Source organism: Pantoea sp. X-Soil-OKNW-713 (assembly GCF_059730685.1).
Genome location: NZ_AP035995.1, coordinates 1,554,688 through 2,468,060, shown reverse-complemented (window position 1 = coordinate 2,468,060; position 913,373 = coordinate 1,554,688). Strand labels below are relative to the sequence as shown.

870 protein-coding genes, 10 tRNA genes, 2 other RNA genes, 8 pseudogenes and 2 other annotated features (2 of these 892 only partly in view) are annotated in these 913,373 nt (G+C 54.0%); of the genes and pseudogenes, 423 read left to right on the top strand and 467 right to left on the bottom strand.

Translation table 11 applies throughout. The annotated features are described in order from the left end of the window. Window positions 1-324, top strand: partial view of an antitermination protein Q gene (locus tag AC6I8R_RS11550; RefSeq protein WP_497832296.1) — the 3' portion only. 462 nt of this gene lie to the left of the window's left edge; 324 of the gene's 786 nt are visible here — the last part of the coding sequence; the start codon falls outside the window, past its left edge; it ends in the stop codon at window positions 322-324. A 157-nt stretch (window positions 325-481) separates the two neighbouring features. Here AC6I8R_RS11550 and AC6I8R_RS11545 read toward each other — a convergent pair whose 3' ends face one another. Next, the gene (locus tag AC6I8R_RS11545; protein ID WP_497832295.1) at window positions 482-964 is read right to left on the bottom strand and encodes a hypothetical protein; all 483 of its coding nucleotides are present in this window, start codon (window positions 962-964) and stop codon (window positions 482-484) included. A gap of 309 nt (window positions 965-1,273) precedes the next feature. Here AC6I8R_RS11545 and AC6I8R_RS11540 point away from each other — a divergent pair, with 309 nt between their 5' ends. From AC6I8R_RS11540 to AC6I8R_RS11515, 6 genes are all read left to right on the top strand, one after another. Beyond that, entirely contained in the window at window positions 1,274-1,519 is a 246-nt protein-coding gene (locus AC6I8R_RS11540; protein WP_497832294.1) for a phage holin, read from the top strand. A 2-nt stretch (window positions 1,520-1,521) separates the two neighbouring features. After that, window positions 1,522-2,010 (top strand): lysozyme, encoded by a 489-nt coding sequence (locus AC6I8R_RS11535; RefSeq protein WP_497832293.1) that lies wholly within the window; start codon window positions 1,522-1,524, stop codon window positions 2,008-2,010. Further along, window positions 2,007-2,399 (top strand): DUF2570 family protein, encoded by a 393-nt coding sequence (locus AC6I8R_RS11530; protein ID WP_497832292.1) that lies wholly within the window; start codon window positions 2,007-2,009, stop codon window positions 2,397-2,399. The genes AC6I8R_RS11535 and AC6I8R_RS11530 overlap by 4 nt, the downstream gene beginning before the upstream one ends. After that, window positions 2,287-2,547, top strand: coding sequence for an Rz1-like lysis system protein LysC (gene lysC / locus AC6I8R_RS11525; RefSeq protein ID WP_497832291.1), 261 nt, complete (start codon window positions 2,287-2,289; stop codon window positions 2,545-2,547). The genes AC6I8R_RS11530 and lysC overlap by 113 nt, the downstream gene beginning before the upstream one ends. Continuing rightward, window positions 2,544-2,786, top strand: coding sequence for a DUF1378 family protein (locus tag AC6I8R_RS11520; protein WP_497832290.1), 243 nt, complete (start codon window positions 2,544-2,546; stop codon window positions 2,784-2,786). Before lysC ends, AC6I8R_RS11520 begins: the two co-directional genes overlap by 4 nt. A 122-nt stretch (window positions 2,787-2,908) precedes the next feature. After that, a complete protein-coding gene (locus AC6I8R_RS11515) occupies window positions 2,909-3,268 on the top strand; it encodes a PM1101 family membrane protein (protein ID WP_497832289.1) in 360 nt (119 codons plus the stop codon). 39 nt (window positions 3,269-3,307) lie between these two features. On the opposite strand, the gene AC6I8R_RS11510 is transcribed toward AC6I8R_RS11515, so the two are convergent. After that, window positions 3,308-3,697 carry a hypothetical protein gene (locus tag AC6I8R_RS11510; RefSeq protein WP_497832288.1) on the bottom strand — a complete coding sequence of 130 codons (390 nt, stop codon included), beginning with the start codon at window positions 3,695-3,697 and terminating at the stop codon, window positions 3,308-3,310. 23 nt (window positions 3,698-3,720) lie between these two features. Here AC6I8R_RS11510 and AC6I8R_RS11505 point away from each other — a divergent pair, with 23 nt between their 5' ends. From AC6I8R_RS11505 to AC6I8R_RS11370, 28 genes are all read left to right on the top strand, one after another. Beyond that, window positions 3,721-4,377, top strand: a complete 657-nt coding sequence (locus AC6I8R_RS11505) for a putative metallopeptidase (RefSeq protein WP_497832287.1) — start codon at window positions 3,721-3,723, stop codon at window positions 4,375-4,377. A 32-nt stretch (window positions 4,378-4,409) separates the two neighbouring features. Beyond that, complete coding sequence (locus AC6I8R_RS11500) at window positions 4,410-4,889, top strand: DUF2280 domain-containing protein (RefSeq protein ID WP_497832286.1); 480 nt, start codon at window positions 4,410-4,412, stop codon at window positions 4,887-4,889. Then, a complete protein-coding gene (locus tag AC6I8R_RS11495; RefSeq protein ID WP_497832285.1) occupies window positions 4,876-6,348 on the top strand; it encodes a phage terminase large subunit family protein in 1,473 nt (490 codons plus the stop codon). The genes AC6I8R_RS11500 and AC6I8R_RS11495 overlap by 14 nt, the downstream gene beginning before the upstream one ends. Window positions 6,349-6,360: 12 nt before the next feature. Then, complete coding sequence (locus AC6I8R_RS11490) at window positions 6,361-7,791, top strand: anti-CBASS protein Acb1 family protein (RefSeq protein ID WP_497832284.1); 1,431 nt, start codon at window positions 6,361-6,363, stop codon at window positions 7,789-7,791. A 58-nt stretch (window positions 7,792-7,849) separates the two neighbouring features. After that, window positions 7,850-8,749, top strand: a complete 900-nt coding sequence (locus AC6I8R_RS11485) for a phage minor head protein (RefSeq protein ID WP_497832755.1) — start codon at window positions 7,850-7,852, stop codon at window positions 8,747-8,749. A 35-nt stretch (window positions 8,750-8,784) separates the two neighbouring features. Then, entirely contained in the window at window positions 8,785-9,084 is a 300-nt protein-coding gene (locus AC6I8R_RS11480; RefSeq protein WP_497832283.1) for a hypothetical protein, read from the top strand. Between the two features lie 66 nt (window positions 9,085-9,150). Beyond that, complete coding sequence (locus tag AC6I8R_RS11475) at window positions 9,151-10,578, top strand: DUF2213 domain-containing protein (RefSeq protein ID WP_497832282.1); 1,428 nt, start codon at window positions 9,151-9,153, stop codon at window positions 10,576-10,578. After that, a complete protein-coding gene (locus tag AC6I8R_RS11470; RefSeq protein ID WP_497832281.1) occupies window positions 10,578-11,021 on the top strand; it encodes a hypothetical protein in 444 nt (147 codons plus the stop codon). Before AC6I8R_RS11475 ends, AC6I8R_RS11470 begins: the two co-directional genes overlap by 1 nt. A 12-nt stretch (window positions 11,022-11,033) precedes the next feature. Further along, window positions 11,034-12,065 carry a major capsid protein gene (locus AC6I8R_RS11465; protein WP_497832280.1) on the top strand — a complete coding sequence of 344 codons (1,032 nt, stop codon included), beginning with the start codon at window positions 11,034-11,036 and terminating at the stop codon, window positions 12,063-12,065. A 40-nt stretch (window positions 12,066-12,105) separates the two neighbouring features. After that, complete coding sequence (locus AC6I8R_RS11460; RefSeq protein WP_497832279.1) at window positions 12,106-12,420, top strand: hypothetical protein; 315 nt, start codon at window positions 12,106-12,108, stop codon at window positions 12,418-12,420. 2 nt (window positions 12,421-12,422) lie between these two features. Continuing rightward, complete coding sequence (locus AC6I8R_RS11455) at window positions 12,423-12,800, top strand: DUF7370 family protein (RefSeq protein WP_497832278.1); 378 nt, start codon at window positions 12,423-12,425, stop codon at window positions 12,798-12,800. A gap of 170 nt (window positions 12,801-12,970) precedes the next feature. Beyond that, window positions 12,971-13,321 (top strand): uL10 family ribosomal protein, encoded by a 351-nt coding sequence (locus AC6I8R_RS11450; RefSeq protein WP_497832277.1) that lies wholly within the window; start codon window positions 12,971-12,973, stop codon window positions 13,319-13,321. A gap of 2 nt (window positions 13,322-13,323) precedes the next feature. Beyond that, window positions 13,324-13,764 (top strand): HK97 gp10 family phage protein, encoded by a 441-nt coding sequence (locus tag AC6I8R_RS11445; RefSeq protein ID WP_497832276.1) that lies wholly within the window; start codon window positions 13,324-13,326, stop codon window positions 13,762-13,764. Then, on the top strand, window positions 13,761-14,144 hold the full coding sequence (locus tag AC6I8R_RS11440; RefSeq protein WP_497832275.1) for a phage tail termination protein: 384 nt from the start codon (window positions 13,761-13,763) through the stop codon (window positions 14,142-14,144). Before AC6I8R_RS11445 ends, AC6I8R_RS11440 begins: the two co-directional genes overlap by 4 nt. Before the next feature lie 24 nt (window positions 14,145-14,168). Next, window positions 14,169-14,912 (top strand): phage tail tube protein, encoded by a 744-nt coding sequence (locus AC6I8R_RS11435; protein ID WP_497832274.1) that lies wholly within the window; start codon window positions 14,169-14,171, stop codon window positions 14,910-14,912. Between the two features lie 50 nt (window positions 14,913-14,962). Beyond that, on the top strand, window positions 14,963-15,733 hold the full coding sequence (locus AC6I8R_RS11430; protein WP_497832273.1) for a DUF6246 family protein: 771 nt from the start codon (window positions 14,963-14,965) through the stop codon (window positions 15,731-15,733). 304 nt (window positions 15,734-16,037) lie between these two features. Further along, a complete protein-coding gene (locus AC6I8R_RS11425; protein ID WP_497832272.1) occupies window positions 16,038-16,250 on the top strand; it encodes a hypothetical protein in 213 nt (70 codons plus the stop codon). Then, window positions 16,247-16,624: a hypothetical protein gene (locus tag AC6I8R_RS11420; protein ID WP_497832271.1), complete on the top strand. Its 378-nt coding sequence runs from the start codon at window positions 16,247-16,249 to the stop codon at window positions 16,622-16,624. The genes AC6I8R_RS11425 and AC6I8R_RS11420 overlap by 4 nt, the downstream gene beginning before the upstream one ends. 141 nt (window positions 16,625-16,765) lie before the next feature. Next, window positions 16,766-17,059 (top strand): hypothetical protein, encoded by a 294-nt coding sequence (locus AC6I8R_RS11415; RefSeq protein ID WP_497832270.1) that lies wholly within the window; start codon window positions 16,766-16,768, stop codon window positions 17,057-17,059. 63 nt (window positions 17,060-17,122) lie between these two features. Next, window positions 17,123-20,161, top strand: coding sequence for a tail protein (tape measure) (locus AC6I8R_RS11410; protein WP_497832269.1), 3,039 nt, complete (start codon window positions 17,123-17,125; stop codon window positions 20,159-20,161). Between the two features lie 40 nt (window positions 20,162-20,201). Next, window positions 20,202-20,423 (top strand): hypothetical protein, encoded by a 222-nt coding sequence (locus tag AC6I8R_RS11405; protein WP_497832268.1) that lies wholly within the window; start codon window positions 20,202-20,204, stop codon window positions 20,421-20,423. Between the two features lie 54 nt (window positions 20,424-20,477). Then, a complete protein-coding gene (locus AC6I8R_RS11400) occupies window positions 20,478-20,831 on the top strand; it encodes a phage tail protein (protein ID WP_497832267.1) in 354 nt (117 codons plus the stop codon). Between the two features lie 138 nt (window positions 20,832-20,969). Continuing rightward, window positions 20,970-21,227 (top strand): hypothetical protein, encoded by a 258-nt coding sequence (locus AC6I8R_RS11395; protein WP_497832754.1) that lies wholly within the window; start codon window positions 20,970-20,972, stop codon window positions 21,225-21,227. A 71-nt stretch (window positions 21,228-21,298) separates the two neighbouring features. After that, the gene (locus AC6I8R_RS11390; protein WP_497832266.1) at window positions 21,299-22,003 is read left to right on the top strand and encodes a phage minor tail protein L; all 705 of its coding nucleotides are present in this window, start codon (window positions 21,299-21,301) and stop codon (window positions 22,001-22,003) included. After that, the gene (locus AC6I8R_RS11385) at window positions 22,000-22,728 is read left to right on the top strand and encodes a C40 family peptidase (protein ID WP_497832265.1); all 729 of its coding nucleotides are present in this window, start codon (window positions 22,000-22,002) and stop codon (window positions 22,726-22,728) included. Before AC6I8R_RS11390 ends, AC6I8R_RS11385 begins: the two co-directional genes overlap by 4 nt. Beyond that, a complete protein-coding gene (locus AC6I8R_RS11380) occupies window positions 22,671-23,195 on the top strand; it encodes a tail assembly protein (protein WP_497832264.1) in 525 nt (174 codons plus the stop codon). The genes AC6I8R_RS11385 and AC6I8R_RS11380 overlap by 58 nt, the downstream gene beginning before the upstream one ends. Window positions 23,196-23,258: 63 nt before the next feature. Further along, the gene (locus AC6I8R_RS11375) at window positions 23,259-26,393 is read left to right on the top strand and encodes a TipJ family phage tail tip protein (protein ID WP_497832263.1); all 3,135 of its coding nucleotides are present in this window, start codon (window positions 23,259-23,261) and stop codon (window positions 26,391-26,393) included. After that, on the top strand, window positions 26,393-27,349 hold the full coding sequence (locus AC6I8R_RS11370) for a hypothetical protein (RefSeq protein WP_497832262.1): 957 nt from the start codon (window positions 26,393-26,395) through the stop codon (window positions 27,347-27,349). Before AC6I8R_RS11375 ends, AC6I8R_RS11370 begins: the two co-directional genes overlap by 1 nt. On the opposite strand, the gene cor is transcribed toward AC6I8R_RS11370, so the two are convergent. Further along, complete coding sequence (gene cor / locus AC6I8R_RS11365) at window positions 27,338-27,562, bottom strand: phage exclusion lipoprotein Cor (protein WP_497832261.1); 225 nt, start codon at window positions 27,560-27,562, stop codon at window positions 27,338-27,340. The two genes, AC6I8R_RS11370 and cor, sit on opposite strands and share 12 nt — an antisense overlap. A gap of 162 nt (window positions 27,563-27,724) precedes the next feature. On the opposite strand from cor, the gene AC6I8R_RS11360 reads away from it, so the two are divergent. From AC6I8R_RS11360 to AC6I8R_RS11330, 7 genes are all read left to right on the top strand, one after another. After that, window positions 27,725-28,987: a tail fiber domain-containing protein gene (locus tag AC6I8R_RS11360; protein WP_497832260.1), complete on the top strand. Its 1,263-nt coding sequence runs from the start codon at window positions 27,725-27,727 to the stop codon at window positions 28,985-28,987. Window positions 28,988-29,135: 148 nt separating this feature from the next. Continuing rightward, entirely contained in the window at window positions 29,136-29,375 is a 240-nt protein-coding gene (locus AC6I8R_RS11355; RefSeq protein ID WP_497832259.1) for a DNA polymerase V, read from the top strand. Then, window positions 29,375-30,637 carry a translesion error-prone DNA polymerase V subunit UmuC gene (gene umuC / locus AC6I8R_RS11350; RefSeq protein ID WP_497832258.1) on the top strand — a complete coding sequence of 421 codons (1,263 nt, stop codon included), beginning with the start codon at window positions 29,375-29,377 and terminating at the stop codon, window positions 30,635-30,637. The genes AC6I8R_RS11355 and umuC (AC6I8R_RS11350) overlap by 1 nt, the downstream gene beginning before the upstream one ends. Then, window positions 30,634-30,879 carry a hypothetical protein gene (locus AC6I8R_RS11345; protein WP_497832257.1) on the top strand — a complete coding sequence of 82 codons (246 nt, stop codon included), beginning with the start codon at window positions 30,634-30,636 and terminating at the stop codon, window positions 30,877-30,879. Before umuC (AC6I8R_RS11350) ends, AC6I8R_RS11345 begins: the two co-directional genes overlap by 4 nt. A 1,848-nt stretch (window positions 30,880-32,727) precedes the next feature. Further along, window positions 32,728-33,726 carry a glycosyltransferase domain-containing protein gene (locus tag AC6I8R_RS11340; protein ID WP_415174518.1) on the top strand — a complete coding sequence of 333 codons (999 nt, stop codon included), beginning with the start codon at window positions 32,728-32,730 and terminating at the stop codon, window positions 33,724-33,726. A 215-nt stretch (window positions 33,727-33,941) separates the two neighbouring features. Beyond that, the gene (locus tag AC6I8R_RS11335; protein ID WP_415174519.1) at window positions 33,942-34,268 is read left to right on the top strand and encodes a hypothetical protein; all 327 of its coding nucleotides are present in this window, start codon (window positions 33,942-33,944) and stop codon (window positions 34,266-34,268) included. A gap of 82 nt (window positions 34,269-34,350) precedes the next feature. Then, window positions 34,351-34,518: a hypothetical protein gene (locus AC6I8R_RS11330; protein ID WP_021182986.1), complete on the top strand. Its 168-nt coding sequence runs from the start codon at window positions 34,351-34,353 to the stop codon at window positions 34,516-34,518. A 46-nt stretch (window positions 34,519-34,564) separates the two neighbouring features. Here the strand turns inward: AC6I8R_RS11330 and AC6I8R_RS11325 are convergent, their stop codons facing one another. Then, entirely contained in the window at window positions 34,565-34,843 is a 279-nt protein-coding gene (locus tag AC6I8R_RS11325) for a hypothetical protein (RefSeq protein WP_497832256.1), read from the bottom strand. A 543-nt stretch (window positions 34,844-35,386) separates the two neighbouring features. Between AC6I8R_RS11325 and AC6I8R_RS11320 the strand changes: the two genes are divergently transcribed. Next, a complete protein-coding gene (locus AC6I8R_RS11320; RefSeq protein WP_021182988.1) occupies window positions 35,387-36,034 on the top strand; it encodes a metallophosphoesterase in 648 nt (215 codons plus the stop codon). Between the two features lie 3 nt (window positions 36,035-36,037). Here AC6I8R_RS11320 and rsmF read toward each other — a convergent pair whose 3' ends face one another. The 3 genes from rsmF to yebS form a co-directional block, all read right to left on the bottom strand. After that, a complete protein-coding gene (gene rsmF, locus AC6I8R_RS11315; protein ID WP_497832255.1) occupies window positions 36,038-37,456 on the bottom strand; it encodes a 16S rRNA (cytosine(1407)-C(5))-methyltransferase RsmF in 1,419 nt (472 codons plus the stop codon). Between the two features lie 81 nt (window positions 37,457-37,537). Beyond that, window positions 37,538-40,177, bottom strand: coding sequence for a PqiB family protein (locus AC6I8R_RS11310; RefSeq protein WP_036625107.1), 2,640 nt, complete (start codon window positions 40,175-40,177; stop codon window positions 37,538-37,540). Further along, on the bottom strand, window positions 40,146-41,390 hold the full coding sequence (yebS, locus tag AC6I8R_RS11305; protein ID WP_415174521.1) for a membrane integrity lipid transport subunit YebS: 1,245 nt from the start codon (window positions 41,388-41,390) through the stop codon (window positions 40,146-40,148). Before yebS ends, AC6I8R_RS11310 begins: the two co-directional genes overlap by 32 nt. Window positions 41,391-41,605: 215 nt before the next feature. On the opposite strand from yebS, the gene AC6I8R_RS11300 reads away from it, so the two are divergent. The 4 genes from AC6I8R_RS11300 to htpX all read left to right on the top strand — a co-directional run bounded on the left by AC6I8R_RS11300 (window position 41,606) and on the right by htpX (window position 46,049). Next, window positions 41,606-42,106: a GAF domain-containing protein gene (locus AC6I8R_RS11300; protein ID WP_021182990.1), complete on the top strand. Its 501-nt coding sequence runs from the start codon at window positions 41,606-41,608 to the stop codon at window positions 42,104-42,106. 96 nt (window positions 42,107-42,202) lie between these two features. Further along, on the top strand, window positions 42,203-42,886 hold the full coding sequence (gene proQ / locus AC6I8R_RS11295; RefSeq protein ID WP_021182991.1) for an RNA chaperone ProQ: 684 nt from the start codon (window positions 42,203-42,205) through the stop codon (window positions 42,884-42,886). Between the two features lie 19 nt (window positions 42,887-42,905). Beyond that, entirely contained in the window at window positions 42,906-44,945 is a 2,040-nt protein-coding gene (gene prc / locus AC6I8R_RS11290; RefSeq protein WP_021182992.1) for a carboxy terminal-processing peptidase, read from the top strand. 222 nt (window positions 44,946-45,167) lie between these two features. Then, window positions 45,168-46,049: a protease HtpX gene (htpX, locus tag AC6I8R_RS11285; RefSeq protein ID WP_021182993.1), complete on the top strand. Its 882-nt coding sequence runs from the start codon at window positions 45,168-45,170 to the stop codon at window positions 46,047-46,049. 68 nt (window positions 46,050-46,117) lie between these two features. Here the strand turns inward: htpX and AC6I8R_RS11280 are convergent, their stop codons facing one another. Next, on the bottom strand, window positions 46,118-47,500 hold the full coding sequence (locus tag AC6I8R_RS11280) for an MFS transporter (RefSeq protein WP_021182994.1): 1,383 nt from the start codon (window positions 47,498-47,500) through the stop codon (window positions 46,118-46,120). A 190-nt stretch (window positions 47,501-47,690) separates the two neighbouring features. Here AC6I8R_RS11280 and kdgR point away from each other — a divergent pair, with 190 nt between their 5' ends. Further along, the gene (kdgR, locus tag AC6I8R_RS11275) at window positions 47,691-48,482 is read left to right on the top strand and encodes a DNA-binding transcriptional regulator KdgR (RefSeq protein ID WP_021182995.1); all 792 of its coding nucleotides are present in this window, start codon (window positions 47,691-47,693) and stop codon (window positions 48,480-48,482) included. 42 nt (window positions 48,483-48,524) lie between these two features. On the opposite strand, the gene AC6I8R_RS11270 is transcribed toward kdgR, so the two are convergent. Further along, complete coding sequence (locus AC6I8R_RS11270; protein WP_021182996.1) at window positions 48,525-48,761, bottom strand: YobH family protein; 237 nt, start codon at window positions 48,759-48,761, stop codon at window positions 48,525-48,527. 210 nt (window positions 48,762-48,971) lie between these two features. Here AC6I8R_RS11270 and AC6I8R_RS11265 point away from each other — a divergent pair, with 210 nt between their 5' ends. From AC6I8R_RS11265 to rlmA, 5 genes are all read left to right on the top strand, one after another. Further along, the gene (locus AC6I8R_RS11265; protein ID WP_208723563.1) at window positions 48,972-49,244 is read left to right on the top strand and encodes a YebO family protein; all 273 of its coding nucleotides are present in this window, start codon (window positions 48,972-48,974) and stop codon (window positions 49,242-49,244) included. A gap of 18 nt (window positions 49,245-49,262) precedes the next feature. Next, window positions 49,263-50,273 carry an MBL fold metallo-hydrolase gene (locus tag AC6I8R_RS11260; protein ID WP_415174522.1) on the top strand — a complete coding sequence of 337 codons (1,011 nt, stop codon included), beginning with the start codon at window positions 49,263-49,265 and terminating at the stop codon, window positions 50,271-50,273. 529 nt (window positions 50,274-50,802) lie between these two features. Next, window positions 50,803-50,883, top strand: coding sequence for a DUF2627 domain-containing protein (locus AC6I8R_RS11255; protein ID WP_139810977.1), 81 nt, complete (start codon window positions 50,803-50,805; stop codon window positions 50,881-50,883). Window positions 50,884-50,960: 77 nt separating this feature from the next. Beyond that, on the top strand, window positions 50,961-51,170 hold the full coding sequence (gene cspE, locus AC6I8R_RS11250; protein ID WP_001062678.1) for a transcription antiterminator/RNA stability regulator CspE: 210 nt from the start codon (window positions 50,961-50,963) through the stop codon (window positions 51,168-51,170). Between the two features lie 139 nt (window positions 51,171-51,309). Continuing rightward, window positions 51,310-52,116 carry a 23S rRNA (guanine(745)-N(1))-methyltransferase gene (gene rlmA, locus AC6I8R_RS11245; protein ID WP_497832254.1) on the top strand — a complete coding sequence of 269 codons (807 nt, stop codon included), beginning with the start codon at window positions 51,310-51,312 and terminating at the stop codon, window positions 52,114-52,116. Here rlmA and AC6I8R_RS11240 read toward each other — a convergent pair. The 4 genes from AC6I8R_RS11240 to manX form a co-directional block, all read right to left on the bottom strand. After that, the gene (locus tag AC6I8R_RS11240; RefSeq protein WP_021183001.1) at window positions 52,113-52,571 is read right to left on the bottom strand and encodes a DUF986 family protein; all 459 of its coding nucleotides are present in this window, start codon (window positions 52,569-52,571) and stop codon (window positions 52,113-52,115) included. The two genes, rlmA and AC6I8R_RS11240, sit on opposite strands and share 4 nt — an antisense overlap. 87 nt (window positions 52,572-52,658) lie before the next feature. Then, window positions 52,659-53,504 carry a PTS mannose transporter subunit IID gene (locus tag AC6I8R_RS11235; RefSeq protein WP_021183002.1) on the bottom strand — a complete coding sequence of 282 codons (846 nt, stop codon included), beginning with the start codon at window positions 53,502-53,504 and terminating at the stop codon, window positions 52,659-52,661. A gap of 15 nt (window positions 53,505-53,519) precedes the next feature. Further along, entirely contained in the window at window positions 53,520-54,320 is an 801-nt protein-coding gene (locus AC6I8R_RS11230) for a PTS mannose/fructose/sorbose transporter subunit IIC (RefSeq protein WP_021183003.1), read from the bottom strand. 62 nt (window positions 54,321-54,382) lie between these two features. Further along, complete coding sequence (gene manX / locus AC6I8R_RS11225) at window positions 54,383-55,345, bottom strand: PTS mannose transporter subunit IIAB (RefSeq protein WP_021183004.1); 963 nt, start codon at window positions 55,343-55,345, stop codon at window positions 54,383-54,385. A 510-nt stretch (window positions 55,346-55,855) separates the two neighbouring features. On the opposite strand from manX, the gene AC6I8R_RS11220 reads away from it, so the two are divergent. Further along, window positions 55,856-57,415, top strand: a complete 1,560-nt coding sequence (locus AC6I8R_RS11220) for a TerC family protein (protein WP_497832253.1) — start codon at window positions 55,856-55,858, stop codon at window positions 57,413-57,415. Between the two features lie 64 nt (window positions 57,416-57,479). Here the strand turns inward: AC6I8R_RS11220 and pdeD are convergent, their stop codons facing one another. The 4 genes from pdeD to pabB form a co-directional block, all read right to left on the bottom strand. Continuing rightward, window positions 57,480-59,042, bottom strand: coding sequence for a cyclic di-3',5'-guanosine monophosphate phosphodiesterase PdeD (gene pdeD, locus AC6I8R_RS11215; protein WP_021183007.1), 1,563 nt, complete (start codon window positions 59,040-59,042; stop codon window positions 57,480-57,482). 238 nt (window positions 59,043-59,280) lie between these two features. Further along, entirely contained in the window at window positions 59,281-60,645 is a 1,365-nt protein-coding gene (locus tag AC6I8R_RS11210; protein ID WP_497829090.1) for an L-serine ammonia-lyase, read from the bottom strand. Between the two features lie 185 nt (window positions 60,646-60,830). After that, a complete protein-coding gene (locus tag AC6I8R_RS11205; RefSeq protein WP_021183009.1) occupies window positions 60,831-61,409 on the bottom strand; it encodes a CoA pyrophosphatase in 579 nt (192 codons plus the stop codon). 1 nt (window position 61,410) lies between these two features. Beyond that, window positions 61,411-62,769 carry an aminodeoxychorismate synthase component 1 gene (pabB, locus tag AC6I8R_RS11200; RefSeq protein ID WP_497832252.1) on the bottom strand — a complete coding sequence of 453 codons (1,359 nt, stop codon included), beginning with the start codon at window positions 62,767-62,769 and terminating at the stop codon, window positions 61,411-61,413. Between the two features lie 111 nt (window positions 62,770-62,880). Here pabB and AC6I8R_RS11195 point away from each other — a divergent pair, with 111 nt between their 5' ends. Further along, on the top strand, window positions 62,881-63,066 hold the full coding sequence (locus AC6I8R_RS11195; protein ID WP_021183011.1) for a YoaH family protein: 186 nt from the start codon (window positions 62,881-62,883) through the stop codon (window positions 63,064-63,066). A gap of 13 nt (window positions 63,067-63,079) precedes the next feature. Here the strand turns inward: AC6I8R_RS11195 and AC6I8R_RS11190 are convergent, their stop codons facing one another. Then, on the bottom strand, window positions 63,080-63,424 hold the full coding sequence (locus AC6I8R_RS11190; RefSeq protein ID WP_021183012.1) for a RidA family protein: 345 nt from the start codon (window positions 63,422-63,424) through the stop codon (window positions 63,080-63,082). Between the two features lie 125 nt (window positions 63,425-63,549). Between AC6I8R_RS11190 and yoaA the strand changes: the two genes are divergently transcribed. The 5 genes from yoaA to rnd all read left to right on the top strand — a co-directional run bounded on the left by yoaA (window position 63,550) and on the right by rnd (window position 69,975). Beyond that, on the top strand, window positions 63,550-65,460 hold the full coding sequence (yoaA, locus tag AC6I8R_RS11185; protein WP_415174525.1) for a DNA repair helicase YoaA: 1,911 nt from the start codon (window positions 63,550-63,552) through the stop codon (window positions 65,458-65,460). A gap of 53 nt (window positions 65,461-65,513) precedes the next feature. Then, window positions 65,514-66,212 carry a tRNA (adenosine(37)-N6)-threonylcarbamoyltransferase complex dimerization subunit type 1 TsaB gene (gene tsaB / locus AC6I8R_RS11180; protein ID WP_497832251.1) on the top strand — a complete coding sequence of 233 codons (699 nt, stop codon included), beginning with the start codon at window positions 65,514-65,516 and terminating at the stop codon, window positions 66,210-66,212. Between the two features lie 61 nt (window positions 66,213-66,273). Then, on the top strand, window positions 66,274-66,867 hold the full coding sequence (locus tag AC6I8R_RS11175; RefSeq protein ID WP_021183015.1) for a Slp family lipoprotein: 594 nt from the start codon (window positions 66,274-66,276) through the stop codon (window positions 66,865-66,867). Window positions 66,868-67,078: 211 nt separating this feature from the next. Further along, window positions 67,079-68,752: a long-chain-fatty-acid--CoA ligase FadD gene (fadD, locus tag AC6I8R_RS11170; protein ID WP_021183016.1), complete on the top strand. Its 1,674-nt coding sequence runs from the start codon at window positions 67,079-67,081 to the stop codon at window positions 68,750-68,752. A 101-nt stretch (window positions 68,753-68,853) separates the two neighbouring features. Continuing rightward, a complete protein-coding gene (rnd, locus tag AC6I8R_RS11165) occupies window positions 68,854-69,975 on the top strand; it encodes a ribonuclease D (RefSeq protein ID WP_036625112.1) in 1,122 nt (373 codons plus the stop codon). A gap of 54 nt (window positions 69,976-70,029) precedes the next feature. Here the strand turns inward: rnd and minE are convergent, their stop codons facing one another. The 3 genes from minE to minC are packed head-to-tail and all read right to left on the bottom strand — an operon-like array spanning window position 70,030 to window position 71,853. Next, window positions 70,030-70,299, bottom strand: a complete 270-nt coding sequence (gene minE / locus AC6I8R_RS11160; RefSeq protein ID WP_013509389.1) for a cell division topological specificity factor MinE — start codon at window positions 70,297-70,299, stop codon at window positions 70,030-70,032. 3 nt (window positions 70,300-70,302) lie between these two features. After that, window positions 70,303-71,115, bottom strand: a complete 813-nt coding sequence (gene minD, locus AC6I8R_RS11155; RefSeq protein WP_021183019.1) for a septum site-determining protein MinD — start codon at window positions 71,113-71,115, stop codon at window positions 70,303-70,305. A gap of 33 nt (window positions 71,116-71,148) precedes the next feature. Continuing rightward, a complete protein-coding gene (gene minC, locus AC6I8R_RS11150; protein ID WP_208723552.1) occupies window positions 71,149-71,853 on the bottom strand; it encodes a septum site-determining protein MinC in 705 nt (234 codons plus the stop codon). A 153-nt stretch (window positions 71,854-72,006) separates the two neighbouring features. Here minC and AC6I8R_RS11145 point away from each other — a divergent pair, with 153 nt between their 5' ends. The 3 genes from AC6I8R_RS11145 (at window position 72,007) to ycgN (ending at window position 73,700) form a co-directional block, all read left to right on the top strand. Beyond that, on the top strand, window positions 72,007-72,282 hold the full coding sequence (locus tag AC6I8R_RS11145; protein ID WP_021183021.1) for a YcgL domain-containing protein: 276 nt from the start codon (window positions 72,007-72,009) through the stop codon (window positions 72,280-72,282). Between the two features lie 247 nt (window positions 72,283-72,529). Then, window positions 72,530-73,189 carry a fumarylacetoacetate hydrolase family protein gene (locus tag AC6I8R_RS11140; RefSeq protein ID WP_021183022.1) on the top strand — a complete coding sequence of 220 codons (660 nt, stop codon included), beginning with the start codon at window positions 72,530-72,532 and terminating at the stop codon, window positions 73,187-73,189. 64 nt (window positions 73,190-73,253) lie between these two features. Continuing rightward, window positions 73,254-73,700: a cysteine cluster protein YcgN gene (ycgN, locus tag AC6I8R_RS11135; RefSeq protein ID WP_415174526.1), complete on the top strand. Its 447-nt coding sequence runs from the start codon at window positions 73,254-73,256 to the stop codon at window positions 73,698-73,700. Window positions 73,701-73,736: 36 nt separating this feature from the next. Here the strand turns inward: ycgN and dsbB are convergent, their stop codons facing one another. Both dsbB and nhaB read right to left on the bottom strand, forming a co-directional pair. Further along, on the bottom strand, window positions 73,737-74,267 hold the full coding sequence (gene dsbB, locus AC6I8R_RS11130; protein ID WP_036624994.1) for a disulfide bond formation protein DsbB: 531 nt from the start codon (window positions 74,265-74,267) through the stop codon (window positions 73,737-73,739). Window positions 74,268-74,387: 120 nt separating this feature from the next. Beyond that, entirely contained in the window at window positions 74,388-75,917 is a 1,530-nt protein-coding gene (gene nhaB / locus AC6I8R_RS11125) for a sodium/proton antiporter NhaB (protein ID WP_415174527.1), read from the bottom strand. Window positions 75,918-76,127: 210 nt separating this feature from the next. Between nhaB and fadR the strand changes: the two genes are divergently transcribed. Continuing rightward, window positions 76,128-76,847, top strand: a complete 720-nt coding sequence (gene fadR, locus AC6I8R_RS11120) for a fatty acid metabolism transcriptional regulator FadR (protein ID WP_208723548.1) — start codon at window positions 76,128-76,130, stop codon at window positions 76,845-76,847. 63 nt (window positions 76,848-76,910) lie between these two features. Here the strand turns inward: fadR and AC6I8R_RS11115 are convergent, their stop codons facing one another. Continuing rightward, window positions 76,911-78,446, bottom strand: coding sequence for a SpoVR family protein (locus tag AC6I8R_RS11115; protein ID WP_036624998.1), 1,536 nt, complete (start codon window positions 78,444-78,446; stop codon window positions 76,911-76,913). 505 nt (window positions 78,447-78,951) lie between these two features. Here AC6I8R_RS11115 and AC6I8R_RS11110 point away from each other — a divergent pair. Both AC6I8R_RS11110 and dadX read left to right on the top strand, forming a co-directional pair. Then, window positions 78,952-80,253, top strand: a complete 1,302-nt coding sequence (locus AC6I8R_RS11110; RefSeq protein WP_415174529.1) for a D-amino acid dehydrogenase — start codon at window positions 78,952-78,954, stop codon at window positions 80,251-80,253. A gap of 21 nt (window positions 80,254-80,274) precedes the next feature. Further along, window positions 80,275-81,345, top strand: coding sequence for a catabolic alanine racemase DadX (dadX, locus tag AC6I8R_RS11105; RefSeq protein WP_415174530.1), 1,071 nt, complete (start codon window positions 80,275-80,277; stop codon window positions 81,343-81,345). Here the strand turns inward: dadX and AC6I8R_RS11100 are convergent. From AC6I8R_RS11100 to yeaG, 6 genes are all read right to left on the bottom strand, one after another. Then, window positions 81,338-82,531, bottom strand: coding sequence for a multidrug effflux MFS transporter (locus AC6I8R_RS11100; RefSeq protein WP_497832753.1), 1,194 nt, complete (start codon window positions 82,529-82,531; stop codon window positions 81,338-81,340). The two genes, dadX and AC6I8R_RS11100, sit on opposite strands and share 8 nt — an antisense overlap. Window positions 82,532-82,646: 115 nt before the next feature. Then, on the bottom strand, window positions 82,647-84,113 hold the full coding sequence (wbaP, locus tag AC6I8R_RS11095) for an undecaprenyl-phosphate galactose phosphotransferase WbaP (protein WP_415174531.1): 1,467 nt from the start codon (window positions 84,111-84,113) through the stop codon (window positions 82,647-82,649). A gap of 378 nt (window positions 84,114-84,491) precedes the next feature. Then, window positions 84,492-84,725 carry a DUF1480 family protein gene (locus AC6I8R_RS11090; protein WP_021183032.1) on the bottom strand — a complete coding sequence of 78 codons (234 nt, stop codon included), beginning with the start codon at window positions 84,723-84,725 and terminating at the stop codon, window positions 84,492-84,494. A gap of 77 nt (window positions 84,726-84,802) precedes the next feature. After that, window positions 84,803-86,530 (bottom strand): potassium/proton antiporter, encoded by a 1,728-nt coding sequence (locus AC6I8R_RS11085; RefSeq protein WP_208723545.1) that lies wholly within the window; start codon window positions 86,528-86,530, stop codon window positions 84,803-84,805. Window positions 86,531-86,760: 230 nt separating this feature from the next. Further along, window positions 86,761-88,038, bottom strand: a complete 1,278-nt coding sequence (locus AC6I8R_RS11080) for a YeaH/YhbH family protein (protein WP_021183034.1) — start codon at window positions 88,036-88,038, stop codon at window positions 86,761-86,763. A gap of 91 nt (window positions 88,039-88,129) precedes the next feature. Next, the gene (gene yeaG / locus AC6I8R_RS11075; protein WP_021183035.1) at window positions 88,130-90,064 is read right to left on the bottom strand and encodes a protein kinase YeaG; all 1,935 of its coding nucleotides are present in this window, start codon (window positions 90,062-90,064) and stop codon (window positions 88,130-88,132) included. Between the two features lie 409 nt (window positions 90,065-90,473). On the opposite strand from yeaG, the gene AC6I8R_RS11070 reads away from it, so the two are divergent. Together AC6I8R_RS11070 and AC6I8R_RS11065 are read left to right on the top strand one after the other, a co-directional pair. After that, the gene (locus AC6I8R_RS11070) at window positions 90,474-91,223 is read left to right on the top strand and encodes a MipA/OmpV family protein (protein WP_036625007.1); all 750 of its coding nucleotides are present in this window, start codon (window positions 90,474-90,476) and stop codon (window positions 91,221-91,223) included. Between the two features lie 85 nt (window positions 91,224-91,308). Next, window positions 91,309-92,160, top strand: coding sequence for an aldo/keto reductase (locus AC6I8R_RS11065; protein ID WP_415174532.1), 852 nt, complete (start codon window positions 91,309-91,311; stop codon window positions 92,158-92,160). A gap of 21 nt (window positions 92,161-92,181) precedes the next feature. Here the strand turns inward: AC6I8R_RS11065 and AC6I8R_RS11060 are convergent, their stop codons facing one another. Both AC6I8R_RS11060 and gapA read right to left on the bottom strand, forming a co-directional pair. Next, window positions 92,182-93,057 (bottom strand): D-hexose-6-phosphate mutarotase, encoded by an 876-nt coding sequence (locus AC6I8R_RS11060; protein ID WP_497832250.1) that lies wholly within the window; start codon window positions 93,055-93,057, stop codon window positions 92,182-92,184. Between the two features lie 83 nt (window positions 93,058-93,140). Then, window positions 93,141-94,139 carry a glyceraldehyde-3-phosphate dehydrogenase gene (gene gapA / locus AC6I8R_RS11055; protein WP_021183039.1) on the bottom strand — a complete coding sequence of 333 codons (999 nt, stop codon included), beginning with the start codon at window positions 94,137-94,139 and terminating at the stop codon, window positions 93,141-93,143. Between the two features lie 339 nt (window positions 94,140-94,478). On the opposite strand from gapA, the gene msrB reads away from it, so the two are divergent. Together msrB and AC6I8R_RS11045 are read left to right on the top strand one after the other, a co-directional pair. Further along, window positions 94,479-94,889, top strand: a complete 411-nt coding sequence (gene msrB / locus AC6I8R_RS11050; RefSeq protein ID WP_208723541.1) for a peptide-methionine (R)-S-oxide reductase MsrB — start codon at window positions 94,479-94,481, stop codon at window positions 94,887-94,889. 2 nt (window positions 94,890-94,891) lie between these two features. Next, the gene (locus AC6I8R_RS11045; protein ID WP_021183041.1) at window positions 94,892-95,173 is read left to right on the top strand and encodes a YeaC family protein; all 282 of its coding nucleotides are present in this window, start codon (window positions 94,892-94,894) and stop codon (window positions 95,171-95,173) included. Window positions 95,174-95,208: 35 nt separating this feature from the next. Here AC6I8R_RS11045 and pncA read toward each other — a convergent pair whose 3' ends face one another. The 3 genes from pncA to sppA form a co-directional block, all read right to left on the bottom strand. After that, the gene (gene pncA / locus AC6I8R_RS11040; protein ID WP_415174553.1) at window positions 95,209-95,817 is read right to left on the bottom strand and encodes a bifunctional nicotinamidase/pyrazinamidase; all 609 of its coding nucleotides are present in this window, start codon (window positions 95,815-95,817) and stop codon (window positions 95,209-95,211) included. Window positions 95,818-95,833: 16 nt separating this feature from the next. After that, window positions 95,834-96,847: an asparaginase gene (gene ansA / locus AC6I8R_RS11035; protein ID WP_036625011.1), complete on the bottom strand. Its 1,014-nt coding sequence runs from the start codon at window positions 96,845-96,847 to the stop codon at window positions 95,834-95,836. An 85-nt stretch (window positions 96,848-96,932) separates the two neighbouring features. After that, the gene (gene sppA, locus AC6I8R_RS11030; RefSeq protein ID WP_021183044.1) at window positions 96,933-98,789 is read right to left on the bottom strand and encodes a signal peptide peptidase SppA; all 1,857 of its coding nucleotides are present in this window, start codon (window positions 98,787-98,789) and stop codon (window positions 96,933-96,935) included. Window positions 98,790-98,958: 169 nt separating this feature from the next. Between sppA and AC6I8R_RS11025 the strand changes: the two genes are divergently transcribed. The 4 genes from AC6I8R_RS11025 (at window position 98,959) to AC6I8R_RS11010 (ending at window position 102,953) form a co-directional block, all read left to right on the top strand. Further along, a complete protein-coding gene (locus AC6I8R_RS11025) occupies window positions 98,959-99,510 on the top strand; it encodes an NAD(P)H nitroreductase (protein ID WP_415174535.1) in 552 nt (183 codons plus the stop codon). A gap of 152 nt (window positions 99,511-99,662) precedes the next feature. Next, on the top strand, window positions 99,663-100,706 hold the full coding sequence (gene selD, locus AC6I8R_RS11020) for a selenide, water dikinase SelD (protein ID WP_415174536.1): 1,044 nt from the start codon (window positions 99,663-99,665) through the stop codon (window positions 100,704-100,706). Window positions 100,707-100,728: 22 nt separating this feature from the next. Further along, entirely contained in the window at window positions 100,729-102,657 is a 1,929-nt protein-coding gene (locus AC6I8R_RS11015; protein WP_415174537.1) for a DNA topoisomerase III, read from the top strand. Beyond that, window positions 102,657-102,953, top strand: a complete 297-nt coding sequence (locus AC6I8R_RS11010) for a YnjH family protein (RefSeq protein ID WP_415174554.1) — start codon at window positions 102,657-102,659, stop codon at window positions 102,951-102,953. The genes AC6I8R_RS11015 and AC6I8R_RS11010 overlap by 1 nt, the downstream gene beginning before the upstream one ends. Window positions 102,954-102,985: 32 nt before the next feature. Here AC6I8R_RS11010 and xthA read toward each other — a convergent pair whose 3' ends face one another. Both xthA and AC6I8R_RS11000 read right to left on the bottom strand, forming a co-directional pair. Then, window positions 102,986-103,792 carry an exodeoxyribonuclease III gene (gene xthA, locus AC6I8R_RS11005; RefSeq protein WP_415174538.1) on the bottom strand — a complete coding sequence of 269 codons (807 nt, stop codon included), beginning with the start codon at window positions 103,790-103,792 and terminating at the stop codon, window positions 102,986-102,988. A gap of 149 nt (window positions 103,793-103,941) precedes the next feature. After that, window positions 103,942-104,571 carry an NADPH-dependent F420 reductase gene (locus AC6I8R_RS11000; RefSeq protein WP_021183050.1) on the bottom strand — a complete coding sequence of 210 codons (630 nt, stop codon included), beginning with the start codon at window positions 104,569-104,571 and terminating at the stop codon, window positions 103,942-103,944. Window positions 104,572-104,672: 101 nt separating this feature from the next. Between AC6I8R_RS11000 and AC6I8R_RS10995 the strand changes: the two genes are divergently transcribed. Continuing rightward, window positions 104,673-105,566: a LysR family transcriptional regulator gene (locus AC6I8R_RS10995; RefSeq protein WP_415174555.1), complete on the top strand. Its 894-nt coding sequence runs from the start codon at window positions 104,673-104,675 to the stop codon at window positions 105,564-105,566. A gap of 15 nt (window positions 105,567-105,581) precedes the next feature. On the opposite strand, the gene AC6I8R_RS10990 is transcribed toward AC6I8R_RS10995, so the two are convergent. From AC6I8R_RS10990 to AC6I8R_RS10970, 5 genes are all read right to left on the bottom strand, one after another. Beyond that, window positions 105,582-105,710, bottom strand: a non-coding RNA gene (locus AC6I8R_RS10990) — RtT sRNA. Window positions 105,711-105,751: 41 nt separating this feature from the next. Then, window positions 105,752-105,836, bottom strand: a tRNA-Tyr gene (locus AC6I8R_RS10985). 42 nt (window positions 105,837-105,878) lie between these two features. Next, a tRNA-Tyr gene (locus tag AC6I8R_RS10980) sits at window positions 105,879-105,963 on the bottom strand. A 144-nt stretch (window positions 105,964-106,107) separates the two neighbouring features. Beyond that, on the bottom strand, window positions 106,108-106,956 hold the full coding sequence (gene purU, locus AC6I8R_RS10975; RefSeq protein WP_021183052.1) for a formyltetrahydrofolate deformylase: 849 nt from the start codon (window positions 106,954-106,956) through the stop codon (window positions 106,108-106,110). A gap of 57 nt (window positions 106,957-107,013) precedes the next feature. Then, a complete protein-coding gene (locus tag AC6I8R_RS10970) occupies window positions 107,014-107,469 on the bottom strand; it encodes a YchJ family protein (protein WP_036625016.1) in 456 nt (151 codons plus the stop codon). A 94-nt stretch (window positions 107,470-107,563) separates the two neighbouring features. On the opposite strand from AC6I8R_RS10970, the gene rssA reads away from it, so the two are divergent. The 5 genes from rssA to AC6I8R_RS10945 all read left to right on the top strand — a co-directional run bounded on the left by rssA (window position 107,564) and on the right by AC6I8R_RS10945 (window position 113,077). Further along, the gene (gene rssA, locus AC6I8R_RS10965) at window positions 107,564-108,469 is read left to right on the top strand and encodes a patatin-like phospholipase RssA (protein WP_036625018.1); all 906 of its coding nucleotides are present in this window, start codon (window positions 107,564-107,566) and stop codon (window positions 108,467-108,469) included. Between the two features lie 102 nt (window positions 108,470-108,571). After that, a complete protein-coding gene (gene rssB / locus AC6I8R_RS10960; RefSeq protein ID WP_021183054.1) occupies window positions 108,572-109,588 on the top strand; it encodes a two-component system response regulator RssB in 1,017 nt (338 codons plus the stop codon). Window positions 109,589-109,782: 194 nt separating this feature from the next. After that, a complete protein-coding gene (gene galU / locus AC6I8R_RS10955) occupies window positions 109,783-110,691 on the top strand; it encodes a UTP--glucose-1-phosphate uridylyltransferase GalU (protein ID WP_021183055.1) in 909 nt (302 codons plus the stop codon). A 23-nt stretch (window positions 110,692-110,714) separates the two neighbouring features. Beyond that, window positions 110,715-112,055, top strand: a complete 1,341-nt coding sequence (locus AC6I8R_RS10950) for a UDP-glucose dehydrogenase family protein (protein WP_021183056.1) — start codon at window positions 110,715-110,717, stop codon at window positions 112,053-112,055. 14 nt (window positions 112,056-112,069) lie between these two features. Next, window positions 112,070-113,077, top strand: a complete 1,008-nt coding sequence (locus AC6I8R_RS10945; RefSeq protein ID WP_021183057.1) for an NAD-dependent epimerase — start codon at window positions 112,070-112,072, stop codon at window positions 113,075-113,077. A gap of 100 nt (window positions 113,078-113,177) precedes the next feature. Here the strand turns inward: AC6I8R_RS10945 and hns are convergent, their stop codons facing one another. After that, window positions 113,178-113,585: a histone-like nucleoid-structuring protein H-NS gene (hns, locus tag AC6I8R_RS10940; RefSeq protein WP_036625038.1), complete on the bottom strand. Its 408-nt coding sequence runs from the start codon at window positions 113,583-113,585 to the stop codon at window positions 113,178-113,180. Between the two features lie 418 nt (window positions 113,586-114,003). On the opposite strand from hns, the gene tdk reads away from it, so the two are divergent. Next, window positions 114,004-114,624 (top strand): thymidine kinase, encoded by a 621-nt coding sequence (gene tdk / locus AC6I8R_RS10935; protein WP_021183059.1) that lies wholly within the window; start codon window positions 114,004-114,006, stop codon window positions 114,622-114,624. A gap of 50 nt (window positions 114,625-114,674) precedes the next feature. On the opposite strand, the gene adhE is transcribed toward tdk, so the two are convergent. Beyond that, entirely contained in the window at window positions 114,675-117,362 is a 2,688-nt protein-coding gene (adhE, locus tag AC6I8R_RS10930) for a bifunctional acetaldehyde-CoA/alcohol dehydrogenase (RefSeq protein ID WP_497832249.1), read from the bottom strand. 436 nt (window positions 117,363-117,798) lie between these two features. On the opposite strand from adhE, the gene AC6I8R_RS10925 reads away from it, so the two are divergent. The 7 genes from AC6I8R_RS10925 (at window position 117,799) to oppF (ending at window position 126,407) form a co-directional block, all read left to right on the top strand. After that, complete coding sequence (locus AC6I8R_RS10925; RefSeq protein WP_021183061.1) at window positions 117,799-118,446, top strand: YchE family NAAT transporter; 648 nt, start codon at window positions 117,799-117,801, stop codon at window positions 118,444-118,446. A gap of 575 nt (window positions 118,447-119,021) precedes the next feature. After that, the gene (locus AC6I8R_RS10920) at window positions 119,022-120,656 is read left to right on the top strand and encodes an ABC transporter substrate-binding protein (protein ID WP_497832248.1); all 1,635 of its coding nucleotides are present in this window, start codon (window positions 119,022-119,024) and stop codon (window positions 120,654-120,656) included. Window positions 120,657-120,818: 162 nt separating this feature from the next. Further along, on the top strand, window positions 120,819-122,459 hold the full coding sequence (gene oppA / locus AC6I8R_RS10915) for an oligopeptide ABC transporter substrate-binding protein OppA (protein ID WP_208723532.1): 1,641 nt from the start codon (window positions 120,819-120,821) through the stop codon (window positions 122,457-122,459). A gap of 80 nt (window positions 122,460-122,539) precedes the next feature. Then, window positions 122,540-123,460 (top strand): oligopeptide ABC transporter permease OppB, encoded by a 921-nt coding sequence (oppB, locus tag AC6I8R_RS10910; protein ID WP_013509342.1) that lies wholly within the window; start codon window positions 122,540-122,542, stop codon window positions 123,458-123,460. 15 nt (window positions 123,461-123,475) lie between these two features. Next, a complete protein-coding gene (gene oppC, locus AC6I8R_RS10905) occupies window positions 123,476-124,384 on the top strand; it encodes an oligopeptide ABC transporter permease OppC (protein ID WP_036625040.1) in 909 nt (302 codons plus the stop codon). An 11-nt stretch (window positions 124,385-124,395) separates the two neighbouring features. Next, window positions 124,396-125,409 (top strand): ABC transporter ATP-binding protein, encoded by a 1,014-nt coding sequence (locus AC6I8R_RS10900; RefSeq protein WP_021183065.1) that lies wholly within the window; start codon window positions 124,396-124,398, stop codon window positions 125,407-125,409. Next, on the top strand, window positions 125,406-126,407 hold the full coding sequence (oppF, locus tag AC6I8R_RS10895) for a murein tripeptide/oligopeptide ABC transporter ATP binding protein OppF (protein ID WP_021183066.1): 1,002 nt from the start codon (window positions 125,406-125,408) through the stop codon (window positions 126,405-126,407). Before AC6I8R_RS10900 ends, oppF begins: the two co-directional genes overlap by 4 nt. Window positions 126,408-126,452: 45 nt before the next feature. On the opposite strand, the gene AC6I8R_RS10890 is transcribed toward oppF, so the two are convergent. Next, window positions 126,453-126,782 (bottom strand): HI1450 family dsDNA-mimic protein, encoded by a 330-nt coding sequence (locus AC6I8R_RS10890; RefSeq protein ID WP_013509338.1) that lies wholly within the window; start codon window positions 126,780-126,782, stop codon window positions 126,453-126,455. A gap of 36 nt (window positions 126,783-126,818) precedes the next feature. Continuing rightward, window positions 126,819-128,279, bottom strand: a complete 1,461-nt coding sequence (cls, locus tag AC6I8R_RS10885; RefSeq protein WP_021183067.1) for a cardiolipin synthase — start codon at window positions 128,277-128,279, stop codon at window positions 126,819-126,821. Between the two features lie 162 nt (window positions 128,280-128,441). Here cls and AC6I8R_RS10880 point away from each other — a divergent pair, with 162 nt between their 5' ends. Together AC6I8R_RS10880 and AC6I8R_RS10875 are read left to right on the top strand one after the other, a co-directional pair. Continuing rightward, window positions 128,442-128,615, top strand: a complete 174-nt coding sequence (locus AC6I8R_RS10880) for a YciY family protein (protein ID WP_152521863.1) — start codon at window positions 128,442-128,444, stop codon at window positions 128,613-128,615. A 192-nt stretch (window positions 128,616-128,807) separates the two neighbouring features. Further along, on the top strand, window positions 128,808-129,287 hold the full coding sequence (locus AC6I8R_RS10875; protein WP_415174556.1) for an anti-virulence regulator CigR family protein: 480 nt from the start codon (window positions 128,808-128,810) through the stop codon (window positions 129,285-129,287). 84 nt (window positions 129,288-129,371) lie between these two features. Here AC6I8R_RS10875 and AC6I8R_RS10870 read toward each other — a convergent pair whose 3' ends face one another. Continuing rightward, the gene (locus tag AC6I8R_RS10870; RefSeq protein ID WP_497832247.1) at window positions 129,372-129,668 is read right to left on the bottom strand and encodes a YciI family protein; all 297 of its coding nucleotides are present in this window, start codon (window positions 129,666-129,668) and stop codon (window positions 129,372-129,374) included. A 204-nt stretch (window positions 129,669-129,872) separates the two neighbouring features. Here AC6I8R_RS10870 and tonB point away from each other — a divergent pair, with 204 nt between their 5' ends. Further along, the gene (gene tonB, locus AC6I8R_RS10865; RefSeq protein WP_208723528.1) at window positions 129,873-130,616 is read left to right on the top strand and encodes a TonB system transport protein TonB; all 744 of its coding nucleotides are present in this window, start codon (window positions 129,873-129,875) and stop codon (window positions 130,614-130,616) included. A gap of 36 nt (window positions 130,617-130,652) precedes the next feature. Here tonB and yciA read toward each other — a convergent pair whose 3' ends face one another. From yciA to AC6I8R_RS10845, 4 genes are all read right to left on the bottom strand, one after another. Beyond that, complete coding sequence (gene yciA, locus AC6I8R_RS10860; RefSeq protein WP_021183072.1) at window positions 130,653-131,069, bottom strand: acyl-CoA thioester hydrolase YciA; 417 nt, start codon at window positions 131,067-131,069, stop codon at window positions 130,653-130,655. A 66-nt stretch (window positions 131,070-131,135) separates the two neighbouring features. After that, window positions 131,136-131,675, bottom strand: a complete 540-nt coding sequence (locus AC6I8R_RS10855; protein ID WP_021183073.1) for a septation protein A — start codon at window positions 131,673-131,675, stop codon at window positions 131,136-131,138. Window positions 131,676-131,726: 51 nt separating this feature from the next. Beyond that, entirely contained in the window at window positions 131,727-132,461 is a 735-nt protein-coding gene (locus AC6I8R_RS10850) for a YciC family protein (RefSeq protein WP_415174541.1), read from the bottom strand. Between the two features lie 27 nt (window positions 132,462-132,488). Continuing rightward, complete coding sequence (locus tag AC6I8R_RS10845) at window positions 132,489-132,905, bottom strand: YkgJ family cysteine cluster protein (RefSeq protein WP_208723525.1); 417 nt, start codon at window positions 132,903-132,905, stop codon at window positions 132,489-132,491. 248 nt (window positions 132,906-133,153) lie between these two features. Here AC6I8R_RS10845 and ompW point away from each other — a divergent pair, with 248 nt between their 5' ends. Then, window positions 133,154-133,786 (top strand): outer membrane protein OmpW, encoded by a 633-nt coding sequence (gene ompW, locus AC6I8R_RS10840; protein ID WP_021183076.1) that lies wholly within the window; start codon window positions 133,154-133,156, stop codon window positions 133,784-133,786. A 54-nt stretch (window positions 133,787-133,840) separates the two neighbouring features. On the opposite strand, the gene AC6I8R_RS10835 is transcribed toward ompW, so the two are convergent. The 3 genes from AC6I8R_RS10835 to AC6I8R_RS10825 form a co-directional block, all read right to left on the bottom strand. Next, window positions 133,841-134,191, bottom strand: a complete 351-nt coding sequence (locus AC6I8R_RS10835) for a hypothetical protein (RefSeq protein WP_152521865.1) — start codon at window positions 134,189-134,191, stop codon at window positions 133,841-133,843. Between the two features lie 91 nt (window positions 134,192-134,282). Then, on the bottom strand, window positions 134,283-135,953 hold the full coding sequence (locus tag AC6I8R_RS10830; protein ID WP_415174542.1) for a lytic polysaccharide monooxygenase: 1,671 nt from the start codon (window positions 135,951-135,953) through the stop codon (window positions 134,283-134,285). 204 nt (window positions 135,954-136,157) lie between these two features. Further along, window positions 136,158-136,472, bottom strand: a complete 315-nt coding sequence (locus AC6I8R_RS10825) for a BON domain-containing protein (RefSeq protein ID WP_021183079.1) — start codon at window positions 136,470-136,472, stop codon at window positions 136,158-136,160. Window positions 136,473-136,673: 201 nt separating this feature from the next. Here AC6I8R_RS10825 and AC6I8R_RS10820 point away from each other — a divergent pair, with 201 nt between their 5' ends. Then, window positions 136,674-137,114 (top strand): hypothetical protein, encoded by a 441-nt coding sequence (locus AC6I8R_RS10820; protein WP_021183080.1) that lies wholly within the window; start codon window positions 136,674-136,676, stop codon window positions 137,112-137,114. A gap of 42 nt (window positions 137,115-137,156) precedes the next feature. Here AC6I8R_RS10820 and trpA read toward each other — a convergent pair whose 3' ends face one another. From trpA to AC6I8R_RS10795, 5 genes and pseudogenes are all read right to left on the bottom strand, one after another. Then, window positions 137,157-137,960: a tryptophan synthase subunit alpha gene (trpA, locus tag AC6I8R_RS10815; RefSeq protein WP_021183081.1), complete on the bottom strand. Its 804-nt coding sequence runs from the start codon at window positions 137,958-137,960 to the stop codon at window positions 137,157-137,159. Beyond that, window positions 137,960-139,150: a tryptophan synthase subunit beta gene (gene trpB, locus AC6I8R_RS10810; protein ID WP_208723520.1), complete on the bottom strand. Its 1,191-nt coding sequence runs from the start codon at window positions 139,148-139,150 to the stop codon at window positions 137,960-137,962. The genes trpA and trpB overlap by 1 nt, the downstream gene beginning before the upstream one ends. Before the next feature lie 45 nt (window positions 139,151-139,195). Next, window positions 139,196-140,563: a bifunctional indole-3-glycerol-phosphate synthase TrpC/phosphoribosylanthranilate isomerase TrpF gene (gene trpCF / locus AC6I8R_RS10805; protein ID WP_497832246.1), complete on the bottom strand. Its 1,368-nt coding sequence runs from the start codon at window positions 140,561-140,563 to the stop codon at window positions 139,196-139,198. Window position 140,564: 1 nt separating this feature from the next. Further along, window positions 140,565-142,158, bottom strand: a pseudogene (gene trpD, locus AC6I8R_RS10800) (bifunctional anthranilate synthase glutamate amidotransferase component TrpG/anthranilate phosphoribosyltransferase TrpD). Next, on the bottom strand, window positions 142,158-143,720 hold the full coding sequence (locus AC6I8R_RS10795; RefSeq protein ID WP_497832245.1) for an anthranilate synthase component 1: 1,563 nt from the start codon (window positions 143,718-143,720) through the stop codon (window positions 142,158-142,160). The pseudogene trpD and the gene AC6I8R_RS10795 overlap by 1 nt, the downstream one beginning before the upstream one ends. A gap of 23 nt (window positions 143,721-143,743) precedes the next feature. Further along, window positions 143,744-143,848, bottom strand: a sequence feature (Trp leader region). A gap of 155 nt (window positions 143,849-144,003) precedes the next feature. Between AC6I8R_RS10795 and rnm the strand changes: the two genes are divergently transcribed. Continuing rightward, window positions 144,004-144,888 (top strand): RNase RNM, encoded by an 885-nt coding sequence (gene rnm / locus AC6I8R_RS10790; RefSeq protein ID WP_415174546.1) that lies wholly within the window; start codon window positions 144,004-144,006, stop codon window positions 144,886-144,888. Between the two features lie 12 nt (window positions 144,889-144,900). Continuing rightward, a complete protein-coding gene (locus tag AC6I8R_RS10785) occupies window positions 144,901-145,521 on the top strand; it encodes an L-threonylcarbamoyladenylate synthase (protein WP_021183086.1) in 621 nt (206 codons plus the stop codon). Here AC6I8R_RS10785 and AC6I8R_RS10780 read toward each other — a convergent pair whose 3' ends face one another. Further along, on the bottom strand, window positions 145,522-146,178 hold the full coding sequence (locus AC6I8R_RS10780; protein WP_208723516.1) for a serine protease: 657 nt from the start codon (window positions 146,176-146,178) through the stop codon (window positions 145,522-145,524). An 809-nt stretch (window positions 146,179-146,987) separates the two neighbouring features. Here AC6I8R_RS10780 and rluB point away from each other — a divergent pair. Further along, window positions 146,988-147,860, top strand: coding sequence for a 23S rRNA pseudouridine(2605) synthase RluB (gene rluB / locus AC6I8R_RS10775; RefSeq protein WP_021183089.1), 873 nt, complete (start codon window positions 146,988-146,990; stop codon window positions 147,858-147,860). 31 nt (window positions 147,861-147,891) lie between these two features. On the opposite strand, the gene cobO is transcribed toward rluB, so the two are convergent. Together cobO and AC6I8R_RS10765 are read right to left on the bottom strand one after the other, a co-directional pair. After that, complete coding sequence (gene cobO / locus AC6I8R_RS10770) at window positions 147,892-148,482, bottom strand: cob(I)yrinic acid a,c-diamide adenosyltransferase (protein WP_415174547.1); 591 nt, start codon at window positions 148,480-148,482, stop codon at window positions 147,892-147,894. Continuing rightward, entirely contained in the window at window positions 148,479-149,243 is a 765-nt protein-coding gene (locus AC6I8R_RS10765) for a YciK family oxidoreductase (protein ID WP_021183091.1), read from the bottom strand. The genes cobO and AC6I8R_RS10765 overlap by 4 nt, the downstream gene beginning before the upstream one ends. A gap of 176 nt (window positions 149,244-149,419) precedes the next feature. Here AC6I8R_RS10765 and sohB point away from each other — a divergent pair, with 176 nt between their 5' ends. Further along, complete coding sequence (sohB, locus tag AC6I8R_RS10760) at window positions 149,420-150,466, top strand: protease SohB (protein ID WP_021183092.1); 1,047 nt, start codon at window positions 149,420-149,422, stop codon at window positions 150,464-150,466. Between the two features lie 55 nt (window positions 150,467-150,521). Here the strand turns inward: sohB and AC6I8R_RS10755 are convergent, their stop codons facing one another. Next, complete coding sequence (locus AC6I8R_RS10755; RefSeq protein WP_021183093.1) at window positions 150,522-150,770, bottom strand: DUF2498 family protein; 249 nt, start codon at window positions 150,768-150,770, stop codon at window positions 150,522-150,524. 370 nt (window positions 150,771-151,140) lie between these two features. Here AC6I8R_RS10755 and topA point away from each other — a divergent pair, with 370 nt between their 5' ends. From topA to acnA, 5 genes are all read left to right on the top strand, one after another. Beyond that, on the top strand, window positions 151,141-153,741 hold the full coding sequence (gene topA / locus AC6I8R_RS10750) for a type I DNA topoisomerase (RefSeq protein ID WP_021183094.1): 2,601 nt from the start codon (window positions 151,141-151,143) through the stop codon (window positions 153,739-153,741). A gap of 188 nt (window positions 153,742-153,929) precedes the next feature. After that, on the top strand, window positions 153,930-154,904 hold the full coding sequence (gene cysB / locus AC6I8R_RS10745; protein ID WP_021183095.1) for an HTH-type transcriptional regulator CysB: 975 nt from the start codon (window positions 153,930-153,932) through the stop codon (window positions 154,902-154,904). Between the two features lie 495 nt (window positions 154,905-155,399). Continuing rightward, complete coding sequence (locus AC6I8R_RS10740) at window positions 155,400-155,558, top strand: YmiA family putative membrane protein (RefSeq protein ID WP_013509244.1); 159 nt, start codon at window positions 155,400-155,402, stop codon at window positions 155,556-155,558. A gap of 3 nt (window positions 155,559-155,561) precedes the next feature. Then, complete coding sequence (locus tag AC6I8R_RS10735) at window positions 155,562-155,741, top strand: YciX family protein (RefSeq protein WP_021183096.1); 180 nt, start codon at window positions 155,562-155,564, stop codon at window positions 155,739-155,741. 444 nt (window positions 155,742-156,185) lie between these two features. After that, window positions 156,186-158,867: an aconitate hydratase AcnA gene (acnA, locus tag AC6I8R_RS10730; protein ID WP_497832244.1), complete on the top strand. Its 2,682-nt coding sequence runs from the start codon at window positions 156,186-156,188 to the stop codon at window positions 158,865-158,867. A 32-nt stretch (window positions 158,868-158,899) separates the two neighbouring features. Here the strand turns inward: acnA and ribA are convergent, their stop codons facing one another. Then, the gene (gene ribA / locus AC6I8R_RS10725; RefSeq protein WP_021183098.1) at window positions 158,900-159,493 is read right to left on the bottom strand and encodes a GTP cyclohydrolase II; all 594 of its coding nucleotides are present in this window, start codon (window positions 159,491-159,493) and stop codon (window positions 158,900-158,902) included. A gap of 226 nt (window positions 159,494-159,719) precedes the next feature. On the opposite strand from ribA, the gene pgpB reads away from it, so the two are divergent. The 5 genes from pgpB (at window position 159,720) to yciH (ending at window position 163,324) form a co-directional block, all read left to right on the top strand. Further along, entirely contained in the window at window positions 159,720-160,484 is a 765-nt protein-coding gene (gene pgpB, locus AC6I8R_RS10720) for a phosphatidylglycerophosphatase B (protein WP_497832243.1), read from the top strand. Window positions 160,485-160,611: 127 nt separating this feature from the next. Beyond that, window positions 160,612-160,917, top strand: coding sequence for a LapA family protein (locus AC6I8R_RS10715; RefSeq protein WP_208723510.1), 306 nt, complete (start codon window positions 160,612-160,614; stop codon window positions 160,915-160,917). Between the two features lie 6 nt (window positions 160,918-160,923). Next, window positions 160,924-162,093, top strand: a complete 1,170-nt coding sequence (gene lapB / locus AC6I8R_RS10710) for a lipopolysaccharide assembly protein LapB (RefSeq protein WP_021183101.1) — start codon at window positions 160,924-160,926, stop codon at window positions 162,091-162,093. Between the two features lie 200 nt (window positions 162,094-162,293). Continuing rightward, a complete protein-coding gene (gene pyrF / locus AC6I8R_RS10705) occupies window positions 162,294-163,001 on the top strand; it encodes an orotidine-5'-phosphate decarboxylase (RefSeq protein WP_021183102.1) in 708 nt (235 codons plus the stop codon). Continuing rightward, window positions 163,001-163,324 (top strand): stress response translation initiation inhibitor YciH, encoded by a 324-nt coding sequence (gene yciH / locus AC6I8R_RS10700; protein ID WP_021183103.1) that lies wholly within the window; start codon window positions 163,001-163,003, stop codon window positions 163,322-163,324. Before pyrF ends, yciH begins: the two co-directional genes overlap by 1 nt. Before the next feature lie 73 nt (window positions 163,325-163,397). Here the strand turns inward: yciH and osmB are convergent, their stop codons facing one another. After that, a complete protein-coding gene (gene osmB, locus AC6I8R_RS10695) occupies window positions 163,398-163,613 on the bottom strand; it encodes an osmotically-inducible lipoprotein OsmB (protein ID WP_013509236.1) in 216 nt (71 codons plus the stop codon). A 349-nt stretch (window positions 163,614-163,962) separates the two neighbouring features. Between osmB and araD (AC6I8R_RS10690) the strand changes: the two genes are divergently transcribed. From araD (AC6I8R_RS10690) to AC6I8R_RS10680, 3 genes are all read left to right on the top strand, one after another. Next, complete coding sequence (araD, locus tag AC6I8R_RS10690) at window positions 163,963-164,661, top strand: L-ribulose-5-phosphate 4-epimerase (protein ID WP_021183105.1); 699 nt, start codon at window positions 163,963-163,965, stop codon at window positions 164,659-164,661. A gap of 244 nt (window positions 164,662-164,905) precedes the next feature. After that, window positions 164,906-165,889 (top strand): 2-keto-3-deoxygluconate transporter, encoded by a 984-nt coding sequence (gene kdgT, locus AC6I8R_RS10685; protein WP_021183106.1) that lies wholly within the window; start codon window positions 164,906-164,908, stop codon window positions 165,887-165,889. 140 nt (window positions 165,890-166,029) lie between these two features. Then, window positions 166,030-166,896 carry a crotonase/enoyl-CoA hydratase family protein gene (locus AC6I8R_RS10680; protein WP_021183107.1) on the top strand — a complete coding sequence of 289 codons (867 nt, stop codon included), beginning with the start codon at window positions 166,030-166,032 and terminating at the stop codon, window positions 166,894-166,896. Between the two features lie 15 nt (window positions 166,897-166,911). Here AC6I8R_RS10680 and pdeR read toward each other — a convergent pair whose 3' ends face one another. The 5 genes from pdeR to AC6I8R_RS10655 form a co-directional block, all read right to left on the bottom strand. Then, window positions 166,912-168,897, bottom strand: a complete 1,986-nt coding sequence (gene pdeR, locus AC6I8R_RS10675; RefSeq protein WP_021183108.1) for a cyclic di-GMP phosphodiesterase — start codon at window positions 168,895-168,897, stop codon at window positions 166,912-166,914. 156 nt (window positions 168,898-169,053) lie between these two features. Beyond that, on the bottom strand, window positions 169,054-169,338 hold the full coding sequence (locus tag AC6I8R_RS10670; RefSeq protein WP_497832242.1) for a YbdD/YjiX family protein: 285 nt from the start codon (window positions 169,336-169,338) through the stop codon (window positions 169,054-169,056). Continuing rightward, on the bottom strand, window positions 169,331-171,397 hold the full coding sequence (locus tag AC6I8R_RS10665) for a carbon starvation CstA family protein (protein ID WP_497832241.1): 2,067 nt from the start codon (window positions 171,395-171,397) through the stop codon (window positions 169,331-169,333). Before AC6I8R_RS10665 ends, AC6I8R_RS10670 begins: the two co-directional genes overlap by 8 nt. Before the next feature lie 266 nt (window positions 171,398-171,663). Next, the gene (locus AC6I8R_RS10660) at window positions 171,664-173,598 is read right to left on the bottom strand and encodes an exoribonuclease II (protein WP_497832240.1); all 1,935 of its coding nucleotides are present in this window, start codon (window positions 173,596-173,598) and stop codon (window positions 171,664-171,666) included. Between the two features lie 125 nt (window positions 173,599-173,723). After that, window positions 173,724-176,030 carry an FdhF/YdeP family oxidoreductase gene (locus tag AC6I8R_RS10655; protein ID WP_497832239.1) on the bottom strand — a complete coding sequence of 769 codons (2,307 nt, stop codon included), beginning with the start codon at window positions 176,028-176,030 and terminating at the stop codon, window positions 173,724-173,726. Between the two features lie 248 nt (window positions 176,031-176,278). Here AC6I8R_RS10655 and AC6I8R_RS10650 point away from each other — a divergent pair, with 248 nt between their 5' ends. The 3 genes from AC6I8R_RS10650 (at window position 176,279) to AC6I8R_RS10640 (ending at window position 179,571) form a co-directional block, all read left to right on the top strand. Then, the gene (locus tag AC6I8R_RS10650; protein WP_415174464.1) at window positions 176,279-177,868 is read left to right on the top strand and encodes a PTS transporter subunit EIIC; all 1,590 of its coding nucleotides are present in this window, start codon (window positions 176,279-176,281) and stop codon (window positions 177,866-177,868) included. Window positions 177,869-177,938: 70 nt separating this feature from the next. Next, window positions 177,939-178,658, top strand: a complete 720-nt coding sequence (locus AC6I8R_RS10645; RefSeq protein ID WP_036625134.1) for a YoaK family protein — start codon at window positions 177,939-177,941, stop codon at window positions 178,656-178,658. Window positions 178,659-178,674: 16 nt separating this feature from the next. Beyond that, window positions 178,675-179,571, top strand: a complete 897-nt coding sequence (locus AC6I8R_RS10640) for a LysR family transcriptional regulator (RefSeq protein WP_021183116.1) — start codon at window positions 178,675-178,677, stop codon at window positions 179,569-179,571. On the opposite strand, the gene AC6I8R_RS10635 is transcribed toward AC6I8R_RS10640, so the two are convergent. The 7 genes from AC6I8R_RS10635 to sapA all read right to left on the bottom strand — a co-directional run bounded on the left by AC6I8R_RS10635 (window position 179,568) and on the right by sapA (window position 187,098). Then, window positions 179,568-180,680 carry a CMD domain-containing protein gene (locus tag AC6I8R_RS10635; RefSeq protein WP_497832238.1) on the bottom strand — a complete coding sequence of 371 codons (1,113 nt, stop codon included), beginning with the start codon at window positions 180,678-180,680 and terminating at the stop codon, window positions 179,568-179,570. The genes AC6I8R_RS10640 and AC6I8R_RS10635 overlap by 4 nt on opposite strands. 219 nt (window positions 180,681-180,899) lie before the next feature. Then, entirely contained in the window at window positions 180,900-181,688 is a 789-nt protein-coding gene (fabI, locus tag AC6I8R_RS10630) for an enoyl-ACP reductase FabI (RefSeq protein WP_021183118.1), read from the bottom strand. A 141-nt stretch (window positions 181,689-181,829) separates the two neighbouring features. Further along, window positions 181,830-182,633 carry a putrescine export ABC transporter ATP-binding protein SapF gene (gene sapF, locus AC6I8R_RS10625; RefSeq protein WP_021183119.1) on the bottom strand — a complete coding sequence of 268 codons (804 nt, stop codon included), beginning with the start codon at window positions 182,631-182,633 and terminating at the stop codon, window positions 181,830-181,832. Between the two features lie 2 nt (window positions 182,634-182,635). Then, window positions 182,636-183,631 (bottom strand): putrescine export ABC transporter ATP-binding protein SapD, encoded by a 996-nt coding sequence (sapD, locus tag AC6I8R_RS10620; RefSeq protein ID WP_021183120.1) that lies wholly within the window; start codon window positions 183,629-183,631, stop codon window positions 182,636-182,638. After that, the gene (gene sapC / locus AC6I8R_RS10615; RefSeq protein ID WP_497832237.1) at window positions 183,631-184,521 is read right to left on the bottom strand and encodes a putrescine export ABC transporter permease SapC; all 891 of its coding nucleotides are present in this window, start codon (window positions 184,519-184,521) and stop codon (window positions 183,631-183,633) included. The genes sapD and sapC overlap by 1 nt, the downstream gene beginning before the upstream one ends. Beyond that, complete coding sequence (sapB, locus tag AC6I8R_RS10610; RefSeq protein WP_021183122.1) at window positions 184,508-185,473, bottom strand: putrescine export ABC transporter permease SapB; 966 nt, start codon at window positions 185,471-185,473, stop codon at window positions 184,508-184,510. The genes sapC and sapB overlap by 14 nt, the downstream gene beginning before the upstream one ends. 2 nt (window positions 185,474-185,475) lie before the next feature. After that, on the bottom strand, window positions 185,476-187,098 hold the full coding sequence (gene sapA, locus AC6I8R_RS10605) for an ABC transporter substrate-binding protein SapA (protein ID WP_021183123.1): 1,623 nt from the start codon (window positions 187,096-187,098) through the stop codon (window positions 185,476-185,478). A gap of 501 nt (window positions 187,099-187,599) precedes the next feature. On the opposite strand from sapA, the gene AC6I8R_RS10600 reads away from it, so the two are divergent. The 5 genes from AC6I8R_RS10600 (at window position 187,600) to AC6I8R_RS10580 (ending at window position 189,650) form a co-directional block, all read left to right on the top strand. After that, complete coding sequence (locus AC6I8R_RS10600) at window positions 187,600-187,899, top strand: hypothetical protein (RefSeq protein WP_415173686.1); 300 nt, start codon at window positions 187,600-187,602, stop codon at window positions 187,897-187,899. 7 nt (window positions 187,900-187,906) lie between these two features. After that, on the top strand, window positions 187,907-188,152 hold the full coding sequence (locus AC6I8R_RS10595; RefSeq protein ID WP_497832236.1) for a hypothetical protein: 246 nt from the start codon (window positions 187,907-187,909) through the stop codon (window positions 188,150-188,152). Between the two features lie 355 nt (window positions 188,153-188,507). After that, window positions 188,508-188,963 carry an STM2901 family protein gene (locus AC6I8R_RS10590; protein ID WP_497832235.1) on the top strand — a complete coding sequence of 152 codons (456 nt, stop codon included), beginning with the start codon at window positions 188,508-188,510 and terminating at the stop codon, window positions 188,961-188,963. Beyond that, window positions 188,960-189,280, top strand: a complete 321-nt coding sequence (locus AC6I8R_RS10585; RefSeq protein WP_415173689.1) for a DUF1493 family protein — start codon at window positions 188,960-188,962, stop codon at window positions 189,278-189,280. Before AC6I8R_RS10590 ends, AC6I8R_RS10585 begins: the two co-directional genes overlap by 4 nt. A 19-nt stretch (window positions 189,281-189,299) precedes the next feature. Continuing rightward, complete coding sequence (locus tag AC6I8R_RS10580; RefSeq protein ID WP_415173690.1) at window positions 189,300-189,650, top strand: DUF1493 family protein; 351 nt, start codon at window positions 189,300-189,302, stop codon at window positions 189,648-189,650. 99 nt (window positions 189,651-189,749) lie between these two features. On the opposite strand, the gene AC6I8R_RS10575 is transcribed toward AC6I8R_RS10580, so the two are convergent. The 3 genes from AC6I8R_RS10575 to AC6I8R_RS10565 form a co-directional block, all read right to left on the bottom strand. After that, window positions 189,750-190,388: a hypothetical protein gene (locus AC6I8R_RS10575; protein ID WP_415173691.1), complete on the bottom strand. Its 639-nt coding sequence runs from the start codon at window positions 190,386-190,388 to the stop codon at window positions 189,750-189,752. Window positions 190,389-190,517: 129 nt separating this feature from the next. After that, window positions 190,518-190,967: a hypothetical protein gene (locus tag AC6I8R_RS10570; protein ID WP_415173692.1), complete on the bottom strand. Its 450-nt coding sequence runs from the start codon at window positions 190,965-190,967 to the stop codon at window positions 190,518-190,520. A 10-nt stretch (window positions 190,968-190,977) separates the two neighbouring features. Continuing rightward, on the bottom strand, window positions 190,978-191,472 hold the full coding sequence (locus tag AC6I8R_RS10565) for a lysozyme (RefSeq protein ID WP_415173693.1): 495 nt from the start codon (window positions 191,470-191,472) through the stop codon (window positions 190,978-190,980). Between the two features lie 467 nt (window positions 191,473-191,939). Here AC6I8R_RS10565 and AC6I8R_RS10560 point away from each other — a divergent pair, with 467 nt between their 5' ends. Next, window positions 191,940-192,179 (top strand): DNA polymerase V, encoded by a 240-nt coding sequence (locus tag AC6I8R_RS10560; RefSeq protein ID WP_415173694.1) that lies wholly within the window; start codon window positions 191,940-191,942, stop codon window positions 192,177-192,179. Beyond that, window positions 192,179-192,325, top strand: a pseudogene (locus AC6I8R_RS10555) (Y-family DNA polymerase); the annotation flags it as partial. The gene AC6I8R_RS10560 and the pseudogene AC6I8R_RS10555, both read left to right, overlap by 1 nt. Before the next feature lie 216 nt (window positions 192,326-192,541). Here the strand turns inward: AC6I8R_RS10555 and AC6I8R_RS10550 are convergent. Further along, window positions 192,542-194,482: a putative bifunctional diguanylate cyclase/phosphodiesterase gene (locus AC6I8R_RS10550; RefSeq protein ID WP_497832234.1), complete on the bottom strand. Its 1,941-nt coding sequence runs from the start codon at window positions 194,480-194,482 to the stop codon at window positions 192,542-192,544. A 510-nt stretch (window positions 194,483-194,992) separates the two neighbouring features. Between AC6I8R_RS10550 and AC6I8R_RS10545 the strand changes: the two genes are divergently transcribed. The 3 genes from AC6I8R_RS10545 (at window position 194,993) to AC6I8R_RS10535 (ending at window position 197,861) form a co-directional block, all read left to right on the top strand. Next, a complete protein-coding gene (locus tag AC6I8R_RS10545; protein ID WP_497832233.1) occupies window positions 194,993-195,562 on the top strand; it encodes a MerR family transcriptional regulator in 570 nt (189 codons plus the stop codon). 9 nt (window positions 195,563-195,571) lie between these two features. Beyond that, window positions 195,572-195,907 carry a hypothetical protein gene (locus AC6I8R_RS10540; RefSeq protein ID WP_497832232.1) on the top strand — a complete coding sequence of 112 codons (336 nt, stop codon included), beginning with the start codon at window positions 195,572-195,574 and terminating at the stop codon, window positions 195,905-195,907. Window positions 195,908-196,907: 1,000 nt separating this feature from the next. Continuing rightward, window positions 196,908-197,861 carry a hypothetical protein gene (locus AC6I8R_RS10535; protein WP_497832231.1) on the top strand — a complete coding sequence of 318 codons (954 nt, stop codon included), beginning with the start codon at window positions 196,908-196,910 and terminating at the stop codon, window positions 197,859-197,861. 412 nt (window positions 197,862-198,273) lie between these two features. Here the strand turns inward: AC6I8R_RS10535 and AC6I8R_RS10530 are convergent, their stop codons facing one another. Then, a complete protein-coding gene (locus AC6I8R_RS10530) occupies window positions 198,274-198,711 on the bottom strand; it encodes a hypothetical protein (RefSeq protein ID WP_497832230.1) in 438 nt (145 codons plus the stop codon). A gap of 219 nt (window positions 198,712-198,930) precedes the next feature. On the opposite strand from AC6I8R_RS10530, the gene AC6I8R_RS10525 reads away from it, so the two are divergent. Further along, complete coding sequence (locus tag AC6I8R_RS10525; protein ID WP_497832229.1) at window positions 198,931-199,260, top strand: DUF4156 domain-containing protein; 330 nt, start codon at window positions 198,931-198,933, stop codon at window positions 199,258-199,260. Window positions 199,261-200,361: 1,101 nt separating this feature from the next. On the opposite strand, the pseudogene umuC (AC6I8R_RS10520) reads toward AC6I8R_RS10525, so the two are convergent. The 4 genes and pseudogenes from umuC (AC6I8R_RS10520) to AC6I8R_RS10505 form a co-directional block, all read right to left on the bottom strand. Further along, window positions 200,362-201,629 (bottom strand): annotated as a pseudogene (umuC, locus tag AC6I8R_RS10520) (translesion error-prone DNA polymerase V subunit UmuC). Continuing rightward, window positions 201,613-202,047: a translesion error-prone DNA polymerase V autoproteolytic subunit gene (gene umuD / locus AC6I8R_RS10515; RefSeq protein WP_497832228.1), complete on the bottom strand. Its 435-nt coding sequence runs from the start codon at window positions 202,045-202,047 to the stop codon at window positions 201,613-201,615. Before umuD (AC6I8R_RS10515) ends, umuC (AC6I8R_RS10520) begins: the two are co-directional and overlap by 17 nt. A gap of 164 nt (window positions 202,048-202,211) precedes the next feature. Then, window positions 202,212-204,422 (bottom strand): tyrosine-type recombinase/integrase, encoded by a 2,211-nt coding sequence (locus tag AC6I8R_RS10510; RefSeq protein ID WP_497832227.1) that lies wholly within the window; start codon window positions 204,420-204,422, stop codon window positions 202,212-202,214. Beyond that, window positions 204,419-205,333 carry a tyrosine-type recombinase/integrase gene (locus AC6I8R_RS10505; protein ID WP_497832226.1) on the bottom strand — a complete coding sequence of 305 codons (915 nt, stop codon included), beginning with the start codon at window positions 205,331-205,333 and terminating at the stop codon, window positions 204,419-204,421. Before AC6I8R_RS10505 ends, AC6I8R_RS10510 begins: the two co-directional genes overlap by 4 nt. 124 nt (window positions 205,334-205,457) lie before the next feature. Between AC6I8R_RS10505 and umuC (AC6I8R_RS10500) the strand changes: the two are divergent. Beyond that, a pseudogene (umuC, locus tag AC6I8R_RS10500) lies at window positions 205,458-206,503 on the top strand (translesion error-prone DNA polymerase V subunit UmuC); the annotation flags it as partial. A gap of 96 nt (window positions 206,504-206,599) precedes the next feature. Here the strand turns inward: umuC (AC6I8R_RS10500) and AC6I8R_RS10495 are convergent. Further along, window positions 206,600-207,508 (bottom strand): LysR family transcriptional regulator, encoded by a 909-nt coding sequence (locus AC6I8R_RS10495; RefSeq protein WP_415173696.1) that lies wholly within the window; start codon window positions 207,506-207,508, stop codon window positions 206,600-206,602. 117 nt (window positions 207,509-207,625) lie between these two features. On the opposite strand from AC6I8R_RS10495, the gene AC6I8R_RS10490 reads away from it, so the two are divergent. The 3 genes from AC6I8R_RS10490 (at window position 207,626) to AC6I8R_RS10480 (ending at window position 209,694) form a co-directional block, all read left to right on the top strand. After that, a complete protein-coding gene (locus AC6I8R_RS10490) occupies window positions 207,626-208,216 on the top strand; it encodes a flavodoxin family protein (protein ID WP_415173697.1) in 591 nt (196 codons plus the stop codon). 66 nt (window positions 208,217-208,282) lie between these two features. Beyond that, the gene (locus tag AC6I8R_RS10485) at window positions 208,283-209,326 is read left to right on the top strand and encodes an aldo/keto reductase (RefSeq protein WP_497832225.1); all 1,044 of its coding nucleotides are present in this window, start codon (window positions 208,283-208,285) and stop codon (window positions 209,324-209,326) included. An 80-nt stretch (window positions 209,327-209,406) separates the two neighbouring features. Beyond that, window positions 209,407-209,694 (top strand): DUF1330 domain-containing protein, encoded by a 288-nt coding sequence (locus tag AC6I8R_RS10480; protein WP_415173699.1) that lies wholly within the window; start codon window positions 209,407-209,409, stop codon window positions 209,692-209,694. Window positions 209,695-210,037: 343 nt separating this feature from the next. Here AC6I8R_RS10480 and pspF read toward each other — a convergent pair whose 3' ends face one another. After that, complete coding sequence (gene pspF / locus AC6I8R_RS10475) at window positions 210,038-211,024, bottom strand: phage shock protein operon transcriptional activator (protein ID WP_415173700.1); 987 nt, start codon at window positions 211,022-211,024, stop codon at window positions 210,038-210,040. A gap of 163 nt (window positions 211,025-211,187) precedes the next feature. On the opposite strand from pspF, the gene pspA reads away from it, so the two are divergent. The 7 genes from pspA (at window position 211,188) to tyrR (ending at window position 216,956) form a co-directional block, all read left to right on the top strand. Beyond that, a complete protein-coding gene (pspA, locus tag AC6I8R_RS10470; protein WP_021183125.1) occupies window positions 211,188-211,853 on the top strand; it encodes a phage shock protein PspA in 666 nt (221 codons plus the stop codon). Between the two features lie 42 nt (window positions 211,854-211,895). Then, the gene (gene pspB / locus AC6I8R_RS10465; protein ID WP_013509216.1) at window positions 211,896-212,123 is read left to right on the top strand and encodes an envelope stress response membrane protein PspB; all 228 of its coding nucleotides are present in this window, start codon (window positions 211,896-211,898) and stop codon (window positions 212,121-212,123) included. After that, window positions 212,120-212,479 (top strand): envelope stress response membrane protein PspC, encoded by a 360-nt coding sequence (pspC, locus tag AC6I8R_RS10460; protein ID WP_021183126.1) that lies wholly within the window; start codon window positions 212,120-212,122, stop codon window positions 212,477-212,479. The genes pspB and pspC overlap by 4 nt, the downstream gene beginning before the upstream one ends. Window positions 212,480-212,493: 14 nt before the next feature. Beyond that, window positions 212,494-212,742, top strand: coding sequence for a phage shock protein PspD (gene pspD, locus AC6I8R_RS10455; RefSeq protein ID WP_021183127.1), 249 nt, complete (start codon window positions 212,494-212,496; stop codon window positions 212,740-212,742). Beyond that, complete coding sequence (locus AC6I8R_RS10450; RefSeq protein WP_497832224.1) at window positions 212,723-214,108, top strand: YcjX family GTP-binding protein; 1,386 nt, start codon at window positions 212,723-212,725, stop codon at window positions 214,106-214,108. The genes pspD and AC6I8R_RS10450 overlap by 20 nt, the downstream gene beginning before the upstream one ends. Continuing rightward, complete coding sequence (locus AC6I8R_RS10445) at window positions 214,105-215,178, top strand: TIGR01620 family protein (protein ID WP_497832223.1); 1,074 nt, start codon at window positions 214,105-214,107, stop codon at window positions 215,176-215,178. The genes AC6I8R_RS10450 and AC6I8R_RS10445 overlap by 4 nt, the downstream gene beginning before the upstream one ends. Before the next feature lie 212 nt (window positions 215,179-215,390). Continuing rightward, window positions 215,391-216,956, top strand: a complete 1,566-nt coding sequence (gene tyrR / locus AC6I8R_RS10440) for a transcriptional regulator TyrR (protein ID WP_021183131.1) — start codon at window positions 215,391-215,393, stop codon at window positions 216,954-216,956. Between the two features lie 89 nt (window positions 216,957-217,045). Here the strand turns inward: tyrR and tpx are convergent, their stop codons facing one another. Beyond that, a complete protein-coding gene (gene tpx / locus AC6I8R_RS10435) occupies window positions 217,046-217,549 on the bottom strand; it encodes a thiol peroxidase (RefSeq protein WP_021183132.1) in 504 nt (167 codons plus the stop codon). Window positions 217,550-217,702: 153 nt separating this feature from the next. On the opposite strand from tpx, the gene ycjG reads away from it, so the two are divergent. After that, window positions 217,703-218,689: an L-Ala-D/L-Glu epimerase gene (gene ycjG / locus AC6I8R_RS10430; RefSeq protein WP_208723496.1), complete on the top strand. Its 987-nt coding sequence runs from the start codon at window positions 217,703-217,705 to the stop codon at window positions 218,687-218,689. Here the strand turns inward: ycjG and mpaA are convergent. Further along, on the bottom strand, window positions 218,658-219,371 hold the full coding sequence (gene mpaA, locus AC6I8R_RS10425) for a murein tripeptide amidase MpaA (RefSeq protein WP_415173703.1): 714 nt from the start codon (window positions 219,369-219,371) through the stop codon (window positions 218,658-218,660). The two genes, ycjG and mpaA, sit on opposite strands and share 32 nt — an antisense overlap. Window positions 219,372-219,595: 224 nt before the next feature. On the opposite strand from mpaA, the gene AC6I8R_RS10420 reads away from it, so the two are divergent. From AC6I8R_RS10420 to AC6I8R_RS10410, 3 genes are all read left to right on the top strand, one after another. Then, a complete protein-coding gene (locus tag AC6I8R_RS10420; protein WP_415173704.1) occupies window positions 219,596-221,215 on the top strand; it encodes a peptide ABC transporter substrate-binding protein in 1,620 nt (539 codons plus the stop codon). A gap of 117 nt (window positions 221,216-221,332) precedes the next feature. Continuing rightward, the gene (gene zntB / locus AC6I8R_RS10415; protein ID WP_415173705.1) at window positions 221,333-222,316 is read left to right on the top strand and encodes a zinc transporter ZntB; all 984 of its coding nucleotides are present in this window, start codon (window positions 221,333-221,335) and stop codon (window positions 222,314-222,316) included. 317 nt (window positions 222,317-222,633) lie between these two features. Beyond that, window positions 222,634-222,780 carry a hypothetical protein gene (locus AC6I8R_RS10410; RefSeq protein ID WP_415173706.1) on the top strand — a complete coding sequence of 49 codons (147 nt, stop codon included), beginning with the start codon at window positions 222,634-222,636 and terminating at the stop codon, window positions 222,778-222,780. A gap of 50 nt (window positions 222,781-222,830) precedes the next feature. On the opposite strand, the gene ttcA is transcribed toward AC6I8R_RS10410, so the two are convergent. Then, on the bottom strand, window positions 222,831-223,766 hold the full coding sequence (gene ttcA, locus AC6I8R_RS10405) for a tRNA 2-thiocytidine(32) synthetase TtcA (protein ID WP_415173707.1): 936 nt from the start codon (window positions 223,764-223,766) through the stop codon (window positions 222,831-222,833). Window positions 223,767-223,824: 58 nt separating this feature from the next. Continuing rightward, a pseudogene (locus AC6I8R_RS10400) lies at window positions 223,825-224,053 on the bottom strand (site-specific integrase); the annotation flags it as partial. A gap of 485 nt (window positions 224,054-224,538) precedes the next feature. Between AC6I8R_RS10400 and AC6I8R_RS10395 the strand changes: the two are divergent. From AC6I8R_RS10395 to AC6I8R_RS10385, 3 genes are all read left to right on the top strand, one after another. Then, window positions 224,539-226,671, top strand: a complete 2,133-nt coding sequence (locus tag AC6I8R_RS10395) for a TonB-dependent siderophore receptor (RefSeq protein WP_021183140.1) — start codon at window positions 224,539-224,541, stop codon at window positions 226,669-226,671. A gap of 184 nt (window positions 226,672-226,855) precedes the next feature. Further along, window positions 226,856-228,061, top strand: coding sequence for an FAD-dependent oxidoreductase (locus tag AC6I8R_RS10390; RefSeq protein ID WP_497832222.1), 1,206 nt, complete (start codon window positions 226,856-226,858; stop codon window positions 228,059-228,061). A 139-nt stretch (window positions 228,062-228,200) separates the two neighbouring features. Continuing rightward, window positions 228,201-228,401, top strand: a complete 201-nt coding sequence (locus AC6I8R_RS10385) for a DUF2767 family protein (RefSeq protein WP_013509199.1) — start codon at window positions 228,201-228,203, stop codon at window positions 228,399-228,401. Between the two features lie 39 nt (window positions 228,402-228,440). Here AC6I8R_RS10385 and nifJ read toward each other — a convergent pair whose 3' ends face one another. Beyond that, window positions 228,441-231,968 carry a pyruvate:ferredoxin (flavodoxin) oxidoreductase gene (nifJ, locus tag AC6I8R_RS10380; RefSeq protein WP_497832221.1) on the bottom strand — a complete coding sequence of 1,176 codons (3,528 nt, stop codon included), beginning with the start codon at window positions 231,966-231,968 and terminating at the stop codon, window positions 228,441-228,443. A 349-nt stretch (window positions 231,969-232,317) separates the two neighbouring features. On the opposite strand from nifJ, the gene AC6I8R_RS10375 reads away from it, so the two are divergent. After that, a complete protein-coding gene (locus tag AC6I8R_RS10375) occupies window positions 232,318-232,590 on the top strand; it encodes a putative hemolysin (protein ID WP_021183143.1) in 273 nt (90 codons plus the stop codon). Between the two features lie 15 nt (window positions 232,591-232,605). Here AC6I8R_RS10375 and AC6I8R_RS10370 read toward each other — a convergent pair whose 3' ends face one another. Next, window positions 232,606-233,598, bottom strand: coding sequence for a 2-hydroxyacid dehydrogenase (locus AC6I8R_RS10370; protein WP_497832220.1), 993 nt, complete (start codon window positions 233,596-233,598; stop codon window positions 232,606-232,608). A 164-nt stretch (window positions 233,599-233,762) separates the two neighbouring features. Here AC6I8R_RS10370 and AC6I8R_RS10365 point away from each other — a divergent pair, with 164 nt between their 5' ends. From AC6I8R_RS10365 to AC6I8R_RS10355, 3 genes are read left to right on the top strand one after another with little or no spacing between them, the layout of a single operon-like run. Further along, window positions 233,763-236,384, top strand: coding sequence for a YdbH family protein (locus tag AC6I8R_RS10365; protein ID WP_497832219.1), 2,622 nt, complete (start codon window positions 233,763-233,765; stop codon window positions 236,382-236,384). After that, window positions 236,381-236,569, top strand: coding sequence for a YnbE family lipoprotein (locus AC6I8R_RS10360; RefSeq protein ID WP_013509194.1), 189 nt, complete (start codon window positions 236,381-236,383; stop codon window positions 236,567-236,569). The genes AC6I8R_RS10365 and AC6I8R_RS10360 overlap by 4 nt, the downstream gene beginning before the upstream one ends. Before the next feature lie 11 nt (window positions 236,570-236,580). After that, the gene (locus AC6I8R_RS10355; protein WP_021183146.1) at window positions 236,581-236,901 is read left to right on the top strand and encodes a YdbL family probable chaperone protein; all 321 of its coding nucleotides are present in this window, start codon (window positions 236,581-236,583) and stop codon (window positions 236,899-236,901) included. A 56-nt stretch (window positions 236,902-236,957) separates the two neighbouring features. On the opposite strand, the gene azoR is transcribed toward AC6I8R_RS10355, so the two are convergent. Then, window positions 236,958-237,557 (bottom strand): FMN-dependent NADH-azoreductase, encoded by a 600-nt coding sequence (gene azoR / locus AC6I8R_RS10350; protein ID WP_021183147.1) that lies wholly within the window; start codon window positions 237,555-237,557, stop codon window positions 236,958-236,960. A gap of 245 nt (window positions 237,558-237,802) precedes the next feature. On the opposite strand from azoR, the gene hrpA reads away from it, so the two are divergent. Next, a complete protein-coding gene (hrpA, locus tag AC6I8R_RS10345) occupies window positions 237,803-241,699 on the top strand; it encodes an ATP-dependent RNA helicase HrpA (RefSeq protein ID WP_497832218.1) in 3,897 nt (1,298 codons plus the stop codon). A gap of 50 nt (window positions 241,700-241,749) precedes the next feature. On the opposite strand, the gene AC6I8R_RS10340 is transcribed toward hrpA, so the two are convergent. The 6 genes from AC6I8R_RS10340 to rstA form a co-directional block, all read right to left on the bottom strand. Then, a complete protein-coding gene (locus AC6I8R_RS10340; RefSeq protein WP_021183149.1) occupies window positions 241,750-242,556 on the bottom strand; it encodes a trypsin-like serine peptidase in 807 nt (268 codons plus the stop codon). Between the two features lie 116 nt (window positions 242,557-242,672). After that, window positions 242,673-242,753: a small membrane protein YdgU gene (ydgU, locus tag AC6I8R_RS10335; RefSeq protein WP_462982560.1), complete on the bottom strand. Its 81-nt coding sequence runs from the start codon at window positions 242,751-242,753 to the stop codon at window positions 242,673-242,675. An 83-nt stretch (window positions 242,754-242,836) separates the two neighbouring features. Next, window positions 242,837-243,280 carry an acid resistance repetitive basic protein Asr gene (gene asr, locus AC6I8R_RS10330; RefSeq protein ID WP_021183150.1) on the bottom strand — a complete coding sequence of 148 codons (444 nt, stop codon included), beginning with the start codon at window positions 243,278-243,280 and terminating at the stop codon, window positions 242,837-242,839. Window positions 243,281-243,471: 191 nt separating this feature from the next. After that, complete coding sequence (locus AC6I8R_RS10325; RefSeq protein WP_415173715.1) at window positions 243,472-244,959, bottom strand: carboxypeptidase M32; 1,488 nt, start codon at window positions 244,957-244,959, stop codon at window positions 243,472-243,474. Window positions 244,960-244,973: 14 nt separating this feature from the next. Further along, entirely contained in the window at window positions 244,974-246,281 is a 1,308-nt protein-coding gene (gene rstB, locus AC6I8R_RS10320; RefSeq protein WP_021183152.1) for a two-component system sensor histidine kinase RstB, read from the bottom strand. Continuing rightward, on the bottom strand, window positions 246,278-247,003 hold the full coding sequence (gene rstA / locus AC6I8R_RS10315) for a two-component system response regulator RstA (protein ID WP_021183153.1): 726 nt from the start codon (window positions 247,001-247,003) through the stop codon (window positions 246,278-246,280). Before rstA ends, rstB begins: the two co-directional genes overlap by 4 nt. Before the next feature lie 177 nt (window positions 247,004-247,180). On the opposite strand from rstA, the gene AC6I8R_RS10310 reads away from it, so the two are divergent. Continuing rightward, on the top strand, window positions 247,181-247,594 hold the full coding sequence (locus AC6I8R_RS10310) for a hypothetical protein (RefSeq protein ID WP_021183154.1): 414 nt from the start codon (window positions 247,181-247,183) through the stop codon (window positions 247,592-247,594). On the opposite strand, the gene AC6I8R_RS10305 is transcribed toward AC6I8R_RS10310, so the two are convergent. Together AC6I8R_RS10305 and ydgH are read right to left on the bottom strand one after the other, a co-directional pair. After that, window positions 247,591-248,982 (bottom strand): basic amino acid/polyamine antiporter, encoded by a 1,392-nt coding sequence (locus AC6I8R_RS10305; RefSeq protein ID WP_497832217.1) that lies wholly within the window; start codon window positions 248,980-248,982, stop codon window positions 247,591-247,593. The genes AC6I8R_RS10310 and AC6I8R_RS10305 overlap by 4 nt on opposite strands. Window positions 248,983-249,189: 207 nt before the next feature. After that, on the bottom strand, window positions 249,190-250,143 hold the full coding sequence (gene ydgH / locus AC6I8R_RS10300) for a DUF1471 family protein YdgH (RefSeq protein ID WP_021183156.1): 954 nt from the start codon (window positions 250,141-250,143) through the stop codon (window positions 249,190-249,192). A gap of 540 nt (window positions 250,144-250,683) precedes the next feature. Between ydgH and pntA the strand changes: the two genes are divergently transcribed. Further along, the gene (gene pntA, locus AC6I8R_RS10295) at window positions 250,684-252,216 is read left to right on the top strand and encodes a Re/Si-specific NAD(P)(+) transhydrogenase subunit alpha (RefSeq protein ID WP_415173717.1); all 1,533 of its coding nucleotides are present in this window, start codon (window positions 250,684-250,686) and stop codon (window positions 252,214-252,216) included. Between the two features lie 11 nt (window positions 252,217-252,227). Next, complete coding sequence (pntB, locus tag AC6I8R_RS10290; protein WP_021183158.1) at window positions 252,228-253,616, top strand: Re/Si-specific NAD(P)(+) transhydrogenase subunit beta; 1,389 nt, start codon at window positions 252,228-252,230, stop codon at window positions 253,614-253,616. Window positions 253,617-253,704: 88 nt separating this feature from the next. Here pntB and uspE read toward each other — a convergent pair whose 3' ends face one another. Further along, window positions 253,705-254,667, bottom strand: a complete 963-nt coding sequence (uspE, locus tag AC6I8R_RS10285) for a universal stress protein UspE (RefSeq protein ID WP_021183159.1) — start codon at window positions 254,665-254,667, stop codon at window positions 253,705-253,707. 119 nt (window positions 254,668-254,786) lie between these two features. Next, window positions 254,787-255,539 carry a fumarate/nitrate reduction transcriptional regulator Fnr gene (fnr, locus tag AC6I8R_RS10280; RefSeq protein ID WP_021183160.1) on the bottom strand — a complete coding sequence of 251 codons (753 nt, stop codon included), beginning with the start codon at window positions 255,537-255,539 and terminating at the stop codon, window positions 254,787-254,789. A 293-nt stretch (window positions 255,540-255,832) separates the two neighbouring features. On the opposite strand from fnr, the gene smrA reads away from it, so the two are divergent. Then, on the top strand, window positions 255,833-256,399 hold the full coding sequence (smrA, locus tag AC6I8R_RS10275; protein ID WP_497832216.1) for a DNA endonuclease SmrA: 567 nt from the start codon (window positions 255,833-255,835) through the stop codon (window positions 256,397-256,399). Here the strand turns inward: smrA and AC6I8R_RS10270 are convergent. After that, on the bottom strand, window positions 256,396-257,316 hold the full coding sequence (locus tag AC6I8R_RS10270) for a LysR substrate-binding domain-containing protein (RefSeq protein WP_021183162.1): 921 nt from the start codon (window positions 257,314-257,316) through the stop codon (window positions 256,396-256,398). The genes smrA and AC6I8R_RS10270 overlap by 4 nt on opposite strands. 312 nt (window positions 257,317-257,628) lie before the next feature. On the opposite strand from AC6I8R_RS10270, the gene AC6I8R_RS10265 reads away from it, so the two are divergent. Beyond that, window positions 257,629-258,963 carry an MFS transporter gene (locus AC6I8R_RS10265; protein WP_208723480.1) on the top strand — a complete coding sequence of 445 codons (1,335 nt, stop codon included), beginning with the start codon at window positions 257,629-257,631 and terminating at the stop codon, window positions 258,961-258,963. Between the two features lie 88 nt (window positions 258,964-259,051). Further along, complete coding sequence (gene hglS, locus AC6I8R_RS10260; RefSeq protein WP_497832215.1) at window positions 259,052-260,389, top strand: 2-oxoadipate dioxygenase/decarboxylase HglS; 1,338 nt, start codon at window positions 259,052-259,054, stop codon at window positions 260,387-260,389. Window positions 260,390-260,435: 46 nt separating this feature from the next. Here hglS and AC6I8R_RS10255 read toward each other — a convergent pair whose 3' ends face one another. Beyond that, window positions 260,436-260,870: a DoxX family protein gene (locus tag AC6I8R_RS10255; RefSeq protein ID WP_021183165.1), complete on the bottom strand. Its 435-nt coding sequence runs from the start codon at window positions 260,868-260,870 to the stop codon at window positions 260,436-260,438. Window positions 260,871-261,061: 191 nt separating this feature from the next. On the opposite strand from AC6I8R_RS10255, the gene AC6I8R_RS10250 reads away from it, so the two are divergent. Together AC6I8R_RS10250 and AC6I8R_RS10245 are read left to right on the top strand one after the other, a co-directional pair. Next, a complete protein-coding gene (locus AC6I8R_RS10250; RefSeq protein WP_497829032.1) occupies window positions 261,062-262,579 on the top strand; it encodes a carboxylesterase/lipase family protein in 1,518 nt (505 codons plus the stop codon). A gap of 213 nt (window positions 262,580-262,792) precedes the next feature. Then, window positions 262,793-264,466 carry a methyl-accepting chemotaxis protein gene (locus tag AC6I8R_RS10245; protein WP_415173722.1) on the top strand — a complete coding sequence of 558 codons (1,674 nt, stop codon included), beginning with the start codon at window positions 262,793-262,795 and terminating at the stop codon, window positions 264,464-264,466. On the opposite strand, the gene AC6I8R_RS10240 is transcribed toward AC6I8R_RS10245, so the two are convergent. Next, window positions 264,424-265,305, bottom strand: coding sequence for a LysR substrate-binding domain-containing protein (locus AC6I8R_RS10240; protein WP_497832214.1), 882 nt, complete (start codon window positions 265,303-265,305; stop codon window positions 264,424-264,426). The two genes, AC6I8R_RS10245 and AC6I8R_RS10240, sit on opposite strands and share 43 nt — an antisense overlap. 129 nt (window positions 265,306-265,434) lie before the next feature. On the opposite strand from AC6I8R_RS10240, the gene AC6I8R_RS10235 reads away from it, so the two are divergent. Both AC6I8R_RS10235 and AC6I8R_RS10230 read left to right on the top strand, forming a co-directional pair. Further along, window positions 265,435-266,601, top strand: coding sequence for a methionine aminotransferase (locus tag AC6I8R_RS10235; RefSeq protein ID WP_021183169.1), 1,167 nt, complete (start codon window positions 265,435-265,437; stop codon window positions 266,599-266,601). 15 nt (window positions 266,602-266,616) lie between these two features. Further along, on the top strand, window positions 266,617-267,396 hold the full coding sequence (locus AC6I8R_RS10230) for a transporter substrate-binding domain-containing protein (RefSeq protein ID WP_415173724.1): 780 nt from the start codon (window positions 266,617-266,619) through the stop codon (window positions 267,394-267,396). Between the two features lie 117 nt (window positions 267,397-267,513). On the opposite strand, the gene pepT (AC6I8R_RS10225) is transcribed toward AC6I8R_RS10230, so the two are convergent. Then, entirely contained in the window at window positions 267,514-268,740 is a 1,227-nt protein-coding gene (pepT, locus tag AC6I8R_RS10225) for a peptidase T (RefSeq protein ID WP_208723476.1), read from the bottom strand. Between the two features lie 131 nt (window positions 268,741-268,871). On the opposite strand from pepT (AC6I8R_RS10225), the gene AC6I8R_RS10220 reads away from it, so the two are divergent. Beyond that, window positions 268,872-270,467 (top strand): ABC transporter substrate-binding protein, encoded by a 1,596-nt coding sequence (locus tag AC6I8R_RS10220; protein ID WP_415173726.1) that lies wholly within the window; start codon window positions 268,872-268,874, stop codon window positions 270,465-270,467. A gap of 3 nt (window positions 270,468-270,470) precedes the next feature. On the opposite strand, the gene AC6I8R_RS10215 is transcribed toward AC6I8R_RS10220, so the two are convergent. Further along, the gene (locus tag AC6I8R_RS10215; protein WP_415173727.1) at window positions 270,471-271,397 is read right to left on the bottom strand and encodes a LysR family transcriptional regulator; all 927 of its coding nucleotides are present in this window, start codon (window positions 271,395-271,397) and stop codon (window positions 270,471-270,473) included. A gap of 149 nt (window positions 271,398-271,546) precedes the next feature. Between AC6I8R_RS10215 and AC6I8R_RS10210 the strand changes: the two genes are divergently transcribed. Next, window positions 271,547-272,968, top strand: coding sequence for a M20 family metallopeptidase (locus tag AC6I8R_RS10210; RefSeq protein WP_415173728.1), 1,422 nt, complete (start codon window positions 271,547-271,549; stop codon window positions 272,966-272,968). Then, window positions 272,965-274,239, top strand: a complete 1,275-nt coding sequence (locus AC6I8R_RS10205) for an MFS transporter (RefSeq protein WP_497832213.1) — start codon at window positions 272,965-272,967, stop codon at window positions 274,237-274,239. The genes AC6I8R_RS10210 and AC6I8R_RS10205 overlap by 4 nt, the downstream gene beginning before the upstream one ends. An 85-nt stretch (window positions 274,240-274,324) precedes the next feature. On the opposite strand, the gene aldA is transcribed toward AC6I8R_RS10205, so the two are convergent. From aldA to AC6I8R_RS10190, 3 genes are all read right to left on the bottom strand, one after another. Further along, a complete protein-coding gene (gene aldA / locus AC6I8R_RS10200) occupies window positions 274,325-275,761 on the bottom strand; it encodes an aldehyde dehydrogenase (RefSeq protein ID WP_497832212.1) in 1,437 nt (478 codons plus the stop codon). A 202-nt stretch (window positions 275,762-275,963) separates the two neighbouring features. Then, the gene (locus tag AC6I8R_RS10195) at window positions 275,964-276,062 is read right to left on the bottom strand and encodes a YoaK family small membrane protein (RefSeq protein WP_150105782.1); all 99 of its coding nucleotides are present in this window, start codon (window positions 276,060-276,062) and stop codon (window positions 275,964-275,966) included. A gap of 24 nt (window positions 276,063-276,086) precedes the next feature. Next, the gene (locus tag AC6I8R_RS10190) at window positions 276,087-276,410 is read right to left on the bottom strand and encodes a hypothetical protein (RefSeq protein ID WP_021183177.1); all 324 of its coding nucleotides are present in this window, start codon (window positions 276,408-276,410) and stop codon (window positions 276,087-276,089) included. A 367-nt stretch (window positions 276,411-276,777) separates the two neighbouring features. Here AC6I8R_RS10190 and rhaT point away from each other — a divergent pair, with 367 nt between their 5' ends. Beyond that, window positions 276,778-277,812, top strand: coding sequence for an L-rhamnose/proton symporter RhaT (rhaT, locus tag AC6I8R_RS10185; protein ID WP_021183178.1), 1,035 nt, complete (start codon window positions 276,778-276,780; stop codon window positions 277,810-277,812). A gap of 72 nt (window positions 277,813-277,884) precedes the next feature. On the opposite strand, the gene rhaR is transcribed toward rhaT, so the two are convergent. After that, complete coding sequence (rhaR, locus tag AC6I8R_RS10180) at window positions 277,885-278,748, bottom strand: HTH-type transcriptional activator RhaR (protein WP_415174881.1); 864 nt, start codon at window positions 278,746-278,748, stop codon at window positions 277,885-277,887. Window positions 278,749-278,764: 16 nt separating this feature from the next. Beyond that, window positions 278,765-279,586: an HTH-type transcriptional activator RhaS gene (gene rhaS / locus AC6I8R_RS10175; RefSeq protein ID WP_415174880.1), complete on the bottom strand. Its 822-nt coding sequence runs from the start codon at window positions 279,584-279,586 to the stop codon at window positions 278,765-278,767. Window positions 279,587-279,878: 292 nt separating this feature from the next. Between rhaS and rhaB the strand changes: the two genes are divergently transcribed. From rhaB to rhaM, 4 genes are read left to right on the top strand one after another with little or no spacing between them, the layout of a single operon-like run. After that, a complete protein-coding gene (gene rhaB / locus AC6I8R_RS10170) occupies window positions 279,879-281,360 on the top strand; it encodes a rhamnulokinase (protein ID WP_497832211.1) in 1,482 nt (493 codons plus the stop codon). After that, complete coding sequence (locus AC6I8R_RS10165; protein WP_415174878.1) at window positions 281,344-282,600, top strand: L-rhamnose isomerase; 1,257 nt, start codon at window positions 281,344-281,346, stop codon at window positions 282,598-282,600. The genes rhaB and AC6I8R_RS10165 overlap by 17 nt, the downstream gene beginning before the upstream one ends. A gap of 10 nt (window positions 282,601-282,610) precedes the next feature. Next, the gene (rhaD, locus tag AC6I8R_RS10160) at window positions 282,611-283,453 is read left to right on the top strand and encodes a rhamnulose-1-phosphate aldolase (RefSeq protein ID WP_497832210.1); all 843 of its coding nucleotides are present in this window, start codon (window positions 282,611-282,613) and stop codon (window positions 283,451-283,453) included. Next, window positions 283,443-283,757 carry an L-rhamnose mutarotase gene (rhaM, locus tag AC6I8R_RS10155; RefSeq protein WP_497832209.1) on the top strand — a complete coding sequence of 105 codons (315 nt, stop codon included), beginning with the start codon at window positions 283,443-283,445 and terminating at the stop codon, window positions 283,755-283,757. Before rhaD ends, rhaM begins: the two co-directional genes overlap by 11 nt. A 123-nt stretch (window positions 283,758-283,880) precedes the next feature. Here rhaM and AC6I8R_RS10150 read toward each other — a convergent pair whose 3' ends face one another. Next, on the bottom strand, window positions 283,881-284,528 hold the full coding sequence (locus tag AC6I8R_RS10150) for a TetR/AcrR family transcriptional regulator (RefSeq protein ID WP_021183185.1): 648 nt from the start codon (window positions 284,526-284,528) through the stop codon (window positions 283,881-283,883). Between the two features lie 270 nt (window positions 284,529-284,798). On the opposite strand from AC6I8R_RS10150, the gene bhsA reads away from it, so the two are divergent. Continuing rightward, window positions 284,799-285,056 (top strand): multiple stress resistance protein BhsA, encoded by a 258-nt coding sequence (gene bhsA / locus AC6I8R_RS10145; protein WP_021183187.1) that lies wholly within the window; start codon window positions 284,799-284,801, stop codon window positions 285,054-285,056. Window positions 285,057-285,114: 58 nt separating this feature from the next. Here bhsA and AC6I8R_RS10140 read toward each other — a convergent pair whose 3' ends face one another. The 4 genes from AC6I8R_RS10140 to ynfM all read right to left on the bottom strand — a co-directional run bounded on the left by AC6I8R_RS10140 (window position 285,115) and on the right by ynfM (window position 288,820). Next, window positions 285,115-286,299, bottom strand: a complete 1,185-nt coding sequence (locus tag AC6I8R_RS10140; RefSeq protein WP_021183188.1) for a sugar transporter — start codon at window positions 286,297-286,299, stop codon at window positions 285,115-285,117. A gap of 192 nt (window positions 286,300-286,491) precedes the next feature. After that, window positions 286,492-287,034 (bottom strand): cytochrome b561, encoded by a 543-nt coding sequence (gene cybB / locus AC6I8R_RS10135; RefSeq protein ID WP_208723464.1) that lies wholly within the window; start codon window positions 287,032-287,034, stop codon window positions 286,492-286,494. A gap of 111 nt (window positions 287,035-287,145) precedes the next feature. Continuing rightward, window positions 287,146-287,397 (bottom strand): hypothetical protein, encoded by a 252-nt coding sequence (locus AC6I8R_RS10130; protein WP_208723463.1) that lies wholly within the window; start codon window positions 287,395-287,397, stop codon window positions 287,146-287,148. Window positions 287,398-287,563: 166 nt separating this feature from the next. After that, entirely contained in the window at window positions 287,564-288,820 is a 1,257-nt protein-coding gene (gene ynfM, locus AC6I8R_RS10125) for a multidrug efflux MFS transporter YnfM/SxtP(Kp) (RefSeq protein ID WP_021183191.1), read from the bottom strand. Window positions 288,821-288,914: 94 nt separating this feature from the next. Between ynfM and AC6I8R_RS10120 the strand changes: the two genes are divergently transcribed. From AC6I8R_RS10120 to AC6I8R_RS10105, 4 genes are all read left to right on the top strand, one after another. After that, complete coding sequence (locus AC6I8R_RS10120; protein ID WP_021183192.1) at window positions 288,915-289,811, top strand: LysR family transcriptional regulator; 897 nt, start codon at window positions 288,915-288,917, stop codon at window positions 289,809-289,811. Window positions 289,812-289,946: 135 nt separating this feature from the next. After that, window positions 289,947-291,164, top strand: a complete 1,218-nt coding sequence (gene mlc, locus AC6I8R_RS10115; RefSeq protein ID WP_021183193.1) for a sugar metabolism global transcriptional regulator Mlc — start codon at window positions 289,947-289,949, stop codon at window positions 291,162-291,164. Between the two features lie 104 nt (window positions 291,165-291,268). Continuing rightward, the gene (bioD, locus tag AC6I8R_RS10110) at window positions 291,269-291,970 is read left to right on the top strand and encodes a dethiobiotin synthase (RefSeq protein ID WP_208723462.1); all 702 of its coding nucleotides are present in this window, start codon (window positions 291,269-291,271) and stop codon (window positions 291,968-291,970) included. A gap of 178 nt (window positions 291,971-292,148) precedes the next feature. Beyond that, a complete protein-coding gene (locus AC6I8R_RS10105; RefSeq protein ID WP_497832208.1) occupies window positions 292,149-293,525 on the top strand; it encodes a nucleobase:cation symporter-2 family protein in 1,377 nt (458 codons plus the stop codon). 89 nt (window positions 293,526-293,614) lie between these two features. Here the strand turns inward: AC6I8R_RS10105 and osmV are convergent, their stop codons facing one another. The 4 genes from osmV to AC6I8R_RS10085 form a co-directional block, all read right to left on the bottom strand. Continuing rightward, on the bottom strand, window positions 293,615-294,751 hold the full coding sequence (osmV, locus tag AC6I8R_RS10100) for an osmoprotectant ABC transporter ATP-binding protein OsmV (RefSeq protein ID WP_497832207.1): 1,137 nt from the start codon (window positions 294,749-294,751) through the stop codon (window positions 293,615-293,617). Beyond that, window positions 294,751-295,398 (bottom strand): osmoprotectant ABC transporter permease OsmW, encoded by a 648-nt coding sequence (gene osmW, locus AC6I8R_RS10095; RefSeq protein ID WP_021183196.1) that lies wholly within the window; start codon window positions 295,396-295,398, stop codon window positions 294,751-294,753. Before osmW ends, osmV begins: the two co-directional genes overlap by 1 nt. 9 nt (window positions 295,399-295,407) lie before the next feature. After that, on the bottom strand, window positions 295,408-296,256 hold the full coding sequence (locus tag AC6I8R_RS10090) for a glycine betaine ABC transporter substrate-binding protein (protein WP_497830683.1): 849 nt from the start codon (window positions 296,254-296,256) through the stop codon (window positions 295,408-295,410). A gap of 94 nt (window positions 296,257-296,350) precedes the next feature. Beyond that, window positions 296,351-297,067: an ABC transporter permease gene (locus AC6I8R_RS10085; RefSeq protein ID WP_021183198.1), complete on the bottom strand. Its 717-nt coding sequence runs from the start codon at window positions 297,065-297,067 to the stop codon at window positions 296,351-296,353. Between the two features lie 321 nt (window positions 297,068-297,388). Here AC6I8R_RS10085 and AC6I8R_RS10080 point away from each other — a divergent pair, with 321 nt between their 5' ends. Beyond that, window positions 297,389-298,852, top strand: a complete 1,464-nt coding sequence (locus AC6I8R_RS10080) for an MDR family MFS transporter (protein ID WP_415174869.1) — start codon at window positions 297,389-297,391, stop codon at window positions 298,850-298,852. A gap of 68 nt (window positions 298,853-298,920) precedes the next feature. On the opposite strand, the gene AC6I8R_RS10075 is transcribed toward AC6I8R_RS10080, so the two are convergent. Further along, complete coding sequence (locus tag AC6I8R_RS10075; protein ID WP_021183200.1) at window positions 298,921-299,214, bottom strand: DUF1161 domain-containing protein; 294 nt, start codon at window positions 299,212-299,214, stop codon at window positions 298,921-298,923. Between the two features lie 52 nt (window positions 299,215-299,266). Further along, complete coding sequence (locus AC6I8R_RS10070) at window positions 299,267-299,602, bottom strand: DUF1283 family protein (protein WP_208723457.1); 336 nt, start codon at window positions 299,600-299,602, stop codon at window positions 299,267-299,269. A 130-nt stretch (window positions 299,603-299,732) separates the two neighbouring features. Between AC6I8R_RS10070 and AC6I8R_RS10065 the strand changes: the two genes are divergently transcribed. After that, entirely contained in the window at window positions 299,733-300,062 is a 330-nt protein-coding gene (locus AC6I8R_RS10065) for a YnfA family protein (protein ID WP_021183202.1), read from the top strand. Between the two features lie 41 nt (window positions 300,063-300,103). Here the strand turns inward: AC6I8R_RS10065 and ydfG are convergent, their stop codons facing one another. From ydfG to AC6I8R_RS10050, 3 genes are all read right to left on the bottom strand, one after another. Further along, entirely contained in the window at window positions 300,104-300,850 is a 747-nt protein-coding gene (ydfG, locus tag AC6I8R_RS10060) for a bifunctional NADP-dependent 3-hydroxy acid dehydrogenase/3-hydroxypropionate dehydrogenase YdfG (RefSeq protein ID WP_497832206.1), read from the bottom strand. 589 nt (window positions 300,851-301,439) lie between these two features. Beyond that, complete coding sequence (locus AC6I8R_RS10055; RefSeq protein WP_036625186.1) at window positions 301,440-301,781, bottom strand: hypothetical protein; 342 nt, start codon at window positions 301,779-301,781, stop codon at window positions 301,440-301,442. A gap of 2 nt (window positions 301,782-301,783) precedes the next feature. Then, the gene (locus AC6I8R_RS10050; protein WP_497832205.1) at window positions 301,784-302,440 is read right to left on the bottom strand and encodes a glycoside hydrolase family 19 protein; all 657 of its coding nucleotides are present in this window, start codon (window positions 302,438-302,440) and stop codon (window positions 301,784-301,786) included. Between the two features lie 389 nt (window positions 302,441-302,829). On the opposite strand from AC6I8R_RS10050, the gene guaD reads away from it, so the two are divergent. The 5 genes from guaD to dcp all read left to right on the top strand — a co-directional run bounded on the left by guaD (window position 302,830) and on the right by dcp (window position 310,844). After that, the gene (guaD, locus tag AC6I8R_RS10045) at window positions 302,830-304,158 is read left to right on the top strand and encodes a guanine deaminase (RefSeq protein ID WP_415174867.1); all 1,329 of its coding nucleotides are present in this window, start codon (window positions 302,830-302,832) and stop codon (window positions 304,156-304,158) included. Then, the gene (xdhA, locus tag AC6I8R_RS10040) at window positions 304,155-305,597 is read left to right on the top strand and encodes a xanthine dehydrogenase small subunit (protein WP_497832204.1); all 1,443 of its coding nucleotides are present in this window, start codon (window positions 304,155-304,157) and stop codon (window positions 305,595-305,597) included. The genes guaD and xdhA overlap by 4 nt, the downstream gene beginning before the upstream one ends. Next, a complete protein-coding gene (gene xdhB, locus AC6I8R_RS10035; protein ID WP_497832203.1) occupies window positions 305,587-307,953 on the top strand; it encodes a xanthine dehydrogenase molybdopterin binding subunit in 2,367 nt (788 codons plus the stop codon). The genes xdhA and xdhB overlap by 11 nt, the downstream gene beginning before the upstream one ends. Continuing rightward, window positions 307,940-308,713 carry a xanthine dehydrogenase accessory protein XdhC gene (gene xdhC / locus AC6I8R_RS10030; RefSeq protein ID WP_497832752.1) on the top strand — a complete coding sequence of 258 codons (774 nt, stop codon included), beginning with the start codon at window positions 307,940-307,942 and terminating at the stop codon, window positions 308,711-308,713. The genes xdhB and xdhC overlap by 14 nt, the downstream gene beginning before the upstream one ends. An 82-nt stretch (window positions 308,714-308,795) precedes the next feature. Then, the gene (gene dcp / locus AC6I8R_RS10025) at window positions 308,796-310,844 is read left to right on the top strand and encodes a peptidyl-dipeptidase Dcp (RefSeq protein ID WP_415174864.1); all 2,049 of its coding nucleotides are present in this window, start codon (window positions 308,796-308,798) and stop codon (window positions 310,842-310,844) included. 132 nt (window positions 310,845-310,976) lie between these two features. Here the strand turns inward: dcp and hpxO are convergent, their stop codons facing one another. Next, complete coding sequence (hpxO, locus tag AC6I8R_RS10020) at window positions 310,977-312,134, bottom strand: FAD-dependent urate hydroxylase HpxO (protein ID WP_021183209.1); 1,158 nt, start codon at window positions 312,132-312,134, stop codon at window positions 310,977-310,979. 185 nt (window positions 312,135-312,319) lie between these two features. Here hpxO and AC6I8R_RS10015 point away from each other — a divergent pair, with 185 nt between their 5' ends. After that, the gene (locus AC6I8R_RS10015; protein WP_021183210.1) at window positions 312,320-312,685 is read left to right on the top strand and encodes a hypothetical protein; all 366 of its coding nucleotides are present in this window, start codon (window positions 312,320-312,322) and stop codon (window positions 312,683-312,685) included. Between the two features lie 75 nt (window positions 312,686-312,760). After that, window positions 312,761-314,020, top strand: coding sequence for an acid phosphatase (locus tag AC6I8R_RS10010; protein ID WP_497832202.1), 1,260 nt, complete (start codon window positions 312,761-312,763; stop codon window positions 314,018-314,020). 52 nt (window positions 314,021-314,072) lie between these two features. Here AC6I8R_RS10010 and AC6I8R_RS10005 read toward each other — a convergent pair whose 3' ends face one another. Together AC6I8R_RS10005 and AC6I8R_RS10000 are read right to left on the bottom strand one after the other, a co-directional pair. Continuing rightward, entirely contained in the window at window positions 314,073-314,402 is a 330-nt protein-coding gene (locus tag AC6I8R_RS10005) for a DHCW motif cupin fold protein (RefSeq protein ID WP_021183212.1), read from the bottom strand. A gap of 63 nt (window positions 314,403-314,465) precedes the next feature. Continuing rightward, window positions 314,466-315,305 carry a class I fructose-bisphosphate aldolase gene (locus AC6I8R_RS10000; protein ID WP_497832201.1) on the bottom strand — a complete coding sequence of 280 codons (840 nt, stop codon included), beginning with the start codon at window positions 315,303-315,305 and terminating at the stop codon, window positions 314,466-314,468. Between the two features lie 172 nt (window positions 315,306-315,477). Here AC6I8R_RS10000 and AC6I8R_RS09995 point away from each other — a divergent pair, with 172 nt between their 5' ends. The 4 genes from AC6I8R_RS09995 to AC6I8R_RS09980 all read left to right on the top strand — a co-directional run bounded on the left by AC6I8R_RS09995 (window position 315,478) and on the right by AC6I8R_RS09980 (window position 318,228). Further along, window positions 315,478-315,921 (top strand): GNAT family N-acetyltransferase, encoded by a 444-nt coding sequence (locus tag AC6I8R_RS09995; protein ID WP_415174203.1) that lies wholly within the window; start codon window positions 315,478-315,480, stop codon window positions 315,919-315,921. A gap of 16 nt (window positions 315,922-315,937) precedes the next feature. Beyond that, window positions 315,938-316,393: a GNAT family N-acetyltransferase gene (locus AC6I8R_RS09990; RefSeq protein WP_497832200.1), complete on the top strand. Its 456-nt coding sequence runs from the start codon at window positions 315,938-315,940 to the stop codon at window positions 316,391-316,393. Window positions 316,394-316,414: 21 nt separating this feature from the next. Next, window positions 316,415-316,810 carry a VOC family protein gene (locus AC6I8R_RS09985; protein ID WP_497832199.1) on the top strand — a complete coding sequence of 132 codons (396 nt, stop codon included), beginning with the start codon at window positions 316,415-316,417 and terminating at the stop codon, window positions 316,808-316,810. A gap of 89 nt (window positions 316,811-316,899) precedes the next feature. After that, window positions 316,900-318,228, top strand: coding sequence for an NAD(P)/FAD-dependent oxidoreductase (locus AC6I8R_RS09980; protein WP_497829003.1), 1,329 nt, complete (start codon window positions 316,900-316,902; stop codon window positions 318,226-318,228). Between the two features lie 3 nt (window positions 318,229-318,231). Here the strand turns inward: AC6I8R_RS09980 and AC6I8R_RS09975 are convergent, their stop codons facing one another. Genes AC6I8R_RS09975 through AC6I8R_RS09955 form a run of 5 tightly spaced genes read right to left on the bottom strand, consistent with a single transcriptional unit; the run spans window position 318,232 to window position 322,329 of the window. Next, window positions 318,232-319,173, bottom strand: coding sequence for an agmatinase (locus AC6I8R_RS09975; protein ID WP_208723446.1), 942 nt, complete (start codon window positions 319,171-319,173; stop codon window positions 318,232-318,234). After that, window positions 319,163-319,927 carry an amino acid ABC transporter ATP-binding protein gene (locus AC6I8R_RS09970; protein WP_437180277.1) on the bottom strand — a complete coding sequence of 255 codons (765 nt, stop codon included), beginning with the start codon at window positions 319,925-319,927 and terminating at the stop codon, window positions 319,163-319,165. The genes AC6I8R_RS09975 and AC6I8R_RS09970 overlap by 11 nt, the downstream gene beginning before the upstream one ends. A gap of 8 nt (window positions 319,928-319,935) precedes the next feature. Then, window positions 319,936-320,607 (bottom strand): amino acid ABC transporter permease, encoded by a 672-nt coding sequence (locus tag AC6I8R_RS09965; protein WP_208723445.1) that lies wholly within the window; start codon window positions 320,605-320,607, stop codon window positions 319,936-319,938. A 12-nt stretch (window positions 320,608-320,619) separates the two neighbouring features. Beyond that, the gene (locus AC6I8R_RS09960) at window positions 320,620-321,348 is read right to left on the bottom strand and encodes a transporter substrate-binding domain-containing protein (RefSeq protein ID WP_021183220.1); all 729 of its coding nucleotides are present in this window, start codon (window positions 321,346-321,348) and stop codon (window positions 320,620-320,622) included. Between the two features lie 15 nt (window positions 321,349-321,363). Then, a complete protein-coding gene (locus AC6I8R_RS09955; RefSeq protein ID WP_021183221.1) occupies window positions 321,364-322,329 on the bottom strand; it encodes an agmatinase in 966 nt (321 codons plus the stop codon). A 106-nt stretch (window positions 322,330-322,435) separates the two neighbouring features. On the opposite strand from AC6I8R_RS09955, the gene AC6I8R_RS09950 reads away from it, so the two are divergent. The 4 genes from AC6I8R_RS09950 (at window position 322,436) to AC6I8R_RS09935 (ending at window position 326,101) form a co-directional block, all read left to right on the top strand. Then, window positions 322,436-323,317, top strand: a complete 882-nt coding sequence (locus AC6I8R_RS09950) for a LysR family transcriptional regulator (RefSeq protein ID WP_415174208.1) — start codon at window positions 322,436-322,438, stop codon at window positions 323,315-323,317. A gap of 233 nt (window positions 323,318-323,550) precedes the next feature. Next, a complete protein-coding gene (locus AC6I8R_RS09945) occupies window positions 323,551-323,985 on the top strand; it encodes a helix-turn-helix domain-containing protein (protein ID WP_497832198.1) in 435 nt (144 codons plus the stop codon). 151 nt (window positions 323,986-324,136) lie between these two features. Further along, the gene (gap, locus tag AC6I8R_RS09940; protein ID WP_021183224.1) at window positions 324,137-325,138 is read left to right on the top strand and encodes a type I glyceraldehyde-3-phosphate dehydrogenase; all 1,002 of its coding nucleotides are present in this window, start codon (window positions 324,137-324,139) and stop codon (window positions 325,136-325,138) included. Between the two features lie 237 nt (window positions 325,139-325,375). Beyond that, the gene (locus AC6I8R_RS09935; protein ID WP_497832197.1) at window positions 325,376-326,101 is read left to right on the top strand and encodes a pirin family protein; all 726 of its coding nucleotides are present in this window, start codon (window positions 325,376-325,378) and stop codon (window positions 326,099-326,101) included. A gap of 47 nt (window positions 326,102-326,148) precedes the next feature. Here the strand turns inward: AC6I8R_RS09935 and AC6I8R_RS09930 are convergent, their stop codons facing one another. From AC6I8R_RS09930 to AC6I8R_RS09915, 4 genes are read right to left on the bottom strand one after another with little or no spacing between them, the layout of a single operon-like run. Then, on the bottom strand, window positions 326,149-326,967 hold the full coding sequence (locus tag AC6I8R_RS09930; RefSeq protein WP_415174209.1) for an alpha/beta fold hydrolase: 819 nt from the start codon (window positions 326,965-326,967) through the stop codon (window positions 326,149-326,151). 50 nt (window positions 326,968-327,017) lie between these two features. Further along, the gene (locus AC6I8R_RS09925) at window positions 327,018-328,637 is read right to left on the bottom strand and encodes an MFS transporter (RefSeq protein WP_497832196.1); all 1,620 of its coding nucleotides are present in this window, start codon (window positions 328,635-328,637) and stop codon (window positions 327,018-327,020) included. Continuing rightward, window positions 328,624-329,052, bottom strand: coding sequence for a DoxX family protein (locus AC6I8R_RS09920; RefSeq protein WP_415174210.1), 429 nt, complete (start codon window positions 329,050-329,052; stop codon window positions 328,624-328,626). Before AC6I8R_RS09920 ends, AC6I8R_RS09925 begins: the two co-directional genes overlap by 14 nt. Window positions 329,053-329,056: 4 nt before the next feature. Next, on the bottom strand, window positions 329,057-330,934 hold the full coding sequence (locus tag AC6I8R_RS09915; protein ID WP_415174211.1) for an amidohydrolase: 1,878 nt from the start codon (window positions 330,932-330,934) through the stop codon (window positions 329,057-329,059). A gap of 267 nt (window positions 330,935-331,201) precedes the next feature. Between AC6I8R_RS09915 and AC6I8R_RS09910 the strand changes: the two genes are divergently transcribed. The 5 genes from AC6I8R_RS09910 to AC6I8R_RS09890 are packed head-to-tail and all read left to right on the top strand — an operon-like array spanning window position 331,202 to window position 338,390. After that, a complete protein-coding gene (locus AC6I8R_RS09910) occupies window positions 331,202-331,888 on the top strand; it encodes a hydrolase (RefSeq protein WP_415174212.1) in 687 nt (228 codons plus the stop codon). A gap of 49 nt (window positions 331,889-331,937) precedes the next feature. Beyond that, a complete protein-coding gene (locus AC6I8R_RS09905) occupies window positions 331,938-332,138 on the top strand; it encodes a DUF1427 family protein (RefSeq protein ID WP_036625194.1) in 201 nt (66 codons plus the stop codon). 2 nt (window positions 332,139-332,140) lie between these two features. Further along, the gene (locus AC6I8R_RS09900) at window positions 332,141-332,395 is read left to right on the top strand and encodes a XapX domain-containing protein (RefSeq protein ID WP_021183232.1); all 255 of its coding nucleotides are present in this window, start codon (window positions 332,141-332,143) and stop codon (window positions 332,393-332,395) included. Window positions 332,396-332,439: 44 nt separating this feature from the next. Beyond that, window positions 332,440-332,823, top strand: coding sequence for a response regulator transcription factor (locus AC6I8R_RS09895; RefSeq protein WP_497832195.1), 384 nt, complete (start codon window positions 332,440-332,442; stop codon window positions 332,821-332,823). After that, window positions 332,823-338,390: an ATP-binding sensor histidine kinase gene (locus AC6I8R_RS09890; protein WP_497832194.1), complete on the top strand. Its 5,568-nt coding sequence runs from the start codon at window positions 332,823-332,825 to the stop codon at window positions 338,388-338,390. Before AC6I8R_RS09895 ends, AC6I8R_RS09890 begins: the two co-directional genes overlap by 1 nt. A gap of 2 nt (window positions 338,391-338,392) precedes the next feature. On the opposite strand, the gene AC6I8R_RS09885 is transcribed toward AC6I8R_RS09890, so the two are convergent. The 4 genes from AC6I8R_RS09885 to AC6I8R_RS09870 all read right to left on the bottom strand — a co-directional run bounded on the left by AC6I8R_RS09885 (window position 338,393) and on the right by AC6I8R_RS09870 (window position 341,240). Continuing rightward, complete coding sequence (locus AC6I8R_RS09885; RefSeq protein WP_208725473.1) at window positions 338,393-339,013, bottom strand: response regulator transcription factor; 621 nt, start codon at window positions 339,011-339,013, stop codon at window positions 338,393-338,395. Between the two features lie 268 nt (window positions 339,014-339,281). Next, window positions 339,282-339,650 (bottom strand): hypothetical protein, encoded by a 369-nt coding sequence (locus tag AC6I8R_RS09880; protein ID WP_415174217.1) that lies wholly within the window; start codon window positions 339,648-339,650, stop codon window positions 339,282-339,284. Window positions 339,651-339,957: 307 nt separating this feature from the next. After that, window positions 339,958-340,794 carry an alpha/beta fold hydrolase gene (locus AC6I8R_RS09875; protein WP_497832193.1) on the bottom strand — a complete coding sequence of 279 codons (837 nt, stop codon included), beginning with the start codon at window positions 340,792-340,794 and terminating at the stop codon, window positions 339,958-339,960. Window positions 340,795-341,024: 230 nt separating this feature from the next. Then, window positions 341,025-341,240 (bottom strand): DUF1471 domain-containing protein, encoded by a 216-nt coding sequence (locus tag AC6I8R_RS09870; RefSeq protein ID WP_415174219.1) that lies wholly within the window; start codon window positions 341,238-341,240, stop codon window positions 341,025-341,027. Between the two features lie 238 nt (window positions 341,241-341,478). Here AC6I8R_RS09870 and AC6I8R_RS09865 point away from each other — a divergent pair, with 238 nt between their 5' ends. From AC6I8R_RS09865 to AC6I8R_RS09840, 6 genes are all read left to right on the top strand, one after another. Continuing rightward, the gene (locus AC6I8R_RS09865) at window positions 341,479-341,616 is read left to right on the top strand and encodes a hypothetical protein (RefSeq protein WP_415174220.1); all 138 of its coding nucleotides are present in this window, start codon (window positions 341,479-341,481) and stop codon (window positions 341,614-341,616) included. Window positions 341,617-341,794: 178 nt separating this feature from the next. Beyond that, window positions 341,795-342,610 carry an ABC transporter substrate-binding protein gene (locus tag AC6I8R_RS09860; RefSeq protein WP_415174221.1) on the top strand — a complete coding sequence of 272 codons (816 nt, stop codon included), beginning with the start codon at window positions 341,795-341,797 and terminating at the stop codon, window positions 342,608-342,610. Between the two features lie 23 nt (window positions 342,611-342,633). Beyond that, on the top strand, window positions 342,634-344,142 hold the full coding sequence (locus AC6I8R_RS09855) for an amino acid ABC transporter permease/ATP-binding protein (RefSeq protein ID WP_415174222.1): 1,509 nt from the start codon (window positions 342,634-342,636) through the stop codon (window positions 344,140-344,142). 9 nt (window positions 344,143-344,151) lie between these two features. Beyond that, window positions 344,152-344,874: a GntR family transcriptional regulator gene (locus AC6I8R_RS09850; protein WP_021183242.1), complete on the top strand. Its 723-nt coding sequence runs from the start codon at window positions 344,152-344,154 to the stop codon at window positions 344,872-344,874. Then, the gene (locus tag AC6I8R_RS09845; RefSeq protein ID WP_415174224.1) at window positions 344,874-345,710 is read left to right on the top strand and encodes an urea carboxylase-associated family protein; all 837 of its coding nucleotides are present in this window, start codon (window positions 344,874-344,876) and stop codon (window positions 345,708-345,710) included. The genes AC6I8R_RS09850 and AC6I8R_RS09845 overlap by 1 nt, the downstream gene beginning before the upstream one ends. 386 nt (window positions 345,711-346,096) lie before the next feature. After that, window positions 346,097-346,990, top strand: a complete 894-nt coding sequence (locus AC6I8R_RS09840) for a hypothetical protein (RefSeq protein ID WP_497832192.1) — start codon at window positions 346,097-346,099, stop codon at window positions 346,988-346,990. Window positions 346,991-347,042: 52 nt separating this feature from the next. Here the strand turns inward: AC6I8R_RS09840 and AC6I8R_RS09835 are convergent, their stop codons facing one another. The 6 genes from AC6I8R_RS09835 to AC6I8R_RS09810 all read right to left on the bottom strand — a co-directional run bounded on the left by AC6I8R_RS09835 (window position 347,043) and on the right by AC6I8R_RS09810 (window position 352,256). Next, window positions 347,043-347,402 carry a cupin domain-containing protein gene (locus AC6I8R_RS09835; RefSeq protein WP_021183245.1) on the bottom strand — a complete coding sequence of 120 codons (360 nt, stop codon included), beginning with the start codon at window positions 347,400-347,402 and terminating at the stop codon, window positions 347,043-347,045. A 185-nt stretch (window positions 347,403-347,587) separates the two neighbouring features. Next, window positions 347,588-348,271 carry a GntR family transcriptional regulator gene (locus AC6I8R_RS09830; RefSeq protein WP_497832191.1) on the bottom strand — a complete coding sequence of 228 codons (684 nt, stop codon included), beginning with the start codon at window positions 348,269-348,271 and terminating at the stop codon, window positions 347,588-347,590. A gap of 45 nt (window positions 348,272-348,316) precedes the next feature. After that, the gene (gene hydA / locus AC6I8R_RS09825) at window positions 348,317-349,729 is read right to left on the bottom strand and encodes a dihydropyrimidinase (RefSeq protein WP_497832190.1); all 1,413 of its coding nucleotides are present in this window, start codon (window positions 349,727-349,729) and stop codon (window positions 348,317-348,319) included. Next, window positions 349,726-350,475, bottom strand: coding sequence for an amino acid ABC transporter permease (locus tag AC6I8R_RS09820; RefSeq protein ID WP_021183248.1), 750 nt, complete (start codon window positions 350,473-350,475; stop codon window positions 349,726-349,728). The genes hydA and AC6I8R_RS09820 overlap by 4 nt, the downstream gene beginning before the upstream one ends. A gap of 17 nt (window positions 350,476-350,492) precedes the next feature. Beyond that, window positions 350,493-351,323, bottom strand: coding sequence for an ABC transporter substrate-binding protein (locus AC6I8R_RS09815; RefSeq protein WP_021183249.1), 831 nt, complete (start codon window positions 351,321-351,323; stop codon window positions 350,493-350,495). A gap of 36 nt (window positions 351,324-351,359) precedes the next feature. After that, window positions 351,360-352,256, bottom strand: a complete 897-nt coding sequence (locus AC6I8R_RS09810) for a dihydrodipicolinate synthase family protein (RefSeq protein WP_021183250.1) — start codon at window positions 352,254-352,256, stop codon at window positions 351,360-351,362. Window positions 352,257-352,344: 88 nt separating this feature from the next. Here AC6I8R_RS09810 and AC6I8R_RS09805 point away from each other — a divergent pair, with 88 nt between their 5' ends. The 8 genes from AC6I8R_RS09805 (at window position 352,345) to AC6I8R_RS09770 (ending at window position 362,758) form a co-directional block, all read left to right on the top strand. Continuing rightward, window positions 352,345-355,302: an FAD-dependent oxidoreductase gene (locus AC6I8R_RS09805; RefSeq protein WP_497832189.1), complete on the top strand. Its 2,958-nt coding sequence runs from the start codon at window positions 352,345-352,347 to the stop codon at window positions 355,300-355,302. Beyond that, window positions 355,295-356,527 (top strand): M20/M25/M40 family metallo-hydrolase, encoded by a 1,233-nt coding sequence (locus AC6I8R_RS09800; RefSeq protein ID WP_497832188.1) that lies wholly within the window; start codon window positions 355,295-355,297, stop codon window positions 356,525-356,527. The genes AC6I8R_RS09805 and AC6I8R_RS09800 overlap by 8 nt, the downstream gene beginning before the upstream one ends. Then, entirely contained in the window at window positions 356,524-357,252 is a 729-nt protein-coding gene (locus AC6I8R_RS09795) for an amino acid ABC transporter ATP-binding protein (RefSeq protein WP_021183253.1), read from the top strand. Before AC6I8R_RS09800 ends, AC6I8R_RS09795 begins: the two co-directional genes overlap by 4 nt. A gap of 17 nt (window positions 357,253-357,269) precedes the next feature. Further along, the gene (locus tag AC6I8R_RS09790; RefSeq protein WP_415174229.1) at window positions 357,270-358,202 is read left to right on the top strand and encodes a LysR family transcriptional regulator; all 933 of its coding nucleotides are present in this window, start codon (window positions 357,270-357,272) and stop codon (window positions 358,200-358,202) included. A 189-nt stretch (window positions 358,203-358,391) separates the two neighbouring features. After that, the gene (locus AC6I8R_RS09785) at window positions 358,392-359,603 is read left to right on the top strand and encodes an MFS transporter (protein ID WP_497832187.1); all 1,212 of its coding nucleotides are present in this window, start codon (window positions 358,392-358,394) and stop codon (window positions 359,601-359,603) included. A gap of 44 nt (window positions 359,604-359,647) precedes the next feature. Continuing rightward, window positions 359,648-361,147 carry an amidase gene (locus AC6I8R_RS09780; RefSeq protein ID WP_497832186.1) on the top strand — a complete coding sequence of 500 codons (1,500 nt, stop codon included), beginning with the start codon at window positions 359,648-359,650 and terminating at the stop codon, window positions 361,145-361,147. A gap of 11 nt (window positions 361,148-361,158) precedes the next feature. Then, window positions 361,159-361,506, top strand: a complete 348-nt coding sequence (locus AC6I8R_RS09775) for a RidA family protein (protein WP_021183257.1) — start codon at window positions 361,159-361,161, stop codon at window positions 361,504-361,506. A gap of 4 nt (window positions 361,507-361,510) precedes the next feature. Next, on the top strand, window positions 361,511-362,758 hold the full coding sequence (locus AC6I8R_RS09770) for an NAD(P)/FAD-dependent oxidoreductase (protein WP_021183258.1): 1,248 nt from the start codon (window positions 361,511-361,513) through the stop codon (window positions 362,756-362,758). A gap of 136 nt (window positions 362,759-362,894) precedes the next feature. On the opposite strand, the gene AC6I8R_RS09765 is transcribed toward AC6I8R_RS09770, so the two are convergent. Beyond that, window positions 362,895-363,809: a LysR family transcriptional regulator gene (locus AC6I8R_RS09765; RefSeq protein ID WP_497832185.1), complete on the bottom strand. Its 915-nt coding sequence runs from the start codon at window positions 363,807-363,809 to the stop codon at window positions 362,895-362,897. Window positions 363,810-363,895: 86 nt separating this feature from the next. Between AC6I8R_RS09765 and AC6I8R_RS09760 the strand changes: the two genes are divergently transcribed. Beyond that, window positions 363,896-364,816, top strand: coding sequence for a carbon-nitrogen hydrolase family protein (locus tag AC6I8R_RS09760; protein WP_497832184.1), 921 nt, complete (start codon window positions 363,896-363,898; stop codon window positions 364,814-364,816). 88 nt (window positions 364,817-364,904) lie between these two features. Here AC6I8R_RS09760 and AC6I8R_RS09755 read toward each other — a convergent pair whose 3' ends face one another. After that, a complete protein-coding gene (locus AC6I8R_RS09755) occupies window positions 364,905-366,575 on the bottom strand; it encodes a DUF4091 domain-containing protein (protein ID WP_497832183.1) in 1,671 nt (556 codons plus the stop codon). 453 nt (window positions 366,576-367,028) lie between these two features. On the opposite strand from AC6I8R_RS09755, the gene AC6I8R_RS09750 reads away from it, so the two are divergent. From AC6I8R_RS09750 to AC6I8R_RS09720, 7 genes are all read left to right on the top strand, one after another. After that, window positions 367,029-368,294, top strand: coding sequence for an ABC transporter substrate-binding protein (locus AC6I8R_RS09750; protein WP_051337939.1), 1,266 nt, complete (start codon window positions 367,029-367,031; stop codon window positions 368,292-368,294). An 81-nt stretch (window positions 368,295-368,375) separates the two neighbouring features. After that, window positions 368,376-369,311 carry a carbohydrate ABC transporter permease gene (locus AC6I8R_RS09745; protein WP_208725452.1) on the top strand — a complete coding sequence of 312 codons (936 nt, stop codon included), beginning with the start codon at window positions 368,376-368,378 and terminating at the stop codon, window positions 369,309-369,311. Window positions 369,312-369,409: 98 nt separating this feature from the next. After that, window positions 369,410-370,192 (top strand): carbohydrate ABC transporter permease, encoded by a 783-nt coding sequence (locus tag AC6I8R_RS09740; RefSeq protein ID WP_415173561.1) that lies wholly within the window; start codon window positions 369,410-369,412, stop codon window positions 370,190-370,192. 23 nt (window positions 370,193-370,215) lie between these two features. Then, a complete protein-coding gene (locus tag AC6I8R_RS09735; RefSeq protein ID WP_497832182.1) occupies window positions 370,216-371,340 on the top strand; it encodes an ABC transporter ATP-binding protein in 1,125 nt (374 codons plus the stop codon). A 5-nt stretch (window positions 371,341-371,345) separates the two neighbouring features. After that, window positions 371,346-372,263 carry an ROK family protein gene (locus tag AC6I8R_RS09730; protein ID WP_415173558.1) on the top strand — a complete coding sequence of 306 codons (918 nt, stop codon included), beginning with the start codon at window positions 371,346-371,348 and terminating at the stop codon, window positions 372,261-372,263. Then, the gene (gene agaR, locus AC6I8R_RS09725; RefSeq protein ID WP_021183270.1) at window positions 372,260-373,030 is read left to right on the top strand and encodes a transcriptional repressor AgaR; all 771 of its coding nucleotides are present in this window, start codon (window positions 372,260-372,262) and stop codon (window positions 373,028-373,030) included. The genes AC6I8R_RS09730 and agaR overlap by 4 nt, the downstream gene beginning before the upstream one ends. A gap of 16 nt (window positions 373,031-373,046) precedes the next feature. Next, a complete protein-coding gene (locus AC6I8R_RS09720) occupies window positions 373,047-374,210 on the top strand; it encodes a Gfo/Idh/MocA family protein (protein WP_208725449.1) in 1,164 nt (387 codons plus the stop codon). A 33-nt stretch (window positions 374,211-374,243) separates the two neighbouring features. On the opposite strand, the gene AC6I8R_RS09715 is transcribed toward AC6I8R_RS09720, so the two are convergent. Beyond that, a complete protein-coding gene (locus AC6I8R_RS09715) occupies window positions 374,244-375,050 on the bottom strand; it encodes a DeoR family transcriptional regulator (RefSeq protein WP_415173557.1) in 807 nt (268 codons plus the stop codon). A gap of 314 nt (window positions 375,051-375,364) precedes the next feature. On the opposite strand from AC6I8R_RS09715, the gene kbaZ reads away from it, so the two are divergent. The 3 genes from kbaZ to AC6I8R_RS09700 all read left to right on the top strand — a co-directional run bounded on the left by kbaZ (window position 375,365) and on the right by AC6I8R_RS09700 (window position 378,203). Then, window positions 375,365-376,645, top strand: a complete 1,281-nt coding sequence (gene kbaZ, locus AC6I8R_RS09710; RefSeq protein ID WP_497832181.1) for a tagatose-bisphosphate aldolase subunit KbaZ — start codon at window positions 375,365-375,367, stop codon at window positions 376,643-376,645. 12 nt (window positions 376,646-376,657) lie between these two features. Next, complete coding sequence (nagA, locus tag AC6I8R_RS09705) at window positions 376,658-377,785, top strand: N-acetylglucosamine-6-phosphate deacetylase (protein WP_497832180.1); 1,128 nt, start codon at window positions 376,658-376,660, stop codon at window positions 377,783-377,785. Between the two features lie 181 nt (window positions 377,786-377,966). Continuing rightward, window positions 377,967-378,203: a hypothetical protein gene (locus tag AC6I8R_RS09700; RefSeq protein ID WP_021183275.1), complete on the top strand. Its 237-nt coding sequence runs from the start codon at window positions 377,967-377,969 to the stop codon at window positions 378,201-378,203. Between the two features lie 82 nt (window positions 378,204-378,285). Here the strand turns inward: AC6I8R_RS09700 and AC6I8R_RS09695 are convergent, their stop codons facing one another. Next, window positions 378,286-378,507, bottom strand: coding sequence for a hypothetical protein (locus AC6I8R_RS09695; RefSeq protein WP_497832179.1), 222 nt, complete (start codon window positions 378,505-378,507; stop codon window positions 378,286-378,288). Between the two features lie 179 nt (window positions 378,508-378,686). Between AC6I8R_RS09695 and AC6I8R_RS09690 the strand changes: the two genes are divergently transcribed. Together AC6I8R_RS09690 and kbaY are read left to right on the top strand one after the other, a co-directional pair. After that, a complete protein-coding gene (locus tag AC6I8R_RS09690; RefSeq protein WP_415174901.1) occupies window positions 378,687-379,847 on the top strand; it encodes an SIS domain-containing protein in 1,161 nt (386 codons plus the stop codon). Next, a complete protein-coding gene (gene kbaY / locus AC6I8R_RS09685) occupies window positions 379,847-380,704 on the top strand; it encodes a tagatose-bisphosphate aldolase subunit KbaY (protein ID WP_021183278.1) in 858 nt (285 codons plus the stop codon). Before AC6I8R_RS09690 ends, kbaY begins: the two co-directional genes overlap by 1 nt. 40 nt (window positions 380,705-380,744) lie before the next feature. Here the strand turns inward: kbaY and AC6I8R_RS09680 are convergent, their stop codons facing one another. From AC6I8R_RS09680 to AC6I8R_RS09625, 12 genes are all read right to left on the bottom strand, one after another. Further along, the gene (locus AC6I8R_RS09680) at window positions 380,745-383,009 is read right to left on the bottom strand and encodes a TonB-dependent receptor (RefSeq protein ID WP_415174899.1); all 2,265 of its coding nucleotides are present in this window, start codon (window positions 383,007-383,009) and stop codon (window positions 380,745-380,747) included. Between the two features lie 169 nt (window positions 383,010-383,178). After that, window positions 383,179-383,877: an L-ribulose-5-phosphate 4-epimerase gene (gene araD, locus AC6I8R_RS09675; RefSeq protein ID WP_021183280.1), complete on the bottom strand. Its 699-nt coding sequence runs from the start codon at window positions 383,875-383,877 to the stop codon at window positions 383,179-383,181. Further along, window positions 383,874-384,734, bottom strand: coding sequence for an L-ribulose-5-phosphate 3-epimerase (locus AC6I8R_RS09670; protein WP_021183281.1), 861 nt, complete (start codon window positions 384,732-384,734; stop codon window positions 383,874-383,876). The genes araD (AC6I8R_RS09675) and AC6I8R_RS09670 overlap by 4 nt, the downstream gene beginning before the upstream one ends. Next, the gene (gene ulaD / locus AC6I8R_RS09665) at window positions 384,731-385,387 is read right to left on the bottom strand and encodes a 3-keto-L-gulonate-6-phosphate decarboxylase UlaD (protein ID WP_208725440.1); all 657 of its coding nucleotides are present in this window, start codon (window positions 385,385-385,387) and stop codon (window positions 384,731-384,733) included. The genes AC6I8R_RS09670 and ulaD overlap by 4 nt, the downstream gene beginning before the upstream one ends. Further along, entirely contained in the window at window positions 385,384-386,865 is a 1,482-nt protein-coding gene (locus tag AC6I8R_RS09660; protein ID WP_497832178.1) for an FGGY-family carbohydrate kinase, read from the bottom strand. Before AC6I8R_RS09660 ends, ulaD begins: the two co-directional genes overlap by 4 nt. Next, window positions 386,862-388,157 carry an MFS transporter gene (locus AC6I8R_RS09655; RefSeq protein WP_021183284.1) on the bottom strand — a complete coding sequence of 432 codons (1,296 nt, stop codon included), beginning with the start codon at window positions 388,155-388,157 and terminating at the stop codon, window positions 386,862-386,864. Before AC6I8R_RS09655 ends, AC6I8R_RS09660 begins: the two co-directional genes overlap by 4 nt. Beyond that, on the bottom strand, window positions 388,154-388,630 hold the full coding sequence (locus AC6I8R_RS09650; RefSeq protein WP_021183285.1) for a NanQ anomerase/TabA/YiaL family protein: 477 nt from the start codon (window positions 388,628-388,630) through the stop codon (window positions 388,154-388,156). The genes AC6I8R_RS09655 and AC6I8R_RS09650 overlap by 4 nt, the downstream gene beginning before the upstream one ends. Before the next feature lie 14 nt (window positions 388,631-388,644). Next, window positions 388,645-389,643, bottom strand: a complete 999-nt coding sequence (gene yiaK, locus AC6I8R_RS09645) for a 3-dehydro-L-gulonate 2-dehydrogenase (RefSeq protein ID WP_208725438.1) — start codon at window positions 389,641-389,643, stop codon at window positions 388,645-388,647. A 299-nt stretch (window positions 389,644-389,942) separates the two neighbouring features. Then, entirely contained in the window at window positions 389,943-390,770 is an 828-nt protein-coding gene (locus tag AC6I8R_RS09640; RefSeq protein ID WP_415174903.1) for an SMP-30/gluconolactonase/LRE family protein, read from the bottom strand. Then, window positions 390,770-391,870, bottom strand: a complete 1,101-nt coding sequence (locus AC6I8R_RS09635) for an ABC transporter substrate-binding protein (RefSeq protein WP_021183288.1) — start codon at window positions 391,868-391,870, stop codon at window positions 390,770-390,772. The genes AC6I8R_RS09640 and AC6I8R_RS09635 overlap by 1 nt, the downstream gene beginning before the upstream one ends. Then, window positions 391,867-392,967 carry an ABC transporter permease gene (locus AC6I8R_RS09630; RefSeq protein WP_021183289.1) on the bottom strand — a complete coding sequence of 367 codons (1,101 nt, stop codon included), beginning with the start codon at window positions 392,965-392,967 and terminating at the stop codon, window positions 391,867-391,869. Before AC6I8R_RS09630 ends, AC6I8R_RS09635 begins: the two co-directional genes overlap by 4 nt. Before the next feature lie 22 nt (window positions 392,968-392,989). Next, the gene (locus AC6I8R_RS09625; protein ID WP_497832177.1) at window positions 392,990-394,516 is read right to left on the bottom strand and encodes a sugar ABC transporter ATP-binding protein; all 1,527 of its coding nucleotides are present in this window, start codon (window positions 394,514-394,516) and stop codon (window positions 392,990-392,992) included. Between the two features lie 325 nt (window positions 394,517-394,841). Here AC6I8R_RS09625 and AC6I8R_RS09620 point away from each other — a divergent pair, with 325 nt between their 5' ends. From AC6I8R_RS09620 to AC6I8R_RS09605, 4 genes are all read left to right on the top strand, one after another. Next, complete coding sequence (locus tag AC6I8R_RS09620; protein WP_021183292.1) at window positions 394,842-395,678, top strand: IclR family transcriptional regulator; 837 nt, start codon at window positions 394,842-394,844, stop codon at window positions 395,676-395,678. A gap of 148 nt (window positions 395,679-395,826) precedes the next feature. Next, window positions 395,827-400,395 (top strand): ATP-dependent helicase, encoded by a 4,569-nt coding sequence (locus tag AC6I8R_RS09615; protein WP_497832176.1) that lies wholly within the window; start codon window positions 395,827-395,829, stop codon window positions 400,393-400,395. 66 nt (window positions 400,396-400,461) lie between these two features. Next, window positions 400,462-401,073: a DUF6088 family protein gene (locus AC6I8R_RS09610; RefSeq protein ID WP_497832175.1), complete on the top strand. Its 612-nt coding sequence runs from the start codon at window positions 400,462-400,464 to the stop codon at window positions 401,071-401,073. Beyond that, window positions 401,045-402,115, top strand: a complete 1,071-nt coding sequence (locus AC6I8R_RS09605; RefSeq protein WP_497832174.1) for a nucleotidyl transferase AbiEii/AbiGii toxin family protein — start codon at window positions 401,045-401,047, stop codon at window positions 402,113-402,115. Before AC6I8R_RS09610 ends, AC6I8R_RS09605 begins: the two co-directional genes overlap by 29 nt. Window positions 402,116-402,138: 23 nt before the next feature. Here AC6I8R_RS09605 and AC6I8R_RS09600 read toward each other — a convergent pair whose 3' ends face one another. After that, entirely contained in the window at window positions 402,139-403,251 is a 1,113-nt protein-coding gene (locus AC6I8R_RS09600) for a lactonase family protein (RefSeq protein WP_497832173.1), read from the bottom strand. A gap of 244 nt (window positions 403,252-403,495) precedes the next feature. On the opposite strand from AC6I8R_RS09600, the gene lplA reads away from it, so the two are divergent. Genes lplA through AC6I8R_RS09585 form a run of 3 tightly spaced genes read left to right on the top strand, consistent with a single transcriptional unit; the run spans window position 403,496 to window position 405,471 of the window. Then, window positions 403,496-404,512 carry a lipoate--protein ligase gene (gene lplA, locus AC6I8R_RS09595; protein ID WP_415174890.1) on the top strand — a complete coding sequence of 339 codons (1,017 nt, stop codon included), beginning with the start codon at window positions 403,496-403,498 and terminating at the stop codon, window positions 404,510-404,512. A 57-nt stretch (window positions 404,513-404,569) separates the two neighbouring features. Then, window positions 404,570-405,013 carry an Xre family toxin-antitoxin system antitoxin gene (locus AC6I8R_RS09590; protein ID WP_497832172.1) on the top strand — a complete coding sequence of 148 codons (444 nt, stop codon included), beginning with the start codon at window positions 404,570-404,572 and terminating at the stop codon, window positions 405,011-405,013. Next, on the top strand, window positions 405,010-405,471 hold the full coding sequence (locus tag AC6I8R_RS09585) for an RES family NAD+ phosphorylase (RefSeq protein WP_036625260.1): 462 nt from the start codon (window positions 405,010-405,012) through the stop codon (window positions 405,469-405,471). Before AC6I8R_RS09590 ends, AC6I8R_RS09585 begins: the two co-directional genes overlap by 4 nt. 9 nt (window positions 405,472-405,480) lie before the next feature. Here the strand turns inward: AC6I8R_RS09585 and AC6I8R_RS09580 are convergent, their stop codons facing one another. Beyond that, on the bottom strand, window positions 405,481-406,374 hold the full coding sequence (locus AC6I8R_RS09580; RefSeq protein WP_497832171.1) for a LysR family transcriptional regulator: 894 nt from the start codon (window positions 406,372-406,374) through the stop codon (window positions 405,481-405,483). Between the two features lie 108 nt (window positions 406,375-406,482). On the opposite strand from AC6I8R_RS09580, the gene AC6I8R_RS09575 reads away from it, so the two are divergent. Next, on the top strand, window positions 406,483-407,901 hold the full coding sequence (locus tag AC6I8R_RS09575) for an aldehyde dehydrogenase family protein (RefSeq protein WP_497832170.1): 1,419 nt from the start codon (window positions 406,483-406,485) through the stop codon (window positions 407,899-407,901). A gap of 69 nt (window positions 407,902-407,970) precedes the next feature. Here AC6I8R_RS09575 and AC6I8R_RS09570 read toward each other — a convergent pair whose 3' ends face one another. The 6 genes from AC6I8R_RS09570 to AC6I8R_RS09545 form a co-directional block, all read right to left on the bottom strand. After that, complete coding sequence (locus tag AC6I8R_RS09570; RefSeq protein ID WP_415174888.1) at window positions 407,971-409,158, bottom strand: cytochrome c biogenesis protein DipZ; 1,188 nt, start codon at window positions 409,156-409,158, stop codon at window positions 407,971-407,973. A gap of 20 nt (window positions 409,159-409,178) precedes the next feature. Beyond that, on the bottom strand, window positions 409,179-409,937 hold the full coding sequence (locus AC6I8R_RS09565) for an alpha/beta fold hydrolase (protein WP_497832169.1): 759 nt from the start codon (window positions 409,935-409,937) through the stop codon (window positions 409,179-409,181). Window positions 409,938-410,103: 166 nt separating this feature from the next. Then, window positions 410,104-411,702: a hypothetical protein gene (locus tag AC6I8R_RS09560; RefSeq protein ID WP_497832168.1), complete on the bottom strand. Its 1,599-nt coding sequence runs from the start codon at window positions 411,700-411,702 to the stop codon at window positions 410,104-410,106. 213 nt (window positions 411,703-411,915) lie between these two features. Beyond that, on the bottom strand, window positions 411,916-413,217 hold the full coding sequence (locus AC6I8R_RS09555) for an ATP-binding protein (RefSeq protein WP_497832167.1): 1,302 nt from the start codon (window positions 413,215-413,217) through the stop codon (window positions 411,916-411,918). Beyond that, on the bottom strand, window positions 413,214-413,954 hold the full coding sequence (locus tag AC6I8R_RS09550) for a response regulator (RefSeq protein WP_415174884.1): 741 nt from the start codon (window positions 413,952-413,954) through the stop codon (window positions 413,214-413,216). The genes AC6I8R_RS09555 and AC6I8R_RS09550 overlap by 4 nt, the downstream gene beginning before the upstream one ends. Window positions 413,955-414,032: 78 nt before the next feature. Beyond that, a complete protein-coding gene (locus AC6I8R_RS09545; RefSeq protein WP_051337943.1) occupies window positions 414,033-414,998 on the bottom strand; it encodes an alpha/beta fold hydrolase in 966 nt (321 codons plus the stop codon). A 363-nt stretch (window positions 414,999-415,361) separates the two neighbouring features. Between AC6I8R_RS09545 and hpaD the strand changes: the two genes are divergently transcribed. The 7 genes from hpaD (at window position 415,362) to hpaI (ending at window position 422,631) form a co-directional block, all read left to right on the top strand. Continuing rightward, window positions 415,362-416,375 carry a 3,4-dihydroxyphenylacetate 2,3-dioxygenase gene (gene hpaD / locus AC6I8R_RS09540; protein ID WP_208725428.1) on the top strand — a complete coding sequence of 338 codons (1,014 nt, stop codon included), beginning with the start codon at window positions 415,362-415,364 and terminating at the stop codon, window positions 416,373-416,375. A gap of 61 nt (window positions 416,376-416,436) precedes the next feature. Further along, entirely contained in the window at window positions 416,437-417,663 is a 1,227-nt protein-coding gene (locus AC6I8R_RS09535; RefSeq protein WP_497832166.1) for an MFS transporter, read from the top strand. A gap of 25 nt (window positions 417,664-417,688) precedes the next feature. Then, window positions 417,689-418,975 (top strand): FAD-dependent monooxygenase, encoded by a 1,287-nt coding sequence (locus AC6I8R_RS09530; protein ID WP_497832165.1) that lies wholly within the window; start codon window positions 417,689-417,691, stop codon window positions 418,973-418,975. Window positions 418,976-419,010: 35 nt separating this feature from the next. Beyond that, the gene (locus AC6I8R_RS09525) at window positions 419,011-420,057 is read left to right on the top strand and encodes an amidohydrolase family protein (RefSeq protein WP_013509026.1); all 1,047 of its coding nucleotides are present in this window, start codon (window positions 419,011-419,013) and stop codon (window positions 420,055-420,057) included. Between the two features lie 120 nt (window positions 420,058-420,177). Then, window positions 420,178-421,053, top strand: coding sequence for a fumarylacetoacetate hydrolase family protein (locus tag AC6I8R_RS09520; RefSeq protein WP_497832164.1), 876 nt, complete (start codon window positions 420,178-420,180; stop codon window positions 421,051-421,053). A 2-nt stretch (window positions 421,054-421,055) separates the two neighbouring features. Next, entirely contained in the window at window positions 421,056-421,859 is an 804-nt protein-coding gene (hpaH, locus tag AC6I8R_RS09515; RefSeq protein ID WP_021183312.1) for a 2-oxo-hept-4-ene-1,7-dioate hydratase, read from the top strand. A 7-nt stretch (window positions 421,860-421,866) separates the two neighbouring features. Continuing rightward, complete coding sequence (gene hpaI / locus AC6I8R_RS09510; RefSeq protein ID WP_497832163.1) at window positions 421,867-422,631, top strand: 4-hydroxy-2-oxoheptanedioate aldolase; 765 nt, start codon at window positions 421,867-421,869, stop codon at window positions 422,629-422,631. An 83-nt stretch (window positions 422,632-422,714) separates the two neighbouring features. On the opposite strand, the gene AC6I8R_RS09505 is transcribed toward hpaI, so the two are convergent. The 8 genes from AC6I8R_RS09505 to AC6I8R_RS09470 form a co-directional block, all read right to left on the bottom strand. Continuing rightward, the gene (locus AC6I8R_RS09505) at window positions 422,715-423,536 is read right to left on the bottom strand and encodes a DUF2218 domain-containing protein (RefSeq protein ID WP_208725424.1); all 822 of its coding nucleotides are present in this window, start codon (window positions 423,534-423,536) and stop codon (window positions 422,715-422,717) included. Between the two features lie 162 nt (window positions 423,537-423,698). Continuing rightward, on the bottom strand, window positions 423,699-424,085 hold the full coding sequence (locus tag AC6I8R_RS09500; RefSeq protein ID WP_415174836.1) for a RidA family protein: 387 nt from the start codon (window positions 424,083-424,085) through the stop codon (window positions 423,699-423,701). 12 nt (window positions 424,086-424,097) lie between these two features. Beyond that, a complete protein-coding gene (locus tag AC6I8R_RS09495; protein ID WP_021183316.1) occupies window positions 424,098-425,432 on the bottom strand; it encodes a hypothetical protein in 1,335 nt (444 codons plus the stop codon). Window positions 425,433-425,617: 185 nt separating this feature from the next. Next, window positions 425,618-426,841: a DUF3500 domain-containing protein gene (locus AC6I8R_RS09490; RefSeq protein WP_497832162.1), complete on the bottom strand. Its 1,224-nt coding sequence runs from the start codon at window positions 426,839-426,841 to the stop codon at window positions 425,618-425,620. Beyond that, window positions 426,838-427,689, bottom strand: coding sequence for a fumarylacetoacetate hydrolase family protein (locus tag AC6I8R_RS09485; protein WP_415174838.1), 852 nt, complete (start codon window positions 427,687-427,689; stop codon window positions 426,838-426,840). Before AC6I8R_RS09485 ends, AC6I8R_RS09490 begins: the two co-directional genes overlap by 4 nt. After that, a complete protein-coding gene (locus AC6I8R_RS09480) occupies window positions 427,686-428,072 on the bottom strand; it encodes a nuclear transport factor 2 family protein (RefSeq protein WP_415174839.1) in 387 nt (128 codons plus the stop codon). Before AC6I8R_RS09480 ends, AC6I8R_RS09485 begins: the two co-directional genes overlap by 4 nt. Continuing rightward, entirely contained in the window at window positions 428,072-428,854 is a 783-nt protein-coding gene (locus AC6I8R_RS09475) for an SDR family oxidoreductase (protein WP_021183320.1), read from the bottom strand. Before AC6I8R_RS09475 ends, AC6I8R_RS09480 begins: the two co-directional genes overlap by 1 nt. Window positions 428,855-429,121: 267 nt before the next feature. Continuing rightward, entirely contained in the window at window positions 429,122-429,826 is a 705-nt protein-coding gene (locus AC6I8R_RS09470) for a pirin family protein (protein WP_415174840.1), read from the bottom strand. A gap of 166 nt (window positions 429,827-429,992) precedes the next feature. On the opposite strand from AC6I8R_RS09470, the gene AC6I8R_RS09465 reads away from it, so the two are divergent. Further along, window positions 429,993-430,568, top strand: coding sequence for a TetR/AcrR family transcriptional regulator (locus AC6I8R_RS09465; RefSeq protein WP_021183322.1), 576 nt, complete (start codon window positions 429,993-429,995; stop codon window positions 430,566-430,568). Window position 430,569: 1 nt separating this feature from the next. On the opposite strand, the gene AC6I8R_RS09460 is transcribed toward AC6I8R_RS09465, so the two are convergent. From AC6I8R_RS09460 to AC6I8R_RS09445, 4 genes are all read right to left on the bottom strand, one after another. Then, window positions 430,570-431,151 carry a TetR/AcrR family transcriptional regulator gene (locus AC6I8R_RS09460; protein ID WP_415174841.1) on the bottom strand — a complete coding sequence of 194 codons (582 nt, stop codon included), beginning with the start codon at window positions 431,149-431,151 and terminating at the stop codon, window positions 430,570-430,572. A gap of 160 nt (window positions 431,152-431,311) precedes the next feature. Next, the gene (locus tag AC6I8R_RS09455; RefSeq protein WP_021183324.1) at window positions 431,312-432,739 is read right to left on the bottom strand and encodes an efflux transporter outer membrane subunit; all 1,428 of its coding nucleotides are present in this window, start codon (window positions 432,737-432,739) and stop codon (window positions 431,312-431,314) included. A 1-nt stretch (window position 432,740) separates the two neighbouring features. Next, window positions 432,741-435,902, bottom strand: a complete 3,162-nt coding sequence (locus AC6I8R_RS09450) for an efflux RND transporter permease subunit (protein WP_415174843.1) — start codon at window positions 435,900-435,902, stop codon at window positions 432,741-432,743. Between the two features lie 2 nt (window positions 435,903-435,904). Further along, window positions 435,905-437,065 (bottom strand): efflux RND transporter periplasmic adaptor subunit, encoded by a 1,161-nt coding sequence (locus AC6I8R_RS09445; RefSeq protein WP_021183326.1) that lies wholly within the window; start codon window positions 437,063-437,065, stop codon window positions 435,905-435,907. 279 nt (window positions 437,066-437,344) lie between these two features. On the opposite strand from AC6I8R_RS09445, the gene AC6I8R_RS09440 reads away from it, so the two are divergent. Next, entirely contained in the window at window positions 437,345-437,857 is a 513-nt protein-coding gene (locus tag AC6I8R_RS09440; RefSeq protein ID WP_497832161.1) for a DUF6622 family protein, read from the top strand. 27 nt (window positions 437,858-437,884) lie between these two features. Here the strand turns inward: AC6I8R_RS09440 and AC6I8R_RS09435 are convergent, their stop codons facing one another. Both AC6I8R_RS09435 and AC6I8R_RS09430 read right to left on the bottom strand, forming a co-directional pair. Then, window positions 437,885-438,868 (bottom strand): IS110 family RNA-guided transposase, encoded by a 984-nt coding sequence (locus AC6I8R_RS09435; RefSeq protein ID WP_497831835.1) that lies wholly within the window; start codon window positions 438,866-438,868, stop codon window positions 437,885-437,887. Between the two features lie 249 nt (window positions 438,869-439,117). Beyond that, window positions 439,118-439,747 (bottom strand): glutamate racemase, encoded by a 630-nt coding sequence (locus AC6I8R_RS09430; protein WP_497832160.1) that lies wholly within the window; start codon window positions 439,745-439,747, stop codon window positions 439,118-439,120. A gap of 129 nt (window positions 439,748-439,876) precedes the next feature. Between AC6I8R_RS09430 and AC6I8R_RS09425 the strand changes: the two genes are divergently transcribed. The 3 genes from AC6I8R_RS09425 to AC6I8R_RS09415 all read left to right on the top strand — a co-directional run bounded on the left by AC6I8R_RS09425 (window position 439,877) and on the right by AC6I8R_RS09415 (window position 442,298). After that, complete coding sequence (locus AC6I8R_RS09425) at window positions 439,877-440,509, top strand: LysE family translocator (protein ID WP_415173553.1); 633 nt, start codon at window positions 439,877-439,879, stop codon at window positions 440,507-440,509. Further along, window positions 440,503-441,051, top strand: coding sequence for a P-loop NTPase family protein (locus tag AC6I8R_RS09420; RefSeq protein WP_415173552.1), 549 nt, complete (start codon window positions 440,503-440,505; stop codon window positions 441,049-441,051). The genes AC6I8R_RS09425 and AC6I8R_RS09420 overlap by 7 nt, the downstream gene beginning before the upstream one ends. Before the next feature lie 278 nt (window positions 441,052-441,329). Continuing rightward, window positions 441,330-442,298: a GT-D fold domain-containing glycosyltransferase gene (locus tag AC6I8R_RS09415; RefSeq protein WP_497832159.1), complete on the top strand. Its 969-nt coding sequence runs from the start codon at window positions 441,330-441,332 to the stop codon at window positions 442,296-442,298. 12 nt (window positions 442,299-442,310) lie between these two features. Here AC6I8R_RS09415 and AC6I8R_RS09410 read toward each other — a convergent pair whose 3' ends face one another. The 4 genes from AC6I8R_RS09410 to AC6I8R_RS09395 form a co-directional block, all read right to left on the bottom strand. Then, window positions 442,311-443,606, bottom strand: a complete 1,296-nt coding sequence (locus tag AC6I8R_RS09410; RefSeq protein ID WP_415173550.1) for a Fic family protein — start codon at window positions 443,604-443,606, stop codon at window positions 442,311-442,313. Between the two features lie 88 nt (window positions 443,607-443,694). Further along, window positions 443,695-444,330, bottom strand: coding sequence for a DapH/DapD/GlmU-related protein (locus tag AC6I8R_RS09405; protein WP_415173549.1), 636 nt, complete (start codon window positions 444,328-444,330; stop codon window positions 443,695-443,697). Window positions 444,331-444,451: 121 nt separating this feature from the next. Next, a complete protein-coding gene (locus tag AC6I8R_RS09400; protein ID WP_415173548.1) occupies window positions 444,452-445,705 on the bottom strand; it encodes an enolase C-terminal domain-like protein in 1,254 nt (417 codons plus the stop codon). Window positions 445,706-445,801: 96 nt separating this feature from the next. Beyond that, window positions 445,802-446,506, bottom strand: coding sequence for a FadR/GntR family transcriptional regulator (locus tag AC6I8R_RS09395; protein ID WP_021183334.1), 705 nt, complete (start codon window positions 446,504-446,506; stop codon window positions 445,802-445,804). A gap of 286 nt (window positions 446,507-446,792) precedes the next feature. Between AC6I8R_RS09395 and AC6I8R_RS09390 the strand changes: the two genes are divergently transcribed. From AC6I8R_RS09390 to idnD, 3 genes are read left to right on the top strand one after another with little or no spacing between them, the layout of a single operon-like run. Beyond that, window positions 446,793-447,560 carry an SDR family oxidoreductase gene (locus AC6I8R_RS09390; RefSeq protein ID WP_208725405.1) on the top strand — a complete coding sequence of 256 codons (768 nt, stop codon included), beginning with the start codon at window positions 446,793-446,795 and terminating at the stop codon, window positions 447,558-447,560. A gap of 49 nt (window positions 447,561-447,609) precedes the next feature. Beyond that, on the top strand, window positions 447,610-448,980 hold the full coding sequence (locus tag AC6I8R_RS09385; protein WP_497832158.1) for an MFS transporter: 1,371 nt from the start codon (window positions 447,610-447,612) through the stop codon (window positions 448,978-448,980). After that, window positions 448,980-450,020, top strand: coding sequence for an L-idonate 5-dehydrogenase (idnD, locus tag AC6I8R_RS09380; protein ID WP_497832157.1), 1,041 nt, complete (start codon window positions 448,980-448,982; stop codon window positions 450,018-450,020). The genes AC6I8R_RS09385 and idnD overlap by 1 nt, the downstream gene beginning before the upstream one ends. Before the next feature lie 81 nt (window positions 450,021-450,101). Here the strand turns inward: idnD and AC6I8R_RS09375 are convergent, their stop codons facing one another. The 6 genes from AC6I8R_RS09375 to AC6I8R_RS09350 all read right to left on the bottom strand — a co-directional run bounded on the left by AC6I8R_RS09375 (window position 450,102) and on the right by AC6I8R_RS09350 (window position 456,429). Beyond that, complete coding sequence (locus tag AC6I8R_RS09375) at window positions 450,102-451,517, bottom strand: MFS transporter (RefSeq protein ID WP_415173375.1); 1,416 nt, start codon at window positions 451,515-451,517, stop codon at window positions 450,102-450,104. Between the two features lie 123 nt (window positions 451,518-451,640). Next, window positions 451,641-452,858 (bottom strand): M20 family metallo-hydrolase, encoded by a 1,218-nt coding sequence (locus AC6I8R_RS09370; protein ID WP_497832156.1) that lies wholly within the window; start codon window positions 452,856-452,858, stop codon window positions 451,641-451,643. A 12-nt stretch (window positions 452,859-452,870) separates the two neighbouring features. Then, complete coding sequence (locus tag AC6I8R_RS09365; protein WP_497832155.1) at window positions 452,871-453,749, bottom strand: alpha/beta fold hydrolase; 879 nt, start codon at window positions 453,747-453,749, stop codon at window positions 452,871-452,873. A gap of 10 nt (window positions 453,750-453,759) precedes the next feature. Continuing rightward, window positions 453,760-454,893 carry a pyridoxal phosphate-dependent aminotransferase gene (locus AC6I8R_RS09360; RefSeq protein WP_497832154.1) on the bottom strand — a complete coding sequence of 378 codons (1,134 nt, stop codon included), beginning with the start codon at window positions 454,891-454,893 and terminating at the stop codon, window positions 453,760-453,762. A 13-nt stretch (window positions 454,894-454,906) separates the two neighbouring features. After that, window positions 454,907-455,689 carry an SDR family oxidoreductase gene (locus tag AC6I8R_RS09355; RefSeq protein ID WP_497832153.1) on the bottom strand — a complete coding sequence of 261 codons (783 nt, stop codon included), beginning with the start codon at window positions 455,687-455,689 and terminating at the stop codon, window positions 454,907-454,909. A 65-nt stretch (window positions 455,690-455,754) separates the two neighbouring features. Then, window positions 455,755-456,429, bottom strand: a complete 675-nt coding sequence (locus AC6I8R_RS09350) for a GntR family transcriptional regulator (RefSeq protein ID WP_021183343.1) — start codon at window positions 456,427-456,429, stop codon at window positions 455,755-455,757. Window positions 456,430-456,691: 262 nt separating this feature from the next. On the opposite strand from AC6I8R_RS09350, the gene AC6I8R_RS09345 reads away from it, so the two are divergent. From AC6I8R_RS09345 to AC6I8R_RS09315, 7 genes are read left to right on the top strand one after another with little or no spacing between them, the layout of a single operon-like run. Then, the gene (locus AC6I8R_RS09345) at window positions 456,692-457,702 is read left to right on the top strand and encodes an ABC transporter substrate-binding protein (RefSeq protein WP_415173370.1); all 1,011 of its coding nucleotides are present in this window, start codon (window positions 456,692-456,694) and stop codon (window positions 457,700-457,702) included. A 20-nt stretch (window positions 457,703-457,722) separates the two neighbouring features. Beyond that, window positions 457,723-458,553 carry an ABC transporter ATP-binding protein gene (locus AC6I8R_RS09340; RefSeq protein ID WP_497832152.1) on the top strand — a complete coding sequence of 277 codons (831 nt, stop codon included), beginning with the start codon at window positions 457,723-457,725 and terminating at the stop codon, window positions 458,551-458,553. Further along, complete coding sequence (locus AC6I8R_RS09335) at window positions 458,550-459,296, top strand: ABC transporter permease (protein ID WP_415173368.1); 747 nt, start codon at window positions 458,550-458,552, stop codon at window positions 459,294-459,296. Before AC6I8R_RS09340 ends, AC6I8R_RS09335 begins: the two co-directional genes overlap by 4 nt. Before the next feature lie 2 nt (window positions 459,297-459,298). Further along, complete coding sequence (locus AC6I8R_RS09330; protein ID WP_497832151.1) at window positions 459,299-460,036, top strand: ABC transporter permease; 738 nt, start codon at window positions 459,299-459,301, stop codon at window positions 460,034-460,036. Between the two features lie 2 nt (window positions 460,037-460,038). Further along, entirely contained in the window at window positions 460,039-460,776 is a 738-nt protein-coding gene (locus AC6I8R_RS09325) for a class II aldolase/adducin family protein (RefSeq protein WP_415173367.1), read from the top strand. A gap of 18 nt (window positions 460,777-460,794) precedes the next feature. Continuing rightward, entirely contained in the window at window positions 460,795-461,649 is an 855-nt protein-coding gene (locus tag AC6I8R_RS09320) for a TauD/TfdA dioxygenase family protein (protein ID WP_415173366.1), read from the top strand. Window positions 461,650-461,652: 3 nt separating this feature from the next. Continuing rightward, the gene (locus AC6I8R_RS09315; protein WP_497832150.1) at window positions 461,653-462,918 is read left to right on the top strand and encodes an amidase family protein; all 1,266 of its coding nucleotides are present in this window, start codon (window positions 461,653-461,655) and stop codon (window positions 462,916-462,918) included. Window positions 462,919-463,890: 972 nt separating this feature from the next. Here AC6I8R_RS09315 and AC6I8R_RS09310 read toward each other — a convergent pair. Then, on the bottom strand, window positions 463,891-464,097 hold the full coding sequence (locus AC6I8R_RS09310; RefSeq protein WP_036625280.1) for a hypothetical protein: 207 nt from the start codon (window positions 464,095-464,097) through the stop codon (window positions 463,891-463,893). A gap of 12 nt (window positions 464,098-464,109) precedes the next feature. Next, complete coding sequence (locus tag AC6I8R_RS09305; protein WP_497832149.1) at window positions 464,110-465,225, bottom strand: ABC transporter substrate-binding protein; 1,116 nt, start codon at window positions 465,223-465,225, stop codon at window positions 464,110-464,112. Window positions 465,226-465,300: 75 nt separating this feature from the next. On the opposite strand from AC6I8R_RS09305, the gene AC6I8R_RS09300 reads away from it, so the two are divergent. The 7 genes from AC6I8R_RS09300 to AC6I8R_RS09270 all read left to right on the top strand — a co-directional run bounded on the left by AC6I8R_RS09300 (window position 465,301) and on the right by AC6I8R_RS09270 (window position 471,913). Further along, the gene (locus AC6I8R_RS09300; protein ID WP_021183353.1) at window positions 465,301-465,447 is read left to right on the top strand and encodes a hypothetical protein; all 147 of its coding nucleotides are present in this window, start codon (window positions 465,301-465,303) and stop codon (window positions 465,445-465,447) included. A gap of 91 nt (window positions 465,448-465,538) precedes the next feature. After that, the gene (locus tag AC6I8R_RS09295) at window positions 465,539-466,693 is read left to right on the top strand and encodes a mandelate racemase family protein (protein WP_021183354.1); all 1,155 of its coding nucleotides are present in this window, start codon (window positions 465,539-465,541) and stop codon (window positions 466,691-466,693) included. 58 nt (window positions 466,694-466,751) lie between these two features. After that, complete coding sequence (locus AC6I8R_RS09290; RefSeq protein ID WP_497832148.1) at window positions 466,752-468,383, top strand: ABC transporter substrate-binding protein; 1,632 nt, start codon at window positions 466,752-466,754, stop codon at window positions 468,381-468,383. Then, window positions 468,380-469,405 carry an ABC transporter permease gene (locus AC6I8R_RS09285; protein WP_021183356.1) on the top strand — a complete coding sequence of 342 codons (1,026 nt, stop codon included), beginning with the start codon at window positions 468,380-468,382 and terminating at the stop codon, window positions 469,403-469,405. Before AC6I8R_RS09290 ends, AC6I8R_RS09285 begins: the two co-directional genes overlap by 4 nt. Further along, window positions 469,402-470,307 carry an ABC transporter permease gene (locus AC6I8R_RS09280; protein ID WP_021183357.1) on the top strand — a complete coding sequence of 302 codons (906 nt, stop codon included), beginning with the start codon at window positions 469,402-469,404 and terminating at the stop codon, window positions 470,305-470,307. The genes AC6I8R_RS09285 and AC6I8R_RS09280 overlap by 4 nt, the downstream gene beginning before the upstream one ends. Next, complete coding sequence (locus AC6I8R_RS09275) at window positions 470,279-471,145, top strand: ABC transporter ATP-binding protein (RefSeq protein WP_415173377.1); 867 nt, start codon at window positions 470,279-470,281, stop codon at window positions 471,143-471,145. The genes AC6I8R_RS09280 and AC6I8R_RS09275 overlap by 29 nt, the downstream gene beginning before the upstream one ends. Window positions 471,146-471,163: 18 nt before the next feature. Further along, window positions 471,164-471,913 (top strand): ABC transporter ATP-binding protein, encoded by a 750-nt coding sequence (locus AC6I8R_RS09270; protein ID WP_497832751.1) that lies wholly within the window; start codon window positions 471,164-471,166, stop codon window positions 471,911-471,913. Between the two features lie 91 nt (window positions 471,914-472,004). On the opposite strand, the gene AC6I8R_RS09265 is transcribed toward AC6I8R_RS09270, so the two are convergent. Further along, window positions 472,005-472,643: an RpiB/LacA/LacB family sugar-phosphate isomerase gene (locus AC6I8R_RS09265; protein WP_021183360.1), complete on the bottom strand. Its 639-nt coding sequence runs from the start codon at window positions 472,641-472,643 to the stop codon at window positions 472,005-472,007. Window positions 472,644-472,760: 117 nt separating this feature from the next. Between AC6I8R_RS09265 and AC6I8R_RS09260 the strand changes: the two genes are divergently transcribed. Beyond that, on the top strand, window positions 472,761-473,087 hold the full coding sequence (locus AC6I8R_RS09260; RefSeq protein WP_021183361.1) for a cupin domain-containing protein: 327 nt from the start codon (window positions 472,761-472,763) through the stop codon (window positions 473,085-473,087). 87 nt (window positions 473,088-473,174) lie between these two features. Here the strand turns inward: AC6I8R_RS09260 and AC6I8R_RS09255 are convergent, their stop codons facing one another. Continuing rightward, complete coding sequence (locus tag AC6I8R_RS09255; RefSeq protein ID WP_036625300.1) at window positions 473,175-473,969, bottom strand: SDR family NAD(P)-dependent oxidoreductase; 795 nt, start codon at window positions 473,967-473,969, stop codon at window positions 473,175-473,177. A 159-nt stretch (window positions 473,970-474,128) separates the two neighbouring features. Here AC6I8R_RS09255 and AC6I8R_RS09250 point away from each other — a divergent pair, with 159 nt between their 5' ends. Continuing rightward, window positions 474,129-474,992 (top strand): NAD(P)-dependent oxidoreductase, encoded by an 864-nt coding sequence (locus AC6I8R_RS09250; RefSeq protein WP_497832147.1) that lies wholly within the window; start codon window positions 474,129-474,131, stop codon window positions 474,990-474,992. On the opposite strand, the gene AC6I8R_RS09245 is transcribed toward AC6I8R_RS09250, so the two are convergent. The 7 genes from AC6I8R_RS09245 to AC6I8R_RS09215 form a co-directional block, all read right to left on the bottom strand. Continuing rightward, window positions 474,959-475,537: a P-loop nucleotide/nucleoside kinase family protein gene (locus AC6I8R_RS09245; RefSeq protein ID WP_415175100.1), complete on the bottom strand. Its 579-nt coding sequence runs from the start codon at window positions 475,535-475,537 to the stop codon at window positions 474,959-474,961. The genes AC6I8R_RS09250 and AC6I8R_RS09245 overlap by 34 nt on opposite strands. Further along, window positions 475,534-475,971 carry a PTS sugar transporter subunit IIA gene (locus AC6I8R_RS09240; RefSeq protein ID WP_415175099.1) on the bottom strand — a complete coding sequence of 146 codons (438 nt, stop codon included), beginning with the start codon at window positions 475,969-475,971 and terminating at the stop codon, window positions 475,534-475,536. Before AC6I8R_RS09240 ends, AC6I8R_RS09245 begins: the two co-directional genes overlap by 4 nt. 9 nt (window positions 475,972-475,980) lie before the next feature. Then, window positions 475,981-476,250 (bottom strand): hypothetical protein, encoded by a 270-nt coding sequence (locus tag AC6I8R_RS09235; RefSeq protein ID WP_021183366.1) that lies wholly within the window; start codon window positions 476,248-476,250, stop codon window positions 475,981-475,983. A gap of 62 nt (window positions 476,251-476,312) precedes the next feature. Next, entirely contained in the window at window positions 476,313-477,155 is an 843-nt protein-coding gene (locus tag AC6I8R_RS09230; RefSeq protein WP_021183367.1) for a class II fructose-bisphosphate aldolase, read from the bottom strand. Further along, the gene (locus AC6I8R_RS09225; RefSeq protein ID WP_021183368.1) at window positions 477,142-478,509 is read right to left on the bottom strand and encodes a PTS sugar transporter subunit IIC; all 1,368 of its coding nucleotides are present in this window, start codon (window positions 478,507-478,509) and stop codon (window positions 477,142-477,144) included. The genes AC6I8R_RS09230 and AC6I8R_RS09225 overlap by 14 nt, the downstream gene beginning before the upstream one ends. After that, complete coding sequence (locus AC6I8R_RS09220) at window positions 478,502-478,816, bottom strand: PTS sugar transporter subunit IIB (protein ID WP_013508968.1); 315 nt, start codon at window positions 478,814-478,816, stop codon at window positions 478,502-478,504. The genes AC6I8R_RS09225 and AC6I8R_RS09220 overlap by 8 nt, the downstream gene beginning before the upstream one ends. 10 nt (window positions 478,817-478,826) lie before the next feature. Beyond that, window positions 478,827-479,807 carry a 6-phosphofructokinase gene (locus tag AC6I8R_RS09215; protein WP_021183369.1) on the bottom strand — a complete coding sequence of 327 codons (981 nt, stop codon included), beginning with the start codon at window positions 479,805-479,807 and terminating at the stop codon, window positions 478,827-478,829. Between the two features lie 435 nt (window positions 479,808-480,242). On the opposite strand from AC6I8R_RS09215, the gene dld reads away from it, so the two are divergent. Next, window positions 480,243-481,940 carry a D-lactate dehydrogenase gene (gene dld / locus AC6I8R_RS09210; protein ID WP_021183370.1) on the top strand — a complete coding sequence of 566 codons (1,698 nt, stop codon included), beginning with the start codon at window positions 480,243-480,245 and terminating at the stop codon, window positions 481,938-481,940. 45 nt (window positions 481,941-481,985) lie between these two features. Here dld and AC6I8R_RS09205 read toward each other — a convergent pair whose 3' ends face one another. The 8 genes from AC6I8R_RS09205 to AC6I8R_RS09170 form a co-directional block, all read right to left on the bottom strand. After that, complete coding sequence (locus AC6I8R_RS09205; protein WP_021183372.1) at window positions 481,986-482,570, bottom strand: YceI family protein; 585 nt, start codon at window positions 482,568-482,570, stop codon at window positions 481,986-481,988. A gap of 122 nt (window positions 482,571-482,692) precedes the next feature. After that, the gene (gene pqqF, locus AC6I8R_RS09200) at window positions 482,693-485,011 is read right to left on the bottom strand and encodes a pyrroloquinoline quinone biosynthesis protein PqqF (protein WP_497832146.1); all 2,319 of its coding nucleotides are present in this window, start codon (window positions 485,009-485,011) and stop codon (window positions 482,693-482,695) included. After that, window positions 485,011-486,153, bottom strand: a complete 1,143-nt coding sequence (pqqE, locus tag AC6I8R_RS09195) for a pyrroloquinoline quinone biosynthesis protein PqqE (RefSeq protein WP_497832145.1) — start codon at window positions 486,151-486,153, stop codon at window positions 485,011-485,013. Before pqqE ends, pqqF begins: the two co-directional genes overlap by 1 nt. Continuing rightward, window positions 486,140-486,418, bottom strand: a complete 279-nt coding sequence (pqqD, locus tag AC6I8R_RS09190) for a pyrroloquinoline quinone biosynthesis peptide chaperone PqqD (protein WP_021183376.1) — start codon at window positions 486,416-486,418, stop codon at window positions 486,140-486,142. The genes pqqE and pqqD overlap by 14 nt, the downstream gene beginning before the upstream one ends. 4 nt (window positions 486,419-486,422) lie before the next feature. Further along, window positions 486,423-487,178, bottom strand: coding sequence for a pyrroloquinoline-quinone synthase PqqC (gene pqqC, locus AC6I8R_RS09185; protein WP_021183377.1), 756 nt, complete (start codon window positions 487,176-487,178; stop codon window positions 486,423-486,425). Then, the gene (gene pqqB / locus AC6I8R_RS09180; RefSeq protein ID WP_208725390.1) at window positions 487,175-488,101 is read right to left on the bottom strand and encodes a pyrroloquinoline quinone biosynthesis protein PqqB; all 927 of its coding nucleotides are present in this window, start codon (window positions 488,099-488,101) and stop codon (window positions 487,175-487,177) included. Before pqqB ends, pqqC begins: the two co-directional genes overlap by 4 nt. 55 nt (window positions 488,102-488,156) lie before the next feature. Then, the gene (gene pqqA / locus AC6I8R_RS09175) at window positions 488,157-488,228 is read right to left on the bottom strand and encodes a pyrroloquinoline quinone precursor peptide PqqA (RefSeq protein ID WP_010617686.1); all 72 of its coding nucleotides are present in this window, start codon (window positions 488,226-488,228) and stop codon (window positions 488,157-488,159) included. 151 nt (window positions 488,229-488,379) lie between these two features. Next, the gene (locus AC6I8R_RS09170) at window positions 488,380-489,405 is read right to left on the bottom strand and encodes a dipeptidase (protein ID WP_415175107.1); all 1,026 of its coding nucleotides are present in this window, start codon (window positions 489,403-489,405) and stop codon (window positions 488,380-488,382) included. Between the two features lie 268 nt (window positions 489,406-489,673). On the opposite strand from AC6I8R_RS09170, the gene leuA reads away from it, so the two are divergent. Further along, window positions 489,674-491,359 carry a 2-isopropylmalate synthase gene (gene leuA / locus AC6I8R_RS09165; protein WP_208725388.1) on the top strand — a complete coding sequence of 562 codons (1,686 nt, stop codon included), beginning with the start codon at window positions 489,674-489,676 and terminating at the stop codon, window positions 491,357-491,359. Here leuA and AC6I8R_RS09160 read toward each other — a convergent pair. The 3 genes from AC6I8R_RS09160 to AC6I8R_RS09150 all read right to left on the bottom strand — a co-directional run bounded on the left by AC6I8R_RS09160 (window position 491,310) and on the right by AC6I8R_RS09150 (window position 493,948). Next, the gene (locus AC6I8R_RS09160) at window positions 491,310-492,092 is read right to left on the bottom strand and encodes an AraC family transcriptional regulator (RefSeq protein WP_497830601.1); all 783 of its coding nucleotides are present in this window, start codon (window positions 492,090-492,092) and stop codon (window positions 491,310-491,312) included. The genes leuA and AC6I8R_RS09160 overlap by 50 nt on opposite strands. Window positions 492,093-492,096: 4 nt before the next feature. Continuing rightward, entirely contained in the window at window positions 492,097-492,960 is an 864-nt protein-coding gene (locus AC6I8R_RS09155) for an NAD(P)-dependent oxidoreductase (RefSeq protein WP_497832144.1), read from the bottom strand. Window positions 492,961-493,051: 91 nt separating this feature from the next. Further along, window positions 493,052-493,948, bottom strand: coding sequence for a LysR family transcriptional regulator (locus tag AC6I8R_RS09150; protein WP_021186484.1), 897 nt, complete (start codon window positions 493,946-493,948; stop codon window positions 493,052-493,054). Between the two features lie 122 nt (window positions 493,949-494,070). Between AC6I8R_RS09150 and AC6I8R_RS09145 the strand changes: the two genes are divergently transcribed. From AC6I8R_RS09145 to AC6I8R_RS09130, 4 genes are all read left to right on the top strand, one after another. After that, window positions 494,071-494,922 (top strand): Vmh family MBL fold metallo-hydrolase, encoded by an 852-nt coding sequence (locus AC6I8R_RS09145; protein WP_497832143.1) that lies wholly within the window; start codon window positions 494,071-494,073, stop codon window positions 494,920-494,922. 1,192 nt (window positions 494,923-496,114) lie between these two features. Then, on the top strand, window positions 496,115-498,241 hold the full coding sequence (pqqU, locus tag AC6I8R_RS09140) for a TonB-dependent receptor PqqU (RefSeq protein WP_415175092.1): 2,127 nt from the start codon (window positions 496,115-496,117) through the stop codon (window positions 498,239-498,241). A gap of 123 nt (window positions 498,242-498,364) precedes the next feature. Further along, window positions 498,365-498,616, top strand: coding sequence for a type II toxin-antitoxin system Phd/YefM family antitoxin (locus AC6I8R_RS09135; RefSeq protein ID WP_021186487.1), 252 nt, complete (start codon window positions 498,365-498,367; stop codon window positions 498,614-498,616). Further along, on the top strand, window positions 498,616-499,035 hold the full coding sequence (locus tag AC6I8R_RS09130) for a type II toxin-antitoxin system VapC family toxin (protein WP_021186488.1): 420 nt from the start codon (window positions 498,616-498,618) through the stop codon (window positions 499,033-499,035). Before AC6I8R_RS09135 ends, AC6I8R_RS09130 begins: the two co-directional genes overlap by 1 nt. Before the next feature lie 253 nt (window positions 499,036-499,288). Here the strand turns inward: AC6I8R_RS09130 and AC6I8R_RS09125 are convergent, their stop codons facing one another. The 3 genes from AC6I8R_RS09125 to AC6I8R_RS09115 all read right to left on the bottom strand — a co-directional run bounded on the left by AC6I8R_RS09125 (window position 499,289) and on the right by AC6I8R_RS09115 (window position 500,910). Then, complete coding sequence (locus AC6I8R_RS09125; RefSeq protein ID WP_021185156.1) at window positions 499,289-499,840, bottom strand: isochorismatase family protein; 552 nt, start codon at window positions 499,838-499,840, stop codon at window positions 499,289-499,291. Window positions 499,841-499,857: 17 nt separating this feature from the next. After that, window positions 499,858-500,280, bottom strand: a complete 423-nt coding sequence (locus tag AC6I8R_RS09120; protein ID WP_021185157.1) for a MarR family winged helix-turn-helix transcriptional regulator — start codon at window positions 500,278-500,280, stop codon at window positions 499,858-499,860. An 84-nt stretch (window positions 500,281-500,364) separates the two neighbouring features. Further along, the gene (locus tag AC6I8R_RS09115; protein ID WP_021185158.1) at window positions 500,365-500,910 is read right to left on the bottom strand and encodes a helix-turn-helix domain-containing protein; all 546 of its coding nucleotides are present in this window, start codon (window positions 500,908-500,910) and stop codon (window positions 500,365-500,367) included. A 96-nt stretch (window positions 500,911-501,006) separates the two neighbouring features. On the opposite strand from AC6I8R_RS09115, the gene AC6I8R_RS09110 reads away from it, so the two are divergent. From AC6I8R_RS09110 to AC6I8R_RS09095, 4 genes are all read left to right on the top strand, one after another. Then, a complete protein-coding gene (locus tag AC6I8R_RS09110) occupies window positions 501,007-502,185 on the top strand; it encodes a benzoate/H(+) symporter BenE family transporter (protein ID WP_208725384.1) in 1,179 nt (392 codons plus the stop codon). A 141-nt stretch (window positions 502,186-502,326) separates the two neighbouring features. Further along, the gene (locus tag AC6I8R_RS09105) at window positions 502,327-503,643 is read left to right on the top strand and encodes an SrfA family protein (protein WP_497832142.1); all 1,317 of its coding nucleotides are present in this window, start codon (window positions 502,327-502,329) and stop codon (window positions 503,641-503,643) included. A 2-nt stretch (window positions 503,644-503,645) separates the two neighbouring features. Further along, the gene (locus tag AC6I8R_RS09100) at window positions 503,646-506,618 is read left to right on the top strand and encodes a virulence factor SrfB (RefSeq protein ID WP_497832141.1); all 2,973 of its coding nucleotides are present in this window, start codon (window positions 503,646-503,648) and stop codon (window positions 506,616-506,618) included. Then, a complete protein-coding gene (locus AC6I8R_RS09095) occupies window positions 506,615-508,978 on the top strand; it encodes a virulence factor SrfC family protein (RefSeq protein WP_497832140.1) in 2,364 nt (787 codons plus the stop codon). The genes AC6I8R_RS09100 and AC6I8R_RS09095 overlap by 4 nt, the downstream gene beginning before the upstream one ends. On the opposite strand, the gene AC6I8R_RS09090 is transcribed toward AC6I8R_RS09095, so the two are convergent. The 3 genes from AC6I8R_RS09090 to AC6I8R_RS09080 all read right to left on the bottom strand — a co-directional run bounded on the left by AC6I8R_RS09090 (window position 508,975) and on the right by AC6I8R_RS09080 (window position 510,100). Next, window positions 508,975-509,238, bottom strand: coding sequence for a barstar family protein (locus AC6I8R_RS09090; RefSeq protein WP_036626964.1), 264 nt, complete (start codon window positions 509,236-509,238; stop codon window positions 508,975-508,977). The genes AC6I8R_RS09095 and AC6I8R_RS09090 overlap by 4 nt on opposite strands. A gap of 2 nt (window positions 509,239-509,240) precedes the next feature. Continuing rightward, window positions 509,241-509,666, bottom strand: coding sequence for a ribonuclease domain-containing protein (locus tag AC6I8R_RS09085; RefSeq protein WP_021185164.1), 426 nt, complete (start codon window positions 509,664-509,666; stop codon window positions 509,241-509,243). A gap of 86 nt (window positions 509,667-509,752) precedes the next feature. Continuing rightward, entirely contained in the window at window positions 509,753-510,100 is a 348-nt protein-coding gene (locus AC6I8R_RS09080; protein ID WP_013508941.1) for a helix-turn-helix domain-containing protein, read from the bottom strand. A 297-nt stretch (window positions 510,101-510,397) separates the two neighbouring features. Between AC6I8R_RS09080 and AC6I8R_RS09075 the strand changes: the two genes are divergently transcribed. Both AC6I8R_RS09075 and oqxB read left to right on the top strand, forming a co-directional pair. Continuing rightward, window positions 510,398-511,552 carry an efflux RND transporter periplasmic adaptor subunit gene (locus AC6I8R_RS09075; protein WP_021185165.1) on the top strand — a complete coding sequence of 385 codons (1,155 nt, stop codon included), beginning with the start codon at window positions 510,398-510,400 and terminating at the stop codon, window positions 511,550-511,552. 18 nt (window positions 511,553-511,570) lie between these two features. Next, window positions 511,571-514,724: pseudogene (gene oqxB / locus AC6I8R_RS09070) on the top strand (multidrug efflux RND transporter permease subunit OqxB). Between the two features lie 125 nt (window positions 514,725-514,849). Here the strand turns inward: oqxB and AC6I8R_RS09065 are convergent. After that, entirely contained in the window at window positions 514,850-515,335 is a 486-nt protein-coding gene (locus tag AC6I8R_RS09065; protein ID WP_021185167.1) for an RrF2 family transcriptional regulator, read from the bottom strand. Between the two features lie 160 nt (window positions 515,336-515,495). After that, the gene (locus AC6I8R_RS09060) at window positions 515,496-516,695 is read right to left on the bottom strand and encodes an MFS transporter (protein ID WP_497832139.1); all 1,200 of its coding nucleotides are present in this window, start codon (window positions 516,693-516,695) and stop codon (window positions 515,496-515,498) included. Window positions 516,696-516,909: 214 nt separating this feature from the next. On the opposite strand from AC6I8R_RS09060, the gene tus reads away from it, so the two are divergent. Further along, window positions 516,910-517,839, top strand: coding sequence for a DNA replication terminus site-binding protein (tus, locus tag AC6I8R_RS09055; RefSeq protein ID WP_208725376.1), 930 nt, complete (start codon window positions 516,910-516,912; stop codon window positions 517,837-517,839). Window positions 517,840-517,928: 89 nt separating this feature from the next. Here the strand turns inward: tus and fumC are convergent, their stop codons facing one another. Continuing rightward, entirely contained in the window at window positions 517,929-519,326 is a 1,398-nt protein-coding gene (gene fumC / locus AC6I8R_RS09050; protein ID WP_021185171.1) for a class II fumarate hydratase, read from the bottom strand. A gap of 198 nt (window positions 519,327-519,524) precedes the next feature. On the opposite strand from fumC, the gene manA reads away from it, so the two are divergent. The 4 genes from manA to add all read left to right on the top strand — a co-directional run bounded on the left by manA (window position 519,525) and on the right by add (window position 523,767). Continuing rightward, window positions 519,525-520,700 carry a mannose-6-phosphate isomerase gene (gene manA, locus AC6I8R_RS09045; RefSeq protein WP_497832138.1) on the top strand — a complete coding sequence of 392 codons (1,176 nt, stop codon included), beginning with the start codon at window positions 519,525-519,527 and terminating at the stop codon, window positions 520,698-520,700. A gap of 128 nt (window positions 520,701-520,828) precedes the next feature. Beyond that, window positions 520,829-522,328, top strand: coding sequence for a YdgA family protein (locus AC6I8R_RS09040; protein WP_497832137.1), 1,500 nt, complete (start codon window positions 520,829-520,831; stop codon window positions 522,326-522,328). A gap of 115 nt (window positions 522,329-522,443) precedes the next feature. Next, window positions 522,444-522,644: a hypothetical protein gene (locus tag AC6I8R_RS09035; RefSeq protein WP_415175085.1), complete on the top strand. Its 201-nt coding sequence runs from the start codon at window positions 522,444-522,446 to the stop codon at window positions 522,642-522,644. A gap of 118 nt (window positions 522,645-522,762) precedes the next feature. Then, window positions 522,763-523,767: an adenosine deaminase gene (gene add, locus AC6I8R_RS09030; protein ID WP_497832136.1), complete on the top strand. Its 1,005-nt coding sequence runs from the start codon at window positions 522,763-522,765 to the stop codon at window positions 523,765-523,767. A 48-nt stretch (window positions 523,768-523,815) separates the two neighbouring features. Here the strand turns inward: add and AC6I8R_RS09025 are convergent, their stop codons facing one another. The 5 genes from AC6I8R_RS09025 to AC6I8R_RS09005 all read right to left on the bottom strand — a co-directional run bounded on the left by AC6I8R_RS09025 (window position 523,816) and on the right by AC6I8R_RS09005 (window position 529,573). Continuing rightward, entirely contained in the window at window positions 523,816-524,856 is a 1,041-nt protein-coding gene (locus AC6I8R_RS09025) for an oxidoreductase (protein ID WP_415175083.1), read from the bottom strand. Between the two features lie 77 nt (window positions 524,857-524,933). Beyond that, complete coding sequence (gene araC, locus AC6I8R_RS09020; RefSeq protein ID WP_013508925.1) at window positions 524,934-525,851, bottom strand: arabinose operon transcriptional regulator AraC; 918 nt, start codon at window positions 525,849-525,851, stop codon at window positions 524,934-524,936. A gap of 100 nt (window positions 525,852-525,951) precedes the next feature. Continuing rightward, window positions 525,952-526,938, bottom strand: coding sequence for an L-arabinose ABC transporter permease AraH (gene araH / locus AC6I8R_RS09015; protein ID WP_021185179.1), 987 nt, complete (start codon window positions 526,936-526,938; stop codon window positions 525,952-525,954). A 17-nt stretch (window positions 526,939-526,955) separates the two neighbouring features. Next, window positions 526,956-528,476, bottom strand: a complete 1,521-nt coding sequence (gene araG / locus AC6I8R_RS09010; RefSeq protein ID WP_021185180.1) for an L-arabinose ABC transporter ATP-binding protein AraG — start codon at window positions 528,474-528,476, stop codon at window positions 526,956-526,958. A 113-nt stretch (window positions 528,477-528,589) separates the two neighbouring features. Continuing rightward, a complete protein-coding gene (locus AC6I8R_RS09005; RefSeq protein ID WP_013508922.1) occupies window positions 528,590-529,573 on the bottom strand; it encodes an arabinose ABC transporter substrate-binding protein in 984 nt (327 codons plus the stop codon). 367 nt (window positions 529,574-529,940) lie between these two features. On the opposite strand from AC6I8R_RS09005, the gene AC6I8R_RS09000 reads away from it, so the two are divergent. Next, window positions 529,941-531,626 carry a ribulokinase gene (locus tag AC6I8R_RS09000; protein ID WP_036626906.1) on the top strand — a complete coding sequence of 562 codons (1,686 nt, stop codon included), beginning with the start codon at window positions 529,941-529,943 and terminating at the stop codon, window positions 531,624-531,626. Window positions 531,627-531,638: 12 nt separating this feature from the next. Continuing rightward, on the top strand, window positions 531,639-533,141 hold the full coding sequence (gene araA / locus AC6I8R_RS08995) for an L-arabinose isomerase (protein WP_036626909.1): 1,503 nt from the start codon (window positions 531,639-531,641) through the stop codon (window positions 533,139-533,141). 96 nt (window positions 533,142-533,237) lie between these two features. Here the strand turns inward: araA and AC6I8R_RS08990 are convergent. The 6 genes and pseudogenes from AC6I8R_RS08990 to AC6I8R_RS08965 all read right to left on the bottom strand — a co-directional run. Next, a pseudogene (locus AC6I8R_RS08990) lies at window positions 533,238-533,666 on the bottom strand (Rpn family recombination-promoting nuclease/putative transposase); the annotation flags it as partial. Window positions 533,667-533,884: 218 nt separating this feature from the next. Continuing rightward, window positions 533,885-534,871 (bottom strand): galactofuranose ABC transporter, permease protein YjfF, encoded by a 987-nt coding sequence (yjfF, locus tag AC6I8R_RS08985; protein WP_021185183.1) that lies wholly within the window; start codon window positions 534,869-534,871, stop codon window positions 533,885-533,887. Then, window positions 534,868-535,884, bottom strand: coding sequence for a galactofuranose ABC transporter, ATP-binding protein YtfT (gene ytfT, locus AC6I8R_RS08980; protein ID WP_021185184.1), 1,017 nt, complete (start codon window positions 535,882-535,884; stop codon window positions 534,868-534,870). Before ytfT ends, yjfF begins: the two co-directional genes overlap by 4 nt. Beyond that, window positions 535,877-537,397 (bottom strand): sugar ABC transporter ATP-binding protein, encoded by a 1,521-nt coding sequence (locus AC6I8R_RS08975; RefSeq protein WP_021185185.1) that lies wholly within the window; start codon window positions 537,395-537,397, stop codon window positions 535,877-535,879. The genes ytfT and AC6I8R_RS08975 overlap by 8 nt, the downstream gene beginning before the upstream one ends. Window positions 537,398-537,452: 55 nt before the next feature. After that, entirely contained in the window at window positions 537,453-538,409 is a 957-nt protein-coding gene (ytfQ, locus tag AC6I8R_RS08970) for a galactofuranose ABC transporter, galactofuranose-binding protein YtfQ (protein WP_021185186.1), read from the bottom strand. Between the two features lie 150 nt (window positions 538,410-538,559). Then, window positions 538,560-538,919, bottom strand: a complete 360-nt coding sequence (locus tag AC6I8R_RS08965) for a hypothetical protein (RefSeq protein WP_497832135.1) — start codon at window positions 538,917-538,919, stop codon at window positions 538,560-538,562. 163 nt (window positions 538,920-539,082) lie between these two features. On the opposite strand from AC6I8R_RS08965, the gene ydgT reads away from it, so the two are divergent. From ydgT to AC6I8R_RS08915, 10 genes are all read left to right on the top strand, one after another. After that, entirely contained in the window at window positions 539,083-539,298 is a 216-nt protein-coding gene (gene ydgT, locus AC6I8R_RS08960; protein WP_021185188.1) for a transcription modulator YdgT, read from the top strand. A 110-nt stretch (window positions 539,299-539,408) separates the two neighbouring features. Further along, on the top strand, window positions 539,409-539,852 hold the full coding sequence (locus AC6I8R_RS08955) for a DUF2569 domain-containing protein (RefSeq protein WP_021185189.1): 444 nt from the start codon (window positions 539,409-539,411) through the stop codon (window positions 539,850-539,852). Between the two features lie 123 nt (window positions 539,853-539,975). Further along, the gene (gene rsxA, locus AC6I8R_RS08950; RefSeq protein WP_021185190.1) at window positions 539,976-540,557 is read left to right on the top strand and encodes an electron transport complex subunit RsxA; all 582 of its coding nucleotides are present in this window, start codon (window positions 539,976-539,978) and stop codon (window positions 540,555-540,557) included. Then, the gene (gene rsxB, locus AC6I8R_RS08945; RefSeq protein WP_021185191.1) at window positions 540,557-541,135 is read left to right on the top strand and encodes an electron transport complex subunit RsxB; all 579 of its coding nucleotides are present in this window, start codon (window positions 540,557-540,559) and stop codon (window positions 541,133-541,135) included. Before rsxA ends, rsxB begins: the two co-directional genes overlap by 1 nt. Next, on the top strand, window positions 541,128-543,362 hold the full coding sequence (gene rsxC / locus AC6I8R_RS08940; RefSeq protein ID WP_021185192.1) for an electron transport complex subunit RsxC: 2,235 nt from the start codon (window positions 541,128-541,130) through the stop codon (window positions 543,360-543,362). Before rsxB ends, rsxC begins: the two co-directional genes overlap by 8 nt. Next, window positions 543,363-544,421 carry an electron transport complex subunit RsxD gene (gene rsxD / locus AC6I8R_RS08935; RefSeq protein ID WP_497832134.1) on the top strand — a complete coding sequence of 353 codons (1,059 nt, stop codon included), beginning with the start codon at window positions 543,363-543,365 and terminating at the stop codon, window positions 544,419-544,421. It begins immediately after the preceding gene. Window positions 544,422-544,424: 3 nt separating this feature from the next. Next, a complete protein-coding gene (rsxG, locus tag AC6I8R_RS08930) occupies window positions 544,425-545,054 on the top strand; it encodes an electron transport complex subunit RsxG (RefSeq protein ID WP_021185194.1) in 630 nt (209 codons plus the stop codon). Beyond that, window positions 545,051-545,752, top strand: coding sequence for an electron transport complex subunit E (locus AC6I8R_RS08925; RefSeq protein WP_208725368.1), 702 nt, complete (start codon window positions 545,051-545,053; stop codon window positions 545,750-545,752). Before rsxG ends, AC6I8R_RS08925 begins: the two co-directional genes overlap by 4 nt. Next, the gene (gene nth, locus AC6I8R_RS08920; protein ID WP_021185196.1) at window positions 545,749-546,381 is read left to right on the top strand and encodes an endonuclease III; all 633 of its coding nucleotides are present in this window, start codon (window positions 545,749-545,751) and stop codon (window positions 546,379-546,381) included. The genes AC6I8R_RS08925 and nth overlap by 4 nt, the downstream gene beginning before the upstream one ends. A gap of 11 nt (window positions 546,382-546,392) precedes the next feature. Beyond that, window positions 546,393-547,346, top strand: a complete 954-nt coding sequence (locus AC6I8R_RS08915) for a zinc-dependent alcohol dehydrogenase family protein (RefSeq protein ID WP_415175077.1) — start codon at window positions 546,393-546,395, stop codon at window positions 547,344-547,346. 47 nt (window positions 547,347-547,393) lie between these two features. Here AC6I8R_RS08915 and AC6I8R_RS08910 read toward each other — a convergent pair whose 3' ends face one another. From AC6I8R_RS08910 to betI, 4 genes are all read right to left on the bottom strand, one after another. Continuing rightward, window positions 547,394-548,083: a CTP synthase C-terminal region-related (seleno)protein gene (locus AC6I8R_RS08910; RefSeq protein WP_497832133.1), complete on the bottom strand. Its 690-nt coding sequence runs from the start codon at window positions 548,081-548,083 to the stop codon at window positions 547,394-547,396. 122 nt (window positions 548,084-548,205) lie between these two features. Beyond that, complete coding sequence (gene betA / locus AC6I8R_RS08905; RefSeq protein WP_497832132.1) at window positions 548,206-549,849, bottom strand: choline dehydrogenase; 1,644 nt, start codon at window positions 549,847-549,849, stop codon at window positions 548,206-548,208. A gap of 45 nt (window positions 549,850-549,894) precedes the next feature. Next, window positions 549,895-551,361 (bottom strand): betaine-aldehyde dehydrogenase, encoded by a 1,467-nt coding sequence (gene betB, locus AC6I8R_RS08900; RefSeq protein WP_497832131.1) that lies wholly within the window; start codon window positions 551,359-551,361, stop codon window positions 549,895-549,897. A gap of 9 nt (window positions 551,362-551,370) precedes the next feature. Further along, a complete protein-coding gene (gene betI / locus AC6I8R_RS08895; protein ID WP_036626912.1) occupies window positions 551,371-551,976 on the bottom strand; it encodes a transcriptional regulator BetI in 606 nt (201 codons plus the stop codon). A 672-nt stretch (window positions 551,977-552,648) separates the two neighbouring features. Between betI and dtpA the strand changes: the two genes are divergently transcribed. Next, complete coding sequence (gene dtpA / locus AC6I8R_RS08890; protein ID WP_021185202.1) at window positions 552,649-554,154, top strand: dipeptide/tripeptide permease DtpA; 1,506 nt, start codon at window positions 552,649-552,651, stop codon at window positions 554,152-554,154. A 58-nt stretch (window positions 554,155-554,212) separates the two neighbouring features. Here dtpA and AC6I8R_RS08885 read toward each other — a convergent pair whose 3' ends face one another. Beyond that, window positions 554,213-555,061: a pyridoxamine 5'-phosphate oxidase family protein gene (locus tag AC6I8R_RS08885; RefSeq protein WP_497832130.1), complete on the bottom strand. Its 849-nt coding sequence runs from the start codon at window positions 555,059-555,061 to the stop codon at window positions 554,213-554,215. Then, window positions 555,045-555,671, bottom strand: a complete 627-nt coding sequence (locus AC6I8R_RS08880; protein ID WP_497832129.1) for a glutathione S-transferase family protein — start codon at window positions 555,669-555,671, stop codon at window positions 555,045-555,047. The genes AC6I8R_RS08885 and AC6I8R_RS08880 overlap by 17 nt, the downstream gene beginning before the upstream one ends. A gap of 91 nt (window positions 555,672-555,762) precedes the next feature. On the opposite strand from AC6I8R_RS08880, the gene AC6I8R_RS08875 reads away from it, so the two are divergent. Together AC6I8R_RS08875 and gstA are read left to right on the top strand one after the other, a co-directional pair. Further along, a complete protein-coding gene (locus AC6I8R_RS08875; RefSeq protein ID WP_497832128.1) occupies window positions 555,763-556,671 on the top strand; it encodes a LysR family transcriptional regulator in 909 nt (302 codons plus the stop codon). A 71-nt stretch (window positions 556,672-556,742) separates the two neighbouring features. Beyond that, window positions 556,743-557,348, top strand: a complete 606-nt coding sequence (gene gstA / locus AC6I8R_RS08870) for a glutathione transferase GstA (RefSeq protein WP_208725530.1) — start codon at window positions 556,743-556,745, stop codon at window positions 557,346-557,348. 37 nt (window positions 557,349-557,385) lie between these two features. On the opposite strand, the gene pdxY is transcribed toward gstA, so the two are convergent. The 5 genes from pdxY to anmK form a co-directional block, all read right to left on the bottom strand. Continuing rightward, on the bottom strand, window positions 557,386-558,249 hold the full coding sequence (gene pdxY / locus AC6I8R_RS08865) for a pyridoxal kinase PdxY (protein ID WP_497832750.1): 864 nt from the start codon (window positions 558,247-558,249) through the stop codon (window positions 557,386-557,388). A gap of 52 nt (window positions 558,250-558,301) precedes the next feature. Further along, entirely contained in the window at window positions 558,302-559,576 is a 1,275-nt protein-coding gene (tyrS, locus tag AC6I8R_RS08860) for a tyrosine--tRNA ligase (protein ID WP_021185208.1), read from the bottom strand. A gap of 139 nt (window positions 559,577-559,715) precedes the next feature. After that, window positions 559,716-560,372 carry a pyridoxamine 5'-phosphate oxidase gene (gene pdxH, locus AC6I8R_RS08855; protein ID WP_021185209.1) on the bottom strand — a complete coding sequence of 219 codons (657 nt, stop codon included), beginning with the start codon at window positions 560,370-560,372 and terminating at the stop codon, window positions 559,716-559,718. 23 nt (window positions 560,373-560,395) lie between these two features. Beyond that, window positions 560,396-560,722, bottom strand: coding sequence for an MliC family protein (locus AC6I8R_RS08850; protein WP_021185210.1), 327 nt, complete (start codon window positions 560,720-560,722; stop codon window positions 560,396-560,398). A 9-nt stretch (window positions 560,723-560,731) separates the two neighbouring features. Continuing rightward, window positions 560,732-561,853, bottom strand: coding sequence for an anhydro-N-acetylmuramic acid kinase (anmK, locus tag AC6I8R_RS08845; protein ID WP_415175749.1), 1,122 nt, complete (start codon window positions 561,851-561,853; stop codon window positions 560,732-560,734). 284 nt (window positions 561,854-562,137) lie between these two features. On the opposite strand from anmK, the gene slyB reads away from it, so the two are divergent. Next, the gene (gene slyB / locus AC6I8R_RS08840) at window positions 562,138-562,605 is read left to right on the top strand and encodes an outer membrane lipoprotein SlyB (RefSeq protein ID WP_415175748.1); all 468 of its coding nucleotides are present in this window, start codon (window positions 562,138-562,140) and stop codon (window positions 562,603-562,605) included. A gap of 84 nt (window positions 562,606-562,689) precedes the next feature. On the opposite strand, the gene AC6I8R_RS08835 is transcribed toward slyB, so the two are convergent. The 19 genes from AC6I8R_RS08835 to AC6I8R_RS08745 form a co-directional block, all read right to left on the bottom strand. Further along, window positions 562,690-563,277, bottom strand: coding sequence for a helix-turn-helix transcriptional regulator (locus AC6I8R_RS08835; protein WP_497832749.1), 588 nt, complete (start codon window positions 563,275-563,277; stop codon window positions 562,690-562,692). Window positions 563,278-563,466: 189 nt separating this feature from the next. Continuing rightward, on the bottom strand, window positions 563,467-564,462 hold the full coding sequence (locus tag AC6I8R_RS08830; RefSeq protein WP_497832127.1) for a YcdU family protein: 996 nt from the start codon (window positions 564,460-564,462) through the stop codon (window positions 563,467-563,469). Then, window positions 564,459-565,391, bottom strand: a complete 933-nt coding sequence (locus tag AC6I8R_RS08825; protein WP_497832126.1) for an ACP S-malonyltransferase — start codon at window positions 565,389-565,391, stop codon at window positions 564,459-564,461. Before AC6I8R_RS08825 ends, AC6I8R_RS08830 begins: the two co-directional genes overlap by 4 nt. 9 nt (window positions 565,392-565,400) lie before the next feature. Continuing rightward, the gene (locus AC6I8R_RS08820; RefSeq protein WP_497832125.1) at window positions 565,401-566,768 is read right to left on the bottom strand and encodes a hypothetical protein; all 1,368 of its coding nucleotides are present in this window, start codon (window positions 566,766-566,768) and stop codon (window positions 565,401-565,403) included. After that, a complete protein-coding gene (locus AC6I8R_RS08815; RefSeq protein ID WP_497832124.1) occupies window positions 566,768-567,532 on the bottom strand; it encodes an outer membrane lipoprotein-sorting protein in 765 nt (254 codons plus the stop codon). The genes AC6I8R_RS08820 and AC6I8R_RS08815 overlap by 1 nt, the downstream gene beginning before the upstream one ends. A 4-nt stretch (window positions 567,533-567,536) precedes the next feature. Next, window positions 567,537-568,856 carry an ABC transporter permease gene (locus AC6I8R_RS08810; protein ID WP_497832123.1) on the bottom strand — a complete coding sequence of 440 codons (1,320 nt, stop codon included), beginning with the start codon at window positions 568,854-568,856 and terminating at the stop codon, window positions 567,537-567,539. After that, window positions 568,857-569,510: a hypothetical protein gene (locus AC6I8R_RS08805; protein WP_415175742.1), complete on the bottom strand. Its 654-nt coding sequence runs from the start codon at window positions 569,508-569,510 to the stop codon at window positions 568,857-568,859. It lies immediately after the preceding gene. Further along, window positions 569,494-570,201, bottom strand: a complete 708-nt coding sequence (locus AC6I8R_RS08800; RefSeq protein ID WP_021185219.1) for an ABC transporter ATP-binding protein — start codon at window positions 570,199-570,201, stop codon at window positions 569,494-569,496. The genes AC6I8R_RS08805 and AC6I8R_RS08800 overlap by 17 nt, the downstream gene beginning before the upstream one ends. A gap of 22 nt (window positions 570,202-570,223) precedes the next feature. Continuing rightward, window positions 570,224-571,204: an ATP-binding protein gene (locus tag AC6I8R_RS08795; RefSeq protein WP_415175741.1), complete on the bottom strand. Its 981-nt coding sequence runs from the start codon at window positions 571,202-571,204 to the stop codon at window positions 570,224-570,226. 18 nt (window positions 571,205-571,222) lie between these two features. Further along, window positions 571,223-572,440, bottom strand: coding sequence for a beta-ketoacyl synthase N-terminal-like domain-containing protein (locus tag AC6I8R_RS08790; RefSeq protein ID WP_497832748.1), 1,218 nt, complete (start codon window positions 572,438-572,440; stop codon window positions 571,223-571,225). A gap of 4 nt (window positions 572,441-572,444) precedes the next feature. Beyond that, window positions 572,445-574,964 (bottom strand): beta-ketoacyl synthase N-terminal-like domain-containing protein, encoded by a 2,520-nt coding sequence (locus AC6I8R_RS08785; RefSeq protein WP_497832747.1) that lies wholly within the window; start codon window positions 574,962-574,964, stop codon window positions 572,445-572,447. Window positions 574,965-574,974: 10 nt separating this feature from the next. After that, the gene (locus tag AC6I8R_RS08780) at window positions 574,975-576,150 is read right to left on the bottom strand and encodes an aminomethyl transferase family protein (RefSeq protein WP_021185223.1); all 1,176 of its coding nucleotides are present in this window, start codon (window positions 576,148-576,150) and stop codon (window positions 574,975-574,977) included. Between the two features lie 30 nt (window positions 576,151-576,180). Then, entirely contained in the window at window positions 576,181-576,465 is a 285-nt protein-coding gene (locus AC6I8R_RS08775; RefSeq protein ID WP_036626927.1) for a phosphopantetheine-binding protein, read from the bottom strand. Between the two features lie 19 nt (window positions 576,466-576,484). Further along, entirely contained in the window at window positions 576,485-577,033 is a 549-nt protein-coding gene (locus tag AC6I8R_RS08770) for an ApeI family dehydratase (RefSeq protein ID WP_036626930.1), read from the bottom strand. Window positions 577,034-577,036: 3 nt separating this feature from the next. Continuing rightward, a complete protein-coding gene (locus AC6I8R_RS08765; RefSeq protein WP_497832122.1) occupies window positions 577,037-577,792 on the bottom strand; it encodes an SDR family oxidoreductase in 756 nt (251 codons plus the stop codon). A 21-nt stretch (window positions 577,793-577,813) separates the two neighbouring features. After that, the gene (gene acpS, locus AC6I8R_RS08760) at window positions 577,814-578,182 is read right to left on the bottom strand and encodes a holo-ACP synthase (RefSeq protein WP_415175738.1); all 369 of its coding nucleotides are present in this window, start codon (window positions 578,180-578,182) and stop codon (window positions 577,814-577,816) included. A gap of 16 nt (window positions 578,183-578,198) precedes the next feature. Further along, a complete protein-coding gene (locus tag AC6I8R_RS08755) occupies window positions 578,199-579,695 on the bottom strand; it encodes a ShlB/FhaC/HecB family hemolysin secretion/activation protein (protein ID WP_497832121.1) in 1,497 nt (498 codons plus the stop codon). Next, a complete protein-coding gene (locus tag AC6I8R_RS08750) occupies window positions 579,668-579,856 on the bottom strand; it encodes a hypothetical protein (protein WP_497832120.1) in 189 nt (62 codons plus the stop codon). Before AC6I8R_RS08750 ends, AC6I8R_RS08755 begins: the two co-directional genes overlap by 28 nt. 55 nt (window positions 579,857-579,911) lie before the next feature. Next, window positions 579,912-582,455 carry a two-partner secretion domain-containing protein gene (locus AC6I8R_RS08745; protein ID WP_497832119.1) on the bottom strand — a complete coding sequence of 848 codons (2,544 nt, stop codon included), beginning with the start codon at window positions 582,453-582,455 and terminating at the stop codon, window positions 579,912-579,914. 975 nt (window positions 582,456-583,430) lie between these two features. Here AC6I8R_RS08745 and AC6I8R_RS08740 point away from each other — a divergent pair. Further along, on the top strand, window positions 583,431-584,063 hold the full coding sequence (locus tag AC6I8R_RS08740) for a response regulator transcription factor (protein ID WP_021185230.1): 633 nt from the start codon (window positions 583,431-583,433) through the stop codon (window positions 584,061-584,063). Between the two features lie 45 nt (window positions 584,064-584,108). Here the strand turns inward: AC6I8R_RS08740 and slyA are convergent, their stop codons facing one another. Then, a complete protein-coding gene (slyA, locus tag AC6I8R_RS08735) occupies window positions 584,109-584,546 on the bottom strand; it encodes a transcriptional regulator SlyA (RefSeq protein ID WP_021185231.1) in 438 nt (145 codons plus the stop codon). Window positions 584,547-584,698: 152 nt separating this feature from the next. Here slyA and AC6I8R_RS08730 point away from each other — a divergent pair, with 152 nt between their 5' ends. Genes AC6I8R_RS08730 through AC6I8R_RS08720 form a run of 3 tightly spaced genes read left to right on the top strand, consistent with a single transcriptional unit; the run spans window position 584,699 to window position 587,808 of the window. Then, the gene (locus tag AC6I8R_RS08730; protein WP_021185232.1) at window positions 584,699-584,935 is read left to right on the top strand and encodes a DUF1656 domain-containing protein; all 237 of its coding nucleotides are present in this window, start codon (window positions 584,699-584,701) and stop codon (window positions 584,933-584,935) included. Window positions 584,936-584,941: 6 nt separating this feature from the next. Further along, on the top strand, window positions 584,942-585,799 hold the full coding sequence (locus tag AC6I8R_RS08725; RefSeq protein WP_021185233.1) for an efflux RND transporter periplasmic adaptor subunit: 858 nt from the start codon (window positions 584,942-584,944) through the stop codon (window positions 585,797-585,799). Between the two features lie 8 nt (window positions 585,800-585,807). Then, on the top strand, window positions 585,808-587,808 hold the full coding sequence (locus AC6I8R_RS08720) for an FUSC family protein (protein WP_497832118.1): 2,001 nt from the start codon (window positions 585,808-585,810) through the stop codon (window positions 587,806-587,808). Here AC6I8R_RS08720 and AC6I8R_RS08715 read toward each other — a convergent pair whose 3' ends face one another. The 4 genes from AC6I8R_RS08715 to AC6I8R_RS08700 all read right to left on the bottom strand — a co-directional run bounded on the left by AC6I8R_RS08715 (window position 587,809) and on the right by AC6I8R_RS08700 (window position 590,242). Further along, window positions 587,809-588,276 carry a hypothetical protein gene (locus tag AC6I8R_RS08715; protein ID WP_036626931.1) on the bottom strand — a complete coding sequence of 156 codons (468 nt, stop codon included), beginning with the start codon at window positions 588,274-588,276 and terminating at the stop codon, window positions 587,809-587,811. It lies immediately after the preceding gene. Window positions 588,277-588,404: 128 nt separating this feature from the next. Further along, complete coding sequence (gene sodC, locus AC6I8R_RS08710; RefSeq protein WP_415175734.1) at window positions 588,405-588,923, bottom strand: superoxide dismutase [Cu-Zn] SodC; 519 nt, start codon at window positions 588,921-588,923, stop codon at window positions 588,405-588,407. Between the two features lie 80 nt (window positions 588,924-589,003). Beyond that, on the bottom strand, window positions 589,004-589,900 hold the full coding sequence (locus AC6I8R_RS08705; RefSeq protein WP_497832117.1) for an aldo/keto reductase: 897 nt from the start codon (window positions 589,898-589,900) through the stop codon (window positions 589,004-589,006). A gap of 72 nt (window positions 589,901-589,972) precedes the next feature. After that, complete coding sequence (locus AC6I8R_RS08700; protein WP_021185238.1) at window positions 589,973-590,242, bottom strand: DUF1289 domain-containing protein; 270 nt, start codon at window positions 590,240-590,242, stop codon at window positions 589,973-589,975. A gap of 201 nt (window positions 590,243-590,443) precedes the next feature. On the opposite strand from AC6I8R_RS08700, the gene eptA reads away from it, so the two are divergent. The 5 genes from eptA to rnt all read left to right on the top strand — a co-directional run bounded on the left by eptA (window position 590,444) and on the right by rnt (window position 595,146). Continuing rightward, on the top strand, window positions 590,444-592,081 hold the full coding sequence (gene eptA / locus AC6I8R_RS08695) for a phosphoethanolamine transferase EptA (RefSeq protein WP_415175733.1): 1,638 nt from the start codon (window positions 590,444-590,446) through the stop codon (window positions 592,079-592,081). 39 nt (window positions 592,082-592,120) lie between these two features. Then, window positions 592,121-592,717 (top strand): TetR/AcrR family transcriptional regulator, encoded by a 597-nt coding sequence (locus tag AC6I8R_RS08690; protein ID WP_021185240.1) that lies wholly within the window; start codon window positions 592,121-592,123, stop codon window positions 592,715-592,717. 48 nt (window positions 592,718-592,765) lie between these two features. Beyond that, window positions 592,766-593,863, top strand: a complete 1,098-nt coding sequence (locus tag AC6I8R_RS08685) for an alkene reductase (protein ID WP_415175731.1) — start codon at window positions 592,766-592,768, stop codon at window positions 593,861-593,863. Between the two features lie 95 nt (window positions 593,864-593,958). Further along, window positions 593,959-594,366, top strand: coding sequence for a lactoylglutathione lyase (gene gloA, locus AC6I8R_RS08680; RefSeq protein WP_021185242.1), 408 nt, complete (start codon window positions 593,959-593,961; stop codon window positions 594,364-594,366). A gap of 111 nt (window positions 594,367-594,477) precedes the next feature. After that, window positions 594,478-595,146 (top strand): ribonuclease T, encoded by a 669-nt coding sequence (gene rnt / locus AC6I8R_RS08675; protein ID WP_021185243.1) that lies wholly within the window; start codon window positions 594,478-594,480, stop codon window positions 595,144-595,146. Window positions 595,147-595,181: 35 nt separating this feature from the next. Here rnt and AC6I8R_RS08670 read toward each other — a convergent pair whose 3' ends face one another. Beyond that, the gene (locus tag AC6I8R_RS08670) at window positions 595,182-595,514 is read right to left on the bottom strand and encodes a Grx4 family monothiol glutaredoxin (RefSeq protein ID WP_021185244.1); all 333 of its coding nucleotides are present in this window, start codon (window positions 595,512-595,514) and stop codon (window positions 595,182-595,184) included. A 363-nt stretch (window positions 595,515-595,877) separates the two neighbouring features. On the opposite strand from AC6I8R_RS08670, the gene AC6I8R_RS08665 reads away from it, so the two are divergent. Further along, a complete protein-coding gene (locus tag AC6I8R_RS08665; RefSeq protein ID WP_021185245.1) occupies window positions 595,878-596,663 on the top strand; it encodes a C40 family peptidase in 786 nt (261 codons plus the stop codon). A 63-nt stretch (window positions 596,664-596,726) separates the two neighbouring features. Here the strand turns inward: AC6I8R_RS08665 and cydH are convergent, their stop codons facing one another. Beyond that, complete coding sequence (gene cydH / locus AC6I8R_RS08660; RefSeq protein ID WP_150105780.1) at window positions 596,727-596,816, bottom strand: cytochrome bd-I oxidase subunit CydH; 90 nt, start codon at window positions 596,814-596,816, stop codon at window positions 596,727-596,729. Window positions 596,817-597,101: 285 nt separating this feature from the next. On the opposite strand from cydH, the gene purR reads away from it, so the two are divergent. Next, window positions 597,102-598,127 carry an HTH-type transcriptional repressor PurR gene (gene purR, locus AC6I8R_RS08655; RefSeq protein WP_021185246.1) on the top strand — a complete coding sequence of 342 codons (1,026 nt, stop codon included), beginning with the start codon at window positions 597,102-597,104 and terminating at the stop codon, window positions 598,125-598,127. On the opposite strand, the gene punR is transcribed toward purR, so the two are convergent. Beyond that, window positions 598,124-599,035 (bottom strand): DNA-binding transcriptional activator PunR, encoded by a 912-nt coding sequence (gene punR, locus AC6I8R_RS08650; RefSeq protein WP_415175729.1) that lies wholly within the window; start codon window positions 599,033-599,035, stop codon window positions 598,124-598,126. The genes purR and punR overlap by 4 nt on opposite strands. A 108-nt stretch (window positions 599,036-599,143) precedes the next feature. Here punR and punC point away from each other — a divergent pair, with 108 nt between their 5' ends. Both punC and cfa read left to right on the top strand, forming a co-directional pair. Next, a complete protein-coding gene (punC, locus tag AC6I8R_RS08645; protein ID WP_415175728.1) occupies window positions 599,144-600,346 on the top strand; it encodes a purine nucleoside transporter PunC in 1,203 nt (400 codons plus the stop codon). A gap of 308 nt (window positions 600,347-600,654) precedes the next feature. Beyond that, a complete protein-coding gene (gene cfa / locus AC6I8R_RS08640) occupies window positions 600,655-601,803 on the top strand; it encodes a cyclopropane fatty acyl phospholipid synthase (protein WP_415175727.1) in 1,149 nt (382 codons plus the stop codon). A gap of 76 nt (window positions 601,804-601,879) precedes the next feature. Here cfa and AC6I8R_RS08635 read toward each other — a convergent pair whose 3' ends face one another. Continuing rightward, window positions 601,880-602,530 (bottom strand): riboflavin synthase subunit alpha, encoded by a 651-nt coding sequence (locus tag AC6I8R_RS08635; RefSeq protein WP_415175726.1) that lies wholly within the window; start codon window positions 602,528-602,530, stop codon window positions 601,880-601,882. A 202-nt stretch (window positions 602,531-602,732) separates the two neighbouring features. Between AC6I8R_RS08635 and AC6I8R_RS08630 the strand changes: the two genes are divergently transcribed. The 6 genes from AC6I8R_RS08630 (at window position 602,733) to AC6I8R_RS08605 (ending at window position 606,820) form a co-directional block, all read left to right on the top strand. Further along, the gene (locus tag AC6I8R_RS08630; RefSeq protein ID WP_021185251.1) at window positions 602,733-604,106 is read left to right on the top strand and encodes an MATE family efflux transporter; all 1,374 of its coding nucleotides are present in this window, start codon (window positions 602,733-602,735) and stop codon (window positions 604,104-604,106) included. Between the two features lie 153 nt (window positions 604,107-604,259). Next, a tRNA-Val gene (locus AC6I8R_RS08625) sits at window positions 604,260-604,336 on the top strand. A gap of 3 nt (window positions 604,337-604,339) precedes the next feature. Then, window positions 604,340-604,416 (top strand) — tRNA-Val (locus AC6I8R_RS08620). Between the two features lie 31 nt (window positions 604,417-604,447). Then, window positions 604,448-604,524, top strand: a tRNA-Val gene (locus AC6I8R_RS08615). A gap of 342 nt (window positions 604,525-604,866) precedes the next feature. Continuing rightward, a complete protein-coding gene (gene pykF / locus AC6I8R_RS08610; protein ID WP_021185252.1) occupies window positions 604,867-606,279 on the top strand; it encodes a pyruvate kinase PykF in 1,413 nt (470 codons plus the stop codon). 304 nt (window positions 606,280-606,583) lie between these two features. Beyond that, on the top strand, window positions 606,584-606,820 hold the full coding sequence (locus tag AC6I8R_RS08605) for a major outer membrane lipoprotein (RefSeq protein WP_007374746.1): 237 nt from the start codon (window positions 606,584-606,586) through the stop codon (window positions 606,818-606,820). Window positions 606,821-606,880: 60 nt separating this feature from the next. Here AC6I8R_RS08605 and AC6I8R_RS08600 read toward each other — a convergent pair whose 3' ends face one another. From AC6I8R_RS08600 to sufA, 7 genes are all read right to left on the bottom strand, one after another. Beyond that, window positions 606,881-607,915 carry a L,D-transpeptidase family protein gene (locus AC6I8R_RS08600; RefSeq protein ID WP_036626935.1) on the bottom strand — a complete coding sequence of 345 codons (1,035 nt, stop codon included), beginning with the start codon at window positions 607,913-607,915 and terminating at the stop codon, window positions 606,881-606,883. A 65-nt stretch (window positions 607,916-607,980) separates the two neighbouring features. Then, the gene (gene sufE, locus AC6I8R_RS08595) at window positions 607,981-608,397 is read right to left on the bottom strand and encodes a cysteine desulfuration protein SufE (protein WP_021185254.1); all 417 of its coding nucleotides are present in this window, start codon (window positions 608,395-608,397) and stop codon (window positions 607,981-607,983) included. 19 nt (window positions 608,398-608,416) lie between these two features. Then, the gene (gene sufS, locus AC6I8R_RS08590; protein ID WP_497832116.1) at window positions 608,417-609,640 is read right to left on the bottom strand and encodes a cysteine desulfurase SufS; all 1,224 of its coding nucleotides are present in this window, start codon (window positions 609,638-609,640) and stop codon (window positions 608,417-608,419) included. After that, the gene (gene sufD / locus AC6I8R_RS08585; RefSeq protein WP_497832115.1) at window positions 609,637-610,914 is read right to left on the bottom strand and encodes a Fe-S cluster assembly protein SufD; all 1,278 of its coding nucleotides are present in this window, start codon (window positions 610,912-610,914) and stop codon (window positions 609,637-609,639) included. The genes sufS and sufD overlap by 4 nt, the downstream gene beginning before the upstream one ends. Next, entirely contained in the window at window positions 610,889-611,635 is a 747-nt protein-coding gene (sufC, locus tag AC6I8R_RS08580; protein ID WP_021185257.1) for a Fe-S cluster assembly ATPase SufC, read from the bottom strand. The genes sufD and sufC overlap by 26 nt, the downstream gene beginning before the upstream one ends. Before the next feature lie 35 nt (window positions 611,636-611,670). After that, window positions 611,671-613,164: a Fe-S cluster assembly protein SufB gene (sufB, locus tag AC6I8R_RS08575; protein WP_021185258.1), complete on the bottom strand. Its 1,494-nt coding sequence runs from the start codon at window positions 613,162-613,164 to the stop codon at window positions 611,671-611,673. Between the two features lie 7 nt (window positions 613,165-613,171). Continuing rightward, on the bottom strand, window positions 613,172-613,546 hold the full coding sequence (gene sufA / locus AC6I8R_RS08570) for a Fe-S cluster assembly scaffold SufA (protein WP_021185259.1): 375 nt from the start codon (window positions 613,544-613,546) through the stop codon (window positions 613,172-613,174). Window positions 613,547-613,934: 388 nt separating this feature from the next. Between sufA and AC6I8R_RS08565 the strand changes: the two genes are divergently transcribed. Further along, on the top strand, window positions 613,935-614,339 hold the full coding sequence (locus AC6I8R_RS08565) for a hypothetical protein (RefSeq protein WP_013508839.1): 405 nt from the start codon (window positions 613,935-613,937) through the stop codon (window positions 614,337-614,339). A 41-nt stretch (window positions 614,340-614,380) separates the two neighbouring features. Here the strand turns inward: AC6I8R_RS08565 and ydiJ are convergent, their stop codons facing one another. Further along, window positions 614,381-617,434: a D-2-hydroxyglutarate dehydrogenase YdiJ gene (gene ydiJ / locus AC6I8R_RS08560; RefSeq protein ID WP_415172971.1), complete on the bottom strand. Its 3,054-nt coding sequence runs from the start codon at window positions 617,432-617,434 to the stop codon at window positions 614,381-614,383. Between the two features lie 207 nt (window positions 617,435-617,641). Here ydiJ and ydiK point away from each other — a divergent pair, with 207 nt between their 5' ends. Both ydiK and rprA read left to right on the top strand, forming a co-directional pair. Then, the gene (gene ydiK / locus AC6I8R_RS08555; protein ID WP_021185261.1) at window positions 617,642-618,754 is read left to right on the top strand and encodes an AI-2E family transporter YdiK; all 1,113 of its coding nucleotides are present in this window, start codon (window positions 617,642-617,644) and stop codon (window positions 618,752-618,754) included. A gap of 254 nt (window positions 618,755-619,008) precedes the next feature. After that, an RNA gene (gene rprA / locus AC6I8R_RS08550) (antisense sRNA RprA) lies at window positions 619,009-619,116 on the top strand. A gap of 238 nt (window positions 619,117-619,354) precedes the next feature. On the opposite strand, the gene ppsA is transcribed toward rprA, so the two are convergent. Continuing rightward, window positions 619,355-621,739, bottom strand: coding sequence for a phosphoenolpyruvate synthase (gene ppsA, locus AC6I8R_RS08545; protein ID WP_021185263.1), 2,385 nt, complete (start codon window positions 621,737-621,739; stop codon window positions 619,355-619,357). A gap of 448 nt (window positions 621,740-622,187) precedes the next feature. Here ppsA and ppsR point away from each other — a divergent pair, with 448 nt between their 5' ends. After that, window positions 622,188-623,015, top strand: a complete 828-nt coding sequence (gene ppsR, locus AC6I8R_RS08540) for a posphoenolpyruvate synthetase regulatory kinase/phosphorylase PpsR (protein ID WP_021185264.1) — start codon at window positions 622,188-622,190, stop codon at window positions 623,013-623,015. A gap of 193 nt (window positions 623,016-623,208) precedes the next feature. Continuing rightward, window positions 623,209-624,255, top strand: coding sequence for a 3-deoxy-7-phosphoheptulonate synthase (locus tag AC6I8R_RS08535; RefSeq protein ID WP_021185265.1), 1,047 nt, complete (start codon window positions 623,209-623,211; stop codon window positions 624,253-624,255). A 9-nt stretch (window positions 624,256-624,264) separates the two neighbouring features. On the opposite strand, the gene AC6I8R_RS08530 is transcribed toward AC6I8R_RS08535, so the two are convergent. From AC6I8R_RS08530 to AC6I8R_RS08455, 16 genes are all read right to left on the bottom strand, one after another. Then, on the bottom strand, window positions 624,265-625,704 hold the full coding sequence (locus tag AC6I8R_RS08530; protein ID WP_497832114.1) for a protein adenylyltransferase SelO: 1,440 nt from the start codon (window positions 625,702-625,704) through the stop codon (window positions 624,265-624,267). A 98-nt stretch (window positions 625,705-625,802) separates the two neighbouring features. After that, window positions 625,803-626,546 carry an EAL domain-containing protein gene (locus AC6I8R_RS08525; RefSeq protein ID WP_497832746.1) on the bottom strand — a complete coding sequence of 248 codons (744 nt, stop codon included), beginning with the start codon at window positions 626,544-626,546 and terminating at the stop codon, window positions 625,803-625,805. Window positions 626,547-626,856: 310 nt separating this feature from the next. Continuing rightward, window positions 626,857-627,315 (bottom strand): C40 family peptidase, encoded by a 459-nt coding sequence (locus AC6I8R_RS08520; RefSeq protein ID WP_021185268.1) that lies wholly within the window; start codon window positions 627,313-627,315, stop codon window positions 626,857-626,859. Window positions 627,316-627,389: 74 nt separating this feature from the next. Further along, the gene (btuD, locus tag AC6I8R_RS08515) at window positions 627,390-628,136 is read right to left on the bottom strand and encodes a vitamin B12 ABC transporter ATP-binding protein BtuD (protein WP_415172973.1); all 747 of its coding nucleotides are present in this window, start codon (window positions 628,134-628,136) and stop codon (window positions 627,390-627,392) included. Between the two features lie 3 nt (window positions 628,137-628,139). Beyond that, window positions 628,140-628,682 carry a glutathione peroxidase gene (locus AC6I8R_RS08510; protein WP_021185270.1) on the bottom strand — a complete coding sequence of 181 codons (543 nt, stop codon included), beginning with the start codon at window positions 628,680-628,682 and terminating at the stop codon, window positions 628,140-628,142. 40 nt (window positions 628,683-628,722) lie between these two features. After that, entirely contained in the window at window positions 628,723-629,706 is a 984-nt protein-coding gene (gene btuC, locus AC6I8R_RS08505) for a vitamin B12 ABC transporter permease BtuC (protein ID WP_021185271.1), read from the bottom strand. Between the two features lie 97 nt (window positions 629,707-629,803). Next, window positions 629,804-630,160, bottom strand: a complete 357-nt coding sequence (locus AC6I8R_RS08500; RefSeq protein ID WP_021185272.1) for a DUF2502 domain-containing protein — start codon at window positions 630,158-630,160, stop codon at window positions 629,804-629,806. Between the two features lie 193 nt (window positions 630,161-630,353). Continuing rightward, a complete protein-coding gene (gene ihfA, locus AC6I8R_RS08495; RefSeq protein ID WP_007892687.1) occupies window positions 630,354-630,656 on the bottom strand; it encodes an integration host factor subunit alpha in 303 nt (100 codons plus the stop codon). A 4-nt stretch (window positions 630,657-630,660) separates the two neighbouring features. Next, window positions 630,661-633,048 carry a phenylalanine--tRNA ligase subunit beta gene (gene pheT / locus AC6I8R_RS08490; protein WP_208725322.1) on the bottom strand — a complete coding sequence of 796 codons (2,388 nt, stop codon included), beginning with the start codon at window positions 633,046-633,048 and terminating at the stop codon, window positions 630,661-630,663. 14 nt (window positions 633,049-633,062) lie between these two features. Further along, a complete protein-coding gene (gene pheS, locus AC6I8R_RS08485; protein WP_415172975.1) occupies window positions 633,063-634,046 on the bottom strand; it encodes a phenylalanine--tRNA ligase subunit alpha in 984 nt (327 codons plus the stop codon). A gap of 71 nt (window positions 634,047-634,117) precedes the next feature. Then, window positions 634,118-634,243 (bottom strand) — a sequence feature (Phe leader region). Beyond that, window positions 634,194-634,238, bottom strand: a complete 45-nt coding sequence (pheM, locus tag AC6I8R_RS08480) for a pheST operon leader peptide PheM (RefSeq protein ID WP_106120997.1) — start codon at window positions 634,236-634,238, stop codon at window positions 634,194-634,196. It overlaps the preceding feature by 45 nt. A gap of 115 nt (window positions 634,244-634,358) precedes the next feature. Beyond that, window positions 634,359-634,715 (bottom strand): 50S ribosomal protein L20, encoded by a 357-nt coding sequence (gene rplT / locus AC6I8R_RS08475; RefSeq protein WP_007892678.1) that lies wholly within the window; start codon window positions 634,713-634,715, stop codon window positions 634,359-634,361. 43 nt (window positions 634,716-634,758) lie between these two features. Continuing rightward, window positions 634,759-634,956: a 50S ribosomal protein L35 gene (gene rpmI / locus AC6I8R_RS08470; protein ID WP_006118955.1), complete on the bottom strand. Its 198-nt coding sequence runs from the start codon at window positions 634,954-634,956 to the stop codon at window positions 634,759-634,761. Window positions 634,957-635,056: 100 nt separating this feature from the next. Beyond that, window positions 635,057-635,599 carry a translation initiation factor IF-3 gene (infC, locus tag AC6I8R_RS08465; protein WP_208725526.1) on the bottom strand — a complete coding sequence of 181 codons (543 nt, stop codon included), beginning with the start codon at window positions 635,597-635,599 and terminating at the stop codon, window positions 635,057-635,059. 3 nt (window positions 635,600-635,602) lie between these two features. Further along, window positions 635,603-637,531 carry a threonine--tRNA ligase gene (thrS, locus tag AC6I8R_RS08460; protein WP_013508821.1) on the bottom strand — a complete coding sequence of 643 codons (1,929 nt, stop codon included), beginning with the start codon at window positions 637,529-637,531 and terminating at the stop codon, window positions 635,603-635,605. 245 nt (window positions 637,532-637,776) lie between these two features. Further along, a complete protein-coding gene (locus AC6I8R_RS08455) occupies window positions 637,777-638,538 on the bottom strand; it encodes a DUF481 domain-containing protein (protein WP_021185276.1) in 762 nt (253 codons plus the stop codon). A gap of 331 nt (window positions 638,539-638,869) precedes the next feature. Here AC6I8R_RS08455 and ghoS point away from each other — a divergent pair, with 331 nt between their 5' ends. Beyond that, on the top strand, window positions 638,870-639,154 hold the full coding sequence (gene ghoS, locus AC6I8R_RS08450) for a type V toxin-antitoxin system endoribonuclease antitoxin GhoS (protein ID WP_021185278.1): 285 nt from the start codon (window positions 638,870-638,872) through the stop codon (window positions 639,152-639,154). Window positions 639,155-639,244: 90 nt separating this feature from the next. After that, window positions 639,245-640,138, top strand: coding sequence for a fructosamine kinase family protein (locus AC6I8R_RS08445; RefSeq protein ID WP_497832113.1), 894 nt, complete (start codon window positions 639,245-639,247; stop codon window positions 640,136-640,138). 4 nt (window positions 640,139-640,142) lie between these two features. Here the strand turns inward: AC6I8R_RS08445 and AC6I8R_RS08440 are convergent, their stop codons facing one another. After that, on the bottom strand, window positions 640,143-640,679 hold the full coding sequence (locus AC6I8R_RS08440) for a YniB family protein (protein WP_036626946.1): 537 nt from the start codon (window positions 640,677-640,679) through the stop codon (window positions 640,143-640,145). Between the two features lie 133 nt (window positions 640,680-640,812). Between AC6I8R_RS08440 and hxpB the strand changes: the two genes are divergently transcribed. The 6 genes from hxpB to AC6I8R_RS08410 all read left to right on the top strand — a co-directional run bounded on the left by hxpB (window position 640,813) and on the right by AC6I8R_RS08410 (window position 646,129). Next, complete coding sequence (gene hxpB / locus AC6I8R_RS08435; RefSeq protein WP_497832112.1) at window positions 640,813-641,481, top strand: hexitol phosphatase HxpB; 669 nt, start codon at window positions 640,813-640,815, stop codon at window positions 641,479-641,481. Between the two features lie 165 nt (window positions 641,482-641,646). Then, complete coding sequence (kduI, locus tag AC6I8R_RS08430) at window positions 641,647-642,483, top strand: 5-dehydro-4-deoxy-D-glucuronate isomerase (protein ID WP_021185281.1); 837 nt, start codon at window positions 641,647-641,649, stop codon at window positions 642,481-642,483. A gap of 17 nt (window positions 642,484-642,500) precedes the next feature. Further along, window positions 642,501-643,262 carry a 2-dehydro-3-deoxy-D-gluconate 5-dehydrogenase KduD gene (gene kduD, locus AC6I8R_RS08425; RefSeq protein ID WP_415172979.1) on the top strand — a complete coding sequence of 254 codons (762 nt, stop codon included), beginning with the start codon at window positions 642,501-642,503 and terminating at the stop codon, window positions 643,260-643,262. A 132-nt stretch (window positions 643,263-643,394) separates the two neighbouring features. Further along, window positions 643,395-643,985 carry a metal-dependent hydrolase gene (locus AC6I8R_RS08420; protein ID WP_497832111.1) on the top strand — a complete coding sequence of 197 codons (591 nt, stop codon included), beginning with the start codon at window positions 643,395-643,397 and terminating at the stop codon, window positions 643,983-643,985. Between the two features lie 152 nt (window positions 643,986-644,137). After that, window positions 644,138-645,529 carry an L-cystine transporter gene (locus tag AC6I8R_RS08415; RefSeq protein ID WP_208725317.1) on the top strand — a complete coding sequence of 464 codons (1,392 nt, stop codon included), beginning with the start codon at window positions 644,138-644,140 and terminating at the stop codon, window positions 645,527-645,529. Window positions 645,530-645,757: 228 nt separating this feature from the next. Then, window positions 645,758-646,129 carry a DUF6515 family protein gene (locus AC6I8R_RS08410; RefSeq protein ID WP_021185285.1) on the top strand — a complete coding sequence of 124 codons (372 nt, stop codon included), beginning with the start codon at window positions 645,758-645,760 and terminating at the stop codon, window positions 646,127-646,129. A gap of 53 nt (window positions 646,130-646,182) precedes the next feature. Here the strand turns inward: AC6I8R_RS08410 and osmE are convergent, their stop codons facing one another. Beyond that, window positions 646,183-646,518, bottom strand: a complete 336-nt coding sequence (osmE, locus tag AC6I8R_RS08405; RefSeq protein ID WP_013508809.1) for an osmotically-inducible lipoprotein OsmE — start codon at window positions 646,516-646,518, stop codon at window positions 646,183-646,185. 193 nt (window positions 646,519-646,711) lie between these two features. Here osmE and AC6I8R_RS08400 point away from each other — a divergent pair, with 193 nt between their 5' ends. The 5 genes from AC6I8R_RS08400 to cho all read left to right on the top strand — a co-directional run bounded on the left by AC6I8R_RS08400 (window position 646,712) and on the right by cho (window position 651,311). Beyond that, window positions 646,712-647,299 (top strand): TetR/AcrR family transcriptional regulator, encoded by a 588-nt coding sequence (locus tag AC6I8R_RS08400; protein WP_021185286.1) that lies wholly within the window; start codon window positions 646,712-646,714, stop codon window positions 647,297-647,299. Beyond that, entirely contained in the window at window positions 647,296-648,486 is a 1,191-nt protein-coding gene (locus tag AC6I8R_RS08395; RefSeq protein ID WP_021185287.1) for a multidrug effflux MFS transporter, read from the top strand. Before AC6I8R_RS08400 ends, AC6I8R_RS08395 begins: the two co-directional genes overlap by 4 nt. Window positions 648,487-648,603: 117 nt before the next feature. Beyond that, window positions 648,604-649,431 (top strand): NAD(+) synthase, encoded by an 828-nt coding sequence (gene nadE, locus AC6I8R_RS08390; RefSeq protein ID WP_021185288.1) that lies wholly within the window; start codon window positions 648,604-648,606, stop codon window positions 649,429-649,431. A 66-nt stretch (window positions 649,432-649,497) separates the two neighbouring features. Then, entirely contained in the window at window positions 649,498-650,388 is an 891-nt protein-coding gene (gene yddG / locus AC6I8R_RS08385; RefSeq protein WP_415172980.1) for an aromatic amino acid DMT transporter YddG, read from the top strand. Window positions 650,389-650,450: 62 nt separating this feature from the next. Continuing rightward, window positions 650,451-651,311, top strand: a complete 861-nt coding sequence (cho, locus tag AC6I8R_RS08380) for an excinuclease Cho (RefSeq protein ID WP_497832110.1) — start codon at window positions 650,451-650,453, stop codon at window positions 651,309-651,311. 78 nt (window positions 651,312-651,389) lie between these two features. Here cho and spy read toward each other — a convergent pair whose 3' ends face one another. From spy to AC6I8R_RS08350, 6 genes are all read right to left on the bottom strand, one after another. Beyond that, window positions 651,390-651,887, bottom strand: a complete 498-nt coding sequence (spy, locus tag AC6I8R_RS08375; protein ID WP_036626977.1) for an ATP-independent periplasmic protein-refolding chaperone Spy — start codon at window positions 651,885-651,887, stop codon at window positions 651,390-651,392. A gap of 294 nt (window positions 651,888-652,181) precedes the next feature. Beyond that, entirely contained in the window at window positions 652,182-653,177 is a 996-nt protein-coding gene (gene astE / locus AC6I8R_RS08370) for a succinylglutamate desuccinylase (RefSeq protein WP_021185292.1), read from the bottom strand. A 46-nt stretch (window positions 653,178-653,223) separates the two neighbouring features. Continuing rightward, window positions 653,224-654,552 (bottom strand): N-succinylarginine dihydrolase, encoded by a 1,329-nt coding sequence (gene astB, locus AC6I8R_RS08365; RefSeq protein ID WP_497832109.1) that lies wholly within the window; start codon window positions 654,550-654,552, stop codon window positions 653,224-653,226. After that, the gene (gene astD / locus AC6I8R_RS08360; RefSeq protein WP_036626960.1) at window positions 654,549-656,018 is read right to left on the bottom strand and encodes a succinylglutamate-semialdehyde dehydrogenase; all 1,470 of its coding nucleotides are present in this window, start codon (window positions 656,016-656,018) and stop codon (window positions 654,549-654,551) included. Before astD ends, astB begins: the two co-directional genes overlap by 4 nt. After that, window positions 656,015-657,046: an arginine N-succinyltransferase gene (astA, locus tag AC6I8R_RS08355; RefSeq protein WP_415172983.1), complete on the bottom strand. Its 1,032-nt coding sequence runs from the start codon at window positions 657,044-657,046 to the stop codon at window positions 656,015-656,017. Before astA ends, astD begins: the two co-directional genes overlap by 4 nt. Next, window positions 657,043-658,263 (bottom strand): aspartate aminotransferase family protein, encoded by a 1,221-nt coding sequence (locus AC6I8R_RS08350; protein WP_021185294.1) that lies wholly within the window; start codon window positions 658,261-658,263, stop codon window positions 657,043-657,045. The genes astA and AC6I8R_RS08350 overlap by 4 nt, the downstream gene beginning before the upstream one ends. Before the next feature lie 887 nt (window positions 658,264-659,150). Between AC6I8R_RS08350 and AC6I8R_RS08345 the strand changes: the two genes are divergently transcribed. After that, window positions 659,151-660,230 carry a porin gene (locus AC6I8R_RS08345; protein ID WP_021185295.1) on the top strand — a complete coding sequence of 360 codons (1,080 nt, stop codon included), beginning with the start codon at window positions 659,151-659,153 and terminating at the stop codon, window positions 660,228-660,230. Between the two features lie 83 nt (window positions 660,231-660,313). On the opposite strand, the gene AC6I8R_RS08340 is transcribed toward AC6I8R_RS08345, so the two are convergent. From AC6I8R_RS08340 to AC6I8R_RS08310, 7 genes are all read right to left on the bottom strand, one after another. Then, window positions 660,314-661,750 (bottom strand): YchO/YchP family invasin, encoded by a 1,437-nt coding sequence (locus tag AC6I8R_RS08340; RefSeq protein WP_497832108.1) that lies wholly within the window; start codon window positions 661,748-661,750, stop codon window positions 660,314-660,316. A 193-nt stretch (window positions 661,751-661,943) separates the two neighbouring features. Next, complete coding sequence (locus AC6I8R_RS08335) at window positions 661,944-662,741, bottom strand: glucose 1-dehydrogenase (RefSeq protein WP_021185298.1); 798 nt, start codon at window positions 662,739-662,741, stop codon at window positions 661,944-661,946. An 11-nt stretch (window positions 662,742-662,752) separates the two neighbouring features. Continuing rightward, window positions 662,753-663,820 carry an ABC transporter permease gene (locus tag AC6I8R_RS08330; RefSeq protein ID WP_021185299.1) on the bottom strand — a complete coding sequence of 356 codons (1,068 nt, stop codon included), beginning with the start codon at window positions 663,818-663,820 and terminating at the stop codon, window positions 662,753-662,755. A gap of 17 nt (window positions 663,821-663,837) precedes the next feature. Further along, complete coding sequence (locus AC6I8R_RS08325; RefSeq protein WP_415172986.1) at window positions 663,838-665,370, bottom strand: sugar ABC transporter ATP-binding protein; 1,533 nt, start codon at window positions 665,368-665,370, stop codon at window positions 663,838-663,840. Between the two features lie 10 nt (window positions 665,371-665,380). Continuing rightward, entirely contained in the window at window positions 665,381-665,992 is a 612-nt protein-coding gene (locus AC6I8R_RS08320; RefSeq protein WP_021185301.1) for a DUF2291 family protein, read from the bottom strand. Window positions 665,993-666,036: 44 nt separating this feature from the next. After that, window positions 666,037-666,972, bottom strand: a complete 936-nt coding sequence (locus AC6I8R_RS08315; RefSeq protein WP_021185302.1) for a D-ribose ABC transporter substrate-binding protein — start codon at window positions 666,970-666,972, stop codon at window positions 666,037-666,039. Between the two features lie 65 nt (window positions 666,973-667,037). After that, a complete protein-coding gene (locus tag AC6I8R_RS08310; protein ID WP_208725305.1) occupies window positions 667,038-667,835 on the bottom strand; it encodes a GolD/DthD family dehydrogenase in 798 nt (265 codons plus the stop codon). Between the two features lie 375 nt (window positions 667,836-668,210). Here AC6I8R_RS08310 and AC6I8R_RS08305 point away from each other — a divergent pair, with 375 nt between their 5' ends. Then, window positions 668,211-669,029, top strand: a complete 819-nt coding sequence (locus tag AC6I8R_RS08305) for a DeoR/GlpR family DNA-binding transcription regulator (protein ID WP_013508789.1) — start codon at window positions 668,211-668,213, stop codon at window positions 669,027-669,029. A gap of 113 nt (window positions 669,030-669,142) precedes the next feature. On the opposite strand, the gene cheZ is transcribed toward AC6I8R_RS08305, so the two are convergent. The 15 genes from cheZ to otsB all read right to left on the bottom strand — a co-directional run bounded on the left by cheZ (window position 669,143) and on the right by otsB (window position 686,627). Continuing rightward, window positions 669,143-669,784, bottom strand: coding sequence for a protein phosphatase CheZ (gene cheZ / locus AC6I8R_RS08300; protein ID WP_415172987.1), 642 nt, complete (start codon window positions 669,782-669,784; stop codon window positions 669,143-669,145). Window positions 669,785-669,793: 9 nt separating this feature from the next. Continuing rightward, on the bottom strand, window positions 669,794-670,183 hold the full coding sequence (gene cheY, locus AC6I8R_RS08295) for a chemotaxis response regulator CheY (protein WP_013508787.1): 390 nt from the start codon (window positions 670,181-670,183) through the stop codon (window positions 669,794-669,796). Window positions 670,184-670,222: 39 nt separating this feature from the next. Continuing rightward, a complete protein-coding gene (locus AC6I8R_RS08290; RefSeq protein WP_415172988.1) occupies window positions 670,223-671,272 on the bottom strand; it encodes a protein-glutamate methylesterase/protein-glutamine glutaminase in 1,050 nt (349 codons plus the stop codon). Beyond that, a complete protein-coding gene (cheR, locus tag AC6I8R_RS08285) occupies window positions 671,269-672,144 on the bottom strand; it encodes a protein-glutamate O-methyltransferase CheR (RefSeq protein WP_021185306.1) in 876 nt (291 codons plus the stop codon). The genes AC6I8R_RS08290 and cheR overlap by 4 nt, the downstream gene beginning before the upstream one ends. 105 nt (window positions 672,145-672,249) lie before the next feature. After that, window positions 672,250-673,926 carry a methyl-accepting chemotaxis protein gene (locus tag AC6I8R_RS08280; protein WP_415172989.1) on the bottom strand — a complete coding sequence of 559 codons (1,677 nt, stop codon included), beginning with the start codon at window positions 673,924-673,926 and terminating at the stop codon, window positions 672,250-672,252. A gap of 163 nt (window positions 673,927-674,089) precedes the next feature. Beyond that, window positions 674,090-675,760: a methyl-accepting chemotaxis protein gene (locus AC6I8R_RS08275; protein WP_497832107.1), complete on the bottom strand. Its 1,671-nt coding sequence runs from the start codon at window positions 675,758-675,760 to the stop codon at window positions 674,090-674,092. 282 nt (window positions 675,761-676,042) lie between these two features. Next, complete coding sequence (locus AC6I8R_RS08270) at window positions 676,043-677,710, bottom strand: methyl-accepting chemotaxis protein (RefSeq protein ID WP_497832106.1); 1,668 nt, start codon at window positions 677,708-677,710, stop codon at window positions 676,043-676,045. A 167-nt stretch (window positions 677,711-677,877) separates the two neighbouring features. Next, window positions 677,878-678,375, bottom strand: coding sequence for a chemotaxis protein CheW (gene cheW / locus AC6I8R_RS08265; RefSeq protein WP_036627437.1), 498 nt, complete (start codon window positions 678,373-678,375; stop codon window positions 677,878-677,880). A gap of 23 nt (window positions 678,376-678,398) precedes the next feature. After that, complete coding sequence (cheA, locus tag AC6I8R_RS08260; RefSeq protein ID WP_497832745.1) at window positions 678,399-680,384, bottom strand: chemotaxis protein CheA; 1,986 nt, start codon at window positions 680,382-680,384, stop codon at window positions 678,399-678,401. A 10-nt stretch (window positions 680,385-680,394) separates the two neighbouring features. Continuing rightward, entirely contained in the window at window positions 680,395-681,423 is a 1,029-nt protein-coding gene (motB, locus tag AC6I8R_RS08255; RefSeq protein ID WP_415173028.1) for a flagellar motor protein MotB, read from the bottom strand. After that, complete coding sequence (gene motA / locus AC6I8R_RS08250) at window positions 681,420-682,307, bottom strand: flagellar motor stator protein MotA (RefSeq protein ID WP_208725300.1); 888 nt, start codon at window positions 682,305-682,307, stop codon at window positions 681,420-681,422. The genes motB and motA overlap by 4 nt, the downstream gene beginning before the upstream one ends. Window positions 682,308-682,439: 132 nt before the next feature. After that, on the bottom strand, window positions 682,440-683,018 hold the full coding sequence (flhC, locus tag AC6I8R_RS08245) for a flagellar transcriptional regulator FlhC (protein ID WP_013508777.1): 579 nt from the start codon (window positions 683,016-683,018) through the stop codon (window positions 682,440-682,442). After that, window positions 683,018-683,368 carry a flagellar transcriptional regulator FlhD gene (gene flhD, locus AC6I8R_RS08240; protein ID WP_013508776.1) on the bottom strand — a complete coding sequence of 117 codons (351 nt, stop codon included), beginning with the start codon at window positions 683,366-683,368 and terminating at the stop codon, window positions 683,018-683,020. The genes flhC and flhD overlap by 1 nt, the downstream gene beginning before the upstream one ends. A 1,037-nt stretch (window positions 683,369-684,405) precedes the next feature. Further along, window positions 684,406-685,842: an alpha,alpha-trehalose-phosphate synthase gene (gene otsA, locus AC6I8R_RS08235; protein WP_021185714.1), complete on the bottom strand. Its 1,437-nt coding sequence runs from the start codon at window positions 685,840-685,842 to the stop codon at window positions 684,406-684,408. Next, window positions 685,839-686,627, bottom strand: coding sequence for a trehalose-phosphatase (gene otsB, locus AC6I8R_RS08230; protein WP_497832105.1), 789 nt, complete (start codon window positions 686,625-686,627; stop codon window positions 685,839-685,841). The genes otsA and otsB overlap by 4 nt, the downstream gene beginning before the upstream one ends. Before the next feature lie 405 nt (window positions 686,628-687,032). On the opposite strand from otsB, the gene AC6I8R_RS08225 reads away from it, so the two are divergent. Then, entirely contained in the window at window positions 687,033-688,379 is a 1,347-nt protein-coding gene (locus tag AC6I8R_RS08225; protein WP_415173030.1) for a glycoside hydrolase family 28 protein, read from the top strand. A 135-nt stretch (window positions 688,380-688,514) separates the two neighbouring features. Further along, window positions 688,515-688,925 carry a translesion error-prone DNA polymerase V autoproteolytic subunit gene (gene umuD, locus AC6I8R_RS08220; protein WP_036627429.1) on the top strand — a complete coding sequence of 137 codons (411 nt, stop codon included), beginning with the start codon at window positions 688,515-688,517 and terminating at the stop codon, window positions 688,923-688,925. A gap of 39 nt (window positions 688,926-688,964) precedes the next feature. Here umuD (AC6I8R_RS08220) and AC6I8R_RS08215 read toward each other — a convergent pair whose 3' ends face one another. From AC6I8R_RS08215 to AC6I8R_RS08200, 4 genes are all read right to left on the bottom strand, one after another. Then, window positions 688,965-691,394 carry a membrane-bound PQQ-dependent dehydrogenase, glucose/quinate/shikimate family gene (locus AC6I8R_RS08215; RefSeq protein WP_497832104.1) on the bottom strand — a complete coding sequence of 810 codons (2,430 nt, stop codon included), beginning with the start codon at window positions 691,392-691,394 and terminating at the stop codon, window positions 688,965-688,967. Window positions 691,395-691,788: 394 nt separating this feature from the next. Continuing rightward, complete coding sequence (locus AC6I8R_RS08210) at window positions 691,789-692,568, bottom strand: ABC transporter ATP-binding protein (protein WP_415173031.1); 780 nt, start codon at window positions 692,566-692,568, stop codon at window positions 691,789-691,791. Then, window positions 692,565-693,329, bottom strand: a complete 765-nt coding sequence (locus AC6I8R_RS08205; RefSeq protein WP_021185707.1) for an ABC transporter permease — start codon at window positions 693,327-693,329, stop codon at window positions 692,565-692,567. Before AC6I8R_RS08205 ends, AC6I8R_RS08210 begins: the two co-directional genes overlap by 4 nt. A 10-nt stretch (window positions 693,330-693,339) precedes the next feature. Beyond that, window positions 693,340-694,311, bottom strand: coding sequence for an ABC transporter substrate-binding protein (locus AC6I8R_RS08200; protein ID WP_051337990.1), 972 nt, complete (start codon window positions 694,309-694,311; stop codon window positions 693,340-693,342). Between the two features lie 293 nt (window positions 694,312-694,604). Here AC6I8R_RS08200 and umuC (AC6I8R_RS08195) point away from each other — a divergent pair, with 293 nt between their 5' ends. Continuing rightward, window positions 694,605-695,867, top strand: a complete 1,263-nt coding sequence (umuC, locus tag AC6I8R_RS08195) for a translesion error-prone DNA polymerase V subunit UmuC (protein WP_021185705.1) — start codon at window positions 694,605-694,607, stop codon at window positions 695,865-695,867. Window positions 695,868-695,889: 22 nt separating this feature from the next. On the opposite strand, the gene AC6I8R_RS08190 is transcribed toward umuC (AC6I8R_RS08195), so the two are convergent. Beyond that, window positions 695,890-696,393 (bottom strand): P-loop nucleotide/nucleoside kinase family protein, encoded by a 504-nt coding sequence (locus AC6I8R_RS08190; protein ID WP_021185704.1) that lies wholly within the window; start codon window positions 696,391-696,393, stop codon window positions 695,890-695,892. Window positions 696,394-696,503: 110 nt separating this feature from the next. On the opposite strand from AC6I8R_RS08190, the gene AC6I8R_RS08185 reads away from it, so the two are divergent. The 4 genes from AC6I8R_RS08185 (at window position 696,504) to dcuR (ending at window position 700,105) form a co-directional block, all read left to right on the top strand. After that, window positions 696,504-697,070, top strand: a complete 567-nt coding sequence (locus AC6I8R_RS08185) for a flavin reductase family protein (RefSeq protein WP_415173032.1) — start codon at window positions 696,504-696,506, stop codon at window positions 697,068-697,070. Between the two features lie 64 nt (window positions 697,071-697,134). After that, window positions 697,135-697,674 carry a peptide-methionine (S)-S-oxide reductase MsrA gene (msrA, locus tag AC6I8R_RS08180; RefSeq protein WP_021185702.1) on the top strand — a complete coding sequence of 180 codons (540 nt, stop codon included), beginning with the start codon at window positions 697,135-697,137 and terminating at the stop codon, window positions 697,672-697,674. A 74-nt stretch (window positions 697,675-697,748) separates the two neighbouring features. Continuing rightward, the gene (locus tag AC6I8R_RS08175; protein WP_051337989.1) at window positions 697,749-699,389 is read left to right on the top strand and encodes a sensor histidine kinase; all 1,641 of its coding nucleotides are present in this window, start codon (window positions 697,749-697,751) and stop codon (window positions 699,387-699,389) included. Next, window positions 699,386-700,105: a two-component system response regulator DcuR gene (gene dcuR / locus AC6I8R_RS08170; RefSeq protein WP_021185700.1), complete on the top strand. Its 720-nt coding sequence runs from the start codon at window positions 699,386-699,388 to the stop codon at window positions 700,103-700,105. Before AC6I8R_RS08175 ends, dcuR begins: the two co-directional genes overlap by 4 nt. Here the strand turns inward: dcuR and AC6I8R_RS08165 are convergent. Then, the gene (locus AC6I8R_RS08165; RefSeq protein ID WP_415173034.1) at window positions 700,099-701,064 is read right to left on the bottom strand and encodes an FAD:protein FMN transferase; all 966 of its coding nucleotides are present in this window, start codon (window positions 701,062-701,064) and stop codon (window positions 700,099-700,101) included. The two genes, dcuR and AC6I8R_RS08165, sit on opposite strands and share 7 nt — an antisense overlap. A gap of 86 nt (window positions 701,065-701,150) precedes the next feature. Then, a complete protein-coding gene (locus tag AC6I8R_RS08160; protein ID WP_208725290.1) occupies window positions 701,151-703,928 on the bottom strand; it encodes a flavocytochrome c in 2,778 nt (925 codons plus the stop codon). 586 nt (window positions 703,929-704,514) lie between these two features. On the opposite strand from AC6I8R_RS08160, the gene AC6I8R_RS08155 reads away from it, so the two are divergent. The 4 genes from AC6I8R_RS08155 (at window position 704,515) to AC6I8R_RS08140 (ending at window position 709,114) form a co-directional block, all read left to right on the top strand. Beyond that, a complete protein-coding gene (locus tag AC6I8R_RS08155) occupies window positions 704,515-706,026 on the top strand; it encodes an anion permease (protein WP_021185697.1) in 1,512 nt (503 codons plus the stop codon). Between the two features lie 172 nt (window positions 706,027-706,198). Beyond that, complete coding sequence (gene fumA / locus AC6I8R_RS08150; RefSeq protein WP_021185696.1) at window positions 706,199-707,842, top strand: class I fumarate hydratase FumA; 1,644 nt, start codon at window positions 706,199-706,201, stop codon at window positions 707,840-707,842. 352 nt (window positions 707,843-708,194) lie between these two features. Further along, the gene (locus AC6I8R_RS08145; RefSeq protein ID WP_021185695.1) at window positions 708,195-708,671 is read left to right on the top strand and encodes a cucumopine synthase-related protein; all 477 of its coding nucleotides are present in this window, start codon (window positions 708,195-708,197) and stop codon (window positions 708,669-708,671) included. Window positions 708,672-708,688: 17 nt separating this feature from the next. Then, entirely contained in the window at window positions 708,689-709,114 is a 426-nt protein-coding gene (locus AC6I8R_RS08140) for a DUF3830 family protein (protein WP_013508755.1), read from the top strand. Here AC6I8R_RS08140 and AC6I8R_RS08135 read toward each other — a convergent pair. After that, window positions 709,111-710,112 (bottom strand): alpha/beta fold hydrolase, encoded by a 1,002-nt coding sequence (locus tag AC6I8R_RS08135; RefSeq protein ID WP_497832103.1) that lies wholly within the window; start codon window positions 710,110-710,112, stop codon window positions 709,111-709,113. The two genes, AC6I8R_RS08140 and AC6I8R_RS08135, sit on opposite strands and share 4 nt — an antisense overlap. Window positions 710,113-710,174: 62 nt before the next feature. Here AC6I8R_RS08135 and AC6I8R_RS08130 point away from each other — a divergent pair, with 62 nt between their 5' ends. Further along, entirely contained in the window at window positions 710,175-710,795 is a 621-nt protein-coding gene (locus AC6I8R_RS08130; RefSeq protein ID WP_021185693.1) for a TetR/AcrR family transcriptional regulator, read from the top strand. Window positions 710,796-710,898: 103 nt separating this feature from the next. Here the strand turns inward: AC6I8R_RS08130 and glnT are convergent, their stop codons facing one another. The 9 genes from glnT to AC6I8R_RS08085 all read right to left on the bottom strand — a co-directional run bounded on the left by glnT (window position 710,899) and on the right by AC6I8R_RS08085 (window position 720,515). Next, window positions 710,899-712,266, bottom strand: a complete 1,368-nt coding sequence (glnT, locus tag AC6I8R_RS08125) for a type III glutamate--ammonia ligase (RefSeq protein ID WP_021185692.1) — start codon at window positions 712,264-712,266, stop codon at window positions 710,899-710,901. A 12-nt stretch (window positions 712,267-712,278) separates the two neighbouring features. Further along, entirely contained in the window at window positions 712,279-713,265 is a 987-nt protein-coding gene (locus AC6I8R_RS08120) for an aldo/keto reductase (protein WP_021185691.1), read from the bottom strand. A 10-nt stretch (window positions 713,266-713,275) separates the two neighbouring features. Continuing rightward, complete coding sequence (locus AC6I8R_RS08115; RefSeq protein WP_497832102.1) at window positions 713,276-714,439, bottom strand: aromatic ring-hydroxylating oxygenase subunit alpha; 1,164 nt, start codon at window positions 714,437-714,439, stop codon at window positions 713,276-713,278. A gap of 1 nt (window position 714,440) precedes the next feature. Next, on the bottom strand, window positions 714,441-715,511 hold the full coding sequence (locus AC6I8R_RS08110) for an LLM class flavin-dependent oxidoreductase (RefSeq protein ID WP_021185689.1): 1,071 nt from the start codon (window positions 715,509-715,511) through the stop codon (window positions 714,441-714,443). Continuing rightward, window positions 715,511-716,401 (bottom strand): amino acid ABC transporter permease, encoded by an 891-nt coding sequence (locus AC6I8R_RS08105; protein WP_244634030.1) that lies wholly within the window; start codon window positions 716,399-716,401, stop codon window positions 715,511-715,513. The genes AC6I8R_RS08110 and AC6I8R_RS08105 overlap by 1 nt, the downstream gene beginning before the upstream one ends. Before the next feature lie 67 nt (window positions 716,402-716,468). Then, the gene (locus AC6I8R_RS08100) at window positions 716,469-717,251 is read right to left on the bottom strand and encodes an amino acid ABC transporter ATP-binding protein (RefSeq protein WP_302474908.1); all 783 of its coding nucleotides are present in this window, start codon (window positions 717,249-717,251) and stop codon (window positions 716,469-716,471) included. Then, on the bottom strand, window positions 717,248-718,009 hold the full coding sequence (locus AC6I8R_RS08095; protein WP_021185686.1) for an SDR family NAD(P)-dependent oxidoreductase: 762 nt from the start codon (window positions 718,007-718,009) through the stop codon (window positions 717,248-717,250). Before AC6I8R_RS08095 ends, AC6I8R_RS08100 begins: the two co-directional genes overlap by 4 nt. Further along, window positions 717,997-719,631: an FAD-dependent oxidoreductase gene (locus AC6I8R_RS08090; RefSeq protein WP_497832101.1), complete on the bottom strand. Its 1,635-nt coding sequence runs from the start codon at window positions 719,629-719,631 to the stop codon at window positions 717,997-717,999. Before AC6I8R_RS08090 ends, AC6I8R_RS08095 begins: the two co-directional genes overlap by 13 nt. Continuing rightward, a complete protein-coding gene (locus AC6I8R_RS08085) occupies window positions 719,628-720,515 on the bottom strand; it encodes an ABC transporter substrate-binding protein (RefSeq protein WP_497832100.1) in 888 nt (295 codons plus the stop codon). Before AC6I8R_RS08085 ends, AC6I8R_RS08090 begins: the two co-directional genes overlap by 4 nt. A gap of 558 nt (window positions 720,516-721,073) precedes the next feature. On the opposite strand from AC6I8R_RS08085, the gene AC6I8R_RS08080 reads away from it, so the two are divergent. Then, window positions 721,074-722,057, top strand: coding sequence for an IS110 family RNA-guided transposase (locus AC6I8R_RS08080; protein WP_497831835.1), 984 nt, complete (start codon window positions 721,074-721,076; stop codon window positions 722,055-722,057). Window positions 722,058-722,160: 103 nt separating this feature from the next. Here AC6I8R_RS08080 and exaC read toward each other — a convergent pair whose 3' ends face one another. Beyond that, entirely contained in the window at window positions 722,161-723,681 is a 1,521-nt protein-coding gene (gene exaC, locus AC6I8R_RS08075) for an acetaldehyde dehydrogenase ExaC (protein ID WP_021185683.1), read from the bottom strand. Window positions 723,682-723,916: 235 nt separating this feature from the next. Here exaC and AC6I8R_RS08070 point away from each other — a divergent pair, with 235 nt between their 5' ends. Next, the gene (locus AC6I8R_RS08070; RefSeq protein WP_021185681.1) at window positions 723,917-724,480 is read left to right on the top strand and encodes a class I SAM-dependent methyltransferase; all 564 of its coding nucleotides are present in this window, start codon (window positions 723,917-723,919) and stop codon (window positions 724,478-724,480) included. Here AC6I8R_RS08070 and AC6I8R_RS08065 read toward each other — a convergent pair. Beyond that, window positions 724,468-725,193 carry a glutamine amidotransferase gene (locus AC6I8R_RS08065; RefSeq protein ID WP_497832099.1) on the bottom strand — a complete coding sequence of 242 codons (726 nt, stop codon included), beginning with the start codon at window positions 725,191-725,193 and terminating at the stop codon, window positions 724,468-724,470. The genes AC6I8R_RS08070 and AC6I8R_RS08065 overlap by 13 nt on opposite strands. Before the next feature lie 182 nt (window positions 725,194-725,375). Between AC6I8R_RS08065 and AC6I8R_RS08060 the strand changes: the two genes are divergently transcribed. Together AC6I8R_RS08060 and AC6I8R_RS08055 are read left to right on the top strand one after the other, a co-directional pair. Then, window positions 725,376-726,260 carry a DMT family transporter gene (locus AC6I8R_RS08060; RefSeq protein ID WP_497832098.1) on the top strand — a complete coding sequence of 295 codons (885 nt, stop codon included), beginning with the start codon at window positions 725,376-725,378 and terminating at the stop codon, window positions 726,258-726,260. Between the two features lie 31 nt (window positions 726,261-726,291). Further along, window positions 726,292-727,656, top strand: coding sequence for a CoA transferase (locus tag AC6I8R_RS08055; protein ID WP_497832097.1), 1,365 nt, complete (start codon window positions 726,292-726,294; stop codon window positions 727,654-727,656). 1 nt (window position 727,657) lies between these two features. Here AC6I8R_RS08055 and AC6I8R_RS08050 read toward each other — a convergent pair whose 3' ends face one another. The 3 genes from AC6I8R_RS08050 to ghrA are packed head-to-tail and all read right to left on the bottom strand — an operon-like array spanning window position 727,658 to window position 729,969. Continuing rightward, a complete protein-coding gene (locus AC6I8R_RS08050) occupies window positions 727,658-728,218 on the bottom strand; it encodes a TorD/DmsD family molecular chaperone (protein ID WP_021185677.1) in 561 nt (186 codons plus the stop codon). A 27-nt stretch (window positions 728,219-728,245) separates the two neighbouring features. Next, on the bottom strand, window positions 728,246-728,983 hold the full coding sequence (locus AC6I8R_RS08045; protein ID WP_415173044.1) for a phosphatase: 738 nt from the start codon (window positions 728,981-728,983) through the stop codon (window positions 728,246-728,248). Window positions 728,984-729,030: 47 nt separating this feature from the next. Next, on the bottom strand, window positions 729,031-729,969 hold the full coding sequence (gene ghrA, locus AC6I8R_RS08040) for a glyoxylate/hydroxypyruvate reductase GhrA (protein WP_021185672.1): 939 nt from the start codon (window positions 729,967-729,969) through the stop codon (window positions 729,031-729,033). Window positions 729,970-730,176: 207 nt separating this feature from the next. On the opposite strand from ghrA, the gene treA reads away from it, so the two are divergent. Together treA and AC6I8R_RS08030 are read left to right on the top strand one after the other, a co-directional pair. Next, a complete protein-coding gene (gene treA, locus AC6I8R_RS08035; protein WP_415173045.1) occupies window positions 730,177-731,859 on the top strand; it encodes an alpha,alpha-trehalase TreA in 1,683 nt (560 codons plus the stop codon). Between the two features lie 232 nt (window positions 731,860-732,091). Then, window positions 732,092-734,191, top strand: a complete 2,100-nt coding sequence (locus tag AC6I8R_RS08030; protein WP_415173395.1) for a TonB-dependent siderophore receptor — start codon at window positions 732,092-732,094, stop codon at window positions 734,189-734,191. A gap of 58 nt (window positions 734,192-734,249) precedes the next feature. Here the strand turns inward: AC6I8R_RS08030 and AC6I8R_RS08025 are convergent, their stop codons facing one another. Further along, on the bottom strand, window positions 734,250-734,498 hold the full coding sequence (locus AC6I8R_RS08025; protein ID WP_021185669.1) for a GlsB/YeaQ/YmgE family stress response membrane protein: 249 nt from the start codon (window positions 734,496-734,498) through the stop codon (window positions 734,250-734,252). A 183-nt stretch (window positions 734,499-734,681) separates the two neighbouring features. Between AC6I8R_RS08025 and AC6I8R_RS08020 the strand changes: the two genes are divergently transcribed. Next, on the top strand, window positions 734,682-735,416 hold the full coding sequence (locus AC6I8R_RS08020; RefSeq protein ID WP_415173396.1) for a flagellar brake protein: 735 nt from the start codon (window positions 734,682-734,684) through the stop codon (window positions 735,414-735,416). Between the two features lie 204 nt (window positions 735,417-735,620). Here the strand turns inward: AC6I8R_RS08020 and AC6I8R_RS08015 are convergent, their stop codons facing one another. From AC6I8R_RS08015 to AC6I8R_RS07985, 7 genes are all read right to left on the bottom strand, one after another. Continuing rightward, the gene (locus tag AC6I8R_RS08015; RefSeq protein ID WP_497832096.1) at window positions 735,621-737,111 is read right to left on the bottom strand and encodes an FGGY family carbohydrate kinase; all 1,491 of its coding nucleotides are present in this window, start codon (window positions 737,109-737,111) and stop codon (window positions 735,621-735,623) included. Between the two features lie 2 nt (window positions 737,112-737,113). Next, window positions 737,114-738,058 carry a transketolase family protein gene (locus AC6I8R_RS08010; protein ID WP_415173398.1) on the bottom strand — a complete coding sequence of 315 codons (945 nt, stop codon included), beginning with the start codon at window positions 738,056-738,058 and terminating at the stop codon, window positions 737,114-737,116. Beyond that, window positions 738,051-738,881: a transketolase gene (locus AC6I8R_RS08005; protein WP_021185665.1), complete on the bottom strand. Its 831-nt coding sequence runs from the start codon at window positions 738,879-738,881 to the stop codon at window positions 738,051-738,053. The genes AC6I8R_RS08010 and AC6I8R_RS08005 overlap by 8 nt, the downstream gene beginning before the upstream one ends. A gap of 91 nt (window positions 738,882-738,972) precedes the next feature. Continuing rightward, window positions 738,973-740,082, bottom strand: a complete 1,110-nt coding sequence (locus tag AC6I8R_RS08000; RefSeq protein WP_021185664.1) for an ABC transporter permease — start codon at window positions 740,080-740,082, stop codon at window positions 738,973-738,975. Next, complete coding sequence (locus AC6I8R_RS07995; RefSeq protein ID WP_415173401.1) at window positions 740,082-741,599, bottom strand: sugar ABC transporter ATP-binding protein; 1,518 nt, start codon at window positions 741,597-741,599, stop codon at window positions 740,082-740,084. Before AC6I8R_RS07995 ends, AC6I8R_RS08000 begins: the two co-directional genes overlap by 1 nt. Next, entirely contained in the window at window positions 741,599-742,210 is a 612-nt protein-coding gene (locus AC6I8R_RS07990) for a DUF2291 family protein (protein WP_208725272.1), read from the bottom strand. Before AC6I8R_RS07990 ends, AC6I8R_RS07995 begins: the two co-directional genes overlap by 1 nt. A 13-nt stretch (window positions 742,211-742,223) precedes the next feature. Continuing rightward, the gene (locus AC6I8R_RS07985) at window positions 742,224-743,165 is read right to left on the bottom strand and encodes a D-ribose ABC transporter substrate-binding protein (protein WP_497832095.1); all 942 of its coding nucleotides are present in this window, start codon (window positions 743,163-743,165) and stop codon (window positions 742,224-742,226) included. Between the two features lie 183 nt (window positions 743,166-743,348). On the opposite strand from AC6I8R_RS07985, the gene AC6I8R_RS07980 reads away from it, so the two are divergent. Then, window positions 743,349-744,299 carry a sugar-binding transcriptional regulator gene (locus tag AC6I8R_RS07980; protein WP_415173400.1) on the top strand — a complete coding sequence of 317 codons (951 nt, stop codon included), beginning with the start codon at window positions 743,349-743,351 and terminating at the stop codon, window positions 744,297-744,299. 121 nt (window positions 744,300-744,420) lie between these two features. Here the strand turns inward: AC6I8R_RS07980 and emtA are convergent, their stop codons facing one another. After that, window positions 744,421-745,062, bottom strand: a complete 642-nt coding sequence (emtA, locus tag AC6I8R_RS07975; RefSeq protein ID WP_152521912.1) for a membrane-bound lytic murein transglycosylase EmtA — start codon at window positions 745,060-745,062, stop codon at window positions 744,421-744,423. A gap of 150 nt (window positions 745,063-745,212) precedes the next feature. Here emtA and ldcA point away from each other — a divergent pair, with 150 nt between their 5' ends. After that, the gene (ldcA, locus tag AC6I8R_RS07970; protein ID WP_415175161.1) at window positions 745,213-746,136 is read left to right on the top strand and encodes a muramoyltetrapeptide carboxypeptidase; all 924 of its coding nucleotides are present in this window, start codon (window positions 745,213-745,215) and stop codon (window positions 746,134-746,136) included. A gap of 24 nt (window positions 746,137-746,160) precedes the next feature. Then, window positions 746,161-746,823, top strand: coding sequence for an MBL fold metallo-hydrolase (locus AC6I8R_RS07965; RefSeq protein WP_415175160.1), 663 nt, complete (start codon window positions 746,161-746,163; stop codon window positions 746,821-746,823). On the opposite strand, the gene AC6I8R_RS07960 is transcribed toward AC6I8R_RS07965, so the two are convergent. The 3 genes from AC6I8R_RS07960 to AC6I8R_RS07950 form a co-directional block, all read right to left on the bottom strand. Next, on the bottom strand, window positions 746,824-747,237 hold the full coding sequence (locus tag AC6I8R_RS07960; RefSeq protein ID WP_021185656.1) for a GNAT family N-acetyltransferase: 414 nt from the start codon (window positions 747,235-747,237) through the stop codon (window positions 746,824-746,826). A 24-nt stretch (window positions 747,238-747,261) separates the two neighbouring features. After that, window positions 747,262-747,645 (bottom strand): hypothetical protein, encoded by a 384-nt coding sequence (locus AC6I8R_RS07955; RefSeq protein ID WP_021185655.1) that lies wholly within the window; start codon window positions 747,643-747,645, stop codon window positions 747,262-747,264. A gap of 123 nt (window positions 747,646-747,768) precedes the next feature. Further along, window positions 747,769-747,993 (bottom strand): YgdI/YgdR family lipoprotein, encoded by a 225-nt coding sequence (locus AC6I8R_RS07950; protein ID WP_497832094.1) that lies wholly within the window; start codon window positions 747,991-747,993, stop codon window positions 747,769-747,771. A 99-nt stretch (window positions 747,994-748,092) separates the two neighbouring features. On the opposite strand from AC6I8R_RS07950, the gene AC6I8R_RS07945 reads away from it, so the two are divergent. Next, the gene (locus AC6I8R_RS07945; protein WP_497832093.1) at window positions 748,093-748,449 is read left to right on the top strand and encodes a DUF4186 domain-containing protein; all 357 of its coding nucleotides are present in this window, start codon (window positions 748,093-748,095) and stop codon (window positions 748,447-748,449) included. A 3-nt stretch (window positions 748,450-748,452) separates the two neighbouring features. On the opposite strand, the gene AC6I8R_RS07940 is transcribed toward AC6I8R_RS07945, so the two are convergent. Next, window positions 748,453-748,635 carry a hypothetical protein gene (locus tag AC6I8R_RS07940; RefSeq protein WP_036627398.1) on the bottom strand — a complete coding sequence of 61 codons (183 nt, stop codon included), beginning with the start codon at window positions 748,633-748,635 and terminating at the stop codon, window positions 748,453-748,455. A 213-nt stretch (window positions 748,636-748,848) separates the two neighbouring features. Between AC6I8R_RS07940 and AC6I8R_RS07935 the strand changes: the two genes are divergently transcribed. The 3 genes from AC6I8R_RS07935 to AC6I8R_RS07925 are packed head-to-tail and all read left to right on the top strand — an operon-like array spanning window position 748,849 to window position 750,818. Beyond that, window positions 748,849-749,178, top strand: a complete 330-nt coding sequence (locus tag AC6I8R_RS07935; protein WP_021185652.1) for a hypothetical protein — start codon at window positions 748,849-748,851, stop codon at window positions 749,176-749,178. A gap of 43 nt (window positions 749,179-749,221) precedes the next feature. Beyond that, on the top strand, window positions 749,222-749,773 hold the full coding sequence (locus AC6I8R_RS07930) for a hypothetical protein (protein WP_021185651.1): 552 nt from the start codon (window positions 749,222-749,224) through the stop codon (window positions 749,771-749,773). Window positions 749,774-749,810: 37 nt separating this feature from the next. Beyond that, complete coding sequence (locus AC6I8R_RS07925) at window positions 749,811-750,818, top strand: Ppx/GppA phosphatase family protein (RefSeq protein WP_497832092.1); 1,008 nt, start codon at window positions 749,811-749,813, stop codon at window positions 750,816-750,818. A 34-nt stretch (window positions 750,819-750,852) separates the two neighbouring features. Here AC6I8R_RS07925 and AC6I8R_RS07920 read toward each other — a convergent pair whose 3' ends face one another. Then, on the bottom strand, window positions 750,853-751,062 hold the full coding sequence (locus AC6I8R_RS07920) for a DUF2767 family protein (protein WP_415175158.1): 210 nt from the start codon (window positions 751,060-751,062) through the stop codon (window positions 750,853-750,855). Between the two features lie 129 nt (window positions 751,063-751,191). Between AC6I8R_RS07920 and AC6I8R_RS07915 the strand changes: the two genes are divergently transcribed. Both AC6I8R_RS07915 and AC6I8R_RS07910 read left to right on the top strand, forming a co-directional pair. Beyond that, window positions 751,192-751,440, top strand: coding sequence for an ElaB/YgaM/YqjD family protein (locus AC6I8R_RS07915; protein ID WP_021185648.1), 249 nt, complete (start codon window positions 751,192-751,194; stop codon window positions 751,438-751,440). Window positions 751,441-751,628: 188 nt separating this feature from the next. Beyond that, entirely contained in the window at window positions 751,629-754,643 is a 3,015-nt protein-coding gene (locus AC6I8R_RS07910; protein WP_497832091.1) for a glycoside hydrolase family 18 protein, read from the top strand. 58 nt (window positions 754,644-754,701) lie between these two features. On the opposite strand, the gene AC6I8R_RS07905 is transcribed toward AC6I8R_RS07910, so the two are convergent. The 3 genes from AC6I8R_RS07905 to AC6I8R_RS07895 form a co-directional block, all read right to left on the bottom strand. Next, entirely contained in the window at window positions 754,702-754,977 is a 276-nt protein-coding gene (locus AC6I8R_RS07905) for a hypothetical protein (RefSeq protein ID WP_415175156.1), read from the bottom strand. A 38-nt stretch (window positions 754,978-755,015) separates the two neighbouring features. Then, window positions 755,016-755,213 (bottom strand): DUF6404 family protein, encoded by a 198-nt coding sequence (locus AC6I8R_RS07900; RefSeq protein WP_021185645.1) that lies wholly within the window; start codon window positions 755,211-755,213, stop codon window positions 755,016-755,018. A gap of 329 nt (window positions 755,214-755,542) precedes the next feature. Continuing rightward, entirely contained in the window at window positions 755,543-756,172 is a 630-nt protein-coding gene (locus tag AC6I8R_RS07895; RefSeq protein ID WP_415175155.1) for a hypothetical protein, read from the bottom strand. A 652-nt stretch (window positions 756,173-756,824) separates the two neighbouring features. Between AC6I8R_RS07895 and AC6I8R_RS07890 the strand changes: the two genes are divergently transcribed. From AC6I8R_RS07890 to AC6I8R_RS07880, 3 genes are all read left to right on the top strand, one after another. After that, complete coding sequence (locus tag AC6I8R_RS07890; RefSeq protein WP_208725265.1) at window positions 756,825-757,010, top strand: ribbon-helix-helix protein, CopG family; 186 nt, start codon at window positions 756,825-756,827, stop codon at window positions 757,008-757,010. 383 nt (window positions 757,011-757,393) lie between these two features. After that, a complete protein-coding gene (locus AC6I8R_RS07885; RefSeq protein WP_497832090.1) occupies window positions 757,394-758,404 on the top strand; it encodes a hypothetical protein in 1,011 nt (336 codons plus the stop codon). A 6-nt stretch (window positions 758,405-758,410) separates the two neighbouring features. Beyond that, on the top strand, window positions 758,411-758,803 hold the full coding sequence (locus tag AC6I8R_RS07880; protein ID WP_497832089.1) for a hypothetical protein: 393 nt from the start codon (window positions 758,411-758,413) through the stop codon (window positions 758,801-758,803). A gap of 58 nt (window positions 758,804-758,861) precedes the next feature. Here the strand turns inward: AC6I8R_RS07880 and AC6I8R_RS07875 are convergent, their stop codons facing one another. After that, entirely contained in the window at window positions 758,862-758,981 is a 120-nt protein-coding gene (locus AC6I8R_RS07875; RefSeq protein ID WP_497832088.1) for an antiterminator Q family protein, read from the bottom strand. A 69-nt stretch (window positions 758,982-759,050) separates the two neighbouring features. Then, window positions 759,051-760,301 (bottom strand): NADP-dependent isocitrate dehydrogenase, encoded by a 1,251-nt coding sequence (icd, locus tag AC6I8R_RS07870; RefSeq protein ID WP_013508701.1) that lies wholly within the window; start codon window positions 760,299-760,301, stop codon window positions 759,051-759,053. A gap of 131 nt (window positions 760,302-760,432) precedes the next feature. Between icd and rluE the strand changes: the two genes are divergently transcribed. The 8 genes from rluE (at window position 760,433) to AC6I8R_RS07830 (ending at window position 768,241) form a co-directional block, all read left to right on the top strand. Further along, window positions 760,433-761,086: a 23S rRNA pseudouridine(2457) synthase RluE gene (rluE, locus tag AC6I8R_RS07865; RefSeq protein WP_497832087.1), complete on the top strand. Its 654-nt coding sequence runs from the start codon at window positions 760,433-760,435 to the stop codon at window positions 761,084-761,086. 16 nt (window positions 761,087-761,102) lie between these two features. Then, complete coding sequence (locus AC6I8R_RS07860) at window positions 761,103-761,579, top strand: NUDIX domain-containing protein (RefSeq protein ID WP_415175151.1); 477 nt, start codon at window positions 761,103-761,105, stop codon at window positions 761,577-761,579. 38 nt (window positions 761,580-761,617) lie between these two features. Continuing rightward, window positions 761,618-762,730: a tRNA 2-thiouridine(34) synthase MnmA gene (gene mnmA / locus AC6I8R_RS07855; protein WP_415175150.1), complete on the top strand. Its 1,113-nt coding sequence runs from the start codon at window positions 761,618-761,620 to the stop codon at window positions 762,728-762,730. Between the two features lie 34 nt (window positions 762,731-762,764). Then, on the top strand, window positions 762,765-763,406 hold the full coding sequence (hflD, locus tag AC6I8R_RS07850; protein WP_013508697.1) for a high frequency lysogenization protein HflD: 642 nt from the start codon (window positions 762,765-762,767) through the stop codon (window positions 763,404-763,406). Between the two features lie 48 nt (window positions 763,407-763,454). Continuing rightward, on the top strand, window positions 763,455-764,825 hold the full coding sequence (gene purB / locus AC6I8R_RS07845; protein ID WP_021185639.1) for an adenylosuccinate lyase: 1,371 nt from the start codon (window positions 763,455-763,457) through the stop codon (window positions 764,823-764,825). Between the two features lie 104 nt (window positions 764,826-764,929). Continuing rightward, the gene (phoP, locus tag AC6I8R_RS07840) at window positions 764,930-765,598 is read left to right on the top strand and encodes a two-component system response regulator PhoP (protein ID WP_021185638.1); all 669 of its coding nucleotides are present in this window, start codon (window positions 764,930-764,932) and stop codon (window positions 765,596-765,598) included. 3 nt (window positions 765,599-765,601) lie between these two features. Beyond that, window positions 765,602-767,062: a two-component system sensor histidine kinase PhoQ gene (gene phoQ, locus AC6I8R_RS07835; protein ID WP_021185637.1), complete on the top strand. Its 1,461-nt coding sequence runs from the start codon at window positions 765,602-765,604 to the stop codon at window positions 767,060-767,062. A gap of 57 nt (window positions 767,063-767,119) precedes the next feature. Beyond that, a complete protein-coding gene (locus AC6I8R_RS07830) occupies window positions 767,120-768,241 on the top strand; it encodes a ribosomal protein uL16 3-hydroxylase (protein ID WP_497832086.1) in 1,122 nt (373 codons plus the stop codon). Window positions 768,242-768,292: 51 nt separating this feature from the next. Here the strand turns inward: AC6I8R_RS07830 and pepT (AC6I8R_RS07825) are convergent, their stop codons facing one another. Next, window positions 768,293-769,519: a peptidase T gene (pepT, locus tag AC6I8R_RS07825; protein WP_021185635.1), complete on the bottom strand. Its 1,227-nt coding sequence runs from the start codon at window positions 769,517-769,519 to the stop codon at window positions 768,293-768,295. Window positions 769,520-769,825: 306 nt separating this feature from the next. On the opposite strand from pepT (AC6I8R_RS07825), the gene potA reads away from it, so the two are divergent. The 4 genes from potA to potD are packed head-to-tail and all read left to right on the top strand — an operon-like array spanning window position 769,826 to window position 773,609. After that, on the top strand, window positions 769,826-770,941 hold the full coding sequence (gene potA, locus AC6I8R_RS07820; protein ID WP_415175148.1) for a spermidine/putrescine ABC transporter ATP-binding protein PotA: 1,116 nt from the start codon (window positions 769,826-769,828) through the stop codon (window positions 770,939-770,941). Further along, window positions 770,934-771,785, top strand: coding sequence for a spermidine/putrescine ABC transporter permease PotB (gene potB / locus AC6I8R_RS07815; RefSeq protein ID WP_497832744.1), 852 nt, complete (start codon window positions 770,934-770,936; stop codon window positions 771,783-771,785). Before potA ends, potB begins: the two co-directional genes overlap by 8 nt. Further along, on the top strand, window positions 771,782-772,555 hold the full coding sequence (gene potC / locus AC6I8R_RS07810) for a spermidine/putrescine ABC transporter permease PotC (protein ID WP_497832743.1): 774 nt from the start codon (window positions 771,782-771,784) through the stop codon (window positions 772,553-772,555). Before potB ends, potC begins: the two co-directional genes overlap by 4 nt. A 10-nt stretch (window positions 772,556-772,565) precedes the next feature. Continuing rightward, the gene (potD, locus tag AC6I8R_RS07805; RefSeq protein WP_497832085.1) at window positions 772,566-773,609 is read left to right on the top strand and encodes a spermidine/putrescine ABC transporter substrate-binding protein PotD; all 1,044 of its coding nucleotides are present in this window, start codon (window positions 772,566-772,568) and stop codon (window positions 773,607-773,609) included. Between the two features lie 77 nt (window positions 773,610-773,686). On the opposite strand, the gene cobB is transcribed toward potD, so the two are convergent. Genes cobB through lolC form a run of 4 tightly spaced genes read right to left on the bottom strand, consistent with a single transcriptional unit; the run spans window position 773,687 to window position 777,710 of the window. Beyond that, window positions 773,687-774,520 carry a Sir2 family NAD+-dependent deacetylase gene (gene cobB / locus AC6I8R_RS07800; RefSeq protein ID WP_021185630.1) on the bottom strand — a complete coding sequence of 278 codons (834 nt, stop codon included), beginning with the start codon at window positions 774,518-774,520 and terminating at the stop codon, window positions 773,687-773,689. Window positions 774,521-774,572: 52 nt separating this feature from the next. After that, a complete protein-coding gene (gene lolE, locus AC6I8R_RS07795) occupies window positions 774,573-775,817 on the bottom strand; it encodes a lipoprotein-releasing ABC transporter permease subunit LolE (RefSeq protein ID WP_415175146.1) in 1,245 nt (414 codons plus the stop codon). After that, a complete protein-coding gene (gene lolD, locus AC6I8R_RS07790) occupies window positions 775,817-776,518 on the bottom strand; it encodes a lipoprotein-releasing ABC transporter ATP-binding protein LolD (protein WP_497832084.1) in 702 nt (233 codons plus the stop codon). The genes lolE and lolD overlap by 1 nt, the downstream gene beginning before the upstream one ends. After that, the gene (gene lolC, locus AC6I8R_RS07785; protein WP_021185627.1) at window positions 776,511-777,710 is read right to left on the bottom strand and encodes a lipoprotein-releasing ABC transporter permease subunit LolC; all 1,200 of its coding nucleotides are present in this window, start codon (window positions 777,708-777,710) and stop codon (window positions 776,511-776,513) included. Before lolC ends, lolD begins: the two co-directional genes overlap by 8 nt. A 230-nt stretch (window positions 777,711-777,940) precedes the next feature. Between lolC and AC6I8R_RS07780 the strand changes: the two genes are divergently transcribed. The 5 genes from AC6I8R_RS07780 (at window position 777,941) to AC6I8R_RS07760 (ending at window position 785,773) form a co-directional block, all read left to right on the top strand. After that, the gene (locus tag AC6I8R_RS07780) at window positions 777,941-778,150 is read left to right on the top strand and encodes a hypothetical protein (protein ID WP_021185626.1); all 210 of its coding nucleotides are present in this window, start codon (window positions 777,941-777,943) and stop codon (window positions 778,148-778,150) included. A gap of 94 nt (window positions 778,151-778,244) precedes the next feature. Next, window positions 778,245-781,688 carry a transcription-repair coupling factor gene (gene mfd, locus AC6I8R_RS07775; RefSeq protein WP_497832083.1) on the top strand — a complete coding sequence of 1,148 codons (3,444 nt, stop codon included), beginning with the start codon at window positions 778,245-778,247 and terminating at the stop codon, window positions 781,686-781,688. A gap of 218 nt (window positions 781,689-781,906) precedes the next feature. Beyond that, window positions 781,907-783,193 carry an HlyD family secretion protein gene (locus AC6I8R_RS07770; RefSeq protein ID WP_415175144.1) on the top strand — a complete coding sequence of 429 codons (1,287 nt, stop codon included), beginning with the start codon at window positions 781,907-781,909 and terminating at the stop codon, window positions 783,191-783,193. Then, window positions 783,180-785,297 (top strand): peptidase domain-containing ABC transporter, encoded by a 2,118-nt coding sequence (locus tag AC6I8R_RS07765; RefSeq protein ID WP_415175143.1) that lies wholly within the window; start codon window positions 783,180-783,182, stop codon window positions 785,295-785,297. Before AC6I8R_RS07770 ends, AC6I8R_RS07765 begins: the two co-directional genes overlap by 14 nt. Before the next feature lie 260 nt (window positions 785,298-785,557). Beyond that, entirely contained in the window at window positions 785,558-785,773 is a 216-nt protein-coding gene (locus tag AC6I8R_RS07760; RefSeq protein ID WP_021185622.1) for a hypothetical protein, read from the top strand. Between the two features lie 188 nt (window positions 785,774-785,961). On the opposite strand, the gene AC6I8R_RS07755 is transcribed toward AC6I8R_RS07760, so the two are convergent. The 8 genes from AC6I8R_RS07755 to hinT all read right to left on the bottom strand — a co-directional run bounded on the left by AC6I8R_RS07755 (window position 785,962) and on the right by hinT (window position 792,093). Further along, a complete protein-coding gene (locus tag AC6I8R_RS07755; RefSeq protein WP_021185621.1) occupies window positions 785,962-786,504 on the bottom strand; it encodes a glycine zipper 2TM domain-containing protein in 543 nt (180 codons plus the stop codon). Between the two features lie 283 nt (window positions 786,505-786,787). Beyond that, window positions 786,788-788,092: an NAD(P)/FAD-dependent oxidoreductase gene (locus AC6I8R_RS07750; protein ID WP_152521908.1), complete on the bottom strand. Its 1,305-nt coding sequence runs from the start codon at window positions 788,090-788,092 to the stop codon at window positions 786,788-786,790. A gap of 212 nt (window positions 788,093-788,304) precedes the next feature. Next, window positions 788,305-788,847 (bottom strand): alpha/beta hydrolase YcfP, encoded by a 543-nt coding sequence (gene ycfP, locus AC6I8R_RS07745; RefSeq protein WP_021185619.1) that lies wholly within the window; start codon window positions 788,845-788,847, stop codon window positions 788,305-788,307. Window positions 788,848-788,886: 39 nt separating this feature from the next. Next, window positions 788,887-789,930 (bottom strand): beta-N-acetylhexosaminidase, encoded by a 1,044-nt coding sequence (gene nagZ, locus AC6I8R_RS07740; protein WP_036627380.1) that lies wholly within the window; start codon window positions 789,928-789,930, stop codon window positions 788,887-788,889. A gap of 18 nt (window positions 789,931-789,948) precedes the next feature. Continuing rightward, the gene (thiK, locus tag AC6I8R_RS07735) at window positions 789,949-790,764 is read right to left on the bottom strand and encodes a thiamine kinase (RefSeq protein ID WP_497832742.1); all 816 of its coding nucleotides are present in this window, start codon (window positions 790,762-790,764) and stop codon (window positions 789,949-789,951) included. After that, window positions 790,751-791,347, bottom strand: a complete 597-nt coding sequence (gene lpoB / locus AC6I8R_RS07730) for a penicillin-binding protein activator LpoB (RefSeq protein ID WP_497832082.1) — start codon at window positions 791,345-791,347, stop codon at window positions 790,751-790,753. The genes thiK and lpoB overlap by 14 nt, the downstream gene beginning before the upstream one ends. A gap of 10 nt (window positions 791,348-791,357) precedes the next feature. Continuing rightward, window positions 791,358-791,723, bottom strand: coding sequence for a YcfL family putative periplasmic lipoprotein (locus AC6I8R_RS07725; protein WP_021185615.1), 366 nt, complete (start codon window positions 791,721-791,723; stop codon window positions 791,358-791,360). A 19-nt stretch (window positions 791,724-791,742) separates the two neighbouring features. Continuing rightward, the gene (hinT, locus tag AC6I8R_RS07720) at window positions 791,743-792,093 is read right to left on the bottom strand and encodes a purine nucleoside phosphoramidase (protein ID WP_415175141.1); all 351 of its coding nucleotides are present in this window, start codon (window positions 792,091-792,093) and stop codon (window positions 791,743-791,745) included. A gap of 352 nt (window positions 792,094-792,445) precedes the next feature. Between hinT and AC6I8R_RS07715 the strand changes: the two genes are divergently transcribed. Further along, the gene (locus AC6I8R_RS07715) at window positions 792,446-794,038 is read left to right on the top strand and encodes an MFS transporter (protein WP_497832081.1); all 1,593 of its coding nucleotides are present in this window, start codon (window positions 792,446-792,448) and stop codon (window positions 794,036-794,038) included. A 9-nt stretch (window positions 794,039-794,047) separates the two neighbouring features. Beyond that, window positions 794,048-795,187 (top strand): beta-galactosidase BglB, encoded by a 1,140-nt coding sequence (gene bglB / locus AC6I8R_RS07710; protein WP_497832080.1) that lies wholly within the window; start codon window positions 794,048-794,050, stop codon window positions 795,185-795,187. Window positions 795,188-795,236: 49 nt separating this feature from the next. On the opposite strand, the gene ptsG is transcribed toward bglB, so the two are convergent. The 14 genes from ptsG to yceD form a co-directional block, all read right to left on the bottom strand. Next, window positions 795,237-796,670: a PTS glucose transporter subunit IIBC gene (gene ptsG / locus AC6I8R_RS07705; RefSeq protein WP_021185612.1), complete on the bottom strand. Its 1,434-nt coding sequence runs from the start codon at window positions 796,668-796,670 to the stop codon at window positions 795,237-795,239. A 288-nt stretch (window positions 796,671-796,958) separates the two neighbouring features. Then, a complete protein-coding gene (locus tag AC6I8R_RS07700) occupies window positions 796,959-797,750 on the bottom strand; it encodes a metal-dependent hydrolase (RefSeq protein ID WP_021185611.1) in 792 nt (263 codons plus the stop codon). 18 nt (window positions 797,751-797,768) lie between these two features. Further along, window positions 797,769-798,758 carry a DNA polymerase III subunit delta' gene (holB, locus tag AC6I8R_RS07695; RefSeq protein WP_497832079.1) on the bottom strand — a complete coding sequence of 330 codons (990 nt, stop codon included), beginning with the start codon at window positions 798,756-798,758 and terminating at the stop codon, window positions 797,769-797,771. Next, window positions 798,755-799,390: a dTMP kinase gene (gene tmk / locus AC6I8R_RS07690; protein ID WP_021185609.1), complete on the bottom strand. Its 636-nt coding sequence runs from the start codon at window positions 799,388-799,390 to the stop codon at window positions 798,755-798,757. Before tmk ends, holB begins: the two co-directional genes overlap by 4 nt. Then, the gene (mltG, locus tag AC6I8R_RS07685; RefSeq protein WP_208725249.1) at window positions 799,380-800,399 is read right to left on the bottom strand and encodes an endolytic transglycosylase MltG; all 1,020 of its coding nucleotides are present in this window, start codon (window positions 800,397-800,399) and stop codon (window positions 799,380-799,382) included. The genes tmk and mltG overlap by 11 nt, the downstream gene beginning before the upstream one ends. Beyond that, window positions 800,396-801,211, bottom strand: coding sequence for an aminodeoxychorismate lyase (gene pabC / locus AC6I8R_RS07680; RefSeq protein ID WP_021185607.1), 816 nt, complete (start codon window positions 801,209-801,211; stop codon window positions 800,396-800,398). Before pabC ends, mltG begins: the two co-directional genes overlap by 4 nt. 120 nt (window positions 801,212-801,331) lie before the next feature. Continuing rightward, window positions 801,332-802,573 carry a beta-ketoacyl-ACP synthase II gene (gene fabF, locus AC6I8R_RS07675; RefSeq protein WP_497830481.1) on the bottom strand — a complete coding sequence of 414 codons (1,242 nt, stop codon included), beginning with the start codon at window positions 802,571-802,573 and terminating at the stop codon, window positions 801,332-801,334. 87 nt (window positions 802,574-802,660) lie between these two features. After that, on the bottom strand, window positions 802,661-802,897 hold the full coding sequence (acpP, locus tag AC6I8R_RS07670) for an acyl carrier protein (protein WP_021185605.1): 237 nt from the start codon (window positions 802,895-802,897) through the stop codon (window positions 802,661-802,663). A 153-nt stretch (window positions 802,898-803,050) separates the two neighbouring features. After that, the gene (gene fabG / locus AC6I8R_RS07665) at window positions 803,051-803,785 is read right to left on the bottom strand and encodes a 3-oxoacyl-ACP reductase FabG (protein WP_021185603.1); all 735 of its coding nucleotides are present in this window, start codon (window positions 803,783-803,785) and stop codon (window positions 803,051-803,053) included. A gap of 10 nt (window positions 803,786-803,795) precedes the next feature. Continuing rightward, a complete protein-coding gene (gene fabD / locus AC6I8R_RS07660) occupies window positions 803,796-804,728 on the bottom strand; it encodes an ACP S-malonyltransferase (RefSeq protein ID WP_415175162.1) in 933 nt (310 codons plus the stop codon). Between the two features lie 15 nt (window positions 804,729-804,743). Then, window positions 804,744-805,697: a beta-ketoacyl-ACP synthase III gene (locus tag AC6I8R_RS07655; protein ID WP_021185601.1), complete on the bottom strand. Its 954-nt coding sequence runs from the start codon at window positions 805,695-805,697 to the stop codon at window positions 804,744-804,746. Then, complete coding sequence (gene plsX / locus AC6I8R_RS07650) at window positions 805,698-806,738, bottom strand: phosphate acyltransferase PlsX (protein WP_021185600.1); 1,041 nt, start codon at window positions 806,736-806,738, stop codon at window positions 805,698-805,700. Between the two features lie 26 nt (window positions 806,739-806,764). Beyond that, window positions 806,765-806,935 (bottom strand): 50S ribosomal protein L32, encoded by a 171-nt coding sequence (gene rpmF, locus AC6I8R_RS07645; RefSeq protein WP_013508656.1) that lies wholly within the window; start codon window positions 806,933-806,935, stop codon window positions 806,765-806,767. A 14-nt stretch (window positions 806,936-806,949) separates the two neighbouring features. Beyond that, entirely contained in the window at window positions 806,950-807,471 is a 522-nt protein-coding gene (yceD, locus tag AC6I8R_RS07640) for a 23S rRNA accumulation protein YceD (protein ID WP_021185599.1), read from the bottom strand. A 140-nt stretch (window positions 807,472-807,611) separates the two neighbouring features. On the opposite strand from yceD, the gene AC6I8R_RS07635 reads away from it, so the two are divergent. Next, the gene (locus AC6I8R_RS07635) at window positions 807,612-808,196 is read left to right on the top strand and encodes a Maf family protein (RefSeq protein WP_021185598.1); all 585 of its coding nucleotides are present in this window, start codon (window positions 807,612-807,614) and stop codon (window positions 808,194-808,196) included. Window positions 808,197-808,207: 11 nt separating this feature from the next. On the opposite strand, the gene rluC is transcribed toward AC6I8R_RS07635, so the two are convergent. Continuing rightward, entirely contained in the window at window positions 808,208-809,164 is a 957-nt protein-coding gene (gene rluC / locus AC6I8R_RS07630; RefSeq protein ID WP_021185597.1) for a 23S rRNA pseudouridine(955/2504/2580) synthase RluC, read from the bottom strand. Between the two features lie 573 nt (window positions 809,165-809,737). On the opposite strand from rluC, the gene rne reads away from it, so the two are divergent. After that, window positions 809,738-812,950: a ribonuclease E gene (rne, locus tag AC6I8R_RS07625; RefSeq protein ID WP_497832078.1), complete on the top strand. Its 3,213-nt coding sequence runs from the start codon at window positions 809,738-809,740 to the stop codon at window positions 812,948-812,950. Between the two features lie 217 nt (window positions 812,951-813,167). Here the strand turns inward: rne and flgL are convergent, their stop codons facing one another. The 11 genes from flgL to flgB form a co-directional block, all read right to left on the bottom strand. Then, on the bottom strand, window positions 813,168-814,130 hold the full coding sequence (flgL, locus tag AC6I8R_RS07620; protein ID WP_021186014.1) for a flagellar hook-associated protein FlgL: 963 nt from the start codon (window positions 814,128-814,130) through the stop codon (window positions 813,168-813,170). A gap of 19 nt (window positions 814,131-814,149) precedes the next feature. After that, on the bottom strand, window positions 814,150-815,793 hold the full coding sequence (gene flgK, locus AC6I8R_RS07615; protein WP_208725240.1) for a flagellar hook-associated protein FlgK: 1,644 nt from the start codon (window positions 815,791-815,793) through the stop codon (window positions 814,150-814,152). Window positions 815,794-815,913: 120 nt separating this feature from the next. Next, on the bottom strand, window positions 815,914-816,855 hold the full coding sequence (flgJ, locus tag AC6I8R_RS07610) for a flagellar assembly peptidoglycan hydrolase FlgJ (RefSeq protein WP_021186016.1): 942 nt from the start codon (window positions 816,853-816,855) through the stop codon (window positions 815,914-815,916). Beyond that, entirely contained in the window at window positions 816,855-817,961 is a 1,107-nt protein-coding gene (locus AC6I8R_RS07605) for a flagellar basal body P-ring protein FlgI (RefSeq protein WP_497832077.1), read from the bottom strand. The genes flgJ and AC6I8R_RS07605 overlap by 1 nt, the downstream gene beginning before the upstream one ends. A gap of 9 nt (window positions 817,962-817,970) precedes the next feature. Then, entirely contained in the window at window positions 817,971-818,681 is a 711-nt protein-coding gene (locus AC6I8R_RS07600) for a flagellar basal body L-ring protein FlgH (protein ID WP_021186018.1), read from the bottom strand. Window positions 818,682-818,743: 62 nt separating this feature from the next. Beyond that, on the bottom strand, window positions 818,744-819,526 hold the full coding sequence (flgG, locus tag AC6I8R_RS07595; RefSeq protein WP_013508646.1) for a flagellar basal-body rod protein FlgG: 783 nt from the start codon (window positions 819,524-819,526) through the stop codon (window positions 818,744-818,746). 16 nt (window positions 819,527-819,542) lie between these two features. Continuing rightward, complete coding sequence (locus AC6I8R_RS07590) at window positions 819,543-820,301, bottom strand: flagellar basal body rod protein FlgF (protein ID WP_021186019.1); 759 nt, start codon at window positions 820,299-820,301, stop codon at window positions 819,543-819,545. 20 nt (window positions 820,302-820,321) lie between these two features. Then, window positions 820,322-821,542, bottom strand: coding sequence for a flagellar hook protein FlgE (gene flgE, locus AC6I8R_RS07585; protein WP_021186020.1), 1,221 nt, complete (start codon window positions 821,540-821,542; stop codon window positions 820,322-820,324). Between the two features lie 26 nt (window positions 821,543-821,568). Then, entirely contained in the window at window positions 821,569-822,243 is a 675-nt protein-coding gene (flgD, locus tag AC6I8R_RS07580; protein WP_021186021.1) for a flagellar hook assembly protein FlgD, read from the bottom strand. Between the two features lie 12 nt (window positions 822,244-822,255). Then, a complete protein-coding gene (gene flgC, locus AC6I8R_RS07575; protein WP_013508642.1) occupies window positions 822,256-822,660 on the bottom strand; it encodes a flagellar basal body rod protein FlgC in 405 nt (134 codons plus the stop codon). A 2-nt stretch (window positions 822,661-822,662) separates the two neighbouring features. Beyond that, on the bottom strand, window positions 822,663-823,076 hold the full coding sequence (gene flgB / locus AC6I8R_RS07570; protein WP_021186022.1) for a flagellar basal body rod protein FlgB: 414 nt from the start codon (window positions 823,074-823,076) through the stop codon (window positions 822,663-822,665). Window positions 823,077-823,230: 154 nt separating this feature from the next. Here flgB and flgA point away from each other — a divergent pair, with 154 nt between their 5' ends. The 3 genes from flgA (at window position 823,231) to flgN (ending at window position 824,738) form a co-directional block, all read left to right on the top strand. After that, complete coding sequence (gene flgA, locus AC6I8R_RS07565) at window positions 823,231-823,890, top strand: flagellar basal body P-ring formation chaperone FlgA (RefSeq protein WP_021186023.1); 660 nt, start codon at window positions 823,231-823,233, stop codon at window positions 823,888-823,890. A 105-nt stretch (window positions 823,891-823,995) separates the two neighbouring features. Beyond that, the gene (flgM, locus tag AC6I8R_RS07560; protein ID WP_021186024.1) at window positions 823,996-824,301 is read left to right on the top strand and encodes a flagellar biosynthesis anti-sigma factor FlgM; all 306 of its coding nucleotides are present in this window, start codon (window positions 823,996-823,998) and stop codon (window positions 824,299-824,301) included. Window positions 824,302-824,306: 5 nt separating this feature from the next. After that, window positions 824,307-824,738 carry a flagellar export chaperone FlgN gene (gene flgN, locus AC6I8R_RS07555; protein ID WP_021186025.1) on the top strand — a complete coding sequence of 144 codons (432 nt, stop codon included), beginning with the start codon at window positions 824,307-824,309 and terminating at the stop codon, window positions 824,736-824,738. A gap of 120 nt (window positions 824,739-824,858) precedes the next feature. On the opposite strand, the gene murJ is transcribed toward flgN, so the two are convergent. From murJ to rimJ, 4 genes are all read right to left on the bottom strand, one after another. Then, window positions 824,859-826,397, bottom strand: a complete 1,539-nt coding sequence (gene murJ, locus AC6I8R_RS07550) for a murein biosynthesis integral membrane protein MurJ (protein WP_021186026.1) — start codon at window positions 826,395-826,397, stop codon at window positions 824,859-824,861. A gap of 121 nt (window positions 826,398-826,518) precedes the next feature. Further along, window positions 826,519-827,439 (bottom strand): Gfo/Idh/MocA family protein, encoded by a 921-nt coding sequence (locus tag AC6I8R_RS07545; protein WP_021186027.1) that lies wholly within the window; start codon window positions 827,437-827,439, stop codon window positions 826,519-826,521. Between the two features lies 1 nt (window position 827,440). After that, window positions 827,441-828,079, bottom strand: a complete 639-nt coding sequence (locus AC6I8R_RS07540; RefSeq protein WP_497832076.1) for a DUF480 domain-containing protein — start codon at window positions 828,077-828,079, stop codon at window positions 827,441-827,443. 17 nt (window positions 828,080-828,096) lie between these two features. Further along, complete coding sequence (rimJ, locus tag AC6I8R_RS07535) at window positions 828,097-828,687, bottom strand: ribosomal protein S5-alanine N-acetyltransferase (RefSeq protein WP_013508634.1); 591 nt, start codon at window positions 828,685-828,687, stop codon at window positions 828,097-828,099. A gap of 247 nt (window positions 828,688-828,934) precedes the next feature. On the opposite strand from rimJ, the gene mdtH reads away from it, so the two are divergent. The 10 genes from mdtH (at window position 828,935) to AC6I8R_RS07485 (ending at window position 836,711) form a co-directional block, all read left to right on the top strand. Continuing rightward, on the top strand, window positions 828,935-830,137 hold the full coding sequence (gene mdtH / locus AC6I8R_RS07530) for a multidrug efflux MFS transporter MdtH (protein ID WP_021186030.1): 1,203 nt from the start codon (window positions 828,935-828,937) through the stop codon (window positions 830,135-830,137). Between the two features lie 89 nt (window positions 830,138-830,226). Further along, a complete protein-coding gene (gene grxB, locus AC6I8R_RS07525; RefSeq protein ID WP_415175131.1) occupies window positions 830,227-830,874 on the top strand; it encodes a glutaredoxin 2 in 648 nt (215 codons plus the stop codon). 110 nt (window positions 830,875-830,984) lie between these two features. Next, window positions 830,985-831,548 (top strand): lipoprotein, encoded by a 564-nt coding sequence (locus AC6I8R_RS07520; protein WP_415175130.1) that lies wholly within the window; start codon window positions 830,985-830,987, stop codon window positions 831,546-831,548. Window positions 831,549-831,727: 179 nt separating this feature from the next. Continuing rightward, window positions 831,728-832,774, top strand: a complete 1,047-nt coding sequence (gene pyrC / locus AC6I8R_RS07515) for a dihydroorotase (RefSeq protein ID WP_021186033.1) — start codon at window positions 831,728-831,730, stop codon at window positions 832,772-832,774. Window positions 832,775-832,843: 69 nt separating this feature from the next. Then, window positions 832,844-833,089, top strand: coding sequence for a DNA damage-inducible protein I (gene dinI / locus AC6I8R_RS07510; RefSeq protein ID WP_013508629.1), 246 nt, complete (start codon window positions 832,844-832,846; stop codon window positions 833,087-833,089). 143 nt (window positions 833,090-833,232) lie between these two features. Continuing rightward, a complete protein-coding gene (locus tag AC6I8R_RS07505) occupies window positions 833,233-833,502 on the top strand; it encodes a hypothetical protein (RefSeq protein ID WP_208725234.1) in 270 nt (89 codons plus the stop codon). Window positions 833,503-833,790: 288 nt separating this feature from the next. Beyond that, window positions 833,791-834,045 carry a biofilm formation regulator BssS gene (gene bssS / locus AC6I8R_RS07500; RefSeq protein ID WP_013508627.1) on the top strand — a complete coding sequence of 85 codons (255 nt, stop codon included), beginning with the start codon at window positions 833,791-833,793 and terminating at the stop codon, window positions 834,043-834,045. A 106-nt stretch (window positions 834,046-834,151) separates the two neighbouring features. Next, on the top strand, window positions 834,152-835,267 hold the full coding sequence (gene solA / locus AC6I8R_RS07495; protein WP_497832075.1) for an N-methyl-L-tryptophan oxidase: 1,116 nt from the start codon (window positions 834,152-834,154) through the stop codon (window positions 835,265-835,267). 291 nt (window positions 835,268-835,558) lie between these two features. Then, window positions 835,559-836,134, top strand: coding sequence for a cytochrome b (locus tag AC6I8R_RS07490; RefSeq protein ID WP_021186036.1), 576 nt, complete (start codon window positions 835,559-835,561; stop codon window positions 836,132-836,134). Window position 836,135: 1 nt separating this feature from the next. Then, window positions 836,136-836,711: a YceI family protein gene (locus tag AC6I8R_RS07485; protein ID WP_021186037.1), complete on the top strand. Its 576-nt coding sequence runs from the start codon at window positions 836,136-836,138 to the stop codon at window positions 836,709-836,711. 39 nt (window positions 836,712-836,750) lie between these two features. On the opposite strand, the gene trhO is transcribed toward AC6I8R_RS07485, so the two are convergent. Beyond that, complete coding sequence (gene trhO, locus AC6I8R_RS07480; protein ID WP_415175126.1) at window positions 836,751-837,806, bottom strand: oxygen-dependent tRNA uridine(34) hydroxylase TrhO; 1,056 nt, start codon at window positions 837,804-837,806, stop codon at window positions 836,751-836,753. Between the two features lie 266 nt (window positions 837,807-838,072). On the opposite strand from trhO, the gene AC6I8R_RS07475 reads away from it, so the two are divergent. The 3 genes from AC6I8R_RS07475 to AC6I8R_RS07465 all read left to right on the top strand — a co-directional run bounded on the left by AC6I8R_RS07475 (window position 838,073) and on the right by AC6I8R_RS07465 (window position 840,333). Next, window positions 838,073-838,996 (top strand): Kdo(2)-lipid IV(A) acyltransferase, encoded by a 924-nt coding sequence (locus AC6I8R_RS07475; protein WP_021186039.1) that lies wholly within the window; start codon window positions 838,073-838,075, stop codon window positions 838,994-838,996. Between the two features lie 558 nt (window positions 838,997-839,554). After that, window positions 839,555-839,821, top strand: coding sequence for a hypothetical protein (locus AC6I8R_RS07470; RefSeq protein WP_021186040.1), 267 nt, complete (start codon window positions 839,555-839,557; stop codon window positions 839,819-839,821). Window positions 839,822-839,934: 113 nt separating this feature from the next. Then, window positions 839,935-840,333, top strand: coding sequence for a MysB family protein (locus AC6I8R_RS07465; RefSeq protein ID WP_497832074.1), 399 nt, complete (start codon window positions 839,935-839,937; stop codon window positions 840,331-840,333). 3 nt (window positions 840,334-840,336) lie between these two features. On the opposite strand, the gene AC6I8R_RS07460 is transcribed toward AC6I8R_RS07465, so the two are convergent. The 3 genes from AC6I8R_RS07460 to AC6I8R_RS07450 all read right to left on the bottom strand — a co-directional run bounded on the left by AC6I8R_RS07460 (window position 840,337) and on the right by AC6I8R_RS07450 (window position 844,840). Continuing rightward, window positions 840,337-840,564 (bottom strand): YceK/YidQ family lipoprotein, encoded by a 228-nt coding sequence (locus AC6I8R_RS07460; RefSeq protein ID WP_021186042.1) that lies wholly within the window; start codon window positions 840,562-840,564, stop codon window positions 840,337-840,339. Window positions 840,565-840,759: 195 nt separating this feature from the next. Then, entirely contained in the window at window positions 840,760-843,312 is a 2,553-nt protein-coding gene (gene mdoH / locus AC6I8R_RS07455; RefSeq protein ID WP_415175125.1) for a glucans biosynthesis glucosyltransferase MdoH, read from the bottom strand. Beyond that, window positions 843,305-844,840, bottom strand: coding sequence for a glucan biosynthesis protein G (locus tag AC6I8R_RS07450; protein ID WP_200864688.1), 1,536 nt, complete (start codon window positions 844,838-844,840; stop codon window positions 843,305-843,307). Before AC6I8R_RS07450 ends, mdoH begins: the two co-directional genes overlap by 8 nt. 269 nt (window positions 844,841-845,109) lie before the next feature. Between AC6I8R_RS07450 and mdoC the strand changes: the two genes are divergently transcribed. Beyond that, window positions 845,110-846,234, top strand: a complete 1,125-nt coding sequence (mdoC, locus tag AC6I8R_RS07445) for a glucans biosynthesis protein MdoC (protein ID WP_036627695.1) — start codon at window positions 845,110-845,112, stop codon at window positions 846,232-846,234. Between the two features lie 31 nt (window positions 846,235-846,265). Here the strand turns inward: mdoC and AC6I8R_RS07440 are convergent, their stop codons facing one another. Continuing rightward, window positions 846,266-847,723, bottom strand: a complete 1,458-nt coding sequence (locus tag AC6I8R_RS07440) for a phospholipase D family protein (protein WP_021186044.1) — start codon at window positions 847,721-847,723, stop codon at window positions 846,266-846,268. A 154-nt stretch (window positions 847,724-847,877) separates the two neighbouring features. Here AC6I8R_RS07440 and AC6I8R_RS07435 point away from each other — a divergent pair, with 154 nt between their 5' ends. Continuing rightward, window positions 847,878-849,038, top strand: a complete 1,161-nt coding sequence (locus AC6I8R_RS07435; protein ID WP_497832073.1) for a glycoside hydrolase family 1 protein — start codon at window positions 847,878-847,880, stop codon at window positions 849,036-849,038. Here AC6I8R_RS07435 and AC6I8R_RS07430 read toward each other — a convergent pair. From AC6I8R_RS07430 to AC6I8R_RS07315, 24 genes are all read right to left on the bottom strand, one after another. Further along, on the bottom strand, window positions 849,035-849,208 hold the full coding sequence (locus AC6I8R_RS07430) for a hypothetical protein (RefSeq protein WP_013508613.1): 174 nt from the start codon (window positions 849,206-849,208) through the stop codon (window positions 849,035-849,037). The genes AC6I8R_RS07435 and AC6I8R_RS07430 overlap by 4 nt on opposite strands. Before the next feature lie 42 nt (window positions 849,209-849,250). Continuing rightward, entirely contained in the window at window positions 849,251-849,394 is a 144-nt protein-coding gene (locus AC6I8R_RS07425; protein WP_013508612.1) for a hypothetical protein, read from the bottom strand. Window positions 849,395-849,501: 107 nt separating this feature from the next. Further along, on the bottom strand, window positions 849,502-851,700 hold the full coding sequence (locus AC6I8R_RS07420; RefSeq protein WP_021186047.1) for a TonB-dependent receptor: 2,199 nt from the start codon (window positions 851,698-851,700) through the stop codon (window positions 849,502-849,504). Between the two features lie 232 nt (window positions 851,701-851,932). After that, window positions 851,933-853,165: a beta-ketoacyl-ACP synthase gene (locus AC6I8R_RS07415; protein WP_497832072.1), complete on the bottom strand. Its 1,233-nt coding sequence runs from the start codon at window positions 853,163-853,165 to the stop codon at window positions 851,933-851,935. Beyond that, entirely contained in the window at window positions 853,165-853,896 is a 732-nt protein-coding gene (locus AC6I8R_RS07410) for a 3-ketoacyl-ACP reductase FabG2 (RefSeq protein ID WP_497832071.1), read from the bottom strand. Before AC6I8R_RS07410 ends, AC6I8R_RS07415 begins: the two co-directional genes overlap by 1 nt. Then, the gene (locus AC6I8R_RS07405) at window positions 853,893-854,366 is read right to left on the bottom strand and encodes a hotdog family protein (protein ID WP_021186050.1); all 474 of its coding nucleotides are present in this window, start codon (window positions 854,364-854,366) and stop codon (window positions 853,893-853,895) included. The genes AC6I8R_RS07410 and AC6I8R_RS07405 overlap by 4 nt, the downstream gene beginning before the upstream one ends. Then, window positions 854,359-855,516, bottom strand: a complete 1,158-nt coding sequence (locus AC6I8R_RS07400) for a beta-ketoacyl-[acyl-carrier-protein] synthase family protein (protein WP_497832070.1) — start codon at window positions 855,514-855,516, stop codon at window positions 854,359-854,361. Before AC6I8R_RS07400 ends, AC6I8R_RS07405 begins: the two co-directional genes overlap by 8 nt. Beyond that, window positions 855,513-856,085, bottom strand: a complete 573-nt coding sequence (locus AC6I8R_RS07395; RefSeq protein WP_415175119.1) for a DUF3261 domain-containing protein — start codon at window positions 856,083-856,085, stop codon at window positions 855,513-855,515. Before AC6I8R_RS07395 ends, AC6I8R_RS07400 begins: the two co-directional genes overlap by 4 nt. Further along, window positions 856,082-858,403 carry an MMPL family transporter gene (locus tag AC6I8R_RS07390; protein ID WP_497832069.1) on the bottom strand — a complete coding sequence of 774 codons (2,322 nt, stop codon included), beginning with the start codon at window positions 858,401-858,403 and terminating at the stop codon, window positions 856,082-856,084. Before AC6I8R_RS07390 ends, AC6I8R_RS07395 begins: the two co-directional genes overlap by 4 nt. After that, window positions 858,369-858,980, bottom strand: a complete 612-nt coding sequence (locus AC6I8R_RS07385) for an outer membrane lipoprotein carrier protein LolA (protein WP_415175117.1) — start codon at window positions 858,978-858,980, stop codon at window positions 858,369-858,371. Before AC6I8R_RS07385 ends, AC6I8R_RS07390 begins: the two co-directional genes overlap by 35 nt. Then, window positions 858,977-859,393: an acyl-CoA thioesterase gene (locus AC6I8R_RS07380; protein WP_415175116.1), complete on the bottom strand. Its 417-nt coding sequence runs from the start codon at window positions 859,391-859,393 to the stop codon at window positions 858,977-858,979. Before AC6I8R_RS07380 ends, AC6I8R_RS07385 begins: the two co-directional genes overlap by 4 nt. After that, a complete protein-coding gene (locus AC6I8R_RS07375; protein WP_497832068.1) occupies window positions 859,386-861,080 on the bottom strand; it encodes a glycosyltransferase family 2 protein in 1,695 nt (564 codons plus the stop codon). Before AC6I8R_RS07375 ends, AC6I8R_RS07380 begins: the two co-directional genes overlap by 8 nt. After that, the gene (locus AC6I8R_RS07370) at window positions 861,074-861,421 is read right to left on the bottom strand and encodes an ApeI family dehydratase (protein WP_021186057.1); all 348 of its coding nucleotides are present in this window, start codon (window positions 861,419-861,421) and stop codon (window positions 861,074-861,076) included. The genes AC6I8R_RS07375 and AC6I8R_RS07370 overlap by 7 nt, the downstream gene beginning before the upstream one ends. Next, window positions 861,408-862,736 (bottom strand): AMP-binding protein, encoded by a 1,329-nt coding sequence (locus AC6I8R_RS07365; RefSeq protein ID WP_415175114.1) that lies wholly within the window; start codon window positions 862,734-862,736, stop codon window positions 861,408-861,410. The genes AC6I8R_RS07370 and AC6I8R_RS07365 overlap by 14 nt, the downstream gene beginning before the upstream one ends. Further along, window positions 862,733-863,293: a COG4648 family protein gene (locus AC6I8R_RS07360; protein WP_021186059.1), complete on the bottom strand. Its 561-nt coding sequence runs from the start codon at window positions 863,291-863,293 to the stop codon at window positions 862,733-862,735. Before AC6I8R_RS07360 ends, AC6I8R_RS07365 begins: the two co-directional genes overlap by 4 nt. A 7-nt stretch (window positions 863,294-863,300) precedes the next feature. Beyond that, window positions 863,301-863,552, bottom strand: coding sequence for an acyl carrier protein (locus AC6I8R_RS07355; RefSeq protein WP_415175113.1), 252 nt, complete (start codon window positions 863,550-863,552; stop codon window positions 863,301-863,303). Between the two features lie 11 nt (window positions 863,553-863,563). Next, on the bottom strand, window positions 863,564-863,821 hold the full coding sequence (locus AC6I8R_RS07350; protein ID WP_021186061.1) for a phosphopantetheine-binding protein: 258 nt from the start codon (window positions 863,819-863,821) through the stop codon (window positions 863,564-863,566). 3 nt (window positions 863,822-863,824) lie between these two features. After that, window positions 863,825-864,622 carry a lysophospholipid acyltransferase family protein gene (locus AC6I8R_RS07345; RefSeq protein ID WP_021186062.1) on the bottom strand — a complete coding sequence of 266 codons (798 nt, stop codon included), beginning with the start codon at window positions 864,620-864,622 and terminating at the stop codon, window positions 863,825-863,827. After that, window positions 864,615-865,343 (bottom strand): beta-ketoacyl synthase chain length factor, encoded by a 729-nt coding sequence (locus tag AC6I8R_RS07340; RefSeq protein ID WP_036627713.1) that lies wholly within the window; start codon window positions 865,341-865,343, stop codon window positions 864,615-864,617. Before AC6I8R_RS07340 ends, AC6I8R_RS07345 begins: the two co-directional genes overlap by 8 nt. A 174-nt stretch (window positions 865,344-865,517) precedes the next feature. After that, window positions 865,518-865,910, bottom strand: coding sequence for a hypothetical protein (locus tag AC6I8R_RS07335; protein ID WP_152521917.1), 393 nt, complete (start codon window positions 865,908-865,910; stop codon window positions 865,518-865,520). 227 nt (window positions 865,911-866,137) lie between these two features. Further along, a complete protein-coding gene (locus tag AC6I8R_RS07330) occupies window positions 866,138-867,508 on the bottom strand; it encodes an efflux transporter outer membrane subunit (RefSeq protein WP_497832067.1) in 1,371 nt (456 codons plus the stop codon). Beyond that, entirely contained in the window at window positions 867,505-868,593 is a 1,089-nt protein-coding gene (locus AC6I8R_RS07325; RefSeq protein WP_021186066.1) for an HlyD family secretion protein, read from the bottom strand. The genes AC6I8R_RS07330 and AC6I8R_RS07325 overlap by 4 nt, the downstream gene beginning before the upstream one ends. Beyond that, on the bottom strand, window positions 868,590-870,275 hold the full coding sequence (locus AC6I8R_RS07320; protein ID WP_415175110.1) for an MFS transporter: 1,686 nt from the start codon (window positions 870,273-870,275) through the stop codon (window positions 868,590-868,592). The genes AC6I8R_RS07325 and AC6I8R_RS07320 overlap by 4 nt, the downstream gene beginning before the upstream one ends. A gap of 2 nt (window positions 870,276-870,277) precedes the next feature. Then, entirely contained in the window at window positions 870,278-870,709 is a 432-nt protein-coding gene (locus AC6I8R_RS07315) for a MarR family winged helix-turn-helix transcriptional regulator (RefSeq protein WP_021186068.1), read from the bottom strand. Between the two features lie 440 nt (window positions 870,710-871,149). On the opposite strand from AC6I8R_RS07315, the gene AC6I8R_RS07310 reads away from it, so the two are divergent. Both AC6I8R_RS07310 and AC6I8R_RS07305 read left to right on the top strand, forming a co-directional pair. Continuing rightward, window positions 871,150-871,398: a biofilm/acid-resistance regulator YmgB/AriR gene (locus AC6I8R_RS07310; protein WP_021186069.1), complete on the top strand. Its 249-nt coding sequence runs from the start codon at window positions 871,150-871,152 to the stop codon at window positions 871,396-871,398. A gap of 185 nt (window positions 871,399-871,583) precedes the next feature. Then, a complete protein-coding gene (locus tag AC6I8R_RS07305) occupies window positions 871,584-873,062 on the top strand; it encodes a SulP family inorganic anion transporter (RefSeq protein WP_497832066.1) in 1,479 nt (492 codons plus the stop codon). A gap of 56 nt (window positions 873,063-873,118) precedes the next feature. On the opposite strand, the gene AC6I8R_RS07300 is transcribed toward AC6I8R_RS07305, so the two are convergent. Further along, entirely contained in the window at window positions 873,119-880,270 is a 7,152-nt protein-coding gene (locus AC6I8R_RS07300; RefSeq protein ID WP_497832065.1) for an Ig-like domain-containing protein, read from the bottom strand. 568 nt (window positions 880,271-880,838) lie between these two features. On the opposite strand from AC6I8R_RS07300, the gene AC6I8R_RS07295 reads away from it, so the two are divergent. From AC6I8R_RS07295 to AC6I8R_RS07280, 4 genes are all read left to right on the top strand, one after another. After that, entirely contained in the window at window positions 880,839-883,040 is a 2,202-nt protein-coding gene (locus tag AC6I8R_RS07295; protein ID WP_415175293.1) for a type I secretion system permease/ATPase, read from the top strand. Continuing rightward, window positions 883,033-884,265 (top strand): beta-barrel domain-containing protein, encoded by a 1,233-nt coding sequence (locus AC6I8R_RS07290; RefSeq protein WP_497832064.1) that lies wholly within the window; start codon window positions 883,033-883,035, stop codon window positions 884,263-884,265. Before AC6I8R_RS07295 ends, AC6I8R_RS07290 begins: the two co-directional genes overlap by 8 nt. A gap of 4 nt (window positions 884,266-884,269) precedes the next feature. Continuing rightward, window positions 884,270-885,589 (top strand): TolC family protein, encoded by a 1,320-nt coding sequence (locus tag AC6I8R_RS07285; RefSeq protein WP_497832063.1) that lies wholly within the window; start codon window positions 884,270-884,272, stop codon window positions 885,587-885,589. A gap of 243 nt (window positions 885,590-885,832) precedes the next feature. Further along, window positions 885,833-886,018 (top strand): ribbon-helix-helix protein, CopG family, encoded by a 186-nt coding sequence (locus AC6I8R_RS07280; RefSeq protein WP_208725211.1) that lies wholly within the window; start codon window positions 885,833-885,835, stop codon window positions 886,016-886,018. An 84-nt stretch (window positions 886,019-886,102) separates the two neighbouring features. Here the strand turns inward: AC6I8R_RS07280 and AC6I8R_RS07275 are convergent, their stop codons facing one another. From AC6I8R_RS07275 to AC6I8R_RS07265, 3 genes are all read right to left on the bottom strand, one after another. Then, window positions 886,103-886,366, bottom strand: coding sequence for a hypothetical protein (locus tag AC6I8R_RS07275; RefSeq protein ID WP_415175291.1), 264 nt, complete (start codon window positions 886,364-886,366; stop codon window positions 886,103-886,105). A gap of 621 nt (window positions 886,367-886,987) precedes the next feature. Further along, window positions 886,988-887,389 carry a type II toxin-antitoxin system PemK/MazF family toxin gene (locus AC6I8R_RS07270; protein WP_415175290.1) on the bottom strand — a complete coding sequence of 134 codons (402 nt, stop codon included), beginning with the start codon at window positions 887,387-887,389 and terminating at the stop codon, window positions 886,988-886,990. Between the two features lie 574 nt (window positions 887,390-887,963). Continuing rightward, window positions 887,964-888,776: a hypothetical protein gene (locus tag AC6I8R_RS07265; protein ID WP_415175289.1), complete on the bottom strand. Its 813-nt coding sequence runs from the start codon at window positions 888,774-888,776 to the stop codon at window positions 887,964-887,966. A gap of 307 nt (window positions 888,777-889,083) precedes the next feature. Here AC6I8R_RS07265 and AC6I8R_RS07260 point away from each other — a divergent pair, with 307 nt between their 5' ends. From AC6I8R_RS07260 to AC6I8R_RS07250, 3 genes and pseudogenes are all read left to right on the top strand, one after another. Then, window positions 889,084-889,749, top strand: a complete 666-nt coding sequence (locus AC6I8R_RS07260) for a BRCT domain-containing protein (protein ID WP_497832062.1) — start codon at window positions 889,084-889,086, stop codon at window positions 889,747-889,749. Window positions 889,750-889,994: 245 nt separating this feature from the next. Beyond that, a complete protein-coding gene (locus AC6I8R_RS07255) occupies window positions 889,995-890,306 on the top strand; it encodes a DUF8087 domain-containing protein (RefSeq protein WP_415175287.1) in 312 nt (103 codons plus the stop codon). Then, window positions 890,293-890,843: pseudogene (locus AC6I8R_RS07250) on the top strand (phage integrase). Before AC6I8R_RS07255 ends, AC6I8R_RS07250 begins: the two are co-directional and overlap by 14 nt. A 152-nt stretch (window positions 890,844-890,995) precedes the next feature. Here the strand turns inward: AC6I8R_RS07250 and AC6I8R_RS07245 are convergent. The 6 genes from AC6I8R_RS07245 to uvrY all read right to left on the bottom strand — a co-directional run bounded on the left by AC6I8R_RS07245 (window position 890,996) and on the right by uvrY (window position 894,540). Continuing rightward, window positions 890,996-891,082 (bottom strand) — tRNA-Leu (locus AC6I8R_RS07245). Between the two features lie 11 nt (window positions 891,083-891,093). Then, window positions 891,094-891,167: transfer RNA gene (locus AC6I8R_RS07240), tRNA-Cys, on the bottom strand. 45 nt (window positions 891,168-891,212) lie between these two features. Next, window positions 891,213-891,288: transfer RNA gene (locus tag AC6I8R_RS07235), tRNA-Gly, on the bottom strand. Between the two features lie 150 nt (window positions 891,289-891,438). Continuing rightward, a complete protein-coding gene (gene pgsA, locus AC6I8R_RS07230; RefSeq protein ID WP_208725162.1) occupies window positions 891,439-891,987 on the bottom strand; it encodes a CDP-diacylglycerol--glycerol-3-phosphate 3-phosphatidyltransferase in 549 nt (182 codons plus the stop codon). 68 nt (window positions 891,988-892,055) lie between these two features. Continuing rightward, window positions 892,056-893,888 (bottom strand): excinuclease ABC subunit UvrC, encoded by a 1,833-nt coding sequence (uvrC, locus tag AC6I8R_RS07225; RefSeq protein WP_021182673.1) that lies wholly within the window; start codon window positions 893,886-893,888, stop codon window positions 892,056-892,058. Continuing rightward, complete coding sequence (gene uvrY / locus AC6I8R_RS07220; protein ID WP_013508586.1) at window positions 893,881-894,540, bottom strand: UvrY/SirA/GacA family response regulator transcription factor; 660 nt, start codon at window positions 894,538-894,540, stop codon at window positions 893,881-893,883. The genes uvrC and uvrY overlap by 8 nt, the downstream gene beginning before the upstream one ends. Before the next feature lie 429 nt (window positions 894,541-894,969). Between uvrY and AC6I8R_RS07215 the strand changes: the two genes are divergently transcribed. After that, window positions 894,970-895,194, top strand: coding sequence for a DUF2594 family protein (locus AC6I8R_RS07215; protein WP_013508585.1), 225 nt, complete (start codon window positions 894,970-894,972; stop codon window positions 895,192-895,194). Window positions 895,195-895,227: 33 nt separating this feature from the next. On the opposite strand, the gene AC6I8R_RS07210 is transcribed toward AC6I8R_RS07215, so the two are convergent. Together AC6I8R_RS07210 and AC6I8R_RS07205 are read right to left on the bottom strand one after the other, a co-directional pair. Continuing rightward, window positions 895,228-895,839: an acyl-homoserine-lactone synthase gene (locus AC6I8R_RS07210; protein WP_036624636.1), complete on the bottom strand. Its 612-nt coding sequence runs from the start codon at window positions 895,837-895,839 to the stop codon at window positions 895,228-895,230. A gap of 124 nt (window positions 895,840-895,963) precedes the next feature. Further along, on the bottom strand, window positions 895,964-896,686 hold the full coding sequence (locus AC6I8R_RS07205) for an autoinducer binding domain-containing protein (protein WP_021182671.1): 723 nt from the start codon (window positions 896,684-896,686) through the stop codon (window positions 895,964-895,966). A gap of 564 nt (window positions 896,687-897,250) precedes the next feature. Between AC6I8R_RS07205 and AC6I8R_RS07200 the strand changes: the two genes are divergently transcribed. Beyond that, window positions 897,251-897,925: a DUF4396 domain-containing protein gene (locus tag AC6I8R_RS07200; protein ID WP_021182670.1), complete on the top strand. Its 675-nt coding sequence runs from the start codon at window positions 897,251-897,253 to the stop codon at window positions 897,923-897,925. Window positions 897,926-897,927: 2 nt separating this feature from the next. Here the strand turns inward: AC6I8R_RS07200 and AC6I8R_RS07195 are convergent, their stop codons facing one another. Beyond that, window positions 897,928-898,626 (bottom strand): extensin-like domain-containing protein, encoded by a 699-nt coding sequence (locus tag AC6I8R_RS07195; RefSeq protein WP_415175286.1) that lies wholly within the window; start codon window positions 898,624-898,626, stop codon window positions 897,928-897,930. Window positions 898,627-898,911: 285 nt separating this feature from the next. Here AC6I8R_RS07195 and cycA point away from each other — a divergent pair, with 285 nt between their 5' ends. Continuing rightward, window positions 898,912-900,303 (top strand): D-serine/D-alanine/glycine transporter, encoded by a 1,392-nt coding sequence (cycA, locus tag AC6I8R_RS07190; RefSeq protein WP_021182668.1) that lies wholly within the window; start codon window positions 898,912-898,914, stop codon window positions 900,301-900,303. Between the two features lie 82 nt (window positions 900,304-900,385). Here cycA and rutR read toward each other — a convergent pair whose 3' ends face one another. Further along, window positions 900,386-901,021 carry an HTH-type transcriptional regulator RutR gene (gene rutR / locus AC6I8R_RS07185; RefSeq protein WP_021182667.1) on the bottom strand — a complete coding sequence of 212 codons (636 nt, stop codon included), beginning with the start codon at window positions 901,019-901,021 and terminating at the stop codon, window positions 900,386-900,388. A gap of 306 nt (window positions 901,022-901,327) precedes the next feature. Here rutR and rutA point away from each other — a divergent pair, with 306 nt between their 5' ends. From rutA to rutG, 6 genes are read left to right on the top strand one after another with little or no spacing between them, the layout of a single operon-like run. Beyond that, window positions 901,328-902,419 (top strand): pyrimidine utilization protein A, encoded by a 1,092-nt coding sequence (rutA, locus tag AC6I8R_RS07180; RefSeq protein ID WP_021182666.1) that lies wholly within the window; start codon window positions 901,328-901,330, stop codon window positions 902,417-902,419. After that, window positions 902,419-903,129, top strand: a complete 711-nt coding sequence (gene rutB, locus AC6I8R_RS07175; RefSeq protein ID WP_497832061.1) for a pyrimidine utilization protein B — start codon at window positions 902,419-902,421, stop codon at window positions 903,127-903,129. Before rutA ends, rutB begins: the two co-directional genes overlap by 1 nt. Window positions 903,130-903,178: 49 nt before the next feature. Beyond that, the gene (gene rutC / locus AC6I8R_RS07170) at window positions 903,179-903,574 is read left to right on the top strand and encodes a pyrimidine utilization protein C (protein ID WP_021182664.1); all 396 of its coding nucleotides are present in this window, start codon (window positions 903,179-903,181) and stop codon (window positions 903,572-903,574) included. Continuing rightward, window positions 903,574-904,371, top strand: coding sequence for a pyrimidine utilization protein D (rutD, locus tag AC6I8R_RS07165; protein ID WP_208725160.1), 798 nt, complete (start codon window positions 903,574-903,576; stop codon window positions 904,369-904,371). The genes rutC and rutD overlap by 1 nt, the downstream gene beginning before the upstream one ends. Further along, window positions 904,358-904,882 carry an NADH-dependent FMN reductase RutF gene (gene rutF / locus AC6I8R_RS07160; protein ID WP_497832060.1) on the top strand — a complete coding sequence of 175 codons (525 nt, stop codon included), beginning with the start codon at window positions 904,358-904,360 and terminating at the stop codon, window positions 904,880-904,882. The genes rutD and rutF overlap by 14 nt, the downstream gene beginning before the upstream one ends. A 45-nt stretch (window positions 904,883-904,927) precedes the next feature. Continuing rightward, on the top strand, window positions 904,928-906,256 hold the full coding sequence (gene rutG / locus AC6I8R_RS07155; RefSeq protein ID WP_021182661.1) for a pyrimidine utilization transport protein G: 1,329 nt from the start codon (window positions 904,928-904,930) through the stop codon (window positions 906,254-906,256). Here the strand turns inward: rutG and AC6I8R_RS07150 are convergent. Both AC6I8R_RS07150 and AC6I8R_RS07145 read right to left on the bottom strand, forming a co-directional pair. Beyond that, complete coding sequence (locus tag AC6I8R_RS07150; RefSeq protein WP_497832059.1) at window positions 906,253-907,176, bottom strand: DMT family transporter; 924 nt, start codon at window positions 907,174-907,176, stop codon at window positions 906,253-906,255. The two genes, rutG and AC6I8R_RS07150, sit on opposite strands and share 4 nt — an antisense overlap. A 110-nt stretch (window positions 907,177-907,286) precedes the next feature. Beyond that, window positions 907,287-907,451 carry a con-10 family general stress protein gene (locus AC6I8R_RS07145; protein WP_013508570.1) on the bottom strand — a complete coding sequence of 55 codons (165 nt, stop codon included), beginning with the start codon at window positions 907,449-907,451 and terminating at the stop codon, window positions 907,287-907,289. Window positions 907,452-907,765: 314 nt separating this feature from the next. On the opposite strand from AC6I8R_RS07145, the gene wrbA reads away from it, so the two are divergent. Genes wrbA through AC6I8R_RS07130 form a run of 3 tightly spaced genes read left to right on the top strand, consistent with a single transcriptional unit; the run spans window position 907,766 to window position 910,044 of the window. Further along, on the top strand, window positions 907,766-908,365 hold the full coding sequence (gene wrbA, locus AC6I8R_RS07140) for an NAD(P)H:quinone oxidoreductase (protein WP_208725157.1): 600 nt from the start codon (window positions 907,766-907,768) through the stop codon (window positions 908,363-908,365). A 20-nt stretch (window positions 908,366-908,385) separates the two neighbouring features. Continuing rightward, window positions 908,386-908,616 (top strand): YccJ family protein, encoded by a 231-nt coding sequence (locus AC6I8R_RS07135; protein WP_013508568.1) that lies wholly within the window; start codon window positions 908,386-908,388, stop codon window positions 908,614-908,616. Between the two features lie 54 nt (window positions 908,617-908,670). Continuing rightward, window positions 908,671-910,044 (top strand): NAD-dependent succinate-semialdehyde dehydrogenase, encoded by a 1,374-nt coding sequence (locus AC6I8R_RS07130; RefSeq protein WP_415175281.1) that lies wholly within the window; start codon window positions 908,671-908,673, stop codon window positions 910,042-910,044. Window positions 910,045-910,094: 50 nt separating this feature from the next. Here the strand turns inward: AC6I8R_RS07130 and agp are convergent, their stop codons facing one another. From agp to AC6I8R_RS07115, 3 genes are all read right to left on the bottom strand, one after another. Then, window positions 910,095-911,696 (bottom strand): bifunctional glucose-1-phosphatase/inositol phosphatase, encoded by a 1,602-nt coding sequence (agp, locus tag AC6I8R_RS07125; RefSeq protein WP_021182657.1) that lies wholly within the window; start codon window positions 911,694-911,696, stop codon window positions 910,095-910,097. A gap of 256 nt (window positions 911,697-911,952) precedes the next feature. Next, a tRNA-Ser gene (locus tag AC6I8R_RS07120) sits at window positions 911,953-912,040 on the bottom strand. A 35-nt stretch (window positions 912,041-912,075) separates the two neighbouring features. After that, window positions 912,076-912,163: transfer RNA gene (locus AC6I8R_RS07115), tRNA-Ser, on the bottom strand. 224 nt (window positions 912,164-912,387) lie between these two features. On the opposite strand from AC6I8R_RS07115, the gene yccA reads away from it, so the two are divergent. Both yccA and tusE read left to right on the top strand, forming a co-directional pair. Continuing rightward, entirely contained in the window at window positions 912,388-913,044 is a 657-nt protein-coding gene (yccA, locus tag AC6I8R_RS07110) for an FtsH protease modulator YccA (RefSeq protein ID WP_021182656.1), read from the top strand. Window positions 913,045-913,144: 100 nt separating this feature from the next. Then, window positions 913,145-913,373, top strand: partial view of a sulfurtransferase TusE gene (tusE, locus tag AC6I8R_RS07105; RefSeq protein WP_021182655.1) — the 5' portion only. The gene runs 98 nt beyond the window's last position; 229 of the gene's 327 nt are visible here — the first part of the coding sequence; its start codon is at window positions 913,145-913,147; its stop codon lies beyond the right edge, outside the window.

Below are 913,373 nucleotides of genomic sequence, written 5' to 3'. Positions count from 1 at the left end.
GACGGCAAAGGGAGAATCAGCAACGCCTGCCGCTGCCACGGCAAAGGCAAGGTGCTGGATAAAGAGCAAAGCGATTTGCAGGGTGTACCGGTCATGAAAACCTGCCCGAAATGCTCTGGTCGCGGTTATGCCCGGTTGCCGGGGGAAACGGTACGGCGCGCAGCCGGTTATGCAGTAATGGCTATCAGCGAGCCTACGTGGCGCCGCAGCTTTAAACCGTTCTATGAACTGCTGATCATCCAGTGCCACAAAGAGGAAGCGCACGCTGATGACATGCTTCAGAAGGTAACTAGAAACCGGGAAAATTTAGAAAAAATCAATTAGGTCCAACTCGTTTATTGACCTTGTGACGAAATTGGCCCAATATCATCGCTAATGATGGGATTTTTGTGTGCTGTTCATCAACGCCAAATCCGGTCAGTTGCATAATCTGTGACTAAATAAAGCGCCTTGAGGCTTCACCAGCCTGTTGGCGCTTTTTTTATTTGGCAATTGGAAGTGGGAACTGAGCTTGTAGAGATTGGAACGCAAAATAAAGTCCGAAAATAAAGGATATTGCAGAAAACAATCCGCAGAGGATCGCTACCAGCGTCCAATTTTTCCCCCTTTTAAGATGGCTTTCCTCACCTGTAGCAGCGTGATTGGTAAAGTTGCCTTGTGAAAAGTAAGTGGTACCAGCGCAGAAAACAGACAGAACAACACCTAATCCAAATGACATCATGGAATTGCCCAGAAGGTGTAATGTTTCAGGATTTTTGAACTCTTTGATGACATTACCTAAGAAAGCGAGAAGCGCTACTGATGCACCACCGTTAACTAGCATGAGTGCCTTGCATACATTTTCTCCATGACGAATTGCCGATCTAAATGATTCAAGGTAAACGTCAGTGTTACGGCGTATAAGCTCTTTCCGAATATGCATCTGAATTTCAGGGGCGTCGAATCCATCCAATTCTTCATTCATAGTAATTTCTCACTTAGTAAAATTGCTGTGATATTAAGCAAATCGAACACATCGCACCACAAATTCATACCCGGCCTTTTGGCTGGTTATTTTTATTAACGCGAGCTGAAATCGGATTTCAAAATTGCGGTTATGCAGAAGCGTTTTTACTGAAGCGCCACAGCACACGGCCAATAAGGTGACTGACAGCAATTCTGCCGGTTGGTGGGAATGGGGAATTTTCTCAGGTGACAGTGAGACTATTAACCGGGTTCGCTGTGGTCACAATTTCCTCAATTCCTAAAAGCGAATCCCCTCAAGGGGGTAGAGATGAAAATTATGCCTGACAAAATTGCTTCCGCAGCCAGTTACTGCGTGTCTGGCACCCTTGTATGCGGAGGTGGTGTGTCACAGTGGATACAAAACCTCGACTGGAATCAGGTTGCGATAATCAGTGGGGTATTTATTGGTTTCGCAACATTTCTGGTTAATGCCTGGTACAAGCGCCAGATGTTAAAAGCCTATCGCGAGGGTATCGCGCGCGGCATCATTTCCCCGCCAGCACAGGAGGATTAACAGTGGCAATTTCTCCGGCGCTGCGTAAAAAGATTATCGTGGCGGCTGCTGGTGGGTCATTAGCTATTGCCGCCGCTGTTATTCCCCAGCTTGAAGGGACTGAGTACAAGCCCTATCGCGATGTTGGCGGTGTATGGACTGTCTGCGAGGGCATAACCGGGTCTGATGTTATCCCCGGCAAAACATACACCCCCGCAGAATGTGATGCTCTCCTGACAAAACACCTCCAGCCCTTTGCCCGCTCTGTTGAACGTTCCGTAAAGGTGCCTGCGAATGCATATCAGAAGGCCGCACTTATCAGTTTTAGCTATAACGTCGGCGTTAATGCATTCGAGCATTCATCGGTGCTTCGCAATCTCAATGTTGGCCGCTACCAGCAGGCATGCGATGGCCTGCGTAGTTGGGTTTACGTTGACCGGGTGAAGATTAAAGGGCTGGTAAATCGCCGCGAGATTGAGCGGGAAATCTGCTTATGGGGTGCGAATCCATGACAGCAGAAATTAAAGCCGGTGCCGTCGTGTTGCTCTTGCTCATTCTTATCGGTCTGGCTGGTGGCGGTGCATATCTGGGCTACCAGTTCAAAAGCAACAGCGACCGGGCTGATTCTGCTGAGAATGCAGCAAAGCAAGCCAGCACAGTGACGGCCAACGTTCTGAGGGCTGTTTCTATCGTCAATGGCATTACCCAGGCAAACACAGATGCGAAACAGCAAATTGACCAGGAATCAGCTCAGCGCGTCGAAATTATTGAAAAGGCGATGTCTGCTGATGAGTGCGCTAAGCGGCCTGTACCTGCCATTTCTGTTAAGCAGTTGCGGGACCACGCGAACCGAATACGTTCAGGTTCCACCCGTACCGCTGCCAGCAAGTCTGTTAATTGATTGCGTGATACCAGAAATACCCGCTCAGCTTACCTACGGCGAGAGCGTGACCCTAAATGATCACCTGCTTGATGTTATTGAGAAGTGCAATAAGGACAAAGCAGACATCCGTACCATTGAACAATCCAGACAGGAACAAGCCAAATGACCTTTTATGAAACAATCATGTTGTGGTTCTCGACCATCGTTTCCGCGCTATATCTCATCGCTGGTGGCTGGGTAAAAATCCGAGACTACATTAAGGCAAAAGCTCAGGCCAAGTCTGATGCGATTGAAGCAGAAGTTCAGGCCCGCCTTAAGGTAGCGCAGTCAATAGCAGCAGACGCCCCGGCAGCGACTGCTACATCAACTGATGGGCCTGTAGTTGCAGGGACTGCCACGGCATAAAGTTGTCATCAAAAGGCGTATTCTTGAGAGTGCGCCTGATGATGATGTATAAACTTTTATGCACAATAGCCGATGATATTCACTAGATGTTGTCAATCACTTATGACAGGGAGAAATCAGCTATGAACGAGGTAGTGGTAAGGACTAAAAGCGAACTTGATACCGCAAGGAAAAATAAATCTTCGATGATAATCATCGAAGGTGAGTTAGCTAATAAAGTCAAAAAAAGTAAAAAAATTGCTTATGCAGGGGCGGGAACATTGGCATTGATTGGAACCGCAATCGCTGCTGCACCTGTTACTGGAGGGTTGTCTATGTTTGCTGCCGCGCCGGTGGCAGCACTCACTGGATTCGAAATTGCTGCAATTATTGCCGCATGCGCTTTAGGAATTGGATTGCTAGTGGCGCTCTTTAAGGACTATGATGAAGTAGATTTCGATGGGAAGAATTTACGAATGGTTCTAAAAAGAAAATCAAGCTGAATTGTTAAGTAATTATTGTGACCGCCTGCGGGCGGTTTTTTATTGGCATTTTCCCAAAACATCACCGACAAAAGACTTTGTGCCATCTAAATCATCAATAAAGCCAGTTCTCATCTGTGTGTAGAACACCTTTTTGTCATCATCAGAAATATTCCATGTTTCAACGGTGCGTCCCTGTCCCTTAAGGAACGTACCTAAAACTGACTTGCGATTGAGTCCGACGTAATTAAGGTCACTGCCTGTGACGGAAGAGTGATTTTTATCAGCAATTACATGGAATATTTTTCCGGAGAAAGCATCTTCCGAATAGCGATAGGATTCTGATTTGATTGCACTCATACCATGCAGATTCCCGACGACCCAGCAGTCTGCGTAAGAACTGAATACTGCAAAAGACAATGCAGTAACTATTAAGTATTTAATTTTCATATTTTCCATTTCCAGAGGTAAGTATGGCACTCACTGACAAGCGGGAAATTTTCTCAGTTGATTCAGTACCGCGTCCATACCCTAGGAAGAATTTTTTATCTGAATTTCACCCTCACATTATGTTGATCCCCGCGCCTGAGGTACTTGAGTGGATAGAGCAACAAATCCACTCCACCGAAGGTCATCTGCACAACCCCGATCATGCACATCTGATTGATGCCAACATCCGCGTTATGTGGGCGTCATCGGCGTTTTCCAAGAAGGGCCGCACGGTGCTCGGCCAGGCCGAAGAGGTGGCGTTTCGCGCTGGCGGCTGGCAGAAAGCCCGGATGGAGCAGCAGATGTATGAATGGTTCGGCGAGGTGCCGGATTATCTCATCACGTTGGCCGCCGACTTCTGCGCTGAATGCAGTGATATTGAATTCTGCGCCTTGGTTGAGCATGAGATGTATCACATCGCCCAAAAGGTTGATGAGTTCGGCGCGCCGGAGTTCACGCGCGAGGGCCAACCAAAGCTAACGTTGCGCGGCCACGATGTTGAAGAGTTCGTGGGCGTCGTTCGCCGCTATGGTGCCAGCGCAGAGGTTCAGCAGATTATCGACGCCGCCAGCCAAGCGGCTGAAGTGGCAAAACTCGACATAGCCAGGGCATGCGGCACATGCATGCTACGATTGGCTTAATTTTTTGACTGTTTATGACGGGCAGGTAACCAATGGCGACACTGAAAGGTGAGGTCAAAGCCTTCATCGTCCAGTCCCTGGCCTGCTTTGATACCCCTTCAGCGGTGGTTGATTCCGTCAAGAAAGAATTCGGGATCGCCGTGAGCCGCCAGCAGGTCGAATCCCACGACCCGACAAAGGTTAACGGGCGAGGACTGGCGCAAAAGTGGGTTGTCATGTTCAACGCAACCCGCGAACGCTTCCAGACTGAATTAGCCGACATCCCGATCGCCAATAAGGCGTACCGGCTGCGAGCACTCGACCGCATGGCGACCCGCACTGAAGGCATGAAGAACTTCGCGCTGACCGCCCAACTGATTGAGCAGGCGGCCAAAGAGTGCGGCGACGCATTCACCAACCGGCAGAAAGTGGAGCACACCGGCAAAGATGGCGGCGCTATCCAGACATTCACCATGAGCAAAGAGGATTACAAATCCGCCCGGCAGGAGATGATGGAGGATGACGACTGCTGAGCAAAAGGTATTCGCGCGCCGGATAGAGTGTGAAGAGGACGGCATGTATTTTGCCCGCTACTTCTTCAAGCAGCGCACCGGCGGCAAGATGATTGTTGCGCCGCATCACCAGGTGATTCAGCAAACGCTCGATCGCGTCATTGATGGCGAGATTAAGCGCCTTGTTATCAACGTTCCGCCCGGTTATACCAAAACTGAGCTGGCGACCATCAACATGATGGGGCGCGGGCTGGCGATTAACCGGCGCGCCCGCTTCATGCATCTGTCGTACTCGCACAATCTGGCGCTGCTCAACTCATCGACTGCGCGCGGGATGATTAAATCGAGTGCCTTCCAGGGCATGTGGCCGATGGATCTGCGCGATGATGCAGACAGCAAGGCCATGTGGTGGAATGAGTTTGGCGGTGGCGTCTATGCGTCATCGGCAGCCGGGCAGGTTACCGGCTTTCGCGCCGGGCATATGGAACCAGGCTGGCAGGGCGCGCTGATCATTGATGACCCGGTAAAACCGGATGATGCATATAGCGATACCGTACGCGGCGGCGTTAACGACCGCTTCAACGAAACCATCAAATCACGACTGGCCGTCGAAACGACGCCAATGATCGTGATTATGCAGCGCATCCACTATCACGACCTCAGTGGGTATTTGCTGCGCGGTGGCAGCGGCGAAATGTGGCATCACCTCAATTTGCCGGTGATCATCGACAACAGCCGCAGCTATTCCGAGATATACCCGGACAACACCCACGCCATACCGATTGACCACGGCCTGCCTGATGGCTGGCTGTGGCCGTTCAAGCATAACGAATCGCACCGCGTTTCACTCTTCTCGCACCGGCGCACCGCCGAGGCGCAGTACATGCAGAATCCGAAGCGTTTCAACGCCGAGGGCGCGCTATGGAATGAGGAGATGATCAGCGCGGCGCATGATATGCGGATCACGCAGGAACTCGCACGCACCGTTGTTGCCATCGATCCACAGGCAACCAACAGCGAGGAGAGCGACGAATCCGGCATCGCAGTTGCCAGCGTGTACGGTAGCGGTGATGAGCGCCAGTACAGCCTCGACGCCGACTACAGCGGCAAATACTCGCCGAACGGCTGGGCGACGCGCGCGATTGAGGCGTATCAGCAACACAACGCAGATGCGATTGTCATCGAAACCAACCAGGGCGGCGACATGGCGGAAGACACGCTGCGCAACGCTGGATTCTCTGGCCGCGTCATTCGCGTGCACGCCAGCAAAGGCAAGTTTGCCCGCGCCGAACCCATTTCCGCGCTCTATGCGCAGGGGCGGGTAGCGCACCGGGGCAGCCTGTATCAGGTTGAAAACCAGTTCATGGAGTACGTGCCAGCGACCGCGAAGAAATCACCTGACCGGCTCGACGCCGCTGTTTATGCCCTTACCGAACTATCAGAACCACAATCTCTTGGCATGTTGGTGCGCTCGCGCTGACGGAGGACACCAGTGAACGAAAGCCAGATGAAACAACAGCGTGCCGCTAATGCCAGCCTTGAAAAGGAGCGGGGCAAATATCTGTCGTCTCTTTACGGCGGCACCAGCAACACGAAGCGCCAGCGGCTGTATCAGGAATTCGGCTACCCGGTTGAATTGTGCTTCGATGATTTCTATCGCGCCTACTCACGTAACGCGATCGCCGGAGCATCAGTGCAACGCATGATTGATGGCTGCTGGGAAGATACCCCGGAAGTGTATGAAGGCGATGACACCAAGGATGCGACCAAACTTACCCCGTGGGATAAGCGGATCAATAAGCTGCTGAAACGCTGCTGGAAGCAGATTAAAGGCGCTGACCGGCGCAACCTAGTGGGGCGTTACTCAGCGCTGCTGATCCAGGTGAAAGACAACAAAGCATGGAGTGAGAAGGTCGACACAGCCGTTGTTGGCCGTCTGGCTGAGAAAGCGCTGGTGAAACTGATCCCGGCATGGGAAGCGCAGATTGAGCCGATTGAATGGGACAGCGATGAGCAAAGCGAGACATTCGGCGATGTGAAGATGTATTCATTCGTCGAACTGCCGGTTGGCAACAACCGTGATCCGCGTCCGGGCCGCGTCATTAATGTGCACCCCGACCGCGTGATTATCCTCGCCGAAGGCTCTGAAGATGGCGCTATGACGTCCGGGCGGTCAATGCTGGAGGATGGATTCAACAAGCTGCTGGACATTGAGAAGGTGAGCGGTGGCGCATCAGAAGGCTTTCTGAAGAACGCCAGCCGCCAGCTCAACTTCAGTTTCAGCAAGGATACGAACTTTGCCGCGCTGGCTAAAGCCCTTGGCGTGACCGAGGGGCAGCTGTCCGATGCGTTGGATAATCAGGTTCGCCGACTCAACGACAGCACCGACAGCGCAACATTCATGCAGGAAGGGACCGCCTCGGTGCTTTCGGTGGCCGCTGCCGACCCCGAACCGACATGGCGAACTGCACTGAGCGAATGGTGCGCCACCGTGCCGATCCCGATGAAAGAGCTGGTGGGCATGCAGACCGGTGAACGCGCCTCAACCGAGGACGGCAAGAGCTGGGCCAGAACCCGGATGTCTCGCCGGAATGGCCCTCTGACTGATTTCATAACGGATATTGTCACGCGCTTCTGGACGCTGGGCATTGTGCCTGCGCCAGCATCAGGCGAAATCACGGTTGGCTGGTCCGATTTACTCGCGCCGAGCCAGTCCGAGAAGATTGCCAACATGAGCGCGATGGCCGATGTCGCCGTCAAAACAACGAATGCGCTGGGCCGCTCAGCCATCAGCGGCAACGAGGTGCGCGCGCAGGGCGAATTGCAGCCAGATCCGGAACTGGACGATATCGATGACAACCAACCACCTGCCAAACGTCCCGACCCTCTCGGCGGTGACGACGATGAACAGGAAGCCTCGTAGCCCGGTGATCCCCAGGTCGCGCATTGACCCTACGATGTCGGGTAAGTCAGTCAGCAAGATGGCCCGAGACATTGAGGAACGGTATTACCAGATAAAGCTGGCGCTCAAATCGCTGTTTGATCATCACCTGACAGGGCGGCAGCGCGAGGGTAATTCGCACCAGTGGCATTTCCTCTGCCACCAGAACGGTGACATGCCGACTCTGTACCAGGTCAACGCTTCAGCCTACATCTACGACATGACGAACCAGCAGCTCTACGAGATGCTGAATCTGATGCAGGCAATTCTGGATAATCACCTGCTGGCAGGCGGCCAGAATGATTTCTGGGCTTCCGGTTACGTTGAACAGGAGCTTGAGCGCGGCACGTTTGAGGCGTTTAACAATCTGTCCAGGCAGTCCGATTACTACGCCCAGCAGACGACGCTGGCGCAGTTGCTGAGCAGCCCGGCATACCAGAATCAGGTGGCAGCGGCAGCTTTGTCTACTTACAGCGACTGGAAAAGCATCAGCGACGCGGCGCGCGGTGATCTGGCGAGTATTGTGATTGATGCAGTGGCGCGCGGTGTGAACCCAATCGGAACCGCGCAGGTGGTCAGCAAACGCCTTGATGTCTCCATGTCGAAAGCGTTGACTATTGCCCAAACTGAGCAGGTTGGCGCGCTGCGTAAAGCCCAGCGCAACGAAACAGAGTGGACGCGGGACCGGTTGGGACTCAATACCGCCATGCTCTGGATGTCAGCACTGAAGCCCACCACGCGCCCGTGGCACGCCTCGCGGCACGGCAAGACGTACACCACGGAAGAGGTTGAGCAGTTCTATGCTGAGAACGGCAACCGCTATAACTGCTACTGTTCCCAGATACCCGTATTGCTCGACGACGACGGCGAGATAGTGAACCGGGGGATGATTGAAAAGCTCGCGGAAGAGAGGAAAAAGTGGACTTCTTTGCAACAATAGTTATCTTGAAATGCCATATTAAATAGGGCGTTACTATGAACAGCGAGGATTTTGCGAGAGATGTGTTCAATGTTTTATTTAACATCAGGCAGCAATCCAAAGGTGATTATCTGCTTTCTGAAGTAGACCAAGTTTTGCGTTTATTGAACGAAGGGTCTGATGAAAAAATCACGATGGAAAAACTGCAATTATTACTTCAGAACTTTCCGTTGAAGCAGAAAGTGAAATTAGGTGATGGGATAGAGCCATTTGATTATCGACTAGATTTCGACAATAAGTTCACTCATGTAGGATTAATTGATAGAGCTTATTATCATAAAAGTGAGTGGATCTAAATTCCACATCAAGGTCGCCCCGGCGGCCTTTTTTATTGCCTGAAATCCACCAATGAGGACGTAACGTTGAAGCTATCCAGCATTCACGTTAAATCCCTCGCCATTAATGCCTCCAACATCTCAACGACCACCATCGATGGTGCCGAGCATTACGTCATTCGTGGCGTGGTGCCGATCGTCGACGACATTGTGATGAACGGCGGCCTGTATCCGGCGGAGGAGATTAACAACAGCTACCAGTCGATGGAAGGCAAGCTGATGCCGCTGTCGCACCCGAAGGTAGACGGCAATTATGTCAGCGCCAACGACCCGCGCGCCGTGAACAAGTATCACGCTGGCGCGTGGGCACAGAACGTCAGCAAGTCCGGTGACAAAGTCGTGATGGACGTTTACGTCAACAAGGCGGTCGCCGAGTCCAAACCGGACGGCAAGCGCCTGATTGAACGCCTCGATGGCATGGTGGCGAATACCAACACTGACCCGATCCACGTTTCCACCGGGCTGCTCACCAACAAAGAAACCAAAGCGGGCGAATCGAAGGGCAAAAAGCATTCGTGGATCGCGCGCAACATGCGTTTCGACCACATTGCCATCCTGCTTGATGAGCCGGGCGCTGGCACGCCAGCAGAAGGCGTGGGCATGTTCGTTAACGCCGACGGTGAACAGGGCGAGGTTGAGAGCGCCAGCATTACTGAGGCGGCCAACAACACCCAGGATGGCATCTGGAACAAGGTGAAATTCTTCTTCAGCAACGCAGCGGCTATGTCCTTCGACGACATCTACCAGGCGCTGCGCATGGCTATCAAATCCGACGATAAGACGTGGCGCTACATCGTCAGCGTCTGGCCGGATCATTTCGTTTACGAACAGGACGGCGAAGGCGTTACGCGCAAGCTGTTCGACCAGAAGTACCTCATGGCTGACGGCGCGGCGACGCTGGTTGGCAATCCTGTAGAAGTCGTGCGCAAACCCACTGAGTACGAAATTAAAACCAACGGAGAAATTAATCCGATGAAAGACCTGATTATCAACGCGCTGCAAGCCGCCGGTAAGCCGACCGAGGGCAAATCGGAAGCTGAACTGCTGGATGCCTACAACCAGATGAAGGCGGATGAAGCGGCACAGAAAAAAGGCGGTGACGGCGATGACTTCGATCCGGACACCGGTAAGCCGAAGAAAAAATCGGCCCCCACCAACAACAGCGATCAGGCACCAGCCTGGTTTGCTCCGTTTGCCGAAAAACTGACCAGCATCGAAAGCGGCCTGACAGCTAACGCTGACAAAGAAAAGGTCGTTAAGCGCGCTGCCGTGAAGGTTAAGTTTGGCCTGGACGATGCAGCCGTAAATGCGATGGACGGTGCAGCGCTGGATGGCATGTATGCGAAGTGCCAGACCTCGCACGGCCTCAACGGTAGTTTCCACCAGAACAGCCAGGATAACGACCAGTGGTCGAACTATGACCTCAACACCGGTACGGATCAGGAGAATAAATAATGCCTCATGTCATTTATCGCGGCCCGGTCGAGCGCGAACCGGAAACCCTTAACCTGCCGGTCGCTGGTGCTTACCAGCCCGGTGTAGTGGTGAAGAAGAACACCACCGGCGGTGTCACTGTCGCAGCTGACCCGACCGGTCGCCTGCTAATCCTGGGTAATCGCCGCTTCTACGGTCAGGACATCAACACAGCCTATGCTGCCAGCGAAACCGGCGTGCAATACCGTGTTGAAGTTGATCAGGAATATTACGTGCAACTGGCCGCCGCCGCTTACACGGTTGGTCAGGAGCTGACCGTGGGTGCGGGTGGTGTATTCGCTGCGGCAGCCGAAGGCGACATTGTGGTTGCCACCTTTGACGAAGCAGCTGCCCGCACGCTGACCGCACAGGGTTTTGCCGACGTGGTGATCGTTAACTCCTATACCAAACCGGCTGCGGCCTAAGGAATAAACAGAATGCTTAAGTTTACTGTTGATCAGCAAAAGCTGATCCTCAATGCCCGCCGCCGCTGGGACATGATGCAGCGCAACATGGCCGTCGCGCATGGTTTCGCGATGAATGATGCCAACGGCCAGTTCATCGCGTATGACCAGTTGGTCGGCAATGCCTCGGTGCTCCCGAAGGATGTGTGGGGAGAGTGGGACCGTTCGGCGATCACTGTTCAGCGCGATGTGCTGGCAGTGTTCAATGACCTGGCCGCCAGCGTGTCCCGCCCGATGGCCCTCGGCAAGCTTATCCACTACTTCATGACGCTGTCAGATTCCGGTGATGTGAACGTCAGCCTGGACGGTCGCGGCAAAGCCAAAACGGATCAACCGGTCATGGACTATGAAGGCACGCCGTTGCCGATTATCGACAGTGAGCTGTCATTCGGCTGGCGTCAGATGCTGGCGGCGCAGACTGAAGGCTATTCGCTAGACAGCGACGCTATCTCTAACCATCAGCGCAAAGTCGCTGAGAAGCTGGAGGACATGGCGCTGAACGGCGATGCCAATATCAACGTCGGTGGTGCCAAAATCTTTGGTTTGCGTACCGCGCCGAATCGTGCGACCGGTACGACTGCGCTGGATCTGAACGGCGCATCCGGTGCGCAATGGGTTGAGGCCATCAAAGAGCTGATCAGTCTTTTGCAGGACAACAACTTCTATGCGCCGGTGACCATCTACCTGAATTACAAAGACTGGTTTTACACCACCACCACGGACTATGCCGTCAACTACCCCAAAACCATCTTCACCCGGATCATGGAAATTCCCGGCGTTGAGAAGCTGGTTCCGGCCTCAAGAGTCCCGGCGAACGAGCTGCTTGGTGTGGTCAAGCGCAGCGATGTGGTGCAGATCCTTAACGGTATGCCGCTGACCATGCGCCCGAAAGCACGCCAGAATCCGGAAGACGATTATGTCTTTACCGTACTGGCCGCTGCTGCTCCGCAGTTCAAGCACGATGCCGAAGGCCAGGCCGGATACGTCCAACTGACCAAAGCCTGATTAACCGGGGCTTCGGCCCCACTCATTTTGCGGAGGGCATATGCCTGAAGAAAAACAAAAGTGGATCCTGACCCATGACAGCCATGAGCTGAAAAAGGGTGAGGTGTACGAAGGTGCAACGCTGCCTGCTTGGCTGGCGGGCAAAGCGACGCCTGTTTCGGCTGATGCTTTCGAAGTGTCAACGCCCGGCTCAGCTGACGTAAAAAAGCTGAAAGCTGAGATCACCTCGCTGACGAAGCGTGCTGAAACAGCAGAATCCAGCCTGGCGGAAGCCAATACTAAGCTGGAAGCTGAGACCAAACGCGCTGATGAAGCGGTCGCAGCACTGACAGCAGCAACCAAAAAGGATAGCTAACGATGGCAGCCCAGATCACACTTGCAGATGCGAAAGCGTACCTGGCTGAGCTGGGCTACTCTATCCCGGACTCGGTGCTTAATCTGCTCATTACCAAAGCAAACGGTATTGATGCGTGTCTGGAAGGTGCCGGTTATGACGACGCGACGCAGACGCTGATCAAGCTCTATTCCGTGGCTCTCATGTCAGCGTCATCCGGTGCCCGGCGCATCAAATCTCAGGGCGCACCTTCTGGTGCTTCGCGGTCATTCGACTATGACGATGAGGGGCTTGCCAACCTGGGCACAGCCCTGTCACTTGCCGACACGTCGGGTTGCACCGCGTCACTACCGATTTCCGCCGGGCAGAGTGCTGGCTTTTTCATGGTGCTGGGTGGTTGATATGCAATGGACACCAGCCTCTCAACTGCCCAAACCATTCGAACGCGTATGGCTCAAAACGTCCACTGGCCGGGAAACAACCGGCTATGTGAATAGCCGCGGTGAATGGGTAATAAATTGCAGCCGTATCGCTGCTGAAAAGCCAACTGTAATCAGCTGGAGACATTGATATGTCGTCATTGGCTAACTGGTCATACACGGCTCAGGCGACCATCTGGAAAAAGCTCGAAGGCCAGAACGAATACGGTGATCCGCTCGGGTTTGCCGCACCGCTGGTCATCTTTTGTGATTATCAGGGCGGTCTGTCAAAGCGTGTCGGCGATATTGGCGGCGAGAAGGTGGTGAAAAATACCATCTGGACCGAATACGCACTGGCCGATACCGGCGATTACATCCTGATCGGCGTATCGACAGGCGCAGATCCGATTGCCGCCGGTGCCGATGAGATAATGCAGGCCATTCGATATGCGGATACGTTTGACCGTCTGGCCGATGATTTCGCGATCATTACTGGAGCTTGAATATGGGTATCAAGATCAGAGGTGTGGCAAACAGCGTTAATGCCCTGAATCGCCTTATCGACGATATACAGACGCGGAAAATTCCCCGCGCCCTACAGTCGGCGAACCTCGTTATTGCCGCACAGGCAGCAATCATCACCCCGGTTGATACCTCCACGCTTCTCAATTCTCAGTTTCGCGAGATTATCGTTAACGGAACGCGGATCACCGGACGGGTTGGTTATTCCGCCAACTATGCGCTTTATGTCCACAACGCATCCGGGAAACTCAAAGGGCAGCCGCGTGCGCATTTCGGCAAGACCCGAGACGGCAAGGAGTTCGGTGGCGGCTCCGGTACTGGAAATTACTGGGATCCGCATGCAGAACCTCATTTCCTTACCAAAGGGGGCGAGCAGGCGAGGGATGATGTTGATCGGGTTGTCAGGAAGGAGTTATCACTTTGAACCCTCCAATGCACACGCGGGTGCGCAATTATTTTGAGGATGCCGGGTTACTGACTGGATTCACGCCGCAGTTGCTGGTGTGGAACGACACAGGACAGCTGACTGAAGCATTTATGGTGTTTCGCCCTAATGGTGGTTCATCAATCCAGCATGACCTCGGCAGCGAGTATTACGTGATGGTCGATGTGGTAGGTGCAAAAGGCGGTAACAGTGCTGCCGACGCTGCCATGCAGACCATAATCGATTATGTCCAGAAAAACCCCATGACCGACAACTGCGTTGGTTATCTGCAAAACCTCGGCGGCATCCCGGCCCCCGTTCTTACAACCGAAGGCCGCCTGGTCTATCGGCTCCAGTTCGTCGCCACCTACGGCGATTAGTTAAACGTCAAAGAGGAATTACTCATGGCAAATTGCCAGAACAGCAACGAACGTTTGTTCGGTGGCGCGGTTGTGCTTGAAGTTGCCGACGGATGCAGCGATACAGTTCCTGTCGAGTCAGAATGGAAGGCGCTGGCGGCAGGCACCAGCAAAACTTTTGACTTCAACCCAAACGCCACAACCAGTGATGCGGATGATGGCGGTGGCTATGTTGAGAGCATTATCACCAATGCCGATTTCACTATCAGCTTTGAAGGTGAAGTGCGTAAAAAGGATAAGCTGGATCAGTATGGTGTTGGCAAATTCATCAAATATTTTGCTACTGAGCTTGCTGCTAAGCGTCAGCCTGGCCTCTGGGTTCGTATGGAATTCGGTCCTGTCACCTTCCAGGGTTATATGGTGATCACCGCGCTCAGCTCAGACGGCGGCACCAACGACATCACAACCTTCTCAACCGAGTTTAAAGTTGGTGATGCATCCACTATTCAGGCATATGACACGCCTGAAGACGTGCCAGTAACCGGTGTTACCGTTGCGCCGTCTTCCGCATCAGTTGCTGAAGGTGCTACCACTCAGTTAACAGCGACTGTCGCGCCTTCAGATGCAACCAACCCGGCAGTAACCTGGTCATCCTCCAATACGGTGATCGCCACGGTGAACTCTTCCGGCCTGGTGACAGGCGTTGCAGAAGGCTCGGCCACCATTACTGCAACGACCGCAGACGGCGGATTCACATCCACTTCTGTAATCACTGTTACCGCTGCGTAATCATTACAAGGGGTGGCGTGCTGCCCCTGATAATGACTATGGAGAGAGCGATGACACCTTTGAAGGAAATTGGCGAGTGCCTGATAAGCGATGGCGATCAGGATTTCTTTTTCAGACCTTCGTTTATTGCAATGACGCAGTTGGGTTCACCAGAAGAAATTGTGACCACCTTTCATGATCTGTTCGATGATAGCGTGGCTCGAAAGATAGTTGCCGAGATTCAACGTCTAAGTAGCGTTTCAGCGTCAATGCGCATCCTCTACACGGCGATGACTGGAAAGGTTGACGATCAGCAGTGGCTGTTGCGGCAACTGTGCAGCGCAATGTCTGCCAAGCGAACCATTATGGCTGCGTATTCTGTTATCCAGGCATGCTGTGACCGGGACGCCACTCCATTGATCGGCGAACTCATACCCAGCAAAAGTGGCAAATGGGCTTTCGTTTACCGCGCCGGAAAGCTCCCGGTGGCAGACATGATAACGGTCGCGCGATCGCTAATTGTTCATGGCCTGATTGGTAAAGCGAAGGTGCGACGCCTCCAGCGGCATGAATCATCAACCGGTTCGACTGAGTTCAGCGCGCTTGAGTACATCAACGCGGCGCGCAACCACTTCGAAATCAGCCGCCGTGAAGCCGAACAACTCACGATGACTGAGTTTCAGATGATGATCGCCATGAAGTACCCCGTTCAGAAGGGCTTCACTCGCGAGGAATACGACAAAGTAGCAGATGACTATCTGGCTAAGAAGGCAAGAAAGTTGGCTAAGGCTGGAAAACTCACCACGACCATTTATAGGCCCGGTATACGTGCGGAAGATTGACCCATTGATGGATGCTATCGGATTGGCAATATCGCATGGGTTTAAGGTTTACTGATCCGAGAAGAGGCTAAGTTTTGGACGAAAGTTGCCGATATAGTGATAAAAGGGAGTTGCTCAGGATGTATGTTTTGTGGTTTTCTTGAACAACGCAGAAGGCGCCATGAGTTGATGCAACCAAGTTTACGGCATCAGTCATCCAAAAAAACGAGCAGATTTTGCTCTAAAATGAGAAATCATTGGCGACTGTTTCATCTACTATTAAAGCTATCGCAGACTCCAATAGTCTCGGCTAAGGAGAACAATCATGACAAAATTTAACATGCAGGTTAAGCAGAACTATGCATCTTTCTTTTTTAAAGAAAGTGATAAGTGTGTGATTGTTGACAGCTTTGATAACCAAGAATTTGACGTTCGTGTCGGTACGATTGCCGAAAGCAAGCACGTTGGTACAGTGAACGCCTACTCTGATGAAGAGTTAAATGAGCAGTTAGAACGTTTAACGGCAGATTATCTATGACAATAACGCGTCAAGGTTTGGATGATCTTGAGGCGATAATTAATGACAGCCTTGAGACTGACTGCATAGAGATAACTTTTTCTGGTCATTTCTCTTTTGACAGAGTAAATGACCAGAGGAACAACCCCGCCATAACCCTCAGAGAACTTGAAGATATCTTCAATAAGTTCAAGGCCGCACACGCCAAAACTGTGTCGGGCTACTCCACAAGTGATACCTTCGTACTGAAATGCAACAAAACAAAAATCAATTTGCCATGTGGTGTTGAGCTGACAAGAAAGCACGGCAAGCCGTGGATGAAGATCACCGTGATGACGGTGATGAGGAAAGACCCGTTTTTTACAAATGACAAATACGAATTGTTCGTGAATTAATTGCCTTCATGCATTGATTGCAGCGGACATTAGACCCACCTCTCGGTGGTTTTTTTGTATCTTACCCCACCTCTATTTTGCGACCTCTTGCGCCTTCCTCATGTTAGGATTGGTCCTAACTTTACGGATGGGAACAGGGATATGAGGAAACTGTTTATTGCGATGCTGTCTATAGCGCTTGCTGGATGCGTATATGTAGGCACTAATTTTGATGAGTCAAAGTTGGCAAATGTCCAGAAAGGTGTGACCACGAAACAAGAAGTTATTTCCATGTTTGGCGAGCCGACGACAACCACTGTTGATTCTGATGGTAACGAGGTTCTTATGTGGTCATACAGCATCGGTAGCGCTTTCGGTGCTGACGCAAAAGTGTTGAGTGTTAAAACTTATAATGGGAAAGTGCAGTCATACATAGTCAGCAAATCAAAGGTCTGACATGGTGAATTAATAAATAGTGAACCTCGCTTCGGCGGGGTTTTTTTATGCGCGGAGATCAGCATGTCAGAAAAGGTTGGTGAAATTTATTACGACGTTGAACTGGAGACTGCTCAGCTTCTGACTGGTGCCAATAAGGTTAAATCTGCGTTGTCTGACATGACTGGTAGCGCTAAGACCACCGGGAAAGCAGTTGATAATCTTGGTAAAGAAGCAAAATCTACAGCTTCTAATCTGGACCAGATCACCAGTCATGCAAAATCAATGGATGGTAGCCTCCAGTCGCTGAATACCACTTTTTCTGCCGTAGCCACAGCCATCAGCCAGGCCAACACAAACTCTCTTGCCGCCAGCATGACGATGACACAGATGAATGCCGCAATGCAGACACTGATTTCATCGGTGAACTCTATGGCGAGCGCGATGAAAGAATCATCCAGCAGCACGGCGGCAGCATCAAGGGAGTATTCACGCGCCGAATCTATCATCGAGGGGCTTGGTAACCAGATAACCATTCTAGAAGAGGCAAACGAGAATGGAGCGCGTAGTGCGGCCGTCCTTGCTGCGCAATTACGTGCCGGTTCTGCTGCGACTGATGAAGAGAAGCAGAGGATAGGCCAACTGACAGGCCAGCTTTTCGACATGAAGAACAGCACCGATCAGGGTGCTAAAAGCCACGGTAACTGGCGCGCACAGATGCAGCAGGCCGGTTATCAGGTGCAGGACTTCATTGTCCAGGTTCAGGGTGGTCAGTCTGCACTGGTGGCATTCAGCCAGCAGGGTTCTCAACTGGCCGGTGCATTCGGGCCAAGCGGTGCCATTATCGGTGCGATAATCGCGTTGGGATCAGTACTGGCAGGAACGCTGGTTAAATCGATGGGCAGCGCAGAAGACCAGATGAAAACGCTGGCAACTGCCACGAATGCCCTGAATGATGTGATTAACATTTCGCAGAGTGGCGTGGCTGTTTTGTCGGATAAGTATGCCATGCTGGCACGAACAAACGCTGAAGCGGCCACGATACTGCGCAATCAGGCAATCATCGAATACAACCAGGCGGTGTCAAAACTTCCTTCAGCAATAAATGATGCTGCCACTTCAATTTTCGGACTTGGAGATTCTGCCAAAGCAGCATTTGCTGGGGCGACTGTCGGTATAAGCGCGTTCAATGACATCCTTAAAGCCAATCAGATCGAAACGGATAATGTCAAAGAGGCATTTAGCCAACTGGCGTCGAGAGGTGATGCTGCGCAGGGATCAATGCTTACATTTTCCAGCACGATTTCAGCCTTATCATCCAATTTCGGCATTTCTGAACAGCAAGCGTTCAATTTAGCCAAACAGTTGCAAAATGTCTCCCAGACAAAATCCCCGGAGGCTTTGCAAGCGTTGGTATTGGAGCTACAGGGGATAAAATCATCTTCCACTGATGGTCAGGTGGCGCTTACTGCTTTTATCAGCAAACTGGTCAATCTTGTCTCTGCTTCTGCCAATGCGAAAGCAAACGTTGCGGCCCTTAAGGGGGAGATGGATAACCTGACTCAGGGCCAGAAAAACCTGATCCAGCAGTCGCAGAGGGAACTGGCGTTATCAAAGCTACAGGGAGCAGCTCGCGCAAGGTTGCAGGCGCTATACAAGGCTGAAGACGCAGGGTTCACCGGAGGCAGCTCACAAGCTATTCAGATGCAGAATGAGGCCGAACAGACATATAACAATGTCCAGGCTCAGCAGAAACTTAAAAGCAGCAGTAGCCAACTGGCTAAGCAGGAAGAGTCTGTCGCTCAAAAATTGGCAAACCTGAAACAGCAGTCTGAACTTGCTGCAAACTCGACAACTGAACTGAGCCGTGAACAGGCCATCCTCACTGCGCAGCAGTCTCTCGGCAAAGGTGCGACTCAGGAACAAATTGCGCTGGCCGGACAGTACGCAGCACAAAAATGGGACACAGCAAACGCACTTAAGGCTCAGGCAGCAGCTGAAAAACTCATCCCGGAAGCCAAGGAAAATTCCAGCTATGCGCAGGACGTAAAAGATCTGCAAACTGCCTACAATGCAAAGAAAATAACCCAACAGCAGTATAACCAGACCAGTGAGCAACTGGAGCAACAGCATCAGGTTAATTTAGCCAAGATCCGGGCTGAGCAAAATTCCGGTGTTTCACCCTTGCAGGATGCTCAAGGCGCAATTGACCCTGTCCAGCAACTTGCAAATGAGAACGCCCGTAAACTGGCTCTCATCCAGCAATTCGAAACTGAAAAGGGCGTACTGACGCAGAACGGGCTGGCGCTTATGAATGCTGCCAACACCGAGTATGAGCAGGCGCGTATCGCCGCACAATGGCAGATTTACAAAGCGCAAAGTGATTCAAACGCATTATTGGGAACAGCCATTGAATCTTTGGGTGGAGGTGCCACTAACGCTATCACCGGGCTTCTGAATGGGACTCAAAGCCTTTCGGAAGCATTCGCCAACCTTGGTACATCAGTCCTCAATGGTCTGGTAAGCAGCTTGGTCGAGATGGGCGTGCGATGGGTTGAATCGGCTGTCATGGGCCAGGCCGCGCAGACCACTGCGATCGCCAGTAACCAGGCAACCGCGGCAACCGCTCTGACAGCATCTGTTTTTGCCGGGTCAGCCGCAGCTGCTGAACTGCTGGCAGCATGGTCCCCAGCGGCAATGGCGGCATCAGTAGCAACCTCAGGCGGGGCAGCAGCAGCGGGCATGACGGGCTTCACAACCGCAATGACAACTGCCCAGGCAATGTCACTCACTGGTGCTCGCGAACACGGCGGCCCGGTCAGCGCCAACAGCATGTATAAGGTGGGAGAGGGCGGTAAGCCTGAAATCTTCAAGGCCAGCAATGGCAGCCAGTATATGATCCCAGGTGATAACGGCTCCGTTATTAGCAACAGGGACATTGGTAGCTCCAGCAGCGGATCGACAATTCAGCAGGAAGTGCATTTCAATATCCAGACAACCGGCGGCATTGATGATGCGACAAAGGCATGGATTGTTAGCTCAATGAAGCAGGTCGCACTTTATCAGATGAAAGATCAGAGCACTCGTCCTGGTGGAATGCTTCAGGCAAGAAAATCTCGATAATTTTGATAATATCAAACCTCATAATCCAAGGAGATATAACATGGCTATGGAAATTGAAGTAGGCAAAATCACGGCGTTTGATAACGTCAATGGAAAGGGAATTTTGGGCAGTGTTGTTTTTATCGATTATGAAGTTAGTAGCCAAAAAACAACTGTGAACGTTGCAATCTCGCTGGATAGAGATGCATCTCTTGCTGAGATTGAAGCTCGAGTACTTGAAAAAGCTAAGCAGCAACTGCGAGACTTAGTTGCTACCTTCTGATTTATCAACATCCGATTAGACCCGCTTTGGCGGGTTTTTTATTTGGAGTAACTCATGCCTGAAATTTTCACATGGAGTCCTCAAAAGGGCTTCACGGGCGAACGCACGCCTAATGTCAGCGTCGTGGCGCTAGGTGATGGTTATGAGCAGCGACAGGTTAAGGGGATTAACCCCTTGCTGGGGAAATATTCGCTTACGTTCATTGGTTACGACGATGATAAGTGTTCGCGACCCAACGTCGCCAAAGAGGCGGATTCATTCTTAACAGAGCGAATGGCGGTTGAGTCGTTCTACTGGACTCCATCCGATACAGGTGTGCAGAGGCTTTATGTGTGCCGCACCTGGTCACTCCAGAAAACGGGGAGTTTTTACCAGCTCACCGCTACGTTTGAGCAGGTCCCTCGTTAGCATTGGATGAAAAGCATGCCATTTTGGGTTTCTTATTGAACGATTGGTGATTTCATAGTTAAGTTATTTTGATGCTTCTGCACAAAGGAGGCATTAAAAATGTTTGTGAAAAAACTTCTGATGACGTCAATTTTACTGATGGGATTAGTATCTACAGATATTGCAAACGCTAAAAGTACGAGACTTACAGACGATCAAGTCAAGCAACATATTATTGATGAGTCTATAGCATCTTATCCGGGAACATGTGCATGTCCCTTCAATTCAGCCAGAAACGGTAGCAGTTGCGGAAGAAGAAGTGCCTGGAGTAAGGCAGGTGGTTATGCCCCTATCTGTTATAAAAAAGAAGTTACCAAAGATATGGTCGCGCAGTGGCGAGAGAGTAATAACGCATAGCAACCCGCTTCGGCGGGTTTTTTTATGCCGGAAAAATGGCTATATAAGCCTTTATAACCTGACAGGTGATTATGCGAGATATACCAGCAGAACTCATTATCGAAAGCGTTGATGCCGGTGTTGGCGCGATGCTCGATCTGTTCGAGCTTGACCTTCAGGCATTTGGCGGAGATGTGATCCGCTTCCATTCAGGCACGAACGGTTATTACAACGATGTCATATGGAAGGGGAATGCTTATTTAGCCTATCCGATTGCTGTAGAGGGGTTCGAAACCAAATCCGAGGGCACCTATGCCCGTCCTACAATGGCTGTCGCCAACATGGACGGTCTGATTACCGGGATCAACAGTGATTTTAACGATGCAGCTGGGGCAACGCTGACCCGCCGGCAGGTGCTGGTAAAACATCTCGATGCGGTAAACTTTCCGAACGGGAATCCGGATGCTGATACCACGATGGAGGCTGTGTCTCGTTACACCGTGGAGGAAATGTCTGAAGAGACACCCGAGCAGGTCACTTATAACCTTTCCACACCGGTAGACCAGGACAACGCGGTAATCCCCGGCCGCACCATTCTTGCTGATGTATGCCAGTGGCTTTACCGGGGTGACGGTTGCGGTTACAGCGGTGGCGCGGTGGCTGATGAGTTCGATCAGCCCACATCGGATACAACGAAAGACCGGTGTTCAAAACACCTTAGCGGTTGCCGTCTTCGTTTTCCCGCGCCAGCTATTAAACCGTACGGGGGATATCCGGGAGCGAGTAAAGTATCATGACGCTGGAACATGAATGCCTTCTCTACGCTGCCTCATCCGATGATGAGGTGTGCGGACTGATCCTCAATAATACGCGCCTTATCCGCTGTGAGAATGTCCACCCACAGCCATCTCAGCATTTCAGGATAAGCGATGAGGACTGGATAAGCGCTGAAGCGGCGGGAGAAATCACCGCCGTTTTTCATTCACACCCAAAACCAAAACCGGTGCTGTCACCGGCTGACCGCACGGCACAGATTGCCACTGACATTGACTGGTGGCTTGCCAGCGCCGAGGTTCTGCGCAAAATCCGCCCCGTTCCGCATCTGCTGGGACGCCGGTTCGTTCATGGCATCACGGACTGCTATACGCTGTTTCGGGATGCCTATCACCTCTGTGGCATCGATTTGCCTGATTTTGAACGTACAAACGGATGGTGGTTGCGAGGGGAAAATCTGTATTTAAAAAACATGGCAGCCAACGGGTTTTATGAGGTTGACGCTGAAGATATCCAGCCCGGTGATGTCATTATCCGGCGCGCATTTCCCGAAGCGGATCCGTGCCACGCCATGATCTGGTTGGGGAATAACACCATTCTCCATCATGAAGTTTATGGGCGGCTGAGTCGCCGGGAGCAGTTGCGCCCGATTTACATACCGCTGTTCCATTCCATCTGGAGGCATGAACAATGCTCATCTTTAGATTTGCGGGGAATCTACGACGACATTTCCGCCAGATCGCTTTAAATGTTGATACCCCTTCTCAGGGGCTGCGCCTGCTGCTGGCCCAATGCCCTGCCTTCAAACGTGATTTTTATAAAACCCGTCTGCGTATCCGCATCGATGGCGGTGATGTGTCCAACGACAACCTGGCATTTCATATGGACCGGCATCTGAAAGACGGTGCAGCGGTGCTGTTTGTGCCGGTAGTTGAAGGGGCACTTACAGCTGCCGCGGCTGCCTGGATTATGGTGGCGGTCACGGTCGCGTCAGTGGCTTATTCGCTATATATGACATCCACGTTGAAAACCTCCAGTGCGTCGGATAATGATTCGACCAGCATCACCAACAATTCATTTACCAGTGCCGAAAACCGGGTAGGTCAGGGGAGTCCGGTTCCGATCCTGCTGGGTGAGATGGTTATCGGATCGAATGTTGCCAGTCTCGGCATTGATACCAGCAACAATGAAGACTGGGATATTTCGATCGTCTGATAGCCAACAAATCATTCTTTTTCAGGGCTGCCTTATGGCGGCCCTTTTTTATGGGGCGCTTACATGAGTTCTGGCGGCGGCGGTGGCAGCACACCGAAACTGGTTGATGACAATCTCACATCAAAACAATTTTACAGGGTACTGGACTTGCTGTCAGAGGGGCCGATCTATGGACCTGTTGATCAGACTTATCTGTCCTCGTTCATGCTCAATGACACCCCTGTCACTGATTCCAGCGGTAATGTGTCAATTAACGGTGTCAGTGCCGCCTGGCGCCCCGGTAGCCTGACTCAGACGGCGATTACCGGATTTGACACCATTGAGGCAACAACAATTGTTAATACTGACGTGACTTATGACACTCCCCTTGTGCGAACTGTCAGTGATGAAGATGTCAGCCGGGTTCGTATGAATATTGGCGTGTCATCGCTGGTTGAGCAGGACTCAAAGGGCAACCAGAAAAACACGTCAGTCACAATGGTGATAGAGACCCGCACCGGTACGGCTGCATGGTCGACTGCTAAAACTGTGACCATTACGGGGAAAATCTCGGGGGAGTACCTGGAAGCGCATCTGATTGACGCGCCGGAAACCAAACCGTTTGATATTCGCCTGCGCAGAATTACCGCTGACAGCACCAGCGATCTCCTCAATAACGGCACCGTATGGAACAGCTATACGGAAATCACCGATGACAGCCTGTCGTACCCGTATACCGCTATTGCCGGGTGTGTTGTTGACCGCGACCAGTACACAGACACACCAACCCGCACTTATCATCTGCGCGGTTTGATTGTTGATGTGCCGGATAATTACGACCCGATTGCACGCACTTACACCGGGATCTGGGCCGGTGGATTCAAGTCAGCATGGACAAATAACCCGGCCTGGCTGTTTCGCGCGCTGGTGAAGAATATCCGTTATGGCCTGGCTAAATATGCGGGCTATGTCGATGTGGATGACGGCACGCTATACATCCTGTCGCAGTTCTGCGATCAGGAAGTTGATGACGGCTATGGTGGTAAAGAGCCGCGCATTACGATGAATGCCTACCTGACCGATGCCTCCAGCGCCCGCGACACCTTGGATAAGATTGCCAGTGCCTGCCGGGGCATTGCACTCTGGGACGGTATGCGATTTTCGATGATTATCGATAATCCGGCTGACCCGGTTGCCGCCGTGACCAATGCCAGCGTGGTTGACGGTAAATTTACATACAGTTCGATGAAGCGCAGCGAACGCTATAACGCTGTTGTCGTATCGTGGACAGACCCGAACAATGGCTGGAGCGCGTCGAAAGAATACGTTTCTGATGATGAGCAAATCAGCCTTTATAACTACAACGAAACGACGTTGGAGGCGTTCGGATGTACGTCCCGTGGTCAGGCCGTGCGGGCCGGAAAATGGCTGATTGAGTCCTGCAAGCGCGAATACCGCAAGGTTTCATTCCAGATGGCGCGCGATGCTATTGCTTTCATGCCGGGCGATATTATTGAGGTTGCGGATAACAACCGCGCCGGAACGCGGCTGGGTGGCCGGATAATGTCTCACAGCGGCGCACAAATTACCGTTGACGCTGATGTGACCAGCCTGGCCGGGAGCGGTGACTCGATGTCGATCATGGGGGCAGACGGGAAATTTGCTAAACACACCATTTCAGCGGTGAACGGTCCGGTTATCACTCTTTCCGCTGCACCTGCCTGGGTGCGTGACGGCACTGTGTTTGCGATTTCAACGGGGCAGGTGGCAACGCAGCTTTTCCGGATCATGGGTATAACCGAAGATCAGAACAACTCCACTTACACCATCTCGGCAACCCGCCACGACCCGAACAAACAGGCGGTGGTTGATGAAGGCGCTGTGTTTGAAACGCCCAGCGATACGCTGAACGCATACCGCGTGCCTAACGTTGAAAACCTGACCATCATCAACACCAATTCTGAAACCGTCCAGGTTACGGCGAAGTGGGAAACCGCAACCACCACCAAAAAGCTGACGTTTGAACTGACGGTCTACACTGAAGCCGGTGCGGTGGTGAAAAGCTACGAGACTGAGGCGTTCACCTATGATTTTTATGGGCTGGATGCGGGGAGCTATACGCTGGGGGTACGTGGCCGCAACAGTAATGGCATGAAGGGTGCGGAAACGCAGGTCAGCCTGGTAATCGGTGCGCCGTCTGCGCCAACCTTTATTCAGTGGACCCCGGGCATATTTTCGGCTGATATCGTGCCGGTGATGAATGTTACCGCTACGACCGATACATCATTTGAATTCTGGTACACCGGCGAGGTGCAGGCCAGCAGCGTTGCTTCGGTTGAGGATGAAGCAAAGTTCCTCGGGCGAGCATCTCAGTGGACCCTGCACGGTTTAAAAGCTGACACGACATATTATATGTATGTGCGCACAAAGAATGCCTTTGGTGTGTCTTCTTTCGTGGAAGCGTCAGGACAGGCGTCCTCTGATATACCCGGAATGATTGACCTGATTGATGATCAAATCAGGCAATCCGAAGCATTTGAAAACCTCACCACGCAAATTGATACGAACATTGAAGGGATGCTTCAGAACGCCCTGAATAATAATGCTTCGGTAGATTATCAGTTTGCGGTCAATGGAGAAATAAAGGCTCAAGTTATTGTCATCACGACCACCATCGCTTCAGTTAACCAGGCGATGGCCGAGCTTGAAACTCAGGTTCAGGCTGAAATCGGCGATCTGAATGCAGCTGTTAGCGAAAAACTCACCGCAACCGTAACTGATAATGGAACGGCGAAAGCGTCATACACACTTCAGGTCGGTATAACGCGATCAGGGGTTTATTATGGCGCAGGCATGGCAATCGGTATTGAGCCATCAGGCACCAGCTATAAATCCACAATTGCATTCAATGCTGATCAGTTCGGCATTTACACAGGAAGTGACGCGGGAAGTTATCAGCTGGCGTTTGCTGCTTTGAATGGACAGGTGTTTATTAATGATGCCTTGATTAATTATGCCGCAATAACTCTTGCAAAGGTTGGCTCCTGGTATTCTTCAAATTATGCCGCTGCAACAACAGGAACAATTATGAAATCAGATGGTTCATTCGAGCTTAATGGTGCAGTGTCCGGACAGGGCCGGTTTGTTGTGGATAACAAAGGTGCAGCCTGGTATAACGCAAGTGGACAACTTGTTTGTTCGATGGGGGCGGCCCGATAATGCCAGCCGGATTTACAGCGTATATTGATGGAACAACATATGACGTTCTTAACTCGATGTCGTTCAACTTTGTGGTCGATATTATTACAGTATCCGGGAGCGGTAGCAAAACTTACAGCCTGCCTGGTTTTTCACTCACCGCGGCGATTTTAGGAGGTCGCACAACTTACGGCAGCAGCCAGATAACGTTTGGCACATCGGTTTCAGGGCAAACAGTAAGCTGGTCAGGCGTTGACACGGTATCAAAGGTCATCGTGGTCGCCACGGCCACGACAATTGGCAGTTATTCAGGATTCGTTCTGAATGACTATAGTGTGAATCCGCCCGTGTTCAAAATAGCGCCACCATTTACACCATTCAATCTTGTCCAGGTTATTGACCTCACGCCGACTGGCGGCCAAATTTTGCAAACCAATGTGCCTGCGTCGATGCCGTTTATAGCGTTCCATCGTTCTACGAGCGCATCCGGGTTTAACAATGTCTGGTGGACCGAAATAACGCAGAACGGGTATTGGGCGTTGCAATTCAGAGGCAATTTTGGATCAACAATGTCTGCTACTCGTATCTATGTTTTCTCAAAGATGATGGTGAATACACCGGCGGCGGGATTCTTCATGTATGACAATGGGCAGATTGTCTGGCACCAGAACTGTCTGCCCCTGAAATTGACAGTGGGTTCAACCACTACCTCTGATGTCCCGGTGGCAATAACAAGTGGTGTATCAGTAGTAGTGGCGATCCCTGTTACCGGAAATTCAGGTTACGTAAGATATAACTGCTATAGCGCAGGATTTAATATATCCGGCACAAGCAAGTATGAGGCTCAAGGGGGGAATCTGTATAATCAGGTGTCCTATGATAATGAACAGGCACCTTATCAGTATTCATGTAGCCCCCCGGCTTTTATTGAAACAAATGTGTACGATACCTACTACCATCAGGCGTTAGGGGTTTAGCCGGTCACACTCAGATGTGTCAATAAACTGTGATTTATCTGTCCATGTGTAAAAAGGATATCCGGCAAGGTATCGGCCATTTTCTTTCTTGAAAACCGGAATGTCATAACTATGGTTTGATATCTTGGCCTTGTTGCTGCATATCGGCGGCGTCGATGATGCACATCCAGAGATGCAGATTGAAATAAGAATCACGCTGACGAGACTTTTCATTATTAGTTCCTTTTTGATGTGTATGGATGATCGAATCACGAATTTAATTAATGATTAAGTGAATAAAAGAGATCGATAAGATCGATTTATTTTCTTGAGCCATTCGAAATGTCGAATAAAAACCGGACGCAGCGCCGGTTTTTTATTGTCCGGAGAAAATATATGCCAGCAGGCACTATCACCTTAACTAATGGTTCAACTGCGGTTACAGGTAGCGGTACAGCTTTTACAACTGATGTGGCGGTCAACGGGTTTATCGTGGCGAGCGTTGGCGGTACGGCGTATACGCTGGGGATCAGCGCAATAACAAGCAATACTGCGCTGACATTGACGCAGGCATACACCGGCCCGACAACATCAGGTGTTTCATTTGATTATGTCCCGCTGGCAACGCTGAACCTGATAACGTCGGCGCTGGCATCTCAGGTTACTTACGCCATTCGCGGGCTGAACCTGGACAAAGCGAACTGGCAACAGATTTTCTCCGGCACAGGTAATGTAACCGTAACGTTGCCAGATGGGACAACCTGGACAGGACCGGCATGGAACGGGATTACCACCACGCTTGGCACGAAGATGGACAAGGGCGGCGGTACGTTCACCGGGGATATATCTGGCACTAAGGCCACTTTCACCGGCGATGTGGTTGGGGGAACCCTTAAGGGTTCGGGTTTTCAGGTCGGTGACTACGCTAACGCTGCCGGAGCACAAAACTATGTATCTTGCTCCTCCGGTATCATGGAGATGTATGCAGCTCAGCCGTTTATCGACTTCCACTATGGGAACAGTCCACTTGATTATACCTCCCGTATCATTAGTGACGGCTCTTATCAAATTACGGTCAACTTTGCTGGATCACTGACGACTGGTGGTGGCATGTTCCGTGTAAATAACGGCGGCTACTGTTGCAAAGCCGGTAGTACCGGCGCATTCACGAACTTCGTGTACAACCTTCACTGGAATAACCCCGGCACTGGATCGGTAATGACGCTGTATGTCGGAACGACCTCAGTCGGTAACATCACGCTGGCGTCAACATCTGACAAAATGCTTAAAACTGAACCTGTTTATATGGCCGATGAAGATGTGTCTTCTTCTCTGGCCGAGGTTGTGCAGTGGAAAGCAGCAAAATTCAAGTATAAAGCCCGTGGCATCATTGAAGAGTCTATCGAGAAGCTGGGATTTATCGCTAACGATTTAGTTGAAGTGTCGCCACAGGCGGTTATAGGTGAAGGGCTGCCGGATGACTATGATATTGAGGCTAACCCAAACGGAATAGATGACGCCTACACCCTTGACCCGATAGCTTTGATAGCGAAGCTCACGATGGCTGTCCAGGCGCAGCAGAAGTTGATAAGCGCCCAAAGCGATACGGTTACTGCCTTGCAGGATCGCATCACTGCTCTGGAAGGTGCTGGATCTTAAAACCCATGCACCAAGCCTCAATAGCATCCTCAGATTAAAATTCCTTTCCCAACAGACCCTTCTCAGGAACCTCTGAGAATCAACTTGATCGATTCTACCGATCGATAATACTGTATATACGTACAGTTATCTATCAGAGGTAATCGCCATGCCGCGCGACTACGAAATCATGATTGCCTTCAGGCAGGCGATAAAACGAGACGCCGTGGGGCGTTTCACGGTAAGCACACGCGATTTTGTGCGGGAGCTGGACCGGATGAACTGGCATTACACGTTGCGTGCTGCCAACAAGTGGATTGAGACTCACACAACAACTTTTCGTGACATTTCGACAGCAGAAGGTGAAGAGCGGCTATTCCAGGTATTTAACCCGAATGGTGGCATGTGATGTTCGCCCTGGTTGATGTGAACTCGTTCTATGCGAGCTGCGAAACGGTTTTCAGACCAGACTTACGTGGTAAGCCGGTGGTTGTCCTGTCGAACAATGATGGCTGCGTGATAGCAAGATCGGCAGAGTCGAAGATCCTGGGTATTCGAATGGGCGACCCATACTTCAAGATTAAGAACGAGCTGCGCCGCCATAAAGTGCATGTCTTCAGCTCCAATTATTCGTTGTATGCCGACATGTCTAACCGCGTGATGTCTACCCTTGAGGAAATGGCACCGGCAGTTGAAATCTACTCAATCGATGAAGCCTTCATGAATCTTTCTGGCATGGAGAGGCATCACTCACTGGAAGAATTTGGACGGCAGGTGCGCGCACGTATAAAGCGGGACACACACCTTACTGTGGGCGTCGGCATTGCGCCGACCAAGACACTGGCAAAACTTGCAAATCATGCAGCCAAAAAGTGGACTAAAACTGGTGGCGTGCTTGATCTGTCGAATGTAGATCGCCAGCACAAGCTGATGGCTCTGGTGCCGGTCGAGGATGTGTGGGGCGTTGGCCGCCGCATCAGTAAAAAGCTCAATGCAATGGGTATAACAACCGCGAGAGACCTTTCAGAGCAGAGCACTTACATCATCAGGAAGCATTTCAATGTGGTGCTGGAACGCACAGTGCGTGAATTACGTGGCGAGCCGTGTCTTGAGATGGAAGAGTTCGCACCGACAAAGCAGCAGATTGTGTGCTCACGATCCTTTGGTTCACGCATCACGGAATACAGCGATATGCGTCAGGCCATATGCGCCTATGCAGAGAGAGCTGCTGAGAAACTGAGAGGCGAAAAGCAGTACTGTCGCCAGATAGCTGTATTCCTTCGTACCAGCCCACATGCAGAAAACGAAGTGTTCTACGGCAACCAAGCCACGGGGAAGCTGCTGACGCCGTCAAACGACACACGGGACATCATCCGGATGGCAATGGAAGCACTGGAACGTATCTGGATACCCGGACACCGTTACATGAAAGCAGGTGTGATGCTGGGTGACTTCTTCAGTCAGGGTGTTGCGCAGCTCAATCTGTTTGATGAAATCCAACCACAGGCCAACAGCGAAGCGCTGATGAGAGTCGTTGATGGCCTAAACCAGAGCGGGAAGGGTAAATTATGGTTCGCAGGTCAGGGCATTCAGAAAGCGTGGGATATGAAACGCGAGATGCTGTCTCCGGCATACACCACCAGATTTTCGGATCTGCCAGTGGTGAGATGACACACATACTTGATACCCCGGATGGATATGTGGTGGTGGACAAATCAGTTAAGCCGGTGCTGGGTGACACAATCTATTTTGAAGCCTGGGATAAGTATCAGATTGGCCGACTGGAGAAACGCGCGATCATCTGTGAAGACGGCGACACGATAGAGGGTGAATCGCTGGAAGAGGTAGCGGTGATCGGTGTTATTACCTGGGTGATCACAAGAACCAGGGATGGGGAAGGGCCGACGATTTAAAGGATAAACCTAAAAAAGCCCGCGCTGCGGGTGGTGTGCAGGAGCGGGCAATATTTATCATGGATACGATACTTGAATTGAAAGTGTCATGGTGGTTCAACATGTCACCTCTTAACTTTAGCAGAATGCCAATGACGCGCAAAAAAATACCCGCCCAGAGCAGGTATAATTAATTCAAATTGCAAATCTCTCATGTTCGCTACGCATGCTGTGTGTAGCTTGCCCATACAAGGTATGAGTGAACATTATACATAAATATTTTGAAACTGGTCCAACTTGTTTGATTTGGGCAAAAAAATGCCTGCTTAAGCAGGCGCAAAATTCGCTACATGGATCAACCCATATGATTTCTAAGACATTATCCCCAGGGAAAAGTTCAGCAATACGTTCTATGCTTATTACTAAGTCAAATTAATGGTCGTAACGTATACATGAAAGAACTGAAGTCTCAGAGGGCAGGGATGATAGGTTGTGCTATAGGAACAGCAGTGATTGAGTTGAGTGCGAAAGGTATCCCACTGAACCGGGCCAATATTTTGTACGAACTAGAGCGCATCGCAGCTGCGTCGAAAGAATTGCCCGTAAAAGCTATCGCAAAGGATGCAGCAAACCTTCTCAGAAGAGGGTGTAGTTAGAAGTATCCCTGGCATTTTTGTGCGACCTATGCTTGAGGTTGCCCGACTGGTCCTTTGCTCATCGGTCCACCGGGGATTGATTGTTCAGCCGGTACATTGGGGCGGCCATCGGGGCCAATTGGTCGGTCAGAGTGATAACATCCCGCTAAAGTGATCAGACTTACAAAGACAATAATTAGCCAACTTAACGAACGTTTCATAAATGGCATTCCCTTTCACGCAGCTTAATGTTGCTACTTAAGCATAGTGCATTCTCTGAGTCTTTGGTTGCAATCCAGGTACGGCTTAGCTTCTCGCAAATACAAGTCGTTGATGGATACAGATGACACATCTGATGGGGAAGGGCCGACGAAATTACTGTACCGAAATTTGTCCGAACCAGATCCGAAAAAAGTGGTAACTGTTTGATCTGTAAAGTCTGCAATGGTAAGTGTTGCAACCATGAAAAGAGGTGTTTTTGTTATGTATCACCATGATAAATAACAGAAATATCCCAATGCATCGTAAACAGGAATCGTATTCGGTCTTTTTTTGTCTGCATGTTGAGCTAGCTCTGCATGCGATAGATGCTACCAGTCCCAGACATCTACTCACGCCACCATGCCTGGAGCATGTCCCACGATAGCTCTGTTTGCCGTCCGAGTTGGTATGGTCATCCTGTATGATGAGTTCACTATTTTGAGATGAGATGGGTTTGTGTTGCATTGCCTGTAGCGGTTAACGAGAAGCAACATAGCCAGAGTGAAACTTGCCAGTAACCGTATTTGTGCAATACTTCCTTATTGAAAGGTAAATAATTTTTTGATCGCAATGAGATTGATCTCAATTGATTTGTGGCAATCCTGATATCTTAACCGTGTGATTCGGTGCTGATTATTCTGCGGGGCAATGATAAATTGCGCTCATAGCTGTTATTATTAAATATCAATAGTGTAAATTGTAATAATTTATCTCTGTGGTGATTATTTTTAGATTGATGCCGAGGTATGGCATACGCCGATTTAATCCTCCTGTACGCGCCCTGATTGGGTTGGGAAGGTGTTTAGGCATTTTTGTATCTATTCAGTCTCAGGGTTATTTTAAATCTTCAGATACAATAACTAATAAAAATTACGAAAATTTTAATTTAGTCGAAGAACGTTGAAAAATTACAGATGTCAACGTTATATAAACCAAGTGGTGATGTTTCTTCTAACCGCTTGGCTGGTAATGTATGATGTTTTTATGTGTGGTTGAAGTATTGAGGGCGATTATGATTTTTGATAACAATTCTGCATGTCTTTACACAGCAATATTCGGTGGCTATGAGAAACTGAATGAACTGGAAGGCGAAGCAAAGAAATCAAAGATTAGAAAGATATGCTTTACCGATGATAATGAGCTTACCAGTGAAACCTGGGAAATCAGGGTGGTAAAACCTGTATTTCCTCTGGATTCTGTGAGAAGCCAGAGGATGGTTAAAGTGAATCCACATCATTTTCTTTCTGATTTTAAAAGCTCTTTATACATCGACAACACGGTGCGGTTGCTTGTTGATCCGGCATTATTGATTGAGGAGTTCTGTAGCTATGGCAACATAACCATGCCGATGCATTCTTATCGGGAAAGTGTTTATGAAGAATTCTTCGAAGTCGCTCAGACAGGACTTGATGACTCAGCCAGGGTATTTGAGCAACTGAACCATTATCAGGTAATTTGCCCTGAATCATTACACCGCAAGCCGTATTGGGCAGGAATGATTCTTCGTAATCACATGGAGTCTGATGTCATCGAAATTATGGAAGAATGGTACAGGCAAATTTTGAGATATAGCCGACGCGACCAGCTTTCTTTGGTTTATTCCGAGATGATGACCGGTAATAACATCAGAAAACTTGTAATTGATAGCCATGAATCGAGTTTTCATCAATGGCCCATTACTAATTCAAGGGATTTTAGTAAACGTTCCTGGTCGTCGTCACTCTCAGGCGCGATGCCAATTTTTGAGAAAATTAAAACGGTAAAAGCCGCCGAGCGTGATTTAGAAGAAAAAATCAGGCGACTGGCAAAGATGGGTGAGGAAATAGCCGACACTTATAAACCCTCAATGATACCTGAAGGTTTTGACCCTGAACTCTATCTTGCGCTGAATAAAGATGTCGCGGCTGCAGGTGCAGATGCTGTAAAACATTATCTCAGACATGGTTGGCGAGAAGGCAGACGCTGGCATTAATTATTTTAAATCAGATAAAGAGGAAAAGGAGTTCCTTTTTTCATTAATACGTTAACAATATCTGCCATCTGGTTAATCACCCTTGTTATAAAAACGTTTCCCCTCCGCTCCCGCCTTCCCCTTTTTGGTGCTTCCCGGTTGATCAAGAAATACAGACATGATCAGGTCATTACTGCTAGCTTAACAGGACCGATAATTACCACAGGAAAACCGTCGTGTACAAAGCTCTATGTCTGCTTGCCATCCTGCTCCTCAGTGGTTGTGCACTGAAACAATACCCGCAAGCGCCAGCAGTGACTGATGAAGAAGCAAGAAGTTATAACTGTCCAGCGTTGCAAACTGAGATTGCTAAAACTCAGGCGATGCAACAACAAATCGATAAAACCGGTGAATTTGATGCCCTGACGGTCATTGGGTTTGTGGGCGATTTTGGCATCGGAAACGGTATTGCTAAAGCGAATGCAAATAGCAAAGTGAGCGCACGTCTTAAACAGCTTGAAGCACTGAAAGCGATTCGTTGCCAGGAGTCTCAGACCGGCTAATCACAGCACGACATGCTCTGGCGGTCAAAAGATGGTATAAGAGTGGCGCTAAAAAATGGTTGCCTGCATACAAGGATTCTCGATGGCAAATACACAATATCTTCTCTGGGTGATGATTGGCACATTAACCCTGTTATGTGTGTTTATTTCCGCGTTGGTTGGCCGGGCAAAATCGCCGCGCCTGGGATTTATTACCTTCGCGGTATTATTTATCGGCTTTATGACCGCTATTTTCTTCATCACGCGTTAGCTGATAACGCATTGCCACACCTGTGGTGTGGCAAAAGTGATGAGAGTTATCGAGCGGTATGAAGTGAATTTCGGTGCTGGGCAATAAGCTGCTCAGCCAGAGGGCGATCTTCTTCATGCCGGGATATGTAGTATTCGTAAGGGTCTTTCACTCCCAGGCTTTCGACATAATCCAGATGGGCGCGTTTGAGCTCACGGTTTATGTACTGCACTTCATCCAGCCCCATATCATCGGCGTAAACTGGCGCTTTACTTTTAATCTCACCAATCAAAGCCTTATTGTTCTGCATGAAGTCTTCTAAATCGATTTTATAATAATCTTTCATCGGCTTACTCCTTCAAACAACCTCAGGTAAAGTCTGGCAAAAGATGCGCTGGATATGTGTCTGTAGATGCTAACCAATCTTGCGGAATTTTCAGGCAGATGTTACTGAGTGGAATGCTTTAACTGCATGAATTATTTGATTATTATATAGATATCACAGGGAATGCTTATGAGAATGATTGTTAATATCATTTAACTTGTTCGGAATACTCCGAAGGTTTACATTACTTCCCGTCCCTCGCAGAGCTAACACCTTTAATGAGTGCCGGAGATAAGCGCCGGAAGGGGCATTCATCAGGGCTGCAGGAAGCAGCCGCTGTTGAATTTAGTCAGGCCCATCTCTCTGATTTATCCCACCACCAGTAAATGCACCAGCCGCGCAAGGGTTTCCAGCAGCAACAGGCTACCGATAAAAATCACCACCAGAATCCCAATAAACTGTTTCCGACTGTTCACGCTTCCTCCCCGGTGGTTACAGGCCGCCAGGCTATACTTTATGCCGTAATCACTAAACTTCCAGTAAACCAGCTTTCAGGAGACCATGATGTTTTACCAAACGGTCGATGCAAAAGCGTGGCGTAACATCTGGGTAGTCGGTGACTTACACGGATGTCGCACCCAGCTCGATTCACAGCTGATCCTGCACCAGTTTGATAAACAGCAGGATTTATTGCTTTCTGTCGGTGATTTGATTGATCGCGGGCCGGACAGTCCCGGTTGTCTTGAATTACTTAAAGAACCCTGGTTTCGCTGTGTGCGTGGAAACCACGAACAGATGGCTATCGCTGCTCTGCAAGGCAAAGATCCGATGTTATGGGTTATGAATGGGGGTGAATGGTTCTGGCAGCTACGTGGCACAGCTTTGATTGCTGCACGCCACGCGCTGAAGCAATGCGTGGAGTTGCCGTTGATTTTACATCTTCAGCTCGGGGATCGGGTGGTGGTGATTGCGCACGCTGATTATCCTGCCAGCCACTATGAACTGGGACAGGAAGTGGACTGGCATCAGGTGGTGTGGAGTCGCGACCGGCTGGGACGGCATCAACGGGGTAACACGATGGCGATTGATGGAGCCAGTGATTTCTACTTTGGTCATACGCCGCTGGAGCAACCGCTCAACGTTGCCAATCAACACTACATAGATACCGGCGCCGTGTTTGGCAACCGGTTGACATTGGTACAGTTGCAATAGCGGTTAGCGGAACAGACGACCGTCTCTAACCAGCTCGCGCGGATAGCTATTTTTGATGCGATTCCCGACTTTTTTTGCCAGCCCCAGCGTTTGTTGCTGGTAGGTCACCAGGACTTCATCGCGTTCAGGTAAATTTTCCGGATGGATATCCTGACCGCGATACCAGCTTTCCGCTTCCGCTTCCGTCAGTGCAAACGACAACGCGTTATCCGCTTGTGTCAGCGCAACCACGGCTTCATGCTGCCAGCGATACCCCTTGGGGAAAGTCTCCGCGAGTTTCAGGCCAATGCGTGAAAAGCGTACTTTACCCAACCAGCTTTCCAGCGCCGCCGGAAACAGCCACAGTTCTTTATCGCGTTGCCATAACTGAAGATTATCCTCCCAACGCAAACCCACTTTCGCGGCGGCTTGCTGCACTTCAGCGTTCAATTTTCTGCTGGCAGGAGAGAAGGGCAGTTTACCCACTTTATAGCTAGGTGTCGGCAATGCGGGCAGACTGGCAATTTTGCGCAGGCGAGCAACAAAGAACCCTTCGCTATCATAGATATGCGGGAATACATGCAGAAAACCTTCCGGTGTCAGCGCCTGTTCCGCCCCGGTAAACAGGCCAGCCAGCGGAACGATTTCAACCGCATCGGGATAGCGTTGCTGCAACCAGCTGATAACTTGTTGATTCTCAATCTGATTAAGGGTACAGGTCGAGTAGATTAACGTTCCACCAGGCTGTAGCGCATGAAAGGCGCTGTCGAGAAGATCGCGCTGGGTGGCGGCAATCTCTTCCGTGCTGGCGAGTGTCCAGTTGCGCAGCGCATCAGGATCTTTGCGCACCACGCCTTCACCGGAACAGGGGGCATCCAACAGGATGGCATCAAATTGTTCCGGTAACGCAGCACCAAAAACCCGGCCATCAAAGTGGGTGAGAGCGACGTTGCTGACGCCACAGCGGCTGATATTGGCATGCAAGACCTTGACCCGGCTGGCGGAGTATTCATTAGCAAGGATGGCACCCTGATTGTGCATCAATGCCGCCATTTGTGTGGTTTTAGAACCCGGTGCCGCAGCAACATCCATCACCTGATGGGCATCCGGAGCCGCATCAAATAATGCCGTTACTGGCAACATGGAGCTGGCTTCCTGAATGTAGAACAATCCGCTGAGATGCTCAGCCACGCTGCCGAGCGGGAGCGATTCATCGTCGCGTTCAATCCAGAAGCCTTCTTTGCACCAGGGGATCGGCGTGAGCTGCCAACCATAATCTGAAGTTTGGGCGAGAAAATCATCCACGCTAATTTTTAACGTGTTGACGCGCAAGCTGCGACGCAAGGGTTGTTGACTGATGGCGAGAAAGCGTTGCATTTCAGTCTCGTCAGACAAGCTGGTGCGCATCAGCGCAAGGAAATCTTCTGGAAAGCGTTCGGACACGGGTTTCTTCCGGGGGAAAACAAACAGAGCGCGAAGTGTAACACGCGAAAAAGAATCGGGCAGCCAGGCTGCCCGATTTGCTTAGGGTTGTGCGGGGTCGGGAATTGCCGTGCCCCAATTGCGCCAGTCTTTCGGCGCTTCATCCTGTAACAGGAAATGTTTGTTGGCACCTGCCTGCGGAGCCAGTGGCACCGTTGGTGGTGTGGCAAACTGAATGCCGCCCTGAATAAATTGCTGGAAAGTACCGGTTTTCACCACACCGCCAATCAGGCCGAAATTCAGGTTGTAGCCGGATGCCAGCCAGAACACCGAGTTATTACGTACCAGATGTTGATATTTCTTACTGATGCGCAGCGCGACCTGGACACGGTCCGCCATGTTGCCCAGCGAAGTACCGGTGACGGTACCGACTTCCACACCACGGAACAGCACCGGTGTACCGACGGAGAGCGAACCGGCTTCGGTTGCATCAACGAAGATATTCAGGCCGTTAAGATAACGGGAATCGGTGATGGTGCTGTCCTGAAGCTCGAACGTCCGTGACTGCGCCCCTTTGCCGGGATCGACGTTGACATAGGGTTGGAGCAAGGTTTCGAGGTGATTAACACCGGCTGCCGAAATCTGTGGAGATACCACGGAGAAGCGGCTGCCAATACGGGCGAAGTCCTGCACATATTCGGGATACAGCACCGCTTTTGCCACGACCTGGTTGTTATCGGCACTGAGCGACAATGATTCGACCTGGCCGACATTGATACCGAGATAACGAATCGGCATGCCTGCGGCAAGTTTGCTGGCATCGAAAGTATGTAACGTAATCTGGCTACCCACAGCACGCGCTGCCGTTTCAGAGGGGTACAGGATACGTTTAACCCCTTTGGCCGCCTGTGCCCCACTCAAATTGTCGAAGCTGATGGCGCCTTTTAACGCGCGGTTCAGCGGGGAAGCTTGTACCGTCAGACCGCTGCCATTTAACTGAACCTTGGCACCGCCTTCCGCCCAGAACACGCTTTCACTGGTTAACAGTTTGCGGTACTGAGGTTCAATATGTATCGAAATTTCAAATGCATCGGCGCGAGGAACCACATCCACCACTTCACCGACCTGGAATTTGCGATACAAAACCACCGAACCGGTCTGCACATCAGGCAGGCTGTTGGCGGTGAGTTTCAGGGTGGCAGGAGGCTGCTCGCCAATGATGCCTTCCTCGGCGCGTTCAGCATCGGCATACAGCGGATAGTGACTGTCCGGGTTGCCTTTCGCACCCGGAATCAGACGAATACCGCCGTCCACCCATTCACGCGCACTGGCACCGAGCACCTGCATGCCATCCAGGCCAAATTTAACGTTGATACGGCTATTGACGACAAATTTACTGTCAGCGTGTACCAGATGGCGATACTCCGGATTAATCGCCACCACAAAACTGATGCCTTGTTCATCCAACTGACGTGAAATCACCTGACCAATCTGCATGCCATAAAGCATCAGCGGCTGACCGGCATCGATGCCATAGGTCTCCGGGGCGTTCAGTTTTAAGGTCAGAACGTCGGGTTTTTGCAGCAACGATTCACTGGCTGGCAGCACACTAAAGTGGTCCTGCGGTTGGCCTTCGCCGGGGATCAATTCAAAGGTATTACCGGTCAGCAGGCTGCTGAGGTTGGTGTCAGTCAGGCTGATCTTCGGCGAACGCATCTCAATGCGTGTACCACTGCGCATCAGACCGGCAACGGAAGGATCAACGGTCAGCTCACCGGTGACTTTACCGCCAGGAAGTAGATTGAGTTTGGTTAAGGTGCCGACTTCCAGGCCTTGATACATTAATGGTGTACTGTCGGCTTTCAGGTTATCACCACTGGGTAAATCAAGGCTGACCTGCACCCCCCGCTGGCTTTGGGCCAGATCGGGATATAGCGTGTAGTTCTCATCGCTTGCCGCCTGCTGGCCCTCATCCGGTGAGTCAAAGGCGATGGCACCGTTCACCAATGCCGCCAGACTCTCCAGCTTCACCTTAGCCCCGCTCAGGCTGACATCCGCATCCACGCCCGAGACGTTCCAGAAACGGCTCTGCTTTTTAACCAGGTTAATGAAACGACGCTCGATAAGCACATCAATGGTCACACCATCGGTGTTGCTATTGATGCTGTAGTCATAGACCCGGCCAACCGGGATTTTGCGGTAGTAGACCAGCGAGCCAGTATTGAGCGAACCCAGATCGGGGGCGTGCAGATGGATCAACAATTCACCGGTATTTACGCGATATTTCGGCTGCGTATCCAACGCGGTGAAATGTTCCTGTGGATTACCGCTGCCAGGCATCATGCCAATATAGTTACCGCCCACCAGCGCATCCAGCCCGGAAACGCCCGCCAGAGAGGCTTTAGGAGTGACCAGCCAGAACTGCGTGTTGTCGCGCAGCGCATCACGCATGTCGCTTTTGATACTGGCTTTGATCTGGATGCTGTGATAGTCATCACTCAGCACGATCCCCTGTACCGTACCGACTTCCACGCCCTGATAACGAATCGGCGTGCGCCCCGGCACGATGCCGTCCGCGCTTTGGAAGTTAATCGTGATGATGGTTCCGCGTTCCTGATAATTGGTCCACAGCAGCCATGCGGCAATCAGCAGGGCAATAATGGGCAATAACCAGAACGGCGAAATCTTGCGTTTGTTACGCAGATTAGCGCTAGTCGGTGTAGTCGGCGTTTCCTGTTGCATGTGCATCCCAAATCAGGCGGCTGTCAAGCCACTCAACAGCCATAATGGTCAGGATTACTGCCGCACCAAAGTAGAGCGCGGCGGGTCCCATCGTAAAAGCCAGCAGCTGATCACGATTGACCAGCGACATGGTTAAAGAAATGACGAACAGATCGAGCATCGACCAGCGGCCGACCCAGGTGACGGCGCGCAGCAGACGGATACGGGTCTTCAGCCCCTGTTCACATTTAAAGTGGATACTGAGCAATAACGTCAGCATTACCAACACTTTGGTAAACGGCACCAGAATACTGGCAATAAATACCACGGCAGCCACCGGGATATTGCCCGAGGCCAGACCGAGAATGCCGGAGAAAATAGTATCTTCACGCCGGGCACCATTGACGTAAACCACTGAAATCGGAAGCAGATTAGCAGGGATCAACAACACAATGGAGGCAATCAGCGACGCCCAGGATTTTTGCAGGCTATGGCGACGGCGAAAATCCAGCGGCGTGTGGCAGCGGGTGCAGCGTCCGCGATTGTCAGCCACGCCGGTGTGATGGCAATTCAGGCAGACCTGCCATTGTTCGGGAGGCGAGGTCGGTACGGATTGCGGGTAATAATGTTCCCACAACTGTTCAACATTGAGGTGGATCAGGGTCAGAACGCTGAGAACCGTCAGCGCGATATAGGCCACCATGCCGTAACCGACCTCCAGTGTGGCGTAATCCTGGACTTTGATTGATGCCACCGCGACACCCACCAGATAGATATCCAGCATTACCCACTCTTTTAATTTCTCCAGCATCAACAACACCGGACGCAAATTCATCCCGAGCGCATGACCGATGCCTAAATAGCTGATGCCTGCTACCAGGGTGACTGGCGCACCAATGGTGCAAAACGCCACGATCGATGCCGTCAGCACATCGCCTTGCTGCGTCATTTGAATCACACCTTCCAACAGGCTGGCGTTGATGCGCATCCCGAGCAAACGAATATCCACCAGCGGCAGGGTAAAGGCGAAGGGCATCAGCACCAGCATGGTAACGGCCATGGCGGTAAGACGCGTCATTGACCAGTCAAAACCGCTCTGAATTCGGGCATTGCAACGCGGGCAGTGGGCAGCCTGATGCGATTTAACATCCGGTAAGGAAAAAAGGGTATCGCATTGCGGACAACGCTGATAACGTGCGTGGGGCAACGTCTGGCTGATAGCGTGAATTTTCATAGGGTGACGCAAGTGGCCCATCGTTTGTTACTGTTACCGGCATGTCATACAGCGCTAGCTGGCTGAGACAGCTGTCGTGGCATCAAGTTCGATCCACAGAAAGCTAAGGGTATAGTAACTAACACAATGATTCACCTTGTGAGGCTGGATTATTAGTGCTTATTTTAACAACTAAGTGACAAAGCGGCTCTGCTGTAGCTGATTATGGTTAAACAATGAACAAAAAAGCCTTTTACGAGGATTTAAATCGCGATGCTCGCGCACTGCTGGCGGGTGAAACGTCTTTCCTCGCTGCGCTGGGCAATTGCAGTGCGCTGCTATTTGAACGCCTGGAAGGCGTGAACTGGGCAGGATTTTATTTGCTGACTGAGGCGAATACGCTGGTACTGGGCCCTTTTCAGGGCAAAATTGCCTGCGTTCGAATTCCAGTCGGTAAAGGTGTTTGTGGCACGGCGATTGCAGAAGAGAAAGTGCAGCGCGTGGAAGATGTGCACGCTTTCCCTGGACATATCGCCTGTGACGCCGCCAGTAATGCGGAAATCGTGATTCCTCTGAAAGTGAATGGCACGTTAGTCGGTGTGCTGGACATCGACAGTACGGTTTATTCTCGCTTCGACAGTGAGGATGAAACGGGGCTGGTGGCCCTTACTGACGGGCTTTGCGAAGTGTTGGCGGGCAGCGATATTGAAAAATATCTTCAACTGACGCGCAGCTAATCGACTGGATCACATAGCATTTGGCGATGTTGTCATTATAATGTCGCCTGTTCATGCCTGCTCTGGTCGGCAAACCCGTTGTAATCAGGAAATTTCATGGAAAATCAACCTAAGTTGAATAGCAGTAAAGAAGTGATCGCCTTTCTGGCGGAGCGTTTTCCGCACTGCTTTAGCGCCGAAGGTGAAGCGCGTCCGCTGAAGATCGGTATCTTTCAGGATCTGGTCGAGCGAGTTCAGGGCGATATGGGCCTGAGCAAGACGCAACTGCGTTCGGCTCTGCGTCTTTATACCTCAAGCTGGCGTTACCTTTACGGCATTAAAGCAGGTGCCATCCGTGTGGATCTCGACGGCAACGCCTGTGGCGTGCTGGATGAGCAACACGTAGAACATGCGCGCAAACAGCTGGAAGAAGCGAAAGCACGCGTACAGGCACAGCGCGAACAGCAAAAAGCGAAGAAGCGTGAAGCTGGCGAAGAGACTGGCGAACCACGCCGTCCACGCAAACCGGCACCGCGTAAAGCGGCAGAAGGTGATGCGCCGCGTAAACCGCGTTCGCAGGCACCGCGTGCTGCGTCTTCTGAACGTAATGCTGCACCTCGCCCGCCGCGAGCTAAACCCATCACTGATACCTCAACTTTGCAACCCGGCCAGAATATTAAAGTTAAAGCAGGCAAAAGTGCGATGGACGCAACCATTCTTGAAATTACCAAAGATGGCGTTCGGGTACAGCTCGCTTCCGGCATGGCAATGATTGTGCGCGCAGAACATTTGCAGTTCTGAAACGGAGGCTGACCCTGGCATGAACAATATTTTTAAGATCGGTATGATCGCGGGCCTGCTACTGGCAGGCCCCAGTTTTGGCGCAGACAACATTACCCGCGCCGATCAGATTCCCCAGTTACATGAAGAACCACAGCATCCCACCGTCAGTGAACGCGTTACATCGCGCTTTACCCGTTCTCACTACCGTCAGTTCGACCTGAATCAGGATTTTTCAGCGAAAATTTTTGATCGCTACCTGAATCTGCTCGATTACAGCCACAACGTCCTGTTGGCTTCTGATATCGCACAGTTTGCTGATAAGAAGACCACCCTCGGTGATGAGCTGCGTAGCGGTAAGCTGGATGTGTTTTACGATTTATACAATCTGGCGCAGAAACGCCGCTTCGAGCGCTATCAATACGCGCTGAGTGTGCTGAATCGCCCGATGAACTTTACCGGCAACGACACCATCGACATCGATCGTGGTAAATCACCCTGGCCGAAAAGCACCGATGAGCTGAACGCGCTTTGGGATGCCAAAGTTAAATACGACGAACTGAGCCTGAAGCTGGCTGGCAAAGATGACAAAGAGATTCGTGAGACGCTGACCAAGCGTTATAACTTTGCCATTCGTCGCCTGGCGCAAAGCAACAGCGAAGACGTGTTCCAGTTGGCGATGACTGCGTTTGCGCATGAGATCGACCCGCATACTAACTATCTGTCGCCGCGTAATACCGAGCAGTTCAACACCGAAATGAGCCTGTCGCTGGAAGGCATTGGCGCGGTGTTGCAGATGGATGACGATTACACCGTGATCAACTCAATGGTCGCGGGTGGTCCGGCTGCCAAGAGCAAATCGATCAGCGTTGGCGATCGTATCGTCGGTGTCGGCCAGCCAGGCAAACCGATGGAAGATGTGATCGGCTGGCGTCTGGATGACGTCGTAGCGAAGATCAAAGGACCAAAAGGCAGCAAAGTTCGCCTTGAGATCCTGCCTGCCGGTAAAGGCACCAAAACCCGTACTGTGACGCTGACGCGCGAGAAGATCCGCCTGGAAGATCGCGCGGTGAAGGGCACGGTGCATACCGTTGGTAACGAGAAAGTCGGCGTGTTGGATATCCCGGGCTTCTACGTTGGCCTGACCGATGATGTGAAAGTGCAGCTGCAAAAACTGCAAAAGCAGAATGTGGATAGCATCGTCATCGACCTGCGCACCAACGGTGGCGGGGCGTTAACCGAAGCGGTCTCGCTTTCCGGCCTGTTTATTCCGAGTGGCCCGGTGGTGCAGGTACGTGACAATAATGGTCGCGTACGTGAAGACAGCGATAACGACGGCATTGTTTATTACAAAGGTCCGTTAGTGGTCCTGGTTGATCGTTTTAGTGCTTCGGCTTCTGAGATCTTTGCTGCTGCCATGCAGGACTATGGTCGCGCCCTGATTGTCGGTGAACCGACCTTCGGTAAAGGCACCGTTCAGCAGTATCGCTCCCTGAACCGTATCTATGATCAGATGCTGCGTCCTGAATGGCCTGCATTAGGTTCGGTGCAGTACACCATCCAGAAGTTCTACCGCATCAACGGCGGTAGCACCCAGCGTAAAGGGGTAACCCCGGACCTGCTGATGCCAACTGGCGTGGAAGCGGCGGAAACCGGTGAGAAGTTTGAAGACAATGCCTTACCGTGGGACAGCATCAACGCGGCGACCTATACCAAAACCGGGGATATCACCGCGCTGGTACCGCAGTTGACCAAAGAACATGAGGACCGCATTGCGAAAGATCGCGAGTTCCAGTACATCATGAAAGATATTGCGCGCTTCAACGCGACCAAAGATAAACGTAATATCGTGTCACTCAATCTGGCCCAGCGCGAGAAAGAGAACCATGACGAAGATGCACTGCGTCTGGAACGTATCAATGCACGTTATCAGGCTGAAGGCAAAGCACCGCTGAAGAGCCTTGACGATCTGCCGAAGGATTACAAAGAGCCGGATCCTTATCTGGATGAAACGGTGAAAATTGCCAACGATCTGGCGCAGCTGGAAAAATCCCAGCCGCAACCCGCGGGCAGTAAATAACCATACGGACAGAGAACAAGCACCGCTCAATGCGGTGCTTTTTTTTTGTCTGGTGTCCGATACTTAAGTGTCGTTTTATGGGTTGGACGATATGACGTTACTGAATGTAAAGTTATGTCTTTTTAGACACTTAAACATTAAGGTTGCTTGAAATGCTGCGTAATGACCCTAGGATGTATATCCGCGCATAAGCGCGTGCACAACTGAGGAAGATTAACGTTTATGATGCGTATTGCTCTTTTCCTGATCACCAACCTGGCGGTGATGTTGGTTTTCGGACTGATTCTCAGTCTGACAGGAATCCAGTCAAGCAGTGTTCAGGGTCTGATGATTATGGCAGGTCTGTTTGGCTTCGGCGGTGCGTTTGTTTCACTGCTGATGTCGAAATGGATGGCGTTGCGTTCGGTGGGAGGTGAAGTGATTGAACAACCTCGCAACGAGACAGAACGCTGGCTGATGGATACCGTTGGCCGCCAGGCTCAGCAGGCTGGCATTGCGATGCCGCAGGTGGCGATTTATCACGCGCCAGATATCAACGCCTTTGCGACGGGCGCGCGCCGTGATGCGTCGTTGGTCGCTGTCTCTACCGGTCTGTTGCAAAACATGAGCCGCGATGAAGCGGAAGCGGTACTGGCCCACGAAATCAGCCATATCGCCAATGGCGACATGGTTACCATGACGCTGATTCAGGGTATCGTGAACACCTTCGTGATCTTTATCTCACGTATCATTGCGCAGGTTGCATCGGGTTTTCTGTCTGGCAACCGCGATGGTGAGGAGAGCAGCAACGGTAATCCGCTGGTTTACTTCGCGGTCGCTACTGTGCTGGAACTGGTATTCGGCATTCTTGCCAGCATCATCACCATGTGGTTCTCGCGTCATCGTGAGTTCCATGCCGATGCCGGTTCAGCGAAACTGGTAGGTCGTGAGAAAATGATTGCCGCGTTACAGCGCCTGAAAACCAGTTATGAGCCACAAGAGCCGAGCAGCATGATGGCCTTCTGCATCAACGGTAAAGGTAAATCGCTGAGCGAACTGTTTATGTCTCACCCGCCGCTGGATAAGCGTATTGAAGCGCTGCGTAGCGGTGCTTATCTGAAATAAGGCTCTTCACGTAGCGGCGCGATTCATCGCGCGGGGTTAAAGCCCCAGATCATCGCACCGCTACGATTTTATGACTCTGCCGTCTCACGCGATTGCGTCATCCGCGCCATACTCACCACCGCCGCGACAGTGGAAAATGCACCCGCCAGAATCAACGAGGCATGAGTACCGCTCACGTTAAACAGGTTAAACATCAATGCCACCAGCGCAGCCCCACTGCTTTGCCCCAGCAGGCGTGCCGTGCCCAGCATGCCACTGGCACCGCCGCTACGGTTACGTGGCGCGGAAGAGATAATCGTGTGGTTGTTCGGTGACTGGAACAGACCAAAACCGGCACCACACAGCATCATACGCCAGATGATATCAACATCCGTTGGCTGTGCGGGGAGCAACGCCAGCAGGAACAGACCGGCCGCAAACATCGCCAGCCCCAGCCCGCCCAGCAGGCCCGCATGAACCTTGCCAATCAGACGGCCAGCAATTGGTGCAAGCACCATGGTCGCCAGCGGCCAAGGGGTCAGAAGCAGACCGGTCGCTACCTCATCGCGTCCCAGCACGTTTTGCAGAAAGAAGGGTAACGACACCATTGCCAGCATTTGCGCGCAAAAGGAGCAGATCGACGTGCAGATGGAGAGGGTGAAAATAGGGATGCGCAGTAAATCCACTGGCAGCAGTGGCACCGGCATCGCCAACTGACGACGAATAAATACCACCCCGATCAACAACAATGCAACCAGCTCACCGAGAATCAGCCAGTGATTTTGTCCCTGAGCAAAACCGCTCAATGCGGAGATTAACAGGCCAAAGAACAGCGCGTTCATTACTGCGCTCACCACATCAAATTTCTGCTGTTTGGCTTTTTGCGGATTATCCGGCAAAAAACGCAGCGCCAGCCACAATGCAATGATCCCAAGCGGTACGTTGATCAGAAACAGCCATTTCCAACTGGCAACGGAGAGGATCGCGGCAGCGACCGTCGGTCCGGCAGCCGTTGAAACCGCGACAATCAGCGAGTTGATCGCCATCCCACGGCCAAGGAAACGCTGCGGGTAAATGATGCGTATCAATGCGGTGTTGACGCTCATTAATGCTGCACCGCCAAACCCTTGTAATACGCGAGCCAGCGTCAGCATGTTCAGCGATGAAGAGAGTGCGCAGAACAACGACGTGGCGATAAACAGCGCCAGACCCGCCTGATATACGCGTCGATAACCCAGCATATCGCCGAGGAACGACAAAGAAAGCAACGAGATAACGATGGCGATCTGGTAGGCGTTGACAATCCACACCGATTCCGCCGGGCTGGCGTGTAATTCACGCGAAATGGTGGGCAGGGCGACATTGGCAATCGCGCCATCCAGCACTGCCATCATAATACCCAGCGCGATGGTGATGATTGCGCCATAGCGTTGTGGAACCGGTAAACCATCCTGGAGTGAGCTTGCGGACATAGGGAGAATAAGTGAAGGAAGTGAATATCATCATGCTAATCAATTCTGTAGCAGAAAGCACCGCATGAAGTGACAAAAAGTATCAGGGAATGTGTCGCTTAGTGCTATCGATTGCCGCTTAAGGCCTGAAGCGAATATACTGGCACTATTGTTCCGTTTTTTTTGAAACAACCTCAAAAAAGGATACGCGATGGCGAACGCTGATAACGATAAACAGCCTGATTCCGTCTCATCAGTGATGAAGGTGTTTGGGATTTTGCAGGCGCTGGGTGAAGAGCGCGACCACGGCATTACAGAGCTGTCTCAACGCGTGATGATGTCTAAAAGCACCGTCTATCGCTTTTTGCAAACCATGAAGTCGCTGGGTTATGTCGCGCAGGAAGGCGAAACGGAAAAGTATTCGCTAACGCTCAAGTTATTCGAGCTGGGCGCGAAGGCGTTACAGAACGTTGATCTGATCCGCAGCGCGGATGTGCAGATGCGCGAGCTGTCACGCCTCACTAAAGAAACCATTCATCTTGGGGCGCTGGAAGAAGACAGCATTGTCTACATCCACAAGATCGACTCGCTCTACAACCTGCGCATGTATTCACGTATTGGTCGCCGCAACCCGCTGCATACCACCGCGATCGGCAAAGTGCTGCTGGCGTGGCGTGATCGTAGCGAAGTACAGGAAATCCTTAGCGAAGTGGAGTTTCGGCGCAGTACCGCCAACACCATCGTCAGCGCTGACGCCCTGCTTAAGGTGCTCGACCAGGTAAAAGTACAGGGATTCGGCGAAGATAACGAGGAGCAGGAAGAGGGATTACGTTGCATTGCCGTGCCGGTATTTGACCGTTTTGGCGTAGTGATTGCGGGCCTCAGCATCTCTTTCCCCACTATTCGTTTCTCGGAAGAGGGAAAAAACGAATATGTGGCGATGCTGCATCGAGCGGCGCGTGCCGTCTCAGAGCAAATGGGGTATCACGAATATCCGTTTTAACGCAGCAATAAACGGGCTGTTGCCAGCCCGTTTATGCAGTAATTAATTATCGATCACTTCACCGCTTTTCTTCAGTATCGGGCAGTCAGTTACGCCAACAATGCCGCTATCGGTATGCAGATATTGCGCGGTAATCATGCCTCGCGCGGTTAGATAGCTACATTGCAGGCCGAGTCCGGCTGCATTTTTATTGCTGCCGGTTAACACGCCATAGCCCGTGAATAACATCGCCAGCCAGATAACGGCGATCAGCATAATCGCCCGGATGAATAGTTTCATTTTGTCTCCATGTGATACATAACGCAGCTGTCCAGATGCTGCTGCCATCCCTATAGTAGCAGCTTGCCTCACCGGATCGATCAGAGATAACTGAAAGGTGATGCACAGGAAAATCTGCATTCGGTGCGTCCCCATTATCTTTTCCTGCCGCAAAGAGTAGAATCACCCGCTAAGTGAGAGTTTGACGTTAATCAGTAATCTGAGGCAGTTATGAATGAGTTAGCCGCAAATCCCAGCCCGTTGTTCAGTTACGCTGTGCTGGTCATCATTATCGTTGTGGCCTTTATCGCCTGGTTCTTTGTTAACCGGGCCAGCGTACGTGCCAGCGAGCAGATACAGTTGCTGGAAACGCTGTTAGAAGAACAGAAAAAGCAAAATGCGCTGTTGCGCCGCCTGGCGGATGCACAGTCTGACACAGCACCGAAAGATGTAGAGGAAGAGGACGAAAAACGCGATTTTATTCGTCTGATTCCGGAGCGTTAATCGACAGATGGAGTGGTAATGGCCTGGCAAAATCCCTGGTACGATGCGGCGAAACAACACCATACGCCGCAGGGCTTTCGTAACCCGGAAGAAGAGTTAAGGCAGCCGGGGGATTTACAGCGCTGGCAGCGTGAACGTAAAGAGCAGGGATTACCCTTTCCCCCTCAGGCAGGTTATCCGGCGTTCATCAGCGACTGGTGCCAGCCAGTCGATTTGAGTGGGGAAGAGGATCGTATCTGGTGGCTCGGCCATGCTGCCTTATTACTTCGTCTGAATCAGCGTTATCTGCTGATTGATCCCGCGCTGTCACAACGCGCCTCTCCGTTACCCTTTGCCGGTCCGCAACGCAAAACGCCGGCACCATTACGTGTGGCGCAGTTGCCACATCTGGATTATGTGCTGATTTCACACAATCATTACGATCATCTGGATCGTCCCACGGTGAAACGCATTGCCCGACAATTTCCCGCAGCCCATTTTCTGGTGCCATTGGGCATGGGGAAGTGGTGTCAGCAGCGCGGTGTACGTCATGTCACTGAACTGGACTGGTGGCAAAGCATTGCGCTGGGAAGTGCGCAGTTTACCGCAGTACCTGCGCGTCACTGGAGTATGCGTACCTTCTTTGATCGTAACCGTTCCTTATGGTGTGGCTGGGTGGTGCGTAATCCAGCACTCAACTTCTGGTTTGCGGGCGACAGTGGTTATAGCGATAACCTGAATCTCATCGCGCAACAACTCGGTCCGTTTAATCTGGCTGCGTTGCCAATCGGTGCCTACGCACCAAAATGGTTCATGCGTGGGCAGCACATGGACCCGGATCAGGCGGTGCAGTTATGGCAGCAAATTGGCCGTCCATTGACGATACCCATTCATTGGGGAGTCTTTGAATTGGCAGACGAATCACTGGATGAACCACCCGCAGTTCTTGCTCAGGCGCTGCTCAGCGCAAACGAGACGAGTAATGACTTCACACCGTGGAGAATAGGTGAGAGTCGGACCCTGCCGAATATTGATTCAGATTTGTCCTAACCGCATTTTGTTAAATTGAGGACGCTGGTGCGTTTTTTTAACATTTATTTGTTTTGATGTTAGAAAAAAATGAGATAACTGCCAAACAGAATGGATGCGTATATTTGGGGCAAGGGTGAATATATTTTCCTGATTTTGGTGCAAAACTATTAATAACCTGTACCTGATAAAAACAGCTGTACAAGATTCGCACGATGCGCATATGTTGCGCCAGAAGTTAACATTTTGGTGAAATTCATTATCTATGCCATATTTGTGCAATATTTTTTGCGTATGATTATCAGTTTAAATAGCGTTGCATTGGACAAAAATCAGCCACTGGACTACAACATTTTTTGGCTGTAACGCTACTGATCAATAACCCTTTTTTGTGCAGGCAAGGTTACGCGAAGAAGGAAGAAGGCAGGTGAAGTTTGTGCCTTCGCCAGCAATTATGTGCGACAAGTCGATAGGTGTTTAAAAATGGCTTGCCATTAATTTGCGGATATGTGATAACGATTCGTGGGTCAAACGAGGTACAGTTCTGTTTATGTATGGCATCTTCAGTAAAGAAGTTACGAGTAAAGACGTTGACGTTGAATACCGCTTCCTTGCCGAAACCTTAAATTAGTGCCTCATGCAGTAATGTCTCTGGTTTTTCTGTAAGTCTGCCTTCGGGCAATATAAACACTCTAAGGAATTTGCAAAATGGCAAAAATTAAAGGTCAGGTTAAGTGGTTCAACGAGTCTAAAGGTTTTGGTTTTATCACTCCTGCTGACGGTAGCAAAGATGTGTTCGTACACTTCTCTGCAATCCAGGGCAATGGTTTTAAAACTCTGGCCGAAGGCCAAAATGTTGAATTCGAAATCCAGGACGGCCAGAAAGGTCCGGCTGCAGTCAACGTCACTGCTATCTGATTTCGTCGCCAGGCTCGGTGTCATGCACCACTGAAACGAATCCTAAAGCCCCGGTCACTGACCGGGGCTTTTCTTTATCCTTTCTGTAAACAGATGACCAGGGTAAACTGCGCCGCGAATTGCTAACCCGGAGTTATCTATGTCTTTGATTTGCCCTCTTTGTCATCAACCTCTTCTGCTGCAAACCGCCAGCTATCGCTGCGATACCGGTCATCAGTTTGATTTGGCCAAAGAAGGGTATGTCAATCTGCTGCCGGTTCAGCACAAAAGCTCGCGTCAGCCCGGCGACAGCCCGGAAATGCTGCTGGCGCGCCGCGAATTCCTCGATGCCGGATATTACCAACCATTGCGCGATCGCGTTGCTGCATGGCTGTCTGAACGCCTGCCAGCGGTATCTGCGCAGTTGCTGGATATCGGCTGTGGCGAAGGGTATTACACCGCCGAGATGGCGGCAGCATTACCACAGGCGCAAGTCTATGGTCTGGATGTGGCGAAAGCGGCGATTCGCATGGCGGCGAAACGCTACCGCTCGATAAAATTTTGCGTTGCCTCCAGCCAGCGGCTGCCGTTTGCCGATGCCTCGCTCGATGGCATCGTACGCATCTATGCCCCATGTAATGAAGAGGAATTGAGCCGTGTGGTGAAGCCTGGCGGTTATTTACTGACGGTAACCCCTGGGGCACATCATCTGGAGCAATTTAAGGCGCTAATCTACCGTGAAGTGCAGTTACATGCGGCGGAAGAGAAGGTGTATGCGGGCTTTAATCAGGTGGCGCAGGAAAGTCTGCGCTACAGGATGACGCTCAGCGGTGTCGCAGCTACCACCTTATTGCAGATGACGCCATTCGCCTGGCGTGCGCGGGAAGAGGTGTGGCAAACCCTTGCGACAGCCACCGCGTTTGACTGTGAAGCTGACTTTACGCTGACGCTCTGGCAACGCGCCTAACGCGCGTCCACCAGCGTGTGGTAAATCTTTTCTAAATCGTCGAGTTGTTTTACCGCAATCAACAGGCGACGCTGCTCAAGCTGCATCACCAGAATGCCATCTTCGGACAGGTTCATGCTTTGGATGCGGTGATAATCAATCCAGACGCCGGCGAAAAACAGGCCGTCATTCTTCATCAGCAATTTCGGGCTACGCAGCCAGAACAACCAGAACGCCATAAAGCACAGCACCATGAGCAGGGTGGTGGTGAGTTGTGGTCCCTGATGGCTGACGTTGTTCCACAATAAAATTAGCAACAACACGATAAAGATGGCGCTGTCGATTTTATGGCGACGGCGCAGTGCAACACGCAGTTTTGTGGGACCATTACGTCGCGGCAGAATTGCCTCGTCGTAGATAGCAAACAGCAGCAGGCCAGCAATAAGCAGCGTAATCAGGGCGTCAGTCAGTGACATGATGATTCCTTAACAGAAGTGACCTCAGCGTTGACGCTCAGGTAACCCCTGTAAAACTGCCGGGGACACAAGGTCCCCGGCAAGATTTTACAGACCGAGCAAGCCGATCCAGTAACCAAAAATACCAATCGCAAAGAAGCCAACGATAATCCACAGCGCGTTGACCTTGCGGCGCAGCAGCCACATACAGCCAAAGGTTAACAGCAGCGGAATCAGGCCCGGCATCAGTTGGTCGAGAATCGACTGAACGGTGGTAACGGTGGTTTTGCCGGTTTGGTCGGTGATGCGTGACACCACCAGCGGCACGTTCACATGCGTCCACTTGTTAACCAACGCCCCCATGACAAACAGGCCGAGAATTGACGCCCCCTCGGTCAGTTTTTGCAGGAAGCCGCCGCCCATATCGCTAACGATATCCACCCCTTTGCGATAACCATAGGCCACGCCGTAGTAGCGGGTCAGCAGACGCGCAATGTTAAACAGGAGGAAAAACAGCAGTGGGCCAAGCAGACTGCCGCTCATGGCGATCCCTGCCCCGAGGGCAGCGAACACCGGACGTACCGTACCCCAGAAAATCGGGTCACCCACACCCGCCAGCGGGCCCATCAGACCGACTTTGATACCGTTTATGGCACCATCATCAATCGCTGCACCGTTAGCGCGTTGTTCTTCCATCGCCATCGTCACGCCGAGCACTGGCGCTGCAACGAACGGATGGGTATTGAAGAATTCCAGATGACGTTTGATGGCTTGTTTCCGGTCATCGTTATTTTCCGGATAGAGACGGCGAATCACCGGCACCATCGAGAAGCAGAAGCCCAGCGCCTGCATACGTTCAAAGTTCCACGAACCCTGGAACAGGTTAGAGCGCAGGAACACGCCACGGACATCGCCCGGAGTGAGTTTCTTTTGAGAATGAGTAGTATCAACCATGATGTCACCTGTTCCTTAATCGAGTTCGTTGTCGAGGTCGTTTTGCGCAGGACCGGCAGCCGCAGCGCCCGCAACACGGTTATATTTCGGAGCCAACTGGATGTACAGTACCGCCATTACCACGCCAATCACGCCCAGCGCCACCAGGTTGAAGTTGGTGAATGCAGCAGTGACGAAGCCGAGGTAGAAGAACGGCATCAGGTAGCCAGCACGCATCATGTTAATGACCATTGCGTAACCGACGACCACGATCATGCCACCGGCGATGTTCAGGCCGTTGGTCACCACTTCCGGGATAGAACTCAGCAAGCTATGAACCGCGCTGGTACCGACGGAAATTGCCACGATCAGTGCCGGGATTGCGATACGCATCGCCTGCAACAGCAAGGCTGAAACGTGAATCCACGAAATTGCCGACAGGTTGCCTTTCTCCGCAGCTTTATCGGCTGCGTGCTGGAAGGCCACGGTGATAGTACGAACGATGATGGTCAGTACCTGACCGGCCGCAGCCAGTGGAATGGCCAGCGCGATACCCGCACCGACACTTTGACCACCGGCAATAACCAGGATGGTTGAGATGATTGAGGCGAGGGCAGCATCCGGTGCCACAGCAGCACCAATGTTCATCCAGCCCAGCGCGATCATCTCCAGTGTACCGCCGATGATGATACCGGTTTTCATATCACCCAGTACCGCACCGATCAGAGTACAAGCCACCAACGGACGGTGGAACTGGAACTCATCAAGAATCGATCCCATCCCGGCGATACAAGCCACAATAAATATCAAAATGATTTGTAGCGAGGTTATCTCCATTGCATTTCTCCTAAGCAAAGGTCACGAAATATTCGCCCGCGCAAGCAGGCACAGATGGCGAATTACGCATTTACCTTCGCAATCAGGTCCATCATTTTCAGTTTCGGGTCGTTAGAAACTTTGCGCACTTCCAGCTCGATACCACGGTCATTGAGTTTGCGGAACGCCGCAATATCCTTCTCATCAACCGAGACCGCGTTATTAACCTGGGTTTTACCCTGACGGAACGCCATCCCGCCGATATTGACGGATTTGATAGCCACGCCCTGTTCCACAATACGTTCCACATCGGTCGGATTGGTGAACAACAACATGACGCGATCCTGACCATATTTCGGGTTGTTCCAGACGCGAATCATTTTATCGACATCAACCACATGCGCCGTGACGCCGGGCGGTGCCACCTGGGTGAGCAGCGTTTTACGCACATGGTCATTGGCGACTTCATCGCTGACGACGATAATGCGTGTGACGTTGGTTTCTTTGGTCCAGCGGGTCGCAACCTGACCATGAATCAGACGGTCATCAATGCGGGCCAGGCCAATCTTCATATGCTCGCCGGGGGCCAGCGGTTTTTGCGGCTGCGGCGCAGCTTTGGCAACGGGGACGGCAGGTGCAGGCTCAGCCGTTTCGGTTTTCAGTGCTTTAACACCTTCGCGACCTGCTTCGACCGCGATGTGAATTAACTCCTCCAGTGAGGGATTATCATCACGTCCCATCAGGGTCTCGACCAGCATCGGAATGTTGACACCGGCAATGACATCATAATCCGGTTTATCCACCACGATGCGGCTCGCCGCGTTGAAGGGACTGCCACCCCAGGTGTCGACCAGGAACAGCACCCCCTTCGAGGTGTCCATTGTCGCCAGTCGGGCCTGATACTTTTCAATTAGCGTTTCTGCATTTTCGCCGGGCACGAAATCAATCCATCCGACATTTTCCTGCTCACCCAACAGCATCTCTGCTGTTTTAAGCAGCTGTTCTGCCGCCCAGCCATGTGTACCAATTACAATAGCAATGGTCACTTGCTACCTCCGTTCGCATGAGAGATTCTCTGGCTTCGCCGGGAATCGATGAAAATTACCGTTGTTGTTTCCTGTGGATCGCTTCGGTTTAAGATGAAGAAAAACATCAATAAATAACCTAAAACTTTCCGCTACACAGCGATAAGGTCGCGATTTATTTTAGTGAGTGAAAAAATAAATTATGTGATGCTTGTCAGTAATTCAGAGCGTAACGGTGTCTATTCGTGCTTTTATCTCCCCTTTTTTCAGGCTGTTACCGTTTGTAAATGTAAGAAAATTTTTTGACGCCGGTGATGTAACTGATACATTAACGTTCTGTTTATTATTCAGGAGTACCGGGCATTAGCTCACCTTTATGGACCGTCACCGACGTCGCTTCACCCCTTCACAGCGCCTGCTGGCGCATGCATCCACGCCTGATGGCGTAATCCAATCCGTTAACGATTTGCTGTCTCGCCGCGTGGCGCAGGCCCGTTTTCGTACGCACGCATCCCTGGTAAGGAGTCATTGATGGAATTTCTCTTCGACCCCTCCATCTGGGCGGGTTTGCTGACGCTTATCGTGCTGGAGATTGTTCTCGGCATCGATAACCTGGTTTTTATTGCTATCCTGGCCGACAAGCTGCCGCCAAAACAGCGCGATAAAGCGCGTCTGATCGGCCTGTCGCTGGCGTTAGTGATGCGACTTGGCCTGTTGTCACTCATCTCGTGGATGGTGACATTAACGCGACCCCTATTCAGCGTAGGCGATTTCAGCTTTTCCGGGCGCGATTTAATCCTGCTGGCCGGTGGTCTGTTCCTGTTGTTCAAGGCCACGATGGAGTTACATGAACGGCTGGAGAACCGCAATCTGGAGCATCAGGGTAACCGCAGCTATGCCAGCTTCTGGGCAGTGGTGACACAAATCGTGGTGCTGGACGCGGTGTTTTCGCTGGATGCGGTGATTACCGCCGTAGGGATGGTGAACCATCTGCCGGTGATGATGACGGCGGTAGTGATCGCGATGGGTGTGATGCTGCTGGCTTCAAAACCTTTGACCCGTTTTGTTAACGCGCACCCGACGGTGGTGGTGTTGTGTCTTAGCTTCCTGCTGATGATCGGTTTGTCGCTGGTCGCGGAAGGTTTTGGTTTCCATATTCCGAAAGGTTACCTGTATGCGGCGATTGGCTTCTCGATCCTGATCGAATTGTTTAACCAGATTGCGCGTCGTAACTTTATCCGCCATCAGGCGCATCGCCCGATGCGTGAACGCACCGCCGAAGCGATTCTGCGTCTGATGGGAGGCCGTCAGCGTAAACAGGCGGCGACGACGGAAGAGCAGGCGCTGGTGGAAGCCATGCCGCAGGAAGCCTTTAAGGACGAAGAACGTTACATGATCAACGGTGTGCTGACGCTGGCGCAACGCTCGATTCGTAGCATCATGACGCCGCGTGGTGAAATCTCCTGGGTGGATGTGGATCGTCCGGTGGATGAAATTCGCATTCAGTTGCTGGATACGCCGCACAGCCTGTTCCCGGTGTGCCGCGGCGAGTTGGATGAGATCATCGGCGTGGTTCGTGCCAAAGAGTTGTTGGTCGCACTCGAGCATGGCATGGATGTGGCGACCTTTGCCGCCAACACCCCGCCGATTGTGGTGCCTGAAACACTGGACCCGATTAACCTGCTGGGCGTGCTGCGTCGGGCGAAGGGCAGCTTTGTGATCGTCACTAACGAATTCGGCGTGGTCCAGGGTTTAATCACGCCGCTTGACGTACTGGAAGCGATTGCCGGTGAGTTCCCGGACGAAGATGAAACACCGGATATCATTGCCGATGGCGAGGGCTGGTTGGTGAAGGGGGGGACGGATTTGCACTCACTGCAACAGCTGCTGGATTATCACGAATTGGTCAAAGCCGAAGACGATCACGCATCGCTGGCGGGCCTGCTGATTGATCAGAAAGGCCAATTGCCAGTGCCGGGTGAGGTGATTGATCTGCCACCGCTGCATTTCCAGATTATCGAAGCGACTGACTACCGCGTAGATTTAGTGCGGGTGACAAAAGACAAGCCGCACGAGGATGAAGAAATATAAAAATTTGGCACCTTCGGGTGCCAAATTTTTTCATTCAGTTGTAGCGGCGCGATTTATCGCGCTATTACGCGCTGAGCTGCGCCTGATGCTGTTCCAGCCAGGCCGGGAAGTCTTCAATCGGCATCGGACGCGCATAGAAATACCCCTGCAAATGGTCGACACCACGTTCGCGCAGATAATGCGCCTGTTCGGCAGTTTCCACTCCCTCCGCCACCAGCGCGATGTTCAGGCGTTGCGCCAGTGAAATCACCATATCGGTAACGGTGGCGTTAATGGCATCGGTGCCAATAGCGGCGGTAAAAATCTTATCGATTTTCAGCACATCGGGTTTGAGATCTTTCAGATAGGCAAGCGAACTGTGCCCGGTCCCGAAGTCGTCAATCGCCAGACGGACGCCAATCTCATGCAACTGGGCAACTACCGCCTGATCAATCACCGGCAGCGCATCGCGTTCGGTCAACTCGACCACCAGTTTAGGTAACGGATTGGCTGGCCACCAGATTCGTTGCAGGTCCTCAACAATCACCCGATCGTGAAAATGGCTGGCGGCAACGTTAATCGCAATATGGAAAGAAGAGCAGTGCGGCAGATTCGGTAGTTCATCTACCACTTTAGCAATCACAAAACGGGTGAGTGGTGCGATCAGATTTTGCCGTTCGGCCAGCGGAATAAACACGTCCGGAGCGATCCAGCCCTGACGGGGATTGTGCCAGCGTAACAGCAGCTCGATACCGTCGCATTCGCCACTTTTGGCGTTAATCAGCGGCTGACAATAAACCATAAATTCATTTGCGGTGATGCCATAACTGATTTGCCAGTTCAGGCTCATGCGGTTGGCGGTCGCCAGCCAGACGATGTAGCCCATCAGCAGGCTAAGCAGCACCGCCAGTGGCAACTGAGACGGCAGGGTGCTCAGCGCCAGGCGTGCCGGTGACGGACCGTACAACGTAATGGTGTAGGGATAACGTAGTGATGCCTGATCGTAGGCGACTTCATCTTCTGAGGGCACCGTCGGTTCAATCAGCGGATTGCCATATTCCAGGCTTTGCCCACCCACGTTAAAAATTGCCCGTTCCACCCACGGCAGCTGCGGTTCAAGCAAATAATTGGTCATTAACTCGATATTAATGACCTGTAATAAACCATCACGATTATCCAGCGATTTAGGCGTCCACAGCAGCAATACCGGAGAACCTTTTAACAGGTAATCGTCGGTGGTAAGCATCATGCGTTCATTATTAATCGCCAGTTCCGGGTAAGTCTGGCTGAAGGAGATATTTTGCGGGCCGTAAATACTGGAGCAGTAAAGCGTGTCGTTCTCCACCAACAGAATCGATCTGACGGTTTGCAGCGCGGCGATTTTTTCAATGAGCGGAAAACGGACTTGCGGGCAGGGCACGCCGACCAGGCCAAGGGTGTTATTGGCAGAGACATCCAGCGGCGAAAACATGCGATCAAAACGTTCAATGGCGCGAGAGGCAAAATCCAGAGACTGTTGCTCAATACGTGACTTCTCTTCAATGTAGCGAAAAGTCAGCGTAAGAATTAAAACCAGCGCGGCGATCACTAACGCAATAAGCAATCGCTTACGGCGAAATTGACCAACAAATTGCTGGGCTATGAGCATCAGTAACCACCTTGCAAAGACTAAGAATAAAGCCAAAGAACTTCTGGGTTATCGGCATAGCGGCGGCCAGGTTTAGCACGGCTCTGGAAAAAAAGCGGTACTGAAAAAGCAGCGCGGCCAGGGAGGGCCGCGCGTAAATCACTCTATCTGGTTTAGCATGATGGAGGTAGCAGCAGTTGCATAAAATTGTTCAATCGGTGTTTTTTTGCTCACCGAAGAAAGCAACTGCGTGGGGGAGTTAGTCGCACTGAACCTTGATAGCAAGGCCACCGCGCGAGGTTTCACGATATTTTGCATTCATATCTTTGCCGGTCTCATACATCGTCTCAATGACTTTATCCAGTGAGACGCGCGGTTCGCTGGTACGACGGAGCGCCATACGTGCCGCATTGATGGCTTTTACCGAGGCAATGGCATTACGTTCAATGCAAGGTACCTGCACCTGGCCTGCGACCGGATCGCAGGTCAGTCCAAGGTTGTGTTCCATACCAATTTCAGCCGCGACACACACCTGTTCCGGGCTGGCGCCCAGCAACTCAGCCAGGCCGGCGGCCGCCATCGAACAGGCCACACCCACTTCCCCCTGGCATCCCACTTCAGCACCGGAAATGGAGGCATTCATTTTATACAGAATGCCAATGGCACCGGAGGCGAGGAAATAGCGGATATAAATGTCAGGCGTCACGCTTTCAATAAAGTGATCGTAATAAGCCAGCACCGCTGGAACGATGCCACAGGCACCGTTGGTCGGGGCGGTGACGACGCGGCCACCTGCGGCATTCTCTTCATTGACTGCCAGCGCAAACATATTGACCCAGTCAATCACGTTCATTGGATCATTAGAATGTTTGGTGGAGGAGACCAGCAAACGGCGCAGCGAAGCCGCACGGCGCGGCACCCGCAGTGGCCCCGGCAGCACGCCTTCAGTATTCAGCCCACGATCGATACATGCCTGCATGGTCTGCCAGATGTTGGCGAAGTAGCTATGAATCTCGTCGCGGCTGTGCAGCGCCAGTTCGTTCTTCAACACCAGGCCAGACAGTGACAGGCCGCTCTCCCGACAGTGAGCAAGTAGCTCTTTAGCAGAATCGAACGGGAACGGCACGGAGACTTGGTCCAGCACGGACTGACCAAAATGCTCTTCATCAACGATAAAACCACCGCCGATGGAGTAATAGGTTTTACTCAGAATCAGCAGGTCGCCAGCGAAAGCGAACAGTGTCAGGCCATTTTCATGCAACGACAGGTTTTCGCTACGGAACACCATGCCGCCTTCGCGGGGGAAATCAACTTCATGGGCACCGTTGGCCAGCAGCAGGCGTTCGCGTTGTTCGACATCCTGAATAAAAGCGGGAATGCTGTCGATATCAACGGTATCCGGAGCGGCACCGGCCAGACCCATAATGATCGCGATGTCAGTGTGGTGACCTTTACCCGTGAGCGACAGAGAGCCGTAAACGTCCACCGCAACACGCGTGACGTCCTGCAACTTACCCTGTTCGGCCAGCAGATCAACAAACTGTTTGCCCGCTTTCATTGGGCCGACAGTATGCGAACTGGAAGGGCCGATGCCCACTTTAAACATGTCAAAAACACTAATCACCGGTGACACTCCTCACAAAGCTTATTTTTGTACGGCTCAGGCCGTTTTATGCGGCTAATAGTAATCGCACGCGCGCAGACACGAGCAGCTTTTCGCATGAAATAAACTAATTATACAGCACAGAAATAGTTATCCATTGCAGGAGGCAAAACCGGTGCAGGAAGAAATGGCAAGCGAGGGGTACATCAACCAGGCAGGGCAATTTGCTGACCGAGCGCACGGATAATGCCTGCGGTCATGCCCCAGATAAAATAATCTTCATACCATGAGAGCCACACCTGATGCTGACGCTGGCCGCGACGCAGCGTCAGACCACTGTAGCGACTGAGGCGTAAGGCTTCCGCCAGCGGCATGGCAAAGGCGCTTTCGACCTCATCGGGATTAATCGCCAGAGGCAACCCGGCGGGAATGATGCCGACCACCGGCGTGACGGCAAAACCGGTGCTGCTGGTCACTGCGGGCAGCACGCCAACCACCTGCACCTGATCAGGCTGGATACCCACTTCCTCCTGTGCCTCACGCAGGGCGGTGAAGATCAGCGAGTCATCGCTGGCATCCTGCATCCCACCAGGAAAAGCCACCTGACCGGCATGTTTTCGGAGCCGACTGGAACGGCGCGTCAGCAATAACCCGGGTTCTGTATCGTTAATAACGGGCACCAGCACCGCAGCGCGCCGGCCATTAACAGGCGTTTTCGCCAGTGTCACCGGCGGTTGCAACATAAAACGGCTGAGGAATTGATCCAGAGTCAGGTCGCTGTTCATTTCAGGCCAGTTCTCGCAGGCTGGGAAGAATACGATTCACTTTATGCAACGTCTCCTGATATTCAGCGGTGACGTCACTGTCGGCCACCAGCCCACCGCCCGCAGCGCAGTATAACTGCTGGTTTTCGGCGACAAGCGTGCGGATGGTGATGCTGGTATCCATGCGGCCACACAGGCTGATATAGCCGATGCTTCCGCACCAGGCATTGCGGCGATGTGGTTCCAGCTCCTCGATGATCTCCATGGCGCGGATCTTCGGCGCGCCGGTAATGGAGCCGCCGGGAAAACAGGCACGCAGCAGATCAGTGGCGGCAAGCTGCGCGGGCAGCCTTGCTCGCACGGTACTCACCAGATGATGCACCGCCGGGAACGGTTCGACGACAAATAACTCAGGTACGCTGACGCTGCCAGGTTCGGCAACGCGCCCGATATCATTGCGCAGCAGATCGACAATCATCAAATTTTCTGCGCGATCTTTCTCGGCATGCGCCAGCTCGTCTGCCTGCTGACGGTCGGCGTGAGGATCGGCCAGGCGTGGGCGCGTGCCTTTGATTGGCCGGGTTTCAATTTCCTGCTGATGCAGGGAAAGAAAGCGTTCCGGTGACAAGCTGAGAATCACGCTGTGCGGCAGCCGGAGAAAGGCGCTGAAGGGGGCGCGATTGGCCGCATTCAGATGCTGAAAAGCCTGCCACTCATCACCGCGATAGCTGGCCTGAAAGCGCTGGGCCAGATTAACCTGGTAGCAATCACCTGCCTGAATATAGGCCTGCACAGCGGCAAAACGTTGGGCGTAGTCGTCGTAACTCAGATTGGATTGCCAGTCACTGGTTAGCGCAAAGGGTTGTTGAGCGGGGGCGTTTTGCGCTTGCAGCCATTGCCAGCGCGCGTCGGCATCATCCAGTGACACCAGCGTCAGGCGACATAATTGATGGTCAGCGATTAACGCCCAGTCATAAATGCCGACCGCCATATCCGGGGTAATGAGATCGGACTTCGCCAGCTGAGGTAAGGTTTCGAAACGACGCCCCAGGTCATAACCAAATAATCCCAGCGCGCCGCCCTGAAAAGGCAGGTCAGGATTAAAAGCGGGCTGAACTCCGAGTGCATCGCACTGCTGCTGGAGTAGCGTCAGCGGATCATTCGGGCTGGTCTGGATATGGTCTTGCTGAACGATTTCCGTTACGTCTCCCCGGGTCACCAGGGTTACACGCGGATCGGCGGTCATAATATCAAAGCGGTTATCAGCATGATCGGCCTGGCCCGACGTCAACAGCATTGCCCAGGGCTGATGAGCAAGGGTGGAAAACAGGTGCGTCAGCGTATCCGGCGTATAATTGAGAGCGAGGGTTTTTACGATCATGAGACAAATCAGATAACAGCAACAAAGACCTAAGCCTGACACATTTTTTTGTTGCTGGCACCTGTTTGTTCCGCATGGAATAATGCGTCCCCTTTTTCCCAGGAGCGAGTCATGTTTACAGGTCTTCCGGCATTATCTCACGAACAGCAGCAGCAGGCGGTTGAACGTATTCAGGAACTGATGGCAGGGGGTATGGCCAGCGGTCAGGCGATTGCGCAGGTCGCGCACGAAATTCGTCAGAGTCATCAGGGAGAACAAATTCGGGCGCGCTTTGAAGACGACGAAGAGGACGTCTGACGCCCGAATCAGTTTACAACGCGGCGATGATCTTAATTTCGACTTTATATTTCGGATTCATCAAACCGGCCTGCACGGTGCAACGCACCGGTGCATTGCCCGGTGACACCCAGGCATCCCAGGCGCGGTTCATCGCCGGGAAATCAGCTTTATCGACGAGGAAAATAGTCGCGTCGAGAATTTTGCTTTTGTCTGAACCTACACGGGTCAGAATGGCGTCGATCACGGCCAGCGCGTTGGCGGTTTGTGCCTCTGCATCCTCATCAAGATTCTCTGGCACGCTGGTGTAGTACACCGTCTGGTTATGAATAACAGCTTCCGACATACGGTGTTCTGGATCAATACGCGTAATGGTCATGATTTTCTCCTTATTTATCGCAGCGCTAGCCTGCCATAACCGCAGCCAGGTTGTCATCTGTTGTGGTCGCATGAATAGAATCCTGACATAATTACAGTACTTTTTTGAATTTTCGGTGAGGATGTGTGGCAGACGATTTTGCAGCTGACGGCGCGCTGGCGCAGGCGATTCCCGGCTTTAAACCGCGTGAAGCGCAGCGCGAGATGGCGCAGGCTGTCGCAGAGGCGGTAAAAAGTGGCGGTGAGCTGGTGGTGGAGGCCGGTACCGGCACCGGTAAAACCTATGCTTATCTTGCTCCCGCGCTGCGTGCTGACAAAAAAGTGATCATCTCCACTGGTTCCAAAGCGTTACAGGATCAGCTGTATAATCGCGATCTACCCACCGTTGCCCGTGCGCTCAAGTTCAAAGGAAAAACCGCCTTGCTGAAAGGCCGCTCCAACTATCTCTGTCTGGAACGGATGGAACAGCAAACCCAGAGCGGCGGGGATCTCAACGTCCAGGCACTGGGCGATTTGATTACGTTGCGCGGCTGGTCATCGGAAACCATTGATGGCGATATTAGCAGCTGTGCCGGTGTGGCAGAAGACAGCCCGGTGTGGCCTTATGTCACCAGCACCAACGACAACTGTCTGGGCAGTGATTGCCCGCTGTACAAAGATTGTTTTGTGGTGAAAGCCCGCAAACGGGCAATGGACGCTGATGTGGTGGTGGTGAACCACCATTTGTTCCTCGCTGATCTGGTGGTAAAAGAAGGGGGCTTTGGGGAACTGATTCCCGAGGCCGATGTGATGATTTTCGATGAAGCCCATCAGCTGCCGGATATCGCCAGCCAATATTTCGGCCAGCAACTCTCCAGCCGCCAACTCCTCGATTTAGTCAAAGACATCATTATTGCCTACCGTACTGAAGTGCGTGATGTGCAGCAGTTGCAGAAATCCGCCGACCGCCTGGCGCAATGTACCCAGGATTTCCGCCTGACATTGGGAGAACCCGGCTTTCGCGGCAACCTGCGCGACTTGCTGAGTGATAACAACGTGATGCGCATGCTGACCTTGTTGGATGATGCACTCGAACTCTGTTACGACGTGATTAAGTTATCGCTGGGGCGTTCTGCATTGCTGGATGCCGCCTTTGAGCGCGCCGCCCTGTATCGCACCCGCCTGAAACGCTTACGTGCCATTGATGAACCGGGCTTCAGCTACTGGTATGAATGCTCCAGTCGTCATTTTACCCTCGCGCTGACGCCGCTCTCGGTTGCCGAACGTTTCCGCGAAGTGATGGACAATCGCAAAGCAGCCTGGGTCTTCACCTCTGCTACCCTGGCGGTGAATGAGCAGATGAGCCATTTCTCGAGCCGGTTGGGGGTGGATAAAGCAAAAACGCTGATCCTCAACAGCCCGTTTGATTATGCGCGCCAGGCGCTGTTGTGCGTACCGCGCCATCTGCCGGAACCAAACCGTCCCGGTGGCGCACGCCGGTTGGCACAGATGATGAAGCCGTTGATTGATGCCAACAAAGGCCGCTGCTTCTTTTTATGTACCTCGCATATGATGATGCGTGAGCTAGCGGCGGAATTTCGTGCCTCCATGACCATACCGGTGCTGCTACAGGGCGAAACCAGTAAAGGTCAGCTGTTGAAACAATTCCTTGAGGCAGGCAATGCCTTGCTGGTGGCAACCAGTAGCTTCTGGGAAGGCGTGGATGTGCGGGGCGATGCGCTGTCCCTGGTGATCATCGATAAACTGCCGTTTACCTCGCCGGAGGATCCGTTGTTGAAAGCCCGCATGGAGGATTGTCGTCTGCGTGGCGGTGAGCCGTTTAACGATGTGCAGTTACCCGATGCGGTAATTACCCTCAAACAGGGGGTAGGCCGTCTGATCCGTGATACCGACGATCGTGGTGTGCTGGTGATTTGCGATCAGCGCCTGGTGTCTCGCCCCTATGGCGCGCTATTCCTCAACAGTTTGCCGCCGACCCCGCGCACCCGCGATCTTGACCGCGCCATTCGTTTTGTCCGCGAGCAGGAGAGTCACTAATTTGTGTCAGCCTGTGTTAAGATGCGCGCCATTTTGAATCTCCCGAGGTTGTTATGTCCGCCCGAATTTTAGCCCTGGACACGGCGACAGAAGCCTGTTCTGCCGCGCTGCTGAATCAACAACAGCTTGATTCCCGTTTCGAAATCGCTCCGCGTGACCATACTCAACGTATTCTGCCGCTGGTACAGGCGTTGTTGCAGGCGCAACAACTTGAGCTGACGGCGCTGGATGCGCTGGCGTTTGGACGCGGGCCGGGCAGTTTTACCGGCGTGCGTATCGGCATCGGTATCGCCCAGGGGCTGGCGCTGGGGGCGAATCTGCCAATGATTGGCGTCTCCTCATTAGCTACCATGGCGCAAGGCGCCTGGCGACTGAGCGGCGCCACGCGTGTGCTGGCGGCGATCGATGCACGCATGGGCGAAGTCTATTGGGCGGAGTATCAACGCGATGCGAACGGCGAGTGGCACGGCGAAGAAACCGAAGCCGTGCTGTCACCGGAAGCCGCTCAAACGCGTATTGCCAGCCTGAGCGGTGAATGGACCACGGTTGGCACCGGTTGGCTGGCGTATCCGCAGCTGTTAACTACGCCCGGCGCGCATCTGATCGCCAGCGAAGTCCAGTTACCTGCTGCTGAAGATATGCTGCCGTTGGCGCTTGCGGCCTGGCAACGGGGAGAAACGGTCGCGGTAGAACACGCTGAACCCGTTTATCTGCGCAATGAAGTGGCATGGAAAAAATTGCCGGGACGTTAAGGGACCGCGCAACTTATCGCTACGCTCTCAGTCTAATCTGAGAAATAACAGGAGAAGTGCTATGCCAATGAGTCGTAAAGGGATGTCTGGCGCTCTGTTAGCCTGCGTGCTGTTGATCAGCGGTTGTGTTTCGGTGCCGGATGCCATTAAAGGGAGTTCACAGCTTCCACAGCAAGATCTATTACGCGTGATGAATGCGCCGCAACTCTATGTCGGCCAGGAGTCGCGCTTCGGCGGTAAAGTGGTAAACGTCACCAATCTTAATGGTCTGACGCGCCTCGAAATTGCCACCCAACCATTGGATGACAGCGCCCGACCACGTCTTGGTTCGGCATCGGTCGGTCGTATTTTTGCCGATATTCACGGCTTCGTTGATCCGACCGATGTGAAAAACCAGTACGTTACCGTGCTGGGCAATATCAAAGGGACAGAAAAAGGGACGATCGGCCAGGCCAGCTACAATTTTGTGGTTATCGATGTAAAAGGTTATCAGCGCTGGCATTTAACGCAGCAGGTTATGACGCCACCGCAGCCTATCGATCCCTGGATTTTCTACGGACCGACACGCCATCATCCAGGCTATTGGGGACCCAACCCTTACTGGGGCATGTCCAATAGTGGTCCGGCACAGGTAGAAACTATCCTGACTGAATAAGTTATTTTTAATCAGTCATTTACGGCCCGATCGCGGCGCACGCGAACGGGCCTTTTTATTGAGTGCGCAACCGAAGCGCGAAATTTAGTGATGAGCCTCGCAACCTGAACAGGTCGACACCGGCAAACTGGTACAATCAGTTAAAATATTGTTAACAACACTGATGGCAGAGGCTGCGATGGCTACGCAACAAGAATCTCGGGGTGAATCTTTGACTAAGGTTTGGCTGAAACGCTATCCGCCGGATGTCCCAGCGGAAATTACTGCGGACCGTTATACCTCTTTGATCGATCTTTTTGAGCATGCAGCAACGCGTTATGCCGATCAGGTCGCTTTCGTAAACATGGGTCAACCGATGACCTATCGTCAGCTGGACCAGCAAAGTCGTGCTTTCGCTGCCTGGTTACAACAGGGGCTGAAGCTTAAAGCCGGTGACCGGGTTGCGCTGATGATGCCTAATCTGCTGCAATATCCGGTGGCGCTGTTTGGCGTGCTGCGTGCAGGCATGGTGGTGGTGAATGTTAACCCGCTTTACACGCCGCGCGAGTTAAAGCATCAACTTAACGACAGCGGTGCCAGTGCGATTGTCATCGTCTCGAATTTTGCGCACACCTTAGAAAAAGTCGTGGCCGAGACTCAGGTTAAACATGTGATGTTGACGCGCATGGGTGATCAACTGGCCCCCATCAAAGGGACGCTGGTTAATTTTATTGTTCGCTATGTGAAGAAGCTGGTGCCGAAATACCATCTGCCAGGTGCCGTTTCTTTTCGTCTGGCGTTGCAGCAGGGGGAGCAACTGACTTATCAACGCCCTGATGTGACCAATGATGACCTGGCGTTTCTGCAATATACCGGTGGTACCACCGGGGTAGCGAAAGGCGCAATGCTGACGCACGGCAATATGCAGGCCAACCTCGAACAGGCGAAAGCCACCTATGGCAAGCTGCTGCGTCCGGGACAGGAGTGCGTGGTCACCGCCTTGCCGCTGTACCATATTTTTGCTCTGACGGTTAACTGTCTGCTGTTCCTCGATCTGGGCGGCCAGAACCTGTTGATCACCAATCCGCGCGACATCCCGGGTTTTGTCAGGGAGCTGGCAAAGTTCCCGTTCACCGCGATTACCGGTGTGAATACCCTGTTCAACGCGCTGCTCAACGATGCCAACTTTAATAAGCTGGATTTCTCCACCCTGCGGATGTCGGCGGGCGGCGGTATGGCGGTGCAAAAAGCCGTGGCTGAACGCTGGGAGAAACTAACCGGCCACTATCTGCTGGAAGGCTACGGTTTGACCGAGTGTTCACCGTTGGTGTCGGTGAATCCTTATGACATCACCTGCCATACCGGAAGCATCGGTTTACCGGTACCTTCTACCGATGTGCGTATCGTCGATGAAGATGAACATGATGTCCTGCCGGGTGAGCCGGGAGAGCTTTGCGTACGCGGCCCGCAAGTGATGGTCGGTTACTGGCAACGCCCGGAAGCCACCGAAGAAGTGCTAAAAAATGGCTGGCTGCATACCGGTGATATTGTTACCGTGGACAGCGAAGGCTTTATCCGCATCGTCGATCGCAAAAAAGACATGATTCTGGTGTCGGGCTTTAACGTGTATCCTAATGAGATCGAAGATGTGCTGATGCAGCATGAGAAAGTGCGAGAGGCCGCCGCGATTGGCGTACCGAGCGATCTTTCCGGTGAAGCGGTGAAAGTGTGTATCGTGAAGAAAGATCCCACCTTAACCAAAGAAGAAGTGCTGGATCACTGTCGCCGTCAGCTAACCGGCTACAAGGTGCCGAAGATTATCGAGTTTCGCGACGAGTTGCCTAAGACCAACGTCGGCAAGATTTTACGTCGTGAGTTGCGCGATGAGGTGAAGCGGGAAGGGTAAGTGTGCGCACCTCGCTCAAAGGTTAACGCCGGCAAAGTCCGGCGTTTTTATTGCTTTTAACATGGAGCGCTGCACGAAGTATGTTGCAGCGAAAACATAACGTGAATTATTCCCTGATCGACCAAAATGACCAACTGGCGGCGGTATGTGACAAAGCACGGCAGCATAGCGCTGTGGCGCTGGATACCGAATTTGTTCGCACCCGTACTTACTATCCGCAGTTGGGCCTGATCCAGCTGTTTGATGGCGAGCAATTGGTCCTGATCGATCCTCTCAACATTAGCGACTGGGCACCGTTTATTGCGTTATTGCGTGATACCCAGGTAACCAAATTCCTGCACGCGGGTGGTGAAGATCTCGAAGTGTTTCTGCATCGTTTTCGCTGCCTGCCGGATCCGATGGTCGATACCCAAATTCTGGCGGCTTTTGCCGGGCAGCCTCTGTCGTGGGGTTTTGCCGCGATGGTGATGCACTTTAATCAGATCGAGCTGGATAAAAGTGAAGCGCGCACTGACTGGCTGGCGCGTCCACTGACGGCGCGCCAGTGTGAATATGCGGCGGCGGATGTCGCTTACCTGCTGCCGATAGCCCATCAACTGGTGGCGCAAACGGAAGCGGCAGGCAACATGGCCGCAGCGCTGAGCGAATGTGACACCTTATGCCAGCGTCGTCTGGATGTGCTGGCGCCTGAAGATGCCTGGCGTGATATCACCAATGCCTGGCAACTGCGCCCGCGTCAGTTGGCGGCTTTGCAGCGTCTTGCGGCGTGGCGGCTGAATATCGCGCGGCAGAAAGATATGGCGGTGAACTTCGTGGTGCGCGAAGAGAACTTGTGGAAAGTGGCGCGTTTTATGCCCGGCAGCCTCGGTGAACTGGATCATCTGGGACTGAATGGCCATGAAATCCGCTTCCACGGTAAAGCGCTGGTGGCGATGGTGGCCGAAGCGCAAGCGCAGGATGAAAGCACGTTGCCGCAACCGCTGGGTAATCTGATTGATCACCCGGAATACAAGCAGACCTTTAAAGCCATCAAAGCGTTGGTCCAGCAGGTGAGCGAAGAGACGGGTTTTAGCCAGGAGTTGCTGGCTTCACGTCGTCAGATCAATCAGGTGTTGAGCGTGCATTGGGGGTTGAAAAATGCCTCACGCACACCGGAATTAATCGCAGGCTGGCGTGGCGATTTGTTCAAGGCGCGCATCGACGAGATTTTGCAGACGCACTAAATCCAGTATTTTCCCCTGCAAACAACGCAGGGGAAAATCAGGAGACCGCTAGCCTCATTTGGTGACTTCTTCCGTCTCCGGTAGCGTAACGTTCAGCTCCAGAATCGAGATATCATCTCCTTTCTGATCCAGCTGAACGGTCACCATATCTGGGTCAATCTTCACATACTTGCAAATCACTTCCAGAATGTCGCGCTTGAGCTGCGGCAGGTAGTGGGGCTCACTATCGCCCCTTCTGCGTTCAGCCACAATAATTTGCAGCCTTTCCTTGGCTATGTTGGCTGTGTTCTTCTTACGGGATAAAAAGAAATCAAGTAATGCCATTGGTTATCCCCCGAACAGGCGTTTCAGGAAACCCTTCTTCTCTTCTTCAATAAAGCGGAAGGGGCGTTCTTCGCCAAGCAGGCGGTCTACGGTATCAGCATAGGCTTTACCGGCATCTGAGGTCGCGTCAAGGATCACCGGTTCGCCCTGGTTAGAGGCGCGCAGTACCGATTGGTCTTCAGGAATGACGCCGACCAATGGAATACGCAGGATATCCAGTACGTCTTCCATGCTCAACATATCACCACGACTGACGCGGCCCGGGTTGTAACGGGTCAGCAGCAGGTGTTCTTTTACGGCATCCTGGCCATTCTCTGCACGGCGAGATTTGGAGGCGATGATGCCAAGAATACGGTCGGAGTCACGTACTGAAGAGACTTCCGGGTTAGTGGTAATAATCGCTTCGTCGGCAAAATAGAGCGCCATCAGCGCACCGGTTTCGATACCGGCCGGCGAGTCACAAACGATAAAATCGAACTCCATGGTCGCCAGATCGTTCAGTACTTTCTCAACGCCTTCGCGGGTCAGGGCATCTTTGTCACGGGTTTGCGACGCAGGCAGGATGTAAAGTTGCTCGGTACGCTTATCTTTAATCAGTGCCTGGTTCAGTGTGGCATCGCCCTGAATAACGTTGACGAAGTCATAAACCACACGGCGTTCACAGCCCATGATCAGGTCGAGGTTACGCAGACCGATGTCAAAATCGATAACCACGGTTTTTTTGCCTTTCTGCGCGAGTCCAGTGGCGATGGCCGCGCTTGACGTGGTCTTGCCAACGCCCCCTTTACCGGATGTAACTACAATGATGCGTGCCATAAATGTTGATTTCCTTAACGAAAGAAAAGGGGCCTAATTAAGTGTCTGAATGGTGAGCGCGCCCTCTTTGAGGCACAGGCGCGCAGCTTTACCAAAAAATTCTGCCGGGATCTGATCCATGATCCAGTACTCCCCGGCAATCGAGACCAACTCTGCGGCGAGGTTGGTGCAAAAAATCTGGCAGTCACGGTCACCGCTGGCACCCGCCAGCGCGCGGCCGCGCATCATGCCGTAAATGTGGATGTTGCCATCGGCAACTAATTCAGCACCGGCGCTGACGCTGCTGGTGACGATTAAATCGGCATTGCGGGCATAGATTTGCTGGCCTGAACGTACTGGCGTATTGATGATGCGGGTTTTATTGACGGTCTCAGCCACAACAGGGGCGGCGACGGCTTCAGCAACCGGCGTTTCAGTGCGCTTTTTGCTCTCTTTACCTTCAGACAGCACAGGTAAACCGGCGCGCGCAATCATCTTTTTCAGCGCATCATCTTTACAACCGCTGACGCCAACGATACGCAATCCGGTTGCGCTGACGGCTTGTTGCATCTGTTTCCAGTTGATGTCGCCGTTCAATGCCGACACATTGAGCACCACGGGCGCATTTTTCAGAAAGCCAGGCGCCTGGTCGATTTTGTCCTGCAACGCCTGACGAATCACCTCAGGTTGCGAATGGTGCAGATGAACGACTGACAGGGTAAAACTGCTTCCCTTGAATTCGATTGGCATTTGCGACATCTGTCCTGACTCGTCCTGTTTTCACTACCAGGTGATGAATGCCGATAAAATCGTCATTAACACCACTCGGTCAATATTCGAAGTTCAGCAAGCATGTTATAGTTACTGCTATATTCAGGCAAGTGACGCCATCAGTTAATTCGAGTAAAAAATATGTTTTGTGTGATCTACAGAAGCCCGCAACGCGACCAGACTTATCTTTATGTTGAAAAAAAAGACGATTTTTCCCGCGTGCCGGAAGAATTGCTGCGGGGCTTTGGTAAACCTCAGTTGGCAATGGTGCTGTCACTGGAAAAACGCGGCAAACTGGCCAATGCAGACATCAATAAAGTTAAGCAGGCATTGAGCGATCAGGGCTATTATTTACAATTGCCGCCCCCGCCGGAAAGTCTGCTGAACATACATCTTCAGCAAGGCAAAAAAGATTAATTCGGATTCATCTGTAAATATATCCAGATTTAATCATCTGTATGGGCAGCTTTATTTATTTGCCTGCGCTAAATCCCTTATTGCAGACAATATAGTGAATCTGATTAACGTCTTTTGACAATTTCCGCACAGCCCGCAGTCGCAAACCAGCTTAATATATTGACCCTCAGTGCCACGTTCCGGCACTGAAGCAAACACAACGCGCCAGCAGGGCTGGCGTCATACGCAACTAAAGCAGGGGAATAGCATGTATCAGCATCGTAACTGGCAGGGCGCTTTGTTGGATTACCCGGCCAGTAAAGTGGTCTGTGTTGGCAGCAACTATGCTAAGCACATTAAGGAGATGGGAAGTGCAACGCCAACCGAGCCGGTGGTGTTCATCAAGCCTGAAACCGCGCTGTGCGATCTGCGTCAGCCACTGTCGATTCCAGGGAATTTCGGTGAAGTCCACCACGAAGTTGAACTGGCGGTGCTGATTGGTGCCACGCTGAAGCAGGCGAGTGAAGAGCATGTGGCGAAGGCCATCGCGGGTTATGGTGTGGCGCTGGATTTGACGCTGCGTGATGTCCAGGCTGGTCTGAAAAAAGCGGGACAGCCGTGGGAAAAATCGAAAGGTTTTGATAACTCTTGCCCGCTGTCTGGTTTTATCCCGGCAGCAGAATTCAGCGGCAATCCGCAGGATACCGAACTGAAACTGGTGGTGAATGGGGAAGTTCGCCAGCATGGCACCACCGCAGATATGATCCACAAAATCCTGCCGTTGATTGCCTATATGAGCCAGTATTTCACGTTGCGTGCGGGCGATGTGGTACTAACCGGCACCCCAGAGGGTGTGGGCCCGATGCGTTCTGGTGACAAACTTGAAATCTCGCTGGCCGGTCACGGTATTACGACGCGCGTGCTGTAAAACTTGCATCACCGCACCTGAACCTTTATAAGGTGCGGTCTTTACGTTAATCCGGACCGCCATCATGACTGATCACCCTTTCTGGCAAACAAAACGCCTTGACCAAATGGACGATGCACAGTGGGAATCGCTGTGCGACGGCTGTGGGCAGTGCTGCCTGAATAAATTGCAGGATGCGGATACCGATGAAATTTACTTCACTAACGTCGCCTGCAATCAGCTCAACATTAAAACCTGCCAGTGTCGCAATTACGAACGGCGGTTTGAATATGAAGAAGATTGCATCAAGCTGACACGCGAAAATCTGACCACTTTCAACTGGTTGCCGCGTACCTGTGCGTATCGTTTGCTCGGTGAAGGAAAGACATTACCCGCCTGGCATCCGCTGGTCGCAGGTTCCAAGAAAGCCATGCATGCACAACGCATTTCGGTGCGTTATATCGCGGTGCGAGAGAGTGAAGTGCGGGATTGGGAAGATCACATCATCGATCGGCCAGACCGTAACGGTTAACAAAAACAGGCAGCTCAGGCTGCCTGTTTTCATTTGTTAACGGCCAAACAAATCGCGACGTTTGGCTTTGAACGGTTGTGCAATCAGCACCAGCAGACCGACCACCAGATAAGCCGCAAAAATGACGATCATCCACTGCGGCATGCTCCAGCCAAGGAAGCTCCAGTCAATGGCGGCGCAGTCACCCCGCGCCACGAACACGGCAGGCAACCATTTATCCAGTGGCAGCCAGGTCGGGAAACGCGCGGCAAAATCACAGGTGACAAAGGGGTTCGGATGGAGTTGGATCATGGTGTGTTCATAAGAGAGGCGAACTCCCTGAATCGCACTGTACAGCCAGATGACAATCGCAACCCAACGCAACGGGGTTTTCGGCGCAATGGCTCCGACAATACCCGCACCCATCACGCCAAACAGTGCGCAACGCTCATAAATACACATCACACAGGGCTGTAATCCCATGACGTGTTGGAAAAAGAGCGCAGTCAGTTCGAGAGCCAGTGCCGTCAGTGCCAACAATAACCAGGCTCCGCGTCCTCGCGAACATTGGTTCAAATATCGCAACATATTGCCTTTCCTGTAGCCATTAATGTTTCGCAGTGTAAACCAAAAGCGTGACCATGCCAGCCCGGACGCAGGAAAAAATCATGTATAAAAATGACTTATCCTGATCCAGGCCAAAAAACCTCAGAGTTGTGTGGCGCTAAGCCAACCTTGCTGGATGAAATAATCACTCATTGGTACCAGCAATTCATTGATGCAGAAGAATCCCACCAGTGACAGCACCAGGGTAAACGGCAGCGCCATCCACACCATGCGGCCATATGAGAGACGAATCAGCGGTGCCAGTGCTGAGGTCAACAAAAACAGGAAGGCTGCCTGACCATTCGGGGTGGCAACTGAGGGTAAATTCGTGCCGGTATTGGTGGCGACCGCCAACAGTTCAAACTGACGCAAATCAATCGCACCGCTCTGGAAGGCATGTTTTGCTTCGTTGATATACACCGAGCCGACAAACACATTATCCGAGATGGATGACAGCAAACCATTAAACACATAAAACCAACTGAGTTGCGAGGCCGGGTCAGCTTGCAACACAAAATGGATTAGTGGCTGGAACAGTTGCTGGTCAATGATCACCGCGACAATGGCAAAAAATACCGCCAGCAATGCGGTAAAGGGTAGAGCTTCGGTAAAGGCCTGGCCAAGCGTATGTTCATCGGTAAACCCGCACAGCGAGGTGGCGAGAATAATCACAGAAAGGCCAATCAACCCAACTTCGGCGAGATGAAAGGCGAGGGCGATAATCAGCCAAACGCCGATCAAAGCCTGCACCCACAATCTCAGCGTATCCTGGCGGGTGCGCTGCTCACTGGCCTGACGGTCGCTCTCCAGTAAAATCGCGCGTACGGCCTCAGGTAGCGTTTCACCGTAGCCAAACACCCGGAAGCGTTCCACCAGAATGCTGGTGATAATCCCACACAACAACACCGGAACGGTAACCGGCGCCATGCGCAGGAAAAACTCTGTGAAGTTCCACCCTGCGGCATGGGCAATGATCAGGTTCTGTGGTTCGCCGACCATCGTCATCACACCGCCAAGTGCGGTGCCGACACCGGCTTGCATCATCAGGCTGCGCAAAAAGGCGCGAAATTTTTCCAGGGTTTCCCGCTGGACAACTTCTTCATGGTGCGGCAGCCCGGACGAAGCCACGCGATGATAAATATCATAAAAACCCATCGCCACGCTGATCACCACCGCCAGTACGGTCAGCGCATCGAGGAAGGCGGAGAGAAACGCAGCGGCAAGACAGAAGGTCAGACCGAGCAGCACTTTGCTGCGGATCGACAGCAAAATACGGGTAAATACGAACAACAGCAGTTGTTTCATAAAGAAGATCCCCGCCACCATAAAAATCAGCAGCAGCAACACTTCAATATTCCCGGCCAGTTCAGTTTTCACCTGTTCAGCACTGGCCATGCCAATGGCAATCGCCTCGACAGCTAACAAGCCACCGGGCAGCAGCGGGTGGCACTTCAACGCCATGCCAAGGGTAAAAATAAACTCGGCGACCAACACCCAACCCGCCAAAAACGGGCTGACAAAAAAGAATACCAGTGGGTTAATGATCAGAAAAATGAGGATTGCGAGCTTATACCAATCGGGCGACTGCCCAAGAAAATTACGCCGAAATGCCTGCGCGTACGTGGGTTCCATTGGATCTCCCTGAAGTCATGCCATGTTATAAAATTTTGCCAAGGGTAATGCGTCTCCAGGCGCTAAGCAAACGGAGATCGTGTGGGTATTAAATGATATGGAAATTTGCGGCAGCGCGCGCTTTTAATCGATTGCCAGGCTATATCCGCTATAGCCCCTCTGGTATGATGAGTCCAATTACGATAAAGAAAGCAACGAGAAATAAATGCTATGGTGATTAAGGCGCAAAGCCCCGCAGGATTTGCTGAAGAATATATTATTGAAAGCATCTGGAACAGTCGTTTTCCGCCGGGGTCAATTCTACCTGCCGAACGTGAGCTTTCTGAATTGATCGGGGTGACCCGTACTACGCTGCGTGAAGTTTTACAGCGCCTGGCGCGTGATGGCTGGCTGACCATCCAGCACGGTAAACCTACGCGGGTGAATGATTTTTGGGAAACATCAGGTTTAAACATTCTCGAAACTCTGGCAAGGCTCGATCATGATAGCGTGCCGCAGCTGATTGATAATTTGCTGTCGGTACGAACCAATATTGCCTCTATCTTTATCAGCCGTGCCTTACGTCACCATCCGGACAAAGCGCGCGATGTGCTGGAAACGGCGCTGAATTCTGAGGATCAGGCGGATGCCTACACTGAGCTGGACTATCGTGTATTCCGTGGTCTGGCATTTGCTTCCGGTAACCCGATCTACGGTTTGATCCTCAATGGACTGAAAGGTCTGTATACCCGCGTTGGCCGCCACTACTTCTCCAATCCGGAAGCGCGTGAGTTGGCTCGCAGTTTCTACCGTCAACTGGCGGATCTGTGTGGGGTTAAACCGACGCAGGAGCAGATTGTCGATTGCGTGCGTGATTATGGTCGCCGCAGCGGTGAAATCTGGCACGGCATGCAGAAAAGTATGCCGGATGATTTGGGGACTAAGCGTTAATTCAACCTGCCTTTTGTCCAATAAAAAGCCGCCATCAACATGATGGCGGCTTTTTTGTGACCTTTACAGCGCCGGACCGCGTGCCGGGCTGCGATCCAGCAGTTCTACGCTGCCATCTTCATTCTGTTGTTCAAGGATGACATCAAAGCCCCACAGGCGATGTACGTGCTTCAGGACTTCGCGGCGGCTTTTATCTAACGGCGCACGTTGCTGCGGTACGTAACGCAGCGTCAGCGAGCGATCCCCGCGCAGATCAACGTTGTAAACCTGAATGTTGGGTTCCAGATTACTCAGGTTGTACTGCGCCGACAGCTGCTGGCGGATTGCCCGATAACCGGCTTCGTCATGAATCGCGGCAATTTCCAGATAGTTGTTACGATCATCATCCAGCACGGTGAACAAGCGGAAATCGCGCATTACCTTCGGCGACAGGAACTGGCTGATAAAGCTTTCGTCCTTGAATTCCCGCATCGCGAAGTGCAACGTCTTCAGCCAATCTGAACCGGCGATATCCGGGAACCAGTAACGATCTTCCTCAGTCGGCGACTGACAAATACGTTTGATATCCTGGAACATCGCAAAACCGAGAGCATAAGGGTTGATGCCGTTATACCACGGGCTGTTATAGGGCGGCTGGAAAACCACGTTGGTATGGCTATGCAAAAACTCCATCATGAAGCGTTCCGACACTTTCCCCTCGTCATACATATGGTTGAGGATGGTGTAATGCCAGAACGTTGCCCAGCCTTCGTTCATTACCTGGGTTTGCTTTTGTGGATAGAAGTACTGGCTAACCTTACGCACAATGCGCAACACCTCACGCTGCCAGGGTTCCAGCAACGGGGCATTCTTCTCCATAAAATAAAGCAAATTTTCCTGTGGTTCAGAGGGATAGCGAGCGGCTTCAACCTGTACCGACTCTTTCTCTTTACGCGGCAGGGTACGCCACAACGTATTGACCTGACTTTGCAGATACTCTTCACGGCTTTTTTGCCGCGCTTTCTCTTCCTGTAAGGAGATTTTTTGCGGGCGTTTATAACGATCCACGCCGTAGTTCATCAGGGCATGGCAGGAGTCGAGCAACCGCTCAACTTCCTCTACACCGTAACGTTCTTCACAGTCGGAGATGTAATTGCGGGCAAACAGCAGGTAATCGACAATTGAACTGGCATCGGTCCAACTGCGGAACAGGTAATTATTTTTGAAGAAAGAGTTGTGACCATAGCAGGCATGCGCCATTACCAGCGCCTGCATCGTCATGGTGTTCTCTTCCATCAGATAGGCGATACAGGGGTTGGAGTTAATCACGATCTCATAAGCCAGGCCTTGTTGCCCGTGCTTATAGCGTTGCTCAGTCTCAATAAATTTCTTGCCGAAGGACCAGTGGGCATAGTTGATCGGCATACCCACGCTGGAGTAGGCGTCCATCATCTGCTCAGAGGTGATCACTTCAATTTGGTGCGGATAGGTATCCAGCCCATAGAGTTTGGCTACACGGTCAATTTCTGCCAGATAGACATCAAGCAACTCGAATGTCCAGTCAGGCCCGTCACTGAGTCGTTTACTGTTCCTGGTTGGCTCGTCAAAGATTGTCGTCATAGCGCACCTCTGTTTTGCAGAGTGGCAGGTAACGGAATGTCACCTGTCACGAACGTTTAAGGCTTCATCCTGAGAAAGACAGCCCAAAAAAACTGAGCGAACACATCAATGATAGTCCACTGTCGCTTATCCGAAACCGGAACTCAAACGAATTCTTTTGGCACAAAATCATTCAAAAAATCATCGTGGCTGATTTCGTAATTTCAAATATGGGTTTGGTTTTATTTCGCAGAATATTATTCTGATTATAAGTGCATTGTATGACTGCGACGCTTTCTCCTGAAAAAAGTGAAAATGACTGATTCCCGCATCATAAATTGCTGATTTATGACTTTTCAGCATAAAAAATCCTGATTTTGTCGTGATGGCATGATTTTAGTTACCAGAAAGGTAAAAAACATGTGAAATGATACTGTCAGAAGTGAGGTGGTTTCCGGTGTCTGGTTATGCTGTACCAGGCTTAATATGTGGTCAATTATGCTTTTGTGGTGGTGGCGAGGGTCTTATGCGCGTAGTGATTCTGGGAAGTGGTGTGGTCGGCGTCGCAAGCGCCTGGTACCTGGCTCAGGCCGGGCATGAGGTTACCGTCATTGATCGTCAGCCGGGGGCTGCGCTGGAGACCAGCGCAGGTAATGCCGGACAAATTTCTCCCGGCTATGCTGCCCCCTGGGCCGCGCCGGGTGTGCCACTCAAAGCGGTTAAATGGATGTTCCAGCGTCATGCGCCATTGGCTATCCGCCTCGACGGCAGCCGCTTCCAACTGGAGTGGATGTGGAACATGCTGCGCAACTGCGATATGCGCCACTATCAGGAAAACAAAAGTCGCATGGTGCGGATTGCGGAATACAGCCGTGACTGCCTGAAAGCCTTGCGGGAATCGACCGGGATTGCTTACGAGGGACGTCAGGGCGGCACCCTGCAACTGTTCCGCACCCGCCAACAATTCGAAAGCGCCAGCAAAGATATTGCGGTGCTGAAAGAGGCGGGAGTGCCTTACCAACTGCTGGAGTCCCACCAACTGGCGAGTGTTGAACCGGCGCTGGCGACAACGGCCCACAAACTGACCGGTGGTTTGCGTCTGCCAAACGATGAAACTGGCGATTGCCAGCTATTTACCCAGCGCCTCGCGGCGATGGCTGCCGTTGCTGGCGTTACCTTCCGCTTCGATACGCCGGTTGATCACCTGCTACGTGAAGGTAACCGTATCTACGGTGTGAAGTGTGGTGATGAAGTGATCAAAGCCGATGCTTACGTGGTGGCGTTTGGTTCCTACTCGACCGCGCTGCTGAAAGATATTGTCAGCATTCCGGTGTATCCGTTGAAAGGTTATTCGCTGACGATCCCGATTAAAAACCCGGATGCGGCGCCGGTCTCCACCATTCTGGATGAAACCTATAAAGTGGCCGTCACACGCTTTGATGATCGTATCCGTGTGGGCGGCATGGCGGAAATTGTTGGTTTTAACACCAAACTGTTGCCAGCACGTCGTGAAACGCTGGAGATGGTGGTCAGCGATCTCTATCCTGAAGGCGGTTATGTTGAACAGGCCACGTTCTGGAGCGGATTGCGTCCGATGACGCCGGACGGCACGCCAATTGTTGGCCGTACGCCGCTCTCTAATCTCTATCTTAATACCGGTCATGGTACGCTGGGATGGACGATGGCCTGCGGTTCTGGCCAGTTGCTGGCCGATCTGATTTCCGGGAAGAAACCGGCCATCGCTTCTGACGATTTGTCAGTGCTGCGTTATTTACCCGGTTTTGAGCCAAACACATCGCCGTTGCGTAACGCTAACGTAACGCGTTGAGCATTCAGGGAGAGCAAGAGCATGTCACGTCCGATTGTCGCCACCATTAATCAACAGGCGCTGCGACATAATCTCACCGTCGTTCGTCAGGCGGCACCCGCATCACGCGTCTGGTCCGTGGTAAAGGCTAACGCTTATGGGCACGGTATCCGCCGCGTCTGGCAGAGCCTGGCCGAAACCGACGGTTTCGCGTTACTGAACATGGAAGAAGCCATCCTGCTGCGTGAACAGGGGTGGAAAAAACCGATTCTGCTGCTGGAAGGTTTTTTCCATGCAGAAGATCTGCAACTGATCGACCGCTATCGCCTGACGACCAGCGTGCACAGCAACTGGCAGATTCAGGCGCTGGCGCAGGAGCAACTCTCTGCGCCGATCGATATCTACGTGAAGGTTAACAGCGGTATGAATCGCCTCGGCTTCCGTCCTGAGCAGGTGAATGCCGCCTGGCAGGCGTTGCGGGCGTTACCCAATGTCGGCGACATGACGTTGATGGCACACTTCGCTGATGCCGAGAATCCGCAGGGAATTATCGAGCCGATGAAACGCATTGAACTGGCGGCTGAAGGGCTGAACTGCCCACGCTCGCTGTCGAATTCGGCGGCTACGTTGTGGCACCCGGAGGCGCATTTCGACTGGGTCCGTCCCGGCATTGTATTGTACGGTGCTTCGCCGAGCGGTAACTGGCAGGATATCGCCAGCACCGGTCTTAAACCGGTGATGACCCTGACCAGCGAAATCATTGGTATTCAACAATTACAGGCGGGTGATGGTGTGGGCTACGGTTATCGCTATCACGCATCTGCCGCTCAGCGTATCGGTGTGGTGGCCTGCGGTTACGCCGATGGTTATCCGCGCCATGCGCCGACCGGGACACCGGTAAGTGTCAATGGGGTGATGACGCGAACCGTCGGCGCGATTTCGATGGATATGATTATGATTGATCTCGAACCTTGCCCGCAGGCCGGAATTGGTTCGAAAGTGGAACTGTGGGGCGAGCAGGTGAAAATCGATGACGTGGCAAAAGCTGCCGGAACGGTGGGCTACGAGTTGATGTGCGCCCTGGCACCACGCGTTCCGGTGGAAATCATTTAACCGCGGTGAGTGAACCGTGCATACGTTTACTGCAGCGCCAGGCGATAAGCGCCAGCGCTGCACCTACCAGCATCATCAGTGCCAGCGCGGATTTCTCCGCCAGCGGTAAGGCCACCACCAACAGGCTGCCGCCTGCACCACAGGCCATCTGAATAAATCCCTGTAATGCCGCAGCAACCCCCGCCTGCTGTTGGTACGGTTCCAGTGCATAGCTGGTGGCCGGGCCAACGGTAAAAGCCAGTCCGGCGACGGAGATGGCGACCGGGATCATGTACAACGCCCAGTGCGTTTGCCAGGCCGCAGGTAACATCGCCATTCCGCCGGTGAGCAGCAGCGCACCGACTAACATAGCGACAAAACCCATCGCCAGACAAAATGGCCGGCCGGCTTTGCGAATGGTTTTATTCACAAAAGCACTCACCAGCATGATCCAGAACCCATTGGCACCAAAGGCAAAAGAGAACTGGAGTGGTGTCAGACCGCCTTCAGTCATCAGTACATGAGGGGCCAGCGACACATAGGTCAGCACCATGCCGAGTGCGCCTGCATTGGCAAAGGCGAATGCCAGAAAACGTGGCTCCCGCGCGATGGCGAGATATTGTCCCAGCGGTAATCCTGAGACACGCAGGGTATTGGCCGGGCGGGTTTCTGGCAGCCACAGCAGCACCACCGCAGTGATCACCACGGCATAGGCCGACAGGAACCAGAAGGGAGCACGCCAGCCCCAGGCATCGGCTAACAGGCCACCCAGCAACGGTGCCAGTGCGGGGACGATATTCAGTGCGCCATTGAGAAAGCCGTAAGCGCGAGCAGCGGCATCACCGCTCAGTCGGTCGCGTACGCCGCTGAAGGCCACCACCGCGGTGCAACATACCGCGCAGCCCTGAATTAAGCGTGCCAGCATAAATATCGGCCAGACGCTGGCGGTGGCCGCTACGGCGCTACCGATGATGTAGAGCGCCAGCCCGATCAAGGCGATGGGTTTACGGCCAAAGTTATCGACCAATGGCCCGGTGACCAGTTGACCGATCCCCATTACCAGTAAAAACAGTGGGATGGTGGTCTGAATCAGACTCACCGGGCTGTTTAGCCCCTCGGCAATTTGCGGTAGCGTTGGCAGGTAGAGATCAATGCCGAGCGGTGCCAGCAGCACCAGGCTTAAAAGCAGCAGGGTAAATTTTTGCATCACAAACCAGAAACATCCTGTTAATCGAGCGGGAAGGGTAATGATTCAGAGGGCAAAAGGAAAGGATTAAAAAAGCGATGTCTGCCAGACTGCAACAGACATCGCGTCGAGGGTATCAGTAGGCACCGTCGCGGCGCAGAACCACACCAGCGGTTTTGAACAGGATGGCGATGTCTGTCCATAACGCCCAGTTCTTCACGTACCAGGAGTCAAAATAGACGCGGGTATCGTAGTCGATATCGTTACGGCCGCTCACCTGCCATAACCCGGTCATGCCTGGTTTCGCCATCAGGTAGTAGTCCACATCTCCGGCATAACGCTCCAGTTCGGCCTCAATCACCGGTCGTGGTCCCACCAGACTCATTTCACCGCGGATCACGTTCCATAGCTGAGGTAATTCATCGAGGCTGGTTTTACGCAGGAAGCCCCCGATTTTGGTGATGCGCGGATCGTTTTTCAGCTTAAAGTCGCGGTCCCATTCGGCTCGCGCTTCCTCACTGGTCGCCAGCAGGGTTTGCAGCACTTCCTGTGAATTGGTCACCATCGAACGGAATTTCAGACAGTGAAACTTCTTGCCTTCGAAACCGACGCGCTCATGACCATAGATGGCGTTGCCGCCGTCACGTTTCACCATCCAGCACAGCAGCGCAAATACCGGGGCGAGGAACAGCAACAGCAATGAAGCGACGATAATGTCGAAGCTACGCTTAAGGAAGCGCGAAGAACGTTTTGCCAGGTTGTTGCTGACGCGCAGGATCATCACTTCATGACTGAAGATAAACGACATATCCGTGCCGTACAGCGGCACACCGCGCAGTGTCGGGATAACGGAAACCGAACGGCATTGCATTTTGGAAAGGAACTTCAACCATTTATCCCGCACCACCTGCTGTTCGAACTCAGTGGCGACAATAAATTGGGTGTTATCACGATCCATGGTTTGCCAGTTAATATCTTCCCAGGTAATCACTGGCACGCCATTGACATGCTCCGGGTGCTTGTCGCTATCAAGGGCAATAAACGCCTGCACGTTATAGCCAAGAATCTCTTCACTTTGCAGGGCTGCATAGGCTTCCAGCGCATTTTTACCGGAACCGATAATAATGGTTTCTTTTTGCCATTGACCGGCGCGATTAATGGCTCGCTTCACTCCGGCACGCATCAGCGGCAGCAGCAGCAGGGCATAGCTCCAGCTAAACACCCACACCATGCGCGAGAAGTCCCATTTCGAGAAGGCAATCAGCGCCAGGTCGAGTAGGGAGAAAACGAAGAGGGTTTTGACGATCTCTTTCAGTTCAAACCAGAAAGGCTTGCGGTAGGTGTAATGACGGAGGCGCACCCAAAACCATAAAGTGCAAAGTAGTGAAAGGCCTAACTGCGCAACGAAGCGATATTCAATTTGATGCGGAGGAATAAAGGTGTCCAGTTCTCCCCAAATCCCCTGGATGGTGGCGGCGGATAAAAAAAGTGCCAGATTCAGTGCAATTAAATCAGAAATGCTTAGGGCTATTTTCGCAATAATGTTTTTTCGCAAGCCGCTCCATGAGCGGGCTGCATTGTTTATTACCAATGTACTTGCCATAAAACCTGCTCTCTTTTCTTAAGTAAAAGATGGCCTGACCAGAATCAAGTACGCGCTCAGGTGTGGACCGCCGAAAGAAGAAGGCTTGTTATTTCAGCGAGATATAAATCAGCGTTGCCATAAGCGCTGCACGATAAGGACCGTTTGTGGCGTGATTTTCGTCACAAAATAATGCAGCAACGTTTATGAGTATGCAGGAGATATTTGATGGCGTTAATATGGACATAGTCTGAAAAGAAAAGAATTGCCTGCGGAAATGCCTATGTAACGCATTGAATAGAGTGGATAAAATCAAAAAAACATCAGATGTAGCGCTTGATTTTAAGACTGCTTTTAGGAATAACCGCCATATGAGCTGCATGGCGGTAATAAATTAACTCAGGCGGGTTTCTTTAATACCCAACGGTCTTGCTGTTTGTCGTAGTGTCCGATCTCCAAATCGACGGGTTGGCCGTCAATCCACGCCGGTACACTGGTTTCATGATCCCAGCCGTCGAGCTGATAACTCAGGCCGGGATTGGTGAGGCAGGGAATGCTGACGGTTTCGAGCTTTCCCGCGTTCAATTCCGCATCGATGATCTCGTAACGACCAATCTTAACCACATGTCCCATCGTATTCTCCCGTTTCAGCAGGGTGGAATAGTGATCATAGTCGGTCCAGCGGGCTTTACTAATCGAATGCGCTCGGATTATTCCTTCTCTTCTGTCGGTCGCACACCAATTTTCAGGATATGGTTGTCCTCTTTCTCCGCCACCGTCCAGGTAAGCTGGTTCCATTCAACCTGGTCACCGACCACCGGCGTGCTGCCCAGCAACGACATCACCAACTGCCCCAGGGATTGTTGATCGTTGGTTTCTTCATCGAGATCCAACCCGTAAATTTGCGCCACATCGCGCAACCGGGCGTCAGCATCCAGGATAAAGTCACCAAAGAAACGTTGGTCGAGCGCCACCGGCGGTGACTGGCTGAACATCTTGCCGAGGGCAGGGAGATCGCGCTCGCGACCAATCACGCATAACACGTCACCTTCCTTCAGGCGCGTGCTGCCGTTGGGATGCATCAAGACGTTGTCACGGAATAACGCCGCGATGCGGGTTTCGCGCGGCATTTGTAAATCTCGCAGGGCGGCACCAATACACCATTTATCGGCGCTCAGCTGATACACGAACTGCTCCCACGGGTTCTCAGGATGAATATCCAGCCCAACCCGGCTGATTGGTGAGGCCGTCGGTGGAACCACCACTTTGGCTTTTCGCGCGGCGAAACCCAGTGACGTCCCCTGCAACATCAGCGATACCAGCACCACAAAGAAGGCGATATTAAAGTACAGCGATGAGTTCTCCAGCCCGGCCATCATCGGGAACACCGCCAGGATGATCGGCACCGCACCGCGTAATCCAACCCAACTAATAAAAATGCGTTCACGTCCGGTAAAGCCCTTAAATGGCAACAGGCCGACCAGAATCGACAACGGACGCGCCACCAGAATCAGCCACAGCGACAGTAGCATCGCCGGAATGGCGATATGCCACAAATCGGATGGCGTCACCAGCAGACCCAGCACAATGAACATGCCAATCTGGCTCAACCATGCCATACCATCGAAGGTTTGCAGAATGCCATGACGGTTGCGAATGGGGCTGTTACCCAACAGGAAACCACATAGATACACCGCCAAAATGCCGCTACCTTCCATCACCGTGGTCAGGGCAAACACGATGATACCGCCACTCAATGCCAGCAGGGGATAAAGTCCCTGTGCCAGATTGATGCGGTTAATCAGTTGCTGCAATGCCCAGCCACCGCCCAGCCCCAGCACGATGCCCAGACCGAATTGCTGCACCAGATGCACGATAAACATCCAACTCAGCCCCGTTTGTCCCTGTTGAATCATGTCGATCAGGGTGATGGTCAGAAACACCGCCATCGGGTCATTGCTGCCGGATTCGATTTCCAACGTTGCGCTGACACGTTCGTTTAACCCTTTATCGCCGAGCAGAGAGAACACCGCAGCAGCATCGGTGGAGCCGATAATGGCGCCAATCAGAAAACCCTGCATCAAATCGAGGTGGAACAGCCAGGCGGCGGCCAGACCGGTCAGACCGGCGGTGATCATCACCCCAACCGTTGCCAGCGACAACGCCGGGCCAAGCGCCACTTTGAATGAGCTGGCCTTGGTGCGCATACCGCCGTCAAGCAGGATAATTGCCAGCGCCAGGTTGGATACCAGGTAGGCCACCGGATAGTTATCAAAAGCGATACCGCCGATACCATCGACCCCGGTTAGCATCCCGAGCGCGAGGAAGATCACCAAAATCGGTATGCCCAGGCGCGAGGAAAAGGAGCTTAGCAGAATGCTTGCTGCAACCAGCACTGAACCAATAATGAATAAACTGTAAACCATGCTGGCATTCAACGGCGTTCTCCTGCGGCGGGTGGTGATCCAGGTGTAGTGCGTAAGCTTCACGCGAACAAAGACAAAAGATAATGCCTTATCAATAGCTTGTCAGCGGAAAATAACATATTTTTTTATATCGGCAGGTGTTGAGGCATCTGTAGTTAAATTTGCCAACAAAATCTGTATGGTGCAGAGGGTTTTAGCGGAAAGCAGAGAGTAAAAAGCCGGTCAGTGACCGGCTGCTTTTATCAGGATTCTGCCACTTGTTTGTGGAAAAGCTCCCTAAATACCGGGTAAATATCTTCCGGCTCGCGGATGTGCTGAATAGCGAAGTTATCAAACATCACCTGCAAATGCTCATACTCACGCCACAGGGTCTGGTGTGCGCGGCGAGTTATCTCGATATAGCTGTAATAACGCACCACCGGCAGGATATTTTTCGCCAGAATCTCATGGCAGAGCGGGGAGTCATCCGCCCAGTTATCACCGTCCGATGCCTGGGCAGCATAGATGTTCCACTGCGCCGGGTCATAACGCTCTTTTACCACCTCATCCATCAGCTTCAGGGCACTGGAGACAATGGTGCCGCCTGTTTCCTGTGAGTAGAAGAACTCCTGTTCGTCTACCTCTTTCGCCTGAGTGTGATGACGGATATAAACCACATCGACGTTTTTATAGGTTCGGCTCAGGAACAGGTAGAGCAGAATGTAAAAACGTTTCGCCATATCTTTGGTGGCCTGGTCCATCGAACCTGAAACGTCCATCAGGCAGAACATCACCGCCTGACTGGAAGGCTCGGGACGTTTCTCAAAATTTTTGTAACGCAGGTCAAAGGTATCGATAAACGGCACCCGTTCAATACGGGCACGCAGTTCGGCGATCTCTTTGCGCAGTCGTTCCTCTTCCAGCAGTTGCGCCGGTTCGGATTTTTCCACCTCGGTCAGCGTGGCTTCCAGTTCGTGCAGCATGCGGCGTTTACCCGCCGTCATGGCGGTCCGACGCGCCAGCGAGTTTTGTAGCGAACGCACCACGCTAATGTTGGCAGGTACCCCGTTAGAGGTGAAGCCAGCGCGATGGGTTTTGTATTCATTTAATTGACGATGCTGATTTTTACGCAGGTTAGGCAGCGCAAGATCCTCGAACAGCAAATCGAGGTATTCATCTTTCGAAATCTGGAAGACGAACTCGTCCTGGCCTTCACCATCCTGACTGGCATTGCCCTGGCCGCCACCACCGCCTCCGCCGCCACCTTGTGGGCGTTCGACGCGGTCGTTCTGCACAAAGTGATCGTTACCGGGATGCACGCGATGACGGCTGCCACCCCGGCCCTGATGGAAGATAGGTTCGTTGATATCTTCAATCGGAATGGAGACAGACTCACCGCTTTCCACGTCGGTAACCGAACGCTTATTAATGGCCTCGGAGATCGACTGCTTGATTTGCGACTTGTAACGGCGCAGAAAGCGTTGCCGGTTGACCGCGCTTTTGTTTTTGCCGTTCAGACGCCGATCGATGAAATAGGCCATAAAGTTCCCCCAAACTACAGTGCAAGCCAGGTCGGGACTTGCCCGACCTTCCTCTTCCGGCGTCTGGACGCCGTTTAGCTTACAAACCTAATTATGACGATTTACGCACGCGGAGATACCATTCGCACAGCAGGCGAACCTGTTTGCGGGTATAGCCTTTCTCCATCATGCGGTCGACAAAATCATCGTGTTTTTTCTGTTCGTCCGTTGAGGTTTTGGTATTGAACGAAATCACCGGCAGCAACTCTTCGGTATTCGAGAACATTTTCTTCTCGATGACCGTGCGCAGTTTTTCGTAGCTGGTCCAGTTCGGATTGCGTCCACTGTTCTGCGCACGGGCGCGCAGCACAAAGTTGACAATCTCGTTGCGGAAATCTTTCGGGTTACTGATCCCGGCAGGTTTCTCGATTTTTTCCAGCTCGGCATTCAGTGATTCACGGTCAAACAATTGTCCGGTATCGGGATCACGGTACTCCTGATCCTGAATCCAGAAGTCGGCGTAGGTGACATAACGGTCAAAAATGTTCTGGCCGTATTCGGAGTAGGACTCCAGATAGGCGGTCTGAATCTCTTTGCCGATAAACTCCGCATACTTCGGAATCAGGTAACCTTTCAGGTGCTCCAGATATTTCTCTGCCTGCTCCTGTGGGAACTGCTCACGTTCAATCTGCTGTTCCAGCACATAGAACAGGTGTACCGGGTTGGCGGCCACTTCCGCATGGTCGAAGTTGAATACGCGTGACAAAATTTTGAAGGCAAAACGGGTAGAAAGACCGTTCATTCCCTCATCCACGCCAGCGTAGTCGTGATACTCCTGCCAGGACTTGGCTTTTGGATCAGTATCTTTCAGCGTTTCACCATCATAGACACGCATTTTTGAGTAGATGCTGGAGTTTTCCGGCTCTTTCAAACGCGACAGGATGGAGAAACGGGCCAGGGTTTCCAGTGTGCCTGGTGCGCATGGCGCGGTTGACAGTTCACTGTGATTAAGCAGTTTCTCGTAGATTTTGATCTCTTCGGAAACTCGCAGGCAATAAGGCACTTTGACGATATAAACACGGTCAAGGAACGCCTCGTTGTTTTTGTTGTTACGGAAGGTGACCCACTCAGATTCGTTAGAGTGCGCCAGAATGATGCCGTTAAACGGCAGCGCCGAAATACCTTCCGTACCGTTGTAGTTACCTTCCTGAGTGGCGGTCAACAGGGGATGCAGCACTTTAATCGGTGCTTTGAACATCTCAACGAATTCCATGATGCCCTGGTTGGCGCGGCACAGGGCACCGGAGTAACCGTAGGCATCGGGATCGTTCTGTGCGTGGTTTTCCAGTTTGCGGATATCCACTTTACCCACCAACGCAGAAATATCCTGGTTGTTTTCGTCACCCGGTTCAGTTTTGGCAATCGCCAACTGTTCGAGGATTGACGGCCAGACTTTCACAACTTTGAAACGGGTAATATCGCCGCCAAAATCGTGCAGGCGTTTAGCTGCCCACGGCGACATAATGGTGCCGAGGTACCGACGTGGAACGCCATACTCTTTTTCGAGAATGTTCGCGTCTTCCTGTGGGTTAAACAGGCACAATGGATGGTCATTGACCGGGCTACGCTCACCGTCAGCGCTTAACACGTAAATCGGTACGCGCTGCATCAGGGATTTAAGGCGTTCAGCCAGGGATGATTTACCGCCACCAACCGGACCCAGCAGGTAAAGAATCTGTTTCTTCTCCTCCAGCCCTTGCGCAGCATGTTTCAGGTAAGAGACGATTTGTTCAATCGCTTCTTCCATGCCATAGAACTCTTCAAACGCAGGGTAGCGTCCAATGACGCGATTCGAGAATATTCTGGAAAGGCGTGGCTCCTGAGCAGTATCAACCATCACCGGCTCACCAATGGCCATCAACAGTCGCTCTGCAGCGTTGGCGTATGCACTGCGATCCTGCTTACAAATTGCGAGGAATTCCTGCAGTGTGAACTCTTCGTCCTTGGCAGCTTCATAACGCTGACGATAGTGATCGAATATATTCATAGCGATGCCCGTCCTTTCGTTTTTAGCACAGGTAAAGGAGCGTAATTAAGATGCTCTTGCAGCTCCCGGAAGATATTCTCTATTGAGTACAGCAACCCTTATGCCAACCTGACGATTTTTTATCGGGATACACAATTCTTATGGTTACTCTGCTCGTACAAAAAGTCTCGTCTTACTTTTAACTGTAGAAGGCATTTAAGAAATTTCCTCCGTTTCTTCTCCTTATTTAGCGATATATCAATAACAAAGTCTCATAAGGGACAGGGAACCGATCTCTCAAATCACAGCGGTATTGATGGTTTCAGACAATTCTGCTGCGGCTAACAACAACCCTCATTAAAAGTTAAACCCTGTGGAGAAATTGGTTAGACTCTGCGTGTGATTGTTATATTTATGGACTGAATAAATTGTGAACCATTTCAAACTTAAAGCGCTTGCTCTGCTCGCACCCTGCTATTTTGCGGCTTTCAGCACGTATGCCGATCCCTTATCTCTTGGGGCCTCTGTTATTTACGCCGAATCACCCTACCGCGGGGGACAGGACCGATATATACCGGTGCCGGTGATTAATTATGAAGGCGACAGCTTCTGGTTCCATAGCCTACAGGGAGGGTACTACCTGTGGAAGGACCCGCAGGATCAACTGTCGTTGACGGTGCTCGGTTCGCCACAGCAGTATGACCCGAAAGACAATGATCTGAGCGATATGAAGCGACTCGACAAGCGTCGCATGACGTTGATGGCGGGTGCCAGCTATCGCCATATTTCACAGTGGGGCATCTTACGCACCGCGCTGTTAGGGGATGTACTCAACAACAGCAACGGTGTGATGTGGGATATGACCTGGTTGTATCGTTTCGATTTTGGTGCGTTTAGCCTGACGCCGGGCATTGGTGCCTTGTGGAACAGCGCCAATCAAAACCGCTACTACTATGGCGTCTCATCACAGGAAAGTGCGCGTACCGGTATCGCGCGTTATCAACCGGATGACAGTTGGTCTCCCTACCTGGAAATGAACGCCAGTTACCAGATCAGCCAAAGCTGGAACGCGACAGTTTCCGGACGTTATACCCGATTTGGTAGTGACATCAAAGACAGTCCAATGGTGAATAAGAGCGGGCAAGTGACGCTTTGGACAGGTATCAGCTACAGCTTCTGATGGTTGCAATGATATGCCCCAAAATGGGGCGTTTTTATTGCTGCGCACCAAGGTTGCGCACCGTTATGGTTCATTTGGGGGTTTTATGACAAAGATGATTCAGTTCAGGGGAGAAGCACCCATCCCAGCCATTGGCCAGGGTACCTGGTACATGGGGGAGAGTCCGGCGTCACATCAGCAGGAAGTTGCCGCATTGCAGGCAGGCCTCGACCTTGGGCTTAAACTGATTGATACCGCCGAAATGTATGCGGAAGGCGGTGCGGAAATGGTTGTCGGCGAGGCGCTAAAAGGACGGCGCGATCAAGCCTGGCTGGTGTCAAAGGTCTATCCGTGGAATGCGGGAGAAGTCGATGCGATAGATGCCTGCGAACGCAGCTTGCGTCGTTTACAGACTGATTATCTGGATCTTTATTTGTTGCACTGGCGGGGCAATGTGCCGCTGGAGGAAACCATTCGCGCCATGGAGACACTGCAACAGCAGGGCAAGATTCGCCACTGGGGTGTCTCCAACTTTGACACCGAGGATATGCAGGAACTGTGGGGAGAGCCGGGTGGAGAGGCCTGTTTAACCAATCAGGTGCTTTACCATCTGGCGTCCCGTGGTATTGAGTATGATTTACTGCCGGAATGCCAGTTACGTGATGTGCCGATCATGGCGTATTGCCCGTTGGCCCAGGCTGGACGCCTGCGCCAGACGCTCTTCAGTGACCCGCGCGTGCAGCAGATTGCACAACAGCAGGGCATTAGCGTAGCGCAATTGCTGTTGGCCTGGGTGATCCGCAAAGAGGGGGTGATCGCCATACCGAAAGCCAGCAGTGTGGCGCATGTCCAGGAAAATGCGGCAGCGCTTAATGTGGTGTTGAGTGGTGAACAATTGGCCATTCTGAATCAGGCCTTCCCACCACCGCAGACTAAACTGCCGCTGGATGTGGTCTAACGGCGCATGTGCGCCGTTTTATCAGGCTTTATTGCGTACCCGGAAAGTTGTGGCGAGGCGAGCAGGGGATTCACCGGCGCTTATCAGTGGCTGGTTAATGCGTGCAGTTTCGACACACACCATAGTTTTGTAACCGTCGTTAGCCATATCTCCCATGCTGCACGACAGCTCCGGACCAGGATTCCAGGTGACAACGTCACTTTGATAGTGATGGTACACCTCAATCTGTCGATTGCCCGCTTTATCATGAATCACGCTGCAATCTTCGGGCGCGGTAAAGACGCGATCGATTCGACCCGGATAGGTCTGCTTACCATTGGATGTGCCGACCGCACTGTCATTCACTTTATCCACGAAGCTGTTACCCAGACCGCTGACCTCAGTTTCCGCAATATCGCTCACCTGGAAGTAGCTGTGCAGCGCGGCAGTTGCGGCGAAGTCGCCATGTGCTTCCAGCTCAATTTCGCAATGGGCACCAATACGGAAGCGAGCGAGCAGAGTAAAATCGTGCGGCCACAGTTTCAGCGTTTGTGCGTTACTCTCCAGCGCAAAGGTCAGAATGACGCCTTCTTCATTCTCGTCATGCGCGGATAACGTCCAGGATTGATTACGGGCGAAACCGTGCGCAGGTTCACCCGCCGGGCCAAACCACGGCCAGCAGATCGGTACGCCACCACGAATCGCCTTGCCGACAGCAAAAGGCGTCTTCTCACTGAGCCAGAGGACCGGCTGTTGTCCACTGGGTTGCCAGGCGAGCAGATGCGCACCTTGCAAGGTAATGGCTGCGCGCACGCGGGGATGGCTGACAATAATAACCGGCAGTTCACCAATCTGACGTTGTGACAGATAAGGGGTGATCTGCTGCACTACGGGTAGCGAAAAAAGCGACTCTTGCATACAAAATCCTTCTCTTAAGCTAGCCAAATAAAAAGGGCGACCTAAGTCGCCCCTTGTCTGATCTGTCTGTTGTGCTGGTTAGCTTATTTAGCAGAAACCAGAGCAATCAGATCGAGAACCTTGTTGGAGTAACCGGTTTCGTTATCGTACCAGGAAACCAGCTTCACAAAGTTGTCATTCAGCGCGATACCTGCTTTGGCATCGAATACTGAAGTCAGTACTTCGCCGTTGAAGTCGGTAGAAACCACGTCATCTTCAACATAACCCAGAACGTCTTTCATTTCGCCTTCAGCAGCGGCTTTGATCGCTGCACAAATTTCTTTGTAAGAAGCCGCTTTTTCCAGACGAACAGTCAGGTCAACAACAGATACGTTCGGGGTCGGAACACGGAACGCCATACCGGTCAGTTTGCCGTTCAGCTCTGGCAGAACTTTACCTACTGCTTTAGCAGCACCGGTAGAAGACGGGATGATGTTCTGAGAAGCGCCACGGCCGCCGCGCCAGTCTTTGTGAGACGGGCCATCAACGGTTTTCTGAGTCGCGGTGGTAGCGTGAACAGTGGTCATCAGACCTTCAACGATGCCGAACTTGTCGTTGATCACTTTTGCCAGCGGAGCCAGGCAGTTGGTGGTGCAGGATGCGTTAGAAACGATGTCCTGGCCGGCATATTTGTCGAAGTTAGCACCACGAACAAACATCGGGGTGTCATCTTTAGACGGGCCAGTCAGAACCACTTTCTTCGCACCCGCAGCGATGTGTTTACGTGCGGTTTCGTCGGTCAGGAAGATACCGGTTGCTTCAGCAACAACGTCAACACCCACTTCGTCCCATTTCAGGTTAGCCGGGTCTTTCTCAGCGGTAACACGGATTTTTTTACCGTTAACAATCAGCGCGCCGTCTTTAACTTCTACGGTGCCGTCAAAACGACCGTGCGTAGAGTCATACTTCAGCATGTAAGCCATGTAATCGGCGTCCAGCAGGTCGTTGATCGCGACGATTTCGATGTCAGAACGCTGCTGCGCAGCACGGAAAACGATGCGACCGATACGGCCAAAACCGTTGATACCTACTTTGATAGTCATATATTCCACCAGCTATTTGTTAGTGAATAAAAGGTTGGCTGTAAAATTACAAAAACCTTACCAGGCGTCAAGCGGAATCGTGTCAATTGTTGCGACAGGTCAATTCCAATGACAGGAATTATTCGTTGCGCAAACGCTTGCGCAACAGGGATTATTCCAAAGCCAGATTTGCCGATCGCCGACTATAAAGGGATGTGGGATCTAAAGGGTGATCGGCATCACAAATTCGTGCTGTCGTCAGCAGGACGGATGTGTTCGCACGAAAAAAGACCCGGATGATGTTATTCATTTGTTAGAATACTAGTCGATTTTTTCAGAATGACACTCCGGAATCCCAAAATGGCTAAAGACACCGCATCCGCGGAAAAAATCGCGCAGCTGTCGGAAATGCAGCGCTATGTAACTCAGCATCGCGGAACCGAACCCCCTTTTACAGGAGCCCTGCTGCATAACAAGCAGGAGGGCATCTACCACTGCCTGGTTTGTAACGCACCGCTGTTCCTCTCTGAAACCAAGTATGACTCGGGCTGCGGTTGGCCGAGTTTCTATCAGCCGGTTAGTGATGACGCTATCCGCTACCTCGAAGATGATTCCCACGGTATGCACCGGGTTGAAATCCGCTGTGGCAACTGTGATGCGCATCTGGGGCATGTGTTCCCGGATGGCCCACAGCCAACAGGCGAGCGCTACTGTGTGAATTCGGCCTCGCTCAACTTTACCGACGAGCAGGGCAATCAACAACAGGGGTAAGCATGAAACAGGAACTGGAAGCGATGTTGGCGGCGATGACGCCAGAAGTTTACCAGCGTCTTGCCACGGCGGTGGAAACCGGCAAGTGGCCTGATGGGGTAGCGCTGACGCCCGAACAAAAAGAAAATTGCCTGCAACTGGTGATGCTCTGGCAGGCGCGCCATAACGATGCGCCGCAGCATATGACCATCAGCAAAGGTGGTGAGATGGTGACAAAGTCGAAAAAAGAACTGAAAGAAGAGTTCGGTATTGAGACGGATATCACCCGCATCAACCTGCACTGAGTAAAGAGCAGGGCTGTAAAACCAGCCCTGCTTTTTCAGATAATGACGGCACCCTGGTTACGCATTTGCTCGATGGCAATGGCGCTGTCTTCAGGGTTGAGATTGACCCCACGACAACCTTCCTCCACCACCTCAACCTGGTAACCCAGTTCCAGCGCATCCAGCACGCTATATTTAACGCAATAATCGGTTGCTAAACCCAGCACCACCAGATGGCTGATGTCACGCTCGCGCAGCCATCTATCCAGCTCAGTTTTGCGCCGGTGGCCGTTATCGAAAAAGGCGCTGTAGCTGTCAACGTCAACATCTTCGCCTTTATGGAATACGGCATCGATCAGCGTGCGATCCAGATCAGGGTGGAAATCGGCACCCACCGAACCCTGAATGCCATGATCCGGCCACCAGATCTGCGCCAGCCCGTTCAGCTCACCCAGGGTATAAACCGGCTCACCCGATACCGACGCAAAGCTGCCATGATTATTCGGATGCCAGTCCTGCAATGCCACCACACACTCGCCCCGGGCACGAAACTCACGCGCGTAGCGATTCGCAACGGCAACGGTCAGGTCACCTTCGCGTACGGCCATGGGGCCGCCGGGGCAAAAATCGTTCTGTATATCGATGATTATCAGTGCCCGCTTCATCACATCTCGCTCCGTATCAGTCTTCTGTCAGTTCGCCACGTAAATTCTGTTGCATTCTGGCACGAATTTCCGCGCTGGTGAGGTTTTGACTCAGTAAAAAGTGAAGTTTTGTTAATGTTGCTTCCACGGTGAGATCAAAACCACTGATCACCCCGGCATGCTCCAGCGCATTCCCTGTGGCGTAACCCCCCATATTCACCTTACCGGACATGCATTGCGTCAGGTTGACCACCACAATGCCGCGCTCGCTGGCCTGTTGCAGTTCAGCCAGAAACTCCGCGTTTTGTGGTGCATTGCCAACGCCGTAAGAACGCAGGATCAGGGCTTTCACCGGCTGACGCAGGAAGTTACGTACCACCTCGGCAGAGATCCCCGGATAAATCGTCACCACACCAATAGGTTGCGGGGTGATCGGGTGAACAATCAAGTCACCTGTACCCTTGGGAGCTGGAGGGGTATTGAGGCGGCGAATATGGATCCCGGCTTCCAACAGCGGCGACAGGTTAGGGGAGGCAAACGCATTAAAACCATCGGCGTGGGCTTTGGTGGTGCGGTTGCCACGGAACAACGTGTTATTAAAGAATAGCGCGACTTCATTAATCGGATAATTGGCCGCGACATACAATGAGTTAAGCAAGTTTTGCTGACCGTCTGAGCGTAACTCGGCCAGCGGGATTTGCGAGCCGGTCACAATCACCGGCTTGGCGAGATTCTCCAGCATAAAGGAGAGGGCCGAAGCGGTGAACGCCATGGTGTCTGTGCCATGCAGAATCACAAAGCCATCGTATTGATCGTAATTCTGTTTGATATCATCGGCAATGGCCTGCCAGTCCTCCGGCGTCATATCGGAAGAATCCATCAACGGTTGGTACTCGTGGATGGTGAAATCGGGCATTTCCGGGCGATGGAACTCGGGCATATTTGCCAGTTGCTGTTGCAGATGGCCAGAAACCGGAATGTAGCCGTGTGCCGAACGCTGCATACCAATGGTCCCGCCCGTGTAGGCTACATAGATATTTTTCTTTTGCATGAATGAACTCAGACTTGCCGTAAAACGCGCAGTATAAGGGGATTACCGGGGAAAAGCAGCCCGGCCAGCGGCCGGGCTGTAAAGATTATTTTACCTGGCCACAGTTCAGGCAGAACGCGTAGCGATTTTGCGGATCGTTAAGGTTATCAAACAGACCGGGCTGTTTTTTCATTGCGCTCATGACATCCAACATTGGCGCAGGCAGCCATACTTTTAAGGCTTCCGGCATGATGGCGCTGGCAGACGCGCTCATCTGATTCAGCAGCAGATCCAGCATGCCCGGATCATCCTGATACCAGCTCAATTGCGGCGTGGTGATTTTCGCCAGTTCAGCGGCTTTGCTGACGGCATCATCAAAGTCGCCCAGCGCATCCACCAGCCCGTTAGCTTTGGCATCGCTGCCGGTCCAGACATGGCCCTGGGCAATCTCATTGATCTGCTCTGGCGTTTTATGACGCGAAGCCGCCACTAAACCGACGAAGTTACGATAGCCATTCTCGATAGTCAGTTGCATCAGTTGCTGTACTTCGGTTGGTAACGCTTTGGTGGTGGCGACGTCAGCCAGCGGCGAGGTGGCAACGCCATCGGTATGCACACCAATGGTGCTCAGGCTGTTCTCAACGGTATTGATCACGCCAAAGATGCCGATCGAACCGGTCAGCGTGCTGGGGTTAGCCACAATGTAATCCGCCGGGGTGGAGATCCAGTAGCCACCAGACGCGGCCATCCCGCCCATCGACACCACTACCGGTTTACCTGCCGCATGGGCAGCAGCCAGTTCTTCGCGGATGGCTTCTGACGCGGTCACGCTGCCACCAGGGCTATTGACGCGCAGAATGATCGCTTTGATTTTCGGATCGAGACGCGCATCGCGGATCTGTGCAGCGGTAGTGTCGCCACCGACGTTTCCGGCGGTCTCTTCACCGTCCATAATCGCGCCACTCGCCATCACCACGGCGATATTGCCATCCTGCTGCGTGGGTTGCTTAACGGTGTAATCGTAAATGCTGACGTTACGATAATCGTTATTCTGTTTATCCCAGCCGAAGGTTTTGATCAGCTCCTGATCAGCAGAAGCACGGCTTTCCAGCGCGTCGACCAACTTGTTGTTCAGCGCATATTTTGCCGTATCACCCTGTACCGCCTGCAAACCGCTGATGATACCTGCGGCACCCGGGAACAACTGTTCCGGGGTAATCTGACGGTTCGCGGAGACGGTGTTCAGATAGTTCTGCCACAGCTGACCGATCCAGCGGCTATCGGCATCGCGTGCTTCTGGTGACATATCGTCACGCAGGAACGGTTCGACTGCCGATTTATAGGTACCGACGCGGAAGACATGTGAGTTAACCTTCAGCTTGTCGAGCAAGGTTTTGTAGTACAGGCCGTTAGTGGCGAAACCGTGCAGATCAACGGTGCCCTGCGGCGAGAGATAAACTTTGTTGGCGTAACTCGCCAGATAATATTGTGCCTGGCTGTAGCTATCGCCAATTGCGTAGACCGGTTTGCCGCTGTCACGGAATTCGCGCAGCGCTTTACCGACGTATTGCAATGACGGCTGATCGCCACCGGCAAAATCACGCAGATCCAGCACGATGCCGGTGATGTTTTTGTCACTTTTTGCCTGACGAATGGCATCGACCACATCAAACAGCGAGTTTTCCTGGAGACGATCACTACTGGTACCCAGCAACTGACGGCCAATCCGACTCAGACGGTTGCTGACCGAAGGTTTGTCCACCAGCACCCCGGTAAGATCGACTTTCAGTGCGCCCTGCTGGACCGGTTCGCTGCTGCCGGAACCGCTCACCTGTAACCAGATCCCCACACCCGCCAGGATCAACACAATCAGAAATAAATTAAGGATAAATTCCCGGATAAAATTCAGCACCCGCCAGCCCCAGCGGAACAGGCCAGCAATAATTCGCCACAATGTGCGCATAGACTCTCCATATTCACGTAGCCGAAGACAGCCAGCACGCCAGCCGCCTCGATATCGACCACATCCTAAAGAGCAGCGTGTTAAAAGTCAGCAGGAAATCGCGCCAGACTGTTACAAAAGATCGTGGTATGCCAGGATTAGACAACGTTTTTTTCCAAGGGAGAAGATAATGGATGCACTTGATTTGTTAGTTAATCGCCGTTCAGCCTCACGTCTGGCGGATCCCGCCCCGGCAGGTGAGGTGCTGGAAAACATCCTGCGCGCTGGTATGCGCGCGCCGGATCACGGCACCCTGCAACCCTGGCGCTTCATCATCGTCGAGAAAGAGGGACGTGAGCGCTTGAGCACGGTGCTGGAGCAGGCCGCGCGTGCCAGCGCGATGGATGACAAAGCCATCGAGAAAGCCAGCTCATCGCCGTTCCGGGCACCGATGATCATTACGGTGGTCGCACGTTGTGAAGAACATCCTAAAGTGCCACGCTGGGAACAGTTGATTTCCGCAGGCTGTGCGGTGATGGCGATGCAGATGGCGGCAGCCGCGCAGGGCTTCAATGGCATCTGGCGCAGTGGTCCCTGGACCGATCATCCGCAGGTGCGTGACGCCTTCGGCTGTCGGGAACAGGATGCGATTGTCGGTTTTCTGTATCTCGGTACGCCGCAGTTAAAATCCAGCACCACGGTTCTGCCCCCTGACACGGCGGAATTTGTCAGTTATTTCTGACAGACACCCGCGGGTTTATCCGTCAGGCTGAGCGGCGTTGCAAATATTGCACACCGCGTGTGCGATTGATCGAGCTGTGATTGCGCACCACTTACCTCAGGCTGGCAGCCAGGCTAACATAGCGCTATCTGCCAGTGCATAAGGAACCCGCCATGAGTGACCCTGTTCGCCTGACCCAATACAGCCACGGCGCTGGCTGTGGCTGCAAAATCTCACCCCAGGTGCTGGAAACCATCCTGCATAGTGAACTGAGCGCCTTCCACGATCCCCATTTGCTGGTGGGGAATGAAACCCGCGATGATGCCGCTGTTTATGACCTGGGCAATGGCAGCGCGGTGGTCAGCACCACCGACTTCTTTATGCCGATTGTTGACGATCCCCACACCTTTGGCCGTATCGCTGCCACCAATGCCATCAGCGATATCTATGCAATGGGCGGTAAGCCGATTATGGCGATCGCCATTCTTGGCTGGCCAGTGAATGTGCTGAGCCCCGAGGTCGCGCAGCAGGTGGTTGAGGGCGGTCGTGCGGCATGCCAGGCCGCCGGCATTGCGCTGGCGGGCGGTCATTCGATCGATTCACCTGAGCCGATTTTTGGCCTCGCCGTAACGGGCATCGTTGATGTGGCGCGGGTGAAGAAAAATAGCGCAGCCCAGCCTGGCTGCCAGCTGTTCCTGACCAAACCGCTCGGCATTGGTATTCTGACTACCGCCGAGAAAAAAGGGCTGTTACGACCGGAACATCACTCGCTGGCGGCGGAAGTGATGTGTCAGTTGAATAAGGTGGGTGCGGAGTTTGCCCAGCTCGCCGGAGTGACTGCAATGACCGATGTCACCGGTTTTGGTCTGTTGGGGCATTTAAGTGAAATCTGTCAGGGTTCCGGTTTACGTGCTGAGGTGAACGCGACCCAGGTGCCACGCCTGCCGGGTGTGGACGGGTATATCGCTGCCGGTGCCGTACCGGGAGGAACCAGTCGTAATTTTGCCAGCTACGGTCACCATGTGTCGCCGTTGGATGACGCGACGCGTGCGCTACTGTGTGACCCACAAACCTCCGGTGGTTTACTGGTGGCGGTACAGCCTTCTGAAGTTGAAGCCTTTCACCGCTGTGCCATGCTGGCCGGTGTGACGCCCACCGCGATTGGCGAATTGTATGACGCCGAACCCAATCATCCGCTGATTACCGTAGTTAACTGACGTTTAAGGATCGACGCCATTCATGCGTTTGTTTATTGCAGAAAAACCGAGCCTCGGACGTGCCATCGCCGACGTGTTGCCTAAACCCCATCGACGCGGCGATGGTTATATTGCCTGCGGTAATGATCAGGTTGTCACCTGGTGCGTCGGGCATTTGCTGGAACAGGCGCAACCTGATAGCTACGACAGCCGTTATGCGCGCTGGAATCTGGCTGACTTGCCGATTATCCCTGAGAAGTGGCGGCTCCAGCCGCGGCCCTCGGTGGCGAAACAACTTAAAGTCATTGAAGGCTTGCTGGCGCAAGCGTCCGAAGTGGTTCACGCGGGTGACCCGGATCGCGAAGGACAATTGCTGGTGGATGAGGTGATTGATTACCTGCAATTGCCTGCGGAAAAGCGCCAGAAAGTACAACGTTGCCTGATTAACGACCTCAACCCGCAGGCGGTGGAACGCGCAGTGAGCCGCCTGCGTGAAAACCGTGAGTTTATCCCGTTGTGTGTCTCGGCGCTGGCACGCGCCCGTGCCGATTGGTTGTATGGCATCAACATGACCCGTGCCTGGACGCTGTTAGGGCGTAACGCAGGCTATGACGGTGTGTTGTCGGTCGGTCGGGTACAGACGCCGGTGCTTGGGCTGGTGGTACGACGCGATGAAGAGATTGAGAACTTTATCCCGAAGGACTATTTCGAAGTCAAAGCACATATTGTCACGCCAAAGGATGAGCGTTTTGTCGCCAGTTGGGTGCCGAGTGATGCCTGCGAACCCTGGCAGGATGAGGAAGGGCGCTTGCTGCACCGCCCACTGGCGGATCATGTGCTGGAGCGCATTAACGGCCAACCGGCGCTGGTCACCGCCTATAACGATAAACGGGAATCAGAAATCGCGCCGCTGCCGTTCTCCCTCTCCAGTTTGCAGATTGAAGCGGCAAAACGCTTCGGCCTGAGCGCACAAAACGTTCTGGATTGCTGCCAGCGGTTGTATGAAACCCACAAGCTGATCACCTATCCGCGTTCAGATTGCCGTTACCTGCCGGAAGAACACTTTGCCGGGCGTCATGCGGTGCTGAACGCCATTCAGGCCCATCAACCGGATATGACACCACCGGCTGATTTCAACCCTGAACAGCGCAACCGTTGCTGGGACGACAAGAAAGTCGATGCTCACCATGCCATCATCCCGACCGCACGCGCCAGTAAGGTGAATCTCAGTGAAAATGAAGCCAATATCTACGGCCTGATTGCGCGTCAGTACCTGATGCAGTTCTGTCCCGACGCGGTGTTTCGCAAGTGCGTCATTGATCTCGACATTGCAGGCGGCAAATTCGTTGCTAAGGCACGTTTCCTGGCGGAAGCGGGCTGGCGAGCGTTGCTTGGTAGCAAGGAGCGCGATGAAGAGAACGACGGCACGCCATTGCCGGTGGTCAGTAAAGGCGACGAACTGTTATGTGAACGTGGCGAAGTATTGGCAAAGCAGACGCAACCGCCCCGTCCGTTCACTGATGCCACGTTGCTTTCGGCCATGACCGGCATCGCACGCTTTGTGCAGGATAAAGATCTAAAGAAAGTGCTACGTGCGACCGATGGTTTAGGAACGGAAGCGACGCGAGCCGGCATTATTGAATTATTGTTCCGGCGAACATTCCTGGTGAAAAAGGGCCGCTATATTCACGCTACCGAGGCGGGCAGGGCATTGATCCATGCGCTGCCGGAAATGGCGGCACGGCCTGATATGACTGCCCACTGGGAATCGACGCTAACCCGCATCAGTGAAAAAGCCTGTCGTTACGATGAGTTTATGCAACCGCTGGTCAGCACCTTAATTGGCCTGATTGGTCAGGCGCGTCAGCAGCCATCGCTACAGGCATTTCGTGGCATTGCCGCAAGCGGGGGCGCGAGTGAGAAAAAACGGACACGCAAACCTGCCCGGCGCAAAATGAAGGAGACCGAGTGATGCGATATCTGATGGTGTTGCTGAGTGGCGTTCTGTTGTTGAGCAGCGCGGCACAGGCGAATCGCACCCCTGATGCTGGCCGCACGGGTAACACCGACGTGGTGGTGGATATGCCGCCAGAAGTCTGGACGCAGGGGCAAAATAATCAGCAGAGCAATTGTCTGCAATGCTGTACCTATGAGAACCGGAGCTACTCGGAGGGTGCGGTAGTCAAAGCGGAAGGTGTGCTGCTGCAATGTTCGCGCGATGAGAAAGTGATGGGTACTAATCCATTGATTTGGAAAATTATCAAATAAGTCGCGTGGCCTGAGCAGGCCACGCAGCGTCATCACAATTTAAAGGTTGACCATACCGGCGCATGGTCCGACGGTTTTTCCATGCTGCGGATGTCGTAATCAATACCGCTGTCGATACAACGCGATGCCAGAGGCTGACTGGCCAGCAGCAAATCGATACGCAGACCGCGGTTATCATCAAAGCCTTTGGAGCGGTAATCAAACCATGAGAAACGGTCAGTCGTTTCCGGGAATTGTGCACGCCAGGTATCAACCAGACCCCAGTTAAGCAGGCGGTCCATCCACTCACGCTCTTCCGGCAAGAATGAACATTTACCGGTGCGCAGCCAACGCTTACGGTTCTCTTCACCGATGCCGATGTCAAGATCGGTGCTGCTGATATTCATATCACCCATAATCAGCACCGGTTTGTCTGCTGCCAGGTGAGTTTGCAGGTAGCTTTGCAGATCCTGATAAAACTTCTCTTTTGCCGGGAATTTGATCGGATGGTCGCGGCTTTCACCCTGCGGGAAGTAACCGTTGATCACCGTGATATTACCAATCGGGCTGGGGATTTCAGCCATAATCAGACGGCGCTGGGCATCTTCGCCATCAAGCGGGAAGCCGCGATGTACCGCGACCGGCTCGGCTTTGGTCAGTAGCGCGACCCCGTAGTGGCCTTTTTGTCCATGATAAAAGACGTGGTAACCGAGTTTGCTGACCTCTTCAAGCGGGAACATGTCGTCATGGACCTTGGTTTCCTGCAAGCCAATCACGTCCGGCTGATGCTGTTCCACCAGCGCTTCAAGTTGATGAGGGCGTGCACGCAAGCCATTGATGTTAAATGAGACAAATTTCATTTCGCTACCATTTTTATCCGCAAAAGTATGGCGGGATGGTAGCGAGTTTTGTGGTAAATGTCATGGTCAGAAGCGGCATTGCGTAGCGGCGCGATATATCGCGCGGTTTTTCCGTGCTGAAAATGCGCGATAAATCACGCCGCTGTGCTTCAGAATCTGACAGCCCGGGCCAGTGCGGCAATCAATTCACTGCTGTTCATTCGCACGCAATAAGACGGCATGCCGCGTTCAAAACGCCACCCTTCAGCCAGTGGTCCGGCATCAACGGCATCGAAGCCGAAGGCGTCGTACAACGCGACCGCGATTGCTTTACCTTCTGCATCGTCACCGGCTACCGGCAGGGCGCGTCGACCGGATGTGGCTGCGGCCTGACCGTCACTCTCCAACTGGGTCATTGGGATGGCGTTGAAGGCTTTGGTGATCCGCGCCTCTGGCAGATAACGGGCCAGCAGTTCGCTGGTGGTGGTGGCGCGGGAAGATAATTCGGCGATGTCTCCGTCGCGTTCGCGATAGTAATTCACCGCATCAAGGACGGGCTTGCTGCCAATCTCAGTGGCAGGCAGAGCATCAATGGCGGTCAGCGGCACCGCGATAATGACGATATCACCGAAGCTGGCGGCTTCCCGTGCTGTGCCAATCTCACAACCGATCATCGGGCGCAGGCTGAACAGCGTTTGCGGGTCGCGTGAGTTACTGAGCATGACCTGATGACCGGCCTGAATGGCTAATTTGGCGATCGCCCGGCCTACGAATCCAGCACCAATAATTCCTGTCTTCATTTTTCACTCCATCGGGTTGTTGTGAGTTGTAATATGATTCCCTCCCATAAGAAGATAAATCGTATTAATGTTGTTTTAAAAACAACTCTCAGGAGGGAATGATGGACAAACTGGCCGGGATGAAGGTGTTCGTCAAAGCCGCTGAATTAGGGTCATTTGCCGCTGTTGCTGATGCACTGGAGATGTCACCACAGATGGTGGCTAAACACATTGCAGCGCTTGAGACACGACTGGGTGCCGCACTAATCAATCGTACCACGCGACGTCAGCATTTGACTGAAATCGGCCGTCGCTACTATGAGCGTTGCCGCGTGGTGCTGACTGAAGTGGAGGAGGCGGATGCCGTAGTGTTGAATATGCAGGCCACGCCTTCCGGTATTATCCGTGTGAATGCCCCGGTGACCTTTGGGTCATACACACTCTCGCCTTTTATCAGCCGTTACCTCGCCGCCTGGCCACAAGTACAGGTCGAACTGACATTGAGTGACAGAATCATCAATGCCACGGAGGAAGAAGCGGAGGTTTTGATCCGCATTGGGGAGTTAGCCGACAGCGCTATGGTAGCCTGGCCGCTGGCACCCTATCGATTGATTGCCTGTGCAGCTCCGTCTTACATTGCGCGTCATGGCATGCCCCAGACACCGGCAGAACTGCAACACCACGCCTGCCTGGTTTATGGCTACTGGTCTGCCACGATGCCCTGTCGCTGGATCTTTCATAAAGCGGGTAAGATTGAAGAGGTCAGGCCGGAAGGGCGCTTACGCTCCAACGACTGGAAAGCCCTGATGCATGCTGCACTTGAGGGTTATGGTGTGACTCTTGGACCAGAAGATGTGCTTAAAGAGGAAATCGATAAAGGACGTCTGGTGCGGGTGCTGCCGGATTACAACGGACCCTCTCGCCCAATGCATATACTGGTGCCATCGGCGCGTAAGCAAACGACCAAGATACGTTGTTTTGTTGATGCGGTGAGGACTGAGTTTGCGAATAAATAAGGGAGAATATTCGGATGGTGGTGGGAGAAGGATTATTCGGCGCAGAGCGCCTCACCCTTCGGGCCGCGCTAAAGCGCGTTGTCTCGCGTGGCTCGACCCGAACCTTCGGTCGAAGCTTCTCATCCTTCTCCATCAGCGATATGGGGAATGTGAGTGAAAGTCAGGAACAAGCGAGAATATTCGGATGGTGGTGGGAGAAGGATTCGAACCTTCGAAGTCTGTGACGGCAGATTTACAGTCTGCTCCCTTTGGCCGCTCGGGAATCCCACCAGGGATAAGGCATATTGTGGCAACAGGTCGCGGCGATTCAGATGGTGGTGGGAGAAGGATTCGAACCTTCGAAGTCTGTGACGGCAGATTTACAGTCTGCTCCCTTTGGCCGCTCGGGAATCCCACCACTGGCCTGAATCATTACGCCTGAAAGCGGGGCGCATAATACCAAATGCGCTTCATCTGTAAAGCGCCCGCACTAAATTTATGAATCGATTGCCCACTTTTTACTCGTGGCGCTGAAGGCTTGCGCAGTTCAGCGCCAAAGTGGTTAAAGAATGATCGTGCGGTTGCCGTATACAAACACGCGTTGACCCAGCACTTTATACAGTGCACGGCTCAATACATTCTTCTCTACATCGCGACCGGCGCGCATCATCTCTTCAGCGGTGTAGCTGTGATCAACGTTGATCACATCCTGCATAATGATCGGACCTTCATCGAGATTGTCGTTCACATAATGCGCGGTCGCGCCGATGATTTTCACACCACGCTCATACGCCTGATGATAGGGGCGTGCACCGATAAACGCCGGCAGGAAGGAGTGGTGAATGTTGATGATCTGGTTCGGATAGCGTTGCACAAACGCGGGCGTCAGGACGCGCATATATTTCGCCAGCACCACATAATCGGGTTGATAACGATCAATCTCATCCGCCATGCGGTTGTCGTGTTCTTCGCGCGTCAGACCTTCATGGCTGACCAGCACAAAGGGAATATCAAAGCGTTCAACCAACGAGCGCAGCGTTTCATGGTTGCCAATCACCGCAGCGATTTCCATATCAAGACCACCAAAGGCGCTTTTCATCAACAGATCGCCAAGGCAGTGCGCCTCTTTGGTCACCAGGATCACCACACGACGGCGACCTGCGCTGTTCAGTTCGCGAATTGAACCCGCCGGTAAGGCGCTATCAAGATCCGCAAGCAGGGTGTTGTCGTTGAAAATGCCTTCAAGCTCTGTGCGCATAAAAAAGCGCCCGGTACGGTGATCGACAAATTCGTTATTCTGCACGATGTTGAGTTCATGCTTGTAACAAATGTTGGTGATTTTGGCGATCAGACCTTTCGCATCGGGGCAAATGGTACGTAAAACTTTTCGTTGCATGGTTTGCGCTTGCATCTCGATCAGAGTCCTGTCAAAGCGATGAATGGTAATGCTGTTGGGCAGATGTCCACATCAGCCACAACATTTTTTGTATTTTTTATCGGAGCCACAAGGACAGCGATCGTTTCGCCCCAGTGGGGGCGTTGTTCCGTCCACATAGTACCAGCGTTGATCCTCACGAAGAAAGCGTGAACATTCATAGATGGCCGATGTGCGTCCTTTTTCGAGGTATCGCGCAAAAAAGGTCACGAATGCTTCATTCTGATGGCTTCCCTGATTACAACGGGTTACATTCAGGCCCAGCCATTCAGTACCGGAAAAACTTTCAGATAATAACGTCTCAAGTTCGGCCACACGTTGGCTGGAGTGCCAGGTTGCGACCAACCATGCCGCGTTTTTCTCCACGTATGCCGTGTAGCGTGAGCGCATCAGCTGTTCGGCGCTTGCCGGGGTAGCCTGCCCGGTCAGAAAGGGTTGGCAACATAGGCTATACTGCTTTCCGCTACAGCAGGGGCACGTTTCGGACACGTCATCTCCACAAAGTGATTAAAGTTAAAGATTGCGCGCTATGGTAGCTGACTGTCGGGCGCGAAGCTACGTACCAGGTAAATCCCGAGGTGAGATGAGAAAGGTGAGGATCGGGCTGGCCCTGGGTTCAGGTGCCGCCAAAGGCTGGTCGCATATTGGCGTGATCAATGCGTTAGAACGGGCCGGGGTCGAGATTGATGTGGTCGCCGGCTGTTCGGTGGGGGCGCTGGTGGGATCAGCGTATGTCAGTGGCCGTCTTGGTATGATGGAACGCTGGGTCAGCGCCTTTCGCTACTGGGATGTGATTCGCCTGATGGACCTTTCATGGCAACGTGGCGGACTATTGCGCGGTGATCGCGTGTTCAGCCATGTTCGGCAGCTGATACCCCATGAATTAATTGAGCAATGCGAAAAACCTTTCGGTGTCGTTGCCACCAATCTTAGTACCGGTCGTGAGTTGTGGTTAACCGATGGCGACCTGCATCAGGCGGTACGCGCATCATGCAGTATGCCAGGCTTATTACCACCCGTTGGCTACAATGGGTACTGGCTGGTCGATGGTGCGGTGGTCAACCCGGTACCCATTTCGCTTACGCGTGCGTTAGGGGCTGACATCGTGATTGCTGTCGATCTCCAGCATGATGCGCATCTGATGCAGCAGGATTTACTGTCAGTGACGCCGCAGAGTGGTGAGGAGCAGGCGGCAGCAGAAGCATTGAGCTGGGGAAAAAAATTACGTCAGCGACTACTGGGACTTACCCAGCGTCGTGCAAATCAAACGCCTGGAGCTATGGAGATTATGTCGACCTCCATCCAGGTGCTGGAAAATCGCCTGAAGCGCAATCGTATGGCAGGCGATCCGCCGGATGTGCTGATTCAACCCTTTTGTCCGCAAATTTCTACGCTGGACTTTCACCGGGCTGAAGAGGCCATCGCGGCAGGCAAGGCCGCCGTCGAGAAAAAAATGGATGAACTATTACCGCTGGTCCGTAGCAGATAGTCAGGTTGTTCATTCACAGGTGTTGTGACTTCGGTTAATTCTGAAAGGCACAACTGCGTTTTATGAACCACTATTGAAATGTCTGGTACGCAGGGGGAGAGAATGGAAAAACCGCTAATCGGCAAAAAGATACTCATTGTCGAAGATGAGGTCGTTTTCCGTTCGTTGCTTGATAACTTTTTAATCAGTCTTGGCGCGCAGACCATGCAGGCCGGAGATGGTCTTGATGGGCTGACGCTGCTCACCGCACAGGCGGTTGATCTGGTCATTTGCGATCTGGAAATGCCGCGTATGGGTGGGATTCAGTTCGTGGAACGCATCCGCAGCCGGGGTAACAGCGTGCCAATCCTCATCATATCCGCTACCCAGAACATGGCGGATATTGCCCATGTGTTACGCCTTGGCGTTCAGGATGTACTGCTTAAACCGCTGAGAAATCTAGATCGTTTTCGCGAAGCGGTGTACGAATGCCTCTATCCTTCGATGTTTACCTCAAAAGTTGAGGAAGACGAACAACTTTTTCAGGACTGGGATGCGCTGGTGAGCGATCCTCTGGCGGCGGCAAAGTTACTGAAACAATTGCAGCCTCCGGTCCAACAAAATATTGCCAATTGCCGAATCAATTACCGACAACTCACTATGGCAGAACAGCCGGGCCTGGTGTTGGATATTGCTGCCCTGTCAGATAAAGATCTGGCGTTTTATTGTCTGGACGTCACCCGGGCGGGCGATAATGGCGTACTGGCGGCCTTGTTGCTGCGTGCGTTATTCAATGGCTTGTTGCAGGAACAACTTTCCGGTCAGAAGCAGCGGTTGCCCGAGTTAAATGGTCTGCTGCGCCAGGTCAATATGTTGTTGCGGCAGGCAAACCTTAATGGTCAATTCCCGCTGCTGGTGGGTTATTACCATCGGCAGCTGAAAAACCTTATTCTGGTGTCAGCCGGTCTGAATGCCACCCTGCACATTAACACCCATCAAATTCAACTCAGTAATGGCGTACCGCTTGGCACTATGGGGAGTACGCATCTTAATCAAATTAGCCAACGCGCCGAGTCCTGGCAGTGCCACGTATGGGGCGCTGGTGGCCGACTCCGCCTGATGTTATCGGCTGAAGAATAAACGATTACATTTATATTTTTCGCGGGTTGAAGACAGGACCAGGGCTTAGCTTTACACTTGGGTAATAGTCTTAAATTCCGCGGATTAACTTCATCCAGGATAAATCCGTCAAAGAGTAACTGATATACTCAATTTCGATTTTTAAACCGACATATCAAGTATTAACTTGAGCGGCCTATAAGAGAGGTATCTTGATGTCTGCCTTTAAGTCAAAAGTAAAAAAAGCGGTAATCCCTGTAGCTGGCCTGGGCACGCGTATGCTGCCAGCCACCAAAGCTATCCCGAAAGAAATGTTACCGCTGGTTGATAAGCCGTTGATCCAGTATGTCGTGAACGAGTGTATCGCTGCCGGCATTAATGAGATTGTGCTGGTCACCCATTCCTCTAAAAACGCCATCGAGAACCACTTTGATACCAGTTTTGAGCTGGAGTCGATGCTGGAAAAACGTGTTAAGCGTCAGCTGCTGGATGAAATCCAGTCTATTTGCCCACCGCATGTCACCATCATGCAGGTTCGTCAGGGTATCGCCAAAGGTCTGGGCCACGCTGTGATGTGTGCACACCCGCTGGTTGGTGATGAGCCGGTTGCAGTCATTCTGCCGGACGTGATCATCGATGAGTACGAGTCCGACCCGACGAAAGACAACCTGGCAGAAATGCTGTCTCGTTATGAAGAAAGTGGCCGTAGCCAGATTATGGTTGAGCCGGTTGCCGACGTGACGGCATACGGCGTGGTTGACTGCAAAGGCGCCGATCTGGCTCCGGGTCAAAGCGCACCGATGGTCGGTGTGGTTGAGAAGCCGAAAGCCGCTGAAGCCCCGTCAAATCTGGCGGTAGTGGGCCGTTATGTACTGTCTGCTGATATCTGGCCTCTGCTGGCAAAAACCCCTCCGGGTGCAGGTGGTGAAGTTCAGCTGACTGACTCCATTGCCATGCTGATGGAAAAAGAGACCGTTGAAGCTTACCACCTGAAAGGTGTGAGCCACGACTGCGGTAACAAATTGGGTTATATGCAGGCTTTTGTTGAATACGGTGTTCGTCATCCGGTTCTGGGTAAAGATTTCACCCAATGGCTTGAAGGCGCTGTAGGAAACAAAAAGTAATCCATTAAAAACAGGATAATTCAATGAAAGTCACTGTATTTGGTATCGGCTATGTCGGTCTGGTTCAGGCTGCGGTGTTAGCCGAAGTCGGACATGACGTTCTCTGTATTGATGTCGACGCGAAAAAAGTCGAAAACCTGAAAAAAGGCATCATTCCGATTTATGAACCCGGTTTAACCCCGCTGGTGATGTCGAACTATGAGGCAGGTCGCCTTAAGTTCAGCACCAACGCGGAAGAGGGTGTCAACCACGGTGTGATGCAGTTCATCGCGGTGGGGACGCCCCCGGATGAGGACGGTTCTGCCGATCTGAAATATGTGACTGCGGTTGCGCGTACCATTGCGCAACATATGAATGATCACAAAGTGGTTATCGATAAGTCGACAGTACCGGTCGGTACTGCTGATAAAGTGCGCGCAGTGATGACCGAAACCCTGAAAAAACGTGATGCTAATATCGCGTTTGATGTGGTTTCAAACCCGGAATTCCTCAAGGAAGGTGCAGCGGTTAATGACTGCATGCGTCCTGAGCGCATCGTTATTGGCACCGACAATGACGACGTGGTTGAGCTGTTACGCGAGCTGTATGAGCCGTTCAACCGTAATCACGATCGTATGATTTTGATGGACATCCGTAGTGCAGAGCTGACCAAATACGCAGCAAACTGCATGCTTGCCACCAAAATCAGCTTTATGAACGAGATGTCTAACCTGGCTGAACGATTGGGTGCGGATATTGAGAAGGTGCGTCAGGGTATCGGTTCTGATTCCCGTATTGGCTACCACTTTATCTATCCGGGCTGTGGCTACGGTGGTTCCTGTTTCCCGAAAGATGTGCAGGCGCTGATCCGCACAGCAGAGTCTATCGGTTACAAACCCCGTCTGTTGCAGGCGGTTGAAGATGTGAATGATTCACAGAAAAGTAAACTTCCCACCTTTATCAAACGTCACTTCGGCGATGATTTGCGTGGTAAAACCTTTGCTCTGTGGGGTCTGGCATTTAAACCGAACACCGATGATATGCGTGAAGCCTCCAGCCGTGTGCTGATTGAAACGTTATGGGAAGCAGGTGCTACCGTTCAGGCGTTCGATCCGGAAGCGATGGATGAAGCACAGCGTATCTACGGACACCGTAGCGACCTGAAGCTTATGGGCACCAAAGAGGCGGCGTTGCAGGGAGCTGATGGTCTGGTGATTTGCACTGAATGGCAAAACTTCCGTGCCCCTGATTTTGATGTGATTAAAACAGCATTAAAACAACCCGTGATTTTTGATGGTCGTAACCTGTATGATCCGGAGCGTATCAGCAAACGCGGTTTCGTTTATTATGCAATCGGCCGCGGGGCTTCAATTCAAATTGCGTAATAGATGAGGGATGTATGAAGTTTCTGGTTACCGGTGTAGCAGGTTTTATTGGATTTCATGTGAGTCAGCGTCTGCTGGCTGCCGGTCACCAGGTTGTCGGCATCGACAACCTTAATGACTATTATGATGTCGGCCTGAAACAAGCCCGCCTTGACCAGATAGCGCAACATCCCGCATTCAGCTTTAGCAAAATGGACCTGGCAGATCGCCAGGCCATTTCTTCTTTATTTGAGCAGCAAGGTTTCGACCGGGTTATTCATTTAGGCGCGCAGGCAGGGGTACGATATTCCATCGAAAACCCACATGCCTATGCCGATGCAAACTTGATCGGGCACCTGAATATTCTTGAAGGTTGTCGCCACCATAAAATTGGGCATTTGCTTTACGCCTCGTCCAGTTCAGTTTATGGTCTGAACCGCAAAATGCCTTTTTCAACTGATGATTCGGTTGACCATCCTGTTTCACTTTATGCGGCGACCAAAAAAGCCAATGAGCTGATGTCGCACACCTATTCGCATCTCTACCAATTGCCCACTACCGGTTTACGTTTCTTCACGGTATACGGTCCGTGGGGTCGTCCTGATATGGCGTTGTTTAAATTTACGCGCGCAATGCTGGCAGGTGAGCGCATTGATGTTTACAACAACGGGCAAATGAAACGCGACTTCACCTACATTGATGATATTGCCGAGGCCATTGTGCGTTTGCAGGATGTGATTCCGCAACCCGATGAGCAATGGACGGTGGAGACCGGAACGCCAGCAAGCAGTTCAGCACCTTATCGCGTGTATAACATCGGAAATAGCCAGCCAGTGAGTCTGATGGATTATATCAAGGCACTGGAGAATGCCCTGGGCATCGAAGCAAATAAGAATTTGATGCCGATGCAGCCGGGAGATGTGCTGGAGACCAGCGCGGATACGCAACCATTGTATGATGCGATCAATTTCCGGCCACAAACCAGCGTCGCTGAAGGCGTGCAGCAATTTGTTGACTGGTATCGTGAATTTTACCACGCGTAATCATGCATGAAAAAAGGAAGCCCCTGGCTTCCTTTTTTTTTTACCTGGTGAATTCACCAAATGGGTGTGTAATCACAAAAATTGCTAAGCACTGGTGGGGTTACAGCAGGAAATCGTCCAACTGTTTGCCTTGTTCTTCAATCGCTTTTTTAATCACGGCTGGTGTACGACCCTGACCAGTCCAGGTACGGGTTTCACCATTTTCGTCAACATACTGATATTTTGCCGGGCGAGCTGCGCGCTTGGTTTTACCCGCAACTTTAGTTTCTGATAAAGCCTGTAGTAACTCATTCGGGTCGATACCGTCAGCAATCAGCATCTCACGATATTGTTCGAGTTTACGTGTACGCTCGGCATTTTCTGCTTGCGCATGAGACTCTTCTTCACGACGTTCATTCACCACAACTTCGAGTTTTTCCAGCATCTCTTCAAGAGTTTCCAGAGTGCATTCCCGAGCCTGTGCGCGCAATGTACGGATATTATTAAGAATTTTAAGTGCTTCGCTCATTGTCCTAATCTCAAAATATATTTAATGGGAGTTGTTCTGCCAGCTCATAATAGTGGCGGAAAAAAATAACTGCAATAGCCAGATAAAAAAGTAAAACGTAAATTAAAACGCAGAAGGCATTTTTAGCGACAGATGTAGTCTATTTAACTTGTCACATTGTATTCGATAGCCCTTAAAGTTTGTGGTTCAAAGGTGCGGTGAAGGCATGCAGTTGATCCGCTAAAGGAATAAAAATGAATAAAAAGTCGGCATGGCCACTCCTTTATCATTGAGTGCTATTTGCGTGCTCAAGTGGCATTCTGTTAAGTGAACTTATGCTGTTAATTTGAGCAAATGATAAAAATAATCCTGCGCTACAGCGTGATACCTTTATGGTAGACTTGCGCGCATCTGATTTTGGCCCTGAAGAGATTTACCAATGGCTCAACTCTATTTTTATTACTCAGCGATGAATGCGGGCAAATCAACGGCGCTGCTACAGTCATCCTATAATTATCAGGAGCGTGGTATGCGCACCCTGGTCTATACCGCTGAAATTGACGATCGCTTTGGTGCGGGCAAGGTAAGTTCACGTATCGGTCTGTCATCACCTGCCTGCTTATATAATGCAGAAACTCAACTCGATGTGGAAATAGCCGCAGAACATGCCCGTCAACCACTTCATTGTGTATTGGTCGACGAAAGCCAGTTTCTGACGCGCGAACAGGTCAGGGCGTTGTCGGATGTGGTCGACAATATGGATATTCCGGTGCTGTGCTATGGATTACGCACCGATTTCCGTGGCGAATTATTTGTCGGTAGCCAATATCTGTTGGCATGGGCTGATAAGTTGGTTGAGCTGAAAACCATCTGCCATTGTGGACGTAAAGCCAGCATGGTTTTACGCCTCGACGCCAGCGGTAAGCCTTTTAGTGAAGGTGAGCAGGTGGTGATCGGTGGAAATGAACGATATATATCTGTCTGCCGTAAACATTATAAGCAGGCGATTGATGAAGGATCATTAAAAGCCATTTACGGGAATCGCCAGCCCGAATTATAAAATTGCATGCATAAAAAACCCGCCGAGGCGGGTTTTTTTATTATTCAAACTCAGGCTTTTTTGGTTTTTTTCTCTGCTTTCACCACTTTCACCGGTTGTAAGTAAACGGCTTCCGCCACTTCGGCTGTCGCTTCGACAAACTCACGGCCGTAGAAGGTATCCAGCATGATTTGTTTCAGCTCAGCAATCAGCGGATAACGCGGGTTCGCACCGGTACACTGGTCATCGAAGGCATCGTCAGCCAGCTTATCCACTTTCGCGAGGAAATCGGCTTCCTGTACCCCGGCTTCACGAATTGAGGTCGGAATACCCAACTGGGTTTTCATCTCTTCCAGCCACGCCAGCAATTTCTCAATTTTCTGCGCGGTACGGTCGCCATCGGCACTCAGACCCAGATGATCAGCGATTTCAGCGTAACGACGACGTGCCTGCGGACGGTCATACTGGCTGAAGGCGGTCTGCTTGGTTGGGTTGTCATTGGCGTTGTAGCGAATGACGTTACAAATCAGCAGGGCGTTCGCCAGACCATGTGGAATATGGAACTCAGAACCCAGTTTGTGGGCCATTGAGTGACATACACCAAGGAAGGCGTTAGCAAACGCGATACCGGCGATGGTGGCCGCATTGTGCACACGCTCACGCGCTACCGGGTTTTTCGCACCTTCTTTATAACTGGCTGGCAGATTCTCTTTCAGCAGTTTCAGTGCCTGGAGCGCCTGGCCATCAGAGTATTCATTGGCAAGGACTGAAACATAGGCTTCCAGCGAGTGGGTTACCGCATCCAGACCACCGAAGGCGCAGAGTGAACGCGGCATATCCATCACCAGGTTCGCATCGACAATCGCCATATCCGGAGTCAGCGCATAGTCAGCCAGTGGGTATTTCTGGCCGGTCGCGTCATCTGTTACCACAGCAAACGGCGTTACTTCAGAACCGGTACCGGAAGTGGTGGTGATGGCGATCATGCGTGCTTTCACACCCATTTTCGGGAATTTATAGATACGTTTACGGATGTCCATAAAGCGCAGGGCCAGTTCTTCAAAATGGGTTTCCGGATGTTCATACATCACCCACATGATTTTTGCCGCATCCATCGGTGAACCACCACCCAGGGCGATAATCACGTCAGGTTTAAAGCTGTTCATCTGCTCAGCGCCTTTGCGCACAATGCTGAGCGTTGGGTCAGCTTCGACTTCGAAGAACACTTCAGTCTCGATACCGTGTGATTTCAGCACGCGGGTGACCTGGTCAGCATAGCCATTGTTGAACAGGAAACGGTCAGTAACGATGAAGGCGCGTTTGGCCCCATCCGTTGCCACTTCTTCGAGTGCAATTGGCAGAGAACCACGACGGAAGTAGATGGACTTCGGAAGTTTATGCCACAACATATTTTCAGCTCGCTTGGCCACGGTTTTCTTGTTGATGAGATGTTTGGGTCCCACGTTTTCAGAAATGGAGTTACCGCCCCATGAACCGCAACCGAGCGTGAGTGACGGAGCCAGTTTGAAGTTATACAGGTCACCGATACCACCCTGTGAGGCCGGGGTATTGATCAGAATACGCGCCGTTTTCATCTTGTCGCCGAAGTAGTGTACGCGCTCACCCTGGTTATCCTGGTCGGTATAGAGACAGGAGGTGTGGCCGATACCGCCCATAGCAACCAGTTTTTCCGCTTTACCCACCGCGTCTTCGAAATCTTTGGCACGATACATCGCCAGCGTCGGGGACAATTTTTCATGCGCGAAAGGTTCTGATTCATCAACCAGTTTTACTTCACCAATCAGGATTTTGGTGTTAGCAGGGACGGTGATACCGGCCATTTCCGCAATTTTAGGCGCTGGCTGTCCAACAATGGCGGCATTCAGTGCGCCATTTTTCAGGATGATATCCTGAACGGCTTTCAGCTCTTTACCCTGCAACAGATAGCCGCCGTGGGTGGCAAAACGCTCACGAACTGCTTCATACACGGAGTCAACGACAATCACTGACTGTTCAGAAGCACAGATCACGCCGTTATCAAAGGTTTTGGACATCAGGATGGAAGCAACCGCACGTTTAATATCCGCTGTTTCGTCCACCACTACCGGGGTATTACCGGCACCCACACCAATGGCAGGTTTGCCTGAACTGTAAGCGGCTTTCACCATGCCCGGTCCACCGGTTGCCAGGATCAGGTTGATATCCGGGTGATGCATCAGCTGATTTGACAGCTCAACAGACGGGGCATCGATCCAGCCGATAATGTCTTTCGGTGCACCTGCGGCGATAGCTGCCTGCAACACGATATCTGCGGCTTTGTTGGTGGCATCCTTAGCACGCGGATGTGGTGAGAAGATAATACCGTTACGTGTTTTCAGGCTAATCAGTGCTTTGAAGATGGCGGTAGAGGTCGGGTTGGTGGTTGGAACAATACCGCAAATCAGGCCGATAGGTTCAGCGATGGTGATAGTCCCGAAGGTGTCATCAGTTTCGAGCACACCACAGGTTTTTTCATCTTTATAAGCGTTGTAGATATATTCAGAAGCAAAGTGGTTTTTGATTACTTTATCTTCAATGATGCCCATGCCGGATTCGGCAACGGCCATCTTAGCCAGAGGGATACGTGCATCAGCAGCAGCGAGCGCGGCAGCACGGAAGATTGCATCAACTTGTTCCTGACTAAAGTTGGCGTATTCACGCTGTGCCTTTTTAACACGTTCTACCAGTGCATTAAGTTCGGCGACATTAGTTACGGCCATGGTGTTCTCCTGAAGGAAGTTAAACTTTTTTAGTAAACAAGCCTGGATCCAGAAGTATAGTCGTGCACTGGTCAGGAGAAGCGAGGGAACTCGCAGTTGCTTACTAAAAAGGTTTTCCGGTCTGGATACTAAAGCCTCAGGATTCTGTTTCGATGGGGTAAGATTACCCCCGATGAGGTAGGAGAATTATGATGCAGATCAATTTTGCCCCAAGCTGACACCTTTCAGCACCCACTTTCGCAAGTAAAGTAATCGCGCACGCCACAAAATGACGACTGCTCAGCAGCAAAGTGGTAACTCGCCATTAACGCCAGTCAGATGCACTGGATTAAAGGTAAAAAAGCAGCATAGTTTTCTGCTTAAACCACTGGTTTTTCTCCCGGCTTTTGCACTACATTAAGCGCGATTTTCACTGTGACCATTTCTGGAGCTGACTGTGACCCCCGTGCTACTTGATCTATCCGGCTATATTAAGTTTTTTGTCGGTTTGTTCGCCCTGGTGAACCCGGTGGGCATCATCCCGGTGTTTATCAGCATGACCAGCTATCAGGGGGCTGCGGAGCGCAATAAAACCAATCTTACCGCTAACCTTGCAGTGGCGATCATCCTGTGGACCTCGCTGTTCCTTGGTGATGCGATTTTGCATCTGTTCGGTATCTCCATTGATTCCTTCCGCATTGCTGGTGGCATCCTGGTGGTGACCATCGCCATGTCGATGATCAGCGGTAAGTTGGGTGAGGATAAGCAGAACAAACAGGAGAAATCAGAAACCGCGATTCGCGAAAGCATTGGTGTGGTGCCTCTGGCATTGCCGCTGATGGCCGGTCCCGGTGCCATCAGTTCCACCATCGTCTGGAGTACGCGTTATCACAACTGGCAAAATCTGCTGGGATTCACCGTCGCTATTGCCATATTCGCCTTTTGCTGTTGGCTGTTGTTTCGAGCGGCACCGTTAATGGTTCGCGTACTTGGCCAGACCGGAATCAACGTTATTACCCGTATTATGGGTTTGCTGCTGATGGCGTTAGGAATTGAATTTGTAGTCACCGGACTAAAAGCCATTTTCCCTGGTTTATTAAGTTAAAAATTGGCTTAATTTTTCTCACGTCATCAATGGATGATCCTGAATGGTGCAATCAGGTAAAATATTGCACCATTTAAGTGCTTTTATTCATCATGCTTAACAGCGCAGTGCTGATATCAATTTTGCTACTGCCGTCTCCTTCCCTTGTGTGATTCTCGTTTTTTATTGTGATAATTATCACAGCATCATATCTGGCATAATTGCCAATGATATAAATAAAACCTCTGCATGGGGTTATTTTAGTGAATTGATATGCCATTGGAATGCTAAATAATGGTATATAACGCATTTAAGATATAAGCCAGTCGCGCATGCGCAGAATGTCAGCAGAAATTGATAAAAACAAATCAAAATCAATGAATTGGGTGATAATTCTGGTTAAGAATTAACACTTTTCCTTCGCACCAGGACGTGATAAAAGAGAATTAGCTAACATTTTTGCGGTTTAGCTTTGGCGTGCGGGTATTTGTTCTGATAATTTCCGGACCATCACAATTTTTTTATCTGATAGTCAAAAATGTGTACGGTTCTTGCTTACACGCTATCAGGTTTATGTTTAGGGTTGATTTCTGTTGATGAAATGGAAGGTAGCGAAGGTCACGGCGTTTTCACCTCTCGCCTTTTGCCTGTGGGGTTTGTTTAGCCAAAGCCAGGCGGCTGAGATTCCTGTGGGGACACAATTATCCGACACTCAGCGCATTGTGATTAATAATGGCAGCGAAGTGGCGTCCCTTGATCCGCAAAAAATCGAAGGCGTACCGGAATCCAATGTGATCCAAAGCCTGCTTGATGGTCTGGTCAACACTGACAACAACGGGAAGATTGTGCCCGGCGTCGCGGAGAAGTGGCAGAACGATCAGGGACGCGTCTGGACTTTTACCCTGCGTGATAACGCGCGCTGGAGCAATGGTGAACCCGTAACGGCGCAGGATTTTGTCTACAGTTGGCAGCGTCTGGCTGATCCCAAAACCGCTTCCCCTTATGCCAGCTATTTACAGGCGGCGCATGTGGAGAATATTGATGCGGTGATGTCGGGGAAAGCCAAACCCACCGCGCTGGGCGTCAAAGCACTGGATGCCCGTCATTTCCAGGTTACGCTCTCTGAGCCGGTTCCCTGGTTCCTTTCAATGGTCGCCAACACTGCGATGAAGCCGGTTTATCGTCCGGCGGTGGAGCAGTGGGGCGAACAATGGACTCAGCCTGAACACTACGTCAGTAATGGTCCTTATACCCTGAGCCAGTGGGTGGTGAATGAAAAAATCGTGGTGAAGCGTAATCCACTTTACTGGGACAACGCCCACACGGTGATTGAAGAGGGTGTTTATCTGCCCTTGTCGTCGGAAAACAGCGACGTTAATCGCTATCGCAGCGGCGGCACGGACATGACCAACAGCGTTGTGCCGCCCGATATGTTCCATAAATTGCAGCAGGACCTGGGTGATGAGGTCAAAGTCAGCCCGCTACTGTGCACCTTCTATTACGAAATCAATAACAAGAAAGCACCGTTTACTGATGCACGGGTGCGTACTGCGCTGAAGTTGACGCTGGATCGTGACATCATCGCGCAGAAAGTAATGGGGCAGGGGCAAATTCCCGCGTATAGCCTGACGCCGCCGTTTACCGATGGCATCACGCTTTCCCCGCCCGCCTGGTTTAAGCAGACGCAGGCCGAACGGAATGCCGCAGCCAAAAAGCTGTTGGCTGAAGCCGGCTTTAATGATCAGCACCCGCTGCGTTTCACGCTGTTGTACAACACCTCCGAGCAAAATAAAAAACAGGCGATTGCTGCGGCTTCTATGTGGCAGAAAAACCTTGGCGCGGTGGTGACGCTACAGAATCAGGAGTGGAAAACGCTACTCGAAACACGTCATCAGGCGCAATACGACGTGGTGCGCGCGACCTGGTGCGCTGATTACAACGAACCATCGACCTTTCTGAATATGTTGCTGACTGGTGCCTCAATTAACACCGCGTTTTACAGCAGCCCGGCTTTTGACCAGTTGATGAATCAAACCCTCACGGTGTCGGATGCGGCAGCGCGTGCGGCGCTTTATCAACAGGCTGAGACGCAACTGGATAAAGACTCGGCGATCATTCCGGTCTATTACCGTGTCAGCGTGCGACTGGTGAAACCCTGGGTGGGGGGCTTTACCGGCCAGGACCCGCAGGATCTCATCAATCTGAAATACTATTACATAAAGAAACATTGAGTAATGGGCTGATCCGGCGCTACAGTCGGGCGGCACGTTACCGTGGCAACACCTGAAAAGGTGATTGCGATCTCTGACCAGACAGGGCGGAGATCTCCCGGATACGGGGTACGCCGGGCGGTGTTAACTTCCCGGTGACGATAATAAAACTGGAGCGTAATAATGAACAACATCACGAAAAAAAGCCTGATCGCCTTAGGTGTGGTTGCGGCGATTGGCGCGCTGGCAGGGAATGCCGCGCTGGCAGCAAATGTGCCAGCAGGCGTTGAATTGGCAGCAAAGCAGGAGTTGGTGCGCGGTAATGGCGACGAAGTCCAATCTCTGGACCCGCATAAAATTGAGGGTGTGCCGGAAGACAACGTGGCGCGCGACCTGTATGAAGGTTTGTTGGTCAGCGACAGCGATGGCAAACCGGTTCCGGGTGTTGCTGAAAGCTGGGAAAATAAAGACTTTAAAGTCTGGACTTTCCATCTGCGTAAAAATGCCAAATGGTCCAATGGCGCGCCGGTAACAGCGCAGGACTTCGTTTACAGCTGGGAGCGTCTGGTTGATCCCAAAACCGCGTCACCGTACGCCAGCTATCCGCAATATGGTCACATCGCCAACGTTGATGACATCATTGCCGGTAAAAAACCGATTACCGATCTGGGCGTAAAAGCGCTTGACGATCATACGCTGGAAGTGACCCTCAGCGAGCCGGTGCCTTATTTCGACAAACTGCTAATCAACTCCGTGATGTCTCCGGTGTACAAACCGGCAATTGAAAAGTTTGGCGACCAGTGGACGCAGCCGCAAAACTGGGTGGGTAACGGTGCCTTTAAATTACAGGATCATGTGATCAACGAGCGTATTACGCTGGTCCGTAACCCGGAATATTGGGACAACGCACATACCGTACTGAACAAAGTCACTTTCCTGCCGATCAACTCAGAAGTCAGTGATGTGAACCGTTTCTTCTCCGAGAACGGCAGCGACATGACTTACAACAACATGCCGATCGAGCTGTTCAAAAAGCTGCAACGTGATAACCCGAAAGAGCTGCACGTTGACCCGTATCTGTGTACTTACTACTACGAAATTAACAACCAGAAAGCACCGTTCACTGACCCGCGTGTGCGTGCTGCGCTGAAACTCGGCCTTGATCGCGACATCATGGTGAACAAAGTTCTGGCTCAGGGCCAGCAGCCAGCCTACAGCTTCACCCCGCCAGCCACCGATGGCATGGAAATTCTGCCGCCAGACTGGTTCAAGTGGTCACAGGAAAAACGTAACGCAGAAGCGAAGAAACTGCTGGCTGAAGCCGGTTATACCGCTGATAAACCGCTGACGTTTAACCTGCTGTACAACACCTCCGATCTGCATAAAAAACTGGCGATCGCCGCGGCGTCTATCTGGAAGAAAAACATTGGCGTGAACATCAAACTGGAAAACCAGGAGTGGAAAACTTTCCTGGATACCCGTCATCAGGGCAACTTTGATGTGTCCCGTGCCGCCTGGTGTGCAGACTATAACGAACCAACGTCGTTCCTGAACATCATGGTATCTGACAGCAGCAGTAACACCTCGCATTATAAGAGCGCAGAATTTGACAAGGTGATCAAAGACGCAATTAAAGCGCCTGACGCCAAAGGTCGTGCTGCCGATTATCAGAAAGCCGAGCAGATCCTGGATAAAGACAGCACCATCGTGCCGGTTTACTACTACGTGAACGCGCGTCTGGTGAAAACCTATGTGGGTGGTTACACCGGCAAAGATCCGCTGGATAAAACCCTCGATAAGAACTTTTATATAATTAAACACTAATAGCACACAGGCTATCAGACAGAGGCGGTGCTGCGGCACCGCCCATTACTTTGTGAAGCAACAGCCTGGTAGGTACGGCAATGTTAAAATTCATCCTGCGCCGGATTCTTGAAGCGATTCCGACGCTCTTTGTTCTAATCACCATCTCCTTCTTTATGATGCGACTGGCCCCCGGCAGCCCCTTTACGGGTGAGCGCACCCTGGCGCCCGAAGTCATGGCCAATATCGAAGCCAAATATCATCTCAACGACCCCATCGGCAAACAATACGTTGATTACCTGATCCAGTTGGCGCATGGCGACTTTGGTCCCTCCTTTAAATATAAGGATTACAGCGTTAACTATCTGGTGGGACATGCCTTCCCGGTATCAGCCAAGCTCGGGCTTGCCGCCTTTGTGCTGGCAATGGTGCTGGGCATTGCGGCGGGCGTGATAGCCGCGTTAAAACAGAACAGTTTATGGGATTACGCGGTGATGGGGGTCGCCATGACCGGCGTGGTGATACCCAGTTTTGTGGTAGCGCCATTGCTGGTGCTGATCTTCGCCATCACCCTGCGCTGGCTGCCTGGCGGCGGCTGGAATGGTGGGCAACTGCAATATATGCTGCTGCCGATGGTGGCACTGTCGTTAGCGTATATCGCCAGCATCGCGCGTATCACGCGTGGCTCAATGATTGAAGTGATGCACTCCAACTTTATCCGCACCGCGCGGGCGAAAGGGCTGCCGCTGCGTCGTATCGTGCTGCGTCATGCGCTGAAACCGGCACTGCTGCCCGTCATCTCCTATATGGGACCGGCTTTCGTCGGCATCATCACCGGTTCAATGGTGATCGAGTCGATTTACGGCCTGCCGGGTATTGGTCAGCTGTTTGTGAATGGCGCGTTGAACCGTGACTATTCGCTGGTGATGAGCCTGACCATTCTGGTTGGTGTGCTGACTATTGTGTTTAACGCGGTCGTTGACGTGCTGTATGCCGTTATCGATCCGAAGATTCGCTACTGACGCCGGAGTTCGCCCATGATGTTAAGTAAGAAAAACAGCGAAGCTCTGGATGCCTTCAGTGAAAAGCTGGAAGTGGAAGGGCGCAGCCTGTGGCAGGATGCGCGTCGTCGCTTTATTCATAACCGCGCCGCGCTACTCAGTTTGCTGGTGCTGGTGCTGATCGCGCTGTTTGTGATTTTTGCGCCGATGCTGTCGCAATTCCGCTACGACGATACCGATTGGGGCATGATGTCGGCTCCGCCGGACACCACTTCGGGCCACTGGTTCGGTACCGACTCTTCCGGGCGTGATCTGCTGGTGCGCGTGGCCATCGGTGGCCGTATCTCGCTGATGGTGGGGATTGCCTCTGCGTTGATTGCGGTGCTGGTCGGCACCTTGTACGGTTCGGCTGCCGGTTATCTTGGCGGTAAAACCGACTCGGTGATGATGCGTATTCTCGAGATCCTCAACTCCTTCCCGTTTATGTTCTTTGTCATTCTGCTGGTGACCTTCTTTGGCCGTAATATCCTGCTGATTTTTGTCGCCATCGGCATGGTGTCGTGGCTGGATATGGCACGTATCGTGCGCGGGCAAACCCTGGGCCTGAAACGCAAAGAGTTTATCGAAGCCGCGCAGGTTGGTGGGGTATCAACGATGAACATCGTGTTGCGCCATATCGTACCTAACGTCCTTGGTGTGGTGGTGGTGTATGCCTCGCTGCTGGTACCCAGCATGATCCTGTTCGAATCCTTCCTCAGCTTCCTCGGCCTGGGTACGCAGGAGCCGCTGAGCAGTTGGGGGGCGTTGTTAAGCGACGGGGCAAACTCGATGGAAGTTTCCCCCTGGTTGCTGATGTTCCCGGCGGGTTTCCTTGTGATCACGTTGTTCTGTTTTAACTTTATCGGCGATGGCCTGCGTGATGCCCTCGACCCGAAAGATCGTTGAGGAGTTTCCCGATGACCATTCATGAATTTCAGCCAGCAATGGCGGCCCGTGCGGGAAGCAACCTGTTGTTAGATGTTAAAGATCTGCGTGTCACCTTTGGTACGCACGATGGCGATGTCACTGCGGTCAACGATCTCAACTTCTCGCTGCGAGCCGGTGAAACCCTCGGCATCGTTGGTGAGTCGGGTTCCGGTAAATCGCAGACCGCGTTTGCGCTGATGGGGCTACTGGCGAAAAACGGTCGCATTGGCGGATCTGCCAAATTTAACGGCCAGGAGATCCTCAACCTGCCGGAAAATACGCTGAATAAACTGCGCGCCGAGCAGATCGCGATGATCTTCCAGGACCCGATGACCTCGCTGAACCCTTACATGCGCGTTGGCGAACAGCTGATGGAAGTACTGAAGCTGCATAAAGGGATGAGCAACGCCCAGGCGTTTGAAGAGTCAGTGCGTATGCTCGATGCGGTGAAAATGCCGGAAGCACGCAAACGCATGAAAATGTATCCGCATGAATTCTCAGGCGGGATGCGCCAGCGCGTAATGATTGCTATGGCGTTGCTGTGTCGTCCGAAATTATTGATTGCCGATGAACCTACCACCGCATTAGACGTGACGGTACAGGCGCAAATCATGACGCTGCTGAACGAACTCAAGCGTGAGTTCAACACGGCGATCATCATGATTACGCACGATCTGGGCGTGGTTGCCGGGATCTGCGACAAGGTGCTGGTGATGTATGCCGGGCGTACTATGGAGTATGGCCGGGCGCGTGATGTGTTCTATCAACCGGCGCATCCGTACTCGATTGGTCTGCTGAGCGCGGTACCGCGTCTCGATGCCGAAGGGGAGTCGCTGATGACGATTCCGGGTAACCCGCCCAACCTGTTACGTCTGCCGCAGGGCTGTCCGTTCCAACCGCGATGCCCGCATGCGATGGATGTCTGTGCCAAAGCCCCGGCACTGGAACCTTTTGGTGAAGGTCGTCTGCGCGCCTGCTTCAAGCCGGTGGAGGAGTTAGTATGAACGCCGTAGCTGAGAAAAAAGTGTTACTGGAAATCGCCGATCTGAAGGTGCATTTCGATATCAAAGATGGCAAGCAGTGGTTCTGGCAACCCGCCAAAACCCTGAAGGCGGTGGATGGCGTGAGCCTGCGCCTGTACGAGGGGGAAACCCTCGGCGTGGTGGGTGAGTCCGGCTGTGGTAAATCGACGCTGGCACGCGCAATCATCGGGTTGGTGAAGGCCACTGATGGTCGTGTGGCGTGGCTGGGACGCGATTTGCTGGGACAGAGTCAGGAAGAGTGGCGCAAAGCGCGCAGTGATATCCAGATGATCTTCCAGGACCCGCTGGCGTCGCTCAACCCGCGTATGACCATCGGCGATATCATTGCGGAGCCGCTGCGCACCTATCATCCCAAGATGCCGCGTCAGGAAGTGAAGGACAAGGTCAAAAACATGATGATGAAGGTTGGCCTGCTGCCCAACCTCATCAACCGTTATCCGCATGAGTTTTCGGGCGGTCAGTGTCAACGTATCGGCATTGCGCGTGCGTTGATCCTCGAACCGAAGCTGATTATTTGTGATGAACCCGTTTCCGCGCTCGATGTGTCGATTCAGGCGCAGGTGGTGAACCTGTTGCAGCAGCTACAACGTGAGATGGGGCTGTCGCTGATCTTCATCGCGCACGATCTGGCGGTGGTTAAACACATTTCTGACCGTGTGTTGGTGATGTATCTCGGTCATGCGGTGGAGCTGGGGACTTACGATGAGGTCTACAGCAATCCGCAGCACCCGTATACGCGTGCGTTGATGTCAGCGGTGCCGATTCCCGACCCGGATCTGGAGAAGAACAAACAGATTCAGTTGCTGGAAGGGGAACTGCCGTCACCGATCAATCCACCATCAGGCTGCGTGTTTCGCACTCGTTGCCCGATAGCCGGGCCGGAGTGTGCCAAAACGCGTCCATTGCTGGAAGGCAGCTTCCGCCATGCGGTATCTTGTCTGAAGGTTGATCCGCTATAAAACAAAACGCCGGGCAAGTGCCCGGCGTTCATTGTCGTGCTGCGATCATTCGCGCCAGAGAATATGACACAACTTGTGGTCTTTCTCGCGGCACAGCAGAATACGCGCGAACACATCGGTAATCGGCTCACCATCGGCTTCACCGAGGCCAATCACCACCTCAGAGAAAAAGTCAGGGTTCAGGTCAAAATCGACATGCTCCTGCCAGTCTTCTGACGGATCGAACAGCTCTGCGCCACCGCGTTCCTCAAATTGCAGGTTGAACAAAATGATATCTGCGGGATCGAGATTGTCGCCTGCCAGCTCAAGAAAAATATCGTAAGCCTGCTCCAGCGTTTCATCTTCGGTAAGGCGGTTATTTAAATCCATAGTCATTGGCGTGCCCTGCGGCGGTAAATATTTCCGCTCGTTTTACAGTAAAGGACTGAAGAAGTAAAACAGTCGTTCGACGATGCGTTGCCACCAGGCACGTTTTGCCCAGCGAGCGCCATCCAGCAGGCGTGAACGCGCGATGTAATCATCCTGTACGCAGGCGAGATCGCTGCCAAATCCGGCGTCATCCACCACCAAAGTAATCTCAAAATTGAGCCACAGGCTGCGCATATCCAGATTCACCGTACCCACCAGGCTGAGCTGACCATCAACCAGCACGCTTTTGGTATGCAGCAGGCCATCTTCAAACTGGTAAATCTTCACCCCCGCCTCCAGCAGCTCGGTGAAGAAGGCACGACTGGCCCAGCCCACCAGCAGTGAATCATTATGGCGTGGCACCACAATGCTGACCTCGACCCCGCGCAGTGCAGCGGTGCAGATGGCATGCAGCAAGTCATCGCTCGGCACGAAATACGGCGTGGTCATGATCAACTGATGACGAGCCGAGTAAACGGCAGTCAGCAACGCCTGATGAATCATGTCCTCGGGGAATCCTGGACCAGAAGCGATCACCTGAATGGTGTGGCCGCTCTCTTTCTCAAACGGCATGATATTGGTATCGGGTGCCGGGGGCAGGATACGTTTGCCGGTTTCAATCTCCCAGTCGCACGAGTAGACAATCCCCATGGTGGTCGCCACCGGGCCTTCCATACGTGCCATTACATCAATCCATTGACCGACACCGGCATCTTGTTTAAAGAAGCGCGGATCGACCAGGTTCATGCTGCCGGTGTACGCGATGTAGTTATCAATCAAAACTACTTTGCGATGCTGACGCAAATCCATCCGGCGCAGGAAGACACGCAGCAGGCTGACCTGTAACGCTTCCACCACGTCGATACCGGCATTGCGCATCATGCCGACCCACGGGCTACGGAAGAAGGCGACGCTGCCTGCGGAGTCGAGCATCAGGCGGCAATGGACACCACGGCGTGAGGCAGCCATCAGCGATTCTGCCACTTCATCGGCGAGGCCGCCCGGTTGCCAGATATAAAACACCATCTCGATGTTATGGCGTGCCAGTTGGATATCGCGAATTAACGCATGCATGACATCGTCGGAGTTGGTCAGCAACTGCAACTGATTACCTTTTACCCCGGCGATGCCCTGGCGGTGATGACAAAGCTGAAACAGCGACAGCGCCACGTCGCTATGTTCGGTGGCAAAAATATGGCGACATTGTTTCAGGTCGTTCAGCCATTTGGCGGTAGAAGGCCACATGGTGCGTGCGCGTTCCGCACGGCGTTTACCCAGATGCAGTTCACCAAATGACAAATACGCAATGATACCCACCAGCGGCAGAATATAAATGATCAGCAACCAGGCCATCGCGGAGGTGACGGCACGGCGTTTCATCAGAATACGCAGCGTCACCCCGGCGATAAGCAACCAGTAGCCAAAAAGCAGCAACCAACTGATAAGGGTATAAAATGTGGTCATTAAGTGGACGTCCCGTTCGCGCTTTGATGAGCAAAGTTTACGTGTTGCTGAACGGTAGCGAAACCTTTAATCATAACGGGGTAACGATAAGCGATTCGAATTGGCATTTTATGGCAGATCACTATAATGCGTGCCGGTGATTAGCCTGTTTGAGAGGATGTGATGAGACGAAGCAGAAATGAAGTGGCTCGCTGGAGAATGTTACGTCAGGTGCAGCGTCGTCGTGCGCGCTGGCTGGAAGGGCAGTCACGTCGTTACAAGCGTATTCACGCTATTCGTCATCAGGTCGCGCAGCAGCATCGCCGCTCCATCCTGTTTATCACCCAGAATGCCTGAGAAAGGCCATCCTGTTTGTCAGAACTGAAAGCAGCGAGATTTGTCGTGCTGTTTTCAGTGCTCAATTTTTTTAGTGTGATTTGCGTCCATTATTTAATGTATCAGCGCCATGTTGATAGCATTTAGGATTGCATGAAATTGCAGTTTAGTAGATCCAGAGATAAATTTATATTGAGTCCCTCTGGAAGCATTATCATGTTAAAGCAAACGAAATCAAACCTGCTCGTGGCGGCGTTATGCCTCATATTATCGTCTCCCTCTGTATTTGCTAATCCAGGACATGGCAATGGGAACGGTAATGGCAATGGCAATGGGCATGCAAATAACAGCGGAAATAGTAAGAAAGGACATAATGACAGCGGTTATAGTGCGGGTAAAAAAGGAAAAAACCCGCATAATGCTGACACGGAAATTTCTTTTTCTTTTGCGCGTGGTTTAGCCGTAGATATGGGAATGACAGGGTATAAGTCGTTGCCACCTGGAATTGCGAAAAATCTGGCGCGAGGTAAACCGTTACCTCCGGGTATCGCGAAGCGATATGTCCCTAAATCAATGCTTAACCGACTGCCTTACTACCCAGGTTACGAATGGCGTATTGTTGGTGATGACCTTGTTCTTATTGCACTAAGCACTGCGGTAGTGACTGCAATTATTAATGGCGTTTTTGATTAACCGCGTTTCGACACATCTGGTGCGATAAATGAAGAGAAGGGACAAACGGAATTTATGCTGTTTGTCCCTTATTGTTTTAATTTTTTAAAACACCCGTTTGAACGGTTTGACCTCCACCTGCTTATATACGCCAGCAGCGATATAAGGGTCATCATTGGCCCAGGATTGCGCCGCTTCCAGTGACGGGAACTCTGCAATCACCGTAGAACCGGTAAAACCGGCCGCGCCAGGATCGTTGCTGTCGACGGCGGGCATTGGGCCAGCCACAATCAAACGCCCTTCATCCTGCAACAATTGCAGACGTGCCAGATGGGCAGGGCGTACAGCGGTGCGTTTTTCGAGCGAGTCAGCATTGTCTTCCGCATAAATGACATAAAGCACGATAGGGAACTCCCGTTAGACTGGTCTGATTTGCCGAACACGTTAAGTGATCGTTAATCAGAGTGCAAACGAAAGATAATCCCACTGCCATCCAGCGCAAATGGGGCTAAAAAAGGCATTTACGGTACACACTTAACTCTGCTTGTTGAAACTGATTGCTATTTGCATTTAAAATCTGCGCTTCACTCAATGAACATGACTGTTATGACGACGCTGACTACGCCTTTTCCCAAACGTACCCCGGTTTCTGTGCTGTTATCTGTGGTTCTTCACGGTACGGTAATTGCCGGCATTCTTTATGCATCGTTTCATCAGGTCATTGAGGTTCCGAAAGCATCCCAACCGATCAGCGTTACCATGGTGGCGCCTGAAGTGCAGCCTGAACCTGCGCCAACCGTGCAGACCCCGCCGCCACCGGAGCCAGAACCCACTCCTGAGCCAGTACCAGAAGTCGCGCCGGAACCACCAAAAGCTGAGCCAGTTCCGATCCCGATTCCAAAACCTGAGCCGAAGCCAAAACCCAAGCCGAAGGTAGAGAAGAAGCATGAGCCGAAACGTGAGGTGAAACCACGCGAAGAGGCGAAGCCGCAGGCTCCGGTGAAAACTGACGCCCCAACTACCCAGACGCGCCCGACGACCGCACCGCGAACCACACCAACCTCCACGCCTTCGGTTTCTGATGGCCCGAAAGCGATGAGTGTCAGTAAGCCAGCCTATCCGGCACGCGCCTTCGCGCTGCGCGTTGAGGGGCGGGTGCGGGTACAGTTCGATGTGGATAGTGACGGTCGTGTCGATAACATTCAGATTCTGTCTGCGGAACCGCGCAACATGTTTGAACGTGAAGTGAAGCAGGCGATGAAGAAATGGCGCTATCAGCCAGGGCGTCCCGGCACCAACCTGACGATGAATATCGTGTTCCGCATCAACGGTGGCGCGAACATCGAATAAGAAAAAAGCGGTCAATGACCGCTTTTTTTAGCGCTGTTAATCACTCAGATTGGCTTTACCCGGTGGCAGTGGCCGTGACTTGCCGGAGTTATCAATAGCGACATAAATAAACACCGCTTCGGTCGCACAATATGTCTGACCAATCGGTTCCGACGAGACTTTTTTGATCCACACTTCCACGTTGATGGTCATCGAGCTGTTACCGGTGCGAATGCAGCGGCAATAGCAGCTCACCACATCACCTACCGCAACGGGTTTCAGAAAACTCATGCCATCCACCCGTACTGTTGCGACACGGCCCTCAGCAATCTCTTTTGCCAGGATGGCACCGCCCATATCCATCTGCGACATCAGCCAGCCGCCAAAAATATCACCGTTGGCGTTGGTATCTGCTGGCATCGCCAGCGTGCGCAGCACCATTTCGCCTTGCGGCAATTTATGTTTTTCGTCCATTGCTTCAGTTCTTATGCAGGTGAGGCGGCAAGCGCCAAAAAACCCGGCAGAGCCGGGCATCAGAGATTATTTTTCTTCTTGTTGTGGCATGTGTCGCCAGATGTATGCGCCACTTAACAGGGTAAACAGCAGGGTAAGACCTGTCAGACCAAACACCTTAAAGTTAACCCAAAACTCCTGCGATAACCAAAATGCAACATAAATATTCGCCAGGCCACAGGCGAGGAAGAAAATCGCCCAGGCAATATTCAGACGACGCCAGACCGTATCCGGGAGCTGCAACTCTTTACCCAGCATGCTTTGAATCAGCGGTTGCTGCATAAACCACTGGCTGTAGAGCAACGCCAGCGCAAACAGAGAGTAAATCACCGTCACTTTCCATTTGATAAATTCATCGTTATGGAACACCAGCGTCAGCGTGCCAAACACGGCAACCAGTACGAAGGTGATGATGGTCATTTTTTCCAGTTTGCGGTACAGCACCCAACTGGCGATTAGCGCGATACCCGTGGCAACCACCAGCGCGCCCGAAGCGACAAAAATGTCGTAAAGCTTGTAGAAAACGAAGAACACGACCAAAGGGAGAAAATCGAGTAACTGCTTCATAGAATATCCAGTCAGGGGCGTTAATTCAGGCGCTCAACGAGCGCCATAAGGTTAACGTAACAGCATATACAGCCGGTACAGGTAGATAATCAGGATGGCGGAAACCAGGTTCCCCAACGCGTTCAAAACCACAGACGCGACATTGGCGGGCAGTACCGTCAGCGAGGAGAAAAAGAACATCAGCGCAATTTTCGCCAGCAGCCAGACAATAATGGCCGGCGCGATCAGTTTCATATTTTTCCATGCCATGCGCATACTGGCGCGCATCGCACTCATCACACCCATCTTCTCATTGACCAGCATTACCGGTGCCAGCGATAGCAGGATTGCCAGCATCACCCCTGGTACCATCAGCACCATAAAGCCGAGTTGCACCAGCAGGGTGATTAAAAAGGTTTGCAGCAGCAATTTGGGCAGCGTTGGTGCTGAAGCACCGATGGCGCGCAGCGCGCTCACACGCTGACCGCTTGATACCATCGGGATCAGGCACAGCATACCGCCTAATAACAAGGTATTTCCCACCAGCGCCGCGAAGGTGCCTGCCGCCGAGGCGCGCAGCAAAATACGCTGCTGTTCCGGCGACATATTCTGTACCAGTTCAAACAGCGAAGAAGCGCTGTCATCGCTCTGACTCAACAGCGACAACTGGTCAGCACCAGGCGTCAGGGCGTGGCCGATAATCACGGTTATAAATGAGGTAAGCAACGCCATCAGCACAATGGTAATCAGCTGATGGCGCAGAAAATTTCCTGTGTCACGGTATAACGAGCTTGCCGTGATAGACATGTACACTCCTTGGAGAAACCGGGTTAATTAACCCGGCGATTGTACATGTTCTGCGGGCAGGCTGGCACCCGGATTAGGACATCTTTCTGTCATCTCAGGTAAAGAAGGGTGAAAAAGAGCAGGTAAACCATAGCGCGCTCTGGCCCGATCGCAGGCTTCGTTCAGCACGCCATGTTCACCCGACATCTCAAATTCACGGCAAGGGGAAGGACGGTGTTGATAAATGCCGCAAGAGACGCAGCCGCCGATCTCGCCCTGCAATGCCACACAACGCGGTTCGCGTACGTTAGTGCCGCGCATATTCCGCATCAACAGGCTGAGGGGTTCGGTTAATTCAACGGGAACGAGGCCGCCCGCATCGTCAGCTTCGGCCCAATAGAAAGAAACACGGAAATGGGCGCAGCAGGCACCACAGGTCATACAAGGGTTAAGTGAATCGCTCATTTGATCGCCCGCTTCTCCTAAGCATCGAACCAAAATCAACGGAAGAGAAATAGCAAAGTAGTCACGCTGTGAAATTTTCGCAAGGGGATTTTTATTACGCCGTGTAAGGCCAAAATTGATCTGAATCAATTCATTGTTTTATAAGTGATTTATTTGAATTGATTCACATGCATTTTGCCTGAAAAAGCGTTAGATCTTTGCCACCAACGCTGATCAATAACATCAACAATTCTGGCAAAGGAGTGAATATGAAACTGGCAAAATGCGCGCTGCTGGTGGCACTGGCGATCCCACAATTGGCACTGGCCCATGAGGCGGGTGACTTCTTTATGCGTGCGGGTAGCGCGACAGTTCGTCCGACCGAAGGCTCTGACAATGTGCTGGGTATGGGCGGTTTTAACGTTAGTAATGATACGCAACTGGGTCTGACTTTTACCTATATGGCCACCGATAACATCGGTGTCGAGTTGTTGGCTGCGACGCCATTCCGTCATAAGGTTGGTCTGGGGCCAACGGGTAATCTGGCAACAGTACGCCAGCTGCCACCCACCTTGATGGCGCAATATTATTTCTTCGACAGTAAAAGCCAATTCCGTCCCTATGTGGGTGTAGGTATCAACTACACCACATTTTATGATGCTAAATTCAACCAGACCGGTCGTGATGCGGGTCTGACCGACCTTAGCGTGAAAGATTCCTGGGGAGCGGCGGGTCAGGTGGGCGTGGATTATCAAATCAACCGCGACTGGATGCTGAATGCTTCACTGTGGTACATGGATATCGATACCACCGTGAAATTTAAAGCGAATGGACAACAACAGAATATTGATACCCGTATCGATCCCTGGGTGTTCTTCTTTGGTGTCGGTTATCGTTTCTGATTGGCGATGGGATGACAGCTCCAGGTCGCCATTTATGGCGACCTGATCTGAATATCAGTGGGTAAGCGGCAACGTTTGCGATGCTTCCTGCTGTCCATCGGCTGTCATTGGCGTAAACATCACTTCTTTTTGCAGCGGCAGATGGTGTGGACAGGCACCGTAGACGATGACGGTTTGTCCCGGAAGTACTGTGGTTTCATTCAACGCCACAAGCGCATCATCCGGCAGCAGTTTGATATCTTTGTCGAGTTGGATCGGCACTTTACCGTTATTCGTCACCGTCAGTCTTTGCTCTTTTATTCCCCATACCAGTGGCAGAGGGGCAGATTGTACTGCCTGAGAAAACAGCGAGCATAGCAGCAGTGCTGAAGGCACAAGGCAAAGAACCTTAATTGTCCTTGTCATATACGACTTCCTGAGCATTCGCCTCCTGACGAAACAGGAGGCGATGAGATAATCAACGCGCCTTGAAAATTACAAGGCGTGTGACAGGTGATTAACGGCGAACTTTAACCGTCTGGGTGGCAGTTGAAGAAAGGCCAGTGTTGGGGTCAGTAATTTTTACCTGAACGTCAACATCGAAATCTTCCATCACTACTGAGGCCGGATAATCGAGAGTTGCAATCTGACCATAGCGATGTTTGAACACAATCTTATTCGCGTTGTTCAGCACCGACCACTCAAACTTAGCGGTATCGAGTGAAGCATTACCCGGTAAGGTTGAATTGGCTGCACTCAGGGTTGCACGCAGGTTTCCTGTTGAAATGGTGTCGTTACCCTGAATTTCCAGATTGGCGATCGGTTTGGTTTCTGTCGCTTTTACCGTCACAGTGATATCACTGCTATCGGTTTTATCACCTTTTTTCACTGTCAGGCGGTAGGTAACCTTACCGGTTGTGCCAGGTTTGATCAGCGCACGGGCTTTCGCTGTGCTGACGCTCTGCACCCATGCTCCATTGTCCATGGTTTGCATTGCGCCGATATCGTGACCCGAGACAATCGTCCACTTATAGCTATCCGCATTCTTACTGGCAGAGCCATCCAGTGGATAGTTACGGGATTCTTTATTGCTCTCAACGGTAAAGTTGGTCCCTGCCACCGCAACCGGTGCATTCGTTGCTTTTTCAACAGTCATAACAACTGACTGCATATTATCTTGTAAGAAGATACCGTTATTACGAAGATCGGTTGGGTCAAATGAAATACTGCCGCTGGTGCTTTGCTTACCGATCAGAACAAAATTGGAATGGTTGGTGTTAATTTCAGTTGCCAGCTCAGCAATCCATTTGTCATTAACGTTAGCGGCAGTGATCTCTTTTTTAATATCAACCAGGTTGTTACCTTTAGTGCCACCCATCAAACGGAAGTGAACATATTCACCGGCTACCGGTTTGTGCTCGTGGGCAAATTTACTGTATTCAAACCAATCGGTAGTTTGACCGCCATCCTCACCACCCGGATTCTCGGGTTCAGTCGGTAATTCACCACTTCCAGGCTGATCGATTATCACATCACTACAGTTGTAAAAACCTTCACCACGGGGGTCATTACGCTGCCAGCGTGAAAAAATCACTGCACGACCAGTACGGTCTGCCGGGATGGTGAGAGTAAAATCTTCGTAACTGGAGTAAGCGCCCGGAACGTCTCCTGGTCTTTTTTGAGTTGCTTTGGAAGAAACAACGGTATCCAGTAACTCCACATCGTCCCAGCCCAGGGCTTTCTCTGCCGCATTGTACCCTTTTTTACTGATATAGAATTCAATCCATGAAGGGTCATGAGGTTGGGTATAGCCATAACGCATTTTCACCTTACCGTTGCTGTCTGGCTTGATCAGCGTGGTGTGCCATTCGGCGCGAGGAGTACTGAATCCTTTCCCTTTCGTTGTACCGGAGCAAATGAGGGTGCTGGGGATCTCTTTTCTGGCTTGTTCTGCGCTGTGATTACCACCAACAAAACCTGTCAACTCTTGCCAGGTATAAATCGACTGACCAGCATCATTGCTTTCTGCGGAGGCTTTTTTACAGACATCAAGATTCTGGTTTTGATTGCAATAATACTGACGTGCTGGTGGCTCGACTAAGCCACCATGACCAAATACACTGGGTACGGAGCCAGCACAGATGCTACCAATTACTAAAGATAGCAACGTCCGATGTTTAAGTTTCATCAGGGAATATCCTTTTGATTATTCATTTGCTGTGTGATTAACAAGAAACGGTGGTTATCACCTTTTTCGTGTGAATTATAAAAACGACACAGACGGGATAAAATAATCAAAGGATGAGAATGAAGAGGGATTAATTTAGAAATGTCCTGATGATTTTAAGATGTAGCGCAATAAAATCGGGCGACCAGATAGTCGCCCGATAACTTATTTGATTTGCATATTATTTACGACAGATTTAACACCGGCGACGGTGCGTGTCACCGCCACGGCACGGTTCGCCATTTGTGGTGAACTGACGAATCCACTCAACTGTACGCGCCCTTTGAAAGTTTCCACATTGATCTCCGTGGATTTCAGCGAGTCATCTTTCAACAACTCTGTTTTCACCTTGGTGGTAATCACCGTGTCATCGATGTAACCCCCGGTTCCTTCCTGCGTTGACGTAGGTGCACATGCGCTGAGTGCCAGCGCCATCACCGCAGCCATCACCAATCCTGCAACGACTTTGAACAATTTCATCGGTTATCTCCTTGTCATACATGATGTTTCACCGCGATGTGACGGTGCGATTAAAGTGTGGTGTGGCGGTTGGGAATGGTCAAATGACCGGGTGGAAAAAACACGGAATATGGCGTTTTTTGCCACTTATTGATCCCATTGCTTTATTTGGCAATCGGTTACGCTGTGAACACCTCAGCAGCTGCCTTCAGGGATCAAACAATGAAAAAAACCCTTATCCTGATTATCGCCACCGTTGGCTATCTTTCCTGGTTACAACTTTTTGCCAGCCAGACATTGCCGGTGCCACGCGCGCAGGCGGAATCCCGGCTGATTAATCCGCACCTGGGCACCATCTGTAAGGCGACCGCCGCCATTAGCTTCGGGCGTAATTTCCGCATCATGCAACTGGATAAAGTCGATGAACAGGGCGTTGCCTGGGTGCATTATCTGCGCCCGTCGGATCATTCGCGCTGGGCGATTCGTTGTCGTTTACAGGAGGATCGGGTGATTTGGATGGCGGATAATCCCGACAGTGATGCGCGTTGGCGCATCGGTCCGGACGATGAGAAGATCACCTGGCGTATCAGCGAAGACAATCTCACTCTCAGGCTGGTTTACCCTGATGGTTCCGGTGATGAGCAAACTTTTCAACTGGAGTAGGGAGAACGCCTTATCCGCCGTGCGGCAGATAAGGCGGGGTGATTAACGGGTTGCGGCCTTCAGATTGCTGACAAAGGCTTGCAGTTCGCTCAGCAACGTCTCTGGTTGATGTTGATTACGTTCAATAATCTTCACAATAGCAGAACCAGAAATGGCACCGGCAGCACCGGCGCTGACGGCTTCTTTTACCTGGCCCGGCTCGGAGATACCAAAGCCCTGCAACGGTGGAGCAGCATGGTATTCACGCAATTTGTCGATCAGATGCTGCAACGGCACATGGGCACGGTTTTCAGAACCGGTCACTCCGGCGCGTGACAGCAGGTAAGTATAACCACGGCCATGCGAAGCAATTTCACGCAGCAGGTCATCATCGGCATTCGGCGGGCAGATAAAGATCGGTGCCACATTGTGGCGCATTGCCGCCTGACGGAACGGGGCGGATTCTTCCACCGGCACATCGGCCACCAGGACGGAATCGACCCCAACGGCTGCGCACTGGGCGTAGAAGTTATCGATCCCTTTGCTGAACACCAGGTTGGCGTACATCAACAAGCCAATTGGCAGCTCAGGGTATTTCTGGCGTACGGCTGCCAAAATTTCAAAGCATTGTGCGGTGGTGGTTCCGGCGGCAAAAGCGCGCAAAGTGGCGTTCTGGATGGTCGGACCATCGGCCAGCGGATCGGAGAACGGAATGCCTAATTCCAGTGCATCGGCACCGCCCGCGACCAGCGCATCAATAATTTTCAGCGACATCTCTGGCGACGGATCGCCCAGCGTGACGAAAGGAACGAACGCACCTTCTTTGTTCGCCGACAGACGTTTAAACAGCTGATTGTAACGTTCCATCAGATCTCTCCCTTCGCTTTCAAAATATCGTGAACGGTAAAAATGTCTTTATCGCCGCGGCCAGACAGGTTAACCACCAGCAACTGCTCTTTTTCCGGGTTTTCACGGATCATCTTCAACGCATGGGCGAGGGCGTGTGAAGACTCCAGTGCCGGGATAATCCCCTCGGCACGGGAGAGTTGCTTAAAGGCGTCCAGTGCTTCGTCATCGGTGATCGACACATATTCAGCACGACCAATGCTGTTGAGATGGGCGTGTTGTGGTCCCACCGACGGGAAATCAAGACCCGCCGAGATAGAGTACGACTCCTCAATCTGGCCTTCTTCGGTCTGCATCATCGGCGCTTTCATGCCGAAGTAGATGCCTACACGGCCATGCTTGAGCGGTGCGCCATGCTCACCGGTTTCGATGCCGTGACCTGCCGGTTCAACGCCGATCAGGCCAACGCTGGTTTCATCGATAAAGTCAGCGAACATACCGATGGCGTTCGAGCCACCGCCGACACAAGCCAGAACCGCATCCGGTAAGCGACCTTCTTTTTCCAGAATCTGTGCTTTAGTCTCTTCGCCAATCATACGCTGGAACTCGCGCACAATGGTCGGGAAGGGGTGTGGACCTGCCGCGGTGCCGAGCATGTAGTGTGCGGTTTCATAGCTGCCGGACCAGTCACGCAACGCCTCGTTACAGGCATCTTTCAGCGTGGCGGAGCCGCTGTGCACCGGAATCACCTCTGCACCCATCAGGCGCATACGGAACACATTCGGTGACTGGCGCTCCACGTCTTTCGCGCCCATATAAATGCGGCACTTCATACCCAGCAGCGCACAGGCCAGGGCAGAGGCGACGCCGTGCTGACCCGCACCGGTTTCCGCGATGATTTCATTTTTACCCATGCGCTTTGCCAGCAATGCCTGGCCAAGCACCTGGTTAGTTTTGTGCGCGCCGCCGTGCAGCAAATCTTCACGCTTCAGATACAGGCGGGTTTTGGTGCCTTTGGTCAGGTTGCGGCACAGCGTCAGCGCCGTGGGGCGACCGGCATAGTTTTTCAGCAGGTCAGTAAATTCGGCCTGAAAATCCGGATCGCGCTGGGCTTCGACAAATGCCGCTTCCAGCTGACGCAGAGCGGGCATCAGGATTTGCGGCACATATTGACCGCCAAACTCGCCAAAATAGGGATTCAGTAACGTCATCTTCTCATCTTCCTTATCCAGCCCGCACCCGGCGGGCAAGAGAAATTAATAGGCGCGTAAGGTGCGGAACACTGCGGCAATTTTGCTGGCATCTTTAATGCCCGGCGACGATTCCACACCAGAATTGAAGTCCAGACCGGCGCAACCCAGTTGTGCCGCTTCGACACAGTTGTCGGCGCTTAATCCGCCCGCCAGCAGCACATTGCTGAGATCCTGTCCCTGCAACAGTGACCAGTCAAAACGCTGGCCGGTACCGCCCTGACCATTATCAAATACATAGCGGTCAACATGCGGCCAGTCGCGCGCAGGGAGCGTATCTTTGATACTCAGCGCTTTCCAGATCTGCACGGTTTCCGGCAATGCCTGACGAAGTTCGGCAACAAATGCCGGGTTTTCATCGCCATGCAACTGGACGGCGAACAGGTTGAGTGCAGTGACTTGCGTGACAATGTCACTTATGCCTTGGTTGCGAAACACGCCAACGTATTTCAACGGTGCAGCGGCGATCACCGCCTGCGCCTGTTGCGTACTCACCTGACGTGGCGAGCCTGCGGCAAAAATCACCCCACCATAAATGGCACCGGCCTCATGGGCGCTGCGCGCATCTTCCGCACGGGTCAGGCCACACACCTTGTTGTCACCCAGCAATACGCGACGCACGCCTGCGTTGAGGTCATCTTCTTCCATCAACGCCGAACCAATCAGGAAACCATTGGCAAAATGGCTGAGTTCACGGATCTGCGCATAGTTATGAATGCCGGACTCACTAATCACCGTTACGCCGTGGCTGAGGCGTGGGGCAAGCTGGCGTGTACGATTCAGGTCAATCGACAGGTCGCGCAGGTCGCGGTTATTGATGCCGACCACTTTGGCTTCCAGCGCGATGGCGCGTTCCAGCTCTTCTTCGTTGCTAACCTCGGTCAGCACACCCATTTTCAGGCTGTGGGCCACCGCGGCCAGTTGGCGGTACTGCTCGTCATCTAACACCGACAGCATCAGCAGAATGGCATCGGCCTGGTAATGACGCGCCAGGTAGATCTGATAAGGGTCGATGATAAAATCTTTGCACAGCACCGGCTGCGTGATCGCTGCACTGACGATGGGCAGAAACTCGAAGTTGCCCTGGAAGTATTTTTCATCGGTCAATACGGAAACGGCGGAGGCATAGTTCCGATAAATACCGGCGATGGTCGCGGGATCAAAGTCCTCACGAATCAGTCCCTTCGACGGTGACGCCTTTTTGCATTCCAGAATAAAGGCAGTTCGTGTACCGCGCAGCGCATCGTAAAAATGGCGTTCGGCCGGTTGCAGGCTGTTCTGGAAAGTGGTCAGCGGCTGCTGCGCTTTACGCGCCTCGACCCAGACGGCTTTATCCAGCACAATTTTTTCTAACACGGTTCCCTTAATGCTCATCTCATCCTCTCGCTGCCAGTGCTACAACGCGTTCATAGGCCTGACCGCTGCGAATGGCGGTGATGGCGCGTTGTGCGTTGTCACGCAAATCTTCATTACCAAATACTTTCAGCAACATCGCCACGTTCACCGCAACGGCTTCCTCGTGCGCTTGCTGGCCTTTACCCTGGAGTAAACGCGTCAGAATGTCACGGTTTTCTTCCGGTGTACCGCCCGCCAGCGCTTCTTTGTCGTGGAAGCGGAAACCAAAGTCTTCTGGCGTCAGTTGATAGCCGGTAATTTCGCCGTCACGCAGCTCCGCCACCTGGGTTGGGCTATGCAACGCCACTTCGTCCATACCGCCACCGTGCACCACGGCGGCACGCTGGTAGCCGAGCACTTTCAACGTCTGGGCAATCGGCAGTACCAGCTCCGGGCTGTACACGCCGATCACCGCCAGCGGTGGACGCGCCGGGTTAATCAACGGACCGAGTACGTTGAACAGGGTGCGGGTTTTCAGCTGCTGACGCACCGGCATCGCGTGACGGAAACCGCTGTGATATTGCGGCGCGAACAGGAAACAGACGTTCAGATCATCCAGCGCCTGGCGCGCTTGCTCTGGCGGCATGTCCAGATTGATGCCAAACGCCGCCAGCAGGTCGGACGAACCGGATTTGCTCGATACGCTGCGGTTGCCATGCTTGGCGACTTTCAGGCCACAGGTCGCCGCAACAAAGGCGCTGGCGGTGGAGATATTAATGCTGTTGCTGCCGTCACCACCGGTGCCAACGATATCGGCAAAGGTGTAATCCGGGCGCGGGAAGGGTTTGGCATCTTCCAGCAGCGCTGACGCAGCACCAGCGATCTCTTCCGGGCGCTCGCCACGCACTTTCATGGCAATCAGCGCAGCGGCCAGTTGGGTTGGTTCCAGTTGGCCGGTAATAATGGCGCTAAACAGCTGATGGCTTTCTGCCTGAGTCAGCGTCTGGGCCTGATAAAGTTTTTCCAGAATAGCTTGCATCATTATCTCCCTATTACTTCGCCAGCGCCCAGGCCAGCGTCTGCTCTAACAAACGTGCGCCCTGGGTGGTCAGAATAGATTCAGGATGGAACTGGAAGCCGCATACGCGATCGGCATCGTGACGTACCGCCATCACCATGCCGTTGTAGCTGGCGTTCACCGTCAGCTCGGCTGGGGTATTGCTCCCCACCAGTGAGTGATAGCGCGCGACGGGCAGGGGATTGCTCAGACCGGCAAACATGCCAATCCCGTCATGGGTAATGGAGGAAGCTTTACCATGCAGAATCTCACCGGCCTGACCTACCTGGCCGCCATAGGCTTCAACAATCGCCTGATGGCCGAGGCAGATACCGATAATCGGCAGACGGCCACGCAGGGTGCGCAACAGTTCCGGCATACAACCGGCATCTTTCGGCGCGCCCGGTCCGGGAGACAGCATTAGCACCGGGTTTTCCATCTGCTGTAAGCGTTCAACCAACAGCTCCGCTGGCAGGTTATTACGGTAGATCACCACGTTGTGGCCGAAGGTCCGCAGCTGATCAACGAGGTTGTAAGTAAAGGAGTCGATATTATCGAGCAGCAGGATATCGGCCATCAGAAAATCTCCTTGCAGTGATGGGCGGTGGCAATCGCGCGCAGCACTGCGCGGGCTTTATTACGGCTTTCATCGGCTTCCGCCTGGGGCTGAGAATCCAGCACCACACCGGCACCGGCTTGCACCGTGGCGACGCCATCTTCCACCCAGGCAGAACGAATGACGATACAGGTGTCGAGGTCGCCGTGCGCAGTGAAGTAACCGACCGCACCGCCATAGCTGCCGCGACGGGTGCCTTCGGCGTTGGCAATCAGCTGCATGGCACGCACTTTAGGCGCGCCGCTCAGGGTGCCCATGTTCATCACCGCACGATAGGCATGCAGCACATCCAGGTCATGACGTAACGTACCCACCACGCGGGAAACCAGATGCATCACATAGGTGTAGCGGTCAACGCTGGTCAGATCGGCGACATAGCGGCTGCCCGGCACACAGATGCGCGCCAGATCGTTACGCGCCAGATCGACCAGCATCAGATGTTCGGCCAGCTCTTTATGGTCGGTACGCATTTCCAGCTCGATACGGCTGTCCAGATCGCGATCCAGCGAGCCATCGGCATGACGGCCACGCGGGCGTGTACCGGCGATTGGGTAGATTTCAATCTGACGACTGGTGGCATCGTATTTCAGCGAGCTTTCCGGCGAGGCGCCGAACAGCGCGAAATCCTGGTCCTGCATAAAGAACATATACGGGCTGGGGTTGCTGTTTTTCAGCGTGTCATAGGCCGCCAGCGGTGACGGGCAAGGCAACGAGAAACGACGCGATGGCACCACCTGGAAGATCTCACCAATGCGAATGGCTTCCTGCATCTGGCTCACCACGTTGCAATAGACCTCATCGCTTTGGTTGGTGCTGAGGGCCATATGTTCTACGGTTTGCACCGGCAAGGCGGGTGCGGGCTGTGTCATCTGTCCACGCAACTGTTCGACACGGCTTTGCAGACGCTGGAACTCGCTGGTGGAAGGGCAGAACAGGCTGGCCTGTAGGCGACCACTGCGTGTCTGATGGTCAATCACCAGCAAGGTTTCTGCCAGGTAGAAGCAGTAATCCGGGCAGCGCTGATCATTGCGAAGCTCAGGTAATTCTTCAAAACCGGCCACCAGGTCATAGGCGAATAATCCACCGAGGAACATCGCTTCACGCTCTTCCTCCGGGCTTTGCACCAGTTGCGGAATCAGACGTAACGCGTCAAACACCGACAGCGCTTTCAGGCGCGAATCTTCATCCTGTAAATCCTGGGGTTGTGGGAAGTGCAGCTCACGGCCATCGGGGCGCACAGCAATCTGCACCGCCTGCGGTAATGCTTCATCCAGCAGCGCCAGTAACGAGCGGCCATTCTCAGACAGCGCCTGAATAGTGACGACATTGCCGGTAGCGCTGATACGCAGGGCGCTATCCACGATTAACAGGCTTTTCAGGTTACGTTTGCTGTCGATATCGGCGGATTCGAGCAGCAGGGTTGCCGGACGTGCGCCGCATAATTGATGAAACACTGCGGCCGGATCTTCGCGATAGGGCGCGGTGCCGGTAATCAACTTCAATGTAGGTTTCGCATTTGGCATGATGAATTCTCTGAATTTAGCTCAAAAAAAAGCCCGCTCGGTGGCGGGCTCAGGTATCTGCACAGCGTTTACGCAAGTTGTGCACGACGACGTCGCCCGTGTTCGGGAACATCGCGCCACCAACCATTTGAATGCGTGTGAACAACAGCCATGATTAAATACCCGTTACGTGTGAACTTGTGTACTAGTTAACTGGTTCGGCTGAAAAAAGTCAATACCCTTTTTCAGTTAAGGGCAAAATCGGTATCATGCCTGCCGGTTTATGCAGTTGCTGGAGCTATCCTTGTCGGACATCCCCCGTTTTCCCCTTTACGATTTACACAGTCATACGCTGGCTTCTGACGGCGTGCTGACCCCTGCGGCGCTGGTGCAGCGCGCAGTGGAGATGCGCGTCGGCGTGCTCGCCATTACCGATCACGATACCGTTGCCGGGGTGGCGGAAGCGCAACAAACGGTAGCGCAGCACAACTTGCCGCTGAAAGTGGTCGCCGGACTGGAGGCCTCAACGTTATGGGAAAACCATGAAATCCATATTGTCGGATTGCATGTCGACTGCCAGCATCCGGTACTGACCCAATTCCTGGCGCAGCAACATCACTGCCGTGAGCAACGGGCGCTGCTGATCGCCGAACGGCTGGAGCGCGCGCGAATTCCCGGTGCGCTGGACGGAGCGCAGCGTCTGGCACAGGGTGGGGTGATCACGCGCGGCCATTTTGCCCGCTATCTGGTTGAAATCGGGAAAGCGGATAACCTTGCCCAGGTGTTTAAGAACTACCTGGCGCGTGGGAAAACCGGTTATGTGCCCCCGCAATGGTGTACAATTAAACAAGCCATTGATGCAATTCATGATTCTGGTGGCTTTGCCGTGCTGGCACACCCCGGACGTTACGGTCTTTCCGGCAAATGGCTGAGACGGCTGATCGCCCATTTCACGGATGCAGGTGGCGATGCAATGGAAGTGGCGCAATGCCAGCAGGCACCAAACGAACGCAGCCAGCTGGCAACGTATGCCCGCGAACACCAGCTGGCAGCGTCGCAGGGATCTGATTTTCACCAACCCTGTCCGTGGATCGAACTGGGTCGCAAGCTGTGGTTACCAGGCGGTGTGGAACCGATCTGGGAACGCTTTCCCGTGCTTGCGCCTGAGCTGAACCCCAGCGACAGGTGATATGAGGTTTTTATGAGTCAATTGTTCCATATTCATCCGGAAAATCCGCAGCCACGTCTGGTCAATCAGGCGGTTGACTATCTCAACAAAGGTGGGGTGATTGTCTATCCGACCGATTCCGGTTACGCGCTGGGTTGCCGTCTCGAAGAGAAAAATGCCATGGAGCGTATTTGCCGCATTCGTCAGCTGGATGGGCACCACAACTTTACCCTGATGTGCCGTGATTTATCGGAGCTTTCGACCTATTCACAGGTGGACAACTCGGCGTTTCGCATCATTAAAAACAACACGCCGGGGAGCTACACCTTTATTCTGAAAGCGACCAAAGAGGTGCCGCGTCGCCTGATGAATGACAAACGTAAGACCATTGGTCTGCGTGTGCCGTCGAACCCGGTGGCTCTGGCGCTGCTGGAAGCGCTCAACGAACCGATGATGTCGACCTCGCTGATGCTGCCAGGCAACGATTTCACCGAATCCGATCCGGAAGAGATTCAGCACAGCATCGGCAAGCTGGTGGACCTGATCATCGATGGCGGTACGCTGGGACAGCAGCCGACCACGGTTATCGATCTCACCAGCGATGCTCCGGTCATCGTGCGTGAAGGGGTGGGCGATATTCGCCCGTTCCAGTAATTATGTATGGTCAGGCGCGCTGTCGGGTGTCTGACCAATATTTCTCTCCAGCCAGCTCCTGAATTCACCGTACGGAATATACAGCGACACATCTTTCAACACCGCCTGACCGCTACGAATATTATCAATCCGGTGGCTATAGCCGACAATAACGCCGGCCATTGTCTGGTCTGCATTATAAACCGCGCCGCCCGACATTCCCTGTACAACACCGGCATTGGTTGCCATTGCGACACAAGGTTTTTTATTCCAGCGATTGTTAATTGCAGTTCGCGCTAAATTAACGCCACTTGATTCCACTGGCATGGCAGAAACAAAACTGTAACCGTACATCTTAATCGGTTCGCCAATGTTGCTTTTGCGGAATTTAACCAGCGTACTGGGATCGTTCTTGTGATAAATAATTGCCACATCACAATACGGATGATAAGCCTTCACACGCTGGACGGCAGTGGTTGCAACGTGCGCAGCGGTCAGGCTGTATTCTGGCGTTAAGGGGATGGTTGTGCCAAGGACACCTAAACCCAGTACAGTCGGGATGCCGGTCACGCTCATATCAACGTGTTGCAGCGCCGCACGGCTGTACTCAGTATGGCCCACGGAACAACCGCTCAGTGCCAGCGCGGCGAGCGCAGGCCAAAGCAGTGACGTTCTCATAATAGTCATCTTTATTCAGGCATGCCGGCAAAATCCCTGGTGAAGATTTTTGGCATGCAAGTTTAATTCGTACCTGAATGAATTAACGCAACAGCTCCCGTGCGCGCCGGTTTGTAATATCAATGAAATTTCACAGTGCTCGTTAATGATTTGTTGGTAAATCGATAATAAAAAGTAAGTCTCAAGTTTTTTATTTTTACGACGCACTGGATTTCAGGCTCAAATTTTACACAATTTTTAATTCAGAACAATTCAGAAATTTAACCTTTCTCAAATAAATCGGAAAATATAGATATAATCCAATCCACGATATTATTTAGCTGATGATTTACATTTAATGCGCTTACGAAACTTACTTAACCTTTTTGAGTAGAGCTTTGTCCTGTTTTTGCCTCAAGGCTTGGTCTTTGAAATGGCACTTTATCATAAGTACAGATAGCTCTGCTGCGATATGAGCCTTGAGTCTGGCTAATGTATCAGTTTGTTTAAGTGAGGTCGGTTTAAGCCAGGGAGGTCTTAAGCTAAAAAGACAAAAATTCAGAGGGTTGAGTCAAAGTCGCTGCGTAGCGCAGAACGTGATTTATTAGTCTGGCGAATGGATGGGATTTTTGACCCCAGGGTGATGGAAATCTGCGCGACCATTGTTATCGGCAGAAAAGTAAAAGGTTTTAACGCTGCTATGCTTAGTGTAAAATCGCGGGCCGCCTGAAGGTCTGGCGGTTAATCCGAATTCCGATATGGGAACTGGTAATCCCTGTATCTGTACCTTCTTACCACGACGCCTGGGAAGGCGACAACGAGGCTGCTCAATGAGCGAAAAATTACAGAAAGTGTTAGCGCGCGCCGGTCATGGCTCGCGCCGTGAAATCGAAACCATGATTTCAGCCGGACGCGTCAGCGTTGACGGCAAACTGGCGACGCTGGGCGATCGCATCGAAAGCGACAAATCCCTGAAAATCCGCATCGATGGGCATCTGGTGTCCATCGCTGAATCCACCACCGAAGTATGCCGGGTGTTAGCCTACTACAAACCTGAAGGCGAACTCTGTACGCGTAACGATCCGGAAGGTCGTCCGACGGTGTTTGATCGTCTGCCGCGCCTGCGCGGTTCCCGCTGGATTGCCGTTGGCCGTCTGGACGTGAACACCTGTGGCCTGCTACTGTTCACCACCGACGGGGAACTGGCGAACCGCCTGATGCATCCCAGCCGTGAAGTCGAGCGTGAATATGCCGTGCGCGTGTTCGGTGAAGTGGGCGACGATAAAATTCGTCAACTGAGCAAGGGCGTGCAACTGGAAGACGGCCCTGCTGCATTCAAAACCCTGCGTTTTGCAGGTGGTGAAGGGATCAACCAGTGGTACAACGTCACGCTGACCGAAGGACGTAACCGTGAAGTTCGTCGTTTATGGGAAGCGGTAGGCGTACAGGTGAGCCGCCTGATGCGTGTGCGTTATGGTGATATCCAACTGCCGAAGGGGCTTCCGCGCGGTGGCTGGATGGAGCTGGAATTACCGGCGGTGAACTATCTGCGTACCCTGGTGGGGATGCCGGAAGAGACGGTGACCAAAGTTGCGGTGGAGAAAGATCGCCGTCGTACCAAAGCCAACCAGATTCGCCGTGCGGTGAAGCGTCACAGCCAGGTGAGCAACTCACCACGCCGTAGCAGCAAACGCGGCGCCTGAGAATAAAAAGGACGCCAGCCCGGCGTCTTTTTTACCAGTCAATACCCTGCTGGGCCTGAATCCCGGCATCAAAGGCGTGTTTCACCGGACGCATCTCCGTCACGGTATCCGCCAGCTCGGTTAAGTTGCGATGGCAGCCGCGGCCGGTAATGATCACACTCTGTCCCGTGGGCCGTTGCTGCAATGCGGCGACCAGTTCATCCAGATCCAGATAATCCATGCTAACCATGTAAGTGATCTCATCCAGAATCACTAAATCCAGTTGCGGATCCGCCAGCATACGTTTTGCATGTTGCCACACCTGCTGGCAAGCGGCGGTATCGGTCGCCCGGTTCTGGGTTTCCCAGGTAAAGCCGGTCGCCATCACCTGGAATTCCACTCCGTGCTGTTCCAGCAGATTACGCTCGCCGTTGGGCCATTCACCTTTAATGAACTGAATAGCAGCAACTTTTTTACCGTGACCACAAGCGCGCAGGGCAGTGCCAAACGCGGCGGTGGTCTTGCCTTTGCCATTGCCGGTAAACACCATCAGAATGCCGCGCACCTCATTCGCCGCTTTGATGCGTGCATCAACCTGTTCTTTCAAACGCTGCTGACGTTGTTGATGTCGTTGTTCACTCATGCGCTGGCCGGTCCGGGTTTGCGTCCTGGCTGAGCATCAAAACTGATGCCAGTCTTGCGGCGGCTGTCATCACCCATTAAATAAAGATACAACGGCATCAAATCCGCCGGGGTTTTCAGCAGGCTGGCATCTTCCTGTGGGAAGGCACTGGCGCGCATTTTGGTGCGGGTGCCGCCTGGATTGATGCAGTTCACTCGTAAATGGCGGTTTTTGTATTCATCTGCCAGCACCTGCATCATCCCCTCGGTGGCGAATTTCGATACCGCATACGCCCCCCAACCGGAGCGACCAACGCGACCGACGCTCGAGGTGGTGAAGATCAGCGATCCGGCATCGGATTTCAGCAGCAATGGCAGCAGGGCCTGAGTGAGGTAGAAGGTAGCATCAAGGTTAATCTGCATCACCTGACGCCAGATATGCGGCTCCAGCTCTGCCAGGGGGACAATCTCTCCCAGGATGCCCGCGTTGTGCAGCACCCCGTCGAGGCGTGGCACTTGCTGCGCCAGTTGTTGCGCCAGTTGCTGGCAGCTCTCAGGCGTGGCATGGGCAAAATCCAGCAGCAGGGTGGATGCCGGTTTTTTTTGCAGCTGATTAATCGCCTGTTCAGTTTGCTGCAAGGTGTGCGGGTTGCGCCCCAGCAGGATCACCTGCGCGCCATAGCGCGCATAGGTTAACGCGGCTTCACGGCCAATGCCGTCTGAAGCGCCGGTTACCAGGATAATACGGTTTTCAAGCAGATCGCTTTTCGGTTGATAATGCACAGCGATGTCCTTTGCACAGGTCAGAAGGTTTTTTGGCTTTATGCCTTAATTTGCGGTCTGGCGCAATCGCTCAACCGCGCTTTCTGTGCCGCCCGCGGGCAATTCAGGCGACGAATGCCACTAAAGCGGGTAAACTCGGGCTTTGTTTGTAATTCACTGTTTAATAAGGCGGCAGAATGGATTTACTCTCCAGTTATGGATTATTTCTGGCCAAGGCCGTCACCTTAGTGGTGACGATCGCAGCTATTGTTCTGATTGTGCTCAATGCGGCGATGCGGAAACGTCACAGCGGTGGTCAGCTGCGCTTAACCCATCTGGATGAAGACTACCGCCAGATGAAAGAAGATTTGCAGTTGGCGAAGATGAAACCGCAAGCGCAAAAAGTTTGGTTGAAGCAACATAAAAAAGAAGAGAAACAAAAAGCCAAACTCGCCAAACGCCAGGCGAAAACAGGCGTGACGGAGACCGAAAAGCCGACGCTTTACGTGCTGGAATTTAAAGGCAGCATGGACGCCGGAGAAGTCAGTTCGTTGCGTGAAGAGATCTCCGCCGTGCTGGCGGTGGCCACGCCTGGTGATGAGGTGCTGCTGAAGCTGGAAAGCCCGGGCGGTGTGGTGCACGGCTACGGCCTGGCGGCTTCGCAGCTGCAACGTCTGCGCGATGCTGGCCTGACGCTGACGGCAGCGGTAGATAAGGTAGCGGCCAGCGGTGGTTATATGATGGCGTGCGTGGCCGATCGTATCGTTGCCGCGCCTTTCTCAATCATCGGCTCAATCGGGGTAGTGGCGCAGATTCCTAATTTTAATCGCCTGCTGAAGCGAAACGATATTGATGTTGAACTGCATACCGCCGGGCAATATAAGCGCACCCTGACTTTGTTCGGTGAAAATACCGATGAAGGGCGTGAAAAGTTTCGTGAAGACCTGAATGAAACGCATCTGCTGTTCAAAGATTTTGTCCATCAGATGCGCCCAGGGCTGGATGTGGAAAAAGTCGCTACGGGTGAACATTGGTACGGGCGCCAGGCGCTGGAACTGGGGCTGGTGGATGAGATTGGCACCAGCGATGCGTTGATTATCAATCAGATGGAACGCTTCACCGTACTGGGTGTGCATTATGCGCGCAAACGTAAAATGATCGATCGTATGACCCATAGCGCCAGTCTTGCCGCAGAGCGACTGATTCTGAAAATGTGGCAGCGTGGTAATAAGCCGCTCTTGTAAAACTACTCTATCCTGTAGCGGCGCGATTTATCGCGCTGCTACAAATAAGGGCGTTTTACTCCAGGTGATACTGCGACGAGAAGGTGATAGCCAGGTATTTAAACACGTTAAACACGGCGGTGGTTTTGGCGGTCGGTAACTCGTCGTTATCGAGAAACAACGGGCCGCGAAACACCAACACATCGCGTTGCTGGATGACGTCCGTCGCTTCCATACCGGCAAAATAATCATCGTGTTCTTTGATCAGTTGATTGGCCTTTTCCAGTAACGCCTGGCGCGAAATGGATTCCGTAAATGCTGACATTATTCACTCCTTTTTTGACAGTCTCTTTTCTCCTTCTATATTACTTGCCAGTGAGCATAAGGTGCAAACCCGCGCGGGAGTGTTAAGTTGGCGCAAAATTAACCAGGATGCTAATTAAGTTGCGTAACGGATTTTATCAGGTAGAGTGTGGGCGATTCAGATTTCAGGGAGATCACACTGGGATGTGTGATATTGTCAGATGGAAAACTCGCTCCTAATCATAAAGTTGCATAAGTCGATGCAATCTGACCTGAGATTGTCCCGGTTGCCTTGAAAAGTGAAACAGTGGCAGCAATATTGAACCCATTGGGTTTTAGGGTCTTCAATCCTCTCCCGTTTATCAGGACGTTTCAATTAGGTAAAGGTACATATGGGTAAAGCACTCGTCATCGTTGAGTCCCCGGCAAAGGCCAAAACAATCAATAAATACCTCGGTAATGACTACGTGGTGAAATCCAGCGTCGGTCATATCCGTGATTTGCCGACCAGTGGTTCAACTGCCCGTAAAACTGCCGATGGGGAAAAAGCGAAACCGGCTGGCAAAAAGGTCAAAAAAGATGAAAAAGCCGCGTTGGTCAACCGTATGGGCGTGGATCCCTGGCATGGCTGGCAGGCAGATTATCAAATCCTGCCAGGAAAAGAGAAAGTGGTCTCTGAGCTAAAAAGCCTGGCTGCCGATGCTGACCATATCTATCTCGCAACCGACCTTGACCGCGAAGGGGAAGCCATTGCCTGGCACCTGCGGGAAGTGATCGGTGGTGATGACAAGCGTTTCAGCCGCGTGGTGTTTAATGAAATCACCAAAAATGCGATTCGTCAGGCGTTTGAGAAGCCTGGCGAACTGAATATCGAACGTGTTAATGCCCAACAGGCGCGCCGTTTTATGGACCGCGTGGTGGGTTATATGGTTTCTCCGCTGCTGTGGAAAAAAATCGCCCGAGGCCTCTCTGCCGGACGTGTGCAGTCGGTGGCAGTGCGCCTGGTGGTTGAGCGTGAACGTGAAATCAAAGCCTTCGTTCCGGAAGAGTACTGGGAAGTTGATGCTGATCTGGTGACGCCGAAAGGTGATGCACTGGCTATGCAGGTGACTCATCAGGGTGACAAGGCGTTCCGTCCGGTTAACCGCGAGCAAACCTATGCCGCAGTGGCGTTGCTGCAAAAAGCGCGTTACGACGTACTGGACCGTGAAGACAAACCGACCAGCAGCAAACCTTCTGCGCCCTTTATCACTTCCACGTTGCAACAGGCGGCCAGCACGCGTCTCGGCTTCGGGGTGAAGAAAACCATGATGATGGCACAGCGGCTGTATGAAGCGGGCCACATTACTTATATGCGTACTGACTCCACCAACCTGAGTCAGGATGCCATTGCTATGGCACGCGGTTATATCGATAAAAACTTCGGTGCCAAATATCTGCCGGATGCGCCAAATACCTACGCCAGCAAAGATAACTCGCAGGAAGCGCACGAAGCGATTCGTCCTTCTGATGTGGCTGTGGCAGCAGACCAACTTAAAGATATGGAAACAGATGCGCAGAAACTGTATCAGTTGATTTGGCGTCAGTTTGTCGCCTGTCAGATGGTACCGGCGCAGTATGATTCCACCACCCTGACCGTTGGCGCAGGTGATTTCAAACTGAAAGCCAAAGGACGCACACTGCGTTTTGACGGCTGGACGCGCGTGATGCCCGCGCTGCGTAAAAATGATGAAGATTTGACGCTGCCACCGGTAAATGTGGGTGACGTGCTGGATCTCAAAGAAGTGCTGCCAAGCCAGCATTTCACCAAGCCGCCAGCCCGTTTCAGCGAAGCTTCGCTGGTACGTGAACTGGAAAAACGCGGTATTGGTCGTCCTTCGACTTACGCTTCGATTATCTCGACCATCCAGGATCGTGGTTATGTGCGGGTAGAAAACCGCCGTTTCTATGCCGAGAAGATGGGTGAGATTGTGACCGATCGTCTGGAAGAAAACTTCCGCGAGCTGATGAACTACGATTTCACAGCCCATATGGAAGACAGCCTCGACCAGGTCGCGAATAATCAGGCTGAATGGAAGGGCGTGCTGGATTCGTTCTTTAGCGATTTTAGCCAGCAGCTGGACCAGGCGGAAAAAGAACCGGAAGAGGGCGGCATGCAGCCGAACCAGATGGTGCTGACATCTATCGATTGTCCAACCTGTGGACGTAAGATGGGGATTCGTACTGCCAGCACCGGCGTGTTCCTTGGCTGTTCAGGTTATGCCTTGCCGCCGAAAGAGCGTTGCAAGCAAACCATCAACCTGATCCCGGAAAATGAAGTACTCAACGTGCTGGAAGGTGACGACGCCGAAACCAACGCGTTACGCGCCCGTCGCCGTTGCCAGAAATGCGGCACCGCGATGGACAGCTATCTGATTGATAATCAGCGCAAGTTGCACGTCTGCGGTAATAACCCGGAATGTGACGGCTACGAGATCGAGCAAGGTGAGTTCCGTATCAAAGGGTACGACGGCCCGATTGTTGAGTGCGAAAAATGTGGCTCGGAAATGCACCTGAAAATGGGGCGTTTTGGTAAGTACATGGCCTGTACCAACGACGAGTGTAAAAATACCCGTAAAATCCTGCGTAATGGTGAAGTAGCACCGCCGAAGGAAGATCCGGTCCCGTTGCCAGAACTGCCGTGCGAGAAGTCAGACGCTTACTTTGTGTTGCGTGACGGTGCTGCTGGCGTGTTCCTCGCAGCCAACACCTTCCCGAAATCACGCGAAACCCGTGCACCACTGGTGGAAGAGTTGCAGCGTTTCGCCGATCGCCTGCCTGAGAAACTGAAGTACCTGGCGGAAGCGCCGGCAGCAGATCCGGAAGGCAACAAAACCATGGTGCGTTTTAGCCGTAAAACGAAACAACAGTATGTTGCTTCGGAGAAAGAGGGCAAAGCGACCGGCTGGTCTGCCTTCTATATCGATGGCAGTTGGCAGGAAGCGAAGAAGTAATCCCCCCAGGCCAGCGTCAGCTGGCCTTTTCACCATCCTTATAGCTAATCGTTCTACATTCTTTCTTTAACTGATATAGTGGTTATAGATTTTACGTTTCGCTGACACGCTTTCCCTGAATACCTCGCTCAAGGCGAAAATACGCTCGCCGGGATTGCTCCTCTGTCGCCTACCGGGAAGATATAACTATGAAATTGCAGCAGTTGCGCTACATCGTTGAAGTGGTCAATCACAACCTCAATGTTTCTTCGACGGCAGAAGGCTTATATACGTCGCAGCCGGGCATCAGTAAGCAGGTCAGAATGCTGGAAGATGAGCTGGGGGTGCAGATTTTTGCCCGTAGCGGTAAGCACCTGACGCAGGTGACACCGGCCGGTGAGGAAATCATCCGCATTGCCCGTGAAGTGTTATCAAAAGTGGATGCCATCAAATCAGTGGCGGGTGAGCATACCTGGCCTGATAAAGGCTCTTTATACGTCGCCACTACCCATACCCAGGCACGTTATGCGCTTCCCGGTGTAATCAAAGGCTTTATTGAACGCTATCCTCGTGTTTCCCTGCATATGCACCAAGGCTCACCGACGCAAATTGCGGAAGCAGTTTCAAAAGGTAACGCTGACTTTGCCATCGCCACCGAAGCGCTGCATCTTTACGATGACCTGATTATGCTGCCTTGCTATCACTGGAATCGTGCGATTGTCGTGACGCCAGACCATCCGCTGGCAGGCAAAGCGCAGGTGACGATTGAGGAACTGGCGGAGTTTCCGTTGGTGACATATACCTTCGGCTTTACCGGGCGTTCTGAACTGGATACGGCGTTTAATCGTGCGGGGCTGACGCCGCGTATTGTGTTTACTGCAACCGATGCTGACGTCATTAAGACCTATGTCCGTCTGGGGCTGGGGGTTGGGGTGATTGCCAGCATGGCGGTAGATCCGGTTTCTGACCCTGATCTGGTACGCATTGAAGCATCAGAGATCTTTACCAATAGCACGACAAAAATTGGCTTCAGACGCAGCACCTTCCTGCGAAGCTATATGTATGATTTTATTCAACGTTTCGCACCGCATTTGACCCGCGATGTGGTGGATACTGCGGTGGCATTGCGCTCCAACGAAGATATCGAAGCGATGTTCCGTGATATCAAGTTACCCTTCAAATAGCCTGTAAACTCATTATGTTAACGGGGTGTCCATTGGGCACCCTTTGTTTTTTGTGATGTTGCTTAGCGCCATTGGTAGCTCAAAAATTAGATTAATTTTATGTAAATGAAACATCGGTCACATGTTTTTTCATTGTTAGTTGTTAAATGCGAATTAGTACACATTTTTTACTTTGCCGCTTTGCACGATCCCAGGAATATTCCCATACTCCAGTTAAGAGTTGATGGCGAAGGGCTTTTTAGCTGCCTCGCTAATTTAAACTTGAATTTAGAATGGATCTAATTTTGATTTAACCCAAATTTACAAAGTTAGTTTTTAATTAATAGTTTGCTTAGTTATTAAATTTATCTCATCATTTTTCGGTGTTTTGATAAATAGCATTAATCGTTGTGCTCAATAAAAATAACTGGATTTTTGGACTTAAGGCGTTTAGGATTCGTCCTAAATCTTAATCGATGTTAACAATCGTTTTATTGAGAGTGATTATCAAAAACTATGGCTACGAGATTAACTGTACAACCGGACTTCCGGGCTAAAAGCACCAAGGTTGAGCGTTCAGGGAACATCCGTCGCAAAGCCTGGTTGACTGTCTTCGCTGCTTCAGCCTTGTTCTGGGTAGTGGTGGCATTAATGATTTGGCGTATGTGGGGTTAAGCCATGTGGGCAAATACACTCAGTCGTAAATCTCCGGTTTCTGCACGTCAGCCCAACACGCCTGCGTGTAAAGCGAAAGACGTTGCCAGCACAGAACAAGATGTAGCGATACCGGCATCCTGGGAACTGAGTGAAAAGCAGCGCGGTTTTATTGAATCATTCATGGATCCGAAGTCCAAATAACGCAGTCTGCGTTCAGTTCTTTATATAGACGAATAGTCCTTCTCTTTACCGGGTTATCCGGTGGGCAATTTGAACGCCCTTCCTATAACACTCAGCATATAAAAAATGGTGTCATCAGCTAAGGCTGAAGACCGTAGCCCTTTTTTACCCGGAATCCGGGAGGGAGTGACTTAATGAACTCAATGAATAGTACAATTACCCTGTCATGGTTCAGCGTATATGCCTTTTCATTCGCTGTTTGGGCTGCTGCCGTGTGGACGATGATGTAATTTAATAACTCAAATTATTTCTTTTTTTAAATGCCCTGGCCAATATCCAGGGCATTTTTGTTTCTGGATCAATGTGTCAATTCGTGTTGTTATCAAAACGTTAACGAAAATGTGGTCTATCTTTAAGCTAAACCTTGCGGTTACTGAGGTTAAGAGAAACCCATGAGGAGGAGCTATGTCGTTAACGTTGCGCGAGCAGAGCCGGGAGACGCTCGAAGTTGGTAACCATACTTATCACTACTACAGCCTGCAAAAAGCATCCCATCACCTTGGAACCCTTGAACGCCTGCCTAAATCCATGAAAGTCCTGCTGGAGAATTTGCTGCGCTGGCAGGATGGCGATTCGGTAACGGCGGAAGATATTCAGGCGCTGGCCGCATGGCAAAAAGATGCGCACGCCGACCGCGAAATTGCCTATCGTCCGGCGCGCGTGTTGATGCAGGATTTTACCGGCGTACCCGCGGTGGTTGACCTGGCGGCAATGCGCGAGGCGGTGAAACGTCTTGGCGGTGATGTCGCTAAAGTGAACCCGCTCTCACCGGTTGACCTGGTGATTGACCACTCTGTCACTGTTGACCATTTTGGTGATGATGAGGCATTTGAAGAGAACGTGCGGTTGGAGATGGAGCGCAACCATGAACGTTATGTCTTTCTGCGCTGGGGGCAAAAAGCCTTCAATCGTTTTCGCGTGGTGCCGCCAGGCACCGGCATTTGTCACCAGGTAAATCTTGAATATCTCGGCCAGGCGGTCTGGCATGAAAGCCAGGATGGCAACGAGGTGGCGTACCCCGATACCCTGGTTGGCACCGATTCCCACACTACGATGATCAATGCGCTCGGTGTATTGGGGTGGGGGGTTGGCGGTATTGAAGCTGAGGCGGCAATGCTCGGACAGCCGGTATCGATGCTGATTCCAGACGTGGTCGGTTTTAAACTGACCGGCAAACTTCGGCCAGGGATCACGGCGACCGACCTGGTATTGACCGTGACGCAAATGCTGCGTAAACACGGCGTCGTAGGCAAGTTTGTTGAATTCTATGGCGATGGACTGGCGGATCTGCCGTTGGCTGACCGTGCAACTATCGCCAATATGTCTCCCGAATATGGTGCCACCTGCGGCTTTTTCCCGATAGATGACATTACTCTTAGCTACATGACGCTGACAGGACGCGACAGCGAGCAGATTAAATTGGTTGAAGCCTATGCCAAAGCGCAAGGTATGTGGCGTAATCCGGGTGATGAACCGATCTTCACCAGCACGCTGGCGCTGGATATGAACGAGGTTGAATCCAGCCTCGCCGGTCCGAAACGTCCACAGGACCGTGTCTCTCTGGCGGATGTCCCTGCGGCCTTCGCGGCGAGTAATGAACTCGAGGTGAACCAGGCACAGAAACCGCATAAAAGCGTCAGCTATCGTGAGGGTGAGACGGGGGATAGCCATCAACTGGATGATGGTGCGGTAGTGATCGCGGCTATTACCTCCTGCACCAACACCTCGAATCCCAGTGTGCTGATGGCTGCGGGACTGTTGGCGAAAAAAGCGGTGGAAAAGGGATTGATGCGTAAGCCGTGGGTCAAAGCATCACTGGCTCCCGGCTCTAAAGTGGTGTCCGATTATTTGGCCGTGGCGCAACTTACGCCCTATCTGGATGAGCTGGGTTTTAATCTGGTGGGTTATGGATGCACCACCTGCATTGGTAACTCCGGGCCATTGCCAGACAGCATTGAGAGCGCCATTAAAGAGGGCGACCTGACCGTCGGCGCGGTGCTTTCGGGTAACCGAAATTTTGAGGGTCGTATCCATCCCCTGGTGAAAACCAACTGGCTGGCATCGCCACCGCTGGTGGTGGCCTATGCGCTGGCGGGCAACATGAAACTCAATCTGCAAAACGATCCCATCGGCCAGGATCAGCGCGGGAAGGATGTTTATCTGAAAGAAATCTGGCCGTCGCCGGAAGAAATTGCCGAGTATGTGCAAAAAGTCACCAGTGATATGTTCCACAAAGAGTATGCCGAAGTGTTTGATGGCACCCCGGAGTGGCAGCAGATTAAAGTCAGTGAAGCGGCCACCTATGACTGGGATGAAGATTCAACCTATATCCGACTTTCTCCGTTCTTTGATGATATGGAAAAAACACCGAAACCGGTGCAGGACATCAAAGGAGCACGCATTCTGGCGATGCTGGGAGACTCCGTCACCACCGACCATATCTCCCCGGCGGGAAGCATCAAGGCAGAAAGCCCGGCAGGGCGTTATCTGCTGGCGCACGGTGTGGAACGGACGGACTTCAACTCATATGGATCAAGACGCGGTAACCATGAGGTGATGATGCGCGGCACTTTTGCCAATATCCGTATTCGCAATGAGATGGTGCCGGGCGTGGAGGGGGGTTACACCAAACATTTCCCCAGTAATGAACAATTGGCGATCTACGATGCAGCCATGAAGTATCAGTCCGAGGGGGTTCCACTCGCGGTGATTGCCGGGAAAGAATATGGATCGGGATCCAGTCGTGACTGGGCAGCCAAGGGGCCTCGATTGCAGGGGGTACGTGTGGTGATTGCCGAGTCATTTGAACGTATCCACCGTTCCAATCTGATTGGCATGGGGATTTTGCCGCTGGAGTTCCCACAGGGCGTTACGCGTAAGACGCTCAACTTAACCGGAGAGGAACACATTGATGTGGCGAACCTGATTCAGCTCAAGCCTGGCGGTACAGTTAAGGTGACGCTGACGCGCGTGGATGGTGCTACAGAGACGCTGGAGACACGTTGTCGCATCGATACCGGCAATGAACTGACCTATTACCAGAACGACGGCATTCTGCACTACGTGATCCGCAATATGCTGAACTAAGAAAAAAGCCGGGATAATTTCCCGGCTTTGTTTTATTGCTTCGGCAGCAAATGGCCCATTTTTTCAGCTTTGGTATCAAGATAATGCGCGTTCTTCGGGTTACGCCCGACAATCAGCGGGACGCGCTCAACGATGTTGATGCCAGCTTCGCTGAGAATTTCCACTTTACGTGGGTTATTGGTCAGTAAACGCACTTCGTTGACACCCAGCAGTTTGAACATATCTGCACACAGGGTGAAATCACGCTCATCGGCGGCAAAACCTAACTGATGGTTGGCTTCTACCGTATCGTAGCCTTTGTCCTGCAAGGCATAGGCGCGAATTTTGTTTAGCAGGCCGATATTACGACCTTCCTGACGATGATAAAGCAGGATACCTCGTCCTTCTTCAGCGATAGCGGTCAGCGCGGCTTCCAGCTGAAATCCGCAATCGCAACGCAGGCTGAACAGTGCATCACCGGTCAGGCATTCGGAGTGGACGCGTGCCAGTACCGGATTGTGGTCGCTAACATCACCGTAGACCAGCGCGACATGGTCGTGACCGGTTGCCAGTTCTTCAAAACCAACCATGAGGAAATCTCCCCAGGGCGTGGGCAGTTTGGCTTCTGCTACCCGTTTAAGCTGCATGTGACTCTCCAGAACCTTCAGAGGATGCGCTATCATCATGATAACGCACGGGCCTGATTGGCCCGAAAACTGACAATATTGTGCCACAACCTGGGTGCAGGCAGTTAATCAGTCAGAGTTATTGTAGTGATAAAGCACAATTATCCAAGCTGCAACGGTTATGTTATTCTTTTTTCAGCTAAAGTTATGCCCGATACAGTGTTTTGCGCGGTTTTAAGGACGATGGATGTTAAAGATTATACAACGCACCACCCTTGGCACGCTTCTGTTGCTGATTATGCCGCTGAGCGTCTGGCTTTCTGGCTGGCAGTGGCAACCAGGAGAAAATGGTGCGCTGTTAAAGCTATTATTCTGGATGACTGAAACGGTCACCAGCCCGTGGGGAATCCTCACCAGCCTGATCCTCAGTGCCTGGGTACTCTGGTGTCTGCGTTTCCGGCTCAAGCCTGCCATCCTGCTGCTTGTCATCATGAATGGCGCGATTCTGGTCGGTCAGTACACCAAATCCTTCATCAAAGATCAGGTCCAGGAACCTCGACCTTATGTGGTGTGGCTGGAAAAAAGTCATGGCGTTAATGAGAGCGCATTCTATGAATTGAAGCGTAAACAGCGCGGCAAGTTGGTAGAGCAACTGGTGGCGGATGATACGCAACTACCAGGATGGTTAAAAAAGCATTGGGCTTTTGAAACCGGCTTCGCTTTTCCTTCCGGCCATACGATGTTTGCTGCCAGTTGGGCGCTGCTGGTTATAGGCCTGCTTTGGCCCCGTCGGCATACCCTGACGATTGTGGTGTTATTTGTCTGGGCCACGTTGGTGATGGGAAGCCGCCTGATGTTAGGGATGCATTGGCCACGCGATTTGCTGATGGCGACACTGATTTCCTGGTTGCTGGTCACGGTGGCGACCTGGTTAGCACAACGTTTTTGCGGGCCGTTGACGGTGCCGCCAGCAGAGGCAAAAGAGATTGCACAGCGTGAAGACGGATTGTAATTTTTGCATCCGGCCCCATATTATTGATTGCACTTGCCTAAATCAGGCGGTTTGATGCGCTGATAAGCAGCATCGGCGCGGCTTTTTTGGCATACTCCTACTGGATAACCTCACGACAGGATGCATTGTGAAATATTTGCTGATTTTTCTCGTGGTATTGGTCATTTTCATCATCTCCGTGACGCTCGGAGCACATAACGACCAAATCATCACTTTTAACTATCTGCTGGCGCAGGGCGAATTTCGTATTTCCACATTGCTGGCTGTTCTGTTTGGTGCGGGATTCTTGCTGGGATGGGCGATCTGCGGCCTGTTCTGGTTGCGTTTACGGGTATCGCTGGCACACGCGCAGCGTAAACTGAAACGTATGCAGGCGCAGAATGAACAATCGACGGCGGTGACAACGTCGCCTTCTGCCGGTCGTCGGGATTAAGCTTAGATGCTTGAATTGCTGTTTCTGCTTCTTCCTGTGGCTGCGGCGTATGGTTGGTATATGGGCCGACGCAGTGCGCAACAGGATAAGCAACAGGAAGCCAATCGCCTGTCGCGTGAATACGTTGCGGGGGTTAACTTCCTGCTGTCCAATCAACAGGACAAAGCCGTTGATCTCTTCCTCGACATGTTGAAAGAGGACAGCGGCACGGTCGAAGCCCATCTCACCCTGGGTAACCTGTTCCGTTCACGCGGCGAAGTTGACCGCGCCATCCGCATTCACCAATCCTTGATGGAAAGTGCCTCGCTCAGTTATGACCAGCGTCTGCTGGCGGTGCAACAACTTGGCCGCGATTATATGGCGGCTGGTTTGTATGACCGCGCAGAAGATATGTTCAGCCAACTGGTGGATGAGACGGATTTTCGTATCGGTGCGTTGCAGCAACTGCTGCTAATCCACCAGGCAACCAGTGACTGGCAGCAGGCCATTGAAGTGGCGGAAAAACTGGTCAAGCTGGGAAAGGACAAGCAGAAAGGCGAAATTGCCCATTTCTACTGCGAACTCGCCTTGCAGGCACTGAGCAGTGACGATCTTGAACGGGCCATGACGCTGCTGAAAAAAGGTGAAGCGGCGGATCGTCAAAGTGCGCGCGTGTCGATAATGACCGGCCGCATTTTTATGGAGCAGGGCGAATACGCAAAAGCGGTCGAACGTTTACAACGGGTGCTGGAACAGGATAAAGAGCTGGTCAGTGAAGCCTTGCCAATGCTCGAAACGTGTTATCAGCGCCTGGATCAGCCCGAACAATGGGCGCAATTCCTGCAACGTTGCGTGGATGAGAATACCGGAGCGGTCGCTGAACTCTATCTCGCCGATATCCTTGAACAACAACAAGGCCCGGAAGCGGCGCAACTCTATATTAATCGCCAGTTGCAACGTCATCCGACGATGCGGGTTTTCCATCGTTTAATGGATTTTCACCTGCATGAAGCTGAAGATGGTCGGGCAAAAGAGAGTCTGATGGTGTTACGCGATATGGTGGGGGAACAAATCCGCACCAAGCCGCGCTATCGCTGCCAGAAATGTGGTTTCACTGCGCATGCGTTGTACTGGCATTGTCCTTCCTGCCGCACCTGGTCTTCGGTGAAACCGATTCGTGGACTTGACGGCCAATAACGGCCGTCTTTTCTAAAAAAAGTCATTATATAGTTACAACATACTAGAGATCTAAACTATCTATTCAATACAGCATCGTGCAGGGTTCGGTCAAACAGGTTACAAATCCTGGCACCGTGATTGTCGTCATCAGGTCGCGCAGGTAGAATGCTTGCCGTTTGTCTAACGCGCCTGCGGGTGCCTGTAACTGAGGAAACGTTATGCCTGTTACCACTTCACCTATTCTGGTGGCACTCGACTATCATAATCTCGACAGCGCACTGCAATTTGTCGATCGCATCGACCCGAGCCAATGCCGCCTGAAAGTGGGCAAAGAGATGTTCACGTTGTTTGGGCCAACGCTGGTGAAAACGTTGCAGGATCGTGGTTTCGAAATCTTCCTCGATCTGAAATTCCACGATATCCCGAACACCACGGCGCATGCGGTTGCGGCGGCGGCAGACCTAGGCGTATGGATGGTTAACGTTCACGCCAGTGGTGGGGCACGCATGATGAACGCAGCGCGTGAGGCGCTGGTGTCGTACGGTAAAGATGCGCCGTTGCTGATTGCGGTCACCGTACTCACCAGCATGGATGAAGAAGATCTGAAAGGGCTTGGTATCACCTTGTCTCCTGCGGCACAGGCCGAACGTCTGGCATGCCTGACGCGTGACTGTGGCCTTGACGGCGTGGTGTGCTCCGCACAGGAAGCGGCACATTTCAAACAGGTGATTGGCAAAGACTTTAAGCTGGTGACACCAGGAATTCGTCCGGCAGGCAGTGACGCGGGTGATCAGCGTCGTATCATGACGCCACAGCAGGCGCAGCAGGCAGGGGTGGATTATATGGTAATTGGGCGTCCGATCACCCAATCTGCCGATCCCGCCGCCACCCTGCAACAGATTCTGCAAAGTTTACAGGAGGGTTAATGGCTCAGGACAATCCGCTGGTTTACTCCACCGAAACCGGCCGCATTACGCCAACCGAAGAGAAAGCTGTACGCCCGAAAGGCGATGGTATCGTACGTATTCAACGTCAGACCAGTGGTCGTAAAGGTAAAGGTGTTTGCCTGATCACCGGTGTCGATCTCGATGATGACGCGCTGACCAAACTGGCCGCCGAACTGAAGAAAAAATGCGGTTGCGGTGGGGCGGTGAAAGACGGCGTGATTGAGATTCAGGGCGATAAGCGCGACCTATTGAAATCGCTGCTTGAAGCTAAAGGCATGAAGGTCAAACTGGCTGGCGGTTAAAATGACCAGGCCACTCGGTGAGTGGCCTGTTTATGTAGATGCGCTGCGTAAGCCTTTTGTTATGTAGTCGGAATTAATGAACCTGATGGCCGATAATGCCACCAACAGCAGCACCACCAATGGTGCCCAATGCGCTTCCGTTAGTCAGAATAGAACCGCCAATTGCACCCGCACCCGCACCAATCGCGGTATTGCGGTCACGCTTGGACCAGTTTGAACAACCGCTCAGGGCAATAACCAGGGTGGTAGCCAGCACGGCGGCGGTCAGACGTTTCATTGTTGTTGTCATAAACTTCTCCTTGATTGTACATACAGGGACAACCTTTTAAGTATAGGTGTTGTTTCCTGCAATCGTTTCACCCTGTGGTTTCATAACGGTTCTCATCCCTGAGCCTGCAATCCGCAGCCCGCATGCAAAAACAGCGTGATAGCCGCATCACCGGGCAATAAAATCGTCCCGTGGTTGGCTGGAGACAGTCTAATCATTACGGGATTTTTCCGAAGATGGAAAACTCCGAATTCACGCCACATTTTTACGCCCTCAGCCACTTTCCGCAGCTTTTACAGCGATTCCCTCCATAACGCTTTTGCGCCAGGCTTTGCACAATTTCTCCATCACATCTAACGGGAGAAAAAACATGCTGGAAGCGCTGAAACAACAGGTGCTGGAAGCCAATCTGGATCTGCCACGTTATAACCTGGTGACCTTTACCTGGGGCAATGTCAGTGCCCTCGATCGTGAAAGCGGTCTGCTGGTGATCAAACCTTCCGGGGTGAAGTACGTTGATATGAAACGTGACGATATGGTGGTGGTGGAGCTGGAAAGCGGGAAGGTGGTGGAGGGTACGATGCGCCCCTCATCTGACACCGCTACCCATCGCGCGCTGTACCTCGCCTGGCCGGATATTGGCGGCATAGTCCATACCCATTCACGTCATGCTGCCATCTGGGCGCAGGCAGGGCGGGATATTCTCGCCTGGGGCACCACTCATGCGGATGATTTTTACGGCACCATTCCTTGCACACGGGCTATGCAGCGTGAAGAAATCGAGCAGGAATATGAGTGGAATACCGGACAGGTCATTATCGAAACCTTCGCTAAGCGCGAAATATCGCCCACCGCGATTCCGGCGGTGCTGGTGAATTCGCACGGCCCTTTTGCCTGGGGGAAAGATGCGGATGCGGCAGTGCACAGCGCGGTGGTGCTGGAGGAGGTCGCATATATGGCGTTGCATACCGAGCAGCTACACCAGGCACTCCCACCGATTTCGCAAACGTTGCTTGATCTGCATTACCTGCGCAAACACGGCAAAAACGCCTGGTATGGGCAGAAGTGATAAACAGCCGCGCTTGATCGCGCAGCTCTTTCAGGCGCCATCTGGCGCCTTTTTTATTGCCTTCAACCAACTGGTATGGCGACGCCGATCAAAAAATAAAATGATAATCCAATAAAAATAAAACAACGTTTCATAAATATATTTGTGATCACTTTTTTGTCTGTGGTGAGTCGGTATCTTGCCCGTAATGCCTGACGGCAACAAATAACGCACCTCCCTCTGGCTTAGTACAGGTGATACTCAAATGCATATTAAACGTGCAATCGATAAAATTCCTGGCGGCATGATGTTGATCCCGCTGTTTCTTGGCGCGCTATGCCATACCTTCTCCCCTGGCGCGGGCAAATATTTTGGCTCCTTTACCAATGGATTAATGACCGGCACCGTGCCAATTCTGGCGGTGTGGTTCTTCTGTATGGGGGCATCGATCAAACTCAGTGCCACCGGTACCGTGCTGCGTAAATCCGGCACCCTGGTATTAACGAAAATCGCCGTTGCCTGGGTAGTTGCTGCGATTGCCTCGCGCGTCATGCCTGAAAATGGCGTTGAAGTGGGCATGTTCGCCGGTCTTTCCACCCTGGCGCTGGTGGCGGCGATGGATATGACCAATGGTGGCCTGTACGCGTCAATCATGCAGCAATATGGTTCGAAAGAGGAGGCGGGCGCGTTTGTGCTGATGTCGCTCGAATCAGGACCACTGATGACTATGGTTATTCTTGGCACCGCAGGTATCGCCTCATTTGAACCTCACGTCTTCGTGGGTGCAGTTCTGCCATTCCTGGTTGGCTTCGCCCTGGGCAACCTTGACCCTGAATTACGTGAATTTTTCGGTAAGGCGGTACACACCCTGATTCCGTTCTTTGCCTTTGCCCTCGGCAACACCATTGATTTAGCGGTAATTGCCCAAACCGGTTTGCTCGGTATTTTGCTTGGCGTTGCGGTCATCATCATCACCGGCATTCCGTTAATCCTGGCGGATCGTCTGATTGGGGGCGGCGATGGTACGGCGGGTATTGCTGCCTCCAGCACCGCTGGCGCAGCGGTAGCGACACCGGTGTTGATTGCCGAAATGCTGCCGCAGTTTAAACCGGTTGCGCCTGCTGCCACCGCCTTAGTGGCCACATCAGTAATTGTCACTTCAGTATTGGTGCCGATCATTACGGCGCTTTATTCACGCCGCGTTAAGCGTTTTCATGCTGCGGTGGGCCAACGCGCCGCTATTAAGTAAGCCCGCTAATCTTTCCCCGACCCCTGTGTCGGGGAAATCTCTGGAATTTGCTTTATAAATCAATCTCTCATTTGGTCTGGCCTCACTCTGGATTACGCTGATATTGCGTTTAACGCATCACATAACTAGAGGATGAGACTATGACAGTGATTAACCAACCGACATGCCGACTGTTCACCGAAGTCGGACAAACCACTCAACTGGCTGCCTATTATGAAGAAGGGCGTCACACCATGTGGATGATGCTGCGGGCGCAACCTCGACCCAGTTTCAACCACGAGTTAATCGAAGAGATCATGAACCTGAGCTACGCGGCGCAGCGTTCCGGTTTACCGATTGATTTCTGGGTGACGGGATCGTTAGTTCCTCAGATGTTTAACGCCGGGGGCGATTTACGCTTCTTTGTTGAATGCATTCGCAACAACCGGCGCGAAGCACTGCGTGCCTACGCCCGTGCCTGCGTGGATTGCATCCATTCAGCCGCCCGAGGCTTTGATACTGGCGCGGTGACGCTGGCAATGATCGAGGGTAGTGCTCTCGGCGGAGGATTTGAAGCCGCCCTGGCGCACCACTTCATTCTGGCGCAAAACAGCGCACGCATGGGGTTCCCGGAAATTGCGTTTAACCTGTTCCCCGGCATGGGCGGATACTCGTTAGTGGCGCGCCGCGCGGGGATGAAGCTGGCTGAAGAGTTAATTTGTGAAGGGGAGTCACACAGCGCGGAGTGGTATGAAACCCGTGGTCTGGTCGATAAAGTGTTCCAGCCTGGTGACAGCTATCGCACTACACGCACCTTCATCGACACCTTACGTCCCAAACTCAATGGCGTACGGGCGATGCTGAAAGCACGTCAACGCGTGTTGCAACTCTCAAGGGCGGAACTGATGGATATAACGGAAGATTGGGTGGATTATGCCTTCACGCTGGAACCGAAAGACATTGCTTATATGGAACGTCTGGTGCAACTGCAAAACCGTCATAGCGCATCCTTGCGCAAAGCCGGATAATCTCGCAGTTCAGCGTTAAACGCGGGCAGGATGCTTAGCCAGCCAATGCCCGAGCTGGTCTGCGGGCATTGGTTTTGCGTAAAAATAACCCTGACGCCCATCGACGCCGTTAGCCATCACAAATTTTTCTTCGGCTTTGGTTTCAATACCCTCGGCAATCACCTGCAACTCCAGGGCTTTGGCCACAGCCATAATGGCACGCACCAGTGACTGTGCCACCGGTTGCTTATTGATATTACGAATAAAACTCTGGTCCAGCTTGATGGCGTCAATCGGTACTCGCGCCAACTGTGACAGGGAAGAGTAACCGGTCCCGAAATCGTCAAGATGCACCTGTGCCCCCAGCTCCTGAAACTGTTTCATCAGTTTCAGTGCATCGGCTTCGTTCTCGATCAGGCAGCTTTCAGTCAGTTCGATATCAATCGGGCAATCCTTGATGCCACTCTCAATCAGGGCCTGCTTCAGATCGCTATAGATACTCTGATCAATCAACTGCTTGGCTGAAACATTCACTGCCACCCGCAACCAGATCCCTTCTTTGCGCCACGCAATCACCTGCTGCAACACATTCAGCATCACCCAGCGCCCCAGTGGCACAATCAGGCCGGATTCTTCCGCATAAGCAATAAAATCACCTGGTGGCACCAGGCCACGCTCCGGCGAATTCCAGCGTACCAGCGCTTCGGCACTGCGCACCTCGCCATCACGGTCGATTTTCGGTTGGTAATACACCACCAGGTGATCCTGGTCCAGGGCTTTACGCAGATTGGTATCCAGCCACAGATACTCAAACACGCGCTGATTCATCTCGCTGGCAAACACGCAAAACTTGCCGCGGCCATTTTCTTTGGCGTGATACATGGCGGTATCGGCATTGCGGATCAGGCTTTCACGGTCTTCGCCATGCAAGGGGGCAAGGGCGATGCCGAGCGAGCAGCCGCTGTAAACCTCAATCAGTCCGATGCGAAAAGGCTGACGCAGCCGTTCGAGGATCCGCGAAGCCATCGCTTCCAGCGCCGCCTGGCTGGTATTTTCTGCCAGTACCACAAACTCGTCACCGCCGAGGCGTGCCAGGGTCTGATCTTTGCCGAGGCAGCTAAGGATCGCCAGCGAAACCGCCTGAAGTAACTGGTCACCGAACATGTGCCCGTAGGCGTCATTCACCTTCTTGAAATTGTCTAAGTCGAGATACACCACGCCGGTTTGCGTGCCTTTCGCCGTTTCAAGTGCCAGACTAATTTGCTGATGGATGGCATTGCGATTGGGTAACCCGGTCACCGTATCGGTGTTGGCTAGTACGCGCAGACGCTCCTGGGCTCGGCGCTCCTCGGTAATATCCGTTCCTGAACAGATGAGGAAAATTTCATTTTTTCCGCTGCCGCTGTGAACGAACTTATTACGAAACAGAAACAGTCGCTGACCTTTCTTGGTTTTGATCCAGCGTTCCACTTCGTAAGAGTTGCCGTCGCGAAAAAATCCGGCGATGTTGCGGCGGGAGGCCTGGGCTTCCTGTTTGGTCATGAATAGCTGGAACACATTACGGCCAATCACTTCGTGTTCTTTCAGGCCAGTGTATTCTTCACTTAACCGATTAAAACGTTGAATGTTACCTCGCTGGTCGAGGATAACGATCACCGAGTTGGCCTCGGAAACCACTTGCTCAGCAAACGACAGGCCCAGCGTCAAATCGCGTGCGACAGAAGAGGTGTCTCCCCAGGCTGATGCGGTGCCTGCCCACGTCGCCTGGTTCACTTTACGACCGACAAAATGCATCGGCACCGGTACGCCATGCAGCGACAGCGTCAGGTTGATGCTGGAGGTAATCACGGTCATGGCGCGCAACAAACTCGCCTGTGCCGGGGTTAGCGGAACGGCCAGATTGGTATGAGCATTTTCCTCTTCGGCAAAATGTAAAGCATCGCTGTCCGCAGTCAGACGCCAATGAGGGCTGGTGGTGCCAAACAAGGTGTATAGCAACGTTTGCCCTTGTTCATCGGTCATGGAAACTTCCTCCAGGGAGTTCTCAGCAGGCGGTATCTCATTATTTTAGCAACAGTATTCATCCTCTTGCGTAAGCACAAGATGCAATCCAAATATATTTTTGTTTAGATAAATGAATGGCACGAAAAAGCCCCAAAAATTTGGGGCTAAACAGGATTAACACGGGCACTTACCCAATTTTCCTGGCTGGCTGGGAAAGCGGGCGTCGAGGCAGTAACGATAAAATTCGCGTTCACTCATCGGGGGCTGTCCGGGATGATGCAGACGCATATGCTGTAGATAATTTTGATAATCGTGTACGCCGACCATTAAGCGAAAGCTCTGCTGCAAGCCACGCCAGATTTTTTGCCAGCGGGTGCGCGGCGGCTCGCCCAGCGGCAGACACTGATTTATCTGCCAGCGCCCGGCCGGTTTACGCCAGGCTAAAATCGCCTCAGACATTACGCACCTCCTTACGCAGCGACACCGGTGCCTCATGCACGGTCGGCACGTCACTGCGCAGCGCCCGGCGAATGACAAAGAAAGCCGCGATCAACATGGTGACGGCCACCAGCATGAAGAAACCGCACAGCAGGGCGTTAATCTGGTTGCTGAACACGATGGTTTGCATATCAGCGACGGTTTTCGCGGGTGCGATAATCACGCCCTCATCCAGACCTTTGCGGAACTTATTCGCCTGGGCAAGGAAACCAATCGACGGTTTTTCATGGAAAATCTTTTGCCATCCGGCGGTCATTGAGGTGATAAACAACCAGGCAGTTGGCAGAATCGTCACCCACGCGTAACGCTGTTTCTTCATCTTAAACAGCACCACGGTGCCGAGAATCAGCGCCATCGACGCCAGCATCTGGTTACCAATACCGAACAATGGCCACAAGGTGTTGATGCCGCCGAGGGGATCGACCACGCCCTGATAGACAAAGAAACCCCAACCCGCAACAGCCACGGTGGTTCCCGCCATATTGCCGAGCCATGAACGGTTATTGGCAAGTGAAGGCACCACGGTGCCGACCAAATCCTGCACCATAAAACGGCAGGCACGCGTACCGGCGTCCACGGCGGTAAGGATAAACAAGGCTTCAAACAGAATGGCGAAGTGATACCAGAACGCCATCATGGCGCGGCTGTTGAACACCTCAGTAATGATATGTGCCATTCCTACGGCGAAGGTTGGCGCACCACCCGCACGGGACAGGATGGTCTTCTCACCCACTTCAGAAGCGATGGTGGTCAGCATTTCCGGTGTGACGACAAAACCCCAGCCATTAATCACCTGCGACGCGTTTTCCACGGTGGTGCCAATCAGTGCCGCCGGGGCGTTCATGGCAAAGTAGACGCCCGGATCCAGCACCGACGCGCAAATCAGCGCCATGATGGCGACAAAGGATTCCATCAGCATCGCGCCATAGCCAATAAAACGAATATGGCTTTCACGTTCCACCAGTTTCGGCGTGGTGCCGCTGGAGACTAACGCATGGAAACCAGAAATCGCGCCACAGGCGATGGTGATAAACAGGAACGGGAACAGCGCCCCGGAAAACACCGGGCCGCTACCATCGATAAATTTAGTCACCGCAGGCATTTTCAGTTCTGGCATGGCAAACAAAATGCCGATCGCCAGACCAACAATCACGCCAATTTTCAGGAAGGTAGAGAGATAGTCACGCGGTGCCAGCAGCAGCCATACCGGCAGCGATGAGGCAACAAAACCATAAATCACCAGCACCCAGGTGAGTTCCGTGCCTTTCAGGGTGAAGAACGGTCCCCAGAAGGGATGTTGTGCGATATCACCGCCAAAAATAATCGCCGCCATCATCAGTACAAAACCAATAATCGATACCTCAGCGATTTTTCCCGGACGCAGAAAGCGCATATACACGCCCATAAACAGCGCAATCGGGATAGTCGCGGCGATGGTGAACAACCCCCAGGGGCTGTTCGCCAGCGCTTTGACCACCACCAACGCCAGGGCCGAAAGAATAATGATCATCACCCCGAGTGCGCCAAGCATGGTGATCACCCCGGCAAAACTGCCGAGTTCCTGGCGCGCCATTTCACCCAGCGAACGCCCATCGCGGCGGGTGGAGATAAACAGCACGAGGAAATCCTGTACTGCGCCAGCCAGCATTACACCGACCAGAATCCAGATGGTGCCTGGCAGGAAACCCATTTGTGCCGCGAGGATCGGGCCGACCAGCGGGCCAGCACCGGCAATGGCGGCAAAGTGGTGGCCGAACAGCACCCACTTGTTGGTAGGCACGTAATCCAGACCATCGTTAAAGCGCTCCGCTGGCGTACGGCGGCGATCGTCCAGTTCGAAAATACGGCGGGCAATAAACAGGCTGTAAAAGCGATAAGCGATGCTGTAGCACGCCACGGCGGCAATCACCAGCCAGACGGCATTGACGTGTTCACCACGGCTTAGCGCCAGCATGGCGAACGACGCCGCACCAATTAACGCCACCGCTAACCAGATCAATCCGGTTTTGACGTTGTTCATGAGTTAACTCCTTGTAGGGACCGGGAAAAATAAACGATCGAATACAACAAGTTAAAAATAATGTAATGGAATGTAAGCGACAGCGAATCGATGAAGAAGTGTGAAGCGAGGAGCAAATTTAACAATTACTTAAAAGCAGGAATTACGTAGCGGCGCGATTGATCGCGCAATTCCGTTGGCGTTTCCAGAAAAAATGCGCGATAAATCGCGCCGCTACGGTTAGTGCAATCTGCGGGATAACGTTGTTATCCCGCAGGTTTTCATACTCAGGCAGCGGGACGCGCCACGACGCTACGCGTTTCCATACGCACTTCGGCGATGGTCACGTCGATCACATCGGTGACGCGATAAACGACTTCACCTTTGATCTGTACGGTGCCGTTTTCCTGGGAACACACCAGCTCATCACGCACCGCGTGGATGAACGGGGCAGGGATAAAGGCTACCGCGCCATTCTCCAGCAGACGCACACGCATGCCACCACGGGAAACGTCGATGATTTCTGCACTGAACTTGCGATCGCCACCGGCAAACGGCGCGAGGAAACGTGCGTACAACCAGTCACCGACATCGCGCTCGGCCATGCGGTTCAGGCGGCGACGTTCGCTCATGGTCACGGTCACATCATCCTGCGGGCGATTGATCGCTTCACCGCGAATAATGGCTTTCAGCAGGCGATGGTTAATCATATCGCCGAACTTACGGATGGGTGAGGTCCAGGTGGCGTAAGCCTCAAGACCAAGGCCAAAGTGTGGGCCTGGCTCGGTGCTGATCTCAGCAAAGGCCTGGAAACGACGGATACGGCTGTCGAGATACTGGGTCGGCTGGGCATCCAGCTCACGGCGCAGATGACGGAAACCGTCCAGCGTAGTGATGGCCTGCGCATCAACGGTAATACCGTGTCCGGCCAACACGCCTGCTGCCTGTTCGGCGTTGGCGAGGTCGAAACCGGTATGCACGTTATAGATACCGAAGCCCAGCTTCTGTTGCAGCACGCGGGCGGCACAGACGTTCGCGAGGATCATCGCTTCTTCTACGATACGGTTCGCGATGCGGCGAGGCTCGGCAATGATATCCAGCACTTCACCTTTTTCACCCAGGACAAAGCGGTAATCCGGACGGTCTTTGAACACCAGGGCGTGAGTTTGACGCCAGTCGCCGCGCGCCAGACACAGACGGTGCAGCAGACGAATCTGTTGGGCAATGGCATCACTGGCGGGCTGCCAGCTACCGTTGTTTTCCAGCCAGTCTGATACTTCGTCATAGACCAGCTTGGCTTTGGATTCGATCCAGGCGGCAAAGAAATGGATATCGTCGGCGAGGCTACCGTCTTTCAACACGGTAACGCGGCACGCCAGCGCCGGACGGCGTACATTCGGGCGCAGCGAGCAAACGTCATCAGACAGTTCACGCGGCAGCATCGGGATGTTGAAGCCCGGCAGATAGTTAGTGAAGGCGCGTTTCGCGGCCAGTTTGTCCAGCGCGCTGCCTTCCGGCACATAAGCGGTAGGATCGGCAATGGCGATAGTCAGCAGCAGGTTACCTTCGGCAGTCTCTTCTGCGTACAGCGCATCGTCCATATCTTCGGTGCTGGCGCTGTCGATGGTGACGAAATCGAGCGCGGTCAGGTCTTCACGCGTCAGATGCTCATCAATCATCTCACCAAAACCGACTTCCGGCGCTTCACGCTCCAGGTTGTGGCGCGACAGCGTGACCCACCACGGTGCCAGATGGTCATCCGCAGTGGTAATAAATTCGGTCAGTTCGGCATAAAAGCCACGATCGCCTTTCAGAGGATGGCGACGCATTTCAGCCACGGCCCAGTCACCGGCCTGGAAATCTTGGGTCACGCCACGGGCAGCACGGCACTGGATAGCATCTTTCAGCAGCGGATGATCCGGCACGATAGACAGGCGATCATCTTTCTTCTGTACGCGGCCGACAAAACGCGTCAGGAATGGCTCAACCAGGCTTTCCGGCTCGGCACTTTCGCGATCTTTATCGGTGTGGATCACAGCAACGATGCGGTCGCCGTGCATCACTTTCTTCATTTGTGGCGGTGGAATGAAGTAGCTTTTCTGAGCATCAACCTCCAGAAAGCCAAAACCTTTTTCCGTGCCTTTCACCACGCCTTCGGCGCGCGGCGTCTGCGCGTGGAGCTTCTCTTTCAGCTGCGCGAGCAGCGGGTTATCCTGGAACATAATTTATTTAGTTTCGTGGCCTAAGAGCGGCTGACAGTTTTACGCGAATCATGCCCGCGCGGCAAGGCCAAAACAGGGTAAAAAGCCGCTTAACGCGGCTTTTTTACCTTCTGATAACCTTCAGATCAGGCAATACGTTGGGTGGGTACGGCGGCAGTTAACGCCAGTTTGACCGGCACCGATTTTGAGGTCGGTGTGCCGCTGCCGTCACCGTAGCTGGAAAGCGGGACAAGTGGGTTGGTTTCCGGGTAATACGCCGCCAGGTTGCCACGCGGAATATTGTAGGGCACCAATTTAAAACCGCTGACGCGACGGGTCAAACCGTCGTTCCACAGGGTTTCGATATCCACCAGTTGGCCTTCAGTGAAGCCCAGTGCCTGCATATCATCCGGGTGAATAAACACCACTTCACGCTGGCCGTAGACACCACGATAACGGTCATCGAGGCCGTAAATGGTGGTGTTGTACTGGTCATGTGAACGCAAGGTTTGCAGCGTAAACGGCACTTCCACATCGCCCAACTGCGGGAACAACGAGCTGGGCAGGGCGGCATTGCTGAACTCCGCCTTCTGCGACGGGGTGTTGAAACGCAATTCGGCGGCAGCGTTACCGAGGTAGAAACCACCCGGGAGGTCGCATTTGGTGTTGAAGTCGGCAAAGCCAGGGATGGTGGCGGCAATATGATCGCGGATCAGATTGTAATCCCCGGCCAGCGCCAGCCAGTCCACTTTATCGCTGCCGAGAGTGGCATGAGCGATACCGGCGACAATCGCGGTTTCAGAACGTTGGGTATCCGCCAGCGGAATGCCTACGCCCTCAGAAGCGTGCACCATGCTGAAGGAGTCTTCCACGGTGATAAACTGGTTACCGGTTGCCTGACGATCGCGCTCGGTGCGGCCCAGCGTCGGCAGAATCAAGCCTTCATGGCCCGGCACCAGATGGCTGCGGTTGAGCTTGGTGCTGATATGCACCGTCAGACCACAACGTTGCAGCGCTTCTTCCGTCAGCGGCGAGTCCGGTGCGGCGGCTGCCAGGTTACCACCCAGCGCGATTAACACCTTCACTTCATCACGCAGCATGGCGTTCAGCGCCTCAACGGTGTTGTGGCCGTGCTCACGCGGTGGTTCAAAATCAAAATGCTGACCTAACGCATCGAGGAAGGGTTTACTCGGCTTCTCGTCAATGCCCATGGTACGGTTGCCCTGCACGTTACTGTGGCCACGAACCGGACACAGGCCCGCGCCTTTTTTGCCGAGCTGACCAAACAGCAGTTGCAGGTTAACAATTTCACGCACCGTATCCACCGAATGCTTGTGCTGGGTGATGCCCATCGCCCAGGTACAGATCACCCGGTCAGCACTTTGGTAAATGGCGGCGGCTTCGCGGATCTGCGCTTCGCTCAGACCGGACTGACGCACAATATCTTCCCAGCGGGTGTTATCCACCGCTGCCAGGTAAGCTTCCACGCCCTGCGTGGCGGCATTGATAAAGGTTTCGTCAAACAGACCTTTTTCCCCGGCGGCAAGCAGCGCGCGATGGGTTTCCAGCAGCGTTTTCACCATGCCGCGAATCGCAGCCATATCACCGCCGAGATTCGGCTGGTAATAGGCGGAGCTGATGGTGCCGGCCATCGAGGTCACCACTTCCAGCGGTTTTTGTGGATCGGCAAAACGCTCCAGACCACGCTCACGCAGGGTATTAAAGGTGACGATGCGTGCGCCGTGGTCGGCGGCATGGCGCAGGCTGTGCAGCATACGCGGGTGGTTAGTCCCCGGATTCTGACCGAAGACGAAAATCGCATCTGCATGATCAAAATCGTCGAGACGAATGGTGCCTTTACCCACGCCGATACTGCGTTTCAGGCCGGAGCCACTGGCTTCGTGGCACATGTTGGAGCAGTCGGGGAAGTTGTTGGTACCCATCAGGCGACCAAACAATTGATACAGCCAGGACGCTTCGTTACTGGCGCGACCGGAGGTATACAGCTCCATCTGGTCGGGGTTGTCCATCGCCAGTAAATGGCTGGCAACCAGCGCGAAAGCGTCGTCCCAGCTGATTGGCTCATAATGGTCGGTTTCGCGGTTGTAACGTAACGGGTGGGTCAGACGGCCCTGATATTCGAGGAAATAATCACTTTGTTGATACAGCGTGCTGACGCTGTGCTGGGCAAAGAACGCCGGCTCAACCACACGGCGGGTTGCTTCCCAGGTGACCGCTTTGGCACCGTTCTCACAGAAACTAAAAGTACTTTTGTTGTCATCGCCCCACGCGCAGCCGGGGCAATCAAAGCCGCGCGCTTTATTCATGCGCAACAGGTTACGCATGTTTTTCAGGGCAGCTTTACTGTCAAGGACAAAACGGGTGGTCGCTTCCAAAGAGCCCCATCCACCAGCAGCAGCGCGGTAGGGCTGAATTTTACGTTTAAATTTCATAGTAGATGCAGGCTTATTGTTTAGGAGTTGTTATCAGGATATGACGACTGTTGGCAAGAAGTTTGCGACTGACAGCAAAAGTTGTCTAATTGATTGACTTAATGGTGCGATAGGTGGCGTTTATCGCGCAAAACGGACAGAAGCGTGAGCCAGTTCAAACTTTGGCGGATCGCCGACGCGGTGTGGTTACGTGCGATGTCGATAACTGGCTAATAATTGTACTTTCAATTATTGCAAGGAACTGAACCATGAAGCCTTTGGCCAGCCAAATTCACGCTTTCGGTAAAGCCTTGATGATGCCCATCTCGGTGATTGCCGCTGCCGGGATCTTCCTTGGACTTGCCGCCGCCATGCAGAATCCGGCGATCACCGGTGACGCCTTCGTGCAGATGCAGGTGCCGCAGTTGATCATTGGTTTTATCCGTAAAGTGGCGGGCGCGTTGTTCGCCAACCTCCCGGTGTTCTTTGCTGTTGCCAGTGCGATTGGACTGGCAAAAGCAGAGAAGCCCACCGCCGCCTTTGCCGCCGTGATTGGCTATATCGCCATGAATGTCGGCATCAGCACCACGCTGGCTGCCAAAGGGCTGACAGCCGCCACCACCACGCCGCAGGCGCTGCAACAGGCGGGGATGGATCAGACCACCGCGATGATGACCTCAGCGGAATATATCGAGATGCTGGGCATCTTCACCTACAACATGAGCGTGCTGGGAGGGGTGATTGCGGGGCTTACCACCGTGGCGCTGCACAACCGTTTCTATACTCAGCAACTCCCCACCGCCATTAGCTTTTTTGGCGGGCGACGCTTTGTACCGATTGTCACCATCGTGGTGTTGCCGTTGATCGGGGTGTTGCTGGCGTTGATTTGGCCGACCATCGGTGCCGCCATCGCCTGGGTGGGGCAGATGATTGGGAAAAGCGGCCAGTACGGTGCGTTTTTACTGGGCGCTTGCGAACGCTTACTGATCCCGACCGGATTGCACCATATCCTCAATGAAACCGTCCGTTTCACCCCAATTGGCGGCATGGCGACGGTAGACGGGCAAACCATTGTCGGTGCGCTAAACATTTTCAACACCTCGCTGACGAATCCCGGCGCGATCCCGGATGCTACCGTGCGTACCGCGACGCAGTTTCTGGCGCAGGGCAAAATTCCGGTGATGATGTTTGGTTTGCCTGCGGCGGCGTTGGCGATCTACCACACCGCCCGCCCGGAGCATAAGCAGCGCGTCAAAGCGCTGATGCTGGCCGGTGCGCTGACCTCCTTTACCACCGGCATCACCGAACCGTTGGAGTTCTGTTTTATCTTCGTCTCGCCGGTGCTGTATATCCTGCACGCGCTGCTGATGGGGTTGTCGTTTATGTTGATGTCGATGCTGCACCTGATGATCGGAAACGTGCAGGGTGGTGCCATCGATTTGGTGGTGTTCGGCATTCTCGGCGGCAGCAAAACCCATTGGTGGTGGACGCTGGTGTTGGGGGTGATTTACGTACCGATTTACTACTACGGATTCCGCTTTGTCATCACCCGTATGGGGGTGGAAACACCGGGACGTGAATCTGACGATGAACACAAACCTGTACAGGTGGCAGCCGATGAACGAACCCGGGTCATCATCAGCGGGTTGGGTGGTGAAGCCAATATCGAGGACGTCGATTGCTGCTTTACCCGGTTGCGCGTGCGCGTCAAACAGATGAATGAAGTGGTGGACCAGACACTGATGACCACTGGTGCCAATGGTGTTAACCGAGTCAGCGAGCATGACGTGCAGGTGATTTACGGTCCCCAGGTGGAAAAGATTGCCAACGAGGTGAAAAGTGCGTTGGGTGTCGCCTGACCGGAAAGCGCTTGAGAATATTCAGCGCTGGCAGGATGATAGCCAAATTGATGGTAGTCAGGGATATACCATGCTGTTAAGCACTGAAAGTTCCAGAACTTACAATACCGACCGCCGCCTCGCTTGTACCCTGGCGGCGGTGGCCGGGGCACTGAACACCGCGGCGTTTGAAACCGTGGGTTTTTTCTCCGCCAATATGACCGGCAACGTCTCGCTGTTGTCGGATCACCTGGCAAAAGTTGATCTCCACATCGGCCTGTTTTTCCTGGTGATTATCCTGCTGTTTATCGCCGGTTCCTCCGTCTCGACCCTGATTATCAATGCCGGGCGGCGGCGTGAAATTCGTGGCATCTATGCCATTAATATCTTTATTGAGGGCATTGCCTTGCTGGTGCTCGGCGTGCTGGAGAGTTGGTTTCCCAATAACGATTCTGGCGTGCAACTGATCTTCAGCCTGAGTTTTTTGTTGGGATTGCAGAATGCGGTGGTGACGCGGATTTCCAACGCGCGCGTCAGAACCACCCACGTTTCCGGCACCTCTACCGACATCGGTATCGAGTTGGCGATGCTGCTGGATGTGCTGCGGCGCAAAGAATCCCCCAAGGATGCCCCGTTATACATTGAACGGCTGAAGCTGCATCTGTTCACAGTGTTGGCGTTCCTCGGTGGCGGCGTAGTGGGTATCGTGCTGTTAAAAGCCATTAGCTTTAAATTGTTATTAATGATTGGCCTGATGTTGACGATGATGTCACTGACCGCCCTGCATCGCGCCCGCCAGGTGGCACGATAATCCTTGTGAAAAAAGTATGGACATCAAACAGTTAATCTATCTTTGCAATCTTGAGCGCGAGCGCCATTTTGGCCGCGCGGCGGAGGCGAGCTTTGTCAGCCAGCCCACGCTGTCGATGCGCCTGAAAAACCTCGAGCGCGAGCTGGGGTTATCGCTGATCAATCGCAGCAACAATTTTGATGGCTTCACCCCGGAAGGGGAACGGGTGCTGGCGTGGGCGCGCGAGATAGTTTCCGTCTATCAGGGACTGAAGCTGGAAGTGGAATCGCTAAAACACGGCGTGAATGGCACCCTGCGTCTCGGCGTGATGCCGCAGTGCAGCGTGGCGTTACCGGCGTTGTTGAAGGCGGTGGAAGCCCGCTATCCGCAGCTTGACTACCGGGTGTCAGCCATGAGCGCCGATCAACTGCTGGATGCGCTCAACAGCCATACCGTTGATGGCGGGATTGGTTTTTTTGAACTCAATGCCCTGCGCGAGCTGCATTTCCAGACCGCGCTGCTGAAGGACAGTGGTGTGGAGGCGGTGTTCAACCCGGACTTTTTTCCGGCGTTGCTGGAACATCAGACGCTGGATCTGCCGCTGCTTGCCAGTCAGCCTTTATGTCTCGCGGAGCCAACTCGCTATTTCCGACGTTATCTCGACAGCCAGTTGCGAGCGCGGGAGTTGCTGCCACGGGTGATCGTCGAAAGCGCGTCAATTATGCAGCTATTGCAAAGCGCACAGGTTGGATTGGGGGTGATGGTGTCACCGTGCGGGCATCTGTTGCCGGAAATGCTGCAAAACCTGCAACGCCGCCCGATTGATATCGCCCCAATGGGACGACAGGCGGCGTTGGTGATTGCTGAGCCGGGCAGGGCGACGCCGCTGGCTCAGCACTTCTTCGACGAGGCACGCGGGCATTTGCCCGATTAACGCGTCTCGCCCAGTGCCATCGACAGGCGGTCCTGCCAGTTTGCCACTGCCACCGCCTGAAGCAGGGTAAATATTCGCTCTGCGCTCCAGCCCGCGTTCAACAGCGGTTGCAGATGGGCAGCACTGAACCTTTCAGGTAAACGGGTCAGCTGGGCGCTCACCGTCACCAGTGGATTGTCACCGGCAACCTCCCTGAGCAGCGTCTGTCGTGCGCTACCCGCGAAGCGGTCGAACTGGCGCTGGCAGCCGAGGATGCGTGCGCTCACCGCCTGCACCAACGCTTCATCTTGCGCAAAATGATCGTTGAGTCGCTGCTGTAACGTTGCCCAGCCATACAGCGCTTGGGCGTCATGCACCAGCAGCCAAACCGCGTCTTCCAGACCTTCCATCCCCTGACAAAAGGTGATGGCTGCCAGTTGTTCTGCGCTGGCGTAACGCAGTTCTACCGGTTTTAACGCATGCTGCCAGACCGGGGACGGTTGAAACAGCGCCGCATCGGCATCGGGTGGCGGTGATACGCCAGGGATCCAACGCACCGGCAGGCCCATGATCGCCTGCAAGGCGGCCACCACGCGCGCCTGATAGCTGACAAACCCCACCAACTGATTCAGGGTGACAATATCCGGTCCGGTCAGTCCAACGGCGTCCAGTGCGCTGATGCTGTTGGCGGTAATCAACGCAGGTTGCATCGCCAGTTGGCGTGCATATTGGGTGATTTGCGTCAGCCGGTTATTGCTTTCACGCGATGAATCAGGGCCGGGCAGCGGATTCAAACGTGCCGCATAATGATTGCACAACCGTTGCACCCCGGCGACCTGCGCCACGGTCAGCGCGGTGCTGAGGCGATCGTACAACGTCAGCGTATGGGTCAGGCTGGGGGTTAATGAATCGGGAAACAGGATTTGGCTCAGATCGCGCGCTGCCAGCAGCGCCGGCTGAAAACGCAGCAACAGCGGCTGTAACGCACTGGCTTCTTGCTGCAAACCCAGCAGAAAACGATCGTCGAGATAAGCAGCCTCGGGCACCAGCGGCGCGGCGGCGCTATGCTGCGGGCGCGTCTGGCTTTCGTAAAACCACTGGTCATGGCCTGGAGAACGCCGTTGTTCCATGGTCATTCCTTTTGCAAAAAACGGACTCGGTGTCGGTCGCCACAATCTGAAAATTCTGGGCGCACCAAAGGGCTAGCTTATCGTCGCCGAAGGGCGGTCCGGGGCAAAAGAATGATCGGTGATAATTAATAGCAAGAATGTATAAGGGGGGCGTGTAGCGGCGCGATTTATCGCGCGGATTTAAAAAGAAAAGGGCGAGCCAAGCTCGCCCTCAGGAACTTATTTCAGTTCCAGCTCGTTCATCGCGGCAATGCTGAAGCCGCCATCAACGTGTACCACTTCACCGGTGATACCACCGGCCAGGTCGGAGCAAAGGAAAGCCGCAGAGTTACCCACGTCTTCGATAGTCACGGTACGACGAATCGGGGTAACCGCTTCGCAGTGTGCCAGCATCTTACGGAAGTCTTTGATGCCTGAAGCAGCCAGAGTACGGATCGGGCCAGCAGACACGGCGTTAACACGCACGCCTTCCGGACCCATCGCGTTCGCCATGTAACGAACGTTTGCTTCCAGAGACGCTTTCGCCAGACCCATCACGTTGTAGTTCGGGATAGCGCGCTCTGCACCCAGGTAAGACAGGGTCAGCAGTGCTGAATTCGGGTTCAGCATCGCACGGCACTCTTTGGCCATCGCGACGAAGCTGTAGGCGCTGATGTCGTGAGCGATTTTGAAGCCTTCACGGGTAACGGCGTTGACATAGTCACCATCCAGCTGGTCGCCAGGGGCGAAACCGATGGAGTGAACGAAACCGTCAAATTTCGGCCAGGTTTTTGCCAGTTCGGTGAACAGCGCAGTGATGCTCTCGTCTTCTGCCACATCGCACGGCAGAACAATGTCTGAACCCAATTCTTTAGCAAACTCTTCCACACGACCTTTCAGTTTGTCGTTCTGGTAGGTGAAAGCCAGTTCTGCGCCCTGTTTGTGCATCGCCTGCGCAATACCGTAGGCGATGGAAAGTTTACTGGCAACGCCAGTAATCAGAATGCGCTTACCGGAAAGAAAACCCATAGCTGTAATCCTTATGGTCATTGTTGTTGGCGGTCGCAATGATTAAAAAGTGTGCGACCGACGTTAATCGACGTGCGGATTCTAGCACGTCTCTGTCAAATGCGGTAAATCGCACCGCGTTTTCCGCGATGCAGCGAACAATCAACGTTCACGCCGCCAGGCTTCGGCGGTGAGTGCTTCACCAAAATGGCTGGCAATTAACCGTTTGGTCAGCTCATGCAGCGGCGAGGCCAGTACATCGGCGGTGCCACCACGTTCCACCACCTCGCCCTGATGCATCACCAGCACCTGATCGCTGATGTGCTTCATCATGCCGATATGTTGCGTGACATAAATATAGGAGATGCCGTGCTTTTCCTGAAGTTCCAGCATTAAATTGACCAACTGCGAGCGCATGGTCATATCCAGCGACGCCAGTGCTTCATCGGCGATAATCACCTTTGGTTGCAGGATCAGCGCACGCGCCAGTGCCAGGCGTTGCTTTTGCCCGGGAGCCAGCATATGCGGGTAATATCCGGCATGATCGCGCAACAAACCGACCTGGCGCAGCGTGGCGATAATGCGCTTCTCGCGCTCTTCATCGTCCAGCTCGGTGTTTAACCGTAAGGGGAAGTCCAGGATCTGACTGACGCGCTGGCGTGGATTGAGTGAGGTCGACGGGTCCTGAAAAATCATGCGGATGCGCTGGCTGCGATAACCGTAGTCACCATACTCCAGCGGATGATCGTCAATCAGGATCTGTCCTTCAGTCGGCGCGACCATGCCACTTAACATCTTCGCCAGCGTAGATTTGCCGGAGCCGTTCTCACCAATAATCGCCAGCGTCTGTTTATCCCGCAGGGTAAAACTGACATCTTTCACCGCTTCCACATGCTGACGGCGGAATAACCCGGTGCGATAACGGAAGGTTTTGCTCAGGTTGCGCACTTCAAGCAGCGTTTCCATGCTTACTGGCCCTCCATATTCAGCGGGAAGTGGCAGGCGTAGAGATGCGCTTTGTTTCCGTTGAGGCGCGGTGTCTCAATGCATTTGCGTTGTGCATAGGGACAGCGCGGCCCGAGACGGCAGCCAATTGGCAGATGCTCCAGCGAGGGAATCGCCCCGGTCAGGGTATTCAGACGGCTTTTATGTGGCAGTGCGCTACCGAAGTCGGGCATCGCGCGGATCAGCGCCTGAGTGTAGGGGTGATGGGGCGTTCCCATCAGGTCTTCACTCTGCGCGGTCTCTACCGTCTGGCCGCAATACATCACGTTGATGCGATCGGCCCACTGGCTCATGGTGCGTAAGTCATGGCTGATCAGCAAAATGGTGGTGTTGTTGTTCTGGTTGAGGCGGCTTAACAGGCGGAAGATCTGGGCCTGGGTGGTGGGCTCCATCGCGTTAGTCGGCTCATCGGCGATCAGCAGACGTGGCTGATTCGCCAGCGCGATGGCGATCATCACCTTCTGACACTCCCCCTCGGTCAGCTCATAGGGGAAACTGCGCATAATGTCTTTATGATCCTTAATCCCGACGCGGTGCAGCAGCTCGATGGCGCGCGCTTTGCGCCAGAACCACAGCCGTTGATACCAGTGACCTTTAAAGGTCCAACGTGGGATGGCCTGCATCAACTGGCGACCAATACTTTCTGAGGGATCAAGACAGGATTGCGGCTCCTGGAAAATCATCGACACGTTATGGCCGACGATGCGACGGCGCTCGCGCGGCGAAAGGCGCAGTAAATCGATATCATCGAAACGCATACGGTCGGCGGTGACGCGCCAGTTGTCTTTGGTGACGCCACAGATGGCTTTCGCTACCAGACTTTTGCCGGAGCCGGATTCCCCCACCAGGCCGCGCACTTCGCCTTCGGTCAGGGTGAGGTTGATACGGTCTACGGCTTTTACTGGCCCTTCGGCGGTCATAAATTCGATGGTCAGATTGCGGATATCAAGTAACGGCATTATTCAGCTCCCGCTTCTACGGCGCGACGGATGCCATCGCCCAGCAGGTTAACAATCAACACACTCACCATCAGTGCCGCGCCGGGCAGCATCACGGTCCAGGGCGCAACGTAAATCAGTTCCAGCGAGTCACCCAGCATCGCGCCCCATTCGGGCGAAGGCAGCTGTGCGCCAAGATCGAGAAAGCCGAGGGCCGCGATATCGAGGATCGCCATCGACAGGGCGCGGGTAAATTCCCCGACCAACAGCGGCAGCACATTCGGCAGCACCGCGCTCCACAAAATATTCAGATTGCGCGCACCATCAAGGCGCAACGCCACCACATACTCTTTTTCCATCTCGTCATGTACGGCGGTGTAGATTTCGCGCACCAGTCGCGGGATCAGCGCCAGCCATACCGCCAGCATTGCATGTTCGAGGCGCGGGCCAAGAAACGCCACCACAATGATCGCCAGCAGCAGCGACGGAATCGACAGCAGGGTATCCAGTACGTGATTCATCACCGCTGAACGCAAACCGTGGGTAATGCCCGCCAGCACGCCGAGTAACAGGGCGCAGAAGCTGGCCAGCAATGTCACCAGAATGGCGGATCCCACGGTGGGCGCGACACCGCTCAGCAGACGGCTCAATACATCGCGGCCCAGATCGTCAGTGCCGAGAAAGAACGACACATCGCCATAGCGGGACCACGAGGGCGGTAGCAACTGGTAGCCCAGGAACTGCTGGTCGATGCCATAAGGGGCCAGCAAACCGCCAAACAGGCACAAAAACAGCAACGCGCCGAAGCCGTAAAGACCAATCATTGCGCTGGTGTCGTGGTAAAAACGCTGCCAGCTAAGGCGGAAGGTGCCGGGCTGCCGTTTTTCGGCGTAGATATTATCGTAGGGCATACCATTCCTTATGTTTCAATGGATTAAGTGCGGCACCGACAATGTCAGATAACACATTAACCACAATCACCAGGCTACCCACCACCATCACGCCAGCGGAAATCGCTGCATAATCCTGCTGGCGAATGGCGTTGATCAACCAACGGCCCAGCCCCGGCCAGTTGAATACCACTTCAGTAATCATCGCCAGCGTCAACATGGTGGAGAACTGCAAACCCAGACGTGGGATCACCGGCGGCAACGCATTATGCAGCACATGGCGACGGATAATGGTAAAGCGTGACAACCCCCGCGTGGCCGCTGCTTTGACATAGTTCTTGTCCATCACTTCACTGGTACTGCCGCGCAGCAGGCGAATCACTTCGGTAGTGGGTGCCACCGCCAGTACGATCACCGGCAAAATCATATGGGTCAGCGCGCTCATCAACATTTCATGACGCCACGGTGAATGGCTTATCCAGGCGTCAATCAGCGCAAAACCGGTGACGTTCTGCACCGGGTAGAGCAAATCAAAACGCCCTGATACCGGCAGCCAGCCGAGGGTTAATGAGAAGAACAGGGTAAACAGCAGCGCCAGCCAGAACACCGGCATAGAGAAGCCAAGCAGTGCCAGCGCGCTGATGGCCTTGTCCTGCCACTTATTACGCATCACCCCGGCGCAGATCCCCAGCGGAATACCGACCAGCAGGGCCAACATAAACGCCAGAATGCACAGTTCAAGGGTGGCAGGAAAAACCTCGCGCAACTGGAGATCAATCAATTGGCCGTTGGTGCTGGAAACACCAAAATCGAGCTGCAACAAACCCTTAAACCAGAACCACCAGGCATCAAACAACGACGCACCTTCCAACGGGGCATTCGGGGTGAAGTAACTGAGGCTGAAGCTGACCAGCGACAGCAAAAACAGCGTAATGATCAGTAGCAGCAGACGACGCAAGATATAGATGATCATGATTATTCCTCGCTGCGTTCGTCACGATAAACGCCTGCGAATGAGGCGTTGCCAAATGGACTCAGTACCAGACCTTTAATATCGTGGCGATACGCCTGCAATCGCAGCGATGACGCCAGTGGCAACACCGGCAACTCTCGCGCCAGGATCTGCTGTGCTTCATCATAACTCTCAATGCGAGCCGACAACTGTTGTGACAGCAGGGCGCGTTGCAACACTTCATCAAATGCTGGCGAGCACCAGTGTGCGTAGTTGGTTTGCGAACGAATCGCCGCACAGCTCAACAGCGGGCGGAAGAAGCTATCGGGATCGTTGCTGTCGGTGGCCCAGCCGGTCAGGGTGATATCGTGGTTCATCGCCATCAGTTGCGCTTCCTGAAAACGCCCCTCAACCGGCACGATGGTGACGCGTACCCCCACCTGTGACAAATCGGCCTGTAACAGTTCAGCAGTTTTTAGCGGGCTGGGATTCCACGCCTGCGATGCTGTCGGCACCACCAGCCGCAGATGGAGATTCTCCACCCCCAGCGCTTTCAATTGTTCCCGCGCTTTGGCCGGATTGTATTCGGTCACCCGCGCATCATTATCATATGCCCAGGACGCGCGCGGCAGAATCGAGGCCGCCGTTTCCGCGGTGCCGTAATAAATCGACTCCATCAGGCGTTCATTATTGATTGCCAGCGCCAGCGCGTGGCGGACTTCGGGGCGATCCAGCGGCGGTTTACGGGTATTAAATGCCAGATAGGCGATATTCATCCCCGGACGCAACGTCATGCGCAGGCGGGGATCGTCACGCAGAATGCTGAGCTGACTGGCAGCAGGATAGGCCAGCACATCACACTCGCCGGTCAGCAATTTTGATAAGCGACCGGTCCCGCCGACACCGAGGTCAATGACCACCTGCTGTAAACGCGGCACGCCTTTCCAGTAGTGGGGATTGCGCGCCAGGCGCAGGTATTGTCCGGTACGGTATTCGCTAAGCTGGAACGGGCCAGTGCCAACCGGTTCCCGATCCAGTCGCTCCTGCTGGCCTTTAGCAGTCAGCTTGTCAGCGTACTCTTTGGAGAGCACCGGTGCGTAATGGGTGGCGATATGCCACAGGAATGATGCATCCGGGCTGTTCAGGCGAATTTCGACGGTATCGTTGTCGAGTTTTTTCACGCTCTGCACCGAGTCAGCGAATTGCAGGCTATCGAAATAGGGATAGCTGCCACCGTTGACGTTATGCCAGGGGTGCTGGCGATCGAACATGCGGGCAAAGCTGAACACCACATCGTCGGCATTCATATTGCGGGTAGGGGTGAACCAATTGGTGTGCTGGAAGGGCACATCTTTGCGCAGATGGAAACGGTAAGTCGCGCCGTTATCCCGCACCTCCCAGCTCTGCGCGAGGTCAGGCACCAGGCGATAGGTGTAAGGATCGACATCCAGCAGACGGTCGTAAAGCTGCGCGGCGAGGGTATCGACCACCAGACCGCTACTCGCCATTTGCGGATTGAAGGTATTTACCGTGCCGTTAACGCAATAAACAAAGCCGCTTTGACGAATGTCGTTCGCAGGTGCAGCCCAGACAGACGCACTCAATACGCTGAGACCGAGCAGCAGCGTGGGGATTAATTTTGGCATAGAACTCAACGATTCTGAGGCAATAGCGAGAGTGTATCGCAAACGCCGGGTACTCCCCAAATTAAGGCGAATTGTGCTGTCTTTTTCGCCATCCCGACGGCGGGGTAATCACACCGTTAGTGTGGAAATGAGAAAAATTCTCAATTAGGGCTTTACAGATGATAATAAGAATGATTATTATTCTTCTGCGCTTCGACGGTGGCTCTACCGAAGAAGAGCACGACATTGCTCACATTGCTTCCAGTATTAAGTTGCCCGCTTCTGCGGGCTTTTTTTTTCTTCATATTTTGCACTGTAGCGGCGTTGGCTGCGGTTGCTCACCCCGGTCACATACTCCGGTATGCTTCCGGGGATTCGCGCCCTTGCCGCCTTGCTACAGCACAAAATATTTCGAAAAAACCTGTTTACAACAACGTAGCGGCGCGATTTATCGCACACCTTTCCAAAACAGCGCGATAAATCGCGCTGCTACGAGTGGGATATGACGGCAACGGGTTCGGCATGGACCTGGACAGCGGCGATCTGCTTCTGTACTCGGGGAATGTCCAGGCGGTGGCGGGGACCACGTATGTCTCAGTGTATATCAACGGCGAACAGCGCTTCATTCCCTACTATGAGCACACCTGCTCAATGCGTATGCCCCGATATACCTACGCTGACCTGCCATCACCGGCGACACATGTTTATACGATGGTGCTGTGCACTGATACCGTCCTGCATCCGGCGATGCAGCCGCTCTTTTCCAACGGTTTAAACTGGTATCCCACCTCAGACCCGACCGCGAGCTGGGCACCCTCATGAGGTATGTATGGCAGTCACTGAAAAACTGATCCTGTTTACGGATGACGATTATGGCGATATCGGAGAAGCCGACAGCACCGGATATTACGATGTGACATTCACGTTTGTGTGCGTGGAGGAGCTGTCGAATGCGCAGGCGGTGTGCCGGTTCACGATGGAGGTGAACGGTGTGCTGCTAAATAAGCTGTACCGGCTGGGTGTGGCGTATTTGTTCTGGTTGATGGTTTACTTCACGCTCAAAGCCGGTTTCTGACCGGCTTTTTTATGTCTGAAAAATCAGAGATGTTTCAGCATTACGTACAGATGCCACATAACAATTCCCCAGAATGAAAAGCAAAACAGGATCATCGCGGTAAACACATTTGCTCTTAAGTTTTTCATTATCTGCTCCCCCGGAAGCGCTCATATCTATTCGGAAAAAATTAGGGGGCAGACTCTAAATCCCTCTGGTTAAACATTGACCAAACGAGGTGGGGAGAAAGAGATGGCAAAGATGATTTCAGCAGGTGATTTGATCCAGGGCAGAATTTTAGTGTGTTTTGCGATAGCTGGACTGCCTGAAAATAGAGCACTATCATAAGTCGATCTTAACTAAAGGGAGTTTGGTGATGGATACAACGGAACAGCTTAACGGAACTTACTTTTACAAGGGACTGGATAATCTGACGGCTCAGGAGCTTTTATTCTGGGTGTTCGTTGAAGAAACGGAACAGCAATTGGGTGTTCAAGATATCATCGGGGTTGCCTCTATCATATTAGGAAGCAACATCATAGCTGTACCAGGTAAACCGAAAACAGCAACGCCCGGGACTTCGCCAGCCTCTCTATTTTTTCGAAAACATCTTAGTTTCAACTTCAAAACCCGCGTGTTGCCAACGCTAACCAAAAAATCATTTTCGCTCAGAGGGATCAGGTTCTTTTGGGTAAAAAATCTCGGTGCATTTGTTGGAAGGGCGGTGCCGGTACTTGGATGGGTAATTCTCGCCCGTGATGTATCACTGATCTCTTTTAGAACGATGAACCATTACAATGCGATTGCGCGACCTGAGGACAAAATCTGGTGATTCAGTTTAGCGATGAAACAGTAAGGGAGTTTGTGAAAAAAGAACTCCCGCTGGTAACAACAATTCTTCTTCGCAAGGTCGAAATGGAGGATGATTCACCTTTACAGGAGCTGTATGAACCTGAAGACGTGGATGAGATGCTCGCCGAATATTTTGAACACTTTCATGTTGATCAGGCCGGTTTTGAGTTTGAGCATTACTTCCCCTGGAAAACGAAATCATTTTTCTCAAGGAATCCCGTAAACCTTGATAAAAAGCCACTAACCATACGGATGCTAATTGAATCAGCAAACGCTGGCCGTTGGCTTTATGACTAGTCAGAGGTAACGACAAGTTATGCTAAGTGGATCAATCGATGCGAAGGTCATGGAATGGTACGACAACACCTTCAACAAGAAGCCACTATTCTCAAAAACAAAGCCAGCCGTGACGATGGAAACAAGTCTCTCTACAGGCGATTATCCGTGGGAGCGTTCAGCGGGTGATGAGATTATGAAAGACTATTTTTCACGGTTTAATGTGGAATCAGAATCTTTCGACTTCGTTGCTTACTGGCCTTACGAAAAAGGGCTTTTGCCTAACCTTCTGCGTCCTAAGTCGCAGAAGGTTGCCAACACCGAACCAAAGCCGCTAACCATACGGATGCTAATAGAGTCAGCTAAAGCGGGGCGGTGGTTATACAGCTAATGGTGCATACTCTGGCGACCATACACTGTAAAGCTGGTTTCTGACCAGCTTACTCTCAATGCTTATTTGAAAAGACTGTCCTGCTTTAATTTCTTCGTTTCAGCTATTAGAAGAATGACTGATCGGGATGATATTATCATCTTTTATTTTAGATGAAAATTTATTGAATTTTCTTTTATTCCATATGATAGTGGAAAAGCTATGCAAAAATAACAGAGTGAAAAATAAGTAAGCCAACCCACATGAGAGCAATACATAAGCGGATATGAGGTTTGAGGTAATGCCATCTTTGGAGTTAAAGAGGATGACAGAGGAGTAAAGCATAAATACTGATAGTGCAGCAAAGATAAGGGGCACCAGTAATGTTGCCTTCCTGATTTTTATCTTATCATCTCTATAAATATAAATTCCTTTTGCTAAGAGTAACGTTTTTGCTAACCCAATGTTGTTAAAGTAATCATCTGCGTAAAATCTAATGATTTTGATGGAGAGATTGATGTTGGAATGAAGTTTAAAATCTCCCATCTTGATTTCGTGCTTTAGTTTTTTCAGTGGATTTTCAGACGATGAGTACGTAAGGATGTAATCAATCGCTTCAATTTTCTTTTCTGTCGGAAGTGAGAAGAACGTTTTCTTAATGCTGGCTATTTTTTTAACCAATGGAATGATGATTAATGTCAGGAGTGGGGTTATTATCGTGGTTAAAGTTTTGATGGTTTCTGTTGTCGGCATTTGCAAAACAATCAATTCCTTATGTTAATGGCTTGATGTGGCACCCCTGTGATGCACTGAACAAACCCTGGCCTAAAGGCGTTGCCAGGGTGGTTGTTTTTATATGTCTGAAAAGTTGGGTTATCTGCTAAACCATCAATTGTTTATTGCGATGATACGGATAATGAATTTGCTACAGTCATTTTTAGTGCAAACGCCGCTAAACCATAATTCACCAGAGTCTCCAACCATGATCCCGGTATCTTTTGCAAAAAGGTCAGCATACTTTTGATTAAGAATAGCCTCGCTTAACTTCTTATCAAAAATCCTGTCGTAAAGTTTGATGAATTGCTTCGGGTTTTTGACATCCGTTTTCCGTTTGTCAATGTGAACTGTAATAGGGTAATCGACTAATGAAGCGATTTTCTCTTTATCTTTTCCAGCAACAGCCTTTTGCAGACTTACAAAGAAATCATGATATTGCTGATGCGTACTTTCTCCCATTAATTGGTCAATCCTGACATCCATATCCTTGTCTGTAGCAGCATAAGCGCCCGATGCTACCAGTAATGATAAAATTGCACCAAGAAATATTTCTTTTAACATGATATGTCCTTTATTTGAAGGGGGCTGATTCTTCGAGGCGTCGATGGTAAAGAGGTGCAAGTATCTTCGGTCTCCCTACCTTGTGTCCCCGTGCATCATGTTTATAAATATAGATATACTGGAGCATTTTTTTTCTGACAGATTCCATATCTCCTTTATCTGCCGACTCCATTACGGAAGCAGGATTTCCGACATTGTAAGAAAAGGATACCAAGGCGTCGAACTGGGCCTGAGTTAATTTAGTATGAGAAACTCTTTTTCGGATATACCGCTCAACAAGATGAACATGTCTTGATAACGCAGCATTAATGTCTTTAGTCGTCACAACGGTTTTCAGTTCTGCTTCTGTACACGTTCCGAAGTGTGCGAGGGTTCCCACACCCCATGTACAGTTCCCTGCGTGAGGACCTAAATCGTTATAGTACCGATAAACCACGCCTTCACGTATACGCAGATTTCCGTATCCTTCCATGCTCATTGAGAGAGAATCGTTCACTCCTGTCATCTGTCCTTAATCTCCTGTCTGTTCATTAAGTCAGTCCTTTATTCCTGATAAACATCTCGGTGCTGTGGTGCGGTTAATACTGATTTAAAGGTCATGGAACTGGACCGCCAAAGTGCTACACTCGCCGCATCAAAATCCTAAGCGCGAAGTTAAAAAAGTATTTTATTACAGAGTGTTGGCTACAGTAGCGGTTGAATGACATAACGAATCCATTTGTTAAGTTTTTCTTATATTAATCCCGATCGGATCAAGATGGAATGCTTAACGCACAGAAGGTTGTAATCATATGAAACTGTACCGTCCCAGGAAGACAGGGATGCGTCAGATATCAAGGGTAACTGAAGTAGCAGGGCTACTAAATTTCCTTCTCAGCCAGTCGGTTCCAGGAAACGTGCAGATCCTTACTTGATCGTATGTACCGATCAATAATACTGTATATAAATACAGTTATTCTTAAGGTGATTAACATGCCACGCGACTATGAAATCATGATTGCCTTCAGGCAGGCGATAAAACGCGATGCCGCTGGTCGCTTCACTATCAGCACACTCGACTTTGTACGGGAACTTGACCGGCTCAACTGGCATTACACGCTGCGTGCTGCAAACCAGTGGATTGAGACGCACACCACGACATTTCGCGATATCTCTCCCGCAGAGGGCGAAGAACGCCTGTTCCAGGTGTTTAACCCGAACGGGGGCATCTGATGTTCGCGCTGGTGGACGTGAACTCGTTCTATGCGAGCTGCGAAACGGTGTTCAGACCAGACCTGCGCGGTAAGCCGGTAGTGGTGCTTTCAAACAATGACGGTTGTGTTATTGCCCGCTCTACTGATTATGTGGAATTGAAAGTAAAAATCTGTCAATACCTGAAACATCACTGGCCCAGGGTAATCTGTCAGGTAAGTCTTTCTGGCGTGGTTACTTTTAAGCAAGAGGCAGAAATTCAGACGCATTATCCAGGCAGAAAAGGAAGGTGCTGAGGGTTTAATCTATCTGCTTATCCTTAAACCGACTGAATCGTAAGCTCAGCAAAAATATTTAATTTTAAAAATACCTGAACATCTTCATCAATCTGTGTCTACGAGGCACTTTCTGGACAGGCACAGCAACTCATCAAAACCTACTGGCCTACTATAAAAGTAACCCTGAAGGTAGTGAACACCTGCCATTTTCAATTTCAAAGCCTGATTTTCAGTTTCAACTCCCTCTACAACCACCTGATAACCTAACCCTCTTGCCATCTCAAGAACACCTTTTATGATATCCATACCTCCGGTATCCATCTGTCTGACAAAGGATTTATCTATCTTGACAGTATTAATACTCAGGCTATGGATTAGGGACAGAGAGGAGTATCCTGTACCAAAGTCATCAATTGATATTTTTATACCTGCGGAACGTAGGCTGTTTATTGATTCGATGACTTGTGGTTTATCTCCCGAAAAAACTGACTCAGTCATTTCAATGCAAAGTGAATTGTATGGAAAATCATGCTCTTTCAGTAAATTCAGAACGTCTTCCACAAAATTTTCACTGACAATTTGATAGATCGAGGCATTTACACATATGCGAAAGTCATCACCCTGCATATGTATTTTCTTTACTTCAGTTAATGCACAGTTCAAAACCCATAATCCAATTTCAACAATACATCCATTTTTTTCTGCAAGTGGAATAAACACATCTGGAGGAATGATTTCACCATTGAGATCCCATCTCAACAGGGCTTCAGCAGATTCGAAGCGACCTGAGTCACAGCTATATATCGGTTGAAAAACAAGATGTAACTGTTCTTTTTCAATGGCATTCATAAGTGAAACACTAAGATGGTAATCTCGAGCATTTCTTTCATAAATATCCCTGTCAAATACCACAGGAAGTTTTGTTTTTTTGTTTTTTTGCTCGTACATCGCCATGTCGGAATAGATAATAAGCTTATCGATATCATTCCCATGATCAGGGTAAAAGGAGATCCCGACCGAAGCGGTCAAACTGACAACATTTCCTGATGTCATGATCTTTTGTGAGAATGCAGCATTGACCTTCTCGGCCAGAATCCGTATATCATTTGCGTTCCTGAACTCAGAGAAAAATAGGAATTCATCACCTCCCCATCGTCCTATCAAGACCTCATCCTTAAAAGCATATCTGAATCTTACCGAGAGAACTCCCAGAATAGAATCACCAATGTGATGGCCAAAATTATCGTTAATGGATTTGAAGTTATTCAAGTCAACAAAGAGAACAACATATTTTGATTCCGGATGTGTAATGATTATATCTTTTGACTTCAGACGAAATGTCCGCCGATTCAACAGACCAGTTAATGAATCGATTTCATTCAGTCGTATAATCTCCCCCGTCCTTTCTTCAACAATCTTCTCCATATTTTTTAGCAGATGAGCATTTTCGAAGCGTAATTGGAGAGTCATTGTCAAAAAACTGGAGGTTTTTTCAGAAATGGAATACATTACAGCCGCAAAACATAAACCTAACCCACCCAGAACTTTATAATCTGGTCTGTCATCTGCCAGTAAGAAGAACGAGTATGGTAGAAGCAGTATCAGACAGTAGAGAATAGCTGATGTTTTATCACCAGATAAAACTGTCGTTGCACCACCGGCCATTGCTGAGAGAATTATCATTGAGGAGGTGAGTTCATATCCGTTGAATGTACGGTAAAAAAACAGACAGAAGCAGCTCCATCCAACAGCTGTGAGGATCACCCCGGCGCGAAAACGAAGTAGATCCCTGTAGATGCATTTATGGTCTCTTCTCCTACGCTGGTGCCAGCAATAAATGTCCCATCCCCTGACACATAGCAGTATTACCATGACAGACCACCATAGTGTTCTGCCAGAGTAAAGCCTGAAAGGTGAAAAGCCGAAAGCAAGTGCAGTACTCGCGAGAAAAGTAATGCTAATCCCGGATAGGGCATTCCTGTACAAGAGGACGATTTTTTCAAGGTTAATCTCAGTGGTATGTAATTCACGCCCGTGTTCTTTCATAAAACTTCCCCGATAATCACCAATCAAACCTAACCCCAAAATATAATAAAACTTTATTTCACACTACCTGACTCAATGTTGAGCCTCCATGCTCTTTATCAATTTATAGATAACAAAGAAATACACAAGGGCCTACAAATAGAGTGGCATTTCATTGCAAACAATACCTTGAAATCAATTGCTTAATTGATCGATCCACATTCTAATATCGGCAATCACTCGCAATTTCTTTAATTTTTATTCCCGAATTAGCACATTGCGCACACAGGCATAATGAGTCATTCTTTAATGAACAGCTCATCTCACCACGAACAGATTTATAACAATATGATTTTATTTATGAATATACTCCCCTCCCTACAACTCAATGAAAATGATAGTCAATTTCATTTAATAGAAACAATTTATTCGGTGAAAGTTTTTTTGATTAATCGTGCTATTTGACGAAGATCAATATTTCCTGAATATATTGCACTCATACTGATTAAACACTGAGCACACTGAGAGACAATGATTTTGAGATATTATGTAGATGATGTATTTAAAATGACTGGAGTAATTCCTGAAACATTGCGCAACTGGAAGCGATTTAAACTTATTGAAACTGAAAGAGATTACTCACTGACAGATTCAGAGCTATCAGAGGTCAGAATAATCAGAGCATTAACCTCTTCCGGGGACACTCTAAGTGAGGTACACACCCTGTTGAATGACTCCTGGCATTACAGACACAGTGGGTGGAAAATGAGAAATAAAGAATTTCTCATTTGCCTCTCAAGCGGTAATGAAATGGTTCTCAATGCATTCATGTGGAAAATGCTGACTGAATATACGCTTCCGGACCTCCTGGCTTCCTTTCTCATTCCTGTCAAAAAATATCTCAATGACAGAGGAAAAGAGGACTACCTTTCAAGGTATCATTCCTCCCTTGACATGTTGTCTGAGAGATTATCTGCACTATCATTAGAAAACGGACTGACTTATGCTTTTAATATCATAGATATGATAGGGGGCAAGAGAGAATCCCAGCAGGTCGTTTATGCTCATGAATCTCAGAAAAAAATTCCACAGCAATCATGACAAAAAAATATGAACAAGACCCTTTTATCTGGTATGAGGATGTTTTTCCTCATTCTGACTCTTTCCCTGAGTGTCTCTTTTAATGCTGCCCATGCTGCATCGTTTCCCAAAATGGCACTTCATGGGAAAAATGCGGATGGTTCAACTCTGGTTGTCACTACACGAGGGGATCGCGTGCTGATCAATGGTCAGCGAGCAACCTGCATATGGTTTAACACCAACTATGCCGAGTGCCGTGAAAAAAAAAGTAATGTTGTCGTCAGTTTTGCACGGCAGGACAACACATATAGTGCAAGCTGGACGGCCATAGTGGGCCGCGAACATGGTATCTTACAACCAGATTGATATATTTCCTCCACATTCACTTTTTGCTGATGTTACATCGAACGAAAGCGCAAGATTTAAAGTATGACTGGTGTAATCAGAATGTAATTCGGGTATTCATCTTTATTTTACATGAAGCATATCCCATTATATTTATGGGATATTCTCTCTTCCTGTTTCAGATGAAGTGACATTTCATTCCCCTGTGCTTTAACGTGGCATTCAGCACCTTTTCCCGGCAGGCCATTCTCATTTCTCATCTGAGCTCATACCACAATATAAATGACCTCTGAAAGCATCTGGACACTTCATGAACCTCCATTATCTGTCTGTAAACACTATCGTACATGAAAATTATCAATCTGATCATGCAGTTACCATATTATACTTAGTCGACGCACTGACTTTTTTTTCTTAATTTGCAATTTACGGATATGTAGTAATAGCAAGATATATAGTTAATTACGGGATTAACTATATGACTTCCTGCGTCGTGAAATTATTTCATGACTGATTATTTAAAAAAAAATTTAGCACCTCATCTGATTTTAGTTGATCGATATCAAATTTCGACCTGCGAAATATTATATATTTTACTCATCGAAATAAGTGTCTCTATTATAGGTACACGATATATTGGTGTGATTTTAACCTTAACCATATAAATAAAAATCCTATGAAATTCCTTGATGTCACCTTAAAAGGCGTGCATGCAGTGACTAAATGAAATTAGAAAATCTTGGCGGCGTCTTGGCGGCGCATTGTTACTTACCACATGCTTTAAAATTTCTCCCATGATACTTGTTAAGCCCATAATTTAACTGAATAAACCAGCAGTAATCCGGAACATCAAATACCAGATTAAATGCATTTAACCGGAGAATGCTTTGTGCCATTAGCCAGATTGTAAAAGACGAGAAAAAATTCAAGAGCCTTGCTCTCAATGTGAGTTTTAAGACTCCATGCAACAGAAAACAGTTTACAAAATTATTTATTTTACAAAAAAATGAGGATAGCCGAAATGAACCGTTTTAAAACAATCCTTCTGCCTCTGGTCATAACATCTTTGTGCAGCGGAATAACAACACTGAATGCTGCTCCTGTATTACAGGATAACAGCCCAGCACTCAGCCAATTAAATCAGCTGGCCCGTGATAGCCATGAGGCGGCACATCATGCTGCCGGCGCAATCTCAGCTGCAGCTCAACATCCCAATACAAATAACAGAGTTGCTGCTTCAGCCGGACGTATGTTGGTAAACAATGATCAATCCAGAGAACGCAGGAATATTGATGCTGCAATTCGTTCAGAGCAGGCAGCAATACCGAGTCAAGCCCAACAGGTACCTCAGGCCACACCTCAACTGGCTCAGGTCACTCCCTCTCAGGTACCGCAGCGTCAACCGGTCGCCACGCCAGTTGCAACACCACAGCAGATGGCGGTTCCCAATCAGGTACCTCAGGCCACACCTCAACTGGCGCAGCTCGCTCCCTCTCAGGTGCCACAGCGTCAACCAGTCGCTACCCCGGTTGCAACACCACAGCAGATGGCGGTTCCCAACCAGGTTCCACAGGCTGTACCCGGCCAGGTTCCATCACTGAAACCTACCCCCAGCCGAATCCCGGTAGCCTCTCCAACAGCCATTCCGACAATTAACGTCAGTGTCAAAACGCTGGCCGCTAAAGCACCGGCAACCCTCGTTAATGCAGTGATTGACGGCCATCCTGTTCAGATTACGGCCGGACAGCTGGCTGCAGTACGACCAGCGACACAGGTCGCGGTTGCTTATACCCCGGCTTTTCAACGGCATGGTGGCCAAGGAAACTCACATGAGCATGGCGGGCATGGCCACGCAGCCAGTAGTGATAACTCAGGGCAGAATAATGCGGCATCGCACAGCCATGGCATTGGGGGGGGGAATCATATTGGTGGAGGTAGTGCTGAGTCCGGATCCCGTAATGTAGGTCGCTGGTAGCAGAGTAAGCCTTGGCAACAGGGCATTCCTGAAAAATCCTGAATGATATGGATTATCTGCTTCACAGTTACTGCCGTCCGGGTCTCTAACTGTTTATCCGCTCCTGATCTGATCGTAGCATTACAGTCAGAGTGGCGAATAATTTGCCAGTTACATCATTGTTAATACAGATCGTATACTAACTTCTGGTGCTGTTACTGCGGGCAGCTGAGCCACGGTTGATCTTGCCACTTAGCTCACTGCCCTGCACAAAGCCAATAAGGCTGAATACATTAATAATAAAACTCCGGAAACATATCCACATCGTTACCATGAAGTAGATTCCGGTCCACGTAATCATCCTGCACACTTTTAAGAGAGTGACGCTATGATAAAAACCATATTCAACATGCTTGCAATTGCTTTTTTTTGTTTATCGTTTAATGCATCCGCCATTTCTGAATCTTACCGTAAAAATCTGGAAACCCATGGCTGCACGCAGGTTCAGGATGCTCATGGAGAATGCGAAAAAAACCGGAATACCCATAAAATGCCAGACGATCAATGGCATCTTGCCCGGTGGGCAGAGGATTACAAACGAGATGTTCTGCTGGGTGAAAACGTTGGCAAAGCCGTCACCCGCATGCGGGATGAAGGTTTCAAATTCCATGATGGTATTTACTGGAAACAGGGTATAGGCTTCCGCCTTGAGATGAAGTCTGGCAGGGTCACAGATGTCAAGACTTTCACTAAATAAACATCCCCCGTGCGGGGGGATGCCGGTCATTAACTTACCATAAGCCCCTAGGAAATACAGATCGAAAAAGACCACACAGTAACTTTCTTTATTCTCTGTGTTTACTTTCTGCATTTCTCTGACTACTTTATTTTGCAATAGGAACGTATGAATCAGGTCGAAGAACGATACTTAATGAGCTAATATCTGAAAGTCATTATTGAAATGGAAAAATGACAAATTGATTTGGTTGATTTATTTACCCTAAAGAGATTTATATTTCTTAAAGTCGATAAACGGTCTTGTTACGTTATTACTCAGAGAAACTTGAACAATCACCAATGAAACAGAAAAGTGACTGATATGAAAAAAATATACTTATTCGCCTTTTTATTACAATGCGTTCTGCTTGTCGGATGCTCAACCACAATGACTGACAGGGCATCCCGGGTTCAGATAATATCAGCGGAGCAGGCTAAAGAGTATCAGTTTGTCGCCAATGTATCTGGGTCATCAACACTTACCGGCGTGGCGCGCCATACTGGCTATCAGAATGCCATGAATGAAGTACTGGACAAAGCAGCCGAAGAAGGTGCTCAATATATTGTTATTGATCCCAGCAGCGCACCTTCTTACTGGACTACCAGTGAAGTCATCAGAGCTTCTGCCTATAAAAACAAGTAATAATACAAGAGGTTAACTCAGGCCCGAGGCTAAATCGGTCCTGAGTTTAATCAACGACGAATCATGGAGTTTTATAATAAGTCTGGGAGATTATGTTCTGAATGAAACATGCTTCTGTTCTGAGCAGGATGAAGCACCGGTAAAGGCTTTTCAGACAATGACATCAGATTTCTGTAATTGCAGGAGGATTTCTGTATGTGATAATTACAATATGGACACATGTTAACATTATGATATCGAACTCTGGCCGCTGATAGGGCCTGTTGTGCTGAATAACAGGAACCAATAAAAACCCGGGATGATGCTGCAGGTAGAAATTCACAATCAGAATTGTGTAGCAGTATGCCATTGTGTGAGTGCTTGCTGATGTAAAAATATTTTGATTTTTTCATATCAATTCCACTTTATGAGGATAAGCTCGGAGGCAGGGTTATATCCCAACCATGTTTTTTGTATTTAAACCGTAGCTTCTGGATTATCATGCACCCATTTTTCTGAATAAATTTCAGAAAAACCAGGATGCATTTCCCCGATGGAAAATGAAAAAAGTTAACTATGACGGATGAAATTCACCTTCTTACATGCGATGATTCAGGATAACTTTATGCTATGCTGGGCGATGAAACAAGTGAGTAAAATCCTACTTTAAAGCTATATGGATGCCCGCAGGGTTGTTAATTTTCATCAACCATCTGATTTTAATAGGAAATAATAAAAAATGGAAAGTAAAAAACATAAAATAATTTCTTGGTTTTTTATTTTACGTTGGCAGACTCATCAAAATAACTGAAGTTCTTTGTCAAAAATTTCTAAAAAAAACATATGCGTAACTTATCATTGGCCTGCGCTCCATATAAAAATCTTATTATCCGCATGCCGGCAGTTGGATAATGAGCCCGTTTAAGGTGGTTAACTGATGTTATCATCTAAAAATTATTGCTGGAGATTGCACATCTTCACCTGATTTAAGATTGATGTGTTGTTTTTTTAAATTTCGCAAGAATTTAAAGGCTGTTACAGGGGCATAAAATACATGATAGTGTCTCATGAGATGAGTTATTTAAGTTCTTTAGTTTTCACTGTATATCGTAACGGATATCACTATCTGACGAGAGGGAGATCAGAATATCGCGTGGTATAACAGGGTGATAACATTTCACGCTTCATTGACCAGGGTTTATTGGCTCCCTGCCCCGCAAACCACACCGTTCCACGTCCGGAACGATTAAGTTGATCAATAACCTGCATCAGTGCCGCGCTGTTTGATCTTGGCTGGCAATCATCAAACAGGTTGAGCTGTGAAATTCCCTGACTGAAGAAATCGCTCAGCATCACACCTGCTTTCATATAGCGATGTCCATCAATCCAGATACGTTGCAGTGCTGCAGTCGCGACGCGACGCGAATGATATCCCGCGTATCACAGGACGGTGTTAGCAGCCTGCCCGATGTCTGGTTACCATAGAAAACTTCATCTTGTGCATGTGGACTGGTACGAAGAAACACGCTGATATAGCAGCAGAATTGTTTCTCTTCACGGAGTTTTTCAGCGGCCCGTTCAGCGTAACTACAGATTGCCTGATGCATTTCTTCATACTCAGTTATCCGTCGACAAAAAGAGCGACTGCAGATGATTTGTTGTTTAGTGGGAGAGAACTCTTCCAGACCCAGACACCGCTCACCACGCAACTCTCTTGAGGTTCGTTCCAGTACCACATTAAAATGTTTCCGGATCACCCAACTGGAGCTCTCTGCAAGGTGCAGTGCTGTTTCAATCCCCATCAGATTGAGTTTTTTACTGATGCGACGACCCACCCCTCACACCTCGCTGACGGGCACTTTTGCCAGCAATTTCCGCTGACGATCAACATTCGATAAATCGACGACACCGCCTGTTTTTTTCCATCTCTTAGCCGCGTAATTAGCCAACTTAGCTAACGTTTTAGTCTGGGCAATCCCAACACCAACGGTCAGCCCGGTTTCTTTGAGTAATCGATTACGAATGTCATGACCGAAGATCTCAAGGTCGATACAATTCCTGACGCCGGTCAGGTCGAGAAAAGCTTCATCTATAGAATAAATCTCCACACCCGGAGCCATTTCTTCGAGGATTGTCATCACCCGACGACTCATATCGGCATACAGCGCGTAATTAGAACTGAACACCTTCACCTTCTGGCGCTTGAGTTCATCCTTCAGTTTAAAATAGGGGCCAGCCATGCCAATCCCCAATTCTTTCGCTTCTGCTGAACGGGAAATTATGCACCCATCGTTGTTGGAGACGACAACAACGGGCTTACCTTGCAAGTCCGGCCGGAAAACAGTCTCACAGGAAGTATAAAAACTGTTTACATCAACAAGCGCGAACATGTCTGTGGTCTTTCAGGGTAAAGGTTACTACACCAAAAATTTCCAGCTCCTCTTCTGCTCCGAAAACGACAGGAGAATAGTTTATATTCCGCGGCATGAGCTGAAGGCGTGGATAGGTGTGGAGTTCTTTCACCGTGAATTCGCCTGCGACTGCAGCAACAACGATATCGCCATGAACTGCCGATAATGCGCGGTCTACAACCAGCAAGTCACCGTGACTGATGCCTGCGTCTGCCATTGAATCTCCACTGACTCTGACAAAGTAGGTTGCGCTGGGATGTCTGACGACGAGTTTATTCAAATCGAGACTGTCCTCGACGTAATCCTGAGCAGGGCTTGGAAAGCCGCAAGGCACCCGTTCTGTAAAGAGTGGAAGCGGGCTCGTTACATCGGGTTCAGAGGGAATAATCAGTTGCATAATGGTCATCCACGACACTGTGTTTAAATACAGTACCTATGATTACTTTGATTGATCAAGAGCCCTGATGGCAGGTTTGCAGGAAGCCGTTGAAGCACCTCTGAATTTAAGTTGAAACTGATTTCTGAATATCTAAAGCTGCGCTTTGCAATAATCGCATTCCGCTATTTTTTCTGCTCCCCCGGCGGAGAGACACCGCTGAGTTTAGTGAGAAGTCGCTCCACTGCGTCGATATCATTATCTACCGCTGCCTGTTCATCTTCTGTCAGAGGGATCTCCTGCATCAGTTTGAGCAAATTCTGCCGTCCTTCCAGATATTGTGCTTCCGATGACGATTTTGGCATGTAGAAAGAGCACTTGGCACAGGCCATACGATGAGGGCACTGATCAAAAAAATCATACGTACAGAAACCATGCCCCAGATCGTAATAGCGCCAGGGTCTGCCTTCCTCTGCCTGTCCTGCTACTATGACATCCTGATCGATGAGAACAGATACCATACGGCGGTTACGTTCAAAGTAACCGGCTTTGCCGAGAGATTCGGCAAGCCTCGTCGGAGTGATATCAACATAATGACGCGTGGATTCCGGTGAGGCATGCCCCAGCCATTTCTGCAGTTCAAAAATATCAAGCGGTTCCCGGGCATTATAAAGCTGGCTGGCGATAGTCGCGCGTGCACGATGGCTGGTAATCTTACCTCTGGCATCCTGCTCAGGAATGCCCGCTTTTTTACACAGCAACGGAACCAGCGATTTATTAATATAGCTTCCATGCACCCGTTTTCCCCGATGCATAAAAAGAAAATGAACACTCTCGCCGGTCTTTGGATCTTCCTGAAGCGCCTGCGGGCTACGAACCTGTTCCCAGCGTTCAATATAATCTCCAACAATGGAGTCAACCGGTTTTGTAAATGCTGCGTAAGTCTTACTGACCGGGACATCCATCAGGCAAATACGTTGTCCGTCATTTTCTTCTGAGGCCTGCCAGCGGATACAACCGCACCGCATGCGCAGAATTTCATCACGTCTGAGTCCGCCAAATAACCAAAGCACACTTAATGCCCTGACCATCTCAAGCGGATAAAAATAGGGATACCCGACAGAGCTTGGCAGGTCTGCCTCCTGCAGATTTTGTCCCGCGTGAATTAATTTACACCAGAGCTCATCACTCACTACACGAGGATCGGGGCCGATCTGCGCTCTCAGGCTTCTGGGTGCTCTGAGAACTCTTTCCGGACTGAATCTGACCGGGATCCAACCCCACTCCTGAAGATCACGAAACAAAGTATGCACATGTCTGAGCATTCCGGCACGCGCCGAGGGCTTCATCAACTTCCCACGTCGATCACGATACATACCTCCCGGGTTTGACCATTCACCTACTTTCATTTTGCATGCTGTCGTTACCCATGCCATTGCCGTCTCCCGCGTCCAGTCGGCCGGTGACACGCACTCCGGATGACAATCCGCCAGCCAGCGACCGCACTTGAGCAACACATACCAGCATGCCTCGACGCTTGAGGGGCGCAGCACAGAGGTTGCACGCCATCGCTCACACCAGGAAAGCCATTCAGCAGGCACATTGGTCACAGCATTATATTCCCGAGGCGGACGTCGACGCTGTGACACCCGATGCTCGAAACTGTCATCAATAACCCCTGATGACGCCAGTATACGCGACAGCGTTGCGGAGTACTTGCGGAGGTAAGCCGGTCCTGAAGAGGCTATATATCGTAACGTGTCGACACTGGTGCGCTCTGGCTGTGGTTCACGCTGAAGCAGCATTGCCATGCACAAGGCATTCCTGATGCCGTTATTTCTCCCATCGCCAGGAGCATATCCCACCGCAATCATCATCTCATTAAGTCTGAGGACTGCTGCATCCGTATGCTGACGCCCAAAAACTTTGAGACAGAGCCGGTACTGATAAAAAACACCACAGGATTCCAGACGATCAAAACCACACAGCAACCACGCCAGTGCCATCACGTATTGCCGGCAATTACCACTGGCCCCAAACCTTCGGCGAAATTCACCTTCAGTGCTGCAGATGACTTCGGACCACTCTGACTGTGTCCAGGCCCAGTATGTTTTTCGGAGACGTTGCATCTCTACGGTTATATCGTGAAGGGATGAATTGTATGGAGCCCTGGCCGCATGCATCCTTACCAGTGTGTCGCGGAGCGGTAAGAGAAGACGAGACAGTTGTTTTAATATCTCAGGCGGCCAGTTTTTTCCACCCTGCCGGAAATGACTGATCAGCGTGTCCAGCGCTTCAAGCTCGCCCACAGCAAAATCAGGTCGCGTATCCCAAAGCGGATCGGGAAGGCTGAGCTGTATTGCAGGACAGGGCGCGGTCTGTTCAGATTGCATCATGGTGAAGAATCCTGGAGGTGCAACAGAGTAAGGCGGTGAGTATGCAAAGACTCCACTGTACAGTTGAATCGACTGCTCAGATCGCGTGCGCTGAGATGAATGTACAGCAGTGTTGACTGGATGCGACGGTGCCCGGCAAATGCGGCAATTTCGTGGATATCCCACCCCGCGCGGGCCAGTTCCGTCAGGCAGAGATGCCGAAAGGTATGTGTACTGATGAGTGGCAGCCCGGCTTGCAGCGCCAGGCTGCGTACCACTTTTGACCAGGTCCAGCCGCTGATAGGCTCCGTCCGGTTACGCGGCGAGTGCGACAGAAAAAGCGGGCCTCGGGATGCACTGAGCTGACGCCGCTCAGCCAGCCAGGCCATGTAAAGCTCACCGGTCACCGGGGAATAAGGCACCACCCGGCCACATCGGTTTTTGGTATGCTCTGCCCGAACAGAGAGCAACCGACGGGATGGATCGATATCACCGGTAGTCACTGAACAGAGTTCTTCCCGGCGTAATCCACAGTCGTAGGCCAGTGCCAGCATAAAACGGGTTCTGATGTCAGCCTCTCCAGCTACAGTCAGAAAATGCAGCCAGTCTTCATCATCAGGGATCCACGGCAGTCGCCGCTGAACAGGAACTATGCCCGGTTTTCCCTTCCCGTTAGTTTTCCAGTTGCCCCTTCTGACTGGATTTTTTTCCCGTAGCCCCTCTTCACAAAGCCAGTCGCTGTAGAGTCTCACCACCGTCAACCGGTGACGGATAGTCGCAGCTGAGAGGTGGCGTCCAGCATGCAGGCTGCGGATATACAGTGCAACAGTATCATGCCCGGCGCCGGTTGCCGTCAGGCCACAAGCGTGGCAAAAGGTCAGCCAGTCATTGACCCCACGGGCATAAGCGTCAACGGTATTTGGAGCACGCAACAGGTCTTCCTGGAGGTTGATCCAGCGGCATGCCGAAGCATCTCCGGCCAGAAAAGGCAAAGCATCTGTCAGCTTCCTTTGCACGGCGTGACCCTCTGAGAATCGATTGTATGAAATATAGTCAATTCCAAATAACATAGAGGCGAAAGTGCTGGGTATCAAAATGGGCGACCCATATTTCAAAATGAAGAAGGAGCTACGCCGCCACAAAGTGCAGGTGTTCAGTTCGAATTACTCGTTGTATGCCGACATGTCTAACCGGGTCATGTCCACCCTTGAGGAAATGGCACCGGCAGTGGAAATCTACTCCATCGATGAGGCTTTCATGAATCTTTCAGGAATGGAGAGGAATCATTCACTGGAAGAGTTTGGGCGACAGGTACGCGCACGTATCAAACGCGATACCCATCTGACCGTCAGCGAAAACTCATGGCGCTGGTGCCGGTCGAGGATGTGTGGGGCGTTGGCCGCCGCATCAGTAAAAAACTTAATGCAATGGGCATCACGACCGCTAAAGACCTGTCAGAACAAAGCACCTGGATTATCAGGAAGCATTTTAATGTGGTGCTGGAACGCACGGTGCGAGAGCTGCGCGGCGAACCATGCCTGGCAATGGAAGAGTTTGCGCCGACAAAGCAGCAGATTGTCTGCTCGCGTTCCTTTGGTCACCGCATCACTGATTATGTGGAAATGCGCCAGGCAATTTGCGCGTATGCCGAAAGAGCAGCCGAAAAGCTGAGAGGTGAGAAACAATATTGTCGGCAGATAGCTGTATTCCTTCGAACCAGCCCCCACGCAGAAAATGAGGTGTTCTATGGCAACCAGGCAATGGGAAAATTGCTCACGCCTTCAAACGATACGCGTGACATTATCCGGGTGGCGATGGAGGCATTAGAAAGTATATGGATACCCGGACACCGGTACATGAAAGCAGGTGTGATGCTGGGCAACTTTTTCAGCCAGGGCGTGGCGCAGCTTAATCTCTTTGATGAATTCCAGCCACAGACTAATAGTGAGGCGCTGATGCGGGTTGTTGATGGACTTAATCAAAGTGGGAAGGGAAAAATCTGGTTTGCGGGGCAGGGGATTCTTAAGGCGTGGGAGATGAAGCGTGAAATGTTATCACCGGCATACACTACCAGACTTTCGGATCTGCCCGTCGTAAAGTAAGGCTTTAGGGCTGGGATCTACTTCCGCTCTTGCCAACAGCGGACATCATCATTACCCAACAAAATTATTTGAGCTGATTAATCGGTTTTACATCATTCATCTATCTAACCAAGGTGCTATTACCGTTTCGATCCAGCCAGTGAACGCCCTGACACGGTGAGAAAGATTTCTTCTGTGGGCTACAACCAGTGAAACGGTAAGTGGGGAGGGGCGCAGGTGAGGCAGTATTTCAACCAAGGAACCGCGTTCTATGTGGTGTTTTAGCGCCCAGTGACCAGCCTGAATTAACCCTATGCCAGCAAGTCCGGCTTCATGATAGGTTTGCACGCTGTTGACCTGCATCGTTCCAGGAAGTGGAAGTGACGAATAGCCCTCTCCTTCAGGATATTCCCATCCAGAAAGCCGCGAACCGAACAGGCGCGTATAATGCACCATCTGATGCCCCTGATTAATTAAATCGTCAATGGATTGTGGAACGCCATAGCGACGCAGATAAACGGGACTTGCCACATTCACCATTCGCAGCTTGCCGAGCTTTCGCGCAATCAACGTTTCATCAAATACCGGGCCGAGGCGGATAACACAGTCAAAGCCTTCCTGGACAAGATCGACTCGTCTGTCAGTGCTGGACAATTCCAGCTCCAGCTCAGGATGTTTCGTTAAAAGCTGCGGGAGTGCGGGGACCACCATGCTGCGTGCAAGTTCGGTTGGCATGTCTACCCGAAGCTTACCCCTGAGCAGGGTGTCCTGTCCCGCAAAGAGATGCTTCAACTCCTCCGCTTCTGCGAGCAAATCCCGGGCGCGGGAATAAAACAGTCTGCCATCTTCAGTAAGTTGCACACTTCTCGTGGTGCGGTGAAGCAGCGCAACACCTATCTCCTGCTCAAGTTCGCGAATGACTGCCGATACCCGACCCTTTTGTGTTCCCAGGCTTTCAGCTGCGCGGGTAAAACTCGCCATTTCGGCTACCCGCGAAAAGATCATGAGTGCATCGAGGTTCTTCATTGTTCTCCATATGGATAACAGTTAGTTCATTTTTTAGTTATTTATACTCTAGCCTTTACTCAATAAGCTAATCAAACACAACATCGTCCCAAGACATCAATTTAAAAGGCCCCCGACATGACTCAGGAAATTTCAAACGTTAAAGCAGTCGTTGTTTACCACTCCGGCTACGGTCACACCGAACGCATGGCTTTGGCTATTGCAGAAGGCGCAGGTGCAGAATTGCTGGTTATTGACCCACAGGGGAATCTGGCTGATGGGGCATGGGAAAAACTTGATAATGCTGACGCCATTCTGTTTGGTTCTCCAACCTACATGGGCGGGCCAAGCTGGCAGTTTAAGAAGTTCGCTGATGAGTCATCCAAGGCCTGGTTTACAAACAAATGGCAGAACAAGATTTTTGGGGGATTCACCAACAGCGCAAGCATTAACGGCGACAAACTCAATACGCTTGAGTATTTCTTTTTACTGGCCGGTCAGCATGGCGGTATATGGGTAAACATGGACATCAAACCCGCGAATACTAAGGCCTCAGTGCGCGATGATTTAAACCGTATGGGATCCTCAATTGGCGCAATGGCTCAGACTGATGCAGATGCGTCACCTGAAGAAATGTCGGTGGGCGACCTTGAAACCGCCCGCTCTTACGGTCGTCGTGTTGTAAGACTGGCTCAGCAATTTCTGCAGGGTAAATCATCACAGCTTTAACTGTTCAATGGTCTCGGGTTGCACGCTTGCAGGGGCCAATACCGTTAAAAATTCAGGATCACACTGATGAAATATAACCAACTTGGCCGTACGGGTCTTTTTGTCTCAGAGCTATGCCTTGGCACAATGACGCTTGGCGGTAACGCCGATGCGGGCGTCTGGTCAGCCATTGGTGCGCTCGACCAGGACGAGGCGAACAAGCTTATCGCTACTGCGCTTGCCGCCGGTGTTAATTTCATCGACACCGCAGATATTTACTCCTATGGTCAGTCCGAGCGCAGGGTTGGTCAGGCATTAAAAGATCTGGGCTTAGAAAGAAACAAGATCGTTCTGGCGACCAAAACGGCGGGTGCCATGGGTGATAAACCTAACGATCAAGGGGCATCGCGTGGGCACATTATGGATTCGGTTCAGAGAAGCCTGGAGCGCCTTCAGGTTGACCATATCGATCTTTACCAGATTCATTCAAATGACACCGTTACCCCTGTTGAAGAAACGCTGCGCGCTCTGGATGACCTGACCCGGCAGGGTTTGGTTCGTTACGTCGGTGTATCCAACTGGCCAGCAGGTAAATTAGGTAAAGCCATGGGCCTGAGTGAAGCGCTGCATGCGACACGTTTCGAGACGCTCCAGGCCTACTATTCGGTTGCCGGTCGAGATATTGAGCGTGAACTGGTGCCGCTGGTGCAGGATGAGCGCATGGGGCTGCTGGTGTGGTCACCGCTTGCAGGTGGCCTGCTGTCGGGAAAATATGGCCCGGGCGCACCGTCAGTGGAGGATTCACGGAGAACTCACTTTGATTTCCCGCCGGTCAACCTTGCACTGGCATGGGACTGTGTCACTCAGATGCGGGCGATTGCTGAAACTCATGGCGTCACAGTCAGCCGCATTGCGCTAGCTTGGCTACTTTCCAGACCTCACGTAACCAGCGTCATTCTGGGTGCGAAACGCATTGAGCAACTTGAAGATAACCTGGCCGCAGCGGATGTCATCCTCAGCGAAGATGATCTTGAACGCCTGAATTCTGTCAGTGCGCTTCCGCCTTATTACCCTGGCTGGATGATTGAACATCAGAATGTAACCCGATATCCCGCGCCTTACAGGCGCTGAAAGCAACGTAATTAAACAACGCTGTTGAAGTTTCATCCCCCGGGCTTTTGCTAACACCAATAATGTTTTAAGGGAAAAAAATGAAAGGTTATCTAATCGCACACTTTACCGTCACTGACCCACAGGCCTTTGGTCATTATGTCCGGGCTGCAGACGAAGCCGTCAAAGAATTCGATCCGAAAATCATTGCATGGTCAGGCCAGTTTGAAAATCTTGAAGGTGAGCATCATGAACAGCACATGATTTTTGAATTTAAAACCTATGAAGACGCTAAAAACTTCTACGAAAGCCCGGCCTATCAGGCTGCGAAAATCATTCGTCTCCGTTCAGCAACGGGCACGTTTACACTTGTAGAAGGTACTGAGTAATCCTGTTCGTGCGCGGTTTTTGATGTAAGACCAGACACCCGGAAGTGATGAGTCTTTCGGGCCAGCTGAATCGGCACCACCAAAACTCCAGTCGAGTGGCTTCTCGTGAGTTTCAATTCGGTGGTGCCACCCCGCTTCCTGCATCGCCTAAAAAAACAAGACCTTTCCCCGTTGAATAACATGTGCCAAAAATACTGAAGCAATTACAAATGACCGCTGTTCGCTCAAAGCAGCTCATGAGCCGGAAAGGTAAGATACAAACAAATTAAGTCAATTATATTTTGAGAAATTCGCCATAAAATCACCTAAAAATATGATCTAATCATATGAATAAAATAGGTTTTCACTCTGTTTTTATGCCGTGCTTCTTCATCATCGCCCGTAGCTGGTGATAGGTCACCCCCAGCAAGTCGGCCGCACGGCGTTGATTATATTTCGCCTCTGCGAGGCTGCGATCAACCAGTTGGCGCTCCTGCTGATTTTGCCATTGACGCAAATCGAGTGGCAGGGCAGGCACGCCACTTTCTCCACTGACCACATCGGGCGCAGGCGTATTTCGCGGCGCAAACGGATTGATAATGATGTTATCCAGTTGAGCGTCGACGCTGTGATGGCGATAAACCGAACGTTCCACCACGTTTTTCAGCTCACGCACGTTACCCGGCCAGCCGTAATTTAATAGCGTCTGCTGCGCCTGTTCGGTGAAACCGGGAAACAGCGGCAAGCCCAACTCACGGCACATCTGAATCGCGAAGTGTTCCGCCATCACCAGAATATCGCTGCGCCTTTCGCGTAGCGGCGGTAGCTGCACCACATCAAACGCCAGTCGATCCAGCAGGTCGGCGCGAAATTTTCCCGCCGCCGCCAGCGCAGGAAGGTCCTCATTGGTGGCACACACCAGACGTACGTTTACCTGCAACGACTGGTTGCCACCCACGCGTTCCAGTTGGCCATATTCAATCACCCGCAGCAGTTTTTCCTGTACCAGCATCGGTGCTGTCGCCAGCTCATCCAGAAATAATGTGCCACCATCGGCACGTTCAAAGCGGCCAAGATGGCGCTTTTGTGCGCCGGTGAATGCCCCCGCCTCATGGCCGAACAATTCAGAGTCGAGCAGGTTTTCATTTAATGCGGCACAGTTCAGGGAGACAAACGGGCCTTGCCAACGGTCGGAGAGAAAATGCAGGCGGCTGGCAATAAGTTCCTTGCCGGTGCCGCGTTCACCAATCACCAGCACCGGTTTTTCCAGTGGGGCAAGGCGGGAAACCTGTTCCAGCACTTCAAGAAAGTTGTTAGATTCGCCCAACAGGTTGTCGTTGCCATTCGCCATGATGAATTTCACTATCAGTTAATCAATTTCACTACCTTAAGGGAAAAGGTGGAGAGTGTAAAATAATCAATTGTAGTTAATTCAATAAGATAAAAACTGGCACGGCTTTTGTATTAGTGATGAGCGCCTTGCGCCAACCTATGACACTTAGAGGAACATCATTATGGGTATTTTTTCTCGTTTTGCCGACATCGTGAACGCTAACATCAATTCACTGCTGGAGCGCGCCGAAGATCCGCAGAAACTGGTACGCCTGATGATTCAGGAAATGGAAGACACGCTGGTGGAAGTGCGTTCCACCTCAGCCCGGGCGCTGGCAGAGAAGAAACAACTGCTGCGCCGCATTGAGCAGGCAGATATTCAGCAGGCCGAATGGCAGGAAAAAGCCGAACTGGCGCTGCGCAAAGATAAAGATGACCTGGCGCGTTCGGCGTTGATCGAAAAACAGAAATTGACCGATTTAATCGCGGCGTTGCAGCAGGAAGTGACGCAGGTAGAAGAGACGCTGGAACGGATGAAAGGCGAGATTGGTGAGCTCGAGAAAAAACTCAGCGAAACCCGTGCCCGTCAGCAGGCGCTGACCCTGCGTCATCAGGCCGCCTCTTCATCGCGTGATGTACGTCGCCAGCTCGACAGCGGCAAACTGGACGACGCGATGGCACGTTTCGAATCATTCGAACGTCGTATCGACCACATGGAAGCCGAAGCTGAAAGCCAGCGTTTTGGTAAGCCGAAAAGCCTGGACCAGCAATTCGCAGAATTGAAAGCTGATGACGAAATCAGCCAGCAGTTGGCTGCACTGAAAGAAAAAATGAATCGCGGCGAATAATTGGGCTGCCCCCGCGACCGGTTAAATGATTAAGGAGAGTCAATGAGCGCACTTTTTCTGGCCATACCGCTGACCATCTTCGTGCTGTTTGTCGCACCGATTTGGTTATGGCTCCACTACAGCAACAAACGCAACGGCGGTGCGGAGCTATCATCAAACGATATGCAGCGTTTGCAGCAGCTGACCCAGGATGCACGCCGGATGCGCGAGCGTGTTGAAGCACTGGAAGCGATTCTGGATGCAGAACACCCGAACTGGAGGCAGCCATGAGCGGAAACAGCCTGAAGGGGCGCAAGCTGTGGCGTATTCCTCAGCAGGGCAAAGTGCGTGGCGTCTGCGCGGGCGTGGCCGAGTATCTCGACATTCCGGTGACGCTGCTGCGAGTGATTGTGGTGTTGTCGATGTTTTTTGGTTTGTTCGGCTTCACCCTGATCATCTACTTTATTCTTGGCTTTGTGCTGGATGTGAAACCCGATGATGAACCGGCTGACCGTGCGCCGAGCGCCAGCCAGTTGCTGGATGAGCTGGATGACGCGCTCAAATTCGATGAACGCCATGTGCGGGATATTGAACGCTACGTCACCTCGGAAACGTTCAGTGTGCGTAGTCGTTTTCGTCAAATCTGATGCTGGAGGTTGCCTTGTCTGACCAACGTTTTTCTACTCTGCGCCGCCGCGCAGCACCGGCGTTGAAGTCGGCGGGGAAATTTATCATTATCAGTGCAGTCACTTACGCGCCTGGCGGCATTGCGGGCTGGGCGGTAAAATCGGTGGCGCGTCGTCCGTTACGTCTGTTACTGGCGGTCGCGCTGGAACCGTTGCTGAGCAAGGTGTTTAACCGCCTGTCAGCACGCTTCATCAGGGAGAGCGATGAAAAGACTGCAAAATGAATTGATGGCGTTGGTGAATCGCGGTGTCGATCGTCATCTGCGCCTTGCCGTGACCGGTCTGAGCCGTAGCGGCAAAACCGCCTTTATTACTTCGCTGGTTAATCAGCTTCTCCATGTCCACAGCGGCTCCCGATTGCCGCTGTTCAGTGTGGTGCGCGAAGAGCGTCTGTTGGGCGTGAAACGGGTGCCGCAGCGCGAATTGGGTACGCCGCGTTTCACCTATGACGAAGGCCTGGCCCAGCTCTATGGCACGCCGCCCATTTGGCCCACACCTACCCGGGGTGTCAGCGAAATCCGTCTCGCGCTGCGCTATCGTCCGGATGAATCGCTACTGCGGCATTTCAAAGATACCGCCACGTTGTACCTGGAAATTGTCGATTATCCGGGAGAATGGCTGCTCGATTTACCGATGTTGGCACAGGATTATGCGGGCTGGTCGCGGCAGATGCTCGGTTTGTTGCAAGGCGATCGCGCGATATGGGCGCAGCAGTGGCGCAGCCTGTGTGCCGATCTCGATCCCTATGCTCCTGCTGATGAAAACCGGCTGGCGGCGATTGCCGCTGCCTGGACCGATTATCTGCATCAATGCAAAAACCAGGGTCTGCATTTTATCCAGCCTGGCCGCTTTGTTTTACCGGGAGACATGGCAGGCGCACCGGCGTTGCAGTTTTTCCCGTGGTCGCAGGTGGAGGACATCCAGCGCCAGGCACCGGCAGGCAGCAACTACGCGATGTTGCAGCAGCGATTTAACTACTATTGCCAGCATGTGGTGAAGGGCTTCTACAAGCATCATTTTCTGCGTTTTGATCGTCAGATTGTCCTGGTCGATTGTTTGCAACCGCTGAACAGCGGGCCGCAGGCGTTTAATGACATGCGACTGGCACTGACGCAACTGATGCAGAGTTTTCATTACGGTCAACGCACGCTGTTTCGCCGCCTGTTCTCCCCGGTGATCGATAAGTTGTTATTCGCGGCCACCAAAGCCGATCACATCACCGCCGATCAGCACGCCAATATGGTGTCGCTGTTACAACAACTGGTGCAGGATGCGTGGCAAAACGCGGCGTTCGAAGGTATCAGCATGGATTGTCTTGGCCTGGCCTCAGTGCAGGCGACCGAGAGTGGGCTGGTGGATCATCGGGGCGAAAAACTGCCAGCGCTGCGCGGGCATCGTCTTGAAGATGGCGAAGCCCTGACATTTTATCCCGGCGAAGTGCCGCCACGTTTGCCAGGTCACAGTTTCTGGCAGCAACAGGGATTTCAGTTTGAACATTTCCGGCCGCAGCAGCTCGATGTTGATCGTCCGCTGCCGCATATTCGCATGGATGCCGCGCTGGAATTTTTACTGGGAGATAAATTGCGATGAACGATGAAACCCCGTTAAAACCGCGGATTGATTTTGCCCGCCCACTGGAAAGCAACGTGGAGAAACCACTGCGTGCCGCGCAGACTTTCGACGCTGATGCCGAAGGAGCCTTTCTTGCTCTGCGTGAAGAGGAGCCGCTGGAGGAGGGCGCGGGTGAAAAAGCGGTGGAAGCCGCCCTGCGTCCGAAACGCAGCCTGTGGCGCAAAATGGTGGGGGCAGGCCTGGCGATTTTTGCTGTCAGCGTGGTGGCCCAGGGGGTGCAGTGGATGCATGATGCCTGGCTGACGCACGACTGGTTTGCGCTGGGCAGCGGCGTGGCGGGTGGCTTGATTGTCGCTGCGGGTGCCGGAGCGTTGGCTGGTGAGTGGCGTCGGTTGTATCGCTTGCGCCAGCGCGCGGAGGAGCGCGATGTGGGGCGCGAGTTGCTGCACAGCCACGGCATCGGTCAGGCGCGCGCGTTCTGTGAAAAACTGGCGCAGCAGGCCCAACTCGATCAAGCGCATCCGGCGTTGCAACGCTGGCACGCGGCGTTGCATGAAACCCATAACGATCGCGAGATCGTCACGTTGTATGCCCAATTGGTGCAGCCAGTGCTGGACCGCCAGGCGCGGCGCGAAATCAGTCGCCATGCCGCAGAAGCGACGCTGATGATCGCCGTCAGCCCGCTGGCGCTGGTGGATATGGCGTTTATCGCCTGGCGCAACCTGCGGCTGGTGAACCGCATCGCCACTGTTTACGGCATTGAGCTGGGCTATTTTAGTCGTCTGCGTTTGTTCCGTCTGGTGTTGCTGAATATGGCGTTTGCCGGTGCCTCTGAACTGGTGCGCGAAGTGGGTATGGATTGGGTGTCACAGGATATTGCCGCTCGCCTGTCAGCCCGTGCCGCACAGGGGATTGGTGCCGGGCTGTTGACGGCACGCCTTGGCATCAAAGCGATGGAGCTGTGCCGCCCGCTGCCGTGGCTGGAAGATGATAAACCGCGACTGGGTGACTTCCGCCGCGAGCTGATCGGCCAGTTGAAAGAAACCCTGAGCAAAAGTGAGGGCAAAGCAGGGCAGAGTGCTAAATAATCGTTGCCTGCTCACCTTTCACACTAAAAAGTCTGTGAAAGGTGAGATTTTCTTTGTTAATTGTGATTTTTGACGGGATTAATCGTGGTTGTTCCGTTACAATTTTGCCCATCGCCTGCCTCTGACTGTCAACTTTTCCTGACAGGCCCCTTCTGAGGCGTCGCAAGTTAGCGTATTATCACTAAAATCAAAACCTGATTAAGGCCATCGCAATGCGTTTGGAAGTTTTCTGCCAGGACCGTATCGGTCTGGCGCGCGAGCTGCTCGACCTGCTGGTTGCACGCAATATCGACCTGCGCGGCATTGAAATTGCCCCGCTTGGCCGTATCTACCTCAACTTTTCTGCCCTGGAATTCGAATCTTTCAGTTCGCTGATGGCGGAGATCCGCCGTACACCTGGCGTGACAGATGTTCGTACCGTGGCGTACATGCCGTCAGAACGCGAGCACCGTGCGCTCAGCGCCTTGCTGGTGGCGATGCCGGAGCCAGTGCTGTCTATCGACCTGAAATGCAAAGTCGAACTGGCTAACCCGGCAGCACAAAACCTGTTTAACCTCGACGAACAAAAGATCCGCAACCAGAATGCCGGTTCCTTAATCAGCGGTTTTAACTTCCAACGCTGGATTGAAAACGATCGCGTGGAAGCGGAAGTGCAACATGTGGTGATTCAGGGGCGTGATTTCCTGCTGGAAGCACGGCCAATCTATCTGGCGGAAGAAGAGGGCCAGAGCGATCAGCCGGTTGGCGCAATGATCACCCTGAAATCCACCGCCCGCATGGGACGTCAGTTGCAGAATCTGACTGTGACGGATGAATCGGAGTTTGATCATATTGTCGCGGTGACGCCGAAAATGCGTCAGGTGCTGGACCAGGCGCGCAAGCTGGCGATGCACGATGCCCCGTTGCTGATTGTGGGTGACACCGGCACCGGCAAAGATATGCTGGCGCGGGCCTGCCATCTGCGCAGCGCGCGCGGCAAGAAGCCGTTCCTCGCCCTGAACTGCGCCTCGTTACCCGATGACGTGGCGGAAAGTGAACTGTTTGGTCACGCCGCAGGCGCTTATCCTAATGCGCTGGAAGGCAAAAAAGGCTTCTTCGAGCAGGCCAATGGCGGTTCGGTGTTGCTGGATGAAATCGGTGAGATGTCACCGCGTATGCAAACCAAACTGCTGCGCTTCCTTAACGATGGTACTTTCCGCCGGGTGGGTGAAGAACACGAGGTGCATGTGGATGTGCGCGTGATCTGCGCAACGCAAAAGAATCTGGTGGAACTGGTGCAGCGCGGCGAATTCCGTGAAGACCTGTTTTATCGTCTCAACGTGCTGACGCTCAATCTGCCGCCGCTGCGTGAGCGCCCGCAGGATATCCTGCCGTTGACCGAGATGTTTGTCGCGCGCTTTGCCGATGAACAGGGGTTGCCAAGACCTCGGCTGTCACCGCAACTGACTGCTTTCCTGACACGCTACAGTTGGCCTGGCAACGTGCGACAGCTGAAAAACGCGCTGTATCGCGCGATGACGCAGTTGGAAGGATACGAGTTGCGCCCACAGGATATCGTCCTGCCGGAACAGGCGTTGGATGTGTCCATGGGGGAAGAGGCGATGGAAGGTACGCTGGATGAGATCACCAGCCGTTTTGAGCGTTCAATCCTGACGCGGCTGTATCTTTCTTATCCCAGTACGCGCAAGTTGGCGAAACGACTCGGTGTGTCGCATACCGCGATTGCCAACAAGTTACGTGAATACGGCTTGAGCCAGAAGCGTAACGACAGCGAATAACCTGGAATGATCCCGTAACGGTGCGATTTATCGCGCGATTCTTTATCAGACGCGCGATAAATCGCGCCGCTACGGGTCAGTGCCGTGACTTAGTTCAGTGCAGCCAGCGCCGCATCGTAGTTCGGCTCGCTGGTGATTTCGTTCACCAGTTCGCTGTAAATCACTTTATCGTTTTCATCCAGTACCACCACCGCACGGGCGGTCAGGCCTTTCAGCGCGCCATCGGCAATCGCCACACCGTAATCTTCTTTAAATTCTGCACCGCGCAGCGTTGACAATGTCACCACGTTATTCAGGCTTTCAGCACCACAGAAACGTGACTGCGCAAACGGCAGGTCAGCGGAGATGCACAGCACCACGGTGTTGTCAGCTTTGCCAGCCAGTTCGTTGAACTTGCGCACAGAAGCGGCACAAACGCCGGTATCAATGCTCGGGAAAATGTTCAGGACTTTACGTTTGCCTGCATACTGAGAAAGGGTCACATCAGCGAGATCTTTAGCTACCAGAGAGAACGGTTTAGCCTGTGCGCCTGCCTGTGGGAACTGGCCTGCTACTGGCACCGGGTTGCCCTGGAAGTGAACATTCTGAGACATACGATTTCCTTTTAACGATGAAAAAATCTGACTTTTACTTGGTCAGAACAGGTATAGCCGTTGTTTATGACATATTTTTTAAGGGTTTTCGAGGGCAAATCGTAGCGGAAACTGCGCCAGCTCGCATTTAAGTGATGGATTTAAGGAGAAATAATGAGAAAGGTGAAAAGTTATCCGGAAGCTTGGCCGCTGCATTCCCCTTTTGTGATTTCGCGTGGTAGCCGCACCGAGGCGCAGGTGGTGGTGGTGGAAATGGAAGAAAATGGCGTTCGCGGCATCGGTGAGGCCACGCCTTACGCGCGCTATGGCGAAAGTGAAGCCTCGGTGCTGGCGCAGATCGCCTCAGTGCTGACGCCATTGCAGAACGGTATGACGCGCGCGGCGTTACAGCAGGCGCTGCCGGCTGGTGCAGCACGTAACGCGATTGATTGCGCCCTGTGGGATCTGGAGCGCCAGCAACAGCAGCAAAGCCTGGCTGAGTTATGTGGCGTCACTCTGGCATCGCGCATCGTCACCGCCCATACCGTCAGCATCGATACCCCTGACGCAATGGCCAGTAGCGCACTGGCGTTATGGCAACACGGTGCGCAGCTTTTGAAAATCAAGCTGGATAATAACTTTATCAGCGAACGTCTGGTCGCCATTCGCAGCGCGGTGCCGGAGGCCACGCTGATTGTCGATGCTAACGAATCGTGGCAGGCAGAAGGTCTGGCGGCGCGCTGCCAGTTGCTGGCCGACCTCGGGGTGGCAATGCTGGAACAACCATTGCCCGCCGCGCATGACGCCACGTTAGCGAATTTTATCCACCCGCTGCCGATTTGTGCCGATGAAAGCTGCCACACGCGTGACAGCCTGGCAGCCCTGCGCGGGCGTTATGACATGGTGAATATCAAACTGGATAAAACCGGTGGCCTGACGGAAGCGCTGGCGTTGGCGGTCAGTGCGCGGCAGCAGGGCTTCGCTATTATGCTCGGCTGTATGCTGTGCACCTCGCGTGCAATTCGGGCGGCCTTACCGCTGACGCCGCTGGCGCAATTCGCCGATCTCGACGGCCCCACCTGGCTGGCCGCAGATGTGGAACCGTCGTTACACTTTGCCAACGGTGTGCTTATGCCTGCGGCTGCCAGCGTAGCAGATTGATCATGGTTTCCAGATAGACTTCGGTGGCTTCGTCCACCGAAATCGGTGGCATTTCGGCGGTGATGCACAACAGGCCGATATCGTCGCACCAGCTACCGAAGGAACCTGGCGTGGCATAACCGACGCTGCTCACCACCGGCAATTGGGTTTGCTGCGACAGCCACTGCGCCAGCTCGCTGTGATGGGGATCATCAATGCAGGCGAGCGGTTCATGCCAGGTCACCACCCAGCGAGGTTTAAGTTGATGGATTAGCTGGCACAACGCCTGGGTTTCCGGTTCGGAAGAGGGATGCTCGCCAGTCGACAACACCACATCGCGCTCATCCGCCACGCTATTCCAGCGATACACGGTGTCACCGCTTTGCCAGTTGGCGGCCGGGAAATTACGGTTGAGATCGACACCGCGTGCATTGGCGCGCAGCCCCAGCTGACATCCGTCAGGATTCACCGCCAGAATAACGTGATGACGGCGCAGGGATTCCGGCAGGGTACGCATGGCGGCGGACAAGGTGGCGACCGCCGCGTTCTCATCGCCGTGGGTACCGGCAATGATCAAACCGCTATCGGCGTCTGCCGCTGGCGCAGGAAACCACAGCAGCGGGGCACCCAATACCGATTGCCCATATTGTTGCCAGACAGCATCCAGCTTGCCGCGCAACGGGCGCGGGTGTAGTGACGACATAAGCAAACTTCCTCGTAGCAGCGCGGTTTATCGCGCGTGTTTTAATGTGCCAACAATTCAAGACATGATGCGAAGTGTGACCGTGGCTCCAGCCTCAACATAACGGTAAACAGCACATCAGAAAATAGCTATTTATCAATCATCAATCTGCGATAAAGTGCCAAAAGTCGCTGGCGGCGCCTCACTTTTTCGCAGCCGCCTTTTTTCGGGTAAAAGGAGTGGTGATGAAAATAGCGTTTCGCAAGACCCTGGCCGCCTTAATGGTTATCGGTGCTATCACACCGGCGTTGGCCGCTTCCGTGCCATCCGGGGCGCAGTTGGCCCCGGTGCAGGAAATCGTGCGCCACATCAAAGATGAACCCGCCTCGCTCGACCCGATGAAGGCCGTCGGTCTGCCGGAAATCCAGGTGATGCGTGACCTGTTCGAAGGACTGACCAATCAGGATGCGCAAGGTCATATCGTGCCGGGTGTGGCGCAAAGCTGGAGCAGTAACGACAACAAAACCTGGATTTTCAATCTGCGTAAAGATGCGCGCTGGTCCAATGGTGATCCGGTCACCGCCCAGGATTTTGTGTACAGCTGGCAGCGCCTGGTTGATCCGAAAAACAGCTCCCCCTCCGCCTGGTTCGCGGCCCTGAGTGGTATCGAAAATGCCGAGGCCATCACCAAAGGCCAGATGAGTGCCGATAAACTTGGGGTGACGGCACTGGATGGCAATCGACTGAAGGTGACATTGTCACGCCCGGTCCCCTGGTTCCCAAGTATGGTTGCCAATGCCGCTTTGTTTCCGGTGCCGGAAAAAGTTATCGCCGAATCCGGTGATGGCTGGACGGCGCCGGGCAAGCTGGTCGGCAATGGTGCCTATCAGCTTCAGTCGCGGGTGGTGAACGAGAAAATTGTGCTGGTGCGCAACCCGCATTATTGGGATGACGCCCATTCGGTGCTGACCAAAGTCACCTTTATCCCCATCAATGAAGAATCAAGCGCCACCAAACGCTACCGTGCCGGTGATATCGATATCACCGAATCCTTCCCGAAAAACATGTATGCGTTGTTGAAGAAGGAGCTGCCGGGCCAGGTCTACACCCCGGACCAACTGGGCACTTACTATTACGCCTTTAACACCGAAAAAGGCCCAACGGCGGATGTACGGGTGCGCAAAGCGCTGACATGGACTATCGATCGCCGCATCATCGCGGAAAAAGTGTTAGGTACCGGTGAGAAACCGGCCTGGCATTTCACGCCGGATGTCACCGCAGGTTTTACCCCGCAGCAGAGCTATCTGCAACAGCACAGTCAGCAGGAGTTAAACGCTCAGGCCAAAGCGCTGCTGAGTGCCGCCGGGTATGGTCCGGCTAAACCGCTGCACCTGACGTTGTTGTATAACACCTCAGAAAGTCACCAGAAGATCGCTATCGCGGTGGCGTCGATGTGGAAAAAGAATCTGGGGATTGATGTCACGCTGCAAAACCAGGAGTGGAAAACCTACATCGACAGCCGTAACAGCGGCAACTTCGATGTGATCCGTGCCTCCTGGGTGGGGGATTATAACGAACCGTCCACCTTCCTCAGCCTGCTGACCTCCAGTCATACCGGTAATATCGCGCGTTTCCGTAACGCGGATTATGATGCGGTGATGGCAAAAGCCAGTAACGAGACGAGCGCGCAGGCGCGTAATCAGGACTACAACCGCGCCGAGCAAATTCTGGCGATGCAGGCCCCGATTGCGCCGATTTATCAGTACACCAATGGGCGTCTGATTAAGCCGTGGGTGAAGGGCTACCCGATCACCAACCCGGAAGATGTGGCCTACAGTCGCGAACTGTGGATTGCTAAACACTGAGTTACCTTTCTGGCGGCCTTTCTGGCCGCCTGTCATGTTTGCTCACAGCCTGAAGATTGCAACTCGTCGCCGCCACGCTAGACTGTATCGTATTGATTTTGATAGAGAGGCGAGTACGTGAACGTCATTGAAGGTAAAGCATTGCAGGTTTCGGATGCCATTGTGGCTTGTCAGCTTGACGGTCAGGGGGGATTGATCGCCATTGAGGACACTGACGTCGTCAATTGTGAGCGCCCCTGCTGGTTGCACCTCAACTACACCCAGCAGCAAAGCGCTGAATGGTTGCAAAACACCCCGTTAATTCCCGACTCGGTGCGTGATGCGCTGGCGGGCGACAGCATGCGCCCGCGTGTTACACGTCTGGGTGATGGCTTTATGATTGTGCTGCGCAGCGTCAATCACAACAGCGACTCGCGCCCGGACCAACTGGTGGCGATGCGGGTGTTTATCAATGACAAACTGATTGTCTCGACGCGACGTCGCAAGGTGTACGCGATTGATGAAGTGCTTACCGATCTGCAAAACGGTAACGGTCCGGTGGACGGTGGTAGCTGGCTGGTGGACGTTTGTGATGCACTCACCGATCACGCCAGCGAATTTATTGAAGAAATGCACGATAAGATTATCGAGCTGGAAGATGCGCTGATGGATCAGCAGATCCCACCACGCGGTGAGCTGGCGCTGCTGCGCAAGCAATTGATTGTGATGCGACGTTATATGGCCCCGCAGCGCGATGTCTATGCGCGACTGGCGAGCGAGAAGCTCGGCTGGATGGATGATGATGAACGGCGGCGTATGCAGGATATCGCCGATCGCCTGGGTCGTGGACTGGACGATCTGGATGCCGGTGTGGCGCGCACCGCCGTGCTGACCGATGAAATTGCGTCGGTGATGGCGGAAGCGATGAACCGTCGTACTTACACCATGTCTCTGCTGGCGATGATTTTCCTGCCGACCACTTTTTTAACCGGCCTGTTTGGTGTCAACCTTGGTGGGATACCGGGTGGCGAGTGGCATATGGGCTTCAGCGTTTTCTGTTTTTTACTGCTGGTGTTGGTAGTGGGACTCGCCTGGTGGTTAAGACGGCGTAAATGGTTATAAGTGCATCACGAATGTTAACAATGGGTTATCGAAAGGTAACTCGCTGTAAATTAAGGCCAGAAGGGCAAAAAAGCGGAAAAAAACTGATCGACGTCAATATCCGCAACCGACAACAGGGGCAAACTCTCTCTCGCAGGTGAATGCAACGTCAAGCGATGGGCGTTGCGCTCCATATTGTCTTACTTCCTTTTTTGAATTACTGCATAGCACATTTGATTCGTACAACGCCGGCTTATCCGCCGGCTTTTTTTTGCCCGTTTGCCAGTGCCGCTGACCTTTTCCTATGCTTAAAGGACATTCGCAACCAGGAGAAGGGCATGCAAACTTTCCACGCCACCGATCCCATACCAACCGATCCACCTCCCATCCCGGAGCCGATTCCGCATCCACAACCGCTGCCGGAACCCGATCCACCGTACGATCCCGAATATCCACCGATCATCGATCCACCGCCGCATCGTTAATAAAAAAGGCGCGTAGCCGAAGCGACGCGCCTTTTTTGTGCCGGGAGAAATTACTTAATCTGCAACACGTCGAGACGGGCGCTTAAATCGGGCGCGTCTTCCTCTTCCGGCTGCCAGCCCGCAGGTTGTACCGGCAGCGATTCGCGGTCAAACGCCAGATCGCCACCGTCAACCACCGCATCACCGTGCTGAATACCTTTGAAATCAAACAGATTGATATCGGCCATATGCGAAGGGACGATGTTTTGCATCGCGCTGAACATGGTTTCGATCCGTCCAGGATAGCGTTTATCCCAGTCACGCAGCATATCCGCCACTACCTGGCGTTGCAGGTTAGGCTGAGAGCCGCACAGGTTGCACGGAATAATCGGGAACTGACGGGCTTCGGCAAAGCGGATGATGTCTTTCTCGCGGCAGTAGGCCAGCGGGCGGATCACGATATGTTTACCATCGTCGCTCATCAGCTTCGGTGGCATACCTTTCATTTTGCCGCCGTAGAACATGTTCAGGAACAGGGTTTGCAGGATGTCATCGCGATGATGTCCGAGCGCGATTTTAGTACAACCCAGTTCCGTCGCGGTGCGGTAAAGAATACCACGACGCAGGCGTGAACACAGCGAACAGGTGGTTTTGCCTTCCGGGATTTTCTCTTTAACGATGGAGTAGGTGTCTTCGTTAACGATTTTATACTCAACGCCCAGTGCATCCAGATACGCTGGCAGCACATGTTCCGGGAAACCGGGTTGCTTCTGGTCGAGATTGACTGCCACCAGCGAGAAGTTAACCGGCGCGCTTTGTTGCAGATTGCGCAGAATTTCCAGCAGGGTATAGCTGTCTTTACCTCCAGACAGGCACACCATGATGCGATCGCCTTCTTCAATCATATTGAAATCGGCAATCGCTTCGCCCACGTTACGACGCAGACGCTTTTGCAGTTTGTTCAGGTTGTACTGCTCTTTTTTTGTATTATCTTGATTTTGTTGCATTATTTACTGTCTCAGCCAGCGATTTTCAGCAAAAGGGGCATGACGGGGGCACAATCCACTACCAGGCGACCGTAGCGTTCAGTATTTTAACCTGCTTGCTATTCATCTCTTCAATCCCCGTAGCATTAATCTGGTACACCCTCTGCGCATTCTCGAACCCCATCTGATTCGCAATAAACGACGGGACCGCACCTGCTGGCATCAGCCAGCAGGCAAAAAGTATGCCGCGTATGGTACGGATTACGGCGGCGAATGCCAGCACGTTTTATAGCAGCATTCCAGGCTGCCTCCGATCATGCTCGGTGCTGAAGGGTGACGTTAACGATAAGCCGTTTGGTAACGTGGAATACACCCTTGCAAAAAGTAATAAGTATCATTATCTTTCGCGATCTGCGCGCATAAAATGTAGTAGTAAAGCGAAAAATACAGGCAAAAAAAGCAAGGTTAATTTCAATTTGTCGATGATTGTCCGGCAAGGAAATATCAATTTAAAGCAATGAAATATAAATATTTATTTGTATTGTTAACATCCATTTTGTTGCCAGAGGAGTGGAGAGGGTATCTGTAGCGGAAAAGCTAAAATTTATATTTACTACTACATCCCCTCATGTTTGAATGATTATCAATTACATTATCAACTACGCCTTGTCTTGATAACAATACCGGACCTGCCGATCACGCACTTCCGCGCAACAACAGCCGGCAGCATGACAGGATTGCGTCAGAGTATGAAAAAACAGTTTGTGATAATTGCCAGGGAAAAAAATCAGAAATGAATGAATATAAAAATATTCAACACCACAAGCGCCCTTTGGGGAAAATATGGCTTGCGGTATACAGTGGTGCGTTAATTTCTTCAGGTGGCAGCTATGCCGCTACCGACAATAATACCTTGACGGTGACTGCCGCCCAACAGACAGAACAACCCGACACCGGATATTCCAGCCCAACTACGTCGGTCGCCAGTAAAACGCCCACCTCTAAACTGAATGAAGCGCAGTCGGTGAGCGTGGTGACAAATAAACAACTGAGTGATTATCAATCCACCACCCTGTCCGATGCTATGCGTTTTGTTAGTGGCGCTGCGCAAGCGAATACGCTGGGCCAGACGGAAGATGGTATTGTTCGCCGCGGCTTTGGTTCAAACTCCGATGGTTCTGTGTTCCGTGACGGTATCCGTAGTAGCCAGGGACTCAATCTTGATGCCACCACGGATCACGTTGAAGTGCTGAAAGGGTCGTCTTCGCTGTTATACGGTATTTTAAATCCCGGTGGGATGATTAATGTCGTGAGTAAAAAACCGCAATATGAGTGGCACACCATTGTTGGTGGACACTACAACAGTACTGGAGGCGGTGCAGGAAATATTGATATTACCGGCCCACTGGGCAATGGTTTTGCTTTCCGTCTGATTGCCGAAAAACAAGCGCAGAATTACTGGCGCGGATACGGCAACGAAAAACATAATCTGCTGGCACCCTCATTACAGTGGTATGGCGAAAAAGCCAGTTTTAATATCAGCTATGAAAGTTATCAGTATGATATTCCGTACGATCGCGGCACGGCATTTATTAATGGGAAACCGATCAATATCGGTTATAAAACCCGTCTGGATGATTATTCCAACCATGCGTGGGGGCGTAATCAGACCTTCAACAGCTACTGGGATTATCAGTTCAATGACATTTGGTCGACCCGCGTTACCGTAGGGATGAACCAGCGCAAGTACAACAGCAATACCGTGACAACCACCGCCATTAATACAACCACCGGTGTCGTTACGCGACGTCCGGATGCCTTCCGCGGCTTTAACCACAAAACAAAATATGTTTCGTGGGATGCCATCGGTACGCCCGAAATATTTGGCATGACGCATAACCTGGTGGTCGGTACTGATTATGAAATGAACCAAACCTACCGTGCACACGCTTATAACGGTACAAAAAATACTGACTTCACTCTGAGCAACCCGGTTTATGGATTAGCAACCATCACCGACAGCAGTACGGAAAAAACTGCCGACAGTAATCTGCTCAATCGCATTCACAACCGCTCGGTCTATTTTAAAGACAATATTGACCTGACGTCGCAATGGACCGTGGTAGCTGGCGCCCGTTATCAGCACTTCGAACAACGCGAATCAAGAGGCAGTGATTCCACACTGACTTATAGCGATGAAGGTAATAAGTTTTTGCCTCAAACAGGGCTGATTTATAAGCTGACACCGACAGTATCTTTCTATGGCAGTTTGAGTAAATCGTTTACGCCATCGACTAATCCGGATGACAACGGCGACGTTGAAGCTCCTGAACAGGGTACGACCTATGAAGTCGGCAGCAAATGGCAGATGACACCGGCACTGCTTGCCACGGTTGCGCTCTACCGTATAGATGAGCGCAATGTTGCCTTAGCATTAAACGATGGGACCTATGCCGTAGATAAAGCTCGTTCCAGTGGCATTGAATTAGAGGTTAACGGTGAGATTTATCCTGACTGGGATATTAGCGCCAATTACAGCTACAACGAGGCGAAAATCGTTAATGATAAAACCGACCCAACTAATAATGGCAACCGTCTGCAAAACGCACCACGAAATTCTGGCGCGGTCTATTTAAGCCACGATCTGCGCTTCAATCTGTTGCCGGGCAGTTTCCGTATCGGCGGCGGGGTTCGTTATATGGGCACGCGTGCGGGCGATCCGAGCAACAGTTTCACCCTGCCTGCTTACACCGTCGCGGATAGTTTTATTGGTTGGGACAATCAACTGCTGGGTAAAAAAACGCATTTACAATTAAACCTCAACAACTTGTTTAACAAGCACTATTACACCTCCAGTGGCGGCAATTTGCGCGTTGCTGAGGGTGAAACGCGCAACCTGGTGCTCAGCGCAAGCGTCGAGTTCTGAGGCTGAGGTTCTTCACCGTTATTGCAAAATAGTTCAGGAATACCAAACGGCTCTGTCGGATCGGGAGCCGTTTATTATTACGACCATGACGTCATGAGTGGACATTAAGCCCCGCAGCACCAATCGCTATACACAAATGATAATTATTATCATAAACTCTGGTGGTGCTGACCAAGGAGCGATAATGAAGCCTGAAGCGAATGCGATCCTGAACACCGATTGCTGCATTGTTGGCGGCGGTCCGGCCGGGTTGATGCTGGGGTATCTGCTGGTGCGTGCCGGTCTGCGGGTGGTGGTGATTGAAAAACATGCCGATTTTCTGCGTGATTTTCGTGGTGATACCATTCATCCTTCGACCCTGGAGATCATGCATCAGCTTGGTCTGGTGGAGGAACTGCTGCAACTGCCGCATCAGCGTGCCGAAAAGTTACAGGCGGAAATCGCCGGTCAGGAAGTGACGATGGCCGATTTCTCCCGCCTTCCCGTCCAGTACCGTTTTATCGCCTTTATGCCGCAATGGGATTTCCTCAACTTTCTCGCACAGCAAAGCGCGCGCTTTGCCGGATTTACCTTGCTGCAATCCACCACGTTTGATCGCTTCATCGACAATCAGGGGCGCGTGGGTGGCATTCACGCCATCACCGAACAGGGGCCGGTGGAGATCCGGTCGCAGCTGGTGGTCGGCGCTGATGGACGCAACTCCGCCGTCCGTGCCGCTGCCGGGTTAACCAGCCAGGCGTTTGGTGCGTCGCGCGATGTGGTTTGGTTCCGGCTGGATAAGCAGCAGGGCGATCCCACCTGGGGCATGGGGCATAAAGGGCCACGGCAAAACTTTATCGTTATAGAGCGGGGTGAGTATTGGCAATGTGGCTACACCATCCCCAAAGGAGAGTTTGCTGCGCTGCAAACGGCGGGTCTGGAGCCATTCAAGGCGGCGATTGCGCAAGTCGCGCCCTTTGATGTGGCACGACTGTCTCAGCTTGACGACTGGCAGCAATTTAAGTTGCTGTCGATCCGTATTGACCGCCTCGATAGTTGGATGAAACCCGGCGTACTCTGCATCGGTGATGCGGCGCACGCCATGTCGCCGATTGGCGGTGTTGGCGTGAATCTGGCGATACAGGATGCGGTCGCCGCCGCCAATTATCTGACGCAGCCGTTGCGCAGTGGAGATGTCACCCTGCGTGACCTGGCGAAAGTCCAGAAGCGGCGTCAGTTCCCGACGGTAGCCACCCAGTTCCTGCAAATTAAAATGAGCAGCAATAAACGCAAGCCTGGTAAGAAAAGCCCGATGCCGACCCTTATCCGCCGTTTCCCGTTCCTGCGTTTTGTGTTTGGTCGCCTGATCGGGCTGGGATTCCGTATGGAGAAGCCGCGTTTTTCCGGTTAATCGCCGCTCAGAATAAAGATCAGCATTCTTTGCCCGAATTATTTGTGCATTTATTGATCTGCGCGAAGATTTTGCATGCGCCACGCTGACAGGATGAAGGCATGAGTTACTTTAGTTTCTAAAGGGTGAGGAGAGGCGGATGCAAACTTACGATATGGTTTTTGAAGAAGCGTGCCGGTTAGTCGGTCAATGTTACCTGGAACTGGCACAGCGTGGCGTGGCAACAGAAAAAGATGTGTTGGCAACGGAGTTACAAAATCTGCAACTCCGTTACCGCGAATTAACCGGTTCCCCCAACCGGGCGGTGGAGATGGCAATCACCCAACTCAAGCCCTGTTAATCATCATCAAGCCCGGCCATCTGTGCCGGGCTTTGTTTATCACTCGCTTTTCTCCGCCTTGCCAGCCAGCTCCGCTAACCGCTGATAACGTTGGTTAGCGGCCTCGCTGGCATCCCGCCACAACTGCGCAGCGGTTTCCGGTTGTTCGGTTTGCAACTGGCGGAAGCGCTGCTCATTCATCAATGCCTGCTCCAGCTCGGAAGTCGGTGGGCGCGAATCCAGTGACAACGCAGCTTTTCCCTGTTCCGCGCGTTGCGGATCAAAACGATACAATGGCCAGAATCCACTGGTGGTCAGCAGGCGCATCTGTTCATGGCTATACGCCAGGTCATAACCGTGTTCTTCGCACGGGCTGTAGGCGATGATCAGCGAGGGACCGGGCCAGGCTTCGGCTTCCTGTATCGCTTTCATGGTTTGATTCAACTGCGCGCCGAGGGAAATCTGCGCCACATAAACATGCCCGTACAACAATGTCGCCATGCCGAGATCTTTACGTGCCTTGCGTTTTCCCTGCTCACCAAATTTGGTGACCGCGCCGAGCGGGGTGGCTTTTGACGCCTGACCACCGGTGTTGGAATAACATTGCGTATCCAGTACCAGCACATTGACGTTCTCGCTCAGGCTCATCACATGATCCAGCCCGCCGTAACCGATGTCGTAGGCCCAGCCGTCCCCGCCGATTAACCACACCGATTTATCGACCAGCGCATCGGCCGCAGAGATTAACGCCTGAGCAGCGGCGTGCGACGCATTCTTCAGCTCAGCACGTAGCTGACTAATCTGTTCGCGACGTTGCGAAGTGGTGACATTGTCACTTTTCAGGGCCGCCACCAGCGCTGCTGGCAACGCAGAGGCGCACTGATCCAGCAAGCGCAGGGCACGCTGGCGCTGCTGATCAACACTCAGGCGGAAGCCAAGGCCGAATTCGGCGTTATCTTCGAACAGCGAATTGGCCCACGCCGGGCCGCGCCCTTCGGCGTTGGTGGTGTAAGGCGTGGAAGGCAAATTGCCGCCGTAGATGGAGGAGCAACCTGTCGCGTTGGCAATCAACAGTCGATCGCCATACAGCTGCGTGAGGATCTTGATATACGGCGTTTCACCGCAGCCGGAACAGGCTCCCGAATATTCAAACAGCGGGGTGATCAGCTGTGAGGTACGGATATCAATACGCTCCAGTTGTTCTGCGGTGATCTCCGGCAGGGCGAGAAACGCGTCATAATTGATTTTTTCCGTTTCAACGTGTTCCAGCCGTGATTGCATATTGATGGCTTTGATTTCCGGGTGCTGGCGGTCGCTGGCAGGACAAACTTCGACGCACAGATTACATCCGGTGCAGTCCTCGGGAGCGACCTGCAACACGTATTTTTGTCCGCGCATATCACGCGATTTGACATCCAGCGACGCCAGGCTGGCGGGGGCACCCTCCAGCGCTTCCGGTGCCACGACTTTAGCGCGAATGGCAGCATGCGGGCAGGCGGCGACGCAATGGTTGCACTGGGTACACAGGTCGGGCTGCCAGATGGGGATCGCTTCCGCGATATTTCGCTTTTCCCACTGCGTGGTGCCGGTAGGCCAACTGCCATCCGGCGGCAGGGCGGAAACCGGTAACTTATCGCCCAGCCCGGCCAGCATGGCGGCGGTGACGGTTTTAACAAAGTCGGGGGCATTGTCGGCAACCACCGGTGGGCGATGTGGGCTGCTCGCATCCAGCGCCTGTAACGGCACTGCTTCCAGCGCCTGTTGTGCCATTGCCAGCGCCTGCCAGTTACGTTGCACCAGCTCCTCGCCTTTGCTGCGATAACTGCGGGCGATGGCGTTTTGCAGTTCGGTCAGGGCGCTGTCGCCTGGCAGAATTTGTGTCAGTTGGAAGAACGCCATCTGCATCACGGTATTGATACGCGCGCCGAGCTGACATTCCCGCGCAATTCGCGCTGCATTAATCACATAAAAACGCGCCTGTTTATCGTTGAGCTGCGTCTGCACCTCCTGCGGCAAGCGATGCCACACTTCATCGGCGGCATAAGGGGTATTCAGCAGAAAAATGCCGCCTGGTTTCAGTTGATCGAGCATTGAATATTTGTCGATAAATTGTAATTGGTGGCAGCCAATAAAATCGGCCTGCTGAATCAGATAGGCCGACTGAATCGGTTGCTGGCTGACGCGTAAATGTGAAACCGTCAGGCCGCCTGCCTTTTTCGAGTCGTAAACGAAATAGCCCTGCACCTGCCACGGTGTGGCGTTGCCGATAATTTTCAGGTTGTTTTTGGTGGCACTGACGCTGCCATCGCTGCCCAGCCCGTAGAACAACGCCTCAAGATGGGCGCGATTCGGCACAATGTTGGCTTCAGGCGGCAACGAGAGATGGGTGACATCGTCATAAATCCCCACGGTGAAGCGTGCAGGCGGCTGTGGGCGTTGCGACGCACGGAACACCGCCAGCACCGCATCGGGAGCAAATTCTTTCGACGACAAGCCATAACGCCCGCCACACACCTGCGGCAGGGTGCTGCGTTCTCCACGACTAAACGCTTCTGCCAGCGCGGTCATCACATCAAGAAACAGCGGTTCACCCAGCGCGCCAGGTTCTTTGGTGCGATCCAGCACCGCCACACGTTGCGTCGTTGTCGGCAACACGCTTAACAGATGCCGGGCGGAGAATGGTCGATACAGACGTACCTTGACCAGCCCGACTTTCTCACCGCGTTGTAGCAACTCATCAATGGCCTCTTCAGCAGTGCCACAGCCGGATCCCATCATGACGATCACCCGTTCCGCCTGCGGATGGCCATAAAACTCAAAGGGCTGGTAGCGTCGGCCGGTTTGTTCCGCAAATGCCGCCATCGCGTTTTCGACATGTCCGGTGCAGGCGTCATACCAACGGTTGGTTGCTTCACGCGACTGGAAGTACGTGTCCGGGTTGGCCGAGGTGCCGCGAACGGTGGGGTGATCCGGCGTCAGGGCGCGGGCGCGATGCTGCGCAATCGCCTGCTGCGGCATCAGCGCCAGCAATGTTTCGTCACTGAGCGGCACGATTTTGTTGATTTCGTGTGAGGTACGGAAGCCATCGAAGAAATGGATAAACGGGATGCGGCTGTTGAGTGACGCCATCTGGGCGATCAGGGCAAAATCCTGCGCTTCCTGCACGCTGGAGGCGCAGAGCAGCGCACAGCCGGTCTGGCGCACCGCCATCACGTCGGAGTGGTCGCCAAAGATGGATAACGCATGGGTGGCGACGGTGCGTGCGGCGACATGCAGTACAAACGGCATCAATTGCCCAGCCAGTTTGTACAGGTTAGGGATCATCAGCAGCAACCCCTGCGATGAGGTGAAGGAGGTGGATAACGACCCGGTTTGCAACGCGCCATGCACGGTGGCTATCGCCCCCCCTTCGGATTGCATCTCAACCACGCGTGGCACATCGCCCCAAATATTACGGCGGCCTTCCCCGGACCAGCCATCGGCTAGTTCAGCCATGGTTGAACTGGGGGTTATGGGATAAATGGCGATAACTTCGCTGGTGCGGAAGGCGACAGAAGCCACTGCGCCATTGCCGTCGACGGTAATCATAAATCGTCCTTTGCTTCGCTAAGAATGCCCGTAAACATTACGTCATGCTTTATCGCGCGATACGGATTGCCATAAAGTTTCCGGGGTTAATTATCTCAGTCTAGCAAAGCGGGCAGGCATCACTTTCTCATCCGTGTGATGTCAGTAGCTCGCCGCACCACTGACTAAGGTTGCTGCTTTTTAAATCATGACGGGTGCGGATAAGAGGTGAAAAAAGGGTAATCAGGATAATTCTGGTTGCAAAGTGTGAAAGAAAATTTTGTAAAAAGCTGTGTCGCCTCTCGACCCCTTGCTGCGCCTGACATATGCTGGTTCGAATTTTTCCCCCGAACCGCCCGGAGCCTGATCGATGAAAGCCGCTTCCTTCCTGCTGGCCGGTGTTGCGCTGTTACTTTCCGCTTGCAGCAGCAATAGTGATAATGAACCGCCACAACAGGCGACCGCTGCGCATATTCAACCGCAGGTGGTGATGTCGTCATTGGCGGAAACTAACTGTGCCAATGCCGGGGGAACACTGGCGTTTTCACGCCAGTTAGATGGTTCGCGCATCGGCATGTGCCAGATGGCGAATGGCCGTCGCTGCGATGAGCAGGCGCTGATCGGTGGAAGCTGCGCCCGCTAACGCAGGCGCCGGGTGTCAGGCTTTCACCTGGTTAGGGCAAGTTTCACCGCGTTCCAGCTGCCCCAGATTGTTTAACGTGGTTTCGGAGATGGCGGTCAATGCTTCCGCCGTCAGAAACGCCTGATGGCCGGTAAACAGCACGTTATGGCAGGCAGAGAGACGACGGAACACGTCATCCTGAATCACATCATTCGATTTATCTTCAAAGAACAGATCGCGTTCGTTTTCATACACGTCCATCCCCAGTGAACCGATTTTCTGCTGCTTCAGCGCATCGATTGCCGCCTGTGAATCAATCAAGCCGCCACGGCTGGTGTTGATAATCATCACGCCATCTTTCATTTGGCTGAAGGCCGCGGCATTCAGCAGATGGTGGTTTTCTGGCGTCAGCGGGCAGTGCAGGGTGATGACATCCGATTGTGACAGCAGGGTTTTGAGATCAACATATTCGGCTCCCAATTCCAGTGCCTGGGCGCTGGGATAGGGATCAAACGCCAGCAGGCGCATACCAAACCCTTTCAGAATACGCATCGCCGCCACGCCAATCTTGCCGGTGCCGACGATCCCGGCAGTTTTACCGTGCATATTGAAGCCGGTTAAGCCATCCAGCGAGAAGTTCGCATCACGCGTACGTTGATAAGCGCGATGGATACGCCGGTTGAGCGTCATCATCAGGCCAACTGCATGTTCCGCAACGGCTTCTGGCGAATAGGCGGGAACACGCACCACCTGCAAACCGAGAGCGGCGGCAGCCTCCAGATCGACGTTATTAAAACCGGCACAGCGTAGCGCGATATATTTCACGCCCAGCGCAGCCAACTCCTCCAGCACCACTTTGCCGCCATCATCATTCACGAAGATGCACACCGCATCACAGCCTACGGCGTTCTTGGCTGTGGTTTCCGTCAGCAGAAAGTCGAAGAACACCAGCTCGAATCCATAGCTGGCGTTAACATGTTCAAGATACTTCTGGTCATACTGTTTGGTACTGTAAACCGCAACTTTCATTGTTTCGCTCCTGAAAAATGGCATGTTGGCAGAGGACAGGATAACGTTTTCTGGTCGAAACAGCGCGCAATGATCGCCTGCCACCGGGTAAAACCTTCATTTACCTGGCGTAACATGCCATCATCTTCGTCAGGATTTTGTAAGGAACAGGAATGTTAGCTGCCATGACGCGGGGCCTTCGCCGAACACTTGCTGCGCTACTGGCGCTGATACTGCTGCTACTGGGACTGCTGCTGACGGTGACGCAATGGTTACCCCGGCTGGCAGGCATCTGGCTGCCGGAAGATACCCGCGTGGAGCTGAACGGCGCGCCAGGCTGGCAGCAGGGTGGCCTCTATTTCCCGGCAGTGCGTTACCTGGCGGGCGATTGTGAGCTGGCGAAAGTCAGCGATGTCAGCCTCGGTTGGCACCAGCATCGCTGGCAACTGCACGCCCGCCAGGTGCAACTCGACAGCAACTGCCTGCAATCGCTGCCGCAAAACACCACCCCGAACGATGCGCCACGTACGCTGGCGCAGTGGCAGGCATTGCTGCCCGGCGCGGATATCCACCTTGACCAACTGGTGTTGCTGCCGTGGCAGCAATATGCCGGGCAGTTTGATCTCACCCTGGATAAAACCGCGCAGCAACTGCGTTATCAGGGCGAGAATCTTACCGTTGACGCCCGTCTGCAAGGACAACAACTGCAACTCTCGCGGTTGACGCTAACGCAACCGTTGCTCCCCAAACCGCTGGATCTACAGGGTACGCTGACGCTGCCCACCTTTGCCGACGGCCTTCCGGTCGCGGGTGAGTTAACGGGGGATGCGAGTCTGAGCCAATGGCCGCAGCCACTGCGGCTGGCGCTGAACTGGCAGCAGCAGCAAGGGACGCTAACCGTGAGTCAGCAGGGCGACGATCAGCCATTGCTGCAACTACCGTGGCAGATCGATCAACAACACATTCGTATTACTCAGGGACACTGGCGCTGGCCGCAGCCCGATCAACCGTTGTCGGGCGGTCTGGCATTGACCTTAACCGACTGGCAGCAGGGACTGGATCGCACCCAGGTTCAGGGACGATTTAACCTGCTGACGCAAGGCAAAGGGGGCAAAGGCAACCTGGTGTTGAGTGTCGGGCCAGGGACGCTCAGCCTGAATAACAGCGCCTTGCCGTTCCAGCTTACTGGCGAAAGTAAATTCGCCCGGTTGCAGTTATATGGCGCCATCCCCGGCGAGTTGCAGGGGATGCTGACCGACCCGCAACTGGTGTTGAAACCGGGTGCCTTGTTGCGCCTGCGCGGTCGATTGTTGTCAACGCTGGAGGTGGATGAGGCGCGCTGGCCGCTGGCGGGCGTGACCTTGAGCAGCAAGGGTATTAACGGACGTTTGCAGGCGATCCTGCAAGCCCACGACCCCAGCTTTGGCCGTTTGCGGCTGCACCTCGACGGGCGCGCCACGCAATTCTGGCCGGACAGTGGACGCTGGAACTGGCGCTACTGGGGCGATGGCATGATGCAGCCGCTCAACGCCAAATGGGATGTGAAAGGGACCGGCAGTTGGCAGGACACCCTGATTAGCCTGGATACGCTGGACACCGGATTTGACCAACTGGCATATGGTATGGCGCAGGTGAGCAAACCGCGTTTGACCCTGACCGCACCGGTACGCTGGCAGCGCGATGCGCAGCAACCCAGCTTTGCTGGTGGCTTTGTGTTGAAATCCGGCCAGACGCATTTCAGCTATGGTGGCTGGCTGCCGCCGTCAGAGCTTGAGTTTGCGGCCAAAGGCAGCGACCCCAGTCAGTTTATCTGGCACGGCCAGCTTAAGGCGGGTGAGATCGGTCCGTTGCGGGTGAATGGTCGCTGGGATGGTGAGCGTCTGCGCGGCCAGGCCTGGTGGCCAGCACAATCGCTGGCGGTATTTCAGCCGTTGCTCAGTAGCGATTTGAAGATGCGCATTCAGTCTGGTCAACTCCAGGCACAGGTGGCTTTCTCCGCCGCCACCGATCAAGGTTTCGAGGCGGGTGGTCACTGGACGGTGAAAAATGGCAGCGTCTGGATGCCGGATAGCGAAATCAACGGCATCGATTTCTCGCTGCCGTTTCGACTGAAGGCCGACCAGTGGCAGTTGGGACGACGTGGGCCGGTTTCTCTGCGCATTGCCGAGATAAAAAACCAGTTTGCCTTGCAGAACATCACCGCCGATTTACAGGGGCATTATCCGTGGCAGGAACGTCAGCCGTTGCGGCTATCTAACGTCAATCTTGACCTGCTGGGCGGCCATGTCAGCCTGCCAGAACTGCGCCTGCCGCAGCACGAAGCGGCGCTGATTTCTCTGCGTGACATTGATCTCAGCCGCCTGATCACCGCAATAAAACCAAAGCAATTTGCTATGTCCGGCAAGGTGAATGGCGAGCTGCCGCTGTGGATCAACAATCCGCGCTGGCTGATTGAAAAAGGCTGGATTGCCAATGGGGGACCACTGACGTTTCGCATGGATAAAGATATGGCCGATGCCATCACCACAAACAACATTGCCGCAGGCGCGGCGATGGACTGGCTGCGCTATATGGAGATCTCCCGCTCATGGGCCACGCTGGATCTGGATAACTTTGGCAATCTGACCCTGCAATCTGAGGTAAAGGGCACCAGCCAGTTCAGCAACCGGCGGCAGTCGGTCAATCTTAACTACCGTCATCAGGAAAACCTGTTCCAGCTGTGGCGCAGCCTGCGCTTTGGCGATAATTTGCAATCCTGGGTGGAGCAAAACGCCACCCTGCCATCCAAGAAGGATCCCCAACCATGAGCCTGAGGGCATTACTGGTGCTGGCAGCCGGGCTGCCGCTGATCGGCTGTGTGCCGCGCATTGAAGTTGCTGCGCCGAAAGAGCCAATCACCATCAATATGAATGTGAAAATCGAGCATGAAATCCACATCAAGGTCGATAAAGATGTGGAAGCGCTGCTGAAAAATCAGAGCGGTTTATTTTGAGGAGGGCAGCGATGAAACAAAAAGGAATCGCGTGGTTGCTGGCGATGCTGTTGGTACCTTCCGCCTGGGCACTGACGCTTGATCAGGCACGTCAGCAGGGGCGCGTCGGCGAAACCCTGAGCGGTTATATTGCGGCGCGTCAGCAGGACAGCGAAACCCTGGCGCTGGTGAAACGTATCAATGAGGGACGCAGCCAGCAATATCAACGCGTGGCGCAGCAGAACAATCTCACCAGCGGTGAGGTGGCGCGCATTGCCGGGGAAAAACTGGTGGATCGTGCCGGTGCTGGCGAATATGTGCAGGGCATCAATGGACAATGGTTACGCAAATAGCCAAAAAAAAACCGGGCACTCAGGCCCGGCAAAAAGATAGCATTCTTTTTTAAAGATTACGCAGCAACAATCTCTTTGATCGCGTCTTTCGCATCGCTGGCCGCTTTGGTCGCCACTTCCGGACCATAAGCGATACCTTCTGCGAACACGAAGTTCACATCAGTGATGCCGATGAAGCCGAGGAACAGCTTAACGTACGGCGTCAGCAGGTCAGTCGGGGTATCTTTATGGATGCCGCCACGGCTGGACAGAATCACTGCACGTTTACCTTTCACCAGACCTTCCGGGCCTGCTTCGGTGTAACGGAAAGTTACGCCAGCACGGGCAATCAGGTCGAAGTAGTTTTTCAGCTGGGTCGGGATGTTGAAGTTGTACATCGGTGCAGCGATAACTACGACGTCATGAGCTTGCAGTTCAGCAATCAGTTCGTCTGACAGAGCCAGCGCTTCTTGTTGACGCGGAGACAGCGGTGCGTCAGACGGACGCAGCGCACCCACCAGCTCACCGTCCAGAACCGGGATCGGATTCGCGGCCAGGTCACGAACGGTGACGGTATCACCTTTGCTCTGTGCCTGTTCAACATAGAAATCAGCCAGTTGGTTGGACTGAGAGTAACCGGCCAGGATGCTGGATTTCAGAACTAATACTTTGCTCATGGTGTTTTCCTGTTTGTTACGCGGAAGGCTTACCGCTCAATGCGTTACACTCTACGGAGATCCCCCTGCGGTGAAAAGCGCAATATTTCGAGAGCCATGTTCGAATTTATTGAATAAGGCCGCACGCGCGGTCAGGGCGGCAGGGGCAAATTATGCTATGATGCCGTCCATTAATTGATTGAATCCGCCGTGATTTTCGGCCGGCAGCGCACCGGTTGCCCTGCCACAACAGGTAACTCATTACTATGTCATCATCCGTTACTTCTCCTTTAGCGCCGCTCTGGACGCGACTTGATAACCTGATGTTACGCGATCGCCAACGGTTACAACGGCGACTCCAGGGCGCGACAAAAGTAAAAAATCCTGAAGCACAACAGGGGATTGCGACCGATCTGGCCGCCGAGTTCACCCTCGCGGAGCAGCGCGTGGCGCAACGTATGGCGGCTACGCCGCGCATTACCTTTCCGGAAAATCTGCCGGTCAGCCAGAAGCAGCAGGCGATCGCTGAAGCGATTCGCGACCATCAGGTGGTGATTGTTGCCGGTGAAACGGGTTCGGGGAAAACCACGCAGTTACCAAAGATTTGTCTGGCGCTGGGCCGTGGGGTTAAAGGGTTGATTGGTCATACCCAACCCCGCCGTCTGGCGGCGCGCACCGTAGCGAACCGCATCGCGGATGAACTGGAGACGTCACTCGGTGGTTGCATCGGCTACAAGGTGCGTTTTAATGATCAGGTCAGCGACACCACCCAGGTGAAGCTGATGACCGACGGTATTTTGCTGGCAGAAATCCAGCAGGATCGCCTGTTGTTGCAATATGACACCATCATCATCGATGAAGCGCATGAACGTAGCCTGAACATCGATTTTCTGCTCGGTTATCTGCGCGAATTGCTGCCACGCCGTCCCGATTTGAAGGTGATCATCACCTCGGCGACCATCGATCCCCAGCGCTTTTCACGCCATTTTCACAATGCGCCGGTGATTGAAGTCTCTGGGCGCACTTTCCCGGTGGAGGTGCGTTATCGTCCTGTGGTTGAAGAAGCCGAGGATACCGATCGTGACCAGCTTCAGGCGATTTTCGATGCGGTGGATGAACTGGGACAGGAAAGTCGGGGTGATATCCTGATCTTTATGAGCGGTGAACGCGAAATTCGCGATACCGCCGATGCGCTGATGAAGCGCGACTTGCCGCATACCGAGATTCTGCCGCTGTACGCGCGATTGTCGAATGCCGAACAGAACCGGGTGTTCCAGTCGCACAGTGGACGCCGCATCGTGCTGGCGACCAACGTGGCGGAAACCTCACTGACCGTGCCGGGTATTAAGTACGTTATCGACCCCGGCACGGCACGTATCAGCCGCTACAGCTACCGCACCAAAGTTCAGCGCCTGCCGATTGAGCCGGTTTCACAGGCATCGGCTAACCAGCGTAAAGGCCGTTGCGGTCGCGTCTCGGAAGGTATCTGTATCCGTCTCTACTCAGAAGACGATTTCCTCAGCCGTCCTGAGTTTACCGACCCGGAGATTCTGCGTACCAACCTCGCGTCGGTTATTTTGCAGATGACCGCGCTCGGGCTGGGCGATATCGCTGCCTTCCCGTTTGTCGAAGCACCGGATAAGCGCAATATCCAGGACGGGGTGCGCCTGCTGGAGGAGCTGGGGGCGATCACCGTCAATGAGGATGGTCACTACAAACTGACGGCATCAGGACGGCAACTGGCGTTGCTGCCGGTCGATCCGCGTCTGGCGCGCATGGTGCTGGAAGCGCAGAAATTTGGTTGCGTACGTGAAGCGATGATCATCACCGCTGCGCTGTCGATTCAGGATCCGCGTGAGCGTCCGGTGGAGAAACAGCAGGCATCGGACGAAAAACATCGGCGATTTGCTGACAAAGAGTCAGATTTTCTCGCTTTCGTTAATTTGTGGAACTATCTCCAGGAACAACAAAAGGCGCTGTCGGGCAATCAGTTCCGTCGCCAGTGTAAAAGCGACTATCTCAACTATCTGCGTGTGCGTGAATGGCAGGATATTTATACCCAGTTGCGTCAGGTGGTGCGTGAACAAGGTATGCCGGTCAACAGCGAACCTGCGCCTTATCGTGAAGTACACTGCGCGTTGCTGACGGGCTTGCTATCACATATCGGGCAGAAAGACGCAGAAAAACAAGAATTTACCGGCGCACGCAACGCCCGCTTCTCCATCTTCCCCGGTTCCGGGCTATTTAAGAAGCCGCCCAAGTGGACCATGGTGGCGGAGCTGGTGGAAACCAGCCGTCTGTGGGGACGCATTGCGGCACGCATTGATCCTGAATGGATCGAACCACTGGCGCAGCACTTGCTGAAGCGCAGCTACAGCGAACCGCACTGGGAAAAAGCCCAGGGCGCGGTAATGGCCAGTGAAAAAGTGACGCTGTACGGTTTGCCGATTGTACAGGCGCGCAAGGTCAACTACGGCCAGATTGATCCGCAGCTAAGCCGTGAATTGTTTATCCGTCACGCGCTGGTGGAGGGGGACTGGCAGAACCGTCACGCCTTCTTCCGCAGCAACCAAAAACTGCGTAGCGAAGTGGAAGACCTGGAACATAAATCACGCCGCCGCGACATCCTGGTTGATGATGAAACCTTGTTTGCTTTCTACGACCGACGTATCGGCAGCGAGGTGGTTTCCGCGCGCCATTTTGACAGTTGGTGGAAAAAGGCCAGCAAAGAAAACGCGGATTTGCTCAGTTTTGATAAGCAGATGCTGATCAAAGATGGCGCGGAAAAGGTCAGCCAACTCGATTACCCGAATTTCTGGCATCAGGGCAATCTGAAGCTGAAACTCAGTTACCAGTTTGAACCGGGCGCAGATGCTGACGGGGTGACGGTGCATATTCCGCTGCCGCTACTCAATCAGGTGGAGGAAGGTGGCTTTGAGTGGCAGATCCCGGGCGTACGCCGCGAGCTGGTGATTGCGTTGATTAAGTCATTACCGAAACCGGTTCGACGTAATCTGGTGCCCGCCCCGAACTATGCTGAGGCCTTCCTTGGACGCGTTACGGCGCTGGAGCTGCCGTTGCTGGATGCGCTGGAGCGTGAGTTCCGCCGCATGACCGGTGTCACCATTGACCGCGAAGCCTGGCAGTGGGATCAGGTGCCCGATCACCTGAAAATGACATTCCGCGTGGTTGACGAACACAACCGTAAGTTGCAGGAAGGCAAGGACCTGCATCAGTTGAAGCAGGCGCTGAAAGGCAAAGTACAGGAAACCCTGTCGAAAGTGGCGGATGACGGGCTGGAGCAGAGCGGCCTGCATATCTGGAGCTTTGGTGATTTGCCACAAAGCTATGAACAGAAGCGGGGCAGTTATCAGGTTAAAGCCTGGCCTGCGCTGGTGGATGAAAAAGACAGCGTTGCCATCCGCCTGTTCGACAGCGAACAGGAACAACAAAAGATGATGTGGCGCGGTCAGCGGCGTTTGCTGCTGCTCAATATCCCGTCACCGATCAAATATCTGCATGAGAAGCTGCCGAACAAAGCCAAGCTCGGTCTGTACTTTAACCCGTACGGCAAAGTGCTGGATCTGATTGATGACTGCATCGCCTGTGGCGTGGATAAGCTGATGGGTGAAGCCGGTGGTCCGGCGTGGCAGCAGGAGAATTTCGAGCAGCTACGTGACAAAGTGCGTGCCGAACTGAATGAAACGGTGGTCACCATCGCGAAGCAGGTGGAGCAGATTCTGACCTGCGTATTCAATATCAACAAACGCCTGAAGGGCCGGGTGGATATGTCGCTGGCGCTGGCGTTGGCTGATATCAAAAATCAGATGAATGGCCTGGTATACCGTGGTTTCGTCACCGGCAATGGCTGGCAGCGGCTGGCGGATACCTTACGCTATTTGCAGGGCATCGAACGCCGTCTGGAGAAGCTGCCGGTGGACCCGCACAGCGATCGGGCGCGGATGTTGAAAGTGCAGGCGGTGGAGCAGGCGTGGCAGAGCTGGCGTAACAAGCTGCCGCCGCAACGTCAGGACGATGCAGAGGTGCTGGCGATTCGCTGGATGCTGGAAGAATTACGTATCAGCTACTTTGCCCAGCAACTGGGCACCCCTTATCCGATTTCGGATAAGCGTATTGTGCAGACTATGGAGCAAATGGGATGACCTTCGTATCGGCACGATTTATCGCGCCGATACGGGGCATTAGCGCAATGCTATTGCGCTAATGCTTCCAGCTTGTCCCGGAACGAGGTGACGGCAATCGCACGGTTATCCGCACGATAACGATCTGCCGGGGCAGGTGCCGAGCTTTGTACCGCAATCAGCTGCCAGCCATCATCTTTCTTCAGCAACAACGGTGAACCGCTGTCGCCGGGCAGGGTATCGCATTGATGCGATAACACCGCGCGTTGCGCCCAGCCAGTCACCAGGCAATCGCTGTGTGAATACAGCGTATCCAGATGATCTTCCGGGTAACCCGCCTGTGTCACTTTACGACCGGTGGCTTTCAACGCATCGGTTAAATCGCCGCGTGATCCATCAAACAAGGGAATCGGGGTAATCGCCGAGGGTGGATTGTGCAGAATCACCAAACCGTAATCATAAGGGGCGGCGTCAGGCGGGACGATCCAGCCTTCACCATCGGCTTTTAACTTACGCGCCAGCGACGGTTCGACGCGGGCGTCGATATCATGGATTTCATAACGCCAGCCTTTGCTGCCTGCCATAAAACGCAACGCTACCGGTTTGTCGAACTTACCGGGCGGGGTGAGCAGGCAATGACCGGCGGTGAGCGCCAGATGGGCAGAGATCAGCGTCGCGGTGCACAGGTTGCCACTTTCGGTCTCCAGTTGACCAATGGCGTCCCAGGGGGCAGCGCTGACATCGCTGATCGCTTTGCGGTGATCCTTGCCAAAGAACAGGGTTTTGATGTCATCAGGGCTTGGCCCGTCTTCATCATCGGCATGTGCTGCGAGGTTAAAGCTGAAAATACCAACAAATAACAGGATAGCCAGGCGCATAGTTCTCTCAATGGCGAGAATAAGTAGAGGTTTTTGTCATCACGCTTGAGCGATAACTATAGTCGGAGAGCGGTAAAAAAGGGAGAAATATTGGAATAATCAGCACGCTACAACGACTAAATAAAAAAACTGGCTGCGACAATCCCGCACAGGATCACCACAATCAAAATGATTTCGAAGCGATAGCGACGCACCATATTCCGCTACTCCAGTAAACAAACACCCGGCAGAACCGGGTGTTTTCAATCATTAATGCAAGGTCGGGCGCGCGAAGGCAACCTTATTTAGCGGCTTTTTTGGTCGCTTTTTTGTGGTGCTTTTTAGCAGCCTGAGCTTTCTGTGCAGCAGGTTTAGTTACTTTTTTGTGGTGCTTTTTAGCAGCCTGGGCTTTCTGTGCAGCCGGTTTGGTTGCTTTTTTGTGGTGCTTTTTAGCAGCCTGGGCTTTCTGTGCAGCTGGTTTGGTTGCTTTTTTGTGGTGCTTTTTAGCAGCCTGAGCTTTCTGTGCAGCCGGGGCTTTCTTAGCTACTTTTTTGTGCTTCTTGGCAGCCTGAGCTTTCTGAGCAGCGGCTTTCTTGTGTTTGTGCGTAGTTGCTTTGTGCTTAACTGGTGCAGCAGTAGTGGTTGCAGCAGCAGCCGGAGCCGGAGTAGCAGTGGTTTCAGCTGCGAAAGCTACAGAAGACAGACCCATAGCAGCGGCGATCACCAGCGCAAATAATTTTTTCATTGCAAATTCCTCGAACTATTTTTTCATGTGTAGCCCACTGCGGGGCCGGTGAAATGACTATATGTAATCGCAACAGTTCTTTCCGTGAGGGATTGGTATCGGCGTGTAACGGAATGTACAAAGGTAGCGGCGCGATTTATCGCGCGGGTTTTTATACGGCGAAAAAGGCGCGATGAATCGCGCCGCGCAGTTTAATCAGTCAGGTAACGTTGTTCAAGATGCTGACGGAAATAGGCCGGATTTAAGGTTTCTCCGGTGGCGTTCACCAGTAACTGTTGGGTGGGGAAACGACTGCCGTGTTGCCAGATGTTTTGTTGCAGCCAGTCAAACACCGGTTGCAGCTCGCCGTGCTGAATCAGCTCGCTAATCTGTGGAAGCGCGCGTTTAACCGCCTGGAACAGTTGAGCGGCATACATTGCGCCCAGGGTGTAAGTCGGGAAGTAGCCAAAGGCACCGTCTGTCCAGTGAATATCCTGCATGCAACCGTCGCGGTAATTACCCCGGGTGTCGATACCCAGCGACTGCTGCATCTTTTCGTCCCACAGCGCCGGAATGTCATCAACTTCAATCTCGCCTTCAATCAATGCGCGTTCGATTTCGTAACGCAGGATGACATGCGCCGGATAGCTCAGTTCATCGGCATCGACGCGAATGAAACCAGGTTTCACGCGTTGGGTCAGACGAATAAAGTTTTCACTGCTCAGGGCAGGTTGATCACCCATCAGGGCAATAACCTGTGGCTGGATATGCTGGAGAAACTCGCGGCTGCGTCCAAGTTGCATCTCCATAAACAGGCTCTGCGATTCATGCATCGCCGTGGAGCGCGCAAGCGCGACCGGCTGGCCGCGCCACTGCTGCGGCAGATTTTGCTCATAACGGGCATGACCGGTTTCGTGGATCACCCCCATCATGGCGCTGAGGAAGTCATTCTCGTTGTAGCGCGTGGTGATACGGACATCTTCGGGTACCCCGCCACAAAATGGGTGAGCGCTGACGTCGAGGCGGCCATGATTAAAATCGAAGCCCAGCGTCGCCATCAGGCTCAGGCCGAGCTGCTTTTGTGCCTCAATGGCAAAGGGACCAACCGGGGCGAGGGTGGTCTGATGCTGTTGCTTTGCCACCACCTTTTGCAGCAGATCCGGCAGCCAGCTTTTTAAATCACCAAACGTCTGGTCGAGTTGGGCGCTGGTCATCCCCGGTTCGAACACATCCAGCAGGGCATCGTAGCGCGAGATACCTGACGCATCGGCGCGCAGTTGCGCTTCTTCGCGGCTTAATTTCACCACTTCCTTCAGATTGGCGGAGAAACCTTGCCAGTCGTTGGCCGGACGCTGGGTACGCCAGGCATGTTCACAGCGTGAACCCGCGAGAGACTTGGCTTCCACCAGCGCGGCGGGCAGCAGGGTAGCCTGCTGCCAGGCACGCTGCATTTCCGTCAGGTTTGCCTGCTCAACATCGTTGAGCGACTCCTGCTGCGCCGCCGCGAACAGGCCACCAAGGCGTTTATCGGTCAGCAGTTCGTGCATAAACACGCTCAGTTCCGCCATCGCTTCGCCCCGGGCACGGCTGCCTCCGGCTGGCATGGTGGTTTGCATATCAACGCCAGCAATGGCACCTAAATGACCAAAACGGGACAGGCGCAGAAAAGTGCGGCTAAGTTCCTGATAAGCTGAGGACACAGGCAAACTCCTTGTTAAGTTAAGCGCGAGGGGATTTCCCGCAACGGTAAGTCAACTGGCCAGCAAAAGCGAACGCTGGCACCGCCCAGCGGGCTGCTTTCAATGGTGACGTTGCCCTGCAACGCCAGCGCGATGGAGTGGACAATCGCCAGCCCCAGACCACAACCCCCGGTGGCGCGATCGCGGCTGGGATCGAGTCGGACAAAGGGTTCAAACACGCGTTCGCGTTCTTCCTGCGGGATGCCGGGGCCATCATCCTCCACCTGCAAACAACCAACGCTGCCGTCAAACCACAGGCTGACGCGCAACCGCGACTGGGCGTAGCGCAGCGCATTGTTCACCAGGTTATCCAGTACGCGCTCCATCAAACGGGTGTCGGCAACGCCGTAGTTTTCACGTTGCGGAATGTCGAGATCGATTTGCGCCTGCGGATTGATCGCCTGTACATCTTCAATATGCAGCCGCAGCCATTCGGCAAGATCGAACGATTTCAGGCTCAGGTCGACCCGAGGGCGGTCGAGACGTGCATAGGTGAGCAACTCTTCAATTAAGCTCTCCAGCTGCCCGATGTCACGATTAAGCGCGGCAGACTCGCTTTCGCTGAGGTTTTCGCTCATCTCCAGGCGGTAACGCAGGCGTACCAACGGGGTGCGTAATTCGTGGGCGATGCCGTCAATCAGCTGCTTTTTGCTGGCGACCAGCGTGTTGATGTTATCAGCCATCTGGTTGAAAGCCACGCCGAGGCGGAACAGGCTGGAGGTGCTGTCGAAATGGGTACGTACGTCCAGCTCGCCGCGGCCGAAGCGCTGCGCGGCTTTTTCCAGCCGCAGCATCTCTTTCCAGTGCGGGCGCATCCAGATAAACACCGGCAACGCCAGCGACATGCCGATAAACGCCAGCAGCGCGATATCCAGCAGGCGCATCTGGTGCAGATAAAACAGATAAGGGATCGGGCCGACCGACAATACATAGTGGCTGCGCGGGATGTGTTGCAGGAAGGTGTATTGATCGTCGAGCGCGACGATTTCCCCCGCGCGCAATCGCTTCATATTCAGCTCATCAAGTTCATATTTACTCATTGGCTCGATGTGCAGGTCAAACGAGAGGTTGAGATCGAGGCTACGAATGGTTTTATTCCAGTCATGCGGCGGGATCTCGCGTAACTCACTGCGCATCAGAAACAGTGAGCTGGCCATCAAATCGTTCATCGACTGGCGTCCGGCGCGTTCGGCCGTGAATTTGTACACCAGCCCAACCAGCAGGGTCATCACCAGAAAACAGACAAACAGCAGCAGATAGAACTGGATAAAAAGCTTTCTCATGCGGTTCGGGTATCCCAGGCCTGCGGCGCGAACAGATAACCTTTGTTACGGATGGTTTTGATGCGAAACGGTTCGGTTGCGCTGTCGTACAATTTTTTGCGCAGGCGCGAAATTGCCACATCAATGCTGCGATCCATCCCGTCATAGCTGACGCCACGCAGGGTTTGTAACAGCGCATCGCGATTGAGGATCTGTCCGGCGTGGTTCGCCAGCTCCCACAGCAGATCGAAATCAGCGGTCGACAGGGTGATGTTTTCATCAAACAGCGTGACCTGACGATTCAGCGCATCGATGGTCAGCGAGCCAAAGCGCAACACTTTTTGCGAGCTTTGGACCGCCGGCGTGATTTCCGGCTGGCCGATATGCGCCTGGCGCAAATGGAGACGCAGGCGTGCCAGCAGCACAGCGGGTGGGGTGGTTTTGAGAATATAGTCGTTGGCACCCATTTCCAGCGCCAGAATGTGGTTCATATCGCTATCCAGCGAGGTCAGCAACACAATCGGTCCTTGCCAGCTGGCGCGTAAGTCGCGACACAGGGTCATACCGTCTTTCCCTGGTAACATGATATCCAGCATCACCAGGTCAGGATCCGCAGCGGCAATGGTGGCTTCAGCGCGATCGCCGCGCGTTTCCACGATCACGTCAATATCATGACGCCCAAGGTAGGCGGCAATCAGTTCGCCGACTTCCGGTTCATCTTCCACATATACAATCTTGTTCATAATCCACTGCGACTGGTGAGTATGGACAGCAGCATAGCTTTTTCGGCCTTTCAGCTCTATGCTACAGCACGAAATATCCTTTGCTCTCTGGTATCCGCACGGTGAAATGTGCCATTATTACCGACGCGTTGTAGCGCAAGGTTCGGAACCGTAATGAAAAACAGGAGGAGTGCGAGGGTGTCTGATAAAGAGCTGGCTTCAGCCGGATACAGTGACCGCATCTGCTTCAATTACAGTGATTTCCTTTCCGCCTCGTGTAAAAAACGCTGGAGCTTCGTCGACGCTATCTATGGCGTGTTGCCAATTTTCGGCATGGTCACCCGTAAATCAGCGCACAGTTTACAGGCCAGCGATGACCATCTGAAAGAATTAGCATTACAAATCATTTCAACCCAGGTCAGTGACGAGATTAACATTGCTCGCCTGATTACCCTTGCTGAACAGCAGCACATCAGCCGCTTTGATATCCAGTTACCTTATCCGCTGTCGGCGGAGCAGCTTGACGCTATCCATCATGAATACCGTAAGCCGCTCAACCTGACACAGCAGGGCGACCTGCTGTGTGTCACCATTCCCGGCAAGCCGCATTAATTCGCCAGCTGCCACACGGCGGGCAGGGACGCGGCCATCAACATCATAATCGCGATACGTTCCAGCTGTGACAGCGCGTTGCTGGCACGGCCGCCACGGCGCGCATAGAGAAACAGCAAAACGCCCGGCGCGTACAGCACCACCGAAAGCAGCAGATGCAGTGGACCAGAGGCGTACAGCAGCCAGATGCCATACAGGCTGGCACCGATGCCGGTCAGCATCAATAACGGTTTCTGCTGGCCGCGTACCACCTTGATCAGGTATAGGCCAACCAGCAGATAGGGCACGAGGATCATCTCGGACGCGATGGTCAGCAAGGTATTGTAATCGGCGCCGGTGACGGCAATCAGAATCAGACAGACCTGAACGCTAGCGTTGGTGAGCCATAGCGATGCCGCAGGCGCATTATGGCGATTCTGGCGGGCGATGCTGCGCGGGAAGGCCCCTTGCTGCGCCGCGAGGAACGGCACTTCGGCTGCCATAATGGTCCAGCTCAGATAAGCGCCGCACACCGAGATAATCAACCCGATGGCAATCACCGCGTCACCCCAGTGGCCGATCAGATGCTGCATTAAGCCCGCCATCGAGGGATTGCGCATCTGCGCCAGTTCGGCACGCGGCACCACGCCAAGCGACAGCAACGTCACCAGCAGATACACCAGCAGCGCCGCCAGCACTGCCAGCAGGGTAGCGCGTCCGACATCTTTCTTATGGCGGGCGCGAGCTGACACCACCACTGCACCTTCCACGCCGATAAATACCCACAAGGTAATCAGCATGGTCTGCTTCACTTGTTCCCACAGCGGTTTGCCCAGGGCAACGCCAGTGAAATCGAGACGGAAACGGTCGAGGTTAAACGCCAGCACGGCCAGCACCACAAACAGCAGCAACGGCACCAGTTTACCCAGAGTTGCCAACAGATTGATGCTGGCTGCCGTCTGCACCCCGCGCAGCACCAGGGCGTGGACCAGCCACAACAGCATCGATGCACCGAGCATCGCCTGCCAGGTGTTACCGTCACCAAAGACCACATGACCCGGACTGTCAGTGAAAAAACTCAGGGCGGAAAAGACAATCACCAGATAGGAGACGTTGGCTATCACTGCGCACAGCCAGTAGCCCCACGCCGAGCAGAAGCCCATCAACTCGCCAAATCCGGCACGCGCATAGGCGAAGATGCCGCCATCCAGCTCCGGTTGCAGACGCGTCAGAAACAGCATCGCCAGTGAGAGCAACAGAATTCCGACGCCGGTGATTAACCAGCCAATCAGCAATGCCGCAGGACCGGCAACTGCGGCCATATTTTGTGGCAGGCTAAATACCCCTGCGCCGAGCATTGAACTGAGCACCAGCGCGGTGAGCGCGCTAAGACCTAATTTTTTATCCAAAACGCCATTCCTGAACAGCAGAGTCTGCTGGGTAAAAACGATTCCGCTGGAGATTAATGCGACGAATTGCCGTCATTAACACGGAATACCCTGAAAATCAGGCGGCAGATTCTACGGAGTGCAACACGGGAAGGCAATGCATGATGATGCAGAGATGCTCAGCATTTATGCAAATAGCAGGGCGACGGGTGCCGCCCTGTGGGGAGATTACTTGAACAGATCAGCCGTAACGGTCAGGTTACCGCCGCTCTGGTTCTGCCACTGACGGGTGACATGGTAGAACTTCGCCCCTTTATCCGCGGCGCGTTTTGCCACTTCTTCAGAGATCTCAGTCGGTGAACCGAAGTGGCCGGTAAAGGTCACGGTATCAAATGGCTGCATTTGCGCTGCCGTGATGGCGTTCACTTCCTGAATTTTGGTGCCGTTTGGCAGGGTGACGGTATAGCGCTGGCCGGTGGAGGATTGGGTTTCAAAGAAACGACCTACACTGTTGCTTGGGGTTTCTGATGAAGCAACACCCGGGATCTCCACTTTCTTCGCTTCTGCGCCACCGGCTGCCAGCGCAGCTTTACCGGCTTCAGAATCGGCCGGAATCAGGTTCGGGCTTTGTACCTTACGTTCTTTGGCATCGGCCTTGTAGACATAGGCCGTCACGTACTGGTTGCCGCCGTTGTTGGCGTCAATCTGACGAATAATAAAGAAGGAAGCCGCACCTTTCTCTTTGGCCGCTTTTGAAATGGCATCGTTGACGTCCGGCTGGCTGGAGAAGAAGCCGTTGACGGAAACGGTATCGAATGGTTCCAGACGGTAGGCTTCCGCTTTCGGCAGCGCTTTAACGCCATTGTAGGTCAGGTATTCCGTCGTTTTGGACGCTTCTGGGGCATCGGCATGATACAGGTCAGCCGTCACACGCCAGTTACCACTGTTACCGGTGGCATCGTTGATACCCTGGATATAAAAAGAGGCTGCGCCCAGTTCGTCTGCACGTTTTGAGACAGCGTCAGCAGCGTCGCCAATGGCGTTGAAACGGCCGGTGATATTAATACGTTCGAATGGCTTCAACGCGGCCGCTTTTTCCGGCGTCAGTTCCTGCGCAGCAAACGCATTGGCTGCCAGCAGAGATAACAAGGTGGACGCCAGAATGGTGTTCTTCAGCTTCATAAAAATGATCCTTCGCCTTACGCAAAAATGAGTACGAAAACGTGCTGGACTCTTGATGTATAACAGATTAGCCGCTGATTATTGCATGTAATAATCAGCCTGTCTCAGCCAATTTATGCGGCCTGAATTGACAATCATCCCGAATTATTCATTTGGTTGTCATCACTATCTGCTATGGCGTTTTTTTGTGCGCGTTACCACTAAATCTGGTAACACTTAGTACCGTAATAGTTAAAGTATTGTTAAATAAAGGTTTTTAATAACACTTAATTCGCCGTGACACGATTTTGCTCAGCATATAATTTTTTATTATGGCCGAAATCTAGTGGCAAAACGCGGCAATCAATCTTTGCTTCTGAATATTTGTGTGAATGTCATAAGTATGCATTATCGCTGTGGATCGCTATTCATATTTTCAGTAGGTTATAAAGACTTTGTTACATTGCGCATTTCGCTCATAAGTAGCTGAAACATTGTTTCAGTTGCATGAGCTTGTGCCGCTTACAGACCCTCATCCTTTAACCGATGAAAGGAAACAGTATGTTAATTGGGATACCCAAAGAGCGGTTAGCCAACGAATCGCGCGTGGCTGCCACGCCGAAAACCGTTGAACAACTGATCAAGCTGGGATTCAGCGTAACCATCGAGCAGGGCGCAGGTATTCGGGCCAGCTTCGATGATGACAGTTTTGTTGCCGCAGGCGCGACCATCAGCAACACCGACGCGGTGTGGCAGTCTGATATCGTGCTGAAAGTGAATGCACCTGATGATGACGAGATTGCCCTGACGCGTGCAGGTAGCACGCTGGTGAGCTTTATCTGGCCTGCGCAGAACCCGGCGCTGCTGGAGAAACTCGCGGCACGTAACGTGACCGTAATGGCAATGGATTCAGTACCGCGTATTTCGCGTGCTCAGGCACTGGATGCGCTCAGCTCCATGGCGAATATTGCGGGCTATCGCGCTATCGTTGAAGCCGCCCACGAATTTGGCCGCTTCTTTACCGGACAGATCACCGCCGCAGGTAAAGTGCCGCCCGCCAAAGTGATGGTGATTGGTGCAGGCGTGGCGGGTCTGGCTGCGATCGGTGCCGCGGGCAGTCTTGGCGCTATCGTGCGTGCCTTTGATACCCGTCCGGAAGTGAAGGAACAGGTGCAGAGTATGGGTGCCGAGTTCCTTGAGCTGGACTTCGAGGAAGAAGCGGGCAGCGGCGACGGTTACGCTAAAGTGATGTCAGAAGCCTTTATTAAGGCAGAGATGGAGCTGTTTGCTAATCAGGCGAAAGAGGTCGACATCATTGTCACCACCGCCCTGATCCCAGGCCGTCCGGCACCGAAACTGATCACCAAAGAGATGGTCGCCAGCATGAAACCGGGTAGCGTGATCGTCGATCTCGCGGCACAAACCGGCGGTAACTGCGAGCTGACCGTGGCGGATCAGGTCACACTGACCGAAAACGGCGTGAAGATCATCGGTTATACCGATCTGCCAAGCCGTCTGCCGACCCAGTCATCCCAGTTGTACGGCACCAACCTGGTGAACCTGCTGAAGCTGCTGTGTAAAGAGAAAGACGGTCAAATCACCGTTGATTTCGAAGACGTGGTGATTCGTGGTGTCACCGTCATCCGTGAAGGCGAAGTCACCTGGCCGGCTCCGCCGATTCAGGTCTCTGCTGCGCCAAAAGCGGCACCGGCTGCCGTCGCGCCGAAAGAGAAAGTCGAGCAGAAACCGGCGTCACCGTGGCGTAAGTTGGTGCTGCTGGCGCTGGCCGTGGTGTTGTTCGCCTGCCTGGCAAATGTAGCGCCACCGGAGTTCCTGTCGCACTTTACCGTGTTTGCGCTCTCCTGCGTGGTGGGTTACTACGTGGTGTGGAACGTCAGCCACGCGCTGCACACGCCGTTGATGTCGGTCACCAATGCGATTTCCGGCATTATCGTGGTTGGTGCGGTGTTGCAGATGGGCCACGGTGGTTGGGTTACGCTGCTGGCGTTTATCGCGGTGCTGATCGCCAGTATCAACATCTTTGGTGGCTTTACCGTCACCCAGCGCATGCTGAAAATGTTTCGTAAGAATTAAGGGGTAACAACATGTCTGGCGGATTAGTCACTGCAGCATACATTGTTGCCGCGATTCTGTTTATTTTCAGCCTTGCAGGTCTCTCGAAACACGAGACGTCAAAGCAGGGTAACATTTTTGGTATGAGCGGGATGGCGATTGCGCTGCTCGCTACGATCTTTGGCCCCAACAGCGGCAACGTTGCGTGGATCCTGCTGGCGATGGTGATCGGTGGTGCGATTGGCGTACGTCTGGCGAAGAAAGTCGAGATGACCGAGATGCCGGAGCTGGTGGCGATTCTGCACAGCTTCGTGGGTCTGGCGGCGGTACTGGTGGGCTTCAACAGCTACCTCGACCACGCACCGGGTCTGTCGGCGGTGATGGAAAATATCCATCTGACCGAAGTGTTCCTCGGTATCTTTATCGGTGCGGTGACCTTCACCGGTTCGATTGTCGCCTTTGGTAAGCTGCGCGGTAAGATTTCATCTCGCCCGCTGATGCTGCCGCATCGTCATAAGCTTAACCTGCTGGCGTTGGTGGTATCGTTCCTGCTGCTGGTGTGGTTTGTTCGTACCGAAAGTACCGGCGCACAGGTGTTCGCGCTGTTGCTGATGACCGTGATTGCGCTGGCGTTTGGCTGGCATCTGGTGGCTTCTATCGGTGGTGCCGATATGCCGGTCGTGGTGTCGATGCTCAACTCCTACTCAGGCTGGGCAGCCGCAGCCGCCGGTTTTATGCTGAGCAACGATCTGCTGATCGTCACCGGTGCGTTAGTGGGGTCGAGCGGTGCCATCCTGTCGTACATCATGTGTAAGGCGATGAACCGTTCCTTTATTAGCGTGATTGCCGGTGGTTTTGGTACTGACACCAGCGTCGGTGGTGAAAGCGAAGAAGCCGGTGAACACCGCGAAATCAACGCAGAAGAAACCGCTGAACTGCTGAAAGCGTCATCTTCGGTGATCATCACCCCAGGCTACGGCATGGCAGTGGCGCAGGCGCAGTATCCGGTGGCGGAAATCACCGAGAAACTGCGTGCGCGCGGCATCAAGGTGCGTTTCGGTATCCACCCGGTGGCAGGGCGTCTGCCTGGTCATATGAACGTGTTGCTGGCGGAAGCGAAAGTGCCGTACGACGTGGTGCTGGAGATGGATGAAATCAACGATGATTTCAGCGATACCGACACCGTACTGGTGATCGGCGCGAACGACACCGTCAACCCGGCCGCGCAGGAAGATCCGCGCAGCCCGATTGCGGGTATGCCGGTCCTGGAAGTGTGGAAAGCGCAGAACGTTATCGTGTTTAAACGTTCCATGAATACCGGCTATGCCGGGGTGCAGAACCCGCTGTTCTTCAAAGACAACACCCAGATGTTGTTTGGTGATGCGAAGGCCAGCGTAGAAGGCATTCTGCGCGCGTTGTAAAAACAAAAAGGGCGACATACCGTCGCCCTTCATTATCCGTAGCTGCGCGATTTATCGCGCGGTTTTTTCTGCCAGCGAGCACAGCACGTTAGTCGTCATCATCCTCTTCGTCATCATCATCAAGCTCGATCGGCGATTTAAAGTCATCAGGTTTGATGGCCAACAGATCGCAGCGCAGATGATCAATCACCTGTTCCGCTGTATTTCCCAGGAACGCCGCCGACAACCCGGTGCGACCGATGGTGCCTAGCACCACAATACCGGCACTAAGATGGCTGGCGATATCCGGGATGACTTCTTCCGGTAAACCTTTCGCGACGTGGGTAAACTCTTCGCTAATCGAGAACTTCTGCCGCAGCGCTTTCATCGCCACCAGATGCTGACCGCGAATGGCGTCGTTATACACGCTGGGGTCAAAATCCGGCAGTTCGATAGCGATATTGATGGGGGTAATCGGGTAAGCACCGACCAGATGCACTTCGGTATGGTTGACCATTTCGGCCAACTGGGTGGTTTCGCGAATCAATTTTTGATTGAGGGCATCATGATGGGGTTCTTCGCTGGCGAGGTTAACCGCCACCAGCGCTTTACCACCTTCCGGCCACGGCTGATCTTTCACCATCCATACCGGGCAAGGGCATTTACGCAGCAGGTGCCAGTCGGTGGGGGTGAAAATTACCGCTTCCAGGCGATCGTGCTGATGCGCCATCTTCAGCACCAAATCGTGATGATGAGTCATCACCTCATGAATAATCGCTTCGTACGGACGGTTGTGCCAGATAACCTTAATTTCAATATCAACGCCCGCCTCCAGATAAGCGTGGGCCTGCTCGCGGATCCATTCGGTACGCTGGCTGATCACGCCTTTACGCATGTTGGCGCGCTCATCCGGCGACAGCAGGGTGGTCATTTCGTAGGAGAAATCATAGATAGGCAGGAAAGCTTTGATTTTTCCGCCGATACGTTGATTGAGATAAACCGCACGCCGCAGCGCGGGTTGATCATCCTGTTGTGCGTCAATCGCGACCAGAATATTTTGGTACCGGGACATAGGGCAATCTCCTCAAAACCAAAGCAAGTTGGGTTAAAGATAGCCTAAGTTATGACAGTGCTGAAAGGAAAAAGTTGTTGCCGGATCAATAAAATAACAATTATTGATCCGGCTGAGTATCAGGCGGCTTGCTCAGTCTGACCAGCAAGTTCTGCCAGCATTGAGTGGTTTTCGATAGTGATATATTTGCCTTTTACCGCCAGCATGCCACTTTTCTGGAAACGACCGAGTAAACGGCTGATGGTTTCTACGGTTAGTCCCAGATAGTTACCAATATCGCCACGCGTCATGGTTAAGCGGAACTCACGTTGGGAGAAGCCACGTTGACCAAAACGGCGCGACAGGTTCCAGATAAAGGCGGCGAGACGCTCCTCAGCATTCTTCTTGGACAACAACAGAATCATGTCCTGGTCGCCTTTGATCTCACCACTCATCAGACGCATCATCTGCTGACGCAGTGCGGGCATTTTACCGGAGAGATCATCCAGGGTTTCGAACGGGATTTCGCACACCATCGCGGTTTCCAGCGCTTGCGCAAAGCTGGGATGATGGGCGCTAACAATGGCGTCAAAACCGACCAAATCACCTGCCAGATGGAAACCCGTAATTTGCTCGTCACCCTGTTCGGTGATGGTGTAGCTTTTGATGGTGCCCGAGCGAATGGCATACAACGATTTCAATTCATCACCGGCTTTGAACAACGTCTGGCCTTTTTGAATTGGCTTTTTGCGTTCGATAATATTATCCAGCTGATCCAGTTCGTGTTCGTTCAGCGTGAAGGGAATACACAACTGGCTGATACTGCAATCCTGGCAATGGATGGCACAACCGCCAGACTGAATACGTCGAATGCTGCGTTTTTCCGGGATCATAATATGTACGCTCGATGATTATTGACTGCCGTCAATTTTAACATTTTTTCATGCAAAGGGCACTCGTCCGAGCTGTAATAATCCTCAAAAAAAGTGTGGCTGGCGCAAAAATAGTTGATCAGCGCTAACTCCGCTATTTGCGGATAATTTCTACAACGGGAATATTGATCTGGAACGTTTTGTTGACACCGGGTGCGCAAAACGCGCGGATATTTAGCGCGAAAAGTGACAGATGTGATGCCAGAAAGCATTTGCTAAGCTTGCATCGCAAAATTGTACTGTGGGAGAAGACCATGAACCTCGATGATGATGACCTTTTCCGGGATGCCATGGGTGACGTAACCCCGTTGAAAGATTGCGCCAACACCCAGTGGTTACGCGATCCCTCGACAAAAGCGCCGCGCGCGCTGCAACGCAATGATGCAGAAGAGAACTTTTTAACGCGGGGTTTTCTGGAGATCATTCCGTTAGCGACGCCGCTGGAGTACAAAGCAGATGGGATCCAGCAGGGGGTGCTGGACAAATTGCGGTTAGGGAAATATCCGCTGGACGCCAGCCTGAATCTGCTACGTCAGCCGGTTGAAACCTGCCGTCAGTCGCTGTTCAGCTTTATGATGCAGGGGCGCAAGCAGGGGTTACGTAATTTGTTGATCATCCACGGCAAGGGACGTGATGACGAGTCACATGCCAATATCGTGCGCAGCTATGTGGCGCGCTGGCTGACACAATTTGATGAGGTGCAAACTTTCTGCGTCGCGCAACCCCACCACGGCGGGGCCGGGGCGCTGTATGTTGGCTTGCGTAAAACCGATCAGGCCCGCCTGGATAACCGCGAACGGCACGCCAAGCGCAGCCGTTAGCTGTGGAACTTACGGATGGTGGCCATCAACACCTCTGCGCTCAGGCTCAGGGTATTGCCGGTACGAGTGATAATACCGACCGGCTCGCCTGGCCCGGCTGACGAGATGGGCAGGGCGCACAACGCATTATGATTTAAATCCTCTTTAACCGCCCCGGAAGGCACAAACCAGACATAGTCGTAACGTAGCGCCAGTTGGCGTGCCAGGGACGTTGAGGAGGTTTCCACGCAGTTGGCGGGGAGTGAACAATCTTGTTCATCCAGCATTTGTTGCGCGATACGACGAGGGGCCGTGCCCTCCGGGGAGATCACCACGGGCCACTGCATCGCGCGCGATAGCGTGACGTTGTCACTTAATAGCGGATGCTCCGGGCGTACCACCAGCTTTAACGATTCAAGAAACAGCAACTCGTAAGTTAGGCCCGCCATCATTTCACTGTCGGCCATACGGCCAATACCGATATCAAATTCGCCAGCCCGCAGGCCCGCTAACAACACATTATTATGCAGCGTCGCCACCTGTACCGTGGTGTTGGGTTGCTGCTGGTGAAAGCGATCTAAAATTTGCGGCAGCATACCCATTGCGGCGGTGGTCAGCGCGCCGAGGCGGATGACCATCGGGCGTCCGGGTAACGGTGAGTTAAAGCTTTGCCCGGCATGATTCAGGGCATCCAGCACCTTAATCGCGTGGGTCAGGAATTGTTCGCCCAGGGTGGTCAGTTGGGCGCCGAGACGACCGCGTTCAAATAAACGTGCTCCAGCCAGTTCCTCCAGCTCATTAAGGGTTTTCGAGAGTGCAGGCTGGCTCAGGTTCAGCGTTTCTGCTGCCCGACCCAACGTGCCTTGTTGCGCGACGGCGACAAAGGTATGTAAATGGCGCAAGCGAATGCGCTGATTGAAAAGGATATTTTTGTCCATAACCTCACACTTAATGAGATTTCCGGGTTGCAGGCAACTGGCAAAACGAAATTCTGTTAACTTACCTGCAAAATTATATTAACAATATTAGCTTGCAATACGGCAAACGCATAAGCTGCTGTTATCACAATAAATCCCGAATATTCATCTGGTTGAGTCGTTATCAGCTTCTTAAGTTTCAGATGCTTAAGATGGCTAAGCCTGAATAATTCTCAGTTACATCCAAAAATCCTGCCCGTTATTATTAACAATGCGCTATCATAAGCGCCGTTTTTTTTACCAAAACTGATGTTTAAAAGCAGGAGTTCGGCCGTGACCAGCGTTGAAGCAGTAGATGTACGCCAGCTGATTAATCAGAGCACGCTGAGTCGCTGGCAAAAGCGCTTAATTGCGCTCTGCTTCCTCGTCGTGGCGCTGGATGGCATGGACATCGCGCTGATGGGATTTATCGCGCCGACGCTGCGCGCGGCCTGGGGTGTCAGCAATCATCAACTGGGTATGGTGATCAGTGCGGCATTGATTGGACTGGCGCTGGGCGCGGTGTTCGCCGGGCCGCTGGCGGATCGCTATGGCCGCCGCATGATGATTCTGCTTAGCGTCCTGTTCTTTGGCTTGTGGACGTTGGCCACAGCGATGGCGCAGAACATCGAACAGATGATGCTGTTTCGTTTTCTTACCGGGCTGGGATTAGGCGCGGCGATGCCGAATGTTGGCACCCTGGTGGCGGAATACGCGCCGGAACGCCGCCGCTCCTTCATTATTACCGTGGTGTTCTGCGGGTTTACCTTTGGCGCGGCCTCCGGTGGTTTTGCCGCTTCCTGGCTCCTGCCTCGTTATGACTGGCACTCGGTGATGTTGTTGGGCGGAATGCTGCCGCTGGTGGTGTTGCCTTTTCTGCTGCGCGGCCTGCCGGAGTCGGTACGTTTTCTCATCAGTCGTCAGGCCCCGGCGGCACGTATCCACGCCATTCTCGACCGCATGTTGCCGGGCGCGGTGCAGGCCAACAGCCATTTCCACAGCGTTGAACCCACCACCGTGCGTGCTGGCGCAATTGCCACCGTCCTCTCACGCCGTTATTTGTTTGGCAGCCTGATGCTATGGGGCGGCTACTTCATGGCGCTGTTTCTGGTCTACCTGGTCGGTAGCTGGTTACCCTCGCTGGTCCATACCCTTGGCATGTCAGTGACCGCAGCCGCGATCATCACCGCGATGTATCAGGCGGGCGGCACCCTCGGCTCACTGTTTACCGGTTGGCTGATGGACCGTGTTAACGCGAATCTGGCGCTGGCGGTGATCTACTTCTGTGGCGGCATCGCCATTGTCGCGATGGGTTTCTCTCCGGCGCGGGTCGACCTGATGAGCGCGATCGCTTTTTGTAGCGGTTTTTGTTTTAACGGTGCCAACACCGGGATGAATGCGTTGTCCGCCAGCTATTATCCCACGCATGCACGCGCCACGGGTTCCAGTTGGATGCATGGCGTGGGGCGGGTCGGGGCGATCCTCAGTGCCTTTATCGGCGCGGAACTGCTTTCCCTCGGCTGGTCATTCAGCCATATCTTCCTGATGCTGGCGCTACCGGCGCTGCTGACCACCGTGATGCTGTTGCTGAAATGTCGCTTTGGTGACCCGCGAGCCGCCGACGAGTGACAGCGCGATCACACTTCGAGGAAATTGTTACCCGGGGCTAAAGGGTTGATCTACATTAGCATCACCCCCGTAGCACAAGGTGATGACCATGGACAATTTCCTCACCAGCGATGCCATCCGCACGCTGTTTTCCCAGGCCATGTCGGCGATGTACCAGCAGGAAGTGCCGCAGTACGGTGTGCTGACCCAACTGGTCAGCGCCGTGAATGAACGCGTGCTGGAAGCCAATCCTGATCTGAAAAACCGTCTGGCGGCGGCGGATGAACTGAGCCGCCTGAGTGTGGAGCGCCACGGCGCGATTCGCGTGGGCACCGCAGCAGAGTTAAGCATGTTGCGCCAGATGTTTGCGGTGATGGGGATGTATCCGGTGGGCTATTACGACCTGTCGCAGGCCGGTGTTCCGGTGCATTCCACCGCATTTCGTCCGGTCAGTGACAGCGCGCTGCGACGTAATCCGTTCCGGGTATTTACCTCGTTGCTGCGGCTGGAGTTGATCAATGATGAGGCGTTGCGTGCGAAAGCCGCCGACATTCTGGCGGCGCGCGACATCTTCACGCCACGTTGCCGGGCGTTAATCGCCCAACATCAGCAACAGGGTGGTCTTAACGCGGCGGATGCGGCGCAGTTTGTCAAAGAGGCGCTGGAAACCTTCCGCTGGCACGCCGATACCACGGTCGACAGCGCCACCTATCTGGCGCTCAGCCATCAACACCGTTTGATAGCCGACGTTGTCTGCTTCCGCGGCTGTCATATCAACCACCTGACGCCCCGCACCCTGGACATTGACCGGGTGCAGACGCTGATGCCGACACGCGGTATCGATCCCAAAACCCTGATTGAAGGTCCACCACAACGTCAGGTGCCAATCCTGCTGCGTCAGACCAGCTTTAAAGCGCTGGAGGAACCGGTGCATTTTCGCGATGGTTTTCAGGGTACGCACACCGCCCGCTTTGGTGAAATCGAACAACGTGGCGTGGCGTTAACGCCGAAAGGTCGCGCCCTGTACGACAAACTGCTGGCGGAAGCAGGTACCGGTAAGGACAACCAGCAGCATCAGCAGCATCTGGCGGAGGTGTTTCGTGCCTTTCCCGATGATGAAGTCAGCCTGCGCCGCGAACAACTGGCGTGGTTCAGCTATCGGCTGACGGAAAAAGGGATTCAGTCACCGCCCGGAGCCGAAGAAAGTATGGAACAGTTGATGGCAGAAGGGCGCTTGCTGGCGGAACCGATCACCTATGAAGATTTTTTGCCGGTCAGCGCTGCGGGGATTTTTCAGTCCAACCTGGGTGATGAGGCGCACGTCCGCAGTGCCGGTCATGCCAGCAAGGCGGCGTTTGAAACGGCGCTCGGTGCGACTGTGCAGGATGAAATGGTGTTATATCAACAGCTGCAACAGCGCAGCCTGGCGCGTTGTGGCCTGGCATAAGATAAAAAAAGCCGGTCTGCGTCAGGCAGACCGGCGGTTTTTTTCATTATTGCAGGCGCGGGTTGCGCACCAGCGTATACTTCCCGGCACCCAAAAACATAATGGCGAGTGCGCCTAGCGTGTAAAGGGCTTCCGTCTCCAGGGACCATGCACCGACATCCGTCAGATGCCAGACAACCCCCATTTTTACCAATAGCGTGGCGACAATCATGTTGATCACAATAATGAAGGCCGCAGGGCGCGTCATTAACCCAACGATCATCATAATGGGTGCCAAAATTTCCCCGATGTAAGCACCGTAAGCGATGAAACCTGGCATGCCTCTGACGGTGAGCAGATGTTCGATCCATGCCACTCCGTGGACCACTTTAAATTCACCGTGGAACAGCAGCAAACCGCCAAATGTCAGGCGGAGCAGCAGCTTAGCGAAATCCGGGTGATCACACATCCGGGTAAACAGTTGGTTAATTCCACCAAACATCGCGCTTCTCCGTCTCGCCAGGTTAACGTGTAACCTTAATGTAGACTGCCAAACGTTTGCCAGCCAAAAAATTTGAACGAGATGTTCAGCATTTCGCGTGATGATTCAGCTTAATCTGCAAATTCCTGAGCGACATGGACATTCGCCCCGGTCCTGCAAATAATGGAGAAATGATGATCAGGGAAGCCGAAATGAAAAACCAACGACGTCTGAGGATCTTGACTGCGGAAGGAGAACTCAGAGGCTCAATGGATGATGAGCTGTTTGTCTTCAAAGGTATACCCTATGCCGCGCCCCCGGTTGGCGCGTTGCGCTGGCGGCCGCCGCAGGCGCTGCAACCCTGGCAGGGTGAACGTGACGCCACGGCATGGGGGCCGGCCAGCTGGCAAAATCGGGACTATTGTCTGCTTGCCGGTGGTGGCGACCCGGGTCATTTCAGCGAAGATTGTCTCTACCTTAATGTCTGGACGCCAGATATTGAACCCGCGCGCCCGCTCCCGGTGATGGTGTGGCTGCACGGCGGTGGATTCAGCATCGGCGCAGGCAGCCTGGATCCTTATCGCGGCAAGGCGCTGGCAGCGCAGGGCGCGGTGGTGGTGACGCTCAACTATCGCCTCGGCCATTTCGGCTTTTTTGCCCATCCGGCGCTGGATGCAGAGTATCCCGCCGACAGCGTGGTGAATAATTTCGCTCTGCTTGATCAGATCGCGGCGCTGCAATGGGTGCAACGTAATATCCCGGCGTTTGGTGGCGATCGCCGCAATATCACGCTGTTTGGCGAATCGTCAGGCGCGCGTAGCGTGCTGTCCTTGTGCTGCTCGCCATTGGCGGAGGGGTTATTTCATAAGGGCATCGTACAGAGCGCCTACAGCCTGCCAGATACGCCGCGCGTGCAGGCGCAGCAGGTAGGTCAACAGGTGGCGGCCCATTTTGGACTGGCTGCGAATGCCAGCGCCAGCGATCTCCGTGCGTTACCGGCGGATGGATTCTGGCCGCTGCAACGCCCGCTGGCGCTTGGTCCGGTGCCGATCAGCGGCGATATCGTCCTGCCACAACCGATGTTGGCGACCTTTATGGCTGGCAGGCAGCATCGGGTTCCCTTGATGATCGGCAGCAACAGCGATGAAGCCAGCGTTCTCGATTTTTTTGGTGTGGATGCCACCCAGGTTCTGCAACAGCTACGCCAAAAAAATCGCCTGAGTTATCAGTTGATTAAATGGTTATATGATATCCACGATGATGCCCTGCTCGGGCGCGCCGTGGCCCGTGATATGGCCTTTTCCGTGCTGCCATTATTGGTGGTGCAGGCACAACACAATATTGGTATGTCTGGTTGGCGTTATTGGTTCGATTACGTTTCCGAACAGTCGCACGACCTCTATCCTCACGGTGCCTGGCACGGTAATGAAGTCCCCTATGTGTTCAATACCTTAGATACGCAGACGCCAGCCGAGGGCCGCAGTTACACCGCCGCTGATTATGCTGTTGCGACGCGCCTCAGCGCCCTGTGGATCACCTTTGCCCGCGATGCCAGCGAATTCAGTTACCAGTTGCGCAGTGAGATTGACTGGCCGGTGTGGCGTTCAGATAACGATGTCACCCTGATGGTTGGCCGTGATGCGGAAAAACCGTTCAGTTTGCAGCACCGGTTTATGCGCGGGCGGCTGCGTCTGTTCCGCCTGATGATGCGCAGCATGGTGAAACTTTAGTTCACTGGCTAATGGTTAAATTTCGCAAACCTTTTTTTAAAACAAATTTTCCTGCATCTCTCTGATTTCATTCATACAATCTTTTCCCTTACCCGCGCGAACCAGCAATTTATTAGCTTACGAAAGTAGTACATTTTCTGAATCTACTGCCGATAAACGCAATATGCCCGATTTTATCGGGTCTCCATTGCGGTTCACATCAAGGGATTTCGTATGGGTATCTTAAAAAATTTTACTATTCGCGCCGTTATGCTGACCATTCTCGGGTTGTTTTGCCTGTTATGGTGCGCCGTCGGCTTATTTAGTGTCCATTCTCTCAATGCTCTGGGTGAGGGTAACGAAGTGGATCGTCTACTGGTTAATCAGATGACGGTGCTCAGTAAAGGTAATGATCAATATTTCCGGGTGGTGACGCGTCTTTCTCGCGTGATGGAAATGCGTGCGGCGGGCACCGAGTTGCCTGCTGATGCGTTTGCTACGGTCCAGCAGGCGCTGGACAGCATGAAGAAGCAGCTCGAACAATTCAAAGCGATGGCACCCGGTCCGATGGATGCCGACACCGCCAATAGCGTGATTGCCAACTGGCAAAAGTTGTTGGATGAGGGGATTGCCCCGCAGGTTTCACTGGCCCAGCAAGGGACGCTGGACGCTTACCGCGCCCAGGCCAATAAAGTGACCCCGGCCCTGAGCCGTGCCTTTGGCGCCAGCGCCGAGAGTTTCAACCAGGCGGCAGGTATCAAGCTGGATGACACGCGCGTCACCGTGGACAAACTGACCAATGTCACCAAAGTGATCATTCTGTCAGCGGTGGTGGTGGGACTGCTGATTCTGCTGTTTACTGACCGCTACCTGGTTGCCATGCTGGTGAAACCGTTAGATCGCATCCGCGATCACTTTGCGATCATCGCGCAGGGCGATCTCAGCCAGCCGGTGCAGGAATTTGGTCGTAACTGTGTCGGTAAACTGGTGCCGTTATTGCGGGCGATGCAGGACAGCCTGCGTGAAGCGGTCAGCGCGATTCGCAGCGGGACAGAAAATATCTATCGCGGCGCGGCAGAAATCTCGGCAGGTAACAACGATCTCTCCTCGCGTACCGAGGAACAGGCTTCCGCCCTGGAGCAGACGGCGGCCAGCATGGAACAGTTAACCGCCACGGTGAAATTCAACGCCGATAACGCGCGTCAGGCCAGTTCACTGGCGGAAACCGCCACCGGCACCGCACAACAGGGTGGCCGTCTGGTGGGTGAAGTGGTCACCACTATGGCTGGCATCTCCGGCAGTTCGAAGAAAATCGCCGAAATCACTAACGTCATCAACAGCATCGCTTTCCAGACCAATATCCTGGCGCTCAACGCCGCGGTAGAAGCGGCGCGTGCCGGTGAACAGGGCCGCGGCTTCGCGGTGGTGGCAAGTGAAGTGCGTAACCTCGCACAACGCAGCGCCAACGCGGCGAAGGAGATTGCGACCCTGATTGAAGATTCGGTGCAGCGTGTCGAAAAAGGCTCGGATCTGGTGAACAGCGCCGGTCATACCATGAACGACATTCTGAAGTCGGTGCAGGATGTGAATGAGATCATGAAGCACATCGCCTCGGCGTCAGAAGAACAAAGCAAAGGCATTTCCCAGGTGGGCACGGCGGTGACGGAGATGGACAGCGTCACCCAGCAGAATGCTTCGTTGGTGGAAGAGGTGTCGGCGGCGGCCAGCGCTCTGGAGCGTCAGACGGAAGAACTTCAGGCATCAGTCGCCAAATTCCGTCTCGCACCCGCGACGGCGGCTATCGCCTCTGCCACGCCACCTGCGGCACCGTTACGTCGCCCGACGTTAAGCGCACCGTCTGCCAATCAGCCTAAATCGGCCAGCGCAGACGAGTGGGTTTCTTTCTGAGGCTGACAAAGCCACGCCACCAGTTCCTCAAGGAACGGTGGCGCATCCCGTTCTGCACGATGGAGCAAGCTGTAACTCGCCCCGGTAGTGACGCAGTGGTCAAACGGGGCGATCAGTCGGCCATTCGCCAGATCGTTCTGTACCAATGACATATCCGCCACCGTTACGCCAAATCCCTGAATCGCCGCGCTGATCGCCAAATCCATAGTGGCAAAGTGTTGATTACGTGCCATGGGGACGCTGACCTGCTGCGCATTTAACCACAACTGCCAGTCACGCGTGTCATTAGTGGGGTGCAGAAAGGTAAAACGCGCTAACCCGGCCACGTTCGCGGGTGGCGTCACGCTGCTGGCCAGCACCGGTGTCAGGCGCTCATCAAACAAGTGGATGGCCTCCGCCGGCGCACTGCCATAGACGATTGCCGCATCAAAATTATCCAGTTGCGAGGCATGGTCGAGGGTGGTGGTGAGCGCCACATGGATCTCTGGCCGTTCCTGCTCCAGCGCTACGAGGCGCGGCACCAGCCAGCGCATCGCGCAGGTTGGGGCTTTCAGCCGAATCGACACATTGCTGCGGCTGGCTTTCTCTGTTGCATTCACCAGCAGCGCAAAACCTTGTTGTAACTCCGGCAGCAGGGCTGCGCCTTGCGCTGTCAGATGCAAACCTCGCGCATGGCGCTCGAATAACGCAAAGCCCAGCCAGCTCTCCAGCGATGCAATTTTTCGGCTCACCGCCCCCTGGGTGATGCATAACTCGTCGGCGGCACGCGTCAGATTGAGGTGACGCGCCGTGACCAGAAAGGCGTGAATGGCGTTGAGCGGCAGAGCGGAGCGGGACATAACAGCCTCAGCTATGATTAAAAGTCATGGCTATTATGACAACAATTCGCTTGTGGACTCAAGTGACAGACCGTTGAATAGAAATCTGATTTCCTTACGTGGTTATGCAATCCTTTAGGCGGAGTTACCATGTCCATCCAATCCAGTGTTCAGACTTCTTCAAAATTACCCGATGTTGGCACCACCATTTTCAGCGTGATTGGGCAGCTTTCGGCACAACACAAAGCCATCAACCTGTCCCAGGGCGCGCCTAACTTCCCGTGCGATCCGCAACTGGTTGAACTGGTCAGCAACGCGATGCGCGAAGGACATAACCAGTATGCGCCGCTTACCGGTTTGCCAGCTTTGAAAGAAGCGCTGGCGCAGAAAGTACACACCCTGTACGGCCAGCAATATGATGTGGGCAGCGAAGTGCTGATCACCGGCAGCGCCAGCCAGGGTATCTACATGGCGATCTCCGCGCTGGTGCATCCGGGCGACGAAGTGATTTTCTTCGAACCGGCATTCGATAGCTATGCGCCCGTGGTGCGTTTACAGGGCGGTAAGCCGATCGGCCTGAAATTGCAGGTGCCGGATTTTGCCATCAACTGGGACGAACTGCGCGCCACCATCACGCCGCGTACCCGGATGATCATCATCAACACGCCACACAACCCGAGTGCGCAGGTGTTAACTCCAGCGGATCTGGATCAACTGGCTCAACTGACGCGTAATACCGATATCGTGGTGCTATCGGATGAAGTCTATGAACACATCGTGTTTGATGGACGTCCTCATTGCGGCATGGCGACACATCCGGAGCTGGCGCAGCGCAGCGTTATCGTCTCGTCATTTGGCAAAACCTTCCACGTTACCGGCTGGCGCGTTGGCTATGCGTTGGCACCGGCCGCGCTGATGACCGAAATCGTCAAAGTGCATCAGTTTATGATGTACGCCGCTGATACGCCGATGCAGGTTGGTTTCGCCCATTACCTGCAACGGCCAGAAAACTATTTGCAACTGTCACCGTTCTATCAGCAGAAACGCGATCGTCTGATGTCGCTGATGAAGGATTCGCCGTTTAAGCTGCTGCCGTGCGCCGGTTCCTTCTTTGTTTTAGCCAGTTATGGACATTTCAGTGACGAGAGCGACAGTGAAATGGTAAAACGTCTCATCGTCGAACACGGTGTGGCAACCATTCCGTTGTCGGCGTTTTATATGGACGGCACAGACAATAAATTAATCCGTTTGTCGTTTGCCAAAGACGATGCGACATTACAGGCCGGTGCAGAAGCGCTCTGCCGGGTCAAAGGGTAACTCAAGGGTATAACAATGAAAAAATTAAACGCACTTTTTATCGCGCTGGGTATGCTGACCTCTGCTCATGCGTTGGCGCAGGAAACATTACGCTACGGCCTGGAATCACAATATCCGCCGTTTGAAAGCCGTAATGCACAGGGCGAGCTGGAAGGTTTCGATATCGAGCTGGGTAAAGCCATTTGCCAGACCGGCAACTTCAAATGTAGCTGGGTAGAAAGCAGCTTTGACGCGCTGATTCCGGCGTTGCAGGCGAAGAAGTTTGATGCCATCAACTCGGCGATGAACATCACCGAAGCACGCGCGAAAAGCATCGATTTCACCAAACCGATCTACCGTATCCCGACCATGCTGGTGGCAAAAGCGGGCCAGGGCCTGCTGCCGACCGCGGAGTCACTGAAAGGGAAAAACATTGGCGTGTTGCAGGGTTCCATTCAGGAAACCTATGCCAAGAAGCACTGGGAATCACAGGGCGTTACCGTCACCTCTTACCAGGATCAGAACCAGGTTTATAACGACATGGTCGCCGGTCGTCTGGATGGCACGTTGGTGATGTCAGCCGCAGGCCAGTCAGGCTTCCTCGATAAGCCGCAGGGCAAAGGTTTTGCGTTTGCCGGTAAACCGGTGGAAGACGACACCATCCTGGGTTCAGGCATCGGTTTTGGCCTGCGTAAGGGTGATGCCAAACTGAAGCAGGAGCTGGATGCAGCCATCACCAAGGTGCAGGCTGACGGCACGGTTACCAAGCTGGCCGCCAAGTTCTTCCCTGGCATCGACGTTAGCACCGCGAAATAAAGTTTAAAACCGCGCGATGAATCGCGCCGCTACAACCCCGTAACGTTTCGTAGCGGCGCGATTTATCGCGCAATGTTTTGTTCCGTAGCGGCGCGATTTATCGCGCAATGTTTTGCGTTATTTAGCCGCTAAATAACACAACGCTTCCGCCACCTGATATGACTTCACAAACGACGGCACCGGCAAAAACTCAAAGCGAGAATGGAAATTGTGCGCGCCGGTAAAGAAATTCGGCGTCAGCAATCCACGGGCTGACAATGCGGCACCATCCGTACCCCCACGCATCGGGATCACCTTCGGTTCAATGCCCAATTGCGCCAGCGCGCTAAAAATCAAATCAATCGCGCGGCGGTCTTCACCAATCGCATTGCTGATATTGCTGTAGGTATCATTGATACTCAGGGATACCGTACCGGTGGGATAGCGGGCGGCAATCTCATCTGTTACCTCCACCAACTGCTGTTTCTTCGCATCAAAACCCTTAAGGTCGAAATCGCGGATGGAGGCTTTCAGCACCGCGCGGCTGGCGTTGGCCTGCATATCGTTAAACCAGATATATCCCTCGCGGCCTTCGGTATGCTCCGGTGTCGCCAGACGATCAAAATGGTCAATAAAGTCATGCGCCATCAGCAGCGGATTGACCAGTACGCCTTTGCCAGACATCGGATGTGCCGCCACGCCGGTAAACACAATCTCGGCAGCGGCAGCGTTAAAGTTTTCGAAAACCACCTCACCCAATTCGCAGCAATCGATAGTCCAGGCGAAATCGACGTTAAAACGTTGCTCCAGATCGAGCGCTTTGGCTCCCCGCAAGCCAATCTCCTCATCCGGCACAAACGCGACCCGGATATCACCGTGGTCGCCGTGCAGGTTCTCGAGCAACGTCATCACCACCGTGACCGCCGCTTTGTTATCGGCGCCGAGTACGCTGGTGCCGTCGCTAAAGATAATCTCCTGACCGAGGTAAGGGGCAATCTCAGGATGTTCCGCCACGCGCAGCCAGATATCCTGCTGAACGTTCAGACACAGATCTTCCCCCTGAAAAGTTAAGGTTTGTGGATGGATGTCTGGTGATAACCCAACATCGACGGTATCGATATGGGTAATAAAACCGATACGCGGCGCATCGGGACGATTGCCACGCTTCAGCGCCGTCACCGTGGCATGCTCATCTATGATGATGTCTTCCAGCCCCAACTCGCGCAGTTCTGCGGCCAACAGCTCGGCCATGGCGTGTTGTGATGGCGTGCTCGGCAGCGTGGTGGATTTGGCATCGCTCTGGCTGGAGACCGCCAGGTAACGATAGAAGCGCTGAGTCAGTTGGCGGGCGAGTTGGTCTGTCATCACAATTCCTTATCAGTCTCATTGCGTGGTTGAGGGTTCGCAGCGCGACTAAATCATGTTAATTATTAATCAGATGAACGACTGATATACCGATGCTGGCTCATGGAAGTCAATAAAAAGCGAGAAACAAGATGAAAAAAGTGATGGCAAAATTGGCGCTCACCGCGCTGGGTCTGGCGATCGCCAGCAGCGTTTCAGCCAAAACCCTGGTTTACTGTTCAGAAGGCTCACCAGAAAACTTCAACCCACAGCTTTACACGGCAGGTACCAGCGTCGATGCCAGTGCGGTGCCGGTGTTTAACCGGTTAGTCGATTTCACGCCAGGCACCACCGAGCTGGTGCCGAGCCTGGCGCAAAGCTGGGATATCAGCCCGGACGGTACGGTCTATACCTTCCACCTGCGCCAGGGCGTGAAGTTCCACAGCAACAAATTCTTCAAGCCAACGCGAGATTTTAACGCTGATGACGTCATCTTCTCGTTTATGCGGCAGATGGACCCGAACAATCCGTACCATAACGTTTCCGGCGGGGTGTATTCCAACTTCAACAGCCTGGAGTTCGCCACGCTGATTAAGAAAATCGATCGGGTTGATGACCACACGGTCCGTTTCACGCTGGCGCATGCTGAAGCGCCTTTCCTCGCCGATCTGGCGTGGTATTTTGCCTCCATCCATTCGGCGGAATATGCCGACCAGATGCTGAAAGCCGGGACACCGGAAAAGGTGGATATGGAACCGATTGGCACTGGCCCGTTTGAGCTGGTGCAGTATCAGAAAGACTCCCGCATTCTCTACAAAGCCTTCCCGGAATACTGGCAGGGCAAGGCGAAGCTGGATCGCATCGTATTCTCGATCACGCCGGATGCGTCAGTGCGTTACGCCAAACTGGAGAAAAACGAGTGTCAGATCATGCCATTCCCCAATCCGGCTGATCTCGACAAAATGCGCAAAAATCCTGACCTGACCCTGATGCAAAAGTCCGGTTTAAATACCGGCTTCCTCTCCTTCAACACCACCAAAGCACCACTGGATAACGTGAAAGTGCGCCAGGCGCTGGCGATGGCGATCAACAAACAGGCGATTATCGATGCGGTGTTCCAGGGCACCGGTACGGTGGCAAAAAACATTCTGCCGCCCGGTGTCTGGAGTGCGGATAACAATCTGAAAGATTACGACTACGATCCTGAGAAGGCGAAAGCCTTGCTACAGGAAGCGGGCATCAAACCGGGCACCGAGATCTCGCTGTGGGCGATGCCGGTCCAGCGGCCTTACAACCCCAATGCGCGACGAATGGCTGAGATGATTCAGGCTGATTGGGCGAAAGTGGGTATCAAAGCCAATATCGTCAGCTATGAGTGGGGCGAATATCTCAAACGTATCCGCAATGGCGAGCACCAGGCGGCGCTGATGGGCTGGACCACCGCTACCGGCGATCCGGATAACTTCTTCGGCCCGCTGTATAGCTGCACCTCGGCGAAGGACGGTTCGAATTCAGCGAAGTGGTGCTATGCACCGTTTGATAAAATCATCACTGAGGCGCGTGCCGAACAGGATCACAACAAACGCATTGCGCTGTATCTGGAGGCACAGCAAATCATGCATGACCAGATGCCTGCGGTGATGATTGCCCACTCGACCATCTTCGAACCGGTACGCAAATCGGTTACCGGTTATCAGGTGGACCCGTTTGGCAAACATATCCTCTATCCGGTGGATATCCAGCAGTAAATCTCAGGGCTTCCAGCGCTGGCGCAGGGGTTCCTCCAGCGCGTTGAGCTGCTGATGGAGAAAGTCCAGCAACAGATTCAGGGCGGCACTACGGGGCCGCCCTGATTGCGTCTGGAGTTGCAGGGTGCGTTGATTTAACTGGTCGATCCCGACCGAACGCAGGATCAACCCGTGCGTTTCCGCTTCATATAACACGGTAAACGGGCTGCTGATGGTCACGGCCAGCGGGGTGCGCAGCAGGAAGTGATAGAGAGTGGAGAAGTTATCGCAGGTCAGCACCGGTTCTACCACGTTCCCGCTCATATGGCAGGAGAGGTCGAACAGTTGGCGCACCGTGGTGTTTTGCTCTGGCAGTGCCAGCGGGTACTGGCTGAGATCCGCCAGCGAGACCTGATTGGCGTGGGCCAGTGGATGACTGTGATGCATGACCAGCAATACCGGCGCGGGCCAGGAACCAATCACCTCGACACCGCGCTCGGCGTGCAGGCTGAACTGTAACGCCAGATCGCATTCCCCGTTACGCACCAGCTCGGCGACTCCCTGAGTACTGGCCACTTTCAGGCTGAACAGCACACCGGGATTGCTGAGGCGAAAATCGGCAAACAAGCGCGGCAGCAAGGTGAAGGCCATGCCATCGGTACAGGCGACACGTATTTGCGTGCGCCGCACGGCGGTCAAGCCCTTAATCTCCGCCAGCGCATACTCCATCTCCAGCATATTTTTACGTACCTGATGCGCAAAAATTTCCCCCGCTTCGGTCAATACCATGCCGCGCGCGTGACGCTCAAACAACGGCACGCCAACCTGTGCCTCAAGGCGCTGAATCTGACGGCTAATGGCGGATACCGCCACAAACAGTTGTTCACTGGCGGCACTTAGCGATCCGGCATTCACGACGGCGAGAAAATATCGGATTTCACTGCTTTGCATATTTCTGCTTCCTGGTGGTGCATGCCTCAAAATCGGGCAGCCAAGCTTTGCTTTCAAAGCAAATCTTACTCGATAAATTGATAATTGTGGCAAATCAGCCTTTCCGCAAAGATAAGGATGATGATAAAACCAACAACAGACAGGCAAACATGACAGCACAACAGGCCGTACAACAGGCCAGCGACTATTTTGACAGCGGGGAATTCCAGCAACTGCTGACGCGCCGGGTGGCGCAGGTCACCGAAAGCCAGCGTGCGGATCGTGACCAGCAGCTGCATGATTATTTGCACAAGGAGATTGGCCCACAACTGGTGGCGCTCGGCTTCACGCTGCACTTTATCGACAATCCCGTCACCACAAATCGCCCGTTCCTGGTGGCGGTGCGTATCGAAGATCCGGCACTGCCAACGCTGTTGAGCTACGGTCACGGCGATGTGGTGTTTGGCGATGATGAAAACTGGCGTGACGGGTTATCGCCGTGGCAACTGAAAGAAGAGGGCGATCGCTGGTATGGTCGCGGCAGCGCAGATAATAAAGGCCAGCACTGCGTCAATCTGGCCGCGCTGGAGCAGGTGTTTCAGGCACGCGGTGGTCGCCTCGGTTTTAACTGCAAAATGCTGTTTGAAATGGGGGAAGAGATCAGCTCACCGGGTCTGGCGGAGCTGTGCGAGCAATACGGCGATCTGCTGAAGGCCGATTTGTTTATCGCCTCCGATGGCCCGCGCCTGAATGCGGTGCGTCCGACGTTGTTCCTCGGATCGCGCGGCTGCGTCAATTTCCGCCTGACCATCAACGCACGCGACAATGCGTACCACTCCGGTAACTGGGGTGGCTTGCTGACCAATCCGGGAACGCAACTGGCTAATGCCATCGCCACGCTGGTCAATGCCCAGGGCGTGTTGCAGGTTGAGGCACTGAAACCGACCTCTCTGACCGACGACGTGCGCGCCATCCTCAGCGATATCGAGGTGGGTGGCATGCCCGGCGATCCGGCGATCGAGGTGAACTGGGGTGAGCCGGGCCTGACACCGACCGAACGCCTGTATGGCTGGAACACGCTGGAGGTGCTGGCCTTTCTCACCGGTAACCCGGCACGTCCTATGAACGCCATTCCCGGCAGCGCGACCGCCGTGTGTCAGTTACGTTTTGTGGTGGGAACAGATTGGGAAAATCTGGCACAGCACATTGAAGCGCATCTGCAAAACCACGGCTTTGACCAGGTGAAGGTCGAGTTTATGCGCGGCTCACCAGCTACCCGTCTCGACCCCACCGATCCGTTGGTGAGCTGGGTGCTGGAGAGCATGGCGCAAACCAGCGGAAAAAAACCGGCGTTGTTACCGAATCTCGGCGGTTCACTGCCCAATGAAGTGTTCTCCGACATCCTCGGCTTGCCGACGCTGTGGGTACCGCATTCCTATCCGGCCTGCGGTCAGCACGGCGTTAACGAACATATGTTGAAATCCATCGCCCGTGAGGGGCTGCAAATCATGACGCGTCTGTTGTGGGATCTGGGTGAGCAAGGCGCAGACCTGATTGCCCGTCACCAGGTGCATGCCGGAGGTGCCAAATGAGTAGCATCAGTCACAGCGCACCCACCAGCGCGGTTAAACCCAATCTGCATAAAACCCTGTTCGCCACCTGCATCGGCAATGCGCTGGAGTGGTTCGACATTGCGGTGTATGGCTTTTTCGCCAGCTATATCGCCCATGCCTTTTTCCCGACCAGCGATCCCTCGGTATCGCTGCTGCTGACCTTTGGCAGCTTTGGCGTCTCATTCCTGATCCGCCCGCTGGGGGCGATTGTGCTCGGTAACTACGCCGATCGTCATGGCCGTAAAAAGGCGCTGCTGCTGTCGATCAACCTGATGATGCTCGGCGGGGCGATTATCACCTTTATGCCCGGTTATGCCTCAATTGGCCTGGCCGCTCCGGTGTTGATTCTGCTGGCGCGTCTGATTCAGGGCTTCTCCGCCGGTGGTGAATTCGGCAGCTCCACCGCGTTCCTGGTGGAACACTTCCCGGAGCGTAAAGCCTTTATCGCCAGTTGGCAGTTTGCTACGCAAGGGGCCAGTACCCTGATGGCATCGGCGTTTGGCCTGGGTCTGACGCAGATTCTGAGCGAAAGCCAGATTCAGGAGTGGGGCTGGCGTATTCCGTTTGCCTTTGGCCTGCTGATTGGCCCACTGGGTATTTACATCCGTCGTCATGTACATGAACCGGCCAGCTTTGCGCAGCAGCAGCCGGAAGCGGCACCGCTGATGCGTCTGTTTGGTCGTCAGAAGGAGCTGATGCTGCTGGCGATTGGCTTGATGGTAATCTCCACCGCCGTTAACTACATGCTCAACTATGTGCCGACCTATGCCACCAAAACGCTGCATCTGCCGGGTTCGGCGGCGTTCAGCGCCACCTTGCTGGCTGGGGTGATCCTGACGGTGGTGACGCCGCTGATGGGGCTGTGGGCCGAGAAGGTCGGTCGGGTGCCGCTGATGTGGGGATCGTTGATTCTGCTGTTGGTGACCATCTATCCGGCGTTTACCCTGGTGGTCAATCACACCACGCCGCTGACGCTGATGTTGCTGGTGGGCTGGATGGCACTGCTGAAATCGGTTTACTTCTCGACGGTGCCCTCGGTGATGGCCGATCTGTTCCCGATTGGCACCCGTGCCAGTGGCATGGCGATCAGCTATAACATCGCGGTGACGGTATTTGGCGGCTTTGCACCGTTGATTTGTACCCTGTTGATTAGCGCGACCGGCACCAGTCTGGCACCGAGTTATTATCTGATGGCAGTCGCATTGCTGAGTGGCATTGCGCTGGTTCGCAGTAAGCAGCGCCTGAGTTAATCCACTGCACGAACCGTAGCGGCGCGATTTATCGCGCGTCTTTTGCAAAACATGCGCGATAAATCGCGCCGCTACGGGTTATCTCTTACGCAAACTGCAAATAGGCCACATGGGTTTGCAGATACTCTTCCAGACCGTGGCGACCATCCGCGCCGCCAACTCCGGATTTCCGCCAGCCCGCATGGAAGCCCTGCATCGCTTCAAAATTCTCGCGGTTAATGTAGGTTTCACCGAATTTCAGTTGACGCAGCGCAATCATCGCGGTGTTCAGATTCTGGGTATAAATCGATGAAGTCAGGCCATATTCGCAGTCGTTTGCCAGGCCAATTGCCTCATCCAGCGTTTTAAAGGTCATCACCGGCAGCACCGGACCAAAGATCTCTTCGCGCATGATCTCCATCTCCTGACGCACGTCAGTGATGATGGTCGGCTCAAAATAGAAGCCCTGTTCTCCGACACGCTTTCCACCGAGAATCACTTTCCCGCCTTGCTCCACGGCTTTCGCCACTTTTTGTTCGACACGACCGAGCGCCGCCGCCGTGATCAGGGGTCCCATATCAATATCGGTACGTTCGGCAGGATTGCCGAATTTCACCTGTTTAAAGGCATCCGTCAGGGCGCTGATAAAGCGATCGTAAATCCCTTCCTGCACATAAACGCGCTCAGCGCAGTTACACACTTGTCCGGTATTGATGACACGGGAACTGACAATGGCTTTTACCGCCAGATCGAGGTCGGCATCATCCATTACAATCGCCGGGGCTTTGCCACCCAACTCCAGCGACACTTTGGTCACATTCTTTGCTGCCGCTTCCATGGTGGCAATACCGGCATTCACGCTGCCGGTGAGGCTGACCAGTCCCACTTTCGGGTTAGCTGCCAGCTCCTGACCGACCTCCGGCCCATAGCCGTAAACAAAGTTGATCACCCCAGCCGGCAGACCGATATCATGCAGGATCCCGGCGAAAATGGCGGCGTTATTCGGTGTCAGCTCACTCGGTTTAATCACGATGGTATTGCCGGTGACCAGCGCCGGTGCCGCTTTACGCGCAATCAGGAAGAAGGGGAAGTTCCACGGCAGAATGCCGGTAGTTACGCCGATAGCTTTCTTGAACACGAAAATGTTTTCGTTCGGGCGGTCGCTGTTGACGATTTCGCCCTCGTAGCGGCGTGCCCACTCGGCCATATAGTCGAGATAATCCGCGGTGAACAGCACCTCGGTTTGTGCCAGTCCCTGAGTTTTCCCACCCTCGGCCACGATAGTCGCGGTGAGTTCTGCCTCGTGCTGACGAATACCATTGGCGATTTTGCGCAGCCAGTTACCGCGCTCAATTGCCGGTAACGTTTCCCAGCCGGATTGTGCCGCTTCTGCGGCAGCAATCGCCTGACTGGCGATCTGTCTGGTGCCTTCTGGTACGCGTGACAGCAGTGCTTCGGTGGCCGGGTTAATCACTTCAATCCATTTGTCGTTCTGATTGGCAACAAACTCGCCATTGATGAAATGTTGATGGTGCGTTGTCATCTGTAGGGTCTCCGCGATCGGTTTCGTTAAATTTGTGTGAAATGCAGAGTGAAGCAGATCAAGGTGTAGCACCTTTTTGTCATTGCCAGGGTCAGGGGGCAGATGGCAGCGAAGGGAAGAAACAGATGACAAGCGCAGCATATCTGGCGAAATGCTGCGTATTCAGCAGGTTAGCTGGCAGAACGGCGAAGTCTGAAAAAGGTCACGAACCCGGCATCATCGCGCCACTGGCGATAAACCAGGCGAGAAAGCTGACACCGGCAATGATAATAGCGATGGGGAAAAGCAGTCCGATTTTCATGATTATCCTAAAGTGAAAGCGGGTTCAGGTAAGCTGAACCAGCGCGCGATGCGTTTTCATCATACTGAACAGCTGGAACTGCGTGGCATCGTCAATTTCACGCAGATGTTCACCTTTCTGATAATGGATACTGTGAATATGACCCAGTTGCCGCCACACCACAATCGCTGAAGCCAGCAGGGCGCAGTTATCTTCGCTCTGCACGCACTCAAGACGGGCATAGTGTATATCTTCCAGCCCGTTAATAAAGATGTTGAGTGACTCGGGCGGCACAATAGCGCGGATATCATCCAGCATTACGCGACTCACCGGACGTGAGAGCAACAGCGTCAACCTCTTGGTATTCATCCCAATCCTTGTCCTGATGATTTTTCTCAACGTTATACGGATTAATTGCAGTCGGGGGAAGCCACGATCCGTGCTTTGTGTGATTGCCATGTTAACGATGTGCATGGCAGTCAGGTTAAAACTGTGCTGATCAACACAACATTTCCAGAAAATATCGATAATAATAAACAGGTTATCTTTTTTTCTGACGTGCCTGCCTGCAAATGCGATTTTGTGATCCTTATGTTGAAAACCCACCGGATATTGCCAATTCCGCCCACTCTCCGGCAGCCATTCAAAGGCTGAGGAAAAGCTGCCCGCCGTAGACTGCCGGGTAATCGGGAGACCGCCGGTTTCCTGTTGGCCTCAACCTTACGAAGGAATAACAATGAACAGTGCCATCATTGCAGGTATCTTCTGGCATCTGGTGGGTGCCGCCAGTGCTGCATGTTTTTATGCTCCGTTTAAACAGGTGAAAAAGTGGTCATGGGAAACCATGTGGTCGGTCGGTGGCGTGATGTCGTGGCTGATTCTGCCCTGGGTCGTGAGCGCGGTGCTGCTGCCGAATTTCTGGGCCTACTACGGTAGCTTTAGCTTCTCCCAGCTGTTGCCGGTGTTTCTGTTTGGTGCCATGTGGGGTGTCGGCAACATCAACTACGGTCTGACCATGCGCTATCTGGGGATGTCGATGGGTATCGGTATTGCCATTGGCATTACGCTGGTGGTGGGCACGCTGATGACGCCGTTGTTACAGGGGCGTTTTGTCGAACTGTTCAGCTCAGAAGGTGGTCGGCTGACGCTGTTGGGCGTATTTGTTGCGCTGATCGGCGTGGCGATTGTCTCCCGGGCCGGATTGTTAAAAGAGCGGGCGCTGGGGATTAACGCGGAAGAGTTTAACCTGAAGAAGGGGCTGGTGCTGGCGGTGATATGCGGCATTTTCTCCGCCGGGATGTCTTTTGCGATGGATGCGGCCAAACCGATGCACGAAGCAGCAGCCAGCCTGGGTATCAATCCGTTGTACGTGGCGCTGCCCAGTTATGTGGTGATTATGGGCGGCGGGGCGCTGGTTAACCTCGCGTACTGCTTTATCCGCCTGGCGGTGAAACCTGAACTTTCCGTTCGCGCTGACTTCTCCGTAGCCAAACCGATGTTGCTGGCCAACATCGCCTTTGCGGTGCTGGGCGGTACCATGTGGTATCTGCAATTTTTCTTCTACGCCTGGGGCCATGCCAAAATCCCGCCACAGTATGATTTTGTCAGCTGGATGCTGCATATGAGCCTGTATGTGCTGTGTGGCGGTTTGGTTGGATTGGTGCTGAAGGAGTGGAAGGCCGTAGGACAACGTCCGGTGCGCGTGTTATCACTGGGCTGCGTGGTGATTATTATCGCGGCCAATATTGTCGGGCTGGGGATGGCATCCTGATGGGGCGTGATTAATAACGTATATCCGATGGCCTGATTTGCAGCGGCGCGATTTATCGCGCCGTTACGAGAGTTAATGCGGCTCACCCATCAACGCCGGGCGGTGCGGTAAAAATCGCTGCCGCCAGGCGCTCGGCGTCAGGCCGGTTTCCCGCGTGAACACCACCGAAAAGTAATTGCTGTCATCAAAGCCGCAACGCGCGGCCACTTCACTGATTAACCAATCCTGGGTGCGCAGCAGGTATTTTGCCTGGCACAACTGCAACTGACGCAGATAATGACCAACGGTCATGCCGGTTTGCTGACGAAACAACTGCTTCAACGCGCGTTCACTCAATTTATTCTGCTGACAAAAAACGGCGAGGTCGAAGGGGCGGTCAATCGCACCCTGCAACGCTGACATCAGCAGATCCAACTGTTCGCCTTCCGGTAACGCCCACGGCCGATCCGCGGCGTAACCGTGGCGACGCAATATCAACGCCAGCTGCAAAAACAACGCTTCGGAGAGCTGGATCGACAGTGAGTCGCTTTTACGGCTTTCGCGTTCCAGTTGAGTGATTACGCCGCGAGCCAGCGCCATGCCGCGCGTGGTTAAGCGCCAGCAGCCGGGGCAGGCGGCATCTTCCGGTGGCAGCAACTGGCTCCAGTCCAGCCCAAGCTGGAAACGGTCGCGGCAGTAGAGAATATTATCCAGTGCCAGATCGTTGACGCTGTCGTAGCTGTGGCAGTCGTTATCGCGGATATAAAAGACATCGCCACAGGTGATCAGCCACGGGCGGTCATTGAGAATATGCAGACCGTTGCCGCGCCAGACGATAACGATCTCACTGAACTCATGTCGATGCGGCGGGAAGGAGGGTTGCGGCAGGCGTTCGGCCACCGCAATCGGCAGATTCGGGGCCGGGAAGTAGTCTTCGCGCGTCAATATTAGCGACATGAGGGTGCACTCCAGGTTACAACATCTGCTGGCGCTCCGCTCGGGGCGCACAGCCAAATTCCCGCCGAAACAGCGTGGAAAAATGGTTACTGTCACCAAATCCGCACTGATAGGCGATATCCGTAATGCGCATATCACTGTGCCGCAGCAAGTGGCGCGCCTGCAACAGACGCAACCGATTCAGATAACGTTGCGGCGTATTGCCGGTTTGCTGCTTCATCTGCCGATGCAGAGTACGCAACGACAGCGAAAACTGGTCAGCCAGCGCCTCCCAGGCAATTTCTTCACTGTAATGTTCATTCAACCAGTCGAGCAAACGATGCAGGCGAGCTTCCTGGTCCTGCGCTTCTTCGTTATGACCGGCCTCGCGCAGCAGCACCAGCAGTTGCAGGAAAGCTTGCTCCTGGCGCGCCTGTTTCTCCAGTGACCAGACGCCCGGCGGGTTCATCTGCGCCACGATCTGCAACGCCTGGTTCATCACCTTGTGGTTAATGCGCCAGTGCGAGCTGTAGTGGCCCTCTTCCTCACGCGGCAGCAACGCCTGCAAACCGGAGAGAAAACGAAACGAGGCCGGGCTGCGATACAGCACGTTAGTCAGGCATAAATTGTCGGTTTGCTCATACAGATGACGATCGTGATCGCGTACGAAACACACGCACCCGGCACACAACGCCTGCGGCTGACCATTAAACACATGGATGCCGGAACCCTGTTCCACCAACACGATCTCATGAAAATCATGGTGATGTTCGGGGAAGGCCAGCTGTGGCACGCGCGGCTCGACGGCAATGGTGTACTCCCCGGCGGGGAAAAAATCTGCGCTGTGTAACACGGTCATGGTTCGCCTCTCATTATTAACAAAACCGTAACCGAGTCTACTCAGGCGATCAGCACCTTACCTTGAATTTCACACCGGGTGATGCAGGAAAATGGCTAATTTTTCAAGATCTCCGGGCTTGATGCAGAAAATGCGGCAAAGCTCACAACTCGGCGCTTGTGTGGTTCTGTGAGCTGTCTCACGAACATCTTTGCCACGGTGCCAGCGGGTCTGACGCGCTGGCAGTAACGGGAAGGTGAGGAAAAGGCGGGATTTTTACTCTGTACGCATCTCATCACAGGAAGAACACGCCATGAGTATGCGTAACATTGTTGCCATTGATTTAGGCGCATCCAGCGGGCGCGTGATGCTCGCGCAATGGACCACAGAAACCCAGCGACTCACGCTGCGTGAAGTGCGTCGTTTTGCTAATCAGCGCGTACGGCGTGCCGGTTATGACAGTTGGGATCTGGAGGGGCTGGAGCAGGAGATCCGTCAGGGACTGCAACAGCTGGATGAAGAAGGCATCGTGCCGGACAGCATTGGCATCGATACCTGGGGCGTGGACCTCGTCCTGCTGGATGCCGATGGCCAGCGGGTCGGCGAGGCCGTCAGCTATCGCGATGCCCGCACCGACGGCCAGATGGCGCAGGCGATCAACGAGCTGGGTAAATCCAACATTTATCAGCGCACCGGTATTCAGTTTCTGCCATTCAATACCCTGTACCAGCTACGCGCGCTGCATTTGCAACAACCTGACTGGCAGGCGCAGGTCAGCCATGCGTTGATGATCCCTGATTACCTGCATTATCGCCTGACCGGTCAGTTGAACTGGGAATACACCAATGCCACCACCACGCAGTTGCTGAACATCACTCATGGCGACTGGGATGACGAGTTACTCGCCTGGGCCGGCGTACCGGCCAGTTGGTTTGGCAAACCCAGCACACCGGGTAACACCGTCGGCCACTGGGTCAGCCCAGGCGGTCATCATATCCCGGTGATCGCGGTGGCGACCCACGACACCGCCAGTGCGGTGCTGGCGACGCCGCTGATGCTGGACGACGCCGCCTATCTGAGTTCAGGCACCTGGTCGTTGATGGGGATTGAAAGCCTGCAACCCTGGCTCAGCCCGGCGGCGCTCGACGCCAATATCACTAACGAGGGTGGCGCAGAAGGTTATCGGGTGCTGAAAAATATCATGGGCCTGTGGCTGTTGCAGCGCGTATGCAGCGAGTTACACATCAGCGACTTGTGCGCCTTGATTCAGCAAGCCGCCGATGAACCCGCCTGTGTCGCGCTGATCAACCCCAATGACAATCGCTTTATTAACCCCGCCAATATGGTGCAGGAAATTCAGGATGCCTGTGCGGAGCAGCAGATGCCGGTGCCGCAAACTGCTGCCGCGCTGGCGCGTACCATTTTTGACAGCCTCGCGTTGCTGTATCGCCAGGTGATGGGTGAACTCGGCCAGTTGCGTGCGTCACCGTTGCGTCAACTGCATGTGGTGGGTGGTGGTTGTCAGAATCCGCTGCTGAACCAACTGTGTGCTGATGCCTGCCAGTTACCGGTGTTCGCCGGACCGGTAGAAGCGTCAACGTTGGGCAATGTCGGTTGCCAGCTGATTGCCCTCGGTGAATTGCGCGATGTGGCGGATTTGCGTCGCTGCATCAGCCAGAACTTTCCGTTAGAAAAATTTGCCCCGCTTAACAACAGCGCTTTTGCTGCCAACCTGGCACGCTTCGCCGCGCTGAGCCAACCCGCTAAGGAACTTGCTTATGACAAAGCTGATTGAACAGGCCTTTGACCTGGCGAAACAACGTTACGCTGCGATTAACGTCGATGTAGAACAGGTGATGACACAACTGGACCGCATTCCAGTCTCGATGCACTGCTGGCAGGGCGATGACGTACGCGGCTTCGAGAATCCGCACGGCGCGCTCACCGGCGGGATTCAAGCCACCGGCAACTATCCTGGCCGGGCGCGTAATGCCGAGGAACTGCGTGCTGACCTCGACAAAGCCCTGTCGCTGATCCCCGGCGCGAAGCGCCTCAATCTGCATGCCATTTACCTGGAAAGCGATCAACCGGTGGAGCGCGATGCGATTGAACCGGCGCACTTCAGCAACTGGGTCGCATGGGCGAAAAATAATAAGTTGGGGCTGGATTTCAACCCCACCTGTTTTTCCCATCCGCTGAGTGCCGACGGCTTTACCTTATCCCACGCGGATAAGGGGATTCGCCAGTTCTGGATTGATCACTGCAAAGCCAGTCGCCACATTTCGGCCTTCTTTGGCGAGCAGTTGGGGACGCCTTCGGTGATGAATATCTGGGTGCCGGACGGCATGAAAGATCTGACGGTCGATCGTCTGGCCCCGCGTCAGCGTCTGCTGGCGGCGTTGGATGAGATCATCAGCGAAAAACTTAATCCTCAGCATCATATCGATGCAGTGGAAAGCAAGCTGTTTGGTATCGGTGCGGAGAGCTACACCGTGGGTTCCAACGAGTTCTACCTCGGCTATGCCTGTAGCCGCCAGACGGCGCTGACGCTGGATGCGGGCCATTTTCATCCGACTGAGGTGATCTCCGACAAAATCTCTACCGCCATGTTGTATGTGCCGCGCCTGCTGCTGCACGTCAGCCGTCCGGTACGCTGGGACAGCGACCATGTGGTGATTCTTGATGATGAAACCCAGGCGATCGCCCATGAAATCGCCCGCCAGAAACTGTTCGACAAAGTGCATATCGGCCTCGACTTCTTTGACGCTTCCATCAACCGCATCGCCGCCTGGGTGATTGGGACGCGCAATGCCAAGAAAGCGTTGCTGCGTGCCTTGCTGGAGCCGACGGATCAATTACGCCAACTGGAGGCAGCAGGGGACTACACCGCCCGTCTGGCCTTGCTGGAAGAACAAAAATCGCTGCCGTGGCAGGCAGTCTGGGAGGCCTGGTGCCTGCGTCACGATGTCCCGGCCGACGCCAGTTGGCTGAGCGATGTCCGTCACTATGAACAACAAATTCTGGCTCAACGTTAAGGGACACACCATGCAAAGTATTCTTTCTTCTGCGTTTGTACAGGGAATGGTTAAAGCGACCAGCGATATGTGGCTGAAGGGCTGGGATGAGCGCAACGGGGGAAATGTCAGCCTGCGCCTGCTGCCGGACGAGGTGCAGCCCTATGCTGCCGACTTTTATGCTGAACCGCGTTGTATCGAACTGAGTAAACCCGCTCCGGCGCTGGCAAACGACTGGTTTCTGGTGACCGGTTCCGGCAAGTTTTTCCGCAATGTGCAACTGGATCCGGCTGACAGCCTGGTGTTGTTGCAGGTGGATGATAAAGGGCTGTCGTACAAAATCCACTGGGGGCTGAGCAACGGTGGGCTGCCAACCTCAGAGCTGGCGGCGCATTTCCAGTCACACAGCGTACGCAAACAGGTGAGCGACGGTGCCGACCGCGTGATTATGCATTGCCATGCAACCAACTTTATGGCGCTGAGCTATGTGGTGGAACTGGATGCGGCACGTTTCACCCGTCTGCTGTGGGAAGGCAGCACCGAATGTCTGGTGGTGTTCCCGGATGGGGTGGGTATTCTGCCGTGGATGGTGCCGGGCACCGATGGTATCGGCCAGGCCACGGCGGATGAAATGGCGACGCACAGCCTGGTGATGTGGCCGTTCCACGGTATTTTTGGGGCCGGACCGACGCTGGATGAAACCTTTGGGCTGATCGACACCGCCGAGAAGTCGTCAGAGGTGGTGGTGAAGGCGCTGTCGATGGGTGGGATTCGCCAGAGTATCACCACCGAGCAGTTGATTGCGTTGGGTGAGCGCTTTGGGGTGCAGCCGTGGCAGGCGGCTTTACAGGTGGAGCGCGCCAATGTTGCGTAGAGCCTTTGTGATGCAGGTGCATGCGGATTGCCATGACGAGTATCTGCGTCGCCATTCACCCATCTGGCCGGAACTGGCGGCAACGCTGAAGGCGCATGGCGCGAGTAATTACGCCATCTGGCTGGATGCGGAACGCAATCTGTTGTTTGCCAGTGTCGAAATCGAGTCGGAAGCCCGCTGGCAGGCGGTGGTGCAAACCGAGGTTTGCCAACGCTGGTGGGCGTCCATGAAGGATTTGATGCCGTCGAACGCGGATAACAGCCCGGTCAGCGCTGAGCTAAAACCGATGTTTTTCCTGCCTTAAACCACGACCATCCCACATATTGCACGTCTCCTTCTCCCTCAAGCGGGAGAAGGCCCTATTGCACGTCTCCTTCTCCCGCTTGCGGGAGAAGGCCGGGATGAGGGGACGGATGTAAGCGGCAGGTTAGTTAATCGCACAATACCCCGCCAAAGCGGGCCAGATTGCCATCTGCGTATCCACAATCTGTTCTAAATCCTCGCGACTGGCCCCTTCACGGGCGCGCACCGACATGCCCTGCAACACGCAGGCAAGGAAACTGGCCAGCGTTGCGGTATTGCTGCAAGCCGGTAATTCACCGCGCTGCTGGCGTGCGGCAAGGAATTGCTGCAAGGCCCGTTCCTGCGCATGATGCTGTTGTTCCAGCATGTGCGCCACTTCTTCAGAACTGGCCGACAGGGCGCTGGAGGTGCAGATAAAAAAGCAGCCAGCGGGTTTATCACATTCGGTAAAACAGGCTGCGGTGGCGCGAAAATAGGACTCAACCGCGGTTTTCACATCCAGCGAGGCATCATTCAGCACCGCGTTACGCTGCGCACTAAACCTTTCGATATAGCGCTGCATGGCGGCTTTAAACAAACCTTCTTTGTTAGCAAACTCCGCGTACAGCGTCGGCGCTTTGGCGCCAGTGGCACTGACCAGATCCGCCAGTGAGGTGCCTTCATAGCCGTGTGCCCAGAACAGCATCAGGGCTTTATCCAGCGCATCGTCACGATCGAAGACTTTAGGTCTGCCACGACTTTTACGCAGGGTCGGTTCAGTTATCTGGCTCATAGATCCTCACCACAGCTCAACATGCTTATTAAATTACCGATCATTAAATTAATATGCAACACCACTTTGTCCGTTTGTGCCTTCCCGAGCAAAATCCCCTGAATGGTAAAGTCCCCGGACGCGCTGAAGCCCATACTTACGCCACTTCCAATTTAAATAACGACCGTTAATAAAATAGTTGACGTGCATCCGACTTTGGATTTAGTATTTATTTAACGGTTGTTAATTAAATGGCGACCCACCCAATTTCATCTGCAAAGAGAGACGATCATGAAAAGCATTAAACTGACCCTGGCCGCGGTGGCCCTGTCATCAATCGCATTCGGTACAATGGCGGCTGACCTGGTAAGCGAAGCACCGGTTAATCAACAGCAAATCGGTGTGGTAAGCGCATCTGGCAGTACGGATCTGACTTCACTGGAAAATCAACTGGCGGAGAAGGCGAGCGCGGCGGGAGCAAAGTCTTTCCGCATCACTTCGACCTCTGGCAACAACAACCTGCATGGCACCGCAGAGCTTTATAAATAAATAGTAGGGATAACGAGAGGGGACAGGCTTCAGATAGCGGCTATCTGAAGCCCCTTTTTTAACCGTTGGAACGTAACTGCGGATAACGACGGAAGATATAGATACACCAGAACAGCGCCACCAGGCCGATTAACCCACCAATATTACCCACATCCGCCATTTTCAAATGCAGGCTGACCTGATTTCCGAGTAGCGCACCCGCACCGATGCCGATGTTATAAATGCCGGACATCAGTGACATAGCAACGTCTGTTGCATCCGGTGCCAGCGACAGCACGCGCACCTGCATTGCCAGACCAATCATCATCATCGCCATACCCCAGAAAATACACAGGGTTGTAATCGCAGCAGGGCGCACGGCGGCAAAAATCAGCAGACCCATACATAAGGTGATCACCGCAATCGCGGCAATCAGCAGCGCCGAAGGATATTTATTGCCCAGGGTGCTGAACAGCACGCTGCCGATAATTCCTGCCGATCCAAACAGCAGCAGCAACAGCGTGGTGAAGTTTTCCCCGGCGTTCGCCACCACCTGCATAAAGGGTTCAATGTAGCTGTAGGCGGTGTAATGCGCTGTCACCACCACCGTGACCAACACATACATACTGACCAACGCCGGGCGGCGAAACAGCATCGGCACGCTGCTGAGTGACCCGGTATGCTCGCTGGGCAGGCGCGGCAGAATACGTGCCAGCAGCACCAGCAAAACCAGCGCAGACAAACCAATCATGCCAAAGGTAGTTCGCCAGCCGAGATACTGGCCGACAACGCGACCAATCGGCACGCCCAGCACCATCGCCAGCGCCGTGCCGGTCGCCAGCATACTGAGCGCCTGGGTTTTCTTACCTGCCGGTGCGACACGAATGGCCAGCGAGGCGGTAATTGACCAGAACACCGCATGTGCCAGCGCGATACCAATACGGGAGATAACCAGCGAGGTGAAATCCCAGGCGACCGAGGAGAGCACATGGCTGGCGATAAACAATACAAACAGAATCGACAGCAGCAGACGACGCTCAATATTGCGCGTTAGCAGCATCAGCGGCAGCGACAGCAGCGCCACCACCCAGGCGTATATGGTCAGCATGATGCCGACATCTGCCGTTCTCATCCCATAACTGGCGGCGATATCTGACAGTAAGCCGACCGGCACAAACTCGGTGGTATTGAAGACAAAAGCGGCGATGGCCAGCAACACGACGCGTAGCCAGGCCGTTTTACGGGAGACGGTTGTTGATTGCATGAAATTCAGATCAGTCAGGCAGCAAATGAGGGGCGAAAGGCCCGATGTAAAGTGACCTTTGTCACAAATTATGCCTATTGTGGAGGATTAATACGCTGAGGGAAACCATCTAACCGTATTTTATTGCTGAATATTTTTTATCACCAACGCCCAGGTTGATAGCCTGGGGTTATCGTCAGAACCATCGCGCCGCTACGGGTTGCGCTTGCGCGCAGGCATCATGCGGATCAGCGTGTTGTCCTTCAGAATATAGTGATGCAGCAGTGCGGCGACAGCATGCAGGCCAATCAGCCAGTAGCCGAGCGGTGCCAGGGTTTCATGCCAGCCAATCAAGGTATCGGCGAGGTCAAAATTCGGTGTGCTGCTCACCGGCATCGACAAGCCAAATACCTGCCAGGGACGACCATTAAGATATTTCGAGGCAACGCCGAGAGTCGGTAACGCCAGAAACAGCGCGTACAGCAGGAAATGCATCAGATGGGCGAGCATATGCTGCCAGCGTGGTGGTGCGGGATTGATATCAGGCGATGTATGACGATGACGTAATGCGGCACGCACCAGCATCAGCACCCACACCGATACGCCACAGCTAAAGTGCGTCATGATCATCAGGCTGCGCGCAACCGTACCGCGGGCCGCCAGACCTCGTAGCTCAATGGTGGTATAGGCAACCGCGATCAATAACAGGGTCAACCAGTGGAGGGCGATTTGCGACGTTGCGTATTTTTCCCGCATGAGCGTTCTACCTGAAGCAATATTATTGGTGTCTAACATAGCGAAATGCCACAGGAAAACTTAACAAAATGGCGCAACGTCGCGGTCCGTCTCAGACCGGGAATATCAGAGTCAGACCATGTGTTTTAGCGCCACGCTATTCTGTGTGGTCAGGTTTTTTTTTACCGTAATTGGGCAACAATGTTCACAGCCCAGTGCAGAAGGATAAAACTTGCGCGCCTGTTGAATGGCAGCGTTAGCGGTATAAAAAGTGCCAAGAAAGCGCCTTGCGGCGTCGGGAGGAAGGAAAGGGCAACCCGTTGCATGTACCACATGATTGTCGTTATAGCCGGCGTATTTATCGACGTAATAGTAAAGTTCCATTTGGCTTCCTCGTTGCTGTGAAAGAAAAAATCTAACTATTTTTGGAATAGAATAAATTATAGCTAGCGATTGCTATTTTGTTTTCACTGGCACTGAAAGTTTGCCGACAGGTGTGATTACGCGAGGGGAAACGGGGCACCGTGGCCCCGCATACTGATGGAGAGAATTACAATTGGCGGCACTGCAAACGCCAGCCGACCAGCAAGGCCAGCACCAGCAACACACTGATAAACGCGGTCACACCGCCCCAGCCAAAACTGTGCCAGAACACGCCACCTAACGTACCGGCAACGCTGGAACCCACATAATAACTGAAAAGATAGAGCGACGAGGCCTGGCCTTTTGCCCGACGGGCGCGTGGGCCGATCCATCCGCTGGCAACCGAGTGGGCGGCAAAAAATCCGGCGGTAAACAGCATCATACCCGGCAGGATGATCCACAAGGTATTGAACGCCGTCAGCAGCAGGCCGCACAACATGATCGCCGTGGCGGTAATCATTACCGGCCCCCGGCCAAAGCGGCTGGTCATGGCTCCGGCTTTGGGTGAACTCCAGGACCCGGTCAGATACACCACCGACAACAAACCGACTACGGCCTGGCTGAGAAACCACGGCGCACTCAGCAGGCGATAACCAATGTAGTTAAACAGGGTGACAAATGCGCCCATCAGCAGGAAACCTTCGGCGAACAGCAGCGGCAGGCCTTTGTCACGCCAGTGCAGACGGAAGTTAATCAGCAAATTATGCGGACGTAATGAAGCCGGACGGAAATGACGGGAAGCTGGCAGGATTTTCCAGAACATCAGCGCCGATGCCAGCGAAAAGCAGCCGATCACACCAATGGCGATGCGCCACGAGAAGAGGTCGGTCAATACCCCGGTCAGCAGACGACCGCTCATGCCACCAATCGAGTTACCGCTGATATACAGGCCCATGGAAAAGGCGATCACTCGCGGATGAATCTCTTCACTCAGGTAGGTCATGCCCACCGCAGCGACCCCACTCAACGACAAACCAATCAGCGCACGCATCAACAGAATGCCGTGCCAGCTGGTCATCATGGCGGAAATCACGGTGCATAACGCGGCGAGCATCAATGCGGTGACCATCACCGACTTACGACCAATGGCGTCGGAGAGCGGCCCGGTGACCAGCAAACCCAGCGCCATCAGGCCGGTGGATAACGACAGCGAGATGCTGCTGGCCGCAGGCGAAACGCCAAACTGCTGGGAGAGCACCGGCAGAATCGGCTGGACACAATACAACAAGGCAAAAGTGGCAAGACCAGCCGAGAACAGGGCAAGGGTAACACGCATAAATTGCGGCGAACCGCGTTCAATCCATGTTACTGACGCTGGAGCAGAAGCAGGCACGACGGACACTTCGTCCTCATCGAGTGTCACCGCCTGAGAAGAGCGACTCACGGAAAATCCTCAAATTTCAAAAGGTATTGCTATCGTAGGAAAGTGATAATAGGTTGTACAATATATTAATAATCTCGAATGAGACGTTTAAAATATGAATGTCGAACTCCGTCATCTTCGCTATTTCATTGCAGTGGCTGAAGAGCTGCATTTTGGTCGCGCGGCCCTCCGCCTCAATATTTCGCAACCGCCACTCAGCCAACAGATTCAGCAACTGGAACAGGAAATTGGCGCGCAACTGTTCACCCGCACCAATCGCAGCGTGCAGATCACCGCCGCCGGGCAGCAATTTTTGCAGGATGCGCGTGGGATTTTGCTTCAGGTCGAACAGGCGGCCAGCCGTGCGGCGCGGCTCCATAACGGTCAGGAAGGGGAACTGCGCATTGGTTTCACCTCCTCAGCACCCTTTACCGGGCTGGTATCTGATGCGCTCTACCATTTCCGCCAGCGCTGGCCGGCCGTGCATATCCAGATGCAGGAGATTAACACCCGACAACAACTGGCGCCGCTGCACGAAGGGCGTCTCGATCTCGGTGTGATGCGTAATACGCCGTTACCGAGTGATTTGCAGCATCAGCTGTTGCTGCGCGAACCCTTGTGTGCAGTGGTGCACTGGGCGCATCCACTGGCCGATGCCGAGGCTATCTCGATTCAGGCGTTGGCGAACGAACCTTTTGTCTTTTTCGATCCACTTGGGGGCACCGCCTTATATGGCGAGATTCTGGCGTTGCTGCACCGCTACCAGATCAAACCCTTTATTACCCAGGAAGTCGGGGAAGCGATGACCATCCTCGGCCTGGTCGCTACCGGATTGGGAGTGTCGATTTTACCGGCCTCATTCCGTCGTGCACGGCTCGCCGATGTGGTGTGGTTACCGCTGCATGAGGCTGATGCGTTGTCTGAAGTGTGGCTGGTGTGGTCAGCGACGCGCGAGCCGAGTGCGCAAATGGCAAATATGATGAAGCTGTTACAACGTAACGCTGAAACTTAAGCCAGACGGTGCGAAAACAGCCCGACAATATGTGCGACAAATCACATATCTAATCAAATATTTGGCGCTATCCGCCAATCTGCCGCACCATAGTTGCTATTTATTTAGAAGCGCGAAAATAACCGGGAGCAGGGCGTGAATCTGGACAGTCAACCTGGCCACATTGACCAAATAAAGCAGACCAACGCAGGCGTGGTTTACCGACTGATCGATCATTTCGGCCCGATTTCGCGTATTGAACTGTCCAAACGTGCTCAACTGGCTCCCGCCAGCATCACCAAAATCGTGCGTGAAATGCTGGACGCGCATCTGGTGCAGGAAACCGAATTTCAGGAGCCTGGCAGCCGTGGCCGTCCGGCTATTGGTCTGGTTCTCGATACCCTTGCCTGGCACTATCTGGCAATCCGCATTCAACCGGGTTACATCACCCTGACATTACGCGATCTCAGCAGTCGCGCCTTGCAGGAAGATCGTCTGCCACTGATTGCCAGCCCGGACAAACCGTTGTTGCAGGAGTTACAGGAGCTGGTTGATGCCTTCTTTATTCGCCATCAGAAACAGCTTGAGCGTCTGACAGCCATCGCCATCACCTTACCCGGCTTGATCAATGCTGCCTCGGGGGTGGTGCATCGTATGCCCGGTTACGCCATTCAGGATATGCCGCTGGGCGAAACCCTGTCGCAACGCACCGGCGTGCCGGTGTTTGTCCAGCACGATATTTCCGCCTGGACGCTGGCCGAATCGCTGTTTGGCGCGTCGCGCGGTGCGCAGGACGTCATCCAGATTGTGATTGATGAAACTGTGGGTGCCGGGGTGATTACTGGCGGGCAACTGCTGCATAAAAGCGGGCGGGCGCTGGTGGAAATTGGCCATACCCAGATTGATCCCTATGGTCAGCAGTGCTACTGCGGTAATCATGGTTGTCTGGAAACCGTGGCCAGCATCGGTAGCCTGCTCGGCCTGGCAGCGCAGCGTTTACCCGCTCAGCCGGAAAGCCGTTTGCACGGTGTGCCGCTGACCATTGAAGCCCTGTGTCAGGCCGCCCAGGAGGGTGACCGTCTCGCGAGTGATGTGATTGCCGGTGTCGGGCACCATATCGGTCGCATGTTGGCGATGATGGTGAATATCTTCAACCCGCGACAAATTCTTATCGGCTCGCCACTGAATCTGGCCGCCGACGTGCTGTTTCCTGCCGTGAGTAGCACCATCCGTCAGCAGGCGTTACCGGCCTATAGCGATGAAATCCAACTGGCTCCCACCGCGTTTAACGATCCCGGCACATTAGGTGCCGCGGCGTTAGTGAAAGATGCCCTTTATTCCGGTTATCTGCTGATAAAACTGCTTCAGGGCTAATCCGCCCGCCTTAAGTTTGTTCTAACGCAATCTGTCAGGTACGACATTTCCTTAAACTGCTCCTTCGTCACCTCTGGTTCACATCGCTAAACGAAGGAGGAAGGGTGAAAACACTCTTTATCACCGGTACCGACACCGCGGTGGGCAAAACCGTGGTTTCTCGCGCGCTGTTGCAGTGCTTTGCACAGAATGGTCAGTGCGCCGTAGGTTATAAACCTATTGCCAAAAGTGCTAAACCCACCCCTGAGGGTTTACGCAACAAAGATGCGCTGCTGTTGCAGCAGGCTTCGGGCCTGGCATTACCTTATGCCGCTATTAACCCCATTACCCTGGAAGAGGATGAAATCAGCACCAGCCCAACGCACCAAATTGATTACCCGTTACTGAGTAAGGGACTGGCCGCATTGCAGGATCGTTCGCCGCATGTGGTGGTGGAAGGCACAGGCGGTTGGCGCAGCCTGATGAATGATCTGCAACCGCTGTCAAATTGGGTCAAAAAGGAGCAATTACCGGTTGTGCTGGTGGTGGGCATCAAAGAGGGATGCATCAGCCACGCTTTACTGACCGCAGAGGCAGTGGCTCAGGATGGTTTACCGCTGGTCGGTTGGGTGGCAAATCGTATCAACCCCGGCCTGGCGCATTATGCTGAAATCATTGATGTACTGAGTGAAAAACTGCATGCCCCTTTGTTAGGTGAGTTGCCTTACTTACCCCGTGCCGAGCAGCGTGAGCTAAGCGGTTATCTCGATCTTTCCTTGCTTGCGACGCATGTTGCGCACAACGACAGTGCAAAACCTGCGGCATGATGAAACGAAAAGTGGCAAATGATAATCGGCTGAATCTAAGGTTGCAGATTCAGCCGTATTTTTTTGTTGATTAATCTCTTTTAAATTCAATGATATGTTAAAAATATCACTGAATCTTATTGCTCTGGCGTGATTCATGCATCAGCTGGTCTGATGAATTTACTGCCGGAGCACCGTTATGTCGCACTCAGATGAAAAAGGTTTGCTGTATGGGCTGGAACAACGCATTGGCCCAGCCCCCGCATTTTTTGCCGCACTGCAACATGTGCTGGCAAGCGTGGTGGGCATTATCACGCCACCACTGATTATCGGTTCGGTATTGGGGTTACAGGCTTACATTCCTTATCTGATTAGCATGTCGTTATTGGTTTCAGGCCTGGGAACCTTTATTCAGGCGCGCCGTTTTATGGGTGTCGGTGCCGGGATGATCTGCCTGCAAGGCACCAGTTTTGCGTTTCTTGGCGTGATCTTATCCGGTGGCTTGATGGTGAAAGCGCGGGGCGGTTCACCAGAAGACATTATGGCGATGATTTTCGGCTGTAACCTGATAGCCGCATTAATCCCGATGTTGATTAGCCGCTGCATTGCGCCATTGCGTAAGGTACTGACGCCGGTAGTCACCGGTACGGTGATTACCCTGATTGGTATCAGCCTGATCAAGGTCAGCATCACCGACTGGGCGGGTGGTCACAATGCTGCCGATTTCGGCGCTCCGTGGAATCTGGCTTTGGGGGCGTTGACCTTGCTGGTGATTGTGGCGTTGAACCGTTCGCGTAATCGCTGGGCACGCTTAGTGGCCGTGGTAGCGGGCATCGCAGTGGGTTGTATCGCCGCCGCGCTGACCGGCCATCTGCAACTTAAACCGATGGCCGAAAGCAGTTGGTTGGTGATGCCGGGCTTCTTCCGCTTTGGTTTTAATTTTGACTGGGCGATCTTTGTACCGATTGCGCTGGTATCGGTGATCAGCGTGATCGAAGCGGTCGGGGATTTAACTGCCAACTGCCTGTTATCGCGTCAGCCGATTGAGGGCGAGGGTTTTCAGCGCCGCCTGCAAGGCGGTATCCTGGCGGATGGTATCAGTTGCGTGCTGGCCGCGATGTTCTCCGCATTTCCCAACACCACGTTTGCCCAAAACAACGGCGTGATTCAGATGACCGGTGTCGCCAGTCGTTATGTGGGGATGGTGATTGGTTTGATGCTGGTGCTGTTGGGTATTTTTCCGGTGATTGGCAACCTGTTGCAACAAATTCCCGCCCCCGTGCTGGGCGGAGCGACGTTGGTGATGTTTGGTAGCGTGGTGGCTGCCGGCATCCGGGTAATGACGCAAACGCCGCTGGGTCGCCGCGAAATGTTGATTGTGGCCGTCTCTTTCGGCCTGGGTCTGGGAGTGGAAGCCGTGCCGGATGTGCTGAAACAGTTCCCGATGCTGGTAACCAATCTGTTTGGTCATGCGGTGACAACCGGCGGGATTCTGGCGATTGTGCTGAACGTGATTTTGCCCTCGGAGCAAACCAGACCCGCGTTGGCAACAGCCGCCGTGGAGGATTCACAATAATATTCAAAATGCGTGATGAATCACGCCGCTACACAATGGCGATGTACTATTGGCGTAGCGGCGCGATTTATCGCGCAATCCAGCAGCGGTTAAGGATTTAACCGCCGCCGCGTCCGGCCGGAGCTCAAATAATCCGCAATATAATCCTGCGAAATTTCGCCACTGTAGCGGCCCTCTTCATCGACAATCGGCATCCAGACCAGATTGTGTTCATACAACTTCGACAGCACCACGCGCAGGTTTTCTTCCGCCTTGCCGGTGACGGTGAAGGTATGCAACATCTCTTCACAGCGACCACTGGCACCACGCGCTTCGCGGCGTTTGACAAATCCCAGCGGTTTACCGTCGTTATCGACCACCGTCACTGAACGCATATCGTTGTCGTCCATAGTGGCAAAGGCCTCAGTGAGTGGCGTGCTGCGCTGCACGGTGATGGTCGGTTGTTGATCGGTGACATCGCCCGCCTGTACCAGCAACAAACGTTTCAGCGTGCGGTCCTGGCCGACAAAAGATCCAACAAAGTCGTTGGCGGGCTTTGCCAGCAGCTCATCCGGGCTGGCGCACTGAACGATTTTACCCTGACCAAACACCGCGATACGGTCGCCCAGCTTGAGCGCCTCATCAATGTCATGGCTGACCAGCATCACGGTCTTTTTCAACTGCCGCTGCATATCAAGAAACTCGTTCTGGATCACCTCACGGTTAATCGGATCGACCGCACCAAAAGGTTCGTCCATCAGCAGCACCGGTGGATCTGCTGCCAGTGCGCGGATCACGCCAATGCGCTGCTGTTGACCGCCCGACATCTCACGCGGGTAGCGATGCAGAAACTTCGTCGGGTCGAGCGCCACCATGCTCATCAGTTCAGTGGCGCGCTCACGGCAACGCTTTTTATCCCAACCCAACATGCGCGGCACCACGGTGATGTTTTCTTCAATGGTCATATTCGGGAACAGACCAATTTGCTGAATCACATATCCGATGTTACGGCGCAGCGTCACCGTATCCTGGGCGCTGGTATCTTCACCGTTAATCAGGATTTTGCCGCTGGTCGCCGGGATCAAACGGTTGATCATCTTCAGCGTAGTGGTTTTGCCACACCCGGAAGGGCCGAGCAGCACGCACATTTCTCCGGCGGGAACGTCAAGGCTGACGTTATCAACGGCGTTAAAGGTCGTACCGTTTTTCTGGGTAAAGGTTTTCGTCAGGTTTTCCAGTTTAATCATTAGCGAATCCCCTTTGGAGTCAGCGCTGACTGCAAACGGTGCAGCAGCCAGTCAAGCACAATAGCCAGCAAACAAATCATCAACGCACCGGCAATTAACATACGAACATCACTGCCGCTGATACCATCCAGCAGCTGTAAACCCAAACCACCCGCGCCGATCACCGCAGCAATTGCCATCACACCGACATTCATCACCACGGCGGTGCGGATACCGCCAAAAATCACCGGCAGCGCCATGGGGATTTCAACCCAGCGCAAACGCTGCCAGAAGGTCATGCCAATACCACGACCTGCTTCACGCAGACCTGGCGGCAGGTTTTCCAGCGCGGTGTGGGTGTTGCGCACGATGGGCAACAGCGAATAGAGAAACACGGCGGTAATGGCAGGCAGGGCACCAATTCCCTGACCGATCAGCGAAAACAACGGGATCATCAAACCAAACAGCGCGATAGTCGGTATGGTCAGCACAATGGTGGCGATGCCCAAAACCGGCGTCGCCAGCCATTTAAAGCGCACAATCAGAATCCCCAGCGGGACGCCAACCAAGATGGCAAAACCGACCGCCACCAGTACCAGCCAGGTATGTTGCCATGTCAGAGCCAGCAGGCTGTCCCAGTTATCCATGATGTAATGCAGGGTATCCATCACGCCTCCTTACAGCATGTTTTTTGATTTGAGAAAATCACGCGCCACCTGTTCAGGTGACTGGTGATCGATATCGACGCGCTTATTCATTTCGGTAATAGCTGCGTCGGTAATCAGCGGTGACAGTTGATTCAACGCTGCCGCCAGTCCGGGATGGCTCTCCAGCACATCTTTACGCACCACAGGCGTGACGTTGTAACTTGGGAAGAAGTGCTTATCATCTTCCAGCACCTTGAGATCAAAGCCTTTTACTCGCCCGTCGGTGGTGTAGATCAGCCCCGCATCGACAAACCCTTCTTTGACAGCGTTGTACACCAGCCCAGGGTCCATCTGCCGAATCTGTGGGCGGTCAAGCGGCATGTTGTAGGCTTTTTGCAGCGGAACAAGGCCATCTGAACGCCCGGCAAACTCCAGGTCCAGGCCCAGTTTCCAGTTATGGTCCGGGTCGGTTTTACGAATCTGCTCCAGCTTTGCCACCAGCTGCGACATGGTGCTGATGCCTTCCTTGTCAGCCCTGGCGCGCTGCATGGCAAAGGCGTAGGTGTTGTTCATGGGTGCCGGGTCGAGCCAGACCAGTCCCAGCTTGCCGTCGAGTTGTTTCACCGTGTTATAGGCTTCCTGCGACGACATCGGTTTGGTGATGTGATTGAAGATAATCAGTGAGGTGCCGGTGTATTCCCACGTCATATCAATCTGTTTGTTGATCATTGCGTTACGACCGATAGTGGTCGCGATATTGGTTTTCGGGATCACCTGAAACCCTTTCTTTTCCAGCCACATTACCGTCATGGCGGAAAGGATGTGTTGCTCGGTAAAACTTTTGGTCGCCATCACCAGCGGTGTGGCAGCAGCAGCCATCTGGCTTAGCGCCAGGGTGGCGGTCAGAACCAGCGCGCTGCGTTTTATCCAGCGCGCAAATCGGTTGGCAGTGGCCATCACAAAACTCCTGTTGTTATGCCGCTGCATGCGGGCTGAGGTAACGCCCCAGCGCCGCTAACAGCATGTCCAGGATCAGGGCGAACAGGGCGGTTGCCACTGCCCCGAGGATCAACGTCGGGAAGTCGTTGAGGTAAATGCCGGGGAAAATCAGCTCGCCGTAGCTGCTGGCGCCAATCAGAAACGCCAGTGGTGCAGTGCCGACATTGATGGCGGTGGAAATGCGTACCCCGGCGAGAATGACCGGCAACGCGTTGGGGATTTCCACCTGACGCAAACGCTGAAATTTCGTCATGCCAATACCGTTGGCGGCTTCCAGTAGCGAGGGGGGAACCGCGCTCAGTCCGGCATAGGTATTACGCACGATGGGGAGCAGAGAGGCGAGAAACAGCGCAATCAACGCCGGACGATCGCCGATGCCGACAATCACCATCGCCAGTGCCAGCACCGCTAACGGCGGCAGCGTATTGCCAACGTTGAAGATTTGCATCACGTATTCAGCCCACCCGCGGGCAAACGGGCGGCTTAGCAAAATGCCGCTGGGGATGCCGACCAGCAGCGCAAAAAACATGGACCAGAACACCAGAAACAGGTGCTGCTGCCCAAGGTAGATCAGATCGACCCTACGGGCGCGCAGAGTATCCAGCCCAAGCCCCCAAACCAACAGGCCCACCACCAGCACAATGGCAAGCACGGCTAACCCGGTTCGTCGGGCGAGCGATGCGTTTTGCATAGCGAATGTCTCCCTGATTCGTGAAAAACAACCAAAATTGCCTGATTACAGATAAAACGACTATCTAATGCCACTTTTCCAGTGAGAATCGGGAAGTGGTTTTAGACCTATAGCAACGTTAATCGCGACATGCCACTTTTTAGGGGAAAATCAGACAGATAGAAAAGAGGAAAAAACCGGCTTAAACCGCGTGAAATAAGGCACAATCCTCAATAAAAAAAATTCATCGATTTTTTGTGACACCGTCACACACGCGGAGCACGCAGAGGAAATCGACGGCTAAAAAATTCGGCCAGGATTACGACAAAGGAAGGAAGAAAAATGACTGAGAGCGCAGAAATTCAAACGGGTAACCGCCACTGGATCCTGATGGCCTGCATGCTGGCGATGTTTATGGCGGCAATTGAGGTCACCATCGTCGCCACCGCGATGCCAACCATCATTGCCGACCTCGGCGGGTTTTCGCATTTTGGCTGGGTCTTTTCTATCTATCTGCTGACACAGGCGGTCACAGTGCCGCTTTATGGTCGACTGGCGGATTTGTGGGGGCGTAAGACGCTGTTTTTTATTGGCGTCTCGCTGTTTCTTATTGGGTCGGTGCTGTGCGGTTTCGCCCATACCATGACGTGGCTGATTCTGTTCCGTGCGTTTCAGGGTTTAGGCGCGGGTGCCATCATGCCGTTGACCACCACCATCGTGGCGGATATTTATTCACCGCGCGAGCGTGCCAGTGTGCAGGGTTGGCTTTCCAGCGTCTGGGGCGTGGCGGCGATACTCGGCCCGTTAAGCGGAGCCTGGCTGGTGCAGCACTTTAGCTGGGCGGTGATTTTCTGGGTCAACGTGCCAATTGGCCTGATCTCGATGCTGTTGCTGGCGCGTTTTCTGCCGGCGCGGGAACGGCGGCAGCACAGTTCGCTGAATATAACCGGCTGTGCCTGGTTGATGATCAGCGTCAGCGCGCTGTTAATCGCCTTATTGCAGGCCGAAGTGCTGGGTTATTGGTTGCTGCTATTTCTGCTGCTGGCGTTGATCGCCGCTGTGTTCCTCAAACGTCATGAACAACGCGCCAGCGCGCCGCTGTTTCCGCTGGCTATCTGGCGCAGTCGATTGATTGTGGCGGGGAATGCCGGAAATCTGATCATTGGCGCAGCGATGATGGGTATCAGTGCCTTTCTGCCAACCTGGATTCAGGGAATTACTGGCGGTACGCCGTTGCAGGCGGGCAGTGCGCTGGCAATGATGTCAATTGGTTGGCCGCTTGCCAGCACCCTGAGTGGCCGTTTGATGTTGGTCACGTCTTACCGATTTACCGCGCAGTTGGGCGCATTGCTGCTGATTGCCGGTAGCGCCTTATTGCTGTTGCTGCGCGCCGACAGCGGGCTGATGCAGGCGGGGCTGACAGCCTTTGTCATCGGTACTGGCATGGGGATGACCAGCACGACCTTTCTGGTCTCGGTACAGAATCACGCGCATTACGAAATTCGCGGTATTTGCACTGCCTCAATCATGTTCAGTCGGATGCTGGGATCGGCGATTGGTACGGCGTTGATGGGGGCGGTGTTGAATTACAATCTGATGCGGCGCTTACCGGAGGCCAACGATCCGATGCAAAAAATCATGTCGCACGAGAGCCGTCAGGCGTTACCGCACGGCACTTTACAGGAATGGATTACGCAAATTGCCAGCTCATTGCACTGGGTTTTCGTGGTGGCGTTGTTGATTGCCGCATTGACGCTGTGGATCGCCTGGCTGATGCCGCACCAGCGGCCGGAGAACGAGGATTAATCCGTAGCGGCGCAATTTAGTACGCATTGCAGGAAAAAACGCGCGATAAATCGCGCCGCTACGATCGTTTACTGTGGTGTATCGTGTGAGCTGCCAGCATCATTCGGGACGTTGCTTTGTGCGTCGCGACTCAGCTTCTTGTAGACAATCTTCTGGGTGTCATTTTCACAATGGCCCACCACCTGACCACCCGCCTGGTCGGCCTGATCGTTAGGGACGATCTCCAGTGTAAAATCCGATTCAGCCAGCCCGTTACTGACCAGTTTCTTGCTGATCTCTGCTTTAACGCTTTCGCAGGAGGCCTGCGCCAGCATCGGTAACGCCAGCAGGGACAGCAACATCACGGCAAGACGCTTTTTCATCACACACTCCTTTGGTTTGAACTCCCTTGATAACTATAGCAGCGTCAGCAACTTATGGCGTGACGATGCGACCGGTGCGACGGTCAAGGCAGCGCAGCGTGTTGGGTTCCCAATAGGCGTTAACGTTGTAGCTTTTCTCGCAGGCATCACGGCTATCAAACGCTTTATCGGTTTTATCAAACTCTTTCTCGACGCGGGTATTCACTTTATTGCGCAGGTTGCGGGTGTCATTCCATTGCTCCTTGCTTTGACGTGCCGCCTCATTGCTGGACGCGCTGTTACCGTTTTCAATGATCAGGCGATCGGTTTGCGCTGAAGCCAGTGGGGCAGCCAGCAAAACGCTGGAAGTCAGTACCGCGGCAAGCAGTGCGGGAAACAATTTTTTCATCGTCTTTTCCTTTAGTTAACGCCAGCACCATCGCGATGGTGGCTGTAACAACAATGCCCGGTAGTATATCATCGCTGCTTCTTTACTCACCAGCGGTGAGGCATTTGTTGAGACTTCTGAGAGACTTTTTATGCTGGTGAAAACCACCTTGCTGTTTTTTTTAACTGCGATTGCGGAAATTGTTGGGTGCTTTCTGCCGTGGTTATGGCTGAAGAAGGGCGCGACAGCATGGTTGTTACTGCCTGCGGCGGCCAGCCTGATGCTGTTTGTCTGGTTGCTGACCCTGCATCCGGCGGCCAGTGGTCGCGTTTATGCCGCCTACGGTGGCGTTTATGTGCTGACCGCGTTGATCTGGCTACGTGTGGTGGATGGGGTAAAACTCAGCCCGTGGGATTGGGCCGGGGCGCTGATTGCCTTGAGCGGCATGCTGATTATTGTCGCGGGTTGGGGACGGGCCTGAGTTTCGCGTAGCGGCGCGATTGATCGCGCCGCCAGGTATTTTTAGTCCTTATGTACCTTCAAACCCGCCAGGGTTTGCGTTACCGGCATCATTTCCAGCGTGTTGATATTGACGTGCTTCGGTAGCGTCGCCACCCAGTATACCGCTTCGGTGACATCCTCGGCGGTCAGTGCGGTAGTCCCTTCATAAACCTTATCGGCTTTACCGTCGTCACCTTTGAAACGCACATTAGAAAACTCCGTACCGCCCACCAGACCCGGTTCGATATCAGTCACGCGCAACGCGGTGCCGTGCAGATCGGTACGTAAATTCAGGCTGAACTGGCGCACAAAGGCTTTGGTTGCACCATAGACGTTGCCACCGGCATACGGCCAGCTTCCGGCAATCGAACCAATGTTGATGATATGGCCAACGTTGCGTTCCACCATAGCGGGCAGCAGGGCGCGCGTCATGTACACCAAACCTTTGTTGTTGGTGTCGATCATATTTTCCCAATCTTCGATATTGGCTTTATGCGCGGGTTCGATACCGAGCGCCAGACCGGCATTGTTGACCAACACATCGATATTGCGCCATTCAGCCGGCAGTGCGGAGATAGCTTCTTCGATAGCGGCACGGTTGCGCACATCCAGTTGTACGGTGTAGAGATTGTCGCCCAGTTCGTCTTTCAATTCCTGCAAACGCTCAACGCGGCGTCCGCTGGCGATCACTTTATGACCTGTAGCAATGAAGCGGCGGGTGATACTTTGACCAAAACCGGCCGTCGCACCGGTAACAAAAATAATCATCTCACTGTTCCTTAAACGATTGCGTGTCTCAATTAATCTATTGATTCAAATTGGAAAAATCCACTTAAAATTCGAAAGAGGGCAAAACAAAACTGCCAGCAAGGTGTTAAGCATGGCGACCTGATCGCCGCTTAACGCCAAAATCCATGAACCTTAAACATCATAAACCATCTGTGCATTTTCATGGCCCATCTGGGTCACGTTACATGTTGGACAGGTACATCCATCACGCATAAGTGTCACAGGGCTGATATATTCGCTGTAAGGCGATACGTTACTCATTCTGAAATTCTTAAAATGTGGATAGCCAATATCGTTATCGAATTGAACAGCCGGAATATAATTAACATTGGGCGTCAAATGGGAATATCTATATTTAACGTGAAGTTGTGCAATTGATATTTATCAAAAATATCGGCATAAAACAGATTTAAATTAAAGGCGTGTGATACGCGAATGTGACACGCTTTGCTTTCATATTATATGTGAGCTTTTAAGTACCAACCCTAATCACTGCTTCATGTTATTAACCCGCGCAAGCGGTTTTTTTTTGGATGATATTCGATAAAGCCGTCGGGAAGCCTGATTGTTACAAATCTGCGTATTCAAGAATTTCTTCGCCCATGAGCGTGCAATCAAGGTCGGAATAGTAACTGAAACGCATTCTGTATTTGCCTTTGTAGATATAACCCCACGCTTCTAATACATCGAATTTTTGTGATGGATTCTGAGGATTACTCACTTTCTCCAGCGGAGTTACTTTGTTGTCTATAGAGATTCGGTCATCATTATCCCGATAAAAAGACAGGAGTTTTTTTGCATCTTTAAGAGCCGTATCTTTGCACGTCATTGACGATTGTTGTCCGGCTGCGTATGAGCTGAAAGCCGAGAGCAGCAAAACTAAAGAGAAAACAAATTTAAATTTTAACATTGTCAAATACCCATCTCATTCTTGATCCGATCAAGTGCACGCTTCCTCTCAACAAGTCCGTTATAACCACCGTAAACGGCATAGGTTACTGCTTTGAAATCATCTCGGTCGGCAGGTATGTTTACGTGTCGCTTGTGCCAGAATTCACAGGCAGTCCTGACGGCTACATCAGGATTAGATGAAACCAGTCCAGGGTGATTAACCAAATCCTCATGGAGAATACGTCCATATTGATCGTAATTTTCGCGACCAGTGAGATGGAGCATACCTCTGCCGATGTATTTAGGACCATCACCCGGATATTTGTTACCGAGCGCTCGACCAACAGCGGTGTTGTATTCGTACTCCTTACCGCCGTTTCGGGCTCTTTCCGTCAGCGATGAAAAGTTTGCAGTTTCAACACAAGACTGTGCCAGAAAGTGTGCGAGTCGGAGGTCTGAGTCGATTTTGTAAAACGGCAACCATTGGTTGAGGGAGGGAACCAGAGCACTGACATTGTGCTGTTGAGAATTTAGAAGGCTTCTTTCATGAAGATAATGCTGAGCGATTTTCCATAAAAAACCGGGTGTGATGCGGAACATTGAATGATTTCCTCCATTTAACTGAAACTTCCATCCATTCAAAAAAGCATTGAGCACATCAGTTCTGTAGATACTCATTGTAACGTGACTTTAAGAAATTTTAACAACTGATTTTGTCCAGAAATGTTTCCGTATCATCAGCACAAGCCCTCTGGCCATCCAAAGCCTTTGCTTAATTCCACCTGCACGATTTCAGCGCACAACCGCACCAATATGGCACAAATCATTGCCACGCAAAGGGTACAAAAAGCCCGTCTCACCGGCAGTTGTTAAATCGCAACCGATTGCGAAGCATGGCAACCGTTTGCGCATTCGGTTGCCTGGGCATGCTGCCATAGAAATCCCTTATAACAACCTAATACATTGAATATAAACATAAAAATAAGTTATTTGCGTTGGCATGGTGTTTGCAAAACTCCTTAAAGGCCATCACCTGCCATAACAAAGATAACGCAAGGAACTACTTTATGCCTTTTGCATCCGAAACCACGCTGCGAGCCAGTTTTTTTGATTTTACCGGCGTAGCACAACAACCCGATACCATTGCTGAACAGGCGCGCTACCTCGAAGATGGTGTATTGACGCTGCACGACGGCAAAGTTGTCAGCCTGGAGAGCTGGGAAAGCGCACAGTCGCGCATCAACCCTGCCACGCTGATCGACCTGCGCGGCAAACTGATCGTACCGGGGTTTATCGATACCCACATTCACTATCCGCAAACCGAGATGATAGGGGCGTTTGGTGAGCAACTGCTGGAATGGCTGAACCAATACACTTTCCCGGTCGAGAGCCAGTACCACTGTCCCGATCATGCGGCACAGATGTCAGCGTTCTTTCTCCATCAGTTGCTGGCGAACGGTACCACCACCGCGCTGGTATTTGGTACCGTGCATCCGCAATCGGTGGAAGCATTGTTTAGCGCCGCGGAGCAGCTCAATATGCGCCTGATTGCCGGTAAGGTGATGATGGATCGCAACGCACCGGCTTATCTGACCGAAACCCCGCAGGCAAGCTACCTGGAAACCCGCGCCTTGATTGAACGCTGGCATAATCGTGGCCGTCTGAGTTATGCGCTGACGCCACGCTTTGCCCCGACATCGTCGCCACAGCTGTTGGAAAAAGTCCGGCAGCTACGGGCAGAGTTCCCCGACACCTGGTTGCATACCCATCTGAGCGAAAATCCGCAGGAAATCGCCTGGGTCAAAGAACTGTTCCCGGAGCATGACGGCTATCTCGATGTGTATCACCAGCATCAGCTCACCGGCAAACGCAGCGTGTTTGCCCACTGTCTGCATCTGGATGACCATGAATGGCAGTGCCTGCACGATACCGATTCATCAATTGCTTTCTGTCCGACCTCCAACCTGTTTCTCGGCAGCGGGTTATTTAACATCAAACGCTGCTGGCAGCAGGGCGTACGGATGGGGATCGGCACTGACGTCGGTGCTGGCACCACCTTTAACATGTTGCAAACCCTTGGTGAGGCTTACAAAGTTGGCCAGCTTCAGCACTATAAACTCAGCGCCTGCGAAGCCTTTTATCATGCCACGCTCGGCGGAGCGCATGCGCTGGATCTCGATCATGCCATCGGTAACTTCAATCCGGGTAAAGAGGCGGATTTCGTGGTGCTCGATCCTGCTGTTTCGGCATTGCAGCAATTGCGTTACGCCAACAGCAAAGATATCTGGGAAAAATTGTTTGTGCTGATGACGCTGGGTGACGATCGCAATATCGCGCAGACCTGGGTCAATGGTCAGCCGGTCTGGCAACGGGAAAGCGGGGTAAAAGCGGCATGATTCAGTTTCTGCTTAATAATCGACTGGTGACTGAACGCGATCTCGATCCGAACCTCACCGTATTGAATTATTTGCGTAATCATCAGCAACGTCGTGGCACCAAAGAGGGCTGCGCCTCGGGCGACTGCGGTGCCTGCACCGTGACTCTGGGGAAGGTGATGGATGGCCGCATGCATTATGAGACGGTGAACAGTTGCCTGACGCTGGTCAGCAGCCTGCAAGGCAAGCAACTGATTACCGTCGAGGATTTACGCCAGGGGGGCGATCTGCACCCGGTACAGCAGGCAATGGTCGATTGTCACGGTTCGCAGTGCGGCTACTGCACGCCAGGTTTTGTTATGTCGTTGTTCACATTACAGAAAAACAGCCACGGCTGGGACCGCCACCAGGCGGAACAGGCGCTGGCGGGCAATCTGTGTCGCTGCACCGGTTATCGGCCCATTATGGATGCGGCACAGCAGGCCTGTGAACAGCCGGTCTGCGACAACTTCAGCCAGAGCGAAGCCAGCGTGGTACAACGCTTACAGGCGTTGGTCAACAACGAGGTACAGATACTGGAAGCCAACGGCAACCGCTGCCTGGTGCCAAAAACCCTGGATCAGCTGGCAGCCCTCTACCAACAACATCCGCACGCGCGTTTGCTGGCGGGCGGCACCGACCTGACATTACAAATTACCCAGCAATATCAGCAGATTCCGCTGTTGATCGCGCTGGAGCAGGTCGCAGAGCTGAAGATATGCAGCGAAGATGAAGCGCACTGGCGTCTGGGCGCAGGGGCGTCACTGCATCAATGCTATCAATTTCTCGCAGCACGTATTCCGGCGTTCAGCCGTATGCTGGAACGCTTTGCCTCGTTGCAAATTCGTCATCAGGGCACGCTGGGCGGCAATATTGGCAACGCTTCGCCGATTGGTGATGCAGCGCCAATGCTGCTGGCGCTGAATGCCCGGCTCGAATTACAGCAGGGGGAACAGTGCCGGGAAGTGCCGCTGGATCAGTTCTTTACTGGTTATCGCCAGACGGTGTTGCAACCCGGCGAGTTTATTCGCACCATCATCATACCTCGCGTGACAGTGTCACCTGACTTTGTCGCCTGGAAGGTATCTAAACGCCTCGACGATGATATTTCTGCGATTTTTGCCGCCATCAACCTTCAGGTTGAGCACGGCACGGTGCAGCATGTCCGCATTGCGTTTGGCGGCATGGCGGCTACCCCCAAACGTGCGCTCAATGCTGAAGCGGTGCTCAACGGTGCCACGTTTGACCTGACAACTATCGAATCGGCCTGCGCCGCCCTGAGCCAGGATTTCCAGCCGCTGAGTGATTTCCGCGCCAGCGCTGCCTACCGTTTGCAGGTGGCGCGGAATCTGTTGCGTCGCTACTACGCACAGGCCAGCGGCGAACTGACTATCGCAGAGGTGACGCGCTATGTCTCATAATCGCCCGCAACTGAATGAAACCCTGTTAAAAACCCAGTTTGACGCCGGTATACAAAGCGGTGTCGGGCGTAGCCGTAAACACGAAAGCGCAGATAAACATGTCTCCGGCGAAGCGATTTATATCGATGACAAACCCGATCTGCCGGGTTTACTGCATCTCTGCCCGCTGCTGAGTCCTCATGCTCACGCGCGTATTACCAAACTGGATGTGCAGCCCTGTTACGCAGTGCCTGGCGTGGTCAGCGTACTGACCTGGCGTGATGTGCCGGGCAGCAACGATGTTGGCCCGTTAGAACCGGGCGATCCGCTGCTGGCACAAGATAAGGTGGAGTATCTCGGCCAGGTGGTGATAGCCGTAGCAGCAGATTCACCGGAAGCCGCGCGCGCTGGTGTCGAGGCGGCGATTGTCGAATACGAAGCGTTACCGGCGATCCTCGATGTTTGTCAGGCGCTGGAACAGGGGCTTTTTGTCCAGCAGCCGCACGTCCACCAGCGCGGCGATGCGGATGCAGCGTTGGACCGTGCACCGCACCGTATTCAGGGCAGTTTCCATATTGGTGGTCAGGAACATTTCTATCTGGAAACCCAGACGGCATTGGTGATACCCGGTGAAGACCATGCGCTTCAGGTGTTCTCCTCCACCCAGAACCCGACCGAGGTACAAAAGCTGGTGGCTGAGGTGATGGGGATCAGCATGAATAACGTCACCATTGATATGCGCCGGATGGGCGGGGGTTTTGGCGGCAAAGAAACTCAGGCCGCGGGCGTTGCCTGCCTGTGCGCCATCGCCGCACGTCAGACGCGACGACCGGCGAAAATGCGCCTCGCACGCCGTGACGATATGCGTATCACCGGCAAGCGTCATCCGTTCTACGTGCGTTACGATGTCGGATTTGATGACACGGGACGTTTTTGCGGTGTGAAGATCGATCTGGCAGGAAATTGCGGTTTTTCACTCGATCTTAGTGGATCGATAGTCGATCGAGCTATGTTCCATGCAGATAATGCTTATTACCTCGGCGATGCGCTGATTACCGGTTATCGCTGCCGTACCAACATCGCGTCGAATACCGCCTACCGTGGCTTCGGTGGGCCGCAGGGCATGGTGGCGATTGAGCAAATCATGGATCACATCGCGCGCGAGTTGCAGCTCGATCCACTGGAACTGCGCAAGCGTAACTACTACGGCAAGCAGGATCGCAACATCACTCATTATCACCAGCAGGTAGAGGATAACCTGCTGGATGAGATCACCAACCAACTTGAAACCAGCAGCGATTACAGGGTGCGGCGCGCGGAAATTCAGGCATTTAACGCCGCCAATCGCGTGATGAAGCGCGGGCTGGCATTGACGCCGGTAAAATTTGGCATCTCCTTTACCTCCAGCTTTCTGAATCAGGCGGGCGCGCTGATTCTGATCTACACCGACGGCACGGTGCAGCTCAATCACGGCGGCACTGAGATGGGACAGGGGCTGAACACCAAAGTGGCGCAAATTGTGGCAGAGGTGCTGCAAATCGACATCAGCCACATTCAGGTTACCGCCACGGATACCGGCAAGGTGCCCAACACCTCGCCAACGGCGGCCTCCAGCGGGGCCGATCTCAACGGCAAAGCGGCACAGGATGCGGCGCAGACCTTGCGTGATCGCTTAACCGCGATGCTGTGCAAGCTGCATCAATGTGAGGCTGAGCAGGTCAACTTCAGCAACGGTATCGTGCGCGTCAGGGAGCAGCATTTCACCTTCGCCGATGTGTGCCAGCAGGCGTGGCTCAACCAGGTGCCGCTGTCGGCTACCGGTTTTTATCGGGTGCCGGGTATCCATTATGACCGCAACGCCGGACGCGGCACGCCGTTTTACTACTTCTCTTACGGTGCCGCCTGCTGCGAGGTGTTGCTGGATACCTTAACCGGCGAGTACCGCTTGCTGCGCGCTGATATTCTGCATGATGTCGGGGCATCGCTTAATCCGGCCATCGATATTGGTCAGGTGGAAGGCGGTTTTGTGCAGGGCATGGGTTGGCTGACCTGCGAAGAACTGGTGTGGAATGACCAGGGCAGACTGCTCACCGACGGTCCGGCCAGCTACAAAATTCCGGCCATCAGCGATGTGCCTGCCGATCTGCGCGTGACTCTGGTGGAGAACCGCAAAAACCCGCAGCAGACGGTGTTCCATTCCAAAGCGGTGGGCGAGCCGCCGTTTATGCTGGGGATTGCCGTATGGTGCGCGTTGCAGGATGCGGTCGCCAGCGTCGCGGATTACCGTCAACATCCGCTGCTGGATGCACCAGCCACGCCAGAACGGGTTTTCTGGGGCGTACAGCGCCTCTCGGGAGCGGATGATGATCTACCATGACTGGATTAGCGTGCTGCATCGCCTGCGGGAAAAACGGGAAAGTTGTGTGCTGGTCACCGTGCTGAGCGAGCGCGGTTCGGTGCCGCGTGACAGCGGCAGCAAAATGGTGGTCACCGCCAGTGACAGTTTTCTCACCATCGGCGGCGGCCATCTGGAGTATCAATGTATCGCTCAGGCACGCGAGATGTTGCAGCAGCAGCGCGCTGCGCCGCATACGGAAGAGTTCGCGCTGGGCGCGCGGCTCGGTCAGTGTTGTGGCGGCATGGCGACCATTTTGTTTGAACCGCTGATGCAGCAACAACCAGAAATTCAGGTGTACGGTGCCGGGCATGTCGGGCAGGCGCTGGTGCAGCTATTGGCGACGTTACCCTGTCACATAACCTGGATTGACAGCCGTGCGGCGCAGTTCCGCAACGTGCCAGAAGGCGTCACGGTATGTCAGGTGGATGACCCACTGGACTGCGTGGCGGAAGCCGCCCCAGGCAGCTATTTCGTGGTGATGACCCATCATCATCCGCTCGACCTGGCGTTGAGCGAAGCCATCCTGCGACGCGGCGACTTTCGTTATGCCGGGGTGATTGGTTCAGAAACCAAAGCACAACGCTTCCGTTACCGGCTCGAAGGTAAAGGTATTCCGGCAGATACGCTGGCGCGCCTGCGTTGTCCGTTGGGGTTGCCGGATGTCAAAGGGAAGCTACCCGCCGAAATAGCCGTGGCGGTGGCGGGTGAGATCATCAGTGTTTATCAGCGGCAGACGTGAGTTGTTGAGACGCGCTGAAACTGCCAGGATAGAAACATTCCGCCGGGGCTTGCTCCGGCGTTGCTGATGATCAGGAGCGATAATGAATTCAAGAGCCAATCCTTTCTTCACTGCCAGCACCTTACCGTATCAAACCCCACCGTTTGACCTTATTCAGGAAGACGATTTTCTCCCGGCGCTGGAAGCCGGCATTGACGAAAAACGCCGGGAAGTCGCGGCGATCGCCAGCAATCCAGAGCCTGCCAGCTTCGAAAATACCTATGAAGCGCTGGAGCGCAGCGGTCAACTGCTCAGTCGTGTCAACCTGGTGTTTGGCGCCATGACCTCCGCCAATACCAGCGAACGACTCCAGGAAATTGATGAGCTGATCACCCCTAAACTGACCGCGCTGACCGATGAGATCACCCTCAACAGCCAATTGTTCAGCCGACTGGATTATGTTTATCAGCATCGCGGTTCACTCTGCCCGGATGCGGAAGCGATGCGGCTGACGGAAGTCACCTGGCAACATTTCAAACTGGCCGGTGCGGCACTGAATGACGCAGATAAAGCGCAACTGCGCGCCTGCAATCAGGAGCTGGCGACGCTCGGCACCAAATTTGGTAACCGCCTGCTGGCGGCCACCAAAATGGGGGCGTATACCGTCAGCGACCCCGCAGCGCTGGCTGGGTTGAGCGCCGAAGAACTGGCTCACGCTAAAGCAGCGGCCGAGGCGCGTGGCTTATCTGGCGAGTGGTTGATCCCGTTGCAGAACACCACTCAACAGCCCGCGTTGCAGTCACTGAGCGTACGTGCCACGCGTGAAGCGTTGTTCCAGCGGGCGCTGTCACGGTGTGAGCAGGGCGACGATAACGACACCCGCGCGCTGGTGCTGCGGATGGCGCAGTTACGTGCGCAGCGCGCCAGCCTGCTCGGCTTTAAAACCTATGCCGAGTGGGGGTTGCAGGATCAGATGGCGAAGACCCCGGAAGCCGCGTTCAGTTTTATGCGCAACATCGTACCCGCGGCGCGTCAACGCGCTGAACGTGAAGCGGCGGATATCCAGCAGGCGATTGAACAGGCCCATCACAGTTTTCCGCTGCGCGCCTGGGACTGGAATTTCTACGCTGAGCAGGTGCGTAAAGCCAAATATGACCTGGATGAAAGCCAGATTCGCCCGTACTTTGCGCTGGAAAACGTGCTGGAGAAAGGGGTGTTCTGGTCAGCCAGTCAGCTGTTTGGCATTCGCTTCAGCGAACGCCACGATCTGCCGGTCTACCACCCTGATGTGCGCGTGTATGAAATTTTTGATGCAGACGACACGCCACTGGCGTTGTTCTACACCGATTTCTTCAAGCGCGATAACAAAAGCGGCGGCGCGTGGATGAGCAACTTTGTCGATCAGTCGACGCTGCTCGGCACCAAACCGGTGATTTACAACGTGTGCAACTACACCAAACCCGCCAGTGGGCAACCGGCGTTGCTGAGCTGGGACGAAGTCATCACCTTGTTCCATGAGTTTGGTCACGCGTTGCATGGTTTGTTCGCGTCGCAGCGTTATGTCAGCATTTCCGGTACCGCGACACCGCGCGATTTTGTCGAATTCCCGTCGCAGATTAACGAACACTGGGCCAGTAACCCGCAGGTGTTTGCCAACTATGCCCGCCATTATCAAAGTGGGGAACCCATGCCTGCCGAACTGCGCGAAAAAATGGTGCGTGCGGCAACGTTCAACAAAGGTTATGACATGACCGAGCTGCTGGCGGCGGCACTGCTCGACCTGCAATGGCATTCGTTGACCACGACGGATAACCCGGAAGATGTCAGCCATTTCGAATTGCAGGCGCTGGCTGCGGAGAATATCGCGCTGAGTGCGGTGCCACCGCGCTACCGTTCCAGCTATTTCCGCCATATCTGGGGCGGCGGCTATGCCGCAGGTTATTACGCCTATATCTGGACGCAAATGCTGGCTGACGATGGCTATCAGGCGTTTGAGGAGCGGGGCGGCTTAACCCGCGAAAATGGGCAGCGATTCCGCGAGCAGATTTTGTCGCGCGGCAACAGCACCGATTTGCAGTATCTGTGGCTGGCCTGGCGCGGCAAAGCGCCGGAAATCGGCCCGATGCTGAAAAACCGCGGATTGTCGTCGTAGCGGCGCGATTTATCGCGCACCCTGGCTTTTAGATGCGCGATTTATCGGTTCAGCGCGTGCGGTTGCCCTCATCCCGGCCTTCTCCCGCCAGCGGGAGTAGGAGGAGGGCACGATGCCAGCGGGGGAAGAGGATCAGCCCAGCGGCCCGCCTTCAATGGTGTCACACATCCCGGCGAGCACGCGCTCGCCGGTTTCATTTTTCAGTTCCTGATACCAGGCGGCGGTAATCGCTGCATCTTTGGCGTGGGTAACGTCACAACGCTTACGCGCCTTCAGCACCAGATCTTTCGTGCGCTCCACGCGACGCGCCTGGTAACGCAGTAAGCCATCCTCAATCCCCAGCGAATGTGCCGCCAGCGTCTGCGCCAGCACAATCGCGTCTTCCATCGCGGCACAGCCGCCCTGACCGATATCCGGCGTCGTGCTGTGCGCCGCATCGCCCAGCAGCGCCACTCGCCCTTTGACGAACTGGCTGAAAGGTTCGATATCGTGAATCTCCACGCGGTTGGTGGTTTCCGGGTTGATCGCATCGATCAGTCGCTGCACCGGATCGGCCCAGCCAGCAAAGTAACCGCGCAGATCGTCTTTCAACGTGCTGCGATCTTCCGGCAAACCTTTCGGCAACGGTACATCAAAGAAGAAGTAAAAACGGTTGCCGCTCACCGGCATCAGCGAAACGCGTTTGCCTTCGCCGACAAAGGTGGTCCACTGATCCGCCGGGGCGATGCTTTCGTCAATGGTCACCAGTCCGTTCCAGTTAACGTAACCGGCATAGCGACGTTCGACGCTTTCGCCCAGCACGTAATGGCGAATGACCGAATGGGTGCCGTCGGCGGCAATCAGGAAATCAGCCTGCTGCTGGCTGCCATCATCAAACCATGCCGTCACGCCAGTGGCGGTCTGCTCAACCTGGGTGACGCGCTTGCCGAAGCCAATGCGTGAACGGCCATAAGTATCAATCAGCATTGCCTGCAACTCGGCGCGTGCGACCGGGTAAGGATGTTCGCCAACCTGCTGCACCAGCGGATCCATGCTAAAGCGGGTCAGGGTAGCGCCGCTATGGGCATCGTTGTAGGCCATAAACGCCATATTGCCGCCCAGCGCCCGCAGGGACGCTTTCATACCCAGCGCATTAAGACACTTCACCCCATTGGGCCAGATTGAAATGGCTGCGCCTACCGGTTTCATCTCTTTGACCGCTTCAAACACGGCAGTGGTAAAGCCTGCTTTTTCCAGCGCAATTGCCGCGCTCATCCCGCCGATACCGGCACCAATCACAATCGCTTTCATAACCTTCTCCTTTGCTTTACCGGAACAAGCTTGCAACTTTTGTACCAATAACGGAAGGTCAGGCTACCAGGCAGCAATGCGCTGATATTTATTGATATTAATCAATTTATATCAGGGTAATTTCAGAAGGCTGCACAACGATGCATCATCAGCTTGCACCGTATTGGTTCAATTCTTGCTGAGGTGTGAATCAATGGTTTCATTCGCAGCGGCGCGATTTATCGCGCAATATCGCACAACGACAAAAAGCCTGCGATAAATCGCGCCGCGACAGCCATACTCTTTCCGATCAACCACACGAGGGTAAGGCGATGAAGTGGACCATCCTGTTGCTGCTGCTCGTCAGCATTGGCGCAGCCGCTCAAACCCGCTGGCAACCAGAAGGCAAATCCCCGATCCCACAGCTCACGCCTGCGGCGGCGAAATGCGATGTGTCGGCCTGTCAGCAGAATTGTTATATCCAGCAGTCGCAATGCAACAACGACAAAAACGGCGCATGTGGCTCGCTGGCACAAATTTGTGTACAAAACTGTGCCAGCCAGTGTCGTTAACTGAAATAAAACTGTCATAACAGGGTGCTAGCGTGTTTCCCCGGCAAGGTAATATTCTGATAACAGGGGAAAATAATGAAAACCCGCTTCACTCTGATCGCAGCCCTGATGCTGCTGGCGCAGCAGGCGCACGCGATTTCACTGCCGGACGCCGCTGCGCTCGCCAGTCAGACTTCCATCGGTTCTGCTCAGGCAGGTTACAACGATCTTGAACAGCAGATGCAACAAGCGTTGCGTGCGGCGTTACAGGGTAACAACTCGCAACTCACACGTAATCTGCTGGAAAAAGCCAAACAATCCCCCACGCAGGCGGATTACGCCTGGCTGAAAAGCAGTGGCTACGATTTCCAGACCAAAGCCAATCAGCAGGCGGGTATCGCGCTGCTGGCGGAGTTTAGTTCGCTGCCAGCCAGCGTGCTGGATGCGAACCGCGCCACCGTCACCCAAATCAACCTGAATGCCACGCAGGGCACACGCCATCAGGCGTTGGCCGATGCCGAAGGCATCAACCATCTCTATTTCCTCGCCGATGCGCTTGGCCCGCGCCTCGGAAAAGCCTTTCTGACCGCCTATGACAAAGGAGAACTGGGCAAAGCGGCGGCGCTGATTAAAGCCAGCGAAGTCAGCACCAGTGCGGCGAAAAAACACTTCAACTATCCGCGTCCGTTCCTGCATGAAGGCAACACCATTCACCTGGTGCCGGACGATGTGGTGGTGAAGGATAACCACCCGTACACCGCCGATGGCGGTTCTTTCCCGAGCGGGCATACCAATACCGGTTATACCGATGCGCTGTTGCTGGCGGAGATGGTGCCGGAACGTTTCGAAGCGCTGGTCACCCGTGGTGCGCGTTACGGTTACTCGCGTCTGGTGCTGGGGGTGCATTACCCACTCGACGTGATGGGTTCACGCATGGTGGCGGAACGTAATGTGGCGAATTATCTCAACGATGCCCGCTATCAGGCATTGTTCAGTGAAGCTCGTGAGCAACTGCGTGCGGCGCTGGAGAAAGAGTGTGGAACCTCACTGGCGGAGTGCGCGCGTAGTACCGGCAAGGATGATCCGTATCGGTCACCGCAGATGAAACAATTTTACCGTTTCACCCTGAGCTACAACCTGCCGCAAACAACCGGCAAACATGTCGCGGTGACGGTACCTGCCGGGGCTGAAGTGCTGCTGAAAACCGCGCTGCCGCAGCTGTCTGCTGCGCAACGGCGCGCGTTGATGGTGAAATCGGCACTGCCCGGCGGTTATCCGCTTTCCGGCAATGCGGAGCAGTCATTCTGGCAACGTCTGGATTTGACAGCGGCTTACGCGCTGGCAACTCAACCTTAAGTATTTCATCACGTAGCGGCGCGATTTATCGCGCCGCTACGGGATAATGACATCAATCAACGATAAACAGCTTCGCCCCGGTTTCCGTTGAGGAACGGTGCGCTTCGGCATTATCCGCCACCTGATAACTGACGCCGGGCGTCAGGGTAAAACGGCGACCATCTTCCAGTTCTGTCACCATTTCCCCTTCCAGACACAGCAAAATATGTCCCTTCAGACACCAGTGATCGGCCAGATACCCCGGCGAGTATTCCACCATGCGCACACGAATATCGTTGAAACGTTGGGTACGCCACAACGCAAAGCCGCGATCGCCGGTGTGGGTTTCCGGTTCAATCTGATCCCATTGGGTAATGCCAAAAGGTAACTGGTTAATCTGCATGTTGCCGATCCTTTCATCAGGTAGATGATTGTTTATACATGCATTTCAACCCGCTGCAAACCCTTACCCCTGCTGATAAATCTCCAGCGCATCCGGGCCACTCGCACCCTTATGAATGATCGCCATCAGCGCTTTCACCACCCGTGATGGATTATCGTGCTGATAAACGTTGCGTCCGTAGACCATGCCGCTGGCCCCTTGCGCCATCAGCGCGGCACTTTTTTGCAGCACTGCGCCCAGCTCACCTTTTCCGCCGCCGCGTACCAGCGTTGGGCAGCGAGCGGCTTCTACCACACGGTGAAAATCTTCCACGTTATCGGTGGGGTCGGCTTTGACAATATCCGCACCGAGTTCACGCGCCAGTCGCACCAGCGGCACGATTTTTTCGACATCGCCCAGCGAACCGTAAGCGGCACCTTGTCCGGCCGGGGCCATCACCAGTGGTTCAATCATTAACGGCATGGCGTAGCGATCGCAGGCCTGACGCAGACGGCCAATGTTCTCGACACACATACGAAAGATACCTGGCTCATCCGGGATCAGATAGAGATTGACCACCACTGCGGCAGCATCCATCTGCAACGCCGCCAGAATCGGTTCTTCCGGGTTGTGCAGCACCGCCCACATCTCGCGATGGCGGGCCGCGTTGTAGGCATTACCGACATCGGTGCGCATCACCAGCGCCGGTTTGCGTCCTGCTTCGCGTTGCAACAAGTCGGCCTGACCATAGTTGACCTGAATAGCATCCGGCTGGGCGGCGATCAGGTTGCGCATCACGCCTTCAATATTCTCGAGCCCAATCAGAAAATCCGGTTCATTAGCAATGCCGTGATCGATCGCCACATCAAGGCATTTGCCCTGTTGAAACAGGCGATTCATGCGTACTTTCGGGGTGACTAACATGACGTGTTTCCTCCTGAAAAACCGCGAGATAAGAAAATCATTGTAAGTCCCGCTGCGTCTCAGCGGCCAATTGCGGTGACGCAGTTGTGAAGTTGTTCACTTAATTGGAAAAGGTTCTATAGTGGTGCGTCGTTTACAGAATGATCAATGCAAAACAGGAGAATGAATCATCATGGAAATTCGCGCGTTAAGTTTTGACGATCGTTCTTCGTGGCAAAAGTTATGGAAGGGCTATCAACGTTTTTATGCAGCCAGTATCAGCGACGTCGCCACCGAACAGACTTTTCGTCGATTTATGGCCGATAGCCAACCCATGTACTGCCTCGTCGCGGAAGAGAACGGGAAGCTGATTGGCCTGGTGCATTATCTGACGCACCGCACCACCTGGACTGTCGGTGATTACTGTTATCTCCAGGATCTGTTTGTCAGTGAAGCGGCGCGGGGTAAAGGGGTAGGGAAAGCGCTGATCCTGGCCGTTTATCAGCAGGCTGAAGCCTTGGGTTGCTCGCGGGTGTACTGGACAACGCAGGAGTCCAATGCCACCGCGCGCAAACTTTATGATCAGATCGCCAGCAAAACCGAATTTATTCAATATCGCAAATTGCTGGGTGCGTGATAACAGGAGTGCAGGGATGTTTGCTATCAAAACCACATCTGCTCATGACCGGCATTTCCAATTGCTGGTGGCCGAGCTGGATGCCTTCCAGAGCGTGCTTTATCCGGCGGAGAGTAACCATTGCCTTGATTTGACCACCGTCGCGGAAGATGGGCTGCATTGTGTCATTGTCACCGATGATGCAAAACAGCCGGTTGGCTGTGGCGCGGTGTTGATGCAGCAGGATGGCCGCGCGGAACTCAAGCGTATCTACGTACGCAGCGCCTGGCGGGGCAAACAATTGGGCGAGGCGATTGTACAGCGGCTGGAAAAGATCGCCATCGCACAGGGCTGCGACCAGGCCCGACTGGAAACCGGCAATCAACAGCTCGCCGCCATTCGTTTGTATGAAAACCTGGGCTATCGCCAGTGCGAGGCCTTCCCGCCGTATCAGCCTGATCCGCTGAGTGTCTTTATGATGAAACCACTTTAAAACTGACAAGGGAGTGAGGTAATGCGCACGCAAAAACGTTGTATGGGATATGTGGCAATTGTCGTGGATGATTACGACCGCGCGATTGAATATTACACCCAGAAACTGGGTTTCCATTTAATCGAAGACACGCCGCAGCCCGGCAAACGCTGGGTGGTGGTGAATCCCAACCCGGAAAGCGACTGCAATTTGTTGCTGGCGAAAGCCTCCAATCCACGCCAGGAACAATTTATTGGCAACCAATGCGGCGGGCGCGTGTTTCTGTTTCTGCAAACCGACGACTTCTGGCGTGATTACCAGAAGATGAAAGCCAATGGCGTCACGTTCTGCGAAGAACCGCGCGAAGAAGAGTACGGCATGGTGGTGGTGTTCGAAGATATTTACGGCAATCGTTGGGATCTCTACCAGAACGCATAGTTGCAGACCGGCCATAAATAACTCCGATAGTTAATTATTGTCCGTTAAATCAATAATGAGCGATGAGCAAGTGACCTTGAGGATGTTGTATGCGCGTAAAGATTGATGCAGTACCGGACAGCCCGTCGTTTCCTGAGGCGGTTGACGTGGTGGTAATTGGCGGCGGAATTATTGGCACCTCGGTCACCTACGAACTGGCGAAACGTGGCGTAGCGGTGGCGCTGTTTGAGAAAGGGGTGATGGCCGGTGAGCAATCCAGCCGTAACTGGGGTTGGGTGCGACAACAGAATCGCGATCTGTACGAGTTGCCTATGGCGATGTACAGCCTGCAACGCTGGTCCGAACTGGGTGAAGAAATTGGTATGGACCTGGGTTTTCGCCGTAGCGGTATCCTGTATGGCACCACCGAAGCCGCCGACCTGGCGAAATGGGAGAACTGGGGCAAACAGGCAAAAAATATCGGTTTCCATAGCCAGATCTTATCTGCCAAAGAGGCGCAGGAACGTATTGGTGGTAAGACATCCTGGCTCGGCGGCGTCTGGTCCCCCACCGATGGTCGTGCGGAACCTTCCCAGGCAGTACCGGCGCTGGCGATCGGGGCACAAAAGTTGGGGGCCAATATTCAACAGCGTTGCGCGGTGCGTGGCCTCGACATCAGCGCTGGACGGGTAACCGGCGTCTGGACTGAACGCGGGCTGGTGAAGGCCAGCAAGGTGATCCTGTGCGGTGGCGCCTGGAGTTCACGGTTTTGTACCCGCTACGGCATTGATTTGCCGAGCGCCAACATTCTGGGCACGGCATTTAAAACCACGGTTGCGCCCCAGGTGACAGAAGGGTGCCTGAGTGTGCCGGGCCTGGCGATTCGTCGTCGGCTGGATGGCAGCTACACCGTGGCGATTTCCGGGCGTGGACAGCTCGATCTGGCGCCGCAAAACCTGCGCTACGCCACGCGTTTCTATCCGATGTATCGCAGCAAAATCGCCAAAAAGCTGAAAATTCGCCTCAATGGATCCTTCTTCTCCGGCCCGGAAGCTGCCGGATCCTGGTCAATGGACGGGATCTCACCGTTTGAAAAGATCCGCGTGCTCGATCCGGCAGCGGATAAGCAAATTCTGCGCGAGGCGATTGCTAAAATGGTGCACGAATTCCCGCAATTGCAGGGGATTGCGGTTGATCACGCCTGGGGCGGCTGGATTGATACCACCCCGGATCTGGTACCGGTAATTGACGAAATCAGCCAGATTCCGGGGTTGATTGTCGCCAGCGGTTTTAGCGGTCATGGCTTCGGTATCGGGCCGGGAGCCGGTAAGTTGTGCGCGCAGATGGTGATGCACGATCAACCCTATACCGATTTGTCGCCTTACCGCTTAAGTCGCTTTGACCGGGGCAATGCAATTCGTGAACCGCAGATGATGTAACGCTTATTGCAGCAGGTGGCCCAGCATTTCCACCAGCAGATGAGCAGCAAGATATGAGGTGACACCCGTAGCAACATCCAGTTGCGGGTTAACCTCCACCAGGTCAATCCCCACCACCTCCATGCGTGCCATCAGCGCCAACAGCGACCGCAGCAGTTCGTCATATTGCATCCCACCCGGTTCGGCGGACGCACAGCCGGGCACCAGCGCCATATCCAGCACATCAATATCGATACTGATGTAGCATTTTTCCCCGGCGGGCAGATGGTTAAACAGCGCCTCGGCTGAGCGTTGGCGGAACTGTTGGTGCGTGATAATGGTGCTGCCTTGTGCCGTGGCATCGCTGAATTCCGAGGGGCGCACACGTCGGCTGCGTATGCCAATCTGCGTCAGGCTTTGTACCTGTTCCAGCGCCATGATATGGCGGAAAGGTTGCCCGTTGCTGTAATGCACGCCGTTGGTGACCGGCGCGAAATCGAGATGAGCATCGAACTGCACCACATGCACCGGCTCCTGAATGCCGCGAATCAGCGGCCAGGATACCGAATGATCGCCACCGATGGCGACGGGAATCGCCTGACGCTGGCGAATCGACTGCGTCATGGCGCTGATATTGTCATGGGTACCCATCACATTGGTTGGCAACACATCCACATCCCCGACATCCACCAGACGCCCCTGCGTCACCACATCGGTCAGGAAATGTTGCTGACGCTCAACATCAAAGAAACCCGTCGGGGCAAAACGCATTGAATGTTCCCGAATGCTGCGCGGGGCAAAACGGCTGCCCGGTTGCCAGGGGGAACCTTCATCAAAGGGCACGCCAAATACCGCCACCGCCGCATTCAGTTCGCTCAGGCTGGCGCAATAATCCGCGCGCAGAAAGGTGGGAATACCGGTAAACGCGCGGTTCAGCCGTTCGCTGCCGCGCAGATTAATGCTCATGTTTTTCTCCAGCGGAAATCAGCGCATGCTGCAACAGCGCACGGGTACGCGGGTGAGTCGGGGAGGAGAACAGCGTGCGGGTCGGACCTTGCTCGACAATCACACCATCCTCCATCACTACCAGCCGGTCGGCAACTTCACGGGCGAAGTTCATTTCGTGTGTGACGATGATCATCGTCATTCCGTCCTGCGCCAGTTGCTTCATCACCTCCAGCACTTCCCTGGTCAGTTCCGGGTCGAGGGCCGAGGTAGGTTCATCAAACAGCATCACCTCGGGCTGCAATGCCAGTGCGCGGGCAATCGCAACGCGTTGTTTCTGACCACCGGAAAGGCTGGCAGGCATCGCCTGTGCCTTATGCGCCAGCCCGACTTTTTCCAGCAGTTCCAGCGCCAGTTGCCGGGCGAAGGCGCGTCCCTGTTTCAGAATTTTGTGTGGGCCAATGGCGACATTGTCGAGAATTGACAGATGGGGAAACAGGTTGAAGGACTGGAACACCATTCCCGCCTGACGCCGCAGGATATTCAGGTCCGGCTCGGTCAGCAGTTTGCCATCCTGCAATAACTGCTGGCCACACAGGCGGATACTGCCAAGCTGTGCGACTTCGAGGCCGTTGCAGCAGCGTAAAAAGGTGCTTTTACCGGAGCCGCTGGGGCCGATAATCACCACCACCTCACCGCGAGCCACCGACAGGCTGACCTGCTTCAGCACATGGTGCTGGTCGAAATACTTATCGAGGTTAAGCGCCTCAATGATGGCGGTACTCATTGCACCATCCCCCCGGCACGCAGTTTTTTCTCCACCACGCGCAGCAGCAGCATGGTGCTGCTGGTCATCAGCAGATAGATAAAGGCAATCACGATGTAAACCTCCAGCGAGCGGTAGGAGACGCTGATCACTTTCTGCCCCTCATGCATCAGGTCGTGAATGGTCACCAGCGAAACCAGTGCGGAGTTTTTGGTTAGCGCAATAAATTCATTAGCCAGCGGCGGCACCATGCGTACCAACGCCTGCGGCAGGATAATCAGGCGCATCGCCTGGGCACCGGACATCCCCATTGAGCGCGCCGCTTCGGTTTGCCCACGATCGATCGACAAAATTGCACCGCGTACCAGCTCAGAGACATACGCCGCCGAATAGCATCCCAGACCGATAATGCCGCAGACGAAGGCCGGGATAACGATGTTAAAATAGGGCAGACCGAAATAGAGGATAAACAGCTGCACCAGCAGCGGCGTGCCACGGACGAACACCACGTAACTGTTGCACAGCCACCACACCAGTTTGCGCTGGGGATTGAGCCTCCCCAGACCGATTAAGGTACCGAGACAGCAGCTGATCAGCAGGGCGCACAGGGTGACCTCAATCGTCACCCAGGCCCCTGACAACAACTCCGGCCAGGCCGCAAACGCGGGGGTAAAATCAAATTCAACCATGCTTACCCCGGCTTATTGTGCGGCGGTGCCAAACCATTTTTTCTGCAACGCATCGTAAGTGCCGTTCGCTTTGATGGCTTTCAGCGCGTCATTGAGTTGCTGGCGCAGTTCCGGCTCCCGTTTGCTCACCGCAATGCCGTACTCTTCGTGGGTGAGCGGTTCCGGCAGGATCTGCGTGGTGCCACGGGTTTTGCTGTAAAGCAGCGCGGCCGGTTTACCGGTCACCACCGCATCGGCACGGCCCGCTTCCAGTGAGTTGAACATCTCTTCGTTCTTTTCCACTTCTACGGTTTGTGCGCTGGGGAACTGATCCGCCAACACCTTGACCGATTTGGTGCCGACCTGCACGGCAACGCGTTTACCGGCCAGATCCTGTGGCGTTTTGATGCGGGTGTCGCCTTTTTTCACCATCACCACCAGTCCGGCAGAGAAATAGGGGTCGGTGAAATCCACCACTTTTTTGCGGTCGTCGGTGATGTAGATGGCAGATAACACGATGTCCTGACGTCCCGCCAACACCGATGGCACCATCGCTTTAAAATCCATATCGGTATACACCAACGGACGGCCCATCTGTTTCGACAGGGCGGCCGCTAAATCCACATCAAAGCCGGTACGCTGGTTGTTCTGGATATATTCCATCGGCGGGAAGGTGGGATCAATCGCCACCCGAATAGGGTCAGCAGCCTGAGAAACAGATGAAAACAGCAGCGCACTGAGCAGAAGCGAGCGAAGAGTCATAGGTCCTCCAAAAGGTTAAATATTGCTGTCGCAGTAACCGGCGCGAATTGCCGCACCAATCAAATTGAGCACCAGACGGCCTGCGGTCATGCAGGAGAGCTGATGAACATCTTTGGCCGGCTGGATTTCAACGATATCCATGCCGACCACCCGGCCTTTTTTCACCAAACCGTGAATCAGTTTACGTGCCTGAACAAAGGTCACGCCGCCCGGTGCCGGGCCAGCCACGGCAGGCATCACCGCCGGATCAAAACCATCAGCATCAATGGTCAGGTAATAGCGACCGCCGTCCGGGATCTGCGCCAGCACGGCGTCCATACCCTGATCATGCAGCTCATAAGCGGTGATGATTTTGGCTCCCCATTCACGGGCATAATCGGCTTCTTCCTGGCGGGCACTCCCTGAAGCACGCATACCGATTTGAATAATGTCTTTGATGAACGGCAGTTCAGAAGCACGGCGCATCGGGCTGGATAAGCCGTCAGTCACGCCGTTGACGTCATCACGCCAGTCGAGATGCGCATCAAGATGGACAATAGTGATCGGCCCCTGATCGTCAAAGGCGCGCAGGATCGGGTTGGTAATGCCGTGATCGCCACCCAGGACGATGGGAATCGCACCGGCGGCAAGAATCTTACGCACGGCCTGTTCGGCGCGAACGAAGTGACCGCGTGGATCATTGAGGTCAGCCGGGACATCGCCACAATCGACAAAACGCACGTCATCCCGGCCCTGCAATAACGGACCATCGATATCGAAGTCGTAGCGTTCGGGGCTGCGAATGACACGATCGGAGGCCTGACGAATGGCGGTCGGAGCGCGAACCTGGTCATTGTTGTAGTCCTGCGGGGTGTAAGCCGCGCCGTAAGGCATCCCCAGCACGGCAAAATGTGCTTGCAAATTATCGAGATCGAGGGCTAATTCGGAAAACAGCAGTGATTTATGATTAGTTTGCGGTGGCACTGTTAACGGTAAAGACATAATGATTTCCTGGTATTGGCGAAAAACGAACTGAGGCGAGTGTAGGGATGCCGGTTTACCAGGAAAACTGATCTTATTTGTAATCACGGTTACGGAAACAGCAACCATGAAACCCCGGACATTGAATGAGAAAGACCTGCGCGCCTTGCGAATATTCTGCGCAGTGGCGCAATCTGGCGGATTTTCTGCTGCTGAGAAATCCCTGAATATGACCAAGGCGACCATCAGTCGTCAGATCAAATCGATCGAAGAAACCCTCGGAACGGCGCTGTGTACGCGCGGGCCGAAAGGCTTTGAGCTGACGGTGGCGGGGGAGTCAGCGCTGCTGTATGCCCGCGAAGCGTTAGGCGCGCTGGATCGCATATTCCCGGCGATGGATGCCAGTCGCGGCGTGATTTCCGGGCCACTGGTGATGGGGATCACCGACAATGTCATCAGCCACAGCGGCTCGCATCTGCAACAGGCGTTGCGCGCGTTGCGCCACCATGCACCGGGAGTCCAGCTATCGTTAAGCGTCATGGCAGGATCGCAGTTGATTCAGGCGCTGCTGGACAGACGACTGGACATTGCCATCAAAGGGGTGATGGATTACCAGAAGACCCCGTCACTGCACTATGTCGATCTGTTTGACGAGTCGCACGGCCTGTATACGCTGGCTGGCAATGAGTTGCGCGCGCGGCAGTTACCGTTGGTCTGGCGAGCACAGCAGCCGTTTGTTGAGGACGCGTTGGCGCGTCTGCACCTGAGCCGGGGACCGGAGGCGGTGGGGATTGAGGCGGTAGCGATGCTGATTGCCGCGGGCGATGTGGTAGGTATCCTGCCGCACCATTATGCACAGTTGATGCAGACGCGCTTTCCGCTGGTCAGCGTACCGGACTCACCGACATGGACAGTGACTCATTATGCCGTCACCCATGCCGCCTATCCCGTCTCCCCGGCAGCAGAACAAATGATCAGAGAACTGCGCCAGGCACAGCAGATGATGTAATGGCGGGGTAATCGGCTTTGGTTATGACTCGGCGGGGAGTGTCGGTGCCAGATATAGATAATTCATATCAACAGCGCGCGATAAATCGCGTGCTCTACCGTAGCGGCGCGATTTATCGCGCGTCCTGAGCAACAAATCAATTATCCCTTCGTATACCTATCCATTTGTATAACTACCTTTTCCAGCGCGCATGACTGATATTGTCAGCCAATCTCTGCAAAGCTGGGTGTGATATGAATGCTATCACTGCTGTAAAACCGTATTTGCCGACCTTTTATCCAACGCAAGACAAAATGATTTATTCGGTGGTGGATGACATTATTCACTGGATCGAAGAACACCTGTATGACGAAACGATTCGTGTCAGTACCATCACCGGCAAAAGTGGTTATGGTCACTGGCATTTTCAACGTATTTTCCGCGAGGTGACCGGCTATAACCTCGGTGAATATATGCGTCTGCGCCGGGTTATCAGAGCCACTTTCGCCATTATCCACAGCGACAAAACCTTGCTGGAAATTGCGGTGGAAAATGGCTTTACCAGTCAGCAAACCTTCACCCGCGTCTATAAAAAATATATGCATGCCACGCCGGGTGAAATCAGGCTTTTACATGCTAACGATAAGCATGCCTTTTTCAGGATCACCAGGAACCTGATGAAAAAATAACACTTTCATTCAACCTGCCAACACCCGCCGCCAGGCTGGTGTTTTTTTGCGCACAGAATGTGTGGGGCAAAGGCCGCAGTTGCGTTAATTTAATTGTCATCTTTCCCGGTTGTTATTGAATTCCTCTTCACCATTGGCAAGGACTTCTGTTATGAAAAAAATCGGTATTAACGGCTTTGGACGTATCGGTCGACTGGTTCTGCGTCGCCTGCTGGAGCAAAAAGAACCCGTTGAAATTGTTGCCATTAACGATCTCACCTCACCAGAAATGCTGGCTTACCTGCTGAAGTATGACTCCAACTATGGCGCATTCCCGGCGACCGTGAGCGCGGAGGGGCAGAACCTGGTGGTCGGCGGCAACAACATCAAGGTGTTTGCCGAAAAAGAAGCGAAGAACATTCCCTGGGGCGATCTCGGTGTGGATGTGGTGATTGAATGTACCGGCTTCTACACCTCGGCGGAAAAAGCCCAGGCGCACCTGGATGCCGGGGCCAAAAAAGTGCTGATCTCAGCCCCGGCCGGGGAGATGAAAACCATCGTCTTCAACGTCAATGACGACACCCTGACCGCCGATGACACCATTATCTCGGTGGCATCCTGCACCACCAACTGCCTGGCTCCGATGGCGAAAGCGTTGAACGACAGTTTTGGTATTAAGGTTGGCACCATGACCACCGTGCACGCCTATACCGGTACCCAGGCGCTGGTAGATGGGCCTCGGGGTAAAGATTTCCGCGCTTCCCGCGCAGCGGTGGAAAACGTGATTCCGCACACCACCGGGGCGGCTAAAGCCATTGGTCTGGTGATCCCGGCGCTGTCCGGCAAGCTAAAGGGCCATGCGCAGCGCGTACCGGTCAAAACCGGTTCTGTGACTGAGCTGGTATCGGTGCTGGATAAAAAGGTGACGGTGGCGGAGATCAATGCCGCGCTGAAGCTGGCATGTGAAAACAACGAATCCTTTAATTACACCGAAGACCCGATTGTCTCTTCCGATGTGATTGGTCTGCCGTTTGGCTCGATTTTTGATGCCACCCAGACGGAAATCAGCGAAGCGGGCGATGTCCAGCTGGTGAAAACCGTGTCGTGGTACGACAACGAATACGGATTTGTCACCCAGTTGGTGCGGGTGCTGCATAAGTTCTCCAATCTGTAATTGCCTGACGCGCGATAAATCGCGCCGCTACAAACTGGCGCGCGATGCATCACGCCGCGACAGACTTGCGTAGCGGCGCGATTTATCGGGCTTTTTTATCACATGATTGTCCACTAAATCGTTACACTGATTGCAGATTGACGTAATTGTTCGGCAAATTTGTTTACCTTAATCTGTGTTCAACGAAGGGAAACACCCCCTTTATCCGGTTAAACACAGAAGATTAAGGAGCAAATCATGATTGAACAACGCCTGTCAGAACAACGTGGTGTCGGTGCCCACGGCTGGTTGCATTCACACCATACCTTCTCATTCGCCAACTATTGGGACCCGAAACAGGTGGGCTTCTCTGACCTGCTGGTGATTAATGATGACCGGGTGGCAAAAGCCCGTGGATTTGGCGCTCACCCGCACAGCAATATGGAGATCATCTCCTATGTGCTGGCAGGGGCGCTGGAACATAAAGACTCAATGGGTACCGGCTCGGTGATTGTCCCCGGTGATGTGCAACTGATGAGCGCCGGTAGCGGCGTGACGCACAGCGAGTTCAACCACTCCAGCGAAGACGGGGTGCACTTCCTGCAAATCTGGGTGGTGCCGGATGAGAAAAATACCCCGCCGGGCTACCAGCAGATCTCGGTGCCAGAGAATGAAAAACGCGGCAATCTGCGGCTGATTGTGTCACCAGAGGGTGAGCAGGGCGCACTCAGCATCCGCCAGGACGTGCGGATTTATGCCGGGCTATTCGATGCCGACGAGCAGCAAACCATCACGCTGGATGATGATCGTTACGCCTATATTCATGTGGCACGCGGTAACGTCACCGTAAATGGCGTGACCTTCAAAGCCGGAGATGGTGCGCGAGTACGTAATGAGAAGACACTGACGTTTAGCGAGGGAGAGGCCGCAGAAGTGTTGTTGTTTGATCTGCGCCCGCAGGAAGTGAACCATCCTTCCCGTTGATAATGTTCCGTGGCGGCGCGATTTATCGCGCCGCCACGTATCAGACCTTAACGTTGCAGAAATGCCAGCAGGTCTTCATTCAACTGATCCTGATGGGTCACGGCGAAGCCATGTGGGCCATTGTCGTACACCTTCAGTTCAGCAGCGGGAATCATCTCCGCCGCCACTTTACCGGTCGTCGCAAACGGCACAATCTGATCGTTACTGCCGTGGATCACCAGCGTCGGCACATCCACTTTGGCGATATCGGCGCGGAAATCGGTTTCAGAAAACGCCGTGACGCAATCCAGCGTGCCTTTCAGCGAGGCCAGCAGGGCGATATTCAGCGTCTGGGTCAGCACCCCTTCAGAGACAGTCTGGCCAGCATTGGTGCCATAGAAAGGTGCAGCAAAGTCTTTAATAAACTGGGCGCGATCTTTACGCAAACCGTCGCGAATACCGGCAAACACCGACAAATCGACGCCTTCCTGGTAATCTGCCGCTTTACCGAAAATAGGGGTAACCGCGCCCAGCAGCACCAGGCTGGTGACGCGCGCGCTGCCGTAGTTGCCGATATAGCGGGTCACATCGCCACCGCCCATCGAGAACCCCACCAGCGTCACTTTATCCAGACCCAGGTGGTTGATCAGATCGTTAATGTCGGAGGCGAAGGTATCGTAGTCGTAGCCCTGCCACGGTTGATCGGAACGACCAAAACCGCGACGGTCAAAAGCGATAACGCGATAGCCACGTTCGGCCAGGAAATTCATCTGGCTGTCCCACATATCTGCATCCAGCGGCCAGCCGTGACTGAACAGCACCGGCTTACCCTTGCCCCAATCTTTAAAATAAATCTGCGTACCATCTGTGGTTTTAAACGTGCTCATTGCATGGACCTCTTATTGCTGTTGTGGGTTGATATGTCAGGGTTGCGGCGTCATGCCGGAGCAACCAGATAACGAACTTCGGGCAAACTTTCGCCCTGATGGAAGGCGTAAACCCGGCTCTGGATTTTGCGGTCGTTCATGGTGTAGCGCTCCTTTTCACGCAGGTGCTCCATCCACGAACCGACGACAAAGGTTTCCACGAAAATGCCCGGTTGCAGCACGTCTTCATAAATCGACCAGTTGATGGCCCCGCCTCGACGGCGTACCCGGCGCATATCCTGCATACACACCGTGAAATCATGGGCATCGTCATTGCGGATCACATATTCATAGCTGACCATCACCGGGCCACGGTTGTGGTGGATCTCGGGCATCGGGTTGTTGTCGGTGTCGTTAAGGATCTCCAGATTTAAATCCGGGTCCTGATCGAGCCGCCAACGCCAGACGGTCGCGCAGGAAAGAAACATGCCGACGGCGGCGAAGGTCAGCGACAGCGGAATGGAGAAATGGGCCGCCAGTTGTCCCCACACGGCACTGCCGACGGTCATTGAACCGAAAAACACCGTCAGGTAAACCGCCAGCGCCCGCGCTTTCACCCACTTTGCCGCGCTCCGCTGCGCGCCGAGGTTGAGGGTGGAAAGCACCGCAATCCAGGCAAAACCGGTAAAGAACTCACAGGCGTTAAGCCACCAGAAATGGCGGATAAAGGCCAGCGCCAGCATTGTCAGACCAAACAGCATGCTGGCGAGCACCATCAGGCGGTCGGCACTGAATTTTTTGCGTAAGCCCGGTAACAGCACCGCGCCACAGATGGCACCAACGCCGATACAGGCCAGCATAATGCCGTAACCGCCAGGCCCCAGACCGAGTTCACGCCGGGCGACCAGCGGCAACAATGCCCATCCGGCGCTACCAAACAGGAAGAAGGCAAAGGTGCGTACCAGCACGTTACGAAACACCGGGGCAGCGTGGACGTAGCGCAATCCCACCCGCACCGCCGGGAAGAAGTGCTCTGGCGGCAGGCGTTGGATGCTGGCGGGCGCTTTCCAGCGATACAACACCCAGGCCACGCCCAGCACCGACAGGGCATTGAGCAGGAACACCATCCACGGACCGGCAAAGGAGAGGATCAGACCACCAAGCGCTGGACCAATGGCGCGGCTGATATTAATGCCGAGCGAGTTCAGCGCGATGGCCGGTCCCAGTTCATGTTTCTCCACCAAATCCGGCACGATGGCCTGAAAGGGCGGTGAACTCATCGCGGCACCGGTACTGAGCAGGAAGGCCGCCACCAGCAACACCCACGGCGTCACCAGCCCCAAAAAGGAGAGCAGCGTCAGACCGGCGGCAGCGATAAACACCCACAGTTGCGAAAACAGCAGATATTTACGGCGATCGACGATATCGGCCATCACCCCGGAGGGCAGCGCGAACAGGAACATCGGCAGGCTGCTGGCGGCCTGCACCAGCGCCACCGACAGCGGATCGGCGCTTAACGTCAACATGCTCCAGTTAACGCCGACATCATTCATCCATGACCCGATGTTGGAAACCACTGTCGCCAGCCACAGCATACGGAAAACCGGCTGCTGCAACGGTTGCCACGGCGAGGCGGCTTGCGCCGGGAGTTCCGTTACCACCGCGCTGTGCATATCATTAACCTGAGCCATGACGCAGCTCCTGTTTTGCTTTGACGCCGATACGCCAGCCACCCGGCCCGGTGATCGCCAGGGTAGTGAAGATGATCAGCAACAACCAGCCAAACTGGCCGTCAGCAATCGTCCAGTCCGGGTGCACCACCAGCATTGCCACCAGCAGCACGCCGATGATTGGCAGGCAGGCCAGTCGTGACCACCAACCCAGAATGATCAGGATCGGGCAGACAACCTCGGCGATGATCGCCGGGATCAGGCTCATATACGGCCCCATGCCGAACGGGTCTTCAATGCGCGTCAGTTCCTGCTGGAAATGAAACACCTTGGGCAGACCATGTACATGCAGCAGCAACAGGCTGCCGGTCAGGCGCAGGAAGAACAGCCCCAGATCGATCCGGGGCGGGAATGAGAAAACCGATGACGTTTTCATAAGTTTAAAACGCAAAGCAGCTGCAACCGAGCGCGCCCCAGAAGGCGTTGTCTTCGGCTACCGGAACGTTAGCGCCACGGGCGATATCATGCTGGTGGCTGTGCACACCGCAAGGGCCGCTGCAATGGTGCGCCTGCGGCATCATGCCAACGCGGGTGGTGGCACCGGGAGGCGCACTGCGGTAGTGGCCCGGTACCTTCACCACCGGCGACCACTCCGGCAGTACCGGCAGGGTCGGTGGCGCTTCGCTGCTGAACGTCCCGGCGGCATACACCACGTTGCCATCCACCACCGTCAGCACGGATTCGATCCCTTTGATCTCCTCCTCGGGCACGCTGAAGAAGTCTTTGCTCAGCACCGCCATATCCGCCAGTTGGCCGACTTTGATCTGGCCTTTTTTACCTTGCTCACTCGAGAACCAGGCACTGCCTTGCGTCCACAGCATCAGCGCGGTGTCACGGTCGAGACGCGCGTTGACGTCATACATCTGCATGCCGCCCACGGTACGACCAGAAACCAGCCAGTACAGCGCGGTCCATGGGTTATAACTGGCGACGCGAGTCGCATCGGTGCCCAGGCCAACCGGTACGCCGGTTTCCAGCATGCGCGCCACCGGCGGGGTATGGCGGGTAGCTTCGATGCCATAACGTTCCGCAAAGTATTCCCCCTGGAACGCCATACGATGCTGCACCGCAATGCCGCCGCCGAGGGCTTTGATACGGTCGATATTTTTCTGCGTCACCGTTTCGGCATGGTCAAAGAACCAATGCAGGCCGTTAAACGGAATCTCACGATCCACCTTCTCAAACACATCCAGCATACGGCTGATGGATTCGTTGTAGGTGGCGTGCAGGCGGAACGGCCAGCGGTGTTCCACCAGATGACGCACCACGCGCTCCAGTTCATCTTCCATACCAGGGGCCAAATCCGGGCGCGGCTCAAGGAAATCTTCGAAGTCGGCGGCGGAGAACACCAACATTTCACCGGCACCGTTATGCCGGAAATAGTCGCTGCCCTGGCCTGGCGTCAGCATATCGGTCCATTTTTCAAAATCTTCCAGTTCATGACCGGGACGCTGGGTAAACAGGTTATAGGCGATTCGCACCGTCATCTGCTTTTTGCTGTGCAGCTCGGCGATCACTTCATAATCGTCGGGGTAATTCTGGAAACCGCCCCCGGCGTCGATGGCGCTGGTCAGGCCAAGACGGTTCAGTTCACGCATAAACTGACGGGTGGAGTTAATTTGCAGCTCCAGCGGCAATTTCGGCCCTTTCGCCAGCGTGGCGTAGAGGATCATCGCATTCGGACGCGCAATCAGCATGCCGGTCGGGTTGCCGTTGCTGTCGCGCTGGATTTCGCCACCCGGTGGGTTGGGGGTGTCTTTGGTGTATCCCACCACTTTCAGGGCGGCGCGGTTGAGCAGGGCGCGATCGTACAGGTGCAGGATAAACACCGGCGTGTCGGGTGCAGCTTCGTTGATCTCTTCCAGCGTCGGCATGCGGCGTTCAGCAAACTGAAACTCGGTCCAGCCTCCCACTACGCGCACCCACTGCGGCGATGGCGTGCGCAGCGCCTGTTCTTTCAGCATACGCAGTGCATCGGCCAGTGAAGGCACGCCTTCCCAGCGCAGTTCGAGGTTGTAATTGAGACCGCCACGGATCAGGTGCAGATGCGAGTCATTCAGGCCAGGCACCGCAGTATGACCTTTAAGGTCGATCACCTTCGTACCTTCGCAGTGATGTTCCATCACTTCCGCCTGACTGCCCACCGCCAGAAATTTTCCTTCGCGAATCGCTACAGCGTCGGCTACCGGGTTGGCGCGGTCGACGGTGTGGAATTTGCCGTTGATTAAAATCAGCTCTGCCTTACCGAGCGTCACCATAGATCCTCCTGAACTGAGATGTCCGGGTTGGCCGGACGGGAAGTGCGCGGTCGCACCATCAGCTCAGGATTATGGTAAGCGGGGAGAAACACCGTCTAGTTATACAAAGGGATACCTATACGAACGTATACCTATACACAGAGATAATGGTCCGGCCCTCCCATGCCGCCTAAACTCAGATCGGACAGTGACCAGCCGGTGACTGCCACTTTTGCTCCGTATCTTTGTTCGCGGAAATCCAGTTACTAACCTCTAATGGGTAAATTCATGTCCAACTCAAAACTTGAAGTTCTGACCCCGCTTAACAGCCAGATTATCTTTATCGATCAGCAACCGCAGATGGCGTTTGGCGTGCAGTCAATCGACCGTCAGGTGCTGAAAAATAACACCGTCGCGCTGGCGAAAGCGGCCAGGGTTTTTAACATCCCGACGATTATCACCACCGTCGAAACCGAAAGTTTCTCCGGCTACACCTACCCTGAGCTGCTGGACGTGTTCCCGGGGCTGGATATTCTGGAACGTACCTCGATGAACTCATGGGACGACCAGAAAGTACGTGATGCGCTGGCTGCAAACGGTAAGAAGAAAGTGGTGGTGTCTGGCCTGTGGACTGAAGTCTGTAACAACAGCTTTGCGCTGTGCGCCATGCTGGAAGGCGGTTACGAAATCTATATGGTGGCTGATGCGTCTGGCGGCACCTCAAAAGAAGCCCATGACTATGCCATGCAGCGCATGATCCAGGCAGGCGTGATCCCGGTGACCTGGCAGCAGGTGATGCTGGAGTGGCAGCGTGACTGGGCACACCGTGCTACCTACGACGCAGTGATGAAGATCGCCAAAGAGCATTCCGGCGCATACGGCATTGGCGTGGATTATGCCTACACGATGGTGCACAAAGCACCTTCACGTCAGGAGAGCGAGCACCGCACCCTGGCACCGGTTCCGGCACGCTAATTCCCTGCGATTGACCGGCACCTGTTGTGCCGGTCACAGGAGGATCATGATGAATCCGTTGATCATTTCTCTGGGGGCGGGCGTGCTGGTGGGGCTGTTTTACGCGCTACTGCGGGTACGATCGCCAGCACCGCCTGCGATTGCGTTAGTCGGCCTGTTGGGCATGATTATTGGTGGGCAGATTATGGCGCATGTCAAGCCACAGCCGCAGGCCAGCACCATCACCACCCACGTTGATAAGGTCGGCTGAACATGTTGAAATCCTACGTTATCTCGTTGGGGGTAGGTGTTCTGGCCGGTGTGATCTACGGCCTGATCGATGTGAATTCCCCGGCACCACCGGTGATTGCCTTGCTGGGATTGTTTGGCATGCTGGTGGGGGAGCAACTGGTGCCGCTGGCGCAACGGCTGATTCGCCGTCAGCCGGTGACTCTGGCCTGGTTCCGCCACGAATGTGTGCCAAAAATCAGTGGCACACCGCCGCCCGAAGGAGAGAAGGAACCCTAAGGAACATCCTCACGCTTGCGTGAGGATTATCGGAGGATTACAGCATGACGCTGCCACAGCATATTGTTATCGTTGACGACGAACGCTCAGTCCGTAATGGCCTGAGCAATTTACTGCATTCTGACGGATACACCACCAGCCTGTACGAATCAGGCGAAGAACTCCTCTGCGATGACAAAGCGTTAACCGGCGCGGCCATGTTGATCATCGACGTCAGACTGAAGGGGATGAGCGGTTTTGAGCTGTTCGCCATCCTGCAACAACACTCCGTGACCTTACCCGTGATTTTTATCTCCGCGGAGCAGGAAGAGGCGGTGCAATGGTATGCCATTGCGCTCGGCGCGCTGACCTTTTTGCGCAAGCCTATTGATGTTGATACGCTCCTGACCATCATACGTAACGAACTGTCTCACGGGGAAACACGCTAATGGGCATTATCTCGCTCCCGCAGGAAGGCAACGAAGAACAGAAAATCACCTTGCCGGACGAGATGGTGCTGACCCCACTGGCGCAGGATGGCAGCATCGCCTGGCTAATGGGACGAGAGACGACCGGTGAAGCCTTTATAATCGCTACCGCCGCCAGTGACGAACTGGCATTTCAGGGGACGCAGCTACTTAAAAATGAGCTGACGCTGGCCCCGCATCTGGCAACCCGCTGGGCGGTAAAACCCCTCGGCCACACCCGCTATCAGGGACACTATGCGCTGGTGTACCCGGCGTTTCCTTATCGCACGCTGGCGGGGATAATTGCGATGCCGCCCGAGCAGATTGCCGATTACCTGCGTAATGCCATCCAACTCTGTCTGCCATTAAGTCAGGCGCATCATCAGGGCATTGTGCATGGCGATATCAAACCGGCGCATCTGTTCCTGAACAACGATGGATCTTTTCGTCTCGGGGGCTTTGGCCTTGCCTCGGTGACGCTGGATTCGCAACTGAAAAATTCGCTGCGCGCCTCCGGTGGCACGCTGGCATACATGTCGCCAGAGCATACCGGGCGCACCCCTTTTCCGGTCAGCAATCTGAGTGATCTCTACAGCCTCGGCGTGGTGCTGTATGAAATGCTGACCGGTAAGTTACCCTTTGGCTCTCCGCAGGCTGGCCAGGCGGAGTGGATCCATCACCATCTGGCCACCGCACCGCGCCCACCTGAAGCGATTCGCCCCGATGTACCGGCCATGCTGTCGGCCATTATCCTGCGTTTGCTGGCAAAATCGCCGCTGGATGGCTACCAAACCATTGATGGTTTACTGGCTGACCTGCGACGCTGCAAAGCGACCCTGACGCCACAAGGCACCATCGCTGCCTTTACCCTCGGACTTCAGGAGCGTTTCACCAGCAATTATCGTGTCGAAACGCTGTTTACCGGCCATGCCCAGGCTCGGATGTTACTGGATGCGCTGGATGAAGTACAACGCAGCGGCACGCATCATCTGGTAATGATTGGGGGCGCGCCGGGGGCAGGGAAATCAGCGATTATCGCGTCGGCACTGAAAAAGCTGCAACACAAGCCGATTCTGCTCACGGTCGGCAAAGCGGATCAACATTCGCCGCAGGTGCCTTATTCGGCGCTCAGCGCCGCGTTCCGAACGCTCACCTTATATCTGCTTGGCTTGTCTGCCGCCGACGTGATGGTCTGGCGCGCGCGTCTGCTGCGCGCGTTGGGTGATGATTGCGATCTGGCTATCGAACTGGTGCCGGAATTGCGTCAACTGCTGGATATCCCTCAGCCGGTGCTGACCACCGATACATTAAGCGATGCGCGCGAACGTTTTCATCAGATGGCGTGCGCATTGATCAAGGCGTTTGCCTCATCTGGCAAAGCGCTGGTGATATTAATTGACGATGTACACTGGGCCGATCAGGCCAGCCTGCAACTGCTGGAAAATGTGTTTCAGCGTAATGATCATCTGCCTTTTTTGCTGGTGATCGCCCACCGTGACGCAGAATCGATGCCTTGCCCGCAGGTAGCGGATTTTCTCACTCGTATCCGTGGCGCGGCCGCACGCCTGACTGAGATCACCCCTGAGCCGCTGAATGCCAAAATGGTGGCGCGCTGGCTGGCCGGGATGTTGCATACCCGCAGCAGCGGAACGACTGAACTGGCGCAGCTGATCCATGAGAAAACCGGGGGTAACCCGCTTTTTTTACAGGAATTTTTCAAGCAGGCGATCGCTGACGGGTTGATTTTCTATACCCAGGACCCGCTGAAGTGGCATTACGATCAAGGTGCTTTGCGGGCACGTCATTACACCGATAATGTCGCCAGCCTGGTGGTACGACAACTGGAACGGATGCCAGAGCCGACACGCCAACTGCTGGGGAGCATGGCCTGTCTCGGTGCCAAAGGACAACTGGGACTGCTCAGCCAGATTCTCGGCACCCGCCCGCATCATGTTCAGCAACGGTTAAGACCGGCGCTGGCGGCACGGTTTATCACCATTACCGATAATGACTACGCCTTTACCCACGGGCGAGTTCATGACGCGGCGTTTTTATTGATCGGTCCCAGACAGAAATTGCTTATCCATCAGCAGGCGGCAGCGCTGCTGGCTGCATCCGCACCGCGTGCCGAAGGCAATGAGATGCTGTTCCGCGCGGTGCATCATATTGCGATGGCGACGGATATGCCGGTAGACGCGGTGCAACATCGTAACTACTTTCACCTTAGCCTGACGGCAGCGCAGCGCGCCAAACGGGCAGGGGATTATGCCTCTGCGTTACGCTATTTGCGCACCGCGCGCGTGTTGAATGATCAGCGCGGCGAGGGCGAGCATTTCCTGCTCGGCTTTGAAGAGGCGGAGTGCCAGTTTTTGCAGGGTAATCTTAACGAGGCGCAAACGCGCTGTACCGCGCTGCTCGGAATGCCCGGCAGTTTGACCGAGAAATCGGCCGCGGCCTGCCTGTCGGCGGAAATTCATATGCGCCAGTCGGACAACTTTCTCGCGCTGGAAGCAGCCCTGGCGTGGCTTTCGGTATTTGGTGTGCACTTTAATCGCTATCCCGACGAAGAGGAGTGCAACGCGGCCTGGTATGCCCTGAAAGCCCGGCTGGGGCCAGACCCGGCGGCCACACTGGGCGTATTGCCGCTGATGGCGAATCGCGAAAAAGAGTCGGTGCTGAACCTGATGGCCAGCACCATCTTTGCGTCGTCGTACGATTGCCCCCAACTGCACCTGCTGCTGGTGTGCAAAATCCTCGATATGACGCTGGATCATGGCATTGCCGGGGCCTCGGTGTTCGGTCTGTCGTGGTTTAGCGTGCTGATTACTGACCGCTACCAGGAATATCATTACGGCTTTAAGTCCGGGCTGCTCGCCAGCCAACTGGCTGAGAAACATAATTTTTTACGTTTTAAAGCCCGCACGTTGCTGCCTCTTGATCAAGTGGGGATCTGGACGCAACCGCTGGCCTTCGCCATCGATTGCGCGAAGAAAAGTTTCAATGTGGCGCTGGCGCATGGCGACAAATCCTTTGCCTGTCTTTCATTGCGTCATCAGGTGATGAACTACCTGACGCGCGGCGATCATCTGGAGTCGGTGCAGACCACCATTGAACGAGGGCTGGCGTTTACGCAGAAATCGTTCTATCCCGATGTGGAAAACGTGTTGTTGATGCAAAAGCATCTGGTGATGCATCTGCGCGGCAGCCGTCGGGAAAAATTTAGCGGTGTCGATGCCTTTCCAACTCACCTGGTCGGCAGCGAGCCTGGCCCCGTTTCCGGGCCAAAAGCGATGGTGTTGTTCTGGTCGTGGCTGTATCGCGGTATGGCGCATTTCTATGCCGGTGAATATACGCAGGCCACCCCCTGTTTTGCCGAAGCCGCGCACCTGGTCAAAGCCGTACCGGGTTATATCTACTTGATGGATTTACATTTCTTCAGCGCCCTGACGCTCACCGTCCCACTGGCAAGCGGCCAGGCGAATGCTGCGTTGCACAAAACCGTCCACGCGCATTTTGAGCAGTTGGTGCAGTGGTCGGTGCTGAATCCCGAATTGTTTGCTGACAAGGTAGCGCTACTGGCTGCTGAACTGGCGCGTCTGCGTGGAGAAGTGGGCGAAGCGCTGAGTCAGTACGAAATGGCAATCAATCTGTCGCGCAAAGCAGGTTACGTGCATATCAATGCATTGGCTTACGAGCTGGCGGGGGATTGTGCCAAGACCTGGAACCTGAATGTCCCGGCCGATGCCTATTTAAAAGGGGCCATCAGCGGCTGGGAAAACTGGGGGGCGCTCGCCAAAGTGCGGCAGCTTGAGCAACGCTATCCCCAACTGGCGACGCAAAAACCGGGCAATGCCTTCACCACCATTCCGTTTGAGGATGAATCGATTCGCGACCTCGAGAGCGTGGTCACGGCGGTGCGCGCCCTGACGGAGGAGATCAATCTCGACCGGTTGATCCATATCCTGATGCGTATGCTGCTGGAGCGCGCGGGCGCACAACGCTGCCTGCTGATCCGCGTGCTGGATGGCAACATCCCGGAAACGGAAGCCTGGGCGGAAGCGAATGCCGATGGCGTCAAAGTCAGGATCGTTAAACAACGCCCGACAGCCAGCGATTTACCGTTGTCGGTGCTTTCCGCGGTGATCCGCACCGGGCAGGAGATCCGTACCGGCAAGCCGGAGGATTTCAGCCCCTTCAGTCAGGACCCGTATCTGGTTTCCTCGGGAGCGGCGGTGATGTGCGTTCCGATGTTCAAACAGGCCAATATGGTTGGGGTGTTGTACCTCGAAAACCGCCTGATGCCGGACGTGTTTACCGCCGAGCAATCGCATATCGTGAAAACCCTGAGCGCCCAGGCCGCCGTTTCAATCGAAACCGCCCGTTTATATGCGGAATTGCTGGAGGAGAACATCCATCGCCGCCGGGTGGAGAAGCAATTACGCGCCAGCCAGACCTCGCTGATGCTGGGGGAAAAAATCAGTCATACCGGCACCTGGAGTTGGGAGATCGAGCAGGATTTAATGTCGGTATCGGATGAGTATCTGCGTATTCTCGGCTTGCCGGAACAACCGAAAACGCTGTCGATGGCGGATTTTATGACCTTCGTGCACCCCGATGACCATCAATGTATCAACGACCTGGTCAGCGACAGCGTACAGAACGGCATCAGCATGCAGGCGGAATTTCGTATTATCCGCCCGGATGGCGAATGTCGTTACATCAAAGGGATCGGCGATCCGGTGAATAACTGGCCGGAGGTGAAAGAATATTTCGGCACCATTTCGGACATCACGGTACAACGCCGGGCTGAAGATGCCGCCCGGATGGCGCAGGCGGATTTGGCGCGGGTTTCGCGCGCCACCACCGTCGGTCAGTTAACCGCGTCAATTGCGCATGAAATCAACCAACCGCTGATGTCGATTGTCGCGCATGCCGGTGCCAGCCTGCGCTGGCTGAAACGTGAGCAGAGCCATATTGAGAATGCCTGCTTCAGCCTTGATGAGATTTTGCAGGAAGGCAAACGCGCCGGCGATATTATTCGCGGCTTGCAGGCGTTAACCCGGAAACATGACTCGGTGTATGCCAAAGCCAACCTGCATTTAATTGCACGCGATATCCTGGCGCTTTCACGGGCCGAGATTGAACGTAAATGGATCTCACTGGAGCTGAAGCTGCACGCCGAGCACGCGGAAGTTTATTGTGACCGCATCCAGATTCAGCAGGTGCTACTGAACCTGGTGGTGAACGCCATTGATGCTATGACCGGCATCGAAGATCGTGGACTGGTCCTGACGCTTGCCACCGCTAACCCCACACCGGATACCATCCGTTTTGAGGTGCGGGACACCGGTTCAGGTATTCCTGACGCGGTGAAGGAACATATCTTTGATTCGTTCTATACCACGAAAAAAGAGGGGATGGGCATGGGCCTGACCATCAGTCACGGCATCATTAAAAAGCACTGTGGTGAGCTGAAAGGGGAAAACCGGGCTGACTGCGGCAGTGTGTTCTGGTTTACCTTACCCACCGAACCGCCAGCCAGCGTATAAGATTAGCGACGGCGCGTGCTGAGAATATTCAGTCGTTCAGCAGCACGCACCAGGTCGGATAACGAACGGACATTCATTTTTTCCATCACCCGACGTTTGTGTACCTTGGCGGTGATTTCACTGATACCCATCTCAGCGGCGATTTGCTTATTGAGCAGGCCGCTGATCGCCAGCAACATCACCTCACTTTCACGCGGCGTCAGCGATTGATGACGGGACGTGATATCGTACTTTTCCTGCGAGGAAGCCAGATTCTCTTCCGCGATCGCCAGCGCCTCGGCCACCGCTTGTAATATGCGATCCGGATCGACCGGCTTGGTCAGGAACTCACAAGCGCCGGTTTTCATCGCCCGAACCGTAACCGGAATGGTGCCGAAACCGGTGAGAAAAATGGTTGGGATAACATAACCACGCGCATTCAGCGCATTCGCCACGGCAAAACCATCGGCACCCGGCATATTAATATCCAGAATCAGACAACCGGGAACCTGTGGAAACGCATAGTCAAGAAAGGCCTGGGCGGTAGAAAAAGCGATAACGTCATAATTTTCTGAGCTAAGTAGGTTACTCAGAGCAGAACGTACCGACTCGTCATCATCAACAACGTAAACTATGTGATTCATAGAAGATCTCTTCTCAACCTGAATTTCACGGATGTTTAAAAGTCGTGCTCAATAGCCAATATAGTGCGAAAAAAGGCAGGTTCAACCTGCGCGAGATGTATGGTAGTTAGAATGCCTGTGCATGTTAGCACAATTGTTAACATTATCATCAGGTAATGTTGATAGCGGCGTGAATTATCGCGCTGTTTTTCTGGCTGGTTTTAATGCCCAGGATAAATCACGCATCAAAGGCCAGGGCGCGCGATAAATCGCGCCGCTACAGGGGAGCTCAACTGTTTTTACTGAGGGCGAGGAATCCGGATTTGAATTTCACTTTACCCACGGTGCGATTGTAATTAATGACCAGTTGCGCTAACTGAAATTGTATGGCGGCATTCAGGTTATCACTATCTTCTTGTGATGGTTTGTTTTTTTCCATTTCAATCGCCATCTTTTGCATTGCCTGAGAAATGTCATCAATACAAACCTGGAAAACGTCTTTATCCAGATTCAAATATTCAGCCTGAACTTTCGCCATATAAGCATCAGCGAGTTTACTTAACTCCAGGACTTCAATATTGGTTATGGTTTCATCTTTTTCATATTCAGCAAGTTTTCCTTGCAATGCGGGCACGTCTGACTTGAGAGAAAGTCTCATGTTACACCTCTGGCTTCGGTTATATTTCAATAGCGACACATGGCGTCACATATTGAAATCTAGTCGGGAAAGGGTGTTTGTCAATCAGGGTTTTCATTGAAAAAATAGTCTGTTTTTCATTAGGTTAATCAGGTTAATATATATTGCAGGCTTATCATATTCATTGTTATTAATTATTATCATGAAAAATAAAAGTTGATGCCGATGTGGAATGTTTTTTACAGGAAAACACAATAAAAAACAGGCAGGGAAATATGATTAACTTCTTCTGCCTGATTCATCTGAATTAACCGCTTCGATAATAAGACTAGGCGCGAATAAACGCCAGTAGGTCGGCGTTGATCACATCAGCGTGGGTGGTGTGCATACCGTGAGGGAAGCCGGGGTAAATCTTTAAGATGCTGTTTGACAGTAACTCATCCTGCAACAAGGCGGCCGCTTTATAGGGCACCACCTGATCGTCATCGCCCTGCAACACCAGGGTGGGAACGGTGATGGCCTTTAAATCTTCCGTCTGATCGGTTTCCGAAAAGGCTTTGATCCCTTCGTAATGCGCTTTGGCGCTGCCGATCATCCCCTGACGCCACCAGTTCTGAATCGTTCCCTGGGAAATCTCTGCACCTGGGCGGTTGAAACCATAGAAAGGGCCGGAAGCGACATCAAGGTAGAACTGCGCACGGTTTGCCGCCAGCGCGGCGCGAAAACTATCGAACACCTCCAGCGGGGTGCCATTGGGATTGCTGGCGGTTTTTAACATCAACGGAGGCACCGCGCTGATCAACACCGCTTTGGCAACACGCCCCTGCGGCTGGCCATATTTGGCAACATAGCGGGCCACCTGACCACCGCCGGTAGAGTGGCCGATATGCACCGCATTATGCAGGTCAAGATGTTCCGCTACCGCTGACGCATCTGCTGCGTAATGGTCCATATCATGTCCGTCACTGACCTGGTCCGAGCGGCCATGACCGCGACGATCAATCGCAATCACCCGGTAACCTTGCGCCAGAAAGAACAGCATCTGATTGTCCCAGTCATCCGCCGTTAACGGCCAACCGTGATGGAAAACAATCGGTTGAGCCTCTTTGGGGCCCCAGTCTTTAAAGAAAATATTCACGCCATCTTTTGTCGTTACAAATGCCATAGAACAGACTCCTCATTGATATTTAAGGTTTTCTTCATCAGCCCCGGGGGTGGCACACGATTTTTCCCCCGCGAAAGTATAGTCAGAGAAGCCTGTCACTGTCGGGCCACAAGCGTGTCCCGGCGGCCTTGATTACCGGTTGGCTTAAGGATTTTTCAATTTTATTTCACAAGGTTGCATCGATTAATGCAGGGCGGGAGCACGGCTCAATTTGTACATGAGAGACGGTGTTACCGGGTGTATTTAATCAACTCTGCGCCAGGCTCGATATGATTCACATAACGCTCACTGTCGACTTTCCAGGTAGCTCCGGCTTCTTTCGACTGCATCACGACCCGAGCGGCGGCATCATCCAACAGAGTGCTGCGGGCCGGTGCGCTTTGCGCCACATTGACCACCGAAAATAGCAGGGCAAGACTGGCAATAATAATGTTGAAAGATTTCATGATGATTTCCTGTGTGATCCAATTTATAAGCAGGTTTGGCTGCGATTGGATAAATTGTAAACACCGGGGCGAGGTAACAAAATAGCGGATACCTGGCGAAGTCTTTCAGATAATTTGAAGGAATAACAGATCATCAGGGCAGCGTGAGCAATTATATTTTCGTCTAACTATCCTTCTGTATAACTTACTTTTTTTCCATCTCCCTCAGATAATAGACTTATATCGACTCGTGTCCGGCTTGCGCTATTTTAGCGACGATAAAAGTCAGGACGGCGATGTCGGCCATAAGGTGATTGACGGTGTGCTGGTGGATGAAGACACCAAACGCTTCCTGACACGGCAACTGGTGGCCTTTACCGAGTTTGCCGGACACTAATTTTCGTAATGATGGGTTATGTTGGTGCATAACCCCTGATTTACTGCCCCATATTGGTTCAATCCCGCCTCCGTTTTTCAACTGCGCCGGTTCTTTCTGACGTGAATTATCAGCAAAGATAAAATTGGCACACTTAATGCTTAATCATTGTTGAACAAACAACACCAGAGGCTCCACTATGAAAACGATGTTACGCATGGCCTGTCTTGCCGCACCTGTGTTTTTCAGCGTGGCCCAGGCTGCCACCCTTGTGCCCGGTAATCTGACCATTGGCTCTGACCTGACGTATCCGCCGTATAACTTCCTCAAACAGGATAAACCAGCGGGCTTTGATGCCGAGTTTATTGACCTGATCGCCTCACCGATGAAGCTCAAGCCGGTGGTGAAGGACACCCGTTTTGCCAGCCTGATCCTCGGTCTGAAAAGCAACAAATTCGACGTCGTGGCTTCCACGCTTTACGTCACACCTGAACGGGCGCAGCAGGTGGATTTCCTGCCGTATATGAAAACCGGGGGTTCGCTGCTGGTGACCGCCAGCTCGAGTTTTGCTCCGCAGAAACCGGAAGATCTGTGCGGTAAGCGGGTGGCATCGATCAAAGGCGGAGCCTGGATCGCCCGGTTGAATAAGGTGTCTGTTGACTACTGTCAGCCTAAAGGGCTGGGGGCTATTTCGGTACGTGAATTCCCGACCTCGCCGGAAGCTACTCAGGCGTTGCTGTCAGCCGCGGTGGATGTGCAGTACGAAGATGCTGCCGTCGCCAAAGCCACCGTCGAAAAAACCGGTAACCGCCTGAAAATCTCTTCTCAGCAGATGATTTATCCCGTGGTGGTGGGACTGGCGGTGAATAAAGACAATCCACAGCTGTTAAGCGCGCTGAAAGCCTCGTTTGCACAGAAGGTGAGCGACGGTAGCTATCGAGCGCTGTTGCAGAAATACAACCTGCAAATGCCGGATGCCGATGAAACCGCCAAAGCGCTGGCAGGCACGCTGTAACAAGGGTTAGCACTGGAGGAAGCATGCAATTTGACTGGCCTTACCTGATAAGTTTATTTCACTACGCAGACTTCTGGCGGGCCAGTTGGCTGGTGGTACAACTCAGTGTGCTGACCTGGTTAGGCGGAATCGTGCTGGGGCTGGGAGTCGCGCTGGCAAAACAGTCGCGCAATGCCGTGCTGCGTAACGCCGCTGCCTGTTACATCTGGCTGTTCCGCAGTTTGCCACTGTTGGTGCTGCTGATTTTTATCTTTAACCTGCCGCAAATTTTCCCGGCAACCAGCGGCGTGCTTTCTAACCCATTCGCCGCCGGTTTGCTGGCGTTGATTATCAGCGAAACCGCTTATATCGCTGAGATTCACCGTGGTGGCTTGCTGTCCGTGCAGCGTGGGCAGTTTGAAGCGGGCAGGGCGTTAGGACTCAACAACGCCCAGATCCGTTTGAGCATCATCATTCCCCAGGCATTACGCATCTCACTGCCAACGCTGGTGAACGAGTTTATCACCATCGTGAAGATGACCTCGTTGGTGTCGGTGATCTCGCTGTCAGAAATTCTGATGGTGGGTGAGCGTCTGTATACCGACAACTTCAAGGTGATGGAAACGCTGCTGGCGGTGGCCTGTTACTACGTTCTGATTGTCACCCTGTTCGAACGGCTGTTCGGCTGGCTGGAGCGTCGTTGGGATGTGCAGAATCGCACCCCGGCAGCCTTTGATGTCGCCCAGGCCAGAGCCCGTTTACCGGCACCGCAGGTGCAGACACGTAAAAGCCATAGCGCGTCAGCCAAACCGATTCTGCAATTAACCGGCCTGAGTAAAGCCTTTAATGGCAAGACGGTGCTGCGGGATATCAACCTTAGCGTCCAGCCCGGCGAAGTGATCTCAATTATCGGTCCTTCAGGCTCCGGCAAAACCACCCTGATCCGCATGGTCAATGGTCTGGAGACGATGGACCAGGGCAGCGTGGAACTGCTGGGGCGAGAATTTATCCGTGCCGGTCAGCGTGAAAATGCCTTGCCTTATCGGGCGCAGATCACCCGACTTGGCATGGTATTCCAGGGCTTCAATCTGTTCCCGCACAAAACGGTGCTGGAGAACCTGATGTTGGCTCCGCGTCTGCACAACCTCGATAGCCGTGAAGATCTGCATCAACGCAGTCTGGCGATGCTGGATAAAGTCGGCATGTTGGAACATGCCACCAAATATCCGCATCAGTTATCCGGCGGCCAGCAGCAGCGAGTGGCGATTGCCCGTACTCTGGTGATGAAACCGGCGGTGGTGTTATTTGATGAGCCGACCTCCGCGCTGGACCCGGAGCGCGTCAGCGAAGTGTTGCAGGTGATTGAAAAGCTGGCAGAGGAGGGGATTACCATGCTGATCGTCACCCATGAGATGAAGTTTGCTTTTGCCATTTCCGATCGTGTGGTGTTTATGGAGCAAGGGCGCATTGAAATTGACGCTTCACCGGCTGAGATTCGTCAAATGCGCGATCACCGCATCTTCCGTTTTATTGACGATATGGCCACGGCCTGAGGGCAAAGCATGAAAGGTTCTGCCGGAGAAACCCGCACCTTAACCATTGAAATTCCAGAACATCTTGATTTATCGGGTTTGCCTGCCTTTGAGCGGATTTCGATTTTGCTGCGAGAAAATATCATCAGCGGCAACCTGGTTGCGGGACAGGCATTGGCGGAGATCGAACTGGCGGCGTTATGCGATAGCTCGCGTAACACGCTCCGCGAAGCACTGCGCTTTTTACATGGCGAAGGGCTGGTGAATTATCACCAGAATCGCGGGGTGTTTGTTCGTCAGCTCGATAAGCGCGATGTGCGTGACATTTTCAAGGCGCGTCGTCATCTCGAGGTGCTGGCGCTGACGGTTAACAGCCCGATCAGTGATTTTCACCTGGCGCGTATGGCGCAGCATCTGGATAACGCCGCCCAAGCTGCGGCGAATGAGGCGTGGCGCAGCGTCGGTACCCACAGTCTGCGTTTTCATCAAAGCATCGTGCAGATGCTGGGTTGTGCGCGTTTTAATGATTTTTTCAGCGTGCTGCTGGCGCAATTACGTCTGCTGTTTTGCAGCGGAGCCGGCGAACGTGACTTTCAGTTGCCGTGGATTGCGCGTGACCGCGAAATCCTGGCATTACTGAGCCAACAACAAAGTGAGGCGGCGTGTCGTGCGCTGATTGACTATCTCGATTACTCGGAGCGTCAACTGACCGCCACCTTTAGCCATCCTCTTTCTCAAGGAGAATCATACTGATGTCGAATTATCCTGCCGCTTATCAGAGCACATCCGGCTCTGCACTGGATGTTGATCGCGCGTTTTATCAGGCGCTGGCCGAAGGGCCACGCGAGTTGACCGCATCCCATTTGATCCCGATCCGTACGGGTTTTGCCTGGGAAGTCCCGGCCGGGCATCTGTTCCGTATCACCACGCCAGAAGGCCCGCAGGTAGGGGATTTGAATATCTGGAACCGCCGCGATCCGCGTGAAAGAATGTGGGTTTCCCGCACACGCCAGCTACAACGGGCGCATCTTTCTACTTATGATCGTCTGTGGTCTAACTTGCCGTTTATCCGGCCTATGGCGACCATTACCGCAGATTCACTGGCGGATTATGGTATCGATAACGACGGTGGGCGCGTGCATGATCTGCTGGGCACGCGTTGCGATCCTTATGTTAACAAGCTGCTGACCGGTGAGGACTTTGATTTCCATTGTCATTCAAACCTGGTGCGTGCCGTGCAGCCGTGGGGGCTGACGGAATTTGATGTTCATGATGTGATGAACGTTTTCCAGTGCACCGGTCTGAATGATGATGACCAATATTTTATGAAAGCCTGTCCGGCGCAGAAAGGCGACTACCTTGAGTTCTTTGCCGAGATCGATCTGTTATGCGCGCTGTCAACCTGTCCGGGTGGCGATCTGTCATTGCCGATGTGGGGTGATGAAGCAGAGGATACGCTGAAAGTGTGCCGTCCGTTGGGGGTAGAAATCTATAAACCGCAGGAAGCGTTACTGGCAAACTGGAAGCCATCAGAATCACCGAATTATCGGGGTAATCATGGTATGCAGTTGAAGCCGGTGAGCTGGTAATTGCCACAAGCAAGAGCCAGCCGCGGGGGCTGGTTCTTAACATAATCTGAATTTCTGGTCTGGGATAGAATTACGATTAATGGCGCATAATGTATATTATGTTAAATACGATATCCGGCTAACCCCGCAACACCACCCCATCCCGTAACGGCGCGATTTATCGCGCGGATTTTACGTCACCACCGCTGGATGATACGCGATAAATCGCGCCGCTACGCAAAATTTCCCGCCCAATCCCCCTGCATTTTTCTCAGAATTCACGTAGCGACGCCTGATCTAAACCTTATATCTCATCACTTCCCTGATATTTTTCTGAACGGCAATGGAGACAACTCATCCTCATGCTATGTTTTCATGTCTCTACATAAACAAATGGAGAAAAAATAATGAGGTCATCATTTCAATTCCTCTTGATGCCCCTTTTGGCTGTTACCCGTATTGCCAGTCAGCCCAATGAGAATAATGATGGCAATATGGTTTCATCTATGAAGTTTATAAATAATGATCGTGGTAACAGCATGGTGTCTAATCAGGCCGTGGCTTCCTGCTCCACATCATATTCCGAATTTATTAAGTCTTTTGGTATGCCCCAGGATGTTTGCGAACAAAACATTAAAACCACCCAGGAATGGGTGTCGCGTAAAGAGTCAGCAAAAGTTGACGCAACGTCAGGCATCCTGAAAAAAGCCAATAAAATTGTAGAAAATGAGATAACGCAGCGCTGCGCCACGTCAACAAAAAATGAAAGGGATGTCTTAACCACCGCAATGCGACATAAGACAATAGCCTGTGATACCTTACGGGAAATCATTAGCGAAATAAAAAACGTCAGACTCACCAACGTCAGGCTTCCTGACGGGGAAATTGTAAATGCCAGTCCGGATTTAAAAAGCATCTCATTCGAAAGATGTTTCAACACCGCAGGCGATGAAATTAAAAATAAAATACTGGAATGCAGGAAATACCTTCAGACATTCAAAGCGAATAATAAGTATGGCGATCAGTCCATCGTAAAACAAAACAATGTTTTCATAAATAATATGATCGATGACCTTGATTTATTGGAGAATCTATTTCGACAAATTGAAAGTAAGGAGGCGGATATCGTGAGCAATTTACAGAGGCATTGCAACAGTGAAAGATTTAGTCCCGTCTGGGATCAATTCGACGCGGCGACACTCACGCTTAACAAGCTAAATAAGGTTGTTACCCAACTGGAAGAGAATCTCCAGTCGTTCAACACCCTCGTCATCCCACCTCCTGGCCCAATACGGGCGTAATCCCCTCGCCCACTTCCGGCGCGATCAATCGCGCCGTTACCCATCAGCGCAATTACGCAGTAGCATCAAAAATCACATACAACTTACGCATTGGCGTCTCCATCACCCAGGTGCCCTGCGTGTTGGCTTCAAAGAAAAAGCTGTCGCCCGGTTTGAAGGTTAAAGTAGCCTCACCGTCTGGCGTAAAGCTGCCAATCCCTTCGAGGAAATGCATGACCTCCGCCTGTTTCACGCCACGACGGTAACTTCCCGCGGTGCAGGCAAAGATGCCGCAATCAATGTCTTCCTTACCAGCAATCACCGTCTGAATACCGGAAAGCTGAATGGCGGCAGTGCCGGGTAAACCCTCAACGCTGCCCCAATCTTCCAACTGTTTAATGGACGCTGGCTGCGTTAATTTTTGCACTTTCATATAAAAAATTTCCTCATTTTCAACTTGTTAGGCTGAAGTCAGCTTAAACAATGCGTGCGCGAAATGGCGGCAGTTTTCACGCGCCAGAAGAAACTTTTGGGTGTAAATCCGCAGGGGTTTAGCAGAAACTTTTGTCAGGCGACAAAAAAGTCATAGCCCTCGAGCTATGACTTTATCAATGACGTTTACAGCGAAGAGATTACGTCAGTGCGCAGGTTAATGATGTGCTTACGAATTGAGGCGAGGCTTTTTTCCCGGTCGCCCTCACGCATGGCATTCAACAGATCAAGGTGCTCAGCGTGATTTTCCTGCTGCCGGTGCAACGGGCTGTGCAGACGAAACAGACGCACGTTAACCCGCAATCCCTTCAATACCTGCGCCAGCACAAGATTGCCGCTGGCTTCGGCAATGGTGTTATGCAGCTTTTCATCGAAGCGCCAGTAAAGATGCTCCTGCTCAGTTTCGCTGGCGATCAACTCCTGCAACTCTTTAATCAGGTTGTCGATGGTGGCGGCACTGATTTTGTCCAGCGCCTTACCCACCGCCTCTGCCTCCAGCACCTCACGCAGCGCCATCGTATCCAGATACTCTTTGATATCGATGGTGCGCACGGTATAAGAACGGGCACCGCGGCGTTCCAGCAGATTTTCACCTGCCAGGCGCACCAGTGCCTCACGCATCGGCGTGCGGGATACCTGTAACTCTTCCGCCAGGCGCGACTCCAGCATTTCACTGCTGCCGGGGATCTTACGCTCCAGAATTAACTCTTTCAGCAATGCATAAACCTGTTCAGACAGACTGGCTGATTTCATATACAACGGCTTCGCAGCCATAATCGCAGCAAGAGTATGATCCTGATAGTCGGTCATCTTTATGCAGTTTCCAGGAGTAAAATTGGGTGTGAGTTTACCGGATTATCCTCTCACAGGGAAAGGCACCGCGCAGGGCAGAAACGCCCCACTGCCCGCTCTGCCGTGATATTGCCCTTCTGACCAGACTTTTTCACCGCGCGAAAGCGTGATGGCGGGCCACGCCTGCACCCGTTTGCCTTCATACGGGGTGTGATCAGCATTGGTATGCAAATCATTGTTAGTAATGGTTTTATCGAGATCGGTATCCCAGATAACCAGGTCCGCATCTGAACCCACCGCGATGCTGCCTTTCTGCGGATAAAGTCCGTAGAGTTTTGCCGGTGCGGTGGCGGTCAAATCGACAAAACGCTGTGCCGAGATACGGTTTTGCAATACGCCTTCACTCATCAACAGCGGCAAACGCGTTTCCAGCCCGGCAATACCGTTCGGAACCAGGTCGAAAGAGGCATTGTCGCCGTGTAATTTCTTGCCGCGAGGATCATCAAAATTAAACGGGCAATGATCCGAGGAAAAAATGGTAAAGGTGCCGTTGGCTAAGGCATTCCACACCGCCTTCTGGCTATCGGTATCCCGCGGCGGCGGGCTACAAATGCATTTCGCGCCGTGGAAACTGTCATCAATACCGAGATCTTCAGCGGTCAGAAACAGATATTGCGGGCAGGTTTCGGAGAAAATATTGATGCCCTGACCCCGCGCCCAGTAAATCTGTTCTATGGCGGCGCGGCTTGATACATGAACCAACAGAATTGGCACATCAACCAACTCCGCCAGAGAAATAGCGCGGTGCGTCGCTTCGCGCTCACCAATGGGCGAATGCGCCAGCGCATGATAACGCGGTGCAGTTTTCCCCTGTTTTTTCAGGCGTTCCGTCAGCCAACTGATGCAATCATCATTCTCTGCGTGAATCATCGAAATCGCACCCGCCTCGCGTGCGGCTTCCAGCACATTGAGGATGTGATGATCGGTCAGTTTTAACGCGTCATACGTCATATAAATCTTGAACGAGGTATAACCCTGCGCAATCACTTCCGGGATCTCGTCAATCACCGCCTGGCTGGCATCGGTAATAATGACGTGGAACGCATAATCGATACTGGCTTTGCCTTCCGCCCGTTGATGATAAGCGGCAATCGCCTCCTTCAGGCTCTGCCCCTTAAACTGCATGGCGAACGGAATGATGGTGGTGGTGCCGCCACAGGCTGCTGAACGGGTACCGCTGATAAAGTCATCGGCCCCCACCGAGCCATCGGTGGAAGGTTGGTCGAGATGGCAATGGGCATCGACACCTCCTGGCGTCACCATGCGGCCTTCAGCATCAATCACCTGCTCTGCCTGCGCGGCATCCAGCTCAGCCGCGATCACGCTGATGCGACCATTATGGATACCAATATCACCGCGATAGCGATCGGCTGCCGTCACGATATCGGCATTTTTCACAATCAGATCAAAGGTCATGGCTGTGTCTCCCGGGTGTAAGCGCTGGACACTTCTTTAAAGCTCGGTTGTGCCGGTTCGCTGGTGTGCGTAGCGCTCTGGTAAGCTTTGGCGTAATGACGCTCGATCTTGCGCTGAATAAAGTCCCACAAGGTGGTGAGGAGCAGGTAATAGGTGGCGGCAACCATAAATAGCTCCAGCACCATGAACTGTTCCTGCATCAGGATTTGCGTACGACGTAACAACTCCTCCACGGAAATCACCGAGGCAATCGAGGTGGTTTTCAGTAACCCGTTAAAACTGTTCCCCAAAGAGGGCAGAATTAAGCGCATGGTTTGCGGGAAAATCACATAGCGCGCCACATTCAGATGGTTAAAACCAAGCGCTTTGGCAGCATTGATTTGCCCTTTCGGCAACGCCTGCACACCACCGCGAATGATCTCCGCCAGGTAGGCGGCTTCATTCAATACCAGGCCCATCACCACCGCCTCAATCACGCCAAAGCGGATACCGATTTGTGGCAGGCCGGTATAGATAATAATCAGCTGCACCAGTAACGGCGTGCCGCGAAAAACCCAGATATAAGCCCGTGCGATCTGATTAATCCAGGACCAGGGCGAGAGCCGGGCAAAGGCCAGTAATATTCCCAGTACCAGCCCGCCAGCCATACCCGCCAGGGTTAACAGGACGGTGTTCACCGCCCCCATGAAAATGAAATAGTTGGTGAGATAATGGAAGTACCCTTCCCAGCTCCAGCCCTGAATCATGATGAAATTTCCTTCGCTTAAGAGTTAGGACCCTGAACACTAAAGGTTCCGGTGATCATCTTCGCGCCATACTTATTAAACAGCGCAGGTAAGCTGCCATCGGCATTCATCTGGTTCAGCACTTTGGCGGTGGCGTCAGCCAGATGGGCATCTTTAAAGGCGATGGCCACCGGCGTGGGTTCGAGGCCAGAGAGCACCTGTTTGAACATGCCTTTGTGCTGATAATCGGCTGCGACCGCATCGATACTGATCACCGCGCTCACCTGTTGTGCACGCAATGCCTGGAACGCCACGGTAAAGTTATCAAAGGTATGGATATCCACCGGTTTCAGGCCTTTCGCTTCCAGTTCTTTGCTGATCTTACGGATGGTAGTCTCTTCAAAGCCGCCGATTTCTACCCCGACGCTTTTACCTGCCAGATCTTCAACCTTCTGGATCTTGCCGCTATCGGCTGGTGCCACTGAAACGCTGATGGCCTGGCTTTCATACGGGATCATGTACATCATTTTGGCGCGCGCCGGGGTGAAGAAAATGCCGGTGTTGATCATGTCCCAGCGGCCACCCTGCAAACCGGGCACCATTGCGGAGAATTCGATGCGGGTATAGTCAGGTTTCAGGCACAGGCGCTTGGCAATCTCCTCGCCCAGCTCAATACGCATTCCTTTTAATTGTCCTTCACCGTCAACATATTGCAGCGGCGGCAGTGTCGGGTTGGTGGACATTTTTAACTCACCCGCGGTCACCAGCGTTGCGCCCTGCACCGGGGTACAGGCGGCAAAACTGGTTTGTGCAAACAGGCTACCGGTCAGAAGAGACGCAGCCGCAATCAGGGTTAATTTCGCGTTCATTTACATTCTCCGAATAAGTAACAATCAGGCCGGTTATCAGTGCTTGAAGCTGTTCAGCACGTTGAGTTTTTCTAATTCATGTCGCAGCACCTGTTCCAGGTTGCTGGCGAGCGGCAGACGTGGTGCGCGCGGGATGCCCACCTCCAGTCCCATCATCGCCAGACCCGCTTTGCTGGCGGCCACGTAATGTGGCCCGCCAACGGCACGTACCACGGGCAGAATTTTGTGGTACAGCGCCAGCGCTTCATTGCGGTCAAGACGATCGCACGCGGCTTCAAACATCTGTGCGCATTGCGCCGGTAACAGGTTGGACGCCACCGCCACCCAACCGCAGGCACCCAGCCAGAAAGATTCGTAACCCAGAATGCCCGCGAAAACGTTCATGCGATCGCCGCACAGTTCGATGATGTCGCGTACACGCGTCACCTCAAGGGTGGATTCCTTGATGTAGCTGACGGTGTCGATTTCCGATAAACGCGCCACGGTTTTTGGCAGCAGGTCGACATTGGCGGTGGCCGGGTTGTTGTAAATCATGATCGGAATCGAGATGGCCTCACCCACTGCACGATAATGGGCAAACAACTCGTCTTCGTTCGGGCAGCTATAAAACGGCGGGATAATCATCACGCCATCCGCGCCCATCGCTTCGGCTTCTTTACTCAATTCAACGCATTCCGGCGTCCATTCTGCGCCAGTACCCATCAACACCGGCACACGCCCTCTGGCGGTGCGAATCACCGTTTCGGTGACCAGTTGTCGTTCCTCACGCGTCATGGATAAAAATTCACCGGTACTGCCCAGCGGGATAAGCCCATGAATTCCTTGTTCAATTTGCCAATCGACTAATTTTTCCAGGGCTGGCACGTCAATTGCTAAACCATCCTGAGTAAAGGGGGTAATCAACACCGTATAAGTACCGCGAAACGCTGCCATATTGAGTTCCTTAAGAAAATACTTGATGCATACCGTTTGTATACCGTATACATACTGTATACACAAGCGTTGCTGGATCACAAGCGTTATGGAACTCAAATCACCAAATATCACTCCTGCGGGCGACCGCCTGACCATCTGGTTTGATGGCAAAGCCGTACCGGCGCTGCCTGACGAAACCATTGCCGCCGCCCTTGCACGGCAAAATATTGTGGCAATCCGCGAGGAAACACCGGGCGAAAAACGCGGCTTATGGTGTGGCATGGGGGCGTGCTACGAATGCGTGGTACAGGTGGATGGCAAAGGATCGCAACGCAGTTGCATGACGTTAGTGCAGGACGGTATGCAGGTGCACAGCCAGCGCGCCGACCAACCCCCGGCCATTCCTCTGACATCGGTGCCAGACAACATCGCACCGGAAACACGCGAGTACGATTTGCTGGTGCTGGGTGCCGGACCCGCCGGACTTTCAGCCGCCCGCGTCGCGGCCAGTGCGGGTGCAACGGTGCTGGTGATTGATGAGCGACCACAAAGCGGCGGCCAGTTTTTTAAACCGCTGGCCCCTTCTCATACCCTGCACGGCAAAGCGCCGCAGCAGTGGCGTGATGGCGAGCAGTTATTGTCAGCAACCCTGGCCGCCGGGGTTGAGATCCTGCAACAGGCCACGGTCTGGGCCGCCTTCTCCGCACAGGAAATTGGGGTTATCTGGCGTGACACGTCATTATTGATTCGCCCGAAGCAACTGATTATCGCTACCGGTGCGTATGAACGCCCGGTGCCCTTTCCCGGCTGGACTTTGCCTGGGGTGATGACCACCGGCGCAGGTCAGACGCTGGCAAAAGCTTATCGGGTGATCCCCGGCGAAAAAGTGGTGGTAAGTGGCAACGGGCCGCTGAATCTCCAGTTTGCCGCTGAACTGGTTGCCAGCGAAGGTCAGGTGGTTGAGGTGCTGGAACGCGCAGCAAAACCTGGCATCCGCTTGCTGCGCCAGATCCTCACCATGACCAAAGTAGCCCCTGAGTTGTTGCTCAAGGGCCAGCACTATCTCTCCATCCTGAAGAAAAACCGCGTGCCGGTAAGCTGGGGTTATGAAGTGGTTGCCGCACACGGGCAGGATCGCCTCGAACGCATTACCGTAATGCGGGTGGATGCAGGCGGGCAACGCATTCCCGGCTCCAGTCGCGAAATCCCATGCGATGTGCTGTGTCTGGGACACGGTTTTATCCCCACCACCGATTTAGCGCGCTCGCTGGGTTGTGAGCAGCAACTCGCCAGCACACCGTTCAGCACCCCGACGATCAAAACCGACGCCGAGGGCGCAACCAGCGTACCCGGCGTGTACGTTGTCGGTGATGGCGCGCGGCTGGGTGGCGCGCAGATTGCTCAGGCTCGCGGTCAGTTGGCCGGTTATCGCGCACTCAGCGCGCTGGGGAAAACGGCGAGCGGCATCGATACGCATAAGTTGAAAAAACAGGTTGCCCGTGCCGAATCATTCCAGCAGGCATTGTGGCAGGTTTACCAGGCACCGCCCGTCAGTCTGCAAGCGCAGCCCGATGAGACGGTGATTTGCCGTTGTGAAAATATCACCCTTGGCCGTTTACGCAGCGCGATCCGTCAGGGTATCGACACGCCCGCCGCGCTGAAACGTAACCTGCGCGTCGGGATGGGGTTATGCCAGGGGCGCACCTGCGCCGGGATGGTGGCGCAACTGGTGAGCGAAATGACCAGGCGTCACCACCACACCGCCGGGTTTTATGCCCCGCGCTTCCCGGTCCGTCCGGTGCCGATCGCCGCGCTGACGTTTGAGAAACAGGAATGGGGCGGCCACAAACCGGCTATCACCCCTAACCTGGCGCGCCCGGTCGAAAACTCACCGATAGCGCCGCAAAAAACGGATGTGCTGGTGATTGGCGGCGGTGTCATGGGCAATTGTCTTGGCTATTACCTTGCCGCTGGCGGCGCGGATACCCTGGTGGTGGAGCGCGACGACATCAATTTACAGGCTTCCGGCGCCAACGCCGGCAGCCTGCATGTCCAGCTGCTGTCGTTTGATTTTGGTGCCAAAGCCGAGCAAGGCGGTGGTCCCGCTGCGCAAACGCTGCCACTTGGGCCGCTCTCGGTGCGGCTGTGGCAGGAACTGGAAGCGGCGAGCGGTGAGTCGCTGGAGATCAAAATCACCGGTGGTCTGATGGTGGCGGAAACCGCGCAGGAGATGCGTTTTCTTGAACAGAAGATCGCGCTGGAACGCCGCTTTGGCATCGACGCGACGCTGCTGGATGCCAGTGAACTGGCACGGCTTTCCCCTCACCTTTCCCCGCAGCTGATCGGCGCTGAATTCTGCCCAATTGAGGGCAAAATCAACCCACTGCGCGCCACTTATGTGGTGAACAAACTGGCGCGCGCCCAAGGGGCACGCTTTCAGCGCGGCACCGATGTGACGGCGATTGAACGCATGTCGCATGGCGGGTATCGGGTACAGACCAGCCGTGGCGTGATTGAAGCCCAACGCGTGATTAACGCAGCCGGTGCCTGGGCGGCCAAAGTGGGTGAAATGGTTGGCATCAATGTGCCGGTGAAAGGCGCACCGCTGCAAATGATCGTCACCGAACGTGTCGTGCCGTTGGTCGATCATCTGATTGCCCACGCCGGGCGTCACCTCAGCCTGAAGCAAACCGCCCACGGCAGTTTATTAATTGGCGGCGGCTGGAGCGCGCAATTTAACCCGGCGATGCGCCTGAATCAGCCGTGCCGCGAAAGTATCGAAGGCAATTTATGGGTCGCCAATCGCGTCCTGCCTGCCTTAAGTGGCCTGCATATGGTACGTAGCTGGGCCGGAATGAATATCAATATTGATGGCGCGCCGATCATTGGCGACGTCCCCGGCCTGCCCGGTTTTTACAACGCCGTCACTTCTAATGGTTACACCCTGTCACCAGTGGTGGCCCACAGTCTGGCGCAGCTCATTTTGCGCGGCAGCAGCGACATCGATCTGTCGCCTTTCCACCTTTCCCGTTTCGATAATCACAGGACCGCAGTCAATGAGTAAACAACGTGTCGCCACATGGATTGAAAGCCACTTCTCCCAACAGGTTGAGATGTTAAAACGTCTGGTGCAGACGCCTTCCGACAACCCACCGGGCGATTGCACCCCACATGCGCTGGTCACCGCGCAGCTACTGCGCGACGTTGGACTGGAGGTTGAAACCTTTACCGTGCCGGATGAGGTGGTACTGGCAGCCGGGATGCGTAGCGCCACTAACCTGATCGTGCGCCATCGTTTCGGACCGGGGCCGACGGTCGCGCTGAATGCGCACGGCGATGTCGTGCCGCCGGGCGGCGGCTGGAGCAAAGATCCTTACGGTGCGGAAATTGAAAATGGCTGGCTGTATGGACGCGGTGCGGCGGTGTCTAAATCGGATATCACCACCTACACCTATGCCTTGCTGGCGTTGATCCACAGCGGCACGGCGTTAAACGGCACCATCGAACTGCACATCACTTACGATGAGGAGACGGGCGGCGCCACCGGTCCAGGCTGGCTGCTGGAGAATGGCATCAGTAAACCCGATTACGCGGTGTGCGCCGCGCTGAGCTACTTTGTCGTTACCGCACATAATGGGTGTTTGCATCTGGAAATTGCCGTGCAGGGCAAATCCGCCCATGCCGCCTTCCCGTCCAGCGGCTGTGACGCCATTGAAGCCGGTAACCGTTTAATGACCGCGTTGTATCGCTATCGCGACACGCTGGCGGAAAAACATTCGGCGGTAGCGGGTATCGATTCCCCCACGCTGGTGATTGGCCTGGTTGAGGGCGGCATCAACACCAACGTGGTGTCGGATAACCTGGTGATCCGCCTCGATCGTCGCATTATCCCGGAAGAGCAGCCGGAAGCGGTTGAAGCGGAGTTGCTGGCGCTGATTCGCGAGGTTGAACAACAGCTCAGCGGTATCACCTGTGATGTGAAACGTATTTTGCTGGCGCGTCCGTTCACCTCATCGCCTGCCAGTATCGAACTGGCGAACATTTTCAGCCAGCAGGCCGAAGCTATCCTACAAGAACCGATCCCGTTAGTAGGTCTGCCGCTGTATACCGATGCCCGTCTGTATAGCGCCGCCGGTATTCCCACCATTATGTACGGGGCCGGGCCGCGCAGTTTCCTTGAGGCCAACGGACATCGCGCCGATGAGCGCGTACACCTGGATGATTTACATCGTGCCACGCAGATTGTGGCGAATAGCCTGTTAACCCTTTTGCAGGAGAAATCTGCATGATCGCCATTAATAATCTGTCGAAATATTATGGTCAGTTGCCGGTGTTGAAAAATTGCACCCTCAATATCAAAAAAGGCGAAGTGGTGGTGATTTGCGGCCCGTCCGGTTCCGGTAAATCAACCTTAATTAAATGCATCAATGCGCTGGAACCGTTTCAGCGCGGCGAAATCAATGTTGATGGCATGATGTTAAGTGATAAAAAAACCAATCTCACCAGCCTGCGTCAGCAAGTCGGTATGGTGTTTCAGTCGTTCGAGCTGTTTCCACATATGACGGTGCTGGATAATTTGCTGGTGCCGCAGATGCGGATTTTGAAACGCCAGCGCGCGGAGGCGTTAAATAAGGCCCAGGAATTATTGCAACGCGTCGGACTGGAGCGGCACGGCCACAAATACCCGGCGCAGCTCTCGGGCGGTCAGCAGCAGCGTGTGGCAATTGCCCGCGCGCTGGCGATGAACCCTAAAGTGATGCTGTTTGATGAGCCAACCTCAGCGCTGGACCCGGAAATGGTCGCCGAAGTGCTGGCGGTGATGGCGGAACTGGCGGCGGAAGGCATGACCATGTGTTGTGTCACCCACGAACTGGGCTTTGCGCGTAAAATTGCCGATCGCGTTATCTTTATGGACGGCGGCGAAATTATTGAAGATGCTGAGGCAGAAACCTTCTTCACCGCACCGGTATCACCCCGGGCGAGGAACTTCCTCGATCAAATCATCCAACATTAAACAGCACAAGGATCAGCATGAAAGTACGCCACTTGCAGGAAAACTCGGTACGTTACTTCCTTGAAGTGGTGCGCTCCGGCTCACTCAGCCTGGCGGCTCAGAAACTGAATGTCGCCGCTTCGGCGATCAGTCGCCAGATTAGCGGGCTGGAGGATCGGCTGGGCGAAACGCTGTTTGAACGTCGCAAGGAAGGGATGATCCCCACCGCTGCCGGTGAACTGCTGGCGGCGTGGGCGATCCGCACGCAACTGGAAAGTGAAAAAGTGCTGCACGAGCTGGCGGAACTCAATGGGTTACGGAAAGGTGAGGTGCGTATCGACAGCTCCGCCGGTTTCAGCGTCGATTTTTTGCCGATGATGATCGCCTCCTTTCGCCGCCACTATCCCGATATCCATTTTCGCCTGCATGTTACCCACGCCGAAGAGGTGGTGCGGCGATTACGCGAGGGGGAAAGCGATCTCGGGCTGACCTTCAGCCAGATCCCGGAAGAGAATATTCACGTTGCCTGGCGTTTGCAGTCACGGCTGGTGGCGGTGATGCCACCGGACCATGTGCTGGCGAAACGCAGCGGCCTGCAATTGTCGCAGCTCAGTGGCTATCCACTGGGTTTGCCGGAACGGCCGATCATGTTGCGCCGCCTGTTTGACGCCTGCTGTAGCCGCCAGGGCATCACCATCTCCCCGGTGTTTGTCACCAACTCCATCAGCGCCCTGCTGGCTTTTGTGCGTTATGAGCAAGGCGTGGTGGTGGCCTCCGAAATGACGGTGCGAGAATATATTCGTACCCATAATTTGTGTGCCGTACCGCTGGTGGGCCAGGATCTGCACGGCATCAATATCGAACTAAATACCCTCGCGGGACGCAGTATGCCGAAAGCGGTAACCGCGTTTATCGATCATTTTATTCGCGAAATGGACGCCTTTCCGTTTATTTCCGCCGTCACATCATAACCGCCACTTATTAAAAACCGCTCGGAGGAGCTGATTTTGCCCCTTCAGGATAACCATGACTTATCATGGCGTTATCTTTGCCTTTTTGATATCGCTGGCGTGAAAAAGTTGAAATGGTGATAACCCTGAACGCATGGCAGGATGAATTCGCGTTGCGAAATTCAATTCACCGGTTATTAAGGAACAGCCATGCGAGATTCATCGTTCTACCGGCACTGGGTGGTTATTTTGCTGTATATCGCCTGGTGTATCGCTTTTATTGATCGCGTTGTCTTGAGTATGGGCGCACCGGCGCTCACCGCTGAGATGCATCTCAGCCCGTCTGAGCTGGGTTTGGTGTTAAGTGTGTTCTATTTTGGCTTCTGGCTGATGCAACTGCCGGGCGGCTGGCTGGCCGATCGCTACGGTGCCAAGATGGTGGTGATTATGGCGATTGGCTTCTGGTCGCTGTTCACCCTGCTGACCGGACTGGCCTGGTCGCTGGCCTCGCTGCTGGTGATTCGCCTGCTGTTTGGTCTGGGCGAAGGTGCCTTTCCTTCTGCGGCGATCAAAAACGCGGCGGAAAACTACACCACGGAACAAAAACCGAAAATCACCTCGCTACTGGTCTCGTCAAATTACATCGGCAGCATGATCGCCCCGCTATTGATTGCCCCACTGCTGCTGCATTTTCACTGGCGTCACACCTTTATGCTGATTGGGATTTTGGGCCTGGCGTTTGTCCTGATATACAGTCTGACGGTGCGTAACACCCCGGCCAGTGACAGTCAGCAACGTAGCCGCATCAACCTGAGTGACGTCAAAAGCGTGATGAAACATCCGCTGTTGTGGAAGATTGCTGCGGTGTGGTTTGGCCTCAGTCTGATCAACAAAGGCCTCGACTCCTGGATGCCGGTATATCTGATGACGGAACGCCATCTTGACCTCAAAGCCGTCGGCGTATTGTTGCCGATCCCCTATCTGATGGCCGGTATCGCCACTGCCATCGGCGGTTGGGTGATGGTGAAATTCTTCAATGGCCGCGAAAACCTGATGTTGCTGTTCAGCGCGTTATTTACCGCCATTGCCATCGGCTGCATGTACCGGGCGGAAACCCTCACCGGGGTGATTATCGCCCAGGCGTTTACCTACTTCTTTAAATCCTTTGTGCTGGCGATCGCCGTCGCGCTTCCGACCAAAATTCTGGCGCCGCGCATGGTGGGTTCGGGCATCGGGGTGATCAACTTTGGCGGCCAGGCGGCCGGATTTATCGCCCCGCTGGCAATCGGCCTGATGGTGCAACATTTCAGCTTCGGGTCGGCATTTTTGTTCCTGATGGGCGCAGCGCTGTTCTCAACCCTGATGAGCCTGACCATCCGCACCGAGAAAACAAGCACCCAGGCAATTATGCCGACTCCGTAACGGCGCGATAAATCGCGCGGGTTTAATTGATAAAGGATCTGACGATGGAAACGTTATGTGATCTCCCGGCGAGCGAAGCCCGTCGGTTAATTGGGGAAAAAAGCATTGCCCCAAGTGAATTACTGGAAAGCTGCATCAACCGTATTGAACAGGTCAACCCCGCGGTTAACGCGATGGTCGCCTGTGATTTCGCCGCCGCGCGTGCCACGGCACAGGCGCAGGACAAGGCGGTACTGCGCGGCGAACCGCTTGGCCCGCTGCACGGTTTACCGCTCGGCGTCAAAGATATGATTGATGCGGCCGGCCTGCCTACCACCTTTGGCAGCGTGGCGAAGCGCCACAACCTCGCACTCCAGGATGAACGTCTGGTGGCGGTGCTGCGTGCCGCCGGTGCCAACGTGGTGGGTAAAACCAACGTACCGGAATGGGGTGCAGGCGGTAACTCGCGCAACGCGGTGTATGGCACCACCGGCAACCCCTTCGATACCACCCGTTCAGCGGCAGGATCGTCTGGCGGTTCAGCGGCCGCGCTGGCCTGCGGCATGGTGTCGCTGGCGACCGGTTCCGACACCGGCGGTTCGCTGCGTAACCCGGCGGCGTTTAATGCCGTGGTGGGATTTCGCCCCACGGCAGGTTTGATTCCGGCAGAAAAACGCGGCTGTGCCTGGCTGCAAATCTCCACCCTTGGCCCGATGGGACGCACGGTAGCGGATGCCGCGCTGATGTTAAGCGTGATGCAGGGCGAGGATGCGCGCGATCCGCTCTCCCATGTGGTGCCGGGGCGTCAGCTACGCCAGCCACAGGAGTTTTTCCCGCTGCCCGCAACCGATTTGTCGTCGCTGCGCCTTGCCTGGAGTAGCGATTTTGGTTTTGCCCCCACTGAGCAAGGCGTTGCCGACAGCTTCCGTCAGAAGATGACGCATATCGCCCCGCTGTTCGCCAGTGCCGAGCAGGCGACGCCCGATTGTCACGGCACCAATGAAGCCTTTGAAACGCTGCGCTCGCTGCTGTTTCTCACCGGCACGCGGGAGCTATATCAGCAGAATCCCCAACTGGTGGGGGAAAATGTTCGGATGAACATTGAGGAAGGCTTGCGCTACAGCGCGCTGGATATTTCCCGTGGGCTGGATCTGCAAACCCAGTTGTATCGTCGTTGGGAAGCCTTCTTCCACGACTATGATTATATGGTGTCACCGGCGGTGACCATCAGCCCGCGTCCGTGGACCGAACTTTACCCACGAGAAATCAACGGCCAGCCGACGCGCACCTATTATCACTGGCTGGCGTTGGCCTATGTCACCTCGCTGGCGGGGCTGCCTTCCCTCTCCTTACCCGTTGGCAAGGATGCACTGGGAATGCCGTTTGGTTTACAGATTATCGGCAAGCGCGGTGATGACAGCGGTGTACTCCGCGTGGCGCAGGCGCTGGAACAGAAGTTTAAGCACGATACGCAGTTGGCGCGGCCAGTGCCGGACCTTGACGCACTGCGTCAGGCGCGCCCCATCGCCAGCATGGCGGATTTTTATCTCCCTTTAGGCCAGTAAACGAGGATCGTATGAATTTACCTTTTTCCAAAGTGCGTCTGGTCGGTGACCAGGTGTGGTTATCCGGCGTGATCGGTTTTGAAGAAGATGGCACGCTGGCGGCGGAAGTCAGCCGTCAGACCGACCGCGTCATGTCAACTATCGAAGCCACGCTGCAAGAACAGGGTTGCACGCTGGCGGATATCTTCTCCTGCACCGTTTATTTAACTGACGCCGACCTGTTTGCACCCTTTAACCTGGCTTATGCCAAATGGTTTAGCGATCCATTGCCGGTGCGAACCACGGTACTGGCTGGATTAGTGTTGCAGGAGGCGCTGCTGGAAATTACCGTGGTGGCACAGAAACCCAAAACGGAGTGAAGCGATGGCACATGATGTGTTAGTGCTGGGCGCGGGAATGGTCGGCGTCAGTTGCGCCCTCCACCTGCAACAGCGCGGCTACGATGTGGCGCTGCTGGACCGGCGCGAACCCGGCGAGGAAACCTCTTACGGTAACGCGGGGATCATCCAGCGGGAGGCGGTACATCCTTACGCCTTCCCGCGTGATATCAAGACGTTACTTAGCGTGGCAGGTAACCGTCGGCTGGATGTACGCTATCATCCGCGTGCCATCCCGGCGCTGGCGTCACCGCTGCTGCGCTACTACGCTCGCTCAGCACCCCGCGCTTATGCCCCGATTGCGGCGGCTTACGCCTCGTTGATTGCGTTGTCGATCGACACCCATGAAGCTCTGCTCGATGCGGCTAATGCCCGCCATCTGTTAGGCGAACGTGGCTGGCTGATGCTGTTTCGCAGCGATAAACAGCGTGATGCGGCCTTTGTTGAGGCTGATAACTTGCTGGCGCTGGGGGTGAATCATCGCAAACTGGATGCAGCCCAGCTACGCGCCACTGAACCCGCGCTGCGGGCTGAACTGAGCGGTGCGGTGTACTGGAGCGATCCCCTGACGGTGCGCGATCCGGGCGCGTTGGTAAAAGCCTATGCCGCCTTGTTATTTGCTCGTGGCGCAGCCTGGCATCAGGGCAACGCGCAGACGTTGCGTCCGACAACTGAGGGCGGCTGGCAGGTTGATAATCAGCATGGCGAAGCGGTGAAAGCGCGTCAGGTGGTGGTGGCACTCGGTCCCTGGAGTCCACAACTTACCGGTGATTTCGGCTACCGTCCGCCGCTGTTTGTGAAGCGCGGCTACCATCAACATTTCCAGCCGGTCGCTGGCGCTACGCCACGTCACTGGATGCTGGATGAAGAGCGCGGCTATCTGGTGGCCCCGATGGCACGCGGGTTGCGTATCACCACCGGGGCGGAACTGGCGCATATTGATGCCCCCGCCACCCCTCATCAGCTCAGAGCGGTGGAACAGGTGGCGCGGCAGTTGTTGCCGCTGGGAGAGGCGGTCGAAGCGGAACCCTGGAAAGGTGCCCGTCCCTGCATGCCGGATATGAAACCGGTGATTGGCGCAGTTCCAGGACAACGCGGCATGTGGTGCGCCTTTGGTCATGGACATCAGGGATTTACCCTCGGCCCGGCCACCGGGATGCTGCTGGCAGAGATGATGCACGGTGAACGCAGCAGCATTGCGATGGAGCCGTTTAGCCCGGCCAGACGTTTCTGAATCCGTCGCGGCGCGATTTAGCACTTCACCACTTCCGTCGCGGCGCGATTTATCACTTCACCACTTCCGTAGCGGCGCGATTTATCGCGCGGTTTTTTCTGGCAGCGCGCTCAGAATTGCGCGATAAATCGCGCCGCTACGTGGGGGGGATGGCTTTCAACAATTCCCGCAGAATATTCCTGACCCCGGCCACCGCCGGGTCCCTCAGGCTGTCAGTTCGCCAGGATAACTCGATCGGATAATCGGGTAAGTCAATTGGACAGTTAACCAGCCGCAAATCAAACATCGTCGCCATAGCCTGAGCGGCATGGCTGGGTAACGTCACAATCGAGCGCGACCCTTTGATCAGATAAGGCACCGCCGAAAAGTGGGTCGCCGCCGCTTCAACCGTGCGTTTCAGGCCCAGCTCAGCCAGCACTTCATCAACGATCCCCACCACGCCCCCCGAAGAGATCAGAATATGTTGCAGTTGGGTGTAGTCACTCAGCGTCAATTCACCCGTTGGCGGTGCAAAGTCCAGTACACAGGCGTAACCATTGACGCCGACCAACTCTTTACTCAACGCCGCTGAGTTGCCACTGCCAGAAGTCACGGCCAAATCGACCATCCGGTTCATCAACATCCCGGCAGCAATGCGGCTGTGAATTTGTCGGAAGATCAGCCGCAGTCCGGGGTACGCCTCTGCTACACGGTTGATCAGCTGGCGTGCCAGCGCGATTTCATAATCGTCGGACCAGCCTAACACCAGGGTTCTGCCCTCGAATTCCGCCTGTTCCCGTTGCGCCAGCGCCAGACTCTGACGGCAGCGATTTAACGCTTCACTGACGATGGGTTTTAATTCCTCCGCACGACGGCTCGGACGTAAGCCGCGCCCCGTGCGTTCAAACATAGGGTCACCATAAATTTTCCGCAACCGGCCCAGCGCGGCACTGACGGCCGACTGGGTGATGCCAAGACGCAGCGCAGCCCGGCTGGCGCTGCCCTCTTCATACAACGCTTCGAAAACTTTAAACAAATTCAGGTCAAGCGACTCGATATTAATTGTATTCATATCTGATAGTTATTTTTGAGGATTGATTCATAGAACTATACCAAGGTATATCTTGGCTTCAACTCCCCGCTCACAGGTAAATTGCCATGACATCCTCAACCGTGGCGGTGCTACAAATTGGCTCCGCACCTGAAGGTAAAGCGCAGACGTTAGAGAAGATTTTGTCTTATGAACAACAAATTACTGCCAGCCAGGCGCGCCTGGTAGTGATGCCCGAAGCCCTGCTTGGCGGCTATCCGAAAGGTGAAACCTTTGGCACCCAATTGGGCTATCGACTGCCACAGGGACGTGAAACCTGGGCAGAATATTTTGCCAACGCCATTGATGTGCCGGGTAAAGAAACGGAGGCGCTGGCCGCACTGGCACACCGCACCCAGGCCGCACTGGTGATTGGTGTGATTGAACGTGAAGGCAGCACCCTGTATTGCAGCGCGTTATTTTTCGAACCGGAACATGGTCTGGTGGCAAAACATCGCAAGCTGATGCCAACCGGAACCGAACGCCTGATTTGGGGCCAGGGCGATGGTTCCACGCTGCCGGTGGTGGATACTCAGGCTGGACGTATCGGTGCCGCCATCTGCTGGGAAAACCATATGCCGTTGCTGCGTACCGCCATGTATGCCAAAGGGGTAGAAATCTGGTGCGCGCCCACGGTAGATGAACGTGATGTATGGCAGGCATCAATGCGGCATATCGCCCACGAAGGTCGCTGTTTTGTGTTAAGCGCCTGCCAGTTGCAACCCTCGCCAGCCGAATTGGGTATAGAGATCCCCGGCTGGGACAGCCAGCGCCCGCTGATTCAGGGGGGAAGTGTGATTATCGGTCCACTTGGGGATGTGCTGGCAGGACCGTTGCGCGGCAGCGAAGGATTACTCACCGCCCAAATCGACACCGATGAACTGATTCGCGCCCGCTATGATTTTGACGTGGTCGGACATTATGCCCGCCCGGATGTGTTCTCGTTGGCGGTTGACCAAAAACCCAAAAAAACCGTCATTTTTCAATAAATCACCGTAGCGGCGCGATTTATCGCGCAGATTCTGTGCGCGATGCCGGAAAAAGATCGCGCGATAAATCGCGCCGCTACAAGGGGAATTATTCCATGTATGTGCCAATACGGCGGTTAACCTCGGCACGCAGATGCAATAACTTCTGCGCATCGGCCGGCCACGCTTTGAAGGTAATACGCATCCCCATCACGTCATCAACCAACGCCTCAACGGCCGCACGACCTTGCAACGCTTCCAGACATTGCAAGGCGCGCAAATCCTGCATCGCTTCCAGCAGCACCTTAAGGCGAATCGAAGGCAGCGGCGTGAAGTCTTTTCCGGGATAAACAAGGAATGGATCACCCGCCGGGAATGCCTGCAAACCATCGGTAACGGCAAAAGGATCGATTGCCTCACGCGACAATTCGCTGTTGTAGAAGTTAAAACCCCAGTGCAGAAACCCTTCAATCCGGTATAACCAAAGCTGTACCCCGAGGATACGGTTACGCAGCGACGGTTGCGCCATAAAACGGTTAGCCACATCGAGATACTGGGCGCAACAATAATACGTCCACAGGCCTGGCACCTGATTTTCGAGGAACGGCTCCAGATAGTCAGAGGCGGTGACCGGTTTTTCCACCAGGCCAAGGCGATAAAAGTCATAATCGGACAAGGCATCCAGCGTACGGTAGCCGGGAATTAACGGCCGCAGCAGATCGCTGGCTTTACGGTAATTTTCCAGATGTTGATCGGTCGGTTCATCGGAAATATGGAACCACACCCGATCACGCAGACCCTGCTCATCAAACCACGCCGTCAGTTGTGGTAAGAAGGCGCTCAGGAATTGCCGCCACTGCTCACCAAAGGCATCGGTATGCCAGCCAAAACGTGGCTCACGGCTGCCATCTGGCAGTTGTACCGCAATATGCGGAGCATGCGCCGCTCCCCATTGGGTAAAAAAGTGGGCGATCTCAAAATCGCGGATGCCCTCGGTACGGCATAAATCTACCCAGCGGGCCAGCCGTTCAAAGCCAAAGCGATAGCCACCCTGCCCGTCATCAAAAACGTCAATCAGTTGCACCTCAGTACGCACCGTCCCTGGCGCGGTATCGAGCGGTGGCGTAAACAGCGGCGTCAGCATCATATTGACGCCATGCGCCACGGCACTTTGCACAAATTTGCGCACAGCCTGCCAGTACTCCTCGCTGAACACCGTCAGTTGATAATAATTCGCCAGGCAATCGGTATGAATCCATTCGGTATGGTAAAGCTGTTGTTCAGGCAGAGTGGCAGGTAACACCGTCACCACCAGTGCCGCTTCACTCATCACGCTGTTCTCGGCTTCTTCATATAAGCGCAGCGTCATTTTATGTTCGCCAGGCGGTAAACCTTCCGGCGGCGGTGTCAGGCACAGCCACAACGCGCCCTGATAATTGCAGGTGATTTGCATGGTCGGGCCGGTCACCGGCATCAGCAGATCGGGAAACAGACCTGGCTCCGTGGTCAGATAATGGTCATCCACGGTGTTGTAGCAGGGTAAATGTCCCGGCACAGACGTGACCTGATACACCTGCAACCACGGTGCTAACTCCCCTTCAACCGACCAATGCAAAGTGCGTCGCGTTTTGCGCTCGGTGGAAGGCAGAAAATATTGCGCCTGAAATGAGAGTGTCTCATTGGCGAGAATGCTGGTCGTTGCCAGTTGCTTTACGTCGGCAATTGTTTTTTGGTGAAACATTTTTTCCAGCGACGAAGTCAGCCGCAGATGTAACGTCATGGTTCATCCCTTACAGTGTCAGAAATTTTGCAATTTAATAACACGCAAACAGGCAAGAAAAAATAGAAAAAAAAGGTAATAAGAAAATAAGATGACGCAGCTCGCAAAACATAATATTTTCCTGCCAATAGCGAAAGCAGCGCGGAAATAAAGGCGTCAGCCTGGTTTTAATTACAATTATCAACCTCCGGTAAAACCTCTTAACAGCGTCAAAAAAAAGCCTTGCTAATTAGATCATTAGCTGTCGCCAGGCCTTTCGATTCGTTCTTTCTGTTACGAAAACAGGGCTTAAAACCCGCAAAAAACCTTTCGATTTCGAAAGATCGAAAGGAAAATCATAGGTTGCACTTACACTTTTTCGTTGTTGACAGCCAGATTACGGATGGTTTACAAAATCATTTATCCACACCGGGTCTTTCCAGAGAAATACTTCTTATTGATGAGGGTTGTGTCATGCTGTCTGCTAAAAACAATAAGTCTCACGCCAGACCAGTAATTTCCGGAATTGCATTAGCTGTCGCACTTTTAATTCCTGCACTCAGCCACGCCGCAGATAAAATAACCTTACGTTATGCAATATGGGATCGTAATCAACTTCCTGCGGAAGAAAAAATTGCGCAATCATTTGAGAAGGCCAACCCGGATATCAATATTGATATTGAAGTGGTGCCTGCATCTCAGTATTTCGTCAAACTGGACTCTGCCGTCGCAGGGGGCGTCGCACCGGACATCTTTTGGGTCAACATGCCCTACTTTATCCAGTATGCGCAGAACCATGTCCTGGCCCCACTGAACGGCTACCTGAACGATAAATCGGTCGATCTTAACAACATCGTTGCCAGTTCGGTGAAGGCCTATCAGTTTGACGGCAACCAACTGGCGATTCCGCGTGATGTGGATGCCATCGCTGTCTGGTACAACAAAAAGCTGTTTGATCAGGCTGGCGTCAGCTATCCGAAAAAAGGCTGGACCTGGGATGATCTGAAAACCACCGCCACCGCGCTGAAAGCCAAACTGAAGGGCGATGCTTTCCCGCTGTATATGGACCTGAGCAATGACGGTCAGGAAAGCTACCTGAACCTGCTGTATCAGAAAGGCGTCCATATTGTTCCGACCAATGGCCAACCGACGGATATCGCCAGCGATAACGCCATTTGGGTTTACCAACAGTTGCAGCAAATGATGAAAGGCGGCCTGCTGCCGACTGCCAACCAGATGAGCGAGCTGAAAACCGACTCGGTGTTTACCTCCAACCGCGCGGCAATGGTGTACGCCGGTTCCTGGCAGGCGGCCCCGTTCGCCAGCAACCCACAGATTAACGATCATATCGGCGTGATCGAAATGCCACGCATCGATAAAGAAGCGGGTGTGGCGCACAGCCTCGGCTTCGCCCTGTATGCCAACGGCAAGCATAAAGATGCCGCCTGGCGTTATGTCTCCTTTATGGCGCAGAAATCCTCACAGGAGGAGCTGGCCGCCGCGGTGATCCCCGCCAACAAACAGGCGATGCCTGCCTGGGCCGCCAATATTAAGCAGGTCGATGTTACCGCCTATCTCACTGCGCTGGACCACGCCACCGCTTACCCGACGGCAGGCACCAATACACCGAAGTGGCAAAACATGTGGATCAGCAGCCTGAAGAAAATCTTTATGGGTGCAGATGCCAAAGAAGAGATGGATAAATCGGTGAAGAAAATTAGCCGGGTGATGGAAAAGTAAGACGCAATCCGTAACGGTGCGATTTATCGCGCCGTTACGACAACCTGCGCGTTAAATCGCGCCGCTACCGAGCCGATAAAGATGGAAAATATCTCTCCCGTCACCGTAAATCTTCCTGCGGTTAAAACGGTAAAAAATGTCAGTAGTCTGGAACGAGCCGAGCGTTTCTGGGGCTGGATAATGATCGCTCCGCTGGTTATCGGCCTGCTGGTATTTTATTTCATCCCTTTTCTCCAGACGCTATTTTACAGCTTTACCGACCTCAACCAGTTTATGAACTGGACTGAAGTCAGTCTGGATAATTATCGTGATCTGTTCAGCGATGATGATTTTTATACTGCTGCCTTCAATACCCTGTTCTATGTGGTGGTGTGCGTGCCCGTCAGTCTGGCGCTTTCGCTGCTGCTGGCGATTGGCCTGAATCAACCCATTCGCGGCAAGACGCTGTTCCGCACCCTGCTGTTTCTGCCTGCCATCACCATGCCTGCGGCGGTGGCGATGGTGTGGCAATGGTTGTTCAACGGTGATTTTGGTCTGGTGAATCATCTGCTGGGATTTATTGGCCTGCCCTCAGTTGACTGGCTGTCCGACCCCAAAGTGGTTCATCTTAGCGTGTCGATTATTATCATCTGGTCATCGCTGGCGCTAAAAATCATTATCCTGCTGGCCGGTTTACAGAATATTCCCCGTCAGGTCTATGAAGCCGCCGATATTGATGGCATTGGCACCTTACGCCGCTTCTTCTTTATTACGCTGCCGCTGATGCTACCCACGCTGTTTTTCGTCTCGATTATGAGTTTTATCGAAGTGCTGCAAATCTTCGACGTCATCTTTCTCATGTTCGACCGCTCGATGATTGAAAGCGATGCCATGACCGTGACCTTCCTGTTCTACAAATACGCGTTTTATTTACAGGAAAAAGGCTATGCCTCAGCGATTGCCGTGGTGCTGTTTGTCGTGACCCTGGTGATTAGCCTGGTTCAGATGTTTATTGGCAAAAAAATTAAAGTGACCTGAGGAAGCCAGTCATGAGCACGTTACCCCAATCCGAAGAACTGGCGTGGTTCCGCCGTCAACATCAGGAAAAATTGCGCCGCCTGACCGTCTATGCCCTGATGACGCTCGCCAGCCTGATTTCACTGGTACCCTTTATCTGGATGCTGCTGACCTCACTGAAAACGCAGCCGGAAAGTATTCAGATTCCTATGGCGATCCTGCCTGCACATCCCTCGATGCAGGCTTATCACCGCATTTTGACCGAGATTCCGTTCACCACCTTTTATATCAACTCGTTTCTCTACACCTTCTTTACCGTCACGCTGCAAATGTTGATTGCTGCTATGGCCGCCTACGGCTTTTCGCGCCTGACCTTTCGCGGGCGCGATACGGTGTTTATGTTGTGCGTCTCGATTCTGATGGTGCCAGCACAAGCCTTTCTGATCCCACAGTTTCTGATTGTGCAAAAGCTCGGCCTGGTGAACACCCTGAGTGGTCTGATCCTGCCTGGCATTTTCAGTATCTACGCCACCTTTCTGCTGCGGCAGTTCTTCCTTGGCGTACCGCGCGAGCTGGAAGAGGCGGCGTTACTTGACGGCTACAACCACTTCACCATTTTCTGGCGCATTTTGTTGCCGTTGATTCGTCCGGGTTTGATTGCCTGCACCATCATCAATGGTCTGTGGGCGTGGAATAACCTGATGTGGCCACTGATCGTCAATACCAGCGTCAATAAACTCACGTTACCCGTTGGCCTGGCGTCCCTTGCCAGCCGTGCCGGTGTGCCCTATCCGATGTTGATGGCAGGTGCACTGATGGCGGTATTACCGATGTTGATTTTATTCATCTTTTTCCAACGCTATTTCATCCAGGGCATCGCCAGCGCCGGTGTGAAAGGCTAATTCACCACTCAGAGGAAGCAGCTATGTCTGGTATTCAATTACATGATGTGAAGAAAATTTATCCCAACGGCTTCCAGGCGCTGCACGGTATTGAGCTGTCGATTCAGGAAGGCGAATTTATGGTGTTTGTCGGGCCATCAGGCTGCGCCAAATCGACGCTGCTGCGCATGATTGCCGGACTGGAAAGCGTCAGCGAAGGTGAGATCGTGATCCAGAACCGGTGCGTAAATCAGGTATTACCCAAAGACCGCGAAGTGGCGATGGTGTTCCAGAACTACGCGCTCTACCCCCATATGACGGTGTACAAAAACATGGCGTTTAGCCTGCAAGGCAAAATGCCGCGTGATGAGATCGATCGCCGGGTGCGTGAAGCGGCAGAAAATCTGGAGATCAGTCACCTGCTGGAGCGTAAACCGGGCCAGTTATCTGGCGGCCAGTGCCAACGTGTCGCGCTGGGCCGCGCCATCGTACGCCGCCCCCGCGTGTTTTTATTTGATGAACCGCTTTCCAACCTCGATGCCAAACTGCGCGTCTCGATGCGCCTGCAACTGATCAATCTGCATCAGCAACTGAAAGCGGAAGGACTTCCCTCTACCATGATTTACGTCACACACGATCAGGTGGAAGCGATGACGATGGGCGACCGTATCTGCGTCCTGGATCGCGGGGTGATTCAGCAGGTTGATAAGCCGGTGACCCTCTATCATCAGCCAGCAAACAAATTCGTGGCCGCGTTTATCGGCAGCCCGGCTATGAACCTGCATGATGTAACTATTATGCGTAACGCGGAAGCGTTAACGCTTTCCTTTGGCGATGCCGGACATTTACCGCTACCAGCCAGCGTCGCCGCGCGTCTTAACGGCTATAACGAGGAACAGATTTGCCTCGGTATTCGCCCGGAACATGTGGCAATCACTACGGCAGATGCCCCCGCCGCGCTGCCCGCAACGGTGCAGACGCTGGAACATATGGGGAATGAGGAGATCGTTCATTGCGATGTCGCCGGTCGTCACTTTGTCGCGCGCTTCCCCTCCTCGCCCGGCTGGTCGCTGCAACCCGGTGAGCGTATCGGCCTGCACCTGGCGCTGGATCACGCGCATTTGTTTGATATCAATCACGGGCGCGTGCTCCGCCCGATGGCGAGATAACACCGATGCGCTACGGCTTTGATATCGGCGGCACCAAAATTGAAATCGCCGCCTTTGATGACAGCATGCACCCGCTGTTTCGCCAACGGGTGCCGACCCCTGGCGAGGATTACTCCGCCTTTCTGCATTGCCTGGTGAAGCTCACACAGGAGGCGGATCAGCAATTTGGCGGAAAAGGGAAAGTGGGGATCGGTTTGCCGGGTATCACTGACCCGCATACCCGGCAGCAACTGGCGGCCAACGTTCCCTGTCTGACCGGACGCAACCTGAAACGCGATATCGAGACGCTGCTCAACCGCCCTGTGGCGATCGCCAATGACTGCCACTGCTTTGCCCTGTCAGAGGCGCATTCGCCGCAGACGCAGGATTATGCGGTGGTGTTTGGCGCGATTATTGGCACCGGCGCCGGTGGCGGTCTGGTGGTGGATAAGCAGTTGTTCCGCGGTAAACACGGCCTGGCCGGTGAATGGGGGCATTTGCCGGTGCCCGCGCAGTTGTTCCGACGTTACGCACTGCCCTCGTTCAGCTGCAACTGCGGCCTGACCGATTGTTACGAGCGCTATGTCTCCGGTCGCGGCCTGCTGGCGCTGAGTCAGCACTTTGGTCATCCGGCCAGCAACCTGCCGGAACTGATGCACAGCTATCGTGACAGCGATGCGTTGGCTCAGCAGATATTCCAGCGCTTTATCGCCGTGCTTGCCAGTGCGTTGGCGGGGTTACAAATGCTGCTGGATATTGACGCCTTTGTGCTGGGCGGCGGTTTGTCGAATATTCCTGAAATCTACCCGTTGCTGCCGGAAGCGATGCGCGAAAATTTATTTGCCATCTGTCCTCCGGCGGCGATTCTGGCCCCGGTTTTTGGTGACAGCAGCGGCGTACGCGGTGCTGCCCTCCTCAACGATGCTGAAAGAGAATCCCTATGATCAATACCGAGCAACGTCGTGAATCGATTATTGAGCAGTTGAGGCGCGAAGGTGTGGTACGGGTGGAAGATCTCAGCGCCCTGTACAACGTCAGTTCCGTCACCATCCGCAACGATTTGCGCTGGCTGGAGAAAAGTGGCTGCGCCATTCGCGGCTATGGCGGCGCGCAGCTCAATCGCCAGTTTGTCTTTGATCGCCCGCTGGAAGACAAAGGCAAAATCAATCGCGACGTCAAATTCGCTATCGCTAAAGCCGCCGCCGCCCTGATCAACGACGGAGAGGCGGTGATTATCGATTCCGGCTCCACCACCAGTCTGATGACCAAGCATCTGGAGAGCAAAAAGGAGCTGGTAGTGATGACCAATGCCATCAACATCGCTTATGAACTGGCCAGCCGCGAGAACATCCATCTGATGGTGCTGGGCGGTAACGTGCGCAGCGCCTCATGGTCAATTGATGGCCCCACCGCCGAGCAACATATCCGTCAGTACCGTTTCGACAAACTGTTTCTCGGTGTCGATGGCTTTGACCTCGCCGCCGGTATCACCACGCCACAGTTGGGCGAAGCGCAGATTAACCGGGCGATGTGCGATGTCTCGCGTGAAATCATCGCCGTAGCCGACTCCAGCAAGTTTGGCCGTACCAGTTTCTGTCTGATCCGCGAAGTGGAACGCATTCACCGGCTGGTCACTGACAGCGCCATATCCGAACAATACGTGCGCGCCCTGGAGAAAATGGGCGTCGACATCATTATCGCCGATCGCTAAAACGCGGGAGAACGTCATGAAAGTGGGCATTATTGGATTAGGATTTCGTCTCGGCTACCTCGGGCATGTGTTCAGCAGCCTGTCGCCAGACTTCACTATCGTCGGCTATGTCGATCCGGCTCCTGCCGGGCTGGCAACGCTGCAACAACATGGCATTGATGCCGGTGTTGCTTATGACACACCCGAAGCCTTGCTGGCGGCGCAACAGCTTGACCTGCTGATGATTGGCTCCCCCAACCATCTGCATCTTGAGCATATCCGCATCGGGCTGGCGGCAGGTGTGAAGGTGTTCTGCGAAAAACCGGTGGTCGCCAGCATGGAGCAAAGCTTCCAACTGGCGGAGCTGCTGGCCCGGTATGGTCAGGAGCAGTTGTTGATTGGCCTGGTGCTGCGCTATGCCCCCATGTATCGCGATGTGATGCAGGCCCGTCAGTCAGGGGCGTTAGGCAATATCGTCTCGGTGGAAGCGTCGGAACATATCTATCCGTACCACGGCGCGTTTTTTATGCGTGACTGGCGACGCTACTCGCGCTACTCCGGCAGTTTTATGCTGGAGAAATGCTGCCACGACCTCGATCTGTACAACAGCCTGATCGGTTCGCGCCCGATGCGCGTCGCCAGCTTCGGTGGTCGCCGCAACTTTGTACCGGAAAACGATCCGCGTCAGCAAGGGGTGGACGATATGGCGCTGTTTCACCAAAAACCCTCGGGTTGGCTGGGTGATGACAAGGTGTTCGACAGCGATGGTGACATTGTCGACCACCAGGTTGCGATTGTGGAATACGCCAACGGCGTCGCGCTAAATTTCCACACCAATCTCAACGCGCCGGACCAGTTCCGCCGCTTCTGTATCATGGGTTCACGCGGTCAGGCTGAGGGCGATTTTATTCGCGGCTTCCTGTGGGTGCACGATGTGATGAGCGGCAAGAAAACCGTCGACAATACCTATGCCACCCGCACCGCATTGTCGCAACATTATGGGGCCGATGAACAGATGGCGCAGGAGGTGATGGATCATGTGCTGCGGGGCGGCCCGCTGCCGGTGTCGCCGCAGGATGCGATCGAAGCGGGGATTCTGGCACTGGCGATGGATGAAGCACGCGAACAGCGTAAGTTGGTGGACCTGGCACCGGTGTGGGAAAAACTCGATCGTTTGCTGACTGCACCGCAGCCAGCCTGAGTCGTGACGCGGGCAGATTCATGCCCGCGCCATTTACTGGCTGACCAGCACTACATCAATCCCCGCTTTGCGCAGCCCTTCGAGGCTGTTTTGCGGAATGCTGTCGTCTGTAATGATCATATGGATGCGTTGGGTATCAATGATTTTGTGCAGGCTGGAGCGGTTAAATTTGCTGGAATCCGTCACCACAATGATGCGTTCTGCCACTTCACACATGCGGCGATTCAGACGCGCTTCGTCTTCATTGTGGGTACTGATGCCGCGCTCCAGGTCGATGGCATCCACGCCGAGGAACAGCAGATCAAAATGGTAGTTCTGCAACGATTGATCGGCCTGATCGCCATAGAAGGACAGTGACTGGCGGCGCAAATGGCCGCCGGTCATCAGCACCTCGACCCCTTCCGCTTCAACCAGCGCATTGGCGACGTTCATGCCATTGGTCATGGCGATCACATCCTGATGCTGACGCATATGACGCGCAATCTCGAAGGTGGTGGTGCCGGAATCGAGGATCACCCGGTGGCCCGGTTTAATCAGCTCAGCGGCAACGCTGGCGATGCTGCGTTTCGCCGACACATTAAGCGCGCTTTTATCTTTGACCGAAGGTTCCGCCGCCGTGCCGTTATCGCAGATCAGCGCACCGCCATACACCCGCACCGCGATGCCCTGCTTCTCCAGAAACGCCAGATCGTTACGGATGGTCACGGTCGAAACACCGTATATGGTGGCGAGGTCATTCACCTGCACGCTGCCATGCTGGCGTAATTTCTGAATGATCTGCTCGCGACGCTCGCTGGTGGCCGCCACGCTTTTTTCCATTGGGTTCTCGGAATGCTGCATTGAGTTTACCTGCCAGTTTGGTCTTTTAAGACTGGTAGCGGCGCGATTTATCGCGCCGCTACGGATTGTGCCATTAGTCAATCCAGTCTTTCGTTTTATTTCGATTGCGCTATTAACACCTTTCTTTCGGTGAAATGCAACCTCTGTCAGCGCAACAGTAAGCCACAATAACCTGCACACCTTGCGTTATCTTTTCCTTGCCTTTCTGTTGTGACCTCTGATAGCTTTCATTTTGTTTTCATAAGTCGCTACCCGGCACACAACGAAAGGTTATGAAAGGTGAGTGGGTGGCATCTGACCCTGTGGAGCCTAAAGTGAAACTATTAACTGAAATCATCGAACGTCACCGCCAGGGCGAGCAGAACGGAATCTTCTCCGTCTGTTCCGCCCATCCGTTAGTACTGGAAGCGGCGCTGTGCTTTGCCCGTGACCATCAGCAACCGCTTCTGGTTGAAGCCACCTCCAATCAGGTCGATCAGACCGGCGGTTACACCGGGATGACCCCCGCTGACTTTCGAGATTTTCTCTGGCAACTGGCGGATAGCTGCCAGTTCCCGCGTGAGCAACTGATTCTGGGTGGTGATCATCTCGGCCCGAATCGCTGGCAAAAACAGCCTGCCGAGGTTGCGATGCAGCACGCTGAGGTGTTGATTGCGCATTATGTGCAGGCGGGGTTCAAGAAGATCCACCTGGATTGCAGCATGTCCTGCGCTGATGATCCGGTGCCGCTGACCGATGCAATCGTGGCACAGCGCGCCGCCCGCCTGGCGGCGATTGCCGAAGCCACCTGCCAGCAGCACTTTGGCTGCCGCGACCTGGTGTATGTCATTGGCACTGAAGTCCCGGTACCCGGCGGCGCGCACGAAACGTTGACCGAATTAGCCGTCACCACCCCGGAAGCGGCACAGGCGACGCTGATGGCGCACCATCAGGCGTTTGAGCAACACGGGTTGTCAGCGCTCTGGCCGCGTATCATCGGCCTGGTGGTACAGCCTGGCGTCGAGTTTGACCATACCCATATCATTGATTATCAGCCACAAAAAGCCCAACAGTTGTGCCAGTGGGCGGAAAGCGCCGGACGCCCGTTGTTTGAAGCCCACTCCACCGATTATCAAACCCCGCAAGCCTTGCGGCAGTTGGTGATCGACCATTTCGCCATCCTTAAAGTCGGGCCTGCACTGACGTTTGCCCTGCGGGAAGCGCTGTTTGCCCTGGCGGGTATTGAAGAAGAACTGCTGAGCGCCAAAGCCTGCTCTCACCTGCGCACTGTTCTGGATGGCGTGATGCTCGACAAACCGGACTACTGGCATAGCCATTATCACGGCGACAGTGCCACCCGCCGTCTGGCTCGTGGCTTCAGCTATTCAGACCGCGTGCGTTATTACTGGCCGGATGCGCAGATTGCCGAGGCGTTTAAGGTGCTGATCCGCAATCTGGCCGATACCGAGCTACCGTTACCGCTGATCAGCCAATATCTGCCGTTACAGTATGGCAAGGTGCGCCAGGGCCAGTTGGCGGCAACGCCCCATGCCCTGCTGATCGACCACATCCAGGATGTGTTGCAGCAGTATCACCTGGCCTGTCAGCCAGCATAAGGAGATCCACTGATGGAACAGATCATTCGCGCGCGGCGGTTGCTGTGTGAAGGTGGCTGGCGCGACGATCAGCAACTCCATATCGTTGATGGCATCATCACCGCCATTCAGCCGATCGCCGTGGGCGATAGCCGACGCGATGTCGAGCTGTTAAGTCCGGCGTATATCGATACCCACGTTCACGGCGGCGCGGGCGTCGATGTGATGGATGACGATCCGGCGGCGCTCACCACCCTGGCACGACACAAAGCGTGTGAAGGTGTGGGGGCATGGCTGGCGACGACGGTCACCGCCCCGCTGGCGGAAATTGACGCGGCGTTACGGCGGATTGCCGGTTACCGGCATGATCCCCGGGGTGCACAGTTACTTGGCAGCTACCTCGAGGGGCCGTGGTTTACGCCCGAAAACCGTGGCGCGCATCTGCCTGAGTGGTTTCGCGAGCTGGCGATGGCCGAGATTGATCAGTTAATCGAGGCTGCGCAAGGCACGCTGCGTATGGTGGCGCTGGCCCCGGAAAAACCGGATGCACTGACGGCGATTCGCCACCTAAAAGCGCAGGGTATTCGCGTGATGCTGGGCCACAGTGCCGCCAGTTACGCTCAGACGCAGTCGGCGCTGGATGCCGGTGCCGATGGGCTGGTGCACTGCTTCAACGGTATGAGTGGTTTACACCATCGCGAACCTGGTATGGTCGGAGCCGGGTTGAGTGATTCCCGCGCCTGGCTGGAGTTGATTGCTGATGGTCATCATGTCCATCCGGCGGTAATGCGTGTCACCTGCCAGTGCGCCGCGCACCGCATCATCCTGATAACCGATGCCATGCGCGCCGCGGGCATGCCCGATGGGTTATACGCCATCTGCGGCCACAACGTGGAGATGCGTGCAGGCGTGGTGCGCAGCGCAGCGGGCGGTCTGGCGGGGAGTACACTGGCGCTGGATGCGGCAGTGCGCAATATGGTGAGCTATGGCGGCGTCAGTAGCGAACAGGCGATTCACATGGCAAGCCTGCATCCGGCACGTCTGCTGGGCCTGTCTCACCAGTTGGGCACCCTTGCGCCTGGAAAACAGGCCAATATTCTGGCGCTGGATAATCAATTGATTCCACAGCAGCTCTGGGTAAAAGGCGTTGCGGTTGCCTGACGGAATACGGCAAGGCGGGATAAATCACGCCGCGACATAACACTTTGTAGCGGCGCGATTTATCGCGAAAATATTTATTGAAGTTTGGGACGATGATATTGATAGTTAATTTTTACCTGCAATCTGCGGGCGATTGAAATAAAATAGCCATCCGCTTTGACTGACAGAATTAATGAAATCCATGACCATGCATAACATGCTAACCCTCGCCGTTGCTGCTTTTTGTTCACTGTTGCTGACCAATGGTATTGCCGCGTTCCGTACCATCGTCAACGCCACGCACGAAGAGAAGCGTGAAAAAATTCAGGTGGGTCATATGCATATGACCATGCGCCGATATATGACGGGTGAAGGCATCGGCTATATTCTGACGTCGGCAGTCACTATTATGAGTTGGTTATTGTTCATTACCCGTTAATCAATACGAAATTATTATGGTGATATTGTTATCGCCAGGTTAAATATAATAATTTATTATTTCTCCTTTGCCTGCCTGTTAATTATTTTCTCTCCATTGGGCGTTGCGCGATAAATCGCGCCGCTACGGTTGTTGGCTGCATCTCACGGCGTTGCGCGATAAATCGCGCTGCTACGGTTGTTGGCAGCATCTCACGGCTTTGCGCGATAAATCGCGCCGCTACGACTGTTGGCTGCATCTCACGGTATTGCGCGATAAATCGCGCCGCTACTTCCGCATGATCCGTAGCGGCGTGATTTATCACGCGGTTTCTTCACGTCTTCATCCCTGGCACCTTTCGTTTTCTTCCTTTTTCATGTTGTGCTTTCACTTTCTTTCTTGTAGATTGCATTATCAATTGAAATAACAAAAACACCGCAAAAAGAAAGGTAGTGAAACCATCTGGTTGACTTTCTGTCACGGCTTAATCTTAAGGATAGTGTTATGAATGAAACCCTTGCGGCCAACACGTCGGGCACTCAAACCTGGACCGAAGAAGAGATTCGCCAGCAACCGACCAGTTGGATGACCGCCCTGCACCATCTCGACACCCAGCGTGCAGAACTGGATGACTGGCTGAACACCTTCTATGCGCAACCTGGCGGGAAAATTATTCTGACCGGCGCGGGTTCCTCCGCCTTTATTGGCGACATTATCGCGCCTTGCCTGGCACGTCAGTTACAAGCCAACGTGGTGGCCATCCCCACCACCGACCTCGTCACCAACCCGATGGATTACTTTCACGCTGAGCAACCCTTGCTGCTGGTTTCATTTGCCCGTTCCGGCAACAGCCCGGAAAGCGTGGCTGCGGTGCAACTGGCAAATCAGTTTGTGGCGGATTGCCGTCACCTGATTATCACCTGCAACGCGACCGGCGATCTGTATCATTACGCCTGCGAGCATGACAACGCGCGGGTGCGCCTGATGCCCGCAGAGACTCACGATCGTGGTTTTGCCATGACCAGCAGCATCAGCACCATGATGCTGAGTTGCCTGGCGATTTTTGCCCCTCAACTGTTCAACAGCCACAGCTTTGCCAGCGTAGCGGCGTGCTGCGAGGCGATCATTGCCAGCCACGGCGATTTCAGCCAGTCGGCGTTTGGCGATCTCAACTGGCGGCGCGTGGTGTATCTCGGTAGCGGCGGCTTGCAGGGAGCAGCGCGTGAGTCTGCCCTCAAAGTGCTGGAGCTCACTGCCGGGCAACTGGCGGCCTTCTACGAATCACCGGTGGGCTTCCGTCATGGTCCTAAATCATTGGTTGATGATGAAACCCTGGTGGTGGTGTTTGTCTCCAGCCATCCCTATACCCGCCAATACGATCTTGATCTGCTGGCTGAGCTGCATCGGGAAAACATTGCGCTGCGCGTGGTTGCGATTAGCGATACGCCAGCAACGGTCATGGAAGCCGGTCCACATCTCTACCTGCCTGCCTCGCGCACCTTTAACGATATCGAGCTGGCCTTCTGCTTCCTGATTTACGCACAGATCTTTGCCCTGACCGCATCGCTGAAAGCAGGTATCACCCCGGACACCCCTTCTGCCAGTGGGACGGTGAATCGCGTGGTGCAAGGCGTGGTGATCCATAGCTGGCCGGAGGTACGCTGATGGGCATTATCTCCACCAAATATCTGCTGCTGGATGCTCAGGCCAATGGCTATGCCGTGCCCGCGTTTAATATCCACAACGCGGAAACCATTCAGGCGATCCTTGATGTCTGCAAAGAGATGCAATCGCCGGTGATTCTGGCGGGCACGCCGGGAACCTTTAAACATATCGCCTTCCAGGAGATTTTTGCCCTGTGCCAGGCTTACTCGCGCAGTTATGGCCTGCCACTGGCGTTGCATCTTGACCACCATGAAACGCTGGCGGATATCAGCAACAAAGTCCACGCTGGCGTGCGTAGCGCGATGATTGACGGCAGTCATGTCCCCTTTGCCGATAACGTTAAACTGACGCGCGAAGTGGTCAACTTCTGCCATCGTCATGATTGCAGCGTTGAGGCCGAGTTGGGCCGTCTGGGTGGCGTGGAAGATGATATGGCGGTCAGTGACGAAAGCGCGTTTTTGACCGATCCCGACGAAGCGCTGGAATTTGTCAATCAAACCGGCGTTGATAGCCTGGCGGTGGCGATTGGTACCGCGCATGGTCTCTATACTCACACGCCGAAGATTGACTTTGAACGGCTGGAAAAGATCCATCAGCGCGTCACTATCCCACTGGTGTTACACGGTGCCAGCGATGTGCCGGATGATTATGTGCGCCGCGCCATCGGCCTGGGAGTGTGCAAAGTCAATGTGGCAACCGAGCTGAAAATTGCCTTTGCCGGGGCGGTAAAAAACTGGTTCGGCGAGAATCCGCAAGGTAACGATCCCCGTTATTACCTGCGGGTCGGTATGGACGCGATGAAGGCTGTGGTGCGAGATAAGATCCTGGTATGCGGTTCTGCGGATCGATTGAAATAATGTGTTCCGGCACGATTTATCGCGCCGGAACCTTTACCGGTTAAAAATCCACGGTCATCGACAGTTTCAGGGTGCGCGGGTCGCCCTGCGTCAGGTAGCCATCGCTGGCAGATGCCCAGTAGTTTTCGTTGGTGACGTTCTCCACCGTAGCGCGCCAGACGATGTTGTTTTTCGGCAGTTGCATATCGTAACGCACGCCAAGATCCAGACGTGTCCAGCCATCCACTTTCAGGGTGTTCGCTTCGTCAGCATATTGCGAACCGGTGCGGATCACGCGCCCGGTCGCGGTCACGCCCTGCAAGCCCGGAATATCCCATTCTCCGCCCAGCACCAACTGATAACGCGGTACACCAATCGCGTCTTTGCCATCATAGGTACCGTCCTGAGTTTTGGTCAGCTCCGGGTCCATCCAGGTGGCGCTACCGTTCAGGCGCACGCCGTACACCGGCTCTCCAAACAGGCTCAGTTCCAGACCACGGTTACGTTCTTCGCCGTAGTTACCGTATTCATATTGATCGGTGCCGCTGCTGTTGCCGAGATAGCGATAGGTCGCTACCGGTTTGCGGATCTCGAACACGGCGATTGAACCGGCGATACGGCCATAATCGGCTTTCACCCCTACTTCGTTTTGTTTGGAGGTTTCGATACCGGTGACCTGACCACCGTTCACCACCGTACCGCTGCCGTAGCTGCTGCTGGCGGTTTCACCGGCCTGCAACGCTTCAATATGGTTGGCGTAGAAGGAGATGTTTTTCCACGGTTTCAACACCAGACCAAATGCTGGAGTGACTTTCATCTGGCTAAAATTGGCCGACTGCACGCCATCGTAATCGTAATTGGTAACGTTGACCGACTGACGGCGCAGCGCGGTGATCAGCTGCACGCGATCATCCAGTATCGACATGGTATCGGCCAGTGACACACCGCTGTTGAAGGTGCGGCTGGTGACACGCGGGTCGTCCATATGGCCGCCGGTATAAGCCACATCGGTTGGCTCATCAACATAGGTTGGATCGTAGATATTGGTGCTGATGCTGGCGGAAGACATCGCATACGAGCTGCGGATGCGGCTCCAGGTGCTGGAGTAACCAAGGTTGATGCTGTGGTTTACAAACCCGGTGTCAAACTTGCCGCGAATTCCGGCCTGGCTTGACAGGCCGTCGGAGAAATACGGCACGCGCATCTGCCCCATAGTGGCATCACCGTTGCTGTCATTCACGGTCGGTGAGGAGTAAGAACCGTATTCATGGGTATGGTTGCCGCCAATGCCGCCGTACAGCGTCCAGTTGTCGCTGAGATCATATTCGCTTTTCAGCATGGCAAACTGGCTGCTGGTGTCGGTAAAGGCCCATTTCTGGCCGTAGTTGGTGGTGGCCGACGGCGCTTTGGGAATGCTGGTCATACCGCTGGTGTACACCACTGAACGCGCACCGTGCACCGTCTGCTTTTCCGCACCGGCATCCAGTGAGGCACGGAAGCGATCACCATGATAATCGAGGCCGATGGTGCCCAGCGTCAGGCGGCGTTTCTGATTATCCACCGCCGTTTCCCCTTCACGATGCACCGCGTTGACGCGAATGCCCCACTGATCGTTGTCACCAAAGCGGCGGGCAATATCCACCGCCCCACCCACCTGCGATTTCGAGGTGTAGTCAAGGGAGACGCGGGTCAGTGGCTCGCTCCCGGCCCGTTTCGGTTCCAGGTTGATGGTGCCACCCACGCCGGTGCCGCCCGGCGGTACACCGTTAAGGAACGCGCTCGCGCCTTTCAGAATATCCACGCGATCGGCCAGTTCCACCGGCATAAACTGACGCGGCAATACGCCATACAGGCCACCAAACGAGATATCTTCACTGGCAAGCTCAAAGCCGCGAATTTTATAGATTTCCTGGGTGTTGCCGTAACCATAACCGGTCGCGACCGAGGCATCGTTGCGCACCACATCGCTCACCGAGCGCGCCTGCTGATCCTGAATGGCTTTATTGGTGTAACCCACGATGCTGAACGGTACGTTCATCGCACTTTGTTCACCGAGGATGCCAAGGCGTCCACCGTTGGCTACCTGTCCATCGAGATACGCTGGCACCAGCGCATCCCCACCCGGATTGAACTTGCTCACCGGCGTGGCGGTTACCGTCAGGGTGTTTTCCTGCGTGGTTTTTTGTTTTGCCGGAGTCACCTGCGTCGTGGTGTCAGCCGCCAGAGCGGCATGTAGCGGAAGGTTGCAACAGACACTGATCATCATCGCCAGGCTGCTGGGCGCAGGGAACTTTTTCCCGCGCATAAGAACAGGTTTATTATTCATGAATAAAGTAATCACTGGTGTCAAAAAAGATGAATGATAATGAGAGTGATTAGCTTTATTTTCTGTTTTGGTCTGGTAATTTCTGCGTAATTTTTTTGCCAGCAAATATAACCGAATCGTTCAGTATGCCCCGTCGCGGCGCGATTTATCGCGCCGCGACGTAAACAAGTTACTGCCCATAATAGGCATTCGCGCCGTGCTTTCTGAGAAAATGTTTATCCAGCAGATCCTGCTGCATACTTTTGATCCCCGGCGTTAGCTGGCGCGAAAAAATTCCCATATAGGCAATCTCTTCCAGCACCACGGCGTTATGCACCGCGTTGTCGGCATCTTTGCCCCAGGCAAAGGGACCGTGGGCATTGACCAATACCGCCGGAATCGCCGTCGGACTGATGCCGCGGGTGCGGAAGGTTTCAATAATCACCTGTCCGGTGTTGTATTCGTAGTCATTGACGATCTCCTGCTCGGTCATCAGCCGGGTACAGGGGATGGTGCCATAGAAGTAATCGGCATGGGTGGTGCCCCAGGCGGGTAAATCCTGCCCGGCCTGTGACCAGATGGTGGCATGACGCGAATGGGTATGCACAATGCCGCCAATGTCGGCAAATGCGCGATAGAGCGCCAAATGGGTGGCGGTATCCGATGAGGGTTTTTTGCTGCCCTCCACGATACGCCCGCTTTCCAGCTCCAGCACCACGATATCCTCCACCGTCATGCCGTCGTACTCCACGCCGGAGGGTTTGATCGCCACCAGACCACTGGCGCGATCGATGGCGCTGACATTGCCCCAGGTAAAGGTAACCAGATGATGGCGTGGCAACGCCAGGTTGGCTTCCAGTACCTGTTGTTTCAAGGTTAATACGCTCACAATAATCCCCCTTCCTGCATTTTTTGTTCAATCCAGCGCCGTGCCTGCACAATCTCCGCCACCGGCTCCTCGGCTTTTTCGGTCCACATCTCAATCAGAAACGCCCCGCGATAATTCAGCTGCTTCAGGGTGCGGAACACGCTGACAAAATCGACGCAGCCCTGACCAAAAGGCACATCGCGGAACTGCCCCGGCGAGCTGGCGGTGACCGGTTGGGTGTCTTTCAGATGGATAGCGGCAATGCGATCAATACCGAGCGTCAGTTCGGCGGCAACGTCATTGCCCCAGGCGCTGAGGTTGCCAACATCGGGATAGACGGAGAACCACGGCGACGCCTGTTGCTGCTCCCACACCTTCCATTTGCTGATGGCGTTGATAAATTCGGTGTCCATAATCTCCACCGCCAGCATCACCTGTGCGGCTGCGGCACGCTCCACCGCGCGGGACAACCCCGCCGCAAAACGCGCCACCGTGCCTTCATCGTGCGGTTCGTAGTAGACGTCATAACCCGCCAACTGGATGGTGCGGATGCCAACATCCTTCGCCAGTTGAATCGCCCGATCCATCAGGTCATCGGCGCGCTGACGTGTCTGCGCATCATGGCTACCGAACGGAAAGCGGCGATGGCCGGACAGGCACATCGACGGAATGCTGACGCCGGTTTCAATCATCGCGTTGACCAGAGACAGGCGCTGTTCTTTACTCCAGTCCAGCCTGGACAGACGCTCATCAGTCTCATCGACGGACATCTCGACAAAATCGAAACCACAGGCTTTCGCCAGGGCCAGTCGCTCTGGCCAGGTGAGATGGGCCGGCAGTGCTTTTTCATAAATTCCCAGTGGATGCTGGCGTTTCATGCGGTTCCCCAGATGTTGGCAATGGCCTGATGAAATTGGTTAGCAGTGGCAATGCCGGTGACACTGTCACTCAATGCGCGTCCGGCGATAAACGCCTTGACGTCGATATTGCGGAACTGCGGCAGTTCTTCCGGGGTGATACCGCCGGTGATCGACAGGGCAAACCCCATATCGGATAGCGCCTGCATCGCCGCCAGGTCCTGCTGGCTCCATTGTTGACCGCTGGCCTGCGCATCACGCCCGCGATGGTAGATGGCCTGCGTCAGACCGAGGCTGCGCCACTGGCGGGCATCTTCCAGCGTCCAGTGACCAAACAGCTCGATCTGGATATCGCCCTGATAGCTGCGCGCCACGTCCAGTGCGGTGGCAAAGGTCGCCAGCGGCGCAGCGCAGATCACCGTCATCCAGTTGGCTCCGGCGTCAAACGCCATGCGGGCCAGGGTGGCACCGGCATCGGCGACTTTAAAATCGGCCACCAGGGTTTTCGCCGGGTGCTGCTGACGCAGGCGGCGTACCGCTTCAATCCCGGCGCTGAAACACAAAATGGTGCCTGCCTCGATGATGTCGACCTCCTGATGGAGTTGCTGCGCGGTACTCAGCGCGGCATCGAGGTCAGTGTGGTCCAGCGCCAGCTGGAGCAAAGGAAGGCTCATGGGTTAACTCCTTGTGCAGCCGCCAGCGCATTGACCAGTTGCTGATAACGTTGATATTTCTGCTGATAACGGGCGTGCCGGGTGTCATCGGGTTGCCAGGTGACGATGTCGGGATTCAGCGCCTGCTGCGCCTGTTGCAGCGAGGCATAGGCACCGGTGCCGGTGAGCGCGACCAGCGCCGCGCCCAGGCAGCCACTTTCGGCAATTTGCGGCACCTCAACCGGCAAACCACTGGCATCGGCCAGCATCTGCATCCAGGGGGCAGAACGGGTCGGCCCGCCGCTCAGACGCAACGCGCTGGCCTGCGGGAAACGCTGACGCATCCGGTTGAGATGGGTCAGATGCGAGAACACCACGCCTTCATAGATCGCCTGCACCAGATGCGCGCGGGTGTGCCCCGCCTGCATACCAAAGAAACTGCCGTGCAGGTCGGTCCCGGCGTTGCAGCCGTAGAGGAAAGGCAGGAACAACAGCGAACTGCTGGCCGCTGGCAGACCAGCCACCCAGTCGTTCAGTTGCTGATAATCTTCGATGCCCCACTGTTGGCAGAACCACTCAAGGTTGGCAGCGGAAGTCGGGCTGGCATCATGGATGATGAACTGATCGTCGATAGCATAACGGCCATAGACAAACGGGTAATCGGCCTCAGCGATGATGCGGTCGGTAATGCCGCTGGTGACGGACCAGGTCCCCATTACCGCGTTCAGGCGGGTCGCGTCATGCAATCCGGCGCACAGGGCCGTCGACACCACATCAAACAACCCGCCAACCACCGGCGTGCCTTCCCGCAGTCCACACAAGGCCGCAGCCTGCGCGGTGACATACCCGGCCACCTCGGTCGGGCCGATAATCGGTGGTAAGGCCGGGACGATTTCGCTGATCGCTAAGATTTCAGCCAACGCCGCCGACCAGCCGCCGCTTTGCATGTCATACAAATTGGATTCGGAGATATTGGTTTCTTCACAGGCCAGCGCACCGGTCAGGCAGAAGCGCAGGTAATCATGAGCCATCAGTACGCTGCCAATTGCCGCGTAACGCTGTGGCTCATGTTGTTTGATCCAGCGCAGCAACGACACCGGATGGCCGGTCCACAACGTCTGCCGCGTTTGCGGATAGAGTTGTTGTGGCATACCGTCACGCTGCCACTGCTGCACCAGCGTCAGCGCGCGACGATCCGAGGAGAGGATGCCATTACCCAGCGGCTGGCCCTGCTTATCCAGCAGAAATAGCCCCTTGCCCTGAGCAGAGATCCCGACACCCGCCACCTGCGCCGCCTGTTGCCCGCTTTGGTGCAGCACTTCGCGGATCACCGCCGCCGCCTGTTGCCACAACTGGGTCATGTCGCGTTCCGCCCAGCCCGGCTGTGGCACCAGCACCGGCAGGTTTTGTCGTGCCACCGCCAGCTCGCGCCCCTGAGCGTCATATAACCCGGCTTTAATAAAGGTGCCGCCGCAGTCCAGCCCTAACCAACTCTTCATGCGGCCTCCCCTTTGGCGGAGTCGCAGCGCGCCGGTAACGTCAGTGCCAGCAGCGAAGCAATCGCCAGCGAGATCGCCAGGCTGTAAACCCCGGCATCCTTGCTGTACTCCGCAATCAGAACGCCCACCATATACGGACCGCAGAACCCTCCGAGATTACCCAGCGCATTGATCAGACCGCGCGCACCACCGGCGACCTCAGCGTTAAACAGGCGTGGCGGAATGCTCCAGAACACGCCAGCCGCCGACTGGATAAACACGCCGCAACCCACCAGGGCGGCATACGACCACCAGATGTGTGCTTTCAGCAGCACCGACAGCGCCATGCACAGGGCAAACCCGGCCAGCGGCAGCGCCACGAAAATCTTGCGACGACCGCTGGCATCGGACAGCGCCGAGAACAGGAACATGCCAAAAATCGCCCCGACATACGGCAGAATCGCCAGCATCCCTACCTTCTCGGCATTACCGTTGGTCAGCCCTTTGAGGATGGTCGGCAGCCACAGGGTGTAGCCATAAATCCCGGTCTGGTAGAAGAAGTTCACCAGGATCAGACGCCACATCACCGGCTCACGCATCACCCGGCTCAGCGAGGCTTTGCGCGTGTTCTGACCTTTAATCATCAGTTGTTCATCGTGCAGGGTCTTGATCAGATACTGCTTCTCGGCGGGTGAAATCCAGCGCGCTTCCTGCGGGCGGTTGCTGATGGTGAACAGCCACAAGGCCATGACAAATACCGACAGCACCCCTTCAACAAAGAACAGCATGCGCCAGTCCCAGTTGGTGATGATCCAACCTGACAGCGGTGCGGTGATAATCCCAGCGATCGGCACGAACATAATGACGATGGCGTTGGCGCGACCACGCTCTTTATCCGGGAACCAGTTGCCGATCATCGTCAGCACCACCGGCAACATGCCGCCTTCCGCGACGCCGAGGGCAAAGCGCAGCGCCAGCAACTGATACTGGCTGGTGGCTAACCCGGTGAGGATCGAGATCACCGCCCATGCCAGCAACGACCAGCCAATAAAACGTTTGCCGTTGCCGTACACCGCCAGCTTGCCGCCCGGTACTTGCAGGAACAGATAACCAATAAAGAAAATGCCACCGGCTAACCCAGCCATCGAAGCGCTGATGCCCAGCTCTGCATCCATCCCGCCCGGCATGGCAAACGCGATATTGACGCGATCCATGTAGGAGATGATGCAGGTGATCAAAATCGGCGGGATGATGCGCAGCCAGCGCAGTGCCGGAACGCCTTCACGCGTCAGTGCGGTTGATGTCAGACTCATGCGACCTCCTCCAGCGCGGTTGTCGGGATCTTCACCACCACTTTGCGGATCGCACCCGGCAGATCCGGTGCGCAGTTGGGTCGGTGAATATCCTGCGGGAAGAACACCGCAAAGGTGCCTGGCACCATGCGAATCAGAGTTTCATCCGCTGCGTGCTGGTAAAAAATAATGTCGCGTTCGGGGTTGTACGGCTGGTGCACCGCCAGGCTGGCGGGTTGATTCGCCACGCCAATCACCTCCGCCCCCGACACCAGATATTGCACATCGATATGGTGGCGGTGCGCTTCAGGATAGTTTTCCTCAGCCGGTGCGGTTTGCAGATCCAGTACCTGCACCTGCCAACCGGTGGCGCTGTCAACATGGCGTCCGGCGGCCATCGTTGCCAGATCGTGACCGGCCAGATACGCAATGGCGCGGGCGATAGCGGGCGGATAGTGGCGTGCATCGGTGTTGGCGATATGTCCGGTAATCATGGGGTTATCCTCCGTTACAACGCCTGGATACGCGTCCAGACACGCTCATCCACCGGGATGCCGAGACGCAGGTTTTCCGCCCGTAGCACCGGGAAGCGCTCACCCGGCAGGCGTACCGCCTGTTGACTGTCGGCACGTTCGGCACCGGTAATCGAGGCGCGAATGCGTTGCAGTTTGTGGTCGCGGGTGGCGCCGTCAATCAGGCGATCGACATCGATAGCGATAAATACTTGCGAGATTCCAAATTCGTCACCGTTATCTTCGGTCACCTCGGTCACCGACGCGCCGTTGGAGAGCAGCGTGGCGAGCATATCCAGCACCACCGACAACGCGGAGCCTTTCCAGTAACCCATAGGTAAGATGCGACGGTTGTTTTCGATGGTGGCGGGATCGCGGGTGTAGTTGCCGTCGTTATCAAAACCGCCATCCACCGGCAGGGTTTTGCCCGCCAGGCGATTCACTTCCAACATGCCGTAGGAAAACATCGACATCGACATATCCACCATAGTGATAGGTTCACCCGGTACCGCAACAATCAGCGGGTTGGTGCCGATGGCACAGTTTTTCGCCCCCCACGGCGGCATCACCGCAATCGAGTTGGTCCAGCAGATGCCAACATAGCCCTTCTCTGCCGCTTGCCAGCCGTAGCTGCCGCCGCGCATCCAGTGGTTAGCATTACGCAAGGCAACCAGGCCGATGCCGTGATCGGTCGCCAGTTCGATGGCGCGATCCATCATGCTGCGCGCGGTAATGTTGCCGATGGCGCGGTGCGCATCCCACTGCTCGATAGCACCCAGTGACAACACTTTATTGGCCGTGGCCTCCGGCACGATATGTCCGGCATCCAGTTGCTGAATAAAACGGGGAAAACGGTTCACGCCGTGGGAATAGACACCATTCAGGCTGGTTTCGGCAAACATGGCGGCACACGCGGTGGCCTTCTCCTCCGGCACCTTGCGACTCAGCAAGACGCGCAGGAATTCTTCATATAACTGCTGATAGCTGATTCTCATAACGGCTACTGTCTCCCCAGCGCTACGCTTTAAATTTCATATGTTGGAATGTCATTCCAAATAAATCGTATGGCGAAAGCAAAGAGGAGTCAAAGAAATGGATGGAAAATTTATCGTTTAAAATCAATCAAATAAAACTTTGATCGACTTTTGTGATCGGCCGCAAATCGGCCAGATTTCAGACGTGGGGAAGCCGGGACAGACGATCCTGCCCCGACATTTTCACCCATTCGTAGCTGCGCGATTTATCGCGCGATAAATCGCGCAGCTACGGGGATGTCTGGTATTACGCGAGGGTGTTACAAACGCACCCGATACAACGACGTGGTGGCGGTGATATACAGCTCGTCACCCTGCGGGCCGCCCAGCGTACAGTTCGATACCCGCTCCGGTAACGCAATTTTGCCGCGCGTCTGACCGCTGCTGTCGAAGATGATCACGCCGTCGGCACAGCTACAGTAGATATCGCCGTTCGCCGCGACACAGAAGCCGTCAGGAAAACCCGGTGCCACCTCGGCAAAGAATTGCCCAGCCACCAACTCGCGACCATCCACCTTGTAGACGCGCAATTGGCGACGCCCCAGCGTGGGGAAATCCACCACCGACATATCGGCCACGTACAGCAGGCTTTCATCGGGCGAAAACGCCAGGCCGTTGGGACGTTGCAGATCGCTGGCGGCGATACTGAGCTGCCCGCTGGCCGGATCGAAGCAGTAGAGATAACAACCGATCACCTGGCTGTGGGCGTGATACCCCTCCTCATCGTTGACAATCCCGTACGGCGGATCGGTGAACCACAGGGTGCCATCGGAACGTACCACCACATCATTCGGTGAGTTAAAGCGTTTGCCCTCGACCTTATCAATCAACAGCGTCACGCTACCGTCGTGCTCGGTACGGCTGATGGCGCGGCGACCATGTTCACAACTCACCACTCGCCCCTCAAGGTCACGCGCGTTACCGTTGGCATAGTTGGCGTTGGCGCGCCACAGGCTCAACTCACCGTTGCGCTGCCAGCGGAACATCCGGTTGCCTTTGACATCGCTAAACACCACCGCATCCTGCTGCGGCAGCCATACCGGGCCTTCGGCCCAGATGGCGGGTGAACAGAGTTTTTCCGGCTGCATCACTGTACGCCCCAGATGGTTTTGTAGTGTCCCTGATAGTTGTTCGCCGGGTCGTAGTTGTTTTCCGGGCCGCCGTCGTTGGCGATATTGTCTTTGGTGATCAGATGCGCCGGCGTTACATAGCCAGAGGAAGGTTGACCGGCAAAGGCGCGGTTGAACTCATCCAGCAATTGCCAGCCGTGCAGCTTGAGCGGCTCAGCTACCGTGGCGATCTGGCTGTCGCTGTTACGGATACGCTGGAAAGCCGAGATGGAACCGTCACCGGCAGAAATATTGAAAGGCGCATTGCTGCCTCCTTTACCTGCGGTTTTGAGCGACGGAGCCATAAAGTCAAAATAGAGATCGTTGATCGACAGCGCGTACTGGAAATGATCGCCGTATTTCTGCAACAGGCTGAAGGTCATGGAAGGCATACGGTTGGCGGTATCCGCCAGCGGCGTATCGATAAATTCCACCACCTTGCAGCCGCTGCACTTCTCAATCTCCTGCTTCATGGTGTTGGCCTTGTCCAGCGCGATTTGGTACAGCGAGTCGGTGAAGATCAACACCTGCGCCTTACCACCGGATTTCACCACGGCATATTGCGCCGCCAGCCGCGCCACATCATTGGAATCGGAGGTGATATTGTCCGTCACGCCATATTTTGCAATCGGTCCCGGCTGCGGTTCAGCATGCCAGGCCATCAGCACGATCTTTTGTTCTTTGGCTTTCTTCAGCGGGATTTTTGCCACGTTCGGGTTCCACCCACCAATCACGATGCCATCCGGGCGCTGGGCAATTGCCTGATTCAGCGCCGCGAGCTGGTCTTTCACCGAACCGCCACCATCCAGGGTTTCCAGTTTCCATCCCGCGACCTTCGCCGCTTCACTCAGCCCTTGCTGCACCCCCTGCACCCCACCGTTTTTCATATCAGAGGCGATAAAGATGATTTTTTTGTTCGGTTGCAGTTTGGGGCCGGTGGTCGGCCCATCCCAGGTGCTCGAACTGGCGGTGGCCTTTGCCACGGCAGCGGTCGCCTGATCCAGGTAGCTGTCAGCCTGCGCGGAGGCGGAGGCCACCAGCAAAGCGGCCAAGGTAAGACTCAATGCCTGATTTTTCATAATGAATTCCCTGGTGTGATGGTTTTTTGTTTATGGTCAGGTGCAGAGGTCGGTGCGCTCTGACTGCGCACCACGGCTTTTTGGTTCAGCAGGCGGCGACGCTGGGCGTAACCGGCAAGCGTAATCGACAGCAACAAGGTCGCGCCGTTAAATAACGGTTCGACCCAGAAGTCGCCGCCAAATTGTTGGATCCCGGCAATACCGATGGCGAGGATGGCGATACCCACCACGGTGCCCCAGATGTTCACCCGTCCCGGACGAATGGTGGTGCTACCGAGGAAAGCCCCCACCAGCGCTGGCAACAGATAATCCATCCCGACGCTGGCCTGACCCACGCCCTGTTCAGCCGCAATCAGCACGCCGCTGAAACCGGTCAACACGCTGGAGGCGATAAAGGTCCCGATGATGTATTTATTCACCGCAATGCCGTTGAGGCGCGCGGCAGTGGGGTTGCCACCTACCGCATACATGCAACGGCCCAACGGGGTATGTTCGGTGACGAGCCACAGCACCAGCGCAACGATCAACACATAAAACGCGCCGATGGGAATGCCGAACAACTCGGTATGATGCAGCGCGCTAAAGGCATCCGGCAGATCGCCAACAATTTGCCGACCACCGGAGTGCCACAGCGCCACGGCGTACAGCACGGTGCCGGAGCCGAGGGTGGCGACAAAGCTGTCAATATCCGCTAACGCTACCAGGATGCCGTTCAGTAACCCGTAGAGCGCCGAGATCACCAGCACCGTCAGCACCGCCATCTGCCACGAGAAGCCGTACTCCACCTGAAGGGTAATGGCGAGGATATGCCACAGCACAATGCCGAAACCGACGTTCAGGTCGATCTTGCCGACAATCATTGGCAAGGTCGCCGCCAGCGCCAGCAGCGCAATCTTGGCTTTACTGGCGAGGATCGCCTGTAAGGTCAGCATGGTGGCAAACGACGGTGACAACGCCGAGAACAACAGGGTTAACACCACACATAACAGCAACAGGCCGTAGCGGGTCATTATCTGCATCGACCAGGGGGCAAAGCCATGTTGCGCAAGGCTGACCCGCTGCTCCAGCGCGGTGGATTTGACGGATGTTTTTGACATAATTTTTCTCCTGCCTTCCTTTTCAGACGGTGGTTAATGGGGCAGCGCTGCTGGCAGAGGCCAGCTCCAGCAAACCGGCAAAGGTAACCTGTTCATTTTTTAATTCGCCGACCACCTGACCACGGTTAAACACCAGCGCGCGGTTGCAGATATGGGCGATCTCTTCGAGGTCATTGGATATCACCAGTACCGCCACGCCCTCGGTCAGCGCTTTATTCAGCAGGTGATAGATTTCTTCGCGCGCGCCCACATCGACGCCTGCGGTAGGGTCTTCCAGAATCAGCAGCGGCGCATTGAGATGCATCCAGCGCGCCATCACCACCTTCTGCTGGTTGCCGCCCGATAAGGCGCTGATGTCGAGATTGACGTCTTTCGGACGCACATCGAATAACTGAACTTTCCACCAGCTGGCACCGATTTCGGCACGCCGTCCATAGCGTGACAAAAGCCGATGACCACTGGCGCAGGGATTAAGAAACAGGTTTTCACGCACGCTCATCGACATCACCAGGCTCTCGCCGGTGCGATCCCCCGCCACCAGCGACACGCCAGCCGCCATCGCCTGTTGGGGCGTCTGTGGCTGATACGCCTGGTCACGGAAGCGCAGCGTCCCGGCGGTGGCCTGACGCAAACCAAACAGCAGGCGGCCAATTTCCTCTTGCCCGGCACCGCGTAAGCCAGCCAGCGCCAGCATTTCGCCCGGTTGCAGGCTGAAGCTGACCGGCCCGACTTCATCAATGCAGAGTTGATCCAACACCAGCACCGGTTTGCTCGCAGCCGGTAGCGGTTGCCGTTGATTCCCTTCCAGCGCCTCCCCAACAATCATCTCCACCAGATCGTGCAGTTGATAATCGGCAGTGTTGCCTTCTGCAACGCGTTTACCATCACGCATCACACAGATGCGGTCGGCAATCTCAATCACTTCATCAAGGCGGTGGGTGACGTAAATCATGCCAACTTTGCGACTTTTCAGTCGGTTGATGACGTCGAACAGGTGACGCACATCGTTGGCGGGTAACGAGGCGGTAGGTTCATCCAGCACCAGCACTTCGGCGTTGACCGCCACTGCGCGCGCAATCGCCAGCAGGGATTTCTCGGTGCGCGACAGTTCAAACACGCGGGCATCCGGGTCCAGCATGATGCCGACATCGTTCAGGGCTGCACGCGAACGCTCGCGCACCGCCCGCCAGTCGATCAAGCCGAGACGACGGGTAAAACCCATCACCAGCGCCATATTTTCCGCCACCGTCATCCATTCAATCAGCCCGAGATCCTGATGAATAAAGGCGATTGGCTGCCGGGTGGCGGTTTTCAGACTGGCGGCCGACGCGATGCTGGCGTCGTGAAAGCGGATATCGCCCTCATCCCGGCTATACACTCCGGCCAGCACTTTGATCAGCGTGGATTTTCCGGCACCGTTTTCTCCCAGCAGGGCAACCACCTCGCCGGGAAAAACCTCAAGACTGACATCATTAACGGCGGGATTACCGCCAAAGCGTTTGGTGATATGGCTCAGAGTAAGAACCGGTGTACCCGGGCTATGCTGCATTACCGCCTCCTGCAAACTCCTGGTGAGCATTAACAGCGGCGACAGCATCAAAACACCGCTAAATTTCAACATACGAAATACGATTCCAAAAAATACTATTCCTGGTGCGCAGGAAAAGCAAAGAAGTAGCGAGGATAAATTTCATTAATAAACATATAGTTATAATTCGTGTTGCGGATTTGTGATGCATCGCTCACTTCGGTAAGGGGTGGATTTTCGCCGAAAGTCACACTAAACCTGGCGAAGGATTCCCAGGCTGAAGTGCATGGGTTAACATCTGGCGACTGCTCTTTTATCGGAGTGGGAAAACTAAGAGGAAGCGTGGATGGTGGTTAAAGTAGCGAAAGCGAAGGAAGAGAAGAGTGACAAGCCACTGGGGACGCAGAGCTTGTTTCGTGGGCTGCAACTGATTGAATTACTGAGCAACTACCCGAACGGTTGCCCGTTGGCCCATCTTTCTGAGTTGTCCGGGATGAACAAAAGTACCGTGCATCGCCTGTTGCAGGGTTTGCACAGCAGCGGTTATGTCACGCAGGCACCCTCGCCTGGCAGTTACCGCCTGACCACTAAGTTTATTTCTGTCGGACAGAAGGCCCTCTCCTCCCTCAACATCATCCATGTCGCTGCCCCGCATCTGGAGAAACTGAATCTGGAAGTGGGCGAAACGGTCAACTTCTCCAGCCGCGAAGATGATCATGTGATCCTGATTTATAAACTGGAACCCACCACCGGGATGATGCGCACCCGTGCCTATATCGGCCAGCATATGCCGCTGTATTGTTCGGCGATGGGGAAGATTTTTATGGCCTGGGGCAGCGAAGAATATCCGGCGCATTACTGGCAAAGCCATCAGGACAGCATTCAACAGTTGACCAAAAACACCATCACTACGCTCCCGGAGATGCTGGAAGAACTGAAGTCCATTCGTCAGCAGCAGACGGCAATGGATCGCGAAGAGAATGAACTGGGTGTTTCCTGCATCGCCGCGCCGGTGTTTGATATTCAGCAACGGGTGCCTTATGCGGTGTCGATTTCACTGCCCACCGCCAAGATGCAACAGATTGGGGTGAAAAAACTGATGGGTCCGGTGGTCGCCACCGCCCGTGCGATTTCGGAAGAGCTGGGATACGTGGTGCCGCAAAAGGCGTGTACCTTACCGTAAAAAAATCCGTACCGTAACGGCGCGATTTATCACGCAAGTTTTACCCCACAAAGGTCAAAAGCGCGCGATAAATCGCGCCGCTACGTCAGCATACGAGCTCGCTTTCGCTACACTGCAAAACGCACCTTAGTGAAATCAGGGAAATCGGATGTCAGACGCAGCTCTCCAGCATTTCTTACCCGCTACGCAGGCATGGTTCCGAGCCACTTTTGCTGCCCCCACCCCCGTTCAGGCGGAAGCCTGGCAGGCCATCGCCAGTGGTAAAAATTGCCTGGTGATTGCACCAACCGGATCGGGTAAAACGCTGGCGGCCTTTCTGCATGCCATCGATGCGCTATTTCGTGAGCGTAGCCAGACAGATGCGGTTGCCCGCAGTCATAAAACCCGCATTCTGTATATCTCGCCGGTGAAGGCGCTGGCCGCCGATGTGCAGCGCAACCTGCAATTGCCGCTGGCGGGGGTGGAGGCACAACGCCGCCAGCAGGATGAAATGGAAATCACCGTGCAGGTGGGGATGCGTTCTGGCGATACACGCAGCGCTGAGCGGGCGCAGTTGCAACGCCGCCCGCCGGATATCCTGATCACCACGCCTGAGTCCCTGTTTCTGATGCTGACCTCCAAAGCGCGCGAAACGCTGCGGGGAATATCCACGGTGATCGTCGATGAAGTCCATGCGGTAGCGGGCAGCAAACGCGGCTCGCATCTGGCGCTCAGTCTGGAACGACTCGATGCATTGCTGGCGCAACCGGCGCAGCGGATTGGGTTATCCGCGACCGTACGTCCCCCCGAGGCCGTGGCGCGTTTTCTCGGAGGGGTGGGCGAAACCCTGGTGGTCAATCCGGCGGCGAAGCGTCCACTGCAACTGACCATCACCGTTCCGGTGGCGGATATGACTGACATCCAGCAACGTCCGGACTGCCAGGCTGCGCAGGATGCCACGCTCGCCGCCGGGTCGATCTGGCCGCATATTGAAGCGGGCATTCTTGACGAAGTGCTGCGCCACCGCGCCACGCTGGTGTTCACCAACTCGCGCGGGCTGGCAGAGAAACTCACCGCGCGCCTGAATGAACGCTACGCCCGCCAGTTGGGTGAGCAGCCGACCGCACCGGAAGCCTCCTTTGATTACGGTTCCTTTACCGGCGGCACGGAAAAACGCACGCAGACGCAGGACAACCTGATCGCCCGCTCGCACCACGGTTCGGTGTCAAAGGAGCAGCGCCTGGAGATTGAATCCGCCCTGAAAGCCGGTGAACTTCGTTGCGTAGTGGCGACCTCCAGCCTCGAACTGGGTATCGATATGGGCGATATCGATCTGGTGATTCAGGTGGGTGCGCCACTGTCGGTCGCCAGCGCTCTGCAACGTGTCGGACGTGCCGGACATCAGGTGGGCGGCACGCCCAAAGGAATATTCTGGCCCCGTACCCGGCGTGATTTGCTGGATACCGCCGTCACGGTTGAAGCGATGCTGGCAGGCGACCTGGATGCTATCGCCCCGCCTCACAATCCGCTCGACATCCTGGCCCAGCAGACTGTCGCTGCCGCCGCGATGGAGACGTTGCAGCTTGATGACTGGTTTGCCCTGGTACGGCGCGCCGATCCGTTCCGCTCGTTGCCACGCGCCGCGTTCGAAGCGGTGCTGGATATGCTGGCCGGACGTTACCCCTCAGACGAATTCGCCAATCTGCGCCCGCGCATTATCTGGGATCGACATAATCACACCCTGAGTGGCCGCCCCGGTGCGCAGCATCTGGCTGTCACCAGCGGCGGCACCATCCCGGACCGTGGCATGTTTAGCGTGATGCTGCCGGAAGGAGAAGAACAAACTGGCGCGCGGCGAGTCGGGGAACTGGATGAGGAGATGGTGTATGAATCGCGGGTGAACGACATTATTACCCTCGGCGCTACCTCCTGGCGTATCCAGCAAATCACCCACGATCAGGTGGTGGTGGTGCCAGCACCGGGGCGTTCGGCGCGTCTGCCATTCTGGCATGGCGAAGGTGTGGGGCGTTCTGCCGCATTAGGTGAAGCCATTGGGCGCTATCTGCGCGAGGTTGATCAGGGTGCCCCCATAGCCGACACCCTGGATGACCATGCCCGTCATAATATCCAGACGCTGATCGCCGAGCAGCGCCAGGCGACCGGCGTGCTCCCCACCGACCGCACGCTGCTGATTGAGCGTTGTCGGGATGAAACCGGCGACTGGCGTGTCATCCTGCATTCACCCTATGGTCAACGCGTCCATGCCCCCTGGGCGCTGGCGGTGGCTGAGCGGATCACCCGGATCATGGGCATCGATCCCGCCGTGGTGGCCAGTGATGACGGTATCGTCGCCCGCTTTCCCGATAGCGACGGTCGCGTACCTGGCGCTGAATTGTTCCTGTTTGAGCCGGATGAACTGCAACGGGTGGTGAGCCAGTCGGTCGGTCAGTCGGCGCTGTTCGCCGCCCGCTTCCGCGAGTGTGCCGCCCGCGCCCTGCTGCTGCCACGCCGCAATCCGGGCAAACGCTCGCCGTTATGGCAGCAGCGACTGCGTGCCGGGCAGTTACTGGAAGTCGCCCGCCAGTTCGATGATTTTCCCATCCTGATCGAAACCGCCCGAGAATGTTTGCAGGATGTTTATGATCTTCCTGCCCTGCACCATCTGATGGCACGTCTGCAACAGGGAGAGATCCAGCTGGCAGACGTCACCACCGAATCCCCTTCACCTTTTGCAGCACCGCTGTTGTTCGGTTATGTGGCGGAATTTATGTATGCCAGCGATGCTCCCCAGGCGGAGAAACGCGCATCGATGCTGGCACTGGACAGCGAACTGCTGAAGCGGCTGCTCGGTGAAGTGGATATGCGTGAGCTGCTCGATGCTGACATGGTGGCGCGGGTGGAACAAGAGTTACAGCACCTGCCCGCCAGCTATCACGCCAACAGTATCGAAGCGTTGTCAGACCTGCTGCGCGAGGTCGGTCCGTTAACCCAAGCAGAACTGGCGCTGCGCTACAGCGGCGATGAGGCGTTAAGTGATGGTTTGCAGGCTTTGCAACAGGCACAGCGCATCTTTTGCGTCAGCATTGCCGGTGAGACACGCTGGGCGCTGGCAGAAGATGCCTCGCGTCTGCGTGATGCGCTGGGATGCCGCGTGCCGGATACACTGCCGCCAGCCTTGCTCCAGCCCGTGACACGTCCGTTATATGATTTGCTCCAGCGCTATGCCCGTACCCACGCGTTATTCACCGGCAAAGACCTCGCACGTCACTTCGGCCTTGGTATCGCCGTGGTGACCGATGCGCTGGAAGAATTACGTCAGCAGGGCAAACTGATGAAAGGTGACTTCACCACTGCTGACGATGATGAACCGCAGTGGGTGGCGGAAAATGTGTTCCGTCGCCTGCGCCTGCGCTCGCTCCAGGCGGCGCGTGAGGCCACGAAACCGGTTGATCCGGCGGTCTATGTCACCCTGCTGCTGGAGCGTCAGGGAGTCATCAGCGATGCCAGCGCGCGTGAGGCTCAGGGGGCGTTGAGTGGCGTCAACGGCGTGGTGCGGGTGATTGAACAGTTAGCGGGAATTGCCCTGCCTGCCGCGCTGTGGGAAACGCAGATCCTCCCGGCGCGGGTCCGCGATTATCAGCCTGCGATGCTGGACGAACTGCTCTCCAGTGGCGAAGTGGTCTGGCATGGACAGCGTACCGCAGCAGCCGCAGAAGGGATGGTGTCACTGCATCTGAGCGAGTATGCCGCCGAAACCTTGCCACCCGCGGATCAAGGGCAAAACGTCGCCCTGACGCCGTTGCAACAACAGATCCTGACGCTGTTACAGGATGGGAGCGGTTGGTTTGTGCGCCAACTGGTCCCGCGCCTCACGTCTGAGGTAGGCGATCCCACCCTGATTTACCAGGCCATGTGGGATCTGGCCTGGCGCGGTTATCTCACCACCGACACCTGGTCAGCCTTACGCAGCGTTACCGGTCATGCCAGCACACCGCGACCACGTACCCACCGCCATCGTCATGGACATCGGGGGTATGCTGCCCCAACCCGCCTCGTTGCCAGCGGTCCCGGCCTCAATAGCATGGCAGGCCGCTGGTCGTTACTGGCGCGCCCGACGCTGGCCGACACCGAGCGCGCCCTGGCACTGACGGAAAATATGCTCGACCGCTTTGCTGTCGTCAGTCGCGGCGCGGCTATCGCCGAGCAGGTACCCGGCGGTTTTCCGGCATTGCAACCGGTGTTGCGTGGCCTGGAAGATAGCGGCCGTTTGCTGCGTGGCCGCTTTGTCGCAGGCATGGGGGCCGCCCAGTTCGCTGACCACAGGGTGATTGATCGCCTGCGCCAACTCGCCAATAGCCCACGTCAGGTGGGGACCCCGGTAGCGCTGGCGGTGCTCGATCCCGCTAACCCCTTCGGTGTGCAATTGCCGTGGCCGCTCAGCCTGGCCGGAAATCGCCCCACCCGCCGTCAAGGCGCACTGGTGGTGATCGCCGCTGGTCGCGTGTTGTTGTATCTGCCGCAAGGCGGTAAGGAACTGATGACGTTTGCCACCAACGCCACCTTCGATGAACAACATGCCGCAGTGCTGGCACTGGGCGTAGCCCTTCGACGGGAAAAACACCTCAGCTTTACCCTGGAACGTGTTGACGATCAGCCCGCCGGACAATCCCCGCTGCTTGGCGCGCTGAAAGAAGCCGGCTTTTCTCGCGTCCCACGGGGGTACAGTTGGTATGGGTGAAATCGATAACCTGAACTTGTTGAATGTCAGATTTTTTCATAAAATATCTGACAAACGGAGGTCACCATGTCCACAACTCAGGCAATCAGAGAGCTGATTGCGGCACAACCAACCGGGGAACCTTTCACTCCCTCACTGTTTGCCGAAGTGGGTTCCCGTGCATCTATCGATCAAGCGCTTACTCGTTTCTGCAAATCCGGCCATATTGAGCGAATTGGTCATGGGCTTTACCTCGTTCCCCGAATCAACCGTTTTGGATTAAAAGTTATGCCTTCCGCAGAAGTGGTCGCCAGAACGGTAGCCAAAGTAGAGGGTGCCCAAATTGAGATCCATGGCGCAGAAGCCGCAAGACGCTTTGGCTTCACCACCCAAATGCCGGTACAACCGGTGTTTTATACCAGCGGTACAACGCGCAATATTCAATTGGGTAAAATGACCCTGCGTTTACAACATGTTGCCGCGCGAAAATTGGTGCTGGCAGGACGTCTGGCTGGACAGGCGCTCTCGGCATTGTGGTATCTGGGACGACACCAGGTTTCACAGGAAACCATTGCCTGCATCAAAGAGAGACTCCCCGTGGAAGAGTTTCAGGCGCTTTGCAATGCAAAATCAGCGATGCCATTTTGGATGATCGAGGCACTAAATCAGTATGAAAAACAAGGAAGTTATAAATCATAGGGTCGCTTCAGCAACGCAATTTCACTTTCTACATCTGGAACTGGCCGATCAGGCAGACATTCTCAATGCCCTCTCTGCACAGACAGGCCGTCGGGCTGAGATTCTCGAAAAAGACATATGGTTGTGTGAAGTATTAACCCTGCTCTTTGATTTGCCGTGTCGTAAGCCTATGGCTTTCAAGGGCGGAACCTCTCTTTCGAAGGTCTACCAGGCCATTGAGCGTTTTTCCGAAGATATTGATGTCACCATTGATTACCGCAGCTTGTTGGATGAAGAGATAGCGCTTCAAACGCTTTCCCGCAGTAAACGTGAAAAGTTGTCTGATACTTTAAAACACAGACTTGCCGAACATATTGCAACTGCGTTAGCTCCCGCCCTGCAAACCTCCTTGAAGCGATCTCACCCAGGTAAAAGTATCAACCTTGAGGTGAGTACAAATGGCGAAGAATTGCGCATCTTTTATCCCAGCGCAGTTAATCACAGTAGTACCTACCTGCGCCCTCATATTCTGATTGAATTTGGTGGACGTAATGCGGTGCTCCCTCAGGATAAACTAACGATTACCGCTGATATTGCATCTTATTTACCCGACATGATTTTTCCTGTCGCCCGTATCTCCGTCTTGTCCCCGATGAGAACGTTCTGGGAAAAAGTCACGCTCATTCATGCCGAATGCCATCGTCCAAACATCAGGGAAAATGCCCACCGTCTTTCACGACATTGGTATGACCTGGCACAACTGGCCTCACATAAAACTGGTCATTGTGCTTTGAACGATTTGTCACTGTTGCTGGATGTTGTGCAGATTAAGAAAACGTTCTTTTACAGTGGGTTCAGCAATTACGATGCCTGCTTATCTGGAGGGATAAGATTATTACCTGAAAAGGAAATGCTGAGTGCACTGGCGCGCGATTATAAAGCTATGCAGGCTGCCGGAATGTTTTATGGCGCAGACCTGGCCTTTGACATCATTATCGATCGCTTACAAACCCTGGAAACCGTTGCCAATCAAAGCATATCATCAGCAAGGCACACATTTTAGCGCCTTGCTAATGATTAACGTTTTCAGTAACTCACCACCGTCACCCAGTTCGCATCGCCACCAGCGGGTGCGCTGCCAACGCGTTTGAGCACCCCACTGCGTCGATTAATGGCGTAGCTGCCGGTGACGTTGCTTTTCTCTCCGCTGGCAATCAACCAGCGTCCATCGGGCGAAATCGCAATGCCGCGCGGCTGTTTTTCCACCGGCCAGCTGCCGATTAAGGTTAATTTGCCATCCTGCTTATTGACGCGATAACCCGTTACCGTGCTACTGGTGCGTTCGGTCACATACAAGAAACGACCATTCGGGGTGATACGGATATCCGCCGACCAGATACGCGGCGTGGGATCGTTGTAATCGGCCAGGCGCTCACGACCATGTTGCAGATGATATTGCGCTGCCACAGCGTTGGGCCACTCGGCGATTTTTTTCAACGCGCCGTTGGGCTGGCGCTGAAATTGCGTAATGATGCCGCCCATCTCACCAATGTTGTACAGATAACGGTTATCCGGCGACATGACGGAATGACGCGCACCATTCTCGGCTTCCGTTGCAACAAAACCGCTGCCAATCGGCGTCAGGCTGCCGTCCGGGGTAAGATTGAGTTGTAACACCCGGTCGGTCCCGAGGTTGCCAACATAAACTGAACGGCCGGTTGCATCGCTAATCACCGAGTGCGCGGCATGGCCGGTTTTATACGCAGCCACCGGCGGTGCAATAACCTTGCCGTCAGCGGCCAGACGATAAACGTGCACCACATCGCCATCATAGGAAGAACCCAACAGAAAACGCCCCTGACTGTCGGTACTGATATAGGGATAACTGGCTGCGGCCGGGGTTTCGTTGGCCTGCAATAAATCGCCGTTTTGCGCATCAATCGTCCAGCTCATCAACCTTAAGGGCTGGCTGCGGATCGCGGCATACAAGCGATGATGATCGGCGCTCAGCACCATCGGCATCACTTTCCCCCCTGCGGAGGTTTGCCCGAGTAAGGTCAGCGCGCCGGTTTTCTCATTCAGACTGTAACGGGCAATGTTGCCGTCACTGGCTTCGGATACATAAACAAAGGTTTGCGCCAGCAATGGCGCACTAAAAGTCAGCGCCGTAAGCAACGCCAGACGTAGAGCTATTTTCATTATTATCTCCGCGATTCAGGAGCAACCCCAGGCAGGCTGCTTCACCGCCTACAGATATAGGCGGCATTAAGCCGCCGGGTAATGTGTGATTGCCCGACGCGCTTTGGGCATCCTGACAAAGGGCACACCATTTCAATGGGTTAGTGTTTTTTAGCGCAAAAAGTTTAATCCAGGATTGTGCACTGGCTCACTGGTGGCGGATGGCTTAACATCAGGCGCATTGATGATGGAAACGGAGTCCGGTATGACGAGTTTGCGCTTGTTAGTGTCCCAATCAAACGACCCCTGGTTTAACCTTGCGGTGGAAGATTGTATTTTCCGCCAGATGCCCACCACCCAGCGCGTGTTGTTTCTCTGGCAAAACGCGGAAACCATTGTGATTGGGCGTGCGCAGAATCCGTGGAAAGAGTGCAACACCCGGCGCATGGCGGAAGATCACATCAAGCTGGCGCGCCGCAGCAGTGGCGGTGGCGCGGTGTTTCACGATTTGGGTAACTGCTGCTTTACCTTTATGGCTGGCAAACCGGAATATGATAAAAGCGTCTCGACCGCGATTATCCTGCACGCGCTGGCGAGTCTTGGCATCAGCGCAGAGGCTTCGGGTCGTAATGATATCGTGGTCAATGTGGCGGGCGATGTGCGCAAGATTTCCGGCTCAGCCTACCGCGAAACACCCGATCGTGGTTTCCATCACGGTACTTTCCTGATGAACGCAGATCTGTCACGGCTGGCGGATTATCTCAATCCTGACATCAAAAAATTGCAGGCCAAAGGGATTAGCTCCGTGCGCTCACGCGTGGCAAATCTGATCGAACTGATGCCGGATATCAGTTATGCAAAAATTTGTGACGCGGTCACGCAGTCGTGGTTCGCGTACTATCAGGATCAGTGCCAGCCTGAATTTATCTCCCCTGAAGCCTTGCCTGATTTGCCCGGTTTTGCCGAACAATTTGCCAAACAAAGCAGTTGGGAGTGGAATTTCGGCCAGGCACCGGATTTCTCCCATCTACTCGATCAACGTTTTAGCTGGGGCGGCGTGGAGATCCATTTTGACATTGAGCGCGGCAGCATCAGCCGTTGCCAGATCTTTACCGATAGCCTGAATCCGGCACCGCTGGAAACGCTGGCAGCACGTTTAAGCGGCGTAATATACCGCCCGGAAGCCGTTGCCGCGCAACTGACGCGTCTGGAACGCGAATATCCACAACAGCAGGCCGAACTGGCGCAGTTGGGGCAATGGTTGCTCGCCAGCCTGCGTTGAGTACATTGCACTCCATCACCATATGGTTATAATTGACTCACCAAATGGAGGTGCACAATGAAACAATTCACTCTCCCGGCCACCCCTGTAACGCCAGAGCGTTTGTGGCAGTTCGCCGGGTTAAACAGTGCCGATGGCGTGCTATTGATGGGCCAGATTGATGCCGGTCTCGAGGGTTCCGTCGCCAGCCGTATCGTGTCATGGGCGCGTATTACGCAGGCTGATCTGCGCCATATGACCGGCATCCCCGGCACCACCTTTACCCGTGGGCTAAAAAACCGTTTTACTGCGGAGCAGAGCGAACGTCTGGTGCGTTTTATTCGCGTTATGGATCGCGCCGTGGAACTGTTTGAAGGCGACAGAGAAAAGGCGCTGCAATGGTTGAACGAGCCTGCGCGCGCCCTCGGTAATCAAAAACCCGGCGATTTAGTCTCTTCCGAAACCGGCGCTTATGAAGTGCTGAAACTGATCACCCGCCTTGAGCACGGTGTCTATTCGTGAAGTTATATCGGATGACGAAAACGCGTTTTCTCAGCTCGGCGTGGAGCGGCTACGGTGCCAGGGAAGGTGGCGGTCGCTGGAACAGCATCGGCGTATCGATGGTGTACGCTTCCGAAACCGCCTCCCTCACCATGCTGGAAACCCTTATCCACCTGCAAAGCGCCAGCATTCTCGATTTCTTCACCCTGTTAAGCATTGAGGTGCCAGACGATTTAATTCAATGGGTTGATGCGGCGCAATTACCGCAGGACTGGGCGGCCGCGCAGGCCCCCGCTGCGTTGCGTGAGTTTGGTGATTTTTGGATCGACAGCCAGGCATCTGTTGCGTTACGTGTGCCCAGCGCCTTATCGCCGGTTGAGTTTAATTACCTGCTCAACCCCGAGCATCCGCAATTTGCGCCGCTGATTAAAAATGCGGTGGAGATCCCCTTCCGTTTCGATCAACGTTTTGCGCGATAAATCGCGCCGCTACGTAAACCTCTCCCGGACAAAGCCGGTGAGCGCCTTCAACGCCGGTGGCACCAGGCGGTGGCCCGGATAATAAAGACATAGTTCGCCAAGATTAACCTGCCACTCCGGCATTAAGCGCACCAACCTGCCAGCCTGTATATCCGCTACGACATGTCGCTGCGGCAGACAGGCAATGCCCAATCCCCCGGTGACCGCTTTCTGCGCCGAAGCCAGATCATTCACCACCAACTGCGGCTCGACCTGAACCTTATAGCGACGCTGCTGCTGGCTCAGTTCCCAGCGATAAATGCTGCCATCCGCCATACGCATGCAGATGCAAGGATGATCGCTCAACGCCTGCGGCTGCTCCGGTGCGCCACAGCGGGAAATATAGTCGGGGGACGCGACCAGAATCATCTGCAACGGTGGCGTCAGCTTCACCGCGATCATATCCGCCGGGATATCATCCGCCAGCCGGATACCCGCGTCATAACCCGCCGCCACAATATCCACTTTCTCCTTCTGACTGTGGATCTCCGCGCGAATACGTGGATAGCGCGCGAGAAACGGCAGCAGAATGTCGTCATACCACAGCGCACAACTTTCCGGCGGCACATTGATACGCAACGTCCCGGCGGGATCGGCGGGCTGGCTGGCAACTTCTTCAGATGCGCTGCGGATCATCTCCACCGCCGGAGCGATTTTCTGCGTAAAACGCCGCCCGGCCTCGGTTAACCCGACGCTGCGCGTAGTGCGATTAAACAGCCGCACCCCAAGGCGCTTTTCCAGCGCCGCGACAGCATTGGTCACCGCCGAAGGCGAGATCTCCAGCTCACTGGCTGCGCCGCTAAAACTGCCACGCCGCGCCACTGCCAGCACAATTTCAAGTTCACTGATACCGGTTCGATTCATCGATTATTCCGTCAGACGCAATACCCTTTGCAGGGTTAGGCGGATTATAGCGCCAGAGCCCGCGTGCTAACTTGCTCTGCACACCCGCCTGACAAGGAGAAACCCCTGATGCGCTCATTCGAACACATCTATATCAATGGCCGCTTCGTCACACCGACGGGCACCGAGTGGCTGGATATTATCAAACCTGCTGACGGTAGCGTTATCGGCAAAGCCCGGTTGGCAGATGAAAACGATGCATTACAAGCGATTGCGGCGGCCAAAGCTGCCTTTGCCGATTTTTCTCGCCTTAGCGTCGCAGATCGCCTGGCGTTGCTGGCCAATATGGTCGAGGTTCTGCAACAAAGCGAAGAGGCGTTGCACGAGGCGATCCGCGAAGAATATGGCGCCCCTGCTTCGCGTTCGCAGTGGATGGCGCGCTATCCAGCGGACGTCGTGCAACAGGTGATGACCGAGTTGCGCACCTACCCCTTTGTGCAGCAGGCGGGTCGCGCCACGGTACAAATGCTGCCACTGGGGGTGGCGGGGTTGATCACGCCGTGGAACAGCAACGCCGGATTTATCTGCCATAAACTGGCGACCGCCATTGCCGCCGGTTGTACCACGGTGATTAAACCGAGCGAGTTCAGCATCTGGCAAACCGACGTGGTGACCAGGGCGTTAGATCGCGCCGGATTGCCGTCTGGCGTATTCAATATCGTCACCGGACGCGGTGCCAGCGTGGGCCACGCCATCAGTACCAGAGCTGATGTGGCGAAAATTTCCTTTACCGGTTCGACCGAGACAGGTAAAGCCATTTTGCGCAGCGCAGCCGACAGCTTTAAACGGGTCACGCTGGAACTGGGTGGAAAATCCCCCACCCTGATTTTACCTGATGCTGATGCCCGCCATGCCGCCGAGCTGGCGGTGCAGGCCGGCTTTATCAACAGCGGGCAAGCCTGTATTGCCGGTACGCGAATTCTGGTGCCGGAACATCGGAAAGCGGAGTTTGAACATGAACTGACCGCTGCCGTGCAGCGCCAGCGTTCGGGGCCTCCGGCAGATGCCGCGACCACCATCGGCCCGATGATTAACCAGCGCCAATGGGAGCGGGTCCAGCGCTACATTGATATCGGCGTGCAACAGGGTGCCCGTTTGCTGACCGGGGGCGTCGGACGACCAGAGGCTCTGCGTGAGGGCTGGTATGTCAAACCCACCTTATTCAGCGATGTCAGCAATGAGATGACGATTGCACGCGACGAGATCTTCGGTCCGGTGCTGTGCATGCTGACTTACCGTGATGAGCAGGAAGCGATCGCCATTGCCAACGATACCCAATATGGCCTTTCGGCGTTGGTGATCGGCGCAGATGAAAACCATGCCCGCCAGATTGGTGAGCAGATTCTGGCGGGACGCGTGATGATCAATACCCTGACACATGAACCCCGTGCGCCCTTTGGTGGATTTCGTTGTTCGGGTATCGGACGCGAGATGGGACAAGCGGGGATCACCGCATTTCTGGAATCGCGCGCGCTCACTGTCGCGTAGCGGCGCGATTTATCGCGCGGGTTTTTACCGCCCCGCGCACGTAGCAGCGCGATAAATCGCGCTGCTACGTCAGGCTTTTGCCTCCTGCAACAGTTGCTGAATCACCTTTTCCTGCCCGGCGTAATCACCTTCGCCAAACGCGGTGTAACGCAACTGACCATGAGCATCGAAAATGTAATGTGCAGGCCAGTACATATTGCCGAAACGATTCCAGATGGCGTAGTTATTATCGGCCACCACCGGATACGGTAATCCCCACTGCTTGATGGCGCGTGCCACCGCCGCCGGGTCGCGTTCCCACGGATACTCTGGCGTGTGAACGCCAATGACCGTCAATCCCTCCGCCTGGTATTTCTTCGCCCAGTCACGCACATGCGGCAGCGTATGCTGACAATTGATGCAGTCATAGGTCCAGAAATCAATCAACACCACTTTACCTTTCAGATCGGCACGATTGAGCGGCGCGCTGTTGAACCAGGAGGTTCCCCCCTCCAGCCCAGGGAAGCCGCTGTGTGTCTGCTCGACCACCGGCACCGGGGTGATTTTGGGGGCGCTGGCCGGCAGGAAGTGGCTTAAGCGCTGTTCAAGATTTTGCGCCAGCTGCGGACCTGCCTGTAAAACGCCCTGCCTGCCGCTGGCCAGTAACGCCACCGAAGCCAACATCAACACGCCCGCCCCCTGACGTAAACGTGTCATTACCGCCAACCCCGGACGCAGACGGGCCAGCAATCCCCGCCCGGCAAACCACAGCAGCGCCAGCATCAGTGCACAACCGCTGCCATAGGCAATCAGCAGCGAGCCAACGGAGAGGGGATCTTTAGCGGTGATCGCCAGGCTGAGAATCGCCCCCAGCACCGGCCCGGCGCAGGGCGACCACAACATGCCAATCGCCAACCCCGCCAGCAGCGCTGCGGCGAGGCCGCTACGTCGATTGCTGGCGTCATTGATACGGTTACCCAACTGCGTCAAGGGTGCGGTGATTACCTGGGCCGCCCGCGTCGAAAGCAGCGTGATCGCCGTCAGTGCCAGGAATAACAACGCCAGCCAGCGCCCCGCTTGCGTCACCTGCACCACCCAGCTACTGGCGACCGAAATCAGCAGAGACACGACGGTGAAGACCAACACCATCCCCACCAGCAGAGCGACCATCTGACCTTTTTTACCGCGCACGCTGGCAAACACCAACGGGATCACCGGCAACGTACAGGGACTCAGCAACGTCAACATCCCGGCGAGAAACGCAATAATGAATGACATAGGTTTTTTCCCCCTGTGGGTTATTGGGCGTTACTGCCATCGACCGCTTGGGTGATGATCTGCGCGACGCTGGTGGGATGGCTCAACATTGAGGTATGACTGGCGGCCACGCTGCGGGTATGGGCGTGAATGTGCTGTGCCATCGCCCGTTCCAGATCCGGGTTGATCATGCGATCCTGGGTACTAACCAGAAACCAGCTCGGTTTTTGCGTCCAGGCAGCCTGGCTGACTTTGTCACCAAAAGCCGCTGCGCGGATCGGTCCTTGTGTCACCGTCAGGGTTTTCTGCCGGGCCGCCGGGCTATCTTCGGCAAAGTCCTTCGCCACCGTGGCGGCAGGCAAATAGAGGAAACCGTCCGGCGTTTTGGCGATATCCGCGCTACCCGCCGGAGGTGGGTAACTCCCTGCCAGCTCACCGGTGGATTGCCCGGCGTTTGGCGCGAAGGCTGCGATATATACCAAACCTTTGACGCGTGCATCGTTCCCGGCTTCGGTAATCACCGTACCGCCCCATGAATGCCCCACCAGCACCACATTACCCGGCGCACGCGCTATCGCACGCCGGGTTGCGGCCACATCATCTTGTAATGAGGTCAGCGGCAGCTGAACGGAGATCACCTTGAGATGATGGGATTGCAGTTGCGGGATCACCTGATTCCAACTGCTGCCATCGGCGAACGCACCGTGTACCAACACCACGGTGTCAACCGGCGCAGCCAGCGCCGACCAGGATGAAGAGAGGATAACGGCGGCGAGTGTACTAAACAGGAACTTTTTCATCAGAAACCTCGTGAACATGATTGAGTGAAATTAACCACTGCGTCATCTGGCAGTGACGTTATTTAACCCGTTGGTTGTGTTCACAACGTTTCCGCTTCCCCCGGTTTTTGTCGTCTTGCATGTCCGGGGGTGGCGTTGATACATAAAGCTACAAAGTGGTTACGCTTCAGGGGGTGACCGTCACCGCGACAGATTCACCTATCGTCTGCACCGTGCCTGGTCTGGTGACATCATCCGTCAGACCCAGCGTGAATTTTCCTCCCTGCGGGTGCCAAATCTTGTGAATCTTCACTTTTGCCTCGCCTTTGCTGCCAGCTTTCACTTTGAGATAGCTACCAAATTTTGTGCGATCTTCATTCAGGCTAAAGAGATAGTAATCATGACGACCTGCGCTTTCCGGCGGAGCCTGATACTGGATGGTTATGCCCTGATCGGCATCATGACGGGTAAAGGTATCCGGTCCGTTATTTTTTACTCCCTTATAATCCAGTTCATTTTCTTCCTGATTGAGGTTATAGACATAGAGGGTATCTTTTATCGCGACTAACAGGTGATTATTCACCAGGCCAAAACCGCGTGGTACATATATACCGTCGCTAAGCGTGAACAATTTTTCGGCGGTTTTCCCATCAGGTGAAAAGCGCCAGATATCGTGTGCATTATCCCGTGAATCCTTACGGGGTTTAAAGGAGGAATAACTGTATCCAATTCCGGTCTGATTATCGAAAACCGCAGAGGCAATAAATTCAGGACGGGTATCAATGTCCATTGAAGGTGGGAAAATAAACGAAATGCGCTCACCGGTATTAGGATCGAGTTGCCAGATGCCCGCGCCGTTCACCGTGGTTGCGCTGCTAATAAAGAGTGAATTATCAGGCGCAACAACCGCGCGGCTGAAGACATCGTGGGTAAGATCTTCTGAGTAAGGAATCAGCCATTGCAAAGGCGCAGGTGAGGATGAAAATGGCTGAAGTTTTGCCATAAATACGCGTCCCTGCTTTCCGTTAAGGTTGCCAGCATAAACGTTACCTTTATCATCGGTGGTGGCCAGATTAGCGCCAATTAACGACTCACTTTCATAGATAATCGTATTATCGACCAGGTCAATTAGCTGTGCTTTATCCTCACCCAGCAGATAAAGTTTAGACCGATCATGGCTGGCAATGCTCCCTTTGGATGCATACAGATAACGCTCATGCCACTGCGTGGCACCGGTAGTTATGTCATACGCCATCACCGTGGTGTGATGCCGATCGGGCGACCAGATTGGTGCCATTGTGGCATATAAACGCTTGCTGTTTTTATTCAGGAACAGACTGTTGATACTGGTATCCTTTTGGCTAAATACCGTCTCACTCTGCTGTTGTTTAAATTTCACATGATGGATGGAGCCATAATTACGGCTTTCCAGGAAATCAGGATCATAACTCCATTCGGCACGAAAATAAAAATCATCACGGTCGCCAGGTACAATGTTTTCCCGTGAGTCGCATAATATATTGCTATCATAGCGGCTTTTCACTTCACCGGAATAGAGGGTCTTGAAATCATTCTTGACCACGGTGTAGCGTATTACCTTGCGATTGTCATTCATCAGACCCAATAAATAAACATCCCCGACTGGCGTCACATCAAAGGCACATATGGAATCAAAACCGAGATTAATTTCTCTGAGTGGCGATATTTCCGATAACAATGCAGCAGATGCCAATGGCGTAATAGCCAGTCCGAGACTGGCGGCTATCACATAATTCGATATTTTCATAATCAACCCGTTCCCTTAGGTTTAGGCATAATAGTGGCGATTGAGCACCGGTACCCTGTCACGGCCATGAGGTCAGGAAAATAGAAAAAGAATAATTTGATTATGAATTAATGATGATCACAACAGAGGGGTGAGATAAAATGCGCACTTATCCCACCAACAGATATGAATTAATACTGAGAATCAGGGACAACCACCTGAGAATACCGCCGCTCATCCCCTTAATATAATCTGAACCTCCAGCCCTCCCTGCGCACGATTACTCAATATCAGGCTCCCTGACATCTGATTGATCAATTGCGAAGCGATCGCCAATCCCAGCCCGGTGCCGCCGGTGTGACGATTACGGGAACTTTCCACCCGGTAAAATGGTTTCAGCACCGCTTCCAGTTCGTCTTCCGGAATGCCGGGGCCGTTATCACGCACATGAATGTTCATGCCGCCTTCCGCCGTTGCGGATAACGCCACCTCAGCCTGAGAACCAAATTTAAGCGCATTATCAATCAGGTTGGTCATAATGCGGCGTAACGCCTGCTGACGAATGCTGAAATTATCCGGCCCCGTGCAGGGCAAAAAGCTGACCGCTTTTCCCACATCCTGGTAATCACAGGCAATGCTATCCAAAAACGCATTGAGGCTGACACGCTGCGGCGTCTCATCCGGTATTTGTGCGGAGCGTGCATAGTCAATGCCCTCGCGTACCAGGCGGCTCATATTGTCTAAATCGCCCAGCAACTTGTCGCGCAGTTCGGGCTGTTCCGACATCTCAACCCGCAACTTCATACGGGTGATAGGGGTTTGCAGGTCATGGGATATCGCCGCCAGAATCTGTGCTCGTTCCTGCAAATGATCCTGAATACGCAGCTGCATTGCATTAAAGGCCCGCGCGGCCTGTTGCACCTCTGCCGGACCATTTTCCGGCATGATGCTGGCACTGGCGCTGGCCGGTTTTAATCCTTCCACCGCCTGGGTGAAACGCATAAAAGGCCTGACCACCTGACGTACCGCTATCCAGGCACAGACCGCCAGCAAGATCAGTTGGGCAAACAACACCACCGGCAACCAGCGCGCAATCGCCGGCATGCGCGGCCAGAGATCCAGTGTCAGCGGCGCACCATCGTGTAAGGTGATATGGGCCTGAATATGCAGACGCGGGCCGGGTACATTGGTAAAGGTCAACGGGTACTGGCCGCCCAGCGTCTCCTGCAACGAGCGGATGGCATCCCGCGTCCGCCAGCTATCCGGCCAGGGACCGGGCTGCCCCGCCGACAATTCATAGCGATAATTGCCACGCGCCAGCTTCGCCAGCCAACCGGGACGTTCTGACGGGGAGAGATGATCCAGGATTGCCACGCTGGTCGCCACATCGTATTCAAGATTGCCGAGCATCACGGTTTTGGCGCTGCTCATCCGTTCAATCATCAGGCTGACCACCGTCATACCGTTTGCCAGCACCAGACCGAGCAGCACAATCAACACCAGACGCGATAACAGCGAACGCGGCCAGAACCTCATACATTGACCTCTTTAATGATGACCGGCGCAGCCAGCACATAACCTTCGCTGCGTACCGTTTTGATGTACGCGGGTTCGCGCGCGTCCTCGCGCAGCCGCTGGCGCAACCGGCTGACCAACAGGTCAATCGAGCGTTCAAACAGTTCGGCATCGCGCCCCTGAGTCAGGTTCAGCAGTTGGTCACGGGTTAATACCCGTTGCGGATGATCGAGAAACACCCGCAGCAGACGGTACTCCGCCCCACTCAACGCGACGATGACCCCGTCGGTATCCAGCAGGTGGCGCGCCGAGGTATCCAGTTGCCAGTCACCAAAGGCAATCAGGCGACCGGTTTCGGTGATTTGCAGGTTGGGCGGCAGCGCGCGGGTACGGCGCAGAATCGCTTTGATCCTTGCCAGCAATTCACGCGCGACAAAGGGTTTGATCAGATAATCATCCGCGCCCATCTCCAGCCCGAGGATACGGTCGCTGTCTTCGCTGCGCGCCGTCAGCATCAAAATCGGCAGATTACGTTGTGGATCGCTGCGTAGCTGGCGGCACAAGGTCAGACCATCATCACCCGGCATCATGATGTCCAACACCACCAGGTCTATCGCATTCGCTGCCAGCACCGCACGCATCTCACGGCCATTGGCGGCACCGGTGGCGCGATAACCCGATTTCACCAGATAGTCGGTGATCAGTTCGCGGATGTCCCGATCATCATCAACAACCAGGATGTGATCAATGTGCTCCAAAACAACCTCCTGTCAGCGGGCCAGACAAAAAAGACCGGTCATAAAATACCGGTCCGACAATAACTTATTACCACAGAATTACATTTTTGCCGCATCAACGACAGCTTTCACAAAATCCTGCGGGTCTTCGGCGGGCGGGTTATGACCAATATTGCCGCTGAAGGTACGATGCTCATATTTGCCGCTGAATTTTGCCCGATATGCCGCCGGAGCCGGATGCGGCGCTCCGTTGTTATCTCCTTCAATCGTAATCGTCGGCACGCTAATCACCGGCAGCGTCGCCAGTTTTTTCTCATAGGCGGCATATTTCGCTTCTCCCGGTTCCATCCCGATACGCCAGCGATAGTTGCTGACCGTCACCGCAACCTGGTCCGGGTTATCCAGCGCCTGCGCGCTTTGGTTAAAGGTCGCATCGCTGAATTTCCAGCCCGGTGACGCCTGCTGCCAGATTAATTTGGCAAAATCATGGGTGTTCTTCGCATAGCCTTCACGGCCACGTTCGGTGGCGAAATAGAACTGATACCACCATTGCAGCTCCGCCTGCGGCGGCAGCGGTTTTTTACCAATCTCCTGGCTGCTGATCAGATAACCGCTGACGGAAACCAGCGATTTCACGCGCTCCGGCCACAGCGCCGCCACGATATCGGCGGTACGTGCCCCCCAGTCAAACCCGGCGAAGACCGCCTGTTTGATCCCCAGCGCGTCCATCAATGCCACGGTGTCAGCCGCCAGCGCTGAGGGCTGCCCGTTACGTGGCGTACTGGCAGAGAGGAAGCGGGTTGAACCATAACCGCGCAGGTAAGGCACGATAACGCGATAGCCCTGTGCCGCCAGCTGTGGCGCAACCTGAGCATAGCTTTGGATATCGTACGGCCAGCCGTGTAACAGAATCACCGCCTGGCCATCACGCGGGCCAATATCGACATAGCCGACATTCAGCACCCCGGCTTTCACCTGGTGGATGGTGTGGAAGGCCTGGGCGTAATCGGCTTCAGTCGGGGCAGCCACCGCAGCAGTGGTAGCAAACAGGGCGGTGGCGGTCATCAGGGTCGCTAACAATGATTTACGTAACATGGCGTTCTCTCCAGAAAATTTGATGTGTAAGTGACAACGCCTGAATTACACCACCCCGATGTATAGCGCTTGTTTCTGCTCACCCGGATTTTTGCCTCGCGATGTATTGGGGAGCGATGCAGATACAGTGCGATACAAACCTGCGCGATAAATCGCGCCGCTACGGTACTGGCATTATTCGATTTATCACACCGCAAAAATTTTCCTTTCAATCTGTGCGCTCGATCTCCTATCCCGGCAACATTATGAGATATATCTATTAACACGATATATCTAAATTTATTACAACAACACTGAGCGGTACCCCTTTTATCTGAAAGAGAGAACATACCCATGCCACAGATCGATGAGTTGGTTTTGGAGCCACCTTTCAACGTGACGCGTGCCAGTCATGTTGTCCTGAACGTTCGCGACCTTGAGGTCAGCAAACGCTTCTACACCGATTTAATCGGATTGGTGGTCAGTGATGAGGATGCGTCCAGCGTGTATCTGCGCGGATTAGAGGAACGTGGGCATCACAGCCTGGTGTTAAAAAAAGCCAGCGATACGCACTGCGCCCGTATCGGGATGCGCGTGTGCCGCGATGACGATATCTATAAAGCGGAAGACTATTTCGCCGCACAGGGTAAGGAAACGCGCATTGTTGAGGTGCCCTTTCAGGGCTTAACCCTGCATGTCAGCGACCATGTTGGCGTCCCGTTGGAATTCTGCGCGTCGATGGATGCCTGTGAACGTATGCTGAAAAATTACCAGCATTATCGCGGTGCCAGCGCCCAGCGCCTTGACCACTATCAGTTACAAACCAGCGATGTACGTCAGGCCTGGTCGTTCTATCAGCCGCTGGGTTTTCGCGTCAGCGAATACACCTGGTCGCAGGTCGAAGACAATCAGCATCTGTGGGGCGTCTGGCTACAGCGCAAAGGGAATCCGCACGATATCGTCTTCACCCAGGGGCCGGGGCCGCGCCTGCACCATTTTGCCTACACCCTGCCCGATACCAACGACATGATCCGCGCCTGTGACGTGGCCGGTGCGCTCGGTTACGCGCCGCAACTGGAACGAGGTCCGGGTCGTCACGGCATCAGTGGTGCCCTGTTCGTCTACTTCCGCGATCCCGATGGCCATCGTATCGAGTTGTTTAATACCCACTACCAACATATCGACATCGAACCGGCGCTTGGCTGGAATCTGGCCGATCCCAAACGTGCCGACCAGTGGGGACTCCCGGCGCAAAACAAATGGTTTACCGAAGCGACGCCCTTCGCCAACGTTCCGGTTATCCAGCCGGAAACCCCGATCGATCCACCCACGCTGGAGCGCTTTCTCGCCCTTGCCAATGATGGCTAAGCGCCTGCGTCAGTCCATAACGCTAAATCCTGTGTGAAATCAGCTATTGGGAGAACGGATCGTGAGTACATTTATTCAAAACCCGCTGGTGCGGATTCTGGTCGCCTACGCGCTCGGCGTGATGGCAGCCATGACGGTCAGCGAAGCGGTGACTGAGTTAGGTTCGATTGCCAAAGAGTTTCATGTGTTTGAACACAGCCAGATCGGCCTGATTATGTCGCTGCCATCGTTGATGGTGGCTCTCGGCGCGCTGCTGGCGGGTTATATTGTCGACCGCGCCGGGGATCGGGTGGTGTTACTAATCGGTGCCGTGGTGATTGTGCTGGGGGATATCTGCGTGGTCGCGGCACCGTCGTTTAATCTGCTGCTGGGCGGGCGCATCGTTACCGGCATCGGTTATGTGTTAACCGCCGTGGCCGCCGTGACCTTGCTGATCCGCATCACCACCGGTAAGCAACGTAATATGGCGATGGCGTTGTGGTCCACCTTTGTTCCTGCCAGTTTTCTGCTGCCGTTCCTCTCAGCCGGTCTGGCCGACCATTTTGGCAACTGGCGTGCTGCCTTCCTGGCGCACTCGGTCCTGACGCTGGCCCTGGCGTTTGTCGCTACCGTCAGCCTGCCGCGTCGCACGCCAGAAGAGAAGGCACAATTCTCACGCACCCGAGGCTTACGCTCCGTGCTGCGTAGCCCGTTGATCTACCTGTTGGGTATTTCCTTCGGTGCTGATGCCTTTTTGCAAACCGGCATTATCTCCACCCTCGCCCCGTATCTCGCCAAACGCTACAACGTGCCACTGCTGGAAGTCGCCCACTGGAATGTGGTGGCGATGGTATGTAACGGCATTGGCTGCCTGATGGTTGGCGCATTGCTGAACCGGGGGGTCAGAGCTGCCGCGATTGGCGTGGTGGGTCTGGTACTGACCGGCGCACCCGCGCTGGCGATTTTCACCCTGCCGCTCGGTTTTATGTTGTCCATCGGTGCCTCCTGGTTGTTTATGTTCGGCAGCGGTTTGCTGGTGGGCATGTGGGCGCTGGCTCCGGTGGTCGCGCCATCACGCGAAAGCATCGGAGCCACCAGCGGTCTGATCACCCAACTGACGCTGGTCGGTGTGTTCTTAGGTCCACCGCTGTTTATCGCCGCGCAGAACAGCGAAGACCCGCAGTCGCTGGCACTGCTGGTTATCGGTGGTCTGGTGGTCTGCCTCGCCGGATTACCGATCTGGCTGCGCGATGTACAGCGCCAGCCCGGACACGATCTCAAAGCTAATACCCTGAAAAGCCACAGTTAACTCTGAACAACAAGAGGAAGTCATTATGTTGGATATCGTCATCATTGGTGCCGGCCCGGCCGGTTTGGCTGCCGCCCTGCGCCTGCATCAACAGGGTTTTCGCCCGCGCCTGTTTGAAGCCGTCGCTGAAATCAAACCGCTGGGAGTCGGCGTAGATATCAAGCCATATGCGGTGAAAGAAATTACTGAAATGGGTTTGTACGACGCCTTTGTCGACATCTCCGTAGAAGCCAAAGAGTCCATTTTCTATACCGGCTACGGCCAGCAAATTTTTGGCGAGCAATGCGGCAAGCATATGGGCTACGAATACGACCAACGCTTCGTCCATCGCGGCCATCTGCAAATGATGCTGTACAAAGCGGTACAGGAACGCCTCGGTGCGGATGCCATCACCCTTGGTTGCCGTTGCAGCCATTTTGAACAGGATGACAGCGGCGTAACCGTGCATTTTGATACCCGTCTCAATCCCAATGCTCCGCAAAGCGTGCGCGCCGATGTGGTGATTGGCGTCGATGGTATCCGTTCGGTGGTGCGCAGCAAACTGCTGCCGGAATCCGCCCGCAGCCACTTCTCCGGTCTGACCTTATATCGCGGCGTCACCGTGATGCCGCCGTTCAAAACCGGCGGCAGCATTCTGCATATCGGCGATCCGATTCGTCAGGGCACGCTGATCGTCTATCCGATCCAGAACAACGTCGATGACCAGGGCAATCAACTGGTGAACTGGGTGATTGAGCAGAACGAGAAACCACAAAGCGAAGAGGACTGGAACCAGGAAACCGGCGTCAAAGAGATTGAGCATGTGTTTGACGACTGCCAGCTCGATTTTATCGATGTCAGCGCCATGATCCGCAACGCCCGCGAATGCTATCTGTTCCCGTTGATCGACCATGACCCGTTACCGCAATGGTCCTTTGGCCGCATCACCCTGCTCGGCGACGCCGCCCATGCCATGTATCCGCGCGGTGGCAACAGCGTCTGCCAGGCGTTTGTCGATGCCCGCGTCATCGCCGAGAAACTCGCCACCATCGCTGACCCGGTCGCCGCGTTGCAAGCCTATGAGCTGGAGCGCCGCGAGAAGGTGAACTGGCTGGTGCTGGCATCACGCGGCGAAGGCCCGGAAGTGGTGCGCCGTATCGTCGAAGAACGTAGCGGTGGTAAGCCGTTCGACGACATTGAAAACATCTTCCCGCACGAAGAAGCCCTGTCGATTTTCAGCGAGTACCACGCCAAAGCCGGTATGCGCATCCCGACAGAGAAAGAGACCGACCAACCGACGAAATACAAATCGGTTTTTGCCACCCAAAAATAATTTATCCCCTTAATTGAGACAGAAAGGAACTGACTATGAGCAAAATTATCGATGCCAACATGCACTGGCTGCCGGGCGAGCTGTTTTCTGACAAGAAACTGCTGAATTCATTTCTCGACTGCGTGCCAAAACAATATGGCGTGCACACCCGCGTGGAGAAAATTGAAGGCAAGGAACTGAGCCAGCTGATCATTGAGCAGCCGAAAGGCTTTGTTAACCTCAACTACGCCGAAGGACAATACACGCTGGAAAGCCAACTGGCGGATATGGAGAAAGCCGGGGTTGATCACGCCATTTTCCGTCTGCCGGTGTGGCAGGAGTGGCTGGATCTGGAGACCTGTAAAGAGGTCAACACCCGCATGGCGGAATACGTGAAACGCAGCGAAGGCCGCATGTCAGCGCTGGCGGTGGTTCCGCCGTGGGGGACTGACGATTGTCTGCGTGAAGTGGACCGTTGCCTGAATCAACTCGGTTTCCGTGGCGCGCAAATCGTGGCGCACTACGGCCAAATCTACCTCGATGACCCGGCGTTCCGTCCATACCTGACGTTCCTCAACGACCTCAAGGTGCCGGTGGTGGTTCACCACACCCCGCTGCCGGTGGATTTCAACTCCGTGCTGCCTTACACCAACCAGCGTCGCCAGTTTGGTCGCTGCGTGGATCAGGCGACTGCGGTGGGTCGTGAGCTGTTCAGCGGCATGTTTGATGAGTTGCCAAACCTGCGCTTTATCCACTCGATGCTGGGCGGTGCGTTCTACGCCTTCGCCGATATGCTGGTACCGCCACAACATCAGTTCAACGATGCGGTGGATCGTTTCCAGACCGGCACCGGCAACCTGCGTGCGCAACTGAGCAATAACATTTTCTTTGATACCTCCGGCGCGCCGCAATGGGGTAAAGCGCAACTGGAAGCCGCAGTGAAAGTGATTGGCGGCAAAAACATTCTGTACGGCAGCTCCTACCCAATCCGTAAAGACTGGTTCTTCAAGGGCATTGAAACCATCGAGAGTCTCGATATCAGCGCCGAAGACAAAGCCAACATTCTGGGTGGTAACGCCGCGCGCATGTTCAACCTGGCATAACGCGCCACGGCGCTGCGTCAACGCCGCAAACCCTCCTGTGTCTTGAAAACTGCTCAGCCTTCATGCTGGGAGCGGCGGGCTTCTGCTCGCCGCATTTTTGCCAAAATGGGGAGAAAACCCGTGGAACGACCGCAATTTATCCGTTTTTCCGCCGAAAAGGGTCAGGTACAAAGCTATGGTTTGATCAGTGGCGCTGGGGTGATTGACCTTAAACCGCGCTTTGCCGATCGCTGGCCGACGCTGGATGCGGTGATCGCTGATAACGCCCTCAACGCGCTGGCCGCCGAGGCGCAAAACCTGCCGGTGGATTATGCCCTGACCGATATCCAGTTCGAGATGCCGCTTGAGCAACCAGGCAAAATTCTGTGCATTGGTGTGAACTACCCCAACCGCAACGCTGAATATAAAGACGGACAGAGCGCGCCGGATTATCCGTCGATGTTTGTCCGTTTTCCTGAATCACTCACCGGCCATCAGCAGCCGCTGCTGCGCCCCGCCGAGAGTGAGCAGCTTGATTACGAAGGTGAAGTGGTGATGGTGATCGGCAAATCTGGTCGCCGGATTCCTGAAAGCGAGGCGTTAAACCATATCGCCGCCATTACGCTTGGCAATGAAGGCACGGTGCGCGACTGGGTGCGACACAGTAAATTCAATGTCACTCAGGGTAAGAACTTCTATCGTTCCGGCGCGATTGGCCCGTGGCTGGTGCCCTTTACCGAAGCCGCGCAGATCGCGGATATTCGTCTGACCACCCATGTTAACGGTGAACTGCGTCAGGACGACCGCACCTGCAATATGACGTTCTCATTCCGTTGGATCATCGCCTATATCTCAACCTTTATCCCGCTCAATCCCGGCGACATCATCTTTACCGGCACCCCCACCGGTGCGGGCGCGCGCTTTGAACCACCGGTCTGGTTGAAGCCCGGTGATGTGATTGAAGTCCACGCCGAAGGGATTGGCACCCTGCGCAATTACGTTAAGGATGAGGTGTGACCATGTTAAGCCAGAGCGAGTTATTCGCCGCCGTCGAAGCGCTGGACCAGGCCGAGCGTAGCCGCAGCCAGACCGGGTTGTTGTCGCTGCGCTACCCGCAGATGACGCTGGATGATGCCTATGCGGTGCAACAGGCGTGGGTGCGGCAAAAAATCGACGGCGGGCGGAAGGTCATCGGCTGGAAAATTGGCCTGACATCGAAAGCGATGCAGTACGCCTTGAATATCGACACCCCCGATTCCGGCGTGCTGTTCGACAACATGGTGTTTGATGACGGGGCCACCATCCCGGCTGACCGCTTTATTCAGCCACGTATCGAGGCGGAACTGGCATTCGTACTCAACGCGCCACTGCGCGGGCCAGGCGTGGACGTTGAAGCAGTATTGGCCGCCACCGCTTATGTGCTACCGGCGCTGGAGATTCTCGACACCCGCATCGTGCGTAGCGATGCTGCCAGCGGCAAAGCGCGCACTATCGTCGATACCGTCTCTGATAATGCCGCCAACGCAGGCATCGTGTTAGGTAGCCAGTTGTTTGCGCCAGAAAATGTCGATATGCGCTGGATGGGCGCGATTGTGTCGCGCAACGCCACCGTCGAGGAAACCGGTTTAGGGGCCGGGGTTCTGAACCATCCGGCACGCGGCATCGCCTGGCTGGCGAACCGACTGGCGCAATATGGCGACCATCTTGCCGCCGGCCAAATCGTGCTTGCCGGTTCGTTTATCCGTCCGATCGAGGCCCGTCACGGCGACACCATCCATGCTGACTATGGCCGTCACGGTTCCGTCAGCTGCTACTTTGCGTGAGGTAATGATGTCTGCACCGATTAATCGTTTTAAACAGGCGCTGCACAACCAACAGCCGCAAATTGGCCTGTGGCTGGCGCTCGCCAATCCTTACAGTGCTGAGATCTGTGGCGGTGCCGGGTTTGACTGGCTGCTGCTGGATGGCGAGCACGCCCCCAATGACGTACCGCTGTTGATGCAGCAGTTACAGGCGCTGGCAGCCTCGCCCGCGCATACGGTGGTGCGTGCGCCAATGGATGCACCCTGGCTGATTAAGCAGTTGCTGGATATTGGCGCACAAACGTTGCTGATCCCGATGGTGGAGAGTGCCACACAGGCGCAGGCGCTGGTGAAGGCGGTGCGTTATCCACCGCAGGGTATCCGTGGCGTCGGCGCGGCGCTGGCACGGGCCTCAGCCTTTAACCGCACGCCAGATTACCTCACCAGCGCCAATGCACAGATTTGCCTGCTGGTGCAGGTGGAAAGCCGTGCTGGTCTGGCGCAACTGGATGCCATTGCCGCTACTGACGGGGTCGATGGGGTGTTTATTGGCCCTGCCGATCTGGCGGCGGATATGGGTTTTCCCGGCAAGCCCGGTGCGCCGGAAGTCCAGGAGGTGGTTGAGGCGGCGCTGGTACGCATTCAGTCTCACGGTAAAGCGGCGGGAATTTTGAGTGCTGACCCCAGGCTCTGCGCCCGTTATCTGGAGCTGGGTGCCACCTTTGTCGCGGTGGGTAGCGATGTGGGATTGTTGGTAAAAGCCACCTCGGCGCTGGCGGCGGATTTTCGCTAGTCGCTCTGATTTGCGCGATAAATCGCGCCGCTACAAAACGGGAAAAATTCGGTAGCGGCGCGATTTATCGCGCGGTTTTTACCTTAAACCTGCTGCCATATCACTTCAAGCGTTTCACGGACCGCCGCCTCTTCCAGATGGCGCACCAGAATATGCTGCATCTCGGTCAGCTTCTCTTCATTCAACGCGGTGAGGGTGACGCGGAAAATACCGTCCAGCACTTCCATACGAACCTCCCCCATACTCATGCGGAAATGGCCACTGTTCTCATCCATCACCACCGGGGTGCGGTGCTGAAAATGGCTGCCGAGACGGCGCAGAAAACGCTCGCCGTTTGGCGTAACGATATCGGCCACGCACTTCGCCGCACCTTCGCTCAGGGTCGGCGCATTGAGCAATGCTTCAATCTGGTTAGCGGCAACATGGATAATCTCCCCGATACGCGTGACCACCTGATCCGCCACCGGCTCCATTTTGGCACGCAGACTTAACGCACGTTTCAGATGATCCATCGCCTCAACAATCGCCTGCGGCGACTTGCCTTGTCCCTGATGTTTTGGCACCACACGCGCCACCAACATATCAATCACGGTTTTATTGGCACTGAGGAACGCATTCCCTTCGTCGGTGATGCGGTAGCGTTTGCGCCCGCCCTTTTCTAAGTCAATCTCGGCATAGCCGCGATCGTACAGCCAGGTGAGCGCCGGATAGAGCACGCCGGGGCTGGGTTTGTAGGTGCCGCCCAGACGTTCATTCACTTCATGGATCAGCTCATAGCCGTGGCTGGGTTGTTTGGCGATGATCGCCAGCAACAGCAGGCGTAACTCGCCATAATCGAAGGCACGCGCCCGGCGACCCGTTTTGCCAGCCGCAGGCTGCGTATCCATTTCGCTTTGTCCAACCATGACTGCCCCCACGCAGTTACGCAAATAACCACACAATGATCACTGAATTTTAAATATATCGAAATTTCCGACATAGTCCAAGTCGTTACGGCCATCGTTTCCGTTGCACAGGGAATATAGAGAAAGGTGCGGGCAGATACAATCACTGCCCGCAATGAGAGATTAACGATCCAGTACCGCGATAAAGTCGCACTGAATTAAGGTATTACCGCTGAAGTTGCCATCCAGCGCATGGCGTGCCGGACGGGCGTTGGCATCCGGGAATGCCGCCAGCCAGTAGCGGTTCACCACCTCACGCTGCGATTTATCCTGCATCCATAACGTCACCTTAATGACGTCCTCCAGCGTGCCGCCCGCCGCCTTAACGATGCTTTCAATATGGCTAAACATCAGCGCGCACTGCTCGCCGAGATCGGCAGGCACCTGCTGGGTATGCGGATCGCGTCCGTAGATCACCCCGGAATACAACATCGCGCCTATCCGACACGCCGCCGGGATCGGATTGGTATGGGGAAAGGCATCAATATAGATACTTTCGCGTCGGCTCATATCATCTCCTGATTAATAATCATCATCTGCCATTTTCGCGCCAAAGCGATACACCAGACGCAGACGTTCCGCATGGTAATTACCCGTCACCTCATTCGGTGAATGTACGTAGTCAAACTCGAATTCCAGATGCAGACGCGGCGTGACGTTATAGCCGAGGATCATAAAGGCGGCATTGATGTTCTCCGCCGGTAGCGGATAGTAGATCCCGCTGGAATCCTCCAGTTCCAGACGCGTCACGCCAAACACCCCGAGATACTTTTCATCATGGTACGCGTAGCGTAAGGCAAAGGCCTTGCCCGGCTGGTTGGTGGTGACCATCGACACCAACGGCTGACCACTTTCGAGCGGGGTATGGTCGTAAATACCGTAGCTATAGGGCGCGAAGAAGCCACCGTTAAGGAAGGCATCATCTTTGCGTGGCACATATGTCGCGGCGAAATACAGGTCATGATTGCGGGTTTTCATGCCGATACGCCCGGAATAAAGATCGGTATCGATATTGTGATAAGGATACGCCTGGTCGCTGGCATCCCATTCATGCAGATATTGTGCGCCCCAGTACGGTGTCCAGTTGCCGAATTTCAACGCCGAAACCGGTAGCTGGACCCCACCGTAGCCGAGTTGGGCGCGTTTATCGAAGTTGTAGTACCAGGCTTCCGCCACCGTATTCCACTGCTGACCGTAGCGCAGCCCCACCGTGGTGAAACCGTCGCTGTCCACCGACGGCATGCTGGTATCCTCGATTTCCGGGTTACCGGCATCCCCTTTGCCGAACTGGTCGGAACTTTCCGGTTTGAAGCGGTAGATGCGATACGCATTGAGTTTCAGGTCGCCCTTGTCATCCAACGCATAACTGCCGCCGAACCCCTGATACAGCGCCGGGATCATGGTCCAGCCTTCGCCTTCATTGGCAAACGGTGTATCCAGGCCAAAACGTCCTCCCTGCAAATCAAAGCCATAGCCCTGATAACGCAGGAAGGCTTTACCCAGCACCGTGGTGTTTTCCGACGGCAGATAGATTTCGGTACGTTCCGGGTCGGAAGGATTCAGCCCGAGGTTATACGCACCGTACACGCCCACCCCGGCACTAAAACCGCCGATTTGCGGGCTGCGATATTGAATATCACCGCCCACCGAACTGGTGCGTTTGTTAACCTGGGTGCCGCTGAACTCTTTAAAAAAGGTCATGGTTTTTAGCTCGCCAGAGATATTGCCTTGTGTGAGCCAGTCGTTAACGCTATCGGAGTCCGTTGCAGGTGAAGCCTCCGCAAAGCAAGTACCGCAGAACAACGCCAGAGGCACTACGGTTAATGCAGCAATTTTGGCTTTTTTATGAACATCCATTGCCTGATAACCTCATTGTAGCGGCGCGGTTTATCGCGCGATTTCAATTACGGCGCGATTTCTCGCGCGTGGGGCACAGCGAAGCCGTCCGAAATCCCTGACGGGAACGGTCAACTGGCACTGTGGGTTACCCGGGCAGAACGACGTCACCCGGTACGACAGGAATTCAGGCGTTGCGCCTGGGTTTACTGCTGCAACTGCGACAACAACGCTTTGCCGTAGTCGTTCCCGTTGGGAATGCGGGTAATGGTATGGATATGGAAACGTGCCGGTTCTTCATTGGTCAGCCACATGCCGCTGTGATGATCAAACTCCAGCATCACCACCGGGCTTTGCAGCCGGTAATAGAACACATCGTCATCACCACAACCGCCAATCCAGCTCCACCAGGTGTTATCGAGCTGGGCCTCAATCTGTTGCAGGCGCGCAGCGCGCGGTCCGTCGGGCAGGAAAGCCAGGAACACCGCTACCAGCGCCATCACTTGTTGACGCTGCGCGGGCGTAAATTCCGCCACGCAGACGCCCTCCAGCGGGATCACCCGATTGTCCTGAAACGCACCGCCAAGGTGACGCTGATCGGCAAAGTTAAAGCGATCGGCCGGCATCGCGGGATCTTCCATTAACTGATAGATCGTGGCGCGATGTTGCTGCCGGACGCTGAGCGACTGCATCAGGGCCAGACCGAGCTGCTCTTCGTCGCGGAACAACACGCAATCGCTGGCATCCCCCCGGTCGATAACATTGGGTTCAACGCCGAAAAAGGTCGGGGCAATCACCAGTTGCCGCCCGACGATAAAACAGCAAAACGCCACATGATGACCGTAAATCGACCAGCCCCACGGCTGGGTAGCGGAAGGCGAACCGAACAGCAAAAAATGGAAGCTCCAGCGGTTCATAATGTGGGTGAGATCGTACAGTTCACCGAGAAAATGGTTGGCATCCATCACCTGTTGCACCCGGCTAAGACCCGCCGCACTGGTACAACTCCGCAGCAGCGACCAGAAGGCTTCATGAGTTGCCGCCGAGGTTTCATCCAGCCTGACACCGTAATCGTTAAACGGGATTTCCGGGTTGTACCAGGCGCGCCACTGTGGCGCATCGATGGCGTAACTCACCTGCTGCTGTCGGGCGCTATCGAGGCTGGCAAACAGCGCCTGCGCCGCCCTCACCGCCTCTTCCACGGCAAACCCCTCATCCTGCAAGCTGAACAGACCGGACTGCACCTCGCCATTGGCGGTAATGCCGCGGAAGGTTTCATCCAGCATCGCCTGCCAGTGGGCTTTGAGTTTCTGCGCTTTCTCGGTTGCCAACATGCGCGCGCCGTAGGTATGCAGATCCACCCCGCGCGCCAGGCCGATGCGCTCGGCATCATTGGGCATTAAATAATCGCGAAAATTTTGGCTGGTCATACGCGTTCCTCAACCACCGGATTCTCGATATGACCCAGGCCTTCAATCTCCAGCCGCATCACATCGCCGGGTTGTAAGAAGCGTCCGGTTGGCGCACCGATGCCGGAAGGCGTTCCGGTCGCCAGGATGTCGCCGGGTTCCAGCGTCATCACCGTCGACAGGTATGCAATCTGCGCGTAGATGTCGTAAATCATGTCACCGCTGTCGGCGTGCTGGCGGAGTTCACCGTTGACGAACAACTTCATCTCCAGCCGCAGCGGATCGGGGATCTCATCGGCGGTGGTGATCCACGGGCCAATCGGACCGTGGGTGTCGAAGGATTTACCCAACGTAAAGGTCGGTGATTTATGCAGCCAGTCGCGTGCCGAGACATCATTGACGATCAGATAACCGGCAATCACGCTGGCGGCGTCGCTGGCGCTGACATGGCGACAGCGTTTGCCAATCACCACGCCTAACTCGATCTCGTAATCCATTTTCTCGCTGGCTGCGGGCTTCACGACCGGGGAGAAAGGACCGTTGATGCAGGAGACTTGCTTGTTAAACCACAACTGGCTTTCCGGGATGGGGATCCCCGCCTGACGCGCCTCTTCAGCGTGTTTACGGTAGTTCATGCCAATGCCGAGGAACTTCTGCGCGTCCTGGATCGGCGCTTCGAGTTGTACTGTCGCTAACGCATACGCCGGGCTATGCACCGCTTCCAGTCGCGGGCGCAGCGTTGCCAGGCTGGTCAACAATTGGCGCATCGAGCCGGTGACGCCAGGTACTGCGGAGAGGTCAATCACCTGATCATCCACCACCTTGCCAATACGCGTGCGGCCCTGTTCGGTAAAACGTACCAGTTTCATGCTTTTTCCTTTGCTGTAGGAGTTAACTGCGAGAGCAAAATTTGCCAGCCGGAAGGTGTGCGCCGTAGCACCAGCGTCGAGAAACCGTAGCGCTCCGCCTCTTCTCCCGTTTCCAGCAGCCGCACCCGGTTGCGCGTGTGACCGGTGAGGATGGCGATATCACCCTCCACGCGGATGGCGGGCGTGTCCCGCTGAATCGCGATGAACCCGCCCATACGTTGCACATGTGCCAGAAATTGCGCTTTGTTGTGCACCATGCCCGTGCTGTGGATATGCACCAGGTCTTCCGCCAACATGCTGGCCAGACGCGGCAAATCGGCGTGAATTAACGCCTGCTGGCGCTGTTGTTCAAACTCAAGTAATTGCGCGTGGGGGGTGTTCATCAGATCAACCCCGGATAGGAACCGCCATCCAGTTGCAAGTTCTGCCCCGAAATAAACCCGGCCTGCTGGCTGCACAGAAACGCGCAAGCCGCGCCGAACTCTTCCGGCGTGCCATACCGCCGGGCGGCGATGGATTGCACATTGCGCTCCCGCGCCTGTTCGCGACTGATGCCTTCTTTGGCGATTAAACGTTGCAGCATAAATTCCTGGCGCGGGGTATCGATTCGCTCCGGCAACAGGTTATTAATGGTGACGTTGTCACGCACCACTTCCTGGCTGATGGCTTTACACATGGCCGTCAGCGCTGCGCGGGCCGAGGTGGACAGCCCCATCATGTAATGCGGGGTTTTAACCATCGCGGAGGTGATGTTGATGATGCGACCAAAACGCCGGGCCTGCATGGCCGGTAACCAGGCGCGGATGAGCTGAATGGCAGGAATAAAATTGGCTTCCATCGCCTCACGCAGCGCTGCGGCTTGCCAGTCTGCCAGCGCACCGGGTTGTGGCCCGGCATTGTTGGTCACCAGAATGTCGATCTGCGGTAAGGCCGAAAGGATAGTATCGCGTCCGGCGGCACTGGTTAAATCCGCGCAGATATAGCTGACCTGCGCCGTCGGGTTTTGCTCGCGCAGGCGCTGCGCGGCCTGCTGCAATTTGGCTTCGTTGCGTCCGTTCAGGGTGACATGTACCCCTTCCGCTGCCAGCGCCTGCGCGCACGCCAGCCCCAGCCCCTGCGACGACGCGCAGATAAAAGCGAGTTTGTTACCAATGCCCAGATCCATGATTGCTCCCGGAAAACTTTGCGTTGATGAGTGTGCGATATCGAATAATTAGATATATCTAGTATTACGATATGTCAGAATATTGCACGGCTCTACGCGGCAAAACTCAGAGGCGGGTCACGGATCGTTAACAGGATGTGAAAAATGAGAAGGATTCTCGTTGGTCATCACAGATGATCGGTAGCGGCGCGATTTATCGCGCAATTTGGTGCGAACGGATACCAAAATCTGCGCGATAAATCGCGCCGCTACGTTTTTTTGGCGGAATTATTGTCCGCTGACGGTGCCGCTGGTCACGGCTGGGGCATCGGCCTTTACCAGAAAAGCAATCAACGTGGCATCACGCTCCCCCCGAATCTCGGGCAGGGAAACGGCATCACTGATGGCATCACCTTTATGCAAGCGCTGATCGCCGACCCGCACGACACCGTCAAGCAGCGTCACCCAGACGGCGAAACCTGCGCGCTGCGGAATCGCCAGTTGCTGGTCGCGTTCCAGTTTGAGGTCATACACATAGATCGCCTGGCGCAAGGCCAGCGGTGCATCACTGCCTTCAGGCCCTGCCAGCAACGTCCAGGCATTTACCGCTGCGCCCTCGGCACGGGTGAAGTGCTGTACCCGTCCCTCACCACCTTCCTGCGCCGGGCGAATATAAGCCTGCAACATTTCGGTTTCGATCAGCGGCGCGGATTCTTCGTGACGCAGCCCCTCACCGGCACTGACCACCATCACGCGTTTGGCGTTGAGCGGCGTGCGCTCGCCATTTTCATGCTGGTGCTGAGAAGAACCGCGCCAGACGTAAGTGAAAATCTCATCGTTTTGATGGCGGTGCATCGGCACCTGCGCCCCGGTTTTCAGCGTCATCTGGTCGATGATCGCCAGTGGACCAAATGCCTCGCCCGGACGCTGACGGCGGATGGTGAAAGGGCCATACTCAAACAGCTGATCGCGCTGTGCACGTAACAGATTCATGCTCGTTCTCCCTTAATTCAGTTTGATACCGCCATCATAGAGAAGGAAGAAACAGACACCAGTGGGGTGATTTGCTGGCTTAAGTCAAAATTTTTGACAATAGATGATTAGCCAGCGCGGAATAAGTTGCGTAAAATAGACTTTTATTTCCCTCAGGCCCGTCATCATGAACCGTAAAGAACAGATCCTTGACGCTGCTGAACAGTGCATGAGATTAAAAGGCTTTTATCAGACATCAATCCAGAATATTGCCAGCCAGGCAAATATTAGCGTTGGCCTGATTTATAAATATTTCACCAATAAAGAGTCGATTATTGAGGCGCTGGTATTCACTATCACCCAACGGTTGAAAGATTTGCTTAATGATGATCTGGAGCAGATTGCCAAATCGGGTGGTGAGGCACGTTTACCACTGTTCTCTGCGGGTCTGGTGCCCCACGAAGTCGAAAACGATATTGTGTTATTGATGGAGATATCGTCTGAAGCCATGCGTAACCCTCGCATCATGCAAATCATGACCGATGCCTGGAAAAGCCTCAGAGAGAATTTTATTAATAAAGAACAGGCGTTGTATCCGGGTAAAGACGCCAGCGTTATTCATACGCGCTTATATGTGCTCTCATTAATCATTGATGGCATTATTATTCGCCGCTGTATGAAACAACGCGAAATTGCACCCGCCTTTGTGCCATTTTTTGATGGTATCATCAGCGATGTCAATAATAACGTTGCCCAACAATGAATTACGGTAACAAATGCTGATTGAGGATAGTGCTGAGTCGCAACAACTCGGGCTGATTCAAATCATTATCGACAAAAGTGCGACAGGCTACGCCATCAATCAGTAACAACAAAAAATGGATCTGGTTAAAACGCTGCTCCGCACTGATTTGCGGATTTTGCTGTTGAAAAACCGGCTCAAGAGCAGAAATAAGTTGTTGCTCCTGCTGCGCAAGAATATCTCGCACGGCAGCATTACGTGAGGCTTCTGAATAGACCTCCAGTAATAAACACTGGTCTTTTATCGACCACTCACGCCAGAACGCAGAATCTCTGGCGATAATATCCGCCACCTCGGGCTGCTGGCTGAGTTTCTTTTCCAGAAAAGTTCGCCACTCTTCAGCGATCACTTTTACCGTTTCGCTCACCAATATTTCTTTGCTGCTAAAATAACGATAGATTTGCCCGGCACCCAAACCACTTTCGGCACTCATATCCGCCATACTGGCACCATGAAAACCAGAACGACTGAAACAGACTTTCGCCGCAGCAATAATCAGCTGTTTACGCTGGTGCAAAAAGTCTTGCTGCTCTGGCCTGGTCAAATTTAATTCCTTAATTCAAAAAATAACCTGCGCGATAAATCGCGCCGCTACGTATTCAAGAGCGCGACATAGTACAGTACGCGGATTTTTGCCGATAGCCGTGACAAAAATCCGCTTACATTTTACCGTGGGCCGATACCAAATCGGCCAACGGCATGTTTTACAACTTCAGTTCAGATTCTTTCAACGCTGTACCGCCACCCATCACCTTGTAGAAGGTTATCAGGTTCAGGTAATACGCCTGCTGCGTGCTGACCAGGCTGGTACGCGCGCTATACAGCGTGCGCTGCGCGGTCAGTGCATTCAGGTAAGTATCCACCCCGTTGCGATAACGCAGGTCGGCCAGATGGTAATAGGTCTGCGATGCCGCCACGTTATTACGCTGGCTGGTCAACTGATCATTGATGGTGCCGCGTCGGGCCAGCGCATCCGCCACTTCCTGAAAGGCAGTTTGCACCGCTTTTTCATACGCCGCCACGTAGTATTCCTTCTGCGCTTTGGTGTATTTCAGGTACGACACGTTGTAGCCGCCTTTAAAGATCGGCAGTGAAATGCTCGGCGCGAAGGACCAGATCCCGGCACCGTTTTTGAACAGTGACGAGAGATCCGAACTGCCGACACCGCCGCTGGCGGTCAGGGAGATGGTCGGGAAGAAATTCGCCCGCGCCGCGCCAATGCTGGCATTGGCTGACTTCAGGTTATGCTCCGCTTCCAGCACATCCGGGCGGTTCAGCAACGCATCGGAAGAGATCCCGGCGGGGACGTCGCGGAACGCCTGGCCCAGCGCATCGATATTCGCTGGTAACAGGTTATCCGGTACGCTGCGTCCTACCACCAAATCCAGCGCGTTTTTGTCCTGCGCCACGCTGGTGGTGTAACTGGCAACATCCGCCATTGCTGACTGGTACGTGGTTTCCGCCGATGAGACATCCACCATTGACGCGGTGCCGTGCTCCATCTGCTTACGCGTCACTTCCATCGACTGCCGCGCACTCTCGGCTGTCTCTTTGGCGATGGCCAGATTGCTGCGATCCGCCGCCAGCGTTAACCAGTAATCCACCGTATTGTACAGCACCGTCAGGCGCGTGCTGCGTGCGCCCTCCAGCGTGCTGAGATACGTTTCATACTGCTCACGCGTCAGACTCTGGTTTTTACCAAACAGATCCAGCTCGAACGAACTGACACTCCCTTCCGCGCTGTAAGAGTTGCTGATCGCGGTTTGATTACCTTCACCGGTCAGGGCGCGTGAACGCGTACCGCTCACCCCGGCACTCAGGCTCGGGAACAGATCGGCGCGTTCCTCGCCATATTGCGCATGGGCGGATTTTACGCTGGCGACCGCTTCCCGCAGATCGCGACTGCTATCCAGCGCCATCGTCACCACCTGACGCAGTTGGGGGTCAAGAATATATTCCTGCCAGCCAATATCGCGGTAGTTAGCCGCCTGCGCACCCTGTAACGATTTATAGGCATCCCCGTTTGGCGTGGTGTTGGCAACCGGTGACGCCGGACGTTGATAGTCCGGGTCCAGCGACATACAACCCGCGAGAAAACAGGGTAAAAACACCACCAAAAGTTTTGCTGACATGTTATTCCCCCGTCTTCTCAGCAGATTCAGTGTGGCTCGCATGACTATGCGGCAGGCCTGGGAACACACGACGGACCAGCACAAAGAACAGCGGGACTAAGAAAATCGCGAGCAGCGTGGCGGAAATCGTCCCGCCAATGATGCCCGTACCGATGGCGATACGGCTATTCGCCCCTGCGCCGGTGGATATTGCCAGCGGCAGGACCCCGGCGGTAAACGCCAGCGAGGTCATAATGATCGGACGCAAACGCATCGAGGCAGCATGGACCGCAGCTTTCACCAGGTTTTCCCCTTTGCGGTAATTCTCCTCAGCAAATTCGACGATCAGAATGGCGTTCTTCGCCGACAGGCCGATGATGGTGAGCAGCGCCACCTGGAAATAGACATCGTTTTCCAGTCCACGCAGCGTAACCCCCAGCAACGCACCAAAGACCCCGAGCGGCACCACCATCATTACCGAGAACGGTACTGACCAGCTTTCATACAACGCCGCCAGACACAGGAACACCACAATCAGCGAAATGGCGTACAGCGACATCGCCTGGTTGCCGGACAGGCGTTCCTGGTAGGACAGCCCACTCCAGGCATAGGTGGTGCCTGCTGGCAGTTTGCTTGCCAGTTTTTCCATCGCCGTCATGGCATCCCCCGAACTTTTACCCGAGGCGGATGAACCCTGGATCTCATAGGACGACAGACCGTTGTAGCGCGACAGGACATCCGGGCCATAGGTCCAGTGCGAAGAGGAGAACGACGAGAATGGCACCATCGTGGTGTCACCGTCGCTGTCGGTGCCGGCGACAAACCATTTATTGATATCTTCCGGTTTGCTGCGGAAATCCTCGTCACCCTGCATGTAGACCTTTTTTACCCTACCGCGATCGGTGAAGTCATTGACATAAGTCCCGCCAATCGCCGCACTGAGGGTACTGTTGATATTGCTGACCGACAGACCCAGCGACTGGGCTTTTTCATCGTCGATATCCACCTGCAACTGCGGCAGATCCGGCAAGGTATTGGCACGCACGCTACTCAGCACCGGATCCTGATTGGCGGAAGCGATTAACTGGTTACGCAGCTTGAGTAACTCGTCGCGACTGGTATTGCCGCGCGCCTGTAACTCGAAGGTAAAGCCGTTCGACTGGCCCAGACCGGAAATCGACGGTGGCGACAGCACAAACACCTGCGCATCGCGGATGCCGGACAGATTCATCATGGCGCGACCGGCAATCGCGTCAGCGGTGTTTTCCGTCCCTTTACGATCGCTCCAGTTTTTCAATGAGATAAAGCCAATCCCCGCATTCTGCCCGCTACCGGCAAAGCTGAAGCCGTTCACCAGCATACTGACGTTGACGTTATCCTTCTCTTTGGTGGCGAAGTATTGCTGGATCTGACGGCGTACTTCGCTGGTGCGGTTTTCAGTGGCACCCGGTGCCAGCGTGTACTGCACCATGATGTAACCCTGGTCTTCGGTCGGCAGGAAGCCGGTGGGCAGACGCAGATACATAAAGGCACAGCCAATCAGTAGCACCGCATACAGCAGCAAATAACGCACCGAGCTGTGGATCACATGCCCGACTTTCTCGTGATAACGCGCCTGAATTTTTTCGTAGCTGCGGTTGAACCAGCCAAAGAAACCTTTCTGGCCGCTTTCATGATCGTGCGGTTTCAGTAAGGTGGCGCACAGCGCTGGCGTCAGCGTCAATGCCACCACCACCGACAGCACCATTGAGGAGACGATGGTGATGGAGAACTGACGGTAAATCACCCCGGTGGAACCGCTGAAGAAGGTCATCGGCAGGAAGACCGCTGACAGTACCAGCGCGATACCAATCAGCGCCCCGGTGATTTCCTTCATCGATTTCTCGGTGGCTTCTCGCGGCGGCAGTCGTTCTTCGCGCATCACACGCTCAACGTTTTCCACCACCACGATGGCGTCATCCACCAAGAGCCCGATGGCGAGCACCACACCAAACATCGTCAGGGTGTTGATCGAGTAATTAAATACCGCCAGCACCCCAAAGGTACCCAGCAGCACCACCGGCACGGCAATCGCCGGGATCAAGGTAGTGCGGATGTTTTGCAGGAACACAAACATCACGATCACCACGAGGATGATGGCTTCCACCAGCGTTTTGACCACTTCCTCGATGGAGATTTTAACGAAGTCGGTACTGTCGAGCGGATAGGCGATGTCATAACCACTCGGCAGGCTGGAGCGGAACTCATTTACGGTATTTTTCACGTTCTCCGCCGTGGAGAGCGCATTGGCTCCCGACGCCAGTTGAATCGCGATACCCGATGCCGGATGGCCGTTAGCCAGCACGTTGGCGCTGTAGTCGTCATCGCCCATTTCCACGCGCGCGACATCACTCAGATGCACCACTGAACCGTCGGTCTGGCTTTTTAACACGATATTGCGGAACTGTTCCGGCGTTTGCAGACGGGAACGGGAACGCACGGTGGCGACCAGTTGTTGCTCTTTGCTCGCCGGTTGTGCGCCGATCTGCCCCGAAGACACCTGGGTGTTTTGCGCTTCCAGCGCGGTTTCCACATCCGAAGGCATCAGTGAATAGGACGCCAGTTTGGCCGGATCGAGCCAGATACGCATCGCGTATTCTGCACCGAACACCTGCACGCTACCCACGCCCGGCAGACGCGCCAGCGTATCTTCCATGTTACTGACGAGGTAGTCGGCAACGTCCGAAGAGGTGGCTTTGTTGTTTTTGTCGTACAACGCCATGATCAACAGGAAGTCACTCTGTGCCTTCTCGACCGTCACGCCCTGTTGGGTCACGGCGTCCGGCAAACGGCTTTCCGCCTGCTGCACTTTATTCTGCACCTGGACCTGAGCGATATCAGGATCGGTGCCCTGTTCAAAGGTAACGGTGATTTTGACCTGACCGGTTGAAGCGGTACTGGTGGAGGAGAAGTAGAGCAAACCATCCAGACCGGTCAACTGCTGCTCAATCACCTGAGTCACGCTACTTTCCAGCGTTTCTGCGGATGCACCGGTGTAGGTGGCCTGGATACTGATTTGCGGCGGTGCCACATCTGGATATTGCGCAATCGGCAGGTTTTTGATGCTGAGGATACCGAACATCATGATGCAGATGGCGATCACCCAGGCAAAGACCGGTCGTCGGATAAAGAACTGAGCCAACATAATCAGTTCCCTCCGCTGGTGTTCGCGCTGGCATCAGTCGGGGTGGTGGTGCCCGTTTCGACCGCTTTCACGGTCTGCCCCGGTTGTACTTTACCGGTGCCTTCAACGATCAATTTGTCGCCGCTTTGCAAACCGCTGTCGATCAGCCATTTGTTGCCAATCACGCGATCGGTCACCACTTCACGGCTGGCAACTTTGTTGTCTTTATCCACCACCAGCGCGGTGGCGTTGCCTTTCGCATCACGGGTGATGCCCTGCTGTGGCGCCAGCAGCGCATCATTTTTCACCCCGTTGCTGACGGTGGCGCGTACGTACATGCCAGGCAACAACTGGTGGTCCGGGTTAGGAAAAATGGCGCGCAACGTGACGGTACCGGTTGATTCATCCACCGACACTTCCGTCAGCTCCAGTTTACCGGTGTGATCATAGGTTGAACCGTCTTCCAGTTGCACGCTCACCGGGACTTCATCACTGTTCTGATGCAAAGACGCCTGCTGGCGTTTCAACTTCAGCAACTGCACGCTGGACTGGGTCAGATCGACATAGATCGGATCCAACGCACGAATGGTCGCCAGCGCCGTGGTTTGCTCGGACGTCACCAGCGCGCCCGGCGTGACGGATGAAATACCAATGCGGCCACTGATGGGCGCTTTGATTTGCGTGTAATTGAGGTTGATGCGTGCGCTCTCAACCGCCGCTTTGTATTGCGTTACCGAGGCGAGGTTTTGCTGGTAGGTGGCCTCGGCATCGTCAGCATCCTGACGGGAAACGCCGTTTTCCTTGACCAGCGCCGCATAGCGTTCAGCTTTCAGTTTGCTGCTCTTGACCACGGCGACGGCGTTTTTCAGTTGTCCGACCGCCTCATCATAACTGGCCTGATAACTGGCGGGGTCGATCTGATAGAGAACCTGACCGGCTTTAACCTCATCGCCTTCCGTAAACAGACGCTTCTGGATAATGCCGCCCACCTGGGGACGCACATCCGATGTCATCGTACCGGTAACGCGTCCAGTCAGTTGACTGGTTAAGGTAACCGGTTCTGTTTGCAACGTTTTCACGCCAACTTCCGTGACCATTGTCCCGGGTTTGTTCTCTGCACTCTGGTCACAGGCGACAATCAAAAATGCCAGACCTGCAATAACATACCGCTGAAAAACCATCATGGTAATCCTATAGTGAACGTTCATTCTCGGCGGAGAGTTTAACAAACAGGCAGCGAGGCGTATGTAAGCAAAGCGAAAAAAGCGGGAATTTTATAACCACACGGCCTGTGCAGGATTTATGCGGTTGGGGTTGTTGAATAGTTATCATGCTCTACATTGATATACATCATCGAAAATAGTTCGCCCTCCCCTCAATGATTAATGGTCCAGTTTATTGTGAATAATACGCGCTTATTGGCGAGCGCTATTTTATGACCTGATGACAAATGAGAGAAAATTATGCTGGTAATAGCCATTATTCAACACACGCCAGTTTGGGTGTGGATTCTGTTTATTTATCTTCTGTCACGCGGTATCAAAGCCCTCAAAACGCGTGAGGTTCCGGTGGGTAAATTATTCCTGATCCCCGTGTTGTTCCTGCTGTGGGCGATTCACGGCGTGTTTACAGAAACCCACTGGACGCTGGCTGCACTGGGGGCGATGCTCGCGGGCCTGTTATCAGGTGGCCTGCTGGGGGCAATGCTCGGACGCCGGAATCGACCCACCACGCAAAGTAGTCAGCCAGGGACGATAATTCGTCCCGGCTCGGTGCTACCACTTATTTTTATGGTGGTGGCATTTATTGCCAAATACGTGCTTTCGGTATCCGTGATTTTACAACCGGTGCTGATTGATTCGTTAACCTTTAATTTAGCGCATGGTTTAATTAGCGGATTAACAGCCGGCGTATTCTGGGGAAATATGCTGATCGCGTTTATTCCGTGGTATCGATCACGCATAAAGCCGGCTTAGCATGTTCCGTAGCTACCGTCTTGAACGTCAAGCGGTAGCTGCGTAATTTTCATCCCACTTCATCCGCGTTTTCAGCACCCCGAAGCACTGATGAACCAGCTTGCGCATCACCGCTCCAAGCGCAGCCTTGCTGGCTTTGCCCTTCGCGATTAGCCTCTGGTACAGCGCCTTCGCCGGGGCATTCCACCTGATCGCTACAATCGCCGCCATATACAGTTTCGCCCTTACGTCTGCCGGGCCTGTTTTTGACATCCGTGCACGCCCCCTGACTGAGCTACCGGACGTTTTTTCCACCGGTACCACACCCAGCCACGCAGCGACCTGTGAAGCACTCCGGAACGGACACGAGCGCAGCACCGACAGCATTGTCGTGCCCACCACGCTGCCTATTCCTTTTATCGATTCCAGCAGCTCACGGTCTTCCTTCAGACCCGGATGATTATCTGTGTGGTCTGAGATGAGCGCTTCAATACGCTTCAGCTCGTCCCTGTGGGCTTTCAGGGTTCTCTCCAGCGAGTCAATGATTTCAGGCGCTGTGCGGGTTGAATGGGCCTTTTCCAGTCGGTTCTCCGCCCGCTGGACATCAGCCTGAAGTGAGTCCCGCAGACGCACCAGCTCCCGAAGTTTACGGACCTCCGGGGAGGGGGGCACCCAGGCATCAGGCTGTTTCAGCTCGCCATAACGGGCCAGGATGTAAGCATCAACGGAGTCGTTTTTAGTCAGGATAGCCATTCCACGGGCGAACTCCCTGACCCGCTGAGGATTGCTGATGCAGACTGTGACGGGGGTATTTTCATGAAGACCAAAGGCGACGTTTTCGTGATAAATGCCGGTCGCTTCGAGCACCACCATCACCTGTTCAGGATGGCATTTTTGCCTGATTAACCAGTCATTTATCTCCCGGTCGGCGTCGGGATGATTTTTGAGGGTTTTGGTTTTCTTTTTCCCGTTGCCGGGCAACAGGCAGAGGTCGAGTTTGTTTTTACTGACATCAATACCGAGATAAATCATAAGACAGCTCCCTTTCACATGAACCATCACGCCATCTTGCCTTGTACATACGAAGTCAGAGCTTCTGGTTACCGTTCAGAGTAGATGCTGGCGTGAAAGGAGAAACGGAGGGCTTTAAGCTACGACACAAGATCGAGTCTTAAGCGGCGCGACAAGCTGCCTCCGTTTCGTGTAACGGGTAGCTAACCAGTTACAACTTCAAGATACAAGCGGCGCGATTTATCGCGCCGTTACGATGGGATGTTCGTATTACGCGAAACGCTGCAACGCCAGTTGCGGGCTGGTCAACGGGCGGTGCTCCTCCGTGAAGTCCTGCGCCGCCACCGCCATCGACACCTGGGCCAGCGCCACATGGTCAGCGCCTTGCTGACGGGCCTGATTGACGGCGTCTTTAATCAATCGACGATAGCCCTGTTGATCCCCTGCTTTGAAGGTCGCCCAGGCATCGGGGATCAGGCGCACTTCCGGCGGCAATCCTGCCAGCGTTGATGGACAGAACAGCGCAGTGGTTGCCGCCAGCGTGGATTCTGCGGCACAGAGCACCAGCGATTTACCGCCGCGACGGTGGACTTCATCAGCCAGCATGCGATCGGTACGATAAACCTGACAGTCATTTGCTGCATTGTGAAAACCATCAGCGACCGGCCCCAACGTCGAACAGGTGATCAGAATGGCATCAAACCACGGCGTCAGGCTGTGCAGCAGCGCCGTGATCTGCGCCTGTTGCTGGCTGGTCATGCCGCCACTCAATTCAGCTTCCGCCAACAGATGTGGCATCACCAGATGGCTTATGGTGGTCGGTGCGATGCCCAGGCTGGCGGCAGCCTGATCAAAGATGGCGATATTACTGGCGGCGGTGTGTAAGCAGGCAATGGTCATAGGAAATCCTTTTGGCGTAATCAGCGATGTCGCTCACTATCCTGCTTAGCTGCGTTGCATTAGTCACGAAATTTCATCAGAATTATTTCACATTGCCATCAGTAGGTTATCGCTGACACGCGTAGCATCATGGACCTTAACCTTATTGCCTTTATTATCGCCATCCTGCCGGTCGCTTTGTCACCGGGGGCCAGTTTCACCCTGGCGATCAACAACACCCTGTCGGCCGGCAGTCGTGGTCTGGCGGCGATCATTGTGGGCACGGCGTTAGGCATTTATACCCACGCGCTGCTGATTGGTTCCGGTATCAGCGCCCTGCTACTGCATTCTCCCCGCGTTTTTACCCTGCTGAGTTTCGCCGGTACCTTTTATCTGTTTTGGCTGGGGGTGCAATTGATCAAACGAGGCCGCAATGTTGCCTCCCCCTATCTATCCGCACGCCCGCGTCAGACGACGATGAAAGAAGCATGGCTGGCAAATGTGCTGAATCCCAAAGCGGTGATGCTCTACCTCACCGTGGTGTCGCAGTTTGCCGGTAAACAAAGCGCATTCGCGCATTTTTTGCTGCTGGCGACGGTGCATATCCTGATTATGAGCCTGTGGCTGGTGCTGGTGTGCTTCGCCCTGCTGACCTCGGCCAAACTGATCAACATTCAGAAAATGGGTTTCTTTATTAACGTCATTGGCGGCGCGGTGCTGGTGATTTTCGCTATGCACAACTTCGCACAACTGCTGCTAAAACTGATGGGACTGTCATGGTAATGCCCGCACTTTCTCTGGCCGATCTCGGCCCACGCATCTGCATTCTTGGCCCGTCGAACAGCGGTAAATCCACGCTGGCACACGCCATTGCGCAAAAAACCTCGTTACCGCTCGTCCATCTCGACCAGCTTTATCATCTGCCCAATACCCACTGGCAGGCGCGTAGTGAAGCCGAGTTTCTGCAACTGCATCAGGCGGCAATCGCTGAACCCAGCTGGGTGATGGACGGAAACTATGTGCGTTGTCTGCCCGACCGGCTGACACGGGCCACCGGTTTGATTCTGCTCGAAATCAGTACCACACGCAGTGTGTTGCGTTATTTTCGTCGGACGTTACTGGATGCACAGCGGGTTGGCGGTGTCGTTGCCGCAGGCCAACAGGAACGTATCACCTGGGAGATGTTGCGCTATCTGTTGTTATATACGCGCAGTAAGCAACCGCGTAATCGTGAAATGTTCACTTCATGGCAGCAGCCAAAACTGTTGCTCTCTTCCGCAGCTGAATTGCAGGCCTGTTATCAGGCGTGGGAATTAACACGTTAACCCCTGACCGTACATAACTGTGCATTAAATGAATTAATTTAATTGGTTTGTTTCTGTCTGGTGCGATTATTCCCATACCGACTTCCCTCGCTCATATCTATCTCGACAATTTTATTCATTTTTTAATTAACTCGGCATTTTCACATTATTTAATAATGATAAGTCATTGCACAGGGTGGTTATTTTGAGAGTTTTCTCAGCCTAAAAATATCAGGGGGGTGTGATATAAGTCACGCGACCGTTCTGGAGTAAGTCTGCTTATAACAAGAAGGTTAACGATGATCAGTGCCAATTCACTTTATCGCAAATTACGTTTCCCCTTTAAGCTCACCCATGCTGCGTTAAAATATCCCCGAGCCAGTGCCCGCGTCAGACAATATAAAGTGTTGTCACCGGAGCAGACCATTGACTTGCTACTGAACAACGATCACCTCTCCATCAGCCGTTACGGTGACGGTGAACTGGAGATGACGTTGTTTAAAAATATTGGTTTTCAGGCATTTGATGAGCGGCTTTCAATCCGTTTAAAAGAGATTTTGCGCCGGGGTGTGAATCATAACCCCAGTTGTTTATTGTGTTTGCCGGACGCCTTTCGCAGCACGCGACATATGCGTTTTGGCTCTGCCTTGTTCTGGTTTTTCCATAAAGCGTTTTGTTTTTTACGCTATGAGCCATTATTAAGTAAGAAATACTGTTACGGTAATACTTCAGTGACGCGGCCTTATCACGATTATAAAGACAAGACATCATCTGCGGTGATCTTTGCCAAGTTCCAGCAATTATTCAAAGACAAAAAGATTTTAATTGTGGAAGGCAGTGGCACACGTTTGGGAATGGGTAATGATTTGTTAGCTGGCGCGGGTGAAATCAAGCGTATAACCACCCTTAACCGTAACGCCTTTTCGGTTTACAACGAGTTATATAGTGCCGTACTGGCTCATGGTCGCTATTTTGATATGGTCCTGATTTCACTTGGCCCCACCGCCACGGTGCTGGCGTACGATCTCAGCCAGCAGGGTATTCGTTGCATCGACAGTGGACATATTGATATCGAATACGAGTGGATGCGCAGCGCGGCACGCGACAAAGTGCAAGTGGCCGGCAAGAACGTTAATGAAGTCGGCGTATTATTAAGTGATGAGGTGATCGATCCCGATGAACACTATCGCAGCCAGATTCTGCAACATGTCGGAATGACACCGGAAGCGGTGCCAACCCCTTCACCACTGCGCCAGCCGATAGTTTGATTGGTCTGGCAATCAGGGCCGCTTCGCCAACCATTCCTGAAGTTTACGTAAGGAGACGGGGGCCTGATATACCGTCCCTTTTCCTTCTTTCAGCGGGCGCAATATCCCGCGTTCCGCGAGAGATTTCAGGCGGCTACGCGCGGTGTTGTCTGCAATCCCCAGGCGTGCTTTCACCCCCGTGGCACTCAGTAACGAACCCGGTGCGTGTAACGCCATCGCCATAATATCAAGCTCCCCACGGCTCAACGTCAGGTTTGCTTCAACCCACTGCGTCATCTGTGCGCGTTCCTGATGCAACGTGGTCAACTGTTCGGTAAATGCGTTAACCGCACGCACCACCACCTCACACTGGAACTGGATAAAGTAGGTCAGATCCATTTCATCGGTTTCGGTATACAGATAGGAAATACCGTATTTCACCGCCGCAGCTTTCAGCAATTTACTGATCGAGATATAACGGAAAGCGCTGTATCCCCGGCGAATGAGGTGATGGTAAAACAATCCCCGCGCGGTGCGACCATTACCGTCACTAAACGGGTGAATATAGCCGATGGCAAAATGTAATATACAGGCCACCAGCAACGGATGTACGCCCTGTGCTTCCAGGTGCTGAACTTGCTGACACAAGTCGTCCAGCATTCCTTCCAGTTGCTGATAATCCGGCGGTTGATGAATGATCTCGCCGTCACGCCCGGCGACAAAAATATCATTATTCAGACGAACTTCGCCCGGATGATATTTCTCATCATTAATATCTGCGCAGGCAATATGATGAATGGCTAAAATATCGTCCCTGGTCAGCGGGGCATCCCCCATAGTCACAATATGTTGCATCAAGCGCCAGTTGCCCATGATCATGCTTTCATCTTCATTGCGGGGCGCACGCCCCACCGCCAGTAATTCCATCGCGACACGCGACGTCGTTGCTGCGCCTTCCAACTGGCTGGAAGAGATCGCCTCCTCCATGATCAGCTGTACCATCAGATATGAAGCCGCATCTTCATCGGAAAGCTCACCATTTCGGGCATAGGCCAGTCGATCGACCTGCGACATCGCCGTATTGATTTTAGCGGTCAGATTAAACATCACCGATTGAGCAGCGAGGTTAAAACGCAGCGCAGTACTACGCCGTTTAAATTTAAATGCACTCCACACGGCTTCGCGTGCTGCGCGATCGCTCAAACGACGGTAAAGTTGATCGTAATGAAGGTAGCGTGCATCCCAATCAGCGTAGGTTTCCAGCAGTGCTGCCATCTCTGGCGCGCTGATATTTTCAACCAGAGTCGTCGGCGGGCGGTGCAGCTTCATCGCAAGCAATCTCAAAAAGTGGGTTTTTTGAGTTTACTTGAGATAAACAGGCGGCGCAAACTGCAAAAAATGCGCTGCCTGCCGCCCCTTAACGGTTCTGATGACGCTGGCAAAACGCGGCGATATCACCGGACTGAAAATCACCGAGATGTGCCATCAGTTTCTCCAGCGGCCAGTGCCACCAGGCAATCGCCTGCAACTGTGCGGCGATCGCCGGGGTAAAGCGCATACGGATCGGTCTGGCCGGGACGCCACCGACAATGGTGTAAGGCGCGACATCTTTGCTCACCACCGCCCCGGCGGCCAGCACCGCGCCATCGCCTACCGTCACACCTGGCAGCACGATCACCCCATGACCGATCCACACGTCGTGCCCAATGATCACCCGGTCAGCACGCCGTTCGGCAAAAAACGTGCTGTCACGCTGCGCATGGCTGTCGTAGTACTCAGGACAATAGGTAAACCGATGCTGCGAAGCACGATCCATTGGATGATTCGGCGCACCAATGCGCACCTGATTGGCGATAGCGGTAAAGCGACCAATCTGGCTGTCTGCGATGCAGCAGTGCTCACCGACATAAGAAAAGTCGCCTAATTCGCTGTATTCGAGATAGCTGTGGGCGAGGATTTCACACTGCTGACCAATGTGAGTCTCGCGCATACGCACGCTGGGATCGATGACGGTGTGTTGCAGTTTAGCCGGTTGCACAGCAGCGAGTGCCATAGCGAAAACTCCGTGGTGGTCAGATGTCTGGATAACTGAGCTGCGCCAGGGCAGCGACGAGACATCAACCTAACCGGGCAAGATGACAGCCAGATGGCAACAGTACCATCCGGCGTAACCTTTATGGCCGGGCGGCAGTGCCGTCCGGTAAACGTGCATTGGTCCACTCCGGCAGACCACCGGAAACCGGGTATTTCGCCGCCAGTTTCTCGTCAATATCCACCCCTAATCCCGGACGTTCACTCAAATAGGCGTATCCACGGTCAATTTCCGGGCAACCGGGGAACACCGCCTGAAGCGCTTCATTGACCGGCGTATATTCCTGAATCCCCAGATTGGTAATGCTCATATCGATATGCAGGTTGGCCGCCACACCAACCGGTGAGATATCACCCGGACCATGCCAGGCGGTACGTACGCCGTACAACTCCGCCAGCGTGGCCAGTTTCTTCGCTGGGGTGATGCCACCAATGGTGCTGACATGGCAGCGAATATAATCGATCAATTGCTGCTGGATCAGCGGTTTCCATTCGTTGATCTGGGTAAAGAGTTCACCCATCGCTATCGGGGTGCTGCTCTGCGCACGCAGTTTGCTTAACCAGTCGATGTTCTCTGGCGCAACCGGGTCTTCAAGGAAAAACAGTTGATACGGCTCCAGTGATTTTGCCATCTGAATCGCGGCGATTGGCGTGATGCGCTCGTGCACGTCGTGGATAAATTCCACCCCAAATCCCAGCTTGTTACGCAGGTGGTCGAACAAGCGCGGCACGGCTCGCGCATAGGCGTCAGGGTCAAAATAGATGCCGTGGGTCTGGCTGCGCGGCGATACTTTAGGCTGGATATTTTTCGCCCGCGCCAGCTTTCCGGCAATCAGGCGCAAATCATCGGTGCCAGCGCCGCCGTACATCCCCACCTGACAACGGACATACTGGTAGCCTTCCTCCATCCGTGCCCGGATATTGTCCTCGACTTCGACTTCATCCGCCCCATCGCAGTGCCGGTAAAGCGCAATGCCATCCCGGCATTTGCCGCCTAACAGTTGATACACCGGCAGATTGGCGAGTTTGCCTTTGATATCCCACAACGCCATGTCCATACCGGAGAGTGCATTGTTCATTACCGGGCCATTGCGCCAGTAGCCGCTGACGGCAGCCGACTGCCACAGGTCTTCGATACGCGCCGGATCTTTGCCGATTAAAAAGGGTTTGATGTAATTTTCAATCGCGGCCGCTACCGCATAAATACGCTGGGTAAAGGTGGCGCAGCCCAGGCCGTACAGTCCCGGTTCGCTGGTTTCGATCTTTACCACCACCAGATCAATCCCCCCAGGGGCGGTAAGGATGGTTTTGACGTCGGTAATTTTCAGTTCACTCATGAAATCCTCGCTTATCCTGTATGATGTCCTACATGTTATGCGTCAAAAAAAGCCCCTGATCTGATACCCGACGTAGCGGCGCATAGGGGCTTTTCGTTAACAATTGTGGCGCACGTCCTCGATGGCATGGACGTTGTGGGTCATGGCGCTGTTCAGCGTCTCGGTTGCCAGGGCCGCATCGCGGTTTTTCAGCGCCATAAACACCTTGATATGCGCTTCCACGCTTTCAAGGGTGATGCCCAATACCCGGTTCAACTCCTCAAGGTAATGCACGTAGATCCCTTTCAGGGATTCCATAACGTGAATAAACACCTTGTTGTGCGAGGCTTTGACGATTGCCAGATGAAAATCATAATCCGCCAGCGAATACTTTTTGTAGTCGTCACGACTCACCAGCATGCGGTTCAGCGCCTTTTCCAGCGCCTGAACATCTTCATCCGTGGCGTTTTGCACCGCCAGCTCCATGCAACGGAATTCGACCGTCTGGCGAAACACCCGCATATCATCGAACTCTTCCTGCGACAGATGCAGGATTGGCGCGTTATCACTGAAGGCGTCGTAGCGGGCCAGGTCGCGGGTGACATAGGTCCCCTTCCCCTGGTGTGTCACCACCACGCCCAGATCACGCAGCTTCTGCACCGCACTGCGCACGCTGACGCGGCTCACCTGGAAGGTGGCGGTTAACTCCGCCTCCGAAGGCAGCTTGCAACCTGATTCCCAGACGCCGTTCTGAATGTTTTGTTTCATCTGTTCGTAGATAACATCGACGACATTATGCTTTTGGACGCTTTCCAGGCTCACCGGTTATTCTCACTTGTCCTACATGTCTGAGGTTTTAACGTTTCATACTCCGCCTGACAAGGGAAAAATGATCACCCTGTCCGACAATCGTTACCAGAATAGAATAACTACTCTATTAAATTCATTGGTTTAAGACATAAATCATCAATTTACTCCGCGCAGAGCGCTGCGCAAAACTGTGAGCTGACCGGCAATTACTGCGCCTGGTAATTGCTGTCAATATCGGCTTCACGTACAACGTCCCCATGCAACTTGTTAGTCATGTTACATCAAGGGATAAATTGCTATGCAAAACTTATTTAACCTTAGCGGCAAAACCGCGCTGATTACCGGTTCAACGCGGGGGCTTGGTCTGGCTTATGCGCAGGGACTGGCTCAGGCTGGCGCTCGCGTGATCCTGAACGGCACCCGTGAAGAACATATGCAGCAGGCACTGGCAAGCCTCAAAGCCCAGGGCTGCGATGCACACGGGTTCCTGTTCAATGTGGCGGATGAAGCCGAAATCGAAGCGGTGTTCGCCCGGCTGGACGCCGAGCAGATCGCGGTAGATATCGTGATCAATAACGCAGGGATCCAGTTTCGCAAACCGATGCTGGAACTGGCGCTGGCTGACTGGCAGCGCGTGCTGGACGTCAATCTGACCAGCGCTTTTCTGGTGGCACGCGCGGCGGCCCGTCGTATGGTGGCGCGCAACAGTGGCGGCAAAATCATCAATATCGGCTCGCTGACCAGTGAGGCTGCCCGCGCCACGGTGGCCCCCTACACCGCCGCCAAAGGCGGCATCAAACTGCTGACCAAATCGATGGCGGCCGAATGGGCGCCGTTTAATATCCAGACCAATGGCATCGGGCCGGGCTACATCCTGACCGATATGAACGCAGCATTAGTCGATAACGCAGAGTTCAATCAATGGGTGTGCAACAGCAACCCCTCCGGCCGCTGGGGTAAACCTGAAGAACTGATTGGCACCGCAGTTTATCTGGCTTCTGACGCCTCAAATTACGTCAACGGTCAGATGATCTATGTCGATGGCGGCTGGCTGGCCACCTTATAAATCCCTCGTCACTTCACCGATAAAAAACCATTCACGGTAAAGGCTGAATATGAAACCGACTCGTACCCGACTTTCTGTTCTGGCGATGCTGTTTGTTGTCACGGCAATTAACTATATGGACCGGGCCAACCTGTCCGTTGCTGGCTCTCACATCCAGGGAGAGTTCTTCCTCTCGGCAACCCAACTGGGGCTGCTGTTTTCGATGTTTACCTGGTTCTACGCCATGAGCCAGATCCCGGTCGGCTATCTGCTTGACCGTATTGGTTCACGCTGGCTGTACGGCAGCGCCATTGTACTGTGGAGCTTCTTTACCCTGCTGATGGGGCTGGCATCGCATCACTTTTTCACTACCGCCACCGCCTCATTTATGATGCTGCTGGTGTGTCGTGCGCTGATCGGCGTGGCGGAAGCGCCCTCCTTCCCCTCCAACACCAAGATCATCGCCACCTGGTTTCCCGACCATGAACGCGCTCGCGCCACGGCCACCTACTCCAGTGCGCAATATATTGGCCTGGCTCTGCTGACACCGGCGCTGTCATTTATTGTCAGCCAGTGGGGATGGGAGATGTCGTTTTACATCTCCGGCTTGATTGGCATTGTGTTCGGCGTCTACTGGTTGATTGCCTATCGCGACCCGCAGCACAGTTCCCGCGTCAACAGCGCGGAACTGGCGGTGATTCGCCAGGGGGGTGGCTACGGCTCCAGCAACCAGCAGAATCAAAACCCCGGTGTCAACTGGCCGTCCGTGCGTTACATCCTGCGCCAGCGTATTACCTGGGGGCTGTTTATTGCGCAGTTCGCGGCCTCCTCAACCCTCTACTTTTTCCTGACGTGGTTTATCGTCTACCTCGAGAAGGGATTGCATCTGTCGATTGATAAAGCCGGAATTGGTGCGATGTTCCCCTATCTGATGGCGATGGCGGGCGTACTGTGCGGCGGCACCCTGAGCGATATGCTGCTGAAACGCGGCCATAGCCGCACCTTCGCCCGTAAGCTGCCAGTCATGACGGGGATGTTGCTGACCTGCTCGATTGCGCTGGTGAATTTTTTCCAGGACAGCCCGGTGATTGCCATCGCCATCTTATCCATCGCCTTCTTTGCTAACGCCTTCTCCAACCTCGGCTGGGTAGTGTGCAGTGACGTGATCCCGCGCCATCTGATCGGCACCATTGGTGGCTTTCTGAATATTTTCGGCAATCTGTCCGGCATCGTCAGCCCGATCATTATCGGGGTGATTTTGCAGCGTACCCAGAATTTCCAGTACGCGATGTGGTACATCGCCGCCGTCGCGCTGTGCGGATTCCTCGCTTATTTGTTACTGGTCGGAAAAATTGAGGTGCTGACGCCACCCTGCGAGGAACAGCCGGAAAATGCCAACTCACGTTTTGATACGCCCACTGATTTACAGAGAGAAGCATAATGCAAAAGAAAACCGTTAACGCCGTGGTGGTGAGCGCCGCCCATGATGTGCGCTGTGAATCCCGCGAGATTGAGTGGCAAGAACATCAGGTGCTGGTGCGCGTTGAGCGTGGAGGCATTTGCGGCTCCGATATTCATTATTACCAGCATGGCCGCGCAGGGATGTCGGTATTGAAAGCGCCGATGGTGTTGGGGCATGAGTTTGTCGGCATCGTCGATCAAGCCCCGGCGCAGAGTGGTTTACAGCCAAGGCAACGGGTGGCAATCAATCCGTCGCAACCGTGCCAGCAATGCGCGTTTTGTCTGGAGGGCAAACAAAATCTCTGCCGTTCCATGCGCTTTATGGGAAGCGCCCAGTTTTATCCCCACGTTAACGGCGGCTTTGCCGAGTACGTTGCCGTTAACCCGGTGCAGTGCGTGCCTTTTGCCGCCACATCTGATCCGAAGATCATCGCCTTTGCCGAGCCGCTGGCGGTGTGTATCCATGCAGTGCGTCAGGCAGGCGATTTAACCGGTAAACGCGTGCTGGTGACCGGAGCCGGGCCAATTGGTTGTCTGGTGATTGCCGCCGCGCTGGCCTCGGGTGCCACCGAAGTGATGGCGACTGATATCAGCGAACGTTGCCGTGATCTGGCGCAGCAAATGGGGGCCAGTCTGACGGCTGACCCGCGCGACGGGGATGTCACGCAAGGCTGGACGGAAAATGGCGGTGCGTTTGATGTCTGCTTTGAAGCCTCCGGCGCATCCGCTGCCGTGGCCTCTGCCGTCAGTTTTACCCGCCCCGGCGGCATTATCGTGCAGTTGGGGATGGGGGCACCCGAAGTGAACTATCCCGTTGGCCCGCTGCTGGTCAAAGAGGTGCAACTGCGCGGCTCTTTCCGCTTTACCGGTGAGTTCACTACCGCCGTGCGCTGGCTGGAATCCGGCAAGATCAACCCCCTGCCGCTGCTTTCCGCTGAGATTGCGATGACCGAGGCGGTCAGTGCGCTGGAACTGGCCGCCGATAAAGAACGCGCAGCCAAAGTGCAACTGGTGTTCTAACCTGACGTAGCGGCGCGATTTATCGCGCAGGTTTTTTCAGAATCGTGCACAGAACTGCGCGATAAATCGCGCCGCTACGGATCAACCGTTTCTTTGTTTCAGCAGTTGCTGCCCGGCGTTCTTCTCCAGTCGCCAGACATTGACCAGTGAACAGGCTACCAGCAGCGATATGCCGATAAAGGCCACATTCACATCCATCTGGCCCGGAACGTTGCTGTCGCGCCATCCCATTGATATCCGCATCAGCAGCGCCGAAATCGCGATACCCGCACTCATGCTGAACTGGAAAAAGATACTGAAGATCACCGAGGCATCCGCCATCTTCTCCTGCGGCACGTCGGCAAAGCCGAGGCTGTTGTAGCAACTGAATTGCAGCGAACGCGTCAACCCACCAATAAACAGGATGGTGGCGATAGCAAAATAACTCAGGGATGGACTGAGTAACACACAGCTCAGCACCGCCAGCAGACTGATCAAGCCATTCCACAGCAAAATGCGGCGGAAACCGAAGCGGTTCATCAGCCAGGTGGTGGCCGGTTTCATCGCCAGATTACCGGCAAAAACCCATAACACCATCGAACCGGCCTGCACCGCGCTCCAGCCGAAACTGAGCTGAAACAGCAGCGGCAACAGGAAGGGAATGGCGTTAATCGACGCCCTGAAATACGACCCGGCAATCGCCGTACTGCGGAAAGTGGGAATGGCAAGCGTCCCAAACGGCAACAGCGGAGCCGGATGACGCAAGCTATGGCGATAACTCAGTACCGCGCTGGCGATCCCCACCACCAGCAACAACAATCCGCTGGTCAGTTCGCTGTGTCCCAGCAGTTCCAGCCCGCTGACCAGCGTCACACAGGCCAGGGCGGTATAGACAAACCCCAGACCATCGAATGGCCGCAGCGCGTGGTTGCGGGTTTGTGGCACCAGCCACCAGGTGGCAACCAGTGCCAGGATACCTAACGGAATATTCAACCAGAAGATCCACGACCAGTGTCCGTAAGTCACGATCAAACCGCCCAGCGGCGGCCCCAGCACCGGCGCAATCAGTCCCGGCCAGGTGATTACCGCGATGGTTTTCACCATCTGCTTTTTCGCCGTCACCCCCAGCACCACCATTCGTCCAACCGGCACCATCAGCGCACCGCCGATGCCCTGCAACACCCGGCTAAAGGTGAACAGTGGCAGGTTGTCGCTGACGCCACACAACACCGATGCGAGGGTAAACAACAGAATCGCGGCGGCGAACAGATTGCGCGCGCCAAAGCGTCCGGCCAGCCAACCGCTGATTGGGATAAAGATCGCCACCGCTAATAAATAGGCACTGATACCGACATTCAGCGCCACTGGCCCGACGGCAAACTCACGCGCCATTTGTGGGATGGCGGTGACGATCACCGTGGCATCAAGGTTTTCCATAAAGAAAGTCAGCGCCACCAGCAGCGCCAACCAGAGCGTGCTGCCAGCCGGGGCGGTGGGTTGTGACGAAGGATGAGGCATTCCTTTGGCGTCCTGTTCAGGTGAGAAAAAACGGGCAGAATTCCACACCTTAACATGTTGCGGCGCGATTTTTCGCGCAGGTTTGAGCCGCGGCACGAAAAGAATGCGCGATAAATCGCGCCGCTACAACCACCGCAGTGCGACATCCAGTAGCACCTGCGCACCGGCGCTGACGTGCTCCGGTTCCGCCCACTCCTCTGGCGCATGGCTGATGCCCGCGCGGCAGGGAATAAAAATCATCGCCGACGGGCAGATCGTCGCCAGATAACGCGCATCATGCCCGGCCGCAGAGAGCAGCGAAAGCGCCGGGTAGCCGTGTGCAGCCGCCGCCTCGCTGATCATCTGCTGCAAACGCGCATCAAAGCGATTGGGTGCCGCCTCGCTCAGTCGTTCCATCGCGACCTCGCAAGGCGCGGCCAACTCACTCATCAGTCGTTCCGTCAGCATCCTGAGTTGCGTTAACCGCTGGTCGTCCGGGTGACGCAGATCGATGCGAAACGTCAGCCTGTCCGGGATGACGGAAGGTGCATTGGGCTGCATCTCCAGCCGACCAATGGTAAACATCACCTGCGGGTCGGCCTCACCCACGTCTTGATAGAGCTGCTGCGCCATGCGGGTAAAACAGCGCAACACGTCACGTCGCGCCGTCATCGGCACCGTCCCGGCATGACCTCGCTCGCCCCGCAGCGTAACCTGCCAGGTCACTTTCCCCTGAATCCCTGTCACCACGCCGAGAGTCGCGCACGCCTGCTCCAGTTGCGTCGCCTGCTCAATATGCGCTTCGAGATAGGCCGCGGGAGGATGCACGCAAGAATAACGCGGCAGCGGCACAGCCTGCCGCAGGTGCTCCAGCGCCTGGCCCACGGTGATCCCCTGAGCATCGGTGACAGCGCGGATGGCGGCCAGCTCGCGCGCCCCGGCAAAAAAGGCGGACCCCATCATGCCTGGCGCAAACCGTGAACCTTCTTCATTCATCCACGCTACCGCTACCACATCACAAACGGGCTGGATGCCGCCTGCGCGCAGCACCGTCAATACCTCCAGCGCCGCCAGCACCCCGTACACGCCGTCGAATCGCCCGCCGGTGGGTTGGCTATCGAGATGACTCCCCAGCAACAACGGCGCAGCCTGCCGATCGATTCCGGGTAAAATGACAAACAGATTGCCAGCCTCATCACTGCACATCTCCAGATCGCTGGATTGCGCCCAATGCCGCATCAACCGCCAGCTCTCTGCTTCCTGCTCGCTCAGCGCCTGGCGGTTGACGCCATCGCCAGGAATGGCACCGATTTGTGCCATCGCCATCAGCCGCTGCCACAGCCGTTCCGCATTAATCTGCATACATGCTCCTTGTCAGTCGGTACGCATAATCTGCGCCGGATTGGCGCGCGGATCGCGTACCCCCCAGTTACCGCTCTCCACCTGAGCAAAGAATTCCGCCAGCAGTTGATTAAACAACTGTGGCTCCTCCAGGTTCAGCGTATGGCCGGTTTTAGGCAGGATCGCCAGTCCGGCGGCAGGCAGGTGTTTTTTCAGGTACAACCCGGGTTGCAGGCAGTGATCGTCTTCATCCCCCACCATGATCAATACCGGCAGATGCAGCGCTTTAATCTGCGCCTCCAGCTGATAAAACGCCGGTCGCCGCGCCTGCACGCCGCGCATGGTGAGTGAGGCACCCAGCGAGTCATGCTCTGCCAGGCGATCAGCAAAACGTTGCCAGCCCAGAGGGTCTTTGTTCTGGAACTGCACCCGGCTGGCCCCCAGGGCATAGGTTGGCGCGAACGCTTTCGCCCCCTGACGGGCAAAGTTCTCACCAACCTGCAATGAAACCTGGCGAAAATAGGCTTCGGTTTCCGGTTCACAACCGTAGCCCGCGCCAGCGATGGTCAGCGACAGCGCGCGCTCAGGCGCATTCAGACCAAAATGCAGCGCGGCGAACCCGCCCATCGACAGGCCAACGATATGCGCCTGCGCGATGCCGAGGCCATCCAGCACCGCCAGCGCATCGTCCACCGCGCGCTGTTGTGAATAGGCCTCCAGCGCCTGCGGCACCGATGAGGGTGGATAACCGCGTGCAGCGTAGGTGATGCATTGGTAGCGGCGGCTAAAAGCGTGGATCTGCGGCTGCCAGCTATCGTAATTGCCACCAAATTCGTGAATAAACAGAATCGGTGTCCCCGTGCCGTGGCATTCGACCCACAGCTGAACCTCATCATTGGTGGTGATATACATGGTGCGTTCCTCAGAATGGTTGCCGAAATTCATGCTGTTGCGCCGCCTGCGCCACCATTTCCGGCAATAACGCAGCAAATTTTTCCGCCCAGGCGGCAGGGACGGTGGTGCTAACCTTGATAAAACGATCGCCAAAGGTGGCGGTGTGATAACCGCCGTGGCGGATCTGAATCCCCTGTTGCAGGTAGCACTCCACCAGCGCTTCCGGGCGAATATCAGCCCCGGTCACATCAATCACCAGGAAATTGCCGCCAGAGGGATAGACCGGCAGCGACAACCCCGGCACGCTGGCTACCGCCTCGGCGATGCGCGCTTTGTTGCGTTGATCTTCCGCCAGTAGCGTCGCCATCCACTCGGCTTTCACCGTTAACCCGGCTTCAGCGGCACGCTGTGCCGGAACACTGGCCCCCAGCACGCCGCCGTTATAAGGTGCCAGCTCAGCCAGTAACGCCGGGGCGGCAATCAGCGCGCCAACGCGCAGTCCCGCCAGCCCCAGCCATTTGGAAAAACTCACCGACATCACCACCTGCTCGCTATCCAGCCCCAGCGCGGCGACATGTTCCGGTGCGAAATCACGGTAGGTGCAGTCATGGATCAGCAACGCATTATGGCGACGAGCGATGGCAATAAACGCCTGCAACTCTTCACGGCTGTAATGGATACCCAGCGGGTTATTCGGATCGACGAGATAAATCAACGCGGTGTTGTCATCCACTGCGGCTGCCAGCGCTTCTGGTGTCAGGCGATAGTGACAATCGGCATTCCAGATGGGGATCTGAATCACCTGCGATCCCATCTGCTCGGCAAACTGGCATGGCCATTTCCAGCTCGGATCGGTGGTGACAAAGGTGGTGCCGGGGCGGCAGCGGGCGCGGCAGAGGGTCGCCAGTGCATTCACCCCTCCATCGGTCACCATCGCTTCCACACCGCTGATGCCAATATCGTTCACGATGGCACGCCGCAGTGACTCAAACCCCAGGGGGGGCGCGTAGGCGTTAAATTCCGCCGCCGCCACCGAGGCATGCAGTGCCGCCTGCACCGCCGGATGCGCGGGCAAATGGTTGGTGTTCTGCCCCATCCAAATCAGCCCTTCAGTGGCAAACAGGCGATCGAACCAGGCGTTACGCGTATAAATGTCAGACATGCTGCGCTCCCGGTTAGATGACCGATCCACGCGCAGCAATGCCGCCGTCGATAGTGATGTTGGTGCCGCTGATATAACCGGCGCGATCGGATGACATAAACGCCACCAAATCGGCGACCTCTTCCGAGGTCGCCGGACGCTTGCCCGGATAGAGCGCGAACAGCTCCTCCCAACGCGCTTCGTCACCCAGCATATCAATCGCTTTGCGTTTCATGATTTTCAGCATGCGATCGGTCGCTACCGGGCCAGGGTTGATGCCAATCACGCGGATGCCGTCATCAAGGCTGCGGCCACCCAGCGCCTTGGTGAATGACATCAGCGCCGCGTTGCCGGTACTGCCCGCGATATAGCTGGCATCCCAGTTTTCCCCGGAGTTGCCGATGACATTGATGATCACGCCACTTTTCGCGGCTTTCATTTGCGGGTAGTAAAGGCGGCACAGCGAAATGTAGCCGAAGACTTTCAGATCAAAGCCAGCGCGCCACGCCTGATCATCGACGATATCCAGCGATCCCGCCGGGATGTCTCCGGCGTTGTTGACCAGAATATCAATCGCGCCCACTTCCGCCGCCAGCGACTCCATCGCCGCCGTGGAGCTGAGATCTTTTTCGTACACCGAAACGCTGACGCCATATTCGGCGATCAACGCCTGTTGCAGGTCACGCATTGCGGCGCCATTCCGCGCCGCCAGATGCAGGTTACAACCTTCCGCTGCCAGCACGCGCGCCGTCGCTTCACCAATGCCTTTTGATGCGCCAGTGATCAGCGCACTTTTGCCGTTCAGATTCAATTTCATGTTGTGCTCTCCTGGTTAGGTATACAAGACAAAGCAATTTGCATACCAGGAAAGCCAAATCGTTTTCAGGAAAAGCCGGCGATAAAGTCCACGAGGTCATCACCTAACAAGGTCAGATGCTTGCGCATCGCGTCGTGTGCGCCATCCGCATCATTACGTGCAATCGCGTCCAGAATCGCGCCATGTTCTTCCAGCGTTTTATTCACCCGCCCCGGATGAAAGGTGACGCGACGGCGGTAGACACCCACGCGATTGCGCAAGGCGCGCGTCTCTTCAGCTAAAAACTCGTTGCGCGCAAAGGTATAGATCGCCTCATGGAAATTGAGGTTCATATCATAAAAAGCCGCCGGTGAGATCGAGGTGCCTTGATCCGCCATCTGCTGCTGGATCTGGCGCAATTGCGCCAGTTGATCCGGGGAAATACGCCGTGCGGCAAGACGGGCGCACAGCCCTTCCAGCTCGGCCATCACCTGGAACATTTCCAGCAGCGTATTCATGCCCAACGCACGCACCATCACGCCCTGGCGGCCATTCAGATCCACCAGCCCGTCGGCTGCCAGTAGCCGAAAGGCTTCACGCACCGGGGTGCGCGATACCTCAAAACGTGCGGCAATTTCCTTTTCATCCAGCCGTTTACCCGGCTCCAGTGTGCCACTGGCGATCTCTTTTTCCAGCGTCTGTTTCAGACCATCCGCCAGCGAAGTTCCCGTCAGGCGGGAGAGGATTTTTTGCTCACTCATGGTGCTTTTTGCTCGTCAGGTTGCACTGATATGATCCGTTTTGCATACCTGAATGATAAACAGGTATACATCTATTGCTTCACTTGATAACGCGTATTGTCGCTGATTTCTGGCGCGGGTCAATGCCCTTTACGGAAGCTGGCACACATCCTGCAAGTCATGAATCGTAGCAAAGCCATTAAAAGTGCGATGCGATGTATACATAGAAGGATTATCACGACATCACCAGGCTATTTGACACCCGAGACCAGAGGATAAACCGATGCCAAGACTCACCTCGCAGTTCGTTCGCCGTTGTCTGACCGGATTGCTGTGCACCGCCTTGCTCAGCAGCGCCGCGCAGGCTGCTCAGGAGAAAGTTTCCGTGCGCCTGAAATGGTTGGCGCAGGCGCAGTTTGCCGGCTTTTATGTCGCCAAAGCCAAAGGGTTTTATGAACAACAGGGGCTGGACGTCACCATTAATCCGGGCGGCCCGAATATTAACGTCGAGACGTTAGTGGCATCCGGTGCCGATACCTTCGGTCTGGCGGGCGGTATGGAGAGTGTGCTGGCTGCACGCGAAAAAGGGTTGCCGATTGTCGCGCTGGCAATGTCGCAGCAACGCACCCCGTTTGTCTTCGTCACCTATGCCGATTCCGGTATCAACAGCTTTAAAGATTTTAAAGGTAAGAAGGTGTCAGTGTGGTTTACCGGCGTGCAATATCCGCTGCTGGCCTCGCTTGGCGCAGCCGGTTTGAAGAAAGAAGATATCACCCTGCTGCCGCAGTCGGTTTCGCTTAACCCGTTTATTGATAGGCAGGTCGATGTCGCTACCGTCACCCTGTACAACGAGTACAACACCCTGAAAGAGAAAGGCGTTACCAATCTCAAACTGATTTCCCCCGATGATGTCGGCGTCACCACCCAACAGGATGCGCTGATCACCTCAAAAGAGATGGTGGAAAAACATCCGCAGCAGGTGCAGGCGTTTGTCAATGCCACGCTGGAAGGCTGGCAATACGCGCTGACTCACCGCGCAGAAACCATCGATATTTTGATGAAAACCAACCCAAGCCTCAACCGTCAACACCAGGTCGCCATGCTCGACAGCGTCGCCAAACTGATGTACCCGCAAGGATCGCCAGGGCTGGGCAATGTCGACATGCCGAAAGCCGAGAAGATGATGAAGCTGCTGGTGCAGTACGGCGCACTGAAGCAACCGGTGGATGTGAATCAGACCTTTGATCTCAGCTTCTGGCAAAAGGTCCCGACGCAATACAAAACCCTTAACTGATCTCTGCGCGGAGAAGCCTGATGACCGTGGCACCGAAAAAACATCTGCCGTTGTTGCAGCTGGATAATTTATGGAAACGCTTTGGCGATGCGCAGCAACCGGTGATCGCCGTCTCCGGCGTCAACCTGACGGTGAATGAAGGCGAGTTTGTCACCCTGGTTGGCCCATCCGGCTGTGGTAAATCAACGTTATTTAACATGATTGCTGGCCTGCTTGATCCCGACAGCGACGGCGCGATCCTGTTTAAAGGCCAGTCACAGCGGGATGGTGAGTTGCTGGGCAAAGTGTCGTTTATGCCGCAGCGCGATCTGCTGCTGCCGTGGCGCACCATCATGGATAACGCAATTCTGGCACTGGAGTGTGAAGGCGTACCGCGCAAGGAGGCGCGCAAACGTGCTGAAGCGCTGTTTCCCAGCTTTGGCCTGAGTGGTTTTGAGCAAAGCTATCCCCACCAGCTTTCCGGCGGGATGCGTCAGCGCGTGGCGCTGATGCGTACCTTCCTGTTTCAACGCGACCTGATGCTGCTGGATGAGCCCTTTGGCGCGCTCGATGCCCTGACCCGCACCCTGATGCAGCGCTGGCTGCTTCAGCTGTGGGAGCAGAACCGCCGCACCATTCTGTTTATCACTCACGATATTGATGAAGCGATTTTCCTGGGCAGTAAAGTGGTGGTCATGAGCGCCCGTCCCGGCACCATTAAATGCGTCGAGCCTATTGATCTGCCGCGCCCGCGAACCCCGGATATCGTTACCTCCGCCGAGTTTATCGCCATCAAAAAACGGCTGCTGGACGCTATCGAGGAGGAGAGCATGAAGTCGTTTCGCTTTACCCAACACGAGGTGCAATCATGACGAAACGGCTGCTGACTCACCCGCTGGTGGTGACGGTGTTGCTGGTGCTGCTGTGCTGGCAGGGCAGCGTTACGCTGTTTTCCATCAGCCCGCGCTACCTGCCATCGCTGATGATGGTGGCGCAGGATATGCGGGCTAACGCCGATCAACTGTTGGCCAGCACCGGACGTACCGCGCTGGAAACCCTGCTTGGTTTTGCCCTCGGATCTGCCTTTGGCGTGGCGTGCGGCATCCTGTTCTTTTACGTTAGCTGGATCGATCGCGCCTGGTTTCCGTTGTTTGTGGTGTCACAAACCGTGCCGGTGATCGCTTTTGGCGCGCTGGTGGTGATCTGGTTCGGCAACACCTTGTTTGCCAAGGTGATGATCGCCTTTTACCTGACGTTTTTGCCGGTCACGTTAAATACCAAACGCGGGCTGCAAATGGTCGATCCACTGCATATCAGCTTGCTGCGTAGCTTTGGTGCCAGCGGCCTGAAACGTTTTCTGGTGTTGCACTTCCCCGCCGCCGCTCCTGCCATTTTTGTCGCGCTGAAACTGGGGATTTCCCTCAGTCTGGTCGGTGCGATTGTCGGTGAATGGTTCGGCGATACCGTGGGCCTCGGCGTGCTGCTGATCCAGTCGATGTACAACGAAGACGTGGTGCGCATGTGGACGCTGATCGTCATCTGTGGGCTGACTGGCGCGCTGCTCTACAGCGTGGTGGAGCGTTGCGAGCGTAAACTGGCCTGGTGGGGGAAATAATCGTGACGCGTAAATTCCTGCCACCGCTGTTTGGCGTGCTCAGCCTGATCCTGTTGTGGGAAGGCAGCATCTGGCTGTTTCACATTCCCCCCTTTGTCCTGCCTTCGTTGCACAGCATCGTGCTGGCGGTGGTGAGCAACGGTAGCAGCCTGTGGATTTCGATGGGCTGGACACTGGTTGAGGCCTTGAGCGGCTTTGCCCTTGGCCTGCTGGTCGGTCTGTCACTCGCCATGTTAATGACCGTGTTCCGTCCGCTGGAGGCGATCCTGATGCCGCTGGCGGTGGCGATTAACTCGGTGCCAACCGTGGCCTGGATCCCCCTGGCGCTGATCTGGTTTGGTATGGGCGCACTGTCAAAAGTCGTGCTGGTGATCCTGGCGGTGAGCTTTGTGATTCTGGTCAACAGCCTGCACGGGCTGAAACAGGCCGACCCGCAGATCATCAATCTGATGCGCAGCTTTGGTGCCAGCCGCCTGACCATCATGCGTAAACTGCAACTCCCTGCTGCGTTACCCAATATTGTCAGCGGCCTGCGCGTAGGCCTGGTACGCAGCATTATCGTCGCGATCGTTGCAGAAATGCTCGGCGCGTATCAGGGCATCGGCTGGACGATTTTTCAATCCACGCAGCAGGTGGATCTGCTCACCGTCTGGGCCGCCGTGGTCGTCTCTTCACTGGTCAGCATCGCGCTTTATGGCCTGCTGGCCTGGCTCGACACAACCTTTATCTGGTGGAAATAATCATGACGCAAACCGAACAGCAACTCCGCATTCAGCTTGCCGCCTGTTATCGGCTGGTGGCGCATTTCGGCATGGATGACCTGATTTATAACCATATCTCGGTACGTCTGCCGGGGCCGGAACACCATTTCCTGATCAACCCATACGGGCTGTTTTTCTCTGAGATCACCGCCTCCAGCCTGATCAAAATCGACCTGGAAGGCCATGCGCTGGAACCGAGTGATTACGAGGTGAACCGTGCGGGCTTTGTGATCCATAGCGCCATCCACGCGGCGCGCGAAGATGCCATCTGCGTGTTACATACCCACTCGGATGCGGCAACGGCGGTGTCGGCGCTGGAGGAAGGCTTACAGCCGGTGAGCCAGTTTGCTATGCACTTCTGGAATCGTCTCGGTTACCACGCCTATGAAGGTGTGGCGCTGGATACCGACGAGCGGGCACGACTGGTGCGCGATCTCGGCCCACATCAGGTGATGGTGCTGCGCAATCACGGCATTCTTGCCGCCGGTCGAACCATCCCGGAAGCCTTTATGCTGGCGTACTACTTCGAACGAGCTGCCCGCATTCAACTGATGGCTCAGGGCAGCGGCAGCAAGCTGTTGTTGCCGCCGGAAGCGGTCTCCGAGAAAGCCGCCCGCCAGTTTAACCAATGTGAGGGGGATATTCGCCTGCGCGGTGAGCGCGAGTGGCCCGCCTTTATCCGTCTGCTGGACAAACTTGATCCCAGCTACCGTCAGTAAACATTCAGGAGGTTACCGATGTTAGAGTTACGCCCGTTAACAGACCATATCGGCATGGAAGTGCTGAACGTCGATGCCACACAACCGATTGATCCCGCCACCTTTGCCGCGTTGCGCGACGCACTGAATACTCATTCTGTCCTGCTGCTTCGTAACCAGCCGGTCAGTGAAGCGCAGCATGTGGCGTTTGCGCGTGAATTTGGCGAGCTTCAGGTTCATGTGCTGAGTCAGTACCTGACCACGCCCTACCCGGAACTGTACGTGTTATCGAATGTGAAGCAGGACGGTAAACCGATTGGCAACCATAAAGAGGGCTGGAACTGGCACTCTGACTGGTCTTATTACGAAGTGCCTTGCTTTGGCTCGGTGCTGCACGCGGTAGAAGTGCCACCGGTCGGCGCGGATACGCTGTTTTCCTCAATGTTTGCTGCTTATGATGCGCTGGATGAGGACACCAAACGTCTGATCCAACCGCTGAGCGCGGTACACTCCTACTCCACGTATTACGCCAAAGCCTTCGCCGACCGGGAGCCGCTGAGCGCGGAGCAACAAGCCGCTACGCCGGATGTGGTGCATCCTCTGGTGCGCCGCCATCAGGAAACCGGACGTCCTTCGTTGTTTGTCGGACAGGACATTGTCAAAGAGATCGTCGGTCTGGCGCCGGAAGAGAGCGCAGCCTTGCTGGCACGCCTCAACGCGCACGCCATCAGCGAAGCCTTTACCTACCGCCATAAGTGGCAGGCGCATGATCTGCTGATCTGGGATAACCGCTGCACCATGCACCAGGCCACGCCGTATGACGATGTGGCCTACCGCCGCGTGATGCATCGCGCCACGGTGAAAGGCAGCGAACGCCCGCAGGCGATGGTGTAAAGCATGGCGCAATCCGGCGAACGACTGCATCGGGCGTTGCTCCAGGCGTATAAGCAACGCCATCTGAATAGCCTGAGCTGGCTGGCTGCTGAATCCGCGCTGGCAGCCGCCACCGTTGACAGCACCGCACCGCTCGCCGGTTTGCCGCTGGTGGTAAAAGATAATATTGATGTCGCAGGCATGCCGACCAGCATCGGCACGGCGCTTCTGGCAGAAGAACGGGTCAGCCACAGCGCTGAACTGGTTACCCGTCTGCAACAGGCCGGCGCGATTATTATCGGCAAAGCCAGCATGCATGAGCTGGCTTCCGGCACCAGCGGGTTAAATGCGGCACGCGGTGATGTGTTACACCCTTTTTTACCTGGCTGCGTGGTGGGCGGCTCCTCCAGCGGCAGCGCGGCAGCAGTGGCTGCTGGCATCGTGCCAGCCAGCATTGGCACCGATACCGGCGCATCGGTCCGGCTTCCCGCCTCTTTTTGTGGATTGATCGGCTTTCGTCCTTCGCTGCTGCGCTACCCACAACAGGGCATCGCACCGATCTCGATCAGTCGCGACACCGCCGGTATCCTGGCGCAGCATATTGACGATGTGATGGCACTGGATAGCGCCATCAGCGGTGAATTCGAACACCCCGCGGTGGCGCTGGCGGATTTACGCCTTGGCGTACCGCGCGCGCATTTCTGGCACGGTTGTGAGCCTGCGGTGGCCTCAGCTGCGGAGAAGGTGTTGCAGCAACTGCGCGATCGTGGCGTGACCTTGATTGAGGTGGAAATCGCCCAGGTAGCCCAACTGGCGGTGCAGGCCGGTTATCCAATGGCCTCGTTTGAGATGTTGCGCGATCTGCCACGTTATCTGCAACAACGTGGTAGCCAGTACCGTTTTTCTCAGTTGCAACAGGCGGTGAAAAGCCCCGATGTACAGGCGTTGTTGGCAGATGCCGCGACCGTCAGCGAAGCGCAATATCATGCGGCAATGACGCAGTGGAAACCGCAGCTCACCGCGCGCTATCAGGCGGTTTTTCAGCAACATCAACTTGATGGTCTGATTTTCCCCACCGTGCCGCTGCTGCCACCTACGATATCAACAGCCAACGCGCTGTTTCGGCAACTGATTGCCAATTGTGAACCCGCCACCGTGGTGGGGCTGCCCTGTATCAGCCTGCCGCTGGCGCAGACGCCAGAGGGCATTCCGGTGGGGATCGAGTTGCAATTCGCGGCGGGTGAGGATCGGCGACTGCTGGCAGTGGCAAGCGCCCTGATGGCCCGGTAGCGGCGCGATTTATCGCGCGCCCTTCCGCTGGTGCACGTAAACCCGCGCGATAAATCGCGCCGCTACGAGCGAAAGATGAATCAAGCCGTGTCGAACGAAAAAAGGCGCAGTGGTCAGCTCCGCCTTGATTCAAGTTCCGGTCAGTGGGCCTGGCCGGTCAGTTGCAAAAGGGCAACGATGATCTGGTAGCGGCGCGATTTATCGCGCGCCCTTCCGCTGGTGCACGAAACCCCGCGCGATAAATCGCGCCGCTACGAGCGAAAGATGAATCAGGCCGTGTCGAACGAAAAAAGGCGCAGTGGTCAGCTCCGCCTTGATTCAAGTTCCGGTCAGTGGGCCTGACCGGTCAGTTGCAAAAGGGCAACGATGATCTGGTAGCGGCGCGATTTATCGCGCGCCCTTCCGCTGGTGCACGAAACCCCGCGCGATAAATCGCGCCGCTACGAGCGAAAGATGAATCAAGCCGTGTCGAACGAAAAAAGGCGGAGTGGTTAGCTCCGCCTTGATTCAAGTTCCGGTCAGTGGGCCTGACCGGTCAGTTGCAAAAGGGCAACGATGATCTGGTAGCGGCGCGATTTATCGCGCGCCCTTCCGCTGGTGCACGTAAACCCGCGCGATAAATCGCGCCGCTACGAGCGAAAGATGAATCAGGCCGTGTCGAACGAAAAAAGGCGGAGTGGTTAGCTCCGCCTTGATTCAAGTTCCGGTCAGTGGGCCTGACCGGTCAGTTGCAAAAGGGCAACGATGATCTGCAAGATAACCCGGACCAGGTCCAACAGTAATCTAATCAGTTCCATCACTTTCCTTCTCCCGTGACAGGAGCGCGCCTTGCGACATTCGGGACTTTGACTCCACCCGCCGAACGCCTTAGCACATCTGTGATGAGTGCTGAGCGGCGCTCATTGTGAAAGCCACAGGCCAGCACCACCTGGTACCTGCCGGGATTTTGACAATCCGCGCCCCTGGGAGTCATCAGTAAGCAATGAGATCACGCCCGGCACTCAACACCTGTATAACCATACAGTAATTTTCCTGAACTTGAAATCTTTCTCTGCACAATTTATGATTCGTTTTGTGATGAGTGCTGAGCACCCCGTTCACCACCCGGTTACCAGCCGTTACGTGAACAAAAATAAAGGATTTGGCGTTGCTGCCAAATCCTTTTTTATTGCCCGTCATTTGAGTCCTGTATCAGGACTTGTCAGCCGGTAACGTCACCCAATAACCCAGCTGATACGGCAACGGCAGGAATTTTTCGTGGAATTCACGGAAGGTCGCATCCGGGTCGAGATCGGCAAACAACTCGGGATGCAGCCACTTCGCCAGCGCCTGAATAGCGACAAACTGATAAGGGCTGTCGTAGAACTGATGCCAGATCGCATGGGCATTGCCGTTATGTGCCACCGGCAAGGTTTTGAACGCATCGCGCATCATCAATGTGCGCAGACGCGCTTCCGCTTCTTTCGTGTCAGCCCCCGGCCCCACACCCACCCATTTACCCACGGTGTTGTAGTTCTTCCAGTTGGCACCGGTCACCACCACCACATCCGGCTGACTGGCGATAATCTGTTCAGGATTCAGGGTGCCAAAGGTGCCAGGAATCAGGTCTTTCGCGATATTGCTGCCGCCCGCCAGTTCCACCATCTGACCGAAGTTCTCGTTGCCAAATGACATACAGCATTCGTCGGTATAACCCCCGGCACGGTCAATCATCACTTTCGGGCGTTTGCCGTCAAAGTTCTTCAGGCGATCGGTCACTTTGGCAATCGCTGCACGACGGAACGCGATAATTTCTTCCGCGCGCTGCGGTTTGTTGACCAGTTCACCCATGATGCGGATGCTCTGCTCGGCGTGCTCCATCGGTTTCTCACGGAAATCGATAAACACCACCGGAATGCCCACCGCCTGCAACTTCTCGATCAGTTTGCCTTCGTCGGTCGCCGCTTTGGATTCGAGGTTCATCAACACCAAATCAGGTTTCAGCGTCAGCGCCTGTTCGACGTTGAAGGTGCCATCTTTTGCCCCACCGAAAGTCGGTAACGTCTTGATTTGCGGATAACGTTTCTCATACGCCATGTAGCCATCGTAATCCGCCTTGTGGAAATCATCGCGCCAGCCTACCACGCGCTGAAAAGGGGTCGCCGTATCGAAGGCCGCCAGCAGGTACATCTGTCGCCCTTCCCCCAGAATGATACGTTTTGACTCCTGCGCTACCTCAACCTGGCGTCCGGCCACATCGGTAATAACTTTGGCAGACGAACTTAAGGAAAACGTCAGTAACCCCAGCGCTAACATCCAATTCTTCATGTGATCTACCCATACAGATGATAATGATTATTATTAATGCATTTCGCGGCGTCACTATTACCTGGCGGAAAGAAAATGAAAAGCCTTCACGACACATTTTTTTACATCCCGCTGGCTGTGTCGCCGCTCACAAAACGTGCGTCTTTCGTGAAAACCCTCACAACACCCCATGCAATTGCCCAATTTATCGCCGCGATTTACCGCATTTTGGCTAATGCGTAAACAAAAGGTGAACGCTAGATTAAAAAATGAAACAACGTTTTAATTTTTCATTAACACCCAGGTATGGGTATGTATTCCCGGAGGAGTTGCCGTGAAGATCAGCGCCATTGATGTCACCCTGTTCAGTTACCCCACCCGCCGTGTATCGGATAGCGCCGGGCATTCACATCCCGGTCCGGAAAGCGATGCACAACTGGCCATGCTTACCCTGACCAGCGAAGACGGCCACTGCGGCTATGCCTTCGCGCCGGCGGAAGTGATTCGCCCACATGTGGTCAACGCCTTCTTCCGCAAAGTGTTGCTGGGGCAAAACGCTTTTGATCGTGAACGGTTATGGCAGGATTTGGTGCACTGGCAACGCGGCAGCGCCCATCAGTTAACGGAGCGCGCCCTGTCGGCGGTGGAACAGGCGTTGTGGGACCTGATTGGCCGAAAATTACAACTGCCGGTGCATAAACTGCTCGGCGGCTACCGCGACACCATCCCCGCCTATGGCAGCACCATGTGTGGCGATCAACTGGAAGGTGGCTTATCGACCCCCGATGAATACGCACAGTTTGCCGAGCAACTGGTGGCGCGCGGTTATCGCGCGATTAAGCTGCATACCTGGATGCCGCCGGTGTCGTTTGCGCCCAGCCCGATCATGGACATCAAAGCCTGTGCGGCGGTGCGGGAAGCGGTTGGACCGGATATCGCCCTGATGCTGGACGGCTACCACTGGTACAGCCGCAGCGATGCCCTCACCATTGGTAAGGCGCTGGAAAAACTCAACTTCACCTGGTTTGAAGAACCGATGGAAGAAGAGAGCATGGCCTCTTATGCCTGGCTGGCAGATAACCTGAGCATTGATGTGCTTGGCCCGGAAAGCCTCGGCGGCAAACATCACAGCCGCGCTGACTGGGTGCGTGCCGGAGCCTGCGACATTCTGCGTGCCGGGGCCAACGGCGTCGGTGGGATCTCGGCCACCCTGAAAGTCGCCAGTCTGGCCGAAGCCTTTGGCATGGATTGTGAAGTCCACGGCAACGGTGCCGCCAGCCTGGCGGTGGTGGGCGCCATCCGCAACTGCCGCTGGTACGAACGAGGCTTACTGCATCCGTTCCTCGATTACGAGCAACCGCCTGCGTATCTCAACAGCCTGGTTGACCCGATGGATGACCAGGGTTTTGTGCATCTGCCAACCCGCCCCGGACTGGGCGAGGATATCAACTTTAGCTGGATTGAAACCCATACCCTGAATCGCTGGTAACACCGACACAAGCAGTACGGCAAACAACAATAAACCTCTGACCTGCTGGACTTTGCTTATGAATCTTTTGCTCCGTTGCACAGCGTGCTGTATGGCGCTGCTGCTGATGGCGGCCAGCCCCGGTTTGCGGGCCGCCACGCCGGATGATCAGCTGATCGTCGGCATGAATATGAACAACCTGTTAACCCTCGATCCCGCCGCCATGACCGGTAATGAAGTGGTAGGCATCGTGGTGAATCTGTATGACGGGCTGGTGGAGCTGGACCCACGCCAGCTCACCCATGTCCGTCCGGCGCTGGCGGAACGCTGGGAGATTAGCCCGGACAACCGCCAGCTCACCTTTCACTTACGTGACAATGTCACCTTTCATTCCGGTAATCCGCTCTCCAGTGAGGATGTGGTGTGGTCGATGCGCCGGGTGTTGCACCTGAATCTGGCCCAGGCGTCGGTGTGGAAATCCTATGGTTTCAGCAAAGACAATGTCGACCAGATGATAACCGCACCGGACGCACGCACCGTCGTCCTGCGTCTGCCAAAAGCCAACGACCCGCTGCTGGTACTGTATTCCCTGGCTGCGCTCGGCAGCATGGTGGTATTGGACAGCAAAACCGTGCAGGCGCATGCCAGCAACGGGGACTGGGGCAACCGCTGGCTGACCACCCATGAAGCCGGTTCCGGCCCGTTTCGCCTCGATGTCTGGCAGGCGAAAGACGTGCTGCGTATGAATCGCGATCCTGACTACTGGCGGGGCGCACCGAAGCTGTCGCGCGTGGTGTTCCGCCATTTGCAGGAGTCGCAGACGCTGCGCCTGATGATGGAAAAAGGCGATATCGATATTGCCAGCAATATGGCGATCCCGGACGTCAAAGCGCTGCGCCACGACCCGGATCTCACCGTCGATGCGGTGCCCAAAGGCACAATTTACTATCTGGCGATGAGCATGAAGGATAAGCATTTCGCCAGTGCCAAAGTGCGCGAGGCGGTACGCTATCTGGTGGATTATCAGGGCATCAACAAAAGCCTGATGGCGGGTTATGGCGAACTGCATCAACGTCCGATTCAGGCCGGGATGCCCGCCACCCTTCCCGACCCTGGCTACAAACTGGATATCCCCCGCGCCAAAGCGTTGCTGGCGGAAGCCGGTTATCCCAATGGGTTTGACACCACCCTGCGCGTGCTGGCAGACCAACCGTTTCTGAATATCGCCATCGCCATTCAGTCCACGCTGATGCAGGGCGGTATTCGCGCCAAAATCGTCACCGGCACCGGTAACCAGATCTATGGCGCGATGCGTGAACGTCAGTTCAATCTGTTGGTCGGACGTGGCGGCAGCGGCGTGGAACCGCATCCCCACTCCAGCCTGCGTTCGCTGGTCTACAACCCGAACAACGCCGATAGCGCCAGACTGACCAATTTCCAGGGATGGCGTACCGGTTTCTACGATGCGCAACTCAACCAGATGATCGACCAGGCGCTGCTGGAACGCGACAGCATCCGGCAACAGCAGGATTACTTCGCCATTCAACGTCGCTACGACCAGTTGATACCGGCGTTGATGCCCATCTCGCAAATGGTCGATTCCGTGGTGGTGAATAACCGGGTACAGGATTATATCCCGCATCCTTCGGCCACCACCTTTTTGCGCGACGTATGGAAAACCCCGGATAGCCTGGCAGGAGGTACGCCATGAAACTGACGCGAAGCCACTGGCGGCGCATCCGCAGCCGTGGATGGCAGGTGCTGATCACCCTGATGGGCCTGCTGCTGTTGACCTTCTTTATCGGTCGCGTGATGCCGCTCGATCCGGTGCTGGCGATTGTCGGACCGGATGCCGATCACGCCACTTATCAGCAGGTTTATCATCAACTCGGCTTTGATAAACCCTTGTGGGTGCAGTTTGTCATCTACCTCAATGGCCTGCTGCACGGCAATCTTGGCATGGCGCTGCTGACCGGCCAGCCAGTGATCAACGATATCCTGCGCGTCTTCCCGGCCACGGTGGAACTGGCGACGCTGGCGATTGTGATCGGCACCGGGCTGGGTGTACCGCTCGGCGTCTGGGCGGCGGCACGACGCAATGGCGTGGTGGATTATGTGGTGCGCATCATCAGCCTGGCGGGTTACTCGACACCAATTTTTTGGGTCGGGATGGTGGGCCTGCTGCTGTTCTACGCCCATCTCGGCTGGGTCGGTGGTGCCGGACGGGTGGATTTCAGCCTGGACGGTCTGGTGCCGCGCCGCACCGGGTTGCTGTTGGTCGATGCGTTGCTGGCCGGAAATGGCAGCGTGTTCGCCAGCGCGCTCAATCATCTGATCCTGCCCGCTTCTCTGCTCGGCTTTCACTCGCTGGCGTATATCAGCCGCATGACGCGCAGTTTTATGCTGGCGCAACTGACGCAGGAGTTCATTCTGACGGCGCGCGTGAAGGGGCTGACCGAGTGGCAGGTGATCTGGCAACACGCCTTTCGCAATATCCTGGTCCAGCTGTTGACGGTAGTGGCGCTGGCCTACGGCTCGTTGCTGGAAGGCGCGGTGCTGATCGAAACGGTGTTTTCCTGGCCGGGATTTGGTTCCTATCTCACCGGCAGCCTGATGCTGGGCGATATGAATGCGGTGATGGGCTGCGTGCTGGTGGTCGGCCTGATTTTTGTCCTGCTTAACCTGATTTCTGACCTGCTTTATCAGGTATTCGACCCGAGGACTAAAGTATGACGATTTCGCTGGATACCCCTTACACCAGCGCGGCGCAGGAGCGTCTGGCACGCTTCCGCCGTTTTGCGTCCCGTAGCGGCCAGTTTATCTGGCGTATGGCCTGCAATCCGCTGACCGCCATTGGCGGTGCGATCATTCTGTTGTTGCTGGTAACGGCGCTGTTTGCGCCGTGGATCGCGCCATACCATCCGCTGATTCAGGATCTCAATAACGCCCTGAGTCCCCCCAGCGCGCAGCACTGGTTTGGCACCGACGAATTCGGTCGCGACATTTTCAGCCGTCTGGTATGGGGGGCGCGCATCACGCTGTATATCGTGCTGCTGGTGTCGGTCACGGTCGGCCCGCTTGGCCTGCTGCTGGGCGTAACCGCCGGGTATTTTGGCGGCAAGGTGGATAGCGTGCTGATGCGCGTCACCGATATCTTTATCTCCTTCCCCAGTCTGGTGCTGGCACTGGCCTTTGTCGCCGCGCTTGGTCCTGGTCTGGAACATGTGGTGATCGCCATTACCCTTACCGCCTGGCCGCCCATCGCCCGTCTGGCGCGTGCCGAAGCGTTGTCGCTGCGGCAGGCGGATTTTATCTCTGCGGTGCGTTTACAGGGTGCCTCGCCGCTGCGCGTGCTGTGGAAACATATTGTCCCGCTGTGCCTGCCGTCAGTGATTATCCGTATCACCATGAATATGGCGGGCATCATTCTCACCGCTGCCGGGCTGGGCTTTCTCGGCCTCGGCGCACAGCCGCCGGACCCGGAATGGGGTGCGATGATCGCCAGCGGTCGCAGCTATATGCTGGAGTGCTGGTGGGTGGTGACGGTGCCAGGTCTGGCGATTCTGGTGAACAGTCTGGCGTTTAATTTCTTAGGAGATGGCTTACGTGACATCCTCGATCCCCGTAGCGAGTAACGCCCCGCCGTTACTCGACGTAGCAGATTTACAGGTCAGTTTTGCACAGGGACGCCAGCTTACCCCGGCGGTGCGTGGCGTCTCCTTCCAGCTTGGGCAGGAGAAACTGGCGATTGTCGGCGAATCCGGTTCAGGTAAATCCACCGTTGGCCGCGCCCTGTTGCAGTTACATCCGCGAAGCGCGCAGATCAGCGCACAACGTATGCAATTTGGTGAGGTGGACCTGCTGCGTGCCACCCCGGCGGAGATGCGTGCTATCCGGGGGAAACGTATCTCAATGATTATGCAGGACCCGAAATACTCCCTCAATCCGGTGGTGCGAATCGGTGAACAGATCGCCGAAGCCTGGCGCAGCCATCACCCCGGCCAGCGCAATGAAGCCCGTCAGCGTGCGCTGGCGATGCTGGATGTGGTGCGCATCCGCGATCCGGAACGGGTGTATCAACTCTATCCACACGAAATCTCCGGTGGACAAGGGCAACGCGTGATGATCGCCATGATGTTGATCACCGACCCGGAGCTGGTGATCGCTGATGAACCCACCTCAGCGCTGGATATTTCCGTGCGCTTGCAGGTGCTGGGCCTGCTGGATGATCTGGTGAAGCAACGCGGGCTGGGGCTGATTTTTATCAGCCACGACATCAATCTGGTGCGCCATTTTTGCGACCGGGTGTTGGTGATGTATGCCGGGCGGGTGGTGGAGTCGCTAGCCGCCGCCGACCTCGATCGGGCGCAGCATCCCTACACCCAGGGGTTACTGGCGGCGCTGCCCGATATCGACCAACGTCGCCCACGGCTGCCGGTGCTACAACGTCAGGCCAGCTGGCTGCAACCTTAAGGAGAACGCATGAAACCGATGATCGGGGTACAGAATCTTAACCTCAGTTTTGGCGAGGATGAACAGCGTCACCAGGTGCTGTTTGACGTTAACCTCGCAGTGCGGGAAGGTGAAATCTTTGGCCTGGTGGGCGAATCCGGTTCCGGCAAAACCACGGTGCTCAAATGCCTCGCCGGATTGTTTAACCACTGGCACGGGGAGTTGACGATTGACGATCAACCGCTGGCGCACCGCATCACGCGCCCGCTGTGCCGCAAAGTACAAATGGTGTTTCAGGACCCTTACGGTTCGCTGCATCCACGTCATACACTTGGCGATATTCTTGAGGAGCCGCTGCATATTCATGGCATCAGTCAGCGGCAACAGCGCGTGACGACCATGCTGGAAAAGGTCGGGTTAAACCGCGCCTGGCAAACGCGTTACCCCCACCAGCTTTCCGGTGGTCAACGTCAGCGTGTGGCGATAGCCCGCGCCCTGATTCTGGAACCGCGCGTGTTGCTGCTGGATGAACCGACTTCCGCGTTGGATGTCTCGGTGCAGGCGGAAATTCTTAATTTGCTGAGTGACTTGCAGCAACAGGAAAATCTGACGTACCTGATGGTCACTCACGATCTCGGCGTGGTGGCGCATCTGTGTCACCGCGTTGCGGTGATGCAGCACGGCAAAGTGCTTGAAACGCTGGATGTGGAGTCGCTGGTGGCGGGACAGGCGGCGGTGCCGTATACGCAGATGCTGGTCGAGGCGAGCAGGTGCCCTCAATTGGCTTAACTCCCCGTAGCGGCGCGATTTATCGCGCGGATTTTCCGCCATCGTGCACGGAACCGCGCGATAAATCGCGCCGCTACGTTGAGGTGATAGCTTAAGCCACCACCTCACGCACAAAACGCACAATCTCGTCATTCTGCCCATGCTCGAACAGGCAATGCTGAAGACGCGGGCCGCTCAGCGCGGTTTTCACCAGTTCAGGATCGATCGCACGCAAGGTATCGAGATAATGTTCTTTGACCACCGCCGCTTTCACCTGGTTAAGGATTCCGGCGTTGCGCACCTGTGGTTCTTTGCGTTCCGGCGGATAACCCAGCCCTTTCTCTCCGGTGAAGGCTTTCTCGAAGATAAAGCGCAGGTTGAGTTCTGCCCCCCAACCAAAACCTTTGGCAAAGGGCAGCGACAAGGCATTACCGTTATTGATCTGGGCAAACAGATAAGCGTCAGCCGGATCGATACAGTAGCCACACACCACGCCGGGATGGATATTCAGCGACATCAATGCGCCCTGTCCGGTGCCGCATCCGGCGACCACGAAATCCACCGCTTTGCTGTTGAGCAGCACGCTGGCCATGATGCCGAGGTGAATATAAGTCAGATGATGATCCTGCTCGTCGCTCATACCGACGTTAAACACCTGATGACCCAGCGGTTGTGCCACCGTCTCCAGTTGGGTTAATACGGTGGCGTTTTTTGCCGCCTGGCTGTTTTCCATCATTAACGCGATTTTCATGATCCATCCTTCATATTAAATTGAAACACCGTTTCATTTTAATCAAAGATCAGTAAAATGCAGCAGAGAAATGCCCTTTTGCTTGTGAGTTATGTCACACAACTGCGAGGAATGACGATGTTTATCTACCGCAATGCCACACAGGTTGAGGATTTGGGGAATGGCGTGACCCGCCGGGTGCTGGCGCACGGTGGCCGCATGATGGCGGTTGAGGTCAGTTTTGAAAAAGAGGCGATAGGTCCACTGCATCACCACCCGCATGAACAACTGACCTATGTGCTTTCCGGGCGCTTCGCGTTCACCATTAACGGTGTGACCAAAGAAGTGAGCGCAGGCGACACCTTGTATAAAGCACCAAATGTGGTGCACGGCTGTGTCTGTCTCGAAGCGGGCACGCTGCTGGATACTTTTACCCCGCAGCGTGAGGATTTTCTCGCGCGATAAATCGCGTACAGATTTGCGCGATAAATCGCGCCGCTACGGACCGCACATAATCGTAGCGGCGCGATTTATCGCGCTTTTCCTGTCTGGTTAAACAATATCATCCACCACGCCGCCATCGACGCGCAGCGCAGCACCGGAGGTGGCCGACGCCTGAGTGGAGCAGACGTACACCACCATATTCGCCACTTCATCAACGGTGGCGGCCCGCTGGATCACCGAACTCGGACGCTGGCTCATAACAAACTCTTTCCCCAGCGTCTCCAGCGATTTACCGGTACGTTTCACTTCGTCGGCCATCATGGTGGCAAAACCATCCGAAATTGTTGGGCCGGGTAACACGCTATTCACCGTGACGCCGGAACCGGCTACCACTTTCGCCAGACCGCGTGCCAGAGAAAGCTGCGCGGTTTTACTCACGCCGTAATGCACCATATCGACCGGGATATTGCGCGCAGACTCGGAAGAGATAAACACCACGCGGCCCCAACCTTTCTTCACCATATCCGGCAGTAAGGCGCGTGACAGCCGCACGCCGGACATCACGTTGGTCTGCCAGTAGGCTTCCCAGGTCTCATCATCGGTGGCAAAGAAATCTTTCGGACCAAAGATCCCGGCGTTATTCACCAGAATGTCGATGGCAGGCAATCCCTTCAGCAGCGTCTCAACGCCCTGTGCGCTGCTGAGATCGGCGATATGGGTATGGATTTTCGCCCCCACCACCGCAGCATTGAGTTTGTCTCGCGCCCGACTGACCGACGCCTCACTGCGCCCGTTCAACACTACTTCTGCCCCGCTCTCGGCCAGCCCCTGCGCAATGGCGAAACCAATGCCGCCGGTGGACGCGGTGATTAACGCTGTTTTGCCGTGTAGATCGATTTTCATCACATTCTCCATGTTGGTTACGATACCTGCACACGATCGAAAAGCCTGGTAGATGCTGCACGCACCGCATTAACGAAACATGCTTTGTAACCAAAGAGTTTGCCAATAGCGGACAAAACGCAGCCACACTGAATGCTTTCACTCCCGTGGGACCACATCATGAAAACCCTTGCCTTTGCCGCACCGGGTGCGATGGGCGCGGCAGTTGCGGCGGTGCTAACCCAGCACGGCGCGCGCGTCATCAGCCCGTTAAGCCAACGCTCTGCCGACTCACAACAACGCGCGCACGCCGCGCACATTATCGATGCCCCTGAAGCTGCGCTGTGTGACGCCGACATTATTTTTTCCATTGTGCCACCCGAATTCGCCCTGAGTTGGGCGCAGCAGATGGCTCCGCATTTACAGGCGGCGGCGCGCAAACCGCTGTACGTCGATTGCAACGCCATTAGCCCGGAAACGCTGCAACAGGTGGCCGCGGTGATTGAAGCCACCGGCACACCTTTTGTCGATGGCGCGATTATCGGGCTGCCGCCGGGCGAGCAGAATCCTGACGGGCCACGCTTTTGGTTTTCCGGCCCCCACGCCAGCCAGTTAGCGGAGTTGAGCGACCTGGGACTGCGCGTGCGCATTATGTCGGCGGAAAACGGCGCGGCATCCGCGCTAAAAATGTCCTACGCCGGGATCAATAAAGGCATCACCCTGTTGGTGTCAGCGATGCTGATTAACGCCAGTCGGGTTGGCGCGGCGGAGGCGTTGCATGAGGAGATGACGGAGAGCCAGCCGCAGATCCTGAAAAGAATGAAAAAAGCCGCCCCGGATATGCTGCCAAAAGCCTGGCGCTGGGCGGCGGAGATGGATGAAATCGCGACGCTGAATCAGGGCGAGCTGGCAACCGATCGCCTGTATCAGGCGCTGGGCGAGGTGTGCCGCCAGCTGGCAGCCGACCGCAGAGGCGATCAACAACTCAGCGACCTGCTGGCGGCCTTCTTTCAACCCGATGCCGAAAGCGCCCGCGCTGGCTGACGCTGAAGTTGCCGCTGCAACCACGCTTGTGCAGCGGCTACGTCCGGCGCGCGGGCATCCAGTTGCAACACCGGACCGAGCGCCATCGGCTGCGCCCGTTCCGCCAGTTGCCGCAGTTCGGGCAGATACTCTGCCCCCGGATGCCCCGGCATACGCTGTTCCAGCCGTGCCTGATAGCGCGCCACCACCTCATCCGGGGTGATCGCCATCCATAGCTCCAGCACCCGCGTCACGCCTGCGTGTTGCAATCCCTCTTCCAGTACCGCTTTGGGTTGAAAACCAAACCAGGCATCAATCAGGTAAACGCAACTGGCCGGTGCCTGGCCGACGATCTTCCATATCGCCTGATAGGCGGCACAGCCGAGCTGACGATTGCGCAGGCGATCCACCGGCGCAAAGCTGGCCATAAACGGCTCTTTCAGGCTATCCAGCGTCAAAACCGGCAGGTCAAATTGCTGCGCCAGCGCGCGCGCCAGTGTGCTTTTACCCGAGGCGGGAATGCCGTTGACCAGCACCACGCATTTTTCTTCAGTGGGGGTTGTCATAGGATGTCCATTACCTCCGCCACACTGCTGGCTTTGCGCAGTCGCACCAGCGTCTCCTCATCCTCCAGCATCGTGACAATCGCGCGGATGCCCTCCTCGATATGCGCATTGCTGTCACGCGCGCCAAACATGATGACGATATCCGCCTTGTCGCTGCCGTCGAACGACACCGGTTCCTCCAGCACAATCAGGCTGAAGCAATCCCTCAGTACTCCGGTTTCCGGTCGGGCATGAGGGATGGCAATCCCCTCTTCAAACACGTAATACGCACCGTGCGTCAGGGTGTTGGCGATCACCGCTTCGGGATAGGAGGCGTTGACATAGCCGCCCTGCACCAGTGGCCGGGCGGCAAGGCTGATCACTTCCCGCCAGTCACGGCTGGTAATCCCCACCTGAATCGCATTCGCTTCCTGCAACAGTTGTTTGATGCTCATGCCGCCTCCTTAAATCGATTTGCGGATGGTATTACGCAGCTCATCGATTTTGACGAACAGCGGATCAATCTCCTGACGAAAACGGCGGCTTTTGGCAAATAAACTTAATGCACGATTATATTCCAGCATTAATTGTTTTTGCGTGTCCCCCGCCCGTGGGTTATTTGCCAGTTGCTGCTCCAGCGCGTTTATTTTCTCGCTGATACTTTCAGCCTGACGATCTATTTCCTGCTGATCCTGCCCGTTATTTTCCGGGACCTTTTTCCTGAATCCGAACATAGCGTCTCCTGCCCCGAATGGCGCCAGGGCACCTCAGGTTAATACGTCATGAAAGATGCGGTTTAGCGGAATAACTGAATTTTTTCGACTAACACATCGGTAACGGCATCATTCGCCGGTACCAGGAAATTACGCACGCTGTCGTTTACTTTGCCCTTTTCGAACGTCTGTTTACAGCGCGCCACCCATTGCACGTTCATTTCTGTGCCGACGTTCACTTTTTCGATACCGCTGCGCACTGCCAGACGCATATCTTCATCGCTGACGCCAGTGCCGCCGTGCAGTACCAATGGCGTGTGCGTCGCTTCGGTAATATCCGCCAGCCGCTGATGCTGGATATGTGCTTTGCCGGTGTATAACCCATGTACCGTACCAATCGAGATCGCCAGCATATCGACACCGGTTTCATCCACGAAACGCTTTGCATCGTCCACGGTGGTGAAGGAAGTTTCGTTCATTTCCACCGACTTACCATCTTCTGAACCGCCGATCGCCCCCAGTTCCGCTTCAACCGAAACATGCAGCGGGCGTGCCATATCAATGACTTTCCGCGTGTTGGAGATGTTCTCGTCAATCGGCAGATGTGAACCGTCATACATCACCGAACTGAAACCGGCATCCAGCGCCGTTTGAATGGCATCCAGGTCGGAGCAATGGTCCAGATGCAAACAGGTCGGCACATTGCGGCTTTCCGCCAGCGAACGAATCGCATCGACCAACAATTTATGACCGAGATATTTCGCCGTACCGGTAGAGATCTGAATCATTAATGGACTATTGGTTTTTTCCGCCGCTTTAAAATAAGCCGGTAACATCTCCAGACAGTGTAAATTAAAGGAACCCAGCGCTTTAAATTCACGTTGTTTGGCCACCTGTAACAGATCGGTAAAGTTATAAAGTTTCATGAATATTTTCCTCGTGAGGCTTAGTGGATTTTCCGTTAACAAACCAGGCGATCAGGGTAATGAAGACAATAAACAGGGCGACGAACAGCCAGTTATTCTGGAAGGCATGGCCGAGTACCAGGCCAGTGCTGATAACGTCTGAATCACTGAAGGTCACGCCGGTGAAACCGTAGCTTTCCAGCATCGGTACCAGAATGGCCGGCAGCAGCGTTATAAACAGACCGTGGACAAAGCCGCCGATCATCGCGCCGCGACGACCGCCGAGCGCGTTACCAAACACCCCAGCGGTGCCTCCGGCAAAGAAGTTGGTCAGCAGGCCCGGTAAAATCATTGCCAGACCGAACATCGGGAACACCAGCATGCCAACGACCGACCCAAGGGTGGTGGCGAGGAAGCCCACGATCACCGCATTCGGTGCATAGGGGAACATCACCGGGCAGTCGAGTGCCGGTTTAGCATCCGGTACGATGCGCATCGCGATACCGCGGAAGGCAGGTACCAACTCATTCAGCAGCAGACGCACGCCGCTATACAGTACAAATACCCCGCACACGAACTGAATCGATTGCATAAAGGCGTACATCAGGTAGTTCATACCGCTGCTGTACTGGGCGATAAACGCCGGGCCTGCCGCCAGCGCCGGGATCAGGTACATCGGCACCATCACCACCGCCATCGACAGATAGGTGTCTTGCAGGAATTTGAAGTTATCCGGCAGCTTCAGGTCTTCAGTGGAACGCGAGCCTTTGCCAACCACCTTCGCCACTGCCGCCGTCACCAGGTAGCCAATGGTGCAGAAGTGGCCGAGCGCAACATCATCCGAGTCGGTAATGCGGCGCACCACCGGTTGTGCCAGTGCTGGCATCACCACCGCCATCACACCACCAAAAATGCCGCCGGTAAGGATCAGAGGTAAGCCTGTCAGCCCCGCTTTGTAGCCGATCACCGCACCGATAGTCGCCATCCACAGCAGCGCCTGTCCGGTCAGGAAGATGTATTTGAACGGTGTCAGACGGGCAATGATGATGTTGACAATAAAGATCACCAACAGCGTCAACGCTACCTCTGAACCCAGCTCGCGGTTCGCTAACCCGGCGATGGCAGCAACATCGGTGATATAACCCTGCATGCCAAAGCCGTGGGTAAAGATGGTATTCAGGAAGGTCAGCGTACCGACAATGATGTTGATACCCGCCATCATAATTAAGAAACCGAGCAGGGTTTTAAAGGTGCCTTCCACCACCTTGCCTGCGGATTTTTTTTGCAACAGCAGACCCACCAGGGCAATAAAGGCGATCAGAATCGATGCCTGCCCTAACAGATCTTTGACCAGGAAGTTAATAACACTATTCATGGCTGGCAACCTTCATGTTGTGTTCTTTCATAAACGCCACGATCTTTTGCTCAATTTCCGCCTTATCGGTCAGCTTGTTGAGAATAATCACGCGCTTCATCTGTTCCGGGCTGGCATCGGCATTTAATACATCGGCAAAGGCTTTCTGCGTTAAAATCATGTCGGATTTAAACGCATTGGCTTCAGAAATGGTGGTGTGATCGATATCTGCATCAATTTCTAACTTTTTTAATACCGCTTTGGCGCTCATTTCGATGGCGAAACTGGATCCCAGACCACATCCGCACACACATAATATTTTCAGCATGGCTATCTCCTCACAGAATATGCAGTTGTTTAGCGAGTTTGTAATGATGCCCTTCGGTGTCAACCAGGCGTTTTTTCATGCTTATTAAATCAATGGGTATCGGTTTATTGCTGCCATTAATAATGACGGCTTTATTGCGCATTCCCGACTGAATACAACGCGCCACTTCGCTGGCCATAATGGTGCCCTGATAAATTTCTTCACAGGTGGGTTCACCATTACGCAGGCCGTAACCGATGATGGTTTTACGGATACGCACACCAATCAAAGGTTCAAGTTGTTTAATTAAGGTATCGATCGCCCCCTGGAACCCCGGCGAATATTCGCGGGTATAGGCTTCCGAGCACAGAATAATCACGCTGTTTTGCTGCGCCAGACGTGCCGTGACCCGTTCCGCCAGCTCATGCGGCGGAATCTGGCACTCGGGGATCAAGGCAAAATCTGCATTGGATTTAATCGCTGATTGCAGGGTTAATTCGCCACAATAACCACCCAGCAACTCCACCATAAATACGCGCCCCGGCAATCCACGTCCGGTGTTACGTAATTTCGCCACTTCCTTCAGCACCTGTTCACAGGCGGTGGAAAAGCCAATGGTATAATCGCTGCCGAATACATCGTTATCGATGGTCATGCCAACGCCAAAGCAATTGACGCCAAATTCACTCAGAATATGAAGGAATTGCAGCGACCCATCACCTCCGGCCATAATTAATACGTCAATGCGTAGCGATTTAAGTTGTTTCGCTATGGCTTCATATTCCGGGCGAATTAGTTTTCGCGTTGGCCGTCCTGATTGCATCACCGGGATCGCCGCGATGGCATAATCCACCAGATCACGCTGCGATATTTCTTGATGTTTATTTTCCAGCAAACCCGGAATGCCGCCGTTAAATAACACCATGTCCGCCTGAGTTAAGCGAGAAATCTGAAAGATAAAGTTATTTATGCCGGTAACATCACCACCGCTGATCACCATGCCAATTCTCATTATCCTGCTCCTTACGCTGCGCTTCTGACAGCCATTCTTCCGGTGAAGAGGATTTGTATTTGCTATGGAGATCACATTATTGCTACGAATTTATCCACCCAGGTCATTGACAAAGATATTTACAGACCTAATTTTGTGATGTTAATCACATGGTAAATTTTTCCAAAGACATGGAATTATTATAAAATTCATCACGTTATATATTTTTCACACCTCTGCCTGTCTGGCCCGATTTAACAATTTATTTGTCTTTTTGCTTTGCCTCTATTTTGTGATAACCCGCGCATTTTTATTGGTACGCCGCGGTTTTTCCGCGCGAGATAAAGGGATAATGCTTCAGTGCGTTATTTTAACTTTAGTGCCGATGAATGATTGACATAGCGCCGTATCCGCCTGTCCAATAACCCGGCAGACACATGACACAGAAGAGAAAACATGACATCCCCGCAGGAAATGTTGCGTCAACTGAGTGACGTGGTAGGTGAAAAACAGCTGTTAACCCATTCTGATGATAAGGCCTGGTACACCAAAGGATTTCGCGTCGGGCGCGGTGAGGCACTGGCCGTGGTGCTCCCCCAGACGTTATTACAACTGTGGCAAACCCTTCAGGTATGCGTGGCGCACGACGCCATTATTCTGATGCAGGCATCAAACACCGGCGTAACCGGCGGCTCGACGCCGGACGGCAACGATTACGATCGTGAGGTGGTGATTGTCAGCACCCGCCAGTTACAGGGCGTGCAGGTCATTGATGAGGCGCGACAGGTGATCGCCTTCCCCGGCACCACCCTGACGGAGCTGGAGCAAACATTGCAACCGCTGGGGCGTGAGCCGCACTCGGTCATTGGTTCGTCCTGTATTGGTGCGTCGGTGGTCGGCGGCATCTGCAACAACTCCGGTGGCTCGCTGATTCGCCGTGGTCCGGCGTTTACCGAAAAATCGTTATTTGCCCGTATTCATGATGATGGTCGGCTGGAGATGGTCAACCATCTCGGCATTGCGCTGGGTGACACGCCGGAAGCGATGCTGGAAAATCTCACCCGTCAGCAGTACCAAACCGGTGACCAACCCGACTGGCAGGGAAAGATCTGGGCGGATGACTACGCTGACCGTCTGCGCGACGTCAGCGCCGACAGCCCTGCACGCTTTAATGGCGATCTGCGTTATCTGCATGACAGTTCGGGTAGCGCAGGTAAAGTGGTGGTGTTTGCGGTGCGTCTTCCTACCTTCGAAGCCAGTGCTGGCAGCGACACCTTCTATATCGGCACCAACGATGAGTTGGTGCTGGTGGAACTGCGCCGCTATCTGCTGACGCGGATGAGTGAATTGCCGGTGCAGGCGGAGTATATCCACCGTAACGCCTTTGACCTCACCGTGCGTTACGCCAAACATATGTATCTGGCAATTCGCAAACTCGGCCCGCAGGCGATACCGCGCCTGATGGCCGGCAAAGCCAGGTGGGATGTGCGCGTCAGCCACCTGAAATTTTTGCCACGCAATTTTGTTGATCGGGTGCTGCAATTCTTTAATCAGATCACTCCGCGCTTTGTCGCGCCACGCATCATGGATTACCGCAGCGCGTATGAACATCATCTGATGATTAAGGTGGAGTCAGCGCAAACCGCTGAATTGCAGGGGTTACTGGCAGATTTTTTTGCCAACCACAGCGGTGATTTCTTCCACTGCGATGCACGCGAAGCAGCAGATGCCTTCCTGGTGCGCTTTGGCGTGGGCGGCTGCACCATCTCCTACTGTGATGCGCTGGGCTACAACCCGAATGAGCGTCTGGTGGCGTTTGACGTGGCGTTGCGTCGTAATGATGATGCCTGGCGTTTAACGCTGCCGGATCACCTGGCGGCGCAGGTGCAGGTCGATTCCTGCTGCGGGCATTTCTTCTGCTACGTTAATCATCAGGATTATGTGCTGAAGGCGGGCGTGGATGCGAAGGCGTTTAAAGAGGCGGTGAAAGTCGTACTGGAGCAGCGTGGGGCGAAGTATCCGGCAGAACATAACGTCGGCCATCTGTATCACGCATCCTGCGATCATGTGGCGCACTGGAAACAACTCGATCCGACTAACAGTTGCAATCCGGGGATTGGCAAAACCAGCAAGAAGAAATTCTGGGCGGAATAACTCATCCCGTAACGGCGCGACGTTTCGCGCCGTTACGAATCTTAATTATTTCGCGTAGGCTTCGGTCGAAATGGTCAGCGTTACGTCATCGCTCACCGCCGGAACATATTTATCCAGCTTGAAGTCAGAACGCTTGATGGTGCCGGTGGCATCAAAACCAATCGCCTGCTTCTTCACCATCGGATGCTCACCCTGCTGGTTCAGCGTGGCGTGCAGAGTAATCGGTTTGGTGATGCCTTTCAGGGTCAGATTCCCTTCTACATCAAACTTGTTATCGCCCTTCGCGACCACTTTGGTGCTGTGGAACACCGCCGACGGATATTTCGCGGTGTCGAAATACTCTTTGCCGAGAAACTCTTTGGTCAGCGCCGGGACATGACTATCGATCTGGGTGATCGGCAGCGTGACGTCAACGCGTGACTGCTCCGGGTGGTCCTTATCAAACACCAGCGTACCTTTGCTATTCGGGATGTCGGCGGTGGGATGGGAGAAACCGAAGTGGGTCCAGGTGACAATCACCGAAGTGTGTTCCGGGTTGAGATCGTAGTGCATGGCAGCCGCCTGTGACAGCGGAGCGTACAGGGTAGCGGCGGCCAGCAACGGCAGTGCGAAGCGAGTAACGTTTTTCACGGGTGTTCCTTTTTGTTCAGAATATGCCTTGAGTGTCGGGCATTATGCCGCGCAGGAACAGTGAAGAGTTTTGGCTGAATTTTTCAAAAAAATTCAGCAATATCAATATGAAACAGTTACTTTCAGGGACAATTCAGCGTCTGACTTAACGCCACCAGAACTCGCCAGTGACGACGACCGCGCAGCAAACGCTGATGGAGTTGTTGCAGCTGTGTCAGGCAGAGATCATCAATGGCGTCGGACGATAATTCCGCCAGTCCCTGTTGCTGCCGCAATGCCCGTAACGCCGCCGTCGCGTTATCCACGCTGGAAAGCGGGTTGCGCAATGTTGGCTGCAAGGCCGCGAGATCGACCTCAGCAACATCGAGGGCACGCAGGAAGCGTTTGCAATGACCGAGAAGCGTAGTCCAGGGGATATCAGGAGATTGCAACGCCAGCAGGATGCCATCCACATCCGCCACCCGCTGGTAGCGCGCCGACACCACATAACCAATTTGCTGTTCGACCCGCAGGCGCTGGAAAAAGCGTGGTTCATAAATCAGCGCCAGCATGCGCAATGCGGCCAGCGAGGCATCATCGGCGGCGGTCAATGGCATAAACAGCAGCAGCGCCTGGTCACGACCTGAGCACGGGATGGCGGTCACGCCTGCGGTTAAAGATGGCTCAGCCGCCGCTGCGGCCAATGGCAGGTCACTCAGCACCCGCGCAATGTCCTCAGCCAACGCCGTATCGCTGCCACTCCAGGCCGCCTGCCAGCCTGGCGCCGCTGATGTTGTCAGCAATTGGTGCGGCAATGCTGCTAACAACTGACGAATCACGATGCCATCAGCAGCATGCACTGGTTGAGGTTCAATCCCAATATGCAGCGCCTGCACCGTCTGTTGCACCGCAGCCAGCGCCGCGTCCCGATCTTTCGGCAGATGCAGGGTCAGTTGCCAGCTCCCCTGCACCTGCTGCCAACTCCCACGCCCGCCGCTATGGCGTAACGCAGCGAGAATGGGACGCAGCAATTGCTGGCGCGCCCCGGCAAGCTCATCACTTAACGGCTGGTAAAATGCCGGACGCAACAGCAAGGTCTGCTGTGGCTGAACCGGCGTTACCCGCAGCATGGGGAATCTCTGGTCAGGCAACGCCCGCAGACTCGGCGGCTGCGCCAGTGGATAAAACCAGCATGGCAGTGCCGAGGCCGACACCTTCGCTGGTGCGGGCCAGTCGGCAAGCGCGAGGTCGAATCCCTGGGTGTGGCGGGTTATCGCGTCAACCTGGCCCTGGGTCAGCAATCGGCGTGGCTGGCATTGTTGCAGGAGCCGGAGCCAGTCACCAAAGTCGGCAGCAGTGCCCGGCGCAAAGCCGGTAGCACGGCCACGCAGTTGCTCCAGCGGTGTCAGTTGCCGGAAGTCTTCCTGCGCCAGCCGCTGATAATGGTGACGTTGTGAGGTTCCGGTGTGCATCAGGTCGCTGAGGTGTTGCCGGAACTGCGCTTCGATGCGCAGAGCCTGGCGCGTGCTAAGGGTGCGCGCCGTAAATTTCAGCGCCAGCCAGCTGTGTTGGCTATCACGCCATAACCATTGCAGGCTGATATTTTCGCACAACCCGGCGGCCCGCAGTTGTGCCAGCAAACTGCCGGAGGCCTCATCGAGCCAGAACTGACGGCATAAAGTGACGTTGTCACGTAGTGTATCGGCGCTGTCAGGCAAGATAAAAGTCAGCCAGAAGGCTTCTTCGCCCGCCAGTTGGATCTGCCGGTGCGAGATGCCGCCTGATGGGGCTGCCAACGCGATGACCGGCGCGGTGCCCGGCCTGAGTTGCTGACCATAGCGTTGCGCCAGTTGTTCCAGCTCTGCCAGGGATTGTGGGCCTTGCAGCCACAACGTCATGCTCTCCGCCACATAATGCTGCTGATGAAACGCGCGTAACGCCTGCTGCAAATCTGTGACGTTGTCACCGAATACCCCCTGACTGCCGACACGAAAACGCCGTAACCGCGCAGGGGCATCAGGCATATCCAGCAATGCCGCCTCGCTCAATGTGGCCGCGTGGTGTTGCAGCAGACGATACTCCGCGTCAATGACGGCACTTTCCTGGCGGATGGCCTCCTCAGTCAGACGCGGAGCCGCGAGCATATCCAGCAGACGCGCGACGCCTGCCTCCAACGCCCTGGCAGGAACCTGAAAGAAAAATGCGCTGTCGCTGAGTTGGGTAGTCGCGTTGACCTGGCCGCCCTGTTGCTGCACCCACGGCATCAGGCGCTGGTCATCAGCGATGCCTGTGCTACCGCAAAACACCAGATGTTCCAGCAAATGCGCCAGCCCTGGCCAACGATCCGGCTCATGCAGGCTGCCCGCCGTCACCTGCACCAACGCGGCAGCATCGTGCGCATCAGGTTGCTGGTGGAGGTGACAGCGCAGGCCGTTCGCCAGTGTCAGGCTGCGCGTGGTCATCAGAGAATGCGCTGCTTGTAGATCAGCTGCGAGTTGGCGCGATTACGGAATTGCAGTTGTGCGATTTTGATATCGCTACAGCTGGCTTCACGCCGGGCTTCGAGGATTTTGTCGTGGTGTGGCGATTTGCTGCACACCGGGTCGGTGTTGTCAGCATTGCCGGTCAGCATATAGGCCTGGCAACGACAGCCGCCGAAGTCCTTCTCTTTTTCGTCACAGGAACGGCACGGCTCCGGCATCCAGTCATAACCCCGGTAACGGTTAAAACCGAATGAGTTATACCAGATGTCGTCGAGACTCTGCTCCAGCACCGACGGGAACTCAACCGGTAACTGGCGGGCGCTGTGGCACGGCAATGCCGTACCTTCCGGCGTGACGCTGAGGAAGATCGATCCCCAGCCGCCCATGCAGGGCTTCGGACGTTCTTCGTAATAATCCGGCGTGACGAACAACAGGTTGGTCAGGTTGCCGCTGGCTTCCATGCGCTGGCGATACTCGGCCACCACTGCTTCGGCACGGGCGATTTGCTCGCGCGTCGGTAACAATCCCTGACGATTGATATGCGCCCAGCCGTAAAACTGGCAGGTTGCCAGCTCGACATCATCGGCTTCCAGATCGATACACAGGTCGATAATTTTGTCGATCTGGTCGATGTTATGGCGATGCAACACGAAGTTCAGCACCATCGGATAACCGTGTGCTTTCACCGCTTTCGCCATCTCCAGCTTCTGCTGGAAGGCTTTTTTCGATCCGGCCAGCGCGGCGTTCAGCGTTTCGTCACTCGCCTGAAAGCTGATCTGAATATGGTCCAGTCCGGCATCGGCAAACGCATCCAGTTTGTTTTGCGTCAGGCCAATGCCTGAAGTGATCAGGTTGGTGTAGAAACCGAGATCGCGCGCCGCCTTGATCAAATCCGGTAAATCTTTACGCGTCAGCGGTTCACCGCCGGAAAAACCGAGCTGCACGCTACCCATCGCGCGTGCCTGACGAAACACCTCAATCCACTGTTCGGTGGTCAGCTCTTTTTCCTGCTGGGCAAAATCGAGCGGGTTCGAGCAGTACGGACACTGCAACGGGCAGCGGTAAGTCAGCTCGGCCAGCAGCCACAGCGGCGGCGTCACGCCGTTTTTATTCGGGTTCACGACACTGGATCCATTTCTGTTCAATAGCGGACTGCAAAAATGCTTTTACGTCTTCATCCACACCACCCGCATCCGGGAAGCGCGCATTCAGCGTCGCGATAATCGCGGCGACATCCTGTTTGCCGGTCACCAGTTCGAGGATGGCGGTAGCGGTTTCATTCAGCTTCGCCATGCCTTCCGGGTAGAGCACAACGTGGCTCTCCTGCGCCGGTTCCCATTGCAGTCGATAGCCACGGCGGAACGCGGGGATCAGGTTATCTTTCATCTGTTTATACCAGTCGGGTGGTGTGCCAGGCCGCCTTGTCGGTGACCGTGTGGTAAGGGGGACGTTCTAATGCGTAAGCCATCGTCATGGCATCAAGCATGGTCCACAGGATGTCGAGCTTGAATTGCAGGATTTCCAGCATACGGTTCTGCTGTTCCGCCGTGGTGAAGATCTCCAGCGCCAGCGCCAGCCCATGCTCAACATCGCGGTTCGCCTGGCTCAGACGGCTGCGGAAGTAGAAATAGCCTTCCTCTTTGATCCACGGATAGTGCTGCGGCCAGCTATCGAGACGTGACTGATGGATCTGCGGCGCGAACAATTCGGTCAGCGAGCTACAGGCCGCCTCCTGCCAGTTGGCGCGACGGGCAAAGTTCACGTAGGCGTCAACCGCAAAGCGCACGCCCGGCAGCACATGCTGCTCAGACAGCAGTTCTTCACGCGTCAGCCCTACCGCTTCACCCAGTTGCAACCAGGCTTCGATACCGCCCTCGTGTCCGTTGCTACCATCGTGGTCGAGAATACGCTGTACCCATTTGCGGCGCGTTGCCGGATCCGGGCAGTTCGCCATGATCGCCGCATCTTTCAACGGGATGTTGGTCTGGTAGTAGAAACGGTTGGCAACCCAGCCCTTGATCTGCTCCGGTGTCGCCGCGCCATTATGCATGGCGATGTGGTACGGGTGATGGATATGGTAGTAGGCACCTTTGGCGCGCAGTGCCTGTTCAAAGGCGGCTGGCGTCAGGGCTTCAGTAATGATCACGATGAAGACTCCTGCAAATGGATCGCCATCCCATCCCAGCTCACTTCAATGCCCTGCTGCGTCAGGTACTGACGCTGTGGCGATTGCTCGTTGAGGATCGGATTGGTGTTATTAATATGAATCAAAATTTTGCGTTTCGCCGGTAAGGACGCCAGCAACGCCATCAGACCTTGTTCTTCAGCCAGCGCTAAATGGCCCATCGCCTTGCCGGTATTTTTACCAACGCCGGTGGTCAGCAGCTCATCATCTTGCCAAACGGTACCGTCTATCAGCAGGCAATCGGCCTTTTGCAGCCACGGCATGATCACCGCATCCGGCTCACCCAGGCCTGGCGCATACAGCAAGGTTTGGCCATTGGCGCGGTTGGTAATAAACAACGCCACGTTATGTCCGGGCAGTGGACGATCGCGGAACGGCGAGTACGGCGGCGCGTTGCTGAGAATCGGGATGGCGGTGAACTCAAGATTGCGACAAACATCGACACTGAAAGGCTCCAGCGGCGTCAACGCATGATGCTGCAAACCGCCATTCCAGTGTTGCAACATGGTGAAAATCGGGAAGCCGCTGGTCAGGTCAGCATGGACTTCCGGGGTGCACCAGACCTGATGCGGGCAGCCTTCGCGCAGGCTTAATAAGCCGGTGGTGTGGTCGATCTGGCTGTCAGTAAGAATGATGCTGCCAATCGCGGTACCGCGCAGCACGCCCTTTTTATTGAGTTCTGGCGTGTGGGCAATTTGCTGGCTGATATCAGGTGAGGCATTACACAGCACCCAATCTTCACCGTTATCGCTGACAATAATCGAAGATTGCGTCCGTGCCTGCGCCTGGATGGTGCCGTTACGCAAGCCGCTACAATTGGCGCAGTTACAGTTCCACTGCGGAAAACCACCGCCCGCCGCTGAACCGAGAACTTTAATAAACATGAGAAATGACCGGAGAAAGAAAACAAAATGCCCGCGCGATTGGCGGGCAGAAGTCTTAGCGGTTGGAGATGTACAGAGTCACTTCCAGGCCCAGACGCAGGTCAACAAATTCAGGTTTTTTCCACATAATATTCTTCCTCTAAAGTCTCTTTACGCAGAGCGTTCTCTGCATGGAATGTTTGCACCGAGAAACGTGATCCCGATCGCAATACACATCGCGGGCTGATGTTGCGCCAATGTGACGAACAGATCAACCCTGTTTCGGTAAGGGAATTGTGTTATTCCCGCCAAATCTGTTTCAGCACCCGCTGCCAGTTACCCCAGGCAATCTGCTCCAGTAACCGCTGATCATAGCCAATCTCGCGCAATAGCGTGAAGATCCGGGGTAGCCCGGACACATCTTTTAAGGCGTCCGGCGTGCTGATGCCGTCAAAATCGGAGCCAAAGCCCACATGATCACTCCCCATTATCTCAATTAAGTGATCAATATGTTTACCAATTTCGATCAGCGGCGTATCACTGTCCCGTTTACCATCGGGGCGTAAGAAGGCGTTACCAAAATTCACACCCACGATACCGCCGCTGTCGCGGATAGCCCGTAATTGCGCATCGGTGAGGTTACGCGGCTGTGGGCACAGGGCATGTGCGTTGGAATGGGTGGCGACCAGCGGCGCGGTGGATAAGCGCGCGGTATCCCAGAACGCCTTTTCGTTCATGTGTGAAACATCAATCAGCATACGATGCCGATTGGCGGCGACAATCAGCGCCTCCCCGGCGGCGGTTAAACCGGGGCCGCTGTCCGGGGAACCGGGAAAATTACCGGTGACGCCCGCGCCGAAACGATTAGGCAGATTCCAGAACGGTCCGATACTGCGTACCCCCGCCTGATAAAACGCCGTCAACGCGTCCCCCTCACCATCAAAACCATCCGCGCCCTCGATATGCGCCACCATCGCCAGCACACCTTCAGCCCGACAGGCCGCGATATCCGCCGTGTTCAGACACAGGCGGGCACGCCCCTGTGATTCGGCCACCAGGGTTTTCAGGATGGCGAGTTGCTGCCACAGAATCTCCAGTGGCGCCACGCACTCCTGCGCACGCTGCGGGGCAACCTGCTCGATATAACGTTGCGGTGGCACAAATAACGCAAACAGGCCACCCGCAAAACCGCCCTGCTGCATCCGCGGGTAATCAAGGTGACCGTTTGCAATGCCGGAGAAAAACACCTCAGCGGGATTATCACGATGATGCAGCCACAGGTTCAGCAGCAGATCGTTATGACCATCAAATGTGGGAAGTAACATAAGCGAGGAAAAAGAAGAAAACATGCGGCTATGCTACGCGCACGCCTGCTGCTGAGCAATGCAACGCGAGAAGGACTTTTCTGCCGCAGCCGCCGGGAAGCCGATGATAGCGCATAATGTTGCGCGTTGATACGCCAGGTACACGGTTGGTAGCGGCGGGATTTATCACGCAGGATTTGTCAGTTTTGCGCGGGTGGTTGTCAGCAATGGGCGAGCCTGCACCACCGGGTTTCGGCAACACTGACCGCAGAACATAAGGAGAATCCCAATGCTTACCCAACCCGCTGAAAAATATCGTCCTTACCCGGTTATCAACTTACCCGAACGTCAGTGGCCATCACGCCAGTTGACTCAGGCACCGCGCTGGCTGTCGACCGATCTGCGTGACGGTAATCAGGCGTTAGCCACGCCGATGGACAGCGCGCGCAAGCTGGAATTCTGGCAACTGCTGTTGCGCTGCGGCTTTAAAGAGATCGAAGTGGCGTTTCCGGCCGCCTCGCAAACCGACTTCGACTTTGTGCGCCTGCTGATCGAACAGCGTCATATCCCTGACGATGTGGCCATTCAGGTGTTGACCCAGGCGCGTGCCGATTTGATTGATCGCACCTTTGAAGCGCTGCGTGGGGCGCCCCGCGCCATCATCCATCTGTACAACGCTACCGCCCCGCTGTTCCGTGAACGCGTGTTTCGCCAGAGCAAGGCCGAGATTATCGAGCTGGCCTGCGCGGCGGCTCGACAGATCCGCGCACGCTGCGCCAGCCAGGGCGATACCGCCTGGACCTTCCAGTACTCACCGGAAACGTTCTGCTTTACCGAACCGGAATTTGCGCTGGAGATTTGTGAAGCGGTGGCGGCAATCTGGCAACCCAATGCGCAAAGGCCGATGATCATTAACCTGCCTGCCACCGTGGAGGTGAACACCCCCAACGTGTATGCCGACCAGATTGAATATTTCTGCCGTCACTTTAGCCAGCGTTCACAGGTGAGCATCAGCGTCCATCCGCATAACGATCGCGGCACCGGTATCGCCTGTGCCGAGCTGGCGCTGCTGGCCGGAGCCGATCGTGTGGAGGGATGCCTGTTTGGCAATGGCGAGCGTACCGGTAACGTCGATTTGGTCACGCTGGCGCTGAACCTCTATACCCAGGGCGTCGCCCCGCAGCTCGATTTCAGTGATATTCAGCAGGTGCTGGAAGTGGTGACGCGCTGCAATCAGTTGCCGGTACATCCACGTCATCCCTATGCCGGGGAGCTGGTATTTACCGCGTTTTCCGGTTCGCATCAGGATGCGATTCGCAAAGGTTTTGCCGAGCGTGCACAGCGCGAGGAAATTTTCTGGCAGATGCCCTACCTGCCGCTCGATCCCGCCGATATCGGTTGCAGCTATGAGGCGGTGATTCGGGTGAACAGCCAATCTGGCAAAGGCGGTGCCGCCTGGTTGCTGGAACAGAATCACGGTCTGCAACTGCCGCGCGGTCTGCAACAGGATTTCAGCCGTATCGTGCAGCAACAGACCGATGCGCACGGTCAGGAGATGACCCATCACGCCCTGTGGCAATTGTTTTGTGAACACTACGGCTTGACCCACCCGGCGCGGCGCTTGCTGGAAGCGGAGAGCCACAGCGATGAATCCGGTGAAACGCGGCTGAAAGCCCGCGTGCAGCAAGGCGCGCAGCAGATCAGTGTGGAAGGTAAAGGCAACGGTTTGCTGTCGGCGGCGGTGGCGGCACTGCGCCAGCGTTATGGCCTGACGCTGAGCATTGAGGATTATCACGAACATACGCTCGGCAAACGCAGCGACAGTCGTTCGGTCACCTATCTCAGCTGCCTCAACACGCGTGGCGAACGCGCCTGGGGGGTAGGTATCGATAATGACGTGGCGCGCGCCTCATTGCAGGCGTTGCTCAATGCCGCCCACGCTTTTCTGCCGCAGGAAAGTAGTTCGCTGGCGTAACACCCAGCAAACGGCGAAACATCGCGCTGAAGGCGCTCGGACTGTCGTAACCCAGATCGAGTGCCACCACCAGCACCGAATCGCCCTGCGCCAGTCGCGTCAGGGCGACGCCAAGACGGGCGCGCCGCACCCAGTCGCTAAACTGTAAACCCGTTTCGCGACTGAAGTGGCGCGCCAGAGTGCGCTCCGCGACGCACAATTCCGCCGCCGCCCGCGCCAGCGTCCAGTTTTCACCGGGTTGCTGCTGGATCTGCTGGCACAGCGTTAACAAGCGTGCACTTTCCGGCCACGGCAGGCCGAACGGCAGCACATCCATCACCCGAATTTCATCCAGAATTAACTCGTAAATGCGCTCGGCACGGCTGCCTGCTTGATAGCTTTCGGGCAGATCAATGGCGCTGACAATCAGTTCACGCAGCAACGGCGAGATCTGCACCACCTGACAACTGGCGGGCAGGTCAGCACGCGCCAGCGGATCAACAAATACCGTGCGCGCCGCCACCTGACCGGTAATCTGCAACGCATGGCGCGTACCCGCAGGCAACCAGACGCCCCGGCTGGGTGGCACGATCCAACTGCCGTGCTGCGTCTCCACCTTAACCACGCCGCTCAGGGTATGAATCAATTGCGCGCAGTCGTGGTGATGCCACGGCTCCACCGCGCCGTGCGCATAATCATGGGCGTACGGCACCAGCGGACGGCTGGCAAAACTGAAGTTCAGCACCGCAGTCATCGGGTTAGCGCTTCAGGAACTGATAAACCGCCGCCAGATCCTGCTCGCCGTAACCCGCATCCACCGCTTGCTGCCAGACCTCGACGATATTTTCCAGCGCCGGCAATTTGGCTTCACCCGCCGCATCCAGCGCCAGACGGGCATCTTTCAGCGCCCAGACCAGGTGCATCTGCGGGGTGAAATCCTGGCTGGCAATCATGCCGAGTTTCATTTTGGCGTAAGGCGCCGCCAGTGGGCCACCGTCCAGCACTTTCCACAGATCGTCGGTGGTGAAACCAAACTGCTCCGCCAGACGGGTACTCTCCGCCAGGCTCTGCATCAGACCAATCAACCAGCTGTTCACCACCAGCTTCATACGCGAACTGGCACCGGCCTCACCCAGCCATTGGGTGCCCTTGCCAATCGCCGCAAATACCTGTTCCGCTGCGGCAGCTTTGCTCTGGTCGCCGCTCGCCATTACCAGAATCTGCGCGTTTTCTGCCGGGGCCTTGGTGCCCGACACCGGGGCATCGATAAACACCACATCCGGGCGAGAGACCGCCAGTTCCGCGATTAACGCATCTGTCGCTTCGACACCGATGGTGCCCATCTGGCACAGGGTAGCGCCCTGCTTCAATGCGCCCTGCGCGTCTTGCACCACCTGGCGAGTCGTCTCACCGTCAGACAGCATGGCGATCACCACATCTGCGCCGTCCACTGCCTGGATGGCACTGTCACCCAGCATCAGCCCGGCTGACAATAAATCTTCGCCACGGGCGCGGGTACGGTTCCAACCGCGTACCACAAAGCCTTTTTTCAGCAGGTTGGCAGCAAAAGCATGCCCCATTGCACCCAGTCCTAACACCGCTACCACAGGTTGCTGACTCATCTTCTTTCCCTTCTCTGATTTGGCATAAACACGCTAGCCTGACAGGAATTGTGGTCCACAGCCAGGCCAGAGGTGCGATGAAAACATTTTTTTAACTGGCCGCTGGCGCATCCTCAGCCAGGCGCTGCTGCACCGCCGCCAGAAACAGGCGCAAGGCCGCAGGCTGGCGATCGCGTGACATATACAGACCATAGATACCCAGCGTTTTGGGCGTAAAGTCTGGCATCAAACGTTGTAACTGCCCGCTGTTGATCGCCGCGCGTGCCTCCATCTCCGGCACCATCGCCACACCACAACCGGCGCTGGCGGCATCGCACAACACCGAAGAGATGCCGGCACTGAAATTGCCGCTGATGGTGGTGGTGATCACCTCACCGTTGCGGTCATTAAATTGCCAGCGTTGCCCGGCAAAACGGCTATAGTGCAGGCAATTATGCTGTGTCAGGTCCTGCGGGGTTTGCGGGGTGCCGTACTGCTGCAAATACGCCGGTGATGCGCACACCACCGACACACATTCCCCGAGTCGACGCGCAATTGCGCCTGGTTCAGGATCGTTAGTGATGCGCACCGCCAGATCGATGCGCTCCCCGACCAGACTCACGGGCTGATTGTTAATCTCCAGTTCAATGCGCAGCGCCGGGTAGCGGGCCAGAAACGCCGGGATCATCGGCCCCAGAATATGAGTGGCAGTGGAGTGTGCACAGGCCACACGCAGGATGCCCTGCACGTCGCTTTGTGCGCCTTGATCGGCAATGTCCTCAGCGAGTCGCGCCAGTGCACGGCTTTTTTCGAGGATTTTTTCTCCGGCTGGGGTAATGGTCAGACGGCGCGAAGAACGATGCAGTAAACGCGCTCCGGCCCACTTCTCCATCTCATCCAGGTAGCGACTTACCATCGGCCGCGAAATATCCAGCGCCCGCGCCGCCGCACTCAGGCTCCCCAGTTCGCAGATACGATTAAATACCGTTGCCGCCGTCACTCTGTCCATATCCGCTCCATCTGATCGTTTTATGAAACTGACCATCTCTGATTGCGGGAATTCTAACAGACCCAGATTTCCCTACAATGAGGCTTTTAGTGACGGCAGGCTGCCGCTTAAAGGAATATGTGATGAAAATGAAGAGATTACCGTTATGTTTGCTGCTGACCGCAGGCCCGGTATTGGCCGCACCACTGCACCTTGAGGTCTACAACCCGCAGGAACAGGGGCTGTTCCCGGTGTCTTCGACCCTGGTGTCAGGCCCACATGAAGCAATATTGTTTGATGCGCAGTTCAGCCCGAAAGATGGCGAAAAACTGGTGGAGATGATTAAAGCCAGCGGCAAAAAGTTGACGCAGATTGTTATTACCTCGGGCGATCCTGACTTCTATTTTGGTCTGGAACCGATTGTTAAAGCCTTCCCACAGGTAAAAGTCGTGGCCTCGCCGCTGGTGGTGGAACATATCGACGCCACCAAACAGGCCAAGCTGCAATATTGGGGACCGAAAATGCCGGGTGGTGCCCCCACGCAATTAATTGTGCCACAGACGACTTATCAGACCGGTTTCATCGTCGATGGCGAACGTATTGAATTACGCCACGCCGGGGATAAATCCGCCTATGTCTGGATTCCGGCAAACCGGGCGATTCTCGGCGGTACTGCGGTGGCGGCTGGCATTCACCTCTGGACGGCAGATACCCAAACCCCCGCCAGTCGCGAGCAGTGGCGGAGCGTACTGCGTGAAATGCAGCAGTTAAAACCGAAAGTGGTGATTCCGGGTCATTATATTGGCCCCCGTCCGAGTGGCGACCAGGCGGTGACCTTCACGCTGAATTATCTGCAAAAATTTGAAGCCGCGCTGGCAGAGAAGAAAGGTTCGGCGGCAGTGATTGAGACGATGAAAGCCGCTTACCCCAATTTGCCGGACGAAAGCTCGCTGGCGTTGAGCGCGAAGGTGAATAGCGGCGAGATGAAGTGGTGATGTGGTTGGCTGCCTGCTCTGAGACATTGTCAGAAAGGCGGCCAACTCTGGCAGAACGCGCCGTATTTATGTCAGAAAAAACGCTGAAAAAACGGTATCAATCGGCTAATGAAGGGCATTATGATAATTATTTCCGGCACAGGTATACTCAGTCAAAAAATTGAAAGAAAACCACTCACCTACTAAATTCTCACTCACAATAAACAACACAACCGACAAAACAATTTCTTCTAATTCCTGAATAATGGAAAACCATCTCAACGCTTCACATAATAATCCGGTTTATTCTTCAAGGGAGAAAGTGAATTTCGATAAAAGCATAAATAAAATCCGGCACAACGATAAACACATGCCTGGAGCCAACACTGTCGTCGCTTGCGAAACAGAAAGTCAAGCCCCACAAAGAAACGGCGACGCAGTCAGAAGCGCCGCAACCAAGAAAACGTTGGCAAGATCCGAAGCTCAACCATCATCAATTAGAATCTGCAATGGAAAAATTGCAATTTAAAGAAATCACGCACATTGATTTTCGTATCCTTATCGCGACACGTTCGTAATCTGAGATAAAATAGCCGCTCGGTTTAAAGCGGCTATTTATAAATGCCGGGCGAACCCCTTTCTTTTATTTCAACAGCACCCGCGTCGTGAGGTTAACCCAGTCTTAAAATGACCTCAGGAATGTCTTAGTTTCCATTGCAGAAAAAATACCGGGATATAATTATGATGCGGGGAGCCTCCCGTGCTTATTCAGGTTAAATAAATGGACGCTGACGTTGCTTTCTACGAAATATCTGACCCTGCGACCCTTTATCACGGCATCCTGACAGAAATACCCGGTAATGATGGATACCGTTCAATAATAATTAAAGATTTACGGATACGAATCGCTGAAGATAAGAAGAGAAAATTCAATTCCTTGCGTATATACGAGGCGGTTTTTCTCAACATAGCGGGAGAGCAGTTTAAATTTTATAAATCGATGTCCAACCAGATAGAACACGTCCTGACAACCTATCCGTAGTACTCCCGCACCCGCATATGTGTTTACCGTCCCTGCTATTCCCCTGACGGTAACAGCCTTTTATTGGGCAAATAGCTTAAAATGTAATGCCAGCCTGGGTAAAAACTATTAACATATGTCTCATTATGTTCCAACCGGTTCATTTCCTTTCATTTATTACGGTCTTTCATAATGAGAATAGCTTTACTGCGCCAGGCGCTGTGGCTGGCGCTGCCTGCGGTGTTTCCGTTACCACTGCTGGCCGCTGATGATGCCAGCAACACCATGGTGGTCAGTGCCACTCCCGACAGTTCCGGTTTATCTGAACTCGATACCCCTGCGGCGGTCAGCGTCGTCTCCGGCGACGATATGCGTCACGCGGCCCCGCGCGTTAACCTGTCAGAAAATCTGATGGGCGTGCCGGGCATGCAAATTCAGAACCGTCAAAACTATGCCCAGGACCTGCAAATTTCGGTGCGCGGTTTTGGTTCGCGTTCCACCTACGGCCTGCGTGGCATCCGCATGTACGTAGACGGCATTCCCGCCACCATGCCGGACGGCCAGGGTCAGACCTCCAACGTTGATATCGGCTCGATTGACCATGTTGAAGTGCTGCGGGGTCCCTTCTCGGCGCTGTACGGTAACTCTTCCGGCGGGGTGATCAATGTGGACACCCAAACCGGGCAGCAGCCCACTACGCTGGAAGCCAGCACCTGGTACGGCAGCTATGGCAGCTGGCGCAACAGCGTCAAAGCCAGTGGCGCGACGGGCGACGGCACCCATGCCGGTGACGTCAACTACACCATTTCAGCCTCACGCTTTACCACCCACGGCTATCGCGATCACAGTTCGGCAGAAAAGAACCTCGGCAACGCCAAGCTCGGCGTACGCATTGATGATGTCAGCACCCTGACGCTGCTGTTCAACAGCGTGCATGTCGATGCGCAGGATCCCGGCGGTTTAACCCAGGCGCAATGGGAGCAGAACCCGCGTCAGGTGGTCAGCAACGTCAGCCTGTACAATGCGCGTAAAACCGTCGATCAGACCCAGGGCGGCCTGCATTATCAGCGCCAGATGAGTGAAAACGACGACCTGAGCGTGATGATGTATGCCGGGGTACGCGAAACCACGCAGTATCAGTCGATTCCGGCAAGCTCGCAGACCAGCCCATCCCATCCGGGCGGCGTAATCTCCCTGACCCGCCATTATCAGGGCATCGATACCCGCTGGACGCATCGCGATACGCTGTTCACCATCCCGGTAACGCTGACCGGCGGTCTTGATTATGAAACCATGACTGAACGCCGCAAAGGCTACGAGAACTTCACCACCAGTAACGGCGTCACCGATTACGGCGTGATGGGGGATATGCGTCGTAATGAACGCAATCTGATGTGGAACCTTGATCCCTACGTGCAAACCGCGTGGCAGCTAACCGATAAATGGTCGTTGGATGCCGGTGTGCGTTTCAGCACTGTCAATTTCGATTCCAACGATTTCTACATCACCTCCGGCAACGGCGACGACAGCGGCAACGCGCGTTACCACCGCTGGCTGCCAGCCGCGTCGTTGAAATACGCCATTGATGATAGCTGGAATGCTTATGTTTCTGCGGGGCGTGGTTTCGAAACCCCGACCATCAATGAGTTGTCCTACCGTTCTGACGGCCAGTCCGGCCTTAATCTCGGTCTGAAACCGGCTACCAGCGACACGATCGAACTGGGTAGCAAAAAACGCATTGGCTACGGCCTGCTGACTGCTGCCATTTTCCAGACCGATACGGATAACGAAATCGTTGCGGATAGCAGCAGCAACGGGCGCACCAGCTACAAAAATGCCGGGCAAACCCGTCGTCGTGGTCTTGAGCTGGGCCTTGATCAGCAGTTTGGCGAAGACTGGCGTGTGAAGGCTGCCTGGACGCTGCTCGATGCACGTTACCGCAGCAACGCCTGTGGCACCGAGAGCTGTGACGGCAACCGTATTCCGGGGATCGCGCGCAGCATGGCGTATGCCGGACTGTCTTATGCGCCGGATCTGGGCTGGTATGCCGGAGCCGATGTGCGTTATATGAGCGACATCGCCGCCGATGATGAAAACGATGTGAAAGCCCCGGCATACACCGTGGTGGGCCTGAACAGTGGTTATAAGTGGCTGATTAAAGAGAGCTGGACGCTGGATCTGTTTGGTCGCGTCGATAACCTGTTCGACCGCAACTACATCGGTTCGGTGATCGTTAACGAGAGTAATGGCCGCTATTACGAACCGGCACCGGGTCGTAACTACAGCGTCGGCCTGACCGTGAGCTACGCGTTCCAGTAATTAAAAAAAATCAAAGCCCTGTCAGACATGATGTTTGGCAGGGCTTTTTTTATGCTTAAATATTGTGCAAAACACGCAATCCGCCTACCATGTAGCAACATCACTACATTTGGTGGGGCGAGCATGACAATCACCAAAATCAGCAGCAGAACGTTTAACCAGGAGGTTTCGCGTGCCAAAAAAGCGGCAGAAACTGGCCCGGTTTATATTACCGACCGCGGTAAACCCGCACATGTTTTACTGACCTACGATGACTACAAAAAGCTGGCAGGAACGCACAGAAGTATTGTTGATTCGCTGGCGATGCCTGGCGGGCAGGACATCGATTTCGAACCTGATCGCGCTACCATCATTCACCGGGATGTGGAATTTTGATGCGTTATTTACTGGACACCAATGTTATTTCTGAGCTACGCAAGGCAGGGACGCCAAAAGCCAATCCGCAGGTCATCGCCTGGGCAAATAGCCTCAATGCGGAGGATATGTTTATCTCCGCCCTCACGTTGATGGAAATTGAAAAAGGTATCCTTAAATTTGCGCGTAAAGATCCGACGCAGGCCCACCATTTGCAGCGCTGGTATCAAGAACGGGTGCTGATTGAATTTGCCTGGAGGACGTTGGATATTGACAGCGCTGTCTGCCGCCTGTGCGCCCAACTGCATATCCCTGACGAACGCCCGGCGACGGATGCGTTAATTGCCGCTACTGCGATTCATCATGACATGGTTCTGGTAACGCGTAATGTGCGAGATTTTACCGGGATGGGGGTGATGCTGTTGAATCCGTGGGATTAGCGCGATAGATCGCGCCGCTACAAGCGGGTGCGGTAAATCGTATATGCGCGATAAATCGCGCCGCTACTAGCGGGTGTGGTAAATCGTATATGCGCGATAGATCGCGCCGCTACAAGCGGGTGCGGTAAATCGTATATGCGCGATAAATCGCGCCGCTACTAGCGGGTGTGGTAAATCGTATATGCGCGATAAATCGCGCCGCTACGAGCTGGGGTGGTAAATCGTAGCGGCGCAATTCATCGCGCGATGTTTATTAGCCCAACAGCGCCAGCACATCCTCGGTTGAACCGGTTTCGCCCAGGCGCGGGAAAATACGCTCCACGCTGTTCTGATGAGTATCCGCATTCAGGCAAGTCATGGCGTCTGTCGCCAGCGTGACGTTGTAACCGAGCTCATATGCCTGACGCGCGGTAGACTCCACACCGATGCTGGTCGCGATACCGCACACCACCACCTGAGTGACACCGCGTTGTTGTAGCTGCTCATGCAGACCGGTGTTGTGGAAGGCACCCCAGGTTTTCTTGGTCACGCTAATGTCGCCCGGTTGTGGCGTCATTTCCGGCACCAGTACCGCCCAATCAGCCGGCAGTTCACCGCTATGACGCGCCTGCTCGTTACGGCCCGGCGCACCACCCGCCACATTCACCAGCACCACCGGCAGATCGTGCGCACGGAAGGCATCAGTAAGACGCTGACAACGCTCAATCACCACTTTCGGGTCATGCACCACAGGCAGCGCCACGATCCCGTGTTGCAGGTCAATCACAATCAGGGCGGTTTTTGCATCTAAAGTTGTTACAGCCATCTCGGGTCCTCTCAGGATTATTGGTCGGCAAGTCGTTGCAGTAAGGGAATGGCCGCCAGCAGCGTCTGCTGTTCCTGCGGGTTGAGCGTCGCCATGCTGCGTACCAGCCAGTCATCACGCTGGGCGCGATTGGCCGCCACCAGCGCGCGGCAGGCTTTCGTAGGATGGTAGCGCGTTTTGCGACCATCATGCGGGTCAGCTTCGCCCAGCACCATCCCGGCCGTGACCAGGCTGGCAACGGTTGCGCCCATCGACTGGGTTCGCACCCCTTCTGCCGCCGCCAGTTCCGTTATCGTCATGGCACCATCGCGCACCAGATAACCGAGTACCGCAACTTGCGACCAGGTCAGGTCACCCGGCGGGGCCGATTCGCGCAAACGGCGTCCCAGTTTGCCGTTGACGCTACGCAGCAACGCGGCGGCGCTGTTCAGATCGCTCATAGCGACGTCTCCCTTACAATGAAAAGCGAGTATATAAATACGAAGGCAAACTGTGTAGTTTACCTTCGTATCAATTTGTAAGCCTTACGCCCGATGCGGATAGTGGATCAAACTATGAAAACGCAGCGGCGTGCTGAGAGGATTACGGTAGCTGTGCGGTTTATCACCGGCAAACTGGCTGGCTTGTCCGGGTTGCAGACGACGCCAGGTGCCCTCAACGCCCAGTAACAACTCGCCCTCCAACACCACCACCTGCTCAATCACCCCTGTTTCGTGCGGTGAAGAATCACTTTGCGCGCCGGGGGCCAGCGTCACTTCCAGCAGGTCAAAACGCAGCTGCGCGTCGTAGGGCAGCAGCGATTTTGCCAGCATTTGGGCATTGCTCTGGCTAAAGGTGGCAGCGGCGCCCGGTGGCTGCTCGCTCCCCTGAATAAAGAACGAAAACGGCACGTTGAAGCCAGTGGCAATTTTCCACAGGGTCGCCACGGTCGGGCTGGACTCGCCGCGTTCGATTTGGCCAAGCATCGCCTTGCTGACGCCGGTGCGTTCCGCCGCCAGCGTCAGACTCCAGCCATTGGCCTGACGCAACTGTTTCAGCGCCAGGCTCAGATGTTGATGCAGATTTTCCATAGGATCTCCAGACAAGCTCGCGCGCAGTGTATCACTTGTGCGCTATAGCGTCCCATGCCACAATGTGCGCTATAACGCACAACCGGAACACCCGCTATGATCACCACCGCCCCGCGCAGCACCTTTTCTCTCCCCATACTGATTTCAGGGTTTATTGCCGTGCTGGTGGGTTACAGCAGTTCAGCTGCGATTATTTTTCAGGCGGCGCAGGCTGCCGGTGCCTCTCCGGCACAAATTGGCGGTTGGCTCTCAATGCTGGGTATTGGCATGGGCGTTGCCTCGCTCGGGTTATCGCTGTGGACCAGAATGCCTATTCTGGCCGCCTGGTCGACACCCGGCGCAGCGCTGCTGGCGACCAGTCTGCACGGCCTGACCCTTAATGAAGTGATTGGCGTGTTTGTCTTTACCAACGCCTTGATTGTGCTGAGTGGCGTCACTGGCCTGTTTGCGCGCCTGATGAACCATATTCCGCAGTCGCTGGCCGCCGCGATGCTGGCGGGGATCCTGCTGCGCTTCGGCCTGAATACCTTTACCGGTTTACAGGGTAATTTTGCGCTGTGCGGCAGCATGTGCCTGGTATGGTTGCTGAGTCGTCGCTGGTTACCGCGTTATGCGATTATCCTCGCGTTGGTCACCGGGGTGCTGGTGGCGCTTGGGCAACACAGCATTCATTTCCCGCCGCAGTCACTGAGCCTCAGCGTGCCGCAGTGGATTACCCCCCACTTCTCGCTGACCGCCCTGATTGGCGTCGGCCTGCCCTATTTTCTGGTGACGATGGCGTCGCAAAATGCCCCCGGCATCGCCACCTTGCAGGCGCACGGTTATCAGCCGCCGATTTCGGCACTGACCAGTTGGACCGGGTTGCTGGCACTGGTGCTGTCGCCCTTTGGTGGCTTTTCCGTCTGTATTGCCGCCATCACCGCCGCCATCTGTATGGGTGAAGAGGTCGATCCCGATCCCAAACAACGCTGGATGGCCTCAGCGCTGGCCGGTTTCTTCTATCTGCTCACCGGGCTAACCGGCGCGCTGATTGCGGTGTTGTTCAGCGCGCTGCCGCAGGTGTTGATTGCCACGCTGGCCGGTCTGGCGCTGCTGGCGACGCTGTCCGGCAGCCTGCATCGCGCGCTGGCGGAACCGCAACTGCGTGATAGCGCGGTGGTGGCGTTTCTGATTACCGCCAGCGGCGTGTCGCTGCTGGGTATCGGCGCTGCCTTCTGGGGACTGGTCGGCGGGATGCTGACGCATCTGGTGCTGATGCCGCGCGCACGCGGTTAAATTTTCTACAACTCATCCTCCAGCCGGGGAAAACCGCCCTGTTTTCCCCCTTATTTCCGCCGTTTGATTTGCCCTTATTTGGCTTAAGATCACCAAAATCGATTTTTTCTGCCTCAGACATTCACCGATAAGGGCCAACGAGTGGCAAAAACTTTTCTGCGCAGCGGCAATCTTGACGCGGTTCTGGCACTGGGTGAGAACGGCCAGCCCGTCTGGGCTTCTGCTCTGCAAATTCGCGAAACCTTGCGGCTACGCCGCCAAACCACGCTGGCGAACTGTCTCGCCATCCCACAACCCAATGAACGCGGCGATCGCCTCGACTGGTACGCCCCCTTTAGCGGCAAAGTCCGTTCATGGCTGGCGGCCAGCGATCACGAACGTCGTCAGGCGCTGGAACAACTCACCCTCAATCAACAGGATTTGCAGGCGCTGAGCCTGCGCGCGCGTGAGGCAGAAAACCCGGCGATGCGATTGTTTGGTGCGCTGCTGAGTAAAACCCTGCAATTCCCCGATCAGCAATACGTCTATCTGGTGGATGGCAAACCGGTGATTACCTTCTGGGGCTTTGTCGATCCGCAGGCCCGCTCGCGTGATGACGCACTGGCCTGTCTGCGTGACAGCCTTGACGAGCAACTGCCGTCGCTGTTGCCGGAACCGCCGCCGGTGGTGGAAACACCGATTGTGCTGGCCGAACCGGAAGTCGAACCGGAGGAGCCGATCATTGAGCCTGAGCCGGAAGAGAGCGAACCCGAACCGGTAATCGCCGCCGTCCAGCCCCCTGCCGCCAGCAAATCCCTGCGCCCGTGGTTGCTGCTGCTCCCGGTAGCGCTGGCTGCCGCCGCAGGAACCGCCTGGTGGTTGCACAGCACCCCGCAAGCCGCGGCTCCCCTGGTGGCCGCTGCGCCCGCTCCGGTTGTCAGCCAGCCGATCGCGCCACCGCCGGTGTTTGCGCAGGCGGAAAAACTGGCTACCACCCTGCCGCAGGCCAGCGCCACTGTGACCGCACCGCCGCCCGCCGCCCCCGTTGCGCCTGCGGTGGTTGAGGTTGCTGCGCCGGTGCCTACCGCGCCCGCCAAAGCCGATGATCTGGTGATCACCGCCGAAGACGTGCGCGTCGGTTCGGTACGTTTCCTGGATGGTCGCTGGCGCGTCACCCTGCGTCAGACCAACCTGCCAACCGGTAAACCGCCGAGTCTGCGTTATCAGATTAAAAACGGCAAAGGCACAGCGCTGATTACCCAGGGCGATGGCATTCGCTGCAAGGCCGATGTCACCGCCGCCATGACCAGTGCCGGCACCATGGTGGTTCGCAGCCGCTACACCGCCAGCTGTAGCGATAAATCACGCTACCGCATGCCGGAACTGGTGTGTAAACAAGGCGATGGTATCGCCAGCTGTGACGCGCAATATGGCGCGGATCAGGTTTTCCCGTTGACGATTAAGCGTGAGAGTAAGTAACCATGTTAGCGCCCCTCATCGATGACAAACAAAGAATCACGCTGATTGAAGATAGCGGTGTGCAATTTCTCGACTTCGGCCTGCGTCTGCCTTCATTACAGGCGCGCCGTCAGTTTGTACGCCAGACGGCAAACGGCCCGCTGCTGCGCCTTAACATTGACGGCAACAGCGGCAAGTTTCTGCTCTACCCCGAAGATGGCGGCGCACCGGAAGTGGTGCGCCCGGAATCGGATATCGCGCTGGCCGACTCCCTGACGTTGCTGGCGAATCAATGGTTACCGCTGCCGGTGTTGCGTTGCACCAGTGGTCGTCGCTTTATTGGTGGACCGGAAAACTGGGCGCGTCTGCGCCTGGCTCCCCTGTCCCAACCCGATGCGGCGGGCAATACCCACCGTATCACCCTCGCCTTCGATACCCGCCTGGTGGCGGAGAACGACGGTGGCGAGCAGCTTGGCCTGAGCCAGGCCGATGCGCAAAACGGCGTCAGCTTTGCCCTCGCCTGGCATAATTATGAACTGGGTGAATTTCTTGACCTGACCTGGGTTGATGGCTGGCTGCGTGAAACCTTCAGCCAGCAGGTTACCGCACTGGAATCACGCCGCGAGCAAGAGTTGGTGCAGGCGCTGCGCGAGTTTGAGTATCAGGCGCATTACCTTAATGTGCTGGAGTTGCTGGGCGAACAGCTTGATCTGGCGGAGATCGCCATTCAGGCCGCGTCGCTACAATCTCCGGCGGTGAATGTCGATATCATTCTCGATGTTGGCAACTCACACACCTGCGGCATCCTGGTGGAAGATCACGCCGAGGAGAGCAACGGCCTGCGCCAGACTTACGAGCTGCAACTGCGTGACCTGTCTGAACCGCATCAGGTGTATAACGAATTGTTCGACAGCCGCCTGGAGTTTGCCGAACCCCGCTTCGGCAAGGCCAATTTCTCGCTGGAGAGTGGGCGCGAAAATGCCTTTATGTGGCCGTCGCTGACGCGTGTGGGCCGCGAGGCCAGCCGTCTGGCGCTGTTGCGTGCTGGTACCGAAGGCAGCACCGGCCTTTCCAGCCCGCGTCGTTATCTGTGGGATGAAGCCCGTTATCAGCCCGGCTGGCGTTTCAATGCCAACGGCAGCGGTGATGAAACCCAGGCGACCGCCTTGCCCTTTACCCTGCTGCTGAATGATGAAGGCCAGCCGCTGCACGCGCTGGCTGAGGATGAGCGCCTGCCGGTGTTCTCCGCCAGCTACAGCCGCAGTTCGCTGATGACCTTTATGCTGTGCGAACTGCTGGCACAGGCGATGATGCAGATGAACAGTGTCGCTCAACGTCAGCGCATGCCGCAAAGCCAGGCCCCGCGTCAACTGCGTCATGTGATCCTTACGCTGCCCTCGGCAATGCCAAAACCGGAACGGGAAATTTTCCGTCGTCGTATGCAGGAAGCCATCGCGCTGGTGTGGAAAGCGGAAGGCTGGCATCCGGCAGAAGACGCGTTTACCGCCGCAACTCTGGCGAAGAGCCTGCGCCCGGTGCCGGATGTGCAGATGGAGTGGGACGAAGCCACCTGCGGCCAGATGGTGTGGTTGTTCAACGAAACGCAGGTCAACTTTGCTGGTCGCGCAGAAGATTTCTTCACCAGCATGGCGCGCCCGGATCGCCCGCGTGACGCTGATGAACTGCCGGGTAAGAGCCTGCGCATCGCCTCCATCGATATTGGCGGCGGCACCACCGACCTCGCGATTACCCAATATCGCCTCGACGACGGCCAGGGCAATAACGTCAAAATCACCCCACGCCTGTTATTCCGCGAAGGCTTCAAGGTGGCCGGGGACGACATTCTGCTGGATGTGATTCAGCTATGGATCCTGCCTGCGTTGCAGCAAAGCTTGCAGAAAGCCGGACTGACCTTGCCGGAACCGCTGATGAATAAACTGTTCGGCCATGACAGCCGCATGGACGGACAAGCCACTCTGCGCCAGCAGGTGACGTTGCAGCTGTTTATTCCGCTGGCGCAGGCGGTGCTGGAACGTTATGAAAACTGGGACCCGCTCGACAGCCACAGCGAGATCAACGCGCTGTTTGGCGAACTGGTACCACAAAAGCCCAGCAATGCCGTGCTGGCATTTATCAACGGTGAAATCCAGCGCACCCTCGGCGGCGACAGCCGTTTCGATCTGCTGGAGGTGCCGCTGGTAGTCAGCCTTGCGCAATTGCATGGCGAGTTCCTGCAACACCGTATGGCGATCATCCCGGCGTTGCGCGCCATGTGCGAAGTGGTGTCGCTCTATCAATGCGACGTGCTGCTGCTGACCGGTCGCCCGTCACGCTTCCCTGGCATCCAGGCGCTGGTGCGTCATCTGCAACCGTTACCGGGCAGCCGCATTCTTTCGCTGGAGGGGTATCACACCAGCGACTGGTATCCGTTCAACAAACAGGGACGCATTGATAACCCGAAATCCACCGCAGCCGTCGGTGCCATGCTGTGTCTGCTGGCGCTCGATCTGCGTCTCAGCAGCTTCTGGTTCCGCGCCGGTGATTTTGAACCTTACTCCACCATTCGCTACCTCGGCGTGCTGGATGAAACGCAGGCGCTGAGCGATGACAACCTGTGCTACAGCGAGATCGATCTCGACAGCCACAGCTTTGCGCTGGACCGCAAAAGCAGCTTCCGCATTCGCGGCAACGTCTGCCTTGGCTTCCGCCAACTGGAGAACGATCGCTGGCCCGCATCCCCCCTTTACAGCCTGAGCATTATCGATCCACAACTGGCGCGTAAAGTCGCCGGGGAAAGCGTGCTGCGCATCAAGCTGGCGGTGCAACCTGGCCCGGATAACGCCGGACCGGAACGTCTGGTGCTGAGCGATGCGCGTCTCGACGACGGCAGCCGCGTGCCTCTGGAACAACTGAGCCTGAAACTGAATACGCTTTCCGCCACGGGCAATGCGAATGCGCAATACTGGATCGACAGCGGGAGCGTCTGCAAAAAATGAGAACCGCAAAAAAACAACCACAGGCCACGCTGGCCAAACGTCTCAGTCTGCTCCAGGAAACCCTTGATAGTGCTCTGAATTGGGTAGAAAACCAGCAGGCTCACTCCACGCGTCTGAGCATGGAAGGCGACACCCTGAGCCTGCAACTGCGCCGCGCCAGAGTGGAGAGCCACGCGCTGGCGCGCCAGCTCGCGCGCCCCGTGACGCTGGCGTTGTTTGGTCAGTCGCAGGCGGGCAAAGCCTGGTTATTAAGCGAGATGGTGGGTGATGCCCAGGGACAGTTGATGACCACCCCTGGCGACAAAACCTTTAACTATTTCCAGCATATCAATCCCGGTAACCTCGATTTCGCCATCGCCACACGTTTTAGTCACCAGCGCGAAACGGCCTCCAACGCCTGGCCGCTGGAGATGACATTGCTGAGCGAAGTTGAGCTGATCCGTCTGATGCTGGCCTGCGCCACCCCGGAATTACAGCCGGATACCACGGCTCTCGACAGCGCGCTGCAACGTCTACAGCGGCATCGCCAAAGTGACATCCAGCCGGGTCTGGAAAGCGATGCGTTGGTCACTTTATGGGCGTGGAGTCGCCGCCATCACCGTCACGCCGAGGTGCTGGATCGTCATTTCTGGCCGCAGGCCATTGGCCTCGCCCCGTGGCTGAATGTTGACGACCGCGTACAGTTATTCGCCTTGCTGTGGCCGGGCCAAAACTCCTTAAGCGAAAGCCTGCGCAGCCTGATGCATTTGCGCCATCAGTTACGTCATGCCCCACGGGTCATGGCCCCACTCAGCCTGTTGGTGGATGACACGTCACTGCCCGCCGAGAAGTTGATTGGCAGCGATGCCGACTTGCAGGAGATGATTGAGGTGTGTCCGGTGGTCGCGAACCGGGTGGGTAAAGCGCAGCAGGTGCCCCTGGGTCTGCTGGCGTTGCTGACACTGGAAATCACCATTCCGCTTAGCTCGACGCCACGCCAGGCGTTATATGATGAGGCCGATATGCTGGAGCTGCCCGCGCCGGGTACCCCAGCCGATCGCGGCCAGCAGGAGGAGCGCCACCGTCTGCAAACGCGAGATGCGCTGCGCGCCACCTTACTGGAACAGAAACGCGCCTTGCTGCCAGGTTGGTACGCTGCGCGTCAGGATATCGACCTGCTGTTGATCTGTACCGCCGCCAGCCAGCGTCAGGACGCCGATCTCGCCAGCCAGGCACTGCGCGAGTGGCATCTGCATCAACCGGTACCGGCCAGCGGAGAGAAGCCGCGGCTGATCTGGGCCATCACCCCTTATGATGCCCGTCATCAGCAGATCAACGTCGATGAAGCGGTACAACGCCAGATTGGTCAGCCGGGTCAGAGCTGGGGGTCGATGCTGGCGCTGGATCGCGCCGGAGTGGATCGGATGGGCAGTTGGTTGCAGGATGAAATGCAGCCGGATGCGCGCCGTGATCGTCTGGCGTCGCAACTGAGTGCGCTGCAACAAACCCTGGTGGATCGTCTGCAACCCTGGACCGAAGCCAGCGCTACGCCAGAGCAAGCGGCGCGTAAGCAAAGCATTGCCGACACCTTACTGAAATGCCTGCAACATCGCACCGGCCTGCACGGCGAATTGCTGGAGCGTTTACAACCGTCTCGTGAGGCGGTGCGTCAATTGTGGCTGAGCCAGAGCAACAGCGGCACGCAGCATAAAGTCGCCAGCGCAGCCGCAGAGCAAAGCTATTTCGGCATCGGTTTTGAATTTGATCTGTTTAAAGATGAACCGGTGGCAGCGGCAGAACCGCGCAATCACGGCGGTCAGCGCGATCAGCAATTTCCGCACCTGGTCTTCGCCCTGTGGCTGGATCATCTGCGTCAGTTGCCGGAGAGCCGGAGTCTGCTGGCGCTGCTCAACGTCGATAAACCGACGCTGGAGTTGTTGGTGGAGGAGTTAATTACCGCCAGCTTCCGTCACAACATGCTGAACACCTTGCAGACGGCGCTGAACGAGCCGGAGGCGCAGGCCAGCGCGCATGAGGCGCGCACCGATCGTCAGGTGTCTCGCGCGATGACAGTGTTGGGGGATTTTGTTGCCTGGCTGGGCTTTTTGCAGCGCCCGGAGAGCGAACGTCCGGCCAGCCGCGTCAATCGTGGCCAGACGATCTTCGCCCGTCCACCCGCCCCGAGCGTCAATTTCTCGTCCGGCCAACGTCTGACGCGTCTCTCTGCCGCCCCGGCGAACCACACGGCCTATTATATCTACGACTGGCTGGTGGGGCTGAACAGCGTGATTGTGGAGAACAACGGCTATACCGGCGGCGGCGATTTACCTGCCGCCGCCCGCCAGACTCTGGCGATGATGCTACTGGCGTTGCACGCTTAATCACGCACCAGGCGCAGTTCACCCTCGAGCTGCGCCACCGCCTCTTCCAGCAGCGCCAGCACGGGCGCGAATTCCACGTTGCTCTCATCAACATGGCGCAAATGCAGGGTTGCTGGCAGCGCCATACCGCCTGTCAGCCAATCCCACAACGCATCAAGATTGTTACCAAAGGCGAACGGGCAATGGCTCTGCCGCACCAGCGCAGCATAAAACGCCTCGCGGTCGGGCAGTTGCCGGAAATCAAAGGTCAGGTTCAGCATCATCAGGGCACCGGCTTAAAGCTGCGATAGTGATCGGTGGTGAGAAAAATCAGGCCATCTGAAGAGTAAAGCAGACGATCGGCATCACGGTGGCCGCAATCGTAATTGACGTCAGCTTCATACCATTGGCGTCCCGCCTGTTGTGGCAGCCGCTGCTCACGGTTAGCAAAACGGTCGCCGCCAATCGCTCTGCCGGGCAACACGTCGCACAGGTTGCCTTTGCCGGGGTTCCAGCCCTGACGCCGTGCTTCACCTTTGGTGAGGTAGAGATCCGGTAATTTATGATGTTGTTGCAGCCAACGCGCGACGGTTTCGGCATCGGTCAATTGCGCAATATTGGTTTTGGGTGCAGCGGAGAAATGCGGTTTTAGCCCGGCCCATGAAGCGACCAGCGCGATAATTAATCCAATCCAGAGTTTCTTTGACATAGTGACTTCCTGAGTTTCAGGAGGCCGATAATAGCAGCTTTTCAGGCGGGAAAAACGCGGGCCAGCGATGCTGGCCCTGGCGGAGTTTACTGCATAACGCTCGGCTGGTGCCCGGCATGACGACGCCATGCACCCGGTGCCACACCATACTGACGTTTGAAGCTGCGGTTGAATGACTGCTGCGAGTCAAAGCCCAGCGAAATCGCCACGTTCAGAATCGGCTCGTTTGTGGTGGTCAGCCGGTCTGCCGATTTTTTCAGTTTCTTGGCACGAATGTACTCACCCAGCGGATAACCGGTGTGCTCTTTGAACATGCGTTGCAGGTGCCATTTCGAGTAACCGGCGCGCCCTGCTACGGTGTCCAGATCCAGGCGTGCTTCAATGTTGTTATCAATCCAGTCGATCAGATCGTGAATAAATGCGTCGCTCATCATCCCATTTTCTCCCGTCGCCGTGGCGATCAGTATCAGTATCTGTTGCAGTTACACTTTAAGGGTGACTGACTATGCCATTTAGTGCAAGTTTTATTATTGCATTAAATGCCGCACTTCGCGTAGGGGTATTACCCTGCATGATCCGTTGCGATCAAAACCGCACTTAAAGTGTATCAGATATTCTTGCAGAAGCAGTTTGCACAAGCCTACACTCATCCCGTTTTAATGCAACCGTCAAAGTTGCAAAATTTTTTGTACATGACCTTTCAATTTTTTGACTAACGCGGAATAACTACAATGCATCTGCAGACATATGGGGTTCGTCTGGGCGTAAGCCTGTCAGGAATGGTGCTGCTGGGAAGCCTGCTGGCCGGCTGTGATAGCGGTGTGGCGAAAAACGCCCCACCGCCACCGCCTGAAGTGAGTGTGGCGCAGGTGGTACAGCAGAAAGTCAGCCAGTGGGACAGTTTTAATGGTCGTATCGAAGCGGTGCAAAGCGTGCAGCTGCGACCGCGCGTATCCGGCTATATCGATCAGGTGAATTATCGCGAAGGCGATGAAGTAAAAAAAGGCCAGGTGCTGTTCACCATTGATGATCGTACCTATCGCGCGGCGCTGGAGCAGGCGCAGGCCGAACTGGCGCAGGCCCGCAGTCAGGCGGCGCTGGCACGCAGTGAGTCGGCTCGTACCGAAAAGCTGATTGGCACGCTGGCGGTATCGCGTGAAGAGGCAGAACAGCGTCGTTCAGCGGCCAGCCAGGCACAGGCTACCGTGCTGTCGGCCCAGGCGGCGGTAGATATGGCGCAACTTAATCTCGATTTCACCCGCGTTACCGCACCGATTGATGGTCGCGCCAGCCGCGCCATGATCACTATCGGTAACCTGGTGACCGCCGGTGACAGCGCCAGCGTCCTCACCACGCTGGTGTCGCAGGATCGCGTCTACGTCTATTTCGACGTCGATGAAGCCACCTATCTGCGTTATCAGGCGATGGCCCGTGAGGGACAAAACCGGGGTGCGCTGCCAGTGGAAATCGGCCTGACCGGCGAGCAAGGCTATCCGCATCCGGGCAAAGTCGATTTTCTCGATAACCAGTTGACCGCCAGCACCGGCACCATCCGCATGCGGGCCACGCTGGATAACCAGCAGCGTCAGTTCACGCCAGGTCTGTTTGCCCGCGTACGTCTGCCCGGTAGCGCCGATTTCACCGCGTTGCTGATTGACGATAAAGCGGTGCTGACCGATCAGGACCGTAAGTATGTCTACGTGGTCGATGCCAGCGGTAAGGCCCAGCGCCGTGACATCCAGCCAGGCGAGTTGGCGAATGGCCTGCGCGTGGTGCAGAACGGACTGAAACCCGGAGACAAGGTGATCGTTAACGGTTTGCAGAAAGTGTTTATGCCCGGCATGCCGGTCACTGCGCAAACGGTCGCGATGCGCGCCGCCCAATAATTATCGAGACTGCCTGTTATGGATTTCTCCCGCTTTTTTATCGACCGGCCAATTTTCGCGGCTGTGCTGTCGATTTTGATATTTGTTACCGGGCTGATCGCCATTCCGTTGCTGCCGATCAGTGAATATCCCGATGTGGTGCCGCCCAGCGTGCAGGTGCGCGCAGAATACCCCGGCGCCAACCCCAAAGTGATTGCCGACTCGGTGGCGACGCCACTGGAAGAGGCGATCAACGGGGTGGAAAATATGATGTATATGAAATCAGTGGCCGGTTCCGATGGCGTGCTGGTGACCACCGTCACCTTCCGTCCGGGTACTGACCCTGACCAGGCGCAGGTTCAGGTGCAGAACCGTGTGGCACAGGCGGAAGCGCGCCTGCCAGAGGCCGTGCGCCAACTGGGCCTGACCACACAGAAGCAGTCGCCGACCCTGACGCTGGTGGTACATCTGTTTTCGCCGCAGGGTAAGTACGACTCGCTCTATCTGCGTAACTACGCCACCCTGAAGGTCAAAGACGAACTGGCCCGCCTGCCGGGCGTAGGACAGATTCAGATCTTCGGGGCCGGTGAGTATGCGATGCGCGTCTGGCTTGATCCCAATAAAGTGGCGGCGCGTGGCCTGACCGCTTCGGATGTGGTGACGGCGATGCAGGAGCAAAACGTGCAGGTTTCTGCCGGGCAGCTCGGCGCAGAACCGTTGAAGAAAGAGAGCGATTTCCTGCTGTCGATCAACACCCAGGGACGACTGGAGAGCGAGCAGCAGTTCGGCAATATCATCCTGAAAACCGCCGATGACGGTTCTCTGGTGCGTCTGCGTGATGTCGCCCGTATTGAGATGGGTTCTGGCAGCTATGCGCTACGTTCACAGCTTAATAATAAAGATGCGGTCGGTATCGGTATCTTCCAGGCACCGGGGGCTAACGCCATCGATCTCTCCAACGCGGTGCGCGCCAAAATGGCTGAACTGGCGACCCGCTTCCCGGACGATGTGCAGTGGGCCGCGCCCTATGACCCGACGGTGTTCGTGCGGGATTCGATCAAGGCCGTGGTACAGACGCTGATGGAAGCGATTGTGCTGGTGGTGTTGGTGGTGATTCTGTTCCTGCAAACCTGGCGTGCGTCGATCATTCCGTTGCTGGCGGTGCCGGTTTCAGTGGTGGGGACCTTTAGCGTCTTGTATTTGCTCGGCTTCTCACTTAACACCCTGAGCCTGTTTGGTCTGGTGCTCGCCATCGGTATCGTGGTGGATGACGCCATTGTGGTGGTGGAGAACGTCGAACGTAATATCGAGCAAGGGTTATCGCCCACCGCGGCAGCGCATCAGGCGATGCGTGAAGTCTCCGGTCCGATTATCGCTATCGCGCTGGTGCTGTGTGCGGTGTTTGTGCCGATGGCGTTCCTGTCCGGCGTTACCGGTCAGTTCTATAAACAGTTCGCGGTTACCATCGCCATTTCGACGGTGATTTCGGCGATTAACTCGCTGACGCTTTCTCCGGCTCTGGCGGCGAAACTGCTGAAGGATCATCATGCGCCGAAAGATATGCCGTCGCGCCTGATTGACCGGTTGCTGGGCTGGTTGTTCCGTCCGTTCAACCGCTTTTTCCAGCGCAGTGCTGACGGATATCAATCGATGGTCAGTAAAACCCTGCGGCGGCGTGGTGCGGTGTTTGGCGTCTATGTGCTGCTGCTGGCAGGCGCGGGCTGGATGTTCCACAGCGTACCGGGTGGCTTTATCCCAACCCAGGATAAGCTGTACCTGATTGGTGGCGTGAAGATGCCGGAAGGCTCATCACTGGCGCGTACCGATGAAGTGATCCGTAAGATGAGCGAGATCGGTATGAATACCGAAGGCGTGGATTATGCGGTCGCCTTCCCCGGCCTGAACGCCTTGCAGTTTACCAATACCCCCAATACCGGGACGGTGTTCTTTGGCCTCAAGCCGTTTGACCAGCGTAAACGCAGTGCGGCGGAAATCAACGCTGAGCTGAATGCCAAAATCAGTAAAATTCAGGCGGGCTTTGGTTTCTCCATCATGCCACCGCCGATTTTGGGCCTCGGCCAGGGTTCAGGTTATTCCCTTTACGTGCAGGATCGTGCTGGCCTGGGTTATGGCGAGCTGCAAACGGCGATCAACACCCTCTCCGGTGCGGTGATGCAGACGCCTGGCATGATGTTCCCGATCTCCTCCTATCAAGCCAACGTTCCGCAGTTGGATGTGCAGGTTGATCGTGATAAAGCCAAAGCACAGGGCGTGTCGCTGACCGATTTGTTCAGCACCCTTCAGGTGTATCTCGGCTCATCCTATGTCAATGACTTCAATAAGTTTGGTCGTACCTGGCGTGTGATGGCGCAAGCAGATGGCGATTTCCGCGACAGCGTGCAGGATATTGCTAATCTGCGCACCCGTAACGATCGCGGCGAGATGGTGCCAATCGGCAGCATGGTGAATATCACCACCACCTACGGCCCTGATCCGGTGATCCGTTATAACGGCTACCCGGCGGCGGATTTGATTGGTGACGCTGACCCTCGCGTGCTGTCATCGGCGCAGGCCATGACCAAAGTGGAAGCGCTCGCCAATCAGGTGCTGCCGAATGGAATGAACATTGAGTGGACCGATCTCAGTTATCAGCAATCCACCCAGGGTAATGCTGCGTTTATTGTGTTCCCGGTGTCGGTGCTGCTGGCCTTCCTGGTACTGGCAGCGTTGTACGAAAGCTGGACGTTACCGCTGGCGGTGATCCTGATTGTGCCCGGTCACCATGCTGTCGGCGCTGGTTGGCGTGTGGCTGACCGGCGGTGATAACAACGTGTTTGTGCAGGTGGGGCTGGTGGTTCTGATGGGGCTGGCGTGTAAAAACGCGATTCTTATTGTCGAGTTTGCCCGCGAGCTGGAGATGCAGGGTAAAGGGATTGTTGAGGCCGCGCTGGAAGCTTGTCGTCTGCGTCTGCGCCCCATCGTCATGACCTCCATCGCCTTTATCGCCGGGACCATCCCGCTGATTCTCGGAGAAGGTGCCGGTGCCGAAGTGCGAGGTGTTACCGGGATTACCGTGTTCTCCGGCATGCTGGGCGTGACTTTGTTCGGCCTGTTCCTGACGCCGGTGTTTTATGTGACGCTGCGTAAACTGGTGACACGGAAACAGCCGGAAGGTGAAGTGCAGACGGTGTGATTTGTAGTCTGTGTTGATGTAAAAATCCGGGCCAGGTGCCCGGATTTTTTATGCCTGAAAAATCGCGCGATAAATCGCGCCGCTACCGAATGGGGCGGGAGCGCAGCAACGCGCTCCAGGGAATGTCAGCGGGATTTCTTGCAGAAGTCTTCGATTTCGAAGTCTGGCAGGGGTTCGCAGTTGCTGGTGTCACGTTTTTTCAGTTCAGCCAGCGCATCCGCCACGGTGCGTTTTTCCAGCACCTTCAGGGAGGCTTGTTCGGCTTCATCAGCAATCGATTTGAAGTACCAGCACAGGTTGGCGCTTACCAGACAACGCGGCGCGACATCCGGGCGCGAGGCCCAAAGTTTTTTGTCTTCAATCACCGAGGTATAGATATCGCGCAGGGTGATCTCGCTGGCAGGACGGCCCAGATGAATCGAACCGGTACGGCCAAGCGTCGAGACAATGATGCCATCGCGTGTCAGCGGAACCATAAGTTTCCGAATGAAACTGGGGTTCGCCTCCAGGCCATAAGCCAGAATGGCACTGGTCGAGCGTTTACCCAATTGCTCCGCCATCGCTACGCTCAAAACCATCTGCAAAGCTGTCGGGAAGCGGTAATCAAGCATTTCTTTAATCCTGAGTTGCGGTCTATCTTGTTGTTTTCATGCCGCGGCAGTGAGTAATCATTGAGCAATAAATATAACAAACACTGTTGCTTTTTAGAAGCGAGCGACTGTGATCAAGGCACGTATTCATCATTTCCTCAGACACAAGCGCACAGGCTGCTTAGTTTATCACTCCCCTTTCTGACTGCGGGTTGGGCTGCGGCAATTTTTGCTTCAGCACCATCACCAACAGCACGTTAATCAATGCCAACAGGCAAAGCATCCACAGCGTGGCGTTCGCCCCCAACTGTTGAAAAACATAGCCGCCCAGTAGTGGTGTCAACGCCTGACCAATCAGCGCCGGACGTGCCATCCGCCCCACCACTACCGCATAGGCTTCTGGTTTGACCATCACCAGCGGTAAAGTTCCCCGGACAATGGCACGCAAACCATTTCCGGCACCGTACAGCACCATACTCAGCAACGCAAACTGCGGAAAACAGGCCAGCAACAGCAAACCCACGGCAACCAGACCCACTGAGAAAAACGTGGTCCAGACAGGATGACCCCGTTTAAACGCGATATCGACGATACGCGAACCTACCTGACAGGGACCAAGAATGGCGCTGATCGCCAGTGCCGCCGTCAGAGAATGGCCGCTGGCCTGCAACAGCGTGATCAACTGCACCGAGATGGCGGTCATAATCACCGAAGCCAGCGTGAAGATGCTGCATAGCAACCAGAACAGACCGGGAGCCAAATCGCTAGTCGTGGCAGCCCTGACGGGCGTTGTCTCTTTGTTCTTTGCCGTCGGCGGCGGCAAAGCATAGAAATACGCGGGGAGCACCGCCACGCATAACAGCAGCGCAATGGCAAAACAGGCGCCACGCCACTCCAGCCAGTGAATGAGCAACGCCGTACCCGGCCACACCAGCGTGGTGCAAAAACCGGAAATCAGCGTGATGCCGGTGATCGCCCCGCGCGCTTGCCCGCCATACAGGGTTCCGAGCGTGGCAAACAAGGCATCGTACAAACCCATCGCCATGCCAATACCGATAATGACCCAGGCAGACAGGAATAACAGCAAACTGTGGCTCAACCCCATCACCACCAGCCCAATCGCCATTACTGCGCCGCTTCCGGCCAGCAATGCGCGCCCACGCGCGCGCGCGATAAGCCTGCCGCTCAGCGGGGCCAGTAATCCTGAAACCAGAATGCCGAGCGACAACGCACCGTAAACCCACTGCTGCGACCAGCCAGTTTCTGCGACGATGGGATTGGCCATTACCGCCATCAGGTAAAATGAACCACCCCAGGAGAGGATCTGAACCAGCCCGAGAGTGATAATGGCGGGAACGCCGGGCTTTGCGTAATGCTCCACATGAATATTCCGATAGCAGGCGAAGCATTTGTTATAACACGTTCATCGATCACGAAAAATGCTTATGCCCGCTGGTTATCGCAATCCTTACAACGAGGCTGGCAAACCTGCGGCAAAAAACAGCAAACTAAAAGTATGTTGTAATTATAAACCGTGCTTGCTATCGCGTCGATCCCCTGCCACATTTGGTATGTTGTAACTATGGAGACGTCCTATGGCTCGTTACGATTTGATCGCCGATCTGCATGCCTGCGTAAACGCGCTGGAGCAGCATCTGGGCGCGTTGCGTCAACAAGTGGAGCAGCAACCTCTATTGATCGCGCGGGTTTTTGGTTTGCCGGATATCGAAAAAGGCCATGAACACGACGAGATATCACGCATCAAAGTCACCCAGCATCTGGGGAGCGCCGCCCGTGAGATGGCCCTCACCCATTATTGTCGGCTGTTTATGCAGCACCAGTCAGAAAAACTCAGCACCAAAGCCGCGGTACGACTGCCCGGCGCAATCTGCATTGAGGCGGATGAGCACGCCAGCGACATCATTACCCGGCAGGTAGCGGAAATTAATACGCTGAAACAGCGGCTGGAGCAGTTGATCACCGTGGAGTCCGGCCTGCCCAGCGAAGCGCGCTTTGAGTTTGTTCACCAACATTTACGCGGGTTGATCACCCTGAATGCCTACCGCAATGTCACCCTGCTGGATTCCCCGGATAGCCTGCGTTTCGGTTGGGCGAATAAGAACATCATTAAAAACGTTAAACGCGATGAGATCATCGAGTTGCTGGAGCGCAGCCTGAAAGCCAATCGTGCTCAGGCCCCGTGGACCCGTGAGCAGTGGGCCGAGAAAGTGCAGCAGGAACTGGAAACGGTGCGCGATTTGCCGATCACAGCCCGCCTGAAAATCAAGCGTCCGGTCAAAGTTCAACCGGTGGCCCGTGTCTGGCGTGCCGATGAAAAGAAGCAAACCCAACTGGCCTGCCCTTCTCCACTGCTGGTGCTATGCCGCGACCGCAGCCAGGTGCCGGTGCTGGGTGAGTTACTGGATTATGATGCGGACAATGTGGCGCATCGTTATAAGCCACAGGCTGAGCCCTTGCATCTGATTATTCCGCGCCTGCATCTGTGGTGCGATCGACTGGCCTGATGATGGCCGTAGCGGCGCGATTTATCGCGCGGTTTTTCCTGACTTCGCGCACGAAATCGCGCGATAAATCGCGCCGCTACGGATTTTGCTTACGCCTTCATGCTGCCAACCATCTCTTCCGGGCGTACCCAGGCATCGAATTGTTCTTCGGTCAGATAGCCCAGCTTCAGCGCCGAACCTTTCAGGGTAAGCCCTTCTTTATGGGCTTTTTTGGCGATTTCCGCCGCTTTGTCATAGCCGATATGGGTATTGAGCGCAGTGACCAACATCAGCGACTCGTTCAGCAGTTGTTCGATACGGTCGCGGTTCGGTTCGATGCCGACGGCACAATGGTGGTTGAAACTGTCCATGCCATCAGCCAACAGACGAATCGATTGCAGGAAGTTATGGATCACCATCGGACGGAACACGTTCAGCTCGAAGTTACCGGATGCGCCCCCCACGTTGACCGCCACATCATTACCCAGCACCTGGCAGCTCAGCATCGTCAGCGCTTCGCACTGCGTCGGGTTCACTTTGCCCGGCATGATCGAACTACCCGGCTCATTTTCCGGGATGGAGAGTTCGCCAATGCCGCAACGTGGACCGGATGCCAGCCAGCGCACATCGTTGGCGATTTTCATCAGTGACGCCGCCAGACCTTTCAGCGCGCCGTGCGCATGCACCAGCGCATCAACCGTTGCCAGCGCTTCAAATTTATTCGGTGCCGTAACAAACGGCTGGTTGGTCAATTCCGCCAGCGCTTTAGCTACCCGTACCGCATACTCCGGGTGGGTATTCAGACCGGTGCCTACCGCTGTGCCGCCCAACGCCAGTTCGGCCAGATGCGGGATGCTGTGTTCGATATGTTTGAGGTTATGTTCGAGCATCGCCACCCAGCCGGAGATCTCCTGGCCCAGGGTGAGCGGGGTCGCATCCTGCAAATGGGTACGGCCAATTTTGACGATGTCTTTAAACGCTTCAGCTTTGTCGTTCAGCGTTTTTTTCAGCACCTGCAATTGCGGAATCAATTGTTCGCGCACGGCGATCACCGCCGCAACATGCATCGCGGTAGGGAACACATCGTTGGAGCTTTGGCTTTTATTCACGTCATCATTCGGATGGACCAGACGCGCCATGCCGCGCTCACCACCCAGAATCTCGCTGGCACGGTTCGCCAGCACTTCATTCATGTTCATGTTGGTCTGCGTGCCGGAACCGGTCTGCCAGATTGCCAGCGGGAACTCATCGCTGTGCTTATCGGCCAGCACTTCGTCAGCCGCTTTCATAATCGCATCAGCACGTTCGGCCGGTAACAGACCAAGATCGCGGTTAACCTGGGCCGCCGCACGTTTAGTCAGCGCCAACGCATGCACCAACGCAACCGGCATTTTTTCTGTCGAGATACGGAAATGTTCCAGTGAACGCTGCGTTTGCGCGCCCCACAACTTATCTGCCGGTACTTCAATCGGTCCCATTGAGTCTTTTTCAATGCGATGGGCTGCCATGACTACGTCTCCTTAACTCAGATATTGAGGTTTAGGCTCAGCGTCACGTCATGCGCGATCGACTGAGCGGGCAAGATTGTCACTTTTCAGAATTTTACATTATGAGAGTCATTCGCATTTATTGCACTTATTGATGTATTTTCAATGGCTGTTTATGCCTTAAAATGCTTATAGCCTTATCGTTATCGGGGATGAATGATGCAAAAATTGAACAATTCGCTGCAAAATTACGCATGGGGCAGCACAACCGCGCTGACCGAACTGTATGGCATCGCTAACCCGCAAGGATTACCGATGGCTGAACTCTGGATGGGGGCACATCCCAAAAGCCCTTCCACCGTCGAGATCAATGGAGAGACGCGGTCACTGCGTGATGTGATTGAGAGTAATAAAACCGCCATGCTGGGTGACGCTGTCGCGCAACGTTTTGGTGAGCTGCCGTTTCTGTTTAAAGTGCTGTGTGCCGATCAGGCGCTATCGATCCAGGTCCATCCAAGCAAAAGCGCCGCCGAAGTAGGCTTTGCGCGCGAGAATGCGGCCGGGATCCCTCTGAGCGCTGCCGAGCGCAACTACAAGGATGCTAACCACAAGCCGGAGTTGGTCTACGCGCTGACCCCTTTTCAGGCGATGAATGGCTTTCGTGAGCTGCATGAAATTGTTTCGCTGTTCGAGCCGGTTGCGGGCGCACATCCGCAGATCGCCCACTTCCTTGAGCATGCCGATGAAGCCAATCTGGTCACCTTGTTTACCACCCTGCTGTCGCTGACCGATGAGGCGAAATCACGGGCGCTCGGCGTGTTAAAAGCGGCGTTGAACGCCCACGAAGGCGAACCCTGGCAGACAATTAAAAGCATTGCGACAGATTATCCTGACGACAACGGCCTGTTCTCGCCGTTGCTGTTGAACGTCATTACCCTGCAACCGGGTGAAGCGATGTTTTTGTTTGCGGAAACCCCACATGCCTATCTGAAGGGGGTGGCGCTGGAGGTGATGGCCAACTCGGATAACGTGCTGCGCGCCGGTCTGACGCCGAAGTTTATTGATATCCCGGAACTGCTGGCGAACCTGAAATTCCACGCCAAACCCGCCGCGACTTTGCTGACACAACCACAGCAACAGGGCGACACGCTGAACTTCCCGATTCCGGTGGACGATTTTGCCTTCGCTATTCACACCCTGCATGACCAACCACAAGCGTTGGCACAACAAAGCGCCGCGTTGTTGTTCTGCATTGAAGGTCAGGCGGTGATTGAGAAATCAGGTCAGCAGCTGGTGCTGCAACCGGGTGAATCCTGCTTTATTGCCGCCAGCGAGTCACCGGTGACGGCCGCAGGTCATGGTCGCCTGGCACGCGTCTTCAATACCCTCCCATAAGCGGCTGACGACCGTCCGGTTAACTGCTATCATTTTCAAACTATTAATTTAAAACGCCTGCGGGCGTTTTTCTTCACCCGCCGCACACACCAGGTGCCTGCGGACGCAAGGATAAGGACGACTCAGCGATGAAAAAGACCAAGGTTGCCGTAGGTGTGATTGTAGCCCTCGGGGTAATCTGGACCGGCGCCGCCTGGTTCACCGGCAAGCAACTGGAAAGCCACATTGATCAGATGGTGCAAAACGCCAATACGCAAATCAATGCGTATGCGCCCAACAGCCGTCTGACGCTCAGCTATCAGGATTACCAGCGCGGCCTGTTTAGCAGCAAGGCCAAACTGGTGCTGCAAGCCAGCTCGCAAACCGAAGACAACCCGCTACTGAAGCCGGGTCAGAGCATTGTGCTGGACACCGTCATCGATCACGGCCCCTTCCCTTTTTCTCAGCTGAAGCACGGCGTGCTGATCCCCAGCATGGCCTCGGTACATAGCGAGCTGGAAAACACCGACGCGGTGAAGAAATTGTTTGAGTTGACCAACGGCAAATCGCTGGTCAACGCCGATACCCGCATTGGTTACAGCGGCGCGACCGATACCGCCTTGACCCTGCTGCCAGCCGACTATCAGGATGTGCAAAACGGTGTGCGCCTGGCGACCAACGGCGGCACCCTGAACGTCAGCGCCGATCAGCAAGGCAACAACGTAGGTGTGCAGGGGGATTTCTCCAGCATTGCGTTTGCCAGCAAGAACGAAGTCAACCAGCCGGTGCTGTTTACGCTCAACGGTCTGAAGGTGAGCGGTGATACCCATCTCAGTCCGGAAGGGGTGCGCGTCGGCGATCAACAGATCACCCTGGACAAGCTGACCGCCAGCGTCAACGGCCAGGAAGGTCTGACGCTGGAAAAAATGAACGGCACCTCATCATTCGATAACAAAGACGGCAAAATTGGCGGCCAGATTGATTACCAGGTCGGTAATATCAGTCTGCAAAAACAGCCGTTTGGTGAGGCGAAAGTCACGATGAAACTGGCGCAGTTTGATGCCCAGGCGGTCAAAGCCTTCTCCGATACCTACAACACGCAAATTCAAAACCTGCTGAACCAGCCAGGCCTGATGGATGATCCCATCCGCTATCAGGAGGGTGTGCATACCATTCTGATGAACAACCTGCCGACCCTGTTGAAAGGTTCACCAACGCTCAGCATTGCGCCGCTCAGTTGGAAAAACGACAAAGGCGAAAGCACCTTTAACCTGAATGTCGGTTTCAACGATCCGGCGAGTGTGACCGGTGAAGCGCAAACCCTGGGAGCCGCAGTCGATCGCGTGCTGAAAACCCTTGATGGCAAGCTGGTGATCAATATGCCGATGGCGACCGAAGTGATGCGTCATGTCGGTCTGGCGGAAGGTTATCAAAGCGATGATGCGCAAAAGATGGCCGATCAGCAGGTAAAAGGTCTGGCGGCGATGGGACAGATGTTCCGCCTCACGCAGCAGCAGGATGACAACATCACCACCAGCCTGCAATACGCCAACGGTCAGGTGACCATGAACGGTGACAAGCTGTCGCTGGAGCAGTTCCTGTCGCGTTATATGCTGGGTAGCCAAACCAGCGAAGGTATGCCGGAGTAACTGTTTAACACCTTGTAGCGGAGCGATTTATCGCGCACCTTTGGCCTTAATACCCTGGCCAAAACCCACGCGATAAATCGCGCCGCTACGGATTATTTCTGTCCGGGAAGTAGCTGTGGCGGAACAATCAACGTCTGCACCTCGGCTGGCGGTCGCCACATTCAATGATTCAATCCGGCCGGAAGGGCAAGCCATATTGCAACAACGTGGCGCAATAACCGCCGATAAGTTAATCCACATCAATTGGACCGGGTGCCCGCGTGCCAAACTGGATGAGGGACTCAATCGCTTAATCGTCGCCCTGCAAGCCGGTTGAACCAGAGTGGATGCTGCTTTATGCAGCATCCACTGCACCATTTGCGCAAATCGCTGGCGTTGTTGCGCAAGATATTTTTATAATGCTCTGCACTTTACGATAACTCAGCGAGTGCGACATGATTGATGCAAAAATCCCTCTGACCGACATCCACCGCCACCTTGATGGCAACATCCGTGCCCAAACCATCCTCGATTTAGGTCGCCAGTTTAATCTTGCCCTGCCCGCTACCACCCTTGAGGCGCTGCGCCCGCATGTGCAGGTCACCGCCAACGAACCGGATCTGGTGAGCTTTCTGCAAAAACTCGACTGGGGCGTTAAGGTGTTGGGCGATCTCGATGCCTGCCGTCGCATTGCGCTGGAAAACGTCGAGGATGCGGCGCGTGCCGGTATCCATTACGCGGAACTACGCTTCTCGCCGGGTTATATGGCGATGACCCACCAGTTGCCGATTGCCGGTGTGGTGGAGGCGGTCATTGATGGCGTGCGGGCGGGTGTCCAGCAGTACGGTGTCGATGTTCGTTTAATCGGCATTATGAGCCGCACCTTTGGTGAGGAAGCCTGTCTGCGCGAACTGGAGGGTTTGCTGGCACATCGCGATGGCATTACTGCCGTCGATCTGGCCGGTGACGAACTCGGTTTCCCGGGTAGCGAATTCCTCAGTCACTTCAATCGCGCTCGCGATGCCGGCTTCCGTATTACGGTGCATGCCGGTGAAGCCGCTGGCCCGGAAAGCATCTGGCAGGCCATTCGCGAGTTAGGTGCCGAGCGTATCGGCCACGGTGTAAAAGCGATCGAAGATCGTGCGTTGATGGATTTCCTTGCCGAGCAGAAAATTGGTATCGAATCCTGCCTGACGTCAAATATTCAGACCAGTACCGTCGCCTCATTTGCCAGCCATCCACTGAAGGCGTTCCTCAACCACGGTATTCTCGCCACCATCAACACCGACGACCCGGCCGTGCAGGGCATTGAGCTGGCGCATGAGTATCAGGTAGCGGCACCACAGGCAGGACTGACTGCGGCTGAGATACGTCAGGCGCAGGAAAATGGCGTGACCATTGCGTTTCTGAGTGACGCCGAAAAAGCCGCGTTGCGCGCGCGCGTGGCAGGATCACGTTGACATGCCGTAACGGCGCGATAAATCGCGCCGTTACGATCATTACGAAAATTACTTCAATGACAATGTCTGGCGTTTTTCCGCCGATTGCAGACCCAGCTCGATTAACTCCATCACCTGGATAGCTTCCTCTGCCGTCACCGGATTCGCACCGGTACCGGCAATGGCGTCACGCACTGCCGCATAATAGGCCGGATAGTTACCTGGCAGCGTCAGCAGTGCTTTTTCCACCATCACTTCGCCTTCAGCCAGCGTTAGCACGCCATCACGCATATCGTAGCCCCACTCCTCTTTAGGCGGGCGTTCACCCGCCTTCAGGCGATCTTCCTGCGGGTCGAGGCCATATTTGACGTAGCTACCACGGGTGCCGTGCACAATAAAACGCGCTGACTCCGCCGCCACCAGCATGCTGGCATGCAGCACCACGCGGCGTTGTGGATAGGTCAGCGTGGCGTGGAAATAGTCGGTGGTTTGCGCGCCAGTGCGCAACTCCGCCATATCCACATTGATTGCCACTGGCGTACCAAACAGCTGCAACGCCTGGTCAAGTACATGCGGTCCGAGATCGAACCAGATGCCGCTACCCGGCCCTTTCATCTCGCGCCAGCGCTGACGGACTTCCGGGCGGAAGCGATCAAAGTGCGATTCCAGATAACGGATCTCGCCCAGCGTGCCATCCGCCAGCAGCGATTTCAGCGTCAGGAAGTCACTGTCCCAGCGGCGATTATGGAACACCGACAGCAGCAACCCTTTGGCCTTCGCCAGCGCATCCAGTTCGCGCGCCTGTGACAGGGTGACCGTAAAAGGTTTATCGACCACCACATGTTTACCGGCGTTCAGCGCCGCTTTCGCCAGAGGGAAGTGGGTATCGTTCGGGGTAGGAATTACAATCAGATGCAATGTCGGATCGTCCAGCAGCGTCTGGGGATCGCTCACCACCTGCACCGATGGCCAGTCAGCGTGCACTTTGGCTGCATCGCTGCTGGAGATCGCCGCCAGTTCAACATCCGGGGTCCCGGCGATCAACGGTGCATGGAAGGTTTTGCTGGCAAATCCGTAGCCTATCAGGCCGACACGAAGTTTATCGCTCATTCTCATTCCTCTTGTTCGTTACCTGACTGATTTAAGACGAATCAGCGCGTACGGACAAGCGGGAATCAGCGGAAAACTCAGGATATCGCACTCCGTGCCGGTTGCCAGCTCTCCTGAGCCACCAGCGCATCGTGTGCATCCTGGCTGCGACGACGAAAATCACTCGGACTAACCCCGACGCGTTTGCGGAACACACGCGAGAAATAGAGTTGGTCATCATAGCCGACTTCACGCCCCACCGAGGCGATCGGTTCCTGGGTGGTCTGCAACAGCAATTTCGCACGGATCACGCGCTGATCCTCGCGCCAGCGCAGCAGATTGATCCCCATCTGCTCGCGGAACAAATGGGCAAGACGGGAAGGTGACAGACAGACATGACGCGCCACCTCCTCAATCTTCACTTCACTGGCGAGATGGTTGGTCACGTACTGGCAGGCTTCAATCACGCGCGGATCGCGGATTTGCTGATGGCTGCGCGGATCTTCCTCTACAGCACGCAGCAGCAGACGTTCCAGCAGGTTCATCGCCAGCTCCTCGGCGAAACGTCGTCCGGAGTTATGGGTTTGTTCGATACTGGCGAACAGGCGATCAAACTCCGCACGCTGCGCTTCTGGCAGACGCAGGCGCCCCACCCCCTGGGTTTCATCCTGCCATTGCAGCCAGTCGGTCCAGTAGGCACGCGGGCGGAAATAGACCCAGCGATGGAACCAGCATGGGCTGTCCGGCGCACGGCCATAGTAATGCGGGGTTTTCGGTTGAAACAGCAGCATATCACCCGGCAGACAGTCGAATGACTGCTCACCATCAAATACCCGACCTTCACCCTTGATGGTCAGGTTGAGGATATAGCCTTTCATACCGAGTGGCCGGTCGATAAAAAAATCGAGCGGGCCATCGGCGGTAATCGGTGTCAGTCCGGCCACCAGCCAGGCATTAAAGGGGTAACCCGGCAATAATGGGTTTTGTTGTGCCACAGGGGGTTCACGGTGGTACATAATGCCCTCACTTTTCGCGTGATTGATTACCGTAGCGGCACGATTTATCGTGCGGTTGCCAGGGCGCGCGATAAATCGCGCCGCTACTGAATGGCTGCACTCAGGCGGCTTTATTTTTCTGTTTGTAGCGGTCAAAAATCACCGCTGCTAACAATATCAAACCGCGCACCACATACTGTGAGAAGGGCGAAATATTCAAGAGATTCATCGCATTCTCAACCGTACCAAGGATCAGTACCCCGGCAACCACGTAGGAAATCTTGCCAATGCCACCTTTCAGCGACACCCCACCCAACACGCAGGCAGAGATGACAATCAACTCGTATCCCAGCGAGGTCATCGGCTGGCCGCTGGTCATACGTGAAGCCAGAATGATCCCCGCCGCCGCTGACACCAGCCCGGAGAGGATAAAGATGATGATGCGGGTACGCACCACCGGCACACCGGCAAGACGGGCGGCTTCCTCGTTACCGCCAATCGCCAGCGTGTTGCGGCCAAAGGTGGTTTTATTCAGCAGGAAACCGAAGATGATCATGGTAGCGATAGTCAGCCAGATCGGTGCCGGTAAACCGAACCAGTTGGCGTAGCCGAGGGTAAAGAAACGCTCATCTTCAATCCCCACCGCTTTACCGTCTGAGAAGATATAGGCCAGACCGCGCACAATCTGCATCGTCGCCAGCGTGGTGATCAAGGCATTGATTTTTAGCCGCGCAATCACGAAACCGTTAACAAACCCGGTTGCCATGCCCAGCAACAACCCTGCCGCCACACCAATCCATAAACTTTCGGTCAGGTTAATCACCACCGCGGTCACTACGCCAGCACAGGCGATAACCGAAGCCACCGACAGGTCAAAATCCCCGGAGGCGAGGCAGAACAGCATGCCGCACGCCACCATACCGGACATCGACATTGCCAGCCCCAGCCCTTTCATATTGATAAAAGAGCCGAAGTTGGGGACAAAAATAGTACAGGCAATAAACAGTAGCGCGAACACCACCAGCATGCCGAAGTTATCCCAGATACGCCCCAGTTGCAGGCCGCTGCGCTGCGCGGGTGGCGTATTAGAAGTGGTTGATGAAGCCATAATTGCTCTCCTTTACATCAGGCCACGGCGGCCGCTTGAGTCGTTTTCGGCATCGCCAGGCCCAGCGTCAGCTGCTCCGTGGCACGGTCGTGTGGCAGTTCACCGGCAATTTCACCTTCGCGCATCACCACGATACGGTCGGCAAGGCCCATCACTTCAGGCAAATCGCTGGAAGCAAACAACACGGCAATGCCTTTGTTTGCCAGTTGATAAATCAGGTTATAAATCTCGTGCTTGGCCCCGACATCAATACCGCGCGTTGGCTCATCCAGCAGGATCACGTTCATCTCCTCCGACAGCCAGCGGCCCAGAATCGCCTTCTGCTGGTTGCCGCCGGACAGGTTCATAATCAGCTGTTGCGCATGCGGGGTTTTGATATTGAGCGAGCGGATATGGCTGTCAGCGTTCTTCGCCTCCCAACCGGGTTTGATCAGACAACCGGCGGTGAGATTATGGCGGCGCGCGCTGATGTTGATGTTGTCACGCACCGAGTGCACCGGGATGATACCTTCGGCTTTGCGGTCTTCCGGGCAGAGCATAATTCCGGCACGGATCGCATCAATCGGTTGACGGATATTGAGTTTTTTACCGTCCAGCGACACGCTGCCGCCGCGCAGACGGGTTGCCCCAAACAATCCCTTCATCAGTTCACTGCGTCCGGCCCCGACCAGACCGAACAACCCGACGATTTCACCGGCCCGGACCTCTAGCGAAATGGGCATACGCACACCTTGCGCCTCCACCTGGTCCAACTGCAAACGCACGGGGCCCAAATCACGCGGTGCGTAACCATAGATATCCCCCAGATTGCGGCCCACCATCGCCTGAACCAGGTCTTCATGGTGGGTGTTGTTCATATCGGTGAAAGTACGTACGTAGCGACCATCTTTAAACACCGTGATGGCATCACTCAGGGCAAAAATCTCCTCCATGCGATGCGATACGTACAGCACCACCCGGCCCTGCTCACGCAACTGACGGATGACGCGGAACAGATGCTCAATCTCGCGTGCCGACAGCGAGCTGGTAGGTTCATCAAACGCGATAATGCGCGCATTGCGCGCCAGCGCTTTGGCAATTTCCACCATCTGCCACTGTCCGAGCGACAGGTACTTCAACGGCATGTCCGGATCGATATCCATGCCAAGATTTTGCAGTTGTAAGCCCGCTTCATAACGCAGCAGCTTACGGTTCACCAGACCATGACGATGCGGGATCTGACCGAGGTAAATATTCTCTGCCACGCTCATTTCCGGTACCAGATGCAGTTCCTGGTAGATAATCGCCACGCCCGCGTCCAGCGCTTCGGTGGTGTGATTAAACCGCACCGGCTGGCCTTTGATGTGGATTTCGCCGGCCGTCGGCTGGTAGCTGCCGCTAAGAATTTTCAACAGCGTGGATTTACCCGCGCCGTTTTCGCCCATCAGCGCATGCACTTCACCGGCATGGCAGCTGAACGAGATGTCCTGTAACGCTTTAACGCCAGGGAAAGTTTTGCTGATGCCATGAAACGACAGAAAAGCAGGATCAGTGTTCATGGAGACTCCTCTATGCCTTCATACTTCGTGCGCAACTGCATAAGCAGCGCGCTTATCCCAGGTAACTCAGGCCATCAAGCGCCTGGGGATAAGCGCACTTGTGGTTTGGCGACTTACATCAGCCCTTTTTTCGCCAGCTCAGTTTTGAAGTTATCGCGGGTGATCAGCACCACGTCGGTCACTTCAGTAAACTTCGCCGGTTCTTTCCCTTTGGTTACCCAGTCATACAGCATCTGGCTGCTTTTATAGCCGTGTACGTCCGGGCTGGGCAGCAGCGAACCATAGAAGCCGGTTGGCTCCCCTTTCGACAGTTCACTGACAGCATCCACCCCGTTGATACCAATACCGATCACGTCGGGTGCTTTAAAGCCCTGACCTTCAGTGGCGCGCACGCCGCCTAACACGGTGTTGTCATTCATGCCGATGATCAGCCAGTGTTTCACTTTCGGGTGCTGCACCAGCAGGGAGTTACCGGCGTCAAATGCGCCCGGGATATCATTGGATTTGGTCGGCACCTGGTAGATCTGCGCAGCCGGGAAACCCGCTGCTTTCAGCGCGTCCATCGAGCCAGAGGTACGGCGGCGGGCGGTATCCAGCTCGTTAGCGGTGATCGCCATTACGCCGGTTTCTTTCACATCCCAGCCGCGTTTCTGCATCTCTTTGTACAGTTCCTGGCCCTGACGCTCGCCAATTTTGGTCGCGGCCATCATCACCAGTGGCACGGTGTCCATCGGTTTGCCTTTGGCGTTGACGAACTGATCGTCAACCGCAATCACCTTCAGGTCGTAACTGCGGGCTTTCGCCATGATGGCCGAACCCAGTTTCGGATCCGGGGTACAGATGACGAAACCTTTCGCGCCACTGGCGGCCAGGCTATCGATGGCATTCAGGGTTTTTTCGCCATCCGGTACCGCAATTTTGATCACCTCAAAGCCGAGATCTTTGCCGGCTTTATCGGCGAAGCGCCACTCTGTCTGGAACCAGGGTTCCTCCGGTTGTTTAACAAGAAAACCGAGCTTCATCGTCTCGGCGATAGCGGAATGTGACATAACCGCGGCAAGACCAACTGCCGCCAGCGCTTTAGTGAATTTATGCATGATGCTCTCCGGCACAATGATGTTTTTAGCGTGCAATAAACGAATCGGTGTAAGCGCTACCACTCTGATTTCTCTTGCGGGTACAGCGAAAAATCAGCGCGTTAGAGCAAGGTTTGTACAAAGGCTGTGCAAACGCTGGGCTAGTTGTAGCGGGAAAAGCAGCAGAAAATGTAGAGCGGTATCACATCCCGGAACGACGACAAAATCATCCATATATTCAGCAAAATTAACCGGTCATTAACTTTTGCAGTGGATCACGAAATGGCTGCTGATGGCAGAAAAGTGCATATTCTCAGCCGGGGATGACTAACCGCTCCAGCCCACCCATTCCAGGATAACGACAGATAACTGACACAGGAGAATTTCAATGGGCGCTGGCGCTATCACCATCGGGCTGGATTTTGGCAGCGATTCTGTCCGAGCCCTGGCCGTGGACTGCCACAGTGGCAAAGAACTGGAAAAAGCGGTGGTCAACTATCCGCGCTGGGCCAAAGGATTGTTTTGCGATGCGCATGCCAACCGCTTTCGCCATCATCCTCAGGATTATATTGATGCGCTGGAGCAGGCGCTGGTCACGGTGGTGCAGGCTCTCAGCCCTGAACAGCGCGCAGCCGTCGTCGGCATTGGCGTGGACAGCACCGGTTCGACTCCGGCACCGATCGATCGTGAGGGCAAGGTACTGGCGTTACGTCCAGAGTTTGCCGACAACCCCAATGCGATGTTTGTGTTGTGGAAAGATCACACTGCTATAGAAGAAGCCGAAGAGATTAATCAGCTGTGCCACAGCGGTCGTTTCACCGATTACACCCGTTATATCGGCGGCATTTATTCGTCGGAGTGGTTCTGGGCCAAAATTTTGCATGTATCGCGTGAAGATGCTGCGGTGCGTGATGCCGCCGTCTCCTGGGTCGAGCTGTGTGACTGGGTTCCGGCGTTGCTGAGTGGCACTACCGCGCCGCAGCAACTGCGCCGTGGTCGCTGCGCCGCCGGACATAAATCCCTCTGGCACCCGGACTGGCAAGGCCTGCCGCCCGCTGATTTCCTCAATGCACTTGATCCCCTGTTAACCGAACAGCTCGACTATCCCTTATTTACCGACACCTGGACGGCAGATATCCCGGTCGGCACGTTAAGCGCCGAATGGTCGCAACGTCTTGGTCTGTCCCGGCAGGTGGTGCTGTCCGGCGGTGCTTTTGACTGTCATATGGGGGCGGTCGGTGCCGGTGCGCAACCTTATACCCTGGTGAAGGTGATTGGCACCTCGACCTGCGACATTCTGATTGCCGACAGTGAAAAAGTGGGTGATCGCGCGATTAAAGGCATCTGCGGCCAGGTGGATGGCAGCGTGGTGCCGGGTGCCATCGGCTGTGAAGCCGGACAATCCGCTTTCGGCGATATCTATGCCTGGTTCAGCCGCCTGCTCGGCTGGCCGCTACAACAGGCGGCGCAACAACATCCTGAGTTGCGTCCCCAACTGGAAAGCCTGCAAAAAGATCTGATCCGTCAATTGACGGAAGCCTGGGCTGCCGATCCGCAGCTCGACCATCTGCCGGTCGTGCTGGACTGGTTTAACGGACGCCGTACGCCAGATGCGAACCAGCGTCTGAAAGGGGTGATCACCGACCTCAATCTTGGCACCGATGCCCCGGCGTTGTTCGGCGGGCTGATCGCCGCCACCGCCTTCGGCGCACGCGCCATTATGGAGTGCTTCGAGCAACAGCAAATCCCGGTGGAGAACGTGCTGACCCTCGGCGGCATCGCGCGCAAATCACCAGCCATTATGCAAGCCTGTTGCGATGTGATGAACCGACCGCTGGATATTGTCGCCTCCGATGAATGTTGCGCCCTCGGGGCCGCCATTTTTGCCGCCGTTGCTGCGCAAGTCTATGCCGATGTTCCGGCTGCTCAGCAGGTGATGGCCAGCCCGATTGACGTCACGTTGCAACCGGACAGCCAGCGCGTAGCGCGCTATCAGCAACTTTATCAACGCTATCAACATTGGTGCCAGGCCGCTGAACCGCAGTATGCCGCACGCACCGTTTCCGCTAAGTGAAGGAGTGGTTTTATGGAACAGCACAACACACAACAGGTGTGGTTTGTCATTGGTACGCAACACCTCTACGGGGCGGAAACGTTACGCCAGGTGGAACAACACGCTCGTCAGGTGATGGACGGCCTTAACCAGGCGGGCACCCTGCCCCTGCAACTGGTGTTGAAGCCGTTGGTGAAGTCGCCGGATGAAGCGCTGGCGCTGTGCCGCGAGGCGAATCACGCCAATGAATGTATCGGCATCATTACCTGGCTGCACACCTTCTCACCCGCCAAAATGTGGATTGGCGGCCTGAGCATCCTGAATAAGCCGTTGCTGCAATTCCATACCCAGTTTAATGCCGAGATCCCGTGGGACAGCATGGATATGGATTTTATGAACCTGAACCAGACCGCACACGGCGGTCGCGAGTTTGGTTTTATCGGCGCGCGTATGGGCCTCCAGCACAGCGTCGTCACCGGACACTGGCAGGATAAAGAGAGCCAGCAACGCATTGGTCGCTGGATCCGTGCCGCTCAGGCGCGTCAGGCCAGCCAGCAGCTTAAAGTTGCCCGCTTCGGCGACAATATGCGTGAAGTGGCCGTCACCGAGGGTGACAAAGTGGCCGCGCAAATTCAGTTTGGCTATGCGGTGAATGGCTGGGGCGTGGGCGATTTGGTCGAGGTGGTGAACAGCGTCAGTGATGGCGATGTCAATGCGTTGATCGATGAATACGAAAGTCACTATCGCTTCAGCGAAGTTGCGGCAGTAAACGGTGAAAAACGTCAGAACGTTCTGGATGCAGCACGTATCGAACTGGGGTTGAAACGCTTCCTTGATGCCGAAGGTTGCAAAGCCTTTACCACCAATTTCCAGACGCTGCACGGTATGAAGCAGCTTCCCGGCCTGGCGGTACAACGTCTGATGGGCCAGGGCTACGGGTTTGCCGGTGAAGGTGACTGGAAAACGGCGGCGTTACTGCACATCCTGAAGGTGCAGGCGGGTAATCGTGCCGGCGGGACCTCATTTATGGAGGATTACACCTACCACTTCTCACCCGGCAATGATCTGGTGCTGGGCTCGCATATGCTGGAAGTGTGTCCGTCGATCGCCAAAGAAGAGAAACCGTTGATTGATGTGCAATTCCTCGGTATCGGCGGCAAAGCCGATCCGGCACGCCTGATTTTCTCTACCCCGGCTGGACGCGCGGTGAATGCCAGCGTGATCGATTTGGGTGACCGCTTCCGTTTGCTGGTGAACGTCGTGGATGCCATTGAGCAACCAAAACCGCTGCCAAAACTGCCGGTCGCGCGTGCCTTGTGGCGTGCACAACCGTCACTGGCGACCGCGTCCGAAGCCTGGATTCTGGCAGGTGGCGCGCACCATACGGTATTCAGTCAGGCACTGGACCTGGATGACCTTTATCTGTACGGCGAACTGAACGGTATCGAGGTGTTGGTCATTGACGAAGAAACGCGTTTACCGGCGTTCAAAGATGCACTGCGCTGGAATGAAGCGTATTACCGCTTAATGCGTTAATCGTTATCAGATTGGCTATCGGGTCGCGATTAATCGCGACCCTTTTATTTGCGGTAATGAAAAGACTTTCGCGGTAGCAATATCAATTCAGGAGCAAAGCTCCCGGTCGCGAAATGAGGATAGCCAGTCCATCGCATAAGGATAGGGGCTGGTTTTACCGTGATAGAACAGCATTGGCACCACGATCGGCAGCTCGGTATGCCCCTCATCAATATGGCGCTGCATAGCCGCGATGGTATTGCGCATCATCCTCAGGGTCATAAACTTGTCGGGAGAACTTTGGTGCTCAATCAAGGCATAAATATATCCCGCTCCCCCCTCCATCTTCATTGACATGAGGACATCAGAATACAGCGCACTCAGATCCCGTTCTATAAACGTGGTTGGGATCAATTGCAATGTGTCGAGGTCACAACGCTGAAGTATCAACGGCGGCAAGTGAATTTCCAGGAACTGTCTGGCGATAGCCTGATGACTAAGAAACCGTTTGAATAGCGCATCGTGTGGTGTGGGGGTTGCACTCATTAAGCTCGTCCCTGCCAGGATGAACAACGTGGCCGGACGTTAACATGGGCGCTATCTCACTGAAAGATAAGGCTGATAAATGTCAGAGGGATATAAGAAATTCAGAATGGATTCAGGAATAAATCATATTGTACACATCGGTAGCGGCGCGATTTATCGCGTTTTTTAACCACGAAGGTCAAAAGCGCGCGATAAATCGCGCCGCTACACCAACGCCATCAGGACGTTAGCCGTTTAACCGGCGCATTCTGCTGGCGATCCCACATCACCGTCAGCAAACGTTGCAGCGCGATAAACGCGAACAACAAAATGCCGATGGCGATTTTGGTCCACCAGGAGCTCAGGGTGCCGTCGAAATTAATCCACGTCTGAATCAGCCCCTGAATTAATACGCCAAACAGCGTACCGAGCACCGTTCCTACGCCACCGGAGAGCAGCGTGCCGCCAATCACCACCGAGGCAATCGCATCCAGCTCTACACCCAGTCCGGCCAACGCATAACCCGCTGAGGTATAGATGGAAAACACAATCCCTGCCAGCGTTGCCAGCGTGGTCGACAACATATAAATCTTAATGGTGGTGGCGCGCGTGGAGATCCCCATCAACTGCGCCGACGTGAGGTTGCCGCCAATGGCATACACCTGATTACCAAAACGCGTGCGGTGCGCCAGTAAAATGCCACCGACTACCACCACCAGCATAATCACCGCCAGCAAGCTTAACCGCCCACCGCCGGGAATTTTCCACGCCATACTCGACAGCGTGGCATACAACGGATGGTCAATCGGGATCGAGTTTTCCGATACCAGGTAGCTACAGCCACGCAGGAAAAACATCCCGGCGAGGGTAATAATAAACGCCGGGATTTTTAACCCATCAATCAACCAGCCCATCATGGCGCCAAAGGCTGCCCCTAACGCCAGAATCAGCGCAAAGGCCAGCAACGGGTCTACATGGTAATCCCCAATCAAGCGGGCAAGGAACACGCCGGTAAAAGCAATCACCGCCCCGACCGATAAATCAATCCCTCCCGACAGGATCACAAACGTCATTCCCACGGCGATAATGCCAAGAAAGGCGTTATCGGTGAGGATATTACAAATTACCCTGGTGGAGGCAAAGCCGGGGAACTGGCTGAGGCAGAACAGATATCCGGCGACAAACACCAGCAAAGTAATCATCAAAGGCAGATGACGTTTAATCATGATGGACGCCTCCGTTTCAGCATGGCAAGAAAGCGCGGTGACTGAATCAGCAACACGCACATCACCACTATCGCTTTCACCACCTGGTTCAGTTCGGGTGGGAAACCAGACAGCAGAATCCCGGTATTCATCGACTGAATAATCAGCGCACCAATCAGCGACAGCACCAGATTAAAACGCCCGCCCATCAGCGATGCACCGCCAATCACCACCGCCAGAATCGCATCCAGCTCCAGCCACAATCCGGCATTATTGGCATCCGCTCCACGAATATCGGCGGCAACAATTAACCCGGCCACTGCGGCACATACGCCACTGATGGCGTAAGTCGACATCACGACCAGCCAGCCGGTAACGCCTGCATTGCGCGCCGCACGCAGGTTAATCCCCACCGCTTCAATAAACAGCCCCAGCGCCGTCTTGCGTGTTACCAGCCACACCGCCAGCGCCACCACTAACGTAATCCACACCGGCACCGGCAACAGCCACAGCGAGCCGCTACCAAACCACGACAGGTTATCGTTATCAAAAGTCACGATTTGCCCCTGGGTGATGAGCTGCGCCACACCGCGTCCGGCTACCATCAAAATCAAGGTGGCGACGAACGGTTGAATTCGCAGCAACGCCACCAGCACGCCATTCCACAAACCACATGCCAGCCCGGTGCCCAGTGTCGCGAGAATGATAAACGGCAGACTGTGCCCGGCGACGGTGAGCGTTGCCGCCGTAGCCCCGGCAATCGCCATCACCGCCCCTACTGACAAATCAATTCCCCCGGTGGCAATCACCAGCGTCATCCCCACCGCCAGCAGCGCTACCGGTGCGGCACGGTTGAGAATATCGATCGGGCTACCAAACAGGCGGCCATCCTGTAAATGCACGGCAAAAAAGTTATTTGCCACCAGGCTGTCCACCAGCAGCACCAGCACCAGCGCGGCAATTTGCGGCATACCGGGCGGCAGTTTCAGCTTACGCCGATTGGTTTTTTCAGACGTCATATCGGATTCAAGCATGTTGTTCTCCTCCGTGGGCGATAGCGTTGACAATCGACGCTACCGACAGCTGCTCAAGGGGGATCTCCGCCACCTGCTTCAAATCGCGCATAATCAACACGCGATCGGCGTACCCCACCAGTTCTTCGAGTTCAGAGGAGATAACCAGCAGCGCCAGTCCGTCGGCGCACAGGGATTCAATCAGACGAATAATCTCCGCGTGAGCACCGACATCGATACCCCGCGTGGGTTCGTCAAGAATGAGAAATTGCGGTTTGGTCACCAGCCAGCGCGACAGCAGTACTTTCTGCTGATTGCCGCCCGACAATAACTCAACCGGTTGATCGGCATGCGGTGTACGAATGCCAAGACTTTTAATAAAACGTTCGGCAATCGCCTGTTGCTCGCGTTTTTTGATCGGACGCAGCCAGCCACGCTGCGCCTGCAACGCGAGGATAATGTTTTCCCGCACCGACGCCTTACCAATAATGCCGTCGGTTTTGCGGTCCTCCGGGCAAAATCCCATCCCCAGCTTCGAGGCTTTAGCCGGGGTACGAATCTGTTGCACCTTACCCTTAATGGTGGCGGTGCCGCGATCGGCTCGGCGGATGCCAAACAACACTTCGGCGGTTTCGGTGCGTCCCGAGCCCAACAGCCCGGCCAGACCCACCACTTCACCCGGACGCACCTGCAAACTGAACGGCTCGATGGTGCCCTTCTTACCGTAATCTTCAAACGCCACCACCGGCTGATTGCTGCGCAGGGTGCTGCCCTGACGTTGTAACGCCGTCTCCAGCAGCTCACGCCCCAGCATCAGCTTGATTAGCTCGATACGCGGCAGCGATGCGGTGTCGCGGGTGGCGATAAACTGACCATTACGCAGCACCGTGATGCGGTCGGTGATGCGATACACCTGATCGAGGAAGTGAGTGACAAAAATCAGGCTCATCCCTTTGGCTTTTAACTGCGCCATCAGGGTAAACAACATCTCGACCTCACTGGCGTCGAGGCTGGCGGTGGGTTCATCGAGGATCAACACCTGTGCCGACAGATCCACCGCGCGACAAATGGCGATAATCTGCTGCATTGCCACCGAATAATGGCCGAGCTGACGCGTCACATCGAGGGCAAAACCGTATTTGCGCATCAGCGCATCGGCATCGCGCACCATACGTTTGCGATCGATGATGCCAAAACGTCGCGGCTCGCGACCGATATATAAATTATCCGCCACCGACATATTGGGCAGCAGGTTTACTTCCTGGTAAACGGTGCCGATACCCATTAATTGGGCATCGCCGGTGTTATGCGGTGTAATCGCTTTGCCATTCAGGGTGATCACCCCGGCATCACGGCTGTACACGCCGGTCAGCACTTTTATCAGCGTCGATTTACCAGCCCCGTTCTCTCCCAGCAGCGCCATGATTTCGCCTTTGCGGATACTGAACGACACGTTATCCAACGCTTTCACGCCGGGGAAACCTTTGCTGACGCCGCTGATGGTCAGCAGTGCCTCTTCTTGTGGTGTAGTCATACGGACCTGCCTCGCCTTACGTCATGAAAAACCGCCCCGGAGGGCGGTGCGGGGATCAGTAACCCATGTTCTTTTTCTTATCGAGTTCCGTCTGTGCATCCGCTGGCAGGAAGAGTTTCGACTGGGTGCGGATGATTTTTGGCGGCTGCGTGCCATCTTTTTTCAGTTTTTCCAACGCATCAAACGCCGGACCGGCCATATTCGGTGTCAGCTCGACGTTGGCATTGGCTTCGCCTGCCAGCATCGCTTTGTAGATATCCGGTACACCGTCAATCGAGCCAGTCAGGATATCTTTGCCCGGTTTCAGGCCCGCTTCTTTAATGGCCTGAATCGCACCAATCACCATGTCGTCGTTGTGCGCGAACACCATGCAGATGTTCTTGCCATTGTTCTCCGCTTTGATAAAGCTCTCCATCACCTCTTTACCCTTACTGCGGGTAAAGTCGCCGGACTGAGAACGGATAATTTTGATGTTGGGGTGTCCGGCAATGGCTTCGGCAAACCCTTTCTTACGGTCAATCGCCACGCTGGCACCCACGGTGCCCTGCAATTCCACGACGTTACACTGCTTGCCCGCGAGGGTTTTCACCAACCAGTCACCAATCAACTTGCCTTCCAGCACGTTATCCGCTGTCACCACCGACTCATACAGTGACTTGTCATTCACGACGATCGCGCGGTCGAGCAGGAACACCGGGATCTTGGCGTCTTTAGCTTCTTCCAGCACCGGCTCCCAGCCAGTCTGCACCACCGGGGCGATAAAGATGGCATCCACGCCCTGGGCGATGAATGAACGCACTGCCTTGATCTGGTTCTCCTGTTTCTGCTGACCATCCGCAATTTTCAGCGTGATGCCCCGCTTCTGCGCTTCGGTTTTTGCCACGTTAGTTTCCGCAGAACGCCAGCCGGATTCCGAGCCAACCTGCGAGAATCCAACTGTCATATCAGCCGCCAGGACCGGTGCGCTGATCGCCGCGCTCACCATGACGGACAAGAGTAAACGTTTCCACATAATTTCATTCCTCTGAAGGGAGTGTGCTGTAGGGGGTACAAACGCGGTTTAAGCCTGGCGCAAAAGCCGCTTCCTGAGAGCGACATGCCTCACAAAACAGAATGAATTAAAGGGGTTACGATAATTTTGCTGACAAAATGCCCATGACAGTTATGGACAAAACACCTGATATTTTTCGCCTCTGCCGTTAAATAAATGTAATAAAGAGAATCGCTTATGTCGCATAACGCTGGAAACGATTACAGGCACCGCGTAAAGAATGGTTATGAGGCTTTCATGAAAGGAATTGATCGATTTGTGACTGGACGCACACATTGCAATGTAAGGTTTCATAGCCTGTACAAAAAATTTCAGGCCAGTTGGGAATAAACCGGGAACTTTGATCGCCGCGTGAGGGAAAATAGCGCTATAAAACCGGGAAAATAACGCTGGCTCATTTGATGAGCTGGGGTGTGAATTTTTCTCACCACTGCCTGAATAACCGGCAGAGATTTGGCTTAGTTTCATCATGCTGATGCACAATAAAAGGAATAAAGGGTGAAAAAGTGTCTTTTGATGAGCGAATTAGCTCACTTTGTCTGATTTTTGAATTTTTTTACGGTTGACATATGGACTCTCGCTGCGTGCTCCCTATACTTGGCGCTTCCCTGTTCTTTATTTATTAATGGCAATCATGACTGCGCTCGATTACCTGCTGAAATTCCGTAAAGTGAATAATCTTGAGAGTCTGGAAAAACTCTACGACCATCTCAATTATTCACTGACAGATGATAATGAGATCATCAATATGTATCGCGCTGCCGATCATCGTCGTGCTGAACTCGCTTCTGGTGGTCGTTTATTCGATCTCGGTTGTGTGCCGAAATCAGTCTGGCGTTACGTGGTTTAACTCACCCCGGCTTCCTGCTTCTCGATAATATTGCGTTGTCCAGGTCGGGCGTGCCCCGTTTGGACATGATACGCTCTGCCACACCTTATCCTGGTAACTGGACTTATTCGATGACCGAACAGGTAAATCCCCCGCGCATTGCTGGCTGGCTGCTGCTGCCGCTCGCCTGGCTGATTATGACCATGCTCACCAGCGCCCTGGTGGTCGCCATGTATCTCAGCCCGCTGTTTAATCCTGAACTGCGCACCACGTTGTTTTCGCACGGCGGGCTGCTGCTGACGCAATGGTCGATTTCATTGCTGACCGCAGGCCTGGTCTGGGTATATAGCATTTGGGTATGCTGGATTTTCTGTAAACGATCACGCCGTCTGCCACGCCATTACATTCTCTGGCTGCTGATGACGGTGTTGCTGGCGATGAAAACCTTTGCTTTTACCCCGGTTTCTGACAGCAAAGCAATCCAGACGTTACTGCTTTCATTGCTGGCAGCGGCGGTTTTTGTTCCCTATTTCAAACGCTCCCAACGCGTAAAACAGACGTTTATCCAGCCGTAATGGCGCAAGAATCGTCAGGAATTTAATTCTGAGTGCTCTCAACCGGGCTGCAAACGCGGCTCAGGTTGAGATACAGCTCTCAATTCCGGATAATAGACGCCTTTCGGCTTCCCAGGTTTCATAATGACCGATTATTTACTGCTCTTTATTGGCACCGTGCTGGTGAACAACTTCGTTCTGGTAAAGTTCCTCGGACTTTGCCCGTTCATGGGTGTGTCAAAAAAACTGGAAACGGCCATTGGCATGGGACTTGCCACCACCTTCGTGATTACGCTGGCGTCTATTTGTGCCTGGCTGGTCAACCATTTGATCCTGGTGCCGCTGGACTTAGTTTATCTGCGTACTATGGCCTATATCCTGGTGATTGCCGTCGTGGTGCAGTTCACCGAAATGGTGGTGCGTAAAACCAGCCCGTCGCTCTATCGCCTGCTCGGCATCTTTCTGCCGCTGATCACCACCAACTGTGCGGTGCTGGGTGTGCCACTGCTGAGCGTCAACCTTAACCACACCTTCCTGCAAGCTGCATTGTATGGCTTTAGTGCCTCGCTCGGTTTCTCACTGGTGATGGTGCTGTTTGCCGGGATCCGCGAACGCCTGGTGCTGGCTAATGTCCCGACCCCATTTAAAGGCAATTCAATCGCCCTGATCACCGCTGGCCTGATGGCGCTGGCGTTTATGGGCTTTAGCGGTCTGGTGAAATTCTGATGACCGCGATTTGGATTGCTATTGCCGTATTAAGCGCCCTGAGCCTGGTTTTTGGTGGCCTGCTCGGCTACGCTGCGCGCCGTTTTGAAGTTGAAGAAGATCCGATTGTTGAACAGATTGATGCCATTCTGCCGCAAAGCCAATGCGGTCAGTGCGGCTATCCGGGTTGCCGTCCCTATGCCGATGCCGTTGGGAACAATGGTGAGGCGATCAACAAATGCGCCCCCGGTGGCGAGCAGACCATGCTGAAACTGGCGGCGTTGCTGAACGTCGAGCCGCAACCGCTGGATGGCGGTGCAGAGGTGTTGGCACCGGTACGCACCGTGGCGTGGATCGACGAAGCCAACTGCATCGGTTGTACCAAATGTATTCAGGCCTGCCCGGTCGACGCGATTGTCGGTGCCACCCGCGCCATGCACACCGTGCTGAGCGATGTCTGCACCGGTTGCGATCTGTGCGTTGCGCCTTGTCCGACCGATTGCATCGAGATGCGTCCGGTTGCCACCACCACGGCCAACTGGAAGTGGGATCTTGAAACTATTCCTGTACGGGTGATCCCGGTAGAAAGCCATGCTTAATTTGCTCAACACCCTGTTCCGCAAAGAGAAACTGTGGGATTTTCAGGGCGGCATTCATCCGCCGGAAATGAAAACACAGTCGAACGGTACACCGCTCAGCCAACTCCCGCTGCCGGAACGTTTTATCATCCCACTGAAGCAACATATTGGTCATGAAGGCGAGATTTGTGTCGCGCCTGGTGAACATGTGCTGCGCGGCCAGCCGCTGACATTTGGTAATGGCCGAATGCTGCCGGTGCACGCCCCCACATCCGGTACCATTGAAGCGATTGCGCCGCATATGACCGCCCACCCATCCGGGTTGTCTGAGCTGTGCATTTTCCTTGTCGCCGACGGTGAGGACCGCTGGACGGCGCTCGATCCACAACCTGATTACCGTGCCCTGACGCGTGAAGACGTGGTTAAACGCATCCATGATGCCGGGATCGCCGGGCTGGGTGGCGCAGGGTTCCCCACAGCCACCAAATTGCGCGGTGGCCTGCGCGGCGTCAAAACCCTGATTATCAATGCCGCCGAATGTGAACCTTATATCACCGCCGATGACCGCCTGATGCAGGATTGCGCCGCAGAAGTGCTGGAAGGCTGCCGTATTCTTGCCTGGGTGTTACAGGCGGAGCGCGTGTTGATCGGCGTCGAAGATAACAAACCGGAAGCGATTGCCGCGCTGAAACAGGCGCTGGCTGGCGAACGCGATCTGCAACTGCGGGTGATCCCCACGAAATACCCCTCCGGTGGGGCCAAGCAGCTGACCAAAATTCTGACCGGTCTGGAAGTGCCACATGGCGGGCGTTCTACCGATATCGGCGTGCTGATGCAAAACGTCGGCACTGCCTGGGCGGTGAAGCGTGCCATTGTCGATGGCGAACCAATCACCGAGCGCGTGGTGACACTGACCGGCGAAGCCATTAGTCAACCGCGTAACGTCTGGGGCCGTCTCGGTACCCCGGTGAGTCATCTGCTGCACCATGCCGGTTTTACCCCAGCATCGCGCCAGATGGTGATTATGGGCGGCCCACTGATGGGCTTCACCCTGCCTTCGCTGGACGTGCCGGTGGTAAAAATTACCAACTGTATTCTGGCACCCTCCGCCAGCGAGATGGGCAGCAACCCGGAAGAGCAATCCTGTATCCGTTGCAGTGCCTGTGCTGATGCCTGTCCGGCCAATCTGTTGCCGCAACAACTCTACTGGTACAGCCAGGGCGCCGACCACGATAAAGCGCGCGCCCATCATATTGATGACTGCATCGAATGCGGTGCCTGCGCTTATGTCTGCCCGAGCAACATCCCGCTGGTGCAATACTATCGCCAGGAGAAAGCCGAACTGCGTGCTATCGACCTGGAAGCAAAACGTACTGCCGAAGCCAAAGCACGCTTTGAGGCACGTCAGGCGCGGCTGGAGCGAGAAAAACTGGCGCGCGAAGCACGTCATGAACAGGCGAAACAGCGCGTGGCCCGTAGCGACCAGGGTGAACTGGATGCCGCGGTAGCGCGGGTGAAAGCGCGTCAGGCCAAAACCCCGGAACAGGAAGCGGCTGAAAGTGAAGCCCGCCATGCTCAGGCGCTGGCACGTCAGGCAGAAACCCAGGCTGAAACCCAGGCACTGAGCCGTCAGGCCGGTGACCCGCGCAAAGCGGCGGTCGAAGCCGCCATTGCCCGTGCCAAAGCGAAGAAAGCGGCAACGGTCGAACCGGTCGAAAGCGCACCGGCTGAAACGGTTGATCCGCGCAAAGCGGCAGTCGAAGCCGCCATTGCCCGCGCTAAAGCGAAGAAAGCGGCTGCCGCCGAACCGGTAGAAAGCGCACCGGCTGAAACGGTTGATCCGCGCAAAGCCGCTGTCGAAGCCGCCATTGCCCGCGCTAAAGCGAAGAAAGCGGCTGCCGCCGAACCGGTAGAAAGCACACCGGCTGAAACGGTTGATCCGCGCAAAGCGGCAGTCGAAGCCGCCATTGCCCGCGCCAAAGCGAAGAAAGCGGCTGCCGCCGAACCGGTAGAAAGCGCACCGGCTGAAACGGTTGATCCGCGCAAAGCCGCTGTCGAAGCCGCCATTGCCCGCGCTAAAGCGAAGAAAGCGGCTGCCGCGCAACCGGCCGCTGCCGATATAAATGAACCGGAGGCCGCTGCGTCTCCTGACTCCGCCGACCCGCGTAAAGCAGCGATTGCCGCCGCGGTCGCCCGTGCCAAAGCGCGCAAAGCCGCGCAGCAGCAGCCTTCGACGTCTGAGGATTAAATGGCTTTTCGTATCGCAAGTTCCCCTTATACCCATAACCGCCGCAGCACCGGCAATATTATGCTGCTGGTGGTACTGGCGGCGCTGCCGGGCATGGCAGCGCAATGGTATTTTTTTGGTATTGGCTTTCTGATTCAGGTGATACTCGCGATTGCCACCGCATGGGCAACGGAAGGCGTGATCCTGCGTCTGCGCAAAACCCCGGTGGTCCCCACGCTGGCCGATAACTCCGCCCTGCTGACTGCACTGCTGCTGGGCATCAGCCTGCCGCCGCTGGCCCCCTGGTGGCTGGTGGTGATTGGCACGGTGTTTGCCATTGTGATCGCCAAACAACTGTATGGTGGTCTGGGACAGAACCCGTTTAACCCTGCGATGGTCGGTTATGTGGTGCTGCTGATCTCCTTCCCGGTGCAGATGACCAGTTGGATGCCGCCGGACGCGTTGCAGTCGATCAAACCCGGCCTGCTTGATTCCCTCAGCATGATCTTTACCCATCACACGCTGGCGGGCGAAACCATGCAGCAGCTGCAACTTGGCGTGGATGGCGTGAGCCAGGCGACCCCGCTTGATACGTTTAAAACCGGGCTGCGCGCCGGTCACAGCGCCGAACAACTGCTGGCCGCGCCGATTTATCATGGCATGCTGGCCGGTCTTGGCTGGCAGTGGGTGAACGTCGGTTATCTGCTGGGCGGCATGCTGTTGCTGGCGAAAAACGCCATCCGCTGGCATATCCCGGTGAGCTTTCTGCTGTCGCTGGCATTCTGTGCCACCCTCGGCTGGCTGTTTTCACCGGAGTCGCTCAACTCGCCGCTGATCCACCTGTTTTCTGGCGCGACCATGCTGGGCGCATTTTTTATCGCCACCGATCCGGTGACCGCTTCCACCACCAATCGCGGTCGCCTGATTTATGGTGCGTTGATTGGTCTGCTGGTGTGGTTGATTCGCAGTTATGGCGGCTACCCGGATGGCGTGGCCTTTGCCGTACTGCTGGCTAACATTTGTGTGCCGTTGATTGATTACTACACCCAGCCGCGCGTGTACGGCCATCGCAAGGATTAACCGATGTTCGAGACTATTCGTAAAAATGCGCTGACGCTGGCAATTTTCGCGGTGATCACCACCGGCGTGACGGCAATCGTTAACTTTGTGACCAAGCCAACGGTTGATCATCAGACCGCGCTGCAACAGAAAAACCTGCTGGATCAGGTGGTGCCGACCGATTTATACGATAACCACATTCAACAGGAATGTTATCTGGTCACCGATCCGGCCCTCGGCAACGGTAAACCGCACCATCTTTATCTGGCGCGCAAAGGCGATACACCGGTGGCGGTGGCGCTTGAGACTACCGCACCAGACGGCTATTCTGGAGCGATTGAAATGCTGGTGGGCGCGGATTTCCACGGTAAAGTGCTGGGCGTGCGCGTCATCGAACATCATGAAACCCCCGGTCTTGGTGATAAAATCGAGCTGCGCGTCTCTGACTGGATCAACAGTTTCAACGGCAAAGTGGTGCACGGTGCCGATGACAAAAATTTTGCAGTGAAGAAAGATGGCGGTGAATTTGACCAGTTTACCGGTGCGACCATCACCCCACGCGCGGTGGTCAATGCCACCAAACGCGCCGCGTTACTGATTGAAACCCTGCCAGCGAAACTGTCATCGCTGCCCGAATGTGGAGAGGCAAAATGAGTGAAGCGAAAAACTTACTGATCGGCGGCCTGTGGAAAAACAACTCCGCGCTGGTGCAGTTGCTCGGACTCTGCCCGCTGCTGGCGGTGACCTCCACCGCCACCAACGCCCTCGGCCTTGGTCTGGCGACCACCCTGGTACTGACCATCACCAACAGCGCAATTTCCGCCTCGCGCCGTTGGGTGCCAGCGGATATTCGTATCCCGATTTATGTGATGATCATCGCCTCCGTGGTGAGCTGCGTGCAGATGCTGATCAACGCCTATGCCCACGGTTTATATCAGTCACTCGGCATTTTTATCCCGTTGATTGTGACCAACTGCATCGTGGTAGGTCGTGCAGAAGCCGTCGCGTCAAAAAGCAGTATCCCGCTTTCCGCGCTGGATGGCTTTGCCATCGGCATGGGAGCGACCTGCGCGATGGTGACCCTCGGTTCGATTCGTGAAATTATCGGTAGCGGCACCCTGTTTAATGGCGCAGACCAGTTGCTCGGCCCGTGGGCGAAAGTGCTGCGTATTGAAGTGGTGCATTTTGATTCTCCGATGCTGCTGGCGATGCTACCGCCGGGAGCGTTTATTGGCCTTGGTATGCTGCTGGCGGCAAAATACCTTATTGATCAGAAGATGAAACAACGTGCGGCCAATCGTGCCGAGACGCCCGCCGCAGAGCCGCAGGGCCAGACAGGGAAAGCGGTGTGAATCAGGATAAACGCGTACAAATTCTCACGCGTCTGCGCGATGAGAATCCCCACCCTACCACCGAGCTGAACTTCAGCTCACCGTTTGAATTATTGATTGCGGTACTGCTCTCGGCGCAGGCCACCGATGTCAGCGTCAATAAAGCCACGGCAAAGCTTTATCCGGTGGCCAACACCCCAGCCAGCATCCTGGCGCTCGGGGTCGAGGGTGTGAAGGAGTACATCAAAACCATCGGCCTGTTTAACAGCAAAGCGGAAAACGTCATCAAAACCTGCCGAATCCTGCTGGAGCAGCATGGCGGCGAGGTGCCGGAAGATCGTGCCGCACTGGAAGCCCTGCCCGGTGTAGGCCGCAAAACCGCCAATGTGGTGTTGAACACCGCTTTTGGCTGGCCGACCATTGCCGTCGATACCCATATCTTTCGCGTCAGCAATCGCACCCGTTTTGCCCCCGGTAAAAATGTCGAAGAAGTGGAAGAGAAGCTGCTGAAGGTGGTACCGAAAGCCTTTAAGGTTGATTGCCACCACTGGCTGATTCTGCACGGTCGCTATACCTGCGTGGCGCGCAAACCCCGCTGCGGCTCCTGCTTAATTGAAGACCTGTGCGAGTTTGACGCCAAAACCGAATAACGAGGGATGCCATGACCACTGCTGAGAATGCAGCATTAATTTTCCGGCAGTTTGGCAACCCTTCTGACGTTCTGACCCTCGAATACACTCCGCTTACACCGCTGGCCCCTGCGCAACTGCGCGTGCAGATGCGGTTTGCGCCGGTAAATGCCTCTGATTTGATTCCGATTACCGGTGCTTATCGTCACCGCGTCACCCCGCCACGGGTCGCGGGTTATGAAGGCGTGGGTACGGTGGTTGCCGCTCCGGCTGATTTCAGCCACTTACTGGGTAAACGGGTACTGCCTTTGCGCGGCGCGGGAACCTGGCAACGCTATGTCGATTGTGATGCCGCTCTCGCCATTCCGGTGCCGGATGATATCGACAGCACGCTGGCGGCCCGCGCGTATATCAATCCGCTGGCGGCGCTGTTGATGTTGAAAAACTGGTCACCCGGCAATAAACACCTGCTGCTCACTGCTGGCGGCTCGGACTGTGCGCTGCTACTGGCGCAATGGGCGTTGCGGTGGGGGGCGCAGAGCGTAACCGCTATCTATCGTGCGCCCCGCCATGCGGCACGCTTACAGCGTCTTGCTATCGGTGCGTTGCAGCAGGATCAACATGCAGACATCCGCCAGCGCGCCGCCGGGGCCGATTTGGTGTTTGATGCCACTGGTGGCGCGGTGAGCCAGCTCATCTGGCAAGCGCTACCCACTGATGCGCAGTTTATCGCCTATGGCGTGCTGACCGGTCAGCCAGTGCGCGTTAACGCCGCGCGCCCCGTCCTGCACTGGTTTCATGTCCGTCATTATCTGGATGCGCTGACGCCTGCGGCATGGCAGCAGCTGTTTGCTGAACTCTGGCCGCTGTTGCGGAGCAGCGACTGCGGCGAAGTTGCCGTGTACCCGTTTGATCAGTGGCGCGAGGCAATTCACTTTTATCACCAGTCCGGCCGCAGCCAGAAACCGTTGCTGCAACTTTCATAACCGGCAACAGCGCGCGATAAATCGCGCCGCTACGATGGACGCAAGATTTATCGCGTGGCGGCCTGCAACCACGCCACCACCAGCGGTGATAAACGGTTTTGCAGCGCAGCACGCTCCGACTGGAACAGCGTCGCAATAAAGAACGGATGATCGGTCAGTTCAATACCACGTACATCCCCTGCCAGATCCCACGAGGTGATGTGCAGGTTGCGCGTCTCCAGTGCCTCGCTGAAATCAGGATTGACCCCAAAGTTGCAGTGATAACCCTCATCACTTTGCAGTGCATCATACGCTGTCGCGATGCGTGAGCCAGGTTTAAAGGTCACTTCGCCCCGCTGTTCCACCAGCGAACAGCTGAGTGGTGCAATTACCCAGCGCCCCTCCTTATCCGTTTCAGCATGGGCGGCATCGTCCCAGCACAGCACGTTGCGCGCATACTCAATCACCGCGTATTGAAAACCACCGCAGGAACCAAGAAACGGTTTGCCGTGTTCACGCGCCCATTGAATGGTGGCGAACACCCCGGCATCGTTTTGATAGGGGCTGCCTGGCACGACCCAGATGGCATCATAGTCGGCAAAAGCGGGGATATGGATTTCGGGGGTAGCAATCCAGTCGGCGGTAACGTTTAGGCTGAGATGTTGAGCGGCAAGCTGAACTGCGGGAGGAATGGCCTGGTGCGCGACGGCACTGGCACGGTAATCGCCTACAAGGGCGACACGAACTGACTGCGTCATGGGAACGTCCTTTCGGGGAAAAAAGGAGGTTACAGCAAAGAGGTTTGGCTGTCATGTAGCGGCGCGATTTAGTGCGCGGTGTCATAAAAGACCGCGCGATAAATCGCGCCGCTACGTGGGTTTTAATTCTGTACGTAATAATCCGCGGTAGAAGCGGCCAACGGAGTCCGGCCACGAATCGCATCGGCAATCTTCTCGGCGATCATCACTGTCGGCGCATTCAGATTGCCGGTGGTAATTTGCGGCATAATCGAGGCATCCACAACGCGCAGTTGCTGCACACCGTGCACTCGCCCGACGCTGTCCACCACATCCATCTCGCCATAGCCCATAGCACAGCTGCCACAGGGATGATAGGCCGTCTCGGCGTGTGAACGGATAAAGGCGTCAATTTGCTCGTCACTCTGCACCGCCGGGCCGGGCTGAATTTCGGCTCCGCAATAGTCGGCCAGCGCCGGTTGCCGCATGATTTCGCGCGTCAGGCGCACGGCGGCGCGAAACTCCTGCCAGTCACGTTCCTGTGACATGTAATTGAAAAAGATCGAGGGGGCAGCATAAGGATCTTGCGATGTCAGTTTCACCCGCCCACGGCTCAGGGACCGCATCGGACCGACATGCGCCTGAAAACCGTGCTCCTTCACCGGGCTGCTGCCGTTGTAATTAATCGCCACCGGCAGGAAATGGTATTGCAGATCCGGCCAGTCTGGCTGGTCATCACTACAGATAAACCCGCCCGCCTCAAACTGGTTGCTGGCCCCCACGCCCGTCCCTTTCAGCAGCCATTCCGCACCAATCGCCGGTTGGTTCCACCACTGCAATGCCGGATAAAGACTCACCGGCAGTTTGCAGCGATATTGCATGTAAATCTCCAGATGATCCTGCAAATTGCGGCCAACGCCGGGCAACGCGTGCACCACCCCGATCTCCAGTTCACGCAGCCACTCCTCGGGGCCAACCCCGGAACGTTGCAGAATTTGTGGCGAACCGATGGCCCCGGCACATAACAATACCTCACGTCGTGCCTGCGCCTGCTGCGGCTCACCTTTGACCAGCCAGCGCACACCGGTAGCTGTTTTGCCGTCAAAGATAATCCGGTCGGTCTGCGCATGGGTGATGATACTGAGATTAGGGCGCGCCTTCGCCACATCGAGGTAGCCGCGGGCGGTACTGGAGCGGCGGCCCTGTGGCGTCACAGTACGATCCATTGGCCCAAACCCCTCCTGACGATAACCGTTGAGGTCATCGGTTTCTGCGTGTCCGGCCTGTCTGGCGGCACCAACAAAAGCGCGATACAGCGGGTTGTTGCCGGTTTTCGCCGTCGTCACGCTGAGATAGCCTTCTGCGCCATGATAATCGTTGGCACCGGCATCACGTTTTTCTGCCTTGCGAAAATAGGGCAGGCAGTTGCGATAGGCCCAGTTCTCCAGCCCGGTTTTCTTCGCCCAGTTATCGTAATCCAGCGCGTTGCCTCGGATATAACACATGCCGTTGATCAACGATGAACCGCCCAGCCCCTTACCCCGCCCGCACTCCATACGGCGCTGATTCATCTGCGGTTCCGGCTCGGTTTCATACGCCCAGTTATAACGCTTACCCTGCAACGGATAAGCCAAAGCGGCTGGCATTTGGGTACGGAAGTCCCAGCGGTGATCACGACCGCCCGCTTCCAGTAACAGTACCGATACGTCAGCATCCTCAGTTAAACGGGTGGCCAGCACATTGCCTGCGGAGCCTGCACCAATAATGATGTAATCAAATTTTTGCATTCAACCTCCTGTTCGCCCCGGCGGCACGCCGCCGGGGATGAAAACTCAAAATGCGCTCGGGTAGTCGCCCAGCTCAATCAACACCGATTTGGTGCGCGTATAGTTTTGCAGCGTTACGATGCCGTTTTCACGCCCCAGCCCGGATTGCTTATATCCTCCCACCGGCATCGGGGCGGGTGATTCGCCCCAACTGTTGATCCAGCAGATCCCCGCTTCGAGTTGATGGGTAACACGGTGGGCGCGATTCAGGTCGCGGGTGAAAATCCCGGCGGCCAGCCCCAGCTCGGTATCGTTAGCCCGGCGAATCACCTCTTCTTCGCTGTCGAACCTGAGGATGCTCATTACCGGGCCAAAGATCTCCTCACGCACAATGCGCATCTCATCGTGGCAATCGCTGAACACCGTTGGTTCGATATAACAACCCCGCGCCAACGGGCCGTCGATGATGCGATGACCGCCCGCCAGCAGACGTGCGCCCTGCTCCTTGCCGAGTTTCAGGTAGCTTTCGACTTTGCGGCAGTGCTGTTCGCTGACCAGTGGGCCGAAGTTTACAGAGGCATCCAGTGGATCGCCCATACGGATGCCCTGCATTTTCTCCAGCAGACGCTGCTCGAACCGGGCCTGAATACTGTGATGGACAAACACCCGGGTGCCATTGGTACATACCTGGCCGCTGCTGTAGAAATTCGCCATTAGCGCGCCATCGACGGCACGTTCCAGGTCGGCATCGGCAAACACAATCAGCGGCGATTTGCCCCCCAGTTCCATGGTGACTTCCTTCAGATTGGCGAGCGCGGCATCCGCCATCACCCGTTTACCGGTATTCACTTCGCCGGTGAAGGAGACTTTGTCGATGCGCGGATGTTGACTCAGCGCCTGTCCCACCTCACCCGCGCCCTGCACCACGTTAAATACCCCATCCGGCAATCCGGCTTCGCTGTAGATTTTTGCCAGCGCCAGGGCGCTCAGCGGCGTCACTTCGCTGGGTTTAAACACCATGGCATTGCCCGCTGCGAGGGCCGGGGCGCTTTTCCACAACGCGATTTGGATTGGGTAGTTCCATGCACCAATCCCGGCACAGACGCCCAGCGGTTCGCGCCGGGTGTACACCAGGGCGGTGTCACGCAGTGGGATCTGCTCGCCCTGCAATGCCGGAGCCAGACCGGCGTAATACTCCAGCACATCCGCTCCGGTGACGATATCAACCGCGGCAGTTTCGCTGATTGGCTTACCGGTATCCGCCGTTTCCAGTTCCGCCAGCGCCTGATTACGTTCGCGCAATAAAGCCACGGCTTTCAGCAACACGCGGCTGCGCTCCACCGGGGTATAGCTTCGCCAGATGCGCTGTCCTGCACACGCAGAGGAAACTGCACGATCGACATCTTCCTGACTGGCGGCGGTGATCTCCGCCAGCACCTGGCCGTTAGCCGGGTTGACGCTGGTAAACAGCGGTCCGTTGCCCGGACACTCCTGACCATTGATATATAAGCCGCGGCGCGTGATCTCAGCCATATGTTCTCCTCAGGATGGGGTTGGCCCGGCGGCGGCCAGCCACAGGGCAAGATTCTGATAACAGAGCTGGCGCGCCTGCGCCAATCCCTGTGCCATTGGCTGCGGTGCTAATGTCATCCGTAGCCACAGTCCGTCAATTAACGCTGCCAGACTGCTGCCGGCCGCGCGGGCCTGCTCACGCGGCAAAACGCGGGCATATTGCGCGGTGATGTTCGACCACAGGCGTTTGTCATTAATACGCTGCAAACGTTGCAGGTTGTCGTGATGCAGGCTGCTGGTCCAGAACACCAGCCAGGTAGTGAGCACCGGCCCTTCGACCTGCGACGGGTCGAAATTGCCATCAATAATGGCGCGGATCTGCGCTTCCGGCGTGTCATCCGCCAGCCGTCTCTGCCGCTCCACCGCCAGATAAAGATCGGCGAGGATTTGCCGCATACAGGCATCCAGCAGACCGTTTTTGTCGCCAAAGTAATGGCTGACGATGCCGGTCGACACCCCGGCTTGTTTGGCTATCAGCGCGATGCTGGCCTCAGCCAGCCCCACACGGTCAATCACCGTCAGGGTCGCCTGAATTAACTGCGCCTGCCGAATGGCTTTCATTCCTGTTTTTGGCATGGTGTTCATCGGTTGTGTATATGGAATGTGAAAAAGTGTAGTTATTTTATATTGAACGTTCAATCAATAAAAAACACCTTCTCATCCTTTCCCGCTGCTATTAGCGGAATTTGCTTTTACTCCCTTAAAGCTGTTGCTTATTCCTGATACCGGCTTGAATGGCGTTTTTTATCTGCCTGAAAAGGGCTACGCAAACGTTTTCTTTTTTTACATGCGAAAATAAATCGTATTTTTGTGCGCAGGATCAACTAATTAGCGCGCTGGAATCTTTGCACAGGTTTTTTTGTTTAATTATCAACCTATCGTGCTTAACAATACGCCATTAACAGGTTTATTTTTTGTTTATGTTTCATACTGCAGACATATCTCCTGAAATTAAGAATAATCGCAGTTTATCTCATGAAAATGATCTTAACGATCTGCAAACCAACCGATTATCCTGATATAATGTCATCACTCGGGATTTAACACTGATTAACAACTTTTTATTATTGCTTTAACCCTACCCTTCACAGGTATTTCAGCGTGTAAAAAGTACTTGCCCTGCTGGCCTGATTCAGCCAAATTAGGCGCCGTTTTTCCTATCTAATAACAATGTTGCGCAGGATTTACCCAGCCTGACGCAGACTTAATTCCTGTCAAAAAACAGGCTATGTATAAACTGAGGTACTCGTGTCAACTGCAAACAAACACACTGATGAGGCAGTCAGCCTCAACGCGTTCAAGCAACCGAAAGCGTTCTACCTGATCTTCTCGATCGAACTGTGGGAACGTTTTGGTTACTACGGCCTGCAAGCCATTATGGCGGTTTACCTGGTGAAACAACTGGGGATGTCGGAAGCAGATTCCATCACCCTGTTCACCTCGTTTAGTGCGCTGGTTTACGGTTTGGTCGCCATTGGCGGCTGGCTGGGTGATAAAGTGCTGGGCACCAAACGTGTCATCGTCCTCGGGGTGATGGTTCTGGCGCTGGGTTATGCTTTTGTCGCCTTCTCCGGTCATGACACCACCATGGTGTATGTCGGTATGGCCACCATTGCGGTGGGTAGCGGCCTGTTTAAAGCCAACCCGTCTTCCCTGCTCTCCACCTGCTACGAGAAAGACGACCCGCGTATCGACGGCGCATTCACCATGTTCTACATGTCGATCAACATCGGTTCGCTGTTCTCCATGATGCTGACACCGTGGCTGGCGGCGAAGTATGGCTGGGGCGCGGCATTCTCACTGTCGGTTGTTGGTCTGGTGATCACCCTGCTGAACTTCCTGTTCTGTCAGCGTCTGGTGAAGGGTTACGGTTCCAAACCTGATTTCGCTCCGTTGCAGATCAACAAATTGCTGATGACGCTGGTTGGCGTGGTGGCATTGATCGCCCTGGCGACCTGGCTGCTGCATCATCAGAGCATCGCGCGCATGGCGCTGGGTGTGATCGCGATTGGTATCGTGATGGTGTTTGCCAAAGAAGCCTTTGCTTTGCAGGGCGCGGCACGTCGTAAAATGATCGTCGCCTTCCTGCTGATGGTTGAAGCCATCGTGTTCTTCGTGCTGTACATGCAGATGCCGACCTCGCTGAACTTCTTCGCCATCCGTAACGTTGAGCATGCCATTCTCGGCATCACCTTCGAACCGGAGCAGTTCCAGGCGCTTAACCCGTTCTGGATCATGCTTGCCAGCCCGATTCTGGCAGCGGTGTACAACAAGATGGGCGACAAACTGCCAATGCCGCACAAGTTTGCCATCGGTATGGTGCTGTGTTCTGGTGCCTTCCTGGTGCTGCCGTTTGGTGCCAAATTCGCGAACGAAGCGGGCATCGTGTCGGTCAACTGGCTGATTCTCAGCTATGCATTGCAGAGCGTGGGCGAGCTGATGATTTCTGGCCTTGGCCTGGCGATGGTGGCACAGCTGGTTCCACAGCGTCTGATGGGCTTTATCATGGGTTCTTGGTTCCTGACCACCGCAGGTGCTGCGATGATCGCCGGTAAAGTGGCTAACCTGATGGCCGTGCCGAGTGATGTGACCGATCCGCACACGTCGCTGGCGGTGTACAGCCATGTGTTCCAGCAGATTGGTATCGCGACCGGGGTGATTGCTATCCTGATGCTGATCACCGCCCCGCTGCTGAACCGCATGACACAGGACGATACCCAGACTGAATTGCAGCGCGCCAACGCCAATTCCTGATTCTGCGGTTCAGTCCGGAAAAACGATCAAGCCGTCATCCCCTGGGATGGCGGTTTTTTTATGCGGCGGTGTCTGCTTGCCAGCAGGCACCCACGCCTAACCGCATCACCTGCTGCGGCGCAAACCACAAACGCCGGATAACCTTCCCTTCTGCGTTGCTCGCGGCCCAATCGATGGTCATCTCACCCTGCAAGTGCAGCGCGGTACCCAATTGCCAGTCCGGGATCAACAGCGCACAGCGCGCATCCAGCAACAAATTGCCCAGGGTATTCATATAACGGTTACCGGGAAAATCATCGAACGACAGTAACCCAGAGTCATGCCAGCGCAGAAAACCCGCAGGACCACCGCGATGTGAAATATCCATACTGCCGGACGGAGAACCGCTGGCGATAAAAAACGTTTGGCTGCGACTGAGATGCTGCCGGTCCTCAACACTTAAGGATGTGACCTGTTCAATCTCGACCTGTTGCTCCGCCGGAAAATGCCACGGATATTGATGGATATATTGCGGACAGTTGCCAAAGCTCTCGTGAATTCGCATCACCAGATGTTCTGGCCCGATCGCCGCAACTTCCCCACTGGCGCGGTTGCGGCGCCGCGTGGCGAAATCAATGCCGAGGATGGCCAGCGCATCGCCTTCCGCCAACGGTTGTAATAGCGCTGCACGCTGGAGCGCGTGGGTGCTGATCGCCAGGTAGTGCTCATCCAGCGGCTGAATGAAACCGGGTTCAGCCATCAATAAATGCGCCAGCGGCCAGCCCTGGCTATCGCGTTGCGCCAGTAGCAGATAGGGCAATTGCGCAAAGAACATCTGGTGCTGCAACGGCATCTGATCGTAAATTGCGGCCCGTACATGGTTAAAACCTGCCAGTTGCTGGGCGCGTTGTTCACCGGGATGGAACATTTTCGCTTTCCTCGGGAAGGGGTAATGGCGGTAGCGACTCAAAGCCGGATAGCGCCTCGACCTGGGCCAGCCACTGACGAATGGCGGGCCACGGTTGTAATGAAATGCCGCCCTGGGGGGCACAAGCCACGTACGCGTAACAGGCCAGGTCGGCGATGGTCGGCAGCTCACCTGCCAGCCAGCGTTGCGTGCTTAAATGCGCTTCCATCTGTGGCAGAAAACGCGCCGCCACGCTGCACGCCGAGGCGTAGTCTTCCGGGGTGTGAAATTGTTTAATTAAACGCGCGGATCCAACGCCGTAACGAATCTCTCCCGCCGCTTTCCCCAGCCACAGCTGCACCTGGGCGGCAGCCACCGGCTCATCCGGCAGCCAGTGGCTGTCCGGTGCATAGCGGCGCACCAGATACACCAGAATGGCGTTACTGTCGTAAATCACGACCTCGTCATCCACCAGCACCGGAATTTGCTGCCACGGATTCAACTGACGAAATTCAGCTTGCTGGCGCAAAGCCGCCGCCGCTTCAATACATTGATAATCCAGTTGCAGCATATTCAGTAATAGTCGGACACGGTGCGCATGGCCAGATAACGGTGTGCTGTACAGTTTCATGATGATCTCCTTTTTTGCTTAGCTTACTCTTGTGATTTACGTAATGAAGATCGGGTTACGACAAGAGACTGTTACGAAATCAGGAATAATGATGGACAGATTCGATGAGCTACAGGTGTTTGTCACCGTCATTCAACAGGGTAGCCTGGCGGCAGCCGCCCGTCGTTTGCAGCGTTCACCGCCGGTCATCACCCGTACTCTGGCGGCGCTGGAGCAGCGCTTCGGCACCACCTTAATTGAACGCACCACGCGCCAACTGGCCCCTACCGAAGCCGGTTGGCAGCTATTTGAGCAGGCGCGCCAGTTGCTGACCGACTATCAGGCCGCAATGGACAGCGCCCACCATAGCGGATTGCAAGGACTGCTGCGCGTCACTGCCCCGGTTCAGTTTGGCCGCCGCCATGTGATGCCGTTGGTGAACGCCTTCCTGGCGCTTCATCCGGAAATTCAGCTGGAATTGGTGCTGAGCGACAGCTATCAGGACTTGATCGATAACGGGCTGGATATCGCGCTACGCATCGGTGAACTTCAGGATTCCTCGATGGTGGCACGTCGGGTCGGCGAGGTACGCAGTGTGCTGATTGCCAGCCCGGATTATTTACAACGCGCAGGTATTCCGCAGCATCCCTCCACACTGAGCGAACATGCGCTGATTGCCGGGATACGGCAGACACGAGAATGGCGATTTGCGCGTGATGTGCGGGTGCGTATTACCCCTCGACTGCGCGTGAATGAAGTGGAGAGTCAGCTGCTGGCATTGCGCAGCCACCAGGGGATTGGCCGCCTGCTCTCTTATCAGGTGCTGGACGATCTGCACGCGGGAACATTGATCCGTTTATTGCCGGAGTGGGAACCTGCCGCCTTGCCGGTACAGTTGGTGACGCAACGGGTTAGGAACATGACGCCGAAAGTCCGCCAGTTCTGGGATTTTGCACTGGCGCGTTTGCCCGCACTCGCCTGCTTTCATGAAGAAAATTACGCTATCAGCCACGATTCCTGATCGGTATCACTGGCAAATCTTTTTCGCCGAATTATGCTGGTTTGATCACAACAAACCGAGGAGAGGCCATGATGAAACTCTATTGTAAGCCCGGTGCCTGCTCGCTATCGCCACACATCGTGATGCGCGAATGCGGGCTGGACTTCACACAGGTTAATGTCGACCTGCAACTGAAACGTACCGAGCGAGGAGAGGATTACTGGCAGATAAACCCGAAAGGACAGGTACCGGCTTTACAGTTTGATGATGGCACGTTACTGACGGAGGGTACGGCGATTGTGCAGTATCTGGCCGATCAAAAACCCGATCGCCACCTGCTGGCGCCGACCGGGAGTCTCACCCGTTATCACACGCTGGAGTGGCTCAGTTTTATCGGTACTGAATTGCACAAAGGCTTCAGCCCCTTGTTCCGCAAGGACACCCCCGCAGAATACAAAGAGCTGGTGCGTGAGCAGCTAATCAAAAAATTCGCCATCGCAAATCAGGCGTTACAGGATAAACAGTGGCTGATGGGGCTGCGTTTTACCGTGGCGGATGCCTATCTGTTTGTGGTGACGCGCTGGGCGCATGCGTTACAACTGGATTTGAGTGGGTTTACGGCGCTGAATAGCTGGTTTGATCGGGTGGCAGAACGCCCGGCAGTACAGGCGGCGCTGAAAGCGGAAGGTCTGGTCTGATGCGTCGCGGCGCGATTTATCGCGCCGCGACGGGCTGTTACAGTTTTTCCGCCGCGAAATGCTGCGTCGGTTGCGCAATCGCATCCTGTGCCGCCACCAGTTGCAGTTCGTACTCGCCCATTTCATGGGTTTTCAGCATAACTTCATACACCGCTGCCGTGACGTGCTCCAGCGCATCACGCAGCGACTTGCCGTGCAGCAGATCGACCAGCAGCAGCCCGCTGGTGAGATCACCAACGCCGACCGGCTGACGTACGCCAAAATCGACCAATGGACGGTCGATATGCCAGCATTCATCGGCAGTGACCAGCAACATCTCAAAACGGTCGCTGCGACGTCCGGCACGCGCCAGATGTTTCACCAGCACCACTTTTGGCCCCTGAGCAATCAGCTCACGAGCCGCAACCACCGCCTGTTCAACATTGGAGATGCTGTGCCCGCTCAGCATCTCCAGCTCCAGCAGGTTCGGAGCAATAATATCGCTGGCCGGAAGCGCCATTTTGCAATGAAACTCCGCCACCCCCGGCGCAACAATGCAGCCTTTTTCCGGGTGCCCCATGACCGGATCACAGAAGTACCAGGCATTCGGGTTAGCGGCTTTTACCTGGCGCACAATCTCCAGGATCTGCTCACCCTGCTCGGCGGAACCCAGATAGCCACTCAGCACCGCATCACAGGTCTTTAATCGATCGATAGCGGCGATGCCCTGCACAATATCGGTCAGATGGGTGGCTGGCATCACGGTGCCGGTCCAGTGGCCATACTGCGTGTGGTTGGAGAACTGCACGGTATTCAGCGGCCAGACGTTGGCACCCATACGACGCATGGGAAACTCTGCCGCGCTGTTGCCAGCATGGCCGTAAACAACATGAGACTGGATTGCGAGAATATTTTTCATTATTGCCCTGTACTGCCTTGCCATAAAAAAGGGCCGGAAACCGGCCCTGAATCGCTTACTGCCAGTTAATCAGGCAGTAGTGTTTTTTGCCGCGACGCAGCAGCGTGAAGCGCCCAAACAGTTTGTCGCTGTCGCTGAAACGGTATTCGGCGTCAGATTGTTTTTCACCGTTCAGAGAAACCGCGTTGGAACCGATCATGGTACGTGCCTGGCCGCGTGAAGGCACCAGCTCCGCTTTGACCAGCGCCTGTTGCAGGTCATCTTCGGCGGTCAGGTTGATGGTCGGCATACCGTCCTGTGCCAGCTGCTCGAAATCCGCTTCGGTCATATCGCTCAGGCTGCCAGAGAACAGGCTCTCGGTGATGCGTTTGGCCGCAGTCAGGCCCGCATCGCCATGCACCAGTCGTGTCACCTGCTCGGCCAACACGTACTGCGCGCGAGGTGCGGTACCGCTGTTTTTGTCAGCTTCTTCCAGCGCATTGATCTCTTCAATGCTCATGAAGGTGAAGAATTTCAGGAAGCGATACACATCCGCATCCGCGGTGTTGATCCAGAACTGGTAGAACTTATACGGACTGGTTTTCTTCGCATCGAGCCACACCGCGCCGCCTTCAGTTTTACCGAACTTGGTACCGTCAGACTTGGTGATCAACGGCACGGTCAGACCCCAGGTCTGCTGCTGGTGCAGGCGACGGGTTAAATCGATACCGGAGGTGATGTTGCCCCACTGGTCGGAACCGCCAATTTGCAGCACCACGCCATAACGCTTGTTCAACTCGGCAAAGTCATAACCCTGCAACAGGTTGTAGGAGAATTCGGTGTAGGAGATACCCTGATCGTCACGGTTAAGACGCTGTTTGACCGCTTCTTTGTTGATCATCTGGTTCACAGAGAAGTGTTTACCGATATCACGCAGGAAGGTCAGCACATTCATGCCACCAAACCAGTCATAGTTATTGGCGGCGATGGCGCTATTGTCGCCACAATCGAAACTGAGGAATGGCGCGACCTGATGGCGGATTTTCTCCACCCACTCGCCCACGGTTTCAGTGGTATTCAGTTTACGTTCTGCTGCTTTAAAGCTGGGATCGCCAATCAGACCGGTGGCACCACCCACCAGCGCGACCGGTTTATGTCCGGCATCCTGAAAACGTTTCAGGCAGAGCAGCGGCACCAGATGGCCCAAGTGCAAGCTATCAGCGGTGGGATCAAAGCCGCAATAGAGTGCAATTGGCCCTTGCGCCAGTCGCTCTGCTAACGCTTCCTCGTCCGTTACCTGGGCAATCAAGCCCCTCTCTTGCAATTGTTGTATCAGGTTACTGCTGGTCATCACTGACTCCAAATTGATCAGACTGCACCTATGCTGGTACACAGCTTTCCGCTGATTTGCGGAAGTGAAAAAAATGAGGGCTATAGCATAAAGCGCTGACGCCAACTGCGCCAGCGTTGAAAGGGGTTAAAACGCAGTTTTACGGGGCGAGACGGTCGATTGACCAGCCATTGTCCTGACGTTGATAGAGGAAGCGATCGTGCAGCCGATGCTCTCCCCCTTGCCAGAACTCCATCGTGTGGAATTTAACCCGGAATCCGCCCCAGAAACTCGGCAGGGGCACTTCACCTTGCTGGAACTTCTGCTTCAATTCGAGGAACTTGCCTTCCAGCACGCCACGAGCGGAAATGCGGCTCGACTGCTTCGAAACCCAGGCACCAATCTGGCTGTCACGCGGACGGCTATGGAAATACTTCAACACCTCCAGTGCCGACAGTTTCTCAACTTCGCCCAGCACCATCACCTGACGTTCAAGATAGTGCCACGGGAAGTGCAGCGAGATGCGCGGATTGTCCGCCAGCTGCAACGCCTTACGGCTACCGAGATTGGTGTAAAACACCATTCCTTTGTCATCGTAATGCTTGAGCAACACGATGCGCTGATAGGGCTGGCCGCTGCTGTCTACCGTCGCCACCGTCATGGCGGTGGGATCGGGCAGTTGCGCGGCACACGCCTGTTGTAGCCACTGTTCAAACAGCGCCAGAGGATCCTCTGGCAGATCTTTACGCCGCAAACCACCACGGGTGTATTCACGACGCAGGTGGGCAATATTTTGCAAACTGTCACTGTCGCTCATGCTGTTTACTCTTTCTTTAACGATTACTGGGCGGAACCATCCGCATTCTGCAATTCGCAGTCATTAATCACAATTTTATCGTTACGCTCGATAAAAGCGCCATTCCCTTTCGACCAGAAGACGTAAGTGCCGTCACTGTAGCGCGTACCGGAAGCGGCAACGGTTTGGGTCAAGGTCAGCGCTTTGCCATCAAGAATAAAACTGACCTGCTGACGCGGGTTATCCAGAGTTACGGTTAGCGGCAACGTACCGCAACGGTAATGCAACTTTTGCGGTGCTTCGGCGGGTTTATGCATTAAACCACAACCGCTCAGCAGCAGTACGCCGCCCACTAAAATCGCCTTTTTCATCCTGACTCCTTAACGTGTCTGCCGGGAATTTGCCGGATAGATGGCACCCAGCACGCTCATTTCGCGCGCGCCAGTCACCGCCGGTAAATTGCCCGGTAAGCCGGACAAGGTGCGGAAAGCCAGCCAGGCAAAGGCCAGCGCTTCCATATCATCGCCGCGGATACCGGCCTGGTCAGTGGTGTTGACCTCCGTACCGGGCAACATTGCCGCCAGGCGGGCCATCAACAGCGGGTTACGGCTGCCGCCACCGCATACTAACAGGCGATCGCAGCCATCATTCAGTTGTACCTGCTGCGTAATGGTCAGCGCGGTGAGTTCGGTCAATGTCGCCTGTACATCCTGCGCAGCCAGTGCCGGGAAGCGTTGCAATTGTTGCTCGACCCATCCGAGGTTGAAATATTCGCGTCCGGTGCTTTTTGGCGGCGGTAACGCGAACCAGGGATCGGCCAGCATCTGATCAAGCAGCGCCGGGACCACCTGCCCACTGCGCGCCCAGGCGGCATCTTTGTCGTAGGGCTGGCCTTTGTGACGCCAAATCCACGCATCAATCAACATATTACCCGGCCCGGTGTCAAAGCCGCGCACCGCATGGCCTGGCAGTAACAACGAGAGGTTGGCAATCCCGCCGATGTTCAACACCATGCGCCGCTCAACGCTGTCCATTAATAAAGCCTGGTGAAACGCCGGTACTAACGGAGCACCCTGCCCGCCCAACGCCATATCGCGGCGGCGAAAATCCCCGACCACGGTCACGCCGGTGGCAGCAACAATTTGGTTATTGTCACCAATCTGTAAGGTGTTAGGCGCATCACTTAACGGCTCATGCCACACCGTTTGTCCGTGGCAACCTATTGCCATGATATCGCTGGCCTCCAGCGACTGCTGGCGCATCAGGGTTAATACCGCTTCTGCGAACAGCTTACCCAAACGGTTATCGAGCTGCCCCAGTTGCGACAAGGTCAGAGATTGCCCCTGACAAATCGCCAGCACCTGCTGCCGCAAATCTTGTGGAATCGGATGACAGTAGCTCGCCTGCTGCGCCACCATATGTTCATCGATCGCCGCCAGCACCACATCGACACCGTCAAGACTGGTACCGGACATCACCCCGATATAGCGTCCTGATTTCATAACTTTTCCTTACTCGCCCACGAGCAAATGATTCATCTTTGAGTAGCCTGGCAAATTACGCTGGCTAATTCTATGATTAAATTCCGCTTTTTAAGCACATTGCGTAGCGCATTCCAGGTTAAAATATTTCGTGTTCAATTGAATTTTTGTTGAGATGCAATGGTCTATGCTTCGCCTCCAACCGCGTATTATCCGGACGAAGAGTCAATTGCCAGTTTTGTGTCTTATACTCTGTGCAGAACAGGATGAGAACACGGCACATTTTTGCATGAAGGAGCTTTCTGATGATTAAGCGTTTTCTGGTCGTCTCCCTTGCCGGCTTAACGCTGGCAGGTTGTGTGAGTAACGACACCCTTTCTGGTGATGTCTACAGTGCCAATGAAGCGAAACAAGTACAGAGCGTTTCTTACGGTACGCTGGTTTCCGTTCGCCCGGTCAAAATTCAGGGTGGTGACGAAAACAATGTCATTGGCGCCATTGGTGGTGCCGTATTAGGTGGCTTCCTGGGTAACACTATCGGTGGTGGTACTGGCCGTAGCCTGGCAACCGCAGGCGGTGCCGTTCTCGGCGGCGTCGCAGGCCAGGGCGTGCAGAGCACCCTGAATAAGAGTGACGGTGTTGAACTGGAAATCCGTAAAGATGACGGCAATACCATCATGGTGGTGCAGAAACAGGCCGCCACCCGTTTCTCTGTCGGCCAGCGTGTTGTGATGGCATCTAACGGCAGCCAGGTTACCGTGTCACCGCGCTAAACCCGCGCGTAGTCGATCAAGACACCCTGCCAGAATCCGGAAATGGACTTCATTTCCGGATTTTTTATGCCCGTAAAGTTGACTCTAGTGCCGCTGCGGCAGCATATGAAAGATAATGTCACTACCCATTTTTTTCTTTAACGTCGATTTATGGATATAAACACTTTTCACGCTACAACCCAGCAAGGTGGCTATTTCGTTCACAGTACTGCCGTCGTATATCATCTTTAACACATGCATTTCTCGTTCAGTTGCTGCCGGAGCTTTAATCCGCTTAGACCTGCTGCCACAGAGCCTGTTTTTCAAATCTGCCATAAAACAATCCAACCCCGCATCGGTAGGAATAACAGCTTTGATGCTGGCTGATTTCCGCCACCAATAATGCGCAATCGCCATCATTCTTCTGTCAGGGATCAGAACAATTTCCATGCCACACGCAGAGAAAACCGTTAGCCACTCATCATTAATGAATAAACCGAGATGTCTCAGTGAGAAATCAACAATCAGAGTATCCTCACTCAGCTCACAGCCATTACTTTTAAAAACCAACTCATGTAATGCCAGTTTTAAATAATCATTGCCTTCAGGCCAAAGTACTAACTTTTTATCGGTACAAAACTCTACTTTAAATGTTTCGTCGTGATGCACACGACAACCAAGCCGACATCCCATGCAGCTTAGCGCGTCAACGATCCTATGTTCCAAAAAGGCTCACCTCATCCTTGTGTTACCGCCGCTCCTGTTCACCGGGGTAAATTACGCAGAGTGGTGACTGTTGAGAAATAAGATTCCTCTCAGAATATTTTTATTTACCTTTTTAAAGATTTCGCAGATAGAATTACCTACTTCTGCTGATCAGGATCAAAGAATACGTTTGTTAAACGCTTCATAGCGAAAGTACATATCACAAGCCATCATAAACTCATGATGGTATTGCCACCAGGTATGCAAAAAGCAATAACCCATACAAGGTAGAAAACAGAACAAAAAGTACCACTCAAAACGGATTTGCCACTGCAACAGGCTAAGTGCTGTGCTTACCGCAACAATCCATACCGCCAGAATGAACAACACTATAATAATTCTGATGATTAATGGCCGCGAGGATAAACGACTGAACGGAACCGATTTTGAAAAGAAGAAGTCGATTTCTTTTAAGAAGATACGCCCCAAAAATACATATCTTTTGGATATACGAGCGAATGCTAAATTTATCGCCAGGACAATAGTACAAAGAATCAGCATAGCCACCATCAGTCTTATGGACAAGAAACCCTCCCGCAAGGAAAAGCCTTCCTGCTGTGCTAAAGGGCTAACTGAGATGACATTCAGTAACGTGACAGTGAAGAGACAGACACTAACATACTGATAAAGGTGTCGGTATTTCACACCTGGTGCAGCAGAAGTCAGCACCTGACGAATATACACTGGTCTGAGCCATCTGAATACCAGGTAAACAATGCAAGATGAAGTAATATAAAAACAAAGAACCGAATACATCGTTGCAGGCAATGACAGCCAGCCAGTTGCAATAATCCAGAACATCCATAGCATAAGCGTACTGATGATTACGGGACGGGAGACAACATTCAGCAACTTACCACAAGGCTTCTCAGAGAAAACACTTACATCGACACGACCAATAACACAGCTATACGCCCAAAAAGCCTTGAGGTCATAAATGAAATTAAACAGCACGATAGCCAATAATGCGCTGACCGGCCAAACATTGTGCTGCGTTAATTGATAATCATTATTCTTCCAGTAAAAACCCACAACGACCAGAATCATAGCGGAGAAAAATGGAATAACTCTCTTATCCTGAAAAGAGATAAATTTCTGATAATCTGGAATCATAGGGCACCAGTAATGGTTCGACAATGTTGCGTCATTTCCGATGTAAAACCGGGAAAATCCTTCAGCATATGGCCGAGGTAGGCCTTGTTACTGACCTCAATCAACACCGGTGTTAATGGATGGCTTAATAAGCGTGCCATCGAATCGGTCCACTTTACGGTATGGGTTAAATGCAGCGCCAGATTGTGTTTAATCTTCTCCGGTTCGTATTCCGCACAACCCGTCACATTCATCAACACGTCGAAATCCGGGCGTTTAATCTCCAGCGTCGCTAAAAAATTGCGCATTTGCTTTACCCCGTGCGCCATCAAACGGGTATGCCAGGCTCCACTCACGCCGGGTTTGAAAGCATCAAAGCCATGCCGGGCCAATAGCGGGACAAATGCCGTGAGCGCAGCGGATGTCCCGCCAATAACCTGTTGATGGGGACTGTTGTCGCAACTGACATCCAACTCAATATCCGAACGCGCAATCAGTTCAGTCATTGTGTGATAATCGATACCCTTCACGACATACATCGTCCCACTATTTTCTTTGCTTAATTCGTGCATCAACTGTGATCGGAAATGGATTATTTTAAACAAGTCCTCCAGGGAAACAGCCTTCGCGGCATATAACGCACTGTATTCGCCGACACTATGACCGCAGCAACCCACTGTTGTCTCGACATTGAGTTTATCAAGCAACAGAGTATACAGCGTTACATTTATCGCCGTGACCGCCACTTGCTGGCAAGGTGTTTGCACCAGTTTATTCATTGGACCTTTTAAGCAAAGACGACGAATATCCATCTGCGAAATATCGCTCGCACAATCCCAAATCTGCCGTGCTTGCTGATTGATATGCCATAAATCAGCCCCCATCCCGATAACCGGATTACCCTGCCCCGAAAACATAAGCGCGACAGCAGGCGCGTGTTTATCATCCATAATAAGACCTTAAAATGTATAATTAAAACCGATATAGGTTGCGAGTGTCTCGCCAAACAGACCGAATTCGCTGTTGTTTTTTCCAGCCATTATATAAACCCCGGTGTAAACCTCCATCTGGTTATTTAATGACTTAAGCTGTCTGATATAAGTGATTCCTGTCATCGAACTCTTATCCATCAGGTTAATGGCCGACCAGGGCTGTAGACGATCTTGCTCATTAAGAAGAATAGTGGCATAGCTGTTGATATAATGTTTCCCCAGGAGGTTACCGCTACTGCTGGCGTTATAGATCTCGGAAGCCATTAAATATTTATAGGCGTCAAATGCCCTCTCCAGTGAAGGATAGGGCGTTTTCTGACTAAGAAAATTGATCACATCGGTCTGTTTTTTCCATTGCCGTGCCGAATAGCCTTCGCTCTGAAAATAATAGCCAATGCCAAAATGGTTAAATCGCTCCGTGGTATATTGGACTCCCAGCGCCAGCTCCCAACCTTGCTTTTCTCTGGTGTGATAAAGTGCATCTGGAAAAACATAATTTTGTAACTGCTCAGCCTTTGCCTCATCCAGATGTCGCCATCGCTGTTTACTGTGCAAAGCCAGTTCGCTATTGAAGGTGAGTTGTTGAGATAAATTATAACTGTTTGCCAATGCAATCGCGTTTGCATCACCGAACATCAGGCTGGCCGACGGCGTGTGATCAGCAAAACGGTAATCGGTATAGGTCAACAAATAACGATCGCGGCTGTTTGAACGTTGGGTTGCTGACCAGTTACCAGAAGACTCATACGTTTTACCCGCCTGCGCCAATTTTGGCGCAATGGTGAGTGACAGCGAATTATTTTCGCTCGTCTCAGACAGCTCAAATCCCCAGGATGATTCCGCCCAGACCTGATTCAATGCCGGATGGTATATTCGTGTCGATTTAAATCCACCACCGTAATTACTTAACAGATTAGCCGGAGATTTAAGGTAAAATAAGCCGCCCTTGTTACTTATTTTTCCCGCCTCCAGCCTGACGGTATCAGACAGGTTATAGGTCAGGCTTAATCGGTCAAACAGTAATCTCGCGCGGTGATCATCTTGCTCAAAGGCCCCGCCATCCCTGACTGGATAATAAGTCAGCCCATACAGTGCAACATTCAGCCTTATTTGTTCGTCCGCGAATAAACAGCGATTGCTGTATTTCACCACCAGGTCGGTGTAACCATTGTCAGTGCGCCAGGGATCGTTCCCGCCAATCTGCCAGCTCGCGGGTCTTTTGCGCACCGCAGACATCTGACCGAATAACGCCATATCGCCGTCAGACAGACAGGCTGACACCCTTTCTCCAGGCAGCATCGCGAGAGGGAGCACCAACCAGCGCAGAGAAGACATCAAAGATCCCCTCGCTGAATAGACTCACGGGTGAAATGTGACGCTGGCAACGATTCGTACCTGAGATCGCTGTATTCCATAACCGAATAACCGTTGCCATGACGGCTATCAGTAACGACAATTTGTGCCGGCCGCACCTTGCCCAACAATGGTTTATAGTCGCGGTACTCCACCTCTTTCATCAGTTTGTCATCAAGCGAGTAATAAGAGGCTTTATACGGACGATAGCTCCCCTTTTCGACCAGGTATTTCACTTTCGGCCAGGTCACTTGCGATGACTTACGTTGCAGATCCAATTGGTAGCAAACATGAGCACCGCAAGGCTGTTCATCCAGCAGCCTTGCGTTATAAGCATCTTCAAAGTTAGTGACAATGACATCGCCATTTGAAATCTGCCCTAATAACCTTTGTTGTCGGGAGATCGGAACAGGACGACGCAATTCCGGCGTGTAGAACCATAGATCATACCAGTCCGACAGCATCACTTTGCCTTTATCGCGCGCTGGAAAGATAAAACGCACCAGCGACCGCGCTTCAGCCTGACGATTACCCTCAGGTTTCAGAAAGCGCATGGATATATCCAGAATCTGCTTATTTCTGGGTTCGGAGCTCCCTGAAGGGTATTCCAGTACCGTCACCGTGTAACGAAAGGGTTCATCCGGTGAACGGATAGCATCTGACTGCCGGATAATATCCTGTGCAGACTCTCCCCATGTGGCAGTCGATATAAAAAACAGCAGCGATAAAGCGGTACAACCTTTCATACAATCATCCTTGAGCTGATTTAAATGCATCAGCAATATTGAGTCGTGATGCTCTCAACGCCGGTAATAACGTTGCCAGTGATGCCGTCAATATTGGCAGCACCAACGTAATCCAGATCAACTCGACATTGTCGGTTTTAATAAAGGCGTTGTAGCCTTGCGTCTGACCCGGTGACGGAGGCATGGCAATCCCTTGTAGATTAATCATGCCCGCCAACATAAACCCGATAAGCAGGCTAAATATTGCTCCGATCCCCCCCATAAAGGTTCCTTCCAGTAAGAACAAACGGGTGATATGAAACGGCCTGAGTCCCATCGCCCTTAAGGTGGTAATTTCCCGTGTTCTTTCAAGAATGTTCATGGTCATCGTATTGCTGATCATAAATATAACGATCAGGCCAACAATGAGCTTGATAAAGAAATAAATACCCGATAATAATCCTTCCACCTGCTGATAAAATAACGACAGCGATTTCCAGTCTTTAACAATCAACGGTAAATGATGATCATTAATGTATTTTTCCAGCTGATGACTGAACTCGGCAAGGTGACGTTCATCTTTCAGGAGAATAACAACTTTGCTAACGCCATCCGTATCCATTAATCGTTGTGCTGTGGTTAGCGGTATTTTTAACGCGACATCATCATAATCTTTAATGCCCGAGGAGAATACGCCACGTACCTTAAGTGATAATGCCCCTTGCCCACCGTGGCTATTCACCGTCAACATATCCACCCAATCTGCGTAACCCGCATTAAGAGACGTTGCCAGACCACGACCCAGCGTAATCTCGTCATTTTTAATGCGTGAAAGATCGCTGCCGGAGATCAATGTATCAAAAGAACCCAGTTTTACGGCAGGGAGAGGTTCCAGGCCAAATGCAGAAAAGTAACTGGATGTCTGGTGTTCATATTGCGAGACGACACCGGAAAACTCCAGTTGACCGGCAATAGTCGCAATATACTTTGACAACTCATTATCCTGCAAAATTCCAGCCTTCAACCCTTGATAATTTTCAATGATACTTTTGCTTTTGTTCGACGAGGAAAAATATGTTTGGTCGTAGATCTGAACATGACCAATATTTGTACGCACTGTTTGCTGTTGTAAAATCCAGAAGGCGTAATCAATAAAACCACCATAAAGAAATATTGCTACGCCACCCAACGTGATAGCAAACAGCGTCGAGAATGACCGCCTTTTATGTCTTAAAATATTTAAGAACGCGAATTTTGCATCTTGCAGGGTGAAAATAAGACTATATATGACAAAACTGAACACCATCAAAATAACCGCACTGGTCAAGATCATAGCCATATTCATTTATTCACCTTTCACCAAAGGCATTAAAATCTGAGCCAGTTCATGAGCATCCCACTCCGGTGTGCTGTCAGTGCCCAGTGCCAATAACTTTCGCTCACTCAGGGTGCCATTCTGCATAGCGGTCAACAGCGCATTGGCGCGTGTATGATCGCGGCAACTGGATAATGCCCGATAACGCATAACATTAATTTGCGCCTGAATTGCGGCATCGAAGGCTTTCGCTTGCCGCAGTAGTATCTCTGTATCCTGTAATGTGACTACACAGCGCCCAAGTTTCGCTGGCAGATACGCATCAACTCTCGCTCTTAAATACCGCAGACGAAAGTTTGTTTCATGTGTGTCTACCGCTTCGTCGAGGTAAAAAAAACCCAATTTGGCGTATTCAGAGGCATTAACATAATCGTTGACTGCTTCAAAATGATTTGCCAACCGCAGCAGGGCATAAGAGTGAAAAATCAGTGCGACCGCTTCGTGATGCTGCTGATAGTCATCGAACAAAGCACGGCTGACTTCTAATAATGCATCAGGCTGATCGGGAAGGCCCTGTTGTATCACCTTCTCCACCATACGCACAGGAGCAGCGGTTGCCCCACCCAGGTGAACCACTAATAAGCCGGCAAAAATAAACGGCATAACTTTAGCGAATGGAATCACTGACTAACTCCCCATCCTCGATTTCTATAACGCGTTTGGCCCGATCTTTAAGTTGCATTGAATGCGTTGAGATAATAAATGTGGTGCCTGTGTCCTGGTTAATCCTTAATAACAGGTCAAGAATTGCATCGCCGGTTGCCATATCAAGATTTCCGGTTGGTTCATCGGCTACCACCACATCCGGCTGGTTTGCTAACGCTCTGGCAATGGCCACGCGTTGCTGCTGACCGCCAGAAAGTTGCCCCGGTTTACGATCGCCTAACGCGCGGATGCCTACGCTATCGAGATAATGCCATGCCAGTTCTTGCGCGGTTTTCCTGGGGAAATGGCCATTAAGAATCAATGGGTAATAGACATTGTCAAATGCACTTAACACCGGAATCAGATTAAAAAATTGAAAGATGAATCCTAAATGCCTGCTTCTGACCGAAGAGAGTTGATTTTCATGCAGTTCATTGAGCGATTTATTGAGAAATAGCGTTATTCCGGCATCAGGCTTGTCAATCCCCGACAGAACATTTAATAGCGTGCTTTTGCCGCTACCGGAAGGCCCACAAAGCGCCAGGAACTCCCCTTTTTTGATTTCAAGATTAATATTTTTTAGCGCGTCAACTTTGTTTTCAGCAAATCCGTAGCTTTTACACACATCAATCAATTGTATTGCTGGCAAGGCTCTTATGTTATTTTTCATCATCATTCCCTGATGGTGTCGATTAGTAACGGGTGTCAAACCAGTTATAACCACCGAAATTATCGGGAACCAGGGTGCGCATTTTTCCGTGCTCCCTTGCCTGCTGCTCAAGATATATCCAGCTTAATGCGGGCGACAGGCAGCCGCTGCCGCCATAGGTATCGATAAGATTAATGACATCAAAAACCGAGCTATTGCCATTTTTTAATAATTCCTGCTCCGCCGCCCCTTTCCTTAACCCAGAAAAAGTAAACAGGTTAATATCCTGATGATTTTCAACCAATTGCCTGATCAGTTTTCTGTTATCATCTTGAATTGAGTATCCACCACAATTAACGCTCAATTCTGCTTCCCGACGACTAAAAATAAAGCATCCCACGCGCTCAACCGACAAATTCATTACACCGCTTTCCCGTCTGTTTTTTCCCTTTTCTGGGCAGCGAATATCTTCTTCAGAAAACACCAGCACCGGTACTGCCCGATAGGCCGCGCAGATCACCACATAATCAAATACCTGCCAGTTGAGATAATCCTCTGCAACCTGCATTGCTTGTACCAGAGACTGTTTTTCCCCTCTGATTTTGCAAGTGAAATCCGTCACCGAAAACTTTTTCACTAAGTTTTTTGGTAATGTATCGATCGTTGCCGTATGTAATGCACTGGAAATATCTTCAAAGGGTGCCGATTCTCCCCAGCTATCGACATAAATAAACGCCGTGCGTGACTTGAGTAATAACATGCGCTCCCGTGCCGTTAATTTCTGCAATGCTGCTTCAGAAACCTGCTCCATAGCATCGATATAAGCTTTATAAGGCGGCGTTCTGATCATTTCTCTAATATAGGCATCTTTATGCGTACCAAAGCGTCTGAACCCCCATGCGTGTGAACCGGTTGATTTCAGCGCCTGTTTATACAGATGAGATTCCCATACGTTTAACCAGCAAGGATAGTAAATATATATACCGTCCTGTGGTTCCAGCATAGAGAAAGAAGATAAATACATACGACATCCTGTCTCTTATTACACGTCCATATCACACATTGACATCACCAGCGCGATAATTGAGCCATCGACACCCAGTCCCGTTTTCAGCAGATGATGTTTATTATGTTTTACCGTACCTTTATTCAGCCACACATGTTGCACCATATTTTCGCGTATGACTGACTTACCTGTTGGCGAAATTAACTCGCCGCTGCATAAGCTATAGTGGCCGATAATTAAATCGATAATGCCCGAACCGGTTGGGTTATAACCTATCTGTCCTTTATAGGCGAGGACAGGAAGCGCATGTTCCGCCAACAAAGTAGCGAGGGCCTGCGCTTCGGCTTTATCCGTCCCCTCCGAACCATTGCCGTGCGGCAGAATCGCGCATAACTGTTCGTAACGAATTCCGGCCTGTTCCATCACCTTATTCATGACTTTCATCAGGTTAACGCTGAGTTGCCCGGCGTCATTCCCTCTGCCTGAAGTGATTTGTGCATAATCAGACGTCAAGCGAACACCTCCGGTCAGCCCACGCGCATGCCGGTGCCTGACGCTTTCCAGAACGATGCCGCTTTGCCCTTCCGCAAATAACACACTTTTGCTGGCTTCCCCAAAAGGTTGTGCTTCCTCACTTTCCAGCATCGACTGACCGGCAAGAAAAGCGATGTCCTGCGTCGTAATCTGCGAACTATTCACTATCACTACCAGGTCAATATCGCCACTCGCAATTGCCTGAATCGCCAGGTGCACCGCCGCCAGTGACGAGTTGCTGGTACACTGCAAATTGGGCGGGCTGAATTTAAGATGATATTTCTTTGCGATCTCATGCGCCAGTTTGTCCTGACAAATCTCAGCCACATGTAAATGTGTGATGGATTTATTAAGCGTCACGTCTTCAATATCGTTGTGATCATAAAAGGTTTTATAATCGATCACATCAACCCGCGGTCCCAGTCCAGTCAGATAGACTCTGACGTTATCCCCTGACAGACAATGCGTATCGAGCATGGCGTGTTCCAGTGCTTGCTCAATTAATTGACATAACTGCTCAGTCAGACTGAGAGGATTCGATGCCAGCCGGGCAACTGACTTATTTTCTTTTATTCCACATCTCATAGCAGCCTGCTGAGTCGCGAACCAATTTGTCTTAGCCGCGCATTTTCCCTGCCTGAGCTTTTCAATTAATTCTTTGCTGTTCTCCGCAAATGCCAGCCTTGCACTATAGCCAGAGATAATGGTGGAATTATCCAAAATATTATCCCTTAATGATAAACGCTGTGAAGTTGCCACCTTCATTAGCACCTACCAGCAGCACCAGACCAATCTTTTGCTGCAACGGGGTACGAACAAAGTTAATACGCTCATCACAGAACGTTTCTGTATAGGGAATTGCCGGGACCGCTTGCTTTTTAATACAGTCGACAATCACCGCCAGGTTCAATAATCCTGCACAAGACTCAACAAAACCAAAAAAAGCATTGTAGTTAACCACTGGCACCTGCGGTTTATCATGGCGGAAAATGCGTTCAATTGCGTTGAGTTCCACCTGAACGCTCTCCGCTGCGCCATTTGAGGTACCGCAAACCAGGTCAATCTCTCCCGCTGACACCCCGGCATCAGAAAATGCCCGTTGAATAGCCAGAGCCATTGCATCGGCCTTTTCATCTGTCTGCTGCGGGTCAAAATAGCTGTTGCCGTTAGATTTCCCGTAGCCAATGATTTCTGCCTGAACGCCGACATGACGTGCCAAAGCCGCATCGAGATCTTCTAATAGCAGCATGCATGCCCCTTCTCCCGGGACAAAACCTTGCGGATTATCGCCGTAGATCTGGTATTCACAGGCTTGTGACTTCATCTGAATTTTCTCAGTCACCGCATCCATATAAAGCGACATAGAAGGGAAATATTCGTCAGCCCCACCGACCAGCACCTGTGCCTGCAACTGCTGACGGACCATCTCGTAGCCATACGCCAGGGCACCCAGCGCGGCGTTTTGTCCATTGGCCAACGTGGTGGTATAGCCCTTGATACCTTCGGAGATGCCACAGAAGGTGGTGATCGCATTCATCAACGATCCAGGGAACTCAGACGTGCGCACTTTACGAGGGTCCGGCTTCAGGCTCTGCAAATACTTGTAGGTTGTCTCCTGTGGACCACGCGACATCCCCATCACCAATCCCAACGCCTCACCGTCACGTTTGATCTTGCGTTGTGCCTGATTCAACGCCTCAGTCAGAGCGATGAGCGCGAAAGTACCGGCGCGCGTCGCTTTGCGGGCATCGAAGCGGCGAAGATGCTTACGCGGTTCCAGGTTTTGTACCTGAAAAGTTTTAAAATTGGGTTCGTTTTGCGGTGCAGTAAACTGGCCGGTTTCGTGAAGAACATCCAGTAACTCTCTGGCTTCGGCCAGCGTATCGTCATAAAAAGCCACCGGGCTTAACTTGACGGCTTTTTCCTGCGTCCAGCAATGCTCAAGAATTTCGTTGATGCTATGGCCGATAGCTGAAACTGCACCGATGCCTGTAATAGCAACGCGTTTCGCCTGATATGAGGTCACCGGCGTCGTCCCCGCCCGAGTACTGACAATCATGCAGCAGTTATTACCACCGAAGGCATAATTGTTTTTCATGAAAATCGTCACGTCTTTTTCTCTGAATTCGTTCGGCACATAATCCAGATCACAGTTGGCTCGCGGTGCAGTGAAATTCAGGGTCGGCAACAGATTTCCTTGTGGCAACGTCACCAGACAGGCGATCAATTCAACAATTCCGGCAGCCCCGATATTATGGCCAAGGAAAGATTTGGTCGAACTGACCGGTAGTTGCTCAATGCGCGGAAACACCTTCTTCATCGCCAGCGTTTCGATGCGATCGTTGGCTTCGGTCCCGGTACCGTGCAGGTTCACATAATCGATCTCATCGGCAGTGATACCGGCGTTCTGCAACGCTTTGTTCATCACCTGAACTGCTCCGCTGGCGCGCGGGTCCGGGCCGGTTTCGTGGTAAGCGTCGCAGGAGGTGGCATAAGAGAGAATTTCACCGTAGATAGTGGCCCCTCGGGCCAGCGCGTGCTCATACTCCTCAAGGACAATGGCTCCCGCCCCCTCACCGATCGACATACCCGAACGGCCAGAAAAAGGCGAACAAGACTCAGGATGCATGACGTTCAGAGCATAAAATCCGGCAAACGTTGGCAGATAAATCGGCTCAGTGCCCACTGCCAACATGGTGTTATTTTTGCCATTTTGAATAAGATCAAAGGCGATACCAATGGCATTAGGGCTGGCCGTGCAAGCGGTGGCAACCAGTTCCGTGCCCCCTTTCAGGCCGAGTAGCGTTGCCACGCTGGCGCAGCATGAAGAGAAACCACCGGAGTAAATGGCTTTCTTTAGCGAGAAATCATGCATGCGCTGTTCAAACAGCGGTAAAAACGCCTCGGTTCCAGCGGAGGAGACACCAATCACTAATCCGGTGTTGTCCAGGTGGGTTTGATCATTAACCAGTCCGGCTTGCGTTAATGCATCTTTGCTGACCTTCCACGCCCATAATGAAGCGTTATCCTGTGTCTCCAGGATATCGTCCGGGATCGAGGAATAATCGATGGCATGGAGAATTTCCGCCGCACGGGCGTTTTCAAACCATTGCGCAAAACGCAGGCTGTCAGTAACGCCACATTGCTTATTCAGCAATGCCTGCCTGAAATCGGCAATATTATCGGCCAGGGATGACAATATACCCATCCCGGTGATGACCACTCTTTTTCTGTTTGTCTTCATCATGAATTCACTAAACTTTTATGCCTGACAGCGCGCTCTTGGGCTTGGTTGTGTCGATAAAACTGTGTTCAGTTGGATTAACCAACATACTGAAGTTATATAAGAAAGGGAGATTATGTGTAGTGGCAGCAATATCGCCATGCGGCGTGCGAATAGCAAAGCCGGCAATATCTGACCAGGCATAATCGCTATCAATCAATGCCAGCGCAATATGAGATTTTCTTGCCGGTGAATAACCCCCTTTTATAATTACCCCGACCACTACAGCATCGGCCACCACCTTATCGTCGGCCTTAATATCACCACCCTCAACGAGCGGCATCATACCTACTAATTTCCGTTCCGCCCCCCTACGGGACAATTCTTCAACAGCCGATTTACCAATGAAATTTTCTTTATCGTATTGAATCGCCCACTGCATCTGTAATTCCAGCGGGTTGCAGCTATAGTTTTGATAAATGGATGCATCCCAACAAGGATTTTCAATACGCACCAGCTGCTGATAGTCCAGGCCGGCAATCTTCAGTTGGTACTTGTCACCTTTATCAAGCAATTGTTGCCAAACTTCAACCAGTTGCAGTTGCTCACCGACCAGCAGATAGCCATACTCACCATGTCTGCCACAGCGGAAAGTGATTAAGCCATCATCAGTGTTCATATATTCGTGGTAGGGCAAACCAATAATGTCAAAGCCATAGATTTCAGCGAGCAGTTCCCAGGCGTAGGGGCCTTCCAACAAAACAGCGCCCCACTCTTGAGTGTCCATCGCAGTGATTTCTGGCACGTCCTGAATATCCAGATCGACTCTGTATTCTAAAATTACATTGAGCCGTTCAATGATATCGCCAACAGAAAGTGACTCAGAGAGAATATAGTACCCTTCATCAGTACAAAGAATGTAAGCGTCGCCCCAAACAGTGCCATCTTCATTCAACAGCAAGGAATAAAGACCCTGTTCATCGCGTATGACGGAGACATCTGCCGAGGCCAGATGGTTGACCAGCGACCATGCATCATCACCCACGACACGCACAATCGACATATGTGAATAATCTACCAGTAAAGCGTTTTCCCGTACTGCTTTATAAGCCTCCACCTGGGAGGTGTAAGATAATGGCACCGATTTACCATTGTAAACGCCCATTACGGCGTTCTTCGCTAAATGCATTTTATAAAGAGCGCTCATAAAATAACCCGCATTAATTAAGTAAGAAAATTAGTGATGCTGTTTCTGCTGCAATACAAATGAAGCCAGACTGTTAATGCTACGCATATAAGACGGGTCTTCACCTTCACCTGGTCGAATGCCGAAGTTTTTATCCAATAACACCAAGATTTCGGTAGCGTCGACTGAGTCCAGTTTTAGTCCGTTGCCGAATAAAGGGGTGTCGTCATCAATTTGCGCCACATTTTTTGGTATATGCAGACGTTGAATGATCTCGGTTTTAATGGTGAGTAAAACGGCTTTACGCTCTTCAATATTTTCTTGCATCGTATTCATCTGTGTTCACCGTAATGAGTTATTTTACTTCCCGATAGTTAATAATTACGCCCTGGCTAATTAGTTTCTTGCCAACATGAGCAGAAACCGCATAGTGTCTGAAGCCATTGCTGTCTGAAAATGAAAGTTTACTGATGACCTCAATCGTATCCCCAGGCCGGGCAATATCTTTAAATTTCAAATTTTGTGCAGCGAGTACACCTCGCACCTGACAACGCCGTGTACGGATGATTGAACGCAAATTTTCGTCTGTGATTTTTGCATGAATATCTCGTAACGTTCTCATTTCTTGCTGATATCTCTCTTGCCAGATATCGCAAATGTCGGTCAAAAAAGAGAAGTACTCACTGGCCTGGCCGAATATTTCTGCAATAAGCACCCCTGGCATAATAGGGTCTTCCGGGAAGTGCCCTGCGATATAAGGTTCATTAAAGGTCACATGTTTTATTATTTTGATGTAACCACTTTCACCATGCTTGTAATCATCGATCCTGTCGACCATGATAAGTGGCTGACGCCAGCCACCCATCTCGAGAAATATCTGTGAAGGAATAGTATATTTCGACATAAGTCACCGCATCACCAGGCCACCATCGATAACGATGGTCTGGCCAACAATATAACTGGATGCTGAGGAGCTTAAGTAGATAATGGTATTTGCCACCTCCTCACACTTCCCCAGGCGCCTTAGGGGGACGGAGGCCGTGACATCGCGCACCACAGTACGTGATACTTTTTTTACCATTTTAGATTCAATCATACCTGGCGCTACTGCGTTGACTCTGACCCCTCTGGGTGCCAGCTCCGCAGCCAACGTACGGGTAAAGCCAAGCAGTGCAGCTTTTGATGCACTGTAATTGCTCTGCCCGACGCTCGGAATAAGTCCAGCAATAGAGGCAACATTGACAATTGTCGCCGTCTCAGCAGCTCTTAATAACAAAAGCGCTTCTTTCGTCAGAACAAAAGTATTGATTAAATTGGTATCAATCACGGTATTAAAATCATCATTACCCATTGCTGCGAAAAGTGCGTCTCGCACAATACCGGCGTTATTCACCAGCACGTCCAGTTTGCTGGCTTGTGAACTTAGATACTGGCATAACTGCTTCACTGCTTCCTGATTCGCAAGGTCACACTGGAGAATATGCAGGCGTTCGCCCTGTGGATGCGTCTCTTTGAGCTGTTGTAGATCTGCTGCGTTGGATTTATACAACGCATAGACATGGCATTGCTGCTGCAAAAAACCGGCGCAAATGCTCAAACCGATATCACCGCTGGCACCGGTTATTAAGACGTTCTTGTTGATAAGATCATGATATTTATACATAGCTGGAATTCGGTTTATAAATTAAGTCAGAATTGTCACGGCAATCGCATACAAGCGACAATGCGAAATACTCAAGGTTATGTTTGTAAATCCTTTTTCAGTAATAACTTCCTTTAATCGGCCATGCAGCTTGAAGTAAGGCGCGCCATTTTCATCATGACTAATTTCGGCATCATGAAAACAAACTCCATTGCGAAAACCTAACCCCGTCGCTTTGACAATGGATTCTTTTGCGGCCCAAAACCCTGATGCTCTTTCATAATCAGGATACTCAACGCCGATTTGTGCAATTTCCTCATCAGTAAACACACGTTTCAGAAAAGCCGTTTCTGTACGCAAAATAGCATTCTTAATCCGTTCAACTTCAACGATATCCGTACCAACAGACATGATCATTCCTTGATAATTAAAACTGATAAGAAATATTAAGATTAAAATTTACTTTGTCGGCATTGACAGACTGTGGATAGAGTAAAGGTTTAGATAATGACACATCATAACCCAACGCTTTAATACTGCCTTTCAAGCCGACTGTCGCACCCAATAACTGTTGATAATCAATCCCGTCACGTTGGTTGTTTCCTTTGAAAATAGCACCAAAGTCCGTACCCAGATACCATTCCAGGTTTGAGAATCCCGTAATAAAGTTGAGCGTATTTTGGCTATAGATACCCTTATCGCTGTAAAGCCCGGCACTATTTTCGAATCCGCGCACATTCCAACGGTCGCCTACGCTAAACTGGTCCTGCAAAGTTAATGCATCTGGAGAATACTGTGCACCTAACCGAAGTTCATAATAGGCGTCAGTCCATAACACATTAACTAACCGCGTATAATTAATATCCAGGTTCAGAACATTGCTTTGCTTACTGACATCACCGGATTGCATATCAGGCGTTTCCTCGGCACCCAACCACGGGAAAAACCGCTGATAAGACAAGGTGGTATCAAGTATCGCACCTGGCATATTTCTCTTAAAATTAATTCCTAAACGCAGGTTGGTCATATTGCGCTTTTGCAACACCAACTCAACATCTTCTAACTTATAAGCCACTTTCCTGCGCAATAGTTCAGCGCTCAGCGCTACCTTCTTATCCCGATCACGGTAAACGGTTCGTGCGGCCTTTAAACTCAAGCTCTCGCTATCGCCAATATAATTGAATCCATATGGACCAATATTAATCAGTTGCCGGGAATGGCTGTTGCTGTAAAAAATCTCATAATCCCAATAACCATAAGGTATAGAGTAATATGAACTGATGCTGTTATATCGCCCCGATTTACGATCCGCATTTGTGGTGCCTGACAACCAGAACACATCATTCATTTTACTGAGGTTGTAAAGATAACCTGCACCACCGAGTAAATATTTTCCTGTTGCCTTATCACCCCAGTTATTTATCCAGGTTCGTGCGTTCCAGTTTATCAAGCGCCCGGTGCTCATCACCACATTACTGTAACCTGCCTTACTACCGGGTTCGATATTGATTTCGATGTTCAACCCAGGAACTTTCTGTAGAACTTCAACACCCTGTTCGATGTCCCTGACATTAAGGATTTCCCCCGATGTAAATGGTAATATCCATTTTCTGATATCGTTATCTTTTATCAGGATGTTTTCAATCCTTCCGGGCACCACATCGACGACTAACTTCCTGGTTGCCAGATCCTGACTGGGAATCTGTATACGCGTAGTCACATAGCCCGCGTTAATATAATAATCCTGCAATGTATTTGCCAGCGTCTCAATCCCTGCTGTTCCCAGGCAACGCCCTGCAATCTGCGATATTATTTTTTTTATGTTGGCATCATCGAGAAAATCATTATTTATAATTAAAGCATCCAGTTCTACACAGTTTTCCTCCGCAGGAAAATCTATACTTTTGATGTCAGAACCTTCCACTTTTGAATAAACGTCTTTTTTACCAGTTTATTCTCCTGACGGGTGCTATTTTCAAGATCTTGCTGCGTTTTGACCAGGCGATTTAAATCTACTTCTGCTGCCACCTGCTCGCTCACGCCCAAAATAAGAGACGTCAGTAATGGTCTGAGGGTATTTTTCATAACATTTCTGTCGGGATAGAAGCAGCATTTCTGCTGCTTCTATCCGGCTTAATGATTACAGCCCTACGACTTTCCCACTGTTAATAAGAGTGTCTGTTTCCAGTTCCAGTCCCTGACGACCACCCATGACTGCTGAATTGCCTTCATTATAAACGCGTTTACCTGTAATGCTGGCATGGCCTTCACTAAACATATTGCCGGAGTTATAAACCGTATCGGTAGCGCCAACCGTTAGTTTTGACCCAGCCACCATGTCTTTAAAGTTGTAAACGGCGGATTTAGCGTAAACCTGGGTTTCGTTATCTGAATAAATGGTATTCCTGTTGTACAACACACCCGCAGTGTTAACGCTGACTTTCTGCTTACCGGTGATCCAACCGTAATTGGTAAAATTATTGGCTACATTCAACGTCAGTGCGCCATCCGCAGCAATGATACCGGTTGCATCATTATCGATGATGCTACCGCTGCTGGCTAAAGACAGACTACGGGTATCGATAGATAAATCGCCTGTTGAATGGATGGTCGAGTAATTGCTGCTCAGACTTCCAGCTTTAATACTTGATGCACCCGCGCCAATCAGCATACTGCGGTCATTATACAGCGCACCGGTTATCGCCAGTGTCAGAGGGGCATGCTGCGCAATAATACGGCTGTTGTTATTGTTTAAAGTATTGGCAGTGATTTCTACACCACCATTACCGATCATCCCACCTTTCTGATTTGGCATGCCAAAATAGAGGCCCCAGACGTCACCAAAATTGTTGCCGTTCTGATTGGCAACAGTGCCACCCGCGTTTATGGTCAGTTTCTTTTGCGCCACGATAAGTGAAGTATCATTGTTCACATCATGAACCGCATCCAGACTGATATTCTGTCCCAACAGCAAGCCGCCACTGTTATTCACATGCCGTGCCCGGATATTCACATCACCATATTCAGATGAAATGATACCAATGTGGTTAGTAACATCGCCGGTCAAATCAATATCAACCCCTGTCTGACCAACAATGCTGGATTGTGCATTGGTAAGAGAAGCCGCCTTAATTGACACATTTTTCTTAGTCGCAATCTTACCATTAACATTGTTAACATTAGACTTAGTCAGGAAACCAATATCCCCTGCTGATGCAATCTGACCATTACTGTTATTAAGGGCAGCAACCGAAATCTGAATACCCCCATCACCCGCAATAATCCCCAGTGAATCTGAGCTTGCGGCATCCGCAGATTTGGTGCCACTGTTAGTGAGTGTGCCCTTTGAGGCATCAATTTTGACATGGCCGTTCGCACCACGAATCAAACCCGACGTGTTATTTACCGAGCCGCTGGTAGAAATATCCACATCGCTGTATGACTCAATCATACCGTTATTATTACTAAGATTGGATGATTCGGAACCGACGTAAAAGCCTTTAATTTGGCCATTGTTGTTATTTAATGTACCGGTTTGCAATACGACAACACCCGCTTCGATCCCAACGCTATTACCTTTACCATAGTTGGTCAGGGTCGCATTATTGGTGTTCATTGCCAGGGTTCCAGCCGCCGCGACCTTACCATTAACATTGTTAAACTCACCGCTACTGATATATACATCAGCACCAGACATAATATTGCCCGCCCGGCTGTTGTTAATCCCGTTTTTATTGGTATCTATCGATATCGTTTTATCACTGACGATTTTACCGGTAACATTTTCAAGCGCACCTTTGGTTTTTACCGCGATGGCTCCCGTTGATTTAATCTGAGCTGAGTTGTTGATCAGACGGCCATTCGTATCAATCTGAATGCCGCCACTCCCCGCAGCCAGCACACCTGCGTTACGCACACCGATGCCATTTTCGGTGCTGATTAAGTTAATCTTATTGGCGTACATACCACCAAGTTTAGCGACATCAATACCATAACTATTTCTTCCACCGCTGGCATTCACTGTGCCCGTCACCTTATTTGACGTATCGATGTAGTTATTACCCGCAATCAATGTGAGTTCCTGGCCTGATGCATTAATATCACCATTAACTACGATGGAACGCGCCAGTATCGCCGTTGGCGAATCACTGGTTAAACCGTTTGTCGTAATAAGACCACCATTGACAGAGTATCCGTGTAATTCGCCATTATTAAGGTCTGCTTTGCCGGTTGTCATGGTGACTTTATCGGTATTGATAAAACCGCAGCTATCACAACTAATGCCATTTGGGTTAGCAATGATCAGATGGGCTTTATCTCCGGCAACTTCCATCTGGCCATTCAGATTACTTTTATTCTTTGATGTGACTTCATTCAGAATGACTTTGGCTGTTCCTGAGGCTAAGTTGCTGTTCCCGGCAATCTGACCTGCCAGAGAAGTGTTGGCACCATTCTGGCTATTGTTGAAAATCAAACCTTCTTTGCCAACATTCAACTTGTCATAAATGTTATGCGATATGCCATTGCCGTTAGCCCCATTGATATTGACTACCGGCACCCCATTAGCCATGTTGATGTTACCATTGGGCATGCTGAGGTCGGCAGCATTCACCATAACTGGCAGGGCCAGCAAAATCGCTGAGGCCAATGGGCTGAACTTCATTAAGCCTGTCTGAATCTTCATTTTTACCTACTGTATAAGTGAGTGTGACTATTAACGTCAAAAAGGTGTGTGCCTGCGGATTGCTCATATTATTGAGCAAGCAAAAACATGCCTCTGAAATTAATTATCAGATTACATCCTGGTGTTGTAAGAGTATTACTAAATTTTCACTGGCATTCAGCCAAGGGGTTTATCCTATTCTCTATCAAGATTTATATGCTTTATGGTTTATTACTTACAAAGTTACCCGGTCGTGGCGTTACTTTTCATCTTTTAAAAAAGAATGTCAAGCGAAGGGTAACTGAAAATTTCAAGATGTAAAATAAGTATATGACGCAACGGGAACTTATTTAAAAACATAACTTATTCGTTGCAATTTCAGATATTGCGAGGCAATTGAGATTATTACCACTTCCTTTAAGAAAACCTTTACCCATTTAGCTCTGGATTAAACCGTTACACAACACGTTAATGAAAAAAGCTCCTTCACGAACAACAACATCACTGGCATTGATAAGATAAAAACAGTCCACTATCTTAGTATCTACTTTAAATAATCTTAAAACTCTTTATCGGCTGAAAATTAAGTTCTGGAATGGAAAGAGAAAAGAACTCTTCCTGCCTGATCTGGACCGCTGAGATGATGATATTTACCGTTATTAATTAGCACATAAGAAACATATAAGTAACACTGCCTTTTGCCACATTCGCTCACCCTTGGTGCATTTAGCTTTTCGTGCTAATTTTACGTGTTTTATTCGTAAGAATCATCGTGGCAAACACTTAAAACCAGGACATATTCTTATTTTCCTGACTGCCCTATAACTTTAGATATGTCATTATCCTGTGGAAAACAATACGTATCCCTTCCCTCATCTTTATTACATCATCCATCTCCATTAGGATTTTATCCAGTGAATGAACTTTTCGTTATCATACTTCTGTCTTGCTGTATTTTTTCATGATTTGTATCATGCCCCCTGGTTAGACTTCACAATGGAAATGAAACAGGGATTGTTGATTCCAATGCAAAATGAACAGAATAAAAACCTCAAGGATGATGGTGAGGTGATAACGATCTCCGAATGGCTGTTGGAAATGCAGAATTCATCTGGCATTAAATACAGCATTTGGCCTGACAGAAATTATTATCTACGCGTTGGAATTCAGGCTGCGTTGCTCGATAAACAACATAATCATCTGAATTTCAATTTCATCTTTGTTGATTTTTCACACTACAACATCAAACTGTTTTCTGATCCGCACTGGATCTCCCACTTAGTCAAAAGCGGAAGTGGATTGATATTGTTATCTGATTACAGAATGGATAATCTCGCGTCCTGGTGGTGGAAGAACAACCAGCGCATTGCCACCGTGATCTACTCCAGTGATTGCAAACAGACCATCACAAAAAAAATTAAAGATGTTCTCATTGGCCGGTGGGGTAACGGTGTCAAACCTGGCAGTCTGACAACCCTGGAGGTCGAAGTCTTGAATCTGCTGTCGCGGGAATACACCCTGAAGGATATCGCCGACTCGTTGGGAATCGACAGGAAAAAGCTTTATAACATCCGATTTTCTTTGCAGAGAAAATTGAACGGTGAAATCAACAAACTTTTTCTGTTTTAAGGCTGCCTGACTTCAAAATGACACCGCCCCAAAAGGGGCGGGTTTTTACTTCTCGCGATTTTGTAACTCGAGAATATTCTTCTCCAGCCGGGCAATCAGCGTCACCATCTGGTTTACCTCTTCCAGGCTGATACCGCTAAGAATGTCATCACGGGTCGCATCAATCACATTCTCGACCTGCTCGATGATAGGCTCAGCCTGCCGGGTTAGCTTGATGCGCTTTGCACGGCGGTCATTTGCACAGGTTGAACGGGTGATTAATCCCTTTTCTTCCAGTTGATCGAGCGTGCGTACCAGAGAGGGTTGCTCAATACCAATAGCTTTCGCCAGCTGAATCTGCGACTGCTCTGGCGGGAGTTGATGAATATTATGCAACGTCACCCAATGTGTTTGCGTCAACTCAAGCGGCTTCAGACGCTGATCGATCAAGGCACGCCAGATGCGCACCAGTCGAGACAGATCTGTTCCGAGTGTCGTATCCATTTCATCTCCTTATAATTAGCTTGCTAGCTATCAAGCCAGATTTTACACTATTCTGCGAGTTTACAGGACAAAAAACAAATCCCAGGCCAGCTGACACACGCACTCATCTACGCTTCATTGAGAGAATCTGGGTTTACTAAGGATGATGACAAGTGTCTGTTTTCCCCCTGACCGCTAACGCGCCACTCACTGACCTGGTCTTTGGTGCATCTCTGTTCTTCCCACCGCTGTTCAAAGCGGTACTGCTGGGTTTCTTTTTCTGGCTACTGATCCATCCGTTGCTGCGTGGCTGGATGTATTCCGGTGATATCTGGCATCCCACATTAATGGATCTTTCCTTGTTTGTGCTGTGCGTCAGCGCCGCACTCTGGTTACTGAGCCTCGGATAAATCACCATGAAATTCAATCCCTTTAAATATTTTTCCACACTGGTGGTGTTTGCCCTGGCTTTATTGGCGGGCTGGTGGATGTGGAATTACTACATGCAATCGCCCTGGACGCGTGATGGCAAGGTCCGTGCCGAACTGGTTGATATCACCCCCCAGGTTTCTGGCCGCATTGTTGCGCTGGCGGTGCGAGATAATCAGTTTGTACACAAAGGCGATACGTTGCTGACGCTCGACCCGGTACCCTGGCAGATCGCCCTGGATAATGCTGAGGCACAGCTGGCAAAAGCACAGTCGGATGAGCAGAAAGCCCAGCATGAATTGAACCGGCGCAGCAATCTGCCCCGTAATGTGATTTCAGCGGAGGATCTTGATGCGGCGCATCTGACCGCTAATGCTGCCGCAGCGAGTACCAAAGCAGCCCAGGCGACACTCGACCAGGCACGCTGGAATCTGCAACAGACCAAAATCAGCGCCCCCACGGAGGGTTGGATCAGTAATCTGACGCTGCGTCCAGGTAATTACGCCACAGCGGGCACACCGTTGTTCTCACTGGTGGACAGTCATTCATGGTATGTGATGGGGTATTTCGAAGAAACCAAACTGCGTCACATCCAGCCCGGTGCCCTCGCGAATATTGTGCTGTACAGCAACGGTCAACGCCTGCAAGGCAGAGTGGAAAGCATCGGGCGGGCGATTTACGACCAGAGTGTCGACAGTGACAGCGGCCTGGTGCCGGATATCAAACCCAATGTCCCCTGGGTGCGGCTGGCACAACGGGTTCCGGTGCGTATTCATCTGGATGCCATTCCACAGGATATCCCGCTGGTGGCGGGCACCACCTGTACCATTTCGATTGTGCGCTGAGGCCACGGATGAATTTACAGTGGTTGGCGTGGCGCAATCTGCCGTGGATCAAAGCCACCCAGGGTGAATGGCGCTATGCCTTGCGCAATGCAATCGCCATGTGCCTGGCGCTAACGGTGGCCTACGCCTTGCAACTGGATCAGCCTTACTGGGCCATGACTTCCGCAGCCGTGGTCAGTTTTCCTACCGTCGGGGGTGCCATCAGCAAAAGTCTGGGACGTATCGTCGGCAGTTTGCTGGGTGCCACTGCCGCATTACTGATTGCCGGGCACACGCTGAATGAACCCTGGCTGTTTGCCTTTTTTATGGCAGGCTGGCTGGCGTTATGTACCTGGATTGCCAACCACTATCAAAACAATGTGGCCTATGCTTTTTCGCTTGCTGGTTATACCGCAGCGATTATTGCCTTCAGCAGCGTCAATATCACCGATATCAGCGAGTTATGGACCATTACCCAGGCACGCGTTTGTGAAGTGATTTCCGGTATTTTATGTGCCGGATTAATGATGATGGTTCTGCCCAGTACTTCAGATGGGCATGCGCTGATGAAGTCGCTGCGCCAGATGCATGCCAGATTGCTCGAACACGCCGTGCTGCTGTTGCAGCAAGGGAGCACTGACAATGTTCGTAGTGCGCATGAGACGGTGATCAGTCAGATCCTGACCATGAATCTGCTACGTATTCAGGCGTTCTGGAGTCACTATCGCTTTCGGCGGCAAAATAATGTCCTGAACTATGTGTTACATCAACAGTTGCGCCTGACCAGCGTGCTCTCCAGCCTGCGACGCATGTTACTGAACTGGCCAGAGGCACCGCAGTCGCTGTTTGATGCCATGCAAAAACTGTTGCACGAACTGGCACAGCCGGAATGTGATAAATATCAGTTGGCGTTGATTCTGCGCGGCATTACCCCGGCCGCAGCGGGCGATTACCGCCAACGCGCCTTTGTGCAGCGCCTGCGCTACTTTTGCTGGGTGTACCTTAATGTCCAGCGCTGGATCAGATTGATCGAACGAGCAGATGCGGATACCCGCTTTCAGCCCCCACGCGTTCCGTCACTGGCACGCGAAAGCGATAACGCCGAAGCAGGATGGAGCGCCCTTCGCACCTTCAGCGTGATTATGTTGGGATGTGCGTTCTGGATTGCTACGCAATGGGATTCCGGTGCAGCGGCTTTGACACTGACCGCAATCGCCTGTGTGCTTTACTCTTCCGCCCCCTCGCCAACGGGCAGCATCTCGCTGCTGCTGAAAACCCTGCTGTGGCTGTCGGTGTTTAGCTTTATGTTGCAGTTCGGCCTGATGGTCCAAATCAGCGCACTGTGGCAATTTTTGCTGGTGCTGTTCCCTTTGCTGACTACCCTTCAACTGTTCAAGTTGCAGCAGAAAACCCGCGCGGGTATGTGGGGGCAATTTATCGTGTTTATGGGATCTTTTATTGCGGTCAGCAACCCGCCAGACTGGGATTATCAGAGTTTCCTCAACGATAATCTGGCCAAAGTCTGCGGCGTGATGCTGGCATGGCTGGCCTTTCAGGTACTGCGTCCCAGTTCCGATGCCCGGCGTAGCCGTCGCCATATCCGTGCCCTGCGTCATGCCTTCCTTGATCAACTGCGACGTCATCCCCATCTGAGCGAAAGCCGTTTCGAGTCACAGATTTATCATCATATCAGCCAGTTAAGTAATAGCCGTGATGAGCAGGCACGCGTGTGGCTGCTACGCTGGGGCGTGGTGCTGCTCAATTGTTCGCATATTGTCTGGCAGTTGCGTGAGTGGCAGCCTGGCTCTCAGACGCTGGCAGCGATGCGCGACAGCAGTCTGGAGGATTTACAACGCATCATGAGTATACGGGGCGTGCGTCATATGCCCTTGCAGGCAACGCTGGATGAACTGGAGGCGATGATTGTGCAGCTTCCGGTTGAACAGGATAGCGAGGCCAACACGCTGGCCGGCATTTTGTGGCGTTTGCGTTGCTCGCTGGCACAATTGAAACAAGCGGTGCCAGGGTGATTACTGGCAATATTGCTGCTGCTGGCGATTGAAATCAGCCTGCAATTGTTGCAGGGTTTTTCGCCCTTCGAAACGGGTTTTATCCTGCTCCGACATGGGTTCAACCACCAGCGCTTTCTCCTCAGGCGAATAGATAAAGCGCCGCGTCAGTTCCGTGCCGGTAAAACTTTTGCCCTCAATCGCGCCGCATACCATCGTCAGATTGTGGTGGAAAGTCTCAGCGTGGATGAAATCCGTCTCGGTCGCACTACGCAACACCTCCTGGCAGCCTTTTTCTTCCAGCTTTTCCAGCGTTCGTTGTGTCAGCCATTCGCGCCCTCGGGCAATGTTTTCACAACTGGCACGTAATGGGTTGCGGTCAATCACACGTTGCAATTGTCGACTGGCATCGAGCCGCAATTGCGTATCATTAGGCTGGTCACAGCCGACCAGCAACGCACATAACAACATGATCCCACTGGTTTTCATTCCTGCCCCTGCGCTTTTTTCCCTGTTATGTATCATAGGCGGGAAAAATCCACGGGAACAATACAAAAATCAATGAAGAAACGTCTGGTTACGCAAATCAGGGCGGCAGGGAAATTGCCGCCACCGTGTTAAATCACACCGCAGGCAAAACGCGCGCCACCGCCACCCAGCGGCAGGGGATGATCGGCGTGATTATCGCCTCCAACATGCACCATCAATGCCTTCCCTTTGATTTCATTCAGGGATTTGATGCGCGGAGCCAATACCGGATAGTCAGCGTTGCCATTATCGGTGACGAATAATGCCGGCAGATCGCCGAGATGACCGTTGGCATAGGGGCCGAGGTGTTTACCGGTGTTGCCCGGGTCAAAATGCCCACCTGCTGCACCCGCCGCTACCGTTTTACCTCCCGACTCTCCCGGTTCACAACTGCCTTTTGCGTGGATGTGAAAACCATGCACACCCGGCGCCAGACCCGTCAGTTCGGGGGTAAACTCCAGCCCCCAGGGCGTTTCACTGAGAGTGACTTTCCCTATAGCCGCACCAATACCTTGCTCGGTAACCGTATGCAGCGTCACCTGTTCTGACGCTGCTTGCGCAACGCCGCTCGTTAACACCGCCAGAACAGCAATCAGGATTCTATTCATAACATCTCCTTATGGTTAGCTTCCCTGTAAGCCTGGACGCTTTTTGTTCTGGCTGCCGGGTTTTGACGCTTTTTTACGCTTCAGGGCACATCGTAACCCAACGCCGCCTTGCGAATGCGGAACCACTGCTGGCGATCGAGCGTAAGTTGACAGGCGGCGACCGCATCGCTGACACGGGCCGTTTTGCCGGAACCAATAATGGGCAAGGGATGACTTGGCAGTTTCATGACCCAGGCATAAACCACCTGTTCAATATTGCTGGCACCGATTTCCTGCTGTATCTGATGAAGCTCATCCCGCAGCGGCTGGTAATGCGGATCGTTAAAGAGACGACCGCCGCCAAGACACGACCAGGCCATTGGTCGCATGCGTAACTGCTGGCATTGATCCAGGGTTCCATCCAGCAAGGTCGCCTGCTCGAGAGGCGAAATTTCCAGTTGGTTCGTCGCCAGAGTAAAAGGGAGCCGCGACTGCAACAGCGTAAACTGCGTCGGTGTGAAATTGGAAACGCCAAAGTGACGTACCTTGCCGCTCTGATGTAAAGCAAGAAAGGCTTCAGCCACTTCATCCGCATCCATCAAAGGGTCAGGACGGTGAATCAACAACAGATCAAGGTAATCAGTACCGAAGTGCCGCAGCGAGTTTTCCGCACTTTGCAAAATATGCCGCGCTTCGGTGATGTAATGACCAATCTGATGTTCCGCTTTGGCACGCGTAGCGATGCCACACTTGGTGACGATTTGCAGTTTTTCGCGCAAGCCTGGCGCCAGTTTTAGTGCTTCACCAAACGTGGCTTCACAACGGTAATCACCATAAATATCAGCGTGGTCAACGGTGGTGATCCCCAGCGACAAATGGTGCTCAATAAATTGTACGCATTGCTGGGCCGTCATACCCCACTCCATTAAACGCCAGTAACCCATGATCAGCGGTGAAAACGTCGGTCCCTGCGGGGCAATCTGTTGCGGTTGTAGCATCAAGGTTCTCCCTTAAAACACAATTCCGAATGATGAATCGGCAGTATAACGGAAAGTAACCTGGTGAGACGCTCAGAACAGTGAGGGTTGTTGCGGTTCGTCAGGTTGTTCACTCTTCTGGCTACGTTGTAAGCGCAACCAACGCTGGCGGCACAAACGCAGCACATCACGTTTCTGCGCATCGCTGTATTGCATCCAGTTAAACCGCTCTTCACGACTGCGCAGGCAACCACGACAATAGCCGCGTTCATCGCTCTGGCAAATGCCGCGACAGGGACTGGGGACGGGAAAAAACTCAAGTTGCTCGGCCACTTCAACTCCGACGTCATGGGTTTGCAGCATATTGATAACAGCTTAGTGGCATTGTGCAAAGAGTAAACGCCCCTGGTCTACATTCCACGCAATTAATTATCCTTGCCCAGATTGGGTAACTCCTGTTTACCAAACAGGTCGTACCGCCGGTAACTGCATTGAGCTTTCGTTAAGGTTTTCCTCATATTTTGTCTCTACTCTGGCGCCATTCCGTTTTCTGATAGAGTTTCCATGAAATTCCCGAATAAGTTACAGTGTCACTCGACCTGGTTTAATTTTGGTGCTGCTCTCTTCTTTGCCATCGTCTTAAATGGCCTGTTTGTCTTCCGCGCCTGGCAAATTATTACCTACGATCGACTGCATGATTATCTGTTTGCCGCCAGTATCCCTGTGGTACTGATTTCGGCGTTCTACTTTATTTTTAGCCTGATCGCCTGGCCATTTATCCGTAAACCTCTGTTGATCGTACTGGTACTGACCAGTGCCGCTGCCAACTACTTTATGCATAGCTTTGGCACGGTCATTGACACCAACATGATCGAAAACGTGTTTGAGTCGAATGCACAAGAAGCCGGTGCATTAATCAGCCGAACCTGGGTGGTCTGGATGCTATTGATGGGCATTCTGCCAGTCGCCGTTATCAGCAGCATTCGTATTCAGAATGGGCAACGTTGGTGGTGGAGTTTGCTGCAACGTTTGGCGGGTGCACTTGGCGCACTGCTGATCATTTTGCTGATGGCCGTGCTGTTTTATAAAGACTATGCCTCGTTGATCCGCAACAACAAAGGCCTGGTTAAAATGATCACTCCGGCGAATATCGTTAGCGGCACCGGCCACTATGTCGATCAACGTTGGTTACAGGGTAGCCAGCAACTGGTCAAAATTGGCCAGGATGCACACAAAGGCCCGTTAATCGCAGCCGAACAGAAAAAAACCCTGGTCGTGCTGGTGGTGGGTGAAACCGGCCGTGCGGAAGACTTTTCCCTCGGCGGTTATCAACGCGACACCAACCCGCAGTTAAAACAACAGCAAGTTATTTATTATCCGCAAGCTACTTCTTGTGGCACTGAAACCGCCGTTTCCGTACCTTGCATGTTTTCCAACATGCCGCGCGAACAATACGACGCCAATCTGGCACACCATCAGGAAGGCCTACTCGATGTGCTGGCGCATGCCGGGGTGAGCGTGCTGTGGCGCGAAAACGACGGCGGATGTAAAGGTGCCTGCGACCGTGTGCCCCATACCGACATGACAATGTGGAATCTGACACAATATTGCCACGACGGTTTTTGTCTCGACGATGTGTTGCTGCATAACCTCGATAACTATACCGCCAGTCTGCACAACGACGGGATCATCGTGCTCCATCAAATGGGTAGCCACGGTCCGGCTTATTATCAGCGCTATCCCAGCCAATTCCGCCGCTTTACGCCAACCTGCGACAGCAATCAGATTCAGGATTGCGATCATCAGGCCCTGGTCAATACCTATGATAATTCGCTGCTCTACACCGACGACATGCTGAGTCGTACTATCGACAAACTGAAAGCGTTAAGTGACCGTTTCAACGTGGCGCTGGTTTATCTCTCCGATCATGGTGAATCGCTGGGTGAACACGGCATGTATCTGCACGGTGCACCCTATATGTTTGCCCCTTCACAGCAAACACATATCCCATTGTTGATGTGGATGTCACCCGGTTACGCCGCCGCGTATCATGTTAATCAGGGGTGTTTACGTCAACAGGCAGCGGAGACTCCGGTATCACAGGATAACCTGTTCCATACCCTGCTGGGCATGTTCAACATCCAGACCGGCGAATATCAACCCAGGCTGGACATGATCAGATCGTGCCAGACGCTGAGTTAAAGATTGCATTAGACTGACTGGTCTACTACTCTGCGACACATGAACAAGACTCAACAACGCAACGAAACCCGAGAACACCTGCTCGCGACTGGCGAGCAGGTTTGTCTGCAACGGGGTTTCACCGGCATGGGCCTCAGCGAGATGCTGACGCTGGCGGAAGTACCGAAAGGCTCGTTTTATCATTACTTCCGCTCAAAGGAAGCCTTTGGCGTCGCCCTGCTGGAGCGCTATTTTGTCCACCATTTGCAGATGATTGAGCGCCAGCTGAGTCAACCAGGCACAACAGCACGAGAGCGCTTCCTGCAACACTTCCGTAGCGCTGAACACGTATTTATCGAGCAGGGCCATATTATGGGTTGCCTGGGCGTGAAACTCTCTGCCGAAGTGTGCGATCTCTCTGAGCCGATGCGCGATGCACTGCAACAGGGCGCGAATGCTGTGATTGGCGCTTACGCTCGCTGCCTGCAAGACGTGGCAACAGAGCAGGCGCTGCCTTATGGTCAGAGCCCGCAACAGTTGGCGCAGCGTTGTTATTTGCTCTGGCTGGGTGCCAGCCTGCAAAGCAAAATATCACGAGAACCTGGCCCCATCAGCCTGGCGCTCGAAACCATTGAGCAGTGGCTGAATAGCCACTGATTTTAAAAACCGCAATTCCTAGACGACCGGTCTAATACAGGAGTCAACATGGCGAGTAAACAGCTGTTCTCCCCACTGAAAGTGGGTGCGATTACCGTACCTAACCGCGTTTTCATGGCCCCGCTGACGCGTCTGCGTAGCATTGAGCCAGGCGACATTCCGACTCCGCTCATGGCTGAGTATTATCAGCAACGCGCCAGCGCGGGTCTGATTATCACCGAAGCAACGCAAATTTCTTTCCAGGCGAAAGGTTATGCAGGTGCGCCGGGGCTGCATACGCAGCAGCAAATCGCCGCGTGGAAAGCAATTAACGAAGCCATTCATGGCGCAGGAGGTCACAGTGCCGTGCAGCTATGGCACACCGGCCGCATCTCTCATCATAGTGTGCAGCCAAACGGTCTGGCACCCGTCGCTCCTTCCGCCCTGGCCGCCGGTACGCGTACGTCGTTACGCCACGCTGATGGCAGCGTCTATCGTGAAGATACCTCGCTGCCGCGCGAGCTGAGCGTGGCAGAGATTAAGCAGATTGTGGCTGATTTTGGTCAGGCAGCGGCCAATGCGCGCGAAGCCGATTTTGATCTGCTGGAATTGCACTCTGCGCATGGTTATTTGATGCACCAGTTCCTCGCCCCTGATTCCAACCAACGTACTGATGAATACGGCGGTTCGATTGCGAAGCGTGGTCGGTTCGCGCTGGAAGTGGTTGATGCGGCTATTGCCAACTGGTCAGCCGACCGTATTGGTATCCGCATTTCGCCGATTGGTGCCTTCCAGAACCTGGAAAACGGTCCGGATGAAGAAGCCGCCGCGCTGTGGTACATCTCCGAACTGGGTAAACGCAAGCTGGCGTATCTGCATCTGTCAGAACCGGACTGGGCTGGCGGTCAACCCTACAGTGATGCTTTCCGCGAGAAAGTTCGTGCCCTGTTCCCTGGGGTGATCATTGGTGCCGGTGCCTATAGCGTTGAAAAAGCAGATGACCTGATTCAGCGTGGTCTGATCGATGCCGTCGCGTTTGGCCGCGATTTTATCGCCAACCCGGACCTGGTTGCGCGCCTGCAACACGATGCGCCGCTTAACCCACAACGCCCGGAAAGTTTCTACGGCGGTGGTGCGGAAGGCTATACCGACTACCCTACTCTGTAAAATCTCCCCGCTGCCGCCCCAATGTGCGGCAGCGCTGTTTTTTCGTAGCGTTAACTCGCTATACTTAGCTTTTGTGCTTTTTAAAAGAGGATGTTATGCGTTTACTTCACACTATGTTACGCGTTGGCGATCTGGAACGTTCAATCGAGTTTTATACCCAGGTGCTGGGTATGCGTCTGCTGCGCAAGAGCGAGAACACGGAATACAAATACACGCTGGCGTTTGTCGGTTACACCGAAGAGAGCGAAGGTGCGGTGATTGAACTGACCTACAACTGGGGCGTAGATAGCTATGACCTTGGTAACGCCTACGGTCATATTGCGCTGGGTGTTGATGATGTTGCTGCCACCTGTGACCAAATCCGTCATGCCGGTGGCAAAGTGACGCGTGAAGCCGGTCCGGTTAAAGGCGGCACCACGGTTATTGCGTTTGTTGAAGATCCCGATGGTTATAAAATCGAGCTGATCGAAAACAAACATGCCGGACACGGCATCGGCAACTAACCTGTTGCCGGGTCAGCCTGTACTTTTACCGGCTGACCCACCTCTCCTGCTGCACCCTCCCGCGATTTTTGCCATAATGCGCGCTGCCCCATTTATTGCTATGAGATCCTGATGTCTGAATCGAACGCCTTAAACGCTCTCCATCAACGCTTTCGCGGCTTTTATCCCGTGGTGATCGACGTCGAAACTGCCGGTTTTAATGCCAAAACCGATGCCCTGTTAGAAATTGCCGCCACCACTCTGAAGATGGATGATGACGGCTGGCTGCATTGTGATGAGACGCTTCATTTCAACGTTGAACCTTTTGAAGGCGCGATTCTTAACCCGGAAGCACTGGCATTTACCGGGATTGATCCCAGCAACCCGTTGCGTGGTGCAGTGAGCGAGTATGATGCGCTGCATGCCATTTTTAAGATGGTGCGCAAAGGGATGAAAGACAGTCATTGTAATCGTGCGATTATCGTGGCGCACAATGCCACCTTTGATCACAACTTCCTGATGGCTGCTGCGGAACGCGTGAGTCTGAAGCGTAATCCATTCCATCCGTTTGCCACTTTCGACACCGCGGCATTAAGTGGATTGGTATTGGGTCAGACGGTGCTGGCAAAAGCCTGTAAAGCGGCAGGGATGGATTTTGATAGCACCCAGGCGCATTCCGCCCTGTACGATACCGAACAAACCGCCATCCTGTTTTGCGAGTTGGTGAACCGTTGGAAACGTCTGGGGGGCTGGCCACTGGCGTTCAGTGATGAACTGTCGGAAGAAGACTCCGCCGAGTGACCAAAAGAAAGGCCGACGACTGTCGGCCTTAACGCTTATTCTGCTTCTTTATACTTCTCAGCAGTTTCTTTAATCAGCGGCTGAAGTTCACCACGCTGGAACATCTCGACGATGATGTCGCAACCACCGACCAGCTCGCCATCAACCCACAACTGTGGGAAAGTCGGCCAGTTGGCATATTTTGGCAACTCGGCACGAATATCCGGGTTTTGCAGGATATCAACATACGCGAAGCGCTCACCACAGGCAGACAGAGCCTGTACCGCTTGTGCAGAGAAACCGCAGCTTGGCAGTTTCGGCGAACCTTTCATGTACAGCAGGATCGGGTTTTCTGCGATCTGGCGCTGGATTTTCTCAACAGTACTCATTTTTGCCTTCCTTAATTCCTCACTTCGTGTTTGTTTATTGTAGCGATTTCACCCCCGCACTAAAACGGGATTTTGCGGTTCAGGCACATCAATCGCCATGTTTGTTAAGTTCCGGTGCCATAAATAACATTTTCATATCATGAATAAGCATGAACCGATTAATAATTAGCAATATATCTGCTGGGTTAACCAGCTGAAATCGCTCATTTTTGCCCCATATCAACTCTGCTAACACATTAATAGAAAAATGCCTTACCTTTTAGAAAAAAACTGGATTAGAATCATCTCGGTGCTGATCGTTGATCAGATTTTTCTAACATAGCTGCGGGCTGTTTCTTCAGACTGCTTAACCTGTACCGGACTATGCGTTTACTCATTACGCTTTTTATGCTGGCTTTCGCCCAACTGTTTTTTAATGTGGCTTCTGCGTCACCGCATGCGCCCATCAATGCCAGTTTGCATAACGCTGAGAAAAAAAGTGCGCGCGAAGATGAGCGTCGCAAGCGACGTCCGGTAAAAACCAGCACCAAAAAATCCCGTCTTGCTACCAGTGTTCAGAAGCTAAAGCTGAAAAAACAGCCGAAAATGGAAACGGCGCTGCATAAAACCCGCAGCAAGAAAGCCCTGCTGAAATCACCGTCAAAAAAATATGGTCACCAACGTCTGGCGAAGAGAAGCGCGAAGCAGGACGATGACCGCGATTTGACCACCATCAAGATGAGCAATTCTCACCGTCAGCGCTATCAGAAAGCACGCGAAACCGCGATGAACAAGCTGATGGGGCAGATTGGTAAACCATACCAATGGGGTGGCACTTCACCGCATACCGGTTTCGATTGCAGCGGTCTGGTGTGGTACGCCTATAAAGACCTGGTTAAATATAAATTCCCGCGCACCGCCAACGAAATGTATCACCTGCGGGATGCGGCACCGATTAAGCGCGATATGCTGGAGAAAGGGGATTTGGTGTTCTTCCGCATCAATAATCGCGGCACTGCCGATCATGTGGGTGTTTATCTTGGCAATGGCAAATTTATCCAGTCGCCTCGTACCGGTAAAGATATTCAAATCAGTGCATTGGGTGAGGATTACTGGCTGAAACACTACGTCGGGGCACGCCGTATGATGACCCCCAAAACCATCCGCTAAAAAAACGCCCGATACCCGATAAAACAACAAGCCGGACCCTGATTTTCAGGTCCGGCTTTTTTATTAATGAAGGATCGCGGTGAAGCTGAACACGATAATCATTAGTAGCGCGCCCACAGTGGTAAACAGCGCCAGTTTCAGGTCTGTACTCATCACAACTCCTTAGTCACAATAAATGAAGGGTTATCGTAATTTTCTCACAGCCTCCGGCAAAAATCTCGTCTTATCCGCGCCAGCTTGCTAGAATCGCCGCCTTTCGTTGCGCAACAGATTTTGCGCACGCTGTGTTTGCGGCAAGTTAAAGTGTTATTGACCAGGTGTTAATGTCTTTTTCTTCGCCATTCGCCCCGAAAATCGGGGCGCAAAACCATTAGCAGACGCAAACGTTTAACAATATACTTATCAGTTAGTTGCGATAAGCCCGGGAGTACCATTTTCATGGCAACAATTAAAGATGTGGCGAAACGCGCCGGTGTCTCCACCACCACGGTTTCGCATGTCATCAACAAGACGCGTTTTGTCGCGGAAGAGACGCGTAACGCCGTATGGGAAGCGATCAAAGAGCTGCATTACTCGCCCAGCGCCGTGGCGCGCAGCCTGAAAGTCAACCACACCAAAACGCTGGGGTTGCTGGCCACCTCCAGTGAAGCCCCCTATTTCGCCGAGATTATCGAGGCGGTGGAAAACCACTGTTTCGATCGCGGCTACACGCTGATCCTGGGCAATGCGCATAACGACCTGCAAAAACAGCGCGCATATCTGTCGATGATGGCGCAGAAGCGTGTCGATGGCCTGTTGGTGATGTGTTCTGAATACCCCGACGACCTGCTGACCATGCTGGAAGAGAACCGTAATATCCCGATGGTGGTGATGGACTGGGGCGCATCGCGTGGCGATTTTACCGATACGGTGCAGGACAATGCGTTTCAGGGCGGCTATCTCGCCGGGCGTTACCTGATTGAACGCGGTCATCGCGACATTGGTGCCATCCCCGGACAAATGGAGCGCAACACCGGCGGTGGCCGCCATGCCGGTTTCATGCAGGCGCTGAATGAGGCAGGCATCACCGTGCGGCCCGAGTGGATTGTGCAGGGCGATTTTGAACCGGAATCCGGTTATCAGGCGATGCAGCAGATCCTCAATCAGAAGCAACGCCCGACTGCCGTGTTCTGCGGTGGCGATATCATGGCGATGGGCGCGATCTGTGCTGCGGATGAAATGGGCCTGCGGGTCCCGCAGGATATCTCCGTGATCGGCTATGACAACGTGCGCAACGCGCGTTATTTCACGCCGGCGCTGACCACTGTTCATCAACCTAAAGCTCAGTTAGGCGAAAAAGCGTTGGAAATGCTGCTGGATCGTATCACCAGCAAACGTGAAGAACCGCAAACCATTGAAGTTCAACCAACGCTGATTGAACGCCGTTCAGTCGCTGACGGCCCGTTCCGCGACTACCGCCGCTAAGTTTCCGTTTCGCTCAACCATTCATGGTTGAGCGTTTCGGCATCGCCGAGATAACTCAGCAACCAACCCAGAGCCGGCGAATTACGTTGTTCCGACCAACTGACACAGCATGGGCTATCCGGGAACGGCGTGGGTAACGGTAACTCGGTTAATGCTCCGCTATCCAGCAATGGCCGGGCTAAATGGCCCGGCACCATCCCTACGCAGAGTCCCGCCAGCAGGCAGTCGACGCCGGTTTCCCATTCCGGCACCACCAGACGGCGTTGATTATCCAACGTCCAGGTCATGCGCCGCGGCAACGCCCGCGAAGTGTCTTCCAGCACCAGAGAAGGCCAGGCCCGCAACGTCTCGTCATCCAACAAGGTACTTTTTGCCAACGGATGATCGGGGCTGACTACACAGCGCCAGTTTAACGCGCCCATATCCTGAAAGGCGAAACGCCCACCGACCGGAATCGCCTGAGTGGCCCCAATCGCTACGTCGACCCGCCCATCGGCCAGTGCATCCCAGACACCATTAAACACTTCATAACTGATAATCAACTCCATGTCGGGAAAGTGGCGGTAGAAATCCTTCACCAGTTGTCGGGTGCGATGAGGTTTAACGATGCAATCCACCGCGATACTCAGCTGACCACGCCAGCCATTTGCCAACTGCTGGCACTGCCGCCGCGTCGCCAGCATTTTTTTGATAACACTTCGCCCTTCCCGGACAAAATGCTCCCCGGCCGCCGTCAGCACCACTTCCCGATGCTGACGTTCGAACAACGGCACCGCCAACCAGGTTTCGAGCTGCCGTACCGTGTAGCTGATGGCAGAAGGCACCCGATGTAACTCTTGTGCTGCCGCACTAAAACTACCGCTGCGGGCCACCGCATCTACCACTTCAAGCGCATATTCAGACCACATATTTTTGCCTGCAAATTTTTTGATAGCACCGCGCAAATATTAGCGTTTCACAAAACCTGGCGCACGCTTTTACACTCCTCCGCGTTTACCTGTCTAAAGAGAATTACCATGTTGTCATCAAAAGGATTTCTGCCTTATCTTGCTTTACTCAGCATGCTGGGCTTTCTTGCTACGGATATGTACCTGCCGGCATTCGGTGCCATGCAGCAGGATTTTGCTACCGCCCCCGGTACCATCAGCGCCAGTCTGAGTCTGTTCCTTGGTGGTTTTGCCTGTGCGCAGGTCTTCTGGGGACCGCTGTCGGATCGCTTCGGACGTAAACCGGTTCTGCTGGCGGGATTAGCGATTTTTGCCCTGGGTTGTCTGGGCATGTTGTGGGTGACCGACGTCCGTTTGATGCTGGCGCTGCGCTTTGTGCAGGCGCTGGGTGTTTGCGCTGCCGCCGTTAGCTGGCAGGCGCTGGTGGTGGATCGTTATCCGCAAAACCAGGCCAACAAAGTTTTTGCAACCATTATGCCGCTGGTCGCCTTGTCTCCGGCGCTCGCCCCGTTACTCGGTGCCTGGCTGATGGGCCATTTTCACTGGCGTAGTATCTTTCTGCTGCTGACACTGATAACCCTGGTGTTGCTTATCGGCACCCTGCGTCTGGCGAATCCCGTACGATCCGACACCACGCGAGCGCCGCAGCCTGGCTGGCTGACGCTGCTGGCATCGCGTACTTATAGCGGCAACGTATTGATCTACTCTGCCTGTTCCGCCAGCTTTTTTGCCTGGTTGACCGGCTCACCCTTTATCCTCGCCGATGCCGGTTTATCACCGGCAGATATTGGCCTGAGTTATGTGCCGCAAACTATCGCCTTCCTGATCGGTGGATTTGGCTGCCGCGCGCTGCTGAATCGTTTTCAGGGGAAACAACTACTGCCGTGGTTACTGATGATCTACAGCCTGAGCATTCTTAGCCTGTTTGCGGTTGCGCAGCTTTCCACCCCCGCGCTGTGGGCATTGCTGTTGCCGTTCTGTGGTATGGCGCTGGCAAATGGTGCTATCTATCCGATTGTGGTCGCCAGTGCCCTGCTGCCCTTCCCCCAGGCAACAGGCAAAGCCGCTTCATTGCAAAATTTGCTACAACTCGGATTATGTTTTGTCGCCAGCCTGGTCGTTTCCGCTGGATTACAACAAGCGCTGCATAGCACCAGCCTCGTGATGCTCGCTACCGTTGCACTCGCCTGGGCCGGTTTCGGTTGGCAACGTACAGCAAACGCACAAAGTGATGTTGCTCACAACTCCTTAGCCTGCGAAGATAATCACTGACGCAACAACTTTAGTTAGCATCCTAACGATAAGTCGTTGAATATTGACCCACGTAAGCATATACTGCGTGGGTCAGCAATTCTGTAACAAATCAATAACATAAATGTATTACTATTAAGCGACTCTGTCGCTGGGATGGCGTCTGCACGATATTCTCGCCTGTGTTGTGCCAGACATTTCTATTCAGATTCATACCTCTGTAAAACGTCGGATATCTGGCGCACGGATTTTCCGTGAGTTCTCTCACAAGCCTGGAGAAATTGACTATTCTTTTCTCAGGTTGAAATCGGAAAGGTGATGGAGAAGCTATGAGTTCATCGTGTATAGAAGAAGTGAGCCTTGAAGAAAACCACTGGTTTCGTATCGCCCATGAATTACTGGAACGGGCTGATATTGCCATTAATGGCACTCGCCCCTGGGATATTCAGGTTAAGCATCCGGATTTTTTTAAACGGGTCCTGCAAGAAGGTTCATTGGGCTTAGGTGAAAGCTATATGGACGGTTGGTGGGACTGTGAAAATCTCGACATGTTTTTCCACCGCGTACTGAAGCACCACCTGGATCAACAATTACCGCATCATTTTAAAGACACGTTGCGTATCGCAGCCGCGCGTCTGACCAATTTACAATCGAAAAAACGCGCCTGGATTGTCGGTAAAGAGCATTACGATCTTGGAAACGACCTGTTTTCTCTGATGCTTGACCCCTTTATGCAGTACTCCTGTGGTTACTGGAAAGAGGCCGAGACGCTGGAACAGGCGCAACAAGACAAACTCGATATGATTTGCCGCAAGCTGCAACTGAAACCCGGCATGACATTGCTTGATATTGGTTGTGGTTGGGGTGGACTGGCAGAGTTTGCCGCACGCAATTATGGCGTGAAAGTGCATGGTGTCACCATTTCGGCAGAGCAACAGAAGATGGCACAGGAGCGTTGTGCCGGTCTGGACGTCACCATTCTGTTGCAGGATTATCGCGACCTGAATCTGCAAGTTGACCGTATCGTTTCGGTCGGCATGTTCGAACATGTCGGTCCCAAAAATTACGCGACCTATTTTGAGGTGGCCGACCGTAATTTGAAGCCGGACGGTATTTTCCTGCTGCATACCATTGGTGCGATTAAAACCGATATGAATGTTGACCCCTGGATCGACAAATATATCTTCCCGAATGGTTGCCTGCCCTCCGTACGCCAGATTGCTAATGCCAGTGAGTCACATTTTGTGATGGAAGACTGGCACAATTTCGGCGCGGATTATGACACCACGCTAATGGCCTGGCATGCGCGTTTTTTTGACGCCTGGCCGCAGCTGGCAGAAAAATACGGTGATCGTTTTAAACGCATGTTCAGCTATTATCTCAATGCCTGCGCCGGTGCATTCCGCGCGCGTGATATCCAGCTGTGGCAAGTGGTTTTCAGCCGTGGAGCTGAGGGCGGCCTGCGCGTCGCGCGTTAACCTCCCGTTTGTAGCGGCGTGATTTATCACGCGCTTTTAATACCGCGCGATAAATCGCGCCGCTACGAATGCCAGGTTATTCGCTCTCGTCAGACTGCTGCTGCGCCAGAGCGGCTGCTTCACGTTGTGCCAACACGCGCTCAACGGTTTCGACAATGGCCTGGGTATGCGGATCAATCTCGATATTCACCTTGTGACCTAACTTCTTCGCGCCAAGCGTGGTGCGCTCCAGCGTTTCCGGGATCAGGTGTACACAGAATTTACTCCTGGTCACATCACCCACCGTCAGGCTGATACCATCAATACCGACAAACCCTTTATGCAGAATATATTTCATCTGCGATGGGTCCTGTAATTTAAACCACACCTCACGGTTGTTTTCTGACTGAATAATTTTGCAGATTTCTGCGGTGGTCATAATATGGCCGGACATTAAATGACCGCCAATTTCGTCACTGAATTTTGCAGCGCGCTCAATATTCACCACATCACCCACCTGCAATTCGCCCAGGTTGGTAATCCGTAAGGTTTCTTTGATTAAGTCAAAGCTGACCTGGTCACCGTCAATCGCTGTCACCGTCAGGCAGCAGCCGTTATTCGCCACTGATGCGCCCAGTGCCAGCCCCGGCAATAACTCTTCCGGCAGTTTCACGACATGGGTGCGAAACAACTCTTTTTCTTCGATTGCAACAATCTCTGCCGTACCTTGTACAATTCCAGTAAACATAATCTCAGCCTCTGCGAAGTTTGCGCTAGTTTATCACAGCTGCCCCGTTCGGGTTTAATTTGGCGGTGCGTGAAATTTACACAATCGTTTTAACAAAATGCGAACAAAGTTTGGCTAAGCGTCAACAGACCGGTAGACTAGGCCGCGCATTCTTTGGGGATTTCTCCCCGTTCTCTTCTTATTATTAAAATGCAGGTGATACGTGCAGAAGTATTTAACAGAAGCGCGTCAATTGCTGGCCCTTGCGATCCCGGTCATCCTTGCTCAGGTTGCCCAGACCGCAATGGGTTTCGTGGATACCATTATGGCCGGTGCGGTAAGCGCCACGGATATGGCCGCCGTTGCGGTGGGCACCTCTATCTGGCTCCCCGCCATTCTGTTTGGTCATGGTTTGCTGCTGGCATTGACGCCTACCGTTGCGCAACTCAATGGGTCGGGACGACGTGAGCGCATCGCGGAACAAGTCCGTCAGGGTTACTGGCTGGCGTTTTTTGTCGCGCTGCTGATCATGGTGGTACTGTGGAACGCAGGCTATCTGATTCATGCCATGCATGATATTGATCCGCTGCTGGCCGCCAAAGCCGAAGGCTATCTCCATGCCCTACTGTTCGGTGCGCCTGGCTACCTGTTTTTTCAGGTGGCGCGTAACCAGTGTGAAGGTTTGTCGAAAACCAAACCCGGTATGGTGCTGGGTTTCCTCGGTTTGTTGACCAATATTCCACTCAACTATGTGTTCATTTATGGTCATTTTGGCATGCCAGCGCTGGGTGGCGTGGGCTGTGGCGTCGCCACCGCCAGCGTCTATTGGGTGATGTTTATCGTGATGCGCTTCTGGCTGAAACGTATGGGCAGCATGCGCGATATCCGTATGAGTACCGCCTTCTCCACGCCGTCGCGGGTCATTCTGTCACGCCTGTTTGGCCTTGGCCTGCCGGTCGCACTGGCGCTGTTTTTTGAGGTCACGTTGTTTGCCGTGGTCGCGCTACTGGTTTCACCACTCGGTATTGTCAAAGTCGCCGGGCATCAGATCGCGCTGAATTTCAGCTCACTGATGTTTGTCCTGCCGCTGTCGCTCGGGGTAGCCACCACCATTCGCGTCGGTTATCGCCTGGGTCAGGGTTCCACAGAACAGGCGCGGGTCGCGGCCTGGACCGCGCAAGGGGTCGGCATCAGTATGGCGGCCCTCACCGCGTTGTTTACCGTGACCTTCCGCCATCATATCGCGGCGCTGTATACCGCGAACCCGGAAGTGATCACCCTGGCGGCGCAACTGATGCTGTTGGCGGCCATCTACCAGTTCTCTGATTCAATTCAGGTGATTGGCAGCGGTATCCTGCGTGGTTATAAAGATACGCGTTCTATCTTCTTTATTACCCTCGTCGCTTACTGGGTACTGGGGCTGCCGGTGGGTTATATTCTGGCGTTGACCGATCTGGTCGTACCAAGACTTGGCCCTGCCGGTTTTTGGTGTGGCTTTATTGTCGGACTGACTTCGGCGGCAGTGATGATGCTATGGCGCATTCGCCGTTTGCAACGCCTCCCTGCGCAGGTGATTCTTACGCGAGCAGCACGCTAAGTCGCTGAGCGGGCCGGAAAAGGCCCGCAACGCCTAAAAAAACGACGCATAGCACAGATGCTGGTCAGTCATGATGAAAAATCGCTTTTTCCCCTTGCCAGCTCATCTGCCTGCCGTTAATATTCGTCCCCGCTGTCGCCCTGACAGCGTGTTGCGCTCTTAGCTCAGTTGGTTAGAGCACCACCTTGACATGGTGGGGGTCGATGGTTCGAGTCCATTAGAGCGCACCAAGTGCGTCCGTAGCTCAGTTGGTTAGAGCACCACCTTGACATGGTGGGGGTCGGTGGTTCGAGTCCACTCGGACGCACCATTTCTTCACCCTGAAGTATCACGGGTACAATGCGCTCTTAGCTCAGTTGGTTAGAGCACCACCTTGACATGGTGGGGGTCGATGGTTCGAGTCCATTAGAGCGCACCACTCTTTTTCAGTTTCCTGTTGCGCAACTCTCTCTTCCTTGATCTGTATCGTTTTATCTTACTGCTTTCATATTGGTTTTCGCATACTTAGCGACTATACTATGCCGCGTTGTCCCACTTGAAAGGTTTCAGCGCTAACGTGTTAATGGCGAGAACTCAAATTATTTGCGCAACACCGCCTGGTCGGTTCTCTCGCGAACCGCACAACTTCCCTGCACGCTTAGCTATCGTCTCCTATTCTTACTCTGTATTGCCCTTATCAACACCAAACGAATTTCCACTTCGGTGCCTGCGCATCGAATCCCAACCTTTATCATCCATCACAACTTACAGATAAGCTGACATGAAAAAGACCAAGATCGTTTGTACTATCGGTCCGAAAACCGAATCGGAAGAGATGCTGACTCAACTGCTGGAAGCAGGCATGAATGTCATGCGCCTGAACTTCTCTCACGGGGATTATGCCGAACATGGTCAGCGCATTACCAACATGCGTGCTGTCATGGAAAAAACCGGTCGTCAGGCTGCGATTCTGCTGGACACCAAAGGTCCTGAAATCCGCACCATGAAACTGGAAGGCGGCAATGATGCCCCATTAAAAGCTGGCCAGACCTTCACCTTCACCACTGATCAGTCCGTCATTGGCAACAGCGAGCGCGTCGCCGTCACCTATGCGGGTTTCACTGAAGATCTGAAAATCGGCAACACCGTGCTGGTTGATGATGGCCTGATTGGCATGGAAGTTATCGAAGTCACTGAAAACACCGTGGTATGTAAAGTGCTGAACAACGGTGACCTCGGCGAGAATAAAGGCGTTAACCTGCCAGGTGTCTCCATTCAGCTGCCGGCTCTGGCGGAAAAAGACAAGCGTGACCTGATTTTCGGTTGCGAGCAGGGTGTCGATTTCGTTGCCGCGTCCTTTATCCGTAAACGTTCTGATGTGCTGGAAATTCGCGAGCATCTGAAACAACACGGCGGCGAACACATTCAAATCATCTCTAAAATCGAGAATCAGGAAGGTTTGAACAACTTCGACGAAATTCTCGAAGCGTCTGACGGCATCATGGTGGCCCGTGGCGACCTCGGCGTAGAGATCCCGGTTGAAGAAGTGATCTTCGCGCAGAAGATGATGATCAAGAAGTGCAACAAAGCACGCAAAGTGGTGATTACCGCCACGCAGATGCTCGATTCCATGATCAAAAACCCACGCCCAACCCGTGCTGAAGCTGGCGACGTGGCGAACGCCATCCTCGATGGTACCGATGCGGTGATGCTGTCTGGTGAAAGCGCCAAAGGTAAGTATCCGCTGGAATCGGTCACTATTATGGCGACCATCTGTGAACGTACCGACCGTGTGATGAAATCACGCATTGATTCGCTCCAGGACTCACGCAAACTGCGGATCACGGAAGCCGTGTGCCGTGGTGCCGTTGAGACCGCTGAAAAGCTGGAAGCTCCGCTGATCGTCGTCGCCACTGAAGGCGGCAAATCAGCCAAAGCCATCAGAAAATACTTCCCGGATGCGACCATCCTGGCCTTGACGACCAATGCCACCACCGCACGCCAGTTGATTCTGAGCAAAGGCGTTGAAACCCACCTGGTTAACGAAATTGCCTCAACTGACGATTTCTATCGTATTGGCAAAGAAATGGCGCTTGAGAGCGGTTATGCGCAAAAAGGCGACGTGGTAGTGATGGTTTCTGGTGCACTGGTTCCAAGCGGCACCACCAACACGGCATCAGTACACGTACTCTGATTTTCGCTTGAATGTTTATTAAAAAGCGCCCTTTTCGGGCGCTTTTTTTATTCCGGGTCTAATACAAAAGCACGAAATTACCAATCGATAATAACTATTCAAAAACCCAGAAAATTAAGGCTAATCCGATTAAATATCTCTGTTTTAGCTAAATATTTTTATCATCTTCTGCTAAACGATGCTTCTTTGAGCGAACGATCAAGTTTAAGCGTGTTCTCAGCAAAAATTTATTCTCAACTCAAAAAGCTTTGTGTAATACTTGTAACGCTACATGGAGATTAACTCAATCTAGAGGGTATTAATAATGAATCGTACTAAACTGGTACTGGGCGCGGTAATCCTGGGTTCAACTCTGCTGGCTGGTTGCTCAAGCAACGCTAAAATCGACCAGCTGTCTTCAGACGTTCAGACTCTGAACGCTAAAGTTGACCAGCTGAGCAACGACGTGAACGCAATCCGTTCTGACGTTCAGGCTGCTAAAGATGACGCAGCTCGTGCTAACCAGCGTCTGGACAACCAGGCTCACTCTTACCGTAAGTAAGAGTTCTGGTACTAAAAATGGCGCCGTTATGGCGCCATTTTTTTTGTACTGAATTCACCGTCAGGGTTTGGTCACTGTCGTTCCGCTGGCCTCACTGATGGTCGCACGTCCCGCTTCATTCCCCTGCTGAGACTGCACCACCTGCGGCATCGCCGTATCCTGCGTCACCGGTTCACCGCTGCTTACCAGCACCGGCATCCCTGAACGTCGTTCCAGCGCAGCCTTAATCAACGCAGTATCGCTTTGCGGGCTATTGATGAAGGTCTTCATCGGCGCAGTTAAGGCAATCGGCATAGTCTGCGGATCGTCTTTATCGGTGCGAGAGAGCGGCTGATGCACTTCGATATAGCGCTTACCATCCGGTTCGATGGCATATTTCACCGGCTGATTGATCACCTGTACACGCGTCCCCTTCGGTACGCTGGCGAATAACGCTTCAATATCTTCAGGACGTAAGCGGATACAGCCGGAGCTAACGCGCATACCAATGCCGAAATCCGCATTGGTGCCGTGAATCAGATATTGCCCGGTACCGCGTGCCAGACGCATGGCAAACAGCCCCATAGGGTTATCAGGGCCGGCAGGGACCACGCCCGGCAAGGTGATGCCTTCTTTGGCGTAGCGTTTGCGGATATTGGGTGTGGGTGTCCAGGTCGGATTGGGGATCTTTTGGCTGATGCTGGTTACCATTACCGGCGTCGCTGCGCCGAGCTGACCAATGCCAATCGGATAGACAATGACCCGGTCTTCCCCTTTGGGGTAGTAATAAAGACGTAACTCAGCCAGGTTTATCACAATCCCTTCATGCGGCGTGTCTGGCAACAGCATCTGCAAAGGGACGGTGAGCTGAGTCCCGGCTTTCGGCAACCAGGGATCAACGCCAGGGTTTGCTTCCAGCATCCCCAGCAAACCAATCTTGTAGTGGCTGGCAATGCTTTCCAGTGGCCGCTTATCATCCGGCACCACAGTCAGGGTATTTTCACCAATTAAACGGCTGCCCGCCTCGGGCAAAGGGTATTCCGTGGCAAGCGCAGGTGCAGAGAGTCCCCAGCAGGACAACAGCAATGCACCGGCCAAACGTAAAGCTGGTCTCATGCAATTTTCTCTTTGTCGGAAGAAACAGACCCCGGTCAGGTTGGCCGGGGTCTGGAGAGTGTATCTTAGCTGAGGGTCTGAGCGTTATGACGGATAGCGCGAATCATCGCTTCCAGCCCCTGCGAACGTGAGGGGGTAAGGTGTTGGGTGAGCGCTAATTGTTCAAACCAGTAGCGCACATCAAGGTCCAGGATTTCTGCCGCTTTCAGCCCCTGATACAGGCTAAATACCACGGCGATCAAGCCCTTAACAATGGCGGCATCGCTGTCGCCCTCAAAAGCAATAGTACCATCCGTTTGTGGAGTCATGGTGATCCACACCTGGCTTTGACACCCGGAAATCACATTTTCCGGCTGATATAAGCTTTCGGACGATTCTGGTAATTTTGCCCCGAGTTCAATGATGTAGAGGTACTTCTCTTCCCAGTTAGCGCAACGGTTGAAGTTGCGCACCAGTCTCTCTTTATCTGGCAAATTTGCCATTTGATACTCCTGAATCTGCTCAACCGCCCAGCAGACGATGAATTCGCGTCAGACCTGCCGCCAGACGGTCGGCTTCTTCTTCGCTGTTATACAGCGCGAAAGAGGCACGGCACATGGCGGGTACCGCATAATGACGCATCAGCGGCATTGCGCAATGGTGGCCAGTGCGGATGGCGATGCCGTACTGATCAAGGAAGCTTCCCACATCAAATGCATGGTGCTTACCAAGATTAAACGCCACCACGCCGCTGCGTTCGACCGGACCATAAATGGTCAGATCCGGCACCGAGGCCAGCTTATCCAGCGCATAACGCATCAGCATCGACTCACGCTGCTGAATGGTGTCCAGCCCGAGATCGGTGATCCATTTCAGGGCTGCACCCAGACCAATGATCCCACCCGTATTGGGAGTCCCCGCCTCAAAACGCCAGGGCGCGGTATTCCAGGTGGTGCCGGTGGGCAACAGCACCTGATCGATCATTGAACCGCCACCTTCCCACGGAGGCATGATATCGAGCAGTGCTTTGCGGCCATACAGCACGCCAATCCCGGTCGGACCGTAGATCTTATGCCCTGAGAAGACGTAGAAATCGCAACCGATATCCTGCACGTCAACCGCATGATGCATCACCGCCTGGGCGCCATCCACCAACGTCACCACACCCGCCGCTTTCGCCTGGGCAACAATGGCTTTCACCGGGTTGACCGTGCCCAATACGTTAGAAACGTGAGTCACCGCCAGCAAACGGGTACGGCTGTCGATCAGCCCTGCCAGTTGTTCCAGCGCCAGCTCACCTTGCTGATTGAGGGGCAGCACACGGATTTCCGCACCGGTACGCGCAGCAACCATCTGCCAGGGCACGATGTTGGCGTGATGCTCCATCTCGGTGATGATGATGTTGTCGCCCGGTTGCAGCTGACTGCCACCCCAGCTGTTAGCCACCAGGTTGATCCCCTCAGTGGTGCCTTTGACGAAAACAATCTCTTCCGGGGAGGAGGCATTAAGAAAACGCGCGGCCTGAGTGCGCACGTTTTCCATATCGGTAGTGGCCTGGGCACTCAGCGAGTGAATGCCGCGGTGCACGGCCGCATAGCCGTGCTGGTAGAAATGACTTTCCGCATTAATGACGGCCAGCGGACGCTGTGCGCTGGCCGCACTATCCAGATAAGCCAGCGGATGACCGTTGACCTCGCGTTTCAGAATCGGAAATTCCGCTCTGATTCGTTCGAGATCGAAACTCATGACTCAACTCCCGGGATGCGCGCAGCAATGCGCTGCAACACCGCCTGACGTAGAACCGGATTCTCTAACTTTTCGGTCAACTCAGCGGCAAAGGCATGGATAATCATACGCTGAGCCGCAGACTCTTCAATACCACGCGAACGCAGGTAGAACATCTGCTCATCATCAATACGGCCCACGGTAGCACCGTGGCTGCACTTGACGTCATCAGCATAGATTTCCAGTTGCGGCTTGGTGTCCACTTCCGCCAGACGCCCCATCAACAAGTTGTTGTTGGTCATCTGTCCGTCAGTTTTCAGCGCATGCTGAGCCACTTTAATCATGCCGTTGAACACCGCACGGCCTTTGTCACGCACGATGGTTTTGTGCATCTGACGGCTCATGCAGTAGCCTTTGTTGTGTTCCAGGTAGCTGCGCGTATCGCACACTTCCTGGTTAATCGGCAACGCCAGGCTATTCATAGCAAGGTTGGTGTTCTCACCGTTCAACTGTGCGCTGGTGTTGTGACGTGACAACCCGGCACCCAGCAGGAAGCTGGTAGTACTGACCTGCGCATCACGGCCGATCACCACGTCGTTATGCGCGAAGTGGTAGCTCTTATCGCTCTCAAACGACAGTTTGATATGCGACAGTTTGGCATTCTCTGCCACGTCAAAGGTGAAACGTGCGCCAGTGAAATGGGCGACATCATTCAGGGTGACGTAATGCTCAATCACTTCCGCCTCTGCGCTGGCTTCCAGTTGCAGATGGTGGCGGTGATGTACGGTATTCATACCCGCGTCCTGGCCGCTGGTAATGTGCAGCAAATACAGTGGAAATGCCGCCGCTTTACCGCGCGCCAGACGGATGCTGGTCGCTTCTTCTGCCAGGCTTTCCGTCAGGTGCAGGAACACTTCCGGCTGAATCGGGGCCGGCAACGGACGACGTTCAGCGGCCTGCGAATGCTGGATCTCAAACAGGCCAGTGTCACGGCTGCTGAGCGAGGCCTGGAAACGACCATCCACATACACCAGACGTACCGCTTCGATCGGCAGCGCCAGGGCTTCCACCTGCTCCGCCGTCACTTCCTGCGGTTGCGGCAGCACAAACTGCTGCCCCAGCAGACCTTCCAGCGGGGTGTATTTCCAGTTTTCATGCTTGCGCGTCGGCAAGCCGAGACGCATCAGTTGCTGCCAGTGCTGCTGTGCCTGCAAAGAACGCACGTCACCGCGCGACTCAAACAGGTGATGCCACTGTTGCAGCGCGTTATCACTCTTCGTCGGTAAGCCAGCCATAGCCTTGCTCCTCCAGCTGTTTCACCAGCGTAAAGTCACCAGACTTCACAATTTTGCCCTGATACAGAACGTGCACATGATCAGGCTTGATGTAGTCGAGGATGCGCTGGTAGTGGGTGACGATAATGAATGAACGCTTGCCGTCACGCAGGCTGTTGACGCCGTTTGCCACAATTTTCAATGCATCGATATCCAGACCGGAGTCGGTTTCATCGAGAATGCACAGATCCGGCTCCAGTGCCGCCATTTGCAGAATATCGTTACGCTTTTTCTCACCACCGGAGAAGCCTACGTTAACTGAACGGGTCAGCAAATCTTCCGGCATCTTCAGCAGATGGATTTTATCTTCGATAAAGTCCTGGAAATCGAAACGATCCAGTTCTTCCTGCTCACGGTATTTACGCACCGCGTTCACAGAGGTCTGGAGGAAAAATTGGTTGCTGACGCCCGGAATTTCAACCGGATACTGGAACGCCATAAAGATGCCTTCGCCCGCACGCTCTTCCGGCTCCAGCTCCAGCAGATCTTTGCCTTTAAAGGTTACGGAACCGCCGGTGATTTCATAATCTTCACGGCCAGCCAGGGTTGCAGACAGGGTACTTTTACCGGAACCGTTCGGTCCCATAATGGCGTGCACTTCACCCGGCTTCACTTCGAGGTTCAGGCCGCGCAAAATTTCTTTGTCTTCAACACTAACCTGTAAATCTTTGATGCTTAACATACTCTTTCCTTCACATTGCTTCCGGCAACGGGCCATCAGCCCACGCTGTGCTCAAGGCTGATTGCTAACAATTTTTGCGCTTCCACGGCGAATTCCAGTGGCAGCTCGGAGAAAACATCTTTACAGAAGCCGTTAACGATCATCGAGATCGCATCTTCTTCACTGATGCCACGTTGCAGACAGTAGAACATCTGATCTTCACCGATACGCGATGTCGTGGCTTCATGCTCCAGCTGCGCGGTATTGTTACGCGCTTCCACATACGGGAAGGTATGCGCACCGCAATCCGGGCCAATCAGCATCGAATCACACTGGGTAAAGTTACGCGCGTTAGTGGCGGTCGGCATGATTTTCACCAGACCGCGATAGGTATTCTGGCTCTTACCGGCCGAGATGCCTTTCGAAATGATGGTCGATTTAGTGTTCTTACCGATGTGGATCATCTTGGTGCCGGTATCGGCCTGCTGATGACCACTGGTCAGCGCCACGGAGTAAAACTCACCGATGGAGTAATCACCGCGCAGAATGCAGCTCGGGTATTTCCAGGTGATGGCTGAACCGGTTTCTGACTGCGTCCACGACATTTTGCTGTGGTCGCCTTCGCACAGGGCGCGTTTGGTGACGAAGTTGAGGATACCGCCCTCACCTTCTCCGCCCGGGAACCAGTTCTGCACCGTGGAATATTTTACTTCGGCGTTCTTGTGGATAATCACTTCCACCACCGCCGCATGCAGCTGATAGCTATCACGCACGGGTGCAGAACAGCCTTCGATGTAGCTCACGTAGCTGTCTTCATCCGCCACCAGAATGGTACGTTCAAACTGACCGGTTTTTGCCGCGTTGATGCGGAAATAGGTCGACAGCTCCATCGGACAGCGCACGCCTTTCGGGATGTAGACGAAAGTGCCGTCCGACGCTACCGCAGAGTTCAGCGCTGCGAAGAAGTTATCGTTGGCCGGAACCACAGTACCAAGATACTTTTTCACCAGCTCAGGGTGTTCCTGAATCGCTTCACCGAAGGAGCAGAAAATGATGCCCTGCTCCGCCAGTTTGCCACGATAGGTGGTAGCAACCGAAACGGAGTCGAAAATCGCATCGACCGCCACTTCTTTACCTTCACGTACCGGTACACCCAACTGATTAAAGGCGTTTTCCACTTCCTGCGTCAGATACTCACTGGCAGGGGCGCTGCCGGAAGCCTGAGTCGCACCTGGCTCGGAAGCACAGGTGTCATCGCAGTTGCCACAGGAGGGCGCGGAGTAATAGCTGTAATCCTGGTAGTCGAGTTTCTCATAATGCGCTTTCAACCAGTGCGGCTCTTCCATTTCCAGCCAGGCACGAAAGGCTTTTAGACGAAACTCCAGCATCCACTCTGGCTCGTTACGCTTAGCCGAAATTGCCCGTACCACGTCCTCATTGAGGCCATGAGCAAATTCTTCGGTTTGCAGTTGGGTAAAGAAGCCCTCTTTGTAGTTGAGCTTGCCTTCCCACATTTGTACATCGTCAGATGTTTCGCTGTGTCGTGACATATTTCACTTACTCGACGCCAAAGCTTTCACCGCACCCGCAGGCGTGCTGAGCTTTAGGGTTGTTAAATTTAAAGATCTGGTTCAGGCCTTCACGGACGTAGTCGACTTCGGTGCCATCGACAAACGGCATGGCCTGTAGCGGCACATACAGGGTTGCGCCGAAGTATGGGAACTGCAGGTCGTCAGCGGCAGGTTCTTTCACCAGGTCCATGACATAACCAAAACCGGCACAGCCGGACTGTTTCACTCCTACCCGCAGGCCCTTGACTTCAGGATCCTGTGCGACCAGGTTAAGAATCTGTTTTGCTGCCGATTCGGTCAGCGTCAGCCCCTTCCAGACGAAATCATCGGGTGAAAAAGAAGCTGCATTTACTGATGACATAGTGCTACCTCGTAAGTCTGGGCCTTTTCAGGCTATCCCCCTATGGTAGTGATATCAGATATCACTTCAACCTCTTGTTTTGCAGGGATAATCATCTCGTGCTATTTTTTACTGTTGCTTTGTTAAGCATAGTCGCTTCACACTGCTTTGCGGCGGGGAAAACTGCCGCGCCGATACAATTGTAACCTGTTAAAAAATCGCAAAATTTCATTTTGTCACTTTACGATTTTCCGCTGATTGATAGGTTACGCCTTTCCTTAATGTGAAGAAATTGTTATTGCCGATTTGAGTAACAGGCAAAGTAAATCAATAAAATTTCTCTAGGGAATTGCATTCCTGACGTGGTTGAATATGATAATGATTATCATTAACCCATTAAGGTGGCGACATGACGCTTTCCGTCTCAGCCTGGTTACAACACAAAATCGATGAATATAAGTTTTCGGTACGTGATATCACCGTTGACTTCTATATGGCTCAGGCAAAGCTCAACCGCACCGATTGTACAATCGAACAACTGCGTCGTTTTAATGACACCTGTCTCGATATGGCGGAAATCTGCCAATTGAATGGCGATGACCAAAGCTATCTACACGCCATGGGCAAACTCCATCACCGCTTAGTGCAGGAGATGGGCAATGCCGATCGCGACCGTTTGTTCCGTATTCAGGCCTATCAACTGGCGCGCCTGTCGCTGACTCGCTTGTGTCATCAACTGGCGCTGAGCGGCGAGTGGGATCAAGCCACCAGCCTGCAAAGTGATTTCGTCCGTCACGCAGGCTGGATATTCTAATCCAGCTGCGTCCTGACGTCTCCTGGAATTCTACAATTTGTTTACAATAGTTCCAGCAATGCCTGAAGCGGGTGACGCATGCCATTGCCTTCCGCGCGTTTCACCTGACTACGGCATGAGAAACCGGTAGCGAGACAGCGTTGACGCGGCAGTTTTTGCATCTGCGGATGCCAGGACAACGCGTAAATCCCCAGCGAGTTCTCCAGATTTTTGCTTTCGTGTCCATAGGTGCCCGCCATACCGCAGCAGCCGACATTAATGTTTTCCAGCTTCGCTCCGAAACGGGCAAAAATGTCCTGCCATTGGTTGGGGGTTGAGGGTAGCGCGGTCACTTCAGTGCAATGGGCAAACAGATACCAGGCCTCACCCCCGGTGCTCTGCACGGCACGCTCCGCCACCGCAGTTTGCAACCATTCATGGACCAACAACACATTAAAATCACCGCGCTTCTCGCCCAGTACCTGGTTGTACTCATCCCGGTAGCACAACACGGTAGCCGGATCGACACCGACCATCGGCATGCCTAACTGCGCCACACGATTGAGGAAGTCCGCGGTTTTTTCCGCCGTGCGGGCAAAACGTTGCAGGAAGCCTTTGACATGTTGCGCCTTGCCGTTCGGTGAAAATGGCAGCAGCACCGGGCGGTAACCGAGTTTCTCAATCAGTTTGACAAAGTCAGTCACCAGTTGGGCTTCGTAATAGCTGGTAAACGGATCCTGTACCACCAGCACACAATCCTTGCGCGCGTTGCTGTCGAGCGCTTCCAGTTGCTCCAGCGTCAGGTTCATCGCCGGATGGCCACTCAGCTGCTGCTTCAGACTCGGTGAGGAGAGCAACGGCAAATCGACCATGCCGATATGGCTTTTGCTGAGCTCGCGCATCCACGGCTGTTTCAGGAAGAAGTTAAACACCTTTGGCGCTTTCGCCATCAGCGGCGCGTAGCTTTCTACCGTGGCAACCAGATGATCGCTCATCGGGCGCAGATAACGCGTGTGATACAGTTGCAGGAAGCGAGAGCGAAAGTTCGGTACGTCAATTTTAATCGGGCACTGGGTCGAACAGGCTTTACAGGCGAGGCAGCCCGCCATCGCTTCTTTTACTTCATGAGAGAAATCATACTCGCCTTGCTTCGCATGCCATGAGTTACGGGTACGCTGAATCAAGGTACGCAGGCTGGCGCGTTGCTCTGGCAGGGATTTCTCCAGCAGCACCGGATCCACCCCCTGCTCGGACAGCAGGCGCAACCATTCACGCGTCAGCGTGGCACGGCCTTTGGGGGAGTGGATGCGGTTACGGGTGATTTTCATCGACGGGCACATCGGGCTGCGCGTATCAAAGTTGAAGCACAGACCGTTACCATTGCACTCCATCGCACCGCGCCAGTCATTGCGCACTGTGAGCGGGATCTGGCGATCATATGTGCCGCGTTTCACCGCATCGACCTGCATCATCGGTTCGTTACTACCCAGCGGTGTACAGATTTTGCCGGGGTTCATGCGGTTATCGGGGTCAAACGCCGCTTTGATGCGACGCAATTCGTTAAACAGGGTTTCACCGAAAAACGCCGGACTGTATTGCGCGCGGAAACCTTTACCATGTTCGCCCCACAGCAGGCCGCCATAACGTGCGGTCAAGGCCACCACTTCATCGGAGATCTGTTTCATCAGCATCTCTTGCTGCGGATCGCACATATCCAGCGCCGGACGGACGTGCAGCACACCGGCGTCGACATGACCAAACATGCCATAGCTCAGGCCGTGGCTATCAAGCAGAGCGCGGAAATCGACGATATAATCCGCCAGATGCTCCGGCGGCACAGCGGTATCCTCAACAAACGGAATTGGCTTGGCGCGCCCTTTAGCGTTCCCGAGCAGACCCACCGCTTTTTTGCGCATATTATAGATGCGCTCAATGCCGCCTAAGTCGTTACACAGCTGATAACCGATCACTCCACCCTGCTGCTGCGTCATCAGTTCATCCAGACGCGCGCACAAGGTCGATACCTGCTGCTCAATCAGTTCACCGTCATCTCCGGCGAACTCGACGATGTTCAGTCCCAGCATCTCTTTATCCGGCACATCGGTAATCAACTCTTTAACCGAATGCCAGACGATATCTTCACGCGCCAGATTCAATACTTTTGAGTCGACGGTTTCCACCGATAACGCTTTTGCTTCGACCATAAAGGGGGCGTTGCGCAGTGCAGAGTCGAAGGAGTCATATTTGATATTTACCAGCCGGCGCACTTTCGGGATCGGCGTGATATCGAGTCGCGCTTCGCTGATAAACGCCAGAGTGCCCTCGGCACCGCACAGCAGGCGCGTCAGATCAAAGGTGTGCAGATCGTCACTGAACACATGGCGTAAATCATAACCGGTGAGAAAACGGTTCAGTTTCGGGAATTTTTCCAGAATCAACGTACGTTGTTCACGACAACGCGTCATCACCTGCTGATAAATACGCCCTTCTTTGGTTGGCGTTTGCGCCAGTTTCTCCGCTAAATCGGTCGGCATCGCGCGGGTATCAAGAATATCGCCGCCCAGCAGCACCGCGCGCAGACCCAGAACATGGTCGGAGGTTTTGCCATACACCAGCGACCCTTGCCCGGAAGCATCGGTGTTGATCATCCCGCCCAGGGTGGCGCGGTTACTGGTCGATAACTCAGGGGAGAAAAAGAAACCGTAGGGTTTCAGCCAGGCGTTTAACTGATCTTTCACTACCCCGGCTTCGACGCGAACCCAACGTTGTTCGGTGTTGATTTCGAGGATGCGGTTCATGTAGCGCGACATATCAACCACAATCCCCTGATTCAGGGACTGCCCGTTGGTGCCCGTGCCGCCGCCGCGTGGGGTAAACACCAGGCTGGCAAAACGTTCTTCCCCTGCCAGACGCGCAATCAGCGCGACATCCGCGGTGGAACGGGGAAAGAGCGCCGCATCCGGCAGCAATTGATAAATGCTGTTATCGGTTGAAAGTGAGAGACGATCAGCGTAACTGGTGGCGGTATCGCCAGTAAATCCTTGCTCTTTTAAGGACGCCAGGAATGTCAGCACCAGTTGAACGAGGCCCGGTGCCTGGGAAATCTGTGGGATCATTATTGAGTGACCGAGATGTTGTAAACGTTTGCGTAGTCGATTCTTATGAATTATTCGTTTTATCACATTTTTCAGTCGCTCGCTGTTTTTTCAGGAAACGTAAAAAGCGGCCTGCATTTCTCTGTTTAATCCTTCTGAAATAGGTAATCATTGATTGGGGACAGTAAACCCCACTGTGAAGGATTCAATTGAGGTCAAAAGGCTGTTATGAAAAACCTGCAAGGCGGTTTGGACTTACCGCAAATGCTGTTCTCACTGATGTTCATCCTGCTGATGATCATCGCCTGCCTCTGGGTAGTTCAACCTTTTATTCTGGGTTTCGCCTGGGCCAGTATGGTGGTAATCGCCACCTGGCCGCTGATGATTAAGTTGCAGCATCTGTTATGGGGACGCCGCTCGCTGGCGGTAATCGCCATGACCATCCTGTTGCTGCTGCTGTTTATCATCCCCATCGCCGTGCTGGTAAATAGCCTGATCGACAATAGCGCGCCGGTTATTGCCTGGGCCACACAGGGCCATATGACGGTGCCACAGCTTGACTGGCTGAAAGAAGTGCCGATGGTCGGTGACAAACTGTTTGTCAGCTACCACAAGTTGGTTGATGGCGGTGGCTCAGCAATTATGAGCAAGTTGCAGCCCTATATTGGTCGCACCACCGGCTTCTTTGTCGCCCAGGCGGGTCATTTTGGCCGCTTTATGCTGCATCTGGGATTGATGCTGCTGTTCAGCGTGCTGCTGTACTGGCGTGGTGAGCAGGTCGGGCTGGGTATTCGGCATTTTGCTTACCGTATGGGTGGACGCCGTGGCGATGCCGCGGTGTTACTGGCCGGTCAGGCCATCCGCGCCGTCGCGCTGGGGGTAGTGGTGACAGCGCTGGTGCAGGGCGTATTGGGCGGTATCGGTTTAGCCATCTCGGGTATCCCGTATGCCACCCTGCTTACCGTGGTAATGATTCTTTCCTGCCTGGTGCAGCTCGGCCCATTGATTGTGTTGGTCCCGGCGATTATCTGGCTCTACTGGAGTGGAGATACCACCTGGGGCACCGTGTTGCTGGTGTGGAGTTGCGTGGTCGGGACACTCGACAACGTACTGCGTCCGATGCTGATCCGCATGGGTGCCGATTTGCCGATGATTTTGATTCTCTCCGGCGTGATCGGCGGTCTGGTGGCTTTTGGCATGATTGGCCTGTTTATCGGACCGGTGGTGTTAGCGGTATCCTATCGCCTGGTATCAGTATGGATGCATGAGGCTCCGGCACCGGATGACGATCCTGAAACCGTGGTAGAAGAACTCACCGAGCACGACGACCATACTGCCTGACCCTGCCTTACGGTGGTTAACGCCAGTTAACCACCGTCACACAATTTCCTTTTGTTAACGAAATTTTCCATAAGCGATTTTTAAGAAAAACCGCATTTTCACGCCATTTCCGTCAGTTTTGATAACGGAAAGATTATTTTCTGTACTGATTGACGGCCAAAATCCACTAAAAACACGTTTAAAAGATTATCAGCTTTAAACTAATAAGAGGATTCTTAAAGACGGCAGAAGCGGCTGTGAATAACATGTTTCCTATGTTTGAGATCAAACCACTGATTTTTAAACAACCTTTTTCCCCTGAGTAAAGTGAAGAATTGCTGTGTGTAGTCTTTGCCCATCCCCTGTGATGGGCTTTTTTTTGGGGATTTTTTGCCTCAGAGCAGCGCATTCACAGGTTAAATGTCCGATGAGCCCCCTGTCGCCTCTTACACCTTACCTGCCGAAGGTGACTTCGACCTTCTGACTGGCGCGTTGTTAATACGGTAATCAGGGAGGTGATAAGGAGTGTTATCTCAACAACGATGGGAAAAATACATATCCGGGAAGATGGATGTGGGAGAGATAAGTCCCGGAAACTTTCCGGGACTCTGGTTTACACAGTTATTTAGCCTTGTTCAGCTCTGCCAGACTCAGCCAGGTTTCCACTACGGTATCCGGGTTCAGCGACAAGCTGTCAATTCCCTCTTCCATCAGCCAGGCAGCGAAATCCTGATGATCAGACGGGCCCTGACCACAAATCCCAACATACTTGCCCTGTTTCTTCGCAGCCTGAATCGCCATCGACAGCAACGCTTTCACCGCATCATTACGCTCGTCAAACAGCGCGGAAACCACGCCGGAATCGCGATCCAGACCCAGCGCCAGTTGCGTCATGTCATTGGAACCGATAGAGAATCCATCGAAATGTTGCAGGAACTGTTCCGCCAGCAATGCATTCGACGGGATCTCACACATCATGATGACCTTCAGGCCATTCTCACCGCGTTTGAGTCCCTGTTTCGCCAGTTCCTCAATCACCGCTTCCGCCTGCGCCACGGTCCGAACAAACGGGATCATGATTTCCACGTTAGTCAGCCCCATTTCATTGCGCACACGTTTCACCGCCGCACACTCCAGCGCGAAGCAGTCGCGGAAACTGTCAGCCACATAGCGGCCAGCACCGCGGAAGCCCAGCATCGGGTTCTCTTCTTCCGGTTCGTAACGTTCACCACCAACAAGGTTGGCATACTCATTCGATTTGAAATCCGACAGACGTACGATCACACGTTTCGGAGCAAACGCGGCACCCAGGGTAGCGATCCCTTCGGTGAGTCGAGCAATATAGAACTCAACCGGATCGTCAAACCCTTTCATCATCTGACGAATTTCCTGTTGCAGCTCTGGCGTCTGCTGGTCAAATTCCAGCAACGCTTTCGGGTGCACGCCGATCATACGGTTAATGATGAATTCCAGACGCGCCAGGCCCACGCCCTCATTCGGCAGGCAGGCAAAATCGAAAGCACGATCCGGGTTACCGACGTTCATCATGATTTTCAGCGGCAGGTCCGGCAAGCTGTCCACCTGAGAACTGGTGACTTCAAAATCCAGCAGGTCGTCATAAACATAGCCGGTGTCACCCTCTGCGCAGGACACCGTGACCTTGCGACCATCTTTCAGACGTTCAGTCGCATCGCCGCATCCCACTACCGCCGGAATACCCAATTCACGGGCAATAATCGCCGCATGGCAGGTACGTCCACCGCGGTTAGTGACAATCGCTGACGCTTTTTTCATGATCGGTTCCCAGTCAGGGTCGGTCATGTCGGTAACCAACACGTCCCCCTTTTCGATCCGATTCATCTGGCTGATATCCTGAATCACCTTCACTTCACCGGCACCAATACGGTGACCAATCGCACGGCCTTCCACGACAATGTTGCCTTTACCATGCAGATTGTAACGTTCCATCACCTGACCACTGGAACGTACTGTTTCCGGGCGCGCCTGGACAATAAACAGTTTGCCGGTGTGACCATCTTTCGCCCACTCGATATCCATTGGGCGTTTGTAGTGCTGCTCGATGAGTACTGCCTGGCGCGCCAGCGCCTGCACTTCATCATCGCTCAGACAGAAGCGATCACGTTCGTCTTCAGCCACATCTTCAATGCGAACCTGCTTGCCGTGTTCATGGGAGTCGGCGTACACCATCCGCACCTTTTTAGAACCCATGTTGCGACGGACGATAGCCGGACGATTCGCCGCCAGCGTCGGTTTGTGCACGTAGAATTCATCCGGGTTCACCGCCCCTTGTACCACCATTTCACCTAAGCCAAAGGCGGCGGTGATAAACACCACCTGATCAAAGCCGGATTCGGTATCAATGGTAAACATCACGCCAGACGAGGCGAGATCGGAACGCACCATCCGCTGGATCCCTGCCGACAGCGCGACGCCGCGATGGTCATAGCCCTGATGCACACGATAAGAGATGGCGCGATCGTTAAATAACGACGCATAAACGTGCTTGACCGCCACCATTACCGCATCAATGCCCTGCACATTCAGGAACGTTTCCTGTTGTCCGGCAAAGGAGGCATCGGGCATGTCCTCAGCGGTCGCCGAAGAACGCACGGCAAACGAGGCTTCGGCATCATCGGCAGATAATTGTTGGTAGGCATCATGAATGGCTGTTTCCAGTTCAGGCTGGAACGGCGTATCAACCACCCATTGGCGGATTTGCTTGCCCGCTTTCGCCAACTCATCAACGTCATCAATATTAGTCTTGTCCAGCAGATCATAGATACGCTGGTTCAGCCCGCTTTGATCGAGAAACTGATTAAAAGCATAAGATGTAGTCGCATAACCATTGGGTACAGCCACGCCCAGCGACGACAAATTGGTAATCATTTCACCCAGAGAGGCATTTTTACCTCCCACCCGATCAACATCATGCATGCCAAGCTGGTTGTACCAGAGCACTAGCGGCTGTTCGCCTTTATTGGACATCGAGATTATCCTTTTAAATGATTGGGGGCACATGGAACATTTTGCTATTCGCAAATACAGCCTGGCACAAGCAGAATATAAAGACTAAGTGTTGAATCGTTAAAGCAGCGAAAGAATTGAAAAATCGGATTAGTACCCGCAATTATCCAGCTTGCGCAACATCAGCAATTAACGCTAACAGATTGCTGTATCATTAAATTTCTCAATTTCAGAGGGTTAGCGCTTGCATTTTGTTGCGCAACAAAATCAGACTTTATTTTGTGCGCGAAGCAAAATAACCGAAAAAAATGACGATTTCCGAAACGCTATTTCATCTATATTGAAGGTTAGATTAATATCGCGAGGCCAGGGTTCTTTGCTATATGGAGATTTCATTTTATTATTATAAAAAATGAAATATTGGCAATGATAATGTTGCATAAAGGTTATCAGGAGGAAGGCTTTCATTATGAGCACAGAACGTAGCGTGTTTTATATCTCCGATGGCACCGCCATTACCGCTGAAGTGTTGGGCCACGCGGTGTTATCGCAATTCCCGGTGAACACCAATAGCGTAACCCTGCCATTTGTCGAAAATGTGCAACGTGCTCAGGCAGTTAAAGCCCAGATCAACGCACTTTATCAGCAAAGCGGTATCCGCCCGCTGGTATTTTTTTCAATCGTCACGCCTGATGTGCGGGAAATTATCCTTGAGAGCGAAGGGTTCTGTCAGGATATTGTCCAGGCGTTGGTCGGCCCTTTGCAAAGCGAGTTAGGTGTGCCCTCCATGCCCGTTGCCCACCGTACTCACGGGCTGACCGCCAGCAATCTGGGCAAATACGATGCGCGTATCGCCGCGATTGATTACACCCTGGCCCATGATGATGGCATCTCGCTGCGCGGTCTTGAGGATGCGCAGGTGATCCTGCTGGGTGTATCGCGCTGTGGTAAAACCCCTACCAGCCTGTATCTGGCGATGCAGTTTGGCGTCCGCGCCGCCAACTATCCGTTTATTGCTGACGATATGGATAACCTGAAACTGCCGCCCGCCCTGCGTGCCCATCAACATAAACTGTTTGGTTTGACTATCGACCCCGAGCGACTGGCCGCCATTCGCCAGGAACGCGCAGAGAACACGCGGTATGCCTCGCTGCGCCAGTGCCGACTGGAAGTGGGTGAAGTTGAAGCCCTGTTCCGCACCCATCAGATTCGCTATCTCAACAGTACCAACTACTCGGTGGAAGAGATCGCCACCAAAATTCTCGACATCATGGGCCTGACACGCCGGATGTATTGACCTGCCGCGGCGCGATTTTTTGCCCATCGCGCCGCGCAGGAAGGTGACCAATACGTGTTTGTAAAGCGGGGCTGCCGAACTATTGAAATCCCTTTCGCTTTAGCAGGTTGAATTCGCAGGCTAATGGTTTATTGTGACCCTCATCACTTCCCGGTATTTCACCGTTGCGAAGAACAGATTTTCGAGAACCCTGATGAACAAAACTGATGAACTGCGTACCGCGCGCATCGGCAGCCTGATAATGCCCGCCGCGTTAGCGCAACAACACCCTATTTCGGCAGAAATTGCCGCAACTGTGACGGCGGCGCGTCAGCGCATTGCCCGTATTCTCACCGGAGAAGACCGTCGCCTGCTGGTGATTATTGGCCCCTGCTCGCTCCACGATCCGAAAGCTGCGCTGGAATATGCTCAGCGCCTGAACGTATTGCGCGAACAGTACCAGGACCGGCTGGAAATTGTGATGCGTGCCTATTTTGAAAAGCCACGCACCGTGGTTGGCTGGAAAGGCTTGATCTCCGATCCAGACCTGGACGGCAGCTTTGATGTGAATCGCGGCATTGCTATTGCCCGCCAGTTACTGCTTGATATCAACGCGACCGGCATGCCAACAGCAACCGAATTCCTCGATATGGTGATCGGTCAGTTTATTGCCGACCTGATCAGTTGGGGAGCCATCGGCGCGCGGACCACCGAAAGCCAGATCCATCGCGAAATGGCCTCTGCGCTCTCCTGCCCGGTAGGTTTTAAAAATGGCACTGACGGCAACGTGCAGATCGCCGTTGATGCGATTCGTGCCTCGCGTGCCAGCCATATGTTTCTGTCCCCTGACAAAAATGGTCAGATGACCATCTATCAGACCAGCGGCAATCCACATGGCCATGTGATCCTGCGTGGTGGTCGTCAGCCCAACTATCATGCAGATGATGTGGCGGCCGCGGCAGCTAACCTGCGTGATTTTAATCTGCCGGAACAACTGGTGATTGATTTCAGCCATGCCAACTGTCAGAAACAACACCGGCGTCAGCGTGATGTAGCCGAGGATGTGGCGACACAGATCCGCGCGGGTTCCCGTGCCGTTGCCGGGGTGATGATTGAGAGCTTCCTCGAGGAAGGTAATCAGAAAGTGGTCGGCGGCCAACCATTGGTGTACGGTCAATCGATTACCGATCCTTGCCTCGGTTGGGACGACAGCGCCGAAGTGCTGGCTCGCCTGGCTGCCGCCGTCGACAGCCGTTTCTGATTCACGGCGTTAGCTGGAGCAGCTCACCTCCAGCGTTTTACCCCACTCAGGGGGCCGTTGGCGCAATTCCGCGCTGACGGCCTCATCATTAAATGGCTGCTGTAAAGCCAGATGCAAGCGAGACAGCGCGCCAGTTTCGCCACGCTCAACCTCTTCAATCACCTGCTGGGCCAGATAGTTGCGCAACACCAATGCCGGGTTTGCAGCTTTCATCACTTGTTGCCGCGTTTCGTCGCTGGCTTCATCGCGCAACAGACGCTGACGATAGTCCTCGTACCAACGGTCAAACGCATCACGGTCGATAAATTCATCGCGCAATGGCGAACGCGTTTGCTGCTGTTGTGTCTCACTCAGCAGACGGAACGTCAGGGTATAGTCGCTGTGTTCATGCGTCATCAGTGCCAGCAATCCGGTCAGAATCGCGTTGTCATTGGCATCCGGAGTCAGTAGTCCGAGTTTGGCGCGCATTTTCTCACCCCAGACGCGCATCAATTCTGGTTCATATTGACTCAGTGCCTGCTTCAGTTGATCGGTGGTCATCAATCCGGACAGGGCATGTGCCAGACGGTTGAGATTCCATAAACCGACCGCAGGTTGATTATCGAAAGCGTAGCGCCCCTGATAATCACTGTGATTGCAGATGAAGTCAGGCTGATAATCGTCAAGAAAACCGTAGGGGCCATAATCGAGGGTCAGCCCGAGTATCGACATATTATCGGTATTCATCACACCGTGGGCAAAGCCGACGCTCTGCCATTGGGCGATCAGACTGGCGGTGCGCTTCACAATATCCGTGAACCACAACATATAGCGATCTGCCTCATCCTGTAACATTGGCCAGTGATGACGAATGGCATAATCCGCCAGCTGACGAACCTTGTCCTGCTCGCCACCATAATAGAAATGCTCGAAATGGCCGAAGCGCAGATGACTTTCAGCGATACGCATCAGCATCGCGCCACGTTCCGGGGTTTCACGTAACACAGGTTCATCACCGATCGCCAGAGTCAGTGCGCGAGTGGTCGGGATCCCCAGATGATATAAGGCTTCCGAGGCAAGAAATTCACGCACGGTGGAACGGATCACCGCACGCCCATCACCCATTCGTGAATAGGGCGTCAGCCCCGCGCCTTTCAGATGCCAGTCCAGCTTACGGCCATCCGTCAGTTGCTGTTCACCCAGCAGGATGCCACGCCCATCACCCAACTGACCGGCCCAGACACCGAATTGATGGCCACTGTAGACCTGTGCCAGCGGTGCCATACCCGGTAACAGCGCTTGCCCACACCAGACGCCATGTCCAGCTCCGTTGAATAACGCGGGATCCAGCGCCATTTCTGTTGCCAGCGGCGCGTTATGGTAAAGCAAACGGCCACCCTGCAAAGGGGTTGGGTCCAGCGCGGTATAGAATCCCGGCAACTCCTGCTGCCAGCTGTTGGTAAACTGCATAGTCACTCCGCGAGGTGCATCGTTTTCAGGCACCGCGATTGGGTTGAAAATCAACGGATAGTGTAACGCCGACACTGCGGAGAAAACAGATGAAAGGATTACTGCTGCAACGGAGAATTAAGAGTCACATCGGGATAAATCAAATCATTCAGCCGTTCAGCTTTGACCACCGGAAACAGACTGCCCTGCAAATGTGCGCCGCTGAGTGCCGTCACTTTCTCCAGCATTGCTGAATCATCAATACCACAAATAATAATCTGCGTGTCATCGCCGGTAAAATTGTCGATAAGCGCCTGAATAAAAGGTATAAAAGATGCACGTTTTGCCAGCGCCTGAATAAAGTTCTTATCCATTTTCAGAACGCTAAAAAGATTATCGTAAACCGCCGTTGCCGGTGCTTTTCCTGCACCAAATTGCGAAAGCGATAAACGAAATTCACTTTTCAAGGTACTCAATAGTGGATGTGATTTACCCTGCCATAATTGAGGAAAGCTTTCGCTGATATCCAACGCAATAAATGGCAGTTGCTTAAATTTCCTTAACAGAAAGTCACTCTCCAGCAGCGTCACTGCCATCGAATCATCAATACGTACCAGGGCGGTAATTTGATTTAACTCAAAAAAGTCGCGGTACTTTTCCATCAGTGCCAGCTGGCTCTGCAACAGGCGCAGTTGTTGTGCATCATCTAATTGAGGCAATAGCAAATCCTGCGGCAGCGTGATAGGAGCACTGTCGTGGACAAATTGCGTAACCAGTTCAACCGTAGTTAGCTGGCCCGCTAAAGAATAGGCTGGATAAAACCAGGTTTCCGACTGATAGTCGGCAGATAAATGAACTTTCATTTTAACAGCCAGAAGCAGTGGCGATTGGCGCATCGTATATCAATGAAAACGCTCAGGCAATAGGACCAAACGTTAGAAGAGAGGTGCTTTTTTGCCTGATGGTGTCATTTTTACGCTGAATTAATCCTTAAGCCAAATAACCATCGAATATTATCCATACCGTTAATTACATTCAGGCATCATAGATAGTATTAAATCCCCTTCAGGTAAAGTGCCATTTTAAAGCAGAGCACTTTAGGGGCAGGATTTAATTTAAGTACAGATTTTGGCGACACACTTTTAGCCAAAAGTGTTCTCAGACAAATACGTACTAAATACGCCGTGCCTGCCAAAATACTTTTCGCCAGTAAACGTTATCCAGTGATGAGCGAATCACACCCTGGCTGGTAGAGGCATGAATAAAGGTGTTATCGGTATCATAAATGCCAACATGCAGGCCATTTTCACCACTGCCCGTTTTAAAAAACACCAAATCGCCGGGCAATAAATCATCTTTATCAATACGCGTACCGATATCGCTTTGGGCGTCGGTTGAGCGTGGCAATTGGAGATCGAACCGATCGCGGAAGGTGAGATAGACAAAACCGGAGCAATCAACACCGCCTCGGCTCAAACCACCATAGCGATAAGGTGTACCGTGCCAGTTGTTGAGCTGCTCATTAAGTTGCGCAATCACGGTGATGGAATCGGACAAGCGGCCATTGGGCGGAGGCGCATGGTGGCTACATCCTGCCAACAACAGCACCAGAATCAACATTATCAGCCGCATCAGAAAAATCCTTAAATCCGTTGCCCGAGCAACACTTTAGCGGCAAAACCTGATTCGGTGCAAGGCGCGCACCGTCAGGGCACCAGTAATAATGCGCCCTGGGGGGTTTCGATACGTTGAAACTGAATGTTGTATAACGGAGCCAATTGCCCGACGGTGAGCACGCTGGCGGCCGTCCCCTGTGCCACCAACCTCGACTGATGCATCAGCCAAACCCGATCAGCATGGCGCAGACTGTGGTTCAGATCATGACCGCTGGCAACAATGGCGATACCAGCTGCACATAACTGTGCCAGTAATGTGTCTACCGCCTTTTGCTGCGCAACGTCCAGCGCGCTCATCGGCTCATCGAGGATCAGCAATTTGCCCTGCGCATTAATTGCCGGATGAATTTGCAGTGCAACAGCCGCGAGGCGTACCCGCTGCCATTCACCACCGGAAAGTTGCAGCACGTTGCGCATCAACTTATCCTTCAGCCCCAGCATCTCCAGCACCTGGATTAACAGCCTGTCGGCTTCAGCGTTGACGTGCAGCAGATGCATGCGCAGATAGTGCCAGACAGGCATCTGTCCTGGTGCTGGCTGTTGCTGTGGCAACCAGGCGCGCATCCGGGCCAGCGCGGCACCGTTCATTTGCGCCAATGGCTGGCCGGAAAAACGGATATCGCCGATGGCGGGGAGTAAACCCGCCAGCACGTTCAGTAACGTGCTTTTACCGGCACCATTCGGCCCCACCAGATGGACCAACTCTCCGGCATGCAGCTCAAGGTCGACGGGAGCCAACCGCCCTTTGACGCTGGCTCCCTGGCACTGCATCAGCATGGCTTATGCCAACGCCTGTTTGATGCTGGCAATAATGGTGGCGTCATCCGGTGTCATGTCTGGCGCAAACCGCGCAACCACTTCACCTTGCTTATTGATCAGGAATTTTTCGAAATTCCACAGGATATCACCCGGTGCTTTCGGCGCACGGCCTTTGCTCACCATACGCTCATAGAAGCCACTGCCTTCCGGGCGCAGCGCTTCTGGCTGCGCTGCCACCAGCACGCTGTACAATGCGTGGCGCGCCGGGCCATTGACATCGGTTTTCTCAAACATCGGGAAAGTGACACCGTAGGTCGTGCTGCAAAAGGTTTTAATTTCTTCGCTGCTGCCTGGCTCCTGCTCCAGAAACTGATTGCAGGGAAAACCGAGTACGCTAAAACCTTGCGCCTGCCACTCTTTTTGCAGCGCTTCCAGTTGCTCGTACTGCGGCGTCAGGCCACATTTCGAGGCCACATTCACCACCAGCAGCACCTTACCCTGCCACTGTTCCAGGGTGGTTTTTTCACCGTCAAGCGTAACCAGTTCTGTTTGATAAATGCTCATTGTCGATTCCTGTTGTTGATGCCAAGAGTGCCAGCCGCAGCTAGCGCGAGGATTTCACTAATAACACGATAAACAGTGGTGCACCGAGTGTGGCGGTCACCACGCCGATGGGTAATTCAGCCGAGGTCAGGACCAGGCGGGCGATAATATCCGCCGCCAACAATACCACGGCACCGGCCAGCGCTGAGGCGGGGAGCAGATAACGATGATCGCTGAAACCACACAGACGCAACAAATGCGGTATCACCAGCCCGACAAAACCGATAGCACCGGCCAGCGCCACGCTGACGCCCACCAGCCAACCCATCGTCAGCACCAGCAGGTTACGCCACAGCAACATCGGCAGGCCCAACTGGCGTGCTGACGTCTCTCCCAACGCCAGCAGGTTGAGAACGCGTGACGTTGCAATCAACGCGATGATGGCCGGGATCAGCGCCAGCATCATCCAGCCATAACGCCAGTCGATACCGCTAAAGCCCCCCATCATCCAGTACATTAACTGGCGCAGGTCGAGACTGGTGCTGAAGTACACCGCCCACGTCATGATGGCGCTGCAAATAATCCCCAGCGCGACGCCCGTCAGCAGCAAACGACTGACAGATAAATGACGATGGGCGAAATGAAGAAGGATTAAGGTAATCAACAGCGCCCCGGCCATCGCCGCCAGTGCCAGGCTCCATAACGAACCGTTACCGAGCATCACACCCAGCACCAAACCGATACCCGCGCCATTTGATACGCCTAGCAAGCCTGGTTCAGCCAGCGGATTATTGAACAGCGCCTGCATCACCACGCCGCACACGGCTAACGCTGCCCCTACCAACAGCACCGCGAGAGTACGTGGCAGACGCAGTTGCCAGACAAAGAGATCCCCCTCGCCTGAGAACCAGCGCAGCGGTGATATCCAGCTGTCACCCGCGCACAGGCTTACTACCAGCAGAATAATGAGTAACGCGCCCAGGGCGATGAGCCAACGCTGGCTGCGGCGGTCGGCCTGATGGGCAAGCTGATCCAGCAGAGTCATAAATAAGATTGGCTGAGAAAACAGAGATTTGATTGTAGTGAGATTACAGCAAAAAGAAAGGCAATTGCGGCGTCAGAACGACGCCGCTGATGAAGCATTAATTACGCGGAGGAACGGGTTGGCCGTTGTGGTTATCACGGTTGTCGTGATTCTGCTGCGGCTTGTTGTCGTGCTGTGGCGGGCGCTTCTTCGGTTCTTTATTACCCGGATGCTGTGTCTGCCAGCCATTACCATTCCAGTAACCGTGCGGGCCTTTCATCCCCACACGCTGGTTATGGTGCTGCTTCCACCATGACGGTGAGCGCCAGTCGTAACCATCCCAGAAATAGCCGCGTTTGTCCTGATCACCGATATGAATCGATACGCCCGGCGTGTTGATGTTTACGGAAACATTTGCACTGGCGAGCAGCGGCATGCCTAACAGGATGCTTAATAAAAGTGCTGTCTTTTTCATCAGCTTAACCTCTTGTTTTATGTTGGCGCTGTTATAACAAAAGCGCTGAAGAGGTCACTATCAGCAAGTGCCGATTTTCATGCTATTTTCCGCATACTTACGAATTCTTTACATTATGAAAAAAGCATGGAGAACGGTGATTTTCTCACCAAAATAAAAAAGGCCGCTAAGCGGCCTTTTTGTTTTACTGAAATTAGTCAGCATCCTTGGGTGTCGCGTTCTCAACGCGGCTTTTCAACTTCTGACCGGGACGGAAAGTCACCACCCGACGGGCAGTGATCGGAATATCTTCCCCGGTTTTTGGGTTTCTGCCCGGACGCTGGTTTTTGTCACGCAGATCAAAATTACCAAATCCGGACAGTTTAACCTGTTCTCCGTTTTCCAACGCGCGGCGAACCTCTTCAAAAAATAGCTCGACCAACTCTTTGGCGTCGCGTTTGCTCAGCCCGAGCTTTTCAAACAGGTACTCTGACATTTCAGCTTTTGTAAGCGCCATAGGTTCAATCCCTCAAGGTTGCCTGGAATCGCTCTTTTAATGCCGCAACGCATTTGGCAACGGTCGCGGCAATCTCCTCTTCTTCGAGTGTCCGGCTGGTATCCTGCAAAATCAGGCTAATCGCAAGGCTCTTTTCGCCTTCGTTTACGCCCTTACCACGGTACACGTCAAACAAGTTTACGCCAACTACCTGATTTACGCCAACTTTCTTACACTCCGCGATGATATCTGCTGCGGGCACGTTTTCAGCCACTACCACAGCGATATCGCGACGGTTCGCCGGGAAGCGTGAAATCTCGCGCGCGTCAGGCAGGACGCGGTCTGCGACCTTATTCCAAAGCAGTTCAAACACTAAGGTGCGACCGTTGAGATCCAGCTTACGTTCCAGCTCCGGATGAACCACCCCGATAAATCCGATTCGTTCATCGCCTAAATAAATTGCTGCGCTTTGTCCCGGATGCAGGGCTGGATTCGCTTCTGCACGGAAAGAAATCGCATCCAGTTTGCCGGTTAAATCCAGCAGCGACTCTAAATCGCCTTTTAAATCATAGAAGTCAACCGCCTGGCGCGCCAGATCCCAATGCTCTTCATTGCGATTACCGCTTAATACGCCCGCCAGCATAAGATCCTGACGGATGCCGAGATCGGCCTGAGTATCAGGCACAAAGCGCAAACCGCTCTCAAACAGGCGTACCCGGCTCTGCTGGCGGTTCTGGTTGTACACTACCGCACCCAGTAAACCGGTCCATAAAGACAGGCGCATCGCCGACATATCACTGGAAATCGGGCTGGGCAGAATCAGCGCTTCTTCGCCCGGATGCAGCAGTTGCTGGACCTTCGGATCGACGAAACTATAGGTGATCGCTTCCTGATAGCCTTTATCCACCAGTAGCGTTTTGGCACGTTTCAGTGACAAATCTGCTTCGCGATGCTGGGTCATGACCAGGCTGGCCTTCACCGGAACATCAGGGATGTTGTTGTAGCCGTAGATACGCGCGACTTCTTCAACCAGGTCTTCTTCGATAGCCATATCGAAACGCCAGCTTGGTGCGATGGCGGTCCACTCACCGGCGCTAACCGTGACTTCACAACCCAGGCGCGTCAGGATATCGGTGACCTGCTCATCCGCAATCACATGACCGATCAGACGGTCCAGCTTTTCGCGACGTAAACGGATAGTGGCACGCGGCGGTAATGTCGCCGCGTCAGTCTGGTCAATAACCGGACCGGCTTCGCCACCACAGATCTCCAGCAGCAGTTGGGTTGCACGCTCAATCGCTTTGTATTGCAGTGCCGGATCGACACCACGCTCATAACGGTGAGAAGCATCGGTATGCAGACCCTGACGGCGTGCACGACCGGTAATTGCCAGTGGATCGAAGTACGCGCATTCGAACAGAATGTTTTGCGTCTCTTCATTAACACCAGAATGTTCACCACCGAAGATGCCACCCATAGCCAGCGCTTTGTGGTGATCGGCAATCACCAGCGTGTCGCTGCTGAGTTTCGCTTCGCTGCCGTCCAGCAACGTCAGGCTTTCGCCCTCTTTCGCCATACGCACGACAATGCCGCCATCGATACGATCAAGGTCGAAGGCATGCATCGGCTGACCCAGCTCCAGCAGCACATAGTTGGTGATATCGACCACCGGATCGATAGAGCGGATACCGCAGCGACGCAGTTTTTCACGCATCCACAGCGGGGTTGCCGCTTTGACGTTCACACCTTTTACCACGCGGCCAAGGTAACGCGGGCAGGCAGCGGTAGCCTCAACCCGAATCGGGAAGGTATCGCTGATGGTGGCTTTTACCGGCTCGATAACAGGCGCATTCAGCGGCAGACCATTCAGCACCGCCACATCGCGGGCGATACCGATGATGCCAAGACAGTCGGCACGGTTCGGCGTCACGCTGATTTCGATGGTGTTATCGTCCAGCTTCAGGTATTCGCGAATATCGGTGCCGATAGGCGCATCGGTTGGCAGCTCAATAATGCCGCTGTGATCGTCGGAAATACCCAGCTCAGAGAACGAGCACAGCATGCCTTCAGACGGCTCACCACGCAGCTTGGCGGCTTTAATCTTAAAATCACCCGGCAGTACCGCGCCCACGGTTGCTACCGCAACTTTCAGGCCCTGACGGCAGTTTGGTGCGCCACAAACGATATCCAGCAGGCGATCGCCACCGACATTGATTTTGGTGACACGCAGTTTGTCTGCGTTAGGATGCTGGCCGCACTCCACCACTTCTCCCACTACAACGCCGTTAAATGCACCGGCAACCGCATCAACGCCGTCCACTTCCAGGCCAGCCATGGTGATCTGTTCAGACAGCGCAGCGCTGTCCAGGGCTGGATTTACCCATTCGCGTAACCAGAGTTCACTGAATTTCATTGGATAACCTGCCCTTATTTAAATTGTTTGAGGAAACGTAAATCATTTTCGAAGAAGGCGCGCAAATCGGTTACGCCATAGCGCAGCATGGTCAGACGCTCCATACCCATACCGAAGGCGAAGCCGGAGTAGATTTCCGGGTCGATACCAACGTTACGCAACACGTTCGGATGCACCATGCCGCAACCCAGCACTTCCAGCCATTTGCCGTTTTTGCCCATCACATCCACTTCAGCGGACGGTTCGGTGAACGGGAAGTACGACGGACGGAAGCGGATTTGCAGATTTTCTTCAAAGAAGTTATTCAGGAAATCGTGCAGCGTGCCTTTCAGGTTGGTGAAGCTGATATCTTTATCCACAATCAGCCCTTCCATCTGATGGAACATCGGGGTGTGAGTCTGATCGTAATCGTTACGATACACACGGCCCGGCGCGATGATGCGAATCGGCGGCTGCTGGTTTTTCATGGTACGGATCTGCACGCCAGAGGTCTGTGTGCGCAGCAGGCGGGTGGCATCGAACCAGAAGGTATCGTGGTCAGCGCGTGCCGGGTGATGACCCGGAATATTCAGCGCGTCAAAGTTGTGGTAGTCGTCTTCAATTTCCGGCCCGGTGGCGACCGCGAAACCCAACTCACCGAAAAAGGTTTCGATACGATCGATGGTGCGGGTGACCGGATGCAGACCACCGTTCTCTGTACGGCGACCCGGCAGTGAAACGTCGATGGTTTCTGCCGCCAGACGCGCATTCAACACGGCGTTCTCCAGCGTCTCTTTACGCGCGTTAAGACGATCCTGTACCTGCTGCTTGGCGTCGTTAATAACCGCACCGGCCGCCGGACGTTCTTCTGCCGGCAGTTCGCGCAGGGTGGTCATCTGTAATGTCAGATGGCCTTTTTTCCCCAGGAATTCGACGCGCACAGCGTCCAGAGCGGCGATATCCGACGCCTCGTCGATGGCGGCCGTGGCACGGGCCACCAGGTCTGCGAGTTGGGACATGATTTCCTCTTCTTCCAGTCAGGCTGGTCTGTTCTCGTTGGGATCTTTCGATCCAATGTAGTGTCGCCAGAAACAAAAAAGCCTCCACGAGGGAGGCTTTCAGCGCGATTTTTCGTTTCTTTTCTTATGCGCAAAAGCCCCCGGATGTCAGGCGCTAAAGTAAAAAAAGAAACGGAAAATAGCAGCATTCATGCTTGCGTTACCTTGTCATGATTTCAACGGCACTATTGAAAAGCGCGGCGAGTAAAATGTCAATCTTTTGCGTGGCTTGCGGATAATAAAAAAGGGAGCAAGCTCCCTTTTTTACCTGACTTACGCCAGAGCTGATTTCGCTTTTTCAACCAGTGCCGTGAAGGTCACTTTGTCGAATACAGCGATGTCTGCCAGGATCTTACGGTCGATTTCAATGGACGCTTTTTTCAGGCCATTGATGAAACGGCTGTAAGAGATGCCGTTCTGACGTGCCGCAGCGTTGATACGCGCGATCCACAGCTGACGGAACTGACGCTTACGTTGACGACGGTCACGGTAAGCATACTGACCAGCTTTGATAACAGCCTGGAAGGCAACGCGGTATACACGAGAACGTGCACCGTAGTAGCCTTTAGCTTGTTTTAAGATTTTCTTGTGACGTGCGCGAGCAATTACACCACGTTTTACGCGAGCCATGGGACTCTCCTGTTTCTATATTCCGAGTGAAAAAAAATTAAACTTAAGCGTACGGCAGGCAGGCTACTACCAGACCCAGATCGCCTTTAGACACCATGCCTTTCGGACGCAGGTGACGTTTACGCTTAGTTGATTTTTTGGTCAGAATATGACGCAGGTTTGCGTGCTTACGCTTGAAGCCGCCAGAAGCGGTCTTCTTGAAGCGCTTAGCCGCGCCACGTACAGTTTTAATCTTTGGCATTTTTACAAATATCCACTTCGCATTGTTAATAAAATGAACCAGACAGGCGAATAAAAATCCGCACAGCGCGAACGCTGCGCGGCATTTATTACTTGAAAGCCTACTGTTTCTTCTTAGGTGCGAGCACCATGATCATCTGGCGGCCTTCGATCTTCGATGGGAAGGATTCGACCACTGCCAGTTCACTCAGATCGTCTTTCACGCGGTTAAGCACTTCAATACCGATCTGTTGGTGCGCCATCTCACGACCACGGAAACGCAGCGTGATTTTGGCTTTATCGCCCTCTTCCAGAAAACGAATCAGGCTGCGGAGTTTTACCTGATAGTCGCCTTCGTCGGTACCAGGACGGAATTTAATTTCCTTAACCTGGATAACTTTCTGCTTCTTCTTCTGTTCCTTAGAAGATTTGCTCTTTTCATAGAGGAACTTGCCGTAATCCATAATACGGCAAACCGGCGGTTCGGCGTTCGGGCTGATTTCAACTAAATCTACGCCAGCTTCTTCTGCTTTCTCGATAGCTTCGCGCAGAGAGACAATGCCAAGTTGCTCGCCATCAACGCCAGTCAGGCGCACTTCAGTAGCGCGAATTTCGCCGTTGATACGATTAGGACGCGTCGGTTGTACTCGTTTTCCGCCTTTAATACCTTATTCCTCCAATTGGTGAAGATGTCGGCTGCGAATCTCTTGTTGCAGCTTCTCAACAAACACATCTACGTCCATGCTCCCGAGGTCTTTACCACGGCGGGTGCGCACGGCAACTTTGCCGGCTTCCACCTCTTTCTCACCGCAAACCAGCATGTAAGGGACGCGACGTAATGTGTGCTCGCGGATTTTAAAGCCTATCTTCTCGTTTCTCAAGTCTGCTTTGACACGAATGCCTGCATTCTGCAATTTCTTTGTCAATTCGCTGACATATTCTGCCTGACTATCGGTGATATTCATCACCACCGCCTGTACCGGAGCCAGCCAACTTGGGAAGAAGCCAGCGAACTCTTCGGTCAGAATACCGATAAAGCGTTCCATAGAACCCAAAATCGCGCGGTGAATCATAACCGGTGTCTGACGATCGTTGTTTTCACCCACATAGGTGGCGTCCAGACGCTTCGGCAGCGAGAAGTCTAGCTGAACGGTGCCACACTGCCAGGCACGATCAAGACAATCGTGCAGGGTGAATTCAATTTTCGGACCGTAGAAAGCCCCTTCACCCGGTTGATACTCAAACGGAATCTGGTTTTCTTTCAGTGCTTCCGCCAAATCCACTTCCGCACGGTCCCACATTTCATCGGTACCGATACGTTTTTCCGGACGGGTGGAAAGTTTTACCACAATTTTTTCAAAACCGAAGGTGCTATACATGTCATACACCATACGGATACAGCTGTTCACCTCATCACGTACCTGATCTTCGGTACAGAAGATGTGAGCATCATCCTGGGTGAAGCCACGCACACGCATCAGACCATGTAAGGAACCTGACGGCTCATTACGATGGCAGCTACCGAACTCCGCCATACGCAGCGGTAAGTCACGGTAGGATTTCAGACCCTGATTGAAGATCTGGACGTGTCCCGGACAGTTCATCGGTTTGATGCAGTATTCACGGTTCTCCGAAGAGGTGGTGAACATCGCTTCTTTATAGTTTTCCCAGTGACCGGTTTTTTCCCACAGCACACGGTCCATCATGAACGGACCTTTGACTTCCTGGTACTGGTACTCTTTCAGCTTGCTACGCACGAACACTTCCAGCTCGCGGAAGATGGTCCAGCCGTCGTTGTGCCAGAACACCATACCCGGCGCTTCTTCCTGCATATGATACAGGTCGAGCTGTTTACCGATTTTACGGTGATCGCGTTTCGCTGCCTCTTCCAGACGCTGCAAATAGGCAGCCAGCTGTTTTTTATCGGCCCATGCGGTGCCATAAATACGCTGCAACATTTTGTTGTTGCTGTCGCCGCGCCAGTAAGCGCCGGAGATTTTTTGCAGCTTAAAGTGATGGCAAAAACGCATGTTCGGCACATGCGGACCACGGCACATGTCGATGTATTCTTCATGATGATACAGACCCGGACGGTCATCATGGCTGATGTTTTCATCAAGAATGGTGGTTTTGTAGCTTTCACCACGCGCGGCAAAGACGTCACGCGCCTCCTGCCAGCTCACCTTTTTCTTGATAACGTCGTAATTGGTCTCTGCCAGCTGGTGCATACGCTTCTCCAGCTGCTCAATATCTTCCTGAGTCAGGGTGTGGTCGAGATCGACATCATAATAGAAGCCGTTATCAATCACCGGCCCGATGGCCATTTTGGTGTTCGGCCACAACTGCTTGATAGCATGACCCAACAGGTGCGCGCAGGAGTGACGGATAATTTCCAGACCCGCTTCATCTTTGGCGGTGATAATCGCCACCTGAGCATCGTCATGAATCAGATCAACTGCGTCCACCAACTCGCCATTCACGCGACCGGCAATACAGGCTTTGGCCAGACCCGGACCGATATCCAGCGCGATATCCATCACGCTGACCGGACGGTCAAAACTACGCTGGCTGCCATCAGGAAGAGTAATTACTGGCATTTCATATCCTTAATTGCAGTGGTAAGCCACACGAAAGCCTACATGCAACATTGAGTTCAATAAGAGTAACCCGGCGTGATGTCAGACCCACATTGTCGGAATGACGCCAGGGAAATAAAGCGCCGCAAATGATAACAGCTTTCTGCGGCAAGCAAAACCCGCAGAAAATGCGCTAAGCCTGCGCCAGTTAAAAAAAAACCGCTGCGCGGCACAGGCCAGGCAGCGGCGTTCACCCTCAGGTGATCTTACATAGCGTAAGTCAACTGGATGGTGGTTTTGGTATCGGTACGATCCGGCGCAGATTCCGGCGGATTGTTGTTCCAGGTAACGTTGTAGGCCATCTTCAGCGCGAAGTGTTCGTTAATCGCGACCTGCAAACCGGTTTCTGAGTTCACCGTGGTGTCTTCACCGAAGCTGCTCAGCACAGAAACACCCTGGATGAACTTAGTAGTATCAGTCAGTTGCCACTGATAGCTTACCGCACCATAGCCCAGCGCTTTGGTTTCGTGGCCGCCATCATGGAAATCGTCATAACGCACACCCGGACCAAATTCAGCACGCAGCGAGTGCACCGGACCACTCAACAACTGACGACCGTAACCGGCAGTCAGCACGTCGCGTGAATCGTAACCGTTGAAGCGATCGCTCAACCAGCTAGCCTGACCAAACAAGTAGTCGGCGCTGTTGAGGTTATAACGTGAACGGCCACCAATATTGTAAGTCTCGGACGAACGTTCATCGTTAGATGAGTTGTTGGCGGCGTTGCCCCACAAACTCCATGCGGTGTTGGTGCGATACCATGTCATTGAGGTTGCAGCACTGAGCGCGGAACTGGTGGTGTTACCCGTTTGCGCCAGGTAACCCGCTGACGCGCTGCCTTCAAACGGTTTTTTCGCCGTTGAAGGGTCATCCATGGAGGTGAAGACGGTGTTATCTGCAAATGCCTGGTGACAAAATGCTCCAGCAGAGAGCAAAAGAACAGCGGACAGCTTGTTAAAGGCTTTCATTTAAATGTGATCCGTACGGCGGTTTAAAAAGTGATGAGTCTGAAGAGTTTTCCCGGACGATCAACGCAATTTACGGTAAGTTTTGTAAATAAGTATGAAGTCACCGGAAAAGCCTGTTTTTGCGCTGAAGCCGCGCGCCAAATGGGATTAATCCCATTACCCGCGCGCATTATAGAGGGCAATTAGCGAAATAGCAGCTGAATTGCTACAAGAATTTTCTGAACCCGCTGGCGATGTTTTTTGACGCTCATCAATGTCAAATTGCTGCAAATTCGCTCAATCTGGTCCACTGGTCTACGCTGACATCTGTTTCGGAACAATGAGGTGAAAGATGAGCGACTTAAAGCGTTACATTGTGACCTTTCATTATCAGGAGAAGGGACTGAGCGACCTGCAATCCCTCAACAGCGAAATGCTTAACGCGGGCTATAACACCACGTTAAAAGATACCGAGGGACACCCGCACGAGCTGGGTACCAACAGTTTCGGTGTGGTCAGCGCGCTGGAGGAGCAGGCGCTGGCTGAACAGGCCGCCGGACTGGCTTCGGTAGCGCTGGGCGAAAAACCCGAGGTTGAAATCACCACACTGGAAGCGTTTTTAAGAGCACAGCCCTGACGGGATGTGAAAAGCGCGCGCCGGTGCTGGTTTTGTTCATGTTTTGAGCGTTACAATTGAACTCAGGCAGCGAATAAAGAGGATTACCCCATGTGGTCAGCCATTAGTCGACTGTTAAGCGAATACGCCGGCGATGCCGAAATCACCGAACGTCACGAACTGCCCGGGGGCGATGTCCATCCTGCCTGGCGCATTCGTTACGGCAAACTCGACGTTTTCGTCAAATGCAACACGCGCGATATGCTCACCCTGTTCAGTTGGGAAGCGGATCAGCTGGCACTGCTGGCGCGTACGCATACCGTGCGCGTCCCAGAGGTTTATGGTGTCGGCAACGATCGTGACACCAGCTTCCTCCTGCTGGAATATTTGCCGCCTGAACCCCTCAATGAGCACACCGCGTTTCAGCTTGGTCAGCAACTGGCGCACCTCCATCAATGGAGCGAGCAACCCCAGTTTGGCCTCGATTTCGACAACAACATCACCACCACTCCCCAACCCAACAGTTGGTTGCGACGCTGGTCGGTCTTTTTTGCCGAGCAGCGCATTGGCTGGCAGTTGCAACTGGCAGCGGAGAAAGGCATCAATTATGGTGACACTGACCTGATTGTTGATTGTGTGCAGCGCGTTCTGGCCAACCACCATCCACAGCCTTCGTTGTTGCATGGCGATTTGTGGCCGGCAAATTGCGCCGGTAGCCCTGCTGGGCCGTGGATTTTTGATCCCGCCTGCTACTGGGGCGATCGCGAATGTGATCTGGCAATGTTGAGCTATTACGCCGAGCTGCCACGGCAGATTTACGAAGGATATCATTCCGTATGGCCGTTGCCTGAAGGCTTCTCGCAACGTCAGCCGGTATATCAACTTTACTACCTGCTTAATCGCGCCAATGTGTTTGGCGGCAATTGGATGGACGAAGCGACGTTCGCCATCGGTCAGTTGCTGGATGAAGATGTGATGGGACAACGTCAGGCCAGACCGGCCTGACGCCTTACAGCAGTCCGAGCAGTTTCAGCACAAAGTAACCGGCAATCGCGATCACAATTGGCAGGATATATAACGGAAACACCTGCAATAAAATGGTGTGACGTGGCACATTAATTTTCTCCTCAAGCTGCGCCCGGCTGCGTCCTTCGTTGCCCTTCGCCTGCTCAAGAATTAACTGGTCCTCAATACCCTCTTTGATATGGCGCGACTGACGCCACATACGTGCGCCTGAAGCCTGCAACGCGATACCAACGAAAATCAAAAAATAGATAATCCAGAAACCGATATTGGTGCCGCCGTTGAATTCCGGCACCGGGGAGTTTTGCCAAAAGAAACTGAGAAACGGCGTGTTGAATTTCACCATATCAATCATCACATGCACAAAATCAAGCATCACCGCGTCAATACCCGGTTGCTTTTCGCTGTGCTTAAACATAAAGCCCAATACGGAGATGATGGTGGAAAGCAGCGCCGGAATAAAAATCACCCAGCCAGCCACTCGCTTAAGGATGGCGATGCGGCCAGCCTGTTGGTAAGTCATGGTGTCTCCCTGAACGGAATAAGATTTGCCCTAAGTCTACCTGTACTGCATCTTTTTTTCCTGAAAAAAGCGCAGCATGCTGGTTGCCTGGCATTCATGCTAAGGTAGGCCAAATTTCAAACGGAGCCGTTGTATGTCTTATCGTCGCCCTGTTCTGGCCGCCATTTTTGATATGGATGGATTGCTGATTGACTCAGAACCGCTGTGGGATCGCGCCGAACTCGATATTTTCGCCACGCTGGGGGTAGATCTCACCCGCCGCCACGAATTGCCAGATACCCTGGGATTACGCATCGATCAAACCGTACGCATGTGGTACGAAACGCTGCCGTGGAACGGCCCGGACCAACAGGAAGTGACGGATCGCATCATCGCACGCGCTCTTCAACTGGTGGAAGAGACTCGCCCTCTGCTGCCAGGGGTGGAACAGGCACTGCGTTTATGTCGCGACCAGGGCCTGAAAATTGCCCTCGCCTCCGCCTCCCCACTGCATATGCTGGAGCGGGTTCTGGAGATGTTCAACCTGCGCCATTATTTTGATCAACTCGCCTCCGCCGAGCATCTTCCCTACAGCAAACCGCATCCGCAGGTTTATCTGGATGCCGCCACACAATTAGGCGTTGATCCCCTCAACTGCGTGGCGCTGGAAGATTCGTTCAACGGCATGGTCGCCAGTAAAGCGGCACGTATGCGCTCCATCGTGGTGCCTGCGGCAGAACATCGTGATGATGCACGTTGGGCACTGGCGAATGTCAGGCTGGATGACCTTACCCAACTCGCCGCCGAACATCTACACGGTTAAGCGCCCAGCAGCCCGCTCTCACAGCGGGCTTTTTTATGTCGATTTGATCGCCAACACAAATAAATAAAACAACGTTTCATTTTTATTGAATTCATATCCCATCCTGCCTAAGATGCCAACAGACCCGCATCGGGACCTATACCTTCTTTTATCCAGAGGCCTGAGATGGACATACGTCAAAGCATTCACAGCGAACATGCCAAAACTCTCGATACCGCCGCCCTGCGCCGCGAGTTCTTGATTGAAAAAATTTTCACCCCGGATGATTACACCCTGACCTACAGCCATATCGACCGCATCATCATTGGTGGCGTGATGCCAGTGACCAGGCCGGTGACCATCGGCAGTGAAGTGGGTAAGCAGTTGGGCGTGAGTTATTTTCTCGAACGCCGCGAACTGGGGGTGATAAACATCGGCGGCCCCGGCCTGATTGAAGTGGATGGCAAAACCTGGGAAATTGGTCACCAGGAAGCGTTGTATGTCGGCCAGGGCGCACAACAGGTGCTTTTTCGCAGCAGCGAAGCCAGTCATCCGGCGAAGTTTTATTACAACAGCGCCCCGGCGCATACCCACTATCCGGACAAAAAAATCACCCTTGAGGATGCCGTGAAAGCCACCCTCGGTGATGCCGCCACCTCTAATCGCCGCACCATCAACAAATTTATCGTGCCGGATGTACTGCCAACCTGCCAGCTGACCATGGGTCTGACGCGTCTTGACGACGGCAATTTGTGGAACACCATGCCGTGCCACACCCATGAACGCCGCATGGAGGTCTATTTCTATTTTGATATGGCTGAGGACAGCGCGGTGTTTCATATGATGGGGCAGCCGCAGGAAACCCGCCATCTGTTGGTACATAACGAACAGGCAGTGATTTCGCCAAGCTGGTCAATCCATGCCGGTGTTGGCACCCAACGCTATACCTTTATCTGGGGCATGGTGGGTGAAAATCAGGTGTTTGATGACATGGACCACGTCAGCGTCAGCGCTCTGCGCTAGTGCCTGAGGAGAAGATAATGATTCTGAACGCTTTTCATCTTGAAGGAAAAATCGCGCTGGTCACCGGTTGTAACACTGGTCTCGGTCAGGGGATGGCGATCGGCCTGGCACAGGCGGGCTGCGATATTATTGGTGTCAACCGCGCCGGACCGGATGATACCGCCGCCAAAGTTGAAGCTCTGGGACGCCGTTTCTGGCCGATTCAGGCCGATCTGAGCCACCCCTCCATCGTGCCACAGGTGGTGGAACAGGCGGTCGCACTGGCGGGACGCATTGATATTCTGGTCAATAACGCAGGGATTATCCGGCGTGAGGATGCGCTGAACTTTAGCGAAAAAGACTGGGACGATGTGATGAATATCAACACCAAGAGCCTGTTTTTCCTCTCTCAACAGGTGGCGCGACAGTTTATCGCTCAGGGGAATGGCGGCAAGATCATCAACATCGCCTCGATGCTCTCTTTCCAGGGCGGAATTCGCGTGCCCTCCTATACCGCATCGAAAAGCGCCGTCATGGGGCTGACGCGGCTGATGGCCAATGAATGGGCGAAGCACGGCATCAATGTCAACGCCATTGCCCCCGGTTACATGGCGACGAACAACACGCAACAAATCCGTGATGATGAGTCGCGCAGTGAAGAGATCCTCGCCCGTATCCCGGCCGGACGTTGGGGCGCACCGAACGACATGATGGGGCCTGTGGTGTTCCTCGCTTCCAGTGCATCGGATTACGTTCACGGCTATACGCTAGCGGTGGATGGCGGTTGGCTGGCGCGCTAAGCTGCTCTTTTCCCGCGTCATTCTGACGCGGGTATCGTCTTAAATTCACGCCTGGTTACAGCGTCACATATTCTCATTCACTGGATAAATCCCTATACTGGATGCATCGACAGTTTGCAGCCAGGTTTTATCATGACGGCCGAAGGCCACATCATTTTCGCCATTGCCAGTGCTATTTTTGCCAAGCGCGCGGAGCTCACGCCGGTAATGGCCAGTGCCGACTGGTGGCATCTGGTGCCGGCTGCACTGCTGACCTGTTTGCTGCCGGATATTGATCATCCCAAATCGGTGCTGGGACAACGTCTGAAGTGGCTTTCCCAGCCCATCGCTCGCGCCTTTGGTCATCGCGGTTTTACCCACAGCCTGCTGGCGGTGGCAGTAAGCTTGTGGCTGTTTCAGATTAATGTCCCCGCCAGTTGGCCCATCCCTGCGGATGTATTGCAGGGCTTGACCCTGGGCTATCTCAGCCATATTGTCGCCGATATGCTGACACCCGCTGGCGTTCCCCTGCTGTGGCCCTGCCGCTGGCGCTTTCGCCTGCCACTGCTGAACAGCCAAAAAGGCAACCAACTGGAGCGCGCCCTTTGCCTCGCACTGGTCGGCTACGCGCTGTGGTTCCCACCTGGCTTGCCGTCTTTTGGTGCAAACGGCTGGCCTGAACAGTTGTTCAATACCTTACAAAATGGCGTAGGTCGTTTAATAAACAGTCAAACTGCGCGCTAATCAGACAAAAATCAGGATAAAGTTATAATCAATTCCATTTGGATATAAGCCTGCCCATTTATGAACTGTTAACATGCGCGGATTCCTTTCAGGAATCACCCTGTATTCCGCGCCTGAACATGCAGAGGCGCGGCAAATCTCTGGAGTAGAGCATGGATTTTCCCCTGATTATTAATCTCGTGGTGTTCGCCGCGTTGCTGGTGTTATTAGCACGCATTGGCAACGCGCGCTGGAGCCTGTCAAAACGCGTATTAACTGGCCTGGTGTTCGGCGTATTGTTTGGTCTGGCGCTGCAAGCCATTTACGGTGAGAACAGCCCGGTGGTCAAAGCCTCGATTGGCTGGTTCAACATTGTCGGCAACGGTTACGTGCAATTGTTGCAGATGATCGTGATGCCGCTGGTCTTCGCTTCCATCCTCAGCGCGGTGGCTCGCCTGCACAATGCCTCTTCACTGGGCAAAATCAGCGTACTGACCATCGGCGTGTTGTTGTTTACTACGGCGATTTCAGCGCTGGTAGGCGTGATGGTCACTGGCCTGTTTGGTTTAACCGCAGATGGCCTGGTGCAAGGTGCGCAGGAAACCGCGCGCCTGAACGCGATTCAGAGCAACTACATCGGAAAAGTGGCCGATCTGACCGTGCCACAACTGCTGCTCTCCTTTATCCCTAAAAATCCGTTTGCCGATCTCACCGGCGCTAGCCCGACCTCGATCATCAGCGTGGTGATTTTCGCCGCGTTTCTTGGCGTGGCGGCGTTGCAGTTGCTGAAAGATGACAAAGCAAAAGGCGAACGTGTGCTGGTGGCAATCGACACCCTGCAATCCTGGGTGATGAAACTGGTTCGTTTGATCATGAAGCTGACACCCTACGGTGTGCTGGCCCTGATGACCAAAGTAGTCGCGGGTTCTAACCTTCAGGACATCATTAAGCTCGGTGGCTTTGTTGTGGCCTCTTATCTGGGCCTGGCGATTATGTTTGGCGTGCACGCGCTGCTGCTCTCTTTCAACGGCATCAATCCGCTGCGTTTCTTCCGCAAAGTGTGGCCGGTGATTACCTTTGCTTTTACCAGCCGTTCCAGCGCCGCCAGTATCCCGCTGAACGTTGAAACCCAGACGCGTCGCCTTGGTGTGCCGGAATCCATCGCCAGCTTCTCTGCCTCCTTTGGTGCCACCATTGGACAGAATGGTTGTGCCGGTCTGTATCCGACCATGCTGGCGGTGATGGTTGCGCCGACTGTCGGGATCAACCCGTTTGACCCGCTGTGGATTGCCACCCTGGTAGGGATCGTCACCCTCAGCTCAGCCGGTGTGGCCGGTGTGGGCGGCGGTGCCACCTTTGCCGCCTTGATCGTGCTGCCCGCGATGGGCCTGCCGGTAACGCTGGTCGCGCTGTTGATCTCCATCGAACCGTTGATTGATATGGGCCGCACCGCGCTCAACGTCAATGGCGCAATGACCGCTGGCTCCCTGACCAGCCGCTGGCTTGGCCTGACCGACAAAAAAGTGCTGGAGAGCGACGACCACGCCGAACTGGCGCATCGTTAATTACCTGCACATCCCGTAGCGGCACGATGTATCGTGCGGGGTTCCACACCCGAAATCCGCGCGATACATCGCGCCGCTACGCGTTCCTCTCCTCAATCTCTGACAATCATGGCGCTACCGTCAGGAAAGTGTTAAGCATGGTAAATAGTGGAAAAATCAGCCACTTTCCGCTTGTGTTTTGCCGGTGAAAAGCCAATCCTGCTACCAGTCATAGCAGGAGAACTACCGATGAAAAAAGTTATCGCCTCCGTGCTGGCGTTAACCTTATTAACACCAGCCATCGCCCTTGCCCACCCAGGTCCGTGGGGACCCGGCCCAGGTCCTGGACCGCACTGGGGTGGACCAGGTCCATTACGTTTCTTACCCGATGCCGCGACAGCGGTGTTGATTGGCGGCCTGACCTACTATCTGTTGAATGGCAGCTACTATCAGCGTCAGGGCGATACCTACGTTGTGGTGCAGCCACCGCAGTCAGAGCCGGTAGCCGGTATGCGTGTGCTCGACTTCAACGGCAAGCGTTATTACGTGCAGGATGGTCATTACTATCAGCGCGATATCAACGGCAGCTATAACGAAGTGCCACGCCCCTACGGCTTGTAAGCCACAAACAAAAACGGCCCGTCACTGACGGGCCGTTTGCTATTCTGCAACCTTTACTGCGTCGCTTGCGGGTCGGTATCGTACTCTTTACAGCTCTGGAAGCCGTAGTTCATCACATGTCCCGTGTCGTTATAGCTGACGAAGTAAGTCTGGAGTTTACCATCGCGCTCACCCAGCACATAAGTCTGGCAGGTGCCGCGCGCATGCACCATAGTGATCTCAGTAGACGGTGCCCCGGCAATCTGACGCACCTGATCACGGGTCATTCCTTTCTTCACATCCTTCACCACAGGTTTGGTCACGAAGCTCTCTGCGCGATCGTAAGCCGTACAACCAGAGAGTGCTGCCAGCGTTAACGCAGCAGCGATACATCCCAGCACTTTATTCATCTTGTTGTTCCTCATTACTGTGTCCATGTAACGCTAAGCCTGGAACAGAAATCCAGATTAATCAATTTTATGGCAGCATATTCGGTTTGTTCCGAAGCGTCAGGATTACGTAAAAGTGCCTGTGTTCCTTTGGCAGGCTCCGTATAATCGCTAAATGAGAATGAGCACTCTCAAAACTATTTTCAGGGCGGTTATGACCAGACAACGAGAAAATAATAAAGATGAACGCCACCGCCTGCGCCAGGATGAAATCATCCGTGCTGCGCGCGAATGTTTTCGTCGGGAGGGGTTCCATGCTGCCAGCATGGCGCGGCTGGCGTGCGCCGCCAATCTCAGCGTGGGGCAAATCTACCGGTACTTCCCCAGTAAGGACGCCATCATTGAAGAGATGGTGAAACGTATTGTCGATGGTCGCGTTGCCGCAATGCGCGATCGGGTCGACAGCGATCAAATCGCCACCACGCTTGCCTGGCGGGAGAGTCTGAACCCGGAAGATGAATTATTGATGCTGGATGTCGCCGCCGAAGCCGGTCGTAATCCACGCGTCGCGGCAATGCTCGAAGCGGCGGATGCCCGCATGTTCAGCCAGGCCCGTCACAAGATCCGCGCCAGTCATCCTGAACTGAGCGACGAACAGGTGGACGCCTGTGTCGAAGTACTGGCCGTGTTGTTTGACGGTACGGCCCTGCGCCGCCTGACGCCACAGAAAGCGTCAGCGGTGACCCTGCAACACCTTTATCAGAACCTGATTTCACACCTAATAAAGACAGAGGATAAATGACACCTGCACCTTCTAACCGTCTGGTTTATGCCATAACCCTTGGCCTGCTCGCTGCCCTTGGGCCGCTCTGTATCGATCTCTACCTGCCCGCCCTGCCTGAACTGGCACAGGACCTGCACACCGAAACCGCCACTGCCCAGTTAAGCCTCACCGCGACACTGGTAGGCCTTGGTGCCGGCCAACTGCTGTTCGGTCCGTTGAGCGACAAATTTGGTCGCCTGCGTCCTTTACGCGTCTCACTGCTGCTGCTGTTTGTCGCCTCAATCGGTTGTGCCGTGGCGCAAGATATAAATCAGCTGCTGGTGGCCCGTCTGTTTGAAGGCCTGGCGGGGGGTGGTGGCGCCGTGCTGTCGCGTGCCGTCGCGCGTGATATGTACAGTGGCTATGAACTGACGCGCTTTTTTGCCTTGTTGATGTTGGTCAATGGTCTGGCCCCGATCGCCGCCCCGGTTCTCGGCGGTTTTATGCTAACTGTGCTGAACTGGCGTGGCATTTTTATGGTGCTGGGAGCGGTGGCCATTTTGCTCATCCTGCTGACGCGCTGGAAACTGCATGAAACTTTGCCCGAAGCAAAACGCAACCGGGGTTCCATTTTCTCCGCCTGGGCCGCGCTGGGTGAGGTATTTACCCATCGTTCGTTTATGGGCTTCTGTTTGACGCAGGGTTTTATGATGGCGGGGATGCTCGCTTACATCGGTTCATCACCGTTTGTCCTGCAACAGATCTACGGTTTGTCTCCGCAGGCCTTTAGCTTCTGCTTTGCCGCCAACGGATTCGGTCTGATTATTGCTTCTCAGACCAGCGCCCGCCTGTGCCGACGTTGGGGAGAATACCGGGTACTGAAAGGTGGCCTGCTGCTGGCCTTTGTCGCCTCCGCCTGTCTGTTACTCGCGGGCATCCTCGGTGCATCGCTGCCGGTGATTCTGCTGGCGCTGTTCTTCACCATCGCCAGCAACGGTGTTATCGCCACCACCGCCTCATCACTGGCCATGCAGAGCCAGGGCCACCGCGCAGGCAGCGCCTCAGCAGTGATTGGCGTCACCATGTTCACCCTGGGGGCCATCAGCGTACCGCTCACTGGTCTCGGTGGCACCTCGCTACTGAGTATGACTGGCACGATTTTTGGCTGTTTTATGTTGGCGATTGTGATGTTCCTGGTATTGGCTCAGAAGCCAAAAAGCGCCTGATTTGCCAGCAAATAACCCGAACAACAAGCCATACGGCTTGTTGTTTTGGGCCAGCCGCGTTAGCTTTAGGAAATGATTCGCATTGTGCCGTCCGGCAACTGACTTGAGGAGAGGTTCATGTCACTGCAGCAGGAAATCATTGAAGCCCTTGGTGTTAAACCCGTCATCGATCCCCAGCAAGAAGTTCGCGTCAGCGTTGATTTTTTGAAGTCCTACCTGAAAACCAATCCGGGGATTAAGACCCTGGTACTGGGTATCAGCGGTGGTCAGGATTCCACACTGACCGGCATCCTGTCACAAACCGCCATTCGTGAACTGCGCGAAGAGACCGGTGATAACGACTACACCTTCATTGCCGTGCGTCTGCCTTATGGCGTGCAAGCCGATGAGCAGGATTGTCAGGATGCGCTGGCGTTTATCCAACCGGATCGGTCGCTGGTGGTCAACATTAAAGAAGCGGTGCTGGCAAGTGAGCGCGCCTTACAGGACGCAGGCATCACCCTGTCTGACTATATTCGCGGCAACGAAAAAGCGCGCGAGCGCATGAAAGCTCAGTACAGCATCGCCGGGATGACCAAAGGGGTGGTGGTGGGTACTGACCATGCTGCCGAAGCGGTCACCGGTTTCTTCACCAAATATGGCGATGGCGGCACTGACATCAACCCGATTTTCCGCCTCAACAAAGGCCAGGGCAAACAGTTGCTGAAACTGCTGGGCTGTCCGGAGCATCTTTACCTGAAGCATCCGACGGCTGACCTTGAAGATAATCGTCCAGGATTACAGGATGAAGTGGCTCTCGGCGTGACCTATCAACTGATTGATGCTTATCTGGAAGGCAAAACCATTGATGCGTCTGCTGCCAAAATCATTGAAGGTTGGTATCTGAAAACCGAGCATAAACGTCGCCCACCGATTACCGTGTTCGACGATTTCTGGAAAAAATAACCCCATCCGGCGTTTTCCAGTTAGGGACGGAAGACGCCTTTCTTTGCCTTTTCTGAACACTTTTATATGCCTGCACATTTGCCGCGCGCCACCCTGATCGGTTTAAGCGCGATTTTACTCTGGAGCACTACCGTTGGTCTGATGCGCAGCGTCAGTGAAGCCTTTGGCGCCACCGGTGGCGCAGCGCTGATTTATACCACCACGGCGATCCTGCTCTGCCTGACACGCGGCCTGCCGGATTTCCGCCAGATGCCAACGCGTTATTTGTGGGGCGGAGGGCTGCTGTTTGTCGGCTATGAAATCTGCCTCGCGCTGGCGATTGGTCTGGCGCAGGATCGTGCCCAGTCGCTGGAGCTGGGGATGATCAACTACCTGTGGCCCTGTCTGACCGTCGTGTTTGCCATTCCGATCAACCAGCAGCGCTTCCGTGTCTGGCTATGGCCGGGATTGTTGTTGTCACTGGCGGGCATTGTCTGGGTGCTACAGAGCCGCGGCGGCAGTTCATTATCACAGCTCGGGCATAATCTGCTGAGTAATCCGCTGGCGTATAGTCTGGCGTTTATTGCTGCTTTCGCCTGGGGGTTATACAACAACGTGACGCGCCGTTATGCCAACGGCAAAAGCGGCGTCAATCTGTTCTTTGTCGTCACCGCGCTGGCGCTGTGGTTCAAATTCGCCCTCACCGAACAGGTCAGCTCACTGCATTTCAGCCTGATCCCGGCGCTGGAGGTGTTATTTATGGGTGTCTCCACTGCGGTAGCCTACTCGGCGTGGAACCACGGTATTCAACACGGTAATCTGACATTACTGGCAACGGCATCCTACTTCACACCGGTGCTGTCGGCGCTGCTGGCGTCACTCTGGCTTGGCCTGACGCCCTCCCTGACCTTCTGGCAAGGGGTGCTAATGATCACCCTCGGCTCGTTGATCTGCTGGCTGGCGACCCGTCGCCTGTAGCGGCTGGCGAAAAAACAGGCTCGCTGATATACTGGATGGACAACCAGTAACCGGAGTCCTCCTTGGTCAGACGAGCCACAAGTTACCGCCTTGAGTTTGATGCGGCAGCCATTTACCAGTATCCCGAACATCTTCGCCAGTGGCTGGACGGCTTACCCAATCAGCCTGGCGTATATGTCTTCCACGGCGAAAGCGACAACCTGCCGCTATATATCGGCAAAAGTGTTAACCTGCGCAGTCGCGTGATGTCCCATTTCCGCACGCCAGATGAAGCCAGCATGCTGCGCCAGGCAAGACGTGTCAGTTGGATCCCCACGGCTGGCGATCTGGGTGCGCAGTTGCTGGAAGCACAGATGATCAAAACGCAACAGCCGCTGTTCAATAAACGCCTGCGCAAAAACCGCCAGCTCTGCTCAATTCAGCTTAACGACACCGTGCCGCAAGTGGTTTACGCCCGCGACCTCGATTTCTCCTGCACCTCAAACCTTTATGGTTTGTTTCGTAGCCGCCACGCCGCGCTGGAAAAGCTGAAAAGCATCGCCGATGAACAACGCCTGTGTCACGGTTTGCTGGGGCTGGAGAATCTGCGCAGCGGCCGGGGCTGTTTTCGTGCCGCGCTTAAACGCTGTGCCGGTGCCTGCTGCGGCAACGAACCGCCAGAAGCGCATCAACAACGTTTGCAACAGGCACTGGAAGCGTTACGGGTGGTGTGCTGGCCGTGGTCCGGCGCGGTGGGAATGGTGGAACGCGGCACCGCCATGACGCAAATCCACGTTATTGATCACTGGTTTTGGCTGGGTTCGGTGAGTAGCGAAGCCGAAGCTCGCCAGCTACAACGCATCCCTCATGGCTTTGATCACGACGGCTATAAAATCCTCTGCCGCCCTCTGCTATCGGGTGAGTTCCCGCTGATCGAGCTATAAAGCAAAACCGCCGACGCTGCCCAAAGCATCGAATGCGATGGACAACGTCGGCGGTCTCAAACCGTCAGGCTATGCGAATTATTCGCCCTCAGCCGGTGGTGGTGGCATCTTACCATCGTGCGGGCGTTTCTCTGTCAGACGTTTCTCAAAGTTCGCGTTGAACTGCTTTTTCTGCTCCGGCGTCAACACGTTATAGAGTTTGTTCTGCGTTTCCATCATCGCCACAGCACGCTCTTTGGCATTGGCCGTCATTTTCTCTGCCTGCGCTTCGGCTTTCGCCCGGTCGAAGGTGTCAGAGGCAATCAGCGCGTGGTTAGCGCGACGCTCTTCCAGCGACGGACGTTTAAAGTCTTTGTGGCTTTCACGCATGATGTCATGCATCTGTTTTTTCTGGGCGTCGGTCAGGTTCAGACCTTTGAACATCATGTCCATACCACCATGACGCATCGGCGGCTTATGCATTGGTTTCTCGCTGCCGGCCGGCGGTGGCGTCAGATTGTCTGCCGCAGCATGGACGATATTGGCAGCACCGAGAGCCATCGCGGTAGCCAGGAAGAGGGAAGTCAGTTTACGCATAATATTGTCCTTACTTATCAGTTTCATGACGACAGCCTGTGTCGCGTCTTCGGAAACAAGCATACGACGCTGAACGTCAACTACTCAGAGGCTGAGTAAAGCCCTGAAAGCATAAAAGACAGATATCAGGCGATCATGGAGAGAATGAGAAGAAATGCGTGAGGAATTGCAAAAGAGTATGACGAATAAGGCAAAAAACGCAGGAATTAAGGAGGAGTGTAACGGTATTGTCGGCGTAACGAAAGGATAAATTGCGGCGCAGCAGCGCGATACATCGCGCCGCCACGTCAGTCGTTATAACGTCAACGCCTGGGTTTGCTCATTCTCTTCCACCAGCATCAAGCCGGCACGCAATCCCGCTGCCACATTCGGGTTGGGAAACAAGACATACTCGCGTGCCTGCTGCACGTAGTAACGGGTATCTCCCTCTTCCGCCAACAACGTCCCCTGGGGAAAAGCGGTGAAGTTGAGGGTTTCCGCGCCCATATGCAGCACAAAGTCTTCGCCATGCCGGGTGATTTGTTGCGCCACTTGATAATGGCGGGGCTGCGCCTGTACCTCTGGTAGTGCGTCTCCATATAACAACGCCGCCAGCGCCTGATATGCCGCGCTGAATTGAGTCAGATCGTTCTCACCAAACGGCAGCGCCTTACCCAGCTCCAGCGTACAACTGGCGGCGGCATAATGTTCGCAACTGAAATGGGTAAATGTACCGCCGGGAGAACGATGGAATACCAACGCTTCCAGCCCTGCGGCCGCCAGCCAGTGCATAAAATCCTGCGGCCACGGACGTTGATTGAGGGGCATCACGCCAAAACGGGTATGGTAAGAACCACGGATCGCGGTATGCAAATCGAGATGCCAGCGTGTTTCAGTCGTCAGGCAGGTGTGCCAGAAGGTTTCCAACGCCTGTTCCAGCCGCAATGCACGCCGTGCCTCCGCCACATCAGACACCTGCTGCCAGCGGCCACCAAACAGACGATTGATATCATATTGCTGATAACGTTTGCCGCTGCGTAATGCCTGCGGATTACCCAACAGCACCAGCAGACGTACCGCCAGCGGTTTTTCGCCGCGCAGCAAGGGCGTCAGTAGCAGGTTCAGGATCTCAACCGGCGCGGTTTCATTACCGTGGATCCCCGCCGACAACACCAGCGCCTGCGACGTTGGGGTATGCGGGGTTAAGGACAGAATGCCCTCGTCCAGCCACTGCCAACTGAGGTGGGCGTTTTGCCCCTGACGCTCCAGTGGCACCCGACCAGACAATGTTTGTTGTAAAAAGTCCTGCATTCTTTCTCCTTACGTAAATCAAGGGGCGACATATGCGCCCCCGGCGTCAGCGCTGAAATGCGTAGACAGAGCCTAAGTCTAGCAGCTGTGTCAGTTCATCCAGTGCGTAGCGCCCTTCACGTAGCAATTGCGGATCGGCCAATTCCGCCTGGGTTAAGCGATCGCGATAATGGCGGTCGACCCAGTCATTGAGGACGCCAAACAGGCGGTCATTCATCAATACCGCCGGATTCAACGCCTGACGCTCCGCTTCCGTCAGTACCACACGTAACCGTAAACAAGCCGGGCCCCCGCCGTTGTACATACTTTCGCGCAGGTCAAACACCTTCAGTTCACGAATCGGCCCACCGCTCTCCACCAGTTCACTCAGATAACGCCATACGCCGCTATGCTGGCGTGACTCCTCCGGCAACACCAGCAGCATACCGCCATCGGCCCGTTGCAACAGCTGGCTGTTAAACAGGTAAGTATTGACTGCATCGGCGACCGAAACCTTACTGCGCGGCACTTCAATCGCGCAAAAGCCGGGAATTCGCGACTGCAAATCTGCCAGCAATTGGGGCTGATTGACAAAGGCGTCCTCATGACAGAAGAACACCTGCTGGTTACTCACCGCGATAACATCGTTATGGAACACGCCCTGATCGATAACCGCCGGGTTCTGTTGGGCATAGACCGTGCGTTCCTGATGCAGCTGATGCAGGCGCGCCACCGCCTCACTGGCCTCTCGCGTCTGACGTGCCGGATAGCGCGCCGGTTCTGTGCCTGATGACTTGCCATCGCGACCATAAACAAACAACTGCACCCCGGCATCACCGTAATCCGCGCCGAAACGGTTATGGTTAGCCGCCCCTTCATCGCCAAACAGCGCCACCTGCGGCAACGCATCATGGACGCTGAAATGCTGCGGATCGCGGAAGATAGCACGCAGCAAATCGGCGGTTTCCGGCGCTTCAATGGCGCGATGGAATTTGTTGTTGAGGTTAGCCACGGTGAAATGCACGCGCCCATCGGCGCTGTCGGCAGACGGTGAGACGGTGGCAGCGTTCGCTACCCACATCGCCGAAGCGGAACTGGCGGCCGACAGCAGTTGTGGTGCCTGTTTCGCTGCCTGTGCCAGCACCTGTTCATCACTGCCGCTAAAACCCAACTGCCGCAGCAGTGGCAGATTGGGACGTTCGTGTGGTGGAATCACCCCTTGCACATAGCCCATATCGGCCAGCGCTTTCATCTTCAGCAGCCCCTGCTTCGCCGCGAGACGCGGGTTGGAGGGCTGCAACTGGTTGCGTGTCGAGGCTTCGTTGCCGAAGGATAATCCGGCGTAATGATGCGTCAGCCCCACCAGGCCGTCAAAGTTGGCTTCAAAGGCTTTCATTTCGCCGCCCCCGCCGCAGAGAAATCAAGACCTGGCGACAGCGTGCCCGGCAGATCAAGACTGGGGCTCTCCAGCGAGGCCATCGGCCAGGCACAATAATCCGCCGCATACCAGGCGCTGGCGCGATGGTTACCGGAGGCACCAATGCCACCAAACGGTGCGGAACTGGCCGCGCCGGTCAGCGGTTTATTCCAGTTAACGATACCCGCGCGGGCTTCCAGCAATAACTGATCGAACTGCGCGCGATCAGGTGAAATCAAGCCACAGGAAAGGCCATAGCGCGTCTGATTCGCCAGGCGAATCGCCTGTTCAAAGTTGTCATAGCGCACCACCTGCAACAGCGGGCCGAACACTTCCTCATCCGGTAACGCGCGCACCTCTGTCATATCAATGATACCCGGCGTAATGATGGCGCTGTCGCGATCGGGCCAGTGCATCCCCAGCAACACGTTGCCTCCCAAATCCACACGCTTTTGCCAGGCGGCAAAAATCTGCCCGGCAGCGGTTGGGGAGATCACGCTACCCATAAAGGGTTGAGGCTCGGCATTCCAGGCCGCAGGTTGCAAGCGGGCACTGACCTCGACCAGACGTTGTAAAAAGGCATCGCCTGCCGCCCCCCGTTTCACCAGCAAACGACGGGCACAGGTACAGCGCTGCCCGGCAGTAATAAACGCTGACTGGATGGCGATATGCACCGCGCCATCAATATCCGCCGGATTTTCGACGATCAAAGCGTTGTTGCCGCCCATCTCCAGCGCCAGCATTTTTTCCGGCTGCCCGGCAAATTGTCGATGCAGGTGATAACCGGTTGCCGCACTGCCGGTAAACAGCAGGCCATCAATCTGGGTTTCCGCCGCCAGCGCCTGACCGGTATCGCGACCGCCCTGTACCAGGCCAAGTACCCCGGCGGGGATACCGGCTTTTTGCCACAGTTGCACGGTTTTTTCCGCCGTCATCGGCGTGAGTTCGCTTGGTTTAAACACCACGCAGTTACCCGCCAGCAAGGCAGGTACGATATGGCCGTTCGGCAGATGGCCCGGAAAGTTATACGGACCGAAGACCGCCAGCACGCCGTGTGGCCGGTGACGTAGCGAGCTTTCTCCCTCCGCCGTTTCGCCGGTGCGGGTATGGTATGCCTTTATCGAGATGGCGATTTTGTTGATCATCGCCTGCACTTCAGTCAGCGTTTCCCAACGAGGTTTACCGGTTTCACGAGCGATCGTCTCAGCCAGTTCATTTTTATGCGCGTCCAACTGACGTCCAAAGGCTTCCACCAACGCCTGGCGCTCGGCAAAAGGCTTACGTGCCCAGTGTGGAAATGCGGCGCGCGCCGCTTCACAGGCCGCAGCGACCTGAGAAGCTGACGCGGATTTGCCCTGCCACAGGGTTTCACCGCTGACCGGATTTTGTTTGCTAAAGGCTTCAGCGCCGCCGGTCAGCCATTGACCGTTAATAAAATGCGTCATGCTTTTTTCTCCTCGCGACCCAACGTGACCACACGCAGGTTGTCGCCATAAGCACAGCACAGCGCATCACGCTGACTGTCGTTGAGGCGCACGCGCCCGGAAGCGATATCCACCGGCAGCAGCGCCACGCGAAACTGTTGATAATCGAGGTTAGCCACCAGACACAGCGGCCACTCTTCACTGGCTTCACCGGCCACCGCCGTCAGTAACTGACTTTTACGAATGGCGCGGATGCGGTCAATTTCACACTCCAGCGTCGGACCGCCGTCGAAAATGTCGACATAGTTGAGGTAACGAAACCCTTCAGCTTCCAGCACTGCCCGGGCGGGCGCAGTTTTCGGATGCACCACGCCAATCACTTTTTGCGCTTCTTCACTCAGGTAATGGATATATAACGGATGTTTCGGCATCAGTTCGGCGATAAAGGCTTTCTGACCGGTGCCACTCAGGAAGTCAGCCTTGCTGAACTCCATCGAAAAGAAGCGACTGCCAACGCTGTCCCAGAACGGAGAATGGCCCTGGTCATCGCTGACGCCTCGCATCTCCGCAACCACATGTTTCATAAAGCGATCGCGGAAATTAGCCATAAACAAAAAACGCGATTTGGACAGCAGATAACCATTCTTACCATCGCGATAGTCGGGATCGAGAAACAGCGTGCACAACTCACTGCTGCCGGTGTGGTCGTTACTCAGCGACAGCGTCGGCAAACTGGCATAGACATTCAGCTCTTTCGATGCATGCACCTGAGTGCCAACACGGAAGTTGTACCAGGGATCCTGCAAACCGACCGCAACTTCGATGGCACAAATGCCCACCGCACGATTGTCTTCGCTGTCAGCCAGCACAAACACATACCCCTGCTCGGCACGCGGCAGCGCCCCCTGCCAGGTCTGCAAGGAACGTTCGATACGCGCCTGCAAGGTCGTGCTATCCGCCGGTAGCGACGTCAGGCCGCCACCGGTTTTGCCCGCCAGCGACAGCAACTGCGCAAGGTCGTCACGTTCGACGGGGCGGATTACCATCATGATGCTGCTCCTTTGAGCACGCGTTCACAGGCACGGGCGAAACGCGCCAGGCCTTCTTTGGCTTCCTGTTCGCTGATATTCAACGCCGGGGCAAAGCGCACCACGTTGGCACCGGCAATCAGTACCATCACGCCCTCTTCCGCCGCAGCGAGGTTAAACTGCTTGGCTTTACCAGCAAAATCATCATTCAGCACGGCACCAATCAGCAGACCCAGACCGCGAATCTCTTTAAATAACGGCAGACGCTGATTCAGTTCCTCCAGCGCCGTGACGAACCACTGATGGCGTTCCGCAACCCCGGCCATAAACGCAGGCTGGTTAATCAACTCCACCACTTTGCCACCGACAGCGCCGGCCAGCGGGTTACCGCCGTAGGTGGTACCGTGTGTACCGACACCCATCACCAGCGCCAGATCTTCGCGTGTCAGCATGGCACCAATCGGGAAGCCACCTCCCAGCGCTTTTGCGGTGGTGAGGACATCCGGGGTTACGCCGTAATGCATATAGGCATAAAGGGAACCGGTACGCCCCATGCCGCTTTGCACTTCATCAAAGATCAGTACTGCATGATGCTTATCACACAGCGCGCGCAGACCGCGCAAGAAAGCCGGGTCAGCCGGTACCACGCCACCTTCGCCCTGAATCGGTTCAACAATCACCGCGCATGTGTGGTCATTGATCATGGCTGCCGCAGCTTCCAGATCATTAAAAGGGGCATGTTGGATATCAGGCGGTAACGGGGCAAAATCGCGGGAATACGCAGGCTGTCCCCCGGCGGTGACGGTAAACAGCGTGCGTCCGTGGAAGGCATTATTAAAGGCGACGATGCCACTTTTCTCCGCGCCAAAGCGATCATGCGCCACTTTGCGTGCCAGCTTGAGTGCCGCCTCGTTGGCTTCGGCACCGGAGTTACAGAAAAACACCCGGTCTGCAAAAGTCGCGTCGATCAATTGCTTCGCCAGGCGCAAAATCGGTTCATTGGTGTAACCGTTACCGGTATGCCACAGTTTGCTGGCCTGTTCCTGCAACGCCTGTTGCAACGCCGGATGCGCATGCCCGAGAGCATTGACAGCAATTCCTCCGGCAAAATCGATGTAATCTTTGCCCTGCTGATCCCAAAGCGTTGAACCTTCGGCACGCACCGGTACAAACGCAGCGGGTGCATAAACCGGCATCATCCATTGATCGAAATCGTGACGTGAAACCTGCAGTGACATAGCCCTTTCTCCTGCTCCACACCAGGTGAAGCCTTTGTTTTGGAATTGTTAAAAACCGGTGACTTTCAGCTTAACTGTATATTGCAGTAACCGTGCCAGCCAGCGGAAAAAATGCATAAACGGGTTTCACCAACGAAATATCAATAACTTAACACCACCTCATATTCACTTTAACTGCATAAAAAGTGAATAACCGTCTGATGGCGTCTATATGTCAGAGAATTCTTAAGCGGATTTATGCATTCACAAAATGAAATATTGCTTTTGTGATCGTCGAGGAAATATTTCGCCAGGATGACGCAGCGGAAGCACCAAAACGGTTCAGGATGAACCATAACGGTGCACAAAAGTGCGATAGTGGTGCGTGGAAATAACCCCACGTAATGGTCATTTTTAATACAAAAGCCAACAAATAAATAACACCTTTGCGTTTTTTTTCGCCACCACTCTTCTTCGTATGAACCTAATAATGTTAGTGACTAAGGTTATTATAATTTTAGAAATAACCAGAAACAGTGTGTTTATAGAAAAAGTGATCATGCTAATTATTATCAGGCGCAGCGTATTTGTTATTGAACAAAAACACATAGGCTTGTGCTATTTACGAGCATCATAAAACCTATTAGACACAAATAATCAAAAAACATATAAATCAATAAAATCATTTAGTTATATATTAATTTAATGTTAATAACGTCATAATTAGAGATAAGTAAAAACAATAAACAATCCCACATAATGGAATTGAAGATTAAATTTCGCACAAAAAGCCAATGGGAAATATTTAGTTACATTTATTGCACTTTCGATCTTTAACCTTTTGTGTCATTTTCATTTCGCCCCATTGCAGGGCAACAATTAAAAAATAACACAGGGTAAAAAATTAAATGATGAAGCGCACTTTACTGGCAGCAGTAATGCCGTTACTGCTGGGACTTTCTACGGCTCAGGCCGCCGAAATCTATAACAAAGATGGCAACAAACTCGACCTGGTCGGCAAAATTAACGTTTCACACCTGTTTTCCGATGACAGCAGCAACGATGGTGAAACGTCCTCTTACACCCGTCTGGGCTTCAAAGGCGAAACCAAAATCACTGACCAGCTGACCGGCTATGGTTTCTGGCAGTACCAGTACAGCCTGAGCCGCTCTGAAGGTGGTTCTGATTCACAAACCGGTAACCGTACCCGTCTGGGCTACGCCGGTCTGAAATACGGTGAGTTCGGTTCACTGGATTACGGCCGCAACTATGGTCTGGTTTACGATGCTCTGGGCTACACCGACATGCTGCCATTCTTCGGCGGTGACTCTGGTTACACTGACGCCTTCCTGTCTGGCCGTTCAACTGGCGTGCTGACCTGGCGTAACAAAGATTTCTTCGGTCTGGTGAAAGGCTGGAATATTGCTGCGCAGTACGAAGGCAAAAACGACCGCACCAGCTACTCTGACATCGCGGTACGTCGTTCTAACGGCGACGGTTTCGCCCTGTCAACCTCGTACGATTTCGACTTCGGTCTGAGCGTGGTGGGTAGTTACGCCAGCCTGGATCGTACTGAAACCCAGAACGCCGCCACCCGTGGTCACGGTGACAAAGCGCAGCACTGGGCTACCGCAATCAAATATGATGCTAACCAGATTTACCTGGCGACCATGTATGGTCAGACCATGAACGCTACACCGATCTCTGGTGGCTTTGCTAACAAAGCTGTCAACTTCGAAGCCGTTGCGCAGTACCAGTTCCTGAACGGTTTCCGTCCGTCTGTGGCTTATGTCTCTTCCAAAGGTAAAGACATTGAAAGCATCGGCGATGCGGATATCGTGAAGTACACCTCAATTGGTGCCACTTACTACTTCAACAAAAACATGTCCACTTATGCGGAATACCGCATCAACCTGTTGAAGGACAACAACCCGCTGGGTCTGGCGACCGACGACATCACTGTTGTGGGTCTGGTGTACCAGTTCTAAGGGCGTTAACCCTCATTGCACATCCGGCCTGTGTCAACCGGATGCTAAAAGGGCAGCGAAAGCTGCCCTTTTCTTTGATCTGGCTACGGCTCCAACAGGTCAAACCGGTTATCGCTCGCCGATTCCATTTCAAACGGTTGCTCAACCTGCAAGGTAATCCAGTTTGACGTCACACGCTGTTGCTTGCTGTCTGCCAACGTGACCGCGAGGCGATAGCTGTTGCTGGCACCCGGCGTGCTGTCCCATGCAGGCATAATAATGCTCCAGCCCTGGGGATCCTGATTATTGGCAGGTGGCGTCAAACTCAGCGCCTGAGTATCACCCTGCCAGCTCACTCCCGTGATGGCATTGGCAGCGCGAATTTGCAGTTTCAATGGCAGGCTTTCCCCCGCATTCAATTGCCACGGTGGCGTCGCGAGAAAAACCGTCAGCGTTTTGCGCTGGCGATATTCCAGCACCGGCGTGTAGTTGCGCGTCACCGTATCATAGCGACTGCCGCGCAGTGAGCGGGCTGCCGCCACGTTATCGGCGCTCAGTTGCTGACTTAATGCCACACCAAAGCGATAGTTGAGGCGCAGTCCGAACTGATCCTGGCTCTCCCCTGCGCTGCTGGTTTTGTGGCTGGCGGAGACGGTAACCAGCGGCACCGGCGTGTAGGACAGCCCGAAGGTAAGCGCCGATGGATTGTGATAAAGGGTACCGGAATTAAACAGATCCACATCCTGCCCCAGATACTGCTCCCAACTGACGGAAACACCCAGCTGACGATAAAATGGCAGATAACCCTGGGTGGTGAAATCATAGCCGCGAGCCATACGCTGTTGCTGCGTGGGGTCGCCATTATGCCAGCCGGATAACGGATAATAGTAATTGGCTGAAAAACGCAGGTAATCCGCCCAGGCTTCGGTGCCCAGGGAGCCGCGCTGCAAGCGACTGGTAAACATATGGTCAACAAAGGCGTTGTAACCCAGCAGCCAGTTACCGGCAACCCAACGCTGGCCCAGCCCGGCATTACCCACCAACCCATCATCGGTTTGATGAAATCCCAGTTGGCTGAAAGTTAGGTAGCGATTGCGGTCAGCCCACGGGGTGAGCAATTCAGCCCCACTCCCGGTGAAACTGCCGTTCATATCAACAGCAAAATCGATTTGCGCGTTGCCATAGGGAGAAAGTAACGACTCCCCTTCGCTCGACACCCGCTGTGCCACCTCTTCACGAAAATGATTAAACGCCCAGATCCCGGCCTGATGACCAAAGGTCGTGTCGCTGCTACTTTCACTGGCTTCACCAATGCTTTTGGCCATATCGGCCAGCCTTTGGGAGAAATTGCTGCTGTCGTTTTGGTAACCCAGCTCGGGGAGTGCCTCGGCCATTTTTTTAAAACGCGTTGCATCGCTGAATGGCGTGTCAGAGATCGCAGCCTCGCGGGTAAACGCCTGAACGGCAGGCATCACGGAGAGCAGTGCTAGCGCACCGAGGACGAAACGTTGGGATAAGGACAATAAAACAGCAGGTAGCATGGGCAAAATCAGGGTTCAGTTCAGGTAAAAATCAGAGGTCCATCACAAAGTCACTTCTTTTTACCTTAACATATTCCTGTGTTTTCGCAGCCTCATGCAGTCTGATTACGGCTATGGGCGGATACTGCCGGTGAATTTTGATGTTACTGGATTCGTAGCGCAGGCTGCCATTGCTGGCAACCTGCACGTACTTTTAAGAAAAAATCAAACCGCCATCGACGTTAATGGTTTGCCCGGTGATGTAGCGCGCATCATCAGACGCGAGAAAGGCCACCAGCCCGGCGACATCCTCCGGTTGCCCGGCACGCTTCAGCGGAATATTCTCCACCCATTCGGCCATCAACTCGCCTTTACCGTATTGTTTCTTTTCATTGCTGAGGATTTCGCCCCACACCCGGTCGTTGTAATCCCACATCTCGCTTTCAATGATACCCGGACAAAAAGCGTTAACGGTGATGTGCCAGGGCGCCAGTTCCAGCGCCAGACTTTGCGTGATACCAATCACCCCCATCTTGCTGGCGGCATAATGCGGGGTGTAGATAAACCCCTGTCGCCCCTGGCCGGATGAGGTGTTGATCAAACTACCGCCCCCCTGCTTCACCATATATTTCGCGGCCTCGCGACAGCACAACCAAACGCCGGTCGTATTCACCGCCAAAATCTTTTCGAAATCACTTTTAGGCATGGTGTCAAAGCGATCAATGGTGATGACACCCGCATTCTGAATGGATACATCAATACTGCCAAAGCGTTCTGCCGCCTGCTGATAAAGCTGTTGTACCTGCGCCTCGTCAGTGACGTCCACCTGAAGTGCCAGGATCTCGCTACCGTACTGCTGCGTTAACTGCTTCGCCGTGGCAAACACCCGTTCTGCATTCGACACCATGACCAGCCGCGCACCGTCGCGCGCAAATCGCGCGGCAATGCCCGCACCAATGCCACGACAGGCACCGGTAATCACCACTGTCTTTCCACTAAAATCGCGCGTCATATTGCCTCCTGTTATCCGTGTGTGACTTCAGACAGGGCGGCTGATTGCTGCTTTTTTTCATGCCTGCGCAGCAGCACCACCTTGCTTTGTAATTTTTGCTGGAACTGATCAATCACCACCGCCGTGACAATCACCAGGCCTTTGATCACCATTTGCCAGAAATCACTGACGCCCATCATCACCATGCCATCGGCCAGAAATACGATGACAAATGCCCCGATAATCGAGCCAGATACCCGGCCACGCCCCCCCGCCAGCGCCGTTCCCCCCAACACCGTGGCACCAATCGCATCCATCTCAAACATATTGCCGGTCATCGGATGTGCGGTTTGCAACTGTGAAGCCACCACCAATCCCACCAGCGCCGCACACAGGCCGGAGAAAGCGTAAACAAACACCTTTACTTTAATGATCGGCACACCCGCCAGGCGTGCCGCGGATTCGTTGCCGCCAGTGGCATAGATATAGCGCCCAAGGGGGGTCTTGCGAGTCAGATAGAGGCCAAGCAGCAGAAAACCCACCATCAGCCAGATAGGGATGTAAATACCCAACACCGTGCCGGAACCGAGCAACGCAAAACCGGTATTACCTAACGCGGGCATCCCCACCAGATTGGCGTAAGTGCTGCCGTCGTTGAACAACAACGCCGATCCGCGTGCGACATACATCATGCCGAGGGTGCAGATAAAGGGAGCCACACCCAGACGCGTCACGACCGTGCCATTTATCAATCCCAGCAGCACGCCAAACAGCGCCACCACCAGAATCACCTCCGGTACGTTGAAGAACATCACGTTGCCGCCCCACAATGGCAGGCCATTAGTGAGTAACGCCCCGGCCACCATGCCACAAATCCCGGCGACCGCCCCTACCGACAGATCGATACCCCCCGTCAGGATCACCAGCGTCATGCCAATGGCCAATAAACCGGTAATCGCCACATGTTGAGTCATGATCAGCAGGTTGGAGGTGGTCAGAAAATTCGGCACCATCAGGCTGAAAAAGCTGATGACAATTAATAAGGCAATAAAGGTACGCGCCTTCAGCAGATACATATAAAGCAAATATTTCTGATTCATGATTTTCTCCGGAAGGCTCAGTCATGCGGTGTCGAAGCGCTGATCAGGGCTTCCCTGGTCGCTTCACGTCGTGGCAGATCGGCGGTGATGCGGCCATCGGCCATCACCAGAATGCGGTCTGCCAGCGCCATCACCTCATCCAGTTCGGAAGAGGAGAACATCACCGCCAGCCCTTGCTGCGCCAGGTTGCCAATCAGGTGGTACACATCGGTTTTTGCCCCAACATCAATGCCGCGTGTCGGTTCATCCAACAGCACCACCTGGGGACCGGTCATCAATGCTTTACCCAGTACCACTTTCTGCTGGTTACCGCCGCTGAGTGAGGTAATTGGCAGCTCGGGGTCGCTGACTTTAATCGCCAGATGGCCGATCATTTCATCCACCCGCCGCTGCTCCTTTTGCGGGCTGAGCAGACGCAGCGCACGACGAAAACCGCGCAGGCTGAGTTCCGTCAGCGTCATGTTGGCGGTGATCGACATCAGTTGCACCACACCTTCGGTCTGGCGATCTTCCGGTACCAGGGTGATGCCTTTTTTCAGTCGCTGCTGGAAGTTTTGCCGGTCGAGGATTTCCCCGTTCAGGCTGACGCTACCCGACTGGCAATGCATCATGCCAATCAGCCCCTTAAACAATTCGGTACGCCCGGCGCCCAGCAGGCCATAGATACCGATTACCTCACCTTTCCGTAGCGAAAATGAGACGTCATTCAGCTTGTAGCCACCGTTCTGATGCAGCGCCGTCAAACCGCTAACATTCAGTACCGTGTCGCCGTGGGGGGCTGGCTGGTAATCAAAATGCTTTTTCTTATCACCCACCATCTGCTCGATGATCCACGGGATTGACGCATCACGAACTTCACGCTCACTGATAAAACGCCCATCACGAAAAATGGTGATATGGTCGCCAATCTCCATCAGCTCCTCCAGCCGATGTGAGATATAGATGATGGTCACACCGCGTCGCTTCAGCTGTTCAATCACGTTGAACAGCACCTTCACCTCCGACTGACTGAGCGCGCTGGTCGGCTCATCCATAATCAGCACCCGCGTATCTTTCGACAGTGCACGGGCAATCTCCACCAACTGCTGATGCCCAATGCCCAGTTCCCCCAATGGGGCATAGGGATCGACATCCAGCTCCAGTCGCTCCAGCAGCGATTTCGCCAGCGCGTATTGGTATTTTTCGTTGATCACCCCACGCTGGAAAAACTCGTTGGCGATAAAGATGTTGTCCATCACATTCATATTCGGGAACAGGTTCAGCTCCTGAAAGATAATGCTGATGCCGTGTTGTTCGGCCTGATGGGTGGAGTGCAGCGAAACCGGTTGACCATCCAGCAAGATTTCGCCAGAGGACGGTGTTTCCACCCCCGCCAGCATTTTCATCATGGTGGATTTACCCGCCCCGTTTTCGCCAATTAACACGTTCACCTTATTGCGATAAACGCGATAATTGACCTGGTCCAGGGCGGTGACGCCTGGATAAATGCGCGAAACATTACGGGTTTCGATAATCACATCCGACTGTTCGGCGGGCTGAAGATTTTGCATCGCCATCTCCTTATTGCCGGGTGATTTGCGCCGGGGTGATATCCGGGGCCTGTTGCGGAATATCCCAGCTGCTGAACACGCCAGCCAGCGCCACTTTATCGCCCACCTGCGGTTTAAACCCCTGCATCATATTCGAGGCCTGCTGGTTGATGGCGCGTCCATAGTCACCAAACAGCACCTGATCATTGAAATCCTGATAGCTGGCGCCTTTATACACATCACGCAAGGCGGTGCCGCGAATAATCGGCCCCATCTGCACCGTGACCTCTTCACCGGAACTGTCTTTCACCGTCATTTTTCCACTGCGCGAGGTGGTGTTCACCGCCGTCACCTCCCCCTGAACGCTGACGCTGAATACACAGGGGTTCTCTTCCTGGCTGCGATAACCATAGGTTTTACAGGCAGCGTCAAAATCCTTCGCCGACTGCAATTCTTTCATCAATTGCGCAAGGGGCTTAGCCTCATGCGCCACCTGTGGCACCAGCTTCTGCTGCCACGTTTGTGGGATATTCGCCATCTGCGGATTGGGGGGATTTTTCAGGTCGGCCAGCTCCTGCTGCGACACAATGCGGCAACCGCTGAGGATCACGACAGGAAGCAGTAGCCAGAGTCGTCTGTACATCACATTCTCCCTGGCGCCCGGCACGCGGGCGCACCTGTACGTAATTAAGATTTGTAATTAAAATCCTGCACGTTTTTCGCATTGTCCGGCGTGATCAGAATGCCGCGGAACATCACACGTTGTTTCTCGGGTTTCGCGCCCTTCTGGATATAGTTATCAAGATCCGTCACCCCTTCTGCCGCAATCGCCTGTGCCTGTAACATCACGGTGGCTTTTAATGAACCCGCTTCCACCGCATCGCGCTCATCGTTGCTGCCGTCAATGCCCACCACGATGACATCGTTACGCCCTGCCGCTTTCAGCGCAGCGATGGCCCCCAGCGCTACCGGACCGTTGCCACAAATCACCCCTTTCACATCCGGGTGCGCCTGCAAGATGCTGTCCATAATGCGTTTGCCGTCAATCAGGGTGCCTTTGGCATCCTGGCGTGCCACGCTTTGCATATCCGGGTATTGGTCAAGTACCTGATGGAAGGATTTAGAACGGGTAACGCAGTTGTTATCTGCCAGGTTACAGGTCAGTTCAGCGTATTTGCCTTTTTCACCCATCTTCTCGACAAACACGTTGGCAACATCAGAACCGGCCTGGAAGTTATTGTGGGTAATCTGCACCAACGCCACATCATCCACTGGAATTTCACGGTTAATCAGTACCACCGGAATACCGGCATCTTTGGCCTTTTTAATCGCGGCCACGCTGGCGGTGGAGTCGGCGTTATCCAACACGATACCCTGCACTTTTTTACCGATAGCGGCATCGATCAGTTCACTCTGCTTTTTCACATCTTCACCATGCGATAGCACGGTGGTTTTGTAACCAAGCGCCTGCGCCTTAAGGTTGGCCCCTTTGGCTTCAGATGCGTAATAAGGGTTATCCAGTGAATTCACCAAAATCATGATGGTGCCTTTATCCGCCGCGAGGCTGGCATGCGAAACCAGGCAACCGGCAAGAGCAGTAAACAGCAGGGTACGGGTTTTCATGGTGATGTCTCTCTTTGTAATTATTACATTTGCAGGGTGTCGCCTTCTCTGGTGCAGGCGCGGAATTACCAAATGGTGAAACCACCGTCGATCATCAGATCGGCACCGGTGATCATGTCGCTGCCGTTGCTGGCAAAAAACAGCACGGCCGCAGCGATTTCGTCGGTATAGGCAAAACGCCCCAGCGGGATCAGGGTTTTCATTTTTTCCCCTTTCTCACCACGCCAGGCTTTTTCCCCCATTGGCGTCAGCACCACCGTCGGTGACAGGGTGTTGACGTTGATGCGATGCGGGGCGAACTCTTTCGCCATCACTTTGGTCATTCCCAGCAGACCGGCTTTGGCTGAGGTGTAGGCCACATGGTTATCAATAGCGATGGACGCCGCTTGTGAGGCGATATTAATAATTTTGCCGCCCTTACCCGCACGCACCATGCGTTTGCCCGCCGCCTGTGAACAAAGGAAAGGCCCGGTGAGGTTGACGGCGATCTGCTTCTGCCATTCGGCAAAATCGGTTTCCAGTACCGGCTGCAACATGACGTAGCCCGCGCAGTTCACCAGGATATCGAGCTGGCCGTAATGCTGCTCCACGGTCGCGAACGCCTCTTCCACCGAGGCAGGATCGGTAACATCACAGCAGACCAACAACACGCGACCGGCATCAAACTGGCTGCTGACGCTGGCGACTTTGTCACTTTCGAAGGGCGGGTAAAGTAGCGCCAGCCGGGCTCCTTTCTCCAGCAGCATGGCATTCGTTGCCATCGCGATACCGCCGAGACCGCCCGTCACCACCGCCACTTTGCCGGTCAGATCAAGATCGGTGTTCACGCCGTAGCGCAGATTGACATCATATTCCCCACTCATCCTCACTCTCCTTGGTTGTTTGTCGATGGCTCTGGTTATGGTTGGTCGGGTTGTGACTTACGCCACTCATTTTCGAACAAAAATATAAGCTATCGTTTGTTAACGGTTTGTGGGTGAGATCAAATTTCATACAAATTACTGGAATATTTTTTATCTTATTGAATTAAATGATAATTATTTATTATGCAAAAAAACAGACATGGATAAAGACGCTATCGTCTTTCTGCAAAATCAATCTCATAACCCAACTTCATTTTCGTTCGAAAATACATATGCGCGCGAGCCATCTCGCAAATCCCGCACGCGCAGAGTAAAATCAGCTCGGGTTTCTTTTTGCAGAGATCAGACCGTGATTGGAAAAAGGGAGCGTTTCGATTGAAAAGCAAAACTGAGCAGCTGGCCGATATGCAACAGCGCCGTGACAAGATCCTGGAGATGATCCGTGAAGACGGCACGGTCACCGTAAAAGCGCTGACAGAAACCTTTGGCTTAACCGAAGCGACCATCCGTACCGATCTGCGTATGTTGCAGAAGGCCGGGCATGTGCAACGCTACCACGGCGGTGCCACGCTCATGACTGGCAAGCAGAATACCGGCGCACTGCTGCTGGAGCGTCAGACGCATCTGGAAGAGAAAGAGGCGATTGGCCGTCTCGCGGCACATTATGTGGAAAACGGCGATACGGTGATTTTCGATTCCGGCACCACCACCACGGCGATTGCTGAGGCGATTGGGCATATCCGTCGTCTGTCGGTAATTACCACGGCGGTGAATATCGCACTGAAGCTGGGCGGAGAGCCGGGTATCAATATCTTACTGACCGGCGGCACCTTTAAATTTCCGACGTTATCAACCTCGGGAGAGAAGGCCGCTTCGTTTTTTGAGAATGTCCTGGCAGAAAAGTTGTTTCTTGCCACCGCCTGTATCTCACCCCGCCTGGGCTTGAGTTTTCCCAGTGAGACGGACATCAAGGTGAAGATGGCGATGATTAACTCAGCCAGCACCGTTTATGTCGTGGCGGATTCAAGCAAGATCGACAAGGTATCGATGTTCGCCCTGCCCTGTGACTGGAGCCATATTCACTATCTGATAACGGATAGCGGCATTACCCCCGCACAGATTGCCGCGTTTGAAGCATTGGGGGTGCAGGTGTTGGTTGCCCCACTGGCCGTGGCACAACGCCGGGCAATGTGATCGTAGCGGCGCGATTTATCGCGCGGGTATCGGTAAACGCGCCAAAACATTTGCGCGATAAATCGCGCCGCTACGTATAGCAGAAAGGTCGCTGTCGAAAGCGACCCGGTTAATTAAAACCCTAAACTATCCAGCAGATCGTCCACCTGATCCTGGTTTGCTACCACACCCGGCGCGTCCGAATGGATTTGCGGACCATTCAGCAGGCTGGCGCTTTGCTTACGCTGCTCGGCACTCACTTCTGGCATGTTTTCCAGTAGCACCATCAACAATTGACGCTCAATTTCCTGAACCACATCCATCATGCGCTTGATCACCTGACCTGTCAGGTCCTGGAAGTCCTGCGCCATCATGATTTCCAGCAGCTGCTTATTGGTAAACGCAGTGTGCTCGGGTACGGCGGAGAGGAATTCGCGCGTATCCGTAACCAACTCGCGAGCATCCGCCAGCTCAATCGGGTTTTCAAACCAGGCATCCCAGCGACCTTTCAGCTGGTTGGCCCCGGCTTCCATTTTGTCCTGGTGCGGCTGCGCCGCTTCAACGCAGTTCAACGCACGGTCAGCGGCCTGCGCTGTCATCTGCACCACATAATCCAGACGGTCACGCGCATCGGGAATCGCTTCCGCCGCTTCTGCAATCGCCTGATCCAGCCCCAGCTCGCGCAGGCTGTCACGCAGCATGCGCGTCAGCGAGCCAATGCGGGAAATGATATCCTGTGCCGAGACTTCTTCTGTTGGTTTCGGAAGGTCGCTCATCACATCTCCTTACATACCCAGTTTTTCGAAGATCTTGCCCAATTTTTCTTCCAGTGTGGCCGCAGTAAACGGCTTCACCACGTATCCGCTGGCTCCGGCCTGCGCCGCCGCGATGATGTTCTCTTTCTTCGCTTCCGCGGTGACCATCAATACCGGCAGTTTGCCCAACGTGGCGTCAGCACGGATGGTTTGCAGCAGTTCCAGACCGTCCATGTTGGGCATGTTCCAGTCGGAAATCACAAAGTCAAAGCCGCCTGCGCGCAGTTTCGTCAGTGCATCGGCACCGTCTTCTGCCTCTTCAACGTTATTGAATCCCAGCTCTTTTAACAGGTTGCGAACGATACGACGCATCGTATTGAAATCGTCCACCACCAAAAAGCGCATATTTTTATCAGCCATATCTACTCCTGTGTTGTCTCGCCCGGCAGGACGGGCCTGTTAAATTCGCAATGCCTGTCCGGCGCTAATTTTCGCCAGCATGTGCTGGCTGATGTGGCCCAAATCGACCACTTCGCTGGCACCGCCGAGTGCAATCGCCTCGCGCGGCATGCCAAATACCACGCAACTGGCTTCATCCTGCGCGATGGTCCAGGCACCCGCGCGATGCATTTCCAGCATCCCGGCCGCGCCGTCGTTCCCCATCCCGGTCAGAATCACGCCCACTGCATTTCGTCCGGCGTTGACCGCCACTGATCGGAACAGCACGTCCACTGACGGCTTATGACGATTGACAGGCGGTGCGTCGTTAATCTTCACCACGTAGTTGGCACCGCTACGTGCCAGCTCCATATGCATCGCACCCGGCGCGATATAGGCATGGCCGGGCAGAATACGTTCGCCGTCTTCCGCCTCTTTCACGGTGATCTGGCACAGTTTATTCAACCGCTCAGCAAACGATCGGGTGAATCCCGGTGGCATATGCTGGGTAATCAGCAGCGCCGGGCTGGTCGCGGGCAGCGGCTGGAGCACATGGCGAATCGCCTCGGTGCCGCCGGTTGAGGAACCAATGGCAATCAGCTTTTCACTGCTCAGTAACGGCACCGCTTTCAACGTGGCTGGTACCACCGTGGCGGTACGAACGTGCAATTTAGCCCGTGCCGCGGCGCGGATTTTGTCGGCGATCATTTGGCTGTAAGCCAACATGCCTTCACGGATGCCGAGTTGCGGCTTGGTGACAAAGTCTACCGCCCCCAACTCGAGCGCCCGCAGAGTGATCTCAGATCCTTTCCCGGTGAGGGATGACACCATCACCACCGGCATCGGACGCAGACGCATGAGCTTTTCGAGAAAATCGAGGCCGTCCATGCGCGGCATTTCCACATCCAGCGTCAGCACTTGCGGGTTGTACTGCTTGATTAGGTCACGCGCGACCAGCGGGTCCGGTGCAGTCGCAACCATCTCCATATCAGGATGGCTGTTGATGATTTCGGTCATCAACTGCCGCATCAGCGCAGAGTCATCCACGCACATCACGGTGATTTTGCTCATCGTCTTTCCTTGGTCAGTCCATAGACTGTCTGTCCACGCAGCCAGAACTCTTTACTGATCTGGCTGAAGTTCTCTGAATGCCCGGCAAACAGCACGCCGCCTGGCTTCAGCAGGGGAACAAAACGGCGCAGGATTTGCTCCTGCGTCTCTTTATCGAAATAGATCATCACGTTGCGACAAAAGATCGCGTCGAAGGGGCCAGGCAGCGACCAGTCATTCGCCAGCAAATTGAGCTGGGCATAGCTGACCTGGCTCGACAGTTCCGAACGCACCCGCACCATCCCTTCATGCGGGCCTGTGCCACGCAGGAAAAAGCGCTGCAACTGCGATTGTGACAACGTGCGTAACTCTTCCTGGCGATAAACGCCTGCAACCGCTTTTTCCAGCACCTGTGTATCGATGTCGCTGGCATGGACCTGAAACTTCCCCGGCCCGCTACCCAGCGTTTCCGCCAGCGTCATGGCGATCGAATAAGGTTCTTCGCCGGTGGACGCCGCAGCACACCAGACGCTGTAGCTACCACTGCGCTTCCGCGCATGATCGGCCAGGATAGGAAAATGGTGCGCCTCACGGAAAAAAGACGTCAGGTTGGTGGTCAGGGCATTAATAAATGCCTGCCACTCGGCGCTGTTAGGATCCTGCTCCAGCAGCGCCAGATAACGGCCAAAATCATCAATGTTCAGCATCCGCAGGCGACGTACCAGACGGTTGTAAACCATCTCGCGTTTATGGTCGGCCAGCACGATGCCTGCTCGCTGATAGATCAGCTGACTGATACGACGAAAGTGCGCATCAGAAAGCGGCAGGCGCTGCACCATCTGCGTAAGCAACGAGGTCGCTTCATTTTGATCCATTAACGTCGATTTCTTCATCTCAGGTCACCCGGCAACAAACTGATTAAATTGTGATTACTGCGGTTGCTACTGTGCTGCCAGTGCGCACCCAGGTACAGGGGCCGTGTTGCCACGGCCACAGGTTTAAAAGGTTTCCCAGTTATCGTCAGCGCGGGCGCCTTCCGGTTGTGCCAGTGCTTTAGAGGCAGCCGGACGCAATAATTTTGGCGCTGTAGTTAAGTTAACGGCCTGGGCGACAAATTCTTTACCGATATTGAACACCGCCACCGATTGTTTCAGTCGGCTGGCCTGATCTTCCAGTGCCGCCGCCGCAGTGGCTGACTCTTCCACCAGCGCGGCGTTTTGTTGCGTAACGCGATCCATCTCGTTAACCGCCAGACCTACCTGGTCGATACCCCGGCTCTGTTCGTCCGACGCAGAGGCAATCTCACCCATGATGTCGGTCACGCGCGTGACCGCATTGACGATGTTGGTCATGGTCTCACCCGCGCTTTCCACCAGCACCGAGCCGGTATCAACACGGCTGACCGAGTCCTCGATCAAACCTTTGATCTCTTTCGCCGCCTGGGCGCTGCGCTGTGCCAGACTGCGCACCTCACCGGCGACCACCGCAAAACCACGCCCCTGCTCCCCGGCACGGGCGGCTTCCACCGCCGCGTTCAACGCGAGAATGTTGGTCTGGAAGGCGATGCCATCAATCACGCTGGTGATATCCGCAATCTTCTTCGAGCTACCGGCAATCTCTTTCATGGTGGTGACCACGCCATCCACCACTTTGCCGCCCTGCTGGGCAGTTTCTGACGCAGTCAGCGCCAGCTGTGAGGCCTGACGGGCATTTTCGGCGTTCTGTTTGACGGTGGCAGTCAGCTGCTCCATGCTGGCGGCAGTCTGCTCCAGCGATGCCGCCTGCTGCTCGGTACGTGAGGAGAGATCGTTGTTGCCCATCGCGATTTCGCTGGCACCGGTATAAATGGCGTCAGATCCATCACGCACGGTACGGACGGTGCGGGCCAGCTCCTGCTGCATATGTTGCAGAGAACTCAGCAGCTCACCCATTTCGTTGCGCACATTAACCTCAACCTGCTGCGTCAGATCGCCGCGCGCAATATGGCGGATATGTTCGATGCTCTGCGTCAGCGGGCGGATCAACGCAGTGCGCATCCCGCTCCACACCAGGGCGATCAACACCAGCGTCACCACCAGCATGGCGACAATCAGCCAGACTGACTTGTGATAGGCAGCCAGGTTGTCATCAATGCCGCGCAGGGCGAGAATTTTGTTGTAACTCAGCCAGGCGTTGTAATCCTTAGCAAATTTGTCCTGGAACCCTTGAGTGGGTTGGTCGACAAATCCTTTGAAGTTACCGGTATTGAGAAAATCGATCAGTTCCTGCAACGCGCCGTGATAAGCGTTGTAATTCGCCTGAAGCGTCAGCACGTTTTCTGCCGTTTTACCCTTTTCAGACAGGTTGGCGTTAAATTCAGCAAACCCTTGATCGGCCACTTTCAGTTCCTCACTGGCCAATGCCACCAATTCTTTCACGGTAGCACCCGAACCAGCCTGCTGAGTGTCCAGCAGATAACGGATTCCGGCACGGTTCAGCGTGTTGCGCGCCTGAACCAACGAAACCCATGAGGTGCCCATCGCCCGCTGCAAGGTACTGAGGCGCTGGTTGTAGGCAAAATTATCCTTATCGGCTTTCACCGTTTGAAAAAACATCCCTCCGGAAAACAGCTGTAGTAAGGCAAACAGCGCCAGCACACACAGCAGGCCGGAAACGACACGAACACGACTAAACATAAACACCTCATTGGTTGGCGGATCGCTTCTGTTATCGGCGTCCGGGGGGTGATCTTTATGTTGGATAGAAGGGGTTGGACCAGCTGAGTCTGTCTACTGGCACTTATCGTAGCGGCACGATTTATCGCACCGCTCCGTATATGCCTGTCAGTCAGTGCGGGGGTTAGAACGTTTCCCAGTTGCTGTCGCTGACTGGTGCTGTCACCGCTTTACGCGGTGTATCCAGCAGCTTCGGCGCAATCTGCGGGTGACGCGTCACGGTGGCTACGGCCTGCGCACGCGGGATTTTAAACACCGACACCGACTGGCTTAAGCGACTCGCCTGCTCCTCCAGCGACGCCGCCGCCGCCGCCGACTCCTCCACCAGCGAGGCGTTCTGCTGCGTTACGCGGTCCATCTCGGTCACCGCCTGGCCGACCTGGTCGATACCCCGGCTCTGCTCGTCCGACGCCGACGCAATCTCGCCCATGATGTCCGTCACGCGCGTCACCGCATTGACGATATCGCTCATGGTTTCCCCGGCTGTACCTACCAGCGTGGAACCGGTATTGACGCGATTGACCGAGTCCTCAATCAGTCCCTTGATCTCCTTCGCCGCCTGGGCGCTACGCTGGGCCAGACTGCGCACTTCACCGGCCACCACGGCAAAACCACGACCCTGTTCTCCGGCACGCGCGGCTTCCACCGCCGCATTCAGGGCCAGGATGTTGGTCTGGAAGGCGATACCGTCAATCACGCTGATGATATCGGCGATCTTCTTCGAACTGCCGGCGATATCCTGCATGGTGCGTACCACACCATCCACCACCGTGCCGCCTTTCTGCGCGGTTTCTGAGGCGCTGAGTGCCAGCTGCGAAGCCTGACGCGCATTCTCGGCATTCTGTTTCACCGTGGCGGTCAGCTGCTCCATGCTGGCGGCGGTCTGCTCCAGCGAGGCCGCCTGTTCTTCAGTACGCGCCGACAGATCGTTGTTGCCAGCAGAAATCTCGCTGGCACCGGTAAAGATGGCGTCGGAACCATCACGCACGTTGCTGACGGTACGCACCAGTTCCTGCTGCATCTCCAGTAGCCCTTCCGCCAGTTGGCTCATCTCGTTGCGACCTTCCACCTTAATCGGCTGGGTCAAATCACCCGCCGCAATATGGCGAATGTGCGTCAGCAGCTGTTGTAACGGCTGAATCAACACGCTACGCAGGCCAAACCAACAGCCGATGATGACCGCGAGCACCACCACCACCATGCTGCCAAGCAACCACATCATGGTGTTGAAGGCGCGTTCATTCTGCGCAACACCTGCCGCCGCCAGCTCACTCTGTTTAGTGCGCCAGGCTTCATAGGTCCCCTTCATCACCACCTGTTTGGCCTCGATGTTCTGCGCAAACATGCCTTGCAGGTCATTGGCCTTCAGGCGCTCCAGCATCGCTTTCAGACCGTTGTCATAGGCAGCATAATCCGCCTCCAGTCGGTCTCGCAGCTCAACCGGAAACCCCGGTGTGGCTGGCAAATTGTAATAACGCTGGAAATAGCCATCGGCTGCCTTGAGCTGCTTTTCCGTCTGTGCAATCAGTGCCGCCAACTGGCCGCCATTGGTTTGCGCCGCCATGCTGCCTTGCATACGTAACATCGCGCGGTTCAGCACCGTACGGGTTTGGTTGAGTTCAATCCACGCATCGCTCATCGCCGCAACATTGTTGGTAGACACCTGTGCGACCGCAAATGCCTCCTTATCTTTTTGTAAGGCTGACCAGAACAGGCCGCCCGAAATTAACTGCAAAGCACCAAAGACCAACAAGACGGTGATCAGGCTGGTCACTACATTGATTCGTTTTAACATGGGTTCTCCAAAAAAGTGTTTCGGCTCCCCCTGTTATCGACCGCGCCTCTGAGTTTCTGAGGGCGTTTAAGCGTCTTTACAAACTAAAACTCTGCCATTTATGTTGATTGCAGAGTTTTATAACTAAAAAAATTAACAGTAAAAAAAATGCGCCTTTTCAGGCGCATGTTTTAGGTCACTGTCGTAGCAGCGCGATTTATCGCGCGGATTTTTCCAACATCGTGCTCAAAATTGCGCGATAAATCGCGCCGCTACGAATATGAGCTGTCAGTCAGCGCGGGGTTAGAACGTTTCCCAGTTGCTGTCGCTGACTGGCGCTGTCACCGCTTTACGCGGTGTATCCAGCAGCTTCGGCGCAATCTGCGGGTGACGCGTCACGGCGGTAACGGCCTGCGCACGCGGGATTTTAAACACCGACACCGACTGGCTTAAGCGACTTGCCTGCTCCTCCAGCGACGCTGCTGCCGCCGCCGACTCCTCCACCAGCGAGGCGTTCTGCTGCGTTACGCGGTCCATCTCGGTCACCGCCTGGCCGACCTGGTCGATACCCCGGCTCTGCTCGTCCGACGCCGACGCAATCTCGCCCATGATGTCCGTCACGCGCGTCACCGCATTGACGATATCGCTCATGGTTTCCCCGGCGGTGCCTACCAGCGTGGAACCGGTATTGACGCGATTGACCGAGTCCTCAATCAGTCCCTTGATCTCCTTCGCCGCCTGGGCGCTACGCTGGGCCAGACTGCGCACTTCACCGGCCACCACGGCAAAACCACGACCCTGTTCTCCGGCACGCGCGGCTTCCACCGCCGCATTCAGGGCCAGGATGTTGGTCTGGAAGGCGATACCATCAATTACGCTGGTAATATCGGCAATCTTCTTCGAACTGCCGGCGATATCCTGCATGGTGCGTACCACGCCATCCACCACCGTGCCGCCTTTCTGCGCGGTTTCTGAGGCGCTGAGTGCCAGCTGCGAAGCCTGACGCGCATTCTCGGCATTCTGTTTCACCGTGGCGGTCAGCTGCTCCATACTGGCGGCGGTCTGCTCCAGCGAGGCCGCCTGTTCTTCAGTGCGCGCCGACAGATCGTTGTTGCCAGCAGAAATCTCGCTGGCACCGGTAAAGATGGCGTCAGAGCCGTCGCGTACGTTGCTGACGGTACGCACCAGCGACTGCTGCATTTCATGCAGGTTACTCGCCAGTTGGCTCATTTCATTGCGCCCCTCAATGGCGATGGTTTGCGTGAGGTCACCCTGCGCGATGTGCTGAATATGACGAATGTTGCTGTTAAGCGGGTTGATCAGCACCTTACGCAGACCAAACCAGCACAGCACAATCACTGCCACCACCACCGCCATCACAATGCCAAGCAGCCACATCATGCGCGTATAGGCAGAGATATTGGCTTCCACACCGGCTTCCGTCAGGCGATCCTGATCGGCACGCCACTGCGTGTAATCCTTCAGGAAGGCGCTCTGGGTAGGTGCCACCGGCAGCTTACCGGCTTTTTCAATATCGTTGGCCTGCAACGCATCCTGCATCTGACTCAATGCACTGGCGTAAGCGCTAAACGTCTCATCCAGATGTTTATTGAGCTGTGCATCCTGCCCTGGGGTATCCGGGGTGTTCTTGAACAGCTGATAGTTTGCTGTCGCGTTATCCTGAAAGCCTTTGCTTTGGTCATACAGCGAGGTCAAATCGGCGGTTTCGCCCGACAGTTTGCTGTTAGCAACACGTAACATAATGCGTGTCAGCAGCACCCGACTCTGGTTGAGGCTCATATAAGCATCATTGATTGCAGCGATGTTTTTGCTCGCCAGCTGCGCGACGTTAAAACTGGTTTTGTCATCACTCAGTGCTTTAAAAAACAGCGACCCTGAAGCCAACTGCAAAAAGCCAAAGATCAACAGCACCAGCAATAAGCTGGTGACAACACGGATTTTCGTAAACATACATTGCCCTGAAAAGTGAAAAAAATGCAGTGAAGTTATCGGCGTGGCAGGGATGAAATTGAGATCAGATGGTGAAGAAAATGCAAAAATAATGTTGATTTATAAGGAATTATTTCCACAGGAAATGATAACGGGCCGGGCGAGCCGACCCGTTAATTAGTCAGGTCTTATGCGCTGCGCAGGGTATCGACCAGCGCCATCTCTTCGCTGCTCAGCAGCTTCTCGATATCCACCAGAATCAGCATGCGCTCACCCAACGCGCCGAGGCCCGTCAGATACTCAGTCGACATGGTCACGGCGAATTCCGGTGCCGGACGGATTTGATCCTGCGTCAGGGACAGCACATCAGAAACACCGTCCACCACGATACCCACCACGCGATGCTCAAGATTCAGCACAATCACCACGGTGTTCTCGTTGTAATCCACATCTGGCTGCGAAAACTTCACGCGCAGATCGATAATCGGCACAATCACGCCGCGCAGGTTGGTCACGCCTTTGATAAATTCCGGCGTGTTAGCGATACGCGTTACCTGATCGTAGCCACGAATTTCCTGCACTTTCAGGATATCGATACCGTACTCTTCATCTCCCAGCGTGAAGACTAAGAACTCCTGGCCCACGGTTTCGCCAGCGATTTTCGTCACGGTTGCCATTCCAGTCATTGTATTTACCTTTTCGTTATCGATTACGCTGCGGCACCGGCCACACGTTTTTCACGGTTCAGCGATTGCAGGGCTGAGACATCCACAATCAACGCCACGCTGCCATCGCCAAGGATGGTGGCGGCGGAGATGCCCGGCACTTTGCGGTAGTTGCTTTCGAGGTTTTTCACCACCACCTGATGCTGACCAATCAACTGATCAACCAACAGGGCATAGCGACGGCCTGCGCTTTGCAGGATCACCACAATCCCCTGCGTAGCATCGGTCTTCGCGCGCTGCACATCGAACACATTCCACAGTTCCACCAGCGGCAGATACTCACCACGCACTTCCAGCACGCGTTCGCCACCGGCCAGCGGTTTCAGTTCTTCGGCACGCGGTTGCAGCGATTCCATCACCGCGTTGAGTGGCAGGATAAACACTTCATCGGCAACACGTACCGACATCCCATCCAGAATAGCCAGCGTCAACGGCAGCAGAATGCGGATGGTGGTGCCTTTGCCCTGCTTCGAGGCGATTTCGACGTGACCGCCCATCTCCTGAATATTTCGCTTCACCACATCCATGCCAACACCACGGCCCGACACGTCGGTTACCTGTTCAGCAGTGGAGAAGCCAGGTGCGAAGATCAACATGCCGACTTCTTCGTCGCTCATGCTTTCACTGACCGGCAGGCCAGAGGACATCGCTTTCGCCAGAATACGTTCGCGGTTAAGGCCCGCACCGTCATCGACCACTTCGATACAGATGTTGCCGCCCTGATGTTCCGCAGACAGCGTCAAATTACCGACACCGCTTTTCCCGGCGGCCAGACGTTTTTCCGGTGATTCAATGCCGTGGTCCAGGCTGTTACGCACCAGGTGAGTTAACGGATCGATAATGCGTTCGATCAGGCTCTTATCCAGTTCGGTCGAGCTGCCGAGCAGCGTCAGTTCCACCTCTTTACCCAGCTTGCTGGCAAGGTCGCGCACCAGGCGCGGGAAGCGGCTGAAGACATACTCCATCGGCATCATACGGATCGACATCACCGATTCCTGGAGGTCGCGCGCATTGCGTTCCAACTGCCCCATGCTGTTCAGCAGATCACCGTGTGCTACCGGGTCCAGTTCGCCGGAACGCTGTGCCAGCATCGACTGGGTAATCACCAGTTCACCCACCAGGTTGATCAACTGATCAACTTTCTCTACCGCAACGCGGATACTGCTGGATTCGCTGGCTTTGGCCGGTGCGGCTGCGCGTTTGGCTTCGCGCTTCGCCGGAGTAATATCGGTTACGGTGGCAGTCGGTGCCGGTTCAGCCGCAACCACTGGCGCAGGTGCCGGAGCGGCTTCAGGCGCAGCGGCCCCTTCCGGGAAGCGAATCTGTGCTTCTTCAATCACAAAGCACAGCACCGCGACGATGTCATCTTTACCCACGCCGTCGATAGTGGCTTCCAGTGTGTTGGCACCTTTTACCACGTCACTTAACGTACCGAGATTGCCCAGTTCTTCCAGCAACAAATCGGGCTCTTTTTCTTTCAGGTCAACCAGTTGCAGGCGCAGTCCCGCGGCGCCGACGGCTGGTGCCGCAGGTTCCTCGTTTACCACCACGGCAGCAGCGGCCGGTGCGGCTGGCGCTACCCCTTTGGCTTCCAGCGCCAGCTGACGCAGGGCTTCGCAGATGTAGTTAAAGCTTTCTGCGTTTGGTTCCTGCGCGGTTTTATAGGCATCGAGCTGTTCCTGCATAATATCTTTGGTTTCCAAAAACAGGTTGATGATGTCGGTGCTGAGCGCCATTTCGCCACGACGCGCACCATCCAGAATGTTTTCCAGGATGTGAGTGGTTTCCTGTAAAACGGTAAAGCCGAACGTACCGGCTCCGCCCTTAATCGAGTGGGCAGCGCGGAAGATAGCATTCAACTGTTCGGAATCTGGCTCCTGGGGATCCAGTCCCAACAGGTGTTGCTCCATGTCCGCTAACAGCTCATCGGCCTCATCAAAAAACGTCTGGTAAAAATCGCTGATGTCCATGCTCACGGGATCACCTCGGCTGTGAGGAGTGGTCAGTAGTCACCGCACTTGCACCCGGATTGGCCGGAGCAGCTGGCGTCGTCGAAGCAGCCGGCGCTGCCGGTGTCGTTGAAGCCGCTGGTGCTGCCGGCGCAGCCGGAACTGCGGGCGCGGTAATATCGGGAATTATCTGTGCCGGGTCGCTAACCTGGACGGCATCGCTCTCGGCGTTCTCTTTTTCAATTGCTGCTTCAGTGTCATGGTTCAACACCAGCAGGCTAATGCGGCGGTTAACAGCATCATCACCCCCGCGGTTTTTCAGTTTCATGGTGTCAGCCATACCGACGATGCGCAGCATTTTGCCGGCATCAAGCCCCCCCATCACCAACTCGCGACGTGAGGCATTGGCACGGTCTGCCGACAGTTCCCAGTTGCTGTAACCACGATCGCCATTGGCATACTGGAAGTCATCGGTGTGCCCCGCCAGGCTGATTTTGTTGGGGATAGCATTCAACAACGGCGCAATGGCACGCAGGATATCGCGCATATAAGGCTCAACTTCGGCGCTGCCGGTTTTAAACATCGGTCGGTTCTGGCTATCAATGATCTGGATACGCAACCCCTCTTCCACCATATTGATGATCAAATGGGGGCGCAGCGCTTTCAGACGCGGATCGGCTTCAATCAGCTGGTCGAGTTTTTCACGCAGACGGTTCAGACGGATATCATCCAACTGACGTTTCTGTGCATCCATATCGACCTCTTTCTTGACCTCACCCTGCTTTTTGGTCGGATCATCACCGCCACCAGGAATGGGGCTGTCGCTGTCGCTGCTGCGCTGTCCACCGGTTAACGCCACTTTCAACGGCGTTCTGAAGTATTCCGCAATCTGTATCAGCTGCTGCGGGTTCGCGATCGAGAGCAGCCACATCACCATAAAGAACGCCATCATCGCCGTCATAAAGTCGGCATAGGCGATCTTCCATGAGCCATGACCTCCTTCATGCCTTTTATGTTTGCGCCGTTTAATCAGCACAATGGGGCGATTGCCATGCTTCATGAGGCTTCATCCGAGGTCTGTTTAGCCGGGTTTTTCGCGTTGCGTACGTGTTCTTCCAACTCCTGGAACGACGGTCGTTCTGTGGAGTACAGGGTTTTACGTCCAAACTCCACCGCGATCTGCGGGGCGTAACCGTTGAGACTGGAGAGCAAAGTCACTTTAATGCACTGCATCATCTTGGTGGATTCAGCGCATTTCTGGCGTAACAGTGAGGCCAGCGGCGAAATAAAGCCGTAAGCCAACAGGATGCCAAGGAAGGTCCCCACCATCGCATGTGCCACCAACGCACCCAGTTCTGCTGCCGGACGGTCCGCCGATGCCAGTGCGTGCACCACGCCCATTACCGCTGCCACGATACCAAAGGCGGGTAAGCCGTCACCGACCGCGGATAAACTTTGCGCTGGCACTTCACACTCGTGCTCATAGGTCTCAATTTCTTCGTCCATCAACGCTTCGATTTCGAAGGCGTTCATATTTCCGCTCACCATCAAACGCAAATAATCGGTAATAAAATCCACTAACTGTTTATCGGCCAGAATACGCGGATAGTTAGCAAAAATTTCACTCTGACTGGGATCTTCAATATCGCGCTCGAGAGATAACATCCCCTGCTGACGGGATTTCGCCATCAGGCGATACAGCAGAGCCATTAAATCCATGTATACGGCTTTGTTATATTTCGAGCCGCGCATTAACAAGGGAAATGCTTTTAAGGTCTTTTTAATTGCCTTGCCATTGTTACCGACCAAAAAAGCACCAACGGCAGCGCCGCCAATTATCAGCAACTCCGATGGCTGATAAAGCGCGCCCAGATGGCCGCCAACCAACAAGTAGCCGCCTAACACGGACCCGAGGACCACGATATAACCCAGAATAATCAGCACAAAAAAATCCTTACGTCCGTAACGTGTTGGTGGAAGTTAAGCCAGAGAGCCGCAGGTGTTATTCACAAACGTAGCGCAAAAAAAAAGCAGCGGATTAACCGCTGCTGGATGGCTTCCACGATGCGAACAAACTTAAACGGCGTGTTTAACCTGTTCATCCAGCAGTTGTGGAAAGGTATCGGCAGAATCTGCAGAAAGTTTACGTCTTTTTACCGCGCGTGATGGCGGCTGGCACAGGCTGCACACAAAGCTGCCTGCTGGCTGATGTGCATGGTTAATAAAGCTACCGTTGCAGCATTTACAATCGGAGAGTTCCAGCATGCCACTTTCCACAAATCGTACCAGCGTCCAGGCGCGCGTCAGCGCCAGCAGCGGGCCATCATCAGATTGTGGACACTGCTCAAGATAGAGACGGTACGCTTTGATTACCGCTTCCACACCGTTGCTCAACCCGGTTTTTAACAGGAACTGCCAGGCGTTACAGAACATGGAAGCATGGATATTTTGTTCCCAGGTCATGAACCAGTCAGTGGAGAACGGCAACATCCCTTTTGGCGGTGGGCTACCGCGCAGTTCTTTGTACAGCTTAATCAGGCGACCGCGGCTCAGCTGCGTTTCACTTTCCAGCATTTGCAGTCGCGCGCCCAGCGTAATCAACTCCATGGCGAGTTGAATGTCGCGCGCTTCCTGAACAATACTTTTTTCGCTCATTATACCGCCCTCTTTTTCGTGCCAACATCGTCTTTGGACGCGTTACGCAGTAAACGGCTGGATAATAAAATACCGGTGTGGATTTGTTGTAAATCATCCACGCGCGATTCTTGTGTCAGGCGATTAATAATGTTGTGGTCAGTGAAGCGGAACTGGCAAACCAGTTGATTGGTTTCCGCTAATTTTACCATCTCAGGTAGAGTTAATTGTGACAATGCATCGGCCATCGACTCATCGATACCCAAACGAAACATTGCTGAAGCTTTTTCCTGGTTAATTAAACGCTGAGCAAGTAACAAATATGACAAGTTGATGTCATAGATATGTTTTAGTAATTCTGATGTACCCATTTTTTCCATCCTGATAGACGCGACATATATACGGCCACAGAAAGAATATCTCTATGGTTCGGGTTGCTGGTTGGTAAATCTAAAGATGGCAAAAAATATTCAGGCATAGCCAAACGTGTACTGAACTGTTTCACTTCCCACCGGGACACTGATCAGTAGTAGTCATAACTCCAGGCCAATCTTTTCTTGAGTTGTAACCATCTTCCGTGACGTCTGCTTACAGTTTTTTAAGACTATTCTGAAAACAAGGCAAATCTATATCGTCTGATTTCGACATACAACGTGATAAGGGTGAAATTTTAGATAAAGTGTGATCTACGTCACACTTTTAAGGCAAATTTTTTCTCCAACCCTTCAGCTTTGCTTTTCTGTTGCTCATTTTTTAATCAAAAATGCATTATTTCGCTAATATTTCCCTGTCGTTTCGCTTACAAATCGCTATCTGGCATATCAACAGCCTGAAGCGATCTTTTATCTGCCACGTTGCGATTAGGTCGCGGCAATACACCACCTTTAAAAGAACAAGTAGCATAATATGCTAAATTAAGTCGAAATTATTCGCTTTCAAATTAATCACTTACAGGGAATATTGCGCAAAGTCATAAACGGCGTGCCGCAAGCGTTATGTGAATAGTCTGCGCGGAGCGCCTACATAGCGTTAACGGTTCGTAGGGAGTGTTTAGCGAACGACAGTGGATGTAACAATGCGTTACATTAGGGATATGAATGAATCGCTGCGCTTAGGCATTGATGTACCAAAACTATCGGCAGCGGGATGAAGATCTTTAGGATTGCATCGAGAAAAAAAGCGTTTTAACACCTGATTGTTGCTTTTTTGAGCGAAAATAACGGAATTGCCTGATATATCGTATATTCGCGGCTTAACGAAAAAGCGTCGATTACGGGGCGTAATAATGAGTGAGGAAAGCGAATGTAAACGCTGCCAGCGTAGCGGTGCGATTTATGGTGTAGGTCTGTGCGCCTGTTGCCCTCACCCCAGCCCTCTCCCGCAAGACGGGAGAGGGTGTAGTGTGGAATCAGGCCAGTTTCGGAAAGGTTGCGACTTTCTGCGCGGTACCGTGATCTGCGCTGCGTTCCGGCAGAGTGTTTAAATCCGCCAGGAATCGCTCACGCCAGTGTGAGATATCGTGTTGCCGCAATACCGCCATCATGTCGTTATAACGCGATATACGCTCAGTACGTGGCATGGTCAGCGCCCGGTCCAGCGCGGCGGCGACTTCATCGCGGTCATAAGGGTTGACGATTAAGGCTGACGTCAGCTCGTTAGCCGCACCGGCAAAGCGCGACAGAATCAGTACACCAGGGTCATCCGGGTCCTGCGCCGCCACGTACTCCTTCGCCACCAGATTCATGCCATCACGTAACGGTGTGATTAGCCCTACGTCCGTCAGGCGGAAAATCTTCATTAACAGGCGGCGATCAAAATGCTGGTTGAGGTAATAAAGCGGCGTCCAGCCCAGCGTGCCATATTTCCCGTTGATACGTCCGGCTTCGGTTTCCAGCTGATGACGAATGTCCTGATACGCCTGCACCTCACCGCGTGAGGTTGGCGCGATCTGCGAATAACGGATGTTGCCGCGATGCTGTGGGTAATGCTCCAGCAACGCTTCATAGGCCAGAAAACGCTCTGGCAGGCCCTTGGAGTAATCCAGTCGCTCACAGGCGATGATGTTCTGCACATCCCCCAGTTCCCGCTTCATCGCCGCCATTTTCGGTGGCAACGGCCCCTCAGCCATCTCTTTAATGCTGTCAGGCTCGATACCAATCGGGTAGACCTCGGTCATAAACGTATTGCCGAACGCCCGATGTTTCTTCTCACCTTTATTCTGTAGCTGCGTCAACTGGCTCAGGCTATCGAGAAAGGCCACGCGATCGGATTCTGTCTGGAAACCCAACAAGTCGTAGTCGCACAGCATCTCCAGCAGCGCCTGATGGGGTGGCAGCGCATTGAAGATTTCCGGCGTCGGGAACGGGATATGCAGAAAGAATCCGATACGGTTGTTAATACCCTGTTTGCGCAACTCGGCGGCAAAGGGCAGCAAATGATAATCGTGAATCCATAAAATATCGTCTGCACGTAACAGCGGTTTCAGGCGATCCGCCAACAGGGTATTGACGCGGCAATAGCCCTCCCAGGCTTCGCGCTGAAACTGCACCAGATCGAGGCGATAATGGAAAGCTGGCCAGATAACGGTGTTGGAGAACTGGCAGTAGTAAAGATCATAATCATTCTGATTCAGCGGCATCGCAGCATAGGTGATGCCGTCAACCTCGCTGACACTCACCTCATCCTCTTCTTCACCGGAAATCTCGCTGATCTCGCCGTTCCAGCCAAACCATAATCCTCCGGTGGTTTTCAGCGCATCCAGTAAACCCACGGCGAGGCCGCCTGCACTGGCTTTGGTCCCATCAGGAATGGCAATACGGTTAGATACGACTACTAAGCGACTCATAACCTTGACTCCTTACCGACGTTGTCATGCTTTGATTGTAATAGTAATTGTTCCAGCCAGCTCCAGACCGCATCCACACTGCTGAGGCGGTAGCGCGCATAGCTGGAACCTTCTCCGACCTTGACTGAAATACCGCCCAGGGCGTTAACCGCCAGGAAGCCTTGTTCATCTGTCAGGTCGTCTCCCACAAATACCGGAATGCGTCCGGCAAAAGGCGCTTCTCGCATAAATTCACGGATCGCTGCGCCTTTATCGATGCCCTGCGGTTTCAGTTCCACCACGCATTTTCCCGGTTGCAGCGCCAGCCCCGGAAAACGGGCGACAGCATCCTCCGCCAGCTTGATAACCGCCTGTTCATATGTCATCGCCTGACGATAATGCAGCGCAAACGCCATCCCTTTGGCTTCCAGCTGGGTGCCGGGCCATTGATCCAGCGTTTCCTGCAATTCCCGTTGCAGCGTTTGCGCAACATCGGCGGGTAGCGAGTGGCGATGTATACGGCCACTGGCATCACGGCGTTCAGCCCCGTGTACGCCAGCCGCTGAGGCTTCCAGCGGCGCAACCAGGTCATCCAGTTGCGCAATCGGTCGACCAGACACCAGCGCCAGCGCGCCGTGATTAAGATTGGAGAGTTGTTGCAGATGCTGGCGCACCGATGCGGGTATCGCCACCATCTCGGGCTGCGGTTGAATCGTCGCCAGCGTGCCATCAACATCAAAAAAGAAGGCAAAAAGCCCGCCGCTCAACGACGGTAGGGTGCTGATCTCATGTACCGCTGGGGTCACGTCACTCCTCCTGTACGAATGGCTGATAGCAATATCGATGTTCGGAGGCGGGTTGCGTGCAGGATAAGAAACGTATAACGGGGAGGGTTTGCCGACTGGATGGTATTTCGATGGGTAACGCTCCACAAATAAACAAGTTTATAGTCAACACCGTAACCAGACTGCGAACATCAATGCGGTTAAGTCTAGACGCGAATAAGGATTTTGCCAGTCAGCGTGGCCGGATAATGGCAATGGCAAATAACCTCGCGCAATATTTGCTTGCATTTGCCCGGAATAAATACATCGAAAAAACAAATACTCAAGAAAACGCGCCCCCACTACGCGGCTTTCTTCTACTCCGCTTTTGTCGGCAACGCTACATTGATGGGCTGTGCTTAATTTCTATGGATTGACGTCAATATCATGAAGAAAACAACGTTCGGTTTTGCTTTAGTCGCCGTAAGCCTGACTCCCTTGTGCGCCGCTGCCGCGCCCTTTCTTTGCTCCCCCGCTGATTTCGGTGGCAAGGGCGATGGCGTAACGCTGAATACCAGGGCCATTCAACAAGCGATTGATCTGTGTGCGCAAAAAGGCGGAGGTAAAGTCACACTGGGGTCAGGGGTGTGGCTTTCAGGTCCGATCGCGTTAAAAAGCAACGTGAGATTAGTGATTCCCGACGGCGTTACCCTGAAAGCCACCCCCGATACTCGCCAGTTCGTGGATGCCTTTCTTGGCAGGCCCACACAGCCGAATGAGGCATTCATCCTCGCCAATGGTGTCAGTCATGTGGCGATTGAGGGTGGCGGGACCATTGATGGCAACGGTGCGCAAGCCTGGTGGCCAGCCGCGATCGATTTGCGCAATACCGTCAGGTCCGGCCATCCGGAGGCTTTTACAGCAAAATATAAAGGGATACCTCTGGCAAATGGCATGCCCAGGCCCTGGCTGGTGGAAATGAATAATGTGTCATCCTCAGAGATTCATCATATCCGGCTGACCAACTCCCCCATGTGGAACCTGGTACTCAGAAATAGCCATCAGCTGAATATTGATCAACTGACCGTCGATAACCCCATCACCTCACCGAATACCGATGGTATCGATATCGTTTCTTCTACAGACATCCTGATAAAACACGCCGACATCAGTACCGGTGATGATCATATCGCCATCAAATCAGGTATCACCGTGGGCAGCGGAGGAAAATCTGAAAATATCACTGTTCAGGATTCCGTGATGAGACAAGGACATGGGATATCACTGGGTAGCGAGACGATCAACGGTATCGGCAACGTGGTGGTTTCACATGTGAGATTTATCGGCGCCGAAAATGGGCTGCGCGTGAAATCAGGTCGCGATCGCGGCAACAAGATTGGGCCATTCCTGGTTGACCATGTGACGATGACAAATGTTGCCACACCGCTGCTGGTTACCGACAGTTACTCCGGTCAGGCCGGTGCGGCAGGTCATTCACTGGTTGCCCCTATCACGCCAGCGCCGGTGACGGCCACCACGCCTTTTATCTCAGGTATCACCGTCAATCATCTGGCGGCAACCGGTGCCAAATACGCCATGATATTGAGCGGATTGCCGGAAGCACCGATCACCGATGTCAATCTGCACCATATTGCCATCACCGCTGAATACGGGGTGCAGGCCAGATACGTCACCGCAAGGCTGGATCATGTGTCTGTTAGCGCAAATAAAGGAAAAACGCTGGCTGAGGGACCGGCGGTGACATTACACGAGGAAAACTCACCAATTAATTGATATCTATGGGTTTTACAAAATAATGGTGGGATAACGTATTGCGATCTCAGAATTGACTGATAATAATACTGTATATGCGTACAGTTTTATCATTGAGAATTCGCCATGAAAGTTCATCCCTTCTCTCCTCTCTTGATGCGTCCGATGCCCGGTGCACCGCCGCATCAATTGCCACTCTTTCTTGAGCGAGTCCACTGCGGTTTCCCCTCCCCGGCGGCAGATTACGTCGAGCGCAGGCTGGATCTGAACAAGCATCTGGTCGCCCATCCCAACGCCACCTATTTTGTCCGGGTGGAAGGGGATTCCATGCGCGACGCGAATATCAGTGAAGGGGATTTACTGGTGGTCGACAGTGCGCTGGATGCGAAACATGGCGATATTGTGGTGGCGGCCATTAACGGCGAGTTTACGGTTAAACGGTTACAACAGTTTCCGCGTGTGCAACTGCTCGCCATGAACCCACGCTACGCGCCGATTACCCCGGCAGAAGATGAACAACTGGAGATCTTTGGCGTGGTGACTTTTATTATTTATGCGGCACGTTGAGTGACAACGCCCGGCTTATATCGCCGGGCGTTGTCAGACTTACGCTTTGTCTGGCAAGGCGTAAGCAATCAGATAATCACCGACATCCGGCGAGTGCGCCGCACCGCCTGCCGAGATCACGATGTACTCTTTACCGGTTTTCGCTGACTGATAAATCAACGGTGACGCAGTCGCTCCCACCGGCAGACGCGCTTTCCACACTTCCTTACCGGTTTTGCTGTCCAGCGCACGCAGGTAATTATCCTGGCTACCGGCAAAGAACACTAAACCGCTTTTGGTGGTGGTCGGGCCGCCCAACGTTGGCATACCTACCGGCATCGGCAGATGGGTTTTTACCCCCAGAGGACCGGTGTCTTCCACCGTGCCCATTGGCACCTGCCAGACGATTTTCTTACTGTGCAGATCGATGGCGGTCATGGTGCCAAACGGCGGATGCTGACACGGTACTTGCAGGAAGGATGCGAAGTTATCCATCCGCACGCCAACGTAAGGCCCGCTGATCTGAGGACGGATAGTACCAGCCCATTGCGGTACTTCGTTCAGGGAGATTTTCTGCCCCTTCGCTTCTTCCTTACTCTTCAGCGCCATCAGCATACCCAGACGGATATCATTGACGTAAAGAATGCCGGAAGTTTCATCAATAGACACCCCACCCCAGTTCATGCCCCCCATAGTCGCCGGGAACTCCAGGTAGGTTTTCTCGCTGTTCGGCTGGAAGATGCCGGAATAGAGCGCCGATTTGAACAGAATGCGGCAGTAGAGCTGGTCAAACATGCTGACGCCCCACATCTTCTTCTCGTTCAGTTGCTCCAGACCGATAGTTGGCATATCCACTGAGAACGGCTGGGTCGGCGACAGATGTTCTTCCTGCGCTGCCGGAGAAGTCGGTACCGGTTTCTCTTCGACTTTACTCACTGGCTTACCGGTGCGGCGATCCAGGACGAAGATTTCACCCATTTTGCTGGTCTGAATCAGCGCAGGCACCACTTCGCCCTGCTCATTCTTCATGTTGTACATCACCGGCTGCGACGGTAAGTCGTAGTCCCAGATATCGTGATGGACGGTCTGGAAGACCCATTTGGTTTTGCCGGTATTCACATCCAGCGCAATCACTGACGAACCGTATTTCTCTTTCGCCGCATTACGGTTACCGCCCCAGTAATCTGGTGGGCCGTTACCGGTGGAGACATACACCAGGCCGAGATCTTTATCGTAAGTCGGGATGGCCCAGACGTTCGGGGTGCTGAGGGTATAATGTGCATCACCCTGCTTCGCCCCTTCGACGTTGCCAACATCCCACGCCCACGCCAGCGAACCGTCACGCACATCATACGCACGCAACACACCGGAGGGTTCATCTTCGGTGATATCACGTACCCAGGAACCGAATACTGTCAGATGGCCCATAATCACCGGCACGCTGGTCGGGTGATAACGACGGCTGTCGGCAGTATCGCCCATCCCCTGTTGCAGGTTGACCATGCCATTCTGGCCGATGTTCGGGCACAGCTCGCCGGTATGCGCGTCCAGCGCAATCAGACGGGCATCAACGGTGGAAACAATAATGCGCTGACGGCAGGCCGTATCGGTATACGCCGCTTTCTGCTCGGCACTGAGGGTTTCATCGCTGTCGTAGTCGTAATACCCGACGCTGCGGCAGGTAACGTGTTCATAGGTGCGCGCATGTGGATCGAATTTCCAGATTGGCTTGCCGGTATCGGCATCCACTGCGGCAATCAGGTTTTCCGGCGTACAGGTATAAAGCACGGAACCGATCTGAATCGGCGTGTTTTCATCGACCCCCGTCGCATTGCCTGTCAGACGGCGACCGGTGTGATAAGTCCAGGCCACCTGCAAATCTTTAACGTTATCCGCGTTGACCTGATCGAGCGGCACAAAGCGCGTGCCACTGGCGTTGCGGCTGATATAGCGCCAGTCCTGACCCGCTTTGGAAGCATCGCTATCCGTTGGTTGCAACGGCTCGGCAGAGACGGCTTCCGGGTTATAGAGGGTGTTATGCGGGAAGAAGCCACCAATAAAGGTGGCGATTAATGCCACAAACACCACCAGGCTAAGCCCGCCAGAGAGACGACGCTGCGACGACAGCACACCTTTATCGGTGGCGGTCACCAGCAAACTCAGCAGAAATAACAGCGCGGGTACCACCAGGCGCGGCAGCAAATCCCAATAGATCAGGCCGCCAACTTCCACCAGCGACCAGATAATCGTCAGTGCAAAAATCAGGCAGGAAAAAATGAAACCCGCCGCTGGTTTTTTAAAATAGAGCACCACCAGCACGATATAGGCGATACCGGCAATCAGATAATATGCCGATCCACCCAGTGAAATAAGTTTTCCGCCGCCAATAATAATAGCGATGGCGGTCGCCAGCGTGAGCAACGCAAAAATGATGCTCAGGACAAATGACAAGCCTGAACGCCGTCCAGACCCTTGTTCCTTAATATCCATACACTCCCCGATAATTTAAAATGGTGACATGTTAGTTAAAATCGTAAGGACTGTATGTTTGTGTTAATTAGATGTCAATAAATGTAAATCCACATCTTTTCAGTTACTACTTAAAAACAAACCAATAACATTTACATCAATAACAATCATAATATGCCCCAGCTAATTAACTACCGTCATTAATTATCAGCGCAGAAACGCCACCATCCCGTTTATTAATGGTTTAGGAATGAATACCCTGACATTTTACAGGTTAAAATATTTGTGCTTACTGGTTATTCGCAGACGGGGATAATTTCACGAGGTCATTAAATCAGGTGGGATGCGGCGGTAAATAACCGCACTTTTTATTCTTTTCGTAACGGCGCGATAAATCGCGCCGTTACGTTATGCGTTAACCTGCCATCTCGCGTTTAAACACCGCGAGTGTATGGGCTTTCACCCGGACAAACTCCGGGTGACTCATCATCTCAGCAGTGCGCGGGCGCGGCAGGACAAAGGGCACAATCTCGGCCACGCGCGTAGGCCGCCGCGTCAGCAACAAGATTTCATCCGCCAGAAACACCGCATCCTCCAGATCATGTGAGACGATCAGCATGGTGACGCCGGTCGCCAGTTGGACCTGCTGCAATTTATCGCGGATAAACAGCGTCATCTCAAAATCGAGCGCCGAGAACGGCTCATCAAGAAACATCACTTCAGGCTGCGTCGCCAGCGCACGCATGATACACACCGTTTGCTGTTGCCCACCGGAGAGTTCATACGGATAACGTTGCAGATCGAAGCGAATATCAAACATTGCCGCCAATTCAGCCACACGTTGTTTGACCGCCGCCGCCTTCATGCCCTGACGCTTTAACGGATAGGCAATGTTGTGCCAGGCGGTTAACCAGGGAAAAAGCGCATCGCGGTAATTCTGGAACACATAACCGATCTTCGTCTCCGCCAACGTTTTGCCGTCGAACAGGATTTGCCCGCGATCGACCGGAATCAATCCGGCAATCATGTTCATCAGCGTCGATTTGCCACAGCCATTAGGCCCGAATATCGAGACGATCTTGCCTTTGGGTAAATCGAGGTTGAGATCCTGATACAGCGGCTGCCCGGCAAAGCTTTTATCCAGCCCGCGAATAGTGACATGGGTATTGGGTTGCGGATAATCGGGTTTTTTCATGCTTTGCCACTCCAGTGCACACAGCGTTTTTCAATCAGCAGAAAACCCAGATTCAGCAGATAGCCAAAAGCACCGGTGATCAGAATCGAGGCGTACATATCTTTAATGTTGAACAGCTGCTGCGCATCAATGATGCGGTGCCCCAACCCGGTTTCAGAACCAATAAACATTTCGGCGACGATGACGATCACCAGCGCCATCGAGACGCCGGTACGCAAACCGACAAAGGTCTGCGGCAGGCTTTCCATCAGCATGATGTCCTTAAACACATGCCAGCGTGAAACCCCCATCACCTGCGCCGCCATAATGCGGGTCTTCTTCGCGTTCATCACGCCGTAGGCGCTGTTAAACAGGATCACCAGCACCGCCGCAAAGGCGGCAATGGCGATTTTGTTGGTATCGGTAATACCGAAAATCAGCATAAACAAAGGGATCAGTGCGGATGATGGCGTTGAGCGGAAAAAATCCACCAAAAATTCGACGCTGCGATACAGACGTTCACTACTGCCGAGCATCACCCCCAACGGCACACCGATAACCGCCGCCACCACAAAGGCCATCAGCGTACGGTAGAGCGTATCGCCGATATCCTGATTCATGCTGCCATCCGCCAGCGCGCTAAACAGATAGCCGAGGGTTTCCCCCGGCGATGGCAGCAACACCGGGTTGAGCCATTTGGCGCTGACTGCCGTCTGCCACAGCAGAAAAAGCAGCAGCGGCCCGATCAGCGGCAGCAGCCTGCGTCGCCAGATTCGCATCATGGCACTCTCCTTATGCGCGATAGATCAACGGTTCCACCTGAAGCGGCTTGCTGAAAATTTTCCGCTCGGCAAACACATCATAAAATTTCTGGAACCATTGCAGGTTAGTCCCGGTTAACTGGTCATACATCACGAAGCCAGGCAGCGGCACTTCCTTCACCAGCGCCGCTTCAATGCCGGTGTAACCCGCCACATATTGCCGCGCCTCTTCCGGCTGTTGCTGGATAAACTTGACCGCTGCGCCATACGCATCAATCACCTGCCGCGCCCGCGCTTTGTCGGCATTGATAAAGCTGGTGGTCAGCGCCGCCGCCCCCCCAAACCACGGTGCGCTGGCATCGCCGAGCACATATTTGGCAATCACCCCGGTTTCCAGCACTTTGCCCATGCCTTTCATGCGAGCCACCGTGCCGGTGGGTTCCAGCGTGTATACCCCATCAATCTGCCCGGCAGCTAACGATGGCGCATGCTGGCCGACCGGCAACTCGATCACCTTGGTATCGGTAAATCCATTCTTCTCAAGGATAATTTTCGCCATAGTGACGTTCTGAATACCGGGGCCGCTGGCAATGCGTTTGCCCTTCAGATCGCTGATCGATTTGGCGCTACTGTTGACCGGCACCAGAAACTCATCCAGCACCATTTTTTCATTCGAAGGATTAGAACAGATGATTTTGAACAGGTCCGGGCTGGTAATGGCCCCCAACCCCAACGCCCCGGTGGCGGTGCCGTTGGCGCAACCATGAATACGCCCGGTGATCATCGCTTCCACCACCTGCTGCGGGCTGGCGAATTTGACGGCACGTACGTTCAAACCGGCTTGTTTAAAGATGCCTTTCTCGATACCGGCATATAACGGCAAACCACCGACAATCGGCCAGTAACCAATCAAAATCTCATCATCTGCCGCCACGGCTGATGGGCTGCCCAACATGCCACTGAGCGCGACGCCACCTAATGCCAGCATCGAATATTTCATCATCTGGCGACGCTGAGCGTTAATTTTCTCTTTATCATTGTTGCGCACGGTGATTCCCCCAAGTGATTGACTGGTATGCGGCCTTGTATACAAGCCACTGGCAACTATGCAGAAGTTGTGCCAGGTAACAGCATTACCGTGCGTTAAGGTTTTCTCACTGTGGCTTAATCAATTAGGGAAAGTTAATGGTGCATCCGGCGCACCATAGCGGGACAAGCGTGTTGCGAATCAGCGCTTGACGAGCAGGGTCAACCGGCAAATACTGTATATAACCACAGTTATTTATGAACGCAATTATGTACGCACTTGTCGACGTCAACTCCTTCTACGCCTCCTGCGAAACCGTATTTCGCCCCGACCTGCGCGGCAAACCGGTTGTGGTGCTATCCAACAACGACGGTTGCATTATCTCGCTCAGTAAAGAAGCGAAAAAACTCGGCATCAAAATGGGTGCCCCTTACTTTAAGCAGCGTGAAGCCTTGCTGCGTCATCAGGTGGTGGTGTTCTCCTCCAACTATGCGCTGTATGGCGATATGTCGCTGCGGGTGATGGAGACGCTGGAATTGATGGCCCCACGCGTGGATGTCTATTCAATTGATGAAGCCTTTGTCGATGTGACCGGCGTTGATAACTGCCTCTCGCTGGAAGCCTTTGGTCGTCAGATGCGCGATCGTCTTTATAAAGAGACGCATCTGCGGGTCGGTGTGGGAATTGCACCGACCAAAACCCTCGCCAAGCTGGCGAACTGGGCAGCCAAACGCTGGACCCAGGCGGAGGGGGTGATGGATCTCTCTGCCCCGGTGCGTCAGCGCAAACTGATGGCGATGGTGCCGGTGGACGAGGTCTGGGGCGTCGGCCGTCGGCTGGCGAAAAGACTCAACCTGATGGGGATCGAAAAGGCCGTGCAACTGGCCGATACCCCCACGGCACTGATCCGCAAACAGTTTGGCGTGGTGCTGGAACGCACAGTACGCGAGTTACGCGGTGAGGCCTGCCTGGCCTTTGAAGAGGTGATCCCACAGCGGCAAAATATTCTTTGCTCGCGCTCCTTTGGTGAGCGGGTGACGGAGTATAACGACATGCGCGAAGCCATCAGCAATTACGCCGCGCGCGCGGCGGAAAAGCTACGTAGCGAGCGCCAGTATTGCCGCCATATTGGTACGTTTATCCGCACCAGTCCCCACGATCCTCATCATCCTTATTATGCCAATTCGGCTGATACCTTGCTGGTCACACCGACCCAGGATAGCCGCGACATCATGCATGCCGCGCTCAGTTGTCTGAACAGGATCTGGATCCCTGGTAAACGTTATATGAAAGGCGGCGTGATGCTGGGGGATTTTTTCAGTGATGGCGTGGCGCAGTTTGACCTGTTTGCCGACTATCAGCCGCGGCGTAATAGCGAACAACTGATGCAGTTGATCGATCAGATGAATGCCCACCAGCGCGGCGCGTTGTGGTTTGCCGGTCAGGGGGTGCAGAAAGCCTGGTCAATGAAACGTGAAATGCTGTCACCGGCTTACACCACCCGATTTTCTGATGTGCCGGTGGTGCGGTAGGCCTTGCGCGATAAATCGCGTACTAATGATTGATCACCGTAAACCCTTCATCCGGCTGCGGCGCAACAAAGTAACTGCTGATCAGTGCGAACTGTGCATCGGTGGCAGCAAAATCATGTTCACCTGCGTTGTTGCGCGCATGCAGCCGCGCTTTGCACTCCTCATCCGGGACATCGAGGACATGGAGCTGATGCGCGGCATCGGCAGCCTGAATCACCGCCTTCATCCATTGCCGGTTTTGCAGCGTGTTGGCCGGGAAATCCAGTACCACGGAGACACCACAGCGCAGCAGCGAAATCAGGTGCGGTGTCATAGCATTACGCAGCTTCGCAGCACAGCGCACATAATCCGCCACATCACGCATTTCGTCGGCAAACAGATGCGCCAGCCAGGCATCCTCGCTAATGATCACGGCCCCGGTTTCCTGAGCCAGCCGATGGGCCAACGTCGATTTACCTGCGGCAATTTTGCCGCACAGCAGGTGCAGGGTCGCTGGGGATTGTGTTAACGCGCGCGCAGACGCCATAAAACCACTCCTTTTAAGATGACTGCATACCATGCCTGTAATTGGCGCGCAGGTAAAGACCTGCGCAGGTTCGCTACACTTACAGCATCCTTCAAAAAAGGAGCAGCGCAATGAGCCAGAATGTACATAAAATCGATTTTCCGGTCAGCAAGGCGCGGAAATATCTGGAACCCGGACCGGTGGTGCTGGTCAGCTCACAGTATGAAGGTCAGCACGACATCATGACGCTCGGCTGGCATACCATCCTGGAATTCTCACCCTCGCTGGTCGGCTGCATGATCGCCAGCGGCAATTTTAGCCATGAATTGATTCGTCACAGCGGCCAGTGCGTGATCAACGTGCCGGCCGCCGACTTAATTGATAGCGTGGTGGCCATCGGCAACAGCCACGGCGATCGCATCGATAAGTTTGATGCCTTCAAACTGACCGCTGAACCGGCCAGCAAGGTGAATGCGCCACTGATCAGGGAGTGCTTCGCCAGCTTTGAATGTCAACTCTACGACGATAGCATGGTGGATAACTACAATCTGTTTATCTTCGAGATCGTTAAAGCGCATGTGGCGGATAAGCCGGAGTTTCCTCCCACCCTGCACTACACGGGGGAAGGTCGTTTTACCGTGATGAGCAATCTGCTGCTTGATAAGCACCGCGACTTTAAGCCAGAAATGTTAATTTAAACAAGGTTGAATTCACGAAAGCGCGCCCCCACAGTAACGCTTTCGCCCTGACAGGAGTAAAGACATGGCAATTGAATACGCGGTGATCGCGGGTGGCTGTTTCTGGTGTACCGAAGCAGTGTTTAAAAGTCTGATTGGCGTTGAGTCCGTGGAAAGCGGTTATACCGGCGGCACGCGTGCCAACCCGACTTACGAGCAGGTATGCAGCGGTGCCACCGGCCACGCCGAAGCGATCCGCATCGGTTTCGATCCGGCACAGATAAGCTTCGGCGATCTGCTGGATGTCAGCTTTGTCACCCATGATCCAACCCAGCTAAACCGCCAGGGCAATGACATCGGTACTCAGTACCGTTCCGCCATTTTCCCGGCCAATGCCGAACAGGAAGCGGAAGCAATCGCGGCCATCGCCCGTGCTCAGGAAGATAACAAAGATCCGATCGTCACCACCATCGAGCCGCTGGGCGAGTGGTATCCGGCGGAAGATTATCATCAGGATTACTGGGATGGTGCCGGTCAGCGTAACGGTTACTGCCTGGCGGTCATCCCTCCGAAGTTGCAGAAGCTGAAGAAAAATTTTGCCAATAGGGTAAAATCGCAGGGCTAATGCGATGCGGGTGCGCGTAATGCGCACCCGTTATAAATCCGCGCGATAAATCGCGCCGCTACGAAAGCTGCCCTATGCCAGAATTTGATTCTCCACCCACGCATTCCCCACCGCGTAAGCGGCCCATAAAGCTCAATACCCTGGTCACGCTGATGCTCAGTACGGTGATCGCCCTGGTGCTGTTCAGCGTCCATCTGATCTATTTCTTTCAAATCGGCGCGATGACGCGGATGCAACTGGAAGATAAAGCGATGGCCGTGGCGCGAACCCTGGCGGATTCGCCAGAAATCCAACGCGCGGTGCTACAGCCGCCCGGCACCCTGCCGATTCAGCCCATCGCCCAGGAGATTCAGCAAAGCAATAACCTGCTGTTTGTGGTGGTCACCAATATGCAGGGTATCCGCTATTCACATCTCAACCCAGAGTTGGTCGGCCAGCATTTTATTGGCGACGACATCGAACCAGCGTTGCGTGGACATGAGAACGTCTCGGTCAATAAAGGCGCGTTAGTCAAAGCCCTGCGCGTATTTACCCCAATCTATAACGCTCAACATCAACAGATTGGCGTGGTGGTGATTGGTATCTCGCTCAGCGCGGTGACCGATCAAATCAACCAGAGCCGCTGGAGCGTGTTATGGACGATCTTGATTGGCGCGCTGGTCGGTGCGCTGGGTACCTTGATTCTGGTACGCGTGCTAAAACGTATTTTGTTCGGCCTCGAACCGCATGAAATCTCGACGCTGTTTGAACAACGTCAGGCGATCCTCAACTCGGTAAAAGAAGGCGTGGTGGCGGTGGACGATCAGGGCGCGGTGACGCTGGTCAATCAGGCGGCACAGAAGTTGTTGAATGCCGAGATCGCGACCAGCGCCATCAGTGCCGAACGTATTTACGATGCCTCGGTGATCAACGCCCATTTGCAGGATGTGTTGCAGAGTGGCCGACCACGGCGCGATGAAGAATTGAACGTTAACGGCCATGTGCTGCTCAGCAACACGGTGCCGGTACGCAGCCAGGGACGTATTATTGGCGCGGTGTGTACCTTCAGGGATAAGACCGAGATTAGCCAGCTAATGCAGCGCCTGAGCGGCATGGTAAACTATGTCGATGCGCTCCGTGAGCGTTCACACGAATTTATGAATAAGCTGCACGTTATCCTCGGCCTGCTGCATATGAAAAACTATGCGCAGGTCGAAGCCTATGTGCTGAAAACCGCCAATAACTATCAGACGGAAATTGGCTCGCTGGTGCAAAAAATTAAGTCACCGGTGATTGCCGGATTCCTGCTCAGTAAGATCAATCGGGCATCCGATCGTGGTCATCACCTGACCATCAGCGATGCCAGTTTCTTACCCGACAGCGGCAACGAGCAGCAGATGGCGGTACTGATTACCGTGATTGGCAACCTGGTGGAGAATGCGCTGGATGCACTTGGCTCCCAGACTGAAGGTGAGATCCATGTGATGCTGCACTACCAGAATGGCTGGCTGGCGTGTGAAGTGAGCGACGATGGCCCCGGTATTGATCCCGAGGTGTTGCCCACTATTTTTGACAAAGGCTTCTCCACCAAAGGTGACGATCGCGGCGTCGGTTTGTTCCTGCTGAAACAGCAAACCGAAAGCCTTGGCGGCGACGTCAGCGTGGAATCAGAACCCGGCGTTTATACCCAATTTTTAGTCCAGCTACCCTGGGATGGAGGAAATCAAACCGCATGATCAACGTGTTAGTAGTCGACGATGATGCAATGGTGGCAGAGCTTAATCGCTGCTATATCGGCCAGGTGCCCGGCTTTAGCTGCTGTGGCACCGCCTCAACCTTACAGCAGGCGAAAGAGAAGATCCTCAACAGCGAACCACCGGTTGATCTGGTGCTGCTGGATATCTATATGCAACAGGAAAACGGCCTCGACCTGCTGCCGGAGCTGCGCAAAGCCAACAGCCCGGTGGAGGTGATTATCATCTCCTCCGCCGCCGATGCCGCAACCATCAAAACCTCGTTGCACTACGGCGTAGTGGATTACCTGATCAAGCCCTTCCAGTTCCCGCGTTTTGAAGAAGCGCTGACCCAATGGCGGCAGAAAAAATCGCTGATGGATAACCAGCATTATTATCAGCAATCGGATGTCGACCTACTGATTCACGGCAGCCCGGCGACCCAGCACGACAGCAAACGCCTGCCAAAAGGGCTGACGCCGCAGACGCTACGCACCCTGTGTCAGTGGATCGATGCCCATCCGGGCACCGAGTTCTCCACCGATGAACTGGCGGCCGAGGTGAATATCTCCCGGGTTTCCTGCCGTAAATATCTGATCTGGCTGGCGCAGATTAATATCCTGTTCACCAGCATCCATTACGGTGCCACAGGCCGTCCGGTATACCGTTATCGCCTGCAACCGGAATACCATTCGCTGCTGCAACAATATTGTCAGTAACGCAGTTGCCACGCCGCATCCAGCGGCTCAAAGCTGAAATGGCGCGCGGAGGAGCAGATTATCTGCCGGTCGCGCGTCACAAAGACCGCGTCCAGTTCAGGCTGGTCAGCAAGATACGCCAGCCCCTGTTCCACCCCCATGCCATACAGCAGCGTGGTGTAGATATCGCCATCAATGGAACGATCGGAAATCACCGTGATGCTGAGTAATTCGTTGTCGAGCGGATAGCCGGTGCGCGGATCGAAGATATGGTGCCAGCAGCGGCCATCCCGTTCGAAGTAGCGTTCGTAGATGCCGGAGGTCACCACCGACTTACCCTGCACGCGCAACACGCCGAGCAGTTCATCCTCGCGGCCAAAGGGTTTTTTCAGGCCAATCCCCCACCCCGCTGCATCATGGGGGGGACACCCCAACGTCTGCACGTTGCCACCGAGGTTAATCAACGCCTGCTGCACACCCTGTTGGCGTAAAAAGCCCTGCACGCGATCGGCAATATAGCCTTTGGCGATGGCACCGAGATCAATCTCCATCCCCGGCTGTTGCAGGAACACCGAGCGTTCAGCCTCATTCAATATCACCTGATGCGGATCGGTCAGCCGCAGCCGCGCCGCGATATCCGCAGCCGGTGGCACCTCATGGCCCTGAAAGCCAATTTTCCAGCGTTTCACTACCGGCCCGATGGTGAAGTTAAAGGCGCTGTTCGGCAACAAACTCACCGCATGCGCCACGCTGATCAAGGCAAACACCGGTTCACTGACCACCACCGGATGGTGGCCCGCGGCGTGGTTGATCGCCATCACTTCAGAGTCAGCACGATTGACGGTAAACAGATTTTCCTGCTGTTTGATCAGCCGAAATACCTGCGCCGCGAGAGGTTGATTGTCTTCGAAGAGTTTAAGCAGAATGGGCGAACCCATCAGAACGGCGGAATAGGCATAGACGCCTGCGTCTGGAGTCATTATCGCCTCTTACGGTTGTAGCGGCACGATCTATCGCGCGGTTCTTAAAAGAGCACGATAAATCGCGCCGCTACGGATGGTGTGATTTAGCCTAACGCCAGTGCCGCGGCGTTACGTCCGGCTTTGATACCAAAGATGATGATATCAGCAACCGCGTTGCCGCCGATACGGTTGGCACCGTGAATACCGCCAACCACTTCACCCGCTGCCCAGGCACCCGGGATCACCTGTTTCTGTGCATCCAGTACCGCTGTGTCAGTATTGATGGTCACGCCGCCCATAGTGTGATGCACCCCAGGGGCGATACGGATGGCGTAGTAAGGACCGTGGTTGAGCGGATGACGCAGCGCAGTTTTACGGCCAAAATCTTCGTCGTTCTGCTGCTCAACAAACTGGTTGTAACGGTTCAGGGTGGTCTGCAACGTCTCCTGATCCATATTCAGTTTCACCGCCAGTTCGTGTGGCGTTGGCGCGCTGATGACGAACCCTTTGGCGATGTACTCATCCGCCGCTTTGTTGTTCAGACGAACCTGCTCATCGAACATGATCCACGCGCTTTTCTCCGGCAGTGCGATAATTTCCGCCGAGACTTTGTCGCGCGTCTCCATCTCATTGAAGAAGCGTTTGCCCGCCTGGCTCACCAGGATGGCACCGCCGCCACGAATCGCTTCAGAAATCAGATAAGAGGTGGTTTGCTCCACTGTCGGGTGAATCTGGATCTCGCCCATATCCACGGTATCCGCACCAATTTTCTGCAACATGGCGATCCCGCTACCGGTCGCCCCTTTGTGGTTGGTGGTAACGAAGCCATCCAGCTCAGGACGATATTTCACCACCATCTCACGGTTAGCACTGAAACCGCCAGTGGCGACAATCACGCTTTTCGCGTTGAGAATGCGGCTGTCGTTGTATTCATCCACCACTTTCACGCCGCTGACCGCGCCGTTTTCGAACAGGATTTCCGCCACCGAGGTTTCCAGCAGCACTTCGATATTGCGCTGGTTAACGTTTTTCACCAGGCCGCTGATCAGGAAGCCCCCCACCGCCGAACGGTCTTCCGGGCGGTGCGTACGGTCAATGCTCATCCCACCGGTGATGGTGATGTCGCACAGCTCGATACCTTTATCTGTCAGCCAGTCAATCGCACCCGGTGCCTGTTCAACAAACTCACGCAACAGCACTGGATTGTTTTTGAATTTGCCGCCTTTCAGCGTCTCTTCATAGAACAACTCTTTGCTGTCCTCGATGCCTTTCAGACGCTGGTAGCGGGTTTCCGCTGCGTTCATCCCGACCGAGGCTTTGATGGTGTTACCACCGATGGTCGGCATCTTCTCGATGATCACCACGCGCGCGCCATCATCATGCGCCTGAATGGCCGCTGCCAGACCGGCACCGCCACTGCCAACCACCACCACATCGTAGCTGACCGGCGCATTCGGGTTGCCGCCCTCTTCAATGACATGCTCTTTGCTGGAGGTAGCCAGCGCACGGGATACGGCTTTTTTCAGCGCCTCACTCTGGGTGGTGGCACCGGTCACGGCATCAACGTGGGGGCTGTTTGCCACCAGAATGCGCGAACGCAGGCTCTCAAAAGTGCTGGTAAAGTCGACGTCCAGCGTGGCGTCCGGCACCAGCGAGATGTCGGTGATACGGTCGGTGTCCAGTGTGACGTTGATTTTCAGCTTCAGCGCTTCGGCTTCCACTTTCTCCTGGAACACGCCCGCTTTATATTTACGGCCAGTATCGCTCGTGTCGCGGATCATCGCGTCCACCAGCGAGAAGCGCCACAGCGGCTCAGGGATCACCAGCTCCTCGCGTTTGGTGCTGTCGATAAACAGCTCCATATGCTCGTTGCGGATAATCCGGTCGGCCCAGTCCGGGTAGGCGATACAGGCTTTACCAATCGCCACCAGATCGAAACCGTGCTCCAACGCATTTTCCGCATCTTCTTTATTTACCACGCCGCCAACACCAATCACCGGGACTTTAGCCAGCGTCGGTGAGCGCAGCGCCAGGTATTTGGTGATTAACGGTGTCGGGTCTTGGGTATCAACAATCGACGGACGCAGCAGTTGGCCGACGGAGAAGTGCACATAATCCAGACCGCGCGCCGCCAGTTTCTCCAGCAGATACAGGGTGTCGTCAAAACGGATACCCGGCACTTCCAGCTCTTCCGGCGAGAAGCGATAGCCGATGATAAAGTCGGCTGCCGCAAAGCGGTCCGCCATTTTATGGGTGATTTCCAGCACTTCCATCGGGAAGCGAGCACGGTTGTCGCGGCTGCCGCCCCACTTGTCATCGCGCTGGTTGGAGTTTGGTGAGTAGAACTGCTGAATCAGGTAAGTGTTAGCGCCGTGGATCTCAACGCCATCGAAACCCGCCTTGATGGCACGGTTCACCGCATCACCAAATTTGGTGATCATGACATCGACTTCTTCCGCCGTCAGCGCCTGGGGAGTCGGCGCACCTTCACGCGGAGCGGCAAGCGCGCTGGGCGCGACTGGCGTTTTACCGCCGATCAACGCGGGATCCACCATACGGCCACCGTGGTAGATCTGCAAAATGGCTTTGGAACCCTGAGATTTGATCGCATCAGCAATCCTGGCCAGGCCGGGGATTTTGTTGTCGCTATCGATGGCGATGGCGCCGGGGAAGGCCGGGCCACGGTTATCGATAAAACAGCATTCGACAATCACCGTGCCAATGCTGCCCGCACGTACACGATAGTAGTCCACCAGGTCGCTGGTCACGCCGCCGTCAAAATAACCGGTACAGGTGGTCATTGGGGCCATGACCAGGCGATTTTTCAATACCGCGCCTTTCGGCAGTGTCAGTGGATTAAGAATCGGGGTGAGCGTATTCATGATAACAACTCCAAAATTTAAAAGTTTCGAATTCTGTCGCAGACGCAGTTATTTCAAATTTATTTAAGAGGTCCGATTTCATGTAAACAATATACCAATTTCTTTAGTTACATAATTAATAAGTTTAGTTTTTTAACTTTTAAATTATTCTGGAAATAAACACTAAGACTGAATATTCGCCACTTAAAATGTTAGCGAAACGTTGTCAAAAATCAATTTTTTCATTTACATGGAAATTAATTTATGATAAATCATGGCGTTATCAGACACATCCCAGACAACAACGCCTTCCGCCTTGAGCTTTATGGCGTCTTGTCACCAGCAGAAAAGAATTAAGTAAGGGTAAGAATATATGTCAAATACAAAAAGGATTTAATACTGAATCGATTTTTTGATCCAGATCAAAATGGAGTTTTTAATAAATCGCATCATATTTACATTACGCAATCTTCTCTCTTCAACATTGCAATTAAAGAAGCATTAAAGACGTAACGGCAGATTAAAAAAGTATCATCTGAGTAGAGCAAAGTAACACCTGTTTTCCCGGAACGTTAATCGCATTCTCCATAACTTGCAGACCAAAACTATGAAAACACAAACTATCCAGAATGAACCCCTAAAAGCGCCGCCTGCCGCGCCGGGGAATAAAAACCGGCTGCTGATGCTGTGCCTGCCGGTGGTTGTTGCTGTGCTGTTGTTACTGGTGCCCACACCGGAAGGACTCGAACCTTACGCGTGGCACTTCTTCGCAATCTTTGTTGGCGTGATTGTCGGCCTGATCTTCGAACCTCTGCCCGGCGCGGTGATCGGCCTGACCGGCGTGGTGGTGATCGCGCTGTTCAGTCAGTACCTACTGTTTAGCCCGGCCGAGCTGGCGGATCCGAAGTTTAAAATGGCAGGCCAGTCCTTCAAATGGGCGGTCAGCGGCTTCGGTAACTCCACCGTGTGGCTGATCTTCGGTGCCTTTATGTTTGCCGCCGGTTACGATAAAACCCAGTTCGGTCGCCGCCTGGCGCTGATTCTGGTGAAATATCTCGGCCGTCGCAGCCTGACGCTGGGTTACGCCATCACCTTCGCAGACCTGTTGCTGGCACCGTTCACACCGTCCAACACCGCACGCAGTGGCGGCACCATCTATCCGATTATCGCCAACCTGCCGCCGCTGTACGGTTCAAAACCTAACGACCCGAGTGCGCGCAAAATTGGTTCTTATCTGATGTGGGTTGCCATCACCGCCACCTGTATCACCAGTTCTATGTTCCTGTCTGCACTGGCTCCCAACCTGCTGGCGCTGGCGCTGATAAAAAGCGTGGTCGGTTTTGATATCTCCTGGGGCATGTGGTTCCTTGCCTTCCTGCCGCTGGGTGTGCTGTTGATCCTCACCATGCCGCTGCTGGCCTACTGGCTCTATCCGCCGGAAGTGAAACTGAACGATGAAGTGCCGCGCTGGGCAACAGCCGAGCTGGCAAAACTGGGCAAACTGTCGCGCAATGAAATCCTGCTGCTGGTGTTCGTGATTTCTGCGCTGCTGATGTGGATCTTTGCCACAGCCTGGATTGAACCGGCAATGGCCGCGCTGCTGGTGATTGTGCTGATGCTGTGGACCGGCGTACTGAACTGGAACGATATCACCAGCAACAAAGCTGCGTGGAACACCTTCGCCTGGTTCGCCACCCTGGTTGCCCTCGCCGATGGTCTGGCGAAAGTCGGCTTCATTGCCTGGCTGGGTAAAGAAGGCGGGCAACTGCTGCAAGGGTATGATCCACAAGTTTCTGCCGTGGTCTTACTGGTGGCTTTCTATGTACTGCACTACCTGTTTGCCAGCACCACCGCACACACCACTGCCCTGCTGCCAGCCATGCTGACCATTGCGGCTGCTATTCCAGGCATCAATATGCCGGTGTTCTGTCTGATGTTGGCGACCTCACTGGGTGTGATGGGTATCATCACCCCGTACGGTACTGGCCCCAGCCCGATTTATTACGGTAGCGGCTATCTGCCAACCAAAGACTACTGGCGTCTGGGCACCATCTTCGGTGCGCTGTTCCTGGTGCTGCTGATGCTGATTGCCTATCCGTGGATGGTGCTGATGTTCTGATGATGTTGCTTCGATGTTAAAAATCGCAGCCGCGAAAGAATGTTAAAATGCTATGATACTCGCCAGTCAGCCCTGAGCTGGGCTGGCGAGAGAAAAAACCTATAACGAATCGCTAATGATGTCGCCTGTCTTCTCTGTACCAGACGAGCGACACATAACTGAGTGAGCCAACATGTCGAACAAACCCTTCTACTATCAAGATCCCTTTCCTCTCGCCAAAGATGATACTGAGTACTACCTGCTCAGCAGCGATTACGTCTCCGTGGAGAAATTCGCAGGCGAAGAAGTGTTAAAAGTTGATCCGCAAGCGCTGACCCTGCTGGCGCAGCAGGCGTTCCACGATGCCTCATTTATGCTGCGCGCTGCCCATCAGCAACAGGTGGCCGCGATTCTGGCCGATGATGAAGCCAGCCAGAACGACAAATATGTCGCCTTGCAGTTCCTGCGTAACTCCGAAATCGCAGCCAAAGGCGTGCTGCCGACCTGTCAGGACACCGGCACCGCCATCATCATGGGTAAGAAAGGCCAGCGTGTGTGGACCGGTGGCGGCGACGAAGCGGCGTTGTCCCAGGGGGTGTACAACACCTTTATTGAAGATAACCTGCGCTACTCACAGAACGCCGCGCTGGATATGTACAAAGAGGTGAATACCGGTACTAACCTGCCGGCACAGATTGACCTCTACAGCGTTGACGGTGACGAGTACAAATTCCTGTGTATCGCCAAAGGGGGCGGCTCCGCCAACAAAACCTATCTCTATCAGGAAACCAAAGCGCTGATCACCCCGGCGAAACTGAAGAACTACCTGATCGATAAAATGATGTCGCTCGGCACCGCCGCCTGCCCGCCTTACCATATCGCGTTTGTTATCGGTGGCACCTCGGCGGAAAGCACGCTGAAAACCGTGAAACTGGCCTCCACCCACTACTACGATTCGCTGCCGACTGAAGGTAATGAGCACGGTCAGGCGTTCCGTGATGTGCAGTTGGAGCAGGAGTTGCTGGAAGCGTCGCAGAAACTGGGCCTCGGTGCGCAGTTTGGCGGTAAATACTTCGCGCACGATATCCGTGTGGTGCGTCTGCCACGTCATGGCGCGTCCTGCCCGGTGGGTATGGGGGTTTCCTGCTCGGCTGACCGTAATATCAAGGCGAAGATTAACCGTGAAGGCATCTGGATTGAGCAACTGGAGCATAATCCAGGCCGCTTTATCCCGGAAGAGCTGCGTCAGCAGGGTGAAGGCGAAGTGGTCAACGTGGACCTCAACCGTCCGATGACCGAGATTCTGGCGCAACTTTCTTCCTACCCGGTATCGACCCGCCTGTCGCTGAACGGCACCATTATCGTGGCGCGTGACATTGCCCACGCCAAGTTGAAAGAACGTATTGATAACGGTGAAGGTCTGCCGCAGTACATCAAAGACCATCCGGTGTATTACGCAGGACCGGCCAAGACGCCAGAAGGTTATGCGTCAGGTTCACTCGGCCCAACCACCGCAGGCCGTATGGATTCCTACGTTGACCTGTTGCAGGCCAACGGCGGCAGCATGGTGATGCTGGCGAAAGGCAACCGCAGCCAGCAGGTGACAGATGCCTGCCATAAACACGGCGGCTTCTATCTCGGCAGCATCGGTGGCCCGGCAGCGGTACTGGCGCAGCAGAGTATCAAGAGCCTCGAATGCGTGGAGTACGCAGAACTGGGTATGGAAGCGATCTGGAAGATTGAAGTGGAAAACTTCCCGGCGTTTATCCTGGTGGATGACAAGGGTAACGACTTCTTCCAGCAGATCCACAACCAGTGTGCGGCCTGCGTGAAGTAACCTTATGGGGTGCGCAGTGATGCGCGCCCTTTCCCCCTGAATAAACCCCGCCGAATGGCGCGATAAATCGCACCGCTACGACTTATGCAAACTCGTCATATCGCGCGTGTTGGCAACGAGCCATAAATATTGCGCGATAAATCGCGCCGCTACGAAATGGTGCAATCTGCACTGCGATACAACAGCCTCACGTCGCGTAAACCCTCTCCCTGCGCGGTTATTTACCTAACCCACTATTAATTAACTGATTAATTTTTCTTCTCCGCATGGCACAAAAATTGCTCACTTTTAATTATCTGATTAATTAAATTCGTGGCAACCGCCACATTCACGCCAACACCAGGAGAACGTTATGACGGTCGATGAAGCGATAGCGCTGTTTGACGCGCAGCGCGAAAAGATCTGGTTTGAACAACCGGCAGAAATTGCCGCACTCGGTAAGGGTGAAGTACCACGCGGTACCGGTTCCCGTGGTCAGTACCTCAGCACCATCATCTTCGCCGAAGGGGAAACCCGCACGCTGGCCGATGAGATGCTGTGGGGGCTGATTCGCGTCGGCGAGGACAACCCGGAGGCCGATCTGAAAACCCTGCAACTGCTGATCAAAGAGATCATGGGTTACAAAGCTAACTTCTTTGATTTCGTCAGCCTGCCGGATGCGGCCCGAATGCTGCACACTTATGTCGAGGTGGCGAGTGAATGTGAAACCCTGAGCGACCTGGTTCGTCTGTCGCACAGCGCCCTCTCCTGGGCCAACCGCCTGCATATGTGGGTCGATTTCATTCTTCCCTGGGGTCTCGGGGACGGTTTTCGTCGCGTCAACGCCTGATTGGGAGAGAGAAGATCATGAAACTGGCTATGCATGTTGCCGATAAGAAGATTTGTGTGATTGAGGTGTGGGAAGACAAAGTCCCCAACCTGGCGAAAGTGTTGCGTGAAAAGCTGCCGCTGAAAAGCGTGCTGCAACACGGCAAGTTGATTGGCGACATGGTGTTTTTCACCCTGCCGATCGTCGCCCCGTGGGAAAACAAATATCTGACGCAGGATGTTGGCAAACTGCGCCGTGAACAGTACGGCGAAGTGACCGGCGCGGTATGTTACTACAGCCCGCGCCAGCAGATGTGTGTGGTGTACGGCGACGATACCGCTGACGAGCCGCTGCCGATTTCCTATATCGGTCAGGTGATTGAAGGCAAACTCGAACTGCGCGTCACCGGCCTGGAAACCTGGTTTGATCAGGGACGTACTGTCGAGCTGAGCATCATTGATTAAAGGTTGAGCAGCGCCTGCATGGCGCTGTCAATCTGTGCCGACGCGGCCGCAAAGCGCGCGGGTGCGCCGGCACAATGTCCGTAAGGTGAAACGAGAGTGCGTAACTCACCCTGACCTAATTCCGCTACCTCCAGTGCCGCCTCTTCCACCGTAAAATAACGATCGCTGTCGCACGGCATCACGATGCAACGCGCGCGGATACGCGCCAGCGCCGCACGCCAGTCTCCGTTTGCCAGCACACCAACATCGGCGTGATACCAACTGTGCAGGGCGCACAACAGATCATTGGCATCCAGCGCCTGATGATCCCGCTCCCAGTCCACCAGCAGTGCCTCCAGGGAGTCAAAGCCGAGATCGCGCCAACGCGCTTCACGAAAAAACGCAGCAGAATAGGCCCAGCCGGCATAGACGCGACCAAATGCCGCCAGCCCGCGTAACGGAGGCGCGACATAGTGGCCGTCGGCAAACTGCGCATCGCAACGCAGCGCGGCCCGAACCCCCTCAAGAAACACCTGATTATTCGGCCAACAGCGCGCCGAACCGCACACCGCCAGCAGCGCCCGCACCTGTTGTGGTCGCGCCACCGCCAGATGCCAGGCCTGCATCGCCCCCATCGACCAGCCATACGCCAGCGCGATGTGGTTAATGGCGAGATGGTCAAACAGCAGCCGCTCCTGCGCCCGCAGGTTATCGACCAGCGTCACCGATGGAAAAGCCGCTCCCGGCTGCAAACGTGAGTTAGAAGGCGAGCTGGATACGCCATTACCGAGTTTATTCACCAACACAATAAACCAGTGCGTTGGGTCGAGCGTTTTTCCTGCGCCAATCAGCGGCAAATAACGTTCATGGGTGCCGCTGTAGTAGCTAAAGATCACCACTGCATTGTCGCGTGCAGCGTTAAGCTGACCAAAGGTCTGATAGCCGATGGCCGTCTCACGCAACGTTTCTCCGCTTGCCAGCGGCAGATCGCCGGGCGTATAAAAAGCGCATAAACCCATGCCGTTCTCCTGACTCAATATGGTAAAGTTAATTAATTAGTTAATTTCATAAGGATGTCGCAATGAAGGAAGCTCCAGCCGCTGAACCTGGCAAGAAACCGCGTAAAACCCAGCGCGACGTCGCCGAGTTGTTGCAATCCTCAGCCTTTGATTTGTTCGCCACCCAGAACTATTCGTCGGTACGAATTAAAGATATCGCCACCGCTACCGGGCTGAACTCGGCGCTGATTTATTACTACTTCGGCTCGAAAGAAGACCTGTTTATCAAGGTGATAGAGTCCGCGGTGGAGCGTGCCTTTGTGCAGTTTGACGACATCAAAGCCAGCGCCAACGGGCCGCGCGACCTGATTTTTCTGTGGATTGAGATCCACATCCTCCAGTTCCATCTGTTGCAAAAACTGGCCAAAATCAGTCTGGATTACTCCAGCACCAATGGCCGCATCGCCAGCATTGATAAAGCGATTAAAAAGTTCTACGAAAAGGAATCGGTGATTCTGAAGAACACCATCAAAGAGGGGATCGCCAGCGGGTTGTTCCGTGAGGTGAACCCGGGTGATATGGCAATGCTGATCTCCACCTACCTTGATGGCGTGCTGTTCCGAAATGTGATGTTCCCCAATTTCAAATACAAACAGGCCATCAACGTGATGCGCAATTTTGTGTTTGAAAAGCTCGATGCCTGAATTGCCGGTTAAATCCGCGCGATAAATCGCGCCGCTACGGGATGTTCATGATGTGTAGCGGCGCGATTCATCGCGCAATGTCGTGCGGGTTACCGATAAACCATTAAAAAATGGTGCTGTAGCGATCGATTTCCCACTGGCTGACATGCAGGTGATAGCTGTTCCACTCCTGCAACTTGTAGTGAATAAACTCTTTTTTCAGCGCTTCACCCAGCGTCGCAGCGACAAACGGGTCGGCGTCAAAGGCTTCCACCGCTTCCAGCAAGTTTTGCGGCAGAAAATCGATGCCACGCGCGCGGCGCTCCGCTTCGCTGATGGCATACAGATTGTCTTCATTCGGCTGACGCGGATCGATCTTCTCGCGAATACCTTCCAGCCCGGCAGCTAACGCCAGCGTGGCCGCCAGATAGGGATTGACCGCGCCATCGGCATTACGCGATTCACAACGGCCACCACCAGCCGGGACGCGTACCGCGTTGGTGCGGTTATTGGACCCCCAGGAGTTAAACACCGGTGCCCACGAGAAGTAGCTCATCGCCCCCTGGCGTACCAGACGTTTGTAGCTGTTGACCGTCGGGGCAAAGGCGGCGCACAGCGCACGTCCATGTTTCAACAGCCCGCCGATAAAGTGATAACCGGTATCACTCAGGCCCAGGCCCCAGGGATCATCCGCGCTGCTGGCGTCGCGTTTAAACACGTTGGCACCGGTATTGATGTCATACAGCGACATATTGAAGTGCGCGCCGGTGCCGGTTTTATCGGCGAACGGCTTCGGCATGGTGGTGGCGATCAGCCCGCGCTGTTTGGCGTAATGCTTCGCCATAAAGCGGAAGAAGATAAAACGATCGCAGGTGGTCAGCGCATCGGCATAGTTGAAGTCGAACTCGTATTGCGAGTTGCCATCTTCGTGGTCAAGCGAATAGAGATCCCAGCCCAGCGCGTTGATGGTGGAGGAAACCTCATCCAGCCAGCCAAACTGGTCCACGAAGCCCTGCAAGTCGTAACAGGGCTTGTTGAGCTTGTTATCCGGTTCCGGCACCACCAGCCGACCATCCTGTTCCCGCTTCAACAAATAAATTTCGCACTCGATGCCGAGGTTAAACCCAAAACCCAGGGCGTTGGCCTGTTTAATCACGTTCTGCAACGCCACCCGCGTGCTGAGCGCATAGGGTTCGCCCTGAAAGTGGTTATCGGCGGGCATCCACGCAATCTTCGGTTCCCAGGGTAACTGGATGATGTGGTCGAGATCCGGCACCGAGGTCAGTTCATCTTCGTGCGGCGACTGACCCAGACCGTCCAGCGCATAGCCGGTGTAACGTTCGGAACCCTGCGCCATCTGATCCAGATGACCAATCGGCACCACTTTGCCCTTGGGAACACCGTGAATGTCCACGTACGCGCCCATGCAGTACTCCACCCCTTTAGCCATCAGGGCCTGTTTGATCTCGGCGATCTGTGCTGCGCTTTTCATTGGTGCCCTGCCTTAGTCATGTTCAACAATAGAATGGGGAATATATGGAGCGTCGAGCGCGGCGATTTCGTCAGCGCTTAACGTCAGATCCAGCGCCGCCAGTGCGTCGCTCAAATGCAGAGGACGGGTGGCTCCAATCACGGCCGCCACCACCGCCGGACGGCTGTAGATCCAGGCCAGCGCCACCTGTGCCATTGGCACGCCACGCGCCTGCGCTACCTGCTCCACCGCGCGGATCACCGCGCTGTCGGCGTGCTCAGTGGCGGCATAGAGAAAATCGGTATAGCTGTCGTCAGCACCGCGCGTACTCGACTTCGCCGCCTCCACCGGGCGGGCCAGCCGTCCGCGCGCCAGTGGGCTCCAGGGCGTCACCGCCACCCCTTCCGCCTGACACAGCGCCAGCATTTCGCGTTCTTCTTCGCGATAGATCAGGTTGAGGTGGTTCTGCATGGCGATAAAACGGCTCCAGCGTTCGTACTTCTGGATTTGTAGCGCCTTGCTGAACTGCCACGCGAACATCGACGACGCCCCGAGGTAACGCACCTTGCCAGCCTTCACCAGGTCGTGGAGCGCCTCCAGCGTCTCTTCAATCGGCGTGTCATTATCCCAGCGGTGGATTTCATACAAGTCGATGTAATCGGTGCCGAGTCGGCGCAGGCTGTGATCGCACTCCTGCATAATCGCCTTACGCGACAACCCCTTGCTGTTTGGTCCACTGCGCATTGGGTTATACAGTTTGCTGGTGATCACCACTTCATCGCGGGAGGCGAAATCACGCAGCGCACGACCAAGGATCTCTTCACTCGCCCCTTTGGCATAGATATTGGCGCTGTCGAAAAAGTTGATGCCCTGCTCCAGCGCGGCACGGATCAGTTCGCGGCTGGCGGCTTCATCCAGCGTCCAACTCCGGCCACTGCGCGCCGGTGGCGCATAGGTCACCGTCCCCAGACAGAGCGCAGAGACTTCCAGGCCGGAGTGTCCCAGCTTCAGATAACGCATTGCCTGCTCCTCACTCCGCCATGCGGATTTTCAGGTAATTGGCCAGATGCCAGACGGTGGTTTCGAGGTGGCTCAGGCGTCCCGGACGTGCGAGACGGGAACGGCTACCGCGCTGCTGCTCGGCGTTGATCCACTGGTCTTCATCGATAATCGCCAGGCTGCCCTGCTTCATCGCCGCCGCGGTCTGAGGAAAATCCTCCCGCGCCGCTGACGCCTGCGACACCAGCACCACACGGTGCCAGCGGGTAGCATGTGGCGACACCGGCAGAATGGCACTGATGGAGAGACGATCCGGATTCAGTGAGATCAGGCAGTTGGGAAACAGCAGCAGCAATTCACTGAAGCGCATCTGCTCGTCGTTCAGGCCACTGAACGGTTCCAGACCGGCGGTCAGGATCTCGCTCAGTTCACCGTTTTTCCGCAGCGGCTGATGACAGATGGTCCAGCCCGGGCCTTCATCAATGATCGAACTGAGTCGACCGGGAAAGCTATCCTCCAGCGTGGTGCGATGCACCGCCGCATGGTGGTAGCACTCCATAAACGTTTCGATCGCCATTTTCCAGTTGTACGGACAGTCGTAATCCAGCGTGTAAGCGGTCACCAGATCGGCGACGTGGTAGCGTTGAAAACGTTCGGTGAGCGGTGCCAGCCGGGGTGCCAGCGGCGCGGCATCGGCGTTGAAGGTGACAAAGATCATGCCGAACACCACCTCATGGCGGATCTTCGGCAGGCTGCACTGCTGGCGGTCAAAGTCCTGCGCCTGGTTCATAGATGGCGCGCCACTCAGCTTGCCGTGGGTGTTGTAGGTCCAGTTGTGGAATGGACAGATAAATGAGCGGCTGTTGCCGCTGCCGTGCGCAATCGGCGCCCAGCGATGCAGACAAACGTTGGAGAACACCGCAATGCCAGCGTCGTTACGCAAAATCAGTAACGGCTCGCCCACCACATCCAGCGTGAAGAAATCATTCAGGTTAGCAATTTGCGACTCATGGCCGACAAACAACCAGTCCTGGCGGAACACTTTGTCTTCTTCGAGACGGAAAAAACTGTCGCTGTTATAGGCTTCTGGCGGCAGGGTTTCTGCACGGCTGGCATCATGGCGTTGCTGCTCCAGCATCCGTTGCAGAATGCTGTCGCCGTCATCAAACACCACATCAATCTTCTCGCGATACATTTCACTCTCCTCTGGCGGTACGAAAGGTCAATGGACCAAGCTCTTTTTCCAGCAGCGGCACGACCCGCTCGCCAAACAGCGTCAGCGAACGACGCGCATCAGCAATCGGCATATCGCCAAACTGGAAGAAACAGTTGTAGTGGCTGGGACGGAGGGTGCGGATCTCCGCCAGCATGCGCTCAGCGACGGTTTCCGCATCGCCAATCATCAGGTTATTGCTCACCGTCTCCAGCGAAGGTTCATCCGCTAACGCTGGCGCGTGGATAAACGCCTGCTCGCTGACGCTGGTGTTCTCGCGCAACGCCGCGATCATGCGCGCGACAAACAGCGCGCGTTCCGCTGCGGCATGGGCCTGCTGGCGGTTGTCACAAACGTGGATATATTGCTGCACCGCCACCGGCATCGCCGCGTCGAGGCCCGCCTGCTGCCAGCCGAGACGCGCATCGGCCACCATCTGCTGCAATTTGTGGGTGCCGCGATAACCCGCAGTAAAAAACGGCGTCGCCTGCCAGCGCTGAAACTGCGCAATCAGTTGCGGATTGGATGAGGTTAGGTACAGCGGCGGTAAGGGTTTCTGCAACGTGTCGAGCAGAAAATCGGTACGCAGCGGCTGACCAAAACGGTCTGGCGAGTGGGTATATCCCTGGGTCAGGGCATCGCTGATAAACTGCCAGTGCGCCAGCAGTTGCTGACCACGGGTTTCTACATCCAGTCCGTAGCGGTCAAATTCCCACGCCTGATAACCGCTGCCTATACCCAGCACCAGCCGCCCTTCCGTCAGGCGATCGACCAGCGCAATCTCCTGCGCAATACGCATCGGCTGGTACAACGGCAATACCACCACCGCCGTACCCAAGCGGATACGCCGCGCATAACCGGCCATATGCGCCACCAGCATCAGCGGCGATACGCTGAGCGAGTAGTTGGTGAAGTGATGCTCGGCAAACCACGCGGTATCGAAGCCGATCTCCTCCGCCAGCAGCACCATGCTGCGCATATCCTCAATCACCCCCTGCACACCGCGCGGGTTGTCTTTATACGACATCAGGTTGAACAGACCGAGTTGCATCATTAACCCCTTGTCCAGCGATAGTGATGTTCCACACGCGCCTGCACCAGACTGAGCACGGTTGTGGCAGCGAGATACCAGATACAGGCAACAATCAGCAGCGGGATGTTTTCGTATGTGCGTGAGTAGATCGCCTGCGCCGAGTAGAGCAAATCCGAGAGCGAAATCACGCTCACCAACGAGGTGGTTTTCAACATGCCAATCACCTGGTTGCCGGTAGGTGGAATGATGAACGGGATGGCCTGCGGCAGGATCACCCGCTTCAGATACTGGCCGCGTGTCATACCCAGCGCCCGGGCGGCCTCCTGCTGGCCATCATCCACCGAGGAGATCCCGGCACGGATGATCTCCGCCATATAGGCCGACTCATTCAGTCCAAGGCCGAGAATCGCTGCGGCCAGCGGGGTGATCAAATCGTTGGTGCTACCGCTCCACAGGGTAAACAGGCCGGGGATGCCCAGACTGACCTGCGGATAGAGCGCCGCGAGGTTGTACCAGAAAATCAGCTGCACCAGCACCGGCGTGCCGCGAAAGAACCAAATCCAGCCACGGCTGAAACCCACCAGCAGCGGGTTACTGGAGAGGCGCATCACCGCCAGCAGCACGCTGAGTACAATCGCCAGCACCATGATCACCAGCGTCAGCCAGAAGGTGGTCCACAGACCGAGCAGGATGGTGGGTGAGAACAGGTATTTACCCACCGTCGCCCAGGCGAAATTAGGGTTGGTGATCATCGAATGCGCCACCAGCGCCAGCAGCACCGCCAGCACCAGTGCGGAGATCCAGCGACCGGGATAGCGCTGTGCCACCACATGGCGGCCATGATCCGCTGGTGTGCGCGTGGCATTCAGCGGGGAAGTCAGGGTTTTATCCGTCATCAGCGTTCTCTTCATCGTTTTAACCGGACAAATTTAATTAACTGATTAATTAAGATCTACAGTCTGCCTGCGCATCTGTCAATCATTCGGTGCTCACTGCCTGCACTCGGGCGAGAAAATCTCGGGTACGGGGATGGCGTGGTGCGGAAAAAAAGTGTTTAGATTCCGCCACTTCAATGATTGCGCCGTTGTCCATAAACGCGACACGATTGGCGACATCACGCGCAAAACCCATCTCATGGGTGACAATCACCATCGTCATACCGTCACGCGCCAGATCGCGCATCACCGCCAGCACTTCCCCCACCAGCTCAGGATCGAGCGCGCTGGTGGGTTCATCAAACAGCATCAGCGACGGCTTCATCGCCATCGCCCGTGCAATCGCCACCCGCTGCTGCTGACCACCCGATAGCGCCGCCGGACGCGAATGGTAACGATGGCTGAGCCCGACGCGATCCAGCAGCGCTTTGGCCTCCGCCATCGCCTGGGCGCGCGGCACTTTTTTTACCGTCATCGGCGCTTCCATCACGTTTTCCAGCGCCGTCATATGGCCGAACAGGTTGAAGCGCTGAAACACCATGCCAATATTGACGCGGTTACGCGCCACCTCAGCCTCCTTCAGTTCGTACAACTTTTCCCCCTGCAATCGGTAGCCGACCATACCGCCATTGACCCACAGCTCACCGCCGTCAATCTTTTCCAGGTGATTGATACAGCGCAGGAAGGTGGATTTTCCCGAGCCGGAGGGACCAATCAGACACACCACCTCGCCTTGTTCAACGCTGAGATCCACCCCTTTGAGGATCTCCACGCCGTGAAACGATTTGGTGACCTGCTGCGCATCCACCATCAGCGTTTTGCTCATCTCGCCTCCTGTTCGGTCATGTACCAGGTATTCAGGCCACCGCTGTCGAGGATCAGCATCTGGCCGGTGAAAGAGGCCGTGGTGGCCAGAAATGCCACGCTGCGCGCCACCTCATCACTGCTGACCGGACGTTGCAGCGGCAAGCGCGCCACCTCCTGCGCCAGCAGTGGCTCCTGGGTGGCCCAGTGACTATCCGGGTCACGAATCGGTCCCGGACTGATGCCGCACACGCGGATACCGCGAGGTGCCCATTCAATCGACATTTGCGCCGTCAGATTCACCACGCCCGCCTTCGACGGACCAAAGGCGCCCGCATTGGGGTAGCAACGATGGGCAGACGCACCGGCGATATTGATAATCACTCCACCGGGTGCCATGCGCCGCACCGTTTCGACACTCATCACAAAGGTGCCGGTTAGCTGGGTATTCAGCACCTGCTGCCACTGTTCATCGCGCAGTTCCAGCAACGGAGCCGCCGCAGTTGATCCGGCGTTATTGACCAACAGACTCGGTGCGCCAAGCACGTTGACCACCTCGTCGAGGACCTGCTGCACCGCCGGGCGATCGGTGATATCGACCCGCCAGAAAGCCGCACGCGCCCCCTGCGCCGTCAGTTTGTCCACCGCGTGTTGCGCCGCCTCGACATCGCTGCGCACCAGCAGCGCGATGGCATAGCCCTGCCGCGCCAGTTCGCGGGCAATACACAGGCCGACACCGCGTGAACCGCCGGTAATCAGCGCGGTTTTTACGCTGTGCATAATCTTGCCTCCTCGGTTAATGCCTGATGGCGCGCCAGCAGCGACGAACCGCAGATATAGCCCCAGGTCAGGTTGGGCCCGAGCGTGGTGCCTGCGCTGACCGCTTTGCTGCCGATCGGATTAGCCATCGCCGCCCCGGCACAATACAAGCCCGCCAGTGGCCGACCATCGCGATGCAGCACATTACCGCTGGCATCGGTACGCGGCCCGCCTTTGGTGGCAAGGAAGGTGCGGTTGAACGGTATGGCGATAAACGGGGCATGGCAGATCGCCGCTAATCCCCCCTGCAAGCGCCGGTCAGCCTTGCCATGCGCAGCACTCAGATGACGGGAAAAATCTTCATCAATGCCCCGGGCGCAACTGTGGTTAAACCGCGCCACGCTGGCCTCCAGCGCACCCGCAGGCAACGCCAGTTGTTGCGCCAGTTGCGTCAGCGTCGCGGCTTGCCGCAGCCAACCCGGTGTACGCCAGCGGTAGTAACGCAGCAGCGGTGCCCGGCGTAGCAGACGAGCGTCGCTGATCAGCCAGACCGGCAGATGGCGCGGCAGTCCCTGCACATCACGCGCATCCAGCGACGCACCGAGGTTAAAAACAAATTCATTGGTGAAACGCTGACCGTGGCGATCGACCAGAATGGCGTTGGGTTCGTAATGGAAGAAAACAGACAACCCGCTCCACGGCTGGCCTGGCGCGGCGGGTATACCGCCCCCGATATTGGCCTGATCCATATGCGCCAACTGCGCACCTGCGCTTTCCGCCATACGCTGCCCATCGCCACTGTTATCGCGGGGGCTGGCGATAAAATCATACGGACCTGGGAAATGCTGCTGCCGTTGCTGCGCATCCCACTCGAAACCGCCGCTGGCGATCACCACGCCACAACGCGCCTCAATCTCCCGTTCCTCGCCCTGATGCCGGTAACGTACGCCCGTGATCTGATGGCTACCGCGCATCAGTAAGCCCTGCACCGCTGCCTCAGTGATAAACTCGCAGCCCGCCGCCTGACAGCCATCAAGCAACCCGGCCACCAGCGCCGCGCCTTTGGTCAGTTCGCCACGCCACTGTCGCCGGAGCAGACGCGGCAACGCGCGCAGATACGTCCGTATCGGCTGATGCCAGAGGTCACTCGCCAGCAGTTCGTGGTAGGAAAACAGGCGCGGTAACGGCGTGGGACGTAAGCGCCACGGACATTGCGGTTGCAACGGCATGGGTGCCAGCATCCGCCCCTGCTGTTTAGCTCCCGGCAGCGGCCACAGTGGATCGCCCTCTGGCGTCAGGGCGAAACGCAATGCGCTGTGCTGCTCGACAAACGCCAGCATCAACGGAGCTTGCTGCGCCAGCGCCTGCCAGAGCGTATCTTCGCTCGCCTGCCAGCCTTCAGGCGCACTGGCACGCAGATAATCGAGCGCCTCTTGTGATGAATCAGCCAGGCCGGCGGCCAGGGCGTGATGGTTGGCTGGCACCCAGGTGGCCCCGCCAGACATCGCTGTGGTGCCGCCCAACCAGGCGCTTTTTTCCAGCACCAGCACCGACAAACCGCCCACCGCCGCCCGCAGTGCGGCGCTGAGCGCCGCACCACCGGAACCGATCACCAGCACATCACACTGGCGACCCCCACTCATAATGGCTGTGTGCTGGTGAGGTTGATGCCGGGTTTATCCAGCTTCATCGCCTCCAGATCCCACTTCTCCATGATCTTGTCGTAGGTGCCGGTTTCATGCAGCACGTTAAGCGCCTTCAACAGCACCTCCGCCAGTTGGGTGTTCTCTTTCGCCACCACAATACCGAGGTAGTATTTCGGCATCAGTGGCATCTGCACGGTGCGAATGGGATGCGGGGCTTTTTGCTTGATGTCATCCACCGAGGCTGCATCGTTCAGCACAAAATCCACCCGGCCCGAATAGAGACCGAGCAGGACCGCATCAGCCGACGGCAGCGTCACCTGTTCGATCGCCGGTTTGCCGTTTTTGGTGCAGTTCGGGGTGTAGATCTCGCTGATGGCTTTTTCGAAATCGGTGCCGGTTTGCACGCCCACTTTCAGGCCGCACAGGGTCAGCGGATCGTTGCTGATGGATTTTTCGGTCGCCAGCGTATACACCTCGCTGGTGGCGTAGGCGTAGTTAACAAACGACACCTGCTTTTCACGTTCGGCGCTGTCGGAGATACACTCCATTGCCACGTCATAACGACCGCTTTTTACGCCCGGTATCAGCCCGGCGAAATCGATCGAAACCGGTTTGACTTTGATACCCAGCACCTGGCCGATCGCATCCCACAGGTCCGGCTCAAAGCCGACCATGGTTTTATTATCTTCCGCGAAGGATTCGCACGGCGGGTAGTGAGCATCAGTGACCAGATTGAGGGTTTTGCTGCTACGGATTTTTTCGGGTAACTGCGCATGCAGGGAGGCATGCATTTTGAGTGGCGCATCGGCGGCCTGCGTGGAAAATTGCGTCAGTGCAGAAACCAACAGCGATGCAGCAACAACCAGACTTTTCATTCTCATGCTTTTAACTCCAGTAGAAAGGCGCGATGCCTGAAGACCCTGATGATTTAAAAAAGCAAAAAAGGAAGACGGTGCGCAGAAAGAATTGCAAGCGTTATGCCAGTTTTTAAATAACTGATTAATTAATCATGAGAGCAGAGAGCACAAGGGATGAGGCGTGAGACGGCAGCGGGTGCGGCCTGGCACGTTGAACAGAGAATCACCAACGGAGTGCATAAAGTGAGCTGATGGTGCAAAAAAACACCGCAGCGCGATCAGCGCCGCCAGGGGGATAAATTGTAGCGGCACGATTTATCGTGCAATTTGGTGTGCAGTGTGGGGGGACAAAACGCGCGATAAATCGCGCCGCTTGTATCTTGAAGTTGTAACTGGTTAGCTACCCGTTACACGAAACGGAGGCAGCTTGTCGCGCCGCTTAAGACTCGATCTTGTGTCGTAGCTTAAAGCCCTCCGTTTCTCCTTTCACGCCAGCATCTACTCTGAACGGTAACCAGAAGCTCTGACTTCGTATGTACAAGGCAAGATGGCGTGATGGTTCATGTGAAAGGGAGCTGTCTTATGATTTATCTCGGTATTGATGTCAGTAAAAACAAACTCGACCTCTGCCTGTTGCCCGGCAACGGGAAAAAGAAAACCAAAACCCTCAAAAATCATCCCGACGCCGACCGGGAGATAAATGACTGGTTAATCAGGCAAAAATGCCATCCTGAACAGGTGATGGTGGTGCTCGAAGCGACCGGCATTTATCACGAAAACGTCGCCTTTGGTCTTCATGAAAATACCCCCGTCACAGTCTGCATCAGCAATCCTCAGCGGGTCAGGGAGTTCGCCCGTGGAATGGCTATCCTGACTAAAAACGACTCCGTTGATGCTTACATCCTGGCCCGTTATGGCGAGCTGAAACAGCCTGATGCCTGGGTGCCCCCCTCCCCGGAGGTCCGTAAACTTCGGGAGCTGGTGCGTCTGCGGGACTCACTTCAGGCTGATGTCCAGCGGGCGGAGAACCGACTGGAAAAGGCCCATTCAACCCGCACAGCGCCTGAAATCATTGACTCGCTGGAGAGAACCCTGAAAGCCCACAGGGACGAGCTGAAGCGTATTGAAGCGCTCATCTCAGACCACACAGATAATCATCCGGGTCTGAAGGAAGACCGTGAGCTGCTGGAATCGATAAAAGGAATAGGCAGCGTGGTGGGCACGACAATGCTGTCGGTGCTGCGCTCGTGTCCGTTCCGGAGTGCTTCACAGGTCGCTGCGTGGCTGGGTGTGGTACCGGTGGAAAAAACGTCCGGTAGCTCAGTCAGGGGGCGTGCACGGATGTCAAAAACAGGCCCGGCAGACGTAAGGGCGAAACTGTATATGGCGGCGATTGTAGCGATCAGGTGGAATGCCCCGGCGAAGGCGCTGTACCAGAGGCTAATCGCGAAGGGCAAAGCCAGCAAGGCTGCGCTTGGAGCGGTGATGCGCAAGCTGGTTCATCAGTGCTTCGGGGTGCTGAAAACGCGGATGAAGTGGGATGAAAATTACGCAGCTACCGCTTGACGTTCAAGACGGTAGCTACGGTACATTGCACATATTTGTAGCGGCACGATTTATCGTGCTGTTTAGTGGGAAAAGGCAGCGGGTAACCCCGCTGCCAGCTTCATCAGAAGAAACCGAGTGGTTGGGTGCTGTAACTCACGAGCAGGTTTTTGGTTTGCTGATAATGATCGAGCATCATTTTGTGGGTTTCACGGCCAATTCCCGATTTTTTGTAGCCGCCAAACGCCGCATGTGCCGGGTAGAGATGATAACAGTTGGTCCAGACGCGGCCGGCTTTAATCGCGCGTCCCATCCGGTAAGCCCGGTTGATATCGCGTGTCCAGACGCCCGCACCCAGGCCATACATGGAATCATTGGCTAAGGCGATAGCTTCCGCTTCATCTTTAAAGGTCAGGATGCCGACCACCGGGCCAAAGATTTCTTCCTGAAACACCCGCATGCTGTTGCTGCCTTTCAGCAGCGTCGGCTGAATGTAGTAACCGCTGGCGAACTCCTCACCGACACTCTCGATGCCACCGCCGTGCAGCACCTCAGCCCCCTCACGTTGGGCAATTTCCAGATAGGAGAGGATTTTGTCGAACTGCTGCTGTGACGCCTGTGCACCGATCATGGTTTCGGTGTCGAGCGGGTTGCCACGTTTAATGGTTTTGATGCGTTTCATCACCGCCGCCATAAAGGGTTCGAAAATCGACTCCTGCACCAGCGCGCGTGACGGGCAGGTACAGACTTCACCCTGATTAAGGAAGCCCAGCACCACCCCTTCCGCCGCTTTCTCAATAAAGCTCTCCTCGGCCTGCATAATATCTTCGAAGAAGATATTGGGTGATTTACCGCCCAGTTCGACGGTAGACGGGATCAGGCTTTTCGCCGCCAGTTCAAGAATATGGCCACCGGTGGCGGTTGAACCGGTAAAGGCGATTTTGGCGATACCCGGGTGCGATGCCAGCGCTTCACCGGCTTCTTTACCGTAGCCATGCACCACATTGATCACTCCCGGCGGGACCAGGTCTTTGATCAAATCAAGGAACAGGGTGATGGATAGCGGCGTCTGTTCTGCCGGTTTCAGCACCACGCAATTACCCGCCCCAAGTGCCGGAGCCAGTTTCCACGCAGCCATCAGCAACGGGAAATTCCACGGGATAATCTGCCCTACTACGCCCAGCGGCTCGTGGAAGTGGTAAGACGCCGTGAACTCATCAATCTCCGAAGCGGTGCCTTCCTGTGCGCGCACACAACCGGCGAAATAGCGGAAATGGTCCACCGCCAGCGGCATATCGGCAGCGAGGGTTTCACGCACCGGTTTACCGTTATCCCAGGTTTCATTCACCGCCAGATATTCGAGGTTTTCCTCCAGCCGATCGGCGATCTTCAACAGTACCAGGGAACGTGCCTGCGGGGAGGTTTTGCCCCAGGCCTCTGCGGCGGCATGGGCGGCAGCAACAGCATTATCAATATCCTCACGGTCGGAGCGCGGAAACTCGCCAATCGACGAGGCATTAATCGGCGAGGTGTTGACGAAGTAGTTACCGTTCACCGGTGCCACAAACTCACCGTTGATAAAGTTGCCATAGCGTTTTTGGAGTCTAATCAGAGAACCTTGTTCTCCAGGTGCAGCGTAACGCATGATGTTTCTCCTTGCGGGACAGAGGTTGCGTGTAACAACCGTGAAACTTATTATTAACATTGATCGATCAATAGCACGCTGTCAGATCTGCCGGTGGGAAACTGTGACATCACGCGATAAATCGCGCCGGTTTGCTGCCTGGAAAATTCCGACTTTTGCCGGTTATGCAGTAAAAAGCGGAACATGTCCGCTAAATAGGGTCAATATGAAGCAGGACACTAACCAGGAGAAAGAGATGTTGGCTTCAGCCCTGACGTTAATGCGCGCCAAAGCAAATTTTGTTCATCAGTTCATTCGCAACCCCCGCAAAATGGGCAGCATCACGCCCTCCTCCGCGGCATTATGTCGAACCATGACCGATGCGGTTAACTGGGATCGTAGCCTGCGTATTGCTGAATTGGGTGCGGGCGATGGGGTGCTGACGCGGCAGATTCTGCAACGCATGTCGCCGCAGGCCCAACTGGATGTGTTTGAAATCAGCCCGGAGCTGGTTAAGACGTTACGTGCTTTACCGGATGATCGTATGCAGGTACGCGCCTGTTCGGCGGAATATTTGTCCGGTGAATATGATGCGATTTTTTCCGGCCTGCCGCTGCTGTCACTGCCGGTAGCGACCCGGGACGCCATCCTGCAAGCCGTGCATGATGCGCTGGGACCGCGCGGCGTCTTCGTACAATTTCAGTACACTTCGCTCACGCAACCCAGCTTGTCCCGTTATTTCACCTGGCAGCGCCAGCGGGTGCTAAAAAACGTGCCACCCGCCTGGGTTTATCGCTGCACCCGGCATTACGCGCCCTGAGCCTGCACGCGCGGCTGTGGCCGCGTTTGCTGCCAGAAGCGATGCAGCAGTTCCCGCGCCCAGTCTTCACCCGTCAGCTCACTCCCCTCGTCCACCACACCTGCCGGTAAACAGGCGGTCATGATGCCGCGGGTAAATTCAGGGTGAAACTGTACCGATAATGCCTGGGCGGAATAACGCAGAATCTGGCAGCCATCCAGTTCGGAGGAAGCCAGTACCCGCGCCTGGGCCGGTGGTGTGATCACCGACTGACGATGTGACAGCCAGGCATGAAAATCGTCCGGCAGGGTTGCCAGCCAGGGATCTTGTGCCGCCTGCGCATGGCGGGTCAGGGGTTTCAGGCCACGTTCCCAGCCATTGGGGTTATCCGCAACTTTACCACCCAGCGCATAGGCCATCAGTTGATGTCCATAGCAAACCCCCAGCAGTGGCAGCTCCGCCTCCAGCGCCGCCCGAATCCAGGCTGCGGTGCGTTCACTCCATTCCGCATGGTCGGTCACCATCGCCCAGGAGCCACTGAGGATCGCGCCGCTGACGCGATCAAAAGCGGGCAGCTCATCACCGAGGTGCGGTCGCACGATCACATAGTCGCCGGGCTGAAGCGCCAGCGCATCAATAAACCAGACGGGTTGTTCACCGATTTGCGCCACAACGGCCGGTGGCGGTACTTCAAGTTGAATCAGGGCAAGGGGTAAAGCGCGGGTCTGTGTCATTCCGAAGACTGTCCTCTGCAAGGTCACGTTTCGGAAAACCAGTCTGACAGTAATTGCCTGCAATGTGTAGATTTTTTGCGGGAAAGCATCGAGAGAAAATATTTTTGCCTGCGCTGCACCAACCACACCGCTTCATGCCATCATTAGCCGGTGACAACAGAATTTCCGTGAAGGATGACATTGTGGCTGTGCGGCATTTTTTTCTGGTCCTGCTGGTGGTATCCATCTGGGCCTTCAACAACGTGGCGATAAAGTGGGGATTGCTGGAACTTCCGCCACTGTTTCTGACCTGGATGCGTTTTGTGGTGGTGGCGATCATGTTGATCCCCTTCTGCCGCATCACCCGTGAGCAGTTGCCGTGGCTGTTGCTGCTGGCCTTCACCTTTGGTTTTCTGCACTTCTCGCTGCTGTTTGTCGGCATGCGCTACACCGACGCCGGCACCGGTGCCATTGTGGTCCAACTCGGCACGCCGATAGCCATGCTGCTGGCAATGGTGGTACTGAAAGAGAAGCTACGCCTGGTGCAGTTACTGGGCATCGCGATTTCATTAAGCGGCGTGGTGGTGCTCTCCGGTAGCCCCACCATTCCCGCCTGGTGGGTATTGTGTATCCTGCTGTGCAGCGCCACCGGCTGGGCGGTGAGCAATATGATTGTGAAGAAATCGCCGCCGATTAAACCCTTGACCCTGACCGGCTGGATTTCGTTTCTGGCCGTGCCGATCGTGGGTGTCGCCTCCTGGCTTACCGAGTCGCAACAATTTTACGCCCTCGGGCACGCGGGCTGGCGTGGCTGGTTTGCGATTCTTTACAGCGCCCTCGCCTCATCTATCATTGCCTATACCCTGTGGTACACGTTGCTGAAGAAATACAACGTCAACCTGATAATGCCCTACTCGCTACTCACCCCGGTGCTGGCGGTGCTGATGGGCGTGATGGTTCTGGGCGATAGCCTGAACAGTTTTAAGATCCTCGGCGCATCGCTGGTGGTGTTAGGCACGGCCATTGCGGTGATTAACCTGCGCAATCTGCGGATGCACGCGCGCTTTCCGCGCCTGCGCCGTCGCTAAGATCCCGCTCTGATTGACCCGGAGGCTTCGCATGGATTACCAACTCGCTGCCGCACTCTGGCAGCACATGTGGCAAGGATTACGAGGCACAGCTGATACCCCGCCGCCCCTTACCTTTTCTCAGGCCGACACCTTCCCTTCGGCCTATGCCGTCAGCGAACTGGCAGCCAGCAGCATTGGACTGGCGACCCAGGCGGTGAGCGATCTGCTGGGACGTTCGGCTCCGGTGAGTGTCAATGTGCGTCTGGCCTCGCGCTGGTTCCAGCACAGTTTTATACCGCTTAACCGCCCACCGGCGGCATTGTGGGATCCGTTCGCCGGGGATTACGCCACGCGTGATGGTTGGATCCGCTTGCATACCAACGCCAGTCATCACCGCCAGGCGATGGAGAAGGTGCTTGGTGTGCATCGCGATCGCACGGCACTGGCAACTGAAGTGCTGAACTGGTCGGCAGCAGCCCTGGAACAGGCGGTGGTGGATGCCGGCGGTTGCGCCGCACAGATGCGCAGCGTCGAGCAGTGGCAGCAACATGCGCAAGGCATTGCTGTGGGTCAGGAACCGTTGTTCGCGCAACAAGCCACCGCGAGCGGAGAGATTCCCAACTGGCCGCTCAGCGCTGCACGTCCGTTACGGGGCATCCGCGTGCTGGATCTGACGCGCATCATCGCTGGCCCGGTCGCCACACGTTTTCTCGCCAGCCTGGGTGCCGAGGTGCTGCGCATCGATCCTCCCGACTGGCAGGAACCCTCGCTGGAAGAGGAGATCACCAGCGGCAAACGCTGTGCGCGGCTTGATTTGAAAAGTGTGGCCGGACTGGATCAGTTGCGTACGCTGCTCAGTCAGGCTGATGTACTGGTGCACGGCTATCGCGCCGATGCGCTGGAAAATCTCGGACTGGATGCCGCTGCTCGCCAGCAACTCGCGCCGGGGCTGGTGGATGTCAGCCTGAATGCCTGGGGCTGGCGCGGCCCGTGGCGTAACAGGCGCGGTTTCGACAGTCTGGTGCAGATGGCTTGCGGCATTGCACATCAGGGGATGCAGTGGAGCGGCAGCACCAAACCCACACCTTTGCCGGTGCAGGCGCTGGATCACGCCACCGGTTATATGCTGGCAGCCGCCGTGCTGGAGGGATTACGTCAGCGCCGCCTGAATGGCACGGGCTGGCAGGCACGTCTGTCGCTGGCGCGCACCGCCCAGCTGTTGCAGCAACACGGCTTTGCCCCCAGCGGAACGCAGAACGGCATCACGCCGCAGCCTGATGATGTGCTGCCAACGCTGGAAATCACCCATTGGGGGATCGGTGAGCGGCTGCGTGCGGCGTCATACCTGCCCGGCACGCCGCAGCTGTGCGCTACGCCGGGCGTCCCGCTCGGCAGCAGCGCCGCTCGCTGGTAACTTATTCAGCGTCGCCGGCTTCTTCCGCCAGCTCGTCACGCATCGCCTGAATCGCTTCGCGGCTCAGCATCGCCAGGGTGCGATAAAATGCGGTGCTGGCGTGCGCCTCCACCTTGCCCAGGAAGGTGCCGCACCACGGCAGCAGGTAGTCATCAAACAACGCCGTCTGCGCGGCAGATTCATCTTCCGCCGACTGATCTTCCAGCCAGGATGCCGCCAGCAGCAGTACGCCGAAATGATCGGCAGGCGCGTCGCTCAGTGGCATGCCGCGCGAGCTGAGAAACGCGCGCACCTCCGCTTCGGTCGCACCATTCGGCCACTGTGAGGCATAGGGCGGCACGCTACAGTCGCTGCCGACAAATAACGCGTTATAGTCGGCGGCCAGCGCCTGCGGATCGCTATTCTGCTGCAACCGGGTCAGCAGCTCATCCTGCTCCAGCGGCCACTGCGCCTGTAATTTCCCCTCACGCAGTAAGGTGAACAGGGGCACCAGCAGCGGGTCCTGCGGCTGACGATTGAACAACGAGCCGATGACTCGGCAGAGAATGGAAAACTCATTCATGCAACAGAATTCCTTGAGGCAAAAAAGTTAAAAATCCGCCAGTTCGGCAATATGCTTGCCGGTACGCTGTTCGAGAAAATCGAGCAGGCGGCGCGGCGTGACATTTAACACGCGATCTTCCGGAAAATCCACTTCATGCGCGATACGCAGGCAATGTTCGAAATTTCCGAGGGTAAAGGCGGTATGGGAGTCGGAACCAAATGCCAGACGCCCACCGGCATCGCGTACCGCTTCGGCGATAGCGCGGCAGTTAGGTTCACTGCCCGGACGAGAATGGGTGAAGGATGAGTTGTTCAGCTCCAGCGCCACATCATAATGCGCCGCCGCTTCTGCAATCGCGCGGATATCCACCGGGAATTTCGGGTTGCCCGGATGGCTGATGATATGCACCAGGCCGCTCGCCATCGTGGCGATCATCGCTTCGGTATGATGCGCTTTGTCGCGCGGGGCATACACCGGTTCATGGAACCCGGCGACGATCAGATCCAGCGCATCCAGCATCGGGCCACTGCAATCAATCTCGCCCTGCTGGTTTTTGATATTGGCTTCAATACCGCGCAGCACGCCCACACCGTCAATCACGCGCGGCCAGATACGCATATTTACGAAGTGCCAGTAATGCGGCGCATCGGCCATATCCGGGCCGTGGTCGGTAATCGCGAATAACTTCAGACCGTTTTGTTTCGCCTGCACGACATAGTCATGCAGGGTGCTGTAGGCATGGGTGCTGGCCACGGTGTGCATATGTAAATCAACGGGATACATCGGATTCTCCTGACAGACCGCCTGCCACGCGCAGGCAGCAAAGTAAATTAATAACCGCGCTGACGATCCACTCGTCCGGTGGGCTGCTGTCCCTGCTCCAGCTCAAGTATGGCACCGGCAATATAATCCATCGCCTCATGCGGTAAGGTAATGGCCGCATTATGGGGCGTGATTGTGACATGCGGATGTGACCAGAGCGGATGGTGCGCCGGTAGCGGCTCGGTCTGGAACACATCCAGAGCTGCCGCCGCCAGTTGGCCGCTGTTGAGTGCCGCCAGCAAATCGTCTTCCACCACATGCGCACCTCGTGCGATGTTGAGGAAATACGCCCCTTGTGGCAAACCACTAAGCAACTGGCGATCAATCAGGTTGGTGGTTTCAGGCGTGGTTGGCAGCAGGTCAATCAACACCTGAGTGCCATCGAGAAACGCGGGCAACTGATCACGGCCATGGAACGTGGTCACCCCGTCGAGCGTTTTCGCTGAACGGCTCCAGCAACGTACCGGGAAGCCCCACTGACGCAGGCTCTGCGCCACGCTACTGCCCAGCACGCCAGCGCCGAGAATACCAATGGTGAAGTTTTCACGCGTGTACGGTTTGAGCTGCTGCCAGTGTGCCTGTTGTTGCTGGCGCTGATAATCGGCAAAGCGGCGGAACCAGCCGAGTACGCACCAGGTCGCGTATTCCTGCATCTGTCGTGCCATGCCGGTATCTTCCAGCCGGAACAGTGGCACCTCTGCCGCCAGCATTTCCGGGTGCTGACGCAGTTGCTGCAAAATTTCGTCCACGCCTGCGCCCATCGCAAACACGCCTTTTAACGCACGTCCACGCAGCATTTCCACCGGTGGTGAACGGACCACCGCATAATCCGCCGGTGCATTATCGTCTGGCTGCCAGCGACGGACCTTAGCCTGCGGTAAGCGCTGACGTAACCCACTGAGCCAGCTCTCGGGGTCCATCGATGGGTGATACCAGATAATCTCCATACTGCTCTCCTTTTTTTCTTTCAGCCTCAGGGAAATAGCGTCGCAGGGCAAGCAAAAAACTTAGCGCGAATGCAATTTCTTCCGTGATTAATTCCAGGTGCTTCACATTTCCTGTGCCATAAGCGGCTAAGCCCGGTGATAGCGACTAAAGTTGTTTGGGTGGTCAATGCGTTAGCGCACCACCTTTTCGGACAAGGAGAAAAACCGATGATAAAAAATGTCGTATTTACATCAGGGCATCTGCGCCTGTTGCTCAGTACCGCTCTGCTGATGGGAAGTGCCGTGGCCCATGCCGAAGATAATGGCCGTATGCTTAACAACCAGCCACAGCCACCCGATATCCGTCTCGGCCCTCTTTTTAATGCCGTGCAACAGGCAAAATTTTATCCGGACCAGAAAACCTTTGCCGATGCGGTGCCGAAATATAACCCCTCATCGATTCTCGCCGACTGGCAGATGCAGAAAAGCCAGCGCAACTTCGACCTGAAACATTTCGTTGATGCCAATTTCACGCTGCCCAAAGAGCAGGATAAATACGTGCCTCCCGCCGGTCAGAGCCTGCGTGCCCACATAGATGGCCTGTGGCCGGTACTGACACGATCCACACCGCAGACCAGCCAGTACGATTCTCTACTGCCGCTGCCAAAACCCTATGTGGTGCCCGGTGGCCGTTTCCGCGAGGTGTATTACTGGGATAGCTACTTCACCATGCTCGGCCTGGCGGAAAGCGGCCACTGGGATCGGGTGCAGGATATGGTGGATAACTTTGCCTCGGAGCTGGATCGTTACGGCCATATCCCCAATGGCAACCGCAGCTACTATCTGAGCCGCTCGCAACCACCGTTTTTTAGCCTGATGATCGACCTGCTGGCGTCCCACGACGGTGACAGCGTCTACACCCACTATTTGCCGCAGTTACAGAAAGAGTATGACTACTGGATGGCGGGCAGTGACACGCTGGCTGCCGGTCAGGCCAGTAAGCGGGTGATTAAACTGAGCGACGGTACCCTGCTCAACCGTTACTGGGACGATCGCGATGTGCCGCGTACCGAATCCTGGCTGGATGACGTGAATACCGCGAAGAAAGCAACGCAGCGTGATAAGGCGCAGGTGTATCGCGATTTGCGCGCTGGCGCAGCATCCGGTTGGGACTTCAGCTCACGCTGGTTTACCGATGCGCACAATCTGGCGACCATTCGTACCAGCCAACTGGCCCCGGTCGATCTCAACAGCCTGCTGTTCCATCTGGAACAGACGTTATCTAAAGCCGAGAAGCTGGCGCATCACAATGATCGGGCGCAGCAGTTTGCCAGCAAAGCGGAATCCCGCCAGGCGGCGATCAATCGTTATCTGTGGGATGAGCAGCACGGCTGGTACGCCGACTACAACTGGCAAAGTAAACAGGTACATCCACAACTCACGGCGGCGGCGTTGTTCCCGTTATATATGCAACTCGCCAGCGATAAACAGGCAGACCGCACCGCGACTGCCGTGGAAAAACAGTTGCTGAAACCCGGCGGGCTGGTGACCACCACCATCAATAACGGCCAGCAGTGGGATGCCCCTAACGGCTGGGCTCCGTTGCAGTGGGTCGCGGTGACCGGACTGGAACATTATAAGCAGCCGCAACTGGCCCAACAGATTGGTCAGCGCTTTTTGCAGAACGTGCAGATGACCTATGACAAGGAGCATAAGCTGGTTGAGAAATACGTGGTGGAAGGGGCGAAACTCGGCGGTGGCGGCGGGGGTGAGTATCCGTTACAGGATGGCTTTGGCTGGACCAACGGCGTAACCCTGATGCTGCTCGACAAATATTGTCCGAAAGAGAAAACCTGCGACAGCGCGCACGACATTCCGAATATGCCCACGCTGACCGCGACACAACCGTAATCCTTCTCTCCTGGCCGGATCATTCGATCCGGCTATTTATCCATCGTAGCGGCGCGATTTATCGCGCATTTCCGCGTTCGATGTCGGTAAAAACCGCGCGATAAATCGCGCCGCTACGCAATGCCCGGTTAATCAAACTCTCGGTTACATCTTGAAATGCCTTTATCGAAAAGATAATAATTCTCACTCTTATAACGATTTCTATTATCTCATTTCTTTCGAAGGAACTAAGATGACCTGCCTGTTTACCCTCAATCGTTGCCGCGTGCTGTGCGCACTGGCCCTGGCGTTACCCGGCATCAGTTTTGCTGAAGATACGCTGGTGGTCACCGCACTACCGCAGGAGAGCGCCACCTCCCCCACGCAAGGCTATCTGGCGACACGCAGTAGCGGCGCAAGTAAAACCGACCAGCCGCTGATCACCACGCCGCAGTCCATTTCGGTGGTGACGCGCCAGCAGATGGAAGATCAGGGCGCGACCGATCTTAACCAGGCGCTGAATTACACCCCTGGCGTGTTTACCAACTTTGGCGGCGCAGCAACCCGTTACGACACCATCTCGCTGCGTGGCTTCCACGGCGGTGATGTCGATAACACCTTCCTTGATGGCCTGCGCGTCATGAGCGATGGCGGCAGCTTTAATATCCTGCAAGTGGATCCCTGGTTCCTGGATCGCATTGATATCATTAAAGGCCCCTCGTCGGCGTTATATGGCCAGACGGTGCCCGGCGGCCTGGTGAATATGGTGAGTAAACGACCGCAATTCGCTGAAGAGGGACATTTCCGCCTGTCGACCGGTACCAACGCGACCAACAGCGCGGCCTTTGATTACACCAACGCGATTAACGATCAGTGGGCATTTCGCCTGACCGGCATTACCCGCAACAGCGACACGCAATACGACCATACTCGCGAAGAAAAATACGCCATTTCGCCGCAGCTGATGTGGCAACCCAATGACGATACCAGCCTGATCCTGCGCGCTTATCTGCAAAAAGATCCGTCAGGCGGCTATCATGGGTCGGTGCCTGCCGAAGGTACGCTCTACAGCCACAATGGCCGCAAACTGAGCGACAGTTTTTATGAAGGCGATAGCGCGCTCGATCAGTTCAAACGTCATCAGCAGATCTACAGCTACGACTTTTCCCATCGTTTCAATGAAGTGTGGTCAGTGCACTCCACCGGCAGCTACAGCCACTCGAATGTCGATCTGGATCAGGTCTACCAGATTGGCTGGGATGCAACTAACCCGGACCTGCTGACGCGCTATTATTCTGGCGAGCGTTCGTCGCTGTCAGCCTGGGCAACCGATAATCAGTTGCAGGCAGATTTCAGCACCGGTGCGGTACAACACCGCGTCACTCTGGGGGCGGAATATCATCGTTATAAGAACGATATTCTCAGCGCCAGCGGCTACGCCAGCTCACTCAATCCGTGGACCGGCGTCGCAGTGGGCAGCATGCCGGACTACGACTGGACAGCTGAGACGCGTCGTTACTATCAAACCGGTTTGTATTTGCAGGATGAACTGCAACTGGACCGCTGGCACCTTGATCTGTCTGGCCGCTATGACCGCATCGTTTCAGAAAATGGCACCAGCCGCCGCCAGGATGATCACGTTAGTGGCCGTGCCGCCCTGCTGTACGCCTTCGATAATGGACTCTCCCCGTATGTCAGCTGGAGCCAGGCCATCACCCCTGCTTCTCTGACCGACCCCTACGGCAACCAGCTAAAACCGACGACCTCTGAACAATACGAGGCCGGCCTGAAGTATCAGCCGGTTGGCACGCGCGATATGTATTCGATTGCGGTGTACGACCTGACGCAGAATGATGTTGCCAACCGCGATGTGATTTCCGGCACCTATACGCCATCGGGCAAAGTCCATTCACAGGGTATCGAGCTGGAAGCACGTAACCAGATTACGCCACGCTTCAGCACCATCGCCGGGTATACGCTGAATCATCTGCGCTTTAAAGATTCTGTCGATGGCAACGACGGCCATACCCCGTATGTCACCCCCAACAGCATGGCGTCATTCTGGGGCCATTATCAGTTCGACTACGGTCTGAGTGCCGGAGCTGGCGTGCGTTACATTGGTAAGCAGTGGGCAGATAACGAAAACACCACGCGTTTGCCTTCGGTGACCTTGTTTGATGCGTCATTACGTGCCGATTTGGCCGCGTGGAACAGCAGCCTGAAAGGGGCATGGTTGCAGGTCAGCGGTAATAACCTGACCGATCGTAAATATCTCGCCGCCTGCTATGGCACCGGTTATTGCTACCGCGGCGCGGAACGCACCGTGACAGCGACCATCGGTTACGATTTTTAATTGATTAAAAAACCCGCCATCTGTTGCCAGATGACGGGTTTCAGGGAAACCGGATGGGTTAACTGCGCACTTTACGATAAATCCACAGCACCACAATGGCACCAATCACCGCCACCACGAAGCTGCCGAAGTTGAATCCGTCCACCTTACCAAAGCCAAACAGGGTACTGATCCAGCCACCAACCACCGCACCCACTACGCCGAGAACCACGGTCATAATGAATCCGCCACCGTCTTTCCCCGGCATAATCCATTTAGCGACAATCCCGGCGATCAGACCAAAAATAATCCATGAAAGAATACCCATTTGTTGCTCCTTACTTTATTAATCAAGGTGTTCACAGCGCTAAGTATAGACGGAATATTTTGAGCTGCTGCACAAACGCAACGGGAAATAATAGTTAGCAGGCTAAAGCTTTTTTATCATGTACCGATAACTGACGGAAAGCCGCGCACGCGTGATAGTAACGATCGGATAGTGGAGCAGGACGTGAGAGAAGCCGATAAAGAACAATATATTAAACGAGGTACATTGGCCGTTCTGAATGTAATGAAGGACCTGTTACGTTTCCAGACCCCGCTAATGGTGAACTTCTCGCGCGGACAATTTATCAGCCGCATGCTGGCGGCCGATGAAGATCAGGTGATCTTCGATCTGGGTAGCCATAGCCAGGATAATGAGATGGCTTTGCGGAGTGGTGAAGTCAACATCGCCGCTGAGACTCAGGGGGCAAAAGTCGAGTTCAGTCTGAGCGGTTTGCAGAAGGTGGACTACGAGGGGTTGCCTGCCTTTGCCGCTGCCCTGCCGGAGCTGGTGTGGCAAATTCAACGCCGTGAATTCTTCCGTGTTAACGCGCCGATGGAGCCTGTCTTCTGGTGCCACAGTGAATGGCCGGATGGTAACAAAGCACGTTTTCGCTTGCAGGATCTGTCACTGGGTGGCATTGGGGTGCTGGTGGATGAAAAACTGCCGGAAGATTTAAACAGCGGTGACACCTTTAAGAAGCTGCGTGTCGAACTGGGCGAATATGGTCAGTTTGAGGTGACGGCACAACTGCTGCACATCGGTGAGCGCAGCACCATTACCAGTAAGAATGAAACCCGCGTGACGCCCCGGCTAAGCTTTCGTTTTACCGCCATCGAGCCAGTGCAGGAGCGCCAGCTACAGCAGGTGATTTTTGCGCTGGAGCGTCTGGCGCGTGATAAGGCGAGTCGGTTTCAGTAAGGACCGCGCCGCCTTCTTTTACCCTCACCCTAACCCTCTCCCGCAAGCGGGAGAGGGAACCGATCGAGCACAATTTCCGCCAGCGGGAGAGGGAACTGATTGAGCACATTTTCCGTTAGCGGGAGAAGGGAACAGTTCGGGCAGATTGCACGTCTCCCTCTCCCGCCAGCGGGAGAGGGCCGGGGTGAGGGCTCAGGCCACACCTCACTGGCAAGGCTGGTAACGACAGCGTGCCACGGCTGCCAGCCATCCCTGATAATTTTCCTGCATGCTTTGCGCCTGCTCCTGTCGCGGATAGATCACGCTTCCCCCCTGTAACGCCGCCATGTCACTGCCCTGCTGCCACCAGCCCAGCGTGCGTCCGGCCAGCAACGCGGCTCCCAGCGCTGAGACTTCGGGAGTGGGTACGCGGCGCAACGGGCGTTGCAACACATCGGCCTGCAACTGCATCAGCCAGCTATTTTCCGTGGCGCTACCGTCAACGCACAGGGCCGGAAGCTGCACGCCACTCGCCTGCTGCATGGCAAAAAACACATCGGCAATCTGAAAGGTAATGGATTCGAGCGCCACGCGTGCCAGCACCGCCGGGGTTGCCGCATCGGTCAAACCGCACAGCATGCCGCGCGCCTGCAGATCCCACCAGGGCGCGCCCAGGCCGGAGAGCGCCGGGACAAAATAGATACCCTGGTTACTCGCGGTGCTTTGCGCCTGTCGGGTCAACTCACGCGGGTCGCTGATGCCAATCATCCGTCCCAGCCAGGCAGCCCCCGAGCCGGTATGGGTGATGTTGCCCTCAAAGGCAAAGCGTAAAGTGCCATCATGCCACGCCACCGTGGTGCTCAGGCCATTTTCGGTCAGTAACGGTGTCGCCATCGACATCATCAACGAGGAGCCGGTGCCGTAGGTGGCTTTCACCACTTCCTCGCTACCGCTACGCTGTGCCTGAAGCGCGGCGTGGGAATCACCGATGCGTGCCAGCAGCGGCGTGCCGGGTGGCAAACCGGGGATATCCTCAATCGCCACTTCCCCCTGCGCACTGGCCGACGGCACGATGACCGGCAGCGCCGCGCGGGGAATGTGAAATAGCGCCAACAATTCATCATCCCAGTCGCCACTGTGCAGGCTATACAACTGGGTGCGCGCGGCGTTGGCATGATCGGTGACGAAACATTTACCGCCCGTAAGCTGCCAACTGAGCCAACTGTCGACCGTACCAATACACAACTCCCCCGCCTGCGCACGCGCCAGACCATCCGGCAAGGTCGCCAGCATACCGGTCAGCTTGGCTGCGGGAAACATCGGGTCCACCGCCAGCCCGGTCAGGCCGGTGATACGCGGTGCTTTTCCCGCCTGGCGTAAGTCACGACAGAACGATTCGGAACGGCGATCCTGCCAGCTCACCAACGGAGTTAAGGGTTGCCCATCGCGCCGTTGCCAGATCAACACCGATTCACGCTGGTTGCTGATCGCCACCGCCTCCACAGGCTCACCGTGGCACTGCGCAAGGCAGTCGCTTACCGCCTGTCTCACCGCCTGCCAGATGGCCAAAGGGTCCTGCTCCGCCAGGCCAGGCTGAGGATGGTTGAGTGCCAGCGGCTGACTGCCGCGCGCCACCACCGCGCCACTGCGATCCACGGCGATCGCCTTGGCGTTGGTGGTGCCCTCATCGATCGCCAGAATTAACGGACCTGCCATGTTTACTCTCCTGTGCAGATACGCAGCGCATTTTTCACCACGCTGGCCGCATCGATGCCATGTCGCGCACGGGTTGAGGCACGGTCGCCCGCAATCGCGTATTGCCCATCGGGAATGCCGAGCCGCAATAACGGAATGCCACATCCCCCTTCCGCCAGCACCTCAGCCACCAGGCTACCGACGCCACCATTGACGTTGTGCTCCTCAACGGTAATCACCGCAGGATAGTGATTTAACAGTTCGCGCAGTTGTTGGGTATCACAAGGGCGAATCGATGGAATGGCGATCACACCTGCGTCGATTCCCTGGCTTTGCAGTTGCTCAGCCGCATCGACAATCTCATGCACCGTCGATCCCATCGCCACCAGCGCAATATCTTTTCCGCTGCGCAAGACATCGATATCGCCGGGACGGAACTGGTAGCTGTCATCGTGCAGCTGGCGCAAGTCCTTACCATCGAGACGGATGTACACCGGTCCAACATGATCCAGCGCGTAGTCGATTATCTGACGACACTCCAGCGGACAGGATGGCGCATAAATTTCGATGTTGCCGAAACCACGCATGATCGCGATGTCATCAATACTGTGGTGGGTACTGGCGAGCGGGCCGTAGCTGGTACCGGCATTCAGACCAAACAATTTGACGTTGGTGTTGTTGTAACAAACATCGACTTTCACCTGTTCATTGGCGCGTGAAATCAGGAAGGGTGCGGCGTTGCAGGTCACCGCTACTTTGCCACCAATCGCCAGCCCGGCCGCGGTGCCAACCAGCGTCTGTTCGGCGATGCCGACGTTGACCAGCCGATCCGGAAACGCCTTGATAAAGGGAGCGATTTTGGCGGTGGAGGTCGAATCTGCCACCACCGGCACCAGATCAATACCGCGATTGACCGCATCGATAAAAGCATTGACCATGACATTGGCCAGGTGTTGTGCGTTACTCATCTTTCAACTCCTCCAGCGCCTGAGCGATCTCTTCTCCCTTCGGTACCCGGTGGTGCCACTCAGCTTTGCTTTGAATAAACGAGATACCAAAGCCCTTCTCGGTATCGGCCACCACCACCTGCGGTTTGCCGTTACGCGGCAGGTTTTCCAACGTTGTCACCACTGCCGCCATATCGTTGCCGTTACATTCCGTGACCTCTAAACCAAACGCGCGCCATTTCTCAGGGAGCGGATCGGTATTCATAATGTCGCGGGTATGCCCTGCCAGCTGTAACTTGTTCTTATCGTTGATGATCACCAGGTTATCGAGGCCATAATGGGCCGCAACCAGCGCCGCTTCCCAGTTACTGCCCTCTGCCAGCTCACCATCGCCGGTCACCACATACACCATTCTGTTGCTACCATCTTTTTTCGCGGCCAGCGCGATACCCACCGCCACCGGCAATCCGTGGCCGAGTGCGCCGGTATTCAGCTCCACGCCCGGCGTTTTTTGTCGCACCGGATGACCCGGCAGATGGGAGTCGGAATGTTGATAGCTGGGGAGCCAGTCCGTCGGGAAATAACCGGCTTCAGCCAGCACGCAGTAATAGCCCCCCACCGCATGGCCTTTTGACTGGATATACATATCGCGTTGCGGATCGTTGATGCGGTCCGGCGCGCAGTTGAGAATGCGAAAATAGAGCGCCGTCAGGATTTCGACCTGCGACAAATCGGCCCCGGTGTGTCCACCCGCCGGGCTACCAGCGTTGAGCTGGATGATGCGACGACGCACCGCGCGCGCTTTGGCGGTCAGCTCGTCCACAGAGTATTTGAAAGGATTCATGGTTACCTCTGAATTTTAAATCGTTACTGAATATATATTCCTGCATAGCAAAAAAAGGGGGACAGACAAATGCCGTCTGCGCCCCAACCGATTAAAGCTTCGTTCCGCTGCCTCCCTCTTCAATCAGCGCTTTCTGGGCCACCACGGCGGCCTTTTGCTGCATCCGGCTCTGCATCTGGTCGATGATTACCGCGACGATAATGACGATACCTTTGATCACCATCTGCCAGAACTCGCTGACCCCCATCATGATTAAGCCGTCGGCGAGAAAGCCGATGACAAAGGCCCCCACCAGCGTGCCGAGGATGGTACCGCGTCCTCCTGCCAGTGAGGTGCCGCCGAGCACCACCGCCGCGATGGCGTTCATTTCAAAGGAGGTACCGTTGGCCGGATGACTGGCAACCAACTGCGAGGACACCACAATCCCGGCAATCGCTGCACAGAACCCGGACAAGGTATACACCCAGATTTTTACCTGCCTGACCTTCACCCCGGAGAGTTCTGCGGCACGTTCGTTATCGCCAATGGCATACACCTGGCGGCCAAAGGGCAGCCGTCGCGCAATGTAAGCAATCACCAACGCCAGCACGATCATCATCCAGATAGCCCAGGGCAAACCGAGAAAATAACCGGCACCGATTTTGTCAAAGCCGGTGTTGCCGAGCAGTGGATTCCCTTGTAGCCCTGGGAAGGTTTCACCTCCGGACGTCAGCATCGCCGCGCCTCGCAGGATGTACATGGTGCCGAGGGTGCAGATAAAAGGCGCAACGTTATAACGCGTGATAATCCAGCCATTTGCCGCGCCGATTAACGCGCCGACCAGCAGCACCAGCGGCACAATCACCCACACGCTGGGGAAAATGGCGATGCCGAACATTGGCAACACAATCCCTTTGGTGATCAACCAGCCCGCGATCATGCCGCACAGGCCCAGCGTGGCACCGATGGAGAGGTCAATACCGGCGGTAATGATGACAAAGGTGATACCCAGCGCCAGGAAGGCGTTGATCGCGATATGCTTCACCATAATCACCATGCTGCCGAGCGAGAGAAAATCCGGCACCGTGGCCGAAAAGAACCCGACAATCAAAAACAATGCGATAAAGGTGCGCAGTTTTAACAACAGCAGGATCAGGCCTTCACGAGAGGTAACGGCTTTTGCGGGTTGCGCGGCGAATGCCACGGCACTGTTGCTTTTCATCACGAGAACCCCTGTGCACTTGCTTTAACCAGCGCCGCTTCTTCCGCTTCTGCACGCGGAAGGTCGGCCGTAAGTTTGCCGCCGGACATCACCAGAATACGGTCAGCCACCGCCATGATCTCTTTCAGGTCGGAGGTGGAGAACAGCACCGCAATGCCCTGCTCCGACAGCCGTACCATCATGCGGAACACCTCCGCTTTAGCCCCGACATCAATGCCGCGACTCGGCTCGTCCAGCAGCAGCAGGCGCGGATTGGTCAGCAACGAACGGCCAATCACCACTTTTTGCTGATTGCCCCCGCTCAGCGCGCTGATGGCAACATCCGGTGACGACACCTTGATCGCCAGGTTGCCGACGGTACTGGTTACCGCTTCCCGCTCGGCCTGCTGCGCAATCACCATGCGATGTGACAGACGACGCCACAGACTGGCGATGGTCAGGTTGCTCGCCACCGACGAGATGGGAAAGATGCCCGCGCGTTTGCGATCTTCCGGCACCAGACTCATCCCCATGCGGATGCGTTCAGCGGTAGGCAATCGCGTGGGCAGCGGTTTGCTGTCGAGCCACAATTTGCCGAGATAGTTGCGCTGGCTACCGAGCAGGCATTCAAACAATTCGGTGCGACCGGCGCCCATCAGGCCATAAATGCCGACAATTTCCCCGGCACGCACCTGGAAGCTGACATCATCCACCAGCGTATTGCCGTTCGGGCTGACGCAGGTGATGTGCTCCGCTTCCAGCACTGCCGCACCGAATTGCCGATGTGTGGGGAGGAAATTGCTGACCGGTTCGCTACCCAGCATTTCACGCACAATCCACGGCACATCGATATCGCTGACCTGCGCTTCGGCCTGGAAACGTCCATCACGCAGGATGGTGATCACATCACCAATCGCCATTAACTCCTCCAGTCGATGCGAGATATAGATAATGGAGACGCCCTGACGCGTCAGTTCGCGAATCACCCGGAACAGGATTTCCACCTCGGTTTTACTCAGCGCCGAGGTCGGTTCGTCGAGGATCAAAATATCGGCATCTTCCGCCAGCGCTTTGGCGATCTCCACCAACTGCTGTTGACCCACCTTGAGATTGCCCACTTTCTCCTGTGGCGCGATGGGTTGATCGAGGCGCTGCATCAACGCGGCGGTGCGTCGCGCCTGTTCAGCCTCATTGATCGGACGGATACCCCGCTGAATCTCGCGGCCGAGAAAAATGTTCTCAGCCACGCTGAGGTTTTCAAACAGGTTCAGCTCCTGATGCACCATGCCGATACCGTGACGGGCCGCATCGCGGGTACTGTGGAACACCACCTTCTGGCCATTAAGAAACATTTCGCCGCTGGTCGGTTGCTGCACGCCCGCGAGAATTTTCATCAGCGTCGATTTACCGGCGCCGTTCTCGCCGATGATGACGTTGACCTTGCCACGCCAGACGCGATAATCCACGCGGTCCAGCGCCAGGGTGCCGGGAAACAGCATCGACATATGATTCGCTTGCAGGATAATTTCGTCGCTCATCATCCATTCCCCTGTTGCAGCTGGATCGCCACCACTTCATCGACCGTGCCCGGCCCCATCGTCACCGCCAGCAACATCTGCACCGGTTTGCCTTGCCAGCTACTGTCCACCGTGGGCAGCTGTTTCACCGCATGACGGTTTAACGCTTTGGTCAGCTGTGCGTACTGCACCTGATTGGTGAACTCCTCAAAGCGGAAACCGGCGGCATCACGGATGGCGTTGCTACGCAACACCGGACCAATCAGCACCTTGACCGGTTTACCGTTGACGGTGACAGTCAGCACCCGCTCACGATCGTTACTGCTATCCAGTGCCGTCACGGTGCCGCCCGCGCGCACAAACACGCTTTCGCTGGTGCCCGCTTTCAGCGTATGACTTTTGGTTTCCATATCGCCCCAGCTGAGCGCCTGTTTTTCTGCGGGCTGTGCCACCCGACTTTGCCAGCTCTCCTCGGCGATCTGCTGCGGCGTCTGATTGGTATAGCCGGGTTTGGCGTGGGGATCTTTCGGCATGATGGGATTGCCGTTTGCGTCGAGATCCACCACCGTGCACGCCGTCAGCATCAGCGCCAGTGCCGCCATGATGATTACGCCTGTCGCTCTGCCCTTCATGCCGTACTCCCGCTTACTGCGCCAGACGGAAGTTTTTCAGCTTCGCGGCGTTGCTGTCGTCGATCAGCACGCAATCCATCAGCTGTTTCTCTTCCTTCTGCGCTTTGCCGTGCGTCAGGTAATAATCCGCCTGCTCCACCGCCATTTGTGCCTGATCCCAGCCCGGCTGGAGCACCGTGGCTTTGATATTGCCTTTATTCAGGATCGAGTCGCGGGTGTAATCGCTACCGTCAAAACCCACCACAATGACGTTGGTTTTACCGGCGGCTTTCAACGCCGCTTCAGCGCCAAGCGCCATCGTGTCGTTACCGGAGATCACGCCGACAATATTCGGGTTCTTCTGCAAAATGGTTTCCATGCGACTGAAGGCTTCCGTCTGGCTCCAGTTGGCACTCTGCTGCGCCACCATCTTCATGTCGCCGTAGTCATCCAGCACATCGTGGTAGCCCTGTGAACGCACACCCGCGTTGGTGTCAGATTCTTTGCCCAGCAGCTCAACGAAATCCCCTTTTCCGCCCAGCAGCTTGGCGAACTTCTGCGCGCCGAGTTGAGCACCCTGATAGTTGTTGGAGACGATTTGCGCCACCGCCACGCCGGTCTTGTTAATTTCACGGTCAATCAGGAACGTGGGGATGCCAGCATCTTTAGCCTTCTGTACCGGCCCTACCGTGGCATCCGCCCCGGCGTTATCGAGGATGATCGCTTTGGCTTTGCGCGCGATGGCAGTTTCAATCAACTGGTTTTGTTTGTTGACGTCATCATCGTGCGAGGCCACCAACGTGGTGTAGCCCAGCGCTTTTGCCTTCGCCTGCGCACCATCGGCCTCGGCTTTAAAAAAGGGGTTATCGTGTGACGGGGTAATAATGGCCAGCAGGCCCTTATCTGCCGCCTGTGAGGCCGCAGATAACGTCAGGAGTGAAGCCAGCAGGGTAACTTTGACGAGGGATGCTTTCATTGGTTTTTCTCCGCTTGAATATATATTCAAATGCGATTTTATATGCATAATGACTATGCACCCCAACGAGGATGCCGTCCAATGCCGGATCCTGAAAAAGCGAAAACGATCACAAATTGTTCAGCGTTGTTATTTATGACCGGCTGATTAACAATACCAGGCAGATTTGGAGAGGGATAAATCATGGCAAAACAGGATGAACAGCGGCTGATGGTGAAGATTGCTACCCTTTATTATGTTGAAGGGTTGAAGCAATCGGATATCGCACAGCTACTGAAATTGTCGCAATCCTTTGTTTCACGCATTCTCAATCGCAGCGTAAAGGAAGGCGTAGTAAAGATTAGCGTGGTCCCGCCCGCGAATGTGTTTCCCGAGCTGGAGAAAGCCATCGAGCAGACTTACCAGCTTCCGCAGGCGATCGTTGTCGATGTGCCGGAGCAGGCTTCCGCCTTACAGATTAAACAGGCGATTGGCTCGGCTGCTGCGCACTATCTGGAAACGCGTTTACGTGCCGATGAGTTGATCGGCATCTCCTCATGGAGCGGGACGATCCGGGCAATGGTGGATGCACTGCATCCGCTTAACGCGCCCTGTCGCGGGGTGATTCAGTTACTCGGCGGTGTCGGCACCAACGGCAATGTTCAGGCTACCATCCTGACACAGAACCTCGCGGCGCTGTTAAATTGCCCGGCATGGCTGCTGCCATCACAATCGATTGAACATTCGGTGCAGGACCGTCAGCGCTTGTCGGTGAATCCCGATGTTGCCGTGGTGCTGGAGAAATTCGAGCAGGTGGATCTGGCGATTGTCGGCATTGGCGATCTGGAGCCTTCCGCGCTGCTGCGTAATTCCGGCAACTACTACGATGAAGAGATGTTACGCACCCTCGCCCAACGTGGCGCGGTGGGTGATATCTGCCTGCATTACTTTGACGCTGATGGGCAGCCCGTCCTGAACACCGCTGAAGATCCGGTGATTGGTATGGAGCTGACACAGGTGAAAAATTGCCCGCAGGTGGTAGCACTGGCGGGTGGCAAGGAGAAAGCTCAGGCGATTCGTGGTGCGTTGCGCGGGGGGTATGTGAAGGTGCTGATTGTGGATTATCCCACCGCAAGGTTGTTGGTGGAGGGGTAAGCCGTCTGTAGCGGCGCGATTTATCGCGCGTCTTTTCCTGGCAACCGGCAAGGAACCGCGCGATAAATCGCGCCGCTACATCATCAGGCAACATTGCGCGATAAATCGCGCCGCTACCGGATTAGCTGATGGTGCGATACGCGGTGGTGACTTTCCACAAATAGCGCGGCGCCTGGGCTGCTGGATGTTTGTTTTGTACGTGCTGATAGAACTCGTCCGGCGTCATCGCGTTGATCATTGCAATGGCACGATCGCGGTCGCGTGAGAAGGTTCGCAGCAGCGCACCGGCACCGTTAGCATAGGAAACAATGGTGGCGTAACGCAGAGTCAGCGGATCACGAATGCCTGCCAATTCCGATTCCTGCAAAATACGGATATAGGCCGCGCCAATATCGATGTTTTTTGCCGGGTCGCGTAACTCGGATGAAGTGGGCTGACCACGACGTCCCTGGGCGCGATACACCGCACGGCCCGCCGTTGAGGCTTTGATCTGCATCAGTCCGACCGCGTTTGATCGGCTGATCACGCTGGGGTTACCCCCTGATTCGACACTAATAATGGCGCTGATAAGCTTTTCATCAACGCCATAATGACTGGCGGCATCTTCAGTAAACATTGACCAGGCGTCATTAAGTTTTGACGGTGGAGCCTGGGTTAAAGGTGTATTCTTCTCTGGCGTTACCACGGTCTGCGGTTCGCTGGCACAGCCCGCCAGCAATAACGCAGAGAGCATAAGTAGTCGGATTTTCACTGAATGTTGGATTCCGCAATAGATTCGGCGCAACCTATCATACCTGGCTTGCCGCAGGGTAAAATTACCGTTTGTCCTAAATTCGTAAAAAAACTTGCCAGGTCGTGACTTCCGTAACGCATTTCGTCATCATCGGCAAGCCAACCCACACAGGATAAGAATATGGTTGCCCCCCGTTCGATACGTCTGATCGCCCCTTCCGGTTATTGCCACAATCAGGATGCTGCCCAACGCGCCGTGACACGTTTACAGGCAGAAGGCCACCATATCGACAATCAAATCGCCATCGCCCGTCGCTTTCAGCGTTTTGCCGGAAGCGATCAGCAGCGTCTGGATGACGTCAATCAACTGGCCTCACTCAGCACCTTGCCGGACATCGTGCTGGCGGTACGTGGCGGCTATGGCGCATCGCGTTTGCTGGATAATGTCGATTATGTGGGTCTACAGCGCCAGTTGCTGAATCAGCCGGTCGCCTTGTGCGGCCACAGTGACTTTACCGCGCTGCAACTGGCACTGCTGACGCAAACCGGGTTGATCACCTTCAGTGGGCCGATGCTGGCTGGTAATTTCGGCGCAGAGACATTATCTGATTTTACCGTTTCGCACTTTTGGCAAGCGCTGACTTCACCTACAGTCGAGTTACACTGGCGCAGCAGCAGCCCGGATGAAGGCCACTGGCAGGGCACCTTGTGGGGCGGTAATCTGGCAATGATCTGTTCGCTGATTGGCACCCCCTGGCTGCCACAGATTGAAGACGGCATTCTGGTGATCGAGGATGTGAACGAACATCCGTTCCGCATTGAACGCATGCTGATTCAGCTGCATCAAAGCGGCATTCTGGCACGGCAAAAAGCCATCGTGACCGGCAGCTTCACCAGTACTACCCTGTCGGATTACGACAATGGTTTCGATTTCGAGAGCGTCTGGCAACGCGTGCGGGATGAGTATCAACTGCCCGTGATCAGCGATTTGGCCTTTGGTCACGGCGCTGACACCGTTACGCTTCCCCTCGGCGCCAGCGCCAGTTTGCAGATTCAGCACGGAGAAGCCCAGTTCGCCTTTACCGGCCACCCGACATTGCGCTAACGGCATTGCCGCAGGAGACCGACATTGAAGCCGCTTTACGAGGACTTGTGGATCTCCACACCCGAATTTCCCGCAGACAATGCGGAAAGTGACCTGATGATGCATGGGTTTATGTTGCGCCATCCGCGCGGCAACCTGTTAATTGGTCGGGTCGAAAACCAGCTCGATCATGAGGTGCTGGCCGATGTGGGTGGCGTGATTCGTCATTATCTTACCCACTGGCATGAGGCTGCTCCCGGCGCGCTGATGATTCAGCAGCGCTTTAACAGCGCGTTATATTGCCACAACCGAGCGCTCGGTCCGGTCAGCCTGATCATTGAGCCGGATGATACCTTCAGCCAGCAGGAGGTCCACTTTGGCGATTTCCATCTGCTTCCTACCCCAGGACATACCCCAGGCAGCAGCAGCTACCTTTATCACTCGCCGCTGGGTCGCACCTATCTGTTCGTCGGCGACACGCTGACGCGCGAATATAATCGCTGGATTAGCGTTCTGGTACCGGAAAGCAATCCGGCTGAATTATTACAATCACTCGAGCTCTATCGTTCATTACGCCCGGATGTGGTGCTGATGAGCACCACCCGTGGCCATCTGTCATGGCAGAAAATGACGCTGAAAAGTTGGTTAGCGGCGATCGACGAAGCGGAACAGGCACCGCTGGATTTACGCCAGCGGCCGCCTGGTTAATCAGAGGGTTTTGCTGAGATAGTGGCGCTGATGATGCCGTGGATAGTTATCCAGGCTAAAGCGTAAGGTGTAACCGAGCTTTTCGTAGAAAGGTCGTGCCTGGAAGCTGGCCGTATCCACCTGGGCATAACAGCAGCCGCGCGCGCGTGCCTCTTCTTCCGCAGCGCCTATCAATTTGCTGCCCACGCCCTGCCCGCGCAGCGCGTCACTGACCCATAGCATATCAATACGCAACCAGTTGCCACTGGTGGATCCGGTCAGTCCCGCCAGTTTTTTCCCGTCGGTATCGGTAACAAACACGCCAATCGATTTGATTTCATCGACATTGATAAAGCGGCTGTTAAACGCATTCAGCCCGAGGCGAACCTCATCGAGATCCTGATGAGTGACGCTTTCCGTGACCTTAAGTTGCATAGTCGACTCCTTGTGGCAGCAATGTTATGAAGGCGGATGCTGGTTATCGTCGTAACGCTCCAGCGAGAGGATATCAATATCGCGCTTTTCCGTGCGATTGCAGGGCACCAGCTTATCGCTGTCAGCATAAACGAAAAAGGTATCACCATTGTTTTTATTCACCATTAACTGGTCACCATTACGGAAACGGGTAATCGCCACCGGATCACCGTCCTGCAAATGGGTACGTTGCTGACCCGCAGCAATCTGGAAATGGTGTGTCGGCCACATTAGCATGCTGAGGCCATACTCGGCGCGCGAGACGGTCATGGTTGGGCGGCCCGGGCAGGCGATCTGGAATTCGCTTTCACTCCAGGCGGGCGCAATCTGGCATGCCAGCAAACCTGCGACAATAGCTATCGCCTTCATTGGATTCTCCGCTGAGGTTAGGTAATGATTTCATTAGGGTTTTGCAGAGGGTATCACAAAATAAAAGTGTGCGGCGCAGGATGGCCCGCTAAAGGCGGGCCGCAAGGTTCTGGCGAGGAAAAATCAATTATCGAATGAAGACATGTCTTTGATCTGGCTTTGATTTATCTGCTGCTCCTTACCGTAGATATCTTTGTAAGTAATCATGCCAGTATCTTTATCAACCACCGGCTTGCCCTCGGTGACAATGGTTTGACCATCATTGGTGTGCATCACATGGTCAGATGCGCAACCGGCCAGCAGCAGGCCCAGACTAAAAGTACCAATCAGAAACAGTGTTTTTTTCATCTCATCCTCCTTTTGGACTCAGGGTCAGGTTTAGCACAGGTGACAGGAAACTGAACCAGGATAAGGACTAATACGCTATGATCGCGCCAGGAGGATGTTATGAGAGATGAAAACGCGCTTTTTGCTCGTCTGGCACAATCGACCTTTCGCAGTCGCTTTCACCTGGGGCCAAAGGAGCGGCAATATTGCCTGGATAAAGGGCCGGAGATTATCGGCCAGCATGCGGCGGATTTTATTGCGCGTCGCCTGGCGGATGCTGAGCCACAAAACGACGGGAAACAGACGCCAATGCGAGGTCATCCGGTGTTTATCGCCCAACACGCGACTGCAACCTGCTGTCGAGGGTGTCTGGCAAAATGGCATGGTATTGCGGCACATCAGCCGCTATCGACAGACCAGCAGCAATACATCGTACGCGTTATCCACCGCTGGTTGTCAGGAGAAATGAATCGCTAAGGACTACTCTTCGGCGGCCACTTCAGCCGCCACTAACATCAACGCCAGGCCGGCATCATCAGGATTAAATTGTTGCATGGTTGCGCGAATTGCCGCGACACAGTTCATCACCTGCTGCTTTTGTTCGGCTTCAAGCTTATCAATCGCATGCTGAAGAATCATTAGACTGGCTTGTTCTTCTCTCATTCATTCCCCCCGGTTAGGCTGGTCCATCGCGCAAGAGTGGCAAGAATAACGTTTATCTGCTAGCAAAGTCACCCCCTTAACATTCTCATCGCTTAACGATTACGCAAATAGCAAATGGGAAGCGGCGCCAGACCTGCTATGATCAGCATATCGTGGTCATTCAAGAGAGTTTTCGTGCCACGGCAAACCAGGGATCGAACCAGGAACAGGACCATGTTGCGAACTACCGTTGTACTCACCTTATTGTTACTGGCAGGCTGTAGTTCTGCCCCAAAAGGGGTAGATTGTCCCGGACAAGTCGCTACCATTTATGGTCAGGCGATGGGCAACACCGAAGCACGTATTTTCGACCTGGTTAGCGCCTTCTCCGTCAGCAAAGATGGCGTCATGGTAAAAAGTGGCCCCCTCCACTCAAACGATCGCTTTCAGTACGTCCCTTCGGCGGTGACCCGCGAGGGCTATTACGCCCAGCGTTTGTCGGATAAACAGTTCCGCCTGATTAATCCGTATCAAAACACCATGATCACCTGGACATGCCCGTAAGCCGTGTTTATTGTCAGAAATCGTCAAGCTGAGAGACTGGGTCATGGAAAAGAGTCTGGATAATAACGGCTATATCGAATTTCCCTTCCCCGCGACCGCCAATGCGGATGGTTCAGTCAACCCCTGTGGCATTGATCTCACCCTGGAGACTGACCGCATTGAAGAGATTGCGGTGTGTCAGCACTCCGCCAATCTCCGGCGTTTGCTGGAAGAAGTGAATTTACAGGACGGCCTGTTTATGACGCTGGCCTGTGACTGGCAGCAGCGTGACGATGGGGTGTGCGGTTTTATTGATGTGGCTTTCCGCCCCCTCTACTCGGCCAGCAGCAAGGACGAGGCACTCGCTCTCGACCAGGCCTTTGAAATCTATCTCTCCCGCCAGGAGAAGCAACACAATATGGCCGGTGGCGCATTGGTTAATTATGCGCGCGCAGTGCTTGACTGGAGCTGGTCACCCCTGCATCAACGCCATCTGCACTATGAAAAAGTCACCCTACGCTACTACTGCCAGCAGGCGGAAGATGCCGAATGGTGCTTTGATCATCTGCGTCATTTCCTCGTGAGCTGGTATCCGGCTTATCGCGGTACACGTTAATTTTCCCTTTCATTATTTTCCTCTGACAGGAGCCGCTATGCGACTTGTGGTACGCGTTGTAGTGCTGTTTTTTGCCGTATTTCTGCCTTCACTGGCCTTTGCTGATAACTGCTGGCAAACCCGCGCCGGAATCGATATGGGATCCGGTACCACCAAAATTGCCGTGACTGAAGTGAATATCTGCCAGCATCAATTGGGCAAAGTGCTGTTTGAAGATCAGCGCCCGGTAGGTTACAACGATGCGCTGGCACGTTCCGGCAACAACCAACTGGATGAGGCGATCCAACAACAGGGATTGACTGCCTTGCAGCAATTAGTCACTCAGGCTCGGCGCTATCACCCGCAGCGTATCAGCGGTGTCGCCACTGCGGTGTTCCGTTCTGCCAGTAACGGCCAGGCGGTGATTGACCGTTTTAATCAGCAAGCGGGTGTACAACTCAAAATCATCAGCCAGCAGCAGGAAGCCGAACTGGGATTCCGTTCCGCTAAAGCAGCACTGCATGACCCGACATTACGCGATAACGACCTGCTGGTTTGGGACATCGGCGGCGGCTCGATGCAGATGACCGCCTGGCGTGACCAGTCAGGTAAGACGGTTTCGGACGTCTATCAAGGTAAACTCGCCTCGGTCACGCTGAAGAACTTTATCGTCGATGTATTAAAGAACCAGCCATCTGCCACCTCTCCTAATCCAATTGGCTCCTGGCGTCCTTCCGTGCTGCGCTTTGTCGAGTTTTACGCCCACAACGATGTCCCGCCGCAGATTAAACAAGATCTCGCTACGCGCCGGGTGATCGGGATCGGCGGCGTACACGGTTTCTCGATTAAGAATCAACTGAAAAGCAAAGATAATCGCTATGACCTGGCGACTCTGGAACAGGTAGCAAAACAGCAGGTATGGAAAGGTGACAGCGAACTCACGGGCGATTACCGCGCTACCGATGTCAGCAATTTGCTGTTGGTGGAAGGCTACATGCGCGCCCTTGGCATTAAGGATGTCACTGTCGTTAAAGCCAGCCTGATTCAGGGCGTCGTACTGGAATAAAAGACAGCCGGGCGTCGGTCTGACGCCCGGGCTCTCAGGACGGTTTTACCAGCCGGATAGCATGTTCCAGCATACGTTGTTCATCGCGTTCATCATGGGCGCGATGCTGACGAGTACGCTTTAGCAGGCTGGTGATCTCTTCCCTTTTGGTTTCGTGCCCGCACTCCGCCAGCACAATCACCGCATCACCAATTACCCGGCAAACTTCGTCGTAATCGTCTTCACTTAATATGTCACGTTTCATCGCCCCTCCTGACGTCAAATACCTTAACCAAGCCTGGTCAGGATTTCCTTATCCTGCAAACCCCGGTTGCTGCTCACGTATTCCCTGACTACGCTGAAATGGCAATTCACTATTATCAGGGAGTCATTTATGACTGGAAAAGCGGAAGCAAAATTGAATGAAGCCGCGGGTGCGGTGGAAGAAAAAGTGGGTGAAGTCACTGGATCACGCCGACATCGGTTCAAAGGTGCAGCACGGCGCTACCCGGCGCAAGCCAGCTATGTCGCCCAGGATGCTGCCGATTGTGTGATTAAAAGCGTACGCGAAAATCCGGTGACCGGAATAGCCATCGCCGCCAGTGTCGGTGTGGTGATCGGTTTCTTACTGGGGCGCAAGTAAGCGTTTGATTTGCGCATGGAGGCGCAAACTTAATTCAGTGAATGTAAGTTTATGTTTTAAAATATTCGGCTTTGCCTGAGTTCTCTTTAATTCCCTCCTTATTTCTATTGTTCACAGAGAATCCTCTCAACTTATTCCCTGAGCATTTTATTTATTATTTTCATCGAATTATACAATGGAGATGTTCAGTGAAGAAGTTATCAATTATTGCGATAGCGACGCTATCTGCAATTTATGGCAGCAATGTATTTGCAGTTGAAGTAACACCAGAAGAAAGCGGAAAAATCAGTGCCGATCTTCATGGCTCCGCAGGTGAAGTCAGCCGCCATCGTGGTGAGCGACTGAAAACCAAAATCCAGTGGAAAGCCTGGAGTAATGATATGGAAGGGCTGCATCCGCATAGCCCGAAGAACTATCAAGTCTATAAAGTTGAATACGCGAAGCCAGGTGACATTTATCCGTCATCGGGTAACAGCAATGAAATGATTCTCAAAGAGAACGAGAATGGTTTTGCCGCCAATCTGGAAAAGAACGTCCCTTTCCAACTGAACAGCAACAAGATTGTTGGGATGTATTATGATGAGTGGGCCTACTGGGAACGCTCGTTCTCGGCTGATTTAGTTCCGGCCAAAAACCTGACACATATTTTCTGGAGCTTCCTTGGCCTGTGTGATTTTGGTGCACAACGACCCGGCAATGTCACCCTGCCCAGCACCGGCAACACCGGCCTGGTAGCAGAAGGCAATGAACGCGGACAGAAAATCCTCAAAGGCATGTGCGGCCAGGGCAACCTGCCGACAGAAAGCGGCGATACCAACTGGCAAGGCAACGATACCCCGGCTAAACAGCAGGGCGATTTCAATGTCACCCGCTACGATCCGCAAGCGTCTTATTATGGCCTGAAAGCGCTGGAAAGAATGAAAAAAGCGAATCCACAGCTGAACGTGATGGTCTCCATCGGCGGCTGGTCGATGAGTGCGCCGTTCCATGCGATGGTGGAAACCAAAGAAGGTCGCGATATCTTCGTTAACTCAGTGATGAACTTCCTCAGCGAAAATCCGTTCGTGGATGGTATTGACCTTGACTGGGAATTTGTCGGTTCTACCGGACCGTCAGCGATGGGCAATCTGGCCACCGATGGTTATCAGAAAGAAAAAGAACGCTATACCGCGCTGGTCAAAGAACTGCGTAAAGCGATGGATGCCAAATATAGCGGTGCACAGCGTAAGCAGTTAAGTGCGGCCGTCAGTGCATCACCGGCAAAACTCGCCGCGATCGACTTTAACAGCCTGAAAGATGATTTTGATTTCATCAATATCATGACCTACGACATGTACGGTGCCTTCGCCCGTAACCCGGGTCACCAGGCTGCCGTCTATGCCAAACCGATCGCCGGGACATATTACCAGCAGGGTGGTCAGGATAAAGTCAAAGACGAAGCCGGTAACATCATCATTGATGGCCAGGGCAACGATATGACCGGCGAGCAAACGCAGCGCGGATTCAGCACCGAAGGCGCAGTGAAAGCCATTCTGGATAACAACCCGGACTTCCCATCAGAGAAACTGGTGGTGGGTGCAGCGGCTTACAGCCGTGGCTGGCATAGCGTCAGTGTGAAACAGGAACACGATAAACTGTTCTGGCATGGTATCGCCAACGGTGAAGAAGTGAGTCGTAAAGGGCTTGGCAGCAACGGTTCCTATGAGCATGGCGTGACCGATTATCGTGAGCTGTACGATAACATCATCAGCAAGAAACAGGACGTTTACTACGATAAACAGGCTGAAGCCGCGTATATCTGGAAACCCATCGCTAATGTCAATGGTAACCCAACCGCACAGGTTGAAACCTTCGATTCCCAACGTTCCGTGATTGCGAAAGGCGACCTGGTGAAGAAATACAAACTGGGTGGCATGTTTGCCTGGGCGGCAAGTAATGACAATGGTTTGATTCTGAACAGTATGAACGCCGCAGTATGTAACAAGCAGGCTAATGGCAGCTACTACAACTTCAGCGAAGATTATAACGGCGTTGTGGATACCAAAGTCATTGATTCACAGAATGGCGTACCGACCAAAGTGGACGAGAGCATGTCCGGTCCCGTCGCGTACAACTTCAACGGTCAGAACTATTGCAACTCAAGCACCCCAGAAGTACCGGAAACTCCGGAAAGCCAGGCACCTACCGTTACACTGGATAAAACCAGCATCAATGTGGTGGGCACCAGTGACTATGGCTTTGGCTACCCGGTAATTGCTGGCAGCAACCAGGATTCTGTGACCTGGAAATGGGAACGCATTGAGGGCAACAGCGATATTTATCTGAAGTCTTACGATAAAGCGTCAGCTGAAATCGTCGTACCGAAAAATCTGTTTGATGTCTCTGCGAAATTCCGTGTAACCGCAACCAATGGCGACAAAAAATCTGGCGAAGCTTTTGTCACCGTGAATGTTGTAAAACCTGCCGTTTCCATTAGTGGTTCGAACACTATGGCCTCAGCAAATCCGGTTAAACTGGAAGCCGAAGCTAACTTTGATCAGGTGACTTATGCATGGACGCTGAAGCAAGGTGCACAAGTCGTTGTCAATGGTATCGATCAGAACGGACAGATCAAAGCGGGTCTGGCTGCGGGAGATTATATTGCTGAAGTGACAGCCAGCAGTGTGAAAGGTGCGCGTTCTGCCACTCAAACACACGCGGTGAAAGTGACTCAGGAAGTGCAGAATAACGATCAGGCATTTATCAATGGCATGAAGTTAGGTCTGCAATTCAAAGACGAAGGCAACAGATACTTCATTACAGGTACAGTGGCATCTTCTCAGACACCAACCAGCAAACCGAATTACTCATGGTCGCCAATGGGTGGTACTCAGGAAAGCACCAACGGACTGTCTTATTTCACCTTCTCAGTGGAAAAAACCAGCAGTTCTCAGCTGATGAATCTGAAGGTGGACGTCACCGCAGGTAAAGAGACGCGTCAGTTGATGGAAAACTTTACGGTTCCGGCGTTATCGGGTTCCGCAGGTTATCCAGCCTGGGCTTATGGCAACAACTACAAAGCCGGTGATGTGGTGACCCACAAAGGTAAAGTGTTTGAGTGCGTGGTAGCAGGCTGGTGTAGCCAGACGGGACAATGGTCTCAGCTGCATTATGAGCCAGAAGTCGGTATCAGCTGGACTCAGGCGTGGAAATACCACAAATAATTAAGCAGCAACTCGCTTAATGATGACCTAAGCTGCGGTAGCGTCTACCGCAGCTTTTTTATTGGTGGTACCCCACCTCATCCCGCCGTTCCTGGATGTGTTCATCCGGCGTTTCCGCCACATCCGCTATGCCACTGTTACCGGCATCAAGGTGGCGCCCACTGTATGAATGCATATGGGGCAGCCCTGGTAACGGTTGCGCGCATGACCCAAACGACAGCAGCAGAAAAAACCAAGCGGCCAGCGGCATCTTCCTCATCATCAACTCACCTGCACAATGATCCAAAAGTGCGACCAGCGTGCCTGAACCGATGCAAATTAATGTCAGCGCCACGCAAAGCTACGTGGGCAGCATTGAGCAGATGCGAACAATTATGCCTGTGATTTACGTGCCTTATAGCGCGCCACCATGGTTATCAAGGCCTGGTAGATCAAGCCTGCATACAGGCTCATGACTACCGCCATGCCAGGTTCTTTGCCTTGACTCTGCCAGGAGACGAACCACATAAAAATGCCCCATAGCAGCGAAAACAGCAGCCAGCCTTTAACAAATTTCATCACGCCCTGCATCGTACCCTCCTTTAGATGAGCGCTGACGATAGCGGTTTGTACGCGAGATGACACGAAATGTTGTCTGTGTATGTTAACTGGCTCAAAATTTTGCGGATGGATCGTGGTGGCGCGATTTGTTGCATCGCCAGAGAAGGGGTAATGCCCCACCCGGCGCTTATCTCCGGCACTCGCAATGGCTTAGCTCTTGAAGGGGCATAAGAATCATCTCAAAAATCCGCGCTAAAAACTTAACTTTTATTGCCATGCTTATTATTAGCTAAATAATTATCACTTTAATCAAAAGTGCGCGCGTTCTGTCAGCGGCTCACCATGAAATGGGGACTGGATTAATTAATCAACTTTTTGCGACGGGCATCCATGAAAGACAGTTTATCGCCTTGACCATTGCACGGCACGGCATGCCAGTAAAGGCGCACATAGCCGCCCTGGTGCTTCTGCTTACAGCTCTCCGCCACTTCATACGCTAACCGGGAGGCGTTAAACAGGTTCAGATAATGATCGCTTTTAAGGTCATCTATCACGGCCTGCTTGAGATAGGCGTTTATTCGACTGTCGCGCATCATCGACACGAAATCACGAACAGCCGTGTAGGCAAGGTTCCGGCATTGCAGACGTATTTTGCCCTGGCTGTACCTTTCGCAATTCGAAATGTCTGTTTCTACTGAGCTGAAAAGGAGTGAAACCGGAAACTCCGCGGGAGTCATGACTTTTGCCTCGGCCGGATTTCTTTTCGCTGAGAGTTTGATCATGGGATTCAATGTCATTATCTCTCGGGAAACTGGCTCAAGTTCGGTCGACAGCTTACTCAAATCAGCGCTTTCCAGCGGCACATAGGGATCATCGTTCTTGAGTAAGGGACCTGACGGCTGTTTAGATTTCAGTACCGTCTCCGTTGAACCGTGTCCGGTGCAACTTGATAAAACAAAAGCAAAAATCAGTAAAACCCAACATTTCAAAACAGCATACCTACGCAACAACTCAAAGAGGGCCAAGAGGGTAACGCATCTGCACCCTGAAGATCAGCATTCCGTGACGGTGTTTTGTAACAAAAGTATTGTGTGTTTGAGTGACAGGCTCAGGAGCAGCCAATTGCTGACATTTTCATGGTCTCTCACCTCCGTGGTTACGGTCGGTGCTGTCTGTAGTATCAAAGAATAGTTACCTCAGCGTTGCTTATGTACGGCACTCACACTGGCTTAGTTATTGAAAGGATAAAAATGAACAAGAGCGCACATATGCGCCCTCTGATATTGAAAACCCCGACGCGCACCAGCAATTAATTACTCGGCTCGTCAACCACAGGGGCTTATGAATTACGGAAGAAAGCTTAAGCTTTCTTCGTTTGGCTCTTAACACTTACAACATTAATGATGTTTTTAGAAATTGTGATTAAGAGAACAATCACGCACATTAATTGAAAAAATAGATTTTTAACAGTAATAAATATCATCAATAAAATCTCATTAAAGCCAAGCCAATTCTAAATTTGAAAGCTATAGTTAGGTCTCACTTGGGATGGTCATTACAGGCATCACCCATGATGATTTAAGCCAATCTAACTGATAATGATTACCGCCTGATTTCGCGCTACCTCATAAGGGTTATAATATGATTCAATCAGCAAGTAGCATTCAGAAACGCAGCGATGAGAAGCGTGGATTTAAACCTAAAACCTATAAGCTCTCTTTGACTGCCATTGAGAAGATAGAGTTACTGGCCCGGGAGAAGGGCGTTTCCCAAGGGACAATCATTGCCGATGCAATAATGAACTATGATGGGTCACAAAAAAGTTAAGCCACGAAATTATTTAATTCAAAACTAAAACACCCGTTCAGGAACTATTTCGGCCATTAAAGAGTGTTGAAACCATATATATCACACTCACAACGAAATTGCGGACCGCGATAGCGATTTTCAAAACTTTTCTGGCTCGACTCCTACATTCATATCCAGTCCAACGTATCAACACCCGTGACATGTCGCGCCCTCGATAGCAAATAACCCCGTCATTTGGCAGGGTTCCGCTGTTTTAGCTGCATGTCTAAGTGACCACTCGTAACTGGCTTCAACAGTTTTTGCGTAACGCAGGAGAATTATTTACTATTAATTAGAAATTTTTGAGTATGGCATTGAACGTGGCACCGCCATACATACGACAACCGACGGAGAATGGATGCATGGCACGTAATTTGGCCCCGGGCTATTGTATTGTCGAGCGACCTGGGTCACTTGATTATCAGGCCAGAGAACTGTTCAGAGATACCCGCACTCCAGCTGCCCAGATGTTCATGAGAATGAATGCTGATACACCCTGGTTAAAGCCCGGGCAGATATTGATTGTTGCCGATCCTGATACACCAGCACCAATGACTATGCAGGCGCTGTCAGCACTCAGGCAAGCCAAAACAAAAACAAACCAGGCTTTGAACGGAGTCAGCACCGAAGAAGCCAGTTTCATGCAGAAGTATTACGGAGTTATCGCGGGCCTGACAAATGCCGGAGACAAGATTTTCGGTACTGTAGGAGATGCAGGCGAAAAATACTATTCCTCTATAGAACAGACCCTGAAGAAAATCGAGGGCAGCTACCAAAATCAATTCCGCACACAAGGCACCCTTATAAGTCAGCAATTTTTTGTGGAGCGCAATCAGCTATTGAACCAACTGAAAGAACTGGTAAATAAACCCCTTCTCAAGTCTCTAAACCGTTATGCTCTTAAACTTCGGCCTTACGAAGATATGCGCAGAGCATTAAACCTTTCAAGCCGCTCGATCGTTCATGAGTGGTCAACTGTTGGTATCGGTGGAATACCGGGATACTCGAATTTTGTTGGTAATGCAGCCAAAGCAGCACGTTTCCTCAAATACGGTGGATTCATTGGGATTGGTTTTTCTTTTGCTAACACAGCAAATGAAGTGGTCAAGAGCTGCACTACAGGCCGTGAGAATGAATGCGAAAGAGTGGCATTCAAAAAATACACTTCGTTTACTGCTTCAACAGCCGGTGGCGTTGGTGGTGGTGCCCTGGGTTCTATTGTTGGTATTGGAATATGTACCGGAATCGGTATTGCAACAGCCGGTGTCGGTGGTGTCGCCTGTGCCGCAGTTGGTTCTGTTGCGGGAGGTTTGGCTGGAAGTTCCGCAGCTGACTTAATTATGGATTCTATATACAAACACCTGGACATCTGACAGCAAATGAAAATTTTTGTAATCGCCATTATCATTGTTGCCAGCCTGGCTTTTATCGCCTCAATCATCTGGTATGCAATCAACAGGCCCAAGTACTACGAATTATTGAATCGCTTCCAAAGAAAATATACGTTTCCTGCCCCGTACTCATTTAGCTGCATGGTAGGTTTTTTTGGCGCACCACTTATGGCTTACTTTTTCCTTCGACTAAAGAACAAAAAGAACATACTGTTTGTTGAGAAAGCCAGCGATGTATACACCTTTCCGGATAATGACACTATCAAATTAATGTCCTGGTTACCGGTCTTCAAAGGTTTATTAATAATTTGCACGGTTTGCTATTCCTTCCTCATGCTTCTTGCGGTTTTTCTGGAGGCAAAGGACAGATTATTCCCATAGTCTGCATGCTTTATCGTCGGGACAAACAGCCCACTAAGTGGGTTGTGGCATACTAATTTTAAAGCGAGTTGTCCATTTCCAGTTTTACATCAAACATCAACAGACAGCCTTCCACAATACCTTCTGCCATCATGAGTTTTATCCTGATCATTCCCTCAGTGACCTTTAGTTTCTTCACAAATGCATGCCGCACCAACAAAAACGGGAGCCATTGGCTCCCGTTTTGCACTCTACCCGCTAAGGCAGATTACATATTCGCGATAATCGCGTCGCCAAACTCTGAACATTTCAGCAGTTTAGCGCCTTCCATCAGACGTTCGAAGTCATAGGTCACGGTCTTGTTGGCGATTGCGCCTTCCATGCCTTTAACAATCAGGTCTGCGGCTTCGAACCACTCCAGATGACGCAGCATCATCTCAGCGGAGAGGATAACGGAACCTGGGTTCACTTTATCCTGACCCGCATATTTCGGTGCAGTACCGTGGGTCGCTTCGAACAGCGCACATTCGTCACCGATGTTGGCACCCGGTGCGATACCGATACCGCCAACCTGCGCCGCCAGGGCGTCAGAGATGTAGTCACCGTTCAGGTTCATACAGGCGATCACGTCGTACTCTGCCGGACGCAGCAGGATCTGTTGCAGGAAGGCGTCAGCGATCACGTCTTTCACGATGATCTCTTTGCCGGTGTTCGGGTTTTTGAACTTCATCCACGGACCGCCATCGATCAGTTCGCCGCCGAACTCTTCTTTCACCAGCTGGTAGCCCCAGTCTTTGAAAGAACCTTCGGTGAACTTCATGATGTTGCCTTTGTGCACCAGGGTCAGGGAGTCACGATCGTTAGTGATGGTGTATTCCACTGCGGCACGCACCAGACGTTTGGTGCCTTCTTCTGAACACGGCTTCACGCCGATGCCACACTGCTGCGGGAAGCGAATTTTCTTCACGCCCATCTCTTCACGCAGGAACTTGATCACTTTGTCCGCTTCCGGCGTACCGGCTTTCCACTCGATACCGGCATAGATATCTTCGGAGTTTTCACGGAAGATCACCATGTCGGTATCTTCAGGACGTTTTACCGGGCTCGGGGTGCCTTTGTAGTAGCGTACCGGACGCAGACATACGTAGAGGTCCAGCTCCTGACGCAGCGCAACGTTCAGAGAACGAATACCGCCACCAACCGGGGTAGTCAGCGGGCCTTTGATGGCAACGCGATATTCTTTGATTAAATCGAGGGTTTCCTGCGGCAGCCAGACGTCCTGGCCGTAGAGTTCTACTGATTTCTCACCGGTGTAAATTTCCATCCAGGAAATTTTTCGCTCGCCGTTGTAGGCTTTCTTCACAGCGGCATCAACCACTTTCAGCATCACAGGCGAAACGTCAACACCGATGCCGTCACCTTCAATGTAGGGGATGATCGGGTTATTAGGTACTACCAGTTTGCCCTGATCCAGGGTGATTTTCTGACCTTCCGCCGGAACAACTACTTTGCTTTCCATTAACCTCTCCTTCGAGCGATTTTTTGTTAATGATTTGTAAGATGCGCGTCAATACTACTTGAATATTTCCGCCGCGCCAATCACCGCAGTTTCGCGTTATAATGCGCTGATTGTCACCGACTGCAAAGCCCATGCGAAAAACTTCTCAACGAATTCACCAGGATAAACGATTCAGCGGCCCGGCACGTAAGCCTGTCCGCCGTGATACGCGGCCCAAAGGCCCGGTACGCGTCATACTCTTTAACAAACCTTTCGATGTTTTACCGCAATTTAGCGATGAGGACGGACGCCGGACGCTCAAGGATTTCGTGCCCGTGACCGACGTCTACGCCGCAGGCCGCCTCGATCGCGACAGCGAAGGGCTGATGGTGTTAACCAATGATGGCGCACTCCAGGCACGGTTGACACAGCCCGGTAAGCGAACCGGAAAAATCTATTTTGTGCAGGTGGAAGGCGAACCGCAGGAATCAGATTTATCCCGCCTGCGCACGGGCGTGACGCTGAATGATGGCCCCACCCTGCCTGCCGGTGTCGAGCGCGTCGCCGAGCCGGAATGGCTGTGGCCACGCCAGCCGCCGATTCGCGAACGCAAAGCTATCCCCACCAGTTGGCTGAAGATCACCTTATATGAAGGGCGAAACCGTCAGGTGCGACGCATGACGGCACACATTGGTTTCCCTACCCTGCGCCTGATTCGCTATGCCTTGGGGGAACATCAGCTGGATAATCTGGCACCGGGCGAATGGCGTGATATCAGCGCACAATTTTCAATAACTTCAGGTTAATAATCCGGGAGGATCGATGTTTAAACCTCATGTCACGGTGGCGTGTCTGGTGCAGGCGCAAGGTCAGTTGCTGGTGGTGGAAGAACAGGTCAATGGCCGCGCTACCTGGAATCAGCCCGCCGGTCATCTGGAAGCGGATGAAACCCTGTTGGAAGCGGTACAACGTGAGCTGTTTGAAGAGACCGGCATCACCGCCACGCCGGACTATTTCCTCGGTGTGCAGCAGTGGATCGCCCCGGATAATACGCCTTTTGTGCGGTTCCTGTTTGGCCTGGATCTGACAGAAACGGTCGCCACTACGCCACATGACGATGACATCGATTGCTGCTGGTGGCTGACGCCAGAGCAGATTATCAGCGCCGATAAGCTGCGTTCGCCGCTGGTGGCGGAAAGTGTGCGGCTGTGGCAACAGGGGGCACGCTATCCTCTGCAACTGGTTGCTCCGTTCCAGTGGCCGTTTCACGAGGGTGCGCACCCGGCTTCCGCGTGCTAGAATACGCCGCCTGTTTTTATCGTAATCAAGAGTGCGTCATGTCTGACAACAGCCAGAAAAAAGTGATCGTCGGTATGTCCGGCGGCGTCGATTCTTCCGTTTCCGCCTGGTTACTGCAACAGCAGGGCTATCAGGTCGAGGGCCTGTTCATGAAGAACTGGGAGGAAGACGACGGCGAGGAGTATTGCACTGCCGCTGACGACCTGGCTGATGCGCAGGCCGTATGTGACAAACTCGGTATCAAATTGCACAAAGTTAACTTTGCCGCCGAGTACTGGGACAATGTTTTTGAGCATTTCCTCGAAGAGTACAAAGCTGGTCGTACGCCGAACCCCGATATTCTCTGTAACAAAGAGATCAAATTTAAAGCGTTTCTCGAATTCGCCGCTGAAGATCTCGGTGCTGACTTTATCGCGACCGGCCACTACGTGCGTCGTCAGGATGTTGACGGCCAAAGCCGCCTGCTGCGCGGCCTCGACGGCAACAAAGATCAGAGTTACTTCCTGTACACCCTGAGCCATGAGCAGGTTGCGCAAAGCCTGTTCCCGGTGGGTGAGCTGGAAAAACCGGAAGTGCGTCGCATTGCCGAGCAGCTTGATCTGATAACCGCAAAGAAAAAAGATTCCACCGGCATCTGCTTTATTGGCGAACGCAAATTCCGCGATTTCCTTGGTCGCTATCTCCCGGCTCAACCGGGCGAGATTGAAACCGTTGACGGCGAAATCGTCGGTGAGCATCAGGGCCTGATGTACCACACCCTGGGCCAGCGCAAAGGATTGGGCATTGGTGGTCGTAAAGAAAGCAATGACGATCCCTGGTACGTGGTCGATAAAGACGTCGCCCGTAACCGTCTGATTGTGGCGCAGGGTGGTGATCATCCGCGTTTAATGTCCGTGGGGCTGATTGCCCAGCAGTTGCATTGGGTGGATCGTCAGCCGATTACCGCGCCGCTGCGTTGCACGGTGAAAACCCGTTACCGCCAGACCGATATCCCGTGCGAAATTATCCCGCACGGCGATGACCGTATTGAAGTGCGTTTTGATGAGCCGGTTGCGGCTGTCACGCCGGGCCAGTCTGCCGTGTTTTACCTCGGTGACGTTTGCCTGGGTGGCGGCATTATTGAACAGCGTCTGCCCTGGGCAGCGGCCTAAGGTCGGCGCTGCCGACGCGTATACAGGAGTAACCGTGGCTAAGAACTATTATGAGATAACGCTGGCACTGGCGGGCGTCTGCCAGGCTGCGCATCTGGTGCAGCAGCTGGCGCATCAGGGTACCTGTAATAATGACGCGCTGAGCGTGTCACTGCGCAGCCTGCTTGATCTCAATCCCGGCTCAACGCTGGCGGTGTATGGCAATGATGAGGCCAACCTGCGGCTCGGGCTGGAGACGCTAATGGCGGTGCTGAACAGCAGCAGCCGCCAGGGTGCCGGTGCAGAATTAACGCGTTACACCCTGAGCCTGATGGTACTGGAGCGCAAACTGCACGGGAACAAACAGGCATTGAACACCCTGGCCCAGCGCATCAGCCAGTTGGATCGCCAACTGGCGCACTATGAACTGGAATCCGACACCATCACCAGCGCGATGGCAGCGATTTATGTCGATGTGATTAGCCCGCTTGGCCCACGTATTCAGGTGACTGGCTCTCCACAGGTGCTGCAAAGCTCACAGATTCAGGGCCGCGTGCGCGCCGCGCTGCTGGCGGGTATCCGTTCTGCCGTATTATGGCAGCAGGTCGGTGGTGGCCGCCTGCAACTGATGTTCTCGCGTCAGCGTTTGCTGAGTGAGGCAAAAACCATTTTATCCCGGCTGGGAACGGCGTATTAAACGTCTTTCCGGCATTACGCTTTGTTAAACGATTCAGGAGTTGCACTGATGGAATTATCCTCTCTGACCGCCGTCTCACCTGTCGATGGTCGTTACGGCGATAAAGTCAGCCCGCTGCGCGCGATTTTCAGCGAATACGGTTTGCTGAAATTCCGCGTTGAGGTTGAAGTTCGCTGGTTACAGAAACTGGCCGCGACCGCAGAGATCAAGGAAGTTCCTGCATTTGATGCTGACGCAAACGCTTTCCTTGACGCTATCGTCGCCAATTTCAATGAAACTGACGCAGCGCGCATCAAAACCATCGAGCGCACCACCAACCACGACGTGAAAGCGGTGGAATACTTTCTGAAAGAGAAAGTGGCCGACGTCCCTGCCCTGCACGCGGTATCTGAGTTTATCCACTTCGCCTGTACTTCCGAAGATATCAACAACCTGTCGCACGCGCTGATGCTGGAAACCGCCCGCCGTGACGTGATTCTGCCGTACTGGAGCAAAATCATTGCCGCAGTGAAAGGCCTGGCGCAGGAATATCGCGACATTCCGCTGCTGTCGCGTACCCACGGCCAGCCTGCCACCCCGTCCACTATGGGTAAAGAGATGGCGAACGTCGCTTACCGTATGGAGCGTCAGCTGCGTCAATTGGGCAACATCGAAGTGCTGGGTAAAATCAATGGTGCGGTAGGTAACTACAACGCCCACATCGCTGCCTATCCGGAAGTGGACTGGCACCAGTTGAGCGAAGCCTTCGTTACCTCTCTGGGCATCACCTGGAACCCCTACACCACGCAGATTGAGCCGCACGACTACATTGCTGAAATGTTCGACTGCATCGCGCGTTTCAACACCATTCTGATCGACTTTGATCGCGATATCTGGGGCTACGTGGCGCTCAACCACTTCAAACAGAAAACTATCGCCGGTGAAATTGGTTCTTCGACCATGCCGCACAAAGTTAACCCGATCGACTTCGAAAACTCCGAAGGTAACCTCGGTCTGGCGAATGCGGTGATGCAACATCTGGCCAGCAAACTGCCGGTTTCGCGCTGGCAGCGTGATTTGACCGACTCCACCGTCCTGCGTAACCTGGGTGTTGGCGTGGGTTATGCGCTGATTGCCTACCAGGCGACGCTGAAAGGCATCTCTAAGCTGGAAGTGAACCGCGATCGTCTGCTTGACGAGCTGGATCACAACTGGGAAGTTCTGGCGGAGCCAATCCAGACGGTAATGCGTCGTTATGGCATCGAGAAGCCGTACGAGAAACTGAAAGAGCTGACGCGCGGTAAACGCGTGGATGCAGCCGGTATGCAGGCGTTTATCGATAGCCTGGAACTGCCGGAAGAAGAAAAAGTGCGTCTGAAACAGATGACGCCGGCAAACTACCTTGGCCGAGCGGTCCAGATGGTTGACGACCTGAAGTAATCGCCACCCACGCAGGCGCGCCACGGCTCGCCTGCGTTAATCTGCGGTTTAGCTGACCTGGCATATACTTTTCTCCATCAATGTGTTGAAAGTAAGGAAATGCTATGCGTGTTCTGGTTGTGGAAGATAATGCGCTGCTGCGTCATCATCTCGCCGTGCAATTGCGCGAAATGGGCCATCAGGTGGATGCCGCAGAAGATGCGAAAGAAGCCGATTATTTTCTCCAGGAGCATGTGCCGGATATTGCGCTGGTCGATCTCGGCCTGCCGGGCGAAGACGGTATGTCACTGATCCGCCGCTGGCGTGGTGATGCCATTCGCCAACCGATTCTGGTGCTGACTGCGCGTGAAGGCTGGCAGGCAAAAGTGGAGGCGCTGGAAGCCGGTGCCGACGACTATGTCACCAAACCTTTCCATATCGAAGAAGTGGCAGCACGTTTGCAGGCGCTGATGCGTCGTAACAGCGGCCATGCTTCCCAGATTATCTCGATGCCCCCGTTTCAGGTTGACCTCTCGCGTCGCGAGCTGACCATCAATGAAGAACAGGTCAAACTGACGGCGTTTGAATACACCATCGTGGAAACCCTGATCCGCAATGCCGGTAAAGTGGTCAGCAAAGATTCGCTGATGTTGCAGCTTTATCCCGACGCCGAACTGCGTGAAAGTCATACCATTGATGTGCTGATGGGGCGTCTGCGTAAAAAAATTCTCGCGCTCTATCCGACGGAAGTGATTAACACCGTACGCGGCCAGGGCTATCGCTTCGATCTCTGATAAATGAACTGGTTGCGTCGTCTGCGTCCCTTCTCACTGCGCGCCCGCTTTTTGCTGGCGACGGCAGCCATTGTGTTGTTTCTGTCGCTCTCCTACGGCATGGTTGCCGTGGTGGGTTATGTGGTGAGTTTTGATAAGAACACCTACCGCGTGATGCGAGGCGAGAGCAACCTGTTCTTTACCCTCGCCCAATGGCAGGACAACAAACTCACCATTGCTCAGCCTGAGCGCATGACGCTGAATTTCCCGACGCTGGTGTTTATCTACGATGAACACGGCAAATTGCTGTGGCAACAGCGCGATGTCCCGGAGATTCGCAAGAAAATTCAGCGCGAGTGGTTACTCAAACCAGATTTTTACGAAATTGATACCAGCAATCGTACCAGCCTGGCGGCGATGGGGAATAACCCGGTGGCGCAGAGGCAATTACACGCCTGGGATACCGACAGCAACGACACCTTTACCCACTCGGTTGCCGTCAATCGCTACGATGCCACCACCAACTTACCGGCGCTGACGATTGTGGTGGTCGATTCGATCCCGCAGGAACTGCAACATTCGGATGTAGTGTGGTCATGGTTTAGCTATGTGCTGGCCGCGAATCTGCTGCTGGTGATCCCGTTACTGTGGCTGGCCGCGCACTGGAGCCTGCGCCCCATTGGCGATCTCACTTCTCAGGTACGCGAGCTGGAAACCAGCCAGCGTGAAAACCTCGATGATAATCCTCCACAGGAACTGAAGAGCCTGGTTCGCAACCTGAATTTGCTGCTTTCCAACGAACGACAGCGTTATACGCGCTATCGCACCACACTGTCCGATCTCACCCACAGCCTGAAAACCCCGCTGGCGGTGTTGCAGAGTACGCTGCGTTCACTACGCAGCGGCAAAGAGCTGACGGTGGAACAAGCCGAACCGGTGATGCTGGAACAAATCAGCCGTATCTCGCAGCAAATTGGTTATTACCTGCATCGTGCCACCATGCAGGCCGACCATAACCCGTTGCAGCGCGACCTCCATTCCGTCTCCGCGTTGCTCGACAGCCTGTGCTCGGCGTTAAACAAGGTTTATCAACGCAAAGGGGTGGAAATCACCCTCGATATCTCCCCTGAACTGACCTTTATCGGTGATCAAAACGATTTCATGGAAGTGCTGGGCAACGTACTGGATAACGCCTGCAAATATTGCCTGGAGTTTATTGAGGTCACCGCACGCCAGACAGACAAAGCCCTGCATCTGTATATCGACGACGATGGTCCCGGCATTCCCGAAAGTAAGCGGGATTTAATCTTTGTACGCGGGCAGCGCGCCGATACGCTGCGTCCCGGCCAGGGCCTGGGTTTGGCGGTGGTGCGCGACATTCTGGAACAATATGCCGGTCAGGTTATCGCCACCACCAGCCCGCTGGGCGGCGCCCGTATGGAAGTCATCTTCCAACGTCAGGAAGTTGAACATCGTCGCGAGTAGAACGGCACGCGGGCTGTTATACTTGCAGGCATTCATGGCCCTAACCGGAACCCTTCTATGGATTATCAGCTCGATCTTAACTGGCCCGATTTTATTCAGCGCTACTGGCAAAAACGCCCGGTGGTGCTTAAACGTGGTTTTAAAAACTTTATTGACCCTATTTCTCCTGATGAGCTGGCCGGTCTGGCAATGGAAAACGAGGTGGATAGCCGCCTGGTGAGCCACAACAACGGCAAATGGCAGGTAAGCCACGGTCCGTTTGAAAGTTACGATCATCTCGGCGAAAACAACTGGTCGCTGCTGGTGCAGGCGGTGAACCACTGGCATGAGCCTTCTGCGGCGCTGATGCGTCCGTTCCGCTTCTTGCCCGACTGGCGCATTGACGATCTGATGATCTCCTTTGCCGTGCCGGGCGGCGGCGTAGGTCCCCATTTCGACCAGTATGATGTGTTTATTATTCAGGGCAGCGGACGTCGTCGCTGGCGCGTTGGCGAGAAAGTGCCGATGAAACAGCATTGCCCGCACCCGGACCTGCTCCAGGTGGAACCTTTTGATGCCATCATCGATGAAGAGATGGAACCGGGCGATATTCTCTATATTCCGCCGGGATTCCCGCACGAAGGTTACTCGCTGGAAAACGCGCTGAACTACTCGGTAGGCTTCCGTGCCCCCAGTGGCCGTGAACTGATCAGCGGTTTTGCCGACTATGTGCTGGCGCATGAGCTGGGCAGCTATCGTTATAGCGATCCCGATGTCCCAACGCGTGATTGTCCATCGCAAATCCTGCCGTCAGAAGTGGAAGGCATCCGTGCGGCGATGTTGGATGTGATCAATCAGCCGGAACAATTTAACCAGTGGTTTGGCGAATTTATTTCCCAGTCACGTCACGAACTGGATATCGCGCCACCTGAGCCACCATATCAGCCAGATGAGATCTACGATGCCCTGCAACAGGGGGACGCCCTGACCCGTCTTGGCGGTCTGCGTGTGTTGACGCTGGGTGATGTGGTGTTCGTTAATGGTGAAAGCGTGGCTTGTAGCCACCCGGAAGTGCTGGCGGCGCTGGCCAATCGTCAGGTGCTGACGCTGGAAGATTTTGGTACGGCGTTGGATGACCCGTCGCTGCTGGCGCAGCTCGCTGCACTGGTCAACAGTGGCTACTGGTTCTTCGCGGACTAACAACAGTATGCACTGAACCGTCACGGCGCGATAAACGCGCCGTGACGGACGTTATTTCTTCTCTGCCACCAGCGCTGCAAGGCGCACAATCACATCCACCGCCTGGGCCATCACGTTGAGTGAAGCAAACTCATGTTTGCCGTGATAGTTGTAGCCACCGGTAAACAGATTCGGGCACGGTAAACCTTTCCACGACAACGCTGAACCGTCAGTACCGCCACGAATCGGTTTCACGTTTGGCTCGATGCCGCAATCACGCATCGCCTGCAACGCCAGCTCGATAATATGCGGGTGTGGCTCGACCTTCTCCCGCATATTGCGATAGCTGTCGCTGATCTCGACTTTTACTGAACACTCGCCGTGTAATCCCTTGCTGACCCGACGGCCAATCTCTTCCAGCAGCTGTTTACGTTTCGCGTAGTTGTCGGCGTCAAAGTCACGGATGATGTATTGCATCTCGGCATGTTCTACCGTGCCTTTGATGTTGTGCAGATGATAGAAACCTTCATAACCTTCGGTAAACTGGGGTTTCTCCTGCGCCGGAACCTCAGCATGGAAACGCATCGCCAGCTCCAGCGCATTCACCATCACGCCTTTCGCGGTGCCGGGATGCACATTGTTACCGACGATTTTCACCACGGCTGACGCGGCATTAAAGTTCTCGAATTCGAATTCGCCGAGGTCGCTACCATCAACGGTATAAGCCCAGTCGGCGGCAAAATTCTCGATGTCGAAGTACGACGTACCACGACCAATCTCTTCATCCGGCGTAAAGGCGACACGAATCGCACCGTGCGGGATATCCCCTTTGGCAAGGCGCGCCATCGCCGTCATAATTTCCGCCACCCCGGCCTTGTCATCGGCACCCAGCAGGGTTTTACCGTCGGTGGTAACCAGCGTATGACCAATCAATTTATGCAATATCGGGAACATCACCGGCGAAAGAATTTCGTCCCCATTGCCGAGGGCAATATCCCCGCCACGGTAGTTCTCAATAATCTGCGGATTGACATTCTTCGCGGTGAAATCCGGCGAGGTGTCCATATGCGAGATAAAGCCAATCACCGGGGTCGGCCAGTCAACATTCGCCGGTAAGGTGCCCATCACGCAGCAATGGTCGCTTAAAGTCACATCAACAAAACCCAGAGCCAGCAGTTCTTCCTGTAACTGACGTGCCAGCGTCCACTGCCCTTCGCTGCTTGGCACCTGTCGTGCCTGCGGTTTTGATTGGGTTTCTACCGCCACATAACTGAGAAAGCGCTCAAGTAATTGATCCATCGGTCATCCCTCTAAAGAACCTGCATTATTATCATAGGTCGCTGGTGACGCGATGTTGCGTCAAATCATTATCCATCAGGTTAGTCCTGTCCTGATGATTTGCTTAATCATCAAATAAAGAAAGATGACTTCCCTGCCAGCGTGTGTCCGTACAGCATACTCCGATTTTTTTCAGACTTTTCAAGGTAATTCCTCGCTGAAACATGGCATTGGTGCTTTTTTCAGGTATTATCCCGCCCTTCATCACGGCAGGCCGTTACCAACGACTATGCTGTAATCAGATCATTTTCAGACTGAGTGACTAAAATGACGCAAACACGCGCGCAACAAGCGCTGGTTACGCTTTCTGGCATCAGTAAAGCTTTCGATGGTAAATCCATCATCTCCGACTTTCAGCTGACTATCCGCCACGGCGAATTTATCACCCTGCTGGGTCCCTCCGGCTGTGGCAAAACTACGATCCTGCGTCTGATTGCCGGGCTGGAAGAGGCCGATAACGGTCGCATCATCCTTGATGGCAACGATATCACCGACACGCCCGCCGAGCACCGCCATATCAACACCGTGTTTCAGAGCTATGCGCTGTTTCCGCATATGTCGGTATTTGAGAACGTGGCTTTTGGCCTGCGGATGCAGAAAACCCCGACGGATGAGATAACCCGGCGCGTCAACGAGGCGCTGGCGATGGTGCAGCTGGAAAGTTTTGCGCAGCGTCGCCCTCAGCAGCTCTCTGGCGGCCAACAGCAGCGCGTGGCAATCGCCCGTGCGGTGGTGAATCGGCCAAAAGTCCTGCTGCTTGACGAGTCGTTGTCAGCACTGGATTACAAACTGCGTAAGCAGATGCAAAACGAACTGAAAGCGTTGCAGCGTAAGCTGGGTATCACTTTTGTCTTTGTCACCCATGATCAGGAAGAAGCCCTGACCATGTCGGATCGCATCGTGGTGATGCGTGATGGACGGATTGAGCAGGATGGCACGCCCCGCGAGATTTATGAAGAACCCGCCAATCTGTTTGTCGCCCGATTTATCGGTGAAATCAACGTGTTTGATGCCGAGGTGTTGAACAGCGATAACGCACCCTGTGTTCGCGCGCGCGTGGAAGGTCGGGAATGTGAGATCCACTGCCCTTTCCCGGTCGTCGCGGGTGATAAATTGCATGTTCTGCTGCGCCCGGAAGATTTGCGTGTGGAAGAGATAGCCGACGACAGCCCCAGCGACCAGCTGATCGGCTATGTTCGCGAACGCAACTACAAAGGCATGACGCTGGAATCTACCGTCGAACTGGAAAACGGTAAGTTGCTGACGGTGAGTGAGTTCTTTAATGAGGACGATCCCGATTTTGACCACTCGCTAAACCAAAAAATGGCGGTGAGCTGGGTGCAAAGCTGGGAGGTGGTGCTGCCGTATGAAACTGATGCGTAATCGCCTGCAAAATTTTATTGTGGCAATGATTGTCGGCTGGCTGGCGCTGTTCGTATTGCTACCAAACCTGATGATCTTTATCACCAGCTTTCTGACGCGTGACGATGCGCATTTCGTCAGCATGGTGTTTACCCTCAGTAACTACAGCCGTCTGCTCGACCCGTTATATGCCGAGGTGCTGCTGCATTCGCTGAATATGGCGGTAATTGCCACCCTCTGCTGCCTGCTGCTGGGTTATCCCTTCGCCTGGTGCCTGACCAGGCTGTCGCCCCGCCTGCGGCCGCTGATGTTGTTTCTGCTGATCGTGCCGTTCTGGACCAACTCGTTGATCCGCATCTACGGCCTGAAAATTTTTCTCAGCACCCGCGGCTGGCTGAATGATTTTTTGTTGTGGCTCGGGGTGATCGATGAACCTTTTCGCATTATGTACACGCCGCAAGCGGTGATCCTTGGGCTGATTTATATCCTGCTGCCATTTATGGTGCTGCCGCTCTACTCCAGCCTGGAAAAACTGGACCGATCCTGTCTTGAGGCGGCGCGGGATCTCGGCGCGAATACGCTGCAACGCTTTATCCGCATCATTTTGCCGCTTACCATGCCGGGGATTGTTGCCGGTTGCCTGCTGGTGTTGATCCCGGCAATGGGTCTGTTCTACGTCTCCGATTTGATGGGTGGCGCCAGAAATCTGCTGATTGGTAACGTGATTAAAAGCCAGTTTCTCAACATCCGTGACTGGCCGTTTGGGGCCGCCACCAGCATCGTAATGACGCTGCTGATGGGGCTGATGCTGTTGTTTTACTGGCGCGCGGCGCGCCTGCTGAATAACAAAGTGGAGCTGCAATAATGGCACGCTGGTTACGCGGCAGCTTTATGGCCGTCATTTACGCCTGGTTTTATATTCCGATCATTATCCTGATCGTCAATTCGTTTAATGCGTCGCGCTTTGGCATCAACTGGCAGGGATTCAGTACCCAGTGGTACGGGTTGCTGATCAACAACGACAGTTTGCTCCAGGCGGCACAACATTCACTGCTGATGGGGGTGATCTCCGCCAGCTGCGCCACGATTATCGGTTCCCTGACGGCGGTCGCGCTGTATCGTTATCATTTTCGCGGCAAACCTTTCGTCAGCGGCATGTTGTTCGTGGTAATGATGTCACCCGACATTGTGATGGCGATTTCGCTGCTGGTGCTGTTTATGTTGCTGGGCATCTCACTCGGCTTCTGGTCGCTGTTGTTTTCGCATATCACCTTTTGCCTGCCGTTTGTCGTCATTACCGTGTATTCACGTCTGAAAGGGTTTGATGTGCGTATGCTGGAGGCCGCCAGGGATCTCGGTGCCAGTGAAATCATCATCCTGCGCAAGATTTTGCTGCCGCTGGCGCTGCCCGCGGTGGCTGCCGGGTGGCTGTTGAGCTTTACCCTGTCGATGGACGATGTGGTGGTTTCCTCCTTCGTCACCGGCCCAACGTTTGAAATTCTGCCGTTGAAAATTTACTCGATGGTGAAAGTCGGCGTCTCGCCCGAGGTGAACGCGCTGGCGACAATTTTGCTGCTACTGTCGCTGCTGTTGGTGGCAGCCAGTCAGCTGTTATTGCGCGATAAAACTAAATAGAGGACAACCCATGAACAAATGGTCTCACTGGCTGGCGGCTGGGGCGCTGGCACTGGGCATGCAGAGCGCACAGGCTGACGACAGCAACACGCTCTATTTCTACAACTGGACCGAATATGTGCCGCCGGGACTGCTGGAGCAGTTCACCAAAGAAACCGGCATCAAGGTGATTTACTCCACCTACGAGTCTAACGAGAGCATGTATGCCAAGCTGAAAACCTGGAAAGATGGCGCGTATGACCTGGTGGTACCCTCCACTTACTTTATCGCCAAAATGCGCAATGAAGGGATGTTGCAGAAAATTGATAAGTCTCAGTTGAGCAACTTTCACAACCTCGATCCGAATCTGCTCAACAAACCGTTCGATCCCAATAACGATTACTCGATCCCTTATATCTGGGGCGCAACCGCGATTGGCATCAATACCGACGCCATTGATCCGAAAAGCATCACCGGCTGGGCCGACTTGTGGAAGCCGGAATATAAACAAAGCCTGCTACTGACCGATGATGCACGCGAAGTGTTCCAGATGGCGCTGCTTAAGTTGGGATACTCGGGCAACACCCGTGATCCGAAGGAGATCGACGCGGCTTATGAAGAGTTGAAAAAGCTGATGCCGAACGTGCTGGCCTTCAACTCCGATAACCCAGGCAACCCTTATATGGAAGGGGAAGTGAATCTCGGCATGATCTGGAATGGTTCCGCCTATGTTGCGCGTCAGGCCGGCACACCGTTGCAGGTCATCTGGCCGAAAGAAGGCGGTATTTTCTGGATGGATAACCTGGCGATCCCGGCCAATGCCAAAAACAAGGCCGGCGCGCTGAAGTTGATAAACTTCCTGCTACGCCCGGAAGTCGCCGCAAAAGTGGCGGAAACCATTGGTTATCCGACGCCAAATCTGGCAGCGAAGAAATTGTTGCCGAAAGCGGTGGCGGAAGACCCGTCGCTGTATCCCTCCGCAGACGTGATTAATCACGGCGAGTGGCAGAATGATGTCGGCGATGCCAGCGTGCAGTATGAGACGTTGTTCCAGAAACTCAAAGCGGGACGTTAACAAAAATGCGCGATAAATCGCGCCGCTACGAGACCTGCATGTATTGTAGCGGCGCGATTTATCGCGCGGATTTTTGTCTATTTATACAACCCACGCAGAAAGGTGTGCACAAACTCCGGCACCACTACGCTCGCCAGGCCGTACTGACCTTCAGCAAATTCGTTACCGATATGGCTGGGTTCCAGATTCAGTTCCACCGTATGCGCGCCCTGTATTTTCGCCTCATGGACAAAACCGGCCGCCGGATAGACATGACCAGAGGTGCCAATCGCGATAAAGAGGTTGGCGCTATCGAGTGCCTGATAAATCTCTTCCATCCCCAGCGGCATTTCGCCAAACCACACCACATGCGGACGCAATGCGGAAGGGAACTGACAGCAGGTGCAGCGGTCATCCGGGGTGAGATCGTCGGTCCAGTCAATCACCTGGCCGCTGCTGACACAGCGCACTTTCAGCAATTCACCGTGCATATGCAGCACGCGTTGGCTACCGGCGCGTTCGTGCAAATCATCGATATTTTGCGTCACCAGCAGAAAGTTATCGCCCAATACCTGCTCCAGCTCCGCCAGGGCCAGATGCGCCGCATTGGGTTGGATGTCAGGTTGTTGCAGTTGACGCCGACGCGCATTGTAAAACGCCTGTACCAGCGCCGGATCGCGGTGAAATCCTTCCGGGGTGGCAACATCTTCTACCTGATGTTCTTCCCACAGGCCATCCGCCGCGCGGAAGGTGCGAATGCCTGATTCCGCTGATATTCCCGCCCCGGTTAACACCACCACACGCGGTAAGGGATGCGCGGCCAGCTCGGCTTTACGATCGCGTTCAAAAATACGCTGGCGAAAGCGCTGATGCACTTTACGACGCGTTTTTTTATAGCGGGCGAGTCGTAAGCGGCGACGGGGTGTGCGCATAAAGGCTCCTTAATCTGCGCAGCCGCGATACCGCCGCTGCGCCTGTTTGCGGTTACTGCCCGCTCAACACGCGGGCCGGGTCGATGCGGCTGGCGCGACGGGCCGGATACCAACTGGCGAGCAGGCTCAGAATTATAGCCGTGGCCAGGACGGAAATCACATCCAGCCAGTGCAGCTCTGACGGCAGGAAGTCGATAAAGTAGATATCTCCGGCCAGCAATTGATGGCCGGTAAGATGTTCCAGGCCGCGCATAATCGGTGTCAGATTCAGTGCCACCAGCACGCCAACCACCACGCCACTGACGCTGCCCAGCAACCCAGCGAGCAGCCCGTACCAGATAAAGATGGCGCGAATCAGGCCATCCTTCGCCCCGAGCGTGCGCAGCACCGCGATATCGCTACTCTTATCCTTCACCGCCATCACCAGCGTCGAGACGATATTGAAGCAGGCGACGCCAATCACCAGCACCATCGCCAGATACATAATGGCGCGGATCATCTGAATATCACGGTACATATAACCGTAAGTCCCAATCCAGCTACGGATATAGACGTACGAATGGGTCACTTCACCGGCGTCACGCACCAGTTTCTGTGCCTTGAACGGGTCGCTCATCTTCAGCGCGATACCGCTGACGCTGTCGCCCATATCCAGATACGTTTGTGCATCAGCCAGCGGCACCAGCGCCAGGCTGTGATCCAACATGCCGCTGAGTTGCAGAATACCGCTCACCTGCAAACGGATGCGTTTCGGCTGAAGCAGCTTATTTTCGCCATCATTGTTGGGGATCATGATGGTGATCCAGTCACCCTGCTTCACGTTTAGCGACTTAGCGATACCACCGCCCAAAATGATTTGCTGTTTTCCGGCCGCAAATTGTGACCAGGCATCACCGGCAACAAAACGCGGCAGCGCACTGAGGCGCGGCTCCTGTTGCGGATCCACCCCTTTGACCTGGAGCGCCTGTAACTTCGCGCCGCTCTCAATCAAGCCGGTAAAGTTGACGTAAGGGGCGGCGGCGGCAATACCCGGCACCTGCTCGATCGGCGCAATCATCGGCTGCCAGTTGCGAAACGGCTGGTTTACCGGCTCGATTTCACCGTGCGGCACCACCGCCAGAATGCGGTTGTTCAGTTCCCGTTCGAAGCCGTTCATCGCACTCAGGCCGATGATCAACACCGCCACGCCCAGCGCGATACCGACGGTGGAGATAATCGAAATCAGCGACACCATGCCGCCACGCCGACGGCCACGGCTGAAGCGCAGCCCCAGCAGCAGGGATAACGAAGGCGTCATTACTGCGCTCCCAGCGTTAAATGTTCGCTCAACTGACCGTCGCGCATCTCCATCTGACGGCTGAGACGTTTCGCCAGCTGTAAATCGTGTGTCACCACCAGAAATGCGGTGCCCTGGCGGGTATTGAGTTCACCCAGCAACTCAAAGATCGCATCAGCATTGCGGGCATCGAGGTTGCCGGTTGGCTCATCCGCCATCACCAGACGCGGGCGATTCACCAGCGCACGGGCAATCGCCACACGCTGCCGCTCACCACCGGATAACTCGGAAGGACGGTGCGCAGCGCGTTTCTCCAGCCCAACGGCCGCCAGCATCTCACGGGCGCGCGCTTCCGCTTCACCTTTGGCAGCTTTGCCAATCAGCAGCGGCATCGCCACGTTTTCCAGCGCGGTGAAATCCGGCAGCAGGTGGTGGAACTGATAAATAAAGCCCAACTCGCGGTTGCGCAGCTCCGCTTTGGCCGAAGAGGACATCGCATTCAGCGATTTACCATCAAAGATTACATCGCCAGAGGTTGGCGCATCCAACCCGCCCAGCAGATGCAGCAAAGTACTCTTACCGGAACCGGAGCTGCCGACAATCGCCGTCAGTTCACCGGGTTGCAGGCTGAAAGCCACGTTGCGCAGCACATCGGTCTGCACGCTGCCTTCCTGATAGCGTTTGCACAGGTTACGACACTGCAACAAAGGGGTGTTACTCATAACGTAAAGCCTCAGCGGGTTGAACGGCGGCAGCGCGCCATGACGGATAAAAAGTAGAAAGCAGCGCCACGGCCATCGACACCAGCGCAATGGTGACCACCTGCCAGACATTGATGTCCACCGGCAACGCGGCACCATCGAGGAACAGGCCAATCACCGGCAGCAAATGGTTGAGCTGGCTGGCGAGCAACACCCCCAGCAGTGTGCCGAGCAACGCGCCGATAATACCGGCGCTGGCGCCCTGCACCATGAACACCGCCACAATCTGCCGACGGGTTAAGCCCTGGGTTTGCAGAATCGCCACTTCGGCCTGCTTTTCCATAATCAGCAGGCCCAGCGAGGTAATGATGTTAAACGCGGCGACAGCAATGATCAGACTGAGCAGCAGCCCCATCATATTTTTCTCCATGCGTACCGCCTGGAACAGATCGCCTTTGCGCTCGCGCCAGTCTTTCCACACCAGGCCATCGGCCAGTTTTTGCTGGCTGAGGGTATCGACGTCGAGCGGTTTATCCAGCCACAGACGCCAGCCGGTGATGTTGCCGAGCGGATAGCGCATCACGCGTGAGGCATCCTGCTGATTCACCAGGATCTGGTAGCCGTCCACTTCGCTGTTGGCGGCATAGGTACCCGCCACGGTAAAGATACGCTGGCTCGGCACGCGACCTACCGGCGTAAACTGGCTGACTGACGGCACCATCAGACGCAGCTGGTCGCCACGTTTGACGCCCAACTGCCCGGCCAGTTGCTCACCGAGAATCACGTTGTATTGTCCGGCTTGCAGCACGCTCTGCGGAGTATTGACCAGATAAGGGGTTAAGGGGTCTTTTTCGTCCGGGTTGATGCCAAGCATCACTCCGACCGAAACGTTGTGGGCGCTTTGCAGCACCACATCGGCGGTGGTCAATGGCGCAACACGGCTGACACCCTGCAAATTAAGGCTTTGCGCCGTGAGTTGCTGCGGATTGATGCTGCCTTTATCGCTGGTCACCAGCGCCTGCGGCATCAGACCGAGGATATTGCCCTCCAGCTCGCGCTCGAAGCCGTTCATCACCGACAGCACTGTCACCAGCGCCAGCACTCCCAGCGTGATGCCGATAGTGGAGAGCCAGGAGACGAAGCGACCGAAGCGGTCTGAAGCGCGGCCACGCATGTAGCGCAGGCCGATGAATAACGCGACTGGTTGATACATGAGATCCGTCTTGGCAGTAGCCTGAAAATAAGTAGTGGGATGATAAAGGAGCCGCCTGCTTTATGAAACCTCTAACCCTCTGAGTCTGCGGCAAAGTTGCGTCAAAATGCGTCGCATAGCGACCTCATGCACAAAAAAGCGACAAAATAATGACGTTAATTGTACGTTTATTGGTCAGCCGCTGCGGTAAACTACACTAAGTAGTGATGTTGAGTGTGGGGGTACAACATATGCTCAAGTTTCCCAAAGGCAGTATCGTTAAACACAAATCGGGTGAAATTAAAGGCGTGATCGTTAACGTGTTCGAGCAGGGTGATGCGCCAACCGGTTATTACGTGAAGTGGGACGACGGTAACCACAGTTATCATCTGGAACAGGAACTCTCCTGGGCCAACGTCGATCGACCGCGTATGCATTATACGCAGCAATCAATTAAGTAACGGAACCGGGAAAAAAGCACCGCGACAGGTGATCCTCAGGGCGGATTGTGGAATGATGACGCCCTGGAATAAAAGGAGAGAATGTCGAGACCCCATGTCCGAACAGAGTCGTTATACCCTGCCAGTCAAAGCCGGTGACCACCGTCAACTCGGTCAACTGGTGGGAGCCGCCCAGGCGGTTGAGTGTGCCAGCATCACCGAACATCATCAGGGTCCGGTGCTGATGATTACCCCGGATATGCAATCTGCCCTGCGACTACAGGAAGAGATTCGCCAGTTCACCGATCTGCCGGTCAGTAACCTCGCCGACTGGGAAACGCTGCCCTACGACAGCTTCTCCCCGCATCAGGACATTATCTCCTCCCGTTTGTCCACCTTGTATCAATTGCCGACCCTGACGCAGGGCATGCTGATCATGCCGGTGAACACGCTAATGCAGCGCGTTTGCCCGCACAGCTTTTTACACGGCCATGCGCTGGTGATGCGTAAAGGGCAACAGCTTTCGCGCGATGCCCTGCGCGACCAACTGGAACAAGCCGGTTATCGCCATGTTGACCAGGTGATGGAGCACGGGGAATATGCTACGCGTGGTGCGCTGCTCGACCTGTTCCCGATGGGCAGCGATCAGCCGTACCGCATTGACTTCTTTGATGATGAAATCGATAGCCTGCGCCTGTTTGATGTCGACAGCCAACGCACGCTGGAAGCGGTCGACGCCATCAATCTGCTGCCAGCCCATGAATTCCCGACCGATAAAGCCGCCATTGAACAGTTTCGCACCCGCTGGCGCGAAACCTTTGATGTGCGCCGCGAAGCGGAACACGTTTATCAGCAGGTGAGCAAAGGCACCCTGCCCGCCGGGATTGAATACTGGCAGCCGCTGTTTTTCGAGCAGGCGCTGCCGACGTTATTCAGCTACCTACCTGCCAACACTTTGATTGTTAACAGCGGCGATCTGGAAAGCAGCGCGCAGCGCTTCTGGCAAGACGTCAATGCGCGTTTTGAAAACCGCCGTATCGACCCGATGCGCCCACTGCTGGAGCCGGTGGCATTGTGGCTGCGTCCGGATGCGTTATTCAGTGAGCTGAAAGCCTGGCCACGCGTCCAGTTAAGCAGCGAAACGCTGGCTGACAAGGCCGCCAATACCAACCTCGGCTATCAACCGCTGCCGGAACTGACAGTGCAGGCTCAGGCCAAAGCGCCACTCGATCTGCTGCGTCAGTTCCTGGAACAGTTCAACGGTCCGGTGGTGTTCTCAGTCGAGAGCGAAGGCCGGCGTGAAAGCTTGCAGGAACTGCTGACGCGCATCAAATTGCGTCCACAGCCCATCAGCCGCCTGGCGGACGCCAGCGCACAACCGCACAGCCTGATGATTGGTGCCAGCGAACGCGGTTTTATCGATAACGCACGCCAGCTGGCGTTTATCTGCGAAAGCGACCTGCTGGGCGAGCGTGTCAGCCGCCGTCGTCAGGACAACCGCCGCACCATTAATCCGGATGTGCTGATACGCAACCTCGCCGAGTTGCATCCCGGTCAGCCGGTGGTGCATCTGGAACACGGCGTGGGACGTTATATTGGCCTGACCCGACTGGAAGCCGGGGGGATTGAAGCCGAATATCTGATGCTCTCCTACGCTGGCGACGCCAAACTGTATGTGCCGGTCTCGTCGTTGCATCTGATCAGCCGTTACGCCGGGGGCGCTGACGAAAACGCGCCGCTGCACAAGCTGGGAAGCGATGCCTGGTCCCGCGCCCGTCAGAAAGCGGCAGAAAAAGTCCGTGACGTGGCAGCAGAACTGCTGGATATCTATGCCCAGCGCGCCGCCAAAGCCGGTTTTGCCTTTAAGCACGACCGCGATCAATACCAATTGTTCTGTGAAGGCTTCCCGTTTGAAACCACGCCGGATCAGGCCCAGGCGATCAACGCCGTACTGAGCGATATGTGTCAGCCGCTGGCCATGGACCGTCTGGTGTGCGGTGACGTGGGCTTCGGTAAGACCGAGGTTGCGATGCGCGCCGCCTTCCTGGCGGTGGAGAACAGCAAACAGGTGGCGGTGCTGGTGCCCACCACCCTGCTGGCTCAGCAGCACTACGATAATTTCCGCGATCGTTTTGCCAACTGGCCTATCCGCATTGAGATGCTGTCACGCTTCCGCAGTGCCAAAGAGCAAAACCAGGTACTGGAGCAGGCGGCTGAGGGCAAAGTTGATATCCTGATCGGCACGCACAAGCTGCTGATGAGTGACCTGAAGTGGCACGATCTCGGGCTGTTAATTGTCGATGAAGAACACCGCTTTGGTGTGCGTCACAAGGAGCGCATCAAGGCGATGCGCGCCGATGTCGATATTCTGACGCTGACCGCGACCCCGATCCCGCGTACCCTGAATATGGCGATGAGCGGCATGCGCGATCTGTCGATTATCGCTACGCCACCGGCACGCCGTCTGGCGGTGAAAACCTTTGTGCGCGAGTACGATAGCCTGGTGGTGCGTGAAGCGATTCTGCGTGAAGTGCTGCGCGGCGGCCAGGTTTACTATCTGTACAACGATGTGGAAAACATCGAAAAGGCGGCCCAACGGCTGGCGGAACTGGTGCCGGAAGCCCGCATCGCCATTGGTCACGGCCAGATGCGTGAGCGCGATCTGGAACGGGTGATGAACGATTTCCACCACCAGCGCTTCAACGTGCTGGTGTGTACCACCATCATCGAAACCGGTATCGACGTGCCAAGCGCCAATACCATCATCATCGAACGTGCCGACCATTTTGGCCTGGCGCAGCTGCATCAGTTGCGTGGTCGTGTCGGCCGTTCGCACCACCAGGCGTATGCCTGGTTGCTGACCCCACATCCGAAAGCCATGACCACCGACGCACAAAAGCGACTGGAAGCCATCGCCTCACTGGAGGATTTGGGTGCCGGTTTTGCGCTGGCGACCCACGATCTGGAGATTCGCGGGGCCGGTGAATTGCTGGGCGAAGATCAGAGCGGCCAGATGGAAACCATCGGGTTTACCTTGTATATGGAGCTGCTTGAAAGCGCGGTCGATGCGCTGAAGGCCGGACGCGAACCCTCGCTGGAAGACCTCACCAGTAACCAGACGGACATTGAGCTGCGTATGCCAGCGCTGCTGCCGGATGATTTTATCCCTGATGTGAACACCCGTCTGTCATTGTACAAACGCATCGCCAGCGCCAGCGATGACGGCGAACTGGCTGAGCTGAAGGTGGAGATGATTGACCGCTTTGGCTCCCTGCCTGATGCAGCACGTAATCTGCTGGATATTGCAGCGTTGCGTTTAGTTGCGCGTCAGCTGGGTGTGCGCCGTATCGAGGCCAGTGAAAAAGGCGGTTTCTTTGAGTTCGCGCCGCAGAATCATGTCGATCCTGGCTGGTTGATTGGTCTGCTGCAAAAAGACCCGCGCCAGTGGAAGCTGGATGGTCCGACACGCCTGAAATTCACCCGCGATTTAGCCGAGCGCAAAACGCGCATGGCGTGGGTGCAGAATTTCGTCAGTGACCTGATGAAAAATCGGGTGTAAGGCTTATTGCTGGTGCGCAGCAATGCGCATCAGCTTAAATAAAATTAATGGTTTTATCATTCCATTGAAAACACCATAAATTGATTGTCTTTATATATCATAAAATTAAACATAACTCTTTTTAACCCCGCCCACGTAAAATATCAGTCCTGATACTGGATAAGCCCAGGGTTGCTGACTATCTTTCTCATCAGTCCATTTTATGCGCTGGTGTGTTTATGCTGTTTCGCAAGGAAGTCAGTGAACATTTGCAGTCACGTTACGCCGGACCGATTCTGCTTATCACCGGCTGGCCCGTATGGATAACGTTGTGCATCACCTTACTGTTTCTTGCCGCGCTGTTGCTTTTTCTGTGGCAGGGCAGCTACACACGCCGGGCCAATGTCAGTGGCGAAGTCATCACCTGGCCCCACACCATCAATCTGTTTGCACCTGAACAAGGGGTGATTTCCCGTTTATTAGTCTCCCCCGGCCAACAGGTCAATGCCGGTACGCCGCTGTATGCGCTGGATATCAGCCGCGTGTCCTCTTCCGGCAACCTCAGCGCCACCACCCGTGCCCTGCTGAAAAAACAGCAGCAGCAGATGGGAGAAATGCAGCATCAGTTGGCACAAAATCGACGCGCCACCCTGACCAGCATTCAGCAGCAACTTGATCAGTTACGCAGCGCCCGCGAAAAAACCCAACAGATGGTGGATTCTGCCACTGAAGGGTTGAACGTGATGCGCAGCAGTATGAACGACTATAGCCGTTTCATGCGTAAGGGGCTGATCACCACCGACCAGCAAAACAATCAACGCTATCTTTTTTATCAACAGCTTAGTGTCTGGCATAGCCTGAACTCGCAGCGGGTACAACAGGATATGCAGATTGCAGAGCTGCTCAGCCAGCAGGTGACCCGTGCCGCCGATTTTGACGCCCAGCAGGCGCAGTACCACATCCGGCAGGCCGATATTGAGCGGCAGTTGGCGGAAGCTGATGCAGGCAGTGAGCGCCTGATTTCCGCCCCCTCAGCCGGACGTATCTCGTCATTAAGCGTCACTGCAGGTGAGATGGTTAGCGACGGCGATAGCCTGGCGCAATTGGTGCCGACCGGCGATAGCACCCCCAGCCTGGTGATCTGGCTACCGAACGACAGCGTCCCGTACGTCAAACCCGGTGACATGATTAATATCAGCTATGCCGCGTACCCGGCGGAGAAATATGGTCAGTTTCCGGGCAAGGTGCTGTCGATCTCCTCCGCGCCGGTTTCACCGCGTGAACTCAACAACTATGGCAGCGCGCCACGGTTAGCGGATGGGCAGATCGCCGGAGCCTGGTTTAAAGCCAATGTAGCGCTGAATCACCAGGGATTGCGCTGGCAGGGAAAAACGCTGCCATTAGCCAGTGGTATGCAGCTCCAGGCCACGGTGTTTCTTGAAAAGCGCCCACTGTGGCAGTGGATGCTCTCCCCTTACTATTTCCTGAAAAACAGCATCACGGGGCCAGTCAGTGACGAACGGTGAAATGAAAGAACTCTTCTCCCGCCTGCATATCCGCCTGCGACGTCGCATGCCAGTGCTGTTGCAAACTGAAGCAGCTGAATGTGGGCTGGTTAGTCTGGCGATGATCGCCAGTTGGTATCAGTTACCGGCAGATCTGAGACTGCTGCGCCAACAATCCGGCATCTCATCCCGGGGGGCGACCCTGCGTACCGTGATCGATACCGCCGCGATGGCCGGTCTGAAATCGCGCGCACTACGGCTGGAGATGGATAATCTGCGAGCGCTGAAGTTGCCCTGTATCCTGCACTGGGATCTTAACCATTTTGTAGTGCTGGTGGCGGTTAAGCGTAACCGCGTCATTATTCATGATCCGGCTACAGGTCATCGTGTGTTGGGGATGCAGGAAGTTTCGCTGCATTTTACCGGCGTGGCGCTGGAATTATGGCCCTCGGGTGAAATACCGAAAAATTCCCCTGCCCGCCCACGCATACCTCTCTGGTCACTGACGGGACGCATTGCTGGCCTGGGAACTACGCTCACCAAATTATTCTGTTACTCGGTGCTGATAGAATCCGTCAGTCTGCTGCTGCCCGTGGGGATGCAGATGGTGCTGGACCATGCCATCCCCGCCAGCGATGCCGGACTACTGACGTTGATTTGTCTCGGATTAGTGTTTTTTGTGCTGTTTCGCACCGGTGCCAGCATGCTCAGAGGCTGGACTTCGCTGGTCATGAGCACCCTGATTACGGTGCAAGGCAAAGCGCGGCTGTTTGACCATCTGCTCGCGTTGCCAACCGAATGGTTTGAAAAGCGCAAGCTTGGCGATATTCAGTCGCGCTTTACCTCGCTGGAGACGCTACAAACCACTCTGACCAGTAATGTGGTCAGCGGCATTATCGACAGCATTATGACCGTGGGCCTGATTATCATGATGCTGTTGTATGGCGGCAGTTTATTATGGGTGGTGCTGGCGTTTACCCTGCTGTGGATCCTGTTTCGTCTGGGTACCTACCAGGCATGGCGGCAAAGCTCAGAAGAACAAATTGTCAAAAATGCCCGTTCCGGTTCCCATTTTATGGAAACCTTGTATGGCATCCACACCATCAAAGCGCTGGGATTAGCGGCACTACGGGCGCAGCATTGGTTAAACCTGAATGTCGAAAGCGCCAATACCACCATCCGCAAGACCCGCTTTGAGATGCTGTTTTCAGGCGGTAATACCCTGATTGCCACGCTGCAACAAATTACCCTGTTGTGGCTGGGGGCGAATGCGGTGATAGCCGGGCATATGACGCTGGGGATGTTTGTCGCCTTCAGCACCTATCGTGGACTCTTTGCCGATCGCACTGCGGCCCTGCTGGATAATGTGCTCCAGCTCCGCATGCTGTCTGTGCATAAGGAACGCGTGGCCGATATCGTCCTTGCGACACCTGAAACGACACCTGGCGCGCCTGTCCATCCGCTTCTGCACCACGAGGAGCCAGCAGCATTATCCGTCAGAAACTTGACCTTCCGGCACGACCCGTTCAGCCCCTTGCTGTTCAATGAGCTGGATTTGGATATTCATGCCAGAGAATGTGTGGCGATCACCGGCCCCTCCGGTAGAGGAAAAACCACCCTGCTGAAGATTATGGCCGGATTGCTGAAGCCGACAGGCGGAGAAGTGTATGTCAATGGCATCGACATTCGTGCCAGCGGGATCGCCAACTGGCAGGCCTGTATCGCCTGCGTACTTCAGGAGGACACGCTACTGGCCGGTTCCGTGGCGGAGAACATTTGCTCCTTTGATACCCAGCCAGATGATGCGTGGATACAGGAATGCGCCAGACTCAGCCAAATTCACGATGATATTCTGGCCATGCCGATGGGGTATCAAACGTTGATCAGTGAGTTAGGGGGAAGTCTCTCTGGCGGGCAAAAGCAGCGGCTGCTGATCGCCCGCGCACTGTATCGTCGCCCCCAGGTGTTATTTCTGGATGAGGCAACCAGCCACCTTGATGTCGATAACGAGAGCCGAATCAATGCAGCCATCCGCGGGCTGAACATCACCCGTATCCTGATCGCCCACCGCCCTTCAACTATCGCCTCGGCAGACCGGGTGATCGATATGGCGGAGTGGTCATAACCTATTTAGGACAGAACTGAGTTTGTTACGGAATTATTCTTTCCCGTATTGATGGTTATATAAAATAATCCGGAAAAATACCGGAGACTTATTTTCGCCAGTAAAAATAACTTTCTTTTTTAGGGCCAATTATTTTTCAAAAATATTCTTTTCATTCATCCAATGCCGTCTATCCTGAATAAGGGCTTTCAAAAAACAAGGCCCGATTCAAATATCGTTATCATCCAGTCAACCATTTTTTGATAATCTGGAGTCCAACTATGAATGAATCAATGCGTGAACTCTCTGAGCAGGAAATTTCACAGGTTAGCGGCGGCGCGGTATCACTTCCCGGTGTCGCGGATGTGAGCGGAGTCGTGGGTAACCTCACCTCAACTGTCACGGGCTTACTCGGTTCGGTGCTATCGACCGTCGGTGGCGTGGTGAGTGGCCTTGGCTCAGCATTGAGTGGGTTAACCAATAACTCAGGTATTTGATGGTTGTAGTTTTCATATATCTGTAGCGCCTCAGGGATGAGGCGATAATTAGCCATGAAAAATGGCTTTAATTTTTAGCGGCGCGATTTATCGCGCTATTTTTTTATAAAAATCCGCGCGATATATGCCAGAAATGATTAGGGGGCGATCCCTGAGGATCGCCCCTGCTGTGATGTGTCTTTGCCCAATCAGGCCTGATTTGAATTCAGGATCAACTGACCATTACGGTCAAGCGGAATGCGGGTGCCAGGGTCTTTTTCCATACGGATTTTGCCCTGCTGGTCGCCTATTTTATAGGTCACGTCATAACCCAGCATTTTTTCCTGTTTGTCATACACCGTTTTGCAACGTTGTTCTGAAGTGGTATAGGTATCACGTTCCTGCATACCTGCCTGTACCTGATTACCGGCGTAGCCACCCGCCAGTGCACCTGCGACTGTCGCCACATCCCTGCCGCGTCCACCACCGAACTGGTGACCCAGCACACCGCCAGCCACCGCACCCAATACGGAACCGGTCAAACGATTCTCATCCTGCACCGGACGGCGATGGGTTGATGTCACATTGCGACACTCCTGTCGCGGTTGCTTGATACTCTCTTTAATCGGTGTTGCGGAGAGAACCTGAGCGTATTGCGGGCCACGGTCAAAGACATCCATGCTGGCAACTGCAGCAACCCCTAATGCGGCCGCTACGCCAATACCGATACCCGCTAACATTGATTTGTTCACAGGAATGTCCTCCTGAAGTTGTTACCGCGCAATCCTGAAACTCACAGCATCCTGTGTAGCCGGGACATAACCGGCGTGCGCGACGCGCCGTGTCTGTGAGATAAGTTTTACAGATGGCCCGATTTTGCAACATCAGATTAATGGAGGAAACGCAGCGCCGGGCCGTCAGGGCCAGCTTTTCGGAGAGTTCTTAGTTCAGAAAAACGCCAGACGGCGCTGCGGGCCGGTCTGAACGTTTTCAATCAGTTAGCAGATTCGGGCGGCTGAAACCACCCGGAATGGCTTAGTGCAGCTTGAGGCGAGGACGCAGCACGCGGTTCAGGCTACCGACCAACATCATCAGGCCCGTTTTGAAGTAACCGTGCAGGGCGATCTGGTGCATACGATACAGAGAAATGTAGACGAAACGGGCGATACGCCCTTCGACCATCATCGAGCCACGCATCAGGTTGCCCATCAGGCTGCCGACGGTACTGAAGCGCGACAGCGACACCAGCGAGCCGTGATCTTTATAGACATAGGCTTTCAGCGGCTTGCCCTTCATCTGCGCCAGGATGTTCTCCAGCGCGCGCGAGGCCATCTGATGAGCCGACTGCGCACGCGGCGGCACGAAACCGCCGGACGGCAGCGCACAGGAGGCGCAGTCGCCGATGGCATAGATGTCATCATCCAGGGTGGTCTGCAACGTGTCCTTCACCACCAGTTGGTTGATGCGGTTGGTTTCCAGCCCGCCGATCTCTTTCATGAAATCAGGTGCCTTGATACCGGCCGCCCACACCATCAGGTCGGCTTCAATAAACTCGCCACCTTTGGTGTTCAGGCCGTTGGCTGCGGCGCTGGTGACCATAGTTTGCGTCAGCACGCGCACGCCGAGTTTGGTCAACTCCTGATGCGCCGCGGCAGAAATACGTGGCGGTAACGCAGGCAAAATACGCTCGCCGGCTTCCACCAGCGTGACATTCAGCGCGGAGCTATCCAGACCTTTGTAGCCGTAGCTGTGCAACTGTTTCACCGCATTATGCAGTTCCGCTGACAGCTCAACGCCGGTCGCACCGGCGCCGACAATGGCGATGTTCACTTTATCCAGGCGGCCTTCGCTGGCCGAGAATTTCAGGAACAGGTTGAGCATTTCGTTATGGAAACGACGCGCCTGATGCGGGTTGTCGAGGAAAATGCAGTGATCTTTCACACCCGGAGTGCCGAAATCATTCGAGGTACTGCCCAGCGCCATCACCAGCGTGTCATAGGCCAACTCACGCTGCGGCACCAACACTTCACCTTCCGCATCGAGAATCTCTGCCAGCTCGATGGTTTTGTTTTCACGGTTGATCTGCGTCAGGGACCCCAACTGGAACTGAAAACCGTGATTACGTGCGTGGGCCAGATAGCTCAGCGCATCAATACCTTCATCCAGTGAACCGGTAGCGACTTCATGCAGCAGCGGTTTCCACAGATGGCTGTGGTTACGATCAACCAGAATCACCTCAGCTTTCTTTTTCCGGCCCAGCTTGTGTCCGAGCTGGGTGGCCAGCTCTAAGCCGCCGGCACCACCGCCGACAATCACAATTTTTTTCATAGATGTAGTCAACAAAGACCCCCTCAAAGTTGTAAACCAAAAGTTAATTAATGGTTAATAAAAACCTTAATAAACATAGGGTTGGCGAAATTAAATCGCGAGCTGAGGGCAGAATATCATGGCGGGATCGGGATATCACAACAAAATTGATGTACATCAATCTTTCAGCGGCATTATCAGAATGTTACACAAACATTGCGCCGCATCACACGGCGCAGGCAGGATTAAACCAAGGTTTTGAAGGCTTTGATGCGTTGAAGATGCGGTGCGATGTTCCTGAATTTATGGCTGGCTTCTTCGTCCCAGACAATTTCATAGAAGTGATGCAGCTGTGCGGCACTGCGTTGATTATCCAGCGCTTCATCATGGCGTGATAAAATGGCGAGGCAGTGATCGCGGTTCTTCTCGCGAAAATTGTTGACGCATTTGGTGGCGATATCGGCGTACTCTTCCGGGCGATCGATCTTGCCCTCCATATTCTCTTCCGGGAACAGGTTAGGATTAAAGATCACCTGGCGAATGCCACACAGAAAGCCGATACGTTCGGCCCAATATCCCCCCAAGCCGACACCGCAAATCAGCGGCCGATCATCGGCAGCCTGATGCAGCAGCTTGTCACACTCTTTCAGCAAAAACTGCATATCGTGTTTTGGGTGGCGGGTGCTGTAACTGATCAGCCTGACGTCCGGGTCAATGAACTGCAATTGCAGCACCTTTTCATGGTTGCCCGGACTGTTGGAATCGAAACCGTGCAAATAGATGATCATGATTATCCTCAGCGTGGTGAACGTTCCGGGCAGCGGCCGTTATCTGCCCGACGCTTTGTGTGCCAGCCAGCGGTGTTGCAGCTCACTGAGCTGGCGCTGATTCTGCTGCCAGCGCGTGCTCGCCTGTAGCGTATCGCGCGTGAATCGTCCCTGATGGTATAACTGCGCCACCCGCGTCGCCCCGATCGGGATCAAATTATCCAGCACGCTGATCGCCCCCTGACGATGGTTACATACCAGAATCATGTCACATCCGGCGTTCAGCGACTGTTGCGCGCGTTCAGCGTAGCTACCCATGACGGCGGCGCCTTCCATCGACAAATCATCGGAGAAAATCACCCCGTCGAAGCCCAGCTCCTCACGCAACACGGTTTTCAACCAGTAAGGCGAACCGCTGGCAGGTAACGGGTCCACCTCAGTATAGATAACGTGGGCGGGCATCACCGCATCTAACGCACGCTCGTCAATCAGTTGCTGGAAGATCGCCATATCATGCTGACGCAGGGTGGCGGCATCACGCGGATCGCGAGGCGTCTCTTTATGCGAATCGGCGCTCACCGCACCGTGTCCGGGAAAATGTTTGCCGGTGGTTTTCATACCCGCTTCATGCATGCCCGCGATAAAGCGACGCGCCACTTGTAAAGCGATGTGCGGATCGGCATGGAACGAACGATCGCCAATCGCCGCGCTGATATGACCAATATCCAGCACCGGAGCAAAGCTGATGTCGATATCCAGCGCAATCATCTCCGCCGCCATTTGCCAGCCTGCCTGCTGCGCCACGTCTCCTGCGGTCGGCAGATCATGCAACGCCGCGAACGACTGCATCGCCGGTAACGTGGTGAACCCCTCACGGAAACGTTGTACCCGTCCACCTTCCTGATCCACCGCGACCACCAGGCGGCTATGCGATGCCGCACGAATCTGCCGCACCAGTTCCGCCAGCTGCGCCGGGTCATGATAGTTGCGGGCAAACAGAATCAGGCCACCTACCAACGGATGTTGCAATATTTCCCGCTCCTCGGCGTCAAGCTCATAGCTTTCGACGTCGAGCATCAGTGGTCCGGGGGTATTCATCGTCATCATATCAATCCTGTAAAATCAAAGGTCTTGCCAGCTGGCACGCGCCAGTTGCTCCAGCGTGTCATCCTGGCTCTGCTCGGCGCGGAGTTGGTACCAACTGGCCATCAACACCTGTAGCCACGGCTGCCATTGCTGAATTCGCCGCTGCAATACGGCGGGAATCAGTTGCGTCGCCTCGGCATAAGTCGCGATCCATTCCTGTTGCTGTGCTGGATTGACCGCGCAAATTGCCGCGAGTTCCAGCGCGACGTCCCCGTCGGCCGCATACTCCCAGTCAATCAGACGCAGTCCCGCATCGGTCATGATCAGGTTCCCGGCGTGAACATCCATATGGATGGGAGCCAGACGTAATGGACGTGGCTCCCCCACTTTCACCAACCGCTGCAATCGCCGCTGCCAGCGCCAGTGTTTCTGCTGACAAAGCTGCCAGTAACGCTGCAACAGCGGCGTAAGGGAGAGCCGATAGCCGGTCAGCGGCTGTTGATGCAGACGTTGCAGTAACGCCACCACCGCCTCACGCTGTTGGCTAAACTCGGCCTCTGACAACACCTCTCCCGTTATCCACGGCAACAGCAGCCAGGGCTCGCGCCAGCCCAGGGGGCGAGGTGCCAGTTGGGAGGCCTGGAGTTTGTTCAGCAGACGATATTCACGCTGACGGTCGACAAAGGGAATCGGTGAGCCAGGTACGCGCCGCGCCAGCAATGAACCCTGCCCACTATCGATGCGTACACTCTGTCCACTCAGTCCTGGCAACGTGAAAAAATGACCGCCAGCTTGCGCCGTCGGCCATTGTTGTTCAATCAGATAATTCAGCTGAATATCAGGGCTGTGCAACACCGTTTCCTGACCAGATGATTTCGCCGGTCTGCACCAACATCAGCTGCATTTGTAACGTCGGGGATTTCACATCACCCGCGGCGTTGCTGTACAACACATATTGCGCGTTCACGTTACGTGCCAGGCCAATCGCCTTGCTGCGCGAGTTGAGGCTGTCGTCCGCCGATAAACCCAGCGCCTGTTTCGCTTGCGCCAGTTGCTCCGGCGTTACCAGGGTAAACTTGCCGTTGTTCGCCAGCGCATTCTGGATAGAATCGGTGGCTTTGTCGCTCTGCAACGCGCCATTGGTGCTGTTCTTGATGCGATCCACCATCAGCACGCTGCCCGGATTGACCCCGGCTGATTGCACCATGTTGGCCACCAGCGGTTGTACGCTGGCGCTCCAGTTGATGGTCTTCAACTTGGGCGGCTGTGGCACCGTTTCCGGTGGCTGTTGCGGCTGGGTTGGCGGCGGAACAGGTTGAGTCGGTGTCGTCGGTTGGGTCGGTTCTACCGGAGCCGGTGTTTGCTGTTTAATCACACAGCCGGTCAGCATCAGCGCAAATAACAGCGCGCCGGAACGTTGTAAACTGCGAATCACGGATTACTCCTCAGAGATAAAGATAGAGACGCACCTTGCTGGCGGTCAGATTGCCGATTTGCGATGCGGCTTCCACGCTGCCATGCGCAGGAACCGTTAGCGTTTGCGCCGGTTCGCGCGGCGTGATTTCCAGCCCCTTATCGTCGTACCAATAATAACGATAGTGTACAGTGACCGGCGTTTCGCGTTGATTGTAAAGCACGCTGGCAGCGCGCAGTTGCCCATCATTGCCCGCCAGCTTCGGCTCATCGGTGATGATACCGGCTGACAGCACTGACGATTCCATCACCAGCGATTGCGAAGTATTGATCATCGGCTTATCACTGCTGCAACCCGCCAGGGTCAGCAATAACAGGCCGCTCAGCCATTGACGCATAGCAAGTCCTGCCTGAGGTTTAGTCAACCAACATCGGTCCAAGCGGTTTGCCGCCGACCAGATGCATATGAATGTGGTAAACCTCCTGGCCGCCATGACGGTTGCAGTTCATGATCAGACGATAGCCATCTTCGGCGATCCCTTCATCACGGGCGATTTTCGCTGCGACGGTAATCATGCGCCCCAATGTTTGCTCGTGTGCGGCCTGCACATCATTCGCGGTGGGAATCAGCACGTTAGGGATGATCAAAATATGCGTAGGTGCTTTGGGTGCGATATCACGGAAGGCGGTAACCAGTTCGTCCTGATAAACCACGTCAGCGGGGATTTCGCGACGGATGATTTTACTGAAAATGGTTTCTTCAGCCATGGTGCATTTCCTTAAACCTGGAGTTTAGTCAGGCAGTATGCGGGAGGAATTCTGTTTCTTTCAACCTCGGGACCACTTTTCTTACATTAAATGGCTGCGTTTACATCACTTTTCCGCGCCATAAATCGCGTCGCGACACAATTCTGACATTTTTCCCACCACGAAAATGAAACGCTGTTTTATAAATTAGATTTATCACCACCGTTTCTTTGCGATTTTGCCACTTGCGCAGGGAAGCTTGCCAAATCGCGAAGGTTTAGCACCGCTTCCCGCTCTACTTTCTAACCAATCCGAGCCAGCTGTCCGGAAGGATGAGGGATGTACACCACATTTGTCTCAGGGAGTACCTGCAATGCGCTCACGTAAGATTGGTTTGGGCCACTATCTGGCATATGGCTCCGGGGATTTCCTCGGCGCAGGCACCACGGCGCTGACTGCCGCCTGGCTGCTGTATTTCTACACCACGTTTTGTGGACTGACCCCTATCGAAGCCACCTTTATCTTTGCTGCCGCGCGTGTGCTGGATGCGCTGGTCAGTCCGTTAATGGGTTTTCTCACCGATAATTTCGGCTCCACCTGGCTGGGTAAACGCTTTGGTCGCCGCAAGTTCTTTATCATGCTCGGTATCCCCTGCGTCTTCAGCTACAGCCTGATGTGGATCGCCGACATGAGTTTCTGGTGGTATCTGCTGACCTATTTGTTGTTCGATATCGTCTACACCATGATTCTGGTGCCCTACGAAACGCTGGTGCCGGAGATGACCGATGATTTCAAACAGAAAACTCGCTTCTCGGGTGCACGCATCGCCCTGGCGCAGCTGTCGGCGATTTTGGCGGCGTTTCTGCCGGGTATCCTGATTGGCTGGTTCGGCAAAGAAAATCCGCTGTCGTTCTTCTATGCCAGCCTGGTGTTCGCGGTGATTTGCGCCCTGGTGCTGACGCTGGTGTGGCGCTTTACCTGGGAGCGCCACCCGGATGATTTTTCAGCGGAATCCCTGCGTGCCGAGCAGGAGAAATCCGGCCTGTCGCTATGGCAAAGCCTGAAACGCCTCTACATCGAACTCGGTTCGACGCTGCGCATTCGTATCTTCCGCCAGCATCTCGGCATGTATCTCGGTGGCTACATCGCGCAGGACGTGTTTAACGCGGTCTTCACCTGGTATGTGGTATTCGTGTTAATGCAAAGCGCGCAGATTGCTTCCAGCCTGATGGGCACTATGGCGGTGCTGCAATTTATCGCGGTGATGGCGATGATCCCACTGTGCATCCGCCTGGGACCGGCACCGGCGTATCGTCTGGTGGTGATACTGTTCGGCCTGAGCGCCCTCTCCTATGCGGGCCTGTGGTACACCGGCATGAATAACAACATGGCGCTGCTGGTGCTGATTTCCGGCCTGGCCGGACTGGGACGGGGTGGCATCAACTATGTGCCCTGGAATACCTACACCTATATCGCCGATGTGGATGAAGTGGTCACCGGTCAGCGCCGTGAAGGGATCTTTGCTGGCATTATGACGCTGACGCGCAAAGCCTCACAGGCCGGAGCCGTCATGCTGGTTGGCATCGTGTTGCAACTGGCGGGATTTGTTTCCGGGCATACCACGCAGTTACCGGCGGTGAGCCACACCATTCTGGCGATCCTCAGTATCGGCACCGTCTGCGTGCTGACCTGCGGTTTTCTGGTGTCGCTGCGCTTTAAACTCAATCTGCATACCCACACCGTGTTGCGTGAAGAGACGCTGAAGATGCGTGATGCCGGGCGTCCGGTGCCGGAGCGTATCACCCCGGAAGCACGCGAGATTGTCGAAACGCTGGCGGGGATGCCCTATGAACATTTATGGGGTAACAACAACGTTGGCTACCTCAATCGCCTTAAGCCCGCGGCACCGCCTTTACCGCGTAAAGCCAGCGCGCTACATCCTCTCCCTGCCCCTTCAAAACGATAGGAATAGATCATGACCGTATTTCCGGTAAAACATAGCGACCTGTTACGTCAGCCCGAGTATCTGCTGCCGCGTAAGGAATTGGTGCAGCTGATCCATCAGTTAACGCAGAATCTGGTCAATATCCGCGACGAAAGCGGTGAATTTCTGCTGCGCCTCGATGATGGCCGCGTAATTGATACCAAAGGCTGGGCAGGTTGGGAGTGGACGCACGGTATCGGGCTGTATGGCATGCTGCATTTTTATCAGCAGACAGGCGACCAGGCCACGTTGCAGATCATCGATGACTGGTTCAGCACCCGCCTGGCAGAAGGCACCCCCACCAAGAACGTCAACACCGTCTGTCCGTTTTTGACGCTGGCATACCGCTATGAAGAGACGGGCAATGCAGCCTGGCGACCGGTACTGGAGCGCTGGGCGGAATGGGTGATGTATGAGATGCCGCGTACCGAAAACGGTGGATTGCAGCACATCGTCTATAACAACGAAAATACCCAGCAGTTGTGGGACGATACCCTGATGATGAGCGTGATGGCGCTGGCGAAGATTGGTCAGTTGCTGGAACGGCCGGAATTTGTTGAAGAAGCGAGTTTCCAGTTTCTTCTCCATACCCAATACCTGATGGATCGTCAGACCGGTTTATGGTTCCACGGCTGGAATTTCGCCGGTCGCCACAATTTTGCCGCCGCGCGCTGGGCGCGCGGCAACAGTTGGGTCACCATTGTCATCCCGGATTTCCTCGAACTGATGAACTGGCCTGAGCAGCACGCCACACGTCGTTTCCTGCTTCATGTGCTGGAAAGCCAGGTCAAAGCGCTGGCCGACTGCCAGCACAGCAGCGGCCTGTGGCATACCCTCTTGGACGATCCACACAGTTACCCTGAAGCCTCCGCCACTGCCGGTTTTGCCTATGGCATCCTGAAAGCGGTGCGCAAACGCTATCTTTCACGCGACTATTTGCCTGTCGCAGAAAAGGCGTTACGTGGCGTGATTGCCAATATTGATGACGATGGCGAGCTGAAGCAGGTGTCGTTTGGTACAGCGATGGGTAACGATTTGGACTATTACCGTCAGGTGCCCCTGACGTCGATGCCTTATGGTCAGGCGATGGCGCTGCTGTGCCTGACAGAGTATTTACGGGTGTACTTATAACAAAACGGCCCCCAAATTGGGGGCCGTTGTTTATCACTCGTCGGAGTGATTACATATTACGGATATAGTCATCCATTTCCGTTTTCAGGTTATCGGACTTGGTGCCGAAAATCGCCTGAACACCGGAACCTGCCACCACCACGCCACGCGCGCCGAGGCTTTTCAGTTCAGTCTGGTCAACTTTGCCCACATCAGCCACGCTGACGCGCAGACGGGTAATACAGGCATCAAGGTTAGTGATGTTCTCTTTACCACCGAATGCAGTAACCAATTTACCCGCCATTTCGCTACCGGTCGCGCTGCTCTGCTCAACGGCGTTATCTTCACGACCCGGCGTTTTCAGGTTCAGCTTGGCAATCAGCACGCGGAATACGGTGTAGTAGATCAGACCGTAGATGATACCGACAATCGGGAACAGCCAGATTTTGCTGCTGTTGCCGCTCAGCACGATAAAGTCGATCAGACCGTGAGAGAAGCTGGTGCCATCACGCATACCGAGCAGAATACAGATCGGGAATGCCAGACCAGCCAGAATGGCGTGAATCACATACAGGATCGGTGCCACGAACATAAAGGAGAACTCGATCGGCTCGGTGATACCGGTCAGGAACGAGGTCAGCGCAGCGGAGATCATGATACCGCCCACTTTGGCGCGGTTTTCTGGTTTAGCTGAATGCCAGATAGCGATAGCAGCGGCTGGCAGACCATACATTTTGAACAGGAAGCCGCCAGACAGTTTGCCCGCAGTCGGGTCACCGGCCATATAGCGCGGAATGTCACCGTGGAACACCTGGCCTGCCGCGTTGGTGAATTCACCAATCTGCATCTGGAAAGGTACGTTCCAGATATGGTGCAGACCAAACGGCACCAGCGCACGTTCAACCACGCCATAGATACCGAAAGCAACCACCGGGTTCTGATAAGCAGCCCATTGCGAGAAGTCCTGAATCGCGGTACCCACCGGTGGCCAGATGAAGGACAGCAGCACACCCAGTACGATAGCCGCCAGGCCAGAGATAATCGGCACAAAGCGTTTACCGGCAAAGAAGCCAAGGTATTCCGGCAGCTTGATACGGTAGAAGCGGTTAAACATATACGCCGCGATCGCACCGGCGATAATCCCGCCGAGTACGCCGGTATCGGCCAGATGTTTCGCCTCGATTTCAGCCGCAGGCAGATGCAGCACCAACGGGGCCACGACTGCCATGGTTTTCACCATAATGCCGTAAGCCACCACCGCCGCCAGCGCAGAGACGCCGTCGTTGTTGGTAAAGCCAAGCGCCACACCGATGGCAAAAATCAGCGGCATGTTGGCAAACACCGAACCGCCAGCTTCGGCCATCACATGCGATACCACCGCAGGTAACCAGCTGAAGTTGGCAGAACCAACACCTAATAAAATACCGGCGATCGGCAATACCGACACCGGTAACATCAGCGATTTACCTACCTTTTGCAGGTTCGCAAATGCGTTCTTGAACATAGCGTGAAGCTCCTGAGTATGAGTGCATTTCGCGCAGTGCGCGTGGCAGAGGGGGGAGGACCCTCTACCGGGATGACGCTGAGCGTCTTTTGATTTATTACGAAGAGTAAAATAAATAGAATTTTCTTACTTTGACGGCTATCACGTTTCGCTCATGCCACTGTTCGGCTTTCAGGTAATTCTGACTGACTTGCTGCTATTTACGACAATAAATGACTGGCTGTGCCCTTTCAGGCACAGCCAGTCTGATGAATTTCTGATTAATTACAGAGTTTGAAATAAAGTGTCTTAACCGCCCAAGCGGCTCATCGGGACATGAAACAGGCGGGAGAAATTCTCGGTGGTTGCGGCTGCCAGCGTTTCAATATCGACGCCCTTCAGTACCGCCATATAATCAGCGACATCGCGGGTAAACGCCGGTTGGTTCTCTTTGCCACGATGCGGCACCGGTGCCAGATAAGGTGAATCGGTTTCGACCAGCATCCGGTCGAGCGGCACATAACGCGCCGCATCGCGGATTTGCTCGGCGTTACGGAACGTCAAAATTCCGGAAAAGGAGATATAGAAGCCCATATCCAACAGTTTCTCTGCCGTTTCCCGATCTTCGGTGAAACAGTGCAACACGCCGCCGCACTTCTCCACCTGTTCCTCGCGCAGGATTGCCAGCGTGTCTTCACGCGCGTCGCGGGTATGCACGATAATCGGCTTGTTCAGCGCGATCCCGGTACGGATATGCTCACGGAATGAAGCCTGCTGCTGCGCTTTGGTTTCCTGCTGATAGAAATAATCGAGGCCGGTTTCACCTAACGCGATCACCTGATCTTCCGCCGCCAGACGACGAAACTCTTCAACATCGTACGGCGTTTCCTGATTAAGCGGATGCACCCCGCAGGCCAGCGCAATGTTGTCGCGCTCACCCACCAGCGCTTTCAGGGTGTGGTAATCCGGTAAGGTGGTGGCAATTGCCAGCATAAATTTCACATCGCGTGCCGCCGCTTTGGCGATCACATCATCCAGGTCACGATGCTGCTTTTCATAATCCAGGCCATCGAGATGGCAGTGGGAATCAACAATAAACATACTTCTCTCTTTTTAGCGTTATCCGAAGGTGGCCGGGCTGAGCAGACGACTCCAGCTCAACAGGCGATCGGTCAACATTAATTCACGATTGAGCGCCGCCACCTGTTGCAGTTGCTCGCGGCACTGCATCCACAACTGCACGCTGGCATTCAGGGCGTTGCTGTTTAATTGCTGCGCCAGTAACGTCACCACATCGGGGCGATCGCCATTGCTCAGCCAGCGACTCGCGCCTTGTTGCACCTTCATCGCATCGACCAGCAACGAGAGGAGCCAGGCGAGACGGTCAGCAACGTCATCGCTATTCAGGCATGGCAGCAGTTGCAGGATGTCCTGCTGCAACGCACCCGCCAGCGCATTACACAACGTCTCGCGGGTCTGCCAGCGCTCAGGCTGCAACAAGGTAAACGCCGCCGCAGGCGCACCATTACTTAAACGCAACGCCGCACGCAACGTCTCTTCCGGCTGCGAAATCTGCTTTTGCAGCCATTGCAGGCTGTGGATTTCATCGGGTGGCGACAGATGCCAGGTCATACAACGGCTACGCAGCGTGGCGAGCAGACGCGAGGGTTCGCGGGTACTGAGGAAAAACCAGGTATTGGCGGGTGGCTCCTCCAGGGTCTTCAGCAAGGCATTGGCCGCCGCTTCGGTCAACTGCGCCGCATCCGGCAACCACACCACTTTGGCCCCACCCTGCTGGGCAAAATGGTAGAGTTTTTCCGTCACATCACGCACTGCATCAATCCCCAACGAGGATTTGCCTTTTTCGGCTTCGAGTCGATACCAATCCGGGTGCGTCTGCGCCTGCATCAACTGACAGCCGTGGCAGTGTCCACAACTCTTCAACCCTTCCGGTTGCTGGCACATCAGCCAGCGGCTGACACCCCATACCAGAGCATCATCACCCATCCCTTCAATCGCCTGAATCAGCAGCGCATGGTGCGCCTGGCCGCTCTGATGCCGGGTAATGATGCGCCGATAGGGTTGATTCAGCCACGGATACCAGTTCATGCCGTCTGACCCACCAGCCAGCGCTGCACCGCCGCTTTGATTGACGCGGTCACCTGCGGCAATGTTTGAGTGGCATCGATGGTGATAATGGTTGGATCCTCGGCCGCCAGGGCCAGATAACGCTCGCGGGTGCGCTCAAAAAAGCGCAGCGATTCCTGTTCAATCCTGTCTAGTTCACCGCGCGCACGCGCACGCTGCAAACCAATTTCCGGTGTGACGTCGAGGTACAGCGTGCAGTCCGGGCGAAACTCGCCCAGCACCGCATCACGCAGCGTCGTCATCAATTGCGTGTCGAGGCCACGCCCTCCGCCCTGATAGGCTTGCGACGAGAGATCATGACGGTCGCCGATCACCCAGGCACCCCGTGCCAGCGCTGGCTTGATCACGTTTTCCACCAGTTGCACGCGTGCCGCATACAACATCAACAATTCGGCTTTGTCCGTCACCTGCTCGCCATCAATGCCCTGCTTTACCAACACGCGCAACTGCTCCGCCAGCGGCGTGCCGCCCGGCTCACGGGTAAACACCAGATCATCAATGCCCTGCTCGCGCAGTACCTCGACCACCGCATCACGCGCGGTGGTTTTGCCCGCCCCTTCAAGGCCTTCAATGACGATAAACTTACTTTTCATTTTTTTCCTTCATTGCCAGCCGATACGCCTGCACGGCTTTATTATGGCTGACCAGATTGGTGGTGAAGGTGTGACCACCTTTGCCATCCGCAACAAAATAGAGGTAATTGGTTTTTTCCGGGTGTGCTGCCGCTTCCAGTGAAGCCCGGCCCGGCATCGCAATCGGCCCCGGCGGCATACCGCTGATGGTATAGGTATTGTAATCGGTTGGCGTGTCGAGATCTTTACGTGTGATAGTACCGGTGTAGTTATCACCCAGGCCATAAATCACCGTGGGATCGGTCTGCAACTTCATGCCAATCCGCAGACGGTTGATAAACACCGAGGCGACGCGTGCACGTTCTTCACTGACGCCGGTTTCTTTCTCGATGATCGACGCCATCGTCACCAGATCCTGCTCCTTTTTATAGGGCAGATTATCCATGCGACCTTGCCAGATCTCATCCACCAGTTTGTTCATCCGCGCATGGGCGCGCTCCAGCAACGCGACATCACTGGTGTTGGCGGTATACAGATAAGTATCGGGATAGAATCCGCCTTCAAGCTGGTTAGCATCGAGTTTCAGTGCCGCAGCCACCGTCGCGAACTGGTCATCTTTCAGGGTGTGCTTGAGATAAGGTGCGGCACGCAACTGCGCCAGCCACTCCTTGAGGCGAGAACCTTCCACAAAACGGACCGGGAACTGCGCTTCTTTACCACTCGCCAGCAATTCCAGCAATTGACGGACGGTCATATTGCTTTCCAGTCGATAAGTCCCGGCCTTAAAGCGCGCCAGTTCCGGCTCCAGCTTTAATAAGGGACCAAACCACAGGCTCGGCGCGATAACATGTTCGCTCTCCAGTTGCGCTTCCAGCGCCACCCGGCCAGTGCCCGCTGGCAAGGTGAAAATGGTTTCCTGGTGCAACGTCAAAGGTGTATCGGCGAAACGTTCAATCTGCCAATAGCTAAAGGCCGCAGCGAGGCCAATAATCACCGTGGCGCCGGCGATAATTTTTTTCATTCGAGTCATGATGCTTCCATTTTCTGGCAACTGGCGAGCAGTTGCTGGTACAGCGAACGTGCGCTAAACGTAATGTCGTCAATGCTACGCACGGGTAAAACTGGCATCAGAGCATTGCATATCACCACTTCATCTGCGGCAAGTAGCCTCTCTCTGCTGCCATCAATCAACTGACAATCCTGACCTGCGGCTGCCATCTGCGCCATCAGATAACGCCGCATAATCCCGGCAACGCCAGCCTGTTCAAGTCGCGGCGTGAAGACGGTGTCGCCCTCACGCCAGAATAAATTGGCCGCACAGCATTCCACCACCGTCCCCTCAGTGTCAAGCACCAGCGCCTCGTCGGCGTCGGTCTGGTCAAGATGATGGCGAATCAGCACTTGCTCCAGCCGGTTGAGGTGTTTGATCCCCGCCAACAGCGGGTTACGCCCCAGTCGCACCGGGCTGGTTACCAGACGTACGCCTTGCTGTTGTAGCGACTGATAATGCTGCGGCCAGGGGGAAAGTGAGAGAATACGTGTTGGGGCGCTGCATCCTGCACGGCTATAACCACGTCCACCTGCGCCTGGGGTCAATATGACTTTTAACACCGCCTGTTGTTGGTTGTGCGCGGCAACGCGCATTTCCGCTTCGAGCTGCTGCCAGTCAGGTTCAGCCATCAGCAACCGCTCACAACCCTGTTTCAGACGTTGCAAATGCGCCGCAAACAGCTGGATCTCTCCCTGCTGCACCGCCGCCGTGGTAAAACAGCCATCACCGAATTGCACCGCCCGATCGCGCGCGGTCAGTTGCGTCTGTTCTGCGCCATTTATCCACATCATAACGACCCCAATCAATTGACCTTGCTTTGAATAGCATTGAAGGCCGTAAGATTCTATGCAACTGCGTGACAAAATATAAAAAAGGCCCGCATTGCGGGCCTCTGTCTGGAACGATGTGACTTACACTTTGCGGAAAATCAGTGAACCGTTGGTTCCACCGAAACCGAAGGAGTTACACAGCGTGTATTCCAGACCACTCACCTGACGCGCCGTGTGTGGCACAAAGTCCAGATCACAGCCTTCATCAGGGTTATCGAGGTTGATGGTCGGTGGAATTGCCTGATCGCGCAATGCCAGGATTGAGTAGATAGATTCTACCGCGCCCGCAGCACCCAACAGGTGGCCCGTCATCGATTTGGTTGAGCTGACCATCACAGAGCTGGCTGCCGCACCAAAGACCGATTTCACCGCCTGCGCTTCCGCTTTATCACCGGCTGGCGTTGAGGTGCCATGCGCGTTGACGTAACCGATCTGTTCCGGATTCAACTGTGCATCACGCAGAGCGTTGACCATAGCCAGCGCCGCGCCTGCGCCATTTTCCGGCGGTGAGGTCATGTGGTAAGCATCGCTGCTCATGCCGAAACCAACAATTTCAGCATAAATCTTCGCACCGCGTTTCTTCGCGTGCTCGTACTCTTCCAGCACCACAATGCCTGCACCGTCACCCAGCACAAAACCATCACGATCTTTGTCCCACGGACGGCTTGCCGCCTGCGGATTATCGTTACGGGTGGAGAGCGCACGCGCTGCACCAAAGCCACCGACACCCAGAGGGGTACTGGCTTTTTCTGCACCACCGGCCAGCATGACATCGGCATCGTTGTAAGCAATGATGCGTGCCGCATGACCAATGTTATGTACACCCGAAGTACAGGCCGTGGCGATAGAGATGCTCGGACCTTTCAGGCCATACATAATCGTAAGATGACCCGCGACCATGTTTACAATGGTAGAAGGCACAAAGAACGGGCTGATTTTGCGTGGGCCGCCATTGACCAGCGAGGAGTGGTTTTCTTCAATCAAACCCAATCCGCCGATGCCGGAACCAATCGCCGCACCAAAACGACCAGCATTTTCTTCAGTTACGACCAGACCGGAGTCCTGCATAGCCTGTATGCCAGCAACGATGCCATATTGGATGAAATCATCCATCTTGCGCTGATCTTTGCGCGAGATGAATTCATCACAATCAAAATCTCTTACCAAACCTGCAAAACGTGTTGCATAGGCACTGGTATCAAAATGGTCGATCAGGGTAATGCCGCTCTGACCGGCAAGGAGAGCACTCCAGGTAGACTCTACGGTATTGCCGACAGGAGACAACATGCCAAGACCGGTCACAACTACACGACGCTTAGACACGTTCGTCCTCCAGGGAGGGATAAAAAAAAGCTATGTGGGACAAACTATAAAACTCAGGCGGTCGAGCGACCGCCTGAAGGATATTCATTAGCCTTGGTGGCTAGTGATGTAGTCGATCGCTGCCTGAACGGTAGTGATTTTCTCAGCTTCTTCGTCTGGAATCTCGGTATCGAACTCTTCTTCCAGAGCCATAACCAGTTCAACGGTGTCAAGAGAATCAGCACCCAGGTCGTCAACGAAAGACTTTTCATTAGTCACATCTTCCGGTTTCGCGCCCAACTGCTCGATGATGATCTTCTTAACTCTATCCTGAATGTCGCTCATGCTATTAAATTTCCTATCAAAACTCGCTTTCGCGATGGTTTTCGTAGTGTATAAAATGTTGAAAAAGATGCAACAAAATCCCGGCTGGTCGAACCACGATTTTACGCTATTCTGCGGTTTTTACCGCGAATAATGCAAATTATTTCGTGATTATCAGACCATGTACATACCGCCATTGACGTGTAGCGTCTCACCTGTGATATAGGCGGCTTCGTCAGAGGCTAAGAATGCAACAGCATTGGCGATTTCCTGCGGATCACCTAAGCGACCTGCTGGAACTTCCGCCAGAATGCCCGAGCGCTGATCTTCGTTCAGTGCACGCGTCATGTCCGTTTCAATAAAGCCCGGAGCCACGACGTTTACGGTAATGCCACGGGACGCGACTTCTCGCGCCAGTGATTTGCTAAAGCCAATCAAACCTGCTTTTGCTGCTGCATAGTTTGCCTGGCCCGCGTTACCCATGGTTCCAACTACAGAACCGATGGTAATGATACGGCCCACACGTTTCTTCATCATGGCACGCATAACCGCCTTCGAGAGACGGAAAACTGATGTCAGGTTGGTATCGAGGATATCCGCCCATTCATCGTCTTTCATGCGCATCAGTAAATTATCACGCGTAATGCCTGCATTATTGACTAAAATGTCCACTTCGCCAAATTCTGCGCGTACTTTCTCGAGCACACTCTCAATGGAAGCAGGATCGGTCACGTTCAACAGCAGACCTTTACCGCTGTCGCCGAGGTAAGCACTGATTGCCTCCGCGCCGCTCTCGCTGGTGGCAGTTCCCACCACTTTGGCACCGCGTGCCGCCAGCGTTTCCGCAATGGCGCGACCGATACCGCGGCTCGCGCCGGTAACCAGCGCAACTTTACCTTCAAAGCCCATGATTTTCCTCTTATTCCTGGCTAAGCGCAGCAGTCAATGAAGCAGGATCGTTCACTGCGGCTGCGGTCAGGGTATCAACAATACGTTTAGTGAGACCGGTCAGCACTTTACCCGGACCAATCTCCAGCAACTGAGTCACGCCTTGCGCGGCCATAAACTCAACCGCTTCTGTCCAGCGTACCGGACTGTACAATTGACGCACCAGCGCGCTACGAATCGCCTCGGCTGAGGTTTCACACTGAACATCAACGTTGTTAACCACCGGGACTGACGGGGTATTGAAGTTGATCGCTTCCAGTGCCACCGCCAGTTTCTCTGCCGCTGGCTTCATCAGCGCGCAGTGAGATGGCACGCTGACCGGTAACGGCAGCGCACGTTTCGCCCCTGCGGCTTTACAGGCTGCGCCTGCACGCTCAACGGCTTCTTTGTTACCCGCAATCACCACCTGGCCCGGCGAGTTAAAGTTAACCGGCGACACCACCTGGCCTTGCGCACTCTCTTCACAGGCTTTACGAATGGCGGCATCATCAAGACCGATAATCGCCTGCATCGCGCCAGTGCCTTCCGGCACCGCTTCCTGCATCAGTTTGCCACGCAGCTCAACCAGTTTAATGGCATCGGCAAAATTCAGTACGCCCGCACAAACCAGCGCCGAGTATTCACCCAGACTGTGGCCGGCCATGATGGCAGGCTGAGGCGCATTTTTGCTCTGCCAGACGCGATAAATCGCAACTGAAGCCGCCAGCAACGCGGGCTGTGTCTGCCAGGTTTTGTTCAGTTCCTCAGCAGGCCCCTGCTGAACCAACTGCCATAAGTCATAACCCAGTGCGTCTGAAGCTTCACGGAAAGTAGCCTCTACCTGCGGGTATTCAGTGGCCAGGTCAGCCAGCATGCCCACAGTCTGTGATCCCTGTCCGGGGAACACAAAAGCAAATTGCGTCATCATTCGTTCCTGTAATCAAAAGCGAACCAGCGCGGAACCCCAGGTGAAACCACCACCAAAGGCCTCCAGCAGAATCAGTTGTCCCGGTTTGATGCGACCATCACGTACCGCTTCATCCAGCGCACTGGGTACGGAAGCCGCAGAGGTGTTACCGTGACGATCCAGCGTCACCACCACTTTGTCCATGCCCATACCGAGTTTTTTCGCCGTGGCGCTGATAATGCGCAGGTTAGCCTGATGCGGCACCAGCCAGTCGAGCATTTCGCGATCGAGATTGTTGGCCTGCAAGGTTTCATCCACAATGTGCGCCAGTTCAGTAACCGCCACTTTGAAGACTTCGTTGCCTGCCATCGTCAGGTAAGCAGGTTGATCCTGCTGCTCGCGGTCCTGATATGGCAGCGTCAGCAGTTTACCGTAACGACCATCCGCATGCAGATGGGTAGAAAGAATGCCCGGTTCGCTGCTCTGGCCCAGAACCACCGCACCCGCGCCATCACCGAACAGAATAATGGTGCCACGATCGGCGGGATCGAGCGTACGTGCCAGTGCATCCGCACCGATCACCAGCGCATGTTTCACTGCGCCATTTTTGATGTACTGATCGGCTACGCTCAGGGCATAGGTAAAACCTGCGCACGCGGCTGCAAGGTCAAACGCCGCACAGTCGTTGATCTCCAGCATTTGCTGGATCATGCAGGCTGAGCTTGGGAATGCGTGGCTGGAAGAGGTGGTCGCCACAATAATCAGACCCACGTCACTCGCCGCAACGCCCGCCATTTCCAGCGCGCGCTGTGCTGCCGAAAAGCCCATGGTGGCGACAGTTTCATCCGGCGCAGCAATGCGGCGTTCACGGATGCCGGTACGGGTGACAATCCACTCGTCCGAAGTTTCCACCATTTTTTCCAGATCCGCGTTGGTACGTACCTGGCTGGGCAAATAACTGCCCGTACCGAGAATTTTGGTAAACATCTACGCTTTGTCACTCCTGGCTAATACAGTATCCAGGCGCGCAGCAATCCGTTCCGGGACTTGCCGCCGCACCGCCTGCTCTGCCTGTTCTATCGCTACGGCAAACGCACGTTGATTCGCCGCGCCGTGGCTCTTGATCACCGTTCCGCGCAATCCTAACAGACAAGCGCCATTATACTGGTCGGGGTTGAGGTGACCGAAACGCTTCGCCAGACGCTTTTGGATCCAGCGCCCCAGCCACTTCAGCCACCAGGCCCGTTTTTTTCCTTCCCCTGACGATTTAAGCAGCGAAAGAAACATTCTTACCACACCTTCCATCGTTTTCAGCGTGACGTTGCCAACAAAGCCATCGCAAACCAGCACATCCGTTTTGCCGGTGAGGAGATCATTCCCCTCAAGGTAACCAATATAGTTGATCTGCGGGGATTCCCGCAGCACCGCCGCTGCTGTGCGGATGGCTTCCAGACCTTTGGTCTCTTCCTGGCCGATATTGAGCAACGCAACGCGCGGCTGGTTAATGGCAAGCACTTCTTCGGCTACCACCGCACCCATCACCGCAAATTGCACCAACATTTCACTGTCGGACTCTACGTTGGCGCCCAAATCCAACACCACCGTTTTGCCGTGCTGCTGATGTGGCAGAACGGTCATCAGCGCCGGGCGCTCAATGCCATCCAGCGGCTTGAGCAACAATTTGGCTAACCCCATCAGCGCGCCGGTGTTCCCCGCGCTGACACAGGCTTGTGCCTTACCCTCTTTCACCAGCTCCAATGCGATACGCATGGAACTGCCGCGACTGTTACGAATCGCCTGTGAGGGTCTGGCATCACTTGCAATAACCGATTCGGCAGGGATCACCTGCACACGCCCCGCTACAGAGGAATCCGCTTTGGCAAGTAATGGCATGATTGTGTCGGGATTACCGACCAGAAGGAGAACCAGGTGCGAATGAGAGGCCAGTGCCTGCAAGGCTGCAGGCACTGTCACGCAGGGACCGAAATCCCCGCCCATGGCATCTATCGCCAGGGTCAAACGTGTCAAAGTATCGCCTTGCGTAACCGCAAGAATTACTTAGCGATAACCTTGCGACCGCGGTAGTAACCATCCGCAGTGATGTGGTGACGCAGATGAGTTTCGCCAGAAACTTTATCTACAGACAGAGTGGTGGTGGTCAGAGCATCATGAGAACGACGCATACCACGCTTAGAACGGGTGGGTTTATTCTGTTGTACGGCCATGGACCTTACTCCTATTACTTACGCTTTAAACTGGCTAATACGGCAAATGGATTTGGTTTTTCTGCCTCTTCAGGCAACTTACCAAAAACCATGTCCGCGTCGGACACTTCACAGTGTTCAGAATCATGCACCGGAACCACCGGCAGTGCGAGGATGATTTCATCTTCAATCACCGCCAACAGATCGATTTCGCCAAAATCATCGACATCGATCGGTTCGTAGGCTTCCGGCAGTGCTTCGGCCTGCTCTTCAGTAGAGACAGGACTGAAGCAATAGCTTACGTGAACCTGATGCGGAAACGGCTGGTTGCAGCGCTGACATAACAACGTAACCTGCACATCCGCTGTTCCTTGCAGAACCGCGAGGCGCTGGTTGTCAACCGCAAACGACATGGCACATTCCACATCACTGTCCACACTCACGACCGAGTCGGCCACGCGCGCCACCAATTCAGGCGAATAAACACCATGATAATCAAGGCGTTTTTGCGCAGCGCGTACCGGATCGAGCGTCAGGGGTAATTTTACCTTTTGCATAGGGCGCGAATATTAACTTTGTAACGTCATAGAGTCAAAGAAAAAGGCCGTTTTACAGCATCTTTCACCCGTTAGTCGCATCCAGTGCGGCGCACAGTTTAAAATGACTGTCTCCTTTACGCTATCTATTCTGCAAAAAAATGACGACATCGCTGGTTTTAGCTTCAACCTCACCCTTCCGCCAGGCTTTATTAAGTAAGCTTGGCCTGCCTTTTCTCTGCGCGGCACCGCACACCGATGAGACGCCGCAGCCCGGCGAAGCGGCAGATGCGTTGGTACAACGCCTCGCGCTGGCGAAAGCCAGGGCGTTGGCGGCCGACTATCCGGATCGCTGGATCATCGGTTCCGATCAAGTCTGCGTGCTGGACGGACAGATCACCGGTAAGCCGCACACGGAAGAAAACGCGCGCAGGCAACTCTCTGCCGCCAGTGGTAAAGCCATCACCTTCTATACCGGCCTGGCGCTCATCCAACCGCAAAGCGGGCAGCAATTTCTCTGCTGTGAACCTTTCACCGTCCATTTTCGCACGCTGAGTGCAGCCGAAATTGCCGGATACGTTGCCAAAGAACAGCCACTGCAATGTGCAGGCAGCTTCAAAAGCGAAGGCCTTGGTATTTGTCTGTTTGAACGGCTGGAAGGACGCGATCCCAATACTTTGATTGGATTGCCGCTGATTGCGTTGAATGGGATGTTACGAGAAGCGGGCATCAACCCCTTGTGTTGATGCCCGTGACGTTACGCCTTTTTCTGGCGTAACTGCGACAGGCAATGCTTCAAAGCGCCGTCCAGCGGCGCTTCCATCCGTAACGTCTCACCGGTATTGGGATGGGTAAACGTCAACGCCGCCGCATGCAGGAACAGACGGGAAAGTCCGGTCGGTGCCAGCTGGCGTTCAAATTCCCGATCGCCATAACGATCGTCAAACGCGATGGGATGGCCCGCATGTAAGGTATGCACACGAATCTGGTGGGTGCGGCCAGTGACCGGACTGGCTTTTACCAGGGTGGCAAAGCCAAAACGCTCTTCCACTTTAAACCGTGTCTCCGAAGGTTTACCTTCCGCGCTGACGCGCACCACGCGCTCACCGCTTTGCAGGATATTCTTCAGCAACGGTGCCTGTACCACTTTCAGGTGGGATGGCCAGTCGCCACGCACCAGCGCCAGGTAATCTTTTTGCATGCCTTTGTCGCGAAGCTGTTCGTGCAGGGAACGCAGTGCCGAGCGTTTCTTCGCAACCAGCAAGATACCCGAGGTGTCGCGATCGAGACGATGCACCAATTCGAGAAAACGCGCTTCCGGGCGCAGCGCACGCAAGCCTTCAATTACGCCAAAACTTAAACCGCTGCCGCCATGTACGGCGGTGCCGGAAGGCTTGTTCAGGACCAGCAGATAATCATCCTCATACAGGATGGCGTCAGCCAGTGAAGCCACTTTCTCCAGCTTCGGCGAGACAGTCTGCTCTTCACGTTCCGCAACCCGTACGGGTGGAATACGGATCTCATCGCCCTCTTCCAGCTTATATTCAGGTTTGATGCGTTTTTTATTTACCCGCACTTCCCCTTTACGCAGGATGCGATAAATCATACTTTTCGGCACACCCTTCAATTGGGTGCGCAAAAAGTTATCGATACGTTGTCCGGCATTTTCAGCCGTAATGGCGACAAATTGTACGCCGGGATTCTCAGTTTTCATGGCGGCGATTCTAAATAGTGTCCCCGGATAGCGCCACCCCTTTTTCTGTGCTTAACTCTCTGGTTGTCGCGGCGCTAAAGAGTCGAAATGCTGACTTTTTCAACAATGCGATGATAACCCCTGCAAATGAACAGGTTAAGGATGAATAAACTTCACAGCTCGGCAAAAGTCGCCTTGCTATATGTTGGTGAGCAATGGAATAATGCAGGGGTTTCTGTCCTGGAAAGATTCAGGCAGAAAAAAGAGCGAAATAAGTCATTTTGCCGGATTAAACGGACACGCAGCAATGGCGTAAGACGTAATGTTAAATCAGGCACTTAGCGGGCTGCGGGTTGCAGCCAGGACGACAGACTGGGATGTGTGGATTTTTGAATACTCTGTAGCACTTCCACCTTCAGGCGCTGGATTTCCTTATGAAAAACAGGCCACCGACAAGATTTGCGCCCCTTTAGCCGCCGACAACCGTGAGGTTGACGTCTGTGCATTAAAGACACGGGGCCATCGGTTGATTCTCGTCCAGGGTAACGATGCCCGCAGCTTTGTCACTCATGAGAGAATAACGAGTAAGTCACGATGAAAAGAATGTTAATTAACGCAACTCAGCAGGAGGAGTTGCGCGTTGCCCTGGTTGATGGACAACGTCTGTACGATCTGGATATCGAAAGCCCCGGACACGAACAGAAAAAAGCCAACATCTATAAAGGTAAAATCACCCGTATTGAACCCAGCCTGGAAGCTGCGTTTGTTGATTACGGTGCTGAGCGTCACGGTTTTCTCCCTCTGAAAGAAATTTCCCGCGAATATTTCCCCGCCAGTTACAACGCGCACGGACGTCCCAATATTAAAGATGTTCTGCGTGAAGGTCAGGAAGTCATCGTTCAAATTGATAAAGAGGAGCGTGGTAATAAAGGAGCAGCACTGACCACCTTTATTTCACTGGCCGGTAGCTATCTGGTGCTGATGCCGAACAACCCGCGTGCGGGTGGCATTTCGCGCCGTATTGAAGGCGATGATCGTACCGAACTGAAAGAAGCCCTGTCAGCGCTGGAACTGCCGGAAGGCATGGGCCTGATTGTGCGCACCGCTGGCGTTGGCAAATCCGCCGAGTCGTTACAGTGGGACCTTAGCTTCCGTCTGAAACACTGGGAAGCGATCAAAAAAGCCGCAGAAAGCCGCCCGGCACCTTTCCTGATCCATCAGGAAAGTAATGTGATCGTGCGCGCCTTCCGCGACTATCTGCGTCAGGATATCGGTGAAATCCTCATCGATAACCCGAAAGTCCTCGAACTGGCGCGTCAGCATATCGCTGCGCTCGGTCGTCCGGACTTCAGCAGCAAAATCAAGTTGTACACCGGTGAAATCCCGCTGTTCAGCCACTACCAAATCGAATCGCAGATTGAATCTGCTTTCCAGCGTGAAGTGCGTCTGCCATCTGGCGGCTCTATCGTCATTGACAGCACCGAAGCACTGACTGCGATTGATATCAACTCAGCACGCGCGACGCGCGGTGGTGATATCGAAGAGACGGCGTTCAATACCAACCTCGAAGCGGCAGACGAAATCGCGCGTCAGCTGCGTCTGCGTGACCTCGGTGGTCTGATTGTTATCGACTTCATCGATATGACGCCGGTACGCCACCAGCGTGCCGTGGAAAACCGTCTGCGTGAAGCGGTACGTCAGGATCGTGCACGTATTCAAATCAGCCATATTTCACGCTTTGGTCTGCTGGAGATGTCACGTCAGCGTCTCAGCCCATCGCTGGGCGAGTCCAGTCATCACGTCTGCCCACGCTGTAGCGGCACCGGCACCATCCGTGATAACGAATCGCTGTCGCTGTCTATTCTGCGTCTGATTGAAGAAGAAGCGCTGAAGGACAACACCAAAGAAGTCCACGCCATTGTGCCGGTTCCGGTCGCTTCCTACCTGCTGAACGAGAAACGTGATGCGGTCAGCGCCATTGAGAAGCGTCAGGGTGGCGTGCGCGCCATCATCGTACCGAACGATCAGATGGAAACGCCGCATTACTCCGTGTTGCGCGTGCGCAAAGGCGAAGAAACGCAAACGCTGAGCTACCACCTGCCGAAACTGCATGAAGCGGAAATGGCACTGCCTTCCGAAGAAGAGCAGTCAGAACGTCGTCGTCCTGAGCAACCTGCCCTCGCCGCCTTTGTGATGCCGGATGCACCGCCTGCACCAGTTGAAGTGGCAGAAGAGAGCAAGCCTGCGGTGAAAGCTGAGCCGAAGAAGGCCAGGACAACCGACACCGTCGCAGCACCGGCTGCGTCAACCGGCTTTATGGCACGTCTGCTGGGTGGATTGAAAAAACTGTTTGTTGGTGATGCACCGGCGACTACGCCGGAAGCCAGCGAGAAACAGGAAAGCAAAGCAAACGCTGATGAAAACGGTCAACAGCGTGGCGATCGTCGCAACAACCGCCGCAATAATCGTCGTGAACGCACTCCGCGTAACGCTGAAAACGCGCCGGTACGTGAAGCACGCGAGCCGCGTGAGCCACGCGAAGCGCGTGAAACCACCGAAAACCGCCGCAATAAACGCCAGAACGAGCCGCGTGAAGAACGCAGCCCGGCACAAAGCGAAGAAGCACGCCAGCAACGCGAAGAGCAGCAACAACAGCGTCGCGAACAACGTGCGGAGCGCCAGCGTCGTCGTCAGGAAGAGAAACGCGCCCAGCAGCAGGAACAGAAAGCCGCTGAGCCGGTGGTGCAGGCTGAAATCGTTGATGAAGCAGCGCAGGAAGAAGAACGTGTTCAGGTCATGCCGCGTCGTAAACAACGCCAGCTGAGCCAGAAAGTGCGTTTTGGTGATGAAAGCGAAGCGACAACCGAGAACGTTATCGCTCCGGTTGAAACTGCCCCGCGTGCAGTCGCTAATGAAGAACCGGAAGCGGTCAATGATGATCAGGATGACGTTGATAACCGTGACAGCGCCAATATGCCGCGCCGTTCACGTCGTTCACCGCGCCACCTGCGTGTCAGCGGTCAGCGTCGTCGCCGTTACCGTGATGAGCGCTATCCGACCCAATCTGCAATGCCTCTGGCTGCGGCTTCGGCTTCACCGGAAATGGCCTCTGGCAAAGTTTGGGTACGTTATCCGGTTGCACAAACCAATGAAGGACTGGTCACACAGGATGCACTGAACGAGACGCCGGATTACAGCCGCGAAGAGACGGCCGCTGCCGTTGCTCTGCCTGCCAGCGTTGAGCCAGCGCAAGAAGTGGTTGCTGAGCCAGTCGTCGAAGTAGTGGAACCGCAGGCACACACCGACGTTCCGGTAGTGAACACCGATGACACCCGTCCGATTGAATCACCGGTCAATGAAGAACCGACCGTGATTTCAGCGGCGGATGAAGCGGTTGCCGCAGTAACCGCCGCGCAGGCCGAACCGGTGGTTGATGTTGCTGCTGAGGTCAACGAAGCCGTAACCGCTGCCATCGAAGCACCTGCTCAGGTGGCACCGGAAGTGACTGCGCCAGTGGAAGAGGTACTGTCCACGCCGGTTGTCGCAGAAGCGCAGCCAGCGCCAGTTGCGGAACCAGATGCGCCAGTCGCCGCTCACGCTACCGTGACCAACAACGCAGAAACCCGCTGGAAGCATTATGCTTCGGCACCGATGACCAAAGCACCGGCACCGGCATGGGAACCTGAACCGGCTCGCCATAGCGATTGGGTACGTCCACCGTTTGCCTTTGCCGGCCGTGGATCGGCTGGCGGTCATAGCGCCACACAGCAGGCGACTGCACCGGCAACCAAGCCAGAAAGCGTCTAAGTTAGCGCTACGTCATACAGCAAACCCCGGCCAGTCCGGGGTTTTTTATTTGTATCTATCCGTAGCGGCGCGATTTATCGCGCGGATTTTTCACGCATCGCGCACGAAATTGCGCGCTAAATCGCGCCGCTGCGGACAAAAAAAATCCCACGGCCTGTGAAGGCAGTGGGAAAAAGCAAGCGCACCCGGTTTAAGTACGCTCAAATCTTCAGGTCAGTTACGAATTCAATTGGAACAGTGACATCTTCGACATCTGGGTAAAGACCGTGTAGGAGGCTTGCAACGCCGTCTGCTGCATGGTGTAGCTGGAGATAGCCGAGGTGTAATCCACATCCACCAGGTCACTCATTTGTGACGCCATAATGGTATCGCGGTCATCACCCTGCGCATCCAGCGTGTCCAGCTCAGACATCTTTGAGCCCACCGCAGAACGCACGCTTAGCACGTTGTTCAGTGAGTTGCTCAAACCACGGTTGGTCTTATCCATCGCATCCTGGAACGTTTGTTTGGTGGCATCGTCAGCGTTGTCCTGTGGCACTTTCAACGCGGCAATCGCACTGTCGAGCATATTGAACAGGTTAGTTTCACTGGCGCTACCGTCCGGTTCTGCTTTGGCGTTGCTGGTAATCGACATAAACACCGAAGTACCGGTATCGCCAACCGACATGGTGCGGCTGTCATCCACTTTTTGCGTAATCGGATCGCTACCGCCGACATAGGTCACGCCAGTGCCATCATCAGTGAATGGCTCGGTATCGGTTTGATAGCCGGCGAAAATATAGTTACCGTTACCGTCTTTACTGTTAGCCAGACCCAGCAATTGCGAGCGGATACCTTCCAGTGACGTGGCGATCGAGGCACGGTCATCATCACTCAACGTACCGGTTGAACCCTGAACAATCAGGGTCTGCGCATCCTGAATGCTGCTGGTGACGCTGGAGAGCGTATTTTCTTCCATTGACAGACTCTGGTTGGCAAAGCTACGCGCGGTGGCGTACTGAGCGCTTTTGGCCTGAGTCTGCGACAACACCACAGCGCGCGAAGCCGCAATCGGGTCATCAGAGGGGTTAGTCACGCGGCGACCGCTGGAAAGCTGTTCACCGACTTTGAGCCAGGAAGCTTGCGAATCCGTGATACCGCGCACCTGCTGGTTAAAAATCATATTGGTACTAAGACGCATGGTTTTTTATCCTCTCTGCTTAGCCGAGGCTATCGATCAACGCGTTGAAAATGGTGCTGGCGGTTTGCAGCACCTGCGCGTTAGCCGTGTAATATTGCTGATATTTAGTCAGGTTGGCGTACTCTTCATCGAGGTTGACGCCCGAAATTGACTGCTGGCGATCACTTAACTGACTCACCACACTTTCCTGAGTGGTACTGGTGGTTTCCAGCGTGCTGGTTTTGTTACCCACCGTACTGACGATGCTGGCATACGCCTCGGCCAGGGTGGCGTTACCGTTCACCAGTTTGCTGTCCTGCAAATCCAGCAGTTTTTGCGCATTGGTATTATCGCTGGCACCATCTACCGCACCTGCCGCCGCAATCTGTGACTCATCGGTGATCGCCACTGACATATCACCAATCACGTTCTGCACCGGTTTTACCAGGAAGCTGTCTTTCGCCGCCGGCGTACCACTCACGGTTAACTGAAGACCATCAAAGCTCAGCGTGGTGTTACCATCGGCATCGGTTCCCTGCGTCGCCGTCACGCTAACGTTGTCCGACTGACGAGTCACCGACCAGTTGGTGCCGTCGTAGCTGACGGTGTAGTTCGAGGCTTTCAGCGCGCTGGTGTCGGTCCATTCCGCTGACAGTGAGGCACTGGAGGTATTCTTGGTGTTGCTCAGGACTTCCGGGCTGCCGATGTTAAAGAAATCAGTGCCCTGATCACCGTTGCTGTCATACCCTTCTTTATGGATGGTATTGAAGCTGGTAGCAAAGGCAGCGGCAAGCTGGCCGAGCTGGTTCTGAGCGGTATCCAGATCCTGGGTACGGAACGCCAGCAGACCACCCAATGAACCGGTTGTCAGGGTTTTCTCAGCAATTTCTACGTTACCCGCCTGCTTATCAACATAACCGACGGTGATACGTGAAGGGTCGCTGCTGGAAGGCATCGCCACCAGCGAAGTGGTTTTGCTGCCATTGACCAGCGTGGTGCTGCCCATTGAAACGATATAGCTGCCATCCTGCTGCGACACCGTGACACCGACGATATCATTCAGGCTGCTCACCAGTTGGTCGCGCTGATCCAGCAGGTCATTCGGCGCAGTGCCATCACCGGTAGTCAGTTTGGCAATCTGGGTGTTGAGGTTGGCAATCTGGCTGGTGTAGGTATTGATCTGGTCAACGCTGGAGGTGATATCGGTGTTGACGCTGGTCTGCATATTGGTCAGATATTGTGCTGTCGTCTGGAACTGGTTGACCAATCCCTGAGCATTACTCAGCATTGACTGACGCGCTGACGGATCGTCGGCGTTACTGACCACGTTTTGTACGTTAGTGAAGAAGTCCTGAATCGACGTTGACAGGCTGGTAGTCGAGGTCGATAACAGATCGTCAATATTTGAGATCTGAGAATATTGGGTATTTTGCGCATTATAGGTTGCACTGGCACTGCGTAACTGCGCAGTGATGAATTCATCATATTCACGCTGCACAGTCGTCACATTCACACCGTTACCGTAATAGCTGCCACCAGACAGGGTGCTGTTCGCCTGCCCCAGGATCGTCGTCTGGCGTGTATAACCCGCCACGGTATAGTTACTGATGTTGTTACTGGTGGTACTTAATGCGGCCTGTGCGGCGCTCAGCCCGCTCATCGCTGAGTTGATTATACTGGACATCTCGGTTCCTTAATTTCCCGTTCACCGGGCTGGCTGTCATCAGTGCGGTTACCGGGGCGATGAAACGCCCGGGTTGTATGAAGGTTATCGGCGTGCTTAAGTGAAACTTGAGGCAAAAAATCAGAACAAATCGGTCAAATCGTGGCTGTACGCTTTCACAACTTTTTCGCCCATGTTTTTGAATTGCTGGATCATTCCCACCAATTTCTGAGCATATCTCGGGTCAGTCGCATAACCGGCAGCCTGCAACGCTTGTGCCCCCTGCTCCGCCGTCTGCGCGTTGGCGACGGCGGCATAACGTGGGTTGTTCGACAGCAGTTTGACGTAGTCCGTCAGCGCCTCCAGATAGGAGCCGTAAACACGGAAGGTTGCGCGTACTTTTTTCGCTTCGCCGTGTTCATATTCGGTGGTCATGATATCGGTGGTTTCACCTTTCCAGTCACCGCTGGCCTTGATACCGAACACGTTGTAGCTCGGTTTACCGTCACGCGTCAGAATCTGACGCTGACCCCAGCCGGACTCCAGCGCCGCCTGCGCCAGAATCAGATGGTGTGGAATACCGCTCTCGTCACTCGCCACTTTGGCAGGCTGCGCCAGTTGAGCAATAAAGTCGCTGCTGTCGCCGGATAAACTGCCGGGTGATACCGGCAGTCGCGGCATTGCTTTGCGTACCATTTGTTCCAGCTGCATCGGCGCCATGCTGCTGTAAATGAAGCTGTTATCCAGCTTCATCGGTACGGTACCCGCACGCTCATCCGGTTCCTGTGCGGGTTGCATCTGTTTGACGATGGTTTCTGCCAGGCCAAGTCCGCGTTTGCCCATCTCCTGCGCAATCTGCTGGTCGTACATTGAGGTAAAAAGCCGCGTCTGGTCGTTGCTCAACAGGCCATCTTTTGGCAACGCCTCACGCATACTTTTCAGCATCATCTGCACGAACATGCCTTCAACCTGCTTCGCCACCTGTAAGGCTTTACCTTTCGGGTCCTGACTGGCTTCGCGTTTCAGGTCATTGAGCGAGCGGCTGTCATAAGCCGCATTCATCAGCGATTGCGTATCACTCATCAGATAATTTCCAGTTTGGCGCGCAGACAGCCCGCACTCTGCATTGATTGCAGAATTGACATCAGGTCAATCGGTGTTGCACCCAGCGCATTCAGCGCACGCACCACATTATTGAGGTTGGCGCTGGCGTTGACGTGTTGCAGCGCCCCACCACTCTGGCGCATATCGATCTGCGTCTGATTGGTCGTCACGGTTTGACCACCTGCGAACGGCGTATTCGGCTGATTGACGTTCTGCTGCTGATTGACGGTGACCGACAGGTTGCCCTGCGCGACCGCACAGGTACTCAGCGTCACTTCGCGGTTCATTACCACCGAACCGGTACGTGAGTTGATGATCACTTTGGCGTCTTCCAGCGGTACGGAAACATCCAGATTCTGGATATCCGACAGCAGGCGCACCTGCGAAGTGTTATTCGGCGACACACGAATTTGCACGGTACGCGCATCCAGCGGCTGGGCATAACCATAGCCACCACGATTGATGGCATCCGCAATACGCTGCGCCATAGTGAAATCTTCATTGTTCAGTTGCAGGTTGATGGTACTCTGGCTACCAAAGTTGCTTTGCAGCTCACGTTCCACCGTGGCCCCACCGGTAATGCGACCACCGTTCAACTGGTTTACCTGGACGCTGCTGCCACCCGCAGCGGCACCGGCACCACCGACCAGGATGTTACCCTGCGCCAGCGCATAGACCTGGTTATCCACGCCTTTCATCGGCGTCATCAGCAGCGTACCGCCACGCAGGCTTTTGGCGTTACCCAGTGACGACACCACCACATCAATGGTTTGTCCCTGACGCGCAAAGGCCGGCAGTGAGGCGGTGACCATCACCGCCGCCACGTTTTTCAGCTGCATGTTGGTGCCGGTCGGTACGGTGATCCCCAGCTGCGACAGCATGTTGCTGACGGTTTGTGTGGTAAACGGCGTTTGCGTGGTCTGGTCACCGGTGCCGTCCAGCCCCACCACCAGGCCATAACCGATCAACTGGTTATCGCGCACGCCCTGTACCGTGGTCAGATCGCGGATGCGGTCAGCATGAGCGATAAGGCTGAATCCGAGCAGGAAGCTCAGGCTCAAACGCAGCAGAGTGTTCATTTTCATCGTAACCTCTTACATCGGCGAAACGTTCAGGAAGAAACGCTGGAACCAACCCATCGTCTGCGCCTCATTGATATAACCATTGCCGACATACTCAATACGTGCGTCGGCCACTGCGGTTGACAGCACCGCGTTACTGGCGCTGATGGTGCGGGGGTTAACCACACCGGAGAAACGAATAAATTCGGTTCCCTGATTAATCTCGATCTGTTTTTCACCCACTACGCGCAGGTTGCCGTTGGACAGCACCTGATTCACGGTGACGGTGATGGTGCCGGTAAAGGTATTATTTGCCGTCGCACCGCCTTTGCCGGTGAAGTCGTTTTTGCCTTCGCCATCAAGACCGACCTTCTCCCCACTCGCGCCGACCAGACCATTCAACGCGGTAGGTACGGTAGTCAGCCCAAAACTTCCACTGCCATCACGACTGGCATTGGCAGACGAACTTTTGCTGGCGCTGACGTTTTCCTGCAAGGTAATGGTCAGGGTGTCGCCGATATTGCGTGGTCGACGATCCTCAAACAGCGGCTGATAGCCGTAGTTCAGCGGCGCAACGCCCTGAAAAATGGAACCATTCACCACCGGTGGCGCAGAAGGCGTTGGCTCAGCCGTTGTCGAGCCTTGTACCAGTGGCGTGCGTGGAACCAGCGCACAACCGTTTAATGTCAGTAGTGATAACGCTACTAACCAATGACCAGGCTTGAGAATCACTTGCTTCGCCACGGAGTTCTGACCTTTTTCATGTTCTTAATCAGGCCAGCCAGGCTGGCCCAACGACACCAGATTTATAACTGGGTTAACTTCGCTAACATCTGATCGGACGTGCTGACCGCTTTACTGTTGATCTCATAAGCGCGCTGCGTCTGGATCATGGAAACCAGTTCTTCCGCCACGTTGACGTTCGAGGTTTCCACATAACCCTGATACAACAAACCGGCACCGTTCTGGCCAGGCGTGCTCTGGGTCGCCGCACCCGATGCCTGGGTTTCCTGATAGAGGTTTTCACCCAGGCTATCGAGACCGGCGTCGTTCATAAAAGTACTGAGGGTTAACTGGCCCACCTGGGTCGGGTTGGTCTGGCCCTGCTGCGTCACACTCACGATGCCATCACGCGAAACGGTGATGCTGGTGGCGTTGGCAGGAATGGTGATACCTGGCTGCACGGTATAACCTGAGTTGGTCACCAGCTGACCATTCTGATCCACCTGGAATGAACCATCGCGGGTATAGGCGGACGTGCCATCCGGCATCTGCACTTCAAAGTAACCCTGACCGTTAATCGCCAGGTCTTTTGAGTTACTGGTTTGCGACAGGTTGCCCTGAGTATGCAGACGTTCAGTGGTCACCGGACGCACACCGGTACCAATCTGCATACCAGACGGTAAGGTGGTTTGCTCGGATGACTGCGTGCCCGGCTGGCGCACGGTCTGGTACATCAGGTCTTCAAAAACCGCACGCGAACGCTTAAAACCGTTGGTGCTGACGTTCGCCAGGTTGTTGGCGATGACGTCCATATTGGTTTGTTGGGCATCAAGGCCGGTTTTCGCAATCCATAAGGAACGAATCATTGTTTTGTCCTCAGCCTTAGCTGCTCATGTTGAGCAACTGATTGGCTTTTTGTTCGTTTTCATCGACGTTCGAGATCACTTTCATCTGCATCTCAAAACGTCGGGCGTTGGCGATCATATCGACCATGGTTTCTACGGGCTTAACGTTACTGCCCTCCAGCACCCCCGGCGACACCTGCACGTTGGCGTCCTGCGCCAGCGTCGCACCGCGTGTAGCCTGGGTTTGTGCGGTAGGACGGAACATCCCGTCGTCACTGCGTTGCAGTTCCTGGCCGGTCGCCGTGACCAGCTTCAGACGACCAATCTGCACCGTGGCATTGGGTGCATCACCCGGGTTACGAGAGGTGATGGAGCCATCCGTTGCAATAGTCAGTTCAGCGCCTTGCGGCACGGCAATCGGCCCGCCATCGCCCATCACGGGATTGCCCTGGATTGTCAGGATGCCGGTGGAGCTGATTTGAATGTTACCGTTGCGGGTGTAAGCCTCGCTGCCGTCGGCGGTACGTACCGCCAGCCAGCCGTCCTGCCCCACCGCCACGTCGAGTGCGCGACCGGTGTTGTCCATCGCCCCTGCACTCATATCGGCACCCGGCGTAGAGGCCGTCACCAGGGTACGCGTCGGCAGCGACCAGCCATTGACCGGCACCGCGCGGTACGCTTCCAGCTGAGCACGGAAACCCGGCGTGGAGGCGTTGGCGAGGTTGCTGGCCGTGACGGACTGCTGCTCCAGCGTCTGGCTGGCGGCTCCCATCGCGGTATATATCGCGTGATCCATAATGCAATCCCGTTAGTGAATTAGCGTAAGTTGACCAGGGTGTTGAGGATCTGGTCCTGGGTTTTGATAGTCTGCGCGTTCGCCTGATAGTTGCGCTGCGCGACGATCATGTTGACCAGTTCCTGACTCAAATCCACGTTGGAGGCTTCCAGCGCGCCTGCGGTCAGTGAACCGAAGGTGCCGGTGCCTGCGGTACCGATCGCCGCCTGACCAGAAGAACTGGTGGCGCTCCACACGTTGTCACCTTCAGACTGCAACCCTTCCGGGTTAGAGAAGCTCGCCAGCACGATCTGACCCAACAGCTGCGTTTGCTGGTTGGAGTAGGTACCGGTGATGGTGCCGTCATCGTTGATGGTGTAGGTGGTCAGATCGCCCGGTGCATAACCATCCTGAGTCGGGTTACCGAAGGTGGTGGTGCCGGTGTTCTGTTGCAGACTGCCCTGCATGCTCAGGGTAATGGACTGACCTGCGGCTGCACCGTTGGTCCCGTCAATACTCAGGGCTACGGTGGTGGCACCGGTCACGCCGCCCACGCTGGTCAGGTTACCGCTGCTGTCAAATGTCAGGTCGAAATCACCCGCAGAAGTCCCGGTGGTGGAGTCGATAGCATGGACGGTCCAGGCGTTATCACCGGTTTTGACGTAGTACATGTCGAGGGTGTGATCGTTACCCTGAGAGTCGTACACCGTCATGGTGCTTTTGGCGTTGTAGCTGTCAACGTCCGATGCATCAAAGGTGGTGACCGTCGGGATATCACTGGTGGAGTTAAGGTTCGCCACCTGCGTTGCCGTGGAGGTCGCTTTTGCTGACATCTGGGTGGTCGGAATGCTCAGCGCCACCGGGTTAGCGCCGGTCTGAATGGTCGCCGGGGAGCCGCTGGCCGGATAGCCGGTTACGTACAGGCCCTGCGTGTTGACCAGGTTACGGTTTTCGTCCAGCGTGAACTGACCGTTACGCGAGTAGTACACCGCGCCGCTGCTGTCAGTCATACGGAAGAAACCGTTGCCGCTCAGCGCCACGTCCAGACCACGGCTGGTGGTGGTGGTGGTGCCATCGTTAAAGTTCTGGATCACCGCTGCAACTTTAGTCCCCAGACCAACGTCTGAACCGGCGAACAGGTCAGCGAAGGCGATGGTGCTGGATTTAAAACCCGCTGTCGCGGAGTTGGCGATGTTGTTACCAATGACGTCGAGGTTGCTTGAAGCAGCGCCCAGGCCGCTCACCGCTTGGGAAAAAGACATGTTAATTTCTCCGGGTTACAGGTTAATTAGAGAATCTGACGTACTTCATCAAGGGTCGCGGTGCCCATGGTGCCGAGGTCCAGTGTCGAGGTGTCATCCGTTGTACTGACGCCACTGACGTAGGCGTAATTCAACGGCTGAGCCACCAGTTGGGTGCTGCCATTGCTGGCGGCAATCGAAACGGTATATTTGCCATCCGGGGCAGTTGAGCCGTCGGTCAGGGTGCCATCCCACGAGAAGGTATGAACGCCTGACGACAATGCGCCGAGATCAATGGTGCGCACGGTTGCACCGGTTGAATCTTTGATGGTGGCGGTGGTGGCGGTTGACGCGGTGGTCAGCTCCACACCAAATGGCGTGGTGGTGCCACTGCCTACCAGAATCTGGCTGCCATCCACCATCACGCCATGACCAATCAGCGTGGTACTTTGCAGATTCTGGCTGGTGCTGATCTGCCCGGAGATCGATCCCAGCGTGGTATTGAGTTTTTCAATGCCGCTCAGGGTGTTGATCTGTGCCAACTGCGTGGTGAGCTGGCTGTTATCCATCGGGTTAGTCGGATCCTGGTTCTGCAACTGCGTCACCAGCATGGTCAGAAACTGGTTTTGTAAGTCTTCTGCGCTGTTACCGGTGCTGCTACTGCTGGAGGAGCTGAGGACCGTGGGGTCCAGGTTTTCGTTAACGCCTACCGCGATACCCATCGTGTTTCTCCGTTACTGACCCATAGTCAGCGTTTTCATCATCATTGATTTCACGGTGTTCAGGACCTCAACGTTGGCCTGGTAACTGCGTGAGGCCGACATGGTGTTCACCGTCTCTGCCACCACATCCACATTGGGCATCTTGACGTAACCTTTCTGGTCAGCCATCGGATTGCCCGGGTCATACACCAGTTTCGCCGGGGAAGGATCGTCCACCACCCCCGCCACCTTGACGCCACCGGTCGCCATACCCGGCGCGGCATCGGTCTGAAACACGACTTGCTTCGCCACGTAGGGCTGACCATCCGGCCCGGTGACGCTGTCGGCGTTAGCCAGGTTACTGGCGCTGACGTTGAGGCGCTGCGACTGCGCCGTCATAGCCGACCCGGCGATATCAAAGATATTTAGCAATGCCATTGTTATTGCCCCTGCAGAACGCTCATCATGCCTTTGATTTGGCTACTGATAAGGGTGAGATCGGTTTGATATTTCAGGCTGTTGTCGGCGAACTGCGTACGTTCCCGGTCCATATCCACGGTGTTGCCATCCGCGGCAGGCTGATCGGGAATGCGGTACAGCAGATCCATCGACGGCTGAGCGTCGCTCTGCGCTTCAATGTGGCGGGCAGACGTCACTTTGAGCGCCAGACTGCTGCCCTCCGAGCGACCGTTTTCCATCACCTTGCTGAGCTGGCTGGCAAAGTCGATATCCCGAGCCTGGTAACCCGGGGTATCGGCGTTGGCAATGTTGGATGCCAGGATCTCCTGACGCTCCGCTCGCAAGTTAAGGGCTTCTGTACCAAATCGCAGCGCGGCATCGAGTTTGTCGAGCATGCTTCCTCCGCGAATGAGAATTTCGAGCTGACAGCTTAATTGGGGAAAAGCAAGGGCTATCGTCTGAATAGCGCCAAAAACATTGGCTATTTTTGACATTGATTTTTTTGCGCGAGGAGTAGACTCAGTGCCATCTTCAGTCAGGAGGCGTGTTATGCGCAGATTTACAACCTTACTGGCCCCAATTTTGCTGGCCTTGGCGCTGCCCGGTCAGGCGGCCGATCTCCAGGCCCAGCTGACGCAGTACTTTAAAGCGCGCGATCCGCAACACGCGGCAGGGATGAATGTGGTGATTCGAACGCCACAAGCGCAGTGGCCAGACTGCGCTGCGCCACAAATTGTGTTGCCCGGCAACAGTCGCCAGTGGGGCAACATGAGCATCGCCACCAATTGCGGGCAGAATCGCCGTTATTTGCAGGTTCAGGTGCAGGTCACCGGTGTTTATCTGGTGGCAAATCATCAGTTAATGCGTGGCAGCAACGTCACGGCCAGCGATTTTCGTTTACAATCCGGGCGGCTGGATACGCTGCCCGCGCGAACCCTGTTCTCCACCGATAACGTGGCCGATGCCATCGCCATGCGCGATATCACCCCCGGGCAGCCGGTAACTGCCACTATGGTGCGTCTGCCCTGGCGGGTAAAAGCAGGACAAAATGTGATTGTGGTGGCCAGCGGTAACGGGTTTGATGCCAGTAGCGAAGGCAAGGCATTAAATAATGCGACCACCGCGCAGATGGTCAGAGTACGGATGGGTAATGGTCAGGTCGTCAGCGGCCGGGTCGGCGAGGATGGGAATATTCTTATATCGCTATAAAGCGCTAAAGAACCCTGTTTTTCTGCCGATAGTGAAAGCAACAAAGAAATTACCCTATGCTGACTCAGTTGGCTTATCCCCAACTGACCTTACAGGAGCAAGACCATGAGCATCGACAGAACCCAGCCTATTCAGCCGCCGAGCACTGTTCAGACCCGTGAAAATACGGACAACGGCAGCAAAGTGCGCCAGAGCAGCACCGCAGCCACGACCAGCACCAGCGAAAGTGGTGCGCAGGTGAAACTGAGCGCTGCCCAGGCGCAGCTGACACAACCCGGCAGCAGCGACATCAATACTGCGCGCGTTGAGCAACTGAAAACCGCCATTCGCAATGGCGAACTGAAAATGGATACCGGCAAGATCGCCGACGCGTTGATTGCTGATACTAAGGCGTATTTAGAGGGTAATTAATCCCGATGAACAATCTGTTGACCACATTAGATAAGATGCAGGAAGTGCTCTCTTCACTCCGCGAAGTGATGAATGAAGAACAGCAGCAACTTGCTTCCGGCCTGATTAACGGCAACCTGTTGCAGCGCATCACCGAAGATAAAAGCGCGCTGCTCTCGACGCTGAATTATCTTGACGAGATGCGCCGGACTACCGAGCAAAGCACCGGTACGCAGGCGCCTTATCGTGGCAACAGCGATATGTCACGCCGCTGGACGTCTATCCAGAAACATACGCGTCAACTGCGTGACGCCAATACGCATAATGGTTTGCTGCTACAGCAGCAGATCCGTTTTACCGATGATGCGTTAGCGGTGTTGAAGCCCCATCAAACGCAGGCATTTTATGGTCCGGACGGATTAGGTAAAGGTCAGTCAACACTGAGCCGCAAAGGGTAACCGTCCGCGTTCCAGATGTAAAAAAACCGCCATCGCTGATAACGAGGCGGTTTTTTTGTGCGTTAAATCGCGCCCGGATTTTTGTAGCGGCGCGATTTATTACGCAAGGTCAGAGCGCTTTTATGCCTGCGTACGGCGGGCAAAATCGCGTGGGCGGAATCCCATCAGACCGAGCACCACAAAATACGCCCCGCCACCGACAGCACACACCGCCGCCAGACGCAGTAAACGCCACCACATATGTCCCACTTCCCATGACGGCATGACATACAACAGGCCCAGCAGCGCCGCCGCCATCGCCACCACGGCGATCAACAGACGGATCAAAAAGCTAAACCAGCCCGGTTGTGGCTGAAAAATCTGTTGTTTTCGCAGCTGCCAGTAAAGCAGTGCCGCATTGAGGCAGGCCGCCAGACCGATGGACAGCGACAACCCGGCATGCTTCAGTGGCCCGATAAACGCCAGGTTCATCAGCTGCGTCATGATCAGGGTGATAATGGCAATTTTCACCGGCGTTTTGATGTCCTGACGAGAATAGAAACCCGGAGCCAACACTTTCACCACAATTAACCCCATCAGCCCGACCGAGTAGGCAATCAAGGCACGTTGCGTCATCGCCGCATCGAAGGCGGTAAATTTCCCGTACTGGAACAGGGCCACAGTCAGGGGACCGGAAAGAATGCCCAGCGCCACCGCACTCGGCAGTGCCAGCAGGAAACACAGGCGTAACCCCCAGTCCATCAACCGTGAATACTCATCATGGTTATTGCTGGCAAAACTTTTCGCCAGCGAAGGCAGCAGGATAGTCCCCAGCGCCACGCCCAACACGCCAGAAGGAAACTCCATCAGGCGGTCGGCATAGTACATCCAGGAGACGGAACCCGAGACGAGGAACGATGCAAAGATGGTGTTGATAATAAGAGAAATCTGGCTGACGGAGACGCCAAGAATCGCCGGCCCCATCTGACGCATCACGCGCCAGACACCCGCATCACGCAGGTTGACACGCGGCAGTACCAGCATGCCAATTTTCTTCAGATGCGGCAGTTGATAGAACAACTGCAACACGCCCCCCACCACCACGGCCCAGGCCAGCGCCATCACTGGCGGATGGAAATGCGGTGCGGCAAACAGCGCAAAACCAATCATGCTGATATTCAACAACGTCGGGGCAAAGGCAGGAACCGAAAATCGATTCCAGGTATTCAGAATGGCCCCAGCCAGCGACGCCATTGAAATCAAAAAGATATACGGAAAAGTCACCCGCAGCAGCGAACTGGTGAGCGCAAACTTATCGGCGGTATCCGCAAAGCCCGGCGCAGTCACCACAATCACCCAGGGCGCGGCAATCATGCCCAACACCGTCACCAGCGCCAGCACCAGAGTTAATAACCCGGAAACATATGCCACAAATACCCGTGTCGCTTCTTCGCCCTGCTTGCTTTTGTATTCGGCAAGAATCGGCACAAATGCCTGAGAGAAGGCCCCTTCAGCGAAAATGCGTCGCAGCAGGTTAGGCAGTTTAAAGGCGACAAAGAAGGCGTCGGTGGCCATTCCGGCACCAAACACTCGCGCCACGATGGCATCGCGGGCAAAGCCCAGCACGCGGGAAAACAGGGTCATCGAACTGACCGCTGCCAGCGATTTCAACAAATTCATAATTAGCGGCGCATCCTGAAAAGAGTCGGATAAATGAGCAACTTAGCGCGGGCATTCGAAAATGCCCGGCGATAGTCTACTGCCACGGCGGGAAATGACCAGCATTGAGTGTTACAAGGGATTATTCCTGTTCGGCATCACGCCACAGCTTTTCCACCAGACGCTGCGCCGCCAGCGCTTGTTCGCCACTGGTTACAGGCATCGTCTGATTTTGTACGCACTGAATAAAATGGTGAGCGGCACCGGTAAAACCACGCTGTGTCAGATGACTCTGCCATGCGGGTGGTGCGTCAAGGCGTAACCCTGTCAGGTTTTCCTGTTGCCAGTCACGCATCTCTGCCACCTGAATGTAATCACCCTCACAAATGGCACTCACCACTTCACGTTGCGTTCCGGCACGACGGTGCATGCTGGTGGTGATTTGCAGCGCACCGGCGGAAAAATGGTGTTCCGCATACAGCATCGCTCCCTGCTCGTTGGTTTCAATATGACCGTGGAGGTGCGAGAGTTTACCACCGGCCAGCCATAACGCGGTGTCAACCACATGCAGATAGTCGTCTAACAACGTAAAACGCAAATCTTGCGGCCCGACACTGTCGGCACGGTGCTTTTCGATACGTAGCGATGCGGCACGCGCCATTTCAGCCTGTAATTGTTGATAACGCGGCGCAAAACGACGGTTGAATGCCACCATCAGTTTACGTTTGCGTTTCTCCGCCAGTGCCACCAGCGCTTCAGCCTGCTGTAGCGTTTCCGCCAGGGGTTTATCGACGCAGACATCTTTATCTGCCAGCAGCAACGCTTTGACCACCTCGTAATGTGAAGCGGTGCTGCTATGCACAAACACCGCGTCGCTGGCGGCCGCCAGCGCATCGAGCTGACCAAAGCAGGGAATGCGGTAGCTATCGCAAATCGGCTGCGCTTTGGCCTGATTAGGCGAGAACGCACCGGCCAGTTGCCAGCCTTGCGCTTGCGACAACACCGGCAACCAGGCTTTCTGTGCAATGCCACCTAATCCGACCATCCCAATACGCAATGTCATTTTAATGCTCCTGTTGCAGCAACTGTTCCAGTTGCGCCTGCAACCGGGCTACCGTTTCTTCCAGTTGGGCGACCCGCTCCTCCAGATCTGCATTATCTTCAGCGGTGGTTGTGGCCGGAACATCTACCACATCACCGCCGAAAAGATGCATATAACGACTTTCACGCTTACCCGGTTCTCGCGCCAGACGCACCACCATAGGGCCATCATCACGGGAAATTAAGCCGTTCAGCGTCTGCTCAACCTCGTTCATATCGCTGAATTCATGCAGGCGACCACTGCGGGTACGCAGCTCGCCGGGTGTCTGGGCACCACGTAAAAACAGCAACGTCAACACCGCCACTTCCGCACTACTCAGTTGCAGATTACCAAACGCGGAGTTGCAAAAACGTTGTTCATATTTACTGACGCGCTGACCAAAGCCGCTGTTAGACGTGACCAGGTGCTTTTTGACCAGTTCATCCAACTGGGATTGCACCTCGCTCTCGCTCAGGTTCATCACCGGTTCACGGTTAGATTTTTGATTGCAGGCGGTGACCACCCCATTGAGCGACAGCGGATATTGATCGGGTGTGGTGACCTGTTTTTCCAGCAGACAACCAATCACACGCAATGCCTGCGCTGATAATGCCATTTTCATCGAATTGTTCCCTTTTCTTATCCGCGGCGGTCCGGGGTCCACTCGCGCCAGGTTAAGGCTGTCAGAACATGATCCTGCCAGCGGCCATCAATTAACAGGTAATCTTTGGCATAACCCTCTTTTTCAAAGCCCAGACGTGCCAGCAGATCGCCGCTGCGCTGATTATGCGGCATGTAGTTCGCCATAATACGGTGCATGTGCTGCTGCCGCTGCATATATCGAATGGCGCTTTGCAGGGCTTCAAACATCAGTCCCTGCCCCTGCCATTTCTCTCCTAATGAATAGCCAAGGTAGCAAGCGTGAAAGGAGCCTCTTAGCACGTTGCTGAAGTTGGCAACGCCGCGCACTTCACGCTCTTCCTGATCCATTAAGACAAAATAAAATGCCGAGCCTTGTTTGTGCATGTCGGCAATCAATCCCAAACGCGCCTGCCAGCCAGACGGATAGCAATGACTTTCATCACGTACCGGTTCCCAGGGCTTGAGAAAAACACGGTTTTCCGCGTAGTAATCTGCCAACCGCCAGGCATCACGCTCATGAACTAAACGGACCACCAAACGATCGGTAGTGAGGCGCACGCGCGGCCCAGCAGAACGATAGCCAAACATCTTGACTCCTGAAATCCAAGACTTAAGAAGGAAGTACGCCATCGGCGTTATATCTCACTATAACCGTCACCCTGCTTGCGGTAAAACCCCGTTTCCCGCCCTGGGTTATTCATCCCAGTTCAGGATTAATTTCTTTACCGGTTCGATGAAAAAATATCATCCTGATAATCCTGTTTTTCCTGCCTGCACAGGCGGAAAATAGACCAACTGGTCTCTTTTCTCCTCTCTTCCTTGCTCAGGATTTAGCATGTCTCGGGTTGCGCGGGCACGACGCCTTGGTAAAACATTTTTATTAGTAGATAACATGCTGGTGGTGTTGGGTTTTTTTGTGGTATTTCCTCTCATCTCCATTCACTTTGTCGAACAACTCGGCTGGGCCGCGCTGATGGTCGGGATTGCGCTGGGTCTGCGTCAGTTTGTGCAGCAGGGTTTCGGTATTTTTGGCGGTGCGATTGCTGACCGCTTCGGCGCTCGTCCCCTTATCGTTTCGGGTATGCTGATGCGCGCTGCGGGTTTTGCCTGTATGGCGCTGGCGCACGAACCCTGGGTGCTGTGGCTGGCCTGCCTGTTATCGGGCCTTGGCGGCACGCTGTTCGATCCTCCCCGCAGCGCGATGGTGGTGAAGCTGGTACGCGCCCGCGAACGTGGTCGCTTCTTCTCCCTGTTGATGATGCAGGACAGCGCGGGCGCGGTACTGGGTGCGCTGATCGGCAGTTGGTTACTGGCGTGGGACTTCCGTCTGGTTTGTTGGGTAGGTGCGGCGGTTTTTGTCAGCGCGGCATTATTTAACGCTATTTGGTTGCCCGCCTGGCGTATCTCCACCGAACGTATCGCGATGCGTGAAGGTATGCACCGCGTCTGGCAGGACAAACGTTTTCGCCTGTATGTCCTGACGCTGACCGGTTACTACATTCTTGCCGTGCAGGTGATGCTGATGCTGCCGGTGATGGTTAACCAGGTTGCGGGGGCACCCGCGGCGGTGAAATGGATGTACGCCATTGAAGCGCTACTTTCGCTGAGTCTGCTCTATCCGTTGGCACGCTGGAGTGAAAAACGCTTCCGGCTGGAGACACGGCTGATGGCCGGATTATTCCTGATGACCATCAGCCTGTTGCCGGTGGGTCTGACCACGACGCTGCCGTCGCTGTTTTTCCTGATCGCCGTGTTTTATCTCGGCTCGATCATTGCTGAACCGGCGCGAGAAACTCTCAGCGCCTCGCTTGCCAGCCCACGCGCGCGTGGTAGCTATATGGGGTTCAGCCGTCTTGGCCTGGCAATCGGTGGTCTGATTGGTTATTCCGGCGGTGGCTGGATGTTTGATGTCGGGCAGCAACTCTCACTGCCGGAATTGCCGTGGATGTTGCTCAGCGCGGTGGGCAGCATGACGCTGTTGGCGCTGTGGTGGCAGTTTCAACCGCGCTCGGTGGCCCCGGCGTTGTACAGCAGCTGATTTGCCCGCACCCATAATCTCTCCCATACTTCCCGCACGTCTGTAAAAAGGGTGACGCCAGTCACCCCCGGGAACCGAGGAGAAACAGGATGAAACTCTACATCTACGATCACTGCCCTTTTTGCGTCAAAGCGCGCATGATTTTTGGCCTGAAAAATCTGCCCATTGAACTGGTCGTGATGCTCAATGACGACGAGAACACCCCCAAAAAGCTCATTGGTCAAAAGATGGCACCCATTCTACAAAAAGCCGATGGCAGCGCGATGCCGGAGAGTATGGATATTGTCCGCCTGGTGGATAAGCAGGATGGCGAAACCTTGTTGAATGGCAAAACCAATCCCGCCATCACCGACTGGTTGCGCCATGTGAATGGTTACGTGAATAAACTTCTGCTGCCGCGTATTGCTGACGCTGCTTTTGCTGAGTTCGCCACCCCTGAAGCCCGTCATTATTTCCGGGAGAAAAAGCAGGCCAGCATTGGCGATTTTGGCGAGCTGCGTAAACATTCCCCCGGATTAATCAAAAACATCAACGATGATTTGCGTCAGCTGGATAAATTGATCGTCAAACCCAATGCGGTAAACGGTGAGCTATCACTAGATGATATCAATTTGTTTCCGTTGTTACGTTCACTGACCCTGGTTGCCGGTATCGAATGGCCAAGCCGGGTAGCGGCTTATCGCGACAATATGGCGAAACAAACCCAGGTGAATTTGCTGTCATCTATTGCTGCCTGACCGTTTTGATGAGAAGCGCCCGCGCGTTTCTCATCGCTCTCCTGGTGACACCCGCCCCTGATTCAGGCAGGCTATGGCACGTTTGCCGTATTGTTCAGGATGAGGAAAGTATGAAGAAGGCATTTCCCGGGCTGATGGCCCTGCTTTTTGCCGTGCTGCTGGCCGGCTGTAACCAATTAACCCAATACACAATCAGCGAGCAGGAAGTTAATCAGGCACTGCAAAAACACAACAACTTCGAGAAGGATGTGGGTGTTTCCGGACTGGTGAATGCGCATATTGTGTTGACTGATTTGAGCAGCCAGATTGGCCGTGAAGAACCCGGTAAGATCACCTTATCCGGTAAAGCTAACATTAATGTCAGCTCCCTGTTTGGCCCACAGCAAGCTGAAATGCAGCTAAAAATGAAAGCACAGCCGGTCTTCAATGCGCAACAGGGGGCAATCTACCTGAAGGATCTGGAGATCGTTGATGCCCAGGTGCAACCGGAAAAAATGGCGTCGATCATGAAAACGCTGACGCCTTATCTCAATGAATCGCTGAAACGTCACTTCGATGAAAAACCCGCGTATGTGTTGAGCGAAGATCGTAGCAAAGGCGAAGCGCTGGCGAAGAAATTCGCCAAAGGCCTGGAAGTGAAACCCGGTCAGTTGGTGATCCCGTTCACTGACTAATTGCCTTGCAATGATACGTAGCGGCGCGATTTTTCGCACTGTACGGGGTAAAACCCGCGCGATAAATCGCGCCGCTACGCAACATGAATAAAATCCCGTGCAAACGGTTGCCCACATCCTTATGATTACTCCCCGGCCTAAACGTGCCTTTCGTTTTCTACCTAGCCGGAGCCTTTTGAATGACAGCCCAACCCCAGCAAATCACGATTCGCCGCCCTGACGACTGGCATATCCATCTGCGCGATGGCGCAATGCTTCAGGCAGTTTTGCCTTACACCAGTGCGGTGAATGGTCGTGCGATTGTCATGCCAAACCTGGTTCCGCCGGTGACCAGCGTTGCTGCTGCCATCGCGTATCGCGATCGCATTCTCGCTGCACTGCCAGCAGAGCATAACTTTACGCCGCTGATGACCTGCTACCTCACCGATTCTCTGGATCCCGATGAGATTGAACAAGGCTTTCGTGCCGGGGTGTTTACGGCCGCAAAACTCTATCCGGCCCATGCCACCACTAACTCCAGCCACGGCGTGACCAATATCGCGTCTATCGCTCGCGTGCTGGAACGGATGCAGCAAATCGGCATGCCGATGCTGGTGCACGGTGAAGTAACCGATTCGCACATCGATATTTTTGACCGCGAAGCCCGTTTTATCGAAACCGTGCTGGAGCCGCTGCGTCAGCAATTCCCTGGCCTGAAAGTCGTGATGGAACACATCACTACCAAAGAAGCGGCTGAATATCTTGCTGCCGGTAATGAACTACTGGGCGCGACTATCACTCCCCAGCATCTGATGTTTAACCGTAACCATATGCTGGTTGGCGGTGTGCGTCCCCACCTGTATTGTCTGCCGATCCTGAAGCGTAATATTCATCAGGAGGCACTGCGCAAACTGGTAGCCAGCGGAAACCGTCGTGTGTTCCTCGGCACCGATACTGCGCCGCATTTGCGTCATCTGAAAGAAGCCAGTTGCGGGTGTGCCGGGGTCTTCAACGCGCCGACATCTTTACCCGCCTACGCTACCGTATTTGAAGAACTGGGTGCGTTGCAGCACTTTGAAGCCTTCTGTTCCGAAAACGGGCCAAACTTCTACGGCTTGCCATTGAATGAAGGGACACTGACGCTGGTGCGGGAGCCGTGGACGGTTGAGCAGAGCGTGGCGGTCGCTGACGATACCCTGGTGCCCTTCCTCGCCGGTGAGACACTTAACTGGCGTGTGACTGACTGATATTTTTCGCGCTTGCCTTCGGGATAATTATACTGTACAAATAACCAGTATATTATCTCGGAGGCGTTTATGCGTGTTGAAATTACCGTAGCAAAAACTCAGCCCCTTCCTGCGGGCGCACTGGATGCGTTAAGCGCAGAGCTTACCCGACGCATCTCCCGTGATTTCCCAGACGACGAACATCATGTCAAAGTTCGCTATGCCAGCGGCAATCAACTGAGCGTTTTTGGTGGTTGCAAAGAAAATCGCGAACGTATCAGCGATATTTTACAGGAAACCTGGGAAAGCGCTGACGACTGGTTTATTACCGATTAACCGCCACTGCGCAGTTTTTGCCGGGTTTCGCCACCCGGCTTTTTTGTTTTATTTCCGCCTCGCCAGACAAAGTCTCTGCATCTAAAATCATCATTACTCCCCACCCATTCTTGCGCACGTCATGCTGACAGGAGACGTTTTACATGACTCACGATAAACCGGAAGAGGCAATGACGTTTGGCGAGCTGCTGGCATTAATCAGCGAACAGCAACGCCGCCTGACCGTGCTGGAAAGTGCCTTCGCCAATCTGACCTTCTGTCTGGACGATCGCGCCAGCCAGTTGCTGGTCCATAATCTGACGCTCGAAGCGCAAAATCAGAACCACGACGAGCAGTTACAGCACCAATTTGCTCGTCTGGCTGAAGAGATTCAAAAATGCGCGGGAACCGTTCAGGACCAGGAAAAGGGCTAACTTCACAGTTTTCATCGGCTCAAGAGTTTTCCTAAAGCCAGGCGACTTTACTGCCGATAATCTCTTTAGCGTCGGTAATTTGTTGCGCGGAAAAATACCCACACCGGTAGGTGTATTATTATTTTTAAAAAGACGCATCTCAAAAGCATTTATTTTGTGTTTTTTTTCACCACCACATTTTTTAACTATTGTACCGTTCGTTTCATGTTATAATTATCTCGCTTGTGCAAGAACAGCCGCATTGAACCTCAAGAAGCACTTCGTTTAACGAGTAAAAAGGAGGTTATAATGGACAGAAATAAAGACGTCATCCAGACTCATCCATTAGTGGGATGGGACATTAGCACCGTTGACAGCTATGACGCCATGATGATTCGCCTGCACTCGCTATCATCGCAGGATCAGAAAGAAGAAGAAGCTGATGTTGGCCCTACCTACTGGCTGACCACCGACGTGGCCCGACAGTTTATCTCGATACTTGAAGCTGGCATTGCGAAAATTGAGTCTACCGAGCAATACCTACGCGATAATCAAAAGCATTAATTTCTCCCATCGCGTGTAAGGGGCACCCTCAAGGGTGCCTTTTTCATGTGCGCGCTCTTTTGATATGCTGCTGAAAAAGTTCGCCGTTTTTCAGGAGTAATGTCACATGGTTTATGATCTGATTGTGGTTGGCAGTGGATCAGTAGGTGCAGCCGCCGGGTACTATGCTACTCAGGCGGGTCTCTCGGTATTGATGATTGATAGTGCCCACCCGCCCCATACTCAGGGTACCCATCACGGTGAAACCCGCTTAATCCGCCACGCCTACGGTGAGGGCGAACGCTATGTTCCGTTGGTGTTGCGTGCGCAAACCTTGTGGGATGAACTGGAACAACGCGGTGGTGAACGCATTATGCACCGTAGTGGCATCCTCAACCTCGCCCCTGTCACTTCCACCTTTATTCAAAACGTCATCGACAGCGCGCGCGTCTGGCAACTTGACGTACAGATTTTGCAGGCAGATGAAGTCCGCAAACGCTGGCCACAATTTTCCGTACCCGATGGTTACATTGGGGTGTTCGAACCCAATTCCGGTTTTCTCAAGTGCGAAGAGGCGGTGCGCAGTTGGGTAAAACTGGCGGAACAGGCGGGCTGCGCGCAGCTATTTAACTGCCCGGTGACAGAAATTGGTCGGGATGGTGATCTGCAACAGGTCACCACCAGTGAAGGCATGTTTCGCGCCCGTAAACTGCTGGTCAGTGCCGGAACCTGGGTGAGCCACTTGGTGAACAATTTGCCGGTCACCCCGGTGCGAAAAGTGTTTGCCTGGCATCAGGCGGATGGGCGCTACAGTGAAAACAACCAATTCCCTGGTTTTACCGTGGAGATGAGCGACGGCAGTCACTTCTATGGCTTCCCGGCAGACAATAATGCGCTCAAAGTAGGCCGACATGATGGTGGGCAGGTTATGCAGACACCTGCGGATCGCAAGCCGTTCGGCAGTGTCGCCGCCGATGGTAGCGAAGCCTTCAGCTTTTTACGCCAGTTTCTGCCTGGCGTGGGGGTTTGTTTACATGGTGAAGCCTGTAGCTATGACAACACGCCTGACGAGGACTTTATCATTGATACGTTACCAGGCGAGCCAAACCGCTTAATTATCACCGGACTGAGCGGTCATGGCTTTAAATTCGCCAGCGTACTGGGTGAATTGGCCAGTGAGTTTGCTCAGGACAAGCCTTTTTCGTTCGATATTACCCCCTTCTCACTGACGCGTTTTGCCTGACATCTCATGGCCGCTGCGCTACGCCAGCGGCCTGCCTGACACTTCCTGACATAAACCCACAAATATTTAATGACTGGATTAAATGACAGCGCAAAAGGTGTAGTAATTAATTTCAACGCTTTATTCCAGCGACTTCCCCGCGTAGTTATTCAATATTTCTGAGCGCTTAGGGCATATATCACCATAAATACCGAATGGTTATTTCATAGTTTATAGAAAAGTAAGGGTGATTGATTTTGTATTTCAATATATGGATTCTAATTGCCAGTTATTTCCGCACGGGATTTACCGATGATGTGGCGCAATTCCCCACAGCAATTTGGTTTGATATCTATCTTATTACACTGGCTAATGGCGCTCGCCATTTATGGCATGTTTGCGCTCGGATTGTGGATGGTCGGGCTGGGTTACTACGACAGCTGGTATCACAGCGCACCAGAAATTCACAAAAGTATTGGCATCCTGTTATTGATGGCCCTGTTGCTACGTCTGCTGTGGCGTTTCCTGTCCCCTCCTCCGGCACCACTGCACAGCTACTCCCCTGTGGTCCGGTTTGCGGCGATTGCCGCTCACTGGCTGCTGTACAGCCTGCTGCTGGCCATTCTGGTCAGTGGCTATTTGATCTCCACCGCTGACGGTAAACCTGTTTCGTTGTTTGGCTGGTTCGATATCCCCGCGTTGGTTGCCGGGGCAGCAGAACAAGCCGATGTGGCTGGCGATATTCATCTCTGGCTCGCCTGGACGGTGGTGGTGCTTTCGGTACTACACGGGCTTGCCGCGCTGAAACACCACTTTATTGACCGTGATATCACGCTGCAAAGGATGCTGGGTTGCCGCATCCCGTTAACCTCTGAAAAGGAAAAGTGACATGCTTAAAAAGACCCTGCTGATGCTTTCAGGTGCTGGTTTACTGGCCGCCAGTCTGACGGCCAATGCCGCAGATTACAAATTTGATAAACAGGGACAACACGCCTTTGTCCAGTTCCGTATTCAGCATCTCGGCTACAGCTGGCTCTACGGTAGTTTTAAGGATTTCGATGGCGGTTTTACCTTTGATGAAGCGAACCCAGGTGCCGACAAAGTCAATGTCACCATCAATACCGGTAGTCTCGATACCAACCATGCCGAACGTGATAAACACCTGCGCAGTGCTGATTTCCTGAATACGGACAAATTCCCGCAGGCGACGTTTGTCTCCACTGCCGTTAAGAAAGAGGGCAAGGAGTATAAAATCACCGGCAATTTGACCCTCAACGGCGTAACCAAACCGATTACGCTGAATGCGCATTTGATTGGCGAAGGTAAAGATCCCTGGGGAGGCTATCGTGCAGGCTTTGAGGCCAGTGGCGATGTGGTGCTGAAAGAGTTCAACATCAACAAAGATCTGGGACCAGCATCGCAAAAAGCGGAATTGATTATTTCGGTCGAAGGGGTTCGACAGTAAAAAATGAGGCAGCCTGCATCATGGCAGGCTGCCGGTTCCTTACTTCTTCTCTGGCAACGGAATTGCCATCGTCATGTTGAGCAAACCACGCGATTTGTTGAAGACTTTGTTGCCATTTTCACGGCCAGCGCGACGTGTGCGCTGCTCTTCCGGCGACAGTTTTGACTCTTCCATGCACAGCGGGCTACAGCAATTGTGAAACTTCTCGGCACAGCTTGAGCACTGAATAAACAGCAAATGACAGCCGTCATTGACGCAGTTGGTGTGGGTGTCACAAGGTACGCCACACTGATGACAATTTGACAGCACATCATCGGAAATGCGTTCCCCCATACGTTCATCAAAGACAAAGTTTTTGCCTTTAAAACGTACCGGTAACCCCTGCTCACGCGCCCGGCGGGTGTATTCAATGATGCCGCCTTCGATGTGATAAACATCATCAAAACCGTTATGTTTCATCCAGGCACTGGCTTTCTCGCAGCGAATGCCGCCGGTGCAATACATAACGATCTTTTTATCTTTCTGGTCTTTCAGCATGTCGACCGCCATCGGCAGCTGATCGCGGAAAGTATCCGCAGGGACTTCCAGCGCATTATCAAAATGCCCCACTTCGAATTCGTAGTGGTTACGCATATCGACAAACACCGCATTGGGATCATCCAGCATCGCATTGACATCGGCGGCTTTCAGATAGTTACCGACATCGCTGGCATCAAAGCTGTTGTCTTCAATACCGTCTGCGACGATGCGATCGCGTACTTTCAGGCGCAAAACCCAGAATGATTTCCCATCATCATCCAGCGCGATATTCATACGCAGATTATTCAGTGCCGGATCGAAGCCGTAGAGAAAAGCTTTCATGCTTTCATACTGGCTGGCGGGCACACTGATTTGCGCGTTGATGCCTTCATGGGCGACATACACGCGGCCAAATACCTTGAGCTTGGTTAACCCAATGTACAACGCATCGCGGAATGCTTTGGGATCGGCAATCTGGAAATATTTATAAAAAGAGACTGTGGTACGCGGCTCGGTTTCAGCCAGCATGCGTGCCTTCAGCTCTTTATTGGAAACAAGGTTGTGTAACACTGGCATGGTGTTCGTTCCTGTTAGCAATAGGAAAAAATGAGCGCGCACATGATACCTGAAATCACCACAATGCATAGCCTTTGCCGCGAATATCGGCGAGGGTGAGCTGTGCCGCATTTTTGTCCGGTAATTATATTTTAATGCGATAAGGTGAATTCAGACATTAGCAGTGCAGCTATGCTTGATTTCAGTCAGAGAGAAAAAATGGCACAATAGACACAAATAACAGGAACCGGTACCTCTGGTACAAGACGCAGGATACTGACATTTCAATGACTCAACTTCCACAATTTTCCCGTGAACTCCTTCATCCACGCTACTGGTTTACCTGGTTGGGTATTGGGACTCTCTATTTACTGGTGCTATTGCCTTACCCGGTTTTATCCGTCATCGGCTGTGGTCTGGGCCGTATTGCCATGCGTTTTCTGAAGCGTCGCGTCAAAATTGCCCAACGTAATCTGGAGTTATGTTTTCCTGATATGCCAATCAGCGAACGCAATGCGATGGTAAAACACAATTTTGAATCGGTCGGCATGGGGTTGATTGAAACCGGTATGGCCTGGTTCTGGCCGGACTGGCGTATCCGCAAATGGGTAGCCTGTACTGGTCTGGAGCATATTGACTCTTCACTGGCTGCCGGACGCGGTATTTTACTTATCGGGATGCATTTTCTTACCCTGGAGTTGGGCGCCCGTGTTTTTGGCATGAACAATCCCGGCATCGGTGTTTATCGGCCTAACGACAACAAACTGATCGACTGGCTGCAAACCTGGGGACGTATGCGTTCCAATAAAAGCATGCTCGATCGTAAAGACCTTAAGGGCATGATCCGCGCAATGAAAAACAACGACATTATCTGGTATGCACCTGACCATGATTATGGCCCGCGTAGCAGTGTGTTCGCGCCGTTTTTTGCCGTTGAAGATGCCGCCACCACGACCGGGACGCATATGCTGATCCGTCTGGCAAATCCCAGTGTTGTCCCCTTTCTGGCCCGCCGCCTGCCACATGGCCGTGGCTACGAACTAAAAATCATGCCGGATATCCGTGACAAATTTTCACTGGAAAGCGAACTCGACACCGCCATTTGCATGAATAAAGTGGTTGAGGAGAGCGTATTGCTGGCCCCGGAGCAATACATGTGGCTGCATCGTCGTTTCAAAACCCAGCCAGAAGGTCAACCCTCGCGTTATTAATGTGATGTGGGACACAGGGTGTGTCCCTCTGCATCAAAACTGAAATTTGCCTTAATTCATGACATTATCCGTCAGTTTTTAGTTAAAACTGTACCAGACTTAATTGAAGCTGGCGTATTTTCTCAGACCATATATTTATAGAGCTTTCTCAGAATAAAATCAGACAATGGTGATCATTACTTAAGCCCGTGCTGGTTACGATGCGACATCTTTTTCGCATGTCGTTGATTTAGGCCTGAAAGATTAAATAAAATTTATTGATCACAACATGGTTGTATGGACCTGTTTTTTTCCAATTCCAGGCATATTCCTATTTAATATTACTAAATTCTTTGAAATCGCTAATCAATGCAAGAAAATTAACTTAATTTACAAGGAATTATCCTGGTGGCTGCAACGCTTATTCCGTTTCTAAAAAAGATACACCATCTTTATACCTTTCTGGAATTTGTTAGTGAATTCGATTCCAGTTAGTTTCGTTAATGACAGTTAGTTCAATAACCGTTCAAAAAAATAATAAAGATTACACACAGCAAATATACAGCAGGAACTCATAATATGAATAAAGGCATCTATTATTATGTGACGGTCAGTACCGATCAGGACAATTACCATTTACTGCATCGGAAAGAGTGTAAGCGTCTGCCCGAAAAGGAGGATATGGTCTTTATTGGTACGCTCTATAATTTAAATCAGGCCTTATCGATTGCGCGCATTAATTTTAAAAAGGTGAAACCCTGTATTAAATGTTGCATTCGTTATTCTGCGCCAGTTATCCGCGAATCTGTGCGGCCTGTACTGCATTTTCCACAAAAAATGCACTGACACATTCGGGCGGATGTGGCTCCTCATCCGCCCGAATGTTATTCCCTCCTGCGCCTGGTGATTTTTCGTCTATTCTTCTCTGGAAGCCCTATTCAACAGGCAAGGAGATTGCGATGAGCATGTATAGCACCTTAGTCGAAGCCATCGAGGCGGCGCGTGAAGAGTTTCTCGCCAGTCAACCTGAGTTGGATGAGGACGATGCCGTCGTCAACCAATTCGCTCTGCAAAAATATGTCATGCAGGATGGCGACATCATGTGGCAGGCCGAGTTTTTTGCTGATGAGGATGGACAAGGTGAATGTCTGCCCATTCGCAGCGGCGAAGCAGCTCAGGCCATTTTTGATGATGACTATGACGAAATTGAGCTTCGCCAGGAGTGGCAATCTGAAAATACGCTACATGAATGGGATGAGGGAGAGTTTCAGCTCGAACCGCCGATGGATACTGAAGAAGGTGAAGCCGCAGCAGCCGAATGGGACGACGATAACAGTGATTCTGACCACTGGGCGTAAAGCTTATTCGTAAGGTCCGTGATGGGCATCCACCGGTAACAGCAGCGTGTCCATCACCAATGACAACGGTAAATCGAGGATGGTAAGCATCCGCCATGCGCCGTCACGCACATCCCACTGCACTCCTGGGTAATATTGATTACCGTGCCCCTGCCCCGGCACGGTACGACTGATAATGCTGCCACATCCGCTCAGTAACAGAATGGCTGCACTTACAACGATGAATTTCATGAAACGATTCACAACAAATTCTCACAATGGCCTGCCGCTATTTTAGCCGTCAGTATGGGTGAATAACCACACCCGACAGCGTAAAGATTGCGTTAGTCGGAACAGTCTTGCTGTCGTCGCACCGAGACGTAACAGATAAAAAAAGCCGCTATCGTGTTGCGATAGCGGCTTTTTTACTGGGTTACTGACCCGATATCATGACTGCTGAGGCAGTGCCTGCGGGTTTAGCTTCAGCTTTTGATAGCTCTCAACCCACTCATGATATTTCTCTCCATTCTCCCACAGGCGCGTATGCACGCGCGCCAGCACCACCGGATCGCTAATCAGCTGTAAACGCTGCTCGCGGTTCAGTTTTTCCGGCGAATCGCTCAATGCCTGATCCACACGCCGATCGCGCGAATGATCCAGTATCTTGCTGTGCAGGTGACGTGAAGTCGCCATTGCCGTCGCCAGAGCGTTAAATGCCGGGTTGAACAGCGCATGCATAAAGCCATTCTTCAGCGCACGTTCGCGGTTCAGTTGCAGATAGTTGTCCGTGTCGACCAACTCTTGCGGCGGATCGTACTCTTCCGGGATCAGGAACAGCTTCGCGCGCTTACTCTTCAGACCAATGGTGGCACGGCTCGACATGACTGAGACGAACGGTGACAGAATCAGTGAGAAGACAATCGGCGACAACCACCACAGGAAGTTCAGATCCAGCACGCCCATGCCGACAGCCCAGACAATCCCGAGCAGCATCTGCGAACCGTGGCGGCGGAAGGCTTCACTCCAGGGCGTCGCATCATCGTCACGCTGCGGTGAATTCCACACCACTTCCCAGCCGAGGAATGCGCTGACCACAAACACGGTATGGAACAGCATACGCACCGGTGCCAGCAGGACCGAAAACAGCATTTCCAGCAGCAACGAGAAGAACAAGCGCACTGCCCCACCGTAAGGTTTTGCGCCTTTGAACCAAATCAGCACCACGCTGAGCAGTTTCGGCAGGAACAATAACACCAGGGTGGTTGAGAATAGCGCAATCGCCAGGTCGGGACGCCACTGCGGCCACACCGGGAACAACTGACGTGGTTGCAGGAAGTAGGTGGGTTCCATCAGCGTATGAACCACCTGTAGGGCGGTGGAGAGCGCGAGGAACATAAACCACAACGGCGCTGACAGGTATGACATCACGCCCGTCAGGAACACCGCACGGTGTACCGGGTGCATCCCTTTTACCAGGAACAGGCGGAAGTTCATCAGGTTACCGTGACACCAGCGACGGTCACGCTTCAGCTCATCCAGCAGGTTAGGCGGCAACTCCTCGTAGGAACCCGGCAGGTCGTATGCAATCCACACGCCCCATCCGGCACGACGCATCAATGCAGCTTCGACAAAGTCATGCGACAGAATCGAACCGGCAAAAGAGCCTTCGCCCGGCAGCGGTGCCAGCGCACAGTGCTCGATAAACGGCTTCACACGAATGATGGCGTTATGACCCCAATAGTGGGATTCGCCCAACTGCCAGAAGTGCAACCCGGCAGTAAACAGCGGACCGTATACGCGGGTCGCAAATTGCTGACAACGTGCGTACAGCGTATCCATGCCTGACGCTTTCGGTGACGACTGGATAATACCGGCATTCGGGTTGGCTTCCATCATGCGTACCAGACCAGTGAGACACTCACCGCTCATCACGCTGTCGGCGTCCAGCACCACCATGTAGCTGTAGTTGCTACCCCAGCGACGGCAGAAGTCATCAATGTTGCCACTTTTACGTTTCACACGACGACGACGACGACGATAGAAAATCTTGCCCGCACCACCGACATCGCGCACCAGCTCCATCCAGGCTTTCTGCTCGGCAATCGCGATATCCGCATCGTAGCTGTCACTCAGAATGTAGACGTCAAAGTGTTCTGCGTTCCCGGTGCGTTTGACCGATTCCCAGGTCGCACGTAAGCCCGCGAATACGCGTTCCACATCTTCGTTACAAATCGGCATGATCAGTGCAGTACGATGCTCCGGGTTGAGGGCTTCATCCCCCACCGTGGAGTACGAGATGCTGTACTTATCACGACCAATCAGCAGTTGCAGGAAGCCCATCAGCGCGGTCCAGAAACCGGCAGACACCCAACAGAACAGAATGGCGAACAGGAACAGAATGCCGGTTTGCAGAATATACGGCAGGATCAACTCCACCGACTGCAACCAGTTCTGGTTAAACAGTTCCATCGGATCGAGCAGCGTCCAGCCCTGATACGGCAGAATGGTTTTCATGTACCAGGTAGCAACCACGGTCTGAAACAGCGTCAGAATCAGCAGAACATAGCGGCGCATCGAACCAACGTGACGCCACTTATCTTCCGCTTTTTGTTCTTCCGCCGTTTTGTAACGTGGCGTCGATTTATGCCCGCGTAACGAATCCCAGGCGCGAGCCAACGGGTTGGTACGCCAGGCTTCCGGGAACATCAGCGAACGCGTAACCTTTGGCATCGCCTTCAGGATAGTACGGCCGAGATAATCTTTACCCAGTTGCTGGCCCTCAGCCAGTGAATCTGGCCAGGCCAACTGCACACGGGACGACACCGATTTTAGCGGCGCATCATCCGGGCGCTCGCTGGCGGCATCATCGTGTCCCAGCGACGCATGAATAGCGTGGAACGCCTGCGCATTCTGTAACGAAACGCTCAGACGCGCGCGACCTGCCGCATCGAGCGGCAGGGCTTCCACGTAAGATTGAGGTGTAAAAGTCGAGTTATTCATTGGCAGGTAGCTGATAGCTCCAGGTTTCCGTCAATGTCTTGTCGCCACTAACCAGCGCCGCACGCATCTCGGTCGGCTGCTTGTTATCTTTCACGCGCAAACGCAGCACCAGGCGCCAGCCTTTAGTGACCGGGTTGTAGCGTACGCTCTGCTCCACCACTTCAGCGTTATTACCTACACTGACCTGCGGTGCAACCTGCGTATTTTCCGGCAGTTTGCTCATCGCTCTGCCAACAAAATCGACGGTGAAGGCGATGCTGCCATCCGGCTGACGTACGAGGTTTGATTGCTTCACATCTCCGGCAGAACGCAGGGTATCTTTCACCCAGGCAACGTCATCGGAGTGCAGCAGATTTTCGTCACGGGTAAAGTGCAGACGATACTGGAAACTCATCTCTTTGCCCGGCTCAGCCAATTTTTCCGGCGTCCAGAACGCCACAATGTTGTCGTTGGTTTCATCCGCCGTCGGGATTTCCACCAGCTCAACCCGGCCTTTGCCCCAATCGCCTAACGGTTCAACCCAGCCACTCGGGCGCAGATCATAACGATCGTCGAGATCCTGATAATGGCTGAAATCACGCCCACGTTGCAGCAAGCCAAAGCCTTTCGGGCTTTCGATGGTAAAGGTGCTGACCGCCAGATGTTTCGGGTTATTCAGCGGACGCCAAATCCACTCCCCGTTACCGGCATGGATAGACAGACCGTTGGAGTCGTGCAGCTCCTGACGGAAGTTGCTGACCGGCGACGGCTGGTTAGCCCCGAACAGGAACATACTGGTTAACGGCGCGACACCCAGTTTACCAACGTTGTCACGCAGATAGACTTTCGCCTGCACATCGACAGTAGATTCTTTACCCGGACGTACGATAAAGCGATAGGCACCCGTGGCACGCGGTGAATCCAGCAACGCATAGATCACCAGTTGCTTGTCCTGCGGTTTTGGCCGCTCGATCCAGAACTCTTTAAAGCGTGGGAACTCTTCGCCTGAAGGTAACGCCGTATCGATGGCCAGACCGCGCGCTGACAGACCATAAACCTGGCCTGCACCAATAACGCGGAAGTAGCTGGCTCCGAGGAAGCTGGTGATTTCGTCGTCTTTACCCTTTTCATTAAGCGGATAAAGTACTTTGAATCCGGCAAAACCCAGGTTTTTCACCGAGTCTGCGTCATGCTTGACGTTGCCGAAGTTGAAATAGTCCGGATTGTACTTGATTTCACGCACCGTACTGGCGGTGACTTCGTTAATTTTCACCGGCGTATCGAAGTACATACCCTGGTGATAGAACTCAAGTCTAAATGGCGTGCGCAGTTTGCCCCAGTAGGCTTTATCGTGGTTAAACTGGATCTGCTGGTAGTCAGCAAATTTCATTTCACGAAACTGAGAGGGTAAATTGCTCTTCGGCGCTTCGAAGCTTTTGCCCGCCATCGCCTGAGCCTGTTTTGCTACATCATCGAGGTTGAACGCCCAGCTATTATTTGCGTACAACGCCAGCAGAACTGCCGCGCCTAACCAGCGCATCTTCTTCAGTCCGGCCATATTTTTTTCTAAAGTCAGCACATCCCCCCCTTTCGCGTGTGCTTAGATCAAACCCGCATATCTTAAAGGATTATTCTTTTTTCCGACAGCGTATGTAACCGATTGTTCCCCTTATTTGTAAGTGGAAAATGCGCTTTTAGGATAATTAGACGATACAGAATCAGCCTATAGTATACCTCGTTTACAGCCGGTAGAATTTTCGTCCGGCATAATCCGGTTTCAGGGCGAAACCGGCCAGGACACAAAACTATTGGATGCTTATGACTGCAGCAAAATCCGAACGCGAATATTTTCTCGATTCGATTCGAGCTTATTTAATGCTATTGGGCGTACCCTTTCACGTCTCCCTGATTTACTCGACACAAAAATGGGCAGTAAATAGCCAGGATGCCTCGATGTGGCTGACGGTGTTTAATGACTTCATTCACGCTTTTCGCATGCAGGTGTTTTTCGTCATTTCCGGCTATTTTTCCTACATGCTATATCTGCGCTATAAGCCACAACGTTGGTTGAAGGTGCGTCTGGAGCGCGTGGGTATCCCGCTGCTGACCGCCGTGCCACTGATCACCCTGCCGCAGTTTTTTCTGCTAAAAAATCTGACAGACAAAGTCGGAGATTGGGACAGTTTCTCCCTGTATCAAAAGTACAATGCGGTGGTGTGGGATCTGATTTCTCACCTGTGGTTTTTGGTGGTGCTGGTCATTCTCACCAGCCTCGGCATGATCACCTTCCGCTGGCTGCGCTCCCAGCATCGACAGATTGATTACACCCGTGTGGGCTGGGGCAAACTGACGCTGGCGTTACTGGCGTGGTCGCTGGCGTGGTGCGTCTTCCGCCGCGCAATCTTTTATTTCCAGCCCGCATGGTTAATGGATGGCCTGTTCAGCACCGCCGTGATGCAAAGCCTGTTCTTCCTGCCCTTCTTTATGTTGGGAGCATTGAGCTGGAAACATCCGCCACTGAAGGCGTTGTTTGTGCGTTTTAATCCGGTGATGTGTTTTGGTGCCATTGCGGTGTTTGTCGCCTACAGCCTCAATCAACGCTTCAGCAGCGGCGATGGTTGGCTGTATGAAATCGACAACGTGATTTCAACCCTGATGGGCCTGTGCATGCTGAACGTCTGTTTCTGCTTCGGACATAAACTGCTGAACAGCCATTCGCCCCGCATCATGTATCTGGTGAATGCCTCGCTGTTTATTTATCTGGTGCACCATCCGCTCACCCTGCTGTACGGCATTTTTATCACCCCGCTGATCAGCAATAACACGCTGGGCTTTTTCCTCGGCCTGCTGATGGTGTTTGGCGTGTCATTTACCCTGTATGAAATCCATCTGCGTATTCCACTGCTGCGCTTTCTGTTCTCCGGCAAACCACAGCGTGCATAACCCACGGGCCAGCTAAGCTGGCCCGCTGCTTTCACAACAACCATTCAATCGGCAAATGCCACACCAGGCGCACCATCAGCCGCTGAAACCAGGTACATTGCGGCTCATGAATATGCACCACCTCACCGGCCTCACCCGGATATTCCACCCAATTCACCCGGCCCCATCCATCAAGCCGTAACATCCAGGCACGGTCCCGCATCCCCTGAATAAAGCGTTGATGGGTACGCTGCGCCAGGGTGTCGCTCTCAATCACCAGTCCCATTTCGGTGTTAAGCACCGCTGAACGAGGATCGAAATTAAACGATCCAATAAACACTTTGCGATTATCCACGGTAAAGGTTTTGGCATGCAGGCTGGAACCGGAGTTCCCGGTTAGCCCGCGATCGTGGGGCGCGTCGCTGGCATTGGCCTGTGGTTTCAGTTCGTATAACGCGATGCCGTGACGGAGCAACTTTTTGCGCCAGCGCGCATAACCCGCGTGCACCACACTGACGTCATTAGCAGCCAGTGAATTAGTCAGAACCGCGATTTTGACCCCACGTCGTTTCAACGCCAGCAGCTGTGCCACACCAGCCCGCGTCGGGACAAAGTAGGCCGAGATAATGTCGAACTGCTGCTGTGGCGTACCAATCACCTCCAGCATTCGCTGTGGCAGCAAAGAGGAACGCTTCGCTTTGCCCAGCCCTTTGCGCGGGTCATCGCTTAACAAGCGCGTCGCAGCCCAGGTCATACTCAGCGTCCCCTCTGCCATCTGACCAACAAATGGGGAGTGATCCAGCCGCGCCAGATAACGCTGTACCGCCTCACTATCTTGCCAGGCTTCCGGCAGGCGCACGGCCTGGTGTTCGCCGCGCACCTCCACCACGCTGCGTAATGGCAACACGGCTTTGCTGCGCCAGTAGCGCTCAAAATCCTGCGCCACTTCCGGTACCACCGGGCCGATGACCATCACGTCGAGATCGGTGAACAACGGCTCATCACCGGTGCCAAAATATTCATCGCCAATATTTCGTCCCCCCACCAGGGTGACGGCACCGTCCACCGTCAGGCTTTTATTATGCATACGGCGATTGAGGCGGGCGAAATCGGTCAGATAGCCCAGCATACGCAAGGTGCGAAACGAGAAAGGATTAAACAATCGCACCGCGATATTGGGATGGCGGTCCAGTTCGGCGAGGGTTTCATCGAGGCCGGGCGTGTTGTTGTCATCCAACAGCAGCCGCACCTTAACGCCGCGCTCCGCTGCATCGAGCAGCGCGCTGAACAGCAGGCGGCCTGACATGTCGTTTTGCCAGATGTAGTACTGCACATCGATGGTGTTTCGGGCCATGCCCATCAACAGATAACGAGCAGCAAACGCATCCAGCCCATCATTGAGAGGATGGACGCCACTCATCCCCGGATGGCGCGCGCAGCGTGCATCCACAATTTCGTTAAGCCAGTTTCGCTGATGTTCCTCAGAATGGCGTGGTACGGCTTCGCTCATACAGGTTCCCTGCAACACATAATCTTCTTATTGTTGGTGGCAGCGCAGCGCATCGCAATCAGAGGCTTCCGGTTGCAGCGGCTGGCCTGCGCTTAATTTAGTCTAGACTTAGCGGGACGATCTGCATTCGGCGTTCCCCGTGAGGAGAGGAAAAATGGCGCAACACCCCCTTGATCCCCCATCCCCGCGCTATCAGCCCCGGCTGTTTCGCAGTTTTTTTCAGGGTAGTTTTCCCTGTTCGACTTCCCGTCGTGCCGGAGGCCGGCGACTGGATATGGTGATCAGTAGCGGTCATGACATGCTGCTGGAGAAGGATTATGCCGCGTTGGCGCAGGAAGGGTTGCGCACCGCACGCGATGGCGCACGCTGGTATCTGATTGAGTCCACGCCCGGCGAATATGACTGGCACTCTTTTCTGCCAATGGTGCACGCGGCCGCGCGCCATGATCTGCAAATCATCTGGGAACTGGCGCATTTTGGTTATCCCGACCATCTCGACATCTGGAGTGCCGCCTTTGTCCAGCATTTTGAACGCTTCGCCCGCGCGATGGCGCAGTTGATGCGTGATGAAGGGGTGCAGCAACCGTTTTTTACGCCGATCAATCAAATCTCCTTCTGGTCGTGGGCTGGCGCCGATGTCGCCTGGCTCGATCCCTATTCCAGTCAGCGCGGCAAAGAGCTGAAGCGTCAGCTGGTACGCGCATCGCTGGCAGCGATGCATGCCATTCGCGAGATCTATCCGCAGGCGCGTTTTGTGCTGACCGATCCACTGGTACAGGTTGCCACCGACCCCGCGAATCCCGACAGCAAACCCTATGCCGACGCGCAACATCAGGCGCAATTTGAAGCCTGGGATTGGCTGGCCGGACGCGACGCCCCGGAACTGGGCGGCAGCGAAGATTTCCTCGATATCCTTGGACTGAATTACTACCCGGATAATCACTGGTTTTTCCCCGGTGAACCGTTACCGGTAGATCACCCTGCACGATTGCCCTTACATCGTCTGCTGTGGCAATGCTGGCAGCGTTATCAGCGCCCGATGCTGCTGGCCGAGACCGGTGCCGAAGGCGATGCCCGTGCGTCCTGGTTCCATCAGGTGAGTGAAGAGGCAATGTTGGCGCTGGATGAAGGGGTGGCGCTGGAAGGGATTTCGCTTTATCCGGTGGTGGAGTATCCGGCGTGGGCCGATGACCAGCGTTCGCCCGGTGCGTTATTTGGTTTGGGTGATCCCAACGGCAATCGCACGTTGCATGAGGGTTTAGCGCTGGAGTTGCGCAGTCAGCAAATTAAGTGGCAAAAACGTCAGCAAAGTTAAGATTGTTGCGAGTTGGGATGTTTAGGGCCGCAGGTTTGTACATCAAGGGATTGATCGGCAGGATGGCGCACATCGGTGAGCCAGGTCATGGTAAACAGGAACACCACACCAATCAGACAGGCAGAAAGCAGCCCTATTATGGCGATCAGTTTGTCATCTCGGGATTCCATCGACATCTCCTTACAGGCTTCCGATACCCGTTGCAGCAAGCCTTAGCTCATCCATAACGTCATCATCAGGACAAAGATTATAAGGGTAACCGAGGTCACTGCAAGTACCACAATGGCAAACTGCGCATCGTCCAGCGGCTGCCGCAGGGGTTCGTCATGATCGTCAGGTGGCGCAGGTGAACTCATGTTAACTCAGCAAAAAATAAAGGGATCGACCGACTGGATTACCGTTCCGAGTGTAATAGAAAGCCAGCAAAATGAAAACGGGGCGCAATCGCGCCCCGCTGATGGGATTAGAAATCGTAGGTGAGTGAGACTTTGACGGTACGTGGCTCCCCTTGCGTCAGGTAAGTGCCACTGTCATCGACGTTCGCCCAATATTTCTCGTTGGTGACATTATCCACTCCAACACGCCATACCATGTCGTTTTGGTTGACCTTCATCCGGTAGCGCAGCCCCAGATCCAACGTGGTGTAATCGTCCATTTTCATGGTATTGGCGAGGTCAGCATACTGTGAACCGGTATAGTTCAGCAGCGCGGTTGCCGTCAGGCCATCTACTGGTTTGATATCATATTCAGCGCCCAGTGCCGCAGTGAAACGGGGTACGCCAATCGCGTTTTTACCATTTTCGTTGCTGTCACCGGTTTTGGTCATATCCGGATCGATCCAGGTTGCACTGCCGTTCAGACGCAGACCCAGGAGCGGTTCACCAAATACGTTCAGTTCCACACCACGGTTGCGCTGTTCGCCATTCAGTTTGTAGACGCCGTCGTTCAACACACCGACCGGTTGCTTGATTTCGAACAGCGCCAGCGTGCCACCAATACGCCCGTAGTCAGCTTTCACTCCAACTTCGTTCTGTTTGGCATGCACGATACCCGTCACGCTGCCGTAGTTAGAGGCAGTGAACGGCGCAGCCGTACCCGGCGTGAGTGATTCAGTATGGTTGGCATACAGCGAGATATTGCTGGTCGCTTTGTAAAGTAAGCCATATGCCGGTAACCAGCGGCTGCTGTCAAAGCGTGTTCCGGTATCTTCCACACCATCATAACCGTAGTTACGCACCACCACTTTCTGATGACGTGCACCTAAAGTCAGCAACAGCGAATCATCAAAGAAGCCCAGCGTATCACTCAGCAGATACCCCTGCGAACGTGAACGATAGGTTGTCAGCGGATCGCTGAATTTAGCGCCACCCGTGAAGACAGCATCCGGTTCTGCCACATCGTGCGGATTATAGATGTTGATATCCGCATCGTTACCCGAAGACATGCGATAGGTATTTTTCGCATTCGAGGTCATTGCAGAGTAACCGAAGTTCACTTTATGCGTCACAAAACCGGTGGTGAAATCACCGCGGATACCCACGCTGCCGCTCATGGTGTCCTGAATACGGTTAGTATCGAAACGACCGATAGTGGCGTTGCCAGCGGTATCCAACACTTTCGGCGTGCCGTAGTTACCAATTTCGTGCGTATGCTGCGCACCCAGCGCACTATAGACAGTCCATTGATCATTGAGATCGTATTCAGCTTTTGCCAGGCCGAATTCAGATTCGATATCACTGAATATCCAGTTCTGGCTGTAGTTGGTGCTATTAGAAGGTACGTCTGGAATAAAGTCGATACCGCCAATATTGATACCGTTGCGGGCATCATGGAAGGTTTTCTTCTGATAACCCACATCCAGCGAGGTACGCAGACGATCGCCACGGTAATCAAGACCCAATGAAGCAGCGGTGGTGCGTTTCTTTTCACCGTCAACACCGGTTTCACCTTCACGGTGAACAGCATTCAGGCGCACGCCGAACTGGTTATTATCACCAAAACGACGGCCAATATCTGCGGTGGTGCCTAATTGCGAATCTGAGGTGTAATCCACACCCACGCGCGTCAGTGGTGTGTCTTCAGCATGTTTTGGTTCCAGGTTGATCATGCCACCGACACCCGTCTCGGCAGATCCGTTCAGCAGCGCGTTAGCCCCTTTGAAAATTTCCACCCGGTCAATCAGTGAGGCATCCATCACCTGACGCGGCACGATGCCTGCCAGACCACCGTAAGTCATGGCATCACCATCCAGGCGAAAACCACGAATACGATAGCTTTCAGCAAAGTTGCCGTAGCCCTTCACGTTCTGCACGGTGGCATCGTTACGAATCACATCGGCAATGGTTTTTGCCTGCTGATCCTGAATCGCTTTGGACGTAAAACCGATCACGTTGAACGGCACATCCATGGCATTTTGTTCGCCCAGCATGCCGAGACGGCCACCGTGCGCCACCTGACCATCCAGGTAAGCGGGAACCAGATCGTTACCGCCAGGTTTGAAATCAGTCTGCGGTGTCGCTGTCACCGTCAGTGTCTGCTGTTCTTTTTTTGCCGCATCTGCGGTGGTGTTGGTGGTAGCAGCCATCACTGGCAAACAACCGGCACTGACCATTACAGCCAGCAGTGTCGGTTTCAGTCCGGGATTGAAAGGCGTAGTGCGCATGGATATCCCCTGATACAAACTTAATTGATAATCATTTTTATTGCGGTTTGCGATTATGCTGAGGACTGCGCGGAATGCAAGAAAAATCCAGGCATTTTCTTAACGAATTCCTGACGGGGCATGACAGAAAATTGATGTTGAGACGTAGCGGCGCGATTTATCGCGCGCCTTTGACTTTAATGCTACAGACAAATAACGCGCGATAAATCGCACCGCTACGGGAATGGTGGCGTTACATCCCTCGCCAACGGCGGAACACCAGAGACGTATTAATGCCGCCAAAAGCAAAGTTATTTGACTGGATATAATCCGTTTCGAGCTGGCGTACTTCGCCCATGATGTAATCCAGCTTTCCGCATTCCGCGGCGGGCTGTGTCAGGTTCAGCGTCGGCACAAACCAGCCTTCACGCATCATCTCAATACTCATCCAGGCTTCCAGTGCCCCACATGCCCCCAGCGTATGGCCGAAGTAGCTTTTCAGGGAGGAAATCGGCGTAGTTTCGCCAAACACCGCAGCGGTGGCCTGACTTTCGGCAATATCACCGCGATCGGTAGCGGTGCCGTGGGCATTAATGTAGCCAATTTGCTCCGGGGTCACTCCCGCCATTTGCAAGGCACGCTCGATGCAAATTTGCATGGTTTCCCGCTGCGGCTGTGTGATATGCGCCGCATCGCAGTTGGTATAAAACCCGACCAGTTCGGCATAGATCGTCGCCCCACGCGCCTGCGCATGCTCCAGCGACTCAAGAATCAGGGTGCCGGCCCCTTCACCAATCACCAGCCCATCGCGCTGCTGATCGAACGGGGCTGGCGTCAATCCAGGCGCCGCGTTTTGCTGGCTGGTGGCAAATAAGGTGTCAAACACCGCCGCTTCCGAAGGGCAGAGTTCTTCGGCTCCTCCGGCAACCATCACCGTCTGATAGCCGTGACGAATCGCTTCCCAGGCATAGCCGATGGCCTGGCTGCCCGAGGTACAGGCGCTGGATGTCGGGATGACACGACCACGCAAGCCAAAAAACAACCCGGCGTTCACCGCCGTGGTGTGCGGCATCATCTGCACGTAAGTGGTACCGGTGATATTGTTGGTGTGTTTTTCGGTCAGCATGGTGGCGAACTCACTCACCGGCCCGGTACTGCCGGTCGAGGAGCCGTAGGCGATACCGGTTTCCCCGCTGGTCAGTACCGGATGATCAATCAACCCCGCCTGCTCCAGCGCCAGTTCCGTGGCACGGGTCGCCAGCAGCGACACCCGCCCCATGGCACGAATGCGTTTGCGGGTGTAGTGATCCGGGAGCGTAAAATCGTCCACCGGCGCGCCCAGTTGCGTATGCAGACCATCGTAGATCTGCCATTCCGGCATGTTACGCACCGCGTTTTTACCCTGTTTCAGGCGTTCAGCCACCGCAGACCAACTTTCACCAAACGCCGTGACACCGCCCATTCCGGTGACTACCACACGTTGCATCACAGCATACCCCCATTGATTGAAATCACCTGACGCGTAACATAACCCGCGATATCCGACATCAGATAGCTGGCCAGGCCTGCCACCTCCTCGGCTCCCCCCATACGTTTCATCGGGATCAGCTTCAGTGCTTCGTCGATGACATGCGGTTCCAAATCGGTCATACCGGTATCAATCAATCCCGGCGCGATACAGTTGACGGTAATTTTACGTTTAGCCAGTTCAATGGCCAGCGCCTTGCTGGCACCGATAATGCCAGCTTTGGCAGCGCTGTAGTTCACCTGCCCGCGATTGCCCATGATGCCCGAGACTGACGATAAGGTGACAATCCGCCCCCCCTGGCGCAGGCCGATCATCGGCATCACACAAGGCTGAATCACGTTATAAAAACTATCGAGATTGGTGTGGATCACGCTGTCCCATTCTTCATCGCTCAATGCCGGGAAAGCCGCATCACGGGTAATACCGGCATTGCTCACCACGCCATACCAGGCACCAAAGCGGGCGATATCCTGCTCCAGCGCTGCGCGCGTTGCCTCCCGCTGCCCGACATCAAATTGTATGGTGCGACCGCTACCGCCCGCCGCGATAATCTGCTCCAGCGTTTGCGTTGCGCCAGCGGCGTCACGGTGATAATGCACCGTCACATGGAAACCATCCTGCGCCAGCCGCAGGGCAATGGCACGCCCGATTCCTTTACTTGCGCCGGTTACTAAAACGCTACGTGTCATGGCTGATGTCCTTGTAATAATCGTTGTAATTCATCGTCATCGGGTTGATAAGTGTTAAGGCGGCCAGTCGCCAGACACTCAGACTGATGACTAATTTTCCCTTCAAAACTGCCAAGCCGGTCATCACGCATCAGCAAATGCATCTCCACCTGCAAATGCGCTCCGGCTGGAAAAGTAGCGGCTATCGGGCGATACCCCCGCCCGCCGAGCAGCATGCCGGGGCGGATCTGAGTTTCCCCCTGCTGCCGGGCATGAAAGCCCGACCAGACGCCCACGGTCTGCGCCATGATCTCCACACCGAACCAGGCGGGCAGCTCCCCTTGCGGCGTCAGAAACGGTGCCAGTACGCCCTGCCCGTCAATGGTCACTGCGCAGATGACGTGGTCAGCACTGACTGCGATAACACGATCCAGCAGCAACATCGGCGCACGGTGCGGTAAATATTCACTTACCGGCAGAAAATCAACCATCGACGCGTCCTGTAATCAGGCAGGTATTGTTCCCGCCAAAAGCAAATGAATTAGACGCGATAACCGGACGCCCCAGCGACACTGGTGCGGTAATCAGGCCACAATCCGCTAAGGTGGTGTCGCGTTCCGCGCGAGAAAAATCCTGTGGAGGCAGCGGTAAATGTTGCTCCAGCAGCAGCAACGACAACGCGGCTTCGGTGGCACCTGCTGCGCCTAACGTATGTCCCGTGAGGTGTTTGGTGGAGCTACAGGGTACGCGATCACCAAACAACCGCTGCACCACGGCGGCTTCCACCTGATCGTTCAACGGCGTCGCGGTGCCGTGCAAATTGATATAACCAACCTGCTCTGGTGCTAAACCTGCCTGCTGCAACGCCATTGCCATTGCTCGTTCTGCTCCCACACCTTCCGGGTGCGGTGCCGACATATGCCAGGCATCCGACGACTCGCCAACGCCCAGCAGCGCCAGGGGCTGAGGCTCGCGCGTTAATAACAACAACGCTGACGCTTCACCAATCGAGATCCCGTCACGATCGCGGCTGAAAGGCGCACAATGGTGCTCAGAAAGTGATTCCAGACTGGCAAAGCCGTTGATCGGCATCCGGCTGAGCGAATCCGCCCCGCCCACCAACGCCACATCCGCCAGGCCTGCCGCAATCAGGCGCTCGCCGCTAATAATGGCGCGCGCGCTGGAAGAACAGGCCGTGGAGAGGGTATAAGCCGGGCCATCCAGTTGCAGATAATGCGCCAGGAAGCGTGACGGATCGCCCAACTCCTGCATCCGGTAGTCATAGCCGCTTAAGCCGGCACTAACCTGACGATCCCCCTCATCAACCCCCGAGGTGCTGGTGCCAAGGATCACTGCCACACGATCGCGACCGTACTGCGCTACCGCCGCCTCCACCGCCGGGCGAATCTGCGCCAGCGCAGCCAGCAGCAGTTGGTTGTTACGGGTGTTATGCGCGGCCAGTTCGGTGGGGATGGTAGGAAGCTCGCCCAGAACTTCGCCCACCCAACAGCGTTTCCCCGCCAGCAACCAGCTCTCGCGCGGCTGCATCCCCGGAGCTTCGCCCTGTTGCAATTGGGCAGCGATCTGCTCGAGGCTGTTGCCAAGTGCATTAACCATGCCGTAAGCCGAGATGTAAATCATGATGCGTCCAGGTGTTGAATCTGAATTTGATAACCAAAAGCGCGCTGATCAATGCTGATCGGCTCACGTTGCGTGCCACGTTGCATATAACGGATCAACGTCACCACCGTACCGGATGGGTCACGCAGCTCGCGACGATCGCCAATATCCTGCAACTGCCAGCCTTGAGGTAATTGTGGCTGCCAGGCGCTGATCGGCCAGTGGCTCAGCATAATATCTGCCAACACCTGGCTGGCGGGCGGCATCTCCGGCAGCGCCATCATTTGTTGGGTATGAATGCCGGTCGCATCATACGTGACGCGGAACAGACGAATGCCGAGCGACGATAACCCGGCAAGGCTGATATGTTGCTCATCCGCCGCCAACAGCACCAGCAACGATTGCGTTTTCCCTTTAACGTGACCGGTTAACAGCTGCTGCTGTTCGAAAGCCGGTGTAATCCCCGGAGCCGGTAGCGTGACGCGTACCCCCGGTTTGAGCCACGCCGTTGGCCGATGAGTGGGTTCTGTCTGACGGGCACAGCCACCCAGCAGCAGTGCGATCAGTAGAAAAATCAGGCCCTTGTTCATGATTGCTTCCTTTTCCGGGGGGCCAGCGCCAGTGGCGCCAGTAAGAATGCGCAGAAGATGCCACTGCACAGCACCACGCCAAAGCTACTGATGGCGCTGGTACTGCTGAACACCAACATGCCCAGCGTCAGCAACGTCGTCATCATTGCCAGCGTCACTGCCAGCATTGAAGTCAGCGGTGTGCCGCGCGGGTTACTGAAGAACAGCGTGTAATTGATGCCGATACCCAGCACCAGAATCAGAGCCAGCAAGGCAAAAAGATTGAGACTGGCCCCAATCCAGCCAAGCGTCGCCAGTGCCGCCGCCAGCGAAAGCCAGGAGGGCAACGCGCTGCGCAAGCCAGCTTTCAACCCCAGCCGTATCACATAACTCAGGGTGATCAATAGCAACGCTAATGCCAACAGCCCGCTCAATAATGTGCGCCAGAAACCAAACAGTTGGTCATAGCTGGCTTTGCGATCAACCCAGCTGACACCAGGTTGTTGCGCCGCCAGTTGTGCCAGTGCCGCACTGTCACGCACACCATTCACCGGCACCAGCACGCTGCTGCGTCCATCCGGCAGCGACAGCCACAATAAACGCCAGCCTTCACTCAACGGGCTTGCCAGCCAGTTTTCCGGCGTCACCGGCATGGCGTGCAGATCGGCTTCTGCCAGCGTCACGCCCGCTTGCTTCAGCCGTGCCGTAATGGTGGGGGCTGCTTGTGCCAGCAAGGTCAAATCCTGCTGCTGTCGTGCCAGCGAGTTAAGTGGCAGGATACGATACCCTTCCAGCCATCGGTGCTGCCGGGCCTGCTGTAACGCTGGAGCCAGCTCGCTCACCCGTTGCAGCGTTTGCTGCGGGTTATCCCCCCATACCACAAACCAGGTTTGATCGGCCTGCTGCCCGGTAAGCTGCGCCAGTTGCCGGTCCTGGGCCAGTAGCTGCTGCGGTGCACTTTGCAGATGGGCAATATCATCATCCACCCGCAGTTGCAGGATACCGAGCAGTGCGTAAATGGCGACCAGTGTCGGTAATCCCCACATCAGCACCCGTTGACGTCGCCAGGCAGCGAGCCAGCGGGCCAGCCACACCATGCCGGGGATCGGGCGCACCGGCAGCCCCCGCACCAGCCAGGGGTAGAAGCAGATCACCGTCAGGCAGGAAGCACTCAGGCCACTGGCGGCGAATACCGCCAACTGGCGCAGTCCGGGAAAGGGAGCCAGCAGCATCAGCAGCCAGGCGATGGCGGTGGTGGCCAGCGCCAGCAGCAGGGTGGCACGCACCTTCTGCAAACTTTGCCAGGGCGATGCCTCGTTGCCGTGCACCATGCGCTCGGTCAGGTAGTACAGGGTGTAATCCGCTGAAATGCCAACAATACTCAGGCTCATCACCAGCGTGGTGAGATGCAACTCGCCAAAACACAGCAAGGTCGCTACCGTCCCCGCCATCGCGCCAATCGCCACCGACAATGCGCACAACGCGAGCGGTCGCAGCGATCGGAACACCAGCCAGATCAGCAGCAACAATCCCGCCAGCGTCGCACTCCCCAACGTCTCGACATCATGCTGCGCGCGCTGGCTGGCATCATCGCTAAATAACACCGTGCCCCGCGTCAACAGCCGGGCATCCGGCCAGCGCGTTTTCAGTTGCTGCTCCAGTTGGTTGAGCGCCGTCACCAGTTGATGACTTTGCCGGATACTGAAGGCATTGCTGTCCAGCTCGCCGTGCAAAAAATACCAGCGCCGCTGCTGTGGGTCATTCACCGTCAACCAGCCATTGTGCAGCACCATTTTGCTGGCATTTTGCTGTAAGGCCAGTTGCGCCCCACGCACCAGCAGCAGCGGATCGTGCTGTAACTCCTGGCTGCTCACGCCGGCGAAAGCGGAAAACAGTTGCGCCAGAATCCAGTCTGCCTGGTCTGCCCCGCCGCTTTGCAGCCGCGCACGCGTGGCGTCGTCAATCAGACCATTGCGATTCTGCCAGGCGAAGGCACCCCAGCGCTGCATTTGCTGATCGTCCATTGCGCCACTGACTTGCTTCAGTTCCGGTAAAGCCTTGAGCTGCGCCTGCCACCAGGCCGCCACGGCATCACCGTCATCGGCGTTACTGCTCACCAGCCAGACCAGCTGACGATCCAGACGTTGCATAAAAGCCTGCTGAATCTCGGCAGGAGCCTGGCCGAGATTCTGCTGCGGCAACAGCGCCAGCACGCTGCTGTTTAGCTGGCTACGCGGTAACAGGCAGGCCAATGCGATAGCCAGCGCCAGGCACACCGTCAACCACACCAGCGCCAGATTTTTTTCACGGTGTCGGAGCAAAACGCGCGCGCTCCTCATCGGTCAGATGGCCGGGTTCGGTCCGGGTATCGCTCAGGGTGATATCGGTTTTATCTCCCTGCTTATCGTCCAGCTGGATGCGGTTAAGATACGCGCCCCCCTGCAACTCGATACGGTTGAAAATTTTATTCAGTGGTGCCGCTTTCGGCGTCAGTCCCAGTTGCCAGTTTTCATTGCCCTTATCCTGAAAATCGAGGGTGAAATTCTCTTTCAACACTTTTTCATCAGCCTGGAACAGGGCGCGTAGCAGATGATTAAACTGGAACATTTGTGGGTTGCTTTCAGCCGTGATCACCTGCGGCGGTTGACCGCTCATGCTTTGCACCATGCGTTTATCATCCAGAATCAGCGTCATCGGGAAAGGCGTATTCTGTTGCCACCACAGCCCTTGCTGTTGGGCAATCAGCAACTGACCGCGTGAAACCAACGGCTGCGCCATTCCGGCGATGGTGCGTACCTGCACGAAGTTGGCACGAATAACCGGCTGACTGGCAAATCGTTGTTGCAGTTGCTCAAGGGTCACCGCTTGCGCGGCGACGTTCCACAACAACAGCAACGTCAGCAAAAATCGTTTCACGGTTGTACCCCCAGACGTTCAAACAATATGGCGGGCGAGACAAAACACATTTCCTGCGTGGCCTGATCCACCGCCACCTGAATGGTGTGGGCTTTGGTGGTCAGTTGTCCGGCGGCATTGTGGATGTGGTAATCAATCCGCAAACGGTTTTCATATTCCACGATGGTCGCGCTGACCCGAATGCGCTCTTCGCAACGCAGTGGCTGACGGTATTTCACCCGCGTATCTACCACCGGCCAGACGTAGCCACTGGCGGCCATCTCGTGGTAGCTGTAATTCACGCTGCGCAACAACGCCTCGCGTGCCGCTTCAAAAAAGCGGAAATAATGGCCGTGCCATACCACTCCCATTGGGTCGCAGTCGTTAAACGAAACCACAATTTCCACCTCGGCACGGTGGTTCGGCTCACTCATCGCGACTCTCCTCTCCCGGTAAGCTCCAGAAATCATAAAAATTGAACCAGTCCAGCGGAGCCAGAAAGGCGTGATGCTCCAGACGTTGCGCATAGCGATCCACCGCCTGCTGCAATGCCTGCTGACGAGTGGCACGGGGCAGCGATAAAGGGGAGGCAAAGTTTTCGCAATACACCCGTAATTTACCTTGCTGCTGCAAGGCAAACATCAGCAAAACCGGACAACGTAGCGCGGCTGCCAGTAAAAACGGTCCCTGTGGGAACGGTGCTGGCTGGCCGAGAAATTCACTCCAGATCACGCGGCGCTCACCGCCTCGCTGGCGATTGACCGCTGTGCGATCGCCAACAATCGCCACCCACTCCCCGGCGTCCAGTTTTTGTTGCAGCAGGATCGCTGTATCCGGCCCCATATCGGTGACCGGCATCAGATTAACCCCTGCCTGCGGCGCGATACTTTCCAGCACTTCGCGAAAGCGTTGCGCGTTATCGGTAAACACCAATGCGTTGATCACCAGGCCGCTGACCTGCTTCGCCATAGCGCGGCACGCTTCGATATCGCCCAGATGTGAAGCCAGGATCAGATGCCCTTTGCCATCGGCGGCACGAATGACCGCTTCCGCCCCTGGTGCGAAATCAATATCACGTCCCCACTGCACATCACCGCGCCAGCTCGCCACCTTATCCAGCATGCTGTAACCGAAGCGCAGAAAATGGCGGTAGCTATTGAGGGGTGCGGGCAACCTGAGATGGTGTTGTTGCGCACAGCGCTGAATCTTTGCCAGCCACTGCTGTGACGCCGCGCGCGCATGACGTCCGCTGAGCCAGTACACCGCAACCACCGGCCACAGCAGCAGTACAAAAGGTCCGCGCCCGGCATGTTGATACAACCACAACATAAACCGCAGCCCCCATTGCCCCCGACGTTCCGGGGTTGCCGACCAATGGCGGTTACTGCCCCGCTGACGGAGCAACTGTGGGATGCGCGGCAGCATGCCGAAGAATAAACGGGTGTGCATCCACGAGATGCGCAGATTGTCGTGCAACGCATCAAAATGCGACACACCGGTTACCGGATAGGTCACGCGCGTGGACAGAAAGCGGCTCGGCGTACCCTGCCAGTAAAGGCGCACCATGATTTCGGTATCAAAATCCATCCGCTGCCCAATCGGCTGGCGATCGCATAACGCCAGCGATGGCACCAGCGGATAGACGCGGAAGCCACACATGCTGTCTTTTAACGAAAACGAGAGCGTCTCAATCCAGACCCAAAAATGGGTGATGTAGCGGCCATATAAACGTGACTTAGGAATCGAGGCGTCATACAGCGGCTGACCGGAAATCAGGCTGTGCGGATAGCGCCGTGCCTCCTCCAGCATACGGGGCGTGTCTTCCACCTGATGTTGACCGTCTGCATCCAGCTGTAATGCATGGCTGTATCCTCTGGCTGCGGCAACGCGCATTCCGGCGATCACTGCGGCACCCTTACCTTGATTGGCTGACAACCGATGGACATGCAGATCGGGCGCGTTGAGGTCATCGATCAGCTGGCGGGTTTGAGCATTGCTGCCATCATCCACAATGATGATTGGCAAATTAAACGGTGCCAGACGTTGCAACACCGACGCCAGCATCGCGCCGTGGTTATAGCAGGGGATCAGCACACAGGGAGAAAAAGGTTCACTCAGCACAGGCGAATCTTCCCACTGCTGGCGATCGGTTGGGCGCGGTCAGACAGTAACCGATATTGAAAACTGAGCAGGGATTTCTCTGCCTGCCAGTTGAGCTGGAGTTCCAGTTCAGCGTCCGGTGGCACCGGCTGCTGAAACTTGATGTTCTCAATCGACGAGAAGGCTTTGCCTGGCACCAGACGCGTCAGCCCGTAATAGAGCACCCAATCGAGTTGCGCCACACCGGGTAAAATAGGGAGCGTCGGAAAATGGCCCTGAAACCATAGCAGGTCGCCAGGTACACGCAATCGCAGCGTCAGCGCCGTCTCCTGTTGCTGCACATCAAGTTCAATCGGCAACATGAAAAAGCTCCTCAATTTGCGGCCAGGCGCGCTTACTTTGCGCGGTAACCGGGATGGTCGTCACCACACGCCAGTAGCGAGGCATCGCCACCGGCTCCAGCCAGGGTTGCAGCGCCTGTCTCCAACGCTGTTTGCAGTGTGACAGCGCAGCGGGTTCAGGAAGCTGTGTGATTGCCAGCACCACGCCAATCGCCTGGCGACCATGACGCTGGATCGCCAGCGCTGCCGCATCGTTCACACCTGGCAAATCCAACAGACGTCGTTCGATTTCGCTCAGTGAGACGCGCTTATCTTCGATTTTTACCACCCGATCCTGGCGGCCAGCCAGTTGAAATCGCCCCTCCGACTGCGGCAGGATACGGTCGTCCAGCGCACAACCTGCGGCTGTTTCCAGCAACGGGGAGAAAACACGCCAGTGCGCATTTTCCTGACGACAAAGTTCTACTGCCGGGAAACACTGCCACGGCGTCTGCCCGGCACTGAGATAACGCCAGGCAATCACGCCGGTTTCAGTGCTGCCATAGATCTCATCGACGCTACAACCCAACCATTGCTGCGTGCGCTGTGCATCGGGCCAGGGTAACGCCCCGCCGGCGGAAACGATTAACGCACAGCGCGGCAGATGCAGTGACGCGTCCAGTCGACGTAAAAACGCCGGGCTGCTGATAAACGCATAACGGCGTGTAGGGGTCTGATCAGCGAGCTGTTCACTATAAAACAACTGCTGCGCGGCAAAGGGTAAACCCAGTGCCATTGGCAACACGATGCGGAAACTCAGGCCATAGAGATGCTGATGGCTGACGGAGGCAATGACATGGCTGTGTTGCAGGCGATCTCCCCACAACGTGGCCAGCCATTGCGCTTCAAGGTCCAGCGCGCGAACGGATTTCACCACCGGACGTGGCGTTCCTGTTGAGCCAGAAGTAAACAACACCAGGGTTGCGTCAGCGGCAATCGCAGTCAGCTCCCCTTCCGCCTGCGCGCCATCCCAAAGCAGATGCGGCAACGAAATGGTCAGCGGCATATCGCTGATCACCCCATCAATATTGGCCGCCATCTCTTCCAGTTGTGCTGCCCGGCAATGACCCGGGATCACCGGGGTTTTCCCCAGATGCCATAACGCCAGCAGGGCGACGGTGAAGTGATAACTGTTGTCGAAGCACAACGCCCAATGTTGTCCCGGCTGCGTCTTGATACGTGCAGATAACGCAATCACCTGTTGGCGCAGCGTGGATAAACGATATTCCTGCTGACCCTGCCAGGCCACCAGGCGATCCTCTGCGTTGAGCCAGTTGGCGATGGGCTGTACGTTCATGCCTGTTTCCTCATCCGCTGACGCAGCAGCCATTCGCCGCCCATCAGCATTCCCATCAGCAGATAACTGATGCATCCATTCCAGAGTGTCCATAGCGCGAGATCCGCCCGCAGGCAGGTCATTAACGCCACGCTGCCGTTAAAAACAAAAAACAGGCACCACACCTGAGTCACACGTCGGGTGTAGCGCACAGCACGAGGTGGTAGCTGTGGTTCACGCAACCGGGCGATGCGTTCCACCAGCGGCATGCCTCGCCATAATGATGTGCCAAACAGCAGCAACATCAGGGCATTGACCACCACCGGATACCACAGCAACAGATGTTGCTGACGCAGCACCAGGCTGGCAAGACACAGCAGGCTTCCCACCAGCGCCAGCAGCAACCCACCTCGCGCCAGGGCACCGTGAGAGTTACGTAAGCTCCAGCCGCGCAGCACAAACAGCACAGCAAGCACCAACAACAAGGCGCGCCAGTGCGGATACGTCAGCGCCAGCCAGACCAGCAACGGCCATGCGAGCAGGGCGATGCCATTCAGCAGACGCAGTGCCGCACGCATTTTGTTCTCAGGCTTCACGCATCAATTGGTCAACGGCATCCACCACATCCTGCACAGTACGCACCGAGCGGAAAATTTCCGGTTTGATCTTGCGACCAGTACGTTTTTGCAGGTGCACCACCATATCGACGGCATCAATGCTGTCGAGTTCGAGGTCCTCATACAGACGCGCATCCGGACGAATGTCGTCAGCATCAATTTCAAACAATGAGGTCAGCAGCGCCGCAATTTCCTGGTAAATCTCGTCTTTATTCATCATATTTACCGCTCTCAGGCTTGCTGTTGTTCAATAAACGCAGCCAGCGTGGCCACGGAAAAAAAGTGCGCGCGCAACGTTTCACTTTCAGCGGAGAGTTGAACGCTAAAACGATTCTTTACCGCCAGTCCCAGCTCCAGCGCATCGATGGAGTCCAGCCCCAATCCCTCGCCGAACAGGGGAGCATCGGTGTCAATATCATCAACGCTGATATCTTCCAGATTCAGCGTGTCGATAATCATTTGTTTTATTTCGTTGTTCAGTGATTGCATAACTTACTTTATCTCGTCAGGGACCAGTGCCTGTTGCAGGTGACGCGTCAGGCGACGCGCTGCCAGCGGCTGCGCATCTTCATTGGCTTCGCTAAAGCTCTGGCTATCAATACGCGATTGTACGCGTACAGTAAAAAGGGGTTTAACCGGCGGAATCTGATACCAGCGACTTTGTTTATCCAGCATACGCTGGGTGCAGCTGATATGAACCACGCGCAGATCGCATCCGGCGCGGACCGCTATATTCGCCGCGCCGCGTTGCAGTTTCAGAGGTTCGCCATAACGGGTGCGGGTACCTTCAGGAAAAATCAGAATGGTATCGCCGCGCGCCAGGCGTTGCTGACTATCCGGCAACAGCGTTTCTGCTTCGCTGTTGATCAGGTAATCGGCTGCACGAATAACGCCGCGTAAAAAGAAGCTGTGCTGCAACTCGGCTTTGACCAGGCAATCCATCTCCGGTAACACCGAGGCAATCATCACGTAGTCGATGAGTGAGGGGTGATTAGCCACAATCAGGCAGCCGCGATCCTGTTGCAGTAACTCCGCCCCTTCAATGCGGTAGTCATATACCCCAACCCATCGGCAGAAGCGTAAAAAACAGCGGAAACTGCACGCGATGCTGCGACGGGCAAGCTGCCGGCGTCGCGTCGCGTCGCGCTGCACCAGCAGTAGCACATTGAACCAGATCAGGGACAGCAGTAAGCCTCCCACACTGAACAAGGTAAAACTTACGGCGGTCATCACCAGCCGCCAGTAATAATTGAAGCCTGAACGTTGCAGTGACAATGTGTTATCAGCCATGTTCACGCTCCCACTGCCAGCGATGGCGTTCACCCTGAATACTAAACGCTACCTGCTGGCTTAACAGACCATGCAGGCACAGCAGGCTCTGTGGCAGAGTATCGGCCTGGTCAGTGTGTCCGGGTTGGGCCTGACAGCGCCACATGGTGCCCGTCCCCAGCAACAACGCGACCGCATAAGGTGCATTGAATGGCATTTGCGCCAGCCAGGGACGATAGTAGTCCGGGACCTGCCCGTCAAAATCCACCAGCAAAACCTGCTGATAACCCGCCTGATGTAAGGCGGCCACTTCAATCAGCCCTTGCTGGAAACTGTCCATGCCTGCCGCAACGGACGTCGCAACCAATGGCTGACGCGCGGCAATGGTCAAACTGCCAACCGCCGAATTGTGAACCGACATGGCGAAATCGGTAGGCGATAGCGCTTGCTGATGTGCCAGCGCCGTGAGGATGCGCAGATTACGCTCCAGCTCTCCATGACGGCTGGTAAAGACCACCGCATCGACCTGCTGACGGGACAACAACGCCAATCCACACTCCACCGCCGCACGGCTGCCATTGCTCAGGCGACGGGCAGTCATCATCGGCAGAAATTGTGATTTTGCGAGAGGTTGCGTGGCATCAATCAATGGGGGCTGTTGCGCCCACTGGTGCCAGTCGCTAACCAGGTCAAGCCCGGGCGCCATAGCGTGCCAGTCAATAAGCGTGTAAGCGAGTTTCATACCTGCATTCTTTCATGAGCTATAGGGACGGTGAAATTGTCACTGTGTGGCATCCCTTCCTTGCCTGACTCCCGTCATCCGGCAAATCTCTGCCAACATCAGTTGGGCCAACGGCCCAGCTGATCATATGTCGGCAGTATACTGATTAACTTTATCTACGTATGGTCGAGGCGACTATTTTGCAGCCTGTGCCGCAAGGCGCAGTTGGATATCCTGGTCAAGGTTGTGAACCCAGCGGTTGTAATTACGGTGAATCTGACCACCACTGGCCAACAGGTTCTGGCTGCCTACATATTGAATGCTGTAGCTCTGGGGGGTGTAAGTCACGCGAATGTCAGCTGAGTGACCGCGCTGTGCCAGGCGGCCATTGATCACGCCAGGTCCGGCAGGTGTCATTACCCACTGGCGGCTGATGCCCGCCTCAATAATGGCGCTTTTCATTTGGCTGTCGCTGTAATGCTGGCTCAGCGACTGGTTGATATTATCGATTGGCTGAGTGCGTGATACGCATCCGGTTAACAGCACTGCCGCAATAACCAAAGCGCTACCCAATGTTTTCTTCATCATTTCCTTTTTTCCCTTGTCATGGCAACCCACTAAAGCGGCCGCGCGTGTAAAAAAACCTACACTCTTCCGTAAAGACAGCGTGAAATGGCGCGGATAATACCATTTATTGTAAAGACAAGTAAAAAAAAGCATGAATGACTCAAATACCCGAAGCAAGCCTTTAAAAGTCAGATAAATCGCTGATGGTGCAGACATACCTGCCAGAAAATGCAGTTATCGGGCAATGATTAACCTTTCCATCCTCCTCCCAATGCCCGATAGAGTTCGATTTGTGCCAATAAGAGGGTGTTTTTCACACTGACGACGCTGAGTTGGGTGTTGAACAGGGTACGCTGGGCGTCCAGTTCATCAAGGTAGGAGGCGTAACCATTTTGATAGCGGTTACGGGCGATGCGCAGCGCTTCACTGACGTAGTTTTGCTGTTTCTCCAGTTCCGTCAACTGTTCCTGATTGCGACGAATCGCATCCAGTGCGGTATCCACTTCGGCAAAGGCATTTCTTACCACTTTTTCATAGCCATACAGCGCCTGATTGCGTGTCGCCATCGCCACATCAACTTGGGCCGTCAGGGCTTCGCGGTTGAGAATCGGTGCCAGCACGCTGCCGCCAATGCTCCACAGACGGAATGGATTCGCCAGCAATTCATGCAGATGATAACTTTCCAGGCCACCGCTGGCCGTAAGATTGAGGGTGGGCAGCAATTGCGCTTGCGCCGAAGCGAGCGAGGCATCGGAAGCCAATAACTGACGCTGCGCCTGAACGATATCCGGACGGCGGTTGAGCAGTTGCGACGGTAACAGGTTCGGCAGCGTCTGCGGCATCACCTGGTTGAAATGATCGGCGCGGGCAATCTCTCGCGGGTTCATCCCTACCAGCACGCTGAGGGCATTTTCCTGCTGGGTAATTTGGTGCTGCAACTGCGGCACCTGCGCTTTGGCCGTTTGATACTCTGACGACGCCTGCATCCACTCCAGCCGTGACGAGTAGCCGGTTTCAAACTGACGCTGCGCCAGTCTGAGCGAATTGGCGCGTGAGGTCAGCGTATCCTCGGTGACGCGCAACTGTTCATCCAGGGCACACAGGCTGAGATAACCCGATGCCACCGAACTGGCAACGGTTAATTCCGCCGCTGAAGCCGCCGCGCGTTGGGCTTCCAGTGAAGCCTCAGCCGCGCTGATGCTATTGCTGCGGCTGCCCCACAAATCCACCTCGTAATTGGCCTGTAATGATGCCTGAAACACCGCATTCTCATAAGGCAAACCGGTAGCCGCAGAGATGGCGCGCTGATGCGTGGCGCCTGCCCCTGCCGTCAGACTCGGGTAGTCATCGCCCTGTGCGGCGCGCAGTTGCGCACGATATTGATCGACACGGGCTCGGGCGGTGAGAATATCGCTGTTGTGCTGCAACGCCTGACTGACCAGGCGGTTGAGGTTGTCATCACCAAAGGCACGCCACCACTGCGCTTCCGGCGCAGCGCCCGGCCCCACCTGCTGACGCCAGCTTTCCGGAATCGGCAAGGAGGTCGGCGCTTTATCCACTTCGGTGGCACAACCGCTCAGCCATAGGGCGGCGAGCGTTGTCAGCAGCAACCGACTCATAGTTTGTCCTCGCGCGGCTCTGCCGCCGTGTCGATATCCACCTCAACCGACATCCCGGGACGCAGTTGCTGTAAATCACCATGTACCTTGATTCGCACCGGAATGCGCTGCGCAATTTTGACGAAATTGCCGGTGGCGTTATCCGGCGAAATCGCGCTGAACTCAGAGCCTGCCGCAGGAGAGATGAACTCCACCGTGCCGTCGTAACGCTTGCCATCCAGCGCATCCACACGAATGGTCACCGGCAACCCTGGCCGGATACGTGCCAGCTGCGTCTCTTTCAGGTTGGCGATCACCCATTTATTGTCCGGCACCACTGACGTCAGGCGCGTGCCTGCCGTGACATAGGTACCTTTGCGCACCGACAACTGGCCGAGTTGGCCGTTATCCGGGGCAATGATGCGGGTATTGGCGAGATCGATCTCCGCCAGCTCCAACGCCGCCTGCGCATTGGCGACATCCCCCTCCAGCGAAGCGCGATTCACAATCACCGTTTGCAGATTCTGCTGCGCAACCGCCAATTGCGCCTCGGCCTGACGCACCTGCGCCTGCGCCTGGGCATCCGCTGCGCGTGCCGCATCGCGCTCCCGTACCGATAAGGAGCCGTCGGCGGTAAGATTTTCCACACGTTTCAGGTCAAAACCACTTTTCAACGCCTGCGCTTTGGCATTGTCCAGTGACGCCTGGTTACTGACGATGGTGGCTTGCGCGCTTTTTCGCTGCTGCTGATTGTTATTCAGTGCCGCTTGTTTCATCGCCAGTTGCGCCTGTGCCTGATGCACCCGCTGGCGATAGATACGATCATCAATGGTCATCAGCAACTGCCCTTTTTCCACCGGCTGCAAATCCACCACGTTGACTGACGTCAGATAACCGCTGACTTGCGGGCTGATAAACGTCACCTGCCCCCGGACGTAGGCGTTCTCCGTTGACTGGATGGTGCTGGTGAATGGCCACAACTGCCAGGCATACAGGATCACCAACACCCCGACCAGCACGATGCCGCTGCCTGCGGCAATTGAGAGGATACGTCGACGGTTGATGCGCTCACGCTCTGCGGCCTGAAGATCGTCCTGTTGACTCATGATGTCTCCGTTCGGTTAGCTGCTAATGCCTGCTGGTGCTGTTCCGCCAGATTGCGTCGTGCCTGACGCCAGTTGAGATAACGCAGGCGCGTCAGACGCCATAACACCCACATCAGGGTCATCAGCGCCAGGCCCGCTGTCAGGTAATAGGTATCGTTATAAGCCAGGATATTGGCCTGCAAAGTGGAAACGGTTTGCAGCTGACTGCCGCTTTGCGCACTGAGTAGCGAGCCATCCGGGAGCTGACTGCTGAATAGCGCGCTGTACTGGCTTAAACGCTCAGTCACGTTGGGATTGAGTTGCGACAGTTGATCACCGAGCAGGCTGGAGTGATATTTTTCGCGCCACGTCTGGAAAGTGCCGAGGATCGCCGCACCAATCAGCCCACCCAGGTTCTGGCTCATACCGAACAACACCACAAAGCTCACCAGGTTTTTCGGCTGCGTCACCACGCTACCGATGCCAAACAGCATGGCAGGCGTCATAAAGAAAACGCTGCTGAAGCCCAATAAAAATTGGCTGAAGTACATGTTATCGCCGCGCGTCAGCGGGCTGGATTGCGCGTCCATCAGTGAGGCGATGATCATCACCACCAGCGAGAAGACAATTGGCCAGCTGAGATGGCTGGGCCGGATAGTCAGCGCACTCAGCGCCATGCCAGCCATCACGCCACAGATAATTGCCAGTGCCATGCCGCGCATCTGGTCATTAAGCAAACCCAGTTGCTGCAAGAAACCCACCGCACCCGTGTTTTGCTCTGCCAGTACAATGCGCATCATAATCATCACAATTCCCAGCCGAATCATCATGCCGTTACTGAGCCAGCGGGTGTTAATCAGCGGATTTTGCCGGTTATGCTCCAGCACCACGGCGGTGACAATCAACACCAACGCAATGGCCAGCGCGATGCCCAGCCACGGCGTGGTAAACCACCATTCAATGCGTCCCAGCGACAGCACCGCGCAGATCAGCGCCATGCCAGGCGCCAGCAAAATAAAGGTGAGAAAATCGAGTTTTTCGAAAGCTTTAATACGATCACCCGGCGGCAGTTTCACTACCAGCACGCACCCCAGCGCGATCATTGCCAGACCCAGTTCAAACAGATACAACCCACGCCATTCATCCAGCTGCAACAGCTCAGTGGAGAACAGCCGCGCCAGCGGAATTGCCAACTGCGAGGCAGTCAGACCGATGACCAGCGCTTTCAGGCGGTGCTTCGCGGGCCACGCCTGGATTTGGTAGTAGATACCCAATGAACTGAGCGCCGCGCCAACCATGCCATGAGCGGTACGTACGATTATCGCCGAGCTGAGATCGTTAGCCAGCAGATGGAAGAACGCCACCAGCACGTACAGCACCAGAAAGGCCTCGGTAAACAGTCGCAGACCAAACTGTTGACGAAACTTCACTAGCAACAAATTGATGGAGATATTGCCCATCACATAAACCGCCGGTAGCCAGGCGATTTCGTTGGAGTACGCACCGAAGGTGCCTTGCAGATTGGTGAGATTCGCCGTGACCAGCGCATTGCTGAGTGCGCCGGTGAGGGAGATCAGCATACCTATCAGACCGAAGGCAATGCGTTTCGCCGGTGAATGGAGAGGCGTAGAGGGTGACCCCGGTAGCATCGGCTTTTCATGCGGTAGCCATTCACGCTGGGCATAGGGGTTACGCTTTGCCATAGCTACAAGGTTCCCAGCCGCGCCAGAAGTTGTTGCAACACCTGTTCAGTTATTGCCAGCGCCTGGGGATCAATATCCGCCAGCAACTGAGCGCGCAGCGCATCTGCCTGAGCTTTCACTTCTGCATAAGCGACACCGCCCTGCTCCGTCAGCACCAGCAGGCGCTTACGCCGGTCCTCTGGCGGCTGAACTCGCGCCAGCAATTGTTGCTTCACCAGCCGATCCACTAACGGCACTACGCTGGCTTCTTCCAGACCAAGCAGCAGCGCCAGCGCTTTTTGTGTTGGCGGTTCACTGGCGGTCGCCACGGTGGCAATCGCCATCCAGCTACTCATGCTCATGCCACTCTCTTTCAGACGGCGATCAACAGCCAGTCGCCACGCATGAGCGGTGAGATGTAACAGACGGGAGAAGGGTTGGGGATATTGGCTCAAAGAGTAGCAACCTAATGGTTAGATATCTAACTAAATTTTCCGCTATTATACGCAGACCCAGTTGCGAATGAAAAGTGCCCTAAATTAGTGTCCATACGCGCCGATAATTGTAGTGCAAATCTGTCACCAGCAAGGAATCTGTACAGCTTCCTTGTATAAGTTCCATCACAAAAAAGTCGCTATATCTGGCTGTAAGTTAATTAATAGCACAAAATGATCAGGTTTTTACTTGTACAGACTTAATCTCATTGTATAAGTTTATTCCCCATAGACCTTTTAACGGTCTCGTAACGAATGATGCATATTGCGTCGCCTCTGCAAGTGTTAGTGGATTTCCACCAGCAGAGGTGTTTTTTTGTCAGTTTGGTGAATTGGGGTCTTTCACGCCTGTCCGCGCGAAAGTTTTATCATCAGCAGGTTTACATCTTAGGGCTGTACACATGCAAAACACCGTAACCAGCAACGACCAGGATATAACCGAATTTTTAAAACCTGCGGCTTATAACGCAGAGGTCTTTGCTCAAATCATTGGCGAAATCCTGCAAACAGGTATGCCGGTGACCAATAAAGCCATTATCTCCGTACTGATTACCCGACTGGAGCAGGAGAGTGATGTGGCACAACTGAATATTTATCGTCAGTTGTTGGAGAAAGTGGTGAATAAGACACCTGACGATTTAGCCATTTAAGCGCGTAACCGCGCGATTTATCGCGCGGGTTTTGCGGGACTGCGCGACAAATCGCGCCGCTTCGCGTTGATAGTCTGGTATCCCGCCACATTGACCGGTAACATCCCTTCCCTTATCTGTTTCGCATCTGGTTACTGCCTTACCCTCGCGGTAAGCGCAACATAATAAAAGAGCCTGCAAAATTTATGAGCCAATCAACTGAAGATCTCACGGTGAGCCGCGTCTTACGCTCGCCTGTTTTACTCACCCGGGAATGTCTGGCTGGCGTGATTACAGCACTGGCCCTGATCCCTGAAGTGATCTCCTTTTCGGTGATCGCCGGAGTGGACCCCAAAGTCAGCCTTGTTGCGTCCGTGGTGCTGTGCCTGACCCTTTCCCTGCTGGGTGGCCGTCCGGCGATGGTGACAGCGGCGGCGGGTTCGGTGGCGCTGGTGATTGGCCCGATGGTGCATGCGCACGGCGTGGAATATATTCTGCCCGCGGTGATATTGGGTGGCGTGATCCAGATTCTGTTTGGTCTCGCCGGGATGGCACGCATGATGCGTTATATCCCGCGTTCGGTGATGATTGGTTTCGTCAACGCGCTGGGGATTTTGATCTTTTTTGCCCAGGTACCGCATGTCTGGGGGCAGTCCGGCCTGGTGTGGGTGTTATTTGCGGTGACGCTGGCGATTGTGCTGCTGCTGCCTAAAGTGCTGAAAAGCATCCCTTCGCCGTTGATAGCGATTGTGGTAGTGACCGCAATTGCGCTGCTGATGGGCTATCGGGTACCAAACGTGGGTGATGAAGGCCCGATGAGCGCCGGATTACCAGGCTTTACTCAATTGCTGGTGCCACTGAATGTGCAAACGCTGCAAATTGTCTGGCCCACCGCGTTGAGTATCGCCTTTGTCGGCCTGATGGAATCGCTGCTGACGGCGAAACTGGTGGATGACATCACCGATACCCCATCCAGTAAACGCCGTGAATCATGGGGTCTTGGCATTGCTAATATTCTTGCCGGATTTTATGGTGGCATCGCCGGGTGCGCCATGATTGGTCAAACCATTGTTAACGTAGAGCTGGGTAAAGCGCGCACTCGAGTGTCGACGGTAGCCGCTGGCGTGGTGCTGTTGCTGTTGGTGACCGGCCTGAGTAAGTTAATGGCGCAGATTCCAATGGTGGTGCTGGCGGGCATTATGATGGTCGTCGCGGTGAAAACCCTCAACTGGCATAGCCTGCAACCCGCCACGCTGAAACGTATGCCGTGGTCGGAAACGCTGGTGATGCTGCTGACCGTCGCCGTTACCGTGTGGACCGGCAATCTGGCGATCGGGGTGTTAATGGGGGTGATCCTCGCCATGATGCTGTTCGCGCGCCGCATTGCCCATGTGATCCAGGCCGAACGTCAACTCAGTGAAGACGGAGAACAGGTTCATTATACCGTGCGTGGTCCATTGTTCTTTGCCAGCAGCAATGACCTGTTTGAACATTTTGATTATGCCCACGATCCGGCATTGGTGACGATTGATTTGACTCATGCACAGATTTGGGATGCTTCCAGCGTTGCGGCGTTAGATGCGATTGAGTACCGCTATCAACGTCATGGTGCGAAAGTGACCTTTATTGGGCTGGATAATCGCAGCAGCGATTTTCATCGGCGTCTGACAGGTACGCTGGGATAAGAAGCAAAAAAGCCAGGCGTGTCACCACGCCTGGCCGTTTCTCCTTTCTTTAATGATTACAGGATGTTGACGTGAATCCTGTCTTCAATCAGTACTTCCGCCATACCGCTGCTCTGGTACTCCGTATAAACCTTACCATCGACGGTCACGGTGCCGTTGCTGTGCCAGTTCTCAATGCCACCGGTCAACTGCACCAGACCATTCTCACCGCTGACAATCAGCGCATCACCATCAGCGCCTTCCCAGCTATCCAGCGTCTGGTTATTCACCTTCAGCGTGTTGTTGCCGTCAGTCATATCGATGCTGTGCGTATCCTTCAGGGACTCCGTCAGGGCCGCCAGATCAACGTTCTGGTGTTCACCATCCAGCAACAGCGGGATACCGCCATCGTCATGGTTTTGCTCATCAGCCGGCAAGCTGTAGCTGCGAGAACTCGGAGCAGCATCCTCAGCCGGGGCTGAATGGGTGTTGTAAACCACGTACACCTGGCCGTTGTACTGCGGGTTAGTCGCTTCACCTTCAGTGTTGGTGGCGTCCGTTCCCAACTGCGAAGGAGCACCTACCAACATATCCGGTGCACCATCGTTGTTCATATCAACGACTTCAACTGACCAACCAAACCTCTGATTATCAACACTTCCGTAGTGGACCTCGCCCCAACCGTTATTCAGGATGACCTGAATATCAATCTCACCCGTCGCATCCGCACCCAACGAAGCCAGGTATTGCAGATAGTCCGCTTGATGACCGCCGTAGACGATATAGACGGCACCCACACATTTACCATCCTTCATTGCCAACGGATCGCTGATGATAAGATCCTGAGTACCATCGCGATTCATGTCATAACCGCCAATGACATTCAGACCAAAGCCTTCTCCTTTATCACCTCGGCCAGCCTGGACTTTACTGACAATGGCATAACCTACATCGGTGTTAAACTTCGGATTATCAGTATTGACACCGATCGTCATGTCATCAGTGATTTTGTCACTATGGAGTATCCATACCTTACCGTTAGACCCACCCTGGGAATCACCAGCAGAAGCAATGGCAATATCCGTGTGCTCACCACTACCGAAATGACCGAGCATGGCAATGTTATGGCCAATCGGCTTGTACTCATCGCTACCAAAGTCTCCGAGTACATCATTCGCAATGAGGTTTAAATACCCCGCACCAATGTTATCAATAACAATTAAATCTTCGTCGGCCACATCACCGATGCTGAAGTCATTCGGCAAACCGGTATCTGGAATCTTATAGAAATACCAGGATCCTCGGTAAGATTCACCGGTATGAGCAGATGCCGCATCCATAAAGGCAACATAGTTAGAACCATTGCCAAAAACATCCCCCATGTACACGATATCCGTGCCAAAGTTATAGCTTTGGGTTGAACCGACTGTGCCATTTGTATTTTCATGGCCGATTTTACCAATCACCATACCATCCGGAAGCGTCTCTTGCGGAACCCAGGCAGCATTGTCCGTCGTGTCATTCGGATCTCGGATCAGGTGCATGTTTGCCCAGTTGCCATCCGGGTTTGTGCCATTCGGATTAAAGGTGACAGTAGTGATGTTACCTGTCTGCTCACGAGCCCCATGAATGTCACCGATCATGAACGTTAGCGTGCCGTCCTTATTCACCATGGAATTGGCATTGAAACCAAACCAGCTGTCAAGGCCATTGGCAAGGGTCATCATGAACCCATACTGACTCTTTCCATTCTCTGCGTTAGAAATCAGACTGAGATCGAAATTATTATCAGTAAGTAACGATTCCTTCACAAAGTAGACAGTGTCCTTTTCGTGCATGTAAATCGCCACCCAGCCGCCGTCCAGCGCTTTCATGCCATAACCCTGATAGCTGTTCACATCAGGTTGGCCATCCCCCTTAGCATCACCATTATTCGAAATAATCGTTCCCATGCCTGGGTTCGCGGCGAATAACTTCTCGATACTGGTGCTGCCATCTAACAGGGAAGAAAATTCTTTTTTGACGGCGTAAATGATCCCCTGGTTGGTTGGCTGACCGGCTGCGTTTGTGCCGCCATTTGGTGCACTGATGTAAATATATTCACCGCTAACCACCATGGCATAGCCGAACATATCCCCTTCACCGCCCCCTGCGTCGGAGTAGAGCACCGCAGGAATCGTCCAGCCTCCGTCCTCAGTACCATTCAGATAGCCAGGTTGTGATTCGTTGTTAGCGGCATCAACCACCACTGCCGAGATATTATGCGCGCCAGATCCGAGTGCTTCGTCGTCCGGTACGGTATATTCCCAGCTACCATCCGCATTAACCGGAATACCTGTGGCAATCACAAGGCCATTGCGATCGTAAATGGTGATGGTCATATTGGCGAAATCGGTATCTTCTGTACCTAACTCAACCTGACCTTTAAAGGTTGGTGTCGATTCAGCCGCTTCCGCATCAGTCTCAATCGTGGTTTTATTGGTGTTAAGGGTATCCACCGTAAAGTCAGGCACCGGCGTCGAAGTTGACGCGTTACCCGCTTGATCCACGACCTGAACTGTCATTTCGTTGTACAGCCCATCGGTTAACACCGTCGGCAGTTGGATACGCCAGCTGCCATCCGCCTCAGTGACGACAGAAGCAATCGCATTACCATCTTTGTCGTAAATGTAGACCGTGCAACCTGCTTCAGCCTTGCCGCTCAATGTTGGCGTGTTGTCGTTAGTCAGACCACCCGCTCCGACATCCGTATCGGTTTGGTCATTGGTCACTTTGACATCAGTGGCCGGTTCTGGGTTGGTGTTATCCTGGTCATAGTTCACCGGATCGGTGGTGGTCCCCTCATTGCCTGCCGCATCGGTGATGGTGGCAGTGATGGAGTGATCCTTTTCAGCCAGTTCCTTCCCTGCCGGTACCGTGAACTCCCAGGTGCCGTCGTCGTTCGCCACAACTGAACCCAGTACGGTTTCACCGTCTTTTATGATGACAATAGCGCCCTTCTCAGGAGGCGTGAGCTGACCTTTGAAGGTCGGCGTGTTGTCTTTAGTCGGGTGCTCGGCGTCAATCACATTGCCATCATTGTCTTCGATGGTCAGCGTGGTGGTGCTGGTCGGTGGTACGGTGTCCTGAGTGTACTCAAGCGCAGTGGACGGTTGCCCTTCGTTGCCCGCCTTGTCGGTGACAGTGGCGGTAATGGAGTGGCCATCGTCTTGCAGCTCCTCACCTTCCGGCACCGTGAACTCCCAGCTACCGTCTGCATTTATCGTTGCCGTTCCCAGTACTTTGTCACCGTCTTTGATGACCACGTAATCGTCTGCCTGGGCACCCGTCACCTGACCTTTGAAAGTCGGTGTGCTGTCTTTGGTCGGGTTCTCAGCGTTGATCACCTTACCATCGTTGTCTTCGGCCGCAATGGTGGTGGTTCCGGTTGGCGGTACGGTGTCCTGAGTGTAGTCCAGCGCAGCGGATGGTTGTCCTTCGTTACCCGCTTTGTCGGTGACAGTAGCGGTAATGGAGTGACCATCGTCTTGCAGTTCCTCACCTTCCGGCACCGTGAACTCCCAGCTTCCGTCTGCATTTATCGTCGCCGTTCCCAGTACCTTGTCACCGTCTTTGATGACCACGTAATCGTCTGCCTGGGCACCCGTCACCTGACCTTTGAAAGTCGGTGTGCTGTCTTTGGTCGGGTTCTCAGCGTTGATCACCTTACCATCGTTGTCTTCGGCCGCAATGGTGGTGGTTCCGGTTGGCGGTACGGTGTCCTGAGTATATTGCAGCGCAGTGGACGGTTGTCCTTCGTTCCCATCCTTATCGGTGACAGTGGCGGTAATAGAATGAGCATCGTCTTGCAGCGCCTCACCTTCCGGCACCGTGAACTCCCAGCTACCGTCTGCATTTATCGTTGCTGTTCCCAGTACCGTGTCACCGTCTTTGATGACCACGTAATCGTCTGCCTGGGCACCCGTCACCTGACCTTTGAAAGTCGGGGTGTTGTCTTTGGTCGGGTTATCGGCGTTAATCACCTTGCCATCGTCGTCTTCTGCCGTAATGGTGGTGGTACCGGTTGGAGCTTCATTATCACCGCCCGATGAGCCGTCACCAATATTCATCGGCAGATCTGTCGATGTGCTGCTGTTACCCGCCGGGTCTTTCACAGTGATCACCAGACCGTTGTTACCATCGGGCAGCGGCTGGTTCGGAGTCAGCTCCCACGAGCCGTCAGCATTCACGACCGTCGAGCCAATTTCATTACCTTCACTATCAGTGATGATGATGGTACTGCCCGGTTCCGCCTTGCCGCCAATGACCGGCTGGCTGTTGGCACTTTCGTTGCTGGTGCCGTTTGCCGGGTTACCGTCGATAGTGAGATCGGTTGGCGGATTAGGTGCCTCCGTATCAATGTTCACATAAACCGGCTCGCTGGCGCCGCTATTGCCGGCCTCATCCTGCAGCTCAATGGTCAGGTTGTGATCACCCTCTCCCAGCGGTTCCGTCGGGGTCCAGGTCCAGCTGCCATCTTCGCCGACCGCCACTTCACCCAGCACATCCTCACCCTGTTTGATCACCACTTTGTCGCCCGGCTGTGCGCCCTCGACTTTACCGCTGAACACCGGGGTTGGGTCGTTGGTCAGGCCGTCATCGCCGATCGCCACAGGATTTTCCGGATCGTTGTTGTTGGTCATCACGATATCGGTCAGCGTACCGGTCGGACCTTCGGTATCACCGCCCGGCGTACCGTCACCGATATTCATCGGCAAATCTGTCGCTGTGCTGCTGTTACCCGCCGGGTCTTTCACGGTGATCACCAGACCGTTGTTACCATCGGGCAGCGGCTTGTTCGGAGTCAGCTCCCACGAGCCGTCAGCATTCACGACCGTCGAGCCAATTTCATTACCTTCACTATCAGTGATGATGATGGTACTGCCCGGTTCCGCCTTGCCGCCAATGACCGGCTGGCTGTTGGCACTTTCGTTGCTGGTGCCGTTTGCCGGGTTACCGTCGATAGTGAGATCGGTTGGCGGATTAGGTGCCTCCGTATCAATGTTCACATAAACCGGCTCGCTGGCACCGCTATTTCCGGCCTCATCCTGCAACTCAATGGTCAGGTTATTATCACCCTCACCCAGCGGTTCCGTCGGGGTCCAGGTCCAGCTGCCATCTTCGCCGACCGCCACTTCACCCAGCACATCCTCACCCTGTTTGATCACCACTTTGTCGCCCGGCTGTGCGCCCTCGACTTTACCGCTGAACACCGGGGTTGGGTCGTTGGTCAGGCCGTCATCGCCGATCGCCACAGGATTTTCCGGATCGTTGTCGTTGGTCATCACGATATCGGTCAGCGTACCGGTCGGACCTTCGGTATCACCGCCAGACGAACCGCCACCACCAACGTTCATCGGCAAATCTGTCGACGGACTGCTGTTACCTGCGGGATCTTTCTCGGTAACGACCAGGCCGTTGTTGCCATCGCCCAACGGCTGGTCCGGGGTGAGTTCCCAGTCACCATTTTCGTCAACAACAGCAGAACCAATCAGATTACCTTCTTTATCGGTAATGATAATGGTGTTGCCCGGCTCACCGCTTCCGCCAATGGTGGGTGTATTGCCTTCGGTGATGTTTTCACCGTCATTAGGTTTACCATCGATAGTGATATTACCTGGCGCTTCCGGCGGAGTGGTATCGATGTTCAGACCAACATCCTGAGCGTCTCCGCTATTGCCCGCAGCATCCTGCAATTCAGCGGTGATCTGGTGTTGGCCTTCGTCCAACGGTTTCTGCGGGGTAAATGACCAGTTCCCCTCTGCATCAATTTCTGCATAACCCAGCAGCGTACCGCCATCTTTAATGGCTACACGATCGCCTTTTTCAGCCCCATCGACCTTGCCAGTAATCAGCGGCGTAGTGTCGTTGGTGGAACCATTGGTGATGGCTGTTGGGTTAGCCGGATCGTTATCATTAATAAACTGGATATCGCTCAGCGTCCCGGTTGGTGGGATGGTGTCGACGTTGATTGGCAACTCAGAAGAACTGTTGTTACCAGCGGGGTCGGTCACATCGATGGTAAGATCTTGATTACCATCACCAATTGGTTGATTAGGAGTAATTTCCCAGTGGCCGTCTTCATCTGCCACAGCAGAACCGATAACATTTCCTTCGCCATCTGTGATGGTAATATTGCTGCCCGGTTCGGCGTCACCACCAATGGTTGGCGTGTTGTTTCCGGTGATGTTCTCGCTATCTGCGGGTTTACCATCCACGGTGATATTGCCTGGCGCTTCCGGCGCGGTGGTATCAATGATCAAATCAACCTGCTGAGAGTGGCCTGCATTTCCGTCTGCGTCCTGCAATTCAGCAGTAATCTGGTGTGAGCCTTCGCCCAAGTCGGTAATCGGGGTAAATGACCAGTCACCGTTTTTATCCACTATCGCATAACCTAAGACCGTATCACCGTCCTTTATCGCGACGCGATCGCCCTCTTTTGCACCCGCAACCTTACCGGTAATGGTTGGTGTGCTGTCGTTGGTCATACCATTCGTGATGACTGTCGGATTATTGGGGTCATTGTCATTAATGAACTGAATGTTGCTCAGCGTACCGGTCGGCCCTGTGGTGCCGCCACCGTTGCCACCATCACCGTTGCCACCATTACCGTTGTTACCGCTATTGCTGTTGCCATCGTCTTTGCCACCGCCGGTAGCGGCGATCACACCACCGGCAATTGCTGCCGCTGCCAGACCCGCTGCCGCTGCCGCCCAGCCAGGAGAAAGGCCGAACAGACCTGCCGCACCTTTGTCGTCATCTTCCTGCTTCTCTTCAGCTGCCTCGGCAGTGACCTCCATTGCTGGAGTTGCTTCCTGCACGCTGCTTTCGCCGTCGGTCAATGCAGCAACCATTGAGGTGGCACCGATGGAAGACCAGGTGTAGCGATTACCTTGTTCGTCAATACCGTAGATGTCCGGTGGGGTTTCCTGGGCGTAATAACCTTCAATAATCACCGCGGCGCGTGCGCCATCTGCGGTAAAAATTTCCAGGTTGTCGCCGTGACGAACAAATTTGAGACTTTGAATTGAGGCGATATCTTCGCCTGCCTGAATTTCAATCTGACCTTGTGGTGGAGACTGAATTGTTAATTGGGTTAAGGGTTCAACCTTAATAACAACGTTATTTTCCTTAATAACGCCGTTCGCTGCTTTGTTCAGCGTTCCGCCTGTTGACGTTGAGGATGTCATAGTCATTTCCTGGTGTCTTAATTCAATAATTCAATTCATCGCGTGGTGTCACACGTTGAGAAGAAACTCTTTCCATGCATTACCCCCTCCTGGAAGTAAGCACAGCAAATAATAAAGGCGCGTTTATCACAAAGGTATATTTATAAGCAGCTTTATATCTGAAATTATTGTGAGTAAAGTATTTTATCAAAGGTAAATATTTGCACCAAAAACAAGAATAACATTATGATATTTATAGTTATTAATAATGACAAAACAACCCTAATCAGATGTCACAAATTAATCACAGGCATCAGATTTCTTACCTAACTATCATGCCGGGTCGTTCTTAAAGGACGATACGACTGATATGGCCTTTGTAAAAAAAAGAAAATTAATATTGAATTATAACAATAAAAAATTAAGAAAATTCTTATTCCACAAAAGAGAATTCGCGTAATAGGAATAATATATTAGTGATAGGGTTTTTATATTCGCGCCTGACACCAGACCGATTAATACCCCTGACATGCTGACTAATAAAACCAGGAAATGAATTATTACTATCCAGGATTGGAACTTACCCATTATGAAAGAAAATCTAAGTCCCCCTCCGGCTGAAAAGACGGAGATTGATACTTTACTTCATGCCGTCACATGGCTGGTGAAACACCACGGGAAATCCGCCAGTGAAGACGTGCTCTATGCTGGGCTGCCGCGCGGCGAACGACTCACACCCGATATTGCTGTGCGCATGCTGGAGCAGGCCGGAATTCAGGCCGGTTGGGTTGAGCGCGATATTCTGATGCTGTCAGAATCGCTCTACCCACTGATTATCACCAACAAACGCGGTGAATATTGCATCCTCCAGGAAAAGCAGGACAAACAGTATACGCTGCTGTCGCCCGCTGACGGCCAGATACGCCATCTTTCTGCGGAGACGATGGCAGAGGAAGTAGCCGGGTTTGCTTTGCTGTCGAAAGTGAAGATCCAGCCGACTGCACGCGGAGAAAAAGATATCCTGCCGGAGATCGACCAAACTGGTCACTGGCTATTTTCCAATCTATGGCGTTACCGCCAGTATTTCTATAGCGCCGCGCTGGCAGCACTGCTCGCCAACATCCTGACCTTGTCGACCACCTTCTTCACCATGAACGTTTATGACCGCGTTGTGCCAACCGGTGCTTACGCCACCTTATGGTCATTAGCGATTGGCGTGCTGATCGCCATTAGCTTTGAGTTCACCGCGAAGCAAATCCGTTCGTGGTTGGTGGATTCCGCCGGGAAAAAAGCGGATCTGGTGGTGGGTTCACTGCTATTTCGCAAGACACTGGCGATCCGTATGGAGTGCAAACCACGGTCGGCCGGTTCTTTTGCTAACCAACTGCGTGAATTTGAGTCAGTGAGGGATTTTCTCTCCTCAGCAACCCTGGCGACATTGTCCGATCTTCCCTTCTGTTTACTGTTTATCGCCATTATGTTTGCCATCGGTGGACCACTGGCGTTTATACCGATGATGGCGATCCCGGTCATTATCATCGCTGCCGTGGCGATCCAGTGGCCACTGTCTCGTTATATGAAAGAGAACATCAGTGAAATTTCGCAGAAACAAGGGCTGGTGATCGAAACTATCGTGGGGCTGGAAACCCTCAAAGCGGCCAAAGGTGAAGGCGTGATGCAAAAACGCTGGAACGACTTCAGCGCGCTGGCTGCCGCCTCTTCAATGAAAACCCGTTACCTCTCAACCCTGACCAGTAACTTTGTCAGTTACGTGCAACAGGTTTGTACCGTGTTGATCGTTCTGTGGGGTGTGTATCTGATTCATGCCGGTGACCTGACTATGGGTTCATTGGTGGGGATGGTGATTCTTTCCGGACGTTCTTTATCGCCGCTGGCGGCTGTGGTCGGGTTAGCCATTCGCTATCAGCAGGCAAAAACCGCCCTGATTTCCCTGAACCAGTTAATGGCGATGCCGACAGAGCGTGACCAGCAGGCGCATTTCTTACCCTCACCACCGCTCAAAGGCGAGATCGCATTGCGTCAGGTGGGCTTCCATTACCCGAAAACCGGGATCCAGGAGCCAGAGAAAATTCTGCACCCGTTGAATCTCAATATCCGCCCCGGCGAACGAGTAGCCATTTTAGGCACCATTGGTAGTGGAAAATCGACGCTGTTAAAACTCCTCGCCCGTCTCTACCTCCCCACCGCAGGAAAGATGACGATGGATGGTCTTGACGTGAACCAGATTGATCCCGCCGACTGGCGTTCCGCCTGTGGCTATGTTTGTCAGGACAATCGCCTGTTCCAGGGAACGCTGCGGGAAAACATCATCATGGGTAATCCCGCCGTGAGCACGGAACGCTTTTTACAAGTCGCAGCACTAGCCGGCATCGACGCTATCGCCCGCCGCCATCCCGCAGGATATGACATGCCGATCGGCGAAATGGGACAAGGACTTTCCGGTGGGCAAAAACAACAAGTTTCGCTTGCCCGATGCTTACTGCTCGATCCGGCCATCATGTTAATGGACGAACCCACCAGCTCCATGGATAGCAACTCAGAAGCGCAGTTTATTGCTCGTCTGAGGGAGGTTATTCAACAGAAAACATTGGTCGTTGTGACCCATCGAATCCCGGTGTTGAGCCTGGTCGATCGCATTATCGTGTTGGAAGACGGGAGAATTCTGGCCGACGGACCTAAGGCGCAAATTATGGCCAAACTCTCGCAGGCTTCAGTAGCTAAAAATTCATCACGCACCGCACCGCCACGTAAGGAGACGACGAATGCGTAACACTAAAGAGTCGAAAACGCGTCTTCAGGCGGAAGATATGTCCTTCCTGGACGATTTGCAAAACGCCATCATTATGCAGAAGACGCCAAAAAGTATGCTGGTGCTCTGGCTGCTGGTGATTGTGGTTGTAACATCACTGGTGTGGGCGCATTTTGCTGTGGTTGAAGAGGTTACCAAAGGCGAAGCTAAGGTGATCCCTGCCAGCCATGAGCAAACCATTGAGAGTTTTGAGGATGGCACACTACAGGAACTGTACGTAAAAGAAGGCCAACTGGTCGAAAAAGGACAGCCGCTGCTGAGGCTCGACTCAACGCGCTCAGAAGCCAACTATCAGGAGGAGTTGTCCAAGTCCTACGGTCTTCAGGGTTCCATCGCCCGTGCCCGTGCTGAAGCCTATGACTTGCCACTGGATTTCCCGGAAGAGATCAAAGATTTCCATACTATTGTTCAGGACGAAACCAAAGCGTATCAAACCCGACGCAAGCTGCTGGACGATAGCATCAGCTCCCTCTCACATAACCTCGAGCTGGCGGAAAAAGAGGTGAGCCTGTCCGAACCGCTGGCGAAGCGTGGACTGATCTCTGACATGGAAATCCTGCGTTTGCGTCGTCAGGCGAATGATCTCCGGGTGCAAATCGCCGACCGTACCAACAAATATCGTTCTGATGCCAACAGCGAGTTAACACGACTGGAGTCCGAGTTTGCGCAGGTCGAAGCCCGTCTGGTAGGACGTAAGGACGTCATTAACCATGCGCTGATTACGGCACCGGTTAAAGGGACCATTAACAGTATCAAAACCACGACCATCGACAGCGTTATTTCTCGTGGGGAGCAGATCATGTCGCTGATCCCTTCTGAGGATAATCTGCTGCTGGAAACGCGTATCAAACCCGCTGAAGTGGCATTTCTACGTCCGGGTCTACCCGCCACGGTAAAAATCTCGGCGTATGACTTCGCCATTTATGGTGGGCTCGACGGTGTTATCGAGAGTATCAGCCCCGACACCATTATTGATGAAACCAAAATGCGCTCTGGCCGCGAAGATGCGACTTACTATCGTGTTTACGTCCGCACGCACGGCACGGATTTACAGGTTAAAGAGAAAAATTTTCCCATTATTCCGGGAATGACGGCCAGTGTAGAGATTAAAACGGGTGAAAAAACCATCCTGTCTTACCTGCTCAAGCCGGTTTTAAAAGCGCGCGAAGCATTCAGGGAGAGATAATAATATGCGCAAGACATTCATTACGCTGGCACTACTTGCCAGCAGCACCGGGGTGATTGCCTCACCGGATGCCATCCAGTCCGGCACCTTCGATACCGTGATGAACAAAGACACGCGTACTTTGTTGGCGAAGATGGTTAATCAGGCATTGAGTTACAGCCCGGAAATTCAGGTTGCCGGAGCGGATAAAACGGCGGCCAATTACGACATCGATCAGGTAAAAGGTGCGCGCTGGCCGCAGATTCAGCTGGGCAGCACGGCACCGATGGCCTCTTTTGGCGGTGGCAGTGAAACGACCAATAATCGTCTGAAAGACAGTAGCTTTTCGGTCAATGTCACCACCACAATTTTTGACTGGGGGAAAAATCGCGAAAATATTGGCAGCGCGACGCAGCAATCCCATGCCGCAGCGCACCAATATGAATTTGAGAAACAACAGATTGCCTTCAACACCCTGAGTCAGTTGATTGAGTTGAGCCGTTATCAGCAAAATCAAAAAATTACGCAGGGTTACGTCAAGCGCATGCGTGAGCTGGTTAATATGCTGGGTGAAATTACCCAGACGGATGCAGGCCGCTACAGTGAGCTGGTGCAGGCCAGAGCCAAACTGCTCTCCGCTGAAACGTCCCTGGAGCGAATTAACGATCAGCGTCGGCAATCAGAGATCATGTTGCAACGCCTGACTGGCAATGCTGTCACGTTACCTGAAAAACTCGACTGGACAATGCAGCCCATTTCGACCGCCCTGGTAATGAGCAGGGTGAGCAAGCATCCCTCCCTGTTAAAAGCCGAGGCGGAAGCGCAATCTGCTCAGCACTTGACTGCCGCAACCAAAGCGAGCAGCCTGCCGCAGCTAAACTGGGTGGTGTCAAAAAGCACGGCAAAAGATGGCAATGGCAAAGCCGGACAGTGGTACACCGGCCTGAATGTTCAGTGGAATGCCTTTACCGGCGGTTCAGAAAAAGCGGCTGCTCAGGCGTCTGCCGCCCGTGCTTCAGCCAAAAAATCGCAGTATGCCCAGACCAAAATGGATATGGAGTATCAGGTGCATAACCTGACCCAAAGCCGCGATGCCGCCGAAGCACAAAGCCGGGAATATCAGAAGCTGAGTAAAGAAACCGATCAGGTGAGCAAAATTTACTATGAGCAATGGTTACGCCTGGGTAAAAGAACCCTGCTGGATGTGCTGACGGCAGAAAACGATCGCTATAACAACCAGGTTGCAATGGTCAATGCCCAACATGACATATACAGCAATAACGTTAAGTTGGTGGCAACTGCCAGTATGATCTTTGACTGGTTTGATCTTCGCCCTGAAACATAACAAGAGAGAAACATTCGCATCTTGAGGGGGGACTGACTTCGCTCCCCCTCTTCCTCCGGGGTACACGATTTCGGAGTTTTTAAGTCGTGCACATAATTGAAAAAAACTTTTCTAAACAAAGAGTAAAACACGAAATCAGCTACAATTAACTCGATGTTCCAGACGCTTTACGGGATCACGCAAGTGCTCAGGATGAGAAGGGAACTTTTAGCCGTTCATGTCCCTGATACCAAGGGGTTAATCATGATTCAATCAGCCAGTGATATTCAGAAACGTAGCGATGAAAAGCGCGGCATCAAACCCAAAACCTATAAGCTTCCTTTGGACACTATTGCGCGGATTGAGTTACTCGCCAGCCAGGGTGGTATGTCCCAGGGTGCGATTATAACGGCAGCCATCGATATCTATGAGCGGTCGCTTAATCAATAACAACAAGCCAGGTATATTGTCGCGGCGAGCGTAATTACGCCGCGACGATTCAGTGCAAACAAACGTTTGCACAGGTTGCGTCCATTAAGTCAGTTCTCTTACCAATCTCTCACCCGCCTCTGTCAGCCTGACTTCATAGTACCGTGTGATATCAGTTGGCAAATAGGCAAACTCAACCAGACCATCGCGCAGCAGTGGTGCCAGACTGCGGCAATTAACTTCCTTTAGCTTGCGAGTTTTGTCATCACGTCTGACTTCCAGCCCTATTGCTTTGTCACCGCGGAGTAAATATTTCGCTCCTTTCAGCATGCGTTGTAGGGCGTTACTTTTCTCCAGTGAAATAATCATTAAGTTCTCCCGGCAAAAGTTGCTAACGGTAGTCACTCATATTTCCCCAACGTTTCCCGCATCTGTGACAGGTGACGAACTCCCCGACACGCCGCGGATGATGGCCCGGTTGTGATTTGTGAAGATACTGTTGCGATAGTTTTAACAATATAACCGGTATATATCCCCACTAATAAGCCGAAAAATCATTAGGCATTCTCCTGGATCTCCAGGATATCTGTACGTGGGAAGCGATGAAATATTAGCCTGACAAATATCACAGCTTGGGGAGGTAGGCCTGCGTGGCATTCAGACCGCACAGTCACGCCAGAACAAAAACAAAAAAACCGCCCTTGGGCGGTCACGACATCACTGCTTATTGCTTTGATTTTCGCAGTGCGGTATTAATTTGAGTTGCCATACCATTTAACGCGATCTGTTGAAGCGCCGAGCCTAAAAGCGAAAACCCCGCCGTTTTAGCGAGGTTCAGAAATGACAAAGGCACCGATTAAGGTGCCTTTTCACAGGGGCGGTAGCTTGTCATCGCTGTATTTCCGCACCTGGCTTCCTGTTAGGGAAGTCTCACAAGTCCCATAAGGGTACAGACACATTATTGAGCAATTGTACCTTTGAGTCAACACATCAACGAGCCAAATGCCCCATCCCAATGCCATGAAGCACAGCCTGTCTTATGCGTTCAAAATCATCATCGCTCAGTTGGGGAACAATGTAATTTCGCCCTTGTGCATTACGAACTTTAACCCTATCAAGCCTGGCAATTGATACCGTTGTAACCATGTCACACTTTGCCCAAGAACGTACATGTGCATTACCCGGCATGGGGTTATTGGGTAATTCGTAATGGCATTCCTTCAAAGATAAAGGAGCTGTGCTACTGATCGGATCGATAGTAACGAGTTTCCGATTATGGCGGTTTCTAGAAATCACTACTACAGGTCTGATCTTAACCATTTCAGGTTCAACCATTCCTTTAAAATCACACATTAATACAGACTGAACAGCCGGTTGATATGTCAATGCCATCGATAAAAATCCCTTTAACGAAAGTTGGACAATTCTACATCAACGTAAACTCTTGCTGTATTGCCTTTATGATTGTTCCGGGCCGATCCTTTTTAAGATCCTGATCGCCATGTTTTGCAAAATACCAGAATCGCACAGCACCTCTGAAGCCCGCATTAACACTGGCTTTAACATTATTCTCAGGTTCCAGGCTGCTTAATCAAATCACCAACCGGATCCTTGCAGAAAGCATTTTGATCCTTTTTAAAACATCAAGTTATCCATCCAGTTGGCTTGGATTAATAATCTGTTTTTGGCAAAACACTGCAATTTATGGCGCAGTGTGCAAACCCTTATAAACGGCACAACCCCATATACCACGCGGCGTGAGCGCCCTTCTTACGCTATCCATCTCTTACAAAATTTTTAAGATCCAAATCGTGCAGGCGGGTGCAGTGTAGCGCCGTTTCCGTCCAGGATGTGTAACCATTATGCCTACCATCATACTATAAAGCTCTTGGTCAAAACGACTGGTCCAGCATCATAAATATCTTTATAAGTTTTAAAAAAACACACAATTCCTTTCAGGAAGCAGTCACCTTAGTGATAGCAGCTCTTGACAAAACGGCGAGACTATTTGAGGTCGATAGCAAACATACATCATATCTGGCGAAATGGTTTCAATATAGTTTTTGATAGATTGGATTATATCAGAAACATCAATGCTATTTTTTGCGAACTCTTCCATTTTTCTCGTTACACATGTTAAACACTGATATGGGAACTCATAAAATTCATCATTGAGTGTTTTTGCCAGCTCATTTAAAATCCCTGGAGTACAAGAAGTAAACATTACAATATGTCTCAATGCTTTTCCTCTTCCATCTTTCGGCAAATTCCCTATTGAACTCACTAATTCCATCTGTAATCTTTCTATTAAGAAAGCAGGCAGTTTTTTGTTATTTGAAAGATCATCGTAAAATTTAAAAAACAATTTAGTATATTTTATGTGTTTTATCACATACTCCGAAGTGACATCCATAGCATAAGTTTTATATTCTTTCGGTACTTTTAAATATAATTCAGACAGATAGTCCACAGTCACAGGAGCTAGCTTAAAAGTTATTGCACAATCCAAAAAGTCCCTATACGTTTCTGGCAACCAGGGATACAAAACGCTATCACGCTGTTCAGAAACTGGTAAATTCTTAGCTATATGCCCCAATACATTGTCAGGCAACTGTTGTTCATCAACCTGCGACTTATGGTAATTACTTTCAACTTTAGAGCAAGAAGGCGGATTATCAATCCCAACAATACCAACTATTAATGACGATGAGCCCCTCTCATTTCCTGAATTATCAATTTCTTGAGTTTGCCATTTATTAATTGTAGATGATTCGATCATGATTTCAATCCTTTGTATGAAAACCGTCTATCCAGACAGATAATTTAATACACTCCAAACCCATCACTTACTCTAGCTTTCAGTGCATTTCAGACACAATCCGTCTGCCTCCATTTTCAAGTCAACGGACATTAATTCAACACAACAACCTTTACCACGGCAATATTTCGACCGTGATTTTTCAGCCACACGCCATGATTTTGTGATGAATAGCAATTTATTGCCACTAAAATGAATATTCGCTCCCCTTCGCAAGGCTAATAATTCACTCTCTGAACACACACCCCGGCGCTTAAGTTCTTCAACAATGACTCCATTTAACAACGGTGGGTCAGTATCAAAACGTTCTGCTTTTGCTGGCCGCATTTTCACCTGCTCTGATTTTAGTTGCTTCAGGAGCGCCCGCCGTTCCTGGCGGGTCATTTGGTCAAAATCTAACGGGCAACTCAGCGGCAAGGTATCTGGCCCTGTCATTTTGACTGTTTTTCATCAGGGGGACAGTTATTGCCACAAGTCCAAGATATCTGCATATTCGCTAACAGGTCCTTTCACTGATGTTGATGAAGTTTATATACATGGTTTTTGTAAATCACGGGGGCATTACAGGACATTCAAGAGTGAACGTGTTATAGATTTTTTCGACTCATTGGAAGATGCGGAATCATTTGCAACCGAAATTTTAAAGAACAACCCTATTAGCTTTAACTTAAGTGATAACGAGGTAATCCACTCACGGAGAAATAACCATAGCCGTTATTGTACTCCTGGTATGTACCAACCGTTGGATTTTAGCGGCCCCCTCGAAATCTGCTTTACTGGATTTAAGAAGGAAGATAAAGCACGGCTCTCTGCGCTTGCCAAAAGTAAAGGAATGATAGTGCGTGGAGATGTTACGGTTAACTTACACCTACTTTGTGGGGGTTATAACGCTGTGCCTAAAAAACTGGATATTGCTCAAAAAAAGGAACCATGATTCTGCATGAGACAGAGTTTTTGTCTCTCGTAGAGACAGGAGAGTTACCAGACGATTATGACAGTTAGAAAATTATCATCAAGAAAACAACTTTACGTGTGCTATCCATACAGTGCAGCGGAAAAACGCACGCGTAAGTATTTCGCTACTAAAAAAATTCCCCAGGGAATCCGGTGTTGCTGCCTCAGCTGAGGCTTTGTTCGATTCATTTCTTTTCTAACGTAATTTTGCAAAAGGATTTCTTTATGACTCATTCAAACAAAATTCCCTCTGAAGGGCTGTATGTTTCAAAGAAAGACCCGTCTGTGAGGCTGGTTGTAACTGACGTTATTGTCGTTGATGAAGAACAAGAGGACACAGCTGAGCTTTTGTATCTGGTTTACGCTACCCATGAAGGTGATGAGGACGATATGTCTGAGCTTGGGTATGAATTAATGCCAGAAGAGTGGCAGGAATTCGTCAGGCTTAACCAGCTGGAATTTATTCCTGAAAGGGAAATGACTGTCGCTGAACTGCGCAAGTTTTTGGGCGGGAGCAAAAACAGTGGCCGTCAGTAAACTCCCTTCAGGAAAGTGGCTCTGCCAGTGTTTCCCATATGGCCGGGATGGCAGACGTATACGTAAACAGTTTGCGACCAAAGGGGAGGCGCTCTCACATGAGCGCCGCCTCATGAACAGAGCATCCGGCCAGGTTATTAACGATAACGCGGTAACGCTTTCGACATTCGTTGAGCGCAGGTATGAAATGCACGGCAAAACCCTGACATCAGGTGATGAGCACAAAACGAAACTTCTCGCCATCTGCGAGCGGCTGGGCAATCCGATTGCTGCTCATTTCGATAAAAATTCTTTTGCTGTCTATCGTGAACGCCGCTTAAGCGGAGATTGAGTTACCGAAGGGACAGCGAACACACGTTCTGCGCCATACGTTCGCCAGTCACTTTATGATGCGCGGGGGGGAACATTCTGGTGCTCCAGCAGATACTCGGTCACAGCACGATCATGATGACCATGCGTTACGCTCATTTCGCACCAAACCACCTGGATGCCGCCGTAATGCTGAACCCTTTTGATAATCAAGAAAGCGTAAAATAGCAGCCTGCAAAACGCGGCGCTGCCACTCTGCTGCCATTTTGCTGCCACTTGAGATTTAGCCCAAACCCCAAATGCAAAAAAACCGCCCTTGGGCGGTCACGACATCACTGCTTATTGCTTTGATTTTATTCGGTTTGAATCGGTATTCAATATGGTGCCCGGGGCGGGACTTGAACCCGCACGACCTTACGATCGAGGGATTTTAAATCCCTTGTGTCTACCGATTTCACCACCCGGGCAGGGTGTAAAGTGGAGGCGCGTCCCGGAGTCGAACCGAGGTGGACGGATTTGCAATCCGCTGCATGGCCACTCTGCCAACGCGCCTTTTAATCTGATGTGCATTCCGTTACTGAAACAGAGTGCTAAATCTGGAGCGGGAAACGAGACTCGAACTCGCGACCCCGACCTTGGCAAGGTCGTGCTCTACCAACTGAGCTATTCCCGCATATTCTTATTACTATCAAACTTACTGATTTTATTCAGCTTTTAGCAAACTCGCTGCCGTTCGATGCGATGCATTCTACTGAACTGGCGCAATGAGTCAATAGAATTATCCACACAGCGCGTCCGTTTGCTGCTTTTTAAATCGCATCGATCATCGTTCGAACAAATCGCCACGCGCTGCGTTCAAATATTGATACATTGACCAGAATGTCAGCACCGCTGCGATATACAACGCGACCACACCAACGCCAATCACCGTGGCATCATGTCGCCACAACAACGCGACCAGAGACAACATCTGCGCGGTGGTTTTGACTTTGCCGATCCAGGAAACGGCCACGCTGCTGCGCTTGCCAATTTCTGCCATCCACTCACGTAACGCAGAAATAATGATCTCACGGGCAATCATGGTGGCTGCGGGTAAGGTTATCCACCAGGAGTGGAAATGCTCCGCCACTAACACCAGCGCGATTGCCACCATAACTTTGTCTGCCACAGGATCGAGGAATGCACCAAACCGCGTGGTTTGCTTCCAACGACGCGCCAGGAAACCATCAAACCAGTCAGTGACCGCAGCGACCACAAAAATAAGCGCGGTGACGAACGGCGCCCAGTGAAATGGCAGATAAAACGCCAGCACAAAGAAAGGAATCAGGACAACTCGAAACAGGGTCAGATATGTCGGAATGTTAAATTGCATATGCCAGTAACTGTCTGGTATGGGTAGAATTTAACGTATGTTCCTACATTGCCCCCCCTGTTTCAATGTTAGTGTTTAAGGGAATAGTAGATTTTTTCTGCCAGGGCGAAAGAAATGCCCGGCACCCTGGCAATCTCTTCGACACTGGCATTCATCAGCGGCTGTAGGCCCCCCATGTACTTAAGCAACTGCTGACGCCGTTTTGGCCCAACACCTTCGATGCTTTCCAGTGCGCTGGTGTTCTTAACTTTGGCTCTTTTTTTACGGTGACCCGAGATCGCATGATTGTGAGCATCATCACGAATATGTTGAATCACATGCAGCGCGGGTGAGTCCGGCGGCAGCGATACCCCCTCTCCTTCAGCTTCGAAAAACAGCGTTTCCAGACCCGCTTTACGATCGCTGCCTTTTGCCACACCGAGTAGAATCGGACGATCTTTATCCCAGGGCACATCCAGCTCGGCAAACACCTGTTTCGCCTGCGCCAGTTGTCCTTTACCACCATCAATCAGGATCACATCCGGTATTTTCTCTTCTTCTAGCGCCTTACCGTAGCGGCGGCGCAATACCTGATTCATTGCGGCATAATCGTCGCCCGGCGTAATGCCTTCAATGTTGTAACGCCGATAATCGCTGCGTAACGGGCCGTTGCGGTCGAACACCACACAAGAGGCAATGGTTTGCTCACCCATCGTGTGACTGATATCGAAGCATTCCATGCGGTTGATCTGATCCAGTTCCAGGAACGCCGCCAGAGCCGCCAGACGCTGCTGAATCGTTGAATGCTGTGATAAGCGAGTGGTTAGCGCGGTCGCCGCGTTAGTACGCGCCAGTTTGAGATAGCGAGCCCGGTCGCCACGCGGTTTGCTTTGGATATTGACTTTGCGTCCCGCCATTTCACTGAGCGATTCCGCCAGTAATTCGCGATCCGGAAGACTGAAATCCAGCAAAATCTCTGCCGGTAAGGTTCGTGCCTCACTGCCTTGCAAATAGAACTGGCCCAGAAACGTTTGCACAACTTCCGCCAGTTCAGTATCAGCCGGGACTTTGGGAAAGTAACTGCGGCTTCCCAGCACTTTACCCTGACGAATAAACAATACGTGCAGACAGGCCATACCCGCATCGTAGGCGACGCCCATCACATCCAGGTCATCTCCCTGATTGGAGACAAACTGCTTCTCCGTGATACGACGTACCGCCAGAATTTGATCACGTAAACGTGCCGCTTCCTCAAAACGCAGCGCCTGACTGGCAGCCTCCATCCTTTTTACCAGTTGATTTAATACCTGGTCATCTTTGCCCGCCAGGAACAGCCGCACATAATCGGTTTGCTGGGCATACTCTTCCTCACTGACCAAACCGGCGACACAGGGGCCGAGGCAACGACCAATCTGATATTGCAGGCAAGGTCGCGAGCGATTGCGGTAGACGCTGTTTTCACACTGACGAATCGGAAACACTTTCTGCAACAGCGCCAGGGTTTCACGCACGGCATAGCCGTTGGGAAACGGGCCAAAGTATTCGCCTTTGGCATGTTTCGCCCCACGATGCATCGCCAGTCGCGGATGGCTATCGCCGCTGAGAAAGATGTAAGGATAAGATTTGTCATCACGCAACAGCACGTTGTAACGCGGCTGGTAAAGCTTGATGTAGTTATGCTCCAGCAACAGCGCTTCCGTCTCGGTGTGCGTCACAGTGACATCGATTTGCTGAATGTTACTGACCAGCGCTTCGGTTTTGCGACTCCCCACCTGTGTACGGAAATAGCTGCTAAGGCGTTTTTTGAGGTCTTTGGCTTTACCAACATAGATCACCGTGCCTGTCGCGTCATACATACGATAGACGCCGGGCTGACTGGTCACGGTGCTGAGAAAGGCTTTTGAATTAAAAACGTCACTCACTACTGATTAATGGCTCCGCATTAAACAGGCCATGTCGTATGGCCAGATGCGTTAACTCCACATCGCCACTGATGTTCAGCTTGCTGAACATACGATAACGGTAGCTGTTAACGGTTTTCGGGCTGAGGCTAAGCTGTTCGGAAATCTCCGTCACTTTCTGCCCACGCGTGATCATCAGCATAATCTGCAATTCCCTTTCAGACAAACAACTGAAGGGCGATTCGGCTTTCTGCGGCTCAATCTGGCTGAGCGCCATCTGCTGAGCAATATCAGAAGCAATATAGCGCTGCCCTGCATGTACTGAACGAATAGCGCTGACAACTTCCTGTGGCGCGGCTCCCTTACTCAGGTAACCCGCAGCACCGGCCTGCATGACTTTCGCTGGCAGCGGATTCTCCGTATGGATGGTCAGCATGATAATGCGGATATCCGGGTTGTAACGCATGATCTTACGCGTAGCTTCCAGACCGCCAATGCCAGGCATGTTCATATCCATCAGCACGACGTCCACCGGATTGTTACGGCACCACTTCACCGCATCCTCACCACAAGCCACTTCCCCGGCAATTACCAATCCCTTCATATCTTCCAGTATGCGACGAATACCAACGCGTACCAGTTCATGGTCATCAACAAGAAGCAAGCTGATCAACGGGACGTACTCCGCAGGTTAGTGATGGGGGAATATATTTCAGGAGGCTCATCTTACCGGGTTTTCCGGTGAAAAAACATCGTCTGGGCAGATAAATCCTGGTTGAAATGACGCACATCAAATAGATGTTAAGGACCACGTATTTTTAGTCGTCAGCGATATCATGCGAGAATAAAAAAGTAAAATAATGACTAATATCATTATGTTATAATTTATGCGTCGCTTCGCTTTTTCCACACCCTGCTTTAAATAAATAATCGCTTCCGTCATTATTTATTGACGATAAATACAGCAATTTCTCATTCCATTTCTGACATGAATTTCTGATTTCAGTGCTAATAAATTCTTTTGACAACCCTATGATATACTCTGTTTTTCGTGCACAGGAAGAATGTGTCAAGACCGTGCAACACAACCAGGGAGTCAATTATGAGTGATGAAGACTTTGCAACTTCGCAGGAAACGCAAAAGCTGGCAGATGAAGTCGCCTGTCTGAAAATGATGGTGACACTGATTCTGAAAGGGATGGGCCAGGCTGATGCCGGAAAAGTGATCATCAATATGGAACGTTATGTGCAAACGTTAGGGGAAAAACCGCAGGCTGAAGTGTTCAGCAACACCATTCGCCAAATCAAAACCGCCTACCGCCAGTAAGCGGTCTGCCCCGCGCCCGATGCGCGGGGAGATTTAACCGTGCGACTGCCAGTTAACGGACACGCCCAATGTTGGCAGCACCTCTTCAGGGCTGAAGCGACGTGTACCCCGGTACTTTTCAGCCAGCGCCGGTTGCTGAACCGGAATACGAATGGCGAACAGGTTGTCCTCAGACTGAATCAGCCCCGGCGACAACGGTTCATAGACCACCCGATGTTGCTCAAACATTTTCTCCAACATCGGCGTAGCGGAACTGATAAGAAACTCGATCCCGCTCAATTCAGCGAGCTGAACCGAATGCCAGAGGATATTTAGGGGCAACTCTGCATCCACTTCCAGTCGGGCGGAAAAACGCGACATCTCCCAAACTTTTTCATGACTAAAAGGCAGAACTAACCCCTCGGTCATTTCGGGTTCCTGCCACGGCATTAAACGCGCACAACCACAAATGCCCTGCCGCGCGTTCCAGGCAATCATCCAGGTCACGTCTGAGCGATCGAAACGATCATACTCCTGGCCCGGGGTGCTCAAGCGGGGTGGAATTGACCAGCCTTCACCGCGCGCAAATACGCTGTAGCGATAGGTTCCCAATTCGGCCAGCAGAGAGGACGGCATATCCTTTAACTGGGTTTGAATTATTTTCATCATGCGCCCCTGACATCCCCATGTTTGCAATGATTTTTATGTGCGCCAGCCTGGCAAAGTTCCGGCGCAGGGTAGACAACTGGCTTCAGGCTGGGAACTACTAAAATTAGTAGTTGCCTTTTTGCTATATCAGTCCAATTGCTGCGGCATAACAGGCAATTTGCGTTTTATTGGAAACATTAAAGCGCTTTTGCATATTCTTTTGGTGGAAGTTCACCGTGTGTTCTGAAATCGCTAAAATAAGTGAAATTTCCGCAGAGGTTTTCCCTTCTGCCGTCCATTTCAAAATTTCCAGCTCCCTCTGACTGAAATCATTAGATAAAATCACCATAGCGTTATCGTTAAGGCGTTCCAGGACACGCAGGCTCAGTTCCGCCAGAAAGTGTAGTTTCACTTCCAGCTCAACACGTAAGTGTTGGGTCTTACTCTGTTGCTTAGATGCAATAGATAATATACCAATGGCACGATTTGATGCCATTGCCGAGCAGGAAAATCCACTCAAGAGGCCGTAAGCGTTCGCTTCTGCCCATAAATTACCCGCACCGGTAAACAGATCGCGCGTCCACTCCACCCCACGTCCTGGCTGCTGACAAAGTAGCAGCACCGGATCGACGGCAAAATAGTTCTCACTTTCGTAGTGTTTAACCCAGTTTTCCGGATACGTGCTGAACAAAAAAAGTCGTGGCCGGGTAAAGGGCACCGGATGCTGGATCAAAAAAGCAAAGTGATCAAAACCCAAGTTTTCAACGTGTTTCTGTAAAAGCGGTTTCAATTGCATCACGGCCGTCACCGCCTGAAATTGAATTTCGGTCTCGCCTCGCCAGACGAAATAATTATCGGTCGTCATTATTGCCTCAGCGTCTTGCAACGCTCTTGCGCCTTGTTATTCGGTCCGGTTAACACAAAAATTAAATTAACTAGAGAAAAAATATTGATTGAAAGAGATCCAACCACCCACCGCAATCTTAAACATCCGGCGCTCAATGTGTTACCACAATGCAATGGATTGAGCTTTCATATCTTTGTTAACACCATCACAACTTTTAATGCGACGGATGTTTAGAATAGGATTTTTCTGATGTTGTTTCAATCTCCCCATTCATTGAAAATTTTCAATACTGTGATAAGCGTTGAGCATCGTCATTAACTGAAATCGATTGTTTACAGTGTTTTAACCTTAATCTCTCGGTTATTTTATGCCACATTTCCCCATCACTTTATTCTTAATCCCATTTATTTCTGCCATGTGGTGGCTTTTTCACCCCTCGCAGTGATTCCCGTCAGGCACGTTTCCGGCTACTCTTTAGCTGTGAGCGGCGTAGCACGCAACGGTGATTTGCAGGGGAAGACAATGCCGCAGCCGGGCTGACCGCATTGTCGCGCGTATTCGAGAAGCTAAGCGGGACTGACTATGTTGAACCAGTTGGCATTACCTTTCCTTGTTCTGGGTGGCTGCACCGCCCTGATGATTTTAAAAGACCTCTTCCGCCACCCTCACCCGGTCGCGGTGATGAATATCATTTGGCCATTAACCGGGCTATATATGCCTTTCGTTGGTTGGCTGGCCTGGTGGTATCTGGGAAGAAAACCTTCCCGCCAGGTAAAACTTGCCCTGCTGGTTCCTCAAAAGTTACATCGCAACGCAGGCTGGCAAACCATCTTTATTTCGACTTCCTTGTCAGCCGCAGCCTGTATATTTGGCAATATAATGACAATCCCGATAATCACCTTACTAAATCAGTTCGCCATTAATCCGGCATTGTGGCTTGAGGCAATTATTTGCGTTGGGATTTCGTTATTGATGGGCTTATTTTTTCAATTTCTGGCAATTCGACAACGTGAAAAACGTTCATTTGGCCGCGCGTTATTATTAGCCCTGAAAACTGAAGTCTTCCCCTTGTTGATTTATCAATTAGGTATCTTTCTCTTTATGGGATTGGCGCTGAAATTTGTGCTAAATCAGCAAATCAATCCACTGTTGGTCGGCTTCTGGTTTATGTTGCAACTTGCCATGATGATTGGCTTTCTGTTTTCCTGGCCGGCTAACCACTTCCTGATTAAACGTGGATTGAATCCTGCGGTGTAAACTCAGCGACAATAGCCGCTTCCGCGCATGCCAAAATGAAAATGGCTGGCATGTGCGGCATTGTAATCAGGGCCAAGCGCATTGCCGAAGTTGGCACAACCATTCTGCCATAGCGCATGTAATGCGGCTGAGGCGTCCTGCGGCTGTTGCCAGTGATTCTCCACCCGTAACCAACGTCCGTTCGCCAGTTGAAATCCCGTAATATCCCAGGCATCTGCCGTCGCATGCTCGCTTAAACGTCCCTCCTGACGATGATAAATATTGCGACAGGCATAACTGCCAACATGCGCAATACGCTGCAATGGACTGTTGATCCCTGCCTGTTGTAACTCCGCCTGGCTTTGCACTACATACATCGTACTTGCCACTGCCAGTGGGCAGCTGGCGAGAAAACTGCTGCTGAGCATCACCGCACCAAAACTGCTAACACGCAGTGGCTGCGCCAGCGGGCATGCCCCTTGCCGTATGGGTTCCTCACTGAACTGCACCTTGCCACTCCGCTGCGCCCGGCGCATCACATCCAGACAAGCAGCAGGATCACCTGCCAGTCGTTTGATTTTGTAACGCGTCAACCAACCCGGTGGATCGGTCACGGCTAGCGGGGTAAAGGGATTCCAGCCCGGCGGCAGATGCTGTTGCAACCACGGCAGACTCCACCAGCCAGCAAGCACCAACAAAATAATCATTAGCAATATGCGCATAACACCCCTCTGGTCATACCGCGAGTATCACAAAGGTAGCTGCTCATGGCCGGAGGAACGGAGGATACGCACTGAAACTGCTGACTTTTTACCCATACTGACGGAAGATTGTACTGTGTAAATATTTACTGACAGAGCAAAGCGCGTAAAAGGTCACAGTTGTTAAAAAACAATTACCGAAAGTTGCTGCTGTTCCACTATCTTATGCCATCTCACAACGTGCAACAGCACGTTATCTAACAGCCAGCAGAGCTGACACGACATCAAGACAGGAAAGAAATCTTTATGGTTGACCAATCTAAAGAGGCGCTGCTTAGCGCTGAGCAGCCCGACAAGCTGCAACGAAATCTGCACAATCGCCATATTCAGTTGATCGCCATTGGCGGAGCCATCGGTACCGGATTATTTATGGGCTCCGGTAAAACCATCAGCCTCGCCGGCCCCTCGATCATTTTCGTCTATATGATCATCGGATTTATGCTGTTCTTTGTGATGCGTGCGATGGGTGAGCTACTGCTCTCCAATCTGGAATATAAATCCTTCAGTGATTTTGCCGCCGACCTGCTTGGCCCCTGGGCCGGGTATTTCACCGGCTGGACTTACTGGTTCTGTTGGGTGGTTACCGGCATCGCCGATGTGGTCGCCATCAGTGCCTATTTTCAGCTCTGGTTCCCTGACTTCTCGATCTGGATGAGCGCCCTGCTCTGCGTCTTCGTTTTTCTGACGCTGAATATCGCCACCGTGAAACTATTTGGTGAAATGGAGTTCTGGTTCGCCATCATCAAAATTGTCGCTATCGTTGCGTTGATCATCACCGGTGTGGTGCTGGTCGCCATGCACTATCCCTCACCTGGTGGCGGCACTGCCTCACTGAGTAATATCTGGGATCATGGCGGCATGTTTCCAAAAGGCTTGAGCGGCTTCTTTGCCGGTTTCCAGATTGCGGTTTTTGCCTTTGTCGGCATTGAACTGGTGGGTACGGCTGCGGCGGAAACCCATGATCCCCACAAAGTATTGCCCCGCGCCATCAATGCGATTCCGCTGCGCGTGATTATGTTTTACGTGCTGGCACTGATGGTGATTATGGCGGTTACACCGTGGAACCAGGTACTGGCCGACCGCAGCCCGTTTGTAGAAATGTTTGTTCTGATCGGCCTGCCTGCCGCCGCCAGCATCGTCAACTTTGTGGTGCTGACGTCAGCTGCCTCCTCCGCTAACAGCGGCATCTTCTCCACCAGCCGGATGTTGTTTGGCCTGGCAGAACAAGGGGTTGCGCATAAGGCATTTGGACGTTTATCCGCTCGCGCTGTACCGACCACCGGCCTGTTCTTTTCCTGCCTGTGCCTGCTTGGTGGCGTCGCGTTGATTTATCTGATTCCGGATGTGATGACGGTGTTCACACTGGTGACCACGGTGTCAGCGATTCTGTTTATGTTTGTCTGGACCATCATTCTGTGTAGCTATCTGGCTTACCGTAAACAACATCCACAACGTCACGCTGAATCTGCCTTTAAAATGCCGCTGGGCAAATTCATGTGTTGGGTGTGTATGGCATTCTTCGCCTTTGTACTGGTGTTGCTGACCCTCCAGGAGGATACCCGTCAGGCGTTGATGGTAACGCCGTTGTGGTTTGTCATCCTGACCATGGGCTGGTTACTGCGTCGTCGTAAAGCCTGATATCCCTGAAAAAGTTAAGGCCCGATCATCGGGCCTTAATTTTAATCATCTTTCCTGCAACGTCCTCGGTGCCCTCTCCGGTTTAACGCACGCGGATACCTTCTATGATCATGCGCTGCACGTTATCGACGGTCTGCTCAAAGAACGCGGGATCATTCAGCGTCTGCCCGGTGATAGCCTCAACCTGCGAGGCGAAATCGGCGTAATGCTGGGTGGTTGCCCACAGCAGAAAAAACAGATGCTGTGGCCGTACGCCCGCCAACCGTCCTTCCGCGATCCACTGTTCAATGATCGCCGCCTTTTCATCCACCAGCGTTTTCAAATCGCCCGCCAGTTCACCTTTCAGCAGAGGAGCACCTTGTAACATCTCCAGGCAGAACAGGCGTGACGCCTGAGGGTGGTCGCGTGAGACTTCCAGTTTCAGACGGATATAGCGGCGGATCGCGGTCAGAGGCTCCTGATCGTGGCGCAATGCGCGCAACGGAGCCAGCCAGACATCCAGAATCTCTTTCAGTACCGCAATATAGAGGGCTTCTTTCGAGGGATAGTAATAAAGCAGATTGGTTTTTGACACATCGGCACGCTCGGCCACTTTATCGAGACTGGTGCCATGAATACCGTATTGCGAAAAGAAGGTCAGCGCCGCTTCAAGAATCGCCGCCCGTTTTGCCGCAACCGCGCGTGACCGACGCGTGGGCTTTTTTTCATCGCTTTTCACACTGTTACCTCATCCATCCTGCGTAGAGGCATCATAACAAAGGCCTCCGCTCCTGCCTAATAATGACCCTGCACCTTTTTTGACCACTCACGCATGAAAAATGTGCAGATTGTTTTGACCAGATGGTCCAAAACGGACCACCCAATCCAATTTATCTTAAGCGTTATTTTTAACACATTGTTATCTATGGCATTTAAAAATGTGGCACAGGCTTTGCAATTTTGTGAACGAGCGCCGCCGGCAGGGAGCAAGCAGGACGCAACGCAGCGCGTGAAACAACCCCCGTTCTTTGCTGAGAGGTTTCACATGAAAATTGGCGTCTTTATCCCGATTGGTAACAATGGCTGGTTAATCTCCACCCATGCCCCCCAGTACAAGCCGACTTTTGAGCTGAACAAAGCGATTGTGCAGAAAGCGGAGCACTACCATTTCGACTTCGCGCTTTCGATGATCAAACTGCGCGGCTTCGGCGGTAAAACCGAGTTCTGGGACCATAACCTCGAATCCTTCACCCTGATGGCCGGGCTGGCGGCGGTGACTTCGCGTATTGAAATATATGCCACCGCCGCCACCCTGACGTTGCCACCGGCGATTGTGGCGCGCATGGCCTCGACCATCGACTCAATCTCCAATGGCCGCTTTGGCGTCAACCTCGTGACCGGCTGGCAAAAGCCAGAGTATGAGCAAATGGGCCTGTGGCCCGGTGATGACTACTTCGCCAGTCGCTATCAATACCTGACCGAATACGTCACCGTGCTGCGAGATTTATGGGGCAATGGCCAGAGTGATTTTAAAGGTGAGTTTTTCACCATGAATGACTGCCGCCTCAGCCCGCAGCCGCAAAAGCCGATGAAGGTGATTTGCGCGGGACAAAGCGATGCCGGGATGGCGTTTTCTGCCCAGCACGCTGACTACAACTTCTGCTTCGGCAAAGGTGTTAACACGCCAACCGCCTTCGCCCCGACGGCCGCACGCATGAAACAGGCTGCCGACCAGGCAGGTCGCGATGTCGGTTCCTATGTACTGTTTATGATCATCGCCGCAGAAACGGATGAAGCCGCACGCGCCAAATGGGAGCACTACAAAGCCGGGGCAGATGAAGAGGCCCTCGCCTGGCTGACTACGCAAAGCCAACAGGACACGAAATCCGGCAGCGACACCAACGTGCGTCAGATGGCCGATCCCACCTCTGCGGTGAATATCAATATGGGCACGCTGGTCGGTTCTTATGCCAACGTGGCACGAATGTTGGATGAAGTTGCAGAGGTAGAAGGAACCCAGGGTGTGCTGCTGACTTTTGACGATTTCCTGCAAGGGATCGAAGAGTTTGGTCAATTTATTCAGCCCTTGATGCAGTGCCGTCATGCTTTGATTGAATCGCAGAAGGAGGTTGCCTGATGAATACCGTTGTTTGCGCCCATACCTCGACTTTACCGCAGGTCACCTTGCCAGCCCGCCCGGAAGCGATCGCCTTCCCCCCTGCGCAGAGCGCGTTGATTGTGGTGGATATGCAAAACGCTTATGCCACCGAAGGCGGCTACCTCGATTTGGCGGGTTTTGATGTCTCCGCCACTAAACCGGTGATCGCCAAAATTCACCAGGCGGTGACCGCGGCCCGTGCAGCAGACGTCCAGATCATCTGGTTTCAGAATGGCTGGGATAATCAATATGTCGAAGCGGGCGATGCCGGTTCACCCAACTTTCACAAATCCAATGCGTTAAAAACCATGCGTAAACGCCCTGAATTGCAGGGCACGTTGTTGGCGAAAGGCGGCTGGGATTATGCACTGGTGGATGAACTGGTGCCGCAACCCGGTGATATCGTGCTGCCTAAACCGCGCTACAGCGGCTTTTTCAATACCCCACTCGACAGCATGCTGCGCAGCCGTGGCATTCGCCATCTGGTGTTTACCGGCATCGCCACCAATGTCTGCGTGGAATCGACGCTGCGAGATGGCTTCTTCCTGGAATATTTTGGCGTCGTGCTGGAGGACGCCACCTATCAGGCTGGCCCGCCCTTCGCCCAGCAGGCAGCCATCTTTAATATCGAAACGTTTTTCGGTTGGGTCAGTGATACCGAGACGTTCTGTGAAGCATTAAAAGCCTGATATCCCAATAATTTTCACCTGCAAAAACAACGATAAGGAAGACTTTGCCATGCCGAAAAGTGTCATTATTCCGCCCGGAACCTCCACGCCAATTGCCCCGTTTGTCCCTGGTACGCTCGCCGATGGTGTGGTGTATGTCTCCGGTACCCTGCCATTTGATGCGCAAAATAACGTCGTCCACGTCGGTGATGCCGCGGCCCAGGCGCGCCACGTCCTTGAGACCATCAAAAAAGTGATTGAAACCGCAGGGGGTACTATGGACGACGTTACCTTCAACTCGATTTTCCTCACCGACTGGAGTAACTACGCCGCGATTAATCAGGTGTATGCCGAATATTTCCCCGGTGATAAACCGGCGCGTTACTGCATTCAATGCGGCCTGGTAAAACCTGATGCGCTGATCGAGATCGCCACCGTGGCGCACATCGGCAAACAGGAGGCGTAATGCATCTGGAAATTCAGGGATTGCAGACGGCAGATGCACCCACCCTGGTGCTCTCTTCTGGTCTTGGCGGCGTTGCGGGTTTCTGGCGGCCCCAACTGGCGGCGCTGGAGCAGCATTATCGCGTTGTCACCTACGATCAACGCGGCACCGGTCGCAGTGCTGATACCTTACCGGAAGGCTACAGCATGGCGATGATGGCCGCCGAATTGGCCGAAGCGCTGGAGCAGCAGGGTATTGAGCGCTTTGATCTGATCGGTCACGCGCTTGGCGGTTTGATTGGTCTGCAACTGGCGCTGGATTATCCGCAACGCGTTGGACGCGTGGTGGTCATTAACGGCTGGTTATCGCTGAATGCCCATACCCGTCGTTGCTTCCAGGTTCGCCAGGATCTGTTGCTGAATGTCGGAGTGGAAGCCTTTGTCCGTGCCCAGCCGTTGTTTCTCTATCCGGCGGAGTGGATGGCGCGCAATCAGGCTCGTCTGGAGCAAGAGGACACGCATCATGTGCAACATTTTCAGGGCATGGAAAACCTGTTACGCCGGCTGCATGCCCTGAAAAGCGCCGATTTTCGTCCTCATGCAGCGAAGATCACTCAACCGGTGCTGGCCATCTACAGCCAGGATGACCTGCTGGTGCCGTGGAGCTGCTCACCCGAACTGGCCGCCGCCTTGCCGAATGCCAGCCTGATCGAAATGGCCTGGGGAGGACATGCCATGAGCGTCACCGATGCTGAAAACTTCAATGCGTTATTGCTGCAATGGCTAACGCGTAAGGAGGCCAAAGATGAGTATGCATGAACTCTCGCCTGATTTACCGTTGGTCGAGCGCCAGGTGTTTCGCGATGCGATGTCACGCCTCGGTGCCGCCGTAAATATCGTTACCACCGACGGCCCCGCCGGACGTGCCGGTTTCACCGCCTCTGCGGTGTGCAGCGTTACCGACACGCCGCCAACGCTGCTGGTTTGCCTCAACCGCTCCGCTTCGGTCTGGCCGGTGTTCCGCGATAACGGTTATCTGTGCGTCAACACTCTGGCCGCCGGGCACGAAGATCTCTCCACCCTGTTTGGCGGTAAAACACCAATGGCGGATCGCTTTCTCGCCGCCCGCTGGCATACGCTCAGCAGCGGTTCACCGCTGCTGGATGGCGCGCTGGTGTCGTTTGATTGCAAAGTCTCCCAGGTGGTGAGCGTGGGAACGCACGACATTTTGTTTTGTGAGGTCATGGCGTTGGTGCGCAATGATGAGCCGCACGGCCTGGCCTGGTTCGACCGTGGATATCAGCATCTTTTACGGCAGGAAGCCCGTTAACGCCGCCCTGTGCGGCCCGGTTCCACAGACACTCTGGAGAAGACGATGGCGAGTTCCTGGTTTCCCCGTTGGCAGAAAAAGTCAGCCTTAACTGAAAATGGGTTGATTGCACCGGACGAAACACTGCCGCTCGGGCAGACGTTAATTCTGGGCCTGCAACATGCTGTGGCGATGTTTGGTGCAACGGTGCTGATGCCGTTGTTAATGGGGCTGGATCCAAACCTGGCTATTCTGGTTTCCGGCATCGGCACCCTGCTGTTCTTTGTGGTCACCGGCGGGCGCGTACCCAGCTATCTTGGTTCCAGCGCCGCTTTTGTTGGGGTAATTATCGCCATCACCGGTTTCAACGGTCAGGGACTGAACCCCAACCTGGCGCTGGCGCTCGGTGGCGTGATCGCCTGTGGTGCGCTGTACACGCTGATCGGTTTTGTGGTGATGAAGGCAGGTACGGGCTGGATTGAACGGCTGATGCCACCGGTGGTGACGGGCGCAGTGGTTATGGCAATCGGCCTGAACCTCGCGCCGATTGCGGTACACAGCGTATCGTCATCCATGTTCGATAGCTGGATGGCGGTGATGACGGTGCTGTGCATCGGTCTGGTGGCGGTATTTACCCGCGGCATGGTGCAACGTTTGCTGATTCTGGTCGGGTTGATTGTCGCTTGGGCAATCTACGCGCTGCTCACCAATGGTCTTGGGCTGGGCAAACCGGTCGATTTTAGCGGGGTAGCCAATGCCGCCTGGTTTGGCTTGCCGCATACCACCTCACCGGTTTTCGATATGCAGGCGATTGTCATGATAGCGCCAGTGGCGATCATTCTGGTGGCGGAAAACCTCGGACATATCAAGGCGGTAGCAGGTATGACCGGGCGCAATCTCGATCCCTGGATGGGACGCGCCTTTGTCGGTGATGGCCTCGCCACCATGCTTTCCGGATCGATCGGCGGCAGCGGCGTCACCACCTATGCGGAAAATATCGGCGTGATGGCCGTTACCAAAGTCTATTCAACGCTGGCGTTTGTCGCGGCGGCCCTGATTGCGCTGGTACTGGGTTTCTCACCGAAATTTGGCGCGTTAATCCATACCATTCCCGGCCCGGTGATTGGCGGCGCATCGATTGTGGTGTTTGGTTTGATTGCCGTGGCAGGCGCACGTATCTGGGTGCAAAACCATGTGGATTTTAGCCAGAACAGCAACCTGATTATGGTGGCGACTACGCTGGTGCTGGGTGCCGGGGATTTCGCGCTGAAAATTGGCAACTTCACCCTCGGGGGCATCGGCACCGCCACCTTTGGCGCGATCATTCTCAACGCCATTCTGCGCCGTCGTGGAACCGGTGTGGGTGAGAACCAGACGGCACGGCAAAACAGTTAAGGTTCCTGTATCTCCTGCGGTGCCACATCCGGCACCGCTTTTTTGCGCCGGATACGCAACTCACTGACGATCACCCCGCAGACAATCAACGCACCGCCGAGTAGCGCTGCCGCAGGCAGGCGTTCGCCCGCAATGCGCCCCACCACCCCTGCCCATACCGGTTCACCGGCATAAATCACCGTGGCTCGTGTCGGCGAGACGCTACGCTGTGCCCAGTTCATGGTGACCTGAATCAATGCGCTGGCCGCCCCCAGACCCAGCGCGCTCAACAGCAGCGGTATGCTCAGGGTTGGCAGCGACTCCCCATTCGGAATCATAAAGATAAAGGCACAAGCCGAGGCCACCGCCAGTTGGATCAGGGTGACACGACGCACGTCAACCCGTCCGGCAAAGCGACTGATCAGGATGATTTCCGCCGCAATCGCCAGGGTGCTAAGCAATGTCGCCATTTCACCCGCGTTCAGCGCCAGTTCCCCATTCTGTGGACCGGCCACCAGCAGCAAGCCGATAAACGCCAGCAGGATGCCCAGCCAGGCCATCATCCCTGGAGGACGGCGTAAAAACAGCCACTGCAACAAGGGCACCACCGGCACATATAACGCCGTCAGGAACGCAGACTGGCTGCTGGAAATGGTTTGCATACCCCAGGTTTGTAGGCCATAGCCGCCCGCAATCGCCAGGCCAATCAACGCGCCAGCTTTACACTCCAGCCAGGTGGTTTGTCGGAGGTTGCGACGGAAGAAAAAAGCCAGCAGCAACGCCGCGGTGGCAAAGCGCAAACCGACAAAGAAGAACGGACCGGAGTGCGCCATCGCGCGGTGCACCACCAAAAAGGTGCCACCCCAGACCATCGTAATGAAGATCAGAACAAGTTCCTGACGCGACAGGCGCAGGAAAAGGCGAGAAGCAGGAACAGACATAAAGCACCATCGTGAGGATTCGGGCGCCATTTTCGCAGAGTCGGAAGGAATTGCAATGATTGTCACCGCCGGGCGTACCCGGCGGCGGAGGGCGTTATGTCGCAGCCGGGTTATTTTTTATTGCGGCTGCGTCCCCCTTTTTCACCTGCTTCGGAAGCGCGCTGCGGGTCATTTCTGAAATTCCCGCCGCTATTTTTACCGCCTTTACGGCCTGCTTCCGCGGCTCTTTCGCGATCTTCGGCGAAATTACCTGATCCTCCACGATGTTGTGCCATCATTTCCTCCGATAGAGTTTTCTCATCAGTGGTCAGGACTTTTCACATGCACGGGGTGAAAAGCAAGGTGGCACGCTTTCCGTACCACCCGTACAAAGAATAGCCAATAGCGTTACGTTTATGGTGAATATTTATACTTTGAAACACATATTCCTCTCATTTTTTAACCTAAGTTGGCATTTTACGCCATTCAACAAACGCTTAGCGGAGGATTAAGCGAAGCCGTAGTTTTCCCTGGCAAATTGCTGAGCAGCAGGTCACGCAGGCTCTTCTATACTTCAGATCGTGTGTTCAAACCCACAGGAAGGAAGAAGATGGCGAAAATTCTGGTGCTTTATTACTCCATGTATGGACATATTGAAACCATGGCGCAGGCAGTTGCGGAGGGTGCGCGTCGGGTTAGCGGCGCGGAGGTCACCATCCTGCGCGTACCGGAAACCATGGACGCCGAGCGCTTTGCGCAGGTCGGCGGAAAAGTACATCAGGCCGCGCCTGAAGCAACCCCCGAAGATTTACCGCAATATGATGCCATTATTCTCGGCACGCCCACGCGCTTCGGGAATATGGCGGGGCAAATGCGTAACTTTCTCGACCGTACCGGCGGATTGTGGGCGTCAGGGGCGCTGTACGGCAAGATCGCCAGCGTCTTTGCCTCTACCGGCACCGGCGGCGGTCAGGAGCAAACCATCACCTCAGTCTGGACCACCCTCGCCCACCACGGCATGGTGATTGTCCCCATCGGCTATGGCACCAAAGAACTTTTCGATATCTCCCATGTGCGCGGCGGCACGCCTTACGGTGCCACCACCATTGCAGGGGGCGACGGATCGCGCCAGCCTTCTGCGGAGGAGCTCGATATCGCCCGTTTTCAGGGCGAACATGTCGCCGGTCTGGCGGTAAAACTGAAAGGATAAATCCACAACAGGAGACCTTTATGGCAACAGAACAGTCTAAAGCTCACCATGTGGGCGAATGGGCCACCTTGCGCCACACCTCGACCGAAATCGCCGAAGCGATATTTGAGGTCGCTAACTATGACGAGCGTCTGGCAGAAGAAATCTGGCGTCAGCAGGGCAGCGATGAAGTGCTATTTCGCGCCTTTGATAAGACCGATCAAGACGTTCTGACGTGGGACGATAAGACGGTCGAGCGTAAAAACATTTGAATCTCAGGCGGGCCAGTCCCGCCTTTGTCATTTTAATTGACCAAGGAGCGTTGTATGTCTTCCTATCAAAGTATCAATCCAGCCAATAACCAACTGCTGAAAACCTGGCCCTCGCATGACGACGCCTGGATGCAGCAGGCACTGGAAACCGCCGATCGTCTTTACCATTCCGACTGGTGCAAAGGAGATATGCAACCGCGATTACAGGTGCTGACACGTCTGGCGGAGCTGATTGATGCCAACGTTGAGCAACTGGCAACCATTGCCAGCCAGGAGATGGGTAAGCTGATTGGTCAAAGCCGGGGTGAAGTAAAAATTTGTGCGCAAATCGCCCGCTATTACGCAGAACACGCCGCCACCCTGCTCCAGCCGCGAGCCTATCCCAGCGACGTGGGGGATGCGTGGCTGGAATACCATCCTATCGGCGTGATCGTGGCAGTAGAACCGTGGAATTTCCCTTATTACCAGTTGATGCGCGTACTGGCACCGAATCTGGCACTCGGTAACCCGGTGCTGGCTAAACACGCCCCCATCGTGCCGCACTGCGCGGATGCGTTCGAAAAACTGGTACTGGAGGCGGGCGCTCCCCAGGGAGCATGGACCAATTTGTTCATCTCCAATGAACAGGTTGCCGGGTTGATCGCTGATCATCGGGTACAGGGGGTTGCGCTCACCGGTTCAGAGCGCGCGGGCAGTGCCGTCGCGCAACAGGCGGGAAAATATCTGAAGAAATCGACGCTGGAACTGGGCGGTAACGATGTGTTTGTGGTGCTGGATGATGCCGACCTCGATGAAGCGGTGCGCCAGGGCGCGCAGGCCCGTCTGAGCAACTGCGGCCAGGTGTGTACTGCCGCGAAACGTTTTATCGTGCATGAAAAAGTGGCCGGGCAGTTTATGGCGAAGTTCAGCGCCGCATTGCAATCCGCAGTCGCGGGTGATCCGCTGGATGAGAAAACCACGCTGGGTCCCCTATCGTCGCGTGATGCGCGCGATCGGCTGATTAAGCAGGTTGAGGATGCGGTACAGCATGGCGCGCGCGTGGAGTGCGGCGGACGACCGATTGACGGCGTGGGATGTTACTTTCAGCCAACCATTCTCACCGGTCTGACACCTGACAACCCGGCCTATTATCAGGAATTTTTTGGCCCGGTAGCCCAAGTCTATGTGGTGGCGAGTGACAGTGCTGCCGTCGCGCTGGCAAACGACTCGCACTATGGTCTGGGTGGATCGGTGTGGACACGGGATATCGCACGCGGACGTAAGATGGCGTCGCAGATTGAAACTGGCATGGTATTTATCAACTCACAAAGCGACACGGCCGCAGAATTGCCGTTCGGTGGGGTAAAACGTTCAGGCTATGGACGTGAGCTGTCCGATCTCGGGCTGAAAGAGTTTGCCAATCAGAAACTGGTGGTGGTGGCAAGTTGAGGGCATAAAAAACCCCGCTGCGGGAGCGGGGTGTTGGTTTTATCGCATTGTTAGTTACTGGCCGGTGCTGTAGCTGCGTTGCTCTTGTCCGTTTTGGCCGGGACATCAGCTTTCGCCTTTTCTGCCGCCGCTGCATCGGCTTTCGCTTTCTCTTCCGCCGCTTTCTGCGCAGTGGCTTTCTCGGCTTTCGCCTTTGCTTCAGCCGCTTTGTCAGCTTTCACTTTGTCTTCTGCTGCTTTCGCATCAGCCGCTTTCTGCGCAGCGGCTTTGTCTGCTGCCGCTTTATCCGCTGCTGCCTGATCGGCCGCCGCCTGATCCGCTTGCACCTGCGCATCATCGTTAGTCGCAGCCGGTTCCGGTTGCGCTGGCTGAGCAGCAGGCTCAGGTGCGGCTGGCTGCAACGGCGTACCCTGCAAAGCATTGTTCAGCACACCGGCGAACTGATCCCAGCTGCAATAACCGTTGGCATCAGCATCACAACCCGCCAGTTGCAGCGTGACACGTTTCGGCGGATTCTTCAGGCTCAGTACGTCGGCATTGCGCAACTGATCGCTGGTCTGATAAACGTATTCAACCTTCAACAAATCTTTGTTGTTTTTCGCATCGTGCCAGCGCTCAAACACTACCTGGCCACCAATCGGTGTTTTCTCATCATTGCCCGGCAGTTCATAGGGTTTGACCTGTAGCGCACTGAGCAGCGAAGCGATATTCGAATCATGTCCCACCATCAGCGTGACTTTTGGCGCGTTGGCTTTGTCCTGATCGATCAACTGGCTACGGATGTAATCCACCAGTGGAGCCGCCACTTCACGCGCCACTTCAGGTGAGGCGAATAACGCATCCTGGTAACCGTTTTTAATGGCAGCCAGCGCTTTCCACTGTTCAGGGGTTTTGATTTGGCCCCAGGCCACCTGGTCCAGCGGGAAGCCTTCGTAGTATTGCAACGTGAAGGCATCAACCAACGAGTTGCCCACTTTCAGCGGACCACTGACGTTCGGCTCTTTACCGTTATCGGCGCTAAAGGTGTTCTGCCCGCTGCTCAAATCACACTGTTTCTTGCCGTTGCAGGCCGGTGCCGATTTGTAATCGACAATTTTTTCCAACTGCTGGTATGCCGGTTTCAACGCCAGCTTCTCGTTGGCTGCGGTCATCGCCGCCAGCGCTTTCTTGTTGAAATCGTCGCTACCATCGGTCACGACCGGGTTAAACACCGGGTCCATGGTGCCCATAGCGTCCTGATGCGTCACCGCGATATCACATCCAGGGAAGGCACCATTAACAAAGAATTGGGCGGTCGCCACGGTACGTTGCAGGCTGTTAGCGTAGACAAAGACATTGTTGCTGTCCGGGCAGGTGCCGTTTTCAACCAGACCCTGCTGTGCCAGCCACTGACGGGTGTAATTACCCATGTAGACTTCCAGCACACCACCTTTAGTGGTGAGCTGCCCACCAGGTACATCCCATTGTGGCCAGCTTTTCTTGGTTGATTGCTCCAGAACGCTGCCATTGTTCGCCAGCGGGGCGCGCAGATTGTGACGACTCAGCATCAGTACCTGCTGGAGCTGCATGTCCCCTTCTGCAGCCTGCGCTGCCATGCACATCGGTAACGCAGCGATGACTGACAACGCGCAAAGACTCAGTTTCTTGATCATTGTGCCTATTCCATAATTCATCAGTGAAACACTCTGGCATTCAAACGATTAGCTCGGCCACAGAGCGAAATGCCCCACAGTGTAACCCAGCTTGCCTGGGAAAATCGCCAGATGTTTGCAAAAACCGTGAATGGACTATAGCAGACATGGGGGCTGCCGGTGGACTGAGGCAGCAGATTGAAAAGCAACGGGATGTTTTTCGGAATCTCTGAAGCAGAAAAGCAAAAAGCCCGCATCGCTGCGGGCTTCTTTAATTTGGCGGAGGAAGAGAGATTCGAACTCTCGGATGGTTTCCCATCGGCGGTTTTCAAGACCGCTGCCTTAAGCCACTCGGCCATCCCTCCGGATAAAACAGTTACTTAACTCTGAGCGAGTTAAGTGGCGGAGGAGGAGAGATTCGAACTCTCGGATGGTTTCCCATCGGCGGTTTTCAAGACCGCTGCCTTAAGCCGCTCGGCCACCCCTCCGCAATGACGCGCACTATAAACATCCCCCTGAAAGATGTAAAGCCTGGAGTGATTCATTCGCCTGAAAAACAGCCAAAAACTATTTAATCGGCGTCATAATCGCCATTCCGCTCAGGGAAACAGCAATTTATCGCGTAAAGAAGGGTAAAACGCCTTTTCTGCCCCGGTAGCGCTGCGTATTCTTCTTGGCATATTTAGTGTTCTTTCAATTAAAGGAGCGCATGATGGATAGAATTATTGCCTCGTCGCAGCGGCAGTCGCTAATCAGCACACATAAAGTGCTGCGTAATACTTACTTCTTACTTGGCCTGACGCTGGCGTTTTCCGCGCTGACCGCCACGCTGAGCACCGTCTTTGCCCTGCCCTCTCCGGGGCTGATTCTGATGCTGGTCGGCTTTTATGGGCTAATGTTTCTGACCTATCGCCTGGCGAACAGCCCAACCGGTATTCTGGCCGCTTTTGCCTTTACCGGCTTCCTCGGCTACTGCCTTGGCCCAATCCTTAACTCGTTCCTGTCGGCAGGAATGGGCGACGTGATTGGTATGGCGCTGGGAGGAACTGCGCTGGTGTTCTTCTGCTGCTCAGCTTATGTGTTGACTACCCGTCGCGATATGTCATTCCTCGGCGGCATGATGATGGCTGGCTTTGTGGTGCTGCTGGTCGCGGTTGTGGCGAATATTTTCCTGCAATTACCGGCTCTGCACCTGGCCATCAGCGCATTGTTTATTCTGTTCTCTGCCGGAGCCATCTTGTGGGAGACCAGTAACATCATCCACGGCGGCGAAACGAACTACATCCGTGCCACCGTCAGCCTGTATGTCTCGCTGTATAACATCTTTGTCAGCCTGCTAAGTTTGCTGGGCTTTGCCAGCCGCGACTAATCTCAGGCCGGCCGTAAATGAAAACCCCGCTTCGGCGGGGTTTTGCTTTTTCTGGCTACGCCGCCCTACAATATGCGCAAACTGAATCTGAGGAGTCACCGTGATTTTTGCCGGTAAAGAGATAGCCACCGATGCGGAAGGCTATCTGAAAAACAGCGCCGACTGGAGCGAACCCCTGGCGGAAGCCATTGCCGCTACCGAAGCCATCACCCTGAGTGAGGCGCACTGGGAAGTGGTCCATTTTGTCCGGGCGTTTTATCTGGAATTTAATACCTCGCCAGCTATCCGTATGCTTGTCAAAGCGATGGCACAGAAATATGGCGAGGAGA

What these genes read in the sequence shown, in the direction of transcription:
- AC6I8R_RS11545 (WP_497832295.1), bottom strand. Translation starts at nt 964, where the DNA reads ATGAATGAAGAATTGGATGGATTCGACGCCCCTGAAATTCAGATGCAT.
- AC6I8R_RS11540 (WP_497832294.1), top strand. Translation starts at nt 1,274, where the DNA reads ATGAAAATTATGCCTGACAAAATTGCTTCCGCAGCCAGTTACTGCGTG.
- AC6I8R_RS11530 (WP_497832292.1), top strand. Translation starts at nt 2,007, where the DNA reads ATGACAGCAGAAATTAAAGCCGGTGCCGTCGTGTTGCTCTTGCTCATT.
- lysC (WP_497832291.1), top strand. Translation starts at nt 2,287, where the DNA reads ATGAGTGCGCTAAGCGGCCTGTACCTGCCATTTCTGTTAAGCAGTTGC.
- AC6I8R_RS11520 (WP_497832290.1), top strand. Translation starts at nt 2,544, where the DNA reads ATGACCTTTTATGAAACAATCATGTTGTGGTTCTCGACCATCGTTTCC.
- AC6I8R_RS11515 (WP_497832289.1), top strand. Translation starts at nt 2,909, where the DNA reads ATGAACGAGGTAGTGGTAAGGACTAAAAGCGAACTTGATACCGCAAGG.
- AC6I8R_RS11510 (WP_497832288.1), bottom strand. Translation starts at nt 3,697, where the DNA reads ATGAAAATTAAATACTTAATAGTTACTGCATTGTCTTTTGCAGTATTC.
- AC6I8R_RS11505 (WP_497832287.1), top strand. Translation starts at nt 3,721, where the DNA reads ATGGCACTCACTGACAAGCGGGAAATTTTCTCAGTTGATTCAGTACCG.
- AC6I8R_RS11500 (WP_497832286.1), top strand. Translation starts at nt 4,410, where the DNA reads ATGGCGACACTGAAAGGTGAGGTCAAAGCCTTCATCGTCCAGTCCCTG.
- AC6I8R_RS11495 (WP_497832285.1), top strand. Translation starts at nt 4,876, where the DNA reads ATGACGACTGCTGAGCAAAAGGTATTCGCGCGCCGGATAGAGTGTGAA.
- AC6I8R_RS11485 (WP_497832755.1), top strand. Translation starts at nt 7,850, where the DNA reads ATGGCCCGAGACATTGAGGAACGGTATTACCAGATAAAGCTGGCGCTC.
- AC6I8R_RS11480 (WP_497832283.1), top strand. Translation starts at nt 8,785, where the DNA reads ATGAACAGCGAGGATTTTGCGAGAGATGTGTTCAATGTTTTATTTAAC.
- AC6I8R_RS11470 (WP_497832281.1), top strand. Translation starts at nt 10,578, where the DNA reads ATGCCTCATGTCATTTATCGCGGCCCGGTCGAGCGCGAACCGGAAACC.
- AC6I8R_RS11465 (WP_497832280.1), top strand. Translation starts at nt 11,034, where the DNA reads ATGCTTAAGTTTACTGTTGATCAGCAAAAGCTGATCCTCAATGCCCGC.
- AC6I8R_RS11460 (WP_497832279.1), top strand. Translation starts at nt 12,106, where the DNA reads ATGCCTGAAGAAAAACAAAAGTGGATCCTGACCCATGACAGCCATGAG.
- AC6I8R_RS11455 (WP_497832278.1), top strand. Translation starts at nt 12,423, where the DNA reads ATGGCAGCCCAGATCACACTTGCAGATGCGAAAGCGTACCTGGCTGAG.
- AC6I8R_RS11450 (WP_497832277.1), top strand. Translation starts at nt 12,971, where the DNA reads ATGTCGTCATTGGCTAACTGGTCATACACGGCTCAGGCGACCATCTGG.
- AC6I8R_RS11445 (WP_497832276.1), top strand. Translation starts at nt 13,324, where the DNA reads ATGGGTATCAAGATCAGAGGTGTGGCAAACAGCGTTAATGCCCTGAAT.
- AC6I8R_RS11435 (WP_497832274.1), top strand. Translation starts at nt 14,169, where the DNA reads ATGGCAAATTGCCAGAACAGCAACGAACGTTTGTTCGGTGGCGCGGTT.
- AC6I8R_RS11430 (WP_497832273.1), top strand. Translation starts at nt 14,963, where the DNA reads ATGACACCTTTGAAGGAAATTGGCGAGTGCCTGATAAGCGATGGCGAT.
- AC6I8R_RS11425 (WP_497832272.1), top strand. Translation starts at nt 16,038, where the DNA reads ATGACAAAATTTAACATGCAGGTTAAGCAGAACTATGCATCTTTCTTT.
- AC6I8R_RS11420 (WP_497832271.1), top strand. Translation starts at nt 16,247, where the DNA reads ATGACAATAACGCGTCAAGGTTTGGATGATCTTGAGGCGATAATTAAT.
- AC6I8R_RS11415 (WP_497832270.1), top strand. Translation starts at nt 16,766, where the DNA reads ATGAGGAAACTGTTTATTGCGATGCTGTCTATAGCGCTTGCTGGATGC.
- AC6I8R_RS11410 (WP_497832269.1), top strand. Translation starts at nt 17,123, where the DNA reads ATGTCAGAAAAGGTTGGTGAAATTTATTACGACGTTGAACTGGAGACT.
- AC6I8R_RS11405 (WP_497832268.1), top strand. Translation starts at nt 20,202, where the DNA reads ATGGCTATGGAAATTGAAGTAGGCAAAATCACGGCGTTTGATAACGTC.
- AC6I8R_RS11400 (WP_497832267.1), top strand. Translation starts at nt 20,478, where the DNA reads ATGCCTGAAATTTTCACATGGAGTCCTCAAAAGGGCTTCACGGGCGAA.
- AC6I8R_RS11395 (WP_497832754.1), top strand. Translation starts at nt 20,970, where the DNA reads ATGGGATTAGTATCTACAGATATTGCAAACGCTAAAAGTACGAGACTT.
- AC6I8R_RS11390 (WP_497832266.1), top strand. Translation starts at nt 21,299, where the DNA reads ATGCGAGATATACCAGCAGAACTCATTATCGAAAGCGTTGATGCCGGT.
- AC6I8R_RS11385 (WP_497832265.1), top strand. Translation starts at nt 22,000, where the DNA reads ATGACGCTGGAACATGAATGCCTTCTCTACGCTGCCTCATCCGATGAT.
- AC6I8R_RS11380 (WP_497832264.1), top strand. Translation starts at nt 22,671, where the DNA reads ATGCTCATCTTTAGATTTGCGGGGAATCTACGACGACATTTCCGCCAG.
- AC6I8R_RS11375 (WP_497832263.1), top strand. Translation starts at nt 23,259, where the DNA reads ATGAGTTCTGGCGGCGGCGGTGGCAGCACACCGAAACTGGTTGATGAC.
- AC6I8R_RS11370 (WP_497832262.1), top strand. Translation starts at nt 26,393, where the DNA reads ATGCCAGCCGGATTTACAGCGTATATTGATGGAACAACATATGACGTT.
- cor (WP_497832261.1), bottom strand. Translation starts at nt 27,562, where the DNA reads ATGAAAAGTCTCGTCAGCGTGATTCTTATTTCAATCTGCATCTCTGGA.
- AC6I8R_RS11360 (WP_497832260.1), top strand. Translation starts at nt 27,725, where the DNA reads ATGCCAGCAGGCACTATCACCTTAACTAATGGTTCAACTGCGGTTACA.
- AC6I8R_RS11355 (WP_497832259.1), top strand. Translation starts at nt 29,136, where the DNA reads ATGCCGCGCGACTACGAAATCATGATTGCCTTCAGGCAGGCGATAAAA.
- umuC (WP_497832258.1), top strand. Translation starts at nt 29,375, where the DNA reads ATGTTCGCCCTGGTTGATGTGAACTCGTTCTATGCGAGCTGCGAAACG.
- AC6I8R_RS11345 (WP_497832257.1), top strand. Translation starts at nt 30,634, where the DNA reads ATGACACACATACTTGATACCCCGGATGGATATGTGGTGGTGGACAAA.
- AC6I8R_RS11340 (WP_415174518.1), top strand. Translation starts at nt 32,728, where the DNA reads ATGATGTTTTTATGTGTGGTTGAAGTATTGAGGGCGATTATGATTTTT.
- AC6I8R_RS11330 (WP_021182986.1), top strand. Translation starts at nt 34,351, where the DNA reads ATGGCAAATACACAATATCTTCTCTGGGTGATGATTGGCACATTAACC.
- AC6I8R_RS11325 (WP_497832256.1), bottom strand. Translation starts at nt 34,843, where the DNA reads ATGAAAGATTATTATAAAATCGATTTAGAAGACTTCATGCAGAACAAT.
- AC6I8R_RS11320 (WP_021182988.1), top strand. Translation starts at nt 35,387, where the DNA reads ATGTTTTACCAAACGGTCGATGCAAAAGCGTGGCGTAACATCTGGGTA.
- AC6I8R_RS11310 (WP_036625107.1), bottom strand. Translation starts at nt 40,177, where the DNA reads ATGCAACAGGAAACGCCGACTACACCGACTAGCGCTAATCTGCGTAAC.
- yebS (WP_415174521.1), bottom strand. Translation starts at nt 41,390, where the DNA reads ATGAAAATTCACGCTATCAGCCAGACGTTGCCCCACGCACGTTATCAG.
- AC6I8R_RS11300 (WP_021182990.1), top strand. Translation starts at nt 41,606, where the DNA reads ATGAACAAAAAAGCCTTTTACGAGGATTTAAATCGCGATGCTCGCGCA.
- proQ (WP_021182991.1), top strand. Translation starts at nt 42,203, where the DNA reads ATGGAAAATCAACCTAAGTTGAATAGCAGTAAAGAAGTGATCGCCTTT.
- prc (WP_021182992.1), top strand. Translation starts at nt 42,906, where the DNA reads ATGAACAATATTTTTAAGATCGGTATGATCGCGGGCCTGCTACTGGCA.
- htpX (WP_021182993.1), top strand. Translation starts at nt 45,168, where the DNA reads ATGATGCGTATTGCTCTTTTCCTGATCACCAACCTGGCGGTGATGTTG.
- AC6I8R_RS11280 (WP_021182994.1), bottom strand. Translation starts at nt 47,500, where the DNA reads ATGTCCGCAAGCTCACTCCAGGATGGTTTACCGGTTCCACAACGCTAT.
- kdgR (WP_021182995.1), top strand. Translation starts at nt 47,691, where the DNA reads ATGGCGAACGCTGATAACGATAAACAGCCTGATTCCGTCTCATCAGTG.
- AC6I8R_RS11270 (WP_021182996.1), bottom strand. Translation starts at nt 48,761, where the DNA reads ATGAAACTATTCATCCGGGCGATTATGCTGATCGCCGTTATCTGGCTG.
- AC6I8R_RS11265 (WP_208723563.1), top strand. Translation starts at nt 48,972, where the DNA reads ATGAATGAGTTAGCCGCAAATCCCAGCCCGTTGTTCAGTTACGCTGTG.
- AC6I8R_RS11260 (WP_415174522.1), top strand. Translation starts at nt 49,263, where the DNA reads ATGGCCTGGCAAAATCCCTGGTACGATGCGGCGAAACAACACCATACG.
- AC6I8R_RS11255 (WP_139810977.1), top strand. Translation starts at nt 50,803, where the DNA reads ATGTATGGCATCTTCAGTAAAGAAGTTACGAGTAAAGACGTTGACGTT.
- cspE (WP_001062678.1), top strand. Translation starts at nt 50,961, where the DNA reads ATGGCAAAAATTAAAGGTCAGGTTAAGTGGTTCAACGAGTCTAAAGGT.
- rlmA (WP_497832254.1), top strand. Translation starts at nt 51,310, where the DNA reads ATGTCTTTGATTTGCCCTCTTTGTCATCAACCTCTTCTGCTGCAAACC.
- AC6I8R_RS11240 (WP_021183001.1), bottom strand. Translation starts at nt 52,571, where the DNA reads ATGTCACTGACTGACGCCCTGATTACGCTGCTTATTGCTGGCCTGCTG.
- AC6I8R_RS11235 (WP_021183002.1), bottom strand. Translation starts at nt 53,504, where the DNA reads ATGGTTGATACTACTCATTCTCAAAAGAAACTCACTCCGGGCGATGTC.
- AC6I8R_RS11230 (WP_021183003.1), bottom strand. Translation starts at nt 54,320, where the DNA reads ATGGAGATAACCTCGCTACAAATCATTTTGATATTTATTGTGGCTTGT.
- AC6I8R_RS11220 (WP_497832253.1), top strand. Translation starts at nt 55,856, where the DNA reads ATGGAATTTCTCTTCGACCCCTCCATCTGGGCGGGTTTGCTGACGCTT.
- pdeD (WP_021183007.1), bottom strand. Translation starts at nt 59,042, where the DNA reads ATGCTCATAGCCCAGCAATTTGTTGGTCAATTTCGCCGTAAGCGATTG.
- AC6I8R_RS11205 (WP_021183009.1), bottom strand. Translation starts at nt 61,409, where the DNA reads ATGAACAGCGACCTGACTCTGGATCAATTCCTCAGCCGTTTTATGTTG.
- pabB (WP_497832252.1), bottom strand. Translation starts at nt 62,769, where the DNA reads ATGATCGTAAAAACCCTCGCTCTCAATTATACGCCGGATACGCTGACG.
- AC6I8R_RS11195 (WP_021183011.1), top strand. Translation starts at nt 62,881, where the DNA reads ATGTTTACAGGTCTTCCGGCATTATCTCACGAACAGCAGCAGCAGGCG.
- AC6I8R_RS11190 (WP_021183012.1), bottom strand. Translation starts at nt 63,424, where the DNA reads ATGACCATTACGCGTATTGATCCAGAACACCGTATGTCGGAAGCTGTT.
- tsaB (WP_497832251.1), top strand. Translation starts at nt 65,514, where the DNA reads ATGTCCGCCCGAATTTTAGCCCTGGACACGGCGACAGAAGCCTGTTCT.
- AC6I8R_RS11175 (WP_021183015.1), top strand. Translation starts at nt 66,274, where the DNA reads ATGCCAATGAGTCGTAAAGGGATGTCTGGCGCTCTGTTAGCCTGCGTG.
- minE (WP_013509389.1), bottom strand. Translation starts at nt 70,299, where the DNA reads ATGGCATTACTTGATTTCTTTTTATCCCGTAAGAAGAACACAGCCAAC.
- minD (WP_021183019.1), bottom strand. Translation starts at nt 71,115, where the DNA reads ATGGCACGCATCATTGTAGTTACATCCGGTAAAGGGGGCGTTGGCAAG.
- minC (WP_208723552.1), bottom strand. Translation starts at nt 71,853, where the DNA reads ATGTCGCAAATGCCAATCGAATTCAAGGGAAGCAGTTTTACCCTGTCA.
- AC6I8R_RS11145 (WP_021183021.1), top strand. Translation starts at nt 72,007, where the DNA reads ATGTTTTGTGTGATCTACAGAAGCCCGCAACGCGACCAGACTTATCTT.
- AC6I8R_RS11140 (WP_021183022.1), top strand. Translation starts at nt 72,530, where the DNA reads ATGTATCAGCATCGTAACTGGCAGGGCGCTTTGTTGGATTACCCGGCC.
- ycgN (WP_415174526.1), top strand. Translation starts at nt 73,254, where the DNA reads ATGACTGATCACCCTTTCTGGCAAACAAAACGCCTTGACCAAATGGAC.
- dsbB (WP_036624994.1), bottom strand. Translation starts at nt 74,267, where the DNA reads ATGTTGCGATATTTGAACCAATGTTCGCGAGGACGCGGAGCCTGGTTA.
- nhaB (WP_415174527.1), bottom strand. Translation starts at nt 75,917, where the DNA reads ATGGAACCCACGTACGCGCAGGCATTTCGGCGTAATTTTCTTGGGCAG.
- fadR (WP_208723548.1), top strand. Translation starts at nt 76,128, where the DNA reads ATGGTGATTAAGGCGCAAAGCCCCGCAGGATTTGCTGAAGAATATATT.
- AC6I8R_RS11115 (WP_036624998.1), bottom strand. Translation starts at nt 78,446, where the DNA reads ATGACGACAATCTTTGACGAGCCAACCAGGAACAGTAAACGACTCAGT.
- AC6I8R_RS11110 (WP_415174529.1), top strand. Translation starts at nt 78,952, where the DNA reads ATGCGCGTAGTGATTCTGGGAAGTGGTGTGGTCGGCGTCGCAAGCGCC.
- dadX (WP_415174530.1), top strand. Translation starts at nt 80,275, where the DNA reads ATGTCACGTCCGATTGTCGCCACCATTAATCAACAGGCGCTGCGACAT.
- AC6I8R_RS11100 (WP_497832753.1), bottom strand. Translation starts at nt 82,531, where the DNA reads ATGCAAAAATTTACCCTGCTGCTTTTAAGCCTGGTGCTGCTGGCACCG.
- wbaP (WP_415174531.1), bottom strand. Translation starts at nt 84,113, where the DNA reads ATGGCAAGTACATTGGTAATAAACAATGCAGCCCGCTCATGGAGCGGC.
- AC6I8R_RS11090 (WP_021183032.1), bottom strand. Translation starts at nt 84,725, where the DNA reads ATGGGACATGTGGTTAAGATTGGTCGTTACGAGATCATCGATGCGGAA.
- AC6I8R_RS11080 (WP_021183034.1), bottom strand. Translation starts at nt 88,038, where the DNA reads ATGGCCTATTTCATCGATCGGCGTCTGAACGGCAAAAACAAAAGCGCG.
- yeaG (WP_021183035.1), bottom strand. Translation starts at nt 90,064, where the DNA reads ATGAATATATTCGATCACTATCGTCAGCGTTATGAAGCTGCCAAGGAC.
- AC6I8R_RS11065 (WP_415174532.1), top strand. Translation starts at nt 91,309, where the DNA reads ATGACAAAGATGATTCAGTTCAGGGGAGAAGCACCCATCCCAGCCATT.
- AC6I8R_RS11060 (WP_497832250.1), bottom strand. Translation starts at nt 93,057, where the DNA reads ATGCAAGAGTCGCTTTTTTCGCTACCCGTAGTGCAGCAGATCACCCCT.
- gapA (WP_021183039.1), bottom strand. Translation starts at nt 94,139, where the DNA reads ATGACTATCAAAGTAGGTATCAACGGTTTTGGCCGTATCGGTCGCATC.
- msrB (WP_208723541.1), top strand. Translation starts at nt 94,479, where the DNA reads ATGGCTAAAGACACCGCATCCGCGGAAAAAATCGCGCAGCTGTCGGAA.
- AC6I8R_RS11045 (WP_021183041.1), top strand. Translation starts at nt 94,892, where the DNA reads ATGAAACAGGAACTGGAAGCGATGTTGGCGGCGATGACGCCAGAAGTT.
- pncA (WP_415174553.1), bottom strand. Translation starts at nt 95,817, where the DNA reads ATGAAGCGGGCACTGATAATCATCGATATACAGAACGATTTTTGCCCC.
- ansA (WP_036625011.1), bottom strand. Translation starts at nt 96,847, where the DNA reads ATGCAAAAGAAAAATATCTATGTAGCCTACACGGGCGGGACCATTGGT.
- sppA (WP_021183044.1), bottom strand. Translation starts at nt 98,789, where the DNA reads ATGCGCACATTGTGGCGAATTATTGCTGGCCTGTTCCGCTGGGGCTGG.
- AC6I8R_RS11025 (WP_415174535.1), top strand. Translation starts at nt 98,959, where the DNA reads ATGGATGCACTTGATTTGTTAGTTAATCGCCGTTCAGCCTCACGTCTG.
- selD (WP_415174536.1), top strand. Translation starts at nt 99,663, where the DNA reads ATGAGTGACCCTGTTCGCCTGACCCAATACAGCCACGGCGCTGGCTGT.
- AC6I8R_RS11015 (WP_415174537.1), top strand. Translation starts at nt 100,729, where the DNA reads ATGCGTTTGTTTATTGCAGAAAAACCGAGCCTCGGACGTGCCATCGCC.
- AC6I8R_RS11010 (WP_415174554.1), top strand. Translation starts at nt 102,657, where the DNA reads ATGCGATATCTGATGGTGTTGCTGAGTGGCGTTCTGTTGTTGAGCAGC.
- xthA (WP_415174538.1), bottom strand. Translation starts at nt 103,792, where the DNA reads ATGAAATTTGTCTCATTTAACATCAATGGCTTGCGTGCACGCCCTCAT.
- AC6I8R_RS11000 (WP_021183050.1), bottom strand. Translation starts at nt 104,571, where the DNA reads ATGAAGACAGGAATTATTGGTGCTGGATTCGTAGGCCGGGCGATCGCC.
- AC6I8R_RS10995 (WP_415174555.1), top strand. Translation starts at nt 104,673, where the DNA reads ATGGACAAACTGGCCGGGATGAAGGTGTTCGTCAAAGCCGCTGAATTA.
- purU (WP_021183052.1), bottom strand. Translation starts at nt 106,956, where the DNA reads ATGCAAGCGCAAACCATGCAACGAAAAGTTTTACGTACCATTTGCCCC.
- rssA (WP_036625018.1), top strand. Translation starts at nt 107,564, where the DNA reads ATGAGAAAGGTGAGGATCGGGCTGGCCCTGGGTTCAGGTGCCGCCAAA.
- rssB (WP_021183054.1), top strand. Translation starts at nt 108,572, where the DNA reads ATGGAAAAACCGCTAATCGGCAAAAAGATACTCATTGTCGAAGATGAG.
- galU (WP_021183055.1), top strand. Translation starts at nt 109,783, where the DNA reads ATGTCTGCCTTTAAGTCAAAAGTAAAAAAAGCGGTAATCCCTGTAGCT.
- AC6I8R_RS10950 (WP_021183056.1), top strand. Translation starts at nt 110,715, where the DNA reads ATGAAAGTCACTGTATTTGGTATCGGCTATGTCGGTCTGGTTCAGGCT.
- AC6I8R_RS10945 (WP_021183057.1), top strand. Translation starts at nt 112,070, where the DNA reads ATGAAGTTTCTGGTTACCGGTGTAGCAGGTTTTATTGGATTTCATGTG.
- hns (WP_036625038.1), bottom strand. Translation starts at nt 113,585, where the DNA reads ATGAGCGAAGCACTTAAAATTCTTAATAATATCCGTACATTGCGCGCA.
- tdk (WP_021183059.1), top strand. Translation starts at nt 114,004, where the DNA reads ATGGCTCAACTCTATTTTTATTACTCAGCGATGAATGCGGGCAAATCA.
- adhE (WP_497832249.1), bottom strand. Translation starts at nt 117,362, where the DNA reads ATGGCCGTAACTAATGTCGCCGAACTTAATGCACTGGTAGAACGTGTT.
- AC6I8R_RS10920 (WP_497832248.1), top strand. Translation starts at nt 119,022, where the DNA reads ATGAAATGGAAGGTAGCGAAGGTCACGGCGTTTTCACCTCTCGCCTTT.
- oppA (WP_208723532.1), top strand. Translation starts at nt 120,819, where the DNA reads ATGAACAACATCACGAAAAAAAGCCTGATCGCCTTAGGTGTGGTTGCG.
- oppB (WP_013509342.1), top strand. Translation starts at nt 122,540, where the DNA reads ATGTTAAAATTCATCCTGCGCCGGATTCTTGAAGCGATTCCGACGCTC.
- oppC (WP_036625040.1), top strand. Translation starts at nt 123,476, where the DNA reads ATGATGTTAAGTAAGAAAAACAGCGAAGCTCTGGATGCCTTCAGTGAA.
- AC6I8R_RS10900 (WP_021183065.1), top strand. Translation starts at nt 124,396, where the DNA reads ATGACCATTCATGAATTTCAGCCAGCAATGGCGGCCCGTGCGGGAAGC.
- oppF (WP_021183066.1), top strand. Translation starts at nt 125,406, where the DNA reads ATGAACGCCGTAGCTGAGAAAAAAGTGTTACTGGAAATCGCCGATCTG.
- AC6I8R_RS10890 (WP_013509338.1), bottom strand. Translation starts at nt 126,782, where the DNA reads ATGACTATGGATTTAAATAACCGCCTTACCGAAGATGAAACGCTGGAG.
- cls (WP_021183067.1), bottom strand. Translation starts at nt 128,279, where the DNA reads ATGACCACATTTTATACCCTTATCAGTTGGTTGCTGCTTTTTGGCTAC.
- AC6I8R_RS10880 (WP_152521863.1), top strand. Translation starts at nt 128,442, where the DNA reads ATGAGACGAAGCAGAAATGAAGTGGCTCGCTGGAGAATGTTACGTCAG.
- tonB (WP_208723528.1), top strand. Translation starts at nt 129,873, where the DNA reads ATGACGACGCTGACTACGCCTTTTCCCAAACGTACCCCGGTTTCTGTG.
- yciA (WP_021183072.1), bottom strand. Translation starts at nt 131,069, where the DNA reads ATGGACGAAAAACATAAATTGCCGCAAGGCGAAATGGTGCTGCGCACG.
- AC6I8R_RS10855 (WP_021183073.1), bottom strand. Translation starts at nt 131,675, where the DNA reads ATGAAGCAGTTACTCGATTTTCTCCCTTTGGTCGTGTTCTTCGTTTTC.
- AC6I8R_RS10850 (WP_415174541.1), bottom strand. Translation starts at nt 132,461, where the DNA reads ATGTCTATCACGGCAAGCTCGTTATACCGTGACACAGGAAATTTTCTG.
- AC6I8R_RS10845 (WP_208723525.1), bottom strand. Translation starts at nt 132,905, where the DNA reads ATGAGCGATTCACTTAACCCTTGTATGACCTGTGGTGCCTGCTGCGCC.
- ompW (WP_021183076.1), top strand. Translation starts at nt 133,154, where the DNA reads ATGAAACTGGCAAAATGCGCGCTGCTGGTGGCACTGGCGATCCCACAA.
- AC6I8R_RS10835 (WP_152521865.1), bottom strand. Translation starts at nt 134,191, where the DNA reads ATGACAAGGACAATTAAGGTTCTTTGCCTTGTGCCTTCAGCACTGCTG.
- AC6I8R_RS10830 (WP_415174542.1), bottom strand. Translation starts at nt 135,953, where the DNA reads ATGAAACTTAAACATCGGACGTTGCTATCTTTAGTAATTGGTAGCATC.
- AC6I8R_RS10825 (WP_021183079.1), bottom strand. Translation starts at nt 136,472, where the DNA reads ATGAAATTGTTCAAAGTCGTTGCAGGATTGGTGATGGCTGCGGTGATG.
- AC6I8R_RS10820 (WP_021183080.1), top strand. Translation starts at nt 136,674, where the DNA reads ATGAAAAAAACCCTTATCCTGATTATCGCCACCGTTGGCTATCTTTCC.
- trpA (WP_021183081.1), bottom strand. Translation starts at nt 137,960, where the DNA reads ATGGAACGTTACAATCAGCTGTTTAAACGTCTGTCGGCGAACAAAGAA.
- trpB (WP_208723520.1), bottom strand. Translation starts at nt 139,150, where the DNA reads ATGACGTTACTGAATCCCTATTTTGGCGAGTTTGGCGGTCAATATGTG.
- trpCF (WP_497832246.1), bottom strand. Translation starts at nt 140,563, where the DNA reads ATGAGCATTAAGGGAACCGTGTTAGAAAAAATTGTGCTGGATAAAGCC.
- AC6I8R_RS10795 (WP_497832245.1), bottom strand. Translation starts at nt 143,720, where the DNA reads ATGCCAAATGCGAAACCTACATTGAAGTTGATTACCGGCACCGCGCCC.
- AC6I8R_RS10785 (WP_021183086.1), top strand. Translation starts at nt 144,901, where the DNA reads ATGAGTCAATTGTTCCATATTCATCCGGAAAATCCGCAGCCACGTCTG.
- AC6I8R_RS10780 (WP_208723516.1), bottom strand. Translation starts at nt 146,178, where the DNA reads ATGAGAACGTCACTGCTTTGGCCTGCGCTCGCCGCGCTGGCACTGAGC.
- rluB (WP_021183089.1), top strand. Translation starts at nt 146,988, where the DNA reads ATGAGCGAAAAATTACAGAAAGTGTTAGCGCGCGCCGGTCATGGCTCG.
- cobO (WP_415174547.1), bottom strand. Translation starts at nt 148,482, where the DNA reads ATGAGTGAACAACGACATCAACAACGTCAGCAGCGTTTGAAAGAACAG.
- sohB (WP_021183092.1), top strand. Translation starts at nt 149,420, where the DNA reads ATGGATTTACTCTCCAGTTATGGATTATTTCTGGCCAAGGCCGTCACC.
- AC6I8R_RS10755 (WP_021183093.1), bottom strand. Translation starts at nt 150,770, where the DNA reads ATGTCAGCATTTACGGAATCCATTTCGCGCCAGGCGTTACTGGAAAAG.
- topA (WP_021183094.1), top strand. Translation starts at nt 151,141, where the DNA reads ATGGGTAAAGCACTCGTCATCGTTGAGTCCCCGGCAAAGGCCAAAACA.
- cysB (WP_021183095.1), top strand. Translation starts at nt 153,930, where the DNA reads ATGAAATTGCAGCAGTTGCGCTACATCGTTGAAGTGGTCAATCACAAC.
- AC6I8R_RS10740 (WP_013509244.1), top strand. Translation starts at nt 155,400, where the DNA reads ATGGCTACGAGATTAACTGTACAACCGGACTTCCGGGCTAAAAGCACC.
- AC6I8R_RS10735 (WP_021183096.1), top strand. Translation starts at nt 155,562, where the DNA reads ATGTGGGCAAATACACTCAGTCGTAAATCTCCGGTTTCTGCACGTCAG.
- acnA (WP_497832244.1), top strand. Translation starts at nt 156,186, where the DNA reads ATGTCGTTAACGTTGCGCGAGCAGAGCCGGGAGACGCTCGAAGTTGGT.
- ribA (WP_021183098.1), bottom strand. Translation starts at nt 159,493, where the DNA reads ATGCAGCTTAAACGGGTAGCAGAAGCCAAACTGCCCACGCCCTGGGGA.
- pgpB (WP_497832243.1), top strand. Translation starts at nt 159,720, where the DNA reads ATGTTAAAGATTATACAACGCACCACCCTTGGCACGCTTCTGTTGCTG.
- lapB (WP_021183101.1), top strand. Translation starts at nt 160,924, where the DNA reads ATGCTTGAATTGCTGTTTCTGCTTCTTCCTGTGGCTGCGGCGTATGGT.
- pyrF (WP_021183102.1), top strand. Translation starts at nt 162,294, where the DNA reads ATGCCTGTTACCACTTCACCTATTCTGGTGGCACTCGACTATCATAAT.
- yciH (WP_021183103.1), top strand. Translation starts at nt 163,001, where the DNA reads ATGGCTCAGGACAATCCGCTGGTTTACTCCACCGAAACCGGCCGCATT.
- osmB (WP_013509236.1), bottom strand. Translation starts at nt 163,613, where the DNA reads ATGACAACAACAATGAAACGTCTGACCGCCGCCGTGCTGGCTACCACC.
- araD (WP_021183105.1), top strand. Translation starts at nt 163,963, where the DNA reads ATGCTGGAAGCGCTGAAACAACAGGTGCTGGAAGCCAATCTGGATCTG.
- kdgT (WP_021183106.1), top strand. Translation starts at nt 164,906, where the DNA reads ATGCATATTAAACGTGCAATCGATAAAATTCCTGGCGGCATGATGTTG.
- AC6I8R_RS10680 (WP_021183107.1), top strand. Translation starts at nt 166,030, where the DNA reads ATGACAGTGATTAACCAACCGACATGCCGACTGTTCACCGAAGTCGGA.
- pdeR (WP_021183108.1), bottom strand. Translation starts at nt 168,897, where the DNA reads ATGACCGATGAACAAGGGCAAACGTTGCTATACACCTTGTTTGGCACC.
- AC6I8R_RS10670 (WP_497832242.1), bottom strand. Translation starts at nt 169,338, where the DNA reads ATGTCTGAGGCGATTTTAGCCTGGCGTAAACCGGCCGGGCGCTGGCAG.
- AC6I8R_RS10665 (WP_497832241.1), bottom strand. Translation starts at nt 171,397, where the DNA reads ATGAACAACGTCAAAACCGGATTGATCTGGTTAGCGGTGGCGTTAATT.
- AC6I8R_RS10660 (WP_497832240.1), bottom strand. Translation starts at nt 173,598, where the DNA reads ATGTTCCAGGATAACCCGCTGCTCGCGCAGCTGAAAGAGAAGCTCCAC.
- AC6I8R_RS10655 (WP_497832239.1), bottom strand. Translation starts at nt 176,030, where the DNA reads ATGAAATTTAAACGTAAAATTCAGCCCTACCGCGCTGCTGCTGGTGGA.
- AC6I8R_RS10650 (WP_415174464.1), top strand. Translation starts at nt 176,279, where the DNA reads ATGAAGCCTTTGGCCAGCCAAATTCACGCTTTCGGTAAAGCCTTGATG.
- AC6I8R_RS10645 (WP_036625134.1), top strand. Translation starts at nt 177,939, where the DNA reads ATGCTGTTAAGCACTGAAAGTTCCAGAACTTACAATACCGACCGCCGC.
- AC6I8R_RS10640 (WP_021183116.1), top strand. Translation starts at nt 178,675, where the DNA reads ATGGACATCAAACAGTTAATCTATCTTTGCAATCTTGAGCGCGAGCGC.
- AC6I8R_RS10635 (WP_497832238.1), bottom strand. Translation starts at nt 180,680, where the DNA reads ATGGAACAACGGCGTTCTCCAGGCCATGACCAGTGGTTTTACGAAAGC.
- fabI (WP_021183118.1), bottom strand. Translation starts at nt 181,688, where the DNA reads ATGGGTTTTCTTTCCGGTAAGCGCATTCTGATTACTGGCGTTGCCAGT.
- sapF (WP_021183119.1), bottom strand. Translation starts at nt 182,633, where the DNA reads ATGGAAACGCTGCTTGAAGTGCGCAACCTGAGCAAAACCTTCCGTTAT.
- sapD (WP_021183120.1), bottom strand. Translation starts at nt 183,631, where the DNA reads ATGCCGTTACTTGATATCCGCAATCTGACCATCGAATTTATGACCGCC.
- sapC (WP_497832237.1), bottom strand. Translation starts at nt 184,521, where the DNA reads ATGCCCTACGATAATATCTACGCCGAAAAACGGCAGCCCGGCACCTTC.
- sapB (WP_021183122.1), bottom strand. Translation starts at nt 185,473, where the DNA reads ATGATCATCTATATCTTGCGTCGTCTGCTGCTACTGATCATTACGCTG.
- sapA (WP_021183123.1), bottom strand. Translation starts at nt 187,098, where the DNA reads ATGCCAAAATTAATCCCCACGCTGCTGCTCGGTCTCAGCGTATTGAGT.
- AC6I8R_RS10600 (WP_415173686.1), top strand. Translation starts at nt 187,600, where the DNA reads ATGGACCTGGACAGCGGCGATCTGCTTCTGTACTCGGGGAATGTCCAG.
- AC6I8R_RS10595 (WP_497832236.1), top strand. Translation starts at nt 187,907, where the DNA reads ATGGCAGTCACTGAAAAACTGATCCTGTTTACGGATGACGATTATGGC.
- AC6I8R_RS10590 (WP_497832235.1), top strand. Translation starts at nt 188,508, where the DNA reads ATGGATACAACGGAACAGCTTAACGGAACTTACTTTTACAAGGGACTG.
- AC6I8R_RS10580 (WP_415173690.1), top strand. Translation starts at nt 189,300, where the DNA reads ATGCTAAGTGGATCAATCGATGCGAAGGTCATGGAATGGTACGACAAC.
- AC6I8R_RS10570 (WP_415173692.1), bottom strand. Translation starts at nt 190,967, where the DNA reads ATGTTAAAAGAAATATTTCTTGGTGCAATTTTATCATTACTGGTAGCA.
- AC6I8R_RS10565 (WP_415173693.1), bottom strand. Translation starts at nt 191,472, where the DNA reads ATGACAGGAGTGAACGATTCTCTCTCAATGAGCATGGAAGGATACGGA.
- AC6I8R_RS10560 (WP_415173694.1), top strand. Translation starts at nt 191,940, where the DNA reads ATGCCACGCGACTATGAAATCATGATTGCCTTCAGGCAGGCGATAAAA.
- AC6I8R_RS10550 (WP_497832234.1), bottom strand. Translation starts at nt 194,482, where the DNA reads ATGAAAGAACACGGGCGTGAATTACATACCACTGAGATTAACCTTGAA.
- AC6I8R_RS10545 (WP_497832233.1), top strand. Translation starts at nt 194,993, where the DNA reads ATGATTTTGAGATATTATGTAGATGATGTATTTAAAATGACTGGAGTA.
- AC6I8R_RS10540 (WP_497832232.1), top strand. Translation starts at nt 195,572, where the DNA reads ATGAACAAGACCCTTTTATCTGGTATGAGGATGTTTTTCCTCATTCTG.
- AC6I8R_RS10535 (WP_497832231.1), top strand. Translation starts at nt 196,908, where the DNA reads ATGAACCGTTTTAAAACAATCCTTCTGCCTCTGGTCATAACATCTTTG.
- AC6I8R_RS10530 (WP_497832230.1), bottom strand. Translation starts at nt 198,711, where the DNA reads ATGCAGAAAGTAAACACAGAGAATAAAGAAAGTTACTGTGTGGTCTTT.
- umuD (WP_497832228.1), bottom strand. Translation starts at nt 202,047, where the DNA reads ATGCAACTGATTATTCCCTCTGAACCCGATGTAACGAGCCCGCTTCCA.
- AC6I8R_RS10510 (WP_497832227.1), bottom strand. Translation starts at nt 204,422, where the DNA reads ATGATGCAATCTGAACAGACCGCGCCCTGTCCTGCAATACAGCTCAGC.
- AC6I8R_RS10495 (WP_415173696.1), bottom strand. Translation starts at nt 207,508, where the DNA reads ATGAAGAACCTCGATGCACTCATGATCTTTTCGCGGGTAGCCGAAATG.
- AC6I8R_RS10490 (WP_415173697.1), top strand. Translation starts at nt 207,626, where the DNA reads ATGACTCAGGAAATTTCAAACGTTAAAGCAGTCGTTGTTTACCACTCC.
- AC6I8R_RS10485 (WP_497832225.1), top strand. Translation starts at nt 208,283, where the DNA reads ATGAAATATAACCAACTTGGCCGTACGGGTCTTTTTGTCTCAGAGCTA.
- AC6I8R_RS10480 (WP_415173699.1), top strand. Translation starts at nt 209,407, where the DNA reads ATGAAAGGTTATCTAATCGCACACTTTACCGTCACTGACCCACAGGCC.
- pspF (WP_415173700.1), bottom strand. Translation starts at nt 211,024, where the DNA reads ATGGCGAATGGCAACGACAACCTGTTGGGCGAATCTAACAACTTTCTT.
- pspA (WP_021183125.1), top strand. Translation starts at nt 211,188, where the DNA reads ATGGGTATTTTTTCTCGTTTTGCCGACATCGTGAACGCTAACATCAAT.
- pspB (WP_013509216.1), top strand. Translation starts at nt 211,896, where the DNA reads ATGAGCGCACTTTTTCTGGCCATACCGCTGACCATCTTCGTGCTGTTT.
- pspC (WP_021183126.1), top strand. Translation starts at nt 212,120, where the DNA reads ATGAGCGGAAACAGCCTGAAGGGGCGCAAGCTGTGGCGTATTCCTCAG.
- AC6I8R_RS10450 (WP_497832224.1), top strand. Translation starts at nt 212,723, where the DNA reads ATGAAAAGACTGCAAAATGAATTGATGGCGTTGGTGAATCGCGGTGTC.
- AC6I8R_RS10445 (WP_497832223.1), top strand. Translation starts at nt 214,105, where the DNA reads ATGAACGATGAAACCCCGTTAAAACCGCGGATTGATTTTGCCCGCCCA.
- tyrR (WP_021183131.1), top strand. Translation starts at nt 215,391, where the DNA reads ATGCGTTTGGAAGTTTTCTGCCAGGACCGTATCGGTCTGGCGCGCGAG.
- tpx (WP_021183132.1), bottom strand. Translation starts at nt 217,549, where the DNA reads ATGTCTCAGAATGTTCACTTCCAGGGCAACCCGGTGCCAGTAGCAGGC.
- ycjG (WP_208723496.1), top strand. Translation starts at nt 217,703, where the DNA reads ATGAGAAAGGTGAAAAGTTATCCGGAAGCTTGGCCGCTGCATTCCCCT.
- mpaA (WP_415173703.1), bottom strand. Translation starts at nt 219,371, where the DNA reads ATGTCGTCACTACACCCGCGCCCGTTGCGCGGCAAGCTGGATGCTGTC.
- AC6I8R_RS10420 (WP_415173704.1), top strand. Translation starts at nt 219,596, where the DNA reads ATGAAAATAGCGTTTCGCAAGACCCTGGCCGCCTTAATGGTTATCGGT.
- AC6I8R_RS10410 (WP_415173706.1), top strand. Translation starts at nt 222,634, where the DNA reads ATGCAAACTTTCCACGCCACCGATCCCATACCAACCGATCCACCTCCC.
- ttcA (WP_415173707.1), bottom strand. Translation starts at nt 223,766, where the DNA reads ATGCAACAAAATCAAGATAATACAAAAAAAGAGCAGTACAACCTGAAC.
- AC6I8R_RS10395 (WP_021183140.1), top strand. Translation starts at nt 224,539, where the DNA reads ATGAATGAATATAAAAATATTCAACACCACAAGCGCCCTTTGGGGAAA.
- AC6I8R_RS10390 (WP_497832222.1), top strand. Translation starts at nt 226,856, where the DNA reads ATGAAGCCTGAAGCGAATGCGATCCTGAACACCGATTGCTGCATTGTT.
- AC6I8R_RS10385 (WP_013509199.1), top strand. Translation starts at nt 228,201, where the DNA reads ATGCAAACTTACGATATGGTTTTTGAAGAAGCGTGCCGGTTAGTCGGT.
- nifJ (WP_497832221.1), bottom strand. Translation starts at nt 231,968, where the DNA reads ATGATTACCGTCGACGGCAATGGCGCAGTGGCTTCTGTCGCCTTCCGC.
- AC6I8R_RS10375 (WP_021183143.1), top strand. Translation starts at nt 232,318, where the DNA reads ATGAAAGCCGCTTCCTTCCTGCTGGCCGGTGTTGCGCTGTTACTTTCC.
- AC6I8R_RS10370 (WP_497832220.1), bottom strand. Translation starts at nt 233,598, where the DNA reads ATGAAAGTTGCGGTTTACAGTACCAAACAGTATGACCAGAAGTATCTT.
- AC6I8R_RS10365 (WP_497832219.1), top strand. Translation starts at nt 233,763, where the DNA reads ATGACGCGGGGCCTTCGCCGAACACTTGCTGCGCTACTGGCGCTGATA.
- AC6I8R_RS10360 (WP_013509194.1), top strand. Translation starts at nt 236,381, where the DNA reads ATGAGCCTGAGGGCATTACTGGTGCTGGCAGCCGGGCTGCCGCTGATC.
- AC6I8R_RS10355 (WP_021183146.1), top strand. Translation starts at nt 236,581, where the DNA reads ATGAAACAAAAAGGAATCGCGTGGTTGCTGGCGATGCTGTTGGTACCT.
- azoR (WP_021183147.1), bottom strand. Translation starts at nt 237,557, where the DNA reads ATGAGCAAAGTATTAGTTCTGAAATCCAGCATCCTGGCCGGTTACTCT.
- hrpA (WP_497832218.1), top strand. Translation starts at nt 237,803, where the DNA reads ATGTCATCATCCGTTACTTCTCCTTTAGCGCCGCTCTGGACGCGACTT.
- AC6I8R_RS10340 (WP_021183149.1), bottom strand. Translation starts at nt 242,556, where the DNA reads ATGCGCCTGGCTATCCTGTTATTTGTTGGTATTTTCAGCTTTAACCTC.
- ydgU (WP_462982560.1), bottom strand. Translation starts at nt 242,753, where the DNA reads ATGGTGCGTCGCTATCGCTTCGAAATCATTTTGATTGTGGTGATCCTG.
- asr (WP_021183150.1), bottom strand. Translation starts at nt 243,280, where the DNA reads ATGAAAAAATTATTTGCGCTGGTGATCGCCGCTGCTATGGGTCTGTCT.
- rstB (WP_021183152.1), bottom strand. Translation starts at nt 246,281, where the DNA reads ATGAGAAAGCTTTTTATCCAGTTCTATCTGCTGCTGTTTGTCTGTTTT.
- rstA (WP_021183153.1), bottom strand. Translation starts at nt 247,003, where the DNA reads ATGAACAAGATTGTATATGTGGAAGATGAACCGGAAGTCGGCGAACTG.
- ydgH (WP_021183156.1), bottom strand. Translation starts at nt 250,143, where the DNA reads ATGAAGCTGAAGAACACCATTCTGGCGTCCACCTTGTTATCTCTGCTG.
- pntA (WP_415173717.1), top strand. Translation starts at nt 250,684, where the DNA reads ATGTTAATTGGGATACCCAAAGAGCGGTTAGCCAACGAATCGCGCGTG.
- pntB (WP_021183158.1), top strand. Translation starts at nt 252,228, where the DNA reads ATGTCTGGCGGATTAGTCACTGCAGCATACATTGTTGCCGCGATTCTG.
- uspE (WP_021183159.1), bottom strand. Translation starts at nt 254,667, where the DNA reads ATGTCCCGGTACCAAAATATTCTGGTCGCGATTGACGCACAACAGGAT.
- fnr (WP_021183160.1), bottom strand. Translation starts at nt 255,539, where the DNA reads ATGATCCCGGAAAAACGCAGCATTCGACGTATTCAGTCTGGCGGTTGT.
- smrA (WP_497832216.1), top strand. Translation starts at nt 255,833, where the DNA reads ATGAACCTCGATGATGATGACCTTTTCCGGGATGCCATGGGTGACGTA.
- AC6I8R_RS10270 (WP_021183162.1), bottom strand. Translation starts at nt 257,316, where the DNA reads ATGGACAAAAATATCCTTTTCAATCAGCGCATTCGCTTGCGCCATTTA.
- hglS (WP_497832215.1), top strand. Translation starts at nt 259,052, where the DNA reads ATGGACAATTTCCTCACCAGCGATGCCATCCGCACGCTGTTTTCCCAG.
- AC6I8R_RS10255 (WP_021183165.1), bottom strand. Translation starts at nt 260,870, where the DNA reads ATGTTTGGTGGAATTAACCAACTGTTTACCCGGATGTGTGATCACCCG.
- AC6I8R_RS10250 (WP_497829032.1), top strand. Translation starts at nt 261,062, where the DNA reads ATGAAAAACCAACGACGTCTGAGGATCTTGACTGCGGAAGGAGAACTC.
- AC6I8R_RS10245 (WP_415173722.1), top strand. Translation starts at nt 262,793, where the DNA reads ATGGGTATCTTAAAAAATTTTACTATTCGCGCCGTTATGCTGACCATT.
- AC6I8R_RS10240 (WP_497832214.1), bottom strand. Translation starts at nt 265,305, where the DNA reads ATGTCCCGCTCCGCTCTGCCGCTCAACGCCATTCACGCCTTTCTGGTC.
- AC6I8R_RS10235 (WP_021183169.1), top strand. Translation starts at nt 265,435, where the DNA reads ATGTCCATCCAATCCAGTGTTCAGACTTCTTCAAAATTACCCGATGTT.
- AC6I8R_RS10230 (WP_415173724.1), top strand. Translation starts at nt 266,617, where the DNA reads ATGAAAAAATTAAACGCACTTTTTATCGCGCTGGGTATGCTGACCTCT.
- pepT (WP_208723476.1), bottom strand. Translation starts at nt 268,740, where the DNA reads ATGACAGACCAACTCGCCCGCCAACTGACTCAGCGCTTCTATCGTTAC.
- AC6I8R_RS10220 (WP_415173726.1), top strand. Translation starts at nt 268,872, where the DNA reads ATGAAAAAAGTGATGGCAAAATTGGCGCTCACCGCGCTGGGTCTGGCG.
- AC6I8R_RS10215 (WP_415173727.1), bottom strand. Translation starts at nt 271,397, where the DNA reads ATGCAAAGCAGTGAAATCCGATATTTTCTCGCCGTCGTGAATGCCGGA.
- AC6I8R_RS10210 (WP_415173728.1), top strand. Translation starts at nt 271,547, where the DNA reads ATGACAGCACAACAGGCCGTACAACAGGCCAGCGACTATTTTGACAGC.
- AC6I8R_RS10205 (WP_497832213.1), top strand. Translation starts at nt 272,965, where the DNA reads ATGAGTAGCATCAGTCACAGCGCACCCACCAGCGCGGTTAAACCCAAT.
- aldA (WP_497832212.1), bottom strand. Translation starts at nt 275,761, where the DNA reads ATGACAACGCACCATCAACATTTCATCAATGGCGAGTTTGTTGCCAAT.
- AC6I8R_RS10195 (WP_150105782.1), bottom strand. Translation starts at nt 276,062, where the DNA reads ATGAAAATCGGACTGCTTTTCCCCATCGCTATTATCATTGCCGGTGTC.
- AC6I8R_RS10190 (WP_021183177.1), bottom strand. Translation starts at nt 276,410, where the DNA reads ATGAATACCAAGAGGTTGACGCTGTTGCTCTCACGTCCGGTGAGTCGC.
- rhaT (WP_021183178.1), top strand. Translation starts at nt 276,778, where the DNA reads ATGAACAGTGCCATCATTGCAGGTATCTTCTGGCATCTGGTGGGTGCC.
- rhaR (WP_415174881.1), bottom strand. Translation starts at nt 278,748, where the DNA reads ATGTCGCTAATATTGACGCGCGAAGACTACTTCCCGGCCCCGAATCTG.
- rhaS (WP_415174880.1), bottom strand. Translation starts at nt 279,586, where the DNA reads ATGACCGTGTTACACAGCGCAGATTTTTTCCCCGCCGGGGAGTACACC.
- rhaB (WP_497832211.1), top strand. Translation starts at nt 279,879, where the DNA reads ATGAGTATGCGTAACATTGTTGCCATTGATTTAGGCGCATCCAGCGGG.
- AC6I8R_RS10165 (WP_415174878.1), top strand. Translation starts at nt 281,344, where the DNA reads ATGACAAAGCTGATTGAACAGGCCTTTGACCTGGCGAAACAACGTTAC.
- rhaD (WP_497832210.1), top strand. Translation starts at nt 282,611, where the DNA reads ATGCAAAGTATTCTTTCTTCTGCGTTTGTACAGGGAATGGTTAAAGCG.
- rhaM (WP_497832209.1), top strand. Translation starts at nt 283,443, where the DNA reads ATGTTGCGTAGAGCCTTTGTGATGCAGGTGCATGCGGATTGCCATGAC.
- AC6I8R_RS10150 (WP_021183185.1), bottom strand. Translation starts at nt 284,528, where the DNA reads ATGAGCCAGATAACTGAACCGACCCTGCGTAAAAGTCGTGGCAGACCT.
- bhsA (WP_021183187.1), top strand. Translation starts at nt 284,799, where the DNA reads ATGAAAAGCATTAAACTGACCCTGGCCGCGGTGGCCCTGTCATCAATC.
- AC6I8R_RS10140 (WP_021183188.1), bottom strand. Translation starts at nt 286,299, where the DNA reads ATGCAATCAACAACCGTCTCCCGTAAAACGGCCTGGCTACGCGTCGTG.
- cybB (WP_208723464.1), bottom strand. Translation starts at nt 287,034, where the DNA reads ATGCGGGAAAAATACGCAACGTCGCAAATCGCCCTCCACTGGTTGACC.
- AC6I8R_RS10130 (WP_208723463.1), bottom strand. Translation starts at nt 287,397, where the DNA reads ATGGAACTTTACTATTACGTCGATAAATACGCCGGCTATAACGACAAT.
- AC6I8R_RS10120 (WP_021183192.1), top strand. Translation starts at nt 288,915, where the DNA reads ATGAATGTCGAACTCCGTCATCTTCGCTATTTCATTGCAGTGGCTGAA.
- AC6I8R_RS10105 (WP_497832208.1), top strand. Translation starts at nt 292,149, where the DNA reads ATGTCGCACTCAGATGAAAAAGGTTTGCTGTATGGGCTGGAACAACGC.
- osmV (WP_497832207.1), bottom strand. Translation starts at nt 294,751, where the DNA reads ATGATTAAACTGGAAAACCTGACGAAAACCTTTACCCAGAAAAACGGT.
- osmW (WP_021183196.1), bottom strand. Translation starts at nt 295,398, where the DNA reads ATGGATACCCTGCATTACATCATGGATAACTGGGACAGCCTGCTGGCT.
- AC6I8R_RS10090 (WP_497830683.1), bottom strand. Translation starts at nt 296,256, where the DNA reads ATGGCTGCTGCTGCCACACCGCTGGTGATGGCGACCAAAAGTTTTACC.
- AC6I8R_RS10085 (WP_021183198.1), bottom strand. Translation starts at nt 297,067, where the DNA reads ATGCAAAACGCATCGCTCGCCCGACGAACCGGGTTAGCCGTGCTTGCC.
- AC6I8R_RS10080 (WP_415174869.1), top strand. Translation starts at nt 297,389, where the DNA reads ATGACTGAGAGCGCAGAAATTCAAACGGGTAACCGCCACTGGATCCTG.
- AC6I8R_RS10075 (WP_021183200.1), bottom strand. Translation starts at nt 299,214, where the DNA reads ATGAAAAAGCGTCTTGCCGTGATGTTGCTGTCCCTGCTGGCGTTACCG.
- AC6I8R_RS10070 (WP_208723457.1), bottom strand. Translation starts at nt 299,602, where the DNA reads ATGAAAAAATTGTTTCCCGCACTGCTTGCCGCGGTACTGACTTCCAGC.
- AC6I8R_RS10065 (WP_021183202.1), top strand. Translation starts at nt 299,733, where the DNA reads ATGCTGGTGAAAACCACCTTGCTGTTTTTTTTAACTGCGATTGCGGAA.
- ydfG (WP_497832206.1), bottom strand. Translation starts at nt 300,850, where the DNA reads ATGATTATTTTTGTTACCGGTGCGACGGCCGGTTTTGGTCAAAGTATC.
- AC6I8R_RS10055 (WP_036625186.1), bottom strand. Translation starts at nt 301,781, where the DNA reads ATGTTAAAATTTAAATTTGTTTTCTCTTTAGTTTTGCTGCTCTCGGCT.
- AC6I8R_RS10050 (WP_497832205.1), bottom strand. Translation starts at nt 302,440, where the DNA reads ATGAGTATCTACAGAACTGATGTGCTCAATGCTTTTTTGAATGGATGG.
- guaD (WP_415174867.1), top strand. Translation starts at nt 302,830, where the DNA reads ATGCCTTTTGCATCCGAAACCACGCTGCGAGCCAGTTTTTTTGATTTT.
- xdhA (WP_497832204.1), top strand. Translation starts at nt 304,155, where the DNA reads ATGATTCAGTTTCTGCTTAATAATCGACTGGTGACTGAACGCGATCTC.
- xdhB (WP_497832203.1), top strand. Translation starts at nt 305,587, where the DNA reads ATGTCTCATAATCGCCCGCAACTGAATGAAACCCTGTTAAAAACCCAG.
- xdhC (WP_497832752.1), top strand. Translation starts at nt 307,940, where the DNA reads ATGATCTACCATGACTGGATTAGCGTGCTGCATCGCCTGCGGGAAAAA.
- dcp (WP_415174864.1), top strand. Translation starts at nt 308,796, where the DNA reads ATGAATTCAAGAGCCAATCCTTTCTTCACTGCCAGCACCTTACCGTAT.
- hpxO (WP_021183209.1), bottom strand. Translation starts at nt 312,134, where the DNA reads ATGAAAGCGATTGTGATTGGTGCCGGTATCGGCGGGATGAGCGCGGCA.
- AC6I8R_RS10010 (WP_497832202.1), top strand. Translation starts at nt 312,761, where the DNA reads ATGAAAACCCGCTTCACTCTGATCGCAGCCCTGATGCTGCTGGCGCAG.
- AC6I8R_RS10005 (WP_021183212.1), bottom strand. Translation starts at nt 314,402, where the DNA reads ATGCAGATTAACCAGTTACCTTTTGGCATTACCCAATGGGATCAGATT.
- AC6I8R_RS10000 (WP_497832201.1), bottom strand. Translation starts at nt 315,305, where the DNA reads ATGTTAGTCACCCCGAAAGTACGCATGAATCGCCTGTTTCAACAGGGC.
- AC6I8R_RS09995 (WP_415174203.1), top strand. Translation starts at nt 315,478, where the DNA reads ATGGAAATTCGCGCGTTAAGTTTTGACGATCGTTCTTCGTGGCAAAAG.
- AC6I8R_RS09990 (WP_497832200.1), top strand. Translation starts at nt 315,938, where the DNA reads ATGTTTGCTATCAAAACCACATCTGCTCATGACCGGCATTTCCAATTG.
- AC6I8R_RS09985 (WP_497832199.1), top strand. Translation starts at nt 316,415, where the DNA reads ATGCGCACGCAAAAACGTTGTATGGGATATGTGGCAATTGTCGTGGAT.
- AC6I8R_RS09980 (WP_497829003.1), top strand. Translation starts at nt 316,900, where the DNA reads ATGCGCGTAAAGATTGATGCAGTACCGGACAGCCCGTCGTTTCCTGAG.
- AC6I8R_RS09975 (WP_208723446.1), bottom strand. Translation starts at nt 319,173, where the DNA reads ATGAGCATTAATCTGCGCGGCAGCGAACGGCTGAACCGCGCGTTTACC.
- AC6I8R_RS09965 (WP_208723445.1), bottom strand. Translation starts at nt 320,607, where the DNA reads ATGGTTGAATTTGATTTTACCCCCGCGTTTGCGGCCTGGCCGGAGTTG.
- AC6I8R_RS09960 (WP_021183220.1), bottom strand. Translation starts at nt 321,348, where the DNA reads ATGACTCTTCGCTCGCTTCTGCTCAGTGCGCTGCTGTTTTCATCTGTT.
- AC6I8R_RS09955 (WP_021183221.1), bottom strand. Translation starts at nt 322,329, where the DNA reads ATGTCTTTACCGTTAACAGTGCCACCGCAAACTAATCATAAATCACTG.
- AC6I8R_RS09950 (WP_415174208.1), top strand. Translation starts at nt 322,436, where the DNA reads ATGAAACCCCGGACATTGAATGAGAAAGACCTGCGCGCCTTGCGAATA.
- AC6I8R_RS09945 (WP_497832198.1), top strand. Translation starts at nt 323,551, where the DNA reads ATGAATGCTATCACTGCTGTAAAACCGTATTTGCCGACCTTTTATCCA.
- gap (WP_021183224.1), top strand. Translation starts at nt 324,137, where the DNA reads ATGAAAAAAATCGGTATTAACGGCTTTGGACGTATCGGTCGACTGGTT.
- AC6I8R_RS09935 (WP_497832197.1), top strand. Translation starts at nt 325,376, where the DNA reads ATGATTGAACAACGCCTGTCAGAACAACGTGGTGTCGGTGCCCACGGC.
- AC6I8R_RS09930 (WP_415174209.1), bottom strand. Translation starts at nt 326,967, where the DNA reads ATGAGCACGTTTAAAACCACAGATGGTACGCAGATTTATTTTAAAGAT.
- AC6I8R_RS09925 (WP_497832196.1), bottom strand. Translation starts at nt 328,637, where the DNA reads ATGGCTCAGGTTAATGATATGCACAGCGCGGTGGTAACGGAACTCCCG.
- AC6I8R_RS09920 (WP_415174210.1), bottom strand. Translation starts at nt 329,052, where the DNA reads ATGAAAACGTCATCGGTTTTCTCATTCCCGCCCCGGATCGATCTGGGG.
- AC6I8R_RS09915 (WP_415174211.1), bottom strand. Translation starts at nt 330,934, where the DNA reads ATGGTGACGCTCGGTAAGGCAGAGCTGATTTTAATCAACGGCAAATTC.
- AC6I8R_RS09910 (WP_415174212.1), top strand. Translation starts at nt 331,202, where the DNA reads ATGTCCAACTCAAAACTTGAAGTTCTGACCCCGCTTAACAGCCAGATT.
- AC6I8R_RS09905 (WP_036625194.1), top strand. Translation starts at nt 331,938, where the DNA reads ATGAATCCGTTGATCATTTCTCTGGGGGCGGGCGTGCTGGTGGGGCTG.
- AC6I8R_RS09900 (WP_021183232.1), top strand. Translation starts at nt 332,141, where the DNA reads ATGTTGAAATCCTACGTTATCTCGTTGGGGGTAGGTGTTCTGGCCGGT.
- AC6I8R_RS09895 (WP_497832195.1), top strand. Translation starts at nt 332,440, where the DNA reads ATGACGCTGCCACAGCATATTGTTATCGTTGACGACGAACGCTCAGTC.
- AC6I8R_RS09890 (WP_497832194.1), top strand. Translation starts at nt 332,823, where the DNA reads ATGGGCATTATCTCGCTCCCGCAGGAAGGCAACGAAGAACAGAAAATC.
- AC6I8R_RS09885 (WP_208725473.1), bottom strand. Translation starts at nt 339,013, where the DNA reads ATGAATCACATAGTTTACGTTGTTGATGATGACGAGTCGGTACGTTCT.
- AC6I8R_RS09880 (WP_415174217.1), bottom strand. Translation starts at nt 339,650, where the DNA reads ATGAGACTTTCTCTCAAGTCAGACGTGCCCGCATTGCAAGGAAAACTT.
- AC6I8R_RS09875 (WP_497832193.1), bottom strand. Translation starts at nt 340,794, where the DNA reads ATGGCATTTGTAACGACAAAAGATGGCGTGAATATTTTCTTTAAAGAC.
- AC6I8R_RS09870 (WP_415174219.1), bottom strand. Translation starts at nt 341,240, where the DNA reads ATGAAATCTTTCAACATTATTATTGCCAGTCTTGCCCTGCTATTTTCG.
- AC6I8R_RS09860 (WP_415174221.1), top strand. Translation starts at nt 341,795, where the DNA reads ATGAAAACGATGTTACGCATGGCCTGTCTTGCCGCACCTGTGTTTTTC.
- AC6I8R_RS09855 (WP_415174222.1), top strand. Translation starts at nt 342,634, where the DNA reads ATGCAATTTGACTGGCCTTACCTGATAAGTTTATTTCACTACGCAGAC.
- AC6I8R_RS09850 (WP_021183242.1), top strand. Translation starts at nt 344,152, where the DNA reads ATGAAAGGTTCTGCCGGAGAAACCCGCACCTTAACCATTGAAATTCCA.
- AC6I8R_RS09845 (WP_415174224.1), top strand. Translation starts at nt 344,874, where the DNA reads ATGTCGAATTATCCTGCCGCTTATCAGAGCACATCCGGCTCTGCACTG.
- AC6I8R_RS09840 (WP_497832192.1), top strand. Translation starts at nt 346,097, where the DNA reads ATGAGGTCATCATTTCAATTCCTCTTGATGCCCCTTTTGGCTGTTACC.
- AC6I8R_RS09835 (WP_021183245.1), bottom strand. Translation starts at nt 347,402, where the DNA reads ATGAAAGTGCAAAAATTAACGCAGCCAGCGTCCATTAAACAGTTGGAA.
- AC6I8R_RS09830 (WP_497832191.1), bottom strand. Translation starts at nt 348,271, where the DNA reads ATGACCGACTATCAGGATCATACTCTTGCTGCGATTATGGCTGCGAAG.
- hydA (WP_497832190.1), bottom strand. Translation starts at nt 349,729, where the DNA reads ATGACCTTTGATCTGATTGTGAAAAATGCCGATATCGTGACGGCAGCC.
- AC6I8R_RS09820 (WP_021183248.1), bottom strand. Translation starts at nt 350,475, where the DNA reads ATGATTCAGGGCTGGAGCTGGGAAGGGTACTTCCATTATCTCACCAAC.
- AC6I8R_RS09815 (WP_021183249.1), bottom strand. Translation starts at nt 351,323, where the DNA reads ATGAACGCGAAATTAACCCTGATTGCGGCTGCGTCTCTTCTGACCGGT.
- AC6I8R_RS09810 (WP_021183250.1), bottom strand. Translation starts at nt 352,256, where the DNA reads ATGGCAGCGTTTCGCGGTACTTATACGGTGTTGATTACCCCCTTTACT.
- AC6I8R_RS09805 (WP_497832189.1), top strand. Translation starts at nt 352,345, where the DNA reads ATGGAACTCAAATCACCAAATATCACTCCTGCGGGCGACCGCCTGACC.
- AC6I8R_RS09800 (WP_497832188.1), top strand. Translation starts at nt 355,295, where the DNA reads ATGAGTAAACAACGTGTCGCCACATGGATTGAAAGCCACTTCTCCCAA.
- AC6I8R_RS09795 (WP_021183253.1), top strand. Translation starts at nt 356,524, where the DNA reads ATGATCGCCATTAATAATCTGTCGAAATATTATGGTCAGTTGCCGGTG.
- AC6I8R_RS09790 (WP_415174229.1), top strand. Translation starts at nt 357,270, where the DNA reads ATGAAAGTACGCCACTTGCAGGAAAACTCGGTACGTTACTTCCTTGAA.
- AC6I8R_RS09785 (WP_497832187.1), top strand. Translation starts at nt 358,392, where the DNA reads ATGCGAGATTCATCGTTCTACCGGCACTGGGTGGTTATTTTGCTGTAT.
- AC6I8R_RS09780 (WP_497832186.1), top strand. Translation starts at nt 359,648, where the DNA reads ATGGAAACGTTATGTGATCTCCCGGCGAGCGAAGCCCGTCGGTTAATT.
- AC6I8R_RS09775 (WP_021183257.1), top strand. Translation starts at nt 361,159, where the DNA reads ATGAATTTACCTTTTTCCAAAGTGCGTCTGGTCGGTGACCAGGTGTGG.
- AC6I8R_RS09770 (WP_021183258.1), top strand. Translation starts at nt 361,511, where the DNA reads ATGGCACATGATGTGTTAGTGCTGGGCGCGGGAATGGTCGGCGTCAGT.
- AC6I8R_RS09765 (WP_497832185.1), bottom strand. Translation starts at nt 363,809, where the DNA reads ATGAATACAATTAATATCGAGTCGCTTGACCTGAATTTGTTTAAAGTT.
- AC6I8R_RS09760 (WP_497832184.1), top strand. Translation starts at nt 363,896, where the DNA reads ATGACATCCTCAACCGTGGCGGTGCTACAAATTGGCTCCGCACCTGAA.
- AC6I8R_RS09755 (WP_497832183.1), bottom strand. Translation starts at nt 366,575, where the DNA reads ATGACGTTACATCTGCGGCTGACTTCGTCGCTGGAAAAAATGTTTCAC.
- AC6I8R_RS09750 (WP_051337939.1), top strand. Translation starts at nt 367,029, where the DNA reads ATGCTGTCTGCTAAAAACAATAAGTCTCACGCCAGACCAGTAATTTCC.
- AC6I8R_RS09745 (WP_208725452.1), top strand. Translation starts at nt 368,376, where the DNA reads ATGGAAAATATCTCTCCCGTCACCGTAAATCTTCCTGCGGTTAAAACG.
- AC6I8R_RS09740 (WP_415173561.1), top strand. Translation starts at nt 369,410, where the DNA reads ATGACGCTCGCCAGCCTGATTTCACTGGTACCCTTTATCTGGATGCTG.
- AC6I8R_RS09735 (WP_497832182.1), top strand. Translation starts at nt 370,216, where the DNA reads ATGTCTGGTATTCAATTACATGATGTGAAGAAAATTTATCCCAACGGC.
- AC6I8R_RS09730 (WP_415173558.1), top strand. Translation starts at nt 371,346, where the DNA reads ATGCGCTACGGCTTTGATATCGGCGGCACCAAAATTGAAATCGCCGCC.
- agaR (WP_021183270.1), top strand. Translation starts at nt 372,260, where the DNA reads ATGATCAATACCGAGCAACGTCGTGAATCGATTATTGAGCAGTTGAGG.
- AC6I8R_RS09720 (WP_208725449.1), top strand. Translation starts at nt 373,047, where the DNA reads ATGAAAGTGGGCATTATTGGATTAGGATTTCGTCTCGGCTACCTCGGG.
- AC6I8R_RS09715 (WP_415173557.1), bottom strand. Translation starts at nt 375,050, where the DNA reads ATGCAGCATTCCGAGAACCCAATGGAAAAAAGCGTGGCGGCCACCAGC.
- nagA (WP_497832180.1), top strand. Translation starts at nt 376,658, where the DNA reads ATGGAACAGATCATTCGCGCGCGGCGGTTGCTGTGTGAAGGTGGCTGG.
- AC6I8R_RS09700 (WP_021183275.1), top strand. Translation starts at nt 377,967, where the DNA reads ATGACCATGCATAACATGCTAACCCTCGCCGTTGCTGCTTTTTGTTCA.
- AC6I8R_RS09690 (WP_415174901.1), top strand. Translation starts at nt 378,687, where the DNA reads ATGAATGAAACCCTTGCGGCCAACACGTCGGGCACTCAAACCTGGACC.
- kbaY (WP_021183278.1), top strand. Translation starts at nt 379,847, where the DNA reads ATGGGCATTATCTCCACCAAATATCTGCTGCTGGATGCTCAGGCCAAT.
- AC6I8R_RS09680 (WP_415174899.1), bottom strand. Translation starts at nt 383,009, where the DNA reads ATGAATAATAAACCTGTTCTTATGCGCGGGAAAAAGTTCCCTGCGCCC.
- AC6I8R_RS09670 (WP_021183281.1), bottom strand. Translation starts at nt 384,734, where the DNA reads ATGAAACGCCAGCATCCACTGGGAATTTATGAAAAAGCACTGCCGGCC.
- ulaD (WP_208725440.1), bottom strand. Translation starts at nt 385,387, where the DNA reads ATGAGCCTTCCTTTGCTCCAGCTGGCGCTGGACCACACTGACCTCGAT.
- AC6I8R_RS09660 (WP_497832178.1), bottom strand. Translation starts at nt 386,865, where the DNA reads ATGAAGAGTTGGTTAGGGCTGGACTGCGGCGGCACCTTTATTAAAGCC.
- AC6I8R_RS09655 (WP_021183284.1), bottom strand. Translation starts at nt 388,157, where the DNA reads ATGAGTCTGACATCAACCGCACTGACGCGTGAAGGCGTTCCGGCACTG.
- AC6I8R_RS09650 (WP_021183285.1), bottom strand. Translation starts at nt 388,630, where the DNA reads ATGATTACCGGACATATCGCCAACACCGATGCACGCCACTATCCGCCC.
- yiaK (WP_208725438.1), bottom strand. Translation starts at nt 389,643, where the DNA reads ATGAGAATCAGCTATCAGCAGTTATATGAAGAATTCCTGCGCGTCTTG.
- AC6I8R_RS09640 (WP_415174903.1), bottom strand. Translation starts at nt 390,770, where the DNA reads ATGCAGCCGGAAAAACTCTGTTCACCCGCCATCTGGGCCGAAGGCCCG.
- AC6I8R_RS09635 (WP_021183288.1), bottom strand. Translation starts at nt 391,870, where the DNA reads ATGAAAAATCAGGCATTGAGTCTTACCTTGGCCGCTTTGCTGGTGGCC.
- AC6I8R_RS09630 (WP_021183289.1), bottom strand. Translation starts at nt 392,967, where the DNA reads ATGTCAAAAACATCCGTCAAATCCACCGCGCTGGAGCAGCGGGTCAGC.
- AC6I8R_RS09625 (WP_497832177.1), bottom strand. Translation starts at nt 394,516, where the DNA reads ATGCAGCATAGCCCGGGTACACCGGTTCTTACTCTGAGCCATATCACC.
- AC6I8R_RS09620 (WP_021183292.1), top strand. Translation starts at nt 394,842, where the DNA reads ATGGTGGTTAAAGTAGCGAAAGCGAAGGAAGAGAAGAGTGACAAGCCA.
- AC6I8R_RS09615 (WP_497832176.1), top strand. Translation starts at nt 395,827, where the DNA reads ATGTCAGACGCAGCTCTCCAGCATTTCTTACCCGCTACGCAGGCATGG.
- AC6I8R_RS09610 (WP_497832175.1), top strand. Translation starts at nt 400,462, where the DNA reads ATGTCCACAACTCAGGCAATCAGAGAGCTGATTGCGGCACAACCAACC.
- AC6I8R_RS09605 (WP_497832174.1), top strand. Translation starts at nt 401,045, where the DNA reads ATGAAAAACAAGGAAGTTATAAATCATAGGGTCGCTTCAGCAACGCAA.
- AC6I8R_RS09600 (WP_497832173.1), bottom strand. Translation starts at nt 403,251, where the DNA reads ATGAAAATAGCTCTACGTCTGGCGTTGCTTACGGCGCTGACTTTTAGT.
- lplA (WP_415174890.1), top strand. Translation starts at nt 403,496, where the DNA reads ATGACGAGTTTGCGCTTGTTAGTGTCCCAATCAAACGACCCCTGGTTT.
- AC6I8R_RS09590 (WP_497832172.1), top strand. Translation starts at nt 404,570, where the DNA reads ATGAAACAATTCACTCTCCCGGCCACCCCTGTAACGCCAGAGCGTTTG.
- AC6I8R_RS09580 (WP_497832171.1), bottom strand. Translation starts at nt 406,374, where the DNA reads ATGAATCGAACCGGTATCAGTGAACTTGAAATTGTGCTGGCAGTGGCG.
- AC6I8R_RS09575 (WP_497832170.1), top strand. Translation starts at nt 406,483, where the DNA reads ATGCGCTCATTCGAACACATCTATATCAATGGCCGCTTCGTCACACCG.
- AC6I8R_RS09570 (WP_415174888.1), bottom strand. Translation starts at nt 409,158, where the DNA reads ATGTCATTCATTATTGCGTTTCTCGCCGGGATGTTGACGTTGCTGAGT.
- AC6I8R_RS09565 (WP_497832169.1), bottom strand. Translation starts at nt 409,937, where the DNA reads ATGAAAAAGTTCCTGTTTAGTACACTCGCCGCCGTTATCCTCTCTTCA.
- AC6I8R_RS09560 (WP_497832168.1), bottom strand. Translation starts at nt 411,702, where the DNA reads ATGAAAATATCGAATTATGTGATAGCCGCCAGTCTCGGACTGGCTATT.
- AC6I8R_RS09555 (WP_497832167.1), bottom strand. Translation starts at nt 413,217, where the DNA reads ATGAGGTTCTGGCCGCGTTCGCTGTTATCGCGTCTGGTGTTGATTGTG.
- AC6I8R_RS09545 (WP_051337943.1), bottom strand. Translation starts at nt 414,998, where the DNA reads ATGACCGCCACCGCCCTGTTTGCTACCACTGCTGCGGTGGCTGCCCCG.
- hpaD (WP_208725428.1), top strand. Translation starts at nt 415,362, where the DNA reads ATGCCACAGATCGATGAGTTGGTTTTGGAGCCACCTTTCAACGTGACG.
- AC6I8R_RS09530 (WP_497832165.1), top strand. Translation starts at nt 417,689, where the DNA reads ATGTTGGATATCGTCATCATTGGTGCCGGCCCGGCCGGTTTGGCTGCC.
- AC6I8R_RS09525 (WP_013509026.1), top strand. Translation starts at nt 419,011, where the DNA reads ATGAGCAAAATTATCGATGCCAACATGCACTGGCTGCCGGGCGAGCTG.
- hpaH (WP_021183312.1), top strand. Translation starts at nt 421,056, where the DNA reads ATGTTAAGCCAGAGCGAGTTATTCGCCGCCGTCGAAGCGCTGGACCAG.
- hpaI (WP_497832163.1), top strand. Translation starts at nt 421,867, where the DNA reads ATGTCTGCACCGATTAATCGTTTTAAACAGGCGCTGCACAACCAACAG.
- AC6I8R_RS09505 (WP_208725424.1), bottom strand. Translation starts at nt 423,536, where the DNA reads ATGGTTGGACAAAGCGAAATGGATACGCAGCCTGCGGCTGGCAAAACG.
- AC6I8R_RS09500 (WP_415174836.1), bottom strand. Translation starts at nt 424,085, where the DNA reads ATGAGCCGACGCGAAAGTATCTATATTGATGCCTTTCCCCATACCAAT.
- AC6I8R_RS09495 (WP_021183316.1), bottom strand. Translation starts at nt 425,432, where the DNA reads ATGGATGTTCATAAAAAAGCCAAAATTGCTGCATTAACCGTAGTGCCT.
- AC6I8R_RS09490 (WP_497832162.1), bottom strand. Translation starts at nt 426,841, where the DNA reads ATGACCAGCCAAAATTTTCGCGATTATTTAATGCCCAATGATGCCGAG.
- AC6I8R_RS09485 (WP_415174838.1), bottom strand. Translation starts at nt 427,689, where the DNA reads ATGAAACTGGTACGTTTTACCGAACAGGGCCGCACGCGTATTGGCAAG.
- AC6I8R_RS09480 (WP_415174839.1), bottom strand. Translation starts at nt 428,072, where the DNA reads ATGAACACCCCCCACGCGCAATTACTTGAGTTTGAACAACAGCGCCAG.
- AC6I8R_RS09475 (WP_021183320.1), bottom strand. Translation starts at nt 428,854, where the DNA reads ATGGATCTGGGCATTGGTAACAAACTCGCTTTTATCTGCGCGTCGTCG.
- AC6I8R_RS09470 (WP_415174840.1), bottom strand. Translation starts at nt 429,826, where the DNA reads ATGAATCTGTTACGTGCACAGCGCGATCAGCTGTTTGAGTATGGCCCT.
- AC6I8R_RS09465 (WP_021183322.1), top strand. Translation starts at nt 429,993, where the DNA reads ATGAACCGTAAAGAACAGATCCTTGACGCTGCTGAACAGTGCATGAGA.
- AC6I8R_RS09455 (WP_021183324.1), bottom strand. Translation starts at nt 432,739, where the DNA reads ATGTCAGCAAAACTTTTGGTGGTGTTTTTACCCTGTTTTCTCGCGGGT.
- AC6I8R_RS09450 (WP_415174843.1), bottom strand. Translation starts at nt 435,902, where the DNA reads ATGTTGGCTCAGTTCTTTATCCGACGACCGGTCTTTGCCTGGGTGATC.
- AC6I8R_RS09445 (WP_021183326.1), bottom strand. Translation starts at nt 437,065, where the DNA reads ATGATGGTTTTTCAGCGGTATGTTATTGCAGGTCTGGCATTTTTGATT.
- AC6I8R_RS09440 (WP_497832161.1), top strand. Translation starts at nt 437,345, where the DNA reads ATGCTGGTAATAGCCATTATTCAACACACGCCAGTTTGGGTGTGGATT.
- AC6I8R_RS09435 (WP_497831835.1), bottom strand. Translation starts at nt 438,868, where the DNA reads ATGATTTATCTCGGTATTGATGTCAGTAAAAACAAACTCGACCTCTGC.
- AC6I8R_RS09430 (WP_497832160.1), bottom strand. Translation starts at nt 439,747, where the DNA reads ATGACCATTGCCTGCTTACACACCGCCGCCAGTAATATCGCCATCTTT.
- AC6I8R_RS09425 (WP_415173553.1), top strand. Translation starts at nt 439,877, where the DNA reads ATGGACCTTAACCTTATTGCCTTTATTATCGCCATCCTGCCGGTCGCT.
- AC6I8R_RS09420 (WP_415173552.1), top strand. Translation starts at nt 440,503, where the DNA reads ATGGTAATGCCCGCACTTTCTCTGGCCGATCTCGGCCCACGCATCTGC.
- AC6I8R_RS09415 (WP_497832159.1), top strand. Translation starts at nt 441,330, where the DNA reads ATGATCAGTGCCAATTCACTTTATCGCAAATTACGTTTCCCCTTTAAG.
- AC6I8R_RS09410 (WP_415173550.1), bottom strand. Translation starts at nt 443,606, where the DNA reads ATGAAGCTGCACCGCCCGCCGACGACTCTGGTTGAAAATATCAGCGCG.
- AC6I8R_RS09405 (WP_415173549.1), bottom strand. Translation starts at nt 444,330, where the DNA reads ATGGCACTCGCTGCTGTGCAACCGGCTAAACTGCAACACACCGTCATC.
- AC6I8R_RS09400 (WP_415173548.1), bottom strand. Translation starts at nt 445,705, where the DNA reads ATGAGTGAACTGAAAATTACCGACGTCAAAACCATCCTTACCGCCCCT.
- AC6I8R_RS09390 (WP_208725405.1), top strand. Translation starts at nt 446,793, where the DNA reads ATGCAAAACTTATTTAACCTTAGCGGCAAAACCGCGCTGATTACCGGT.
- AC6I8R_RS09385 (WP_497832158.1), top strand. Translation starts at nt 447,610, where the DNA reads ATGAAACCGACTCGTACCCGACTTTCTGTTCTGGCGATGCTGTTTGTT.
- idnD (WP_497832157.1), top strand. Translation starts at nt 448,980, where the DNA reads ATGCAAAAGAAAACCGTTAACGCCGTGGTGGTGAGCGCCGCCCATGAT.
- AC6I8R_RS09375 (WP_415173375.1), bottom strand. Translation starts at nt 451,517, where the DNA reads ATGCCTCATCCTTCGTCACAACCCACCGCCCCGGCTGGCAGCACGCTC.
- AC6I8R_RS09370 (WP_497832156.1), bottom strand. Translation starts at nt 452,858, where the DNA reads ATGCAGATTAATGCGGAACGGCTGTGGCAGCGGCTGATGGCGATGGCA.
- AC6I8R_RS09365 (WP_497832155.1), bottom strand. Translation starts at nt 453,749, where the DNA reads ATGTATATCACCACCAATGATGAGGTTCAGCTGTGGGTCGAATGCCAC.
- AC6I8R_RS09360 (WP_497832154.1), bottom strand. Translation starts at nt 454,893, where the DNA reads ATGTCTGACATTTATACGCGTAACGCCTGGTTCGATCGCCTGTTTGCC.
- AC6I8R_RS09355 (WP_497832153.1), bottom strand. Translation starts at nt 455,689, where the DNA reads ATGAAATTGAATCTGAACGGCAAAAGTGCGCTGATCACTGGCGCATCA.
- AC6I8R_RS09350 (WP_021183343.1), bottom strand. Translation starts at nt 456,429, where the DNA reads ATGAGTGAGCAAAAAATCCTCTCCCGCCTGACGGGAACTTCGCTGGCG.
- AC6I8R_RS09345 (WP_415173370.1), top strand. Translation starts at nt 456,692, where the DNA reads ATGCCAAGACTCACCTCGCAGTTCGTTCGCCGTTGTCTGACCGGATTG.
- AC6I8R_RS09340 (WP_497832152.1), top strand. Translation starts at nt 457,723, where the DNA reads ATGACCGTGGCACCGAAAAAACATCTGCCGTTGTTGCAGCTGGATAAT.
- AC6I8R_RS09335 (WP_415173368.1), top strand. Translation starts at nt 458,550, where the DNA reads ATGACGAAACGGCTGCTGACTCACCCGCTGGTGGTGACGGTGTTGCTG.
- AC6I8R_RS09325 (WP_415173367.1), top strand. Translation starts at nt 460,039, where the DNA reads ATGACGCAAACCGAACAGCAACTCCGCATTCAGCTTGCCGCCTGTTAT.
- AC6I8R_RS09320 (WP_415173366.1), top strand. Translation starts at nt 460,795, where the DNA reads ATGTTAGAGTTACGCCCGTTAACAGACCATATCGGCATGGAAGTGCTG.
- AC6I8R_RS09315 (WP_497832150.1), top strand. Translation starts at nt 461,653, where the DNA reads ATGGCGCAATCCGGCGAACGACTGCATCGGGCGTTGCTCCAGGCGTAT.
- AC6I8R_RS09310 (WP_036625280.1), bottom strand. Translation starts at nt 464,097, where the DNA reads ATGACGGGCAATAAAAAAGGATTTGGCAGCAACGCCAAATCCTTTATT.
- AC6I8R_RS09305 (WP_497832149.1), bottom strand. Translation starts at nt 465,225, where the DNA reads ATGAAGAATTGGATGTTAGCGCTGGGGTTACTGACGTTTTCCTTAAGT.
- AC6I8R_RS09300 (WP_021183353.1), top strand. Translation starts at nt 465,301, where the DNA reads ATGAAAAGCCTTCACGACACATTTTTTTACATCCCGCTGGCTGTGTCG.
- AC6I8R_RS09290 (WP_497832148.1), top strand. Translation starts at nt 466,752, where the DNA reads ATGAATCTTTTGCTCCGTTGCACAGCGTGCTGTATGGCGCTGCTGCTG.
- AC6I8R_RS09285 (WP_021183356.1), top strand. Translation starts at nt 468,380, where the DNA reads ATGAAACTGACGCGAAGCCACTGGCGGCGCATCCGCAGCCGTGGATGG.
- AC6I8R_RS09280 (WP_021183357.1), top strand. Translation starts at nt 469,402, where the DNA reads ATGACGATTTCGCTGGATACCCCTTACACCAGCGCGGCGCAGGAGCGT.
- AC6I8R_RS09270 (WP_497832751.1), top strand. Translation starts at nt 471,164, where the DNA reads ATGATCGGGGTACAGAATCTTAACCTCAGTTTTGGCGAGGATGAACAG.
- AC6I8R_RS09265 (WP_021183360.1), bottom strand. Translation starts at nt 472,643, where the DNA reads ATGAAAATCGCGTTAATGATGGAAAACAGCCAGGCGGCAAAAAACGCC.
- AC6I8R_RS09260 (WP_021183361.1), top strand. Translation starts at nt 472,761, where the DNA reads ATGTTTATCTACCGCAATGCCACACAGGTTGAGGATTTGGGGAATGGC.
- AC6I8R_RS09255 (WP_036625300.1), bottom strand. Translation starts at nt 473,969, where the DNA reads ATGAAAATCGATCTACACGGCAAAACAGCGTTAATCACCGCGTCCACC.
- AC6I8R_RS09250 (WP_497832147.1), top strand. Translation starts at nt 474,129, where the DNA reads ATGAAAACCCTTGCCTTTGCCGCACCGGGTGCGATGGGCGCGGCAGTT.
- AC6I8R_RS09245 (WP_415175100.1), bottom strand. Translation starts at nt 475,537, where the DNA reads ATGACAACCCCCACTGAAGAAAAATGCGTGGTGCTGGTCAACGGCATT.
- AC6I8R_RS09240 (WP_415175099.1), bottom strand. Translation starts at nt 475,971, where the DNA reads ATGAGCATCAAACAACTGTTGCAGGAAGCGAATGCGATTCAGGTGGGG.
- AC6I8R_RS09235 (WP_021183366.1), bottom strand. Translation starts at nt 476,250, where the DNA reads ATGTTCGGATTCAGGAAAAAGGTCCCGGAAAATAACGGGCAGGATCAG.
- AC6I8R_RS09230 (WP_021183367.1), bottom strand. Translation starts at nt 477,155, where the DNA reads ATGAAACTTTATAACTTTACCGATCTGTTACAGGTGGCCAAACAACGT.
- AC6I8R_RS09225 (WP_021183368.1), bottom strand. Translation starts at nt 478,509, where the DNA reads ATGAATAGTGTTATTAACTTCCTGGTCAAAGATCTGTTAGGGCAGGCA.
- AC6I8R_RS09220 (WP_013508968.1), bottom strand. Translation starts at nt 478,816, where the DNA reads ATGCTGAAAATATTATGTGTGTGCGGATGTGGTCTGGGATCCAGTTTC.
- AC6I8R_RS09215 (WP_021183369.1), bottom strand. Translation starts at nt 479,807, where the DNA reads ATGAGAATTGGCATGGTGATCAGCGGTGGTGATGTTACCGGCATAAAT.
- dld (WP_021183370.1), top strand. Translation starts at nt 480,243, where the DNA reads ATGACATCCCCGCAGGAAATGTTGCGTCAACTGAGTGACGTGGTAGGT.
- pqqF (WP_497832146.1), bottom strand. Translation starts at nt 485,011, where the DNA reads ATGACCACGCGCAGCCTGACACTGGCGAACGGCCTGCGCTGTCACCTC.
- pqqD (WP_021183376.1), bottom strand. Translation starts at nt 486,418, where the DNA reads ATGAAAGATAACCTGATCCCCGCGTTCCGCCGTGGCTATCGACTGCAA.
- pqqB (WP_208725390.1), bottom strand. Translation starts at nt 488,101, where the DNA reads ATGTTTATTAAAGTTCTCGGTTCAGCGGCGGGCGGTGGTTTTCCGCAG.
- AC6I8R_RS09170 (WP_415175107.1), bottom strand. Translation starts at nt 489,405, where the DNA reads ATGTTACTTCCCACATTTGATGGTCATAACGATCTGCTGCTGAACCTG.
- leuA (WP_208725388.1), top strand. Translation starts at nt 489,674, where the DNA reads ATGCTTACCCAACCCGCTGAAAAATATCGTCCTTACCCGGTTATCAAC.
- AC6I8R_RS09160 (WP_497830601.1), bottom strand. Translation starts at nt 492,092, where the DNA reads ATGACTGCGGTGCTGAACTTCAGTTTTGCCAGCCGTCCGCTGGTGCCG.
- AC6I8R_RS09155 (WP_497832144.1), bottom strand. Translation starts at nt 492,960, where the DNA reads ATGAGTCAGCAACCTGTGGTAGCGGTGTTAGGACTGGGTGCAATGGGG.
- AC6I8R_RS09150 (WP_021186484.1), bottom strand. Translation starts at nt 493,948, where the DNA reads ATGGACAGAGTGACGGCGGCAACGGTATTTAATCGTATCTGCGAACTG.
- AC6I8R_RS09145 (WP_497832143.1), top strand. Translation starts at nt 494,071, where the DNA reads ATGAAAATGAAGAGATTACCGTTATGTTTGCTGCTGACCGCAGGCCCG.
- pqqU (WP_415175092.1), top strand. Translation starts at nt 496,115, where the DNA reads ATGAGAATAGCTTTACTGCGCCAGGCGCTGTGGCTGGCGCTGCCTGCG.
- AC6I8R_RS09135 (WP_021186487.1), top strand. Translation starts at nt 498,365, where the DNA reads ATGACAATCACCAAAATCAGCAGCAGAACGTTTAACCAGGAGGTTTCG.
- AC6I8R_RS09130 (WP_021186488.1), top strand. Translation starts at nt 498,616, where the DNA reads ATGCGTTATTTACTGGACACCAATGTTATTTCTGAGCTACGCAAGGCA.
- AC6I8R_RS09125 (WP_021185156.1), bottom strand. Translation starts at nt 499,840, where the DNA reads ATGGCTGTAACAACTTTAGATGCAAAAACCGCCCTGATTGTGATTGAC.
- AC6I8R_RS09120 (WP_021185157.1), bottom strand. Translation starts at nt 500,280, where the DNA reads ATGAGCGATCTGAACAGCGCCGCCGCGTTGCTGCGTAGCGTCAACGGC.
- AC6I8R_RS09115 (WP_021185158.1), bottom strand. Translation starts at nt 500,910, where the DNA reads ATGGAAAATCTGCATCAACATCTGAGCCTGGCGCTGAAACAGTTGCGT.
- AC6I8R_RS09110 (WP_208725384.1), top strand. Translation starts at nt 501,007, where the DNA reads ATGATCACCACCGCCCCGCGCAGCACCTTTTCTCTCCCCATACTGATT.
- AC6I8R_RS09100 (WP_497832141.1), top strand. Translation starts at nt 503,646, where the DNA reads ATGTTAGCGCCCCTCATCGATGACAAACAAAGAATCACGCTGATTGAA.
- AC6I8R_RS09095 (WP_497832140.1), top strand. Translation starts at nt 506,615, where the DNA reads ATGAGAACCGCAAAAAAACAACCACAGGCCACGCTGGCCAAACGTCTC.
- AC6I8R_RS09090 (WP_036626964.1), bottom strand. Translation starts at nt 509,238, where the DNA reads ATGCTGAACCTGACCTTTGATTTCCGGCAACTGCCCGACCGCGAGGCG.
- AC6I8R_RS09085 (WP_021185164.1), bottom strand. Translation starts at nt 509,666, where the DNA reads ATGTCAAAGAAACTCTGGATTGGATTAATTATCGCGCTGGTCGCTTCA.
- AC6I8R_RS09080 (WP_013508941.1), bottom strand. Translation starts at nt 510,100, where the DNA reads ATGATGAGCGACGCATTTATTCACGATCTGATCGACTGGATTGATAAC.
- AC6I8R_RS09075 (WP_021185165.1), top strand. Translation starts at nt 510,398, where the DNA reads ATGCATCTGCAGACATATGGGGTTCGTCTGGGCGTAAGCCTGTCAGGA.
- AC6I8R_RS09065 (WP_021185167.1), bottom strand. Translation starts at nt 515,335, where the DNA reads ATGCTTGATTACCGCTTCCCGACAGCTTTGCAGATGGTTTTGAGCGTA.
- tus (WP_208725376.1), top strand. Translation starts at nt 516,910, where the DNA reads ATGGCTCGTTACGATTTGATCGCCGATCTGCATGCCTGCGTAAACGCG.
- fumC (WP_021185171.1), bottom strand. Translation starts at nt 519,326, where the DNA reads ATGGCAGCCCATCGCATTGAAAAAGACTCAATGGGACCGATTGAAGTA.
- manA (WP_497832138.1), top strand. Translation starts at nt 519,525, where the DNA reads ATGCAAAAATTGAACAATTCGCTGCAAAATTACGCATGGGGCAGCACA.
- AC6I8R_RS09040 (WP_497832137.1), top strand. Translation starts at nt 520,829, where the DNA reads ATGAAAAAGACCAAGGTTGCCGTAGGTGTGATTGTAGCCCTCGGGGTA.
- add (WP_497832136.1), top strand. Translation starts at nt 522,763, where the DNA reads ATGATTGATGCAAAAATCCCTCTGACCGACATCCACCGCCACCTTGAT.
- AC6I8R_RS09025 (WP_415175083.1), bottom strand. Translation starts at nt 524,856, where the DNA reads ATGAGCGATAAACTTCGTGTCGGCCTGATAGGCTACGGATTTGCCAGC.
- araC (WP_013508925.1), bottom strand. Translation starts at nt 525,851, where the DNA reads ATGTACCACCGTGAACCCCCTGTGGCACAACAAAACCCATTATTGCCG.
- araH (WP_021185179.1), bottom strand. Translation starts at nt 526,938, where the DNA reads ATGGCTTCATCAACCACTTCTAATACGCCACCCGCGCAGCGCAGCGGC.
- araG (WP_021185180.1), bottom strand. Translation starts at nt 528,476, where the DNA reads ATGAACACTGATCCTGCTTTTCTGTCGTTTCATGGCATCAGCAAAACT.
- AC6I8R_RS09005 (WP_013508922.1), bottom strand. Translation starts at nt 529,573, where the DNA reads ATGCATAAATTCACTAAAGCGCTGGCGGCAGTTGGTCTTGCCGCGGTT.
- AC6I8R_RS09000 (WP_036626906.1), top strand. Translation starts at nt 529,941, where the DNA reads ATGGGCGCTGGCGCTATCACCATCGGGCTGGATTTTGGCAGCGATTCT.
- araA (WP_036626909.1), top strand. Translation starts at nt 531,639, where the DNA reads ATGGAACAGCACAACACACAACAGGTGTGGTTTGTCATTGGTACGCAA.
- yjfF (WP_021185183.1), bottom strand. Translation starts at nt 534,871, where the DNA reads ATGATTAAACGTCATCTGCCTTTGATGATTACTTTGCTGGTGTTTGTC.
- ytfT (WP_021185184.1), bottom strand. Translation starts at nt 535,884, where the DNA reads ATGCTTGAATCCGATATGACGTCTGAAAAAACCAATCGGCGTAAGCTG.
- AC6I8R_RS08975 (WP_021185185.1), bottom strand. Translation starts at nt 537,397, where the DNA reads ATGACTACACCACAAGAAGAGGCACTGCTGACCATCAGCGGCGTCAGC.
- ytfQ (WP_021185186.1), bottom strand. Translation starts at nt 538,409, where the DNA reads ATGTGGAAACGTTTACTCTTGTCCGTCATGGTGAGCGCGGCGATCAGC.
- AC6I8R_RS08965 (WP_497832135.1), bottom strand. Translation starts at nt 538,919, where the DNA reads ATGATGAAACTAAGCCAAATCTCTGCCGGTTATTCAGGCAGTGGTGAG.
- ydgT (WP_021185188.1), top strand. Translation starts at nt 539,083, where the DNA reads ATGACTGCGCTCGATTACCTGCTGAAATTCCGTAAAGTGAATAATCTT.
- AC6I8R_RS08955 (WP_021185189.1), top strand. Translation starts at nt 539,409, where the DNA reads ATGACCGAACAGGTAAATCCCCCGCGCATTGCTGGCTGGCTGCTGCTG.
- rsxA (WP_021185190.1), top strand. Translation starts at nt 539,976, where the DNA reads ATGACCGATTATTTACTGCTCTTTATTGGCACCGTGCTGGTGAACAAC.
- rsxB (WP_021185191.1), top strand. Translation starts at nt 540,557, where the DNA reads ATGACCGCGATTTGGATTGCTATTGCCGTATTAAGCGCCCTGAGCCTG.
- rsxC (WP_021185192.1), top strand. Translation starts at nt 541,128, where the DNA reads ATGCTTAATTTGCTCAACACCCTGTTCCGCAAAGAGAAACTGTGGGAT.
- rsxD (WP_497832134.1), top strand. Translation starts at nt 543,363, where the DNA reads ATGGCTTTTCGTATCGCAAGTTCCCCTTATACCCATAACCGCCGCAGC.
- rsxG (WP_021185194.1), top strand. Translation starts at nt 544,425, where the DNA reads ATGTTCGAGACTATTCGTAAAAATGCGCTGACGCTGGCAATTTTCGCG.
- AC6I8R_RS08925 (WP_208725368.1), top strand. Translation starts at nt 545,051, where the DNA reads ATGAGTGAAGCGAAAAACTTACTGATCGGCGGCCTGTGGAAAAACAAC.
- AC6I8R_RS08915 (WP_415175077.1), top strand. Translation starts at nt 546,393, where the DNA reads ATGACCACTGCTGAGAATGCAGCATTAATTTTCCGGCAGTTTGGCAAC.
- AC6I8R_RS08910 (WP_497832133.1), bottom strand. Translation starts at nt 548,083, where the DNA reads ATGACGCAGTCAGTTCGTGTCGCCCTTGTAGGCGATTACCGTGCCAGT.
- betA (WP_497832132.1), bottom strand. Translation starts at nt 549,849, where the DNA reads ATGCAAAAATTTGATTACATCATTATTGGTGCAGGCTCCGCAGGCAAT.
- betB (WP_497832131.1), bottom strand. Translation starts at nt 551,361, where the DNA reads ATGGCTGAGATCACGCGCCGCGGCTTATATATCAATGGTCAGGAGTGT.
- betI (WP_036626912.1), bottom strand. Translation starts at nt 551,976, where the DNA reads ATGCCAAAAACAGGAATGAAAGCCATTCGGCAGGCGCAGTTAATTCAG.
- AC6I8R_RS08885 (WP_497832130.1), bottom strand. Translation starts at nt 555,061, where the DNA reads ATGTTCCATCCCGGTGAACAACGCGCCCAGCAACTGGCAGGTTTTAAC.
- AC6I8R_RS08880 (WP_497832129.1), bottom strand. Translation starts at nt 555,671, where the DNA reads ATGAAACTGTACAGCACACCGTTATCTGGCCATGCGCACCGTGTCCGA.
- AC6I8R_RS08875 (WP_497832128.1), top strand. Translation starts at nt 555,763, where the DNA reads ATGGACAGATTCGATGAGCTACAGGTGTTTGTCACCGTCATTCAACAG.
- gstA (WP_208725530.1), top strand. Translation starts at nt 556,743, where the DNA reads ATGAAACTCTATTGTAAGCCCGGTGCCTGCTCGCTATCGCCACACATC.
- tyrS (WP_021185208.1), bottom strand. Translation starts at nt 559,576, where the DNA reads ATGACCAGCAGTAACCTGATACAACAATTGCAAGAGAGGGGCTTGATT.
- pdxH (WP_021185209.1), bottom strand. Translation starts at nt 560,372, where the DNA reads ATGAGCGACAGTGACAGTTTGCAAAATATTGCCCACCTGCGTCGTGAA.
- AC6I8R_RS08850 (WP_021185210.1), bottom strand. Translation starts at nt 560,722, where the DNA reads ATGAAAAAGGCGATTTTAGTGGGCGGCGTACTGCTGCTGAGCGGTTGT.
- anmK (WP_415175749.1), bottom strand. Translation starts at nt 561,853, where the DNA reads ATGAAATCAGGACGCTATATCGGGGTGATGTCCGGTACCAGTCTTGAC.
- slyB (WP_415175748.1), top strand. Translation starts at nt 562,138, where the DNA reads ATGATTAAGCGTTTTCTGGTCGTCTCCCTTGCCGGCTTAACGCTGGCA.
- AC6I8R_RS08835 (WP_497832749.1), bottom strand. Translation starts at nt 563,277, where the DNA reads ATGGGATGTCGGCTTGGTTGTCGTGTGCATCACGACGAAACATTTAAA.
- AC6I8R_RS08830 (WP_497832127.1), bottom strand. Translation starts at nt 564,462, where the DNA reads ATGATTCCAGATTATCAGAAATTTATCTCTTTTCAGGATAAGAGAGTT.
- AC6I8R_RS08825 (WP_497832126.1), bottom strand. Translation starts at nt 565,391, where the DNA reads ATGGATGATAAACACGCGCCTGCTGTCGCGCTTATGTTTTCGGGGCAG.
- AC6I8R_RS08820 (WP_497832125.1), bottom strand. Translation starts at nt 566,768, where the DNA reads ATGTCTTCTCTGCGCTGGTTGGTGCTCCCTCTCGCGATGCTGCCTGGA.
- AC6I8R_RS08815 (WP_497832124.1), bottom strand. Translation starts at nt 567,532, where the DNA reads ATGAAAGGTTGTACCGCTTTATCGCTGCTGTTTTTTATATCGACTGCC.
- AC6I8R_RS08810 (WP_497832123.1), bottom strand. Translation starts at nt 568,856, where the DNA reads ATGAATATGGCTATGATCTTGACCAGTGCGGTTATTTTGATGGTGTTC.
- AC6I8R_RS08800 (WP_021185219.1), bottom strand. Translation starts at nt 570,201, where the DNA reads ATGAAAAATAACATAAGAGCCTTGCCAGCAATACAATTGATTGATGTG.
- AC6I8R_RS08795 (WP_415175741.1), bottom strand. Translation starts at nt 571,204, where the DNA reads ATGTATTTATCTTCTTTCTCTATGCTGGAACCACAGGACGGTATATAT.
- AC6I8R_RS08785 (WP_497832747.1), bottom strand. Translation starts at nt 574,964, where the DNA reads ATGAAGACAAACAGAAAAAGAGTGGTCATCACCGGGATGGGTATATTG.
- AC6I8R_RS08780 (WP_021185223.1), bottom strand. Translation starts at nt 576,150, where the DNA reads ATGAGCGCTCTTTATAAAATGCATTTAGCGAAGAACGCCGTAATGGGC.
- AC6I8R_RS08775 (WP_036626927.1), bottom strand. Translation starts at nt 576,465, where the DNA reads ATGAATACGATGCAAGAAAATATTGAAGAGCGTAAAGCCGTTTTACTC.
- AC6I8R_RS08770 (WP_036626930.1), bottom strand. Translation starts at nt 577,033, where the DNA reads ATGTCGAAATATACTATTCCTTCACAGATATTTCTCGAGATGGGTGGC.
- AC6I8R_RS08765 (WP_497832122.1), bottom strand. Translation starts at nt 577,792, where the DNA reads ATGTATAAATATCATGATCTTATCAACAAGAACGTCTTAATAACCGGT.
- acpS (WP_415175738.1), bottom strand. Translation starts at nt 578,182, where the DNA reads ATGTCTGTTGGTACGGATATCGTTGAAGTTGAACGGATTAAGAATGCT.
- AC6I8R_RS08750 (WP_497832120.1), bottom strand. Translation starts at nt 579,856, where the DNA reads ATGAAAAATACCCTCAGACCATTACTGACGTCTCTTATTTTGGGCGTG.
- AC6I8R_RS08745 (WP_497832119.1), bottom strand. Translation starts at nt 582,455, where the DNA reads ATGAAGATTCAGACAGGCTTAATGAAGTTCAGCCCATTGGCCTCAGCG.
- AC6I8R_RS08740 (WP_021185230.1), top strand. Translation starts at nt 583,431, where the DNA reads ATGGAAATGAAACAGGGATTGTTGATTCCAATGCAAAATGAACAGAAT.
- slyA (WP_021185231.1), bottom strand. Translation starts at nt 584,546, where the DNA reads ATGGATACGACACTCGGAACAGATCTGTCTCGACTGGTGCGCATCTGG.
- AC6I8R_RS08725 (WP_021185233.1), top strand. Translation starts at nt 584,942, where the DNA reads ATGAAATTCAATCCCTTTAAATATTTTTCCACACTGGTGGTGTTTGCC.
- AC6I8R_RS08720 (WP_497832118.1), top strand. Translation starts at nt 585,808, where the DNA reads ATGAATTTACAGTGGTTGGCGTGGCGCAATCTGCCGTGGATCAAAGCC.
- AC6I8R_RS08715 (WP_036626931.1), bottom strand. Translation starts at nt 588,276, where the DNA reads ATGAAAACCAGTGGGATCATGTTGTTATGTGCGTTGCTGGTCGGCTGT.
- sodC (WP_415175734.1), bottom strand. Translation starts at nt 588,923, where the DNA reads ATGAATAGAATCCTGATTGCTGTTCTGGCGGTGTTAACGAGCGGCGTT.
- AC6I8R_RS08705 (WP_497832117.1), bottom strand. Translation starts at nt 589,900, where the DNA reads ATGCTACAACCGCAACAGATTGCCCCGCAGGGACCGACGTTTTCACCG.
- AC6I8R_RS08700 (WP_021185238.1), bottom strand. Translation starts at nt 590,242, where the DNA reads ATGCTGCAAACCCATGACGTCGGAGTTGAAGTGGCCGAGCAACTTGAG.
- eptA (WP_415175733.1), top strand. Translation starts at nt 590,444, where the DNA reads ATGAAATTCCCGAATAAGTTACAGTGTCACTCGACCTGGTTTAATTTT.
- AC6I8R_RS08690 (WP_021185240.1), top strand. Translation starts at nt 592,121, where the DNA reads ATGAACAAGACTCAACAACGCAACGAAACCCGAGAACACCTGCTCGCG.
- AC6I8R_RS08685 (WP_415175731.1), top strand. Translation starts at nt 592,766, where the DNA reads ATGGCGAGTAAACAGCTGTTCTCCCCACTGAAAGTGGGTGCGATTACC.
- gloA (WP_021185242.1), top strand. Translation starts at nt 593,959, where the DNA reads ATGCGTTTACTTCACACTATGTTACGCGTTGGCGATCTGGAACGTTCA.
- rnt (WP_021185243.1), top strand. Translation starts at nt 594,478, where the DNA reads ATGTCTGAATCGAACGCCTTAAACGCTCTCCATCAACGCTTTCGCGGC.
- AC6I8R_RS08670 (WP_021185244.1), bottom strand. Translation starts at nt 595,514, where the DNA reads ATGAGTACTGTTGAGAAAATCCAGCGCCAGATCGCAGAAAACCCGATC.
- AC6I8R_RS08665 (WP_021185245.1), top strand. Translation starts at nt 595,878, where the DNA reads ATGCGTTTACTCATTACGCTTTTTATGCTGGCTTTCGCCCAACTGTTT.
- cydH (WP_150105780.1), bottom strand. Translation starts at nt 596,816, where the DNA reads ATGAGTACAGACCTGAAACTGGCGCTGTTTACCACTGTGGGCGCGCTA.
- purR (WP_021185246.1), top strand. Translation starts at nt 597,102, where the DNA reads ATGGCAACAATTAAAGATGTGGCGAAACGCGCCGGTGTCTCCACCACC.
- punR (WP_415175729.1), bottom strand. Translation starts at nt 599,035, where the DNA reads ATGTGGTCTGAATATGCGCTTGAAGTGGTAGATGCGGTGGCCCGCAGC.
- punC (WP_415175728.1), top strand. Translation starts at nt 599,144, where the DNA reads ATGTTGTCATCAAAAGGATTTCTGCCTTATCTTGCTTTACTCAGCATG.
- cfa (WP_415175727.1), top strand. Translation starts at nt 600,655, where the DNA reads ATGAGTTCATCGTGTATAGAAGAAGTGAGCCTTGAAGAAAACCACTGG.
- AC6I8R_RS08635 (WP_415175726.1), bottom strand. Translation starts at nt 602,530, where the DNA reads ATGTTTACTGGAATTGTACAAGGTACGGCAGAGATTGTTGCAATCGAA.
- pykF (WP_021185252.1), top strand. Translation starts at nt 604,867, where the DNA reads ATGAAAAAGACCAAGATCGTTTGTACTATCGGTCCGAAAACCGAATCG.
- AC6I8R_RS08605 (WP_007374746.1), top strand. Translation starts at nt 606,584, where the DNA reads ATGAATCGTACTAAACTGGTACTGGGCGCGGTAATCCTGGGTTCAACT.
- AC6I8R_RS08600 (WP_036626935.1), bottom strand. Translation starts at nt 607,915, where the DNA reads ATGAGACCAGCTTTACGTTTGGCCGGTGCATTGCTGTTGTCCTGCTGG.
- sufE (WP_021185254.1), bottom strand. Translation starts at nt 608,397, where the DNA reads ATGGCAAATTTGCCAGATAAAGAGAGACTGGTGCGCAACTTCAACCGT.
- sufS (WP_497832116.1), bottom strand. Translation starts at nt 609,640, where the DNA reads ATGAGTTTCGATCTCGAACGAATCAGAGCGGAATTTCCGATTCTGAAA.
- sufD (WP_497832115.1), bottom strand. Translation starts at nt 610,914, where the DNA reads ATGGCTGGCTTACCGACGAAGAGTGATAACGCGCTGCAACAGTGGCAT.
- sufC (WP_021185257.1), bottom strand. Translation starts at nt 611,635, where the DNA reads ATGTTAAGCATCAAAGATTTACAGGTTAGTGTTGAAGACAAAGAAATT.
- sufB (WP_021185258.1), bottom strand. Translation starts at nt 613,164, where the DNA reads ATGTCACGACACAGCGAAACATCTGACGATGTACAAATGTGGGAAGGC.
- sufA (WP_021185259.1), bottom strand. Translation starts at nt 613,546, where the DNA reads ATGTCATCAGTAAATGCAGCTTCTTTTTCACCCGATGATTTCGTCTGG.
- AC6I8R_RS08565 (WP_013508839.1), top strand. Translation starts at nt 613,935, where the DNA reads ATGACGCTTTCCGTCTCAGCCTGGTTACAACACAAAATCGATGAATAT.
- ydiJ (WP_415172971.1), bottom strand. Translation starts at nt 617,434, where the DNA reads ATGATCCCACAGATTTCCCAGGCACCGGGCCTCGTTCAACTGGTGCTG.
- ydiK (WP_021185261.1), top strand. Translation starts at nt 617,642, where the DNA reads ATGAAAAACCTGCAAGGCGGTTTGGACTTACCGCAAATGCTGTTCTCA.
- ppsA (WP_021185263.1), bottom strand. Translation starts at nt 621,739, where the DNA reads ATGTCCAATAAAGGCGAACAGCCGCTAGTGCTCTGGTACAACCAGCTT.
- ppsR (WP_021185264.1), top strand. Translation starts at nt 622,188, where the DNA reads ATGAGCACAGAACGTAGCGTGTTTTATATCTCCGATGGCACCGCCATT.
- AC6I8R_RS08535 (WP_021185265.1), top strand. Translation starts at nt 623,209, where the DNA reads ATGAACAAAACTGATGAACTGCGTACCGCGCGCATCGGCAGCCTGATA.
- AC6I8R_RS08530 (WP_497832114.1), bottom strand. Translation starts at nt 625,704, where the DNA reads ATGCAGTTTACCAACAGCTGGCAGCAGGAGTTGCCGGGATTCTATACC.
- AC6I8R_RS08525 (WP_497832746.1), bottom strand. Translation starts at nt 626,546, where the DNA reads ATGAAAGTTCATTTATCTGCCGACTATCAGTCGGAAACCTGGTTTTAT.
- AC6I8R_RS08520 (WP_021185268.1), bottom strand. Translation starts at nt 627,315, where the DNA reads ATGCGGCTGATAATGTTGATTCTGGTGCTGTTGTTGGCAGGATGTAGC.
- btuD (WP_415172973.1), bottom strand. Translation starts at nt 628,136, where the DNA reads ATGCTGATGCAGTGCCAGGGAGCCAGCGTCAAAGGGCGGTTGGCTCCC.
- AC6I8R_RS08510 (WP_021185270.1), bottom strand. Translation starts at nt 628,682, where the DNA reads ATGAGCATTTATCAAACAGAACTGGTTACGCTTGACGGTGAAAAAACC.
- btuC (WP_021185271.1), bottom strand. Translation starts at nt 629,706, where the DNA reads ATGACTCTGCTGGATCAGCTTGCCCATCAGGCCGACCGCCGCAGCCAG.
- AC6I8R_RS08500 (WP_021185272.1), bottom strand. Translation starts at nt 630,160, where the DNA reads ATGAAAAAGACAGCACTTTTATTAAGCATCCTGTTAGGCATGCCGCTG.
- ihfA (WP_007892687.1), bottom strand. Translation starts at nt 630,656, where the DNA reads ATGGCGCTTACAAAAGCTGAAATGTCAGAGTACCTGTTTGAAAAGCTC.
- pheT (WP_208725322.1), bottom strand. Translation starts at nt 633,048, where the DNA reads ATGAAATTCAGTGAACTCTGGTTACGCGAATGGGTAAATCCAGCCCTG.
- pheS (WP_415172975.1), bottom strand. Translation starts at nt 634,046, where the DNA reads ATGTCCCAACTCGCAGACCTGGTGGCCCGTGCCACGGCCGCCATCGAC.
- rplT (WP_007892678.1), bottom strand. Translation starts at nt 634,715, where the DNA reads ATGGCTCGCGTAAAACGTGGTGTAATTGCTCGCGCACGTCACAAGAAA.
- rpmI (WP_006118955.1), bottom strand. Translation starts at nt 634,956, where the DNA reads ATGCCAAAGATTAAAACTGTACGTGGCGCGGCTAAGCGCTTCAAGAAG.
- thrS (WP_013508821.1), bottom strand. Translation starts at nt 637,531, where the DNA reads ATGCCAGTAATTACTCTTCCTGATGGCAGCCAGCGTAGTTTTGACCGT.
- AC6I8R_RS08455 (WP_021185276.1), bottom strand. Translation starts at nt 638,538, where the DNA reads ATGAAAGCCTTTAACAAGCTGTCCGCTGTTCTTTTGCTCTCTGCTGGA.
- ghoS (WP_021185278.1), top strand. Translation starts at nt 638,870, where the DNA reads ATGAGCGACTTAAAGCGTTACATTGTGACCTTTCATTATCAGGAGAAG.
- AC6I8R_RS08445 (WP_497832113.1), top strand. Translation starts at nt 639,245, where the DNA reads ATGTGGTCAGCCATTAGTCGACTGTTAAGCGAATACGCCGGCGATGCC.
- AC6I8R_RS08440 (WP_036626946.1), bottom strand. Translation starts at nt 640,679, where the DNA reads ATGACTTACCAACAGGCTGGCCGCATCGCCATCCTTAAGCGAGTGGCT.
- hxpB (WP_497832112.1), top strand. Translation starts at nt 640,813, where the DNA reads ATGTCTTATCGTCGCCCTGTTCTGGCCGCCATTTTTGATATGGATGGA.
- kduI (WP_021185281.1), top strand. Translation starts at nt 641,647, where the DNA reads ATGGACATACGTCAAAGCATTCACAGCGAACATGCCAAAACTCTCGAT.
- kduD (WP_415172979.1), top strand. Translation starts at nt 642,501, where the DNA reads ATGATTCTGAACGCTTTTCATCTTGAAGGAAAAATCGCGCTGGTCACC.
- AC6I8R_RS08420 (WP_497832111.1), top strand. Translation starts at nt 643,395, where the DNA reads ATGACGGCCGAAGGCCACATCATTTTCGCCATTGCCAGTGCTATTTTT.
- AC6I8R_RS08415 (WP_208725317.1), top strand. Translation starts at nt 644,138, where the DNA reads ATGGATTTTCCCCTGATTATTAATCTCGTGGTGTTCGCCGCGTTGCTG.
- AC6I8R_RS08410 (WP_021185285.1), top strand. Translation starts at nt 645,758, where the DNA reads ATGAAAAAAGTTATCGCCTCCGTGCTGGCGTTAACCTTATTAACACCA.
- osmE (WP_013508809.1), bottom strand. Translation starts at nt 646,518, where the DNA reads ATGAATAAAGTGCTGGGATGTATCGCTGCTGCGTTAACGCTGGCAGCA.
- AC6I8R_RS08400 (WP_021185286.1), top strand. Translation starts at nt 646,712, where the DNA reads ATGACCAGACAACGAGAAAATAATAAAGATGAACGCCACCGCCTGCGC.
- AC6I8R_RS08395 (WP_021185287.1), top strand. Translation starts at nt 647,296, where the DNA reads ATGACACCTGCACCTTCTAACCGTCTGGTTTATGCCATAACCCTTGGC.
- nadE (WP_021185288.1), top strand. Translation starts at nt 648,604, where the DNA reads ATGTCACTGCAGCAGGAAATCATTGAAGCCCTTGGTGTTAAACCCGTC.
- yddG (WP_415172980.1), top strand. Translation starts at nt 649,498, where the DNA reads ATGCCTGCACATTTGCCGCGCGCCACCCTGATCGGTTTAAGCGCGATT.
- spy (WP_036626977.1), bottom strand. Translation starts at nt 651,887, where the DNA reads ATGCGTAAACTGACTTCCCTCTTCCTGGCTACCGCGATGGCTCTCGGT.
- astE (WP_021185292.1), bottom strand. Translation starts at nt 653,177, where the DNA reads ATGCAGGACTTTTTACAACAAACATTGTCTGGTCGGGTGCCACTGGAG.
- astB (WP_497832109.1), bottom strand. Translation starts at nt 654,552, where the DNA reads ATGAAAGCCTTTGAAGCCAACTTTGACGGCCTGGTGGGGCTGACGCAT.
- astD (WP_036626960.1), bottom strand. Translation starts at nt 656,018, where the DNA reads ATGACGCATTTTATTAACGGTCAATGGCTGACCGGCGGCGCTGAAGCC.
- astA (WP_415172983.1), bottom strand. Translation starts at nt 657,046, where the DNA reads ATGATGGTAATCCGCCCCGTCGAACGTGACGACCTTGCGCAGTTGCTG.
- AC6I8R_RS08350 (WP_021185294.1), bottom strand. Translation starts at nt 658,263, where the DNA reads ATGTCACTGCAGGTTTCACGTCACGATTTCGATCAATGGATGATGCCG.
- AC6I8R_RS08345 (WP_021185295.1), top strand. Translation starts at nt 659,151, where the DNA reads ATGATGAAGCGCACTTTACTGGCAGCAGTAATGCCGTTACTGCTGGGA.
- AC6I8R_RS08340 (WP_497832108.1), bottom strand. Translation starts at nt 661,750, where the DNA reads ATGCTACCTGCTGTTTTATTGTCCTTATCCCAACGTTTCGTCCTCGGT.
- AC6I8R_RS08335 (WP_021185298.1), bottom strand. Translation starts at nt 662,741, where the DNA reads ATGACGCGCGATTTTAGTGGAAAGACAGTGGTGATTACCGGTGCCTGT.
- AC6I8R_RS08330 (WP_021185299.1), bottom strand. Translation starts at nt 663,820, where the DNA reads ATGAATCAGAAATATTTGCTTTATATGTATCTGCTGAAGGCGCGTACC.
- AC6I8R_RS08325 (WP_415172986.1), bottom strand. Translation starts at nt 665,370, where the DNA reads ATGCAAAATCTTCAGCCCGCCGAACAGTCGGATGTGATTATCGAAACC.
- AC6I8R_RS08320 (WP_021185301.1), bottom strand. Translation starts at nt 665,992, where the DNA reads ATGTACAGACGACTCTGGCTACTGCTTCCTGTCGTGATCCTCAGCGGT.
- AC6I8R_RS08315 (WP_021185302.1), bottom strand. Translation starts at nt 666,972, where the DNA reads ATGAAAACCCGTACCCTGCTGTTTACTGCTCTTGCCGGTTGCCTGGTT.
- AC6I8R_RS08310 (WP_208725305.1), bottom strand. Translation starts at nt 667,835, where the DNA reads ATGAGTGGGGAATATGATGTCAATCTGCGCTACGGCGTGAACACCGAT.
- cheZ (WP_415172987.1), bottom strand. Translation starts at nt 669,784, where the DNA reads ATGAGCGACCTTCCGAAACCAACAGAAGAAGTCTCGGCACAGGATATC.
- cheY (WP_013508787.1), bottom strand. Translation starts at nt 670,183, where the DNA reads ATGGCTGATAAAAATATGCGCTTTTTGGTGGTGGACGATTTCAATACG.
- AC6I8R_RS08290 (WP_415172988.1), bottom strand. Translation starts at nt 671,272, where the DNA reads ATGAGCAAAATCACCGTGATGTGCGTGGATGACTCTGCGCTGATGCGG.
- cheR (WP_021185306.1), bottom strand. Translation starts at nt 672,144, where the DNA reads ATGAAGAAATCGACGTTAATGGATCAAAATGAAGCGACCTCGTTGCTT.
- AC6I8R_RS08280 (WP_415172989.1), bottom strand. Translation starts at nt 673,926, where the DNA reads ATGTTTAGTCGTGTTCGTGTCGTTTCCGGCCTGCTGTGTGTGCTGGCG.
- AC6I8R_RS08275 (WP_497832107.1), bottom strand. Translation starts at nt 675,760, where the DNA reads ATGTTAAAACGAATCAATGTAGTGACCAGCCTGATCACCGTCTTGTTG.
- AC6I8R_RS08270 (WP_497832106.1), bottom strand. Translation starts at nt 677,710, where the DNA reads ATGTTTACGAAAATCCGTGTTGTCACCAGCTTATTGCTGGTGCTGTTG.
- cheW (WP_036627437.1), bottom strand. Translation starts at nt 678,375, where the DNA reads ATGACTGGAATGGCAACCGTGACGAAAATCGCTGGCGAAACCGTGGGC.
- cheA (WP_497832745.1), bottom strand. Translation starts at nt 680,384, where the DNA reads ATGGACATCAGCGATTTTTACCAGACGTTTTTTGATGAGGCCGATGAG.
- motB (WP_415173028.1), bottom strand. Translation starts at nt 681,423, where the DNA reads ATGAAGCATGGCAATCGCCCCATTGTGCTGATTAAACGGCGCAAACAT.
- flhC (WP_013508777.1), bottom strand. Translation starts at nt 683,018, where the DNA reads ATGAGCGAAAAAAGTATTGTTCAGGAAGCGCGCGACATTCAACTCGCC.
- flhD (WP_013508776.1), bottom strand. Translation starts at nt 683,368, where the DNA reads ATGGGTACATCAGAATTACTAAAACATATCTATGACATCAACTTGTCA.
- otsA (WP_021185714.1), bottom strand. Translation starts at nt 685,842, where the DNA reads ATGAGTCGCTTAGTAGTCGTATCTAACCGTATTGCCATTCCTGATGGG.
- AC6I8R_RS08225 (WP_415173030.1), top strand. Translation starts at nt 687,033, where the DNA reads ATGAAGAAAACAACGTTCGGTTTTGCTTTAGTCGCCGTAAGCCTGACT.
- umuD (WP_036627429.1), top strand. Translation starts at nt 688,515, where the DNA reads ATGCGTCCGATGCCCGGTGCACCGCCGCATCAATTGCCACTCTTTCTT.
- AC6I8R_RS08215 (WP_497832104.1), bottom strand. Translation starts at nt 691,394, where the DNA reads ATGGATATTAAGGAACAAGGGTCTGGACGGCGTTCAGGCTTGTCATTT.
- AC6I8R_RS08210 (WP_415173031.1), bottom strand. Translation starts at nt 692,568, where the DNA reads ATGAAAAAACCCGATTATCCGCAACCCAATACCCATGTCACTATTCGC.
- AC6I8R_RS08205 (WP_021185707.1), bottom strand. Translation starts at nt 693,329, where the DNA reads ATGATGCGAATCTGGCGACGCAGGCTGCTGCCGCTGATCGGGCCGCTG.
- AC6I8R_RS08200 (WP_051337990.1), bottom strand. Translation starts at nt 694,311, where the DNA reads ATGATGAAATATTCGATGCTGGCATTAGGTGGCGTCGCGCTCAGTGGC.
- umuC (WP_021185705.1), top strand. Translation starts at nt 694,605, where the DNA reads ATGTACGCACTTGTCGACGTCAACTCCTTCTACGCCTCCTGCGAAACC.
- AC6I8R_RS08190 (WP_021185704.1), bottom strand. Translation starts at nt 696,393, where the DNA reads ATGGCGTCTGCGCGCGCGTTAACACAATCCCCAGCGACCCTGCACCTG.
- AC6I8R_RS08185 (WP_415173032.1), top strand. Translation starts at nt 696,504, where the DNA reads ATGAGCCAGAATGTACATAAAATCGATTTTCCGGTCAGCAAGGCGCGG.
- msrA (WP_021185702.1), top strand. Translation starts at nt 697,135, where the DNA reads ATGGCAATTGAATACGCGGTGATCGCGGGTGGCTGTTTCTGGTGTACC.
- AC6I8R_RS08175 (WP_051337989.1), top strand. Translation starts at nt 697,749, where the DNA reads ATGCCAGAATTTGATTCTCCACCCACGCATTCCCCACCGCGTAAGCGG.
- dcuR (WP_021185700.1), top strand. Translation starts at nt 699,386, where the DNA reads ATGATCAACGTGTTAGTAGTCGACGATGATGCAATGGTGGCAGAGCTT.
- AC6I8R_RS08165 (WP_415173034.1), bottom strand. Translation starts at nt 701,064, where the DNA reads ATGACTCCAGACGCAGGCGTCTATGCCTATTCCGCCGTTCTGATGGGT.
- AC6I8R_RS08160 (WP_208725290.1), bottom strand. Translation starts at nt 703,928, where the DNA reads ATGAATACGCTCACCCCGATTCTTAATCCACTGACACTGCCGAAAGGC.
- AC6I8R_RS08155 (WP_021185697.1), top strand. Translation starts at nt 704,515, where the DNA reads ATGAAAACACAAACTATCCAGAATGAACCCCTAAAAGCGCCGCCTGCC.
- fumA (WP_021185696.1), top strand. Translation starts at nt 706,199, where the DNA reads ATGTCGAACAAACCCTTCTACTATCAAGATCCCTTTCCTCTCGCCAAA.
- AC6I8R_RS08145 (WP_021185695.1), top strand. Translation starts at nt 708,195, where the DNA reads ATGACGGTCGATGAAGCGATAGCGCTGTTTGACGCGCAGCGCGAAAAG.
- AC6I8R_RS08140 (WP_013508755.1), top strand. Translation starts at nt 708,689, where the DNA reads ATGAAACTGGCTATGCATGTTGCCGATAAGAAGATTTGTGTGATTGAG.
- AC6I8R_RS08135 (WP_497832103.1), bottom strand. Translation starts at nt 710,112, where the DNA reads ATGGGTTTATGCGCTTTTTATACGCCCGGCGATCTGCCGCTGGCAAGC.
- AC6I8R_RS08130 (WP_021185693.1), top strand. Translation starts at nt 710,175, where the DNA reads ATGAAGGAAGCTCCAGCCGCTGAACCTGGCAAGAAACCGCGTAAAACC.
- glnT (WP_021185692.1), bottom strand. Translation starts at nt 712,266, where the DNA reads ATGAAAAGCGCAGCACAGATCGCCGAGATCAAACAGGCCCTGATGGCT.
- AC6I8R_RS08120 (WP_021185691.1), bottom strand. Translation starts at nt 713,265, where the DNA reads ATGCGTTATCTGAAGCTGGGACACTCCGGCCTGGAAGTCTCTGCGCTC.
- AC6I8R_RS08115 (WP_497832102.1), bottom strand. Translation starts at nt 714,439, where the DNA reads ATGTATCGCGAGAAGATTGATGTGGTGTTTGATGACGGCGACAGCATT.
- AC6I8R_RS08110 (WP_021185689.1), bottom strand. Translation starts at nt 715,511, where the DNA reads ATGATGCAACTCGGTCTGTTCAACCTGATGTCGTATAAAGACAACCCG.
- AC6I8R_RS08105 (WP_244634030.1), bottom strand. Translation starts at nt 716,401, where the DNA reads ATGAAGAGAACGCTGATGACGGATAAAACCCTGACTTCCCCGCTGAAT.
- AC6I8R_RS08100 (WP_302474908.1), bottom strand. Translation starts at nt 717,251, where the DNA reads ATGAGCAAAACGCTGATGGTGGATGCGCAGCAGGTCACCAAATCGTTT.
- AC6I8R_RS08095 (WP_021185686.1), bottom strand. Translation starts at nt 718,009, where the DNA reads ATGCACAGCGTAAAAACCGCGCTGATTACCGGCGGTTCACGCGGTGTC.
- AC6I8R_RS08090 (WP_497832101.1), bottom strand. Translation starts at nt 719,631, where the DNA reads ATGAGTGGGGGTCGCCAGTGTGATGTGCTGGTGATCGGTTCCGGTGGT.
- AC6I8R_RS08085 (WP_497832100.1), bottom strand. Translation starts at nt 720,515, where the DNA reads ATGAGAATGAAAAGTCTGGTTGTTGCTGCATCGCTGTTGGTTTCTGCA.
- AC6I8R_RS08080 (WP_497831835.1), top strand. Translation starts at nt 721,074, where the DNA reads ATGATTTATCTCGGTATTGATGTCAGTAAAAACAAACTCGACCTCTGC.
- exaC (WP_021185683.1), bottom strand. Translation starts at nt 723,681, where the DNA reads ATGCGTTACGCTGCACCTGGAGAACAAGGTTCTCTGATTAGACTCCAA.
- AC6I8R_RS08070 (WP_021185681.1), top strand. Translation starts at nt 723,917, where the DNA reads ATGTTGGCTTCAGCCCTGACGTTAATGCGCGCCAAAGCAAATTTTGTT.
- AC6I8R_RS08065 (WP_497832099.1), bottom strand. Translation starts at nt 725,193, where the DNA reads ATGACACAGACCCGCGCTTTACCCCTTGCCCTGATTCAACTTGAAGTA.
- AC6I8R_RS08055 (WP_497832097.1), top strand. Translation starts at nt 726,292, where the DNA reads ATGGATTACCAACTCGCTGCCGCACTCTGGCAGCACATGTGGCAAGGA.
- AC6I8R_RS08050 (WP_021185677.1), bottom strand. Translation starts at nt 728,218, where the DNA reads ATGAATGAGTTTTCCATTCTCTGCCGAGTCATCGGCTCGTTGTTCAAT.
- AC6I8R_RS08045 (WP_415173044.1), bottom strand. Translation starts at nt 728,983, where the DNA reads ATGTATCCCGTTGATTTACATATGCACACCGTGGCCAGCACCCATGCC.
- ghrA (WP_021185672.1), bottom strand. Translation starts at nt 729,969, where the DNA reads ATGGAGATTATCTGGTATCACCCATCGATGGACCCCGAGAGCTGGCTC.
- treA (WP_415173045.1), top strand. Translation starts at nt 730,177, where the DNA reads ATGATAAAAAATGTCGTATTTACATCAGGGCATCTGCGCCTGTTGCTC.
- AC6I8R_RS08030 (WP_415173395.1), top strand. Translation starts at nt 732,092, where the DNA reads ATGACCTGCCTGTTTACCCTCAATCGTTGCCGCGTGCTGTGCGCACTG.
- AC6I8R_RS08025 (WP_021185669.1), bottom strand. Translation starts at nt 734,498, where the DNA reads ATGGGTATTCTTTCATGGATTATTTTTGGTCTGATCGCCGGGATTGTC.
- AC6I8R_RS08015 (WP_497832096.1), bottom strand. Translation starts at nt 737,111, where the DNA reads ATGGCAGGTCCGTTAATTCTGGCGATCGATGAGGGCACCACCAACGCC.
- AC6I8R_RS08010 (WP_415173398.1), bottom strand. Translation starts at nt 738,058, where the DNA reads ATGAGTAACGCACAACACCTGGCCAATGTCATGGTCAATGCTTTTATC.
- AC6I8R_RS08005 (WP_021185665.1), bottom strand. Translation starts at nt 738,881, where the DNA reads ATGAATCCTTTCAAATACTCTGTGGACGAGCTGACCGCCAAAGCGCGC.
- AC6I8R_RS08000 (WP_021185664.1), bottom strand. Translation starts at nt 740,082, where the DNA reads ATGAAAAGCAACAGTGCCGTGGCATTCGCCGCGCAACCCGCAAAAGCC.
- AC6I8R_RS07995 (WP_415173401.1), bottom strand. Translation starts at nt 741,599, where the DNA reads ATGAGCGACGAAATTATCCTGCAAGCGAATCATATGTCGATGCTGTTT.
- AC6I8R_RS07990 (WP_208725272.1), bottom strand. Translation starts at nt 742,210, where the DNA reads ATGAAGGGCAGAGCGACAGGCGTAATCATCATGGCGGCACTGGCGCTG.
- AC6I8R_RS07985 (WP_497832095.1), bottom strand. Translation starts at nt 743,165, where the DNA reads ATGAAAGCATCCCTCGTCAAAGTTACCCTGCTGGCTTCACTCCTGACG.
- AC6I8R_RS07980 (WP_415173400.1), top strand. Translation starts at nt 743,349, where the DNA reads ATGGCAAAACAGGATGAACAGCGGCTGATGGTGAAGATTGCTACCCTT.
- ldcA (WP_415175161.1), top strand. Translation starts at nt 745,213, where the DNA reads ATGGTTGCCCCCCGTTCGATACGTCTGATCGCCCCTTCCGGTTATTGC.
- AC6I8R_RS07960 (WP_021185656.1), bottom strand. Translation starts at nt 747,237, where the DNA reads ATGCAACTTAAGGTCACGGAAAGCGTCACTCATCAGGATCTCGATGAG.
- AC6I8R_RS07955 (WP_021185655.1), bottom strand. Translation starts at nt 747,645, where the DNA reads ATGAAGGCGATAGCTATTGTCGCAGGTTTGCTGGCATGCCAGATTGCG.
- AC6I8R_RS07950 (WP_497832094.1), bottom strand. Translation starts at nt 747,993, where the DNA reads ATGAAAAAAACACTGTTTCTGATTGGTACTTTTAGTCTGGGCCTGCTG.
- AC6I8R_RS07945 (WP_497832093.1), top strand. Translation starts at nt 748,093, where the DNA reads ATGAGAGATGAAAACGCGCTTTTTGCTCGTCTGGCACAATCGACCTTT.
- AC6I8R_RS07940 (WP_036627398.1), bottom strand. Translation starts at nt 748,635, where the DNA reads ATGAGAGAAGAACAAGCCAGTCTAATGATTCTTCAGCATGCGATTGAT.
- AC6I8R_RS07935 (WP_021185652.1), top strand. Translation starts at nt 748,849, where the DNA reads ATGTTGCGAACTACCGTTGTACTCACCTTATTGTTACTGGCAGGCTGT.
- AC6I8R_RS07930 (WP_021185651.1), top strand. Translation starts at nt 749,222, where the DNA reads ATGGAAAAGAGTCTGGATAATAACGGCTATATCGAATTTCCCTTCCCC.
- AC6I8R_RS07925 (WP_497832092.1), top strand. Translation starts at nt 749,811, where the DNA reads ATGCGACTTGTGGTACGCGTTGTAGTGCTGTTTTTTGCCGTATTTCTG.
- AC6I8R_RS07920 (WP_415175158.1), bottom strand. Translation starts at nt 751,062, where the DNA reads ATGAAACGTGACATATTAAGTGAAGACGATTACGACGAAGTTTGCCGG.
- AC6I8R_RS07915 (WP_021185648.1), top strand. Translation starts at nt 751,192, where the DNA reads ATGACTGGAAAAGCGGAAGCAAAATTGAATGAAGCCGCGGGTGCGGTG.
- AC6I8R_RS07900 (WP_021185645.1), bottom strand. Translation starts at nt 755,213, where the DNA reads ATGCAGGGCGTGATGAAATTTGTTAAAGGCTGGCTGCTGTTTTCGCTG.
- AC6I8R_RS07890 (WP_208725265.1), top strand. Translation starts at nt 756,825, where the DNA reads ATGATTCAATCAGCAAGTAGCATTCAGAAACGCAGCGATGAGAAGCGT.
- AC6I8R_RS07885 (WP_497832090.1), top strand. Translation starts at nt 757,394, where the DNA reads ATGGCACGTAATTTGGCCCCGGGCTATTGTATTGTCGAGCGACCTGGG.
- AC6I8R_RS07880 (WP_497832089.1), top strand. Translation starts at nt 758,411, where the DNA reads ATGAAAATTTTTGTAATCGCCATTATCATTGTTGCCAGCCTGGCTTTT.
- icd (WP_013508701.1), bottom strand. Translation starts at nt 760,301, where the DNA reads ATGGAAAGCAAAGTAGTTGTTCCGGCGGAAGGTCAGAAAATCACCCTG.
- rluE (WP_497832087.1), top strand. Translation starts at nt 760,433, where the DNA reads ATGCGAAAAACTTCTCAACGAATTCACCAGGATAAACGATTCAGCGGC.
- AC6I8R_RS07860 (WP_415175151.1), top strand. Translation starts at nt 761,103, where the DNA reads ATGTTTAAACCTCATGTCACGGTGGCGTGTCTGGTGCAGGCGCAAGGT.
- mnmA (WP_415175150.1), top strand. Translation starts at nt 761,618, where the DNA reads ATGTCTGACAACAGCCAGAAAAAAGTGATCGTCGGTATGTCCGGCGGC.
- purB (WP_021185639.1), top strand. Translation starts at nt 763,455, where the DNA reads ATGGAATTATCCTCTCTGACCGCCGTCTCACCTGTCGATGGTCGTTAC.
- phoP (WP_021185638.1), top strand. Translation starts at nt 764,930, where the DNA reads ATGCGTGTTCTGGTTGTGGAAGATAATGCGCTGCTGCGTCATCATCTC.
- phoQ (WP_021185637.1), top strand. Translation starts at nt 765,602, where the DNA reads ATGAACTGGTTGCGTCGTCTGCGTCCCTTCTCACTGCGCGCCCGCTTT.
- AC6I8R_RS07830 (WP_497832086.1), top strand. Translation starts at nt 767,120, where the DNA reads ATGGATTATCAGCTCGATCTTAACTGGCCCGATTTTATTCAGCGCTAC.
- pepT (WP_021185635.1), bottom strand. Translation starts at nt 769,519, where the DNA reads ATGGATCAATTACTTGAGCGCTTTCTCAGTTATGTGGCGGTAGAAACC.
- potA (WP_415175148.1), top strand. Translation starts at nt 769,826, where the DNA reads ATGACGCAAACACGCGCGCAACAAGCGCTGGTTACGCTTTCTGGCATC.
- potB (WP_497832744.1), top strand. Translation starts at nt 770,934, where the DNA reads ATGCGTAATCGCCTGCAAAATTTTATTGTGGCAATGATTGTCGGCTGG.
- potD (WP_497832085.1), top strand. Translation starts at nt 772,566, where the DNA reads ATGAACAAATGGTCTCACTGGCTGGCGGCTGGGGCGCTGGCACTGGGC.
- cobB (WP_021185630.1), bottom strand. Translation starts at nt 774,520, where the DNA reads ATGCGCACACCCCGTCGCCGCTTACGACTCGCCCGCTATAAAAAAACG.
- lolE (WP_415175146.1), bottom strand. Translation starts at nt 775,817, where the DNA reads ATGACGCCTTCGTTATCCCTGCTGCTGGGGCTGCGCTTCAGCCGTGGC.
- lolD (WP_497832084.1), bottom strand. Translation starts at nt 776,518, where the DNA reads ATGAGTAACACCCCTTTGTTGCAGTGTCGTAACCTGTGCAAACGCTAT.
- lolC (WP_021185627.1), bottom strand. Translation starts at nt 777,710, where the DNA reads ATGTATCAACCAGTCGCGTTATTCATCGGCCTGCGCTACATGCGTGGC.
- AC6I8R_RS07780 (WP_021185626.1), top strand. Translation starts at nt 777,941, where the DNA reads ATGCTCAAGTTTCCCAAAGGCAGTATCGTTAAACACAAATCGGGTGAA.
- mfd (WP_497832083.1), top strand. Translation starts at nt 778,245, where the DNA reads ATGTCCGAACAGAGTCGTTATACCCTGCCAGTCAAAGCCGGTGACCAC.
- AC6I8R_RS07770 (WP_415175144.1), top strand. Translation starts at nt 781,907, where the DNA reads ATGCTGTTTCGCAAGGAAGTCAGTGAACATTTGCAGTCACGTTACGCC.
- AC6I8R_RS07760 (WP_021185622.1), top strand. Translation starts at nt 785,558, where the DNA reads ATGAATGAATCAATGCGTGAACTCTCTGAGCAGGAAATTTCACAGGTT.
- ycfP (WP_021185619.1), bottom strand. Translation starts at nt 788,847, where the DNA reads ATGATCATCTATTTGCACGGTTTCGATTCCAACAGTCCGGGCAACCAT.
- nagZ (WP_036627380.1), bottom strand. Translation starts at nt 789,930, where the DNA reads ATGACGATGAATACCCCCGGACCACTGATGCTCGACGTCGAAAGCTAT.
- AC6I8R_RS07725 (WP_021185615.1), bottom strand. Translation starts at nt 791,723, where the DNA reads ATGCGTCAATGGCTGAGCGGCCTGTTATTGCTGACCCTGGCGGGTTGC.
- hinT (WP_415175141.1), bottom strand. Translation starts at nt 792,093, where the DNA reads ATGGCTGAAGAAACCATTTTCAGTAAAATCATCCGTCGCGAAATCCCC.
- AC6I8R_RS07715 (WP_497832081.1), top strand. Translation starts at nt 792,446, where the DNA reads ATGCGCTCACGTAAGATTGGTTTGGGCCACTATCTGGCATATGGCTCC.
- bglB (WP_497832080.1), top strand. Translation starts at nt 794,048, where the DNA reads ATGACCGTATTTCCGGTAAAACATAGCGACCTGTTACGTCAGCCCGAG.
- ptsG (WP_021185612.1), bottom strand. Translation starts at nt 796,670, where the DNA reads ATGTTCAAGAACGCATTTGCGAACCTGCAAAAGGTAGGTAAATCGCTG.
- AC6I8R_RS07700 (WP_021185611.1), bottom strand. Translation starts at nt 797,750, where the DNA reads ATGTTTATTGTTGATTCCCACTGCCATCTCGATGGCCTGGATTATGAA.
- holB (WP_497832079.1), bottom strand. Translation starts at nt 798,758, where the DNA reads ATGAACTGGTATCCGTGGCTGAATCAACCCTATCGGCGCATCATTACC.
- tmk (WP_021185609.1), bottom strand. Translation starts at nt 799,390, where the DNA reads ATGAAAAGTAAGTTTATCGTCATTGAAGGCCTTGAAGGGGCGGGCAAA.
- mltG (WP_208725249.1), bottom strand. Translation starts at nt 800,399, where the DNA reads ATGACTCGAATGAAAAAAATTATCGCCGGCGCCACGGTGATTATTGGC.
- pabC (WP_021185607.1), bottom strand. Translation starts at nt 801,211, where the DNA reads ATGATGTGGATAAATGGCGCAGAACAGACGCAACTGACCGCGCGCGAT.
- acpP (WP_021185605.1), bottom strand. Translation starts at nt 802,897, where the DNA reads ATGAGCGACATTCAGGATAGAGTTAAGAAGATCATCATCGAGCAGTTG.
- fabG (WP_021185603.1), bottom strand. Translation starts at nt 803,785, where the DNA reads ATGGGCTTTGAAGGTAAAGTTGCGCTGGTTACCGGCGCGAGCCGCGGT.
- fabD (WP_415175162.1), bottom strand. Translation starts at nt 804,728, where the DNA reads ATGACGCAATTTGCTTTTGTGTTCCCCGGACAGGGATCACAGACTGTG.
- AC6I8R_RS07655 (WP_021185601.1), bottom strand. Translation starts at nt 805,697, where the DNA reads ATGTTTACCAAAATTCTCGGTACGGGCAGTTATTTGCCCAGCCAGGTA.
- rpmF (WP_013508656.1), bottom strand. Translation starts at nt 806,935, where the DNA reads ATGGCCGTACAACAGAATAAACCCACCCGTTCTAAGCGTGGTATGCGT.
- yceD (WP_021185599.1), bottom strand. Translation starts at nt 807,471, where the DNA reads ATGCAAAAGGTAAAATTACCCCTGACGCTCGATCCGGTACGCGCTGCG.
- AC6I8R_RS07635 (WP_021185598.1), top strand. Translation starts at nt 807,612, where the DNA reads ATGACGACATCGCTGGTTTTAGCTTCAACCTCACCCTTCCGCCAGGCT.
- rluC (WP_021185597.1), bottom strand. Translation starts at nt 809,164, where the DNA reads ATGAAAACTGAGAATCCCGGCGTACAATTTGTCGCCATTACGGCTGAA.
- rne (WP_497832078.1), top strand. Translation starts at nt 809,738, where the DNA reads ATGAAAAGAATGTTAATTAACGCAACTCAGCAGGAGGAGTTGCGCGTT.
- flgL (WP_021186014.1), bottom strand. Translation starts at nt 814,130, where the DNA reads ATGCGTCTTAGTACCAATATGATTTTTAACCAGCAGGTGCGCGGTATC.
- flgK (WP_208725240.1), bottom strand. Translation starts at nt 815,793, where the DNA reads ATGTCCAGTATAATCAACTCAGCGATGAGCGGGCTGAGCGCCGCACAG.
- flgJ (WP_021186016.1), bottom strand. Translation starts at nt 816,855, where the DNA reads ATGAGTGATACGCAATCGCTGATGAATGCGGCTTATGACAGCCGCTCG.
- AC6I8R_RS07605 (WP_497832077.1), bottom strand. Translation starts at nt 817,961, where the DNA reads ATGAAAATGAACACTCTGCTGCGTTTGAGCCTGAGCTTCCTGCTCGGA.
- flgG (WP_013508646.1), bottom strand. Translation starts at nt 819,526, where the DNA reads ATGATTCGTTCCTTATGGATTGCGAAAACCGGCCTTGATGCCCAACAA.
- AC6I8R_RS07590 (WP_021186019.1), bottom strand. Translation starts at nt 820,301, where the DNA reads ATGGATCACGCGATATATACCGCGATGGGAGCCGCCAGCCAGACGCTG.
- flgE (WP_021186020.1), bottom strand. Translation starts at nt 821,542, where the DNA reads ATGTCTTTTTCCCAAGCGGTGAGCGGCCTGGGCGCTGCTTCAAGCAAC.
- flgD (WP_021186021.1), bottom strand. Translation starts at nt 822,243, where the DNA reads ATGGGTATCGCGGTAGGCGTTAACGAAAACCTGGACCCCACGGTCCTC.
- flgC (WP_013508642.1), bottom strand. Translation starts at nt 822,660, where the DNA reads ATGGCATTGCTAAATATCTTTGATATCGCCGGGTCGGCTATGACGGCG.
- flgB (WP_021186022.1), bottom strand. Translation starts at nt 823,076, where the DNA reads ATGCTCGACAAACTCGATGCCGCGCTGCGATTTGGTACAGAAGCCCTT.
- flgA (WP_021186023.1), top strand. Translation starts at nt 823,231, where the DNA reads ATGCGCAGATTTACAACCTTACTGGCCCCAATTTTGCTGGCCTTGGCG.
- flgM (WP_021186024.1), top strand. Translation starts at nt 823,996, where the DNA reads ATGAGCATCGACAGAACCCAGCCTATTCAGCCGCCGAGCACTGTTCAG.
- flgN (WP_021186025.1), top strand. Translation starts at nt 824,307, where the DNA reads ATGAACAATCTGTTGACCACATTAGATAAGATGCAGGAAGTGCTCTCT.
- murJ (WP_021186026.1), bottom strand. Translation starts at nt 826,397, where the DNA reads ATGAATTTGTTGAAATCGCTGGCAGCGGTCAGTTCGATGACCCTGTTT.
- AC6I8R_RS07545 (WP_021186027.1), bottom strand. Translation starts at nt 827,439, where the DNA reads ATGACATTGCGTATTGGGATGGTCGGATTAGGTGGCATTGCACAGAAA.
- AC6I8R_RS07540 (WP_497832076.1), bottom strand. Translation starts at nt 828,079, where the DNA reads ATGAAAATGGCATTATCAGCGCAGGCATTGCGTGTGATTGGTTGTCTG.
- rimJ (WP_013508634.1), bottom strand. Translation starts at nt 828,687, where the DNA reads ATGTTTGGCTATCGTTCTGCTGGGCCGCGCGTGCGCCTCACTACCGAT.
- mdtH (WP_021186030.1), top strand. Translation starts at nt 828,935, where the DNA reads ATGTCTCGGGTTGCGCGGGCACGACGCCTTGGTAAAACATTTTTATTA.
- grxB (WP_415175131.1), top strand. Translation starts at nt 830,227, where the DNA reads ATGAAACTCTACATCTACGATCACTGCCCTTTTTGCGTCAAAGCGCGC.
- AC6I8R_RS07520 (WP_415175130.1), top strand. Translation starts at nt 830,985, where the DNA reads ATGAAGAAGGCATTTCCCGGGCTGATGGCCCTGCTTTTTGCCGTGCTG.
- pyrC (WP_021186033.1), top strand. Translation starts at nt 831,728, where the DNA reads ATGACAGCCCAACCCCAGCAAATCACGATTCGCCGCCCTGACGACTGG.
- dinI (WP_013508629.1), top strand. Translation starts at nt 832,844, where the DNA reads ATGCGTGTTGAAATTACCGTAGCAAAAACTCAGCCCCTTCCTGCGGGC.
- AC6I8R_RS07505 (WP_208725234.1), top strand. Translation starts at nt 833,233, where the DNA reads ATGACTCACGATAAACCGGAAGAGGCAATGACGTTTGGCGAGCTGCTG.
- bssS (WP_013508627.1), top strand. Translation starts at nt 833,791, where the DNA reads ATGGACAGAAATAAAGACGTCATCCAGACTCATCCATTAGTGGGATGG.
- solA (WP_497832075.1), top strand. Translation starts at nt 834,152, where the DNA reads ATGGTTTATGATCTGATTGTGGTTGGCAGTGGATCAGTAGGTGCAGCC.
- AC6I8R_RS07490 (WP_021186036.1), top strand. Translation starts at nt 835,559, where the DNA reads ATGATGTGGCGCAATTCCCCACAGCAATTTGGTTTGATATCTATCTTA.
- AC6I8R_RS07485 (WP_021186037.1), top strand. Translation starts at nt 836,136, where the DNA reads ATGCTTAAAAAGACCCTGCTGATGCTTTCAGGTGCTGGTTTACTGGCC.
- trhO (WP_415175126.1), bottom strand. Translation starts at nt 837,806, where the DNA reads ATGCCAGTGTTACACAACCTTGTTTCCAATAAAGAGCTGAAGGCACGC.
- AC6I8R_RS07475 (WP_021186039.1), top strand. Translation starts at nt 838,073, where the DNA reads ATGACTCAACTTCCACAATTTTCCCGTGAACTCCTTCATCCACGCTAC.
- AC6I8R_RS07470 (WP_021186040.1), top strand. Translation starts at nt 839,555, where the DNA reads ATGAATAAAGGCATCTATTATTATGTGACGGTCAGTACCGATCAGGAC.
- AC6I8R_RS07465 (WP_497832074.1), top strand. Translation starts at nt 839,935, where the DNA reads ATGAGCATGTATAGCACCTTAGTCGAAGCCATCGAGGCGGCGCGTGAA.
- AC6I8R_RS07460 (WP_021186042.1), bottom strand. Translation starts at nt 840,564, where the DNA reads ATGAAATTCATCGTTGTAAGTGCAGCCATTCTGTTACTGAGCGGATGT.
- mdoH (WP_415175125.1), bottom strand. Translation starts at nt 843,312, where the DNA reads ATGAATAACTCGACTTTTACACCTCAATCTTACGTGGAAGCCCTGCCG.
- mdoC (WP_036627695.1), top strand. Translation starts at nt 845,110, where the DNA reads ATGACTGCAGCAAAATCCGAACGCGAATATTTTCTCGATTCGATTCGA.
- AC6I8R_RS07440 (WP_021186044.1), bottom strand. Translation starts at nt 847,723, where the DNA reads ATGAGCGAAGCCGTACCACGCCATTCTGAGGAACATCAGCGAAACTGG.
- AC6I8R_RS07435 (WP_497832073.1), top strand. Translation starts at nt 847,878, where the DNA reads ATGGCGCAACACCCCCTTGATCCCCCATCCCCGCGCTATCAGCCCCGG.
- AC6I8R_RS07430 (WP_013508613.1), bottom strand. Translation starts at nt 849,208, where the DNA reads ATGGAATCCCGAGATGACAAACTGATCGCCATAATAGGGCTGCTTTCT.
- AC6I8R_RS07425 (WP_013508612.1), bottom strand. Translation starts at nt 849,394, where the DNA reads ATGAGTTCACCTGCGCCACCTGACGATCATGACGAACCCCTGCGGCAG.
- AC6I8R_RS07420 (WP_021186047.1), bottom strand. Translation starts at nt 851,700, where the DNA reads ATGCGCACTACGCCTTTCAATCCCGGACTGAAACCGACACTGCTGGCT.
- AC6I8R_RS07415 (WP_497832072.1), bottom strand. Translation starts at nt 853,165, where the DNA reads ATGCAACGTGTGGTAGTCACCGGAATGGGCGGTGTCACGGCGTTTGGT.
- AC6I8R_RS07410 (WP_497832071.1), bottom strand. Translation starts at nt 853,896, where the DNA reads ATGACACGTAGCGTTTTAGTAACCGGCGCAAGTAAAGGAATCGGGCGT.
- AC6I8R_RS07405 (WP_021186050.1), bottom strand. Translation starts at nt 854,366, where the DNA reads ATGGTTGATTTTCTGCCGGTAAGTGAATATTTACCGCACCGTGCGCCG.
- AC6I8R_RS07400 (WP_497832070.1), bottom strand. Translation starts at nt 855,516, where the DNA reads ATGATTTACATCTCGGCTTACGGCATGGTTAATGCACTTGGCAACAGC.
- AC6I8R_RS07395 (WP_415175119.1), bottom strand. Translation starts at nt 856,085, where the DNA reads ATGAACAAGGGCCTGATTTTTCTACTGATCGCACTGCTGCTGGGTGGC.
- AC6I8R_RS07390 (WP_497832069.1), bottom strand. Translation starts at nt 858,403, where the DNA reads ATGAGGAGCGCGCGCGTTTTGCTCCGACACCGTGAAAAAAATCTGGCG.
- AC6I8R_RS07380 (WP_415175116.1), bottom strand. Translation starts at nt 859,393, where the DNA reads ATGAGTGAGCCGAACCACCGTGCCGAGGTGGAAATTGTGGTTTCGTTT.
- AC6I8R_RS07370 (WP_021186057.1), bottom strand. Translation starts at nt 861,421, where the DNA reads ATGTTGCCGATTGAACTTGATGTGCAGCAACAGGAGACGGCGCTGACG.
- AC6I8R_RS07365 (WP_415175114.1), bottom strand. Translation starts at nt 862,736, where the DNA reads ATGAACGTACAGCCCATCGCCAACTGGCTCAACGCAGAGGATCGCCTG.
- AC6I8R_RS07360 (WP_021186059.1), bottom strand. Translation starts at nt 863,293, where the DNA reads ATGCGTGCGGCACTGCGTCTGCTGAATGGCATCGCCCTGCTCGCATGG.
- AC6I8R_RS07355 (WP_415175113.1), bottom strand. Translation starts at nt 863,552, where the DNA reads ATGATGAATAAAGACGAGATTTACCAGGAAATTGCGGCGCTGCTGACC.
- AC6I8R_RS07350 (WP_021186061.1), bottom strand. Translation starts at nt 863,821, where the DNA reads ATGCAATCACTGAACAACGAAATAAAACAAATGATTATCGACACGCTG.
- AC6I8R_RS07345 (WP_021186062.1), bottom strand. Translation starts at nt 864,622, where the DNA reads ATGGCTGATAACACATTGTCACTGCAACGTTCAGGCTTCAATTATTAC.
- AC6I8R_RS07340 (WP_036627713.1), bottom strand. Translation starts at nt 865,343, where the DNA reads ATGAAACTCGCTTACACGCTTATTGACTGGCACGCTATGGCGCCCGGG.
- AC6I8R_RS07335 (WP_152521917.1), bottom strand. Translation starts at nt 865,910, where the DNA reads ATGATGAAGAAAACATTGGGTAGCGCTTTGGTTATTGCGGCAGTGCTG.
- AC6I8R_RS07330 (WP_497832067.1), bottom strand. Translation starts at nt 867,508, where the DNA reads ATGAGTCGGTTGCTGCTGACAACGCTCGCCGCCCTATGGCTGAGCGGT.
- AC6I8R_RS07325 (WP_021186066.1), bottom strand. Translation starts at nt 868,593, where the DNA reads ATGAGTCAACAGGACGATCTTCAGGCCGCAGAGCGTGAGCGCATCAAC.
- AC6I8R_RS07320 (WP_415175110.1), bottom strand. Translation starts at nt 870,275, where the DNA reads ATGGCAAAGCGTAACCCCTATGCCCAGCGTGAATGGCTACCGCATGAA.
- AC6I8R_RS07310 (WP_021186069.1), top strand. Translation starts at nt 871,150, where the DNA reads ATGCAAAACACCGTAACCAGCAACGACCAGGATATAACCGAATTTTTA.
- AC6I8R_RS07305 (WP_497832066.1), top strand. Translation starts at nt 871,584, where the DNA reads ATGAGCCAATCAACTGAAGATCTCACGGTGAGCCGCGTCTTACGCTCG.
- AC6I8R_RS07300 (WP_497832065.1), bottom strand. Translation starts at nt 880,270, where the DNA reads ATGACATCCTCAACGTCAACAGGCGGAACGCTGAACAAAGCAGCGAAC.
- AC6I8R_RS07295 (WP_415175293.1), top strand. Translation starts at nt 880,839, where the DNA reads ATGAAAGAAAATCTAAGTCCCCCTCCGGCTGAAAAGACGGAGATTGAT.
- AC6I8R_RS07290 (WP_497832064.1), top strand. Translation starts at nt 883,033, where the DNA reads ATGCGTAACACTAAAGAGTCGAAAACGCGTCTTCAGGCGGAAGATATG.
- AC6I8R_RS07285 (WP_497832063.1), top strand. Translation starts at nt 884,270, where the DNA reads ATGCGCAAGACATTCATTACGCTGGCACTACTTGCCAGCAGCACCGGG.
- AC6I8R_RS07280 (WP_208725211.1), top strand. Translation starts at nt 885,833, where the DNA reads ATGATTCAATCAGCCAGTGATATTCAGAAACGTAGCGATGAAAAGCGC.
- AC6I8R_RS07275 (WP_415175291.1), bottom strand. Translation starts at nt 886,366, where the DNA reads ATGATTATTTCACTGGAGAAAAGTAACGCCCTACAACGCATGCTGAAA.
- AC6I8R_RS07270 (WP_415175290.1), bottom strand. Translation starts at nt 887,389, where the DNA reads ATGGCATTGACATATCAACCGGCTGTTCAGTCTGTATTAATGTGTGAT.
- AC6I8R_RS07265 (WP_415175289.1), bottom strand. Translation starts at nt 888,776, where the DNA reads ATGATCGAATCATCTACAATTAATAAATGGCAAACTCAAGAAATTGAT.
- AC6I8R_RS07260 (WP_497832062.1), top strand. Translation starts at nt 889,084, where the DNA reads ATGACTCCATTTAACAACGGTGGGTCAGTATCAAAACGTTCTGCTTTT.
- AC6I8R_RS07255 (WP_415175287.1), top strand. Translation starts at nt 889,995, where the DNA reads ATGACTCATTCAAACAAAATTCCCTCTGAAGGGCTGTATGTTTCAAAG.
- pgsA (WP_208725162.1), bottom strand. Translation starts at nt 891,987, where the DNA reads ATGCAATTTAACATTCCGACATATCTGACCCTGTTTCGAGTTGTCCTG.
- AC6I8R_RS07215 (WP_013508585.1), top strand. Translation starts at nt 894,970, where the DNA reads ATGAGTGATGAAGACTTTGCAACTTCGCAGGAAACGCAAAAGCTGGCA.
- AC6I8R_RS07210 (WP_036624636.1), bottom strand. Translation starts at nt 895,839, where the DNA reads ATGAAAATAATTCAAACCCAGTTAAAGGATATGCCGTCCTCTCTGCTG.
- AC6I8R_RS07205 (WP_021182671.1), bottom strand. Translation starts at nt 896,686, where the DNA reads ATGACGACCGATAATTATTTCGTCTGGCGAGGCGAGACCGAAATTCAA.
- AC6I8R_RS07200 (WP_021182670.1), top strand. Translation starts at nt 897,251, where the DNA reads ATGTTGAACCAGTTGGCATTACCTTTCCTTGTTCTGGGTGGCTGCACC.
- AC6I8R_RS07195 (WP_415175286.1), bottom strand. Translation starts at nt 898,626, where the DNA reads ATGCGCATATTGCTAATGATTATTTTGTTGGTGCTTGCTGGCTGGTGG.
- cycA (WP_021182668.1), top strand. Translation starts at nt 898,912, where the DNA reads ATGGTTGACCAATCTAAAGAGGCGCTGCTTAGCGCTGAGCAGCCCGAC.
- rutA (WP_021182666.1), top strand. Translation starts at nt 901,328, where the DNA reads ATGAAAATTGGCGTCTTTATCCCGATTGGTAACAATGGCTGGTTAATC.
- rutB (WP_497832061.1), top strand. Translation starts at nt 902,419, where the DNA reads ATGAATACCGTTGTTTGCGCCCATACCTCGACTTTACCGCAGGTCACC.
- rutC (WP_021182664.1), top strand. Translation starts at nt 903,179, where the DNA reads ATGCCGAAAAGTGTCATTATTCCGCCCGGAACCTCCACGCCAATTGCC.
- rutD (WP_208725160.1), top strand. Translation starts at nt 903,574, where the DNA reads ATGCATCTGGAAATTCAGGGATTGCAGACGGCAGATGCACCCACCCTG.
- rutF (WP_497832060.1), top strand. Translation starts at nt 904,358, where the DNA reads ATGAGTATGCATGAACTCTCGCCTGATTTACCGTTGGTCGAGCGCCAG.
- rutG (WP_021182661.1), top strand. Translation starts at nt 904,928, where the DNA reads ATGGCGAGTTCCTGGTTTCCCCGTTGGCAGAAAAAGTCAGCCTTAACT.
- AC6I8R_RS07150 (WP_497832059.1), bottom strand. Translation starts at nt 907,176, where the DNA reads ATGTCTGTTCCTGCTTCTCGCCTTTTCCTGCGCCTGTCGCGTCAGGAA.
- AC6I8R_RS07145 (WP_013508570.1), bottom strand. Translation starts at nt 907,451, where the DNA reads ATGGCACAACATCGTGGAGGATCAGGTAATTTCGCCGAAGATCGCGAA.
- wrbA (WP_208725157.1), top strand. Translation starts at nt 907,766, where the DNA reads ATGGCGAAAATTCTGGTGCTTTATTACTCCATGTATGGACATATTGAA.
- AC6I8R_RS07135 (WP_013508568.1), top strand. Translation starts at nt 908,386, where the DNA reads ATGGCAACAGAACAGTCTAAAGCTCACCATGTGGGCGAATGGGCCACC.
- AC6I8R_RS07130 (WP_415175281.1), top strand. Translation starts at nt 908,671, where the DNA reads ATGTCTTCCTATCAAAGTATCAATCCAGCCAATAACCAACTGCTGAAA.
- agp (WP_021182657.1), bottom strand. Translation starts at nt 911,696, where the DNA reads ATGATCAAGAAACTGAGTCTTTGCGCGTTGTCAGTCATCGCTGCGTTA.
- yccA (WP_021182656.1), top strand. Translation starts at nt 912,388, where the DNA reads ATGGATAGAATTATTGCCTCGTCGCAGCGGCAGTCGCTAATCAGCACA.